The organism is Microbulbifer hydrolyticus, from assembly GCF_009931115.1.
GTDB classification, from domain to species: Bacteria; Pseudomonadota; Gammaproteobacteria; order Pseudomonadales; family Cellvibrionaceae; genus Microbulbifer; species Microbulbifer hydrolyticus.
Genome location: NZ_CP047491.1, coordinates 1,895,820 through 2,818,565 on the forward strand (window position 1 = coordinate 1,895,820; position 922,746 = coordinate 2,818,565).

781 protein-coding genes, 21 tRNA genes, 3 pseudogenes and 1 riboswitch (2 of these 806 running past the window's edge) are annotated in these 922,746 nt (G+C 57.6%); of the genes and pseudogenes, 356 read left to right on the top strand and 449 right to left on the bottom strand.

What is annotated here, in order from left to right:
- The 5 genes from GTQ55_RS08010 to GTQ55_RS08030 form a co-directional block, all read left to right on the top strand.
- Positions 1-835, top strand: partial view of a glycosyltransferase family 2 protein gene (locus GTQ55_RS08010; RefSeq protein WP_202620673.1) — the 3' portion only. Its footprint begins 116 nt before the window's first position; the window shows 835 of its 951 coding nt (coding positions 117-951); its start codon lies off the left edge, out of view; it ends in the stop codon at positions 833-835.
- 60 nt (positions 836-895) lie between these two features.
- A complete protein-coding gene (locus tag GTQ55_RS08015; RefSeq protein ID WP_161858258.1) occupies positions 896-2,104 on the top strand; it encodes a sulfotransferase family protein in 1,209 nt (402 codons plus the stop codon).
- 247 nt (positions 2,105-2,351) lie between these two features.
- On the top strand, positions 2,352-3,515 hold the full coding sequence (locus GTQ55_RS08020) for a glycosyltransferase family protein (protein ID WP_161858259.1): 1,164 nt from the start codon (positions 2,352-2,354) through the stop codon (positions 3,513-3,515).
- 115 nt (positions 3,516-3,630) lie between these two features.
- Positions 3,631-4,455, top strand: coding sequence for an FkbM family methyltransferase (locus GTQ55_RS08025; RefSeq protein WP_161858260.1), 825 nt, complete (start codon positions 3,631-3,633; stop codon positions 4,453-4,455).
- Between the two features lie 85 nt (positions 4,456-4,540).
- Positions 4,541-5,383, top strand: a complete 843-nt coding sequence (locus GTQ55_RS08030) for an FkbM family methyltransferase (protein WP_161858261.1) — start codon at positions 4,541-4,543, stop codon at positions 5,381-5,383.
- 206 nt (positions 5,384-5,589) lie between these two features.
- On the opposite strand, the gene GTQ55_RS08035 is transcribed toward GTQ55_RS08030, so the two are convergent.
- From GTQ55_RS08035 to GTQ55_RS08090, 12 genes are all read right to left on the bottom strand, one after another.
- Entirely contained in the window at positions 5,590-6,510 is a 921-nt protein-coding gene (locus tag GTQ55_RS08035) for a sulfotransferase (protein WP_161858262.1), read from the bottom strand.
- Complete coding sequence (locus GTQ55_RS08040) at positions 6,501-7,766, bottom strand: glycosyltransferase family 4 protein (protein ID WP_161858263.1); 1,266 nt, start codon at positions 7,764-7,766, stop codon at positions 6,501-6,503. The genes GTQ55_RS08035 and GTQ55_RS08040 overlap by 10 nt, the downstream gene beginning before the upstream one ends.
- On the bottom strand, positions 7,750-9,066 hold the full coding sequence (locus tag GTQ55_RS08045) for a glycosyltransferase (protein ID WP_161858264.1): 1,317 nt from the start codon (positions 9,064-9,066) through the stop codon (positions 7,750-7,752). The genes GTQ55_RS08040 and GTQ55_RS08045 overlap by 17 nt, the downstream gene beginning before the upstream one ends.
- 33 nt (positions 9,067-9,099) lie before the next feature.
- Positions 9,100-9,822 (bottom strand): ABC transporter ATP-binding protein, encoded by a 723-nt coding sequence (locus GTQ55_RS08050; RefSeq protein ID WP_161858265.1) that lies wholly within the window; start codon positions 9,820-9,822, stop codon positions 9,100-9,102.
- Positions 9,822-10,610 carry an ABC transporter permease gene (locus GTQ55_RS08055; RefSeq protein ID WP_161858266.1) on the bottom strand — a complete coding sequence of 263 codons (789 nt, stop codon included), beginning with the start codon at positions 10,608-10,610 and terminating at the stop codon, positions 9,822-9,824. The genes GTQ55_RS08050 and GTQ55_RS08055 overlap by 1 nt, the downstream gene beginning before the upstream one ends.
- A 302-nt stretch (positions 10,611-10,912) precedes the next feature.
- Positions 10,913-11,833, bottom strand: coding sequence for a glycosyltransferase family 2 protein (locus GTQ55_RS08060; protein ID WP_161858267.1), 921 nt, complete (start codon positions 11,831-11,833; stop codon positions 10,913-10,915).
- Positions 11,834-12,056: 223 nt separating this feature from the next.
- Complete coding sequence (locus GTQ55_RS08065; protein ID WP_237567918.1) at positions 12,057-13,697, bottom strand: BatD family protein; 1,641 nt, start codon at positions 13,695-13,697, stop codon at positions 12,057-12,059.
- A gap of 122 nt (positions 13,698-13,819) precedes the next feature.
- A complete protein-coding gene (locus GTQ55_RS08070) occupies positions 13,820-15,697 on the bottom strand; it encodes a VWA domain-containing protein (RefSeq protein ID WP_161858269.1) in 1,878 nt (625 codons plus the stop codon).
- Entirely contained in the window at positions 15,694-16,749 is a 1,056-nt protein-coding gene (locus GTQ55_RS08075; protein ID WP_237567885.1) for a vWA domain-containing protein, read from the bottom strand. Before GTQ55_RS08075 ends, GTQ55_RS08070 begins: the two co-directional genes overlap by 4 nt.
- The gene (locus GTQ55_RS08080; RefSeq protein WP_161858270.1) at positions 16,742-17,359 is read right to left on the bottom strand and encodes a DUF4381 domain-containing protein; all 618 of its coding nucleotides are present in this window, start codon (positions 17,357-17,359) and stop codon (positions 16,742-16,744) included. The genes GTQ55_RS08075 and GTQ55_RS08080 overlap by 8 nt, the downstream gene beginning before the upstream one ends.
- Positions 17,359-18,324: a DUF58 domain-containing protein gene (locus GTQ55_RS08085; RefSeq protein WP_161858271.1), complete on the bottom strand. Its 966-nt coding sequence runs from the start codon at positions 18,322-18,324 to the stop codon at positions 17,359-17,361. Before GTQ55_RS08085 ends, GTQ55_RS08080 begins: the two co-directional genes overlap by 1 nt.
- 27 nt (positions 18,325-18,351) lie before the next feature.
- On the bottom strand, positions 18,352-19,311 hold the full coding sequence (locus GTQ55_RS08090) for an AAA family ATPase (protein WP_161858272.1): 960 nt from the start codon (positions 19,309-19,311) through the stop codon (positions 18,352-18,354).
- Between the two features lie 270 nt (positions 19,312-19,581).
- On the opposite strand from GTQ55_RS08090, the gene GTQ55_RS08095 reads away from it, so the two are divergent.
- A complete protein-coding gene (locus GTQ55_RS08095; protein ID WP_161858273.1) occupies positions 19,582-24,468 on the top strand; it encodes an NAD-glutamate dehydrogenase in 4,887 nt (1,628 codons plus the stop codon).
- 167 nt (positions 24,469-24,635) lie between these two features.
- Positions 24,636-25,682: a quinone-dependent dihydroorotate dehydrogenase gene (locus GTQ55_RS08100; protein ID WP_161858274.1), complete on the top strand. Its 1,047-nt coding sequence runs from the start codon at positions 24,636-24,638 to the stop codon at positions 25,680-25,682.
- 171 nt (positions 25,683-25,853) lie between these two features.
- On the opposite strand, the gene rmf is transcribed toward GTQ55_RS08100, so the two are convergent.
- Positions 25,854-26,057 carry a ribosome modulation factor gene (gene rmf / locus GTQ55_RS08105; protein ID WP_161858275.1) on the bottom strand — a complete coding sequence of 68 codons (204 nt, stop codon included), beginning with the start codon at positions 26,055-26,057 and terminating at the stop codon, positions 25,854-25,856.
- A 336-nt stretch (positions 26,058-26,393) separates the two neighbouring features.
- Between rmf and rlmKL the strand changes: the two genes are divergently transcribed.
- Complete coding sequence (gene rlmKL / locus GTQ55_RS08110) at positions 26,394-28,586, top strand: bifunctional 23S rRNA (guanine(2069)-N(7))-methyltransferase RlmK/23S rRNA (guanine(2445)-N(2))-methyltransferase RlmL (RefSeq protein WP_161858276.1); 2,193 nt, start codon at positions 26,394-26,396, stop codon at positions 28,584-28,586.
- Positions 28,587-28,626: 40 nt separating this feature from the next.
- Here rlmKL and GTQ55_RS08115 read toward each other — a convergent pair whose 3' ends face one another.
- Positions 28,627-31,044, bottom strand: coding sequence for a bifunctional serine/threonine-protein kinase/formylglycine-generating enzyme family protein (locus GTQ55_RS08115; RefSeq protein WP_161858277.1), 2,418 nt, complete (start codon positions 31,042-31,044; stop codon positions 28,627-28,629).
- Positions 31,045-31,060: 16 nt separating this feature from the next.
- On the bottom strand, positions 31,061-32,014 hold the full coding sequence (locus tag GTQ55_RS08120) for a PP2C family protein-serine/threonine phosphatase (RefSeq protein ID WP_161858278.1): 954 nt from the start codon (positions 32,012-32,014) through the stop codon (positions 31,061-31,063).
- Positions 32,015-32,302: 288 nt separating this feature from the next.
- On the opposite strand from GTQ55_RS08120, the gene GTQ55_RS08125 reads away from it, so the two are divergent.
- Both GTQ55_RS08125 and GTQ55_RS08130 read left to right on the top strand, forming a co-directional pair.
- Positions 32,303-33,175 (top strand): FHA domain-containing protein, encoded by an 873-nt coding sequence (locus tag GTQ55_RS08125; RefSeq protein ID WP_161858279.1) that lies wholly within the window; start codon positions 32,303-32,305, stop codon positions 33,173-33,175.
- A 3-nt stretch (positions 33,176-33,178) separates the two neighbouring features.
- On the top strand, positions 33,179-33,433 hold the full coding sequence (locus GTQ55_RS08130; RefSeq protein WP_161858280.1) for a glutaredoxin family protein: 255 nt from the start codon (positions 33,179-33,181) through the stop codon (positions 33,431-33,433).
- A 19-nt stretch (positions 33,434-33,452) separates the two neighbouring features.
- On the opposite strand, the gene GTQ55_RS08135 is transcribed toward GTQ55_RS08130, so the two are convergent.
- The gene (locus tag GTQ55_RS08135; RefSeq protein WP_161858281.1) at positions 33,453-35,522 is read right to left on the bottom strand and encodes a transglycosylase SLT domain-containing protein; all 2,070 of its coding nucleotides are present in this window, start codon (positions 35,520-35,522) and stop codon (positions 33,453-33,455) included.
- Between the two features lie 183 nt (positions 35,523-35,705).
- Here GTQ55_RS08135 and GTQ55_RS08140 point away from each other — a divergent pair, with 183 nt between their 5' ends.
- Positions 35,706-37,589, top strand: coding sequence for an ATP-binding cassette domain-containing protein (locus GTQ55_RS08140; protein WP_161858282.1), 1,884 nt, complete (start codon positions 35,706-35,708; stop codon positions 37,587-37,589).
- 81 nt (positions 37,590-37,670) lie between these two features.
- On the opposite strand, the gene GTQ55_RS08145 is transcribed toward GTQ55_RS08140, so the two are convergent.
- Complete coding sequence (locus GTQ55_RS08145) at positions 37,671-38,114, bottom strand: universal stress protein (protein ID WP_161858283.1); 444 nt, start codon at positions 38,112-38,114, stop codon at positions 37,671-37,673.
- A 218-nt stretch (positions 38,115-38,332) separates the two neighbouring features.
- Between GTQ55_RS08145 and GTQ55_RS08150 the strand changes: the two genes are divergently transcribed.
- The 4 genes from GTQ55_RS08150 to GTQ55_RS08165 all read left to right on the top strand — a co-directional run bounded on the left by GTQ55_RS08150 (position 38,333) and on the right by GTQ55_RS08165 (position 42,846).
- On the top strand, positions 38,333-38,875 hold the full coding sequence (locus GTQ55_RS08150; RefSeq protein WP_161858284.1) for a hypothetical protein: 543 nt from the start codon (positions 38,333-38,335) through the stop codon (positions 38,873-38,875).
- A gap of 273 nt (positions 38,876-39,148) precedes the next feature.
- Entirely contained in the window at positions 39,149-41,884 is a 2,736-nt protein-coding gene (gene topA / locus GTQ55_RS08155) for a type I DNA topoisomerase (RefSeq protein ID WP_161858285.1), read from the top strand.
- Positions 41,885-41,892: 8 nt separating this feature from the next.
- Positions 41,893-42,438 carry a DUF6586 family protein gene (locus tag GTQ55_RS08160; protein WP_161858286.1) on the top strand — a complete coding sequence of 182 codons (546 nt, stop codon included), beginning with the start codon at positions 41,893-41,895 and terminating at the stop codon, positions 42,436-42,438.
- Between the two features lie 153 nt (positions 42,439-42,591).
- On the top strand, positions 42,592-42,846 hold the full coding sequence (locus GTQ55_RS08165; RefSeq protein ID WP_161858287.1) for a hypothetical protein: 255 nt from the start codon (positions 42,592-42,594) through the stop codon (positions 42,844-42,846).
- A 136-nt stretch (positions 42,847-42,982) separates the two neighbouring features.
- On the opposite strand, the gene lexA is transcribed toward GTQ55_RS08165, so the two are convergent.
- On the bottom strand, positions 42,983-43,591 hold the full coding sequence (gene lexA, locus GTQ55_RS08170; protein WP_161858288.1) for a transcriptional repressor LexA: 609 nt from the start codon (positions 43,589-43,591) through the stop codon (positions 42,983-42,985).
- A gap of 217 nt (positions 43,592-43,808) precedes the next feature.
- Here lexA and GTQ55_RS08175 point away from each other — a divergent pair, with 217 nt between their 5' ends.
- Positions 43,809-44,450, top strand: coding sequence for an LOG family protein (locus GTQ55_RS08175; protein ID WP_161858289.1), 642 nt, complete (start codon positions 43,809-43,811; stop codon positions 44,448-44,450).
- Between the two features lie 56 nt (positions 44,451-44,506).
- Here GTQ55_RS08175 and GTQ55_RS08180 read toward each other — a convergent pair whose 3' ends face one another.
- Positions 44,507-44,839, bottom strand: a complete 333-nt coding sequence (locus GTQ55_RS08180) for a DUF6763 family protein (protein WP_161858290.1) — start codon at positions 44,837-44,839, stop codon at positions 44,507-44,509.
- A 273-nt stretch (positions 44,840-45,112) separates the two neighbouring features.
- Between GTQ55_RS08180 and GTQ55_RS08185 the strand changes: the two genes are divergently transcribed.
- The 4 genes from GTQ55_RS08185 (at position 45,113) to GTQ55_RS08200 (ending at position 48,591) form a co-directional block, all read left to right on the top strand.
- Positions 45,113-45,769, top strand: coding sequence for a TetR/AcrR family transcriptional regulator (locus tag GTQ55_RS08185; protein ID WP_161858291.1), 657 nt, complete (start codon positions 45,113-45,115; stop codon positions 45,767-45,769).
- Between the two features lie 89 nt (positions 45,770-45,858).
- Positions 45,859-46,872 (top strand): beta-N-acetylhexosaminidase, encoded by a 1,014-nt coding sequence (gene nagZ, locus GTQ55_RS08190; RefSeq protein WP_161858292.1) that lies wholly within the window; start codon positions 45,859-45,861, stop codon positions 46,870-46,872.
- Positions 46,873-46,961: 89 nt separating this feature from the next.
- Positions 46,962-48,080, top strand: a complete 1,119-nt coding sequence (locus GTQ55_RS08195; protein WP_183946544.1) for a mechanosensitive ion channel family protein — start codon at positions 46,962-46,964, stop codon at positions 48,078-48,080.
- Between the two features lie 295 nt (positions 48,081-48,375).
- Positions 48,376-48,591: a cold-shock protein gene (locus GTQ55_RS08200; protein WP_138234656.1), complete on the top strand. Its 216-nt coding sequence runs from the start codon at positions 48,376-48,378 to the stop codon at positions 48,589-48,591.
- A 276-nt stretch (positions 48,592-48,867) separates the two neighbouring features.
- On the opposite strand, the gene GTQ55_RS08205 is transcribed toward GTQ55_RS08200, so the two are convergent.
- From GTQ55_RS08205 to mfd, 3 genes are all read right to left on the bottom strand, one after another.
- Complete coding sequence (locus GTQ55_RS08205) at positions 48,868-50,103, bottom strand: DUF819 family protein (protein WP_161858293.1); 1,236 nt, start codon at positions 50,101-50,103, stop codon at positions 48,868-48,870.
- Positions 50,104-50,252: 149 nt separating this feature from the next.
- Positions 50,253-51,188 (bottom strand): CsiV family protein, encoded by a 936-nt coding sequence (locus GTQ55_RS08210; RefSeq protein ID WP_161858294.1) that lies wholly within the window; start codon positions 51,186-51,188, stop codon positions 50,253-50,255.
- A 139-nt stretch (positions 51,189-51,327) separates the two neighbouring features.
- The gene (mfd, locus tag GTQ55_RS08215; protein ID WP_161858295.1) at positions 51,328-54,813 is read right to left on the bottom strand and encodes a transcription-repair coupling factor; all 3,486 of its coding nucleotides are present in this window, start codon (positions 54,811-54,813) and stop codon (positions 51,328-51,330) included.
- A 404-nt stretch (positions 54,814-55,217) separates the two neighbouring features.
- Between mfd and GTQ55_RS08220 the strand changes: the two genes are divergently transcribed.
- The 11 genes from GTQ55_RS08220 to GTQ55_RS08270 all read left to right on the top strand — a co-directional run bounded on the left by GTQ55_RS08220 (position 55,218) and on the right by GTQ55_RS08270 (position 66,241).
- Complete coding sequence (locus GTQ55_RS08220; protein WP_375791537.1) at positions 55,218-56,603, top strand: glyceraldehyde-3-phosphate dehydrogenase; 1,386 nt, start codon at positions 55,218-55,220, stop codon at positions 56,601-56,603.
- Between the two features lie 509 nt (positions 56,604-57,112).
- Complete coding sequence (locus tag GTQ55_RS08225; RefSeq protein ID WP_161858296.1) at positions 57,113-58,450, top strand: Na(+)-translocating NADH-quinone reductase subunit A; 1,338 nt, start codon at positions 57,113-57,115, stop codon at positions 58,448-58,450.
- Between the two features lie 2 nt (positions 58,451-58,452).
- Entirely contained in the window at positions 58,453-59,664 is a 1,212-nt protein-coding gene (locus tag GTQ55_RS08230; protein ID WP_161858297.1) for an NADH:ubiquinone reductase (Na(+)-transporting) subunit B, read from the top strand.
- On the top strand, positions 59,657-60,439 hold the full coding sequence (locus GTQ55_RS08235) for a Na(+)-translocating NADH-quinone reductase subunit C (protein ID WP_161858298.1): 783 nt from the start codon (positions 59,657-59,659) through the stop codon (positions 60,437-60,439). The genes GTQ55_RS08230 and GTQ55_RS08235 overlap by 8 nt, the downstream gene beginning before the upstream one ends.
- 8 nt (positions 60,440-60,447) lie before the next feature.
- A complete protein-coding gene (locus GTQ55_RS08240) occupies positions 60,448-61,116 on the top strand; it encodes an NADH:ubiquinone reductase (Na(+)-transporting) subunit D (protein ID WP_183946592.1) in 669 nt (222 codons plus the stop codon).
- 3 nt (positions 61,117-61,119) lie between these two features.
- The gene (nqrE, locus tag GTQ55_RS08245; protein WP_161858300.1) at positions 61,120-61,728 is read left to right on the top strand and encodes an NADH:ubiquinone reductase (Na(+)-transporting) subunit E; all 609 of its coding nucleotides are present in this window, start codon (positions 61,120-61,122) and stop codon (positions 61,726-61,728) included.
- An 18-nt stretch (positions 61,729-61,746) separates the two neighbouring features.
- Positions 61,747-62,973, top strand: coding sequence for an NADH:ubiquinone reductase (Na(+)-transporting) subunit F (gene nqrF, locus GTQ55_RS08250; RefSeq protein ID WP_161858301.1), 1,227 nt, complete (start codon positions 61,747-61,749; stop codon positions 62,971-62,973).
- A gap of 6 nt (positions 62,974-62,979) precedes the next feature.
- Positions 62,980-64,080, top strand: coding sequence for an FAD:protein FMN transferase (locus GTQ55_RS08255; protein ID WP_161858302.1), 1,101 nt, complete (start codon positions 62,980-62,982; stop codon positions 64,078-64,080).
- A gap of 2 nt (positions 64,081-64,082) precedes the next feature.
- Complete coding sequence (nqrM, locus tag GTQ55_RS08260) at positions 64,083-64,349, top strand: (Na+)-NQR maturation NqrM (protein ID WP_161858303.1); 267 nt, start codon at positions 64,083-64,085, stop codon at positions 64,347-64,349.
- A gap of 30 nt (positions 64,350-64,379) precedes the next feature.
- Positions 64,380-65,777 (top strand): Si-specific NAD(P)(+) transhydrogenase, encoded by a 1,398-nt coding sequence (gene sthA, locus GTQ55_RS08265; RefSeq protein WP_161858304.1) that lies wholly within the window; start codon positions 64,380-64,382, stop codon positions 65,775-65,777.
- On the top strand, positions 65,774-66,241 hold the full coding sequence (locus GTQ55_RS08270) for a thioesterase family protein (RefSeq protein ID WP_161858305.1): 468 nt from the start codon (positions 65,774-65,776) through the stop codon (positions 66,239-66,241). Before sthA ends, GTQ55_RS08270 begins: the two co-directional genes overlap by 4 nt.
- Positions 66,242-66,316: 75 nt before the next feature.
- On the opposite strand, the gene GTQ55_RS08275 is transcribed toward GTQ55_RS08270, so the two are convergent.
- The 8 genes from GTQ55_RS08275 to GTQ55_RS08310 form a co-directional block, all read right to left on the bottom strand.
- Positions 66,317-67,297, bottom strand: a complete 981-nt coding sequence (locus GTQ55_RS08275; protein WP_161858306.1) for an extracellular catalytic domain type 1 short-chain-length polyhydroxyalkanoate depolymerase — start codon at positions 67,295-67,297, stop codon at positions 66,317-66,319.
- A gap of 143 nt (positions 67,298-67,440) precedes the next feature.
- Positions 67,441-68,187 (bottom strand): SDR family oxidoreductase, encoded by a 747-nt coding sequence (locus tag GTQ55_RS08280; RefSeq protein ID WP_161858307.1) that lies wholly within the window; start codon positions 68,185-68,187, stop codon positions 67,441-67,443.
- A gap of 138 nt (positions 68,188-68,325) precedes the next feature.
- Positions 68,326-69,768, bottom strand: coding sequence for an extracellular catalytic domain type 1 short-chain-length polyhydroxyalkanoate depolymerase (locus GTQ55_RS08285; protein ID WP_161858308.1), 1,443 nt, complete (start codon positions 69,766-69,768; stop codon positions 68,326-68,328).
- A 145-nt stretch (positions 69,769-69,913) separates the two neighbouring features.
- A complete protein-coding gene (locus GTQ55_RS08290) occupies positions 69,914-71,527 on the bottom strand; it encodes an AMP-binding protein (RefSeq protein ID WP_161858309.1) in 1,614 nt (537 codons plus the stop codon).
- A 21-nt stretch (positions 71,528-71,548) separates the two neighbouring features.
- Complete coding sequence (locus tag GTQ55_RS08295; protein WP_161858310.1) at positions 71,549-72,802, bottom strand: thiolase C-terminal domain-containing protein; 1,254 nt, start codon at positions 72,800-72,802, stop codon at positions 71,549-71,551.
- Positions 72,799-73,680: an alpha/beta fold hydrolase gene (locus GTQ55_RS08300; RefSeq protein WP_161858311.1), complete on the bottom strand. Its 882-nt coding sequence runs from the start codon at positions 73,678-73,680 to the stop codon at positions 72,799-72,801. The genes GTQ55_RS08295 and GTQ55_RS08300 overlap by 4 nt, the downstream gene beginning before the upstream one ends.
- 101 nt (positions 73,681-73,781) lie before the next feature.
- Positions 73,782-76,055 carry a TonB-dependent receptor gene (locus tag GTQ55_RS08305; protein ID WP_237567886.1) on the bottom strand — a complete coding sequence of 758 codons (2,274 nt, stop codon included), beginning with the start codon at positions 76,053-76,055 and terminating at the stop codon, positions 73,782-73,784.
- Between the two features lie 132 nt (positions 76,056-76,187).
- On the bottom strand, positions 76,188-77,684 hold the full coding sequence (locus GTQ55_RS08310) for a sodium:solute symporter family protein (RefSeq protein ID WP_161858312.1): 1,497 nt from the start codon (positions 77,682-77,684) through the stop codon (positions 76,188-76,190).
- A 134-nt stretch (positions 77,685-77,818) separates the two neighbouring features.
- Here GTQ55_RS08310 and GTQ55_RS08315 point away from each other — a divergent pair, with 134 nt between their 5' ends.
- The gene (locus GTQ55_RS08315; RefSeq protein ID WP_161858313.1) at positions 77,819-78,538 is read left to right on the top strand and encodes a TetR/AcrR family transcriptional regulator; all 720 of its coding nucleotides are present in this window, start codon (positions 77,819-77,821) and stop codon (positions 78,536-78,538) included.
- Positions 78,539-78,636: 98 nt separating this feature from the next.
- Here the strand turns inward: GTQ55_RS08315 and GTQ55_RS08320 are convergent, their stop codons facing one another.
- Positions 78,637-78,933 (bottom strand): hypothetical protein, encoded by a 297-nt coding sequence (locus tag GTQ55_RS08320; protein ID WP_161858314.1) that lies wholly within the window; start codon positions 78,931-78,933, stop codon positions 78,637-78,639.
- Between the two features lie 258 nt (positions 78,934-79,191).
- On the opposite strand from GTQ55_RS08320, the gene GTQ55_RS08325 reads away from it, so the two are divergent.
- The 4 genes from GTQ55_RS08325 to GTQ55_RS08340 all read left to right on the top strand — a co-directional run bounded on the left by GTQ55_RS08325 (position 79,192) and on the right by GTQ55_RS08340 (position 84,161).
- On the top strand, positions 79,192-80,763 hold the full coding sequence (locus GTQ55_RS08325) for an alpha/beta hydrolase (protein ID WP_237567887.1): 1,572 nt from the start codon (positions 79,192-79,194) through the stop codon (positions 80,761-80,763).
- 86 nt (positions 80,764-80,849) lie between these two features.
- Complete coding sequence (locus GTQ55_RS08330) at positions 80,850-82,091, top strand: lipoprotein-releasing ABC transporter permease subunit (protein WP_161858316.1); 1,242 nt, start codon at positions 80,850-80,852, stop codon at positions 82,089-82,091.
- Between the two features lie 59 nt (positions 82,092-82,150).
- Positions 82,151-82,900, top strand: coding sequence for a lipoprotein-releasing ABC transporter ATP-binding protein LolD (gene lolD, locus GTQ55_RS08335; protein ID WP_161858317.1), 750 nt, complete (start codon positions 82,151-82,153; stop codon positions 82,898-82,900).
- A complete protein-coding gene (locus tag GTQ55_RS08340; protein WP_161858318.1) occupies positions 82,893-84,161 on the top strand; it encodes a lipoprotein-releasing ABC transporter permease subunit in 1,269 nt (422 codons plus the stop codon). The genes lolD and GTQ55_RS08340 overlap by 8 nt, the downstream gene beginning before the upstream one ends.
- A 118-nt stretch (positions 84,162-84,279) precedes the next feature.
- Here GTQ55_RS08340 and GTQ55_RS08345 read toward each other — a convergent pair whose 3' ends face one another.
- Positions 84,280-84,816 (bottom strand): DUF2062 domain-containing protein, encoded by a 537-nt coding sequence (locus GTQ55_RS08345; protein WP_161858319.1) that lies wholly within the window; start codon positions 84,814-84,816, stop codon positions 84,280-84,282.
- Between the two features lie 459 nt (positions 84,817-85,275).
- On the opposite strand from GTQ55_RS08345, the gene GTQ55_RS08350 reads away from it, so the two are divergent.
- The 8 genes from GTQ55_RS08350 to GTQ55_RS08385 all read left to right on the top strand — a co-directional run bounded on the left by GTQ55_RS08350 (position 85,276) and on the right by GTQ55_RS08385 (position 95,215).
- A complete protein-coding gene (locus GTQ55_RS08350) occupies positions 85,276-86,010 on the top strand; it encodes a GntR family transcriptional regulator (RefSeq protein WP_161858320.1) in 735 nt (244 codons plus the stop codon).
- Positions 86,011-86,057: 47 nt separating this feature from the next.
- On the top strand, positions 86,058-86,936 hold the full coding sequence (gene prpB / locus GTQ55_RS08355; RefSeq protein WP_161858321.1) for a methylisocitrate lyase: 879 nt from the start codon (positions 86,058-86,060) through the stop codon (positions 86,934-86,936).
- A 37-nt stretch (positions 86,937-86,973) separates the two neighbouring features.
- Positions 86,974-88,098, top strand: coding sequence for a bifunctional 2-methylcitrate synthase/citrate synthase (prpC, locus tag GTQ55_RS08360; RefSeq protein ID WP_161858322.1), 1,125 nt, complete (start codon positions 86,974-86,976; stop codon positions 88,096-88,098).
- Between the two features lie 202 nt (positions 88,099-88,300).
- Positions 88,301-90,898, top strand: a complete 2,598-nt coding sequence (acnD, locus tag GTQ55_RS08365) for a Fe/S-dependent 2-methylisocitrate dehydratase AcnD (protein WP_161858323.1) — start codon at positions 88,301-88,303, stop codon at positions 90,896-90,898.
- Between the two features lie 2 nt (positions 90,899-90,900).
- Positions 90,901-92,094: a 2-methylaconitate cis-trans isomerase PrpF gene (gene prpF / locus GTQ55_RS08370; protein WP_161858324.1), complete on the top strand. Its 1,194-nt coding sequence runs from the start codon at positions 90,901-90,903 to the stop codon at positions 92,092-92,094.
- Between the two features lie 555 nt (positions 92,095-92,649).
- A complete protein-coding gene (locus GTQ55_RS08375; RefSeq protein ID WP_237567888.1) occupies positions 92,650-93,576 on the top strand; it encodes a DUF262 domain-containing protein in 927 nt (308 codons plus the stop codon).
- Positions 93,577-93,579: 3 nt separating this feature from the next.
- A complete protein-coding gene (locus tag GTQ55_RS08380) occupies positions 93,580-94,206 on the top strand; it encodes a hypothetical protein (RefSeq protein WP_161858326.1) in 627 nt (208 codons plus the stop codon).
- A gap of 286 nt (positions 94,207-94,492) precedes the next feature.
- On the top strand, positions 94,493-95,215 hold the full coding sequence (locus GTQ55_RS08385) for a hypothetical protein (RefSeq protein ID WP_161858327.1): 723 nt from the start codon (positions 94,493-94,495) through the stop codon (positions 95,213-95,215).
- A gap of 715 nt (positions 95,216-95,930) precedes the next feature.
- Here the strand turns inward: GTQ55_RS08385 and GTQ55_RS08390 are convergent.
- Entirely contained in the window at positions 95,931-96,917 is a 987-nt protein-coding gene (locus GTQ55_RS08390) for a transposase (RefSeq protein WP_161858328.1), read from the bottom strand.
- A 252-nt stretch (positions 96,918-97,169) separates the two neighbouring features.
- Between GTQ55_RS08390 and GTQ55_RS08395 the strand changes: the two genes are divergently transcribed.
- On the top strand, positions 97,170-97,886 hold the full coding sequence (locus tag GTQ55_RS08395) for a PH domain-containing protein (RefSeq protein WP_161858329.1): 717 nt from the start codon (positions 97,170-97,172) through the stop codon (positions 97,884-97,886).
- 437 nt (positions 97,887-98,323) lie between these two features.
- Here GTQ55_RS08395 and GTQ55_RS17940 read toward each other — a convergent pair whose 3' ends face one another.
- Positions 98,324-98,575: a hypothetical protein gene (locus tag GTQ55_RS17940; protein WP_237567889.1), complete on the bottom strand. Its 252-nt coding sequence runs from the start codon at positions 98,573-98,575 to the stop codon at positions 98,324-98,326.
- Positions 98,569-99,090 carry a hypothetical protein gene (locus GTQ55_RS17945; protein WP_237567890.1) on the bottom strand — a complete coding sequence of 174 codons (522 nt, stop codon included), beginning with the start codon at positions 99,088-99,090 and terminating at the stop codon, positions 98,569-98,571. Before GTQ55_RS17945 ends, GTQ55_RS17940 begins: the two co-directional genes overlap by 7 nt.
- Before the next feature lie 62 nt (positions 99,091-99,152).
- Between GTQ55_RS17945 and GTQ55_RS08405 the strand changes: the two genes are divergently transcribed.
- The 5 genes from GTQ55_RS08405 (at position 99,153) to GTQ55_RS08425 (ending at position 106,675) form a co-directional block, all read left to right on the top strand.
- Complete coding sequence (locus tag GTQ55_RS08405) at positions 99,153-99,626, top strand: PrpF domain-containing protein (RefSeq protein WP_237567919.1); 474 nt, start codon at positions 99,153-99,155, stop codon at positions 99,624-99,626.
- Positions 99,627-100,333: 707 nt separating this feature from the next.
- Positions 100,334-102,850: an AMP-binding protein gene (locus tag GTQ55_RS08410; RefSeq protein WP_161858330.1), complete on the top strand. Its 2,517-nt coding sequence runs from the start codon at positions 100,334-100,336 to the stop codon at positions 102,848-102,850.
- 106 nt (positions 102,851-102,956) lie between these two features.
- Positions 102,957-103,982 carry a hypothetical protein gene (locus GTQ55_RS08415; RefSeq protein ID WP_161858331.1) on the top strand — a complete coding sequence of 342 codons (1,026 nt, stop codon included), beginning with the start codon at positions 102,957-102,959 and terminating at the stop codon, positions 103,980-103,982.
- A gap of 498 nt (positions 103,983-104,480) precedes the next feature.
- Positions 104,481-105,638 carry a hypothetical protein gene (locus tag GTQ55_RS08420; RefSeq protein WP_161858332.1) on the top strand — a complete coding sequence of 386 codons (1,158 nt, stop codon included), beginning with the start codon at positions 104,481-104,483 and terminating at the stop codon, positions 105,636-105,638.
- A gap of 428 nt (positions 105,639-106,066) precedes the next feature.
- Positions 106,067-106,675, top strand: coding sequence for a DUF1353 domain-containing protein (locus tag GTQ55_RS08425; RefSeq protein ID WP_161858333.1), 609 nt, complete (start codon positions 106,067-106,069; stop codon positions 106,673-106,675).
- A 524-nt stretch (positions 106,676-107,199) separates the two neighbouring features.
- On the opposite strand, the gene GTQ55_RS08430 is transcribed toward GTQ55_RS08425, so the two are convergent.
- Positions 107,200-107,982, bottom strand: a complete 783-nt coding sequence (locus GTQ55_RS08430) for an OmpW/AlkL family protein (protein ID WP_161858334.1) — start codon at positions 107,980-107,982, stop codon at positions 107,200-107,202.
- 296 nt (positions 107,983-108,278) lie between these two features.
- On the opposite strand from GTQ55_RS08430, the gene GTQ55_RS08435 reads away from it, so the two are divergent.
- From GTQ55_RS08435 to GTQ55_RS08450, 4 genes are all read left to right on the top strand, one after another.
- On the top strand, positions 108,279-110,660 hold the full coding sequence (locus GTQ55_RS08435; RefSeq protein WP_161858335.1) for a TonB-dependent receptor: 2,382 nt from the start codon (positions 108,279-108,281) through the stop codon (positions 110,658-110,660).
- 43 nt (positions 110,661-110,703) lie between these two features.
- Positions 110,704-111,408, top strand: coding sequence for a response regulator transcription factor (locus tag GTQ55_RS08440; protein ID WP_221296182.1), 705 nt, complete (start codon positions 110,704-110,706; stop codon positions 111,406-111,408).
- Positions 111,408-112,637, top strand: a complete 1,230-nt coding sequence (locus GTQ55_RS08445) for a sensor histidine kinase (RefSeq protein ID WP_161858336.1) — start codon at positions 111,408-111,410, stop codon at positions 112,635-112,637. The genes GTQ55_RS08440 and GTQ55_RS08445 overlap by 1 nt, the downstream gene beginning before the upstream one ends.
- Positions 112,638-112,750: 113 nt before the next feature.
- Positions 112,751-115,132 carry a DNA polymerase II gene (locus GTQ55_RS08450; RefSeq protein WP_161858337.1) on the top strand — a complete coding sequence of 794 codons (2,382 nt, stop codon included), beginning with the start codon at positions 112,751-112,753 and terminating at the stop codon, positions 115,130-115,132.
- Positions 115,133-115,200: 68 nt separating this feature from the next.
- Here GTQ55_RS08450 and GTQ55_RS08455 read toward each other — a convergent pair whose 3' ends face one another.
- The 3 genes from GTQ55_RS08455 to GTQ55_RS08465 form a co-directional block, all read right to left on the bottom strand.
- Positions 115,201-115,578: a hypothetical protein gene (locus tag GTQ55_RS08455; protein WP_161858338.1), complete on the bottom strand. Its 378-nt coding sequence runs from the start codon at positions 115,576-115,578 to the stop codon at positions 115,201-115,203.
- Positions 115,572-116,180, bottom strand: a complete 609-nt coding sequence (locus GTQ55_RS08460) for a peptidoglycan recognition protein family protein (RefSeq protein WP_161858339.1) — start codon at positions 116,178-116,180, stop codon at positions 115,572-115,574. Before GTQ55_RS08460 ends, GTQ55_RS08455 begins: the two co-directional genes overlap by 7 nt.
- A 274-nt stretch (positions 116,181-116,454) precedes the next feature.
- Positions 116,455-117,141 (bottom strand): type 1 glutamine amidotransferase domain-containing protein, encoded by a 687-nt coding sequence (locus GTQ55_RS08465; RefSeq protein WP_161858340.1) that lies wholly within the window; start codon positions 117,139-117,141, stop codon positions 116,455-116,457.
- 149 nt (positions 117,142-117,290) lie between these two features.
- Here GTQ55_RS08465 and GTQ55_RS08470 point away from each other — a divergent pair, with 149 nt between their 5' ends.
- Positions 117,291-118,214: a M14 family metallopeptidase gene (locus tag GTQ55_RS08470; RefSeq protein WP_161858341.1), complete on the top strand. Its 924-nt coding sequence runs from the start codon at positions 117,291-117,293 to the stop codon at positions 118,212-118,214.
- Between the two features lie 46 nt (positions 118,215-118,260).
- Here the strand turns inward: GTQ55_RS08470 and GTQ55_RS08475 are convergent, their stop codons facing one another.
- Genes GTQ55_RS08475 through GTQ55_RS08485 form a run of 3 tightly spaced genes read right to left on the bottom strand, consistent with a single transcriptional unit; the run spans position 118,261 to position 120,660 of the window.
- Entirely contained in the window at positions 118,261-118,710 is a 450-nt protein-coding gene (locus tag GTQ55_RS08475; RefSeq protein ID WP_161858342.1) for a hypothetical protein, read from the bottom strand.
- On the bottom strand, positions 118,697-119,374 hold the full coding sequence (locus tag GTQ55_RS08480; RefSeq protein ID WP_161858343.1) for a response regulator: 678 nt from the start codon (positions 119,372-119,374) through the stop codon (positions 118,697-118,699). The genes GTQ55_RS08475 and GTQ55_RS08480 overlap by 14 nt, the downstream gene beginning before the upstream one ends.
- Entirely contained in the window at positions 119,371-120,660 is a 1,290-nt protein-coding gene (locus tag GTQ55_RS08485; RefSeq protein ID WP_161858344.1) for a sensor histidine kinase, read from the bottom strand. Before GTQ55_RS08485 ends, GTQ55_RS08480 begins: the two co-directional genes overlap by 4 nt.
- Positions 120,661-120,837: 177 nt before the next feature.
- Here GTQ55_RS08485 and GTQ55_RS08490 point away from each other — a divergent pair, with 177 nt between their 5' ends.
- Together GTQ55_RS08490 and GTQ55_RS08495 are read left to right on the top strand one after the other, a co-directional pair.
- Entirely contained in the window at positions 120,838-121,722 is an 885-nt protein-coding gene (locus GTQ55_RS08490) for a DUF2306 domain-containing protein (protein ID WP_237567891.1), read from the top strand.
- A gap of 239 nt (positions 121,723-121,961) precedes the next feature.
- Complete coding sequence (locus GTQ55_RS08495; RefSeq protein WP_202620674.1) at positions 121,962-124,343, top strand: arylsulfatase; 2,382 nt, start codon at positions 121,962-121,964, stop codon at positions 124,341-124,343.
- Between the two features lie 160 nt (positions 124,344-124,503).
- Here the strand turns inward: GTQ55_RS08495 and GTQ55_RS08500 are convergent, their stop codons facing one another.
- Positions 124,504-125,409, bottom strand: a complete 906-nt coding sequence (locus tag GTQ55_RS08500) for a LytR/AlgR family response regulator transcription factor (RefSeq protein WP_161858345.1) — start codon at positions 125,407-125,409, stop codon at positions 124,504-124,506.
- 155 nt (positions 125,410-125,564) lie between these two features.
- On the opposite strand from GTQ55_RS08500, the gene GTQ55_RS08505 reads away from it, so the two are divergent.
- The 3 genes from GTQ55_RS08505 (at position 125,565) to GTQ55_RS08515 (ending at position 128,013) form a co-directional block, all read left to right on the top strand.
- The gene (locus tag GTQ55_RS08505; protein WP_202620675.1) at positions 125,565-126,776 is read left to right on the top strand and encodes an acyltransferase family protein; all 1,212 of its coding nucleotides are present in this window, start codon (positions 125,565-125,567) and stop codon (positions 126,774-126,776) included.
- 206 nt (positions 126,777-126,982) lie between these two features.
- Positions 126,983-127,417, top strand: a complete 435-nt coding sequence (locus GTQ55_RS08510) for a GFA family protein (RefSeq protein WP_161858346.1) — start codon at positions 126,983-126,985, stop codon at positions 127,415-127,417.
- Between the two features lie 41 nt (positions 127,418-127,458).
- Positions 127,459-128,013 carry a cytochrome b gene (locus GTQ55_RS08515; protein ID WP_161858347.1) on the top strand — a complete coding sequence of 185 codons (555 nt, stop codon included), beginning with the start codon at positions 127,459-127,461 and terminating at the stop codon, positions 128,011-128,013.
- 8 nt (positions 128,014-128,021) lie between these two features.
- On the opposite strand, the gene GTQ55_RS08520 is transcribed toward GTQ55_RS08515, so the two are convergent.
- The 3 genes from GTQ55_RS08520 to GTQ55_RS08530 all read right to left on the bottom strand — a co-directional run bounded on the left by GTQ55_RS08520 (position 128,022) and on the right by GTQ55_RS08530 (position 130,294).
- Positions 128,022-128,657: an ABC-type transport auxiliary lipoprotein family protein gene (locus tag GTQ55_RS08520; protein ID WP_202620676.1), complete on the bottom strand. Its 636-nt coding sequence runs from the start codon at positions 128,655-128,657 to the stop codon at positions 128,022-128,024.
- Positions 128,654-129,607 (bottom strand): MlaD family protein, encoded by a 954-nt coding sequence (locus GTQ55_RS08525; protein WP_161858348.1) that lies wholly within the window; start codon positions 129,605-129,607, stop codon positions 128,654-128,656. Before GTQ55_RS08525 ends, GTQ55_RS08520 begins: the two co-directional genes overlap by 4 nt.
- 252 nt (positions 129,608-129,859) lie before the next feature.
- On the bottom strand, positions 129,860-130,294 hold the full coding sequence (locus GTQ55_RS08530) for an OsmC family protein (RefSeq protein ID WP_161858349.1): 435 nt from the start codon (positions 130,292-130,294) through the stop codon (positions 129,860-129,862).
- A gap of 192 nt (positions 130,295-130,486) precedes the next feature.
- Between GTQ55_RS08530 and GTQ55_RS08535 the strand changes: the two genes are divergently transcribed.
- Positions 130,487-131,989 (top strand): bifunctional 2-methylcitrate dehydratase/aconitate hydratase, encoded by a 1,503-nt coding sequence (locus tag GTQ55_RS08535; RefSeq protein ID WP_161858350.1) that lies wholly within the window; start codon positions 130,487-130,489, stop codon positions 131,987-131,989.
- Between the two features lie 16 nt (positions 131,990-132,005).
- On the opposite strand, the gene GTQ55_RS08540 is transcribed toward GTQ55_RS08535, so the two are convergent.
- Complete coding sequence (locus GTQ55_RS08540; RefSeq protein ID WP_161858351.1) at positions 132,006-132,461, bottom strand: GNAT family N-acetyltransferase; 456 nt, start codon at positions 132,459-132,461, stop codon at positions 132,006-132,008.
- Between the two features lie 25 nt (positions 132,462-132,486).
- On the opposite strand from GTQ55_RS08540, the gene GTQ55_RS08545 reads away from it, so the two are divergent.
- The 6 genes from GTQ55_RS08545 to GTQ55_RS08570 all read left to right on the top strand — a co-directional run bounded on the left by GTQ55_RS08545 (position 132,487) and on the right by GTQ55_RS08570 (position 139,131).
- Positions 132,487-133,065: a tRNA-uridine aminocarboxypropyltransferase gene (locus tag GTQ55_RS08545; protein WP_161858352.1), complete on the top strand. Its 579-nt coding sequence runs from the start codon at positions 132,487-132,489 to the stop codon at positions 133,063-133,065.
- A gap of 133 nt (positions 133,066-133,198) precedes the next feature.
- The gene (locus GTQ55_RS08550) at positions 133,199-134,602 is read left to right on the top strand and encodes a M14 family metallopeptidase (protein ID WP_161858353.1); all 1,404 of its coding nucleotides are present in this window, start codon (positions 133,199-133,201) and stop codon (positions 134,600-134,602) included.
- A gap of 71 nt (positions 134,603-134,673) precedes the next feature.
- Positions 134,674-135,132, top strand: coding sequence for a GNAT family N-acetyltransferase (locus GTQ55_RS08555; protein ID WP_161858354.1), 459 nt, complete (start codon positions 134,674-134,676; stop codon positions 135,130-135,132).
- A gap of 89 nt (positions 135,133-135,221) precedes the next feature.
- Positions 135,222-136,625 (top strand): ATP-dependent RNA helicase DbpA, encoded by a 1,404-nt coding sequence (dbpA, locus tag GTQ55_RS08560; protein WP_237567892.1) that lies wholly within the window; start codon positions 135,222-135,224, stop codon positions 136,623-136,625.
- Positions 136,626-136,770: 145 nt separating this feature from the next.
- On the top strand, positions 136,771-138,282 hold the full coding sequence (locus GTQ55_RS08565; RefSeq protein WP_161858355.1) for a dipeptidase: 1,512 nt from the start codon (positions 136,771-136,773) through the stop codon (positions 138,280-138,282).
- 471 nt (positions 138,283-138,753) lie between these two features.
- Positions 138,754-139,131 (top strand): hypothetical protein, encoded by a 378-nt coding sequence (locus tag GTQ55_RS08570; RefSeq protein ID WP_161858356.1) that lies wholly within the window; start codon positions 138,754-138,756, stop codon positions 139,129-139,131.
- A gap of 162 nt (positions 139,132-139,293) precedes the next feature.
- Here the strand turns inward: GTQ55_RS08570 and GTQ55_RS08575 are convergent, their stop codons facing one another.
- A complete protein-coding gene (locus tag GTQ55_RS08575; RefSeq protein ID WP_161858357.1) occupies positions 139,294-140,070 on the bottom strand; it encodes an outer membrane protein in 777 nt (258 codons plus the stop codon).
- A 259-nt stretch (positions 140,071-140,329) separates the two neighbouring features.
- Here GTQ55_RS08575 and GTQ55_RS08580 point away from each other — a divergent pair, with 259 nt between their 5' ends.
- Genes GTQ55_RS08580 through GTQ55_RS08590 form a run of 3 tightly spaced genes read left to right on the top strand, consistent with a single transcriptional unit; the run spans position 140,330 to position 144,433 of the window.
- The gene (locus GTQ55_RS08580; RefSeq protein ID WP_161858358.1) at positions 140,330-141,016 is read left to right on the top strand and encodes an ABC transporter ATP-binding protein; all 687 of its coding nucleotides are present in this window, start codon (positions 140,330-140,332) and stop codon (positions 141,014-141,016) included.
- On the top strand, positions 140,992-143,358 hold the full coding sequence (locus GTQ55_RS08585; protein WP_161858359.1) for an ABC transporter permease: 2,367 nt from the start codon (positions 140,992-140,994) through the stop codon (positions 143,356-143,358). The genes GTQ55_RS08580 and GTQ55_RS08585 overlap by 25 nt, the downstream gene beginning before the upstream one ends.
- Positions 143,351-144,433: a lipocalin-like domain-containing protein gene (locus GTQ55_RS08590; protein ID WP_161858360.1), complete on the top strand. Its 1,083-nt coding sequence runs from the start codon at positions 143,351-143,353 to the stop codon at positions 144,431-144,433. Before GTQ55_RS08585 ends, GTQ55_RS08590 begins: the two co-directional genes overlap by 8 nt.
- Before the next feature lie 128 nt (positions 144,434-144,561).
- Here the strand turns inward: GTQ55_RS08590 and GTQ55_RS08595 are convergent, their stop codons facing one another.
- Both GTQ55_RS08595 and GTQ55_RS08600 read right to left on the bottom strand, forming a co-directional pair.
- The gene (locus GTQ55_RS08595) at positions 144,562-147,789 is read right to left on the bottom strand and encodes a S8 family serine peptidase (protein WP_161858361.1); all 3,228 of its coding nucleotides are present in this window, start codon (positions 147,787-147,789) and stop codon (positions 144,562-144,564) included.
- A gap of 515 nt (positions 147,790-148,304) precedes the next feature.
- Positions 148,305-148,733: a hypothetical protein gene (locus GTQ55_RS08600; RefSeq protein WP_161858362.1), complete on the bottom strand. Its 429-nt coding sequence runs from the start codon at positions 148,731-148,733 to the stop codon at positions 148,305-148,307.
- Between the two features lie 196 nt (positions 148,734-148,929).
- Here GTQ55_RS08600 and GTQ55_RS08605 point away from each other — a divergent pair, with 196 nt between their 5' ends.
- Positions 148,930-151,122, top strand: coding sequence for an OsmC domain/YcaO domain-containing protein (locus GTQ55_RS08605; protein ID WP_161858363.1), 2,193 nt, complete (start codon positions 148,930-148,932; stop codon positions 151,120-151,122).
- 54 nt (positions 151,123-151,176) lie between these two features.
- Here GTQ55_RS08605 and GTQ55_RS08610 read toward each other — a convergent pair whose 3' ends face one another.
- Together GTQ55_RS08610 and GTQ55_RS08615 are read right to left on the bottom strand one after the other, a co-directional pair.
- Complete coding sequence (locus GTQ55_RS08610; RefSeq protein WP_161858364.1) at positions 151,177-154,119, bottom strand: M16 family metallopeptidase; 2,943 nt, start codon at positions 154,117-154,119, stop codon at positions 151,177-151,179.
- A gap of 227 nt (positions 154,120-154,346) precedes the next feature.
- Complete coding sequence (locus tag GTQ55_RS08615; protein WP_161858365.1) at positions 154,347-155,282, bottom strand: porin; 936 nt, start codon at positions 155,280-155,282, stop codon at positions 154,347-154,349.
- A gap of 322 nt (positions 155,283-155,604) precedes the next feature.
- Here GTQ55_RS08615 and GTQ55_RS08620 point away from each other — a divergent pair, with 322 nt between their 5' ends.
- From GTQ55_RS08620 to GTQ55_RS08680, 13 genes are all read left to right on the top strand, one after another.
- Entirely contained in the window at positions 155,605-158,118 is a 2,514-nt protein-coding gene (locus GTQ55_RS08620; protein WP_237567893.1) for a DNA internalization-related competence protein ComEC/Rec2, read from the top strand.
- Between the two features lie 187 nt (positions 158,119-158,305).
- On the top strand, positions 158,306-159,124 hold the full coding sequence (locus tag GTQ55_RS08625) for a hypothetical protein (protein ID WP_161858367.1): 819 nt from the start codon (positions 158,306-158,308) through the stop codon (positions 159,122-159,124).
- Between the two features lie 93 nt (positions 159,125-159,217).
- The gene (locus GTQ55_RS08630) at positions 159,218-159,982 is read left to right on the top strand and encodes a sigma-70 family RNA polymerase sigma factor (protein ID WP_161858368.1); all 765 of its coding nucleotides are present in this window, start codon (positions 159,218-159,220) and stop codon (positions 159,980-159,982) included.
- A 234-nt stretch (positions 159,983-160,216) separates the two neighbouring features.
- Complete coding sequence (locus GTQ55_RS08635) at positions 160,217-160,840, top strand: MotA/TolQ/ExbB proton channel family protein (protein WP_161858369.1); 624 nt, start codon at positions 160,217-160,219, stop codon at positions 160,838-160,840.
- A 28-nt stretch (positions 160,841-160,868) separates the two neighbouring features.
- A complete protein-coding gene (locus GTQ55_RS08640) occupies positions 160,869-161,288 on the top strand; it encodes an ExbD/TolR family protein (RefSeq protein WP_161858370.1) in 420 nt (139 codons plus the stop codon).
- A gap of 114 nt (positions 161,289-161,402) precedes the next feature.
- The gene (gene msbA / locus GTQ55_RS08645) at positions 161,403-163,241 is read left to right on the top strand and encodes a lipid A export permease/ATP-binding protein MsbA (protein WP_161858371.1); all 1,839 of its coding nucleotides are present in this window, start codon (positions 161,403-161,405) and stop codon (positions 163,239-163,241) included.
- A gap of 47 nt (positions 163,242-163,288) precedes the next feature.
- A complete protein-coding gene (gene lpxK, locus GTQ55_RS08650; protein WP_161858372.1) occupies positions 163,289-164,320 on the top strand; it encodes a tetraacyldisaccharide 4'-kinase in 1,032 nt (343 codons plus the stop codon).
- The gene (gene kdsB / locus GTQ55_RS08655; protein ID WP_161858373.1) at positions 164,317-165,090 is read left to right on the top strand and encodes a 3-deoxy-manno-octulosonate cytidylyltransferase; all 774 of its coding nucleotides are present in this window, start codon (positions 164,317-164,319) and stop codon (positions 165,088-165,090) included. The genes lpxK and kdsB overlap by 4 nt, the downstream gene beginning before the upstream one ends.
- Positions 165,091-165,156: 66 nt before the next feature.
- The gene (murB, locus tag GTQ55_RS08660; RefSeq protein ID WP_161858374.1) at positions 165,157-166,173 is read left to right on the top strand and encodes a UDP-N-acetylmuramate dehydrogenase; all 1,017 of its coding nucleotides are present in this window, start codon (positions 165,157-165,159) and stop codon (positions 166,171-166,173) included.
- Between the two features lie 427 nt (positions 166,174-166,600).
- Positions 166,601-167,245 (top strand): response regulator, encoded by a 645-nt coding sequence (locus GTQ55_RS08665; RefSeq protein WP_161858375.1) that lies wholly within the window; start codon positions 166,601-166,603, stop codon positions 167,243-167,245.
- A 114-nt stretch (positions 167,246-167,359) separates the two neighbouring features.
- A complete protein-coding gene (gene uvrC / locus GTQ55_RS08670) occupies positions 167,360-169,174 on the top strand; it encodes an excinuclease ABC subunit UvrC (protein ID WP_161858376.1) in 1,815 nt (604 codons plus the stop codon).
- Between the two features lie 102 nt (positions 169,175-169,276).
- Positions 169,277-169,846, top strand: coding sequence for a CDP-diacylglycerol--glycerol-3-phosphate 3-phosphatidyltransferase (gene pgsA, locus GTQ55_RS08675; RefSeq protein WP_161858377.1), 570 nt, complete (start codon positions 169,277-169,279; stop codon positions 169,844-169,846).
- 124 nt (positions 169,847-169,970) lie between these two features.
- Positions 169,971-170,558, top strand: coding sequence for a GmrSD restriction endonuclease domain-containing protein (locus GTQ55_RS08680; RefSeq protein WP_237567894.1), 588 nt, complete (start codon positions 169,971-169,973; stop codon positions 170,556-170,558).
- Between the two features lie 221 nt (positions 170,559-170,779).
- On the opposite strand, the gene GTQ55_RS08685 is transcribed toward GTQ55_RS08680, so the two are convergent.
- The 5 genes from GTQ55_RS08685 to GTQ55_RS08705 all read right to left on the bottom strand — a co-directional run bounded on the left by GTQ55_RS08685 (position 170,780) and on the right by GTQ55_RS08705 (position 173,927).
- Positions 170,780-170,866: transfer RNA gene (locus tag GTQ55_RS08685), tRNA-Leu, on the bottom strand.
- A 72-nt stretch (positions 170,867-170,938) separates the two neighbouring features.
- Positions 170,939-171,012 (bottom strand) — tRNA-Cys (locus tag GTQ55_RS08690).
- A gap of 437 nt (positions 171,013-171,449) precedes the next feature.
- Positions 171,450-172,691: a hypothetical protein gene (locus tag GTQ55_RS08695; RefSeq protein ID WP_161858379.1), complete on the bottom strand. Its 1,242-nt coding sequence runs from the start codon at positions 172,689-172,691 to the stop codon at positions 171,450-171,452.
- A 155-nt stretch (positions 172,692-172,846) separates the two neighbouring features.
- Positions 172,847-172,923 (bottom strand) — tRNA-Pro (locus GTQ55_RS08700).
- 155 nt (positions 172,924-173,078) lie between these two features.
- Entirely contained in the window at positions 173,079-173,927 is an 849-nt protein-coding gene (locus GTQ55_RS08705) for an acyl-CoA thioesterase (protein ID WP_161858380.1), read from the bottom strand.
- A 332-nt stretch (positions 173,928-174,259) separates the two neighbouring features.
- Between GTQ55_RS08705 and GTQ55_RS08710 the strand changes: the two genes are divergently transcribed.
- The 4 genes from GTQ55_RS08710 to GTQ55_RS08725 all read left to right on the top strand — a co-directional run bounded on the left by GTQ55_RS08710 (position 174,260) and on the right by GTQ55_RS08725 (position 180,363).
- Positions 174,260-174,958, top strand: a complete 699-nt coding sequence (locus GTQ55_RS08710; protein WP_237567895.1) for a TetR/AcrR family transcriptional regulator — start codon at positions 174,260-174,262, stop codon at positions 174,956-174,958.
- Positions 174,951-175,505, top strand: coding sequence for a DUF1285 domain-containing protein (locus GTQ55_RS08715; protein WP_161858381.1), 555 nt, complete (start codon positions 174,951-174,953; stop codon positions 175,503-175,505). Before GTQ55_RS08710 ends, GTQ55_RS08715 begins: the two co-directional genes overlap by 8 nt.
- Positions 175,506-175,801: 296 nt before the next feature.
- A complete protein-coding gene (locus GTQ55_RS08720; RefSeq protein ID WP_161858382.1) occupies positions 175,802-177,469 on the top strand; it encodes a serine/threonine protein kinase in 1,668 nt (555 codons plus the stop codon).
- A gap of 173 nt (positions 177,470-177,642) precedes the next feature.
- The gene (locus GTQ55_RS08725; RefSeq protein WP_161858383.1) at positions 177,643-180,363 is read left to right on the top strand and encodes a TonB-dependent receptor domain-containing protein; all 2,721 of its coding nucleotides are present in this window, start codon (positions 177,643-177,645) and stop codon (positions 180,361-180,363) included.
- Between the two features lie 169 nt (positions 180,364-180,532).
- Here GTQ55_RS08725 and GTQ55_RS08730 read toward each other — a convergent pair whose 3' ends face one another.
- A complete protein-coding gene (locus tag GTQ55_RS08730) occupies positions 180,533-182,155 on the bottom strand; it encodes an electron transfer flavoprotein-ubiquinone oxidoreductase (protein WP_202620700.1) in 1,623 nt (540 codons plus the stop codon).
- A 454-nt stretch (positions 182,156-182,609) separates the two neighbouring features.
- Here GTQ55_RS08730 and GTQ55_RS08735 point away from each other — a divergent pair, with 454 nt between their 5' ends.
- The 16 genes from GTQ55_RS08735 (at position 182,610) to GTQ55_RS08810 (ending at position 198,537) form a co-directional block, all read left to right on the top strand.
- Complete coding sequence (locus tag GTQ55_RS08735) at positions 182,610-183,359, top strand: electron transfer flavoprotein subunit beta/FixA family protein (protein WP_161858385.1); 750 nt, start codon at positions 182,610-182,612, stop codon at positions 183,357-183,359.
- Positions 183,359-184,288 (top strand): electron transfer flavoprotein subunit alpha/FixB family protein, encoded by a 930-nt coding sequence (locus GTQ55_RS08740; RefSeq protein ID WP_161858386.1) that lies wholly within the window; start codon positions 183,359-183,361, stop codon positions 184,286-184,288. Before GTQ55_RS08735 ends, GTQ55_RS08740 begins: the two co-directional genes overlap by 1 nt.
- A 215-nt stretch (positions 184,289-184,503) precedes the next feature.
- Positions 184,504-185,187: a type II secretion system protein N gene (locus GTQ55_RS08745; RefSeq protein ID WP_161858387.1), complete on the top strand. Its 684-nt coding sequence runs from the start codon at positions 184,504-184,506 to the stop codon at positions 185,185-185,187.
- An 85-nt stretch (positions 185,188-185,272) separates the two neighbouring features.
- Positions 185,273-187,237 (top strand): type II secretion system secretin GspD, encoded by a 1,965-nt coding sequence (gene gspD / locus GTQ55_RS08750; RefSeq protein ID WP_161858388.1) that lies wholly within the window; start codon positions 185,273-185,275, stop codon positions 187,235-187,237.
- The gene (gspE, locus tag GTQ55_RS08755; RefSeq protein WP_161860086.1) at positions 187,237-188,715 is read left to right on the top strand and encodes a type II secretion system ATPase GspE; all 1,479 of its coding nucleotides are present in this window, start codon (positions 187,237-187,239) and stop codon (positions 188,713-188,715) included. The genes gspD and gspE overlap by 1 nt, the downstream gene beginning before the upstream one ends.
- A 1-nt stretch (position 188,716) precedes the next feature.
- Positions 188,717-189,934: a type II secretion system inner membrane protein GspF gene (gene gspF / locus GTQ55_RS08760; protein ID WP_161858389.1), complete on the top strand. Its 1,218-nt coding sequence runs from the start codon at positions 188,717-188,719 to the stop codon at positions 189,932-189,934.
- Positions 189,935-189,997: 63 nt separating this feature from the next.
- Positions 189,998-190,426, top strand: coding sequence for a type II secretion system major pseudopilin GspG (gene gspG, locus GTQ55_RS08765; protein ID WP_161858390.1), 429 nt, complete (start codon positions 189,998-190,000; stop codon positions 190,424-190,426).
- Between the two features lie 20 nt (positions 190,427-190,446).
- Positions 190,447-191,076: a pilus assembly FimT family protein gene (locus GTQ55_RS08770; RefSeq protein WP_161858391.1), complete on the top strand. Its 630-nt coding sequence runs from the start codon at positions 190,447-190,449 to the stop codon at positions 191,074-191,076.
- The gene (gspI, locus tag GTQ55_RS08775; protein ID WP_161858392.1) at positions 191,066-191,506 is read left to right on the top strand and encodes a type II secretion system minor pseudopilin GspI; all 441 of its coding nucleotides are present in this window, start codon (positions 191,066-191,068) and stop codon (positions 191,504-191,506) included. The genes GTQ55_RS08770 and gspI overlap by 11 nt, the downstream gene beginning before the upstream one ends.
- A gap of 2 nt (positions 191,507-191,508) precedes the next feature.
- A complete protein-coding gene (gspJ, locus tag GTQ55_RS08780; protein ID WP_237567896.1) occupies positions 191,509-192,327 on the top strand; it encodes a type II secretion system minor pseudopilin GspJ in 819 nt (272 codons plus the stop codon).
- The gene (gene gspK / locus GTQ55_RS08785) at positions 192,324-193,313 is read left to right on the top strand and encodes a type II secretion system minor pseudopilin GspK (RefSeq protein WP_161858394.1); all 990 of its coding nucleotides are present in this window, start codon (positions 192,324-192,326) and stop codon (positions 193,311-193,313) included. Before gspJ ends, gspK begins: the two co-directional genes overlap by 4 nt.
- Complete coding sequence (gspL, locus tag GTQ55_RS08790) at positions 193,314-194,684, top strand: type II secretion system protein GspL (protein WP_161858395.1); 1,371 nt, start codon at positions 193,314-193,316, stop codon at positions 194,682-194,684.
- Complete coding sequence (gspM, locus tag GTQ55_RS08795; RefSeq protein ID WP_237567897.1) at positions 194,681-195,223, top strand: type II secretion system protein GspM; 543 nt, start codon at positions 194,681-194,683, stop codon at positions 195,221-195,223. The genes gspL and gspM overlap by 4 nt, the downstream gene beginning before the upstream one ends.
- Before the next feature lie 271 nt (positions 195,224-195,494).
- Complete coding sequence (locus GTQ55_RS08800) at positions 195,495-195,764, top strand: acetyltransferase (protein ID WP_161858396.1); 270 nt, start codon at positions 195,495-195,497, stop codon at positions 195,762-195,764.
- 304 nt (positions 195,765-196,068) lie between these two features.
- Positions 196,069-196,275: a DUF2788 domain-containing protein gene (locus GTQ55_RS08805; RefSeq protein ID WP_161858397.1), complete on the top strand. Its 207-nt coding sequence runs from the start codon at positions 196,069-196,071 to the stop codon at positions 196,273-196,275.
- Between the two features lie 57 nt (positions 196,276-196,332).
- Positions 196,333-198,537, top strand: coding sequence for a hybrid sensor histidine kinase/response regulator (locus tag GTQ55_RS08810; protein WP_161858398.1), 2,205 nt, complete (start codon positions 196,333-196,335; stop codon positions 198,535-198,537).
- 48 nt (positions 198,538-198,585) lie between these two features.
- Here the strand turns inward: GTQ55_RS08810 and GTQ55_RS08815 are convergent, their stop codons facing one another.
- From GTQ55_RS08815 to GTQ55_RS08845, 7 genes are all read right to left on the bottom strand, one after another.
- A complete protein-coding gene (locus GTQ55_RS08815) occupies positions 198,586-198,738 on the bottom strand; it encodes a hypothetical protein (protein ID WP_183946540.1) in 153 nt (50 codons plus the stop codon).
- Between the two features lie 7 nt (positions 198,739-198,745).
- Positions 198,746-199,768, bottom strand: coding sequence for an ACR3 family arsenite efflux transporter (gene arsB / locus GTQ55_RS08820; RefSeq protein WP_161858399.1), 1,023 nt, complete (start codon positions 199,766-199,768; stop codon positions 198,746-198,748).
- Positions 199,769-199,770: 2 nt separating this feature from the next.
- A complete protein-coding gene (locus GTQ55_RS08825) occupies positions 199,771-200,247 on the bottom strand; it encodes an arsenate reductase ArsC (protein WP_161858400.1) in 477 nt (158 codons plus the stop codon).
- 40 nt (positions 200,248-200,287) lie between these two features.
- Positions 200,288-200,632 carry a metalloregulator ArsR/SmtB family transcription factor gene (locus GTQ55_RS08830; protein WP_161858401.1) on the bottom strand — a complete coding sequence of 115 codons (345 nt, stop codon included), beginning with the start codon at positions 200,630-200,632 and terminating at the stop codon, positions 200,288-200,290.
- 190 nt (positions 200,633-200,822) lie between these two features.
- Positions 200,823-201,638: an exodeoxyribonuclease III gene (gene xthA, locus GTQ55_RS08835; protein ID WP_161858402.1), complete on the bottom strand. Its 816-nt coding sequence runs from the start codon at positions 201,636-201,638 to the stop codon at positions 200,823-200,825.
- Positions 201,639-201,757: 119 nt separating this feature from the next.
- Positions 201,758-203,860 (bottom strand): carboxy terminal-processing peptidase, encoded by a 2,103-nt coding sequence (locus GTQ55_RS08840; protein WP_161858403.1) that lies wholly within the window; start codon positions 203,858-203,860, stop codon positions 201,758-201,760.
- Positions 203,861-204,247: 387 nt separating this feature from the next.
- Entirely contained in the window at positions 204,248-204,877 is a 630-nt protein-coding gene (locus GTQ55_RS08845) for a TetR family transcriptional regulator (RefSeq protein ID WP_161858404.1), read from the bottom strand.
- 334 nt (positions 204,878-205,211) lie between these two features.
- On the opposite strand from GTQ55_RS08845, the gene GTQ55_RS08850 reads away from it, so the two are divergent.
- Both GTQ55_RS08850 and GTQ55_RS08855 read left to right on the top strand, forming a co-directional pair.
- Positions 205,212-206,435, top strand: coding sequence for an efflux RND transporter periplasmic adaptor subunit (locus GTQ55_RS08850; protein WP_161858405.1), 1,224 nt, complete (start codon positions 205,212-205,214; stop codon positions 206,433-206,435).
- Between the two features lie 5 nt (positions 206,436-206,440).
- Positions 206,441-209,623 (top strand): efflux RND transporter permease subunit, encoded by a 3,183-nt coding sequence (locus tag GTQ55_RS08855; RefSeq protein WP_161858406.1) that lies wholly within the window; start codon positions 206,441-206,443, stop codon positions 209,621-209,623.
- Between the two features lie 64 nt (positions 209,624-209,687).
- Here GTQ55_RS08855 and modC read toward each other — a convergent pair whose 3' ends face one another.
- Genes modC through modA form a run of 3 tightly spaced genes read right to left on the bottom strand, consistent with a single transcriptional unit; the run spans position 209,688 to position 212,326 of the window.
- On the bottom strand, positions 209,688-210,839 hold the full coding sequence (modC, locus tag GTQ55_RS08860; protein WP_161858407.1) for a molybdenum ABC transporter ATP-binding protein: 1,152 nt from the start codon (positions 210,837-210,839) through the stop codon (positions 209,688-209,690).
- Positions 210,829-211,521 (bottom strand): molybdate ABC transporter permease subunit, encoded by a 693-nt coding sequence (modB, locus tag GTQ55_RS08865; RefSeq protein ID WP_161858408.1) that lies wholly within the window; start codon positions 211,519-211,521, stop codon positions 210,829-210,831. The genes modC and modB overlap by 11 nt, the downstream gene beginning before the upstream one ends.
- A complete protein-coding gene (gene modA / locus GTQ55_RS08870) occupies positions 211,511-212,326 on the bottom strand; it encodes a molybdate ABC transporter substrate-binding protein (RefSeq protein ID WP_237567620.1) in 816 nt (271 codons plus the stop codon). Before modA ends, modB begins: the two co-directional genes overlap by 11 nt.
- A 311-nt stretch (positions 212,327-212,637) precedes the next feature.
- Between modA and GTQ55_RS08875 the strand changes: the two genes are divergently transcribed.
- Together GTQ55_RS08875 and GTQ55_RS08880 are read left to right on the top strand one after the other, a co-directional pair.
- Positions 212,638-213,279: a sigma-70 family RNA polymerase sigma factor gene (locus GTQ55_RS08875; protein ID WP_161858410.1), complete on the top strand. Its 642-nt coding sequence runs from the start codon at positions 212,638-212,640 to the stop codon at positions 213,277-213,279.
- A gap of 16 nt (positions 213,280-213,295) precedes the next feature.
- Positions 213,296-213,511 (top strand): zf-HC2 domain-containing protein, encoded by a 216-nt coding sequence (locus tag GTQ55_RS08880; protein ID WP_237567920.1) that lies wholly within the window; start codon positions 213,296-213,298, stop codon positions 213,509-213,511.
- 17 nt (positions 213,512-213,528) lie between these two features.
- Here GTQ55_RS08880 and GTQ55_RS08885 read toward each other — a convergent pair whose 3' ends face one another.
- The gene (locus tag GTQ55_RS08885; protein WP_237567621.1) at positions 213,529-214,362 is read right to left on the bottom strand and encodes a mechanosensitive ion channel family protein; all 834 of its coding nucleotides are present in this window, start codon (positions 214,360-214,362) and stop codon (positions 213,529-213,531) included.
- A 307-nt stretch (positions 214,363-214,669) separates the two neighbouring features.
- Between GTQ55_RS08885 and GTQ55_RS08890 the strand changes: the two genes are divergently transcribed.
- The 12 genes from GTQ55_RS08890 to hypE all read left to right on the top strand — a co-directional run bounded on the left by GTQ55_RS08890 (position 214,670) and on the right by hypE (position 225,468).
- Positions 214,670-215,203, top strand: a complete 534-nt coding sequence (locus GTQ55_RS08890) for an acyl-CoA thioesterase (protein ID WP_161858413.1) — start codon at positions 214,670-214,672, stop codon at positions 215,201-215,203.
- A gap of 306 nt (positions 215,204-215,509) precedes the next feature.
- The gene (locus GTQ55_RS08895; RefSeq protein WP_161858414.1) at positions 215,510-216,631 is read left to right on the top strand and encodes a 4Fe-4S dicluster domain-containing protein; all 1,122 of its coding nucleotides are present in this window, start codon (positions 215,510-215,512) and stop codon (positions 216,629-216,631) included.
- Positions 216,628-217,107, top strand: coding sequence for a cyclic nucleotide-binding domain-containing protein (locus tag GTQ55_RS08900; protein ID WP_161858415.1), 480 nt, complete (start codon positions 216,628-216,630; stop codon positions 217,105-217,107). The genes GTQ55_RS08895 and GTQ55_RS08900 overlap by 4 nt, the downstream gene beginning before the upstream one ends.
- Positions 217,107-217,916, top strand: a complete 810-nt coding sequence (locus GTQ55_RS08905; RefSeq protein WP_161858416.1) for an FAD/NAD(P)-binding protein — start codon at positions 217,107-217,109, stop codon at positions 217,914-217,916. Before GTQ55_RS08900 ends, GTQ55_RS08905 begins: the two co-directional genes overlap by 1 nt.
- Complete coding sequence (locus GTQ55_RS08910; RefSeq protein WP_237567622.1) at positions 217,892-218,704, top strand: NADH-quinone oxidoreductase subunit B family protein; 813 nt, start codon at positions 217,892-217,894, stop codon at positions 218,702-218,704. Before GTQ55_RS08905 ends, GTQ55_RS08910 begins: the two co-directional genes overlap by 25 nt.
- Positions 218,688-220,001: a Ni/Fe hydrogenase subunit alpha gene (locus GTQ55_RS08915; protein WP_161858418.1), complete on the top strand. Its 1,314-nt coding sequence runs from the start codon at positions 218,688-218,690 to the stop codon at positions 219,999-220,001. The genes GTQ55_RS08910 and GTQ55_RS08915 overlap by 17 nt, the downstream gene beginning before the upstream one ends.
- A gap of 5 nt (positions 220,002-220,006) precedes the next feature.
- Positions 220,007-220,519 (top strand): hydrogenase maturation protease, encoded by a 513-nt coding sequence (locus GTQ55_RS08920; RefSeq protein ID WP_161858419.1) that lies wholly within the window; start codon positions 220,007-220,009, stop codon positions 220,517-220,519.
- Complete coding sequence (locus GTQ55_RS08925; RefSeq protein ID WP_161858420.1) at positions 220,501-220,773, top strand: hydrogenase/urease maturation nickel metallochaperone HypA; 273 nt, start codon at positions 220,501-220,503, stop codon at positions 220,771-220,773. Before GTQ55_RS08920 ends, GTQ55_RS08925 begins: the two co-directional genes overlap by 19 nt.
- Positions 220,763-223,102, top strand: coding sequence for a carbamoyltransferase HypF (gene hypF, locus GTQ55_RS08930; protein WP_161858421.1), 2,340 nt, complete (start codon positions 220,763-220,765; stop codon positions 223,100-223,102). The genes GTQ55_RS08925 and hypF overlap by 11 nt, the downstream gene beginning before the upstream one ends.
- Positions 223,093-223,341: a HypC/HybG/HupF family hydrogenase formation chaperone gene (locus GTQ55_RS08935; protein ID WP_161858422.1), complete on the top strand. Its 249-nt coding sequence runs from the start codon at positions 223,093-223,095 to the stop codon at positions 223,339-223,341. Before hypF ends, GTQ55_RS08935 begins: the two co-directional genes overlap by 10 nt.
- Positions 223,338-224,441 (top strand): hydrogenase formation protein HypD, encoded by a 1,104-nt coding sequence (hypD, locus tag GTQ55_RS08940; RefSeq protein WP_161858423.1) that lies wholly within the window; start codon positions 223,338-223,340, stop codon positions 224,439-224,441. Before GTQ55_RS08935 ends, hypD begins: the two co-directional genes overlap by 4 nt.
- Entirely contained in the window at positions 224,431-225,468 is a 1,038-nt protein-coding gene (gene hypE, locus GTQ55_RS08945; RefSeq protein ID WP_161858424.1) for a hydrogenase expression/formation protein HypE, read from the top strand. Before hypD ends, hypE begins: the two co-directional genes overlap by 11 nt.
- Positions 225,469-225,589: 121 nt before the next feature.
- Here the strand turns inward: hypE and GTQ55_RS08950 are convergent, their stop codons facing one another.
- The 3 genes from GTQ55_RS08950 to GTQ55_RS08960 are packed head-to-tail and all read right to left on the bottom strand — an operon-like array spanning position 225,590 to position 229,937.
- Positions 225,590-226,813, bottom strand: a complete 1,224-nt coding sequence (locus GTQ55_RS08950) for an efflux RND transporter periplasmic adaptor subunit (protein ID WP_161858425.1) — start codon at positions 226,811-226,813, stop codon at positions 225,590-225,592.
- Between the two features lie 24 nt (positions 226,814-226,837).
- A complete protein-coding gene (locus GTQ55_RS08955; protein WP_202620604.1) occupies positions 226,838-229,213 on the bottom strand; it encodes an ABC transporter permease in 2,376 nt (791 codons plus the stop codon).
- A 7-nt stretch (positions 229,214-229,220) separates the two neighbouring features.
- Positions 229,221-229,937, bottom strand: coding sequence for an ABC transporter ATP-binding protein (locus tag GTQ55_RS08960; RefSeq protein ID WP_161858426.1), 717 nt, complete (start codon positions 229,935-229,937; stop codon positions 229,221-229,223).
- Between the two features lie 272 nt (positions 229,938-230,209).
- Between GTQ55_RS08960 and atpD the strand changes: the two genes are divergently transcribed.
- Genes atpD through GTQ55_RS09005 form a run of 9 tightly spaced genes read left to right on the top strand, consistent with a single transcriptional unit; the run spans position 230,210 to position 237,120 of the window.
- Positions 230,210-231,598 carry a F0F1 ATP synthase subunit beta gene (gene atpD / locus GTQ55_RS08965; RefSeq protein WP_161858427.1) on the top strand — a complete coding sequence of 463 codons (1,389 nt, stop codon included), beginning with the start codon at positions 230,210-230,212 and terminating at the stop codon, positions 231,596-231,598.
- Entirely contained in the window at positions 231,595-231,999 is a 405-nt protein-coding gene (locus tag GTQ55_RS08970) for a F0F1 ATP synthase subunit delta/epsilon (protein WP_202620605.1), read from the top strand. Before atpD ends, GTQ55_RS08970 begins: the two co-directional genes overlap by 4 nt.
- A gap of 18 nt (positions 232,000-232,017) precedes the next feature.
- Positions 232,018-232,293, top strand: a complete 276-nt coding sequence (locus GTQ55_RS08975) for an AtpZ/AtpI family protein (RefSeq protein ID WP_183946536.1) — start codon at positions 232,018-232,020, stop codon at positions 232,291-232,293.
- 6 nt (positions 232,294-232,299) lie between these two features.
- Positions 232,300-233,004, top strand: coding sequence for a F0F1 ATP synthase subunit A (locus GTQ55_RS08980; RefSeq protein WP_161858429.1), 705 nt, complete (start codon positions 232,300-232,302; stop codon positions 233,002-233,004).
- Positions 232,997-233,266: an ATP synthase F0 subunit C gene (gene atpE, locus GTQ55_RS08985; protein ID WP_161858430.1), complete on the top strand. Its 270-nt coding sequence runs from the start codon at positions 232,997-232,999 to the stop codon at positions 233,264-233,266. The genes GTQ55_RS08980 and atpE overlap by 8 nt, the downstream gene beginning before the upstream one ends.
- A 13-nt stretch (positions 233,267-233,279) precedes the next feature.
- Positions 233,280-234,035 carry a F0F1 ATP synthase subunit delta gene (locus GTQ55_RS08990; protein ID WP_161858431.1) on the top strand — a complete coding sequence of 252 codons (756 nt, stop codon included), beginning with the start codon at positions 233,280-233,282 and terminating at the stop codon, positions 234,033-234,035.
- Positions 234,028-235,497 carry a F0F1 ATP synthase subunit alpha gene (locus GTQ55_RS08995; RefSeq protein ID WP_161858432.1) on the top strand — a complete coding sequence of 490 codons (1,470 nt, stop codon included), beginning with the start codon at positions 234,028-234,030 and terminating at the stop codon, positions 235,495-235,497. Before GTQ55_RS08990 ends, GTQ55_RS08995 begins: the two co-directional genes overlap by 8 nt.
- Complete coding sequence (locus GTQ55_RS09000) at positions 235,494-236,366, top strand: F0F1 ATP synthase subunit gamma (protein ID WP_161858433.1); 873 nt, start codon at positions 235,494-235,496, stop codon at positions 236,364-236,366. The genes GTQ55_RS08995 and GTQ55_RS09000 overlap by 4 nt, the downstream gene beginning before the upstream one ends.
- A gap of 4 nt (positions 236,367-236,370) precedes the next feature.
- Positions 236,371-237,120 (top strand): ZIP family metal transporter, encoded by a 750-nt coding sequence (locus GTQ55_RS09005; RefSeq protein WP_161858434.1) that lies wholly within the window; start codon positions 236,371-236,373, stop codon positions 237,118-237,120.
- On the opposite strand, the gene GTQ55_RS09010 is transcribed toward GTQ55_RS09005, so the two are convergent.
- Entirely contained in the window at positions 237,121-238,281 is a 1,161-nt protein-coding gene (locus tag GTQ55_RS09010; protein ID WP_161858435.1) for a glutaredoxin domain-containing protein, read from the bottom strand.
- 143 nt (positions 238,282-238,424) lie between these two features.
- On the opposite strand from GTQ55_RS09010, the gene GTQ55_RS09015 reads away from it, so the two are divergent.
- Positions 238,425-241,106: a cation-translocating P-type ATPase gene (locus GTQ55_RS09015; RefSeq protein WP_161858436.1), complete on the top strand. Its 2,682-nt coding sequence runs from the start codon at positions 238,425-238,427 to the stop codon at positions 241,104-241,106.
- 30 nt (positions 241,107-241,136) lie between these two features.
- Here GTQ55_RS09015 and GTQ55_RS09020 read toward each other — a convergent pair whose 3' ends face one another.
- Both GTQ55_RS09020 and ppsA (GTQ55_RS09025) read right to left on the bottom strand, forming a co-directional pair.
- The gene (locus GTQ55_RS09020; protein ID WP_161858437.1) at positions 241,137-241,547 is read right to left on the bottom strand and encodes a low affinity iron permease family protein; all 411 of its coding nucleotides are present in this window, start codon (positions 241,545-241,547) and stop codon (positions 241,137-241,139) included.
- A 50-nt stretch (positions 241,548-241,597) separates the two neighbouring features.
- Positions 241,598-244,012, bottom strand: a complete 2,415-nt coding sequence (gene ppsA / locus GTQ55_RS09025; RefSeq protein ID WP_161858438.1) for a phosphoenolpyruvate synthase — start codon at positions 244,010-244,012, stop codon at positions 241,598-241,600.
- Between the two features lie 231 nt (positions 244,013-244,243).
- Here ppsA (GTQ55_RS09025) and GTQ55_RS09030 point away from each other — a divergent pair, with 231 nt between their 5' ends.
- Entirely contained in the window at positions 244,244-245,233 is a 990-nt protein-coding gene (locus tag GTQ55_RS09030; RefSeq protein ID WP_161858439.1) for a universal stress protein, read from the top strand.
- Complete coding sequence (locus tag GTQ55_RS09035) at positions 245,230-253,845, top strand: GH36-type glycosyl hydrolase domain-containing protein (RefSeq protein WP_237567623.1); 8,616 nt, start codon at positions 245,230-245,232, stop codon at positions 253,843-253,845. Before GTQ55_RS09030 ends, GTQ55_RS09035 begins: the two co-directional genes overlap by 4 nt.
- 70 nt (positions 253,846-253,915) lie before the next feature.
- On the opposite strand, the gene GTQ55_RS09040 is transcribed toward GTQ55_RS09035, so the two are convergent.
- The 3 genes from GTQ55_RS09040 to GTQ55_RS09050 form a co-directional block, all read right to left on the bottom strand.
- On the bottom strand, positions 253,916-254,833 hold the full coding sequence (locus tag GTQ55_RS09040; protein ID WP_161858441.1) for a 1-phosphofructokinase family hexose kinase: 918 nt from the start codon (positions 254,831-254,833) through the stop codon (positions 253,916-253,918).
- Between the two features lie 62 nt (positions 254,834-254,895).
- Complete coding sequence (gene gap, locus GTQ55_RS09045; RefSeq protein ID WP_161858442.1) at positions 254,896-255,894, bottom strand: type I glyceraldehyde-3-phosphate dehydrogenase; 999 nt, start codon at positions 255,892-255,894, stop codon at positions 254,896-254,898.
- A 120-nt stretch (positions 255,895-256,014) separates the two neighbouring features.
- The gene (locus tag GTQ55_RS09050; protein WP_161858443.1) at positions 256,015-256,563 is read right to left on the bottom strand and encodes a GNAT family N-acetyltransferase; all 549 of its coding nucleotides are present in this window, start codon (positions 256,561-256,563) and stop codon (positions 256,015-256,017) included.
- 444 nt (positions 256,564-257,007) lie between these two features.
- Here GTQ55_RS09050 and GTQ55_RS09055 point away from each other — a divergent pair, with 444 nt between their 5' ends.
- Complete coding sequence (locus GTQ55_RS09055) at positions 257,008-257,340, top strand: hypothetical protein (protein WP_161858444.1); 333 nt, start codon at positions 257,008-257,010, stop codon at positions 257,338-257,340.
- On the opposite strand, the gene GTQ55_RS09060 is transcribed toward GTQ55_RS09055, so the two are convergent.
- The 8 genes from GTQ55_RS09060 to GTQ55_RS09095 all read right to left on the bottom strand — a co-directional run bounded on the left by GTQ55_RS09060 (position 257,337) and on the right by GTQ55_RS09095 (position 269,870).
- Positions 257,337-260,480, bottom strand: a complete 3,144-nt coding sequence (locus GTQ55_RS09060) for an efflux RND transporter permease subunit (RefSeq protein ID WP_161858445.1) — start codon at positions 260,478-260,480, stop codon at positions 257,337-257,339. The genes GTQ55_RS09055 and GTQ55_RS09060 overlap by 4 nt on opposite strands.
- A 9-nt stretch (positions 260,481-260,489) precedes the next feature.
- Positions 260,490-261,728: an efflux RND transporter periplasmic adaptor subunit gene (locus GTQ55_RS09065; protein ID WP_237567624.1), complete on the bottom strand. Its 1,239-nt coding sequence runs from the start codon at positions 261,726-261,728 to the stop codon at positions 260,490-260,492.
- The gene (locus GTQ55_RS09070) at positions 261,725-263,050 is read right to left on the bottom strand and encodes a TolC family protein (RefSeq protein ID WP_161858446.1); all 1,326 of its coding nucleotides are present in this window, start codon (positions 263,048-263,050) and stop codon (positions 261,725-261,727) included. Before GTQ55_RS09070 ends, GTQ55_RS09065 begins: the two co-directional genes overlap by 4 nt.
- Positions 263,051-263,157: 107 nt before the next feature.
- A complete protein-coding gene (locus tag GTQ55_RS09075; protein WP_237567625.1) occupies positions 263,158-264,195 on the bottom strand; it encodes a hydrolase in 1,038 nt (345 codons plus the stop codon).
- 31 nt (positions 264,196-264,226) lie between these two features.
- On the bottom strand, positions 264,227-264,742 hold the full coding sequence (locus GTQ55_RS09080) for a DUF411 domain-containing protein (RefSeq protein ID WP_237567626.1): 516 nt from the start codon (positions 264,740-264,742) through the stop codon (positions 264,227-264,229).
- Positions 264,714-265,718 carry an L-histidine N(alpha)-methyltransferase gene (egtD, locus tag GTQ55_RS09085; RefSeq protein ID WP_237567627.1) on the bottom strand — a complete coding sequence of 335 codons (1,005 nt, stop codon included), beginning with the start codon at positions 265,716-265,718 and terminating at the stop codon, positions 264,714-264,716. The genes GTQ55_RS09080 and egtD overlap by 29 nt, the downstream gene beginning before the upstream one ends.
- Complete coding sequence (egtB, locus tag GTQ55_RS09090; protein WP_161858447.1) at positions 265,715-267,106, bottom strand: ergothioneine biosynthesis protein EgtB; 1,392 nt, start codon at positions 267,104-267,106, stop codon at positions 265,715-265,717. The genes egtD and egtB overlap by 4 nt, the downstream gene beginning before the upstream one ends.
- Positions 267,107-267,284: 178 nt before the next feature.
- The gene (locus GTQ55_RS09095) at positions 267,285-269,870 is read right to left on the bottom strand and encodes a TonB-dependent receptor (protein ID WP_237567628.1); all 2,586 of its coding nucleotides are present in this window, start codon (positions 269,868-269,870) and stop codon (positions 267,285-267,287) included.
- 333 nt (positions 269,871-270,203) lie between these two features.
- Between GTQ55_RS09095 and GTQ55_RS09100 the strand changes: the two genes are divergently transcribed.
- Positions 270,204-272,561, top strand: a complete 2,358-nt coding sequence (locus GTQ55_RS09100) for a penicillin acylase family protein (RefSeq protein ID WP_161858448.1) — start codon at positions 270,204-270,206, stop codon at positions 272,559-272,561.
- A 72-nt stretch (positions 272,562-272,633) separates the two neighbouring features.
- On the opposite strand, the gene GTQ55_RS09105 is transcribed toward GTQ55_RS09100, so the two are convergent.
- From GTQ55_RS09105 to GTQ55_RS09135, 7 genes are all read right to left on the bottom strand, one after another.
- Complete coding sequence (locus GTQ55_RS09105) at positions 272,634-272,897, bottom strand: hypothetical protein (protein ID WP_161858449.1); 264 nt, start codon at positions 272,895-272,897, stop codon at positions 272,634-272,636.
- A gap of 98 nt (positions 272,898-272,995) precedes the next feature.
- The gene (cysG, locus tag GTQ55_RS09110) at positions 272,996-274,375 is read right to left on the bottom strand and encodes a siroheme synthase CysG (RefSeq protein ID WP_161858450.1); all 1,380 of its coding nucleotides are present in this window, start codon (positions 274,373-274,375) and stop codon (positions 272,996-272,998) included.
- 18 nt (positions 274,376-274,393) lie between these two features.
- A complete protein-coding gene (gene serS, locus GTQ55_RS09115) occupies positions 274,394-275,671 on the bottom strand; it encodes a serine--tRNA ligase (RefSeq protein ID WP_161858451.1) in 1,278 nt (425 codons plus the stop codon).
- Positions 275,672-275,689: 18 nt separating this feature from the next.
- A complete protein-coding gene (crcB, locus tag GTQ55_RS09120) occupies positions 275,690-276,064 on the bottom strand; it encodes a fluoride efflux transporter CrcB (protein ID WP_161858452.1) in 375 nt (124 codons plus the stop codon).
- A 48-nt stretch (positions 276,065-276,112) separates the two neighbouring features.
- The gene (locus GTQ55_RS09125; protein ID WP_161858453.1) at positions 276,113-277,477 is read right to left on the bottom strand and encodes a replication-associated recombination protein A; all 1,365 of its coding nucleotides are present in this window, start codon (positions 277,475-277,477) and stop codon (positions 276,113-276,115) included.
- Positions 277,470-278,087, bottom strand: coding sequence for an outer membrane lipoprotein periplasmic chaperone LolA (gene lolA, locus GTQ55_RS09130; RefSeq protein ID WP_161858454.1), 618 nt, complete (start codon positions 278,085-278,087; stop codon positions 277,470-277,472). The genes GTQ55_RS09125 and lolA overlap by 8 nt, the downstream gene beginning before the upstream one ends.
- Positions 278,088-278,193: 106 nt before the next feature.
- Positions 278,194-280,518, bottom strand: a complete 2,325-nt coding sequence (locus tag GTQ55_RS09135; protein ID WP_161858455.1) for a DNA translocase FtsK — start codon at positions 280,516-280,518, stop codon at positions 278,194-278,196.
- 531 nt (positions 280,519-281,049) lie between these two features.
- On the opposite strand from GTQ55_RS09135, the gene trxB reads away from it, so the two are divergent.
- The 4 genes from trxB (at position 281,050) to infA (ending at position 284,160) form a co-directional block, all read left to right on the top strand.
- Complete coding sequence (trxB, locus tag GTQ55_RS09140) at positions 281,050-281,991, top strand: thioredoxin-disulfide reductase (protein WP_161858456.1); 942 nt, start codon at positions 281,050-281,052, stop codon at positions 281,989-281,991.
- 108 nt (positions 281,992-282,099) lie between these two features.
- The gene (gene aat, locus GTQ55_RS09145) at positions 282,100-282,834 is read left to right on the top strand and encodes a leucyl/phenylalanyl-tRNA--protein transferase (RefSeq protein WP_161858457.1); all 735 of its coding nucleotides are present in this window, start codon (positions 282,100-282,102) and stop codon (positions 282,832-282,834) included.
- 176 nt (positions 282,835-283,010) lie between these two features.
- Positions 283,011-283,730 carry an arginyltransferase gene (locus tag GTQ55_RS09150; protein ID WP_161858458.1) on the top strand — a complete coding sequence of 240 codons (720 nt, stop codon included), beginning with the start codon at positions 283,011-283,013 and terminating at the stop codon, positions 283,728-283,730.
- A 211-nt stretch (positions 283,731-283,941) separates the two neighbouring features.
- A complete protein-coding gene (gene infA / locus GTQ55_RS09155) occupies positions 283,942-284,160 on the top strand; it encodes a translation initiation factor IF-1 (RefSeq protein WP_010130378.1) in 219 nt (72 codons plus the stop codon).
- A 126-nt stretch (positions 284,161-284,286) separates the two neighbouring features.
- Here the strand turns inward: infA and clpA are convergent, their stop codons facing one another.
- On the bottom strand, positions 284,287-286,569 hold the full coding sequence (clpA, locus tag GTQ55_RS09160) for an ATP-dependent Clp protease ATP-binding subunit ClpA (RefSeq protein WP_161858459.1): 2,283 nt from the start codon (positions 286,567-286,569) through the stop codon (positions 284,287-284,289).
- 131 nt (positions 286,570-286,700) lie between these two features.
- Positions 286,701-287,096, bottom strand: a complete 396-nt coding sequence (gene clpS / locus GTQ55_RS09165; protein WP_161858460.1) for an ATP-dependent Clp protease adapter ClpS — start codon at positions 287,094-287,096, stop codon at positions 286,701-286,703.
- Positions 287,097-287,446: 350 nt separating this feature from the next.
- Here clpS and cspD point away from each other — a divergent pair, with 350 nt between their 5' ends.
- Positions 287,447-287,740 (top strand): cold shock domain-containing protein CspD, encoded by a 294-nt coding sequence (gene cspD / locus GTQ55_RS09170; protein ID WP_161858461.1) that lies wholly within the window; start codon positions 287,447-287,449, stop codon positions 287,738-287,740.
- Positions 287,741-288,021: 281 nt separating this feature from the next.
- Here cspD and icd read toward each other — a convergent pair whose 3' ends face one another.
- A complete protein-coding gene (gene icd / locus GTQ55_RS09175; RefSeq protein WP_161858462.1) occupies positions 288,022-289,272 on the bottom strand; it encodes an NADP-dependent isocitrate dehydrogenase in 1,251 nt (416 codons plus the stop codon).
- A 218-nt stretch (positions 289,273-289,490) separates the two neighbouring features.
- Between icd and GTQ55_RS09180 the strand changes: the two genes are divergently transcribed.
- From GTQ55_RS09180 to GTQ55_RS09210, 7 genes are all read left to right on the top strand, one after another.
- On the top strand, positions 289,491-290,156 hold the full coding sequence (locus GTQ55_RS09180; protein ID WP_161858463.1) for an rRNA large subunit pseudouridine synthase E: 666 nt from the start codon (positions 289,491-289,493) through the stop codon (positions 290,154-290,156).
- Between the two features lie 352 nt (positions 290,157-290,508).
- Complete coding sequence (mnmA, locus tag GTQ55_RS09185; protein WP_161860095.1) at positions 290,509-291,627, top strand: tRNA 2-thiouridine(34) synthase MnmA; 1,119 nt, start codon at positions 290,509-290,511, stop codon at positions 291,625-291,627.
- Positions 291,624-292,259 carry a high frequency lysogenization protein HflD gene (gene hflD / locus GTQ55_RS09190; protein WP_161858464.1) on the top strand — a complete coding sequence of 212 codons (636 nt, stop codon included), beginning with the start codon at positions 291,624-291,626 and terminating at the stop codon, positions 292,257-292,259. Before mnmA ends, hflD begins: the two co-directional genes overlap by 4 nt.
- Before the next feature lie 68 nt (positions 292,260-292,327).
- The gene (gene purB, locus GTQ55_RS09195; RefSeq protein WP_161858465.1) at positions 292,328-293,701 is read left to right on the top strand and encodes an adenylosuccinate lyase; all 1,374 of its coding nucleotides are present in this window, start codon (positions 292,328-292,330) and stop codon (positions 293,699-293,701) included.
- 36 nt (positions 293,702-293,737) lie between these two features.
- Complete coding sequence (locus GTQ55_RS09200) at positions 293,738-294,946, top strand: cupin domain-containing protein (RefSeq protein WP_161858466.1); 1,209 nt, start codon at positions 293,738-293,740, stop codon at positions 294,944-294,946.
- A 40-nt stretch (positions 294,947-294,986) separates the two neighbouring features.
- Positions 294,987-295,448, top strand: coding sequence for a GNAT family N-acetyltransferase (locus GTQ55_RS09205; RefSeq protein WP_161858467.1), 462 nt, complete (start codon positions 294,987-294,989; stop codon positions 295,446-295,448).
- Positions 295,426-295,941 (top strand): DUF7931 domain-containing protein, encoded by a 516-nt coding sequence (locus GTQ55_RS09210; RefSeq protein ID WP_161858468.1) that lies wholly within the window; start codon positions 295,426-295,428, stop codon positions 295,939-295,941. The genes GTQ55_RS09205 and GTQ55_RS09210 overlap by 23 nt, the downstream gene beginning before the upstream one ends.
- A 53-nt stretch (positions 295,942-295,994) precedes the next feature.
- On the opposite strand, the gene GTQ55_RS09215 is transcribed toward GTQ55_RS09210, so the two are convergent.
- The 5 genes from GTQ55_RS09215 to GTQ55_RS09235 form a co-directional block, all read right to left on the bottom strand.
- Positions 295,995-298,328: an FdhF/YdeP family oxidoreductase gene (locus GTQ55_RS09215; RefSeq protein WP_161858469.1), complete on the bottom strand. Its 2,334-nt coding sequence runs from the start codon at positions 298,326-298,328 to the stop codon at positions 295,995-295,997.
- Positions 298,325-299,185, bottom strand: coding sequence for a formate dehydrogenase accessory sulfurtransferase FdhD (gene fdhD, locus GTQ55_RS09220; RefSeq protein WP_161858470.1), 861 nt, complete (start codon positions 299,183-299,185; stop codon positions 298,325-298,327). Before fdhD ends, GTQ55_RS09215 begins: the two co-directional genes overlap by 4 nt.
- A gap of 129 nt (positions 299,186-299,314) precedes the next feature.
- On the bottom strand, positions 299,315-299,635 hold the full coding sequence (locus tag GTQ55_RS09225; protein ID WP_161858471.1) for a heavy metal-binding domain-containing protein: 321 nt from the start codon (positions 299,633-299,635) through the stop codon (positions 299,315-299,317).
- 117 nt (positions 299,636-299,752) lie between these two features.
- A complete protein-coding gene (locus tag GTQ55_RS09230) occupies positions 299,753-301,927 on the bottom strand; it encodes a malate synthase G (RefSeq protein ID WP_161858472.1) in 2,175 nt (724 codons plus the stop codon).
- Between the two features lie 128 nt (positions 301,928-302,055).
- A complete protein-coding gene (locus tag GTQ55_RS09235) occupies positions 302,056-302,991 on the bottom strand; it encodes a LysR family transcriptional regulator (protein ID WP_161858473.1) in 936 nt (311 codons plus the stop codon).
- 208 nt (positions 302,992-303,199) lie between these two features.
- Between GTQ55_RS09235 and GTQ55_RS09240 the strand changes: the two genes are divergently transcribed.
- From GTQ55_RS09240 to pta, 3 genes are all read left to right on the top strand, one after another.
- Positions 303,200-304,798 (top strand): isocitrate lyase, encoded by a 1,599-nt coding sequence (locus GTQ55_RS09240; protein ID WP_161858474.1) that lies wholly within the window; start codon positions 303,200-303,202, stop codon positions 304,796-304,798.
- A 246-nt stretch (positions 304,799-305,044) separates the two neighbouring features.
- Positions 305,045-306,280 carry an acetate kinase gene (locus GTQ55_RS09245; RefSeq protein ID WP_161858475.1) on the top strand — a complete coding sequence of 412 codons (1,236 nt, stop codon included), beginning with the start codon at positions 305,045-305,047 and terminating at the stop codon, positions 306,278-306,280.
- A 3-nt stretch (positions 306,281-306,283) separates the two neighbouring features.
- Positions 306,284-308,422, top strand: coding sequence for a phosphate acetyltransferase (gene pta, locus GTQ55_RS09250; protein ID WP_161858476.1), 2,139 nt, complete (start codon positions 306,284-306,286; stop codon positions 308,420-308,422).
- Here pta and GTQ55_RS09255 read toward each other — a convergent pair.
- The 6 genes from GTQ55_RS09255 to ppsA (GTQ55_RS09280) form a co-directional block, all read right to left on the bottom strand.
- On the bottom strand, positions 308,419-310,710 hold the full coding sequence (locus tag GTQ55_RS09255; RefSeq protein ID WP_237567629.1) for an acetyl-CoA hydrolase/transferase C-terminal domain-containing protein: 2,292 nt from the start codon (positions 310,708-310,710) through the stop codon (positions 308,419-308,421). The genes pta and GTQ55_RS09255 overlap by 4 nt on opposite strands.
- 36 nt (positions 310,711-310,746) lie before the next feature.
- Positions 310,747-312,999, bottom strand: a complete 2,253-nt coding sequence (locus GTQ55_RS09260) for an acyl-CoA dehydrogenase (RefSeq protein WP_161858478.1) — start codon at positions 312,997-312,999, stop codon at positions 310,747-310,749.
- Positions 313,000-313,122: 123 nt separating this feature from the next.
- The gene (locus GTQ55_RS09265) at positions 313,123-313,893 is read right to left on the bottom strand and encodes a DMT family transporter (RefSeq protein WP_161858479.1); all 771 of its coding nucleotides are present in this window, start codon (positions 313,891-313,893) and stop codon (positions 313,123-313,125) included.
- Positions 313,894-313,966: 73 nt separating this feature from the next.
- Positions 313,967-314,455 (bottom strand): ribonuclease E activity regulator RraA, encoded by a 489-nt coding sequence (gene rraA, locus GTQ55_RS09270; RefSeq protein ID WP_161858480.1) that lies wholly within the window; start codon positions 314,453-314,455, stop codon positions 313,967-313,969.
- Positions 314,456-314,675: 220 nt separating this feature from the next.
- Entirely contained in the window at positions 314,676-315,368 is a 693-nt protein-coding gene (locus GTQ55_RS09275; RefSeq protein WP_237567630.1) for a L,D-transpeptidase, read from the bottom strand.
- A 440-nt stretch (positions 315,369-315,808) separates the two neighbouring features.
- A complete protein-coding gene (gene ppsA, locus GTQ55_RS09280; protein WP_161858481.1) occupies positions 315,809-318,172 on the bottom strand; it encodes a phosphoenolpyruvate synthase in 2,364 nt (787 codons plus the stop codon).
- Positions 318,173-318,423: 251 nt separating this feature from the next.
- Here ppsA (GTQ55_RS09280) and ppsR point away from each other — a divergent pair, with 251 nt between their 5' ends.
- From ppsR to GTQ55_RS09295, 3 genes are all read left to right on the top strand, one after another.
- Positions 318,424-319,284 carry a posphoenolpyruvate synthetase regulatory kinase/phosphorylase PpsR gene (gene ppsR, locus GTQ55_RS09285; protein ID WP_161858482.1) on the top strand — a complete coding sequence of 287 codons (861 nt, stop codon included), beginning with the start codon at positions 318,424-318,426 and terminating at the stop codon, positions 319,282-319,284.
- 154 nt (positions 319,285-319,438) lie between these two features.
- Positions 319,439-320,800: an aminodeoxychorismate synthase component I gene (gene pabB, locus GTQ55_RS09290; RefSeq protein WP_202620606.1), complete on the top strand. Its 1,362-nt coding sequence runs from the start codon at positions 319,439-319,441 to the stop codon at positions 320,798-320,800.
- A 180-nt stretch (positions 320,801-320,980) separates the two neighbouring features.
- Positions 320,981-321,259: a hypothetical protein gene (locus tag GTQ55_RS09295; protein ID WP_161858483.1), complete on the top strand. Its 279-nt coding sequence runs from the start codon at positions 320,981-320,983 to the stop codon at positions 321,257-321,259.
- 90 nt (positions 321,260-321,349) lie between these two features.
- Here the strand turns inward: GTQ55_RS09295 and cysB are convergent, their stop codons facing one another.
- The 5 genes from cysB to GTQ55_RS09320 form a co-directional block, all read right to left on the bottom strand.
- Positions 321,350-322,324 (bottom strand): HTH-type transcriptional regulator CysB, encoded by a 975-nt coding sequence (cysB, locus tag GTQ55_RS09300; protein ID WP_161858484.1) that lies wholly within the window; start codon positions 322,322-322,324, stop codon positions 321,350-321,352.
- A gap of 254 nt (positions 322,325-322,578) precedes the next feature.
- Entirely contained in the window at positions 322,579-323,496 is a 918-nt protein-coding gene (locus tag GTQ55_RS09305; RefSeq protein WP_161858485.1) for a 5'-nucleotidase, read from the bottom strand.
- Positions 323,497-323,510: 14 nt separating this feature from the next.
- Positions 323,511-324,227 carry a TetR/AcrR family transcriptional regulator gene (locus GTQ55_RS09310; protein ID WP_161858486.1) on the bottom strand — a complete coding sequence of 239 codons (717 nt, stop codon included), beginning with the start codon at positions 324,225-324,227 and terminating at the stop codon, positions 323,511-323,513.
- 83 nt (positions 324,228-324,310) lie between these two features.
- On the bottom strand, positions 324,311-326,677 hold the full coding sequence (locus GTQ55_RS09315) for a TonB-dependent receptor (protein WP_161858487.1): 2,367 nt from the start codon (positions 326,675-326,677) through the stop codon (positions 324,311-324,313).
- A 122-nt stretch (positions 326,678-326,799) separates the two neighbouring features.
- Entirely contained in the window at positions 326,800-328,107 is a 1,308-nt protein-coding gene (locus GTQ55_RS09320; protein WP_161858488.1) for an NAD(P)/FAD-dependent oxidoreductase, read from the bottom strand.
- Between the two features lie 286 nt (positions 328,108-328,393).
- Here GTQ55_RS09320 and GTQ55_RS09325 point away from each other — a divergent pair, with 286 nt between their 5' ends.
- Positions 328,394-329,728 (top strand): glutamine synthetase family protein, encoded by a 1,335-nt coding sequence (locus GTQ55_RS09325; RefSeq protein WP_161858489.1) that lies wholly within the window; start codon positions 328,394-328,396, stop codon positions 329,726-329,728.
- A gap of 67 nt (positions 329,729-329,795) precedes the next feature.
- Here GTQ55_RS09325 and GTQ55_RS09330 read toward each other — a convergent pair whose 3' ends face one another.
- The 6 genes from GTQ55_RS09330 to GTQ55_RS09355 form a co-directional block, all read right to left on the bottom strand.
- Positions 329,796-331,454 carry an alanine/glycine:cation symporter family protein gene (locus GTQ55_RS09330; RefSeq protein WP_161858490.1) on the bottom strand — a complete coding sequence of 553 codons (1,659 nt, stop codon included), beginning with the start codon at positions 331,452-331,454 and terminating at the stop codon, positions 329,796-329,798.
- Positions 331,455-331,791: 337 nt separating this feature from the next.
- Entirely contained in the window at positions 331,792-332,823 is a 1,032-nt protein-coding gene (locus GTQ55_RS09335; RefSeq protein WP_161858491.1) for a D-cysteine desulfhydrase family protein, read from the bottom strand.
- A gap of 135 nt (positions 332,824-332,958) precedes the next feature.
- Positions 332,959-333,291, bottom strand: a complete 333-nt coding sequence (gene yajC, locus GTQ55_RS09340) for a preprotein translocase subunit YajC (RefSeq protein ID WP_161858492.1) — start codon at positions 333,289-333,291, stop codon at positions 332,959-332,961.
- Positions 333,292-333,424: 133 nt separating this feature from the next.
- Positions 333,425-333,871 (bottom strand): helix-turn-helix domain-containing protein, encoded by a 447-nt coding sequence (locus GTQ55_RS09345; RefSeq protein ID WP_043316188.1) that lies wholly within the window; start codon positions 333,869-333,871, stop codon positions 333,425-333,427.
- Between the two features lie 434 nt (positions 333,872-334,305).
- Positions 334,306-334,782, bottom strand: coding sequence for a thioredoxin-dependent thiol peroxidase (gene bcp, locus GTQ55_RS09350; protein ID WP_161858493.1), 477 nt, complete (start codon positions 334,780-334,782; stop codon positions 334,306-334,308).
- A 103-nt stretch (positions 334,783-334,885) separates the two neighbouring features.
- Complete coding sequence (locus tag GTQ55_RS09355) at positions 334,886-335,422, bottom strand: DUF2244 domain-containing protein (protein WP_161860098.1); 537 nt, start codon at positions 335,420-335,422, stop codon at positions 334,886-334,888.
- A gap of 342 nt (positions 335,423-335,764) precedes the next feature.
- Here GTQ55_RS09355 and asnS point away from each other — a divergent pair, with 342 nt between their 5' ends.
- The gene (gene asnS, locus GTQ55_RS09360; RefSeq protein ID WP_161858494.1) at positions 335,765-337,165 is read left to right on the top strand and encodes an asparagine--tRNA ligase; all 1,401 of its coding nucleotides are present in this window, start codon (positions 335,765-335,767) and stop codon (positions 337,163-337,165) included.
- A gap of 90 nt (positions 337,166-337,255) precedes the next feature.
- Here the strand turns inward: asnS and GTQ55_RS09365 are convergent, their stop codons facing one another.
- The 15 genes from GTQ55_RS09365 to GTQ55_RS09435 all read right to left on the bottom strand — a co-directional run bounded on the left by GTQ55_RS09365 (position 337,256) and on the right by GTQ55_RS09435 (position 349,885).
- Positions 337,256-338,236, bottom strand: a complete 981-nt coding sequence (locus GTQ55_RS09365) for a malate dehydrogenase (RefSeq protein WP_161858495.1) — start codon at positions 338,234-338,236, stop codon at positions 337,256-337,258.
- An 88-nt stretch (positions 338,237-338,324) separates the two neighbouring features.
- On the bottom strand, positions 338,325-338,957 hold the full coding sequence (locus GTQ55_RS09370) for a dUTP diphosphatase (RefSeq protein WP_183946532.1): 633 nt from the start codon (positions 338,955-338,957) through the stop codon (positions 338,325-338,327).
- 30 nt (positions 338,958-338,987) lie between these two features.
- A complete protein-coding gene (locus GTQ55_RS09375; protein WP_161858496.1) occupies positions 338,988-339,764 on the bottom strand; it encodes a TatD family hydrolase in 777 nt (258 codons plus the stop codon).
- Between the two features lie 150 nt (positions 339,765-339,914).
- Positions 339,915-340,268, bottom strand: a complete 354-nt coding sequence (locus tag GTQ55_RS09380) for a PilZ domain-containing protein (protein WP_161858497.1) — start codon at positions 340,266-340,268, stop codon at positions 339,915-339,917.
- A gap of 178 nt (positions 340,269-340,446) precedes the next feature.
- A complete protein-coding gene (locus tag GTQ55_RS09385) occupies positions 340,447-341,490 on the bottom strand; it encodes a DNA polymerase III subunit delta' (RefSeq protein ID WP_161858498.1) in 1,044 nt (347 codons plus the stop codon).
- Positions 341,487-342,125, bottom strand: a complete 639-nt coding sequence (tmk, locus tag GTQ55_RS09390) for a dTMP kinase (protein ID WP_161858499.1) — start codon at positions 342,123-342,125, stop codon at positions 341,487-341,489. The genes GTQ55_RS09385 and tmk overlap by 4 nt, the downstream gene beginning before the upstream one ends.
- 50 nt (positions 342,126-342,175) lie before the next feature.
- On the bottom strand, positions 342,176-343,297 hold the full coding sequence (mltG, locus tag GTQ55_RS09395) for an endolytic transglycosylase MltG (protein WP_237567631.1): 1,122 nt from the start codon (positions 343,295-343,297) through the stop codon (positions 342,176-342,178).
- Positions 343,298-343,348: 51 nt separating this feature from the next.
- Positions 343,349-344,245 (bottom strand): aminotransferase class IV, encoded by an 897-nt coding sequence (locus GTQ55_RS09400; RefSeq protein ID WP_161858500.1) that lies wholly within the window; start codon positions 344,243-344,245, stop codon positions 343,349-343,351.
- A 57-nt stretch (positions 344,246-344,302) separates the two neighbouring features.
- Entirely contained in the window at positions 344,303-345,544 is a 1,242-nt protein-coding gene (fabF, locus tag GTQ55_RS09405) for a beta-ketoacyl-ACP synthase II (RefSeq protein WP_161858501.1), read from the bottom strand.
- A gap of 171 nt (positions 345,545-345,715) precedes the next feature.
- The gene (gene acpP / locus GTQ55_RS09410) at positions 345,716-345,952 is read right to left on the bottom strand and encodes an acyl carrier protein (RefSeq protein WP_010130751.1); all 237 of its coding nucleotides are present in this window, start codon (positions 345,950-345,952) and stop codon (positions 345,716-345,718) included.
- Positions 345,953-346,176: 224 nt separating this feature from the next.
- Positions 346,177-346,932, bottom strand: a complete 756-nt coding sequence (fabG, locus tag GTQ55_RS09415; RefSeq protein WP_161858502.1) for a 3-oxoacyl-ACP reductase FabG — start codon at positions 346,930-346,932, stop codon at positions 346,177-346,179.
- 69 nt (positions 346,933-347,001) lie between these two features.
- Positions 347,002-347,946 (bottom strand): ACP S-malonyltransferase, encoded by a 945-nt coding sequence (gene fabD / locus GTQ55_RS09420; RefSeq protein ID WP_161858503.1) that lies wholly within the window; start codon positions 347,944-347,946, stop codon positions 347,002-347,004.
- Between the two features lie 87 nt (positions 347,947-348,033).
- Complete coding sequence (plsX, locus tag GTQ55_RS09425; RefSeq protein WP_237567921.1) at positions 348,034-349,035, bottom strand: phosphate acyltransferase PlsX; 1,002 nt, start codon at positions 349,033-349,035, stop codon at positions 348,034-348,036.
- 36 nt (positions 349,036-349,071) lie between these two features.
- Positions 349,072-349,263, bottom strand: a complete 192-nt coding sequence (rpmF, locus tag GTQ55_RS09430) for a 50S ribosomal protein L32 (protein WP_161858505.1) — start codon at positions 349,261-349,263, stop codon at positions 349,072-349,074.
- 79 nt (positions 349,264-349,342) lie between these two features.
- Positions 349,343-349,885 carry a YceD family protein gene (locus GTQ55_RS09435; protein ID WP_161858506.1) on the bottom strand — a complete coding sequence of 181 codons (543 nt, stop codon included), beginning with the start codon at positions 349,883-349,885 and terminating at the stop codon, positions 349,343-349,345.
- A gap of 112 nt (positions 349,886-349,997) precedes the next feature.
- On the opposite strand from GTQ55_RS09435, the gene GTQ55_RS09440 reads away from it, so the two are divergent.
- Positions 349,998-350,585, top strand: coding sequence for a Maf family protein (locus tag GTQ55_RS09440; protein WP_161858507.1), 588 nt, complete (start codon positions 349,998-350,000; stop codon positions 350,583-350,585).
- Positions 350,586-350,612: 27 nt separating this feature from the next.
- Here GTQ55_RS09440 and GTQ55_RS09445 read toward each other — a convergent pair whose 3' ends face one another.
- Entirely contained in the window at positions 350,613-351,257 is a 645-nt protein-coding gene (locus tag GTQ55_RS09445; RefSeq protein WP_161858508.1) for an HAD-IA family hydrolase, read from the bottom strand.
- A gap of 52 nt (positions 351,258-351,309) precedes the next feature.
- Complete coding sequence (rluC, locus tag GTQ55_RS09450; RefSeq protein ID WP_183946588.1) at positions 351,310-352,323, bottom strand: 23S rRNA pseudouridine(955/2504/2580) synthase RluC; 1,014 nt, start codon at positions 352,321-352,323, stop codon at positions 351,310-351,312.
- 788 nt (positions 352,324-353,111) lie between these two features.
- Here rluC and rne point away from each other — a divergent pair.
- The 7 genes from rne (at position 353,112) to GTQ55_RS09485 (ending at position 364,983) form a co-directional block, all read left to right on the top strand.
- Entirely contained in the window at positions 353,112-356,294 is a 3,183-nt protein-coding gene (gene rne, locus GTQ55_RS09455) for a ribonuclease E (RefSeq protein WP_161858509.1), read from the top strand.
- Between the two features lie 125 nt (positions 356,295-356,419).
- Positions 356,420-356,507 (top strand) — tRNA-Ser (locus tag GTQ55_RS09460).
- Positions 356,508-356,665: 158 nt separating this feature from the next.
- The gene (locus tag GTQ55_RS09465) at positions 356,666-357,949 is read left to right on the top strand and encodes an MgtC/SapB family protein (protein ID WP_161858510.1); all 1,284 of its coding nucleotides are present in this window, start codon (positions 356,666-356,668) and stop codon (positions 357,947-357,949) included.
- 173 nt (positions 357,950-358,122) lie between these two features.
- The gene (locus GTQ55_RS09470; RefSeq protein ID WP_237567632.1) at positions 358,123-358,827 is read left to right on the top strand and encodes a TVP38/TMEM64 family protein; all 705 of its coding nucleotides are present in this window, start codon (positions 358,123-358,125) and stop codon (positions 358,825-358,827) included.
- Complete coding sequence (locus GTQ55_RS09475; RefSeq protein ID WP_161858511.1) at positions 358,827-361,070, top strand: hypothetical protein; 2,244 nt, start codon at positions 358,827-358,829, stop codon at positions 361,068-361,070. Before GTQ55_RS09470 ends, GTQ55_RS09475 begins: the two co-directional genes overlap by 1 nt.
- Positions 361,067-362,353, top strand: coding sequence for a glycosyltransferase (locus GTQ55_RS09480; protein ID WP_161858512.1), 1,287 nt, complete (start codon positions 361,067-361,069; stop codon positions 362,351-362,353). Before GTQ55_RS09475 ends, GTQ55_RS09480 begins: the two co-directional genes overlap by 4 nt.
- A 38-nt stretch (positions 362,354-362,391) precedes the next feature.
- Positions 362,392-364,983 (top strand): endonuclease/exonuclease/phosphatase family protein, encoded by a 2,592-nt coding sequence (locus GTQ55_RS09485; RefSeq protein WP_161858513.1) that lies wholly within the window; start codon positions 362,392-362,394, stop codon positions 364,981-364,983.
- A 13-nt stretch (positions 364,984-364,996) separates the two neighbouring features.
- Here GTQ55_RS09485 and GTQ55_RS09490 read toward each other — a convergent pair whose 3' ends face one another.
- Positions 364,997-365,527 (bottom strand): protein tyrosine phosphatase family protein, encoded by a 531-nt coding sequence (locus GTQ55_RS09490; protein ID WP_161858514.1) that lies wholly within the window; start codon positions 365,525-365,527, stop codon positions 364,997-364,999.
- A gap of 131 nt (positions 365,528-365,658) precedes the next feature.
- Here GTQ55_RS09490 and GTQ55_RS09495 point away from each other — a divergent pair, with 131 nt between their 5' ends.
- The 5 genes from GTQ55_RS09495 to GTQ55_RS09515 all read left to right on the top strand — a co-directional run bounded on the left by GTQ55_RS09495 (position 365,659) and on the right by GTQ55_RS09515 (position 367,811).
- The gene (locus tag GTQ55_RS09495; protein WP_161858515.1) at positions 365,659-366,342 is read left to right on the top strand and encodes a Bax inhibitor-1/YccA family protein; all 684 of its coding nucleotides are present in this window, start codon (positions 365,659-365,661) and stop codon (positions 366,340-366,342) included.
- Positions 366,343-366,430: 88 nt separating this feature from the next.
- The gene (tusD, locus tag GTQ55_RS09500; RefSeq protein WP_161858516.1) at positions 366,431-366,823 is read left to right on the top strand and encodes a sulfurtransferase complex subunit TusD; all 393 of its coding nucleotides are present in this window, start codon (positions 366,431-366,433) and stop codon (positions 366,821-366,823) included.
- A gap of 4 nt (positions 366,824-366,827) precedes the next feature.
- Complete coding sequence (tusC, locus tag GTQ55_RS09505) at positions 366,828-367,193, top strand: sulfurtransferase complex subunit TusC (RefSeq protein WP_161858517.1); 366 nt, start codon at positions 366,828-366,830, stop codon at positions 367,191-367,193.
- A 1-nt stretch (position 367,194) separates the two neighbouring features.
- Positions 367,195-367,470: a sulfurtransferase complex subunit TusB gene (gene tusB, locus GTQ55_RS09510; protein WP_161858518.1), complete on the top strand. Its 276-nt coding sequence runs from the start codon at positions 367,195-367,197 to the stop codon at positions 367,468-367,470.
- Between the two features lie 5 nt (positions 367,471-367,475).
- The gene (locus GTQ55_RS09515; RefSeq protein ID WP_161858519.1) at positions 367,476-367,811 is read left to right on the top strand and encodes a TusE/DsrC/DsvC family sulfur relay protein; all 336 of its coding nucleotides are present in this window, start codon (positions 367,476-367,478) and stop codon (positions 367,809-367,811) included.
- A gap of 24 nt (positions 367,812-367,835) precedes the next feature.
- On the opposite strand, the gene GTQ55_RS09520 is transcribed toward GTQ55_RS09515, so the two are convergent.
- On the bottom strand, positions 367,836-368,249 hold the full coding sequence (locus tag GTQ55_RS09520) for a secondary thiamine-phosphate synthase enzyme YjbQ (protein WP_161858520.1): 414 nt from the start codon (positions 368,247-368,249) through the stop codon (positions 367,836-367,838).
- A gap of 69 nt (positions 368,250-368,318) precedes the next feature.
- On the opposite strand from GTQ55_RS09520, the gene trmA reads away from it, so the two are divergent.
- Entirely contained in the window at positions 368,319-369,407 is a 1,089-nt protein-coding gene (gene trmA, locus GTQ55_RS09525) for a tRNA (uridine(54)-C5)-methyltransferase TrmA (protein WP_161858521.1), read from the top strand.
- A gap of 7 nt (positions 369,408-369,414) precedes the next feature.
- Here trmA and GTQ55_RS09530 read toward each other — a convergent pair whose 3' ends face one another.
- From GTQ55_RS09530 to GTQ55_RS09540, 3 genes are read right to left on the bottom strand one after another with little or no spacing between them, the layout of a single operon-like run.
- Entirely contained in the window at positions 369,415-369,879 is a 465-nt protein-coding gene (locus GTQ55_RS09530) for a DUF2489 domain-containing protein (protein ID WP_161858522.1), read from the bottom strand.
- Positions 369,876-370,820, bottom strand: coding sequence for an AEC family transporter (locus GTQ55_RS09535; protein ID WP_161858523.1), 945 nt, complete (start codon positions 370,818-370,820; stop codon positions 369,876-369,878). Before GTQ55_RS09535 ends, GTQ55_RS09530 begins: the two co-directional genes overlap by 4 nt.
- 3 nt (positions 370,821-370,823) lie before the next feature.
- Positions 370,824-372,236, bottom strand: a complete 1,413-nt coding sequence (locus GTQ55_RS09540) for a DNA recombination protein RmuC (RefSeq protein WP_161858524.1) — start codon at positions 372,234-372,236, stop codon at positions 370,824-370,826.
- Between the two features lie 93 nt (positions 372,237-372,329).
- Here GTQ55_RS09540 and murI point away from each other — a divergent pair, with 93 nt between their 5' ends.
- The 5 genes from murI (at position 372,330) to trxC (ending at position 381,611) form a co-directional block, all read left to right on the top strand.
- Positions 372,330-373,163: a glutamate racemase gene (gene murI, locus GTQ55_RS09545; protein ID WP_161858525.1), complete on the top strand. Its 834-nt coding sequence runs from the start codon at positions 372,330-372,332 to the stop codon at positions 373,161-373,163.
- 101 nt (positions 373,164-373,264) lie between these two features.
- The gene (locus GTQ55_RS09550; RefSeq protein ID WP_161858526.1) at positions 373,265-375,994 is read left to right on the top strand and encodes a PD-(D/E)XK nuclease family protein; all 2,730 of its coding nucleotides are present in this window, start codon (positions 373,265-373,267) and stop codon (positions 375,992-375,994) included.
- A complete protein-coding gene (locus GTQ55_RS09555) occupies positions 375,991-379,497 on the top strand; it encodes a UvrD-helicase domain-containing protein (protein WP_237567633.1) in 3,507 nt (1,168 codons plus the stop codon). The genes GTQ55_RS09550 and GTQ55_RS09555 overlap by 4 nt, the downstream gene beginning before the upstream one ends.
- A gap of 274 nt (positions 379,498-379,771) precedes the next feature.
- Positions 379,772-380,845 carry a 3-deoxy-7-phosphoheptulonate synthase gene (locus GTQ55_RS09560; protein ID WP_161858528.1) on the top strand — a complete coding sequence of 358 codons (1,074 nt, stop codon included), beginning with the start codon at positions 379,772-379,774 and terminating at the stop codon, positions 380,843-380,845.
- A 313-nt stretch (positions 380,846-381,158) separates the two neighbouring features.
- Positions 381,159-381,611, top strand: coding sequence for a thioredoxin TrxC (trxC, locus tag GTQ55_RS09565; protein ID WP_161858529.1), 453 nt, complete (start codon positions 381,159-381,161; stop codon positions 381,609-381,611).
- A 39-nt stretch (positions 381,612-381,650) separates the two neighbouring features.
- Here the strand turns inward: trxC and GTQ55_RS09570 are convergent, their stop codons facing one another.
- Complete coding sequence (locus GTQ55_RS09570; RefSeq protein ID WP_202620609.1) at positions 381,651-382,085, bottom strand: nuclear transport factor 2 family protein; 435 nt, start codon at positions 382,083-382,085, stop codon at positions 381,651-381,653.
- Between the two features lie 173 nt (positions 382,086-382,258).
- Here GTQ55_RS09570 and GTQ55_RS09575 point away from each other — a divergent pair, with 173 nt between their 5' ends.
- Complete coding sequence (locus GTQ55_RS09575) at positions 382,259-382,642, top strand: DUF6632 domain-containing protein (RefSeq protein ID WP_161858531.1); 384 nt, start codon at positions 382,259-382,261, stop codon at positions 382,640-382,642.
- Positions 382,643-382,743: 101 nt separating this feature from the next.
- Here GTQ55_RS09575 and GTQ55_RS09580 read toward each other — a convergent pair whose 3' ends face one another.
- Positions 382,744-384,381, bottom strand: coding sequence for a sodium:solute symporter family protein (locus GTQ55_RS09580; protein WP_161858532.1), 1,638 nt, complete (start codon positions 384,379-384,381; stop codon positions 382,744-382,746).
- A gap of 280 nt (positions 384,382-384,661) precedes the next feature.
- Here GTQ55_RS09580 and GTQ55_RS09585 point away from each other — a divergent pair, with 280 nt between their 5' ends.
- Positions 384,662-385,930, top strand: coding sequence for an APC family permease (locus GTQ55_RS09585; RefSeq protein ID WP_161858533.1), 1,269 nt, complete (start codon positions 384,662-384,664; stop codon positions 385,928-385,930).
- Positions 385,931-385,956: 26 nt separating this feature from the next.
- Here the strand turns inward: GTQ55_RS09585 and tmpT are convergent, their stop codons facing one another.
- Positions 385,957-386,595 (bottom strand): thiopurine S-methyltransferase, encoded by a 639-nt coding sequence (gene tmpT / locus GTQ55_RS09590; RefSeq protein WP_161858534.1) that lies wholly within the window; start codon positions 386,593-386,595, stop codon positions 385,957-385,959.
- Between the two features lie 43 nt (positions 386,596-386,638).
- Between tmpT and hrpB the strand changes: the two genes are divergently transcribed.
- The 3 genes from hrpB (at position 386,639) to GTQ55_RS09605 (ending at position 392,309) form a co-directional block, all read left to right on the top strand.
- Positions 386,639-389,206, top strand: a complete 2,568-nt coding sequence (gene hrpB / locus GTQ55_RS09595; RefSeq protein WP_161858535.1) for an ATP-dependent helicase HrpB — start codon at positions 386,639-386,641, stop codon at positions 389,204-389,206.
- Between the two features lie 183 nt (positions 389,207-389,389).
- On the top strand, positions 389,390-390,394 hold the full coding sequence (locus GTQ55_RS09600) for an endo alpha-1,4 polygalactosaminidase (RefSeq protein WP_161858536.1): 1,005 nt from the start codon (positions 389,390-389,392) through the stop codon (positions 390,392-390,394).
- Positions 390,395-390,788: 394 nt separating this feature from the next.
- Positions 390,789-392,309, top strand: coding sequence for a family 16 glycosylhydrolase (locus tag GTQ55_RS09605; RefSeq protein WP_161858537.1), 1,521 nt, complete (start codon positions 390,789-390,791; stop codon positions 392,307-392,309).
- 12 nt (positions 392,310-392,321) lie between these two features.
- On the opposite strand, the gene GTQ55_RS09610 is transcribed toward GTQ55_RS09605, so the two are convergent.
- On the bottom strand, positions 392,322-393,257 hold the full coding sequence (locus GTQ55_RS09610) for a LysR family transcriptional regulator (RefSeq protein WP_161858538.1): 936 nt from the start codon (positions 393,255-393,257) through the stop codon (positions 392,322-392,324).
- 124 nt (positions 393,258-393,381) lie between these two features.
- Here GTQ55_RS09610 and GTQ55_RS09615 point away from each other — a divergent pair, with 124 nt between their 5' ends.
- Positions 393,382-394,128 carry an SDR family oxidoreductase gene (locus GTQ55_RS09615; RefSeq protein WP_161858539.1) on the top strand — a complete coding sequence of 249 codons (747 nt, stop codon included), beginning with the start codon at positions 393,382-393,384 and terminating at the stop codon, positions 394,126-394,128.
- Positions 394,129-394,195: 67 nt separating this feature from the next.
- Here the strand turns inward: GTQ55_RS09615 and nfuA are convergent, their stop codons facing one another.
- Together nfuA and GTQ55_RS09625 are read right to left on the bottom strand one after the other, a co-directional pair.
- Positions 394,196-394,798: a Fe-S biogenesis protein NfuA gene (gene nfuA / locus GTQ55_RS09620; RefSeq protein ID WP_161858540.1), complete on the bottom strand. Its 603-nt coding sequence runs from the start codon at positions 394,796-394,798 to the stop codon at positions 394,196-394,198.
- A 143-nt stretch (positions 394,799-394,941) separates the two neighbouring features.
- Positions 394,942-395,619 carry a type 1 glutamine amidotransferase domain-containing protein gene (locus GTQ55_RS09625; protein ID WP_161858541.1) on the bottom strand — a complete coding sequence of 226 codons (678 nt, stop codon included), beginning with the start codon at positions 395,617-395,619 and terminating at the stop codon, positions 394,942-394,944.
- Positions 395,620-395,873: 254 nt separating this feature from the next.
- Here GTQ55_RS09625 and metH point away from each other — a divergent pair, with 254 nt between their 5' ends.
- A complete protein-coding gene (metH, locus tag GTQ55_RS09630; RefSeq protein WP_161858542.1) occupies positions 395,874-399,581 on the top strand; it encodes a methionine synthase in 3,708 nt (1,235 codons plus the stop codon).
- Positions 399,582-399,683: 102 nt separating this feature from the next.
- Positions 399,684-399,896, top strand: coding sequence for a DUF2970 domain-containing protein (locus tag GTQ55_RS09635; RefSeq protein ID WP_161860103.1), 213 nt, complete (start codon positions 399,684-399,686; stop codon positions 399,894-399,896).
- Positions 399,897-400,027: 131 nt separating this feature from the next.
- On the opposite strand, the gene GTQ55_RS18050 is transcribed toward GTQ55_RS09635, so the two are convergent.
- Positions 400,028-400,162 (bottom strand): hypothetical protein, encoded by a 135-nt coding sequence (locus tag GTQ55_RS18050; RefSeq protein WP_260182108.1) that lies wholly within the window; start codon positions 400,160-400,162, stop codon positions 400,028-400,030.
- A gap of 294 nt (positions 400,163-400,456) precedes the next feature.
- Here GTQ55_RS18050 and GTQ55_RS09640 point away from each other — a divergent pair, with 294 nt between their 5' ends.
- Positions 400,457-402,121: a nitrite/sulfite reductase gene (locus tag GTQ55_RS09640; protein WP_161858543.1), complete on the top strand. Its 1,665-nt coding sequence runs from the start codon at positions 400,457-400,459 to the stop codon at positions 402,119-402,121.
- Positions 402,105-402,674, top strand: a complete 570-nt coding sequence (locus tag GTQ55_RS09645) for a DUF934 domain-containing protein (protein ID WP_161858544.1) — start codon at positions 402,105-402,107, stop codon at positions 402,672-402,674. Before GTQ55_RS09640 ends, GTQ55_RS09645 begins: the two co-directional genes overlap by 17 nt.
- A 25-nt stretch (positions 402,675-402,699) precedes the next feature.
- On the opposite strand, the gene GTQ55_RS17950 is transcribed toward GTQ55_RS09645, so the two are convergent.
- Positions 402,700-402,936: a hypothetical protein gene (locus tag GTQ55_RS17950; RefSeq protein WP_237567634.1), complete on the bottom strand. Its 237-nt coding sequence runs from the start codon at positions 402,934-402,936 to the stop codon at positions 402,700-402,702.
- Positions 402,937-403,208: 272 nt separating this feature from the next.
- Complete coding sequence (locus tag GTQ55_RS09650; RefSeq protein ID WP_161858545.1) at positions 403,209-404,432, bottom strand: CaiB/BaiF CoA transferase family protein; 1,224 nt, start codon at positions 404,430-404,432, stop codon at positions 403,209-403,211.
- A gap of 222 nt (positions 404,433-404,654) precedes the next feature.
- Here GTQ55_RS09650 and GTQ55_RS09655 point away from each other — a divergent pair, with 222 nt between their 5' ends.
- Positions 404,655-405,020 (top strand): Mpo1-like protein, encoded by a 366-nt coding sequence (locus GTQ55_RS09655; RefSeq protein WP_161858546.1) that lies wholly within the window; start codon positions 404,655-404,657, stop codon positions 405,018-405,020.
- Here the strand turns inward: GTQ55_RS09655 and GTQ55_RS09660 are convergent.
- On the bottom strand, positions 405,017-406,402 hold the full coding sequence (locus GTQ55_RS09660) for a TyrR/PhhR family helix-turn-helix DNA-binding protein (protein ID WP_161858547.1): 1,386 nt from the start codon (positions 406,400-406,402) through the stop codon (positions 405,017-405,019). The two genes, GTQ55_RS09655 and GTQ55_RS09660, sit on opposite strands and share 4 nt — an antisense overlap.
- A 219-nt stretch (positions 406,403-406,621) precedes the next feature.
- Between GTQ55_RS09660 and phhA the strand changes: the two genes are divergently transcribed.
- The 4 genes from phhA to GTQ55_RS09680 all read left to right on the top strand — a co-directional run bounded on the left by phhA (position 406,622) and on the right by GTQ55_RS09680 (position 411,191).
- Positions 406,622-407,422: a phenylalanine 4-monooxygenase gene (gene phhA, locus GTQ55_RS09665; protein WP_161858548.1), complete on the top strand. Its 801-nt coding sequence runs from the start codon at positions 406,622-406,624 to the stop codon at positions 407,420-407,422.
- A 295-nt stretch (positions 407,423-407,717) separates the two neighbouring features.
- Positions 407,718-408,188: an Lrp/AsnC family transcriptional regulator gene (locus GTQ55_RS09670; RefSeq protein ID WP_161858549.1), complete on the top strand. Its 471-nt coding sequence runs from the start codon at positions 407,718-407,720 to the stop codon at positions 408,186-408,188.
- Positions 408,189-408,257: 69 nt separating this feature from the next.
- Complete coding sequence (locus tag GTQ55_RS09675) at positions 408,258-409,925, top strand: aminotransferase class V-fold PLP-dependent enzyme (protein ID WP_161858550.1); 1,668 nt, start codon at positions 408,258-408,260, stop codon at positions 409,923-409,925.
- A 96-nt stretch (positions 409,926-410,021) separates the two neighbouring features.
- A complete protein-coding gene (locus tag GTQ55_RS09680; RefSeq protein WP_161858551.1) occupies positions 410,022-411,191 on the top strand; it encodes a cation:proton antiporter domain-containing protein in 1,170 nt (389 codons plus the stop codon).
- 303 nt (positions 411,192-411,494) lie between these two features.
- Here the strand turns inward: GTQ55_RS09680 and GTQ55_RS09690 are convergent, their stop codons facing one another.
- The 10 genes from GTQ55_RS09690 to GTQ55_RS09735 form a co-directional block, all read right to left on the bottom strand.
- Positions 411,495-411,929 (bottom strand): DUF4174 domain-containing protein, encoded by a 435-nt coding sequence (locus GTQ55_RS09690; RefSeq protein ID WP_161858552.1) that lies wholly within the window; start codon positions 411,927-411,929, stop codon positions 411,495-411,497.
- Positions 411,930-412,354: 425 nt separating this feature from the next.
- Positions 412,355-412,744: a hypothetical protein gene (locus GTQ55_RS09695; RefSeq protein ID WP_161858553.1), complete on the bottom strand. Its 390-nt coding sequence runs from the start codon at positions 412,742-412,744 to the stop codon at positions 412,355-412,357.
- 123 nt (positions 412,745-412,867) lie between these two features.
- The gene (locus tag GTQ55_RS09700) at positions 412,868-413,230 is read right to left on the bottom strand and encodes a hypothetical protein (RefSeq protein WP_161858554.1); all 363 of its coding nucleotides are present in this window, start codon (positions 413,228-413,230) and stop codon (positions 412,868-412,870) included.
- Between the two features lie 126 nt (positions 413,231-413,356).
- Positions 413,357-414,031 carry an alpha/beta fold hydrolase gene (locus tag GTQ55_RS09705; RefSeq protein ID WP_161858555.1) on the bottom strand — a complete coding sequence of 225 codons (675 nt, stop codon included), beginning with the start codon at positions 414,029-414,031 and terminating at the stop codon, positions 413,357-413,359.
- A 557-nt stretch (positions 414,032-414,588) separates the two neighbouring features.
- Complete coding sequence (locus tag GTQ55_RS09710; protein ID WP_161858556.1) at positions 414,589-415,080, bottom strand: hypothetical protein; 492 nt, start codon at positions 415,078-415,080, stop codon at positions 414,589-414,591.
- 101 nt (positions 415,081-415,181) lie between these two features.
- A complete protein-coding gene (locus tag GTQ55_RS09715) occupies positions 415,182-415,742 on the bottom strand; it encodes a hypothetical protein (RefSeq protein ID WP_161858557.1) in 561 nt (186 codons plus the stop codon).
- Positions 415,743-415,873: 131 nt separating this feature from the next.
- Positions 415,874-416,266, bottom strand: a complete 393-nt coding sequence (locus GTQ55_RS09720; protein ID WP_183946527.1) for a hypothetical protein — start codon at positions 416,264-416,266, stop codon at positions 415,874-415,876.
- A 376-nt stretch (positions 416,267-416,642) separates the two neighbouring features.
- On the bottom strand, positions 416,643-419,795 hold the full coding sequence (locus GTQ55_RS09725; RefSeq protein WP_161858559.1) for an efflux RND transporter permease subunit: 3,153 nt from the start codon (positions 419,793-419,795) through the stop codon (positions 416,643-416,645).
- Positions 419,792-421,108 (bottom strand): efflux RND transporter periplasmic adaptor subunit, encoded by a 1,317-nt coding sequence (locus tag GTQ55_RS09730; RefSeq protein WP_237567635.1) that lies wholly within the window; start codon positions 421,106-421,108, stop codon positions 419,792-419,794. Before GTQ55_RS09730 ends, GTQ55_RS09725 begins: the two co-directional genes overlap by 4 nt.
- Positions 421,105-422,520 carry an efflux transporter outer membrane subunit gene (locus tag GTQ55_RS09735; protein WP_237567636.1) on the bottom strand — a complete coding sequence of 472 codons (1,416 nt, stop codon included), beginning with the start codon at positions 422,518-422,520 and terminating at the stop codon, positions 421,105-421,107. The genes GTQ55_RS09730 and GTQ55_RS09735 overlap by 4 nt, the downstream gene beginning before the upstream one ends.
- Before the next feature lie 290 nt (positions 422,521-422,810).
- Between GTQ55_RS09735 and GTQ55_RS09740 the strand changes: the two genes are divergently transcribed.
- From GTQ55_RS09740 to GTQ55_RS09755, 4 genes are all read left to right on the top strand, one after another.
- A complete protein-coding gene (locus GTQ55_RS09740) occupies positions 422,811-423,998 on the top strand; it encodes an acyl-CoA dehydrogenase (RefSeq protein ID WP_161858561.1) in 1,188 nt (395 codons plus the stop codon).
- Positions 423,999-424,082: 84 nt separating this feature from the next.
- A complete protein-coding gene (locus tag GTQ55_RS09745; RefSeq protein WP_161858562.1) occupies positions 424,083-424,703 on the top strand; it encodes a trimeric intracellular cation channel family protein in 621 nt (206 codons plus the stop codon).
- 37 nt (positions 424,704-424,740) lie between these two features.
- Positions 424,741-426,432: an alpha/beta fold hydrolase gene (locus GTQ55_RS09750; protein WP_237567637.1), complete on the top strand. Its 1,692-nt coding sequence runs from the start codon at positions 424,741-424,743 to the stop codon at positions 426,430-426,432.
- Positions 426,433-426,496: 64 nt separating this feature from the next.
- The gene (locus GTQ55_RS09755) at positions 426,497-427,351 is read left to right on the top strand and encodes a sulfurtransferase (RefSeq protein ID WP_161858563.1); all 855 of its coding nucleotides are present in this window, start codon (positions 426,497-426,499) and stop codon (positions 427,349-427,351) included.
- 43 nt (positions 427,352-427,394) lie between these two features.
- Here GTQ55_RS09755 and msrA read toward each other — a convergent pair whose 3' ends face one another.
- Together msrA and GTQ55_RS09765 are read right to left on the bottom strand one after the other, a co-directional pair.
- Positions 427,395-428,024: a peptide-methionine (S)-S-oxide reductase MsrA gene (gene msrA, locus GTQ55_RS09760; protein WP_161858564.1), complete on the bottom strand. Its 630-nt coding sequence runs from the start codon at positions 428,022-428,024 to the stop codon at positions 427,395-427,397.
- A gap of 41 nt (positions 428,025-428,065) precedes the next feature.
- Complete coding sequence (locus tag GTQ55_RS09765) at positions 428,066-428,683, bottom strand: class I SAM-dependent methyltransferase (protein ID WP_161858565.1); 618 nt, start codon at positions 428,681-428,683, stop codon at positions 428,066-428,068.
- 281 nt (positions 428,684-428,964) lie between these two features.
- On the opposite strand from GTQ55_RS09765, the gene GTQ55_RS09770 reads away from it, so the two are divergent.
- On the top strand, positions 428,965-430,230 hold the full coding sequence (locus tag GTQ55_RS09770; protein WP_161858566.1) for a porin: 1,266 nt from the start codon (positions 428,965-428,967) through the stop codon (positions 430,228-430,230).
- A gap of 55 nt (positions 430,231-430,285) precedes the next feature.
- A complete protein-coding gene (locus GTQ55_RS09775) occupies positions 430,286-430,816 on the top strand; it encodes a J domain-containing protein (protein WP_237567922.1) in 531 nt (176 codons plus the stop codon).
- Between the two features lie 6 nt (positions 430,817-430,822).
- Here the strand turns inward: GTQ55_RS09775 and GTQ55_RS09780 are convergent, their stop codons facing one another.
- Positions 430,823-431,623 carry a methyltransferase gene (locus GTQ55_RS09780; RefSeq protein WP_161858568.1) on the bottom strand — a complete coding sequence of 267 codons (801 nt, stop codon included), beginning with the start codon at positions 431,621-431,623 and terminating at the stop codon, positions 430,823-430,825.
- Between the two features lie 34 nt (positions 431,624-431,657).
- Positions 431,658-432,362, bottom strand: a complete 705-nt coding sequence (locus tag GTQ55_RS09785) for a DUF599 domain-containing protein (protein WP_161860106.1) — start codon at positions 432,360-432,362, stop codon at positions 431,658-431,660.
- Positions 432,363-432,567: 205 nt separating this feature from the next.
- On the opposite strand from GTQ55_RS09785, the gene GTQ55_RS09790 reads away from it, so the two are divergent.
- The 4 genes from GTQ55_RS09790 (at position 432,568) to GTQ55_RS09805 (ending at position 438,920) form a co-directional block, all read left to right on the top strand.
- Positions 432,568-435,480 carry an insulinase family protein gene (locus tag GTQ55_RS09790; RefSeq protein ID WP_161858569.1) on the top strand — a complete coding sequence of 971 codons (2,913 nt, stop codon included), beginning with the start codon at positions 432,568-432,570 and terminating at the stop codon, positions 435,478-435,480.
- Positions 435,481-435,504: 24 nt separating this feature from the next.
- Positions 435,505-436,245 (top strand): carboxy-S-adenosyl-L-methionine synthase CmoA, encoded by a 741-nt coding sequence (gene cmoA, locus GTQ55_RS09795; protein WP_161858570.1) that lies wholly within the window; start codon positions 435,505-435,507, stop codon positions 436,243-436,245.
- Between the two features lie 15 nt (positions 436,246-436,260).
- Positions 436,261-437,238 (top strand): tRNA 5-methoxyuridine(34)/uridine 5-oxyacetic acid(34) synthase CmoB, encoded by a 978-nt coding sequence (gene cmoB / locus GTQ55_RS09800; protein WP_161858571.1) that lies wholly within the window; start codon positions 436,261-436,263, stop codon positions 437,236-437,238.
- Between the two features lie 296 nt (positions 437,239-437,534).
- Positions 437,535-438,920: an L-serine ammonia-lyase gene (locus GTQ55_RS09805; protein ID WP_161858572.1), complete on the top strand. Its 1,386-nt coding sequence runs from the start codon at positions 437,535-437,537 to the stop codon at positions 438,918-438,920.
- A 71-nt stretch (positions 438,921-438,991) separates the two neighbouring features.
- Here GTQ55_RS09805 and GTQ55_RS09810 read toward each other — a convergent pair whose 3' ends face one another.
- From GTQ55_RS09810 to GTQ55_RS09845, 8 genes are all read right to left on the bottom strand, one after another.
- A complete protein-coding gene (locus tag GTQ55_RS09810) occupies positions 438,992-439,801 on the bottom strand; it encodes a class I SAM-dependent methyltransferase (RefSeq protein WP_161858573.1) in 810 nt (269 codons plus the stop codon).
- Between the two features lie 33 nt (positions 439,802-439,834).
- The gene (locus GTQ55_RS09815; protein ID WP_161858574.1) at positions 439,835-440,203 is read right to left on the bottom strand and encodes a SpoIIAA family protein; all 369 of its coding nucleotides are present in this window, start codon (positions 440,201-440,203) and stop codon (positions 439,835-439,837) included.
- 106 nt (positions 440,204-440,309) lie between these two features.
- Positions 440,310-440,738, bottom strand: coding sequence for a hypothetical protein (locus GTQ55_RS09820; RefSeq protein WP_161858575.1), 429 nt, complete (start codon positions 440,736-440,738; stop codon positions 440,310-440,312).
- 316 nt (positions 440,739-441,054) lie between these two features.
- The gene (locus GTQ55_RS09825; RefSeq protein WP_161858576.1) at positions 441,055-441,654 is read right to left on the bottom strand and encodes a hypothetical protein; all 600 of its coding nucleotides are present in this window, start codon (positions 441,652-441,654) and stop codon (positions 441,055-441,057) included.
- 61 nt (positions 441,655-441,715) lie between these two features.
- Positions 441,716-442,366, bottom strand: a complete 651-nt coding sequence (locus GTQ55_RS09830; RefSeq protein ID WP_161858577.1) for a YiaD family glycine zipper/OmpA-like lipoprotein — start codon at positions 442,364-442,366, stop codon at positions 441,716-441,718.
- A gap of 640 nt (positions 442,367-443,006) precedes the next feature.
- Positions 443,007-443,237, bottom strand: coding sequence for a SlyX family protein (locus GTQ55_RS09835; protein ID WP_161858578.1), 231 nt, complete (start codon positions 443,235-443,237; stop codon positions 443,007-443,009).
- Between the two features lie 17 nt (positions 443,238-443,254).
- Positions 443,255-444,400, bottom strand: a complete 1,146-nt coding sequence (locus tag GTQ55_RS09840) for a serine hydrolase domain-containing protein (RefSeq protein ID WP_161858579.1) — start codon at positions 444,398-444,400, stop codon at positions 443,255-443,257.
- A gap of 148 nt (positions 444,401-444,548) precedes the next feature.
- Positions 444,549-445,382, bottom strand: a complete 834-nt coding sequence (locus GTQ55_RS09845) for an ion transporter (protein WP_161858580.1) — start codon at positions 445,380-445,382, stop codon at positions 444,549-444,551.
- Positions 445,383-445,593: 211 nt separating this feature from the next.
- Between GTQ55_RS09845 and yciH the strand changes: the two genes are divergently transcribed.
- Positions 445,594-445,917 (top strand): stress response translation initiation inhibitor YciH, encoded by a 324-nt coding sequence (yciH, locus tag GTQ55_RS09850; RefSeq protein ID WP_161858581.1) that lies wholly within the window; start codon positions 445,594-445,596, stop codon positions 445,915-445,917.
- Positions 445,918-445,951: 34 nt separating this feature from the next.
- On the opposite strand, the gene GTQ55_RS09855 is transcribed toward yciH, so the two are convergent.
- Together GTQ55_RS09855 and GTQ55_RS09860 are read right to left on the bottom strand one after the other, a co-directional pair.
- Positions 445,952-448,678 (bottom strand): hypothetical protein, encoded by a 2,727-nt coding sequence (locus GTQ55_RS09855; protein ID WP_161858582.1) that lies wholly within the window; start codon positions 448,676-448,678, stop codon positions 445,952-445,954.
- 214 nt (positions 448,679-448,892) lie between these two features.
- A complete protein-coding gene (locus tag GTQ55_RS09860) occupies positions 448,893-450,386 on the bottom strand; it encodes an alanine/glycine:cation symporter family protein (protein ID WP_183946525.1) in 1,494 nt (497 codons plus the stop codon).
- 200 nt (positions 450,387-450,586) lie between these two features.
- On the opposite strand from GTQ55_RS09860, the gene GTQ55_RS09865 reads away from it, so the two are divergent.
- Together GTQ55_RS09865 and greB are read left to right on the top strand one after the other, a co-directional pair.
- Complete coding sequence (locus GTQ55_RS09865; protein ID WP_161858583.1) at positions 450,587-452,566, top strand: S9 family peptidase; 1,980 nt, start codon at positions 450,587-450,589, stop codon at positions 452,564-452,566.
- Entirely contained in the window at positions 452,566-453,078 is a 513-nt protein-coding gene (gene greB / locus GTQ55_RS09870; protein ID WP_161858584.1) for a transcription elongation factor GreB, read from the top strand. The genes GTQ55_RS09865 and greB overlap by 1 nt, the downstream gene beginning before the upstream one ends.
- A 205-nt stretch (positions 453,079-453,283) precedes the next feature.
- On the opposite strand, the gene GTQ55_RS09875 is transcribed toward greB, so the two are convergent.
- The 3 genes from GTQ55_RS09875 to GTQ55_RS09885 form a co-directional block, all read right to left on the bottom strand.
- Positions 453,284-454,441 carry an acyl-CoA dehydrogenase family protein gene (locus GTQ55_RS09875; RefSeq protein WP_161858585.1) on the bottom strand — a complete coding sequence of 386 codons (1,158 nt, stop codon included), beginning with the start codon at positions 454,439-454,441 and terminating at the stop codon, positions 453,284-453,286.
- A 76-nt stretch (positions 454,442-454,517) separates the two neighbouring features.
- Entirely contained in the window at positions 454,518-455,456 is a 939-nt protein-coding gene (locus GTQ55_RS09880; protein WP_237567638.1) for a DMT family transporter, read from the bottom strand.
- Between the two features lie 48 nt (positions 455,457-455,504).
- Positions 455,505-456,008: an Lrp/AsnC ligand binding domain-containing protein gene (locus tag GTQ55_RS09885; protein ID WP_161858587.1), complete on the bottom strand. Its 504-nt coding sequence runs from the start codon at positions 456,006-456,008 to the stop codon at positions 455,505-455,507.
- 139 nt (positions 456,009-456,147) lie between these two features.
- Between GTQ55_RS09885 and putA the strand changes: the two genes are divergently transcribed.
- Entirely contained in the window at positions 456,148-459,321 is a 3,174-nt protein-coding gene (gene putA / locus GTQ55_RS09890; protein ID WP_161858588.1) for a bifunctional proline dehydrogenase/L-glutamate gamma-semialdehyde dehydrogenase PutA, read from the top strand.
- A gap of 161 nt (positions 459,322-459,482) precedes the next feature.
- On the opposite strand, the gene GTQ55_RS09895 is transcribed toward putA, so the two are convergent.
- The 8 genes from GTQ55_RS09895 to GTQ55_RS09930 all read right to left on the bottom strand — a co-directional run bounded on the left by GTQ55_RS09895 (position 459,483) and on the right by GTQ55_RS09930 (position 466,219).
- Entirely contained in the window at positions 459,483-459,878 is a 396-nt protein-coding gene (locus GTQ55_RS09895; protein ID WP_161858589.1) for a glycine zipper family protein, read from the bottom strand.
- 146 nt (positions 459,879-460,024) lie between these two features.
- Positions 460,025-460,768, bottom strand: coding sequence for a hypothetical protein (locus tag GTQ55_RS09900; RefSeq protein ID WP_161858590.1), 744 nt, complete (start codon positions 460,766-460,768; stop codon positions 460,025-460,027).
- 38 nt (positions 460,769-460,806) lie between these two features.
- Positions 460,807-461,361: a DUF2878 domain-containing protein gene (locus GTQ55_RS09905; protein WP_161858591.1), complete on the bottom strand. Its 555-nt coding sequence runs from the start codon at positions 461,359-461,361 to the stop codon at positions 460,807-460,809.
- 14 nt (positions 461,362-461,375) lie between these two features.
- Entirely contained in the window at positions 461,376-462,782 is a 1,407-nt protein-coding gene (locus GTQ55_RS09910; RefSeq protein WP_161858592.1) for an SAM-dependent methyltransferase, read from the bottom strand.
- A gap of 91 nt (positions 462,783-462,873) precedes the next feature.
- Complete coding sequence (locus GTQ55_RS09915) at positions 462,874-463,632, bottom strand: DUF1365 domain-containing protein (protein WP_161858593.1); 759 nt, start codon at positions 463,630-463,632, stop codon at positions 462,874-462,876.
- Complete coding sequence (locus GTQ55_RS09920) at positions 463,632-464,912, bottom strand: NAD(P)/FAD-dependent oxidoreductase (protein ID WP_161858594.1); 1,281 nt, start codon at positions 464,910-464,912, stop codon at positions 463,632-463,634. The genes GTQ55_RS09915 and GTQ55_RS09920 overlap by 1 nt, the downstream gene beginning before the upstream one ends.
- Entirely contained in the window at positions 464,909-465,700 is a 792-nt protein-coding gene (locus GTQ55_RS09925; protein ID WP_161858595.1) for an SDR family NAD(P)-dependent oxidoreductase, read from the bottom strand. Before GTQ55_RS09925 ends, GTQ55_RS09920 begins: the two co-directional genes overlap by 4 nt.
- 66 nt (positions 465,701-465,766) lie before the next feature.
- Complete coding sequence (locus GTQ55_RS09930) at positions 465,767-466,219, bottom strand: nuclear transport factor 2 family protein (RefSeq protein ID WP_161858596.1); 453 nt, start codon at positions 466,217-466,219, stop codon at positions 465,767-465,769.
- A gap of 254 nt (positions 466,220-466,473) precedes the next feature.
- Here GTQ55_RS09930 and GTQ55_RS09935 point away from each other — a divergent pair, with 254 nt between their 5' ends.
- The gene (locus GTQ55_RS09935; protein ID WP_161858597.1) at positions 466,474-467,085 is read left to right on the top strand and encodes a sigma-70 family RNA polymerase sigma factor; all 612 of its coding nucleotides are present in this window, start codon (positions 466,474-466,476) and stop codon (positions 467,083-467,085) included.
- Positions 467,086-467,091: 6 nt separating this feature from the next.
- Entirely contained in the window at positions 467,092-467,805 is a 714-nt protein-coding gene (locus tag GTQ55_RS09940) for a ChrR family anti-sigma-E factor (RefSeq protein ID WP_161858598.1), read from the top strand.
- Between the two features lie 85 nt (positions 467,806-467,890).
- Here GTQ55_RS09940 and GTQ55_RS09945 read toward each other — a convergent pair whose 3' ends face one another.
- Positions 467,891-471,415 (bottom strand): indolepyruvate ferredoxin oxidoreductase family protein, encoded by a 3,525-nt coding sequence (locus tag GTQ55_RS09945; RefSeq protein ID WP_161858599.1) that lies wholly within the window; start codon positions 471,413-471,415, stop codon positions 467,891-467,893.
- A 414-nt stretch (positions 471,416-471,829) separates the two neighbouring features.
- On the opposite strand from GTQ55_RS09945, the gene GTQ55_RS09950 reads away from it, so the two are divergent.
- Positions 471,830-472,312 (top strand): Lrp/AsnC family transcriptional regulator, encoded by a 483-nt coding sequence (locus GTQ55_RS09950; RefSeq protein WP_161858600.1) that lies wholly within the window; start codon positions 471,830-471,832, stop codon positions 472,310-472,312.
- A gap of 1 nt (position 472,313) precedes the next feature.
- Here GTQ55_RS09950 and GTQ55_RS09955 read toward each other — a convergent pair whose 3' ends face one another.
- Positions 472,314-472,520 carry a DUF2905 domain-containing protein gene (locus GTQ55_RS09955; RefSeq protein ID WP_161858601.1) on the bottom strand — a complete coding sequence of 69 codons (207 nt, stop codon included), beginning with the start codon at positions 472,518-472,520 and terminating at the stop codon, positions 472,314-472,316.
- Between the two features lie 153 nt (positions 472,521-472,673).
- Here GTQ55_RS09955 and GTQ55_RS18055 point away from each other — a divergent pair, with 153 nt between their 5' ends.
- Entirely contained in the window at positions 472,674-474,566 is a 1,893-nt protein-coding gene (locus GTQ55_RS18055; protein WP_161858602.1) for an autotransporter outer membrane beta-barrel domain-containing protein, read from the top strand.
- A gap of 105 nt (positions 474,567-474,671) precedes the next feature.
- Here the strand turns inward: GTQ55_RS18055 and GTQ55_RS09965 are convergent, their stop codons facing one another.
- The 5 genes from GTQ55_RS09965 to GTQ55_RS09985 form a co-directional block, all read right to left on the bottom strand.
- Positions 474,672-476,894 carry a M3 family metallopeptidase gene (locus GTQ55_RS09965; protein WP_183946523.1) on the bottom strand — a complete coding sequence of 741 codons (2,223 nt, stop codon included), beginning with the start codon at positions 476,892-476,894 and terminating at the stop codon, positions 474,672-474,674.
- Between the two features lie 393 nt (positions 476,895-477,287).
- On the bottom strand, positions 477,288-477,971 hold the full coding sequence (locus tag GTQ55_RS09970) for a glutathione S-transferase family protein (RefSeq protein WP_161858603.1): 684 nt from the start codon (positions 477,969-477,971) through the stop codon (positions 477,288-477,290).
- Positions 477,972-478,022: 51 nt separating this feature from the next.
- Positions 478,023-479,420, bottom strand: coding sequence for a class II 3-deoxy-7-phosphoheptulonate synthase (locus GTQ55_RS09975; RefSeq protein WP_161858604.1), 1,398 nt, complete (start codon positions 479,418-479,420; stop codon positions 478,023-478,025).
- Between the two features lie 98 nt (positions 479,421-479,518).
- Positions 479,519-480,715, bottom strand: a complete 1,197-nt coding sequence (locus tag GTQ55_RS09980; protein WP_161858605.1) for an amino acid aminotransferase — start codon at positions 480,713-480,715, stop codon at positions 479,519-479,521.
- A gap of 104 nt (positions 480,716-480,819) precedes the next feature.
- The gene (locus GTQ55_RS09985; protein ID WP_161858606.1) at positions 480,820-481,341 is read right to left on the bottom strand and encodes a MarR family winged helix-turn-helix transcriptional regulator; all 522 of its coding nucleotides are present in this window, start codon (positions 481,339-481,341) and stop codon (positions 480,820-480,822) included.
- A gap of 231 nt (positions 481,342-481,572) precedes the next feature.
- Between GTQ55_RS09985 and maiA the strand changes: the two genes are divergently transcribed.
- Positions 481,573-482,208 carry a maleylacetoacetate isomerase gene (gene maiA / locus GTQ55_RS09990; protein WP_161858607.1) on the top strand — a complete coding sequence of 212 codons (636 nt, stop codon included), beginning with the start codon at positions 481,573-481,575 and terminating at the stop codon, positions 482,206-482,208.
- Position 482,209: 1 nt separating this feature from the next.
- On the opposite strand, the gene GTQ55_RS09995 is transcribed toward maiA, so the two are convergent.
- Together GTQ55_RS09995 and GTQ55_RS10000 are read right to left on the bottom strand one after the other, a co-directional pair.
- Complete coding sequence (locus GTQ55_RS09995; RefSeq protein ID WP_161858608.1) at positions 482,210-483,199, bottom strand: mechanosensitive ion channel family protein; 990 nt, start codon at positions 483,197-483,199, stop codon at positions 482,210-482,212.
- Positions 483,192-484,076 (bottom strand): 2OG-Fe(II) oxygenase, encoded by an 885-nt coding sequence (locus GTQ55_RS10000; RefSeq protein WP_161858609.1) that lies wholly within the window; start codon positions 484,074-484,076, stop codon positions 483,192-483,194. The genes GTQ55_RS09995 and GTQ55_RS10000 overlap by 8 nt, the downstream gene beginning before the upstream one ends.
- Positions 484,077-484,365: 289 nt before the next feature.
- Here GTQ55_RS10000 and GTQ55_RS10005 point away from each other — a divergent pair, with 289 nt between their 5' ends.
- Complete coding sequence (locus GTQ55_RS10005) at positions 484,366-484,863, top strand: LEA/WHy family protein (protein ID WP_161858610.1); 498 nt, start codon at positions 484,366-484,368, stop codon at positions 484,861-484,863.
- A 90-nt stretch (positions 484,864-484,953) separates the two neighbouring features.
- On the opposite strand, the gene GTQ55_RS10010 is transcribed toward GTQ55_RS10005, so the two are convergent.
- From GTQ55_RS10010 to GTQ55_RS10020, 3 genes are read right to left on the bottom strand one after another with little or no spacing between them, the layout of a single operon-like run.
- A complete protein-coding gene (locus GTQ55_RS10010; RefSeq protein ID WP_161858611.1) occupies positions 484,954-485,319 on the bottom strand; it encodes a hypothetical protein in 366 nt (121 codons plus the stop codon).
- 40 nt (positions 485,320-485,359) lie between these two features.
- A complete protein-coding gene (locus GTQ55_RS10015; protein WP_161858612.1) occupies positions 485,360-485,914 on the bottom strand; it encodes a sigma-70 family RNA polymerase sigma factor in 555 nt (184 codons plus the stop codon).
- 12 nt (positions 485,915-485,926) lie between these two features.
- Positions 485,927-486,784, bottom strand: a complete 858-nt coding sequence (locus GTQ55_RS10020; protein WP_237567639.1) for a DUF6249 domain-containing protein — start codon at positions 486,782-486,784, stop codon at positions 485,927-485,929.
- Positions 486,785-487,072: 288 nt separating this feature from the next.
- Here GTQ55_RS10020 and GTQ55_RS10025 point away from each other — a divergent pair, with 288 nt between their 5' ends.
- The 3 genes from GTQ55_RS10025 (at position 487,073) to GTQ55_RS10035 (ending at position 488,772) form a co-directional block, all read left to right on the top strand.
- On the top strand, positions 487,073-487,720 hold the full coding sequence (locus GTQ55_RS10025) for a DUF924 family protein (RefSeq protein WP_161858613.1): 648 nt from the start codon (positions 487,073-487,075) through the stop codon (positions 487,718-487,720).
- Positions 487,720-488,346 (top strand): LysE family translocator, encoded by a 627-nt coding sequence (locus GTQ55_RS10030; protein WP_161858614.1) that lies wholly within the window; start codon positions 487,720-487,722, stop codon positions 488,344-488,346. The genes GTQ55_RS10025 and GTQ55_RS10030 overlap by 1 nt, the downstream gene beginning before the upstream one ends.
- Positions 488,347-488,460: 114 nt before the next feature.
- Positions 488,461-488,772, top strand: coding sequence for a YebG family protein (locus GTQ55_RS10035; protein WP_161858615.1), 312 nt, complete (start codon positions 488,461-488,463; stop codon positions 488,770-488,772).
- A 128-nt stretch (positions 488,773-488,900) separates the two neighbouring features.
- Here GTQ55_RS10035 and GTQ55_RS10040 read toward each other — a convergent pair whose 3' ends face one another.
- The 3 genes from GTQ55_RS10040 to GTQ55_RS10050 are packed head-to-tail and all read right to left on the bottom strand — an operon-like array spanning position 488,901 to position 492,072.
- The gene (locus tag GTQ55_RS10040; RefSeq protein WP_221296180.1) at positions 488,901-489,302 is read right to left on the bottom strand and encodes an MAPEG family protein; all 402 of its coding nucleotides are present in this window, start codon (positions 489,300-489,302) and stop codon (positions 488,901-488,903) included.
- A 32-nt stretch (positions 489,303-489,334) separates the two neighbouring features.
- Positions 489,335-490,630: an amidohydrolase family protein gene (locus GTQ55_RS10045; protein WP_161858616.1), complete on the bottom strand. Its 1,296-nt coding sequence runs from the start codon at positions 490,628-490,630 to the stop codon at positions 489,335-489,337.
- Positions 490,630-492,072: an amidohydrolase gene (locus GTQ55_RS10050; protein WP_161858617.1), complete on the bottom strand. Its 1,443-nt coding sequence runs from the start codon at positions 492,070-492,072 to the stop codon at positions 490,630-490,632. The genes GTQ55_RS10045 and GTQ55_RS10050 overlap by 1 nt, the downstream gene beginning before the upstream one ends.
- A 229-nt stretch (positions 492,073-492,301) precedes the next feature.
- Here GTQ55_RS10050 and GTQ55_RS10055 point away from each other — a divergent pair, with 229 nt between their 5' ends.
- Positions 492,302-493,954 carry a hybrid sensor histidine kinase/response regulator gene (locus tag GTQ55_RS10055; protein WP_237567640.1) on the top strand — a complete coding sequence of 551 codons (1,653 nt, stop codon included), beginning with the start codon at positions 492,302-492,304 and terminating at the stop codon, positions 493,952-493,954.
- Positions 493,955-493,967: 13 nt separating this feature from the next.
- On the opposite strand, the gene GTQ55_RS10060 is transcribed toward GTQ55_RS10055, so the two are convergent.
- The gene (locus GTQ55_RS10060) at positions 493,968-494,294 is read right to left on the bottom strand and encodes a hypothetical protein (RefSeq protein WP_161858618.1); all 327 of its coding nucleotides are present in this window, start codon (positions 494,292-494,294) and stop codon (positions 493,968-493,970) included.
- Positions 494,295-494,456: 162 nt separating this feature from the next.
- Between GTQ55_RS10060 and GTQ55_RS10065 the strand changes: the two genes are divergently transcribed.
- The 5 genes from GTQ55_RS10065 to GTQ55_RS10085 all read left to right on the top strand — a co-directional run bounded on the left by GTQ55_RS10065 (position 494,457) and on the right by GTQ55_RS10085 (position 500,658).
- Positions 494,457-494,834, top strand: coding sequence for a YchJ family protein (locus GTQ55_RS10065; protein WP_161858619.1), 378 nt, complete (start codon positions 494,457-494,459; stop codon positions 494,832-494,834).
- Entirely contained in the window at positions 494,831-495,592 is a 762-nt protein-coding gene (locus tag GTQ55_RS10070; RefSeq protein ID WP_161858620.1) for a pseudouridine synthase, read from the top strand. The genes GTQ55_RS10065 and GTQ55_RS10070 overlap by 4 nt, the downstream gene beginning before the upstream one ends.
- 186 nt (positions 495,593-495,778) lie before the next feature.
- Positions 495,779-497,161, top strand: coding sequence for a nucleotide 5'-monophosphate nucleosidase PpnN (ppnN, locus tag GTQ55_RS10075; protein WP_161858621.1), 1,383 nt, complete (start codon positions 495,779-495,781; stop codon positions 497,159-497,161).
- 187 nt (positions 497,162-497,348) lie between these two features.
- The gene (locus GTQ55_RS10080; RefSeq protein ID WP_202620610.1) at positions 497,349-499,931 is read left to right on the top strand and encodes an arylsulfatase; all 2,583 of its coding nucleotides are present in this window, start codon (positions 497,349-497,351) and stop codon (positions 499,929-499,931) included.
- A gap of 76 nt (positions 499,932-500,007) precedes the next feature.
- Positions 500,008-500,658, top strand: coding sequence for an SOS response-associated peptidase family protein (locus GTQ55_RS10085; RefSeq protein ID WP_161858622.1), 651 nt, complete (start codon positions 500,008-500,010; stop codon positions 500,656-500,658).
- Positions 500,659-500,892: 234 nt separating this feature from the next.
- Here the strand turns inward: GTQ55_RS10085 and GTQ55_RS10090 are convergent, their stop codons facing one another.
- A complete protein-coding gene (locus tag GTQ55_RS10090; RefSeq protein WP_161858623.1) occupies positions 500,893-502,101 on the bottom strand; it encodes an RtcB family protein in 1,209 nt (402 codons plus the stop codon).
- 428 nt (positions 502,102-502,529) lie between these two features.
- Between GTQ55_RS10090 and GTQ55_RS10095 the strand changes: the two genes are divergently transcribed.
- Positions 502,530-504,401, top strand: a complete 1,872-nt coding sequence (locus GTQ55_RS10095; protein ID WP_202620611.1) for a M14 family metallopeptidase — start codon at positions 502,530-502,532, stop codon at positions 504,399-504,401.
- A gap of 87 nt (positions 504,402-504,488) precedes the next feature.
- On the opposite strand, the gene GTQ55_RS10100 is transcribed toward GTQ55_RS10095, so the two are convergent.
- Positions 504,489-504,734 (bottom strand): DUF6482 family protein, encoded by a 246-nt coding sequence (locus GTQ55_RS10100; protein ID WP_161858624.1) that lies wholly within the window; start codon positions 504,732-504,734, stop codon positions 504,489-504,491.
- Between the two features lie 323 nt (positions 504,735-505,057).
- On the opposite strand from GTQ55_RS10100, the gene GTQ55_RS10105 reads away from it, so the two are divergent.
- Positions 505,058-506,512: a sodium/proline symporter gene (locus GTQ55_RS10105; RefSeq protein ID WP_161858625.1), complete on the top strand. Its 1,455-nt coding sequence runs from the start codon at positions 505,058-505,060 to the stop codon at positions 506,510-506,512.
- Between the two features lie 94 nt (positions 506,513-506,606).
- On the opposite strand, the gene GTQ55_RS10110 is transcribed toward GTQ55_RS10105, so the two are convergent.
- The 11 genes from GTQ55_RS10110 to GTQ55_RS10160 all read right to left on the bottom strand — a co-directional run bounded on the left by GTQ55_RS10110 (position 506,607) and on the right by GTQ55_RS10160 (position 516,448).
- The gene (locus GTQ55_RS10110; protein ID WP_161858626.1) at positions 506,607-507,776 is read right to left on the bottom strand and encodes an aromatic ring-hydroxylating dioxygenase subunit alpha; all 1,170 of its coding nucleotides are present in this window, start codon (positions 507,774-507,776) and stop codon (positions 506,607-506,609) included.
- A 92-nt stretch (positions 507,777-507,868) separates the two neighbouring features.
- Entirely contained in the window at positions 507,869-508,984 is a 1,116-nt protein-coding gene (locus GTQ55_RS10115) for a CaiB/BaiF CoA transferase family protein (RefSeq protein WP_161858627.1), read from the bottom strand.
- 40 nt (positions 508,985-509,024) lie between these two features.
- Positions 509,025-510,218 carry a CaiB/BaiF CoA transferase family protein gene (locus tag GTQ55_RS10120; RefSeq protein WP_161858628.1) on the bottom strand — a complete coding sequence of 398 codons (1,194 nt, stop codon included), beginning with the start codon at positions 510,216-510,218 and terminating at the stop codon, positions 509,025-509,027.
- Positions 510,218-511,390, bottom strand: a complete 1,173-nt coding sequence (locus tag GTQ55_RS10125) for an acyl-CoA dehydrogenase family protein (RefSeq protein ID WP_161858629.1) — start codon at positions 511,388-511,390, stop codon at positions 510,218-510,220. The genes GTQ55_RS10120 and GTQ55_RS10125 overlap by 1 nt, the downstream gene beginning before the upstream one ends.
- Positions 511,391-511,422: 32 nt before the next feature.
- Entirely contained in the window at positions 511,423-511,941 is a 519-nt protein-coding gene (locus GTQ55_RS10130) for a MaoC family dehydratase (RefSeq protein ID WP_161858630.1), read from the bottom strand.
- Between the two features lie 20 nt (positions 511,942-511,961).
- Complete coding sequence (locus GTQ55_RS10135) at positions 511,962-512,795, bottom strand: HpcH/HpaI aldolase/citrate lyase family protein (RefSeq protein ID WP_161858631.1); 834 nt, start codon at positions 512,793-512,795, stop codon at positions 511,962-511,964.
- Entirely contained in the window at positions 512,795-513,718 is a 924-nt protein-coding gene (locus GTQ55_RS10140; protein ID WP_237567641.1) for a polysaccharide deacetylase family protein, read from the bottom strand. The genes GTQ55_RS10135 and GTQ55_RS10140 overlap by 1 nt, the downstream gene beginning before the upstream one ends.
- Positions 513,719-514,573 (bottom strand): SDR family NAD(P)-dependent oxidoreductase, encoded by an 855-nt coding sequence (locus GTQ55_RS10145; RefSeq protein ID WP_161858632.1) that lies wholly within the window; start codon positions 514,571-514,573, stop codon positions 513,719-513,721.
- 26 nt (positions 514,574-514,599) lie between these two features.
- Positions 514,600-514,911 (bottom strand): REDY-like protein HapK, encoded by a 312-nt coding sequence (locus tag GTQ55_RS10150; RefSeq protein ID WP_161858633.1) that lies wholly within the window; start codon positions 514,909-514,911, stop codon positions 514,600-514,602.
- 186 nt (positions 514,912-515,097) lie between these two features.
- The gene (locus tag GTQ55_RS10155) at positions 515,098-515,766 is read right to left on the bottom strand and encodes a glutathione S-transferase family protein (RefSeq protein ID WP_161858634.1); all 669 of its coding nucleotides are present in this window, start codon (positions 515,764-515,766) and stop codon (positions 515,098-515,100) included.
- A 16-nt stretch (positions 515,767-515,782) separates the two neighbouring features.
- Complete coding sequence (locus GTQ55_RS10160) at positions 515,783-516,448, bottom strand: hypothetical protein (RefSeq protein ID WP_161858635.1); 666 nt, start codon at positions 516,446-516,448, stop codon at positions 515,783-515,785.
- A 190-nt stretch (positions 516,449-516,638) separates the two neighbouring features.
- Between GTQ55_RS10160 and GTQ55_RS10165 the strand changes: the two genes are divergently transcribed.
- From GTQ55_RS10165 to GTQ55_RS10180, 4 genes are all read left to right on the top strand, one after another.
- Positions 516,639-517,304, top strand: coding sequence for an isochorismatase family protein (locus tag GTQ55_RS10165; protein ID WP_161858636.1), 666 nt, complete (start codon positions 516,639-516,641; stop codon positions 517,302-517,304).
- The gene (locus GTQ55_RS10170) at positions 517,304-518,308 is read left to right on the top strand and encodes a polysaccharide deacetylase family protein (protein ID WP_161860115.1); all 1,005 of its coding nucleotides are present in this window, start codon (positions 517,304-517,306) and stop codon (positions 518,306-518,308) included. Before GTQ55_RS10165 ends, GTQ55_RS10170 begins: the two co-directional genes overlap by 1 nt.
- Positions 518,305-519,249, top strand: coding sequence for a polysaccharide deacetylase family protein (locus tag GTQ55_RS10175; RefSeq protein ID WP_161858637.1), 945 nt, complete (start codon positions 518,305-518,307; stop codon positions 519,247-519,249). Before GTQ55_RS10170 ends, GTQ55_RS10175 begins: the two co-directional genes overlap by 4 nt.
- 70 nt (positions 519,250-519,319) lie before the next feature.
- Positions 519,320-520,102, top strand: coding sequence for a GntR family transcriptional regulator (locus GTQ55_RS10180; RefSeq protein WP_161858638.1), 783 nt, complete (start codon positions 519,320-519,322; stop codon positions 520,100-520,102).
- A 6-nt stretch (positions 520,103-520,108) separates the two neighbouring features.
- On the opposite strand, the gene GTQ55_RS10185 is transcribed toward GTQ55_RS10180, so the two are convergent.
- Positions 520,109-520,855 (bottom strand): hypothetical protein, encoded by a 747-nt coding sequence (locus tag GTQ55_RS10185; protein ID WP_161858639.1) that lies wholly within the window; start codon positions 520,853-520,855, stop codon positions 520,109-520,111.
- Entirely contained in the window at positions 520,855-522,549 is a 1,695-nt protein-coding gene (locus GTQ55_RS10190) for a nitrilase-related carbon-nitrogen hydrolase (RefSeq protein WP_161858640.1), read from the bottom strand. The genes GTQ55_RS10185 and GTQ55_RS10190 overlap by 1 nt, the downstream gene beginning before the upstream one ends.
- Positions 522,550-522,662: 113 nt before the next feature.
- On the opposite strand from GTQ55_RS10190, the gene GTQ55_RS10195 reads away from it, so the two are divergent.
- The 5 genes from GTQ55_RS10195 (at position 522,663) to GTQ55_RS10215 (ending at position 528,067) form a co-directional block, all read left to right on the top strand.
- On the top strand, positions 522,663-523,460 hold the full coding sequence (locus GTQ55_RS10195) for an SDR family NAD(P)-dependent oxidoreductase (protein ID WP_161858641.1): 798 nt from the start codon (positions 522,663-522,665) through the stop codon (positions 523,458-523,460).
- A 64-nt stretch (positions 523,461-523,524) separates the two neighbouring features.
- Entirely contained in the window at positions 523,525-524,859 is a 1,335-nt protein-coding gene (locus tag GTQ55_RS10200) for an MFS transporter (protein WP_161858642.1), read from the top strand.
- Positions 524,860-524,868: 9 nt separating this feature from the next.
- Complete coding sequence (locus GTQ55_RS10205; protein ID WP_161858643.1) at positions 524,869-525,681, top strand: hypothetical protein; 813 nt, start codon at positions 524,869-524,871, stop codon at positions 525,679-525,681.
- Positions 525,682-525,714: 33 nt separating this feature from the next.
- Positions 525,715-526,581 carry an isocitrate lyase/PEP mutase family protein gene (locus GTQ55_RS10210; RefSeq protein ID WP_161858644.1) on the top strand — a complete coding sequence of 289 codons (867 nt, stop codon included), beginning with the start codon at positions 525,715-525,717 and terminating at the stop codon, positions 526,579-526,581.
- 13 nt (positions 526,582-526,594) lie between these two features.
- The gene (locus GTQ55_RS10215; RefSeq protein WP_161858645.1) at positions 526,595-528,067 is read left to right on the top strand and encodes an aldehyde dehydrogenase family protein; all 1,473 of its coding nucleotides are present in this window, start codon (positions 526,595-526,597) and stop codon (positions 528,065-528,067) included.
- 44 nt (positions 528,068-528,111) lie between these two features.
- Here GTQ55_RS10215 and GTQ55_RS10220 read toward each other — a convergent pair whose 3' ends face one another.
- The 16 genes from GTQ55_RS10220 to GTQ55_RS10295 all read right to left on the bottom strand — a co-directional run bounded on the left by GTQ55_RS10220 (position 528,112) and on the right by GTQ55_RS10295 (position 549,073).
- On the bottom strand, positions 528,112-528,558 hold the full coding sequence (locus GTQ55_RS10220) for a DUF2141 domain-containing protein (RefSeq protein ID WP_161858646.1): 447 nt from the start codon (positions 528,556-528,558) through the stop codon (positions 528,112-528,114).
- Between the two features lie 62 nt (positions 528,559-528,620).
- Entirely contained in the window at positions 528,621-529,538 is a 918-nt protein-coding gene (locus tag GTQ55_RS10225; RefSeq protein WP_161858647.1) for a hydroxymethylglutaryl-CoA lyase, read from the bottom strand.
- A gap of 19 nt (positions 529,539-529,557) precedes the next feature.
- The gene (locus GTQ55_RS10230) at positions 529,558-530,757 is read right to left on the bottom strand and encodes a CaiB/BaiF CoA transferase family protein (protein WP_161858648.1); all 1,200 of its coding nucleotides are present in this window, start codon (positions 530,755-530,757) and stop codon (positions 529,558-529,560) included.
- A 181-nt stretch (positions 530,758-530,938) separates the two neighbouring features.
- Positions 530,939-531,907 carry a hypothetical protein gene (locus GTQ55_RS10235; protein ID WP_161858649.1) on the bottom strand — a complete coding sequence of 323 codons (969 nt, stop codon included), beginning with the start codon at positions 531,905-531,907 and terminating at the stop codon, positions 530,939-530,941.
- Positions 531,908-532,057: 150 nt separating this feature from the next.
- The gene (locus GTQ55_RS10240; protein WP_161858650.1) at positions 532,058-534,667 is read right to left on the bottom strand and encodes a TonB-dependent receptor; all 2,610 of its coding nucleotides are present in this window, start codon (positions 534,665-534,667) and stop codon (positions 532,058-532,060) included.
- Between the two features lie 375 nt (positions 534,668-535,042).
- Positions 535,043-537,667 (bottom strand): TonB-dependent receptor, encoded by a 2,625-nt coding sequence (locus GTQ55_RS10245; protein ID WP_161858651.1) that lies wholly within the window; start codon positions 537,665-537,667, stop codon positions 535,043-535,045.
- A 232-nt stretch (positions 537,668-537,899) separates the two neighbouring features.
- Positions 537,900-538,676 (bottom strand): maleate cis-trans isomerase family protein, encoded by a 777-nt coding sequence (locus tag GTQ55_RS10250; RefSeq protein ID WP_161858652.1) that lies wholly within the window; start codon positions 538,674-538,676, stop codon positions 537,900-537,902.
- Positions 538,677-538,749: 73 nt separating this feature from the next.
- Positions 538,750-539,958, bottom strand: coding sequence for an MFS transporter (locus tag GTQ55_RS10255; RefSeq protein WP_161858653.1), 1,209 nt, complete (start codon positions 539,956-539,958; stop codon positions 538,750-538,752).
- A gap of 33 nt (positions 539,959-539,991) precedes the next feature.
- Positions 539,992-540,825 (bottom strand): maleate cis-trans isomerase family protein, encoded by an 834-nt coding sequence (locus GTQ55_RS10260; RefSeq protein ID WP_161858654.1) that lies wholly within the window; start codon positions 540,823-540,825, stop codon positions 539,992-539,994.
- 74 nt (positions 540,826-540,899) lie between these two features.
- Positions 540,900-542,114, bottom strand: a complete 1,215-nt coding sequence (locus GTQ55_RS10265) for an FAD-dependent oxidoreductase (protein WP_161858655.1) — start codon at positions 542,112-542,114, stop codon at positions 540,900-540,902.
- A 52-nt stretch (positions 542,115-542,166) separates the two neighbouring features.
- A complete protein-coding gene (locus tag GTQ55_RS10270) occupies positions 542,167-542,775 on the bottom strand; it encodes an isochorismatase family protein (RefSeq protein ID WP_161858656.1) in 609 nt (202 codons plus the stop codon).
- Positions 542,776-542,825: 50 nt separating this feature from the next.
- Positions 542,826-543,692: an alpha/beta fold hydrolase gene (locus tag GTQ55_RS10275; protein ID WP_161858657.1), complete on the bottom strand. Its 867-nt coding sequence runs from the start codon at positions 543,690-543,692 to the stop codon at positions 542,826-542,828.
- A complete protein-coding gene (locus tag GTQ55_RS10280; RefSeq protein WP_237567642.1) occupies positions 543,656-545,098 on the bottom strand; it encodes an aldehyde dehydrogenase family protein in 1,443 nt (480 codons plus the stop codon). Before GTQ55_RS10280 ends, GTQ55_RS10275 begins: the two co-directional genes overlap by 37 nt.
- A 6-nt stretch (positions 545,099-545,104) precedes the next feature.
- Complete coding sequence (locus GTQ55_RS10285; protein WP_161860117.1) at positions 545,105-546,403, bottom strand: acyl-CoA dehydrogenase family protein; 1,299 nt, start codon at positions 546,401-546,403, stop codon at positions 545,105-545,107.
- Positions 546,404-546,471: 68 nt separating this feature from the next.
- A complete protein-coding gene (locus tag GTQ55_RS10290; RefSeq protein ID WP_161858658.1) occupies positions 546,472-547,218 on the bottom strand; it encodes a hypothetical protein in 747 nt (248 codons plus the stop codon).
- 142 nt (positions 547,219-547,360) lie between these two features.
- Positions 547,361-549,073, bottom strand: a complete 1,713-nt coding sequence (locus GTQ55_RS10295) for a nitrilase-related carbon-nitrogen hydrolase (protein ID WP_161858659.1) — start codon at positions 549,071-549,073, stop codon at positions 547,361-547,363.
- A 200-nt stretch (positions 549,074-549,273) separates the two neighbouring features.
- Here GTQ55_RS10295 and GTQ55_RS10300 point away from each other — a divergent pair, with 200 nt between their 5' ends.
- A complete protein-coding gene (locus GTQ55_RS10300; protein ID WP_161858660.1) occupies positions 549,274-550,599 on the top strand; it encodes an MFS transporter in 1,326 nt (441 codons plus the stop codon).
- A gap of 394 nt (positions 550,600-550,993) precedes the next feature.
- On the opposite strand, the gene GTQ55_RS10305 is transcribed toward GTQ55_RS10300, so the two are convergent.
- Positions 550,994-551,743: an alpha/beta hydrolase gene (locus GTQ55_RS10305; RefSeq protein WP_161858661.1), complete on the bottom strand. Its 750-nt coding sequence runs from the start codon at positions 551,741-551,743 to the stop codon at positions 550,994-550,996.
- A gap of 113 nt (positions 551,744-551,856) precedes the next feature.
- Positions 551,857-552,663 (bottom strand): SDR family NAD(P)-dependent oxidoreductase, encoded by an 807-nt coding sequence (locus GTQ55_RS10310; RefSeq protein WP_161858662.1) that lies wholly within the window; start codon positions 552,661-552,663, stop codon positions 551,857-551,859.
- 120 nt (positions 552,664-552,783) lie between these two features.
- Here GTQ55_RS10310 and GTQ55_RS10315 point away from each other — a divergent pair, with 120 nt between their 5' ends.
- The 5 genes from GTQ55_RS10315 (at position 552,784) to GTQ55_RS17960 (ending at position 556,790) form a co-directional block, all read left to right on the top strand.
- Complete coding sequence (locus GTQ55_RS10315) at positions 552,784-553,428, top strand: hypothetical protein (protein ID WP_161858663.1); 645 nt, start codon at positions 552,784-552,786, stop codon at positions 553,426-553,428.
- Between the two features lie 107 nt (positions 553,429-553,535).
- Positions 553,536-554,969, top strand: coding sequence for an FAD-dependent oxidoreductase (locus GTQ55_RS10320; protein ID WP_161858664.1), 1,434 nt, complete (start codon positions 553,536-553,538; stop codon positions 554,967-554,969).
- Positions 554,970-555,088: 119 nt separating this feature from the next.
- Positions 555,089-556,060, top strand: a complete 972-nt coding sequence (locus tag GTQ55_RS10325; protein WP_161858665.1) for a hypothetical protein — start codon at positions 555,089-555,091, stop codon at positions 556,058-556,060.
- The gene (locus GTQ55_RS10330) at positions 556,050-556,580 is read left to right on the top strand and encodes a flavin reductase family protein (protein ID WP_161858666.1); all 531 of its coding nucleotides are present in this window, start codon (positions 556,050-556,052) and stop codon (positions 556,578-556,580) included. Before GTQ55_RS10325 ends, GTQ55_RS10330 begins: the two co-directional genes overlap by 11 nt.
- A 15-nt stretch (positions 556,581-556,595) precedes the next feature.
- Positions 556,596-556,790, top strand: coding sequence for a hypothetical protein (locus GTQ55_RS17960; RefSeq protein WP_237567643.1), 195 nt, complete (start codon positions 556,596-556,598; stop codon positions 556,788-556,790).
- On the opposite strand, the gene GTQ55_RS10335 is transcribed toward GTQ55_RS17960, so the two are convergent.
- The gene (locus GTQ55_RS10335; protein ID WP_237567644.1) at positions 556,754-557,713 is read right to left on the bottom strand and encodes a hydroxymethylglutaryl-CoA lyase; all 960 of its coding nucleotides are present in this window, start codon (positions 557,711-557,713) and stop codon (positions 556,754-556,756) included. The genes GTQ55_RS17960 and GTQ55_RS10335 overlap by 37 nt on opposite strands.
- Before the next feature lie 141 nt (positions 557,714-557,854).
- On the opposite strand from GTQ55_RS10335, the gene GTQ55_RS10340 reads away from it, so the two are divergent.
- From GTQ55_RS10340 to GTQ55_RS10355, 4 genes are all read left to right on the top strand, one after another.
- Positions 557,855-559,066, top strand: a complete 1,212-nt coding sequence (locus GTQ55_RS10340; protein ID WP_161858667.1) for a CaiB/BaiF CoA transferase family protein — start codon at positions 557,855-557,857, stop codon at positions 559,064-559,066.
- Between the two features lie 72 nt (positions 559,067-559,138).
- Positions 559,139-559,828 (top strand): Crp/Fnr family transcriptional regulator, encoded by a 690-nt coding sequence (locus tag GTQ55_RS10345; RefSeq protein ID WP_161858668.1) that lies wholly within the window; start codon positions 559,139-559,141, stop codon positions 559,826-559,828.
- A gap of 144 nt (positions 559,829-559,972) precedes the next feature.
- On the top strand, positions 559,973-561,160 hold the full coding sequence (locus tag GTQ55_RS10350; protein ID WP_161858669.1) for a class I SAM-dependent methyltransferase: 1,188 nt from the start codon (positions 559,973-559,975) through the stop codon (positions 561,158-561,160).
- 39 nt (positions 561,161-561,199) lie between these two features.
- A complete protein-coding gene (locus GTQ55_RS10355) occupies positions 561,200-561,595 on the top strand; it encodes a hypothetical protein (RefSeq protein WP_161858670.1) in 396 nt (131 codons plus the stop codon).
- 92 nt (positions 561,596-561,687) lie between these two features.
- Here the strand turns inward: GTQ55_RS10355 and GTQ55_RS10360 are convergent, their stop codons facing one another.
- From GTQ55_RS10360 to leuC (GTQ55_RS10390), 7 genes are all read right to left on the bottom strand, one after another.
- Complete coding sequence (locus GTQ55_RS10360) at positions 561,688-562,509, bottom strand: enoyl-CoA hydratase/isomerase family protein (RefSeq protein ID WP_161858671.1); 822 nt, start codon at positions 562,507-562,509, stop codon at positions 561,688-561,690.
- Between the two features lie 22 nt (positions 562,510-562,531).
- Positions 562,532-563,893 carry an amidase gene (locus tag GTQ55_RS10365; protein WP_161858672.1) on the bottom strand — a complete coding sequence of 454 codons (1,362 nt, stop codon included), beginning with the start codon at positions 563,891-563,893 and terminating at the stop codon, positions 562,532-562,534.
- Positions 563,894-563,921: 28 nt separating this feature from the next.
- Complete coding sequence (locus GTQ55_RS10370; RefSeq protein ID WP_161858673.1) at positions 563,922-565,322, bottom strand: phenylacetate--CoA ligase family protein; 1,401 nt, start codon at positions 565,320-565,322, stop codon at positions 563,922-563,924.
- Positions 565,323-565,412: 90 nt separating this feature from the next.
- Complete coding sequence (locus GTQ55_RS10375; protein WP_161858674.1) at positions 565,413-566,807, bottom strand: MmgE/PrpD family protein; 1,395 nt, start codon at positions 566,805-566,807, stop codon at positions 565,413-565,415.
- A complete protein-coding gene (locus GTQ55_RS10380) occupies positions 566,800-568,161 on the bottom strand; it encodes an MmgE/PrpD family protein (protein ID WP_161858675.1) in 1,362 nt (453 codons plus the stop codon). The genes GTQ55_RS10375 and GTQ55_RS10380 overlap by 8 nt, the downstream gene beginning before the upstream one ends.
- Positions 568,158-568,808: a 3-isopropylmalate dehydratase small subunit gene (gene leuD, locus GTQ55_RS10385; RefSeq protein WP_161858676.1), complete on the bottom strand. Its 651-nt coding sequence runs from the start codon at positions 568,806-568,808 to the stop codon at positions 568,158-568,160. Before leuD (GTQ55_RS10385) ends, GTQ55_RS10380 begins: the two co-directional genes overlap by 4 nt.
- On the bottom strand, positions 568,805-570,241 hold the full coding sequence (leuC, locus tag GTQ55_RS10390) for a 3-isopropylmalate dehydratase large subunit (RefSeq protein WP_161858677.1): 1,437 nt from the start codon (positions 570,239-570,241) through the stop codon (positions 568,805-568,807). The genes leuD (GTQ55_RS10385) and leuC (GTQ55_RS10390) overlap by 4 nt, the downstream gene beginning before the upstream one ends.
- A gap of 102 nt (positions 570,242-570,343) precedes the next feature.
- On the opposite strand from leuC (GTQ55_RS10390), the gene GTQ55_RS10395 reads away from it, so the two are divergent.
- The 4 genes from GTQ55_RS10395 (at position 570,344) to GTQ55_RS10410 (ending at position 573,908) form a co-directional block, all read left to right on the top strand.
- Positions 570,344-571,237 carry a hypothetical protein gene (locus GTQ55_RS10395; protein WP_161858678.1) on the top strand — a complete coding sequence of 298 codons (894 nt, stop codon included), beginning with the start codon at positions 570,344-570,346 and terminating at the stop codon, positions 571,235-571,237.
- A 64-nt stretch (positions 571,238-571,301) separates the two neighbouring features.
- Entirely contained in the window at positions 571,302-572,075 is a 774-nt protein-coding gene (locus GTQ55_RS10400) for a DUF3108 domain-containing protein (RefSeq protein ID WP_161858679.1), read from the top strand.
- Between the two features lie 99 nt (positions 572,076-572,174).
- Positions 572,175-573,041: an NAD-dependent epimerase/dehydratase family protein gene (locus GTQ55_RS10405; RefSeq protein ID WP_161858680.1), complete on the top strand. Its 867-nt coding sequence runs from the start codon at positions 572,175-572,177 to the stop codon at positions 573,039-573,041.
- Positions 573,042-573,098: 57 nt separating this feature from the next.
- Entirely contained in the window at positions 573,099-573,908 is an 810-nt protein-coding gene (locus GTQ55_RS10410) for a hypothetical protein (protein ID WP_161858681.1), read from the top strand.
- Positions 573,909-573,945: 37 nt separating this feature from the next.
- Here the strand turns inward: GTQ55_RS10410 and GTQ55_RS10415 are convergent, their stop codons facing one another.
- Positions 573,946-574,650 carry a hypothetical protein gene (locus tag GTQ55_RS10415; protein ID WP_161858682.1) on the bottom strand — a complete coding sequence of 235 codons (705 nt, stop codon included), beginning with the start codon at positions 574,648-574,650 and terminating at the stop codon, positions 573,946-573,948.
- Positions 574,651-574,831: 181 nt separating this feature from the next.
- On the opposite strand from GTQ55_RS10415, the gene GTQ55_RS10420 reads away from it, so the two are divergent.
- Both GTQ55_RS10420 and GTQ55_RS10425 read left to right on the top strand, forming a co-directional pair.
- Positions 574,832-575,812, top strand: coding sequence for an alpha/beta hydrolase family protein (locus GTQ55_RS10420; protein WP_161858683.1), 981 nt, complete (start codon positions 574,832-574,834; stop codon positions 575,810-575,812).
- Positions 575,813-576,129: 317 nt separating this feature from the next.
- Positions 576,130-576,840 carry a caspase family protein gene (locus GTQ55_RS10425; RefSeq protein WP_237567645.1) on the top strand — a complete coding sequence of 237 codons (711 nt, stop codon included), beginning with the start codon at positions 576,130-576,132 and terminating at the stop codon, positions 576,838-576,840.
- Positions 576,841-576,885: 45 nt separating this feature from the next.
- Here GTQ55_RS10425 and GTQ55_RS10430 read toward each other — a convergent pair whose 3' ends face one another.
- Genes GTQ55_RS10430 through GTQ55_RS10440 form a run of 3 tightly spaced genes read right to left on the bottom strand, consistent with a single transcriptional unit; the run spans position 576,886 to position 579,013 of the window.
- Positions 576,886-577,665 (bottom strand): hypothetical protein, encoded by a 780-nt coding sequence (locus tag GTQ55_RS10430; RefSeq protein ID WP_161858685.1) that lies wholly within the window; start codon positions 577,663-577,665, stop codon positions 576,886-576,888.
- A gap of 35 nt (positions 577,666-577,700) precedes the next feature.
- On the bottom strand, positions 577,701-578,273 hold the full coding sequence (locus GTQ55_RS10435) for a hypothetical protein (protein ID WP_161858686.1): 573 nt from the start codon (positions 578,271-578,273) through the stop codon (positions 577,701-577,703).
- A 26-nt stretch (positions 578,274-578,299) separates the two neighbouring features.
- Positions 578,300-579,013: a hypothetical protein gene (locus GTQ55_RS10440; protein ID WP_161858687.1), complete on the bottom strand. Its 714-nt coding sequence runs from the start codon at positions 579,011-579,013 to the stop codon at positions 578,300-578,302.
- 408 nt (positions 579,014-579,421) lie between these two features.
- Between GTQ55_RS10440 and GTQ55_RS10445 the strand changes: the two genes are divergently transcribed.
- Both GTQ55_RS10445 and GTQ55_RS10450 read left to right on the top strand, forming a co-directional pair.
- A complete protein-coding gene (locus GTQ55_RS10445) occupies positions 579,422-579,907 on the top strand; it encodes a glycoside hydrolase family 108 protein (RefSeq protein ID WP_161858688.1) in 486 nt (161 codons plus the stop codon).
- 711 nt (positions 579,908-580,618) lie between these two features.
- Positions 580,619-582,763, top strand: coding sequence for a M4 family metallopeptidase (locus tag GTQ55_RS10450; RefSeq protein ID WP_161858689.1), 2,145 nt, complete (start codon positions 580,619-580,621; stop codon positions 582,761-582,763).
- 146 nt (positions 582,764-582,909) lie between these two features.
- Here GTQ55_RS10450 and GTQ55_RS10455 read toward each other — a convergent pair whose 3' ends face one another.
- From GTQ55_RS10455 to GTQ55_RS10535, 17 genes are all read right to left on the bottom strand, one after another.
- Positions 582,910-583,467, bottom strand: a complete 558-nt coding sequence (locus tag GTQ55_RS10455; protein ID WP_161858690.1) for an HNH endonuclease — start codon at positions 583,465-583,467, stop codon at positions 582,910-582,912.
- A gap of 36 nt (positions 583,468-583,503) precedes the next feature.
- Positions 583,504-583,579 (bottom strand) — tRNA-Arg (locus tag GTQ55_RS10460).
- On the bottom strand, positions 583,580-583,870 hold the full coding sequence (locus GTQ55_RS10465; RefSeq protein ID WP_161858691.1) for a hypothetical protein: 291 nt from the start codon (positions 583,868-583,870) through the stop codon (positions 583,580-583,582).
- An 18-nt stretch (positions 583,871-583,888) separates the two neighbouring features.
- Positions 583,889-583,966, bottom strand: a tRNA-Arg gene (locus GTQ55_RS10470).
- 11 nt (positions 583,967-583,977) lie between these two features.
- Positions 583,978-584,055: transfer RNA gene (locus GTQ55_RS10475), tRNA-Thr, on the bottom strand.
- Positions 584,056-584,071: 16 nt separating this feature from the next.
- Positions 584,072-584,148 (bottom strand) — tRNA-Asp (locus GTQ55_RS10480).
- Between the two features lie 6 nt (positions 584,149-584,154).
- A tRNA-Leu gene (locus GTQ55_RS10485) sits at positions 584,155-584,232 on the bottom strand.
- Between the two features lie 190 nt (positions 584,233-584,422).
- Positions 584,423-584,501 (bottom strand) — tRNA-Arg (locus GTQ55_RS10490).
- A gap of 6 nt (positions 584,502-584,507) precedes the next feature.
- Positions 584,508-584,583 (bottom strand) — tRNA-Asn (locus GTQ55_RS10495).
- Between the two features lie 23 nt (positions 584,584-584,606).
- Positions 584,607-584,681: transfer RNA gene (locus GTQ55_RS10500), tRNA-Phe, on the bottom strand.
- A 5-nt stretch (positions 584,682-584,686) separates the two neighbouring features.
- Positions 584,687-584,761, bottom strand: a tRNA-Met gene (locus GTQ55_RS10505).
- Positions 584,762-584,767: 6 nt separating this feature from the next.
- Positions 584,768-584,844 (bottom strand) — tRNA-Trp (locus GTQ55_RS10510).
- A gap of 12 nt (positions 584,845-584,856) precedes the next feature.
- Positions 584,857-584,931 (bottom strand) — tRNA-Lys (locus GTQ55_RS10515).
- A 17-nt stretch (positions 584,932-584,948) separates the two neighbouring features.
- Positions 584,949-585,025 (bottom strand) — tRNA-Glu (locus GTQ55_RS10520).
- Between the two features lie 10 nt (positions 585,026-585,035).
- Positions 585,036-585,110: transfer RNA gene (locus GTQ55_RS10525), tRNA-Ile, on the bottom strand.
- Between the two features lie 651 nt (positions 585,111-585,761).
- Positions 585,762-585,837, bottom strand: a tRNA-Met gene (locus GTQ55_RS10530).
- Positions 585,838-586,193: 356 nt separating this feature from the next.
- Positions 586,194-587,984 carry a hypothetical protein gene (locus GTQ55_RS10535; protein WP_161858692.1) on the bottom strand — a complete coding sequence of 597 codons (1,791 nt, stop codon included), beginning with the start codon at positions 587,982-587,984 and terminating at the stop codon, positions 586,194-586,196.
- A 742-nt stretch (positions 587,985-588,726) separates the two neighbouring features.
- On the opposite strand from GTQ55_RS10535, the gene GTQ55_RS10540 reads away from it, so the two are divergent.
- The gene (locus GTQ55_RS10540) at positions 588,727-589,281 is read left to right on the top strand and encodes a GNAT family N-acetyltransferase (RefSeq protein WP_237567646.1); all 555 of its coding nucleotides are present in this window, start codon (positions 588,727-588,729) and stop codon (positions 589,279-589,281) included.
- Positions 589,282-589,328: 47 nt separating this feature from the next.
- On the opposite strand, the gene GTQ55_RS18125 is transcribed toward GTQ55_RS10540, so the two are convergent.
- From GTQ55_RS18125 to GTQ55_RS10555, 3 genes are all read right to left on the bottom strand, one after another.
- Positions 589,329-589,496, bottom strand: coding sequence for a helix-turn-helix transcriptional regulator (locus tag GTQ55_RS18125; protein ID WP_375791535.1), 168 nt, complete (start codon positions 589,494-589,496; stop codon positions 589,329-589,331).
- A 75-nt stretch (positions 589,497-589,571) separates the two neighbouring features.
- Positions 589,572-591,743 carry a 3-hydroxyacyl-CoA dehydrogenase NAD-binding domain-containing protein gene (locus GTQ55_RS10550; RefSeq protein ID WP_161858694.1) on the bottom strand — a complete coding sequence of 724 codons (2,172 nt, stop codon included), beginning with the start codon at positions 591,741-591,743 and terminating at the stop codon, positions 589,572-589,574.
- 31 nt (positions 591,744-591,774) lie between these two features.
- The gene (locus GTQ55_RS10555; RefSeq protein ID WP_161858695.1) at positions 591,775-592,986 is read right to left on the bottom strand and encodes an acetyl-CoA C-acetyltransferase; all 1,212 of its coding nucleotides are present in this window, start codon (positions 592,984-592,986) and stop codon (positions 591,775-591,777) included.
- A gap of 279 nt (positions 592,987-593,265) precedes the next feature.
- On the opposite strand from GTQ55_RS10555, the gene nhaC reads away from it, so the two are divergent.
- Positions 593,266-594,792 carry a Na+/H+ antiporter NhaC gene (nhaC, locus tag GTQ55_RS10560; RefSeq protein ID WP_161858696.1) on the top strand — a complete coding sequence of 509 codons (1,527 nt, stop codon included), beginning with the start codon at positions 593,266-593,268 and terminating at the stop codon, positions 594,790-594,792.
- A 70-nt stretch (positions 594,793-594,862) separates the two neighbouring features.
- On the opposite strand, the gene GTQ55_RS10565 is transcribed toward nhaC, so the two are convergent.
- Together GTQ55_RS10565 and GTQ55_RS10570 are read right to left on the bottom strand one after the other, a co-directional pair.
- Positions 594,863-596,041 (bottom strand): pyridoxal phosphate-dependent aminotransferase, encoded by a 1,179-nt coding sequence (locus tag GTQ55_RS10565; protein WP_161858697.1) that lies wholly within the window; start codon positions 596,039-596,041, stop codon positions 594,863-594,865.
- Positions 596,042-596,100: 59 nt separating this feature from the next.
- Positions 596,101-597,705 (bottom strand): 5-guanidino-2-oxopentanoate decarboxylase, encoded by a 1,605-nt coding sequence (locus tag GTQ55_RS10570; RefSeq protein WP_161858698.1) that lies wholly within the window; start codon positions 597,703-597,705, stop codon positions 596,101-596,103.
- A 400-nt stretch (positions 597,706-598,105) separates the two neighbouring features.
- On the opposite strand from GTQ55_RS10570, the gene GTQ55_RS10575 reads away from it, so the two are divergent.
- Complete coding sequence (locus GTQ55_RS10575; protein ID WP_161858699.1) at positions 598,106-600,292, top strand: Ig-like domain-containing protein; 2,187 nt, start codon at positions 598,106-598,108, stop codon at positions 600,290-600,292.
- Positions 600,293-600,358: 66 nt separating this feature from the next.
- On the opposite strand, the gene GTQ55_RS10580 is transcribed toward GTQ55_RS10575, so the two are convergent.
- The 10 genes from GTQ55_RS10580 to GTQ55_RS10625 all read right to left on the bottom strand — a co-directional run bounded on the left by GTQ55_RS10580 (position 600,359) and on the right by GTQ55_RS10625 (position 608,479).
- Positions 600,359-600,435 (bottom strand) — tRNA-Pro (locus GTQ55_RS10580).
- Positions 600,436-600,572: 137 nt separating this feature from the next.
- Positions 600,573-600,938, bottom strand: coding sequence for a MerR family transcriptional regulator (locus GTQ55_RS10585; protein ID WP_078086023.1), 366 nt, complete (start codon positions 600,936-600,938; stop codon positions 600,573-600,575).
- A complete protein-coding gene (gene ihfA, locus GTQ55_RS10590; protein WP_043315900.1) occupies positions 600,919-601,224 on the bottom strand; it encodes an integration host factor subunit alpha in 306 nt (101 codons plus the stop codon). Before ihfA ends, GTQ55_RS10585 begins: the two co-directional genes overlap by 20 nt.
- Positions 601,225-601,356: 132 nt before the next feature.
- Positions 601,357-603,741 carry a phenylalanine--tRNA ligase subunit beta gene (gene pheT, locus GTQ55_RS10595; protein WP_161858700.1) on the bottom strand — a complete coding sequence of 795 codons (2,385 nt, stop codon included), beginning with the start codon at positions 603,739-603,741 and terminating at the stop codon, positions 601,357-601,359.
- Between the two features lie 79 nt (positions 603,742-603,820).
- Positions 603,821-604,834 (bottom strand): phenylalanine--tRNA ligase subunit alpha, encoded by a 1,014-nt coding sequence (gene pheS / locus GTQ55_RS10600; protein WP_161858701.1) that lies wholly within the window; start codon positions 604,832-604,834, stop codon positions 603,821-603,823.
- A 185-nt stretch (positions 604,835-605,019) separates the two neighbouring features.
- The gene (gene rplT / locus GTQ55_RS10605) at positions 605,020-605,379 is read right to left on the bottom strand and encodes a 50S ribosomal protein L20 (RefSeq protein WP_010131381.1); all 360 of its coding nucleotides are present in this window, start codon (positions 605,377-605,379) and stop codon (positions 605,020-605,022) included.
- 36 nt (positions 605,380-605,415) lie between these two features.
- Positions 605,416-605,610 carry a 50S ribosomal protein L35 gene (gene rpmI, locus GTQ55_RS10610; RefSeq protein WP_010131383.1) on the bottom strand — a complete coding sequence of 65 codons (195 nt, stop codon included), beginning with the start codon at positions 605,608-605,610 and terminating at the stop codon, positions 605,416-605,418.
- 144 nt (positions 605,611-605,754) lie between these two features.
- A complete protein-coding gene (infC, locus tag GTQ55_RS10615; RefSeq protein WP_161858702.1) occupies positions 605,755-606,282 on the bottom strand; it encodes a translation initiation factor IF-3 in 528 nt (175 codons plus the stop codon).
- 56 nt (positions 606,283-606,338) lie between these two features.
- Positions 606,339-608,285 carry a threonine--tRNA ligase gene (gene thrS / locus GTQ55_RS10620; RefSeq protein ID WP_161858703.1) on the bottom strand — a complete coding sequence of 649 codons (1,947 nt, stop codon included), beginning with the start codon at positions 608,283-608,285 and terminating at the stop codon, positions 606,339-606,341.
- Between the two features lie 117 nt (positions 608,286-608,402).
- Positions 608,403-608,479: transfer RNA gene (locus GTQ55_RS10625), tRNA-Val, on the bottom strand.
- A gap of 443 nt (positions 608,480-608,922) precedes the next feature.
- Here GTQ55_RS10625 and GTQ55_RS10630 point away from each other — a divergent pair.
- The 5 genes from GTQ55_RS10630 (at position 608,923) to GTQ55_RS10650 (ending at position 614,115) form a co-directional block, all read left to right on the top strand.
- Positions 608,923-609,915: a DMT family transporter gene (locus GTQ55_RS10630; RefSeq protein ID WP_161858704.1), complete on the top strand. Its 993-nt coding sequence runs from the start codon at positions 608,923-608,925 to the stop codon at positions 609,913-609,915.
- A 235-nt stretch (positions 609,916-610,150) separates the two neighbouring features.
- Positions 610,151-611,584, top strand: coding sequence for a circularly permuted type 2 ATP-grasp protein (locus tag GTQ55_RS10635; RefSeq protein WP_161858705.1), 1,434 nt, complete (start codon positions 610,151-610,153; stop codon positions 611,582-611,584).
- Positions 611,578-612,513 (top strand): alpha-E domain-containing protein, encoded by a 936-nt coding sequence (locus GTQ55_RS10640; protein ID WP_161858706.1) that lies wholly within the window; start codon positions 611,578-611,580, stop codon positions 612,511-612,513. The genes GTQ55_RS10635 and GTQ55_RS10640 overlap by 7 nt, the downstream gene beginning before the upstream one ends.
- Positions 612,510-613,337: a transglutaminase family protein gene (locus GTQ55_RS10645; protein ID WP_161858707.1), complete on the top strand. Its 828-nt coding sequence runs from the start codon at positions 612,510-612,512 to the stop codon at positions 613,335-613,337. The genes GTQ55_RS10640 and GTQ55_RS10645 overlap by 4 nt, the downstream gene beginning before the upstream one ends.
- Positions 613,338-613,404: 67 nt before the next feature.
- Positions 613,405-614,115: a proteasome-type protease gene (locus tag GTQ55_RS10650; RefSeq protein WP_161858708.1), complete on the top strand. Its 711-nt coding sequence runs from the start codon at positions 613,405-613,407 to the stop codon at positions 614,113-614,115.
- A gap of 54 nt (positions 614,116-614,169) precedes the next feature.
- Here GTQ55_RS10650 and GTQ55_RS10655 read toward each other — a convergent pair whose 3' ends face one another.
- Genes GTQ55_RS10655 through GTQ55_RS10675 form a run of 5 tightly spaced genes read right to left on the bottom strand, consistent with a single transcriptional unit; the run spans position 614,170 to position 619,277 of the window.
- A complete protein-coding gene (locus GTQ55_RS10655) occupies positions 614,170-615,408 on the bottom strand; it encodes an ABC transporter permease (RefSeq protein WP_161858709.1) in 1,239 nt (412 codons plus the stop codon).
- Positions 615,405-616,625 (bottom strand): efflux RND transporter periplasmic adaptor subunit, encoded by a 1,221-nt coding sequence (locus GTQ55_RS10660; protein WP_161858710.1) that lies wholly within the window; start codon positions 616,623-616,625, stop codon positions 615,405-615,407. Before GTQ55_RS10660 ends, GTQ55_RS10655 begins: the two co-directional genes overlap by 4 nt.
- A complete protein-coding gene (locus tag GTQ55_RS10665) occupies positions 616,622-617,641 on the bottom strand; it encodes an HlyD family secretion protein (RefSeq protein WP_237567647.1) in 1,020 nt (339 codons plus the stop codon). The genes GTQ55_RS10660 and GTQ55_RS10665 overlap by 4 nt, the downstream gene beginning before the upstream one ends.
- Positions 617,638-618,606: an HlyD family secretion protein gene (locus tag GTQ55_RS10670; RefSeq protein WP_161858712.1), complete on the bottom strand. Its 969-nt coding sequence runs from the start codon at positions 618,604-618,606 to the stop codon at positions 617,638-617,640. Before GTQ55_RS10670 ends, GTQ55_RS10665 begins: the two co-directional genes overlap by 4 nt.
- A complete protein-coding gene (locus GTQ55_RS10675) occupies positions 618,594-619,277 on the bottom strand; it encodes an ABC transporter ATP-binding protein (RefSeq protein ID WP_161858713.1) in 684 nt (227 codons plus the stop codon). The genes GTQ55_RS10670 and GTQ55_RS10675 overlap by 13 nt, the downstream gene beginning before the upstream one ends.
- Positions 619,278-619,911: 634 nt before the next feature.
- On the opposite strand from GTQ55_RS10675, the gene GTQ55_RS10680 reads away from it, so the two are divergent.
- The 3 genes from GTQ55_RS10680 to GTQ55_RS10690 are packed head-to-tail and all read left to right on the top strand — an operon-like array spanning position 619,912 to position 626,078.
- A complete protein-coding gene (locus tag GTQ55_RS10680; RefSeq protein ID WP_161858714.1) occupies positions 619,912-621,960 on the top strand; it encodes a PQQ-binding-like beta-propeller repeat protein in 2,049 nt (682 codons plus the stop codon).
- Positions 621,961-621,994: 34 nt separating this feature from the next.
- Positions 621,995-623,899, top strand: a complete 1,905-nt coding sequence (locus tag GTQ55_RS10685) for an NAD-binding protein (protein WP_161858715.1) — start codon at positions 621,995-621,997, stop codon at positions 623,897-623,899.
- Positions 623,850-626,078, top strand: a complete 2,229-nt coding sequence (locus tag GTQ55_RS10690; RefSeq protein WP_161858716.1) for a tetratricopeptide repeat protein — start codon at positions 623,850-623,852, stop codon at positions 626,076-626,078. Before GTQ55_RS10685 ends, GTQ55_RS10690 begins: the two co-directional genes overlap by 50 nt.
- Before the next feature lie 17 nt (positions 626,079-626,095).
- On the opposite strand, the gene uvrB is transcribed toward GTQ55_RS10690, so the two are convergent.
- The gene (gene uvrB / locus GTQ55_RS10695) at positions 626,096-628,105 is read right to left on the bottom strand and encodes an excinuclease ABC subunit UvrB (RefSeq protein ID WP_161858717.1); all 2,010 of its coding nucleotides are present in this window, start codon (positions 628,103-628,105) and stop codon (positions 626,096-626,098) included.
- A 240-nt stretch (positions 628,106-628,345) separates the two neighbouring features.
- Here uvrB and GTQ55_RS10700 point away from each other — a divergent pair.
- Positions 628,346-628,421 (top strand) — tRNA-Asn (locus GTQ55_RS10700).
- 128 nt (positions 628,422-628,549) lie between these two features.
- Here the strand turns inward: GTQ55_RS10700 and GTQ55_RS10705 are convergent.
- From GTQ55_RS10705 to gyrA, 14 genes are all read right to left on the bottom strand, one after another.
- Positions 628,550-630,604, bottom strand: coding sequence for a polysaccharide biosynthesis protein (locus GTQ55_RS10705; protein ID WP_237567648.1), 2,055 nt, complete (start codon positions 630,602-630,604; stop codon positions 628,550-628,552).
- Positions 630,605-630,651: 47 nt separating this feature from the next.
- Complete coding sequence (locus GTQ55_RS10710) at positions 630,652-631,545, bottom strand: MraY family glycosyltransferase (RefSeq protein ID WP_161858718.1); 894 nt, start codon at positions 631,543-631,545, stop codon at positions 630,652-630,654.
- Complete coding sequence (locus tag GTQ55_RS10715) at positions 631,546-632,478, bottom strand: NAD-dependent epimerase/dehydratase family protein (RefSeq protein ID WP_161858719.1); 933 nt, start codon at positions 632,476-632,478, stop codon at positions 631,546-631,548.
- A gap of 90 nt (positions 632,479-632,568) precedes the next feature.
- Positions 632,569-632,865, bottom strand: coding sequence for a ComEA family DNA-binding protein (locus GTQ55_RS10720; RefSeq protein ID WP_161858720.1), 297 nt, complete (start codon positions 632,863-632,865; stop codon positions 632,569-632,571).
- Between the two features lie 160 nt (positions 632,866-633,025).
- On the bottom strand, positions 633,026-633,673 hold the full coding sequence (gene pyrF, locus GTQ55_RS10725; protein WP_237567924.1) for an orotidine-5'-phosphate decarboxylase: 648 nt from the start codon (positions 633,671-633,673) through the stop codon (positions 633,026-633,028).
- Between the two features lie 122 nt (positions 633,674-633,795).
- The gene (gene lapB, locus GTQ55_RS10730) at positions 633,796-635,028 is read right to left on the bottom strand and encodes a lipopolysaccharide assembly protein LapB (protein ID WP_237567649.1); all 1,233 of its coding nucleotides are present in this window, start codon (positions 635,026-635,028) and stop codon (positions 633,796-633,798) included.
- Entirely contained in the window at positions 634,988-635,296 is a 309-nt protein-coding gene (locus tag GTQ55_RS10735) for a lipopolysaccharide assembly protein LapA domain-containing protein (protein ID WP_237567650.1), read from the bottom strand. Before GTQ55_RS10735 ends, lapB begins: the two co-directional genes overlap by 41 nt.
- A 77-nt stretch (positions 635,297-635,373) precedes the next feature.
- Entirely contained in the window at positions 635,374-635,682 is a 309-nt protein-coding gene (gene ihfB, locus GTQ55_RS10740) for an integration host factor subunit beta (RefSeq protein WP_161858723.1), read from the bottom strand.
- 140 nt (positions 635,683-635,822) lie between these two features.
- Positions 635,823-637,502 (bottom strand): 30S ribosomal protein S1, encoded by a 1,680-nt coding sequence (rpsA, locus tag GTQ55_RS10745; protein WP_161858724.1) that lies wholly within the window; start codon positions 637,500-637,502, stop codon positions 635,823-635,825.
- Between the two features lie 220 nt (positions 637,503-637,722).
- Positions 637,723-638,433, bottom strand: coding sequence for a (d)CMP kinase (gene cmk / locus GTQ55_RS10750; RefSeq protein ID WP_161858725.1), 711 nt, complete (start codon positions 638,431-638,433; stop codon positions 637,723-637,725).
- A 56-nt stretch (positions 638,434-638,489) separates the two neighbouring features.
- A complete protein-coding gene (locus GTQ55_RS10755; protein WP_161858726.1) occupies positions 638,490-640,763 on the bottom strand; it encodes a bifunctional prephenate dehydrogenase/3-phosphoshikimate 1-carboxyvinyltransferase in 2,274 nt (757 codons plus the stop codon).
- On the bottom strand, positions 640,764-641,867 hold the full coding sequence (pheA, locus tag GTQ55_RS10760; protein WP_161858727.1) for a prephenate dehydratase: 1,104 nt from the start codon (positions 641,865-641,867) through the stop codon (positions 640,764-640,766).
- Positions 641,868-641,901: 34 nt separating this feature from the next.
- On the bottom strand, positions 641,902-642,981 hold the full coding sequence (serC, locus tag GTQ55_RS10765; protein WP_161858728.1) for a 3-phosphoserine/phosphohydroxythreonine transaminase: 1,080 nt from the start codon (positions 642,979-642,981) through the stop codon (positions 641,902-641,904).
- Positions 642,982-643,244: 263 nt separating this feature from the next.
- On the bottom strand, positions 643,245-645,827 hold the full coding sequence (gene gyrA, locus GTQ55_RS10770; RefSeq protein WP_161858729.1) for a DNA gyrase subunit A: 2,583 nt from the start codon (positions 645,825-645,827) through the stop codon (positions 643,245-643,247).
- A gap of 246 nt (positions 645,828-646,073) precedes the next feature.
- On the opposite strand from gyrA, the gene GTQ55_RS10775 reads away from it, so the two are divergent.
- From GTQ55_RS10775 to murQ, 5 genes are all read left to right on the top strand, one after another.
- Positions 646,074-647,456 carry a TRZ/ATZ family hydrolase gene (locus GTQ55_RS10775; RefSeq protein ID WP_161858730.1) on the top strand — a complete coding sequence of 461 codons (1,383 nt, stop codon included), beginning with the start codon at positions 646,074-646,076 and terminating at the stop codon, positions 647,454-647,456.
- Positions 647,456-648,160 (top strand): bifunctional 2-polyprenyl-6-hydroxyphenol methylase/3-demethylubiquinol 3-O-methyltransferase UbiG, encoded by a 705-nt coding sequence (gene ubiG, locus GTQ55_RS10780; RefSeq protein ID WP_161858731.1) that lies wholly within the window; start codon positions 647,456-647,458, stop codon positions 648,158-648,160. The genes GTQ55_RS10775 and ubiG overlap by 1 nt, the downstream gene beginning before the upstream one ends.
- A gap of 18 nt (positions 648,161-648,178) precedes the next feature.
- Positions 648,179-648,847, top strand: a complete 669-nt coding sequence (locus tag GTQ55_RS10785; RefSeq protein WP_161858732.1) for an HAD family hydrolase — start codon at positions 648,179-648,181, stop codon at positions 648,845-648,847.
- A 46-nt stretch (positions 648,848-648,893) separates the two neighbouring features.
- Positions 648,894-649,649: a YciK family oxidoreductase gene (locus tag GTQ55_RS10790; protein WP_161858733.1), complete on the top strand. Its 756-nt coding sequence runs from the start codon at positions 648,894-648,896 to the stop codon at positions 649,647-649,649.
- Positions 649,650-649,863: 214 nt separating this feature from the next.
- Positions 649,864-650,802 carry an N-acetylmuramic acid 6-phosphate etherase gene (gene murQ, locus GTQ55_RS10795; RefSeq protein WP_161858734.1) on the top strand — a complete coding sequence of 313 codons (939 nt, stop codon included), beginning with the start codon at positions 649,864-649,866 and terminating at the stop codon, positions 650,800-650,802.
- Between the two features lie 105 nt (positions 650,803-650,907).
- Here murQ and GTQ55_RS10800 read toward each other — a convergent pair whose 3' ends face one another.
- Entirely contained in the window at positions 650,908-651,237 is a 330-nt protein-coding gene (locus GTQ55_RS10800) for a hypothetical protein (RefSeq protein WP_161858735.1), read from the bottom strand.
- A 166-nt stretch (positions 651,238-651,403) separates the two neighbouring features.
- Here GTQ55_RS10800 and GTQ55_RS10805 point away from each other — a divergent pair, with 166 nt between their 5' ends.
- The 3 genes from GTQ55_RS10805 (at position 651,404) to GTQ55_RS10815 (ending at position 654,044) form a co-directional block, all read left to right on the top strand.
- A complete protein-coding gene (locus GTQ55_RS10805) occupies positions 651,404-651,859 on the top strand; it encodes a hypothetical protein (RefSeq protein ID WP_161858736.1) in 456 nt (151 codons plus the stop codon).
- Positions 651,860-652,173: 314 nt separating this feature from the next.
- A complete protein-coding gene (locus GTQ55_RS10810) occupies positions 652,174-653,325 on the top strand; it encodes a sigma-70 family RNA polymerase sigma factor (RefSeq protein WP_161858737.1) in 1,152 nt (383 codons plus the stop codon).
- 245 nt (positions 653,326-653,570) lie between these two features.
- Entirely contained in the window at positions 653,571-654,044 is a 474-nt protein-coding gene (locus GTQ55_RS10815; protein ID WP_237567651.1) for an acyloxyacyl hydrolase, read from the top strand.
- 254 nt (positions 654,045-654,298) lie between these two features.
- On the opposite strand, the gene GTQ55_RS10820 is transcribed toward GTQ55_RS10815, so the two are convergent.
- Together GTQ55_RS10820 and GTQ55_RS10825 are read right to left on the bottom strand one after the other, a co-directional pair.
- A complete protein-coding gene (locus GTQ55_RS10820; protein ID WP_161858739.1) occupies positions 654,299-655,501 on the bottom strand; it encodes a glycosyltransferase in 1,203 nt (400 codons plus the stop codon).
- A gap of 29 nt (positions 655,502-655,530) precedes the next feature.
- Positions 655,531-655,716, bottom strand: coding sequence for a hypothetical protein (locus GTQ55_RS10825; RefSeq protein ID WP_161858740.1), 186 nt, complete (start codon positions 655,714-655,716; stop codon positions 655,531-655,533).
- A 14-nt stretch (positions 655,717-655,730) separates the two neighbouring features.
- Here GTQ55_RS10825 and GTQ55_RS10830 point away from each other — a divergent pair, with 14 nt between their 5' ends.
- Together GTQ55_RS10830 and GTQ55_RS10835 are read left to right on the top strand one after the other, a co-directional pair.
- Positions 655,731-656,669 (top strand): TraB/GumN family protein, encoded by a 939-nt coding sequence (locus GTQ55_RS10830; RefSeq protein ID WP_161858741.1) that lies wholly within the window; start codon positions 655,731-655,733, stop codon positions 656,667-656,669.
- Between the two features lie 485 nt (positions 656,670-657,154).
- Positions 657,155-658,396, top strand: coding sequence for an OprO/OprP family phosphate-selective porin (locus GTQ55_RS10835; RefSeq protein WP_161858742.1), 1,242 nt, complete (start codon positions 657,155-657,157; stop codon positions 658,394-658,396).
- Between the two features lie 81 nt (positions 658,397-658,477).
- Here the strand turns inward: GTQ55_RS10835 and GTQ55_RS10840 are convergent, their stop codons facing one another.
- On the bottom strand, positions 658,478-662,029 hold the full coding sequence (locus tag GTQ55_RS10840; protein WP_161858743.1) for an indolepyruvate ferredoxin oxidoreductase family protein: 3,552 nt from the start codon (positions 662,027-662,029) through the stop codon (positions 658,478-658,480).
- Between the two features lie 273 nt (positions 662,030-662,302).
- Here GTQ55_RS10840 and GTQ55_RS10845 point away from each other — a divergent pair, with 273 nt between their 5' ends.
- On the top strand, positions 662,303-662,773 hold the full coding sequence (locus GTQ55_RS10845; protein ID WP_010131435.1) for an Lrp/AsnC family transcriptional regulator: 471 nt from the start codon (positions 662,303-662,305) through the stop codon (positions 662,771-662,773).
- 211 nt (positions 662,774-662,984) lie between these two features.
- On the opposite strand, the gene GTQ55_RS10850 is transcribed toward GTQ55_RS10845, so the two are convergent.
- The gene (locus GTQ55_RS10850) at positions 662,985-663,494 is read right to left on the bottom strand and encodes a shikimate kinase (protein ID WP_161858744.1); all 510 of its coding nucleotides are present in this window, start codon (positions 663,492-663,494) and stop codon (positions 662,985-662,987) included.
- A 55-nt stretch (positions 663,495-663,549) separates the two neighbouring features.
- Complete coding sequence (locus GTQ55_RS10855) at positions 663,550-664,272, bottom strand: acyltransferase (RefSeq protein ID WP_161858745.1); 723 nt, start codon at positions 664,270-664,272, stop codon at positions 663,550-663,552.
- 152 nt (positions 664,273-664,424) lie between these two features.
- On the opposite strand from GTQ55_RS10855, the gene GTQ55_RS10860 reads away from it, so the two are divergent.
- Positions 664,425-665,057: a class I SAM-dependent methyltransferase gene (locus GTQ55_RS10860; RefSeq protein WP_161858746.1), complete on the top strand. Its 633-nt coding sequence runs from the start codon at positions 664,425-664,427 to the stop codon at positions 665,055-665,057.
- On the opposite strand, the gene GTQ55_RS10865 is transcribed toward GTQ55_RS10860, so the two are convergent.
- From GTQ55_RS10865 to GTQ55_RS10940, 16 genes are all read right to left on the bottom strand, one after another.
- On the bottom strand, positions 664,983-666,095 hold the full coding sequence (locus GTQ55_RS10865; protein WP_161858747.1) for a prenyltransferase/squalene oxidase repeat-containing protein: 1,113 nt from the start codon (positions 666,093-666,095) through the stop codon (positions 664,983-664,985). The genes GTQ55_RS10860 and GTQ55_RS10865 overlap by 75 nt on opposite strands.
- Entirely contained in the window at positions 666,092-666,877 is a 786-nt protein-coding gene (locus GTQ55_RS10870; protein WP_161858748.1) for a class I SAM-dependent methyltransferase, read from the bottom strand. Before GTQ55_RS10870 ends, GTQ55_RS10865 begins: the two co-directional genes overlap by 4 nt.
- Positions 666,877-668,280: a glycosyltransferase family 4 protein gene (locus tag GTQ55_RS10875; protein ID WP_161858749.1), complete on the bottom strand. Its 1,404-nt coding sequence runs from the start codon at positions 668,278-668,280 to the stop codon at positions 666,877-666,879. The genes GTQ55_RS10870 and GTQ55_RS10875 overlap by 1 nt, the downstream gene beginning before the upstream one ends.
- 244 nt (positions 668,281-668,524) lie before the next feature.
- A complete protein-coding gene (locus tag GTQ55_RS10880) occupies positions 668,525-669,337 on the bottom strand; it encodes an OmpW/AlkL family protein (protein WP_161858750.1) in 813 nt (270 codons plus the stop codon).
- Between the two features lie 366 nt (positions 669,338-669,703).
- The gene (locus tag GTQ55_RS10885) at positions 669,704-671,089 is read right to left on the bottom strand and encodes a glutamine synthetase family protein (protein WP_161858751.1); all 1,386 of its coding nucleotides are present in this window, start codon (positions 671,087-671,089) and stop codon (positions 669,704-669,706) included.
- Between the two features lie 68 nt (positions 671,090-671,157).
- Positions 671,158-672,507, bottom strand: coding sequence for an aspartate aminotransferase family protein (locus GTQ55_RS10890; protein WP_161858752.1), 1,350 nt, complete (start codon positions 672,505-672,507; stop codon positions 671,158-671,160).
- A 330-nt stretch (positions 672,508-672,837) separates the two neighbouring features.
- The gene (locus GTQ55_RS10895) at positions 672,838-674,127 is read right to left on the bottom strand and encodes a cyanophycinase (RefSeq protein WP_161858753.1); all 1,290 of its coding nucleotides are present in this window, start codon (positions 674,125-674,127) and stop codon (positions 672,838-672,840) included.
- A complete protein-coding gene (locus GTQ55_RS10900) occupies positions 674,124-674,567 on the bottom strand; it encodes a helix-turn-helix domain-containing protein (protein WP_237567652.1) in 444 nt (147 codons plus the stop codon). Before GTQ55_RS10900 ends, GTQ55_RS10895 begins: the two co-directional genes overlap by 4 nt.
- A gap of 9 nt (positions 674,568-674,576) precedes the next feature.
- Positions 674,577-675,749: a beta-aspartyl-peptidase gene (iadA, locus tag GTQ55_RS10905; protein WP_161858755.1), complete on the bottom strand. Its 1,173-nt coding sequence runs from the start codon at positions 675,747-675,749 to the stop codon at positions 674,577-674,579.
- 56 nt (positions 675,750-675,805) lie between these two features.
- Positions 675,806-677,332 carry a putative basic amino acid antiporter YfcC gene (gene yfcC, locus GTQ55_RS10910; RefSeq protein ID WP_161858756.1) on the bottom strand — a complete coding sequence of 509 codons (1,527 nt, stop codon included), beginning with the start codon at positions 677,330-677,332 and terminating at the stop codon, positions 675,806-675,808.
- 81 nt (positions 677,333-677,413) lie between these two features.
- Complete coding sequence (locus GTQ55_RS10915; RefSeq protein WP_161858757.1) at positions 677,414-680,260, bottom strand: TonB-dependent receptor domain-containing protein; 2,847 nt, start codon at positions 680,258-680,260, stop codon at positions 677,414-677,416.
- A 701-nt stretch (positions 680,261-680,961) separates the two neighbouring features.
- Positions 680,962-682,383: a Type 1 glutamine amidotransferase-like domain-containing protein gene (locus GTQ55_RS10920; RefSeq protein ID WP_161858758.1), complete on the bottom strand. Its 1,422-nt coding sequence runs from the start codon at positions 682,381-682,383 to the stop codon at positions 680,962-680,964.
- Positions 682,384-682,527: 144 nt separating this feature from the next.
- Entirely contained in the window at positions 682,528-682,836 is a 309-nt protein-coding gene (locus tag GTQ55_RS10925) for a DUF6122 family protein (RefSeq protein ID WP_161858759.1), read from the bottom strand.
- A 35-nt stretch (positions 682,837-682,871) separates the two neighbouring features.
- Entirely contained in the window at positions 682,872-683,546 is a 675-nt protein-coding gene (locus GTQ55_RS10930; RefSeq protein WP_161858760.1) for a GntR family transcriptional regulator, read from the bottom strand.
- 80 nt (positions 683,547-683,626) lie between these two features.
- Positions 683,627-684,745, bottom strand: a complete 1,119-nt coding sequence (locus GTQ55_RS10935; RefSeq protein WP_161858761.1) for a hypothetical protein — start codon at positions 684,743-684,745, stop codon at positions 683,627-683,629.
- Positions 684,746-684,781: 36 nt separating this feature from the next.
- Positions 684,782-685,222, bottom strand: coding sequence for a VOC family protein (locus GTQ55_RS10940; protein WP_161858762.1), 441 nt, complete (start codon positions 685,220-685,222; stop codon positions 684,782-684,784).
- Between the two features lie 86 nt (positions 685,223-685,308).
- Here GTQ55_RS10940 and GTQ55_RS10945 point away from each other — a divergent pair, with 86 nt between their 5' ends.
- Positions 685,309-686,487, top strand: coding sequence for a hypothetical protein (locus GTQ55_RS10945; RefSeq protein WP_161858763.1), 1,179 nt, complete (start codon positions 685,309-685,311; stop codon positions 686,485-686,487).
- An 88-nt stretch (positions 686,488-686,575) separates the two neighbouring features.
- Positions 686,576-687,310: an SIMPL domain-containing protein gene (locus tag GTQ55_RS10950; protein ID WP_161858764.1), complete on the top strand. Its 735-nt coding sequence runs from the start codon at positions 686,576-686,578 to the stop codon at positions 687,308-687,310.
- A gap of 55 nt (positions 687,311-687,365) precedes the next feature.
- Here the strand turns inward: GTQ55_RS10950 and GTQ55_RS10955 are convergent, their stop codons facing one another.
- From GTQ55_RS10955 to GTQ55_RS10965, 3 genes are all read right to left on the bottom strand, one after another.
- On the bottom strand, positions 687,366-688,688 hold the full coding sequence (locus GTQ55_RS10955; RefSeq protein ID WP_237567653.1) for a metal-dependent hydrolase family protein: 1,323 nt from the start codon (positions 688,686-688,688) through the stop codon (positions 687,366-687,368).
- 182 nt (positions 688,689-688,870) lie between these two features.
- Positions 688,871-691,720, bottom strand: coding sequence for a M16 family metallopeptidase (locus GTQ55_RS10960; protein ID WP_161858765.1), 2,850 nt, complete (start codon positions 691,718-691,720; stop codon positions 688,871-688,873).
- A gap of 160 nt (positions 691,721-691,880) precedes the next feature.
- Positions 691,881-692,969, bottom strand: a complete 1,089-nt coding sequence (locus GTQ55_RS10965; RefSeq protein WP_161858766.1) for a Glu/Leu/Phe/Val dehydrogenase — start codon at positions 692,967-692,969, stop codon at positions 691,881-691,883.
- A 375-nt stretch (positions 692,970-693,344) separates the two neighbouring features.
- Here GTQ55_RS10965 and GTQ55_RS10970 point away from each other — a divergent pair, with 375 nt between their 5' ends.
- The 10 genes from GTQ55_RS10970 (at position 693,345) to GTQ55_RS11015 (ending at position 705,082) form a co-directional block, all read left to right on the top strand.
- Positions 693,345-695,309 (top strand): VacB/RNase II family 3'-5' exoribonuclease, encoded by a 1,965-nt coding sequence (locus tag GTQ55_RS10970; RefSeq protein WP_161858767.1) that lies wholly within the window; start codon positions 693,345-693,347, stop codon positions 695,307-695,309.
- A gap of 126 nt (positions 695,310-695,435) precedes the next feature.
- Entirely contained in the window at positions 695,436-696,905 is a 1,470-nt protein-coding gene (locus GTQ55_RS10975; RefSeq protein ID WP_161858768.1) for an aminoacyl-histidine dipeptidase, read from the top strand.
- Positions 696,906-697,181: 276 nt separating this feature from the next.
- Entirely contained in the window at positions 697,182-698,030 is an 849-nt protein-coding gene (locus GTQ55_RS10980) for a hypothetical protein (RefSeq protein ID WP_161858769.1), read from the top strand.
- 323 nt (positions 698,031-698,353) lie between these two features.
- Positions 698,354-698,848: a hypothetical protein gene (locus tag GTQ55_RS10985; protein WP_161858770.1), complete on the top strand. Its 495-nt coding sequence runs from the start codon at positions 698,354-698,356 to the stop codon at positions 698,846-698,848.
- Between the two features lie 161 nt (positions 698,849-699,009).
- Positions 699,010-699,477: a Cys-tRNA(Pro) deacylase gene (gene ybaK, locus GTQ55_RS10990; protein WP_161858771.1), complete on the top strand. Its 468-nt coding sequence runs from the start codon at positions 699,010-699,012 to the stop codon at positions 699,475-699,477.
- 57 nt (positions 699,478-699,534) lie between these two features.
- Complete coding sequence (locus GTQ55_RS10995; RefSeq protein WP_161858772.1) at positions 699,535-700,185, top strand: HAD hydrolase-like protein; 651 nt, start codon at positions 699,535-699,537, stop codon at positions 700,183-700,185.
- Between the two features lie 9 nt (positions 700,186-700,194).
- Positions 700,195-700,512 carry a YceK/YidQ family lipoprotein gene (locus tag GTQ55_RS11000; RefSeq protein ID WP_161858773.1) on the top strand — a complete coding sequence of 106 codons (318 nt, stop codon included), beginning with the start codon at positions 700,195-700,197 and terminating at the stop codon, positions 700,510-700,512.
- Positions 700,513-700,636: 124 nt separating this feature from the next.
- Positions 700,637-701,629 (top strand): recombination-associated protein RdgC, encoded by a 993-nt coding sequence (gene rdgC, locus GTQ55_RS11005; protein WP_161858774.1) that lies wholly within the window; start codon positions 700,637-700,639, stop codon positions 701,627-701,629.
- A gap of 370 nt (positions 701,630-701,999) precedes the next feature.
- Positions 702,000-703,151, top strand: a complete 1,152-nt coding sequence (locus tag GTQ55_RS11010) for a hypothetical protein (RefSeq protein WP_161858775.1) — start codon at positions 702,000-702,002, stop codon at positions 703,149-703,151.
- The gene (locus GTQ55_RS11015; RefSeq protein WP_161858776.1) at positions 703,148-705,082 is read left to right on the top strand and encodes a DUF3857 domain-containing protein; all 1,935 of its coding nucleotides are present in this window, start codon (positions 703,148-703,150) and stop codon (positions 705,080-705,082) included. The genes GTQ55_RS11010 and GTQ55_RS11015 overlap by 4 nt, the downstream gene beginning before the upstream one ends.
- Before the next feature lie 27 nt (positions 705,083-705,109).
- Here the strand turns inward: GTQ55_RS11015 and gndA are convergent, their stop codons facing one another.
- Positions 705,110-706,630 (bottom strand): NADP-dependent phosphogluconate dehydrogenase, encoded by a 1,521-nt coding sequence (gene gndA, locus GTQ55_RS11020; RefSeq protein WP_161858777.1) that lies wholly within the window; start codon positions 706,628-706,630, stop codon positions 705,110-705,112.
- Between the two features lie 142 nt (positions 706,631-706,772).
- Here gndA and GTQ55_RS11025 point away from each other — a divergent pair, with 142 nt between their 5' ends.
- From GTQ55_RS11025 to GTQ55_RS11045, 5 genes are all read left to right on the top strand, one after another.
- Positions 706,773-707,309: a PH domain-containing protein gene (locus GTQ55_RS11025; RefSeq protein ID WP_161858778.1), complete on the top strand. Its 537-nt coding sequence runs from the start codon at positions 706,773-706,775 to the stop codon at positions 707,307-707,309.
- Positions 707,310-707,415: 106 nt separating this feature from the next.
- Entirely contained in the window at positions 707,416-707,883 is a 468-nt protein-coding gene (locus GTQ55_RS11030) for a DNA breaking-rejoining protein (protein ID WP_161858779.1), read from the top strand.
- A gap of 80 nt (positions 707,884-707,963) precedes the next feature.
- On the top strand, positions 707,964-708,746 hold the full coding sequence (locus GTQ55_RS11035) for an esterase/lipase family protein (RefSeq protein WP_161858780.1): 783 nt from the start codon (positions 707,964-707,966) through the stop codon (positions 708,744-708,746).
- Positions 708,747-708,803: 57 nt separating this feature from the next.
- Positions 708,804-709,355 (top strand): hypothetical protein, encoded by a 552-nt coding sequence (locus GTQ55_RS11040; RefSeq protein WP_161858781.1) that lies wholly within the window; start codon positions 708,804-708,806, stop codon positions 709,353-709,355.
- Positions 709,356-709,382: 27 nt separating this feature from the next.
- The gene (locus GTQ55_RS11045) at positions 709,383-710,447 is read left to right on the top strand and encodes a mechanosensitive ion channel family protein (RefSeq protein ID WP_161858782.1); all 1,065 of its coding nucleotides are present in this window, start codon (positions 709,383-709,385) and stop codon (positions 710,445-710,447) included.
- Between the two features lie 71 nt (positions 710,448-710,518).
- On the opposite strand, the gene GTQ55_RS11050 is transcribed toward GTQ55_RS11045, so the two are convergent.
- From GTQ55_RS11050 to cysM, 12 genes are all read right to left on the bottom strand, one after another.
- Positions 710,519-711,526, bottom strand: coding sequence for a tryptophan--tRNA ligase (locus GTQ55_RS11050; protein ID WP_161858783.1), 1,008 nt, complete (start codon positions 711,524-711,526; stop codon positions 710,519-710,521).
- 165 nt (positions 711,527-711,691) lie between these two features.
- Positions 711,692-711,982, bottom strand: coding sequence for a hypothetical protein (locus GTQ55_RS11055; RefSeq protein ID WP_161858784.1), 291 nt, complete (start codon positions 711,980-711,982; stop codon positions 711,692-711,694).
- 145 nt (positions 711,983-712,127) lie between these two features.
- On the bottom strand, positions 712,128-713,282 hold the full coding sequence (locus GTQ55_RS11060; protein ID WP_183946521.1) for a tRNA-queuosine alpha-mannosyltransferase domain-containing protein: 1,155 nt from the start codon (positions 713,280-713,282) through the stop codon (positions 712,128-712,130).
- 76 nt (positions 713,283-713,358) lie between these two features.
- On the bottom strand, positions 713,359-714,243 hold the full coding sequence (locus tag GTQ55_RS11065) for an NAD(P)-dependent oxidoreductase (protein ID WP_161858785.1): 885 nt from the start codon (positions 714,241-714,243) through the stop codon (positions 713,359-713,361).
- An 81-nt stretch (positions 714,244-714,324) separates the two neighbouring features.
- Complete coding sequence (locus tag GTQ55_RS11070) at positions 714,325-715,125, bottom strand: undecaprenyl-diphosphate phosphatase (protein ID WP_161858786.1); 801 nt, start codon at positions 715,123-715,125, stop codon at positions 714,325-714,327.
- A gap of 73 nt (positions 715,126-715,198) precedes the next feature.
- Entirely contained in the window at positions 715,199-715,942 is a 744-nt protein-coding gene (tsaB, locus tag GTQ55_RS11075) for a tRNA (adenosine(37)-N6)-threonylcarbamoyltransferase complex dimerization subunit type 1 TsaB (protein ID WP_161858787.1), read from the bottom strand.
- Between the two features lie 252 nt (positions 715,943-716,194).
- Positions 716,195-716,992 (bottom strand): hypothetical protein, encoded by a 798-nt coding sequence (locus tag GTQ55_RS11080; protein WP_161858788.1) that lies wholly within the window; start codon positions 716,990-716,992, stop codon positions 716,195-716,197.
- A gap of 493 nt (positions 716,993-717,485) precedes the next feature.
- On the bottom strand, positions 717,486-718,526 hold the full coding sequence (hemH, locus tag GTQ55_RS11085; RefSeq protein WP_161858789.1) for a ferrochelatase: 1,041 nt from the start codon (positions 718,524-718,526) through the stop codon (positions 717,486-717,488).
- Positions 718,527-718,735: 209 nt separating this feature from the next.
- Entirely contained in the window at positions 718,736-719,389 is a 654-nt protein-coding gene (gene adk / locus GTQ55_RS11090) for an adenylate kinase (RefSeq protein ID WP_161858790.1), read from the bottom strand.
- 184 nt (positions 719,390-719,573) lie between these two features.
- Positions 719,574-720,389: a nucleoside triphosphate pyrophosphohydrolase gene (mazG, locus tag GTQ55_RS11095; RefSeq protein ID WP_161858791.1), complete on the bottom strand. Its 816-nt coding sequence runs from the start codon at positions 720,387-720,389 to the stop codon at positions 719,574-719,576.
- A gap of 21 nt (positions 720,390-720,410) precedes the next feature.
- The gene (gene relA / locus GTQ55_RS11100; protein ID WP_161858792.1) at positions 720,411-722,663 is read right to left on the bottom strand and encodes a GTP diphosphokinase; all 2,253 of its coding nucleotides are present in this window, start codon (positions 722,661-722,663) and stop codon (positions 720,411-720,413) included.
- A 60-nt stretch (positions 722,664-722,723) separates the two neighbouring features.
- Positions 722,724-723,626 carry a cysteine synthase CysM gene (gene cysM, locus GTQ55_RS11105; protein WP_161858793.1) on the bottom strand — a complete coding sequence of 301 codons (903 nt, stop codon included), beginning with the start codon at positions 723,624-723,626 and terminating at the stop codon, positions 722,724-722,726.
- Between the two features lie 189 nt (positions 723,627-723,815).
- Here cysM and GTQ55_RS11110 point away from each other — a divergent pair, with 189 nt between their 5' ends.
- Positions 723,816-726,701 (top strand): response regulator, encoded by a 2,886-nt coding sequence (locus tag GTQ55_RS11110; protein ID WP_237567654.1) that lies wholly within the window; start codon positions 723,816-723,818, stop codon positions 726,699-726,701.
- A gap of 32 nt (positions 726,702-726,733) precedes the next feature.
- Here GTQ55_RS11110 and recO read toward each other — a convergent pair whose 3' ends face one another.
- The 7 genes from recO to GTQ55_RS11145 form a co-directional block, all read right to left on the bottom strand.
- Positions 726,734-727,507: a DNA repair protein RecO gene (gene recO, locus GTQ55_RS11115; RefSeq protein ID WP_237567655.1), complete on the bottom strand. Its 774-nt coding sequence runs from the start codon at positions 727,505-727,507 to the stop codon at positions 726,734-726,736.
- A 17-nt stretch (positions 727,508-727,524) separates the two neighbouring features.
- The gene (gene era / locus GTQ55_RS11120; protein WP_375791533.1) at positions 727,525-728,478 is read right to left on the bottom strand and encodes a GTPase Era; all 954 of its coding nucleotides are present in this window, start codon (positions 728,476-728,478) and stop codon (positions 727,525-727,527) included.
- A gap of 47 nt (positions 728,479-728,525) precedes the next feature.
- Entirely contained in the window at positions 728,526-729,206 is a 681-nt protein-coding gene (gene rnc / locus GTQ55_RS11125; RefSeq protein WP_161858795.1) for a ribonuclease III, read from the bottom strand.
- A gap of 3 nt (positions 729,207-729,209) precedes the next feature.
- Positions 729,210-729,665, bottom strand: a complete 456-nt coding sequence (locus GTQ55_RS11130; protein ID WP_161858796.1) for a DUF4845 domain-containing protein — start codon at positions 729,663-729,665, stop codon at positions 729,210-729,212.
- Between the two features lie 70 nt (positions 729,666-729,735).
- Positions 729,736-730,512: a signal peptidase I gene (lepB, locus tag GTQ55_RS11135; protein ID WP_161858797.1), complete on the bottom strand. Its 777-nt coding sequence runs from the start codon at positions 730,510-730,512 to the stop codon at positions 729,736-729,738.
- A gap of 91 nt (positions 730,513-730,603) precedes the next feature.
- Positions 730,604-732,409: a translation elongation factor 4 gene (gene lepA, locus GTQ55_RS11140; protein ID WP_161858798.1), complete on the bottom strand. Its 1,806-nt coding sequence runs from the start codon at positions 732,407-732,409 to the stop codon at positions 730,604-730,606.
- Positions 732,410-732,601: 192 nt separating this feature from the next.
- Complete coding sequence (locus GTQ55_RS11145; RefSeq protein ID WP_161858799.1) at positions 732,602-734,002, bottom strand: DegQ family serine endoprotease; 1,401 nt, start codon at positions 734,000-734,002, stop codon at positions 732,602-732,604.
- Positions 734,003-734,223: 221 nt separating this feature from the next.
- On the opposite strand from GTQ55_RS11145, the gene mpaA reads away from it, so the two are divergent.
- Positions 734,224-734,958 carry a murein tripeptide amidase MpaA gene (mpaA, locus tag GTQ55_RS11150; RefSeq protein ID WP_161858800.1) on the top strand — a complete coding sequence of 245 codons (735 nt, stop codon included), beginning with the start codon at positions 734,224-734,226 and terminating at the stop codon, positions 734,956-734,958.
- Between the two features lie 24 nt (positions 734,959-734,982).
- Here the strand turns inward: mpaA and ycjG are convergent, their stop codons facing one another.
- From ycjG to rpoE, 5 genes are all read right to left on the bottom strand, one after another.
- Entirely contained in the window at positions 734,983-735,930 is a 948-nt protein-coding gene (gene ycjG, locus GTQ55_RS11155) for an L-Ala-D/L-Glu epimerase (RefSeq protein ID WP_161858801.1), read from the bottom strand.
- A gap of 243 nt (positions 735,931-736,173) precedes the next feature.
- Positions 736,174-736,686, bottom strand: a complete 513-nt coding sequence (locus GTQ55_RS11160) for a SoxR reducing system RseC family protein (RefSeq protein WP_161858802.1) — start codon at positions 736,684-736,686, stop codon at positions 736,174-736,176.
- 19 nt (positions 736,687-736,705) lie between these two features.
- Positions 736,706-737,782: a MucB/RseB C-terminal domain-containing protein gene (locus tag GTQ55_RS11165; protein WP_161858803.1), complete on the bottom strand. Its 1,077-nt coding sequence runs from the start codon at positions 737,780-737,782 to the stop codon at positions 736,706-736,708.
- A 78-nt stretch (positions 737,783-737,860) separates the two neighbouring features.
- Positions 737,861-738,565 (bottom strand): sigma-E factor negative regulatory protein, encoded by a 705-nt coding sequence (locus tag GTQ55_RS11170; RefSeq protein WP_161858804.1) that lies wholly within the window; start codon positions 738,563-738,565, stop codon positions 737,861-737,863.
- Positions 738,566-738,810: 245 nt separating this feature from the next.
- On the bottom strand, positions 738,811-739,425 hold the full coding sequence (gene rpoE / locus GTQ55_RS11175; RefSeq protein WP_161858805.1) for an RNA polymerase sigma factor RpoE: 615 nt from the start codon (positions 739,423-739,425) through the stop codon (positions 738,811-738,813).
- A 179-nt stretch (positions 739,426-739,604) separates the two neighbouring features.
- Here rpoE and nadB point away from each other — a divergent pair, with 179 nt between their 5' ends.
- Positions 739,605-741,248, top strand: a complete 1,644-nt coding sequence (nadB, locus tag GTQ55_RS11180; RefSeq protein ID WP_161858806.1) for an L-aspartate oxidase — start codon at positions 739,605-739,607, stop codon at positions 741,246-741,248.
- Between the two features lie 41 nt (positions 741,249-741,289).
- On the opposite strand, the gene GTQ55_RS11185 is transcribed toward nadB, so the two are convergent.
- On the bottom strand, positions 741,290-741,631 hold the full coding sequence (locus GTQ55_RS11185) for a protein YgfX (RefSeq protein ID WP_161858807.1): 342 nt from the start codon (positions 741,629-741,631) through the stop codon (positions 741,290-741,292).
- A 130-nt stretch (positions 741,632-741,761) separates the two neighbouring features.
- Complete coding sequence (locus GTQ55_RS11190; RefSeq protein WP_161858808.1) at positions 741,762-742,007, bottom strand: FAD assembly factor SdhE; 246 nt, start codon at positions 742,005-742,007, stop codon at positions 741,762-741,764.
- 117 nt (positions 742,008-742,124) lie between these two features.
- On the opposite strand from GTQ55_RS11190, the gene ygfZ reads away from it, so the two are divergent.
- Positions 742,125-743,177: a CAF17-like 4Fe-4S cluster assembly/insertion protein YgfZ gene (gene ygfZ / locus GTQ55_RS11195; protein ID WP_161858809.1), complete on the top strand. Its 1,053-nt coding sequence runs from the start codon at positions 742,125-742,127 to the stop codon at positions 743,175-743,177.
- A 3-nt stretch (positions 743,178-743,180) separates the two neighbouring features.
- On the opposite strand, the gene ung is transcribed toward ygfZ, so the two are convergent.
- From ung to GTQ55_RS11220, 5 genes are all read right to left on the bottom strand, one after another.
- The gene (ung, locus tag GTQ55_RS11200) at positions 743,181-743,903 is read right to left on the bottom strand and encodes a uracil-DNA glycosylase (RefSeq protein ID WP_161858810.1); all 723 of its coding nucleotides are present in this window, start codon (positions 743,901-743,903) and stop codon (positions 743,181-743,183) included.
- A gap of 70 nt (positions 743,904-743,973) precedes the next feature.
- The gene (locus GTQ55_RS11205; protein ID WP_183946519.1) at positions 743,974-744,576 is read right to left on the bottom strand and encodes a uracil-DNA glycosylase family protein; all 603 of its coding nucleotides are present in this window, start codon (positions 744,574-744,576) and stop codon (positions 743,974-743,976) included.
- A gap of 10 nt (positions 744,577-744,586) precedes the next feature.
- Positions 744,587-745,513 (bottom strand): esterase-like activity of phytase family protein, encoded by a 927-nt coding sequence (locus tag GTQ55_RS11210; protein WP_161858811.1) that lies wholly within the window; start codon positions 745,511-745,513, stop codon positions 744,587-744,589.
- Between the two features lie 103 nt (positions 745,514-745,616).
- Positions 745,617-746,099, bottom strand: coding sequence for a YajQ family cyclic di-GMP-binding protein (locus GTQ55_RS11215; RefSeq protein WP_161858812.1), 483 nt, complete (start codon positions 746,097-746,099; stop codon positions 745,617-745,619).
- Positions 746,100-746,172: 73 nt separating this feature from the next.
- On the bottom strand, positions 746,173-746,709 hold the full coding sequence (locus GTQ55_RS11220; protein WP_161858813.1) for a YaeQ family protein: 537 nt from the start codon (positions 746,707-746,709) through the stop codon (positions 746,173-746,175).
- A 96-nt stretch (positions 746,710-746,805) separates the two neighbouring features.
- Here GTQ55_RS11220 and GTQ55_RS11225 point away from each other — a divergent pair, with 96 nt between their 5' ends.
- Genes GTQ55_RS11225 through GTQ55_RS11240 form a run of 4 tightly spaced genes read left to right on the top strand, consistent with a single transcriptional unit; the run spans position 746,806 to position 749,749 of the window.
- Positions 746,806-747,435 (top strand): LemA family protein, encoded by a 630-nt coding sequence (locus tag GTQ55_RS11225; RefSeq protein ID WP_161858814.1) that lies wholly within the window; start codon positions 746,806-746,808, stop codon positions 747,433-747,435.
- Between the two features lie 15 nt (positions 747,436-747,450).
- A complete protein-coding gene (locus GTQ55_RS11230) occupies positions 747,451-748,203 on the top strand; it encodes a TPM domain-containing protein (protein ID WP_161858815.1) in 753 nt (250 codons plus the stop codon).
- Positions 748,204-748,234: 31 nt separating this feature from the next.
- Positions 748,235-748,849 carry a TPM domain-containing protein gene (locus tag GTQ55_RS11235; RefSeq protein WP_161858816.1) on the top strand — a complete coding sequence of 205 codons (615 nt, stop codon included), beginning with the start codon at positions 748,235-748,237 and terminating at the stop codon, positions 748,847-748,849.
- A 30-nt stretch (positions 748,850-748,879) separates the two neighbouring features.
- Positions 748,880-749,749: a PDZ domain-containing protein gene (locus tag GTQ55_RS11240; RefSeq protein ID WP_161858817.1), complete on the top strand. Its 870-nt coding sequence runs from the start codon at positions 748,880-748,882 to the stop codon at positions 749,747-749,749.
- An 85-nt stretch (positions 749,750-749,834) separates the two neighbouring features.
- On the opposite strand, the gene lysS is transcribed toward GTQ55_RS11240, so the two are convergent.
- Together lysS and prfB are read right to left on the bottom strand one after the other, a co-directional pair.
- On the bottom strand, positions 749,835-751,328 hold the full coding sequence (gene lysS, locus GTQ55_RS11245) for a lysine--tRNA ligase (RefSeq protein ID WP_161858818.1): 1,494 nt from the start codon (positions 751,326-751,328) through the stop codon (positions 749,835-749,837).
- Positions 751,329-751,562: 234 nt separating this feature from the next.
- Positions 751,563-752,658 (bottom strand): peptide chain release factor 2 gene (prfB, locus tag GTQ55_RS11250; RefSeq protein ID WP_161858819.1). Its coding sequence is split into 2 segments (ribosomal slippage): positions 751,563-752,585 and positions 752,587-752,658, totalling 1,095 coding nucleotides; the frame shifts between segments, so codons are not numbered across the junction.
- Between the two features lie 322 nt (positions 752,659-752,980).
- On the opposite strand from prfB, the gene GTQ55_RS11255 reads away from it, so the two are divergent.
- A complete protein-coding gene (locus GTQ55_RS11255; RefSeq protein WP_237567656.1) occupies positions 752,981-754,069 on the top strand; it encodes a pectinesterase family protein in 1,089 nt (362 codons plus the stop codon).
- Positions 754,070-754,253: 184 nt separating this feature from the next.
- Here the strand turns inward: GTQ55_RS11255 and GTQ55_RS11260 are convergent, their stop codons facing one another.
- From GTQ55_RS11260 to ffh, 13 genes are all read right to left on the bottom strand, one after another.
- A complete protein-coding gene (locus GTQ55_RS11260) occupies positions 754,254-754,628 on the bottom strand; it encodes a hypothetical protein (protein ID WP_161858820.1) in 375 nt (124 codons plus the stop codon).
- A 204-nt stretch (positions 754,629-754,832) separates the two neighbouring features.
- Positions 754,833-755,465 carry a LysE family translocator gene (locus GTQ55_RS11265; RefSeq protein ID WP_161858821.1) on the bottom strand — a complete coding sequence of 211 codons (633 nt, stop codon included), beginning with the start codon at positions 755,463-755,465 and terminating at the stop codon, positions 754,833-754,835.
- 174 nt (positions 755,466-755,639) lie between these two features.
- Entirely contained in the window at positions 755,640-756,551 is a 912-nt protein-coding gene (locus tag GTQ55_RS11270) for a DMT family transporter (RefSeq protein ID WP_161858822.1), read from the bottom strand.
- Between the two features lie 18 nt (positions 756,552-756,569).
- Positions 756,570-758,303 (bottom strand): single-stranded-DNA-specific exonuclease RecJ, encoded by a 1,734-nt coding sequence (gene recJ / locus GTQ55_RS11275; RefSeq protein ID WP_161858823.1) that lies wholly within the window; start codon positions 758,301-758,303, stop codon positions 756,570-756,572.
- A 100-nt stretch (positions 758,304-758,403) separates the two neighbouring features.
- A complete protein-coding gene (gene thrC / locus GTQ55_RS11280; protein ID WP_161858824.1) occupies positions 758,404-759,795 on the bottom strand; it encodes a threonine synthase in 1,392 nt (463 codons plus the stop codon).
- An 87-nt stretch (positions 759,796-759,882) separates the two neighbouring features.
- Complete coding sequence (locus GTQ55_RS11285) at positions 759,883-761,190, bottom strand: homoserine dehydrogenase (protein WP_161860127.1); 1,308 nt, start codon at positions 761,188-761,190, stop codon at positions 759,883-759,885.
- Positions 761,191-761,467: 277 nt separating this feature from the next.
- On the bottom strand, positions 761,468-762,217 hold the full coding sequence (locus GTQ55_RS11290) for a DsbC family protein (protein WP_161858825.1): 750 nt from the start codon (positions 762,215-762,217) through the stop codon (positions 761,468-761,470).
- 140 nt (positions 762,218-762,357) lie between these two features.
- Positions 762,358-763,260: a site-specific tyrosine recombinase XerD gene (gene xerD / locus GTQ55_RS11295; protein WP_161860128.1), complete on the bottom strand. Its 903-nt coding sequence runs from the start codon at positions 763,258-763,260 to the stop codon at positions 762,358-762,360.
- Between the two features lie 94 nt (positions 763,261-763,354).
- The gene (rplS, locus tag GTQ55_RS11300) at positions 763,355-763,705 is read right to left on the bottom strand and encodes a 50S ribosomal protein L19 (protein ID WP_066965310.1); all 351 of its coding nucleotides are present in this window, start codon (positions 763,703-763,705) and stop codon (positions 763,355-763,357) included.
- A gap of 78 nt (positions 763,706-763,783) precedes the next feature.
- Positions 763,784-764,551 (bottom strand): tRNA (guanosine(37)-N1)-methyltransferase TrmD, encoded by a 768-nt coding sequence (gene trmD / locus GTQ55_RS11305; RefSeq protein WP_161858826.1) that lies wholly within the window; start codon positions 764,549-764,551, stop codon positions 763,784-763,786.
- Positions 764,551-765,114, bottom strand: coding sequence for a ribosome maturation factor RimM (gene rimM / locus GTQ55_RS11310; RefSeq protein WP_161858827.1), 564 nt, complete (start codon positions 765,112-765,114; stop codon positions 764,551-764,553). Before rimM ends, trmD begins: the two co-directional genes overlap by 1 nt.
- A 39-nt stretch (positions 765,115-765,153) precedes the next feature.
- Complete coding sequence (gene rpsP, locus GTQ55_RS11315) at positions 765,154-765,393, bottom strand: 30S ribosomal protein S16 (RefSeq protein ID WP_161858828.1); 240 nt, start codon at positions 765,391-765,393, stop codon at positions 765,154-765,156.
- A 225-nt stretch (positions 765,394-765,618) separates the two neighbouring features.
- A complete protein-coding gene (ffh, locus tag GTQ55_RS11320) occupies positions 765,619-767,037 on the bottom strand; it encodes a signal recognition particle protein (protein WP_161858829.1) in 1,419 nt (472 codons plus the stop codon).
- 156 nt (positions 767,038-767,193) lie between these two features.
- Here ffh and GTQ55_RS11325 point away from each other — a divergent pair, with 156 nt between their 5' ends.
- Positions 767,194-767,997 carry a cytochrome C assembly family protein gene (locus GTQ55_RS11325; RefSeq protein ID WP_161858830.1) on the top strand — a complete coding sequence of 268 codons (804 nt, stop codon included), beginning with the start codon at positions 767,194-767,196 and terminating at the stop codon, positions 767,995-767,997.
- A gap of 68 nt (positions 767,998-768,065) precedes the next feature.
- A complete protein-coding gene (locus tag GTQ55_RS11330; RefSeq protein ID WP_161858831.1) occupies positions 768,066-769,337 on the top strand; it encodes an HlyC/CorC family transporter in 1,272 nt (423 codons plus the stop codon).
- Between the two features lie 55 nt (positions 769,338-769,392).
- Here the strand turns inward: GTQ55_RS11330 and rnhB are convergent, their stop codons facing one another.
- From rnhB to rpsB, 15 genes are all read right to left on the bottom strand, one after another.
- Entirely contained in the window at positions 769,393-770,007 is a 615-nt protein-coding gene (gene rnhB / locus GTQ55_RS11335; RefSeq protein ID WP_161858832.1) for a ribonuclease HII, read from the bottom strand.
- A gap of 18 nt (positions 770,008-770,025) precedes the next feature.
- The gene (gene lpxB / locus GTQ55_RS11340) at positions 770,026-771,153 is read right to left on the bottom strand and encodes a lipid-A-disaccharide synthase (protein ID WP_161860129.1); all 1,128 of its coding nucleotides are present in this window, start codon (positions 771,151-771,153) and stop codon (positions 770,026-770,028) included.
- A 39-nt stretch (positions 771,154-771,192) separates the two neighbouring features.
- Complete coding sequence (gene lpxA / locus GTQ55_RS11345) at positions 771,193-771,972, bottom strand: acyl-ACP--UDP-N-acetylglucosamine O-acyltransferase (protein WP_161858833.1); 780 nt, start codon at positions 771,970-771,972, stop codon at positions 771,193-771,195.
- 173 nt (positions 771,973-772,145) lie between these two features.
- Positions 772,146-772,583 (bottom strand): 3-hydroxyacyl-ACP dehydratase FabZ, encoded by a 438-nt coding sequence (gene fabZ / locus GTQ55_RS11350; protein WP_161858834.1) that lies wholly within the window; start codon positions 772,581-772,583, stop codon positions 772,146-772,148.
- 96 nt (positions 772,584-772,679) lie between these two features.
- The gene (lpxD, locus tag GTQ55_RS11355; protein WP_161858835.1) at positions 772,680-773,777 is read right to left on the bottom strand and encodes a UDP-3-O-(3-hydroxymyristoyl)glucosamine N-acyltransferase; all 1,098 of its coding nucleotides are present in this window, start codon (positions 773,775-773,777) and stop codon (positions 772,680-772,682) included.
- Between the two features lie 30 nt (positions 773,778-773,807).
- The gene (locus tag GTQ55_RS11360; protein ID WP_161858836.1) at positions 773,808-774,323 is read right to left on the bottom strand and encodes an OmpH/Skp family outer membrane protein; all 516 of its coding nucleotides are present in this window, start codon (positions 774,321-774,323) and stop codon (positions 773,808-773,810) included.
- 59 nt (positions 774,324-774,382) lie between these two features.
- Positions 774,383-776,980, bottom strand: coding sequence for an outer membrane protein assembly factor BamA (bamA, locus tag GTQ55_RS11365; RefSeq protein WP_161858837.1), 2,598 nt, complete (start codon positions 776,978-776,980; stop codon positions 774,383-774,385).
- Positions 776,981-777,074: 94 nt separating this feature from the next.
- Positions 777,075-778,433, bottom strand: coding sequence for an RIP metalloprotease RseP (gene rseP, locus GTQ55_RS11370; protein ID WP_161858838.1), 1,359 nt, complete (start codon positions 778,431-778,433; stop codon positions 777,075-777,077).
- A gap of 9 nt (positions 778,434-778,442) precedes the next feature.
- Positions 778,443-779,675 (bottom strand): 1-deoxy-D-xylulose-5-phosphate reductoisomerase, encoded by a 1,233-nt coding sequence (gene ispC, locus GTQ55_RS11375; RefSeq protein WP_161858839.1) that lies wholly within the window; start codon positions 779,673-779,675, stop codon positions 778,443-778,445.
- Between the two features lie 111 nt (positions 779,676-779,786).
- Positions 779,787-780,632 carry a phosphatidate cytidylyltransferase gene (locus tag GTQ55_RS11380; RefSeq protein WP_161858840.1) on the bottom strand — a complete coding sequence of 282 codons (846 nt, stop codon included), beginning with the start codon at positions 780,630-780,632 and terminating at the stop codon, positions 779,787-779,789.
- A gap of 76 nt (positions 780,633-780,708) precedes the next feature.
- Positions 780,709-781,470 (bottom strand): polyprenyl diphosphate synthase, encoded by a 762-nt coding sequence (uppS, locus tag GTQ55_RS11385; RefSeq protein ID WP_161858841.1) that lies wholly within the window; start codon positions 781,468-781,470, stop codon positions 780,709-780,711.
- Positions 781,470-782,027, bottom strand: coding sequence for a ribosome recycling factor (frr, locus tag GTQ55_RS11390; protein WP_161858842.1), 558 nt, complete (start codon positions 782,025-782,027; stop codon positions 781,470-781,472). The genes uppS and frr overlap by 1 nt, the downstream gene beginning before the upstream one ends.
- Complete coding sequence (gene pyrH / locus GTQ55_RS11395; RefSeq protein ID WP_161858843.1) at positions 782,024-782,761, bottom strand: UMP kinase; 738 nt, start codon at positions 782,759-782,761, stop codon at positions 782,024-782,026. The genes frr and pyrH overlap by 4 nt, the downstream gene beginning before the upstream one ends.
- Positions 782,762-783,051: 290 nt before the next feature.
- Positions 783,052-783,915, bottom strand: a complete 864-nt coding sequence (tsf, locus tag GTQ55_RS11400; RefSeq protein WP_161858844.1) for a translation elongation factor Ts — start codon at positions 783,913-783,915, stop codon at positions 783,052-783,054.
- A gap of 133 nt (positions 783,916-784,048) precedes the next feature.
- Positions 784,049-784,798 (bottom strand): 30S ribosomal protein S2, encoded by a 750-nt coding sequence (rpsB, locus tag GTQ55_RS11405; protein WP_161858845.1) that lies wholly within the window; start codon positions 784,796-784,798, stop codon positions 784,049-784,051.
- A 483-nt stretch (positions 784,799-785,281) separates the two neighbouring features.
- Between rpsB and map the strand changes: the two genes are divergently transcribed.
- The 7 genes from map (at position 785,282) to dapE (ending at position 793,852) form a co-directional block, all read left to right on the top strand.
- On the top strand, positions 785,282-786,052 hold the full coding sequence (gene map, locus GTQ55_RS11410; protein ID WP_161858846.1) for a type I methionyl aminopeptidase: 771 nt from the start codon (positions 785,282-785,284) through the stop codon (positions 786,050-786,052).
- Positions 786,053-786,174: 122 nt separating this feature from the next.
- A complete protein-coding gene (locus GTQ55_RS11415) occupies positions 786,175-788,910 on the top strand; it encodes a [protein-PII] uridylyltransferase (RefSeq protein ID WP_161858847.1) in 2,736 nt (911 codons plus the stop codon).
- A 72-nt stretch (positions 788,911-788,982) separates the two neighbouring features.
- A complete protein-coding gene (gene dapC, locus GTQ55_RS11420) occupies positions 788,983-790,158 on the top strand; it encodes a succinyldiaminopimelate transaminase (protein ID WP_161860130.1) in 1,176 nt (391 codons plus the stop codon).
- Positions 790,159-790,177: 19 nt separating this feature from the next.
- Positions 790,178-790,846 carry an endonuclease III gene (gene nth, locus GTQ55_RS11425; protein ID WP_161858848.1) on the top strand — a complete coding sequence of 223 codons (669 nt, stop codon included), beginning with the start codon at positions 790,178-790,180 and terminating at the stop codon, positions 790,844-790,846.
- A gap of 38 nt (positions 790,847-790,884) precedes the next feature.
- Positions 790,885-791,229 carry an ArsC family reductase gene (locus tag GTQ55_RS11430; protein WP_161858849.1) on the top strand — a complete coding sequence of 115 codons (345 nt, stop codon included), beginning with the start codon at positions 790,885-790,887 and terminating at the stop codon, positions 791,227-791,229.
- A 61-nt stretch (positions 791,230-791,290) separates the two neighbouring features.
- Positions 791,291-792,322: a 2,3,4,5-tetrahydropyridine-2,6-dicarboxylate N-succinyltransferase gene (gene dapD / locus GTQ55_RS11435; RefSeq protein WP_161858850.1), complete on the top strand. Its 1,032-nt coding sequence runs from the start codon at positions 791,291-791,293 to the stop codon at positions 792,320-792,322.
- Between the two features lie 399 nt (positions 792,323-792,721).
- Entirely contained in the window at positions 792,722-793,852 is a 1,131-nt protein-coding gene (gene dapE / locus GTQ55_RS11440) for a succinyl-diaminopimelate desuccinylase (protein ID WP_161858851.1), read from the top strand.
- Between the two features lie 65 nt (positions 793,853-793,917).
- Here the strand turns inward: dapE and GTQ55_RS11445 are convergent, their stop codons facing one another.
- The 3 genes from GTQ55_RS11445 to GTQ55_RS11455 all read right to left on the bottom strand — a co-directional run bounded on the left by GTQ55_RS11445 (position 793,918) and on the right by GTQ55_RS11455 (position 795,635).
- On the bottom strand, positions 793,918-794,295 hold the full coding sequence (locus GTQ55_RS11445) for a hypothetical protein (protein WP_161858852.1): 378 nt from the start codon (positions 794,293-794,295) through the stop codon (positions 793,918-793,920).
- 7 nt (positions 794,296-794,302) lie between these two features.
- Positions 794,303-794,854: a flavodoxin gene (locus GTQ55_RS11450; RefSeq protein ID WP_161858853.1), complete on the bottom strand. Its 552-nt coding sequence runs from the start codon at positions 794,852-794,854 to the stop codon at positions 794,303-794,305.
- Between the two features lie 283 nt (positions 794,855-795,137).
- A complete protein-coding gene (locus GTQ55_RS11455; protein WP_161858854.1) occupies positions 795,138-795,635 on the bottom strand; it encodes a Spy/CpxP family protein refolding chaperone in 498 nt (165 codons plus the stop codon).
- A gap of 263 nt (positions 795,636-795,898) precedes the next feature.
- Between GTQ55_RS11455 and GTQ55_RS11460 the strand changes: the two genes are divergently transcribed.
- From GTQ55_RS11460 to GTQ55_RS11470, 3 genes are all read left to right on the top strand, one after another.
- Positions 795,899-796,603, top strand: a complete 705-nt coding sequence (locus GTQ55_RS11460; protein ID WP_161858855.1) for a response regulator transcription factor — start codon at positions 795,899-795,901, stop codon at positions 796,601-796,603.
- 9 nt (positions 796,604-796,612) lie between these two features.
- On the top strand, positions 796,613-797,986 hold the full coding sequence (locus GTQ55_RS11465; protein WP_161858856.1) for an ATP-binding protein: 1,374 nt from the start codon (positions 796,613-796,615) through the stop codon (positions 797,984-797,986).
- A 173-nt stretch (positions 797,987-798,159) separates the two neighbouring features.
- Positions 798,160-798,867: an SRPBCC family protein gene (locus GTQ55_RS11470; RefSeq protein ID WP_161858857.1), complete on the top strand. Its 708-nt coding sequence runs from the start codon at positions 798,160-798,162 to the stop codon at positions 798,865-798,867.
- Between the two features lie 424 nt (positions 798,868-799,291).
- On the opposite strand, the pseudogene rluB reads toward GTQ55_RS11470, so the two are convergent.
- The 5 genes and pseudogenes from rluB to GTQ55_RS11495 all read right to left on the bottom strand — a co-directional run.
- A pseudogene (gene rluB / locus GTQ55_RS11475) lies at positions 799,292-800,116 on the bottom strand (23S rRNA pseudouridine(2605) synthase RluB); the annotation flags it as partial.
- Positions 800,113-801,123, bottom strand: a complete 1,011-nt coding sequence (scpB, locus tag GTQ55_RS11480; protein ID WP_161858858.1) for an SMC-Scp complex subunit ScpB — start codon at positions 801,121-801,123, stop codon at positions 800,113-800,115. The gene scpB and the pseudogene rluB, both read right to left, overlap by 4 nt.
- A 326-nt stretch (positions 801,124-801,449) precedes the next feature.
- Positions 801,450-802,343: pseudogene (locus GTQ55_RS11485) on the bottom strand (segregation and condensation protein A); the annotation flags it as partial.
- A 159-nt stretch (positions 802,344-802,502) separates the two neighbouring features.
- Positions 802,503-803,126: an L-threonylcarbamoyladenylate synthase gene (locus GTQ55_RS11490; RefSeq protein WP_161858860.1), complete on the bottom strand. Its 624-nt coding sequence runs from the start codon at positions 803,124-803,126 to the stop codon at positions 802,503-802,505.
- Between the two features lie 37 nt (positions 803,127-803,163).
- A complete protein-coding gene (locus GTQ55_RS11495; protein WP_161858861.1) occupies positions 803,164-804,099 on the bottom strand; it encodes a PHP domain-containing protein in 936 nt (311 codons plus the stop codon).
- A gap of 380 nt (positions 804,100-804,479) precedes the next feature.
- Here GTQ55_RS11495 and GTQ55_RS11500 point away from each other — a divergent pair, with 380 nt between their 5' ends.
- The 7 genes from GTQ55_RS11500 (at position 804,480) to GTQ55_RS11530 (ending at position 809,626) form a co-directional block, all read left to right on the top strand.
- Complete coding sequence (locus tag GTQ55_RS11500) at positions 804,480-805,253, top strand: VC0807 family protein (RefSeq protein WP_237567657.1); 774 nt, start codon at positions 804,480-804,482, stop codon at positions 805,251-805,253.
- A 66-nt stretch (positions 805,254-805,319) separates the two neighbouring features.
- Positions 805,320-805,619, top strand: a complete 300-nt coding sequence (locus tag GTQ55_RS11505) for a YciI family protein (protein ID WP_161858862.1) — start codon at positions 805,320-805,322, stop codon at positions 805,617-805,619.
- Between the two features lie 74 nt (positions 805,620-805,693).
- Entirely contained in the window at positions 805,694-806,377 is a 684-nt protein-coding gene (locus GTQ55_RS11510) for a TIGR04211 family SH3 domain-containing protein (protein WP_161858863.1), read from the top strand.
- Positions 806,378-806,544: 167 nt separating this feature from the next.
- Positions 806,545-807,189 carry a peptidylprolyl isomerase gene (locus GTQ55_RS11515; RefSeq protein ID WP_161858864.1) on the top strand — a complete coding sequence of 215 codons (645 nt, stop codon included), beginning with the start codon at positions 806,545-806,547 and terminating at the stop codon, positions 807,187-807,189.
- Positions 807,186-807,941: a pyridoxine 5'-phosphate synthase gene (locus GTQ55_RS11520; protein ID WP_161858865.1), complete on the top strand. Its 756-nt coding sequence runs from the start codon at positions 807,186-807,188 to the stop codon at positions 807,939-807,941. Before GTQ55_RS11515 ends, GTQ55_RS11520 begins: the two co-directional genes overlap by 4 nt.
- Positions 807,942-808,859: a Rossmann-like and DUF2520 domain-containing protein gene (locus GTQ55_RS11525; protein WP_161858866.1), complete on the top strand. Its 918-nt coding sequence runs from the start codon at positions 807,942-807,944 to the stop codon at positions 808,857-808,859.
- Positions 808,856-809,626 carry a TrmH family RNA methyltransferase gene (locus tag GTQ55_RS11530; protein ID WP_161858867.1) on the top strand — a complete coding sequence of 257 codons (771 nt, stop codon included), beginning with the start codon at positions 808,856-808,858 and terminating at the stop codon, positions 809,624-809,626. Before GTQ55_RS11525 ends, GTQ55_RS11530 begins: the two co-directional genes overlap by 4 nt.
- Here GTQ55_RS11530 and GTQ55_RS11535 read toward each other — a convergent pair.
- On the bottom strand, positions 809,604-809,855 hold the full coding sequence (locus GTQ55_RS11535; protein ID WP_161858868.1) for a hypothetical protein: 252 nt from the start codon (positions 809,853-809,855) through the stop codon (positions 809,604-809,606). The genes GTQ55_RS11530 and GTQ55_RS11535 overlap by 23 nt on opposite strands.
- A 29-nt stretch (positions 809,856-809,884) precedes the next feature.
- On the opposite strand from GTQ55_RS11535, the gene GTQ55_RS11540 reads away from it, so the two are divergent.
- Positions 809,885-810,976 (top strand): OmpA family protein, encoded by a 1,092-nt coding sequence (locus GTQ55_RS11540; protein ID WP_161858869.1) that lies wholly within the window; start codon positions 809,885-809,887, stop codon positions 810,974-810,976.
- A gap of 652 nt (positions 810,977-811,628) precedes the next feature.
- On the opposite strand, the gene GTQ55_RS11545 is transcribed toward GTQ55_RS11540, so the two are convergent.
- From GTQ55_RS11545 to GTQ55_RS11560, 4 genes are read right to left on the bottom strand one after another with little or no spacing between them, the layout of a single operon-like run.
- Positions 811,629-812,639: an ABC transporter ATP-binding protein gene (locus GTQ55_RS11545; RefSeq protein ID WP_161858870.1), complete on the bottom strand. Its 1,011-nt coding sequence runs from the start codon at positions 812,637-812,639 to the stop codon at positions 811,629-811,631.
- Positions 812,640-812,647: 8 nt separating this feature from the next.
- The gene (locus GTQ55_RS11550) at positions 812,648-814,171 is read right to left on the bottom strand and encodes an ABC transporter permease (RefSeq protein ID WP_161858871.1); all 1,524 of its coding nucleotides are present in this window, start codon (positions 814,169-814,171) and stop codon (positions 812,648-812,650) included.
- Entirely contained in the window at positions 814,168-815,205 is a 1,038-nt protein-coding gene (locus GTQ55_RS11555) for an extracellular solute-binding protein (protein ID WP_161858872.1), read from the bottom strand. Before GTQ55_RS11555 ends, GTQ55_RS11550 begins: the two co-directional genes overlap by 4 nt.
- Positions 815,206-815,238: 33 nt before the next feature.
- On the bottom strand, positions 815,239-816,057 hold the full coding sequence (locus GTQ55_RS11560; RefSeq protein WP_202620612.1) for a hypothetical protein: 819 nt from the start codon (positions 816,055-816,057) through the stop codon (positions 815,239-815,241).
- A gap of 526 nt (positions 816,058-816,583) precedes the next feature.
- Here GTQ55_RS11560 and GTQ55_RS11565 point away from each other — a divergent pair.
- Together GTQ55_RS11565 and GTQ55_RS11570 are read left to right on the top strand one after the other, a co-directional pair.
- Positions 816,584-817,996 carry an adenylate/guanylate cyclase domain-containing protein gene (locus GTQ55_RS11565; protein WP_161858873.1) on the top strand — a complete coding sequence of 471 codons (1,413 nt, stop codon included), beginning with the start codon at positions 816,584-816,586 and terminating at the stop codon, positions 817,994-817,996.
- On the top strand, positions 817,989-819,089 hold the full coding sequence (locus GTQ55_RS11570; RefSeq protein WP_161858874.1) for a coiled-coil domain-containing protein: 1,101 nt from the start codon (positions 817,989-817,991) through the stop codon (positions 819,087-819,089). Before GTQ55_RS11565 ends, GTQ55_RS11570 begins: the two co-directional genes overlap by 8 nt.
- 59 nt (positions 819,090-819,148) lie before the next feature.
- Here GTQ55_RS11570 and xrtE read toward each other — a convergent pair whose 3' ends face one another.
- Both xrtE and GTQ55_RS11580 read right to left on the bottom strand, forming a co-directional pair.
- The gene (gene xrtE, locus GTQ55_RS11575; protein ID WP_161858875.1) at positions 819,149-820,795 is read right to left on the bottom strand and encodes an exosortase E/protease, VPEID-CTERM system; all 1,647 of its coding nucleotides are present in this window, start codon (positions 820,793-820,795) and stop codon (positions 819,149-819,151) included.
- A gap of 100 nt (positions 820,796-820,895) precedes the next feature.
- On the bottom strand, positions 820,896-821,171 hold the full coding sequence (locus GTQ55_RS11580) for a hypothetical protein (RefSeq protein ID WP_161858876.1): 276 nt from the start codon (positions 821,169-821,171) through the stop codon (positions 820,896-820,898).
- A 962-nt stretch (positions 821,172-822,133) separates the two neighbouring features.
- Here GTQ55_RS11580 and GTQ55_RS11585 point away from each other — a divergent pair.
- Positions 822,134-823,849 carry a glycosyl hydrolase family 18 protein gene (locus GTQ55_RS11585; RefSeq protein WP_161858877.1) on the top strand — a complete coding sequence of 572 codons (1,716 nt, stop codon included), beginning with the start codon at positions 822,134-822,136 and terminating at the stop codon, positions 823,847-823,849.
- 163 nt (positions 823,850-824,012) lie between these two features.
- Here the strand turns inward: GTQ55_RS11585 and guaA are convergent, their stop codons facing one another.
- The gene (gene guaA, locus GTQ55_RS11590) at positions 824,013-825,590 is read right to left on the bottom strand and encodes a glutamine-hydrolyzing GMP synthase (protein WP_161858878.1); all 1,578 of its coding nucleotides are present in this window, start codon (positions 825,588-825,590) and stop codon (positions 824,013-824,015) included.
- 123 nt (positions 825,591-825,713) lie between these two features.
- The gene (guaB, locus tag GTQ55_RS11595) at positions 825,714-827,198 is read right to left on the bottom strand and encodes an IMP dehydrogenase (protein WP_161858879.1); all 1,485 of its coding nucleotides are present in this window, start codon (positions 827,196-827,198) and stop codon (positions 825,714-825,716) included.
- 160 nt (positions 827,199-827,358) lie between these two features.
- On the opposite strand from guaB, the gene xseA reads away from it, so the two are divergent.
- From xseA to GTQ55_RS11610, 3 genes and pseudogenes are all read left to right on the top strand, one after another.
- The gene (gene xseA, locus GTQ55_RS11600) at positions 827,359-828,714 is read left to right on the top strand and encodes an exodeoxyribonuclease VII large subunit (protein WP_161858880.1); all 1,356 of its coding nucleotides are present in this window, start codon (positions 827,359-827,361) and stop codon (positions 828,712-828,714) included.
- 78 nt (positions 828,715-828,792) lie between these two features.
- Positions 828,793-831,273, top strand: coding sequence for an MltF family protein (locus GTQ55_RS11605; RefSeq protein WP_161858881.1), 2,481 nt, complete (start codon positions 828,793-828,795; stop codon positions 831,271-831,273).
- 377 nt (positions 831,274-831,650) lie between these two features.
- A pseudogene (locus GTQ55_RS11610) lies at positions 831,651-833,270 on the top strand (transporter substrate-binding domain-containing protein); the annotation flags it as partial.
- A 286-nt stretch (positions 833,271-833,556) separates the two neighbouring features.
- Here GTQ55_RS11610 and GTQ55_RS17965 read toward each other — a convergent pair.
- Positions 833,557-834,534: an NAD(P)H-quinone oxidoreductase gene (locus tag GTQ55_RS17965; protein ID WP_161858883.1), complete on the bottom strand. Its 978-nt coding sequence runs from the start codon at positions 834,532-834,534 to the stop codon at positions 833,557-833,559.
- A gap of 138 nt (positions 834,535-834,672) precedes the next feature.
- Positions 834,673-836,955 carry a TonB-dependent receptor gene (locus GTQ55_RS11620; RefSeq protein ID WP_161858884.1) on the bottom strand — a complete coding sequence of 761 codons (2,283 nt, stop codon included), beginning with the start codon at positions 836,953-836,955 and terminating at the stop codon, positions 834,673-834,675.
- Positions 836,956-837,595: 640 nt separating this feature from the next.
- On the opposite strand from GTQ55_RS11620, the gene GTQ55_RS11625 reads away from it, so the two are divergent.
- Together GTQ55_RS11625 and GTQ55_RS11630 are read left to right on the top strand one after the other, a co-directional pair.
- On the top strand, positions 837,596-838,795 hold the full coding sequence (locus tag GTQ55_RS11625) for an acyl-CoA dehydrogenase family protein (protein ID WP_161858885.1): 1,200 nt from the start codon (positions 837,596-837,598) through the stop codon (positions 838,793-838,795).
- 15 nt (positions 838,796-838,810) lie between these two features.
- Entirely contained in the window at positions 838,811-839,932 is a 1,122-nt protein-coding gene (locus GTQ55_RS11630) for an acyl-CoA dehydrogenase family protein (RefSeq protein WP_161858886.1), read from the top strand.
- 77 nt (positions 839,933-840,009) lie between these two features.
- On the opposite strand, the gene pdxH is transcribed toward GTQ55_RS11630, so the two are convergent.
- Positions 840,010-840,648, bottom strand: coding sequence for a pyridoxamine 5'-phosphate oxidase (gene pdxH, locus GTQ55_RS11635; RefSeq protein WP_161860133.1), 639 nt, complete (start codon positions 840,646-840,648; stop codon positions 840,010-840,012).
- A gap of 249 nt (positions 840,649-840,897) precedes the next feature.
- Between pdxH and GTQ55_RS11640 the strand changes: the two genes are divergently transcribed.
- The 5 genes from GTQ55_RS11640 to tdh all read left to right on the top strand — a co-directional run bounded on the left by GTQ55_RS11640 (position 840,898) and on the right by tdh (position 847,075).
- A complete protein-coding gene (locus GTQ55_RS11640) occupies positions 840,898-842,523 on the top strand; it encodes a 5-guanidino-2-oxopentanoate decarboxylase (RefSeq protein WP_161858887.1) in 1,626 nt (541 codons plus the stop codon).
- A gap of 100 nt (positions 842,524-842,623) precedes the next feature.
- Entirely contained in the window at positions 842,624-844,054 is a 1,431-nt protein-coding gene (locus tag GTQ55_RS11645) for an aldehyde dehydrogenase family protein (protein ID WP_161858888.1), read from the top strand.
- 65 nt (positions 844,055-844,119) lie between these two features.
- A riboswitch (SAM-I-IV-variant riboswitch) is annotated at positions 844,120-844,250 on the top strand.
- 83 nt (positions 844,251-844,333) lie between these two features.
- On the top strand, positions 844,334-844,549 hold the full coding sequence (locus tag GTQ55_RS11650; RefSeq protein WP_161858889.1) for a hypothetical protein: 216 nt from the start codon (positions 844,334-844,336) through the stop codon (positions 844,547-844,549).
- A gap of 294 nt (positions 844,550-844,843) precedes the next feature.
- Complete coding sequence (locus GTQ55_RS11655) at positions 844,844-846,043, top strand: glycine C-acetyltransferase (protein WP_161858890.1); 1,200 nt, start codon at positions 844,844-844,846, stop codon at positions 846,041-846,043.
- A gap of 6 nt (positions 846,044-846,049) precedes the next feature.
- A complete protein-coding gene (gene tdh, locus GTQ55_RS11660; RefSeq protein WP_161858891.1) occupies positions 846,050-847,075 on the top strand; it encodes an L-threonine 3-dehydrogenase in 1,026 nt (341 codons plus the stop codon).
- 106 nt (positions 847,076-847,181) lie between these two features.
- Here the strand turns inward: tdh and GTQ55_RS11665 are convergent, their stop codons facing one another.
- Positions 847,182-848,180: a phospholipase A gene (locus GTQ55_RS11665; protein ID WP_161858892.1), complete on the bottom strand. Its 999-nt coding sequence runs from the start codon at positions 848,178-848,180 to the stop codon at positions 847,182-847,184.
- 383 nt (positions 848,181-848,563) lie between these two features.
- Here GTQ55_RS11665 and GTQ55_RS11670 point away from each other — a divergent pair, with 383 nt between their 5' ends.
- Positions 848,564-849,454: a DUF2279 domain-containing protein gene (locus GTQ55_RS11670; RefSeq protein ID WP_161858893.1), complete on the top strand. Its 891-nt coding sequence runs from the start codon at positions 848,564-848,566 to the stop codon at positions 849,452-849,454.
- Between the two features lie 62 nt (positions 849,455-849,516).
- A complete protein-coding gene (locus GTQ55_RS11675; protein WP_161858894.1) occupies positions 849,517-849,675 on the top strand; it encodes a hypothetical protein in 159 nt (52 codons plus the stop codon).
- Here GTQ55_RS11675 and GTQ55_RS11680 read toward each other — a convergent pair.
- Together GTQ55_RS11680 and GTQ55_RS11685 are read right to left on the bottom strand one after the other, a co-directional pair.
- On the bottom strand, positions 849,656-850,897 hold the full coding sequence (locus GTQ55_RS11680; protein ID WP_161858895.1) for a cation:proton antiporter: 1,242 nt from the start codon (positions 850,895-850,897) through the stop codon (positions 849,656-849,658). The genes GTQ55_RS11675 and GTQ55_RS11680 overlap by 20 nt on opposite strands.
- A gap of 21 nt (positions 850,898-850,918) precedes the next feature.
- Positions 850,919-852,463 carry an FMN-binding glutamate synthase family protein gene (locus GTQ55_RS11685; protein ID WP_161858896.1) on the bottom strand — a complete coding sequence of 515 codons (1,545 nt, stop codon included), beginning with the start codon at positions 852,461-852,463 and terminating at the stop codon, positions 850,919-850,921.
- 133 nt (positions 852,464-852,596) lie between these two features.
- Here GTQ55_RS11685 and GTQ55_RS11690 point away from each other — a divergent pair, with 133 nt between their 5' ends.
- Both GTQ55_RS11690 and GTQ55_RS11695 read left to right on the top strand, forming a co-directional pair.
- The gene (locus GTQ55_RS11690) at positions 852,597-853,685 is read left to right on the top strand and encodes a PA0069 family radical SAM protein (protein ID WP_161858897.1); all 1,089 of its coding nucleotides are present in this window, start codon (positions 852,597-852,599) and stop codon (positions 853,683-853,685) included.
- A 41-nt stretch (positions 853,686-853,726) separates the two neighbouring features.
- Complete coding sequence (locus GTQ55_RS11695) at positions 853,727-854,038, top strand: GIY-YIG nuclease family protein (protein WP_161858898.1); 312 nt, start codon at positions 853,727-853,729, stop codon at positions 854,036-854,038.
- On the opposite strand, the gene GTQ55_RS11700 is transcribed toward GTQ55_RS11695, so the two are convergent.
- Positions 854,011-854,706: an SDR family oxidoreductase gene (locus GTQ55_RS11700; protein ID WP_161858899.1), complete on the bottom strand. Its 696-nt coding sequence runs from the start codon at positions 854,704-854,706 to the stop codon at positions 854,011-854,013. The two genes, GTQ55_RS11695 and GTQ55_RS11700, sit on opposite strands and share 28 nt — an antisense overlap.
- A 57-nt stretch (positions 854,707-854,763) precedes the next feature.
- Here GTQ55_RS11700 and GTQ55_RS11705 point away from each other — a divergent pair, with 57 nt between their 5' ends.
- The 6 genes from GTQ55_RS11705 to GTQ55_RS11730 all read left to right on the top strand — a co-directional run bounded on the left by GTQ55_RS11705 (position 854,764) and on the right by GTQ55_RS11730 (position 860,328).
- Positions 854,764-855,084, top strand: a complete 321-nt coding sequence (locus tag GTQ55_RS11705) for a DUF3301 domain-containing protein (RefSeq protein ID WP_161858900.1) — start codon at positions 854,764-854,766, stop codon at positions 855,082-855,084.
- A 39-nt stretch (positions 855,085-855,123) separates the two neighbouring features.
- Positions 855,124-855,336: a DUF1653 domain-containing protein gene (locus GTQ55_RS11710; RefSeq protein ID WP_161858901.1), complete on the top strand. Its 213-nt coding sequence runs from the start codon at positions 855,124-855,126 to the stop codon at positions 855,334-855,336.
- Between the two features lie 68 nt (positions 855,337-855,404).
- Positions 855,405-856,472: a saccharopine dehydrogenase family protein gene (locus GTQ55_RS11715; protein ID WP_161858902.1), complete on the top strand. Its 1,068-nt coding sequence runs from the start codon at positions 855,405-855,407 to the stop codon at positions 856,470-856,472.
- Positions 856,473-856,645: 173 nt separating this feature from the next.
- Positions 856,646-857,173: a phosphatase PAP2 family protein gene (locus tag GTQ55_RS11720; RefSeq protein WP_161858903.1), complete on the top strand. Its 528-nt coding sequence runs from the start codon at positions 856,646-856,648 to the stop codon at positions 857,171-857,173.
- A gap of 39 nt (positions 857,174-857,212) precedes the next feature.
- Positions 857,213-858,358 (top strand): MJ1255/VC2487 family glycosyltransferase, encoded by a 1,146-nt coding sequence (locus tag GTQ55_RS11725; protein ID WP_161858904.1) that lies wholly within the window; start codon positions 857,213-857,215, stop codon positions 858,356-858,358.
- Positions 858,359-858,507: 149 nt separating this feature from the next.
- The gene (locus GTQ55_RS11730; RefSeq protein WP_161858905.1) at positions 858,508-860,328 is read left to right on the top strand and encodes an acyl-CoA dehydrogenase; all 1,821 of its coding nucleotides are present in this window, start codon (positions 858,508-858,510) and stop codon (positions 860,326-860,328) included.
- Between the two features lie 32 nt (positions 860,329-860,360).
- Here GTQ55_RS11730 and GTQ55_RS11735 read toward each other — a convergent pair whose 3' ends face one another.
- The 7 genes from GTQ55_RS11735 to GTQ55_RS11765 all read right to left on the bottom strand — a co-directional run bounded on the left by GTQ55_RS11735 (position 860,361) and on the right by GTQ55_RS11765 (position 866,385).
- Positions 860,361-861,200, bottom strand: coding sequence for a polysaccharide deacetylase family protein (locus tag GTQ55_RS11735; RefSeq protein WP_161858906.1), 840 nt, complete (start codon positions 861,198-861,200; stop codon positions 860,361-860,363).
- A 67-nt stretch (positions 861,201-861,267) separates the two neighbouring features.
- Positions 861,268-862,716, bottom strand: coding sequence for an ATP-binding protein (locus tag GTQ55_RS11740; RefSeq protein ID WP_237567658.1), 1,449 nt, complete (start codon positions 862,714-862,716; stop codon positions 861,268-861,270).
- Positions 862,667-863,344 (bottom strand): response regulator transcription factor, encoded by a 678-nt coding sequence (locus GTQ55_RS11745; protein WP_161858908.1) that lies wholly within the window; start codon positions 863,342-863,344, stop codon positions 862,667-862,669. The genes GTQ55_RS11740 and GTQ55_RS11745 overlap by 50 nt, the downstream gene beginning before the upstream one ends.
- 36 nt (positions 863,345-863,380) lie before the next feature.
- A complete protein-coding gene (locus GTQ55_RS11750; RefSeq protein ID WP_161858909.1) occupies positions 863,381-863,743 on the bottom strand; it encodes a PepSY domain-containing protein in 363 nt (120 codons plus the stop codon).
- Positions 863,744-863,783: 40 nt separating this feature from the next.
- The gene (locus GTQ55_RS11755; protein ID WP_161858910.1) at positions 863,784-864,368 is read right to left on the bottom strand and encodes a glycine zipper 2TM domain-containing protein; all 585 of its coding nucleotides are present in this window, start codon (positions 864,366-864,368) and stop codon (positions 863,784-863,786) included.
- A gap of 174 nt (positions 864,369-864,542) precedes the next feature.
- Positions 864,543-865,001, bottom strand: a complete 459-nt coding sequence (locus GTQ55_RS11760) for a TlpA family protein disulfide reductase (RefSeq protein ID WP_161858911.1) — start codon at positions 864,999-865,001, stop codon at positions 864,543-864,545.
- 4 nt (positions 865,002-865,005) lie between these two features.
- On the bottom strand, positions 865,006-866,385 hold the full coding sequence (locus tag GTQ55_RS11765; protein WP_161858912.1) for a YihY family inner membrane protein: 1,380 nt from the start codon (positions 866,383-866,385) through the stop codon (positions 865,006-865,008).
- A gap of 183 nt (positions 866,386-866,568) precedes the next feature.
- Between GTQ55_RS11765 and arsC the strand changes: the two genes are divergently transcribed.
- From arsC to GTQ55_RS11800, 7 genes are all read left to right on the top strand, one after another.
- Positions 866,569-866,913, top strand: coding sequence for an arsenate reductase (glutaredoxin) (gene arsC, locus GTQ55_RS11770; RefSeq protein ID WP_161858913.1), 345 nt, complete (start codon positions 866,569-866,571; stop codon positions 866,911-866,913).
- Between the two features lie 11 nt (positions 866,914-866,924).
- On the top strand, positions 866,925-867,542 hold the full coding sequence (gene wrbA / locus GTQ55_RS11775; RefSeq protein WP_202620705.1) for an NAD(P)H:quinone oxidoreductase: 618 nt from the start codon (positions 866,925-866,927) through the stop codon (positions 867,540-867,542).
- Positions 867,535-867,918, top strand: a complete 384-nt coding sequence (locus GTQ55_RS11780) for a DUF2069 domain-containing protein (RefSeq protein ID WP_221296175.1) — start codon at positions 867,535-867,537, stop codon at positions 867,916-867,918. The genes wrbA and GTQ55_RS11780 overlap by 8 nt, the downstream gene beginning before the upstream one ends.
- 33 nt (positions 867,919-867,951) lie before the next feature.
- A complete protein-coding gene (sppA, locus tag GTQ55_RS11785) occupies positions 867,952-869,820 on the top strand; it encodes a signal peptide peptidase SppA (protein ID WP_161858914.1) in 1,869 nt (622 codons plus the stop codon).
- A gap of 409 nt (positions 869,821-870,229) precedes the next feature.
- A complete protein-coding gene (locus GTQ55_RS11790) occupies positions 870,230-871,108 on the top strand; it encodes an HAD-IIB family hydrolase (RefSeq protein WP_161858915.1) in 879 nt (292 codons plus the stop codon).
- Between the two features lie 27 nt (positions 871,109-871,135).
- Positions 871,136-872,359, top strand: coding sequence for a glycosyltransferase family protein (locus GTQ55_RS11795; RefSeq protein WP_161858916.1), 1,224 nt, complete (start codon positions 871,136-871,138; stop codon positions 872,357-872,359).
- A 69-nt stretch (positions 872,360-872,428) separates the two neighbouring features.
- Complete coding sequence (locus tag GTQ55_RS11800; protein ID WP_237567659.1) at positions 872,429-874,183, top strand: sugar phosphorylase; 1,755 nt, start codon at positions 872,429-872,431, stop codon at positions 874,181-874,183.
- A gap of 21 nt (positions 874,184-874,204) precedes the next feature.
- On the opposite strand, the gene GTQ55_RS11805 is transcribed toward GTQ55_RS11800, so the two are convergent.
- The 22 genes from GTQ55_RS11805 to leuC (GTQ55_RS11910) form a co-directional block, all read right to left on the bottom strand.
- Positions 874,205-874,354 carry a hypothetical protein gene (locus tag GTQ55_RS11805; RefSeq protein WP_161858917.1) on the bottom strand — a complete coding sequence of 50 codons (150 nt, stop codon included), beginning with the start codon at positions 874,352-874,354 and terminating at the stop codon, positions 874,205-874,207.
- 3 nt (positions 874,355-874,357) lie between these two features.
- Positions 874,358-875,560: an MFS transporter gene (locus GTQ55_RS11810; protein ID WP_161858918.1), complete on the bottom strand. Its 1,203-nt coding sequence runs from the start codon at positions 875,558-875,560 to the stop codon at positions 874,358-874,360.
- A gap of 5 nt (positions 875,561-875,565) precedes the next feature.
- Complete coding sequence (locus GTQ55_RS11815; protein ID WP_161858919.1) at positions 875,566-876,837, bottom strand: MFS transporter; 1,272 nt, start codon at positions 876,835-876,837, stop codon at positions 875,566-875,568.
- 161 nt (positions 876,838-876,998) lie between these two features.
- Positions 876,999-879,059, bottom strand: a complete 2,061-nt coding sequence (locus GTQ55_RS11820; RefSeq protein WP_161858920.1) for a transglutaminase TgpA family protein — start codon at positions 879,057-879,059, stop codon at positions 876,999-877,001.
- Positions 879,056-880,045 carry a DUF58 domain-containing protein gene (locus tag GTQ55_RS11825; RefSeq protein WP_161858921.1) on the bottom strand — a complete coding sequence of 330 codons (990 nt, stop codon included), beginning with the start codon at positions 880,043-880,045 and terminating at the stop codon, positions 879,056-879,058. The genes GTQ55_RS11820 and GTQ55_RS11825 overlap by 4 nt, the downstream gene beginning before the upstream one ends.
- Positions 880,046-880,125: 80 nt before the next feature.
- On the bottom strand, positions 880,126-881,037 hold the full coding sequence (locus tag GTQ55_RS11830) for an AAA family ATPase (RefSeq protein WP_161860137.1): 912 nt from the start codon (positions 881,035-881,037) through the stop codon (positions 880,126-880,128).
- 104 nt (positions 881,038-881,141) lie between these two features.
- Entirely contained in the window at positions 881,142-882,326 is a 1,185-nt protein-coding gene (locus GTQ55_RS11835; protein ID WP_161858922.1) for an O-succinylhomoserine sulfhydrylase, read from the bottom strand.
- Between the two features lie 148 nt (positions 882,327-882,474).
- Positions 882,475-883,962, bottom strand: coding sequence for an amidophosphoribosyltransferase (purF, locus tag GTQ55_RS11840; protein ID WP_161858923.1), 1,488 nt, complete (start codon positions 883,960-883,962; stop codon positions 882,475-882,477).
- A 68-nt stretch (positions 883,963-884,030) separates the two neighbouring features.
- Positions 884,031-884,528, bottom strand: coding sequence for a CvpA family protein (locus GTQ55_RS11845; RefSeq protein WP_161858924.1), 498 nt, complete (start codon positions 884,526-884,528; stop codon positions 884,031-884,033).
- Positions 884,529-884,659: 131 nt separating this feature from the next.
- Positions 884,660-885,373, bottom strand: coding sequence for an SPOR domain-containing protein (locus GTQ55_RS11850; protein ID WP_161858925.1), 714 nt, complete (start codon positions 885,371-885,373; stop codon positions 884,660-884,662).
- Positions 885,354-886,625, bottom strand: coding sequence for a bifunctional tetrahydrofolate synthase/dihydrofolate synthase (gene folC, locus GTQ55_RS11855; RefSeq protein WP_161858926.1), 1,272 nt, complete (start codon positions 886,623-886,625; stop codon positions 885,354-885,356). Before folC ends, GTQ55_RS11850 begins: the two co-directional genes overlap by 20 nt.
- A 169-nt stretch (positions 886,626-886,794) precedes the next feature.
- Complete coding sequence (gene accD / locus GTQ55_RS11860) at positions 886,795-887,649, bottom strand: acetyl-CoA carboxylase, carboxyltransferase subunit beta (RefSeq protein WP_161858927.1); 855 nt, start codon at positions 887,647-887,649, stop codon at positions 886,795-886,797.
- Between the two features lie 179 nt (positions 887,650-887,828).
- Entirely contained in the window at positions 887,829-888,641 is an 813-nt protein-coding gene (trpA, locus tag GTQ55_RS11865; RefSeq protein ID WP_161858928.1) for a tryptophan synthase subunit alpha, read from the bottom strand.
- 11 nt (positions 888,642-888,652) lie between these two features.
- Entirely contained in the window at positions 888,653-889,873 is a 1,221-nt protein-coding gene (gene trpB, locus GTQ55_RS11870; RefSeq protein ID WP_161858929.1) for a tryptophan synthase subunit beta, read from the bottom strand.
- Between the two features lie 3 nt (positions 889,874-889,876).
- The gene (locus GTQ55_RS11875) at positions 889,877-890,530 is read right to left on the bottom strand and encodes a phosphoribosylanthranilate isomerase (RefSeq protein ID WP_161858930.1); all 654 of its coding nucleotides are present in this window, start codon (positions 890,528-890,530) and stop codon (positions 889,877-889,879) included.
- Positions 890,531-890,681: 151 nt separating this feature from the next.
- On the bottom strand, positions 890,682-891,578 hold the full coding sequence (gene truA, locus GTQ55_RS11880; RefSeq protein ID WP_375791532.1) for a tRNA pseudouridine(38-40) synthase TruA: 897 nt from the start codon (positions 891,576-891,578) through the stop codon (positions 890,682-890,684).
- Positions 891,579-891,689: 111 nt separating this feature from the next.
- Positions 891,690-894,869 carry a FimV/HubP family polar landmark protein gene (locus tag GTQ55_RS11885; RefSeq protein ID WP_161858931.1) on the bottom strand — a complete coding sequence of 1,060 codons (3,180 nt, stop codon included), beginning with the start codon at positions 894,867-894,869 and terminating at the stop codon, positions 891,690-891,692.
- Positions 894,870-895,158: 289 nt separating this feature from the next.
- The gene (locus tag GTQ55_RS11890; RefSeq protein ID WP_161858932.1) at positions 895,159-896,163 is read right to left on the bottom strand and encodes an aspartate-semialdehyde dehydrogenase; all 1,005 of its coding nucleotides are present in this window, start codon (positions 896,161-896,163) and stop codon (positions 895,159-895,161) included.
- 139 nt (positions 896,164-896,302) lie between these two features.
- Complete coding sequence (asd, locus tag GTQ55_RS11895) at positions 896,303-897,418, bottom strand: aspartate-semialdehyde dehydrogenase (protein ID WP_161858933.1); 1,116 nt, start codon at positions 897,416-897,418, stop codon at positions 896,303-896,305.
- Positions 897,419-897,518: 100 nt separating this feature from the next.
- The gene (gene leuB, locus GTQ55_RS11900) at positions 897,519-898,592 is read right to left on the bottom strand and encodes a 3-isopropylmalate dehydrogenase (protein WP_161858934.1); all 1,074 of its coding nucleotides are present in this window, start codon (positions 898,590-898,592) and stop codon (positions 897,519-897,521) included.
- A gap of 27 nt (positions 898,593-898,619) precedes the next feature.
- Positions 898,620-899,267 (bottom strand): 3-isopropylmalate dehydratase small subunit, encoded by a 648-nt coding sequence (gene leuD, locus GTQ55_RS11905; protein WP_161858935.1) that lies wholly within the window; start codon positions 899,265-899,267, stop codon positions 898,620-898,622.
- A complete protein-coding gene (gene leuC, locus GTQ55_RS11910; protein ID WP_161858936.1) occupies positions 899,267-900,715 on the bottom strand; it encodes a 3-isopropylmalate dehydratase large subunit in 1,449 nt (482 codons plus the stop codon). Before leuC (GTQ55_RS11910) ends, leuD (GTQ55_RS11905) begins: the two co-directional genes overlap by 1 nt.
- Before the next feature lie 204 nt (positions 900,716-900,919).
- Here leuC (GTQ55_RS11910) and GTQ55_RS11915 point away from each other — a divergent pair, with 204 nt between their 5' ends.
- Together GTQ55_RS11915 and GTQ55_RS11920 are read left to right on the top strand one after the other, a co-directional pair.
- On the top strand, positions 900,920-901,798 hold the full coding sequence (locus tag GTQ55_RS11915) for a LysR family transcriptional regulator (RefSeq protein ID WP_161858937.1): 879 nt from the start codon (positions 900,920-900,922) through the stop codon (positions 901,796-901,798).
- 108 nt (positions 901,799-901,906) lie between these two features.
- The gene (locus tag GTQ55_RS11920) at positions 901,907-902,644 is read left to right on the top strand and encodes a TIGR04219 family outer membrane beta-barrel protein (protein WP_161858938.1); all 738 of its coding nucleotides are present in this window, start codon (positions 901,907-901,909) and stop codon (positions 902,642-902,644) included.
- Positions 902,645-902,737: 93 nt separating this feature from the next.
- Here GTQ55_RS11920 and aroC read toward each other — a convergent pair whose 3' ends face one another.
- Both aroC and prmB read right to left on the bottom strand, forming a co-directional pair.
- Complete coding sequence (gene aroC / locus GTQ55_RS11925; protein ID WP_161858939.1) at positions 902,738-903,838, bottom strand: chorismate synthase; 1,101 nt, start codon at positions 903,836-903,838, stop codon at positions 902,738-902,740.
- Positions 903,839-903,988: 150 nt separating this feature from the next.
- Complete coding sequence (prmB, locus tag GTQ55_RS11930; protein ID WP_161858940.1) at positions 903,989-904,921, bottom strand: 50S ribosomal protein L3 N(5)-glutamine methyltransferase; 933 nt, start codon at positions 904,919-904,921, stop codon at positions 903,989-903,991.
- A gap of 199 nt (positions 904,922-905,120) precedes the next feature.
- Between prmB and folE the strand changes: the two genes are divergently transcribed.
- Positions 905,121-905,660, top strand: a complete 540-nt coding sequence (folE, locus tag GTQ55_RS11935; RefSeq protein ID WP_161858941.1) for a GTP cyclohydrolase I FolE — start codon at positions 905,121-905,123, stop codon at positions 905,658-905,660.
- A 28-nt stretch (positions 905,661-905,688) separates the two neighbouring features.
- Positions 905,689-906,045, top strand: a complete 357-nt coding sequence (locus GTQ55_RS11940) for a 5-carboxymethyl-2-hydroxymuconate Delta-isomerase (protein ID WP_161858942.1) — start codon at positions 905,689-905,691, stop codon at positions 906,043-906,045.
- Between the two features lie 64 nt (positions 906,046-906,109).
- Here GTQ55_RS11940 and GTQ55_RS11945 read toward each other — a convergent pair whose 3' ends face one another.
- The 8 genes from GTQ55_RS11945 to GTQ55_RS11980 form a co-directional block, all read right to left on the bottom strand.
- Positions 906,110-906,985: an alpha/beta fold hydrolase gene (locus GTQ55_RS11945; protein ID WP_161858943.1), complete on the bottom strand. Its 876-nt coding sequence runs from the start codon at positions 906,983-906,985 to the stop codon at positions 906,110-906,112.
- A 118-nt stretch (positions 906,986-907,103) separates the two neighbouring features.
- Positions 907,104-907,562, bottom strand: a complete 459-nt coding sequence (gene sixA, locus GTQ55_RS11950; protein WP_161858944.1) for a phosphohistidine phosphatase SixA — start codon at positions 907,560-907,562, stop codon at positions 907,104-907,106.
- Positions 907,563-907,609: 47 nt separating this feature from the next.
- Entirely contained in the window at positions 907,610-908,200 is a 591-nt protein-coding gene (locus tag GTQ55_RS11955) for a DUF4389 domain-containing protein (protein WP_161858945.1), read from the bottom strand.
- Positions 908,201-908,268: 68 nt separating this feature from the next.
- The gene (locus GTQ55_RS11960) at positions 908,269-908,547 is read right to left on the bottom strand and encodes a DUF4389 domain-containing protein (RefSeq protein WP_161858946.1); all 279 of its coding nucleotides are present in this window, start codon (positions 908,545-908,547) and stop codon (positions 908,269-908,271) included.
- A gap of 38 nt (positions 908,548-908,585) precedes the next feature.
- Positions 908,586-909,635, bottom strand: coding sequence for an NAD(P)H-dependent glycerol-3-phosphate dehydrogenase (locus GTQ55_RS11965; protein WP_161858947.1), 1,050 nt, complete (start codon positions 909,633-909,635; stop codon positions 908,586-908,588).
- 243 nt (positions 909,636-909,878) lie between these two features.
- The gene (gene htpG / locus GTQ55_RS11970) at positions 909,879-911,795 is read right to left on the bottom strand and encodes a molecular chaperone HtpG (protein ID WP_161858948.1); all 1,917 of its coding nucleotides are present in this window, start codon (positions 911,793-911,795) and stop codon (positions 909,879-909,881) included.
- 116 nt (positions 911,796-911,911) lie between these two features.
- Positions 911,912-913,093 carry a serine hydrolase domain-containing protein gene (locus GTQ55_RS11975; RefSeq protein WP_161858949.1) on the bottom strand — a complete coding sequence of 394 codons (1,182 nt, stop codon included), beginning with the start codon at positions 913,091-913,093 and terminating at the stop codon, positions 911,912-911,914.
- A 462-nt stretch (positions 913,094-913,555) separates the two neighbouring features.
- Positions 913,556-914,158: a peroxiredoxin gene (locus tag GTQ55_RS11980; protein WP_161858950.1), complete on the bottom strand. Its 603-nt coding sequence runs from the start codon at positions 914,156-914,158 to the stop codon at positions 913,556-913,558.
- 477 nt (positions 914,159-914,635) lie between these two features.
- Between GTQ55_RS11980 and GTQ55_RS11985 the strand changes: the two genes are divergently transcribed.
- The 3 genes from GTQ55_RS11985 (at position 914,636) to bfr (ending at position 917,132) form a co-directional block, all read left to right on the top strand.
- Positions 914,636-914,848: a bacterioferritin-associated ferredoxin gene (locus GTQ55_RS11985; RefSeq protein WP_161858951.1), complete on the top strand. Its 213-nt coding sequence runs from the start codon at positions 914,636-914,638 to the stop codon at positions 914,846-914,848.
- A gap of 169 nt (positions 914,849-915,017) precedes the next feature.
- Positions 915,018-916,334 (top strand): DUF2254 domain-containing protein, encoded by a 1,317-nt coding sequence (locus tag GTQ55_RS11990; protein WP_161858952.1) that lies wholly within the window; start codon positions 915,018-915,020, stop codon positions 916,332-916,334.
- Positions 916,335-916,649: 315 nt separating this feature from the next.
- A complete protein-coding gene (bfr, locus tag GTQ55_RS11995; protein ID WP_161858953.1) occupies positions 916,650-917,132 on the top strand; it encodes a bacterioferritin in 483 nt (160 codons plus the stop codon).
- Positions 917,133-917,207: 75 nt separating this feature from the next.
- On the opposite strand, the gene grxD is transcribed toward bfr, so the two are convergent.
- Positions 917,208-917,540, bottom strand: coding sequence for a Grx4 family monothiol glutaredoxin (gene grxD, locus GTQ55_RS12000; protein WP_161858954.1), 333 nt, complete (start codon positions 917,538-917,540; stop codon positions 917,208-917,210).
- 264 nt (positions 917,541-917,804) lie between these two features.
- On the opposite strand from grxD, the gene GTQ55_RS12005 reads away from it, so the two are divergent.
- From GTQ55_RS12005 to GTQ55_RS12015, 3 genes are all read left to right on the top strand, one after another.
- The gene (locus GTQ55_RS12005) at positions 917,805-918,992 is read left to right on the top strand and encodes an aspartate aminotransferase family protein (RefSeq protein ID WP_202620613.1); all 1,188 of its coding nucleotides are present in this window, start codon (positions 917,805-917,807) and stop codon (positions 918,990-918,992) included.
- An 18-nt stretch (positions 918,993-919,010) separates the two neighbouring features.
- On the top strand, positions 919,011-919,925 hold the full coding sequence (gene argF / locus GTQ55_RS12010) for an ornithine carbamoyltransferase (RefSeq protein ID WP_161858955.1): 915 nt from the start codon (positions 919,011-919,013) through the stop codon (positions 919,923-919,925).
- 927 nt (positions 919,926-920,852) lie between these two features.
- On the top strand, positions 920,853-922,746 hold the 5' portion of the coding sequence (locus GTQ55_RS12015) for a ribonucleoside-diphosphate reductase subunit alpha (protein ID WP_161858956.1). 1,040 nt of this gene lie beyond the right edge of the window; only the first 1,894 of its 2,934 coding nucleotides appear in the window; it begins with the start codon at positions 920,853-920,855; its stop codon lies off the right edge, out of view.

Here is a 922,746-nt window from a genome sequence, read left to right on the forward strand (position 1 = left end):
TACTAAATTAGATTTGTGGATCTCAGATGATGGTTCTAAAGATCGTACAAAAGTAATTCTAGAGGAGGCTGCTCGAAACTGGAAAAAAGGAAAGGTGAGAATTTCAGAAGGCCCCAAGCAAGGGTTTGTTGAAAATTTTCGATCTTTGATGATCGACCCCAGTATTGATGCAGATTTTTACGCTTTTAGTGATCAGGATGATATTTGGGATGAAGATAAACTGGCTGTAGCGACAGAATGGCTATCTGCGCAGCCTGACACTATTCCAGCGCTATACTGCAGTAGAACGAGAACGGTATCTGAGAATGGCGTAACGATTGGGTACTCTCCGCTATTCAAGAAAGTGCCGAGTTTTAGAAATGCGATTGTGCAAAGTATTGCGGGTGCAAATACTATGGTAATGAATCGCGCTGCTCGTGATGTGATTGCGCGGGCATCACAAAATTCAACCTTTGTCAGTCATGACTGGTGGTGTTATTTGATAGTCTCCGGAGTCGGGGGGCGAGTATTCTATTCACCTGAAGCAAAGATTGGTTATCGGCAGCATCAGAACAATTTGGTTGGCGAAAACCGCTCTTTGAAGGCGAAATATAATCGTTTGAAAAGGTTGATTGGCGGTGGTTTCCAGGGGTGGAACAGACTAAACCTGGAAAACCTGGAAAAATGCAAGCATCTATTATCCGAAGATGCCTACAGCACGCTTGCGATGGTCCGAAATTGTCAGGGTACTTGTGTGCATCATAGGTTGCTCAGTTTGTTGCGATCTGGCGTTTATCGACAAACGGGAATCGATCAGGCGGCATTGATATTTGCCTGTGCAATTAGAGGCTTATAGCCTGAAGGTGAAGCAGCTTCGCGCTTTGGCTGGCGCGGATTAGGAGTAAAGGTGTGGAAATTGACTCAAACAGCAGCAGAATACCTTCCATTGAAATCAGACAAGGTTGAAAAACAGACTCAGCAGCGGACAGCAATCGTTGTATTGGGAATGCATCGGTCGGGTACTAGTGCCTGGACGCGGTGCTTGAGTTTGCTTGGTGCAGAGTTGCCGCAACATGTGTTCGGTGTGGGCGCAGGAAATGAAACCGGGCACTGGGAAGCTGAGCGGCTCGTTGACCTGAATAATCGGCTACTTGAGGCCTGCGGTAGTCGGTGGGATGATTGGCGAGCAATTGACTTCTCTCTTCTGTCGCCGCCTGTATACGAGCAGTATCTCTCAGAGATAAAGGAAACAATTTTAGAAGAGTACGAAGGAGCTAAACTACTGCTTTTGAAAGATCCGCGAATTTGTAGACTCGCTGATATTTATAGTGAGGCTCTGAAGTCGCTGGATATCGAAGTCAGGTTCCTGATTCCGTATCGTGATCCTCTGTCGGTCGTCGAGTCTTTAGGTCGACGAGATAAAATGGCAGAGCAGTTCGCCGCAGCTTTGTGGTTGAGGCATGTACTTGATGCTCTTCGCTTAACCGAAGGGATGACTCGAGTGATCGTATCGTATGAGCGATTGTTGTCGGATTGGCGCCAAAGCATTGGGGTAGTTGGAAATCAGCTTGGTGTTAATCTTCGGGTAGCTGATATATCGAAAGAAAGAGAGCTCGAAAATTTTCTGTCTCCTACTTTGCGGCATCACAACTCTTCAATTTCCAAGTTAGTCCATCCGCCAAAATTAATGCAGTGGTCGGCGGAGGTATACAGTGCATTAAGTCAGTGCGAAGGTGGTTTTAGTGTTTCCTGTGCTGATAATGTCCTGTCGTCTGTTCGTAAGCAGTTTGATGAGGTTTCGGGCGTGATGGGGGGGGCGGTGTTCCCCGAACTGAGCGCGAGAGAAAGTAAATACAGTCAGCAAATCCAGGACCAGATAAATTGTAACATTGGACTGCGAGAACAGTTACTTGGCAGGGAATCCGATATTGAGAGTTTGCTTGATGAGAAAGTTACTGTTGAGCGAGAGCTTTCGGATTACCGCAGTCGTTTGGAAACGATAGCCAAAGATAATGAAAGTCTTAGAGACCGGCTGCTCATCCTGGAGGGGTCAAAATTTAACCGGTTAACAAGGAAGGTTAAAAGCGTAGTACGAAGTGCCATGGGAAAGGCGTATCAACGTTAATGTAAAATTTTGAAGGTAATAATAAAAATTAAGGTGAGCTGATCGCTATGGATATTAATTAAAAGACCTGACCGAAACTAGATTTTCACCAAAGCTTTGGGGATGTGAATAATATTCAGTCTAAAAGCGTTCAACCGCCAACGAGGTTAAATTCAATCGTGTTTATTGGTCAGTTGTGGAATTTCGATATTGAGCCTGTCCTCTTTTTTAATAGCAGAGGATAAATATTATTTTTTTGGGGGGTGAAATGGGATTAATGGAGCGAGTGGCCCGCTTTGCGGGTGCTTCAAGCGGGCAATTGAGGCGTCTGAGTCGGCGTAAGCCGAAGGTCGCCATTGTCCAGTTTGAGGGAGTTCACGAGGAGGTGATTCCTTCGGTGGCGAGGGCCTTGGCGCGGTGTGGTGTTGACTGTGACATTTACGTTAATGCTTGTGTATTGGAGCGCCGAGGTGACTTGCTCGGCAGCATCCCTGAAACAAAAGGAAAAGTCCGGTATCCCGAAATTAATCGAAAGGAAGACTGGGAAAAACTGCAAGCTGATGTTCTAAGCGCAGGATATGATGCGCTTTTCCTCAATACACTTCAACGAGATGGTGTCGCAGACTGGGCGTCGAGGACCGGACTTCCAATCTTGGGTATTATCCATAATCCTAAACTGTTCCTTTCTTCGCCTAAGTGCGTTTCTCTATTGGAGTCCGGGAGCACGTCGGTATTCTCGCTGGCGCCTCACGTTACTGCATGGATGCTGGATCACTCTCCTGAATTATTCGCTAAAGCGGGTACACTATCGCTAAACTACTGGGATATGCATGAGGGAGCGACATTTAAAGCTCGTGAAGGGTCTCCACGCCGAATTGTCATTCCGGGCTCTGTGAATTTTGCAAACCGTGATTATCTTTCTGTGATAGAAGCTATACCACAGTTAATTACAGAAGCCACGGAAGATTTTGAAATAGGTATATTAGGCGGTGGTCCAGACAGAACTAAGTTGGAAAAAATTGTCACAGAAGCCGGTTGCGCTGCGCATGTGCGCTTTGCCACCAAAGATCCAGTGTCTGGTTTCGTTGATAATGCCACATATTTTTCTGAATTGGCGCTTGCGGATTTTGTCCTGCCAATGCTCCCTGAGCAGCGCACCGACTATAGGACCTTCAAGATAACGTCTGCGGTTCCTACGTCTGTGGCCTTCCGCATACCGGCGATTTTGGACAGCTGGACTGCTGCCGTATACGGAGCACCATGTGTTACGTATCGCGGTGAGGCCTTTTTAGACGGCCTGCGGCGAGCTGTGGTCATGGAAAGAGCTGATTTGGGGGTATTGCGGGAAAAGCTTGGTCACTTCCGAACTACGACTGAAAACCAATCTTTTGAAGAAATGAGACGTGGGCTTTCACAATTGTCTATTATTTGAGTCGACGTTTCAGCTTTCATTTTTTTATATGGCTATCAGGTAAGGGGGTTAAAACCGGAAGTGGTTTTTTGAAATGTGGTTTCTATAGTCGACATACTATTACAAGGATGAAATCATGGATAAGTGTGCGATCAAGAGCTGTGCAGATAATTTTCTTCAAAGTTTAGGTGTAGCCTATAACGAGCTTGGAACGTTTAGTTATGGAGAGCGATTCCAGGATATATTCGCCCTTGTAGTCGGGTTGGCCACGAGAGAATGCTATTTCGTAGATTTCGGTGGAATGCATCCTTATAACCGGAACAATACATACTTACTCGAGAGGGTGGGTTGGAGGGGTATCCTTGCCGAGCCTAATCCTGCATTTAGTCAAGACCTTTTGAGCCATCGCAATTGTCAAATTGAAATGGTCGCAGTTGATGTTACTCCTCGGTTATCGACACTTCATATCCCTATGGGAAAACGGGCTCGCGCTACACTTGATGTTATAGAAGATATTCCGGTAAGTAAGGTACAGGTACAGGTTATCTCATTGGATGAGCTTATGCTTCGGGCCGGTGATCCACCTGTTATCGGATTTTTTTCGATAGATGTTGAAGGTGGCGAGTGGGATATAATTCGCAATTTTCCCAATGTTTTTAATAAAGCTCTGAGTATTTGCGTTGAGTGGGGTGAAAAAAGGGAGGAAATATATGAATTTCTTACCGCACTTGGGTTTGAAAGGGTTCTATCTGAGCTGAGTGGTGTTGATGACTGGTATGTTAAAGGGTGTATTTTAGAAAAGTTTTCAACCCGGGGAGACCTTTATGAGAAAGAGATTAAAAAATTAGCTGAGATCTTAAGTTCAGAAGCTTTACCTGATCCAGGGTTTTCTAAGGAAAGTAGGAATGAGCAGATTTCCGTGTTTTCGAGCATAGCCTTATCGCAAGCTGTGCTTGATTGATGCCCTTCAGGAGAGGCAGTATAAGATTTTAGTTCGGTTAAAATCGGTTCAAAAACCTTACATATAATAAAAATGAGACACCGTCATGATGAGATCTCAATTTTTTTTCCTAGGGAAAAAGCTAACCTTTTTTGTTGGAAATCCAGATGATGCGATTCAAAAGCAACATCTAAAAGGGACGCTTTTTGACCATGTTGAGCTGTTGAAGATGGCACGCTATATCAGTGACGGTGACTTGATTCTGGATGTCGGCACGAATGTGGGTAATCATGCGGTCTATTTTTCCAGATTTTTCCCATCGTCAAAGGTTATGGTATTTGAGCCAAATCCAGATGCGATTAGAATTCTCGAGAAAAACTTGGATGCTAACGGTTGTTCTAATGTTGACCGAAGTGGGATTGGTATAGGCCTTTCAGATAAGGAGGCCGGCGCAATGAGTTGGCGAGGTGGGGATAATAACCTGGGCGGCTCTCGCGTGATTCCGACAGTAAATCTGAACGAGATTCCTGAAAAGCGCAGGAAAAATTTTTCTCATATAAGTTTAATGCGCGGAGATTCTCTTGTTGAGGGTGATAAAGTAGGTTTTATAAAAATAGATGTAGAGGGTCATGAAATTCTGGTTTTGTCGGGGCTGGAGAGAACAGTAGCTAACTCGCGACCGACTTTGTTCGTAGAGGTTGATAAATCTAACGATGAAAGATTTAAGTCTTGGCTTGTTGCTAACGGTTACCATGTAGTTTGGGTTGATAATCACTATAAAAAGGTTACCAATTACCTATGCGTGCCAAATTCAGAAAAATTCAAGTGGCGAGCTCTTCATGAATGGGGGCTCAAGCTTCGCTTGATGCAGCATAGGCTGGAGCGATGCCTTTTTAACGCAAGATTCAGCGTTAAAAAGTGGATTGATAGCTACAAATTGAACGCGTAAATTAATAGATTTTTCTAAAAATAGAGCACCACATAGATTGTAAGTCTATGTTCGGTGCTTTTTTTTCAAACCGCGTCGGACAATGGGACTATTTATAATAAAAGGTGGAAATACTGATCACAAGTAAACTAGTGGATCGGTTTTAGTCACTTGAGTTAGTGTCTCCAATCATAACTTTCTAGTGAATAGAGTTAACGGACTTCTATTCAGGCTTTATAGCTTTCTGGAATTTGTATGCCAAGTTGCTCGAGTTTTTTTAGCTCTGGGCGAACTGCCTCCCTCAAACGTTCGTATAAGGCCGGCGGTAATGTAAGGTCGATAGACGGGTTTGATTTCTTGTGTGTATTCACGTGAGTGTAAGTGTGCTGCTTGATCTCCAAGAATTCTTCAATTTCTCGTACCGAACTTTCAAAGTTTTCGATGAAGCTTTCAAAAGGAATTATTTTTAGTTCATTTGAAGAAAGATTTCCTTTTAATTGCTGAGCTATATCTCCGTAGCGACTATGAGAGGATATACCAGTTTCAGTGAGCTTAGCCTCAAGGTCTTTAAGGCTAAAGTTCTCTAGCTCGTGTTTTCGCCCGGAATGAATCAGGTCAAACTTAATGTGGGACCATAGTCGAGCGACGGGGTGGCGTAATACATAAATAACCCGGAGTTTCGGGGCTAGTCTTTTTACGTGATCCCAACCTCGTGGTGAGAGCAGGGCATGATAATTGCTGAAGTCACACGCGTACCGATCGCCTACGTCCGCAAATACACTTTCGAACCATGCGTCGTTTACTGGTGAAGTTAAATATTTATCTGAATACCATCTTACGATATCTCTTAACTCCTCCGGATCCTTTAATTTTGCGTATCGATTGTGCATTACCATGGATAGGCGATGGCGTCGAAAATCGGTCGACAGAATTGTATGTTTTCTAGTGAGGTTACTAGAGATTGTATTGAAAAGGGTGGGGGATAACGGTTTTTGTAACTTTCTCGAAAGTCCATTGGTATGGGCGAAATAGTGGAGCTCCTTTTCCGGTGTGAAATACAGATCGGGATGTTTTTGAAATACATTGTACAAAAACGTGGTTCCTGCTTTCATCGCTCCTACAGATAAAAACAGCTTACTTACTGGCATTCCGGGACCTCAATTCTTTTGCTTACTTTTGTGTCTAGTAGTTTCATCAGGGTTTGGTTTAATTGATCGCCCTGATCTTGGATCAATGAAATATGCCTGGTCTCTCGAACTATTGGAAGTTCGTAATCCAGAATATTGGTTATGGCTTTTTTCAGGTACGAATGGTCTGAGGACAGGGGTATTACCGTAGCGTTGACGCCATCAATGCAGTCCTCAGATAGGCCGCCTGCATCACTCGCAATTACCCAGACACCGCGAATCATCGCTTCACGCACTGTTAGGCCAAAGCTTTCCTTCCACTGGGATGGGAACAATAGAACATCAATTTCGGAGAAAAACTCATCCATGCTTTCTTGTGTGTATGGAGGGACAAAAGTAACTTTCCCCGGAATTTTCCAAGTCGGATCATGCTTCCAGGTTTCATTTCTGGCTGCACCTGCATCGACGACCTTTAGCTCATAGTTGCTAGCTTCTATTTCGTTGAAAGCTTTGTGTATAAGCATCGCGCCTTTTATTGGACCTGGGCCTCCAACGAAGCCAAATCGCACACCGGTGTATTCTGGTCTTTTACTTCGATTGAAGTCAGTTTTCGGAGGTTTTACACCATTTTTATTTACCAGACATTTCTCAGCGGGAAAGCCGTTTAGTAGGTGCAAGTTTCGATGGAAGTTGCTGGGGAAAAGCAGTAGGTCTGATGATTTCAGTGCGCTATGCAATATTTTGGTTCGGCGACGTGTTATCGCCAAGTCATCAACGCAATGGCGGCATACATCAGGGTTTATGGTTTCCTGATGGCAATAGCGCCCCATACTGTTGATCATAAATTGCCGTTCACACAGCCACCAGCAATCATGGACGGTTGTGACGAGCGGGATTTTTCTCGATTTGACTTCTTCGAGACAAGTGGCACCCATATTCTGTACGCAATGCATGTGTACGACGTCTGGCTTTACCCTATCGAGTATCTGTCCGAAAATTTCGTCGAAACGCTCATTGTGCCAGCTATCTGCTGCGTTAATTCTGTGCTCAGGAATCTTGACTCCGATTACATCAATGCCGAGGGTCGAGTAACGGCGCATCGAATAATATGGAAGTGCGGGGTCATCTACGTTTGCTACCACAACGACGTCCCAGTCATGGGTGTTCTTAAGCTCCAGCGCCATGTTTTCTGCAACGACAGTTGCCCCTCCAAATGAGGTAGGAGAGAAAAATATATTTCCGATCAGTACCCGTTTTTTTTTAGCAACGGCGTCCATATATCATATCCTTGATTGCTTCTGGGAGGCTGCCGGTAATTTCCCGGGTTCCAAGTGTCTCGCTGACTGACTGTTGTGCGTTTTTCCCCAATTTTTCCCTAAGGTCAGAGCTATTCAGTAAGAGTTTGATTTTTCGGTACCACTCATCACTATCCGTTGCTAGATAGCCATTTTCCCCGTCTTTGATAACGTTGCAGAAGTCGCCAACCGATGACGCTACTGTAGGGATGCCGGCCAAGGAGGCCTCCATAAAGCGAATTGCACTTTTACAGTCATTAAAGTCGTCGATCACTAGTGGTACAATATTAATATCTGCACGTGCCAGAGTTTTGATATATTGGCTGTAATCGCTAAAACCGGTTTCGGTTATTCTGTCCTCAAGCTCCCCGAAAGAGTCGGGCAGTATCAAGTGTCCAATAATTGATAGGTGTGCTTCAGGGTGCTCCTTGAGAACTTTAAACAGAGTGCTTTCTACAGTACGGAAGTCTGCTTCATGCGCTCTTGACCCGGAAGCATATACGATCGATATTTTACCATTCGGTATATGAGAACCCTCGGTATTTGCGCGCTCCAGACCTTGTCGTGCTGCGGCAATGGTTTCCTGGTCTATCGCATTTCGCCAGATAACAGCCTGCTTAGTGGATAGAGTCCTTACTTCTTCGGCGAGCTTTGGTGTGCTTAGAATTGCTACGTCGCACTTCACTAGGGCTTTTCTGTAAAGTTCAGTGGACTCGAGTAGTACGTCCTTTTCGTGGGAGGATAGATAATCGAGGTTCCTATTTTCCTGGTAAATCCTTTTTGAAAATATGGGATCGTCAATATCGTATGCGGTAGGAATTGATAGCCTGTCGCATTCCCTCAAGTAAGAGTCTAATAGAGCTCCATCCTGTACTCGATAAAAAATTACAAATGTCGCCATTTGAAGCATATTCATTGAGCGCGGAACATCTTCCCAGTGTGCATAGTTTGCATGCACACCCATTTGTTCCAGAGCCTCCATCTTTTGTACTACACGATATTTCCTGCATTGAGGTAGGTTTAAGTCAGCAATTAGTACTACAAGCGGCGTCCGGAAAAGTTTTTTCGGCGGGCGGCTGGGCTTTTCAACGCGCTCCTGTGCGGGGAACAAGGTGAATGCTTTATGGTAGCCGGCGCCCGCGAGGAAGCTGCCAAATTTCAGGTGTCGGTCGGTGAGTTGCTTTGCTTTTTGTCTAAGTTTAAAGGAAATTGCCCACAAAAAGCGGTGCGCCCCATAAAGCTTATAGTACTGCCATCCGCGCTGTAATACTTTTCGTATCATGGGGATTCCTAGTGTGCCTGTGCGAAAGTTAAATTAGTCAAGTAATTCTTCAGCAGTTCCGGTTGCTACAACTTTTCCTTCCTCCAGGCAGATGACTTTGTTGCAAACGGTTTTAAGTAACTTGTGGTTATGAGATGCCAGAACAATTATTCCGGCCTTTTCCGCAAGATCGCTCATTCTATCTTTAGCCTTTTGTTGAAAGGCTGGATCTCCGGCACCGATCCATTCGTCCATCAGGAGGATTTCTGGCTCAAGGCAGGTGGCGACGGAAAATGCCAGTCTAGCAGCCATGCCTTGGCTGTATGACTTAAATGGTAAGTCAATAAAGCCACCCAGCTCGCTGAAATCGATGATCTCATCCATCCGGGATTCAATTTCTTTGGGACTCCAACCGTTGATCAGTCCTCGCAGGAAAATATTGCGCCTTCCCGTTGCCTCTTGTCTAAACCCAAGGTTGATATTAAAAAGCGCATCTACTTTGCCTGATACTGAAAGCTCTCCCTCACTGGGCTCATAGATGCCGTATAACACTTTAAGGAGGGTGGTTTTCCCGGCGCCATTGCTGCCTATTAAACCAAGTCTGTCTCCGGAATTGAGCTCAAAATTTACTCCTTCCAGAGCTTTCACCATTCGTTTTCGTCCAGTTGCCGAAATCTTACCGCCAGTTGGAGAAGGTTTGCGGTAATTGGGGGCAAGACTAATCTTCTGGCGAATGTTGTAGGTAAGTCCAATGTTTTTAGCTTTAATTGAAATCATCAGAGAACGTGAATGACCTTTTTTCGCAGCGCCCCTAAAAGCAGGAGAGCAAATAACCAGAGTACTAGGCCAACTGAAGCGCAGAATGTAAATGGAAAGAGCTGAAACTCACCGGTAATTATCGGTTGACGCACGATTTCGAGCGCGTAAGTGAAAGGGTTTAGATCATATAGAGTCTGCCTGAGACCGCCGCTGTTTGCAGGGTGCCAAAAAATGGGCGTCAGAAACATTCCAATCCGCATTGCGTTGCTAACAATAAATTGTGAATCGGGAAAAAAAGCTCCGAGGAAGGCCATGCAGATAATTATGGCTGGCGCTATTAAGAGCAGAAGCGCTATGCCTACCGCTGAGTAGAGCCATCCAATTGAAAGGCTGGCTCCGGTTATCGCAAGGATGGCAACACAGCCCACTGTGGTAAAACCAAGTCTGATAGTAGATTGCATCATCAACCTGAAGGCATAGGTTGAAAGGGGCAGTGTGGTCCCCTTAAGAAAACCTTCTTCCCTGGCAAATAGGGTTACGCTCAAACTGATAATCTCGCTGACAAAGAACCAAACTAGAAGCCCTAGAGAAACATAGGATTGAAAATTTGGAATCCCTTGTCCTCGCTCAAATATAACGATAAATGTAAATGCGAAAGCAAGATAATTCAGCAGTAGCCAGAGGGGGCCAAGTGACGTGCGTTTATGTTGATCGCTAATATCTTCACTTGCGAGTGCAACCCAGACATTTTTTAGTTTTATTGCGGCTCGGACATCCGCGAACGCTGTGTGAAGGGTCTTGATCATTGAAGTCTCGTGTGATGCTTTACTTCTGGTACACGGGCTATAAAACTAATTTGACCCAATACGAATTTATTGGGCACTAAGTATGGACCCTCATGTTAAAAAAATGACTCTGGCAGGGGCTGTGTGCGTCAGGATGAATTTGCCGACATTTTTTGTTGGGTATTGTCAGATATTTTGCCAATTTGGGGTGAATTTGCAACACCTCAGGCTCAAACGTGAAAATAAAGAGTTTAGTTCTTGACATTCATTTAGGGGTCAAGATTGGCTTGCCCGAAAATTACTGCGCACCTCTGATTCTTGACTCAGCGAGAGTTTTTTACTGGGCATCGTCCAAGAGCTCCATCTTTAATCCCCTGAGCCGCAAGCCTCAAAGATTGCCATCTTTGCCCTGGCGCAAAAATACACAAAGACGCCAAAATCAACAGCTTCGTAAGTTCGGCACTGAACCACTTGAGTGGGACGTGCGGCTTGCGTGCGAGCAGGAGGCTGTTGCGGAACATGAAGTAATAGCGAAATGGTTTGTGTTTCGGTAATAGTCTCCAGCGACCCAGCCAAATTCGATATGTCTGTTCGCCCAGTCTATGGGACATATGGGCATCGCGTACTCCGTATAACCTGTAATTACGTGAGCGGGCTCGAAGGCACCACTCAGTATCAACATGATCTATAAACAGTTCTTCATCCATTGGCCCAATTTTCCGAAATGCATCTGCATCAATGAGAGTGCCTGAAGAAATTAAAAATTCAGTTTCTACGAACGTACTATTTTGAAGTTCTGTTAATGGAACTCTGCCGAGATAGAACCAGGAAGTTCTTACAAATGGTGAGGCGACAGAATTTCCATCTATTTTGTATTGAGGTCCAACCGCAGCTGTTTTTTGCTGAAGGTTAAGGCGGAATAGGGAGCGGGATAGAATGGTTACGGAATCGCCTTCCATGACGCTGTCTTGGTCGAGTAGAAGTATTTGATCTGCACCTTGATCGACGGCCTTTTTAATTCCTGTATTTTGTGCCGCCCCCAGGCCTCGATTTTCGGGTAGGGAAACCAGGTCGCACTCCGGGTAATTTTTAATCAGAGAGCGCAGGCTATCAAAATTTTCTGAATTGTTATCGACAACTGTTATCGATTGGACCTGGTGACGGAGGCTCAGGATAGATTTGGCAAGTAACTTCGTATCAGGATGGTATGTGACAACAACGACGTGTATCTGGGTGTTACTCATTTGCCTTCGATACCTATTGGCGAGTGCCTTTCGTTCGTCTTGGAGACGCCTTTAATGATGCGAAGTAAGCCCCAATCATCAGTGGAACGAAGGGATGCGAAGCTACCAAACATCCTGGTGACTAATGGTTTCTCTGCAGTCACTTCTTGTTTCTGAGCTATCTGCAAATGACTGTTGATTCACAAAGTAACCAGGTAAAAGTTGTGTGTATTCTTGCTATTGCTCAAGTATCAAACAGTTTCGGCAGCTGTCCGTTTTTTAGGCGCTTTTTACTTGAAGTGCCTTGAATTTCCCGGCTCGACCTGATTAATTCCTGTACTAGAGCGTGTACGTGGGCCTGATTCATGGGTCTCGGGTTAACTCCAAACATGGCTTTGTTTAGTGATTCCCGGATCTTTCCAAGTACTGGCAGCTCCAATGATTCCTCTATTTGATATAGCGTCTGCCCTCTGGTGTGCGGCCAGTGTATGTTGGCCCATTGGATCAAAGCATTGTGTAATACCTCGGGTTCTGATGACACTGCTTTTTCCAGCTCAATGTCAGCTAATTTTGCCGGTTTAACCTTACTTTCTCTCGATCGAGTTCGCACTTTGGCCTTTTGATATCTACGAAAAAACAGCAGCGCCCAAACAAGGTGCAGTGCGATCGCTGCAATTGCAATTTTTTGCCAAAATCCCGGTTCAACCTTAGAGGTGCTTGGAGTGGGGGTATCTGAAGCTCCAGGTGTACCTGAAGCGGTGGGTTTGGCTGCGGCTGCACCTGTGACATTGAACCTAAACGCCGGCAACTGCGTAGCCCGCTGCCGCCCGGTTTTCGTATCCCACCAGGTAATAGTCATTGGAGGCAGCTGATAACTCCCCGGCTTGGTTGCTACAATCGCGGTAGTTTCAATCCGGCTACCGGTAATGCCATTCATCCCTGGCTGATCTTCCTGTTGCGGCTGGTCCGGGTAGGTCTTCAGCCCTTCAATATTCAGCTTGGGTAGGGGCGGTAATTGCGCGGCGCGCAGGCCCTCTGCCCGTAGGGTAATAATCCGGGTAATGGGCTCTCCGACCTTGAATTCGTCCGGATCTTTGCTCCAGCTCTGCACCAGTCCGAGGCTGGCCGCCGGTAACCAGTTGCTGCCGCTGTAGCTGTCGGGCTTGGGCTCTACCTGCACGGTTTTGGGCTCTGAGCGCAGACGAATGCGCTGGGCATTGCGGTTGAAGAGGGAGAACGGGTCTCTTCTGCCGGTAACAGCGACGTAATTCAGTGCGGGGATCTGTAATTCTCCGGAGCTTTCCGGGAAGACTGCGTAGGTCAGTTCGTACACGGCATGGCCGACGCCGTCGATGCGGCGTTCAAATCTTTGTTCGTTCACTTTCTCGATATGGGCGCCGGCAATCTGAAGGGGATCGGTGGCGATGTCATGCAGCCCCACGGTGGTGTAGAGGCGGACTTTTACCAGCAGCTGCTCCTGCACGTGGAGCTTTTCTTTGTCGAGCTCTATCTCCAGGAACGCTTTGCGGCTATCCCCTGTGGGGGCCTGGCCGGCTTTGTTTACGGTGATCGGGATGGCATCGGAGATCTGGCCGTGCAAGTGCAGGGAAGGGACAAAGAGTCTGCCTTCTTTCAGTGGGGCGAGGATCACGGTCCATTCTACGAAGCTCTCGGCGTGGCCGTTGATCACGCGGTACTGGTTGGACTGCTGGCGGGACAGGACTTCGAAGTCCTGTTCGAGGAGGTCGAAGTCCGGTTGTCCGCCTCTCTGGCTACCGCTGTAGCGCAGGGTGAGGGTGAAGGTCTCGTTGATGGCGAGTTCGTTGCGGTCGACGGTGGAGGTGAGCTCCTGAGCATTTGCGGTGCTGCAGGCCATAAGGAGCATGAAAAGCACGAGGCATTGACGTACAAACCTGCGCACAGGTGACAAGAAGCTCCTGGTGTTGATATCACCTATTGGCTGGTACCTACTCGCGAAAGATATGGTTTTGCGGGATTCCACTGTGGTTACCATCTCTGGGTGGCTCCGTTCTCCGGGGGCTGCCATTCGCCCGCGCGGTATGCGCGGCGACGTTGCAGACTTTCGTATTTGAACTTTTCGCGCATCAGGCCTGCGGGGTCATCAGGGATCTGACGCAACCACTGATCAAGCGCCTGCTGCGTCTCAGGGTCGAGAGGACTTTCCTGGTCGCCGGGCTGGGCGTTGGCATTTTGCTCTTGCTGCTGGCCCTGATCATCTTGCGGGCGACTCTGGGCCTGCTGCTCCTGTTCCTCTTCGGACCCCGGGTCTGACTCGCTTTCACTTTGCTGATCCTGCGACTCTTGTTCCGATTGCTGCTGGTTCTGGGAATCCTGCTGGGCGTTTTGCTGCTGGGAGGACTGCCCGTTCTGGTCCTGTTGCTGTTGATTCTGTTGCGCGTTTTGCTGGTCTTGCTGCTGATCCTGTTGTTGGTCGTTTTGCTGTTGCTGGTCCGACTGCTGGCTTTGCTGCTGTTGTTGTTCCTGTAACTCTTTCAGCTTTTTCGCGATCTCGCGATTGTGTCGGGCGTCTGCAAGCTCGGGATTCTGCTGGATGGCTTCATCGTAGGCTTTGATGGCGTCGTCAAAGCGCCCCTCCTGGGTGAGGCTGTTGCCGAGGTTGTATAAGCCCTGGGGACTGTTGCTGTGTGCAAAGCTTTTCGCTGCTGCATCGTACTCGCCGGCTCGATACTGCGCGGTGCCTCGCCACTGGGAGTTCTCGAATACCTGGGCTGCGCTTTCTGCGTCGCCCTCGGCCAGTAAGTCGCGACCTTGCTGGTTTGGCGTCTGCCACAGGCTGCCCTTTTCCGCGGCCTCGGTATGGGGGCTGGCGAGCATGAGCGTTGACAGCGCGATTGGTAATGCGGAGGCGAGGGTGCCTCTGCGGAACAGCAAAAGGGCAAATGGCAGGAGGAGCAGCACCAGCCATGGCCCTTCTTCATGCCACTGGTCAAATTCACGTTCGGTCAATTCTGCCTGTTCCGGCGTGGCGGTTTGTGGAAGTACCCGGGCAATATCAATGTCGTCCACGGTGATCGCGGAAAACTGCCCGCCGGTACTTTGCGCCAGTCGTGTGAGTTCCCGAGGGTTGAAGTTGGCAATGATGATGGAGCCACTGTCATCGGTGATAAAACCGCTGCCGGTGTTTTTCGGGATGGGGCTGCCCTCACCGCTGCCGACAGCGAGGATTGAGAGGGGCGTATTGCTGTTAATGGCTTCGCTCTTGACCGTGTCGACTGCCGCCTTGGCGATGCCATCGGTGACGGCGAGCAGGCGGCCCTTGCCGTTCGCGCCGTCTTTAATTAATCGTGTACCTGCCTGCACGGCCATTTCGATGTTGCTTCCCGGAACAGGCATGATGCGCGGAGACAGGGATGGCACCAGGTTGGCAATGGTGGCGGTATCGTCTGTCAGGGGGGTTACGACATGCGCTTCGCCGGCATAGGCCACCAGTGCGGTCAGCCCGTCTTTCCGCTGTTTGAGGATATCGAGAATTTTCAGGCGCGCACGGGTGAGCCGGTTGGGGGAGAGGTCGGTGGCCATCATGGATGGCGACAGGTCGAGCAGTATCACCAGCGCGTCCTGGTTCGAATATACCGGCGTGGGCAATTTTCGCCAGGTGGGGCCGGCGAGGGCGACGATGGCCGCTGTCAGCAGTGCGAAAATCAGTGTGAACAGCCAGGGCCTTTTTTCACCACCGCGCATCAGCAGATGGGGAAGCAGGTCCGGGTCGATCACTTTTTGCAGGCCGCCGCTGGCAAACACGATCCGGGCCAGCGCCCAGCATGCAAGCGCAGCTGGCAGGATCAGCCACAGGATGGCCGGGCGAAGAAAGTGGAACTGCTCAATATCCACCAGGAAGCTCATACTGGCTGGCCTCCGTTCGTTTTCCCTGCGCGCGCACTTTTGCCGGGGCGGTGCACCAGCGCGGAAGACCCGGACGTAATTAGGGGAATGGCGGCCCACAGCAGCGAAAGCAGCAGCGCGGTAGACAGTGGCCAGACATACAGGGATTTCAGCGGGCGGTAGGTTTCCGCCTCCTGTTCCACAGGCTCCAGGCGGTCGAGTTCCGCGTAGATGTTCGCCAGTTCCTGAGGATTGTGGGCGCGGAAATACAGGCCGTCGGTTTCATCCGCGATGGCTTGCAGTGTTTTGCTGTCCAGGTCGCGGGACGGGTTAATACGACGTGCACCGAAGCGCGATCCCAGCAGGCCGGGCTGAACCATTTCCTCCGCGCCCACGCCGATGGTGTATACCTTCACGCCCGCCTGTTTGGCCAGCTCGGCGGCCTTCAGCGGTGCAACTTCGCCCGCCGTATTGGCACCATCCGTCAGCAGGATCAGCACGCGTTGATCTGCCGGTCGCTGGGTAAGGCGTTTGACGGAAAGGCCTATTGCGTCGCCAATAGCGGTGCCCTGGCCGGCAAAGCCGATCTGCGCTTCCGCAAGCAGCGTGTCTACTGTCTCGCGATCAAAGGTCAGGGGCGCCTGCAGGTAGGCCCGGGTGCCGAACAGTACCAGCCCCAGGCGATCGCCTTTGCGCCGCAGCACAAAATCCCCGACGACATTTTTTACCGCGGTGATGCGCATGGCCGGATTGCCATTGAGGATCATATCCGGGGTTTCCATACTGCCGGAGATATCGACGGCGATCAGCAGGTCGCGCGCGCTACTGGTCTGGGAGATTGGTTCGCCGTACCACTGGGGGCGTGCCGCAGCCGCTACCAGCAAGGTCCAGATAAACCAGAGGAGGATCAGGTTGAGTCGGTTGCCTGCCGCGCCGCCACCTTTGTGAGACAGCTCCCGGTAGTAGGGCACCTTGAGCGCACTGCTGAGCGGTTCGCTCTTGGGTAACATCTGTCGAGCCAGTAACGGCAATGGCAGCAGCATAAACAGGAGGGGCAGGCCGAACTCAAACACGATCGACCTCCGGTTTTTCCGCCAGCGGTGACGTTTCAGGTATTCCTTGGGTCTGCGGGCGTTGGTGGGCGCGCGCCCAATACGTGGCGAAGTCCTGCAGAGACTGGAGGTCAGCCCTGGATCCGGTGGATCCGCTATAGAGGTTCTCCAGCAGTGCCCGGCGGGCGGGTTCCGGCATGGGGTCCTCGACGGAGGATTCCAGAAAAGCGATCCAGCGCTGCCCGGTCAGCGGCGCACACGTGTCTCTGCCAAAGGTAACAACCGCGATGCGTTTCAGCAGGATATTGATCTGTTCCACTGCATGGGGCTCGCTCAAGTCCAGCGCTTTCAGCAGGCGCACACCTTCCTGCCGATAAAGGTTGCGGCGCCGCTTCTCCCGTAGTCGAAGTGCGAACCAGCCTGCGGCAAATATAAGGGTGAGGACGAGCCCTGCGAGCATCCACCAGCCGGGAGCCAGGGGCCACCAGCCGATTGCGGCGGGCTCGTGGATATCCTTTAGTTGATCCAGCAGGCTTTGCATCTCCGGCGTCATCGGGTTTGGGGCTGCCGGATTGTTCTGCGGCGCCGGAACCGGGGGAGCGGCCTGCTTAAGGGCTGAAAACCCGTACATCACGCAGGACTCCGGTTGGGAGACGGCTGCCGGTCCCCGTAAGTACTGAGCAGCAGTGGCACGACGGGTTGGGTGTTATCAAAGTCCACCAGCGGCAGGTGCAGTCGCCGGCAAAGCTGAGCGGTCTGCTCGCGAACCTGATACTGGTGGTTCGCAAACTGCTGTCGCAGTGCCCGGCTGGATTTGCCGAGAAAGGTCCGCTGCTTGCCGTCACTGATGGTCATCGCTTGTTCTGGCAGCTGCTGTTCCAGCGGGTCGGTGATACGCAATACCTGCAGATCAGCATGGCGGGTAAGCAGGTAGAGCGGCTGCTCACAGCTCTCATCCATATCGTGGCAGTCGCTGATCAAAAACAGGGCGCTGCCAGGCCGGGCGATACGACGGGCTTCTTCCAGCAACACACTCAGGGGCTGGCTGCCGCCGCTGGCGATGGGGCTATCCAGTGCGCCCGCGGTTTCTACCATACCGTGAATAGCGGCGAGTACGGCGTGATGGCTGCGGCGCGGGCGCACGGTATCGACGCCGTGATCGGAGAACAGCAGGGCGCCGATACGGTCGCCGTGCTGTAGGCCCGCCCAGCACAGGGCGGAGGCGATACTGCAGGCGGCAACCGACTTGAAGGCGTTCTGGCTACCAAAGAACATTGGTGAGCGGAGGTCGAGCAGGATGACTACCGGGCGCTCGCGCTCCTCCTGGAACAGCTTGGTGTGGGTTTTACCGGTTCGCGCGGTTACGCGCCAGTCAATGGAGCGTACGTCGTCACCTGGCTGGTAATAACGCACCTCCTCGAAGTTCATTCCACGTCCACGGTAGCGGGTCAGCAGGTTTCCGGCCTGGTCGCTGCGATTGACCCTTGGTTTGAACAGTCGCAACTGGCGGGCAATATGGCGCAGGCGTACCAGCGGCGCTACTTCAGGGTAGGCGCCACGGATATTCAGGTCGTTGTGATTGATCGCTTTCTGCACGTCTGCTCGAAACTCTCTGGCGCTGGCTTAAATGGCCGGTACCTGCTGCAACAGGCGATGAATTACCTGGTCGGCATTGGCGCCGGCGGCCTCGGCCTCAAAGCTTAACAGCAGGCGGTGGCGGAGCACGTCCGGTGCGATGGCCATAACATCATCCGGGGTTACGTAGTCGCGCCCCGCCAGCCATGCGTATGCGCGGGCACAGCGATCCAATGCGATGGTGGCTCGTGGACTGGCGCCAAAATCCAGCCACGCGGCCAGCTCGTCATCATATCGTTGTGGCTCGCGGGTAGCGATGACCAGCTGCACGATGTAGGTTTCCACCGCCTCTACCATCGTCAGGTCAAGAATCTCCTGGCGCGCGGCAAAGATGGTCTCCTGACTGATCACGGTCTGCGGGCGGCCCTCGCCATGGCTCGCTTCGGAGCGTGCCAGCTTGAGAATCCTTGTCTCGGCTTCGGCATCCGGATAATGCAGGTTGACCTGCATCAGGAAGCGGTCGAGCTGCGCCTCCGGAAGAGGGTAGGTGCCTTCCTGCTCGATGGGGTTCTGGGTGGCCATCACCAGAAACAGGTCGGGCAGGGAGTAGGTTTTACGGCCCACACTGATCTGGCGCTCTGCCATCGCCTCGAGCAGGGCGGATTGAACTTTGGCGGGTGCACGGTTGATCTCATCCGCGAGAATCAGGTTGTGAAATACCGGACCGGGCTGGAAATGAAATTCACCGGTTTCCGGTCGGTAGATATCCGTGCCAGTAATATCTGCCGGCAGCAGGTCCGGGGTGAACTGGACCCGGTGGAAGTCCCCCTCGATGGCATCCGCCAGAGTCTTGATGGCTTTCGTCTTGGCGAGGCCCGGAGCGCCTTCTACCAGGAGGTGTCCGTCGGCCAGGAGTCCTATCAGGATTCGGTTGACCAGAATCTCCTGACCAATAATCTGCTGTTCCAGCCAATCGCCCAGAATTTTTATCTGCTGGCGTGTGTCCATATCGTCACTTCTTTTGCCAATTTCCTGTTTCAATACGCTGCCCGGAGCGGGTGGCTATCTATCATCTTTATATATAGCTACTCGTTCGGATTTCGCGGGCTGGTTGATTTTAGCGGCGATGAGCCGTGAGGCAACCGCTGTCGCTGTTCGGGCAACCCGAAGACCGCAGAGTAGACAGTTATTCTGACGGTTAGTTCTACCTTGAATTTGCAAATGTAGCATTCTGGCGCGCGATGGCAGTCGCGCGGCGATGGGAGGAAGCACGTGAATATGGCGACGGTCATTACCGATAGCCGGGAGGAGCTGCTGGCACAGGTCAGTGCCCTCATAGGGGAAAAACTGGGCGACAAGGCAGAGCCGGTGGCGGCCTTTGCCGCGCAGTTTCTGAATCAGTACCCGCTGGAGGATCTGGCGGGGCGGCGCCTGGCTGATGTGTACGGGTGTATTTACACCTGCTGGGACTTTATCCAGCAGCGCACTGCCGGGGAACCCAAAATCCGCGTATTCAACCCGCGCCTGGAAGAGCACGGCTGGGAATGTTCGCACACGGTGGTCTGTGTACTGCAACGGGACATGCCCTTTCTGGTGGATTCCGTGCGGATGGAGATCAATCAGCGCGACACGGTTATCCACTCCATCAAGAGCACCGTGTTGCAAATGCGGCGTGGTGACGACGGCTGTCTTCACAAGCTGCTCCCGCCGGGGCCTCGGGAGGACGAAGGTCTTCAGGAAAATCCCGGGGTAACCGGAGAGGCGCTGATCTACGTCGAGATCAACCTGGATACATCGGCCTCCCACGCATCCGAGATGACCCGGGACCTGAAGGAAACCCTGGGTGACGTCGCGTTAGCGGTGGATGATTACGTGCCCATGCTGGATACCTGCGCGGCCATGGAAGACCAGCTGCACACCTGTCTGGCGGATAATGACGCCAATCTGGAAGAGGCCAGTGCGTTTCTGCAGTGGATGCGTGACGGTAACTTCACCTTCCTTGGTTATCGCGAATACGAGTTTTGCCAGCAGGGCGATAAAAAGGTGCTGTGCGAGGTGGAGGGCCGCCGCCTGGGTATTTTCAAAAACCTCGAGCAATCGGCTGAGCCGACGCCAGAATATGCCTTCAACGAAGGCAAGCAGAAGTTCTATCAGGGTCCCAACTTCCTCACCTTCGCCAAGTCTTCGGTGAAATCCCGGGTGCACCGCGCCGCGTACTCTGACTATGTAAGCATCAAGCGCTACGACGCCGCCGGCGATGTGATCGGCGAATCCGCGTTTATGGGGTTGTACACCTCACCGGTGTATACCGAGAGCCCCTCCAAGATCCCCATTATCCGCCGCAAGCTCGCGTCGGTGATTGAGCAGAGCGGGCTGGCGCCGACCAGCCACGACGGTAAGGCGCTTAAGAGGATTCTGGATACGTTCCCGCGTGACGAGCTGTTTCAGAGCAGTACCCGTGAGCTGTACGAAACCACACTGGGCGTGCTCGCGATGAATGAGCGCGCCCGTTTGCGGCTGTTTATGCGCAAAGACCCTTTTGGCAAGTTCGTCACCGCGATGGTGTATGTGCCGAGGGACCAGTTTTCCAGCGAGGTGCGCGAACGGATCAGCGAACGGATCGCCCGTACCATTCACGCGCTGGACTCCGATTTTACGACGTATTTTTCCGAATCGATTCTCGCCCGGGTACATCTGGTGTTCCGAGTAGACCCCAACCAACCGGTGGAAATTGATGTAGCGCGACTGGAGGCGCAAATCGTGGATATTACCCGCAGCTGGGAAGACGTGTTCCAAAGATCCCTGATTGAAACCCACGGTGAGGAGGTCGGAAGTCGCCTGATTGGCACCTTCGGGCAGGCCTTCCCGGCGGGATACCGGGAGGATTTCGAGCCTCGCATCGCCGTTCAGGATGTGATTTCCATCCAGGAGCTCAGTGAGAAAAATCGTGTTGCGATGAGCTTCTATCAGCCGGTCGGCGCAGAGCCTGGCAGTCTGCGCTTCAAGGTGTTCAATGTGGGCAGCGGTTTGACGCTGTCGGACGTGATTCCGGTTCTGGAACACCTCGGTCTGCGTGTGATGGGAGAGTTCCCCTACACGATCCGGCCCCGGGGGCAGCAGGATGTGTGGATGCACGAATTCCACCTGGAATTTGGCCTGCCCACCAGGGTCGACGCCCAGGCCTCCCGCTCACTCTTCCAGGACGCGTTCGCGGCAATCTGGGATGGGGTGGCGGAAAGCGATGCGTTCAACCGCCTGGTACTGGCCGCGCGCCTGAACTGGCGTGAAGTGACGATGTTGCGGGCCTATGCGCGCTACCTGAAGCAGACCAAGTTCAGTGCCAGCCAGACCTATATTGCGACCACACTGGCCAACCATGTGGAAATTACCCGCAATCTGGTTGCCTTGTTCCGGGCGATGTTTGACCCACGTATCAACGCAAGCGATCGTCAGGACCAGTCAAGAGTCGAGCGTCTGATCAAGAAGATCCACGACGGACTGGATGGGGTGGACAACCTCAACGAAGATCAGGTGATCCGCCGTTATCTCGACCTGATTCGGGGAACCCTGCGAACCAATTTCTTCCAGCTGGATGATCAGGACCAGCCGAAAGATTACATATCGATCAAATTCAGCCCGCGGGATATTCCGAATATCCCGGAACCGCGCCCGGAGTTCGAGATCTTCGTTTACTCGCCACAGGTCGAAGGGGTGCACTTGCGCGGAGGCAAGGTAGCACGTGGCGGGCTGCGCTGGTCCGATCGCCTGGAAGACTTCCGTACCGAAGTGCTGGGCCTGGTTAAGGCACAGAATGTGAAAAACGCGGTGATTGTACCCAGCGGGGCCAAAGGCGGTTTCGTCGTGCGCAAGCCGCCGATGGACAATAGCCGCGAAGCGTTTATTGAATCGGGTATCAGCTGTTACAAGACCTTTATCCGTGGCCTGTTGGATATCACCGATAACCTGAAGGATGGCGAGGTGGTTCCGCCGGAGCGCGTGATTTGCCGTGATGACGAAGACCCCTACCTGGTGGTCGCCGCCGACAAGGGCACTGCGACCTTCTCGGACATCGCCAATGGCATCGCCGCCGAGTACGATTTCTGGCTGGGTGACGCCTTTGCCTCTGGTGGCAGTAATGGTTACGACCACAAGAAAATGGGCATCACCGCACGCGGTGCCTGGGTTTCGGTACAGCGGCATTTCCGTGAAATGGGCATCAATGTCCAGGCCGAGAATTTCTCGGTGATCGGTGTTGGCGACATGGGCGGTGATGTTTTTGGCAACGGCATGCTGTTGTCTGAGCATATCTGCCTGAAAGGGGCCTTCAACCACCTGCATATTTTTGTGGACCCGAACCCGGATGCGTCGAGCAGTTACGTCGAGCGCAAGCGCCTGTTTGATCTGCCGCGTTCCAGTTGGGCAGACTACAACATGAGCCTGATCTCGAAAGGTGGTGGTATTTTTGAGCGCCGCGCGAAGTCGGTAAAAATTACCCCGGAGATGCAGCAGGCATTTGGTATTACGGAAGACCAGCTGACTCCCAATGAGCTGATCAGCGCGATGCTGAAAGCACCGGTCGATTTGATCTGGAATGGTGGCATTGGCACCTACGTCAAAGGCAGCGCTGAAAGCCATGGCCAGGTGGGTGACAAATCCAATGACAACCTGCGGGTCAACGGTAACCAGCTGCGCTGCAAGGTGTTTGGTGAGGGTGGGAACCTGGGCATGACCCAGCGTGGCCGCATTGAGTTTTCCCTGAATGGTGGCCGCTGTAATACCGACTTCATCGACAACGCCGGTGGTGTGGACTGTTCTGACCACGAGGTGAACATCAAGATCCTGCTGGACAAGGTGGTGGCCAATGGCGACCTCACTGACAAGCAGCGCAATCAGCTGCTGGAGGAAATGACCGAGTCCGTAGCCGAGCTGGTGCTCGACAACAATTACAACCAGACTCGTGCCCTCAGTGTCGCCGCCTATCAGGTGAGTGATCGTTTTGACGAGTACCGCCGCACCATCAATGCGCTGGAATCGGAAGGGCGCCTGCGCCGCGCGCTGGAGTTTATTCCCGACAACGAGATACTGAACCAACGCCAGAACAAGGGCCAGTATCTGACAAGGCCAGAGCTGTCTGTACTGATTTCCTATGTGAAGGTAAAGCTGAAGGAAGAGCTGCTGCAGTCACATATCATTGACAATGACTATGTGCAGTCCGCGGTTGAGTCGGCTTTCCCTCCGGCGCTGGTAGCCCGTTACAAGGCCCTCGTGTATGACCACCAGCTGCGCCGTGAAATTGTCTCCACCCAGGTGGCAAATGACGTGGTCAACAGCATGGGGATTACGTTCTATAACCGTATCAGCGGTGCGACCGGCGCCGATATCGATACCATCGCGGCGGCATACATCAGTGCGAGGGACGTCTACCTGATGTCGGAGTTCCAGGACGGCGTAGCCGCACTGGACTACAAGGTGCCCGCAGAACTCCAGCTCCAGCTCATGAACTCGATGATTGGCCGTGTACGCCGGGCCACCCGCTGGTTTATACGTAACCGGCGTGGAGAACTGGATCCGGCGCAGGAGCGGGAACTGTTCCTGGAGCCGGTACAGCGGGTTATCCGGGCGTTGCCGGAAGTGCTGAGTGGTGAACCGCTGCGCGCGTGGAAGTCCCGGCAAGAGTATCTGGTGGAATCGAACGTGCCCGAACAGCTGGCCATGCTGGCTGCATCACCCACCTACCTGTTCTCGGCGCTGGGTATTTCCGAGTCGGCCCGGATCAGTGACCGGCCGGTGGAGGAAGTGGCGAAAGTCTACTTCGCGCTGGCCGACAAGCTGGGGCTGTACTGGTTCGGTAACCAGATCATTGATTTGCCCGCCGCGACCTTCTGGCAGTCACAGGCGCGCGAGACCAGTATGGATGACCTGGACAGCCAGCTGTCGCGCCTCGCTATCCACCTTCTGCGTCTGGCGGGTGACGACGGCCTGGATATCGAAACCGCGGTCGAGCGTTGGGTAGATCTGATGGCGCAGCCGATCCAGCGCTGGGAGAACCTGGTGAAGGAGCTCAAGTCCACACCGCAGGGAGACTTCGCCATGTTCACCGTGGCACTGCGTGAACTGATGTACCTGGCAAATGCCACCGCAGACCACGAGACGCTGGCCGGTTAATCCGGCCAGCAAACTGCGCCAGAAATCCGTACAATAGGCGCGCCCACGGTGGACCACGGGGCCAGTTCGCTGGCCCATCCACACCACCGGGGCCGCCGGATTTGTACAGTCGAAAGCCCGGGCCGCTGGCGTATTTCAGGCCGGGCGATGGATTCTAAGGGAAGCCCATGTATCAGCATTTGCGCAAAGCCCTGTTTGCGCTGGACCCGGAGCGGTCTCACCACCTTTCTATCGATGCCATCGGCGCCGCAGAGCGTCTTGGGCTCATGTCCCTTATTGCCAGTCAGATCCCGGATGATCCGGTCGAGCTGATGGGGCTGACCCTGCCAAATCCGGTGGGGCTGGCTGCTGGTCTCGACAAAAACGCCCAGGCGTTTAACGGACTGGGCGCTCTGGGCTTTGGTTTTGTGGAAGTTGGCACTGTAACCCCGCGGCCACAGCCGGGGAATCCGCATCCGCGCCTGTTCCGCCTTCCGGAGGCGGAAGCCATCATCAACCGCATGGGCTTTAACAACGAAGGTGTTGATTATCTGCTCGAGCGGGTAAAGCGCCGGCGTTACTCCGGGGTGCTTGGTATCAACGTGGGCAAGAACTTTGATACACCGGTAGAAAATGCGGCAGATGATTACTGCCTGTGCATGGAGAAAGTCTACGCGCATGCGGACTACATCACCGCGAACGTATCCTCCCCGAACACCAAGGGTCTGCGTGACCTGCAGTTCGGAGACAGCCTGAGCAAGCTGCTGGAAGCACTGAAAGAAAAACAGAATGCTCTGGCCGCAGAGCACGACCGCTATGTGCCCCTGGCAGTCAAGATTGCGCCCGATATGGATGAGGAAGCGATTCATCATGTGGCCAAGGCACTGCGCGATCATGAGATCGATGGGGTTATTGCCACCAATACCACCATCGATAAATCCTCGGTAGCGAAGCTGGAGCATGGAAATGAAGAAGGGGGGCTGAGTGGCCGCCCGCTGGCGGAACGCTCTACCGAAGTCATTCGTAAACTGTCCGACGCGTTAAACGGGGAAATCCCGATTATCGGGGTAGGGGGTATTTTTGACGGTGAGTCCGCGGCAGAAAAAATTCGAGCGGGCGCTACTGCAGTCCAGATTTATACTGGATTCATATACCGCGGTCCGGATGTTATTCGCGAAGCCGCTGCCGCAATTGCCGAGTTGCATAAGGGCAGGGTTGTTTCAGAAGGTTCGTAAGATAGTCGTTCCAGTATCTGGAATAGTTGGCCGAAAAAAATCCCGGGTCTTCCCGGGATTTTTGTCTCAACAAGCACGTGACAGTTGTTGGTTGAGAAAATGTTAGTTGAGAAAACGGTATCCACGCAGGGTGAGAGCCCTGCGTGGCAAACTGATAAATAGTCCGGGCGTTTACATATTGGCCATGCGCTGCGCCAGAGCCGCTCGCCCAAAGCCGCTCCAGTAATCCTGCCGCCCCTGGCGCCAGCCGTTTACCCATTCCTGATGCTGAGATCCAGCATCGTGGGGACAGCTGTCGTGGTTTCTGCCTTCAACGGCAGCAACGTAACCTTTGTGGAAAGCTCTATCGTTGGGATTACGTTTTTGGCGTTTCATAGATAGGGTACCTCGAACTTCTTCTCAAATCTGGAATGTGCTGATCGGGATCAACAATTTCCCCCCTGCGCAGAAACCAGCTTATTGTGGAAGCGGCCTGGCGAGAAGAGTTGCAGTAAACCAGATTCCGCGCCGCGTCGGAACGAATGGTTTTTTCTGAAAAAAGCACTGGTTAGGAAGAATCTATCTAGGCGGGCGGGTGTTGTTGTTTGCCCTGCGGGAACTGAAGAATGCTGTGCTGCTTTCCGGTATGCTTGCGCCACCAAATTCACCGCCTGGCCAGATTGCCCGGCATGACGTTGCCAGAATCGCTAATCAATCACAGAGGCTGAGCTTTTGACTGCCAAGTATTCATTTACCGCAACCTGCCCGAAAGGGCTGGAAAACGTGCTTGCAGAGGAGTTGCGCGCGCTGGGCGCCGCCGTGGAGCGTGAACAGCCCGCTGCAGTGCGCTTTTCTTCAGACCTGGCGATGGCGTACCGGACCTGCCTGTGGAGCCGGCTCGCCAACCGCGTTTTGCTCAATCTGGGGCACGAGCGGGTTGAAGATGCGGAAGGGCTTTACCGGGCGGTCGTCGAAATTCCGTGGGAGGAGCATATCAGCCCTACGGGCGTGCTCTGGGTGCAGTTTTCCGGCACCAACCGCGAGATCCGCAACAGTCAGTTCGGCGCGCAGAAGGCCAAGGACGCGATCGTCGATCGGCTGCGCAAGGTCACCGGGGCACGCCCGGACGTCGACAAGCGGGACCCCGACCTGTCGGTAATGCTCCGCTTGCACCGCGACAAACTGGAAATAGGCATCGACCTGTGTGGTGACAGTCTGCACCGCCGTGGGTATCGAACCCATATTGGAGCGGCACCTCTCAAGGAAAATCTGGCTGCGGCGCTCCTGGTGCGCGCCGGCTGGCCCGAAATCGCCGAGCAGGGTGGCGCTCTGCTGGACCCCATGTGCGGTTCCGGAACCTTCCTGGTGGAGGGCGCGTTGATGGCTGCGGATATAGCCCCGGGACTTATGCGCGACAGTTTCGGATTTGAGCGCTGGCTCAATCACCAGAACGACCTGTGGCTGCCACTCCGCGAAGAGGCATTACAACGCCGGGTGGAAGGTTTGCAAAAGCCTTTGCCAGAGATTCGCGGATACGATGCCGATGCGAAAGTATTGTTTGCTGCGGAGTCCAATATCGCCCGCGCCGGCCTGGACAAGCACGTGCGGGTCAGTTGCCGCCCGGTCGGTGCCTTCAAGGTGCCGAGTCACCGCCCGGTAAAGCCGGGGCTGGTGATTACCAATCCACCCTATGGCGAGCGCCTCGGGGAGCAGGAGGAGCTGCGGGAAACCTATGCGGAGCTGGGGCGCCAGCTGAAGCAGGAATTTGGCGGTTGGAAAGCGGCTATCTTTACCGGGAACCCGGAACTGTGCCACTCCACTGGCCTGCGCTCGCACAAGCAGTACAAGCTTTTCAACGGCAGTATCCCCAGTCAGTTGCTGTTGTTTGAAATTCACCAGCAGCGCGATTCGGAAGGAGGCAGCAGCGGCGAGCGTACCAAGCCGCGCCTTTCCGATGAAGCTCAGATGGTGGCAAACCGGCTGCAGAAAAACCTCCGCAATACGGGTAAATGGGCGAACAAAAACGGCGTCAGCTGCTACCGGCTGTACGATGCGGATTTACCTGAGTTCTCCGCCGCCATTGATGTCTACCGCTCAGTGGAGGATCAGACCTACGCGCATATTCAGGAATATCGGGCTCCAGCGACTATCCCCGAGGACAAGGCCCGGGCGCGACTGTCAGAGCTGGTGCGGGCCACACGCCATGTGCTGGACTTGCCTGGTCGCAATGTTTCTATCAAGGAGCGCCGCCGGCACTCCCACAAGGACAGCGGTAGTCAGTACCAGAAGCGTGGGGATGCCGCGCAGGCATTCTGGGTGGACGAATACGGCGCCCAGCTGGAAATCAACCTGTGGGATTATCTGGATACCGGCCTGTTCCTGGATCACCGGCCTGTTCGTCAGTACCTGAAACAGCTGTCGGCCGGTAAGAAACTGCTCAACCTGTTCTGTTACACCGCTACCGCAACCGTGCAGGCGGCGCTCGGCGGTTGCACGGAGAGCACCAGTGTGGACCTGTCGAAAACCTATCAGGCCTGGGCGCAGAGAAATTTCCGTCAGAACAATATGGATCCCTATCGCCACCAGCTGATCGAGGCGGATTGTATGCAGTGGCTGCAGGCTGCGCAGCAAAATCGTCGCGGTCACTACGATGTGATTTTTCTCGATCCGCCGACGTTTTCCAATTCGGCAAAAATGCGCGGTGTGCTGGATATCCAGCGGGATCACGGGGAATTGATTCGCCAGTGCATGGCGCTATTGAGTCCCGGTGGCACCTTGTTGTTTTCGAACAACCTGCGAAGTTTCAAGATGGATGAAGCCATACAGTCTGAATATGCGGTTGAAAACCTGTCATCCACGCTGCTGGACAAGGACTTTCAACGCAATCCCAAGATACACAATGTATGGGAAATCAAGGCGCATTAACCGGTAGTTACGGAGCGTTAAACACGCTCCGTCACTCGGTTCAGAGCTCCATGACCAGGCGGAAGCCCACCTCTCTGGAGGTGGCTTTTTCGCTGAGGCCAGTGCGGTAGTCGGAAGTGATATTGCGCAGGGGGTCGCGCATGGACCCGCCGCGTATTACGCGCAGTTCGCAGTTTTTCAGTTGCACCGGGCGCGTATCATTACGGTGATTGGTGAAGTCGCCGAGGAAGCAATCCTGCACCCACTCTCCCACATTGCCCGAGGTGTCAAAAAGGCCATAGGGGTTAGCCTTGTAATTTCCTACCGGCGCGCTGGAAATGCTAAACAGTGAATTGAATTCGCTGGCACAACCGCGACGGCAATTGGCCTTGCCCTTGGCGCTACCATCTTCCCACCAGAACGGCGTATCTGTGCCGGCACGGGCGGCAAACTCCCACTCTGCTTCACTGGCCAGGCGGTAGTTCAGCCCGGTCTCGTTACTCAGCCATTTGGCATAGCGCTGAGCATCCTGCCAGCTCACATTGATTACCGGCCTTGTGTCTCGCCCCCAGCCCTCATCCGAAGGCAGGGCGCGGCCACTGGCCTTGGCGTAGCGGTCGTAATCGTTGAAAGTGATTTCGTGAACGCCGATGGCGTAGGGACGACGGATGGCAATCTTGTGTTCCGGGCTGGTGAACGGCCGGCGATTATTGCCCATGGTAAATTCACCAGGCGCCACGACCACCATTTCCGGACCCTTGCCGCCGGATTTCAATGCGGACCGGAAGCTTTTGCCAGGGAAGAATTTACGCTCCAGTTCCACCGCAAGGTTTACATCCGCGGAACTGATTTCGATCCAGCGGCGCACAGTGCTGTAGCCGGCTTTACTGACTTCAATATCGTAACGCCCGGGCTCCAGGGCCATGCCCGGCGTGTAACGCGGCACGATATTCATGATACGGATGCGGGCGCCTTTTGGCTTCGCGGATACCATCAGGGCATAAGTGGGCGGCACATCCTCCACTGAGGGCTCTTCAGGCTCTGACACAGGTCGGCTGTCTTCCTGTGTCGCGCCTTTGGTATCAGCTTCTGGCTCTTCGGCGTCAGCATCTGCGGTGCTCTTCGCCGAAGTAGCTGTCTCTACCGGTGCTACCGGGCTCTGCTCGCTGCGAATAATCGGGCGTATCTGGTTGGTTTGATCGGTAATCAGCGGTGTGATCGGGCCGGGAATCTGCTCGGGAGGTGTGTTTCGCGCGGTCGAGGTGTCACTGACCGGTTCTGGCAGAAGTATCTGTGAGGTGATATCCACCGCGTCACTTACCAGGCCAGACTCGCTCTGCCACTGGAATTTGTTGCTGAACAGGCTGAACAACACCCAGACCAGCAACAGGCTCGCGGCGACGGTACCAGCAAACAGCCATGACCGGCGTTTGACCGGAGCAGCCTGCTGCATCACCTGCTGGATACGCATTATGGTTTGTTGTTCAGCGCGTGGATTCTGCTGGTGCAGCGGCTTGTCCCGCCAGCGTGCCCAGCTGGCCGTTAGCCGGTCACTAAGTGTGCCGTAAAGGGTCATCACCAGGGCACGCAGAAGGCTGGAAACGCGCACGGAGGTGTTATTCAGCTTGGTTGTCGGCGCCGGCGTCTTACCATCCAGTGCGGCGAGCAGCTGGTCGATGGCATCGACCACGTCCAGGCCGCGTTGAAAGCGTTGATCCGGGTCTTTTGCAAGAAAGCGATCAATCAGTCCCTGATACAGGGAGTGGCGTGCCGGCAGGCGGGGGATCGGGTCGGTGAGGTGTTTGATGGCGATTGCCACAGCCTCTTCCGCCTGGAAGGGCACCGCGCTGGTTAGCATCTCGTAAAACACCACCCCCAGGCTGTAGAGGTCTGCTCGGCCATCCACGGCGGCGCCGCGTGCCTGCTCCGGGCTCATGTAGTGCGGAGTACCCACCACCATGCCGGTGTTGGTCATGCGCGTGGTGCGTGCAACGGCGCGGGCAACACCAAAGTCCGTCAGTACCGCGGAGCCATCTTCCCGGAACAGGATATTTTCCGGTTTGAGATCCCGGTGTACATATCCCTTGTTGCTGGCGTGGTCCAGTGCCATCGCAATCTGGCGCGTGATGTGCAGCGCCTCCAGGGGTTCAAGTGCACCCTTGGTGAGAGCATCTGCCACCGAACCACCGGGCAGGTAGTCCATGGCAATGTAATTCAGGCTGCGATAGCGGCCGATATCGTGAATGGCGACGATATTGGGGTGGGAGAGCTGGCCGACGATATTCGCTTCGCGCTGGAAGCGCTCACTAAAGATCGGGTCCGCGTTCAGTACCGGTGACATTACTTTCAGCGCTACCTGGCGGCCCATACTGCGCTGAGTGGCGAGATAAACCGTCGACATCCCGCCCTGATTGATTTTCTTCAGGATCTGATAGCCGGGAATTTCCAGCGAAGCGGTACCGCTGCTGACAACTTCCATTCGAGCCTGTCCCTATTTATCCGTTCAGCAGCTGCCAGGCCGCGAAAGCACTTAGTGAAAAAATAATCGCAAGTGTAGCGATTCTTGCGATAAGTGTGCCCTGAACGGAAAAAAATTGGCGGGACTCAGGTTCCTGAGTTGGTGTGCGGGAGTTCCGGTTTTCAGAATCTGGCGAAGTGTCGTCGGGGGAGCTGATGACCTGGACGGTAATATTGTCCCGTCCTCCGGCATCGAGGGCGGCAGCAACCAGCAATTCACTGGCGCGCTGGTTATCGGGATTGCTTGCCAGAACCTGACAGATTTCAGCTTCGCTGACTTCATTACTGAGCCCGTCGCTGCACAGTAACAACCTTTGCCCGGCGTCCCATGAAAAAGAAGCGCGGTCAATTTCGAGGCTGGGGTTGGTAGATCCACCGATACATCGGGTGATCACATGACGATTCGGGTGGCTGGCGGCTTCTTCCTGATTGATTGCGCCAGAGTCCACGAGCATCTGTACGTAAGAGTGGTCAACTGTCAGCTGCTTGAGGGTGCCGGAGGGAAAGTGGGTGTCATCTTGTCCCGCTTGCGCTGGGGTCCACAGATAGGCGCGGCTGTCGCCAACCCAGTAGATGTGAAAGTAACCGCCGTCTTCGGCCACTACCACCGCGGTGGTGCCCATGGCGGTTGTGGTGTTTTCATCACCGATCAGGAGTGCATGTGCCCGCCGCAAGGCTTGCTCGTAATGGCGGTCGGTGGCGGAAGAGCGCTGGATTTCTTCGACGACGGTTTGGCTGGCAATCTCACCGGCCTGGTGGCCGCCAAGACCATCTGCGACAACCCAGATACCCCGGGTCTCATCGCCCCAGTATGCATCCTCATTCTGTTCGCGTCGGTACCCGGTATGGGTGGCGCCCGCGCTGCGCCTGGTTGTGCTGACGGCGGGCTGGCTCACACCACTCGGGCGTTCCCGTACTTTGGCTTCACTCACTGGTATGCAACTACCTGTTACCTGTCGTTATTGTCGAAAGCGCCAAACCGTGCAGATCCATGCGGGTTTCAACACTTCCATACTAGAGCCTGCGAGCATTGTAAGCTGCAAACCGAATCACAGGCCAATGAAATTGCCCGTGATAAACTTTCTGGCAATGTGCCGATAGTGACGGAGGGTTCCCTGAAGGGTGCTCCGGTCGGTGAAATTCTCGGGAGTTTGGCGCTGTGTGATCCAGGCTCTGGTTAAAAATTGTACACTTTTGCGTGCTTTTAAGGAAGCTGGACGATGCTGAAACTTTGTGACGTGAAAGATGCCACCCAGAGTGTGTGGTTGGTGGCTCCCAAGGTGACGATAGGGCGCGGTAATCAGTGTGACCTCACACTGGCGGACGCATCCATCGCGAAACTACATGCGGAAATCCTTGTGGATGGCGAGGAACTGGAGCTGCGCAACCTGGCAGGAAAAGGCCAGGTGGCGGTGAACGGCAAACCGGTTGAAGGCAGTTGCAAACTCCAGCGGAACGACCGCGTGCAATTGGGTGAACGCAATCTGGCGGTTGTGGACCCCAAAATTACCCGCCTGAAGGCGGCAGGTGCCAGCGCCAACGCCGCCTGGGCGCTGCGCGCCAATCACCCGGCGATTGTCGGGCGTGTGTTCCCGGTGCGGGAAACGAGCGTGGTAGGGCGTTCAGATGAGTGTGACCTGACATTTTCAATGTCCCATCTCTCGCGGCGTCATGCGCGGCTGGAGGTTCGTGAGGGGTTGCTGTTTGTGGTGGACCTGGGCTCGGCCAACGGTACTTACCTCAACAACCAGCGGGTGACTGAATGCCGGGTGCGGCGAGGGGATGAATTGCGGTTCGACAGCCTGAGTTTCAGCGTTGTGGGGCCGGCCGATGATATCGACAAAACCACCGTGCGCCAGGCAGTCACAATGCCGGATACGGTACGCCAGAGTGCCGCACTGGATCAGGCAATGCAGCGCAGCCGGGTAAAAGAGAGCGGCAAGGTGTCATACAGCTCGGATTCGGCGCCCTCGCAGAAATATGCCGGCGGCTCGACCACGGCCGGGGGCAGTGGATGGATTTGGGTCGCAGCGCTGGTGGCGGCTGCCGCCGTGGCAGGCTATTTCTGGGCCCAGGGGCAAGGGTTGGTGTAAAGCGTGTCCGAGCGTGCCCTGATTCTCTATACAACCCTTGGCTGCAGCTTGTGTGAGAAGGCGAAAGTCGAGATCTGGCCGCAACTGGAGAAATTCCAGTTGCGGCTTCAGTCGGTGGATATTGCCGAGGACGAACAGTTGAGTCGGCTGTTTGGCTGGAGCATCCCGGTGGTCGGACTGGGGGATACTGACGACGTTATCTGCTGGCCGTTTACCGCCTCTGAGCTGGAGCAGTGGCTCCAGACTCGCCTGAAATAACCATCCCCAATTCAGAAGTTCAGAGTTTTGCTTCCGCTTCATTTTTCCGCAGCAGCTGTGCCTTGTCGCCGCTGCGGTAGGCGTAGATAACCGAGTAAGAGAGAACGTTTTGCACGTATTTGCGTGTCTCGCTGTAGGGGATGGTTTCAATCCACACGTCGAAAGGCAGCTTTTTGTTGGTGTCCTTGAGCCAGTGGGAAACCCGTGTCGGTCCAGCGTTATACGCCGCAGCAGCGAGAAAACGGTTGTTGTCGAAACGATTCAGCAGTGAATTCAGGTAGTAGGCGCCGAGGCTGATATTGGTGCTCGGGTTCAGCAGATCCCAGCTGCGGCGGTACGGTACGCCAGCCTTGCGCGCTGTCGCCCGGGCGGTAGACGGGAGTAGCTGCATCAGGCCCATCGCGCCCGCGTGGGACTTGGCATCGTGGCTGAAATGGCTCTCCTGACGGGCTACCGCCAGTACCAGATAAGAATCCAGTGCGGTTTTCTTGCCCATGCGCCCGGCCACATCGCTCACGATATCGGAGAAGGCGAGCGGGAAGCGAAGCTCCAGATCGTCCAGGTAATCTGCGGCGAGGATCGATTGAATGGATTTGTGGTACCAGCCCCATGCGCTCGCCACCTTGCCGGCGGTCATCAGTTCTTCCGTGGACATCGCATCGGTAGCGTAATCCCATTCGCGACGGGCGTGGTAGAACTCGCCGATAGCCTGTAACTCTTCCGCCCGCTGCATGCCGGGAAGCGCCGCTACTTTATCGACCAGTTCCGGCGTGATGGGGGCTGGGCGGTCGACAAAGCTGTAGTCTTTGCCCAGTGTGTCGGAGGCAAGAAACCCGTAGTAGCTGCGTTCCGCCGCGGCTTTCTGGTAGAGCTTCTCCATCTGCGCGATCCGCGCCGGATCTTTCTTGCCACTGGCTGCCAGTTGCTCGCTGATGGCGCGCGCTCTCCAGTAGAGCCAGCGGTCAAGGCTCTGGTCATCCTGTGGCAACTGGTCGATCCAGAACTCCACCTGTGCCCAGTCCATTTCCCGCAGGGACTGACGAATCAGCCATTCCGAGGTGCGCAGGTCAAAAAAGCCCGGGTTTGACCGGATCAGTGTCTCGAGTCCCTGCTGGTCGTCCTGGCGGGCAAACTGCAGTGCCAGATACCGCAGGAATTCATCCCGCTCTTCATCGCTGAACAGATAGCTCGCACTGTAGCGCTGCCAGGCCTGGCTGGTTTTTTCCGCGTCCCGGGAAGCGAGGCGGCGTAGCCCGATAGTGACAATGTCGCGGTATTCAGGGTTTTTCTTGGTAAAGCGGTCGAAATCGAGGATCTGGTCCGGTTCGCGGTAGACCGAGCGCATCAGCTCCGCACGTCCGCGGCGCCCCTTATCCAGCGAGCGGGCGATGTAGCTCGCCAGGTCGAGGTTGCCGGAACGAACGGATAGCGCGTGGCGCTTCCAGGCCCGATCCTGAGTGAGACCACCGTCGCTCATCCAGCGACTGAAGGCCGGGTCGCATTCTTTTGGCTGCGAGGCGCCCACGGTCCACAGCTCTTCGATCAGCTTGTACGCTTCCTGTTTGTCGCCATGGCGGGACAGGGCATCGACGTAGTAGCAGCGCAGTTGGGTGCGCTGGATCTGTTCCGGGCGGTAGTACTTGAGGTAGGCGCGGAACCGCTCGCGGCTACCCAGTTCGCGCAACACCCGTATGCGCATCCAGTCGCCAATAGCCGTACCGTCATAGGCGTCAAGAAACGCGTCGATGTCCTCGTAGGGAAGGCGTGAGAGCTTCTTGCTGATCGCCCAGTAATCGATATAGGGCAGCAGCGGATAATCCTTCAACTCGCGCTTGAGTTGCTTTAGCCTGCGCTGATCATTTTGCGCAATCGCCAGCCGGGCTTCTTGCAGCTTTTCGCGCTGTGCTATGGCGGCCTTGGCCGCCTTGGTGTCTTTGCTTTCTGCTTTTCGCGGTAACGCGGTGGCGGGCGCCGGGGCGGTGCGGCCGGTCTTGGAGGCCTGTTGAGCCTGCACCGGGCCAGCACCGGCGAGGCCGGAAACAAACAGTGTTGCGCAGAGTAGGGCGAGTCCTTTGCTGCCAATCGACATACTGAAAACCCGATTGAGAAATCGCTTATTCGAAGGCCGGAGAATAAAGCGTAAAATGTCCTTTTTCACCTGGGTATCGCTAAAAATCATTGCGGCGTGTGCGTGGTGTTGGCCGCTTATGGCCAACTGGCGCACACAGCGTTGATTTATATCGATGCCTCAAAACCATTGTAGTGGTTATTTATGTTGCTTCAGTTGGATGGCGTTTGTTTACGCTATGGCGTTCAGGTACTGGCGGATCATGTAAACGCCAAGATAGAGCGCGGGGATCGAATCTGCCTGGTCGGGCGCAATGGCGAGGGCAAGTCCAGTTTGCTCAGCCTGATTGGTGGTAAGGGGGATCCGGATGAGGGCGAGATTATTCGCCAGAGTGGCATGGTGCTTTCGACCCTAGAGCAGGCCTTGCCGGAAGACTGCACCGATACGGTGTATCGCTATGTTGCCGGGGGGCTCGGCGATGTTGGCGTCTGGCTTTCGGAATACCGGGATCATCAGGCGCCGGAGCTGCAGGCGAAGATCGAAAGCGCGCACGGTTGGGAGCTACTGGCAAAAATTGACAGTGTGCTTGACCGGCTGGACCTGGACGAAAGCGCCAAGGTGATGGACCTTTCCGGCGGCTGGCAGCGCCGCGCCGCGCTGGCTCGCGCACTGGTCACAGAACCGGACCTGCTGATCCTGGATGAGCCTACCAATCACCTGGATATTGCGGCAGTGGAATGGCTCGAGGACTTTCTCGCCAGCTATCGCGGTGCTTTATTGTTCGTGAGCCACGACCGTGCGCTGGCGCAGCGCCTCGCTACCTCTGTGTGGGACCTGGATCGCGGAATCCTGCGGGTTTTCAACTGCCCGTTTAACCGGTACCAGCAGGAAAAAGAGAAGCTGTTGGAAGAGGAGGCCCGCAACGACGCCCTGTTCGATAAGAAGCTCGCGCAGGAAGAGACCTGGATTCGTCAGGGCATCAAGGCTCGCCGCACCCGCAATGAGGGGCGCGTGCGCGCGCTGCAGTCGCTCCGCAAAGAGCGCCAGGCCCGACGCGAGCGCCAGGGTGTGGCCAAGATGGCACTGGATGCCGGCGAGCGCTCGGGCAAGCTGGTAGCGGAACTGAAGGGGGTAACCTTTGGATTCGAGGGTGATGCCGCGCCATTGATTCGCGACCTGGACTTTACCCTGATGCGGGGTGACAAGGTTGGCCTGATTGGCCCCAACGGGGCGGGAAAAAGTACCCTGATCCGTTTGCTGCTTGGCGACCTGGAGCCGCAGAGTGGCCATATCCGCTTGGGAACCAAACAACAGGTAGCCTATTTTGATCAGCGCCGGGATACCCTGAACCCGGACCTGACCGTGGTCGATAATATCGCCGAGGGCCGTGAAAACATCGAGGTGGGGGGCAGTACCCGTCATGTGATGTCGTACCTGAGTGATTTTCTGTTTACCGGTATCAAGGCGCGCACAAAGGTGGGTGCCTTGAGTGGTGGTGAACGCAACCGCGCACTGCTGGCGAAACTTTTCAGCCAGCCGGCCAATGTTCTGGTGCTGGACGAACCCACTAACGACCTGGACGTTGAGACCCTGGAGTTACTCGAGCAGTTGTTGATGGAGTTCTCCGGAACGGTGCTTCTGGTCAGCCACGACCGTGCGTTTCTGGATAATGTGGTGGAAAGTTGCCTGGCGTTTGAAGGGAACGGCGTGGTACGGGAATACGTGGGTGGCTATCAGGACTTTGTGCGCCAGGGCGGCCGTTTTATCAGTGCCGAGGAGCAGCTCAAGGCCCGCAGGCCGGCCGACACCAAGGCCGTGGAGGAAACGTCCAGCGTTACACCGGAAGACAAGCCCAAACCGCAGAAGGCCAAAAAGCTCAGCTACAAACTGCAACGTGAACTGGATGCGCTGCCAGCAAAAATCGAGTCACTGGAAAATGACATCGCGGCTTTTGAAGAAGAAATGGCGGCCCCGGATTTTTACCAGCAGGACAGTGAGACCGTGCAGGCGCGGCTGCAGTCACTGGCGGAGTTACAGCAGGCACTGGAGGAAGCGTTCGAGCGCTGGGCTGAACTGGATAGCATGTGACTGCGTTGCCTACAGTGGGGCTTTCAGGGGTGCTTTCAGGCACCGCAAGGCGGTAAAACGGGGGCTCAAAGCCCCCGTTTTTTATTCACTCGGCGCATGTACCCTGACTGCGAGAACATCGCATCCAGCACCGTGCAGTACACCGTTTGCGGTAGAGCCCAGCAGCAGCGCGAGACCGTGCCGGCCGTGGCTGCCAATCACGATCAGATCACACCCGGACTCTTCCGCCAGGCGGTGAATTTCCGTCGCGGGCTGCCCCAGCACAACGTGTTGGCGGTCCGCCGGGATGTTCAGGTCGGCTGCGGCTTTGCGCAGTTGCTCCTTGGCCTGGTTCTGGAGTTGCTCCTGCACCTCGGAGAGATCCATTGGAACATCACCGCCATAGGCAAAGGTGAGTGGCTCGATGATATGCGCGAGACTCATCTTGGCGTTGCTGTACGCCGCGATTTGCGCTGCCCGCTCCAGTACCTGTGCGGATTCTTCAGAAAGGTCCAGTCCGACCAGTATGTTGTTGTAGCCTGACATTTGGCCCCCGCAATTTGGGTGAATTTTAATCGTTTCATTCGGGACTACCGGGTAATTGTCCAACCCCCCGTAGTGCTATTGAGTCTACTTTAAAAAAACAGACTTGACACAACCGCCGGCTTGCGGGGAAAAATGCGCGCCCTGAATACGGTTTCAGCGGAGGGTTTGGTGTTCCGCTGGCACCACAAGATCACAATTCGACACGGAAGATCCTGAACATGGCTAGCTGGTTGCCTATCGTCGCTATCATTTTTGCTGTTGTCCTCGTTGTGGGCCCGGTTATGTGGCTCAAACCGAGCAGCCGCGAGCGCAAACTGGCGGATCTGCGCCAGCGCGCGGCCATGTCCGGCCTCAAGGTGCAAATGCAGTCGCTGCCGGCATCCCAGGGCACGGGCAATGCGGCGGTCTACTTTTCCCAGTGGCGCAACCCCCGCCGCCTGCAGACGGGCTGGGGGCTGGAACTCCAGCGCATGTCCCACGAGATGAACTTTGATGACGTGTGGGACTGGCGCAACGGCCGCGAAGCACCGGAATCCGCAAAGCTGCCGTTGAAAGAGCTCCTGAGTATGTTGCCGGCGGATGCGACGGCGGTGTACGCGAATGATAGTGGGCTCGGCGTACAGTGGCGTGAGCGCAGCGGAGACAACGGATTGGCGGCGGTGCAGGAGGCGCTGGGTTCCATGCGCCCGGTAATAGAAGAAGCAATCCGTCAGGCAACGCGCCAGGAGGAGGGCACCGGGAACCGCGAACCGCGTGGTTAACGCTTCCCCGCGCAGAAGTGGTCTACTTTTTTAGCGGCCAATCCGGATTGGCTGTGCAAATCCGGCTCGATGTGACGCAGCCGGTTTGTAGCTGAACCAATGGTCAAACTGCCGGTCACAACCGGTTACTGAACGGACAATCTGGTCATCAATTTGTGACGCTTGCTTGACCGCACTGGGGGCCAAGCATATATATTCGCGCAGCGCACAGCTGAATCTGGCCGCTGCCGAACGTGCGAAAGCAGTAAATTTTCTATTAAAAATCAAAAGCTTATGGGTAAATCACTGGTCATCGTCGAGTCGCCGGCGAAGGCAAAAACAATCAACAAGTATCTCGGAAAGGACTTTGTCGTGAAGTCCAGTATCGGTCATATCCGGGATCTTCCCACCGGCGCTTCCAACAAGAAGCCGGTCGATGCCAAAGAGCGTGCCCGTCGCGCGGCGGAAACCCGCAAGCTTTCTCCGGAACAGAAAGAGATCTACAAGCGCAAGAAAAGCCGTGAACAGCTGATCAAGCGCATGGGAATTGACCCGGATCACAACTGGGAAGCCCACTACGAGATCCTGCCCGGCAAGGAAAAGGTGGTGGACGAGCTACGCAAGCTCGCTGCCAACGCCGACCACGTCTACCTCGCAACGGACTTGGACCGCGAAGGGGAAGCCATCGCATGGCACCTGCGGGAAGCCATTGGTGGTGACGAGTCGCGCTATCGTCGTGTGGTGTTCAATGAGATCACCAAGTCGGCGATCCAGGAGGCGTTTAAAGATCCAGGTCCGCTGGATATCGACCGGGTAAATGCTCAGCAGGCGCGCCGGTTCCTTGACCGCATTGTGGGATACATGGTGTCCCCGCTGTTGTGGGAAAAAGTCGCCCGTGGTCTTTCCGCTGGCCGGGTGCAGTCGGTTGCCGTGCGTCTTGTGGTGGAACGCGAGCGGGAAATTCGCGCGTTTATCCCCGAGGAATACTGGACGCTGTTTGCGGATACGCAGACCGCAAAAACCGATGCGCTGCGCCTGGAGGTCAAAAAGCAGTCCGGCGAGGCCTTCCGCCCGACCAACGAAGAGCAGGCGATGTCGGCCCTCAAGGCGTTGCAGGCCAGCGATTTTGAGGTCACTGCCCGGGACGACAAGCCTACGAGCTCAAAGCCCAGTGCGCCTTTTATTACTTCGACACTGCAACAAGCGGCGAGCAATCGCCTTGGTTTCAGCGTAAAGAAAACCATGATGATGGCCCAGCGTCTGTACGAAGCGGGTTACATCACCTACATGCGTACCGACTCCACCAATCTCAGTGCCGAGGCGGTGTCTTCCGTACGCGACTTTATCGTCGAAAATTACGGCGACAAGTACCTGCCGGAAAACCCCAACCGCTACAGCAGTAAAGAGGGCGCGCAAGAAGCGCACGAGGCGATCCGCCCCTCCGACGTGCGGGTGAAGCCGAATATGCTGTCCGGCATGGAGCGGGACGCCGAGCGCCTGTACACCTTGATCTGGCAACAGTTTGTGGCCTGCCAGATGACGCCTGCTCAGTTCACTTCCACCTCGGTAGTGGTTACTGCGGGTGACTTTGAATTGCGTACCCGTGGTCGCGTTATTCGCTTCGATGGTTTCCTGAAAGTCGCGCCCGCCCAGAGCAAGAAAGACGAAGATCTGGTACTGCCTGATATCAAGGTCGGCGAAAAGCTCAACCTGAAGAAACTCGATCCGAAGCAGCACTTTACCAAGCCGCCGGCGCGCTTCAGCGAAGCTGCACTGGTTAAAGAGCTGGAAAAGCGCGGTATCGGTCGCCCGTCCACCTATGCGTCGATTATTTCCACCATTCAGGACCGCGGCTATGTACGGCTGGAAAACCGCCGTTTCTACGCGGAAAAAATGGGCGACATCGTCACCGATCGCCTGAGCGAGAGCTTCACCGACCTGATGGATTATGGTTTTACCGCCAGCCTGGAGGAATCCCTGGATTCCGTTGCCGAAGGCAATCGCGGCTGGAAAGACCTGCTCAACGATTTCTATTCCGACTTCAGCGCGCGCCTCGAAGCCGCGCAGGACAAGGAACACGGCATGCGCCGCAACGCACCGACCGATACCGATATCGAGTGCAGCCAGTGCGGTCGCCATATGCAGATTCGCACCGGTTCTACCGGGGTTTTCCTTGGCTGTTCCGGCTATGCACTGCCGCCCAAAGAGCGTTGCACCAACACCATGAACCTGGTGTCCGGTGAGGAAGCGGTTGACGCGGACAAGGACGAGGATGCGGAAACCCGGCAGCTGCGCGAAAAACGCCGTTGCGGCAAATGCGGTACCGCCATGGACAGCTACCTGGTGGACGAGCATCGCAAATTGCATATTTGCGGTAATAACCCGGATTGCCCCGGGTTTGAGGTGGAGAAGGGCACATTCAAGATCAAGGGTTATGACGGCCCGGTGATCGAGTGCGACAAATGCGGTGCGGACATGCAGTTGAAATCGGGCCGTTTCGGCAAGTATTTCGGTTGCACCAGCGAGACCTGTAAAAATACCCGCAAACTGTTGAAAAGTGGCCAGCCGGCACCGCCGAAAATGGACCCGGTTCCGATGCCCGAGCTTCCGTGCGAGAAGGTGGAAGATACCTACATTCTTCGCGATGGCGCCTCAGGACTGTTCCTCGCAGCGAGCCAGTTCCCGAAAAACCGGGAGACCCGTGCGCCGTTGATCAAGGAACTGTTGCCGCACAAAGACGAGATTGATCCGAAGTACAGCTTCCTGTTCTCGGCGCCTGTGGAAGACAATGAAGGCCGCGACACCGTGGTGCGCTTCAGCCGCAAGACCCAGGAACAGTACGTGCAGTCTGAGGAAGAGGGCAAGGCAACCGGTTGGAAAGCGTTCTATCGCGACGGCAAGTGGCAGGTAGAAGAGCCGGCGAAGAAGAAACCGGCAGTCAAGAAAAAAGCTGCTGCGAAGAAAAAAGCACCGGCGAAAAAGAAGGCCGCCGCGAAAAAGGCGCCCTCTAAAAAAGCGCCCGCCAAGTAGGTAGACCGGTGAGCAATCCATATACCTGCGCAGTGGCGTCGGCGCTGCGAAAAGCCCAGCTGATTCTGCACTCTCTGGCCTCGCCAGAGGGGGCAGGCAGTCAGCAGGCCCTGTACGAGAGCGCCCAGCACGAAGCAGCGCTGCTCCAGCTGTGGCGTGCCTATAAGGCGTTTCTCGCGGAGCAGGGGCAACAGCTGCAGTTGGGGTTTGGTCCGGGCGGCGAGCCGGAAACCGCACACGCGCTGGCGCAGCTGGTCTCCGCCAGAGGCAAATTCAGTGCTGAGGTGAACGAGCTGGTGAGCCTCGCCGAAAACCCGGATAGTTGGTTTCAGTCGATGGCGGCAGCCTGGCAGGCCCTGTGGCAACCGGCCACGGGTACCGCTCAGCAGCCCGCCGCTTCCGCGGTCGACGCGGCGGGGGGGCAAAGCCTCATCCCTCTACAGCAGCTCGATCGGCGCGCGCCAGAACCGCTTGGCCATGAAGCGCTGGAAAAGTGGCTTCGCGCTCTCAATGAGCTGGTGCAGCGTCAGCGTGCGCATGGTGAGGAGTGGTGAAGGTTGGCCGCTTCGGCCGGTGCGAACTCTGGGGCCCTATGGCGTCCATGGTCAGGGGCCGTGTCCGCTGATTAATCACTTCTCCCTGTGTTACACTGCCCCAAATTGTGCGGTGCCTGGCACGCGGTTCCTGGGAAGTTTGTGGAGAAATGAATGTCTTCTGAGACCTACGAAATCATCGAGTTGTCCAATGGTGATGTGGCGTTGCGACGCGCAGGTCACAAGGACGATCCGTTGGTGCGTATCCATTTTTCTGCCGAGAGTCTCGAGTTCCTGCGTGAGCACAAGGTGACCATAGCGCGCGCCATGCTGGAAGCGGGCATTGAGGCGGTACAGGAGATCAACGACCTGGAGCCGGAACCCTTTGAGGAGGAAGAAGTGGATATTACCGAGCACACGATCCACTAAACCCCGGCACCTGCTGAGTCGCAAGCGGCCGGCAGATCTCCATATTGGATGCATAAAAAAACAGGGCCCTGAGCCCTGTTTTTTTATGTCTTAAGCAATCGCAATAGCCATCTGACGATCGACTGCCCGTTTTTGTTTACACCGGGTTCTGGCGGATCACGCCAACCGCGAGGCCCTCGATTGCGAAGCTTCTGTCGCGCATATCCACTTCAATCACGTCAAACTCTTCATTCTCCGGCATCAGCTGTATGGTCGCCTGATTGCCCCGGCGTTTGAAGCGCTTGACCGTCACTTCATCTTCAATGCGTGCCACCACGATCTGCCCGTTGCGGATGTTATCGGTGCGTTGAACCGCGAGCAGGTCGCCATCGAGTATGCCGGCATCTTTCATGCTCATACCGTGAACCCGAAGCAGGTAGTCGGCGGGTGGGTGAAAAAACTCAGCGGGGATCTCACAGTATTCCTCGATGTTTTCTTCCGCCAGTATCGGGTTGCCGGCGGCCACGCGACCGACGATCGGAAGCCCGCTCTGGTAGTCCGGTATCCGGATGCCGCGTGACGCACCGGCGACCATTTCGATCGCACCTTTGCGCGCCAGCGCTTTCAAATGTTCTTCCGCCGCGTTGGGTGAGCGGAAGCCGAGCTGCTTTGCAATTTCCGCTCGGGTGGGCGGGTATCCGGTGTCGTCCAGGTAAGTTTTGATCAACTCGAGTACCTGGGCCTGGCGCGCAGTAAGGTTTGTCATGGGCTCGTTCCTGTTATGTCAGTGTTCCCGTATACCCGTATTCCCTGAGTCTGTGTTTTTATACAGGTGCTGTGATTATATACAGATTTGGCGGGTGCGCAATCTTAAGGGGCACGAGCCGATTACTGCTAGACTTGGGGAGACTTGTGGAATTTTATGTCTGCGGCGAAAGAGTGGCGGTCAGAACAAGCCGCGAATAGCGATAAGGAGAAGGCATATGCTGGATGCAAAAATGCCGGAAGCGTGGCGCGTGCTGCGTATTCAATCTGAGCTCGTAGATGGAATAGAGCGCCTGATTACCCTGAAGGGTGCGGTTACCGTTTTCGGAAGTGCGAGATTTCCCGAAGAAGCTGCTGAGTACCAGCAAGCGGTGCGCCTCGGCGAGCTCTTGGCGAGCGAGGGTGTGCCAGTCATGACCGGCGGCGGGCCGGGAATTATGGAAGCGAGCAATCGCGGTGCGTTTACCCAGTGTGGCGCATCGATCGGGCTGAATATAGAGCTGCCGTTCGAGCAAGTGCCCAACGCCTACCTGGATATCAATCTGAACTTCCGTTACTTTTTTGTACGCAAATTCATGTTCGTCAAACACGCCGTCGGGTTCATTGCCATGCCCGGCGGATACGGCACCATGGACGAACTGTTTGAAGCCTTGACTCTGGTACAGACCCAGAAAGTACGACACTTTCCGATTGTACTGGTGGGCAAGCGTTACTGGGCGGGGCTGGTAGACTGGATGGTAAACACCGTGCTTGAGCGAGGCTGTATCGATGCGGGCGATCTCGACCTGTTCACCCTGGTGGATACCGTAGAAGAGGCGGCGGAGATCATTATCGAACACATTCGAAATGGCGACGCCTGATCCGGTATCCGCTAGATTGCCGCTCACGTTCGGTATGAGCGTTTCATTGGTTCCCGTTAAAAACCTTCGTCGGTGCCGGGAAAAGACTCTCCTTCAAGCCTGTCGATCGCGCTTTGCGCCGGGGACAAAATGGGGCTCCGATAACCCCCATCTTCAGCGTCCTGCATTTCTTCTGCCAGTGTGCCGTAACCGGCGTTCGCATCTTCCGGTTCCGCGGCGCCAATGACCGGCATCCGCGGCCAGCTCTGGAAGTCGATCTCACCCAGTGTCCCGTCGAGATACTGAATCTCGATGGTGCGGCCGGGGTGGTCTACTGCGACCACCTCAAACAGGTCTCCGCTGTCAAAGTTTTCAAACCAGCTGCCAATCTCAGGAGCAATTCTTGCCATGATGCAGCCCTCCCGGGTTAATGAATTATGGCGCGCGTACGAGCCCTTGTTTTCAATCTAGTGTGCGATGCGGTGGCTTGGTAACTGACAGGTCGCGAAAGTCGCGCGGATTCGCTTTTGGTGTTGTTGCTGTGAAGGTGATCGGATTGTCAGAAGGCGTCTTGCGCGCGAAGCGAGGGGAATGTTCCAGCTATTGCGAGAGGGGGCGACTATGCTAGTCTCAGCACTTAAACAAACGTTTTAATTGTTGGTTTGAATTACTGTGAGCAGGGTATGAGTCAGCTGGATACCGTCAACCGTATACTGGATGCCGCCGAGGTGCTTTTTGCCGAGCGGGGGTTTACCGAGACTTCTCTGCGAACCATTACCAGTACAGCAGGCGTCAACCTGGCGGCAGTGAACTACCATTTCGGTTCGAAAAAGGAGCTGATACAGGCAGTATTCGAGCGCTTTCTAACGCCTTTTACGGAGAGTCTGGATCAGGAGCTGAGTCGTCGCCAGGCCCAGCTCGCAGAGTCTCCCGGGGAGCAATTGCAGGTGGATGACCTGTTGCAGAGCCTGTATCGCGTAGCGCTGGCCGGCCTGGCAAAAGAAGGCCGGGACCCAAAGCGTTTCATGGGGCTGTTGGGACTGGCTTATACCCAGTCACAAGGCCACTTGCGACGGTTTATTGTCTCTCGCTACGGTGCCAGTTACCGGCGCTTTGCCGGTGAGCTCGCCAATGCGCTGCCCCAGGTGGATCCTGTCACTTTCTATTGGCGCCTGTATTTCATGCTGGGTGCCACCATCTTTTCCCTGTCGAGCTTTGATGCGATCGAAGCTATCCTGAGGGAAGATTTCGGTGCCGAGAGTAGCCTGGAAGAGACCCTGGCCCGGCTGGCGCCAGCGGCCGCGGCGATGCTGACGGCTCCAGAGTCAAAGGACCCATAAACTCGGGGATGGCTGGGTGCGACGTCGAGCCTCCCATTTAGATGTTATTCCCTGTTGAACACCATTCACTGATAGCGGGAGCAGGAACCATGTCTGTGCAGATTGGTCCGGTAATGATTGATGTGGAGAGCACCGAGCTCACCGAGGAAGACCGCGAGCTACTGCGCCACCCGCAGGTAGGCGGGCTCATTTTCTTCGCGCGTAACTTCCGCGATCGCCCGCAACTCGAAGCGCTGGTCTCAGAAATCCGTGCCGTACGGCCCGAAATTCTGCTTGCCGTGGATCAGGAAGGGGGGCGTGTGCAGCGCTTCAAGGATTCCTTCACCCGTATCCCCTCCATGCAGGCGCTGAGCGCCCGGGCCGATTCGCAGCAGCTCAAAGATGTCGGGTGGCTGTTGGCCGCTGAGCTTCTGGCGGTGGGTGTGGACTTCAGTTTCGCCCCGGTACTGGATGCGGACGATGATTTCTGTCGTATCGTTGGTGATCGCAGTTTTGCCTGTGATCCGCTGAAGCTTGCGGCGAAAGCGCGGCCGTTTATGGCGGGTATGCACGAGGCCGGAATGGCCACCACTGGCAAGCATTTTCCCGGGCATGGGCAGGTGCTGGAAGACAGTCACGAAGAATTGCCAGTAGACCAACGCGAACTGGAAGATGTGCTCGCGTCAGACGGCAAGCCGTTTGAAGAATGCATCGCCGCAGGAGAGCTGGAGGCGGTCATGCCAGCCCATATACGATTCGCGAAGGTAGATGAAAACCCGGTCGGTTTTTCCCGCTTCTGGCTGCAGGAAATCCTGCGCAAGCGCCTGGGGTTTGATGGGGTGATATTCAGTGATGACCTCACCATGGAGGGCGCCGGTGCCGCGGGCGGCTATGCGGCACGTATCCGCGCGGCCATGCAGGCCGGTTGTGATATGGGCGTTGTATGTAATAACCGCCAGGGCGCACTGGAAGTCCTGAAGGCACTTGAAGGTTACGTCCCGGACCCACACTCAAGCAAACGACTGGAGCGTATGCGGGGGCGGCCCGCGATCGATAGCTGGGCAGCGTTAGAGACCACGCCCCGTTGGCTGGAGACAAGGCGTTGGCTGGAATCCTGGATGTAAATACGCACAATGGGCGGCCTTGGTGAAAGAGCCGCTTGCGGCAGACTCGCAGATACCGAATAAACCTAAAGCAGCATATGGAGTGATTTGTGGAGCAGGCTAAAGCGTTTTTGCGCTCCCTGGTGGGGGAAGACCGTTTCTGGATTGCCGAAGTCTTTTTGATCGTACTGGCAACCGCTTTTGCGGCCTGGATGCTCGCGCTCTTTGTGGCGCGCCTGCAGGCGAGGGCGGAGCGCACCGTCAACCCGTGGGACGATGCGCTCTGTGGATCGATCAACCCCCCGGGGTCCATTTTGGTATGGCTGGTGGGCCTTTCCCTGGCAGCCTCCCGTGCGGGGAAAGCGACTGGCGCTGAGGTCTTTTCCTATGCGGTGACCGTTCGTGAGATCGGTTTTATTGTACTGATCACCTGGTTTGCGCTGCGCTTTGCAAAAGCAGTGGAGCGCAACCTGGCGGATCCCCGCTATATGGGCAAGCCGATGGATGCCACCACGGTGCGTGCCATCGGCAAGCTGATCAGAGCCTCAATAATCATTACTGCCGCCATGGTGATCATGCAGCACTTTGGTTATAGCATCAGCGGTGTACTGGCATTCGGCGGTATCGGCGGTCTGGCGATCGGCTTTGCGGCCAAGGATCTGTTGGCCAATTTCTTCGGTGGGTTGATGGTTTACCTGGATCGGCCGTTCAAGGTCGGGGATTGGGTGCGGTCTCCGGACAAGGAAATTGAGGGCACTGTAGAGGATATTGGCTGGCGCCTTACCCGTATCCGCACATTTGATAAGCGCCCCCTGTACATACCCAATGGGATTTTCACCCAGATCTCGGTTGAAAACCCCTCGCGGATGCTGAATCGCCGCATCTATGAAACCATCGGTATCCGTTATGAAGACGCACCGCTGATGGAACCCATCGTAAAAGACGTAAAGGCGATGCTGCAGCAGCACCCGGAAATCGACACCAACCAGACGCTGATTGTGAACTTCAACTCCTTCGCACCGTCATCGCTGGATTTCTTTATCTACACCTTCACCAAAACCACGGAATGGGTGCGTTACCACGAGATCAAACAGGATGTGTTGCTGAAGATTCTCAAGATCATTGAGCAGCACGGTGCTTCCTGTGCCTTCCCCACCTCTACGCTGCATATCGCGGATCTGCCAGAGCTGGCAATTGCCAGTGGCCGCGAAAGGTCAATTGGTGCTTGAATGGCAGTTAAGTGACATTTTGCTAAACCGCATGAAATGTCAAAAACTGTGGTGATATTGGCACTGTTTTGGTGATTTGTTGCGCATTGTTTATGGGATGTAAGATTAATTTCACGCGGAAACCTAGACAGTGGCGCTGTTTTATCTAAGAATCAGTAACGGCCTGTTCGGATGCCCGAGCAGGTACTTCGAGACTGTGGACCTCCCCGCAAAGAGGGCGATGGCCACGGCAATTGGGGTAGGCGCATTGCCCGCAACCGGGGCGAGCGCAATAACAATAAATGAGGTTGGCTTAATGAGTGATCGCGTTACGGGTACCGTGAAGTGGTTTAACAACGCCCGGGGGTATGGCTTTATCACCTGCGCTGAGGGTTCCGAGGATATCTTCGTTCACTACCGCAGCATTCGCGGTGAAGGCTACAAAACCCTCAACGAGGGCCAGGCCGTGGAGTTTGAAATGCAGCAGGGCGACAAGGGCCTGCTCGCGGAAGATGTAGTGCCCTGCGAATAACTCGCGAATAGACGCACGCTCAAATCTGCTTTTATCGTGGCTGCCGCAAGGTTGCCACTACCCAGAAGCATCCAGGGTTGGTAACAGCCTATGAGCTGTCTGTGTGCAGCATTTGTACATCGCGCATGCATTTAAACCGATGGCAACTTCTTCGTCGGAATTTTTACGGCGATAGCGATTGAGTGCTGTCAGTTAATAAAAAAGCCCATATTGCCGCGGATAGACTCCGCGGCAATATGGGCTTTTTTTGTTTGCGGGGTTGGTGAGCGGGGCTGATCAGCCCGCGCCTACGATTCTCAGTAACTGCCCGCAGAACCACGCCGCGTAGGTGCCCAGCGCATAACCCACGACCGCAAGGAGTACCCCCACCGGGGCCAGTGACGGGTGGAAGGCGGCCGCCACCACCGGTGCGGAGGCTGCACCGCCGACGTTTGCCTGGCTGCCTACCGCCATGAAGAAGGTCGGTGCCTTGATCAGTTTGGCAACGAGCAGCATGAGTCCCGCGTGTATTGCCATCCAGATCAGGCCAAGCACAAACAGCTCGGGGCTGTTTTTGAGTGCGGTAATGTCCATGTGGGTGCCGATGGTGGCCACAAGAAAGTAGATGAATACCGAGCCCACTTTGGCTGCGCCAGCGCCTTCCAGTTTTTTGGCCGGCGTAAAGGCTGCGGCAATGCCAAGGGTGGTGGCGATGACGATCAGCCAGAAGAAGGGGCTGGTGAGACTGAAGCGTGCCAGCTCCGGTGCATTGTTCTGGAACCAGGGGGCAAGGATGTCCGCAAACGCGTGTGCAATGGCGGTGATACCGAAGCCAACCGCCGCAATCAGCATCAGGTCCTGCAGGGTTGGAATGCGGGAGTGCTTGCGCTGCATGCTTTCGACCCTATCGCGGAGCGTATCGATGGCCGAAGTGTCCGCACCACGTTGTGCATCCAGCTTTTTCGCATTGCCGGCCATGATCAGCAAAACCGCCATCCACAGGTTGGCAACGATCACATCGACGGCCACCATCGCCGAGAAAACATTGCCACCGACGTTAAAGATTTCTTTCATCGCGGCCTGGTTGGCGCCACCACCGATCCAGCTGCCGGCTACCGTTGTCATCCCTCTCCAGATCGCGTCGGGGCCATTGCCATTGAGCATGCCCGGGTCGATTGCGGACATGATCAGAAGCGCAATCGGGCCACCGATGACAATGCCTGCGGTACCCGTCAAGAACATGATTAACGCTTTCGGCCCAAGGTTGACGATCCCTTTCAGGTCAATGCTCAGGGTCAGCAGCACCAGGCTCGCTGGCAGTAAATAGCGTGACGCGACGAAGTAGAGATTGGAATTGTGCGCATCGATGATATGAAACGTTGTCAGTAGAGACGGAAGGAAATAGCAGAGCAGTAGGGCAGGGACGAAGCGATAAAACCGCTTCCAGAACCGTTGCTCGCTGCTTGCGGTATAAAAAACGAACCCAAGTATGGCGGCAAGCATGCCGAGAATAATGGCGTCGTTGGTAATCATGGTTGAAGTCGCCTGTTTTTATGGTTTCCTGTTCTGAGCGCGAAAAGTGTCAGGGGCAGGAGTTGGTTGTTATAGAAGATACAGGTATTTACGCCGAAGGCTAAAAAAAACGGCCCACGAGGGGCCGTTTCCATTGCCTGATGCACTTGTCAGGGAGCGGTCTCCAGAGACTCTTCCTCCTCGGGCTCCTGGACAGTCCGCACTTCGATCAGTACGCCCAGCTTGGGGTGGTCGATATAGTGCAGCTCGCCACTGCGAAGGCGGCGCTGTTCATTCAACACCGCGACGCGCGCGGCCAGTTTGGAGGCCGGCTCCAGCGCTTCGGGCTCGGAATGGTTGTCGTTGCCAAATACTGCGGAGTCAGCCGCTGTGCTGTAGCCACTGGTCTCACTGAACCCGTACTCGCGGTTGTTCTGCGCGGAGCTGCCGAGATCCATGGGCTCATCACTGGCCAGTGTGTCGGCGACGGTCATAGTGGCTCGTGGGCGCGTGGGTACCGAAATTCCTTTCGGTGCTTCGGTTCCAGCCGCGGAGACATTCACGGATGCTGGCGCGCTGAAGCCGGACCCAGGGGCGCCAGTGGTTTCCGGCAACCATTCACTCAGCCAAAGGTCGGTGCTCAGGTGCAGGTAGCGTGAAACGCTCAGGGTCACGCTGCCCTCCAGCTGGTGATGGTTTCCGTCCCGGGTTCCACCGCTCACCAGCACCGCGGGGGCATTGCGCTCGGTCTGCAATACCTGTCGCCAAGTTTTGTGAAAGAGCACCTGGTATCCGGACGATCGCTTCAGCGCTGCCACTTTGTTATCCAGCTGACTGGGTACCGGCTGCAGGGCCGGAACGGTCGGGTCACTTTCGGAAGGGGTGTTGAAGTCTACCCAGTGGCTGTCGTACGCGAGCTGGGGCACGGCGGGCCAGGTTTCACGGGACTGGCTCATGCCGCTCTCGCGGGCAAATACCACCATCTCAATTTCAAACTGGGTGCCTGCGTAGCCGGCCGCCTCGGCGCCGGCGGTGCACAGCGTGAGCAGTGCAGCCCCGGTCAGTTGTTTCAGCCGATTTGTGACCTGCTTTTTGGTAAGGGTCATTTTGATACCGCTAATTCGTTATGCCTATGTGAGGGCCTTGGCTGTATCCCTGGCCATTCGAAGCCGCCGTTGGCGACGAATTCCTCCATATTATCACTGTTTGATCGCCGTTTGTGCCGACTGTTCCGCGCTGTGGCGGCTACTGAGACAGCTGTTGCAATACCTCGTTCACCTGCTGCAGGCGCTGCTCCGGGCCACTCTCATCCAGCACGAAATTCAGCTGGTTGGCGCCCTGCAGCCGGTAGGTGGTCGGGCGTGACTGCACCAGTTTTACCAGCGTCAGCGGGTCTACATTGGCGTTGTCGGCGAACTCGATGCGGCCACCAGTGGCGGAGGCCTCCAGCTTGCGGATCCCCATTTTATTGGCGCTGAGCTTGATCTCGGTGATCCGGAACAGGTGCTTGAGCGGCTCTGGCAGCAGGCCAAAGCGGTCGATCATCTCCACCTGTAGCTCCTTCAGAGCCGCGCTGTCTTCTGCGTTGGCAATGCGTTTGTACATGATCAGGCGGCTGTGCACGTCCGGCAGGTAGTCTTCCGGGATCAGCGCGGGTACCCGCAGGTTCACGTCGACGGCAGGTGATTCCAGTGGTTCGTCGATATTGGGGGTACGGCCCTCGCGGATAGCTTTCACCGCGTGGTCCAGCATCTCCATGTACAGGTTGAAGCCGACGCTCTGGATCTGGCCACTCTGATCCTCACCGAGTAATTCCCCGGCACCGCGGATTTCCAGGTCGTGGGTGGCCAGGGTGAACCCGGCGCCGAGGTCCTGGGCCTCACTGATGGCTTCCAGGCGCTTCACCGCGTCATTGGTCATCGCCCGTTTGTTGGGGGTTAGCAGGTACGCATAGGCCTGGTGATGGGAGCGGCCAACGCGTCCGCGCAGCTGGTGCAGCTGGGCGAGGCCAAACTTGTCGGCGCGCTCGATCAGGATGGTGTTGGCGTTGGGGATATCGATCCCGGTTTCGATGATGGTCGTGCACACCAGTACATTGAAGCGCTTGTGGTAGAAGTCGCTCATCACCTGCTCGAGCTCGCGCTCCCGCATCTGTCCATGACCGGTGCCGATGCGTGCTTCAGGTACCAGCTCCTGAATCTCCCGCGCGATGCGCTCGATGCTTTTTACTTCGTTGTGCAGGAAATAGACCTGGCCGCCGCGCAGGATCTCACGCAGGATCGCTTCCTTGATAAGCGCGTCGTCTCGCTCGCGGACGAACGTTTTTACCGACAGGCGTCGCGCCGGCGGGGTGGCGATTACCGAGAGGTCGCGGATGCCGGCCATGGCCATATTCAGCGTGCGCGGAATCGGGGTGGCGGTCAGGTTCAGGATGTCGACCTCCGAGCGCAGGCTCTTCAGCTTTTCTTTCTGGCGCACCCCGAAACGGTGCTCCTCATCGATAATGAGCAGTCCCAGATTTTTGAACTTCAGGTCGCTCTGTAGCAGCTTGTGGGTACCGACCAGGATGTCCACCTTGCCATCGGCAACGCGCTGCTTGATGGCCTCCACCTCTTTGTTGCTGCGGAAGCGGGAGATCACCTCGATGGTAATCGGCCAGTCGGCGAAGCGGTCCTGTAGTGACTGGAAATGCTGCTGGGCGAGCAGGGTGGTGGGTACCAGCATAGCGACCTGTTTACCACCGTGGGCGGCGACAAAGGCCGCGCGCATCGCCACTTCGGTTTTGCCGAAGCCCACATCGCCACATACCAGCCGGTCCATGGGCTTGTCTGACAGCATATCGCCCACCACAGACTCGATGGCGAGCTGCTGGTCGGGGGTTTCTTCAAACGGAAAGCCAGCAGTGAATTCGCGGTAAGCCACACCCGGGTCGCCGAAGGCATGGCCCACGCGGGCTTCGCGGCGCGCGTAGATGTCCAGCAGTTCCGCGGCCGCATCGCGGACTTTTTCCGCCGCTTTGCGCTTGGCCTTTTGCCAGGTTTCACTGCCCAGTTTGTGCAGCGGTGCGAGCTCTTCATCGGCACCGGAGTAGCGGCTGATCAGATGGAGGTTGGCAACGGGTACATAGAGCTTGGCACCGTCCCCATACACCAGCGTCAGGAATTCCGCCTGCTGGCCGTCGATATCGAGGCTCTGCAGCCCTTTGTAACGACCGACACCGTGGTCGATATGTACCACCGGTGCGCCGATACGCAGTTCGGCCAGGTTTTTTACCGCGTTATCCGCATCTTCCTTGGCCTTTCTGCGACGGCGCTGCTGCAGTACGCGATCGCCGAACAGTTGCGGCTCTGCGATCAGGTTCAGCGGTGGATCCTGCAGCTGTAAACCGATATCGATCGGGGCAACGGTAATACCGTACTGGTCGTCGCTGTCGAGGAAACTCTGCCAGCCATCGAATGTTTTGGGCTTAAGGCGAATGCCGCTCAGCAGCTCGAGCAGTGCTTCCCGTCGACCGCCACTCTCCGCACAGAACAGCACGCGGCCATCGTATTCCATCAGGTAGGCTTCGAGTGCCTTGAGTGGCTGATCGGATTTGCCGTCTACCGGCAGGCGCGGCGGCTCGACGCTGGCAAAATTGTAGTTGCCCGCCGTCTCGGGAAGGGTTTCTGATGAAAAGAAGGCGCGCGGCAAGGATTTCAGTGCGCCGTAAAACTCGTCGATATCCAGCAGGACCTGACGGGGCTCCAGAATCGGACGGGTGAGGTCGCCGCAGCGGCTCTTGTAGCGGTTGTCGGTTTCTCGCCAGAAAGATTCTACCGGTTGCTGCAGGTCACCCTGGATAAAGGCCTGGCTGCCGTCCGGCAGGTAGTCAAACAGGCTTGCGCAGCGGTCGAAAAACAGCGGCAGATAATACTCGATGCCCGCCGGCGCAATACCGGCACTGATGTCCTGGTAGATGGAGACCGGCCCCGGGTCGCAATCGAACTGTTCGTGCCAGCGCTCCAGGAACTTTGCCAGCGCGGGCTTGTGCATAGGGAATTCACGCGCGGGCAGCAGGTGAATCTGGTCCACCTTGTCCACTGTGCGCTGGTCTTCCGGGTCAAAGGTGCGCAGGGATTCTATCTCGTCATCGAACAGGTCAATGCGATAGGGCAGGCTGCTCCCCATGGGGAAAATATCCATGAGCGCACCACGCACGGCAAATTCACCGTGCTCGTATACGGTATCGACGCAGTGGTAGCCGGCCTGTTCGAGCAGTCGGCGCTGGCTGTCGAGATCGAACTTTTGTCCTTCTTTCAGGATCAGCGCATTGCCGGCGACGTAGTCCTTGGGGGCCAGCCTGTGGAGCAGGGTGCTCACCGGGGCGATGACAATGCCGCTTTTCATTTGCGGCAACCGGTACAGGGTGGCGAGCCGGTCCGAGATAATGTCCTGGTGTGGCGAAAAGGTGTCGTAGGGGAGAATTTCCCAGTCCGGGAACTGGAAAATCTGCAGCTCTCCACCGTGCTCAGCGTCTCCCCCATCTCGCCGCGACTTGTTAAAAAATTTCAGCTGAAGCTCAAGTTGGTGGGCTTCCTGGCTGTTGCGTGCGATCAGCAGGGTGGGGGCACTACTGCTTTTGGCCGCAGTGAGGATCGCCAGAGCGGCGCTCGCGCCGTGCAACTGGCCCCAGAATTGCCGGTCATTCTGCGAGTGAAAAGCGGGTGGGGACAAAGGGGGGAATTGACTCATGTTTCCTTATAATTCCGTGCTTTCTGACCGCTGGCGGCCCAAGGGGAGGCTATTGTAGCGGCGAAACGTGGCCGGTGCAGGTGCGGGCTTCGCGAAGGCTGGCATCCGGCACCCAGGCCGTGCGTGTATAGCGCTGATTCGGGGCGTCACAGGTGTCGAAAAAATGTAGTTTAACTACAGTTTTTAGGCCATTTTTTGCGCGGTTGCGCGGCTTCAGGTGAATCCACATAATGCGCCGGCCTTCGCCCCAGAGGTGATATTTTGAGCCATTCTTATCATCTGAACCGAGCTTAGGCACGACCCCCAATTTCACTCTGCAGAGGTGTCTGACTGTGACTCAGAAGCGACCGAAGCCCGCTGACTTTTTCAAGGACTGGAAGGCGCGTGAAGCGCTGGCGGAATCCATGATTCCGATGATTGGTAAGCTCAACCGGGAAAGCAACGTCGGCATTTATATGTACGGCCAAAACCTGGTGAACCGCTCCGTTCTCAGCATCATGAAAGCCCACCGCTTCGTGCGTCAGGTGGAAGAGAATGAGCTGTCCGAGTTTGAGACCTATCCGGTGCTGGAGGCCATCTGCAAACTGGACCTGGGTCCGGTTCACATCGATCTGGGTACCCTGACCAACAAATACATGCGCGACCAGCGCGGCCTCTCCATCGATGAGTTTGTCCGCGAAGAGCTGTCCGACGCCAGTGGTGCGGGCACGCCGCTGCCGCAGCCCCAGGACGTGGTGATCTACGGTTTCGGCCGTATCGGCCGTCTCGTCGCACGCCTGCTGATCGAAAAGGCCGGCAGTGGCGACGTGTTGCGCCTGCGCGCCATCGTGCTGCGCAAGGGCGGGGCTGACAATGACCTGGTCAAGCGCGCGTCTCTGCTGCGTCGCGACTCCGTACACGGTGCCTTCAACGGTACCATCCGCGTCGATGAAGAGACCAGCACCCTGATCTGTAACGGCAACGAAGTGAAGGTCATCTACGCCAATTCCCCGCAGGAAGTGGATTACACGCAGTACGGCATCAACAACGCGCTGATCGTGGATAGTACCGGCGTATGGCGAGACGAAGAAGGCCTGTCCCAGCACCTCGAGAGCAAGGGCGCGGCAAAGGTGCTGCTGACTGCTCCGGGCAAGGGCGACCTGAAGAATATCGTGTACGGCATCAATAACGGTGAAATCACGTCCGACGACAAGATCCTGTCTGCGGCCTCCTGTACCACCAACGCCATCGTGCCGGTATTGAAGGCGATGATGGACAAGTACGGCGTGCAGCACGGCCACGTGGAGACGGTTCACGCCTACACCAACGACCAGAACCTGATCGACAACTACCACAAGGGCGAGCGTCGCGGCCGTTCGGCGGCCCTGAACATGGTGCTGACCGAGACCGGTGCCGCCAAAGCGGTGGCCAAGGCGCTGCCTGAGCTCAAAGGCAAGCTCACTGGCAATGCCATCCGGGTGCCGACTCCGAACGTCTCCATGGCGATCCTGAACCTGCGCCTCGGGCAGGAGACCAACAAGGAAGAGCTGAACGAGTACATGCGCGATGTGGCGCTGCACTCGCCGCTGCGACAGCAGATCGACTTTACCAATTCCCCGGAAGTGGTCTCCAGCGACTTCGTAGGCTCCCGTCGCGCCTGTGTATTTGACTCCATTGCCACCATCGTTGAAGGCGACAATGCGGTGCTGTACTGCTGGTACGACAATGAGTTCGGCTACAGCTGCCAGGTAGTTCGCTGCCTGGAAGACATGGCCGGCGTGCGTTACGAGGTCTTCCCGAAGAAGGACTGACCTGACGATCGCTGAGGGGGCGCCAGCCCCCTTGCAGGTTCCGTGGCGCGGGTCTTTTGGTCAGACAGATCAATCCCGCGCCGCCCCACCTTTTCTGGGTGAGGCGGGCGCCAGGGTGGCGTCTCCAACTAAAGTCTTTGTTTTTTCAGCAAAAACTTACTCACCTTGAGCCGATTTGGCTCTATCTCCTCTGGTAAACCCCGGGCCCCATACTTATAATGCGCGCGATTTTGCGGGGCTGCCGTGTGCCGGGAAATTGTGCGCAAAGACTGCGAGTTGCAAGGGCAACGGCGGGTCTTCGCGCCTCCCGAGTGCTGAGCGACATCTTCACCTCCGTGGTGCCTTCCTGCGGTGACTGCTATTTATAGTCTCACTTCCAGGCTAGATTCGGGCTCGCCACGGCCTAAGCCCCCGCTACGGGTTCCTCATTTTAGGGTTTTGAACCTAGAAACCGTTTTTAACCTAGTAAACCTACTAAATCTATCAACTTAGAACTTAGGCATAGGCGTATGAGAAAGATCCGTCGGGGATTGGATTTACCCATATCCGGCGCGCCCGAGCAGGTCATCTATGATGGCCCAGCAGCCAAGACTGTCGCGGTGATTGGTCCCGATTACAACGGGATGAAGCCCACCATGGCAGTTGCGGAAGGGGATAGCGTCAAACTCGGACAGCTGCTGTTCACCGATAAGAAAACCGAAGGGGTTCGCTACACCGCACCGGCCGCTGGCCGCGTGGTTGCCGTCAACCGCGGTGCCCGTCGCGTGCTGCAGTCTGTGGTAATCGAGGTGGAAGGCGATGAAGCTGAGCAATTCGCCAGCTACAGCGCCGACAAGCTGGCTGACCTGACCGATGAGCAGGTTCGCGTGAACCTGGTGGAATCCGGTCTGTGGACGGCCCTGCGTACCCGTCCATACAGCAAGGTGCCGGCGCTCGACGCCCAGCCGTCTGCGCTCTTCATCAACGCCATGGACACCAATCCGCTGGCGGCTGACCCGGTCTTGGTCATTGCCGAGCAGCGCGACGCGTTCAGCCAGGGCGTTGAAATCCTGTCCAAACTGGCCGAGAAGACCTTCGTGTGCACCGCACCGGACGCCGATATCCCGGTGCCGAGCGCAGCCAGCGTCCAGCGCGAAGCGTTTGCCGGCCCGCACCCGGCCGGTCTCTCCGGAACCCATATCCACTTCCTGCACCCGGTCAAGCCCGGACGCCAGGTGTGGACCATCGGTTACCAGGACGTGATTGCCATCGGCAAGCTGTTCGAAACCGGCAAGCTGTTCACCGACCGTGTGGTTGCCCTGGGTGGCCCGCAGGTGACCAAGCCGCGTCTGCTGCGCACCCGTCTCGGTGCCGATCTGACAGCGCTGACTGCCGGTGAAACCACAGGTGACGACAACCGCGTGATTTCCGGTTCCGTATTTGGCGGTCGCACCGCCGCGGGTCCGCTGGCCTACCTGGGTCGCTATCACAACCAGGTGAGCGTGCTGCAAGAGGGCCGCGAGCGCCCGATGCTGCATTACTTCACTCCCGGTGCGAACCGCTTCTCCGTGCTGCCGATCTATATCAGCCGTCTGACGAACAAGCTGTTCAACTTCACCACCAGTACCAATGGTTCCGAGCGTGCACTGATGCCGATCGGCACCTACGAGCGCGTGGTACCCCTGAACATCCTGCCGACCCAGCTGCTGCGCGCGCTGATCGTTGGCGATACTCAGGTGGCCCAGCAGTTGGGTGCTCTGGAGCTGGACGAAGAAGACGTGGCACTGTGCACCTTCGTGTGCCCGGGCAAGTACGACTTCGGTCCCATTTTGCGGGACAACCTCACCCGTATTGAGAAGGAGGGTTAAGGATGTTGCGCAAACTACTCGACTCCATGGAGCCGCATTTCCACAAGGGCGGCAAATACGAAAAGTTCTACGCGCTGTACGAAGCGATCGACACCGGTCTCTTCCAGCCCGCTGACCGCACCAAAACCACGGCTCATGTGCGCGACGGTATCGACCTGAAACGCATCATGATCACTGTGTGGGCGTGTGCCCTGATCCCGATGTTCTACGGTATGTGGAACGTGGGCTTCCAGGCCAACAGCATCATCGCCGGCATGGAAAACGTGGACCTGAGCGGATGGCGCCACGCCATCATCGGCGCTCTGTCCAGCTACGATCCCAATAGCGGCTGGGACAACTTCGTCCACGGTGCCATGTACTTCCTGCCCATCTACGCGGTGACCTTCATCGTCGGTGGTATCTGGGAAGTCCTGTTCGCGGCGGTACGTGGCCACGAAGTAAATGAAGGTTTCTTCGTAACCTCCATTCTGTTCGCGCTGACCTGTCCGCCGGACCTGCCCTTGTGGATGGTCGCGATGGGCATCAGCTTCGGTGTGGTGATCGGTAAGGAAGTATTCGGTGGTACCGGTAAAAACTTCCTGAACCCGGCACTGACCGGCCGTGCTTTCCTGTTCTTTGCCTATCCGGCCGCCATGTCTGGCGACGCTGTGTGGACCGCCGTTGACGGTTACACCGGTGCAACCGCGCTGTCCGTACTGGCCAGTGAGGGCATCCAGAACGGTGCCGTTGGCGTGCCCACCGGACAGCTGACCTGGATGGACGCGTTCCTGGGCAACATGCACGGTTCTATCGGTGAGACTTCCACCCTGGCCATGCTGATTGCCGGTGTCATCCTGATCGGCATGAAGATTGCGAGCTGGCGTATCGTTGCCGGTACCCTGCTGGGCATGATGGCGACTGCGACCCTGTTCAACATGATCGGCTCCGAGAGCAATGCGATGTTCGGTGTGCCCTGGTACTGGCACCTGGTAGTGGGCGGCTTCGCCTTCGGCCTGATCTTCATGACTACCGACCCGGTGTCTGCTGCCATGACCGATGCCGGTCGCTGGTGGTACGGCATTCTCATCGGCGTGATGTGTGTATTGATCCGCGTGGTGAACCCGGCATTCCCGGAAGGCATGATGCTGGCGATCCTGTTCGCCAATCTGTTCGCGCCGCTGTTTGACCACTTCGTTGTGCAGTCCCATATCAAACGGAGGTTGGCACGTGGCTAATAAAGATTCTGTAAAAGGTACTCTGATTGTCGCACTGGTCCTGTGTATCGTCTGTTCTGTGGTGGTCTCCACCGCGGCAGTGATGCTCAAGCCCAAGCAAGAGGCGAATGCCGAGCTGGACATGAAGAAGAACGTACTGCTCGCTGGTGGCCTGATCTCTCCGGATCAGACCAGCCGCAAGGCGATCGAAGAAGCGTTCGGCAATGTCACCATCAAGTACGTCGACCTGAATACTGGCAAATTCACCGATGAAGCGCCGGCAGGTGGTAGCGGCCGTGCCGCTGCCAAGATCGCCAGCGCCAGTGAAAAGCTGCCTGCGGAAGAGGACACTGCCAAGATCATCCGCCGTGAAAACACCAAAGAGGTGTACCTGGTGGAAAAGGGCGGTGAACTGCAGCGCATCATCCTGCCGGTTCGCGGCTACGGCCTTTGGGGCCAGCTGTACGGCTTCCTGGCGCTCGAGAATGATCTGAAGACTGTTGCTGGTCTCGGCTTCTACGAGCACAAGGAAACCCCGGGACTGGGTGGCGAAGTGGACAACCCGCGCTGGAAAGCTCAGTGGGAAGGCAAAGAGGTTTACGATGCGGATGGCAACGTAGACATCGCCGTCATCAAGGGCAGCGTTGATGCCAACACGCCGAACGCTGAGCACAAGGTAGACGGCCTGTCCGGTGCCACGCTCACCAGTAAGGGCGTCAACAACCTGGTTAACTTCTGGCTGGGCGGCCAGGGTTACGGTCCCTTCTTGAAAAACCTTAAAGCAGGGGAGGCGTAAGCATGAGCATGAAATTGAAAGACACTCTGCTGGAGCCGATTTTCAACAATAACCCCATCGCGTTGCAGATCCTCGGTATCTGTTCCGCGCTGGCGGTCACCAGCTCGCTGGCGGTCACCCTGGTGATGTGTATTGCATTGACCACGGTAACTGCGTTCTCGAACCTGTCGGTCTCTCTGATCCGGAAACAGATTCCCAACAGCATTCGGATCATCGTACAGATGACCGTAATTGCATCGCTGGTAATCGTGGTGGATCAGATCCTGAAGGCATACGCCTACGACATCTCCAAGCAGCTGTCGGTATTTGTTGGCCTGATCATCACCAACTGTATCGTAATGGGCCGCGCGGAAGCCTTCGCCATGAAGCACGGTCCCAAGGACAGCTTCTTCGACGGTATTGGCAACGGCCTGGGTTATAGCGTCATCCTGATTGGCCTCGCGGTTGTCCGCGAACTCTTCGGCGCTGGCAAACTGTTTGGTATTGAACTCCTGTCTACCGTGAACAACGGCGGCTGGTACGTACCGAACGGTATGCTGCTGCTGCCGCCGAGCGCATTCTTCCTGATCGGTCTGTTCATCTGGGCAATCCGTACCTGGAAGCCTGCGCAGGTGGAAGAGGACGAATTCAAGATTACGTCCAACTCTAAAGTGCCGCTGGCACAACAGGAGGCCTGATAGATGGAACACTTTATTTCTCTGATCATTCGCGCCGTTTTCGTTGAAAACATGGCGCTGGCCTTCTTCCTCGGGATGTGTACTTTCCTCGCGGTATCCAAGAAGGTCGAAGCGGCGGTTGGTCTCGGTGTTGCGGTTGTTGTAGTACTGACCATCACCGTTCCGGTTAACAACCTGATTTACACCTACCTGCTGAAAGACGGCGCGCTGGCCTGGGCTGGTTACCCGGACGTGGACCTTAGCTTCCTCGGCCTGCTGTCTTACATCGGTGTTATTGCTGCACTGGTACAGATCCTGGAGATGTTCCTGGATAAATATGTACCGGCGCTCTACAACGCCCTCGGTGTATTCCTGCCGCTGATTACCGTGAACTGCGCCATCATGGGTGCGTCTCTGTTCATGGTGGAGCGCGAATACAATTTTGGTGAATCTGTCGCTTACGGCTTCGGTGCTGGCCTTGGCTGGGCACTGGCGATTACCGCTCTCGCCGGTATTCGTGAAAAGCTCAAGTACAGCGATGTGCCGAACGGTCTGAAAGGCCTGGGTATCACCTTCATTACCGTTGGTCTCATGTCGCTGGGCTTCATGTCCTTCGGCGGCATCGATATCTAAGCGGGGAGGTCGAATAGAATGGAATTAACGGATATTTATTTTGGCGTAGGCATGTTCACCGTGATCGTGATCGCGCTGGTAGCCATTATTCTGGTTGCCCGCTCACGTCTGGTGAACACCGGTGACGTCAACATCGTGGTCAATGGTGAGAAAACCCTCACCGTGCCGGCGGGTGGCAAACTGCTGCAGACCCTGGCGGCCAATAACCTGTTCCTGGCATCTGCCTGTGGCGGCGGTGGCTCCTGTGCGCAGTGTGTATGTGTGGTTGAAGAGGGTGGCGGCGACATGTTGCCGACCGAAGCAGCGCACTTCACCCCGCGTGAAGCGAAAGAAGGCAAGCGTCTTTCCTGTCAGGTTGCTGTAAAGCAGGACATGAAAATCGAAGTGCCGGAAGAGGTGTTCGGTGTGAAGCAGTGGGAATGCACTGTGGAATCCAACCCCAACGTGGCGACCTTCATCAAAGAGCTGACCCTGAAGCTGCCGGAAGGCGAAAACGTCGACTTCCGCGCGGGCGGTTACGTTCAGCTGGAAGCGCCGCCCCACCATGTGAAATTCTCCGATTTCGACATCGAAGAAGAGTACCGCGGTGACTGGGAGCACTTTGGCTTCTTCAAGCTGGAGTCCAAGGTCACCGAGCCGGTGGTTCGTGCCTACTCCATGGCGAACTACCCGGAAGAGAAGGGTGTTGTTAAGTTCAACATCCGTATCGCGACCCCGCCGCCGCGTACCGAAGGTATTCCGCCGGGCCAGATGTCTTCCTACGTCTTCAACCTGAAGCCGGGCGACAAGATGCGCGTATACGGTCCCTTTGGTGAGTTCTTCGCCAAGGATACCGATAATGAAATGGTCTTTATCGGCGGTGGTGCCGGTATGGCGCCGATGCGTTCGCACATCTTCGACCAGCTCAAGCGCCTGCACTCCAAGCGCAAGATCAGCTTCTGGTACGGCGCGCGCTCCCTGCGCGAGATGTTCTACGAGGACGACTACAACGGCCTGCAGGACGAGTTCGACAACTTCCAGTGGCACATTGCACTGTCTGATCCGCAGCCGGAAGACAACTGGGAAGGTTACACGGGCTTCATCCACAACGTGGTGTACGAGAACTATCTGAAGGACCACCCGGCTCCGGAAGACTGTGAGTACTACATGTGTGGGCCGCCCATGATGAACGCGGCAGTGATCAATATGCTGAAAGACCTGGGCGTTGAGGATGAAAACATCCTGCTCGACGACTTCGGTGGCTGATCACGCATGATTGGACGTGACAATACATCCACGAAAACAGGGCCGCTGCTATCGGCCCTGTTTTTGTTTGTGCGGAAAGCGTTTTCCAGGCGGGAGCGGCTCGGCGGTTTTGGCGCTGTGCTGCTGGCAGTGTTCGCGCTGTCCGCCTGTACCGCTGAGAACCACACATGGAAGCTGTCTGGCCCCACCATGGGTACCGCCTACCACATCACGGTGGTGGATGTGCCCGCGGCCGTTCACAAGGCAGAATTGCAATCTGCAATCGATGCCGAGTTGGCCGCGGTGAATCAGGAGATGTCGACGTATATCCCGGATTCCGAACTAATGCGCTTCAATCGCGCACCGGTCGGTGAGGTGGTGGAAGTCTCTCCCCACCTTGCGGAAGTGGTGGCGCGTGCGCTTGAAATACATCGCCACAGCGATGGCGCCTTCGATGTAACGGTCGGACCGCTGGTCAATCTGTGGGGATTCGGCCCGAATCCTGAGCCCGAGACCATTCCCGGCGATGAGGAGATCGCGGCACTGCAGTCGGTGGTGGGCTCTGATGCCCTGAACCTGCAAGGCACGCGACTGTCCAAAGCGCGGGCAGTGGCGATAGATCTCTCCGCTATCGCCAAGGGCCACGGTGTGGACCGTGTGGCCGACCTGCTCGAGGACAAAGGTATTGGGAACTACCTGGTCGAAGTGGGCGGGGAGCTGCGTACCGCGGGGGTGAACCCCAAAGGGAAGCCCTGGCGCATCGGTATCGAGCGACCCTCGGCAGGCCAGGTGGTGCAGAAGCCGATCGAAGTCATTGGCAAGGCGGTGGCCACCTCCGGGGATTACCGCAACTACTACGAGCGTGATGGCAAGCGCTACGCGCATACCATCGATCCCCGTACCGGGCGGCCGGTGGAACATAAACTGGCTTCGGTAACCGTGATTGCGGACAGTTGTGCCGAGGCGGATGGCTATGCCACGGCACTGAATGTGATCGGCGCCGAAGCAGCGTTAAAATTGGCAGAAGAGCGGCAACTGGCGGTCTTCCTGCTGGTAAAAACCGATTCAGGGTTTGAGGAGCGCGCGAGCAGCGCGTTCCAGCCCTATCTTGAAAGTCAGGGGAGGTAACCGTGACTATTTACATTTTGGCGTTCATTATTATGGTACTGATTGTGGCCGGTATGGCTCTCGGTGCGATTGTGCAGAACAAGCCGCTCAAAGGCTCCTGTGGTGGCCTCAACAAGATTGGCATGAAGAAAGACTGCGATATCTGTGGCGGTGACGACGACGAATGCGAAAAAGAGCAGGAGCGTCAGCGTCAGGCGGCACTGGCAAAGGTCGCTGCGGAATCCGATCTGGCTTATGACGCGACCAGCAAACAGAACAAAAAATCCTGATTAAACCGTATAGGCAAAGACAGTAAATCAATGGCAGATTCCAAGTACGATCTGGTAGTAATTGGTTCCGGTCCGGCAGGGGAAGCCGCGGCCATGAGCGCAGCGAAGAAAGGCCTGCGCGTAGCCGTTATCGAACGCAGTGCAGCGGTAGGCGGCAACTGCACCCATAAAGGCACCATCCCCTCCAAGGCGCTGCGTCATTCTGTAAAGCAGCTGATGCGTTACAACACCCAGAGTGTGTTCCGCGCGCTGGGCGAGCCGCGTCGTTTGACCTTTCCGCAGGTGATGGAGTCGGTCAACAAGGTCATTTCCTACCAGGTGGAAATGCACACCAGTTTCTACGCGCGCAATCGTGTGGACCTGATCGTTGGCGATGCCAAATTCCGCGATGCCAACAGTGTCGAGGTCAAACTGGCGGACGGCGCCAGGGAAATCATTACCGCGGAAAAATTTGTCGTAGCGACCGGGTCGCGCCCGTATCGTCCGGCGGATGTGGATTTCGATCATCCACGCGTTTATGACAGCGATACGATTCTGGATATGGAGCACACGCCCCAGGCCATCATCATTTACGGTGCCGGTGTGATTGGCTGTGAGTACGCTTCCATCTTTGCCGCACTCGGTATGAAAGTGGACCTGATCAACAGCCGTAACCATCTGCTGGAATTCCTCGACGACGAAATTTCCGATGCGCTGAGCTATCACCTGCGGGATATGGGCGTCACCGTTCGCCACCGTGAGGAATACGCAAAAGTAATCGGCACCGATCGCGGCGTGACCATGGAAATGCAATCCGGCAAGCGGATCTGGGCAGACGCCTTGCTGTGGTGTAACGGCCGCTCCGGTAATACCGGCTCACTCGGCCTCGACAAGATCGGTCTCGAGGCGAACCACCGCGGCCAGCTCGCGGTGGATGATCACTACTGTACCGCTGTGGAAAATGTGTTTGCGGTAGGTGACGTGATTGGCTGGCCGAGCCTGGCCAGCGCGTCTTACGACCAGGGCAGGGCAGTGGCCGCCGCTATCGTCGGTCGTGGCCACCGGGTGATCGAAGATGCACCTACCGGTATTTATACCCTTCCGGAAATTTCCTCCGTGGGTAAAACCGAAACCGAGCTGACCAACGCCAAGGTGCCATACGAAGTGGGGCGGGCGCTGTTCAAGCACACCGCGCGTGCACAGATTTCGGGTGAGCGCGTGGGCATGCTGAAAATCCTGTTCCACATCGAGACCCGCGAGATTCTCGGCATTCACTGCTTTGGTGCAGAGGCTGCGGAGATTGTGCATATCGGTCAGGCGATCATGAAGCAGCCGGCACCGAACAACTCGATCGACTTCTTTGTGAATACCACATTCAACTACCCGACCATGGCGGAGGCCTACCGCAGTGCCGCACTGGACGGACTCAATCGGATAACCCGGCTATGAGTGAGCCGTCTCCCGCGGAATTCCGGGCGATGGTGGAGGGGATATTTTCCGATATCCCCTTTGTCCGGGAAATTGGCCTGAGGCTGCAGGATTTCGATCTCGAACAGCAGACGTTGTCCGCGGCGTTCGAGCTGAAACCCCAGCTGATCGGTAATCACTTCCAGAATATTCTGCACGGCGGTGTGATCGCCACGGCCTTGGATACGGTGGGAGGCCTTACCGCGATGGTGGCGGCGTACCATCGTATGGGCGGCGCCATCGGGTGGGACGAAAAAATCCAACGGCTGATTCGCCTCGGAACCGTGGATATGCGGGTGGATTACCTGAAACCGGGGCGCGGTGAGCGTTTTGTGTGTGACGGCAAGATCTTGCGGGTGGGCAACAAACTGGTGGTCACCCGGATGGAGTTGCATAACGATCGCGACGAGTTGATCGCGACCGGCACGGCGACCTTTCTTTACTGAGCAAATGACCACCGGGTATTGGGGCCTGCTGCATATACAGGCCGCCATTCACCCCTGCTATTGCTGTCGCACAGTTTATTCTGCAGCTAGCCTGCGATTGTTGGCGAAGAACCAGCGCGTGATCCAGGCTGGATAATTCAGATGTTCACCGTCAACAAAGAAACCTTCGCCAGAGCCGGCCGGCCAGGCGTGTCCCATCCCATTTACCAGCACCTTGGAAACCCTCGGCCCCTGAGCGTCGCACCACTGTGATACCGAGGTCTTGTCTGTGGCGGAAGCCGCGTCATCGCATACCGACATCGCGCTGAACTCGGAATAGACGGATAAGGCAATTTCCGCATTTCGATCCGCATGTGCCGGCACGACCACATCGTCTTCCACCCCGTGTACGGTATTCCATAGCTGGGTGTTGAGAAGCTCTTCAATGGATATACCATTCTGCTGAGCCGCGTATTTCAGGCAGTACTCCCGGCCTTCTTCCACGGATACAGATGGCGATTTGAGGTCGCTGCGTGCCCCGGTCGAGCCGGGCGCCGGTCCGGCACTGACACCGACACCTGCAAACAGGTCAGGCGCCATACACCAGAGCTGGTTGGCGATACCGCCGCCGGAAGATAAGCCGGTGAGGTAGACCTGTGCGGGATCAATATTGAGCGTCTCGTCGGCGAGGAGTTCCTGTACCAGCGCTACCAGGTGGGCCTGATCACCGTCGTTCCGGCTTGCCTCGGGCCCTTCATGAAAGTGCCAGCACCCAAGCCATCCGTAGAGGCCACCTTCACCGGAAGCCTGTGGCACCGCCACCACCATGCCGTACTCGTCCGCTACCGTCTCCCAATTTCCCGATTCGCGGATGGTTTCGTTGCGCTGGACGCAGCCATGCAAACTGACCATCAGCGCGCGGCCAGCACTCAGCGCCGGCTCTGAGTCGGGAATATAAAGATAGGTGTCGAGCTCTCCCCCCATCACCCGTTCATCGGTCCAGGTGCCGCCAACGCTGTGGCTACTGAGGCCCAGCAGGATCAGGCATGCGAGCATGCGTGCTGACTGAACGGCCATATTTATTCTCCGGTGTTGTATTGATCGTGTTGTAGGTGTGAGCGGGTATCCTTCACGTTACCAGAGTCGGGTGCCGCCGGCATCAGGCATTGGTATGATTTGGCTTCCTGCTAATTATTCTCCGAATGGGTTATGGAGACGCGCTACATGCGCAGACCACCATCTACCTCAATCGTGCGTCCGCTCACGTAATCATTCTCGATAATAAAGCGCAGTGCGGATGCGATTTCATCGGGCTGGCCGATTCTCTTCAACGGTACTTTTGCCAACATTCGTTCCAGTACTTCGGGGCGCATCTGTGCCACCATTTCGGTTTCCACAAATCCCGGTGCGATAGCGGCAACGCGAATATTGTAGCGCGCCAGCTCTTTGGCCCAGGTAGTGGTCATCGCGGCTACTCCGGCCTTGCTGGCAGCGTAGTTACTCTGACCGGCATTGCCCGCACGGGCTACGCTGGAAAGGTTGACGATGACGCCGCCTCTGCCCTGAAGCATGTGGCTGGCGGCGGCGCGGCCGCACAGAAAGACACCGGTCAGGTTTACATCGATTACCGATTGCCACTGCTGTAAAGACATGCGCCCGACGACCTCACCGTGCTCGACTTTCAGTAGCAGACCATCGCGCAGCAGACCGGCGTTGTTGACCAGTACATCGACCCGGGAGAACTCACCCCGGATCCGCGCGAAAGTAGCGTCTACCGCTACCTCGTCGGTTATGTCAGTGGCATATACACGCGATTCGCCACAAAGCTCCGCAGTTTCGGCCAGCGCCTGGGCGTCGATATCAATCAGTGCCAGACGCGCGCCACGTGCGGCCAGATGAGTCGCCATGGCACGCCCCAGGCCGCGTCCCGCGCCGGTGATGGCGACAACAGCGTCTTTTATTTCCATTAGTTTTTCCTTCAAAAAAGGCGCGCCGTTGTGGCGCGCCAACATTGCCCCGGAGTAAAGGGCAGGAGAGAGATTAAAACGTTGTAATTGAGCTTGGTGTGGAAAATTCGTCCAGGGGAAGAGAATTCCACTTTTGCTTCACGGGCAGCTTCCTTTTTCGAAATAGCCGGGAGAAGTTTCGGCAAGTGTCGTCACGGTGAAAATATTCCACAGTCCCAGAGCGTCACCGGAACCCTTGGCATAAGTCAGGCCGAACAGTACATAGGCGCGACCGCTGACACTGTGGGCATAGTTGTCGTCGGTGTATTCAGTGCAGTTGGCGGGCGGCGGTGCGGATTCGACCGTGACGGTGCGGCTTTCAGACGCGCTACTGGCGTCGGAGAAAGTCACCGAGTAGTCGATGGTGTAATTACCGGCAACGCAGCTATCGAAGCCCGCACCACTGACGATAACCTGGTTGGAAATGTCCCCGTTGACTGCATCGGTAGCGGTGTAACCTGGCTCCTGGTATGGATCACATTCGTTCAGAGTGATCGCCGTGGGCGGTTCGAGTACCAGCGCGTTTTCTCCGATGGGGGGAGGGGGGTTGCCGCCATCGACCCGTCGGTTGTTGGCGAAGAACCACTGGCTGATCCAGGCCGGGTAGTCCACGTAATCCCCATCGATGTAGTAACCATCATTACCACCCGATGGCCAGGCATGTCCCATGCCATTGGCCATGATCTTGGAAACCCGTTCGCCGATACTGTCGCACCAGATGGTGGCATCGGAGTCGCCGGCGCTCCCGGGAATGGTCTCGGTACGACACTGGTTGATGTTGTCGTAGTCGTCATAGACGGCCACCGCAATATCCGCATTGCGGTGTGCATGAGCTGGAGCCACAGAGTCGTCATTGGTCCCGTGCACGGTATTCCACAGTTGCGTTTTCAGGTAGTCGGCACCCAGTCCGCCAGGGACCTGCGTCGCAAAGTTTTCACAGTTGGTCTCGCCCTGGCTTACCGAGATGGATGGGCTGTTCAGATCCAGGGTACTGCCGGTCGAGCCGGGAGCCGGGCCGGCGTTAACGCCGACACCGGCGAACACGTCGGGTGCGATACACCACATCTGGTTTGTGATGCCCGCACCCGAGGAGAGGCCGGTGAGATAGACCTGGGCGGGATCGATATTCAGCGAGCTGTCGGCAAGCAGCGCATTGACCAGGTTGATCAGGTACTTCTGATCACTGGAGCTGCGGCTGGCATTGTTCCCGGTATGGAAATTCCAGCAGCCGGTAAAGCCGTAGGTGCCTTCTCCAGAGGCCTGGGGAACCGCCACCACCATGCCGTACTGATCGGCTGCGGCTTCCCAGTTACCGTCGTTTTTAATGTCGTCGTTTTTTTGCACGCAGCCGTGGAGGCTGACCATCAGTGCACGTTTTCCGTTCAATGCGGGGGCAGTGGTTGGTGTGTAAATGAAGGTCTTGAGTTTGCCGCCGACCGTCTGCTCGGACGACCAGGAGCCACTGTAGGCGGCGGCTCCTGAAGCAGTTGCCAACAGGCAGCCAGCGGCGATCACTGGTGCCAGGAGTTTTCTAATATTCATCGCTATATCCTCTATCAGAGTCATTATTGTTATGTATACAGCTTGATTTTTTACATAACGGCCATTTACATCGCCGCTAACAGTCGATTACCGCTTGTCGTGATAGTGCTCCTTTCAACGATCAATCAATGCGGGAGTAAATTCTTTAAACGCAAACTGCGGCTTCTTCTTTGTCCCAGGTGTCAGCAGTGACACCCTGTTTACGCAGTTCCACCTTGCGAATTTTGTTGGTGGAGGTTCGCGGTATCTGCTCCGGCTGTACGCAGCGCAGGTAGCGGGGTACGGCAAAACGCGGCATGTTCTTTTCACAGTGGGCTATAACCGCTAGCGGGTCAGGCTCACCATCAGCCACCAGTACCGCCATCACCTCATCCTCGCCACCGGTAATATCCGCGGGCACCGCGATTACTGCGCACTCGGTGATGCCGGGGAAAGTGAGCAGAACGGTTTCCACCTCATAGGAAGAAATGTTCTCACCGCGGCGGCGGATACAATCCTTAAGGCGGTCCACAAAATAGAAGTAGCCGTCTTCATCCATACGTCCGGCATCGCCGGTGTGGAACCAGAAATTGCTCCAGGCTTCGATGGTTTTTTCCGGCATACGGTAGTAGCCAGACATAAAGCCGCCGGAAATCTTTGGTCGTACCTGTATCTCGCCAACAACACCGGGTGGATTTTCCAGATCGGTTTTCGAGTCAGCCACACGCACCTCGAAATACTGATCGTAGGCTTTGCCGCAACTGCCGGGGCGGGGCTCGGTCAGTGGTGTGAACAGGGGGATATTTACTTCCGACATTCCGTAGAGCTCCACCATCTTCACACCGAAGCGCTGCTCAAAGCGCTCAATAAATACCGGTGCCGCCGGTGCAGCCGCGATAACGCGTAATTGGTGATCGCGATCGTTGACCGACGGTTTGCGCCGGTCGAGGAACTCGGTCATCACACCAAGCAGGTTGGTGTGCGTTACCTTGTAGTCGCGGATATCCTGTAACCAGCTGGAAGCGCTGAATTTTTGTCGTACAACCGCAGTGGCGCCATTGATCAGGCACGCGTAGAGCTGCATAAACAGACCGTTGCAGTGGAACAGCGGCATATTGATGTAGTAACTGTCTTGCGGGTGGAAATCGAGGTTGTCGATCGTGCCCAGCCCATAGAGGTAACAGTGGGCATGGGGCATCATCACCGCCTTGGATGGGCCGGTAGTGCCGGATGTGAACATCAGACAGGCCAGATCCTGGAAGCCGGCTTCCGATACGGGGGATTGCGCAATATCGCCACGCAGCACATCGAATGGGTGTACCGGGAGAGGGAAATGTTCGCTGTCGGGCGGAAGTTGTCCGGTGACAAAGATTTTCTCCAGCAATGGCAGTTGATCAATGATCGGGCCAAGCTTGGCAAATTGTTCTGCGCTACACACCAGCACCTTGCTCTCACTCAGGTTGAGGGTATGCACAAGAAAGCTACCGAGTAGCTCGGTATTGATTCCCACCAGTACCGCATCCGCCTGATGGCAGCCCCACCAGGTCTCGCAGAATTCCGGACCATTGGGGAGCAGCGTGGCAAGTTTATCGCCAGCATTGATACCTTGCTTTCTAAGGCCGGCGGCAATTTGTCTCGCACTGTTATAGGCGTCACGGTAGGTATAACTCCGATCATCGACAAAAATGACGGCCTTCTTGTCAGGGTTTTCGCGTGCCTGGCGTGCCAGTACTTTGGCGGTTGACCACTGATGGATGTCTCTAATTTGATCAACTGTCATATCTGATACCTACTTATTGTTTTAAACAGCGCGCAAAATGCTGGTGCAGTTCACGACGCCACTGCCACCGATGTTCAGTACCGCAGCGGTCTGTGGATTCCCCGGGTGAGCCGCACCAACGGCGCGACCCAGAAGTTGCCGGTAAGCAAAATAGTGCATCGAGACGCCGGTGGCGCCGACCGGATGGCCCTTGGACTTGAGCCCACCGGATAAATTGATCTGGCAGCGCGCATCGTCACCGAAGCCTCCAGCCAGATATTCCTCACCGGCGCGACCGGCGTCGCTGAGCCCCAGGGCCTCGAGACAAAGCAGCTGGTTACTGGTAAAGCAGTCGTGTACCTCCGCGAGATCCAGATCGGCGGCTGAGATTCCGGCTTCTCGGTAGGCCTTGCTCACCGCATCGCGCGCGCCATCCAGCGCATAGTTTTTCTCGCGGCGTGACAGCGCTAATTGGTCGGTGCTAATCGCGCGCCCTGCAAGTTCGACTCTGGATCCGGCACCGTTGAGGCCACTATCTCCGCGCACCAGCACCAGTGCCGCGGCGCCATCGCTGATCGGCGAGCAATCGTGCAGGTGGAGCGGAGCGGCGATTTCCGGATTGGACTCTGCTGGCAGATCGAGAATGGCGGCGGCACTCGTTAGCTGAAGTTTGTCTGGCAGGCTACCGGGGCCAAAGTGTGCCAGGGGATTGTGAATGCCGCGGCGATAGTTGGCCGCAGCAACGGCAGCGAGCATCTGCCGGTAGCGTTCGCTGGCGATACCGTGATGGTTGCGGTAATTTTCCCCGAGCTGCGCAAACAGGCCGGGAAAGGTCAATCCGTGGCCGCCTTCCTCGGGCCAGTATGAACAGCGACCGAGTATTTCTGTGACTGCTGCGGTACCCAGCAGATTCATTTTTTCGATGCCGATGACAAGTGCGGCATTGACGCGGCCGGATTGCAGGGCGTCGGCGGCGGCATGCAGTGCGGCTGTGGATGAGGCGCAGGCAGCAGTGCACTGTTGTACAGCGGTAAAGCGCAGGTCTGGTTCTGCTTCCAGCGTGAGCGGCGCGAGAAGTTCCTGATTGGCGAAGGCGCCGGGAGAACAGCTGCCGACCCAGATGCCATCAATTTCTGCCGCACCGACTTTGGCATCGGCCAACGCAGAACCGGTGACGTGGAGCAGCATTTGTTCGATTGAATAGCGGTCTTCCCGTTCTCCGCTGCCCGGGGCTTTGGCAATGTGCGCGGCGAATTTGGTATGTGCACCGCCCGCGATATATATCGGCTGGCTCATACCGGCACCTCGACAAGTTTTTCGACAAAGCGGTCGATGGCCGCCAGCGCTTCCGGTTCGTTCAGAGCCGGCGCATGGCCGCGGCCTGGAATCTCCATCGCTTGCATGCCCGGCATACGCTTTTGCATTTCCGCAAAACAGGCCCGCGAGAGAATATCGGATAGCGTGCCGCGCAGGGCGAGTGTGGGAATGCCCGCGAGGCCTTCGAACAGCGGCCAAAGATTGGGCGGGACGGCACTGCCGGTATCCGCGGCAATGGGTTTGGATATCGCCGGGTCGTAGGCGAGTTCGGGCACACCCTGTGTATTTTCAAAGTACAGCTGGTGCGCCATGCGCATCCAGTCGGCGTCTGTGTAGTCGGGAAACGCAACGGCATTCAATGTGCGCACAGTCTCTGCGGCGTCTGTCCAGTTGGCCACCGGGTCCGTTTTACCCACATAGCCCTGAATGCGCTGGAGTCCGCGTGGGTCCACTTCCGGGCCGATATCATTCAATACAATGCCGGCAATGCGATCCCGTGCAGTGGCGGCCATGATCATCGCCATCAGGCCTCCCATGGAGGTGCCGACAATGATGACTTTGTGGATATTTAACTGATTCAGCAGGCCCAGCGTATCGGCAACATACGTATTTGGTTGATAACGATCGGCAACGGGATCCCACTGTGATTTACCGCGACCGCGTTGGTCGGGCACCAGCACGCGGAAGTCTCTCGCCATATGTTCTGCCAGTTCCTCGAAATCCGCCGAGTTCCTGGTGAGGCCATGCAGGCAGAGCATAACCGGTTTGCTCCCGGTGTGTGCCTGTCTACTGTAGTCGCGGGCGTAGAGTGCCAGTCCATCGCTACTCTGGTAGCGCAGGTCAGAATACGTTTGCATGTGATTTTCCTATCCTAAAAACGGGCGGGTGACGCTTTGCCTGTTTAATTGACCCGGCAACAGAGTGCCGGGTCAATTGCCCGCCCAAGACAACCGGACGATCAGAACTGATAGGAGAGAGAGGCCGTGACCGTGCGCGGAGCGCCGTAGTAGCCAATCAGAGAGTTGGCCAGGTTCGGCTGCGCCGGTGTTGTGCCGTCATCGATACCGGTGAAGGGATAGCCGGAGGTTCGGTATTCCTCGTCAGTGAGGTTTTTGCCGTGTAACCCCAGGGTCCAGTTTTGCGCCGGGCTCACCCAGACTGCATTGATGTCGAACAGTGTATAGCCTTCCTGGTCCAGAAGCGTTTCGATTTCATACATATGCACTTCGCCGCGGTAGGAAGCGTTAGCATTCAGCATCAGCTCGCCGCCGAAGGCACTGGTGTCGTAGGTGAGTCCGAAGTTGACCGTGCTTTCCGGGGTATAGGAAACCACCATAAGATCCGCCGCGTTTTCGACCTGTTCCGTAGCGCGGTTGAGAAGCATGACTTCGTCGAATTCAGCGTTGATGATACCCACGGTGAGATTGGCAGAAAGGTTGTCGGTCAACAGCGCTATCGCCTCCAGTTCACCGCCGAGTCCACTGGCGGAGCCCGCGTTGATGACCTGGCCGGCGAAGCTGTCAGAGTTTCCGTCGCCGTCTATATCAATGCCTACCGAAGTTTTTACATGCATATCGGTGTAGTCATTGTTGAACAGGGTTGCGTTCAGGCGCAGGCGACCGTCTGCCAGCTCGCTCTTCACCCCGAGTTCAACCGTTTCGACCACTTCCGAGTCGAATGGCTCTGCAGACTGGGGCAGGGCAGTGATGTTGGCACGGGGGTCGAAGCCGCCGCTTTTGAATCCCTTGGAGAAGGAGGCAAACAGCATCACATCTTCGCTGGCAAAATACTCAACACTTGCACGCGGGGAGAAGTCGGAGAAGGTTACGGAGTCTTTGAAATCCGTTGCGGTGATCTGGTTGTTAAAGTCACCGGCACCAGCCAGTACATTGTAGGAAGAGAAGAATCCGTTGGTGGTTTTCTCGTCCTTGCTATAGCGACCACCGAGCGTCATGGACCAGGCGTCGTTGAACTGATAGGTACCGTTGGCAAACAGGGCCTTGCTGACCGTATTGACATCACCAATGGTACGGGTGCCGATCAGCGGGTTGGTGCCGTCATTGTAGAGCGACTTGTATACGTCCAGGTCGAACGCGCCGAACGCATCGCCATCGAAATAATACAGGCCTGCGACGCCACTCAATTTTTCGCCAGTAAAGATCAGCTGGAATTCCTGGCTGAATTGTTCATCACTGGTGACAAAAAACGGGGCTTCCACCAGGCCGAGTTGCTCACTGTCAAAATCGATAGCGGTCTGCTGGTCGCCTTCACGACTTGCGGTGATCGATTTGAACTGGATGGATTCATTCACGTCGTAGGATACAGTCAGGGCCAGGCCTTCACTGTTTACCTGCTGATTAGTGGGGTCCATGCCGGAGCGTGTGTCGTGGACATTATTCAGCGGGGCGGCACCGTCGACGAATCCGGGGGTCATGCGATAGCCACCGCGGAGGTTGGAGTCGTCTGAGGTGTTGTCGTAGTTCAGTACCAGATTGAGGGCGTCGGTCGGTTGTGCCTCCATAGACAGGCGATACGCGAACACATCCTTGTTGCCGTTTTCTTCCCCCTCGAATTGCGGGCCTACGTATTCACCGTAACCATCGCGGCTGAGGGATGCGAATGCCGCGCCGACCCACAGCTTGTCTTCGACCAGCGGTATGGAGCCCGAAGCCTTGATGTCGCGCTGGTTATGGCTGCCGACCGCAAGATTTATTTTGCTGCTGGCGTCACCGGCGATGCTGCGGGTGACATACTTGATGGCACCACCGATCGTGTTCTTGCCGTACAGGGTACCCTGCGGGCCGCGCAGGACTTCAATCCGCTCCACATCGAAAACATCGAGCAGTGCTGCCTGCGGGCGAGCAAAGTAAACATCGTCGATATACACACCGACGCCCGGCTCAAAGCCCCACAGGGGATCCTGCTGGCCGATACCGCGGATGTACGCGGTCAGGGTAGAGTTGGTCGCGCGGCTCGCTTCCAGGGTCACGTTGGGGCTCTGGCGAGCTACCTGATCCAGCGCCTGAATACCCATGTTGTCCAGTTCGTCACCCGTCAGAGCAGTTACGGCAACCGGTACGTCCTGAAGACTCTGCTCACGCTTTTGCGCGGTAACGGTAACTTCTTCCAGCGCTCTGGTTGTTTCGATGTCTGCGGCGGTGGCACTGATGCCGCAGCTGAAGGTGATGGCCGCGGCCAGCGGATGCAGGAAGTAACGTTTGGTTTGGCTCACTGATTTTCCCTCAAATTATCGCTTTTATATTTATCAATCTTATTGGGGGCGGTCAGTACAGCGTACCGCCACTACGTAAAAATCAACACCTGTTGAATTTGCATTAAGGAAAACTCAACAACCGTTGAGCTGTCAAGTGGAAAATTCATCACCTGTTGAAATTGGCGTTTTTTGCTTTTTCGAGAGTACGGCCAGGCCAGCCAACTTGCGAACGAGAAGAACCGAGAGGAAGTACCCCAGAGAGCACAGTATTGCGTAGGCCGCCGCAACGGCCGGGTTGGTGATACCGCCGAGCGTAATCAGCAGCACATGCACCAGCAAACCGATAACCGCTGCACTGCCAACAGCCCAGGCTGGGGGCGCCCTGTGTAAAGTGATACCGAACAGCAGTGGAACCAGGGATGCGGCGCCGAGGCCGTAAACACCTTTTTGCGCAAAGATACCGACCAGCGGTGGCGGGTCGTAGGCAATAACCACCGCGATCACCCCGATGCTAATCAGTACAACGCGAGAAAGTAGCAATCCACGCCCCTCAGCGAATGGCCGGTTGCCTGCGAGGGGTTGGTAAATATCCCGCACAACCATTGCCGAAAGGGCAACCAGAATTCCGTCCAGCGTGGACATGCCGGCTGCTAACAGTGTGATACCGATAAATGCGAGGAGATAGCTGCCTGCAGTACTGCTACCAAACTCTGCAGCAATATAACTTGCCACGACGGCATCCTGTTGCGGTACCTCGAGGCCGCTGAGGCGCGCATAAAAGCCCACGGTCAGCATCAGCATGAAGCAGATGATCGCTACGGCGGTGGTACCAATAAAACGGTTTACGTCACCATCCCCCTTGAGGTAGAGCATTTTGGTGAGGATGTGCGGCTGCAGCATCAGCGCAAAGGTAATCAGGAACCCGCTGCCGAAAACGGAGAAAAAGCTGAAATACAGGTCGCTGTCCGGATTGATCCAGCCCGCATAGCCCTCACCGACCTGCCGCAGCGACTGCATGGGGGAATCGCCGAAGTGATGCCAGCCCGCAATGAAGATTACCAGCGAAATCACCAGCATCATCACGCCCTGCAGCGTATTGGTGTAGGCGTGGGCGTAAGTGCCCCCCATCAGCACGTAGCTGAAAACAAACGCGGCAATCAGAATCAGGGCCGCCCGCTGGCCAATCGGAAATAACTCAGCGACCAACAGACTGCAGCCCACCAGGATAAGCACCACGAACGCCAGGGACAGCAGGTTGATAAGCGCAAAAAAAATGCTGAGTGGTCGGCTTTGGTAGCGCTGATAAATCCAGTCTGGCACGGTGATCGCGCCAGCGGCATCGCCAAGGGCGCGGAAGCGGCGGGTGAGCAGGAATAATGCTGCAATAATGCCGCCGCCGCCGGCCAGCGCATAGTGGATAAACGCGGAAACGCCATGCACATAGACGAACCCAGGGTTGATCACGAAGGTCGCGGTGGATGCTACGGAGGCGGCCATGGTGATCCCGATCAGGTAGGGGTTCATATCCCGGTTGCCGATGGCAAAACTACGGATGCTCTGGGTCTTGCGCATACCGATCCATGACAGCCACAGGGTTGCGAGCACATAGGCCCCCAGGCAGAGGTACTTGAATAGCTCCGGGTTCATCAGATTACCCTCGTTATTATTGTGGGTGAGCACGGCGGTTGCGGTGCAGGGATGGGCTGATTAAATTCAACGCTTGTTGAACTGTCAAGCGGTCGGGTATTCTTGGGAACCTCAGATCAAAGGTAGAGCGGGCAATGACGACGGCGGTGGCAGGTAAGAAAACGGCGGGTGCCGGTAAATCGCCCAGTGCAAAAGGTAAGGGCGGCGCCCGGGTAACGGCGCGCAGCCAGGAGCGGCGCGAGCTGATTCTCGATGCGGCCGAGGAGCTGTTTGCCCTGCACGGGTTTGATGGCGTCACCTTGCGGCAGATTGCTAACCAGGCCGGGGTAGATGTCGCACTCACCAGCTACTATTTTGGCCCCAAGCTTGAGTTGTTTGATGCGGTGTTACAGCGGCGCGGTGAGATCCTGAACCGGGCGCGGCTGGATGCCTTGCGTGCAGCGGAAGAAGAGTTTGCTCCGGAGCCGCCACCGATCGAGAAGGTCATCGAGGCGTTCCTGCGTCCATTGGAAATCGCTCAGGAAACGGAAGACCGCGGCTGGCGTAACTACTGCGCGCTGATTGCTTACGTCAACAACTCGCCGGTCTGGGGCGAAAAAATGATCAGCAAGCACTTCGACAAACTGGTGCGTGAGTTTGGTGATGCGATGCATCGCTGCTTCCCGAAAGCGAGCGCCAAGCAAATATACTGGTGCTACCACAATCTGTCGGGCGCCCTGTCTCTGACCTTTGCCGACACCGGGCGTATCGATCACCTTTCCAGAAACGCCTGTCAGTCCCACGACTTCCAGTCCGCCTACGACTGCATGATTCCGTTTATGGCTGCGGGCTTCCGGGAAGTGTGTGGAGGCTAGTCGATAGGGTCTCCCGGTTATCGACTCGGTAGCAGATACAAAAAAAGCGGCCTCCCGCAGGAGGCCGCTTTTTTTCGGGCCGAATACGTCGGCAGGATTCAGCCGCGGTGCTTCTTCACCGTGTGCAGGGCAACATCCCATTCAAAATACACGTAGAAGTCGTTGTATTCCCAGCGGGTAATAGCCGGCTCGCCCACCGGGCCCTGAATGCCGAGCGGTTCGCCAAGGCGCGCCGTTACTTCGTCTTTCTTCAGGCCGCGCATTTGTTCCACACGGGTTTCACTGCTCTGGGCGCCAACGGGCACCTCGAGGTTTTCTGCATGGGCGCCTACAGACAGGGCCAGCAGGGTCGCGCCAGCCAGCGCAGGAAGTTGTTTGCGGAGTCCGTTGAACATGAGCCTTCTCCGGGTATCGTTGTTCTTTATGGCAGCCATTAAAGCAGATATTGTGCCGAAACACGCGGAGTTCTTCACGTTTTTCTTCGATTGGGGGAGTATTTCCGGCTCAAACTCCACCATCGGTAGTGCCCGTAACAGGGCTGCGAATCGCCTGTGCTAACCTGAGTGCTACTGCGTCGCCTTGAGTGTCCAGGGATGGGAACCAGACATTTCTTTTCTTCCGCCGGCCTGCTGGTTGGAACAATATTCTTCGCATTGTCCTTAACCCCCTCACTGATTCCCCGCGAGGGAGTCGTGCAGGGCGTCATATCTGGAGTCGCGCTGGCGGCTGGTTACGGTGTGGGTGTGCTGCTCCTGTGGTTGTGGAAGTTCTTCGAGCTCCCGTCTGCCAGTGCGCGGACCCAGCGCTACCTTCGCCTGGCGGCCGGGGTGATGTGTGGCCTGCTTGCGCTCGGGTTTCTGTGGCAGGCGAACAACTGGCAAAACTCTGTGCGCGCACTGATCGGGCTGGAGGCGGGACCGGGGGTAAGGCCACTTACCATAGCGCTGGTCGCCGCACTGCTGTTTCTGCTGATACTGCTTTTGGGGAAGCTTTTTCGCCGTCTGTTTCACCTTGTTTCCGGTAAGCTCGCGCGCCGGGTTCCCAGCCGTATTTCCATCGTCCTTGGCCTGCTGGCGGCATTCTGGCTGTTCTGGGCGGTGATCAATGACGTGCTGCTATCCGCTGCGCTGCACACGGTAGACGGTATCTACCAGCGGCTGGACGCCAAAATTGTGCCGGATATGAAGCCGCCGTCGGACCCGGGCAAGGCGGGCAGCGCCGCATCGCTATTGCGCTGGAACGACATGGGGCACCAGGGGCGTCGCTATCTGGCTCTGGGCCCGACCAGCGATGACATCGCCAAGGTTACCGGCACCGCGAAGGATCCGATCCGGGTGTACGCAGGGCTCAATGCCGCTGACTCCCCGGATGAGCGGGCACACCTGGCACTGGAAGAGCTGAAGCGGGTAGGGGGGTTCGATCGCCCCGTACTGGTGCTGATTACGCCGACAGGTACCGGTTGGGTAGACCCGGGGGCCATCAATTCGGTCGAGTATCTGTTCGCGGGTGATATCGCCAGTGTGGCGGCGCAGTACTCCTACCTCCCGAGTCCCATTGCACTGATGACTCAGGACGCCTACGGGCGGGAAACCGCCGAAGCATTATTCGACAGTATTTACGGTTACTGGCGCACGCTGCCCAAGGCGAGCCGGCCAAAACTGTACCTGTTTGGCCTCAGTCTCGGCGCACTGAACTCCGACCGCTCGTTTGATTTCTTCGACATCATCGATGACCCCTTCCACGGCGCCCTGTGGACCGGACCGCCGTTTCGCAGCGACACATGGCGGGAGGTTACCGCTGAGCGGGATGCCGGCTCGCCGGCCTGGCTGCCGCAGTTCCACGGCGGTGCCATGGTGCGGTTTGGCAATCATTTTGGCGGTTACGACAAGGGCACTGAGCCCTGGGGTCGCTTTCGCATTGCCTATCTGCAGCATGGCAGTGATCCCATCGTATTCTTCGAGCCACAGGCCGCCTACCGCAGGCCGGCGTGGATGCAGAAACCGCGCGCGCAGGATGTGTCGCCGGATCTCGAGTGGTACCCGATTGTCACCATGCTCCAGCTGGCGATGGATATGCACGCGGGTATTGCGCCCATGGGGTACGGCCACAGTTATGCGCCAGGGGATTACGTAGACGCCTGGTATCACCTCACCGAGCCAGAGGGCTGGGACGAGCGCAAGCTGAAGAAGTTGAAAGAAAACCTGCTGCAGTGGAATAAGCGCTGAATGCTGTTGTCCAATTTGCCGGACGGACCCGGGTATTGTGCGTAAATACTTGGATTTCTTGGCGTTTTTCCGCTTAAATCAACTTCATGATAAAACCAGTTCCCCTCTATATCGGCCTCCGCTACGTGGCCGCCCGCCGCCGGCAGCAGTTCATTTCCTTTATCAACGGATTCTCGCTGTTGGGCATGGCGCTGGGCGTGCTGGCGCTGATCGTGGTGAGCTCGGTGATGAACGGTTTCGACCGCGAATTGAAAACCCGCATCCTGTCGGTAGTGCCCCACGGTTTTGTGGAACAGCAAGGCGGGCTGGAAGACTGGTCCGCAGCGGCCGACACCCTGCGCCAGCAGCCACACGTGGTCGCCGCCAGCCCCTTCGTGCGCGGCTTTGCGCTGCTCGGTGCCAACAACCAGTCCCAGGGCGTTGAGTTCCAGGGCGTGGATCCTGTCGCCCTGCGCGAGGTCTCCGCCGTGGGCGAACATATGCTGATGGGCAGCCTCGATGCGCTGGAGTCCCGCAGTTACAACATCGTCCTCGGCCGTATCCTCGCGCGCCAGCTGGGTGTCATTCCCGGTGACAGCGTCATCCTCACGCTGCCGGAAGTGGTGATCACCCCCGCGGGTATTTTCCCCCGCACCAAGCGCTTCACCGTCGCCGGTGTGTTCTCCGTGGGAGCGCAGGTGGACCAGAACATGGCGCTGATGCATCTCGACGATGCCGCGCGCCTGCTGCGCATGCGGGGCAAGGTGCAGGGGCTGCAGCTCAAGTTTGACGATATGAACAACGCCCTCGGGCGCGTGGAAGGCTACGCCCAATCCCTTGGTGAAGACTTCAGCGGCGAAGACTGGAGCCACTCCCAGGGCAGCCTGTTCCAGGCAGTGAAAATGGAGAAAACCGTCGTCACCCTGATGCTGATGATCATTGTGGCGGTAGCCGCATTCAATATCGTCTCCGCGCTGGTGCTGATGGTGGCGGACAAACGTTCGGACATCGCGGTGCTGCGTACCCTCGGCCTTACCTCCCGTCAGATCATGGCGGTGTTTGTGGTGCAGGGCAGTGCCATCGGGATCATCGGCGCATTGATCGGCGGCCTCCTGGGGACCCTGATCGCGCTGAACCTGACCGATCTGGTGTCCTGGATCGAGCATGTGGTGGGCGCGAAAATCTTCGATCCGCGGGTGTTTTTCGTCAGCTTCCTGCCGTCGGAGTTCCGCCCCGGCGACGCGATCATGGTATTGAGTGCCGCGGTCGTCATGAGCCTGCTGGCAACACTGTTCCCGGCCTGGCGCGCGGCACAGATTGCGCCGGCAGAAGCGCTCCGTTACGAATAAGCCCGATAAATTCAGCGGACGGGCACGACCCGTCTGCCACAAGGTAAACGAATCACAAGATGAACAGCCAAGTGGAAATTCACCCGGAAGAATCCCGCCCGCAGGCGTCCGCCGACGTGGTGCTGGCCTGCCATCAACTTACCAAGACCTATCGCCAGGGCGTCGATCAACTGGACGTGCTGCGCGGCGTGGAGCTGGAGGTGCCGAAGGGGCAGCGCCTCGCTATTGTCGGTGCCTCGGGCTCCGGTAAATCCACCCTGCTGAACCTGCTGGGTGGCCTGGATACGCCCACTTCCGGCGAAGTGTGGGTCGGCGGGCATAACCTCGCCGCGCTGAACGCCAACGAGCGCGGCTGGCTGCGCAACAGCAGCCTCGGGTTTGTATACCAGTTCCACCACCTGCTGAACGAATTCTCCGCGCTGGAAAACGTCGCCATGCCGCTGCTGATTGGCAAGCGCTCGGTTTCCGAATCCCGCGCCGCCGCGCAGGAAATGCTCGAGGCCGTGGGCCTCGGCCAACGCCTGACGCACAAGCCCGCGCAGCTCTCCGGTGGCGAGCGCCAGCGTGTGGCCATCGCCCGTGCCCTGGTGGCACGCCCCGCCTGCGTGCTGATGGATGAACCCACGGGCAACCTGGACCGCGCGACGGCGCATGAAATTCACAAACTGATGGACCGCCTCAACAGCGAGACAGGAATCAGCTTTGTGATTGTCACCCACGACCCGGATCTCGCCGGCGCACTCGATCGCTGTCTTCACCTGGTCGATGGCGAACTGATAGAAGGCTGGCAGCAGGGCGATCATGTTTAGGCCATTACCCGCATTTATTGGCCTGCGCTACGCAGGCGCGCAGCGCAACGATCAGGATTCTGCCGGCCTGGTGTCGTTTATCTCCGGACTGTCGATGATCGGCCTGATCCTCGGTGTGGCACTGATGATCGTGGTGATGTCGGTCATGAACGGGTTCGATCGCGAACTGCGCGAGCGCATCCTCGGCATCATGCCGCATGCCACCGTGTATAACGCCAGTCCGGATATCGACTGGACACAGCTGCGGGACCAGGTTGCCGCGGCGCCGGGCGTGACCGCCGCCGCCGAGGTGTGGCAGGTGAACGGACTCGCCCGCAATGGCCTCGAGGTAACACCGCTGCTGGTGCAGGGCGTCAATCCCGAAACCATCGTCAATGTGTCGACAATCGGTGAGTTCCTGCAGCCGAACAGTTTTGCCGCGCTCACCAGCGACCCGGCCGAGCCGGGCATCATCCTCGGGCGTGGCATTGCCGATAAGCTGGGCATCGCCGTCGGCGAGCAGCTCTCGGTAATCGTGCCGCAAAGTGGCAGCGCTGAATCCGGCGGTCGCACCGCCGCACAGCTGGCCGGCTTCCGGGTGGTGGATATCTTCCATTCCGGCACCGCGCTGGATCACTCCCTCGCATTGGTGGACTGGGCGCAGGCGCAATCCCTCGCCGGTGGCGCCGGTGGTGCCGGGGTGCAGATGCGGGTCAAGGATATGTTGCGATCGTTCGCGGTGTTCCAGCAGTTGCTGCGCCAGCTGCCGGCGGAAGGGTTTTACGGCAATGACTGGACCGGCACCCACGGCAACCTGTACCAGGCCATCCAGATGTCGCGCAATCTGGTCAGCCTGCTGGTGTTCCTGATTATCGCCATTGCGGCATTCAACGTGGTTTCGACTCTCGTCATGGTGGTGATCGACAAACACGGGGACATCGCCATCCTGCGCACCATGGGTGCCAGTACCCGCGAAATCCTGCTCACCTTTGTCAGTCAGGGCGCACTGGTGGGGCTAATCGGGGTGCTTGTGGGCGGAGTGCTCGGGGTGATCGGCGCGCTGCTGGTGACCGATGCCGTGGCCGGGCTGGAATCCCTGTTCGGTATCCAGTTCCTCAAGTCCGACGTGTATCCGGTGGATTACCTTCCGTCCGAGCTGGAGTGGGGTGACGTGGCACTGGTGGTGGGGGCGGGCTTTCTGCTGAGCCTTATCGCAACACTGTATCCTGCATTCCAGGCCAGTCGGGTGCAGCCGGCGGCCGCATTGCGGCACGACTTCTAGTCCCCGCCATACCGGACTACTGGGCAATCGCTCGGTGGTTCCGGTGCGCTCTTAATCAAGGGCAGGGTGGGTGATTCTCAGAAGGGAGGGGTGGTTTCCGCGGGCGCGGTACCGCGCGTTAGTTGCTCTCGCCCAGTTGCGCCTTGCGTTGTTCCAGCCGCGCATTCCAGCGCTTGACCACGTGCCAGCGCCAGATCGCCTGCATGACGAAATAGGCCACCGTGGCAAAGAAAATCCCGCAGATCAGCGAGCCCGAAAATAGCGGCAACCAGATTCTTCCCACTTCCTCCGTTAGCCATTCCCACGACAGTTCGATCTTGAACGGCACGTGCGGCGTGCCGAGCAGCCACGCGCCCAGCTTGTAGGTGCTGTAGAAGATCGCCGGCATGGTCACCGGGTTGCTGATCCACACCAGTACCATCGAAAGCGGCAGGTTGCAGCGGAACCACAACGCCAGCACTGCGGCAATCAGCATCTGGCCGGGCAGGGGGAGGAAACTGGTGAAGATGCCCACCGCAAACGCCACGGAAACCGAGTGACGGTTCAGGTGAAACAGGTTGGGGTCGTGCAGCAGGGTGCCGAGTATCTTCAGGCCGCTATTTGCGCGCACTTGTTCGGGAGTTGGCAGCCAGCGCCTGATAGTACTCTTAGGCATGATTCAAATCTGCTCGATACTCTCGATTTGTCTTCTCGACTGGAAACTCGGGGCTGACAATCCGCTGTCTGGTTACCCTATAAGAATAGAGTGGCTGGGCCCGTTAATGGCCCTATAGCGGTCTTGGCGGTCAGCGCGGGCGCTATTATGCCCATATCACTTTTTTAAGACTACCATTGATGCCTTCGTAGTATTAACCCGGCCCACCCGGTCAGCCCGCTACAAACACAACCCTGCCTACTTTGGTGCGACCCCGACGCCATCGGGCGCCTCCGGCGTGAAAATCCTCTATCGCCACCCATGACTGCCAAGTCAGCCTAAAAATCCCAATGTGTTGACAGAAATTACGGTTGACGCAAAAAAAATGGCCATTTAAGCTCCTGCAACCTATAAAGTGTCGACAATCTGGAGTGACACCAGAAGTCGACAGTCGAAGAATCGTTTGCGGGACCCGTGAGAATGGAAGGTCAGGCCACCAAAACATCCGCCGTCGACGGCAAGGCAGACGCCGCAGTGGCTGAGCCCGGCACATCCTCGCGGGGTTCACAGAGCCTCGCCGACCGCCTGTTCCTGACTCTGCGTAGCGAGATCGTGGAAGGGCGCATCGCCGCCGGCAGCAAGATCAGCGAGCCGGAACTGGCGCGCCGCTTCGACGCCAGCCGCGGCAGCCTGCGCGAAGCCCTGATGCGGCTGGAGTCCCTCAGCCTGATCGAACGCCGGGTCAACGTCGGCGCCCGGGTCGTGGATCTGACCGAGCGCGGCCTGCTGGAAATCTACGACGTCCGCGAAGCTCTGGAAGGCATGGCCTGCCGCCTGGCGGCGCAGAACCGCAGCGAGGAAGACCTGGTGGAACTGCGCCAGATGCTCGAGCGCCACGAGCAGCAGGAAGAGCTGCAAAAGGGCACCGCGTATTTCCAGCCGGAAGGCGACTTCGACTTTCACTTCCGCATCGTGCAGGCCGCTCACAACGACCTGCTGATCGACACCCTCTGCAACAAGCTTTACTACCGCGTGCGCATGTACCGCTATCAGCTGGGTATGGCCAGCCCGCGCGCCCACCGCGCCTTCCGCGAACACAGCCACATTATTGAAGCCATCGAAGCAGGGGACGGCGAACTCGCCGAAATCCTGATGCGTCGCCACATTCGGGCGTCGCGCAGCAATATCGAAAACAAGTTATCCAAGCAGAATTAACACCAAACAACACCAAACCCGATTAAATGAGAGAACAGGGGCAGTTTATGAGCAGACCAGAATCCGCCGGCGCACGCTTCCGTCAGGCCCTGAAAGACAACCAGCCGCTGCAGGTGGTGGGTACCATCAACGCCTACACTGCGATCATGGCCGAGCGCATCGGCCACCAGGCGATCTACCTGTCTGGCGGTGGCGTGGCCAACGCCTCCTACGGTCTGCCGGATCTGGGCATGACCAGCATGAACGACGTGCTCGAAGATGTGCGCCGTATCACCGCCGCCTCCAGCCTGCCGCTGCTGGTGGATATCGATACCGGCTGGGGTGGTGCCTTCAATATTGGCCGCACCGTTAAAGAAATGATCCGCGCCGGTGCCGCCGCGGTACACATCGAAGATCAGGTAGCCCAGAAGCGCTGCGGCCACCGCCCGAACAAAGAGATCGTCTCCAAAGAAGAAATGGTCGACCGCATCAAGGCCGCGGTAGACGCGCGCAGTGATGACGACTTCTTCATCATGGCCCGCACCGACGCCTTCGCACAGGAAGGCCTCGAAGCCGCCATCGAGCGCGCCCAGGCCTGCATCGAAGCCGGTGCCGACGGCATCTTCGCCGAAGCCGTGACCGAGCTGGAACACTACCGCGCATTCAAAGACGCGTTGAACGTGCCGATCCTCGCCAACATCACCGAGTTCGGCCAGACCAAGCTGTACAACAAAGCCGAGCTGGGCGAGTCCGGTGCCGACATGGTGCTGTACCCGCTGTCCGCCTTCCGCGCCATGAACAAAGCCGCGGAAAATGTGTACACCAGCATCCTGGAGAAGGGCGACCAGCAGGCCGTGGTCGACACCATGCAGACCCGCGCGGAACTGTACGACTACCTGAACTACCACGACTTTGAAGACAAGCTCGATCAGCTCTTCAAGAAGTAATCGAACCGAAATCAAATCAAAAATAGGGGAAATAGAGATGGCAGAGAAAAAAGTTGGCGGAGCAGGCCTGCGCGGCCAGGTAGCTGGTAAAACCGCACTTTCCACCGTAGGCGTATCCGGCTCCGGCCTGACCTACTGCGGCTACGACGTAAAAGACCTGGCAGAAAACTGCGAGTTCGAAGAAGTCGCCTACCTGATCTTCAACGGCGAACTGCCGACCACCGCGCAGCTGGCCGATTACAAAGGCGTACTGAAAACCATGCGCGGCCTGCCGCTGGCACTGCGCGAAGTACTGGAACGCATCCCCGCCGATGCGCACCCGATGGATGTCATGCGCACCGGCTGCTCCATGCTGGGCAACCTGGAAGGTGAAGAGTCCTTCGACCAGCAGCAGGAAAAAGCTAACCGACTGTTGGCCGCATTCCCGTCCATCATCTGCTACTGGTACCGCTTCACCCACGACGGCGTGCGTATCGAAACCGAAACCGACGACGACTCCATCGGCGGCCACTTCCTGCACATGCTGCGCGGCGAAAAGCCCAACGCACTGCACGAGCAGGTCATGAACGTGTCCCTGATCCTGTACGCCGAGCACGAGTTCAACGCGTCCACCTTCACCGCGCGCGTGTGTGCCTCCACCCTGTCTGACCTGTTCAGCTGCATCACCGGCGCCATCGGCTCCCTGCGCGGCCCGCTGCACGGCGGTGCCAACGAAGCCGCGATGGAACTGATCGAGCGTTTCTCCTCCGCCGACGAAGCGGAAAAAGAACTGCTGGGCATGCTCGAGCGCAAAGAAAAGATCATGGGCTTCGGCCACGCGGTGTACACCGAATCCGACCCGCGCAACGCCATCATCAAGCAGTGGTCCGAAAAACTCGCCGCCGACGTGGGCGACGACGTGCTGTACCCGGTCTCCGTACGCTGTGAAGAAGTCATGTGGCGCGAGAAGAAGCTGTTCTGTAACGCCGACTTCTTCCACGCCTCTGCGTACCACTTCATGGGTATTCCCACCAAGCTGTTCACCCCGATCTTCGTGATGAGCCGCGTAACCGGCTGGGCCGCCCACGTATTCGAACAGCGCGCCGACAACCGCATCATCCGCCCGAGCGCGGAATACACCGGCCCGGAACTGCGCAAAGTAACGCCGATCGCGGATCGCTAAGTTCGATCGGAACTACAGAACGCGATGCGAAGGCGCTGATGCCGGGGTCCCCTTTGCAGGACTGTCTGCGAGAGGGATCTCGCAGCCAAGCCCCCATGGATGGGTACACGGCGTGTCCTGCAAAGGGGACCCCGGTAGCAGTGCCGCCACTCAACGACCCGACTGAACGGCCCCACCAAACGACCCGACTGGGTGACTAGAAATGAACACCGAATTCCGCAAAAAACTCCCCGGCACAGACCTAGACTATTTCGACACCCGCGAAGCCGTCGAAAAAATCCAGCCGGGTGCCTATGAAAAACTGCCGTATACCTCCCGTATCCTGGCAGAGAACCTCGTGCGCCGCTGCGAGCCCGCAATGCTCACCGACGCCCTCAAGCAGCTGATCGAACGCAAGCGCGACCTCGACTTCCCCTGGTTCCCCGCGCGCGTCGTCTGCCACGATATTCTCGGCCAGACCGCACTGGTGGACCTCGCCGGCCTACGCGATGCCATTGCAGAGAAGGGCGGTGACCCGGCCAAAGTAAACCCGGTCGTCCCCACACAGCTGATCGTCGACCACTCCCTGGCCGTCGAACACCCCGGTTTTGAAAAAGACGCGTTCGAAAAGAACCGCGCCGTGGAAGAGCGCCGCAACGAAGACCGCTTCCACTTCATCAACTGGACCAAAACCGCGTTTGAAAACGTCGACGTCATCCCGCCCGGCAACGGCATCATGCACCAGATCAACCTGGAGAAAATGTCTCCGGTTGTGCAGAAGAAAGATGGCGTTGCCTTCCCGGATACCTGTGTCGGTACCGACAGCCACACCCCGATGGTCGATGCGCTCGGCGTAATCTCCGTGGGTGTGGGCGGCCTGGAAGCCGAAAGCGTCATGCTCGGCCGCGCCTCCTATATGCGCCTGCCCGACATCGTCGGCGTCGAGCTCACCGGCAAACTGCAGCCCGGCATCACCGGTACCGACATGGTGCTGGCCCTCACCGAATTCCTGCGCCGCGAGCGTGTGGTCGGTGCCTACCTCGAATTCTTCGGCGAAGGCGCCTCCAGCCTGAGCCTCGGCGACCGCGCCACCATCGCCAACATGACCCCGGAATACGGTGCCACCGCCGGCATGTTCGCCATCGACGAGCAGACCATCGACTACCTGAAGCTCACCGGCCGCGACGACGACCAGGTTGCACTGGTAGAAAAGTTCGCGAAAGAAACCGGCCTGTGGGCAGACAGCCTGAAAACCGCCGAATACGAACGCGTGCTGACCTTCGACCTGTCTTCCGTCACCCGCAACCTGGCCGGCCCCTCCAACCCGCACGCACTGCTGCCGGTATCCGAACTGGGCTCCCGTGGTATTGCCAAAGAATGGGAAGAGAAAGAGGGCGAGATGCCCGACGGTGCCGTGATCATCGCCGCGATCACCAGCTGTACCAACACCAGCAACCCGCGCAACATGATTGCCGCCGGCCTGATCGCGCGTAACGCCAACAAGCTCGGCCTGACCCGCAAGCCCTGGGTGAAAACCTCGCTGGCACCGGGTTCCAAGACTGTAAAAATGTACCTGGAAGAAGCCGACCTGCTGCCGGAACTGCAGCAACAGGGCTTCGACGTGGTCGCGTTTGCCTGCACCACCTGTAACGGCATGAGCGGCGCACTGGACCCGAAAATCCAGAAAGAAGTCATCGACCGCGACCTGTACGCCACCGCCGTACTGTCCGGCAACCGCAACTTCGACGGCCGTATCCACCCCTACGCCAAGCAGGCGTTCCTCGCTTCACCGCCGCTGGTCGTCGCCTACGCGATTGCCGGCACCATCCGCTTTGATATCGAGAAGGATGTACTGGGCCACGACAAAGACGGCAACCCGGTCACCCTGAAAGATATCTGGCCGAGCGACGAAGAGATCGACGCGATCGTCAAACAGAGCGTAAAGCCCGAGCAGTTCCGCGAGGTCTACATCCCGATGTTCGACCTGGAAAAGAGCGCGGAAGAGAAGGGCGAGCCCCTGTATAACTGGCGCCCGCAGAGCACCTACATCCGCCGCCCGCCATACTGGGAAGGCGCGCTGGCCGGCGAGCGCTCCCTGAAAGGCATGCGCCCGCTGGCGGTGCTGGGTGACAACATCACCACCGACCACCTGTCGCCGTCCAACGCGATCCTGGCCAGCAGTGCGGCCGGTGAATACCTGGCAAAAATGGGCCTGCCGGAGGAGGACTTCAACTCCTACGCCACCCATCGCGGCGACCACCTCACCGCCCAGCGCGCCACCTTCGCGAACCCGAAATTGTTGAACGAAATGGTGCGCGACGACAACGGCGAAGTGAAGCAGGGCTCCTTCGCCCGTGTGGAACCGGAAGGCAAGGTCACCCGCATGTGGGAAGCCATCGAGACCTACATGGAGCGCAAGCAGCCGCTGATTATTGTCGCCGGCGCCGACTACGGCCAGGGCTCCTCCCGCGACTGGGCGGCGAAGGGCGTGCGCCTCGCCGGTGTGGAAGCGATTGTGGCCGAAGGCTTCGAGCGTATTCACCGCACCAACCTGATCGGCATGGGCGTACTGCCGCTGGAATTCCAGCCCGGCACCACCCGCGAGACCCTCGGCATCGACGGTACCGAAACCTTCGACGTAATTGGCGAGCAAACCCCGGGCGCCACCCTGACCCTGCTGATCCACCGTAAAGACGGTGAGACCGTAGAAGCCCCGGTGAAATGCCGCCTGGACACCCAGGAAGAAGTCTCGATCTACGCTGCCGGCGGTGTACTGCAGCGCTTCGCCAACGACTTCCTGGAAGCGGAGGCATCAGCATAATCATGGCATTTGCTCCGCAAATCTATCCCCCTCAAATAAGGGTACCCGCCACCTATATGCGTGGCGGCACCAGCAAGGGCGTCTTCTTCCGTCTCGACGATCTGCCGGAAGCCGCTCAGGTCCCGGGCGCCGCACGCGACAACCTCCTGCTGCGCGTAATCGGCAGCCCCGATCCCTACGGCAAGCAGACCGACGGCATGGGCGGTGCCACCTCCAGCACCAGCAAAACCGTCATCGTGTCCAAGAGCGAACAGGCCGATCACGACGTGGATTACCTGTTCGGCCAGGTCTCCATCGACAAGCCATTCGTGGACTGGTCCGGCAACTGCGGCAACCTCACTGCCGCCGTCGGTGCCTTCGCCATCAACAGCGGTTTTGTGGATGCAGAGCGCGTGCCGCAAAACGGCATCTGCACCGTGCGCATCTGGCAGGCCAACATCAAGAAAACCATCATTGCCCACGTGCCCATCACCAACGGCGAAGTACAGGAAACCGGCGATTTCGAACTGGACGGTGTCACCTTCCCGGCGGCCGAAGTGCAGATCGAATTCATGGACCCGGCGGATGGGGAAGGGGCCATGTTCCCCACCGGCAATCTGGTGGACGACCTCGAAGTCCCCGGCGTCGGTACCCTGAAGGCCACCATGATTAATGCCGGCATCCCCACCATCTTCGTCAATGCCGCGGATATCGGTTACACCGGCACCGAGCTGCAGGAAGCCATCAACGGTGACGACAAGGCGCTGGCCATGTTCGAGACCATTCGCGCGCACGGCGCGGTGAAGATGGGGCTGATCAGCAAGGTGGAAGAGGCCGCAGCCCGGCAGCATACCCCCAAGGTCGCGTTCGTGGCCCCCCCAAAGGGCTATACCGCTTCCAGCGGTAAAGACGTAGCATTAGGGGATATCGACCTGCTGGTGCGCGCACTGTCCATGGGCAAACTGCACCACGCCATGATGGGCACCGCTGCGGTGGCCATCGGTACCGCAGCCGCCATTCCCGGCACCATGGTCAATCTGGCCGCAGGGGGAGGGGAGCGAAATGCGGTTACCTTTGGGCATCCGTCCGGCACCTTACGTGTGGGTGCGGAAGCGGAAGTGGTGAACGGGCAGTGGACTGCCACCAAAGCCATTATGAGTCGTAGTGCGCGGGTTTTGATGGAGGGTTGGGTGCGGGTGCCTGGTGACTGCTTATAGTCGGCCTAGCAGTACGATCGGCGAATAGCGGCAAGTGCTGTTTTAGCTGATTTCGGGAGTTGAAAGAGCGAGCCTCAATTGAGGCTCGCTTTTTTATGCCCGTTTCTTTTTGCTTAATAATTGAGCGAAGCGCAGCTTGTAACCATCATGCAGGGCAGTATTCGGGCTGGGATTCCCGACAGGGCGGGTAAGGCGTTGACTTATATGGGTGTTCAAATACTATCGAGTGCAGTCATGTCCAGAGATGTCGAATTTTTTCATCAAATAATAATTTTCTTGGGACGGCCAGTCCTGTGCAGGCAATAGGCGTATAAATAGGGACTTTATCTGATAGAAGATTGTTTGATTGCAGGATCGACAGGAATGATTTAAATAGCAACGATTGCTAGTTAGGCTAACAAGTAAAATATAGTATCAGGAAGTAAAATGAAAAATTTTGATTCCAGGACATATAGTATTAACGATTTCTTGGAGTGGTCGGATAATGAGCAGCTCGAATTGTCTCCGAAGTTTCAAAGACGCTCGGTGTGGACTGATACGGCTAGGTCGTATCTTATGGATACCATTGTAAGCGGAAAACCCATTCCGAAAGTTTTTATCAGACAAAAACTAAACCCTCAAACCAGAAAGTCTATTCGAGAAGTTGTCGATGGCCAACAACGTTTAAGGACAATTTTGTCTTTCATGAAAGATGGTTTTGTGATAAGCAAAAGGCATAATAAGGATTATGGTGGGCTCTACTTTAGTCAGTTGAGTGAAGTGGATGATGATATTCAAGCTCAAATACTCAATTATGAAATATCCGTCGACTTGTTGGTTAATATGTCCGACCCGGATGTTCTGGATGTTTTTAGTCGGTTAAATTCATACTCAGTTACTTTGAATGAACAAGAAAAAATAAATGCCAACCACTTTGGCCCCTTTAAGACGACTGCGGATAAATTAGCCCATATAAATAACTCGTTCTGGATCGACAACAAAATTATTACCGAGCAAAACGTGCTGCGCATGTATGATGTACAAATGACTGCAGACTTGCTGATTGCAATGATAGAGGGAGTTCGCTCTAAAAAGCAGATTAAAAAGTTCTACGAGACTTATGAAGATAATTTTGAGTACGATGTGGATGAGTTAGAGAGAAAATTTCAGAATATAATCGAGATTATAAAGAAGCTTTTTGACTCGAATCTAAAAAAGCGAGAGTTTAGGCGAAACCATGTATTCTATTCGCTATTTGTTTCAATTTTTCACTTAGAGTTTGGGGTGTCAAATATTCAGGCTGAAAGGATATCGATTGAGCAAGTTGGGTACGCAAGAGCTTCTCAAAATTTAGAAAGACTCGATTATATCTTCGAAGAAGAAGACAAAGATAGGTTGAGTCGCGAAGAAAGGCAGTTTCTAGAGGATTGTAGGAGGGCGACAACGGATACAGCTGTCCGCATCCGCAGGAGTGAGTACATTGCTAGACTGATAACGGAGTAAGCGATGTCCTTATCAGACTCTATAGGAGAGTTTAGAGCCGGAGTATCTCAGGTTAATGCAGTATTAGAGAAGGCTTACGAGGTGGATTCTGATGGGAATGAAATCTTTGATGAATTACAGCAAGAGTTTATCGTTTCCTCCGCTTTTTTAAGAATGTTTATCCACTGGGAGACATTTGTCGAGGCATCATTCGCCAGCTATCTTATTGGTGAAAGATCGGTAAATGGAACTAGTGTTTCCAGGTGCGTAACACCTTCAGATAGAGATCATGCATTAAAGATTTTAGTGGGAACGCAAAAGTATGTAGATTGGGCAAATCATGAAATAGTGCGCAGGCTCGCGAATTTATACTTGGAGGATGGGGAGCCATTTTCTTCAAATATTTCTGCCATAGCGCGAGATTTGTCTGACTTGAAAACAGTCAGAAATGCTGCTGCTCATCTTAGTAGCACTACGCAACATCAGCTCGATGCATTAGCCAGTAGAGTTCTGGGGCGTGCGGTCAGTAATTTCACGGTCGCCAATTTCATATTGCACTTAGATCCTAATGATCCATCAAAAACAATTCTTCAGAAATATCAAGAGCTTCTTGATTTGGCTGCTGAAAATATTGCAGGTAATGTCACTTGATTGGTGGCGAAGTCGATGGGGTGCCACTAATAAATGGCACCAGATCAATGTTGGAGAGCTAATTGATCTTCGTGGATAGAGTGCGAAAATATGATTTTCCTCTGTTTTGGTAGGGCTGTAATGCTAGATTTCAGATAAATGAATTTTTTCGGCCTAATATAATATGAATGAGTTGCAGGCCGGTTTTAGTTGTGTGGTTATTTCTATTAAGAATAATTATTCACAAATTTTTATGAGATCATCTAATTGATTGCTTTTTGATAGATTGGTTCTTGAGGGTAATGATATGAAGCATGTGTTACTTTTTATAATTTTCACTGTTGTCACGGCTGCAGGTGAAGTTATTGCTGCGCCAGAAAAAATTGGTCCGTTGTATCTTGGTATGCCGATGGGGGAATATATCAAGGAGACTGGACTTAAACTAATCGACTGCGAAACTCACCGATTATCGAGTGGAAAAAAAATATATAAAGCTGAAATTGTTGATCTTACGCTAGATAGAAAGTCGCTATGTTCAAATTCCGACTTCGATACGGTTGGCGTCATTGAGGCTAACGAAGTTGGCGGAGTGAAATATAAACTAATTCATTCTGGGTATAAGGTCGGAGGGTTTCTGGAGTCTATTGGGCACAGCAGTAAAGCCATCTTTATGAATGATAATCTTGTTAGCTTGGAAATTTATGCGCCGGAAGTAGACGCGGGAACTCTTGCTGCAAAATATGGAAAACCTGATTATGTGGATAGTAGGGAGGTAACTCTTTGCGTAAATAGTTTTGGAACTGAATTTGAGGATAAAAATGGTAAAGAAGAACTTATCTGGGAAAGTGACAGAGCTAGATCTACTTTCCGCAGAGTGACTATGTTCCAACACGATTCCTGTCGATTGAATCGAGGATTTGTGGATTTTTATATTATCGAACTTAGGTCTGAAATTGAGTTATTAGATGCAGCCATTTTAAGATTCCATAAATCTATTCAAGCAAGGGAGATCGCTGAAAGTCCATTTTAATATTGTGGTCAGCGTAAAATATTGCTGCTGTATTCAATGGGTCATTCTATTTTGGGGCTATGAGCCTAACTCCGTATTTTCATGCGAAATAGTGGGGTCAGAGTAAAATATTGCCGTTGAAAATAAACGGGGTCAGATCAACATTATGACGCCCAATAGCACCCACTGAATTTTCCATCCATTAGTGTATGACCGTAGCAAAAAGGGAAAGTTTGATGGCCAGATTGCCGCGTCTCGGACCTGCGGGGATTCCGCAGCATGTCATACAGCGGGGCAACAACCGGCTCGATAAAAACGACATCCATTAATTGGATCGTTCATCATAATGTTTGCGAGTTTTGCTTCTGTTTGCTTGAGCGGAGGTAATTTCGAAGTAGGGATGGATTATTTGGGGAAGTTCATTCGAGGCTGCTCTATGAGACTTAGCGATTCCTCGCAAGCGACGTCCGATGGTGCTATTTAAAAGAGCAACACGGCTTTACGGGAGGGGCGGTGGCGACAAATAGCGCTCAGAAATAAAACAAAATAAAAAGGACACCCACAAATTGAAAGGCTGCCGCCAAATGGATTTTTGGTGTTTGGCTGAGGCTGGGATTCCCGACTGCATCGCCCGGAATGACCGAGTTCTTGCTCTGATATGCCGGAAGGCGTTTTTCAGTTACAAACCACCCTTGCAGTCAGCCTGCGAGGCATTTTTTAAACATGAAATAATGGTTTAAGTCGCGGGTGGGGGAAAGTAGCGCTCGCAGTCGCGTATGCCGTGCGCCCAGCGCTTGCCGAGTTGCTCACAGGCGCTGCGCACTGAGTGGGCGGAACCCACCAGAGATTTGAATCGGCTCTCGAAGTTTTTGTTCAGGTAGAGCCAGTGCCGTGGATCTATCTGCAATCGGTCGAGGATCGGCGGAAGGTTTCCGTCGATGGTGCCGCGCTTGCCCTCGCGAAGACAGCGTCCGCTCCAGTCCACCAGCTCGAGATAGTCCTGCAAGCGGAAGGGCAGACCGAGGGGCATGGGGGCCCTCGAGTTGCCCGCGAAAGGGAATAGCGGCTCCGGCTGTCGGCCATCTTTCGCCGCTTCGGCGCGTCGCTGGATGGACGTGTGCGCCGAGGTTTCCGGTGTGTCCGCCATTTTCGCGCGGATCGGATTCAGATCCACATAGGCGAGACAGGCGGCTAGGGCCTGCTCGTCGAGAAGTGCCTGCGACTTGAAGCGGCCTTCCCAGAATCGACCGGTACACTGGTCCTCGCGGTTCGCCTCGCGGGCGATGGATTCATTCAGGTAGCGCATGAACCAGCTGATATCCATCAGCCGAGAACGCCAGACTTCTGCCACCTCGGTGAGCCGTGCCAGTTCCGCTGTATCTAGAAGCTCGTTGTGGGCGAAACGCCGGGAAAGTGCAGAGCCTTTGCACAACTGGTGCCAGCGCTCTACCACCTCACGCATTTCCCAGCTGGCCGCTCGCGCTTGGTCTATATGCAGCACCAGGTGGTAATGGTTGCTCATCACCGCGTAGGCGCAGACATCCAGTGCGAACACCTGGGCGAGTGCCAGCAGTTTGTCTTCAATCCACTGGCGGCGGTGCTCGAAACACTGCCCAGTACGCTCGTCTCGCCCGCACAGAAACGCGCGGCGCACACAGCGAGATACGCAGTGGTAGTAAGGGGTGGACTTGAGAGATATCAGAGATTGCCGTGGAAGTCCCATGGCTGGCCTTTCATAGGGGTGGATGTATAACCAGTATTGTGCGTGAAAATGGATGGATATCAATGGGCTTGGCGTGAGATGTACCTTGTTTGATGGGTGTCCACGTATTGACTACATTCCGCCAATCTGGGATAAAACCGCCTGATCATTAGGGAGCTCGGGTGATATAGTATTCATAGCTGAGAGAGCTTTTTTCGGTACACAGGGAAGATTAACGTGAGAAAAAAATGTCTTAAGTGTGGGTATGAGCGTGTGGATAGCGATGTATCACCAGACTATGAATGTCCAAAATGTGGTGCAATCTATGCGAAGGTTGAGGCTTTCCAAGAAAGACAAAAGTACAAGATGGAAAGCTTTGATGTATACGCTGCTTTTACAAAACTGCGCCACTGGGGTGCAATTTGTAAACTGAACAACGTAAACCTTAATTCATTCAGTACCCAAAAAGAGCTAGAGGAACTTTCAAAATACTTGGAGCCTGAAGAAGTTGTTTTTGCACTAGCGTCTGGAATCATGGCGCAGACCTCCACTTCAAACTCATTTGACTTTGGCTTGAATACTTGGCTCGCAGTGTTAACGAGTGATCGTTTTTTGTTTTTGGATGCGGCGCTGTTTACTCGCTCGATCGATACACAAAGTATTCGCCACGATAAAGTTCAGGCCGTTTCCGCTTCTCAGGGATGGATGTTTGGGAAAATCATGATCGACTTGGGCAGCCGTGTGATTACGATTGACAACTGCGAAAAAGAAACCGTGAAAGTCTTCGCAGATTTAGCAAATAAATGGCTTAAGGCACTAGAGCATAAAAGGCGCTCCATTGCGTACGGTGAGCGTAGACTACCAAAGGAAGAGTCTGCGATAGATAAATTAGAAAGGTTGGCGCAATTGCACAAGAATGGAGTCCTTTCTGACGCAGAGTTCAAAGAAGTAAAGGATAAGTTGCTTGGAAGCCTATCGAGCAACATATAGGCCTTTCTTAGATGTGTACAATTGAAGAAGGCCTATTTGCAGCTAGGTTTTAACTTCGTCTAACGAACCCTTCCGTTAATTTTTTTTTGCTCTTCGGCACCTTTCTCAATCATTTAAAAGGCGCTAACTCTCTCCTCTTGTGCACCACACAGGGCAGCCTCGATATCAATCTCGAGGTGGTCCACACGATACCTAGAATATTAGGGCCACCCATTAGCCGGCCCCCGTCCACTGTAGATTATGCGGAATAAAAAGGACACCCACAAATTGAGAGGCTGCCGCCAAATGGATTCTTGGTGTTTGGCTAAGGCTGGGATTCTCGACCGTATCGCCCGGAATTATTGAATTCGTGCTCTGATACGCCGGAAGGCGTTTTTCAGTTATAGGCCACCCTCGCAGTCAGCCTGCGGGGCATTTTTTAAACATGAAATAGTGGTTTAAGTCGCGGGTGGGGAAAGGTAGCGCTCGCAGTCGCGTATGCCGTGCACCCAGCGCTTGCCGAGTTGCTCGCAGGCGCTGCGCACTGAGTGGGCGGAACCCACCAGGGATTTGAATCGGCTCTCGAAGTTTTTGTTCAGGTAGAGCCAGTGCTGGGGATCGATCTGCAATCGGTCGAGGATCGGCGGCAGGTTTTCGTCGATGGTGCCGCGCTTGCCCTCGCGAAGACAGCGCCCGCTCCAGTCTACCAACTCAAGATAGTTCTGCAGGCGGAAGGGCAGACCTCTGCCACCTCGGTGAGCCGTGCCAGTTCCGCTGTATCCAGCGGCTCATTGCGGGCGAAGCGCTGGGAAAGCGCAGAGCCTTTGCACAGCTGGTGCCAGCGCTCCACCACTTCGCGCATTTCCCAGCCGGCCGCTCGCGCTTGGTCTATGTGCAGCACCACATGGTAATGGTTGCTCATTACCGCGTAGGTGCCGACATCCAGAGCGAACACCTGGGTAAGTGCCAGCACCTTGTCTTCAATCCTCTGGCGGAAGTGCTCGAAACACTGCCCGTACGCTCGTCCCGCCCGCGCAGAAACGCGCGGCGCACACAGCGAGAGGCGCAGTGGTAGTGAGGGGTGGACTTGAGAGATACCAAAGATCTCCGCGGGAGTCCCGTGGCTGTTTTTTTGATGGTGGATGTATAACCAGTCTTGCGGGTGGATGTGGGTGAATTTCAATGGGCTTGACGCGAGATGTACCTTGTTTTCATGGGTGTCCACGTATTTAGTTTTTCGTCAATGCCGCCGACATCGGCTACACCGGTACCGAACTGCAGGAAGCCATCAACGGCGACGACAAGGCCCTGGCCATGTTCGAGACTATTCGAGCATATGGTGCGATGGCCATGGGCCTGATCCAAAACGTGGAAGAGGCCGCGGCCCACCAGCATACCCCCAAGGTTGCGTTTGTAGCCCCCCGAAAGGGCTATATCGCTTCCAAAGTTAAAGAAGTAGCATCAGGAGATGTCAACCAGCTGGTGCGCGCGCTCTCCATGGGCAAACTACACCACGCCATGATGGACATCGCCGCCGTGGCCATTGGCACCGCCGCTGCAATTCCCGGCACCGTGATCAATCTGGCCGCTGGGGGAGGGGAGCGCAACGCCGTTACCTTTGGGTACGCGTCTGGTACCTTGCGGGTTGGTGCGGAAGCGGAAGTAGTGGACGGGCAACGGACGGCAACCAATGCCATTGTGAGTCGCAGCGCGCGGATTCTTATGGAAGGGGCTGTGAGGGTGCCCTTGGCCCGCTTCTAGCCCGACCTAGAGAGGGCCACCCATTGTAGTAGGACCCGTTCAACAGTGGATATATATTATGAAGCGAGTTCCGGAAAGGACTTGCTTTTTTTTGCCTTATATTTCCCTAATGGGGGTTAGCTAGTACGGGCTATTTTCTTATAGATGGTGGTGGATTTTGGCGCCTAAAATGATTTTTTCGATAGCGGGTTGTTGACTTGTAGTGGATTGAAAATAATATGAATTTCAGTCACGGCCAGATAAATATGGCCGCTCTCCCTTTCCGGTATTGTAAGAAGATCTTTATTTGGTTTATTGGCTGCCATAACAACAGAAGGCGGGAAGCGTTAACGTTCACTTTTTGTAGGCCTCGAACGTTTATGTAATTAGAATTTATTTAAGCATCGTTCTATAGCTTTAGGTTTTTCGCGTATCTTGCGAGCATGTTGTAAGAGTTTTAAAAATCGAGCATCGATTTAGGTCGTTTTTGTTTCTGCTACATTCTTCTTGATATCTGCGCGAATTTGCAGAAGGTATGGTGTGCGACCAATTCAGGTGGAAGCACTAGGTGAATAGATAGTTTCTATTTTTTCTTCGAAATTAAATTGTATTGCATGTCGTGTCGTAGACGGCTGCATGGCAGTGTGCCTGCCAAAACCTATTTGCATATAAATGAGCAGTGGCGGATATTAAGGATTGCTGCTGTAAAAGTTCTACAAGGATGAAATATGGATATCTTGGATGCGGTTCTCCAGAGTGAAAAATCACAGGCCGTTCTTCTAATTGATTCAAAAGAAATCACCTATGCACAACTTGCGGAACTTACAGCGGAGTTCGCCGATTCTCATTTTACACATCGAGGATTGATTGCCATTGAGTGTGCGAATGAGCTTACACCTGTCATCGCCTATCTGAGCGCTGTACGTTACCACATGCCCTGTATGTTGTTGGCTCCAGGTTCTATAAGTAAAAACAGGACCGTAGATAGTTATTCTCCTTCTCTTCTTGTTCAAAAGGTTGATGATGACTGGCAGATTAATGCCACTGGAATGAGTGTGGAATGCCACGATGATCTTGCCGTACTGCTTTCTACATCTGGGTCCACGGGTAGTGCCAAGTTTGTTCGCCTGTCTCGTGAGAACATAATTTCAAATGCAAAATCCATTGCGGAATATCTAAAGCTGGATGGCAACGATCGAGGGATAACCAGCTTGCCATTTCATTACTCCTATGGGCTGTCTGTAATTAACAGTCATCTGGTAGCTGGAGCCTCCATCGTCATATCGAACGCATCGGTTAAAGATGAGGTTTTTTGGCAAAACATTGACGACCTCAGGGTGACGAACTTCGCCGGTGTTCCCTACACTTTCGAAATTCTGGAAAAAATCGATTTCCTTCCAAAGAAGCCGCATGACTTGCGATTTGTTACACAAGCTGGAGGAAGGCTATCACCGGAAAAAGTGAAAAAATTCCACACGATTTTTTCAGAAAATGACATAAAGTTTTATGTCATGTACGGTCAGACTGAAGCCACCGCCAGGATTGCCTACGTCCCTCCTGAAGAGCTGGCAGGTAATGAAGGGTGCATCGGTATCCCAGTTCCCAACGGTAAATTGAAACTGCTGGACGATGAGGGTCGAGAGATTTCCGCGTATGAAGAGCCGGGAGAGCTTTCCTATACTGGTCCGAATGTAATGATGGGATACGCTGAGTCCGGGCAGGACCTTATCAAAGGTGACGAGGTTAGCACGCTGCGGACCGGTGATCTCGCCGCAAAAAAATCAAACGGTTTGTATTATATAGTCGGAAGAATCAAGCGGTTTATCAAGATATACGGGGTGAGAACCAATCTTGATGAAGTTGAACTGCGGCTAAATGAGATGGGCGAACGCGCGATTTGCACGGGAACTGATGGACAACTCGTGGTGGCCGTGCTGAAAAATCAGAAAGAAGTCAGGAGAAAAGTGTCGGAATTTCTTGATATTCCGCCGTCGTCTGTGACGGTATTGGAGTATGTGGAGTTGCCATTGTTACCGTCTGGAAAATTTGATTACCAGAAAATTATTGCTGACTCGAGTGCGAAGGGAAAGGCACGAAAAAACAATTTCCGAGATGATCTGGCCAATATACTACAGATAGATAGGGTCGAAGATGGAGATTCGTTTATCAGTCTCGGAGGCGACTCTCTATCTTATGTGGAGGCGACGGTTACCCTGGAAGAGCATCTGGGATTTTTGCCGGACAAATGGCAGATCTTAACTATGCGGGAGCTGGAGGAGCTGTCCTTTTCGAAATCAACCAGTCACTGGCTAAAGCCCTTCGAAATATCGATTTTTTTGCGTGCATTTTCAATTTTCACTATTGTCTCGGGTCACTTCAAGTTTTTTTCCCTCCCTGGAGGGGCGGCGTTGTTATTCGTTGTCGCGGGGTTTAACTTCTCCCGTTTCCAGTTGCCCGCCATCATCCATAAAGATTCGGTGCTTCCCGTTTTTTCACTACTATGGCGGATTTTTCTGCCCACTGTGTTCGTCCTAGGTTTTTTTTCGGTCTTATCTGGGCGTCTAGATTTGCCAGCTCTGTTTCTCGTTAGTAATTACTGGCCGCCTGATGCTTTTGGTGGGCGCTCATTTTGGTTTATTGAGGTGCTGATTCAAGTATACGTAATTATATTTTTAATATTCTCTCTTTCTATTGTTCGGAAAGGTGCAGGCAAATATCAGTTTTACTTTATTTTTGTAATGGTGTTGGTTTCGTACGGCGTTGCTAGCCTAATCGAGGTGGCGTGGAATACAGAGTATTTATACCACCGTGTACCACATATAATGCTGGGAGTCTTTTCGCTGGGCGCACTTATTGGTGTGGCTGAGTTAAGAAAAGAGAAACTGGTAACAACAATGTTGGCCATTATATTGTTATACCAATCGCTTTTCGATGGCCGGTTCGAACGCGCTGACTATATGTTTATTGGTGCGATGTTGTTACTTTGGGTGCCGTTTATCAAGCTCCCCTGGTCTCTGTCGACAGTCTTTTCTTTGGTGGCATCGGCCTCAATGTACATATACTTGAGCCATTTTAAAGCAAAACAAGTCCTTCATCTCTTGCTGGGCGATATTGATTCTTCCGTTGCCGTTGTATTTGCGCTCGTCGTTGGCATCGTATTTTGGTGGGTTTGGGAAAGGGGAGTTCGGTTTGCTCAGCAATTTCACCTCACAGTAGTAAAGCCCAGACTAAAATCCGCTACCTAGTTCATTGACGTCGAATAGAATAAATGGGTGACCCCATTGCGTAGATTCAGCGGCGATTCAGTTGTGCCAGGTTAAAAAGCAGGTGTGAATTCAAGGAAAACGCACCATGCGCCAGGTCCCATACAGATTACTCGCCGCTCTCACCATCACTTTGACGCTCGGTGGCTGTGTCACCTACCCAGCAGCCCCGCCGGTGGTCGTGGGGGGCACCTATGTCCGGAAGGCTCCTCCGGTTTACTCCTATTCAGTGATTACCGATCCCGGCTATCGCTACTACGACGATACCCTCGGCGTTTACGTATTCTACGACCGCAGTGACGTTTTCTATCGACAGGGGCGCTACTATCGTTGGTATCAGGACCACTGGATCAGTGCCAGTCACTGGGGTGGCCGTTGGTATCCAGCCCCCAACTTTTATATCTCGGCAAACTTCAATGATCGCTGGCATACGCGCCTGCGTCGCCATGGTCATCACTATGCCGGAGGGCACCACGACAGACCGCCGCGCCGGCACGGTCATGACGACGGTTACAACCGGCGGGACCGGCTTGACAGCAACGGGAATCGATATGATCGCCGTGACAAAGGCCAGGGTCGTCGTGAGAAAGCCCTGGATCGTCGTGAGAAGAGGCAGGATCGTCGTGAGATAGTCCTGGATCGTCGTGAGAAGCGCCAGAATCCTGGCCGAGGCGGCGAACATAGGTTTGTTGGCATGGCCGAGCCAAAGCGGCGGGCATCTCAGGCGGATAACCGGGATGGGGATCGGCATAGTGACCGCCGGAATCCACGTGGAAATCCAGGTCGGGACGAGCGGGTAGTTAAACGTGCGGACAAGCCGACTGTTATTCGCGACCCACGCGTTGTTCCGGCAGTAGAGCGTCCGGGAATCGATCGCCGCACGGTGCGCGACAGACCCAAGCCACAAAGCCAGCGCGGCCAACGCCCGCGTAGTACGCCAGATGATCGGCGCAACACTTCCACGAAGCCGGCTTCGCGCCAGGAACGTGAGCAGCCAAAGAAAAAGGAAAAAGGAAAGAAGGCTGAAAAGAAAGCGGATAAGCGCGATCAGGTACGCCTGGTACACGAGCCGCTTAACCCCCGGTCCAGTGAAGCACAGCGTCGGATCCATTGATCCAGTCTTATCAATTGATCCAGATCAATAATTGGAGTCAGATTTACGTATTGACAGCGGAGGCTGCAGGGGAATAGGGCGCCAATATTTTACGACTTCCCAAATATTGATTCCAAAATATCTAAGGTTTTCGATCGTGAACCACCATGTACGTTTATTCGTTCCGCATCACGGATTTACGAATGGTACAAGTTGAAAAGATATTGCAACGTTGACCCTTTTTGGTCATTTCCATAATGAAATAAAAATGTCATAAAATTAAGGCATCGGTGCCCCACCGAAATGGATGTCCAGCCAGTGTAGTTACATTTTGAAATACGATATTTCAATATTTAATATGAGTTGTCTCTCATCATAATAATGAGATATTTTGGTGCGTTTCGAATTGCAGTTTATCGGAGCGGCTAGGCCTGCAACCGTTTTGACCTCACTACGTGCAAATATTGCACACAACGCCAGCTCATTTAGAGATTCAAAAGAACCGAGAAAGGTTTTCTCATGATCCATATTACGCGCCCAATTACAGTCGCCACATTTTTTCTAATATACTCCACGCTCGCTTTTGGATACACAATATCTCCAAAGGCGGATATTCATGAGGCAATCACTAGGGCTGCGAAAATTTGCTTCGACCAGTCTGATGAAAATTCAAAGCCGACCTCCTGCGAAAATGAGTTATATACCGCTAGCGATGTCGATATGACTTGGATTCATGATTCATCAATATCATTTCTAGACTTTTCCGCCTGGTATCGGCGAGCACGTGGGTATAGCGCAAAGTATCCGGATCTAGAAGAAGCCGTGCGATGGCCTGACGACCCAACACGTCAAATAGGTTTGAGGGGGATCGCAAAGTTTAGCGTAAATATGCTGACAACTTGCAACCAATTCCTGAATGACAATCCGAACGGAAGAAATGACATCAACGATGGATTGTTGTGCAACTCTCATAACGGAGATATGCAATTTTTACATTCACAGGCAAGCTCTATCGGAGAGCCCCCTGAAGATACTTATAAGAAAATTTCCGATTGGGGTATGTTTTTATATAAGGTTGCCTCTCGGCATTTGTCAGATCAAGAGCTGGATCAGGAATATTGCTCATATTTTTCAGGTGACGACTTGTTCAGCAAAGCTCTACTTCCAAACTCTACTGCTATCCCTTGCGAGAACGTCAAAGATCCAAAATGGAAACTAACAACTCTTTTTACACTTAAGTGTCCCAATCCCCTGTCGTCCACAGGTTGCTATGAAGAGATTGGCCCGAGTCGTTTTGATAAAGCTAGAATCAATGCGACGGGGGCGTTACTTCATCTAATTCAGGACTCATATTCACAAAGTCATGTTGAGCGTGGATCTTGCGAGGTGAAAAATAATAGAGTTACGGCAAAGGTGGAGTGCCTGCCAATAACTAGATTCACTACTTACAGAGGTCAGGTTAAACATAGTGATGCGGACAGGACTCCTATATTTGGCGAGGAATGTAATTCTACGGGAATCAGCCCAACTCTTGCTAGCGCAATTATGCTTTGGAATATCGACCAAAAACGGCCACTCGATGAATTTAAATCTGATTTCGAGCGCATCTTTGGAACAGAGCAATACATTGCCGAAAGCGTATCCACGTCTAGCCTGGGTCAGTGTTTTGGTGGATAGAGAAGTGCAAAGACAGAAGAATCATCACATTTAGTTTATTTTCATGTGATCTAAGTCGCTATCAAAATTGTATGAGCTAATTCTCAATAAAACAGAGGCCATCCGTTTAATGTGCTACGGCGTCGTTTTTTCAAGCGTGACCTGACATATGATATTTGATGAAAATTAGGTTCTAAAATGAGTGGATTTTAATCATCGCCGTAGTTTTACTGTCAGTAAATATTTTTGACTTCTGATCTGTGCACAGCATAGTAGCATGACAATAAAATACTTTTATTTTACTTGAATCTTGTGATGCCCGAAATCCAAGAAATACAGAGCGGTCGCTCAAGAAAAATTGACAATAATACACAATCGCTTTCAGTGAATTAGTTCGCCCGAATCGCCCTTAAAAGTTGAAGAGAAATCATAAAATCAAAGGAAATGCTATGACCGCAAAATTTTCAGGAGATCCCAAGACCACTTGGATTTCAGAGTCCGGAGCGGACCGCCGGATGTATCTGATGGAAGATTTTCATTTTACAGATAAAAATGGCTCAGTCTGGCTTGCCCCTGCAGGGTCTTTGATTGATGGAGCGAGCATCCCAAGAGCGTTCTGGTCGATCATCGGACCTCCATATGTGGGAGACTATAGAAGAGCATCAATCGTCCATGACGTTGCTTGTGTGAACGCGAATGCTCGCCAAGAGCGCCGCGCAGCCGACAGAATGTTTTATCAGGCTTGCAGAGCCGGTGGCTGCTCAACCAGAAGCTCTATAATTCTATACATCGGTGTACGTATCGGAGCATGGTGGAAGTACAAATCATCATTAGAAAATGACAGCACCGATCCTAGAATTGTTGAACCTACATCAAGCACGGCTCTTCGCAGTCTTTTAAAAGAGAGCGCAGAAAGTATTTTCCAGTCGAAAGGCGAGATAGATGATGTAGAAATTCTAGAAGAATTAATGGACCAAATTGAACCCACTCTAGATCAAAGATTTGATAAGGCTATCAAGCTTAAAGAAGAAACTAGAGGTGTATTGGAGCCGAACTAAAGAACACTTTTGACCCCACTAAATATAGTTCCGATAGCTGCGTTGTCGGGACTAATAAATGTATCAAATGATAACAAATGGGGTCATCAATTAGTGGTATATTGGGGGTAGCGTAAACTATTGGCACTTTATGTCTCTGCGGTTTCCACTGCCAAATCCATACACTGACGCCAATATTAGAGTGTTTAAAAAACGATCAGACTGAATTGTGCGGATTTTAGACCGGAAGAATTATTGGCCCGCCTTGGTATCCCCCTAAGTCAGGACAGATGTCGCCTGAAATTTTCAGAGGAAAACCACGCCCCAGTATTCGCCGAACCTAAAGATACCCTTTTCAAGAAGATGGCAACGCCGATCCTAGGCCAAGCTGTGAGATCACGGCATTGAGGTACTTGAGAGCGCATCATGCGCACTAGAGTGGCCGGATGCGTATAGTGGTTTGGCGTGCACACAGAATCAGGCGGTTTTTCCATCCCAAAAAATGGGCGCCGAAGCGCCCAATATAATCTGCCGAATTTGTTGCGTCAGAAGGAGAATTTATACCCTACTGACAGATTAAACATCCAGGGATCATAGCTGTAGTCGCCGGAATAGGACTCAAAAATAGGGTCTACATCCGGGGGCGGCGGTACGTCGTCAAATACCCGTACCCGCAGATCTGTCTCGGATCTGGCGTACATTGCGGCGACATTTACCAGCCAGGAGCTATCGCGCCCGAAATTGAAGTCCATACCCATTTGCCAGGTATAGCCCCAGGCATACCCCATATCGAAGTCGCCACGCAGACCAAAGTCTGCCAGGTCGTCCCGCAGTTCACGCCTGAGCTTGCCTGTACCAAAGTCGGTATAGCTAATTCCACCACCTATATAGGGCTGAACCATGCAGGTGTCATCCAGGGGGTAGTATTTAAGGCTTAAGGTGCTGATGTCGGCATCAAAACTGACCACGTCACGATAGTCGACGTCGTCGAAGCCGAAGGTGAAAAAGTCGTCACCGTGACTGCTGGAATGGCTGTCGCCATCCATATAGCCAAGCTCGATGCCCCAGTGCTCCGTAGGTTTCCACTCGAGGTTCATATACCAGCCCCACTCAGAACCCGGGTCAACGTTTGAGCGGAACGCATCGAAATACTCGAAGGTCTCGTCGACAAAGCTAACCTGGTCGTCATTGGGCTCAATGTAGTAGCCGCCGACCCGGATAATCATGTCCTGTGGTCCGGTCAGGCCGAGGGGATTGGCCGAGACGGTGCTGCTAACCGCCAAAGCCAGTGGCGCCAGGATCGGTGAAAATTTCAAAATCCGTTTCATTCAAGGTAACTCCTTAAATACCCATTGAATAAAAAGTGTAATACACGCTTTTTCGGCTGATCAAAAAAACAACAGACTTTACATGCCAAAAGTGCACGCAGCGGCTATCCCCAGGCGCTAATACTGCTCTGCATGCTTTTTGGGACGCAATTCCAGCTATCGAAACTGGTTAATTAATGGGCAGTTTCGGCAGGCTCATGTAGCTTTCACATCTCAGCGACATTTTGTTCACATTGGCGTTGCTAACCTCTCGGTGTTTCATCAAATAAATACAGCCAATATTTGGGGATGGCATTATGAGCAGGCAATTGAGGCAGGCATCGTGGTTGGCTCTATCGGCGTACCTGATTGGATTTCCACTTGTTACCCATGCAGCAGAGGCACCGGGTGCGCTGACGTTCATCGTCAAGGACCAGAATACCGACCGCCCACTCTCGTCTGTGCAGATCACGCTCGAAGAACGGGAAACCAATTCCACACGATCTGTAGTAACCGATGCACAAGGCCGCATCGTCGTTGAGCAGCTGGACCCCGGTCTCTACTCGGTGAGCGTAGCCAAAAACGGGTTTGCTTCATCGTATCAGCCAAGCGTGCGCGTGGTTACACGCAAAAATGTCAAGATTGAATTCGAGCTTGGGCAGCAGGCGCTGGAGGAAGTGTCGGTTCTGGGGCAGCAAGTGGAAGCATTGGCCGTTAACAGCACCTATCTCAATAGAGAAGCGTTGCGCAGTGCGGTTGGCGGCGGCGCAGATCCGCTGCTGTCGCTGGACGGTTTACCTGGCCTGGCATCCGCCAGTGAATTCGCGAGTTTTAGCGTGCGTGGCCGTGGTCCAAGAGATAATCTGATATTTGTTGATGACTTTCCCTTTGATAAAGCAGTGCACTTTGATGCGACTCTCGGCGAAGAAGAGGATGTCGGTGGGGGCGGTCGTTTCTCAATTTTCGCACCGAACGTGATTAGTGGCGCAGAGTTTTCACCGGGCGGGTGGAGTGCGGCTTATGGCGGCCGGGCTGCATCGCTACTCAACCTGGAGGTCGCCGATGGTAACCCAAGCCCCTCAGCGAGTTTCCGCTACGACCTTGCCGGCTATGAAATTGGCTACGACGGCCCTACCGGTATCACCGAAGACTCTACATTGCTCGTTTCCGCTCGGCGACTGGATTTCGGCGCTCTATTTGAAACGATTGAAGAGCTCGACATTGGGGAGCCGGTGTTAAGAGACGTTATCGTAAAGTCGGTCATGCCAATCAATCAGAACCATACCTTTGAAGTTCTGATGATGGATACACACGAAGACTATCGCCGCGGCGTAACCCACGTTTTTGCGTCGCCCAACTTCGAAGATGTTGCACTTCAGTACTCTGAGCAAGATAGTGATTTGTATGGTCTGACATTGCGATCATTGGTCGGTGAAGAAGCGGTCTTGACCAATAAGCTGTACTACCGGGCCAGCGACAAGATCAGTTCAGAAGGGGAGTCATTCCCTGATCTCGTACCAGAGGGATCGCCCGCGTCAAGTTTTCCGGTGCGGGAAGATATTATTACCATCGGTGAAAACGAGACAGAGATCGGTTGGCGAAGCGACTTCGAGACTGTGAATCAATGGGGCGTGTTTAGTGCCGGTGTGCGCGTCACGCAAATTGAACTGGCCTATGACACCGTCCTGGATGGCGACTGGATCCGGTTTGTCTACGACGACGATGATTTTAGGGCAGACCCCGATCAGCGTTTTATCGTGCTGACGCCCGAGAGCATCAACTCTTCACTAAGACAGAAAGAAACGGGCTATGCCGGTTACGTAGAGCAAGCCTTTGAGCGCGGCGATTGGGATGTTCGCACAGGTGTGCGGTTTGAGCGGGATGGTTTTGCAGACGAAAGCTTCGCGTCGCCCAGGTTCAGCGTCAATTGGCAGCCGAGTACAACGATCCGATACTTTGCGACAGCAGGGCTGTATCATCAGTCACCACGGTTCTTGGAACTGGCCGCGAACGAGTCGAACGAACTTGAAAACGAAGTCATTACGCACGCCAGTATCGGGTATGAATATGTCCCGAACAACAATTGGTCGGTGTTGACGGAAGCCTATTACCAAAGCCTCGATAACCTGGTTGTGGACCTCGATCGCGCTAGCGGTATCTTTGCCAACATCGGTGACGGTACATCGTACGGGGTCGATATCGTGGCCAACCGGATGATTCGCGAGGGCATCTACGCTACCGCAACTTACTCATATAACGATGCAAAAGTCGACCGGAAAGATGGTCGCGGGCAGGTGGCTGCCGATTTCAGCCGCGAGCATGTCGCTACCCTCGGTCTGACCTGGGAGATCAGCGATCGCTGGAAGGTCGCCGGGCGCTACAAGTACCTTTCCGGCACGCCAGACGACTTGTTTATTGTTCACTCAGACGTGTTGGGAGCAGGGCAACCACTGCGCTACTCGAAAGAGATTACTGAGCGTAATGTAGGCCGCAAAAGCGGTTCCGGCTTGTTCAACGTTCGCGTAGACTATCGGCGTGCATTTGGTCCCATCGATGTAACCGCCTTTCTCGATGTGATCAATGTAACCGCAGCGTCGTCGAGCGACGAATCCGAGTTTGACTACCGCCGGGGCGTTGTAGTGAAAGATGATAGCGAAGCCGAGCCGCTGATTGGCCTGCGTTTAGACTATGCCTGGTAAGAACATACCTGGTAAATCGTGCCTGGTAAGGGGAGGGCAGTAGATGGGACATGCGCTTGGTGCCGTGCCGATCAGGGTGTTGATTGTCGAAGACAGTCGCGGTATTTGCGAGAACATTGCCGCGTATCTTGAAAAGCATAACTACGTTATGGACTTTGCCTATGACGGTATAAGCGCAATGCATCTGGCGTTGACGAATCGGTTTGACGTTATCGTTCTGGACCTGATGTTGCCGGGTATGGATGGCCTGAGTTTCTGCCAAAAGCTACGGACGGATGCCGGAGTGGAAACGCCCGTGCTCATGCTAACGGCGAGGGACACGCTTGACGATAAGCTCAAGGGGTTCGAGGCTGGAGCCGATGACTATTTGGTTAAACCGTTCGCATTACAGGAGCTACATGCGCGGCTGCAGGCGCTGTACAAACGTAGGCACGGGAAAACTTCGAACCTGTTAACAGTAGGTGATCTTACGATGAACAGGTCCACGCTGCAGGTGCGTCGCGCGGGGCAGCACATCGATCTCAGCCCTGCAGGTATGAGGCTGCTTCAGCGACTGATGGAAGTGTCGCCGTCTGTTGTAACTCGCGATGATCTCGAAATACTGTTGTGGGCGGACGAGCGCCCCGATGGTGATGCGCTTCGCTCCCATTTGTACAAGCTGCGGCAGGCTATCGACAGGCCGTTTGATAGCCCGTTAATTCACACGGTGCATCGCATTGGGTACCGCATTGCGGAGGAAGCCCAGTAATGTATCGGCACAGTTTGCGCACGCGTGTCGCCATTGCATTTGCGGTGTGTGTTGCTGTACTCAGCGTGGTCTGGGGATTCGCATTCTTCGCTGCGATCAGGTTGAGCGAAGACCGTGTACTGACGCAACAGCTACAGCATGCCGCCGAAAACTATCCTTCCCTGACGACGAACCTTCGCGGATACGAAGAGGCTGATAGCTTGCCGGTATCACTCAGGGAGTGGGCGCGGGCAAACCCCGCTGAAGGTTTGTACGAATTCGATGCCGAAGAGTTGCATGTCGCGGTCATACCTACTAACAACGAACAGGGAACCGCATTTGTGGTTTTCGATGTTGCCGGCATTGAGGCGGCGTCGTCCGAGGACTGGTGGTTGCTGCTTGTGATCAGCGGTGTTGTGGGTACGCTCGGTGTGCTTGGTTTTGGGCTGGGCGTGCTTGTGATGCGCAGAGCGGTCGCCCCGGTCACGCAACTCGCCAAAGTGGTTGCGGCTATCGACCCGGAACAACTATCGGGCGAGGATCATAAACGCATAGCGTCCAGCCGGTTCGGCGATGATGAGGTTGGCCTGCTCGCTGAGACCATCGAAAAGACACTGGAGCGTATCAGTGCATTTGTTGAGCGGGAGCGATACTTTACCGGTTCAGCCAGCCATGAGTTGCGGACACCTATCACTGTGATAATGGGCGCACTTGAGCTGTTAGAGCAAAGCGATCTGTCTGCGACCGATGAGAAGACTATAGCTCGAGTGAGGTGTGCGACCTTCGAAATGAAAGCCACGATTGAAATGTTCTTGTGCCTTGCTCGTGAAACTGACGATGGGCTGTACGACGAGCAGTTTTTCGTGATGCCGCTGGTAAGCCAGGCGATAGATCAGCAGCGCCACCTGTTGAATGGCAAGTGTGTCGATGTGGAAATCGATGATCTATCAAAGCCCGTTGCCTGCGGACATTCACAGGCTTTCTCTATCGCGGTCAATAATCTGGTACGCAATGCGTTCGAGCACACGCTTGAAGGGCAGGGGCCAATCACGATTCACGTCAAGGAGCACGAGCTGTTCGTCACCAATCAGGTGAGTAATGAAGCGAATGAGGAGCACGCAGCGACCCATACGTCGTCCCACGGCTATGGTCTGGGCCTGGGTATCGTTCAACGGCTGTGTGAGCGTAATCGCTGGTCGTTTTCGCTGCACGCCGATGAGGCGTGCGTAGCCGCCCGTCTTTCGTGGTGAAGACCGGAGGCCGCCAGAGCCTTCATATACGCTTCCGGGATTGCTGATATCTGTTCATTTATCCAGTAGAATGGCGCCCATCTTCAATCTAAGCCTCAACCCAGTACAGCCTTTTGCCTCAAGGATTTCTCCTCAGCCGCCACAGCTTTGATCAGCGCGGCAGCACCTGCATCCACTACTGGCTGGCCACACCCGATGGCCCGGTCAAGCTGGTCATTGAAGGCGAGCGCCCGGTCTTTATGGTGAAGGTGGCGGATCGCGCCCAGGTGACCGAGGCTCTGGCCGGCGTGCCGCATGACTGGCAGCAGCTGGGCTTCCAGACCTTTGGCCGCGAGGAAGCGGCCATGCTGTATTTCCCCACCATCGACGCCCACCGCCTGGCCCAGACCCTGTTGCAACATCGCGGCATCGAGATATTCGAAGCGGACTTTCGTCTTCACGACCGCTACCTGATGGAGCGCTTTGCCCGGGGCGGCCTCTACTTTGAAGGTGTGGCCCGGGCCAGAGACGGCTATACAGAATACCGCCACGTGCGTCTCAAGGGCGCCGAGGTGCAGCCGGATTTCACGGTGGTTTCCCTGGACGTGGAGTGCTCCGGCCAGGGTGAGCTGTATTCCATCGGTCTCTACGGTGATGGCGTGGAAGAGGTGCTGATGGTGGGCAAACCGGAGGCCGCCGATACCACCATCCACTGGGTGGATGACGAGCGGGCATTGCTCGAGGCCCTGGAGGCCAGGATCAAAAGCCTGGACCCGGACATCATCATCGGCTGGGCCGTGGTGGACTTTGATTTTCGGCTACTGCTGAAACGGGCCGGGCGCCATGGCCTGCGCCTGAAGCTGGGCCGTGGTGGCACAGAGGCCCGCTGGCGGGATGGTCGGGAAGGGGGGCCGGGCTTTGTGACGCTGCCGGGCCGGGTGGTACTGGACGGCATCGACGGACTGAAGAGCGCCACCTACAGCTTTGATAGCTTCAGCCTGGAGTTCGTGGCCCAGACCCTGCTGGGCAGGGGCAAGGACACCGAAGACGTGGACAACCGCCTGGCGGCGATTGAACACGACTTTCGCCATAACAAACCCAAGCTTGCCGCCTACAACCTGGAAGACTGCCGCCTGGTCTGGGACATCTACCAGCACACTCGCTTGCTGGATTACCTGCGCCTGCGGGCCCAGCTTACCGGCCTGGAGCTCGACCGCAGCGGCGGCTCGGTGGCGGCCTTTACCAATCTCTACCTCCCCAGGCTGCACCGCAGCCGCTATGTGGCGCCCAACCTGCCGGCGGACGGCGGCCTGGCGAGCCCCGGCGGCTATGTGATGGACTCCCGGCCCGGGCTTTACGACAACGTGCTGGTGCTGGATTTCAAGAGCCTGTATCCCAGCATTATCCGCACCTTCAAGATCGATCCGATGGGCCTGGTTGAAGGATTGGCTGAAGGAGCAGATGAGGGAACGGAAGAGGGCGCGGCCGGTGACAACAGCATTCCCGGTTTTCGCGGTGCGCGCTTCTCCCGTGACAAACACTTCCTGCCGGACATCATTACCAGTCTCTGGGCGGAGCGCGACATCGCCAAGCAGGAGCAGGATGCCGCCCGCTCCCAGGCCATCAAGATCATCATGAATTCCTTCTACGGGGTACTGGGAAGTGGGGGCTGCCGTTTTTACGACACGCGCCTCGCCAGCTCCATCACCCTGCGGGGTCACGAGATCATGCAGCAGACCGCCCGCTGGATTGAGGAGCTGGGTCACCAGGTGATCTACGGCGATACCGATTCCACCTTTGTCTGGCTGAGCGGCGGACCGAGTCTGGACGAGGCGGACGCGATCGGCAAAAAGCTCGCCAGCGAGATCAATACGCGCTGGCAGAACAAGCTCAAAGACGAGCTGGCGCTGGAGTGCGAACTGGAGCTGGAATTCGAAACCCACTATCAGCGCTTTCTGATGCCCACCATTCGCGGCTCTGAGGCGGGCTCCAAGAAACGCTATGCGGGCCTGGTTGTGAAGGCGGGCGAGGAAAAGCTGGTATTCAAGGGCCTGGAAACGGTGCGCAGCGACTGGACGGCCCTGGCCAAACAGTTCCAGACCCAGCTCTACGGGATGGTGTTTCACGGTGAGGATCCGTCCGACTATATCCGCGAGACGGTGGCGAAAACCCGGGTAGGGGAGATGGACGAGCAGCTGGTGTATCGCAAGCGACTCCGGCGCAAGTTGGATCAATACGTAAAAAACGTGCCACCCCAAGTCCGCGCCGCGCGAATGGCCGATGAACACCGCCGCCAAAAGGGACTGGAACCCCGCTATCAGAACAAGGGCTGGATCCGATACGTGATCACCCTCAATGGCCCGGAGCCGGTGGATCACCGTCAGTCACCAATGGATTACCAGCACTATATCGACCGGCAGCTCAAGCCGGTGGCCGATGCCATATTGCCTTTCATAGAACTCGATTTTGACAGCCTGGTGGATGGGCAGCTGGGCCTGTTCGGAGGGGCCGATTGAGCATCGGCATGGCGTGCAAAATAGGACATCCAGATGAAAAATGTAAAAGTGCGGCATTGGCCGCGTTTTTATTGTAGATTCAGGCAGTCGTTACACGCAAAGTACTTAACCTTAGTGCCGCAGCGCAGCTCCGCGGTGTTCCCAGCCCTTATCTCCCACGTACAGCTCTGACTGCCAATACGCGCTGTTCCATTGGAATAGCAGGGGAGGTAGTCGTATTCATCGTGTAGTTGCTTGAACGATATTGGTTTTGCGCGCTTGAAGAATTCTGCAGCCGCTTCTTGAGAAACAGTGAAGTCTGAACAAAACTCTTTACTGTTGTTGTCTGTTCCCGAGCCAGTGACTTCAGTTATCTCTATCTCGTTTGAATCATTAGACTGCGTGCAGCTAATAATTAGCGCCATCGAGATGATAACCAATAAACGAAAACTGTATTTTTTTACCATGTGGCACTACTCGCTTCGCTGGCCATTTTGTATGACACTTCAGGGTGTCTGTAGACGTCGGCACTTGTTATATTGAAATGTGTGTAGAGTTCATTAATAAGCCATTTGAGAGATGAGTTCTGGAGCGGAGAAATTGCTTCGTATTGCTTTTTTAGTGTGTCATACGATCCGACAATTTCAATTCCTAAAGAATCGCTATTTAATGGGAATCGATCCGGATATGGCTTCGCTTTTTCATGACGGTGTAGGCTGCTGACTCTTGAGGAGTACGGCACTCCTTTTTGGAATAACAGCTGAATCGCAGATTGAAGCTGTAATTTCGTGCAAGATTTAGTTTCGTAACATTTAGATTTTATCTTGCCGACATGGTAGGCCTTCTGGGTAACTCTTGCGGTCTGGTAAATTGCTCCTTTCTTATCGATTAGAAAGTGTGCTCCATGCCCGCCTTTGGCATATGAGTTGAAAGTCTGTTGTGCCGTATTGGCTCCCGTCTGGTGTATTACGAGGGCATTTACTTTATTCAGTGCGCCTCGCTCTATTCCGGAAAAGACCTTTTGTGTGACTTTAGGATCCAAAAGCAATCCTTGCTTTAGCGTTGACATCAAATTCCCCAAATACTTTTTCGATGGTGAATATATCAACGATATCTGGCGCTCTCAACGTAGATTAATTCGACTCTGGCACACTTTTTTTATAAAGGCTTCATAAGTGAGGAATATCAGTCCCCGACGGAATACAAGCACTATATCGACCAGCAGTTCAAGCCGATGCAATATGGCCCTTTATATAACTGGATTTTGACAGCCTGGTGGATGGGCAGCTTGGACTATTTAGAGCGAGCGAATGAGCATTGGCCTGATAAGTCAGGCTCCCCAATTAATCGGCCTTCAGCTGGTCGCGAATCGCCTCCCCAACGCCGCGCGCCGAAGGGGGGTTCTGGCCGGTAACCAGGCGTCCATCTACGGTGACGGACTTCATAAAATTATCGGCCTTTTCGTGGATCGCTCCGCGCTCCTTGAGCTTGGAGGCGAGAAGGAAGGGGACCACATCGTCCTTTTCCACCGCACGCTCCTCTTCATCGGTAAAAACGGAGAGTTTCTTGCCGTCCACAAACCAGCTTCCATCACTGAGTTTGACGTTGACGAAGGCGGCTGGACCGTGGCACACAGCAGCTACGACCTTGCCGGCTTCGTACATTTCCCGCACCGCTGCCTGTACATCGGCATGGTCCGGTAAGTCCCACATGGTTCCATGACCACCGGGAAAATAAATGGCGTCATAGCCTGACAGGTCAAGCTCCCTGAGTGCCGAGGTTGCTTTCAGCTTGGCATTGACATCTTCATTCTCAACGAACTCCCGGTTCACCGAGTCGTCCAAATCCTTGCTACCGGGATCGATCGGAGCCTTTCCCCCCTCGGGGGTGGCGAAGTCCACGTGAAGGCCAGCCTCGCGCAGGACGCGCCAAGGGTGTGCGGCCTCGGATAGGTGAAAGCCTGTTTTGTCTCCGGTATCCCCGAGCTTGTCGTGACCGGTCAGGACAAAAAGTACAGGGCGATCAGGCATGGTTTACCTCCAGTAGGTTGGGGTAGAAAAAACGGGAGTGCAGGTGCCATGCACCGCAGTGGCTTTCGCAAGTACAGCAGACTATTCGCTTTAAGCCAGCCTGCCGGTGCTAAAATGCCTGCCTCGATGATGACTGGAGAAGCAGCACTATGAACTCGGACCCCGCAACCTATCCAATCGGTACCCCCGGCGCTCCCTGGGGCGACACGGAACGCGCCGAGTGGCTGTCCCGTCAGATCCGTCACCGCAGTTACGAGGCGGAGGTGTTGAGCGCAATCGAGAAACTGCGCGCGCGCTTCGACGTGGAAGAGTATGGCTGTCTGGAATACGGCGACGAAAGCTTTCCGCTGTTGGCGATCCGCAGCCGTGACTGGAATGATGAGCTGCCGGTGGTACTGGTCACCGGTGGGGTACACGGTTACGAGACCAGTGGCGTGCACGGTGCGCTGCAGTTCGTGGATCAGTATGCTGCGGATTACGCCGGCCGCGTGAACCTGCTGGTGGCGCCCTGTGTCAGTCCCTGGGCTTACGAGCGTATCCATCGCTGGAACCCGAATGCGATCGACCCGAATCGCTCATTCTATGAAGACAGCCCGGCCGGGGAATCCGCGGCGCTGATGCGGCTGGTGGCGCCGGTGCGCGATCGTGTATTGATGCATATCGACTTGCACGAGACCACGGATACCGACGAAACCGAATTCCGCCCCGCACTCGCGGCCCGCGATGGCAAGCCGTTCACCCCGGGTGGCATTCCCGACGGCTTCTATCTGGTGGACGACAGTGAGAACCCGCAGCCCGAGTTCCAGCAGGCGGTGATCGCTGCGGTAGAGAAGGTCACCCACATCGCCCCGGCCGATGACAACAACGAGATCATCGGCTCAACCGTGGTTGCGCGCGGTGTGATCGAGTATCCGCTTAAAAAGCTCGGCCTGTGTGCCAGCGTTACCAGTGCCAAGTACAAGACCACAACGGAAGTCTACCCCGACAGCCCCCGTGCCAAGCCCGAGCAGTGCAACCGGGCACAGGCTGTAGCGGTGTGTGCCGCGATTGATTACGCGCTGGCGCATGGTTGAGATTGTGTGGTGGTACCGGCAAAAAAACCGGAATGAATTTTGGGCTCTAGTTCGGTTTGGCATGAGCGGGGACGGATTCCGCGGGCCAGACCAGGCCTGCCCGTATACCCGCCAGCAGTATGACAAGCGACATTTCCAGTGTTAAAAAAACGCCGATGGGGTGGTCAGCTACACCGCGTACAAGCAGGTATACCAGATAGGTCATGGCAACCAGATTGGCTGTCAGGGTGATGCTGAGTGCGTAGCCGCGTTCTTGCCAGAGCGACTTGCTGAGAAAAATATTTAATACGGCGGTGCCGGCGAGCATCGCCCCGGGTAGCATCAACAGCAGGCGACGCTGCATGGCAGCATCACCGTCCATGATCTGCGCCCAAACAGCGACAAAATGGCCGTGGGCGCCGAGGATGAGCAGAGCTGCAAGAAGCACAGCACCAACTGCGGCGACGTTGTATAGATTATTGCGCTGCACATCCCCTGTAGTGCTAGAAACCGACATTGCGCCCTCCGGCAGTGGCCAGTCCGCATTCGTAGGCGAAGACCACGGCCTGGGCCCGGTCGCGCAGCCCCAGCTTGGACAGCAAACTGGAAACATGGGTTTTCACTGTGGCTGCACCAATAAACAGGGCTTCGGCGATCTCGGCATTGCTCTTGCCATGGGCAATTGCCCCCAGCACTTCAAGCTCACGTCCGGTCAACCGTTCCAGGCGTTCGCTCAGGTTGCGTCCTGCCCCCATTTTTTGCGCGAATTGGCTGATCAGACGTCGGGTGATGCCCGGTGCAAGCATGGCACCACCATCTGCAACGGTGCGCACCGCCTCCACCAGTGATTCCGGCGGTATATCCTTCAGCACAAAACCACTGGCCCCGGCCTGTAACGCACGAAACACATATTCGTCGGGATCGAAGGTGGTGAGAATGATCACCCGGCAGGTTGATTCACCGGTTTTTAAAATGTTCGCTGTGGCTTCCAGTCCGTCCATCTCCGGCATACGGATATCCATCAGGATGATGTCCGGTTGCTGCTCGCGCGCTTTCTCAATGGCCTCGACACCGGTGCCGGCCTCTGCCACCACTTCCATATCGGGCTCATTATCCAGTATCAGCGCAAAACCGCGACGCACCAGTGCCTGATCATCGACCACCATTACACGTAACATCATCTTCCCTTGTTCACAGTGGGCAGCTGTGCCGTCACTTCAAAGCCACCGCCTTCGATTACACCGGTGTGCAACTGGCCACCGAGCAGTTCCACACGTTCGCGCATGCCCGCGATGCCATGTCCACCGCTGGGTTGCTCTCCAATGGGTTTCTCTCCAATGGATTGTTCACCCGCGCCAAGCCCGTCATCACGCACACAAACAGCAATAAACCCGGGTTCTACACGCACGCTGACGTTCACGCTGGTCTGGGCACCGACGTGTTTGATGACGTTGGTCAACGATTCCTGAACGATGCGATAGACGGCGAGGGCGACCCGGGCGGGTACATCGCCGAGAGCGCCTCGGGTTTCATAGTCCACCTTGTTGACCACCCGCCGGACTTTCTCAATCAGTGCGGGGAGGTCATTTAAGTCCGGTTGTGGTGTGAGCGTGGCCTTTTCACTGTCACTGTTATTGTCACTGGCCGGGCGCAGCACGCCCAGCAAATGCCGCATCTCTGACAAAGCGTGGCGACCAGCGGCCTCCACCGCAGCCATCGCCTCACTGGCTGCCTCGGGATTACTGCGGCTGATGGTTCTGGCGGCGCCAGCCTGCACCGTCATCAGGCTGACCTGATGCGCCACCACATCGTGCATCTCGCGTGCGATTCGCGTGCGCTCGGCGGCCACGGCGCGCTCGGACTCGGCATTGCGCTCGCGTTCCAGATACCCGGCTCTCTCTTCCATCAACCGCAGGTATTCGCTGCGAAAACGCAACCGCCGCCCGATGTACCACAGTGCCCACGCCAGTATCACCGCAACGGTTCCCCCAGCTGTGGGCTTGACCAGAACTTTCTCGTCAAACACCACGAAAGCCAGCGTTGCGACGAGTGCAATCCAGCTGGCCCGAGTATTGGCCTCGTAGCGGCCAAGGCAGTAGAGCGAAAACGCCATGGCAACGATGCCTTCGGCCGGCAGTCCCATTTCCAGCAGCACCGTCGCTGCGAGAACAACGGCGTGCACCTGCCAGGGGTGGGTGCGGCGCCACAGCAGGGCGAAACAGCCAATGAAGGCGCACTGGAAAGCGGCGACATCCCACAGGCTTTCCAGCGCTAGGATCTGGTGCGGGCCTGCGCGCGACCACATCAGCAGTGTCAGGAAAAAAGCGAACAGGGCAATCAGCAGGTCAGTCAGTTGCGGCCAGCGTTCGAATGGGCCGCGGATCGGCTGCCACGCCGGAAGCTTGGGTAATTCGGGGCCGGCATCGGGAGTATTCGTTGCCTGTTTGCTGGGGAATGGCGATTTCATTCCCGCATGCTAAACCAGGCTCGGTCGGCTGTCATGAGTCTTACGGGGGAGAGGCAAGCGGGCCATCTCCTCCTTTTGGGGGAGACCAGATTCCTGCCTGCGGCCGATGTGGAGAGGAAGCAAAAAGCTGACTATGCCCGGCAGGCACATTCAGCCCAAAACCGCGAAGACCGCGCCATGGAAAAGTACGGTGTGGGGTCCCGCTCCTCTATCAACGCCTGGAGAAAAACGATGAACGACGCTGTACTCAGCCCGACGCTGCTCCGCTCCTTCGATACAAGGCGCGCTGTCAGACTGGCAGTAACCACCTGGTTTGGCATCGCGGCGATCGGCCACGCGATATTCCTTGCATACATTCTTGCCGTATTTTATCCGCCCATTGCACAGTCCGGGCTGCAGGGCCTGCAAGGGCTCGAGCATCTGCCAGCTGGCTTCCGCGAGGGCGATACACTGGGCAATCTGGCGGCGGTGTTTCATGTGCTGTTGGCCGCAATCGTGATCGGTGGCGGCCCCCTGCAGTTAATACCTGCCGTGCGCCGATACGCATCCGGGTTCCATCGCTGGCTGGGGCGCAGCTATTTGCTGGCTGCTGTCATCAGCAGCGTTGGCGGGCTGTATATGATTTGGACGCGCCATAGCTTAGGCGACGTGGTTGCCCAGATCACCATCTCCATCGACGGTGTATTGATTCTCCTGTTTGCGTTTCTTGCGCTGCGCAATGCGATGGCCGGCCGTTTTGTCGAGCACCGCCGCTGGGCACTGCGCCTGTTCCTGGTTGCGAGTGCGGTGTGGTTCTTCCGCGTGGCCCTGATGGGCTGGGCGACACTGACCGGCGGATGGGGCATCGACTGGGAGTCCTTCACTGGTCCCTTCCTTTCCGCCCTCGGGGTTGGACAATATCTGATCCCCCTGGCCATGCTGGAATGGTATTTCCATTGTCAAACGCGCGAAGCAGGGCAGGGGGCACAGCTTGCCTTTGTCAGTACGCTGGTGCCGTTGACGGTGTTTATGGCCATTGGCATCTTTGCCGCTACCATGGGCATGTGGCTGCCGCGGATCTGAGCCCGTGTGGCAGGCCGGCTCGGCTGGCCGATGAACACTGCTGCCTGCATGGGCTGTTCGGCGTGGCGGGCTCAACATCGGCACGATAGAAGTCTTGCCGTGATGCCATGGCGCACAGCTTTTCCCATGAGCGTAAAAAAGCACGATAGGCACACAATATGACATTGCTTCCTGAGTGATGGCCTATTTTGAAGAGTACTTTTTACTGTGCTTTTTCATTCGTCATGGGGTATATAACGATGAATTTCATCAAGACGGCAACGCTCGCCACGGGCATGTTTGCGCTGATTGCCACGCGCTGCCTTGCGGATAGTACGGTAGACCGCACCCAGTTACCGATCCCGGATGTCGAGCCGAAAGGGTACACAGAACTGGATGTCAGAAATGTTGAACCTCCTGAGCCCTATAAGGCGTTAAAACCGCCGGAAGGCGCACCCAACGTCATAGTGTTCTTATTAGATGATGTTGGTTTTGGCCAGTCCACGTTATTTGGTGGTTTGGTTGAAATGCCAACCCTCGACGCCATTGCCGAGCAGGGCTTGGTTTACAACCGCTTTCACACAACGGCAGTATGCTCTGCCACGCGTACAGCGCTGTTAACAGGGCGAAATCACCACCAAAACAATATGGGCTCTATTGCAGAGACCGCCACGGCATTCCCTGGCAACACAGGGATGAGACCGAACTACATTGCCGCGCTGCCCAAGATATTGCGTTACAACGGCTACAAAACAGCGATGTTTGGTAAAAATCACGAGATTCCGCCGTGGCAAACTGGCCCTGCAGGGGATCAAACCTTGTGGCCAAGTCAGGTGGGTTTTGAGAAGTTCTATGGTTTTTTTGGTGGTGAGACGGATCAATTTCAACCGGTGCTGGTGGATGGTGTAACGCGTATCAAAACGCCACGTACCGAGGGTTATCACTTCACCACAGATATGGCGAATCAAACCATTGACTGGTTGAATCTGCAGCACAGTTACAATGCGGATAGGCCATTTTTTGTCTATTTCGCACCTGGGGCTGCCCATGCACCTCATCACGCGCCGAAGGAGTGGATCGATAAGTATAAAGGCAAGTTTGACATGGGATGGGACGCGCTTCGTAAAGAGGTGTTTGAACGTCAGAAAAAGCTCGGCGTCATCCCCAAGGATACGATTCTGCCACCTATGCCGGATGGTGTTGCTCGTTGGAGTTCATTAACCAGCGATGAAAAGAAAATATTTACCCGTCAAATGGAAGTATATGCGGGCTATCTGGCGCATACCGATCACGAAATTGGTCGTGTCGTCGACAGTTTGAAGAAAACCGGTGAATTTGATAACACTCTGATCTTCTATATTGTGGGTGACAATGGCGCCAGTGCCGAAGGTAATCGCAATGGCAGCTTTAACTCGTTAGCGTTTTACAATGGCATAGAAGAAGACCCGAAGTTTATTTTGGATAACCTGGATAAATTGGGCAGTGAAGATAGCTTTGGTCATTACGCGAAAGGCTGGGCGATAGCGGGGGATACTCCATTTGTTTGGATGAAAGGCACGGCATCTGATTTTGGCGGTTCGCGTAACGGGATGGCCGTTAGCTGGCCCGACGGTATTAAGAAGGATAAGAACGTTATCCGCGACCAGTGGACACACGTCGTGGATATTGCACCTACAGTGCTTGATGTGGCGAAACTGCCTGAGCCGAAAGAAGTGGATGGGGTGAAGCAAATACCAATGGCGGGCAAGAGTTTTGTTGCGTCATTTAACCAGCCAAACGCTGAAAGCAAGCACAAAGTGCAATATTTTGAGCTTGGAGGTAATCGTGCCATCTATAAAGATGGGTGGTTCGCTCGTGTTATTCATTGGCCGCTTTGGGAAGATACGAAAAAGTTCAGTACGCTCCAGGATGATAAATGGGAACTGTTTGATATAACCAAGGACTTCTCCCTGGCGAACAATGTGGCAGACAAGTACCCGGATAAACTTAAAGAGATGCAGAAATTATTTGACCAGGAGGCGTTTGATAATCACGTTTACCCGATTGATGACCGCACCCTAGAACGTATGAACGCGGAAATTGCCGGGCGTCCGGATGCCATGTTTGGTAAAAAAACCTTGACGTTATACTCAGGCGCCAAGGGAATACCTGAAAACTCCTTCCTTAACATCAAGAACAAATCATTTGATCTAACAGCCAAAATATCTACAGATAACGTAAAAGACACCAATGGTGTGATCATCGCACAGGGTGGTAACTTTGCGGGCTGGTCGCTGTACGTCAAAAATGGTGTCCCCACCTTTGAATACAACTGGTTGGGTTATGAATATACGCCAATTACCAGTAAATCCCCACTCAAACAAGGCGACAACGAAATCGTGGTGAAATTTCGCTACGATGAAAATGGCAAAGGTGGTAAAGGTAACAATGCCGGTCTGGGTAAGGGTGGTAATGCCTATCTATACCTGAACGGTAACCTGGTTGGGGAAAAGTTCATCCCCAATACCATTGCCAGCTTGTATTCACTGGATGACGGTGTTGGTGTCGGCGAAGATGAGGGCGGGGCGGTAAGTAAAGCCTACAAGGCGCCTTTCATCTTTAACCAGGATATCGAAAGCGTGACTACCTCGATTGTAGACTGATGCTTTCTGTTTGCGTTTAATGACAAAGGCCACGTATTTTATGCGTGGCCTTTGTTAAATTAGGCGAGTAAAAATAAAAATACAGCCAGTACACATGGGGATGTGAGTTCCGCGGATCTGAGCACGCTCGACACCGGGGCAACGTAATGCAGCGAGCGATTCAGGCCAGTGCCTGCTTCAGGGGTTCGCGGTAGCGCCGTGAAAGGTTCAGCTGTTTGCCACAACGCAGCTGAACTTCGCCGTCGCCACTCGGCTGGAAGCTGATATGCTCAATGACATTGTGGTTGACCACCAGCCCGCGGTGGATACGGCTGAAACCGGCTGGTGCCAGACGCTCGGCAATCTCCTTTAACGTACTCCGCAGCGGGTAAATGCGACCGCGGCTATGCAGATTGACATAGTTACCGGAAGACTCGATCCACTCAATATCCCCCACGCGCACCAGAAACTCCTTGTCGAGTTTTTTGACCAGAAAGTGCTCGGGTGGTTTTTGTGCGATATCCGTGCTTGGTGCGGGTTCATTCTCCGCAATCAGGCTGGCTTCGCCCTTTATGCGGCTGTAAGCGAGCCGCAAGAGGTGGTAGATACCGAAGAAAAATACATAGCCCCAGGCGTCCTTGCGGTACTCGTACCAGTATTCCCGCAGCCATGGGCCAAAGTTGTAGTTACCTTCTGCGAGGGCGTACAGGAACTCACGCATTGCCACCATCAGTGATACATGCGCCGCGGAAAACAAGATGGTGGCCAGCAGGTGCCACAGGAATTGCCGGCCCATGCCGGTCAGGCGCGGTGGATTGCGGTTGAAGGCGAAAGCCAGAAAGGGAAACAGGATCAGCGTGCTGAGGGCGCTGGTGTATTCCCATACAAAGGGTTCCCACAGGTTGAGATCGGTCACGCCGTCGCGGTTGTGCTCCATCCACACCGAAGACGCATTGATGGTGTTGTTGGCAAACAGATAAACGGCCAGTGCCAGAAAGAGATACAAGGTGCGATGCCGGTCGAATCGCTCGATCCAGAGTGGGACCTGTGAAAGCGCTTGCTGGTTAGCGTGATCGCTGTACTTCATTGACATCCCTATACCGCCGTTATTCCCTGATTTCGCAGTAATTTCATCCCCAAATGCCACCGCTTATCCCCGAGGTAAGGCGGGTTGGCCTTTGGGAGCCCCCGTCAGTCGGCGCTTTGCGAGAATGCGGCGACATACCTGGTTGACGGAGCAAAATGATGACACAACCAACCACAGAGCGTCGATATGATATCGACTGGCTGCGCACTCTCGCATTCGGGGTACTGATCCTGTACCACTTGGGCATGTACTATGTGGCGGACTGGGGCTGGCACCTGAAGAGTGCGCAGACTTCGGAGTGGCTGCAGAATCTGATGATACTCTCCGGGCCCTGGCGTATGTCGCTGTTGTTCTTTATTTCAGCAATCGCACTGGCCCTGGTGCAGCGTCGAAGCGATGGCCGCAGCGGTCTGACAATGGTCCGCCGGCGGACACAACGGTTATTCACGCCGCTGCTGTTCGGCATGTTCGTGATTGTGGTGCCCCAGGTGTATATCGAAGCACTCAGCCAGGACCTGATCGCGCCGGGCTACTTCCAGTTCTGGGCCCAGTACATCAACCCGCGCACTGACCTGCTGACCGAGCACCACAGCCCCATCGGCCTGCTGACCTGGAACCACCTCTGGTTTCTGCCGTACCTGTGGGTCTACAGTTTGCTGTTGATCGTACTACGTGCGCCGCTGCATAGGCTGACGGAGAGCGAACGTTTTCAGCGGATCCCGCCAGTGGCGGCCATCTCAGCGGTGGTGCTGGTGCTGATGTTGGTTTGGCTGCTGTTACGCACAAAATTCCCCGTCACCCATGCGCTGCTGGACGACTGGTACAACCACGGGCGCTACCTGCTGGTGTTTGTCTTTGGTTACCTGTTTGCCCTGCAGCCGCGCTGGTGGCAGTTCGTGATCGAGCGGCGCTGGGTTTTCTTCTGCCTGGCGATGGTTTGCTACTTGCTGATTCTTGCTGACCGCAACGGGGTTTTTCCGACGCTCGATGCCGATGTGGCCGCGTATCCGGAAGTCCGCTTGATAGTCGGCACCGTGATAGCCCTGAATCTCTGGGCGTGGATCTTCTGTGTGGTGGGTTTTGCCGGCTTTTATCTCAATCGCCCGAGCCCATGGCTGCGCTATACCAACCCGGCCATTCTGCCCTGGTACATACTTCATCAGACTCTGATTATCGTGTTTGCCTGGATGCTAAAGCCCTTCGCATTACCCATCGGTTTCGAGGCAATAGTTCTGCTGGCGCTAACGGTAGCGGGCTGTGTCGGCGGCTACGCAATCATCCAGCGCGTGAATATCTTGCGCTGGCTGTGTGGTATGTCTCTCAGAACAGTGCCGAAAAGTGCGCCGCACGGGGCACTGGCGCACTGATAAGGCAGGACAGTTGGGGCAAACCTCGCCAGAGGAAACCACTGCAGCTGAGCCGAACACAGTCGATACGTTAATTCTTGCTATCCTGACGCAACAGGAAGATTCCAGTCTCGGTGAGCCGTGCGTTACCGGTCGATGGAGGAGGGGCCGGATATCACTAACCTGTTCCAGCATTGTGGCTAATCAATTGACTGAATAGGTGCATTATGAGCAATGATAAGACGTACAAAGGCAGCTGCTTTTGCGGCGCAGTTCAATTGACCGTCAAGGGCGAGCCCGCCGCTATGGGTTATTGCCATTGCGAGTCATGTCGACACTGGTCTGCGGGTCCGGTAAATGCGTTCATCCTGTGGAAGCCGGAGGACGTTGAGATCACCCAGGGTGCCGAGAATATCGGGACTTACAGCAAGTCACCCCAGAGCCTGCGCAAATGGTGCAAAACCTGCGGAGGCCACATATTGTCGGAACATCCCACCATGGGGCTGACGGATGTATACGCTGCCGTGATCCCATCCTTCCCCTACAAACCTGGCGTGCATGTGAACTATCAGGAAGCCGTATTGCGTATCCACGACGGCGTACCCAAGTTGAAGGATTTCCCGGCAGAAATGGGTGGCTCGGGTGAGAGCATCCCAGAGTAGCGCCGGGAATCCCGGCGGGCTCCGGTAAGAAACGGACGCCAATGCTGCGCAATACGGATCAGCGGTATGGCGTCGTGGCCATGGTGCTGCACTGGCTTATGGCGCTATTGCTGATTGGGCTTGTTGTGCTGGGGCTGTACATGAGCGGCTTGCCAGACGTGGGGTTCAACAAGCAAAAAATCCTGCTGATTTTCTATCACAAGGAATTCGGCATTCTGGCGCTGCTCCTGGCCACGGCGCGATTCGCATGGCGGGTTGGCAATGTGCTACCGCGACTGATCGTACAATTGCCGGACTGGCAGAAAGTGGTGGCACGGTTTGTCCACCTTTGTTTTTACGGCCTGATGTTTGCCTTGCCGATCAGTGGTTGGCTGATGTCTTCCGCTGCGGGGATTCCGGTGTACTTTTTCGGTTTCAGGCTGCCGGATTTAATTGCGCAGAATGAGTATCGCTTCCAGCTATTAATCGATATTCACATGTGGCTGAGTTATGCACTCATCGGTTTGATTGTGGTACATGCCAGTGCGGCACTCAGGCACCATTTCCTTTCCCGCGACAACACCTTGCGCAAGATATTGCCCGACCTGCGCCGTTAACCCAGCGCTTACCGCGCATCCTCAAGTACAAATTCCGCCACCTGCCGCAGTGCGTTTGCGACGGCAATGTTCGCCGCCACGACACCGGCGTAGGGCGTTTCCTCCCGCATGGGTTCGCGCAGTGAGAGGGTTTCACCGGCGATGACTCGATTCGACGTCCCGTCGACAAGTTGCACCCGCAGGGAAAAAACCAATGTGGCCGGCACGCTGGTGAAGTCCTGTGTGAGCGTGAGGATCTCACTGCGCAGCGCGTAGCGGTAGGAACCGAAGTGTGGTGGCGTGAGCACGGTATTGAAGGATTGGGTGTTCTCCATGGTCTGCGCCAGCAGGGGCAGCAGCATGTTCGCCGGTGATGCGCCCCATTCGTGCCGACTGAAATACTCAATTTCATGTGGCCGGGTTGTGTAGGCCATGCGCATGGTGTCGTAAACGGGATTGATGGCGGGAGGCAGTAGCAGGAGTGTGGCGGAACGGCCTTCTGCTTGCGGAAGTTCGAGCGGTAGCGTGTCGATTAGGCCCACCCGAACTTCGTTTTTGACCGGAGAAAACAGGGTGCAACCGGAAACCAGTATTGAGGCAAGTGCAGACACGAACAGTAGAGCGGCCTTGCTGTAAGACAATATCCCTTGGCGGTTTCCAATCATTCGGTCTCGCCCGGGCCGAGTGGCGGGGGACCGCTACCGCGTACAAGGATCGACGGATCGCGGTTGATTTTGTCCGTCAGTCGATTCATCGAGTGGCTGACTTTGTTTAGGGTCATCATGGTGCGATACGCTTCTGGCAGCACCTGTAGCTGGAGTGCGTTCACGGTGTCGCTGCTTGAATCCAGCAGCGGGCCGAGCCGACCGCTGGCCTGTTCGGTGTTGGTGATGATGGTGTTAAGCCGCTGCTGATTGCCGGCCAGCATGTGGCTGACCTGCTGCAGCGCGTTGATGGTTTCATTGCTGGATTCCAGTAGCGGTCCCAGCCGGCCGCTGGCCTGTTCGGTATTCGCGATGATCGCGCTAAGCTTCTCCTGGTTCTCCGCCAGCATGCGGGTGACTTGCTGCAGGTTCTCCACAGAATATTTGAAGGAGGCAATGGTTTTGTCATCCAGCAGCGTGTGCAACAGTTGCTTCAGTGTTTGCACGTTCTGGTTGACCTGGCTGATCGCCGTATCCAGGTTCACCGAGCGAGATGGCGCGCTCGGTATCTGCGGATAGCGTTTGCCGGGCGCCGCTGCAAGTGGGCCTTCGCCGGTGCCGGTGTTTTCCAGCAGGATGTACACATAACCGGTAAAGCCCCGGGTCGCGAGCCCGCGGGCGGTTATGGTGGCCACGGTTGCGCGGGAGATGGGGGCATCTTTCTCCACCTCCAGCAGAATGCGCACGGAGTGGGGCCCGGTGAGTTCGACCTCGGTTACCTTGCCCACATCCACGCCGTGGAACTCCACGGGCGCACTCGCGATCAGCCCAGATACCGGATCTTCCGTGAGGATTTGGTAGGTTGCGTAGCGGCCGGCGGTCTGCGCGTACCAGAGCCAGCACGCTAGGAGGCCGAGAAGCACCACGGTTGCAAAAGCCAATCTTGCCCGGTTCGCAATGCTGATAGTCATTGAGCGATCCTGTTCATCGGGCGTTCCTCGGCCGGTGAGATTGGCCCGGACTGCGGGCAGTCCAAGTCTAGTTCAAAATTCCCACGGAAGAATGGATATGCCGTCAACGGGATCGAGCACCCTGCAGTGCTTTGCTGAATGTTTTGACATCAGTCCTGACAGGAGAAACGGGCGGAACGAGGCTCGCTTTAACGGGCCTCGTAATTGCGGGCGGTGTTAAATGCTGTAAACAGCTTTTTGTTTAAAACAGGGTCACGAAACCGTGACCTCGGCATTCAGCGTTACCGTGGACTTGAGGGAGTTGGTCACCAGGCAACTCGCCTCGGACTTTTCCAGCAGCTTGTGCGCCTTATCTGTATCCGTACCGTCCGGCACCTGCAACTTGGCATTGATGGTAAACGCCGTGAAGCAGGTTGTACGATCGACCTTGTCGAGGGTGCCGGTGGCGCTGCATTCAAGGGCGGTCCATTCCAGCTTTGAAAATTTGGCAATGGCGCGGAAGGTGAGAATGAAACAGTCCGCGACAGAAGCCACCAGCAGGTCTTCCGGCGACCAGCGATCCCCGGGGCCATCGAACTGCGCAGGGGCGGCCGAGGGCAGGGACTCTAGGCCTTCCGCGGTCAGTGTGATTTCACCTTCACTCGCCGCACTCGCGGCCACCTTGTACTCGTGGGGAAAGGCGTCCATGGAACCTCCAACAATCAAATTACTGAGTTAAGCAGAGCAGACTCTGCGTCTCTCCGCCACAGTTGCCGGCGCTACCTGTCACGAGCGATATCGTCGGGACCACCTGGGCGCCATCTATTGGGTGGCGCCAGGCTACTGGCACCGATGGCTATCCTTCTACCAGCGTTTCGCAATGATCGAAGGAAAGTGCCCATGGAGAATACTGGCATCAAAAATATCCGCCCTGATTTCGATCAAGTCATCCAGGACATTGCCGATTATGTGATGGAATACCCCATCACCTCTGCCGAGGCATTCGATACCGCGCGCAACTGCCTGATGGACACCCTGGGCTGTGGCTTACTGGCGCTAAGCTTCCCCGAATGCACCAAACACCTCGGGCCGATTGTCGACGGTACTGTGGTGCCGAACGGTGCCCGTGTGCCGGGTACCGACTTGCGTCTCGACCCGGTCAAGGCTGCGTGGGATATCGGCTGCTGCTTGCGCTGGCTGGATTACAACGACACCTGGCTGGCGGCAGAGTGGGGCCACCCCTCGGACAACCTCGGCGCAATTCTAGCGGTGACCGACTACCTTTCGCAGAAGCACGTCGCTCATGGAGTAAAACCCTTCACCATGCGCCAGGTGCTGGACGCCATGATTCGTGCCCATGAAATCCAGGGTGTGCTGGCGCTGGAGAACAGCTTTAACCGGGTCGGGCTGGACCATGTGCTGCTGGTCCGCGTTGCCTCGGCCGCCGTGGCCACCACGTTGAAGGGCGGTAACCGTGAGCAGGTAATGGCGGCGCTGTCACAGGCCTGGGTGGACGGCGGTGCGTTGCGCACCTATCGCCATGCGCCCAACGCCGGCTCGCGCAAATCCTGGGCTGCGGGTGATGCCACCAGTCGTGGTGTGCGCCTGGCGGATATCACCATGCGCGGCGAGATGGGTATTCCGGGCGCGCTCACTGCCAAACAGTGGGGCTTTTACGACGTACTGTTCAGCAAGACTGTTGCGGACCAGCAACTGAAGCCGGAGGCTGAGCGTCAGTTCCAATTTCCCCAGGGCTACGGCAGCTACGTGATGGAAAACATTCTGTTCAAGCTCTCGTTCCCCGCCGAATTCCATGCCCAGACCGCCTGCGAGGCCGCGGTACTTCTACATCCTCAGGTAAAAGATCGCCTCGACCAAATCGACCGCATCGCAATCACCACCCACGAATCTGCCATCCGCATTATTTCCAAGTCGGGCCCACTGGCCAATCCGGCTGATCGCGACCACTGCCTGCAGTACATGACGGCGGTGCCACTGATTTTGGGCGAGCTGCAGGCGGAGTACTATGAAGACAGCTTCCATCGGGCGCATCCGGAGATTGACCAGCTACGGAACAAGATGGAAGTGGTGGAGGAGCCACGTTACTCGGCGGACTATCTGGATCCGGCCAAGCGCTCCATCGCCAATGCGCTACAGGTGTTTTTCAAAGACGGTAGTGCCACGGAGAAAGTCGCAGTTGAATATCCGGTAGGGCACCGACGCCGCCGGGAAGAGGGAATACCTCTGCTGGAAGATAAGTTCCGGACCAGCCTGGCGAGCCGTTTCCAGCCAGACCGGTGTGATGCGATTTTCGCGCTGTGCAAGGACCAGAAAGCGCTGGAGGCAACACCGGTCAATGAATTCATGGATTTAATGGTGATTGAGCGGAGCGGGCAGGTGTGAGAGATGGGGGGATCGATTAGGGTTGCCCTTGATAGCGCATCACTGAAATATCCCGCCCCTGCTTACGGTAGGTATGGAAGCGGTCAAGGATCGCGGAGGGCAGCGCATCGGGTTCTGTCTCCACAAACCCGAGTGAAGCGTACAATGGCATCAGGTGCTGGTAGGGAAAGGTGAAGGTCTGTTCGCCATACTTCTCCGCCATGTGGTTCAGTAACAGGCGTGCTACGCCATGGCCTTGATTGTCTGGTGCTACCGCCACCCCCGCGAGTAACTGGCTGTCGGTCAGGGGCCTGAGGATGCCGCAGGCGATAATCTGCCGCTGGGCATCGCGGATCACCATACACGGCTCATTGCGCCGCGCTTTACCGCGAAATTTGTGAGTGCGGTAGAATTTGTTCGCCAACGGCATCTCGGCATCGGAGAGCCAGTGCGCGGTGCACGAATCGATCGAGAAATCCTGATCTTCAGCCATTCTTTACCAACTGCATTTCCAAACTATGTCGCGCGAACTCTGCCCAACCTGCCAACGTCCGCTGAAGGTCTGCTATTGCAGCGCACTGGTGCACATCGCCAATCGTATTGAGGTGCTGATCATACAGCACCCACTGGAACAGAGGCATCCGTTCAACACCGGGCGTATGGCGCACCTGTGCCTGAAGAATAGCGAACTGGTGGTGGCGGAGCGGCTGCCCGATACCGAACTGGCGGCGCTTCTCAAACCCGGGGCGGCACTGCTGTATCCATCCCTGAGCTGGTTGCCGGAAGTAGAACAGATTGTGCCCGGTACAGCGCAGGCGGAGGCGCTGGAGCAGCTGGTGGTGATTGATGCAACCTGGCGCAAGTCCAAGAAAATGCTGCACCTGCATCCGATGCTGCAGCAGTTACCGCGGCTAAGCTTTGCAGGCGAGCTGCACTCCAACTATCAGATCCGCCATTCCTCGCTTGAGAACAGCCTGTCAACGATTGAAAGCATTGCGATGGCATTGGAAACACTGGAAGAGGGGGCTGATTTCAAAGGTATGCTGCAGCCCTTTCAAAAAATGGTTTCTCTGCAGACAGGCCACTTGACCGACTGATCTGTCGAGAATTTGTCATTTTCCGTGCTGTCGATTGCACATCGAGGAATTCTTCGTTGCAATCTTGTCGCTAGTCATGGAATATTTTATTCGTTAGATCCTCTGTACATCCGATAACGAATAAGAGTGAACCATGGCAAGACGACTTCCCGCGCTGCTGAGTGTATTCCTTATCCTCTTCAGTCCCTTTTTACTTGCAGCAGATGGCGATGACGCATACCTGAAGTACCAGGTTCCCGGGCTCGATAAGCCGGCGATTCGTCAGGCGGACATCCTGCCGTTAGTGCAGGCGCTGCAAAATTCTGAGCTGCTGCGTGTCGAGGAAATTGCGCACTCATATGAAGGTCGGCCCATTATCAGCGTCGGCATTGGCAATGGCGCTACGCGGGTGATGATGTGGTCGCAGATGCATGGCGACGAGCCGACCGCTACGGCGGCTCTGTTCGATCTTCTCGCCTATATCACCGCACCAGAGCAGGCCGAGTGGCGCGAAGGGTGGATGGATGAACTCACCCTGATGATGGTCCCCATGCTGAATCCGGACGGGGCCGAACGCAATACTCGCCACAACGCGCAGAGCTTTGATGTGAACCGTGATGCGAAAGCACTGCAGTCGCCGGAAGGGCGTGCGCTGATGGCACTGGCCAAATCCTTCAAGCCGGATTTCGGTTTTAACCTGCACGACCAGAATCGTCACTATGGCGTTGGCCACACCGACAAGATGGCGACGATTTCCGTGCTGGCCCCGGCCTATAATGAGGCGCGCGAGGTCAATGACAGCCGTGCGCGGGCCATGAAGCTGATTGGTTTGCTGGTTCAGGAAGTTGCCCCATCTATCGATGGTCATATCGCCAAGTACGATGACACCTATGCGTGGCGCGCCTTTGGCGACACTTTCTCGGAAATGGGTATCAGCACCATTCTGATCGAATCCGGCGCCCACCCGAATGACCCCAACCGCCAGGTTGCGCGTCGTGCGAATGTCGAAATGCTGGTGACGGCCATCGACAGTATCACCAGCCGTAGCTACGAGCCCGTCGCTGTCGCAGCTTATGAGCAGATTCCCCTGAACCGCGATGATGCGTTTGTGGATGTGAAAATTGCCAATGTGCGTGCGGGTGCTGGCGATAATGCCTACCGGACGGATATCGCGATCAATCATCGCTATGGATCCGTCAAGGTGGTGGATGTCGGTGATCTCTCCAACCTGTACGGCGCGCTGAGTCTCGATGCCGACGGCGCGCGCTATCAGCCAGCAAAGCCCTATCAACTCGAAAAAGCACTGGAGTTGACGGACCAGCGCTATCTGGAACTTCTGCGTGATGGCTACGGTTACTTCGTAGGTGACACTGAATTGCTGGTGAAGGAGACCCGGTGGCCAGTGGTGGTGAATCCGGGAAATCCCCCGGGTGAGCGGCCTGCGCGTCGCCAGAGTGCCACCTTCCTGCTCAGTGATGACACGGGGGTACGCCTTGCGGTACTCGATGGCGCGGTCGTGGATGTGCGTGGTGGCAATCTCCTGGGGCTGGCCCTGTGAATGGGCCAGTCCCGACAACTGGAGCGAATACAGTGGCCGTCGCTGAGGGCCTCTCATAGGAAGTAGTAACGTTGGAAATCGTAGATTTACGCGCGGTACCGGAATGCATTGATGTGCTGGCGTTCTGGCACTATCAGGAGTGGAGTAGCCTCTATCCAGAGGAAACAGAGCAGGATTTCGCGGCTGAGTTGCGCAATTGTCTGCAACAGGCCGCGGTTCCAACAACATTCATCGCCTTGGAACATGGCGAGCCGGTTGGCTCTATCAGCCTCCTTGCCCGGGACATGGAAATCGACGAGCCCTGGGGGCCATGGCTCGCCAATTTCTACGTGCGGCCGGAATTTCGCAGTGGCGGAATCGGCAGGAAATTGATCGAGACATTGCTGGCCCACGGCCGCGCGAACGCCATTGCGGGCCTGTATCTGTTTAAACCGCATACGAAAGCGTACTACGAGCGCCTGGGGTGGCAGACCGTTAGGACCACGGAATACCAGGGCGAGACCGTCGACATTATGTATCGGGCCCTCTGATTCTTGCTCGCTACTATTACCCTTTCCAATAGGAAACTGGCCTCGGCTTCCCTACAATACGCCGCCATTCCTCCAACCGAGCTCCTACCGTGACCACTTCTGACGCCCAGCACCCCCGCGACTTCCAGTCCCTGCCACTAGAGCCGGCCCTCCTGAAGAACCTGGAGGACCTCGGCTATACGCGCCTGACGGAAATTCAGGCGGCGGCGCTGCCGGCGATCGTGGAGGGCAGGGATGTGATCGGCCAGGCCAAGACCGGCTCGGGCAAGACCGTGGCTTTCGGCCTGGGGCTGCTGCACAAGCTGCGGGTGGACCGCTTCCGCGTGCAGTCGCTGGTGCTCTGTCCCACCCGGGAATTGGCGGACCAGGTGGCACGGGAGCTGCGCAAGCTGGCGCGGGCCGTTCACAATATCAAGATCCTGACCCTGTGCGGCGGTATGCCGTTCGGCCCGCAGATTGGCTCCCTCAAGCACGGTGCGCATATCGTGGTGGGCACGCCTGGCCGAATCGAGGACCACCTGCGCAAGGGCAACCTCGACCTGAGCCATGTAGACACGCTGGTACTGGACGAGGCCGACCGCATGCTGGATATGGGCTTCCAGGCGGTACTGGACCAGATCCTGGCGGAGCTGCCCAGGCAGCGCCAGACCCTGCTGTTCTCCGCCACCTACCCAAAGACCATCGATGCGCTGGCTGCCCGTGTCCTGCAGGATCCGGTAAAGGTAGAAGTGACCGCGGCACACACCCAGAGCACCATCGAGCAGAACTACTACCGGGTGGAAAATAACGAGGCACGCCCGGCTGCGCTGTACCAGCTGCTGGCCAATTACGATGCCTCCTCCGCACTGGTGTTCTGCAATACCAAGAAAGAAACTGAGGAGGCCGCCCAGGCCCTGAAACGCTCCGGTTTCGCCGCGCTGGCCTTGCACGGGGATATGGAGCAGAAAGATCGTGACTGCACCCTGGCACTGTTTTCCAACGGCAGTGCTTCCATTTTGGTAGCGACGGACGTGGCCGCACGGGGGCTGGATATCGAAGAGCTGCCGGTGGTGGTGAATTACCATCTCTCCCGCGACCCGGAAGTGCACGTGCACAGGGTCGGTCGCACCGGGCGGGCAGGGCAGAAGGGCGTGGCCCTGTCGCTTGTCAGCAAAAAGGAAATCTACAAGCTGGAGCGGCTGGAAGAGCTGATGCAGCAGAAGATCACCCTGCAGGAAGTACCGGAACTGCCCAGAGCGTTCGCACCCACGCGCCCGCTAATGTCTACCCTGCAGATCGACGGCGGTAAGAAACAGAAAGTCCGCCCCGGCGACGTGGTCGGCGCCCTGACCGGCGAAGGCGGCATCGACGGCCAGCAGATCGGCAAGATCCAGCTGTTCGACTTCTCCACCTTTGTCGCTGTCGAGCGTCCGGTTGCCAAAAAGGCCCTGAAAAAGCTCGCCGATGGGAAAATCAAAGGCCGCAAGTTCCGCGCGCGTATTGTGGGTGTCTGAGAGTTTTAGCTGGATGCTGCCGGCGGTAAGGCGCCGCTGACCGTCGCCGTACCGCGCACGGCAGGATTTGGCGCCTCGGGTTCGGTACAATTCGTGTCTCCCGAGACCTCTTGCCTCATTTATTTCCTGACCTAAGGAGTCACCTGTGAAATTCCGATCCCAAGTTGCGCGGATTGCGGCTGCGCTATTGGTGTGCCCGCTGGCCGCGATAGCCGATGTCTCACCCGTTGCGCAAAAGACTGCAGAATACGCGGTGGAGCAATACGAAGCGGCGATGACCGACACCCTCGCCGATTTGGTGCAATTCAAGACAGTCGCACGGGAAGACCTGCCACTGGAAGAGAACCCTGAGTTCACCGGTTTCAAGCGCGCCCTGTGCGACAAGGCTGACGCTCTGGGACTGGAGTGTGAGGACCACGGTTACGTGGTGATTGTTGCACTGGGGGACGGCAAAGAAAAAATTGGCATTGTCACCCATGGCGATGTGCAGCCAGCCAACCCGGATAAGTGGAAGAAGAGTCCATTTGAACTGGATCGAACCAGTGAGCCAGGCAAGCTGATCGCTCGTGGGAGCGAGGATGACAAAGGCCCGATTGCCACCGCCCTCTATGCGATGAAGGCAATCAAGGACAAAGGCGTGCCGATGAAACGGCGCGTGGAGCTGATTGTCTATCTGGCGGAGGAGTCTGATTGGGAGCCGCTGAAGATATTCCTGAAAGATTACGACATGCCCACCTACAACATCACCATCGACGCGGATTACCCGGTGGTGACTGCAGAGAAAGGTTGGAGTGAAGTGCGTGCCACATTTGCTGACGCCCCGGTTACGGACAAGAACAAGCCCTATCTGAGTGAGTTTCACGGTGGCTACTTCGGGAGCCAGGTGCCGGATGAGGGCCACGCCAGTATCGTCAATCCAACCCCTGAGCTGGGAAAGGGGATCCGTGCCCGCGCTGCCAAGCATCCGCAAGTGAAGTTTGAGTTCGCGCAAAAGCAGGGGGTGCTGGAAATCACCGCCCGCGGTGTGGCCACCCACAGCTCCGAGCCGGAACACGGTATCAATGCGATTGCTTTCCTGGCCGACGCGCTTGGGGATTACGATTGGCCGGCTAACGCTGCCGGCGCCACGGTGCGCTACATCAACGGCCTGATTGGCACGGGCATCACCGCGGAACAGTTTGGTGATATCGCCTATAGCGATGACTTTATGGGGCCAATGACTGGCGCTCTCACCATGGTGAAAGTCAGCGACAAGGGGCTGACAAGTCACCTGAACCTGCGCCGCCCCACCGGCAAGACTGCCGAGTTACTGGAAAAGCAGATCCACAGTGCCATCGAAAACTGGCAGAAGGAGAGCGGTATCCAGTTGGCAGAACTGGGTGTGCATTTGGGGGAACCCTATCGCGCGGATAATGCACCGCATGTAGAGCCACTGCTGCAAGTATTTCGCCATTTTACCGGTATTGAAGATGCGGGTCCGGTATCTATCGGTGGATCCACAAATGCCAAACTGTTGCCGAATGCGGTTAGCTTCGGGCCGTCAATGCCCGATAAGGCCTACACCGGCCACTCAGAGCACGAATTCATCACCGTGGATCAATTTCGCCTGAATCTGGAAATGTACACGGCGATGATGATCGAGATCTCGAATCTGTAGGTTTTTCGGGTATCTGACGGCGGCAGGTGTGGGTACTAATAGGGAGCATCACTGGCGTAGGCATGCCTTCAAAATCACCATATTGGGCAGATGAGGCTTTATTGTCCGAAGTTTGTTGTTCGGAAAACATGTATTTTGTCTGCTCGGGTTTGGCTTGCTCATGATGGTACTCGCCATCGCTAACCTTTTTCGACTTCTCTACCTTCGTTGCAGTCGAGCGGTCGGTTGTCAAGAAATCGCTGAAAAACTTGGCGGACGGGAAGCCCAAGGAACGCAAGTTTCGCGCGTGTATTATTGGAGTGTGATGTCATATTCCTAGCGTGTTACGAAATCAGGGACCAATACAAATGTTTATTTATGACAAGGAATGAGTTGTAAGTGGGACACCGGGTTAGGCCTCCAATTTTGGCCCGCGTTTTTGGACCATTGATTTTTGTTATCGGTGCTCCTACAGCTGTCGCAGTATTCGCCATGGAGCTGTATCAGCTTGTTGCGCATTGGGCCGACGATGTCCTTATGTTTGATAAGGGCGCTTTCTATTTGCTGGGTGTTGGTTTGGGTATGATGGCGCTCGCCATCGTCACCGTGCAGGAGGGGTGGTTTGGCCGCACTTTAAGCAAAGCACAGGCTGCTCTGTTAACTCGATTGACCATTGTGGGGGTTGCGTTAATTCCAATTGCTCCAAATGTTGCACATTATTTGGCCGATGAGCTTTTGAGAAGTGATGGGTATGTCGTGTGTGAACCGGCATCACATCAATGGCGTTTCGTTAGAGATATTGTGTATATAAAGCCGACCGTGGAGTGCAGTAGTAGTCTTCGGGATCGCGTTCTTGATGCGTCTCACTAGTGCGGTACGACATTGTTGGAGTTTCACTGGCTGTTAAAAAAACTAGCCTCCTTCCATCATTCGACCAGTCGCAAAAGTAAAAAAAAGGCCGCCTAAATCGCCGGGGGAAGCGGGCGGCCTCAAAACATGTGCGGAACGCGTTCATAAGGGAACGCGGTCAGATCAGAAACTCCAGCGAACGCCCACCTCGGCCATCCAGCTCTCGTTTTCGATTTCGAAATTTGCCGGCAGCAGGTTGGAGCTGATTTCCAGATCTTCGGTTTGACGCCAGCGCAGACCACCGAAATATTCCAGCTGATCATTACACTGATAGTTCAGGCCAGCCATAAGCTGGTAAGCCAGCACGCTGTCGTCATCGTCGATGATTGAAACGTTGGACGGGCTGTAATCCACATCGACCCAGGCATTACCGATACCCGCGCCGAGGTAGGGGTTGAGCGCCCATCCTGCGTCAAAGTCGTAGAAGGCATTGAAGAACAGGTAGTCGGCAGTGAAGTCACCTCTGCCATCGTTTACCAGGTCGGCGACGGAAATTCCGAGGTTGCCCGGCGCTCCGCTGACCAGTACCCCGGCATCTTCGTCACCGAGAGCGATACCTGCCGCGGACACGCCATAGTGCCGGTCAACATCATGGCTGGCATAGGCGTATTCCGCTTCGAATCGCATCTGCCCGGCGCGCCAGCCCAGAGCCAGATTCACACCGGCGCCGCTGTCTACATCGGTTTTCCAGCGGACATCGGTACCTGCGGGCAGGGCGACCCCAGCCGGAATGGTCGTGCCCGGTCCAGTGATAAATTCCTGAGTGAATACACCGTCATTTATGGTGTCATCCATATTGTTGTAGCTGAGTGTGCCGCTGACATAAAAACCGTCGGCCAGTGCAGCCGAGGAAGATAAGGCGAGGGCGACAGCAACGGCTGTGGGTGTTCTCTTAAACATCTAGCACTCCAGATCAACTGATAAAGGTATCGAAGCTTACGCTTTGGTGATTTGTCTGGATCTGTGAAAATCCTGTTAGCGTTTTATAGTGCGCCTCTTTTCACATCTTCATATCAATCTACCAAAACTCCTGATCCAACTTCACAAACGGACCGTAAGCATATGATCGACGAATCAGTTGGAAGTACCTCCCTTTATAAACCGCGCCAATGGGGTAAGCTGAAAGCACTCCCCGAATGACGGTCTTCAAAAAGAAGCTATGAACGACGCCCTGATTCAGGCACACGATCTCAGTCGGTCCTACCGCAACGGCCGTGAACAGATCAGTGTGCTTAGCCGCTTGTCTCTCGAGCTGCGGCGCGGTGAAGCAGTAGCAGTGATCGGACCTTCCGGCTCGGGAAAAAGCACACTATTGAACCTGCTGAACGGGCTGATAGCGCCAGATAGCGGCGCGCTACGAGTGTTTGGGCGACCGCGCGATCAAATCAGTGAAAACGACTGGGCCGAGCTGCGCCGTACTCGCATTGCCACGCTATTCCAGGATGGCAACCTGATACCCACCCTTACTGTGGCCCGCAATATCGCTTTTCGCGCCGGGCTCGCGGGATTGCAGCAGCATAACGGCGCGGAACTATTGGAGCAGCTGGGGATAGCCGATATTGCACGTCGCTACCCCGATCAAATTTCCGGTGGCCAGCGACAGCGGGCTGCACTGGCCTGTGCTTTTGTGATGCAACCAGAGTTAATCCTTGCGGATGAACCTACCGGCAGTCTGGATTACGCCTCCGCACAAAAAGTTGCACCATTGTTCTTCGACGCGATTCGCGAGCGCGCGCTCGGCGCCTTGATCGTCACCCATAATCCGGAACTGGCCCAGCGCTGCGACCGGATCCTCGAACTGCGCGAAGGAGCTCTGCGTCCATGGGACTCGGCAGTGTCTTCCTGAGCCATTACCGGCGTCATCCAATACAGCTGGCCGGGTTACTGCTTATCCTGCTGTGTGCGGCGGCGCTGTGGAGCGGTGTGCGATCTCTCACCGGCGCTGCGGAAGAGGCCGTGGACCGTTCGCGGGCGGCGCTGGAGCCGCTCCTGAGTATTGTGCGCGAGGATGGCCGGGCGGTGGGCGTGGAGGATTTTGCGCGCCTGCGAAGAGCGGGGTTTTGTGCTTCGCCACGTCTTGAAGTGCGTTTCAGCGCTCCCGAGACACCGGTTGTGGTGGGTATCGACCCGTTCAGTGCGGGGTGTCTGCGACAATACAGCGAGCGACAGCGCGCGGATGACCCGGGCGCGGAGGCGATTGCACAGCTGATCACTGAACTGGATAGGCCAACGCTGCTTGGCAGCGCGGCAGACCTGGCGCGTTGGCAGGATCTTTCACTACCGGATACCGTGGGCTACCAGTTACGTGAAGCGGAGGGCCTGCCGGCAGCCGAGCTACTCACCGATATTTCCGTGGCGGCCCAGCTGGAACCGGCGGGCCGCGGCACGCTCTCTATCCTGATGCCATCGGCGGAAGCCGAGAAAAAACCTTTGCCCGAGGGCTACCTCGGCCGGGTCCAGGATTATGGTGTGGAACCCGATCCACTGGTGGACGCTTTTCTGTTGAGTCTCGACGCCCTCGGTGCACTGGCACTCCTGGTGGCGGCGTTGCTTGTTCGGGCCGTGTACCGGTTTGCGCTGGAGCAACGGCGTCGGAGTCTGGAAATTCTGGTTCGGCTTGGCGTGCCACCGATACGGCTGAGGTCCGCGCTTATTGTGGAAGTAATGATCGTCGCGTTGGTCGGCGGCACCATCGGCATGTGGCTGGGGGAGCAACTGGCATCGGTAATGGCGGGCGGATTCCAGAGTACGGTCCAGGGCCTGTTCAGTGTCGATTCGCTCGGCACAAGCACGCCCACGGCGAAAACCTGGTTGGGAATGGTGCTTATTCTGGCGGTAGTGGTGGCCTGGGCCTGCGCTGATCTGTTGTGGTTACGGCGGCCGTCGGGGGGCTGGGAGCAGGTTACCCACTTGCGCTGGCTTGCGGCTGTGCTTTTGATGGGTTCATCGCTGACGGTTTTGTTACTGACGGGGAAGCTCTGGCTGATATTCCTGTCTACCCTGGGGTGCCTGATCGGCGTCGGTCTGTTGCTTCCGATGATATTGAACCGGGTACTGGCGCGTGCCGAACGCCATTGTTCCCGGCCACTGCTGGAGTGGTCCTGCTCCGAGATGCGCGCACTCTGCCGGCTGTTGCAACTACCGCTTACTGCCCTGGCCTTCGCTATTGCCACTACGATTGGCGTGCATGCCATGGTGACCGGCTTCGAATCCACTTTTGCCCGCTGGCTTGATCAGCGCCTGCAGGGCGATCTCTTTCTGGATCCGGGCCGATCCGTGAACACGCTGGAAATCACCGCAAAGCTACAGGGATTGCCCGGGGTAACGAATGTATTGCCGATGGTGCGGGGGCGTGGCGTAGTGGGGGAGCTGCCGGTGGATGTGATGGCAGTTGATCCGGCCTCACCGCTGCTGAGCGACTGGCCGTTTCTCGATGCCGCCCCCAACCACTGGGCGGCACTGGTCACCGAAGGTGTAATGATCAACGAGCAATTGGCTCGCCGGCTGTCATTGGCGGTTGGTGACCGCCTGATATTCCGCCTCGGCAAGGAGCGGTTTACTCGCGCAGTCATCGGCATTTATGCAGATTATGGCAGGCCAGAGGGCGAGCTCCTGTTACCTATCGCGGCGTTACCGGACGCGCTGCCCGGTCACTACACAACGTTTGCGCTTGCTGCGAGCGAACTCACTAAAATGCCATGGCGTGACTGGCCGCAAAAATATCCGTGGCTGGCGGGCAGCCAGTTGCGTGACCAGAAAGGCCTGAAGCAGGCGGCCAATGCCGCCTTCGATCGCACATTTCAGATCACCCGCATGCTGAATACACTGGTGTTGGCGCTGGCAGGCACTGCGCTGGCGTTGATGGGATTGGTTATTTTTCGGTTACGTCAGAGCAGCTATACCCTGCTGCATGTTTACGGAGTGCACAGAGGCAGTCTGCGTCGGCGCCTGATCGCCCACAGCATACTGGTTACCGGTTTGCTCGCTGTGCTGGCCACCCCGCTGGGCGTTTTTCTCGGATGGGTGCTGGTAGCGAAGGTGAACCCCTCTGCCTTTGGCTGGGCACTACCTCTGCATCTCTATCCGGGATTCTGGCTTCAGGTGTGGCTGGCATGCCTGGTGATCGGGGCATTGGTCGGTGTGCTGGTGGGCAACCCGGTCCGGCTGGAGACCCTGAAAAATGAATAGACGGGTAACAAAAAAGCTGCGACTGCTGCTTGCAGCGCTTTTATTTTTAGTCGCTTGCTCAGACGATCCGGATGGCAAAACATCGATTGCGGCGTTAACCGATCCGCCGGAAGGCTTTCGTCAGGCCACACCGGGCATGACCATTAATCTGCCGGAGGACATGGGGCCACACCCGGCATTTCGCCTCGAGTGGTGGTATCTCACCGCAAACCTGAAAAGTGCCGATGGCCAGCGGTTTGGTGTGCAATGGACGTTATTCCGCAATGGTATTCGCCCTGGACCCTTTGCAGGGGACGGACGTGGCTGGCAGCGAAATGAGCTATGGCTTGCCCATGCTGCCCTCAGTCGTCCGGATGAACACCGCTTCGCAGATCGCGCGGCCCGCGGCGGCACCGGCCAGGCCGGGGTAACGGCGCAACCATTCAGCGTCTGGATTGATCACTGGAAGCTACAAAGCCAGACGAAGGATACGTGGGAACTGCACGTCGATGGGGAGGACTTCAACTATCGTCTGAAGATTCAACCACAGTTCCCTGCGGTGCTAAACGGCGAGCGCGGCTTCAGCGCAAAATCGTCCGGCGGCGGTGGCTCGATGTACTTCAGTCATCCGTTACAGATAATTGGCGGTGTGGTGGAACTCCATGGTGAAAAATTTGAGGTAAGTGGGCAGGGCTGGTTCGACCGTGAGTGGAGTAGCCAGTATCTGAAGCCGGATCAGCGTGGCTGGGACTGGATGGCGCTGCACCTGGATGACGGGCGTCACCTGATGCTATTCCGGGTTCGCGGTGAAGATGATTTCTATTCGGGTACCCTGGTTTCCGAAGATGGCCGTAGTCGCACCCTGAGCGTCGATGAATTCAGCCTTATGCCTGAAGAATATCGCGCTAGCCGTTTTGGTGACGTGCCTGTGGTGTGGCAGCTGCGAGTGCCTTCCGTTTCGTTGAATCTGACAATTCGCTCCTGGCCCGGCGATTACTGGAACCCGGGGACCCTGGGATACTGGGAAGGGCCGGTTACGGTCAGCGGCAGCCATACCGGTGAGGGCTACCTGGAAATGACGGGCTATGAGAAATGATACCCGCTCCAAATATCTATGTGGTGGCTCTTTGCAGTGATTTTCGCGGTGGTTTTCGTGATGGTTTTCGCGATGCGGCGCCCCTCGGCGGGGCGCCGCTCATAAAAATACAACAGGAAAATGATCGCTTACGGGCAGGCCGAAACCTTTTCCCAATAGCCCGGGTCGCTTTCCAGCAAAGTGCTGGTGGCGGGGAACCAGAGCGAACTTGACCCAAGAGCATCGCCGGATCCCACTGCGCACGCGCTGGCAGTGAACAGGGTTCCGCACTCTACTGCGCGACCAGCGCTGATGTGTGCAGTATTCGTGGCCGTTTCACAGGCTGCGGCGATTTCTGCTTCAAGGATTTTGAGCTCACTGGCATTGCCTGCTTCATCCATGGCCTGAACCTTGACTTCATATGTTCCTGCATCCGGTGCATTTGCTACACATTCAAACGTATCCACACCCGAGCAGTTGAAGCTCAGCTCAGAATTGATCCGGATTTCCGCTGCATCGCCGTCTTTGTCGCTGGTGTTGCCAAAAACCCGTACCTCGTAGCCGGTAATTGCCAGTTCCAGTGTATCGATCTCCGGTGGCTGGGATACTGGCAACAGGGTAACGCTATAGCTGTTAGAGATGGCTTCGTTTCCATTCGCATCTTGGGCGCGCGCGAAAAAGGTGTATTCCCCTGGTTCCCCGGTCAGGGAAAAAGTGGTAGCGAAGGTATGGTTGTCCGCATCGAATACGATTGCGCTGTCCGGTTGCAATTTCTGGTCACCGTCGTATTCAAGTTCAATTGTGACAACATCGTCATCGATATCAAAGAACGTTGCGTTGATCCGGACAAGGTCGGGCTCGATACGGCTCCAGCCAAAATTATCTCGTCGGGGTGCATGGTCCCAATGGCTTCGAGTTACGTTGATGGTGCGCAATTGAAGGACGCTGGCGTTGTTGCTGCCGTCGAACGCCTGATAGGTCTTGGTGTACGACCCTTCCGTGCTGGTATCGGGGCTTGCGCCTTCCCTGACCCACGGGAAATCGTCGAGATCGTCATCGACCTGATAGCCTGGTTCCGCATAGTAGTCGCCTATCTCTATCTCCGTGGTGCTCGGGCCAATGAGAGTCAGTGTCGGCGCCACGGTGTCTGTAATGATTTCCACCTGCTGTTCATCGACCACGGTATTGCCGTCGCTATCGGTAAAGGTTGCCGTAACGACGTACTGGCCGTCGCGAGAAGGGTCCACATTGTGTGTGAAGTTCTCTCGCGGCAGGGCCTGGAACCCGTCCTTCAGGTCCACCGTGTATGCGCTTGGATAAAAATTCCAGTCATCCCGGCGGTAGGTGCGTATGCTGCGCCGCTCAGCGGAGGTCGCGGTGTGCAGGTAATTCCCGTTGGGCTTGCCTTCAAATTCAATCACTGGAAGCTCCGGGCCTGCGATCCCGACCAGGCGGAACGCACTGCTTTGTGTCTCGTTACCCGCACTGTCCGCCACACGGTAGTGAACCGCTTGTATGCCCGTGGTGCTGGTGTCGATGGGTGTATAGGTTACGGCGTCAGTAATGTCGCCATCCAGAACATCCCAGCCGACATATCCCGGATCTTGCCAGGGCTGGCCGGCGGGATGCAGGAATGCATCACACCACCAAAAATTGCAGGCGGGGCCGAGCAGTGCGAGTCGCGGTGGTTCGTCGTTCGCAAGAACGGTAATTTTTTGCACCCAGGGTACGGCACGCATGTTGCCGCTATCGGTAGCGGAAAAGCGGCGCAGGTAGTGACCGGATTGCTGGGTGTCGGGCATGCCACTGTCAGCGAGTGCCTGGGAGATATCGCCGTCCTGACGGTCGCTCGCCGAGAGAATTGGCTGTGGAGCTGTATCGCCCCGGCGGAGGTACACTTGCTGTGCTGACTCGCTAACAAGGGTGGGTGGTGTATTTGAGGGTGGACAGCTATTCGCGCTGCTGTAAAAGCCTGGCTCTGGGTTATACAGCACAACCTGCTGCGTCGCGTAGTTGGTGCCGATATATTCATTACTGCCCAGGGCACAAAAATTGACGTAGGTGCCAGCGCAATAACCCGCGCGTCCGGCGAGGAAATGGTTCATCGGTGTGGCCGAAAAGCTCGGGCATTCGCTGGATGGTATATGGGTCAGTGCACGATAAAGATTGAGTCGTCCACTATTGAGAGTCACGCCAGCGAGTGATGTTACCGGTTCGGCGCTCTCGATCAGCACTGCTCGCAATTCTTCGACGCTGATATCCGGGAATTCAGCGGCCACCAGCGCGGCGGCTCCCGCAACAAAAGGGGAGGCCATGGAGGTACCGCTGAAACGTTCATAGCCGCCCCCGGGTACCGTTGACAGTATTTCTACACCGGGCGCTGCGATATCGGCACCGGTTTCTCCATGGTTTGAAAACGAAGCGCGCTTATCACTGCGCGTGTTGGCCGCTACGGAAATTACATTCGGGTGGTCGATTGTTGCGGGGGAGGTTACCTCCATTGATGTATCCGAATTCAACCCGTTATTGCCTGCAGCGGCAACGAACAGCATTCCAGCGTCATTTGCATAGCCAATGGCATCAGCTACCGGGCGGTTAAAAATACTTTCGGCAACCGAGTCAGTGAATACTGCTCCATAGGAGTTGTTGGATACCTTTGCGCCCATATCAGCTGCATAGAGAATCCCTTTAACAATGTCGGAGGTGTATGCGAAGTTGGACTCGTCGGAAAACACTTTGACTGCCATCAATTTCGTGCGCCAGGCAACGCCGGTTACACCAGTATTGTTGTCCCCAGAGGCGCCGATAATCCCTGCCACATGGGTGCCATGGCTGTTGGCATCCATCGGATTGCCATCTTTGTCTGCAAAGTCATAGCCGTGGACGTCATCGACAAAACCGTTTCCATCGTCGTCGATGTTATTGCCAGGGATCTCGCCGGGATTGGTCCACATATTTTCGGCAAGATCCGGGTGGGTATAGTCGATGCCACTATCGATTACCGCGACGATAATGTCTTCTGCATTGGTGCGGACAGACCAGCCCCTTTCTGCGTCGATGTCAGCGCCGGCGACGCCGTTTTCCTGTCCATCGTTATGCAGTCCCCATAATTCAGGCGAGTAATCATTTGGCAAGGATTGCAGCTGGAACTTGGAGTTTGGTGCTACATATTCGATATCCGGGGATTTTCTGAGATCCTCGAAGCTTAACCCGGCACTGGTGGCGCTTTCGAAGGTGACGAGCTGCCAAGGGGATAGTTGCTGGCTGAATGACTGTAGATATTTGGCTGGAGAGTACAGTGTCTGCATCGAAGTGAATGCATAGGGCTGTAATAATTGGTTCCAGATGGTTTTGCTGGTCCCTTCGCGAAATTTCACCAGCAATTGTCGGCTTGCAAGGTGTGATGATGTGGCGGTAGGTAGTGGGAAGGTTAAATCAGGTTCTGGTTCCGCCTCAGTGGCAGCGATATCGTACGAGTTGGAAAACTGGAGGAATGTGATAAGGCACAACGCGGCCGGCAATCTCATGTCATACTCCCTTTTAGATGACAATTGCTTGGGATTGGTGCGCTTCAGAGTTGCTCTATTACCATCTGGCTTCCCTTTTGAGGCACGTGAAAACTCTCACTATCGGCGGCGCCATTATATTCTTGCCGATCTTATTTGCCCTGATACCTTCGTATTACATCCCTTGGTCGTACACGTATGTGTTTGCCTCTTGGAAATCTGAGTACTGGCAGCGCACAGACATGCGCGTTTACGTCAACGTAAATATTTTTGGAAATCGAGTAGGGGAATAACGGCGGGGTGGTGTACTGGCTTTCGCGGGACTGAAAGCCAGGGGAGAAGCGCTGCCAGGTCGATGTTCCTGAATCAGCGCTTGCGGGTGCGGGTCAGAAGCGCAGGCGAACGCCCAGCGCGCCATCCACGCCAAAACCTTCCTTGCTCTCGTTATCGCTGAACGCAAAGTTTGGCACGGCCTGGATATAGGCCTGCAGGCTGGGCGCAATACCGAAGGTCAGGCCTACCGGGAGGCGAACACCGGCTCTGTCGTTGTAATCGTAATTACCGCCATCCTCGTAGAAACCGCCAACGTCGATGTACGCATGCGCGGTGCCAAGGTCGTTACTAAAGTTTTCGATACGCACGTCCACGGCCAGCGCATCGCTATTCACGAACACCGAGGTACCACGAAACTGTCCGGTCACACCGACGCCCAGATCGTAAGCGACCCCGAGTCCGAATCCGGAATTACCGTTGGCAAGTGATGGTGCGCTGAATACAGCCGCAAGAAGGGGCAGGGCAAAACGGAGCGATTTCATAGGTACCTCGTAGATGGCTCGTTTATCGATGTAAGCACGGACGCGAGTATAGAGCTGCGGTCGTACGGTACTTTGCTTTAGATCACACTTGTGCCAAGGCTTCCGGTTTGTTCCAAACGAGCAAGACGGAGGGGGCTAAAAGCGGGATAATGCCGCGCCTCAGGCCACGCCAAATTCTCCAATTCCGGTAGTCTCCATGGAAATCAACGTCAACTTCCTCGATAACCTGCGACTTGAAGCCAAGTTTGATGACTTTACAGTCATTACTGACCAGCCGATTCGCTACAAGGGCGATGGCTCGGCACCGAGTCCGTTTGACTACTTTCTCGCCTCTTCGGCGCTGTGTGCGGCGTATTTTGTGCGGGTGTACTGCCTGTCGCGGGATATTCCGACAGACAATATCCGCCTGTCTCAGAACAACATCGTTGACCCCGAGAACCGCTATAACCAGGTCTTCAAGATCGACGTTGAATTACCGGAGGACATTTCGGAGAAGGACCGTCAGGGCATTCTGCGCTCCATAGACCGCTGTACCGTAAAGAAGGTGATCCAGACCGGGCCGGACTTCCAGATTGAAACGGTCGAAAATCTCGCCGAAGACGCGCAGGCGCTGCTGATGGTGGAACCGGATGCCGAGCACCGCACGTTCATCGAAGGCAAGGACCTGCCGCTCGAGCAGACCATCGCCAACATGACAAAGATCCTGGCGGACCTGGGGATGAAGATCGAGATTGCGTCCTGGCGCAATATTGTCCCTCACGTCTGGTCACTCCATATCCGCGACGCGGCTTCCCCCATGTGTTTTACCAACGGCAAGGGCGCGACCAAGGAGAGCGCGCTGTGCTCGGCGCTGGGTGAATTTATCGAGCGACTGAACTGCAACTTCTTCTACAACGACCAGTACTTCGGTGAGGAGATTGCCAATGCGGAGTTCGTGCATTACCCAAACGAGCGGTGGTTCGAGCTGGAGGAAGACGACGCGCTGCCGGAAGGTATCCTGGATGAGTACACACGCGCGATTTATAACCCGGAGGGCGAGCTGGGTGGATCCAATCTGATCGACACCAATTCCGGGCGCGCCGACCGGGGCATCTGCTCGTTGCCGTTTGTACGCAAGTCCGACGGTGAAGTGGTGTATTTCCCTTCCAACCTGATCGAAAACCTGTACCTGAGCAACGGTATGAGCGCGGGAAATACCTTGCCTGAGGCGCAGGTACAGTGCCTGTCGGAGATCTTTGAGCGCGCCGTTAAAAAACAGATCCTCGAACAGGAACTGGCGCTGCCGGACGTGCCTCGTGAGGTACTGGAAAAATACCCGGATATCGTCGAGGGCATTGAGGAGCTGGAAAAGCAGGGATTCCCGATCCTGGTGAAAGACGCCTCGCTGGGCGGCCGGTTCCCGGTCATGTGCGTAACCCTGATGAACCCGCGCACTGGCGGTGTGTTCGCGTCCTTTGGCGCGCACCCGAGCCTGCATGTAGCACTCGAGCGCAGCCTGACGGAGCTGATGCAGGGCCGCAGTTTTGAAGGGCTGAACGACGTACCGCCGCCCACATTTAACAGTCTGGAAGTCACCGAGCCGAACAACTTTGTCGAGCACTTTGTGGATTCCACCGGGGTAGTGTCCTGGCGTTTCTTCAGTGCCAGGTCCGACATTGATTTTGTCGAGTGGGACTTCTCCGGCAATCATGCCGATACCAACGAGACTGAAGCCGATCGCCTGTTCAAAATCCTCGATGACCTCGGCAAGGAGGTCTACATGGCGGAATACAACGAGCTGGGCGCGCCCGCCTGTCGTATTCTGGTACCCGGTTATTCCGAGGTCTATCCGGTGGAGGACCTGATCTGGGACAACACCAACAAGGCGCTTGATTACCGCGAAGACATCCTCAGCCTGCACACCCTTGATGACGAGCAGCTGGAAGACCTGGTGGAGCGGCTGGAAGAGAGCCAGATCGACAATTACGAGACCATCATCACCCTGATTGGAGTGGAGTTCGATGAGAACACCGTGTGGGGGCAGCTGACGGTACTCGAGCTCAAGATCCTTGTTTATCTGGCATTGCAGCGTCACGAGGAGGCGCTGGAACTGGTTGAGGCATTTTTGCAGTACAACGACAACACCGTAGAGCGCGGCCTGTTTTACCGTGCGGTGCAGGCAGTGCTGGAGATTGCCCTCGACGAGGAGCTTGCGCTGGACGATTACATCGTCAACCTGCGCCGCATGTATGGTGACGAAACGATGGCCGCAGTGGCCGGTTCCGTCGATGGCTCCGTGCGCTTCTACGGCCTCACCCCCACCAATATGCAGCTGGAAGGGTTGGACAAGCATCTGCGCCTGATCGAGAGCTACAAAAAGCTCCATGCCGCGCGGGCGACGCAAAAGTAGCGCCGGACATAAAAAAAGGCGGCCGCAGCCGCCTTTTTTCCGGTAGGCCGGAAGTTACAGGCTTGCCGAGTCTGGCGTTGCTTCCACTTTTTCCGTGTCAATCACATAACCGTCTTCATCCAGCTCAACGATGGGCATACCCAGCGCCTCAACGTCTTCGCGGATCTCGGCAGCATCGCCGACCACCACGATTGCCATGTTGTCCGGTTCGAGCAGGCTGGTGATGGCCTTGTTGAGGGTTTTGCGATCGGTCTCCTGCAGGATCGTGCCTTGCTGTGAGCGATAGTCCAGCGGGAGGTCATAGCGCAGGATACGATTCAGCAAACCGAGTTTCGCCGAGGGTGTTTCATAGCTGCGGGCTTCCTGCTGGCCGATGGCAGAGCGCAGGTAGTTGAATTCGGATTCGGTCATGCCGTCCTTGTCGTAAGTAGCCAACTCGGTGAGCACTTCATTGAGTGCATCCGCCGTAGCTTCTTTCTTCACCTCTGAGCTGAACATGTAGGAACCTTCCTGTGGCTCACCCACGAGGTAGGTGCGGGCACCATAGGTATAACCCTTGTCTTCGCGCAGGTTAAGGTTGATACGGCTGTTGAAGTTACCACCCAGTGGGAAGTTGCCAAGATACGACAGGTAGTAGTCTCCCAGCGCATCGTAAGGCAGGGCGTGTTGGCCGATCCGCAGACTGGACTGGGCAGCACCTTCCTTGTTTACCAGGTAAACCGTGCGGCCTTCGATTTCCGGTTTCTCGAAGGCGATGGCCGGACGCGCTGGCTGGGATACTTTCAGCTGTGCCAGTCCGTCCAGCGCCTTGACGATTTTATCGTGGGGCAGGCTGGTACTGACGGTGACACCGCCAAAGTTAGCGGGGAAGTGCGCCGCGTAGTATTGCTTGACGTCTTCGAGAGTGATGTTGGCAACGGTATCCGGGAGGCCGCCACCGGGAAAGCTCAGAGGGTGCTCTGGGCCGCGCATCACTGCACCGACTGCGCGGGTGGCCAGGCCCTGCGGGGTCTTGCGGGCCTGCTGCAGACCTTCAATGGTCTGTTGCTTGATGCGCGCGAAGTCTTCCTCGGTGAAGGCAGGCTTGAGCATACGCTCCATCATCAGCGGCACGGCCTTGTCCAGGTGCTTGGCCAGCACATTGAGAGAAACCGTGGTGTCGTAATCGCCGGCGCTGACGCTGACTGATGCGCCCAGCCGTTTCAGTTCCTCGGCGAACTCGGCGGCGCTGCGCTCGCTGGTGGCCTCGGTCATGAGGGAAGTCATCAGGGAGGTGAGGCCTGCTTTGCCACGAGGCTCGTCGCGCTGGCCAACGCCAAACACTGCCTGCACGGTAACGGTGGGAGTCTCTTCATTCTGCACGGCCAGCAGGCGTACGCCATTTTTCAGCTTGCCGTCCTGGATTGTCGGCAGCTCTACCTGTGGATTCACGCCCGGGGAAGGCTGCACACTGCGGTCGAATGTATCCTTGACCGGTCGCAACGCCAGGGCTTCTTCATCGTCGCCATAGCTTTCCGGGATGGTGCGTTGCCATTCATAGTTCTGCGGTGCAGCGGCCAGTTCTTGCTTGCCGTTGGGGACCACGCTCAGCAGTACCGAGGGCTTGGCAGCAATGTACTGGTCGAAAACGCGGGTCACGTCAGCGGTCTCAACAGCCAGATAGGCATTGATCTCATCGTCGATGCCTTTGGGGCTGCCGGTGAAGGTTTCAAATGCGGCGAGAGTGGAGACTTTACCGGCAACAGACTGCAGGCCGAACACGCGGCTGGATTCATAGCCTGCCTTGAATTTAACCAGGTCATCCTCGGTAACGCCGCGCTCGACGAAATCGGTAAGGGTGTCGCGTACTGCCTGTTCCATTTCCGCGAGGGTTTCACCGGATGCGGGGTTCTGGATCACGATGAACCACATCTCGCAGGCCAGTTCTTTACAGGAATGAGAGACACTTGCCGATACCGCACGGCCGGTCTGCACCAGGCGCTGATAGAGCATGGAGTCCTGGCCCTGGCCAAGAATCGCTGCGGCTGCATCCAGCGCGGGCTCATCCGCATGGCTGCTGTGGACCGTTGGAATCATCATTGCCAGTGCCGGCAGGTGGATATTGTCCTCCAGCGTGACATAGCGGTCTTTATCGAGCTTGGCCGGCTGCTTGGGCAGGTTTTCGACTTCAGGGCCAGCGGGAATCGACCCGAAATATTTGTTTACCCACGCGAGTGTCTGCGCCTTGTCGATATCACCGCCAATGGTCAGCACTGCATTGTTGGGACCATACCAGCGCAGGAAAAACCGTTTGAGGTCGGTAAGGTCTGCACGATTCAGGTCTTCCATCCAGCCAATGGTTGGCCAGGAGTAGGGGTGACCATCCGGGTAGGTGGCGGCAAACATGGTTTCCAGGGCGCGCCCATAGGGGCGGTTGTCAACGCGCTGGCCACGTTCGTTTTTCACCGTTTCGCGCTGAACCTCGAACTTTTCCTGGGTAACCGCGTCGAGGAACACGCCCATGCGATCGGCTTCCAGCCAAAGTACGGTTTCCAGCTGGTTGGCCGGTACGGTTTCGTAGTAGTTGGTGCGGTCGGTATTGGTAGTACCGTTCATGGTGCCACCGGCTTCGGTGATGATGCGGAAATGCTCTTCGTCCGCAACGTTCACCGACCCCTGGAACATCATATGTTCGAAGAAATGGGCAAAGCCGGAGCGGCCTGGATCTTCGCGGTTGGAACCGACGTGATAGGTAACATCCACGTGCACTAGCGGATCAGAGTCATCTTCGTGCAGTACAACGGTCAGGCCGTTGGCAAGTTTGTATTTGTCGTACGGAATGGCGATTTCTGCGCCGTCGCCGTCGAAAGTTTCGACCAGCGTTATACCGGCGGGGAGGGCACTCTGCGCTTCACTGGCGGCGTCGGTGTTTGCTTGCGGGGCCGAATTCTCGGGCCCTTTGCTACAGGCTGCCAATAGCGCTGCAGCGAATATCATTGCGACTTTGGTGCGATGCATCACGATTGAAGACTCTCTTTTTATTGGAGACGCATCGATGCTAACACAGCCAGGGGCGCTAGTTAGGTCTAATGGGCCAGGTTCGCGGCATTGTCCGTCACAATAAAGTGCCATAGAACATTTGGACCATCATCACAATCAAGGCCCCCTAACTGGTTATCCTGCACTTTTAGCGCATTGGGGCATTTTAATGACAGCTCGGGTACTTTGTTTGAGCCAAGTGCTTCTTAGAACTTGAACTCTGTACCTACACCCACGTAGCTGCGCTCGTAGTCGTCCGCTGCGCTTTCGTTGGTGTAGAAGCTGAACACTTTTGCCGCTTTAGACAGCTTGTAATCCAGCCCCAGGCTAAAAGTCTCTCCATCCGTTTTTACGATGTCGGACTGGCCGTATTGCGCCTTCGCGGTCCAGTTGCTGATTTTGTAGGCCACGGATGTCATCCAGCCATCCTGGTTGCTGTTGTCGGCTTTTTCCTGCTCTTCGTAAAGGCCGCCAACCTGCAGGTTGCCGAAGTTATACTGGGCTACCACACGGTTAACCTTCCAGTCGTTGGCTTCAACACCCTGATCGTAAGCATACGCCAGGTACACACCGGCGTTGTCGTACGCAAATGATACGGAAGTACCATTGTCGCGGGTATCGATCACATTACCGCCGTCATCCAGAATCTCGGCTTCCTTGTTGCTGACGTAGGCCGCGGCAACCTTGAAGCCGGCAAACGACGGCGTGGTGTACTGCAGGTTGTTGGATTCGCGGTTGTCGCTCTTGGTGACCAGGCTTTTGATGTCGCCCTCAAGGTCGTTGAAAAGATCGACCTTCTTCTGCGCCACTTTCAGCGGGGTATCGAATTTACCGCCGATGACCTGACCGAACCCGCCTTCCAGGCCAGCGTAGATGTTGCGCTGGCTGAAGGTTTCGCCTTCACCGTCGATGTTTACCTGATATTCCATTTTGTAAATGCCATTGATGCCGCTATCCAGTGGCAGCTCGCCTTTTACCCCCAGGCGGGAAGCATTGCTTTTCACATCAGTCGTGGCGCCATCGCCTTCATCGTTGGATTGGAAAGAGGCGTTGGCCTTACCGTAAAAGGTGAATACTTCTTCTGCGTTGGCGAGGGTAGGGAGGGCCGCTGCCAGTGCCAGGGTGATCGCAGTCTTTTTCATGGTTGGTCTCTGAATGTAAAAAAGGGGAAGCCGTCGTTCAGTTGCTGCGCAGTTTGCTTCGCTTTTGTTACACACATGCTTCGCTTTTGTTACAAACAGATGAAACATGAAAATTTCTTGAATTTTTTGTGTCTACCTCGCGGCCAACGAGACGGTTTGGGCAGTAATGCTCACTGCGGACTGGTGCAAAACCATAACTATTGGACGGGTGTCCGTTTGCGGGGGCGGCCACATCGGGATTTAATCGCGTAGCTATTGGACATGGATGTTGTGAAAAATGGGGCAGGGATTGTTGCGAAGGCCTTGTGCTGATAGTGGCAAGGTGGGGCTTTCCGTCACCGGTGGGTTATGGCTATTCGGTATTGGCATTGCCCAGGTCGCGTTGTGGCCGCGGTTGCCGGGCCTGTCCACGGCACTTTGCGCTGTCTATTTCAGCCTGGTTCTGGTTTTACTGCTGGCGGCAGTACTAGTTGCTCGCCGGGGGTATGGGCGACCGTCAAAATGGCTAATGGTACGTGGCGCTTGCTATTGGTTGTTGCCCTTCCTCATCGGCGCCGGCTGGGGGCTTTATTGGGATCGCGCAGCGCTGGATGCGCGTTTGCCACCGGCTCTTCACGGCACGGATTTTGAAGTCACCCTGCAAATCACTTCTTTGCCCGAGTCCCGACCTGCCGTATTCCGCTATGGCCGAGGCCACGGCTCCGGATCAACGGCGCTGGATGTGCAGTTTCTCGCGGAAGTCGAGTCTGCTGAACATGCTGCGCTCGTGGGACAAAAGGTACTGGTGTCCTGGTATGGCAGCGACCGTATCGCTGAGATCCGGGCGGGCAGCCGCTGGACCATGCGGTTGCGGCTAAAGCGCCCGCGGGGCAGCGTGAATCCCCATACGTTTGATTACGAAGCCTGGCTATTGCAGGAGGGCGTTTTCGCAACAGGCTACATCCGTGAAAAGGCGCTGCGGCCCGTGTTGCTGGAGGACGGCGCAGGCCTCTACCGCTTACGGGAGTCAATCCGGGACCGGGTGACCGCTGCGAACCTCGGTTTTGGACGGCTTCTGCGCGCGCTGCTACTCGGGGATAAATCCGGCTTGACGGATACCGACCGGAAGGTTTTGCAGAGCACGGGTACCGCGCACCTGTTGGCGATCTCCGGGCTGCATGTGGGCATGGTCGCCGGGTTCTTCCTGCTGATCGGCGGGTATTTAGGACGCCTGTTGTCCCCGTTCGGTTCGTGGAACTCGCGCCTGCTCGCCGGGTCGGGTGGACTGGCCGCCGCCGCGGGTTACACACTGATATGTGGGGCACCGTTGTCCGCGCAACGGGCCCTGATCATGACAGCAGTCGCCATCAGCGTGTGGATATGGGGCAGGCGTGTTGCGTCCGGGCTGGCATTTGCCCTGGCTGTGGCGATGGTATTACTGCTGCAGCCATTGGCTGTGCTCAACCCGGGGTTCTGGCTTTCGTTCCTCGCTGTGGCAGCGTTGCTGCTGTGCTACAGCGGCCGGACAGTGTCTGGTCCGGACGTTTTTCATGCGAGCGAATCGCGCTCGACCCTCGCGAAACTGCTCAGTTATGTCGGTCAGTACATCAAACCCCACACGATCGTCGCGGTGCGCAGTCAATGGGTTGTGATACTGGCGCTTCTGCTGCCGTCTCTCCTGTTTTTTTCCGGAGCCAGTGCCTCCGCACTACTGGTCAATCTGGTGGCGATTCCGTGGATGGGCCTGCTGATCCTGCCCTCGATCATGCTCGGCGCAGTGATGCCAATGGGGATCAGTGGCTTCTGCTGGCAGTTTGCCGACTGGCAGCTCGCGCTACTCATGCGGTTTCTCCACGGGGTGGACGGGCGCTTCCCCAGCTGGCAATGGCTGACCGCGCCCGGTTGGTGGGTGGTTGGTCTCGCACTGGTCAGCGTGCTTATCCTCATGCTGCCGCGGGGCTTTCCCGGTCGCTTGCTGGGGTGGTGCATGCTGCCCGTTGTATTGGCTCCAGCGTTACCCTGGCGCTCCCAGGAGCCAACAGCGCTGAGTGTCACGGTGCTCGACGTGGGTCAGGGCCTGGCGGTAGCGGTGGCGTCGGATGACCAGTATCTGGTACTGGATACGGGGGCTGGAATCAGCGGGGGCTGGAGCGCCGGAAGCAGTGTGGTGGCTCCGTACTTGGTCGGGGAGGGCGCTACCGAAATCGCAGCCTTGGTGGTGAGCCACGGTGATCGCGATCACGCGGGTGGTGCCGCAGGGCTTGCGGAGGTGTTGCCCGTCAGCGAGGTCATAGCGCCCGGCGACCTGGGTGCGCGCCTGGCCGGTACCTTTCCGCGGCCCACGACCAGCACAGGTTGCACCGCGGGCGAAAGGCTGTCGGTGGCGGATCTCAACATTCAGTGGTTATGGCCACCGGCGAGCCCGCGCGTCGATGGCGAAGAAAATGATCACAGCTGTGTGGCATTGCTGGACTGGCGTGGAGTGCGAATCCTGTTTACCGGCGATATATCCCGCAAGGTGGAGCGACGATTGGCCGCGCTATATCCGGATTTTGCCCCGGTTGACCTGTTGATAGTGCCGCACCATGGATCCCGTACTTCCTCATCGGCGACTCTACTGGATTGGTCGCAACCGGCACGTGCGGTGTTCAGTGCGGGGTACCGGCATCACTTCAGCCATCCGCACCCCGCGGTCGTGCAGCGGCTGTCAAGTCGCGGGGTGAAACTATCCAACACTGCGGATGCCGGCGCGGTGCGCTTTCTCTGGCTAGCGGGATCCGTTGTGCCCGAAGTGTATTGCGCGCGTGATTCCGGACGATTCTGGCGGACCCTTGGGCCATTAAGCGAGTGTGGCTAATTCCGTGCGTGCGCTGGTGGGCAATGCCTTCGGCGACAGGAGCACGTTCCGGGCGCGGTGGTGTTCATGTTCGGTTGTCCGGCGGGCATTACAGGAGGTCGATGAGATGTGGTTCAAGTTTATGTATCACGCTAAGTGGTACTGTCATGCCCATATTCAGCAAGCAGATGTTTCGGATTGTATGAAAATGAACCAATTGTCCGGTGCCATTGCAATGGTGGCCAGCCTTTCGTTAAGCGGTGCGGCTGTGGCCGACGAATGGAAATATTCCCTCGGCACCGATATCAGCAGCGGTAAGTACGGTGATACCGCAGAGACCGAGATTGTCGCGACACCTTTTACCGTCAGTTATTCCCCCAACGCATCCTGGACATTCAAGGCGTCCATGCCCTGGACAAGCATCGAGGGTCCCGGCGGTGTCATTCCCGGTGGGGATGGCGGAATCGTTGTTGGCAAGGGCAATCGCCCAGGAAATGGCAATGGCGGGAACCAAATCGACGATCAAACCGTGTTAACAGAAGAGTCGGGTCTTGGGGACCTTTGGTTAACCGGCACCTATAGCCTGCAACCCATCGGCGAACGTTACTTTGTGGACCTGACAGCCAAGTACAAGCTACCGGTGGCCGATGAGACCAAGGGGCTGGGCACCGGCGAAGCGGACTACACGCTGCAAGCCGAGATGTTCACGGTCATCGATAACTTCACGCCGTTTGTAACGGTTGCCAGGAAGTTCAAGGGGGATCTCCCGGAGACCGAACTGCGAGATGTGTGGTACACCTCGGTTGGGAGTGGCTACCGACTGAGCGAGATATCCAGTGTTGGCGCGTCTCTGGACCACCAGCAGGCTGCGACTGCACAAAGTGATCCGCAGACGGAAATTTTCGGCTATTACAGTCACAAACTCAGCCCACAGTGGACTGGAATGGTTTATGGCTACCTTGGGCTCGCAGACGGTAGCCCGGATCAGGGCTTTGGGTTTCAGATCAGTTACCGCCAGGTTGACTGATATAGAAGTGTTTTACGGCACGCGGGACCGTATTGGTCGACCGTTACCCGGTAATGCCGCGTGGGAATAACAGTTAAACAGGAGAAATGAGCGATGAGAATTCCATTTAAGTCGACGGTACTGGCGGCTGCGGTTGCTGCCATGGCAAGTGTGCCCCTGGTCTGGGCAGATGATGATATGCCCGACACGGATACCAGTGAGACAGAAGTTGTCGAAGTGGCTGACGCCGTTCCCAGTGAGCGGATTATCGGTTATTTCAGTGAGTTTTTCGGTGAAGAAACCGAGACCGTGGCCTCAGGCCTGCGCAACGGCACTATCCAGTATGTGGAGCCGGTGCCGGAAACTGAGGAGGGCGGTACCGAAACGGATACCGAGACTGAGACTGATGCTGCCGCAGATGCCCCGGAAGTAGAAGATGGCGCTGAGTCCGGCACCGGTATGGGCTGGGGCAATGTCGTCATTAGCATGGCTCTGGCGGAGCAGCTGGCGGGGATATCCCAGGCTGAGGCGCTGGAGGGCGAAGAGGGTATGACCGCGAATGAGTCCCTGAATGAAGTCCTGCGCATGCGCCAGGTAGAGGGCATGGGCTGGGGACAGATTGCCAAGGCGATGGGAGTCAATCTCGGCGAAGTAATGAGCGGTATCCACTCTAATCGCCCGGAAATGGCCGAGAAGCTGGCGAAAGATGACGCGCGTGCAGAGCGTGCCGCCGATCGTGAGCTGGCCCGTGCCGAGCGCATGGAGAAAATTGGCAAGCCGGAAAAGGTGGCGAAGATGGATCGCCCAGAGCGACCCGTACGCCCTGAAAAGGCGGAACGCCCCGAAAAGCCACAGCGCCCGGAGCGTCCAGGCCGCTAATAGCGTCTGAGATGTGACCGGTTTTACACAGCAACAGCCGCCGATTGGGCGGCTGTTGTTTTTTGAGCTCCCCCCTGCGTCGGCGCGGGCTTCACGAGGGCGATCTGGAATCCGGTTCACAGGGATAAAATTGATGCCTCACAAGGACTTAGCCAACTCTGTGACCTGTGGTAGAGTTCGAGCCTTAGCTTGAATCCATAACAAAACCCTTCCGCAGTCTGGGGCGTATAAAAAGTGTTAGAAATTATCAAGTCTGGCGGCTGGCTGATGCTGCCGATCCTGCTCTGTTCCATTGCCGTTATTGCCATCTTCATCGAGCGTCTTTGGACCCTCAACGAGCGCAAAATCGCCCCTCGCGCACTGCTGGGCGAAGTTTGGAGCAGCCTAAAGAACAACCAGCTCACCACCGAAAAGATCAAACAGCTGCGTGACTCCAGCCCGCTGGGCCGTATCTTTGCCGCTGGCCTGGCCAACTCCAAGCATGGCCGAGAGGTCATGAAAGACAGCATCGAAGAAGCGGCCAGCCAGGTGGTTCACGAACTGGAGCGCTTCCTGAACGTGTTGGGCACCATCGCCGCCGTGGCACCACTGATCGGCCTGCTGGGCACGGTGGTGGGCATGATTCAGGTATTTACCGCGATCATGCTTGAAGGTACCGGTAACGCCGGCGTACTGGCAGGGGGTATCTCCCAGGCGCTGATCACCACCGCGGCGGGCCTGAGTGTGGCGATTCCGGCGTTAATGGCGCACCGTTACTTCCAGCGTCGTGTGGATTCCATTGTGGTGACCATGGAGCAGGAGGCCGTCAAACTTGTCGATGCCCTGCACAGTGATCGCCGTATCGAAGCGGCCGCCTGAGCGCTAACAACAGATTCAGGAGCGCTCAATGCAATTCCGTCGCCAGAGCACAGAGCAGGATGGTGTTAACCTCACGCCACTGATTGATGTGGTATTCCTGCTGCTGATCTTTTTCATGGTATCGACCACCTTTACCAAAGAGAGCCATCTCAAACTGAACCTGCCGGAGGCCGCCGGGCCGCAGGCAGAGAGTCCGCCCTCGACCATCGAGGTGCTGATTAACGCCGATGGTTCCTACTCCGTGGATGGCCGAGCTCTTATTAACAAGAAGCTGCCCACGCTCAAATCTGCACTGTCGGAAGTATCCGGTGGCGAGTACAATCGCCCGCTGATCATTACCGCAGATGCCACCGCCCAACACCAGGCGGTGGTTCGTGCCATGGATGCCGCTGGCCAGCTGGGATTTGTTCATCTCAGCATTACCACCCGGCAACCGGACGAACAGTAATCTATAAAGTGTTTAACCGCCGGGCGCGGCATCTGTCGCGCCTGTGCTGTACCCTGAGTGGTAATACTGCCATTCCGGGTTGCTCTTCGCGGAGAACACGCTGCCAAGAAATTTATGGATAAATCCCCCCAGCCGGTGCAGAAGCCCCGGCACGGTGCCAAAACCTACCGTCGCCTTCTTTCTTACGCCGTTCCCCAGTGGCCGCTGTTTGTCGTTGCCGTGCTCGGTTTCCTGCTGTTTTCCAGTATGGAAGTGGTGCTGATCGCCGTTACCGAGCTACTGCTGGACGCCGTGGGCGCCGGTATTGAGCAGGGAAAAGGCTTCCTTTCCCGTTATGTGGCGGGCTTTTTCCCCGGTGGCATCATGCCCCAGGAAACCGCGCGCTGGCTGGTGCCCAGCGCCATGCTGGTCATCATCATGCTGCGGGCCATTGGCAACTTCGTCGGTAGTTACGGCCTTGCTTACGTTGCGCGCGCCGTGATTCACCAGCTCCGTTCCGAGCTGTTCGAGCATATCGGATATCTGCCGAGCCGCTATTTCGACCGCTATACCGGCGCTTTTCTGATATCCAAGGTTGCGTACAACGTAGAGCAGGTGACCAATTCGATCACCAAGGCATTGCGGACATTAATCCGGTCGTCTTTCACCGCCATTGGACTGCTCACATACCTCCTGCTGGTGAACTGGCAGCTGACGCTGACATTTTTCCTGTTTGTACCCATCATCGCCGCAATCGTCGGCATCGTAGGGCGGCGCTTCCGCAAGCTCAGCCATCGTATCCAGAACACCATGGGGGATGTAACCCACGTTACCCAGGAAGCCATTAATGGCTATGAAGTGGTGCGTATGTACGGTGGCCGCCACTATGAAAATGCCCGCTTCCAAGCTGCCAGCAACGCCAATCGGCAGCAGTTTATGAAGCTGGTGGTGGCAGACAATGCGAGTGTGTCGGTCATCCAAACCCTGGTGGGGCTGGCCACGGCGGTTCTGGTGTGGTTCGCGTTGGCGCCGGGCATGGTCGAGTCGATGACGGCCGGTGTTTTCGCTTCCTATATCGGCGCGGCAGCGTCTCTGGCAAAGCCGATTCGTAATTTGTCGGAGGTATATGCGGAAATCCAGAAAGGGATCGCCGCTGCAGAAAGTATCTTCGAGGTGTTCGATGCACCCAAAGAGCCGGTTGGGGGAGAGCTTCACTTAACGAGCCCGGTCACCGGAGAGGTCACCTTCGATCACCTTGGTTTCCGGTATAACGAGGACGGCCCGCTGGTGTTGAATGACATCAATTTCACTGTGCCGGCGGGGCAGACGGTCGCACTGGTGGGGGCGTCCGGCTCCGGTAAGACCACGATGGTAAGCCTGTTATCCAGGTTTTATGAACCCAGCTCCGGCCGTATTCTGCTGGACGGGGTGGATATCACCCAGGTTCCAGTGTCGGAGCTGCGCGAGCAGATCAGCCTTGTATCCCAGAATATTGTTTTGTTCAACGACACGGTTTATCGCAATATTGCGTACGGTGAGCTTGAGGGTAAACCGCCGGAGGAGGTTGAGCGCGCGGTTGATCTGGCACATGCACGTGAATTTATCGAAGACCTCCCGGAAGGCCTCAATACGGTGCTTGGCGATAATGCCCAGATCCTGTCGGGCGGCCAGCGCCAGCGCCTTGCGATAGCACGAGCGCTGCTGAAAGATTCCCCGGTTTTGATCCTGGATGAAGCCACCTCCGCACTGGATAACGCTTCCGAGCGACATATTCAGGCCGCGTTGTCGGAGGTGATGAAAAATCGCACCACTTTCGTTATCGCTCACCGCCTGAGTACCATCGAAGGTGCGGACTGCATCCTGGTGATGGATCAGGGGCGCATCGTCGAGAGCGGTACGCACAAAGAGCTGTTGGCGCTCGGCGGGCGTTACGCTCTGCTGCTACAGCAGCAGTCCGGTGGGACTTTGAGCTGACCCTGGGCGGGTCAAAATTTACAACAGGGACAGGAGCGAATTACGCAATGTCGCTTGAAGACTGGCTGAACAAACGCTGGTATCCCGCCGCTGAGAGTGGTGAGGACATCGGCGCGCAGTTACCGTTACTGGCGCCGTTGGAGCTGGCATTCCGGCACGGCAGCCGCCTGCGCAAGTTGCGCAATCAGCCCGCGCCGCTTCCGGTTCCTGTGATTGTGGTCGGTAACATCACCGTAGGCGGCGCCGGCAAGACGCCGGTGGTCGCCGAACTGGCGCGCTGGCTACAGGAGCGCGGACGCAAGCCGGGCATTATCAGCCGGGGCTATGGCGGTCGCGCCAAACACTATCCCTACAACGTTACCGCCCAGTCCCATCCGCTGGAATCTGGCGATGAGCCGCTGATGTTGCACCTCATGACCGGCTTGCCGGTGATGGTTTCGCCCAAGCGTGCCGAGGCCGCCGAGGCGCTCATTGCCGAGCATGGCTGTGATGTGATCCTTTCTGACGATGGCCTGCAGCACTATGGCCTCTGGCGGAGCATGGAGATCTGCGTCGTTGATGGACAGCGAGGACTGGGCAATGAACACCTGTTGCCGCGCGGTCCTTTGCGGGAATCCCCGGAGCGGCTGGATAGCGTGGATTTGGTCATCGTGAATGGCGAGCCCAGCCCGCTGGTCCAGGCCCAGTGCGGGGACAAGGCGGATTTCACCATGCACCTAGTGCCGTCCCTCTGGCACCAGTTCAACCTGGACCAGACCTCCACCCTGAAGCTCGAGTCAGGGCCTGAAGTTGGTCCCTGCCACGGCGTCGCAGCGATCGGTAACCCGCAACGATTTTTCAATGCTTTGCGACACCTTGGCTATACGGTGATGGAAATGGCTTTCCCAGACCATCACCAGTTCAGCCAGCAGGAGCTGCACCTTGACGGCGAGACTCCGGTCATCATGACCATGAAAGACGCGGTCAAGTGCCGCGATTTCTGGCAGAGCCACTGGTGGGCAATGGAAGTGCAGGCGCAATTCCCGGATCTGTTTTACCAGCGCATCCACCAACACCTGGAGAGTTTTTCCCCCGCATGAGCGACAACAGCAGCTGTGAATTTGATGTCATCATTCCCGCGCGTTACGCATCCAGCCGACTGCCGGGCAAACCACTGGCGGACATTGGCGGCAAGCCGATGGTGCAGCGGGTATACGAGCGCGCCACCGAAAGTGCGGCACAGCGGGTGGTCGTCGCTACGGACGATATGCGAGTTGCCGAAGCGGTGCAGGGTTTTGGCGGCGAAGTGTGTATGACCAGTGCGGATCACTTGTCCGGTACTGATCGCCTGCAGGAAGTCGCGGTAAATCTCGGAGTGGCCGAAGATCGTATCCTGGTCAATGTGCAGGGTGACGAGCCGCTGATCCCGCCGTCGGTAATCAACCAGGTGGCGCAGAATCTCGCAGCAAATACCACAGCGGGTGTGGCCACGCTGGCCGAGCCCATTACAACGGCGGAGGACTTCCTCAATCCCAATATCGTCAAGCTGGTCACGGAGGCGTCCGGGCTTGCGCGGTACTTCTCTCGAGCCCCCATCCCGTGGCCGCGTGACGCCTTCTCCCTGAGCGAGCAATCCCTGCCTCAGGGGTTGAATCCCCGGCGCCATATTGGCATCTATGCTTACCGGGCGGGGCTGTTGAATGCGTTTATCGGCTGGCCCATGGCGCCAATCGAGCAATTCGAGGCGCTTGAACAGCTCCGTTTCCTCTACAACGGACACGCCATCCATGTGGCGGACGCCTGCGAAGAAGTGCCAGGAGGCGTGGACACGGCGCAGGACCTGGAGCGGATGCGGGCGTACTTTGCATAACTTCTGATACGGCCCGGGGCCCGGGCCGTAGCGTTCCGCGCGTACAGGTATTGAGACCGGTATTACATGATTCAGTCCGACGTAGATCTGCAGCCCTATAACACCATGACAATCGCCGCACGGGCGAAGTATTTCTGTGCGGCGACCTCCCTCGATGACCTTCGCGAAGCCCTCAAGTTTGTGCGCGAGCACAAGCTCCCGATTCTCCCTCTTGGTGGCGGCAGCAATATCGTCCTGACCGGCGACTTTCCCGGGTTGGCATTGCATCTCGGGATACTGGGGCTGGAGTTCGAGCCGCTGGATGATGGTGTACGTATCCGCGCGGCGGCAGGCGAAAACTGGCATCAGCTGGTGATGCACAGCGTTGACCAGGGTTACGGCGGTCTGGAAAACCTGGCGTTGATCCCAGGCAACATTGGTGCCGCACCCATCCAGAATATCGGTGCCTACGGGGTGGAACTGAAAGACAGTTTCGAACAGCTGACAGCGATGGACATCGCTACCGGCGAACTGAGCACCTTCAGCGCGGAAGACTGTCAGTTCGGATACCGCGACAGTGTCTTCAAGGGGAGGGCAAAAGACCGCTTCCTGATCTGCGAGGTGGTATTGAAGCTTTCTGGCAACTGGCAGCCAAGGGTTGCATACCCAGCCTTACAGCACTATTTCTCCGAGCACGGGCAGTCGCAGGACCAGCTTACCCCCACCAAAGTGGCCAACGCGGTGATTGATATCCGCAACAGCAAGCTGCCGAATCCGGTGGAAATCCCCAATACAGGCAGCTTCTTTAAAAACCCGGTGGTGGACGCAAGTCTTTACCGGACGCTGAAGGCCGCGCACCCCGAACTGGTTGCATACGAAGCGGGCGAGCAGTGGAAGCTGGCCGCTGGCTGGTTGATTGATCAGGCGGGCTGGCGCGGCTTTTCCAGAGGCGGGGTAGGGGTGCATGACCGCCAGGCCCTGGTGCTGGTGAACCCCGGGCATCGGTGTGGCAGCGAGGTGGTGAACCTTGCGCGTGAAATTGCCAGTGACGTACAGCGCAAGTTCGGCGTGACACTGGAGCCCGAGCCACGCTTTTACCCCTGATCGCTATTTCCCGCAAACGAACTGCAATTGGCCCTTTAGGACTATTTTCCTGTTGTGGTCATCAGGTGGAAACCGTACGCATCTGAAAACACGCCTTTTTTGAGCGTCCCTGCAGGTGTATTTATGTTCCGTGGATTTCCGGTATAGGCAGCCGCGCTCTGCGCCTGGCAGGATTAACCAGTGTAAGCTTGCTTTCCATTATATTGGCCTGTAAATATCGTCAAAACACTGTCATTTGTCTTGGTTCACTTGCTACTATCTCGCTTTGCAGCAAGACGTTTGTCTGGTATGTTCAATAAGGGCTCTGTGGATGGATCTTTGCGGGAAATACCCGCTGAGCGATAACAAAAAATACGGTTTTGCGCATGGGAGGTTTATTAGGAAATTCTTGCGCAAGGCTGTCTGAAAATCCGTGGTTGGGGCTATTTTGATAAAAGTCTTAGTGGTAGACGATCACGACCTGGTGCGTATGGGAATCTCGCGCATGCTGGGTGACGTCGATGATATCCAGGTAGTTGGTGAAGCCAAGAGTGGCGAAGATGCCATCGCCTTCGTTCGGGAAACAGAAGTCGACGTCATCCTGATGGATGTGAGGATGCCGGGAATGGGCGGGCTTGAGGCTACCCGCAAACTCATCCCCCGGTTCCCCAAGGCCAAGGTCATTGCGGTCAGTGCACTTGATGATGACCTGTTTCCCAGCCGCCTGATCCAGGCGGGTGCTTCGGGTTATGTCACCAAAGGGGCCGACCTTGAAGAGATGGTGCGCGCAATCCGCTATGTCGTCGCGGGTGAGACCTACATCAGCAGCTCCATGGCCACCAAACTGGCGCTGCGCAGCGTAAGCGGGGGTTCGTCACCCTTTGAAGATCTCTCCGAGCGGGAACTGCAGACAGCGGTGATGATCGTGAACGGCAACAAGGTGTCCGAAATCGCCGCGACACTGGCGGTCAGCCCCAAAACAGTCAATACCTACCGATACCGAATTTTTGAAAAACTGGGCCTGCACTCTGATGTCGAGCTCACGCTATTGGCCGTCAAGCACAATGTACTGGACCCGGAAGAAGCGGTTTAGTTCGCAGGCGTTGAGATCAGTGTAAAATCCTGTATCCCTTACCATTTCATTCTATAGTTTTCCTAAGCAGGGGCCTCAAGGCCCCTGTTTTGTTGCTGGTATAAGTAAAAGGCAATGTTCGACAGCAAACGTTTTCTCACCACTGTTACCCGCAAGCCTGGCGTTTATCAGATGTTCGATGCGCAGGGTAAGGTGTTGTATGTCGGTAAAGCCAAGAACCTTCGCAACCGACTGGGCAGCTATTTCAGGGCCAGCGGGCTTACGGCAAAAACCATGGCCCTGGTGGAGAAGATTGCCGATATCGAAGTGACGGTCACCCGCAGTGAGACGGAAGCTCTGGTGCTCGAGCAGAGCCTGATCAAGTCCCAGCGCCCGCCATACAATGTCATGCTGAAAGATGACAAGGGTTACCCTTACATCTTCCTTTCCAGCAAAGACACGTTTCCCCGTATTGCCTTCCACCGTGGCGCCAAGAGAACGAAAGGGGACTACTTCGGGCCCTTTCCAAATGCGTCATCGGTGCGCGAAAGTCTCAACTTTTTACAAAAAACGTTCAGGATCCGATCCTGCGAAGACAGTGTCTTTGCCAACCGCTCGCGTCCCTGCCTTCAGTACCAGATAGAGCGCTGCACGGCACCCTGTGTGGACTACATCAGCGCGGAAGACTACCAGGCGGACGTGCGCCATGCGCAGATGTTTCTGGCGGGGAAAAGTGACAGCATCATCCGTGAGCTTGCGGCGGAAATGGAGAAGGCTTCAGAGTCACTGGAATTCGAACGCGCAGCGCGGCTTCGGGACCAGATTGTCGCGTTGCGTCGCCTGCAGTCTGATCAGGTTGCCGAGAGTGGTGGCGCCGATGTCGATGTTCTTGGGGTAGCAACGTCTGGCGGGATCTGTTGCGTGCACGTTTTGTTTATCCGGCAGGGACGAATACTGGGTAGCCGCAGCTATTACCCCAGTGAAAAGCTCGGCCTGGATGATGCGGCATTATTGTCTGCCTTTATTCCGCAGTTCTACCTCGGTACCAGCCGTGAGCTCCCTCGGCAGATTCTGGTGTCGGAGCCACTGGAGGATCTTGAGGCACTGCAGCAAGCCCTGACCGAACAGGCTGGCAAAGAGATACAGGTGGTTAACCGTCTGCGGGGGAATCGCGCCACCTGGGTGGAAATGGCCCAGCAGGCCGCAACCCAGAACCTGCAAAGCCGCACGGCTTCCCAGCAAAAGCTTCAGGATCGGTTTGAGAACCTCCAGGAAGTGCTTCGGCTCGGTGATTTACCCGAGCGCCTGGAGTGTTTTGATATCAGTCATTCCAGCGGTGAAGCTACCGTAGCGTCCTGCGTGGTGTTTGACACCGGAGGCCCGGTAAAGTCCGACTACCGCCGATTCAACATTGAAGGAATTACCGCAGGCGACGATTACGCAGCGATGGGGCAGGCGCTTAAGCGTCGTTACACGCGACTGTCCAACGGTGAAGGGCGCTTTCCCAATATCTTGCTGATCGACGGCGGCAAGGGGCAAGTGAGCCAGGCGGTGGAAACACTGAACGAGCTTGGCGTCACCGGGGTTCAGATTATCGGCGTGGCCAAGGGCACCACCCGTAAAGCGGGTTTTGAGACGCTGCATGTCGTTGCCGAGGGACGCGAGCTGGTGCTGGAGTCGGACTCGCCGGCATTGCACCTGATCCAGCAGGTGCGCGATGAGGCGCACCGTTTTGCCATTACCGGCCATCGGCAGCGGCGCGACAAAAAGCGTCGGGAGTCGCCGCTGGAGGGCATTCCCGGAGTAGGTCCGGCAAGGCGGCGTGCACTTTTGCACCACTTCGGTGGTTTGCAGGAAATTCTGCGTGCATCGGTCAATGAGTTGGCCAGTGTTGAGGGCGTGAGCCGAAAACTCGCTCAGGATATATACTCGACTCTGCACAACGAGTAGGGTGCACCGATAGAATTCGCCTCTGGCGTTTATTTTTTTACCCCAGATTGCTAAGTTACGCACTGCCGACGATGTGTGTTCAGCGACAGTAGAAGGACCAGCATGACTCTCGCCAATCAATTGACCCTGCTGCGCGTGGCGCTGATTCCCGTTTTCGTACTGGTATTTTATCTTCCCTACAAATGGAGCTATGTTGCCTCCGCCCTGATCTTTTCCATCGCGGCTGCCACCGACTGGCTGGATGGCTATATTGCCCGTAAGCTCAATCAAAGTACGCCGTTTGGGGCCTTCCTTGATCCCGTTGCTGACAAATTGATGGTGGCTACCGCACTGGTACTGCTCGTCGATCTCCACGATCATCGCCTCTTCACTATCGCTGCGGCGGTGATTATCGGGCGTGAAATTGCAGTTTCTGCACTGCGCGAATGGATGGCGGAACTTGGTTTGCGCAGTAGTGTGGCCGTCAGCTACATCGGCAAGATCAAGACTACCGCACAGATGGCAGCGATTATTGTGTTGCTGGCGTTCGATGTACGTGAGTTTCCGGTGATGGAAACCATCGGCTATATCCTGCTCTACGTGGCAGCGGCGCTCACGCTCTGGACGATGGTCGTCTACCTCCGCGCTGCCTGGCCCGCCCTGACTGCTGACGAGCCTGGAAAAAAAGGCTGAGGTAGGGGCCTCTCAACTCCAATTAACTGGCCATTCCACATTTTTCGCGAAAGGTGATTTTCGCGCCGAAAACTATTGTGTACGATCGTTCCATTGAAGTAATAACACGACAATGGAGTGGCCTGTGCAGTGGTCTGGTCTTGTTTCGTTCTGCTTGCCCTTCAAGCGCAATCGCATCCTCCTGACTGGCGTTTTGCTGGGGCTTATTTCATCTGCCGGCTATGCGCAGGATTATGAGCGGCGTGAGTGGCTGCCGCGTTGGTCCGATACGGATCGTGACTGTCAGGATACCCGCCACGAGCTTCTGATCCGCTATTCCCTGGCGCCTGTCACCTATACCAGGCCGGATGGTTGCAAAGTCGCCTCCGGCCTGTGGCTGGATCCGTACACCGGGAATTTCTTTGAGAAAGCATCTGACCTGGATGTGGAGCACATCGTCCCGCTCAAGTGGGCGCACGACCACGGTGCCGCCGGCTGGAGCAGCGAGAAAAAGCGCATGTTCGCAGAAGACCCGGATAACCTTTGGTTGGTCGACGATGGCCGCAACCAAAGTAAAGGGCACCGTGGCCCGGACCAGTGGATGCCACCCTACGGGCCGGTTCGCCGACACTACATCCAGCGATTTATGGCAGTGATGAAAAAATACGGTCTCGAATATACCGCGGAGGAACAGCAGATATTTCTCGCTTTGCTTGAGCGCCGGCACGGCTGAAGTCAGCCTGGCAGGCTCGACAGCAATTCGTTAAATCTACCCTCCATGACCTGCTAGAAAATACGCATCGACAGCGGCGACAACAACATGGTCGCGCTGGCAATGAGTACGGTAAGGATCGCCGTGTTGCTCGTCCCGGTCCGTATCAAAACGGTAATAGGCGCATTTAGAGCACAGCGTGTTTTACACGATTCGGGGAAAGCTTAGGTGAGAAAGGAGGGTGGTGCCCAGAGCCGGACTTGAACCGGCACGTCCCAAAGGACGGGAGATTTTAAGTCTCCTGTGTCTACCAATTCCACCATCCGGGCAGATAGGGCGATCACTGGGATGGAGAACAGGTCCAGTGACGGAGCCAGCCTCAGAGTGGGCTGGAAAGAAAATGGAGGCTAGGGTCGGAATCGAACCGGCGTACACGGAGTTGCAGTCCGCTGCATGACCACTCTGCCACCTAGCCTTAGGTGGTGAAAACGCCGCGGATTCTAGCGGATATGAGGCAAAAATCCTAGCATTTTCTGATACTTACGTGCCGCAGGGCGTGTAAGAGGGCGCTATTCTATGGGTTGTCGGGGATTAGTCAAGGGGAAGTGTTCTGGAAGGTGAGGGTGATGGTTAATTGGTCAGAAGTTCACCGCAGACTCCCTTAATAACTCAGGGCAATACGCGAGAATTTTCTATTGCCAATTGATCTAAAGTTTTCTCGGCCGCGAGCTGGCAATCCCCCGGTGGTGGCTAATACTGAGAGTAGCTGGCTAGCACACATCTCCCCCACGTCGTGTTTAGTAGTGCCGGCCGGGCACCTTCCTCCATACGGGTGCCCAGTGTGTTGTAAGGATGAAATCCTCCAAGTTTCACTCCTAATGGTCTTGGCCCTGACGCTCTCCCCCCCCGTCGTCAGGGCTTTTTTTTGCCTGAAAGAAATGTTCGCTCCAGTTGTGGCAGCGGGCCTCCCGCAGCTTCCTCGGCCATGCTGCGGAATTTATCGAGCGTTACTTTTCCGCGCTCCTCCGCGAGGGCTGTAACCACATCATCCAGGCTGCGTTTGCCGTCGCTGGACTTCTGAATCTCCTGGTCTATCTCATGTAATACCACCACAGCTCTGGCGGTGATGGGGCCGGACGAGCGCTTTACCAGCAGGTTGGGAGATTCTTCGCCCCAATCGGCGAGTTCCGCCAGAGCCTCGTCGTATCGTCGCTGACTGATACCGCCGGTGCGTCGAAGTGTCTCCAGCGAGTAGTACTCCGCAATGCCCTCTACAATCCAGTCGCTTTCTTTATCCCCACGGATACCGGTCGCCACATGCACAAGCTCATGCAGCATGCTGCTGGTGCGGTTACCTGAAATTAGCGGCCTGTCGGCATGCATGAACAGGGAGCGCGTGCCGGAAAGTCCGCCGCGCCACATAGGGTCGCCTGCGATGACGACCAGCAGCTGTTTCGGGAATTGTGGAAACACCTTCTTCAGTTCAGGCAGTGTCCAGCTCAGGAACGCCAGCGTGTCCTGCCGGCGGATTCCCTTGCCGAGTGGTCCCGCAATCACGGTATCGGTTCCGTCGATCACATCCTGGCGGCTGCCGATATGACCGGCTATCAGCCAGCCTTTTGGCCGAATAAAGCGGCGGCCCGGGTCTTTGAGCTTAAAAGTCCCATTGTCGGTTTTGTTATACGGTGCCAGTACATTCCAGCCTTCGGGGGCTTCGATCTCCAGTATGGCCCTGGACTTAAGACGCTTTGGAGCCTTGGCAGCAATCGGCGGGATCAGCTTGTCGCTGCGCAGAATGGACCATTTGTCGGTGATTCGTGAGTCGTAACGTCCGGATGACTTCTTCTCATCGATCACAAAATCGTAGGAAACGCTGGACGAGTCGGCAGCGGGCTCCCAGATTGCTTTGTCACCCTCGATACTAACGATTTCGGTTCCCGTCAGGTTTTTATGCCGCTCGGGATTCAGATGTAAGGTGAGCCTGCCGGGAAGCTGGTCGCCCTTGAGGTTGATGGATACATGAGCAACACCGCGCGCCGGATCAAGCCGGGCCTTGTACAGGATGTTGTAGTACTCGGTGTCTTTCGCCGCGGCGCAGGCAGCGGCAGAGACTAGCAGGGCGGCGCTCAGGAGCGCGCGAAAAATCCAGGGCATCAATTCGGGACTCTACTTGTAATGCTTGTGTAGTCAATGTCATGCGCGACCATACCGCCGCGCCTAGTCCATCTGACAGCGTACAAGCGTAACAGTGCCATTTGAGGATGCTCAAATACTGAATAAATAGAAAGAGGGGGGGGAGGGAAAAGAAATGGTCGGTGAGAGAGGATTCGAACCTCCGACCCCTTCGTCCCGAACGAAGTGCGCTACCAGGCTGCGCTACTCACCGACTTGTTGAGCATTGATTTCGCCGCGTGTTGCCATCGGACTAATGCTCTGGGCTTCGTTGTGAAGCGGGCGGCATTATAACAGCCGCGACGCCTCTGTAAACCACTGATTTCATTAAATTTAGCACTCGGTCGCCAGAACGCCCGGGTACCGGGATCAGTCCTTGATCTGGCGGATCAGGCCTTCCTGGGTTGTCGAGGCTACCAGGCGTCCATCACGGGAGAAAATCTGTCCACGACAGTAACCGCGAGCGCCACTGGCCGAGGGGCTGTCGGTCACATACAACAGCCAGTCATCGGCGCGGAACGGGCGGTGGAACCACATCGCATGGTCCAGGCTGGCAGGCATCAGGTGGGGGTCGAACAGGCTGATGGGGTGCGGTTGCAGGGCCGTGCCAAGTAGCGCCATGTCGGACGCATAGCAGAGTGCGCTGCGGTGCTCGATCGGACTGTCTGACAGCTTACTGTCCACCTTGAACCAGAACAAGCAGCGAGGCTCGCGCACGGCGTTGTCAAAGTAGCTCATTGGATCAACTGGGCGAAAATCGACCATATAGCGCCGCTGGTTTTGCGCAGCGCCATTCATTCCTGCCTCTTCGGCAAGTTGCTGGGTGTTTTTCAGGGTTTCGGGTTGCTTCACGCCTTCCGTGGGCATTTCCGCCTGATGATCGAACCCTGGCTCCTCGATATGGAAGGATGCCGACATATTAAAGATCGCTTTGCCATTCTGTTGCGCAACAACCCGTCGGGTGGTGAAGCTGCCGCCATCACGGATCCGGTCCACGTCATAGATGACAGGCATCTCGCTGGAACCCGGGCGCAGGAAGTAGGCGTGCAGGGAATGGGGAAGGCGGTCCTCAACCGTACGCGCGGCGGCCATCAGGGCCTGGCCCAGTACCTGGCCACCGAACAACACCTTGCGGTAATTTTCCACGTGGGCTCGGCTGCGGTACAGATTGCTGTCCAGTCTTTCGACGTCCAGTAGCTTGCTCAAAGAGTCCTGCATGAGATGGCCACCTATCCTATTAGTTGTGGGTTCTTCGCGAGCCGGCTTCAGTGGGGCTCCGGGTAACGGGCAATGATAGCAAGTAATGGCTCCGTAGCTATTGCGGATCCTCTCAGCCCCGCTGTCATTAACTGCTGAGCGGATGGACTTCCAGAACTCCGGTGTCTCGGAGGCTGGTGGATATCGGGCTGCCGCCAATGAAAGGCGCACAGTCTTGCGCATTCGGCGCCGGTTGCATCGAATTTCTTTTCCATCGCTAGGGAATTGCCTATCATTCATGAATGGATAGTCAATTTCAGTCTACAAATTCACGGACAGCTAAGGTCGGAAGTATGGATAAGGCAAAAGAGAAGGTTCAGCGTTTTCGCGCGCGAGAGCAGCGTATCCTGGATGCGGCACTGGAGCTGCTTCTGGAGCACGGCGAGGAAAAAGTAACCGTTGAGCAGATCGCCGAGCGGGTAGATATCGGTAAAGGCACCATCTACAAGCACTTCATCTCCAAGACCGAGATCTACATGCGCCTGCTGATGGACTATGAAAAATCGCTCACTGAGCGCCTGAAGAGCGCCGTTGCCACCGCAGAGCAAGGTGATATCACGGCTCCCGCGCGCGCCTATTTCGAGTGCCGAATGGCGGATCCTGCGCGCGATCGCTTGTTCCAGCGGCTTGAGGAAAAGATTATCGCGCTGAATTTGGCGCCAGAGATGATTGCGGAGCTGCACGCGCTGCGAAACTCCAATGCGTCAGCGCTAAACCGCGTGTTTGAGCGCCGTATGGAGCAGGGCGTACTGAAAAAAGTACCGGCGTACTATTACTACTCCACGTACTGGGCCCTGGTGCAGGGTGCGGTAGAGCTCTACCACTCCAAGTCTTTCTCCGACGTGATTGAGGATCGTGAAGGCCTGATGGAGTTCATCATGGATGTCGGGGTGCATATTGGCGACATGTCTGGCCGACGCGCTACAGGCCCGTCTTCCGTCGGCGATCAACCCCAAACACCATCTTCCACCCCGGGCAGCAGCTTTGGCTGAGCCACTTTTTAAGCAGCTCGAAAAGCTCCAGGAGGAATTCCGCGGCCACCCGCCGGTGGCCAAGTGGAATCCGGAGCTTTGCGGTGACATGGATCTTGTCATCCAGGCAGATGGCCATTGGATCCATGAAGGTACTGAAATCAAGCGCCAGCCGCTCGTGAAGCTTTTCGCGAGTATCCTGAAGCGGGAAGGGCGCCATTACTTCCTGGTTACCCCAGTCGAGAAGTGGCGTATCCGTGTTGAAGACGTTCCTTTTCTGGTCACCCAGGCCGCGCGCGAGGGCGACCAGGTACTTCTCACGACGAATACCGGGGATGTCATTCCCCTTGATAAGTCTCATCCTCTGATTCTTAAGCCCTACGGTGACCCACCCCAGCCTATCCCCTATATAAAAGTGCGCGGAGATCTCGAAGGACGAATGTCGCGCGACGTGTATTACCAGTTAATCGATTGGGCCGAGCCGCGGCCACCGCAGGAGCCGCCTGCTCGCCTTTGCCAACTGTGGCTGAAAAGTAATGGCGAAGAGTTTTTATTGGGCGAGTACTGAGCCCATAGGCGACATCACCAGTCACGCGATCACTGCCCAGAATCTAGTTGCTCACGTTGTTCGTTTTCTATCCTCCATAGATGACTCTGAAACATATAAGAAATAATTCAGAAATATCAGCGACATATTAAATTCACATTGACACGTTTTTGTATTAAATCCCCTTAATTTTTCTTCACTTCGTTCATTCGTAACATTTTCGCAACACGCCATTCCTAGACTCCCCCTCGTCCAATTTGCTTTGGCAGAAAAAAATATTCACGGATTAATTCACTTCATCCTTGTTAGGGGGATACATGAAACTTGTAACCAAGAAGCTGCTGCTTGCTGCTGCTGTCACCGGGCTGCTGGCTGGCTGTGACAGCGGCGGCATCAACATTGCTCCGGTTAATGAAGACAACTCTGTAGATAACTCTACTGGCGGCGGCGACAACGGTGGCGTTGACAGTAATCCGTGTGCTGCTTACGAGAAAGCCGGTAGCGTCAAGCAGGGCACTTTCGATGGTGTCAACTGTATTTATAGCGCTGCGTTTGTAGATTCTGGCAACCCGCTTACCGTTGACCTGGTAATCCCTGCACTGGAAAACGGTGGTGCTCACATCTTCGAAGGCAGCCTCTTCGTCGGCAATAACTACGACGATGACACAACGATGGCTGCGGCCGGAATTGCTGAAGGCGGTGATGGTGCACAGCTGACGGTTCAGGCCGGTGCAACGGTAGCTTTCCCGAACAGCACCAAGTTTATGGTTGTTAACCGTGGTTCTCAGGTTTTTGCCGTCGGTACCGCTCAGGATCCAATCACTTTCACGTCCCTCTCCGACGTAGAAGGTACCGTAGGTCCCGAAGATGTACAGCAGTGGGGCGGTATGGTGATCAACGGCTTTGGTATCACCAACAAATGTGCCTACGACGCCGAGCTGAAAACCTCCGAGTGTCACGTATTGGCCGAAGGTGCTGCCGGTAAAGATCAGTCCAACTACGGTGGTGACAACAATAGCGACAGCTCCGGTCAGCTTGAATATGTGCGCGTGAAACACACCGGCGCGGAAGTGGCCAATGGCGACGAACTGAACGGCATCACCTTCAGTGCCGTAGGCTCCGGCACCATGGTTAAAAACCTGCAAGTCTATTCCACGTACGACGACGGTATCGAAATGTTCGGTGGTGCAGTCAGCTTTGAAAACTATCTGGCCATGTACGTTCGTGATGATTCCATCGATATCGACGAAGGCTGGAGCGGATCCATCACCAACGCGCTGGTTATCCAGAGTGCAACAGACGGCAACCACTGTATCGAGTCTGACGGTATCGGTTCCTACTCTACCGACAGCGCGAGTGACATCGAGCGCAACACCAATGTGGTTGCAGCCGGTCTCAACAGTCGCCCGGTAATCGATGGTCTTACCTGCATTATCTCTGCCCAGTCTGGTGGTACTCACGACCCGGGTGCCGGCTGGCGCTTCCGCGAAGGCATTTTTCCGATGATCACCAATTCCATGGTGATCGGCTCCTTTGCCGCCGACGAAAATGGTGAGGAAGGCAGCAACTACTGCCTGCGTGTAGAGAGCGATGAAACGATCGCTGCGCTGGAGGCGGGTGTCGAGGCGGGTATCACCTCCAACATCTTTGCCTGTGCCGACAAGACCAAAGGTGGCCCGGTCGGCGCACAAGATCTGGAAGCCTGGGCAGTTGCCAATGGCAACGTGTTCGCAACCGTGCCTGGCGATGCAGCACTGAACCCGACGGCTATGGCCGATACCGGGTTCCAGGTTTTGGAAGGCCCGCTGTCCGTGTTCTCCATCGATACCGCAAGCATGCTGGTTAACGACGCTGCAATCGGTATTACGCCGGTTGAGCGCGCCTACCTGGGTGCTCTGAATGCCAGCGATACGGACTGGACTGCCGGATGGACTTATGGTCTGCACGAAGGCAGCCGCGCACAAGCCCTGTGGTTTGAGCAATAGGAACTGAAGGTGGTTGGGGGAGACCTCGACCAAGAAGGGCGCCGCCTTCACTAACTGGAGTCGGCGCCCTGTTTGATTCTGAGCCGGGATGGTAAAGAAATACCCGCTGGCGTAGTCAGACTAAAAACTGTCAGACAAGTAGAAAAATACAGGAACGATAAGAGGCCTGGGAAATGGTAAATAATGAAATTTTTCAACGAGCGCCGCTGGTATTGGCTATCGCCACGGCCTCCATCATTGCTCCTAATGCATTTGCACAAGCGGAAACGGACGCGGTGGTTGTAGCGCAGCCGCAACTCGAAGAAGTGATGGTTCAGGGGCGCCTGAGAGACTCTGCAGAAATGCTGGTGAGCGAGCGTCTGCAAGAAGAAGTGGTAACCGACATTCTCGGTTCCGAAATGATTGGCCGAATAGGGGACTCTACCGTCGCCGCAGCACTGCGCCGGGTGTCAGGCCTATCTCTGGTCAATGACAAATTTGTATACGTCCGCGGCCTGGGTGAGCGCTATTCCAGCACCACTTTGAATGGTGCTACCGTCCCGTCGCCGGACCTGACCCGCAACGTTATCCCGCTGGACATTTTCCCGACCTCGGTCGTAGAGTCTCTAGCGGTTCAAAAAACCTATTCCGCGGATCAGGCCGCCACCTTCGGTGGTGGCAACGTAAACATCCGCACCAAGGGCATTCCGGAAGACCTGACTTTTTCCATTGAAATTGGCAGTGGAATGAACAGTGAAACCGACGGGGATGTACTCTCGTACAGCGGTGGTGGTGATGATAACTTCGGGACCGACGATGGCTCGCGAGCGCTGTCCAGTGAACTGAAATCAGCGCTGCGCCGTTTCAACGGTGACCTGGGTGTGCAGGATATTCGCAAAGTCCTGGAGCGCGAAGGTAACGAATACGGATCTCCGTCAGAAGCGATTGCGGCAGCTCAGCAGGTCAATCGTGCGCTCGCGCTGAACCTCAATCGAGACGTCGAGCTTACGGAAGAATCCAGTGATCCGGATATGGATTTCAAAGCCAGTGTGGGCAACCGTTTCTATGTTGGCGATGACTGGGAAGTTGGTGTACTCGCCGGTGGTTCCTACAAGAATCAGTGGCGTGAAGCAGAGACCTTCAAGCGCAGCTACGGTTTCCCTGATGAACGGACTGATACCCAGAATACTTCTACCCATTCCGTGGATATCAGCGGTAACCTAAACGTCGGTATCCGATACGCAGACGAGCAGGAGATTACCCTGACCAGTTTGTATCTGCGCAATACGGACGACGACGTAGTAATTCGTGACTTCTTTAACGAAAACCGGCAGATCTCTGACGGTCGTGGCTTCCGCGAATACACGCTGAAGTACGAAGAGCGCGATATGCAGGTAAACCAGGTAAAAGGTAGCCACCTTGTTGGGCCTGCTACAAGATCTCTTGTGCCGGGTGGCTTGCTGGACAGGGCCCCGGAAGAGCTGGTGGTGGACTGGTTCTACTCCGATGCGACCGCCCGCACGGACACGCCCAACGAGGTGACGATTAATGCAGACGCCATCACCAATGCGACTGGTGAGGTGGTTTCTTCCTCTGTCAGCGTGGGTGTAAACAGCTCCGCCTTCCGCTTCACCGAACTGGAAGATCATGTAATTAATTACGGATGGAGCGCAACTCTGCCGCTGGAGTTCTCCCGCTCTTCACTGGAGCTGACCGGTGGCTATGCGCGTACCGAGAAGGGGCGCACCTACAAACAGACGGAATTCCGTCTGGGTGCCCTGAGCGTCGATGACCAGAGCTCGCTGGGTGGTAATCTGAACGACATCTTTGGCGATAGCCAGATAACAAACCCGGATAACAACTACGTATTCGACACCGCTGGCGCTGACAACCAGAGTTATATCGCAGCAACCCTGACTGATGCCGCTTTCGGTAAGGCGGACTGGACCTGGAACGAAACCTGGCGCCTGTCCGCCGGTGCCCGCTGGGAGGAATATAACCAGGCTGCACTCAACTGGAATCCCCACGGCTACACGCTTGACGACCCTCAGATCACCAATGATCCCGAAGAGCTTGAGGATGCAACCTATGCAGAGGAGGCCGTATATCCGTCTCTGTCCCTGACCTATATGGGCAACCTGTGGGCCGAAACTTTCCAGCTGCGCTTCGGTGCAAGCAAGACCGCGGTTCGACCCGACCTTCGTGAAATTACCGATGCGATCTACATCGATCCGATTACCGGTGAGCAAATCAAGGGTAACCGTGATGTCCGTCCGTCTGAAATCACCAACTTTGATGTTCGCGGTGAATGGTTCTTCGATAACGGCGATAACCTGACGGTGTCTGCTTTCTATAAAGACATCCTTAACCCGATCGAGTTCTTCGAGCTGGCGTCGAGTGATACCAACACGGCGCGTGAGATTATCAATGCCGAGTCCGGCGAGATTACCGGTATTGAAATTGAGGGTATGAAAACCCTCGGATTCATGGGCGAGGTAATGGACAGTTTCTTCCTGCAAGGTAACCTGACCGTTCAGGAGACTGAGCTGGTGGCAGGTGCCAAAGCGGACGAGCCAACCAGTCCTGTACGCGAGATGACCGGCGCCTCGGACTATGTGGTTAACATGGTACTGGGTTTCGACTCTCCGGATGGTAATCACTCGGCTACCCTGGGTTATAACGTGTTTGGCGATCGCCTTTACCTGGCGGGCCGCAACAGTGCTCCGGATGCGTACGAGCTACCGTTCCACTCCCTGGACCTGACTTACTCCTGGTATCCGACCGAGGAAGTCATTATCAAGGCGAAGTTTCAGAACCTGTTGGATGAAGCGATTGAGATCGAGCGCGCCCACGTGATCGTCTTCGAAGAAAAGCCCGGGCAATCGTTCTCTCTCAGCGCTCAGTACCAGTTCTAACGCTTTAGCAAGAAGAAACCTAAGCAACCTGGCAGTTGTAGAAGTAATAAGCCAACAGGGGTTGCCTGACCTACAGGGTGCTGGAAACAGCATCCGGTTTTTTTCGTTCTGGTGTGCGGGCAACAAAAAAGGGCACCGGAGGTGCCCTTGAAAACTGACTGTTGCCCGATTACATATTCGGGTAATTGGGGCCGCCGCCACCTTCCGGGGTTACCCAGACGATGTTTTGCGTGGGATCCTTGATGTCGCAGGTCTTACAGTGCACGCAGTTCTGTGCGTTGATCTGGAAGCGCTTGTTACCTGCTTCCTCAATGACCTCGTAAACACCGGCAGGGCAGTAGCGCTGCGCCGGCTCGTCATAAATCGGCAGGTTGTGGTTCAGCGGGATGTCACTGTCCTTGAGGGTCAGGTGACACGGCTGGTCTTCCTCGTGGTTGGTGTTGGAAATGAACACCGAGGAAAGTTTGTCGAAGCTCAGTACCCCGTCCGGTTTCGGGTAGCTGATCTTCTTGCAGTCTGCCGCCGGCTTCAGCTGTGCGTGGTCCGCTTTACTGTCGCTCAGGGTCCAGGGCAGCTTGCCTTTGAACAGGTTGATATCAATAAAGGCATAGGCGGAGCCGATGATGTTGCCCCACTTGTGCTGGGCAGGGCCAAAGTTGCGCTGCATGTGCAGCTCTTTCCAGGCCCAGCTGTTCTTGTAGCGTTCGCTGTAATCAGTCAGCTCGTCACTGCTGCGCTCAGCCGCAAGCGCTTCGGCAACGGACTCTGCGGCGAGCATGCCGGATTTCATCGCGGTGTGGTTGCCCTTGATCTTGGCGAAGTTCAGGGTGCCCGCGTTGTCGCCGATCAGCAGGCCGCCGGGAAAGGTCATCTTCGGCTGTGACTGCAGGCCGCCTTTGACAATGGCGCGCGCACCATAGGCAACACGCTGGCCGCCTTCGAGGTACTGCTTGATGACCGGGTGATGCTTGTAGCGCTGGAACTCATCAAATGGGCTGACGTGCGGGTTGCTGTACGCCAGATCGGTGATCAGCCCTACCACTACCTGATCTTCTTCCAGGTGATACAGGAAGCCGCCCCCAGCCGATCCGGATTCGTCCAGCGGCCAGCCAGCGGTGTGCACAACAAGGCCCTGTTTGTGCTTGGCGCTGTCGATCTTCCAGATCTCTTTGATACCGATTCCGTAATGCTGTGGGTCGCGGTCGGCGTCGAGGCCGAACTTGGCAATCAGCTGTTTACCCAGGTGGCCTCGGCAACCTTCGGCAAACAGGGTGTATTTGGCGTGCAGCTCCATGCCCTGCATATAGCTGTCTTTGTGCTCGCCGTTAGCGCCGACGCCCATATCGCCGGTGGCGATACCCTTGACGGAGCCGTCTTCATTGAACAGGACTTCAGCCGCAGCGAAGCCAGGGAAGATCTCTACACCCAGCGCTTCGGCCTGTTCGGCGAGCCAGCGGCAGAGGTTACCGAGGCTGATGATGTAGTTACCTTCGTTATGCATGGTGCTCGGCACCAGCATATTCGGGACCTTGATGGAACTTTCAGGGCCGCGCAGCACATAGATATCATCGCCTTCTACCGCGGTTTCCAGCGGGGCGCCGCGCTCCTTCCAGTCCGGGAAGAGTTCGTTGAGTGCTGTCGGCTCGAAAACCGCTCCGGAGAGAATATGGGCACCTACCTCGGAGCCTTTCTCCACTACGCACACGGAAATGTCTTCGTTGATCTGGCGCAGCTTGATTGCCGCGGCAAGTCCCGCAGGGCCTGCACCCACGATGACTACGTCGTATTCCATTGACTCGCGTTCCACAGGTCTCTCCTCAGCAAGTGCATTATTCAGCCGCCAAATTATGGCAGGCAGTTTATAAGTCGGCCGATTATATCGGGCTATTAACAACCCTACCAATTGCAGGACTTTTCATTTCCGGTGGCAAAAAGAGGGCAAAATGCAATATGCCGGTCCGCTGAATAGGGCGTAATTATGACCTGAAATTGATCCTGTGAATGACGGTTATGCCTAGTATTCAACTATTGATTTTGGCCTTTGAAAGGGCCAACATACACGCCGCTCAAACAACTGTTTGAACTTATTGGTGGCTCGCAGGTGCCGGAATTCACTCGCCGCAGGCGGGTCTGGCAGGGCCACCACAGTACTCGGCCGGGAGGCTGCCCGAGTTACCCATGTTGCCCCTGAACCGCTCAGGCGATCGGGCTGCAACTTCTAAGTAGACTACTGAGACGGGATTTTCATGAAAGTTCTTGTAGCTGTGAAACGCGTTGTCGATTACAACGTGAAAGTCCGCCCGAAGGCGGACGGTTCAGATGTGGACACTGCCAACGTAAAGATGTCCATCAACCCCTTCTGTGAGATCGCCGTAGAAGAAGCGGTTCGCCTGAAAGAAAAGGGTGTGGTCAGCGAGATCATCGCTGTATCCATGGGCCCCAAACAGTGTCAGGAACAGATTCGAACTGCGCTGGCGCTGGGTGCCGATCGTGGTATCCAGGTGGAAACAGATGCTGAGCTGCAGCCACTGGCTGTCGCCAAGTGCCTCAAGGCGATAGTGGAAAAAGAAGAGCCGCAGCTGGTTATTCTGGGCAAGCAGTCCATCGACGGCGACAACAACCAGACCGGTCAGATGCTGGCGGCATTGACGGGTATGGGGCAGGGCACCTTTGCTTCCGAGGTCAACGTTGAAGAGGGTTCCGTGAAGGTGACCCGTGAAATCGACGGTGGTCTGCAGACTGTAGAGCTGACCTTGCCTGCGGTGGTTACCACCGACCTGCGCCTCAACGAGCCGCGCTACGCTTCCCTGCCCAATATCATGAAGGCCAAGAAAAAGCCTCTGGATGTCACCACCCCTGACGAGCTGGGTGTGGATATCGCCCCGCGCACCAAGACCCTGAAAGTTGAGCCGCCGGCCGAGCGCCAGGCAGGCATCAAGGTTGCCGATGTAGCGGAACTGGTAGAAAAACTGAAAACCGAGGCGAAAGTAATCTGATGAGCATTCTTGTAATTGCAGAGCACGACAACGCCGAACTGAAAGGCGCCACCCTTAATACTATTGCGGCCGCCAAGGCCATCGGTGGTGACATCGACGTACTGGTAGCCGGTAGTGGCTGCGGAGCCGTGGGCGAAGCCGCTGCGAAGGTTGACGGCGTCAGCAAGGTGCTGGTGGCCGATAATGCGGCGTACGAGCATCAACTGGCAGAGAACGTAGGAAAGCTGGTGGCTGACCTGGGTCAGAACTACAGCCACATTCTGGCGCCGGCGACCACCACCGGGAAAAACATGCTGCCGCGCGCTGCTGCCCTGCTGGACGTTCAACCGATCTCCGACATTATTGCTGTCGAGAGCCCGGATACCTTCAAACGCCCGATCTACGCGGGTAACGTGATTGCGACCGTACAGAGCTCAGATGCCATCAAGGTCGCATCTGTGCGTACCACTGCGTTTGATCCGGTCGCCGCTGAAGGCGGCAGCGCTGCGGTCGAAGCCGTTGATATCACCGATGATGCAGCGGTTTCCAAGTTCGTCGGCGAAGAGCTGGCGGTATCCGACCGTCCGGAACTCACTGCGGCGCGCGTCGTCATTTCTGGTGGCCGCGGCATGCAGAATGGCGAAAACTTTGAAATGCTGAACAAGGTGGCCGACAAGCTGGGTGCGGCGGTTGGCGCATCCCGTGCTGCCGTGGATGCCGGCTTTGTACCCAATGACATGCAGGTCGGACAGACCGGCAAGATCGTTGCGCCGGACCTGTACATCGCTGTAGGCATTTCCGGGGCCATTCAGCACCTGGCGGGCATGAAGGACTCCAAGGTAATCGTCGCCATCAACAAAGATGAAGAGGCACCGATCTTCTCTGTGGCAGATTATGGCCTGGTGGCGGACCTGTTTGATGCAGTACCGGAGCTGGAAGCAAAACTGTAACCAGCAGTTCATATACTGACATCAGAAAGAGGCGGCGCAAGCCGCCTTTTTTAATGGTGTGGTATTGGCGTGCGTTATCGGGCTTTGCGTATTGATTGGTTATTTATTAATCTATGCTCCCGGTAACATTGCCTTTCTTGGTGCTAGCCCCGAGAATAGGCGCCCCAATAAGTAGAACTAAGCTGTCTGTGGTACAGCCGAGACGGGATTTAATCATGTCTTTGGTAAAACGCACATTATCAAATGCCCTGCAAAACCCGGCCGCCTCCGGCGGAAACACCGCGCGGCGCAGCCTGCTGGCTACCGTCGCCGTTGTCGGTGGGTGGCTGGCGGTCAATGTCATGGCGTATGGGCACCTGGCAGTTCCATCCGAGGCTGACGGTGGCCTTCTGGCCGAGCGCAGCACGCGCACTACAGCGGGCTCCAATCAGACAGTGTCGCTTCCTTCGACGGCCTTCTTCGGCGTCGCTCCGGTCAAAACAGAGGCCGAGCCCGAACTTGATCTTGCAAATATTCCCATTACGCAGCTAAACCTCGTGCTTTCCGGCGTACTCAGCAGTAGTGTGGGCGACCATGCCAGCGCTCTGGTGGCGGAGCGCGGCAAGCCGGCCGAGCGAATCTTCGTGGGAGAGAAACTACCGGGCGGGGCAGAGGTCTATTCCGTCGAGGTCGATCATATTATTCTTCGTCGTAATGGGCAGATGGAAAAACTGACCTACCCGGATGCCGAAGGGCGCCCGACTGTTCCCAAGCAGTATGCAAATTATGCGGGCGAGGCCGCCAAGGTCATCAGCGCCAATGCGACCTCTGAGCGGTCGGATAAGCAACAGTCGATCCGTGATCGCCTGGAACAGTTACGGGAAATGGCCCGCCAGCGACAGCGGACCAACCAGCGTTAATTTCGTCGTGCGCGCCCGGGGGAGGGTGCGCGTTTAACAAGACCATACATTTACCGACCAAATAAGAATTAGAGTCAAATTCATAATGATGAGCGTGTTTCACCGACGGCTGGTAGCAGTCGCCCTGGGTTTTCTGTTGTCGTTTTCGGTGCTGGCTCAGTCTTCCCCGGAGAGGGTTACTCTTTCACTGGATAACGCCGATATCCGCGACCTGATCAACTGGGCCGCCGATTTCACCGGCAAAAACATCATTGTCCACCCCAATGTCAAAGGTAAGGTCACGGTTGTTGCCGGGGACCCGATGAGCCACCAGCAGGCCTTCGACGTGTTCATGTCGGTGCTGCAGGTCAATGGTTTCAGCCTTGTAGAGCAGGGGGATGCCTGGAAAGTCGTACCCGATGCACTGGCGAAGCAACAGGCGATCCCGGTTATCGATGAGTCGACTCGCGCACCGGGCGAAGCGCTTGTGGTGCGTACCGTAAAAGTCGAGAACATTTCCGCAGCGCAGCTGATCGCCATGTTGCGGCCGCTTATTCCGCAGACCGGTCATCTGGCTGCCTATGCGGACACCAATACGTTAATCGTCGCCGACCGTTCGGCGAACATCGACCAGATTGTGCGCCTGATCAAGCAGCTCGACCGGGCCGGAGCCATCGACATCGAGCTGGTGCCCCTGCAGTTTGCTTCGGCCAAAGAGGTCAAGCAGGTCATCAATGAGCTTCTCCAGGGCGGCGGCAAACAAGCCGGAAATGATGTGCAGCCGCTGCGCATTGCCGTCGATGAGCGCTCAAACAGTATCCTCCTGACCGGCGATCCGGTTACCCGACAGCAGCTCAAAAAAGTCATCGAACGCCTTGACCAGCCGCTGACCGGCGAGGGCAATACGGCGGTTGTTTACGTGCAGTACGCCAGTGCCACAGACCTCAAGCCAATCCTTGAAGGCATGAGTGGCAGTATCCAGAAAACCGAAAAGGATCAGCAGGTAGCCGATGTCGAGGTGAGCATTCAGGTCAATGAGGAACTGAATGCACTGGTCCTGACCGCGCCGCCATCCTTACTGGAAACCATGAAAGGTGTTATTGCCAAGCTTGACGTGCGCCGTGCGCAGGTCCTAATCGAGGCCATCATTGTCGAGGTGACCGAGGGCACCGGCAATAACCTCGGTGTGAAATGGATCGCCGGTAATGACGACGATGTTTTCGCCGGATTTCAGAATGACTTTGCCCAAACGCCGATCATTGATGACGACGGCAATGTCCTGTCGGAAGTTAACCCGTTCTCCCTCGCACCGGCCAACCTGGCGCGCTCCGGACTCAACCTTGGCTTCCTGAGTGGTACGGATATACGTTTGGCAATCAATGCCATGGCCAGCGAGAACAACGCGAACATCCTGTCCACGCCAACCATCATGGCGCTCGACAATGAAGAGGCGGAAATCCTGGTCGGCCAGAATGTGCCGTTTATTACCGGCGAGCAGTTGCTGTCCGGCAGCAATAACGATCCATTCACCACCATCCAGCGTCAGGATGTCGGTACCACGCTCAAGGTCACACCCAGGGTCAACAACAACAACTCCGTGACGCTCGAAATCGAGCAGAAGGTTGAAAACGTACTGCCCGTAGCCAGTTCTGCGGCATCCGATATTGTGACGAGCAAGCGTGAAATCCGCACCAAGGTCCTGATCGACGACGGCGCCATCCTGGTGCTGGGCGGCCTGATCGAGGACAAGGTCACCGAGATCAATGAGAAGGTGCCCCTGCTGGGTGATATCCCGGGTCTCGGCCGCCTGTTCCGCAACTCCAAGAAAGACGTGGACAAGACCAATCTGATGGTGTTCCTGCGGCCAAAGATCCTCAGCAACCAGATCGCTGGCTATGAGGAAACCCGCAAGCGCTACCGCGACATCCAGGAAAAGCAGCTGAACCTGCGCGACAACACCAGCCGTATTTGGGACTGGAACCGCGGGGAGACCCTGCCGGACCTGTTGCCGCCACCAGCCGACACCGAAACCGAAGAACTGCTTCCAGTGGAGCCTGAGGTCGTCAAGTGATGACGGATCTTGCGGTAAAACGATTGCCCTATGCCTTCGCCAAGCGCCACCGGGTGCTTCTGGCGGAAGTGGACGGCACACCGGTTTGTCAGTACGTTGCGCCGCTCAACCCCAGTGTGCTTGCGGAAGTACAGCGTCTCTGTGAGGTACCCCTGGGCGCTGCCGCGGTTGAGGTGGAAGCATTCCAGGAGGCGCTCCAGCGTGAGTACGAGAACCGCGAGGGTGGCAACCTCTCAGACGTGGAGGGGCTGGGTGATGACCTGGACTTGGCAGCAGTTGCCGATTCCCTGCCGGAGACGGAAGACCTTCTCGAGCAGGAAGACGATGCCCCCATCGTAAAACTGATCAATGCCATTTTCGCTGAGTCACTCAAGCAGGGTGCCTCGGATATCCATATTGAAACCTTCGAGAAGCGCCTGGTAGTCCGTTTCCGGGTAGATGGTGTGCTGCGGGAAGTGCTGCAACCGCGCCGCGCACTGGCCCCACTGCTGGTTTCCCGTATCAAGGTGATGGCGAAGCTCGACATTGCCGAAAAGCGTGTGCCCCAGGACGGCAGGATTTCGCTGCTGATGGGTGGCCGCGAGGTCGATGTGCGTGTGTCGACGATGCCGTCCTCTGCCGGTGAGCGCGTAGTGATGCGCCTGCTGGACAAGCAGGCCGGTAAAATGGACATGCGCCAGCTGGGCATGGCGGAGCAGGACCTGAAGGTCATGACCGAGCTTCTCGGGCGTCCCCACGGCATCCTGCTGGTAACTGGTCCCACCGGTTCCGGTAAAACCACCACCCTGTATGCTGGCCTTGCCAGTATCAACAACCGCGAGAAGAATATTCTCACCGTGGAAGACCCGGTGGAATACAACCTCGAAGGCGTTGGCCAGACCCAGGTCAACACCAAGGCTGACATGACGTTTGCCCGCGGGCTGCGGGCGATCCTGCGCCAGGACCCGGATGTGGTGATGGTGGGGGAGATCCGGGACCTCGAAACCATGCAGATTGCCATTCAGGCGAGTCTGACCGGTCACCTGGTGCTCTCCACGTTGCATACGAACACGGCGTTGGGTGCGGTTACACGTCTGGTAGACATGGGTATCGAGCCCTTTTTGCTGTCCTCCAGTGTGATCGGCGTGCTGGCCCAGCGGCTGGTACGGGTGCTATGTCCAGAGTGTCGCCAGCCTCATGAGGCAGACAGCTTTGAATGTAGAATGCTGGGCGTGGAAGAGGGCGCGGGGACGATCATTTACCGCCCTGGCGGCTGTGAAAAGTGTAACCACAGCGGCTATCTCGGTCGTATCGGCATCTATGAACTGGTGCCGGTGAATGAGAAACTGCGTCAGTTAATTCATGACCGCGCATCCGAGAATGCGCTGGTCCAGGAGGCCCGAAAGCTGGGCCCCAGTATCCGCGAAGACGGCGTAGCCAAGGTGCTCGCCGGTGAAACTTCACTGGAAGAAGTACTTCGGGTAACCCAGGAGTCCTGAAATGGGTGCGTTCGAGTACACCGCGCTTAACAGCGGCGGCCGCAAGAATCGCGGCACGCTTGAGGCCGATAGTGCTAAAGCCGCGCGTCAGCAGTTGCGAGCCAAAGGCCTGATTCCGCTGGAAGTGACGGCAGCATCCGAATCCGCTGCATCTGGCGGTGCCAGTATCCTTTCCGGCAGTCCGGGGCTGAGCGTCAAGGCGCTGGCACTGCTGACGCGTCAGATTGCCACACTGCTGCGTGCCGGCATTCCCCTGGAAGAAACCCTCGGCGCCATCGCCAACCAGTCCCGCAACCAGAAAGTGCGCCGGATCGTGCTGGCAGTGCGCGCCAAGGTGATGGAAGGGCACAGTTTTGCCCAGGCGCTGGCCGGTTTTCCACGGGCCTTTCCCAAGCTCTATCGAGCGACGGTAGAGGCCGGGGAGCACTCGGGCCATTTGGACGATGTTCTCGAGCGGCTGGCGGACTACACCGAAAATCAGCAGGTATTCCGGCAAAAGGTGCAGCTGGCGCTGATCTATCCACTGGTGCTCGTGGTTATCTGCGTACTGGTGGTGACCGGTCTGATGGTTTACGTGGTTCCCGATGTTATCGAAGTCTTTACCGGAACGGGCCAGCAGCTTCCGCTGGCGACCCGAATACTGGTTTCGATCAGTGATTTCATTTCCGCGTGGGGCTGGCTGATACCGCCCGCGATCATCGCTCTGGTGGTCGGCTGGACGCTGCTGCTGCGTCGCCCGGGCTTCCGTTACCATTTCCATCACCGGTTGCTGGATATGCCCGCTGTGGGCTGGCTGGTACGCGGCGGCCAGAGCGCACGTTACGTGGGCACGCTGGCGATTCTAACTGGCAGTAGCGTGCCGCTTGTGCAGGCTATGGGAATTGCCAGCGGGGTAATGAGCAACGATTTCCTCAAAGAACGCCTGCAAATTGCACAGAAGTTCGTGCGCGAGGGCGGGAGCCTGCGGCGGGCTCTGGAAGATGTGGAATATTTTCCACCGATGATGACGTATATGGTTGCGAGTGGTGAGTCGTCGGGCACACTGGACCAGATGCTGGTGCGCGCGGCAGAAAACCAGGAGCGGGACCTGCAGGGCGCGGTGACCGCGTTCGTCAGCCTGTTCGAACCGATCATGCTACTGGTAATGGCCGGCATCGTGCTGTTTATCGTAATGGCTATCATGATGCCGATCATGAACATGAATCAGCTGGTTGTCTGAAACGTCAATCAGTTAAAAGATTGCGGGCCTGTGGCCCGGAAAATTGTATCCGCGAGGTGAGAAATGAAAAATCTGCGCAATAACCGGGGCTTTACCCTGATTGAGATCATGGTGGTTATCGTGATCCTTGGTGTGCTTGGCGCACTGGTCGTGCCCAATATTATGGGGCGTACTGGAGAGGCGCGCATGAAGGCGGCTACTGTCGACCTGCGTGCAATTTCGACAGCACTGGATATGTATCGCATGGACAACTTTGTCTATCCGAGTTCTGACCAGGGCCTGGAAGCGCTGGTCACCAAGCCATCCGGTTTTCCGGAAGCGAAAAACTGGAACGAGCCCTACCTGAAAAAAGCACCGAAAGATCCTTGGGGCAACGAATATCAGTACATCAGCCCGGGAAGCTCCGGCCCGTATGACCTGTTTAGTTTGGGCGCCGATGGCAAGCCGGGTGGTGAAGGCGAATCCGCTGACCTGTTCGCTTCCGAGCTCTGAGGCTCATCAGAGCTAATCTGATGCGCGTCGCAGCCTGCCGCCAACGGGGATTTACCCTGATCGAACTGCTGGTGGTGATTGTTATCATCGCTTCACTGGCAGGTATGGCGACGCTGTCCCTGAATAATACGGATAGCCGCAAGTGGACCGGAGAAGTCCAGCGCCTTGCGAACCTTTTGCAGCTCGTGGCTGATCGAGCTCTAATCGACAAGGCGCACTACGGTGTCGTGTTCGAAGAAACTGGTTACACGGTAGTTCGCTACGACTCCAGCCTGATGAAGTGGCAGCAGATGGACTTTTCCGGTCAGCCTGCTGCCGCTAATGCCAAGCGCTTTACTGCGCATGAGCTCCCTCCCACCATGCGTCTGGAAATTCTCTCCCAGACAGAATTGCCCGGTGCCAAGGATAGCGACTCCAGTTTCGGCGGAGATCGCCGCCCCAGCAGCGTCACTGGTAGCGACAGCGCAAAGAAAGGCGGCAAGGATGACGAAGAGGTCCTGCCGCAATTTGCCGCGCTTTCCAGTGGTGAAGTACTGCCGGTGGAAATCGGTTTTTTCCTGATGAAAAACGGCGATATCGGACGCGCGGCGATTATTTCCTACAGCAGTCTCTACGGTATGCAGCTGGAGTGGCAGAGCGATGAATACTGAGTATCGTCCGCGCCGCGCGGGCTGGATGCGCCAGCGGGGATTTACCCTGGTGGAAGTGTTGGTGGCGCTGGTCATTTTTGGAGTGATTGCCGCGAGTGTGCTGAAAACACTTCAGGACAGTGTGCGTCAACAGGCTGCCCTCGAGGAGCGTCTGACCGCGAACTGGGTGGCCCAGCAGGCACTTGCCGAGATTCGCCTGCGTACCGACTGGCCGCCGCTGGGCAAGAAAACCGAGAAGGTACTGTTGGCAGACCGGGAGTGGCAGGTGACTGCCGAGGTCAAGACCACCAATGAACCTAAGATGCGGCATATCGTGGTGCAGGTGGGGAGGCCCGAAGCCGAGGCACCCATCCTTACCATCGACTCCTGGGTTGCTCAGTCTGTCGGCGCAGGTGCCGGGACGGGTGCGGCCACCGAAGGGAGAGGATGATCATGAGGCGAGTTGCCAAGCCGGCCGCACGGGGCTTTACCCTGATAGAAATCATGGTGGTGCTGGTGATCGTATCGATCATCGGCATCGGCTCCTATTCATTGCTGGAAACGTTTTTTACCACCGACCGTGTCCTCACCGCGCGCGGGGATCAAATGCGTCGCCTCTCAATGGCCATGTATCGCATGGACGACGACCTGCGCCAGCTTACCGTTCGGCCAGTCAAAAACGCCTACAGCGGTTATGAGCCCGCATTTCAGGGTGTGACCAATGAGTTTGAGTTCACCCGCCTGGGGGCCGCAAACCTGACCGGCGAGCCGCGCGGCAATCTGCAGCGCCTGCATTACGGCATTGGTTATGCCGAGGAGGGCTCCGAAGGGCGATATGAGCGCGGCGAAGATGACGGCACCGCGCTGTTGTTGCGCAGCCGCTGGCGGGTGCTCGATCGAGGGCCCGACTCCGAGCCGGTTGCCGAACCTATTCTCGACGGAGTGGTAGAGCTCAATTTGCGATATTACGACCGGGACTCCAAGGCGTGGCTTGCACAGTGGCCGCCGGCATCATCTACGACAACTCCCGGAGCGGTGGACCTGCGATTGCCGCAGGCCATAGAAGTGGTTTTGATTACCCGAAGTGGTGGTGAAATGCGGCGCGTGTTCTCGCTGCCCGAATATTCGGTGGTCGCGGGTACTGCGGGCTCGGGCAGTAGCGGTGGCGACGGTGATGATAACGAACGCAATGACAGGGACGGATCCAGTAGCAGTAGTGGCTCTGGCAGCGGCGGCGATGGAGGGCGCCGGGGTGAGGGTGAAGCTCAATGATCGTCGCTAATCCGGAGCGTCAACGTGGCGTCGCACTGATCACCGTGCTGCTTGTAATGGTCATCGCCGTGGCCGCAGTGACCCATGCGGTGACTCGCAATCGGCTCGCGATATCCCGGACGAGTGCGATACTCGCCAACACCCAGCTTGCCGAGTTTGTGCACGGTGCGGAAGCGTGGTCAATCATCGCGCTCGAAAAGGATTTCGAAGAAGATCGTGCCGCCACCGCTGCCAGCGATAACCTGCTCGAGCCATGGGCGCAAAAGCTCGTCGAATTTAACCCTGATAACGGAAAAATACGCATACAAATCAAAGATTTACAGTCTTGTTTTAATGTAAATAATTTAACAATGGATCAAGCTGCTGGCGGTGGTCCCGGGGGCGGGGAAGCATCGGCGAGCAAGGTCCTGCAACGACTGGTGCGCAACCTGGGCGGGCGGGCAGATACCGCTATGGCCATAGAAGACTGGGTTGATCCAGGGGATACGCCGCTCTCATCCGGCACCGAAGACAATGGTTATCTGGGGCAAGAAGTCGCACACCGCACACCGGATACGTTTATTACCGACGTTTCCGAGCTGAGCGCGGGGCAGGGGATTGAACCCCAGGAGTGGAAAGTTATCGCTCCGGAGCTCTGCGCATTGCCGGAGTCGGGTACAAAAGTGAACGTGAATACCGCTTCACAGGAACTGTTGTCAGCGATGTTTCCATCGGCCAACGTCGCTGGGCTGATCAACTATCGGGAAGGTGGCACTCCGTTTACGGATGCGGGCGAACTGTCCGGGTTCGGTATAACCGGGGGTGGAGAATTGGATTTCAACAGCGCGTATTATGTCGCGCATATTGCCGTGCAGCTGGGTCTGGAGCACCGTCAGTACTGGGAATCGACGCTGAAGCTCGACACCACCACTGGCGAGGTAAAAGTGATACAGCGCCAGAGGCGCGAGTTTTCCGGGCAGTTTTTGCAGGAATTACTGGGGGATTAATTGAGCCAGGAAGTCAAATTACTCAGGCTGCGTGAGCCCGTTGCCGGATCGCATAGTGGCGATCAGATACAGGCTGCGGGCAACGTTTTGCTGCAACGCTGGCAAGATAACGCCTGGCAGGCAGTGGCCACCGATGAAGCCTTTCAGCATGCATTCAGTGCTGGAAGCCTTGGAGCCTCGGCAACCGGTTACGCTATTCCCGGTTCCGGGCAAGACGTTACCCAGCGCGAATCCGGGGAAGATGACGGTGATGACGATGCTTTGAAATTCCAGCCCGAAGACCGGGTAGTGGTACTGGTTCCAGGTAGCTGGGTATGGAATGGCCTTGAAGCTATCCCCCGTGCCGCGCGCCGACAGAGCAGTGCCGTGGGGTATATGGTGGAAGAGCAACTGGCTGAGGACGTCGAAGACCTGCACTTCGTATGCGAGCCGGTGTCCGGAGACCTGTGCAGCGTACTGGCCGTGTCCAGCGATAAGCTGGCGGCGCTCAAAGGGCAGATCGAGCGCCTTGGCTGGCCGGTTATCGGTGCCATCCCCGAGTATCGCGTATTGGCCAACACGGGTGACACCTCGGCGATCTGGCTGGACGACGAGCGTGCCCATGTGTGGCTGGCGGCAGGTAAAGGCCTTTCAGTCGCCCGCCCTCTGGCGGGTGTAATTGCGGAAAGTCTCTTCACTCCCAGTGACCTCGAGGGCGGGGAGGGTGAGTCCGCTGAACCCGAATCGGGCCAGTCGGCGCTGCGTGTCTTTGGTGACCCCACGCCGTTGGAGCTGGCTACGTTCGAGCAGCTGGCGACCGTGGAAACCGCAGGTGAGGCGCCCGACACGACGTTTCTCACTTCCATGGGCGCCGGTGTACCTGGCAATCTTCTCACCGGAGATTTCCAGATCACACTGGCGTCCGATACCGGCCCCTGGTGGAAAAAGCCCGCGATTGCGGTGGCGGCGTGTTTCGTGCTGCAGCTGGTGTTTTTTGTGGCTGCGGGCAGCTATTACAAAGTGCAGGCCGGGCGGGCGGATGACGCCGCCAGGGCCATGTTCAGCGAAATTTTCCCGGGGGACAGCCCCAGTGCCGACCTGCGGCGTCAGATTACCGGCTATCTCAACCAGTCTTCCGGCGGTGGCGGTGAGTTTGCAAGCCAGCTACAGCAGTTGAGTCAGGTATGGACGACCGGTAAATCGGGGGATCTACAGCTCCAGTCCATGCGCTTTGATGGCAACCGCGGTGAGCTTGTATTGCAGCTGCGGGCAGCCAACCTCGGCCAGCTCGATGCGGTAGTGGGCAAACTGAGCAGTGGCCAATTCAAGGCCGAGCTCCTGGCCGCAAATGAGCTGGAAGATGGGGTTTCAGGGCGTATTCGACTGCGATGAGCGCAGTGCCGCTACCGGGCGAAATAATCAGAACAAGATCATTCATTACTATGAAGCAAACGATTGAATTGTGGCGCCAGAAGTGGGCGGCGCTTCCAGCAAATGATCAGCGCGCCCTCGGGATGCTGATACTTTTCCTTGGCGCGATATTTATTATTTTTGGGCTATTCAAGCCCGCTCAGTCCTTTTTTGACAACGCTCGCTCAGAAGCGGAGCAGTCCCGAGAGCTTTTGGCCTGGATAGAAAAACAGCGTCCACAGCTCGAGCGTATCCAGCGCAATACCGGGGGGCAATCCCAGGCCCAGGGGACACTTCTTCAGCGCGTAACTGCGGCGGCGAATAATCACAAAGTGACGATCAAACGGTTTGAACCGGAAGGCGATGGTCGGATCCGGTTGTGGATTGATGAGGCGCGTTATCAGGATCTCCAGCCCTGGCTAAACACGCTATTACAGCAGCGCTTCATTATCCGCTCTGTCAGCGTGGACGCTCTTGCGGAAGAGGGCATGGTTTCGGCACGACTTACGCTGGAGCGTTAATGCGCGCGCTGGCGAGGTGGCTCCGGAACGGGAATCTCCCAGCTGCCGACGAATATTTTGGCGGTTTTTGGTTGTAAATCGAGCTTAAGTTCCATTTTAGTCCATTAATCGGCAATAATTTGTTTATTTCTACCGATAATATCGAACTATTTTAAGGTTGGTTATTTAATATTCCGGTCAGGATCTGGCCGGACGAACCGTAAATCCAGGCATGGGTGGCGTTATTTTCTCCCTATACTTGAAGTCATTGAGAAGAAACAGGGGCTGTACCATGCTGCTTCGCGACGCCGGAAGTAAACACCTGATTGATGTAGCTGATATCGTTACACTCGCAAATCCCTATGAACTGACAGTTGTCGGGCGCTACCTCTGGGGAGAAGAGGTTCAGGATCCCGAGGTGTTTGACAAGTCTCAGCTGCAGTTTTTGTCTGGCGAATCACTACCCCGGTGCTGGCACGACAGCCGATACCGTGACCGCGAAGTACGAAGGATCAAATGCGGCACCCGCGTTGATGACAGCGATTATTATCAGGGTGCCTGAGCGACCGTTTTCCGGGCCAGCGAGCCGACCCTACTGAATTGGCTAATTGGCCTACCTGGCCCGCGCGGCTTGCCTGCGCGGACTCCCGTCCCGGTGGCCGATCAGCGGTTCACATTCGGTCTTCCTGCGAATGAACGACAATCTCGGCCGCTAATTCGTGGTTTCGTACCAATAGCTCCTATACAATACGCGCCAATTTTTCGCCGGAAGACCGAGATCAGGGCAACTAGGCCCTCTGCCAGAAAACCGCTCTGGCGCACTGGTCCGAAGTAACTCCGGAAAGCTGTAGCGGAAGATATGTGCCATGAGCTTTGAGTTATTTGAAGAGTACTCCCTGATCCTTGGAATCGGTGGCCTGATTCTGTTCATGATGTTTATCGTGTGGAACCTGGCCAAAGAGTCGAAGGCGGGCCGCTTTGGTACTTTCATTCTGTTTACCGCCCTTGGCCTGGGTTTGCTGGGCTTCGTGGTGAAAACTGTGCTGGTTGAAGTCATGGGGTTGGGCCAGTAAGGCCTCAGCCGCTCCTTCCCCCAATTCGGACACAGGGAGCGTTCGCCGGAATTTTATATGCCGTTATTTGATCATCCCGAACTCAAGGTCCAGAAGGACCGCCGGGTGTGCCGAAGCACTGATACCCGGATTGCGAAATACTCGCGCCGGGGTATGTTGTTCAGCCTCGTGGCTTTCGCCATCGCGGTCGCCATTGGCGAACTCCGCACTACGTCGCCCAAACTGGTATTGGTACTGGCTATTGGGCTGGTGCTGGTGACGCTGATTCGGGCGTACTACGTTTTCCGGTTTGAGCACCTCTATGCGACCGGCCCAAAGCGGTGGCGACACCGATACTTTCTGGCATCGACCCTCGGTGCCATCTGGTGGGGCGTTGTTCTTTACAGTCACGTCTTTTTGCTGGGTTTTTCTCCCGCCACGCAGTTCCTCTGGCTCTACACGGTCGTGTTCTGTGCGAGTGTCGCTTCGGTATTCTCGCCTTATCACCGGTTCCTCACCTGGTTCCTCGCCGGCTCCCTGGTGCCAGCCGCGCTGCAGGGTTTCCTCGCCTCCGATATCCTCGGCGCAATATACGGCGCACTGACACTGGCGTTTGTCTGGCTTATGGCCCATCAGGCTCGGCGCGAATCGGAAAACTACTGGGACAGGGTTGCAGCGATGCAGGCTCTGCAACAGAAAGCCAGTAATCTGGCTGCAGCACGCAAACATTCGGAAGCTGCGGTTGAGGTGACCAACGAGTTCCTCGCCAATGTGGGGCAGGAATTCCGTAGCCAGCTGTCTGATTCACTGGGTGCCCTCGCCCTGCTGGAAGGGGACCGGCTCTCTGACCGCCAGCGCGAGTGGGTGCGACTGGCAAAAAACTCGAGTAATCAGCAGCTGAAACTCGTGGACAACGTAGGGATGTTTACGCGTGTCGCGCGCAAGGACATTCACCTGCGCCGCGCACCATTTAACCTTGTGCGCACCATGGAGAAAGCCTTCAAATTTGCCGCGCGCGCAGCCCAGCGCCAGCGTCTCGAGTTCAATTTTCAGATCAGTGAGGATCTGCCGGTCATGGTGACGGGCGATAACCGTAAAACCGCGCAGTTGATCCGCAACCTGGTGGACTCCGCAACCGTGATCGCCCAGAGCGGCGAGTTGTGGGGCGAGGCAAGTTTTGAACAGCTCAGTTCCGAAGAAGGGCAGCTGAATCTCAAGCTGGTCGACAGCGGCGGTGGGGAGATCCTGCCGGATGAATCCGAACTGTTCGGCGCTTTCTCTCGTATGGACACCACTCAGGTTACCACCGGGCTCGGGTTGAACATTGCCAAGGGCCTGGCGGAAGCAATGGGTGGCTACCTGCAACTCCATTCCTCTGCCGATGGAAATCGCTATCAAGCGGTCATCAAATTCGCCATTGAGCCAAATCAGCGCATCTATCTTCAGCCAGACCGCAGGCTGCAGGATACCGATGTACTGCTGCTGCATCAGAAGGGGCTATTCGTGGCCGGCATTGTTCAGATGCTCGAGTCCTTCGGTATGGATGTCACCAGCAAACACTGGGACGACGGCAGCACGGAACCGATGGATCAGTTGCTGCAGGCGATGGACCGCGGTCAACTGGTCGTGCTGGCGCCGGCAATGGGGGATACCAACATGTTGAGCGGTGTGACTCAAGTGATCGCATCCTCGGGAGCAGCAGCGAAAAAGTTCCCGCTCCTGTGCCTGGGTGGTTACGGTCACAAACTGGAGTTCGCCCCACTTGCCGCCGCAGAGCCGGAATCTCAATACCTGGCCCGTCCCGTGACCCGCAAAGAGTTTCATGATGCGGTTGTACTGCGCCTGTTTGGCGGAATTAAAAAAAGCAGTCGCCGGGTGGTATGCACGAATGCCGACGTCAATCGCAAGCGAAAACTGCTGTTGATCGAAGAATCCCGTCAGCACCAGGGTGTCACCGAAGAAATGCTACAGACACTTGGCTATCAGGTTGAAGTCGTTGCAGCGGTCGAAGATGCACTCTCGCGGCTTCCCGATAACAACTATGACCTTGTGCTGGTGGATTGCCAGCAGAACACCACGCACAGTGCCGAAATCATTGAGCAGTTACGTCACTGGGAGAGTGAATATTCTCCCGATGATCGGCTGCCGATTGTGGCCCTGACCAGCACCACAGAAGAGCAGTTTGAGGGGCGCTGCCTGGCGGCCGGCATGGATGATTTCCTCACCAAGCCACTGAGCAAAGACAGTCTGGCGGAAACGCTGGAGCGGTGGCTGGGAGAGTAAAAAGAAAGGGGCGGCATGCGCTTACGCTGCCGCCAGCAGACTTTCGGTTTACATAGAGCGCTGATCAATACGCTTGCTGAATTCCTCACTGGTCTCTTTACGCTCTGAATAGCGATCCGTAAAGAAATCGCGCTTGTCTTTTAGCAGCAGCGTAAACTTCATCAATTCCACATCTATGTTGGGCGTGTAATCAGTAGTCATGCTGCTCTCAGTTTCCCGCAAACCAGTGGCGAGTACGGTTGGCAAAAGCAACGAGCGACAGCATCACAGGGACCTCTACCAGCACGCCGACCACCGTAGCGAGTGCGGCACCCGAGTGCAGCCCGAACAGGGAGATCGCCACGGCCACCGCAAGCTCAAAGAAATTGGACGTGCCGATCATGCAGGCCGGTGCTGCGATGTTATGAGGCAGTTTCATGCTGCGCGCTGCCGCATAACTGATCGCGAAAATACCGTAGGTCTGGATCAGCAAGGGGATGGCGATCAGGCCGATCGCTAGCGGGTTTTCAATAATTGTCTGTGCCTGAAATCCAAACAAAAGTACCACTGTGGCCAGCAGCCCGCCGATGGAAAGCGGTTTAACCTTTGCCAGAAAGCGGTTCAGGCGGCTGTGGTCCTCGGTCGAATCCAGCGCACGGCGGGTGAGAACACCCGCAATAAGCGGCAATAAAACATAAAGAATCACAGACAGCAGTAGTGTGTCCCAGGGTACGGTGATATCACTGACACCCAGGAGCAGGGCGGCGATCGGGGCGAAGGCGAAGATCATGATGACGTCGTTCACCGATACCTGCACAAGTGTGTAATTGGCATCTCCCCGGGTGAGCTGGCTCCACACAAAAACCATTGCGGTGCAGGGTGCGACGCCCAGCAAAATCATACCGGCGATATATTCCTGCGCGGTCTGCGGGTCGACCAGGTCTGCAAAAATAACCCGGAAGAACAGCCAGCCAAGGGCTGCCATGGTAAAGGGCTTTATCAACCAGTTAACAACCAGTGTGAGAGCGAGCCCCTTGGGTTTGTCGCCGACATGCCGGATCGAGGAAAAATCTACCTGCACCATCATCGGGTAGATCATCAGCCAGATAAATACCGCCACCGGCAAATTCACATGGGCCATTTCAACGGATGCAATGAACTGGAATGCCTCTGGGGCAAGATTGCCGAGCAGCAGGCCAGCAATGATGCAAAGCCCGACCCATAGGGATAGATAGCGTTCGAATATACCCACAATCACACTTCCTCTGAGGCCAGTTCGTTCATCAGCGCTAACAGAGCACTGCCATGTTCACGATCCACTTGCGCTTCAAGCATACGCTCCACGCGGTCTTTGATGACGCGAATTGTTTGTTGAAACGCCCTGGCGTTTTCTTCGTCACTACCTTCCAGCTTTGAAGGGTCAGACAGACCCCAATGCATCTTGAAGGAATCGCCCAACCAGATCGGGCAGGCTTCGGCGGCAGCGCTGTCGCAGACGGTAATCACTACATCCGGTACCCAGCCTTCAAGATCGTCCCAGGATTTACTGTGCAATCCCTCCGTGGAAATACCGTGTGCGTCCAGGTATTTCAGTGACAACGGGTGAACAGCGCCGGAGGGCTGACTGCCGGCGCTCCGCGCTTCCAGTCGCCCCTCGCCAAACGCGTTGGTAATCGCCTCACTGAGGATGCTGCGACAGCGGTTATGGGTGCAGATATAAAGGATTTTCATGGTTTTCCTTGCACAGGTCCGTTCTGGTGTTGCGATTGCATCAGCTGCACTTGCCATTGCGCGGGGGGCGCGCTTGCATTCGAGCGAGGGCATTGGTGTTCTCAGTCATAAATGCCGGGTTAGCGGTGAGCGTCGTGTCGAGTACCTGCTTTGCCCATTTAGGAAGCGACGGGTTGAGACTGTAAAAGACCCACTGTCCCTGGCGACGATCACTGAGTAACTCGTGTTGGCGCAACTGCGCCAGATGGCGCGAGATCTTTGGCTGGCTCTGGTTGAGCGCTTCCATGAGCTCACACACGCAGAGTTCACCTTCACGGGCGATAAGCAGCAGGCTGCGCAACCGGGTGTCATCGGCGAGGCATTTGTAGAAGTCCAGTGGATTCACAGTTTCGCTCCATTTGATCCGCCGCGGAGAATATATTAAAAAAGGAATATATGAAATACCGAATGTGTCGAGCTGCATGTGACGCCACGCGTCGACTCATTCAGCGAGTAATTACGGAGAAGTGGAAGTTTAAGGGAAGAGAAAGGCGGAGCGGTGCTCCGCCTCTGCAGTACGCAAGTGGCCCGCGGGATCAGATATCGAATTCAGCCCATACCGGTGCGTGGTCGGAAGGGCGCTCCATACCGCGGATATCGTAGTCAATCCCGGTCGCTACGCATTTATCCGCCAGGCATTGCGAGGCCAGGATCAGGTCGATACGCAGGCCGCGGCGCGGCTCCCGGTCAAATCCCCGGCTGCGATAATCAAACCAGCTAAACAGATCGTCGGTCTCCGGGTTCTGGGCGCGGAAGGTATCGATCAGCCCCCAGTTGTGGATCTTTTCCAGCCACTCGCGCTCTTCGGGTAGAAAGCTGCACTTGCCGTCACGGAGCCAGCGTTTGCGGTTGGCTTCGCCAATACCGATATCCAGGTCCGTCGGGGAGATGTTCATATCGCCAATGACCAGGACCGGTGCTTTGCTATCGCACTCCTGGTTCAGGTAGGCATCCAGATCGGCGTAGTATTTCTGCTTGGCTGGGAATTTGGTGGGATGCTCGCGGTTTTCGCCCTGAGGGAAATATCCATTGAGCACGGTGAGCGGCTGGTCTCCTCCGATATCAAATTGGCCGGCAACAAGGCGGCGCTGCGCATCCTCGGCATCGGTAGGAAAGCCGTATTGCTTTTTGACAAACGGGTAACGGGAGAGGAGGGCAACACCGTAATGGGTCTTCTGGCCGAAGTAGATCACTTCATAGCCCAGGTCGCGAATCACATCGACCGGGAAGTCCTCATCGGTAACTTTGGTTTCCTGCAGCCCAATGATATCGGGAGAGTGGCTCTCCACCAGTGCTTCCATCTGGTGCAGTCGCGCACGGATACTGTTGACGTTAAAGGATACTACTTTCATTTGCTCTCCCCAGAAGTCAAAAAACCGAAGCCCGTTATTCGCGAGAATACCGGGCTCGGTTTTCAATCGTTATATGGCCGGTTGCGTGTCCGGCCTTGTGATTACATCAGCGCAGGCAGTTAGTCGAAGTTGGCGACCTGCGGTGAGCTAGCGTGCTTTTTTAGGCCGATAAAGTCCGCCATGATGTAGCCCGCTTCATTCAGTACTGGATCATCTTCCAGTGTGATTTCCACCGGGCCACCAACGGGCTCAACGTCTTCAGACTCACTTTTTTCCATCGCTTCGAAGCTTTCGTAAGGTTCCAGGCCTTTTGCCTTGCGGCGCTGGTTTTCCATCGCGAGCAATTCCTGGTTCATCTGTTCCCGTTCCTGTATACGGGTTTCTTCATTCAGCGACACGGTCTTTCTGTTGGCCCGCTCAGTCTGGTAGTCAAACTGAGACCGCAGGTAAACAAAGTCCGGGTCGACCTCGGTACGCTTGTTGTGTTTGCGGGCAAGGTCGGGGACCATTTCCTTGAGGTTGAAATACTTCGCGTGGCGCACAGCGTGAATGCGATCCCAGGGCAGGGCGGTGTCGTACGCGCTTTCTCCCACGCTGTCACTGTCGATCAGTTGCGGCATGCTGATGTCCGGCGAGACACCGGCGTGCTGCGTGCTGTCACCTGACACCCGGTAGAACTTGGACTGGGTAATCTTCAGCTGTCCTTCCTTGAGAGGCGCCATGGTTTGAACCGTGCCCTTACCAAAAGACTGGTTACCCACGACCAGACCGCGGTTGTAGTCCTGAATCGCACCGGCAAAAATCTCGGAGGCGGACGCGGAGAGGCGGTTGATGAGCACGACCAGCGGGCCGCGATACATGGCGCGGGAGCGGGAGCGGTTGTGGCGAGAAATCTGCTCGTTGGCATGACGGATCTGAACCACCGGTCCCTGATCGATAAACAGGTCGGTGAGCATGGTGGCTTCCTGCAAGGAGCCGCCGCCATTGTTGCGCAAATCCAGGACTATACCGTCCACGCCTTCCTTCTGTAACTCGTCCAGCAGGCGGGCCACATCGCGGGTGGTGCTCTTGTAGTTCGGGTCGCGGCGTCGGTAGGCCTCGAAGTCGATATAGAAGGTGGGCAGGTTGATGACGCCAACCTTGTAATTCTGCTCGCCATCGGAAAACTCAAAGACAGCCTTCTTGGCCGCCTGGTCCTCAAGCTTTACCTTGCTGCGCTTGATGGTGATGGTGCGATGGGAACCGTCGCCACCGGTAGGGATGGTTTCAAGGCGCACGAAAGTGCCGGCAGAACCGCGAATCAGATCGACCACATCATCCAGACGCCAGCCAACGACATCTACCATTTCGCCTTCTTTATCCTGGCCTACCGCCACGATCTTGTCGTTCGGCTTGATCTTGCTGGTGCGGTCGGCAGGGCCGCCGGCCACCAGGCGAGCAACCTTGGTGTATTCATCTTCCATCTGCAGTACCGCACCGATACCTTCCAACGAGAGCGACATGCTCATGTTGAAGTTCTCGAGCGAGCGGGGAGAGAGGTAATTGCTGTGCGGGTCATACAGGCGGGTGAGCGAATTCATGTACAGTTCGAACACGTCGTCTGAGTTCTGCTGACCAAGACGCTTGAGCTGTCCCTTGTAACGGCGCTTGAGAAGATCCGCGATCTCTTCATCGCTTTTATCTGTCAGGCGCAGATTCAGCACACTGGACTTGAGGCGCTTGCGCCACAGATCATCTGCCGCGCTGATGGACTGCGGCCATTCGCTTTTCTCGCGGTCCAACTCCAGTGACTCATCCTTGGTGAAGTCGAACTTGGGCAGGCCGTTGTCCAGCTGGGACAGTATGTCGTTGAGACGGTCCGACACCCGCATGCGGTAGCGGTTGTAGATCTCGAATCCCCGGTCAACATTGCCAGCCTTCAGGTCGTCGTCCAGCTTGGTACGCCACTGACGGAATTCATTGATGTCCGACGACAAGAAGTAACTTCTGGTGGGGTCGAGGCTGTCGATGTATTCATCCCACAGCCCGGTGGACATTTCATCCCCCACCTTGAGTTTGTTGTAGTGCAGCATTTCAAGCTTGCTGACGATCTCGCGGGCAGTACCGCCCTGGTCTTCATGCGGCTTGAGTTCTTCGACTTCTGCGAGGGAAACTGGCGAGATGATAACCAGAAGGGAAAAGGAAAGGCCGGAAATCAGTGCGGCTATTCGATTGCTAAGCATAAGGAGTCTCTTTATACGTCCTACATCAAGGCGTCCCACTGTCATTATGAACCGGACGCGGTCTTCCGGAGCAGTGGCGACTTATAGCTTAGGACAAGTATAAAGGCTGAAAGCTCCGAAAGGCATGTATTGCTTCATTAACGAGGCGAAAGGTGTCTCAATTGCGCTGGTCTCCGGGATGCTTTTCCCGTCAGCTGTTCCACCAGAGCCTCTAATTGCTCTAAATACATCGCCCTGCAAATATCAGACTGCCCAAAAAAGGGTCTCAGATCAAAAAAGCGGCAAAATGAGCCTGAAATACGCCCAATCGACTGCCCCTGGACCGGCAAGTCACCCCAAATGGTGCGAGTAGCTCCGGAGTTCCACCATCAGGGCCACCATAGCCCCTTATTTACGCAGGTGCAGGGAAGACTGCAGCATCTCCAACATTGCGAGAATCTGCTTCTCGCCGACTTCGACGAGATCGTATGCCTTGGGGTTCATCAGCCAGTCCTGCAACAGGCCCAGAACGCCGGCGTGCAGAATCGGCACCGCCATCTCGATATTCAGGTCTGCCGGCAACTGACCGGCCTCGACAGCCGCGGTCACCAAATTTCTCAGGCGCATGGTGCCTTCGTCGTGTCCGTCAGAACAACGCTGGTGGATCTCACCATTCTCCGCGACCCACTCACAACGCAACAGGATGATCGAGAAGATTCGTCGCCACTGTTCGTTGATCATGACCTCGCGATACATGAACAGCCAGCGATTTTGCAGCTCTCCAAGCGGGTCCTTGCAGCTATCCAGTGGCGCCTGGCACAGGGATTCATCCGGCAATCGAATACGGTCTGCCAGGGCGCTGAACAGATCCGCCTTGTTCTGGAAGTGACCGTAAACCGCACCGCGAGTCACACCCGCGAGCTCCGCGATTTCGGTGAGTGAAGGGCGCGAGACACCCCGGCGATCGAACACGTCGATTGCCGCATCAAGTATGCGTTCACGTGTTTCCAGCGCATCTTCTTTTCTGCGTTTGGCCATGAAATGGATCCTGGACTCTCTATCGCTCGCCATTGACTGACAGGGCAACCTGAGTACCGCGTCAGCTATTCCGTACTGCAGTCTAGTTCATATTCATGCATGAATAAATAGTTGATATTCATTCATGCATGTATTTAAAATGCGACCATCCGCCAGATTAGTCACGTAAGTCTGCTGGCGACGATTCTTTCTTGATCGGGTATTTCAGTCAGCCCGTCATGTTTTTTCAGGCATCGTCATCCCGGAGTTCCGGGTGCGATGCCTTTTGTTTACGGATTCACTCATCTGCCGCGCCCGTAAACGGCGCCGGCATGGATGCAATTTCGAGGTTTTCATGTTGCACAAGAACAAGACATTGATCTCCGGCAGCTTGCTGTTGGCCGTGGTCCTGTTGTCCGCCTGTGGTGAGAAGCAACAGGCCATGCAGGGACAGACACCACAGGTGACTGTCGTCACCCTGGCCAGCGAGCCCGTGACTCTGACCCGGCAGTTGCCTGGTCGCACCAGTCCCTCCAAGGTCGCTGAAGTACGCCCCCAGGTGGATGGTTTGGTGAAAGAGCAGCTGTTCAAGGAGGGGGGCATGGTGGAAGCCGGGTCGCCTCTCTATCAGCTGGATGCCGCCCGTTATCAGGCGGATTACGACGGCGCAAAGGCCTCCCTTGAGCGCGCCGAGGCAACATTGAACGTTACCCGTTTGAAAGCGAGTCGCACCAAAGACCTGGTAAAGAGCGGAGCAGTGAGCAAGCAGGACAACGACACCGCAATAGCCTCACTGCATCAGGCGAAGGCGGATGTAGCTGCTGCCAAGGCCGCTGTGGCGCGCAGCAAGGTAATGCTGGAGTTTGCGCGTATCCGAGCGCCGATCAGCGGTCGCATTGGAATCTCATCAGTAACCCAGGGAGCGCTGGTAACGGCCAACCAGAGCAGCGCGCTGGCCACCGTACAACAGCTGGATCCGATCTATGTCGATCTTACCCAGTCGGTCAGCGAGCTATTGAACCTCAGGCAATCGGTGGCTTCAGGCGATCTGAAACGCGCAGACAACCTGCCGGTGACCATCCTGCTGGAGGACGGAAGCCAATACCCACACGCTGGCAGACTCGAATTCTCTGAGGTAAGTGTGGATCCGACCACCGGCAGCGTGCGTTTGCGTGTTGTGGTCCCCAATCCTGACCACCTCCTGCTTCCGGGAATGTATGTACGTGCCGCGGTGGGGAGTGGCCAGCGTGACGACGCGATTCTGGTGCCACAGCAAGGCATCGCCCGTGACCCCAAAGGCAACACGACCGCCATGGTAGTGGGGGAGGGAAATACCGTTGAGTTACGCCCTGTCAGGGTTTCCCAGACGGTAGGCTCCAACTGGCTGGTTGAAAGTGGCCTCAAGGTCGGTGACCGCGTGATTGTGGAAGGGTTGCAGAAGATCCGTCCGGGCGCGGTTGTGAGCCCCGGAGAGGCGGAAGCACCGGCACCGGTCGACCTGCCGGCACCGAGCCTTAGTACGGCAGGCCATGAAGCGTCGGGCGCCAGAGAGCGAGCCAGCAACGCGGACAAGGGGTAACAGCGATGGCAGGTTTCTTTATTGATCGCCCAATTTTTGCCTGGGTGATGGCCATGGTGGTCATGCTCTTCGGTGGCCTCGCGATCACAAAATTACCCGTAGAGCGCTACCCGGACATCGCACCACCGGTGGTTTCCATCTCGGCAGCCTATCCGGGCGCCTCGGCGAAAGTGATCGAAGACACTGTGACTCAGGTGATCGAGCAGAATATGAAAGGCCTCGATGGCCTGATCTACATGTCTGCCACGAGTGAGTCTATCGGCACCGTGGGTATCACCCTGACATTTGCCAATGGGACAGATCCGGATATCGCCCAGGTTCAGGTGCAGAACAAGCTACAGCTGGCGATGCCGCTGTTACCGGAAGAAGTGCAGCGGCAGGGGATTACGGTGGGCAAGGGCCGTTCCGGATTCCTGCTGGTCGCGGGTTTTGTATCCACCGACGGCAGCATGGAGAAAGCGGATATTGCCGACTTCGTGGTGTCAAATGTGGTCGACCCACTTAGCCGTGTGCCGGGCGTGGGCAGTATTCAGGTGTTCGGGTCAAAATATGCCATGCGTATCTGGCTCGATCCAAACAAGCTCGATGCCTACCAGTTAAGCCCCACCGATATCATCGCCGCAGTCAGGAACCAGAACCAGCAAGTGGCAATCGGTAGCCTTGGTGGAACACCGGCGGTTGAAGGCCAGCAGCTTACGGCAAGCATTACCGCCCAGAGCCGAATGCAGACTCCAGAAGAGTTCCGCAACGTCGTGGTGCGTGCGAATACCGATGGTTCCGTGCTGACGCTCGGTGATGTGGCCCGTGTAGAACTGGGGGCGGAAAGCTATGGCAACATTACCCGTTATAACCGTGCGCCGGCGACCGGTGTGGCCATCTCACTTGCGACCGGCGCCAACGCGCTGGATACCGCCGAAGCGGTAAAAGCCAAGCTGGGCGAGCTGACTCCTTACTTTCCTGCCGGTCTCAAATTCGTGATTCCCTTCGATACCACACCATTTGTAAAAGTGTCGATCGAGGGCGTCCTGCAGACATTGGTAGAAGCGGTTGTACTGGTGTTCCTGGTGATGCTGCTGTTTTTGCAGAACATCCGCGCCACGATTATTCCGACGATTGCGGTTCCGGTGGTTTTGCTGGGCACCTTTGGTGTTCTTTCACTGATGGGCTTTTCCGTCAACATGTTGACCATGTTCGCCATGGTCCTGGCCATCGGCCTGCTGGTGGATGACGCTATTGTGGTGGTGGAAAATGTCGAAAGGGTGATGCGAGAGGAAAACCTCTCGCCCAGGGAAGCCACCAAGAAGTCCATGAAACAGATCACCGGCGCCCTTGTCGGAATCGGCGTGGTACTGTCCGCGGTATTCGTGCCCATGGCGTTTATGGATGGTGCCACTGGCGTGATATATCGTCAGTTTTCCGCGACGATTGTCGCTGCCATGACCTTTTCCGTGCTGGTGGCCATCGTGCTGACACCGGCACTCTGCGCGACCATGCTGAAACCGGGCACACACGCCACCCAAACCGGTTTTTTTGGCTGGTTTAACCGCACGTTTGATCGCGGTGCCAAGTCCTACCAGCGCGGCGTGCGTGGCATTCTGGCCCGCAACGGCCGGTTTATGCTGATCTTTGCGCTGCTCGCGGGTGTGATGGTGTTCCTGTTCGTGCGCTCACCCAGCTCGTTCCTGCCGGAAGAAGATCAGGGTGTGTTGTTCTCACTGATCCAGACCCCTGTGGGGGCAACGCAGGAGCGCACCATGGAGTCCGTGCACAAGGTAGAAGACCACTTCCTCAACAACGAGAGCAGCGTGGTTGAGTCCGTGTTCTCAGTACAGGGATTCAGCTTTGCGGGTAGTGGCCAGAACAATGCCATGGCCTTTATCAAGCTGAAGGATTGGGATGAACGGGAAGAAGACACTGAGCAGGCGCAGTCTGTCGCCATGCGCGGTATGGGTGCGCTGAGTCGGATAAAGGACGCGATCGCCTATGCGTTTTCCCCGCCGGCACTGCCGGAGCTCGGCACCTCCGCCGGTTTCGCCATGTACCTCAAGGACAACGCCAACCAGGGGCATGAGGCCCTGATCGCGGCACGCAATCAATTGCTTGGGATGGCCGCACAGAGTCCGCTGCTTACCGGTGTTCGCCCCAACGGCCAGGAGGACACGCCGCAGTTCCGCCTGAAAGTAAATAATGCCAAGGCCTCGGCACTGGGAGTTTCGATCGGTGATATCAACAGCACCCTCGGCGTTGCCTGGGGTGGGCAGTACATCGATGACTTTATTGATCGCGGGCGGATCAAACGTGTGTACATGCAGGCGGATGCGCCGTATCGGATGAACCCGGAAGACTTCCGGCTCTGGTCTGTACGCAACAACATTGGCGAGATGGTGCCGGTGTCTTCCTTCGCTACCTTCGACTGGGAATATGGCTCCCCGCGACTGGAACGCTACAACGGGGTTCCCGCGGTACAAATCCAGGGGCAGGGCGCTGCGCGTGTAAGTTCCGGAGAGGCGATGGCGGAAATGGAACGATTGGTCGGCCAGTTGCCGGAAGGTTTCGGGCTCGAATGGACAGCTCTTTCCTATCAGGAACAGCAGGCCGGGTCGCAGACCACACTATTGTATGCCCTGTCGATCCTGATCGTATTCCTGTGCCTGGCTGCACTGTATGAAAGCTGGACGGTACCCACCGCGGTATTGCTCGTTGCACCGCTGGGTATTCTGGGCGCTGTGATTGCAAGCAATCTGCGCGGCTTTGACCGGGACATCTATTTTCAGGTGGCGATGCTTACCACTGTGGGGCTCACCAGTAAAAACGCGATTCTGATTGTGGAGTTTGCCAAGCAGAATCTCGAGGCGGGAATGGAGCTGATCGAGGCAACCATGCACGCGGTACGTGACCGCCTGCGCCCGATCATCATGACGTCGCTGGCATTCGGTCTTGGTGTCTTGCCGCTGGCACTTGCCACGGGCGCTGGTTCCGGTGCGCAGCAGGCTATCGGCACCGGTGTTCTCGGTGGCATGCTGGTGGGAACGCTACTGGGTATTTTCTTTATCCCGCTGTTCTTCGTAGTGATTCAAAAGCTGTTTGGTGGTCACAATGCTGCGGAACCTGACAGCCGCTTTACCGATTCACTTTCGCTTGCGAAAAGCAGTGAACCCCAGCGGGAACCCTCTACAGATCCCGCATAGTCAGTCGACGATCTTGTAAACCTTGGCCGGGCCTCGCGAAAGCAGCCCGGCCTTTTTTTCGCGATCACCTGACGATGGCGACGGATTTGATCTGGGCCCAGAGTTTACTGCCGGCAACGATCGAAAGCTGATGTAACGAACGGCGTGTAATTCGAGCGATCAGGCGGGTTGCAGTGGAGGACGCATTGCCTTCCGAGACGGATTGCGGAACTAAACGCACCAGCACCATCGCCGGATCTCGATCCGGGCTTATCTCCTGTACGACTACCGGCAGCCTGTTGAGGATACTGGACCGCCGGTCTTCGGTCAGGGTGAGACTTATATCCCGGGCGAGTATCCTGATACGGATGGTTTCGCCAACCGTTTCCCCACCGTCACGCAGCCACAGGTCGCCGCCGTCAAACGTGCCCCTCACTAGTTTCCACTGTACGTCGCGCTGCGCAATTTCCGCTTCTACTAACACGCCGAGATCATCCCCCTGCGGTACCGGAAAGTCCTCGCGTGACATCAGCGATGCGGCGTTTCCTTCACTGACAATTTTTCCTTCATCCATCAGCAGAAGGTAGTCCGCCAGACGCGCAATTTCCTCGACCGAATGACTGACATACAGAATGGGGATATCCAGGGCGCGGTGCAATTTCTCAAGATACGGCAGGATTTCCCGCTTGCGCATCGGGTCGAGCGACGCGAGTGGTTCATCCATCAAAAGCAATCTGGGGTTGATGAGCAGGGCCCGCGCAATGGCGACCCGCTGCTGTTCACCGCCGGACAGGGCATCTGGCCGTTGCGTGAGCAAGTGCCCGATACCCATCAGCTCGATGATATCGGCGAACTCGGCTTCTGAAACATCCTGCGCGGCGCGTTTGCGGGCAAACGCCAGGTTGCCCGCGGCACTCAGATGGGGAAAAAGGCTTGGCTGCTGAAACACAAATCCCAGTGGGCGCTGGTGAACTGCCAGTGAGTTCCGGCGGTCCCCTGCAATTTGCCAATGTTGGCCATTGACTGTGAGACTGCCGTTATCACATGCCTGTAACCCCGCAATACACCGAAGCAGGGTGGTCTTGCCGGAGCCGGAGGGCCCGAAAACACCGGTAACCCCGCTACCGGGTAAATCCAGCTGGACATCGAGGGCAAACGGTTCACGCGCACCTTCTGATGGCCGCGGAAGGTAAAAATGGCCTCGAATACCCTTTGCCGCGTTCGAATCAAGCGCCATAACGCAGCCCCACCGCCGACTTGCGCTGCTGCAATAGGTAGAGCGACAGCAAGACCGCAAACGAGAATACAATCATGCTCGCGGACAGCCAGTGTGCCTGAGTGTATTCAAGTGCTTCCACATGATCGTAGATTTGTACGGAAACCACTCGGGTTTCTCCCGGAATATTGCCACCAATCATCAGCACCACGCCGAACTCGCCCACGGTATGCGCAAACCCGAGTACCGCCGCGGTGAGAATACCGGGCTTGGCCAGGGGGAGGGTGACATGCCAGAAAGTGTCCCACGGACTCGAGCGTAACGTGGCCGCCACTTCCGCGGGCCGAGGGCCCTGAGACTCGATCGCGTTTTGAATGGGCTGCACCACAAACGGAAGTGAATAGAGCAGGGAAGCTATCACCAGTCCCCAGAACGTAAAAGGTAATGTGCCCAGCCCAAGCGCCTGGGTAAATTGGCCCATTGGACCGTTCGGGCCCATGAAGATCAGCAGGTAAAACCCGAGCACTGTTGGGGGCAGTACCAGAGGCAACGCGACCAGGGCGCTTACCGGTCCTCTAAGCGCAGAGCGGGTATTTGCCAGCCATAACGCGAGCGGCGTACCGAGTAACAGCAGCAATGCCGTTACCGTGGTGGCGAGACGGAGTGTGAGCCAGATTGCCCCCCAGTCGGTATCACTCAACATGGCTTTTCTCCGCTTTCTCCGCTTTCTCCGCTTTCTCCGCTTTCTCCGGCGAGAAATCGGCGGTGTAACCAAAAGACGCCAGGATTTCCTGCACCTCGGGTCCACTAAAAAACGCCCAGAACTCAGCCAGTGCTGGACTGTCAACACCGCGATTTAGTATCACCGCATCTTGTCGTATTGGACGGTAGAGTGATTGTGGCACTATCCAGGCGGAACCCCTGGATAGCCTGCCGTTGCGCATCAACTGGGATAACGCCACCAGCCCCAGGTCCGCATTGCCAGTCGCGACAAACTGGTAGGTCTGGGAAATGTTCTCACCCTGAACACGACGTGCACGGCTGCTCTGTTCAATACCCAGACTCTGTAGAGCTTCCACGGCTGCGATGCCGTAAGGAGCGAGCCGGGGATTCGCGATCGCGAGCTTTTTGTAGCGCCCTGTGTTCAGCACCGATCCCTGACCATCAACCAGGTCAGCGTGGCTGGACCACAGCACCAATGTGCCGTTGGCATAGGTGAACAGGGTACTGCCTTTTGCCAGTTCCAGCGCTACCAAACGTGACGGTTTCACCTGGTCTGCGGAAAAAAAAGCATCAAACGGCGCACCATGACGGATCTGGGCGAAGAGCTTTCCCGAGGAGCCAGAGGCGAGGTTTACCTTATGCCCCGTGCGCGCCTCAAACTTTGCGGCAATGGCTTGCATGGGTGTGGTGAAATTGGAGGCAACGGCGAGGGTGAATTCTTCGGCGCGCGCTGCGGTCGGTATAAAAAGCGCGAAAAGTCCGCCCACCAGTGCCAAAGCGCTCATCTTCCGGGCGTACCCCTGAAAAGGAAACAGAGCCGGGAAACTGCGAGTATGTTTTTCCATCTGTCTACCAATTGACCACCGACAGGTGCAGTCGCACCCGAAACTGGCTATATGGTTGGCGAAACAGGGCGATTGCGCAACCTGTCTAGCCCCAAAGCAGGCACATGGCTACAAATCCTGTCCATTTACAGAATGGAATGCCGTTGGCTTAATACACTATTTGGTGGAACAGGAGCCGTGTAAGAAAGGCATGCCTGTACCGACTAACCTTCACTGCAGCCATACCGGCCCGCAATGCTGAGCCTAGCGTGATGCCCGAACCCAATGCCACTACTGAAACACCTGATCCCGTCGCTGCTTCGGACTCGCTCTCCGACCCGGACTTTATCGATGGGCTGAGAAGCCAGATGCTGAGATTCGCGCGCCTGCAGCTGCGGGACGATCACCTGGCCGAAGATGCCGTGCAGGAAGCATTGGTCGGCGCATTGAAAAATGCAGGCTCGTTCGCACGCAAATCAGCGCTGCGAACCTGGGTATTTTCTATCCTCAAGCACAAAATCGCAGACAGTTTACGTTACCGCCAGAGGGTGATCGCCAGCAGTGAGCTTGGTGATGGAGAACTGCAGGATCAGGTGTTTATGGATGCACTATTCAAAACTAATGGGCATTGGCACCGCGCCGAGCGCCCCAGTCACTGGACCGGCCCCCAGGGACGTGTACAGAGTGATCATTTCTGGCGGGTGTTCGACGCCTGCCTGAATGGCTTGCCGGAGAGGCAGGCTCAGGTCTTTATGATGCGCGAATTCCTTGAGCTCGGGTCCGACGAGATCTGTCGCCAACTGGCGCTTTCAACCGCCAATCTCCACGTAATTCTGTACAGGGCACGTTTACGCTTGCGGGAATGCCTGGAAAATAGCTGGTTCAATTCGCCCGCAACGGATGTACAGAAGTAGGAGCACATTGCCGATGATGAATTGCAAACAAGCCACTTCATTACTCTCACAGCGTCAGGAAAGACCATTGACACAGGTGGAAAGGCTCAGCCTGCGTTTTCACCTGATGATGTGTAGCGGATGCCGGAATTTCTCCAGACAGATGGAGAGCCTGCGCGCGATGAGCCGAGGCTATGCCAAGGGCGGGGCGTCGACCACGCACGCGGAGAGAGAGCAACGGGATAAACCATGATCGCTCCCTACCGGGATTTACTGTGGGGTTACCGGCTGTTGCGCGGCCTGGCTATCGGGGGCGCCATACCAGAATTGATAGAAATTCTCGGTAACCTTCTGCTCAATATTCGTAGCTTCTTCCCGTGGGCAGAAGAGGGTGATCGTGAGTACATCGTGCCCGAGTTCACTGGTACTGAATTTGATCTTCGGTTCGGTTCCCGCCAGATCTACCCCCATGCGACTCTCAATTAGCTTGCAGTACCGTTCGGCAACTTCCTTGAATGACTCACAGTGCTCCAGCACGCGCTCGGTTATGTAGGGCTTGATCGCAAACGGATTCTCGCCCTTGTTCTCACGCACGATAGTGATGGTGTGCTCGATATAGCGCCGCATAAAGTTCAGGTTTTTTACCGGCTGGGTAAAAAACACATTATTGGGCACAAACAGGGTGGTGCCCGTATAGCCATCCCCCAGGCCGTGGGGATCAATTTCCAGCAGGGTGGTGCTCAGCCAGTTATTGTCGATCACCTCGCCAAACTGGTCACCAATTCTCACCCAGTCACCTATGGTGAAAGAGCGCATACTGGCCTGATAGAGCCCGCCGACCAGGCAGGCAACGACATCGCGCAGTGCGATGACAATGGCCACAGAAAATGCCGCGATGGACAGCGCGAAATCCCGAAGCTCAGACACCCAGATTGCAAACAACCCGATGACGATGAACAGGTTGGTGAAATTGTGCACCATATGTACACGACGACGGATATCCTGACGGGGCCAGCTGGAGCGCCGGAACATCTGTGCCAGCAAAAAGCGAAACAGCAACGCTGCCGCAATCAGCAGCACACTCCAGGCCAGTTTATTCTCCATGAGTTGGCCTAGTACTTGCGTCAGTAGTTCGCTGGTCATCGAGGGCTCGGTAATGCAGTTCAGGGATAGGCTTCGACTTGCCCCATCACGGCTGTACAAGCTCCACGGGACTCACTTGAGTATGGCGCGACGACGAAAGATGGGGGCAATTATGGCGGCAGTGTATCCGAGACGTTGAAATTGCCGCAACCGCTAACTGTCACCCCAAGCCAGAGTCGGATCAATAAGCGTCGGGGTGCCCGACTTGTGGCAAACTGCGTCAGTAGGTACCCGTTGTGTAGTTCAGGCATTTAAAAGGACGGCCTTTATGCAAGACCCCCGCGAACACCAGCTCAGTATGAGCGTCCTGATGACCCCCGATATGGCAAACTTTACCGGCAAGGTGCACGGTGGCGAGCTCCTGTCCTATCTCGACAAGGTGGCATACGCCTGTGCCAGCCGGTATGCCGGGCGGTATGTAGTAACTCTTTCGGTCGATCGGGTCATGTTCCGGCAGGCTATCAAAGTAGGGGAGCTGGTGACATTCCTGGCCTCGATCAATTACACCGGCAACACGTCACTGGAAGTCGGTATCAAGGTTGTTACCGAAGATATCCATACCCGCGTCGTCCGCCATACCAACAGTTGTTACTTCACCATGGTCGCACTGGACGAAAGCGGAAAGCCGACCAGAGTGCCGGCTTTCAAACCGCAGACCGTGGTCGAAAAGCAGCGCTTCGAAGCTGCGATGCTGCGGCGCAAGCTGCTTCATGATCAGGAGGCCGCGCATGAGGCGATCAAGGAAAAGGTGCGCGGTTTTCAGTTTGAGGAAAACGACTCGAACGCAACCGAGAATAAGTAGAGGCGTGCAGCTTCCGGACAAAGAGACGATATTCTCACGCTTGTGTACCTAAGGCCGCTGAATATTCTGTGTTGGCGTAATACGCCAGTTCGGTTACATCTATGACCCCTGGATGTTCAATCTGTCTGTCGGCTATAAATTCTCATTTTGATGTATATCGCTTCGGTAAATGAAATTTGGGCGCTTCGGCGCCCTTTTTTGATAGACCCTGAAATCTGACTAATACTGGTTCGTATGGTTGCATCCGGCCGACCAGACGCGAGTATCGCCATATTCATCGGGAGCCGGCATAGAGCACGCATCAACATGCAAGAGTTTCTGCTGCAGGCAAGCGACCTGGATACACTGATCCAGGCTATTCGCCGCGAAGGGCATCGCTTGCTGGGCCCAGTGCTGCGAGACGGCACAATTGTCTACGATGATGTCACTACCGCCGACGACCTGCCGAAGGGATGGACCGACCGGCAGGAAAAGGCACACTACCGCACACTGCCAAGAGAGGATGGCGCCTATTTCGGGTATGTGGTCGGACCCCACGCCTGGAAGAAATTTCTGCAACTTCCACGCCGACAGATATGGAATGCCCGCCGCAGTGGCGACAACATCCAGATACTGGAAGTGGAAGATCCAGCCCCGCCCATGGCATTCCTCGGGGTGCGCAGTTGTGACCTGCATGCCATCGCCATTCAGGACCGTGTATTTGTCGAAGACGAATACCGGAATGACAGTTATACCCGACGGCGATCCCAGCTCTTTATTGTTGCCGTGAACTGCACATCGTCCGCGCCCACCTGTTTCTGTACCTCGATGAATACCGGTCCGGAGGTCACGCTGCCCACGGATCTGACATTGACGGAAGTCCTCGATGGTGAGCAGCACTTCTTTCTGATCGCGAGCGGATCCGAGCGGGGCGCGCGGATTCTCGCGCAGCTGCCAGTTCGGCCGGCCGGCAGCCAGCAGCGCCAGCAGGCAAGCGACGCCATAGCCAAAACAGCGGCGGAGGTTGCAAAGGGTCCACGCAGTTTTGACAGCGGCGACCTGAAGGAACTGATTTACCGAAATCTGGATAGCCCGTCCTGGGATCAGGTGGCTGAAAGGTGTCTGTCCTGTGCCAATTGCACCATGGCCTGTCCCACCTGTTTCTGCTCAACGGTCGAGGACACTACGGACCTGAGCGGGGACAACGCGCAGCGCTGGGAACGATGGGACTCCTGCTTTACCGGGGACTTCAGCTATATCAGTGGGGGAGCCGTTCGCCCCGATACGCGCTCCCGCTATCGCCAGTGGATGAGCCACAAACTGGCCACCTGGCACGACCAGTTTGACAGCTCCGGGTGTGTGGGCTGTGGACGCTGTATCACCTGGTGTCCAGTCGGCATCGACATAACCGAAGAAGTTCAGCGCATACGGGAGAGTGAAACACGATGAAAAGCATGGCGCAGTTACTGCGAGAACATCCCTTTTTTGAGGGAATTGACGATGAGCATATGACGTTCATAGCCGGATGCGGAGAAAATCGGATTTTTACCGCTGGCGACTATATCGCACGGGAAAATGCGCCTGCCGATCAGTTTTTTGTGATCCGCGACGGGCAGGTGGCGGTGGAATCCTACGTGCCCAATCACGGCGCCCTTTGCCTGCAGACCCTGGGCAGCGGCGACGTCTTTGGTTGGTCCTGGTTGTTTCCGCCCTATCTCTGGACCTTCGACGCCCACGCTCTGGACGAGGTACACGCGATCCAGCTGGATGGAAAATGTATCAGGGACAAATGTGAGGCAGATCCCGAATTTGGCTACGTGCTGATGAAGCGTTTTGCAAGGATCGTGACCGATCGGCTACGGGCCACCCGCGTACAGTTGATGGATGTGTACGGCCAACAGCGGCCCCCACTGGATCGAGGCTGATGATTCCCGTCATCTATCGCGTGGATCGCCGTGAAGAGGAGTTTGCAGGCACCTTTACCTTGGCGATCAGCAAAGTCACTGCGGGCACACCGCCAGGGTTCGCCCCCGGCGAGTTCAACATGCTGTACGTATTTGGCACCGGGGAAGTACCAATTTCCATGAGTGGCGCAGTCAACGAACGGAACAGCTACGTGCATACAATTCGCATCCAGGGTATGACCACCCAGGCCCTGGCCAGGCTAAAGAAAGGTGATCAGATTGGCGTTAGGGGCCCGTTTGGCCGGGGTTGGCCACTGGATAAACTGCGCGGTAAGGATCTGCTGATAATTGCCGGTGGGCTCGGGTTGGCCCCACTGCGCCCGGTAATTTACGAATACCTGAATCACAACCTGCCACTACGTAATATCCAGTTGTTTTATGGGGCGCGCACACCGCAGGAAAGGCTGTACCCGGATGAACTTGCGCAATGGTCACAGGCAATGAATGTGGTGCAATCTGTTGATCGAGCGGATTCAGGCTGGCAAGGCCGGGTTGGTGTCATCACCGCGGCGCTCGATTCAGCGCAGATCGATACGCACGACACCGTGGCACTGGTGTGTGGGCCGGAAATCATGATGCGGTTTTCTATCCATACGCTCCTCGGCAGGAAGTTGCCAGCTTCGTCCATTTACCTGTCGATGGAGCGCAACATGAAATGTGCCATCGGACACTGCGGGCACTGCCAATGGGGGCCGAACTTTATCTGCAAGGACGGGCCGGTATTCTGTTACGGGGAGGTTCAGGATTGGTTTCAGATTCGCGCACTGTAAAACTCCGCCCCAAGCTCGCAGTGTGGAAATTTGCCTCCTGCGACGGCTGCCAACTAAGCCTGCTGGACTGCGAGGACGAGTTACTGCAGCTCGCCGATACCGTTGAGATTGCCTACTTTATGGAGGCGAGCAGCACGCAGATGGAGGGTCCCTATGATCTGTCACTGGTTGAGGGCTCCATTACCACCGCCGAAGATGCGCGCCGTATCCGTGATGTGCGCGCCCAGTCCCGCGCCCTGGTGACCATCGGTGCATGTGCTACCGCCGGGGGGATCCAGGCGTTGCGCAACTTTGCCGATGTCGACGCGTTTACCGCTATCGTGTACGCGGAACCGTCGTATATCGACACCCTGACAACCTCCACACCCATCAGCGCGCACGTTCCCGTGGATTTCGAACTGCATGGCTGCCCGATCAACAAGCAACAGCTGCTGGAGGTGATCAGTGCGTTTGTACATCGGCGGCCCCCGCAGGTTCCGCCACACTCGGTTTGTGTGGAATGCAAGCTCCGCGGCACCGTGTGTGTCTGGGTGGCCCATGGCACACCGTGCATGGGCCCGGTCACCCACGCCGGATGTGGAGCCATCTGCCCGAGCTACAATCGCGGCTGCTATGCCTGCTACGGCCCCAAGGAGAACCCTAATACCGAATCGCTCGTGCATTGGTGGGAGCAGGAGCTGGGTGCGGAGCGCATCACCGTGATTGAAAACCTGCGCAATTTCAATGCCGCGGCACCGGTATTCGATGACGCCAGCCGCCGATTGGAGCGGGATGATGACAAAAAGTAAAACGATCAAGGTCGACTACCTGGCGCGCGTGGAAGGGGAAGGGGCCCTGTATATCCGCTACGACGATGGCGGCGTTCATGATGTAAAGCTGAAAATTTTTGAGCCGCCGCGATTTTTTGAAGCTTTTATGCGCGGGCGTGATTACCTGGAAGCGCCGGATATTACCGCTCGCATTTGTGGTATATGCCCGGTGGCTTACCAGATGAGTGCGTTACACGCGATGGAAAACGCACTGGGACTGGAACCCACGCCAGAATTGCACGCGTTGCGCCGGCTGATTTACTGCGGCGAATGGATCGAGAGCCATACCCTGCATATTTACATGTTGCACGCACCGGATTTTCTCGGTTACCCGAGTGCCGTGGATATGGCAAAGGACCACCCGGAAATTGTCCAGGATGGACTGCAGATCAAGAAGGCCGGCAACGCCATTGTGCAGTTGCTCGGGGGCAGGGAAGTGCATCCCATCAACGTACGTGTGGGTGGCTTCTACCGGGTACCGACGGCCACAGAACTACAACCCCTCCGACAGCAGCTGTTGCAGGCTCGTGATATGGCCATTGAAACGGTGCGCTGGGCGGCATCGTTACCGTTTCCTGCGTTCGAGCGCAGTGCTGCGCAGTCCTATGAATTCGTCGCACTGTCGGACCCGCATGAATATCCGATGAACCGGGGGCGTATCGCCTCCAGCCGGGGGCTGGACATTGCCGCCAGCGACTACGACAGTCACTTCCGCGAAGAGCATGTGCCGTATACCAACGCTTTGCACAGTGTGCTGGTAGAGCGGGGTGCCTATCTGGTTGGACCGATGGCTCGATACAACCTGAACTACGCCTGTCTGTCGCCACTGGTACGGCAGGTCGCCGAAGACGTCGGCTTTCCCCCGTTCTGTGCCAATCCTTTCCGCAGCATCGTGGTACGTGCCATCGAGGTGCTCTATGCATTTGACGAGGCGGTGCGGATCATTGACCACTATACAGCGCCGGAAAGCCCCTACCTGGAGATGAGCCCACGCGCGGCCACTGGCTGTGCCGCCACCGAAGCGCCGCGGGGTCTGCTATACCACCGCTACAGCCTGGATGACCGCGGCAAAATCACCGATGCACGAATAGTGCCCCCTACCTCCCAGAACCAGAAGACCATCGAAGATGACTTGCGTCATATGTTGCCCAAGTACATGCATCTGCGCGAAGACAAACTACAGGCCCAGTGCGAGCAGGCGATCCGCAACTACGATCCGTGCATCTCGTGTGCGACGCACTTTCTCAAGTTGCATATGGACGAGGTGCAAAGGTAAGCGTAATGCAGACGTCGCCATCACAATCTGCGATTACGGACTGGGTTGTGATCAGCCTCGGGCACCGCTTTCGCGGGGATGACGGTGTTGGGCCTTATCTGCTGGAGCGCCTGCGCAGCCGGGAAGATTGCGCGGTCACCTGTATCGAAAACACCGGCGATATGACCCGGCTGCTGGAAGACTGGCGCGGACGTCGGGTATGCCTGGTGGATGCGGTATGTGACGACACCCGGGAGGTGGGGGAGATTTTGTGGCTGGACGGACTGGCGGAGGCCCTGCCAGACAGCGCCAGTACCACCTCGAGCCACGGCCTCAATCTGGGTGAAGCGCTGGCACTGGGGCGCATCATGGATGCTCTGCCACTGGAATTGAGAATCTGTGCCATCTGCGGGGGAAACTTTTCCAGCAGCACCGAATTGTCACCACCCGTTGCCCGTGCCGTAGCAGGCGCCGAACAGAAAATTTTGCAACATCTTATTGCGCAGACAGGAGGTCCGCCATGCACGAACAATCCCTGATCAGAAATCTGGTGGATAAAATCTACTCGCTGGCGGGCGCTGAGCGCGGCCGTCTTATAGCCGCAAGACTGCGACTGGGTGCGCTCGCGCATATATCGGCGGAGCACCTGCGAGAACACTTTGAACAGGAAACCAGTGGTACGCCGCTGGAGGGGCTGCGGCTGCTTATCGAAGAGCACACCGACATCCATCATGCCGAAGCCCAGGAGATCATTCTCGATAGCCTCGAGTTTGAAGAGCGCGATGAGCACTGAACAATGTGCGCGCAAGCAATTCGAGATTGCCGGTGTGGTGCAGGGGGTCGGCTTCCGTCCATTTGTTTACCGCCTTGCACAGGATTGTGAACTGACCGGTTGGGTAGCCAATAACTCGAACGGCGTCTATATCGAAGTGCAGGGCACCGCGGACCAACTGGAACAGTTTACCCAGAGGCTACGCAGAGAGCGGCCGCCACAATCGCGTATCGACAGACTCACCAGCGCCAGTATTCGGCCACAGAGCGAATCCACGTTCGTTATCCGGGAAAGTATTGCCACCCCCGAAGCAAACGGCATCGTTATGCCTGACCTCGCACCGTGCGGCGAGTGCCTGCGTGAATTGTCGGACCCCACAGATCGACGCTATCGGTATCCGTTTATCAACTGCACCCAGTGCGGCCCTCGCTACAGTATTTCCGAGGGGCTACCCTACGACCGCGCCAACACGGCCATGCGCCATTTCACTCTGTGTGAATCCTGTGAGCGCGAATATCGGGATCCCCTGGATCGGCGCTTTCATGCGGAACCGAATGCCTGCCCGGCGTGTGGTCCGCAACTGCAGTTGTGCGACAGTGCCGGCAATTGCCTCGCCACCGGTGATGAGGCCTTGCAGCAGGCGGTTGCCGATATCGATGCCGGTAAAACAGTCGCCCTCAAAGGCGTGGGCGGTTTTCAGTTACTGGCCGACGCGTCCAGCACCCCCGCAGTACTGAAGTTGAGAAGCAGAAAGCACCGCTCGCACAAACCATTTGCGTTGCTATTCCCTAATATGGATATGGTGCGCGAGTACTGCGCGCTGACACAGCAGGAGGAACGTCTGCTGTGTGCGCCGCAGAGACCGATCGTACTTGTACAGCAGCGCGAGCCGGCCCATCCGGCGCTATCCCCTCAAGTCTCCCCCCGCAATCCGGATCTGGGGATCATGCTCCCGGCATCGCCGTTACACCAACTGCTGATTGAGGCACTGCAGCGCCCGATCGTGGCCACCAGTGGAAACCTTTCCGGCGAGCCTATCTGCACGGAAAACAGCGAGGCTCGCATACGCCTGAGCGGCATTGCCGACTGCTTTTTACTACACGATCGCCCCATATCGCGCCCGCTGGATGATTCGGTACTGCGTGTAATGGACGGAAAACCGGTGATGCTTCGCCGTGCACGGGGCTATGCGCCAGTGCCGCACGTCTTGCCACAGGTCTTGTCGGAACGGGCGTCCGGGTCCTGCGACATGATCGCCCTCGGCGCAGACTTCAAAAACAGCGTGGCGCTTGCACGCAATACCACGGTGTTTGCGAGCCCGCATATAGGTGACCTGGAGAGCCCGGTCGCGCTGGAAGTATTCGAACGCGCAATCAGTGACTTTCAGTCGTTCTACCAGGCAAAGCCACATCGCCTGCTGTGTGATGCACACCCGGGCTATGTCTCAAGCCGGTGGGCGAAGAACCGTCGCACCGAAGTCATACGCATACAACATCACATCGCGCATTTTTTTTCCTGTATGGCGGAGCATGGGCACCGGCAATCCGCGCTGGGGATATGCTGGGACGGTACCGGCTACGGAACTGACGGCACCGTATGGGGCGGTGAATTCCTGCGCTGGGATGGCGGCGCGAAGATTCAGCGCATTGCCAGCCTGAAAAGCTTTGCGTTACCAGGCGGCGAACGCGCGGTACGCGATCCGTACCGCTGTGCAGCGGGGCTGCTTTACGAGCTCCACGGCAAAGACGCGCTGCAACTCCCGGTGCTGCGGGATCGATTCTCTCGGCAAGAAATCGGGTATCTGGCGAGGATGTTGGAGACAGACCTGAATAGCCCGTGTTGTACCAGCGCGGGACGCCTGTTTGACGCAGTCGCAGCACTGCTCGGCCTGTGCGATGAAATGACCTTCGAGGGACAGGCGGCCATGGCGGTGGAGTACGCAGCACGAGGCGGGGAGTCTCCAGACAACTACCCGTTCAGACTTACTCATGACGGAGACCGCTGGATCGTCGATTGGCGGCCTGCCATCAAAGCCCTGATAGAGGAGGGCGCGGATGGCGCCCCTGTGGCGGAGCGCGCGGCAAAGTTTCACAACACGCTGGTTGAAATGCTCTGTGCGGTGGCCGCAACGGCCGGTGAGGAGCATGTATTTCTCTCGGGCGGGGTATTCCAGAATTGTCGACTGACGGAAGCCGCCGCGTCGAAGTTGCGGCAACAGGGTTTCCAGGCGCACAGCCATGGCAGCGTGCCGCCAAATGATGGCGGCATTGCTCTCGGCCAGATCTATTACGCACGCTGTATGGCAGCAAGCGGTGTGCTGACAGAGGAGGGGGGTTCCTTATGTGTCTAGCCGTTCCCGGTCGGGTGGAGGAGTTTCTCAATGATTCACCGCTCGAGCGCAGTGCGCATGTGAGTTTCGGTGGTATCCGCAAGGTGATCAATCTCGCCTTCGTGCCGGAAGTGGCTGTCGGCGACTACGTCATTGTCCATGTCGGCTTCGCCATCAGCCGGATTGACGAGGCACAGGCACAACAGATATTCCGCGATCTCGATCAGATTGGTGAGCAGCGGAGGGCCGCAGAACAATGAAATACGTGAACGAATACCGGCAGAAACCGGCAATCGACAAAATTGCCGGGGAGATCGCTCGCATTACCACGCGGCCGTGGACCATCATGGAGGTCTGTGGTGGGCAAACTCATGCCATCGTTAAGTACGGGTTACAGCAGTTTTTGCCAGAATCGGTTGAGCTGGTACACGGGCCCGGTTGTCCGGTTTGTGTCACCTCGCTGGAGATCATCGACAAGGCCATTGCCATCGCTGGCCGTCCTGACGTTATTTTCTGTTCCTTCGGGGATATGCTGCGGGTGCCCGGCAGCCACCGGGATCTGCTCTCGGTGAAGGCCGCTGGCGGAGATGTTCGTGCGGTCTACTCGCCGCTACACGCCGTGGAACTGGCGGAGCAAAACCCGGAAAGGGAAGTCGTTTTTTTTGCAATAGGCTTCGAGACCACCGCCCCGGCAAATGCCATGGCCGTATTCCTGGCCCGGCAGAAACGGTTACGTAATTTTTCTGTGCTGGTTTCCCACTTCCTTGTTCCTCCCGCCATCGAGACCATCTGTTCTGCCACGGGCAACCGCGTGCAAGGGTTCCTCGCTGCCGGCCATGTGTGCGCGGTGACCGGCTATGCCCAGTACCATGCGCTCGCGCAAAAATACCGTATTCCGCTGGTGGTCACCGGATTCGAGCCGCTGGATGTACTTGAGGGCGTGCTGATGTGCGTGCGCCAGCTGGAGCGGGGCCGCTGTACGGTTGAAAACCAGTACCGCCGTGCCGTACAGCAACAGGGCAATATCCCTGCGCAGCAATTGCTGAAAGAGGTATTCGAAGTGTCCGCCCAAACCTGGCGGGGTGTAGGAACGATCGAAGCCAGTGGCCTGCGATTGCGCCGGGCATTTTCCACGTTTGATGCGGCGCGCAAGTTCGAGCTCGCGCTGGAATCAGCGCCCGAAGACAATGGATGTATCAGTGGCGAGATCATGCAGGGCCGCAAAAAACCTGCCGACTGCCCGCACTTCGGCCGCGCCTGCAACCCCCAGCGGCCCCTGGGCGCACCCATGGTCTCCTCGGAAGGTGCCTGTGCCGCCTACTACCGCTACAACCGGCTGGTGACTGACAATGAATATTGAATGCCCCATCCCTGTAGAAACCGATGAACTTGTACGACTTGGGCATGGCAGCGGTGGTGAACTGAGCCAGCAACTACTGCAAAAACACATATTCCCGTATTTCAACAATCCGTGGGTAGCCGAGGGGCGCGACAGTTCGGTGCTCCCGCTGGGCGACCAGCAGCTGGTATTCACCACCGACTCGTATGTCGTCACGCCGCTGTTTTTTCCCGGCGGCGACATCGGCAAACTCGCGGTCTACGGAACCGTCAACGACCTCGCAATGAGTGGCGCCAGGCCGCTCTATCTGAGCTGCAGCCTGATTCTTGAGGAAGGCCTGCCGATGGAGACCCTCGACAGGGTAATGGCTTCCATGGGCGAAGCGGCGGCCGAGGTGGGCGTGGCGCTGGTGACCGGCGATACCAAAGTTGTGGAGCGGGGCAAGGGTGACGGACTGTATATCAATACGTCCGGGATCGGCATGCTGGAGCAGCCACTGCAGATTGGGCCCGGTCAGATCCAACCGGGTGACCGGATCCTGCTGTCCGGCGATATCGGGCGGCATGGTATGACCATCATGGCAACCCGGGAGGGGCTGGAATTCGAAAGCCCGCTGCAAAGTGACTGCGCGCCGTTACACGGCGCCGTCGCAAAACTGTTGAACGCAGGCATTGTCGTGCACTGCCTGCGCGACCTCACTCGCGGTGGTCTGGCGACCGTACTGGTGGAGCTGGCGGAGAGTTCGGGGTACCAGTTGCTGGCACGGGAAGACGACATTCCGGTGTGCACGCCGGTGCAGGGCGCCTGTGAGATTTTGGGCCTGGATCCGCTGTATGTGGCCAATGAAGGCCGATTTATCGCCTTTGTTCCGGAACAAGACGCAGCACGTGCGCAATCAATCCTGTGCGGGTGCCCTGTGTCGGAAGGTTGCCAGGTTATTGGCGAAGTGCGCAATGTCGCGCGACCACAGGCGGTCCTGGAGAATGCACTGGGGTATGAGCGGTTGCTGGACAGGCTTCCCGGGGAGCAGTTGCCGCGGATATGCTGATTGCCCGTTTCACTCCGGGTGAGTGCGTGAGCCTGCCTGCAGGTCACCAGGCCTCCGCACTCGGCTGACGGTGCCCGTATTCGACAGCGGAATCCGCAGTTTCAAACGGGGTCAAAGGGGATCAAAGGGTGCGCCGCGTCACTTTAACCCCGTCTGTGATTCTCTCACTGGGGTGCAGGACGATGGCCTCTCCGGGCTCCACCCCATCGAGAATTTCCGCCACGCGACCGTTGTTGTGTCCGACTGTCACTTCGGTGCGCACAGCGCGGTCGCCGATGATCCTGAACACGGCCCAGGCTTGCTGATGGCGGAACAGGGCGCCGGTGGGCACCTGAACCACATTGTCTGCGCGCCATATCTCAATGGCGGCATCCACCCGGTAGCCATGCCCCAGACGCGACCAGGTTTCTTTCGAATCGATAAAATCGACGATCACGTTGACCCGCTGTTCCTCGATACCGAGTGCCGAAATCTTGGTAAAGCCGAAGGGTTCCACAAGACGTACACGACCATTCAGCGGCTTGTCGCCGCCCCAGTGGGTAATATTCACTGGCGCCCCCGCGTCGACTTTTACCGCGTCCCGGGACAGCAGGTCGATGACGATTTCCAGTTGCCCCGGGTTGCCGATTTCCAGCAACGGCGTGCCGGCTACCACCACCCGTTCGCTTTCCTGTAACAGCCGAAGTACGCGGCCCCCCACCGGCGCCGTTACTTCCACCAGGTTGCCATCGTCCACTTTCGGGGTGCCTCGTGCCGGCTTAATCAATGCGGCGCGCGCATTGTCCAGTTGACCCTGGCTTACCCGCTCTGCGGCACGTGCGGTATCCAGCGCGGCCTCGGCGCTGTCCAGGGCCAGCTCCGCGCGCTCGAGCGCGACCTTGGATAGATGGCCTTTTCTGGCGAGCGCCCGCGCGCGCTTGGCATCAGACTCGGCAAAGGCCAGTTGCGCTTGCGCATCGTGACGCTCGGCGGTGGAGAGCTTCACTGCTGCCTCGGCACTGCGGATGGCGGCTTCCGCCTGACTGCGGCTGCGCTCATCGAGAAACTGCGGGTGCGTTGGAAGAAGCTCGGCAAGTTTGCTGGTGTCGGCCGTTACCGTATCGCCCACTTCACTCTGAATCCGCAGCAGGTAGCCGGTCACCGGTGCCGACACCACAAACACGTCGTGCACGCGGGTGTAACCCTCGTCTGTCACCGCGACCTGCATGGGTCCGCGGGTTACCTCTGCCATATCTACCGGTACCGGTTGCGGGAGAAATGCGTAGACAAAAAACGCCAATACGCCCGCGAGCATGCCGGCGCCCACGATGCGTTTGAACAATTTCCGTCCCGTATTTCTCGCCATAGGACTTCCTATATTACCCCTGTATCACTCACGGGTTTTCAGGACCGCGATCAGGTCCAGCTGCTGGATACGTCGATGCACCAGAATACCCGAGGCGAGTGCGGACAGCATCACCACCAGTGCGGCGTAGCCATACGTGGAGGGATTGATGATCAGGGGAATGCGGAATAGCTCGGTATCGAATGACTGTACCAGGGTCCAGGCCAGCAGGTAACCGAGCAGGGCCCCGAGGGGCAGTGCCAGCAAGGTGAGAAGGGCGAGTTCGCCAAGCAATATATAGGAAACTTCCCCGCGGGTGAGCCCAAGTACCCGCAGGCTGGCCAGTTCACGGCCGCGCTCTGACAGGGATATGCGCGCGCTGTTATACACGACCCCGAGGGCGATCAGCCCCGCAAACAGGGTGTTGAAAAATACGAAGGTGCCGAGGCTCTCCTGCAGGGTATCGTAAAAGGCATTCTGGGCCTGCTCCTGCAGGCTGACGCCGGCGACTACCGGAGTATTTTTCAGGGCGTGGTAAAACGCATCGGTATGCGCCGGGTCCACCAGCAGGTAGCTGCCGGAAATCACGGTGTCTTCCCGCAGTATCCGATTCATAAATGCCAGATCCATGTAGGCTGCCGTACCCATATAGGTTTTTACGATACCGCTCACTGGCACGTCCAGTTCCGGGCGCCGTCCGGTGCGAATTTCAAGCCGAAGCAATTCACCGGTGTGAATGTCCAGCAGCTCCGCCAGTTTGTCCGACAACACGATGCCGGAGCGGGGCAGGACAACCGGCTGTAACCGGGTGTCGACCACTCGGCTCAGTTCCGCATCCGGTTGCAGGCCGATGATGGCCTCGCGGCGAGTGCGGGTACCGTTGCGCAGCACCGCGGGAATGGCGCGGAAGGGCTCCGCACTCATGGCACCGGGCGCGTGCAATACATCCTGAATCGCGCGGATGTTGCGCGGCTCCACGAAGTTCACCGTCACGTCCTGACGGTCGATGACGTTGAAACTGATGTCTACCATGTACATCATCGCATCCAGGGAGAAACTCGAACCGATCAGCAGCCCCATGGCCATGCCGATTCCGGTGGTGGTCATCGCGGCGCGCCTTGGCCACCGGTACAGGTGCCTGATGATCATCCGTGACGGCTGGTCAATGCCCCGGATCAAGCGCTCGAGCCCGCGGAAAGAGCGACTGTAATCCGGCGGTGGCGGCGGCACCATCGCCACCGCCGGGTCCAGACGCACCACCCTGCGCAGCGCGCCAAACGTGCCGACGGCCGCCACCAGCAGGCTGAAGCCGATAGCCACAAGATAGACGTCTGGCGGCGCGCTAAACAGCAGAAAGGGAAACTTGAAGTAATCCATATACATACGCGCCAGCCCATGGCCAAGCCACAATCCCAGTGCGATGCCGATAACAATCCCGAGGACGGTGATGGCGCCAATCATTTTAAGATAGTGCCTGGCCACGTCCCGGTTGCCATAGCCAAATGCTTTCAGCAGGCCTATCTGTTCCCGCTCGGTATCGACGAGACGTCCGATCACCACATTCAGCAGGAATGCCGCCACCAGTAAAAAGATGGGAGGCAGCAGCCGTCCCATGGTTTCGAGTTGTTGAATTTCATTGCTGAGAAACTGATCGGAAATCTGCTGCTCGCGGCCGTAGGCGCCGGTAGCGCCATAGCGTTTCAACAGCTGATCCAGTTGCTCCAGCAGCGCTTCTTCATACTCGCTGCCGGACGTGAGCAGCACCGCTTCGTTGAACGCCCCGTCCAGATCAAACGCATGCCCCAGAGCTTCCCGGTGCATCCATAAAACCCCAAAACGCTTTTTGTCCGGTACGATTTCCCCGGGTGAAATGGCGTACACATACTCCGGTGCCAGCGCCACGCCGGTCACGGTGAGCTTTTTCTTCGTGCCATTGAGGATGGCGTACAGGTGATCTCCCGGAACCAGTTCATGGGCTTCGGCGAAGGCCTCGAGTGCCAGTACCTCCTCTTCCCGCACCGGGTCGGGATAGCGCCCACGCCGCAACACAAAATCATTGATATGGGGGCCGCGGATCGCGGGCAGGGACTGGATCTCGCCGGTGATGGGCGCGGCGGCGCCCTCGACATCGAGAATCACGCCAGCGCGAATGCGCGTTTCCGCACGGCGCACCCCGGGCAGTTCAGTGATCTGCTCCAGCAGGGCATCGGGGGCGCGTTTCACCGGGGCCCACACATCGGCGAAGCGGTAGCGCTCGTAGTAGGCCGCACGAGTATCGGCGAGAGAGACGAGCATGCCTTTCGACATCAGGTACATTCCAACGCCACAGCCGATTACCACCGCAATCGCGAGAGCCTGGCCCTTGATGGCCCAGAGGTCGCGCAGCAGTTTGCGGTCGAGTGGGGAGAAAAGCTCGATCACCGCAGCGTTACCAGCTCAGGTCCGCAGGGGCGCAGGGCTGCGCATTGACTTCCGTGTTCTGAATCTGGCCGTCGGCCATGCTCAACACGCGGTCCGCCATGTCGGCGATGGCGGCATTATGGGTGATCACCATCGTGGTCGTGCCGAGCTCGCGGTTGACCCGGGCAATGGCTTCGAGCACCACGATGCCGGTTTTGCTGTCCAGTGCACCCGTGGGTTCATCGCACATCAGCACACGCGGCTGCTTGGCGATGGCGCGGGCAATGGCTACCCGCTGCTGTTCGCCACCGGAAAGCTGTGCGGGAAAATGATCCATCCGCGCGGCAAGGCCAACCAGTTCCAACGCCTGTTCCGGGGTCATCGGGTCCTGTGCGATTTCCGTTACCAGGGCCACATTTTCCCGCGCAGTCAGGCTCGGGATCAGGTTGTAAAACTGGAACACGAAGCCCACGTATTCCCGCCGAAACCAGGTCAGGTGCCGGTCGTCGAAGGCGGTCAGCTCCTCGTGGTCGAAATACACCTGTCCTTCGGTGGGGGAATCGAGGCCGCCGAGAATGTTCAAAAGGGTGGACTTGCCGCTCCCGGACGGCCCCAGCAGTACCACCATTTCACCCCGCGGCACGGACAGGCTCACGCCGCGCAGTGCGTAAACCCTGGATTCACCGCTGCCGTAAATTTTGCTCAGGTTCTCGGCACGAATGGCCGGCTGTTTATCGTTATCCATGTCGGGACACCAATACCCTGGGTGGTCCATTTCACTGCACCGGCTGGCGAAAACTGTTGCGACAACTATTGCGACAGTTGTGGAGAAAACTGTCAGTGCAGATGCTGACTGGCGGCAAAGGCGCCGTGCATTCCAAACAGCGCGCGCCAAAGCGGCAGACTCCTTCTATTCTAGAGGGAAACGCACGGCATGAAATAAACCCCAATAAATTCTGTTGCAATCCGCCATCGGGCAAAAAGCCCGCCTTTCGGCGGTGACCTGAGGCGCTAAATATGGCGGAGACCAAAGTGGAAGTCCGGCCCATCGGCACTATTGCGGAAGTGCATGGGCCGGTTGTGGTCATCCGCTGCGCGTCATTGCCCCCCATACGCCAGGCGCTGCGCGCATCCATCAACAGCGATGATTACCTGTTTGAAGTGCATCAGCATCTCGACCAGCATCACGTGCGCGCCATCACCCTGCACCGCACCGCCGGGCTGCGCCGGGGGCTGGCGGTATTCGATACCGGCGCTCCGTTACATGTGCCGGCGAGCCCCGAGTGTCTGGGCCGCCTGCTGAATATTTTTGGCGAACCGCTGGACGGTGGTGATCCACTGAAGGCGCGCGAGTATCGCAACATCCACAGCGCGCCGGCGGCGCTCGCGGATGTTGTGGGTACCGGGGATATTCTGCAAACCGGGATCAAGGTCATCGACCTGCTGTGTCCGTTTGTCCGCGGCGGCAAGACCGGGCTGTTTGGCGGCGCCGGTGTCGGCAAGACCGTGCTGGTGATGGAGTTCATGCATGCGGTCGCGTCATTGCATAGCGGCGTATCCGTATTTGCCGGCGTCGGCGAGCGCATTCGTGAGGGGCATGAATTGTGGCACGAAATGCGCGAAGCCGGGGTGATGGCGCAGACCCTGATGTGCTTCGGACAGATGGACGAATCACCCGGGGTGCGCTTTCGCATTGGGCTGTCGGCACTCTCCTACGCGGAGTATCTTCGCGACACCCTGCACAAGGAAGTGCTGTTCGTGATGGACAATATTTTCCGCTTTGTGCAGGCGGGCAGCGAGATTTCCAGCCTGCTCGGCCGCATGCCCGCGACCGTGGGCTACCAGCCCACACTGATCAGTGAAGTGGCGGAGCTACAGGAGCGGATTCTCTCCACTCGCGAGGGCGCCGTCACGGCGGTACAGGCGGTCTATGTGCCCGCGGACGATATGACAGACCCCGCGGTAAGCGCCATCTTCAGTCATCTGGATTCATCGGTGGTGCTGTCCCGCGCACAGGCGGGCAAGGGGATTTACCCCGCAGTGGAGCCGCTGCTGTCCAGCAGCCGGGTGATGGACCGTCACACGCTGGGCGACCGCCACTACGCGGTGGCGGAGGGCGTGCGGGAACATCTCGCGCGCTACCGCGAACTCGAGGACATCATTGCCATGCTGGGGATCGAGGAGTTGTCGCCCGGGGACCGGCTCACTGTCGAGCGCGCGCGCAAGCTGCAACGCTACCTTACCCAGCCATTCAAGGTCATTACCTCGCAAACGGGCATGCAGGGCGTGTCGGTGCCGCTGGAGACCACCCTCGACGATTGCGAAGCCTTCCTGCGCGGGGACTACGACGAACTGCCGGAAGATGCATGTTATATGCGCGGCAGTATGCAGGAAAAAACAGGGTGAATATCTTTGCGCTGGAATTACTTTCTGCCGCCGAGCAGCGGCGTGTCGAGGGTGTTGTTTCCTTTGTCGGTGAGGATGCGTCCGGCAGTTTCGGCATCCAGGCCGGACACGAGCGCGCAATCACCGTGTTGCTGTTTGGCCTGGCCCGTTTCCGCTGTGCGGAGGCTGACTGGCAGTATCTGGCACTGCCCGGCGGGCTTCTCTACTTTGTCGACAACCATCTACAGATATGTACCCGTCACTTTCTGATCGATAGTGATTACGACGTTATTTCCGACAGGCTGCAGAAACAGTTGCTCGCGGAGGAGCGTGACCTGCAGAAGACGAAGGAGAGTCTGCGTCGCATGGAGGAATCCGTATTGCGACGTCTGTGGGAGCTGGGGCGAGCGGGGAACGAGTAAAGCACACCAGGAATTATCATGGCCAAGGATAGCGAAAAGGAACTGCGCGAACGCGTCAGCCGGCAGGCCAGGCGGATGAAGCAGGCGGAGCACGACCGCCGTACACTGCTCGCGCAGACGATCTATATCGGCACCCTGGGGCTGGTATTTGTCCTGCCGGTAGTCGGCGGCGCCTACCTGGGACGCTGGCTGGACGGCTTTGTAGCCGGCTACTCCATGCGCTGGACCCTGAGCCTGATTTTTCTCGGTGTGGTGGTGGGTGGTTTCAATGTTTACCTGTTGATCCGGGAATAAGGATATATGTCCGAGAACGGCGGCGAGCTGTCTCCGGTGGTACTGTTTAATGCAGGGCCGCTGGCCATCACCAGTACTGTGCTGACGACCCTCGGGATCGTCGCGTTGATCGCGCTGGTGGCCTGGTTACTGTCGCGCCGGCTGCGGGATCAGCCCGGGCGCTTTCAGACCATGGCGGAAAGCGTGGTAGTGGCAATGGAAGACGCAATCCGGGCGGTGGCGCCGGATCATGTGAAGCTACTGTTGCCGTTTATCGGCAGCCTGTGGATTTACCTCGTGATCGCCAATCTGACGGGGCTGATACCGGGCCTGCACTCACCCACGAGGGATCTTTCGGCGACGGCCGCTCTGGCGATATTAGTGTTCCTGTCGGTGCATTGGTTCGGCATCCGCAGTCAGGGATTGCGCAGCTACCTGCGTCACTACATTTCCCCAAATCCTGTTTTGCTGCCGTTCCATTTACTCAGTGAAATCACCCGCACCGTCGCACTGGCGGTGCGACTCTTTGGCAACATGATGAGTCTGGAAATGGCCGCATTGCTGGTGTTGCTGGTGGCGGGTTTTCTCGCACCTATTCCCATACTCATGTTGCACATCGTAGAGGCGCTGGTTCAGGCCTATATTTTCGGCATGCTGGCCCTTATTTATGTGGCTGGAGGCCTGCAGTTACAGCAACTTAAACAAACCACACAGGGAGAGAACCATGAGTGATATGACATGGTTTACCGGGCTTTCAACAGTCGCAGCGGTGATCGGCATCGCCATTGGGGTACTCGGCCCGGCGTTTGCCATGGGGCGCGCCATCAGCAGTGCCCTGGAGGCGATGGCTCGACAGCCCGAGGCGGAAAAATCGATCATGCGGACGCTGTTTATCGGCCTGGCGATGATCGAGTCCCTGGCGATTTATGTGCTGGTGATCATCCTGATCGTACTGTTCCGCAATCCGTTGCTGGAATATATCGTCAAGGGGTAGGGGCGCGGCCTGTATGGAACTCAACTGGACGACCTTCCTGCTCGAGATCTTCAACTTCCTGGTGCTGGTGTGGATTCTCAAACGGTTTTTCTACAAGCCATTACAGGACGCTATTGCCCGCCGCCAGGCCGCCATAGAGCAGCGGGTGGATGAAGCGCGCAAGATGCAGGAAAGCGCCCAGCAACTGCAGCAAAAATACGAAAGCGACCTCGCCGAAATCGATCGCGAGCGGGAGGCTGCTCGGGAAAAACTGCAACGGGAAATCAATGATGAGCGCAGAAAGCGGGAAGCGGCGCTGGAAGAATCCCTGCAGCAGCAACGTCAGAAGGCGGAGGCGATTGCGCAACAACAAAACCGCGAGCGGCGACGACAACAACAACAGCGTGCCCTCGAGCAGGGGAGCCGTTTTGCCACGCGACTGCTGGAGGAGGGCGCAGGACCGGAGCTGGAAGCACGCCTTCTCGAACTCACCCTCAATGGGTTGCGTCAGCTGCCGCCCGAGCGGTTGGCTTCTCTGCGCGGATACCAGTTGGAACACCCGGAGCCGGTGGATGTCGTGAGCGCTTTCCCCCTGCCTGATGCGCACCGTGAAAAGGTCGAGCAGATACTGTCCGAGATACTGGACGGCGATATACGCAGCCATTTCCGCGAGGACCGCACACTGATGGCGGGTTTGCGTATCGCCATCGGCCCCTGGGTACTGGGTGTCAATGTGCGTGACGAGCTGAAGGGCTTCGCCCGCCTGGAACGGGAAACCGCCCGTGAGTGACGATCTGCTCGAGCGCCGCGATGAATGGCTGAAAAGCTACCGCCCCCGACTGCGCATCGGCGAGCAGGGGCAGGTGATCTCTGTGGGCGATGGCATTGCCTGGGTTGCGGGCCTGCCCACGGCGGCGATGGACGATTTGCTGGATTTCGATGACGGCAGCCGGGGACTGGTTTTCGACCTGACCGGTGACCTGGTCGGCGCGATTTTGCTGCAGGAAACCGCGGACCTTACCGCCGGTACTGCGGCCCGATTGCGCGACAAGCCGCTCGGTATTGCGGTGGGGGACGCGTTGCTCGGGCGCATCATAGACCCGCTGGGGAACCCGCTGGACCGCCGCGGCATACCCGAATGCAATGGGTGGCGGCGGCTGGAAGCCGCCTCTCCCGCCATTGTCGAGCGAGATTTTGTCGATGCACCGCTGTATACCGGTAGCAAGGTGCTGGACACCCTGATTCCCATCGGCCGCGGACAGCGACAACTGCTGGTGGGCGACGAAGGACTCGGTCGCAGCTCGCTGGCGCTGGATACGGTAATCAACCAGCGCGGCGATAGCGTGCAGTGCGTCTACGTATTGATCGGTCAAAAGCGCACCGCGGTGGTCAACACCATCGAGATCCTGAGGGACTACGGCGCGCTGGAGTACACCACGCTGGTGGTGGCAGAAGCCAGCGCGTTACCAGGGTTACAGCACCTGGCCCCATTTGCCGGCTGCAGTATCGCCGAATACTGGATGCGCAAGGGGATGCATACCCTGGTGGTGTACGACGACCTTTCCACCCATGCGAAAAACTATCGGCAGTTATCGCTCCTGTTGCGGCGGCCACCGGGGCGCGAAGCCTATCCCGGGGATATCTTCTCGGTACACGCGCGACTGCTGGAAAGGGCGACCTGCCTCAACCCTGAAAATGGTGGCGGCAGCATGACCGCACTGCCCATTATCGAGACCCAGCAAGGCGAGATCGCCGCGTATATTCCCACCAACCTTATTTCCATCACCGATGGCCAGGTTTATCTCGACCGGGAACTGTTCGCCGGGGGTTTTCGTCCCGCCATTGATATCGGCAAATCCGTATCCCGCATCGGTGGCCGGGCGCAGCACCCCGCCATCAAGCGCGAGGCGGGGCGGATGAAGCTGGATTATCTGCAGTTTCTGGAACTGGAGATGTTCACCCGTTTTGGCGCAAAGCTCGAGGCCAGTATGGAGAAGGCGATTCGTCGTGGCCGCATACTGCGAGAGATCCTGAAACAGGAGCGCCTTTCACCGCTGCCGATTGAATTTCAGCTGGCCTGGATGCTGGCCTTTAATGCGGGGCTGCTGGATGCGGTGCATCCGGACAAGGTGCGCACTTTACTGGACAAGCTGCAGCGGGAGGTGGCCGCTTGTGAACTCACTCTGGACGATAAGCGCGACCGCTGGCTCGGCAGAGTGCGAGGCTGGCTCGGGGTGAAGGAGCCGGTATGAGTCGTCGCCGGGAGTTGATACATCAGCAGCAAAAACTCGGCGAGGCGCGCGAGATCGTGTCATCGATGAAGTCGCTGGCGTTTATGGAAAGCCGTCGCCTGGGACAGTCTCTGGATGTGCAGCGGCAGATTGTGCGCACCATGGAGCGGGCCGCCGCCGACTTCCTGAGGTTTCACCCCGATCTTTTGCCGGAGACGGATGCAAAGGGGCCGTCGGCGTCACCCCGCCATATCTTTCTGCTGCTGGGATCCGAGCGCGGTTTTTGCGGCAACTTTAACGAAAGCCTCCTGGCCAGTCTGGATACGTACGAGAAGGGCGCTTCCGTTGAAAAGACCGGCGTGATCGCCTTCGGGCAGAAGCTCTGTAACAGGCTCGAGGGCGACCCCCGGCTGATCACCGGGCTCGACGGCGCGGCGGTGCTGGATGAGGTTCCGGGAGCACTAAACAGGCTGGTGGACACCCTCACCGAGTTGCAGGCCGGTGAAGACACCTTGAGGCTGACGACGCTGTTTCACGATCCGGAGCAGGAGGCCATCGTCAGCTGCGAACTGCTGCCGCCATTCCAGCACCTGTCACCGCCCGAGGCTTCCCTGGCCGGCCCTCCGCAGCTCAACCTTGATCCTGCGCGGTTTCTACTGGAGCTGGTGGATCAGTACCTGTTTGCCACATTGCACGAGATGCTGTTTGTCTCGATGATGGCCGAAAACCTGCAGCGTATGCAGCATCTGGAAGGCGCCGTACGGTATCTGGACCAGAACCTGGATTCTCTGCAGCGCCGCAGCAACCAGCTGCGTCAGGAGGAAATTACCGAAGAGATCGAGGTCATTCTTCTCAGCAGCGTCAGCGTTGCTCCGCCGACGGTAGACTGAACCCATGGATACACTGGTCTGGATCCTTGTCGGCGGCATGATCATGAGCGCCATTGCCATGATCGGTGCCGTGACCGTATTTATGCGGCGATCGACACTGGAGCGGATACTGTTGCCACTGGTGTCCCTCGCCGCCGCCACCCTGATGGGTGGAGCCTTCTTTCACATGTTGCCCCAAGGGCTGGAGAGTATGTCGGCACTGCCGGCAACGGTATGGCTAATGGCGGGCTTCAGCAGCTTTTTGCTGCTGGAACAATTGCTGCACTGGCACCATTCCCATCGGCGTCAGCTTCGCAGCAATGCGGAACAGGACAAGCAGCCGGTTACTTATTTGATCCTGCTCGGCGACGCGATCCACAACCTGATTGGCGGCCTCGCCATTGCCAGCACCTTCCTGATTGATGCGCGTGCGGGGATTTCCGCCTGGATCGCGGCGGTCGCCCACGAGATTCCCCAGGAGTTGGGCGACTTCGGAGTGTTGGTGCACGGCGGCTGGTCGCGTCGGCGTGCTCTCCTGTGGAACCTTATTTCGGCGTTGACCTTTCCCCTGGGGGCGCTGATTGCCTATTTTCTATCGCGACAATTCGATGTGGCGTGGTTGATGATGTTTGGCGCCGGCAATTTCCTCTACATTGCCGCGTCCGACCTGATACCGGAAATCAAACAACAGGCAGGATTGCGGGATGTCGCGGTGCACTTCTGTTTTTTTGGCGCCGGTCTGCTGCTGATGTTAGCGTTGACACAGGTGCTTTGACTATATGAGCAGTTGCGGAAACAGCAGCATTGCCACGCCGAGCAGCAGCATCACCGCCCCGCTGATGAGTTTCAACCAGCGCCCCGTGCGTTCCGACAGCTTGCGGCTGCCCAGTGCGATGACCGCGAGGGTGACCATCAGTGCGTCGTCGGCAATATAGGCGAGGATGTAGAGTCCCAGGTAGCCGTAGTAGCCGGGAGCACTCAATTCTTGTTGCGCAAGCACCGCGGTATAAATCGCTGGAAGGCCAGCAGTGCAGAGCAGTTCGATGAAGTTCACCAGCACCGCCAGAATGGCGACACCGACCATGGACGAAAGCAGCGCGTCTGCGCGCAACACATTGCGTACCCGGGCATAGATACCGCTTTTGGCAGAATCGGGAATCGACAGGGTGTATTTGCGGCGGCCGTCAAAGAAATCTCGCAGGTTAACGACACCGATAACGATGGCGATAGTGGCGAGCACAATACGCAGGAACCTGGTTAGCCCGACTACTAAAAACAGGTTCAGCCAGGCAGCCATAAACGCGTAGTACACCGCGCCGCTGACCAGCACAAATGTGCCGGCAATCAGCGCCATGCGACGACGGTCTTGTAGCCGTACCAGAATCGACAGCAGAAACAGCAAAACCCACATGGCGCAGGGATTGAAGCCGTCAATCAGTCCCAGGGCAATGGTGAAGAGAGGGAGGCCGAGCCGGTCGACACTGAGGTCGCCAAACCCCGCCTCTTCAGTCTTTCCCGGCGGTGCGCTGCCTCCCTCGATTAGTTGGTCCAGCTTGGGCCCGGTGTCCACGGCACTGACGAATCCCACCAGTACACGCCCCTCGATTACGAAGGTCGGGACGCCCGGCGGCCATTCACCCACCCGCCGCGAGTGTCGTTCGAGGTCGTCGGCGGCACGGGGATCGGTATCCAGGGAGCGGTATACGATTTGCAGGTTGGGGTGTGCGCGCGCAAGCCGTGGCAGGTACTGTTTGGCATCTGCACAGTGTGGACATCCGCTGCGCACGAACACTTCGAGCACCTTGGCCTGCTGTGCCTGTGCGTTGTTCACGACAGTGAACAGCAGCCCCAGTAACAGGAGGGGAACGCCGACGGCAGAAACACATCGCAGACGGCGAGCTGAGGCGCTGTGTTCAAGAGTTGTTTGCTGGCGCATGATCTATCCGCTGGCTTTCTGTCTTCACATACATATAGCAGGAATCAGGTCCAAAGCGGGTGGCGCGGCATCGAGGCTGCTATTTTTGCTATTGACAGGCGAAACGATGGCCTTATGAACACCTTTCTTACTCTCGAACCGCAATGAACGACACCGATCAAGCCCGCCGGTGGTGCAGTCTTTCCATACCGGAAGTCTCCGCGCTGCTCACCGGCAATGACGCGGGACTGGACAGCGCCGACGCCGGGCAACGCCTTTCCCGTTATGGCCCCAATGCGCTGCCTTCACCACGCATGCCCGGGTTTCCGCACCTGTTTTTGCGGCAATTTATTAGCCCTCTGATCTATGTACTGCTGGCCGCGATGGTGGTGTCCGCGGTTGTCGGCAATCCCGCCGATGCCACGTTTATCGGATTGATCCTACTACTCAATGCACTGATCGGCGCCCTACAGGAGCATCAGGCACAGCGCAGTGCACAGGCACTGCGAAAGCTGATGGTCAGCCACGCACGAGTGCTGCGCGACGAAAAAATCTCCGAAATTCCCGCGCACGAGCTGGTTCCCGGTGACCTGGTGCTACTCACCTCCGGTGATCGGGTGCCTGCCGACCTTCGCCTGCTGAATTCTGTAGGGCTGGAGGTGGACGAGTCGGTTCTCACCGGAGAATCTCTGCCCGTTTTCAAAAACAGTGATCGGTTGTGTGAAGTCGATACACCGGTCGCGGAACAGGTCAATACCTGTTTTGCTGGAACGCTGGTTACCGCCGGGCGTGGCCGCGGACTGGTGACGACCACCGGTATGCACACGGAAATGGGCAAGCTGAGCCTGACCATGGAATCAGCACAGTCCGCCAGGCCGCCGCTGTTCCAGCGGATCGAGCGCTTCAGCAAAAAGCTGATGATCGCGCTGCTGTTTGCGGTGGTGCTGCTGGCAGCCATCGAGCTTGCACGGGATACGGAACCGCTGGTGATTTTCATGACGGCTGTGGCGCTCGCAGTGTCCGCGATTCCCGAGGGCCTGCCGATGGCCCTGACGCTGGTGCTGTCCATCGGCACGCGGCGCATGGTCAAGCGGCACGTGATTGTACGCAAACTGGTGGCGGTAGAGAGCCTGGGTTCCTGTACCGTCATTGCCACTGACAAGACCGGCACCCTGACAGAAAACCACCTCACCGCGCGGGAAATGGTTTTCTGTGATGAGCGCAGCGTCACCATTGACGGCGGCAAACTGCCATCAGCAGCCAACGCGCCGAGACACAACAACTCGCTGGTGATCCGACTTGCCCGCGTAGCCGCCCTGTGCAATGAAGCGGAATTGCGTCCGCTGGAGAATGGTGAGTGGCACAGTAGTGGGGATGCAGTGGATCAGGCGCTGCTGGTGATGGCCCATAAAGTCGGGTTACAGCGTCACACGCTTTCCGGGCAATGGCCGCTAATGGCCGAAGTTCACTATGAGCCCGCACTGGGCTTCGCCGCCACGCTGCATGGCAAGCCTCAGGGCGCGGGATCACTTGTCTGCGTCAAGGGCGCACTGGAAAAACTGTTGCCCATGTGCGATCGCATGGCGACTGCCGACGGGGATACGTCGCTGGATGCTGCGCAAGTACTGTCGGCAATGAGCCGTCTTGCCGAACAGGGCGCGCGCGTGCTGGCGTTCGCCGATGGCGAGGGCAGTGCCCCCGAACACTTCACGGCAGAAAACCTTCGCGGGCTCTGCATGCTGGGACTGGTGGCGATGTTTGACCCGCTGCGTGCCGGTGCTGCGGACGCCGTTGCCGAGTGCCGGGCGGCAGGTATTCGCGTGTGTATGCTCACCGGGGATCACCCGCGCACAGCGCTCCGAATCGCGCAGGAATTGCGGCTTGCCGACCGTGACGATAACCCTGTGACCGGCACCCACCTGGCCCAGGCGGAAGCCAGGGGTCCTGAAGCACTGGATGCGCTGACCGCGGACACCCGCGTTTATGCGCGGGTGTCCCCAGAGCAAAAGCTCTCCATCGTGCAATCACTGCAGCGCCAGGGGCAATTCGTGGCGGTGACCGGTGACGGCGTCAACGATGCGCCGGCACTCAGTCGCGCTCATGTAGGCGTAGCGATGGGCGAGCAGGGGACCGAGGTGGCCAAGGAGTCGGCCGACCTTCTGCTCACCGATGACAACTTCGCATCGGTGGTGGCGGGTGTCGAGGAGGGGCGGATTGCCTACCAGAACATACGCAAGGTGATTTTCTTCCTGATCTCCACCGGCGCCGCCGAGGTGATGCTGTTCGTACTCACCACCGCCTTTGGCCTGCCGCTACCCCTGACGCCAGTCCAGCTGTTGTGGCTCAACCTGGTGACCAACAGTGTACAGAGTATGGGGCTGGCACTGGAGCCGGGCGAGGGCGACGAAATGCGCAAACCGCCACGCCCCCCCAAAGAATCTCTGTTCAATCCGGTGATGCTACGGCGGGTACTGGTTTCCGGAATGGTGATGGGCGGCCTCGCGTTTACCTGCTTTTACTGGCTGTTACAGCATGGCTGGGAAGTAGATGCGGCGCGCAACAGTGTACTGCTGCTGATGGTGCTGTTCGAAAACGTGCAAGTATTCAACAGCCGTTCCGAGACCCGCTCCATTTTCCGTCAGCCATTTTTTTCGAACCCGGTCCTGCTGTTGGGCACCCTGTTTGCTCAGGGGCTTCATATCCTGTGTCTGTATTCACCGCTGATGCAGGAAGTACTCGGTGTCTCTCCCGTGAGCGCCATGCAGTGGAGTGCGCTGCTGTCGATTGCACTGTTGCAGTTACTGGCCATGGAGCTGTTGCTCTGTTGGACACGCGGGTGGCGCTAGTTCATTCGCGAAATCGTCAGCAACCAGTTTTCAAGCCTCCGGAGTACCGGTATCTGATTCGCCATGCGCGAGTTCTTCGCGTGCCACGGTCGCGAGGTGTTCATACCTGCGTAGAAATTCCTGCAAGGTTTGCTCGTCGAGTTCTTCAAGGTCAAGCAGGGCGTTGTGCGCACCTCTGGTTGCCCGGATCAGTTCATCGAGTTTGACCTGAATTGCTTCCGTATCCCGGTTTTGTGTGTTCTGGATCAAGAACACCATCAGGAATGTGACTGTGGTGGTGATGGTGTTGATAATCAGTTGCCACGTATTACTAAAACCAAAAATGGGCCCGGATAGTGCCCAAAAAACGATAATGCCGACGGCTGCGGCAAAGATCTTTGGTCGGCCACAGAAGTGGGCCGCTGACTTGGCAAGCTTTGAATACCAGTTGGATGGACGCATGGTAATTCCCTCTGACGAATGTCTACGCGCGTTAACAACACGCGCTGTGGCTAACTATCTGCCTGCTGCTCGATAGCTGCCACCCTTTGTATGGTGCGTAAAAGGGCGTCCGGGCTCAGACTGATGGAATCGATACCAAGCTTCACCAGATACTCGGCCACCTCGGGATAATTGGATGGCGCCTCACCGCATATTCCCGCGGGAATACCATTGCGCTGCGCGCCCTCGATCGCCAGCCGAATCATTTCCAGCACGCCCGGGTCCCGTTCATCAAAGTCGAAGGCAACGATATCCGAATCCCGGTCAACGCCGAGTACCAGCTGGGTCAGGTCATTGGAGCCAATGGAAATACCGTCGAACAGCTGACTGAAGGCATCGATCTGCACCACGTTGTTGGGGATTTCACACATCACATACACCTGCAGCTGCTGATTACCGTGTGTCAGTCCGTGATCCGCCATTGCCCGCAGTACCTGCTCGCCTTCGGGAATACGGCGACAGAACGGTATCATGACCTTGATGTTCGTCAGCCCCATGACGTCCCGTGCACGCTTTAGCGCAGCGCACTCCAGCGCAAATCCCTGAGCGTAGGCTTCGTGCGCATAGCGCGCCGCGCCGCGAAAACCAAGCATGGGATTTTCTTCATGGGGTTCAAAGGTGCTGCCGCCAATCAGGCGGGCATATTCGTTGGTCTTGAAATCCGAGGTACGCACGATCACCGGCCTGGGATAAAAGGCCGCGGCGATAGTGCCAATCCCTTCTGACAGTTTCTGGATGAAATAGTCTGATCCGCTGTCGTAGTGTGCGGTGAGCGCTTGAATTGCCGCACGATCGTTCTCGTCCCCGATCTTTTCCGGGCATGCCAGCGCCATCGGATGTGCCTTGATATGTTCGTTGACGATAAACTCCATCCGCGCCAGACCGACGCCGTCACAGGGCAGGGCACTCAGGCGGAATGCCTGCTCGGGGCTGGCAAGATTGATCATCATTTTGGTCTTTGTGGCTGGCAACTGATCCAGTGCCACGGTGTTCACTTCGAACGGAATTTCACCGCGATAAACCTGTCCCACGTCCCCTTCGGCACAACTGAGGGTAACGGTTTCGCCGTCCTGCAGCTGGTGTTCGCTGCCAATACCGACCACGGCGGGAATGCCAAATTCCCGCGCCACGATTGCCGCATGACAGGTACGGCCGCCGCGTTCGGTCACCAGGCCGGCGGCCCGGCGCATGGCCGGGCCCCAGTCGGGGCTGGTACTTCTGGCGAGCAGTATCTCGCCGTCCTTGAACGCCGACAGTTGACTGGCATCGGTGACCCGGCGCACCTTGCCCGTGCCAATACCGGTGCCAATGGCCCGACCGCTGGCCAGTTGAGTATGCTTGTCCGGCTTATGAGGGAACCGGTAGTGCTTTAACTGGTTACGGGACTTCTGTGAGGCAACGGTTTCCGGGCGTGCCTGCAACAGATAAAGCCGGCCATCATCCGCGTCCTTGCCCCACTCCAGATCCATGGGACAGGGCGATCCACGGAGCGCACTGTAGTGTTTTTCGGCAGTAATGGCGTAATGCGCGAGGGTCAGCACTTCATCGTCGCTGAGGCTGAACTGGTCCCGCAGGGCCTCCGGCGTGTCGATGTTGTGCACGTCCTGACTGTTAAGATCCTCGTCGCACACCATGGTCTGCTGTTTGGCGCCGATCTGCCGCCGCAGGACACACCGGTATCCCTGTTCGTAGGTGGGTTTGTGCACGTAGAATTCATCCGGGTCCACCGTGCCCTGGACGATATTCTCGCCCAGACCATATACGGAGGTAATGAACACCACATCGCGGAAACCACTGTCCGTATCGAGGGAAAACATCACGCCACTGGACGCTTGGTCGGTGCGCGCCATTTTCATCACCGCGATGGCAAGGGAGACCTTGAAGTGATCGTATCCATTGCGCTCGCGATAACTAATTGCGCGGGCGGTGAATAGGGACGCAAAACAGCGCCGACAGGCTTCGAGCAAGCCATCAATGTCACCTATATTCAGAAAACTGTCATGCTGCCCGGCGAAGCTGGCGTCGGGTAAATCCTCAGCAGTAGCGGAACTGCGTACGGCTACCCGCAGTGTATCCCCGTATTCTGCACAAAGACTTTCATAGGCGCCGGTAATTTCCTGTGCGACAACCTTGGGCAGACCGGCGCCGTACACAATCTCACGCGCATGTTCAGCAATCACATCCTGCCGATCATTGTCTGCATTCTGCAGGCCGTCCAGTAGCTCCCGTAAGGGTTTCCAGGCATTGGCGCTGTCGAGCACGGCTCGATAGGCTGCGGCGGTGATAGTAAAGCCATTGGGAACAAGGATTCCCCGAGGTGATAGCGTGCGATACATTTCTCCAAGTGACGCGCTCTTGCCGCCAACGTCTGCAATATGTTCGAGCCCTGTGTCCTTGAACCAGCGAATGTAACGATATTCTGCCATGTGGAATCCACCGCCTGATTTTGTCCCTGTTTTCAACGTCAGTTGCCGTCAATTTTTACCATTCTGACCATAGCCGCGCTAAGCTGAATGCGCGCTCTGTTTTTCTCCATTCGCGTATTAGACGTCAGCACAATTGAGCCCCAGGGTCTCCGATAACATCGCTGACGCTTTTGAATGTCTGTAAACAAACTGTTTCATACGCTCTTACGCCGATCTTTCGGGGGATCCGCCATGCCTTTCAAGCATATATTGTTGCCACTGGACAGCTCCACGCTTGCCGAGGAGGCCGTTACCCACGCCATCACCCTGGCACGTAGTAGTGGGGCCGACATTCACCTGCTGCACGTACAGAAGTCTCCCTCGCATTCCGATGAACACTGCACTGATCCGGTCGAATGGCGATTGCGCAGGGCCGAATTGCGCAGCTATCTAAAGAATCTCTCAGAGCAGATTACGGGACAGAATATCCGCGTGACGCTAAGTATTGTAGAAGGGCGGCCCGCAGAGCAGATCGTCGAATATTGTGAAGAGAAAAACATCGATCTGATTGTGATCACAGCCTATGGAAAGGGCGGTATCAGTCGCTTTGATTTCGGTAGTACAGCGCAACAGGTGTTCAGTGGATCCGGGCGCTCGTTTATGGTGGTCCGACCCGCGGGGGCGCCACCAGATGAGGAGGAAACCGCCTACCGGAGGATTCTCGTGTCCATGGATGGGTCACCGCGTTCTGAGTGGGTAGCTTGCCAGGTGGCCTCTATGATGCGTGGACAGAAGGTCGAAATTATCCTGTTGCAGGTGATCGCCATACCGGAGATGCCGCGTCGTATGCCGATTACCCAGGAAGAGCATGCGACCCGAGAGAAATTTGTCGAATGTAACCGCCGTGCCGCAGAGGCTTATCTCGACGAAGTTGCACGGCAACTGCGCAACGGCATCAAGGTGACGCCGAAGCTTCTGGTGGCCCAGAATGTTGCGGAGCGCATCTACGCAACCGCGGCCAAGGAGCAGGTGGATCTGATCGCCATGAGTGCCCACGACTGGCAGAGCGGTGCCCAGCAGGTAACCGGGACACTCTGTCATACGGTCATGTGCCAGAGTAACCTGCCGGTACTGGTATTCCAGGATCTGCCAGAAGCCCAACTACAGGGCTTACGATTGGGATCCAATATTTGCGAAATCCGTCATCCGACACTCTCCAACGACAGCTCAGCCCATCAATGAAACTGCGACGTGGAAATACCGAGCGACCCGGCCGCGCTCGCAAATTCTTTTCGCGCCGAAATTCATCAGTGACGCCCTCGGGGAGCAATCAGGCACAAAACCCGGACGAAGAAGATGCGCGGAATCGCACTGAAGAAATGGCGGTGCTCGCGAAGCGTCACCGACACGTGCTTGAAGAGCACCACGATGTTCGCCTCAGTACCTTTTTGCGTCACCTCGATAAGGATTTTCGAGCCATTTACCGGGACCTGGCCATACGGGTTGAAGCAGGTAAAAAAGGCACCCGTAGCGAAGAGTGGCTGCTGGACAACCGCCATGTGGTGCAGGAAGCCCTGGAACTGGTGCGTGAATCGCTGCCGCGGAAATACCTGAAACAACTGCCCAAAGTAAGCGATGAAGACGGCAGTACCAGTTTACGTGTGTGGTCTCTGTCCGCGATGCTGGTTTCTGGCCTTAGGCAACCGCTTGACCTGGAGTCCGTGCACGACCTGATAGACCACTATCAGCAGGAAACCATACTAACCACCGGTGAGCTGTGGGCTCTGCCGGCCGTACTACGCCTGAGCCTGCTACAGAAGTTGGCGGGATCCTCAGAGGAGGTACTGAAAAGGATCGCGCGCGGCGAAGACGCGGAGAGCGTTGGCATTGCCAGCGCCATCATCAGCCTACGGGAGTTGCGGACGTTCGACTGGCGGAATTTTGTCGAATCCCTGAGCCGGGTCGAGCGTATTCTGGAAACAGATCCCGCGGCCGCGTATATGCGGATGGACTTCGCCACGCGTGACCGCTACCGGGGCGTAATCGAACAGCTTTCTCGCGGCAGCGACAGTGCGGAACATCGCGTTGCACAGTGTGTGGTGGAACTCAGTGATCGGGAAACAGAGGATAGCCGGCAGCGGCATATCGGCTATTACCTGATTGGTGACGGTCGACCGGAGCTTGAGGAGGCCGTTGCGTTTACTCCGGACACCCGTCAGCGCCTGCACCAGATGCTACTGGACAGGCCATCCAGCGTCTACTTTACCACGCTGGCCTTTTTCTCCGTGCCCGCACTGTTGGTGCTGGCAACCTACCTACTGCTCAGCGGCACCGGCATCGCGACGACGTTACTAGTGTGCGCAGTTGCCACAGTGCCGATAGTAGGCATTGCACTGGCACTGGTGAATGGACTGATTACCCACAGTTTGTCTCCGAGCAAACTGCCAAAAATGGATTTCAGCCGCGGGATACCGGAAGAGTATCGATCCGCTGTTGTCATGCCTGTGCTGGTCGCGGATATCGATGACATCGAGCGTATTTTCCAGTGTCTGGAAATGAATTTCCTCAACAATGACGACCGCAACCTGGTGTATGTGATCCTTAGTGACTTTAGCGATGCGGGGGCACAGACTACATCGGGCGACGAGGCGCTACTGCAGGCCTTGCGCGAGTCCGTTGAGGCGCTGAATCACCGTTATAACGACAGTGAGGGGCGGTCCCCGTTTCTTTTGTTGCACCGGGAGCGCCACTGGAATAGCGCGGAAACTTGCTGGATGGGATGGGAGCGCAAGCGCGGTAAGTTGCTCGAGTTCAACCGCCTGCTCAGGGGGCACGACGACCACAGCTTCACCACCTGTTTTGGTAACCGGGATCTGCTGCAGAAAATCCATTTTGTCATCACACTGGATGCGGACAGCCAAATGCCCCCGGCCACCGCAGCACGACTGGTGGCGACCATGGCACATCCCCTGAACCGCCTGGTGATCGACAGCGAAGGCCGTCGAGTGATTGACGGGCACGGTTTTCTGCAGCCGCGCCTCGAAATTGATCCGTCAGGCACGGAAGAGACGACGTTCAGCGAGATCTTTTCCGGTGATCGCACCGTCGACCTGTATACCCACGCGGTCTCCGACGCGTACCAGGACCTGTTTGGCGAGGGCATTTTCGCCGGTAAGGGGATCTATGACCCGAAAGTTTTTTCCCAGACTCTTGCCGGGCGTCTGCCGGAGAATGCCATTCTCAGCCATGACCTGCTGGAGGGCGCCGTCGGCGGTGCAGCTCTGATCTCGGATGCCGTTTTCTACGAACAGTACCCGCCGAATATCTTTACGCTGTTGCGACGTTCCCATCGCTGGATCCGTGGAGACTGGCAGCTACTGCCGTGGTTACGCAGAAGGGTGAGGGTGGAGGGGGGGGAAAAGCTCCCCAACCCTCTGCCGGTGATTCAGCGCTGGAAAATTATCGACAATCTGCGTCGTAGCCTGGAAGCGCCTGCACTGTTGGCACTGTTCGTCTTCGCCTGGTTTGGCTTGCTGGGGGGCAGCGCCTGGAGTTGGACCCTTGGCCTGTTGTTGCTATCCGCTGCCCCCGTGTGGCTGGAGCTGCTTTCGCTGTTGTGGCAATGCGTGTCCTGTCCTACACGGGCCCATCTACGTCTCCGCAGCGGTCCGGCAATATTGCACCAGCGCACCCTGTTCTGGCTGATGTCCCTGGCAGTACTGCCGGTCGTTTCGATCAACGCCCTGGATGCGATTGTGCGAACGCTTTACCGGATGGCTATTTCCCGTCGTCACTTGCTGCAATGGACCGCGGCGGCCCAGGTCAATCGTTCATTCAGCGCCACTTCCGTTACCGGTCGCTGCTGGCGTGAGTTGTGGGTTTCGCCGGTGCTGGCGCTGTTAATTACCGCAGGGCTTATTCTCGCGCAACCGACCAGTCTGCTGCCGGCGGCGCCATTTCTCATCGCCTGGCTATTTCTGCCACGACTGATACGCCGCATCAATCAGCCACACCGGGTTGAAACCCAGGAACTCGGTGATGACGACAAGCGTGACTTGCGCCTGCTCGCACGACGTACCTGGTATTTTTTCGAGCATTTCATGGGGCCCGATGACCACTGGTTGCCACCGGATAATTACCAGGAAGAGCCTGTAGCCGTACTGGCACGTCGCACTTCGCCCACCAATATTGGTCTGGGGTTGTTGTCGATTCTCAGTGCCTATGATTTTGGCTATCTCGACCTGGCCCAGCTTCTCGCCCGGCTCAACAACACGTTTGACCGGATGCGTGGGCTCGAACGCTACCGCGGTCATTTTCTCAACTGGTATGAAACACGGGAACTCCACCCGCTGAACCCACGCTATGTATCGACCGTCGACAGCGGAAACCTGGCGGGCAGCCTGCTGACCCTGGCCAGTGGTCTGGAAAACCTGGACTCCATTCCGTTGAGCGGCCGTCAACTGGTAATGGGGATTGCGGATACGTTGGGCGTGGTGGTGGAAACGCTGCAGCCCGCCAACCCGGATACCGTGTCACCAGAAGTGCGTGAAATCACCAAGCAGATCACCGAACTGCGCAAAAGGCTCGAAGTCAGGGCGGAGCAGGAATACTGGTGGCAGACGATCGATGATATCTACGAGCGCGATGTACCGGCACTGCATGAACAGGTGTTGACGCTGATCGAGCGCGATGAAAGCTTTAGCGCGGAATCTCTCGGGCGACTGCGACACTGGCTGGATGAATTGCACCAGCATTCGGTGGCGGCGAGACGCTATCAGGAAAACCTGGAACCCTGGCAGCGGTTAATGCAAGCCCCACCCGTCGCGTGCCGGGAGCAGGGCAGTCAGGCCGCGGAAAGCTTCCGGGAACTCGCCGAAATCCTCGATGCGCCAGTCACACTGAAAACGCTGGCGTATACCAGTGAGCGCGCTGCGAGCCAGTTGAATACATTGAGCCAGGTGCTGGCTACGGTCAGTAACGAGCAACAACAAAGTGCTCAAGCCTGGACTGACAAGCTCCGTACTGCGCTCGTGGTCGCGCAAGATAATGCCGGCACCTACAGGGAAGACATCCACCGACTCGCGGAGCGCGCCCGGGATTGGGTGCGGGAAATGGATTTTGCCTTCTTGTACGACAACCAGCGACACCTTTTCCATATCGGCTATAACGTCACCGACGCAAGACTTGATGCCAATTACTACGATCTACTCGCATCGGAGTCGCGCCTGACCGGTTTCATTGCAGTGGCGAAAGGCGATGTCCCCGCGCGGCACTGGCGACATCTGGAGCGTCCCTTCCGGCGTATCCGCCGGCGCGTTGTGTTGATGTCCTGGAGCGCCACCCTGTTTGAATACCTGATGCCGCGACTGCTGATGGAAACCCCGGACCACAGCCTGATGGGGCAAGCCTGTCGCAGTGCAATTGAAGTCCATCAGGATTTTGCGAAGCGATTTGGCGTACCCTGGGGCATTGCTGAATCCGGTTTTTATGAGCTGGACAGCCAAATGCACTATCAGTATCGCGCCTTTGGCGTGCCCGGTATCGGCTTCCGCCGGGACCTCGGGGAGCGGCTGGTAATTGCACCTTACGCGTCGATGATGGCGCTGCCGTTCTGCGCAGACAGGGTAATGGAAAACCTGCGCCGGTTGCGTAGCCACGGTGGCTATGGCCAGTTCGGACTGCACGAGGCCATCGATTTCGGCCGCACCGCCAAGCCGGCACCGAGACGGGCGCGCACGGTGCGTTCATATATGAGCCACCATCAGGGCATGATCCTGATGGCGATCAACAATTTCCTGCACAGTGATGTGATGCTGCAACGGTTCCATTCCGATGTGCGTATCGCCGGTCTGACACCACTGTTACATGAACGCCTGCCCGCCGCGCCGCCTGCGCTCAAGCCGTGGAAGCTTCCCGGGGTCATGCGGTCTTTCGAGACCGAAGTGGTGCTGGATACCTGGAACGCGACACCCTCACACCCGTATCCACAGTACAACCTGCTTTCCAATGGCCACTACTCACTGATCCTCGCCGCAGATGGCGGTGGCGGTAGCTACTGGGACAATATCGCGCTGACACGTTGGCAGCCAGACCCGACGCATCATCAGTGGGGCCGATTCTGTTACGTGCGCGACCTCGACAGTGACCTGCTGTTTTCCGTGGGACTGTCGCCCTGTGGTGGCGAGGCTAGTCGTCGCACCGCCAACTTCTCTCCCCAGAGTGTCGAGTTTCAGTGCCGCGAGTCCGAATTGTTTTGTCGCCTGCACATAGCAGTCAGCTCACAGCACGATATCGAAGCACGACGACTGGTGATCAAGAACGAGAGCGACCGCGAGCGCCGGCTGCTGCTGTCGGATTTCGCCGAAGTGGTGCTGGCGCCTGAGCGCGATGACCTGCGACACCCGGCCTTCGCCAAGCTCTTTGTGGAAAGCCAGTACCTCCCCGAAGAGCAGGTGATGATCTACCGGCGCCGTCCGCGCGGCAGCAACGAAAAGCCGATTTACATGGCGGAGTGCGTACTGGTGCAGCCCGGCGTGCGCCACCGTCTTGGCTGGGAGACGGATCGCACCCGGTTTCTTGGGCGCGGCGGCACGCCGGTGCGGCCGCGCGCAATGGCCGCAGGTCTTGCGGGCTTCAGCGGTACGACCGGCCCGGTGCTCGACCCGGTCATTGCCGCGGCTCAGGAAGTGACGATTCCGCCACAATCCGAAATCGAAGTGGTATACCTCACCGGCGTGAGCAAATCACGCCAGGAACTCCTGACATCACTGCGCGGCTACCGCTCCCGACCCAAGGCCCGCTGGGTCTTTGACCTTGCGCGCATGCAATCCGAACAGGAGCTGCACAACCTCCATATTGCCGCCGGTGCGATGCGCTGGATGATGGATCTCCTCTCTTTTGTACTCGCACCCATCGGCAGCCTGCGAGCACCTTCCCGCGTTCTGGCTAACAGTCGGCATATCCAGCCTGGTCTGTGGAGCCGGGGGATTTCGGGTGACAACCCCATCCTGTTGGTGCACATCTGCAGCGATCATGAAATCGATTTTGCCCAGGCAATATTGCAGGCACATACCTATTGGTGCGGACGCGGGGTGGCCGTCGATCTGGTAATCATTGATGAGGAATCGGCTGGCTACGAACAACAAACCCGCGACCGCCTGAACGAGATGATCACGGATATACGAGGACGTACTTTGCGCAAGCTGTCCGGCTCGGTGGTCATGGTGCCCGGACAGGAGTTGCCCGGGGATGAGCGAGCGCGCCTGTTGGCTGCCGCGCGGGTGATTCTGAATTCGTCTGCGGGATCGGTGGCACAGCAATTGAAAAATGGCATTGCCACACTGCGGTCGCAGCTTGAGCCACTACCGCCATTTGTGCCGGTGCCCCATGGCGATAATACGACGCAGTCCACGCCCGAGCTTGAGCGACCCGATGACCTGCTGTTTGACAACGGGCTCGGTGGCTTTTCCGCAGATGGACGCGAGTATGTGCTGCATCTGGAACCCGGCCAGCGCCCACCGGCGCCATGGGTTAATGTGATTGCCAACCCGAATTTCGGTTGTCTGGTATCGGAAGGGGGCTCCTGCTGCACCTGGAGCGGCAACAGCGGCGAGCACCGTTTGACTGCCTGGAACAATGATCCGGTCAGGGACCCTAGCGGCGAAGTCCTCTATCTTAGGGATGAGGAAACCGCGGAAGTCTGGACCCCGACCCCGGCCCCGCGGCCAGCGGACGCCGTCTATCAGGTTCGCCATGGAGCCGGTTACAGTGAATTCCGGCACAACAGTCATGGGCTCGAGCAGTTCTGGCGATTCTATACGGATCGCGAGGAACCGGTGAAGTTTGGTCGCCTGACGTTAACCAATTGCTGGGACAGACCGCGACGCCTGACCGCGACCTATTACGTGGAATGGGTCCAGGGACTGGTCAGGGCGGCGAGTTGGCCCTACCTGGTGAGTGAGTTCGATACGGATACTTGTGCGCTGCTGGCCCGCAATGCCTTTGTCCCCGATGCCAAACCCGGCGTCGCATTTCTTACCGCGAGCCTGCCACCACACGGTCTGACCACGGACCGCCATGAATTTCTCGGCAACGCACTGAGCCTTGAGGACCCGGAAGCGCTGTTCCGAATCGGTCTGTCGGGGCGGGTCCAGTGCGGCGGTGACCCCTGTGCTGCCTATCAAGTGCATATTGATCTCGCGGCGGGGGAAACCAAGCAGGTCTATTTCGTGATGGGGGAGGGCGAGGATACCGAACAGGCACTGGCGCTCGCACGGGAATTCCGGCAGCCGGAGCGGGCCGAATCCGCGCGGGTAGGGTTCGAGGATTTCTGGGAAGAATACCTTGGCCGTGTACAGGTGGAAGTACCGGATAAGGCCACTGAGCTGATGGTGAACCGCTGGTTGCCATACCAGACCCTGGCCTGCCGTCTTTGGGGCCGCAGCGGCTTCTACCAATCCAGTGGTGCATTCGGTTTCCGGGACCAGCTTCAGGACGTACAGGCACTGTTGTGGACCCACCCGGACTGGACCCGTGAGCATATCCTGCGCGCCGCCTCGCGCCAGTTCCAGGATGGTGACGTCCTGCACTGGTGGCATGAAAACCCATCGCGCGGTGTGCGCACCCGTTGCTCTGACGACCTATTGTGGCTGCCGTTTGTCACCGCGCAGTATATTCGCACCACCGGCGACTACGAGATCCTGCATGAGCCGGTGTCGTATCTGTGCGGTGCCCCGTTACAGAAAGATGAACATGAACGCTATGCCGAATTCGATACCAGTGAAGAGTCCGGCTCACTTTACGAGCATTGCTGTCGCGCGATTGAAAGGGCGAGTGCTGTTGGCCCGCACGGCCTGCCAGTAATTGGCAACGGGGACTGGAACGATGGCTTCAGTCGTATCAGCACCACCGGTCGCGGCGAGAGCGTCTGGATGGGCTGGTTCCTGCTTCGGGTCTGCCGGGATATGTCGCCGCTGTGTGAATATATCGGCGACGCCGGACTCGCAGACTATTATCGCGCGCTGGGAGAAAACTTCCGCAAACAGGTCGAAGAGAGCGGTTGGGATGGAGCCTGGTACCGTCGCGCTTATTATGATGACGGAACGCCAGTGGGGTCGAGCGAGAGCGATGAATGCAAGATTGACCTGATTGCACAGGCCTGGTCCGTGCTCTCCCAGAAGGCACCCACCGATCGCGCGCGACAGGCGATGGAATCCGCTTACGAGCACCTGGTTCAGGAAGATGCGCGACAAATACTTCTGCTGAAACCGGCCTTTGACAAAACCAAGAAGGACCCGGGTTATATCAAGGGCTATCCACCGGGCATTCGAGAAAATGGCGGCCAGTATACCCACGCCGCTACCTGGTCGGTGTGGGCGGCGGCGGGACTTCAGCACTGTGACCGCGGCCACCACCTGTTCAGCCTGATCAATCCCATTACCCACACCGACACCCCCGAAGGGGTGCAGCGCTATCGTACCGAGCCCTATGTGCTGGCGGGGGATGTCTACGGTGTGCCGCCCCATGTGGGGCGCGGGGGCTGGACCTGGTATTCCGGCGCCTCCGGCTGGCTGTACCGCGGTGCACTGGAGGCACTGCTGGGAGTGCGAATCCTTGATGGTAACAGCCTGGAAATACAACCATGCCTGCCGCAAAGCTGGGATTACTTCCGCCTGTCTCTGGCCTTTAAGGGCAGTCGCTACGATATCGAGGTTCGCAATTGCGGTGGTTGTCCGCGGGAAATCGCGGAACTGCTAGTGGACGGAAAGCCCGTGGACGGTGCGCGAATTTCACTTAACGGAGACGGCGGTCACCACAAGGTAATGTGGATATTCAACAAGCTGGAAACAAGCTAGAAAATGAAAGTAGGGGGGATGCAGTTCGCTGTCGCAACGCCATCCGTGCGGAATGGCAGGTCAAAGAAGTTCACATATTTTTAAAGAGCTGCTCTGCATCTTCCTTGCGGCAAAGCTCGGTACCCGCGGTCATCACAGCCGCCGCACCGGTGGCCACGCCAAATCGCGTCGCTTGTGACAGCGGCTTGCCCCATGAAAGTGCCGCAACAAGCCCACCGACCACGGCATCGCCGGCACCTACCTTGCTGCGCAAATGGACTGGCGGCGCTGATATCTGCTCGAAACCATCAGCGGTAGCGAGCAGCACACCTCCGCGACCGAGGGACAGGATCACGACTTCCGCACCGCCACGGTCGATGATTTCCATCGCCGCCTGTTCTAATGCGGCATGATCGGACAGGTTACGGCCCACCAGTTCTTCCATCTCACGCACATTGGGCTTGATCAGGTACACGCCCACCTCAAGCGCGTGCCGTAATGCCTCCTGTTTGGTATCCACAATAACGCGAATGCCATCCGGTACCGCGCGCAGCAGATCCCCGTACCACTCGGGGGATGTTCCCGCGGGCAGGCTGCCGCTGAACACAAGATAATCCACAGAGGCGGGCACTTGAGAAACCTGCGTTAGCCAGAGCTGCTGCTCGCTGTCACGGAGCAGGGGGCCCGGCATCCCAAACCGGAACAGGTTGCCACTCTTATCTTCTAGTACAATCAGGTTTTCCCGCACGGATTCCGCGATCGGGATCGGCTCGTGCGGGACCTGTTCATCGTCGAGGAACTGCTGCAGGCGCCGCCCATTTTCGCCACCGCAGGTCCAGTAGGCACGAACAGGAACATCCAGTCGGCTGATCACCCGGGCAACATTAATGCCACCGCCCCCAGGATAGTCGCGAATATTGGTGCAGGAGAGCTTGCAGTCGGGAAGGATCTGTTCAACGGATACCGTCTTGTCGATACAAGGGTTGAGGGTAACGGTAACGATGCTCATGCGGTTGGTTTCTCCACCAGAAACACGGGGTCAGCAGGTCGTAATTTCGACCTGTTCCGCGGCTATAACATCCTGGTGATCATATCGATGCAGCGTTGTGAGAACGCCCACTCGTTGTCATACCATGCCAGAACCTTCAGAAACCGGTCACCTACCATATAAGTATCCTTGGTGGTGACAATGGCGCTGTACGGCTTGCCTACAATGTCGCTCGACACCAGTTCGCGGTCGTCGACAGCCAAAATATCTTTTAGCGAATCATCCGCCCAGTGCCGGAAAGCATTGTTGACTTCGTCCACGTTGGTTCCTTTTTTCAGGGTACAGGTGAGGTCAAGCAACGAGCCACATTTAATCGGTGCGCGCACGGCGCAGCCATGCATTTTCCCAGCCAGCCCGGGCAGGATCAGACCGATGGTGGTCGCGGCCCCGGTTGTAGTGGGCACCAGATTTTCCGCCGCCGCGCGACCGCGCCGTCGTTTGCTGTTGTGACCATCGAGAAGGTTCTGTGAGGACGTATACGCATGGATTGTATTGATCATTCCATGCTCGATACCAAATTCGTCATCCAGCACCTTCGCCACAGGCGCCAGACAGTTGGTGGTGCAACTTGCGGTGGAAATAATATTGTGGCGATGCCGGTCGTAGCGATGGTCGTTGACGCCGACAACAAAATGGCCGTCGAGCATGCTTTTGCCCGGCGCGGAAATCAGTACCTTTTTGGCGCCGGCCGCGAGGTGCTTTGCCGCTCCGGCTCTGGTGCGGAAATGTCCGGTAGATTCGAACACAACATCCACACCTTTTTCACCCCACGGCAGCTTTGATGGATCACTTTCCGCACTTACCGGAATCGCCTGGCCATCAATCATCAGGGTGCCATCTTCCCCGTGCACGCTCAGATTCCGGGTGTGGTAGGTGGTATCAAACTGCAGGAGGTAAGCCAGATCCTCAGCGCTGATCAGGTCGTTTACGTGCACCACTTCCAGTCCGCCGTGATGGGATTCCAGCGCGATACGGAGGACCTGCCGGCCAATTCGACCAAGTCCATTAATGCCGATTCTCATGGTGTGCTTCCCGGGTATCCGTTAGAAAACGGCAATAAAAATTGCAAACAAAAATTGTAGTTAGGCCCCAACGCATGAGCAAGGTGGCGGCGAGAACCGAGGCAATGCCACGCGGATGGGCTATGTTGCCGTGAGATCTAACGTATAAATTACCTGGGTACTATCTTGCGGGTCACTACGGCGCTCCCAGCCCATATGTCGCGCTACTTCACTCAATCTGTTGTTCGACGCAGAGTCAATCGAGTAAAGGTGTTCGATACCGCGTGCGCGGGCGGATTCAATCAGCCGGTCAAGGAGTAGGGTGCCCAAGCCTTGCATCTGCCACTCGTCAGCGATGACAACGGCACATTCGGCAGCCTTTCCGCTGGATTCAAGTGCATACCGGGATACGCCTATTTCCTTCGCAGGATCTTCGCCTTCGATCAAGGCAATAAATGCCTCTCGCTTGTTGTGATCGACATCGGTGAGTTGCTCCAGCAACTTTTGGCTCGGAGCGCCCACGCCCCCAAGAAAACGCTGGTGACGCGATTCTGGCGAAAGATTGGTTATGAAAACACGCTCGAGCTCAATGTCACCCGGTTCCATGGGCCGAATCGTAACCACCTGGCCATTACGCAATTTCTCCGTCACGGCCCTCGACAGCGCCTTGTTGGGTTGATCACTGGACATAGACATCTCGCTCCTTTCGCTGATTTGCACGCGCAACCGGTAGTTTCTGCAATCTCTTTCAATAATAGTGGTGTCTACTTGCAGTGGGCCAACCAGACAGGCGCAATTACGCGAAGAATCCAGCGTATTTGTGCAGGCGCGCGCTTGCTGGGTGCAGTAACGGCAGGATGTCCACCCTGACCTCGACACACCCATAACTTCGCATAATATAGATTATGTTAAATCGCATATAGAGAAGCCCTCAGAACAGATGCTTACGTATCCGTCCCCTCTAAGCCTGTGTGCCCTGCAAGGCTCTGCATAAGGTGATTTCGGCGGCAACTATGGTGGAACCTGGTGCCAGCGTGAAAAACTGTCGCTCGCTTCGTGTTATCGGCGCCGGAGATCCTTTTGTATCGTCCCGCGCTCAATTAGCATTCGCGCCTCTTTCATGGGGGGGAAACTATGAGTATTGGACAAAAGATTTATCAGGCCATCGAGCGCCTGTCTGTGGCACCGCGTCAACCCGAGGAATTCAGGCGCTCATTGACGGAGTCTCTCGTTACTGCCGGCGCAGATTCGGCGTTGGCGGACCATCTCGCCGCCGTCGCTGAGGACGCTCTCACCAGCCAGCGCGCAAATGACCATCATCTGGGTATGGTTGAACTGATTGCGGCGCATCCCGAGTTCGGCAACCTGATGCTGCGGGACTTTGCCGCCACTGCCGCACTGCACAAATACATGTCCTTTTACCTGGAACTCGCGAGCATTCAACCCGCGTATGCAGTAAATCACTAGGCGGGATTTTTCTCTGCGGAGGCCGCGGCTGTATCGCTGACGTCACTATGGTGAAGTAAGCGGTACAGTGCGGGCAATACAAGCAGGGTCAATAGCGTCGACGAGATAATGCCACCGATGACCACGGTTGCCAGCGGGCGTTGCACCTCGGACCCTATGCCCGTATTGAGTGCCATCGGCACAAACCCGAGCGATGCAACAAGTGCTGTCGTTATCACCGGCCGCAGCCGAATCACCGCGCCTTCAATGATTGCTTTATCAAGGCCGTAACCGTGCCATCGCAGGTCGCGGATGAAGGCAACCATGACCAGGCCATTCAGGATGGCAATACCTGAAAGCGCAATAAACCCCACTGCGGCAGAAATCGAGAACGGGATATCGCGCAGCATCAGAGCAAGAATGCCTCCGGTCAGTGCCAGCGGCACGCCGCTAAAGATCACCATGGCATCCCGGAAGGAACCGAGTGCAAGCAACAACAGGCCCAGAATGAGCACCAGCGTAAGCGGCACGACCACCGATAAACGCTGGGAGGCCGACTGCAGGGACTGGTAGGTTCCACCATATTCAAGCCAATAACCCGAAGGCATTTTCACGTTACTGGATATGGCCTGCTGGACGTCAGCCACAAAACTACCAAGGTCCCTGCCCCGCACATTGGCAGTCACTACAACACGCCGTTTGCTGTTTTCCCTATATATCTGATTGATTCCGTTAACGAGCTTCAGTTCGGCAACTTCTTCGAGTGGGACATAGCTACCTTCATTACGGTGCAGCGGTAGTTTGGCTATTTCAGCGAGATCTTTACGCACCGGTTCAGGCAGGCGTACAACAATATCCACGCGGCGATCGCCATCGTAAAACTGGCCCGCTACTGATCCCTGCAACGCTGTAGCGAGCTGCTGTTGAACATTGCCAATATCCATGCCGTATTGGGTGAGTGCAGATCGATCAGGCAAGATCGTCAGCATGGGCAGGCCGGTAGTCTGCTCCAGCTGAATATCCGCAATACCTTCCACATTGCTGATTGCAGACTGGATCGCGTTACCCAACGCCATTAACTGTTCAAAATCGTCACCGAACACCTTGATTGCAAGCTCTGAGCGCACGCCTGCAAGCAATTCGTTGAAACGCATCTGTATCGGCTGCAGGAATTCATAGCGATTGCCGGGGATTGGCTCTACAAGTGCAGCCAGTTCCTCCACCAGTTGGGATTTTGTTTTGTCGGGGTCCGGCCACTGTTCGCGGGGTTTCATGATAATGAAATTATCCGCTACGCTGGGAGGCACCGCGTCGGTAGCGACTTCTGCAGTTCCAAGTTTTGCGAACACCCGCTCGACTTCCGGAAGCGTTTTGATTCGGGACTCGAGCGACTCCTGCAGTGCGATTGCCTGCTCAAGAGAGGTTCCGGGTATCCGCAATGCATGCATTGCAATATCCCCTTCATCCAGGTTTGGGACAAATTCACTACCGAGCCGCGTTGCCGCATAGCCAATAATCAGTACCAGGCCCCCTGCTCCGATAACCACCATTATTCGCTGGCGAATCGCAAACTCGAGTACTGGCCGGTAGACCTGGCGAAGGGCATGCAGTACCGGGTGTCTCTTCTCCACAACCGGTTTTCGGAATAGCAGTGCAACGCAGGCAGGGACGAAGGTAACCGACAACAGCATGGCCGAAAGCAGCGCCATGACCACCGTGGTTGCCATAGGATGAAACATTTTTCCTTCTACGCCAGAGAGCGCGAAAATCGGCAGATACACAGCGGTAATGATAAACACACCAAACATCGCCGGCCGGATCACCTCGCGGGTGGACTGGAACACAACCTCCAGGCGCTGCTTGAGTGAGGGCACGGTCCCACCTTCTGAAGCCTGCCCCAGTCGTCGCAGGCAGTTTTCCACGATGATGATGGCCCCATCCACCAGCAAACCAAAATCCAGCGCACCCAGGCTCATCAGGTTGGCGCTGACCCCGGCTTCGACCATCCCGGTGACGGTCATCAACATTGCAATCGGGATCACCAGCGCTGTGATCAGTGCAGCGCGGATATTCCCCAGCAGCAGGAAGAGAATCACAATGACAAGCGCTGCACCTTCCAGCAAATTGGTGCGAACCGTATTCAGAGTTTTGTCGACCAGGCCGGTTCGATCATAAACTGCCGTCACAGTAATGCCCGCTGGCAGGCTCGCCTTGATCGATTCCAGTTTTTCTCCCACCGCATGTGCTACGGTACGACTGTTTTCACCGATGAGCATGAATACGGTACTCATCACGACTTCCCGGCCGTTCTGGGTTGCGGCCCCGGTTCGCAGCTCTGTGCCCTCCCCGACTCTGGCCACGTCGCCCAAACGTACCGGCACACCGTCGATCTCGGTCACCAGAAAATCTTTGATCGCCTCAATATCTTCTGCCTGACCGGGTACGCGCATCATCCACTGCGCGCCTTTGTGTTCAATAAAGCCAACGCCGCGGTTTTGATTATTGTCACGTACAGCGCGGATCAGATCGTCTTGGGTAAGTCCGAACGCCAGCAGGTTTTCCGGATCCACCGCGACCAGTATTTCCCGTTTGTACCCTCCGATGGGGTTGACTTCGACTACGCCCGGTACGCGCAATAACTGCGGACGGATAATCCAGTCATGCACCGTGCGCAGGTCCGTGGTGGTAATCGGGGTGCCGTCCTTGTTACGGGCCCCCGGTTCGGCATCCACCGTGAACATGAATATTTCGCCGAGCCCGGTGGAAATGGGCCCCAGTTCTGGCTCGAGGCCGGGTGGCAAGTTGCTTCGTGCAGCCGCGAGCCGTTCGTTAATAAGTTGCCGGGCAAAGAAAATGTCGGTGTCGTCTGCGAAAATGACCGTCACCTGAGAAAGGCCGTAACGCGAAAGTGAACGCGTATAGGCAAGTTTTGGCAAACCGGCCATGGCACTCTCTACGGGGTAGGTCACGCGCTGCTCTACTTCCAACGGGGTGTAACCCGGTGCTTCGGTATTGATCACCACCTGGATGTTGGTGATGTCGGGCACCGCGTCAATTGGCAGCCGGGTAAAATTCCAGATGCCGATGGCACACAATAGTGCAACGACCGCCAGGACAAGCAGCCTGTTCTGGATGGACGTTCTGATGAGGAAGGCGAGCATCCCGTTGCCTCAGTGGTGGTGCGCTGCGCCCGACTTCTCGATGTCGGCCTTGATCACATAGCTATTTTCACTCACGTACCGAGTACCCGGTTCAAGACCACCGAGGACCTCTACCCACTCGCCCCCCTCGCGTCCCAGCTCGAGCATACGCACCTCGTATTGATCGCCGACCTGTGCGTATACAACAGTGAAATCCCGGTAACTCTGTAGTGCCGAGCGTTTCACCGCCAACGCAACCTGATACTCGGCAACCTGTATATTCCCTGCGACAAACATGCCCGACGCCAGGCCCTCCGCTGGCGCTTGCAGAGACACCCGTATGGTACTCGACTGGTTTGGACGGATAACCGGATCAATCTGCCGAATAACGCCCTCCACGATTTTTTCGGTGCCGCGCGGCCGCAACCAGACGGTATCTCCCCGCTGAATACGACTTCGGGTAGCAGGAAATACTTCCAGTTCTGCCAGCAAGGCACCGTCATCGGCTATCACAATCAGGTTGCGACCGTCCGTCTGTTCTCCAGGATTGGCATTGCGCTCAAGGACCACACCTTCGATCGGCGAGTTAATCGTGTATGTTTTCAGGTTTTCGTTACTATTGATGCCGATAATCGGTTGTCCCCGAGACACGCGCTCACCCAGTTCCACTCTCACCGAATCCACGGTACCATCGAAACGCGCTCGGACCTCGCGAATACGCACCGGGTCGACCACCAGCCGACCGTAAACTTTTGTGGTCTCACGCAGTATGGCTGGACCGGCAACGGCCGTTGTAATACCCATGCTTTCGGCGATTTCCGGCTCTATTCGGGTTCGCCCCTCAAAACTTTCATACTCCCACTGATATTTTTTTCCTTGATACCTGGCTTCAAGCATTACAACAAAAGAGTGCGGCTCACGAATGACCGTGTTCCCACGAAGAAAGTCCTGATCGGGCTCGAATCCAACGCGTTCCTTTTTACCCCCAAGCCTTGTAAGTTGCACTGTGATATCCACCAACTGCGGGTCGAGCGGCTTACCTTTATTTGTTACCCATACACGATACTCGGGGGGTACACCTCGCTCGAAAATCGCGAGTTCTACGGCAAAATCGCCATCGCGCAATACGCGTCCGTTGTGCGCACCGACTTCAGCTACATCAGCGCCCTCCTCCGCGGCTATTTCTGAGGTCTGAACCCGCTCACTGATCAGTATGCCCGCGACAGTGAACAGCACAAAAATCAGGCTCGCTGCGATGATCCTGCTCACTTGCCGCCTCCTGACCGGGCAAGCGATAGACCAGTCAATTTTTCAATCTCTATCCAGTAAAGGTGCCCACGATACTGAGCCTCAAGAAAAGACAGGCGCGCATCAATCAGGTCCTGTTGCGCGGAGGCAAGCTCATAGTAGCTGTACTTTCCCTGCTTGTAGGCACTTTCAATGTCGGCGAGGGCCTGTTCAAGACTCGGGATAATACGCTTCAGATAGGCGTCAGCGACATGACGGCTGTGCATGAGCTGTTGAGCCATCACATAGACCCTTGTTTCCAGCGCGACCTCCAGTGCCTGTCGTTCCGACCGGTATTGGCTCTGCTCGGCCATCAACGCCTCTATCTCTGCGTGATTACGGTTCCGCCTGCCCAGTGGTATGGAAATGCCCGCAACAAGGCTGAAATCATCGGTAGCTTCAATGCGGCGAATGCCCGCATTGATACGCCACTGGATACCCGCTTCAGCCTGAGCCAGTGCAATCTCGGCATCAGCGATACGTTCCCGATTGAGAAATGTGGCGAGATTGGGGTTGTTACTGATCTGAAGGCGCAAGGACGCGATATCCACCGCTGGAATCGAAATCGCAAGAGACCCATCTACCTCGGCAAACTGCGGGGACCTTTCCCCCCACTGTGCGGCTAGCTGATACTTGGCGATTGCGTATTCATGTTCGACATCTTCCGCCGCCAGGCTCCGCTGCTCCACTTCAGCTCGCGCACGTGAAGCCTCCGCCTGCGGTAGCTTGCCGACGCGGACGTGTCGCCGTATATCCGCCAGCCCCTCGCGTGCCTGAATCTCGGCGCGGCGTGCCAGCGACAGCCTATCTTGCTGTGCCAGCGCCATCAGGAAGTAACGCGCGGTATCTGCAGCGACATCCAGTGCCGCTATCTGCTGCTGCGTGGTAATCATTGACGTGCGTCCCGAGGCAACCTGTACGCGCCGGTCGATCACCTCACACTGGAGCAACCAGCTGACCCCCAAGGTGGTCTGCGCACTTTCCACAGCGTTGAAGTCGCCGGTGCCTGCGACATCTTCAATCTCCAGCCCAAGCTCTGGGCGTGGACCGACACCTGCCTGACGGACACGCGCGTCTGCAGCCTGCATGCGGAATTCATACCCGGCCAGGTCCGGATGCTCGTTCAGGCTCCTGAATACTGCCTGCTCATAAGAAATGGTGGATGGTGCGGATGAGTTTTGCGCACGCGCCGCGTCCTTGTACCAGAGACCGGCCAGAAAACAGAGCAACAGCGCCGCAGAGAAACTCCCGCGAACTCTGGAGCCGGCATTGGATAGGCCAACGTTGAAAGGAGTGAGGTGCACAGCGGTTCCTTGCTCGCAAACAGCGGTAATCGACTTCGATTTTGGCTGTATGCGTTTTATCGCATTTATGCACCAACTTTAGCAGTTTGCGCTAAATCCGCCGGGCATCAGGCCCGCCTAATAGACCGGTGCTCCAGTAAAAACTCGGGTATGCGGCTTTCTAACCAGTAGCGAGGTCGCCATAGACTACCGCTAATAAAACCCACATGACCTCCACGCTTACTGATATCAAGCATGACGCTTTTTCCGACCTCCTCCCCGGATGGTATGGCGGAGTTACAGACGAAAGGATCATCCTCCGCATGGATAATCAGCGTCGGTCGGCAAATGTCCTTGAGCAGCGGCTTGCTGGAAGCGCGCGTATAGTAGTCGTCAACACCGCTGAATCCGTGGAGCGGCGCAGTAAAGTGATCGTCAAAGTTCCGGAAGTTTGAAAAATAGCGCGCCTCATCCAGGCGAGGCATCTGGCGCGCCAGGTCAGGATCACGCGCCTTCGACCGGAGGCTGTGTTGAAGGCTTTTCAGCAGGTGCCGCTGATAAACGCGGGAAAAGCCCTGGCCCATACGGCGAGAAGATGCATGCAAATCCAACGGCGCCGATACGGAAACCGCCGCCACCAGAGGTGAATCAACACCATCTTCACCCAGCCATTTCAGCAGTACATTGCCTCCCAGCGAGTACCCAACCGCCATTAACGGCGTGTTTGGGTAGCGCTCCCGAAGTTGCCCCGCCAGCCAGCGCGGATCGCCACTATCGCCACTGTGATAGGCGCGGGGAAGTAGATTTGGCACACCACCACAACCCCGAAAATGCATCACCGCAACCTGCAAACCCTGCCCTAGCAAGGATTCCATTATTCCCTGCACATAGGGCGATTCCACCGAACCTTCCAGCCCGTGCAATATCAGCACCAGCGGTGTATCGGCATCGTCGCGCAGGGCCACCGGGGTATGCACGGCGAGACGATCGCCGTCGGGGGTCTTAAGCCACTGGCACTGAGTACGAATCCATGGCCGCGGCCGATGGTAGCGCGGGAATATGGTCTGTAAATGGCAATTGGCGAGGCCAAGGGCTGGCTCGAATGGCTGACTGCTTTTAGGCGGTAAATGACTGGGCATGGCGGCTTTTTCTTTAAGGGCCGCCAAGGTTAGCGACCCCCGCAACCAAATACCAGTGTCACTGATCTTCCGGCTGGTTCACGGTTTCGTACAGTCGGTAATCCCCGCCCGTCAGAATGAGAAAAACATTGTAGGGCTCAAACTTCTTTCCGCGATACATGCCCGGACTACCCTGCGGCATTCCCGGCACTGCTAGCCCGATGCTGTTCTTGGGTGGATTGGCAAGGAACTTGCGAATCAGGCGCGCCGGTACATGCCCTTCAAACACATATTGTCCTTGCGAAACACCGGTATGGCAGCCTTGCAAGCTCGCAGGAACGCCTTTTGCCTGCTTGATTTTTGCCGTATCCAGAGTGTTCTCACTGGTTACAGAAAAGGCGTTCTGCTCGAGGTGTTTAATCCATTCCTTGCAGCAAAGACAAAATGGTGACTTGTGAACGACGATGGAAGCCGCCGCGCTGTTTGCCTCCGCGGGCTCTGCTCGACTGGTCAGTGGCAGCAGTGCACAAATCGCGGCCAGCAGGATAACCAGGCGAAAATTGGAATCAGGCAAAATCTGCATAACAAAGCGCATAATGTTTATTCTTATCGGTCCAGTACTGTTGAGGGTGGAATCCGGCGTCCGCTAACAAGGTCTCCAGGGTTTCCAGTGTGTATTTGTGGCTGTTTTCGGTGTGAATCGTCTCTCCCTCCTCGAAATCAATCTGAACACCGTCGATATTCACCCGCTGGGATTTCAGGCTCACCAGGTGCATTTCCACGCGCTGACGCAGCGGATGATAGAACGCCTTGTGCGCGAATGCGTCGAGGTCAAAGTCGCCATTCAATTCACGATTGATCCGCTGAAGCAGATTTTTGTTGAATGCTTCTGTTACATGCTGGTCATCATGATACGCGCGTTCAAGTATTACCGAATCTTTCACCAGGTCGACACCCAGTAACAGACCATCGCCAGCGGACAAACGGCTCCCGAATCCCTGCAGCAGGGTGCGCGCCTGCTCCCAGGTAAAGTTCCCAATCGTAGAGCCGGGAAAAAATATCACTTCTTTATTCTCAGCGGTCTTTTCGCCCAGGGATTCAGGCATCGTAAAATCGCCAATAACCGGCTGCACTTGCAGTCCGGGAAGTGCCGTTTCGATACGGGATTCCGCGGCCAACAGTATCTCTGGCGAAATATCAATCGGAATGTAGCACCTTGGCGTATCCATTATCGCGAGTAATGGTTGTGCCTTTTCACAGTTCCCGGCGCCAGGCTCGATCATCGTCACATCCCGCCCCAACGCTTCCGCAATGGCGGGCAGGTTTTTTGAAAAGATTTCCGACTCGGTACGCGTAAGGTAATAGTCGTCCAGTTCGCAGATCTGTTCAAAAATCAACGATCCGGCTTCGTCGTACAGGTATTTACAGGGCAGAGTTTTTCTCGGCGAGGTGAGCCCCCTGATCACATCTCTGCTGAATTCGGAAACTGCCTCAGAATGGCCGTTTTCTTCCGGGTCCGTGGACAACGATGCATTCCCTGACGCCTTGAGCGTCCGCATTGCAATATTCAAACTTGATCTCCTGCCAGTCGGATACCGGTAAATTGCCAGGCCTGGTGAGGGTAGAAAAAATTTCGGTAGCTGATCCGGATATGGTCGGCGGGCGTTATACAGGAGCCTCCGCGCAGAACCATCTGGTTACACATAAATTTGCCATTGTATTCACCAACGGCATCCGCACTGGCGCGGAAACCGGGATACGGAAGGTAGGCACTACCCGTCCACTCCCACAGGTTTCCGACAAATTGCGGTGCGGCAGCGGATTCCGGAACTGGCTGATATTGGCGTTTTTCAAGCAGGTTGGCCGCTGACAGGGTGTCCGGCCGGCGGTACAGCCAGGCTGCCACTTCCCACTCGAATTCAGTGGGTAGCCTGTGGCCGGCCCAGCTCGCAAATGCGTCGGCCTCATAAAAGCTGACATGCGAGACGGGCGCGTCCATGTTGACCGGCTGCAGGCCGGCGAGTGTGAATTGGAACCACCCTCCTTCCCTTTCTTGCCAGTACAGCGGCGCTTGTCGCTGCGATTTTTGTACCCAGGCCCAGCCATCCGAAAGCCACAGACGGGGTTCACAATAGCCGCCATCTTCCATGAACTCGAGATACTCGCGGTTAGTGACCAGCCGTGACGCGATTCGGAATGGCTGCAGATATTGCGAGTGTGAAGGGGACTCGTTGTCGAAGTGAAAGGCGTCTCCGTCACAGCCGATCGTATAGGTATCCTCTGGAACACTGAGCCAGGACGGGGGCTGACTTTGACCGGACAACGCATCATCGGCCGGCTCTTCAAGATAAGCGGGCAACAGGGGATTAATCGAAAATGCATGCAGGATATCCGTCAGCAGGAGCTCCTGATGCTGCTGTTCGTGATTCAACCCGAGCGTCATTAGCGCGGCGACCTCCGCAGAACAATCCTCCTCCGCCAGCAACCGCTCAATCGCCCGATCGACGTGGCGACGATAGGCAAAGACCTGCTCTGTGTCTGGCCTGGACAGAAGACCGCGCTGAGGACGGGAAAATGGTTGCCCGAGAGAGTTGTAGTATGAGTTGAAGAGGTGATGAAATTCGGGGTCGAACAACCGGTAATCATCGAGGTGGTGGCGCAGGATAAACGTCTCGAAAAACCAGCTGGTATGTGCAAGATGCCATTTTACCGGGCTGGCATCAGGCATGGACTGCAGCTGCATGTCTTCAGCACTGAGTGGGTCAGAAAGAGCATCCGTTTCCGTGCGCACGCGCTGATATTTGTTGAGTAGCTCGGCGCGCTGGTCGAGTGACAGGTCTTCCGAATTCGGATCCTGCGTGGCGGAAAACGGAGATTCAGAGCGAGCGCTCCCATGCCCTCCCCCTTCTTCACTTCCCTCTTCCTGTACCTCTGACCCTGCCTGCGTAATCAGATTCATTCCCGGCCCCATTCAATGACGGCGAGTCGTTTTGATCATACATGCATTGTGGCGTATTCCTACATAATCGCCGCGGGACAAGAAGTTTTAAACGCCATGATTTTCCGGATTACGGGAACGTAAGGCACAAAAAAGGGCCGGCAATGCCGACCCTTTCTCGATATCACATCGTGTGCGATTAGAAGCGCACGGTGAAGTCCGCGCCGTACATGCGAGGCATGAAGCGCCACGCCGGGCTGGCACCGATTGCCGCACCGGTACCGCCGTAACCACCGGCGATCTCTTCGTCAGTCACGTTCTGCACCCACAGGGCGGCAGAGTAACGGTCGGAAGCACTGTTCCAGCCAGCACGCAGGTTCATCAGCTGGTAGTCCGGGATTACACGGGCCGGGTCGCTGATGGAGCCAACACGCTCGTCGGTCCAGTTGTAGTCACCGCGCAGAGTGACGTCGCCACCTTCGGCCAGGGCCCAGGTGTACTCGGCCATGATGTTGAACTTGTTCTCCGGAGTGCCAACACGAGGCTGACCCACACGGGAGTTCGCTTCTTCGGTTTCACCGATAGACTCGATAATCTGGTAGCGAGTGTACTCGGTATCCAGGAAAGAGTAGTTACCGGCAATGAACAGGTTGTCGGTCGCAGCCCACTGTACTTCCATTTCCGCACCGCGGCCTTCGGCATCGGCGTTACGCAGGTAGTAGTTGGGGATCGGCGCACCTACCAGGTCCAACTGCTGCAGGTTCTTGTAATCGTACGCGAACACAGAAGCATTGAAGCGCACAGCATTGTCGAACAGGCTGCTCTTCATGCCGATTTCCAGGTTGGTCACGCTCTCCTGGTCGAAGGACGGGTCGATGCCCGGCGCAGCGCTGAAGCTGTTGAAACCACCGGCCTTGAAGCCATCTGCCAGAGAGACGAAGGTCATGACATCGTCGTTCCAGCGGTAGTCCAGAACGATACGGCCGGAAAGGTCGCTCCAGGAGTCACTGAGTTCCTGGTTCAGATCGGCAACGCCGTTGTTGTTGAACGCAATACCAAAACGCGGTGAGGGAATCGCACCCAGCGGCAGTGCCGGGATAGGCAGCTGACCGATTACAGTGCCGTCTTCCATTTTCAGGTCAACCATGCCGCCTGACAAAGCCAGAGGCAGCGTGTTCTGGTAGGAGCTAACGATGGAGAAGTCTTTCTTATCGGCGGTATAACGCGCACCAACGGTCAGGTCCATCTTGTCAGTGAGGCTCCAGGTAGCATCACCGTAGATCGCGGCGGAGCGGTAATCGCCCTCGTTCAGTACAGATTCATTCCAGGCAGTGTCTGCCATGACCCACGGTGCGATACCGGCCATTAGCTGCGCGGCCATCTGCTCACGATCCAGCATGCTGGCCGTGATGCCGGCAGGAGCACCGAGCCCCGCCAGCAGTGCATCTACTTGGCCAGACTGGACCATCAGGTCGTATACGAACGTGGATACGGCAGCGCCTTCGAGGCCGCCAGCAATCATGGCCTGGCGCTGCTGATATGCCAAGTCTTCTACTTCCGTAGTGGTGAGGTCTACACCCATTGCGTCCAGCTGCGCTTTGACGCCTTCGTACACGGCGAAGGATTCCAGCGAACCGGCAGTAAAGTACGCATCGGTGGTGTGCTCCAGCTCTTCACGAGAGTAGGAAGCACCCAGGGTCCACTTCAGGGTGTCGGTCATACCGTTCAGACGGAACTCTTGAGAGAACTGGGTCTGATCATCGAAGTTGGCAGAGCCGAACATGTAATCCGGGTTCGCAGTGCCGTCTTCGTCCTGCTGCAGGTGGGCGTCAAAACCGCGGTAGGCGGTAATGGAGGTGAAGGTTACATTGTCGAAGTCATGCACGACGGACACGGAACCACCCCAGGAATCGCGATCTTCGATGGTCGGGGTATCCAGCGCGTAGTCGCCAAATACATCGGTACCACCCGCTTCCGCCTGCAGGGACGGAACAATAGAGGTGCGCAGCGCACTGCCCTGATCCATGATGCCGTACTCGCCGCGGAACAGTACTTCCGTATCCGGAGTCGGTTCCCACAGCAAGGAGGCACGGTAGGTCTGGGTATCAATGTTACCGACGGTGAAATCCCCGGCCAGGTTATCGGCAAAGGAATCGCGACGGTTGGTAGACGCGGTAAAACGGCCATACACCGTATCGCTGAACTGGCGGTTCAGCAGCAGGTCGGTGGACTGACGACCGTAGTTACCGGCTGTCAGGTTCAGCTCGGTGGTGTCGTCCGCTTGCGGCTTCTTGGAAATGATATGGATGGCGCCACCGGTGGCGTTGCGGCCAAACAGGGTGCCCTGCGGGCCTTTCAGCACTTCCACACGCTCGATGTCGGCGAGCGGGATTTCAGCACCAGCGCCACGACCGGTATATACGCCGTCGACGTAAACCGCTACCGCCGGGTCAGAGCCCACGGTGAAGTCACCAGTCTCAATGCCGCGCACGCTATAGGTGGGCTGCAGTGGAGTATCGTTGTTCATTTCAACGCCCGGGGTGAATTTACCCAGGTCGGTCAGGTTCTTTACACCCATGGCCTTCATGCTGTCGCCGGTGAAGGCGGAAATGGCAATCGGCACGTCCTGCAGGTTCTCTGCACGTTTCTGAGCGGTAACAACCACTTCTTCGATTTCGGCAGCAGTTGCGGCACCGCTTAGCACGGTGGTAACCGCGATAGCTGCGGACAGAGTGGACAGTGTAAAGGCCCGGTTTTTACCGGACTGATCGGCGTTGTACATCATCGCGTCCTCGCGTTTTAGTTATATGAAAAGCGTGATGGAAAATTGTCTTTATTGATAGTCAAGTTGGGCCATCTTACGGGTAGCGCTGTCCCAAGAAAAGCTTGTTGTGACCTTTTTATCGTGACCGGTCAGTTTTATGACCCGCAAGTGTGATTTAGTGCGCCATTTTGGCACGACGTTCGACCTAAAACCGACATTTGTGACCAACTAAAGTCCCCCGGTAACCACTTCAAGGTAGCGAGAGGCTGATAGACTGGCAAACGTCAGATACCATAAGAAACCGGCTATCAGTCCCAAAATAACGATTTTATTTTTTACCCGAGAGCTCCCCCGATGATGAATAGCAGCCCATGGGCAAAACGCATTTTGCGCGGATTTATTGCCCTGCTTGTCCTTTTATTACTAGTTGCGCTGGCCACCTGGGCCTGGTTGCGCCAGAGCCTGCCCCTCCTCAACGGCGAACTGTCGACAGGTCAGCTCGCGAAGCCGGTGAGCATTGAGCGCGATGCCCAGGGGGTTGCATTTATCACTGCCGAAACCCGCACCGACTCCGCCTTCGCACTGGGCTTCCTGCACGCGCAGGAGCGCTTTTTCCAGATGGACCTGCTCCGTCGCAATTCTGCCGGGGAGCTCTCCGAGCTGGTGGGCGAAGCGGCGCTCGAGCACGACAAGGGGGTGCGAGTACACCAGTTTCGCGCGCGCGCCGAGCGCAATATTGGCGCCATGCCAGTTCACCAGCAGCAGGTATTGCAAAGCTATGCCGACGGTGTGAACTACGGCCTTTCCCAGCTGGGGGCGAAGCCCTGGGAATACGCCCTGCTCCGCCAGGAACCGCGCAAGTGGGTACCGGCAGATAGCATGCTCACCATTTTCAGCATGTACCTGACTCTTCAGAGCCGGACCGGTGATTTTGAGCTTCGTGACAATGCACTGGCTGAACTGCTCCCGGGCGACCTCTATCACTTTTTTGCCCCCAAGGGCGGCGTATGGGATGCCCCGCTGATTGGTGATGCGCGCGACCCTCTCAACCTGCCAGAGACCCATATCGCGGCGCTGGTGGACGAAGGTGAGCCCATGGCGTACGGAAAAATGGAAAGCGAAGACATGATCTTCGGCAGCAACAACTGGGTGGTCGGCGGCGCACTGACGGAGCACGGGGCAGCTATCGTGGCCGACGACATGCACCTCGCCATCACGGTTCCCAATATCTGGTTCCGCGCGGGCTGGAATGTACCCGGCACCGAGTTTGAAATGCGCGGGGCATCCCTCCCTGGCGGCCCAATTATTGTGGCCGGTAGCAATGGCAAAGTAGCCTGGGGTTTCACCAACACGACAGCGGACTGGGGCGACCTGATCCCCCTAGAAATCTCGGAGAACGGCGAGCAATACCGTACGCCTGAAGGCTGGCAGGATTTTGACATTGCCGTCGAGCAGATCAACATAAGCGGCAAGCCCGCAAGCGAACTGAAAGTACGCAAGACAATCTGGGGACCAGTGGTCGGCGAAGACCACAACGGCACCCCCCTCGCCTACCGCTGGGTGGCTCACGATATACGGGGCGCCAACCTGAACCTGCTCAAACTGGAAACCGTCGAGACGGTGCGCGCGGCAATGGATATTGCCCCCGAGCTCGGCATGCCCCACCAGAACTTTGTACTGGGTGATAGCGCAGGCAATATCGGCTGGACCGTGGCGGGCCCGATACCTCGGCGCGTCGGCCTCGATGGGGATCGCTCGGTCAGCTGGGCCGATGGCACAGCCTTCTGGGATGGGTTCCTGCCGCTGGCAGAGCAACCCAGCATATACAACCCGCCTTCGCATCGGATCTGGACCGCCAACTCACGCACCATGGACGGCGAATTCCTCCGCGTGATGGGTGACGGGGGCTATGCGCTCGGCGCACGCCAACAGCAGATTCGCGATGACTTGTTCGCGCGGGATCACTTTACCGAGCAGGACCTGCTGGACATTCAGCTGGACGACCGCGCGATATTCCTCGAGCGCTGGCAGGCACATCTGGTCCAGCTACTGAGCACAAGCGATGGCTACGACGACGTACTTGAACAGGTAAAAAGCTGGGGTGGGCGTGCCAGTGCGGATTCCGTGGGCTACCGTATCGTGCGGAATTTCCGCCTGCGCTTTATCGACTTCGCCACGGCACCGGTACTGACGTACATGCAGCGACATGATCCAACCTTCAAATTTGGCCGGGTCAATCGCCAGGTGGAATACCCGGCCTGGGAGATGCTGTCCAACGAGCCCGCCCACCTGCTGAACCCGGAATTTGCCTCGTGGAAAGCGCTCAAGCTCGCGGCCCTCGATCAGGTACTGGAAGAGATGGCTGAAGATGGCCTGCCCCTCGCACAGCAGACATGGGGTGTGCAGAACTCGGCGAAAATCCTGCACCCACTTGGGCGCGCGGTGTCTGCAGTCAACTGGTTCACCGCGATGCCAGCGGATCCCCTACCCGGCGATTCCCATATGCCCCGCTTCCAGTCATCCACCAACGGCGCTTCAGAGCGCATGGTGGTAGCGCCGGGTCATGAAGAACTGGGAGTTTTCCATATGGCGACAGGGCAAAGCGCGCATCCGCTTTCGCCGTTTTTTGGCAATGGACACAGGGACTGGGTGGAAGGTAATCCCTCGAGCTTTACCGAAAAGTCAGTCGAATATGTTCTCACATTGAAATAAAGACTTCTTCGATGGTTTCGCAGCGTGCAGCTACCAGATAGCCGCACGCTGGCTTTACCTACAGGCGAGAATTCAGGCTGTTTCGTCGAGAATCGCGAAGGAAAGAAAAGAGGTTAACAGCCCCAGGCCAAGTACAAATGGCAGAAGCGGAAAGCAGATCATTAACAGGGATGCGCCGATCCAGAGGTTTTTCACCCAGTTCCGCTTGACCCGATAGCTGCGGGAGTAGCGGCGCAAGTGGCTATCGTTTTCATCGGGCAATACGATTTCATTTTCCCGGGGCAAAAAGCTGCGCACCAGAAGAGTGCAATAAAACCGAAGCAACATCCACAACATAGAACCACCACTGGCAAACTCCTTCTTCAGTATAGAAAGGGTTTACCGGTGGATGGGGTCAGGGATGCCGAACATTATCCTCTCGGCAAAAATCTAGCTCACTGATACCAGCCCAGGCTTTCTCTCAACGTCACCACGCCGCCAATGATCGTAAGTGCCGGCGCTTCCACTTTGTGGGCCTCCGCCAGTTCCGGCAGTGTGGCAATGGTACCGACGATCACTCGCTGATCCCGGGTGGTGCCCTTCTCCACCAGCGCAGCCGGCGTATCGGCGTCCATTCCATTGGCAATCAACTTTTCAGAAATGGTGGGGAGCCCGGTCAGGCCCATATAGAACACCAGCGTCTGGTTTTTGGTGATGAGCTCTTCCCATGGCAGTACCAGGTCACCCTGCTTGAGGTGGCCGGTAATAAAGCGAACGGACTGGGCGTGGTCCCGGTGGGTCAAGGGAATGCCGGAATAGGCGGAACAGCCGATGGCGGCGGTAATACCCGGCACCACCTGAAATGGCACGCCGGCCTCGGCGAGCTTGTCGATCTCTTCGCCTCCGCGGCCAAAGACAAACGGATCCCCGCCCTTCAGCCGCAGCACCTTCTTGCCCTCTTTCGCCAGATCCACCAGTAGCTGGTTGATATCGTCCTGGGGAACCGAATGGAACTGCTTCATTTTGCCCACGTAGATACGCTCGGCATCGCGACGCACCAGTTCCAGCACCTCGGTGGAAACCAGCCTGTCGTAGAGAACCACGTCAGCCTGCTGCATCAGGCGCAGGGCGCGGAAAGTCAACAGATCGGGATCGCCCGGCCCACCGCCGACCAGGTAAACCTCACCGCTCGGCGCGGGCTTCTCTTCCCAGCGCCCCAGCTCCTCCAGCAGGGTCTGCTCGGCCTCGGATTTATGGCCACGCTCGATCTGTCCGACGATCGGCCCATTGAACACCCAGTGCCAGAAGTCCTTGCGCTGAGCTTCGGGCAGAGCCGCCTTGACCTTGTCGCGCATGCGCCCTGCCATTTCAGCAATCAGGCCGAGCCCCGGAGATAACAAGGTTTCGATCTGGGCCCGCAGCATGCGGGTGAGAACCGGCGCAGAGCCACCACTGGAAATTCCGATGGCCAGCGGCCCGCGCTCAACGATGGAGGGAAAAGTGAACGTGCAGTGTTCCGGAGAATCCACCACGTTCACGGGGAGGCGTCGGGCACGGGCATGTTGGGAAACCAGGGCGTTGACGTCTGCGTCGGCGGTCGCGGCTACGACCATCTCGACATTATCCAGCAGGTCCTGGCGATAGGTCCCTACGATGTACTCGCCACTGCTGGCGAGAACCAGCTGGCGCAGCTCGTCGGTAATATCCGGAGCCACCACCAGCAGGCGGGCCTCCGCTTTATTAAGTAACCGCGCTTTGCGCGTTGCGATGGAGCCGCCCCCGACAATCAGGCAGGGACGGTTTTTTAAATCAAAAGCGAGAGGCAGGTAACGCAAGTTCTTATTCCATACTGCTTAGCCGATCTTGGTTGCGCCTCCCATATAGGAGCGCAGTGCTTCCGGCACCTCAATACTACCATCGGCCTGTTGGTAGTTTTCCAGCACCGCGATCAGCGTACGGCCCACTGCGAGCCCGGATCCATTCAGGGTGTGCAGCAGTTCTGGCTTACCGGTTTCCGGGTTACGCCAGCGGGCTTTCATACGCCGGGCCTGGAAGTCCCCCATCAGGGAGCAGGAAGAAATTTCCCGGTATTTGTCCTGAGACGGAATCCATACTTCCAGGTCATAGGTTTTGGTTGCACCGAAACCCATATCGCCACCACACAGCACTACGGTGCGGTATGGCAGGTTCAGTTTCTGCAGAATGTTTTCCGCATGACTGGTGAGCTGTTCGAGCGCGTCTTTTGACTGATCCGGGCGGGCAAACCATACCAGTTCCACTTTTTCGAACTGATGTTGACGGATCATGCCGCGGGTATCACGCCCATGTGAGCCGGCTTCAGAGCGAAAGCAGTTGGTGTGACTGACAAACTTGTGTGGCAGAGAACCGGCGTCTTCGACGATTTCATCGCGGTACAGGTTTGTGAGCGGTACTTCTGCGGTGGGGATAAGGTAGAAACCACGCTCATCCTCCAGCTTGAACAGATCCTCGGCAAACTTGGGCAGCTGCGAGGTGCCGTACAGGGAATCGCTATTTACTATGACCGGCACATTGGCTTCTTGATAGCCGTGCTCTTCTACGTGCTGATCTAGCATGAACTGTGCCAACGCGCGGTGCAGCTTGGCCACCTTGCCGGTCATGACCGCAAAGCGCGAACCGGTGATCTTGCTCGCCACCTCAAAATCGAGGCCGCCGAGACTGCCACCGAGGTCGACGTGGTCGCGCACCTCGAAATCGAAGCTGCGGGGCGTGCCCCACTGGCGGACTTCCACGTTATCGTCTTCGTCCTTGCCTTCCGGCACGGACTCGTCGGGAATATTCGGGATTGCCAGCAGCAGATCGTCCAGTTGCGCTTGCAGGTCACTCAGCGCCTGCTTGGCTTCCGACAGCTGCCCACCCAGAGATTCGACTTCCTTCAAAAGCGGGGCTATATCTTCGCCGCTGGCCTTGGCACGACCGATATTCTTGGATTTGCTGTTGCGCTCATTCTGCAGGGACTCTGTGCGCATCTGCAGTTCTTTGCGCTGCTCTTCGAGCTGCTCCAGCTTGGCTTTGTCCAGCTGCACGCCGCGCTTGGTCAGCGCAGCTGCAACGTCGTCGAGATGGTTACGAATCAGTTTTGGATCGAGCATGGTGTATTGATTACCGCGTTACAGATATTTCATTCCCAGCGTGATGGCCGTTGCAGTTACGGCGACGCACACCAGGATGCTGGCGACAACATAAGCCAGCGCCGTCAAAGGCTGGCCATTGTGCCACATCAGCACGGTTTCCAGCGAGAAGGTCGAAAAGGTGGTAAGAGCCCCGAACAGGCCCGTCATGATCATCAGCCGCCACTCGTGGCCTAGCATCCCCCGCTCAACGATCACCACATAGGCAATTCCGATCAGCAGAGAGCCGACCACGTTGACGATGAATGTCCCGAGGGGAAACCGGCTCTCAAACACCGGAAACGCCCAAACCCCAACAAGATGTCGCAGGATGGCGCCAACGGCGCCGCCAAGTGCTATTGCTATCCATTGCATGGGGGAACTCCCGGGAAACGATGAGACGGTCAGCTGTGGAGGTGGATTCTAGCGCTTTTCTGGCGCAGCGTGTTGTGCCGGCGCGTAACGCTGCTGGCCGCTGGCCTGGTTGAGCGCGCGCAGGCGCTGCAGTTTTTCTTCGATTTTCAGCTCAAGTCCGCGATTGACCGGGTAGTAATAGCGTCGGTCCGCGATAGGCTCCGGCAGGTAGTTCTCCCCGGCAGCGAAACCATCGGGCTCATCGTGGGCGTAGCGGTACTCTGCGCCATGGGCCATTTCCTTCGCCAGTTTGGTCGGCGCATTGCGCAGGTGCACGGGCACCTCGTAACTGGGCTCTCTGCGGATATCCGCCAACACGCGCTTGTAAGCGCTGTAGACCGCGTTGCTCTTGGCGGCGACAGCGAGATACGCCACCGCCTGGGCGATGGCCAACTCCCCTTCCGGGCTGCCGAGTCGCTCCTGCACATCCCACGCGTTGAGCGCGATCTCGAGCGCGCGCGGGTCTGCATTGCCGATATCCTCACTGGCCATGCGCACCACGCGGCGGGCGACATAGAGCGGGTCGCAGCCACCGTCGATCATCCGCGCGAACCAGTAGAGCGCAGCATCGGGGTCCGAGCCCCGCACCGACTTGTGGAGCGCCGAAATCTGGTCGTAAAAGTAATCTCCACCCTTGTCGAAGCGACGCACATCGGCGGTGAGCACTTCCGCAAGCACGGCGTCGTCAATTACCTGCCGCCCGCCCTCTTCCCGCGACAGATCACAGGCAATCTCGAGCAGGTTGAGCGCACTGCGCGCATCGCCATCGGCGCTCAGGGTAATCCTGTCGAGCACTTCCTCCGACAACGCGATGTTGCGGGACCTGAGCCCCTCGTCTTCGGCAAGTGCGCGCAGTAACAGGCCGCTCAGCTCTTCCTGAGTGAGGCTGCGCAACAGGTAAACGCGACAGCGGGAAAGAAGCGCGTTATTCAGTTCGAAGGATGGATTTTCCGTGGTGGCGCCGACAAACGTTACGGTGCCCTCTTCCACGTACGGAAGAAATGCATCCTGCTGCGCCTTGTTGAAGCGGTGTACTTCATCCACAAACAGGATGGTGCCGCGACCGAACTGGGCCGCGTGCTGCTCCGCCTCCGCGACCGCCTGACGAATTTCCTTAACCCCGGCCAGGACCGCAGATAGAGTGGCGAAACGCACATCGCACTCTTCGGCGAGCAGGCGGGCAAACGTGGTCTTACCCACCCCGGGCGGCCCCCAGAGCACCATTGAGTGCAACTGGCCGCGCTCGACCGCCTCGCGCAGGGGTTTACCCTGCCCCAATAAATGCGTCTGGCCCACATAGTGGGCCAGAGTTTGCGGCCGCATACGAGCGGCCAGAGGCTGATGCCGAGGGGGTGATTGGAACAGATCACTCATCGCGAATAACGTCGGTACCCTTGGGTGGCTTGAAATTGAACATGTGCGAAGACAATTTCGGGTTGGCTTGCATGCTATTGAACTGGATGTCGGTGGTCTGACCCATGCCATCGCGCACGGTCATCGCGGCTGGCAGTCCACTCTTGTCGAAGCGGATCACCATCGACTTGAACGGTGCCGAGGCGCGCTTGGATGTGAGGTAGTAAGCCCCCTTCTTGCTCTCAACACTGAAAGAGCTGCGGATATCCTCTACCTTGCCGCCCAGCAGCAGTGCCGGGGTCTCCTTCATGCGATTGTCGACCGGACGAATGGTGACCTGCTCAAGGTCCGGGTCATACAGCCACAGTTTTTTGTTGTTCGTTACCAGGAGCTGTGGAAAGGGCTCCCCGGTCTTCCAGCGCAATTTGCCCGGACGCTGCACGGAAAAATTCCCGCTGCTCTTTTGCAGGGTTTTTCCCTTCTGGTCTTTGAGGACCTGGCGGAAATTGCCGGAGATGGAGCCCAATGGCTGCAACAATCGGCTCAGTTCCTCACTTGCGTCGGCGTGTACGCCGCCCGCGCCCACGCCGAAACCCAGCGCGATAAGAAGAATGCTCAGTGTACGTCTCATAAGTGCCTTCCAGTTTGCTATTCCGGGGAATGTCCTTAAAGCCTAGTCCGCGGCAAGTGAACCCGGCCTGAACCGGGGTCAATTTACCGCGACCGCCGGACCGCGATTATGCGGGCGGCGGTGCCAGCACTTCCCGGTTGCCATTGGCCTGCTGGGGCGACACCACCCCGGCCGCCTCCATCGCCTCAATCATTCGCGCGGCGCGATTGTAGCCGATACGCAGCTGTCGCTGCACAGACGAAATAGACGCCTTGCGCGATTTGGTCACGAAAGCGACGGCCTCGTCATACAGGGCATCGGCTTCCGGGTCATCCTCGCCACCCTCGGTGGCCATGCCCGGTACTGGAATGCTGTTATTCGAATCATCGACAATCCCGTCGATAAACTCGGGCTCACCGCGACGACACCAGTCTGCCACAACCTGGTGCACCTCATGGTCATCCACGAAGGCCCCGTGCACCCTTATGGGCACCGCTGTACCCGGCGGAAGATATAGCATATCGCCGTGCCCGAGGAGCTGCTCCGCACCCCCTTGGTCCAAAATGGTGCGGGAGTCCACTTTAGACGACACCTGGAACGCCATCCGCGTAGGCACATTCGCCTTGATCAGGCCGGTAATCACATCCACAGACGGGCGCTGGGTCGCCAGCAACAGGTGGATACCTGCCGCACGGGCCTTCTGTGCAATCCGTGCGATCAGCTGCTCGACCTTCTTGCCGACGATCATCATCATGTCGGCAAATTCGTCGATCACAACCACAATAGCCGGGAGCGGCTTGAGATGGGGAGCAGTCTGCTCGGCTTCCGGTACGCTGGAGAGCGGATCCGGCTGCCAGATCGGATCAATCAGGGGCTCACCCGCCGCCGCAGCTTCTTTGACCTTGCGGTTGAAGCCGGCCAGGTTGCGCACGCCCATAGCCGCCATCAACTTGTAGCGACGCTCCATCTCCCCAACACACCAGCGCAGGCCGTTGGCCGCGTCGTTCATGTCGGTGATGACCGGGGTAAGCAGGTGAGGAATGCCTTCGTAGACCGAAAGCTCCAGCATCTTCGGGTCCACCAGGATAAGCCGGACTTCATCCGGGGTGGATTTGTACAGGAGACTCAGCAACATCACGTTGATGCCGACGGACTTACCCGATCCGGTGGTGCCCGCCACCAGCAGGTGCGGCATCTTGGCCAGATCTGCCACCACCGGCTGGCCAGAGATGTCGTGCCCGAGCGCCAGGGTGAGCGCAGAATTGGCTTTGTCGTAGACTTCGGCACCGATCACTTCCGATAGACGCACCATCTGACGGTTTTCATTGGGAATCTCGATGCCCACTACGGATTTACCGGGAATGACCTCGACCACACGCACACTGATCACCGCCAGCGAGCGCGCCAGATCCTTGGCCAGATTCGTGATACGGCTTACTTTCACACCCGGTGCAGGCTGAATTTCAAAGCGTGTAACCACCGGCCCGGGCAGTACCGAGACCACCTCTGCCACTACACCAAAATCTTTCAGCTTCAGTTCCAGCAGCCGGGAAAGCGCCTCCAGCGCCTCGCGACTGAAACCGGCTTTCTTATTGGCATCCGCCGCGTCCAGCAGCGACAGTGCCGGCAAAGTACCGGTCACCGGCCCCTTGAACAGCTCGCCTTGCTTCTCTTTGACCGCACGCGGGCTCTGTTTGACCGGGGGCGCGGTGGGCGCAATCTGCGGCGGCAGGCGCTTGGCCGTGCGCTGCTTCTCTTCCTCAACCGCCGCCTTGCGCACTACCACGGCTTCGCGGGCCACGCGCTGCTCCTCGCGGTCCTTGCGCATCCGCGCCAAACGGCTACCGATCCAGCTGAATACGAAAAGTACGCTGCGGCCAATATCCTCAAACAGCTTCAGCCACGACATACCGGTGAATACAGTGACGCCAATGGCAAACATCGCCAGCAGCAGGATGGTGGCACCGATATAGCCCAGCCCCTTCTCCATAAAGCCGGAAATGGCAGCACCGATAATTCCGCCATTGGAAAACGGCAGCGGTTCCGCTGGCTCGGAAAAACACAGCGTCGCAATCGCCGCGCCAGACACCAGAAGCAGCATCAGGCCACCTACCCGCAGGGCAAAAAGCGGCCCATGGAAACGGGCGTTCTTGTCGCGCAGAATGCGGAAGGCGCGCCAGCCAATCAGTATCGGGAACAGGTAAGCCATCCAGCCCAGCAGGGACAGGCAGACATCTGCGAGCCAGGCACCGGTGGGGCCAATCGCGTTTTCGATATCGCCACCGCTACCGGTGTGGGACCAGCCCGGGTCGGCGGGGCTGTAACTCAGCAGACTAATCCCCGCGAGCAAGGCACCGGCAAGCAGTGCGATCAGAGCGCCCTCCCGGGCAATCCGCGCGATCAGGGAGTCAGGAATGGCCGCCGCAGATTCGGTTTCGCTTTCAGCCTTCAATGGCTTACCTCAGTAACAGTGTTTTTGTTCGTTGTGCCTTATATATAAGCAACAGCATTGTCAGGGCTTCTGTGTACTACAGCCTAACCGCAAATGCTACCTGAAGCTCGCCCTAGAAATCACTTTAAGTTTCAACTTTTTTATTAAAATCAACGCGTTAACAGAACTTGTTCACACAAAGTGTGGAAATACGCGATATACCGATTGTGCACGCAAGCCGGTCGAAGTGGCTGCTGTTTCATCGAGCCCGTGTAATTTGAGTAACCTATAAAGCCGCGCAATCAGATAGATAAGGTCAAACTATTTGGTCGCTTGCGCCCCTTTCTTCTATCATTGCCGCAAATTTTAACACTGGCTATTTGCCGCGCTTCGGCCCACGGGCCCGCCCACCGGAGCCTCATCGCCCCACTTGAACAATGACCAAGGGAGGGCCATGATCCGCGCAGGCAACGTTTGCCGAGCGCGACAACCTGTTCGGCAAACAGATACAGAATCACCCAATTCCAACATCGAAGTATTGTGAGTCACGCCATGAGTAACCATCACCGCCTGATCATTCTCGGCTCCGGCCCCGCTGGCTATACCGCCGCGATTTATGCGGCACGCGCCAACCTCAACCCGGTTGTCATCACCGGTATGCAACAGGGTGGCCAGCTGACCACCACCACCGAGGTTGAGAACTGGCCCGGCGGCGTACACGATCTCCAGGGCCCAGACCTGATGGTTCAGATGCAACAGCATGCCGAGCGCTTCGACACCAACATCATCTTCGACCACATCCACGAAGTTGACCTCAAGCAGCGCCCCTTCACCCTGAAGGGCAACGAAACCTATACCTGCGACTCCCTGATTATCGCCACCGGTGCCTCTGCGCAATACCTGGGGCTGCCTTCAGAGGAAGCCTTCCAGGGGCGCGGCGTCAGTGCCTGTGCGACCTGTGATGGATTCTTCTACCGCGACCAGAAGGTTGTCGTCGTCGGTGGTGGCAATACTGCGGTGGAAGAGGCCCTGTACCTCTCCAATATCGCCAGCGAAGTGACCCTGGTACACCGTCGCGACGAGCTGCGCGCTGAAAAAATTCTGCAGGACCGCTTGCTGGAAAAGGCCGAGAACGGCAACATCAACCTCTGCTGGCACCACACGCTGGACGAAGTGCTTGGAGACGACAACGGCGTGACCGGTGTTCGCCTGAAAAACGTACAGGACGACTCCACCAGGGAAGTCGACGTTTCCGGTGTATTTATCGCCATCGGCCACAAACCGAACACCGACATCTTTGAAGGCCAGCTGGAAATGAACGGCGGCTACATCATTGTTGAGAGCGGCCTGCACGGCAACGCGACCCAGACTTCCGTGCCCGGCGTGTTTGCAGCGGGAGACGTTTCCGACCACATTTACCGTCAGGCGGTAACATCTGCAGGTACTGGCTGCATGGCGGCACTGGATGCGGAGCGCTTCCTCGACGCCCAGTAAGCGTTCGAGCGTGTCCAATTACCGAAAGGCGGCTGCACAGCCGCCTTTTTTCGTTCAGACTCGACCTGCTACAGAAGATGCATGTGAAGACGCCAGAAAGGTACAAGGTTGAGTAATAACGCCGACGAGATTCTCTCATTGCTGGACCCGGACCAGGTCGCATTCCCCGACACCAGTGCGGCGCTCAGCGACCCCAACGGACTGCTCGCCGTCGGCGGGGACCTCACCCCCGAGTGGCTGCTGGCAGCCTATCGCAGGGGTATCTTTCCGTGGTTTTCCGACGATCAACCGATCCTCTGGTGGTCGCCCTCCCCCCGCTGTATCGTCCGCCCTGAAACCACGGAATTCAGCCGCAGCCTTAAAAAAGTCATCCGGCAGGGGCGCTACCAGGTCACGTTTGACCAGGCGTTTGAACAGGTACTGGACGGTTGCGCGGCGCCCAGGGCACAGGAGTCGGGCACCTGGATCACACAAGACATGCGCGAGGCCTATCTGGAGATGCACCAGCTGGGCCACGCCCACTCCGTAGAGACCTGGCTCAATGGCACACTGGTCGGCGGACTCTACGGGCTTGCCATTGGACAGGTGTTTTTTGGTGAATCCATGTTTCACCGGGCCACGGATGCCTCCAAGGTCGCATTTGCCTATCTTGTACGCCAGCTGTCTAGCTGGGGTTGCCGGTTGATCGACTGCCAGGTAAGCAATCCACACCTCACCAGCCTTGGCGCCATTGAGGTGCCTCGCCCGCTGTTTGAGCGCCTTTTGCAAGATGGGGTGTCAGAGCCAGCCTTCCCCCTCCCCTGGCCTGCCGCGCCTTCTTCAGGGCTCTTCAGCGCTCCCTGACGAAGCTCACTGTATGAGAACGCCCCCCGTTCGGTCGGCGAAGTTTGTGTTTTCGCTGACCGCAAATTACCCTCGAGTCTAACGTCGCCGGGAAAATCCACCTGCGGAGACAAAAATGACCCGTTAGCCGGGCCAGGCATACACCAATAGACACCCGGCAGGAGCGTAACAGCGGCATGAGCCAATATTCACAGCTGAACTCTGTGCGCCTGCTGGCCACACTACCCCACCCCTGTGGCTACCTGGAAGATCAGGAAGCCACCACCGTGTTCGTGGATCCCCAGACGCCGGTCGATCAGCGCCTGTATAGCCGACTTTCCGAACTGGGCTTTCGCCGCAGCGGCAACTACCTTTATCGGCCGCAGTGCACCCAATGCCAGGCGTGCATTCCCGCTCGCATCCCGGTTGAACTGTTTGTCCCCAATAGAAACCAGCGCCGCTGCTGGCGTCGCAACCGGGACCTGGATGTATTTCACCAGCGCGACATCGATACCGATGAACACTACGCGCTCTACGCCCGCTACATTGAGCAGCGTCATCGGGATGGGGAAATGTACCCACCCAGTCGCGAGCAGTTCCGCAGCTTTCTGAACAGCGCCTGGGGCAGCACACGCTACCTGGAATTCAGGGCACGAGGCCGCCTGGTCGCAACCGCCGTGACCGATGTGCTGACCGGCGGCGTGTCCGCGATATATACCTTTTACGACCCGGACGAGCTCAAGCGCAGCCTCGGAAGCTATTCGATTCTCTACCAGATTGAATGGGCCCGGCGACTTGGACTGCCCAGTCTCTACCTTGGCTATTGGATTTCCCAGTGCCAGAAAATGGCGTACAAAAGCCAGTTTCGCCCGCTGGAGATTCTTCAGGATAATCGCTGGGCACTAAAAACCGACTAGACTACCCGGTAGGCTGATCGCGATTCCCTGAGAGCCATCCACCCACCGCATCCCCGGATTTTGCCGTGAAGCCTGCTTTCGCTTGGCCTGCAGGCACTTTTCGTGCAAAATGCACGCCCGTCGTACCGCCGGGTTCCCGAATCTGACATCTCGTGGAGCTACAAAACCGTGGCGGAAAAGCTAGTACAAATTATTCAAGGGTTGCTGCCGCATGGCAAAAGACGATTACATTGAAATGGAAGGCGAGGTGATCGACACCCTGCCTAACACCACATTCCGCGTGAAATTGGAAAATGGACATGTGGTAATCGCACACATCTCCGGCAAGATGCGCAAAAACTACATCCGCATCCTCACCGGTGACAAGGTCAAGGTGGAGCTGACTCCCTACGACCTGAGTAAGGGTCGCATCACCTACCGCGCCCGCTAAGACAGAGGCCGATAGCTGCCGGCGCTGATTCCCGGAGGTTGCGATGCCTCTTATCCGGCGCATTAAAAAAGCCACCTTCAAGGTGGCTTTTTTCGTTGCCCGGTTTTACCCGCCGGATGCGAACCCTCAGTGAACCGGTACGGCAGTGTTGATCTTGAGCTGATCGTTTTCGACCGTCACCTCGACCCTACCACCCTCTTCCGACAGGTCACCAAAGAGCACCGCTTCGGCTAGCGGCTTGCGCAACTTCTCCCGGATCAGGCGCGCCATCGGGCGAGCCCCCATTTTCTCATCGTAGCCGTTCACCGCGAGCCACTCGCGGGCTTCGTCGTCGACCTCCAGCGTCACACGGGATTCGTCCAGCTGGGCCTGCAGCTCGACCACAAACTTGTCGACGACCGTTTTGACCACTTCCATATCGAGCGCACCAAACTGGATGATACTGTCCAGGCGGTTGCGGAATTCGGGAGTGAACATTTTCTTGATCTCCTCCATTCCATCCGTGCTGTGGTCCTGACTGGCGAAGCCGATCGAGCGGCGGCTCATCACTTGAGCACCGGCGTTTGTGGTCATGATCAGGATCACGTTACGGAAGTCCGCTTTGCGCCCGTTGTTATCGGTCAAGGTCCCATGATCCATAACCTGCAGAAGCAGGTTGAAGACTTCCGGGTGCGCTTTCTCGATCTCATCCAGGAGCACAACGCTGTGCGGATGCTTGGTCACAGAGTCGGTCAGCAGCCCGCCCTGGTCAAACCCGACATAGCCGGGAGGCGCGCCAATCAGACGGGAAACCGTATGGCGCTCCATGTATTCCGACATATCAAAGCGGATCAACTCAATACCCATGACCTGGGCAAGCTGGCGACAGAGCTCGGTTTTACCGACACCAGTGGGGCCTGCAAACAGGAAGGAGCCAATGGGCTTCTCTTCTGCACCAAGTCCGGCCCGAGCCAGCTTGATTGACGTGCTGAGCGCCTCAATCGCGCAATCCTGACCAAATACCACCATCTTGAGGTTGTCGTCGAGCTTTGCCAGCGCCGCTTTATCGGAAGCGGAGACGCTTTTCGCGGGAATCCGCGCCATCTTGGCGACGACATTCTCGATCTCGGTGACCGAAATGGTGTCGGTTCTCTGATCCGCCGGAAGCAATGCCTGGTATGCACCCGCCTCATCGATCACATCAATGGCCTTGTCCGGCAGGAAACGCTCGGTGATGTGACGATTGGCCAGGTGCGCAGCAGCCTCCAGCGCCGCGTCAGTGAAGCGCACCTTGTGGTGATCCTCAAAGCAGGTTTTGAGGCCCTGAAGAATCTGTACCGTCTCATCGACGGATGGCTCATGAACGTCAATCTTCTGGAAGCGACGAGAAAGAGCGCGATCTTTTTCAAAAATACCACGATATTCATTGAACGTGGTTGACCCAATACAGCGAAGCTGACCGCTGGACAGCAGTGGCTTCAACAGATTGGATGCATCCATCACGCCGCCGGACGCAGCACCGGCGCCGATGATGGTATGAATCTCATCAATAAACAGTACCGCGTGCTCGCGCTTCTTGAGCTCTGCCAATAGGGCCTTGAACCGTTTTTCAAAGTCACCGCGGTATTTGGTGCCCGCAAGTAGTGAACCGAGATCCAGGGAGTAAATGGTGCTCTCTTTCAGCGGCTCCGGCACTTCACCATCCACAATACGGCGTGCGAGACCTTCTGCGATGGCCGTTTTACCGACACCGGACTCACCCACCAGTAACGGGTTGTTCTTGCGGCGGCGCGCCAGCACTTGTGTCACGCGCTCGACTTCCGGCGCGCGCCCGACCAGAGGGTCTATGCGACCGAGAATGGCTTCCTGGTTGAGATTTGTGGCGTAACTTTCCAGTGGATCGGAACCACCCGGTTCGCTGGCCGAACCGAGATCCTCGTCCACCTGTTCAGGCGATGGGTCGGGACTGCTGTGGGTGTTGTTACCGCCGGAGCTGACGCGGGAAATACCGTGGGTGATGTAGTTCACCACATCGATACGGGCGACACTCTGCTGCTTGAGGTAGTAGACAGCCTGGCTTTCTTGCTCGCAGAAGATGGCAACCAGTACGTTGGCGCCAGTGACTTCCTTCTTCCCGGACGACTGTACGTGAAAAACGGCACGCTGGAGTACGCGCTGAAAGCCAAGGGTGGGCTGGGTTTCACGTTCGCTGTCATTTTCCGGAATCAGGGGGGTGGTGGAATCCACAAATTCGAGCAGCTCCCGGCGCAGCGCACTGAGGTCGGCGCCGCAGGCATGCAAGACGTCTGCCGCGGATTCATTGTCCAGCAGCGCCAGCAACAGGTGCTCAACGGTCATAAACTCATGGCGTTTCGCCCGTGCACCTTTGAACGCTAGATTGAGCGTTACCTCTAAATCCTTGCTGAGCATTTAAACCTCAAACCTTACTGGCCAATGTCATCCGGGTTGTAGTGAAAAACACCCGGTATTCCTGATATTTTGCCGGGGAACCGGCCGGAAAAGTCACGCCTGACTCCATACAGGCGCCGGAATTAGTAACCTCAACCCTCCTCGCCGCTTTCGTCTTCCTCATCTGCCTCAATTTCACACAGTAGCGGATGTTCATGATCCCGTGCGAACTGATTTACCTGTGCGGCCTTTGTTTCCGCTATATCACGAGTATAGACACCACAGATCGCTTTTCCCTTAGTGTGTACCTGTAACATCAACTGCGTGGCGCGCTCACGATTGACGTAAAAGAACAACTCGAGCGCTTCGACCACAAACTCCATTGGGGTGTAGTCATCATTGAGCATGACCACCTTATACATTGGGGGGCGCTTCAGGCGTGGTTTTGCCTCCGCAAGCGCGGTATCCCCTTCGGCGCCGTGAAGATGGAAATCATCGTCGCCCTCGCCTTCGTTGGAGTGTAGTTTAATGATTTGTGATTTTCCCATAGTGCTAATCAATCAGAGTTCAGGAATCAGTTCACAGTGCTGACGCTCCGCTGATTTATGTGGTGGGAAGACCGGATACAGATCATCAGCGTCAGTCACTGCCGCGAATGTGGCAAGCGGGCATTGTAACCCCAAACCGTTCCCGACACAGTCCGAGCAACGCTACTCGCTTGACAAGGGCCCGGGTCTTGGCTACAAGAGGTATTAACCGCGCCACGCGGTGATGAGGCACAAGCCAATAGTCGTACAAATGATTTTGTACCGACAAGGAAGCGCATGAAGCGCGATAACAATAATTAATACACTTTTAGGCGGCCAGCAGTCGCCCCGGCAATTAGAGGGATTTCGCCATGCCTACCGGTACCGTTAAATGGTTCAATAATGCCAAGGGATATGGATTCATTCTTGCTGACGAGGGTGGTGAAGACCTGTTTGCTCACTACTCGGCGATTCAAATGGAGGGTTACCGCACCCTGAAAGCCGGTCAGCAGGTCAACTTCGACATCATCGAGGGCGACAAGGGCTACCACGCGGCCAACATCAGCATCGCCACCGCAGAAAGCCCCAAAGCTCCTGTGTCCGCCCCACAGGCTGGGCAGGCTGCGCCCGTACGGCAAAGAGAGACCGAAGAAGCCCTGGATTAATCCCGGCTTCCCGGCTGCTCGAGAGGGTGGCCGGTTCAGCCAGCGCGTAACGCTGGCCTCTTGAAGGCGCCCCGAAGCGGCGACCTCACACCGAGCCGAGACATGTACCCGGCTGATTCCTTGCGCCCTTTCGCTGGCACACCCGTGCCACCTTTCCAGGATCCCTTACCGCTAGTCGTTCTAGGGCCAGCCTCTCACCTGGCTAAACACCCAGCGCCGGACTCCGGGCATAAAAAAAGCCCCGCATCACGAAGATGCGAGGCTTTTTGAGTCGTTGAGGATCAAGCCATGTGCTTGATAACAGCCTCACCAAACTCGGAGCAGGACTTCAGCTCGGCGCCGTCCATCAGGCGCTCGAAGTCATAGGTAACGGTCTTGGCTTCGATAGCGCCTTCCATACCTTTGACGACCAGCTCTGCGGCTTCGTTCCAGCCCAGGTGACGCAGCATCATTTCTGCAGACAGGATCAGGGAACCAGGGTTCACCTTGTCCTGACCAGCGTACTTCGGTGCGGTACCGTGGGTCGCCTCGAACAGGGCTACTTCGTCAGACAGGTTTGCACCCGGAGCGATACCGATACCACCAACCTGCGCGGCCAGCGCGTCGGACAGGTAGTCGCCGTTCAGGTTCAGGGTGGCGATTACGTCGTACTCGGCCGGGCGCAGCAGGATCTGCTGCAGCATCGCATCGGCGATTACATCTTTCACCACGATTTCCTTGCCGGTATTCGGGTTTTTGAAGCTGCACCAGGGGCCGCCATCGATCGGCTGTGCACCGAACTCTTCGCGGGCCAGCTCGTAGCCCCAGTCGGCGAAGGCACCTTCGGTGAACTTCATGATGTTGCCTTTGTGCACCAGGGTCAGGGAGTCGCGATCCTGATCAATGGTGTACTGCAGGGCCTTGCGTACCAGACGTTTGGTGCCTTCTTCGGAAACTGGCTTCACACCGATACCCACGTTCTGCGGGAAGCGGATTTTCTTAACGCCCATTTCGTCTTGCAGGAACTTGACGACCTTGTTGGCTTCGTCGGTGCCCGCTTTCCACTCGATACCGGCGTAGATGTCTTCGGAGTTCTCACGGAAGATCACCATGTCGACCTTGTTCGGCTCTTTAACCGGGGAAGGTACACCGCTGAACCAGCGCACCGGGCGCTGACACACGTACAGGTCGAGTTCCTGGCGCAGGGCAACGTTCAGGGAGCGGAAGCCGCCACCTACCGGAGTAGTCAGCGGGCCTTTGATGCTGACAACGTAGTCCCGGATGGCTTCCAGGGTTTCAGCCGGGAACCAGTCACCGCTGTAGGTCTCTGCCGCTTTCTCGCCACAGAAAATTTCCATCCAGGCGATGGCCTTCTCGCCGCTGTACGCCTTGCTGACGGCCGCGTCGATTACTTTGCGCATTACCGGGGTGATATCCACGCCGATGCCGTCACCTTCGATGAACGGGATGATCGGGGTGTTCGGTACGTTCAGAGAACCATCTGCATTGACTGTAACTTTTTCGCCGTTGGCCGGCACTTGGATATGACCCATTAAGTTGACTCCCGTAACTCTTTGACTAAACGTCCGGCTTTATAAGTGAAAAACCGGCATAATGCGCCGAATATCCACTGCCGGTCTTGGTTGCCGCCCATTGTTTGCGCCGTTGCATACGCCGAGCCAGCTAAAAATCGGCGCGATTATATCAGCATCCGCCTAATTTTGTAGTTTGATTACAACCAAAGCACGAGTACCCCGCCACAGTCCACCTCATGAGCCAACTGATTCTGTTCAACAAGCCCTACGGGGTTCTCTGCCAGTTCACCGACCAGGAAGGTCGCCCGACCCTCGCTGACTATATAGACAAGCCAGGGGTATACGCTGCAGGGCGTCTCGACTTCGACTCGGAGGGACTGCTCCTGCTTACCGCCGACGGCCAGTTGCAACACCAGATTGCCCATCCGGACAGCAAGCTCCCCAAGGTCTATTGGGCCCAGGTGGAAGGAATGGTATCCGATGACGCACTCGTGCAGTTGCGCCAGGGAGTGCAGCTAAAAGACGGGCGGACCGCCCCGGCCAAGGCCCGCGTCATCGCTGAACCGGCTATCTGGCCGCGCGTCCCGCCCATTCGTGAGCGCAAGGCCATCCCGACGAGCTGGATCGAACTCACCATCAGCGAAGGCCGCAACCGCCAGGTGCGGCGTATGACGGCCGCCGTGGGCTACCCTACCCTGCGACTCGTGCGCTGTGCCATTGGCAACTGGCGACTCGACGGGCTTGCTCCCGGTGAGCAGCGCGTAGAGACCGTATATCTGCCCAAGGTCGCGGCCAATAAAAGCGGGCACAAGCGGAGACACCGCGGCAAAGGCCAGTCACCAGGTGATTCAACAGGCCGTGCCGGAAGCGGCCGCAGCAAGCCACGCAGCAGAAAACGCTGACCGGCCGGTTTATCGGGGGCGCCACAGGGACCAGTACCCGCGCACCTGCCGGTAAGATTCCCGAACGGCAGCTAGGCTGAAAAGGACAGTTGGCGCGGAAATAGTTCGACCACCCAGTTCAACCGGATCCGGGGTCGAAAATGCCCGGATTGGTCAGCAACACCAATCGCGGGTAAAATGCGCCCCCATTTTCCCGCCGGCGGGCGGAACCGTGGCGCGCCCGGGTTGAAAACCCCACGGCGCCCCTCACTGTAACAACTGGTATTTCATGTCAGCTTCGGATTTGCCTGTGTCCCCTACTTCTAACGAATCGAGCTCCGGTATTGCGGGGCCCCAGCGGGTTATTGTCGGTATGTCCGGCGGTGTCGATTCGTCCGTGGCCGCGCACCTGCTAATTGAGCAGGGGTACCAGGTCGAAGGCCTGTTCATGAAGAACTGGGACGAGGACGATGGCACCGAGTACTGTACGGCCAAGCAGGATCTGGCCGATGCAGAATCCGTCTGCAAGCGCCTCGGCATCAAACTGCATACCGCAAACTTCGCCGCCGAGTACTGGGACAACGTATTCGAATACTTCCTTGCCGAGTACAAGGCCGGTCGTACCCCCAATCCAGACATTCTGTGTAACCGGGAGATCAAGTTCAAAGTCTTCCTGGAATACGCGGAAATGCTTGGCGCGGACGCCATTGCCACCGGTCACTACGCACGCCGCCATGACGAAGGCGGCCACACCTACCTGATGAAGGGTCTGGATGCCAACAAGGATCAGAGCTATTTCCTGCACGCGGTTGGCGAAGCGGAGTTTGCCCGCTCGCTGTTCCCCCTGGGAAAGCTGGAAAAGCCCGAGGTGCGCCGCATCGCCGAAGAGAACGGCTTCATCACCTACAGCAAGAAAGACAGCACCGGCATCTGCTTTATCGGCGAGCGCCGTTTCAAGGACTTTCTTGAGCAATACCTGCCGGCGCAGCCCGGTGAGATGCAGACGCCGGAAGGAAACGTGATGGGCCAGCACAGCGGCCTTATGTATCACACCATCGGGCAGCGCCAGGGACTGGGAATCGGTGGCGTCAAAGGTGCGGGCGACCAACCCTGGTACGTGGTTGGCAAAGATCTCGAACGCAACGTATTACTGGTGGCACAAGGCAAACACCACCCGCTGCTCTACTCCACCGGGCTTACCGCTACCCAGGCGCACTGGATCAACGGTGCGGCGCCCGCGCAGTCTTTCCGCGCCGCGGCCAAAACCCGTTATCGTCAGGAAGATCAGGACTGCGAGATTACCGTCGACGACAACGGCAAACTTACCATTGCCTTCGACCGGCCACAGCGAGCAGTGACCCCGGGGCAATCCGTGGTGATCTATCAGGGCGATATCTGCCTCGGCGGTGCCGTCATCGATGCGGCGACCGGCGTAGGCGAAGTGGACAACGGTGACCTTCACCAGAAACAGGCCGCAGGGAGCAACTCTTGAGTAACTGGCGAGATCAGGCACTGGCATTGGCAGGCGTATTCCAGGCGGCCATTCTGGTAGAGCGACTGGCCAAAACCGGTACCGCACCTGCAGAGCAGATGGAAACGGCGGTATTCAGCCTGTTCCAGAAAAACCCGGAAACCACGGAAGACGTCTATGGTGGCGTCGAAAAACTTTTACCTGGCCTGCGCGGTGCGCGCCAGCTGATCGCCACCCGCAGCCATCCGGAATACACCGACTGCCTGCGTTACGTCCTGTCCATTCTCTACTTGCAGCGGCAGCTGGCAAAGAAGCCCGACCTGCTTTCCATTATTGGCAGCCGGCTGGAAAAGGCACACGTGCAGACGGATCACTTCGGCGTTGGCCACGAAAATGTCTACGCAAACCTGGCCAGCATCTACAGCGATACACTCAGTACGTTTCGCTTCCGTATCCAGGTGCTCGGGGACTTCAATTTTCTGCAGCAACAGCGCATCGCCAACCAGATACGCACGATGCTATTTGCCGGGGTGCGCTCGGCCATGCTGTGGCGACAACTTGGTGGTCGCCGCCTGCACCTGCTGTTTCAGCGCAAGAAGCTGATTGCGGCGATGGATGCGCTGATATCCAAATACGAAACACTGGAACACTAACTGTTTTCAAAATTTCCGCCGCACACGAGAGTGATTATGCGGACGAATCTCAAACTCGGAGAGACACAATGACTGTCGAGCTATCCGCACTGACCGCGGTTTCCCCCATTGACGGACGCTACGAAAGCAAGACTGCCGGCCTGCGCGATATTTTCAGCGAATACGGCCTGATTCGCGCACGCGTGGAAGTGGAAGTACGCTGGCTGCAGCAGCTGGCACGCCACGAGAAAATCGCGGAAGTGCAGCCCTTCACCGGAAACAGCAACCAGATTCTCGACGATATCGTTGCCCAGTTCTCTGTCCAGGATGCCGAACGCATCAAGGAAATCGAGCGCACCACCAACCACGATGTAAAAGCGGTGGAATACTTCCTTAAAGAAAAAGTGAAAGGTGATGAGCAACTGGCTGCAGTAAGCGAATTCATCCACTTCGCCTGTACCTCGGAAGACATCAACAACCTGTCCCACGCGCTGATGCTGCGCGCAGGCCGCGACCAGGTTCTGCTGCCGGCGATGAACCAGATCGTCAGTGAGATCGCCACCCTGGCGAAAACATTCGCCGACGTGCCCATGCTGTCGCGCACCCATGGCCAGACGGCCAGCCCGACCACGGTCGGCAAGGAACTCGCGAACGTGGTCGCCCGCCTGCGCCGCCAGGTAAAGCAGATTCACGACGTCGAACTGCTGGGTAAAATCAACGGTGCGGTGGGTAACTACAACGCACACCTGTCCGCCTACCCGGACGTGGACTGGCAGGCCAATGCGGAAGAGTTTGTGACTTCCCTGGGACTTTCCTGGAACCCCTACACCACCCAGATCGAACCCCACGACTATATTGCCGAGCTGTTTGATGCGATTGCGCGCTTCAATACCATCCTGATCGACTTCGATCGCGATATCTGGGGCTATATCTCGCTTGGCTACTTCAAGCAGAAAGTGGTTGCCGGCGAAGTGGGCTCCTCCACCATGCCGCACAAAGTGAATCCGATTGACTTCGAAAACTCCGAAGGCAACCTCGGTATCGCCAATGCGGTATTCCAGCACTTGGCGGCCAAATTGCCGGTTTCCCGCTGGCAGCGCGACCTCACGGACTCCACCGTACTGCGCAACATGGGCGTGGGCGCCGGGTATTCCGTCATCGCCTACGCGGCCACCCTGAAAGGTCTGAGCAAGCTCGAGATCAACCGCGCGCGCCTGGAAGAAGACCTGAACAATTCCTGGGAAGTGCTCGCGGAACCAATCCAGACCGTCATGCGCCGCTACAACATCGAAGAACCCTATGAAAAACTGAAGGCCCTCACCCGCGGCCAGGGCATCACCAAAGAAACCCTGGCGGTCTTTATCGACGGCCTGGATATGCCGGAAGAAGCCAAGCAGTCGCTGCGCGAGATGACTCCCGCCAGCTATATCGGCAATGCAGTGGCCCAGGCCAACAAGATCTGAGCCTGAGCAATTGCCAAACACCCGGGAGATTTCGCCATGACTGAGTCGGGCCAGCGCCACTCCGTTGAACCACTGACCCACCTTGGCGAAATCCCGGTGGAAACGTTCCTGCGGGACTACTGGCAGAAAAAGCCGCTGCTCATCCGCAACGCCTTCCCCGACTTTGAGGCGCCTATTTCCGGCGAAGAGCTCGCCGGAATGGCGCTGGAAGAACAGATTGAATCCCGTCTGATCGAGGAACACGGTATCGACGGCCCCTGGCAACTGCGCTCGGGCCCGTTTACCGAAGAAGACTTCTTCTCACTGCCCAAGACACACTGGACACTGCTGGTCCAGGCGGTGGATCAGTGGATCCCGGAGGTGGCGGCCCTCAAGAACCATTTCCGGTTTCTCCCCGACTGGCGACTCGACGACATCATGATCAGCTACGCTGCCGATCAGGGCAGCGTTGGGCCCCACTACGATTTTTACGACGTATTCCTGCTGCAGGCCGAAGGCAAGCGCCATTGGCACCTCGGCCCCAAGGCTGACGCCAGCAGCCCGCGTGTAGAGGGCACCCCACTGAACATCCTCCGGGAGTTTGAATCGGAGGCCAGCTGGGTGCTGGAGCCCGGGGATATGCTGTATCTCCCCCCGCAGTACAGCCACTGGGGGATCGCCGAGGGTGGTTGCACCACCATCTCTGTTGGCTTCCGCGCACCTTCTGCCCGCACCATGCTTGAAGATCTGGCCGCAGAGCTGGGAGCTGGCCTGCCGGATCACTACCGCTACACGGACCCGGACCTCACCCTGCCGGCCAATCCATCAGAAATTGATCCGCAATCGGTCGCCCGGGTTCAGCGCCACCTGGCAGAGTGGTTACAGCAGCCACAGAATATCGCCCAGTGGTTCGGCGCCATCATGACCGAAGCCAAATACCCGGATACCATCGCACTGGATGCCGGCACCGCCGAGGACTGGCGCGAACAACTGGCGGAGGGCAGCAGCCTGATCCTCAATCCGGGCTCCCGCTGCGCCTTCTGCCGAGAACCCGCCAGCCTCTTTGTGGACGGCGAATCTTTCCCGGCGCCGCTGCTGTTCGCCGAAGGGTTCTGCAACAGTCACACGCTGACCCAGAGCGATATAGAGGCCTACCCGGAACTCGCCGCCTCCGATGGATTGCTTGACCTGCTGGTTTCCCAGGGCAGTCTCATTTACCCTGAAGTCCTCGAAGACGACGATCTGGACGAAGAAAGTCCAGACTAACCCGTGGCAATGCTGCGCGGGATAATAAAAGGAGTTTTGCATGAGCCTGTTTGTACGCCTGGCCGACTGGCAGACCGACCGGGGTGACATTCGCAGGATTCGTCAGAAAGTATTTGTCGACGAACAGAAAGTGCCGCCTGAGCTGGAATGGGATGAGCATGAAGAAAGCGCGCAACACTTCCTAATCTATCACCACGACAAACCCATTGGCACCGGCCGGCTGACCGGCGGTGGCAAGATCGGGCGCATGGCCATCCTGAAAGAGGCCCGCGGCCTGGGCGCCGGACTCGAGCTCCTAAAAAGGATCTGCAAGTTTGCGCGGGTTTCGGGCCAGAAAAACGTGTACCTGAACGCCCAGGTACAGGCCGCTCCCTTTTATGAAAAGGCCGGTTTCGCGGCAAGCGGGGAGGAATTCATGGAAGCGGGTATTTCCCATGTACGCATGGATCTGACCCTGAGCGACAAAGAGCCTTGCGAAAATGTCGATGACTGGAACCGGTAGCAGCGGCGCGATGGATTCCACCAACATTCCGCTGAGCGATGCGGTAGAGTTCCATGGTGCGCTACAGCAACTGCTTGGCAAGGCACGTCGCCATTTGCGGATCTATTCCCAGGGGCTGGCACGCCCTCTCTACAATACCCCTGACACCATAGACCGTCTTTCAGAATTTGCCCGCAGCAGCCGCTACGCGCGAGTTCAGATTCTGATCACCGACAGCGACCCGCTACTGAGCCGCCCTCACCGTATATTGCCACTGCTCCAGCGGCTGGGCAGCCGAATAGAGCTGAAAAAAATCCAACCCTCGACTGAACCCACAACCTGGGAGTTTGCGATCGCCGACCGCGGACTCGTGCTATTCCGCGCGGACCAGGAAAAATGGCAGGGGCACTACGATAGCAACGACCCCGTAGGTGTCAGGAAGCTTCAGGATGTTTTTGAGCAGGCGTGGTTGCACGCCCTGCCAGACCCGGAGTTGAAGCGCTTTCTGCTCTAGTGGCAGGCTGACCGCGCCCACTGCCACTCGCTATCTTCTGCACCAAAAGCCCGCTAGACGATTCTCTCTTGAGCCGAATTCGGTTCAAGACGAATGGCGATATATTTCGATGTGGGGGTGAAGCTGCCTACGCCGTAGCTTTCCAGCGGAACCAGTGGATTCGCCTCGGGATAATAGGCAGCCGCCTGTCCTTGTGGAATATCAAACGCGATCAGGGTAAACCCGGAAACCCGACGTTCGAGATCATCGCTCCACAGGGAAACAATATCGACTTTCTGCCGGTCGGAAAAACCCAGGCGGTGAATATCCTCCAGATGGGCGAACAGAACATGTCGCTCGCCCTTTACCCCGCGGTAGCGGTCATCAAGGCCATACACCGTCGTGTTGTACTGGTCGTGAGAGCGCAATGTCTGCAACACGAGATCGACCTTTCGCGCGCCCGTTTTCCCGATTTTTTCCATCACCTCAGCGGGCAGTGGTGCCGGGAGTGCATGACTGATGAAATTGGCTTTCTTGTTGTCGGTATTCCAGCGACGCTGTCTCGCCGGGTTCTGCAGGTAGAAACCACCGGGCGACTGAAGCTTTTGCTCGAAATTTTCAAACCCTGGAATAGTCTCGGCGATCAGCGCGCGGATTCGACGATAGTCTTCAGTGAGTTCCACCCAGGGAACGGGGTTGCTACCGAGCGTTGCCTGTGCAATACCCGCGACAATGGCTGGCTCGGACCGCATCTCCTTCGATAGCGGCTTGAGCTGGCCAAAGGAGGCATGCACCATACTGAAAGAGTCCTCTACAGTGACCGCCTGCGGGCCGGCATGCTGCTGGTCAATATCGGAGCGACCGAGACACGGCAAGATGAGCGCTTTACGTCCCGTCACCAGATGACTGCGATTGAGCTTGGTACTGATCTGTACCGTGAGGTCGCAATTGCGTAACGCTTCACACGTGCGCGCGCTATCCGGTGTCGCCCGGGCGAAGTTGCCCCCGAGGCCGATAAATACCTTTATTTTGCCTGCGTGCATGGCCTCGATCGCTTTCACCACGTTGTAGCCATCCTCACGCGGAACAGCAAAGGCAAAGCGGTGTTCAAGCGCATCAAGAAACCACGCGGGAGGACTGTCGTCGATGCCCATTGTGCGATCGCCCTGAACATTGCTGTGCCCGCGTACCGGACACAGCCCCGCACCTGGCCGTCCTACTTGCCCACGCAATAGCTGTAAATTGGCGATTTCCTGAATGGTCGCTACTGAATGGCGGTGCTGGGTAATACCCATCGCCCAACAGATAATGGTCGCGCGACTGCGGCAATAAATATGCGCCGCACGCTCGAGCTCCTCTTTCTCGAGACCACTGAACGCCTGGATTTCGTCCCAACCGGTCGCTTCGACCTGTGCCCGGTATTCCTCGAAACCCGCGCAATGCTCCCGGATAAATTCCATATCCAGTGGGCCGTCGCCCTCTTCCTGTGCGGCCTCCGCCTGCCATTGAAAAAGAAACTTGGCAATTCCACGGATCGCCGCCATATCGCCACCGAGCGCTGGCCGTAAGTAAGCTGTATTCAGCGGGCGGTCACCATCGGTCAGCATCTGCACTGGATCCTGCGGCGCCTGGAACCGTTCGAGCCCGCGTTCGCGCAATGGATTAAGCACCACTACCTGCGCGCCACGCGCAACCGCGTCACTCAGCGGCTCCAGCATACGCGGGTGATTGGTGCCCGGATTCTGTCCGATGACAAAAATGGCTTCAGCCTTTTCGAAGTCCTCATAGGTCACTGTACCCTTACCGGTGCCGATACTCTGCTTCAATGCCACCCCGCTGGCCTCATGGCACATATTCGAGCAGTCCGGCAGGTTATTGGTACCAAAAGCGCGGGCAAAAAGTTGATACAGGAATGCCGCTTCGTTGCTGGTGCGGCCGGAGGTATAGAAAGCCGCGAGGTTCGGATCCTGCAGTTCTTTCAGGTGGCCTGCGATCAGGGCAAATGCCTCGTCCCAGGAAATCGGCTGGTAATGGGTGTTTACACCGTCATACAACATGGGCTCGGTCAGACGGCCCTGATATTCGAGCCAGTAATCCTCCCGCGCCATCAGGTCATCAAGGCTATGACGGGCAAAAAAATCCCGGTCCACGCCGCGGCCGGAGGCCTCCCAATTAACCGCCTTTGCGCCGTTTTCACAGAAACGGATTCGCCCTTCTTGCGGCGCCTCACCCCAGGCACAACCCGGGCAGTCGAAGCCGCCATTCTGGTTGGTCTGCAACATCGCGCGCAGGTTCTTGAACGGCTGCCGGCTTTCCAGCCACGCATGCGCAACACTGCGCAAGGCGCCCCAGCCAGCAGCGGGTCGCTGGTACGGACGAAAACGGAAACGATCGACAGGGGTTTTCATAGCGATATTCCGGCGGGAGGGTTAACACAACAGGCGCTCTCTATGCCGGCGCCGCTATAGACCCGGGCCGGGCCTTGCGCCGGCTGGTGTACCAGATTGAGATGGTACCGGCGCGCCCAGCGCACCGCGATATCCGATGGAGAGGCGAGACTGACGAGAGTACCGACGCCGGTGCGCAGGCATTTCTGGATCAGTTCCAGGCTACAGCGGCTGGTGATCACCACAAACCCGGCGGCCAGGTCCTGCTCTTCGCGCAGACAGCCTCCGATCAATTTATCCAGCGCATTGTGGCGACCGATATCCTCGCGACAGACTTGCGATTTTCCGTGTGTATCAACATAAAGCGCGGCATGCATGGCACCACTGGAGTGGCGGTGCTGTTGCGCTCGCTGAAGGCGCTGACGCAATTTCGACAGATGGGCAACCGGGGGCAGTGCGGCAAAACGGGGCGGGGGCAGCACTTCCGGTGGCGTGAGCGCCTGCGAGAGCGCTTCGATACCACAAAGGCCGCAGCCACTGGCTCCAGTCATGGATCTACGGAACGCGCGGAGCTTACTGAATGCTCGCTGATTGAGCGTGATATTGAGCATGACACTATCGTCATGCCGCTCAATGTCCAGGTCGATGATCTGCTCTCGGTGCTGGACAATGCCGCCAGAGACGCTGAAACCGACGGCGAAATCTTCCAGCGCTTCCGGGGTGGCCATCATGACCGCGTGATTGACGCCGTTGTAACAGAAGGCGACAGCCACCTCCCGAGCCAATGGCTGCCTGGCCAGCGCCGGGTTTTTCGACGATACATTGCCGGCGTCTTCAAGCACCCGGAAATAGCCGTCATTGGTATCAGAACAATCCATAGTCACGATGGGATAGTCACGATGGGATAGTCACGATGCGATAGTCACGATGCGATAGTCACAATGGGATAGTCACAATGGGATAGTCACAATGGGATCAACCGCCACAATATCGACGGTCAGGATACATCAGCGAAGCCTTACCGCGGTACCGCTCACACTGACCATCATCATGGCGCCCTTTTCTCCCACCACTTCATAGTCGAGGTCGATACCGACGATGGCATTGCCACCGAGCGCCCGGGCCTGGGCTTCGATCTCCTCGAAAGCAATTTTCCGCGCCTTGCCCATTTCCCGCTCGTAGGCGCCGGAGCGGCCACCAATAATATCGGTGATAGAGCCAAACAGATCTTTGAAGATGTTGGCACCGAGAATCGCTTCACCGACCACGACACCGAGATAGTCCTGAATAGCGCGCCCTTCCACCGAAGGTGTGGTTGTTTTCAGCATCTGCGTTTCCTTCCGTCATTAAACCTAGTAGTTCCAACCTCCGTTTAGCTTACACAAATAAAAAGCCCCGCGCGCGGCGGGGCTTGGTCGTTGATATTGGAAGAAACCGGAACTGGATTAGCGCTGGCTGGCCTTTAGTTCACGGCGACGACGGTGCAGCACCGGCTCGGTATAGCCGTTGGGTTGTGCACAGCCCTCGAACACCAGTTCACAGGCGGCCTGAAAGGCGATGCTCTGGTCGAAGTTTGGCGCCATGTCGCGGTAGGCGGGGTCACCGGCATTCTGCCGGTCAACCACGGCCGCCATGCGGCGCATGGTTTCTTCTACCTGTGCGCGGGTGCAGACCCCCTGCTTCAGCCAGTTCGCAATGTGCTGGGAGGAAATCCGCAAGGTTGCCCGGTCTTCCATCAGGCCAACGTCATTGATATCCGGCACCTTCGAGCAACCGACGCCCTGATCGATCCAGCGCACAACATAGCCAAGAATTCCCTGGGCGTTATTATCCAGCTCACGCTGGATTTCATCGGCACTCCACTGGGGGTCGGCCGCCACCGGCACCGTCAGAATATCGTCAAGACTCGCAGGCTCACGGCTGGCCAGCTCCTCCTGAACCTTCGCCACATCCACTTTATGGTAGTGCAGTGCGTGCAGCGTCGCCGCGGTCGGCGAAGGGACCCAGGCCGTATTGGCGCCGGCCAGGGGATGGCCGATTTTTGCTTCCATCATGGCCGCCATCTGATCCGGAATTGGCCACATGCCCTTACCGATCTGCGCACGCCCTTTCAGGCCCGTGGCCAGCCCGGTATCGACATTCCAGTCCTCGTAGGCGGAGATCCACTTGGACTGCTTCATTTCACCTTTGCGGATCATGGGGCCCGCCAACATCGAGGTATGGATTTCATCACCGGTGCGGTCAAGGAACCCGGTGTTGATGAATACGACACGCTCTTTCGCAGCCGCGATACAGGCCTTGAGGTTTACCGTGGTGCGACGCTCTTCATCCATGATGCCCATTTTCAACGTGTTGCGCGCCAGGCCCAGTGCGTCTTCGATGCGATCAAATAATGTATTGGCGAACGCCACTTCTTCGGGGCCGTGCATCTTCGGCTTCACGATATACACGCTACCGGTACGGGAATTCCGCAGCGGGCCAGTGCCGCGCAGATCGTGCATAGCAATCAGACTGGTCACCATGCCGTCGAGAATACCCTCGGGCACCTCATTGCCGTCCTTATCCAGAACCGCATCGTTGGTCATCAGGTGACCCACATTGCGCACGAACATAAGGCTGCGACCAGGCAGCGACACTTTGCCACCCTCAGCGCCGTGGTACTCGCGATCCGGGTTCAGGGTACGCAGGATATCCTTGCCGCCCTTGCTGACCGTTTCCTGCAGGTCGCCTTTCATCAAGCCGAGCCAGTTCCGATAGACCACGACCTTGTCTTCGGCATCCACCGCCGCGACAGAGTCTTCACAATCCATGATGGTGGTCAGTGCGGACTCGACAAGGATGTCTTTCACCCCGGCCTTGTCGGTTTTACCAATCGGGCTTTCGCGATCAATCTGGATTTCAAAATGCAGACCGTTATGCGAGAGCAGAATCGCTTGCGGCGCATCCTGGGCGCCGCGATAGCCCAGGAATTGGCGACTGTCCATGAGCGCCGCGACTTTACCATTGCGCAATTCCGCTTCCAGCAGGGAGCCATTGATGCGGTATTCGCGCACATCGGTGTGACTGGCTCGATTTAGCGGCAGTGCCTGGTCGAGGAAGTCGCGTCCGTAGGCAATAACCTTGTCACCACGTACCGGGTTGTACTGGCCGGTTTTTTCCGCACCACCCTCTTCGCTAATAACATCGGTGCCGTAAAGCGCATCGTACAAACTACCCCAGCGGGCGTTGGCGGCATTCAGTGCGTAGCGGGCATTCATCACCGGGACCACCAGCTGGGGCCCGGCCATGGTCGCAATTTCAGCGTCCACATTTTCGGTTTTTGCGGTGAAGTCGGCCGGCTGGTCGACCAGATAGCCGATTTCACGCAGAAAGCGCTTGTAGGCATCCAGGTCTTTATAACCTTCAGGGTTGTTGCTGTACCACTGATCCATCAGAGCCTGGATCTCGTCGCGTTTTTCCAACAGCGTACGATTTACCGGGGCCAGATCATTGACGATTTTCTCGAACTCCATCCAGAACGCATCGGCAGTGATGCCGGTGCCGGGAATGACTTCTTGCGCAATCAATGCATGGAGTTCTTCGGCAATCTGCAGACCGCCAATACGGACTCTTTCCGTCATGTCTGACCTCTTGGTACTGGTGATTGGGACTGGTGAGTTGCGGCATTCTAAACAGGGCAAGATCCATATCGCTAATTTATAGCCACTATCTTCACTATTCCCTAAATGAATTTAGGAGCCAGACTGCGTTATAACTGACGTCCGACGTCGAGAATCAAACGCCGCATCCAACGGTGCGGTGCACTCTGTTGCAACAGAGGACTCCAGGCCATTTTCAGCTCCAGAGGCGGGATTTTGAGTGGTGGCTCCCTCAGTGCCACCCGGGGATTACTGGTGGCAAGCTGGGCAAGGCGGGTCGGCACGGTAACAATCAGATCGCTCTGTTCCGCCAGCAACATGGCGACCTGGTAGTGGCGGGTAAACACCGATATATCCCGTTTCTGGCCGAGTCGCCCGATGGCTTCATCCACCCAACCCAGGCGCTGTACATCTTCCGGGTTCACCCCTACCCCGACGCCCATGCCGGTTTTACTGACCCAGATGTGCTGTGCCTTCAGATAACTGTCCAGATTGTAGTCCTGAAGAATCGGGTTATCCGTGCGCATGACGCAGGAAAAGGTATCACTCCAGATGGTCGCCTGGTGAAAGCTCTGTGGCATCGAGTCAAACCGGTTGATCACCATATCCACTTTGCCCTGCTCCACATCCACAAAGCTCACGTCACTGGGCGTCATGATGTCTAGACTAATACCAGGGGCGCTGACGCGTAATTGCTTCAGAAGCGGCGGAATCAGGGTGGATTCCGCATAGTCACTGGCCATGATGCGGAAGGTGCGGCGGGCGTCCGATGGCGCGAAATCCCGGTTGGGCTGGATCACCTGGTCAATGGCGGCAAGGGCTTCGCGCACCATGGGCTGCAGCTCCATGGCGCGCTCAGTGGGCATCATGCCCTCCCGGGTGCGCACCAACAGCGGGTCCCCGAACAGCTCACGCAGGCGCTTGAGGCCGTTACTCATGGCCGGCTGGGACAATCCCAGCTGGTTGGCGGCTCGGGTGACGTTGCGCTCACGCAACAGCACATCGAGGTAGACCAAAAGGTTCAGATCAGCTCTTTCCAGATTCATGGGCGGGACTCTCGACCGGCATGTTGAGACCGGCTTCAGTTTGGCAACAGTTGAGGTTTATCAAGGGGTTCAGGCTAACATTCATTATTTGGATAGCGAGAATCAAGACAATAAATTAGCCAAATTATGCCAGCACTTCTAGGATACGCACAACCTAACCGCAGTCACCTTTTCGAAGAAATTCGAGGAAATTTGAGGAAACACAGCCATGTCCACTTACTCTCAAGAAATCGAAGCGGCAGCAAAGCTCTGTGATAGCAACGGCAGTGCCTGGAATGCGATCAACCCGGAGTCTGTCGCCCGCATGCGCCTGCAGAACAAATTCAAAAACGGCCTGGACATTGCCAAGTACACCGCCGACATCATGCGCAAGGATATGGAGGCCTATGACAAGGACACCTCCAAGTACACCCAGTCTCTGGGCTGCTGGCATGGTTTCATCGGCCAGCAGAAAATGATTTCCATCAAGAAACATTTTGAAGGCAAGACAGATCGCCGCTATCTGTACCTGTCTGGCTGGATGGTTGCAGCGCTGCGCAGTGAGTTCGGTCCCCTGCCCGACCAGTCCATGCACGAAAAGACGTCCGTTGCCGCGCTGATCGAAGAACTGTACACCTTCCTGCGCCAGGCCGACGCACGTGAACTGGGTGGCCTGTTCCGCGAACTGGATGCAGCCCGTGAAGCCGGTGACCAAGTGGCAGCCAAAGCGATACAGAACAAGATCGACAACCATGTAACCCATGTAGTGCCGATCATTGCCGACATCGATGCCGGTTTCGGTAACGCGGAAGCCACCTACCTGCTGGCCAAGAAAATGATCGAAGCCGGTGCCTGCTGCATCCAGATCGAAAACCAGGTTTCCGATGAGAAGCAGTGTGGCCACCAGGACGGCAAGGTAACCGTTCCTCACGAAGACTTCCTGGCAAAGATCCGCGCCGTACGTTACGCCTTCCTTGAGCTGGGCGTCGACAACGGTGTGATCGTGGCCCGAACTGACTCTCTGGGTGCCGGCCTGACCAAGCAGATCGCAGTCACCAAAGAGCCGGGCGACCTGGGCGACCAGTACAACGCCTTCCTGGACTGCGAGGAAGTTTCCGAATCAGACCTGAAGAATGGCGATGTAATCATTAACCGCAACGGCAAGCTGCTGCGTCCAAAGCGCCTGGCTTCCAACCTGTTCCAGTTCAAAAAAGGCACCGGCGAAGCACGCTGCATCCTGGATAGCGTGACCTCCCTGCAAAATGGCGCAGACCTGATCTGGATCGAAACCGAAAAGCCTCACGTGCGCCAGATCGGCGGCATGATGGACGAGATCCGCAAGCAGGTGCCGGACGCGAAGCTGGTGTACAACAACAGCCCATCGTTCAACTGGACCCTGAACTTCCGCCAGCAGGTATTCGATGCCTGGAAAGAAGAAGGTAAGGACGTTTCAGCCTACGATCGCGACAACCTGATGAGTGCGGAGTACGACGATACCGAGCTGTCCAAGGTTGCGGATGACAAGATCCGTACCTTCCAGGCAGACGCCTCTCGTGAAGCGGGTATCTTCCACCACCTCATCACCCTGCCGACTTACCACACCGCGGCCCTGTCCACCGACAACCTGGCCAAAGAGTACTTCGGTGAAAAAGGCATGCTGGGCTACGTCGAAGGTGTACAGCGCAAGGAAATCCGTCAGGGTATCGCCTGTGTCAAACACCAGAACATGGCCGGCTCCGACATGGGCGACGACCACAAGGAATACTTCGCCGGTGAAGCCGCACTTAAGGCCGCCGGTAAAGACAACACCATGAACCAGTTTGGCTAATACAAGTTCAACGAGTGTCCCTGAGAAATCGCTTCACTCACTTCGGGCCGCATTATGCGGCCCTTTTTTTGTCCAGTTTTTGACAACTTTCGCCTGTTTAACCCCCTTCCGTGGTGCCTGTTCCTCTTCTGAACGGTTTTCCCTCCTCTGTGCGGTGGCGTGCCGGCAAGGTGTATGCAACGACAGACTGCATGGCGCAATCTTGAACTAGGCTTATGGCAAGCCTGCAAAAAATCAGCCGCGCCTATGTCTTGCACCAGTCAAGTACTCGTCCTCAACTGCGGAAGCTCCTCGCTCAAGTTTGCGGTTATGGATCCCCATGACGGCACCGTTGCCATGAGCGGTATCGGTGAGGCCCTGGGCCACGATGAACCGCAGGTCAGCTGGAAAATCAAAGACGAACGACACTCCTCGACCCTGCCCAAGGGAACCCGTCACACCGAAGTCATCCGCTTTCTGGTCGATACCATTCTCAGTCAGCACCCGGCACTCCGCGATCACCTGATCGCCATCGGTCACCGGGTGGTGCATGGAGGAGAAAAGTTTTCTCATTCGGTACTGATCAACGATGCGGTGGTCAGTGCCATCAAAGAGTGTGTTGCGCTGGCACCACTGCACAACCCGGCGCACCTGGCTGGAATAGAAGCAGCCAAGGTGGCATTTCCAGCACTGCCCCAGGTGGCGGTGTTCGATACCGCCTTCCACCAGTCCATGCCGCGCCACGCCTATATCTATGCACTTCCATACAGCCTGTACAGAGACAACGGTATCCGCCGCTATGGCATGCACGGAACCAGCCACCGGTTTGTCACCGAGCGCGCTGCCGAGTTGCTCAACCTGTCGGTAAACGAGGTCAATATCATCTCCGCCCACCTTGGAAATGGAGCCTCGATTACAGCCGTGCACAATGGCCGTAGCGTAGACACCAGTATGGGCCTGACGCCGCTGGAGGGGCTGGTGATGGGTACGCGCAGTGGCGATGTCGACCCGGGCCTGCTGATGCACCTGGGCAGCCGCATGGACTTCGGCCTGAAAGAGATCAACGATCTACTCAACAAGAAAAGCGGCCTGCTGGGAATTTCGGAACTCAGCAACGACTGCCGAACACTGGAAAAGGCCGCAACCGACGGGCATGACGGCGCGCAGCTCGCACTGGATATTTTCTGCTACCGCCTCGCCAAGTATATCGGTGCCTATCACGCGGTTTTGCCACAGGTAGACGCCCTGGTGTTTACCGGCGGCATTGGCGAAAACTCCAGCCTGATCCGGCACAAGGTCATGACCCAGTTGAGCGGCATCGGTTACGCCGTGGACATAGAAAGAAACGAGCGCGCGCGGTTTGGCGAGGATGGACCAATTTCCACCGACCAGTCCGCCGTGACGTTGGTGATCCCCACCAATGAAGAGTGGGTGATTGCCCGTGACGCTGCGGAACTCGTACCCCCGGACACCCCAAACCACGACCCGAGCACGAGGGAGTGAGCCATGTCGCGCACAATCATGCTGGTTCCCATCAGTGCGGGGGTCGGTATTACTTCCGTCAGCCTTGGTACGCTGCGCGCGCTGGAACGTAACGGGGTCAGCGTCAGCTTTTACAAGCCCATCACCGAGACGGTGAAGCATGAGAAAAACAGAGATCGCAGCAACGAGATTCTGCGCCGTGCATCCAGCATGAAGGTACCCGAGTCCTTCAGCATGCACCACGCCGAATCGCTGATCGGGCGCGGCGACCTGTCCGATCTATTGGAAGCAATTCTGGCGCGGTTTCAGGAGGGAGCGACGAGGTCCGACGTCGCCATTGTCGAGGGCCTGGTACCCAATGCGGAAAACCAGTTTGCCAGCCAACTCAACCTGCAGATCGCAAAAACACTCGATGCGGAAATTGTACTGGTTGTATGCCCGGACCTGGATTCCACCCAGCAACTGAAAGACCGGCTGGAAGTCGCCATGGCGACGTTTGGTGGCGCCCAATCTGGCCGTGTTGTGGGCTGCATCGTCAACAAGGTCGGCGCGCCATCCCATGTGCCGGACGCGCCCGGGGCTGATATTACTGGTGTATTCGAAGGCCCGAAAATACGACGTGGCAACCTGGAAATTCTGTCACTTTTTGGCAAGAGCCCTCTGCCAATCATCGGCTGTATCCCGTGGAATGCAGACCTGGTAGCCCCGCGCGCGAAAGATCTGGCAGATCACTTTCAGGCCGAGATCATCAATTACGGGGAACTGGAGCACCGGCGACTGCACAGTGTCACATTCTGCTCGCGCTCGCTCGGCAATATGATCTACCGCTTTGAGCCCGGCGCCATGCTGGTCACCTCGGGAGATCGACCGGATGTGATCGTTGCCGCCTGCCTCGCCGCCATGAACGGGGTGAAAATCGGCTGCCTGCTGCTCACCGGCAGCTACAACATAGAGCCTATGGTGAGGAAGCTCTGTGGCCCCGCCATGGAAACAGGCTTGCCTGTGATGCTCGTCAACACCAATACCTGGCAGACTGCGCTACAGCTCCAGACTTTCAATACCGAAACCCCTACTGACGACGTCGAGCGAATCGAAAAGGTGCAGGACTTTATTGCCGGGCACCTGGACAACCAGTGGGTGGAGTCGCTCAGTAGTGAATCCAACCGGCCAAAGCGGTTATCCCCGCCCGCGTTTCGCTTTCATCTCACTGAACTCGCCCGCCGCGCCAACAAGCGTATTGTGCTCCCGGAGGGCGATGAGCCCCGCACCGTCAAAGCGGCGCTGGTTTGTGCAGAACGTGGAATTGCCAGACCCGTACTGCTTGGCGACCCGAAAGAAATTCACCGGGTCGCGGAGCAGCAGGGGCTGTCGCTCGGTGACAAGGTAGAAATTATCGACCCGAAATCAGCGCGCAACAAATATGTGGAACCGATGGTCGAGATCCGTAAGAGCAAGGGGCTTACCGAGATCGTCGCCAGGGAACAACTTCAGGACAATGTGGTACTCGGAACCATGATGCTGGCGGAGGACGAGGTGGATGGACTGGTGTCCGGAGCCGTCCATACCACCGCCAATACCATTCGCCCGGCACTGCAACTGATCAAAACAGCTCCGGGAGCAGCGCTGGTCTCCTCCGTCTTCTTCATGTTATTACCAGACCAGGTACTCGTGTACGGCGACTGCGCCATAAATCCGGACCCGAATGCCGAAGAACTCGCGGACATCGCCATCCAGTCCGCCGACTCCGCCAAAGCCTTTGGTATCGAGCCACGCGTGGCGATGATCAGTTACTCGACAGGTAGTTCCGGCACCGGCTCCGACGTGGACAAGGTGCGCGAGGCCACCAAGATTGCGCAGGGAAAACGCCCGGACCTGGTCATCGACGGACCACTGCAATACGATGCCGCAATCATGGAAAATGTCGCCAGGAAAAAGGCCCCGGGCAGCCCCGTGGCCGGCCGCGCTACGGTATTTATTTTCCCGGATCTGAACACCGGCAATACCACGTACAAGGCGGTTCAGCGCAGTGCGGATCTGATCAGTATCGGGCCGATGCTGCAGGGAATGCGCAAACCGGTGAATGACCTTTCCCGGGGCGCGCTGGTAGACGACATTATTTACACCATTGCGTTGACCGCAATCCAGTCCAGCCAGTTGGATTAATCCGGGGCGGGAATGTTCGATCGAATACCCCGGGCATCGGAGACTTCGCCGAGCGGCCGATCCTTGTCCACGAAACTTACCAGCGCACCGGCGACCACATACGCCTCGAGGCGGTGCTCGAAGGTATCACTGTAACCAAATGCCATACGATCCAGGCAGGCATGCACCTCTCGGTACTCCGGCGCGCTGCTTCTACAGGCCACCAGCCCTTTGCGCAAAACCGGCCATAGTTCCCAGATCTTGCGTCCCTCCTCTTTCACCGCTTTCAACCCGATGGCCAGCTGAGCTTCCTCCCGAGTCAAATCCGTACCCAGTGGATAGTAGGGCAACAACGGCATGCGGTGGCCCTGGGAAAAAACCGCGTGAATACGCTCCGGCGTATTATTACTGAAGGGTTCTGGAATCTCGTAGCCTTGCTCCACCTTGCCCGCGGCTTTCGCCTTGTCCAGAAGTTCCTTTTGAAAACGCGAATCGGCAATGCTCAGCATCGCCACGATCACATCGCGATCTGTTTTTCCCCTGAGGTCAGCAACACCATACTCTGTAACCACAATATCCCGCAGATGACGGGGAATTGTGCAGTGCGGGTACTGCCACACAATGTTGCTGCGAATACGGCCGCCGGATATTCGTGTACTGGCCACTGCAATCACCGAGCGCCCTCCAGGAAGCTCGTGTGCCTGAGCAACGAAATTGTACTGCCCGCCCACACCGCTCACGACACGCCCATCTTCCAGACCGTCAGAGATCACAGCCCCATTCAGTGTGACCATCATCGCCGAATTCACAAACCGGGCATGCTGGCGCTGCGCAATTTTCAGTGCACGCCCTTTCTGTAACTCATTGATGTAATCAATGGCGGTCATATTGATGCCCGCCATTTCTGACGCGGGCATGTCCCTCAGTGTCTGGTACATGGCTGTGGACCCAAGATAAAACCCGCCATGCAGCCAGGTGCCTCCCGGAAGCTTTTTCCCCTCGCGACTACCGAGCAACTTCTTGCGGCCTACACTGCTGTGAAGGTCGCAATCTTCCAGCTCCCCGTGCTTGTCGAGAAATCGGTGTCCCCGCCAGCTGTAACTCGGGTCCACAATACCGGCACGCTGAAGAAAATCTGTGTCTGCTTCCGTCAACGGGCACTGGATGCGTTCCGCATCCCTCAGGGCGACCAATAGCTCCTCGTTCACTACATTACTGACCCGGCCCTCGTTGAGGAGCCTTTGCAGGGTGGCATCGGCATAGACTTCACGTTTCATCACGCCGACGCGACGCAGGTGAAGAAACCCCTCAGGGACCATCTCACTGGCACCGTACAACCCCTGCTGAAAAACCCCCAATTCCAGAGGCAGTTCGCACAAAGACTGCTCAGCATCCTCATTCAATGACTGCAGGATGTCTCGATAATCCTCGTTTTTTGTCTGGCGCAATGTGAGCACATGACAAATGGCATCACCGAGCGCACCTATACCAATCTGTAACGTTCCACCATCCCTGACAAGGCCGGCGATATGGAAAGCGAGCGCATAATCGGTGAGCCGTATCGGGGGGTTGGGCGCGGGAAAAATTTCCTGCTCAAATGCGTCGCCCTGTAACAGAAAATCAAACACACCACGACCCACCCGCGCGTCGCCCCCAACAAATGGTAACTTCGGATTGATTTCACCAACCATGGTGATATGGCGATATCCCCGCTCGTCCGCAAGCTTCAGCAGAGGCAAGGTGAGATCCGGATTGGAACTCAGGCTGAAATCCCCGCTTTCATCGTCTGCCGGGGACACCATCTGAGCTACGACATTGACTCCCCGGTCCAGAAGGTCGCGGGGCACATGGGTGTAATTCGCACTCACATAGCTCTGCTGGGCCGACGGCGTTGACAGAAAGCTACCCGGCTGCATGAAAAACTCACAGACTTCCACATTGTCAGGCAACAGCCCCTTGCGTCGCGCCTGATTGTAAGCGAGGTCCTGGTAGTCGCTATACAGCCGATCCAGCAACGGCTGCACAAAACGCCGCTGAATTTCGCTGGAAGCGGAGGGCCGCTCGAGTGTCAGCGCGGTATAAATCGTGAGGGAAATTTCCGGATCCTGTTCCGCTCGGGCGTAGATGGCATTGGCAAAATGGTTGGCCTTGCCAATACCCAGCGGCAAGCCAAGTACAATGCGCTTTCCGACTTTTTCCAGTACCGCATCCACACACTGCTCAGCTGCGCTGAAGGTTTCCGGTTTCGTCATCACGCCCTGCTCCGCCTGCCCATCAATACGGGGAAATTGCCATGGGTTGGTCGACAATGATTTACGTTACGTTTGACCGATAACGGCTCTCGGCTACTGCAGCGTTTCGCTCGATCCCCGTTCCATCGATGTGCTGGGTAGCGACTCGTAGTGATCTACCTGAATCGCCTTGTTGACGGCTTCGGAAGTGACCCGAATCTGCTCGGCCTCTTCCGCAGAAATCAGGTTTTCCGACAACGCCTGGTCGATCGCATCGTCATTGAGGGCACGCACCCCCCCCTTCTTCATCTTCTCGCGGATAGCTTCGGTCTCGTGGGTACTCAGGAAGGCCTGCTCAACAATATCAATACCGTCGCCGCTGTTGCCAAGGAATACACCTTTGGTAAGCCGGTCCCGGGTTTCCGAAGGCACCATGATCAGATTGGCACACGCCCGCGCCTGACGATCCGACGCCGCGCGGATGCTGTGACCCCAGGGCATCGTCAGGAATTGCATCAGCTGGCCGACTATGCGCATGGGGAAGTTGTGGAACACCTCGATCAGGCTCACCTCGATATTGTGGAAGCCTGCGCGCATGGCGAACTCCAGCAGTGGACGATCTTCATCGGGACTGCCGTCGTCCTTGAAACGTTTCAACGTCGCGCTCATCAGGTAGAGCTCGCTCAGTACGTCACCGAGCCGCGCCGAGATCAATTCCTTGCGCTTGAGCTCTCCGCCCAATGACATCAGCGAGAACTCGGTAACCAGGGTCAACACTGCGGAATAGCGGTTCATCTGACGATAGTACTTCGCCGCCTCGCCGACGCCTCTGGGGCTGCTCGCAAACAAACCGCCGGTCCAGCCGTGAAACACCGCGCGACAGAATGTTTTGAGCTGGAACAGGAAGTGTTTGGGCAGCAGCGCATCGAGCTGCTTTACCCCCTCTTTTTCATCCGCATTGGTGGCGGCTTCCATTTCCTGCAGCAGATACGGGTGGCAGCGGATAGCGCCCTGGCCGAAGATCATCAGGCTACGGGTCAGGATATTCGCCCCTTCGACGGTAATCGCCACCGGTACTGCACGATATACATTTCCGAGATAGTTGAGTGGCCCATCCATGATCGCCTTACCGGCGTGAATGTCCATGGCGTCGTTGATGGCCTGGCGCAGGCCAAACGTCGCGTGTGCTTTCATGATGGCGGAAACCACCGCCGGCTTGCGGCCCTGGTCCAGGGCCCGGGTGGTTGCCTTGTGCGCGGAGTCCAGAACATAGGCAATCGATGCAATCTCAGCCAGGCGGCGCTGCACACCTTCGAATTTGCCGATGGGAATCCCGAATTGCTCACGGATATGGGCATAGGCACCCGTAGTCCGCGCAGCCAGTTTGGCGCCGCCGGTAGACAGGGATGGCAACGAGATACCACGGCCCGCGGCCAGGGCACTCATCAGCATGTGCCAGCCGTGGCCGATATTTTCCTGGCCACCAATAATCCAGTCCATTGGGATAAAGACATCTTTACCCCAGTTGGGGCCATTCATAAACGCCTGCATCGCGGGCAGGTGACGCTGGCCGATGGTCACCCCGGGAGTGTCCGTCGGCACCAATGCCACGGTAATCCCAAGCTCTTCCTGCTCCCCGAGAATATGCTCCGGGTCGTACAACTTGAATGCAAGGCCCAGCACGGTGGCCACTGGCCCCAGGGTGATATAGCGCTTGTGCCAGTTCACTTTCATACCGAGGGTTTTTTCGCCCTTGTATTCCTGATAGCAGACCACACCGCTATCGATCATTGCCGCGGCATCGGAACCAGCCTCCGGGCTTGTCAGGCCGAAACAGGGAACATCGCGCCCGTCGGCGAGCCGTGGCAAATAGTGTTTCTTTTGCTCAGCGGTTCCGTGCGCCATCAACAATTCTCCTGGCCCGAGAGAATTGGGCACCATCACGGTAACGCCAACACTGGTGCTCCGAGTGGATATCTTGGTGACGATCTCCGCGTGGGCAGTGGGAGAAAACCCGAGACCACCAAATTCTTCAGGAATAATGATGCCTAAAAACCGGTTCTTCTTGAGGAACTCCCAGATCTCCGGTGAAATATCGTGATCTTCGTAGGAAATTTTCCAGTCATCGACCATCTGGCAAAGCTCTTCTACCGGACCGTCAATAAAGGCCTGCTCTGCCTCAGTAAGCGTCGGCGGCCCCATACTGAGCAACTGGTCCCAGTCCGGCTTTCCCGAGAGTAACTGCGCGTCCCACCAGACTTCGCCCGCCTCCATCGCAGCCCGTTCGGTGTCGGAAATCGGTGGCAGGACTTTACGAATCCATTTCAACAACGGTGCGGTGATCCACTTCTGGCGCAGGCTACTCATTACTTATCCTTGTTTGCTGAAAATCGTGTCTGTACTCGATTTGCGGCTCGAGTCTGGACTAATGATGAATGAAAAATAGAGGTTTGCCAGCAACTATAGGCAATAGACGCAGGCAGGATGTGATCAGGCGACTGCCAGAGTGCCAATGCCGCAAAAAATAATCAATGCGGCAACCACCCGCTGGGGGGAAAAGCGCTCGTGAAGCAGCACTACGGAGATGATGGAGGCGAACAGGATACTCACCTCACGCGTTGCAGCAACTGCCGCCACGGGCATCATGGAAGTGGCCCACAATGCGATCCCGAAACCACCGGTTGCCAGCACACCGGAGAGCGAACTGCGCAAAAAGTTGGCACGGGCAAATGCGAGACCTTTCAGCGGGCGGGTCAGCAGTACAGCGACAATTACTCCGCCACCCGAAAGAATTTCCAGCCATGCGACATAGCTGAGCGGGTTGGCGACGCTACGCACGCCGGCAGCGCCAATGATCGTGTACCCGGTGATCGCAATCCCCGTGCCCAGCGAATAGAGAATCCCGGATCCACTGACACGGAGTTCTTTCATGATCAGTGCGAAAATGCCGCAGGTTACCAGCAGAATACCGGTGATCTGAAGTGGAGCGAGCGACTCATCGAGAAATAATAGTGCCGCGGTCGCTACCATTAACGGCGTGACACCGCGCGCGATCGGATAGGCGGTACCGTAATCCAGCGCACGGTAGGAGCGCGAGAGCAGGAAAAAATAGAGGTATTGAAAAAAGGCCCCGCCCAGGAGAAAACCCAGCGCATTTTTTCCAGGTAGCGGCAGCTGAGTGGCAAGTGCCGCCCCTACCAGCAGGCCAACACTGCGGATCATTGCCAGCTGCAGGAAACCCTCTTCACTGTGTTTGACCACCGCATTCCATACGGCGTGCGCAAGCGCAGATAGCAGGACCAGCGCGAAAAGTACAGATTCGGATATTACCAATTTACATAAGCAGTTGGGGAGAAACTATCACACCGTTATTATCGGCGTACAAATACTCTCCAGGTTTAAAGGTGACGCCGCCGAAAGTCACCGCAATATTGCGTTCCCCGATCCCCTTTTTTTCGGTCTTCATGGGGTGGCTTCCTAGCGCCTGTACTCCTAACTCTAGTCCAGAAATGGCATCCACATCGCGAATGCACCCGTACATCAGGATCCCTTCCCAACCGTTATCCGTGGCTTTTTCAGCCAGCATATCGCCCAGACATGCCCGACGCATCGACCCTCCGGCATCGACTACCAGAACCTTGCCGGTGCCCGGCTGCGCCACAAACTCGCGCACCAGTGAGTTATCCTCGAAGCACTTTATGGTGACGATTTCACCGCCAAACTGCTCGCGACCACCGTAATTGATGAACATGGGCTCTACGACCCGTACCAATTCGGGGTGGGCATCACAGAGATCGGGCGTGGAAATAATTGGCGTGGGCATCGCGGGCTCCTCGTCGACGATTGATAGTGGTTTCGCTAGGAAGCCATGATAACGGGCCATCCTCGCCCCAGCAGCCTACCCAAAAAAATACCGGGTATTATCCCGATGGATAGTACCCGGTAAATGGCTTGCCCCTATGCAAACTGCGGACAAGCGGGCTTGTCAAACTGTTTCCTGATTTAGAGCTCAACTCCTGTGGCTAACTTCAGTACGCCCTGGATCAGTAGGTCACAGTGACCGGCATACCAACGCGGGAATACTGGAAGAACTTGCGGGCCATATGCGGAGGCATACGCACGCAACCATGTGAAGCCGGATAACGGGGCACATGGCCTGACGCATGCATGCCAATACCGCCGTTAAAACGAATGTAATGGTTCATTTTCGCACCGCGATAGTAAGTACCGGCGGGACGACGGTGTTTACGAGTATCCACATCCGCTTTCACCACGCGGCCGGTGTTGCGGTCGACAAAGCTGCCGTAAATGCTCGAGCGGTGGTTGGGGCGTTTTGCGAGCACGCGGAACTTGCCGGGACTGGTGCGAAAACCCTGTTTCCCCGAAGAAACCAGCGATACACCAACGAGTCGGCCGCCTTTATAGAAGTAGGCTTTTTGCTCGGACAGGTTAATACGGATGGAAGGAGACCCCGAGGAGTTCATCGCAGCCTGATCATCAAACCAGTTGGCACCGGAGTGCGCGTCGGCGAGTGTCGGCCACAGGCTGCCCACAAGTGCGCCGACAAACAGCATCAGCGCCGCAACCAGGTTTCTTGTACTGTCCCGGCGATCACTTTGTACCGCGCCTGCACGGCTGGCGGATGTTGTTTCACACCAACGCCAGTCTGGTTGAGCGGCAACTGCTGAAAATTCAGGTATGTGGTTTTCTTGCGTGGATGTCAGACGTCTATGCATGGCGGCACCTCAATCACTACATCAATCGAAGATCCGTTTTTGAAAACCGCATTTTCAGAAACTTATAGGGAAGTTTTTGAGAACACGGCTTTTCCGAAAAATGAATTTCGGCGGCTTTCCCGAAACCGATCAAAAATACGGGAAGCTTGCTCGATTCTATTGAACAGGCACCGCGTCCTTAGACTGATTTATATGGGGAGGTAGCTGTTTTATGGAAATTGGCAATCGACTTAAGATGGCGATCAAAGCATCACAAGGTTGTGGCTCACGAGCCACCAATAACGTCTTCACAAAGTTTGCGCGGGAAATAGAATATTATTTCTGCTACGTGCACAAAAAAAGCGACCAAAATGGTCGCTTTTTCTCGAGTCAAGCCATAGCAGGCCACATTCTCTCTGGGATTATGTGGCCAACGACGCTTCGCGCCGGCTTTGGCCGGATCAAACCTTCTGGTTGGCAAGGAACAGCCAGGTATCCACCGCGGTGTCCGGATTCAGCGAGACACTGTCGATCCCCTCCTCCATCAGCCACTGGGCGAAATCCTTGTGATCGGAAGGCCCCTGACCGCAGATACCAACGTACTTCCCGGCCTTTTTACATGCCTGGATCGCACGGGATAGCAGCATCTTGACTGCGGGATCGCGCTCGTCAAACAGATCAGCTACCAGCCCGGAATCCCGGTCGAGCCCCAGGGTAAGCTGGGTCAAATCGTTGGAGCCGATGGAAAAACCATCAAAATATTGCAGGAACTCGTCTGCCAGCAGCGCGTTGGATGGCAGCTCGCACATCATGATGACCTTCAGGCCGTTCTCACCGCGCTTGAGACCGTTTTCTTCCAGCAATTCGATAACCTGGCGGGCCTCGTCCGGGGTGCGTACGAACGGAACCATAATCTCAACGTTGGTTAGCCCCATTTCGTCGCGGACTTTCTTCAGTGCTTTACACTCCAAAGCGAAGCACTGGCGGAAGTCCTTGGAGCGATAGCGAGCGGCACCGCGGAAGCCAAGCATCGGGTTTTCTTCACTCGGCTCGTACATCTGCCCACCCACCAGGTGCGCATATTCGTTGGACTTAAAATCCGACAGGCGCACGATGGTGCGGTTGGGCGCGAACGCAGCCGCGAGGGTGGCGATACCCTCAACCAGCTTCTCCACGATGAAATCTTCCGGCGAAGCGTAACCGCCGATGCGATTGCGGATATTCTTTTGCAGATCGAGCGGCAGGCTATCCAGCTCCAGCAGCGCTTTGGGGTGGATACCAATCATGCGGTTGAGGATAAATTCCAGGCGTGCAAGACCGACACCCTGATTCGGCAGGTTACTGAAGGCGAAAGCACGATCAGGGTTGCCCACATTGAGCATAATTTTGAATGGCAGTTCCGGCATATCCGTCACTTCGGTCAGCGAGCGTTCGAAGTCCAGCTCACCGGCCATGACAAATCCGGCGTCCCCCTCCGCGCAGCTGACAGTCACCGGGGTTCCCGTGCTGAGCTTATCGGTGGCATCGCCACAGCCCACTACCGCGGGAATGCCCAGTTCGCGGGCAATGATCGCCGCGTGACAGGTACGGCCACCACGGTTGGTAACAATGGCGCTGGCCTTCTTGAGCACCGGTTCCCAGTCCGGATCGGTCATGTCGGTAACCAGGACCTCACCGTCCTGCATCTTCGCCATATCCTCAACGCTATCCAGTACCCGCACCTTGCCGGCACCGATACGCTGACCAATGGCGCGGCCTTCGCACAGGATGTCACTGCGCTCATGCAGCTTGTAGCGTTCGATGCTTGTACCGGTATCCCGTGAACGGACTGTCTCCGGGCGGGCCTGAACAATAAACAGCTTGCCGCTATCACCGTCTTTGGCCCACTCGATATCCATCGGCCGCTGATAGTGCGCTTCGATCTTGCGTGCCTGATTCGCGAGCTCGGTGAGCTCCGCATCCGTCAGGGAAAAACGCAGGCGATCCTCTTCCGGGACCGGTACCGTCTTGACCGATCGGCCGCATTCGCCACCCTGGTCATACACCATTTTGATCGCTTTGCTACCGCGGTTACGACGCAAAATGGCGGGTCGGCCGGCTTCCAGGGCCGGCTTGTACAGGTAGAACTCATCGGGGTTCACAGCGCCTTGCACTACCGTTTCCCCGAGGCCATAGGCGCCAGTGACAAAAATGACATCGCGGAAGCCGCTTTCGGTATCCAGGGTGAACATGACTCCGGAGGCCCCGGTCTCACTGCGCACCATATGCTGGATACCCGCAGACAGGGCAACGCCCACATCCGCGTAACCGGTGTGTACCCGATAGGCAATGGCGCGATCGTTGTAGAGGGAGGCAAACACCTCCTTTACCGCCTGCAGTACAGTCTCGATGCCGCGGATATTCAGGAAGGTCTCCTGCTGGCCGGCAAAGGAGGCATCTGGAAGATCCTCCGCAGTCGCGGAAGAGCGCACCGCAACCGCGGTCTCGCCCCCACCCAGAGCCTCATAGCCCGCGCGGATCTCCGCTTCCAGCTGACTTGGGAATGGCGTATCGAGCAGCCACTGACGGATCTCCTCGCCGGCCGCCGCCAGCGCGGTCACATCGTCAACGTCGAGGCCCTTCAGGCGCTCGGCGATACGCGTGTCCAACTGGGCACTGGCGAGGAATTCGCGAAAGGCGTCTGCGGTCGTGGCAAAGCCACCCGGGACACTGACACCGGCACCGGACAGGGAGGAAATCATCTCTCCCAGTGACGCATTTTTGCCGCCAACCTTGTCGACGTCGGCCATGCCCAGCTTCGCGAACTCGAGTGTGTAAGTGGTCAATGGATTGCCCTCTGCAACTGCTATTCTGGCGGGAGATTATAAGGAAGGGTTTTGTAAATAATACCCCGGATAAAACGGTCAAAACCCCGTATTTCTGTTGTAATTTTTCTACAAGACCCGATCGGGCAAGCTCTGAATTTTCCGGAAGCCATATGCCGCAGCCGCGACAACGCCGGCAGGGAGAGCCCATCACCGTTACGGCGAGATTGCACTTTGAGATACCATACAGTCGGAAAACAAGAGGCAGGCCGATGAACGGACAGCAACACCCCAATACCACAAGCAAACCCGGCGCCAAGCGCACCGCTTTTTTTATATCAGACGGCACCGGCCTCACGGTTGAAGGTATCGGCCACAGCCTGCTTGCACAATTTCGCGACCAGCCCGTGGAGCAGGTAACCTTCCCCTACGTGGATTCCGATGCAAAGGTTAACCAGGTGTTACAGCGCATTGAGCGCGCCGCCGAGGTGTCTGGCCTGCAGCCGATTATCATCACCAGTATCGTATCCGACCAGATCCGCAAGCAGTTGCACCGGAGTTCTGCGTTGATGCTGGATGTATTTGAAAGTTATCTCGCACCTCTGGCCAACCTGTTTGGTACCGACCCGGCACGCACGGTGGGTGTTTCCCATGGTATTGCCGACAATCCACGCTACACGGCGCGGATCGACGCTGTACATTTCGCCATGGACAACGACGACGGACGTCGCACCCGCGAGTTTGAGAGTGCCGACATCATTCTGGTCGGCGTGTCGCGGTCGGGAAAAACGCCAACCTGCCTGTACCTCGCGCTGCAATTCGGCTTGCGCGCAGCGAACTATCCGATTACCGAAGAGGATATGGACTCCACCGCCCTGCCAAAGATACTGCGCCCTTTCCAGCACAAGCTGTTTGGCCTCACCATCGACCCCCGTCGCCTTATGAGTATTCGTCAGGAGCGGCGCGCAAACAGCCGCTATGCTTCGCCGGAACAGTGCGAGTTTGAAGTGCGCCAGGTAGAGCAGATGCTGCGCCGGGCACAGATCCCCTATCTCGACGCTACCGAGCTGTCCGTAGAGGAACTCGCCACCCGGTTGATGTCCCAGGCAGGTATCGAACGCAGAATCAGCTAGATTTTCTATAGAAGCACGAATTGGAGTAAAGTAGCGCCGCCCAAAAGGTGTTGCCGCTGCCGGCCGGGCCAGGCCCCGGGACTTCCCGGCATCAGCCATAATGTCAGCTGATGCACTGGCATCCCGTTCAGCAGCCCGAAATGGAACCAGTGCGATGAACTCGCACGGAAGCTTGGTTGACGTTTTGCAAATAGTTTCCCTGCCCTATTCTCCAAATACCGGAGTTGCATTTACTGCACTCGCCGACCTGCCTCGCCCAGTTTGGCTGGATTCCGGGCAGCCCGGGGCCCGGGGTGGACGTTTTGACATCCTGAGCGCTGACCCGGTAAACAACCTCACGCTCAATGCCACAGACCGGGATCCCTTTGAAACACTGGATGACCTTCTGTGTGAGCTCGCCCCGCAGGAAGTGGACCAGCAAATCCCGTTCTGCGGCGGGGCCATCGGCTACGCCGGCTACGAGCTCGGCGCCAGAGGGAACTTCCTGTCAGCAGACGACCGGGAAACACCGCTGCCTGCCGGGCACTTTGGCCTCTACACCTGGGCGCTCATCGTCGACCACCAGCTACAGGCGACACACCTGATCTTCCATCCGGCCTGTACCGAGATTCAGAAACGCGACCTGAAGGCGCGCTTTACCGGCCTGGATTGGGAGGCTGAGCCCCGCACCGAATCCTTTCGCCTGACGTCTGGATTCCGCCATGAATTCAGCGCCCAGGAGTATCAGGCACAGGTCGGGGAGATCCTCCGGTACATCCGCGCTGGAGATATCTATCAGGCGAATTTTACCCAGCGCTTTTTTGCTGAATATACCGGATCCCCGCTGACCGCCTACCTGGCACTTCGCAGCGTGGCCGCTGGCCCTTTCTCGGCATACCTGTCGCTACCACAGGGTGAGATTCTGAGCCTGTCCCCGGAGCGCTTCATCCTGGCCGACGGAAATTTCTTACAAACCGAACCCATCAAGGGCACTGCACCTCGCAGCACTGACCCCGCCCGGGACACCGAGCTGGCCAAAGCCCTGGCGGCAAGCCGCAAGGATCGCGCCGAGAACCTGATGATCGTGGATCTCTTGCGCAACGATTTCGGCAAGGTATGCCAGCGCGGAAGCGTCCGGGTGCCCAGCCTGTTCGAGCTGCAGAGCTTTGCCAACGTGCATCACCTCGTGAGCACCATCACCGGCCAGATACCGGAGGATTTCGGTTTTGCCGAAGTCCTCGCAGCCACCTTTCCGGGAGGCTCGATCACCGGCGCGCCAAAGCGTCGATCCATGGAGATCATCCGCGAGCTCGAGCGCAGCCCTCGCGGGGTCTACTGCGGAAGCGTTGGCTATATCAGCACCTGTGGCCGCGCCGATTCCAGTATCGCCATTCGTACACTCACGGCGAGCAATGGACATATCAGCTGCGCTGCAGGCGGTGGCATCGTGGCAGATTCCGACCCCGCGGCAGAACACCGGGAGTGTCTGGACAAGGTTCGGGTATTACTCGACACACTGGAAGACCGCTTCTCATAACAGACCCACATCACGGCAATCAGAGTTGTTAAAACTGTCTCCCGCGCTGGATATCGGGTTATAAATCTATCACCCAATGGTATTTCCCCCATCACCGGGACTCTGCTAGATTTCGCGCCAATCCAATTTCCGGTTCCCCCGGCTTTTTTGTCGTGGGCGCAAAACATAAGGCGGTGTCTCATGCGTATCACCCTGGTAAAAAAAGTACTCGCCGATGGCTCCCTGTGTGCCAAGTGCAAGGATGTCGAGCAAAAGCTCAAGGAAAACGATCAGGAAAAATTTCTCGACGAAACGCTGATTGCCGATGAGCGGGACCCGGAAAGTGCCGGTATGCAACTGGCACAGCGCCTTAACGTACAGCGCGCGCCCTTCTTTGTAGTGGAAAAGGAAGGGAGAGACCCAGAGGTGTATACCGTTTACTTCAAGTTCGCGAAAGAAGTCTTGAGTACCGTGAGTTGAGCTGTCAGGTACCGTACCGACACCGAAGAAACAAAAAAAGCCCGGCATCAGCCGGGCTTTTTGATTCTGTACAGGAACCGGAACGAGGAATCAGTATACGGGCAGGTCAATATGTGAAAAGAGCTCGTCCACTTCAGCACGAGAAGAGGCCTGAGAGGCCTTCTCTACCAGTTCACGCGTCAGGTGGGGAGCGAACTGCTGGATGAATTCATACATAAACCCACGCAGGAAAATGCCTTTGCGGAAACCGATTTTGGTAACACTGCTTTCAAACAATTCACTGGCATCCAGCGCCACCAGATCACTGTCCTCATCTTCCACGGCTGCCATGTCGGCGACGATACCGATACCGAGACCCAGCCGCACATAGGTTTTGATCACGTCCGCATCGGCGGCCGTGAATACGACTTTCGGCGAAAGCCCCTTTTCCAGAAAGGCTTCATCCAGTTTGGAGCGTCCGGTAAAGCCGAATACGTAAGTAACGATGGGGAATTTCGCCACATCTTCCAGGGTGAGCTTGGGCAACTGAGCCAGCTCATGCCCCTTGGGAACCAGGATGCACCGGTTCCATCGGTACACCGGCATCATCACAAGGTCACTGAACAGTTCCAGGGCTTCCGTGGCAATAGCGAAGTCGGCAGTACCGTCCGCCGCCATCTCGGAAATCTGCATCGGTGTACCCTGATGCATGTGCAGGGATACTTCCGGGTAACGAGCGATAAATGCTTTTATTACAGGAGGCAGCGCATAGCGTGCCTGCGTATGGGTGGTGGCGATTGCAAGGCTGCCGCGCTTGTCATTGCTGAACTCCTGCGCGACCTGTTTGATGTTTTCCACCTTGCGCATGATCTCGCCGGCGGTTTTGAGAATCGCCTCCCCTGCCGGGGTCACCCGGGTCAGGTGCTTGCCGCTGCGGGCAAAGATCTCGACACCCAGCTCGTCCTCGAGTAGCCGGATCTGCTTGCTGATCCCGGGCTGCGAGGTAAACAGACTCTGTGCCGTGGCAGAAACATTGAGATCGTGATGCGCCACTTCCCAGATATAACGCAACTGCTGCAGCTTCATAGTCTCTCCCTGTCTACGGCTGGCCATGGCGGTACAGACTGCCGCCACGCTCAATTTTACGCCAGCTGTTGGTTATAAAAACTTAGCGACTTTATGCGGGAAAAGAATAGCAGCGAAATGACTGACGAGCCAACACTTGGCTATTAACGCGGGTTAAAAATGAGGAAATGGTTACTAAAAGTGACTTTGAGGGAGACATATACGCCAGATGCTTGTCGATGGCGGCAAATTATTCTGGCACTATTTAAACCAAACTAATCCTCCAGATTAGCGATACCGTGCGGCACATGGCCGGTGGCCACATGTTGTGCCGCCGAGGCGCAATGGTTGGGCTGATCATCGAAAAACACATCGGCCCCAAACGCCCGCAGAAACTCACCTTTCGGCAAACCACCGAGGAAGATGGACTCATCGATACGGATATTCCAGGCCCGCAAAGTACGAATCACGCGTTCGTGAGCGGGTGCAGAACGCGCGGTTACCAGCGCCGTTCGAATGGGACAACGCTCCGCCTCAAACTCCCCTTGCAAGTGCTGCAGTGCCTCAAGAAACCCCTTGAAAGGCCCTCCCTGCAACGGCTGCTTTGCAGACGCACGCTCTGCAGTAGTAAACGCAGCCAGCCCCTCGCGCTTGAAGATCTGCTCCGCCTCATCAGAAAAAATCACCGCATCGCCATCGAATGCAAAGCGCAGCACTTCGTCGCCTCGCTGGCGTGCGCCACCGGGAATGAGTGTTGCCGCTGCAATACCCTGCTCCAGGGCCCGGCGAACATCACTGCCGTCGGTGGACAGGAAAAGATGGCAACCGAACGGCGAAATGTAGCGGTAAGGGCTACCGCCATTGCAGAATGCCGCGCGGCTGATTCTCAGCCCGTAATGCTCAATGGAGTTGAATACCCGCAAGCCGGTATCGGCACTGTTACGCGACAGCAGAATCACTTCCACCCGGGGTTCACCGCCCAGGCGTTCGTTGATCTGCAGGAATTTCTCGACCAGCGAGAATGCCTCGCCTTTCGGGAGAACATCATTTTCCCGCTCAATCTGATACGCCGAAAATGCCTCAACGCCCTGCTCCTCATAAACCTGGTGACTCTCACGCAGATCAAACAGGGCGCGCGATGAAATCGCAATGATGAGTTTGTTCGCGGGTGGCGATTGGCGGTTGTTGCTCATGGCGATAAATGCCCTCAGGGCGCCTCCACATCATCCAGCCCGGAGGGCTTTTCATCGTTGCGATGGGGCTCCAGCAATACCAGCAACATATTGAGCAGATCGGCGCGAGTGCGCTCCGAGCGCACCCCCTCCTGGTTCACGACCACCAGAAGCATCGCGTGGCAGGTTTCGAGTGTAGCTCGGGCGAGCCGGTTGGTCTCATTGGGTGGACAGGTAAAACCGAGGCGACGGAACATATCCACAAGGTGGTTGATGACCAGCTCATCGTGGCGCTCATCCAGCTCATGCAATTCCGGTATTCCCCACATCGCCTGAACCAGTGGCAGAAGACCCCGCTGCTCGCGGTACACAGACATCCAGCGCTTGAGCAGGTCATCGAGGAAGTCTTTGAGGCTGAGCTGCTCAAGATTCATCGCGGCAAGCTCGTCCAGACGCTCGGTAAGGCTCGCCAGCCACTGCTCGCCCATCGCGTAGAGGATGGCGTGCTTGTTCGGGAAATAGTGATACACGGAGCCGACAGAAACGCCGAGCTCCTTGGCGATCAGGATGGTGGTCAGGTCATTCAGACCAACCTGCTCCAGCAGCCGGCCGGTGGTGTCCAGTATCTGGCGCGCCCTCTCCCGGGCACGGGCCTGAACCGGCTCCCGTCGCGGCGACAACTGATTTTTACGGCGATTCTGTTCTGCGGTCGACACTACGTAATCCTTTTCACTGAAGTGTCTTTTTAACATAAATGGCCCACTCACTCACCAACAAAAAGGCCGGCTATAGAAGCCGGCCATTTTGTTCATCCTGTGAGACGAAAGGAACCGTATCAGAAGCGGTAGTCCAGGTTTACACCCACGACACGCCCGCGCGACGGGTCGGTTTTGGTTGCGGGCAGATTGTACAGTGCGGGAGCGTAACCCCAGTGGTAGTACTCTTCACCGGTCAGGTTCTCGGCATAGATACCCGCGGTCCAGGACTCATCCGGCGCGGTGAGCGCAAGACGCACATTGAACACATTGCGCGCATCCAGTTTCACCGCCTCAGTGTTCTCCAGATCGGACCACTGCTCACCGGTGTAGGTGTACTCAGCAGCGTAAGAGATCTCACCCAAGCCGGTGTTCTGGGTATACGTCAGTACGGTGGCCGAGGAGAACTTCGGAGAAAACGCCATCTCGTTGCCGTTACAGCTATCGCACAGCTCTTCGGGTGCACCATTGAATTCGGTATCCAGCAGCGCTGCACCCCAGTAGAGGTCCAGGTTGTCGGTAATCAGCCAGCGGGCATCCACTTCCAGGCCGCGGCCTTCGGACTCACCCACATTGCGGGTGATCGCGGCCGCGCCCACCCAGAACGCCTGCTGCATGTCGTCGTAGGAGTACTGGAAAGCCGCCGCGTTCAGTGCCATACGGTTGTCCAGCAAGCGCGCCTTGATACCCAGCTCGTAAGACAGCACGGTTTCTTCGTCAAAACGGCTCGGTTCTGCATTGCCGGCATTCACCTCGTAGCCCTGCTCGTCCAGCCACTCGTACTGGCTGTCTTCATCCGTACCGTACGCCGGGTCGGTGATGCGATAAGACAGATAGTCGAAGCCGCCGGACTTGTAGCCGGTGGCTACGCTGGCGTAAGTGGTCAGCTCGTCACTGATGATGTGCGTCAAGGTTACACGGCCGGAGACATTGTCCCATGTGTGGTCGCCGCGAATTCCGTCCTCATCGGTATACATGGCCTGGTAATTCCAGCCACCGGTCCAGGTGTCCGGCCAGGGGGAAACCACATCGTAGGTTTTCTGATCCTGGGTGTAACGGGCACCGAAGCCGAGGCTAGTGGAATCGGTCAGGTCGTAAGTGGTATTGGCAAATACACCCCAGCCGGAGTAATCCCCGAGGGTATCCGCTGCTTCAATGGAAAGGTTATCCGGAGCGTATTCCCAGGGGTCACCCTCGAAGCCAAAGGCTTCGTCCAGAACATCCTGAGGCAGCGAGGCACAGGTATCGAAAGTGTCCAGACCCTCTTCCCATTCGTCTGCGTAAATACCGTCACAGATAAAATCTTCGTTATCGATTCCGGCAAAGTAGGCGTTGACCTCTTCCTGGTAATAGGAAGCGCCCAGCACGTAATTGAATGGGCCTGCGCTGTTTGAGGTCAGGCGGAATTCCTGACTGAAGAAATCGCCGGTCTGATCGCGCACGTACTTGTCGATTGGTTCGGGGGTACCATCGAAATCTTCGATGTAGGTGTAATTGTGGGTCTTGTAGCCGGTAATGGATGTAAAGGTATTACCGCTATCTAGCTCGTGTTCGACCGTCAGGATGACGTCGGCGATCTCGGATTGATCGACACCCTGCACGTCGTTGTATACCTGATCGTAGTCTGCTTCCGGAATCTCGTAAGCGTAACCTGCACCGCTGTCGAAGGCCCGGTAGATAGTGCCATCGCCCTCGCGATCCTCATACTGCGCCAGCAGAGTGACGGTGGTTGCGTCAAAGCCATCGTAAACCGCGGTGAAGCGCATGGCGTTCAGCTCGCTGGCACCGAGGTCGGGACCACCGGCGAGGTTTTCCACGTGGCCATCCTGGGAAAAGTGCTTGCCCGAAATACGCACCGCCAGATCCTCACTCACCGGCACGTCTACGCCACCTTCAAGCTCGGTGCGGCCATACTGGCCAGCGCCAACCGAGACATCGCCGGCGAATACTTCGCCCGGCTTCCGGGAGGCCATGGAAATGGCGCCGGACGCCGTGTTCCGACCAAACAGGGTGCCCTGCGGCCCCTTTACGACTTCAACACGCTCCAGGTCGTACATGCTCGGCGTGGCACCGGTGCGGCTCTGGTAAACGCCATCGAGGAAGATACCCAGTGCCGGATCGCTACCGCTACCGAAACTGTTGTTGTTGACGCCGCGCACGGACACGGAATCGAAGAAGGAGTCATTCGTCTCACCAGAGATTCCTGGTGTCAGAGAGAACAGATCCTTGAAGTCGGAGAGGTTGGAGTCCTTGATGGTATCGCCACTGAAGGCGCTGACGGCCATGGGCACGTCTTTTAGAGACTCAGCGCGCATCTGCGCAGTGACGGTCACTTCCTCGATTTGCGCGGCTGCCACTGCACCACCGCTGACGGTCAATACGGCGGCACCAATGGTGGAAGCCAGCAGGTTCTTTCTGGCCACAAACGGCTTATTTGATAGCGTCATCTTTACTCCCCGTGGGTTATTTTTATCGGGAGTCTGCCCTTTCATTACCACTCAGGACCGACCCGGCGACTGAAGCATTGGGTTTGTTATCCCACAAACCGAACAATTATTCAATTTCCAATTTACCGGCCCAGCTTATCCTTCAAGCTGTAGTAGAGCATTCCCGCTACTAGCCCTGGCCAACGCAACAACGTTCCCCCGGGGAAGTTGTGTGTCGGAATGCGCGACAATATATCAAACCTTTCCTCGGTACCGGCAACCACCTCCGAAAGTATTTTTCCGGCGAATGTGGCTGTCGGAACGCCGTGCCCGGAATAACCCTGGCTGTAGTACACATTGGGCTCGAGGCGGCCGATGCTTGGCATTCTGTTGAGGGTGATCGCCAGCGTCCCGCCCCATCCATAATCGATGCGGGTATCGGCCAGCTGCGGATAGACTTCCAGCATGTATTTGCGCACGAAAGCGCGAATATCTTGAGGGAAACGGGAGGTGTAATTCTCTCCCCCGCCGAAAACCAGCCGGTTGTCACCGGAGAGTTTCCAATAATTGATCACAAACAGCGTGTCTTGAAGCGCGTAATCGTTCGCTATCAATTCCCGTGCCAGCTCTTCCGGAAGCGGCTCGGTTGCCAGTACAAAGTTATTGATCGGCATGATGCGCCCGGCCATACGCGGCTCGAGGTCGCCCAGATAGCCGTTGCAGGCAAGCACCACATTGCGTGCGCGCACGCGGCCTTTTGCGGTATTTACCTGGCAGGGCGTACCACCGCTGTAGCTGGTGACGCGGCTGTACTCAAAAAATTCAACGCCCGCTTTGGCTGCCGCCCTGGCCAACCCCAGCGCGTAGTTGAGCGGGTGCAGATGCAGGGAACCGTCATCCACCTGCCCACCGTGGAACCGATCCGAACCCACCAGGGTTCTAACCTCGTCCTTATCGGCGTATCGCATTTTGCTATAGCCGTACCGCTGGTTAAGAAGCTCGACCTCTTCTTTCAGCCAGGCATCGTGGCTGGGCTTGGCAGCCAGGTGCATGATGCCCCGTTTCAGGTCGCACTGAATATCGTGCTTGCGGATCAGCTCCTCTACCAGCGCCACCGCCTCCAGCCCCATATCCCACAAGGTTTTTGCGGTATCGAGCCCCAACATCTTTTCCAGGTCTTCCTGGCCTTTGCGCTGGCCAACGCCAACATGACCACCGTTGCGGCCGGAAGCGCCCCACCCTATCCTCTCGGCTTCGAGCACGACCACCTTGAAGCCACGCTCCGCGAGGTGCAGTGCCGAAGACAAACCGGTGTAGCCCGCACCAATAATGCACACATCAGCCTCCACATCCCCTTCCAGCGCACCATACAAAGGCGCGTCGTTCGCGCTGGCCGCGTAGTAGGAATCGGTATGGCCGAGCAGCTTGGTTACTGTTCCGCTGACAGGCATGGACATTCTCCAAAAACAAACAGGTAAGTGCGCCGGCTTAGTGGCAGCAAACCCAAGGCGCAGGGAGCTCGGCTCTCCTGAAACCTCGGCCAACCACAAAAACCGAAGGATTGTTCAATATTTCTTGAATGATAATTCGGTTTCTTGTAATAATCAAAGCTCGCAGGAAGAAAAACCTAAAGTTACTCACCTGCGCCCGCGCACATCCGCTGTTTGGGATGTTTAGGCGGGATATATACTAAAGAACCCCAATCGGGGAAAAGGCCCTTTATTAACAAGGTGTACCATGGACAAGATTACCCAGTGGCTCGCAGAACACTCCATTTCCGAGGTCGAGTGCCTGGTACCGGACATGTCCGGAAACGCGCGGGGCAAATTTACCCCTACCGATAAATTCCTCACCGAAGACAGTCGCCTACCAGAAAGCATCCTGGTACAGACGGTCACCGGTGACTATGTGGATGAACACAACGAACTGGTAGACCCGGCAGATACCGATATGCTGCTGGTTCCCGACCCGGACTCTATCCGTATCAACCCCTGGGCCAACGAGCCTACCGCGCAGATTATTCACGACTGTTACACACGGGACGGCAAGCCCCACCCCATCAGCACCCGGAATATTCTCAAGTTCGTACTTGAGAAGTATGCGGAACAGGGATGGCAGCCCGTTGTTGCACCAGAGGTCGAGTTTTACCTGATCAAACGCAACCTGGACCCGGACGAAAAGCTGTCCGCACCGGTGGGGCGCTCTGGGCGTACCGAGAAAACCCGCCAGTCCTACAGTATCGATGCGGCCAATGAATACGAGTCGATCATCGAAGACATGTACGACTTCTGTGAGGCACAGGGGCTGGACGTGGACACCCTTATTCACGAGTCCGGCACTGCACAGATGGAGATCAACTTCCTCCACGGCGACCCGCTGAACCTAGCCGACCAGGTTTTCACGTTCAAACGTACGGTGCGCGAGACCGCACTGCGCCACGGCATCTATGCCACCTTTATGGCGAAGCCGATGGAGGATGAACCGGGCAGTGCCCTGCACCTGCACCAGAGCGTAATCGACACAAAAACCGGAAAAAATATTTTTGTAAACGACGATGGCACCGAAAACGAGCGCTTCATGCACTTTATCGGTGGTATGCAGAAATACACTCCCGGCTTCATCACCTTCTTTGCCCCGAACGTGAATTCCTACCGGCGTTTCACGCCGGAAATGGCAGCGCCCACCAGCCTGCACTGGGGTTATGACAATCGCACCACTGGCCTGCGTGTGCCCGACAGCTCTGCGCAGGCGAAGCGGCTCGAGAACCGCTTCCCCGGTGCCGACTGTAACCCCTACCTGGCCATCGCCACGTCCCTGGCATGTGGGTACCTCGGCATGATGAACCAGGTCAAACCCAGCGAACCCTACAAAGGGGACTGCTCTTCAGAGCCGATTACCCTTCCACGCACCCAGGAGCATGCCCTGAGCCTGCTGGCAGAATGCCCGGAAGCCGTGGAAATGTTCGGGGACACTTTTGTGCGTGCCTGGGCAGCAATCAAACGCGACGAGTACGAAGAGTTCAATCGTGTAATCAGCTCATGGGAGCGGGAATACCTGCTACTGAACGTCTAGTACCCGGTAACTCCCAGCCCACAAAAAAACCCGGCTATTGCCGGGTTTTTTTGTTTCGCCTCGCCAGCTACTTGTGGCTCGGGTCTTTCCAGTAATCCTTCACCGTATCTTTCATTTCCCGCGCCAGGATTGAAATTCCGAACAGGTTGGGTAGCGTCATCAACACAATGGCCACCGCGGAGAGGTTCCAGATAATCGTAGTGTCTTCGATGGCCGCCCAGAAAAAGGCCACTACATATACCAGGCGGTAAGGCATCACCGCCTTGGGACCGAACAGGTAAATCATCGAACGGTCGCCGTAATACGACCAGGCGATGGCAGTAGAGAAGGCAAACAGCAAGATACCCAGCGTGACAATGTAACTGCCGTATTCCCCAAAGAAGCCCTTCTGGAAGGCCCGGTTGGTCAGCGCCACCGAGTGCAATAATGAATTCCCCCAGACTTCGACATTCTGGTTCACAAGCCGTCCGTCGTTGACATTCAGCACACCGGAATAATTATCGTCGCCCACCCGGAACTCAACCCCTTCGGCAACCGACCTGGAATTGATCACGGTAAATTCATCTTTATTCAGCGGCTGGCCGTCGGCAACCACGATTGTGCCCGTATAGGTGCGCACATCGCTGTCGAGCCCACTCAGGAATCCAAACAGCTGCTTGACGTGTGCCTCGTCTTTATCGGTATAGGCCCCTGCCAGCACGCGCATATCCGCCCGCTCAAAGCGGTTCATATGCTTTTCGGTCCACACGCCGGAAGACAGGATTACCAGGCCGGTCAGGGTACAAATGATCAGGGTATCGATAAAGGGTTCCAGCAGGGAAACCATACCCTCGGATACGGGTTCATCGGCACGTGCCGCGGCGTGCGCAATCGGTGCCGAGCCCTGGCCCGCCTCGTTGGAGAACAGCCCCCGGTTTACACCGCGGTTGAAGGCGTAGGCAAAGCTGGCACCGAGGAAGCCGCCCATAGCCGCACTGCCATTGAACGCACCGGAAAATACTGCAGCAAAAGAAGGGATGATGTTCTGGTAGTTATACAGAATGACCGCCAGCGCACCAATGATGTACAGCACCGCCATTACCGGAACAATGGTCGAGGTGACTTTGGCAATACGCGTAATACCACCGATGATCACCATCCCAAGCAGGATGGCCAGTACCCCGCCCGTCACCATCTTGCTGAGACCAAAGGTATCGTGCATGGCCTGGGCAATATTGTTCACCTGGGGCAGGCTACCGGTACCAAACGAACTGATCACCGTTGCGATCGCAAAGATCACGGCCAGCCATTTCATGTTCAGGCGACGCTCCATGTAAAACATGGGGCCACCCGCATAAAAACCATCCGCCGCTTTAATACGATATTTGTGGGAAAGGGTTACTTCCACGAACTTGGTCGTCATACCCAGGAACGCAGTCACCCACATCCAGAACAGTGCGGCCGGGCCACCAAGGAAAATGGCGAGGCCGACCCCGCCAATATTACCGGTGCCTACGGTACCCGAGAGCGCCGTCGCCAGAGCCTGGAAGTGGGAAGTATCACCGGGATCGCTGGGCTTGTCGTATTTGCCGCGCACGATTTTGATTGCATGGCCAAAATAACGCACCTGCGGAAAACCGAGGTATAGGGTGAAGAAAAAGCCTACCGCCAACAGCACATACGGGAACCAAAACGCGGATCCCAGAAAGCCATCCAGAGTTAACAACAATTGATTGAACGCTTCCAAACCAACCCCCACTGCCTATTATTTTTGATTAAATTACCATCAGGATGGCATAGCCACCGTTACGCCTTCACGGCCGGCCTGTCACGCGACATTCCGGCAAACGACTCCCCAATCAGGTAGCCGGGCGCCCTTTCAGTGCCGGGCAGATTAGCAGCTTCGTTCAGGTGAGAACAGCAATCCGCCAATTATCAGCAGCATAGCCTCTATTTCTGCCACGTTTTAAACAATTCACTAACGATTTTGCCAAAACAGGCAATTCTGTCGCAAAACTTCGCACACCGTTCCCCTGCTTCGACAAAGCCTGAAATACGATTTTGGCCTGCGGGCACAGTGCCGGCTACTGCTGAGACCAGCTATTTTGAAAACCGGTGCGCTGCGGGAAAACACCAAACTGGCCGCCGGTGTGCACGAACACCAGGTTTTTACAGCCTGAGTATTTACCCTGCTTTATATCCTGCAACATGCCGTGAAACGCCTTGCCGGTGTACACCGGGTCCAGCAATATTCCTTCCAGTTGTGCGGCCAGCGCGATGGTCTGGTAAATCTCTTCCGTTGCGATGGCGTAGCCCGGGCCAATATAGTCATCAATGACATGGATACGGCTTTCGTCGAACGGGAAGGCCTGCCGGTAACGATGGGCCCAATCCGCAACATCCTGACGCACCTTGTCTATAAAGTAATCAGTGCTGTCACACACGGCATACGCCGTCACATCCGCACTACTGCCAAACACCTGGCAGCCCAGTGTCAGCCCCGCCTGGGTACCGCCACTGCCACTCGCACAGATCAGGCGATCCGGCGCAAACCCTTCCCTGCGACAGTCCTCAAGAAGCTCCTCCGCAGCGAGTAGATAACCCCAGATTCCGAGTCCGTCACTGCCTCCCGTGGGAATGCACAGGGCGCGGTCTCCCTGCTGCTCATAAAACCTGGCCCATTGCTCAAACAGCTGCGGCAATGTATCGACGTATTCTCGCATTGGATAGAGAGACACCTGTGCACCCGCGAGGTAGTCCACCAGCAGATTGCCATCGGGCGTTTCAGGTGCGCCCGTTCCGCTGCCACCGCGGAGTATAAGGTGCGCCTTCATCCCGGTTTTGGCTGCAGCCAACGCGGTTGCCCGACAATGGTTAGACTGCTCACCGCCACAGGTAATCAGGGTGTTACAACCACGGGCCCTGGCTTCTGCAATGATAAATTCAAGCTTGCGCAACTTGTTGCCGGACATGGCGCTTTCAGTAAGGTCGTCCCGCTTGATCCAGATCTTTGGGCCACCATGGGGCAGCGAAAACTGCTCGCTAATCCTGTCTAGCGGCTGAAGTGGTGTCGGAAGATTCGCGAGCCGCTCGCGTGCCGGATACTGGATACTCACCCTATTCCCCTATGATCTTTGTATTTAATACTGGTTCGGCCAAATTATGGCCACAAAAAAACCCGGCTGTAACCGGGTTTTTTTACCTATCTTATCCGCCCCACTTTCGCCTTCGACACAAGCGGGCAACCCGGATCAGATATTCTTGATGGTGCCCTTGGGCAGCACAGCGTGCACGGCAACCTTCTGGAATTTGAGCTTCATGTTGTCAGCCACTTCGAGAATGATGTAATCATCGTCCACTTTTTCGACACGGCCCAGCATACCGCTGGTCATTACCACTTCATCGCCCTTTTTCAGAGCGCCCACCAGCTCCTGGTGCTCTTTTTGACGTTTGCGCTGCGGGCGAATAATAAACAGCCACATGAACACAAACAGACCACCGAACATCAGCAGGGTGATAAGCGGGTTGCCCTGAGGAGCCGGAGCCGCCTCTTGTGCCATTGCAGCAGGAATAAAGAAATCCATGGTCTAAACCTCGATAGAGTCATTCAAAAATCTGGGACCAACTCTAACGGGTTTGACAAAATGAGGCAATCCAGAGCACCGGTGTTTACCGGAACCCTGGATTACGTGATGCGAGGGGTTTTGTAGCGACTTCTTAAAAACGCTGTCTGACTTGCCGGCGGTACCCGGTTGGAGACATGCCGGTCCAGCGCTTGAATGCACTGGTAAAGCTGGTTCTGTCAGAGAAGTCGAGGATACGGGAAATGCCGTCCACGCTCAGTGCAGTATCTTTCAGGAAGTGTACTGCGTGGCGGAAACGAACATGATCGCGCAGAGAGGCGAAACTCAGGTTATGTTCCTGCAAACGGCGCTGCAGGGTCCGGGTAGACATACTGAGATCAGATGCTACCGGGCGAATGGCCAGAGATGCCTTTCCAATCCGTTGTTCAAGCACGTCGATAACTCGAGCGGCGATACCGAAGCTGGTTGCCTCCGGTGGCGCCAGCAACTGATCAAGAATGTTCGGATCACCGGACAGTCTTGCCTGCTGCAGGGGTTTGTCTTCTGAGAGCGAAGCTTGGTCTGGCTGAATATGGTTCATTGAGCTGCTCCTTGCTGGGTTCCTTGAGCCGCGGTTATTGTTCTACGCCCGCTTCCTGCGAGTCCCTTTTTACCACTGCCAGCATTGTACGGATCTGTGCCACTGCTGACTACTACCTGGGTGCGGGGGGCACCTGAAAACAGGCATCGAAGCCTACCCAGAGTGAATGATTTTTGTACTACTTCCTCGCACCACACCCAAACGCTCTGGGCCAGACGGTTGAGCGGCGCTCCTTTACACAAGCCAGTATAGACCATCTGGGGATAATGCAAGGGACGACAGTGAATTTTTTTTAAATCTCGCACAAAATGATGCCCCCGCCAGAGCAAAAGACAGGACTCTGGGGACTATCCTGCCATACTGCACGTCCTAATTACGCCGTAACGATAGAATCGCCCCCGGTAGAGTAAGACTATTGCCCCACCCCACCTGAATCAGTCCAGGTTTTCTTGCAGCCAGTTCAACACATCGTCGTGATGGGTCTTGGTTTTGAACTTATCCATGATGTGCAGCAAACGGCCATCCTTACCCACAATAAAGGTGGTACGGATCAGCCCCATAAATTCCCGGCCCATGAATTTTTTCAGCCCCCAACACCCGTACTTGTCTGCAATCTTGTGCTCTTCATCCGCGAGCAGGTCGAAATTGAGCTCATGCTTTTCCATAAACTTGTGCAACTTAGCCTCGGGATCCGGGCTGAGGCCGAGCACAACGGTATCCAGCTTTTCAAATTCCCCGGCGGTGTCGCGAATCCCGCAGGCCTGGGTGGTACAACCTGGCGTCAGTGCCTTGGGGTAAAAATACAGCACCACATTTTTCTTACCGCGAAAATCCTTGAGGGCGACCTTTTCACCATTCTGGTTTTTCAGTGTGAATACCGGTGCGAGGTTGCCGATCTTTGGATGTGCCATGGTGTCTCCCTTGGTAAAAAGCGATACATGTAAAAGGCCCGTCTCTTACGAGGCGGGCCCGGCGTATTATATCCATTAGTTCCCTGCCAACGGCAGGACTGCGTCAGAAGTCTTGAAGCCTGAAGCTCTGTTCTTTGCGCGCACATAGCCCACAACTGCCAAGCTTCTCAACCAGTGCCGCCTTTTCCGCATCGGTGAGAAACTCGCCAATTTCCAGGCAGCCTTCCGGGCCAGTGAGAATCACCGAAGCGGGCTCGGTGGGTGTACTTCCCATCCGCACCATGACCGCAAGGCTGCAGCGTTCGAATTCCCGGTGATACACAGGGCGCTCGAGATTACCGCGACTGGTATCCAGAACTACGCGCTCATCGCTGATACGGATCACCTCCCGGCGAGTACCTTCCATATAGACATAACCGAACAGCACGGCGAGCAACAGGACTTCAAGCCCGGCAAACGGGATAACCATCCACGCGCCCGCGAGCGCAAACGCGACACTGATACCAAGGGATACCGCCACCAGGGAGATAAACACCCAGAGGTTGCCTGCCATCGACAGGGACTGGTTGGGCGCGAGGAGGATACAGGCCCGGCGCCCGCGCGCGCCGCCGACTTCTTTGACCATGGGTACAACATCCATCACTGTGATATTTTCAGTGTAGGACAGCGCTTTTTGGAACCAAGGGTCACGCGCACCCTATGCATACCCCGCGAGGGCCCGACCCGGCGGCGTAACCATCAGCTACAATCAGAAGCGCATGGCGTACCGGTCAGTCACCCTATTCTGGTAAAGCCGACCCTCGGCAGTGCCCCGGGGGACTGGATTTTCCTGCAATCAGGGGGCAAGATGCCCGCGCTTATTGCCGTACGCGACCACAAGCCGCGTTTACGACCTGCATAAATAGCCGCGTGAGAGTACCTGGGCCCTGATCCGGCCTCAGGGAAGGCCACACCAGCAAACGCGAACAACAAGAGCACCATCATGCAAGTTGAATCCATCGATACCCTTCTCAAGTCCAGCCAGCGCGAAGGCGAAGCCACTCGCGTTCAAGGCTGGATCCGTACCCGCCGGGACTCCAAAGCGGGCCTGTCCTTTCTCGCTGTACACGACGGCAGTTGTTTCGACCCGATCCAGGTGGTTGTGGAATCCTCCATCAATAATTACCAATCGGAAGTACTAAGGCTCACGACCGGCTGTGCCGTGGACATCGAAGGCACCATCAAGCCTTCCGAGGGCAAGGGCCAGTCTATCGAGCTGCTCGCCACCAGTGTCAGCGTCGTCGGCTGGGTGGAAGACCCCGACACCTATCCGATGTCGCCCAAGCGCCACTCCATGGAGCACCTGCGGGAGCACGCGCACCTGCGCCCGCGCACCAATGTGAGCGGCGCGGTCGCACGCGTGCGCAACTGTATTGCGCAGGCCGTACACCGCTTCTTCCATGAGCGCGGCTTCAACTACGTGCACACCCCGATCATTACCGCCTCGGACTGTGAGGGCGCTGGTGAAATGTTCCGCGTGAGCACACTGGACCAGAGCAACCTGCCATTGACCGATAAAGGTGAAGTGGACTACAGCGAAGACTTTTTCGGCGAAGAAACCTTCCTCACCGTTTCCGGCCAGCTGAACGTGGAAAGTTACTGTCTGGCACTGTCCAAGGTGTATACCTTCGGCCCGACATTCCGCGCGGAAAACTCCAACACCACCCGCCACCTGGCGGAGTTCTGGATGGTCGAGCCGGAAATCGCATTCGCCGACCTGGCCGACTGCGCGAATCTCGCCGAAGAAATGCTCAAGTATGTGTTCCGCGCGGTACTGGATGAGCGCCCGGATGACATGGCCTTCTTCGCCCAGCGCATCGACAAAGAAGCCATCTCGCGCCTCGAAAACATCATCGACAATGACTTTGCACGCATCAACTATTGCGAGGCCATTGAGATCCTTGAAAACTGCAAGGAAAAATTCGAGTTCCCGGTTTCCTGGGGCATTGACCTGGCCTCCGAACACGAACGCTATCTGGCCGAGAAACACTTCAAGAAGCCAGTGATCGTGCTCAATTACCCGAAAGATATCAAAGCGTTTTATATGCGTATGAATGACGATGGTAAAACCGTGGCGGCGATGGACGTTCTCGCTCCGGGCATCGGCGAGATCATCGGTGGTTCCCAGCGCGAAGAGCGCCTGGACAAGCTGGATGCGCGCATGGACGAAATGGATATTCCGAAGGAACATCTGAACTGGTATCGGGATCTGCGCCGGTACGGCACTGTTCCACACGGGGGCTTCGGGCTCGGATTCGACCGTATCGTTTCCTACGTCACCGGCATGGGCAACATCCGCGATGTCATCCCGTTCCCGCGCACGCCGCGCAATGTGCGATTCTGAGTTTCGTTTTCACTTTCGTACCGACGTAAAAAAACCCGCACATGGTGCGGGTTTTTTTGTTTTCGCGGCGTTAAAAATCAGCCGACGAAATCAAGGCAGCAGGTGCGCAACGGCGTCGCGCTCTTCAGCCAGCTCGGTCTCGGTGGCAGACATTTTCTCGCGGGAGAAATCATTGATGTCTACGCCCTGAACGATTTCCCAGTCGCCGTTCTTGCAGACAACCGGGAAGGAGTAGATCAGGCCTTCCTGGATACCGTAAGAACCGTCGCTGTATACGCCCATGCTGGTCCAGTCGCCCTCGGCAGAACCCAGTGCCCAGTCGTGCATATGGTCGATGGCAGCATTCGCTGCAGACGCAGCAGATGAGGCGCCGCGGGCTTTGATGATCGCTGCACCGCGCTGCTGAACAGTCGGGATGAAGTCGTTTTCGTACCACTCCTGCTCTACTTTGCCCATGGCGTCTTCGCCCTTGACCTTGGCCTGGTGCAGGTCCGGGTACTGGGTCGCAGAGTGGTTGCCCCAGATGGTCATGTGGGTAATGTCATTCACCGTGGAATCGGTCTTGTTCGCCAGCTGAGTCAGGGCACGGTTGTGGTCCAGACGGGTCATGGCGGTAAAGTTACGCGGATCCAGATCCGGCGCATTGCGCTGGGCGATCAGTGCATTGGTATTGGCCGGGTTGCCAACGACCAGTACTTTCACGTTGCGCGCGGCAACGTCGTTCAGCGCCTTGCCCTGCGCGGAGAAGATAGCCGCATTGGCTTCCAGCAGGTCTTTACGCTCCATGCCCGGTCCGCGCGGACGTGCGCCAACCAGCAGTGCGTACTCTACGTCTTTGAACGCAACGGTCGCGTCGTCGCTCTGAACGATGCCAGCCAGCAGCGGGAAGGCACAATCTTCCAGCTCCATGGCAACGCCTTTCAGCGCTTCCAGCGCGGGAGTAATCTCCAGCAGCTGAAGAATAACTGGTTGATCCTTACCGAGCATTTCGCCGGAAGCGATGCGAAACAGCAGCGAGTAGCTGATCTGACCGGCGGCGCCGGTAACTGCAACACGAACAGGTGCTTTCACGATGTATCTCCGTTGTTTTCAGGCGCCCGCATTATAGGGCCTTGCCAATTAATTTCATTATCCTTTAGTCGGTATAAGAGCAAAATTGTCAGGCCAAATCCTTCTGGGAGCCCGGATAACGGTTACTAAGCGCCGTATAAAGCTGATCGCTGAAGTTTTCTGCTGCACTGTCTAAAGATTGGGCAATCTCGGCCAGATGCTCATTATCTTCCCGACCGGCCCACAACTTCTGGTAGGTGCCCTCTTTGTAGCCGTGATCCTGGCGGAAACGGTTAAGCACGTTCTTGCCCACGTATCGAAGGTAGAGGTCTTCGAACGGCATGTCACAATCGATCATCAATTGTGCAAACCCAACCAGGTCAAACTGTTTGGTGGAGAGCGTGTTGAGGGTAAACGCCTCGAGGTTTTCGCGGAAGTCACCGGCAACTGGCTGCTCGGCGGACAACTGCTGTTCCATTTTCGCCGCCACCGCTTCCGGGCTGCCCTGCTGCAGCTCGAGGCTCAGGCCAAAATGCCAGATATCCACCAGCTCCAGCTTCACCTGCTCCATTTCTGGTTGCTGCTTTTTCCACCACTTCCAGCCGTAGTGATCGAGCAGCTCTGCGCTCTCCACCCAGATGGCACGGTACCAGGCGAAGTTTTGTTCACGCCAGTTTTCATTGACCAGCGTATTGATCTGGTCCTGCAGCGCCAGCATGGTCTGCAATTGCTGTTGCAACATAAAGGGTTCCTGATTGTTCGGAGGTCGCGCCTATGCGGCGCGGGGAAATAACCGGTAAAAATTTTCAGTGGTGATAGCCGCGAGTTCCTCATAGGAAATGCCCCGCAGCTCGGCAATAAATTCGGCCACTTCCCGCACATACGCGGGGATATTGGGCTTGCCCCGATATGGCACCGGTGCGAGATAGGGAGAGTCGGTCTCTACCAGTAGCCGGTCCAGCGGAACCTGCTTGGCGACCTCGCGCAGCTCTTCCGCATTCTTAAAGGTGACGATTCCGGAAAGAGAAATGTAGTAATTCAGGTCCAGGGCGGCTTTTGCCATTTCCCAGCTCTCGGTGAAGCAATGCAGCACACCTGCGTGTTCGCGACTACCGTGCTCCCGGATCAGGTCAATCGTGTCCTGACGAGCATCGCGGGTGTGCACGATCACCGGCAGCGCCACTTCCGCGGCCGCCTGCAGATGAGCGACAAAACTGTGCTGCTGGACCTGTTTGGTTTCTGTGCTGTAGTAGTAGTCGAGTCCCGTCTCGCCGAGGGCAACAACATTGGGCCGGGTGGAGAGCGTCTTCAGCTTTTCGACATCCGCCAGCCCGGACTCCACGTCCAGCGGGTGCACGCCTACGGAGCAAACCACATCGTCATAGCGCCCGGCGATGCCGAGCACGTCATCTACGTTCTCAAGACTGATGCCGACACACAGGAACTTGCCAACGCCGCGGCTGCGCGCCAGCTCAAGCACCGCGTCCAGGTCGCCATCGAATTTATCCAGTTTGAGTCTGTCGAGATGACAGTGAGAATCTACCAGCATGGAACAGAGCCTGTTGGTCGTGGGCTGCTGAGGATCGGAGACACCACAGAAGCCGGGAAAACTAAGCGGGGAATTATACAGATACAGGGCCCGATGCGCGCGGTTTCACGCCGGGCCAGACGGGGCAAGGGATGCCCCGCCTATTCAGGCCTACAGGGTGTGCGTGGGACGGCTGGACTCCAGCGAGCCCGCCAGCAGGGTTTCAATCTTACTCTGCGCGGTATTTTCTTTATCGCTGAACTGGATGCCGATACCCGGTGTGCGGTTGCCCTGGGCGCCGCCAGGGGTAATCCATACTACCTTGCCGGCAACAGGCAGCTTTTCTGGTTCCTCCATCAGGCTCAGCAACAGAAAAACTTCATCGCCCAGACTGTAGGTTTTATCGGTGTTGATGAACAGGCCACCATTTTTGACGAATGGCATATACGCCGCATACAGCACGGATTTATCCTGAATCTTCAGCGACAGGATGCCGTTTCGGGCACCACCCCCCATACCTTTCATATTCAACCCCGTTTCGGAACCAACCGGTTTTTTTGTTCTGATTACGCTTTGCGCTGTCGAATTATTGCGCAACGGAAGCCGGTGAAACCGTTGCCGTCACGCCATCTCGGTAACTTACCGCGCCAACGCGCAGCCTGTCTACTGCCTTACCCAGTGCAAACGAACCGTGTCGCACAGGTTAGCGAAAAAGCGCAGACCATCGAATCAACAGCTCTTCCATCAATAGCCGTTTGTTCGGGTTACTGTTGCCAGTGAGCAATCCCCGCGCCTTCAAAAGATGATCATAGAAAGCAAACAAGGGACGCTGGCTCTCCGGGCCAGATCCGGGCAGGCGTTGCAACAGAGCCATTACCGGCGCATCTACCGCCTGATCCGTGCTCCGCGCCTTCAACATCTGCCCGACCCAGCTCTGCCAGAATTGAAGCAGCAGATTGAGATCTGCGCCCTCCCCCGGGGACTCCCAGCGTCCAGCCAATGTTACCGGGTTTTCACTGCCACGGGTCAGTCCCGTGATATCCGCCAGGAACTGGTCTCGGATCTCTTTGGCCTCGGGCTCCATCAGGGTGACGGCCAGCAAAGGGGCTCCACCGGCAAGCACCAGCGCGCTTGTCGCCAGATCGCCCTCCACTCCGCTGTCGTTCAACCAGCGCAACGCGGACTGCTGCGGCGGCACCGGGAAGGCAATACTCTGACAGCGACTCCGGATGGTGGGAAGCAAACCCGAAGGGTTGTCAGTGATCAGCAGGAAAATTACCGACCCCGAGGGCTCCTCGAGGTTCTTCAGCAGCGCGTTCGCCGCGTTGATGTTCATCGACTCGGCCGGTGCCAACCAGACCACCCGTGCACCCTCGCGGGCACTGGTGCGCCCGACAAACTCCCCCAGCTGACGGATCTGCTCCACCTTGAGTGGGCCCTGCTCTTTCTCTGGCACCACACGGATATAGTCCGGGTGGGAGCCAGCAATGCGCAGCTGGCACCCGCGGCACTCACCACAAGCCAGCCCGTGACGCGGCTGATCACACAGCAGCAATGCCGCAAATGCATCCGCAAAACGGCGCTTGCCCAACCCTGGCTGACCACTTACCAGTAGCGCATGGGGACAGCGGCCAGCGGTCCACTGGGCTCCCAGGCGTTGCCATTGCGCCGCCTGCCAGGGTAGCGGCGATGGAATTGGTAGCTGCACCGGTGGCGCGGTTTCGGGCTTGCTGGCCGCCTTGCTCATGCGGCACCCGCAATGTCTTCGAGTTCCTGTGCTAGTCGCGCCTGCACCTCGCCGAGAGGCTGGGACGCATCAATTACCGCATAGCGCTGCGGCGCAGCAGCCGCGCGCTCACGATACGCTGCCCGCACCTTGGTGAAAAACGCGGACTGCTCACTCTCAAAGCGATCTGCCTCGCCGGTGGAGGCGGCCCGCTGTAGCCCGACCTCCGGATCCAGATCCAGTAACAGTACGCGGTCGGGTCGGAGGTCGCCCTGAACGGTCTGCTCAAGCTGTGAAATCAGGGCGCGATCAAGGCCCCGACCGCCACCCTGGTAGGCGTAGGTCGCATCGGTAAAGCGGTCACAGATCACCCATTTGCCACTGGCGAGCGCCGGCTTGATGACCTCGCTCAAATGCTGTGCGCGCGCCGCAAACACCATCAGTAATTCAGCGGTGGGGTCTACGGACTCTTCACGCTTTTCCAGTAACAGGGTTCGCAACTGCTCCGCTAGCGGCGTGCCGCCGGGCTCTCTTGTCTGGACATAGTCGATACCCCTGCTGTCCAGCCACTGGGTAATAAATCGGAGATTGGTCGATTTGCCGACCCCTTCTCCCCCTTCAAGGGTAATGAACTTGCCTGAAGATTGATTTGACATGGAATCTCTGCCGATTGGGAATAGCCCCAACCTCGTATTAATCGATTGCGTTATTCGGAGTCTTCGTCTGTTACCGGACTTGAGCGGTAGTCGGATCGACGTTTCAACTGGTATTCACGAACCGCGCGGTTGTGCTCATTGAGCGTCGACGAAAAGTGATGGGAACCATCGCCCTTGGCAACAAAATACAGGCTGTTCCCGTCTTTCGGGTTGAGAGCCGCATGTATCGCTTCCCGTCCCGGCAGGGCAATAGGTGTGGGCGGCATTCCACCGATCACATAGGTATTGTATGGCGTGGCATTACGCAGATCCGCGCGGCGCAGGTTGCCATCATAATTGGCTCCCAGCCCATAGATAACTGTAGGGTCCGTCTGCAGGCGCATGCCCCGCCCCAGGCGACGCACAAATACACCGGCGATTTCGTCGCGCTCCCAGGGAACACCGGTTTCTTTCTCAACGATGGAGGCCATGATCAGCGCATCATAGGGATCGTCATACGGAAGATTTTCAGCGCGCTGCTGCCACTCTTGTGCCAGCACGGAGTCCATCCGCTCGAACGCCTGACGCAACAAGTCGAGATCCGAAGCACCGGAGCGGTAAATGTAGGTATCCGGAAAGATCCTGCCTTCAGGATTTCCTTCAATTCCCAGCGCCCTGGCCGCAGCCTGCACTGACACACCAGCATCGGTGCTGCGTATTTTTTTCGAATTCCTGATCTGTGACAGCGCCTGCTGAAACGTCCAACCTTCCACAATGGTTACCCTGTACCGGGTAACATCCCCGCTATTGAGCCTGGCCACCAGGTCCATCGCGTTGCTGCCTGCGGGAATCATGTACTCGCCAGGGTGGATACTGCTCTGGTCTTTAACACGGGCGTACACCCGAACCCAGCGTGCAGAGCGTACTACGCCCTGCGACTCGAGGCGCGCGAGAATTCGGGAGAGGTTGCTTCCGGACTCGACGTCCATACGCAAGCCATCCACAGGAATCGTGAGAGGTTTAACCAGCGCATTCTGCGCAGACCAGAAGGCGTAGCCGCCCGCGACCACGCCGAGAACAAACAACAACAAAAAGCCGCGCAGCCATTTGCCCACACGACCGGTGCCATCAGCGTTTGCTGATTTTCGCTTAGCTACGTTTTTATCGGCAGGCTTGCCGTTTTTTTTCGCCACGTTTGTGTCACAACCAATTATTACTGCGAAGGATGTTTTATCCGGGGGGCACTATTGCCACAAGTCGTCGGCGATCACTGCCTGAATACGCCGCGTGGCCGGGCCTGAACCCAGTGTGCGGACCTGGCCCCCAGACGACCAGGCGGCTTCCAGCGCCACCTGCACTACGGGTACCACACCGCGCACTGCATTACAGACCGCCACTTCCGCAGCCTGTTCAATATCCGAGATCAGAAGGTCATCTTCGCTGATTTCAACCCTTCCTGCCAGCCAGTTAAGCATCACCCCGCGAACCCCACAGTTGCGCAGACTGGGGGTTTGCCATCGACCGTCCCGCCATAACAGCAGGTTGCTCCGCAGTCCTTCAATCACCAGCCCCCGGTTATCCAGAAGCAGCCCCTCATGAAAGAGCTCAGACCGAAGCTCCACCGAACACTCTCCCAGTTCGCGCTCTGCGAGGCGGTAGAGATCCCGGTGTAGTAATTTGCAACCGATCAAAGGCCCGCGCGCCAGGCCGCGACTCGATTCCGCCGTATCACCGGCCACTGACGGCGAAAACGGAGAGCGCGAAGCGTCCGCAGTGACCCGGGTCTCACAGAGGGACAGAGCCACCCCATGCGCCCACGGAGAAACTGGCTCGAGCGGTACTACCGTAAAGTCCCAGGCCATTTCACCCTGCAATTCACCATAACGAAGCCGCACCCGTGCGCCCCGAGGCCAGCCGGCGGTTCGCCGGGCTATCGTGGACGCAGCGGATTCGATGTATTCAACGGTACGGGAATCCGGGCCGCCCGAACCCGTAAGCCGGGCCATGTGCCCTGCCAGTAGAGGAATCGCACCGTTTTGCGCGCGCATTGTCTCCAGCACACCAGACGAAAACTCGTCATCGGCAGGCAGGTATTGCTGCGCGCCGTTGGCGGACCAGTAAAAAGGAGTGGGGAAAGTCACGGATAGAAGTCGGTGCCGGCCCGCGCGAATGGCCGCAAGCCAGCACCCTCTGAAGGATCAAATTCGCTGGAAGACCAGCGAGCCGTTGGTACCACCAAATCCAAACGAATTGGACAGTACCGCATCGATTTTCATTTCCTGCGCCGTGTGTGGCACCAGGTTGATACCACCACAAGCTTCGTCCACGTTATCGAGATTGACCGTGGGCGGTGCCACCTGATCCCGCAGCGCCATTACGGAGAAAATAGCTTCGATGGCACCGGCAGCGCCGAGCAGGTGTCCGGTCATGGATTTGGTCGAGCTCACGGCAATTTGGTCAAGGCTTCCATCAAACACCGAGCGCACCGCAGCGATCTCTGCCTTGTCGCCCAGAGGCGTAGAAGTACCGTGTGCATTGATGTACTGAACCGCAGATGCCTCGAGTCCCGCATCTTTCAGCGCATTCTCCATCGACAGCGCAGCACCAGCTCCGTCTTCCGGTGGAGAGGTCATGTGGTGTGCATCACCACTCATGCCGAAGCCACTCAGCTCCGCGTAGATCTTCGCACCGCGGGCCTTGGCATGTTCGTACTCTTCGAGCACCAGGACGCCGGCACCTTCACCCAGAACAAATCCGTCGCGGTCTTTATCCCACGGGCGACTGGCCGCCAGCGGGTCGTCATTGCGGGTGGAGAGTGCACGTGCGGCACAGAATCCGCCGAGACCAACCGGAGTGGTCACCATTTCGGCACCACCACACACCATGACATCGGCATCCCCATACTGAATGGTACGCAGGCCCAGGCCGATGGCGTGGGTACCTGTGGTACAGGCCGTAGTGGTGGAAAGGTTCGGCCCTTTCATGCCGTATTTAATCGAGAGGTTGCCGGAAACCATATTGATGATGGCGCCCGGAACAAAAAACGGAGAAACCCGGCGCGGGCCCTTCTCCGCAATCAGCAAGGCATTGTTTTCAATCGCGGCAATACCGCCCATGCCAGAACCGATACAGGCACCGATACGCGGTGCGTTGGCATCCGTCACTTCCAGGCCGCTATCTTCTACCGCCTGGATACCTGCACTGAGGCCATACTGTAGAAAAATATCCATCTTGCGCGCTTCTTTTTGCGCGACGTGGGGTTCAGGGTCAAAGTTTTTTACCGTCGCGGCAAAGCGAGTGCTAAACGCCGAAACATCAAATGACTCGATCGGAACCACACCACTTTTACCCGCTAACAATGCGGGCCAGGTGTCTTCCAGGGTATTTCCGAGAGGGCTTACTGTGCCCATTCCGGTGATAACGACTCTTCTACGCGTCACTTGCGCCTCCCCCGAAATCAATCAAACACGCCGGAAACTTTGCAATGCTTACCGGTCGCTTTTTCACAAGGTTCAAATAGACGGAGAGCCGCGCTATGGAACATAGAACGGCTCTCGCAGTACAACAGTAATGGGTAGCACTTACCCTTTACTTAAACTATCCAGCAGGAATCAACCGAGGTTCTGGTTGATGTAATCAATGGCCAGCTGAACAGTGGTGATTTTTTCTGCTTCTTCGTCGGGGATTTCGGTTTCGAATTCCTCTTCCAAAGCCATTACCAGCTCAACTGTGTCGAGGGAGTCAGCGCCCAGATCTTCAACAAAGGATGCTTCAGGTTTTACATCTTCTTCCTTCACGCCCAGTTGTTCAGCAACGATCTTTTTTACGCGCTCTTCAATGCTGCTCATGATTCAATTTAACTCCTAGTGGATAAAAATCTGTTTTGGTCACTGTTTGAAATTTGCCCACAACATGTGGTGATTCAGTAACCGGCTAACACAGCTTATGGTTAATTCGAGGCGGCATTGTACCCTGATTTTTTCGGGATGTAATGCACCGCCTCCCACCAACCACTGAATGATAAAAATTAACTTATCAATCAACTACTTACGGCAATTTTCTCGAGAGAAAATCACCCCATATACATGCCGCCATTCACGTGAATGGTCTCTCCGGTCACATAACCACCAGCATCGCTGGCCAAAAATGCGACGACCGACGCAATCTCTTCCGGCGCACCCAGACGGCCCAGCGGGATCTTGCCCATCAGGGCTTCGCGCTGTGCTTCCGGCAACACCTTGGTCATATCGGTATCAATAAAGCCTGGCGCAACGGTGTTCACGGTTATACCCCGCGAACCAACCTCGGCAGCCAGTGCGCGAGCGAAACCACCGACACCGGCTTTGGTGGCCGCATAGTTGCTCTGGCCAGCATTACCCATACTGCCCACAACCGAGCTGATATTGATAATACGACCCCAGCGCGCCTTGGACATATCGCGCAGGCAGCTTTTGCTCACACGGTAGACAGCGGTCAGGTTTGTATTCAGGACATCTTCCCACTCGTTGTCTTTCATGCGCATCAGCAGGTTGTCTTTGGTAATACCCGCATTGTTCACAAGAATGGTGGGAGCGCCAAACTCCGCCTTAACAGATTCCAGGACCGCAGCAATGCTGTCGGGGCTGGTGACATCGAGTTCTTTACCGGTACCTTTGACGCCCTTTTCGGCAAAACGTGCGGAAATTTTTTCCGCACCACCGGCACTGGTCGCAGTACCAATGACGATAGCACCCTGAGCGCCGAGCAGGTCGGCAATGGCGGCCCCGATGCCGCGACTGGCGCCAGTTACAAGCGCTACCTTGCCGTCAAGTGAAGTTGAAACAGTCATATTTTCTCCCGTTCCCCTCCCCTGCAGCTGGCGCCTTTCGCAGCCTGCCACACTGGTTGGGGTTCGTTTTTATTGTGCAGTGGATTTTACGGCTTCTGACATCTGTGCCGGAGTTTCGATATTGTGTGCGGTCAGGCTGCGATCAATACGCTTCGCCAATCCGGCGAGAACCTTGCCGGGACCACATTCAACCAGTTGCGCGGTGCCCGCTTCGGCCATCGCCTGGACACAGGCAGTCCAGCGCACCGGGCTGTAAATTTGCTCAACCATCAGCGCCTTGATCGCGGAGGGATCAGCCTCCGGCTTGGCGTGCACATTATGGATAACGGGTATTTCCGGCGCGCGGAATACGGTCGCCTCAATCTGCGGCGCAAGCTTTTCCGCCGCCGGGCGCATCAGTTCCGTATGAAATGGCGCACTAACCGGCAGTGGCAGCGCACGCTTGGCGCCCGCCGCTTTGCACGCATCGATAGCGCGCGCGACAGCCGCAGCGCCCCCCGCAATCACCACCTGACCGGGCGAGTTGTAATTTACAGCAGTAACAACACCGCCTTCAGCGGCACTGGCACAGGCATCTTCCACCGCCTGATCATCAAGTCCGATGACCGCCGCCATGGCGCCCTCTCCAGCCGGCACAGCCTCCTGCATCAGGCGGCCGCGTTCACGCACCAGGCGCACGGCGTCTTCAAACTGCAGCACGCCGGCACATACCAGCGCGGACCATTCACCCAGACTATGGCCCGCCATACGCGCGGGTGTCACGCCACCCTGGGCCTGCCAGGCGCGATACAGTGCGACGCTGGCCGTGAGGAGCAGCGGCTGGGTTCTTTCAGTAAGGTTGATATCTTCCTGCGCGCCATTCTGGCACAGGTCCCAGAGGTCATACCCGAGAACAGAGGAAGCTTGAGAAAAGGTTGCGCTGATTTCCGGGAAAGCCTCGGCCGCTTCCGCCAGCATACCAATCTGCTGGGAGCCCTGGCCGGGAAATACAAACGCCAAAACTGGGTTGGTCATGGAACATCCTTTAACCAAATAAGTGGAGCCTTAAACGAGAGGGCCTGGCTGGACGTTATAGACCGCGAACAGGTCACGGGGCCCTGCTTAATCGCACCCCGTCTGCTGCTGCGACTGCAGAGCCATTGCCCTGCCCAACTGCTGCGCCAAGTCTGACTCGGCACACTCTTTTGCCGTCAGCATCGCGCGGTAAAACGCTTCGCTACTGGCACCGCCATGACTCTTGATAACGTTGCCTGTCAGCCCCAAAAAGCTGGCGCCATTATAACGACCGGGTTCTAGCTGTGCGCGCCATTTTCGCAACAGATTTATGGCTAATTGGCCAAAAAAGCGCTTTATCGGCGCCTTCTTGTCAATGGTAAACGTCTTTTGACCTATGAGTCGTATAACGCCCTCGGCGGATTTCATGGCTACATTACCCATCAGGCCATTGCACACCACAACATCCACGGCACCGGTAAAAATATCGTGCCCCTCAACGAATCCCACGTAATTTATCACGGGGTCCGCCTGAAGCAGTTTGCCGGCACGCCGGATCTCTTCGGTACCCTTGTGCTCCTCCGCACCAATATTCAGTAGTGCTACCGCCAGCTCAGACTTACCGGAGAACACGCGCTGTGCCTCCTGCCCCATATGAGCGAACAGCACCAGGTCTTCCGCAGTGCAGTCGATATTCGCACCGAGATCGAGCATGAAGCAGGAACCGTCTGCGGTGGGCAAGGATTTGCCGAGCGCCGGGCGACGGACCCCCTCGACGGTGCCCAGGATGCTGCGACCAAGCGCCAGCAGTGCACCCGTATTGCCAGAGGTCACCATGGCCGCGCAATTTCCACTCGCCACTGACTGCAACGCCAGCGCCATCGACGATTCACGCTTGTGGCGCAATGCCTGCACCGGATTACACCCTTGGGTAATCACCTGGGCACAGTCGACCAGCTCGAGGCGTTCACGCACCGATGGGGGCTGTTTAATCAGAAGGGAATGCAGCTGGGAGCGGGGGCCGAACAGTTTCAGTTCTGCCTGGGGGAAGCGGATGAGAAATCTTGCACAGGCCGGAACGACAGAGCGGGGACCTAAGTCCCCGCCCATCGCATCCACGGCCAATCGTAATTGGCTGGACAAAGCTTACTCTTCTTCGGAAGAGCTGCCGACATCAATCACTTTGCGACCACGGTAGAAACCGTCTTTGGTCACGTGGTGACGGTGATGCTTCTCACCGGTGGTCGGATCAACGGACAGAGTCGGTCCGCTCAGAGCGTCGTGAGAGCGACGCATGCCGCGACGGGAACGGGTTTTTTTGTTCTGCTGAACAGCCATTTGGTGCTCCTAAACATAACTAACAGTTAACACCGGAACCGGGGCGCCTACCGGCGAGCCCAAACCCTTCAAACAACTCTCAAGACTTGTTTGACGAACCCTTCAACTGTTCCAGTACTTTAAAGGGGTTTTCCTGTTGCTCTACCGCTTCCGGCTTATCGCCACCACTTCGGAATGCCTCTTTGGAGACGCACTCCCGGTCGTGGAAAGCCACCATCGGCAGATTGAGCAAAATCTCTTCTTCCAATGTCTGATACAGATCCAGCTCATCGCCGTCCTGTATCACCGGGTCGAGAGACTTGGGCAATGACTTGCCCTGATCTTCCGACCACACAAAGCCCCAGGCTATATCGGCCTCAACCTGCTCACACACCGGCTGCAGGCAGCGCTGACACAACAGCTCTACCTCCAGCTTAAGATGCCCGGTAGCCACCTGGTTACGCTGCAGATCCCTGGCAAATGCCAGAGTCACTGCCACATCACCATTTACTGACTCCGTAGACGCTACCAGCCGCGGAAGTTCATCCGAGGGAACAGTACCGTCCAGTTGCTGCTCACGCTGCACCAATTTTCGTGCATCAATGCGGCGCGGAAGCGCAGATTTCTGGGGGGGTATCGACATAAGCGCGCAATTCTATGGACTCACCTGAGCCTTGTCAAAACAATTCAACCACCGCATGATCAGCGGCACCAGCCCCGCCGGACCCGACCTCCAAACCAGGAAGCCAATTCCCATGCGTCGACTGATTCTAGCCTCTAGCTCCCCCTACCGTCGCGCCCTCCTTGAGAAGCTGCGACTGCCATTCGAGTCGGCAAGCCCCCATATAAATGAAGAAGCATTGCCCGGCGAGTCCGCCCTGGAACTGGCAACGCGGCTCGCCACGGAAAAAGCCCACGCCCTGCACAGCCAGTTTCCGGATGCCATCATCATCGGATCCGACCAAGTGGCGGAATGCGAGGGGCGACAACTGGGCAAGCCGGGCACCAGGGCAAAAGCGCTCGAGCAGCTCCTCCTATGCGCCGGCCACCCGGTCACCTTCCATACCGGCCTGTGCGTACTGGACGGCCAGTCTGCCCGGCACACCACAATTTGCGAACCCTTCCGCGTGTATTTCAGGGATCTGACCCGATTGGAAGCCGAAAACTACATCGAACTGGATAACCCGCTGGATTGCGCGGGATCCTTTAAAGCCGAAGGGTTGGGAATCGCACTCTTCGAAAAAATGGAAGGAAATGACGTGAATACATTGATTGGCCTCCCACTAATTCGACTGATTGAGTTGCTCAAGCCCTACGGGATTGACCCGCTCACCCGAAACTAAACCATTCATCAGGGCAAAATAACGCAATCACGCTACCAGCGGAGGCCACTGCAGCAGCTCGGTGAAGTGATCAATGATTCGGTGCGGGCGGCAGTCGTCTAGACGCTCACGAGAGTGAACCCCATAGCTCACTCCGATGGACGCCATATCGATCGCAGAAGCCATCTTCAGGTCGTATTCGGTGTCACCCACCATGACCGCGTCAGACACATGAACACCCGTTTCCGAGAGGATCTCACGCAACATCTTTGGATTGGGTTTGGAGGCGGTTTCGTCCGCGCAGCGACTGATAGGAAACAGGTGGCCGATGCCGTGATCTTCAAACTCCCGGTTGAGTCCCCTCCTGCTTTTGCCCGTCGCCACCGCCAGCTGGTGGCCCGCCCCAAGTAACTTATCCAGCGTCGCGAGCACACCATCAAACAGTGGCAGCGGCTCTGCCCTCGCAGCGAGCCACTCTTCGGAGTAATAAGCGCCAAGCTGAGCACGTTGCTCGCTATGCGCCTCCGGGAACAACGAGGAAATCGCCTCAGGCAACCCCAACCCAATAATATTACCGATTGCGTCAGGCTCCAGTACGGGCAACCCCACCCGATCGGAAGCACGCTGCATACAGGAAATGATGCGCGCCTCAGAATTGCACACCGTTCCATCCCAATCGAGAATTACCAACATTGCCAACCTTCCCGTGCGTTTAACGACTAACCGCAACCGTACGCAGAGCCCCTCACCCTTTACGGAGAACGGCCAATACCGACTCCAGCTCCGCAGGCAAAGGCGCCTTCACATCGACACGCGAGCCATCCGGCAGCGTGCAGCGCACGCCCGCGGAGTGGAGAAACAGGCGCTTGAGACCCAGCTCGCGGAATGCACCATTGATTTCATCGGTGGCGTATTTGACATCCCCAGCCAGTGGGCAACCCACAAACTGAGCGTGCACCCGGATCTGGTGGGTTCGACCGGTGACCGGTTCCGCCGACACCAGTGTCGCACCCTTGAAGCGCTCCTCCACCTGGAATCGCGTAGTCGACGGCTTGCCCTCGCCATCCACAATCACCATCCGCTCGCCGCTCTTCAGGGTGTTTTTGCGCAACGGCGCCTCCACCAGCTTGCGCCCGCGCGGCCATTTGCCAGCCGCGAGCGCGAGATAGGATTTGCCAAGCTTGCCCGCACGCAACTCCGACTGCACATGCAGCAGGACTGAGCGCTTACGGGCCACAAGGATCGCTCCGCTGGTGTCACGATCCAGCCGATGCACCAACTCCATAAAAGGGCTATTCGGGTACATCTGGCGCAACGCCTCAATCAAGCCGAGACGAACCCCGCTCCCGCCATGCACTGCAAGCCCAGCGGGCTTGTTGACCACCAGCAGGCCGCCCTCGTCATAAAGTATGGCCGCCTCCAGCGTCTTCCGCAGGGAATCCCCAGCCACTGCTGGCGCAGACTCCTCGGCCACCCGGATTGGTGGCACCCGGACCTGATCGCCACCTTTCAAGCGATACTCGGCCTTCACCCTTCCTTTATTTACGCGCACCTCCCCCTTGCGAAGGATCCGATAGATCCTCGATCGCGGCACGCCTTTTAGGCGCGCCTGTAGGAAGTTGTCGATCCGCTGACCGGCCAACTCCTCAGGGACAGTGAGAAACTGAACGCCATTGCCCAGCCGCTCAGAAGCCTTGGAGGCGCCATCACGCGGGGAATCGGCGGATTTGGGGGGATTGTTTGGGGGGCTACTTCGCATGGGCCGCATGATAGCCGCAAGCCTCCGCCATTTGAAGCACTCTGATTGATGACGTGCGAACACCATGGTATATTCGGCCGGCCTGAATTAGGGCTGGTTTTCGGCGGTGCACGGTTTTTCTGCTATACAAAAACTCAGGTGCCGCTCTTGAGAAAATACCGCTAATCGGGCCGGTGCGCGGAAAGCCGCGTTATCAACAAAACTCCGTCGGCGAGACTCTTTAAGAGCGCGTCGCAAGATGGTGCCCAGGGATCCTGGCCTCAGAGGCCCCTCCCGAAGCTCTCGCCGACCCGACCCCGTACAACGGGATTTTTGCGAAGGTAAGACGGGCTGATGCCCGCAGCGCTTGGAATAAACTCTGTTCGTTACATCTCGCTCCGCGAATTTGCGCCAGCGACCGAACTGGCCCCCGGCCCCTGCAAGTGATGCAAAATGGCACGCCTGCACCGCCGGCAACTACTAGACAAGACCATCAGGGCCCAGCCACGAGCCGGCCCCGGAGCCTAGAGAAGATGTAACCCATGCTGCCTGAAGTCGGGCTGCAGTCAGGACCCGCCCGGGATCTATGCGGAGCCGGCCTGACAGGAAACGAATACCTGATTTAGAAGCGGTATTCAGAGTTAATACGGTATGTACACCGCAGGTGCCCCTGACTGGCGCCCCTGCAGAGAGTGGGTACCGCACGGTAGCAGGACGTGGGGCAACGCCCTCTTCTGCGCCGTAATCACCAAAGCCTGCGAGCTTCAGCGGTGTTTTTGCCTTTGCACAACGCAAGGAAAAACGAACGCATGAAGAGAATGCTGATCAACGCAACCCAGCCAGAAGAGCTGCGCGTTGCACTGGTCGACGGCCAATGGCTGTACGACCTGGATATCGAAAATCGCACCCGCGAACAAAAAAAAGCCAATATCTACAAAGGTAAAATCACCCGAGTAGAACCCTCCCTTGAAGCCGCCTTTGTCGATTACGGTGCTGAGCGCCACGGCTTCCTGCCCCTGAAAGAAATTTCCCGCGAATACTTCCTGAAACAGCCCAAAGACATTGAAGGCCGCATCAAGATCAAGGATGTGGTCAAAGAAGGCATGGAAGTCATCGTACAGGTTGATAAAGAAGAGCGTGGCAACAAGGGCGCAGCCCTGACCACCTTCATCAGCCTCGCTGGCCGCTATCTGGTGTTGATGCCAAATAACCCGCGCGCCGGCGGTATTTCCCGTCGTATCGAAGGCGATGAGCGCAGCGACCTGCGCGACGCGCTCTCCAGTGTTGAAGTACCTTCCGGCATGGGCATCATCGTGCGCACCGCCGGCGTTGGCCGCAGCGGCGAAGAGCTGCAGTGGGACCTTACCTACCTGTTGCAACTCTGGGACGCCATCAAGACGGAAGCGGATGACTCCAGGGCACCACACTTCCTGTTCCAGGAGAGTAACGTCATCATCCGCGCCATCCGCGACTACATGCGCGACGATATCGGTGAAGTGATCGTCGACGAGGATGGCGCCTACCAACTGGCCGCGGAATTCGCCCGCCAGGTGATGCCGAACTACGCCAACAAGGTGAAGTTCTACGACGACAATATCCCACTGTTCAATCGCTACCAGATTGAAAGCCAGATCGAGACCGCCTTCGAACGCGAAGTGAAACTTCCATCCGGCGGTTCCATCGTCATCGACGTGACCGAAGCGCTGGTGTCCATCGACATCAACTCCTCCCGCGCCACCAAAGGCGGCGATATCGAAGAGACCGCACGCACCATCAACCTGGAAGCCGCTGACGAAATCGCTCGCCAGCTGCGCCTGCGTGACATGGGCGGACTGGTCGTCATCGACTTTATCGACATGCAGAGCAAGTCCAGCCAGCGCGAAGTTGAAAAGCGTATGGAAAAGGCACTCGGCATGGACCGCGCCCGGGTACAGGTAGGCCGCATCTCCCGCTTCGGCCTGCTGGAGATGTCCCGCCAGCGCCTGCGCCCATCCCTGGGTGAAACCACGTTCCGCGTATGCCCGCGCTGTAGCGGCCAGGGCACCATTCGTGGCACCAAGTCCCTCGCCCTCTCCATTCTCCGACTGGTAGAAGAAGAGGCAAAGAAAGAACGCAGTGCAGAAATCCGCGCGATTACCCCGGTGAATGTAGCGACCTACCTGCTCAACGAAAAGCGCAAGGCGATCTCCCACATCGAAGCACGCAACAACACCCGCGTGGTGGTTGTTCCCAACGCCGATCTGGAAACCCCGCACTTTGAAGTGCTTCGCCTGCGTGACGACGAAACCACCCTGGAAACCTCGTACAAGATTTCCGGCACCATTGAAGAGACCGTAGAAAAGAGCAAACAGGACGAACCTGTGCGCGCCGCGGCGCAGCCCGCCGTACAGCAGATCGCCCACACCGCTCCTGCGCCGACCCCGGTGGCCAAACCCACCAAGGCGAAAGCCAAGGAGAAGCAAGAGACCGAAAAACCTGGCCTGTTCAGCCGCCTGATCAGCGCCGTCTCCGCCCTGTTTAGTGGCGAAGAGGAGAAGTCCGACAAGAAAGACAAGAAGACTACCGGTCGTGATAAAGGCTACCAGCAGCGCAACCGCAACCAGCGCGGTGGCCGTGGACGCGGACGCGGAAATCGCAGCGGCAACCGTCGTGACGATCAGCGCAGTGACGACCGCAAGGACGATACCCGCTCCAAGCGCGGCGACAAACGCCGTGATGACAGCGAAGGCAGTGAGCGCCGCGACAACCGGGATAAAACCCGCGAAGCGAGCCGTGACGGAAGTCGTGACGGTCAGCGCGATGGTCAGCGCGAAGGCCAGCGCGAAGGTCAACGTCGCAGCCGCAGACGCCGTGGTGGCGATCGTCGCAACGAGCAGCAGGCCACTACCGCAGCAGACGTAGAGAGCACCAATCTCGACATCGCAGCTGACGCCGCAGACGCAAGCAGTGACGACCAGCAGCGTCCTTCTCGTCGCCCGAGCAACGTACGCGGCCGCCCACAGCCCCGTCGCCGTGGCCGCCGTGGTGGCGACAAGGGTGAGGAGCGCTCTGCTGCGAACGAGGAGCAGAAGCAGGAAACTCGCCAGGTTCCCGCCAGCACCGAGAGCGACGTAGCCGCCAAGGTCGAGCAGCCTTCCGAAGAACCCCAGCGCAAGCCGCGGGCGAAACGCGAGGACAAGCCCTCTGCAAAAGCGGAACAGCCCGTTGAAAAGCAGGCCGAAGAGCCGGTAAGCGAACAGAAGCCCGAGCAGCCCTGGGCAGAAGCACAGGTGCGCGCCGATGCACCGAAAGCAAAGCGTGAAAAAACCGAAGCTCAAGCTCCAGCTACGGCTGAGCAGCCCGCCGTTTCTGAACAACCTGCAAAGCCCAGCAAGCCCGCCGCCACCTCGGAAGCAGCACCCGAGCGCAGCGCGCCTCAGCAGGACAAGCAGTCTGACGAAGTTAAACAGGCTCCAGCAGAACCCAAGCCCGAAGTAGCGGCTGATGCGAACGTTGCTGAAGCACCGAAGGCGGACACTAAACCCGAGGAAACCGCAGAAACGCCGAAGACCCATGCGGAAGGCGATCTGCTTGCGGAGTCCCCGGAAAAATCCGTTGCCAGTGCAGCCAGCAAAAGCGAAGCAGGGCAATCTGTCGAAACCAGTGCCGCGGCTGACACCAGTATCGAGGCCTCGAACGAGGAAGCACCGACCGCCGAGAAAGAGACCAGCGAACCGGAAGCTCCTTCGACCCCAGCAGCGCCAGTCGCTTCCACCGAAGAAAGGGCTCCGGCAACCGGCACTTATGGTCGCGCCAGTAACGACCCGCGCATCAACCCGAAGCCTCTGGTTGACTTCAAAGTCGTCACTGCCCGTCCAGAAGTAGGCGATCTGCGCCCGCTCGACACCGCCCAACCGGCCAACATCGAGCACAGCCCACGCCCGCTTCAACGCCCGGCCAACGACCCGCGCACCAAGCGCAATACCAGCGCGGAAAACTCCGAAGCTGGTTAAGCGATTGACGGAGGAACCCGCAGGGTTAGCTGCTCAAAAATGCAGCTAACCCATTGAAGTTCCTAAAAAAAGTTCCTGCGCACTTGTACCCGCAAAACAGCTCGGTATAATGCGCAGCACAATTTGGTGGGGTGGCTGAGTGGTCGAAAGCGGCGGTCTTGAAAACCGTTGACTGTAACAGGTCCCAGGGTTCGAATCCCTGCCCCACCGCCATACAAAAAAAGCCCGACTGGCAACAGTCGGGCTTTTTTTGTATGGCGGTGGGGCAGATTTGGATGAGAACCCCGTTCTAGCCGGAGCGCGCCAGCGCAGAGACCAACGAAACCCCTCCTCCTCTACACTGATGTGATGATCCAAAACTCGCATCACTCATGAACTCCCCCAAGGAAGCTACACCCGCACTTCCGCCACTGCTCGACTCCGAAAGCATCATCGCTTTCGCCATCGCCCTTGGCCTGGGCCTGCTGATCGGTCTGCAGCGCGAGCGCACCACCGACCGCCTGGGCGGCATCCGCACCTTCCCCATGATCGCGCTGTTCGGCGCACTGACCGCACGACTGAGCCTCAACCCCGGTATGGACTGGCTGATGCTGACCGGGCTACTGGCCATGACGGCGTTGATTCTGCTCGGCAACCTGGACCGGTTCCGTGGTAAAGACGATCACGTGGGTGTGACGACCGAGGTGAGCGCCCTGCTGGTATTTCTGCTTGGTGCCTATCTTGTACTCGGCGACAAGACGGTGGCGGTCGTTGTCGGCGGCACCATTGCAGTACTGCTGCACTTCAAACCGGGAATGCACGCATTCGCGCAAAAGCTTTCCGACAAAGACCTCCGCTCAATCATGCAGTTCGCGGTTATTTCGCTGATCATTCTTCCGGTACTGCCCAACCGCACGTTTGGCCCATACGACGTTCTCAACCCCTTTTCCATCTGGTTGCTGGTCGTGCTGATCGTCGGAATCGGCCTGGGTGGCTACGCCGCCTACAAGATTGTAGGTGCCAGCGCCGGCACTCTGTTGAGCGGACTGATCGGGGGCCTGATTTCTTCGACGGCGACCACCGTGACTTACGCGCGTATGGCACGCACACAGCAGAAGGCAGTGGGACTTGCAGCCCTGGTGATACTGATCGCCTCGACCAGTATGTATATCCGTATGTTCGTCGAGATCACAGTGGTCGCACCACGCAAGCTGGGGGCATTTCTTCCACCGCTGGCATCACTTTTCGCGGTCAGCCTGGTGGTTTGCGCCCTCGCCTACCTCCGCATCCAGCATAGAGAAAAAACGATGCCGGAGCCCAGTAACCCGGCGGAGTTGAAGCCTGCACTTATTTTTGGCGCCCTTTACGCTGTGATATTGCTGGCCATTGCCGCAGGCAAGGAATACTTCGGCAATCGTGGCATATATATCGTCGCGCTCATTTCCGGCTTTACCGACGTGGATGCCATCACCCTGTCTACCGCCAACATGGCCGGCGCGGGGTCCATGGAGGTGGACACAGCTTGGCGAGCGATGGTGATCGCCAGTCTCGCAAACCTGGTGTTCAAGGCCTGTGCTGCGGGCTTCCTGGGAGGCCTGTCACTGCTGCGCGGGGTGCTGACGCTGTTTTCCATCCCGTTTATTACCGGGCTGGCCGTGCTCTCGTTCTGGCCTTAGTAGAAATCTAAATAGGGCTCACCGTCGCTCATTGCGCCAAGAAATAACCCGCACATTATGTCGACACACACGTCACCGTGTTGGCTAGTCTATAAAGAGTACAAACTTATCGACTCCAATCAGCTTTAAGTAATCCGGCCACCAAGAGCGCGGGCCCAGCGGAACAATATGGCGTGAAGTTTTCACCGATCTGGTTGCTTGTCATCTGCATCCTCACTGTGGGTGTGATGCTGGCGATTCTGCACTATTTCGACCTTGACGATCGACTCATCGAGCTGATGCAGTGGCTGGATACACTCGGCTGGCAGGCAGGCGTCTGGTTTATGCTGGTGATCGCTGTCTCCATTATTTTGCTGTTCCCGGGCGTGATTTTCACCATGGGTGCGGGGTTCGTATTCGGGGTTATAAAAGGCACCATTTATGTCGTGCTTGGCACGGTGCTTGGCGCCGCCATTGCTTTCCTGATTTCCCGTTACCTGCTGGGTGAGCGCGCCTCCAATTGGCTCCTGGCAAAAGTCAAACCGGCCAACCTGGGCGAAGTGCTGCGCGATGAGGGTTGGCGTATGGTCATGCTCACGCGTATGGTGCCGCTATTCCCGTTCAAGCTGTCGAATTATTTCTTTGGGCTGACACCGCTGAGATTCCGGGATTTCTGTATCGGGAACTTCTTAGGTGTCATTCCCATCACAGTGAATAATGTCTACGTGGGTTCTATTGCCGCGGACCTTGCCAGTATTGGTACAGACCGGGCCACACGTACACCCACGGAGTGGGCGCTGTACGGCCTGGGGTTCTGCCTCGCCATCATTGCGATTATCGGTCTGACCCGCATGGCGCGCCGCGCACTCAAGCAGAAAATCGACGAAGGAGAGCTCTGATGCCCTGGATGAAATGGCTTCCCTGGCGGTTCTTCGTACGCAAGTTCGCCACTTCCCACGGATTCCTCGATCCCCTGGCGGTGATGGCGCGCCTGCAGCGTTTCGCGGAACCCTCCGAAGTCAGCGAACCGATCGAGCTGCTGCGCGCCGGTGTCATCTTTCACGCTCGTGCACTGATGAACAGCAAGGTCATCCAGCACAACCTGGATTGGGTCTGGCCCTACTGGATTGAGCGCCAGTTCGACCCGGCCGATGTGTCGTTTATCCCGCGCGCATTCTCCATTACCCACTGCAACCTGAGCCACCGCAACTGGACCGCAGTGGGTATACCGGGGAGCGAAGAAATGCCCATTGTGGATCCACGCGGGCTGCTCACGCCGCATTATGACGGCTGGTCTATCGACACCTGGATCATCGGTGACGACGGGCGGAACCTCTACCCTTCCCAGCACGACGATGTAACGCAGAAGCTGGACTTGAACGGCGGCATCGCCATAGAAACGGAATCCTCCAGCGACCAGGCAGAACTCTACAACCGCGTTTGGGCAGAACTGGATCAGCGCAACAACAACTGCCACATGCAACTGCGCGCCCGCCACAATACCGGCGGCTGGCTGGTGGTGGCACTGCGCCCCTGCAACCCGGAGGGGGTAGCCTTTGTAAACAAGGTAACCCTGGAAAATACCCGCGACCGCTGGCTGGTGGACGGCAAAGATAAAGTTTTGTTTGACCGTGCAGTGGACCGCCACCACGCTTCCGATTACCACACCGGTGACATCGCGCTGCACCTTCGCGATGACGGCAACGAAAACCATGCGGAGTGCGAGGTGGGCATGGCCACTGCCGCTGCCCTGTTCCGGCTGGAACCCGGGGAGACCGTTGACACGCTGGTAACCATTCCCCAGCACTGTAAGCTGAACAAGGGCAACGCTGCTTCAACCTGGAAGCAGAACCTCGACCAGCACTGCGCCATGTCGATACCCGATGAACAGCTGCAATTTATCTACGACTCCGCAATCCGCACCCTGATCCTGCACTCGCCACACGACGTGTATCCGGGCCCCTACACCTACAAACGGTTCTGGTTCCGCGATGCCGCGTTCATGATCCAGTCCCTGCTGCATGCGGGATTGCTCGACCGGGCCGAACGGGCACTGGAGCGTTTTCCATCCCGGCAGAAGCGCAATGGCTACTTCCACTCCCAAGATGGCGAATGGGACTCCAATGGCGAGGCGCTGTGGATTATTGATCAGTATTGCCGAATTACCGGCAACAAGCTGAAGTCCGAATGGCTGGACCCGGTACTGCGCGGCGCCCAGTGGATACACAACAAACGCCTGCCGAAAGATGGCAGCCTCACCGGCGGCCTGCTGCCTGCAGGGTTCAGCGCGGAGCACCTGGGTCCAAACGACTGCTATTTCTGGGACGACTTCTGGGGAATTGGCGGGCAGCTGTCCGCTGTCGCCATCTGCAGTCGTGAAGGCCATCCGCAGGATGCGGATACCTTCCAGAGCCAAGCCGACGATTTCATGCTCACGGTGGACGCCGCGCTGGAAAAATGCGCGGAAAGGCTCAAGCGCCCCGCCATGCCGGCCTCACCCAAACGCCGGCTGGACGCCGGCGCTATCGGCTCCATCGCTGCCGGCTACCCACTTAAGCTCTACCCGGAAGACGACCCGCGCCTTCTCGACCTGGTGGAGTTCCTGATGGAAAACTGCTTTGTGTCCGGTGGATTTTTCCAGGACATGATCCATTCCGGTATCAATGCCTATCTCACCATTCATGTGGCACAGGTATTGCTGCGCGCCGGGGATCCACGTTGTATCGAGCTGATGCGCAACGTAGCCGATCTCGCCTCACCCACTGGTCAGTGGCCCGAAGCCATTCACCCGCACTCCTTCGGTGGCTGCATGGGGGATGGGCAGCACGCGTGGGCCGCTGCAGAATGGGTCACCATGCAGCGCAACTGTTTTGTGCGTGAGGAAGGCGATACACTGATTCTCGCGTCCGGCCTGCCGCCGGAATGGCTGGGTGATAGCAGCGCACAGAAACCCATTCGCTTCGGCCCGGCCCCCACTTATTTCGGAACCATTTCACTGGAAATTACTCCAGGAGAGAGACCGCGTATTTCATGGGCGGGAAAATGGCACGGCGAGCCCCCCGCGATTGAGGTTCGCGCATTCGGTTACCAGCCGATAATCGCTGATTCCGGTGTTGAAATGTTGGAGTTGCAACGTAAGTGAACATCGTCATGCTCACCAATACCTACCTGCCGCACGTGGGTGGGGTGGCGCGCTCGGTAGATGCCTTTTGCAGGGAGTACCGAAAGCGCGGGCACCGGGTACTTGTGGTAGCCCCGGAGTTTTCACAAAAAATCGAAAATGAAAAAGATGTGGTGCGCATTCATGCAATACAAAATTTTAATGGCAGCGATTTTTCAGTAGCCCTTCCCCTCTCCGGCGAGCTCACCGAACAGCTGGATTTTTTCGAACCGGACCTGGTGCATTCCCACCACCCGTTTTTACTTGGCATGTCGGCCCTGCGTATCGCGCGCAGCCGCGAACTGCCCCTGGTTTTCACCCACCACACCCTGTACGAACGCTACACGCACTATGTGCCCGCCGACTCGGAAGCGCTGAAACGCTTTGTGATCGAGCTCGCAACGCGTTATAGCAACCTGGCCAGTATGGTGTTTGCACCCAGCGAAAGCGTCGCGGACCTGCTCAGGGAACGCGGGGTTAAATCCCCCATCCGGGTGGTACCGACCGGGGTAAAACTCGAGGATTACCAGAACGGGGATGGCGCTGCCGCACGTGCACAGTACGGGATCCCGGAGCAGGCGTTCGTGATCGGCCACCTCGGTCGTCTCGCGGCGGAGAAAAATCTCGAGTTCCTTTCCGAGGCGGTGCTCGAACTTATAAACCGCAACGACAACATACACTTTCTGGTTGTCGGCACCGGCCCCATGCAAAGCCGCATGGAGGAGCTGTTCAATGCCCACGGCAAGGGAGACCGGCTCCATCTGACCGGCACTCTGCAGGGAGAGGCCCAGCGCGATGCCTACAGCGCAATGAATGTATTCGGGTTCTCCTCCACCAGTGAAACCCAGGGCATGGTACTTACCGAAGCCATGGCCGCCGGTGTACCTGTAGTGGCGTTGGATGCCAGCGGCTGTCGCGAAGTGGTCGAGGACCGGATCAATGGCCGCCTGGTACTCAAGCACTGCCAGCGGGAGATGATCGCTGCCCTGCAGTGGGTGCTCGACCTCTCCCGGGAGGAGTATCAATCGCTGTGCGCAGCGGCTCTCGACACCGCAGAGCGCTTCTCCATGGAGAACTGCGCTTCCGCCGCCCTCGACCACTACGAGACGCTGGTGCACCAACACTGGCCACTTGACGACTCCCTGTACGCCCAGTGGATGCGCCTGCGCAATATGATCGGCGCCCAGTGGGAAATACTCGAAGGTGTCACCAGTGCCGCCAGCGCCGCACTTGATCCGGATCACTCCGGAAAAAGCAGCTCATAACAAACGCATAATTCCAAAACCATAATGGATTGCTCCCAATGATGACCCGTATCGAGAGCACCCTGCGCCGCTGGCGCCGCCGGATCAGCCGCAGCGAGTGGCTGGCACGGATGCTCAAGTTACAGATCAATGAACGGGAACCGGACGCACCGGCGCTGGTGCTGATCCAGATAGATGGTCTCGCCCGTCCGCAGTTCGACAGAGCACTCGCGGATGGGAAAATGCCTTTCCTCAAGAAGCTGATCGAGCGTGAACACTACCATCTCGACCATATGTATTCCGGTGTTCCCGCCACCACACCGGCCGTACAGGCGGAAATTTTCTATGGTGTGAAATCTGCGGTACCCGCCTTTGGATTCATGTCGACCGAATCCCAGGAAATGCTGCGGATGTACGAATCCAATGCTGCCAACAAGGTGGAAAAACAACTTACCGATGCCGGCCACGAGCCGCTGCTGCAACAGGGCAGTTGCTATGTGAGCGTGTTTCGTGCGGGTGCGGAACACAATGAAGCGCACTTCTGCCCCGCCTCACAGGGGTGGGGGCCATCCCTCAAGGAAGCCGGCCCCCTGGCCCTGATCGTCATGTTATTGGCCAACCTGTGGAGTCTGATTCGTACCCTTGGTCTGCTGCTGCTTGAATTTATTCTCTCCGTGGTCGACTTCCTGCGGGGCATGGTCACCGGCCAGGATTTGCTCCGTGAGCTGATGTTTATCCCAACCCGCATCGCCATCACCATTCTGCTGCGGGAGCTGTCCACGGTCGGGGTGAAAATCGACATTGCCCGCGGCCTTCCGGTTATTTACATCAATCTGCTGGGATACGATGAACAGGCTCATCGGCGTGGCCCCAGCTCCAAGTTTGCACACTGGACGCTCAAGGGCATCGATGATGCGATTGCCCGCATCTGGCGTGCCGCACACCGCTCTTCACGCCGGCACTACGATGTTTGGATCTACTCCGACCACGGCCAGGAAGACAGCACCCCCTACGAAACGCTGCACGGCCGCAGCTTCGCCGACGCCGTCAGCGACGCCCTTTCCGATCTGCCGCAAAGCCCCCATGGATATCGGGCCACCGGTGAGCAAGGGGTTCAGCTGCAGCGCGTGCGCCTGTTTGGCGGCCAGTGGGTACAGAAACTGTTTCCGATCGAGGACCCGGTAGACCGCCAGGAAGGCGATGCGCCCATGGCACTCTCGGCCATGGGTCCTCTTGCGCTGTTGTACAACGTTCACTGCAAGGGCACCCCACCGGATAAAATCGCCCAGTTGATTGTCGACAAAACCAAGGCTCCGATGGTCTTGTATGAAGACAAGACGACACTCGAACCTGGCCCAGACGGAGAACCGGTAACCAAAGTGCGCGGCTGGTGGCGTGAGGGCGCCTTCTCCCTGCCCGAAGACGGCCACAAGATCATGGGCGAGGATCATCCCTTCGCAGATGAAGCGGTAGAAGACCTCGCAAACCTGTGCCGCCATCCGGATGCTGGTGATTTTGTGGTGAGCGGATGGTGTGCGGGTCACGAAAGTATCTCGTTCGCCATTGAGTCCGGCAGTCACGGAGGTGCCGGCCCGAATGAAACCCACGCTTTTGCGCTGATGCCGGGCGATATTCACTTCCCGGAAAACGGCCTTGGCCACTGGCGCCCGAAAGATATCCGCAACGCGGCACTGGCGTTCCTGAAGGCACAACCGGCGCAGCGACTGAAGTCCCCGCCGGCGATCAGCGTCGCAAACCGACCGGGGGCGACCGCCAGCGGGGGCAATTCCGTAACATCGCACGCGCCACTGGCAGCAGAGCCACGGCGCGGCGAAGATCCGGCAGCAACCGCCCAAGAGATGAGCCTCACCACCAGCAAAAGTCTGCGGGTAATGACCTATAACGTGCATATCTGCAAGGGTATGGACGGCAAGCTTTCGCCGGAGCGAATAGCCCGCGTGATCGCACGCTATTCGCCAGACGTGGTCGCACTACAGGAAGTAGACGTACGCCGAAAGCGCACGGGTGGCATCGATCAGGCACACCAGATTTCCAACCTGCTGTCCATGGACTGCCACTTTCAACCCGCCATGCACCTCGAAGATGAACGCTACGGCGACGCCATCATGTCCACCTATCCGCTGCGGCTGGTACGCAAGGATATTCTTCCCGGCCCACCGGAAGGCTCATTTCATGACGGGCGCGCGGAGCCCCGCGGTGCGCTGTGGATGGAAGTGGATTTTCACGGCACACCGGTGCACATTTTCAACACGCATCTGGGCCTGACCAAGGCAGAACGGTTACGACAGGTGGATGCGCTGCTGGGTGAAGGCTGGATGGGCAGCCCGGATTGCGTCGGACCGCGCATATTGGTGGGGGATTTCAATGCCCTGCCCGGCTCGACTGAAATCAAGCGGATAACCGCAGAGCTGGCCGACACTCAAATGAGCCTGCCCGGCCACAAACCAAAGGGCACATTTTTCAGCCGCCTGCCAAAGGCCCGCATCGACTATGTCTTTGCGGATACCGAACTCACAGTGAACGACATCCATGTCCCCCGCAGTGAACTGACCCAGCTCGCGTCCGATCACCTGCCACTGATCGTTGACCTGAGAGTCCCGGTGCGAAACAAGCAGTCCAGTCCGGACTAATGCAAAAGCGCCCTCACTGGAACAGCGCCTGCACCTGCTCTACACGGGATGGGCGCATTCCGGTGGTAAGGCCCTCCTCGATCGCGATACCCAGCGGGACGCCGCTGCGAGCCCGGTAGATCGCCCACGCCGTGCCCACCCGGTTGCCACTGGCACAGTGCATCAGGATTGGTGCGGCATCGGGATCCTCAAGAAGCTCTGTCAGACGCACGATCTGATCATCGGTTGGCGCTCCTTTGCCGATCGGCAGGTTCACGTAGGTCATTCCCGCCGCTTCCACCGCCGCGCGCTCTTCCGCGGTACCCTCTTCCGGCATGCGCAGGTCAATAATCGTCTGGAAACCTTTTTCCCTTAGGGTTTCCAGTTTGCCAAGATCTATACTGCCACCAGTGGCAAGAAATGGCCGGAGGCGATTGTAATTCAGCACCTCCGCCCCCATCTTGTCTCCAAAGGGTACCTGTGTGGATTCGCTGGCGTATACCGGATGCGCGACCGAAACAAGGGTCAATACACACAGTGTGAGTAGGGTTTTCAGCAATTTCATTTTCATAACTCCTGTTTGCACGCTATTTTGCCCCAACTATCACAAGATCGTCGAACCCAGCGCCTACTTGAAGGTCTAAAGCACTGGCTATATGATCCAAGAGATTTCATATTCACTTCCAGGAGACGCTAATGCGCCAAGAAGTCTATACACAGTCCGGAGCACTGGATCGCTCAGAATCCGCCAAAGTACTGCGTAACACCTACGCACTGCTCGCAATGACCGTTCTGTTCAGCGCAGTCACTGCCGGTGTTTCCATGGCCATCGGCATGAGCCGCGGTATGAGCCTGATCTGCTCCATCGCCGCCATCGCACTGGTCTGGTTTGTCCTTCCCCGTACCGCCAACTCCGCATCCGGCGTGGGCGTGGTATTCGCCTTCACCGGCCTGCTGGGTGCCTCCCTCGGCCCCATGCTGAACCATTACCTCGGCCTCGCTGGCGGCGGCCAGATCGTCATGCAGGCGCTGGGTACGACCGCGCTGATTTTCTTTGCCCTGTCCGCTTACGTACTGACCACCCGCAAGGATTTCAGCTTTATGGCCGGATTCCTCTTTATGGGGCTTGTTGCCGTAATCGTCAGCTCGATTGTCGCGTTCGTCGCCGCAGCATTTTTTGGGGTTGACATCAAAATGGCCCACCTGGTCATTAGCTGTGTGTCTGCCCTTGTTTTTTCTGGGTACATCCTATTTACAACGGGTAGCATCGTGAACGGCGGTGAGACCAACTACATCATGGCCACAACCATGTTGTACCTTAGTATCCTGAACCTGTTCACCAGCCTGCTGACCATCTTCGGCTTCGCCTCAGAAGACTAATCAGCCCGCTGAGATAGTTCACACAGTGCCCCGCTCCGCGGGGCATTTTTTTATCGGTGCGTTTTCCGGCGTTTATAGCGAACCACTCATGCAATTCACCCTCGTCATCTACGCGGCACCACACTCCACGGAAGGTGCCGCAACGGCTCTGCGCTTCGCCCGCGCACTGCTGCAGTCCGGCCACAGTATCTACCGGGTATTTTTCTATGGCGACGGCGTACACAACGGCAGCGCTCTCACCGCGCCACCACAGGATGAGCAGGACCTGCTCCGTCAGTGGCAGGAACTCCAGGAAGCGCACACGCTGGACCTAACCATCTGTATCGCCGCCGCCCAGCGCCGCGGTGTGCTGAGTATCAGCGAATCAGCCCGGCTGGAAAAGCCCGCGGGCAATCTGGCGGACGGCTTCGAACTGGCCGGGCTCGGCCAGCTCGCTGAAGCCTGCGTGGTCAGTGACCGCGTCGTGACCTTTGGAGGTTGAGTGAATGTCGCAACCTAAATCCATCCTCGCCCTCTGCCGCCACGCCCCCTACGGCAACGCGCTTGCCCGCGAAGGCCTGGAGGCCGTGCTCGCCAGTGCGGCAATGGATCAGATTCCGGATGTGCTGTTTATCAACGACGGCGTATTCCAGCTGCTCGAACAAGATCCGAAGGCCATCGGCGAAAAGAACCTGCGCCGAAACCTGCAGGCGCTGCCCATGTTCGGCGTGGAGACTCTGTACGTCTGCCACAGGAGCCTGAAGGAGCGCGGGCTGGCCCCCGAGCAACTGAATATTGCCGGTGCCGAACTGAAACTGCTGGAGGACACCGGCACCTTTATCGGCAACTTCGACCAGGTACTGAGTTTTTAAAATGACGCTGCACATTGTCAACCAGTCTCCCCATACCGGCAGCGCGCTGCGTGACTGCCTCGCAAGCTTTGCCGAAGGCGATGCCCTGTTGCTGATCGAAGACGGCGTGTACGGCGCTGCAGGTCACCAGCCACTGCCGGAAAACAACGTCTACTGTCTGCAGGCCGATGCGGACGCCCGCGGCATTACCCTTGCGGCAAATGTCGAGGGTATTGACGACCTGCGCTGGGTATCCCTGTGCACCGAGCACAATCCTGTCGTCAGCTGGTTCAAGTGAGTTCGATGAGCAATCTCGTAATCGAAGGGCGGGAAATTCCGCTGGACAAGGAAGGTTTCCTGCGCAACCTGGAAGACTGGAGCCCCGAGGTGGCCGAGGCACTGGCCGCACAGGAAAACATTGAGCTGACCGAGGACCACTGGGATGTGATTCGCCTGCTGCAGGCGTTTTACACAGAGTTTGAACTCTCTCCGGCGATGCGCCCACTGGTGAAGTATGTAGGGCAGAATCTGGGACCAGAAAAAGGCCGCAGTATTTTCCTGATGAAACTGTTTCCACCGAGCCCCGCCAAGATCGGCAGCAAGATTGCAGGGCTACCCAAACCCACCAACTGCCTGTGAACTGGCCAGTATAGGGCGCGAAAGCTAATTGCCGAGGTGCATGATCACCCGGCGCTTGCCCGCATGATAGCGGTGCTCCCACAGGTAAATGCCCTGCCAGGTGCCCAGCGCCAGATGGCCGTCCACCACCGGGATACTGAGGCTGCTGGCGGTCAGCGCGGACTTGATGTGAGCGGGCATATCATCGGGGCCTTCCAGAGTGTGCGTGTACAGTGGGTCATTTTCCGGCACCAGCCGGTTCAGCCAGTTCTCCAGATCAACCCGGGCACTGGGGTCTGCGTTCTCCTGGATCAGCAGGCTTGCGGAGGTGTGCTGAATAAACAGCGTGCACAATCCATCCCCGCCGTAACTCTGACCAGCCAGCCAGTGCTCCACCTCACGGGTGAATTCGTGCAGTCCCTGGCCCCGCACTACAATCTCCAGTTGCCCAACGGCCATTGTCCTACTCCTTTACCACTTCGCGTATAATCCGCGCCCGATTCAATTCACCAGATACGGCTCTTTCACATGGCTCTTCACCGCGTAAACACCGACGACTACCAGCAGCAACTGGACCACAAGGTCGATCGCCTGCGTCAGGCCTACGCACCCTTTACCAGCCTTGCGCCGGAAGTTTACCCCTCCCCGCCAAACCATTACCGCCTGCGTGCGGAGTTCAAGATGTGGCAGGAAGGTGGCCGCGTCGATTACGCCATGTACAAGCAGGGCGAATACAAAAAGCCGTTTGTGATTGAAGAGTTTACCGTGGGCTCCCGCCGTATCAACGAATTGATGCCGCCACTGCTCGACGCCATCAATCAGAGCGAAATCCTGCGCAAGCGGCTATTCTGTACCGAGTTTCTCACCACCCTGAGCGGCGATGCGCTGATCACGCTGATATACCACAAGCCGCTGGACGATGCCTGGGAACAGGAAGCCCGTGCTCTGCAAGAGGCCCTCGGCGTACCGATCCTCGGTCGCTCGCGCAAACAGAAGCTGGTGCTGGACCGGGACTACGTCATCGAGAAGCTGGACATCGACGGCCGTACGTATCAGTACAAGCAGGTGGAAGGCAGCTTCACCCAGCCCAACGGCGAAATCTGCCGTTCCATGATCCAGTGGGCGCGCAGCTGCTGTGAAGATGCTTCAGGAGATTTGCTGGAGCTTTACTGCGGCAATGGCAACTTCACCATTCCGCTGGCAGAAAAATTCCGCAAGGTGCTCGCCACGGAAATCTCAAAGGTGTCGGTAAACTCCGCGCAGGAAAATATCGCGGTGAACGGTGTGGAAAACCTGGATATCGTGCGCCTGTCGAGCGAGGAGTTCACTCAGGCCATCGACAAGGTCCGCCCTTTTCGCCGCCTGAAAGACTTCGACCTGGACAGCTACGATTTTTCAACCGTGCTGGTCGACCCGCCCCGCGCCGGCCTCGACGCCGACACCTGCGCGATGATCGCGCGCTATCCGCGTATTCTGTATATCTCGTGCAACCCGCAGACCCAGCTCGAGAACCTCGAGGAACTGACCAAAACTCACAAGATTGAACGGTTTGCGATATTTGATCAGTTCCCGTACACGGATCACACGGAATCCGCCGTACTGCTGGTTAAAAAATAACGGCCAGTCAGAAGTTGCGGCCAAGAATCCGCTTGGCGGCATCCAGGGCAAAGTCCCGGTACTCCGATTCCACCCGCGCCATCTCTTTCTCGAACGCAAACTGCTCTTTGCGGGTAAGCTTTTTCCAGTCCTGAAGGATCGGAATATGGCTGGTCTGGTCCGCCACCTTGTAAAAGGCCACAAACTCTTCCTTGACCGTCGGCTCTACCTGCAGTGAATCCAGTAACACGCGAATACGCAGGGACGCTTCGGTAAGCCCGACACCCTCATCCAGCAACGTCTTGGCAATGATCTGAATACTGGTATTGACCCGCTCGCGCTGTGCTTCCGCCGCCACTTCGATCTCGGCCAGTTGCTGCTTCTGCAGCTTGCGCGCCTTGCGCAACTCCAGGCAGTAATAGGTAGCCACTGCCGACAACACAAAAATAATCAAGCCGGCAATTACCAGTATCCATACAGGTACTTCAGTCATGGGAGATACACCTTCAACAGCGCGAGCCCGAGGCTCGCGGTAATAATAGAAAACAGAGTACTGATCGCAATGATGTTGGCCGCGAGTTGGCTGTTGCCGCCGAGCGCGCGCGCCATGATAAAGGAGGCAGACGCGGTTGGCGCCGCCGCGAGCAGAAACAGAATTGCCAGCGACTGGTCACCGAGCCCGAACAGCAGCCCTACCGCCACAAGTACCACCGGCACAACCAGCAACTTGAACGCGCTAGCCGCAAATGCCCCGAAGGAGCTTCGCCGTAACATGCTGAGATCCAGGCTGGCACCGATGCACAGCAGCGCCAGTGGCAAGGTTACCGAGGCCAGGTACTCACCGGTCTGCACGATTACCTGTGGCAGCCTGAGGCCCACAGCCTTCGACACTAGCGCCAGCACGATCGCCACGATCAGCGGGTTGCGCAGGATATCCTTTGCCAGCTTGTTCCAGCTGAACTGCGCTTTCTGACTGTACACCGCAAAAAGTGCCACCGCCGCGATGTTGTAAAAGATCGTAATCACTGCCATCAGCAACGCGGCCTGGGCCAGACCCGAGGCGCCGTAGGCATTCGCCGCCCAAGCGAGGCCGATAATACCGAGGTTGCCGCGGAAGGCGCCCTGAATGAAGGCGCTGCGATCGCCATGCTCCAGTGGGCGCGCCACCAACCAGGCCAGCGGCACCGTCAGAATCGTACCAATCAACCCGGCGAGCAACAGCGGCCACTCATCACCCAGGTGGGCGTTGGAGCCAAAAATATTGAAAAACAACAGCGCTGGCAGGGTTACCAGAAACACCAGCTTGGACGCGTCGTCGACAAAAGACTCGCTGAGCAGGTTTACCCGCGCCAGCCCGTAACCCACCAACAGGGTCAGGAAGATCGGCGCGGTGACCGAGAGCGCAAACGAGAATGTATCCAGGATAGCGTCCAAGGTTTATTCCGTTTCGCTTTCGGTGGCCAGTTGCTCGTCCGCCTCTTCCGATGTCCTTTCCGGTGCCGGCAACTTGTGGCTGTCTTCGGCCTTTTCCCGCAGGTCGGCGGCGATCTGCTTGCGAGTCTTGGCTCCCAGCTTGCGCAGACTGTCGATGCGCTTCACCGCATTGCCGCGCCCGGTGGCGAGACGCTTGTAGGTTTCATGGAAGGCCTCGTCGGCCTGTCGGATGCGGCCACCAAGGTTATCCAGGGATTCCAGCACCAGTGCAAACTGGTCATGGAGCTTGCCCGCCTCGTCGGCGATCTTTTCCGCGTTCTTGTTCTGCTTTTCGTAGCGCCAGATATTCTCCACGGTACGCAGGGTCGCCATCAGGCTGGTGGGGCTCACCAGAACAATCTGGCGCTCGTAGGCGAAGCGGAACATCTCCGGGTCCGCCTGCATCGCGAGCATGTAGGCCGCCTCGATGGGCACAAAGATGAACACGAAGTCGAGGGTACGCACCCCTTCCAGCTGTTCGTAGGCTTTCTTATTGAGCCCGGTGATATGCGCACGCAGGGAATTGACGTGTTGTTTGAGTGCCTGGCTGCGCTCCTCGTCGGTCTCGGCGGAGGCGTAGCGCTCGTAATCCACCAACGACACCTTGGAGTCGATGATCAGGTCCTTGTTTTCCGGCAGGCGCACGATCACGTCCGGCTGGCGGCGACGGCCCTCGGCAGTGCTGTCTTTCAGCGACACCTGGGTTTCGTATTCGCGGCCCTTTTGCAAGCCGGATTCTTCCAGCAGGCGCTCCAGCACCACTTCTCCCCAATTGCCCTGGATCTTGCGGTCGCCCTTGAGGGCTGAGGTCAGGTTCAGGGCCTCGTCGCTGATGCGCTGGGTCTGCTCGCGCAGCGCCTTGATCTGGCCCACCAGACTGCCGCGCTCGCGGTTCTCCTGATCGTAAACATGCTCCACACGCTTGCGGAAATCCCCCAGCTGGCGCTCCAGCGGATCCAGGCTTTTCTTGAGGCTGTCTTCACTGCGGCGCGCGAACACCTGCTGCTTTTCTTCGAAGATGCGGTTGGCGAGGTTTTCGAACTGCTGGGTCATGGCCGTGCGGGTCTGCTCCAGCTGCTGCTTCTGTTCCGCCAGGGAGGCTTCGCTCTTTTCTACCAGTACCTGGTAGCGCGCCAGCTGCTGGGATTTGTTGCCCAGCTCTTCCCGCAACTGCTGCACATCCAGATCCAGCCGGGTCTCCCGCTCCAGCGCGCTGGCCAACTGCGCGGCGCTGATCTGGCGCTCCGCCTGCAGCTCGCGCAGCTGACCAACCAGCCGCGAACGTCCCGCCCAGACCGACAGCACCAACACCACCAGTGTGACCACTCCGGCGATAATGGCTTGTTCCAGGGAGATCTGCAGGGGAAACCAGGTCATAAAAATCACTTAAACTTAATTTGATGTCGCCGGCTGGGGTATCCTTGGCCAGCGCGAGTACGCTTCGGGAGCCTTGAGGAGATAGCTTTTTACATGCCAACAGGAAGCGGCCATTTTAGCAGTCCGCCCAGCGCATTGATATTCGATTCCGGGGTCGGTGCCATCAGCATTGCGCGGGAGATCCGCCGACAGATCCCCGGGCTGACTCTGCACTTTGGTGTCGACAACGGTTTCTACCCCTATGGCGACAAGCCAGAAGAAGTCCTGCGCCCGCGGATCGTACAGGTTGCCACCGCCATGATGGCGGCCAGCCAGGCGGACATGCTGGTTGTCGGTTGTAATACCGCCAGCACCCTGGCGCTCCCCGAATTGCGAGATACGCTGGAGCACCCGGTGGTGGGCGTCGTGCCCGCCATCAAGCCCGCGGCGGCGGAAACCCGCAGCGGCACCATTGCCCTGGTCGCCACAGAGGGCACTGTCAGTCGCGGTTACACCCGGGACCTGATCGCGCAGTTCGCTAACGGCCAGCGGGTGATCAATGTTCCAGCGCCGGAACTGGTCCAACTGGCGGAAGCCAAATTGCGCGGCGAGACGATCACCGCTGGACAGTTGGCACCGGTGCTACACCGGATTTTTGATACCGCCGGGGGCGACAAGGTGGATATTGCGGTTCTCGCCTGCACACACTTCCCCCTGTTGCGCGAAGAACTGGACAGGTTCGCGCCAAGAAGTATCCGCTGGCTCGATTCGGGCCCCGCCATTGCCCGTCGCGTGCGCTGGTGGCTCGACGAGCTGAAACTGGAGCTCCCCGATACGCCCGCTGCCAGCCAGCTTTTGATGAGTGCCGAGGACCCGGACAACCGGATTGCCCTCGCCTTCGCCGAGTTTTCGCCCCAGTGCCACGCCCTCACTGACGCCGCCGGGTAACCCGGTCGCGGTGACAGCAGTTGACACAACCCCGACAAACCGCGACGGTGAAAAACATCTTCACCGCGCTATAAAAAAATGACATCAGGCCTGCTACACCCATGCTGCAACCGGCATTCCCCGTACTGGAAATTTTTTCGCAACAGCCCGATGGCGGCTTGCTGCTGACACCCAACAATCGCCTGCGCAACCGATGCCAACAGGTGTACGCCAGCAACCAGCCCCCCAATACCTGCTGGACGCCGCCACCGGTGGAATCCTTGCAGGGCTGGCTGGACAAGCAGTGGTTCCGGCTGCAGCAGCAAGGCTGGCCGCCCGCACTGAAGCAGGTGCTCAACCGCGAGCAGCGACAGCTCCTGTGGCAAACGGCCCTGGACGACGCCCTCGACCGCGCCCTGCTGAACAGCACACAGCTCTGCCGCGACGCCGACAGCGCCCTCAGCCAGTTGCTGCAGTGGCGGCTGGTCGACAATCTCGACCAGATGGATACAGCCATCGAGCCGCTGCTGGAACAGTTCGCGCTGTCCCTGGACGCCGAAGCCTTCCCGCTGTTTGCCATGATTCGCGCATTCACCGCGCAGATACACGCGCATAACGCGATCACCCCGGACCAGAGGGACCAACTGATCCTGCGCGCATTTGAGGAAGGCGCACTGGCCAGGCTGCCTCACATCGATACCGCCGGGTTCGCCCAGATATCACCGCTGCACCAGTCGATCATCGACAGCGCGGCATCACAGATCGTCAATCACCCGGGCACCCGTCGCGGCGCTCATGTGCAAGCAGCCCCCTGCCAGAACCTGGAACAGGAACTGGTTCAGGCAGCCCGCTGGGCAGCACAGAAGTTACAGCAGAACCCGCGCAGCAGTGTCGGCATTGTGGTGAACAATCTCGGCCAGTGCCGCGCACTGGTGGAATCGGTGTTCGCGCGTATTCTGGAACCACAGATTCTCGATCCGGCACAGCCCCGCTACACACTGCCGTTCAACTTTTCCGCCGGTACCCCGCTGGCGAACACCCCGGTAGGCAGCACTGCCCTGCAACTGCTGGATCTGCTCACTGACGAATGGGACTACTCGCAACTGCGCAACCTGCTGTTCAACCCCCTGTGGGGATCCGAAGAAGAGCTCTGGTTGCGCAGTGCCCTGTTTCGGCGCATACAGAAAATGGAATTGCGACGTATAGACGGCGCCACCCTGCGCTACTGGGCTGAGCGTATCGCCGAAGGTCCGGGCAACACCGCCCCCGAGGCGCTCAAACTGCCGGGCCAACTGGAAAAACTCGGCGACTGGCAGCGCCGCTGGCAGAGAGCCCCGGCGGAAATCTGGGCTGCGCGCTTCTCGCAAGTTTTAAACACCCTGGGCTGGCCCGGCAACCGCAACCCGGACAGTCAGGAATACCAGCAGCTGATGCACTGGGAGAGCACGCTGGAAGATTTCGCCAGCCTCTCCGCATTCGCCGGCACGCTCACCCTGACCCAGGCACTGCAGCAACTTCGCCAGATTGCCAACCGTACGCCCTTTCAGGCAGAGACCCGCGACGGCCCGCTGCAGATCCTGGGCGTGCTGGAAGCCGGCGGCCTGTCCTTCGACCACCTGTGGCTGGTGGGATTCGGCCAGCAACAGTGGCCCACGGCCCCGGCCCCCAATCCGCTGCTGCCGATCCAGTGGCAAAAGCACTGGAAAATGCCCCGCGCCAGCGCCGAGCGCGAACTGGAACTTGCCCGCGAACTCACCGACGACCTGCTCAATGCCAGCACCGATATCGTTGTCAGCTATGCCTCGGAAGAAGATGGTGTGCATCAGGGGATGAGCACACTGTTTGGCGAGCGGGAAAAAATACCGCTGCTGGAATCCGACGCACTAAGTGCGCACCAGCAACAACTCGCCGGCGCCACTGCCCTGGAGCAGGTACAGGACGCAAAACTGCCGCCCTTGTTACCCGCCGAATGCGAACGCGTGCGCGGCGGCGCCTCGGTGTTGAAGGCGCAGGCGCTATGCCCCCTGAATGCCCAGTTGCGTTACCGCCTCGGCGCGCAGAATTATATGGCGCCCACCATCGGCCTCAGCCCCGCCGAGCGCGGCAACGTTGTGCATCAGGTGCTGGCAGAGTTCTGGCAAGTGTGCGGCAACAGCGAAAACCTGTATGCCCTGGATGAGCAGGAACGCACACAACAGATTCAGACCGCCATCGACAATGCGTTGCGCAGTGCGCGCAAAAAACATGGACACCTGCCCCACGGCTTCTGGGAAATGGAGCAGCAACGACTCGAGCGGCTGATAAAACAGTGGCTGGACCTGGAAGCGAACCGCCCGACCTTCACCGTAGAAAAAATCGAGTGGGAGCAGCAGGTCTCCATCAACGAACTGCAGTTCAATCTGCGGCTTGACCGCCTGGATATCCTGAGCAGTTCCGATGGTGCAACACCACAGGCGCTGGTGATCGACTACAAAACCGGCCAGCCAACGATCAGCGACTGGCTGCAAACCCGTATCCGCGAACCCCAGCTGCCGCTGTATGCCCTGTTCCAGCAAAACGCGCACGCGATCGCGTTCGGTCAGGTGCGTACCAGTGATTGCAAATGGAAGGGCTGCGGGGAATTGCAGCAGCCCATCGACGGCATAAAGGCGGTTGCCGACACCCTGAAAGACTCCCCCTTCGCCACCTGGCAAGACCTGGTGGAGCACTGGCAACAGGGACTGGAACTGCTCGCCGGTGAATATCGCAACGGTGTCGCCACCCTGCAATTTGACCGCAAGCAGGACAACACCAATCAAAGCGATCTCTGGCCCCTGAACCGCTGGCCGGAACGGGAGCAGGCAGCGCAATGAGCCAGGTAGTAACGCCAGAAAAGACCATGACTGAATCGAAACAGCCCATCGATGCCGAGGCGCGAGCCCGCGCGCTGGATATTTCCGCGAGTTTTGCCGTCTCCGCCCCTGCTGGCTCCGGTAAAACCGGCCTGCTCACCCAGCGCGTGCTCAAACTGCTCACCGCGTGCCAGCAGCCGGAAGAAGTACTGGCGATTACCTTTACCCGCAAAGCCGCCGGGGAGATGCGCGAACGCCTGATCGAAGCGCTGCAACATGCCCGCGACTCCGAGCGCCCGCACAACCCGCACGATGCAATCACCTGGGACCTGGCGCGCGCGCTATTGGCCCGGGACCAGGAGCAGAACTGGCAGCTGCTACAGATGCCCCAGCGCTTGCGGATACAAACCATCGACGGCCTCTGCCGCAGCCTTGCCAGCCAGCTGCCGATCGAAAGCGGCCTGGGTGCGCCGGGGGAGCCACTGGAGCAGACCGAGATCGCGTTTGAAATGGCCGTGGTGAACCTGCTCAAGCAGCTCGACGGGGAAACCCCGGACAGCGCGCTGCAACAGCTATTGCTGCACCTGGACAACGACCTCGGCCAGCTCAACAAACTGCTGCAGATACTGCTGGAGAAGCGCGACCAGTGGCTCGGCCCCTTGCTCAGTGTGGGCCACCAGGGTGCGCAGGATTATTTCCATTTCGCCATCGACGAACTGGTTGGCGAGAATCTCGAAAAACTCGCGAACGCACTGAAAGGCTACGCCGGCGAGCTGGTGGAACTCGCCAGCTATGCGGCCAAAAACCTGCAAAAAGACAAACCCGGTCACCCCCTGTGCGCCTGCGCCGACATCAGCGCACTCCCGGCAACCGACAGCAGCGCCCTGCCCCAGTGGCTGGCACTGACGGAACTGCTGCTGACCGGCACCGGCAGCCCGCGCAAATCGGTCGACAAACGCATCGGCTTTCCACCGATCGACAAAAAAGATCCCGAGACGGCGCTCGCCGATGAGTACAAATCCCGCATCAAGGCCCTGCTGGCGGAACTCGCGGCCAATGACGACCTGCTGGCCGCACTGAACGAAACCCGCAAACTGCCCAGTGGATTGCAAGACAGCCAGTGGGAACTGCTACAGGCCCTGGCTCAGGTACTGCCCAAACTGGTAGCACAACTTAAGGTGGTGTTTCAGCAGCTCGGCGCGACGGACTACACCGAGGTCGCCCAGGCAGCTCTCATTGCCCTGGGCAACAGCGATGCCCCGACCGACCTGGCCCTGAAACTGGACCTGCAGACCAGCCACATCCTGGTGGACGAATTCCAGGACACCTCGCAGATGCAGTTGCAACTGCTGGAAAAGCTCACCGCGGGCTGGGAGCCCGGCGATGGCCGCACCCTGTTTATCGTCGGTGACGGCATGCAGTCCTGCTACGGATTCCGCAATGCCAATGTGGGCATCTTCCTCGATGCCCGCGCGCGCGGTATTGGCCAGGTGGACCTGGAACCCCTCGACCTCCAGGTGAACTTCCGTTCCGAGAGCGCGGTGGTGGACTGGGTCAACAGCACCTTCCTGCGTGCCTTCCCGGCCAAAGACAACATCAGCCGCGGCGCTGTGAAGTATTTACAGTCCCACGCGTTCAAAGGCAGCAAGTGGCCCGCACCGGCGGTGAACTTCTACGGCTGCGTCAACGACGACAACCGCGATCTGGAAGCCGAGCAGGCGGTAGAGCTGGTGAAAGCGTTACGCAATGAGGACCCGCAAGGTCGTGTGGCAATACTGGTACGCAAGAAAAAACACCTCGGCCGGATACTGCCCGCACTCAGCGCTGCCGGCATTCCATTCCAGGCTCCGGACCTGGCACCACTGGCGAGCAAGATGGTGGTGCTCGACCTGCTCAGCCTCACCCGCGCCCTGCTCGACCCCAGCGACCGCATTGCCTGGCTCTCGGTACTGCGCGCGCCCTGGTGCGGTTTGCAGTTGCCCGACCTGTACACCCTCGCCAACTGGGGCAATGGCAGCCCCGGCCAGCAGGATTACACCGCGCCCACGGATACCAGCGCGCGTCCGCTTATCCTCGCGCTGCAGGAGTGCGCCAGTGGCGATGTGGAAATCCCGCTGCTCAGCGAGGACGGCCGCGAGCGCCTGCAACGCATCGCCAGCCCGATGTTGCAGGCCTGGCAACAGCGCGGTCGCAAACCCCTGCGATTGTGGATAGAAGGCCTGTGGCTGGCACTGGGCGGCGCGGCCACCGTCGCGCATAAAGCGGAACTCGACAACGTGCAGGATTTTTTCCAGCTGCTGGAAAAGTTCGACACCGGCGGCGCCATCGCCGACTGGGTGCAGTTCCAGAACGCGCTGGAAAAGCTCTTCGCCCGTCCCGGCGATGATGCCAGCGTGCAGGTGATGACCATCCACAAATCCAAAGGGCTGGAATTCGAGCACGTGCTGATCCCGGGCCTGGACCAGGGCGGCAAGCCCGGTGGCGACCAGCTGCTGCGCTGGGCGGAATGGCTCAACGGCACCGGCGAAAGCCGCTTCATGCTCGCGCCCAAAAGCGCCCGCGGTGACAGCGACCCGCTCTTTGATTACCTGAAGCACGACAACAACGAACGCGAACGCCTCGAGGGCACGCGCCTGCTCTACGTAGGCTGCACCCGCGCCATCCGTTCGCTGCACCTGCTGGCCTGCGTGCAGCGGGATGAGAAGAAAGGTTCCCTGAAGGCACCGGGGGCCGCCGCCCTGCTCGCCGGCATCTGGCCCACAATCACCAGCAACGAAGAGGCCGACTGGTGCCACTGGCCAGAAGCCCCCGAGCACAACGAGGCAGCCGGGGCCTCCAACGGCAACTACGATTACCTGCTACGCCTGCCCGGTAAATGGCAACCCCCCGCGCTGCCAAAACAGGAGTGGCTGGCCGAATACCGCACACCGGATTACCGGCCCAAGGAAACCGAAGAACCCAACCTGCCGGAAATGGGCCAGGTGGCCCAGCGCTGGTTCCGCCACGCCGGTACCGTCGCCCACGAAACCCTCGCCACCCTGAGTGAAAACAATCGCTTGATGGAACAGGACCCACAGGCGCTCTCCCAATCAATGCGCCCCCTGTGGCGACTGCGCTTGAGCCAGCTCGGTATCCACGGCAGCAAACTGGAAGAAGCAACAGACAAAGTCGAGCAGGCGATACTGCGCACCCTCGACTGTGAACAGGGGCGCTGGATTCTCGATAGCAACCATCGGGATTCTGCGGCCGAACTCGAACTGCACAGCGGCGGCCAGCAACTGCGCCGCTCGATCATCGACCGCACCTTTGTGGATGAGCAGGGAAGCCGCTGGATCGTCGACTACAAGACCGCAGAGCCCACCGCAGATGAAGAGCGCAATGCGTTTTTCACCGACCAGCTGGAGCGCTACCGCAAGCAGCTGGATGGCTATCGCAAACTGTTCTATCAGCGGGGTGAAACCACCATCCGTTGCGCCCTCTACTTCCCTCTGCTGCAGGCACTCGTGGAACTCCCCCCGGAGTAGCCGCCGTTTAAATAGTAGAACAAGGACAGGCCCACCGAATGGTTGGCCTGTCCTACCCATAGCCGATTGCAGCCTCACACCGCACAATATCATCCCAAGAGAATCCAGATTACCCGGATAAACGTTCCACCTTCACGTCAAATCCGTGACGCGTAAAACTGTTTCAAATGAAACGCTAGCCCTCATCCCCGCCACTGGTTAGCATAACTGCCCCGCAGAGCACGGTTTGCGGGCACGGACGCGAAAAAATTATTGAAAAAGTAGTGATTTAATCATGACCACTCAGCAGTTCGACGACCTGAATGTCGTCTCCCAGGACATCCTCATCACCCCGGAAGCGCTGAAAACGGAACTGCCCGTCAGCGAGGCTGCCGAAGCTTCAGTCGCCGCCGGACGCGCCGCAGTGCGCGATATTCTGGACCACAAAGACCACCGCCTGATGGTCGTCATCGGTCCCTGTTCCGTACACGATGTGGACGCCGCCATCGACTATGCCAAGCGCCTCAAGGCGCTGGCCGACAAGGTCGCCGACACCCTGCTGATCGTCATGCGCGTGTATTTTGAAAAGCCCCGCACCACCGTGGGCTGGAAAGGCCTGATCAACGACCCGCACCTGGACGACTCTTTCAAGATCGAAGACGGCCTGCACATCGGCCGTAAACTCCTGCTGGACATCGCCGAGCTGGGACTGCCCACCTCCACCGAGGCACTGGACCCGATTTCTCCCCAGTACCTGCAGGACCTGATCTCCTGGTCCGCCATCGGCGCGCGCACCACCGAATCCCAGACCCACCGGGAAATGGCCAGCGGCCTCTCCTCCGCCGTGGGCTTCAAGAATGGCACCGACGGCAGCCTGGAAGTTGCTATCAACGCCCTTCAGTCCACCGCCAACCCGCACCGGTTCCTGGGCATCAACAAGGAAGGCCAGGTAGCGATCATCCACACCGCCGGCAACAAATACGGCCACGTGGTACTGCGCGGTGGCAACGAAAAGCCCAACTATGACTCCGTGAGCGTCGCCATGTGCGAGAAAGAACTGGAAGACGCCGGCCTGGTGCCCAATATCATGGTCGACTGCAGCCACGCCAACTCCAACAAAAACCACGAGCTGCAACCGCTGGTCGTGGACAACGTCACCCACCAGATCCTGGATGGCAACAAGTCCATTATCGGTATCATGGTCGAGAGCAACCTGAAGGCCGGCAACCAGAAGATCAACAAAGATCGTAGCCAGATGGAATACGGCGTTTCCGTTACCGACAAGTGCATAGACTGGGACACTACCGAAAAACTGCTGCTGAATATGGCGGAGCAACTGCGCGGCCCGCTCAAGGCTCGACTGGGATAAGGCACGCAATGGCCAAAGCTAACCCTGCCAAGATCCAAAAAAGCCGGCATCGCCGGCTTTTTTTATTTGAAATTCGCGACTCAGCAGCGCGGACTGCATTTTGGGCGACCGGGATATCGAGTACCACCGCTACCATAGCTGCGGGTGCGTAACGCATTACATCACGACAGGGAAGTGCCCCACCAAGCACATCGCAGTAAACCTGCGCATGGCAGACCCTGCGCTGCTGGATTCGGTTAAAATCAGGCGGGTGGATGGCGCTTCGTTCTAGGCTGGTTCACACTTCCACCCTGCCCGCTCAAGGAGAATTTCGATGTCTGACGTTCAACTTACCCAGGTCATCTGCCCTTCCTGCACCACGCCGAACCGTGTACCTCACCAACGACTCGGCGATCGCCCGCGGTGTGGCAAATGTGGCGCGCCACTGGTGGATGGCCACCCGATCAATGGCACCGATGCCAATTTCCGCCGTTTCATCGACAAGAGTGACCTGCCGGTGGTGGTGGATTTCTGGGCCACCTGGTGCGGACCCTGTCAGCAGTTCGCGCCGGTATTCAGCCAGGTTGCCGGGGAACTGGCGACGCGTGCGGTGTTTGTCAAACTGGACACAGAAGCTAATCAGCAGACTGCCGGTGCTTTCCAAATCCGGTCGATTCCGACGCTGATGGTTTTTCATCGCGGACGTGAAATTGCACGTCTTTCCGGCGCCTTACCGAAGCCACAGTTTATCCAGTGGCTGGGTGAGCAGCTCCCGAAGTGCACTTGAGGCAATAGCGAACTCCGGCTGTCATCTATCTCAATCAGCCTACTTTTTCCGGGATTTCCGGATCATTTGTGTAATCTGCTTGGCGAGATCGTTCGGTACGGGGAAGTGCAGGTTGTACTGGGCGATCTTCCACTGCCCGCCTTCTCTGACCAGTACCCCGCTCCCGCGGCACTCGCCGTAAGCTTCGTTATCCAGCAACTCGTCAAACCAGGCTACGCCGTCGTGGACCACGATGGTGCGGTCTCGCGGCACATAGGTCCAGCCTTTGCCCTGGCTGAAATACGGTTTCACATACTGTTTGAAGTCTTCTACGCTCCAGCGTTCACTGGCGTCGGTGCCGATAAAGACACCGTCTTTACTGAACCGGCCAAAGTAGGCATCGAAGTCCGCGTTCGCCGCGGCCTGGTGAAATTCATCCAGTTGCCTGGCAATGGCAGACTCTGCTTCTGAATTGGTATTCGTATCGGCTGACACCAAACCTGTCTGCAGCATAACCGATGCAAACAGTAACCAAGCTTTTACCCATGATATGCCTCGAATAGCCATATCAGCGTCCTCCCATTGTTGTTACTGCCAGTATGTCGCCCGATTAAGTAGTCAAATCAGCAACAAATGCTATACCCATTAAATCTCTCGAGGAACTGGTTATGCAAGAACAGCAGAAGCTCAAGTATCTTAAAGTGGCCCTTATCGTATTTGGCGTCATATTTATTTTCGGCATCTACGCGATGATGATGTGGATATGGCCTTCCGGCTGGGGCTGGACACCCCGGCAGCCCGAGTATGAACAGATGATCATGGGTGTTTATGCGACCCTTGGAGTGTTTTTAATCCGTGCCGCAAAAGATCCGCTGGCTAATACGAGCCTTATCTGGTTTACGGTCTGGTCAAGTATTGTTCACGGTGGAATCATGCTGGTACAGGCGATTGTCGATGAAACCGAGCGTGCAAACCTGCTGGGTGACGTGCCGGCGCTCTTTTTAGTGGCAGCCGTACTATGGTATTTGATGCCACGTACGAGCAAAGCGTGAGTACGGAAGAATATATCCTGATTCAGGTTGGGATGAACACTATCGCAAGCGCTACGTTTAGCGTTACGAACGTAATGAGGCGATCACGTAAAGTCGCGACCTTATGTATTTAAATACAGAAGCAATACCAACAAACCGGTAAACCACGCCACCAACCATAAACTTCGTCTGTACCAGTTATGCCGGGCCTCCTCACGTAAATGGTGGCGGATTGCAGATTCATAAAGATCAACATTTTCCTCGCGGGCGTTGTGCCCTACCCGGTGAATACGAGCCAGGTATGACAACGCCAGCGCAACCACCACCGCGACCGCAAACCCGATCACATTCCACCATAGCCAGGAAATATCCGGCAGGAAAATCCAGCAAGTGCCATTGGTGATCATGCCCAGTAGCAAGCCGGCAATCGCATGTGGCCCTGCTACACGATGCGTCAGAAAGCCCAGTACGAAAACCGCGAGTATCGGGCCATTGGCGAGAGAGCCGATCTTGTTGATGGCTTCGAGTACGGTTGGGGCAATATCTCCCACATAGAATGCCATTAGTAGCGTAACGCCACCCCAGATTGCGGTTATCCCCCGGGAAAGTATCAGCTCCTTGTGGGGGCTCCAGCTTCCGCGGTGAAAGCGGCGCACAAAGTCTTCCATAGTGGTGGCGCTGAGGGAGTTCAGCACGGAATCCAGTGAGGACATGGCCGCGGCAAACAGCGCGACGAGACTGAGACCCACCAAACCGACCGGGAGTGCATTAATCATGTACAGCGGTACGGCGAGGTTGTATTCCGGCCCCCCTCCGGAATCCGGGAGTGCCGCGATAAACTGGGGATTTTGCGTGGCGTAAACCGCGATGCCAACACCCACCAGGCAATACAGCAATACCAGCGGGAAGCGCAGCAGGCCGTTGATCAGCAGTGCGTTGTTGGTGGCATCGATATCCCGGGTACTGAGCTGGCGTTGCACCTGGCTTTGATCGCAGCCGTAGTAGGAAACGTACAGAAACAGGCCGCCAATCAGCATTGGCCAGAAGGCGAACGTCTGACCGTCACCAAATCCGTGGTGGGAAAAGTCCAGGGTGGTTTTGCGGCCGGCATCGAATGACTGCCACATCTGCGTGAACCCACCGCTGGCATCCACAAGAAAAATCAGCACCAGTACCAGCATCGCGGCCAGAATCAGCAATTGCAGGACATCGGAATAAATAACTCCCCGTATACCACCCATCACGTCGTACACAACGGTAAATGCCCCCAGCAGTACCACCGACGCGGTGAACCCTAATCCGGTGATCAGGTCGATCACCAGCGCAATGCTGTATACCGTTACCGCGGTGGCGAAGGCACGCACAAACAGGAACAGACCACTCAAGGTCAGGCGCGTGGGAAGATCAAAGCGCTGCTCAAGATAGGCGTACACCGACACCAGCTGCAGGTGGCGGAACAGTGGCATAGCAAACAGGATCAGTACCACCATGGCCAGCGGCACCGCCAGCTCGTACTGGAGCCAGAGCAATCCACCCCCGGCCGCAAAGGCCACAAACGCCGGGGCCCCGAGAATACTGTTGGTGGAACACTGGGTAGCCATAATGGAGAGCCCCACCGGCCAGGGGCCGACGTTGCGGCCGGCCACATAGTAGTCTTCCCTGCTCTCCTGGCGACGCGCCAGCCAGTACGCCATCGCCAGCAGCCCGAAACCGTACACAGCGATAATGGCCCAATCAATCCACGAAATAGTCTGGCTCATCGCGATCCCTGTGTTCTGAATGCAATCGTGTGTCTAAACCTCGACCTGAATCTTTATCCTGCCGTTAATATTTCGCTTATGCCAGTGTCGATCAAACCTCGCCCCGAAGCCGGCCCACCCTCGTCAAGTGCAGCTCTGTTACTTGCTCCTGCCGCCGAATTTGGCAAACATACCCGTAAGCTAAAATCTGTATCGACAAGGTTTCGATGTCCATCCAGTAACGTTTTATGTGCCTGGACTTTTCGGTACCCCTTTCAACGTAACCCGGTGAAGCAACTGCGTGAGTGATTCGACCCCCAAACTGGGCTTTCAGGCCACCTGGTCCATGGCCGTGGGCGGCATGATTGGTGGCGGGATATTCTCCACGCTGGGCGTGGTGATCGAGGTTGCCGGCCCCCGGGCGTGGTTGAGCTTTCTGGTGGCCGGCGTGATTTCCCTGGCCGCCGGTTACAGCTATGCCAGCCTTGCAAGGCACTATCACGAGGGGGGCGGCGCGTTTACCTATCTTCGCAAGGTCGACAGGGACGGATTTGCTGCCAGTCTGGCGTGGATACTGATTGTTGGATATGTGCTGACCAATGCGGTGTACGCGTTTACCTTCGGACAATATATAAGCTATGTGCTGGACCTGGGGCCACTGTTCGCCCGCTTTTTTGCCATCTTGATCATATCTGTTTTTATTGCGCTTAACCTGAAAGGCGTTGCCGAAGCGGGCTGGGTGGAAACGTTTCTGGTCTGGTTCAAGCTGGTGGTACTGCTGGGGCTGGCATGTTGGGGGCTGGCTGGCTGGCAACCAGACATGCTCTCGCAGGGAATCAACGACAACGGTGTCGGCGCGGCGATCTTCGGTGCGGCTGCAATTTTCATGGCCTATGAAGGCTTCCAGCTACTTTCGTACGACTACGACGATATCAAGGATCCGGCCAAGACGATGCCGAGGGCGATGCTTTCGGCCATCGCGGTGGTGATCGTGGTTTACATTCTGGTAGCAATCGGCACAGCGATGTTGATTGGTGCGGACCAGGTGGTGAAACACAAAGAAGTCGCACTGGCAATCGCCGGGCGGGAGGCACTGGGCACAGCGGGGCTGATTATCGTCACCATCGCCGCGGCTTTTTCCACCGGTTCGGCGATCAACTCAACCCTGTTTGCCACCGCGAGACTCAGCCGCACAGTAGCCGATGCCGGGGAGCTGCCCCGTGTGTTTAGCCATCAGGATGAACAGGGAATTCCCGACCGCGCGGTGCTCTCTCTGGGGGTAGGCGCAGCGTTGCTGGCATCCATCGGCTCGCTCGAGTTGCTGGTAGAGGCCGCCAGTCTGGCGTTCCTGCTGACATTCTCGGTGGTCTGCGCGCTGGCATTCCAAAAACGCGCCGGCCTACGCTTCATTACTGGCTTTGGCGCACTGGCGGCAGCCGCGGCTTTTGTTGCGCTGGTCGTAAGACTTGCCGAAACCAGCCCGATCGCCCTGGCCGCGCTGGGCATCCTGCTTGGCTTTGCCGCCTTCGGGCGCCCTTACATTATGAAGCTTGTGCGCCGCCGGCACTGATGTCCGCGCATCGGCTGCGCACCCCATCATTTGCCTTTCAGCAGCCAGACTTTCTCCTGGGCAGGACACTTGCCCTTTAGCCCCCCGGGCACCTCAACACTATCTACGAGTACCAGTTGGTAATCGGCAGCGTAATGTTGCGCGACTTCCTGATCGCTGACACAGAACGGAGGTCCCGGCATCCGCTGTTGATCGTAGTCAAACGTGATGAGCAATTGAGCGGCAGTATCTGTCAGGTGAATCAGGTGTTGTGTGTATTGATGGCGCATGGCTTCCGGCAAGGCCACCAGCGCCGCACGGTCGTAGATGGCATCCACGGGTCCCAGATCTTCTCGTGAAAGGTGAAAAATATCGCCCACGTAAATGTCGATACATTCGTTGCCATAGCGCCGCAACGGGCCCACTTCCACAATTTCGGGTTCAACCGCCAATTCTTCAAACAGCTGGATCACCGCATCCTCGCTCAGCTCTGCACCGCAAACACTGAAGCCCTGCTTGAGCAACCAGCCGATATCCAGTGTCTTGCCGCAAAGGGGCACGAATACACGGCTCCCGGGTGTCAATTTCAGCTGCCCGAAATACTTGACCAACAGCCCGTGGGCCTCGGGGTTGTGAAAGCCGATCTCATTGCTCAGCCATTTATTCAACCAGAATGCTTTTTCCATCGAGATCTCTCCAATGCAGAAACTGGCGGGTATAATAGCACCCATGCCAGAGTTACCCAGTTTGCCCATCCAGGACGTCTTGCCTGAGCTGCAAGACGCGCTCACCGAGCACAGCAACGTGGTTTTACAGGCGCCCCCCGGGGCCGGTAAAACCACCGCTGTACCCCTTGCTCTGCTGGATAGCCCTTGGCTGCAGAACCGCAAGATCATCATGCTGGAACCACGGCGTCTTGCCGCGCGCTCCGCGGCCGCGCGCATGGCGGAATTGCTCGGCGAGCCGGTCGGCAGGACCGTGGGTTACCAGATTCGGGCGGAGCGTAAATCCGGCCCGGATACCCGGATTCTCGTCGTTACCGAGGGGATTCTGACCCGCCTGCTGCAGTCCGACCCCGAGCTCGCCGACACCGCACTGGTGATCTTCGACGAATTCCACGAGCGCAATCTGCAGGGCGATCTCGCACTGGCCCTGAGCCTGCAGTCCCAGGAAGTACTGCGGGAAGATCTTAAGCTGCTGGTGATGTCCGCCACGCTCGATGCGGGTGCCGTTGCCGGGCTCCTCGGCGATGCGCCGGTCATCACCAGCGAGGGCCGCGCCTACCCGGTAGAGATTGAATACCTTTCCCATCGGGAAGTACCCGAGGATACCCGCCAACTTCCGGCACTGATGAGCCGCAAGATTCGGGAACTGGTGGGATCAGAAGAAGGCAGCCTGCTCGCCTTTCTGCCCGGCGTAAGGGAAATACGCGAAGTGGAAAGCAACCTGCGGGAAGCCTTTGCCGATCGCGCGGACATCGTCGTCGCACCGCTGTACGGCGACCTGAGCAAACAGCAGCAGGATTCTGCCATCGCCCCCTGCCCTGGCGGCAGGCGCAAAATTGTCCTCGCCACCAATGTCGCCGAGACATCCATCACCATCGAAGGCATCCGACTGGTGGTGGACTCCGGCCTGATGCGCGAATCCCGCTTCGATCCCAACACCGGCATGAACCGTCTGGTGACCACGCAAATCTCGCAGTCATCCGCAACCCAGCGCACCGGCCGCGCAGGACGCCTCTGCGCCGGACGCAGCCTGCGCTTGTGGAGTGAATCCACCCAGCGCGGAATGGCGAAGAAAAACGCACCCGAGATCCTCCTGAGCGACCTGGCTCCGGTCATGCTGGATCTCGCACAATGGGGGGTGACCGATGTGGCGGAGCTGCACTGGCTGGATATCCCTCCACCCGGCCCCGTCGCCCAGGCGCGCACGCTGTTGCAGGAACTGGGCGCGCTGGATGAAGACCTGCGTATCACCGCCCACGGCGAGGCGATGCTGAATCTGGGAACCCACCCGCGGCTGGCACACATGATGCTGTGCGGCAATGCTCTGGGGCTCGCAGAGCAGGCCTGCTTGCTCGCGGCACTGCTTTCGGAACGGGATATTTTCCGCGGTGAGCAACGCTGGGACCGCGACATTCACAAGCGCATGGAAGTGCTGGCCGGCACCCAGCGCAGCGGTACAGGCCGGGGTGCCGAGCGACATTCCGACAAAGGCGCGGTGCAGCGCATCCGCCAGCAGGCCAAAATCTGGAAGGCGCAGTTACCGGCGCGTGCGGATATCACTCAGGCGCGTCCGGACCACATGGAAAGTACCGGCGTACTACTCGCCCACGCCTACCCGGATCGCATCGCCAAAAATCGTCACGACCGCGGGCGACGTTTTTTGCTGTCCAACGGTCGCGGTGCGCACTTCTCCCACGACGACGAACTGGCCCACGAAGAATATCTGGTGGTCGCCGATCTCGATGGCCACGGACGCGATGCCCGCATTCAACTGGCCGCGCGTATTTCCAGTGAGGCCCTGTACGAGCATTTCGATGATCGGATAATCCGCGAGACCGCCGTGCGCTGGGACGACAACGCCGGGCGCGCCGTGGCCAGCGAGCAAACTCGCTTGGAGAAGCTGGTCCTGGAAGAAAAACCAGCCCAGGAAATTTCACCGGAGTTACTGAGCCGCGCCCTGCTCGACGCTATTCGACAAAAGGGATTGCGCATCCTTCCCTGGAACAAGGAGTCCGAGAGCCTGCTAGAGCGAGTGCGCTTCCTGTCCGGGCAGGCAGACGCCTTTCCGGATCTCCTGGAACAACTCTCACTGCCGGACTGGAGCGAGTCGGCCTTACTGGAAACCCTGGATGAATGGTTGCTGCCGCATCTACATGGCCTGAACAAGCTCGACCAGCTCAAACAACTGGATCTGAAAAGCCTGCTGCTCGCGCAACTGGAATGGTCCACACAACAGCGTATTGACGAACTGGCACCGTCGCACATGGAGGTACCCAGCGGCTCGCGCATTGCCATTCAATACGGGGAGTCACCGCCGGTGCTTCCAGTGCGCTTACAGGAAATGTTCGGCCTCGCACAGACCCCGGCCATCCTCAACGGCCGCTACCCATTGATGATTCACCTCCTCTCCCCGGCACAGCGACCGGTGCAGGTAACCCGGGATCTCGCCAGTTTCTGGGCGAACACCTATCACGAGGTCAAAAAAGAGCTGCGTATCAAATACCAGAAACATTTCTGGCCGGACGACCCGGCAACGGCGCAGGCAACCAGTAAAACCAAAAAAAGAATGTAATGGACAAACTTCCAGATTGGACCAGAGATGTATTTGCGGCAGGCGCTCCCTGCGCTCATGGCTCCTCGGGACGCCACGGCGTGCCGGGCCCATGATTTAAACCGCGCAAATGGTGTGCTGACTTGGATGGCGCCACATTGTTACAATCCCTGCTTTGCCGTGCATTAAACCGAGCCCCTCACCATGAAATGGACTTCCTCAGCAAAGTTTCTGCTACCCGCTCTACTTACAGCATCCCTCAGCGCCTGCAATTTTGAAGATGTGCCCAACATGTTCCCTGAACAGGGCTACACCGACCACCCTCAAGAAATGCGGGACTTTGTCGCCGGTATTCGAGGTTATGCCCGCGGACTGAAACCCGGCTTCTTTGTTATAGGGCATGGCGCCTTGCCCTTGTTGAGTTCAAATGAACTTACCAGTGGCGACCCGGACGACGCTTACATCCGCAGTTTGGACGGGGTCGCACAAGATTCACTCTTTTACGGCTATGACGGAATCGATCTGCCAACAAGCAACAGCCGCCGCAATAGCTTGCGCAGCTACCTGGATATGGCCCGAGACACAGGCAACACCACTATATTGGTGACTGACTTTGCCGTAACTGAGCAAAAAATCGATAACGCGTACGAGCTGAATAACGATGCGGGCTATCTGGGGTTTGTTGCTGACCACACTGAACTCGACAATATTCCGATATATCCCACGGACCCCTATAAGGCAAATCGTCGCGATATTCTCGAGCTTGCAGAGGCCAGCAACTTTCTGGTTTTGACGGATACCCGCCTCAAGTCAACTCGACAGGAACTGGTTGATGCACTCGCCGAAACCGATTACGACCTGATTGTTTTGGACTTCTTTTTCAACGGAGAGGAATTCACATCAGAACAGGTTCGCCAGTTGCAGAGAAAACGTAATGGGGCAACGCGACTGATCGTTGCGACCGTAAATATTGGCAATGCTGAAAATAACCGCTACTACTGGAAAAATCACTGGGCATCCAATCCTCCAAACTGGTTGAAAGAGCAGGTTCCCGATAGCGATGAGCAGTACTATGTGAATTACTGGAACCCCGCCTGGCAAGACATCATCTACGGGGAAGCCAGCTCTTATATATACAGAATCGCCAATGCAGGTTTTGACGGTGCCTACTTACAAGGTCTCGATGCGTACGAGCATTTCCAGAACTGACCAGGTAAGAAGCCCCCGGCAATTTATCCAGGCAAAGCAGCCCTATTCAAATAATCGCATAGGAGGCGGGACCGCCCCCCATCCCGCCGCACGCACGATTGGTACGAATTAAAAGAATAGATTGCCAGTCGATCAATATGGCACCATCGTGCCACACCTCATTTTCTTCCCGCTCTTGCTTGTATTTCTTTCACACCCCACAGCGCTACGACAACGATGTCATCCAGCGGGAAAAGCAGCCGCCAAATTTCCCATTTTGCCCGTGCCACTTTTATTTTCACGTGGTTCTGGGACGCCACACCTTCATTTTCCCGTGATATTTCCGGGACCCGCATTCTTCACACAGCAGAAAAAGCGGGTTCACCCACCTCACAATAAAAATGAGAAGGCGAATATGAGAATACCGAAACAGACTGTATATCGCAGAGGTCTCTGCACCCTGCTTGCGGCGTGTTGCGCAACGTTGTTATCTGCCGGAGCCAGCGCGACCATCTTCCAGGCAGAGGACTACAACGCCTTTTACGACACCACGCCCGGTAATACCGGTGGCGCCTACCGCGCGGATGATGTCGACATCGAAGCTACCACCGATACTGGCGGTGGCCACAACGTCGGCTGGGTTGTCGCCGGTGAATGGCTCGCCTACAACAACCTGACGATCCCCACCAGCGGCGAATACACCATCCGGTTCCGCGTCGCCAGCCCCACCGGCGGCACCCTGTCCAATGACCTGAATGGTGGCTCGATCGTGCTCGGCAATCTGAGCGTACCCAACACCGGTGGCTGGCAGAACTGGCAGACGATCTCCCACCGTGTACATATTGATGCGGGCACCTATAGCCTGGGCGTTTACGCCGCGACCGGAGACTGGAACCTGAACTGGATCGAGGTCGTTGCAGATAACCCGAGCACCGGCGTCGCGACCGTTTACCAGCACTGTAACTTCGGCGGCTGGTCTGCGGCACTCGGCGTTGGCAGCTACAATCTGGCAGCCCTGCAAGCCCTCGGCTTCGTCAATGACGATGCCTCCTCCATCCGCGTATCTTCCGGCTATCAGGCCACGCTCTACGAAAACAACAATTTTTCCGGCGCCTCCGTGACGGTGACCGGTGATGATGGCTGCCTCAACAACGAAGGCTTCAACGATAACATCAGCTCGATCGTGGTGAGTCCTGCTGCAAATAATGGCCTGGTATGGGGCGACGAGTTCGACTCGATCAACAGTGCCAACTGGACCTTTGAAACCGGTGGCGGCGGCTGGGGCAATAGCGAGCTGCAGTACTACACCGCCGGCCAGAATGCGTCGATCCAGTACGACGCGCAGGCCGGCAGCAATGTGCTGGTGATCGAGGCGCGCCGCGAAGGCGGAAACAGCTGCTGGTACGGCGCTTGTCAGTACACCTCCACGCGCATGATTACCGCTGGGAAAAAGGAATTTCAGTACGGACGTATCGAAGCCCGTATCAAGCTGCCACAGACCCAGGGCATCTGGCCCGCGTTCTGGATGCTGGGCGGCAATATTCGCACTGGAACCCCCTGGCCGAATTCAGGAGAAATCGACATCATGGAGCACGTCGGTTTTGAACCAACACTCACCCACGGTGCACTGCACGGTCCCGGTTACTCCGGCAATACACCGATCATGGGCACCTACAATGTGGGCCAAAGTGTCGATACCGGTTACCACGTGTATGCGGTGGAATGGAACAGCAATGGGATCAGCTGGTACGTCGACGGCAACAATTTCTACAACGCCTCCCGGGCACAGGTCGAGCAGTACGGGCCCTGGGCATACGACCACCCCTTCTTCATTCTGCTGAACGTCGCTGTGGGCGGCAGCTGGCCCGGCAGTCCGGATGGCAGCAGCGTGTTTCCACAACGCATGTATGTCGATTACGTGCGGGTTTATCAGTAAAGACGGTAGGGGCTACCGATGCTTCCCGATCAAACCCGGTAGCCTCGCACCCAGGAACTCCCAGACCGCGTCTACGGCGCGGTTTCTGGCCTTCCGCCCCAGGCATATCAAGTGAATGGGCACGCTATCCGGGTGCTGCCAACGTGGCAAAACCGGCACCAATACCCCACTAGCCAATTCCTCTCCAATCAAAAGGGGATCGACGCGGATCACACCCAATCCCAACGTCGCCATTTCTACCATCGTGCGGCCGTCATCAGTGGTCATCGCGGGGGTGACCGTGACAGTCTCAATGACGTCGTCAGTCCCTTCGGGATCAGCAAATCGCCAATGATCCGCGTTCAACTGCTGACTTTGGAATACCAGACAGCGATGATTCAGCAACTGCCGAGGGGTGGCCGGCTCCCCGTAACGTTCCAGGTACAGCGGACTGGCAAAGTAACCCCATGTTTTTTCACCGATCTGGCGCGCCACCAGGGATGAATCCGGCAAGTGCCCTACCCGCACAGCAATATCAACGCCGGTATCTATCAAATCTACCTGACGATCATCCGCGTTGATGGTTGTGGTAACCAGGGGAAGCTCCGCCTGCAGTTCCGGCAGTAGCGGCACTAAAAAGCGTTGAGTAATCAGTGTAGAACTGCTGATCTTTACCGAACCCTTCGGCTGCTCCTCTCGGTTCTGGCGTATCTGCTCCGTATTCAATACCAGCTGCTCAAGCGTCGCCGTTGCCCGCAGCAAAGACTCACCGGATTCGGTCAAGCGCAACTTGCGGGTAGAACGCTGCAATAGGCGCTGACTGAGTCGATCCTCCAATTGCGCCACTTTCTTGCTAACTGCCGAACGAGACAGCTTCAGGTGATCCGCGGCCGCCTGAAAACTGCCACGCTTTGCTACCTGCTGAAATACATAGAGATTGGGTAATTGCAGATGTAGTGAGTCATCCATTTGTGGACTCCCCGTGATTCCGTTTATTTCCATTATGGAAACAACCTGTTTCCCAATACGTGACTAATCCGATCCAATTGTCTGGATTAGAGTGGTCACCGTCAATCACAAATGGAAATGACTTATGACCCTTAGACACTACCTGGTTACCGGCGCTACTGCTGGTATTGGCCTGACAACAGCCAAAGTTCTCGCCACACAGGGACACCAATTGACGATCACCGGGCGCGACTCCCAACGCCTGCAAAAAGCGGCTAGCGAGATTTCACAATTGAGCAACCACGCGGTAGCCACCCAATTATGTGACAGCGCGGATATGTCACAGATATTGGATATGACACGCGCATTACAGAATGATGGCATCGCGTTTGATGGACTGGTGTTGAACGCCGGCACCTTCCTGCCACAAACGTTCGAGGATCTGACCGAAACCAATTTTGACCAGACCATGGCGGTAAATTTCAAGGGCCCACTATTTAGTCTGCATGCCCTACTCCCATGCCTAAAGAACCCCGCCAGTGTCGTATTCGTTTCATCACTGGTGGTTAAAAAAGCGTTTCAGGGAGCAGCCGTCTACAGCGCCAGTAAAGCGGCCTTTGAGGCAACCGCTCTGGTACTGAACCAGGAACTGGCCGCGAGGGGAATCCGGATCAATTCGGTACGACCCGGGGTGACGGCAACAGAGATACAGCGCAAGGCGGGCATGAGCGATGAGCAGATTGCAGGACTGATGGACTCTATGCAGGAAACGCCACTGGGACGGGCGCTGCTGCCGGATGATATGGCAGCGGCAATCAGCTACCTGCTAAGCAACGCCAGTATTGGTATGCGCAATGCCCATCTGGATATTGATGGCGGTTTTGGTCTTTGACGTCAACCTGAAGCCACAAAAAAACGCGGCCAGAGCCGCGTTTTTTTAAGTTCCGAACGAGCCGGGCTCAATAGTAAGCCTGGGACTTGTCGGTGTGGTCGGTAATGTCTTTCACACCGGCCAGTTCCGGAATCTTTTCTTTCAGGGTTTTCTCCACGCCCTCTTTCAGCGTCATGTCCACCATACCGCAACCCTGGCAGCCGCCGCCGAACTTGAGTACCGCGTAGTGGTCCTCGGTAACTTCCACCAGGCTCACCTGTCCGCCGTGGGAGGCGAGGCCGGGGTTTACATCGCTGTAAAGGACGTAGTTGATGCGGTCTTCGATGGGACTGTCATCGGTGACCTTGGGCATGCGCGAGTTGGGCGCGCGAATGGTGAGCTGGCCGCCCATTTTGTCTGAGGAGTAGTCCACCCGGGCTTCGTCCAGGTAGGGGATACTGCGGCCTTCAAAGTAGGCCTTGAAGCCGTTGAGTTGCATCTCCAGATCGCCCTCTTTCTCTTCGCCGGGGCGGCTGTAGGCGATACAGGTTTCCGCGTTGGGGGTACCCGGGTTGGATACGAACATGCGGATGGCGATGCCCTCGCAGTCCTGCTTGGCCAGCAGGTCGCGCAGGTACTCCTGGGCGGAGTCGGTGATGGTAACGTTCAATTCTGACGGTTGTTCTGACATAAACCTTCTCTGATTTACCGGGCGAGAGTACCGGGTTTGAGCAATCCGGCTTCAAATGGCCGAGCGTAAATTAACCAAGGCCAAATAACCTAGCGGTGTTGTCGGGTATTTTACGCGCAACGGCCGTCAAGATAAACCGGGTGTCAGGCCAGCGCCCCCAGCAGTGCCCGGGCAGCGGCTTCGGAGGATGCCGGGTTCTGGCCGGTGATCAGTAGTCCGTCGGTACAGATATAGCTCTGCCAGTCATCCCCTTTCGAATACTCAGCACCCCGCTCCTTGAGCATGTCTTCCAGCAGAAACGGCACTACATCGGTCAGCTCAACACCGGCCTCTTCACTGTTGCTGAATCCGGTAACCCGGCGGCCTTTCACCAGCGGCTCACCGCTTTCATCGAGCGTATGCCGAAACACCGCGGGTGCATGGCAGACGGCGCCCACAGGTTTATTCGCCCGGTAGAAGCCATGGATGATGGCAATGGAGCGCTGGTCTTCAGCCAGGTCCCACAGCGGGCCGTGCCCGCCCGGGTAGAAGAGCGCATCAAACCCCTCGGTGTCCACTTCATCCAGCGTTTTGGTGTTGGCGAGAGCCTCCTGGGCGATGGGATCAGTCTTAAACCGGCGGGTGGCCGCAGTCTGTGCGTCATCGGCGTCACTTTTCGGGTCCAGCGGCGGCTGGCCACCCTTGGGCGACGCCAGGGTCACATCAGCACCAGCATCCACAAAGACGTAATAAGGCGCGGCAAATTCCTCCAGCCAGAAACCGGTCTTGTTGCCGGTATCGCCCAGCTCATCATGGGATGTAAGTATCATCAGGATTTTCATCGAACCTCCAGTCCGCTCTCAATCGGCATTCAGTAACTTTAGGCTGCCTCTCCCCCTAGTGGTGACCTCTATGCGAAATTTCCACCGCTACCCCCTGCGCCATGTAGATCATTTGGTTACAAGCTTATATACACACGATCTTCAACAGCCGCCCGGCGGCGACGCACGGGACCTGCCGTGGCGCCGGTTTGTGCTAATATTGCCGCCCTTTTTCGATCACCCGGTTCTAATTAGTCGGTAACAAGGAAATGACCATGTCGGATAATCGGTCTCAGCAGTCCCGTGACCAGCGTCTGCAACAGCTTCACAGCGCCCTCGCCGAGCGTATCCTGATTCTGGACGGCGGTATGGGAACCATGATTCAGCAGGAAAAACTGGGCGAAGCGGACTACCGGGGTGCGCGCTTTGCCGACTACCCTTCCGACCTGAAGGGCAACAATGACCTGCTGGTACTCACCCAGCCCGACCTGATCGAGCGCCTGCACCGGGAATACCTGGAGGCCGGGGCCGACATCATCGAGACCAATACCTTCAACGCCACCCGGCTTTCCCAGTCCGACTACGATATGGAGGACCTGGTGCCGGAACTGAATCTGGTGGCGGCACAGGTCGCGCGGCGCGCAGCTGATGCGCTCTCCACCCCGGAGAAGCCACGCTATGTTGCGGGGGTGCTGGGCCCGACCTCGCGCACCGCCAGCATCTCTCCCGACGTAAATGACCCCGGCGCGCGCAATGTGACCTTCGACGCGCTGGTGGAAAACTACATTGAGTCCGCCAACGCGCTGATCGACGGCGGCTCGGACCTGCTCCTGATCGAGACCATCTTCGACACCCTGAACGCAAAGGCCGCGATCTACGCCCTAAAGAAGGTGTTCGATCAGCGCGGTTTCGAGCTGCCGATCATGATTTCCGGCACCATCACCGATGCGTCCGGGCGCACCCTCTCCGGGCAGACCACGGAAGCCTTTTACTATTCCATTGCCCACGCCAAGCCTCTGTCCGTGGGCCTGAACTGCGCGCTCGGCGCCACCGAGCTGCGCCCGTATGTGGAGGCGCTCTCTGGCGTCTGTGCCGAGCACGTGTCCGCCCACCCCAATGCGGGACTGCCGAACGAGTTTGGCGAATACGACGAGACTCCGGAGCAGACCGCGGCAATCGTTGCCGAGTTCGCCCGCAGCGGCTTCATCAACATTCTCGGCGGCTGCTGCGGCACCACTCCGGATCATATCCGTGCGATTGCCGATGCGGTTGTGGATATTCCGCCGCGCAAGCTGCCAGAGCAGAAGCCTGCGCTGCGGCTTTCCGGCCTGGAACCCTACGTAGTGGACGAAAACGCGCTGTTTGTGAACGTGGGCGAGCGCTGTAACGTCACCGGTTCCGCGCGCTTCAAGCGCCTGATCATGGAAGAGGATTACGATACTGCACTGCAGGTCGCTGCCGCCCAGGTGGAAGACGGGGCACAGGTGATCGACTTCAACATGGACGAGGCGATGCTGGATTCCGTCGCCGCCATGCGCCGCTTCCTCAACCTGTGCGCCACCGAGCCGGACATTTCCAAAGTCCCGTTTATGGTGGACTCCTCCAAGTGGGAGGTGATCGAGGCCGGCCTGCAGTGCATCCAGGGCAAGCCCATCGTTAACTCCATCAGCCTGAAGGAAGGCGAAGAGGATTTTGTCGACAAGGCGCGCTCCTGCCTGATGTACGGTGCCGCGGTGGTGGTGATGGCCTTCGACGAAAAAGGCCAGGCGGACACCTTCGAGCGCAAGACCGAGATCTGCAAGCGCAGTTACGACATCCTCGTAGACAAGGTCGGTTTCAATCCGTCCGATATCATTTTCGACCCGAACATTTTCGCGGTCGCCACTGGTATCGAAGAGCACAACAACTACGCGGTGGACTTTATCGAGGCCACCCAGTGGATTCGCCAGAACCTGCCGGGGGCCAATGTCTCCGGTGGCGTGTCCAATGTGTCTTTCTCCTTCCGCGGCAACAACCCGGTGCGCGAGGCGATCCACTCCGTGTTCCTGTACTACGCCATCAAGGCGGGCCTGAACATGGGGATCGTCAATGCGGGTCAGCTCGCGGTGTACGACGACCTGCCGGACGAACTGCGGGAAAAAGTTGAGGATGTGATCCTCAACCGCAGTGACGAAGCCACAGAGGCACTGCTGGATATCGCGGAAAAATACCGTGGTGATGGCTCCACTGCGGAGCGCAAGGAAGACCTGGCCTGGCGCCAGCTGCCGATCAACGAGCGCCTGGCGCACTCGCTGGTGAAAGGCATCAACAACTTTATCGAACAAGACACCGAAGAGGCCCGCGCTGCCGCCAAGCGCCCGCTGGACGTGATTGAAGGCCCGCTGATGGACGGTATGAATATCGTCGGCGACCTGTTCGGTGAAGGCAAAATGTTCCTTCCCCAGGTGGTGAAGTCTGCGCGTGTGATGAAGCAGGCCGTGGCCTACCTGCAGCCCTATATCGAGGCGGAAAAAACCGTCGACAGCAAACCCAACGGCCGCATCCTGATGGCGACGGTGAAAGGCGACGTGCACGATATCGGCAAGAATATTGTCGGCGTGGTACTGGCCTGCAACAACTTCGAGGTGATCGACCTCGGCGTGATGGTGCCGGCGGAAACGATCCTGCAGACGGCCAAGGAAAAGAACTGTGACATCATCGGCCTGTCCGGCCTGATCACCCCGTCGCTGGACGAAATGGTGCACGTGGCCGCAGAGATGGAGCGCCAGGGATTTGATATCCCGCTGATGATTGGCGGTGCCACCACTTCCAAGGCGCACACCGCGGTCAAGATCGACCCGCAGTTCAACCGCAACCAGACCGTGTACGTGGCGGACGCCTCGCGCGCGGTTGGCGTCGCCAGCAACCTGCTGTCTGACGAACTGCGCCCTGCGTTTGTAAAAGGGATTCAGGAAGAGTACGACAAGGTGCGCGAGCGCACCGCCAACCGCAAGCGCAACGACCCGCGACTCAGCTATGAAAAAGCGCTGAAAGCGGGCCCACAGTTTGACTGGGCCAACTTCGAGCCGAAAGCACCGAACAACCCCGGCCTCACCGTGCTGAATGATTTCCCGCTGGAGAAACTCGTCGACACCATCGACTGGACGCCCTTCTTCATCTCCTGGGACCTGGCCGGTAAATACCCGGCGATACTGAACGATAAAGTGGTCGGCGAAGCGGCAACGGACCTGTTCAAGAACGCCCAGACCATGCTCGCGGATATCATTGACAACAAACGCCTTACCGCGCGCGCGGCCTTCGGCCTGTGGCCGGCGAATGCGGATGGTGATGACATTATTGTCTACACCGACGAGAGCCGCACCGAAGAGCTGGCCCGCCTGCACCAGATGCGCCAGCAAGTACAGAAGCGCGGCGGCGACGGCTACTGCCGCTCCCTGGCCGACTTTATCGCTCCGGTAGGCTCAGGCGTTGCCGATTATATTGGCGGCTTTGCGGTAACCACCGGCATCGGCGCCGATGAACTGGCAGCGGAGTATGAAGCGAAGCACGACGATTACAGCGCAATCATGGTCAAGGCCCTGGCCGACCGTCTTGCTGAGTCCTTCGCCGAATACCTGCACCGCGAGGTACGCAGGAACTACTGGGGCTACCAGCCGGACGAAACCCTGAGCAATGACCAACTGATCAAGGAAGCCTACACCGGCATCCGCCCGGCGCCCGGCTACCCGGCCTGCCCGGACCACACCGAAAAGGCGACCCTGTTCAGGCTGCTGGACGCGGAAAACAATGCTGGTATAGAACTCACCTCGAGCTTTGCCATGATGCCCGCGGCTGCGGTGAGCGGCTGGTACTTTGCGCATCCCGAGTCCAAATACTTCAACGTCGGCAAGATCAGCCGTGACCAGCTCGCCAGTCTGGCAAAGCGCAAGGGTATGCGCGAGGACGAACTGGAACGCTGGTTGCGTCCAAATCTGGAAGAATAATCGGGACACCACAGGTGCGGCCCGCTTGCAGGAGTGACGGCAATCGGGTTCACTGGACCGAAATGTTCGCCTGCAGGCAGGCTCCTACTGGAGGATCTGGTGATGGAAGAAGACAATAAGCAAAAGCCGTCTTTTGGCCAGGTGGTGCTGAGCACCCTGGCCGCTGCGATCGGGGTTCAGTCGAATAAAAATCGGGAAAGGGATTTCAAAGCGGGCAGCATCAAGACGTACGTGGCCGCAGGACTGATCTTCACCGCACTGTTTGTGATTACGCTTGTGCTAGTGGTGAAGACTGTTTTGAGCAATATGGGATAGCGCCAGGCTTCCAGGGGAACCCGGGGGAAACAGATAACAGAAAGCTCGGGACGACCGGGAGGATTACTTCCGGGCCCCTGCTCTCATCCAGCCAGCCAGGCCGTTAGGCCTCCGCTTTTAGACAACGGGCGTTAGCCCTGAGACGCAACCCAGAAAATGCAGGTGGCGACGAAAATGGCCACCAGTGCTACCGCCGCAATGGCGTCTACTGTGTTATCGCTATCGTCTGATACAACTACTACTTCTCGTGCTACTTGATCGTTCATCGGAATACTCCGTCACTCAAGAAATCATTATTGTTTTTAAAGGTAGCAGCACCGCTAAAAAACGCGGTTTCTCAAGTAGATCAAATCCCCGCTGGGGGCGCAACCGTGCCGTGACCACCCGTTTCCCGCGACACCTCCTTCTTATAACCACCGGTTACTAAGGTAGCGAAAAAAATTGTTATTTTTTGTATAAGGCGGCTGGTATGTTATGCGCCACTCAGGGTCACAGGTAGGGTCCAAAATACCCTCCGGATGCCGGGTAATGGCGTAAAAAAGTAATGGAATCAAGCTCTTATGTATCGATACGACGAACAGGACCACAAACTGGTTCGGGAACGGGTGGCCCAGTTTCGCGGCCAGACCGAACGCTATCTCGCCGGTGAGCTGAAAGAAGAAGAATTTTTACCCCTGCGCCTGCAGAACGGCCTGTATGTGCAGCGGTTGGCGCCCATGCTGCGCATCGCGGTGCCCTACGGACTGATGAACAGCGCACAAGTACGCCGCCTGGCTCACATCACCCGCAAATACGACAAGGGTTACGCCCACTTCACCACCCGCCAGAACGTTCAGCTGAACTGGCCGAATCTGGAAGACGTGCCCGATATCCTCGCCGAGCTGGCCGAAGTGGAGATGCACGCGGTCCAGACCAGTGGCAACTGTATCCGCAATACCACCACCGACCAGTTTGCCGGTGTCGCCCGGGATGAACTGGTCGACCCGCGCCCCTACTGTGAGCTGATTCGCCAGTGGTCCACTTTCCACCCGGAATTTGCCTTCCTGCCGCGCAAGTTCAAGATCGCGGTGTGCGGCGCTGACCAGGACCGCGCCGCCATCCGTGCGCACGACATCGGCGTACAGATCGTGAAAAACGACAAGGGCGAAGTTGGCTTCCAGGTGCTGGTCGGCGGCGGCCTTGGCCGCACCCCGATTCTCGGCGTTGCCATCCGCGACTTCCTCCCGGAGACCCACCTGCTCTCCTATCTGGAAGCCATCGTTCGCGTATACAACCAGCTGGGTCGCCGCGACAACAAGTTCAAGGCGCGGATCAAGATTCTGGTGAAAGCCATGGGTGCCGAAGAGTTTGCACGCCGCGTTGAGGCGGAGTGGGAACAGATCAAGGACGGCGCCGACGAGCTGACACCGGAAGCCATCCGCTGGGCCAAGCGATTTTTCCCGGAGCCCGAGTACAAATCCATCGCCAACGGCCACGGCGAAGCGGTTCTGCGCGACCACGCCGGTGAAGACAAGGCGTTTGCCCGCTGGCTGGAGCGCAACACCTTCCCGCACCGCGTTAACGGATATCAGGCGGTCACCCTCAGCACAAAGCCCACTGGCATTCCGCCGGGTGACGTCACCGATCGCCAGCTGGAAGCCATTGCCGACCTCGCGGACAAATACAGCTTCGGCGAGATTCGTGTTACCCACGAGCAGAACGTTGTATTGGCTGATGTGGAGCAGGAAAAGTTGTTTGAGCTGTGGCAGGAAGCGCGTAAAAACGGCTTCGCCACCCCGAACATCGGTACCCTGACCGACATGATCTGCTGCCCCGGCGGCGATTACTGCTCGCTCGCCAATGCCAAGTCCATTCCGGTGGCGGAGGCAATCCAGCGCAAGTTTGACGACCTGGATTACCTCTACGATATCGGCGACCTGGACCTGAATATTTCCGGCTGCATGAACGCCTGTGGCCACCACCACATCGGCCACATCGGCATTCTGGGCGTGGACAAGAAAGGCGAGGAGTTTTACCAGGTACAGCTGGGCGGTAGCTCGAACGAAAAGGCCAGCCTGGGCAAGGTTCTCGGCCCGAGCTTCTCACGCGACGAGATGCCGAACACTATCGGCAAAATTCTCGATGTATTCGTGGAAAACCGCCATCCGGACGAACTGTTTATCGACACCTACAACCGTATCGGGCTTCAGCCATTCAAGGAGCGTGTATATGCCAAAGCCAGCTAAGCCCTCTGTTAAAAAGCCGGTCGGTGAACAGCCGGAAAATCCGGCAAAACTGATTCTGGACGGTGCGGTTACTGACAACCAGTGGAACTTGTTGCCCCTTGGCGGAGAAGAGGAAGTCACCGCGGAAAACCTGGCACCGGGCAAGGTAATCCTGCCGCTGAGCGTTTGGCTGGAACTGCGTGACCAGTTGCAGGAACGCGGGGAAGATATCGGGGTCTGGCTGGACAGCGATGAGACCGTCGACCTCATTGGTGAGTACGCGGCAGAGCTGCCATTGATTGCGGCTCACTTCCCCGCATTTACCGATGGTCGCGCGTTTACCGTGGGCCGCCTTCTGCGCGAGCGCTATGGCTATACCGGAGAAGTGCGTGCAGTAGGTAACTTTATACGCGATCAGCTGACCTACCTGACCCGCTGCGGATTCAATGCGTTTGCTTATCAGGGCGACCAGCCGCTGGAACGCCTGCTGGAATCCACAAGCGATTTTACCGACAGCTACCAGGCCGCAGTGGACCAGCCCCTGCCAATCTACCGCCGTCGCGCTCTGGCCTGAGCCATTACGCAGCGATTGAGCGACACTACTGCCCGGCAGCCTCCCTGTCGGGCAGTTCTGTTTTCGGACTCAGGATATTTCGGCAGCGCTTGTAGCGCCCGCGCACCAAAAGCAGGCCTTGTATATCCCCTTCTGTACGCGTGAACATGTGGTGGCATGATCCATTGTGGTAGACATCGAGCTGCTCACCGATTCGACGAAAAACCAATTTAAGGTTTCTTGGCAGCCCTGATTTTTGAGACAGTCCTTGAGATGATTCCATCCTCTCACCCTCAGCTCCTTGTACCGGTTCCGGCAGGGATACAGGAATGGAGGGGCATTAAAGATCAGCCATATTGCGCCAATGCCGCCCTTCCCTGTTGCGCACCTTAATCAGGTGCCAACCGCCCGACTTCAAGGATACTAGCGCAGTCGCCTTAAACATCGGCGACAATTGCGCCAAATTCCTCATATTTGGCGCTGTATTTCTCGGCGTCCGTTCCGGCTACGTGCTTTGCATTGCATTTCCGGGGTATTTGCGGGTGCCCGCGCCGCTCAGACAACGCCATCCCGCTTCAGGGACTCGATCTCATCAGAGCCCAGCGACAACAAGTCTGCCAGCACTTCGTCGGTATGCTCGCCCAGCGTGGGCGGGGCCTGGTCGTAGGCCAGAGGTGACGACGAAAAGCCTAGCGGGTTGCGCACGGTTTTCACTTTGCCCGCCACCGGGTGGTCCTGTTCCAGCACCATCCCGCGATACTGAACCTGGGGGTCGGCAAACACCTGCTCGAGGTTGTTGATCGGCCCGCAGGGCACATGGGCATCGCTCAGTTTTTCCAGCCACCAGGCGGCAGGCTGCGTGCGAGTGGCGCGCTCAATAATCGGCACCAGTACCTCACGCGCCTGGACCCGCGCCTTATTGGTTTCATAGTCCGGGTCTGCCGCGACGTCCTGGAGGCCGGCGATCTCGCAGAACTTCTTGAACTGCGCGTCGTTACCCACCGCCAGCATAAAATAGCCGTCACTGGCGGGCACTGCCTGATACGGCACGATGTTCGGGTGCGCGGTACCCTGGCGTTGTGGGCTTTTGCCTGAGGTCAGGAAGTTCTGCGCCTGATTGGCAAGCCATGCAACCTGGGTATCCAGCAACGCCAGGTCTATCTGCTGCCCCTCCCCGGTTCTGTCCCGGTGAATAACCGCCGCTAATACACCGGACACCGCGTACATTCCCGTCATCAGGTCGGCCACGGCAACCCCGACTTTCTGCGGCCCAGCACCCGGCTGCCCCTCGGGGACGCCCGTCAGGCTCATCAGTCCGCCCATCCCCTGGATCATCGCATCGTAGCCAGCGCGCCGAGCGTAGGGGCCACTTTGGCCGAATCCGGTAATGGAGCAGTAAATGATTTTCGGGTTGACCGCCTTGATGGAGGCGTAGTCCAGTCCGTACTTTTCAAGGCCGCCGACTTTGTAGTTCTCCAGCAGGATGTCGCACTGTTCGGCTAGCTGCCGGATCAGCACCTGTCCGCGCGGTTGGGTGATATCGACGGTGATCGATTTTTTGCCGCGATTGGCACTCAGGTAATAGGCGGCCTCGGCCGTGTCCTGACCCTCGGCGTCTTTCAGGTAGGGAGGCCCCCAGTGGCGGGTATCGTCCCCCTTCCCCGGTCGCTCGACCTTGATGACCTCAGCACCGAAGTCAGCCAGCACCTGGCTGGCCCAGGGTCCGGCGAGGATTCGGCTGAGGTCGAGAACTTTCAGATGTGCGAGCGGGCCGGCCATAGTGTTCAATCCTGAGAATACCTGTGAAGCGGAAGGCAAAACGTGATCACAAATTACAAGCCGCAAACATTAACAGATTTGGAACTGATTGGTCTAAACCATATGCCGGCGTACACTGGCTGGCGAGTGTCCGGTGAAAACCAGTTTAGGCCCGCCACAACGCATACAATGGTGTGGCCCGTCAGATAACGAAAAAAGACGATTGAGAAAGGGACCATTGCGATGGCAGAGACAACCACAGACCAGGCGCGCCAGGCAGAGCCTGAATCTACCAGTGCGGAAACCACGCCGCGGTTTAACTCCTTCAAAGAGTTCTACCCGTTCTACCTCAACGAGCACAGCAACCTGACCTGTCGCCGACTGCACTTTGTAGGCACCGCCCTGGTGATCGGGCTACTGCTTACCGCGCTTCTCACACAGAACTGGGCGCTACTCGCAGTGCTGCCGGTTGCCGGATACGGTTTTGCCTGGGTCGGACACTTCTTCTTCGAACACAACCGCCCAGCCACATTCAAGAACCCACTCTATTCCCTGTGGGGCGACTTCGTCATGTTCAAAGACATTCTACTAGGCAAGATCGAGCGCTAACTGCTGGCTCCACCTTCGTTCAGGCCATACTTGCGCAACTTGTTGGCCACGGCGGTATGAGAAATTCCCAGCCGCCGGGCCAGATCCCGGGTGGAGTGCCCAGCGGAACCCTGTACCTCGAGCTGTTCGGCGAGAATCGCCCGCTCCACCTTGTCCATCTGCTCTTTCAGCGTCAGCCCCCGCCCCCAGTCCGTCCAGGGTAACGTTTCTTCTACCCCTGATGCAGGTAAGTCCGCCACCTCAACTGACCGCCCTCCTCGGCCTTGCGAATGCGCGACAGCCGCCTGCAGGCAATCTTGCAGGCCCGAAAAATTGCTCGGCCAGTCGCGCGTTGCCAGTGCGTGCGCCGCGGCAGGATCGAGAGTGAAGCCGGATTCCCCGAGGATCTTCTCAGCAAATCCGGCAACCGCAGGCCGCATCGACCTCAGTGGCGGCAAAACAATTTGCTGGGTTTCCAGTAACTGGCGAAATGGCACAATGAGTGCGGAAATCGAGCGCGCCGACAGGACCATACGCGGGCGCAGTTTTCCCTGAAGCAAATGTTCGGCGAGTGCCTGCTGCAATGATTCGGGGACAAGATCGAGGTCATCCAGCAGCACAATGGTATCGCACGGCAGAAGCAGCATCTCAGACAGGCTACTGTCACTGAAATCGCTGCCCTGATATTCACGCAGCAGCCCGCTATCGGCGAGCGGGCTCAGGTAATACGCCGCGCGTAAAAATGTGCTCTTGCCGGCGCCGCGTTCACCACAGATAAGCAGCGGCTCATCCAGCGGCGCCATCTGCTGCAGCCTCAGGCAGCTGTCCCTGCGCCTGTCCAGATCCCACAGTACTTGCGGGGGCGGCGCCTCTGACGACGGCAAACTCTCCCGCTGCTGCAGGGTAAGCACCGCACCGGCGAGAGAGGCGACAGCCCCGGGTGCCTCTGCGAGGGCAATCGGCGACCAGTCCACGGCGAATTCCTGCCCCCGCACGGTCACCGGAAAGCCATACCGAGGTGCAGTAATACCGCGCAGAAGCTCCGCGAGCTGCAGCCGCGGCAGAAAGCGCTGCAGGGACATGCCGGCCACCAGGCTGTGACTGACCCCAAAGGCCCGTGCAGCCGCCTGGTTGGCGGCGACGATACGGCCGCTGCGATCTACCGAGAGTACCGGATACGTCACATGCCTGAGCAGCGTATCCAGCTCAAAGTGCCGTCGCTCGGACGGAATCAGCTCGATACGGCGCACCTGACGCACACCGCGCACCCGGTGCAGGGATTTTTCGATGGACTGGTACTGCGCAACCAACAAGTCAGGCGCAGACAGGTAGACCTTGTCCCCGCTGTCACCACCGATCTCGCCGGAGCGCACATTAATCCGGTAATCGGAGAATATCGACATGATTTCCTGCAATATTCCGACCCGGTCACTACAGGTAATTTCTATCCGCATGGCCAAACTGTAAACTTTTATTTACAGAAAGTGTAGTCAAACCACGCTCCGGACACTGCTTTCTGAGCCTCCTCCCCTGCCATCACCCACCGAAGCTGTCTAAGAATAGAAGGCAGATAACAACAGACGTGGCGGCAACAGAACCGCCCGCAGACTCAGGAGGTCATCATGAGTAGTGGCAAACAGCCCAGTAAGTACGTTGCCCGCGAGCCCGACTCCAGCGGCTTTATTGAGTATTCAGCCCAGGAGCACGACACCTGGCGCCGGCTGATCGAGCGCCAGCTCGAGGTAGTACCCGGTCGCGCCTGCGACGAGTACCTGCACGGCCTGGAGCTACTCGGCCTTCCCCGCGACCGCATCCCCCAGCTGGCCGAAGTCAGCGATGTGCTGCGTCGTGAAACCGGCTGGGAATGCGCCCGCGTGCCCGCTCTGATCGGTTTCGAAACCTTCTTCCGCCTGCTGTCGGAGCGCAAGTTCCCGGTGGCGACCTTTATCCGCACGCCGGAAGAGTTCGACTACCTGCAGGAACCAGATATTTTCCACGAGATCTTCGGCCACTGCGCCATGCTCACCAATCCGGCGTTTGCGAACTTCACCCAGAAGTACGGCGAACTGGGCCTCAAGGCCTCCCCCAAAGAGCGCGCCTACCTCGCCCGCCTGTACTGGTTTACCGTTGAATTCGGCCTGATGAATACCGCCGACGGCCTGCGCATTTACGGCGGCGGCATCCTGTCATCACCGAAAGAAACCCTGTATGCGCTCAGCGATGCGCCCATTCGCGCGCCCTTCGAGGTTGTCGACGCGCTGCGTACTCCCTATCGGATCGATATCGTCCAGCCCATCTACTATGTGCTCGACGATCTGGAAACCCTGCAGCAGCTGACCGAGATCGACCTGATGGCCCGCGTCCGCGAAGCCATGGCGGCAGGACTGTACGAGCCACTGTTTCCGCCAAAGGAAGCCGCCTGATCACTCAGCATATTTTTCTAACATCTCTGTGTTGTTTGGCCGGGCATTGCCCGGCATTTTTAATTCCCTAATTCCTCCCGATTGTTCCCAGAGAAAATTTCCACTACTGATCCCCCGGAACTGAGATTATCGTTATCGGCAAGACAAGGGGCACGGTAAAGGGTTCTTCTGCAGACAAGCAAAGTCGGATCCCGCTGGGCCCTCCAAAATTACCGGGGTATTTTGTTGCTAAGGATAGCTGTCTGAACATCACCAAAGGAACGCACCCCCGCGTTTTAGGGAGATATTTAGCACTATGTCCTCACTCGACGCGATTGATCGACAACTTCTTGCCATCCTTCAATCTGATGTTAGTCTCTCCATCGAAGAGCTGGCCGAGCGCGTGGGCCTTACCAAGACCCCCTGCTGGCGCCGGATTCAGAAATTGGAGAAAAGCGGCATCATCCGCCGCAAGGTAGCCTTGCTGGATGCAGAAGTACTTGGCCTGCCGGTATCGGTATTCGCCCAGGTAAAAACCAACCAGCACAGTGCAGAATGGGCTGATTCCTTTTCCAACGCGATGGCGGATTTACCGGAAGTGGTGGACTGCTACCGCATGGCGGGTGACTACGACTACATCCTCAGGATTGTGGTCAGTGATGTGGCCTCTTACGATCGCTTCTATAAAAAGCTGATCGCCCACTCGGGCATTTCCGATGTGGCCTCCAATTTCGCCATGGAGCAGATTAAAAGCACCACGCAACTGCCCATACCGTCGGGAGAATAGCCCCAGCTCAATTACTGTTTTAACCACGCCCGCGGGTGATCCTCGCGGGCGCAGTACATTGAGGTAGCCATGCACAGTCATGCACAAGCCGCATCAGACATACCCACCCTTGATGCAAATACCGAAGCCCTATTGAAACGCATCCGCACGAGCGTCATCGGCGAACGCATGCCGATGGAAACGCCCTTCGGCCAGCGCCCACTGATTTACGCGGACTACACCGCATCCGGCCGCGCGCTGGAATTTATTGAAGACACCATTCGCCATCGTGTACTTCCCTGGTACGCAAATACGCACACGGAAACCTCAGCCACCGGCCGCCAGACCACCGCTTTCCGCGAACAGGCGCGAGCCGCCGTGCGTAAATCGGTCAATGCTGGCGAGGACCACGCCATCATCTTCTGCGGCTCCGGCGCCACCGCCGCGGTCAATCGCCTCGTCGACTGCCTGGGGCTGCGCGTCGACAGCTACGCCCGTATTGGCGGAGAGCCCGGGAAGATTCCAGATGAAAAGCGCCCCGTGGTATTTATCGGCCCCTACGAACACCACTCCAACGATCTGCCTTGGCGGGAGTCCATTGCGGAAGTAGTGACCATTCCGCAGAACGACACCGGTGGCGTCGACCTGCAGGCACTGCAAAACGCGCTCGACAAGTACGCCGCACGCCCCATGAAAATCGGCAGTTTCTCGGCTGCCTCCAACGTCACCGGTATCCGCACCGACGTCGAAGCCGTCACCCGCCTGCTCCACCAGAACGGTGCACTCTCCTTCTGGGACTACGCGGCAGCCGGACCCTATGTCGACATCGACGTGCAGGGTAAAGACAGCCTCTCAAGCAAAGACGCCCTGTTTATCTCGCCGCACAAATTCGTTGGTGGCCCGGGCACACCCGGCATACTCATCGTGCGCCGCAGCCTGCTACCAGAGACGCAGCCCGCCGTTACCGGCGGCGGCACCGTGTCCTGGGTCGGCCCCGCGCGCCACACTTACCTTCCCGCCGGTGAACGCCGCGAAGAAGCCGGCACCCCGGCCATTGTTGAGTCCGTGCGCGCCGGCATGGCCTTCGCACTGAAGGACCAGGTGGGCGCCGGCACCATCGAAGCCCGCGAAGCCACCTGGATCGCACGTGCGTTCGCCCGCTGGAGTGGCAACGAAAACATCCAGATCCTCGGCGGTACCGAAGCCGAGCGCGTGAGTATCGTCTCCCTGCACCTGCTGCACGACGGCAAGCCGCTACACCACGGCTATGTGGTCGCACTGCTGAACGACCTGTTTGGCATCCAGGTGCGCGGCGGCTGTTCCTGCGCCGGCCCCTACGGCCACCACCTGCTGCACCTGACCGACGAGCAGAGCAACGCCATCGAGAAACTGGTGAGCGAGGGGGAGAGCATCCTCAAACCCGGCTGGGTCCGTTTGAACTTCAACTACTTCCTCGATGAGGAAACCGTCGACTACCTGATCGATGCCATCGAGCTGATCGCAGAGTTCGGCCATCGCATGCTGCCCTACTACCAGTACGATGCAGCGCACGGTGTATGGCGATACCAGGGCAAAGAGGCCGACGCACCCCTGTCACTGAATTTTGATGACAGCGACCCCGCGCCGGAAAAGTTGGCCACACCCTTGCAAGCGTTTATTCAACAGGCCCGCCCGATTCTCGAGAACCCGCCGGGTGAAAAGTGCGAACAGCCGATCCTTTCCGCAGAGGGGGAAAACCTTCGCTGGTTTAAGCTGTAAGTGGCCGGGGGCGTAACAGCCCCCATTGAAACCCTGAGGGTTCACGGTCGATAATGGCCGCAACCCTCAACGCCCAGTCTGCTACAAGGATGCGCAGTGCCTGAGACCTCCCTGTTCCAGTCGTTCTTCCTGATCTTCAGTGGCGCAGCCGTCGTCGCCTCTCTCGCACTGTGGGGTCGCCAACCGCTGCTGGTCGCGTACATTGCCCTCGGCTGCCTTCTCGGCCCCTCTGGTCTCGCCGTCATCGACAACGTTAACCTGATGGCTGAAATGTCCAGCATCGGAATCATCTTCCTGCTGTTCCTGCTCGGCCTCGACATGCAGCCCAAAGCGCTGATCGCCGTACTGCGCAAAGCCACCTTCGTTGGCCTCATCAGTTGCGGCGTCTTCCTTGCGCTCGGCTACGGCATCGGCCACCTGTTTGGCTTCACCGACACCGAAAGCTGGGTCATCGGCATGGCCATGATGTTCTCCAGCACCATCATCGGCATCAAACTACTTCCCACCACCGTACTGCATCACAAACACCTCGGCGAAATGATGGTCGGCCTGCTCCTGTTCCAGGATTTTGTCGCCATCACCTGCCTTATGATCCTGCTGAGTGGCAGTACCGGCTCCGTCGACTTCGCCCAACTCGGCACCTCTTTTGCCGCCCTGCCCCTGCTCATCGCCTTCGCCTGGGGCGCCGTACGCTACGTACTCCAGCCCCTGCTGAGTAAATTCGACCGCTTCCACGAGTACGTATTTCTGCTCGCCCTCGGCTGGTGTATGGGCCTAGCGGAACTGGCAGAGGTGGTGGGCCTTTCTCGGGAGATCGGCGCTTTCATTGCCGGCATCACCCTCGCCACCAGTCCGATCGCACAGTACATCGCCATCAGCCTGAAGCCGCTGCGGGACTTTTTCCTGATCCTGTTTTTCTTCAGCCTCGGGGCCCAGTTCCACCTGGATATGGTGCCGGAGATTGCACTGCCTGCGCTGGTGGCCGCAGCGGCGGTGTTGATCATCAAACCGGTGGTATTTCGCTACCTGCTGGGACAGCAGAGCGAGCGCAAGATACTGGCGTGGGATATCGGCTTTCGCCTGGGGCAGATCAGCGAATTCTCGCTATTGATCGCGTTTCTGGCGGTAAGCCAGCAATTGATTGGCAGCAAGGCCTCGCACCTGATCCAGGCGACCGCGATTCTCACCTTCCTGGTGTCTTCTTATATCGTGGTGCTGAACTTCCCCAACCCGATTGCCATTAAAGACGAGTTACGAAGGGACTGATCTCCTGCGAAGCCGCGGGGGATCGTTGCAAGCCTACCGGGCACTGACGTTGGAAAACAGGTTGATCACTGCCACCCCGGCGACGATCAGCGCCATGCCGATCACACTGGCAATATCGAGCTTTTGCCCGAAAACCAGCCAGCCCACCAGGGTAATCTGCCGCAGGGTAGCAAAAGGATATAATTCTGCGCCATCCGTTCAGCGCACCCGGTCCCTCCCCCGCATGCATAGCATTCTCTACACCGGTGTTAAGCACCTGCATACGTCGGCGCGCACGCACAGAATTCGTGAACAAAAATTTGTTTAGTCACCATTATTTTTCTTTTCTTGAATTTCATTGATTCTCATTGGCATAGCGTCAATCGTCGCAAAAAGAACATCCAACGCTAACGTATCAGCTGCCCTCTTCACCTCACCATCCTTGCCTATAAGAATCACTTTTGCGCCAGCACTGGAATACTTCCCTGTTGTATTTGCGGCAAACTTTGCAGAAATCTTACCCGGATAATTACTGGTCACTTCCGCACCGTTTAAAATAAACCAGACAATATCGCGGTCATCAATAGCACTTACCGAGTCATTTAATGACTGAGCCAGTACATCTTCATCCGCAGACCGGATCAATATAACCCGATTCTTCCACTGCAAATCCTCTATCCCCTCTATTTCCGGAGCATCTTCGGAAACTACATATAGTGGAAGCAGTATTAAAAGAACAAAGATCAGATACTTCATCATTCACCACGCTAAAGCATCACCTTATGGATATTGAGGGTTTCAGCAACGACTTAAGCCAGCACGCCTAGAGTTTCCAATAGTGAACCGGCTGTTGCGTTACAATAATCATTGTAACGATTGTAGTGGTTTCAGTGGTCTATTTGGCGCATCTATGTCGGCTGGAAGGAGGCTTGAGCAAAAGCGGGATAGGCTCTGGCGGCGACTACAACCGCTTGTTAATCCCCCTCGACACTACCTCACTCCATGGATTGGCTTGCGAAGCGGCAGCAATCAGCATCAAATTAAAGTGGCCAGTGCCTTGTACATAACGTGTCTCGTTTCTAGATTACAGCATTAACGCCTTGCTAAGTTGCGTGCGGAGCACGCGCGTAGCATGTCCCGCGGAGGCTACGCTTTTTGTGGCTGGAGTGTACCTGCGCAATTTGTTAGGTGCTTTCACAGATATAGCCATTATTAGATTTTCCAGCTGGTACGGACTCAACACGAATATACTCACCACGATCATAATTAAATGTCACACAAACAGGGTCAATAATCATATGGTCAGGCAACCCTGTATAGTGGTAGAAATCAATACCGCTAATTATTTTACTGCTGAAATTGCCTGATAAAACACTAAGAACCTGATAGGAGACATTAAACACTCTATCCATGCAAACCTCTTGAAGCTTTGAATCTGGATCATTATCAATGTACTCATTGCAACTCTTTGAACTCAATGCAGCAGAAATTGGTTTCGCCACAATTACCAGTTCTTCTGATGCACTCACCGAATGAGCCAGCATGAAAAATATGAATGATGCCGCTAATTTCATTTTTCACCTAACGCCCAGCGCAGGCGCAGCTAGCGCGGAGCGCCTTTTGTGTTATTGTTTGAGCGCAGCGAGCAACACAAAAGGTGCGTAGCGTTGGCTGTCGCTCTGCCGCTGCTTGTTATGCTAGCGGACTTCGAAAATGTATAGCTTCTTGGGCTTTCCTTCAATTGGAACCCAAACCTCTTTGACGCCTTTAAAGTCCAAGACCAGATCTGCTTCTTCTAAGATGTTTTGGCCTTGAACGAGACCATCCCAGTAAACCCCGCCACAAGTCCAATACATTGGTTCTTCTTTTTCAGGGATGTTTACCATTAACTCACCACTTTCTGGCCTGGTGATATTTAACTCATGCTCTTTGAACGCGGCAGCAGAAATGAAATTTTGTCCATCAATAGTCATGATTTCAGGAAGCTCAATATCCCTCACTTCTTGAGACGCACAACCGCCAATTGCGATAAAAATTATTGCGAGAAATATACGATTCATTTTATTCCTACTTGAGCATAACGCCGCGCTCAGGGACGGCTTACTTTGGGCGTCTTTTGCACGAAAATAGGGGCGCAGCGACTGCGCAAAAGGTGCATAAAGTAAGACGTCCCCTGAAGCACCTTGTTACGTGGTTGTGGCACAGACTATGACTCTCGCACATGATTCCGGGGCCGTTTGAGCAATGAAATGCCCACCTTCCACAGATTCGATTCTTAACTGGGGATAAATATTACCCAAAACTTTGACTGCATCAAATGCGACCAAGCGATCATTTGTTGGCCGGATATATACGGCTGGCGTTGATTGATGATGTTTTGGCTCATCAAGTTCTGCAATATTCAGTAACCGCTGCTTTAAAACGCTTGGCTCAACCTGCGCAATAGCCTGGCGAACTTGAGCCATTAGCGCCCTATTGCCACCGCCGTCAAAACATAGCGTTTTCATAAGCCAGTTTGGAAACAGACTGGGCTTAAGAACATACTTCGGTAGGACAGTAGCAAGTTTTGCAAGCCTTCCCGGACAAGAAACGAAGCTAGCTATAAAAACTACCTTTGACACTCTACTACCAAGGATATTGCATAATTCATACGCAATCCTTCCGGAATATGATTCAGCAACTACTACAACACTTGATGTTTCAATTTTTTCTGCGATCTGCTCAGCCTGCTGACGGTAGCTCACACCCGGTATTTCATTGAGGCAAATAATTTCTCGATCCAATTCTTCAGGGATATTCAAAATTAGCTCATTAAAGAGCGATCCCGTCCCATCCATTCCTGGTAGAAATACAATTTTCAATGTTTAGCTACCATCACGTAACGCCGCCGACAGGGGCCGCTTACCTTGTGCGCGATAAAGGGAGCAAAACGACCTGCGCAAAACGTGCGAAAGGTAAGCTGTCCCACGGAGGGCTGAAGGCCCGGAGTAAATTGCCCGGCGTTGTTATACATTAGTAACGGAGCTTTCTCCATGTGCAGCCGATTGTAGGGTTGAACTATTTCTGGTTAAGGCGACGATCACAACCAGTAAAATTATTGAGAGCCCAGCCCCGAGGCAAAAGTAGTCATACATTCCGTAACCACTCAGATCAAAGCGAGCAGTACTTCCCGCGGCAAACGCATCGGCAGTCTTGCCCCATATATAGCCTTGGATCATAACTGGAGTGACGGACAGGATGCATCCTACGTACAGCAAATGTTTAAAAATAGTATTCAATTTCTAGTCCTTTTGAACTTCAATCTTAGATCGGTGTATAACAGCGGCAGACAAAGCTGGCGCTTGTTGTTCCGGCTTTATGGCAATAACGAGTGACAGGTTTGGCTGTCCGCTGCTTGCCCTTGTTAAATTTTGGATACTTATAAAACATGCAGCCCACGTTTATTAACCAATGCTTCTAGTGGTTTAGGAATCGTATCACTAATATGCCAGAAATAAGCTGTGTCATCATAGCCCTGCCCGTACACCACTTTGTACTCTGGAATTATTACCCAAAAGAATGGCCATGTATCAGGATTAATACAATCAAGAGCCGATTCTTTGGATGTGAACCTTTTCAATTGTATTCGCTCTTTTCTCATCCCCTTTAATGTGAATTTATAACATTCTGTTGACTCAACCAAAAAATAATTAAATCGCTTGAATGCATCATCCCTGCGATGTTGCTCTTCCGAGGGAACGTTTACAAGAAGCTTAATTGCTTCCTCTTCACTCAACCAATGATCGAATATTGATACTGAAGTCTGATTGTAGCTATAAGGCTCTATATCGCAGATAACATTAAGCACTCCTGGAAAAACTTCCAAGATCTCTGCTTGCTCATTTTTAGAAAGATTCTTCAATTTACGCATGGTTTAAATTTAACGCCCGGATTTGGGGCGGACTTGGAGCCGCGAAGCGGCGGAAAGGCCGCCCCAGCCCCGCAGGGGCGATAACAGCCGCTTGTTAGGCTTTAGTACAGCTCTCCAAGAGACACGTATCTTGATGCACGGCTAAACAAGGCGTAGCCAAGTTTGTACTCAGGCCCAGAGCTAGGGCTCCATACACTATGGAAATAGTACTCACCTTCCCAAGTAACTTCGATCTCCCAAATGGCTCCGTCTAGCCCCGCGTCCGATTCTTCCTTCTTAGAGGTTAGATACTCAGTTTTAATTAGAGTTCGTATCTGACTTAAATATTCCCTGTCCACATTTACGATTTTTGACATACCTATCTCGTTCGCTTGAGACATACATCTTGATAAAGACTCTATCTGCATATTTCCATCATCAATGGATAAGGTGATCTGAACTGTGGGATCAAATGATCGTGAGAGCGAAAAGCGTACTAAGTTCTTATCTTTTTGTTTGTATATACTATTTGAACGAAAAAGTTTCGCTCTATTGGCGATAGATTCGTTATTTTCAGGCTTACGAGCAAACCCATTGCTTTGCTTACCAAGATCTTGTGAATATATGCCAATCAAAGCTAGCGAAATAAGAACTGCACCAATAGAAAAAATATTTTGATTCACGCTTCAAAACCTGACGCCCAGCGCAGGCGCAGCCAACGCGGAGCGCCTTTTGTGTTACTGTTTGAGCGACAGCGAGCAACACAAAAGGCGCGTAGTGTTGGCTATCGCTCTGCCGCTGATTGTTAGGTGGCTTACTGGGCACTAAGCTTTCTCTCCAGCGCCATATTATATTCTTTGGCGTAACTGTTAAATTCGTGAGACAGCTTGCCATGCTCCTTACTCTCCAATGCATCTGAGGTGCCCATGATATATCTAGAACCATATTTGCAGAGCAACTCCTTGTTGGATAGACCTGGATAGCCGATTCCGAATCCGCCAATTGCTATGAAGCGATAATCTTTATGCTTGATCCTCGCTTCTACATCTTTTCTGGGTGAATTTAAATTAATTGGCAATAGGTACGTCTTTAACAGTGCTAACTGAGTTGTCTCTGGAACTGTATCAGGATTCATCCAGCATGGAATCTCATTGGAATAAGCGGATGAACTTAATAAAAAGAAAAAAATTATACTCAACAGTCTCATGCTGATTTTCACCTAACAGTTTATTCAAAGGCCAGTGGCTTTATAATTCCCTGGCTACTATTTATCTAGCTGCAGTCGCAGTCTTTACAGTTTTAACTTTGAAATCAACGACTTCCATCGGATAGGGCGCACCGCGTATTGGAATAAAAAGACTTGGCGTAGTTTTTAGGGCAACAACTCTGGCTATTAAGCATATTACGAACCCCTTACAAATCAATAAGTTACGAGCGAGCCTCCATAAATAGGAGACTCGGCGAATATATTTCGGGAGTATACGATCACGGGCCCTGCCCCCGAGCCCGTTACTCCGCCGCTTCTATTATCCCGGTAAGGTGTCTCGCGCCGTGTCACACGAGCGCCATTCCTGAAGTGACCGCTAGGCCCTGGCCCGCCCAACTCCCCTCCCCCTCAACATCCCAAACAACACCGGAATATCCCGCGAAAACATCAGATAAAGACAAGGCACCAGCAACAGTGAAATGGTGGTTGCGGCCAGAATGCCATAACCAAGGGAGATGGCCATCGGGATCATAAACTTCGCCTGTACCGAAGTTTCAAAAATCATCGGCATCAGACCGCAGAAGGTGGTGACCGTGGTGAGGATGATCGGGCGGAAGCGGCGGACGGCTGCCGCTTTGATGGCATCGGTGATGGGCATACCGTCGGCGCGCAGGCGGTTGCCGTATTCGATCATCACCAGGGTATCGTTGATCACCACCCCTGCCAGCGCCACCATGCCCAACAGGCTGACCATACTGAGCCCGTAGCCCATGACCAGATGCCCGAGAATGGCACCGATCACGCCGAAAGGAATGGCCACCATGACCGTCAGTGGCTGGATATAGCTTTTCAGGGGAATCGCCAGCAGAAAGTACAGCACCGCCAGGGTCAGGCTGAAGGTCAGGCCCAGAGAAGAGAGCCCCTCTCGCTCGTCGGCCTGACGGCCCTCGTAGGAAAGCGACAGTCCCGGGTACTGCGCACGCAGCTGTGGCATTACCGACTGGTCCAGCTCGTTGATCACCAGTGCGGCCTGGTCGGCGGGTTCGACATTGGCGGTAACGGTCATGACCCGCCGGCCTTCGCGACGGTTGATGCTGGCGTAGGCACGCCCCTGGTCGATTTCCACCAGGTCTGGCAGTGGCAACCATAGCCCGTTGCCGGCACGGATCATGATGTTGTTCACATCGTCGAGGGTAACGCGCTCCTCCTCGGGCAGGCGCACCATTACCTTGATCTGGTCGCGCCCGCGCTGCTGGCGGAAGGCTTCCGCGCCGTAGAGGGAGGCGCGCAACTGGCGGCCGATATCTTCCGCAGACAAGCCGAGACTTGTTGCGGTATCTGTCAGGGTCAGGTCCAGCTGTCGCTTGCCCTGGGAGACACCGGCATCGATATCACCCACCGCCGGGAATCCCTGCAGGGCTTCAGACAACTGGACCGCCGCCTGCTCAAGCAGGTCGGTATCCGTATGGCGTAATTCAACGGTCAGGGCCGGGCCCGCGCCGGGGCCGCCGCGGTCGCTGGCAAAACTTGAGCTGAGTGCGCCGGGTACCGGACCAACTTGGCGGCGCCAGCGCCGCACGAATTCACCGGTCGATACCTCGCGCTGGTCCCCGGGAGTGAGATAGACATCCACCTGCACGGAGTCGTTCCTGATCAGGCCCCGCATGCCGATAAAGAAGCCCTCGCGACCGGCTTCTTCAAGAATCTTGTCGGCCGCGCCCATGATCTGTTTGCGCGCACGTTCCAGTTGGGCTTCCGCCGTGCCCGGGGGGAATGTCACCTGGACCCGACCGGAATCACGCTCGACCTTGGGCATCAGGGTAAAGCCCATGCGCCCGCTGGCCGCATACCCACTCATCACGATGAGGACGGCAACGGAAATGGCAATGGTGGTGTAGCGGTGGCGCACACACAGATCCAGCAGCGGCTTGAAGCGGTGTTCCACAAATCGGTCGAGAGTGCGCGCAAGCATTTTCTGGCGCGCGGCCAGGCGACGCGCCGGACGGCTTTTATAGCCCCGCTTGGAGTGCGCCAGGTGCGCGGGCAGAATAAACAGGGCTTCCACCCAGGAGATGATAAATACAGCTCCCACCACAAGCGGAATCACACCGAAGATCTTGCCCATAAACCCGGGCAGCTCCCTGAGTGGCAGGAAGGCGACAATGTTGGTGAGGATCGCAAAAGTCAGCGGTACTGCCACCTGCTTGGCACCGGCCACCGCGGCATCGAAGTTGCTGTAGCCCCGCTGCCGCCACTCGTGGATATTTTCCCCGGCGATGATCGCATCGTCCACCACGATGCCAAGGGCGATGATGAACGCAAACATGCTCACCATATTGATGGAGACATCCATCGCCGGCAGAAACAGCAACGCACCGAGAAAGCTGATGGGGATACCGAGGGTCACCCAGAACGCGAGACGCAGTTCGAGAAAGGCACCGAGCACCACAAACACCAGCAGCAGGCCGATGAACCCATTCTTCAGCAGCAGCGACAGGCGCTCGGTGAAGATCTCCGAATCGTCATCACGCACGCTGATATGAATACCCGGCGGTAATGCCGGGCGCAGCTCTGCCAGTACCTGATGGGTAGCTTCGCTCACGCTCATGGGCGTCTGGTCGCCGATGCGGAACACATCGATCCCCGCCGCCGCTTCCCCGTTGAACACCATATTACGCGGCTCGTCCACCAGGGCATCGCGGATACGGGCAATATCCTTCAACCGCACAGTGCCGCCGTTTTCAGTACGGGCGATGGCGATTTCGCCAAACTGCCGCGCCCAGTCCTTGCGCTCGGTGACCCGCACCAGGATTTCCCCGGCTTCGGATTTCACCCCGCCGGCGGGCACATCCACCGCGTCGTTGCGCACCAGCTGCGCGATATCCGGTAGCGAAAGGTTATAGCGCCGCAGGTCGTCGCGATGGATTTCAATGGCGACCTCGTAATCTTTTATCCCATAGGCTTCCAGCTGGGTGATGTCCGGATGTGCTTCCAGTTTGTCGTATACCTGCATGACGAACTCGCGCAGGGTGCGCTCGTCCACATTCCCGTGCACCACCAGATCCAGCACATCCCGCTTGCGCTCGGCCAGACTGACCTGTGGCCGCTCAATGTCTGACGGGAAGGTACTAACGCGATCGATCGCTGCCTGCACATCCTGGAAAACCTTGTTCCCGTTTGCGTCTTCATCCAGCTCCAGGGTAAGGCTCGCACTGCCCTCCCCGGCACTGCCGCGCAACTCCTTGATCCCTTCAAGGCCGGTGATCGCCTGCTCGGCCGGCACCAGCACACCCCGCTCCACTTCTTCCGGGCTGGCGCCCGGATAGGAAATGTTCACGGTCACCATATCGAGGCTGAATTCAGGAAACACTTCCTTCTTGATGGTGAGCGAAAAAATCAGCCCGCCAACCAGAAAGACCAGCATCAGTAAGTTGGCGGTGACATGGTTGTGGGTCATCCACGCGATGGCGCCGCGGCTGGTATCGACTGGGGGCCGTTTTTGGGCCGGAGAGGGATATTGCTCGCTCATCCTCGCTCACCATCGGTGCCCTGCTCGCGGGATTTTTTTGAAGGTTCCGGCAACTCCGGAGGTGCGCCCTCGGAGGCTGGCGTAGGGGCCCCGCCCTTCGATGGCTTGCGCTTTAACTCCGGGTACAGTGCGCGCTTGCTGCCGGGTTCACTGGCTGCCGAGCCTGCAGTGCGTACCGGCATGTCCTCGGTCACGCTGGTCAACCGCGTGATCACCAGGGTTTCACCGCCGCGCAGGCCGCTTTCCAGCACCGCGAACTCGTCGTCAAAATGGGAAACCTGCACCGGCTGAATGTGGATCTTACCCTCGCGAACCACCCACACTTCGTTGCCATCCTGCAGTGCGGTCAGGGGTATCCGGACCTGCTGACCATCGGCCCGGCCAGTGATCTCCACCCGCGCAAGGTCATTCAGCAATAACTGCGGCCGGGACGGGTCCTCGATACCGAGGGGATCGTCCAGCTCTACCAATACACGCGCCAGCCTGCCCTGCTCCTCCAGCACCGGGATCACCCTGACAAAACGCCCGTCACGGAATTTCTCCCGCGGCCACTGGCTGCCGCGGATCCGCACCCGGGCTTGTGGCGTATTGAGTTGCGGAAGCTGGCTCGCCGGCACTTCCACTTCGATCTGAAAGCGGTCGGCGCCCGCCAGGGTGTACAGCACTGTGCCCGGCGCTACCCGGTCGCCGACATCCACGGAGCGGGCCACCAGCAGCGCATTGAACGGGGCAGAGAGCGAGGTCAGCCGGAGGTCCCGTTCCGCCAGTTTTAGCTGCGCCTGTGCCGCGTCCACCCGGGCGCGCGCCGCAGCCAATTGCGGCTCGCGCATGACCAGCGACCGGTCGGCATCGGGCAGTGAGGCGCCCAGCAGCTCGAATTCTTCCTTCGCCACCAGGCGCTGCCCCTGCTCCTGCTGCAACTCTGCGCGGCGTTCAGCCAGGGTACTGCGGGCGGTCTGCAGGGCCAGCTGGTAGGGTTCCTGCTCGATGCGCATCAATTCTTCCCCCTGCGACAGGGTCGATCCCGGTCCCAGATCGTAATTCAGCCACTCCACACGTCCATCGACCTGTGGCTGCAGTTCTACCAGCTCCCGCGCTCGCACTTTTCCCAGCGCCCTGACCGTGAGGGGAAACTGCCCGTATTCCGCGGTGGCCACTTCGACGGTGAGTGGCGGCGCGGTGCGCGCGCCGCGCTGCATGGTGGGTTTTTCACGCAGCAGCCACTGGGAAACCAGTACCGCGAACACGATCAGGAGAACCGGTAAAGCAATACCCCAGTTTATTTTTCCCAACAGCGGATGTCTGGACATCATTGATTCTCCACACGGTAAACTTCCAGCTCCTGCGCCGCCGGTTTCGGCAGGTCCTGTTCCGGCAGGCCACCAGACAGGGCGCGATAGAGTGTTACGCGGTTTTCCAGTAATTCGCGGCGCGCAGTAAGCAGCTGCCGCTGCAGTGATTGTTGGTTGTCGGTCGCAGACAGTACATTCAGAAAGTCCACCGAACCCTGCCCATAGGCCCGCCGCTGACGCAGGGTAATCTGGTCGGCCAATGTGGTACGGGTTTCGAGGAAGTGCAGTCGTTCGCGAATGGCGCGCTCGTTGATCAGCGCCTGCTCCACTTCTGCAAGCGCCTGCATTACGGTGTGACGGAACGCGGACCAGCGCTCCTGCTCCACGGCTTGCTGCTGGCGCTGCGCTGCGGCCAGATTGCCGCCGTCGAATATGACACCCTCCAGGGCAGTGCTGAAATTCAGAAGCCAGTCATCGGCAATATCGGAGAGCGAGCGGCCGCCACCGCTAAAGAACAGGCCGAGAGTGAGCGCCGGTAGTCGCTCAGCCCAGGCCTGATCGGCAAGATAGTGCCCCTGCAGGAGTTGGCGCTGAGCCACGCGCACGTCCGGCCGACGCAGCAAGAGTTGCGAGGGAACACCGGTATCCGGCAGCGCGGGAAGCACCGGTAACCCGGTCTCTGCCCGGGCAAACGACGGCAGCTGGTCCGGGCTGAGCCCGAGCAGCGCAGCGAGCTGCACCTGCAGTATCTGGATATCCGCGCGGCTCTGCTCCAGTTCCTGTTGCGACTGCTCGACCAGCTGGCGCTGCTGGAGCACGTCTGCCGCCCCACTCACGCCGCCACCAAAACGCAGCTCCAATACCCGCAGGGTCTTGCGGTTGGTATCCAGCTGCTGCGCGAGCAATTGTTGCTGCCCTCGGGCTTCCTGCAGCTGCAGCCAGATATTGGTCACTTCGGCAGAAAGCGTCAGTGCCGCCACCTGGAAGTTGTCCCGCTGTGCCAGGCGTCCGGCTTCGGCCGCGCGGGCGCCACTGCGCACGCGCCCCCACAGGTCCACTTCGTATCCCGCCGCGAGGCTGCCACTCCAGCTGTTGCCTTCGTTTTCGGCACCGGAAAAATCGAAATCGTTACTGGATGCGCGCCGCTGCTCGGTATTTTCCAGCCCTCCGGTCAACCGCGGCCAGAAACCGCTGCGCGCCTGGTCGGCGGCGGCATCGGCCTGCTGCAGCCGCCAGTAGGTGGCCTGCAGGTCGGGGTTGGCGGAAAGCGCCAGAGCCACCAGCTGATCGAGCTCCCGATCACCAAAGCTCTGCCACCAGCGCTGTTCCGGTAACTGGGTACCGCTTGTGCTGAATTGATCTGGCAGGCCAAGCGACTGCTCCGGCAATTGCGGCGGCAGTGGCTCTGTCGTGGAGCACGCGGCCAGCGTCACAACCAATGCACCGCAGTAGAGGCGCGACGGGCGTCGGCAAGAAGCTGTTTTAGTCAGAAGCCCCATAAAACGATATCGGCATAAAGGCATTTATTTTGATTATCGAAATTCCTATTAGAGGAGCCAAGGTGATTTACGTTTGTTTACCGATCGGTCACGAGCCTCTTCGGCTGCCAGCCTGGCACAATCCCCGATGCTATGGTCACCCAGGCATAATGTGATCACAAATAGTGAACTCTGGATAAAGGTTCGCTATGATGACCGCTAGAACCCTTAGTATGGACCGAACCATGAGCAAAAATCAGCCACTGGCGCACTGGGACGATATTCTCCTGCTGGACCGCCAACTAAGTGACGAAGAGCGCATGATCCGCGACACCGCGCGCGAGTATTGCCAATCCAAGTTGATGCCGCGCGTGCTGGAAGCCAACCGCCACGAAATCTTCGACCGCGAGATCATGCGTGAAATGGGTGAACTGGGCCTGCTTGGCTCCACCATCGAAGGCTACGACTGCGCCGGCCTGAATTATGTGTCCTACGGCCTGGTCGCTCGCGAAGTGGAGCGCGTTGACTCCGGTTATCGCTCTGCGATGAGCGTTCAGTCCAGCCTGGTAATGCACCCGATTTACGCCTACGGCAGCGAAGAACAGAAGCAGAAATACCTGCCCAAGCTCGCCAGTGGCGAATGGGTCGGCTGCTTCGGCCTCACCGAGCCAGACGCCGGCTCCGACCCCGGCGGCATGAAAACCCGCGCGAAAAAAGTCGACGGCGGCTACCGCATCAGCGGCTCCAAAATGTGGATCACCAATAGCCCCATCGCCGACGTATTCGTGGTTTGGGGCAAGGACGACGAGGGTGATATCCGCGGCTTCGTGCTTGAGAAAGGCATGGAGGGCCTCAGCGCCCCCAAAATCGAAGGCAAATTCTCCCTGCGCGCCTCCATCACTGGTGAGATCGTGATGGACAACGTATTTGTGCCCGAGGAAAACCGCTTCCCGGACATCAAAGGCCTCAGCGGGCCCTTCGGCTGTCTGAACCGCGCCCGTTACGGTATTTCCTGGGGCGCCATGGGTGCCGCGGAGTTCTGCTGGCACGCCGCGCGCCAGTACGGCCTCGACCGCAAGCAGTTCAACAAGCCCCTGGCACAGACCCAGCTGTTCCAGAAAAAGCTCGCCGACATGCAGACCGAAATCACCCTCGGCCTGCAGGCCTCGCTGCGCGTGGGCCGCCTGATGGACGAACAGAAAAGCCACTTCGACCCCACCATGATCTCCCTGGTCAAGCGCAACAACTGCGGCAAAGCCCTGGATATCGCGCGCGTCGCGCGGGACATGCACGGTGGCAACGGCATTGCCGACGAGTTCCACGTCATCCGCCATGTGATGAACCTGGAAGCGGTCAATACCTACGAAGGCACCCACGATGTACACGCCCTGATTCTGGGGCGCGCACAGACCGGCTTGCAGGCGTTTTCCTAAGCGCCCACAGCATTCGGCTGTACCGGAGCCCTGCGGGGCTCCATAATTCCCCGCTATCCGCGACAATGTGGCAAACGGGAATCCATGGAACAACTACTGCACTGGTGCGACCTGATCGGCATTGTGGTCTTCGCCTTTACCGGCGTTTTGGCCGCCGGCCACAAGCAGATGGACCTGTTCGGCGCAGTGGTACTCGCCTGTGTTACCGCCACCGGTGGCGGCACCCTCCGCGACATGATCCTCAATGTCCCCGTCTTCTGGCTTTCCGACAGTTACTACCTGTGGATTGCCGTTGTCACCGGGGTAATCAGCTTTTACCTTATTCGCTATCTGCAGGTCCCCATGCGCCTGCTGATGATTGCCGATGCGGCCGGCCTCGCGGTATTCGTCGTCATCGGCACCCAGAAGGTCCTGAGCCTGGGGCACACCCCCGCCATCGCTATCGTCATGGGCGTGATGACCGGCACCTTCGGCGGCCTGATACGCGACATCCTGTGCGGCGATATCCCCCTGCTTCTGCGCCGCGAAATTTATGCCACCGCAGCCTTGAGTGGCGCCGCCACTCTGGTGATACTGGACGACATTCAGGCGCTGCCCGGCGAAGCCGTGGTAGCCATTGCGGTACTGGTGACCCTCGGGTTTCGACTTGCAGCATTGCGCTGGAATCTCTCGGCGCCCATCGCGCGCATTCGTCCCGAGCAATAGCACCAGCGTCCACGACTCCACTGCAGACAAACCAACTATGCCCCCACGTATTATGAAATCCCCCTCAGGCGCCGGCCGGCTGCTCCTTGCCGCACTGCTCGCCGCGGTTGCGAGCGGATGCGCCAGAGAAGATTCCAGCGAGGCTCTGACGCCCAACCGCCTGATTTCCAAACCCTGCTGGTTTGACACCGAGGCCGGCTGGCCTACCACCCAGTGCTACATGATGGAAGTACCGGAAAATCACGCAAAGCCGTCAGGTCGCAAAATCCAGTTCCCAGTGGTGCGCTTTTTTGCCGAGATCGGCGACCCGGACAAAGAACCCCTGCTCCACCTGGGTGCGGGCGGCCCCGGAGCCAGCATGGGCCTGGAGCCCGAAAATGCCAGCGACTGGCTGTGGGTCAACTACGCCGGTATGACGATCGAAGATGGCCGCGACCTGATCGTCATCGACCCGCGCGGCACTGGCATGGCGCAGCCGAAACTCGCCTGCGACGAATTCATCAAAGATGCCGACCTCGCCTTTACCCGCAACCTGAGTACCGACGAAGAATCCCGGGTATTCACTTACAGTATGGAGCGCTGCTATAGCCGGCTGAGTGAGACTGCTGACCTCGCGCAATACAACAGTGCCACCGTGGCCCAGGACATCGATGCGCTGCGCGAGGCACTGGGAGTCCCCCAGTTCAACCTGTATGGCGTTTCCTACGCAAGCCGCTATGCGCTGACCATCGCCAGAGACTTTCCCGATTCCGTGCGCGCCATGGTGCTGAACAGCGCCGTGTTCCCAAACATCATCTACACCCAGCAGCTCCCGGAAGACGTCATCGCCGCCTACCAGCGCGGGCTGGATTACTGTGGCCAGGACACGGCCTGCAACAAGCAGTACCCCGATCTCAAGCGGCGGCTGGAATCCCTCGTGCAGGCGCTCGACGAATCCCCACTCACCGTTGAAACCGCCAATGTGCACCCGGGGGAACAGTATCCCTTTGTACTTACTGGCCAGCGCCTGCTGCGCGTGCTATTTCAGGCGCTGTACAACGAGCAGTTTTACAAGGAGCTGCCGGCAATCATCGAAGAACTGGAATCCGAGCAGGCGGACCTCCTGAAGCCGTCCATCGCCAGTTTTATGGGACTCGTTCTGGACCCCAACTTTGGCGATGCGGCGGGCATCAGCCACTTCTGCTACGAAGAAGCGCCGTTTGTCGACTTCGATGTGGCACGGCAGTCCGCTGCCAATAGCGGTATCCTGGGAGGGTCGGTACGCTCAGATATCGACATGATGCAGGTTCAATGCCGTATCTGGGCCATTCCGTCTGCGCCGCTGCTGGAGTCCCGGGCGATAAAACCCAGGGTTCCGACACTTGTCATGCACGGCGCGCTGGACCCGGTACTCTCCGCCAAAGACGCAGACAAGGCCCGCAAGAAGCTGCCAAACCACCAGTGGCTGCTGTTCCCGCAGCTGGCCCATGATGTAATCTCGGCGAGCGACTGCGCAGAGCAGGCGGCGGCAAGTTTTCTCGACCAGCCCGAGCAGCCAGTAGCGGAAATAGCGGCCAGCTGCCGCAAAGAAGAACTCGCCCAACAGGCGGAGCTGGAAAAAAAGCTTGCGGAACTGGAAGCCGAGCGAGAAAAACAGGAGCAGGACGGCGCGACAAGGGGTGCATCGGAGGACGACGATCAGCGCAACCGCAAGATACCAGCCGGCAACCGCTACTCGGAAGCCCACTGACACTGGACAAAATGCTCCCCGCAGCTTAATTTGAGAGCAATAACGACTATAAAACGCAGTGTCTATGAACTATCAGGGCGTGATTGAAGTTACCGAGCTGGCTGGACTTCTGGATCAACAGGATCAAGGAAGTGGCCAACTCGTTATTCTGGACTGTCGCTACAACCTGGCTGATACCGGGGCTGGAGAACAGGCCTATCTCAACGAACATATTCCCGGCGCGCGCTACGCCAGCCTGCACCGTGACCTCTCGGCCCCGTGTGATCGCTACGGCGGCCGTCACCCCTTCCCCGCTGCCAAGCAGTTTTCCGAATTTGCCCGCTCCATGGGTATTTCTGCGGATACGCAAGTCGTGGTCTACGATGACCAGCGTTTCGCTTTTGCTGCGCGCGCCTGGTGGTTGTTTCGGCACTATGGCCACGCGCGCGTTGCCATCCTGAATGGCGGATTCAATGCGTGGAAAGACGCGGGGTTGCCGCTCTCAAATGACGAGGAAGATGCAAAGGCCCCGGGTGATTTCAGTGCGTCCACTGAGGCAGGCGCGCTATTGCGTTACGAGGATATTTATCCGCATCTGGACAATCCGCCCTGGCAGTTGGTAGATGCACGGGAAACCAAACGTTTTCTGGGGAATGAAGAACCCATCGACCCGATTGCGGGCCATATTCCGGGGGCCATCAACAAGCCCTGGCAGGATGTCACTGATGACAAAGGCTTTATCAAGCCGTTGGCGGCCCTGCGCGAAAACTGGCAGAGCATCCCGGCAGACGACGAGATCGTATGTTATTGCGGCTCCGGGGTTACCGCGTGTGTAAACCTGTTCTCTTTGCACCTGATTGGGCGCGAAGCACGGCTTTACCCGGGCAGCTGGAGTGACTGGTGCGCGCACATTCTCTATCCACGCACCGAGTCGGCCTGATCCACGCTTGCTTGTCCACTGACCTGGTTAATCGGGCCGGCAATCAACGCAGCAGGCAGGCGCCGGTTCCGGCAAGGCCGCAATAACCGCCCGGATTCTTCGCCAGATACTGCTGGTGATCTTCTTCGGCGTAGAAAAATGTCGGGGCGGGCTGGATTTCCGTGGTAATTGCACCGTACCCCTTGTCCGCCAGCGCCTGCTGAAAACTGCGCTCTGATGCCTGGGCCTGCGCCAACTGCGCATCCCCATAGGTATAGATACAGGAGCGATACTGGGTGCCGAGATCGTTTCCCTGGCGCATACCCTGCGTCGGATCGTGCTCCTCCCAGAAACGCCCCAGCAGCTCTTCGTAGCTCACCTTCTCTGGATCAAATACCACCAGCACGACCTCCGCGTGGCCAGTTCCGCCACTGCAGACCTCCTGATAGTTGGGATTGGGGGTGTGACCACCGGCATAGCCCACTGCGGTGACATACACACCCTCAATTTCCCAGAACAGCCGTTCCGCGCCCCAAAAGCAGCCCATCCCGAACACCGCCTGCTGCATGCCTTCAGGAAAAGGCGCCACCATGGAATGGCCGGAGACAAAGTGTTTGCCGCTGATGGGCATCGCTTCAGTGCGGCCCGGGAGCGCCTCGTCGGCAGAGGGAATCTGGGTCTTGTCGAAATGCATGGGATCTACCTCTTTGCGTGGGGAACCACAAAACCAACGGGTTATTCACCCGCAAGCATAATACAGCCGGTGGCCTTCATCGGGCGCTGAGTCTGCCACTCGAAATACTGTGCGTCGAGCTTTTCCTCGGCGCGCTCCGCGAGCCGTCGAAACGGCGGCCGGCCTGGATCCACCAGCATTACCCGCCCCACTCCGGCACGCATGGCGCGACGGGTCAGGTTGTAGAGCAGCCCCTCCAGCTTGTCCCAGAAGCAGATGTCGGTACCGATCACAGCGTCAAACTCGGTCAACGCGGCCTCGGTTACTTTTTCGTAGCGGCATTGCCAGGTCGTGATATTCACGTCGTTCAGCTTCGCGTGGTATTCGGCGAAGGGAAACACGCTCGGGTCAGCGTCCAGGGAAGTGACTTTCGCACCGAATTTTTTTGCACAGAAAATCCCACCCAGTCCCCAGCCACAGCCCAGATCGAGGACCCGCGCGCCTTTCTTCAAAGGATGCCTCTGCAGGTAGTCCATGGTCAGGCAGGAACTCTTCCAGAATTTATTGCCATGCAGGCTGGCATCACCGGCTTCGCGCCGTAGCCGACGCATATCCGGGTGCGCATTTTTCCGCACGGTCAGTCCAAACATCTGGCGGCTGAGAGAATGACTTTGAGCCAAGGTACTCCCCTTTCATTTTCGAACGGTGTGTGACATGGGACATGCAATATGGCATCCCGAGCACGAATATCAACTCAAGCGCGGGCCTATATCTAGCCATTGCCCTGCGGCAATTTCTACAAAAATAAAGCAGGCACTGCCATTTCTGCGAAGTGTACCCACTAGGGCGAACCTCTGCAGCCATCTGGTCTACTTTTGCAATTGAGCCGTTATTGGGCTCCGTGTCACTCGCCCGGTTACGCGATTCGAATTAGCAGATCCTGCAGGCAAGAGAGCTCAGCATGAAAATAAATATCCGTAAAACGTTATTGGCAGCCTCCATTGCGGCTGCAGCATCCAATGCGAATGCGGTACCCATCTACCAGTCCAATCAAGTCACCCTCTATATGGAGGGCTACTTCACCGCACATATGGTCAATACCTTTGGCGATACCCAGATGCAGGATGGCGCCTCGCGCGTGCGTATTGGCCTCAACGTACCCGCCTATGACCTGTGGGATACCGGCTTCAACCTCGAGTGGGGTGTGAGGGCGATCAATTCCGCGCAGAACCTGGTGATTCAGGGTGACCAGCAAGCGGCACCTGGAGACCGACGAAACTCGCTTTACCTCCGCCAGGGGCACTTGTTTGCCAAGCATCCCAAGTGGGGCGAGTTTTCCGCGGGCAAGCAATGGGGGGTGTACTACGAGGTCACCTATATCACTGACTGGTACAACGTCTCCGGCGGTCTTGCCAGCGGTACCTATGGCCTGAATACGGATGGTGGTGTTACCGGCACGGGCCGTGCGGACAGCGCCCTGGCGTGGCGCAAAACATGGAAACTGGATGCCGGTGAATTCAAGATCGGCCTGCAGTACGCGGCCCATGTGGCCGACCTGGAGATCGGGGTCGACGACATCGTCGGCCCCGACACCCTGCTCGTATGCCCGCCCGGGGATTGCGAGTACGGCATCAGCCACGGTATCGCCGCTGTCTACCGGGCCGATATCGGTGACGGTCTTTTTTTTGGAGCCGCCTACAACCGCGTCAAGCTGGATATTGCCAGCCAGGATGGACTGATTTTTGACACATCCGGCCTTGAACCCGTCCTGGTCCAGGATGACTTCGCGTTTAATGCCAGCAGTAATGACTGGACCACAGCCATCGGCATGTATTACGGCAAAGAGGCCTACGCAAAGGGTTTCTATGGGGCCGTGGTGTTGCAGCGCTCCCAGAACAACCAGCTGGCACCAATCGGCTCTGTACAGGGAGTCACCAACTTTTTCGATGCCAGGGGATCGGAGTCTTTTCTGAGTTATACCTGGGGTAGCGACAATTGTTACACCTTTTATGGTGGGCATAACTATCTGGAATCCGACGACCCGGAATTCGATGCGGCACTTATCCAGGGCGATAAATACCGACTGGAGCAGTACTTTTTAGGCTTCCAGTACCGTTGGAACGAGCGCGTGCGCATCTATTTTGAAAACGGTTTTGACGGTAGCAATGTTGTGGCCGCGCCGGAGTACGACAGCTTTAACGCCATCGGCATTCGCATCGACATCTGATACGCTTGCGGCCTGAGTTCTTTATTCCACCGGGGAGCAATATACCTTGGGTCGCATGATTTTGCTGATTGCCGTGGGCATCTTTGCCTGGCTGGCGATTCAACAGTTCAAATACAGCCCGCCAGAGCGGCGACGCAAGCTCCTCGTGCAGTATGTACTGATCGCACTGGCGGTGGCGGCCGTGCTGCTGGCCGTTACCGGGCGCCTGCACTGGGTAGGTGCGGCAGTTGCAGTGGTCCTGCCCATGCTCAATCGGCTGTGGCGCACGTTTGGGCGACACCTGCCGTGGATTGCGCCACTGATCGCCAAGCGCGCCCAGGCAAAGGCCGAAAAAGACAAAGCTCGGCACTCGGATCGTGAGCATCAGGAAAAAGAAGAAAAGTCGCAGCGGGCGAACGAGCCACAGTTGACCGTTGCGGAAGCGCGCAAAATATTGAGCGTTTCTGCCAACGCCTCAAAGGATGAAATCATTGGCGCACACCGCAGGCTGATCCAGAAGTTCCACCCGGATCGCGGCGGCAACGACTATCTGGCCTCCCGCATCAATGCCGCCAAGGCCCTGCTGCTCAAACAGCTCGATCAGTAATTCCCATCAGGCCCGCCGGCACAACAGGTGTACGTAGCGGGCCAGCTGTCGATACGGGTCCACCCGGGAATACGCCAGCTCCTTCTCCACGATCGCCGCCGGTGGCAGTTTGTCACGCATTTCCGGCGTCATGAAATCGTGGAAACAGCGGATGCCGCTGTGCGCCACCAGCGACAACCCCGCCTGCTCTACCCACCCCATCACCTCTTCCGGCAACAGAGGGTTTTGCGGAGTGAGGCTGCCGGGGTGCCCGCCCCAGTATCCGCTGTCGCGGTTGCGGTCCAGCTGGCGCAGGCTGCCTCGCTGTAACAGGCGGAACTCCAGCGCGCGGCGGTTGTAAAAAGTGAGGGAGAGGTAAGCACCGGGTGCCAGGCATTCAGCCAGGTGCACCAGGGCCTGCTGGGGCTGCTCCAGCCATTCCAGCACCGCATGGCACAGCAGAAGATCGGCAGCGGGCACCCTCGGATCGGATGTCAGCGACTGCAAAGGTACCTGAAGCGTCTGAACAGAGTGCTCCAGGTTGCGGGCTTGTAGCTGCTCGCGGGCCAGCGCCAGCATCTCGGAGGAAATATCCGTAATCCAGACCTTGTGTCCGTCAGCGGCCAGATCCAGCGCAAACTGTCCCTGGCCACCACCGGCATCGACAACCTTGAGCGGTGCCCCCTCTTTTCGCGCCCCGGCCCCAGCCGCTGCAAGGATTGGTGCGAGATCCCGATTGAGCACCGCCAGGCGAATGTCGCCTTTCAGTCCACCATAGATCCGCTTCCTGAAACGCTGGGCGAGATCGTCGAAATTGCGATCAGCCATAGACGGAATACCGGAGAAACACCAACTGAGCCACCTATTTGTCCCGGACCTGGTCCAGTGAACGACCTTCCGCAGCGAGAATGACCTGCAACGTGCGCGAACGGAATTCCCGCATATACAGCACCCAGATGACAGCCAGATAGCCGAACACAAACAGCACCGGGTGCACAAACCAGCCCATGACCGCCATGGAGAAGTAAAAGGAGCGCAAGCCATAGTTGTAACTGTGCCCCGCCTGATCGATTACCTTGGCGGCACTGATCGCATAGCGGCGTCGCTCCTCACGGGAGACCTCCTCCTCGTCGATCGCAGGCGCGGCGCCGAGCAGCACATTGGCAAACGAGTACTGGCGCAAAGACCAGGTGAAGTTAAAGAAGGCAAAGATGTAGATCACGATGAGCACCATGACCTTGAGCTCAAATTGCTCGACAGTGGTGGTCTGCGCAAACGGCAAGCTACTCAGAACCTCCACCGCAGCACTGTTGGCGGACAGCGCCGTCACCAGACCCGCGAGGATCAGGATGCTGGTGGAGGCGAAGAAACCGATCACCCGCTCGAGATTGCTGAGGATGGCGGCATCCGGCATGCGCATATCCCGCTCCAGCATACGCAGCATCCATTCAACCCGATACCACTGCATGGAAGACGCCAGGCACCAGGCGGTTTTCGCCTTCTTGCGGGCGAACACCGTATAGCCGGCCCATGTCAGGAAGAACCCGGCCAGGCTCGCATAATCCATCCAGTTCAACGCGCGTCCCCCTATCGACTACATTTATGGCGTCAAAGAATAATGGCCAGAGTTTCGCACCGGTGACGCAGGTGTCAACACAATCCTGTCAACCCTGTCATTTCCACCGCCCGGAGCGCTAAAATGGCCGCCGATTTTGCCAGGGGCGCAACTAAGCCTGCCCCGGCAACTGCAACCTACCCATTGGAGCTGTCTTTTGAGCAACGTACACCCCGCATTCGAACCGATTACCAGTGCCGAGATCGAATCCCTCGGCGTTCGCGTGGAAGAGTACCGCCACCGCCGCACCGGCGCCCAGCACCTGCACATTGCTGCCGACAACCCCGAAAATGTATTTCTGGTGGCGCTCCGCACCGTGCCGGAAGACTCCACCGGAGTCGCACATATCCTTGAGCACACGGCGCTCTGCGGCAGTGACAAATACCCGGTGCGCGACCCCTTCTTTATGATGATACGGCGTTCACTGAATACCTTTATGAACGCCTTCACCAGCTCCGACTGGACGGCCTACCCCTTCGCCAGCCAGAACCGCAAGGATTTTGACAACCTGCTGGACGTCTACCTCGATGCAGTTTTCTTTGCGCGTCTGGACCCGCTGGATTTCGCCCAGGAAGGTCATCGCCTGGAGTTTGCTGAAACCGAGAACCCGGACAGCGAGCTGGTCTTCAAAGGTGTGGTGTTCAATGAAATGAAGGGCGCCATGAGCTCCGTCACCTCACAATTGTGGCAGAAACTCAGTAAATATCTGTTCCCGACCACCACCTACCATTTCAACTCGGGCGGCGAGCCCGCGGACATTCCCGACCTGACCTACGAGCAGTTGGTGAACTTCTACCGCAGCCACTATCACCCGAGCAATGCGATCTTCATGACCTTCGGGGATATCGAAGCCGCCGAGCACCAGGCGGTATTTGAAGAGAAAGCCCTGCATAAATTTGACCAACTGCACAAAACCATCGAAGTCGGCCGCGAGAAGCTCTACGTGGCACCGGTGCGGGTGGAAGAACAGTACCCCCTCCCCGGCGAAGAAAACCTGGAAGAGAAAACCCATGTCGTACTGGGCTGGCTACTCGGTGACGTCACTGACCTCGAACAGGCGCTCACTGCCCACCTGCTGGCGGGCGTTTTGCTGGATAACAGTGCATCACCGCTGATGCACCTGCTCGAAACAACCGACCTCGGCCACTCGCCTTCGCCGCTCTGCGGCCTGGATGACTCCCAGCGTGAGCTGGTGTTTGTGTGCGGCATTGAAGGCAGCGAACGCGAGCGCGCAGACGAGCTGGAGAAGCAGGTACTGAAAGTACTCGAAGATGTGGCAGAAAACGGCGTACCACACGACCAGGTCGCCGCCGCGTTGCACCAGCTGGAGTTGCAGCAGCGCGAGATCGGGGGTGACGGCTACCCCTACGGCCTGCAGTTGATCCTGACCGCGCTGACCGGCGCCACCCACCGGGGCGATGCTATTGGCCTGCTCAACATCGACGCCGCGCTGGAAAAGCTGCGCAAAGAGATCGAAGACCCCCAATTCATCGCCAATGCTGCGCGCAAGTTGCTGTTGGAAAACCAGCACCGGGTACGCCTGGTGCTGTCGCCGGACGCGGAAATGGCAAGTCGTGCCGACCAGGCAGAAAAAGCCCGTCTGGCGCACATCAAGGAAGCGCTCTCTGACAGCGAAAAACAGCAGATTATCCAGACGGCACAGGCACTGGCCGAGCGCCAGCAGCGTATCGACGACGAGTCCATCCTGCCCAAGGTTGGCGTAGAGGACATACCGCCGGAACTACCCAAAGTGGAAGGGGAAGAAGTGGCGGTGGGCGGCGCCAAAGTGACTCGGTATGGTGCCGGCACCAATGGTCTCGTCTATCAGCAGCTGGTTACTACCCTGCCCGACTTTACCGACGAAGAGCGGATCCTCGCGCCCTATTACTGCCAGGCACTGAGCGAGCTGGGCCTGGGTGATAAAAATTACCTGGAAGTCCAGCAATGGCAGGCGGCCGTCGCCGGCTCCCTGCACGGCTTTACCAGCCATCGCACAAAGCTTGACGACCTGAACAGTCAGTCCGGGCACTTTATCTTGTCCGGCAAGGCACTGGCCGCGAATCAGGCAGCACTGACGGAATTGATGCAGGCCACTATGGAGCAGGTACGCTTTGACGAGCTGCCACGTATCAAGGAGCTGTTGCTGCAGACCCTGGCGCGCCGCGAACAGTCCGTTGTCGGCAGTGGTCACGCGCTGGCGATGGCCGCAGCAAGTGCCGGCTTCAACCGCGCTGCGGCCGAAGGACACGAGTCTGGTGGCCTGCTTGGACTGCGTCAGTTGAAGGCCCTGGTAAAAACCCTCGACAGCAACGAAGGACTGGAAACTCTGGCGAGCAAGTTCAACGCCATCCACCAGAAAATCCTCGGCGCCAACCGGCAGTTCCTGATTGTTGGCGAGGAAGAGCGCCTATCCGATTTCACTGCAGCACTGGCCCCACTGGCAAACAATGCACCGCCATTCACCACCGCAGAAGAGCCGCCGTTCAGCCCACGCAAGATCCAGGAAGTGTGGGTGGCCAACAGCCAGGTAAATTTCTGCGCGAAGGCCTACCCCACTGTGCCCATGTCACACCCGGATGCTCCCGCTCTGGCGGTACTGGGCGGGTTCCTGCGCAACGGCTACCTGCACCGCACCATCCGCGAACAGGGTGGTGCCTACGGTGGCGGCGCCAGCCACGATGTGAACATTGGGGCCTTCCGTTTCTACTCCTACCGCGACCCACGCATGGCGGAAACGCTCAACGACTTCGATGCATCCGTCGAATGGCTGCTGAACGAATCCCACGATGCCAACCAGGTAGAAGAAGCGATTCTCGGGGTTGTCGGTGGCATGGATAAGCCGGGATCGCCCGCCGGCGAAGCGAAAAAGGCATTCCACTCAAACCTGTACGGCCGCACACATGCAGTACGGCAGGAGTTCCGCCGCCAGGTCACCGAAGTCACGCTCGATGATCTGCAACGGGTAGGCATGACCTATCTCAAGCCGGAAAAAGCCAGCACTGCGATAGTGACCGGTAGTCAGGGACGAGACGCCGGGCTGGCGCTGGACCTGCACGAAGAAAAGTTGTGAATGCGAGACGGTGAGTAAAACGCGGTGAACAAGAAAGACGATATTTTTTCCAAGCCCCTGGGCGAAGTGGCCGGTTTCAGCTTTGACCAGTCGGTAGTGGAAGTCTTTCCGGATATGATCCAGCGCTCGGTGCCGGGCTATACCACCATCGTGGCCATGATCGGCACCCTGGCCGAGCGCTACGCGCAGGCTGGCAGCCGCTGCTACGATCTGGGCAGCTCCCTGTGTGCTGCGACACTGGCCATGCGCCACCGGATCCCGGCGGCGGATTGCGAGATCATCGCCGTGGATAATTCCCAGGCGATGGTGGAGCGTGCCCGCACGGTGCTGGCTGCCGACAGTGGCCAGGTCCCGGTACAGCTGGTATGTGATGACCTGCAAAACGTCGCCGTGGAAAATGCGTCGGTGGTGGTGTTGAATTTCACTCTGCAATTTATTCCCACCGAAGAGCGCGAATCGATCCTGCAGCGAATTTACGATGGCCTGCGTCCGGGCGGCGTTCTGATTCTGTCGGAAAAAGTGGCGTTCTCGGACCACGATCATCAGGAACTGATGATTGACCTGCACCACTCGTTCAAGGCGGCCAATGGCTACAGCGCGCTGGAAATTGCCCAGAAGCGCAGCGCGCTGGAAAATGTGCTGCTTCCGGAAACCCTGTTCGATCATCGCACGCGCCTGAAAGACGTCGGTTTCAATAGTGTCGATGTCTGGTTTCAGTGCTTCAACTTTGCCTCACTGATCGCCATCAAACAGCGAGATGCGTGAACGGGAACCACTGCGATGATCGACTACACCCCGCTCTATGCGGGCCTGCAACATATTCCCGAACTGCGCACCTGGCTCGCCACCCTGCCGCATCAGATTGCCGAGGGTTTGAGCCCGGCACGCTGGGGCGACCTGCCCGATTGGCAGGCAGTGCTCGAGGCACTTCCGGACATCACGCCGTCGTCGAGCGAGATCGCCAGCGAAGTGCGTATCGGCAGTGCCGGTGACATCACCGCCGAGCAGACCGCACAACTGGAAAGCCAGCTGCACAGGCTCCACCCCTGGCGCAAAGGCCCGTGGACGGTGTTCGATACGTTCATTGATACGGAGTGGCGCTCGGACTGGAAGTGGGATCGCGTCGCGCCGCACCTGCACGATCTCAACAACCGGCTGGTCCTGGATGTGGGTTGCGGAAGCGGCTATCACTGCTGGCGCCAGTTTGGTGCGGGAGCGCGCCGTGTTATCGGCATCGACCCGTCGGCAAAATTCGTTGCCCAGTTCTATGCCCTGAAAAAGTATCTCGGACTGGATAAGCCGGTTGATGTGTTGCCACTGGGCATCGAGGCCCTGCCGGACAACCTGCGCGCCTTCGATACAACTCTATCCATGGGTGTGCTTTACCACCGCCGTTCGCCGCTGGATCACCTGCGTGAACTCAGGGAGACCCTGCGCCCGGGCGGCCAGCTCCTGCTGGAAACCCTGGTCATCGATGGTGGGGCGGGCGAGTGCCTGGTACCCGAGGGCCGCTATGCAAAAATGCGCAACGTCTGGTTCTTCCCAAGCACCGCCACGCTGGAAAGCTGGCTGCGCAAGGTTGGCTTTACCGACGTGAAAACGGTCGACCTGGATCGCACCACCGTCGAAGAACAGCGCAAGACGGACTGGATGCGCTTCGAGTCGCTGGTGGACTTCCTCGACCCGGAGGATCACAGTAAAACCATCGAGGGACACCCCGCGCCCTTGCGTGCCACGCTCACCGCCACCGCCCCGTAACGCCGGGGTTCCCGCCAGTATCTCCGCGACCAACTTGCCGGTCTGGTTCGCAATATTCCCTGCGCCAGCCAGCGTCAAATTAGTAGTTTGTTGCACCGCGCAGGGGGATCACCAAATAAAATCTCGATTTCCCACCCCCGTATTGCGCTGAAAATAGCCTTCGGCGAACGTGTACACCGCCGCAGCCCTGCGAGGCTATCCGCAGGCGCAGACGGCAGCATAACTACACTTATATCGACGGCTTGCGGGCGCATGTGCACCGCCGGCTCTTTTGGCGAGAGAATCTCAGGACACCCATGAGCATCAGCGTTTTCGAACTGTTCAAAATCGGCGTTGGCCCCTCGAGCTCACACACCGTGGGCCCCATGGTGGCAGCGCGTCAGTTTGTCTGTGACCTTGAAGAACAGGGGGCACTGACCAAAACCGACCGGGTCGAAGTCCACCTCTACGGCTCGCTGGCCCTCACCGGTATCGGCCATGGAACCGATATGGCGGTCCTGATGGGCCTTGAGGGCGAAGCCCCGGATACCATTGACGTTGACGCCATCGAAGGCCGACTCGCCGGAATCGAGAAGCACCAGCAGCTGATACTCAACGGCTTGCGCGCGATCCATTTCGAGCGCGAACGCGACCTGCTGTTCCACAAAGAAGAGTTCCTGCCTCAGCACTCCAACGGCATGACCTGCAAGGCGTTTGCCGGCGATGACTGTCTGTTTGAACGCAGCTATTTCTCCATTGGCGGTGGCTTTGTGCTGTCTGAAGACGACTTCCAGCATCGGGAACAGATAGCCACCCTGCTGCCCTACGATTTCAGTTCTGCGGAAGAACTGATGTCACTGTGCGACCGCCACGGCTGGACCATTGCCGAGCTGGCGATGGAAAACGAAAAGGCCTTCCGCAGCGAGCAGGAAATCAAGGATGCCCTGTGGCATATCTGGGAGGTGATGGACGCGTCCATCCAACGCGGGTGTCATCAGAGTGGCGTCCTGCCCGGCGGCCTCGGGGTACGCCGGCGCGCGGAAGAACACTACCGGGAGCTGTCCAAACAGACCGATGAGGAACGCCGCCGTGGGCTGTCGATTCTCGACTGGGTTAGCCTGTATGCGCTGGCGGTAAACGAGGAAAACGCAGCCCGCGGACGCATCGTCACCGCCCCCACCAATGGTGCCGCTGGTGTGATACCGGCAACCATCGCGTACTACGTGCACTTTGTGCATGAGCCGGAGGAACACGGCGACCTCAAGGATCAGGTGGTGGAATTCATGCTCACCGCCGGAGCCATCGGCATGCTGTTCAAGAAGAATGCGTCGATTTCTGCCGCTGAAGTGGGCTGCCAGGGCGAGATTGGTGTCGCCTGCTCCATGGCATCTGCCGGACTCGCCGCCGTGCAGGGTGGAAGCAACCAGCAAATCGAGAATGCCGCGGAAATCGGCATGGAGCACAATCTCGGGCTGACCTGCGACCCTATTGGTGGCCTGGTTCAGGTGCCCTGCATCGAGCGCAATACCATGGGAGCGGTAAAGGCCATCAACGCGGCGCGGCTGGCTCTGCGTGGTACCGGCGCCCATATCGTGCCGCTGGACAGCGTGATCGAGACCATGCGCCAGACGGGTATCGACATGCAGAGCAAGTACAAGGAAACGTCTCTCGGTGGCCTCGCGGTAAATGCGGTGAACTGCTGATCAAATGACGCCTCCCCGCCCGGCAACTATGCTGCCGGGCAGTGCCACAAGGCGGATTGCCCGGGTACTGGCTACCCGGGGATGCCGTGCCGGGTATACACATCAAATCTTCCGGATTTCCCTTCAAACCTCAGGCTCGGTTTTTCACCAGCCAGGTCCGGCGCCAATCGCGGGCGCTTGACCACGGTACGGTAATAACAGGCCGCCAGTGCAGGGGCCAGCAAGCCATCGGCGTCTTCGTCGCTGCCCACAATCTGGTGGAACGCGACCATCTCCTTTTTCACCTTGGCGCTTTTCTCCCGGCTCGGAAACATGGGGTCCAGATAAATCACCGGAATTGACTCCGCACCCTGCTCCGCCAGCCAGGCGGTGGCACTATCCACCAGCGGCTCCAGCAGCAGGCGCGCGGCAATCGGGCCCAGCTCGCGATCAGTGAGTGCGGCCTCCTGCAGCCGGCGCACCCCGTCCTCGAGCAGCGCATAGACCACCGGATTGCGTTCCAGCATTCGCACTTCACAACCGACAGATGCCAGTACAAACGCATCCCGCCCCAGGCCCGCCGTGGCATCCAGTACTTGCGGGTAAAATCCACTGCGAACTCCCACAGCCTTGGCGATCTGCTGTCCCTTACCGCCACCAAACTTGCGTCGATGGGCCACGGCGCCCGAGACAAAATCCACTGCCACCGGCCCCGGCGCCTTGCGCCCGGTCGCGCACAACTGCAGGCTCTGCCCTCGCTTTAGTACAAAGGGTGCATCGTCGATCAGTTTCTCCGGCGTTTCACCGAGATACGGCAGCTTTAGCTGAGTCGCCAACGCTTCGGCCTGACTACAGAACTCGGATTCTGCAGCCGTAACAGCCAATGGCAAGGTTGAAGGCATTGAGGAGGATATCCGTCGCTTAAAGCGGGGAATTTAACCGGGATGGCTCAGCCATTCCAGTGCTGAAGCCTCCTCGGAACCGGGAAAAGGACGAACTTCCGCGGAAACGAAGTGGTTGAGAAGCTGGGGCATAAAGCCCAGGAGGGTGTTGTCTGAAAGTACCGCAATTCGGTGAAGGTGGCGGTGCTGATTGCGGGTAAACACGCAGTGGGAGACCAGCGCCGCAAAATTCTGCCAGCCCCGATAATGACGGGCATCAATCAGTAGCCCCTGCAGGTATCCATGCTGACAGATGACCGGATCCACCTGCGCCGCCAGCGCACGAAACTCCGCAGGCCGCAGGTCTGCCACCGGGCGGATTTCAAGAATATCGTGATCGTGATGCCAACAGTGCTCAATCATGGCCTGACACAAATTCGTAACTACTTGTTTAAGCGTAGAAAAGAAAAAGGCCGCGAACCAGTCGCGGCCTTTTTTTGTCAGAGACTATTGAACTGTTAGCCAGCCATTACTGTGGTTCATCTCCGGTTTTGTCTTCGTCTTCACCGCGCAACTTGTCCATGGCGTCTTCCGCGGCATCTTTGGTGGCCTCACCGGCATCTTCCAGCGCGTCGCCGGCATCTTCGGCGGCATCTTTGAGCACCTCACCGGTGTCCTCCGCTGCATCTTTCACGGCATCACCAGCATCGCGGGCCGCGTCTTTGGTTTCATCGAGTAACCCGCTGTCGGAGGACTGTGGGTCTTCTGTCGTCGGAGCCACGTCGTCATTGTCCTGAGGCATCGTCGGATCAGCGTCCATATCCGGTGGCGTCGTACTTTCCGTGGCTGGTTTTTCCATGTTGTCGTAGGCATCGTCGACAGCGTCGTCCGATTTCTGCGACATGAAATAGCCGATGATCAACAACAGAATAATCAGTGGTAGCAGTAGTTTTTTCATATACCCAATGACCCCTGGTCAGCTTTAGAGAGTTCAGAACGATGGAGAGCAACCCGGTGAGTTACTCGGGGATACACCCGACACTTTGCTCCGCCGTTACCGGTTGGCGCCACGCCCTACTTCGCAGAAACCGTGATTGCGGAAGAAGTGGACGCCAATACTGATAAGAATAATCTTCAACGGGCACACTTCAAGGAACAATGTTCCATTATTCAAGTCTTTATGCTTCTAAAAGACCCCGGGCATATTCAGTGAGAGTCTATATGGTACTGATTTCTGTGCTGCCTGACGCCCCTTGCCCGGCCAGCCTTGCCGGTCACCCTTGATAGTACCGATCCAGTTGCACCAGCAGGCTGGCAGCCTCGGCGTCTTCGATCGCAGCCTCGCAACTGGACAGCTGCAGGCGCCCCCGGGTATCCGATTCAGCAAAAATGAGATATTGCGCGCCGCGCTTCAATTTGTGGTCACAGTCGTCCAGTGTCAGCCGGAAAGCGATCAGATTACTCGACTCCCCTTTCCACACCTTCTGCGCTACACCGGAATACACGTAACCGAGGATGGCCACCATTCCAGGCTCCGACAGCGCATTATCAACCATGCGATGAACCCCGGTTATTTTTACTCGGGCCACCAGTTCGGAATTGTGGATACGGCTGTAAACCGCATCGTCCACCTTCTCTATTACTGCGCCAGGCTTTATCCCCGGAGGGGCCAGCCCTTCGGAGGAGGATTCCACTGCTACTACCTTGCGCCCGCTTTCGAGTGCGGCGGCGGAAATATCGGAATCCTGCCGCGCATGCAGTACCTCGGCAGGAAGAAGTAGGAGTGTGGAAAGTAGCAGAAAATACAGCCCGGGCTTCGCAGTCCCCCTGGCTTGTGCGCGTAAATACATGTCAGCCATAACGATCCCTGCCATAACTGCCCCTGTCATTATTTATGGGCAATAAAAAAGGGCGCCGAAGCGCCCTTTTATCTTGCTACTGCAGCGGCAGCAATTCCAGCTCTACGCGACGGTTGGCCTGACGACCGGCGTCTGAGTCATTGCCGGCGATGGGATAACGCTCACCGTAACCCACTGCCTGTACACGACCAGCAGCAACACCACGGGTGGTGAAGAAATTTGCCACGGACTCGGCGCGACGCTCACTCAGGTTCTGGTTGGTTACGTCGGAACCGGTGCTGTCGGTGTGGCCACTGACACGGATCGCGGTTTTATCGAATTCGTTCAGTACCAGGACAACGGAATCCAGGGTGTCATAGAAATCGTTACGGATTTCGTAGCGGTTGGTGGCGAAAGTAATGTTACCCGGCATGATCAGGCGAATGTTGTCACCCTCACGCTGAACACGTACACCAGTGCCTTCCAGGCGCTGGCGGAGGGCCATTTCCTGACGATCCATGTAGTAGCCAATACCGCCACCGATGGCAGCGCCACCCAGTGCGCCAGTGATGGCACCCTTCTTGCGGTCGCTCTTGCTGGAAGTGGCTGCACCAATGATGGCACCTGCAACTGCACCGGCGCCGGCGCCTTTGGCTGCATTGCTGGTTTTACTTTCCTGGGTGTAGGGGTCCAGAGTGGTACAACCTACCAGTGAGCCAAGGGCAAGAATTGCTACCCATTTTTTCATTAAGCTTCTCCTAGCGCTTTTAATAATCAGGGTGAAAAATCGGCGATCGGGTGCAGTATCCCTTCCAGTAGCTGACTGGAAGCTGAACCACACGCGCCATGGGCACGAAGACTATGCGCAAAGTCTCCGCAGGTCCACCGCCGATTTCCCAAAAATGACGCTGCGTGCATTCTGGGACCGCATTCGATCGGATCCCGTAAAACTCATCGTCCCAGCACATCGGCCAGAGCATCCAGATATTGGACGCTGACCCAACCAATTCCGCGCACCATTCACGCCGGTGATTGAAATCGAACTGATTTGGCCCGCGTAATAATGGTGTGCCCGCGTGTAATTCACTCTTCCACAAGATCTGTGGATAACTTTGTGCATGAATCCAGAAAAGACCACGCCAAGCCCCACAAACCCTTGCCCCCAGCAATTTGGGCACTTTTTGGCCCGTTATATTTAAACTTTTAAAATCAATAAGTTACGACGCAGGCAGACTCGGAGGTGGCCGATGGAAGCGGCGCGAACTATGCACACCGTTAGCGCACGCGCATGTGGAAAAAATCTTGTCAAGCGTTAACAGGCGCTGAAAAAACGAAAATCTGAAAATTTCCAGAAACAGAAGTAGAAATACGCGCAGGGTTGGAAGTGTTTAGTAGTGCGGCGGTTTTTCCTCGTCAGGCTTGAACCCCTTCTGCACCTCGAATGACAGATCCTGGTATTTCTCCGTCATTTCTTTGACGCGCCCGACCAGTGCCCGGATCTGTGCATCCTGCGACGTAATCACATCATTCAGCTGAGCCAGGGTGTCTTCCTGAAAAGCCAACCGGGTTTCAAGCTCCTCCACCCGCGCCACCAGCTCTTGTTGATCTTCCACACTCATGGTTTACCTCCGCCAGCTCACAGCAGGCTGTACAGACAATTCTTCAGACCAACGGCGCGCTGATCCATAAACAGGCTCTGCCCCATTCGCGAAGTGACATACCCGAAGCCCAGCTCAGCTTTAGGGTCGGCAAAACCGACGCTGCCGCCGGCACCGGGATGTCCAAACCCGGACTCGCTCCCGAAGTGCAGGTCTTCCGCCGGGGACGACTTCAGAAACCCGCATCCAAAAGCCACTTCCGCCTGAAGTATGGCGTCCTGCCCTCGGCTCTGCTCCGCGGTGGTTTCACGCAGCAGCGCTGCGGGGAGCAGCTTCGGATCCTCACTGGCGAGATCGCCGTAGATCGCCGCCAGGTCGCGCGCACTGAAATGCCCGTTGGCGGCGGGGATCAACGACTTTCGCCACTGTTCGCCGTTGGTGCCCATCATCAGGGTAACGGGGTTGGTGAACGCGGTAGCCACCGGCCCCTGCCGGTCTTCCTTGATCGAGCGACCGATCGCGTTATCACGTAATTCCGGTAGAGGCTTTTTCAGAGGGCCGACATCCGCAATGGACGAGGACTGGTGTCCTTCAGCGCCAAAGCCGCCATCCAGGCCCAGCGGCTCCGAGATACCGCTGCGATACAGCGACATCAGCGGTTGGCCACTGGCTTTTTCAATCAGTCCACCCACAGTCCAGCCATACAGAAAAGGCGCGTAGCCCTGCCTGGTGCCGGGTTCCCACCAGGGTTCCGTGGCGGCGACCTTCTCAAGAGCACCGGCCCAGTCGTAAATCAGATCGTCCGCCACCCGCTCACGGAAGGCGATGACACCGGCACGATGGCACAGCAACTGGCGACCTGTGACCGCGGCTTTGCCGGCCTCGGCAAATTCCGGCCAGTAGTGCGCCACCGGCACGTCGAGGTCCAGATTGCCCGCCGCCACCTGTTGCAGCGCAATCAACGCAAGTACCCCCTTGGACGATGAGAACACGTTGGCGAGCGTATCTTCCTCAAACGCGCGCTCCCCCTGGCGATCGGCGTGTCCGGCCCACAGGGAAGCGATCTCCTCGCCCTGGTGTACCGCACAGAATGAAGCGCCCACATCGCCGTGATCGCGAAAATTGGTGGCGAAGGCGTCGTACAGGGCTTCGAAGCCCGGGGCGCAATATCCCTGAATATCCATTGGGGTCGGGTACCAGTTTCTGTGGGGTTATACGGAGCTGACAGCCTCCGAAGAGGCGGCGGGTTGAATCGGGCGCAAGGATAGCGGATAGGAACAGGGCTGTTAAGCTCGCGCCCGAGAATTTGCCCGGCGCTGGCCCGCGCGCCGGTCAATCTTCGGTGAGGGGTTCAAAGTCCTCTAATTTGTAACCGCAGTGCTTGCAGTACTCGGAATCTGCATCGTGTCCGGCACGGCCACAATTGTGACAGCGCGCCAGCTGTTTCTCACGGCCCAGCTCGTGCGCCAGCTCGGCGGTCACAATCCCTGTGGGTACCGCAATGATGGAATAGCCGATCAGCATGGTCATGGAGGCAATCGCCTGCCCGAGGGGCGTATGCGGGGTAATATCCCCGAAGCCTACGGTAGTGATGGTGACGATTGTCCAGTAGATACTTTTGGGAATACTGGTGAAGCCGTGCTTTGGCCCTTCCACGATGAACATGATGCTGCCGAATATGATGCAGATCACCAGCACACTGGCGTAAAAGACCAGAATACGCCGCCGCGCCTGCCACAGAGAACGGATCAGCAGGTTGGCATCACTCAGGTAGCGTACCAGCTTGAGGATCCGGAAGATCCGCAACACCCGCAGCAGGCGGATCACCATCAGGTAGGTGGCTCCGGTGAAGATCAGTGCCAGATAACTGGGCAATATCGCCAGCAAGTCTACTACGCCATAAAAACTGGAAATATAGGAGCGACGGTCCCTGGCACAGTACACCCTCAACAGGTACTCAACGGTAAACAGCCCGGTGAAAAACCATTCCAGGGTGAAGAAAATGTCCCCGTAGCGGACCCACCAGCTCTCGACCGATGCCAACAACACCAGCACGACGCTGACCAGAATGGTCCAGATCAGGACAACGTCAAAATACTTACCCGCCGGCGTATCGGTGCCAAAAATCACTTCGTTCAGCCACTTGCGGGTACCTGTCAGGGCCATTCAGTCTTTTCCTTATACTCGGGGGTTCATGCAGTGGCGAGTGGCCAACCTCCGTTATTCTAGCCGACAAAGCCGGTTTTCCTGCAACCCTGAGAACCTCACCGCCCTACCCGGCAGCTACAGTGGACACAGCAAAGCCCCCCTTTTCCTACGCCGCACCCATCGGCTATCCTTGCGCCGGCATACACAATCCACACGCCAAAGTATCAGTATGAGCAGCAAAAACAGACTGGTTTATTCCACAGACCGTGGCCGAATCAAGGACTCCCCCGCAGAGGAAAAACGCCACCAGGGCGACGGCATTGTCCGTATCCAGCGCGAGACCAAAGGGCGCAAGGGCAAGGGTGTCACCTGCGTGCGGGGGGTGGACGGGACCGACAGCGAGCTCAAGTTGCTGCTGGCAGAGCTGAAAAAGCGCTGCGGCTGTGGCGGTGCCCTGAAAGATGGCGTCATCGAGATTCAGGGCGACAAACGGGAAGAAGTGAAAGCGGTGCTAGAGACCAAAAACTACAAGGTGAAACTGGCCGGAGGGTAAATTCCGGCCGGGAATGACGCTTTTTTGAGCGAGATCACAATGCACCGACGAGGCGTAACGGCTTGATTTTCCGCTGCGTCTCTTCCGTCAGGCACAAACGCAGGAGCCTGGCGAGAGCAATCTGATACCCCTCATGTACCACTGCGCTCGCATTTTTGCAGCGCAGCTCCAGTCCCTGAAGTTCCCCCGCAAGATCACTGGTTCTGGAACCGGCGGATATGTCGGCCTCCCCTGCTCCGCACGCCTCGAGCTTTTCCATCAGCGCGGGAGGCAAAAGGTCTGGCTGCTTTGTCGCAGCCTGATGTACCTGGCGAATCTGCTGCACGGCAAGCTGCGCATATTTTTGCACCAGCGCCGGCGGTACGTCGGCCGATGGCAACCGCTCAATCAGTTCACAAATCAGGTCCCCGTGGCTGTCCAGGCCAGCGAGCGGCTCGCGTAGTGCCTCAAAGCCTTTCAGTTGCTCAAGGGCACCACTTGCCGCGCTGCCATCGGCGGCAGACATCGAGGCCATGGCGCAGTGAATCCGCTGAAAGAACATCCTGTGGAGCTGCTCCCGCTGTTGCATGCACTCCTGGACACGCGCGCGGTTGTCCTTGCGTGAAGCTTCCGCCGCTGATGGCGTAGTTCCACTGAGATCATAACTGCGCGGGTCAACACGCACATTGGCTCGCACCAGTGCGGCACCGAGCTGGATGCGCGTGCCGCGCAATTGTAACTGTGCGAGTCGTTGCTCCTGCTCCTGCAGGTCGATCAAACGGCTGCGCAGCCAATCGATAGACTCCTGCAATCCCAGCTCAGCCAACTCTTCATTATTTGGCTGTTGTAGCGGAAGAAAGTCTCTCGGAATGGCGCGATTGAAATATTCTGACAGAGTCTGCTGTGCCTCCTCCGTCTCTTTGCTAGCGGTAAGCAGGAGCTGGTTTTCAACCGGGCGGTAACTTTCATCAATCCCCTGCCGGCTACTTTTCGCACACAGGTCGTCAAAGTCAGTAAACAGTTTTTGTAAGGAAAAATCCGTCCGCTCAAGCAGCGCCGGCAAGCGCAAATCCTCCACCACACCAACCCGTTCATGGCCAGCAGGTTCGACCGCGCTCCAGCAATCGGTATCCTCGGCCATTGCCATCTCGATACTGGCCCGCGTGGGTTCATCCAGCGTTCGAAACAACCAGCGCACCGCCTGCGGGATATTGGCCAGGCGCCTGCCAGTCAAATGTGCCTCGCGATTGATCTCACCGCATACCAGGTCTGCGTGCACCAGCTGATTCCAGCGCTCGGCAAATTCAGCAAAGGCATCGCTGCCGATCATCTGTGCGGCGGCAGCGTCAGCGCGAGCTTCCAGTCGCCGCGCAAGCCCTGCACTGGTTGCGCGATGCACGTTTTGCAACCGCTCAACCACCGGCACGATTGCCAGGCCGCACGCCGACAGCACTTTGTGCAGTGGCTTCAGAAGGGGCGCCGGTGCCCCTTTAGCGCTAAACAGGGTTACCTCATTCTCCAGCGCGTCCTGCATCACCTGCAGCTTTTGCGCGGTAACCAGCGAGCAGTACATTGCTGCGCGTACCAGCCGGCCTTGATGATAAGAAAAGGCGCGTGCAATCAGCGCCGTCAGGTCACCACCATTCAGGGTAGCAACCGCGGCAAGGCCCAATTGCAGCTTGAGCTTTCCGTCGGTTGACTTGGCGACAAGGATCTCAGCACCGGGGGTCACTTCCACCAGCGTACCTTTTGCCTGCTTGGCCGCTGCCAGGTTTTTGGGCCCGGCGAGTTTACCGGCAATACCGAGGCCACTTTTGGCCTCCAGTACTTCCAGCAACAGAAACAACCCGGGTGCTTCAGGTTTACGTAAGTGTATTCCGGAGGGCGCTTCGCTATTTCCGGCAAAGGCAGGCTTGGTCGTCGTGAAAAAGGGATACAGGAACAGTACACCCAGCAGAGACAGCACGAGCAGTTTGAAGACGAGCCCAACGAGAACAGCCACGCCGAAGCTCCCCGCTATAATCGAGGCTGGTATAGCCCACAGCGCAGTCCCCAGGTAAAACAGAGTAAGGCAAAACAGTCCGACAAAGACGGCCGGCACCAGGGCGGCGCTGACCAGTCCAGGAACCAGCCCGAGAGGTTGAGCCCCGGACCCAAAGCGTACTGATTTTTCCGAATCAAACAGCGCTTCCAGTTGTGTACGCGCCGCGGAAATCGCCTTCTCCTCGACGGTCTCTTGTTTTGGCCTGGCTTCTCGCAACTCAGCCTTTTGAGGCTCTGCTTGTTGGGTTTTCGCTGCCGGAACTTTTACCGCTCCGGTGTTGATTGTTTTTCCCGGCGACTCGGGCAATGTACCGGGGTTGGCAACCCGACCATTTTTCGGGCTGACCGATTTCGCGGCGGCCTGCCGACCTGAAACACCACTTCCATTGACCACTTCGGCATGCACCGGTATGTCAGCGGATACAGCTGCCTTATCGCTCCCCTTTCGCGCCTTGCGTTTCTGGGCAAATTGCAGACGTGCGAGAATCGCCCGATTATCAAATTTCCCGGCAGGATGGACCTCAATTTTCAGCCCGATCTGCTGTAACTGCGTTCGGTACTGAACAACCTGCCCGGGCGAGAGATGATCCTTGATCACCCACCCTTTCAAAAACAGCTTTCGGGCCTGCTCGGGCGTGATGGAAAAGGCAGTCGCCATCTGCTGTAACACTTCTGCCGGCGCCTTGGCACGCAGAGTTTTACCCGCAGAGACAATCTGGAATTTTTGCTGGCCTGACATGGAATGTTCACCGCGCGAGATTGGCTTGACTTCAGAACGTTTGGAACCAGCATGGAGAGTAAAAGATTCGTCAGTACCCTTGTGCGCACTGGTTCTCAGACAGGTGGCCAATTAACCCGGATACGCCATTTGAAAACCGGCTTCACAGTGCTTTCGCCAACAAGGTCTCACGCCAAGGCTGCGCCGGGTTCACAGATGCATTATTTACCGGTCTTCAGCGCTTGAGGCGCGCCCCGGCGGCCGGAGTCCAGACGTCCACTTCGACTCCTGGAATATTGTGCTCGCGCGCATCGAAAACAGGCTCCTCGATACCGCGCCTTCTCTGGTTTTCGTAGTCTGAAAACACCTTGATTGCGGTGCCAGACAGTAACAAAATTGCCAACAGGTTGGCCGTCGCCATAAAGCCCATCGACATATCCGCCATATTCCATAACAGCTGGAAATTGCTCGAACTGCCAGTGAACGCCACCCAGGAACCGAACAAAATGAAAAAGATATACAGCACGCGATAGCAGAAAATCGACGTCCGGGTATGCCACAAGTAGAAGATATTGGTTTCGGCGTAGTAGTAATTGGCAATAATCGAGGTAAATGCAAAAAACAGCAGCGCGGTCGCGATAAAACTGTTGCCCCAGGCACCAACCTCACTGGCCAGCGCAGCCTGGGTCAGGGTCACCCCCTCTACCATCCCGCCCAGCTCGACATTGCTTAACAAAATGATCGCGGCGGTGGCAGTACAGATCATCATTGTGTCCAGAAAAACGGAAGCCATCTGTACATAGCCCTGAACCACCGGATGCTTCACATCCGCAGCGGCTCCCACATTGGGAGACGACCCCATTCCAGCCTCATTCGAAAAAAGTCCGCGCTTGATTCCGCTGGCCACTACAGCACCAAATGCGCCGGCACCCATTTCCTGCGCGCCAAATGCGTTCCCCAGGATGATGCCGAAAATTTCTGGCAGACGACCGATATTCATCACCACAATCGCCAGCGCCACGGTGATGTAGCAGAGCGCCATTATCGGCACCACAATACCCGCAAAACGACCAATAGACTGTATGCCACCAAATACGATCGATGCCGCCAGCACCGCTATCGCACCACCGACCAGCAGCGGGTTGAAGCCCCAGGCTGCCTGTATCGCTTCCGCCATTGCATTGGCCTGGACAGCATTGAAAAAGAACCCGAAGCAAATCACCAGAAAAATAGAAAAGACGATCGACAGCCACTTCCACTTTTTCCCGAGACCTTTGTCGATGTAATACGCGGGGCCACCGCGAAAGGTACCAGCCACTTCGCCGCGCTCTTTAAAGGTCTGCGCCAGGGTGTTTTCTATCAGGCTGGTTGCCATGCCCACCAGTGCCACCATCCACATCCAGAAAACCGCACCGGGCCCGCCTGAAGTAATGGCTACCGCCACGCCGGCGATATTGCCGGTTCCCACACGGGCTGCTGCACTGGTAGCAAAAGCCTCAAAGGATGACACCGAGTCGTCGCTTTCCTTACGGAAACTCCGCGCCATCACTTTCAACATATGGCCGAATGCACGGATCTGGACGACGCCGGTTCGGACCGTAAAAAAGATTCCCGCGGGCAGTAACGCGGCTATGAGAATACCCAGCCACCAGTAGCCACCGATGCCACCCCAGGTAACCTGATTTCCGCCATTGACCAGTGCAGTCAAGCTGTCGAGTATCGCCTGCATATTCCCTGTGCCCGCTGTAACCTTGACGTATTCTGTAGAAACCCCTGTAAAGGTTAGCAGCGCTCTTTCCGCAGCTCGCTATCTTTCAGGCTTGTTGCCGGATTTAGGCCCGACACTTGCTCACCAACAGAGCCGGCGTAAAATGCCTCAATAGCAGCGCGCCAATGCGACAAGAAACAGCCAGAGGAACCGAGCGCTAAATGACCTCATCCAGAACGACAGACACCGCACACCGCCAGACCGCACCCTATGGCAGCTGGGCATCTGCCATCAATGCCGAGTTGCTGACTGCTGGCAATGTGCGCTTGAGTGAGGCCCGGCAATTTGCGGGCAAGGCCTACTGGCTCGAATCCCGTCCGGCAGAAAAAGGCCGTTCGGTGCTTGTGGAGTGCGACCTGAAAGATGCGGCGCGCCCAAAACGCGACCTGCTCCCGTCACCGTTGAGCGTGCGCTCTAAAGCACACGAATACGGCGGCGGCGTCTACGTCATTGGCAATGGTCAGGCGTACTTCGTGCTCGCTGCCGACCAGCGAATTTATCGTATGCCTCTTGAGGGCGAAGTTCCCGAACCGGTCACACCGGAAGGCCCCTACCACTATGCCGATTTGCAGATTGACCTCCGGCGAAACCGCCTGCTGTGCGTACAGGAAGACGAAAGTGACAAGAGGCGCGAAGCCGTTGCGCGCTTGATCGCCATTGACCTCTCCCAGCCAGAGGGCGACGCGCAGATCACGGTACTGGCAGAAGGTGCCGATTTTTATTCCAATCCCGCCCTGAGCCCGGACGGACTGCGGCTCAGCTACCTGCAATGGGACCACCCGGATATGCCCTGGGATGCCACCAGGTTGATGCTCGCGGAGCTGGACGAAAATGGCGAGATTGCAAAAGTGCGGCAGATCGCTGGTGGCGGAAACGAATCCATATTCCAACCCCAGTGGTCCCCCTCCGGACAGCTGTTCTACGTATCCGACAGAAACAACTGGTGGAATATATATCGCGCAGGTAGCGAGCAACCGCTGTGGGAAAAGCCCGCCGAATTTGCCACGCCGCAATGGGTATTCGGCATGTCGACCTACGGTTTTCTGAGTGACAGCGAGATTTTCTGTACTTATACAGAACAAGGCATCTGGCGGCTGGCGTTGATCGACCTGAATACCGGGCAGCCGCAGCCTCTGGAACACCCGGGGTGTGACTTTGAAAGTATCAGTTGCGCCGATGGACGCGCGCTGTTTATTGCCAGTGGCCCAGCGGACTTCCCCAGTGTTTCCCTCTACGACGGCGACAAAAACGCTTTTTCCGTGATTGCCAGCAGTAGCGCCGCCCCGGTCGAACCCAAATGGTTTTCCCGTGCGCAACCGATCTCGTTTGAAAAGGACGGGCGTGAAGTGCACGGTTTCTACTATCCACCGTGTAACCCGGATTTCCAGGCGCCGGCGGAGGAAAAACCACCGCTGATCGTGTTCGGACACGGCGGACCGACCGGTGCCACCTCCGCAGGCCTTAACCTCAAGGTCCAGTACTGGACCAGCCGTGGCTTCGCCATCCTCGATGTGAATTATTCCGGGAGCACCGGATACGGGCGCACCTACCGGGACCGCCTGAAAGACAACTGGGGCATTCTCGATGTCGAGGATGTCTGCGCCGGTGCCGAGTACCTGGTCGAACAGGGACTGGCTGACGCCAATCGCCTGCTAATCAAGGGTGGCAGCGCCGGCGGCTACACGGTACTGGCCGCACTGACGTTTCACGATACCTTTTCCGCGGGTGCCAGCCATTATGGTATCGGTGACCTGACTACCCTCGCCCGGGACACTCACAAGTTCGAGTCGCGCTATCTCGACAAACTGGTCGGCCCCTGGCCCAAGGCGGAAGCAATTTACCAGGCCCGTTCGCCCCTCAATCACATTGAACAGCTGGATTGCCCAGTCATCTTTTTTCAGGGCATGGAAGACAAGGTTGTTCCACCAAACCAGGCCGAAACCATGGTGACCGCGTTGCGCCAGCGCGGCGTTCCCGTGTCCTATATTACGTTTGCCGAAGAAGGCCACGGCTTCCGCGCCGCCAGCAGCATCAAAATGGCGCTGGATGGGGAGCTGGAATTCTACAGTCGCGTATTTGGATTTCCCTTGCCGCAGCCGGGCCCGGGAATCTCCATCGATAACCTGAGTGAGAGCCGCTGATGGGACGCTGGAGACCACCGCGTCCAAGAGGCTCGCGCTATATCACCCCCGAGGGTGCTGCGCGCATGCGTGCGGAAGTCCGACAACTGTGGGAAGTGGAACGCCCGCGGGTGACCCAGGCCGTGAGTGACGCGGCCAAACTCGGCGACCGCAGTGAGAATGCGGATTACATTTACGGCAAAAAAAGATTGCGGGAAATCGACAGTCGGGTGCGCTTTCTCACCAAACGGCTGGAAGAAATCACCGTGGTGGACCGTATCCCGGACGATCGCGAAAAAGTATTTTTCGGAGCCTGGGTAACCCTGGAAGACGACGATGGAAAGACCGTGCGCTACCGCATTGTCGGTCCGGATGAATTCAATGTGAAGGAAGGCCTGATATCGATGGATTCACCGGTGGCACGCGCGCTGATCGGCAAGCGACTGGATGACGAGATCGAGGTCCAGCAGATGGAGCAATGGGTCACCTACTACATTGTCGAGATAGATTACCCCGATCCGCCCGAGATTTAAGGCCGACATAGTGGCCCACCCAGCAGGGGGATCGCCTCACGCGCCCCCATCAGCCATCAAAGATTTCCGACGGGCGCAGCCTGCGTACTCAAAAAGCGTGTCCTTTATTGCCAGAGCGGCGAATCGATATGCAAGTGAGAAAAAAAAAGCCCCGGCAACCACATTGGATTGCAGGGGCCTTGTCGATCGAGGGTTTGCTCGGGAATTAACGCACACCCTCGAGCAGGTGCCGCGCAATGATCAACCGCTGGATCTCACTGGTGCCCTCGTAAATGGTGGTGATGCGTACATCTCGCGCCATACGCTCCAGCGGGAACTCCCGGGTGTAGCCCACACCACCGTGCATCTGCAGGGCCACGTAACAGGCTTCGTTGGCCTTTTCCGAGGCGTAGAGCTTTGCCATGGACGCAGCCGGACCGAAGGGCTGGCCGGCGTCTTTCTGCCAGGCGGCCTGCAACAGCAGCAGTCGCGCGGCTTCCATCTCGGTGTACTTATCGGCGAGCTGCCACTGTAGCCCCTGGAACTGTGCCAGGGGCTTGCCGAACTGTTCCCGCCCCTGCAAATAGGTGCGCGCGCAATCCAGCGCTTCCAGGCCAATACCCAGCGCCAGCGATCCGATACCAATACGGCCGCCCGCCAGCTCACCGGCTGCGATACGGAATCCACGGTTCTCTTCACCCAACATGTTCGACGCGGGAATTCGGCAGTCTTCAAACGCAACCTCGTTGGTCACGGACGCCTTCTGCCCCATCTTTTCTTCGGCTTTGCCGATCACCAGTCCGGGGGTGCCGGCCTCAACCAGGAAACAGGAAATCCCCTTCCCTTTCGGCGCCGAGGAGTCGGTCACGGCCCACACCACAAATACGCCGGCAAACTCGGCGCTGCTGATAAACAGCTTGCTGCCGTTCAGCACAAAGTCATCACCATCCCTGACCGCGCGGGTACGCATCGCGGCGGCGTCGGAGCCGGAACTCGGCTCGGTGAGACAGAAAGAACCGGCGGGGTATTCGCCGCTGCAGATTTTCGGCAGGAAGTAATTTTTCTGCGCATCGGTACCCATGGCCTGGATCACTTCCGCCACCATGTTGGTGACCGAAGTGGTAGTGGCGGTAGAGGCACAGCCGCGGGCGATTTCTGCGATGGCGAGACTGAAGGCGATGGTACCGGCACCGGTACCGCCGAATTCGGGGTCGATATTGATCCCCATAAAACCGAGTTCCGCCAATTCCTTCAGTTTTTCCAGAAACAGTGCACGGTTGCCGCTTTTATCCAGTTCCGCGGCAATCGGCTTCAGTTCACTCTCGGCAAACTGACGCGCGGCCTCCTGGATCATCTGTTGTTCTTCGGTCAGCTCGAAATTCATGGGGTCTCACCTCGCTTGGTACATTCTGTCGCCAGGACCTTTTGGGTCGCGACTCATTATTGGTTTTATCGGTTTATCAGGATCGCTGAAAAAACAGACGCTTCAACGCGCCCTGCTGTATCGCCACACCCAGCAAGATCATTGCCAGGCCCGCGATAGTGGCTAGCTGGATTTTTTCACCCACCAGCAGCGCAATCAGCAGCAGCGACAAGGGTGGGGAAAGATAGATGAAATTACTGATCCGGGCCGTGTTGTCGCAGCTCATCATTGCTGCCTGCCATAGCAGAAAGGCAATGCCCATTTCGAACAACCCGACATACAGCGCACCCAGCCAGCCCGCGAGCGGTGGCCACTGCCAGGCCTCTCCCCAGCCCTGCCACAACAGTGTGCCCGCGAGCCACGGCAGACCGCAGCAACATGTCAGGAACAGGTTCACTGCGGCGGTGCCACCAATGCGGGTATTCAACAACCAGTAACAGGACCATATCAACGTACTGAGGAGTGCCAGAGTCACGCCCCAGGGCTGATCAAATTGCAGCCCCAGGAGATCGCCGCCGGTGGCGATCACCAGTACGCCGGTATAGCAGACCAGCCCCGCTAGGAGGTCCTGCCGGCGCAGCTTTTGCTTCAATAGAGGAACGGAAAGCAGCGCCAGCAGCACACCCCAGGTGTAGTTCAACGGCTGCGCCTGCTGTGCCGGGAGTAGTTCGTACGCGTGAAATAGCGTCAGGTAATAAAGGAAAGGATTACAGAAGCCTAGCGCAATATACCAGCGGTGGTTGCGCCGCCAGCTTGCGCCGATTTCAGCACTGCGCCCCTGCCAGAATATGGCGACGAGCATGAATACGGCCGAAACCACCGACGCAATACTGACCAGCTGCAGAGGCGTCAGGTACTGCAGCGACAACTTGAATGCGCTCGCGACCGTGGACCAGCAAAGCACCGCAGCCAGCGCCAACGAGGTGGCGCGGCGATTGGCCTTGCTGGCGGCAGGGAGAGATTCCACTCGATCCACTAGACTCGATCCAATGACAGCATATGTGTTTGACGGGCCGCTGCGTGACTATCGCTTGCCGGACTTGGGTTCCGGGTCCGGTACGGCAACCGAAGTGTCGGTTTTGACTTCCTGCATCACCACGTAGGTATGTGTTTCACGCACACCCGGGACGGATGCGAGCTTCTCGCCGAGGAATCGCCGGTAACCGAGCATATCCTTGATACGGATTTTGACCAGGTAATCGAAACCACCGGCCACCATATGGCACTCCTGAACCTCTTCGAGACTGGAAACATGCTTATTGAACGCTTCCAGAGTTTCCGTGGCGGTATCCGACAGGGATACCTGGATATACACCACCAGGCCCGCGTCGACCTTGAGCGGGTCGAGCAATGCCACATACTCCTGAATAAACCCTTCGCGCTCCAGGCGCTTCACCCGCTCCAGGCAAGGCGTGGGACTCAGGTTTACCCGACGGGCCAGCTCAACGTTAGGCAAGCGGCCAGCGCGCTGCAGAATGCGCAGAATCTGGCGATCAATGCGGTCCAGATCTTCCAACTTCCGAGACATACAAAATACCCTACTGGTGATTAACCGAATAAGCCCTATATTTAACCACACTATTTCGCAATATGGCGATTAATTCTGGGACGTTTACCACATAATCCGGTTTTTTATCCTGCACCCTTATTCTAGTCTGGGAGTACACATGTCTACACAGTTCGCCGGCCAATTGACCAAAGAGTTGCAAAATGCCCGCCAGAAGGCCCGTGAATACCTGCACGCCGACGAAAATCAGTGCGTCAGCGAGCTTTTGGCCGCCCCCCGCCCCGGGGAAGCCCTGCGAGAAAAGATTCTGGCCACTGCCAGCCAGCTGGTGGTCAAATCCCGCGAACAGCGCAGCAAGCGCGGCACGCTGGATGCCTTCCTGCAGCAGTTCGGTCTGTCCAATAAAGAAGGCGTGGCCCTGATGTGCCTGGCAGAGTCCCTTCTGCGCGTCCCGGACGCCGATACCGCAGACAAGCTGATCGCAGAAAAAGTCCATTCCGGCAACTGGTCCAGCCACCGCGGCCAGTCGGATTCCCTGTTCGTGAATGCCTCCACCTGGGGGCTGATGCTTACCGGCAATATCGTCGAACTGGACCCGGACATCACCGAGAAGCCCTCCACCCTGATGAAACGCCTGGTCAGCCGCATGGGTGAACCCATGGTGCGCACTTCCATGATGCAGGCGATGAAGATCATGGGTGGCCAATACGTTCTCGGACGCACTATCAAGGAAGCCCTGAAGCGCGGCCCCGCGGAGAACAAGCCCGGTACCCGTTTCTCCTTCGACATGCTCGGTGAAGGTGCCCGCACCATGGCGGACGCCAAACGTTACTTCGACGCCTACATGATGGCGATCGAGGCAATCGGCGCAGACAACCTGAAGAAAAGCAGCGAGCAGCGCGATGTGGCGCAAGCCAATGGTATTTCCATCAAGCTCTCCGCCCTGCACCCCCGCTACAGCGAGTTGCAGCGTGAGCGGGTGATGAGCGAACTGCTGCCCACGGTGAAAGAACTCTGTCTGGCCGCAGCCAAGTTCGATATGGGACTTAATATCGACGCCGAGGAAGCCGACCGCCTGGATATCTCCCTGGATATTTTTGAGGCACTGGCCCGCGCACCGGAGCTGAGAGACTGGCAAGGCCTCGGGTTTGTTCTGCAGGCCTACCAGAAACGCTCCCCTCATGTGGCGGACTGGCTGATCGCCCTCGGTCGCGATACCGGTCGCAAGCTGATGGTGCGCCTCGTCAAGGGGGCCTACTGGGACACCGAAATCAAACACGCCCAGCAGATGGGCCTGAGCGACTACCCGGTGTATACCCGCAAGTGCCACACCGACTTGTCCTACCAGGTATGCGCGAAGAAACTGCTGGACGCCCGCGATGCCATCTACCCACAGTTCGCTACCCACAACGCCTATACCGTGGGCCTGATTCTGGAACTGGCCGGCGACACCAACGACTACGAATTCCAGCGTCTGCACGGCATGGGCCACCTGCTCTACGACCAGATTGAAGCGGTGTACGGCAGGCGCGTACCGGTGCGTGTCTACGCCCCGGTCGGCGCCCACAAAGACCTGCTTCCCTACCTGGTTCGTCGCCTGCTGGAAAATGGCGCCAACAGTTCCTTCGTCAATCGTTTTATGGACGAGAAGACCCCGGTCAGTGAGCTGGTACAGGACACTCTGAAACAGAGTGAAGCCTGCAATCCTTACCGCCACCCGGAAATCCCGGTACCGGCAGATATCTACATCGGCCACGAGTCACTGCCGCGGAAAAACTCCCACGGCATCGAGCTGACCGACCCCATCGCCGCAGAACCAATGAAAAAGGCTGTCGCCACAACCGCAGGCGCCTCCTGGGCCGGCGGACCGATTATCGACGGTGTTGCCAGCACGGGCGACCAGACTGTGGTAAACCCGGCCACCGGCGAACCTGTCGGCCACACTGCCGACACCGACGCGATCCAGATCGACAAAGCATTTACTTCGGCAGCGGAACACCAGCGCGCCTGGAACCGCCTCGGTGGCGATGCCCGCGCAAAAATCCTCGACAAGGTTGCGGACCTGTATGAGGAGCACATGAACGAGCTGGTCGCGATCATCTGCCGCGAAGCAGGCCGTACTCTCAACGATGGTATTTCCGAAGTGCGTGAGGCTGTGGATTTCTGTCGTTATTACGCCAATGGTGCACGCAAGCATTTCAGCGAGCCCACCGTGCTTCCCGGTCCCACGGGTGAGAGCAATGAACTGAGCCTGTGCGGCCGCGGGGTGTTTGTGTGTATCAGCCCGTGGAACTTCCCGCTGGCGATTTTTACCGGCCAGGTGGTCGCGGCCCTCGCCGCCGGCAACGGCGTGCTTGCCAAACCGGCAGAACAGACCCCGTGCATTGCCCACCGGGCAGTACAGCTGATGCACGAAGCCGGTGTTCCGCAGAAGGTCCTGCACCTGGTAACCGGCACCGGTGCTGCCATTGGCAAACCGCTGCTGGACGACCCGCGGGTTGCCGGTGTGGCCTTTACCGGTTCCACTGAAACCGCCAAGCACATCAACATGCAGCTGGCCGCCAAAGACGGCCCTATCGTTCCGCTGATCGCCGAAACCGGCGGCCAGAACGTGATGGTCGTGGACTCTACTGCGCTGCCGGAACAGGTCGTGGACGATGTGATTCAGTCTGCGTTCCTGAGTGCCGGCCAGCGCTGCTCTGCACTGCGTATTCTGTGTGTACAGGATGTCATCGCTGACAACCTTCTCGGCATGCTGAAAGGTGCCTGTGATGAGTTGACCCTGGGCGACCCGTCAAAGCTGGAAACCGATATCGGTCCGGTCATCGACGAAAAGGCACTGGGACTACTGGAGCAGCACCGCGAGCGCATGCAACAGGAGGCCAAACCGCTGTTTGCGTTTGACGAAAGCAAACGCCCACAGAGCGGCACCTTCTTCGGTCCGCAGGTGGTCGAAATCGAGGACTTCAATCTGCTCAAGCGCGAGGTGTTCGGTCCTTTCCTGCACGTGGTGCGTTTCAAGGCCGACGAGCTGGAGGATGTGATCCGTCGCATCAATGCCACCGGTTACGGCCTGACCTTCGGCCTCCACTCCCGTATCGAAGGGCGTGCCGGCGCCATCTTCAAGCGTGTGGATGTCGGTAACTGCTATGTGAACCGGGATATGGTCGGCGCGGTTGTGGGCGTGAACCCGTTCGGCGGTATGGGGCTGTCGGGCACCGGCCCCAAAGCCGGCGGTCCGCACTACCTGTTCCGCTTTGCCAACGAGAAGACCAAGACCGTCAACATTGTCGCCACCGGCGGCAACACCGAGCTGTTTACCCTGGGACAGTAAGCCATCCGGGGTACACCCGCTCGTCACGGGCCAGAAACGCCGCTGCCGATTCTGGCGTCAGGGCGATTGGAACTACGGCGCGTATAACGGACCAATCTACATGCGCAAAAAAGCCGGGCTTTGAGCCCGGCGCAACATCCTGTGGTTTGCCGAATACTTGGTTAATTCAACACGCGATATCCGCGCCCGCGCAAACAGTTGCGCGCGATGTAATTCTGTTCCGCGTGGGCACTGCCCACACCGCTGACGCCTCCAATCAGGGCACCGGCACCGGCGGCGGCTGCCGCCGCGCTGCTGGTATCGCCGATAATGGCCCCCAGCGCACCGCCCAATAGCGCACCACCGGCAGCTCGCGTCACACCGCGGCGCCCGGCATCATTCCTCGCCGCCATCGACAGGGTTTTGCAATCTGCGAGATCAAGCTGGTACTGCCGCATATTGACGCCGTAGGTATCAATCACAATACCGCCAGCCCCATACACCTGCTCCTGTTGATAGGCGCACCCAATCAAGGTTGCTGCGCTTAAGCCCACAGCGGCCATGATTTTGTATCTCATTGGCGCTCCTCACCACATTTGTCGCCTGTGTCTACTTAGGTTTAGATGAGGGTTGGAAAGCGCGCCACGCTATTTCGGCATAACGGGAGGTGGGCTAGGAACAGGAAGTTTGGAAGGCAGTATGCGGCGCAGGTTCTGCGCCCGGGTCAGCGGTAGAAGTACTCCAGATTCAGCCGCTGGGGATCGCCGGAACGGTCCAGCAGGTTCGTGACACCGACAAACCGCATCAGCTTCGGTTCGGCCTGGCCTTGGTCAGCGCTTTCCGCGTACTCGAGATATATGTCACCGCCAGCGATCCAACGCAGGATCGCCTGTGCCAGGTCCACGCGAATACACAGGTCAGCCTCAGGGTTCTGGCAAGGCGTGGCCGCCGCTCTCAACCCGATTGTCCTGCCGTGAACCGGCGACGCAAACTGGAACTGCAGTTCTTCGCCAGCCTTCAAAACTGACCAGTGCCGGCGCACCAGTGCATCGAACCCGGCATCGATCACATCGAGCTGACCGTCGGAAAAAACCTTGTCGCGATACTCGGCGTTGCGATTCGCCCGATAACGAAGCCGCCAGCCATCCGCAACCCGGGTGGCTTCACGAACCTCGCCACTACGGAAATCTTCCTGGGAAATCTGCGGGCGCGTGTCCTGTAGCAGGCCCGAACGGCCAGCGTCCCCGGTTATGTGTTTTTCTGCAATTTTATTGGCTTGAGGTTGACCTGGTGTGTAATACACAACCCGCACCTCCCCGGCCGCTCGTGGCAGAAAATACTCGCAGTAGCGAACATCAGGCTCTTCAACACCACTCGCCCGCCCGACCACTGTAGCCGCACTCTCCACAGTATCGGGAGCATTGCACCCGTCCACCGCCAGTGAAGCCGCCAACACCAATTCGATCATAGACACCTCCTGTGTACACCGTCAGCCCATGACAGGCCTTACAGGCGAAACAGCCGCATTCGGGCGCAAACTAACAGTAGTGGCAAGAATGCACTCCACAGAACTGCGAGCAACAGCACGGTTTGAAGAACCGGCTCTGCGAACACCACAGAGCCATTGATCTTGGCCCCAATCCAGTAGCTGAACGGGCCAGCGACGCCCCCGACTACCGCGGCAATCGCCAGGTTCCGATGCAGGAAGGCGAACGCAAAACGCAGCGCGAGTGCAAAATTCATCCACAAAAAAAGTAACCAGGACGGCAGCAGGAAAAACTCGTGGCTAGCGGTGAATACGCCCACCCGAAAAAGAGCGGCATCCATCCAGCACCCGAACAGGGTGACCAGTGCCACCCAGCGCAACGTCCTTACAGTCCACTCAGTACTGAAGGGATTTCCGTTAAACAGCCACACATGAAGTGCAATATTTAGCGCGGTCACCCCTGCGAGCAGAGTTGCCCCCGGCGCCAGAACACAAATCAGCCAGACCACTTCGAACAGAAGGCCACTGATCAGTAATTTCCCGATACCCAGGGACTGAACTTGTGAGAGTGCCACTGCTACCCGCCCACTCAGTGAAGGTGCGGCAGCGTATTGCAACGCGGCTTGGCAAACGTAAATTGCGCAGTACTGATGACACGCTCCAGAAAGCCGCCTTCGCAGTAGCAAAAATAGAAATCCCACATATTGATAAAGCGCTGGTCAAAGCCCTGGGCACGCACTTCATCGATACGCTCGAAAAAGGCCTTTCTCCACGATCGCAGTGTCATCGCATAGTCAAAGGTAATGTCGTCCAGTCCCACGATCTGCATGTCAGTGTGACAGGCAATATTGTCAGCAACGACCTGGTTGGAAGGGAGACATCCACCGGGGAAAATGTAACGCTGAATAAAATCCACACTATTTTTGTACTGCTCAAAGCGCTGATCCTGGATGGTAATGGCCTGCATCACCATCAGGCCATCCGGCTTTAACAGTCCACTGCAGCGGGAGAAAAATTCCCGGTAGTACTTGTATCCAACCGCCTCGACCATCTCGATGGAAACAATCTTGTCGTACTGGCCTTCCAGCTCACGATAGTCTTTCAGCAGCAAGGTAACTCTGTCTTCCAGGCCTTCACGGGCCACCCATGCCTTTGCGTATTCGTATTGCTGCCTGGAGATGGTGGTTGTGGTTACCCGGCACCCGGTTTTCTTTGCCGCGTAAATGGCCATGCCTCCCCAACCGGTGCCAATCTCAAGCAGGTGATCGCTCTCCTTCAATTGCAGCTTTCGACAAATGCGAGCAAGCTTGAACTCCGATGCTTCCGCGAGGCTCGCATCTTTTGCGGGAAAGACGGCCGATGAGTACAGCATGGTCGGATCAAGGAACAGTCCAAAGAAATCGTTTCCGAGATCATAATGCGCGGAAATATTTCGACGTGAGCCCTTCAATGAATTGCCGTTCAACCGGTGCAGCCCTTTGAGAACCAGCTTATTCACAAAGTTCCACTTGGAGTCGAGACTGTTCAGCAACGCCATATTGGCGACCATAATACGGATAACCTGGACCAGATCCGGCGAGTACCAGGCGCCATCCATGTATGCCTCTCCGGACCCAATTGAGCCATTGAGCAGTACCTGGGTATAGAGCGAAGGATCCGAAACGTGGATATGCGCCTCCAGCTCAGAGGAACCCTCCGGTTCGCCAAACACAAAAACCTCGGGCGCATCGTTCTGGCTGTGCTGCTGATCGGCACGCGGAGAATAGTGCTCATAGACAAATAATGTGCCCATGCTCAGGTCTTTCAGCTTGTCCAAAACCAGTGTTCTGGCCAGGCGCTCAAACCAGGGCAAGGGTCTCTGGTAGTCCGCATCGCCAGTAGCCGGGACGGCCGCGGTGTCAAAGCTGCCGTCGGCGCCGCCCACAATGTTTTTATCGTTTGGACTCGACAGAAATTCCCGTCCAGAAACTGGAGCTGTGTTGTATCCAGATTTCATATCAATTTTTCTCCGGCTCAAAATTGCTTCTCAATCACGTCACATCAGGGCACATCACACCTTAACCCCCGTGCTAGCGGGCACCCTGGTATCAAGGGTTGCGTTCCCTCCCCGGATGGGAATGAATTGGCACACGCTTTAATAGCAGTTTCAGGGCCTGCCAGTAAATTGAGATGATGATTTTTACGGTGTGCAATGGGAACTGGATCAGTTTCATTCGCAGGGCGGCGGGACTAATTTCTTCACGTTTCAGGTTCATACTGGCATCGAACACCCGTTCACCGTCTTCAATGGAACGGATACTCACAGACAGCGCTTTATCGGGCAGCGTGCTTTTCCAAAGATATCGCTGCCCCAGTGGCATAAATGGTGAAACGTGCAGGGATTTGGCAAATTCAGCCCGCTGCACCGGCCCCTGCCCCTGTGAAGCCATATCCAACACATACCCATGTCGCTCGTTCCACGGCGTGTTGTGCACGTCCACGAGCAAAAACTCAACATTTTCCCCGGTCTTGTCAAAGCAGTAATAGATGCTGATGGGGTTCATGTTGTAGCCGAAATAGCGCCAGTTCGCGAGCAGCGCGATAGGCCCGGCGGGACGCACCCCGGTTTCCTCGGCTACGCGGTCGCGCACCGCCCGATCCAGGGGAACAGCGGGGTCACCGTAGAAATCCTCCCGGCAAAAACTGGCCGGCGCCCCTCGCCTGCCCGACCACCAGCGCGATTGGGCAAAGATTTGCGGAAGCTCATCGAGAAATGCATAGACCATAAACCCCCGATAGCGGAAGCCGTGTTCACGGGGCTTCAAACGCCGGTGCTGGATCCAGCCGGAGTAAAGGCCACTGCGCATTAGAAGTCGACCCCCAAGCCCTTCGCAACCCGAAGCGCACTTGTCACACCATCTTCGTGGAAACCGTTGGCCCAGTAGGCGCCACAAAACCAGCTCCGGTTGACGCCATTGATCTCCGACCAGCGAGACTGGGCGTGATTGCCATCAACCGAAAACTGAGGATGCGAGTACTCGAAACGCCCAAGCACCTGCGCCGGATCGATCGCATCATCCGCATTGAGTGTCACGCAGTAGGTTTTTTTTGCATCCAGCCGCTGAAGAATATTCATATTGTAAGTGAGGATAGGCAGGCGATCGTGGTCTGCCTGAAGCCGGTAGTTCCAGCTCGCCCAGGCGCTTCGCCTGCGGGGCAAGAGACTGATATCGGTGTGCAGGACCACGGAATTCTTTTCATAGGGGATATTTCCGAGCACATCTTGCTCCTCAGGGCTGGCATCGGACAGCAGAGACAACGCCTGGTCTGAATGGCAGGCAAATATCACCTGGTCGAACTCTCTCTGCTGAACAGTCCCGGATTGATCACGGTACTGCAGGGTAACACCGTGCGCATGCCGCACCACCTTTTGCACCGGGCAGGACAAATGAATCCGATCCGCAAAGGCGCGCGCCAGTGGCGCGATATAGCTTCGTGAGCCGCCCTGAATTACCCGCCACTGGGGGCGATTGAAAATATTGAGCAGTCCATGGTTGTAAAAAAAACGGATGAAAAAATCCACCGAAAAGTCGAGCATTCTGGACATACTCGCGGACCAGATGGCCGAGCCCATTGGGATAAGATAGCGCGAGGAGAACTCCGCTGAATAGCCATTATTGTCGAGATACGCGCCCAAGGTCATTGAGGGCCCCAGATCCCCCCGCCGCCAGTCATCCACGGCATCGCGGTTAAAGCGAACGATGTCCTTCAGCATACGCCAGTGGCCGCCATCGATCAGGTTGCGACGTTGGGCAAACAGGGAATTAAGGTTATTGCCCGCGTATTCAAAATCCCGGGATCCCGAACCTTCCATTCCGGGCTTAGACACACTGAACCCCATATCAGTGGGTTGCGACTCAACTCCGATTTTGTCCATCAGCTTGATGAAATTGGGATAGGTCCAGTCATTGAAAACAATAAATCCAGTATCAATTGGCAGTACTCGGCCATCCTCGTAAACATCGATGGTCGCGGTATGCCCCCCCAGGCGGTCATCGGCCTCGAACAGGGTAATTTCATACTTCTCGTGCAATTGATAGGCCGCGGTCAATCCCGAAATACCACTGCCAATGACGGCAATTTTCATCCGGCTCTCCTTAACTTCTTGATTCTTGTCATACGAGGTGCGCACCATCCAAACCAAACCGGCCGCAACATGCCCAGCAGCCGCAGTGGCCAGCTAAGGCGACGGGGAAAGTCGATCACTGCTTTACGCGTCTTGAGGCCTGCAAGGATCCTGTCTGCCGCATCCTCCGGGGACATCAGAAATGGCATGTTGAAATCATTTTCCCGGGTCAGCGGCGTTTCGATAAATCCCGGCCGAATCAATACGGTCCGCAATGGTAGGCGGGAGGTATCCGCACGCACCGCGTCCATGAAATACTGAAGCGCCGCTTTGGAGGCTCCATAGGCTTCCGCACGCGGAAACCCCACAACCGAAGACAGGCTCCCTACTGCGGCAAACACCGGTTCACGAGCGTTGGCTAACAGTGGCAGCGCCTCACGCAGGGTATTCACCACCCCGAAAAAGTTCGCATCAAATACCCGGCGGTAGCTGTCGACATCGAGGGAAAGGTTATCGTCGTACTCGCACACGCCTGCGCAGGCAATCACCATATCCAGTTGATCGGTGATTTCACGCAGCGCCGCACCGGCACTGGCCATGGATGCATCATCGCCCACATCACAACTGAGCACCCGAACCAACTTGGGTGCGGGCTTTTGTACCTCAAGCAGCGCATCGCGACTGCGGCCACTCACGATCACAAAGTGGCCGTCAGCAACCAGGCTGCGCACCAGCGCGGCGCCAATGCCGGAGCCGGCCCCGGTCACCCAGATAGTTTTCTTGCGTGAAAGATCGTTACCGTCCTTCATGGCCCCGACACCTCCTTTGGCTTTATCCTGACGACTGTCCGCACCCCGGCTGCCGCACGGGCAAGGCTACGCACCCGCATTCCCACCACTCGCTGCCATGCCGCGCTTTACATAACTCAGCACACTGCCCAGCAAGGGGATATGCTCGTATACCATGGCGCCGAGGTCATAAATGTCCTCGTGCTCCAGAACCCGATCCTTTTCCAGGTCGAGCTTCAACAGCGAGGCGCCTCGCATACTTAAAGGGGCCCCACCACTCAATCGGGGATGTCGGTAGTGCATCGTCCACCAGAGGTTGAGCGCATTCCCGTCCACCAGTGTCTGGTCGAACTCGAAGCGGCACTCGCGCAGGTTCTGCGCCACCCCGGCGAAGTAGGCCTGCATATTTTCAAGCCCTTCGACTCGGTGCACCGGATCCGAGAAAATAACGTCTTCCGCGTAAACTTCGGCGATATAGGAAGGATCTGCCGCCAAAAAGTCTGAATACAGATGCTTTATGCGCTTCACAAGCGATGCCATAGTGCCACTCCGGGCTTGGACATATAGTCACGATTACTGGATTGATGTCTTCAAATACGCCATCACACCCGATTCAGATTACTCGGATCCCACCTTATCTGTCCCTTCCCCACCCTGCGATGCGGAATATCAAGGAGGCCGCACAAAAATCAGGCAAATGATGATCCAATCCCCTGGCGTGTGCGTATGCAGCCATGGAAACCAGATATCGCATGCGGTTTGAAGACCAATGTACGTACAATGGCCCAAACGGAATGAAAAACGGATACAGCGAGTCAACTATCGTGCAGGCTTCTGAGAAAACCAGGGACGATGAATGGAGCAACCTCCTCGTGCGGGTTGGTCAGCATCGTGACCGGCGGGCATTCGAGCAGCTTTTCAGCCACTTTGCCCCGCTGGTAAAGGGGTTCCAGTTCAGCCGCGGCGGGCAAAGCTCCGCGCCCGAAGCCGCCGATGAGCTGGTACAGGAAGTCATGTTTCGTGTGTGGCGCAAAGCACCCAGCTTTAACCCGGACAAGGCCGCCGCCAGCACATGGATATTCACCATCATGCGCAACTGCCGCATTGATGCGATGCGCCGCCGGGGACGCCAGCCCGATACGGATGACAGCCTCAACGTGGAGGATATATGGGATGACAGCCATGACGATCAGCCGCTCGTATACCTGCAGCAATCCCGCAGGCACGATGCTGTAAAGACCGGCCTGAAGGAACTGCCACCGGAACAGAGCCACGTGATTGAAAAGGCCTATATCGAAGGCAAATCACACAGTGAAATAGCGGAAGAACTTGGGCTGCCACTGGGAACGGTAAAATCCCGCGTGCGGCTCGCCCTCAAGAAACTTCAAAGCACAATTGTCAGGTAGGGAGCCATGATCCACCACCATCCCGACAACAACATGATGCTGGAATATGCCAGCGGTAGCCTCAACTGGGCCCACAGCCTGGTGGTTTCAGCACATGTGCAGCTCTGCCCGAAATGCGCAGCGCAAATGAAAGTACTCAACGGCGTTGGCGGCACGCTACTCGCTTCCAGCGCACCGGCCGCTTCCAGTGAAGACCATCAGGCACAAGCCTTTGAGCAGTTGATGCGCCGTATCGACCAAGGTGTGCAGGATGAAACAGGCGATAGCGAGCCACCTCAAAAAGTGGCAACCGCCGCCAGTTATCAGAAAGTTCACAAGGATCCGATCTTCACCGCGGTGCCGCCAGTCGTACAAAAGTTGCTCGACAACAACCCGATCTTGCGCTGGCGTCGTTTATCCCGGGGGCTGAAAGAGGCTCGGTTGAACACCAGCCAGGACCGGCATGAAGTCGCCTTCCACCGGATATCCCCGGGAAGCAAGGTGGCGGAGCATGACCACCGCGGAACTGAGATCACTATGGTGCTCTACGGCAGTTTTTCCGACGCAGATGGTGTGTATTCACCCGGAGACTTCCTCGTGCGCGAGCCGGGTGAGGTTCACCGCCCGACCGCTACACAGGATCAGGAGTGTCTGTGTCTTTCCGTGGTTGAAGCGCCGGTGGCCCTTACCGGCTTCTGGGGGAAAGTGGTCAACCCTTTTCTGTCCATCAGACCTGGGTAAAACGTGCTGCAACAAAAAACCCCGGAAATATTCCGGGGTTTTTTATAGGTGGGGCGGCTACAGGAAAGAGCCAAACCGTGTTGCGTTAGCGGACAGCAACACTGTGCGCAGCGGCCCCGCTTCCACCTTCTCCAGCCTGGAAGCGCTCTCTCAGTGCATTCCAGCGCGAGTGGATGCCGTCGAATTTTGCCGCCCGCACATGGCCGTAGCCACGAACCTGCTGCGGCAATGCCAACAGCTCCTCCGCCAGATCGATATTGCCGCTGCCCAAAGACTTGGCCACATCGAGCACAGACTGCTGCACCTCGCGCGCCCACTTGCGCTCCCGCCTCCGCTCCGCGGTATAGCCGAACACATCCAGCGGCGTGCCGCGCAGCACTTTACCCCGCGCGAGCACCGGCAACACCTTGGCCAGCCAGGGGCCGAGCGCAATTTTACGGATCTTGCCGCTGGCGTCCGGCCGTGCGAACAGAGGCGGCGCCATCAGGAACTTGAGCTTGTAGTCACCGCTAAACGTTTCGCGCAACTGACGCTGAAATGCGTCACCACTGTATAGCCGCGCCACCTCGTATTCGTCTTTATACGCCATCGCCTTGAACAGGCTCAGTGCCGCCGCGCGGGTCAACTTATCGCCGGCGGTCGATAGCCTGCGCTCCGACGACTTCAGCGCTTCGATTGCGGAGGTAAAACGGCGGGCGTAGGCGGCACTCTGATATTCGGTAAGCTCGGTAGCAAGACGTGCTACCAACTGCTCCGTTGTCTCCTGCGGCTCAACCAGCTTTACCACCTGGGCCGGACTGAGAAGCTGATCGATCGCCCGGGGATTTTCTACCAGCAGCCGACCGGCGCGGAAAGCACGCAAGTTGTTTTCCACCGCCACGCCATTCAGTTCGACCGCACGTTCGATGGCACTCTGGGAAACGGGCAATAGTCCCTGTTGACAGGCATAACCCATCATCATCAGGTTGGCGGCAACCGTATCGCCAAACAACGCTTCCGCGTATCGATTGGCATCCAGCGCAAAATATTCGCCGGCCACAGACTCGATGCTCTGGGCGGTTTCACCCGCGGGGAATGCCAGTTCGTTATTGCGTACAAAGGCCGCAACCGGGACTTCTGCAGTGTTCACCAGCGCCTTCATCTCGCCGGCCGCAAACTTGGTGCGTTGCGCCGCCGCCGTCACCATATCGCAACCCAGCAGGAGGTCCGCCGCACCATCGCGAATACGTGCGGTGGTAATGTCTTGCGGCCTGTTGCCCACTTTGACATGGGCAACCACCGCCCCGTTTTTCTGAGACAATCCGGTAAAGTACAACGTGGTACTGCCCTTCTCCTCAAGGTGCGCCGCCATACCCAGCAGTGCCGCAACGGTGAGTACACCACTGCCACCAATACCGGCCACCAGAATACTCAGTGGTTGATCCAGCTGCGGCTTCGGCGCGTCGGCCAACCCGCGGCTGGCTTCGTCGATGGATTCTGCCAGGGATTTCAGCGCTGGCTTCTTCAACTCACCGCCTTCCACACTGACAAAACTCGGGCAGAAGCCGTCCGCACAGCGCATATCTTTGTTACAGCTCGACTGGTTCACCTGACGCTTGCGCCCGTACTCGGTTTCCAGTGGCTCTACGGCGATACAGCTGGACTGCACGCTGCAATCGCCACAGCCCTCGCACACTCGGTGATTGATCAGCAGGCGACGTGCCGGGTCCACCATTTGCCCTTTCTTGCGACGACGGCGCTTTTCCGCCGCGCACACCTGTTCATAAATAATCGCCGTCACACCACTGGTATCACGCAGCTTACGCTGTACGTCATCGAGTTCATCGCGGTGGAAAATCTTGATTTCTTTGGGCAGCTGGTTGCGACGCGACTGCCAGTGCTCGGGGTTTTCACTTACCAGGCAGACCTCACCCACTCCCTCCGCCAGCAGCTGTCGGGATAGCGTGGGTACCGTCACCTCACCGTCCGCAGGCTGGCCACCGGTCATGGCCACGGCGTCGTTCAGCAGTATCTTGTAGGTGATATTGATTTTGCTGGCCACGGCCTGGCGGATCGCCAGCAGGCCGGAGTGGTTGTAAGTTCCATCACCCATGTTCTGGAAGATGTGCTTGTCACTGGAAAAGCGATGCAGCCCCACCCAGTGCGCCCCCTCCCCCCCCATATGGGAATAGGTGTCGGTACGCAGGCCTTTACCCAGCGCCATGATATGACAGCCGATACCGGCACTACCGGTACTGCCTTCCGGCAGTTTGGTAGAGCTGTTGTGAGGACACCCGGCACAAAAAATAGGCTCACGGGCCAGCAGGCCTTGCGCCTTTTGCAGGGTTCCACTGCCCAGCTTTTCTGCCAGCGGAATCAGGCGTGTGGCCAGCTCTGTGTCGGCCAGCCAGCGCGCGATGGCCTTGGCCACCTGATCCGGGCCAAAACCCCAGATGGCCGGCAACAGGTCGTTACCCTCCAGATCCTTTTTGCCCACCACGCGCGGGCGGTCATTATCCGCCCAGCCGTAGAAGAGATTCTTCATCTGGTCTTCCACCAGCGGACGCTTCTCTTCCACCACCAGGATACGTTCCATGCCATGGGCAAACTCGCTCATGCCACGCGGCTCCAGCGGCCAGCTCATGGCCACTTTATGGATGGAAATACCAGCCTCGAGCAGGTCCTGCTCGGTCAGCTCGAGCAGCTTCAGCGCTTCCAGCAGGTCGCCGTGGGCCTTGCCGACGGTGACAATACCAAACCGCTTCTGCGGCGCATCGACGATGGTCTTGTCCAGCTTGTTGGCATAGGCAAATGCCTTGGCCGCAGGCAGACGCTCTTCGAGCATACGGCGCTCATACTCCATACGCTCCGCTGGCCAGTTCAGGTGAGGGTCGTAGTTGAGTCCGTGCGCAGGTACCGGGAAGGATTCCGGCAGCACAAAGTTCGGCAACGATGGAACCACGATAGAAGCACCGGATTCGACGGTTTCCGTGATGGTCTTGAAGCCCACCCACAGGCCGGAAAATCGCGACAACGCGATACCGGCAACGCCGAGAGTCAGGTATTCATCAATGGTTGCCGGAAACAACAGGGGCATCATCACCGATTCGAAAATCTGATCGGTATTGTGAGAAAACATGGAGGACTCTGCGGTGTGATCATCGCCACAGAGAGCGAGCACGCCTCCAAGCCTGGAGGTACCCTGAATATTCGCCTGGCGGAATACGTCGGCGCTGCGATCCACACCGTGACCTTTGCCGTACCAAATGGAGAAGACACCGTCGCGGGTAGCCTGCTGGCGGTAATGATCCAGGAGCTGCGTGCCCCAGATATTGGTTGCGCCCAGATCTTCGTTGATACCCGGCTCGAAGTGGATGTCCCGCTCTGCCAGCAGCTTTTTGTGCCGCCACAGCGCCTGGTCATAGCCGCCGAGGGGCGATCCGCGGTAACCGGAGATAAAGCCGGCGGTATTGAGCCCCGCCTGTTCATCCAGCTGCTTTTGCATCAACGGCAGACGCACCAGTGCATCGATGCCAGTTAAAAAAACGCGTCCGGCGTCTCGGGTAAACGCGGCCTTGAGGGAATACTCCCGGTCAAAGCCCAGTTCCTGATCAGTTTCGACCATCGCCATGAATTGGGACCTTCTCGCATTTGCTGGTAGGCACCTGATACCGGCGGGTAAAGGCCTGCCGGTCGGTTCCAGTGTTATTTTGCTATTGCCCGTAAACTATCACCGGCAAGTCGCGCAGGTCATACCAAATTCACCACAAAATTGGGTCGAAATGGAAAGAATCCACCACTCCAAGATCATTTTCTGCAATAATTAGGAAGCAAGAGCGATTAGATGAGAATATCTATCAAGTTTCGGCAAAGCAGCCGAAAAGGCGGGTTGTTCACTGCCATCCGAGTGAACCAGTGCTATCAATTGGTCACATCAGGTATTCTTACAGACTGGTCGCAAATTGCAGCTATTCGCAAGTTCTGACGTACAAACGTCAGGAATTTGCCATTCTGAACAAAAGAATCAGGAACACCGGGTACTCCTATGGCCTATATGCTGGACGCCATCGACAAGCACATTCTGGAAATCCTTCAGCAGGACGCGACCATCCCCAATATCGAGCTGGCGGAAAAGGTTCACCTGTCACCCTCCCCCTGCTCCCGGCGGGTCAAGAACCTGCATGAGCAGGGCTTCATCAAACGTGCAGTTACCTTGCTGGAACCAGATAAGGTCGGCCTGCCGGTGAGCGTGTTTATCCAGGTCACCCTCAACCACCAGGTCAAAAAAGAACTGCAACATTTCGAGTCCACTATCGGCCAGTGGCCCGAAGTCATGGAGTGCTACCTGATGACCGGGGACTTTGACTACCTGTTGCGGGTAGTGGTGCCGAACCTGCACGCTTACCAGGAGTTTCTGGACAAGAAGCTGACCGAGCTGCCCGGTATTGACCATATAAAGAGCAGCTTTTCACTCAAGCAGGTGCGCTACCACACAGAACTACCCCTGGACCAGCTCCTGGAGAAGTGAGTCAGCGGCGAAACAGGCTCAGCACAAGACTGAGCACCACACTGACAATAATCATTGATGTAATCGGAAAGAAAAATCGGTTTCGCCCGGACTCGATACGGATATCGCCGGGCAGGCGCCCGAACCAGCTGAACAGGCCCGGCGCATAATGTAGCGCCAACCCCGCAACGATCAGCAGGCACCCCACCGCAATCAACCAACGTTCCATTCCCACCTACCCTACTTGCTTAGATTCCGTGAAAGCCCCCGAACCCTTACAGAAAAAAAGGCGACACCAGATGATGACGACTAGTCTGGGATCTAAGGGAATAGCATTTACACGAAGATTGCCTGGCAGCTGCGGGGAAACAGAATCTCGACAATGGAAAAACATTTTGCCTGCAAACTGTTTGTCGCAGCTGGACTGCTGAGCGTCACGCATTTCGCCGCCGGAGCCAATTGCAACGCCACCGGCTCGCTTACCTTTATCGGCGCCACATCCGACCTGACACGCTCTGTCTGGCTCTCCACGACCTCTGCCGGCAGCTTTGGACTCGAAGTCGTCAATACCAAAGACATCGTAGACCAGTGGAGCCTGGATGCGCCCGGCAGGCACATTTCAACATCGCCGGAACTCGTATTCAGCAATGGGGGTACTCACGCGCTCCTAGATCTGAGCGGGAAAAATCCCTGCACCATCGATATTGAAAACCAGAAACCAGACCCCATTATTCTTCCGCCGCTGCCGACGCTGCCGCCAGTACCGCCGATCGGGATTCTACCGCCTCCCGATATCACCGGTGTGATGCCTGAGCTGCCAGCCCTGCGCCCCCCGGGTACCGGCATTACACCTCAGGTACCCGTACTAAGACCGCCCGGGACTGGAATTACTCCAGCAATTCCGATATCCCCATCCTTGCCGATCGCGGTACTGCCACCCACCGGAATTACCCCTCTGGTACCAGTCGACCCGGAAAATCCGATTGGCGTGTTGCCACCAGACGCGATTACCCCGGAAGTGCCTGTAGATCCCGGGCGCCCTATCGGCACGCTCCCGCCTACCGGAATTACCCCTGAAGTGCCGGTTGAGCCGGGGCGCCCTATCGGCACGCTCCCGCCTACCGGAATTACCCCTGAAGTGCCGGTTGAGCCAGGGCGCCCTATCGGCACCCTGCCGCCTACCGGGATCACCCCCGAAGTTCCAGTAACGGGCGGAAGTCGCGAGCCGGAGGGGCGCGTTATGGAAATAAATAGTCCATCGCAACGCAGTGCCACTCCCACTCGCTGGGTAGTGTGTATCCAGCCGGAAACCGAGCACCAGATTCCAGCGTCCCAGTCGGGCGAAGAGGCCTGGTGCCCAAAGGGATACCAGGGATTGAGATTTGAAGCCAGTGAGGTTGATAAATCCGGAACCCCTCTGCGTGCGCGCTACCTCGGTACGCTGGTGCCGCAGTTTGAGATAGAACCTGCACTCTGGAGCCTCTGGAGCCTGGTGGATCAAGTGGAGCTGAGGGACCGCCGAGGTGACAGGGCATTCGACTCGAGTGAATCGCGCCTTACCATGGGCCTCCACAGGCCCATCAGCCCAAAAGCATATTTTGGTGCATCACTGGCCGTATCCAGATACGACAGCGAGGGACTCCGCGGTTACCTGAATACGAAAGCGGATCGAATTTCCGTTGGCCCCTACCTCGGCTATGACATCGGCAGCTCCCTGACGGCCAACGCCTCACTCAATTACTCCTATACGGACACAGACATCGCGCTGGCGGGATTTCAGGGCGGCAATAAAGTAGATGAGTGGTCTTTAAACCTGGGCCTGTCCGGGTTTTACCGCTGGGGAGATTGGGGGCTGCTACCCCGCGCGCAACTCAATTATTCCTATTTCGATACCTCGCATTCCTTTCTCGGTGGAGAACTGCGAGGCGAAACGGTAGAACTGAATATCCGCGACAAAAGCGGTGACCTCAGCTACTCCGAAACCAGTGTTATGTTTTTGAGAAGTGTAAAACTGCAAAACGCAGGAAGGATCACACCCTATATCGAGCTCGGGGCAAGAATTGCGTTCGACTTGCAGAGCGACCTCGACACTGCGCGGGGAATCACGAGTGGAGGCTATCAGGCGAGCAGCAAAGTGGCAGGTTTCGCCCGGCTCGGCACGCGCTGGGTCGTATCCGACTCCAACTACCTGGACTTTGAAGTTTCTCAGGAAAACATCGATGAAGACGGCCTGGAGATTTGGAGAGGCAGGCTTCTCTTCCAGCAAGCCTTCTGACGGGCTGTCACCACGCTTTCATCAAGTGGCATCACAAACTTACGAGCAAAAAAAAGCTGCGGCCCATGAGGACCGCAGCTTGTCTACCTTAGCAAGAGTTACCGGTTATTCGCCGGCAGACGCGGTTGCTTCGGCTTTTTCGCCCGGCACCGGGAAACCACGGTCACGCATCAGCGGCTCGATGCCGGCATCGCGACCACGGAACAGACGGTAGGCCTCCGCCGGATCGATCGCGTTACGCGGCGCGAACAGGTACTTCACCAGCTTGCCGGCCACTTCCTTATCGTAGAACCCACCTTCTGCCTCCGCGAATGCCTCAGACGCATCGGAAGTCAGCACGTCAGCCCACATGTATCCGTAGTAGCCCGCTGAGTAACCTTCACCGGAGAAAATATGCCCGAAGTGCGGCGTACGGTGACGCATCACCAGCTCCGATGGCATACCCAGCCCAGTCAGCGTTTCACGCTCGAATTTGTCCGGATCGATACCCTCGGGATCGGCGGTGTGCAGCTTCATATCCACCAGTGCGGACGCCAGGTACTCGGTAGTGGCGAAGCCCTGGTTGAAGTTGGCGGCCTTTTTGAGCTTTGCCACCAGCTCCGCCGGGATCGCTTCACCGGTTTTGTAATGCACCAGGTAATTGTCGATGATCGGATCCGTGCTCAACCAGCGCTCCAGCAGCTGCGACTGGAACTCGGTATAGTCACGCACACCGCTGTTCAGGGTCGGGTAGCTCACGTTGGACGCGAGGAAGTGCAGCGCGTGGCCAAACTCATGGAAAAAGGTTTTTGCATCGTCCCAACCAACCAGTACAGGCTCGCCCGGCGCGCCTTTAATAAAATTGGAGTTGTTGGATGCGAGTACGGTTTTCTTGCCATCAAAGGTGGTGTGATCACGGTACATGCTAGCCCAGGCCCCAGAACGCTTACCGGTGCGGGCAAACGGATCCAGGTACCACAGGCCAATGTGCTCGCCAGTGGTCTTGTCTGTGACTTCCCACACTTTCACGTCTTCGTGGAAGACCGGCACACTGCCCTCTTCTACCGGGGTGAAGCTGAAGTTGAACAGCTCACCGGCAACATAGAACATGCCTTCGCGCAGCTTATCCAGCTGCAGGTACTGCTTCACTTCATCGGAGTTCAGGTCGTACTTGGCTTTGCGGACCTTCTCTGCGTAGAAGCGGTAGTCCCACGGCTCAATCTTGATACCGGCTTTTTCCGCATCCGCGACAGCCTGCATGTCCGCCACTTCTTCGTGTACACGGGCAACCGCTGCCGGCCATACCGCTTCCATCAGCTCAATTGCATTCTGCGGGTTCTTCGCCATGCGATTCTGCAGGCGCCACTGCGCGTAATTATCGAAACCAAGCAGCGCCACACGCTCGTCACGCAACTGCAGGATCTCTGCAATAATTGCATTGTTGTCGTGTTCACCGCCGTTGTCACCGCGGCTGTAGTAGTTGGTCCAAACCTTCTCGCGCAGCGCACGGTCTTCTGAATAGGTCAGGAACGGGTCCATCGAAGAGCGGGTATTTTTGATCGCATACTTGCCCTTCTGGCCCTTTTCCTCAGCCATTGAGGCAGCTGCCTTCACGAAAGATTCCGGCAGGCCTGCCAGCTGATCTTCGGTCAGGAAAATATCGTAGCCTTCCTCGTCCGCCAGGACGTTGTTGGCAAACTTGGTGTGCAGCTCCGCCAGGCGCGTATTGATTTCCGCATAGCGTTTCTTGTCTTCACCTGACAGGGTCGCACCATTGGTTGCAAACTGGTCGTACACCAGCTCAACCACACGCTTCTGCTCAGCGGTCAGGTCCGAATCATTACGGGCCTCATACACCGCTTTAACGCGTTGGAACAATTTGTCGTTCTGGATGATTTTGGAGTTGAAAGCAGACAGCTTGGGAGCCATTTCCGCCTGTACTGCGCGGAATTCCGGGGAGGACATATTTCCGCTCCAGATGCCCCAGTAGGTGAACACCTTGCCGAGAGCCTTGCCGCTGCGCTCCATCTCTTCGATGGTGTTGGCAAACGTCGGCGCTTCCGGATTGCTGGCTATCTTTTCAATCTGCGCCAGGTTTTCCGCCATGCCGTATTCGAGGGCAGGCTTCAGGTCTTCGACCTTCATTTTGTCGAATGCGGGCACACCACCGTAAGGGCCCTTCCACTCCGCCAGCAGTGCGTTATTCTCGGCTACATCCGCAACAACTGCTGCAGAAGCAACGGCCTGCTCGGCGGGCTTCGCGGCCTGTGTCTGTTCGGCTTCTTTGCTGCAGCCGGCAACGGTTGCCAGTGCCGCGGCGATGGACATCGCGATCAGTGTTTGACGCATCGACTCTATCCTCTAGAACATATTAGATTTTTAAAATTTTGACCGCCCGGAGTGTACCCCGGGGTGGCAGATCTCGCTACGATCCGGGGACAAGCCCGCAACTTCATATGGCAAAGCACGGAATCAACAGGATTTACCCCTAACATTGATTAACTTTACAGTCGGTTTGGTGGTGAATGAATTTAGCCGCCATTTGATAACGGCGTATTACGTGGATAGTTTATTCGCTGTAATAGTCAGAGTTAATGACGTGGCGATTCACATTCGGCACTATTTCGAGCCGAAATAACTTCGGGCCGCCGGCGCGATACCGAGGGTCAAGAAGCGGGCTTAAGGGGGGTGGTTGTTAAAAGAATCCAGGAAAATCCGTACACGCCTGATGGCACCGGCTCTTTAGCCCCGGCGCCGGTCCTCCACAATGGCCCCCACTGCAAGCAGCTCTTGCTCGTGCTCAACCTCCCGCCAGGGCTCATCCAGGGCGGCTGCAATCCACGACTGCACCCCGGGGAGAGCCAGAATCCGCTCACAATAGTGCATTGCCTCTGCGCTGAGCGTGAGTTGATACCCGGACAGGCGAATGACCACCGGCGCAAAGAATGCATCCACTGCGGTGAACGCTTGCCCTCCAAGGAACGGCCCCCCAAACCGGGACAGCCCCTGCCGCCAGAGCTCATCGATGCGGTCGAGATCTTTCTGCAGGGACCTGTCCACCTGATTGAGGGCCACAGTTACCCCGCAACTCATACTGCACTGATTGCGCAACGCAAAAAATCCAGCGTGCATTTCCGACGCAGCGCAACGGGCCCAGGCTCTCGCCCGCTTATCTTGCGGCCATACGCGGGGGTATGCCTCGTAGAGGTATTCGGTGATGGCCAGCGAGTCCCATATGGTGGTATCGCCGTCGACCAGACACGGCACCAGGCCGGTTGGCGAGAATTTTCGGAACTTGCTCCAGCTACCGCCTTCGTCAAATGGTACCAGTTGCTCTTCAAATTGAATGTCGAGTTCCGTTGCCAGTAGCCAGGGACGCAGGGACCAGGATGAATAGTTTTTGTTGCCAATAAAAAGTTGATACACCCCGATCTCCTTATCCGGTTTTTTTGATAAAAGTTATGCTACCCGAGCAATTTAACGGGTCCCTGTGCGGCCGTCGCGCAGCATTTCAGAAATGCAGAACGCGAGCTCCAGTACCTGGTCCGCATTCAGGCGCGGGTCGCACTGGGTGCGGTAACAACTCGCGAGATCCGCGTCCGAAATTTTCCACGCGCCGCCGGTACATTCGGTGACGTGCTGGCCGGTCATCTCAAGGTGGATACCGCCCGGGTGCGTACCCTCGGCACGATGCACCGCGAAGAAATCGCGGATTTCCCGCAGGATATTGTCGAAGTTGCGAGTCTTGAATCCACTGGATGCTTTCTCGGTATTACCGTGCATGGGGTCAGTACTCCACACGACGGAGCGCCCTTCCCTTTCCACCGCGCGTACCAGTGCGGGCAATTTGTCACCAAGGGTGTCCGCGCCCATACGGGTGATCAACGTCAAACGGCCCGGCTCGTTGTTCGGGTTCAGGCAGTCGATCAGGCGAATCAGCTCATCCGTATCCATACCGGGGCCGACTTTGACCCCGATGGGATTCCACACACCGGCCAGGAACTCGATATGTGCAGCATCCAGCTGGCGTGTGCGCTCGCCGATCCACAGCATATGCGCGGAGCAGTCGTACCACTTACCGGTGAGGCTGTCGGTGCGGGTCAGCGCCTGCTCGTAGTTCAGCAGCAGCGCCTCGTGTGAGGTATAGAGAGTGGTCTCGCGAATGGCCGGCGTATTCGAAGAGTTGACACCACAGACCGCCATGAACTCCAGCGCATCCTGAAGGCGCTCGGCAAGCTGTGAGTAACGGTCGCGCTGCGGATTGTTTTCCAGATAACTCAGGTTCCAGGCGTGCACCTGGTGCAGGTCCGCCAGGCCACCCTGGGCAAAGGCACGCAGCAGATTCAACGTGGCGGCAGACTGGTTGTACGCCGTCAGCATCCGCTCGGGATCCGGCACCCGTGCCTGCGCGGTAAAGTCGATACCGTTGATGATATCGCCGCGATAGCTCGGCAGCTCAACGCCATCCACGGTTTCCATATCCGCAGAGCGCGGCTTGGCATACTGCCCGGCCATGCGCGCAACTTTTACTACCGGCAGGTTCCCGGCAAACGTCAGCACCACGGCCATTTGCAGAAGCACCTTGAAGGTGTCGCGAATCCTGTTTGCATTGAAATCCGCAAACGATTCCGCACAGTCGCCACCCTGCAGTAAAAACGCCTTGCCCTCGGCCACTTCCGCCAACTGACGGCGGAGCTCCCTGGCCTCCTCTGCAAATACCAGCGGTGGGTATCCAGCCAGTTGCTGCTCAACGGCTTCGACTTCGGCTGCAGACGGGTATTTAGGCTGCTGGTGCGCCGGTCGTTTGCGCCAGCTGGTGGGGTCCCAGGGTTTTACTAACGGTTCGGACACGGGGGCTTCTACCTCAACTTCCATATTCGGCTCGACATCAATAATTCACAGAGCGCACCGCCGGCCTGGCGGCACACTGTCAGAGGGTTTTTAAGTTGCGGTGCGGGACCGCAGTTCAATAATCAGCTATCCAGCACTTCCGCTACGGATTTGCAGAAGTACGCCATATTGTTCCGGCTCAGGCCGGCGATGCTGATACGGCTGGAATCTACCATATAAATGGAATAATCCTGTTGCAGCTTCTGCACTTGCTCCGGGGTGATCCCCAGAAATGAGAACATGCCCTTCTGCTGCTGAATAAACCCAAAATCACCCGCGGCACCGGCAGCATGGAGGCTGTCCACCACACCACTGCGCAGGGTGTTGATGCGCTCTCGCATTTCGGTGAGTTCTGCTTCCCAGTTGGCACGCAGGCTGGCGTCGGTGAGGATGGATTCGACAATGGCACCACCGTGGTTTGGCGGCATGGAGTAGTTGCCACGTACAACGTTCAGCAACTGGCTCTGGCCGCGGTCAGCGGTTTCGGCGTCACGGTAAATCACCATCGCCAGTCCCACGCGCTCGCGATAGAGGCCGAAATTTTTCGAGCACGATGCCGCCACCAGCATCTCGGGAACGGATTCCGCCATCAATCGCAGGCCGAATGCGTCCGCATCCAGGCTCTCGCCGAACCCCTGGTACGCCATGTCAATAAACGGGGTAAAGCCCTGCTTTTGCGCCATTTCCACCAGGACTTTCCACTGCTCGCGACTCAGATCCGCACCGCAGGGGTTGTGACAACAGGCATGGAACAGCACAAGGTCGCCCTCACCTACCTGTTTCAGCGTCTCCACCATGGCGTCAAACTGGAGACTGCTGGTGGCGCGGTCGTAGTATGGATAGCTTTTGATTTGCAGGCCGGCATTGCCCAGCAGGGGCACATGATTGGCCCAGGTGGGATCGCTCACCCAAATGGTTGCGCCGGCCTTGGCGCGGTCGGAAAACTCCGCCAAAACACGCAGGGCGCCACAGCCACCGGGTGTCTGCGCCGAGCGTACACGGTTGCCGACCAAAGCGGGATGCCCGGCGCCCAGCACCAGTTCCTGCATCGCACTGTTGAAGCCCGGGGTACCCGCAGGGCCGATGTATGCCTTGGTCTCTTCATGCTGAAGCAGGCGGGTTTCCGCCTCCTTTACCGCCTGCAGAACCGGAGTATGTCCAGCCTCGTCTTTATACACACCCACCCCCAGGTCGATCTTGTTGGGGTTTTCATCGGCGCGGTAAGCCGCCAGCAGGCCAAGAATGGGATCCGCCGGCAGGCTGTTCAGGTGATCAAACATGGTAACTCCTGGTAATTCGCGCCGGCGTGTCAGCGGGGGACTCACCGGCCTGTGAAACGTCAATTCGGAAAAGATGGAAATAAGAATGGCAGAAGATTCGGGGATCAGTCGATCAGCCCGCGGTTGGCCCAGTCCTGCGCACGCGCCATCAGTTTTTCGATGATGCTATCGAGCTGATTACGCTCGTCGGTAGACAGTGAGCCCATCAGGTCATTCTCGTATTGCTGCGCCAAGGGCACGATGCGCTCGTAGACGTCGCGCCCAAGATCCGACAGGTTGAGCACCTGGCGGCGGCGGTCTGCAAGATCTTCACTGCGGGTGATGTAGTCGTTCTTGATCAGGATGGACACGGCGCGGCTGATGGCGACCTTGTCCATGGCAGTCTGTTCGACCAGGTCTGCGGCAGAAAGGTTGGGAAAGCGACCCAGGATCGCCATTACGCGCCACGCGGGAATGGTCAGATCAAAACGTGCACTGTAGGCGTCGGCAATGGCATTGCTCACCCGGTTGGACAGCACCGACAGACGGTACGGCAGGAATTTCTCCAAGCGCAGGTCATCCGGACGCACAGCATCAATGGGGTCAGATAACTCAGTGATTTCGCTCTTGGTATTATCAGTTGTCATCGCGGTTCATTCACCTGCTAGGGACGGGTTGTACCAGTTTTTAAATGTAACTAAAATTGGTTTCAATTGTAACCACTGCCGCAGGATTTTTTGGCAGCTTGATGGTCTGGCAGCCGCCACCGATGAAAAAGTCTTCCACCGGGCTCGCCTGTGCGGACAAACACCAGCACCAGACGACGTTGGCCGCGCATTATACGGCGTTTCACGCCATTTTTGACAGGATTCAGATATATGGAACTCCACGGCTATTTCCGCTCCTCCGCCAGCTACCGGGTGCGGATCGCACTCAACCTCAAGGGGCTCGCGTACGACTACCAACCGGTAAACCTGCTTAAGGGAGAGCAGAAAGAGCCCGGTTACCGCAGCCTCAACCCTCAGGGACTGGTGCCGGCGCTGATCGATAGCGGCCACGTGTTTACCCAGTCCCTGGCGATCATGGAGTGGCTCGACGAGCAACACCCCCAACCCGCCCTGCTCCCCGCAGACAGCCTTGCCCGCGCCAGGGTGCGCGCGCTCGCCTACAACGTGGCCTGCGATATCCAGCCAGTACAGAACCTCAGGGTACTCAAGTACATCCAGTCGGAGCTGGGCGCGAGCGACGAGCAGAAAGTGGAATGGATCCGTCACTGGATAGACAACGGCTTTAACGCACTGGAGACCCAGCTGGATGGACAGGGGGGGACCTTTGCCGGTGGCGACACCCCGGGCCTGTTCGAGTGCTGCCTCATTCCCCAGATATACAACGCGGAGCGCTTTGGCATGGTGCTCGGGAATTACCCCCGTATCGCCAGTATCGCTGAGGCCTGCGCCGCATTGCCGGCGTTTGAAAAGGCCCGCCCGGAAAACCAGCCCGACAGCACCGTCTGAGCTATACGTCGCGCTCGGGAGCCTCGTCACTCCTACTGGCCAGTGACAAAGGCTCCTTGAATGTGAGCGTGCGATACGGGAATGGTATTTCGATGCCGGCTTCGTCCAGCGCGCGTTTCACCGCGGTAACCACCTCCCCTCTGGACCGGCGCTCCTCCAGCGGCGTCGATCCCGCCCACCAGGTCACTTCGATGTCGATGCTGCTGTCGCCAAAGCCCTGCGGGAATATCTGAATCGGCTCGTCGTCCCGCACCGTTTCGCATTTTCCTACCGCCGCATTGATGACCTCTACCGCTGTCACCACGTCTTCACCATACGCCACGCCCGCGATGATCGTGATACGGCGCTTGTTGCGATCGGTGAGAATTTCGCAGGGATTTTTAAACAGAAACAGATTGGGAACGATCACCAGCTCACCGGTGGTACGGCGAATGGTCGTGTTGCGCACTTCCACTGCCTCCACCCTGCCCTCCACGTTTTCGCACTTGATCACGTCACCCGCTTCAAAGGGAAACCGCCACAGGATAAGAATGCCGGCGAAGAAATTTTCGAAGATATCCTTGAAGGCAAAACCCACTGCTACAGAGAGCAAGCCGAGCCCCCCGAGCGCCCTTGCGGGAGTCAACCCGGGGAACAGCACCATTGCAGTAAACAGAAGCCCGAGTAGCCAGATAAATATGCGGGTCAGGCGAACGATCAAATCCTGAAGGGAGGGCTTTGGCGTGGTTTTTCTGGCAAACCGGCGGGCAAACTTCCCCGCGAAAGTAGCCATCCCCCACGTCAGCACCAGCATCAAAACGCTGGCGATAAAGAACGGAATATGTCCAAGGAAGCCCTCCCAGATACTGGTAAGGGAAACCATGACCGTATCGACCACTTCCGAAAATGACGATGGCGCCACCTTGGCCAGTTCCAGGGCCTCAGCCAGCTCCTTCGCCTTGTCGGGATCCACCGGCTGTACCGGGTTGGACTGCCCCAGCCAACTAGACATCTCCAACCTTGAACTCCCCAAGGCGCAGCCATTTTGTTGCGATCCACTTTTCCCCGGCTATCACCGGGCTACCCCCGTGCAGCGTCTGCCGGTCCAGGTCACCGGCAGTATTGGCATAAGAGAAGAACAGGCCGCAGCCCTTTTTCGGCAGCACGTCCAGAGAGATTCTCGGAAAAACTGTTGACCCTCCCGCTTCCACATTGTTGAGATACATGATCAGAGTTGCGACCCTCTGCCCCCCTTTTGCAAGAATCCCCTGGTTTCCTGGCCGGTCTGGCGGGAAGAAATCGAAGTGCGGCCGGTACTCCGTATTTGTCTTGTAATGCAGAACCTGAATCGGCTCACCGCGATTTCCAGGCACCCCCAGCAAGCGCTCGATACGGGACTCTATGCCCGCAATCAACGGGTTGGCACCGCGGTCGAAATAGGTCCCATAACTGGTTCGCGCCTCTCCGATGTCGAAGGAGCCACTCTCGGAGTTCACCAGGCGCGAAGGCTTCAAACGTTCGCGCGACATTTCAATCAACGCCTCGCATTCGCTGTCGGACAGGAGATTGCCGAACAGCACGATGTTGGGTTGTTTCATCGCCAGCAGTATCTCGACCTGCCGTTCGCCAAGGTCGTACAGGTTCCGCTGTGGTTCAAACAGGCGGAATGCGCTGCTGTCGCCTTTTGGCTTTTTCACGTAGCCAGATGCAGCGGGCGCCGAAGCCTCGGGGCCAGTGTGCCCCGCCATACACTGCTCTACCGCTCTCGCGATGGAAGTCTGATAACCGGCCTTCAACAGCGCATCCATGACCTGCGACTGGCACTGTCCGCGCTGGACCGCGCCCCTGATCCACTGCTGCAGGTCCGGATTAAGCTCTGCAAACTCCACAACACACTCCTCTGTCCTCGCCCTGGCGCCGCCACACGCCGCAAGAGCCCGGTTTGCGCCCTGAGTATAGTTCCCCCTCCCCTCTACCATAGCCGGGTCGAAACCCGGTGCAGATGCGCGCCATCACATACCCTGTTCCGGGTTTGAACCCAACAGGACCACCGGTGTCTACCGGTTAGCCGGGCCCGGGGTGCGCCACCTCTATGCCAGCGGGTCACGGCAAAAATAATTCCGTTACACTGGCATCGCGCCAGAATAATTCTGGGTACAGATTTACAGGGGAACCCTCTTGATTCGTTCACATCGCTACACGCTTGCTCACTACCTGCTTTGCGCATTGTTCATTCCACTCCTGGCGCTGTCAGGTTGCGCCACCCTGTCACCGGGCTTTGAAAAACCGGAAGTGCAGGTAACTGCACTGGAACCTCTGCCCAACAACAGCAGCGGCGACCTGCGCTTCCGTATTCACCTGCGCGTATTCAATCCCAACAACAGTGAGCTCGCCCTGTCCGGCCTGTACTACACCCTCAAGCTCGCCGGCCACAAGGTAGTAACTGGCACCTCCAACACATTGCCGGTGGTCCCCGCTTACGGGCAGGAAAACATCACGGTGGATGCGTCGGCAAATCTGCTGGGGTCGTTTATGGCCGCGGCCGAGCTGATCCGGCTGCAGGGCAATACGGTGCCCTACGAGCTGGAGGCAAAACTGGGATTAAGGACGTCGTTTCTGCCGGCAATCCGGGTTTCCAAGCGGGGAGAGATCCAGCTGGGCCAGTATCAGCGCTAGGACAGCACAAAAAACTGTTAGGTAGAAACAAAAGGGCCGGCTGAATTGCCGGCCCGGAGGGTCAAAATAACGTGGATGTCGCGGAGCCGGTTATCGGCGCGCCGCCAGGATTCCGCCCGTCATCGCAGCCATAGAGCTGACAACCGCCAGGCCCACCAGGCTGTAGAGACTGATGCTCTGCTCCACCATCGCCGACAGTACCTCCTGTAGAGGGAACTGCCAGCAGACGATCGCTGACGCCGCCACCACCGCCGCATACTGATAGCGGGTGGCCCTGCGCTCGGAGCGCTTCGCCGGAACCGGCGGCAAATCCGCCATCACCCGCTCGCAGAAACCATCGTCGTCCAGATGGGGCTCGTTGAACTGCAGTTGCTGCGACAGCCAGGAGTCGAAGTCCGGCTCATCGCCCCCGGCAACGCCGGGTGCAGAGTGCACAACACCTTCTTTGATTACCATGCCTGAGACACCTGCTGTATCACTTGTCGAATTTCGAGAATCAGCCACTGACTACCTCCTCCCGCCAGGCCTGCAGCAGTGACTGCAATTTGGCCCTTGCGCGATTAACGTGGGATTTTACCGTGCCCAGCGGCAGTTTCATAATAGTGGCCGCCTCCTCGTGAGAAAAGCCGCGCTGCATACACAAATGCACCGCCTGCCTCTGGGCATCACTCAATTCCCCCATAGCCGAATTCAGGTCCCTGGCCATACCCAACTGCTGTGCTTCTTCGACACTTTCCTGGGCCTGCGCGCGATCAACCGCGTCCTGATCCACCTCAGGCGTATTCTTGCGCTTGTGACTCATGACCAGATTGTAGGCGATGCGGTACAGCCAGGTGCTGAAACGCGCATCCCCACGAAACGCCGGCAGCGCCTTGTAGGCCTTGATAAAGGCCTCCTGCGCCATGTCGTCGGCAAGACCCTGGTCGCCATTGCACAGCTGTCGCAGCGAGAAACGCAACTGTGACTGATAGCGACGAACCAGCTGGGCGTATGCCCGCTGGTCCCCGTCTTCGACGACGCGCCTGATCAGATCCTCATCATTGAGGTCCATGGTGGGCTGTCCTTAACCGGCTTGCTGATGATCGAGTTTCCAGTTCACATACCGGGCTACCCCGATAAACAGTGGAATCAGGCCAAGGCTCCCCACCCCGATACCCGCCGAGGCCGTCAGCCAGATAAAGATCGCCGCACCTACCGCCATCAGCGTGAAGCCGCGGTCTTTGGTATTGCCGGCGCTCTCACCTTCCAGCGCATCGAGCAGTTCCGGCGGAATGTCACGGCCCTCAGACACCATGCGATTGATATTCTCCATCACCAGCTGCTTCTTGCGGTAGCTGTTGCGGGTCACCAGCCACACGATAAGTATCGGGGTGCCGAATACTGCCAGGATGGCAATGATACCGATCAGCCACTCCATATCCTGCGGCCGGTAGCGCTCTACATGATGATCCCGGTGCACATCGTGCTCGGCGCGGGCACGGGCGCGCTCGACTTCGGCGCGGATGTGCTCGGCGCGCTCCATATCCGCCTTGATACCGATATTGATGTTGCGCGGCACAGACTCCAGCGCCTCTTCGACCACCAGGCCCTTTTCGTCCAGGACCCCTTTCTCTACCAGCTTCTCGTAGATACGACGGGTTACCTTACCCCCAAACTCCTCGCCGAGGTCGATCTCGACATTGGCACTCTCACCGTCCTCGTCGCGGGCGTGGATGTGCAAAGTGCCATCTTCCTGGCGCAGAATCCTCACCTGCTTGGTGACTTTTTTCTCTTCCGGCGCCTCCGGGGCTACAGCCGGTGCCGGGGGCTCAGGCGGTTGCGGTGCAACCGCATCACTATCCTGTGCCAGCAGAGTGCCGGATGCGCCCATTGCCAGACTTGCCGCAATCGCCAGCGCCCAGCTGGGCAGTCGGTTACGCACAGTTGAATTATTCGCTCTCATTGGTGTTATCTCGCTCTTACTAATCTGACCAGCCAAACAGGTCCCCTCAGTGGGGCCAGGGTCTGTGCGGCAGCAAATTGTACCTATTTTGACCGCCCTGTATCAGGAGGTGCAATCGGGTTACCTTACGGACTGCCACATGGCCGGGCTTTACCCTTCCCCTGATGGACGCACGAGCCATCCAGTTTGGATGCAAACAGGTGCAAAAATATTCATCAGCGCGGCCCTGCCGGTGCTGCAGCCAGTTACCAGACAACCAGGAACACCATGACTTCAGACAGCAGTCCCGTCACCGATGCCACCACTCCCGCAGACATTCTCCGCTTCTGGTTTGGCAGCGACGCGCCCGGAGCAGCTCCCTCCGCCCACCTGCGCAGCCGCTGGTTCCAACGGAGTGACGAATTCGACGCAGAGATCCGCAACGGATTTGGAGGTACGATCGACGCCGCGCTGGCCGGCGAGCTGACACACTGGGGGGAGACCCTCGAGGGCCGGCTCGCCCTTATCCTTCTCTGTGACCAGTTCACGCGCAACATTTTCCGCGGTTCCGCGAGAGCCTTCGCCGGTGACGCTATGGCGCTGGAAATCAGCCAGACCATGGTGCGCGACAACCAGCAATGCCAACTGGGTCTACACCAGCGCGCATTTGCCGGTATGCCGCTGGAACACTCGGAGTTGAGTGAGGTGCAGGCCCAGTCGGTGGCGTATTTTGACCAGCTGAGGACGGACTTCAGCACAGCAGCCCCCGATGCCGGTGACGATGCCGCCAAATTGGCCGAAGACTACTACCGCTTCGCCCTGGCCCACCAGAAGGTCATCCAACAGTTCGGCCGCTACCCGCACCGCAATGCCGCGCTCGGACGCGAGAACACCCCGGAAGAGCAGGAATGGCTGGATAACGGAGGGGGGTTTTAATGGACTGGTTAGCCTGGCTCTCACTCGCCGGCGTCTGCGCCCTCGGAGCCATGTCTCCGGGCCCCAGCCTGCTGGTCGTGGTGCGCAATGCGGCGAACGGGTTTGCCCATGGGGCCGCCTGCGCCATCGCCCACGGCCTCGGTATCGGATGCTATGCCTTGCTGACTGCCCTCGGGCTCGGCCTGATTCTTACCGGCTCTCCGCTGCTGTTTGGTGGGCTGCAATGGGCCGGCGCCCTGTTCCTGGTCTATCTGGGCTGGAAGTCCATCCGCGCACCGGCGCCTGAACCCGGGCAGCCCCCCGCCACCGAACCTGCTGTACCCGCCCAGTCTGTGGCCTCTGCAGCCGCTCAGGGCTTCGGCATTGCCCTTTTCAACCCCAAGGTGGCACTGTTCTTCGCCGCGTTGTTCAGCCAGTTTGTTGGCCTCGGCCAGGCCACCGTCACCAAACTGGCCATGGCCGGTCTTGCCGCGGGAATCGATATGCTCTGGTACCTGCTGGTAAGCGCGGCACTGTTTTTCGGCCGCCGCAAAGGCATCCGCCCCGGCCGCTGGAGCCACCGCCTGCAACAGCTGTTCGGCGTGCTGCTGATTGCCCTCGCCGCGCGCCTGCTGTGGCAGATCTGACAGTTGACACTGGACACCCATACAGATACTGTACATTCATCCAATTCAATAACAACGCACGGTTATTGCCCGGAATCAGCCCGGAATCACTGTCCAAGATAACAGGAGACCCTTATGGCGGTAGTAGCAGTTTGGAAATGCGATAGAGACGGAGCCATGTTCGACAACAAGAAAGATGCCGAAGAACACGACAAAATGCTGGAATTGGCCGCCAATATCACGGCGCTGATCGAGCGCAATATTGATGGCGTTTCCGAAGATGCCTGCGAAGAAATCGGCCTGATGCTCGCCAAGCGTCGCGAAGTACTGGCTAAGGCCTGTAAGGGCAAGCCGGAAGCACTGCTTGAGGCGGAAGACTCCAACGCGGAGACAGGCAGCGAGCAGGCAGACAGCGAGAATGTCACCCCGCTGGCAGCCAACCAGTAATTCTGGCTTCCCTGTGGCCGGTTCCCCCGACCGGCTGCACCAGATAACACCAGTTTTCCATCCCTGTACTATGCCCGGTTTACCGGGCTTTTTTGCGCCCTCGTGATACGCCTGCTGCGCCGCCTGGATTACGCCGCCTGCAAAGCGGCGACGATATCAATGACGGCAAGAATAATGATCACCAACCAGGTCGCCGCAGTGCCGATAAAACGACCGGGATGATAACCCCCGTTTCCCGCCACCAGGCCGATAGCATGCAGGAGCCTGGCCAGTACCAGGGCGCCGCCGAGGCAGTGCAGCCAAAGATGGGAAAGCCCGTTTATTTCGGCAATCAGCATCAGGATCAGAGCCAGCGGAATATATTCGACCGCATTGGCATGTACCCTGACCGCAATCTCCCCCTGCTTGTCTCCACCGGTACCCAGGCCCACCTTTTTACCACGGCGAAATGCCACTACCCTGAACGCCAGGGCCATGACCAGTAGCGCACACAGCCCCGCATAAAGCGCGGTTACTTCAATACTCACCATCTTGATTCGAACTCCTGTAATTCTTGGTTTGGTTATTTTTTATAGCCGTGCCCGGTACCCGGCTTTGGATGCAGATAACGGTCGCGCAAACGCGTCGAACGGTTTTCCAGAGATTGCGGCTCGCCGTCAATCACCACCAGTTCGGCAAAGGACGTGACCTCCAGCGGGTCTCCACTCCATAACACCAGATCAGCCACACCACCCGGTGCGAGCACACCGCCCTCGAGGCCAAACACGCTCGCGACATTTACGGTAATCGCACGCACCCCCTCTTCGAAAGGCAGGCCGTACGCCACTGCGTTCCCCGCACCCTGACGCGAGAGGTAGCTATTGTGTGTACCCGCGTAGCCGGGGCCACCGATGACAACCGTCACGCCAGCCTTGTGTAGCAGGGCAGCGTTGTCCAGTCGTGCGCCCAACTTTTCGAAGGCATCCGGCGTATTCCCCATGGCGTCGATGACTACCGGCACCCGCGCCGCCGCCAACTGCTCTGCCACCATCCAGCCCTCGGCGGCGCCTTCCACAATCAGGTCCAGGTTGAACTGCTTTGCCAACGACAGCAGCTGCAAGATGTCACTGGCGCGGTTGGCGCGTATGAGTACCGGCTGCTCGCCGCTGAGAAGCGGTTGTAGCGCTTCCAGGTCGGGAATCGAAAAATCCAGGTCGCGCCATTCGCCACGGCGAATCGCATCCCGGTTCTCCGAGTACTCTTTTGCCTGGCGCAGGGCACTTTCAATCTGTGCGTAGGCCAGTGCCCGGCTACCACCGGCCAACTCGGCTCCGTACTCACCAAAGTACACTCTTTGCACCAGCGCTTTGTCGATAACGCTGTCGTAATCCCCGGTGAGCTTGATGGCAAACCCCTGCCCGGCAAATATTTTTTCCTCACTGCTCGGAACCACCACCGCGCGGGTAATGCCGCCGGCGCGGTTAAAGGGAATCAGCGTAGAGTGCGGATTGAAGGCCACGACCGGATTGAACCCGGTCCCAATGGAGGTATCCTGAATCGCGCTGTCGTTGGTAGATGCGGCGGCACCGATCTCGGTAAGGCCCAGTTCACTACTGGGCACGATGATTCCCGGAGTAACCACCTTGCCACGACCGTCGATTACCAGGTCCGCGGTAACGTTTCCAAGATCCTCGGCAATCTGTGCGATGCGCCCGTCTTTTACCAGCAGGTCGCCCATTTGCAGTGTGCCCTGATCGCTGAGGGTGATCACCTTGGCATCCTTGATCAGCAGGGTCTGCGCCAGCGAAAACGGAGCGGCAACCGCCAGTGAAGCGAGAGAGGCGATGGTACCGATTTTGATTAGACGTTGAATGTTCATTAACGCTCTCCTCCTTCGGGCAGGCGCTCCCCGCCTGCGTTCAGGATACCCAGCTCAAAATCACTGTGCGGTTGTCGTTCGGAATTGTCGCGGTCATACATCAACACCCCGTCAACGAACACCTTGTCGGCCTTCGAGTAGACACTGAAAGGATTGCCAGACCAGACCACAACATCCGCCATCTTGCCTTTTTCCAGGCTGCCGGTGACCTCATCGATACCGAGTGCGCGGGCCGGGTTCAGAGTCATCCAGGTCACTGCGTGGCGAGGCTCAATATGGAACCCGGCGCGCTGCCCGGCCACCATCGCCTTGGCGGTTTCTTCATTGAGGTGCTGGATGCCGATGGCCGAGTCCGAGTGAATCATCGCACAGGCCTTGGCCTGGTCGACGATGGCGATATTCGCCTCGGTCATATCAAATGCCTCGTGTTTGAACCCCCACCAGTCGGCCCACATGGCTGCGCATACATTGTTCTCTGCCAACAGGTCGGCGACCTTGTAGGCCTCAACCGCGTGGTGGAAGGTAGAAATCTGAAAACCAAACTCTTTGGCAATGTCCATCATGATGGCCATTTCCTCACCGCGATAGCAGTGGTTATGCACCAGGATATCGCCGTTCAGTACGCCGGCGAGAGTCTCCATCTGCAGATCCCGTTCCGGTTCTTCACCACCGTTCTGGTGATAGTCGTCCCACTTGTCGCGGTAGGCGGCAGCGGCGATCCACGCCTGCCGGTATCCGGCCACGTTCCCCATTCGCGTGGATGGGAGGCTGCCCTTGCCACCGTAGACCCGCTTGGGGTTCTCCCCGCAGGCCATCTTCAATCCGTAGGGCGCGCCGGGAAATTTCATATCCTGCACGCTGCGACCGGGCACATTCTTTAGGGTTACACCCCGGCCACCGAACAGGTTCGCGGAGCCGGGAAGAATCTGCAGTGTGGTGACGCCACCGGCCAGGGCCAGAGCAAATTGCGGGTCCTGTGTCCACACCGAATGCTCTGCCCACACCTGCGCGGTATTGGGCGAGGTCATCTCGTTACCGTCCTGGGAGGATTCGATGGATGGCGCGGGGTAGTCTCCCAAGTGGGAGTGCACGTCGATAATTCCCGGGGTCACCCACTTGCCGGCCCCTTCAACCACCATGCCCTTTTTCGGTGCTTTCAGTTCCTCGCCAATGGCTGAGATCTTTCCGTCTTTCAGCAGCACATCGGTGTTCATCAACTGCTCACCGGTACCGGTCAACACAGTGGCTCCGCGAATCAGTACGGGGGCGGCTTCGTCCGCGGCGTAGGTAGAGGGGAAAGCGTCCAGACGGGCAAAATCCGCTCCTTCTGATTTCCCTTGTTCATCCCCGCCACACGCACTGAGCGTTGCGGCCACGACCGCACCGCAGGCCACCGCCAACAGGCGCTGCACCACCTTGGTTGATTCCAGACTTGGCCGCATTGCCCCTCCTACCGGTTTTACTGTTATTAGGAAATTCTTCTGCACAAACATGCCCCATGCTATCAGTAATTCAGGAATCCGCCAGCACCGAGCCAAACGGCACCACGACGCGACTCGCGCCTCTGATTCACACACCAGAGACAGAAAGCGGTAGCCATTAGTGGCTGGCTAGACAATTGCAATTAGCCATGTTGCAATCAGGTTTCTCCACGATATCCAGGATGGACGAATGGAAAGGCCGATAAAGCCAGGCATGACAGGCCCTGCTGCGAGCGTTGGACAGACAGACTCCCGGCGAGATTCCAGCGAGGTTTACGAGGCTCTCCGCAAAAGCGAAGAGCGTTATAGAGAGCTGGTCGAACACGCCAATTCCATTATCCTGCGGTGGGATAAGAGCGGCTATATCACTTTCTTTAACGAATACGCCCAGAACTTCTTTGGATATTCCGAAGAGGAAATTATCGGCAAGCATGTGATAGGGACCATTGTCCCCGAGAGTGAAAGCACCGGCCGTGACCTCCGCCCCCTGATGGACCATATCTGCAACCATCCCGAAGAACACCGCTACAACGTCAACGAAAACATCACCAAAGACGGTACCCGGGTCTGGATCGCCTGGACCAACAAGATCCTGACCAGTGACGACGGTGAAGCCATCGGCGTACTCAGTATCGGCAGCGACATCACCAAACAGCGGCTGCTGGAAGAAGAGCTGCGCCAGGCGCAAAAAATGCAGGCTATCGGCGAGCTGGCCGGAGGTATCGCCCACGACTTCAACAACATGGTGCACGGTATCGCCGGCTTTGCCGAAGTGATTCACCAGATGACCATTGATGCCAAAATTGCACAATACGCCAGCCAGATTCTCACCACGGCGCACCACGCCGCCGAGCTGACCAAACAGCTGCTCACCTTTGCACGCAAGGGCTCCTACCAGTTACACGACTGCAATACCCACGACATCGTGCGCGATGTCTGCGCCATGCTCGAGCGCACCATTGATCGCCGGATCGTTATTCGGCAACAGTTGGGCGCGGATCGCCCGCACGTAAAAGGAGACTCGGCGCAACTGAAAAGTGCCCTGCTCAACCTGGGTATCAATGCCAAGGATGCGATGCCCGCAGGGGGCTCGCTGGAATTCAAAACCCGTAATATCACGGTTGAAGAGCCGATCGCAATTTCAGATTTCCAGCTGGAGCCGGGGCAGTACTTGCAGATCAATGTCAGTGACAGCGGCATGGGCATGGGCATGACAGAAGATATCCGCCAGCGGATTTTCGAGCCTTTTTTTACCACCAAAGCCAGTGGCCGTGGCGCGGGACTCGGGTTGGCGGCCGTGTACGGTACCACCCACATGCACAAAGGAGCCATCCAGTGCCGTTCCGAATGCGGCAAAGGCAGCTGCTTCGAACTGTATCTGCCCATCATCAAAGACTGCCGCAAACACCTTGAAATCAAGGCCAAACCCGTGCCACCTGAACGTTCCATTCGCATAATGGTGGTGGACGACGAAGCCATCGTCCGCAGTTACTCAAAAACCCTGTTTGAAATGCATGGCCACCGTGTCGAGACCTTCGCCACCGCCGCAGAAGCGATCGAGTATTACCGGCTGAGTTACGCGGATATCGACCTGGTTCTGCTGGACATGATCATGCCGCACATGGATGGACAGCAGCTGTTTACAGAGCTGAAAAGAATCAACCCGGACATCAAGGCGATGCTGGCTACCGGGTACAGTGTGGAGAGCAAGGTAAAGGAGATTGTGGCGGATGGGATTCTCGATTGCCTGAGGAAGCCATTCACCTATGATCAGCTACAGAAAAAGATTGCCCACATGCTGTCAGAGGGACACCTGCCGCTGGAACCCGTGGAACAGTGGTGAGGAGATTATGCGGTCAGTAATGCAGGATCTTGATGATGCGCTCCCCATTGTCACACTCGCCCACCACTTCCGGCTCTGAAATTTTGGATCCCAACTGGATGACCTTGTTAGACGGGTAGGAAACAAAGCAGGCGTAATTGAAATTCACCGCCCAATTGCAGCGGATCAGACCGTCATCTTCCTCATAGAAGCGTTCCTGGCAGAAGCTCAGGTATGGGCTCTGCCCCCCACCCAGTTGCGTCTGGCCGGCATCTTCCGTCTGCGCGCCAGCAGTCACCACAATCAGGCTTAACAGGCTCGCGAGGGTAAGATTTCCAGGATTTAAGCGACAGCGATTCATCTAAACACCTGCTCTACGCCGAAATAGTGCCCATTACTCTTTAGAGCCTAGCAGCTGCGGCGCCCCTTTCCTCCTAAAGTTTGACCAGCCAGTATCCTTCCCCGCTGTTATCATACCCGGCCTACACTAGACGCCACCGATGTACGGAACCCGTTACCCGCCATGTCCGAACCCTGCTACTGCTGCTCTGGCAAACCCTTCCCGCAGTGCTGCGAGATCTACCTCACCGGCAAAGCCTACCCGAATACCGCAGAAAGCCTGATGCGCAGCCGCTACAGCGCCTACGTCACCGGCAACCTGCCCTACTTGCGCAAGAGCTGGCACCCGGACACCTGTCCCGAGCTGAGCGCAGAAGACCTGCAAACCCGGTGGAGCAGGCTCGAGATCGTCAAGAGCAAACAGGGACTGAAGAAATCCATCGTTGAGTTCCGGGCCTGGTTTATCGATGAGGGCGAAGAGCGCCCGCTGCACGAAATTTCGCTGTTCAAGCTGAACAGGAAGCGATGGGTGTATGTGGAGCCACTGAGCGATTGGCCATGAACCAGGCCACAGGCACCCCTGAGCCGGAAATCCTGTTTGAAGATGAGCACCTGCTGGCCGCCTACAAGCCTGAAGGCTGGCTGGTGCACCGCTCGGACATCGACCGCCACGAGGACAGAATCCTGCTGCAATACCTGCGAGACCTGGCCGGCGCGCGGCTGTACCCGGTACACCGCCTCGACAAGCCCACCTCAGGTGTCATCGTGTTCGGGAAAAACAGCGAGGCCGCGGCGGGCCTGCAGGCACAACTGGACAGCGAGGCATCGGTCAAGCAGTACCTCGCCATCTGCCGTGGCTACTGCCCGGAACAGGGGGTGATCGACCACCCCCTTCCCCCCGTCGCAGACTTCAAGCACCAGCGCAAGCGGCCAAAGAGCGAACTGCCCAGGCAGGAAGCCGTCACCCTGTTTCAGCGCCTGGGTACCGTCGAACTCCCTTTTGCGGTGGACCGCTATCCCGTCAGCCGCTACTCCCTGGTGCAAGTGCAATTGAAGACCGGGCGCCGCCACCAGATCCGGCGCCACTTCAAACATATCTCTCACCCGCTGATCGGCTGCCCCAAATACGGCAAGTCCACCCACAACCGTTTTTTTGCCGAGCACTTCGGCTGTGCCCGCTTGATGTTGCACGCGCACCGGCTGCAACTGGCACATCCGGTGGGCGGTGAAACGTTAATCTTCGAATCGGCACCCAGAGGGTGTATGGGGGCCATCATCCAGGATCTCGGCTGGGCGCTTTCGCTCGAGCCCAACCACTGATCCCGATTGCTACAGCCCGCCAGCCCGCCGCGGCGTTCTTTTTTCCGCCATTATTATCGACTTTCACGTGCAAAATCCCGCCAGTGGCGTAATGTGAAAACAAGAGCAATCAATAATCTCGATTTACCTATAACAGCTGTACGGCAAAGATTGCACTTCATGCTGGCAGCATTGCTTGAGGATTGCATGTCTACAGATCTCATCGATGCCATTGACGCACTCGTCTCACCCACCGGGCAGTTCGATATCCTGTCCAAATATGAAATCAATAAACTCGCCCGTCACAGCCATGGCCCGCACTACCAGATTTTCCGCAATTGCGCCCTGGCGGTACTGAACTGCGGGAATTACATGGACGATGGCAAAGAGCTACTGGAAAAGTACCCCGATTTCGATATCTCCGTCGTCCCCACCGAGCGCAGTGTCAAACTGGAAGTTAAAAACGCCCCCGCCACCGCCTTTGTCGATGGCAAGATGATTCGTGGCATCGCCGAGCACCTGTTTGCCGTGCTGCGTGACATCATCTACGTCAACAGCGAAATCACCGGCGACCCGCGCTACGACCTGGTATCCGCACAGGGAGTCACCGACGCGGTATTCCACATCCTGCGCAACGCCGGCACCTTTGACGGCTCCCGGGTACCGCGGCTGGTGGTGTGCTGGGGCGGGCACTCCATTTCTTCAGAGGAATACGACTACACCAAACAGGTGGGTTACGAACTGGCCCTGCGTCACCTCGACATCTGCACCGGCTGTGGCCCCGGCGCCATGAAAGGGCCAATGAAGGGCGCCACCATCGGCCACGCCAAACAGCGCGACCGTCACGGGCAATATCTGGGAATTACCGAGCCGGGTATTATCGCCGCGGAAGCGCCCAACCCGATCGTCAATGAACTGGTGATCATGCCGGATATCGAGAAGCGCCTGGAAGCCTTTGTACGCACCGGACATGGCATCATCGTATTCCCCGGTGGCGCCGGTACCGCTGAGGAGATTCTCTACCTACTGGGAATCCTCCTGCACGAAGACAACAAGGACCAGCCCTTCCCGGTCATTTTTACCGGGCCAGCCAGCGCCGCCGACTACTTCATCCGCATCGACCAGTTTATTACCTCAACACTGGGAGAAGCCGCCAGATCGCGCTACCAGATTATTGTCGACGACCCGCCGGAAGTGGCCCGGAAAATGGCCCAGGGCATCGAGAGAGTACGGGCCTATCGCAAGGAAAACGGCGACGCTTACTACTACAACTGGCAACTGAAAGTCTCCACCGAGTTCCAGCGGCCCTTTGCCCCCACCCACGAGAACATGCGCGCCCTCGCCCTGCATAAAAATCAGGAGCCCTACCTGCTCGCCGCCAACCTTCGCCGTGCATTCTCGGGGATTGTGTCCGGAAATGTGAAGGATGAGGGAATCCGCAACGTGGAAAAGAACGGGCCTTACGAACTCAAGGGCGATCCGGAGCTGATGCGCAGTATGGATACCCTGCTGTCATCGTTTGTGAACCAGCAGCGGATGAAACTGCCCGGCAAGGTGTACAAACCCTGTTACCGGATTGTCGCAGATTGATGTGAGCAGGCTGTTTCCACGCCTTCGCAGGAACAGTCTGGTCTGCTAGCTCCCGCCCGTTTCCGTTTCCGTTTCCGTTTCCGTTTCCGTTTCCGGCAGGAAAAACCCCGCCCATTCGTGGCCTTAGACAATATCACCATCAATACTGTTTGAGTTCTCGGAATCAGCAGATTGCCAGGTGACTCCTATGCCCCCGATGTTGTGGCGCAGCGCAACCGCAGCGCTCGCTAGTTTTTTTGTTCTCGCCAATAGCTCTCTAACGGTAGCCCAGAAGGCATCCGACGAATCCGGATCCCCGAGTGCAACCACCACCATCAGCGGGGAGCAACTTCCTCCACCACCACCGAAGTTCGGCGGCGTCATCAAGGAGGACGCCCTCAAGTCCACCCCCTGGTGGCCACCACGGGTGGTGCCACCAAAAGAGGCGCCCAACATCCTGTTGATCATGACCGACGACGCCGGCTTTGGCGTCCCCAGTACCTTTGGCGGCGTGATTCCAACGCCGACCATGGATCAGATCGCCGAGAGCGGATTACGCTACAACCGGATAATGTCTACAGCGCTGTGCTCACCGACTCGTGCCGCACTCATTACCGGGCGCAATCACCACTCTGTGGGCTTTGGCGTGATTGCAGAGCAGGCAACAGGCTTCCCGGGCTACGACAGCATCATCGGCACAGACAATGCGACCATCGGGCGCATCTTGCGCGACAACGGATACGCAACCAGCTGGTTTGGTAAAAATCACAATACACCGACCTATCAGGCCAGTCAGGCCGGGCCTTTCACGCAGTGGCCCACCGGCATGGGATTTGATTACTTTTACGGTTTTGTTGGTGGCGATGCCAATCAGTGGGGACCGAACCTGTTCCGGAACACAACACAGATTTATCCCTGGATAGGTCATGAGGGCAGCCTGAAGATGGATCGATCAGATCCCAATGCGGAAATCTGGCCAGTGACCGGCGAAGAACCCACCTGGAATTTGATCACCGCGATGGCGGACGACGCCATCGACTGGATGACCCGGATTCACCAGACCGACCCCAACCAGCCGATCTTCCTTCACTACGTACCCGGCGCCTCGCATGCCCCCCATCATCCGAAAAAGGAATGGGTGGACAAGATTCACGCGATGCACCTGTTCGACGATGGCTACGAGAAGCTGCGCGAGCGCATCTTCGCGAACCAGAAGAAACTCGGCATCATTCCAAAAGACCTGGAGCTGACGCCATGGCCCAAGGACATTCTCAAGCCCTGGGACGAGCTTACCGAAAAAGAGAAGAAGCTGTTTATCCGCCAGGTGGAGGTATTCGCCGCCTATGTAGCCTACAACGATCATGAGATCGGCCGGGTAATCCAGGCGTTTAAGGATCTGGGCAAGCTCGACAATACCGTCGTCATCTATATCAATGGTGACAATGGCACCAGCGCCGAGGGCGGGCCGGAGGGGACCTTCAATGAGGTCGCGTTCTTTAACGACGTCACACCATCTGTGGACGTGCAGATGAAGTACTACGAGGCCTGGGGCACTGAGTTTGCGTACAACCACATGTCCGCGGGATGGTCCTGGGCTTTCGACACCCCGTTTGACTGGTTCAAGCAGAACGCCTCCCGGCTGGGCGGCGTCAACCAGAACATGGTGGTTTCCTGGCCAAAGGGCATAAAGGACACAGGCAGTTTGCGTGAGCAGTTTATGCACGTCATCGACGTCACACCCACACTGCTGGAAATTACCGGCATTCCGGCCCCCGAGGTTGTGGATGGCATCAAGCAGAAACCCATCGAGGGTACCAGCTTCGCCTATACGTTCGACGCGAAAAATGCCAAGGCTCCCTCTCGACACAAGACCCAGTACTTCGAAATGATGGGCCAATGGGCGCTCTATCACGATGGCTGGCTGCTAAGCACCAGGGTCAATCGCGCGCCCTGGCAAGCCTTCGAGGCGGCAAACGCAGATCCGTTAAACAACCAGGTATTCCAGCTCTATAATTTGGCGGAGAATTTTAACCAGTCCGAGGACATCGCAGCCAAGCACCCGGACAAGGTCAAGCAGATGCGACAAATGTTTCTTGAGGAGGCCAAAAAATACCAGGTCCTACCGTTGAACGCTTCCGTGGCAGCCAGGGTTACCGCCCAGCGCCCGAGCCTCACCGCCGGCCGCAATGAGCTGGTGTACACCCGGCCAATGACCGGCACCCCCCAGGGCGATGCACCCTTCCTGCTCAATACCTCATATACCATTACCGCGGACATCACCGTGCCCGAGGGTGGTGCTGAGGGCATGATTGCCACCTCCGGAGGACGCTTTGCCGGCTGGGGTTTCTATCTACTGAAGGGGAAACCGGTATTTAACTGGAACCTGCTCAATCTCGACTGGGTCCGCTGGGAGGGCACCGAAGCGCTGAAGCCAGGTCGGCATACCGTCGAGTTCGATTTCAAGTACGACGGCCTCGGCCTGGGCACAATCAAGTTCAACAACTTTACCGGTGTCGGCAAGGGTGGCACTGGCACCCTGAAAGTTGACGGCAAAGTGGTGGCCGAAAAGCGGATGAAAAAAACCATCCCGATCATCCTGCAGTGGGATGAAAGTTTCGATATCGGTTCCGACACCATCACCGGTGTCGACGACAATGACTACACACCACCATTTCCGTTGACAGCGAAGTTCAATAAACTCACGATCAAGATTGACCGACCACAGCTGTCGCCACAGGATATCCAGAAGCTGGAGGCAGGCATGAAAAAAGCGGCGCTGGGCGTCCAGTAGTCAATGCCGCATCAATTTGCGGTGACAAATGCGGGCAGCACAAGATAGGCGAATCCACCTCTCTGATGATCAGTATATGTGCAGCTTATTTGATGTAGACGACCACGCCGGCATCGAGCGATTTGTCGATGAGCATGGCATCGCCCATCCGCAGCGTATGATCTTCGGCCGCCGGCGCCGCCCTACCTCACAGGTGAGCATTGTCACTGCACGGCACGGCACAGCGGAGATTGAAAACGCTATCTGGCATCTGTACCTGCAGCGGGATGGCGACGGCTGGAAACCCCACAAAAAGTACTGGTCCATCAACAGCAACTGGAAAAAGCTCGGGCAGCGGCCCGAGTACCGCAAGTCCCGCTGCCTGATTCCCGCCAGCGCCTGGGTGGAGAGCCAGCACGGGGACAACCCGGTGGAATTCAGTTTTGGCGAGCACGCTCCGTTCTTTTTCTGTGGGCTCTACAAGACCTGGGGGGACACCCTGAGCTGCAGCATCATTACCCTGGACGCGCACCCGGACACAAAGAAATACCATGAAAAAAGCTTTCCGATGATCGCACCGGAGGACTCCGGATTTATCGAGCAGTGGCTGGGGCCTGCGGAGGACACCATGGCATTCGAGCCCTACCTGCATGCCAGCACGGAGGTGGGAGGGAAACAGTTGATGGTTCAACCGGTGGAGAGGGCCACGTCTACCGAATACACCGCGGCGGCACACGTCGTCAATTGATGGCGATGTTGCACATCCTCAGCTGCGGGAGCTGTCCCACTCCCGCGCTGCCTTTCTGGTTTGTTGTTTGCTGTCAAAGCGATCAGCGGACTTTGCCCGGATATGGGCGCCACCTTTGCGCAACAGCGGGTTTTGCGCAACCGGATTGCCCGGTGTGCGCCGTTCTCTTACGGAAACTTTCAGCGAAATTTTCCGCTCCGGTTTTTTCTTCAATAATATCTCCTATCGATTCAATCAACCCTTTACGCAGATTACCTGCTTGAGGGTATGCACTACATCCACCAGGTCACGCTGGTTTTCCATCACCTGATCGATGTCCTTGTAAGCTCCGGGAATCTCATCGATCACCCCCTTGTCCTTACGGCACTGCACACCGCGAGTCTGGGCTTCCAGGTCATCCCGCGTGAAACGTTTGCGCGCCGCGGTGCGACTCATACGCCGCCCTGCCCCGTGGGCACAGGAGCAGAAAGACTCGGTATTACCGAGGCCGCGCACGATGTATGAACGCGCGCCCATGGAGCCGGGAATAATACCCAGCTGGTCTTTCTGCGCGCTGATCGCCCCCTTGCGGGTGACAAACACATCGCGGCCAAAGTGCTTCTCCCGCACCACATAATTGTGGTGGCAGTTGATCGCTTCGCTCTCCAGCGTGAAGGGCGGCAGGTGCTGCTGCAGCACACCCACAACCAGTTTCATCATCTCCTGACGGTTTACCCGTGCATATTCCTGCGCCCAGTGCACCGCCTCGATGTAGTCATCGAAATGGGCATTGCCCTCACTGAAATACGCCAGGTCGCGGTCCGGAAGGTTGTGCATATGCCCCTCCATATCCCGCTTCGCCAGCTGGATGAAATGCTGACCAATGGCATTGCCAATGCCACGACTGCCGGAGTGCAGCATCACCCATACCCGGTTGTTCTCGTCGAGACAGATCTCGATAAAGTGATTGCCACCACCCAACGTGCCCACCTGGGTGACCCAGGTTTCCTGCGGATTGCGCAGTTTTTTCAGCAGTTGCGGGTGTTTCGCAAACAGCATGTCGGCACCAGAAGCCAGCGTCTGCGCCGCCGCTTCGCGGGCGCTCACCCGCTTGTGGCGGGCAAACCCGACCGGCACACGCCGCTCGATCGCTTCGCGCAGCGGCTTCAGGTTATCCGGCAGCTGGTTGGCATGTAGCGAGGTGCGCACCGCATTCATGCCACAGCCGATATCCACACCCACCGCCGCCGGAATAATGGCACCGACGGTCGGGATAACAGATCCCACCGTGGCACCAATCCCCATATGGACATCCGGCATCGCCGCCACATGGGAATGGATGATGGGCAGCTGGGCGATATTCTTCAGTTGTTGCAATGCCGCGTTTTCCACGTCTTCCGTGTAAATCTTGACCGGCACGGTGCCGGGTGGTGCATTGCCGTTAAGTACCATTTTTACAGGCATAACTTGTCCCTGGATTTCTCCACGTAAGTAGTAATGTGCCTTTCAAAAAACCCGGAATTAAAAACGAAAAAGCCCCGGCGATAGCCAGGGCTTCAGAGAGATCTGGCTTGAAAGGCGGTAACACCTTTCAAGCGCGAGCACATGAAAGGCGGTTCAGTTAGAACTCAAGAGTATTCTCCGTTTTGGCATTTCATGGCTCCTGTTTCGTGGGTAAAAGTTGCGGCAAAGGATATTGCCTGCAATCCTCGTGTCAATAGATTTTTATACTTTTTGTATGTCGGCCCGCCACTGGTGCTGGCCCGCCGGGGTTTTACCAGGCCTTTGTCATCCTTATATACTCAGGCCTTTGCATTGAAAGCGGTTTAAATAGAACTTTATATACGGCCCCTAGCGCTGAGGGCTTGCCGCCAGCACGAAACCAACCCTGAATGGAAACAACCAGTATGGCCCTGACGCAGATTCCGGATATCAACCGCACCCCGCTGACCCGCAGGCATCCTTGGCTGGGTGTGTTTAGTGCGCTGTTACTGGCGGCCGCCACCACGAGCACGATGGCGGCCACTGAGCTCAGCGCTCCCCTGCCAAAACTGCTGCCCTGGCATGGCGCCTCTGAAAAGCTTATTCAGAAATCCGGCGATTGGGTGACGCCTGCTGAATCCAGCGACTTCAAAACAACCCCCGATTACGAGAACACCAGAGCCTTCGCCAGCAGGCTGGCCGAGGCCAGCGCCAATATCCAGGTCGAGGACATCGGCAGCGCCACCAGTGGCCGCAAGATTCAGCTGATAACCGTCAGTGACGGTGGCAGCGACCCAAGAACCAATGACAAACCGACCCTGCTGGTGCAGGCAGGAATCCACTCCGGGGAAATTGACGGCAAGGATGCCAGCTTTATGCTACTGCGGGACTACATCCGGGGCGATGAAAAGCTCGACGCACTGGTCCACCAGGTCAACCTGCTGGTAATCCCCATCCTGAATGTCGATGGCCACGAACGCTCAGGCCCTTACAACCGGATGAACCAGCGCGGCCCGGAAAACGCCGGCTGGCGCACCAATGGCAACAACCTGAACCTCAACCGCGACTACACCAAACTGGACACGCCGGAACTGCGCGCCGTAATGGACGTAATCAACGACTACCAGCCGGCGCTCTATCTGGATGTCCATGTAACCGATGGCGAGGACTACCAGTACGACATCACCTATGGCTACAACGGCGCGTTCGCCAGCGACTCCCCCGCCGTTGCCCAATGGCTGGAGACGCACTTTCAGGGGGACGTAGACAGCGCCCTGAGCGAAGCCGGACACATCCCCGGCCCGCTGATCTTCGGCGTAAACAGTAGCGAATTCTCCGACGGTATCAGCCACTGGACCGCAAGCCCCCGCTTCTCCAATGGCCTGGGTGATCTGCGCCATACCCCAACCGTACTGGTGGAAAACCACTCTCTCAAACCCTACCGCCAGCGGGTGCTGGGAACTTATGTCCTGATCGAGGCGGCTCTGGAATCACTGGCCGAACATGGCAGTGCGCTAAAAAGTGCGATCGACAGTGACCAGAAGCGACGGCCGCAAACCCAGGTACTGGCCTGGCGCGCGAACGAGAAACCCGATCTCACCGTCTATGCGGATAAGCCCTTCAAAGGCATCGCCTACAGGAAGTCACAAAACCCGATCAGCGGCCAGGAGCAGGTAGTATGGCTGGGCAAGGCCAAAGACTATGTTGGCCTTCCGGTATTCCGGGATGAAGTAAAGGCGGTAGAGGTACCGGTGCCCGATACATTCTATATCCCGCGTCACGAGCAGCTGGTCATCTCCAGACTCAAGGCGCACGGGATTGAAGTCAGCGAGCCGGAACAGAAATCCGGCACAGTTACCGAATTCACCGCTGAAGCCCACGAATTCGCCAATGCCCCCTTCGAGGGACACTTCCGCGTGCAGGCCGAGTTCTCACAGCAACAAATAGATAAGCCGCTGGGCAACTATGTAAAAGTCAGCACGGACCAACCACTGGGAAAACTGGCCACCGCCCTGCTCGACCCACGCGGGCCGGACTCCCTGTTTCAATGGGGGTTCTTCAATCAGATGTTCCAGCGCACGGAATATGCCGAGCCGTATGCGCTAATTCCCCTGGCAGAGAAGATGCTGGCACAAGACCCGAAGCTCAAAAAGGAGTTTGAACAAAAATTGAAGGACAAGGCGTTTGAAGAGAATCCCTCCGCGCGACTGGCGTTCTTCTACCAGCGCAGCTCCTACTACGATCAGGAGTACCTCAAGTATCCGGTGTTACTGCAGTACTGAGATCACCCGTATCAGAACTGGCGGGCTGCCTCCATCGGGGGCGCCTGCAATACCGTATAGCAGCGCGGCTTTACCCGCGCTGAAGCCCTACCAGTTCAGCTTGATGCGCAAGGGCGCGGTGTCGTCGGTCAGGCCACACATCTCCTCGTAAGGCGTCATCTGCTCCAGCCAAACCTCATCAAGAACGTGACTCCGGAAGTGGTCACGGATCTCTTCAAGGCAGTGAAACCTGTGCGGATGCGACTTCCGGTCCGTCAGAAGCTGGGCCCCGTTTTCATCAACGGTCCGAACGAGATAAAACTGTCCCTCTAGAGAGAGGATCTGCAGGTTCATGTTGCCTCCTTGGGCACACGGGGCTGATAGCCCCGGCCGCACCTTTACTTCAGCTTAAGGTGAAAGCTACGCGACAGGAAATTTGACTGCCTGCGACATAGCCGGTGTGACATGGGCAAGCTGGCTTCTTTAAAGGTCCATTCAGCGGTCCATTTAACCGTCCATTTCGATCAGCATCTAGCACCACACCAGCCTTTTGATATTTGTCAAAAACGGGCGAGTTCTTAGCGACTTCCGTTATTAAAAAATGCACCTGCGCGGGTTAAAGTTCTTTGCAATACACCTCCGGCACCTTGGAGGCGAGCACTGATCCGGAAAACCGCATGGATACATCGGTCGCCATCTACACCCTGGTCATTTACAAGCTCCTGCTGCTGCTCATTGGCTTCTGGTCCCAGCAAAGAACCCGGAACACAACGGATTACTTTCTCGGCAGTCGCAACCTCGGACCTGTAGTTGCTGCGGTCAGTTATGGCGCGAGCAGCGCATCCGCCTGGACGCTGCTTGGCATGAGCGGGGTCACCTACGTTCTGGGGATTTCAGCCATCTGGATTGCGGCGGGCGCCATCGCAGGATGTGCCGTGGCATGGCTATGGATTGCACCGCGCCTGATGCAGCACACCCGGACAGTGGACCAAATAACCCTGACAGAGTTTCTCGCCGGGGATGGCAAGCAACAGGCAGCTGGCAGCGTTACTCCCATCGCACAGATTGCCTCTGTGATTATCCTCGTGTCTTTCATTTTCTACATTGCTGCCCAATTTCAGGGGTCGGCCACGACCTTTGCCAGTGTGTTTGACCTGCCACTGGCCGAGAGCCTGATTCTCGGTGCCGCCATCATCACCATCTATACGTTTCTCGGCGGCTTTTGGGCCGCCAGCATTACCGATACGCTGCAAGGTATCCTGATGCTGGTTGCGGCCATTCTGTTACCGTGTACCGCCTTCGTGCACCTGGGTGGCTGGGAAGCCATCATCGACTCCGGGGTTTTCGCGGGATCGAGCTGGGTACCGACAGGAAATAATGTCGGTCTTGCCGCGGTCGGTTTCATTGTTGGCAACCTGGCCGTTGGTATAGGCACGCTCGGCCAGCCGCATCTGCTGAACCGCTTCATGGCACTGCGGGACGACCGCGCGCTCAGAACGGCCCAGTGGCTGGCCATTGGCTGGATCACTCTCATTTTTTCCTGCATGTTCGCACTCGGCCTGATGGGCAGAATCCTGGTCCCCGATCTGGCAGACCCCGAGTCACTGTTTTTCCAGCTGTCCAGCCAACTGCTCTCGCCGGTGTTGGCCGCGATGCTGCTCGCGGCCGTGCTGTCTGCCATTATGTCTACCGCCGACAGCATGCTCTTGGTAGTCGCGTCCACCATATCCCATGACCTCAAACTGCAGCGTCTGCTGCCCGGGCGCGAGCTGCTGCTTTCGCGACTGTCGATGACGGCGGTGGCGACACTGGCGGTACTGGTTGCCCTCTACCTGCCAGCGACGATTTTTGAGCGGGTGCTGTTTGCCTGGATTGCCATAGGGTCGGCATTCGGACCGACAGTTCTCGCGCGGCTTGGGGGACTGCCGTTGGCTACCCGCACGGTGGCACACTCGATTGTTACCGGCTTCGTGCTCGCAGTAGCGCTTTACCTGCTTCCCAACACACCCGGCGACTGGGCGGAAAGGCTCATTCCTTTCTGTGCCGCCAGTGCAGTTCTTCTAGTGCCTCTGGCTTTACGGCGATTCTCACCAAAATTTCGCACAGTACCCACCAGCGACCAGACGCCATAGCCTCGGATGCCCCAATCACCGGTGCGCACAAACGAAAAAGCCGTGCTTATAAGCACGGCTTTTTCGCAAGCGGGTGAGGCCCGTTTGACGTGAGTCAGACCTCTTCAGGTTTCGTCGTGGTCTCCGCCGCCACAGGTCGCCGGGTAGGCGCGACCAGCGGCACGGTATCCAGCGCCCACTTGAAGTGGGGATTGGTGCGGCGCGCCGGGGATGGAATCGTAAATACTTTCTCTCCCTCAAACGGCTTCATGGCCTTGGTATCGATCTTCCAGCCTTTTTCCTCAATATGCTTCCTGCGAATCATACGCCAGGCACTCATGAACTTGTCCTGCTCCACAGACACTTCATGCTCGAGGGACTCCGGCAAGTAATTCGGCGACAGTTCCGAAACGATAGCGCCGTCCTCCCCGAAAACTTTGCTGGTTCGCTTCTTCGAACCTTTGTCGAATATCGGCCACTTGAAGAAATTACGCACTTGCACGGCAAAGGAACGGGTGGTGTTCTCGTCGACGGGGGTATTGGCATCGAAAATGATCATCTCCATCCAGGAGTTCACCTTGATGTGCAGGCGGACACAGTGCCCCGGCAGGTAAAAAGCCGGCGTCACATAAGTGGCCTGTTTATCGCGGCGAAACAGTTTCATCAGACCAAAGTTGCCCTGCAACTGGGGGGGATACAGAACGTTGTCGGAGGAACCCCAGTACTCACCGCGATCCACTTTCAGGATCTGGTTCTTGTCCGCCATTTCCTTATAGCCAAAACCGGGGTGTACAAAAGACGTATGGGCGATATCGATACCGTTCTCAAGTACACGATCCACGGACCCCTGCCAGTTGTACTCAACCTCTACGGCGCGCCAGGTCTGCTTATCGTCATATTCTGGAAAATCTGGAATGGGGTAGCGCTCCTCCTCAGGAAGATCCCCCATAAACACCCAGATCATGCCGTAGCGCTCCTGCGTGGGATAGGCATCGATGCGCGCCCGCTCCGGGATAGGCGCACCCTCTCCCCGGGATGGAATGAATTGCACTTTCCCTTCGGCGTCGAACTCCCAGCCGTGATAGGGGCAGGCCACACAATCGCGCTCGGTGGTCCAGCCCTTGGAGAGTGATCCGCCGCGATGGATACACACATCGCTCAGGCAGTTCACCTTGCCACTTTTGTCGCGAAACAGAACGAAGTTCTGTCCGAGCATTTTGACGCGGACGGGCTTATCCTTTACCGCTTTGGACCACTCTGCTACATACCACAGGTTCGTCAGCATGATTTCCATCCCAGTGTGTTATTGATCTGTACTGTTTACGCATTTGCGCTCCAGCGAGATCACTCTTGTTATCGTTGTGTTTGTTTTTTCCGTCAGATTTCCTGCCCTAACGGCAGCAGGCTCTGGTTGTGCTCACCCAACTTCGGCAAGCCGGTGTTCACTTGGGCCGGCTCGTGCAAATATTTAATGGGCACCCCCAGGTGACGGTTACCCTCATCATCCTCGAAAACCATCCGCCGCTGCCACAGGTGCTCTTCGTCCAGCGCCTCGTGCAACAGGCGCACCGGTGACCAGCACACATCGAGATCTTCAAACCATTCAGTCCATTGCGCCAGCGTGCGCAGGGAAAACTCGTGCTGCAGAAACTCGATCGCCTCCTGTTGCTCGCCGGGCGGACGCGCACAGGTTGACGCCAATTCGGGTCGCCCCAGCTTGCGGAAAAGATTCTCCGCGAACTTCACTTCGCTGCCACCGAGGGTCAAATGCCGACCATCCGCAGTGCGATAAATACGATACATCGCATTGCCTCCCCACGAGCGCTCCCGCTTGACCACCGGCGAGCGCCCCTCGGCAAATACCGGACCAAGGGCGTTCGGCAGCCAGGCCACGAGGCTGTCCTGCATGGAAATATCCAGATAGTCACCCTGCCCGGTATCCCTGCGCCGCAACAGCGCCATTAGTATGCCCGAAAGCGCCATCAGAGACGCGGCCATATCCGCGACCGGCATCGCAGGAGAACAGGGTTCACCATCCGCCCCCTCATTCAGGAACACGGTTCCTGAATCTGCCTGAATACTGAGATCATGTGCGGGTTTCTGATTCTTGGGGCCGGACTGGCCGAACGCGGAGATTGAGCAGTAGACCAGACGCGGGTTGCGGGCACTGAGCGTGGCGTAGTCCAGCCCCAAACGGGCCATCGCGCCCGGACGGAAGCCCTCGACAAATACATCGGCGCTGTCGATGAGCTTCAGCAGCTGCTGTTTCTGCTGCTCGTCCTTGAGGTTGAGACAGAGGCTTTTTTTCCCGCGATGAGTATTGCGGAACCAAACCGCTTCGCCATTTTTACGCAATCCGATACGGCGCGCCGGCTCACCGGCGGGCGGCTCCACCTTGATCACCTCCGCCCCGTGGTCCGCCATCATCATGGTCAGGTGCGGTCCCGGCAAAAACAGCGAGAGGTCAACAACACGTATGCCTTGCAGTTTCATTGGGCGGATTGCCTCCGGTCAGAACAAGGTAATGCCCGGCTCAGATAACCTGCCCGCTTCTCCACGCTGCAATGTCTTCAGCGGAATAACCGAGCCCGAGCAACAGCTCCTCGCTGTCTGCGCCGAGGGCAGAGCAGCCGGTTCCTGTGGGCCTGTTTCCATCGAATTTTAACGGGCTTGCCAGCAGCCTGAATTGACTATTGTCAACATGTGGCAGCGACTGCAGCAGACCGGTTTGCGCCAACCAGGGGTTGTCCATGGCCTGGGCAAAAGTGTTCACCGGAGCCAGTGGCAGGCGACCGGCAAATACCGCCATCCAATGGGCATTGGGTTGCGAGGAGAACTCCGTATCCAGGATTTCCGTCAGTGTCTCACGATACTGGCGGCGCGCCGCCACCGTGGCAAATCGCACGTCCGCCAACAGGTCGGGACGCCCCAGCCCCTCCACCAGGACCTGCCAGAATTTCTCGGTCATGGCCATGACAAACACCCAGCCATCGGCACTGCGGTAAATCTGGCAGGGAACCGTTGACGGGTGACCCGAACGCGGCACGCGCCCAGTCTCGTGGCCTCGATTCAGGTACCAGGTGGCGGGATAGGTAAGTTGAGTCGCCGCCACATCGAACAGGCTGACGTCCACGTCGCGCCCGGTGCCACCGCGCAGCACACCGACCAGGACACCGAGCACCGCCATGGCAAGGGTCACCCCGCTCATGAAATCCACCATCGACAGACCGAAGCGCGCGGGCGGAGACCCCGGCTCTCCGGTCAAGTCCATGAACCCCATCTCGGCCTGCATCAGATAGTCGTATCCGGGCCATCCGGCGCGGTCGTTGTCGCGACCATAAGCGGAGAGATGCCCGCAGATGATCTCTCGCTTGACGCCCCCCAGGCTGTCGTAATCCAGCCCCAGCTTAGCCGGCTGGTCACCGCGCAGATTGTTCATCACGATATCGGCGCTCTGCACCAGGCGCTCGAAAATCTTGCGCCCTTCCGGACTCTTCAGGTCCAGCGTCAGGCTCTTTTTGCTGCGATTGAAGGTCTGGAAAAAATCGCTGTCATTATCCCCCAGGAAATAGGGGCCGGACTGTCGGGCCACATCGCCGCCGGTGGCGGGATTTTCGATCTTGATGACCTCGGCCCCCATGTCCGCAAGCTGCATCGAACCGAAAGGACCGGCCCCATACTGCTCCACGGCGATCACCCGGATGCCCGCCAGTGGTTTGTTATGCATTACAGAGCCGCCTCGCGGGCCGCCAACTGTTTGGCGATGATGATGCGTTGCATTTCGTTGGTGCCCTCGCCCACGCACATCAGCATGGCGTCGCGGTAGTAGCGCTCGATTTCATACTCGGTGGAAAAACCGTAACCACCGAAAATTCGCATGGCCTCCTGGGCGCAGAACACTCCGGCCTCACTGGCAAAATACTTGGCCATGCCCGCTTCCATGTCGCAGCGCTGGCCGCTGTCGTACATACGCGCCGCCTGCTCCACCAGCAGCTTTGCCGCCTCGACTTTCGCCGCCATCTCCCCCAGCTTTAGCTGGATGGCCTGGTGCTGAATGATCGGCTTGCCAAAGGTTTCCCGCTCGGAGGCATAGCGCACCGCCAGTTTCAGGGCACCCTGGGCGATGCCGGCACCGCGCGCGGCGACGTTGATACGACCGAGTTCCAGTCCGCCGACCGCCATATGGAATCCGCGACCTTCCTCGCCACCGACCAGATCATCGGCGGACACGCGGAAATCCTCAAACACTACCTCCGCCGTGTCGATGGCGCGATAGCAGGTTTTCTTGATTTTGTTGACGGTAATACCCGGCAGCAGATTGCCCGCGTCATCCTTGGTGCGAATAGCAAACATGGACATACCGCGGTGACGGGGTTCCGCATTGGGGTCAGTTTTCACCAGCAAGCCCAGACAGTTGCCATTCATCGCATTGGTGATCCACATCTTGCTGCCGTTGATCACGTACTCATCACCATCGCGCTTGGCCACACAGCGGATCGCCTGCAGGTCGGAGCCGGCATTGGGTTCCGTCAAGGCGATGCCGCCGCGCAGGGCTCCCTCCGCCATCAACGGCAAAAAGCGCTGTTTCTGCTCTTCGGTACCGAAGCGTTCGATCGCCGCCGCCATGATCAGATGGGAGTTGAAAATACCACCGGGCGCCATCCACACTGCGGAAATTTTCTGCACGATGCGCGCGTAGGTAGTGGCCGACAGCGCCAGTCCGCCATAATTTTCACCGATGGTGGCACCAAACAGTCCGAGGGACTTCATGGTTTCCACCAGCTCGTGGGGATACTCGTCGGCGAGATCCTTTTCCCGCGCGATCGGTGCCACTTCGTTCGCCACGAAGCGGTCTATGGTATCGAGAATCGCGGCCTCGTCTTCTGCAGTCCAGCCCATTATTACTGTCTCCTGTTACTACTTGCCCGGAATCAATAATTCACTTTGTCTTCCATTTCGGCGCCGCGTTTCCACACCAGCACCTTGCGTACGAACGAGCACACTTCGGTGCCGTCCTGCTTGATACCGCGGGTACGCACGGTAACGATGCCCTGGTTCGGGCGCGACTTGGACTCGCGCTTGTCCAGCACTTCCGATTCCGCGTAGAGGGTATCTCCCACGAACAGCGGCGCAGTCAGCCGAATGTCATCCCATCCCAGGTTGGCGATGGCCTTCTGGCTGATATCCGTCACACTCATACCGACCATCAACGCCACGGTGAATGGACTGCACACCAGCGGTTTGCCAAATTCCGTACCCTCCGCATATACCTTGTCAAAGTGCGCGGGATGGGTATTCATGGTCAGCAGCGTGAACCAGGTATTGTCGGTTTCGGTGATGGTGCGCCCTGGGCGGTGCTCGTAGATGTCGCCCACTTTGAAATCGTCAAAAAAGCGTCCGAACGTTTCACGGTAGCGGTTTTCACCAACCTGTTTTACTTCTCCAGCCATAGCTAAGATTCCACTGCGGTTTACACAAATTCTTTTTCGGCATGCACGCGCGCAATCAGCTTGCGCGCGCTGTCCACGATGGGTTGATCCACCATGCGTCCATCCACGACAACAGCACCGCCCTGTGCCTGCTCAAATACGCGTACGATTTCCTGCGCCTTTCGCAGCGCTTCCGGCGTCGGCGAAAAGCCGCGGTGAATCCCCTCTATCTGCGCTGGATGAATCGCGGCCTTGGCAGAAAAACCCAGTGCGGCCACACGGCGTGCTTCACTCTCGATCCCCTGTACATCGCGCACATCCAGAAAAGGCACATCGATGACCGGCAGCCGGTACGCTGCGGCGGTCAACACCATTTGCGAACGCGCCCACAGCAAGGGCTCCCACGCGAAATCGGCACCCACCTGCGCGGCGAAATCACCACCGCCAAACATCACGGCGTCCAGTGCGCTGTCGCGGCAGATAGACTCCAACCCAAGCAGGCCGGACGCACTTTCGATCAACGCGATCCAACCGACCGGCTGCCCCAGCAGACTCGCTGCGGTTGCCACCTCCGCGGCATTTTCCGTTTTTGCCAGCATCAGTCGCGCGGGCAGGCGGCCCCGGGAAAGCGCGTACAGATCCGCCCTGCCCTCGTCGCTGCTGACCGCACTGACGCGAACCACCAGCCGCTCTAGCACCGGCAGATCACAGCGCGCGAGAAAATCACATACGGCCGTGCGGGCGTCCGCTTTCTGGGCCAACGGCACCGCATCTTCGAGATCGATGCACACCAGGTCGGCACCGCTATCCAGCGCCTTCTCAAACCGGTCGGGGCGATGTCCCGGTACGAACAACAGGCTGCGTGCGTTAAGCATCAGACGTACTCCCAACCGCGCAGTGGTTCGCGCACCTGAGTGGCCGGGACCTGGGCAGCAAAGGCTTCGGCGATGGCGGCGCGAGTGGTAAACCAGACCCCGTCCTGGCCCTTGGCATAGCGCAGGAATTCTTCCAGTGCGCCGATACGTCCCGGGCGGCCGATAATCCGCAGGTGCAGGCCGAGGGACATCATGCGCGTGCGGCTGCCCCCCTCTGCCAGCAGGGTATCGAGGGTTCGGCAGGCATAATCGAGCCATGCCTGCGGCGTCAGCGACGGCGCGGTCCAGAATTTCATATCGTTGGAGTCGATGGCATATGGCAGGACCAGCATGGGCTTGTCGGAACCCTGCACCGGCGCCCAGAACGGCTCATCCGCGCTGTAGTCGTCCATGTGGTAATCAAAGCCCTCCTCCTGCAACAGCCGCCGGGTGTTGTCGGTGTGCAGGTAGCGGCTCAGCCAGCCACGGGGGCGCTGCCCGGTGGTATTGGCAATCGACGCAATGGCATCGCGAATGAATTTCCGCTCCGCGTCTTCATCCATACCGAACTGGTGCTGCCAGCGGTAGCCATGACTGCACACCTCGTGCTCGCCCTCGGCAATAAAACGTGCGATTTGCGGGGCACGCTCCAGGGCCAGCGCCGCCGCGCAGAAAGTGGCCGGCACCTGATAGCGCTGCAGCAGCGCCTGAATACGCGGCCAGCCCTCGCGGATGCCATATTCGTAATTGCTCTCGTTGGCGTGCGCGCGGATTGGCTTGCGCGGCGCCACCCCCAGCTCGTCCACCGGCTCCGGACCGCGGTCGCCGTCGAGGAGCGTGCTCTCGGAGCCCTCCTCCACATTCACCACAATCGAAAGTGCGAGCCGGGCATCCCCCGGCCACAAAACCTTGCTGTTCATGCCCGACAGTACCTGGTTACCCACTCAGTGATACTCCTCACCGCCGGAGACATTCATCGCCTCACCGGTGATATAAGACGCCTCATCGGAGCACAGGAACGCACACGCCTTGGCCACATCTTCCTGCAGCCCGGGCCGCCCAAGGGGAATGCGCGCGCGCATATCGTCCATATAGCGCTCGTAGCCCTTGCCCGTGACCTCAGAGAAATGCGTGTTCTGCCAGGCACCCAGCCCGGTGGTCACATGGTTCGGACAGAGGGTGTTGACGGTAATTCCGGCCGGCCCGAGTTCCTGCGCCGCCGAGCGAGTCAGACCCACCATGCCGTGCTTGGACGCGGTATAGGCCGCGGCATGGGCGAAACCGGACTTGGACGCCTGACTGCCGATGTTGATGATGCGGCCGCCGCGTCCCTGCCGCAGCATAATCTCGGCCGCGTACTTGATACCCAGGAAGGCGCCGCGCAGGTTCACCCCGAGCACCGCGTCCCATTTGTCCGCAGCCATGTCCACAATCGGCGCCATCAGATAACCGATGCCCGCGTTGTTGATCCAGATGTCCAGGCTGCCGAAATGCCCAAGAGCAAATTCGGCCGCCGCGTGTACTTCCTGAGGCTCGAGAACATTGCAGACACAGGTGGCCACATCGCCGCCCGCGGCGCGGATCTCCGCAGCGATCTCCTCCATCTCGGCGCTGGTCCCCACCGCCTGTTCCGGCATGTGCTCGCCGGCCGCGTGGCCGATATCGGTCAATACCACTTTCACGCCTTCCGCCGCCAGGCGTCTGGCCATCGCCTCTCCCAACCCCTCTCGGCGGCCGGCGCCGGTAATCACCGCTACCTTGCCTGCCAGTTCCGGATACTTTCCCTGCGCGTATGTCATGGTTTGCCTCCTGGTCACAGCCCGGCTCAGATGGATTCGGTCAGGATAAACTGCGGGTTGTCCGCAAGCTGCTGAAACTCCGCGGCGACCTTTTGCATGGTCTCGCTGGAGACATCCGCGCCCAACTGCTGCATGTCTTTTACCACCAGAAGCTCCACGTACTGGTAGGGCGCTGGCGCATCCGACCCCAACAGGCCGGTGGTGCGCAGTACAGAAAACTGGTCGACGGCGTCGAGCTTGCGCACGGTGGGCAGGTCGGTCGTCCTCGCCCACTCCTCGTAATCAGAGGGGCTAACGCCCGGCTTGAGGTTGAACAGCACAACGATAGTGGTAGTCACGGTAGCGCCTCCGCCTGATGATCTATGGTTTGACCATCCTATTCTTGAGCTAATGTTATGTCAATATAACATTTAGATCATGTGCCAGACAGCGGTAGCCGGGGCGAAATCGGCGAGGGATCAGAGGCCGTGCGCACCGACAGGCGCGCACGGGAACAAAGGACTTGAGGGGCGTCGGGGTGCGAATCAGGCTTTAGCGGATAGCCCCTCGATAAAGGCGTGGTAGGCAATACGCACTTCGTGTAGCACCTCCCGTACCGGGGCAACGCTATTGACCCACGCCCACCAGGCCGCCAGACGGGGGTATTCGTCCAGTGGATCGTCAATGCCCACCAGCGGCGAGAGCTCGTGCAGGTACAGTAGCGTGGGTGCCAGCGCGACATCCCCCAGGTGCAGCGGGCGCTCGCCCTCCCCAAAACTCGCCAACAACCGCTCCCCTTTTGCCAGTTCTCCGCGCAGGCCCTGGGCAATGCTGGCCGTTTCACCGGCGGCCCCCATGGCGGCACGGAACAGCGGGAACAGCGCATTCACAGCCAGGTGCAGGTCCGCATAACGCCCGAGCATACGCATCTGTGCACGCTCCAGGGCATCCGCCGGAACCAGCGCACGGCCGCCTTCGCCACCATTCCCCGCATTGACCTCCGCCAGGTACTCCATGATCGCCCAGCTTTCCGCAATGGTCTCACCACTGTCGAGCTCCAACACCGGCACTTTGCCCAGGGGAAAGCGCTGCATAAACGCGTCAGTGCGCAGAGGCACCGGCGGCGCCAATACCTCCACAGGCAGGTTTTGCAGGCGAATCTGGATCCGCACCCGTGCGGCATAAGGGGAATGAGGCAGGTTGTACAATTTCACAGCAATTCTCCCGCTATCAGTAGATCAGGTGCAGGCCGTAGGCGGCATTCGCCAGCAGCCCCACCCAGATCAGGTAAACAAACGGCCGGCAGGATGCAATGGAACGGCTGATAGTGCGGTTCACGGAATCACTGTCGTCGCCAGACATCAGGCGCCCCCAGGCCGCACCGAAGGTTTTCAGCCGCATCCGGATCATCAGTCCGCACAGCACCAGCAGCGCAAAGATTCCAAGCTTGATGGCGAGCCAATCGGAAGGGAGGATCACATTGGTGACCAGCGCATAGCCCGCAAGCCCCAGCAGCACGATGATGATGCCCACCCGCAGATAGAAATCAAAGCGGGTGAGCACCGGTACAAACGCTTTGCCGTGGGCAAAATGCAGGGTGGCCACCAGCAGCAGCCAACCCAGACATAAAGCCCAGGCCAGCCACAGCCATACCGTCGGCACCAGCATCTGACCGCTCATGTGCGCCAGCTGCAGTCCCAGCGGAAGAATCAGCGGCATACAAAAACGGGGCCCCTGGTCACACCCCATCATGATAGTGAGCGCAGTGCTGCGCGCCTGTGGCGACAGGTCGGAACGGGTTACATAGCGGCTCGCATAAAAGGTGCCGAGATCCCCTCCCAGCCAGTAGACAAAGCACAGGTTGTGCAACAACTTTACAAACAGATACGCACTCATACTGGTCAATTCTTTTTAGTTGAGGTAACAATATCGTTAAAACAATAACGGCAAACGCCATCCTCACACCAGCCGCTCGACGACATTGGTCTCAAGTGGAGATTGCCGCAATAGATATATTGTTATACTTTTATAACAACAATTACAATTAAAATAACAATCCCATCCAGTCACTGCCCGGGAGCAGCCAATGGAAACCACAAGCAAAACGGCCAAAGAACTCTACCTGGAAATCAAGGCGAACCCCGCGCGCAAGCGCTTCGGGTTCGGACGCAAGGCGGTGCTGGTCAATATCGACCCGCAGAAAGCCTACACTCGCACCGACCTGTTTAAGACTGCCTACGAAACCGACCCCAACCAGTTGCACTACATCAACGAGCTGGCCAAAAGCTTTCGCGCCAAGGGCTGGCCGGTGGTCTGGACCCATGTCGCGTACATGGATTCCGGCGAAGACGCCGGTATCTGGGGCACCCGCACCGACACTCCCGACTCGCTGCAGAATATCAAGTTCGATTCCACTCGCAGCGAATTCGATGACCGCCTGGAAATCGATCCCAAGCGCGATGTCATTTACTGCAAGAAAATGCCCAGTGCATTTTTTGAAACCCAGCTGCAGTCCCTGCTGGTGTGGCACCAGGTGGACACCGTCATCCTGACCGGCGGTTCTACTTCGGGTTGCATTCGCGCCACCGCGGTGGACAGCCTCTCCCGCGGCTATCGCACCATCGTTCCCGAGGAATGCGTGGCCGATAAACACGAGAGCTACCACTACGCCAACCTGACCGACCTCTCGCTGAAATACGCCGACGTGGTCGATTTGGCCGAGGTCTTCCAGTGGCTGGAGCGTGGCGAGTGATGACGGCCGAACACAAAGAAAAGCAACAGAAATCCGATCCCGGTTTCTACGACTACTGGCCCTATCACCAGCGGCCCAAATTGACCTGGCCGAACGGCGCAAAGGTCGCCTTCTGGGTCGCACCCAACATCGAGTTTTACGAATTGCATCCGCCGGCCAACCCGCACCGCAAGGCCTGGCCGCAACCCAATCCCGCGGTACCCGGTTACAGCATCCGTGATTACGGCAATCGCGTCGGCCATATGCGCCAGATGGCCGTACTGGACAAGTACGGTGTGCGCGGTTCCATTTCCCTGTCCACGGCGTTGTGCGACCACCATCCGGAAATCATCGAACTGTGCCGCGAGCGCAACTGGGAATTTTTCAGTCACGGGATATACAACACGCGCTACACCTACGGCATGTCCGCCGAGCAGGAGCGCGAGATGATCCGCGACTCCATGGAAAGTATTTATCGCCATACCGGCCAGAAGTGTGCCGGCTACCTGGCGCCCGCCCTGTCCCACTCGGAAGAAACGCTCGACCTGTTTGCCGAAGTGGGCACTGAGCTGTTCGGAAACGAGGCCGGTTTTTATACTTGTGACCTGTTCCACGATGACCAGCCCACGCCAATCAAACTGCGCAGTGGTAAACGATTCGTATCGGTGCCCTACTCGCTGGAAATGAACGACACCATCGCCTATGTGGTGAACAAGGTGGAACCGCGCCGCTACGGCCAGATGCTGAAAGACAATTTCGACCGTTTGTATCAGGAGGGGGCCGAGAGCGGCACCGTCATGTGCATTCCCACCCACAACTATCAGGTGAGCTGCCCGCACCGGTTGCGCGCGTTCGAGGAGGCTCTCGAATACATCACCGGGCACTCCGGCGTCTGGGTGACCACCGGCCGTGAAATTGCCGACTATTACCTGCAGCACTACTACGACACCGCGCGTGCGGATATTCAGGCCAAGAGCGCTTCCGCCCCCTCGCCATCGCCCAATGCAAAGGTAGCCACGCCATGAGCAAACAGAAAAATCTGGGGCCGGAACACCTGCAGTACCCCGAACGCCATTACGGCATGGACCACAACCATTATGACTGGCAGATGCTCAGCGAGCGGCCACCGGTAAAATGGAACGAGGGCAAACTCGCCTTGTGGGTGAATGTGAGCCTGCAGTTTTTCCCGCTCAACCAGCGCGGCTTTCCCTTCCCCCCAGCGGGCGGCATGACCATGCCCTACCCGGACCTGCGCCATTTTTCCCTGCGGGATTACGGCAACCGAGTGGGTGTGTACCGGGTATTGCGTGCACTGGATCGATACGGGGTGCGCCCGACGTTCGCGGTCAACGGCGAACTGGCACAGCGCACGCCCTACTTGATGGACCTGCTGCGCGAGCGCGGTGATGAAATTATTGCGCACGGCTGGAACATGGACAGCCCGCACTATGGTGGCCAGCCCCGCGACGAAGAGGCGCAGCTGATTGCAAGAACGCTGGATACACTGCGCGCGGCGACCGGCCAGGAAGTAACTGGCTGGCTAAGCCCCGGCAAGATCCACAGCGAAAACACCCCAGCACTGCTGGCCGCACACGGCGTGGAATATTTCTGCGACTGGGTCAACGATGACATGCCCTACCGCTTCCGCACAGACAGCGGCGAGCTCTGGGCCATGCCGCTCTCCACCGAACTGGAAGACCAGTTCATTTTGCGCAACAACCTGCACTCGGAAACCTCCTATGCGGAGCAGATTGAAGATGCCTGCCGTTTCCTGCTCGCGGAAGCGCGAGCACAGGGTGGGCGCATCCTCGCATTGAACATCCACCCATGGATGCTGGGGCAACCGCACCGAATCGGTTATCTGGAGCGCATTCTGGAATTCGTCACTGCGCAGCACGGCGTGTTCAGCGCACCGGCAGACGCCCTGCTAAAACAGTGCAAGCAGTCCGAGTGTGAGCCCGCCTGAGGCGCGGCTGGTATTTGACATAGAATGATATATCATTATGCGCTTTCCACCCGCTGAAGGACGTAATGCTATGGATGCCGTAAACACACTGTTCAGCAAGCAACAGCTGGAATCGCTCAGCGAAGAGTCGCACGCGCCGCTCTACTACCAGCTGTATGCCCTGCTGAAAAATGCGATTCTGAACGGAACCCTGGAGCGCGGCGACCAGATGCCCACCGAGCTTCAGCTGGCCGAGGCCTTCGGTGTTTCCCGCATTACCGCCAAACGCGCCATGGATGAACTGGCAGGCGAGAGCCTGGTGGAGCGTCGTCGCGGCAAGGGCACCCATGTTACCTATGAATACAAGCAGCAGCCGGTTAAAGCGCCCTTAGTAGGCATGCTGCAGGAAATCGAAAGTATGGCGCGGCACTCAGACGTGGGAGTGCGCACCTGCGAGATGCTGCAGCCACCAGCGGAGATTCGCGAAGAACTGGGGCTCGGCACTGGTGAAACCGCCCTGCTGCTGGAGCGTACCCGCTCCCGCGATGGCGCACCTTTCGGTTACTACGTCAGCTGGACCGCAGGACTGACTGGCAAGGTCTCCGCCAGGCAATTTGCCAAAACACCACGCCTGGAAATTTTCCGCAAACAGGGGCTGGAAATCACACACGTTACCCAGACACTGAGCGCCGAAGCCGCCACCAGTGAGAGCGCGCGCGAACTGGCCACCACCATTGGGGCACCGCTGCTCAGCCTGACCCGCCGCTCCTACAGCAGGGTCAACGGCAAGGAACAACTGGTGGATCTGATGCACGTGGTTTATCACCCGGACCGCTTCAAATACCAGATGGACCTGAAGGCCGAAGACATCTGACCCCGGTCAGGTTTCCGCGCTAATTGCATCCGTTGCCGGGACCATGGGGTGAGGCCAGAGTGCCTCCCCCGGCCAGCATCCCTGCAGGTTTTCAAGCTGTACAACCCATTCACTCCGCCCCTGCTGCCAGCGATATTCCCGTAACAGGCCGTTGGCCATGCCATAGATCGCGCCGCGATCGTACTGGCCGCCGACATACTCGTAGCAGTCCAGTATTTCCCCACCTTTCCGTGCGCACACCGCTTCCAGGAAACGCACTCGACGCTGCGAAAACTCCGGCACAAACAGCTTCCGTGGCTGCGATGGATCGTGAATCCAGGGCACCAGAACCTGCGCTTCGGCATTCTCCTGCACAGCCAGCGCGCCCAGCAGCTGCCCGGCGAAAATACGCAACAAAGGAAAATACAGCGCGCGCCCAACGGCAACACGTCGAGTGGACATTCCGGTGGCGCGATAAAGATAGCGACCGCTTGCAGGAGCGCTTTCTTCGGCCCGATAACTGGAGGCGGCAATTGTTTTCTGGCGATCGACGTCATGCCAGCGCAACACGCACTGTTTGATCCGCCCTTCACCAATCAGCGCACGGGCCGAAATCACGGCCGATAGCGCCGGAATCTCGCGCGTACTATGCAGTGCAAAGAGTTCGCCGACCTGGAAAAGCGACCAGCGCTCAAAAACCGGCACAGGAACCCCGTCGCACAGATAGGTATAGTCACCCTGAGCGATAGGTTGTACCGCTGCACAATCCCCCATCAACCCGCCTCTTTCACCGTGATCAACAATCGTTTGGTCGACTTGTGTGCGCGGCTGCGCAGCAGGTGCGTGTTGGCAGAGATCATTTTGTTGGCCGCCGCACGCGGGGCCAGAGAGGCAAGGGTCACCTCTCCGCGCTGCAGGGTTACCAGGGGATGGTTGATGTTGCCATCGAAGCGGCGCTCCTGCCACGGCTCCATCAGGGTAAACTCCCGTTCCAGACTTGCCACCATGCCCCCGCCCTTGCCTTTGACGGCGGCCAGACACACGCGATTTTCTGCAGCGCGCGCCGCCAACAGCAAGGGAAGATTTTCCCTGTGGCTCTCCACACCCAGCGCTTCCGCGCCCACCGGCATCAGCAGGCAATGTGCCCCACCCAGCGCTGCGATGCGCGCAAGCTCCGGATACCGGCAGTCATTCCCCGTCAAAATCGCAACTCGCCCCCAGGGCAAATCCAGTAACTGCAGCTCGCGGCCGGACGGCGGCAACCCCAGGTGACAGCGATGCAGTTGTGGCTGTGACAGGCGGCGACCATTACCGTCCAGCAAAACACCAAGGTGCTGCCAGCCGCTTTCAGCTTCTTCGATAATACTGGTACATACCTGGATATCCCTTTCCCGGCAAATTTCCAGCAACTGCGCTTCTGCTTCGCGGCAAAGCGCAGCGGTGCGCGACCAGTTTTTGGCTGCATCGCGCTGCGGGAAAACCGCCGGCAGCACGGCGAGCTGGATATTGTCCGGCAGTGCGCGCAACAGCGCGATGACCCGCTCGATCGCAGCCCCGCCTTCGCCCTGCGGATCCAGCAGGGCAATATCAATCCGCTCAGCCGCCTCTTCGGTGGGGTCTTCCGCGTCCATCTCGAGCCGCTGGTAGATCGCGGGACGCCGACGTGCCAGCGCCCCCAGGCTCGCCTGCAGGCGCGCTCCGCGCGCGGGGATTTCCGCAAGTACCACTTCTTCCTGCCCGCGCCTGCCGGCAATCACCGGCCGGCCATCGGGCCCGACCACCTGGCTCTCGCCAGCACCGTACAAAAGCGCTTGGGGAATTGCCGTCATCGCACTGACTTGCTGCAACTCCGCCTCCGGCACCAGCGGGCCGACCTTGTTCGCCGCCACCATAAACAGGCGATTTTCCGCCGCCCTGGCCCGCACGTGCAGGCTGGCCTCGTCAAACGCAAAAGAATTCAGAGAGTTACAGAGCAGGTCCGCCCCGGCCAGCGCCAGCCGTCTCGCGGGCTCAAAACTGATGCCGTCACGGCAGGCGATAAAGCCGATTTTGCCAAGCTCGGTCTCCACCAGTCCGCCGGCACACTTCGCTGGGCTGAAGAAATCGTTCTCGTGCCCCATCAAACTCTGCTTGTCCGCCTCGCCGAGCAGGGTTCCCTCAGGGCCATACAGCAGAGACGTCACCGTGATCAGCGGCCACTCGCGGCGCAGCGAAACATTGATCAGGATGTGGCTGCGGTAGCGGCGCGCGCGCTCGGCAATGGCTCCGAGAAAGGCGTCATCCAGTTCCACCGCGCAGTCCCACGCCTGCGCCCGATCGCGATACCAGGAAATGTGATTGCAGAATTCTGGCAGTACCATCAATTGCACACCGCCGGCCGCGGCGCGGTCAATCATGCGCAGGCAAGTACTGAGGTTGTGTGCGATATCGGTACCCGTGGCGAACTGCAGCGCGGCGATTCTTGGCATAGCTGACCCATCCGGTGATTGAGTGGAAAACCACAACAACATGAATTGTACTATTGTTATATCTTTATTACACTAGCCTCGACACAGCAAACGCGGCATCGGAAACTCGCAGCATGACAAACATCGTCATCACCGGCAGCACCAAAGGCATCGGCTTCGGCCTGGCGAAGGCATTCATCCAACGAGGCCACAAGGTCATCATCAGCGGGCGCAGTGACGACAGTGTCCGCGAGGCCCTGGAGCGGCTGCAAACGCCCGCCTGCAAATGCCAGGGATATGCCTGTGATACCGGTGACCGGCAACAGGTTGAAGCCCTGTGGCAGTATGGGCAGAACTCCCTCGGCGGTATCGATATCTGGGTAAACAACGCCGGCCTCGCCCGCACCGGCTGGTCAATTCTGGATATCCCACAGGATGAGATCGAGGCGATGGTGCACACCAACTTGATGGGCACGATCAACGGTTGCCGCGTGGCGGCCGCCGGCATGCGACAGCAGGGTCATGGAAAGATTTTCAATATGCTCGGTGGCGGCAGTGACGGCGAGTATTTCCCGGGTATGGGAATCTACGGCAGCACCAAACGCGGGCTGGACTACTTTACCGATGCCCTCGGCAAAGAATTGAAGAGTAGCGGCATACTGGTGGGCAAGATTCGCCCCGGCATGGTAGTAACCGAGGCCGCCATCCGCGACGCAAAGGCCAACCCGGAACGGTTTACCCGTTCGCGCAGGTTCATGAACAACCTGGTGGACCAGGTCGATACGGTTGCGACCTTTTTGGTCGAAAAAATGCTGAAGTGCAACAAGAGCGGCGAAAAAATCCGCTGGCTGACCGGTGGCAAAATGACGGCACGCCTGCTGGTGGGCATGGTCAAAAAGCGCGAAGACCAGTTCGCGCGCCACGGACTCTGAATACTCTGGGTAAATAATCAGAACAATAACCGGGAAGCATCCCCTACTGGCGAGGCGAACGACCATGGTGCAACCTAACTGGCTTGGCATCCAACTGGCTCCGGGTATTTCCCGCGGCAATTTCAACAGCTACCTGTTTGCCGTATTCATTTCGTCGGGTTATGCCGGCGCCCTGTCTGTGCTGCAGCCGGGACTTTTGCATGTTATGGGCATCGCGGCAGATACCCAGGCCATGCTCACGGGCTTCCTCAGTGCCCTGCAGGAGCTGGTGTTTATACTTCTACTGGGCACCGCGGGCGCGTTGTCCGATCGCATTGGACGCCGTCCGGTCTACGTATTCGGGCTTGCACTCACCGGGATCGGATTCGCGCTTTACCCCCACGCCAACTCCATTTCACAACTGGTTGCTTTCCGGCTGCTGGTCGCCGTCGGCAGCGCAGCCATGATCGGCATGATGGTGACGGTCGTGGCCGATTACGCAACCCAAGAGTCCCGCGGTCGCGCCAATGGTGTACAGGCGCTGATGGCGACCCTGGGCGCCTTCGTTCCTCCGGCACTGGCCAGCCTGCCGCGTGTATTCACCGGCCAAGGCTTCGATGAGCTGGCTGCGCAACAGTGGACCTTCGCCATCGGCGGCGCCCTCGGGCTGGTGGCTGCCGTCATTGCACTGGTGGGGCTCGCGCCGAAAATGCGCGACACCGCCAATGCCGCCAGAGAGTCCATCAAAAACACTCTGCGTGGCGGATTGCAGGCCGCGCGCGACCCCCAGACCGCACTGTCCTACGGAGCTGCGTTCATCTCGCGCGGCGATCTCGCGGTGACCGGAGCCTTTATCTCCCTGTGGTTGATACAGTACGGCACCCGTGAACTCGGACTCAGCGCGAGCGAGGCCATGTTCCAGCTGGCGGTCCCGCGGGTTCTGGCAACGGTTGCCGGCGCCCTGCTCGGGTCCATGCTGATGGGCGTGATCGCCGACCGCACGTCGCGCGTGACCGCCGTGGCCATGGCGTCCGGATTGGCAGCCGCAGTGTACGGTGCCGTCTTTCTGGTCTCAGACCCGACGGCCAATTGGGTCATCGGCCTGCTGTTTGTGATGGGTATCGCCGAGATCAGCGCCTTTGTCAGTAGCCAGGCGCTGGTGGGGCAGCAAGCGCCGGAAGCCTACCGCGGCGCAACCATCGGCTTCTTCGGGGTAGCCGGAGCCTTCGGCATCCTGCTCGGCACATCTGGCGGTGGTGTGTTGTTCGCAAAAATTTCGCCAAGTGCCCCATTTGTACTATTCGGCATACTCAATTTTGCGGTATTCCTGTGGAGCATGTGGCTTCGCAGTCGTCTCGACCAGGGAACCCCGACACCGACGCCGGTTCCAGAACACGTAATTTCAACCAGCCAATCGTGAGCTATGGACATGGAAAACGCACAAAACCTCACCAAAGAATTTGCCGCGCACCTGGGCGGCGATGACCATATCGACACCAGCGAGACCTTCGAGGCGGTGCTGGCGACCCGCGATGCCATTTGGGAGAAGATCCAGAACAGCCTTTCGCTGAAAGAGGACTTTCGCTGCGAAGACCTGCGCGCCTTCAACGACCTGAACGGTGAGCATGTCGGTCGTATGCGTACCTTTACCGGTGACGCCTCGCCGGTGGACTGGGTGATCCACTCCAATATCGGCACACCGCAGAAAACCTTTACCAACATCCACCTGACCATTTACATGGACGACAGTGTGGATGTTCCCCATCTGGGAATGGCGTTTGGCACACTGCCCGGAGCCTTTTTCTACATCGATCCGATGCCACGCTACGAACCACTGGCTTACCCGGATTACCTGCAGAAGTACCTCGCGCCGCTCAACAGCATTTACATGGAGCTGCAAGATGAACTGTTCGAGGCCGGTGTCAAACCGTTCAATGCCGCGATGCCGTTTATCCGCTCTTCGCTCTCTCCAGTAGCACTGGCCGGTGTGGTTCCGCTGGCATTTTATCGCAGCAAGGTCGAGCCCAAGATTTTTGCCTATGTCGATCACTGGCTGAGTCTGGTGCACGCGGCCAAGCCGGTGGAATCCGCGCAGGAACGCGCGCAACTGAAGCAACGCGACGAGCTTGTTCGCCGCAATATCGTCCACCTGGATCCGGCCAATCCGATCGCCGAGCGCCTCGTGGGCAAGCCCCTGGCCGACCGGCTGGTACGCATCCTGTGCGCCGAAGAACGCTCCTGATGGCGTCACACCCTCAGCACAAAGAGCCGCATCATGGGTGAACCACTGCATCGACTGCTGGCGAAAGACGCTGCACTCCCGGTACCCGGCATCTATGACGGGCTCAGCGCCCGGCTGGTGGAGCTAGCCGGCTTCGAGGCGGCGTTCCTGTCCGGTGCCTGCCTGTCGTTTGCGCGCTTCGGCCGTCCGGATATGGGGCTAGTCAGTGCCGCCGAAGTAGCGGAAACGGTGGCGGTGATCCGCGAGCGCACCGACCTCCCACTCATCGTGGATATGGATACCGGCTTCGGCAATGCCCTCAATGTCAGACGCACCGTCACCACCTTCGAACGCGCCGGAGCATCGGCGCTGCAGATGGAAGACCAGCTGATGCCAAAGCGCTGTGGACATATGCAGGGCAAGCAGGTGATCAGCAGCGGGGAAATGGTGGGCAAAATCCATGCGGCCCTGGACGCGCGGCGCAGTCGCGATACGCTGATCTTTGCGCGCACCGATGCCCTCGACGTACACGGGTTTGACGACGCCATGGAGCGGGCCGAACGCTACCTGGAAGCCGGCGCCGATGCCATTTTTATCGAGGCCCCGAAAACCGCCGAGCAGATGCGGATGATCGGCGCACAATTCGGTCACCGCACGCCGCTCATCCACAACCTGGTAGAGGGCGGTCATTCTCCGGTGCAGACATTGGAGGAGCTCCAGGCACTGCACTATCGCCTCGCCCTCTTCCCTGCCTCCCTGCTGCACCTGTTTATCCCGACTGCGCAGAACATGCTGGCTGAGTTGCGCCACAGTGGTCACCTCCAGGCCATGCGCAGCCAGATGATCGACCTCGCCGATGTCAACGGCCTGCTCGGTGCCGACGAACTGTTGGCGGCGAGCAGAGAATACCAATACGAATAAACGGTACCGATTTATGAACCGTGAATATCACTTGCCCGAACTCACCAATTTCATCGACGGGGCCTGTTCCGCACCGACCATCAACCGGGGGCAGTATCTCTGTGATGCCAACACCGGTGAACCGTTACAGGAACGGCGCAACAGCGACGACACGCAGGTATCCACGGCCCTGGAGGCAGCTGACCGCGTCCATCGCGAAGGTATCTGGGAGGCCATTCCCGCAGGGGAGCGCGCCACCCTGCTCGAAAATATCGCCGAAGAACTCGGCAGCGAGGAATACGCGGAGACCATCAGCACTGCCGACAGCCTCACCTCCGGTGCGGTGATCCGCACCACGCGCAAGATGGCGAACATACTGCCCCTGGTGTTTCGCGGCGCGGCCGCTTATCTGCGCCAGGGGCATCTGGATCGCAAGGTGCCAGGCCCCTGCGGAGCGGTGGAATACCTGCGACGCCCGTGGGGTCCGGCGCTGTTGATCGCGCCCTGGAATGGTCCCACCGCCATTGCTTCCCACAAGGTGGCAAGTGCGCTGGCCGCCGGCGCTCCATGTATTCTCAAACCCTCCGAATTTACTCCGCACTCGGCCATTATGATGGCGCGCGCCGCGCAGCGTGCCGGTCTGCCCGACGGCGTGTTCCAGCTGGTTCTCGGCGACCGCAGTGTGGGCGGCAAAATGGTGGAGGACCCGCGCATCAAGGCCGTCTCCTTTACCGGAGGCCTGGCCGGTGGGCGTGCCATTGCGCGCGCCTGCGCCGATGACTTTATCCCGACGCAGCTGGAGCTTGGCGGCAACAACCAACTGGTAGTGCTCGAAGATGCCGACCTGGATAAAGCCGCTACCGGTATTGTGTACGGTCTCACCAACCTCAATGGCCAGTGGTGCCGCGCATTGGGACGCCTGCTGGTCCACGAATCGGTCAAACACGCGCTGCTGGACAAGGTGCTGAGCCTGTTGTCCGGTTTCCGTCTCGGCCACTCCCTCGACGAATCGAGCGATATGGGCCCCTTGGTACACCGCGGTCATTTCGAACAGATACTGACAGACATCGAACGTCTGCAGTCGCATGGCGGCCAGCTACTTTCCTCCACCCCACTGCCCGACCTGCGCGGCAACTTCGTTGCGCCGACCCTGGTGGACGGCTGCCGACCGGACGACACCCGCGAGGAAATTTTCGGGCCGGTCGCGGCGGTGCACAGTTTCCGCGACGACAGCGAGGCACTGGCGCTGGCGAATGGCACTGACCTGGGGCTGGCAGGGTATGTGTACAGCGAGAACATAGAGCGGGCCTTCGCGTTTGCCCGGCGCATGCGCACAGGCGGAGTGAAGATCAACGGCTACAGCCTGCTCAGTATCGGGGAGGGAACGCCCCGCAGTGCCTGGGGGCTGTCGGGACTCGGCGAGGAAGGGCATGCCCAGTCCATCGAGTTTTTTACCGGGGCGCAAGTGATTGGGGTCTCACCACAGGATCCACTAGGGGGGCGCTGACGGCCCCCGCTCTCAAAGCGCTCGTATTCAATCCACCAGCGCGTTCAATCCACCAGCGCAATGTTTTCCAGCTGTTCCGGCTGTGCGATATCGATCACCGCCTTGGAAAACTTCGGCGGACCAAAACGCGGCACATGGCCGTTGGACAATCCCACCGGCTCTTTGGGTATACCGACGAAATTGCGATCCATTTTGCCATTGGCATTGTTATCATGATGCACGCTGATCGCATACTGGCCGTAAGGCAAGTTCAGATCCACCTCGAGCTTGCCGTCCTTGAGATTTTCAAGCGCCACCTCTTCCGCGAAAAACTTGGTCTCGCCGAGAAACGTGTCTTTTGAATCGTACACGGCGATATACAGCTTCCCCACCTGGGAATGGATGTTGGATACCGTCAGTTTCACATTGGCGGTCTCCGTATCAGCGATGGCCCTGCCACAGGTGAAAATTACAAACACACCAAGGCAAAAGCGGAGTAGTGGATTATTCATCGGTCAGCTCTCCTAAAAAACCGGAAACATTCCGGCACAGTTGATACGTGTATTCGACATACTCAGATGACTTCAGCTCCTTTCTCCAGCTGCAACCGGCGCCACGCATCTGCACGACCACCAGCAGTGGTGTCCAGCATGCCGCCGACCAGTTGACCCGCTGCCATCAATAGGGGCAGATCAATCCCGGTATCAAAGCCCATCTGCTCCAGCAGCATCACCACATCTTCACTGGCCACATTTCCAGTAGCGCCCGGCGCGAACGGGCAGCCGCCTATTCCCCCCACCGAACTGTCAAATTTGCGGATTCCCGTTTCGAGCGCGGCGTAAACATTTGCCAGCCCAAACGCACGGGTATCGTGAAAATGGCAGGCGAGGCGCTCGGTGCTGTACTCCCGCGCCAACGCACCCATCAAATTCCCAACCGCCATCGGCGTAGCCGCGCCGATGGTATCGGCGATGTTCACGTCCTGCGCGCCCATGGCGAACAGTCGGCCGGCAAGATCCAGCACCCTGCCCGGCTCGGTGGCGCCTTCGAACGGACAGTGCCAGGCCACGGCAATGCAGGTCACCACACGCACCCCATCCAATCGGGCCGCCGCGCAGATTTCGCGCGCCTGCGCCAGTGATTCCTCCACCGACATACGCACGTTGCGCTGATTCATCGTCTCGCTGGCGCACACCACCAGCACCACCGTCGTGGCACCGGCGCTGCGCGCCAGCTGATAGCCCTTGAGGTTCGGGACCAATACCTGGAAATCGATCCCCGCATCTACCGGCAGACCTGCCAGCACCGCATCGGTGCCAGCCATGGCCGGCACTGCCTTCGGGGATACAAAGGCCCCCGCTTCCACCGAGCGGACACCGGCGTTGATGAGCGCCTGAATCAACTGCACTCTCTGCGTCACCGTAAGCACCCTGGGCTGATTCTGCAAACCGTCCCTTGGGCCCACATCATTGATCAGTACTTTTTCCCGCATGACGTTTTCCCCTGTCACTTTACGCGGCGTCGCCGCTCTCCTTGAGCGCCTCGATATCGGTCTGGGCATAACCACACAGTTCGCTGAGGATCTGGTCGGTGTGCTGACCGATATGGGGCGCCGGCGAAAACGAGTCTTCATGCGTGCGCGACAGCTTGATCGGGTTGCCCGGTGCCTTGGTGGTTTTGCCATTAGGGTGAGCGATGTCCACCACCATATTGCGATGCAGTACCTGCGAATCGCTGAGGGCCCGCTCCAGATTGTTGATCGGCGCACAGGGAATCCGCTGCGCCTCGAGCTGCGCGAGCCAGGCGTCTGTCGTATCGGTGGCAAACACTTGCGCGAGCTTTGCGTCGATAAAATCCTTGTCCGCAAAGCGTCCGGGCTGCCCGTCGTATTTCGGGTCATCGAACTCGGGAACCTTCACCACCGGCTTCAGGTTCTGCCAGAAATTGTCGGTAATCACCGCGATGATGATGAACCCATCGGCAGTCGCGTAGCTGTTGTAGGGCACGTGCACGAAGTGTGCATTGCCGATGGGATACGGATTCTTGCCACTGAGGAAGAACATGGTGGCCATGTAGTTCAGCATGGAGACCTGACAATCCACCATGGAAATATCCACGTGCTGACCGCGACCGCTGCTGGCGCGCTCGGCAACGGCGGCGAGAATCCCCATAACCGCAAACATGCCACCACCGAGGTCGCCAATCGGAATACCTGCGCGCACCGGGTTGGCCGGATCGTCACCGGTAATCGACATACCGCCGCCATAGGCCTGGGCGACCTGGTCGAATGCCGGGCGCATGGCACCGGGGCCATCGGAACCGAAGCCGGACACACAGCAGGTGATGATGCGCGGGTTGATGTTACTCAGGGTGTCGTAATCGATGCCCAGCCGCTCCGGCACACCGGGACCAAAATTGCTGATCACCACATCCGCCTGCTTTACCAGATCGTAAAATACCTGGCGGCCGCGCTCACTTTTGAGGTTCAGTGCCACACTGCGCTTGTTGCGATTCAGCGTCAGGTAGTAAGCGCCAAAGCCGTCAATCGAATTTTCAGGGTCGTTGGCGAGCAGCTTGCGCGTGCCCTCCCCCGCCAGGGGCTCCACCTTGATCACATCCGCACCCAGGTCGGCGAGTATCATCGCGCCGTAGGGCCCGGACAGCATATGAGTCAGATCCAGTATTCGAATACCGCGCAGAGCCTTGTTCATTGGCCGCTCCTTCAAAATCAGCTATCGGGTGACAAATGGCCTATTGTTATAATATTAATCCTTTATCAGCGCTAGTGGTAGCTCTTAGCAACTGTTGCCGACCGATAAATTGGGGCGCCAAAAATAAAAAACCTGTGGCAGCACTGACTACCACAGGTCATAGCGATGATCGCACCAAAAATCAGATGGACTTGCCGGTCTCAGGATTCACCGGTGTCTTCCAGAACACATACATGAGGGCGAAATAGCCGACAAGAATCGCCGTTGCCGTCACTGGAAATTCGAGATAGAACACCCAGGGCTCCCGGAACAACTCCCACAATACCATCTGCTCTGGCAGGTACCAGAAGACACCACCCACGGCGATGGCGTAGCGAATTGCGAGGCCCGCCTCTTTCTGCTTGAACTGTTTGCCAATAATAATTGCAGACCAGATGGCAACTGCTGCAAAGGCGACATAGTTGCCGACATGATGCAGGCCGAGAATCCGCTCGTCGTTCACCACCAGCATCAGCGTGTACATAAACCAGTTGACGAAGAACAGCTCGGCCGCGGCCACCCGCGCATACTGCGGCTTGTAGCCCGCAGTGGGCTTGCCCGGCCGCAGGCCAAACAGTTTTCGCACCCACAGAATCAGGCGACAGCGCACATCCTTGTTCATTCCCATATAGATCATGAGCATGAAACAGAACAGTGTACTGCTCTGAAGAAAGACGTGCGCACCCATGAAGTACGGGCGCGGGATCGACTGATCACCAGCAAACAACGCAGCGAGATCTTCCTTCAACAGGTACTGGGATCCCGAGTCCGTCATGGCCAGGGCAAAATTGTTTTCTCCACCGATAAAGTGCAGGTACATTTCGAACCAGAATACCCAGATCAGAGATCCGCCCACAAAGCCCATCCAGGTGCCACGCACCTCATTCTGGTCCAGCCCCTTCCACACCAGCGCCAACCCCAGCAGGCCAACCACAAAGGCGACAGCATAAGAGACGGCCATTGGAATCCCGGCATAGATGAGGGTTACCAGGTAAATGTGGGCAATCATTTTTTCCAGCACGATCCAGGTAAGAGCCAAGAGCCCAAGGTAGGGCGCACCGTATATTCGGGACTTTGCGCTGGACGGAGTATCAATTGCGGCGACAGTCATTGCAGCTACCTCTTATTATTACTGCTGATTTTTTACTGCGGTTGGATTTATTTCAGGAACACCATGCAGGTAAATATCTGTCATGAAAGCTACCCGTCTTTGTATCGCTTAAATGCCCGCGACACAAGGTCGCGGGCATTCCTTTCAAGATCAGAACTTGTAGCTTACACGTAAGCCTGCTGTGCGAGGCTCCGGCAGAATAAGCTCGATCGTCTGAGGCGTTGTCGCACCACCCGGAAGGAATCCGTAATCGACGTTATTCAGTCCGAATTTAACCTTGTCGTCATCCAGCAGGTTGTTCACGTAGAACACCAGGTCCAGACTGTCGAAGCTCACACCGCCCTGGAAGTCCATCAGCCAGTAGGCTGGCAGCCAGGCATTGTTGCCCCGATCCAGATAGCGCTCTGATTCGTAGGTTCCCACCAGCTCGGTGAAGTAACCCGCACCGTTGGCAAACTCACCATCGTAACGAATGGACAATAGGCCAGCGTGCTTGGCGGAATTCAGGAACTGGGTACCGGAATAGTCCCCGTCCGCTGTCTGGGTCCACAACTTATCGAGAGTGCCCGCCCTGCCATGTTCCGCAATGGTAAAGTCGACAACTTCAGTGTCACTCAATACATAGTTGGCGACAAAGGTCCAATTCGCAGATGGACGATATATCGCGCTCAGCTCCATCCCCCGCAGTTCACTTTCACCCGCGTTGGCGACTGCAGCGTTACTCATGCCACTCTGCGGATCTGTAACAAAGTGGGAGATCTGCTGATTGGTGTAGTCGTACAGGTAGGCAGCACCATTCAGCTGCAGACGATTACTCAGGAGGTTGCTCTTGAAGCCAGCCTCGTACACCGAAAGCTCTTCCGGCTCGTATTCGCCAACGGAAATATCGCCATTGCCATCCGCTGTGGACATGCCACCAGGTTTGAAGCCTTCCGAATAGGAGGCGTATACCATCAGGCTGTCCATCGCCTGCCAGTCGAGGCCCACCCGCGGCACAAACGCGCTGTCTGTACGCGAATAGGTCTGGGCTTCGGGTTCTGTTGGCATGAATGTGACCGGATCAAGTACCGGCACACCCATTAAACCGTTGAATTGTGTGCTCAGCGGGATACTGCCGTACTTGATATCTTCCTCGAGATAGCGACCCTCGGCAGTCAAACGCCAGTTGTCCGTAAAGTTGTAATTGAGCGAGAAAGCCACAGAAACATGGTCAGTGTCGCGGCTCATGGGAATCGGCAGCGGCACAGGTGTTGTACGGTGATCCACCAGACCGAAACCGCCCATCCACTGATCCAGGTAAGCATCCCAGAATTCCTTGCTGACACCATCCCGCAGCCACCACTGCTGGTTCATCACCGTGTCCATGGACTCCGCCCAGTAGAGGGCACTCGCAAGCCAGTCCACTTTGCCGGCGGTACCGGTCAAACGGAATTCCTGACTGAGCTGCTCGACGTCAAAGCTGGTATCACTGTTGGAGTTCACACCGTACTGGGTGTATTCACCCGGAAACCCTGGGGGAACAAACATACCCGAGCCCGGGCCAAGTGATTCAACAGTGAAATTGGTGCGGTCAAAATCCGACTGGGTGCGGGAATCATTGTAGTTGACCCCTGTCAGCGACAGGAATTCAAACGCATCGGCTTTGTAATTCAACTCCAGTGAAGCGCGCGCACCGCGCACCTCGGTACCGGGAAAATCCTTACCGGTCAGCGGATTGGGTGAAAGGTCAATTTCACTTTCGTCTGCGCTCCCCAATTCCCCAACAAGAACTGCACCGCAGGCTGGCGTGCCCGGCGCGCTTACCATGTACTGATAGGCAGCAGTGGTAGCACAATCTGCAGCTGTGGTGCCGGTACCCGCTATCGCGCGCTTCTCGGCATTGGGACTTACGGAGCCCAGCAACGTGAAATCGTAGGGTGATGACCCGGTGTGCAGAATCGCCTGGCGCTGGACATTGGGACGCTGGGAATATTCAGCCTCGCTATATTCACCACGCATGTAGGCTGAGAACTTTTCCGTGGGCGTCCAGTTGACTGCGACCGCCACGCCGTCGGAATCGATTGTTCCCAAATCGCCCCCCGTGTTCGGGTTCTGGTAGTAGCCGTCAAATTCGGTCCTCGCCAGATTCAGTGACGCCGCGAGCACCCCCGGAACAATCGGCATGCTCCCACCCGCCTGCAACTTATTGTAACCGTGCTCGGTTAGGTCCATCGCCACACGGCTTTCCGCGGTATCACCCGGCCGCTTGGTGACATAATTCACCGCACCGGAAAAGGCGGAACGGCCATACACGGCACTCTGCGGCCCTTTGACGACTTCCACCCGCTCCAGATCAAACAGATCCAGATTGGGGCCGTTGCCGCTACCACCGGTAGTCAATGACTCGGAAGACACGTCCACACCATCAATCAACAGCGCCACATTGGAGCGCCCTCGTGTGTTCGAAAGGCCGCGCAGGGAAATACGCGTATCATTCGGCATCAGCCCGGTTTCAAAATCCAGGCCCGGGGTATAACGCGCGACGCCTTCCAGTCCAGCAATACCCTTTTCCTCAAGCTGTACCGAGGTAAGCACATCGACGGCCACCGGCACCGTCTGCAGCGACTCCTCGCGCTTGCGCGCGGTGACCATCACTTCCTCAATGGCAAAGTCGCCACCCCGCAAAGCATGGACTTCGCGATTATGTTCACTTTGTGCCACAGCGCCCTGCACAGATACCACGGCAGCGACGGCGATAGAAATTTGGTTTCGATTGAACATGGCCCCTCCGATTATTATTTTTCAGTCGCAGCGGTTGCTTTAGAAAAAAACTGCTGCTGTGTATCTGCCACATATGGACCATCATGCGGCACCACAAAAGATACTTTGCTATATCTTTATATCTTTATATCTTTATTTCCAGAGAGAGGCAACATTCAAGAGCTTATATACACGATGAAACTCTGTATTTTACGACGCTCCCGAGATCCAGAGCACATCTTTAACAGTAACAGTCCGAAACAAAAAAAGGCCTGTGGCAGCACATCGCCGCCACAGGCCTCTAGTTCGGACAGTGACCGGTACGGCAATATCACTGTGCGCATCTGATCACCGGCGGCCAACCGGGAGCAAGCGCTCCCGATTGGCCGTTCAGGATCAGAAGTTGTAGCTGAGTCGCAAGCCGGCCGTCCGCGGATCAGGCAGCATGAGATCCATAGTTTGCGGAGTGAAGCGCCCCATCGGCATAAAACCGAAGTTCACGTTGCGCACACCGTTTTTCACCTTGTCATCATCGAGCAGATTATTCACGTAGAAGATGACATCCAGTTTGTCGAAACTGACACCGCCCTGGAAATCCACCAGCCAGTATTCCGGCAGGTAGGCATTATTGCCGAGGTCGAGGTAACGCTTGGATTCGTAACTGCCGATCAGTTCGGTGAAATAGCCGGCTCCGGAAGCAAAATTGCCATCGTAACGGATGGAAAGCATGGCAGAGTCTTCCGGTGAATTGATGAACTGCTTGCCAGTATAATCACCGTCGACGGTACCCGTGAGAAGCTTATCCAGCGTTGTCGGGTCGCCCACATCTGCGATGGTGAAGTCCTTCATCTCCGTATCGCTCAGCACATAGCCCGCATAGAAGGTCCAGTTTTCGGACGGACGATAGACTGCGCTGAGCTCGGTACCGAACAACTCACTCTTACCCGCATTGGTGATACTTGGCTTCAGCGACCCGTTAATGGGATCACGCACGAAGGCATTGATCTGCTGTTTGGTGTAATCGTACAGGTAGGTGGCGGCATTCAGCTGCAGGCGGTTGTCCAGCAGGTTGCTCTTGACGCCGACTTCATACACGAGCAGTTCTTCAGGATCGTAGGCCTCCTGGGTAATGTCGCCGCCGTCCCCGGTGGTATTGGTACCGCCGGGTTTGTAGCCTTCCGCGATGGACGCATAGAACATGGTGCTCTCCATCGCCTGCCAGTCGACGCTCACACGGGGCACAAACGCCGTGTCGGTGCGGCTGTAGGTTTGCTTCTCGATATCACGCGACAACGGCAACCCCAGCAGACCGTTATTCTGCGCACTGATCGGATAGGAATAGTAGCTGATGTCCTCTTCCAGATAGCGCCCTTCACCGGTAATCCGCAGCGTGTCAGTTACATTGTAATTCAGTGAAAATGCCAGCGACGTATGGTCTGTATCCCGGCCCATGGGAATCGGCAAGGGTACCGGGGAGGTGCGGATATCCACGGCGGCGAACGGTGAACCGCTGATATCGCCGAAGATGAACCGATTGAATACTGCATCCCAATACGCTTTGGAGGAGCCGTCACGCAACCACCACTGCTGGTTCATCAGCGTGTCCATGTCCTCGGTCCAGTACAGCGCACTCACCAGCCAGTCCAGCTTGTCGGCGGTGCCGGACAGGCGGAATTCCTGGCTCAGCTGATCGGTATCAAAGTTGGTATCGCTGTTGGCGTTCACACCAAACTGGGAAACTTCGCCCGGCATTCCTCCCGGCGGCACAAACATACCGGAATTCGGACCGAGGGACGCAAGGGTGAAGTTGGTGCGATCAAAATCGGTCTGGGTACGGGAATCATTGTTGTGAATGCCCGTCAGGGACACGAATTCGAAGGCGTCCGCTTTCCACGCCAGCTCCAGGGTCGAACTCAGGCTGCGCGCCTCGGTACCGGCAAAGTCACGCCCGGTCAGTGGATTGGGGGAAAGGTCGATATCCCCCTCGCTGGCATCACCCAGGTTACCGACAATGATAGGGGCACACTCTGGATATGGGGGAACAAACGGTGGAAGCGTCGCATTGAATGCGTAGGCGTAAGCCTGGGTAGTCGCGCAGTCTGCAGCAGTAGCGCCAGACCCGGGTATCGGGCGATTTTCTGCATACGAGGAAACCGAGCCCAGCTGGTAAGGGTCAGGCGATGCGGAGGTATTAACCAGAGACTGGCGCTGAACCAGCGCGCGCGGTGAATAGGTACTCTCACTGTACTCGGTGCGCGAGAATACGGAGAAGGAATCGTTCGGGGTCCAGTTGAGACTGAAGGCGGCGCCCTCAGAATCAATGTTGCCGAGCTCACCGCCGGTATTGGGGTTCTCGTAGTAACCACCAAATTCGGTCTTCGCCAGACTGACGGAGCCGGCCAGAACATCCTGGATAATCGGCACGCTCGCCGAGGCCTGCGCCTTGGCAAAGCCCTGGTCATTGCCATCGATGGAGAGTTTTGTTTCCGCGGTATTGCCGGGGCGCTTGGACACATAGTTCACCGCACCGGAAAACGCTGAGCGGCCATAAGTCGCTGACTGCGGCCCCTTCACCACTTCCACGCGTTCCAGGTCCAGCAGGTCCAGATTGGGGCCGATACCGCTGCCCGCGCTGGTCATGGACTCGGAAGATACGTCCACCCCATCCACCATCAGGGCCACGTTCGAGCGCCCGCGGGTGGTGGACAGACCGCGCAGGGAGATGCGGGTGTCACTGGGGATCAACCCGGTTTCGAAATCCAGGCCCGGGGTGTAGCGAGCAATGCCCTCCAGTGACGCGATGCCTTTTTCTTCCAGCTTCGCGGCGGTATGCACATCGATGGATACCGGCACGCTCTGCAGGGATTCTTCCCGTTTACGCGCCGTGACGAATACTTCTTCGATGGCGAAGTCGTCTCCGCGCAGTGCTTCTACCTCTCTTTTGTGATCGTCCTGCGCAATTGCGCCCTGCACCGATACCACGGCAGCGACGGCGATAGAAATCTGGTTCCTGTTGAACATGGCCCCTCCGATTATTCTTTTCAGTTACAGCGTGTGAGTTGGCTAATAGACCTACTGCTGTGTATCGGCCATACAGGGGATACCGCACGGCACCCCCAAAAGTCATTATGTTATACTTTTATACCTTTTCAACTTATTTTTTGAATTTCTGATCCAAATTTCCGTCCGATCCGTAACAGCACCGCTAAACCCCATCTTTTAATCTGTGCTCACCAAAATTGCGCACAAATACTCAGAATTCTTCCAGCAAACGCCCCTTTCCGATGATGCGGTCTTCGATGCCACAGGCCCGCAGGGCGTGCCAGACCGTTGCCATATTGATGGGAATCAGGGGTTTCTGCAGACAGTGTTCCAGGGTCGGGAATACATCTATGGTGGAGAGGTTGGTGCCGCACTGGATGATCGCGTCAACATCGTCACCGTCCACTTCCCGCACTGCTTGTAAGACGTCCTGGATCGAGGTTTCTGCAATGGCGGTGGCTGACGGACGGCTCATTCCCTTCACCTTGACCACTTCGAAACCGATGTCGGAGAAGAAGCGCCGCACATTGTCGTCCCCCACCTGCGGATAGGGCGTGATCACCGAGATACGCTTGGCTCCGAAGCAGTTCAGCGCGTCCTTGGTGGCACCGGCTCCGGTAGTAAGTCCGAGATCCCCAATCTGGTCACGAATTTCCCGCTCGAAAGCAATGTTTCCCTCGAGGCCGCCCCAGAAGGTTTCCGCCGACATGCCGAGCATAATATGGGAGACCTTGGCCGAGAGAATGTTGCGAATTGATACAGGAATTTCACCGCGCATGATCTCGAGGAAGCGCTCGAACACGGTGTTCTCGTCGTCACCGCTGCGGGACATTTCATCGGACCAATTGCGCAGCTCGATCCAGAAGCGGGACGGATGCCAGGTCACGCCATCGAGGCGAATCTGCTGCAGGTCGTATTCGACCCCGGTATTGGTGGAGGGAATGATGACGCCGATCTGCGCGCGGCGAGCGATCTGATAGTTGTCCATAAAGACTCCGGAATGCACTTCCGGAAGTTATACCGGCCACACGCGGCGGCCGGCATGACAAATATCAAGAATCTCAGGAGACCGCCTGGGAAGCGACCGGCGCCGCGACACCCGACTGCGGGGCCCGCAGCATCAGGGCGATGAACAGCAAAAGAACCATCAAGGCGGCGCCCAGATAATATGGGGAATGCACGCCGATACCGGCAAATGCCGAGCCAGTGAGCGCGGTACCCAGCCCCCGGCCGAGGGTGCCCAGGGCGTTGTAGACCCCCATCACCGCGCCCCGATTACCGGCCACCGCCTCCTTGGAAGTCAGCGACTGCATGGAAGTAAGCACCAGTGCGGCGCCGACCGCCTGCGACACCAGCGCCGCCGCCACCGCCGGCACGCTGGCGACCGAGCCCGCAAGCGTTACCAGGATCACAGAAATCCCGAATACCACGGCCCCCGCGCGCATCAGGCGCCGCTCACCGAAAGCCCGGGTCAGCGGGCCGATAAGCCCACCCTGCACGATCACCATGGCAATCCCGGCGGCCAGCAGTACCGGCACCAGGTCCTTGGGACCGTGGGCGATATCCGTGGCATCTGCCCAGATGGGGAACACCGATTCGACAAATCCGGCTGCCAGGTTGTACACCAGCACCGCCGCCAGCAGCAGCCAGAGACTGCGCCGACTTCCGATCCACGACAGCACTTCGCGTGAGGTGGGTGCGGAGCGCGGGCGCTCCGCACCGCCAGGGAGACTTTCCTTCAGGAAAAACACCACCACCAGCAGCGCCGCCAGGGACAGCAGCCCCGACACCAGCGCAGGCAACTGCAGGTTAGCATCGGCAAAACTGTCACCGGCGAGGTATCCGCCCAGCGCCGGACCGACAATAAAACTGATCCCGAACGCCGCCCCCAACATACCCATGGCCTTGGCCCGCTCCTGCTCCGTGGTGACATCGGCCACATAGGCCTGAGCCACTGACAGGTTTCCGGCCATCAAGCCACTGAACAGACGCGAGACCGCCACCATCCACACCGCGGTGGCAAAACCGAGCACAATGTAACCAAATACAGCACCCGCAAGGCTGATGACCAGAATCGGCTTGCGGCCAAAACGGTCGCTGAGACGCCCCCACACCGGGGTCGAGAAAAACATGCCGATCACATACAGCGCCATGCAGAATGTAGCCATGCCGGGGCTCGCCCCCAGCTGCAATGCGTAATACGCAAGAATCGGCAGCATGATGGCGAACCCGATCATGTCCAGCAGAACCACAAACACCGCGATATACATGGGTTTTCCGCCTCCAGGCGCTCAAGGGATGACTCAGTGCTCCTCGAGCAGCCAGCCCATATTGTCGAAACGGTCATGAATGCCGCAGCTGCGCAGCGCATGCCAGCAGGTGGCGACGTTGATGGGCAATACCGGTTTCTGCAGCATTTTTTCCATCGCCGGGAAAACCCCGAGGGTGGAGAGATTGGTGCCCACCTGCACGATCGCGTCCACATCGTCACCGTCGATCTCGCGCACGATGTCGAGCACCTGAGGCTCCGGGACCAGCGCAATGGCATCGTGGGCGTTGGCACAGCGCAGACCGACGAGATGCTTGATGCGGTAGCCGGCGTCTTCAAAAAACAGGCGCACGTTCTTGTCCCCCACCGGCTGGTAGGGGGTGAGGATCGACAGGGTCTTGCCGGAATGGCCGGGTACTCCCAGTGCCTCCAGCGCGGAAATCACCGCATTGGCACCGGTGGTGAGCCCGGTGTCCTCGCCCACCAGCTGCTGAATGCGGTCGACGAAACCATCGTTACCCTGAATACCGCCCCAGAAGGTTTCCGCCGACATACCCATCATCACGTGGTCGGGCTTGCAGGTCATCAGGCTCTCGATCGAATCACCGATGGTCTCCCGCAGCCGCTCGAGAAAACGCATGAAGTTGGCGTCGTCGCTCAGGTCCGGGTGGTCGATCATGAATCGCGTGGTGTGCCAGGTGACGCCGCGCGGTAGCAGGCGCTGGCAATCGTATTCCACCGACGTATTGGTGGACGGAATCACCACCCCGATCTTGGCACGGTGGCCGATATAGTTGTCCCGGTGGCCGTTGGTCAGCTGCGAGCGCTCACGGGTTTTCGACAGGTCGATCTGGGTTGGAAATGACATTTCGGTTTTTCTCCGGGCCGATGGCCGAACAACGGGTTATTCCACGTGCAAGCAGAAAACTGCTGGCGGCCGCTTCACTGGACCGCAAGGCTCTCGCGTACGCAATTGATCATCGACCGCTCGAGCAGGAAGGCGTGCGCGCGCTCGGGATCGGCGGCCGCCTCCATCAACATCTGCTGGCGCTTGCGCTGTAGGTCGGGATCGCGCGCCTCCATCAGCTTCTTGTTCTCGATGGTGTGGCGCTGCACAAACTGTACCGCGAGACCGCGGCGCTGGCGGTCGTAAAGGGCAAATGCCGCTTCGGCATCCACGCCATCGAGCAACACCTGGCACAACTTGTCGGCGACGTTGAACGCGTCGTGCAGACCGCCATTCATGCCCATACCGCCCAGCGGGTTATTGATATGGCAGGCGTCGCCCACCAGCAGTGCGCGCCCCTGATAGTAGGTTTCCGCTACCCGCTGGTTCACCGCATAGATACTGCGGTGATGGATGTCGTAGTCGTCCGCGCGATGGTGCAGGCGCTTCAGCCGTGACTGCACAAACTCGTCGGAAAGGTAATAGGCCTCTTCTTCGGCACTGGCCGGGAATACCGGCACCAGCACGCGCCAGAGTTTGTCGGTGCGCAGGATCACGCACCACTCCTCCGGGTCCGACACGTAGTTCACCCAGGAGAAATCCTCGAACACCTGCTCGAACGGAAAACTGGTGCTGACCACGAGAAACTTTTCGTCGTAGGTAAAGCCCATAAAGCCGATGCCGGATTTCTTGCGCACGACGCTGCGCGCGCCCTCGGCACCAACCAGGTAACTACCGCGCAACTGCTCTTCCCCGTCGGCACTGCGTACCACCGCGGTTACCCCATCGGCATCCTGTGCGTAATCCACAAGTTCGCAACCGAAGCGCACTTGCGCACAGGAATAATCCTGCAACGCCTCGCACACAAACCGGGTAAGCTCGTACTGCTCCAGCTGCAGACGAAAAGGGAAGCGGGTCTCGTCGGCGATCCGCGACATATCAAACGTCGCCACCTCACCGGTACTGCGATCGCGATACTGATAGCGATCCGCGCGCAGTCCCCGCGCAAGCATTTTTTCGATGATACCGTCGCCGAGGTCGGCAATCATTTCCAGCGAAGGCGGGTGGAAGGTAGAGGCCCGCAGGTCGATGGGCAGGCGATCGCACTTCTCAAGCAAACACACAGGAATGCCCTGCTTCGCCAGCGACAGAGCCAGCACACAGCCACTGGGGCCGGCACCGGCGATGATTACGGGTTGCTGTGTAGACATAACCACTCGCCAATAACTGATTGTTGGTTCCCATTACCGACCGGTGGCCGGCTCAAGAAAGTTCTTTATGGGTTTCGGGCAACAGCGCCAGCACCTGCGACAGCGATAAAACGTCCGCGTACTTGGCGTGCATGTCGAACAGGTTCGCACGGTGCGCGTCCGGGTTGCGGTCGCCGACCGCCTCGCGCGGCACCACCACCGGGTAGTCGTACTGCAGGCCGTCGACCACGGTGGCGCGGACACAACCGCTGGTGGTAAGCCCGGTCACCACCAGCGAGTCCACGCCCTGCTCCCGCAGCCATCCGTCCAATCCGGTGCGATGGAAGCTGCTCGCCCACTGCTTGCTGAACACGGGTTCATCGTCACGGGGCGCGAGCCGGGGGTCGACCTGCACCCACTCAGAATCCGGCGTGAGTACATTGAGATGCTGGATGCGGTCGCGGAATACGCGCGCCTCACCGTCGTGGTGATATACCACCGTGGTATACACCACCGGCAGGCCAAGGCGGCGAAAGCGATCCAGTAACCGTCGGTTCGCGGCGACCACCTCGGGGCAGTCGGTGCCCAGCGGGCAGCGGCTGCTGGTAAATCCCACGATCATATCCACCAGCAGCAGTGCCGGCTTTTTGCCGAGACCGAGACTTTTTCGCACAAGATCCATGTTTGACCGGCACCTCGAATATCAGTGTGTGTGATAGATCAGCTGCAATTTCAGCCTGCAGCGACCACGTCACGAAAAAAGGGACGCAATAGACTGGCAACCGCCGCCGGCTGTCGATCGCACACGTAAGTGCCTGCGTCGTGAGGCAGGGTCGCCGCCCTGCCCTGGTCCAGTAACCGCACGGAGGGAGTGACCGCCCCGCGCAACACATCGCGGCCACCGGCAAACACCAGCGCCGGGCACTTGATCGCCGCCATCTGTGTCGCCACATCCTGCTCCACCACCGCCCGGTACGACGCTTCGTAGCGGTCGCCACAGGCAAACGCCAGCAGGGTTTCGCGCAGACTGAGAGAGAGGTCTGCATGCAGATCCTTGGCGCGCAAGCGCTGCCACATCACCTGCCAGTGACCACCCTCCGCATTCACCGATACGGTCTGCGCCGCCAGTGGCAGCGCGGCCTTCTGTTCGTCAGTCAACAGTGTGGGGCCGCTCAGTGCCAGCGCGCGTACAAACGCCGGCTGGTCATACGCCAGCTGCACGGCAACGGCGGCACCGGTGTGGTGACCGAACACCAGTGCGGGGCGGTCGTACTGGCCGCTCACCGCGCGGTAAATGGCATCGGCAAACCCCGCGATCGTGACGGCGCCTGGCAGCGGATCGCTATTGCCAAAGCCCGGCGTGTCCACCGCCACAACGAAAAAATCCTCCGCCAGCAATGGCATCAGGCGCAGGTACATCGCCGACGAACTGGGGGTCTGGTGCAACAGCAACAGCAGTGGTGCGCTTTCATCCCCGCAACGGCGGTAATGCAGCTGTGCGCACCCCGGACCCAGGTCCAAATCCATATAGCCGCGACGGATGCCGCTGTCATTGCCGTCAATCAACGCGGCAGGCTCCCCACGTCGGCGCTGATCCACTTCACCTCGGTGAACTCCTCGGTACTGTAGTGGCCGCCGCTGCGCCCCATGCCCGACAGCCCCACCCCACCTATCGGCGCCAGTGCATTGCTCTGAAAGGCGTGCATGCCGATGTGCACGGCACCAGACGCAATGCGGCGGGCCGCATGTAGCCCCCACTGCAGGTTGTGGGTGAGCACCGCAGCGGAAAGCCCGTAGTCGCTGTCGTTGGCAAACTCGATGGCCTGCTCGAGATCGTCCGCCGCCACCACACTGGTGACCGGACCGAAACTTTCCTCCCGCCAGGCGCGACTGTTGCGCGGTGGCTCCAGCAGCACGGTCGGCTTCATCACCAGCCCTTGCTGCAGTTCGCCGCCGGTGAGCAACTCTGCGCCGCCGGCAACCGCCTCGCGCACGTGCTCCAGCACTTTTTCCACCGCACGCGCATTGATCAGCGGCCCGTACACCGTGCGCTCGTCCCGCAGGTCACCGAGGTACAGGGATTCCGCTTCCGCCTTGAGCGCCGCGACAAACGGCTGGTAGATCGCCCGCTCGACAACGATGCGGGAGTTCGCCATGCAGATCTGGCCAGCGTGGGTAAAAATTCCCTGGGCGGCGACCTTCGCCGCCTGCTCTGGATTCGCGTCCCGCAGTACCAGCAACGCGCTCTTGCCACCGAGTTCCAATTGCATGCGGCGCATTCTGGAAAGGGCCGCCTGCCCCACCGCGATACCGGTGTTGGTGGAACCGGTGAGCGCAATACAGCGCACGCCGTGGTGATGGATCAATTCGGCACCGCATTCGGCACCGAATCCCGTGACCACATTTACCGCTGCAGCGGGCACCCCCGCGTCCAGCAGCAGGCGACCAAACGCCAGTGCCGTCAGCGGGGTTTCTTCCGAAGGTTTGATCACCAGGCTATTGCCGGCTGCCAACGGAAAGGCACACATTTTCGTGAGTAGTGACAGCGGTGCGTTGTATGGCGACACCACCGCGACCACACCAAGCGGCTCGCGGATCACCATGGAGATGCGGTGGGGATCGTCGTTGGGGAATGTCTCCCCATATAATCGACGCACTTCGCCAGCCGCTGTGCGCAGCAGATCGACGGTATAGGCAATTTCGCCTCGCGCCTTGGTAATCGTCGAGCCGCTTTCGTCGATCAGGGTATCGAGAAATCGCGTATGCCCTTCGCGCTCGACCAGGTCTGCCGCGCGTAACAGCGCCGCTTCCCGCACCGCCGGACGCAGCCGGTACCAGTCTTCAAATCCGTGAGCCGCGGCGCACACCGCACGATCCACATCGTTGGCGCCGGCGCGGGGCACACGGCCCAATACTTTTCCGGTGGCTGGCGCAGTCACTTCAAAGCTCGCGCCATTCACCGCGGCTACAGCCTCACCGCCGATCAGCATCGTTGTGTTTTCCATGTTGGCTCAGCCCGGCTCTTTTTCTGCGCTTTTTTCCGCGGCCTTATCCGCAACGCCAAACAGGTTTTGCTCCGCACCTTCCACTTCCATCTGCGCCGCCATCAGGCGACCGCGTTCAGCGGGAAATGCCTGCACGATGCCCATGGTCAGTTCGCGCAGGAATCGCGCCGGATCCCCCATGGTGCCGGAGGTACCACTGGCCTTAAGCGCATTGGTAGCGATACTGAAGCCACATTCCGCCACCACCCCCTTGCACAGGCGCCACTGCTTGACGACCTCGTGTTTGGAGGCAATCGGCGGCTCACTGGTTTCCAGCTGGAGCTGGCGACGCAACCACAAAATGGCGGTTTGCAAATCCACCATCATCTTGCCGATCAACTCCTGCTGGTAAGGTGCGGTGCCGATAGGCTTGCCGGTATCGGCAAATTTCTTCTCGGTCAGGTGATGCAGTACGTTCTGGTAGGCCGAGTGCGCGGCACCGGCGTAACCGCACACCGCGGCCATCTGGTTGCCGACAAAACTGCCGCGACTCATCTGCATGCAGCGGGTAAAGGCACCGGGAATGGCCAGCGCCAATTCATCCGGCACAAAGCAATTTTCCAGCACGATGCCGCCGGAACTGGTACCGCGCATCCCGATCGCATCCCAGGGCGCACGCGGGCGCACGCCGTCGCCATCACGATCGACAAAGAAGGTGCAGAGGCCTTCGGCGGTGTCGTAACCGGCAAGGCTGGCGGTGACCAGATATTTATCGGCGACACCCGTGCCAGTACCGAAGGATTTCACCCCATTGAGCAGGTAGCCACCTTCGACCTTGTGCGCCTCGGTGCTGATGGTGACCGCGGCTTTTTCCGACTTCACCGACTCACTGGCGAAATTCGCAAACCAGAAACCGTCGCGCCCCATGCCGTGCAGCACGCGCTCGGCAAACTGCCGCACCACCGGTGCTTCTTCGTCATTGAACAATCCGGCTTCGAGCGCCTCCATCGCCAACAGGCCGCGCGATGCGGCGCTGCAGTGGAAAAAGAACGCCAGTGCCGTCGACGGACAAGCGGAACCGAGGGCAAAGCAGGCAGCGGCAAGATCCCGCAGACCACCGCCGAGGCCACCGTACTCGGTGGGGATAATCAGGCCGAGCAAACCCGCTTCACTAAAGTGGCGCACATGCGGCATATGAAATTGCGCGCGGGCATCCACCTCGCGCGCGGCTTCCCGCACCGCCGGCAACACCGACTCGACCACCTGCGCGCGGGCGCGCTCAGCTTCGCTCATATCCTCAAGCAATATTTCACCGGTCAGTTTCATCGCCATATCCTTCCCGTTAACCCCTAGCCTTATTCATTACTTGCCAGGCTCTGTCGAGCTGCAAACTATCAGGCATTGCTTTTCAGCAGCACGCGCAGTGCGGCTCCATTGTCCGCGCCGATAAGTCCGCCTATCTGGCCCCACACCTTGTCGACGGCCGGGTCGAAAATAATCGCGCGGTTGCGACGATCGCGCTCCGCCAAGCTGGCGCTGTCGACAGCCTCCAGTGCCGCGTCGCTTACGCCGCTTTCCAGCAGCGAGAACCAGTGTTCGAGATAGGTATCGACGGTCGCGCCGATGCTGGCAAAGGCGGATTCAGTGGCCCGGTGTGCCAGCATCCAGGGTGACATCACTGCCAGCTGACGCGGATCGAGCTGCGCCTCGCTGAGGCCATCGATCCCGCGGCCCGCCTTGCAGGCGTCGGTCAGGGGTGTAAACACCTCATCCATGTAGGCGAGGTTTGCACCGAGATCGACACGGGGAATAAGGTCGAGATGGAACGCCCAGTGGCCGCCCGCCCCCACGGAATCCAGCGTGAAGTGTGGAACCGGACTCTCGCCGGGAGTGAAGGCAAACAGCATGTGGGAGTCAAGGCCGATCTGCGGCACTATGATGGCACAGGTGACCATCTGCTGCAGTGGGCCACCGGAATAAACCCGGACTTCACCCACCTTGCCCTGCGCCATCGGCGCATGACTCTCGAGCGTCATGTAAGGGCCGCCCTGGTCTCCGGGAATCTCGGTGAGCCCGAGTTTTTCGATCACCCGGTCTCGGGTTTTCTGTGCCAGCGCCTGCGGCAGTGATACTGCACTCATAATGGACTCCGGACGTTGTTATTCTGTTGAGTCTTATTGTCGGCAAGTCAGGGTGGCGACACATTGATAAATCTCAATAAGTTGCCACCCACACTCACACTGAAAAGGGTCTTGAAGCGTTACGCGCGATGGATGTCTGGCATCAACGCGCGGTAATCGGCCCACAGAGTTTCCACGGGCGATTGGTCACCAGATCGGTGTTGCGCGAGACTTCCTTGTTCGCCGCGGCCGCCGGGTACAAGGTCACCGCCAACCGCTTGTCGCCCACCGGCAAGCAATACAGTTCCGGTTGGCTCAGCAGGCCATCGAAGGGGCGCGCTTCCCACGGGGTCAGTACGGTAAAGTCCCGCTGCAGCGCGGTGGCAAATCCCTGCCCCAGCGGTGAACCGATGGCCGCCGCCAGCAGGTTGATGCGGTTCTCCGCCGAGCGCTCCAGCAATCCGGTGCGCAACTCCCAGGCCTCGAGCGGCTCGAGCGGCACCACCGCGGTATCCACTCCGGCCATGGCCAGCAAGCGGAAAGTCTCGGGGTAGATGCTATCGTCAGACGTCACCACCGCCACGCGACCAAATGGCAGCTCCAGAGTCTGGAGTTCATCCACCGGCTCCGACCAGGCAAAACGTTCACTGCGGTGCACCTGCCCCTGGCAAAGCCGCACGCCATCGACGCCGATGAGCAGCGCACAGTAACGGGGGGCAGCGTCGTCACCGCGCATGGGCAATGCCGTGGCAATAAAGCCTTCTGCGCCGCAACACTGACGCAGGGTTTCCACCACTTCGCCGGCAAAGTCCAGCGCCGCCGGCAGGTCCGCGGCAATGGTTTCCGCATCCAGCAACGGCGGCACGGCGACCAGCTTTGCGCCACCGCCGAAGGCCTCCACCGCCAGTGACACCGCCTCCCGCAGGCCGTCACGCCCACCGGTCAACGGGTCAATGACCGACGCGGCAAGTTCCTCCGCGCCCTTCCAGGCCGGGTAAGCCTGTCCCGCAGGGTCCTCGGATATCGCACGGTACAGCGCCGGGCGGCGACTGGCGATCACATCGGTGCCATCGGGGCGTCGCTTGCGGTCTGCCGCACATGGCTCGATGTCCGCGAAGATGACCTCCTCGCGATCCGCGGACGCGCAGGCCAATACGCTACCGTCCGGCGCCACGATCTGACTCTCCCCGGCCCCGTTGAGAAATTTCAGCGGAATGCCCGTCGCTTCGCTCACCGGGACCAGAATCGGCTCGGGCACCAGCGGTCCCACCTTGTTGGCGGCCACGATAAACACCCGGTTTTCCGGTGCGCGCACCGGGACATGCAGCGAACCTTCATCGCTGGCAAAAGAGTTCAGGCTGTTGCATAGAATCTGCGCGCCACGCAGCGCCAGAGTGCGGGGAGGTTCATTGATCACACCATCCATACACGCATAAAGACCAAGCCGCCCGAGCGGTGTTTCCACTACCGGCCCCGGTTCGTGTGCGGGCTCAAGGAAGTCATTTTCGTGACCGATGTAGATCTGTTTGGTGTTGTCGGCAAGCAACTCCCCCTCGGGGGAATACAACAGACTGGAGCCGGTGATCGTGTCATTTTCGCGATTTACGGTGCAATTGATCACCACATGCACAGCGAGCGCCCGTACCTTTTCCACCACCGCCGACAGGAACGGACCATCCAGGGTCACGGACACCGCAGCGCAGTGCTCACGGCTGTCATACCACGACAGGTGATTACAGAACTCCGGCAACACGATCAGGTCCGGGCTTACCGCAGCCGCCTCATCCAGCATGCGCAAGACCGTCGCCAGGTTTGTATCGACATCGGTACCCACATGAAACTGCGCCGCCGCTACACGAATGGTTCTATTGCTCATTTTGCGATCCGCCTCCAGGACAACCACCTCCCCCGCAGGATGCAGGAAGGCTCTAGGTTCACTAGCCATTAGCTCATTTGATATAAACTACTATCATTATATCTTTTCGACAAGAATCCAAATAAGATCCTGAGTCGTAATAACCAAACACAGTTCGCACCAAATAAAAACGCATTCGTGCTCTCAAGGGAGAAACCACCATGGCCATTCAACAGGATCGACGGCTTGCGGGCCTGCGCCTCGCGGAGAACGTGACCGGAGCCAATATTCTGACGTTTTATTTTGCCTGCCTCGCGGCCATCATGTTCGCCTCCTTTATCCCCCAGAGCCAGCCGTTTCTGCTGACCGAATTCCTTGGAATCCCCCAGGAACGGCACGGCATGGTGAGCGGACTGCTCAACTTCTGGGCGGAAATTGCGATCATCATCGCGGTTGCGGTTTTCGGCCCGCTCTCCGACCGGTTCGGCCGACGGCCGGTGACCGGGTTCGGTTTTTTGTTGATATCCGCCGGCGTTGCACTCTATCCACACGCCCGCGACATCAGCCAACTGCTGGTCTTCCGCCTGGTCTACGCCGTGGGCATCGCCGCGGTGACCACCACTATTGTCGCGCTGGTCGCGGACTATGTCCGGGATGAAAGCCGCGGCCGCGCCACCGGGTTGCAGGGGGTAATGAACGGGGTGGGCGCCATGGTCTGCGTGTTCCTGCTGCTGCAGCTCCCCGCCATCCTCCAGCGTGGCGGCGCTACCGCCCACGAAGCGGGTATCCAGACCTACAGCCTGGTTGCCGCCATCGCCTTCATCACCGGTATTCTCATGCTGGTTGGACTCAAGCCCGGCAGTCGCGTACCCAGCGAACACAGTGAAAGCCTGCTGAGCATCACCCGCAATGGCCTGCGCGCCGCGCGGGATCCCAAGATCGCCCTGGCCTACGGTGCGTCGTTTGTGGCACGCGGCAACCTGATGATCGTGGGCACCTTCTTCACCCTATGGGTAACCAATTACGGCACTACGGAAATGGGCATGAGCCGCGCAGACGCGCTGGCGCGCGCTGGCATGATTGTGGGCATCGCCCAGGGATGTGCGCTGCTCGGTGCGCCGCTGTTTGGCATCATGGCGGACAAGATCACCCGTGTGCGCGCACTCATCATCGCCCTGCTGGTATCCGCCATTGGTTATGGCTCGACGATTTTCATCACTGACCCATTCAGCACCGGCATGATTGTCTGTGCGGTACTGATCGGACTCGGGGAAATCGGCTGCATCATCACCAGCGGCGTGCTGATCGCCCAGCAGGCCCCGGAATCCCACCGCGGTGCGGTGATCGGATTTTTCACCCTGTCCGGCGCCGTCGGCATTCTGGTGGCCAGTGTCGTTGGCGGATACCTGTTCGACACCTGGCGCGCCTCAGGCCCGTTCGTATTCTTCGCGTTGGTGGCTGCCCTGGTGCTGGTTTGGGCCGTTGTGCTGGAGCGTCGGTCCGCAAGCCGAGACGCACAGGCACAAATGCTTGTGGATCCAGCATAACAATAGCGTTCAAAATAGATGCAATAAAAAAGCCCGCAGTTGCGGGCTTTTTTATTGGGGACGCTTGGGGGGCACACCGAAATCACAGCCTGCCGAACCGCTCACAAGACAGAATTCACGCAGCGGTTATTGGTTCTGACCGCGGCGCTATTACAGATCTGCTCGAGGCATTCAAAGCAATCACTAGACTGAATGCAAATACCAGCTCTGCCACATTCCCCACGCAGAAACCAGGTCGCGAAGCCCATCACCGGCTGTCGCAGGCTCCACATAAAAATCCCAAGATGGGATATTGCCAGTGCAAAAAATAAAAAGCTGAACATCGGCTCCCCCGTTTGCCAACAGCAACGCGCCGGCCAATTATGACCGGCGCGCTACGGCATCGATATCAAGCTCAGTTCAGCAGCAATCCAATTTCCTGCTCGACAATCGCCTGCTGAGCCTCGCGGCTGATCAGGGCAGGATTATCATCGCTCTGCAGCGTATCGGAATAATAGAACTGGGTATGGTTGCCGCCCTCGATACGCACATATTTTGTATGCGCGGGCAACCGTGCCTTGCTGTCTTCAATATCCTGTTCGGTGGTCAGACCGTCGACAGCCCCCCAGATGGAGGTCACGGGAATGTCCAGCGAGTTCAGATAAGCCAGGTCATTGGGATAGGCGGCCAGCAGGAAAAGTGCATCCACTTTATCCCAGGAGGCCCGGTGAACATTCACATAGTCGGCGGCAACGACACCACCCAATGAGTGACCACCGATCACCCAACCGCTCACCTCACGCTTCCAGTAATACTTCACATAATCCGCATAATTGCTGCCAAGCAATCCAAGGTTAAACGGCGGGGTAACCACTGCCGCATGATAGCCGAGGTCAGCAAAGTGTCGGGCGAGCGGCGCGTAAGCACGTGGGTCCACAAACGCGCCCGGGTAAATGATCAGCCCCCGGGAAGACACCGGCTGGGCCGGTTCGAAGCCGAAGAATTGGGAGACTCCGACCCAGTCCCGCTTCTGGAACACTTTAACTGCTGGGGATGATGTCATGGCCGCATCCACCTCGGCCTGTGCATCGGCGTGAGCGGAAGTATGGAACATAAACACCGCGGCAAAAAATCCTGCAATCTTTACAAGTCTGGTGAGCATCATGGTTTTATCCTTATCAGGTTTTACTGCATTTGGGTTTTACTTACCGCTGCTACCTGTGCACGTGCTCCCCCTCACCCTTCTCGGCAATGAAGGAGAATTCGCAGGCTGTGGTGTCAGGCGGCGTGGGATTTGTAACCTGCAAACAGGTCACGCTTGTTGAAGCCCGCAGTCAGAAATCGCCAGAAAGCCTTGCGCCCGGTAAGCCAGACTACGCGGCTACCGCTTTTCTGAGCGCTCAGTATCCCCTGCACCAGATACGGGGTTACGGTATCGACGGTGTCGCCGAGGATATTGAGAATTTTTCGGGTCTTTTGCCACTCACTGGAATTGAGGTCGTAATCGCCCACCAACAGGTCGGTGACCACGATGCCCGGGCTCAGAGTGTTGACCTGCACTGCAGTACCTTTCACTTCTTTTTGCAGCGCCTTGGTGAGGTAATTCAGCCCGCGCTTGGTGGCCCCGTAGGCCGCCATGCCCGGAGCGGTCTGCCCGGTGCTGCCGAATCCTTCCATATTCCAGATCTGGCCATGACCCTGCTGCTGCATGCCGGCGAGGGCGACCTTGCAGGCCAGCAGCAGTCCGGTGAGATTGGTGTCCACAATACGCCGCAGATCGTCCGCGGACTGTTCGGCGAGCGGTTTGCGCACAATGCTCATGCCCGCATTATTGATCCAGTAATCCACCGGGCCGCGCGCATGGGCAAAGCCCCACAATTCGGCCAGCTCCTGCTCGGAGGTGATATCACAGCGCAGTCCCGCCACCGCATCGGTGCCATACGCAGCCTGCAGTTCAGTGACTGCCTCATCCACCTTGTTTTGGGAGCGGGCACTGACAATCACCCGGCAACCACGAGCCAGGAAATTTTCCGCGAGGCCGCGGCCGATACCCCGGGTGCTACCGGTAATTACCACTGTTTTCATGAAATTCCCTCCCAGATTCGCAGCGTCAGATTGGCGGCGCCGGTGCACGCACTCTGGCTGCTGCCGATATTTTGAGTTATTGTTATATCATTATTATGTTTATTGCAAGACGATAACACTATGCCTGAGATCGCCACGGAACAAACGGATACTTTTACCAGCTACCCCACCTTCCCCATCGGCTCAGTGGGTTACAACCTCATGTTGATGCGCGGCACCTGGCACGACCAGGTAGAACTGTTCCACCTCGATGGCCGCCCACTGCAAGACGACACCGTCGCCGGCAGCGGCACCCCGGGGCCCAGCCCGTTCGACAACCTGGTTTACCTGGATTTCGACGGTCAGCGCCTGCAGTTGACCAATGTGCATTTTCGCGGCCGCAAGCCCACCGCTAAAACCTTCACCGGCCAGCTGCGCGACAACCTGCTGGTGTTCGATCCGCTGGGCCCCGGCGCCTATGAAAATATCGGCGTATCCGGTGGTGTCGGTATTTTGACCTTCAACGCGCTGCGCCTCGGCCAGGCCTGCGATGTGTATATGGAGCCCGATTTCATCATGCTCACCGCCCCCGGCCAGCGTGTTCGGCACACGGTGCTTTACCGCGACGGCGTCGCCACCCGCACCTTGACGGCCCGCGGGGTCCGCCTGTCGCCCACCTGCGACTGTCGCCATTCTCTGGATCCACGCGGCGACCATGGCCCGGTGCACGAAGAACCGTTCCGCTCCTCCATCTGGCAGCATCTGGTTCAATCCACCACGGCTTGATAATTGTCATCCACCCGGCAAACACTCCTTCTTATGCTCTGCTCATCGACCGCGGCGTTCTGCTGCGGCACACCGACTACAAAGTAATAACGATCGGGAAGTAGCACATGCAGGAGTATCGAATCTGGGAATGCCTGGTTTGCGGCTGGGTGTACGATGAATCCAAAGGCGCGCCGGAAGACGGCATTGCCCCGGGCACTCGTTGGGAAGACGTGCCGAAAGACTGGCAATGCCCCGAATGCGGGGTCGGCAAAGACGACTTTGAAATGATCGAAGTGCGCCGCATAGCGATGGCCGCGGATAACGCCGCTGCGGCAGAATCGCCAGACAAGCCACTGCCATCCCCGGTCGCCGCAAGCTCCGACGTCGACTTCAGCCGCGCGCCGGTGGTGATCATCGGTACCGGGCTTGCCGGTTACCACCTGGCAAAGGAACTGCGCAAACTTGACCAGACAACGCCGCTGATCATGATTTCCGCCGACGATGGTGCGCACTATTCGAAGCCGCAATTAAGCACCGCATTTCACAAACAGCGCTCACCGCTGCAGCTGGTCAGCAATACAGCGCGGGAAATGGCGGAAACCCTCAATGCGCAGATACTCACCTTTACCCGGGTCACCGCCATGGATACCGCCTCCAGGGTATTGACCATGCGCGCAGGTGCCCATGATCAACAGCTGCATTACGGCAAACTCGTATTGGCGATGGGCTCCGATCCGGTGGAAATTCCGATGGCGGGAAGCGCGGCGGGCTGCGCCTACAGCATCAACGACCTGCAGGATTTCCAACGTTTTTACACTGGCATCGCCGGCGCAAGGTCGGTGCTGGTGATCGGCGGTGGCCTGATCGGTTGCGAGTACGCCAACGACCTGATCCAGGCCGGGTTTGACGTGCATGTGGTCGAACCCCAGACGCAGCTGCTCGGCAGCCTGATACCACCGGCAGCAGGCGACCTGGTGCAAAACGCCCTTACCCGGGCCGGAGTTCACTTCCACCTCGGTACCACCGTCAAGAACCTCGACCACGCCGCTGGCAGTGTCCGGGTCGAACTGGCCGACGGCAGCCAGCTGCAGGTCGATCGGGTCATCAGCGCCATCGGCGTGCGCCCGCGGGTGGATCTGGCGCAGCACGCCGGCGTCCGCACCACCCGCGGCATCGTCACCGACCGCTATCTGGCCACCAGCGCGGAGCAGGTCTTCGCCCTTGGGGACTGCGCCGATGTCGACGGTCACAACCTCTGCTATATCGCGCCGTTACTGGCCGGTGCGCGCGCACTGGCACAGACCCTGGCGGGTAGCCCCACCCCGGTGCATTACGGCAATATGCCGGTCAGCATCAAGACAACCCTGTGCCCAGTGACCGTGTCGCCACCACCGTGTAACGCCGACGGCCAGTGGCAGTATGAGCGCAGTGACAGTCAGGGCGTAATTGCCCGCTTCATCGCCAGCGACGGACAACTCCAGGGCTTTGCGCTGGCCGGCGATGCCTGCAAGCAGGCCCCGGCCTTCAGCGAACAGACCGCACCCATCATGCAGAATTGATAATTGACAAGGCAGCCGGCCATCCACAGGTTAGGATGGCAGCTGAAATCGCCGAATAATGTTCATGTGCAACCACATATTGGCGCATGACACAGTGACGCTAAACCGGTAGAACCAATATGAGCAACGACAAAAAACCCAGCAACTGGCAAAAGGCCATTGAAGGCGAATGGCACGGCCTGCCCTCGCTGTTTGAGGCCGACGGTACCCATGTGGGCTACAACAAGGTCAGCCGTGCCAGTGAATTTGAAAACGGGCGCACCACCTACTGGATGAACACCCGCTTCGATGCTACCGGCCCACTGAATGACCGCTTTGAAATCGGGTCACCGTTTCGCTTTGGCGTGATCGATTCCGACCAGGATCGCATTTACACCGGCCCGGATTTTATCGGTAGTGGCCGGCCCTACGGTCTGCTGGTGGATTCCAATTACTTCTCACCGGGCTGGAACGTCAATTTGCGTACCATGAACCATGTGGTTCCGGAACTCGGCATCCAGGTGTACTCCTCCCAGCTGTTTGAAGCGGACACCTTGGTCGGCGTGTTCAATGGTCTCTATGTGGTCACCCAGGATCACGAGACCAACCCGGCAACCCAGAAACGGGTAGATGCCTTCCTGGAAAAAGAAAAGCTGGATGGCAAGCGCCCATTCAACCTTCCCGTCAAGCACGCGGGCCAGTTTTCCGGCCGTTTCGAGGTGTACAACGAAAATCAGGAACTGGTGGGGCACAACGATGTGGTGATCCATCACAAGCCCCTGAACCTGCTGCACTCCGAGCAGACCATCGAAATCAGCGGCGTGATAAATGCCAAGTGGACCGCCATGCGCACCCGCACCGGCAACCACCATCAGTACCACGGCCCCGACATGTTCGGCAACGGCATGTCGTATGGTCGCTACCTCTACTCCGTGCGCCACGTATTCGGCCAGGCCTTCAAACTCTGGTCGCGGGAAACCCAGGTGGATGAGGATTACACCCTGGTGTGCGCCTGGCAGTTCATGCAATCGCAAAAAGAAAAATACACCACCTTCGGCGTGCTGCGCTGGGAACAGGGTGACCTGATACTGGGAGCCAACCATGTCGACTGAAGCGGAACTACTGAGACCAATTGCCCCTGCTATTAACGGGAGGCAGCATGCAGTTGAGCCCCAGCAACTTCGCCAGGTGTTCGGCCAGTTCGCCACCGGCGTGACCATAATTACCACCAGCAACGAATCCGGCGAACCAGTGGGGATGACCGCCAGCAGTTTCAATACGGTCTCCCTCGAGCCACCGCTGATTCTCTGGTGTATCGGCAAGAACACGGGTTGCTTTGACGCCTTCGATCGCTGCGAGCATTTCGCCATTCACGTTTTGAGTGACGAACAGGAGGCGCTTTCCTCCCTGTTCGCCCGCCGCGGGACAGACAGATTTGCGGGACTGGATTACATCATCAATAACGACGGTGTTCCCCTGCTGCATGAATACTGTGCGCGCCTGCAATGTACTGTAGCCGCGCGCTACGATGGCGGCGATCACCTGATCATGGTGGGCAGAGTCCAGGCCATGCACACCCAGGATCGGGAACCGCTACTCTTCCACCGCGGACGCTACGCGCGTATTGCCTGAGTTTCCAATTCTCACTTGATGACCATAGTCGCCGGCAGTATCCCTGCCGGCTTTTCTATTTGCGCAGTAAAAAAAACCGCGCAGCCAGCGAGTGCAAAACACTCGCTGTCGGCGCGGCAACAGGCAAGTAATCAAAAAAGTAAAAAACCTTACCCAGAAAATAAAAGTGAACGTCAGGCGATTTCCGGCTGGATACTTGCTGCGCGCTGAAACCCTTTTGGCAAGCCCGCATCCGGCACAAAACCATACAGTGGCTCACCCGGCAGTGCGGCCGCAAGAATTTCTCTTGCTGCCATCAATCTCTCAAAATCCACGCCGGTGCGATAGCCCATGGCCTCCAGCAGGAACGCGAGATCCTCGGTGACGATGTTGCCACTGGCACCCGGCGCAAACGGACAGCCACCGATTCCGCCCATCGAGGCATCCACCGTCGTAATCCCCTCCTCGATCGCCGCCAGCGCATTGGCCAGGCCCTGGCCGCGGGTATTGTGCAGGTGAATACCGTGCAGCGTTTCGCGCCCCAGGCTTTCCCAGATGCGACGAATCATCCGGCGCACCTGTAGCGGGTTGCCGTAACCGGTGGTGTCGGAAAGCCCGATCTCATCGCAGCCGGCCTCCATCAGCGATTCGCCCAAGCGCAGCACCGCGTCTTCGGCAACGGGCCCTTCCAGGGTGCAGCCAAAACAGGTAGACAGGCTGCCCTCAAAACTCGGCCGCTGTTGCGGCGGTAATTCGTTCAGCAAAGCCCGAATTCCGCGCACCTCTTCCAGGACCTGCTGGTGGGTGCGGCGCAGGTTTTTCAGGCTGTGGGTTTCACTGACCGACAGAGGAATGGTCAACTTGTGCGCCCCGGCGGCTACGGCAGCCTGTGCACCGCGCAGGTTGGGCACCAGCACCGCCACCGTGAGCCCGGGAATGGTGCGGGCGAACGCAACGACCTCCGCCGTATCCGCCAATTGCGGCAACACTTTTGCGGGTACAAAGGAGCCCACTTCGATCTCGCGCAGACCGGCGGCCGCCAGCGCACCAATCCAGCGCTTCTTGTCGGCCGTCGCCATAATACGGTTGATACTCTGCAGTCCGTCCCGCGGCCCTACCTCACTTATTTCGATATCGATATCACTACCAACCACTGGTGTATCCCCCGTCGTTTGTACTGCCTATTTGCGCTTGCCCATCTGGCACGCCCAACCGGCCGCTTGACCTAATGTTATATTATTATATCATATTGGCCAGTACCTGCACGGGCAATGTATTTCAGTGGAGAGCCGCCAATGGCGCATCAGGAAGTTTTGCCGCTCGCCGGCATCAAGGTGGTCGAGTTTACCCACATGGTGATGGGCCCCGCCGCCGGCGGCATACTCGCGGACCTGGGGGCAGAGGTAACAAAGGTAGAGCCCTTCGAGGGCGACAACACCCGGCGGCTGCAGGGTTCGGGGGCGGGCTACTTTACCATGTACAACCGCAACAAGCGCAGCCTGGCCCTGGACCTGAAATCCCCGGAGGGCCGCGATCTCGCCCTGCGCCTGATTGATGAGGCCGACGTGGTGATCGAGAACTTCCGCCACGGGGCCATGGACCGACTGGGCTTTGGCTATGCGGCACTCAGGGAGCGCAACCCGGGCCTCATCTACTGTTCCCTGAAGGGGTTCCTCAGTGGTCCCTACGAACACCGTACCGCCCTCGACGAAGTCACCCAGATGATGGGCGGCCTCGCCTACATGACCGGGCTACCCGACCGCCCCCTGCGCGCCGGCACCTCGGTGATTGACATTACCGGCGGGATGTTCGGAGTCATCGCAATCCTGTCCGCACTGCAGCAACGCCACAGCACCGGACACGGCCAGCATGTGACCAGCTCACTGTTTGAGACCACGGCCTTCCTGGTGGGCCAGCATATGGCACAACAGGCGGTGACTGGCGAGGAGCCGCCCCCCATGTCGGTGCGCCGCAGTGCCTGGTCGGTGTATGACATCTTCCACAGCGCCGAAGGGGAACGTGTTTTTGTCGGCGTGGTTAGCGACACCCTATGGCGGGCCTTCTGCAGCGAATTCCAATTGAGCGATTTCGCCGAGGATGCGTCCCTCGCCAGCAACGCCGGTCGGGTTGCCGCCCGCGAGCGCATACTGCCGCGTATCAATGCCCTGTTCGGCAGTCTTCCCAAAGAAGAACTGATGGCAAGGCTCGATCGCGCCGGAATCCCCTTCGCTCCCATCAACAAACCCGCCGACCTGTTTACCGACCCGCACCTGAACGCCGCCGGCGGCTTGGTGGAAGTCACCCTGGAGAACGGCCAGCACGCGCACCTGCCGGCGCTGCCAGTGGAGTTTGATGGCCGCCGCCCCGGGCTGCGCCGGGATCTGCCAAAGGCCGGTCAACACAGTATCGAGGTGGCCCGCGCATTGGGGCTGAGCGACGCCCAGATAGAAGCCTTGGTGGAGCATGGGGTGCTGCGGGGCAGCCGGCTCGAGGATCCGGTACATTGACCGTACAGGATATGGACAGCTAAGGCCTTTGCGATTAGTCTCAGGAAAGATGTATTTTGAGGACAGGTCACTGTGAGCAGCGCAGCTCTGAAACCGCCGGAAACGTTTTTCCACTCCAAACTGTTTCGCGGCCTCGGCCATGAGGAGCTGGCGCCGCTGGCCGCCATCTGCCAGCGGCGACGGATACCGTCCGGTGAGCAACTGATTCGCCAGTACAGCGCCGCCCAGCATGTGTACGTGGTGGTTGCCGGCACCCTGATGATCGAGCGGCTATCACGCTCCGGTCGCCGCCAGGTGATCGCCTTTTCCTATCCCGGCGACTACATCGGATTCACCAATACCGAAGACTACGAATACAGCGTGGTCTGCCTGCGGGAGGCCGAATTACAGGTGTTCCCGCGCCGCGAATTCCTCACCCTGGTGGATCGCTTCCCCACACTCAAGGCCAATGCGCGACAGGTGGGCGGCAATGTGCTGGCACAGACCCTCGACCAGCTGTTTGCGCTCGGTCAGAAAAAAGCCCACGAGCGCCTGTGCTTTCTGCTTGCCCAGATCGGGCGCCGCCAGTGCGGCGCGCACAATGCCGATATCGAACTCATCATGAGTCGCCAGGATATTGCCGATTACCTCGGGCTCACCATAGAAACCGTGAGCCGCGCCTTCGCGCGCCTCAAGGCCATGCAGCTGGTCGAGATCGTGAGCGCGCATCGCATCCGTGTGCTCGATCGCAGCGTGCTGGAGGAGCTGGCCAGCGTGCAGTGAAGCGCGCAGCCATTCCCCAAGACGCCACTCAGCCCTCACTCTGCCCCCCAGCGCCATGCCTTCGGCACAAGTTGACAATTATCATGGGCAGCCCTACCCACCCCGCTAGACTAGCGAAAATCCTCGCTAACTGCGGAGTTGCCCATGGCAAATACAGATCGGCAAGTCCCCCCCGCCTGGAATGCGGTCGGGCGCCACGGAGTATTTCCTGAAGCCAATCACGATGAGATCGCCCGCTTCAATTTTCTCACCAACCTGAATATGCACCTCGCATCCCGGGTACTGCCCGGTGTGCGCAAGGCCTATGACAAACGCATTGAAGGCACCACAGCGCCGTCCAGCCGGCGCGAAGTCGGTGAGTTGCTGCGACGCGAACCCCTCTACCAGCTGTGGAGCAGCCTGCGCCGCAACACGATGGAAATGCGTCAGCAGAACAGTCGCGCCATGGTATTCCGCCAGCTGCCGGACCTCATTGAAAAAGCCCGGCAGTTGAATGACGGCCACGATAATCTGCAAATGAATCCTGCGGTGGAGATCCCGCGCTATGTGAGCGCTGTGGATACTCACTGCATGCCGGGCAGTTACCACACTGAATACTGTGACGACGACGTCGCCGCAGGTGCGAACTACGACAGCGGCATTTTTGTCACCACCGCCGGCATGCTCGGGCGCTACAGCGACGGCGGCGGGCAGGCGCTGGTGGAATGGTTAAGAGAAGAAGCGAAATCCGGTTACAGACCCAAGCGCATTCTCGATATCGGCTGTACAGTCGGCCACAACATCGTGCCGCTCGCCCAGGCTTTTCCGGACACCGAAATTCTCGCCATCGATGTCTCCGCCCCGGTGCTGCGCTATGCCCATGCACGGGCCCGCTCGCTGGGCATCGACAACATCACCTTCCGCCAGGAAAACGCCGAATCCATCGCCGCGGAAGACGGCAGCTTCGACCTGATTATCACCTGTATGTTTCTGCATGAAACCTCGAACCTCGCGCTGCCACGCATTCTCGCGGAAACCCATCGCCTGCTCGCAAACGGCGGTAAGGTGGTGCATATCGAACAGCCCCAGTTCACTCCGGACATGCCGCCCTACGAGCAGTTCATGCGCGACTGGGATACCCGCAACAACAACGAGCCCTTCTGGGGCACGCTGCACGACCTGGACCTTTTCGAAGCGATGGCGCAGGCCGGGTTCGCGCGGGAAAATATCACCACCCGCAACCTGTTCGCAGTGGTGGATGAAACCCTGTTCCCGAGCGCGGCCAAGGCCGCGGCCGACAGTGAAGACTACGGGCGCAAGCCTGCCTGGCACACCTATATCGCCAGCAAATGAATCCCAATGATGATGGATGGAACGAGGCGGAGAAATGCCATGACCTTTGATGCAATCGACATGGCCGGTAACAAGGCCCGGGGCAAACGTCCGACCTTTTTCAAGGACACCGACACCGATCGGCTGTTGTCGATCCTGATGGCACTGGCCGGGGAGCTCGCTGTCGCCCGCGAACGGATCGACACCCTCGAGCGGCTGCTGGAAGCGCGCAACCTGCTAAAACAAACAGACATCGAAGGCTATGTGCCGGACACCACCGCTGCCCGCGAGCGCGGGCTCTGGCACCAGGAGTTTATCGCGCGGATCCTGCGGGTGGTTCAGCAGGAGATTGAACAGTTCGACGAGGACCGCGAAGCACAGCAACAGGCGCGCAGGGAAAATGTCAGCGCTTCGACCGAGCTAGAGGAGCTGATTGAAGAGCTCGCCAGCAGCTGAACCAGAGAAAACGACGCAGAAACAAAAAAGCCCTGGCAGAATGGCAGGGCTTTTTTATGCATCCTGTTTAGCGGATTCTTGGCAGGACCCGCTCAGCCCTCGGGCCAGCGAAACTGTGCACGACGCCGCTCGAGGAACGCCGCACTACCCTCTTCGAAATCACCACCGGAGAACGCCTCTTCAAACGCCTGCCGCAACTGGTCTTCACTAATGTCCGATGCAGCGGCATGGCCGCAGAGATAGTTCAGCGTAGCCTTGGTCCAGCGCAGGGAATACTGGGAATTGTCCAGCAGGCTCTGCACCAGCTCTGCCTGCAGCCGCTCAAGTTCCGGGCCATCCGCCAGATGTTGCACCAGACCGATTTGCTGCGCCCGCGCTGCCGATACCGGCAGCCCGGTCAACAACAGTTCGCGCGCATTGGCCGCACCCACTGCGTTTATCAGTCGTTGGGTGTCCGCCAGATTGTAGAGAATGCCCAGTTTGGACGGCGTGATGGCAAAGGTTGACTCGCTGTCGGCAAGGCGAATATCGCAGGCCAACGCCACGCCGCAACCACCGCCGTAACAGGCACCGCGAATCACCGCCAGCGTCGGCCGCGGCAATCGCTCCAGCTGCAACTGCACGTCGCGAATCAGCGTATTCTGGCGACGCATTTCCGCCGGGTCCCGCATCGCCGCCGCCAGTTCATCGATATTGGCCCCGGCGCAGAATGCGCGCTCACCCGCCCCCGTGAGCAGCACTGCGCGGATGCTATCGTCGGCCGCCACACGATCGAGCAGCTGCGACAATTGTTGCCACATTGCCACCGTCATGGCATTGCGCTGCCTGGGGTTGTCGATGGTGATGCGCGCCAGCCCGCCATCGGTGACAAAACCGATATGCGCCGTCGCCGCTTGTTGCGTTTCCGTTGTCATGTGGCATTGCCCTCCATCGCCATCACGCCATCTCCTGTTGTGCCTTTCGCTGGCTGGGCAACCACTGCTCCAGCGCAACACAGGTCTCGAGTAATGTAGCTTCAGCGCCCGCGCGGGCAATGATCTGAACACCGAATGGTAGTCCATCGCTGGACACGCCCAGCGGAATACTCGCCGCCGCCAGCCCCGCCATGTTCACGCAGGCGGTCAGGTTAGCCTGGTTCACCGGAGCCGCGGTACTGAAGGGAAACGCGGTCTGCAGGGTGGTCGGTGTCAGCAGATAGTCCACGGCGTCCAGCTGCATACGCAACCAGTGACCCGCTGCTTCCACAGTATCCTGTGCGCGCACCAGGTCCGGTGCACTGCGCTCGGCGCCCCAGCGCAGCAGCCGCTGTAACTCTTCCGAAAACAGCGCGGGACGCTGGGCCAGCTTTTGCGCGAAAGTCACATTGGCCTCCGCCTCGCACAGCAACAGGCCCGCGCGGCGGATGGCAGAAAAATCGCTTCCCGCGAACGTTCGCGGACGTTTTATTGCGCCCGGCAACGCCGCCGTGAAACACTGGAAATCCGCAGAAATTTCTGCAGCCACACCCAGCGCCAGGCAGTCGTCGACAACTGCCCAGCGGGTGCTCGCCAGATCGGCTGGACCGAGAGATTCCTTGCACACTGTTTCGCGCAGCAGCGGCCAAAGCCCGCACAGATCACGACTCGAGCGCGCCAGCGGCCCGACGGTATCGAGCTGTCGGCTCAAGCGGGTGACGCCGTTGGCACTCACCGAGCCGCGTCCGGGCTTGAACCCGCTGACGCCACAGTAACTCGCAGGGATACGCACCGAGCCCATGGTGTCGGTTCCCAGCGAGACTGCGCAGAGCCCCGCAGACACTGCCGCCGCCGAGCCGCCGCTGGAGCCTCCCGGGGTAAAGCCGGCGCGCAGCGGGTGTTCGCAGCGCCCCCAGTGGGGGTTATCGTTGGTGGCGCCGAGGGCGATCTCGTGCATGTTCAGTTTGCCCAAAGGAATCAGGCCGGCGCTGCGCAATTGTGCCACTACCGCGGCATCCAGTTTGGACACCGGTGCATCGCCGCGGTAACCGAGACCGTTGGCGGTGGGCATTCCCGCGACCGCAATATTGTCTTTTACCGCAAAGCTGAGGCCATCGTAGATGGACAGCAGTGCCCCTGCCCTGCGCCGCGCATCCGACGCACGCGCGGCGGCCAATGCGCCTTCGCGGTCGACAAACACATAGGCATTGATGGCACGCTGGGTCTTTTCGATGGCCGCCAGAGTGCGCGCCGTGAGTTGCTCACTGGTGTATTCGCCGCGGCGCAGCCGCTCCGCCAGTGAAGAGGCATCCTCACGCAAATGGCTGTCGCTAAGCTGAATCATGGGCAACCCCCGATTAATTATCGCAATGTCAGTCGAAACGCCGGTCGATCAGGCGCAAGGGTTTCTGGCGTCGGTCGATCTCGGTCCACTGCGCGGTGCCGCCGGCGGCCACCGGTTCCACCCCCACTTCGATTCCCAGTTTGTGCTTGAGCATTTCCGCGCACTGCCGGGCAATCGCCGGGTGTTGCTCCAGGGCCGCGCCCACTTCCACCAGCACCGTGAGGGTCTCGCGGCCACTGGCATCGCGCTCGGCGATACACACATATTCCCCGGTAAAACTCTCCAGCTCCGCCAGCATGCCACCGATGCCGTGCGGGTATACATTGATACCGCGCAGCTTGACCATATTGTCGGAGCGACCGAGAAAACCGCGGATGCGCCTGAACGGCAGATTGAACGGGTTTTCTCCCGGAATCTCCGCGGTAATGTCACAGGTATTGAAGCGGATCACCGGATAGATATCGTCCTTGTACAGACAGGTCACCACCATATTGCCGGTGTCGCCCGCCGATACCGCACGCCCGCTTTCCACGTCGAGCAACTCCAGGTAGTGGGCGTCTTCCCACACATAGAGTCCATTCTGGTCCGGGCCTTCCGCAGCAATACAGCCGGTATCCGCCACTCCATACCAGTCGTACAGCTTCGCGCCGCCCCAGGCATCACTCAATGCGGCGCGGGTTTCCTGGCCCAGGTGGCCAATGATCATGTCAATGCGCAGGTCCTCCCCCGGGGTCATGCCCATTTCCTGCGCCACACTGGCGAGCTTCTTGATGTAATCCGCAAAACCCACCATTACGTTCACGCCGAAATCCCGCATCAGCTGCACCTGCTGGGCAGAACGGGTTTCAAGGCCGGTACCCGCAGATAAAAACAGCGCGTTGGTGTAGCGGGTTACCGCCTCGCGAATATAGTGCCCGCCATTGATCATGCCGTGGCCATAGGTTGACTGCACGGTAGCGCCGGGCTTCAGCCCCATAAAACGGTAGGCCCGCGCCACCAGCATCGCCTGTATCTCGCGCCCGCGCGGGCCAAAGAGAATGGGCTGCGGCCGGCCAGTGGTGCCACTGGTGGTATGGAACACCACCGGGGGCCGCTGCTCCGGCGCCAGCCCATCAAGCCCGCTGAAATCCCCAATGGGGGGAAACCGCTCTACGCTCTGCATGATGTCGGACTTGGAAAATACCGGCAGTTTTTCGATGTCGTCGATACTGCGAATATCAGTGGGCAGAATGCCGGCCTCGCCCCACAACCGCTGGTAAAACGGAATCTGCCAACCCCGCGCCACCAACTTCAGAAAGCGCTGGTTCTGCAGTTCCCGCAGGGCATCCCGCGACATACCGGCGTAGGTTTGCAGAAAGGCATCCCCCAGCGGGTAGTCCGCCAGCGCCTGATGCACATCAAAACTCTCGAAATAACTTGGGTAAGGCATGAAAGAACTTCGCTCGCTTCCAGTGACTGTCGTGTGTTGGCTTTCGTTCGTTGGCAATTGTTGATTGGCGCTGTTTAAACGGCGCTGGTTTCAGGTAATGGCATCGACGGGTTGCGGCAGTGACGCCAGCAAGCCGGTCAGTTCGCTCACGGATGCCAGCTGCTCCAGCCGCTCAATCCTCGCAATAATCGCAACTCCGGTTTCCGCGTCGAATGGCGTACGCGCAGAACCGAGGCAGCGCCGGAATTTGGCCAGCTGCCGGCTGCGATCCAGCGGGTTTTCCGGGTGACCGAGAATCGCAGTAAGCTCCCGGCGATATTCAGTGCCGTCATTCAGCCGCACGGTGACCGTTTGCGGCGCCAGTGCATTGGGATCCTTGCTGGCAGACGGCGTCATGGTGATGCGCGCTGCCAGATTCTGGCGAACGGGATCGGCGAGCGCGGCGGGATCGAAATCCTCCACCCCCACATCCCCAGACAGCAGCAGCGTCGCCGCCACATAGCCGATGCACAACCGCGCATAATTCACGCTCATGCCGGGCTGCGCGGGCCTGTCGACCAGGCGCCGCACTAACGGCGGTGCCGCGATAATTACCGATTCGATATCCGAGGCGGCAAAACCGTGGGCTGCACGCAACTGCGTCAGTGCGTCGAGAGTGCCGTGCGCCGCACGCCCGGTGGGAAATGGTTTGTGGCTGACACGGACGATCTGCCACTCGCCCCCCAACAGGGAAAAGGCAGACTCCGCGTTACCATCCGACTCCATAATCGAGAAATAACCGAAGGCACCACTCAGGAAGCGGCGCGGCCCCTCAAGGCCGAACCCCGCCATATCCGCAGCGGCGATGGCATTGCGCGCATTGAATGCCACCTGCATGGGCAGCACTGCCACCCCCTCGGTGTGCGCCTGCATGGTGCCACCGGTCTGGCTGTATGCGATGGACATGGACTGTAGGATTTTTTCACGGTCGTAGCCGCGCAATCGGGCAATGCCCGCGGCGGCGCCGATGCAGCCCGCGGTACCCGGGCGGAAAAACCGCATGGGCTTGCTGGCGCTCATGCCGAGCACGGTAGCCACATCCACCGCCAGCGCCAGCGCCAGCAAGAGGGAGCGGCCGTCCGCCTCGCGCGCCTCGGCATCCGCCAGCAGCGCCGACAGGATCACCGCCATCGGGTGTACCACGGCGCGCTCGTGCACACAGTCGAATTCCTGGTTGTGGATCTGGTAGGCATTGACCATGGCGGCGTGCGCCGCGGGCAGGCGAACATCGCTTCCCCAGACCGTGGCGGCGCGATGGGTTGCAGCGCTACCCCATTCAGCGGCGGTGCCCAGCAGTTCGGCGGCCAGAGGAAGCCGCGAACCGCTGATGCCAACGCCGATGGAATCGAGAATGAATGTCTTGCAGGCCGCTATCGCCGCATCATCCAGGTCAGCGAAGTTCGCGCCGGCGACATGCCCCACCAGCTGCTGTTCAAAGTCACGCACTATTCGCCCCCAGTGCGCGCAGCGCCGCAAACAAATGTCCGAGATCCGTCTGATCAATCAGATTCAATGCGATCTCGATGACATCCTCGGCACACGTCGGGTGAACCCCACCGGCACCCAACAAGGTGCGCGCCTTGGTGACGATATCGTCCTCCGCCATGGGCCATTCCGGATCTCCCCAGGCATCGCGTAACACAATATTCAGCTGTGTGCCGTCGTTCAGTGTTACCAGCGCCGTCGCGCCAAAATGTCCGGGGTACGCCCGCTCGTGCTCGTCATCCAACACCAACGACACCTTCTCCCGCAGTGCCGCCACCTCCGACCGCTGCACAACCTCGTGTTCAAAATCGGCGATGTCCGGTTTCCCGTACAGCAGGGTGACAGCGACACAATGCTGCACGCTGAAACGCGCCTCGGCCGGCGACTGTGGCCGCGGGCGATCGCAGAACAGCAGTGCGTCGGCGTAGCTGCCGATTTGCAGCGAACGGATATCCTCGACGGAAATGTCACCCAAAGCTCGCACCGCGTCGATCGCCGGATGGGTGTGACGGCATGCGGGCCAGGGTTTGAAACTGCACTGGAAAATCAGCCAGCCGCCCGCGGCCTGATCGATCACCGCAAGCGGCTTGGCCTGCGGCGATGTCGCCGCAAAGAAGCCCTGGGTCCCCTCCAGCAAACTGGCCGGTCCGCGCAGTTGGCTCGCCGCCAGCAGCGCCGCCTGCACGCCGGCCTGTGCCGCGCTGGCGTTGTGCAAGGGCTTGGTGTCCACCGCTTCGTGGCGCATCTGCCAGAAGCCACCGGTGCGACTGCCCGCGTTGGCCAGTGCCCAAACGGTCTGCTCAGGGTCGAGCCCCAGCAACCTGGCGGCGGCGGCAGCAGCCCCAAAGCTGCCACAGCTGGAGGTGTTGTGATACAGCGCATAGTGATCGCGGCCGAGTGCGCGGCCGATGCGGATCATTGTTTCATAGCCGACCACAATAGATTCCAGCAACGCGCGCGGCGTAGCCCGCACCATGTCGGCGACTACCAAGGCGGCAGGAATGAGGATCGGGCCGGGATGCAGGGTGGAGGTGCGGTGCAGGTCGTCCATCTCGGCAATACTGCCGAGTATGCCGTGGTATTGCAGCGTGTCCTGCCAGTTGCTGTCGCGCCCACAGAGGTTCCAGCAGTCTCCCGCCCCCCCCCACCGGGCAAGGTAATGCCGCAGCTTTGCCGCCACTTCGCTGCGACTGCCATAGGCCGCACAGCCGAGCCAGTCGAGCAGGTGCAGCTGTGCCCTCGCCAGAGTCGCATCGTCAATATTACGCTCCAGCAGGGGTACCAGCTGTTGCAGTAGCGTTGGAGGAAGCTTCACAGCGGCACTCCTTCCACACTGTCTTCCAGTGGTGCATACACCCACGTGCGCTGCTTGCGCCGCGCCTGCTCATAAACGTCTATCGCCCTGCGATGCTGTAATGTCAGTGCAATCGGATCCAGGCCATTCAACAGCTGATGGCGAGCGCTCTCATCGAGAGAGAATGGCCACAACAAATCGCCGCACTGGATCAGGCAGGTTTGCAGGTCGATGGTCACGGGGTTGCTCTGCGGGTCGCGTTGCACCTGTTCGGCCAGCGCCGTAATGCTGATTTCATCGAGGCGCACCGGCAGAATGCCGTTGCGGATACAGTTGGTATGAAAAATCGCTCCGAAACCGCTGGCGATAACTGCACGCACACCGTACTCCGCCAGCGCCCACACTGCGTGCTCACGGGAGGAACCGCAGCCGAAATTGTCGAGGGCCAGAAGAATGGAGGCGCCGGCGTATTCGGGCCGGTTGAGAACAAAAGACGGGTTTAGCTCACGACTTCCGGGCAAGGTGTAGCGCCAGCCGGCAAACAGACCTTCGCCGAGACCGCGCTTGGAAACCCGCTTCATTTCCCGCGACGGGATGATCGCATCGGTGTCGATGTTGCGTCGCAGTAGCGGCGCGGCAATACCAGTGTGGGTGACAAACGGCTTCATGCAATCAGTGACTCGCTATTGGCCAGTGACTCGGCAGAGGTGATATATCCGGCAATGGCTGAGGCCGCTACCGTGGCGGGGCTCGCCAGGTGAGTGCGCGTATTGGGCCCCTGGCGCCCTTCAAAATTGCGATTGGTGCTGGAAATCACACGCTGGTGCGCGCCAAAGGTTTCCCCTCCGGCGTAAAAACACATGGAGCAGCCGGAATCCCGCCACTCGAAGCCCGCCGCCGTAAAGATCCGGTCGAGGCCTTCCTTTTCGGCCTCACGTTTTACCCGTCGAGATCCCGGCACTACCACACCGCGCACCCCTGGCGCGATGTGCCGGCCCTGCACCACCGCCGCTGCCGCTCGCAGATCGCTGATACGGCTATTGGTACAGGATCCGATAAAGGCGGCATTCACCGCGATATCAGCAATCACCTGCCCGGGTTTCAGCCCCTGGTATTCGAGGGCGCGCTGGGCAGCCTCCCGGCGATGAATTTCGGCAAAGGTTTCAGGATCGGGCGTGCACTCATGCAGGCCCGCCACCTGTTCCGGACTGGTACCCCAGGTCACCATCGGGCGGATAAGGTTGGCATCGACGCGCAGTTCGCGATCAAACACGGCGTCTTCGTCACTGCGCAGCGTGCGCCAGTAACGGCAGGCATCGTGCCAGTGCTCGCCCTTGGGCGCGAAATCGCGGCCGGCCACATAGTCCTCGACGGTTTCGTCTGGCGCGATGATCGCGGTAAACGCGGAAAACTCCACGGCCATGTTGCACAGGGTAAAGCGGGCCTCCACCGACAACCGACGGATCGCCGAACCACAGAACTCAACCGCATAACCCGCCCCACCATTGCTACCAAAGCGGGCGATCAGGTGCAGCACCAGGTCCTTGGCGGTTACACCGGAAGCCAGCTCACCATCGACGATCACACGCATGTTTTTGGGCTTGCGCACCCGCAGGGTGCCCGTCGCCAGCGCGTGCTCCGCCTCACTGGAACCGATGCCCCAGGCCAGCGCGCCGATGCCTCCGAGAGTGCAGGTGTGGCTGTCCGGGCACACCTGTGTGAGTCCAGGCAGCACCAGCCCCAGCTCCGGGCTGATCACGTGCACGATCCCCTGATCCTCGTCATTCACGTCAAACAGACGGATATTGGCCGCGCGGGTTTCGCTGCGTGTAGCCAGGATAAAATCGGACCCGGATGGCATCAGGGTTTTGTCTCCGCGCCCCGGGAAGGTATCGACAATATGGTCCATGGTGCAGAACACCCGGCGCGCATCCCGCACCTTGTAGCCGGCGGAGTGCAGGCTCTGTAGCGCAATCGAACCGGTCCGCTCGTGCAGAAAGACCCGGTCGATGTATAACAGGGTTTCCCCGCTATCGAGTTCACACACGGTGTGGTCCGACCACAACTTGTCGAACAACGTGCTTGCGCTGTTTATCGCCATACTTACTGCCCTCCTGTACCCTGCGGCAAGGTCAGATCTTTTATCTCTCTATTTGATATATTATTATAACATTAGATCTTTGAGAACAGTGATTTGCCAACAATGAGCATTAACGAGCCAACACCCGCACTGGGCCCCTGCACCATCGCCACTCTGGCGAGCCCCGATGCCGCAGCACTGGTGGACCAATACTGCAGCTACCTGCAGTGCCGGGTGCTCGCCAGCGAACCGCTCACACCCGGCGTCGCCGAGCAGTGGGACTGCCCGGATCTCGCGGACGCGCCGTGCTGGCTGCTGGGCAATGCGCTGGGGCACCCCTGGCTGCGTATTATTGAAGACGCCGGTGCCGAGCCCGCCGCCCCCCTCTCCCGGGCCGGCTGGATGTCGCTGGAAATACTGGTGGAAGACCCGGACGCCCTTGCAGCGGACCTGACTTCATCACCCTTCAAGGTACTGCGGCCCGCCGCCAACCTCGAACTCAGCGACAAGATTCGCGCGGTACAGGTGCAAGGACCCGCCGGAGAGCTGCTTTACCTGACCCGAATTTCCGGCGCGGTACCACCATTCCAGCTGCCACAGGCCCGCTGTGCCGTCGATCATCTGTTTATTCCAGTGCTGGCAAGCCGCGATCGCAGCGCATCACTGGCAAGCTACGAATCCCTGGCACAACACGACGGCCTCAGTTTTGATACCCGGGTCACCGTGATCAATCAGCTGCGCGGCTTGCCGCTCGCACAACAGCATCCACTCGCCACCCTGCAACTGGCTGACAGCACCCTGATCGAAATCGACCAGCTGCCGGACCTCGCCACGCCACCCCGGCAGGCCGACAGCCTTGGCGGTGGCATCGCCATGATTACTTTTTTGATTGATCGCCTGCCGCCGGATGTTGTGACCTTCCGCCACCGCGAAGCGCCCTATGATGGACGGCGGAGCTGTACTGTTTACGGCCACGACGGCGAACGGATCGAATTGATCGAACGCACCGCGCACTAGCACCGGCGAATGCCGAACGAACGCCGCCAGAACGAAAAATAACGACTGCAACCAAGAGAAGCCCATGCCCTACCGAACCATTCGCGGACACATCCGCTACAGCAGCCGCAAAGCCGACCGCCTGGGACACGAGCGCGGCCGGGAATTCTTCAGTATCACCCAGCAGGCGGACGGCATCGATGTGTTGCAGGCCCACTGTGAAATCGACGACGCTCCCAGCGTCACCCGCGACATCGTGCAGGCGCTGCGGCACACCGATTCCGCACCTCTCGACTGCTCGGTGCGCCTCACCGTGGGCGACCATTTTGAGGGTACCGGCTGGTTCCGCTTCACCGACAAGCAGGCCGAATGCGAAACCTTCAACCATCGCGACGGACGCATCAGCCAGCGTATTGAGCTGGCGGCACCCGTGCAGTGGATGCAGTGCCACCCGATTGCCGGCGACGGGCTGCTGATGCGGCTGTACGACCTGTCCCAGGGTCCGGGCAAACAGCACTTTCCACACATGATGCTGTCCTCTCCGGATCACCGCGGTGCGACCGGTCCACTGCTGTTCAAGATGGGCTTTTCCCTGGTGTACGTGGGTGAAACGGACGTCACCGTGGAGGCCGGCCGCTTCCGCGCACGCCATTTCCAGGTCACCGACACCGCCGCTGACCTGCCGGAAGAGCACCCGCCCTACAATGTCTGGTGTACCGCGGATGACGACTACTTGCTGCTGCGCGCCGAAGTGGAGGGCTACATGCAGACCCGCTATGAACTGGCGGAGGTGCAGTATTTCGAATCTCACAATGGCGTCACCAGCGCGAAACACACGGCCGCGGAAACCGCTATCTGACGCAGCGCAGCTGGGCCGTTATTGACAATCGTCAATGCGGCTCGTCCCCTCTCGCCTAGTATCGGTGCGATAACCAATAGACCCTGACGGGAGACAATAATGAAAATACTGATACTGGGCATGGGGCATGTGGGCAAGGCCCTCGGCAGCCGGCTCCGCGACAACGGCCACCAGGTGATCGGTACCACCACCACCCCGGAAAAGGTCGCAGCGCTAAGACCGTATGCGGACGAAGTGGTGGTGCTGAAGGGTCACGAATCCGACAAGGTCGCTGCGGCGGCCGCGGGCGTCGACCTGATTGTGGTCACCGTTGCCCCGAATGTAAGAAATACCCGCACTCCGGAAGAGCGGCACCAGCACTATCGCCAGACACTGGTGGAAACCTGCTCCAGCGCCGCGGCCAGTTGCGAGCGCCTGATCTTCCTGTCGTCGTTCTCCGTGTACGGCGATGGCGGTGAAGGCAGCTCCCCCATCACCGAGGAAACCCCCACCAGCAACCACGAGGAGCCCTCCTCCCTGTATTACCAGCAGGCGGAGCAGAACATCCTCTCACGGTCCGGCGGCTGTGTACTGCGCTTCCCGGACATGTACGGCGCACCGGGCGACCTGAGTTTTCCGGAACGGGTAAAGCTGGCGCACTCCTATTTCGGCGGTAAGGCGCTGTTTGGCGCCGACGCCCTGCTCTACGCAATTCACTTTGAAGACGTGGTCAGCGCGGTGGCCCACGCCGTCGACCAGAGGCTCAGCGGCATTTTTAACGTGTGCGACAACGAACGCATTCCCGCCACCAACGCCCGGGTGTTCGATGCCATCTGTGATGCGGAGGGCCTGACGCGACTGGAATTTCTCAATCAGATCAAGGCGCCCAACCGCAGGATTTCCGCGGAAAAAATCTATGCGACCGGGTATCGCGTTGCCCATGGAGATCCCAATGCAAGCTACTTGCGGGAAGGCGAAACTGCCTGACCTATTCCCCACCGGATAACAATAAACCCATCACCCGAGTGATCCATGAGGCGAGCTATGCATTCCGATACCAAAACCATCGACCAGTTTTTGTCAGAAAACCCCAATGTGGACGTGAGCAAAGCGTGGGAGCGCTGCTGGGGTATCCTCACCGATGTGAAACAGACCATCGCCAGCCGCTTTAGCGGGCTCGCACTGGAACCGTCCTGTCAGGACCGCGAGTACTACACCTCCCCAAATGGCGAGTTCGAGGGTTCCTTCCAGGCCTGGAGCGGCGGCGACTGCGAGTGGCTGGTAAATTCCTGGCTGGGCAACCGCAAGGCCAGCATCCTGGACATGAACGCCACTGCGTATCTGGGACAGAAGACCGACGTACCGCACTTCGTGATGGTGTTCGGCACCATTCCCAAACTGTTTTTCTATTTCGACTTTATGCCGCGCCGCAACCTGTTGGTGGACAGCTATTACCTCGACAAGTACTACGCGCCCATCAACGACGAATATCTGGCACTGCGCGGGCACAAGAATTTCCAGTGGTCCGTCAGCCACGGCCCCTATATGCGCGCACTGATCAACCCGTCCACCCAGAGCTTGATGGGCGACCTGAATGACGAAAATATCGATATTCTCGAGAACTATGCGCGCCGTATGCTCGCGCACTGGCTGAAATGGTATGACGATGCGCAGCCAATCGCGGAAAGCGAGCGCGAAACACTGCGCCGCGACGATCATCAGTTGCGCCGCCTGTGCTACGAGCGCGACCCGATGAACAAGCTCGCGACCAAGGTATTTGGCGAAGAAGGCGTGCAGCAAATGCTGACCCTGCGGATGGGCGCGGAGCAGATGCGCCGCGCGCTGGAGGTCTGATCCGGGGCCTGCAGAAGCCCCACAAAGGTAATCCGCCTTACTCCTGTAGCTGCGGCGCTTGCGCCTCGCCCTGCAGGAGTTTGGCGAGATACTCGGGGGTAATCATGGTGCAGTAATGGGTACCCATGAAACTGTCGGGCACCGGCATGAAGCGCCGATACTCCACATGTAGTGCCTTGGTGCGAAGCTTCATGACATCACCTTCACTGTAGGCCACCTGATACAACTCCGGACGCAACCAGAAGGGGCCGATATACACGGCATCCTCACTCAGGGATATACGCTCACGCGGCATCAGGTTCTCGCTACCCTGCTCCTCCAACGCCTCGTACACATCTGCCAGCATGGTATCCAGCCACTGCTGGCAATTCCGGTCCTCGTCGGCAATGGTGAACTTGCTGCCCTCCCCATGCGCGGTACGGATTCGCTCGGCGGTTTTCATTTTACACGCCACCATCACCGGGTAATCGGCGCGCTGCCCGTCCGCAAACTGGTAGGCCACGTACTGGTGGCTGGTCAGCGGCTGGGCGGTTGGCTTGGACTTTTTGAAGGTGCCCCAATAGGTTCCCTCTTCGTACAGCACATTTTCCACCGGCATATCGGTGCCGGCGATAAACTGCTGCATACGCCCGCAAAAGGCGTCGTCTACCTTCAGTGGAGAGGCCTGTGCCGCAGTGCCATAGAGTCCGGCCATTAGCGCCAGAACACGGGCCACGCGCGGGAGGGTAAGGGATATTATCATTGGTTCTTCCTTTGATCGCTCAGGGATAGTTCAGGGATAGTGCTGTGGTGACAGATTACGCATGACCGAATACACCGGATCATGGATACAGCAACTTATCACTGTACGAATTGATAATTATCAATCCCCGGCAGTGCCCCCCTGTCTAAGCTCGACTACAGGAATATGCAGGTAAATTTCCATGTACATAACACGCTGTATTTTTGACGCTTTCAAGGTTGATTCTCTACACCCCCCTTACGATACAGGCATTGCGAGAATTTACTATCCCGCCCGCTACGGTGGTTCTTTTGACGAGCGCAATACCGGCGCAGTCCCCGTTGACGACGCCCTCGCACCCTGCCCCGTACTGATCCTGTTCCACGGTATCAATATTGATCCCGCTGGCTACCGTTGGCTGGCGGAAACTCTCGCATCATCTGGTATCGTAACTGTGACTTACCAGCTCGTGGCGGAGGAAATGCCGGGTTATGTTGCGGCAACCCCAGCGATCGACATAAAGGCACTGACTCCAGACCAGTTCGGCCAGCGTCCATCAGCCTTGGCCGTGCCCGCAATCCTATCGATGCTGGAAAAGCTCAATACAAAAGGCCTACTGGCAGGCAAGCTTGACCTGAATCGCCTCGCCTTCGGCGGACATAGCGCCGGTGGCACGCTCGCGCTACTCAACGCCAACCGTGACTGGTTTCCCGCTCTGCGTGCGGTCTTTGCCTACGGCGCCCACACTGGCGCATCGACGGTGCTAGGGTGGCCGGAAGAAACACTGCTACCAGTGAATGCCGATGTGCCGGTGCTAGTGATCGGTGGCGAGCAAGACGGCTGCATCGCCCACAGCGCTCACCGCTATGGCAGCGACAGCAACAGCGCTACCGCCCGCATCGAGCAGACCTTCGACAAGTCGATACCCGAAAACGGTGGAGACAACGTCCTGCTCCTCATGCACGACGCCAACCACTTTTCCTTCTGCACACCTCCAGACGACACCTGCGGGCGCGGATTTATCGACCTGCCAGTGGAAACCGATAGAGCGCGAAACACTATTGAGCAGGCTATTCGCCTGCTTATTCAGGGGTTCCTGGGCGGCCAGTCAGAATCACGAGACTCCTACCGTAAACTAAGTGCCGCTGACCATGAGCTGATCAGTAAACTTCTGCGCAAGTGAACACGCTCACGCCGGATAGCACGCACAGAGCGATTTGAATGTAACAAGGGTACGAACCAGGCGATTTTGTACACGGCCACTCTTTCAATATGGCCCCAACCCGTGCCCCAAGCTTTCCAATACCTGCAATCAACGCTAATCTCTTGGACTTCTGGCACAATTCGAGATCAGCATTCTGCAAGGAGGATTGGTCGATGTTCCGCATTCTCAATAGCCGACGGAATTTTCAACGGCTACTACAGCTCTTGATACCTGTCGCTGCCCTGTTATACCAACCCTCGAGCTATGCGTACGATGAATCTTTACCCCGTTATGCGTTGGTCATAGGCAATAGTAATTACGATTTTGCACCGCTAAAAAACCCGGTGAACGATGCCAGGGATGTGGCAAAAAACTTACAAAAACTGCGCTACAAGACTACCCTGGCAACGGATCTGAATCCGGAGCAATTCCGCCAGACCGTTGCTGAGTTTTATCGCTCTATTGTCGAAGACAACGCCGTAAGTGTGTTCTATTACGCGGGCCATGGCATCCAGCTGCAGAACACCAATTACCTGATTCCTGTAGATGTGCCAATTCAGAGTCCAAAAGAACTGATAGACAGCGCCTATTCGATCAATAACCTGATTACGGAATTGGAGCAGTCCCTCAGCGACCAGAACATCATCATTCTGGATGCCTGCCGCAATAATCCCTTCCGGAAAACGGCGACGGTTACGGCCCAGTTGCGAGAGATTCAGGCTGGCTTGGCACTGGTAGAACCGCCACCCAGTACACTGATTGCCTACGCAACGGAGCCGGGAAATGTGGCGGAGGATGGCCGCGGCCGTAACGGCACCTATACTCGGGCACTACTACGACATTTCACCCGCTCGGAAACGGCAGAAGAGCTCTTCAAGAAAGTACGCAAGGATGTACTGCGAGCCACCAATAATCGGCAGACGCCATGGGAGCACTCTTCCCTCCTGGAAACCTTCTATTTTGCCCCACCCAAAAACAAGAAGATTCCCAATGTGGTTAATTTCTAGCCTGAAGCGACTAGCCTTTAGGCAGCCACATACGTCAACGGCCGACTAAAATACCCCGATCACTCCCACAATGAGCATATTGGACTGTTCGCGGATTTCATTGAAATCCTGCCCATCAAAGCGGATATCCTGCTGGTAACTGTTGTGCTTTAGCTTGCTGCGAAACAGCAGGTTACCGGAGATGGGAATGGTCCAGCCCAGATTGATGGAGTAACCCGTGGAGCTGCCTGAGCTTCTGCCATCAATATCATCGAACTCGCGGGTTTCCCCGGCTTCCACACCGTCACCATCCGACGCGAAAAAATTATCGCCATCCAGCAGCGCATATGCGATGGAGAAATCAAGCTTACCGGCGTTCTCGAAACTGCGACCGAGATTAATTCCGGCAAAGGCCCCCGATTGCTTGTAGTACTCGGAACTGGCAATCGGGCTTTCATCCCGACTGAGGCGATCCAGGTCGGTCTTACCAGACTTGTAGCCGATAAACGCACTAAGGTAATCGTTAGCCTGATAGCCAAAGGTAAGATCGTAATCCCTGCGCTCCGCCGTGCCGATAAAATCCTCCTCCGACACTTCCGCCCCCTGCACGGATCCCGACAGGTTCAATGCCGCGTTGAAACGCTTGTAGGCTACCCCGCCGGTCAGATTTGCGACCGGGAAGACCACGGTCTGATCCAGCTTCTGCTCAAAGGAGAAGGTGCCATAGCCCATTTCCAGTCCACCAAATGTATGGATCTCTGCGCCATTCTGAGCCGAAACCAAAGGCGCAGCCGCCAGCAGAGACGCCCCCAGCAATGCCCGCCCAATCTTCCCTTTAATCACCATGGTTCCACTCCTGGATTTAAGCCTTATCGTTATATTCAGGTGGCCAGTTCCGCGCCCGAAGGCTCAGGGCGCTTTTGCGGCCGGATGGATACAAAAGCAAAGCCAGCGGAAAGTAATGAGAAGCTGAGGATAAACAGGCTATTGAGCTTGACCTGATTATTACGAATAGAATCCCGCGTCCAGATCTTGGAGGGGTCAAAAGCATAGTCCAGCAACAATTCAGAGGGGGTGCGATCCTGGACTTCAATCCGGGAACGATATGCGCTGCCTATGGTAAGGCGCACGGTCCGCATGCCCGTTTCAGTAGGGATTGGCTGGGCAACAACGACAGAAAAGTATGTAAGCAGGTAGAAAGCCAAAGCGGGGATACCCATTACCAGGGTGATACTAGCCAGAATCCTGCGCGTCACTTGGCTTACATTTCGGCCCCAGAGCCACACCAGCACAAGGCATATACAGCAGAAGGGAATCGCAATCTTTACCGCCAGCCCCGCGGGATCAGGCGGATCAAGCTCTCCCGCCCAGACTCCCAGAGGTCCTGCGACTACCGCGGCAACTACCGCAGCCCAGATGCCCCCCACGCGTTCCAACGTCGATTTGATACTCACAATGCTACCCTATTTCCGATAATCCGCTAAAGAGGTTGGATAACGTGAACAAAAGGATCCTGAAGAATCGTCACCTTCTGATCGAAGACAGCATCATCGCCCGAAACCCGAAAGCGGTAGTTGCCGATCTTGATTTTGGCCCCGACGGTATAGCTTACCCAGTCTTCACCACCGCTGCGGAAATCGCCTTCCGGCATATAGTGAATATTGCTGGGCTCACGGGTGGACTGGATCTTCGTACGGCAATATAGGCTCGAGGGCATCGACTTATCCAATGCACCGCGCGCAGACTGTATATTATCTTGGGCCGACTCGAGGTGTTCAGCAGGAGAGCCCCAGGATCGGCTATTGGATAACTTCCAGGCTTCCCGTAATTCCTCTGCTGCATCCGCCCGGTTTTGTTCCATCACCGCCAATACACTGTGAAGGATCTCTATATTTTCATTTTTAACGGTTGGGGGTTTTGGGGCGTTCTTATTGTTACTTTCGGGCGGTGGGCTCGGTGTCACGGGCATCATATCGGCCTGCTCTTTCAGCTGCCGAATATCCTCGTCCAGTGCACGCAGCTCCCTACCCAGCGCGTACAAGCGTTTACCGTTTTCAGTACCATCGTTCTCTAGTATCAACTTATCGTTATCAAGTTCGACAATAACGGTCCGGGTTTCATCAATATTTGTTTGGGCGCCAACCTCACCGCCAACAAACAAAGCCAAAGTAACGATCAACGTAATACGCGGCACGCAAGCACCCCTTGTTATTTTTCATCTGTTTCATTCGAGGCTGGCGCCTCAATCAACCACAAAAAGCAATATGGCTCGAACGCTCCTTCGCACCACTAGCCTGATAACGTTACAGATGAATATCGAAAGCAGGCTTTAAATAGAGGCAATACCAAGCACAACACTTTACCTTGTCACTTTCGCATAGCTGTGCAAATATTTGCAATGGCTTTCGGCATGTCTCCGGCTAACTCTACCGATATACAGCGCGAACAGAATGAAGCGTTTAGTTTTATCGTATATCGAGTTGAAATATATGCCAAGCTACTCCTTGCTCCCCTATTTATACTTCACACCACACAGACAATATATACGCGGTAGATGTTACTCATGTAGACACATTTCTATAACAGGATATCAGGTGTTCATATGGCGAATTTTCTCGAGGCGGTAGAAAAAACAATCATCCGGGAAGGCGGATCAAAATACACGAATGACAAGGATGATCCTGGCGGAGAAACAAAATTTGGGATATCCAAACGTGCCTTCCCGGACCTGGACATTAAGAATTTAACCAAGCCCCAAGCGGAAGACACATATAAAACCTATTACTGGGATAAAATTTTCGGCGATCAAATTCAATCTCAGATAATTGCTGAAAACTACTTTGACACCGCAGTAAATATGGGCGCAGTCACCGCCACCAAACTGGTTCAGGTGAGTCTGGAACTAGAGGTAGACGGCATCATCGGACCCAACACCCTGGCCGCGCTGAACAATTGTGATGAATCTCTATTTTTATCAAAATTTACAATTTCAAAGATTTCCCGCTACGCCAGCATATGCAACAACGACAGGGTTATGAGTAAATATTTGCTCGGATGGATAAACAGAACCCTGGAGACAACCACGTGAACTTGACGAAGGGACGTCACACTTCCTGAAGACTTCTAATGCTGTTGCCTGATGTAACGGCGATTGCACCCACCAAAAGCAGAATGACCAGGGTGACCGGCAGCCGGCAAGCTGTCGGAGATCCCTGCTATCCACTTTTCAATAGAGCCTGTAGGCTTTCCGTACTTTCAGTGTGACGAACGCAACAGACGATACTGTTGCTGGGCATACAGATATATACCCCCTCCACCAAGATAAGGCCCTGGAGGGCTAGCCACCCCAGTAATTAACACGGGTGTACTACCTCTACCGTGGGTTTCAGCGTCATCCCTGTTGGCTACAATCGAAAATTTGACCAGCCCAGGCGGGATAGTCGGCCTCTTTTTGAGACCAAATACTCAATACAAGTCAAAAACGTTTGGTGCATTAGTCTCTTCATCATATGCATATTGTAAACATGAGTACGCAGAGTACTATCCGGAGCGTTCGGCAACCCCGAGCACCTTCGGTTTGAGAAAGTCGAGTGCCCCCTGATTCAGTCAGCTCCCGCTGCCTGAATCTGCGCCAGCCAATCCCTGCACTCCAGTTCGTCTTCTGCAGTCTTACCTCCCATTTTTTTGAAATCGAGTGGCAGTGCGCGCGCTTTCCGCGCCGTCGTTTTCCGCATTGCAGAGGAGATCCCTCAGGTTCTCGAATTTCAAAAACAATCCAAACAATAAGGAATAATTTGCAATGACGCGTTTTCTAGGAATCAGCTGCACACTTGCACTGGCGATCAGTGCCCATGCAGCGGACCGCGTTCCGGCGACCCCGGACATGCTGTCCCCGCAAGCACTCGCAGCCACCAGTGGTACCGACATCGCACTCGAAGAAATTCGGTCACGAACACTGCCAAACGGTAAAGTGGTGACACGGTACCGCCAGACACACCAGGGCATTCCTGTCTGGGGGCAGACCGTCACCAGTTCAGGCCAGGGGGTATCCGCGCAGGTAAACGGCGACGTACTGATGGGCCTGACGCTGGATGTCCCCTCCACCAAGCCATCCATTCAAGCATCTAACGCCATACAGCGTGCGATGGGCCATATGGTTAACCAGCGCGCACAAATGGGCCAGATCAACGGCGCGCTGTCGATGCCGCAGTTGAAGCTCGCGGCGAAAAACCAGAAAGAGCAACTGTATATTCACGTGGATGCACAGGATCATGCGCGGCTTGCTTACCTGGTGAGCTGGGTCGAATATGGTGAGGAACCGTCGCGCCCCTTTTACTTTATCGATGCGCTGACCGGTGAAGTGATCGAGCATTGGGACGGACTTGCGCACCAGGATGCAACCGGCCCAGGCGGCAACCAAAAAACAGGACGCTACGAATACGGAACCGACTATCCAGCGATGCAGGTAGACAGCAGCTGCCGCATGGACACACCCAACGTCGAAACCGTCGACATGGACAACCGCACCAGCGGTGGTAGCGTTTTCTCGTTCACCTGCCCGTACAACGACTACAAGACCATCAACGGCGCCTATTCGCCACTGAACGATGCGCACTTTTTTGGCGGCGTGGTATTCGGCCTGTACAACGACTGGTACAACACCGCCCCGATCACACAAAAATTGCGTATGCGCGTGCACTACAGCAACAACTACGAAAACGCATTCTGGGATGGCAGCCAGATGACGTTCGGCGATGGCGGCAGCACTTTCCATCCGCTCGTCAGCCTTGACGTTTCCGCCCACGAAGTGAGTCATGGCTTCACCGAGCAGAATTCCGGCCTGCAGTACTCGGCCCAGTCCGGCGGCATCAACGAAGCCTTTTCCGATATGGCCGGTGAAGCGGCCGAGTTCTATATGCGCGGCAGTAACGACTGGCTGGTAGGTGCAGATATTTTCAAGGCGAGTGGCGCTCTGCGGTATATGGAAGACCCCACGCTTGACGGCAACTCCATCGGCCACGCCTCCAATTACTATTCCGGCATGGACGTGCACCACAGCTCCGGGGTGTTCAATCGCGCCTTCTACCTGATTGCCAATACCAATGGCTGGGACACCCGCAAGGCATTCGATATTTTCGTGCTGGCGAACCAGATGTACTGGAACGCCACCTCGGACTACATTGATGCGGCCTGCGGCGTGATGTCCGCAACGGCAGACCTGGCTTATGATGCGAATACGGTCTCTTCCGCGTTTAATACCGTAGGTGTATCCACGGCCAGTTGCGGCGGTGGTGGCGGCAATCCCGGTGGTGGCGAGCTGCAAAACGGCGTGACGGAGAGTAACCTTTCCGCCAGTACCGGAGGTGAAATCCTCTACACACTGGACGTGCCGGCGGGTGCCTCCAATCTGAGCTTCCAGATCTCCGGTGGCAGTGGCGACGCAGACCTGTATGTGCGTTTCGGCTCTGCCCCCACCACGTCCAGCTACGACTGCCGCCCCTATCGCAATGGCAATAGTGAGACCTGTAACATCTCCAATGTGCAGGCCGGCACTTACTACGTGATGCTTCGCGCTTACAGCAGCTTCTCGGGCGTGAGCCTGGTTGGCAGCTATGACGAAGACACCGGTGGCGGCAACGACGGGGATGGCTGGGTCGAAACCGATCTTTCCGGTAGCCGGAGCTCCTGGCAGCATTTCACCTTGAACGTCTCTTCCGGCATGTCCTCCCTGAATGTCCAGATGTCTGGCGGAACCGGGGATGCGGACCTGTATGTGCGCTACGGTGCGCAGCCCACCACCAGCAGCTACAACTGCCGGCCCTATACTTCGGGCAACAGTGAAAACTGCAGTTTTAACAATCCGCAGGCAGGCACCTGGTACATCAGCATTCGGGGATACCGCGCCTATTCCGGCGTAACTCTGGAGGCACAGGCCAGTCCTTAACCTTCAAGGGCTAAAAAAAATGGCGGCCAGTGGCCGCCATTTTTGTTGCTACCCGATGCGCAATTAGCTCCCCGGAAAAACCGCTATCCAAGCGACAACCCAAGTTCTACTTTGTGGTTTCACCGAGCACAATACCGGAACATCATTTATGCCGAAACCCAGTTGCGCCGGTCACTTAAACCGCCACTCAGGTACTCCATCTGGTCAGCCAGAATATGGTGCGCCTGCAACAGAATGGCTTCATACGGGTTGGGGATGAACGGTACCGCCAGTAGCGGCATGCCCGCTTCATCCGGTGTCATCGCGCCCTTTCGGTTATTACAGCCTTTACAGGCAGCCACCACGTTCTCCCAGCAATCTGCACCACCACGGGAAGTAGGAACCACGTGATCTCTTGTCAGCTGTGCATCAGGAAAATCGTCGCCGCAATAGAGACACAGGTGCTGATCCCGGGCAAACAGGCTCTGGTTGGTCAGCGCTGGACGCTGCCGTGAACCTGCGCGGCTCACCTTTCGTCCCGCAATCACCGGGGCGATTGCCAGTGTCGAGCGAAGGCCGCACTTTTGATAGCCTCCCAGGAGAACCGTCTTGCGAGCACCCAAATCCCACAAAACCTGGTCTTTTGCATACAGGTACGCCGCACGCTGGATATTGATCCAACGGATCGGTCTGCCACCGGCATCTAGATAGAGTACTCGAGCCATTGCTCTTCCCTTCGGTAAAGTATCTGGTCGCTTTTCTGGCACGCCCGAAGGGACTCGAACCCCCAACCAAGACCTTAGAAGGATCCTGCTCTGCCAATTGAGCTACGAGCGTTTAAACCTTTAAGAATGTCACCCGATCCGGCGTGCGATACCCTCTGGAAATCAGGTATTGCATCGCCAACCGACGATCTGCAGAAGATACCTGGTTTAGAACCACACGCAGGGGCAGGCAGTGTCGGCCATTGCACCAGGACAGGAAGCCAACCAGGCTTTCGCGGCTTGGCAGTGGCTGCATAATCTGCAGGATCGACACAGGGTGCTCCCGTATCAGGCGCTTCGCGCTGATGTAATTGGTAGCAGAAAGGCCCGCACCATACTCACGGGCACCGATAAGTAAGCGCATGGTGTTACCTCGCAATTGTGGCGATCCCGGCCGGACTCGAACCGACAACCGCAGGCTTCGGAGACCTGAGCTCTATTCCATTTGAGCTACGGGATCGTTAACGAAAATGGTGCCCACGGAACGGATTCGAACCTTCGACTTCCTGCTTACAAGACAGGTGCTCTTGCCAACTGAGCTACGTGGGCGAAAATGCTAATAATCTGGCGCCCCGTACCGGATTCGAACCGGTGATCTATCGCTCGACAAGCGAGTGCATTGAGCCGCTATGCTAACGGGGCAGAAATTGGTGCGCCGGGCGGGACTCGAACCCGCAGTCGAGCAGGGTTTAAGCCTGCCGCGTCTACCCATTCCACCACCGGCGCGTGATATATATGTCTGGGGGAGCCAGGGGGTGTATACAGCCCAGCTCTCTATGGAATGGCAACACAGTGCAATGGCCTGCTTTGCCATGTATCCATTAAAATATTTTCACCGCCCCACCTACGCGATGAACATGACTACCCTACGGCAGCCCCCTGCAACGATTCGGGAGAAGGATTTGACCGCTGCATCTGGCGCACCCGGCAGGATTCGAACCTGCAATCCCCGGCTTCGTAGGCCGGTGCCTTCAGTCCAGTTTGGCCACGGGTGCTGAAAATGGCTCGGGGAGCCGGGCTCGAACCGGCGACCTCTTGGTTAACAGCCAGGCGTTCTACCCTCTGAACTATCCCCGAAAATATTTCAAACATTGCAAACATGGTGCACCGAGGGGCGGCGAAGCCCCGACCTCGAGTTCTTCAGGCTCGCGCTCTACATTCTGAGCTACCGGTGCGTAAATGGATGCGGAGGCCGGACTCAAACCGGCGACCTTCGCCTCATGAGGGCGACGAGCTGCCGCTGCTCTACTCCGCAAGAACATGGCGGGCCAGGCAGGGTTCGAACCTGCAACCACCGGTTTTGGAAACCGGCACTCTGCCAAGTTGAGTTACTGACCCAGATAAAATCCATGGTTGGCGCAGCGGGACTCGAACCCGCGTGTGCCGGCTTAAAAGGCCGGTGTATCACCGCTCTACCATACGCCAACGATGGACTCTCACATTGGTATCCCCAACGGGACTCGAACCCGTATCTGCTGCTTGAAAGGCAACTGTCCTCGACCAGTTAGACGATGGGGACAAAAATCTTCTGGTTGCGGAGGACAGATTCGAACTGTCGACCGAACGCTTATCAAGCGTTTGCTCTACCACTGAGCTACACCGCATCCCAAAAAAGCGACCAGATTGTGAAACAAACGTGCTGGGTATCAGTGCCAGCGCACTTTTTACCCGCCATAAAAAAACCCGGATGGCGGGAATCGCCAACCGGGTTTTTCACACGTCGTGTTCAAAAGTCCGGTTGGCGCGCAGCCGACCGGACAGGCCGAACTACGCTTTCATACGATCACCAAAATAAATCTCTGCACCTTTCGACGGATTTATCATTAGCCACCGCATAAAACTCCTGGGCAATGCACAGGCACACATATCCCGCCCCAGCTTCTGGGCCGTCGCGAGCGTGGTCTTATTGCATTGAATACGTAACATTTCACTTACCAGTATTTCTTGCCGGCTAGCGGCTTTTGCTGTTTGAGGCTGAACAAGTTCGCGCCTCAAGTTCTTATTAAAAGCTATCACGAAAAAACAACTTTTCAAGCGGAAATTCAAACTTTTTTATATGTTTTTCAATGACTTACGAACCTTCAAGCCGAGCAAAGTCCTACCGGGGTTTCAGCATGAAAATTTGGGCTTTAAAGCCGGTGGAAGCGCTATTCATTCGCTCAGTAGGTCCTGTTTTTCCGTCTTAACTTCTGCATATTTACTCGCTCTATCACTTTGCCATTTCTCCAAATCAGTCCTGGCGTGGCACTACTTACTGGTGGGTCGTGAGGGACTCGAACCCCCGCCACTCGCTTATGAGGCGAGCGCTCTTACCGAATGAGCTACCGACCCCAGAAACAAAAAAGCCCCCGAAGGCGAACCTGCGGGGGCTTCTTAAGGGGCCAACTCCGAAAGGCTCGCGCCTCCCGGGAGCCGGGAGACCGCTAACAGATATTTTTCTCGACACAGATAAACCCGTGCCGCGTCCCATTTGGCGCGGCGAGGTCTATTCGTTCGACGTTAATTGATAATCTGGTCACGGTGTTCTCCTTGAATGGTGCATGAATTCTAGCGGTTACTCAGGAATACGCAACGAGTAAATTGTTCACTACAACACTATGGCGCCATTACCGACGCTAGTTTTCTAGACTAAGTAAGCACGCTGGTCTGCTTTCAGAGCTCTTGACCAAATGGCTAAGTGCTACAAGTCACTCTAACCCCAATTGCTTCCGGTGCTCTATTCGGGCCACATCTATGGACTGAAGGATCTGCTGCTTAAATTCATCCCGAGTCAATTCTTCCTCTACCTCCAGCAGGGCGTAGTCAACCGTAACGCCAACCACCAGCCCGACTCCGGCTCCGATGATGGCTCCGACCAGTGTGCCGGCTCCTGGAATTACGGAGCCGATCACCGCGCCAGCCGCCGCGGAAGCTCCACCAGCACCGGCTTTAGAAACCGCGCCCTTGGCCACCGCTTTTGCGGCTAGCTTGAGCGTACCCTTGGCAAGTGCCTTAGTTACCACTTTGGTAGCTACCATAGCCGAAACTGCCCCTACTCCAGCGGCAGCACCACGCATCCTGCCGTTGATATGCTGAATTTCATCCGCAGGGGTAACCAGATCCTCCATCGAGAGCTCTTCGACCTGCCAGAAGTCACCCTGTGGTACAGCCACCTGATTTTCTGCCATAAGCTGTTGCGAAGCTTGCTGATACTTCGCCTGAAGGTCCGCGTTTCGTTCGGAGAGTTTCGACAGAGTCCGTTCAAAATGTTTGAACGGCTCTCCTCGGTTGAGTGCCTTGGTAAGGTCTTGGGATAACTTACGCTCCAAGGAATTGCTGAGCATGGCACCAAGACGCATATACTCGGCTGGCAAGCTGTAATAGGTATCGAGGTAGGCATCCACATTGCTGGACATCAACCGATAGCCTGCATCCATTTGAGTTTCCAGCAACTCAATGCCAACACCCTGCTTGGCTAGGGTTTCGGCAGCGAGTTTCTGCAATTTCTCACGAGTTCCCTGTCGGAAAAAATGTCCCTCAAACCTTTCCAAGCGGGGCTTGACCACCAACTCGAACCGGTTGACTTCGCTCATACGAATCTTTTCTGCAACCGAAGCTTCCAGCTGAATACCCAGAGCCGGATATATAAATAGCAGCCCGAGTACAGCGAAGCCTCCCACGGTACTTGACCTTTCAAATCCGACCACGGGGATGTCGGACGCCTCACTCAAGGGTGAAAAAATTCGGCGATACTCTTTGACAGGAATCAAAAAGGCGGAAATCGCAACAGTGAAGCTGGCTATAGCCACGAAAGTAATCACTATCGCGGCAATGACGAAACCTCCCGGAGTGCCAGACTGCAGTATTTCCAGTCCCATATCGGCCACTGCTCGATAATACGCACTGTATCGGTCGAGTATTTGCGTAAGCACGCTCTGATCCGCGGACAGTAGTACTTTGTGCTTCTCGGTCATCACCTCAGATAAAAGTGGGGCCTCATGATGAGGGAATAAATAGACCAGGATTAGCACCCAGCCAATACTGGCGATGATTGAAAACACCCATTGCGACCAGCCGAGACCCTGCGCAAAAGCCCGATATTCGCGATACTGGCTCCGTACTGCAGCGAACACACGCGCATGGATCCAAGCGTAGAGAGGCACACAGAGACAAAGTAAAATCCACTCCGCCCGGGAGAGCGTATGCAACCAGAACAACATACATGCACCGGAAGCGAGAGATATAACCAGCCAGAAAGGCGTAGATAACAGGCGGCTGCCCCGGATCGCCCTCAGTAGCCCTCCCCTACGGTATTGATGCACTACGAATGTCTTGTCCACCGTACTGATGTAAAGCCGGGACAAAAAGAACGGTAAACCCAACAGTAAACTGCCCAGCAGCAATACCCACAGCTTCCCCTCGTTCACCATTCCGGACAGGAACCAGCCGGGAGTAAGCCAGCAATAACTGGCAACCAGGTATTTCAGCAGTTTGGTCAAGTGCTTGCCCCCTCTTTTATTTCCACTCGGTCGCTGTTTATTTACTATTCTGAAATCGGATTTCTTCTGGCTCAAACCCTGTGATGAGATAGACGACTTCTTCGAAGTGCTTGATGGTCCGTTTGTCTGGAGAGGTATAACCAGACTCGATCATCACTACGTAGCCGGCATACCGGATTTTATGGACCCAATGCGTTGGATACGCTCACGGTAGCCAAGACTGCCATAGTCATCACGGTCACCGAGCACATAAACTCGGCGGCTATCATCTTGATCGACTTTCTACACTTATGTGCCAGTTGTGATACTAATCACATTTTCAGGACAGATAAAGCTCCTCGAGACAGTACTGCAGCAAACTATCCAGCTCGCATACCACTATCGCCCAGCCACGTCCGAGAACATTTCCGCTGTATGCAAGTAGCTGTTAATTCGAATTCGAGCGAAACTGATATCCCATGCCCCAAAAGTCTCGACTGAAGCATTCACAACAGATTTTTCTGTGCATCAACCTACAAATATTTCTGTATTTGCGACACTCAAGCCATTTAGAAATATTACGCATGGATCCTGCACATACTGACTATCCTTACTTACGCAGCGAATTTGTGCGAATTATTACCGTTAAGCCTCGTCACGACAGCGGCCCTTACTGGCACATGCTCGTATTCGTTAGGCGAGTTTTATAGGTGGCGATCAATAGCCAGATAAGACGCCATATCAGGTGTTACCCCATGGGTTTATGATCGACTGCAGCTTCCACGACTATTACTATGCGCAAAAATTATTAGTTTCCGGCACAAATATAGAAGCCATATCAATGAAGTCGCCACACCAAAAATACAACTGCCGCTGGTCGTCATTCGATCAGCTGACAACATACGAACTCTACGAGATTCTGCGTGCGCGCCAGGAGGTCTTCGCGGTCGAACAGGAATGTGTCTACCAGGACCTAGACGGCAAAGACTTGTATGCGTGGCATTTCACATGCTGGGATAGTCAACAGGAAAGTCCAACCCTCCTCGCCTACCTGCGCCTCGTACCGCCGGGAAAGAAATATGCCGAGCCTTCCATCGGCCGGGTGCTGACACGGAAAAGTGTACGAGGCACGGGAATTGGCAAAGAATTAATGCGCTTGGGTATTGAGCACACCTTACGCCAGTTCCCCGCGGCACCAATCCGCATTTCTGCGCAGCTCTACCTGAAACGCTTTTACGAGGAGTTTGGCTTTGTGCAAAGCACGGAAGAATACGATGAGGATGGGATACCGCATATTGAGATGTTGCGGAGGGAATAATCGAAGAAAAAAGAAACCCTAAGATTTCCGGCTTTCCAGACAGTTTTTCATTGATACGCTGAATCACGATAACTGGAAGGTGACAACCCGATTACCCGCTTGAAAACTCGCGAGAAATACAGCGGGTCATCATACCCTAGCTGAAACGCAATCTCCCCCACGCTCAAGTCTGTGCAATCCAGTAAATCGCAAGCATGCTCAATATTATCGTGCATGTAATTACGGATCACGTCGTAGTCGAAGTTCTTCGCAAAATCGATGATCACAATTTTGCGAACGTAAAACTTCCGTTACTCGAAGGTTTTGCCTGCGTTAAGAGTCTCGTATACGACGTCAGGTACCGAAAACCGGTCGCCGTAGGTTTCCGCCAATTGCTCGCAGCGCATAATGAATGCCTGCAATCCTGTCTCACCGCCAAATTCATAGGTATTGACCATCTGGAGAAACCCGCCGGTCCACGAAGGAGCGCCAATGCCATACAGGGATCCGATATTCCCGTCAGCGACGGAGCGCAGCACGCCTTCCTGAAGACATTTCAGGCTCTCGACCACCTGCCGGAAAAGAAGGCGATCTTTGATATCCTGGTGTGGCAACTGCACTTCAGGATTGTGATATAGCGTATACAGCCCGGGCCAGATGTGTTTGCTGCCGTCCTCTGCGTACTCGTAATACCCACCGCCGTGATGACGCCCGCCGCGGCCGTGATCCTTGATCAGGGTCTCTGCCACTGCCGAGTTACAGCTGTTGTCACCCAGCGATCCGAACACTCCCATAGCGCGGTGAGTTTCGGCCACTTCACAGGTCAGTTTCTGGCTGACTTCGTCCTGTACGGTGAGTGGCCCTACCGGCATACCCACCTGCTTGCCCATCGCATCGATTACCACCGGATCCAGCCCCTCCACCAACAGGCGCGCGCCCTCATCAATGTATGTACCGAATACACGGGAAGTGAAGAAACCCAGAGAATCGTTGACCACAATCGGCAGCTTGCCGATCTGTCGCGCATAGTCGAATGCCTTGGCGAGCGTCGTATCACTGGTCTGTTCGCCACAGATAATTTCTATCAGTGGCATTTTCTCCACGGGGGAAAAGAAGTGAATACCAATGTAGTTCTCTGGGCTATCGCAGGCTTCTGCCAGACGAGTGATGGGAAGCGTCGAGGTGTTGGTGGCAAACACGCCACCTGCGGCAAGGAACTTCTGCGTATCGCGGGTAACCTGAGCCTTCAATGCGACATCCTCGAACACCGCCTCCACAATCAGGTCGCAGCCATTCAGCACTGCGTAATCATTGGTGGCACGGATCCGGGAAAGTACGGCATCTTTTTCCGCAGCGGTGGCACGTCCGCGCTCAATTTCCTTGTCCATCAGGCGCGCACTATAGGTCCGGCCTTTTTCCGCCGCCGCAATACTGGTGTCCGTCAGCACCACCTTGATACCGGCCCGTGCCGAGGCGTAGGCAATACCCTGCCCCATCATGCCCGCACCGAGAATTCCCACCCTGGTTACCGCTGTGGGCTCGATATCCCGCGGCCGGCTAGCACCGCTCTTGACCCGGTTCAGCTGGAAGAACTGGCTGCTGATCAGGTTCTTTGCCTCGGGGGTGGTCACCAGATACGCCAGCCCACGAGATTCGATGCGCAGCGCAGTGTCAAAGTCCACCGCCATCACGTCCCCGGCCACCGCCAGTATCCGCTCCGGCGCCGGCAACAGTCCCCGCGTGCGCTGGAAATTGGTCGCCGGTGCAACCGCCAGCAACGCAGTGATCGCCGGACTCCACACGTCACCGCCGGGAATGCGGTGCCCGCGCTGGTCCCACGGCTGCACTGCCGCCTGCGGGTTTTCCTTGATCCAGCCCTTGGCTGCCGGAACCAGTTCCTCAGCGGACGGCACCAGCGCATCTACCATGCCGGCTTCCAGCGCCTGCGCTGCCTTCATGCGCTTGCCCTCCATGAGGATGGGCAGTGCCTTTTCCAAACCCAGCATGTGGATGGTCCTTACCACGCCACCGGCGCCGGGTAACAGGCCGAGGGTGACTTCCGGAAAGCCGATGACCAGGCCGGGATGATCCTGCGCAATACGGTGGTTACAGGCCAGGCAGATTTCCAGGCCGCCCCCCAGCGCCGCGCCATTGATCGCGGCCACCACCGGAACCGGCAGCTTTTCCAGTTGGCGCAGCGGTGCCTTGATATCGTCCTCGATGGTGTGGAACTGGGCCTCCTCGCCGCCCCGCGGCACGGCACACAGTTCCTGCAGGTCACCACCGGCAAAGAACGTTTTCTTCGCGGAAGCCAGCACCACACCGGTCAGCTCCCGCTCTGCGGTCAACTTGCGCAGTACCTCCGCCATGGCCTGACGGTACTGCGCATTCATCGCATTGACCGGCCCATCCATATCCATGGTGATGGTGACGATGCCGTCCGCATCTTTGTGGTAAATAAATCCGTGAATACTCTCGCTCATAGCCGTTTACCCTGTTCGATCCCTTGCTGCGTTAAACGCGCTCGATAATAGTTGCGATCCCCTGACCACCACCCACACACAGGGCCACCAGTCCGCGCTTGAGATTGCGGCGCTCCAGCTCATCCACCATGGTGCCTACCAGCATGGCGCCGGTCGCGCCGAGTGGATGGCCCATAGCGATGGCACCACCATTGACGTTGGTAATTTCGGGAGAGATCTCAAGGTCCCGCATAAAGCGCAATGCCACTGAGGCAAACGCTTCGTTGATTTCAAACAGGTCGATATCGGCCGTGGTCATACCGGCCTTGGCCAGCACTTTTTTCGCCGCTGGACCCGGTCCAATCAGCATGATGGTGGGGTCGGTTGCAAGCACCGCGGCCGCCACCACCCTGGCCCGCGGCACCAGCCCGAGGTCGCGCCCCGCCTGTTCCGAGCCGATCAACACAGCCGCTGCGCCATCGACAATCCCGGACGAATTGCCCGGGGTGTGCACGTGATTAATTTGTGGAATCTGCGGGTACTTGCGCAGCATCAGCTGGTCGAAGCCCATGTCGCCGAGCTTTGCAAAAGAGGGCCGCAAACCACCCAGAACTTCCATGGTGGAGTCCGGCTTGATGAATTCGTCGCGTTCGAGAATGGTGACACCATTGAGGTCTTTCACCGGCACCACCGAGCGATCGAAATAACCACTGTCGCGGGCATGGGCCGCACGCTGTTGTGAAGAGAGCGCGAAAGCGTCCACGTCTTCTCGACCCCAGCCCTCCAGCGTAGCGATGGTGTCGGCACCGATACCCTGGGGTACCGCGCCGGTCTTGATATTGACCTCGGGATCATTGAGCCAGGCACCGCCGGCTGCGCCCATAGGCACACGCGACATGGACTCGACACCCCCAGCCACCACCAGCTCCTCCCACCCCGAAGCGATTTTCATCGCCGCAAGGTTGACCGCTTCCAGACCGGACGCGCAGAAGCGGTCAAGCTGAACCCCGGCAACACTCTCGTCCCAGCCGGCGTACTGCACCATGGTCTTGGCAATATCACCGCCCTGTTCGCCGACCGGCGAGACACAGCCCATCACCACATCGTCGACGTAACTGGTGTCCAGGTCGTATCGCTGCTGCATTTCGCCCAGCAGGTTTGCTCCCAACACCACCGGCTTCACCTCGTGCAGAGAGCCGTCTCGCTTGCCCTTGCCCCTGGGTGTCCGAATTGCCTCGTAGATATACGCAGTATTTTGCGCCATCGCGTTGCCCCTGAGTTTGTGGGAAGACCAAGGTCACCCCGGATAATGGTAGAGGATATAGCCTACAAAACCGGTTTCTCTGAGGCGAGTGCATTTATTCGCGCCTTCAAGGGCTGGACCGGCGTTCGTAACAATACGAATGTGCAGTGAATATGCTGATGTGCCCGCGCCCGACGATTAGGCCGCAACAGTAAGACATGCTAGGGTAAGGCGTTATTTTCGCAGATGGCACCGGCGTTGTCTGGGATACAAAAAGCACAATAATTCCTGGATGTTGGCATGGATCAATCGAAGCAGCACAACCTCAGTGCGCTCGACGCGGTTTTAATTGGAACGGTTTTACTGCTGGTTTTGGGAGGGGCCATCGGCCTGTTTGGCAGCAACTCCCTGGCTGGGGCCACTCAGGTGGCGATGATGATGACCGGGTTTCTCGCCGCGCTGGTCGGCCTGAAAAACGGGATCCACTGGGACGAACTGGAATCGTCCATTGTCCGCTCCACCGCCCGCACCAGCGGCTCCATTATTATTTTTCTATCCATTGGTGCGCTGATCGGTGCCATGATGCTCTCCGGAGCCGTGCCCACCCTGCTCTATGTGGGCATGAATCTACTCTCCCCTCAGTGGTTTTACCCTACCTGTTGCCTTATCTGCGCCATTGTCGCCATGTGTATCGGCAGCTCCTGGACGACCGCCGCCACCATTGGTGTCGCGCTGGTAGGTGTGGCGTTTGGCTTCTCACTATCGCCGGCAATCACCGCGGGAGCGGTAGTCAGCGGCGCTTACTTCGGCGACAAAATGTCGCCCCTGTCTGAGACCACCAACCTGGCCCCGGCCATTGCCGGTAGCGAGCTGTTCTCGCATATCCGCCATATGAGCTGGGTGTCGGTTCCGAGCTTTGCCGCCGCCCTTGTACTGTTTTTTGTCATGAGCCTGAGCGGCGGCCACGATGACAACCAGCAAAGCCATGTCGGCGCTTTCCTGGCGGCGCTCGAGGGAGCCTATGACATTGCCTGGTACAACCTCATTCCGGTAATCCTGCTACTGGTGCTGGCAGTAAAGAGAGTGCCGGCATATCTGGCTATTACCAGCGCAACGATCGTGGCGACGGTCTTCGCCCTGCTGACACAAATGCCCGTCATCAGGCATTTCATGGCGTTGCGCGAGCTTGAAGGTGCAACTGCGCTTGGACGCGCTATCTGGATCACCCTGTACGACGGCTTTGCCATCCATACCGGCCACGAGCAGGTAGACAGCCTGCTTTCCCGCGGTGGCATGCAATCCATGGTGAATATGGTCTGGCTGGTACTGGCATCAATGATGATGACCGGTGTGCTGGAGCGGATTGGTTTTATTGACCTGCTGATGCAGGCACTGTCACGTCTGATTTCTTCCACCGGCTCACTGATCGCCACCACCATGGGTACCAGCCTGGGCGTGAATGTGTTGACGGGCGACCAGTATCTTTCGATCGTGCTGCCCGGTCAGATGTGGAAGGCGGAGTACCGCAGGCGCGGGCTGGCCAGCAAGAACCTGTCGCGCAGCCTGGAAGACGGCGGTACGATTACCTCCCCGCTGATCCCCTGGAACGCCTGCGGCGTGTATATGGCAGGCACCCTGCAGGTGGCCACGCTGGCCTACCTGCCGTTCTGCTTTTTCAACCTGCTCAACCCGCTGGTGGCACTCGCCTATGGCTTCCTGGGTATTCGCATTGCGCGACTCGACGAGCATGAAAAAGCCGCTATCGCAGCCAACAGGAATTCGGAGAGCTCTACGCTGGGACAAGAAAAAGCGCTTGCCGGCAACTAAGCCCGCGGGCATTTGTCGCGCTGTGCGTAGCAGCGCGACAGCCTCACACGGTAAGACTATTCGAAGAGGGCTACTCCGCTAGAAAAGCCCGCGCACAGGCTTCGAGGCGTGTGCAGGCTTTTTCCAGTTCTTCTTCACTGACACAGAAGCTCGCCCGCACATGCCCCCGCGCACTGGGTCCGAAGGCCTCGCCCACCAGTACCGATACCCCGAATTCGTCTAACAGGCGCGCAGCGAAGGTTTCTGCACTCACACCCAGCGCGCGGATATCCAGCATCATGAACATACCGCCGGCAGGCGTGTGGCAGCGAATGCCGGGCATGGACGCAACGCGCGCGACCATCAGATCCCTCCGGCGCCGATACACCTGATGCATGGCTTCCAGTTCGGGTAGCTCCGACGTGAGCGCGGTCACCGCTGCACGTTGTACAAACGCAGGGCTGCCGTAAAGCATGCACAGGGTAAGGTTCCCGGCATGGCGGGCAAACTCGCGCGGGCCAATTACCCACCCCAGCCGCCAGCCGGTCATCGCATGGGACTTGGACAGGCTGGAAACTGTCACCGTACGCTCCCGCATACCCGGCAGCTGCGCCGGGTGAAAGTGCTCGCCTTCAAACATCAGGTCTGCGTAGACCTCATCGGTGATCAACCACAGGTCATGCTGTTGGCACAGTTCCGCCAGCACACGCCAGGTGTCTGCATCCACGGCAGCACCGGTAGGGTTATGGGGGCTATTGATCAGGATGGCACGGGTGCGGTCGGTGACCTTTGCCGCAATCGCGGCAGGGTCGAGATTGAAGTGCTGCTCGGGCTGCAATGGCACATTCACCACACGGGCCCCGGTGGCCTGCAGGAACGCCTCGTAAGTGACATACATGGGCTCCGGCACAATGATCTCATCGCCGGGATTAAGCAGGCACTGCGCCGCCACATACAACCCGCACTGCGCGCCTGCCACCACCACCACCTGCTCTGGTTCGGTGGCCACACCGACCCTGGCACTGTGGCGAGCGGCCAGCACCTGTTGCAGTTCCGGCTCGCCGCGGTGATCCGCATAGTGGGTGGCACCGGCGCGCAACTCGGCGCAGGCGGTTTCCACAATCGGTGCCGGGGTCGCGAAATCCGGGTCACCCACCGACAAAATTACGACATCCTCGCCCGCAGCCACCCGCTCCTGGGCACGGAAGTGAATGTCCCAGGCACTGGAGCCCTCGCCGGCAATGCGCCGGGTTACGTCTGAATACTTCATACCACTGTTTTCTTGTTATCTAACTTGATGGTTTACCAACGCCGGCTGGGTACCGCCACTCAGATGAACAGCCTTTCGGCGTCGACCTCAATAAAGCTCACACCGGAGAACGCGAACGCCTGCTGCAGATCACCGGCCAGCCCCTGCAGCGACCCGGGCTGATAAACCTGGCAGCCAAACGCGCGCGCGAGTCCAATAAAATCCGGGTTGCGCGGCAACACACCCACCGGCTCGATATTGCGCTCCAGCATATCGTCGCGGATCTGTCCCAGGCTTGCATTGTTGTAGATCAAGACCACCAGCGCGGTGTCGACCTCCTCCACCGCCGTAGCCAGCTCCTGCACGGTATACAGAAAGCCGCCGTCCCCGGCGATGACCAGTGCAGGCTGCGCCGGCGCGGCAATTTTGGCACCGATGCCCGCGGGCAGTCCGTAACCCAGAGTCCCGTACCCGGTGGGGTGCAACCACTGGCGCGGCCGGTTTCTGGGGAATACATAATTTCCGGTATAGGCAATCTGGGTCATATCCGTTGCCACCAGCGCGTCTTCTGGCAGCACTTCGGCAATACAGTCGAGCACCTGCTGGTGCTGTTGCTGCAGTGCCGCATGCCCGTGCTGCACCTGCGCCGGCAGCTGCTGGAGCCGCGCCAGCCAGTCGCTGTGGGTGACCGGCGCGCGGTCGCCCCAAGCAGCCAGCAGCAGGCTCACCGCCTGATGGCTATCTGCCACGATCGGCAATGCGGCCGGATAGAGATCATTCATTTTGTCGCTATCGATATCGATGCGAACAATGTCGCCGGTGATCGGCAGCGTGTCGCGCCACATATCTGTATCGGCCAACTCGGTACCGATGGCCAGTACCAGGTCAGCCTGCTCCACCAGTTCCCAACCGGCCGGAGTGCACAGGGTCGCACCGCCTGACAGCGGGTGCGCTGCCGGCAAAATACCCTTGCCAGCAACGGTGGTGAATAGCGGCACCTGCGCCGCCTCTGCAAGCGCCTGCAGCTCGCTTGCAGCATTTACCGCACCGCCGCCGGCAATGATCAGCGGCCGCTTTGCCGCGGCCAGCAGCGCCGCCGCGCGCTCGATATCGTCGGCACAGGGCGCCGGACGCCGCGCACTGAGCGCCACTTCACCGCTCCAGTCGCGGGCCACCGGCGCAGCCAGTACATCCATCGGCACTTCGATATGCACCGGGCGCCGGCGCTGGCTGTTGAACACGGCAAAAGCGCGTGCGATCAGGTCGGGGAGGTCTTCGGGCGTGCGCGCGGTGGCACTGAAGGCGGTAAGCGGTGCGGTGATCGCGCGCTGGTCTTTGGTTTCATGCAAGCGCCCACGGCCCTTGCCCAGTGTATGGGTTTCATTGACGCTGGTGATCACCAGCATCGGCACCGAATCGGAATAGGCCTGGCCGATGGCGGTGGCGGCATTGGTAAGCCCGGGCCCGGTGATCAGAAAACACACACCGGGCTTGCCGGTAACCCGCGCATAGCCATCGGCCATGAAACCAGCGCCCTGCTCGTGACGCGTCAGCACATGGCGGATATCAGTCTCCGGCAAGCCCCGATAAAGCTCCAGGGTATGCACCCCGGGGATACCAAAAACTGTGTCTACACCATAGTTCTGCAGCAGTTTTACCAGTGCCACACCCGCGGTTACCGCCATACTTCTACCACTTATTGTTCTATCGGAGGCCCAATGCTACGGGTGCGTAGAAAAAAGCTCAAATTGAGGGTCTTACACAAAACTGCTACCGCCAAAAACAGATAAATTTCAGACCGATGACGAATACCTGCATAGAACAATCGTTACTTTAAATGGGCAAGGTGAGAGCAGACGGTGCAAATGGCGCGAATATACTTTGCAGTAATTGATGAGTTCACATCCTGCCTACCCAAAGCGTTTGGGTTATGGAAAAATCATGGGACAAAAAGATCGAATATTGCTCAATAAAAACAGTAGTCCCTGATTCCCCGCCCCACATTGTTTGGGAAAATTGAGTGTCTTTCACTTTCCGCAGTGAGAGACACCGTGGTTCCAACGCTTTAACTCAAAGGAGAGAGCGATGATGAGGTTCCACATACCGATGATTGCCATCATTTTTCTACTGTGCAGCGCTTGTGGCAGTGGTGGTGATGGAAGTTCAGGCGATGCCGATTCCGACTCAACGGGTATTTCAACTTACGTAGACATCCGTGAGCCCATCAACGGTAGCGGGAGCTACAGCACCATCCAGCCATCGCTAGAAATCTCTGGTACCGCCTTCACCTCACCTGGCAACGTCGATTGCAAGAACGTATTTCCGACCAAACTTAAACTCACCTGGTCCAATCGTTCCACAGGCCAGACTGGCACCGGTGGTATCGGGTCGTTCTGTCAGAGCACTTTTCTCGGCCTGCAGTGGGGCTCCCAGTGGACCATCACCTACGGCACTATCGACCTGCAACTCGGCGAAAACGACATCCGTATTACTGTCACTGACAATATCGGCAATAGCGGAACCGCCCACCTGTCCGTTACACGTAACCAAGACCTCGTAGCCCCGGTAATCATCAGTACTGCGCCCGAAACCAATGCAGATGACTTCCCTATTTACGGCAACCTCCAGGTCAAGTTCAGCGAAGGCATGCTTCCAAACAGCCTGACCAGCAGCCGTTTCACACTGCAGAACACTGACACTGGTACTTTTGTCGAAGGGCACGTTGGTTACGAAAAGAACTACAACAAGGGCGTATACAGCTATCTCTGGAATTTCTCCCCCTATACAGACCTGAACTATTCAACCATTTACCGCGCCACCATCAATGGCCAGGTGGAGGATGCCTTCGGTGGCAACATCATGGGACAAGACTTCAGCTGGACCTTCGCGACAGCCAAAAACCCCGATATCACCCCGCCACAGGTCGCCCGGGTCAGCCCCACACCTGACTCCAGCTGCGTGCCGCCAACGACCGTGCTGGTTGCTGAGTTTGACGAAGCCCTCGACACCCGGAACATCAATACTGATAGTTTTAGCCTGACAGATGAGACGGGAGCCGCAATAGAAGCAGCGACACGCCATGAGGGCAGCGGCATTTTCCTAGAGCCCCAGTTCCCACTGCTAAGCGATACCGGTTATGAAGCGACACTTGCGGCCAGCATAACCGATCTAGCCGGCAACCCGCTGGGGCAGGAGTTTCGCTGGGGCTTCAGGACTCTCGCCGAGCTCGGTGTGGGCACATGGAGCCAAACTTCCAGCGAAAATGTGCCCTTTGCACGACGCGGCCACACCGCAACTTGGACTGGCACAGAAATGATCGTTCTGGGTGGCTACGGTTGGCTACCTAGTGCCGGCCAGTTTGTAGTGACAAATACCGGAGGGAGTTACCACCCCACAACCAACTCCTGGACGCCGACAAACACCAAAGGGGCTACTCCATTCAGTGAGCACACTGCGGTATTCACTGGAAGTGAGATCATTCTCTGGGGAGGCAACACCGATACCGGCGCCCGCTACGCACCGGATACCGATTCCTGGCTGCCCACCAGCACTGTTGACGCGCCGACACCACGCAAGCAGCACTTGGCAATCTGGACCGGTAGCGAAATGATTGTCTGGGGCGGTGTGGGCATCTCCGGTAACGCGTTAGATAGCGGCGGACGCTACGATCCCAGCAGTGATCGCTGGACGCCCATAGCAAGCCTCAATGCGCCCTCTGCACGGGTCGGTATGGCCTATGTCTGGACCGGGGACGAACTGCTGATCTGGGGTGGACAGGACCCATCCGGAACCTATCTGAGTAATGGCTACCGATACAACCCGGCTATCGACACCTGGACACCACTGGCAAATGCCACAACCAGTATTCACGGCACTGCCTCGGCCATCTGGACCGGCAAGGAAATGCTGTTGTGGGATGGCGGCCTGCCGGCGACACTGGATAGCAACGACTTCCCCACCAATATTCCCACCCTGCAAGCATACGACCCCCTTGGCGATAGCTGGCGCAGCTCGGAGAACTTATGTGAACCCTATCTTGGCAACCAGGGGCTACAGCTGCACTGGACCGGTTCACAGCTGTTTGCGTGGATCAACAATACTCGCGGAGGCTATCTCTACGACCCGACCAACGACACTTGGCAACCGGTTGAAGTACTCGGCGGCCCCGCATCCCGAAGCGACGCTACCTCAATATGGGCCGGCGACCGATTTATCCTGTGGGGTGGACAGGAACCAGGGGGACTGCAGGATACCGGCTTTGTTTTTCAATAAACTTCAGAAACAAAAAAGCCCGCTTAATGGCGGGCTTTAAAGTCATTGATATCTCAACGTGAATAATGGTCGGAGTGGCCGGATTTGAACCGACGACCACCACACCCCCAGTGTGGTGCGCTACCAGGCTGCGCTACACTCCGATGGAGATATAAATCGAGCGGTCAAAATGACGTAAGTGCTTGATTTATAAGGGGCATCGCTTTGCGATGAGGCGCAAATCATACCGAAGTACGGTGGGAATGCAAGCCTGTTTTGCGCCTTTTTGACTCAGGTTAGATCAGGCTTCCACTTCCAGCAATTCCAGCACCCCTTCCAGCTCGGCGATCATCTGCGGGATCACCTGTTGCAGCTGTACGGTCTGTACTTTTTCGGAACTGCCGCTCTCCATCTGTAGGCGGGCGCCACCGATGGTGTAGCCTTCCTCGTACAGAAGTGCGCGGATCTGGCGGATGAGGATGACATCCTGGTGTTGGTAATATCGGCGGTTGCCGCGGCGTTTCACCGGGCTTAGCTGAGGGAATTCCTGTTCCCAGTAGCGCAGTACATGAGGTTTGACTGCACACAGCTCGCTGACCTCACCGATGGTGAAATAGCGCTTCCCCGGGATTACCGGGAGTTCGCTGTTATGACTCGCTTCCAGCATCTTCTTCTACTCGTGCCTTGAGTTTTTGCCCCGGCTTGAAGGTAACCACCCTTCTCGCAGATATGGGGATTTCTTCGCCAGTCTTCGGGTTCCGTCCCGGACGCTGACTTTTGTCACGCAGGTCGAAATTGCCAAACCCCGACAGTTTGACCTGCTCGTTATTTTCAAGGGCGTTGCGAATTTCCTCGAAGAAATATTCGACGATTTCTTTAGCTTCGCGCTTGTTGAAACCCAGCTCTTCGTACAACTTCTCGGCGAGCCCGGCCTTGGTCAGTGCCTCTGTCATTGGTTCCTGCCCAACAGATTCAGAGGCGTCGACTCCCGGTTTTTAAGCCTGGTACCGCGTTGGCTTGTAACCCGGAGGCAGACGCTCTCGGGATACGCTCGTCAACTTGCGTATCCCGGAGCATAGACCGGTTTAGCGCAGGCTGGCGTTGTATTTTTGTTCTAGCTCAGAAACCACCGCTTCGACGGCGGCATTGATTTCTTCGTCGTTAAGGGTGCGCGAGGGATGCTGAAAGGTCAAGCCCATGGCGACACTTTTTCTATTAAAATCAATGCCTTTGCCCTGATAGACGTCAAAAATGTTGAAGTCCGTCAAATATTCGCCGGCCGCCTTGACCGCGGATTCTGCCAACTGGCCGACCGGGGTCTCGACGTCTGCCAGAATGGCCAGGTCGCGGCGCACTTCCGGGAACTTGGACAGCGGGGCGAATGCGGGGATCACCGCCTGCCCCAGGCCATCCAGGCTGAGCTCAAACAAGAACGCGGCCTTGGGCAGGTCAAACGCCTGCTGCAGCTGCGGGTGCAGCGCGCCGAGGGTGCCTACCGGCTCACCGTTGCGCAGTACCTGGGCACACTGCCCCGGGTGCAGCGCCGGGTGCTTGGCAGGCGCGAAGGAGAACTCTGCCTCGGCGTCGTAGTGCGCCAGCAGTGCCTCTACATCGGCTTTTACGTCGTAGAAGTCCACCAGGTCTTTACTGCCGGTCCAGCCTTCCGGCTGACGAGTGCCATACACCAGGCCCGCAATCATGCGCTCCTGCTTCAGGGCTTCACCATTCGCGCCGGGCACGAAGCGCAGGCCGGTTTCGAACAGGCGCAGGCGGTCCTGCTGGCGGTTCAGGTTGTACTGCAGCGCCTTGACCAGCCCTGCCATCAGGGTGGTGCGCATCACCGAGAGCTCCGCGCTGATCGGGTTCTGCAGGGCCACCGGCTCTACGTCCGGATCGAATTTGGCGGAGGCCTCACGGTCGATAAAGCTGAAGGTGATGGCCTCCTGATAACCGCGCGCCAGCAGGGTCTGCTCCAGGCGGTTCTGGGCCACGGTGGCTTCATCGCGGGGCACGATGTCGAGGGCGGCATTGAAGCTGACGCTGGGGATGCGGTTGTAGCCGTATACCCGTGCCAGCTCTTCCAGCAGGTCCGCTTCAATCGCGATATCAAAGCGGAAGCTGGGCACCAGGAAGGTCCAGCCTTCGGCGTCTTCGGAGAGCTTCTCCAGGCCCAGGCGGGTGATGATCTCGACGATGTCGCTGTCCGGCATGTCGATACCGAGACCGGACTGCACGCGCGCGCGGCGCAGGTTGATTCTGCGCTCGGCGGGCATGGCTTCGATCACTTCACGCAGGTGTACCGGGCCCGGTTCACCACCGACGATCTCCAGCAGCAGCTGGGTTGCGCGCTCGACCGCCTTCTCTTGCAGGCGGTAGTCGACGCCGCGCTCGAAACGGTGGGAGGAATCGGTGTGCAGGCCGTAGGAGCGCGCCTTGCCGGCAATCGCCAGCGGGCTGAAGAAGGCGCTCTCCAGGAAAATGTCTTTGGTGGCACCGGTAACCGAGGAATCCAGGCCGCCCATCACACCGGCGATGGCCAGCGGGCCCTTGTCGTCGGCGATCAGCAGCGTATCCGCTTTCAGCTCCACTTCCTGCTCGTCCAGCAGGGTCAGCTTCTCGCCCTGCTCGGCCATACGTACCTTGATGCCGCCGGTCAGCTTGGCGAGGTCGAAGGCGTGCATGGGCTGGCCCAGCTCCAGCAGGACGTAGTTGGTTACGTCCACCACCGGGTCGATGCTGCGCAGGCCGCTGCGGCGCAGGCGCTCCTGCATCCACAGTGGCGTGGTGGCGGTGATGTCGATATTGCGGATTACCCGGCCGACGTAGCGCGGGCAGGCCTCTTCGGCGAGCAGGGAAACCTGCAGGCTGTCGTCAATAACCGGAGCCACCGGCTCGATGGCGGGCTCGGTGACTTCGCAGCGGTTCAGTACACCCACTTCCCGCGCGATGCCGGCAACGCCGAGGCAGTCGGAGCGGTTGGGGGTTAGGTCCACTTCAATGGTGCTGTCGTCGAGCTGCAGGTATTCCCGCAGGTCGGTGCCGGTGGTTGCGTCGGCCGGGAGTTCCCAGATGCCGTCGCTGTCATCGCCCAGTTCCAGTTCGGTCTGGGCACACAGCATGCCGAAGCTCTCGACACCGCGCAGCTTGGCTTTCTTGATTTTGAAATCGCCCGGCAGCTTGGCGCCAACCAGTGCGAACGGGATCTTGATACCGACACGCGCATTGGGCGCGCCACACACGACCTGCATCGGCCCTTCCGGATGTCCCTGCACCTGGCAAACGCGCAGCTTGTCGGCGTCCGGATGCTGTTCACAGGCGACGATCTCACCAACCACCACACCGGAAAACGCGCCGGCAACGGCTTCTACGGCGTCCACTTCCAGGCCAGCCATGGTGATCTGGTCGGCCAGCTGTTGTGCTGTCAGGTCCGGGTTTACCCACTCCCGCAACCAGGCATTGCTGAATTTCATAAAAGATCTCTAATTCTGAATTCTTTTGTGCGCTTTGCGCTGTTCACCTGCAAGCAGGCCCCTACGACGTTACTTCCGCTTAGAACTGCTTGAGGAAGCGCAGGTCGTTGTCGAAGAACAGGCGCAGGTCGTTGACGCCGTAACGCAGCATGGCCATGCGCTCTACCCCGAGGCCAAAGGCAAAACCGGAGTACTTTTCACTGTCGATATCGCAGGAGGCGAATACGTTCGGGTGCACCATGCCGCAGCCGAGAATTTCCAGCCAGCCGGTACCGGAGCACACGCGGCAGCCTTCACCGCCACAGTTGGTGCACTGGATATCCGCCTCGGCGGACGGCTCGGTGAACGGGAAGTAGGACGGACGGAAGCGCACCGGCACATCGGCTTCAAAGAAGGCTTTCAGGAACTGGTCAATACAGCCCTTCAGGTGCGCAAAGCTCACGCCCTCATCGATCACCAGGCCCTCGACCTGATGGAACATCGGCGAGTGAGTGACGTCGGAATCGCAGCGGTATACGCGGCCGGGGCAGATAATGCGCAGCGGCGGATTGGTTTTTTCCATGGTGCGGATCTGCACGGATGAGGTGTGCGTCCGCAGAACCGTCGTGGGATCGATGTAGAAGGTGTCGTGCATCGCACGCGCCGGGTGGTGCGCGGGAATGTTCAGGGCTTCGAAGTTGTAGTAGTCGCCCTCCACTTCCGGGCCCTGCTCCACGGAGAACCCGAGGCGCTGGAAAATTTCTTCGATGCGGCGCAGGGTGCGGGTGATGGGGTGCATGCTGCCCTGCTCTTCACCGCGGCCGGGCAAGGTGACGTCGATGGTTTCCTTGGCCAGCTTTTCTTCGATGGCGGCTTTTTCCATCGCTTCGCGGCGGGCGTTGATCGCCACCTGCACCTGCTGCTTGGCCTCGTTGATCTTGGCCCCTGCTGCCGGGCGCTCTTCCGCAGAGAGCTTGCCCAGGCCTTTCAGCAATGCGGTGATCTGGCCTTTTTTCCCCAGGTAATCTACCCGCACCTGGTCCAGAGCTGCCAGATCACTGGCCTCTTCTACCAGTGCCAGCGCCTGCTCGGTGAGGGACTGCAATTCTTGCATTGAAACCTTCTCGTTCTGATCGATGAGTGACAATTGATGTTATTGGCCGACCCGATCCTAACTGCCGGGCACGGCGAAAATTTTTGTATATAGCTGATAAAAAAATAGGGAAGAGCCAAACAGCCCTTCCCTATTCTTAAAGCACAAATCCGCCCTTGCGGGCCGATTTATTCTGCAGGCGCTAATTAAGCTGCCAGGGCTGCCTTGGCTTTTTCAACTACGGCAGCAAAAGCGGCTTTATCGTATACCGCCAGATCAGCCAGAACACGGCGATCCAGTGCGATATCTGCCTTCTTCAGGCCGGCAATCAGTCGGCTGTAGCTCAGGCCTTCAGCGCGGGACTGGGCGTTGATACGCGTGATCCACAGAGCGCGGAAGTTACGCTTCTTAACGCGACGGTCGCGGTAAGCGTACTGACCAGCTTTGATGACTGCCTGCTTGGCTACGCGGAATACACGCGAACGCGCACCGTAATAACCTTTAGCCTGCTTCAGAATTTTCTTGTGACTACGACGCGCCACTACACCACGTTTTACACGGGCCATAACAATATCCTCTTAAAACTTTACGTGTGCAGCCAATTACTTGGCGCGCAGCATACGATCGACCAGGGTGGCATCAGACTTGTTCAAAGTGTTGGTGCCGCGCAGCTGACGCTTACGCTTGGTGGTCATCTTGGTGAGGATGTGGCTCTTGTTCGCGTGCTTGTGCTTGTAGCCCGAAGCGGTCTTCTTGAAACGCTTGGCAGCGCCAGAATGTACTTTTGCTTTCGGCATTTTGTACTCCAAATTGAATAATGGCCCACGAATGGGCTTTGTTAATAGGCCACAGGCCGAGGCCTGCGACTGTGCGGGAGTGAGAAGGCAGCCGTCGCCCGATCACTTCCCGAAAAGAAGACTCAGGATATTAAACCCTGGGTCTTACTTTTTCTTCTTACTGGGAGCAATCACCATGATCATCTGGCGGCCTTCCATTTTCGGCCGCTGCTCCACAGTACCCAGCTCCTCGAGATCTTTCTCGATGCGCTGCATCATTTCCATTCCCAGCTCCTGGTGGGCCATTTCACGGCCGCGGAAGCGCAGGGATACTTTCGCCTTGTCCCCAGCTTCGAGGAAGCGGGTCAGGTTGCGCAGCTTGATCTGGTAGTCGCCGATATCGGTACCGGGACGGAACTTCATTTCCTTGATCTGCTGCTGCTTTTGTTTCTTTTTAGCCGCATTTTTGGCCTTTTTGGCCTCAAAAATGTGCTTACCATAGTCCATGATCTTACAGACGATGGGATCGGAGTCCGAAGCAATTTCAACGAGATCCAGGCTGGCTTTCTGGGCCAATTCAAGTGCCTCATCCAGAGAGACAATACCAACCTGTTCACCATCCGCACCAATCAGTCGCAGTTGCGACGCCTCGATCTGATCATTGATACGGGCCTTCTTGGACTTTCCTTTCATATCTCGTTTAATAACACTCGTCTCCGGTTATTTATAAAAATGTCTATCGAGGCGCCTTAGGCATCTGCACTTTCAGTGGCGCTCTCAATAGACGAACGGCCGCGGCGATCCACATCTTGGCTGAGGAGCTCCAGGAATGACTCATAAGTCATGGTTCCGAGGTCCTCACCGCTACGTGTCCGCACGGCGACCGTCTGATTTTCCACTTCCTTATCGCCGATCACCAGCAGATAAGGAACACGCTGAAGCGTGTGCTCGCGGATTTTAAAGCCGATCTTCTCGTTTCTCAAGTCAGCAGCTGCACGGAAGCCTTCCGCGCCAAGCTTGGCCTCGAGATCGCGACAGTATTCGGACTGGCGATCGGTGATATTCAGCACCGCCACCTGCTGGGGAGCCAGCCAGGTCGGGAAGGCGCCCTCGTAGTTCTCGATCAGAATGCCGATAAAGCGCTCGAACGACCCAAGGGTCGCGCGGTGCAGCATGACCGGCGTCTGGCGGGAACCATCTTCCGCCACATACTGGGCGTCGAGGCGGCCCGGCATGGAGAAGTCGACCTGAATAGTACCGCACTGCCATACACGGCCGAGGCAGTCTTTCAGCGAGAATTCGATCTTGGGCCCGTAGAAGGCACCCTCGCCCGGCAGCTCTTCCCACGGCAGGTCGGCCGCATTCAGCGCGTCCGCCAGCGCTTTCTCCGCCTTATCCCAGCTTTCGTCGGAGCCGACGCGCTGTTCCGGGCGGGTCGAGAGGCGGTAAATCACCTCTTCGAAGCCGAAGTCTTTGTATACCGCGTGCAGCAGGTCCATAAACTCGGACACTTCCGACTGGATCTGGTCTTCGGTACAGAAGATGTGGCCATCGTCCTGTACAAAGCCGCGCACGCGCATCAGGCCGTGCAGGGAACCAGACGGCTCGCTGCGGTGGCAGGAACCGAACTCCGCGAGACGCAGTGGCAGGTCCCGGTAGCTGCGCAGGCCCTGGTTGAACACCTGTACGTGACAGGGGCAGTTCATGGGCTTGATCGCGAACTGGCGCTCGTCACTTTCCAGAGTAAACATGTCGTCGCCGAACTTGTCAGCGTGACCGGACTTCTGCCACAGGGAGAAATCCACCAACTGCGGGGTCTTGATCTCTTTATAGCCGCGCTCGCGCTGGCGGTTGCGCATGTACTGCTCAATGGTGCTGTACACGGTCCAGCCATTCGGGTGCCAGAACACCATGCCCGGCGCTTCTTCCTGAATATGGAACAGGTCAAACTTCTTCGCCAGCTTGCGGTGATCGCGCTTTTCCGCCTCCGCAATGCGGTGCAGGTACGCCTTGAGCTCTTTCTTGTTGGCCCAGGCTGTGCCGTATACACGGGTCAGCATTTCGTTTTTGGCATCGCCGCGCCAGTAGGCGCCGGCCACCTTGGTCAGCTTGAAGGCCTTGAGCTTGCCGGTAGACGGCACATGCGGGCCGCGGCACAGGTCTTCAAAGTCGCCCTGGCGGTACAGCGAGATATCTTCATTGGTGGGAATGCTGGCGATGATCTCCGCCTTGTATTCCTCACCCAGCTCACGGAAGTATTTGACCGCGTCGTCGCGGGGCAGCAGGCGGCGGCTCACAGGAAGATCTTCCTTGGCCAGCTCTTCCATGCGCTTCTCGATTTTCTCGAGATCTTCCGGCGTGAACTGTCGCTCGTAGGCGAAATCGTAATAGAAGCCGTCTTCAATGACCGGGCCGATGGTGACCTGGGCACCGGGATACAGCTGCTTGACCGCCTGGGCCAGCAGGTGCGCGGTGGAATGACGGATGATTTCCAGCCCTTCGGGCTGGCGCTCGGTCACGATGGCGAGGTTCGCATCGTGATCGATGACAAAACTGGTATCCACTTCCTTACCGTCGACCACGCCAGCCAAGGCAGCTTTCGCCAGACCCGGACCAATATCGTTGGCTACGTCGAATACGGAAACAGGATTGGAGAATTCGCGACGGGAACCGTCAGGGAGGGTGACAACAGGCATTGCACTTCCTTATCTATCAGTGGCGACCCCTACGAAAGACCGCATGATTCATGGTGATGGCGGGCGGGAAGCCCGAAGCGAGTTAACTCAGCTTAGACGAAAAAACTCGCGGGAAATTGGTAGACCCGAGCAGATTTGAACTGCTGACCTCTGCCATGTCAAGGCAGCGCTCTAACCAACTGAGCTACGGGTCTAAAGACTGGCAGACTGGGGATGCTCAATAAAACAGGCCCCGCTGCAGAGGACGCGAACTTTAGCACCAGCTTTTTGGCATTTCAACACGCTTTAGCGAAATTATTTTCCCGCCAAATCCGCCACTTAGCGCGCACCGCGCACCCGGCCCACCCCGCGATGACGATTACTGCGCCGCAATAACCCACTCCGCTACCACCTGGATAGACCGGACGTTCACCTTTGTGGCTTAATGCAGTCTCAACCCGAACGAACCACAGGCATTTCATGCTCCCGCAAACGGTGACCCAACCAATCTGGCTAAAGCTGCGCGTACATTGCGTCGGCCTGCTGTCAGCTGCCTGAGTTTCACCCCCTCCCACGACAACAGCCGCGCCGAAAGGTCCGGGATGTTCGTCGAAGCTACCGGCCTTGAGGCGCCAAACAAGTAGTAAGGCACTCGGCCATGGAAAACACTCAACCACCCCCCAATAGCAACGGTTACCTGCTGGCACTCGGCGCCGCCGCCCTGTTCTCGGTCAAGGCCATCTTTATCAAGCTGGCCTACCGCCACGGCGTGGACGTGGAAACTTTCATTCTGCTGCGCATGGCACTGGCACTGCCGTTCTACCTCGCGATCCTGATGCTGCTGAAGCGGCAGCAGGCGTGGCGTCCGGTCAGCCGCCGCAACCTGCTGCTGACCATCGCACTGGGCCTTTGCAGCTATTACCTGGCGAGCTTCCTCGACCTGCAGGGATTGCGCTATATCAGCGCCAATTTTGAGCGCCTGATCATCTACCTCTACCCCACCCTGGTGCTCTTTCTGGGATGGTGCTTCCTGGGTAAAAAGATTTCCGTACCGCAGTTACTGTGCATCGTTGGAGCGTATGCGGGCATTCTGTTGATCTACTGGCAGGACCAGAATTTCAGCACCGGCGCCCTACCCCCGACCTGGGTCAACCTGGATGCAATCAGCTGGGGAGCACTGCTGACCTTCGGTAGCGCACTGAGCTTTTCTATTTATGTGGCGTTCAGTGAGGGCGTGATCCGCCAGCTCGGTAGTCGTCAATTTACCGCGCTGGCGATGATAGTGGCGAGTGCGGCAATCACGCTGCACTTTGCGGTGCAGGCCGATTGGAGCAGGCTCCACCAGCCGTGGCCGGTCTATGGCTATGCACTGACAGTCGCCTTCCTGTGCACGGTCCTCCCGTCACTGATGATGAGCGCGGCCATTCAACAGATCGGCTCGGCCAGTACCGGCGCTATCGGTACCTCCGGCCCGGTTATTACCCTGATTGCAGCGGCACTGGTGCTGGGCGAACCGTTCACCGCTTACCACTTTGCGGGAATGGCGATCATTCTCGGCAGCCTGCTGGCGATGAAAAAGGTCAACGGGCTGAAAACAGTGCCGGCGACAACAACGGGAATGCCGCAAAAACCGGAAGCCCAGTCCCGCTAGGCAAATACCGCCTTCGCCGAATTCATCCTCTTTCTGGGGCACCGCGATGCACCCTTGCACGCGGCCGCCCCATTTCCGCCCGCTCTCCCGGCCAAATCCAGAACATTCCAGACGCCCATCACCGACGCACCCCAGTATTGGGCAGGGTCGCGCCCCGCTCTGGAACACGGGCACTGGCACGGTGCTTGCAAATTTATATCCGCGCAATGACAAAAAATAAAACGGGGACCCATGGATGACAGCAATTGAACAACCCGCACCCCACCTCTACGATGAGATGTTGTGTAGCGACGGGGTCCACGAGCATTACCGGGCCTACCTGCAGTGGCTCGAGAATACGCCGGACGCCACCCTGGAACAGAAACGCCGTGAGGCCGACACCCTGTTCCGAAGATTTGGAATCACCTTCAACGTCTACGGCGAAGAAGAAGGTACTGAACGCCTGATCCCCTTCGATCTCATTCCCCGCATCATTCCCGCCTCTGAATGGACCCACCTTGAGCAGGGCCTGCACCAGCGGGTTACCGCCCTGAACCGGTTCCTGCACGATATTTACCACGATCAGGAAATCCTCCGCGCGGGCATCATTCCCACCGAGCAGGTGCTAACCAACGCGCAGTTTCAGGTGGCAATGCTCGGGGTCGACCTGCCCGGGGACAATTACATCCCCATTACCGGCGTCGACCTGATTCGCGACAACAACGGCGAGTACTTTGTACTGGAAGACAACCTGCGCACGCCTTCCGGCGTTTCCTATATGTTAGAAAACCGCAAGATGATGATGCGGCTGTTTCCGGAACTGTTTCTGGCACAAAGCGTGGCGCCGGTGGAGCATTACCCCAACCTGCTTCTGGAAACCCTGCAGGGTGCCAGCGGCGCCGACAACCCCTGTGTGGTGGTGCTGACGCCGGGGCGCTACAACAGCGCCTTTTTCGAACACGCCTTTCTCGCTCAGCAGATGGGTGTGCCGCTGGTAGAAGGCGCCGACCTGTTCGTGCGCAACGGCTGCGTTTATATGCGCACCACGACTGGTCCGCGCCAGGTACATGTGATTTACCGCCGCATCGACGATGCGTTTCTCGACCCACTCGCCTTCGACCCCAGCTCCATGCTCGGCGTGCCTGGACTGCTCACCGCTTACCGCGACGGCAGTGTCATTCTCGCCAACGCACTGGGCACTGGCGTCGCCGACGACAAATCCATTTACCCCTACGTGCCGGACATGATCCGCTTTTACCTGGACGAAGAGCCCATCCTCAACAACGTACCGACCTGGGTGTGCAGGAAGGAAGAAGACCTGGCCTATGTGCTGGACCACCTCGAGGAACTGGTCGTGAAGGAGGTACACGGCGCCGGCGGCTACGGCATGTTGATCGGCCCCAAGGCAGACCGCGAAGAACTGGACTTCTTCCGCCAGCGATTGCGCGACAACCCGGCCAACTACATCGCGCAACCGACGCTCTGCCTGTCCACCTGCCCGACCATGGTGAATGAGGGGATAGCCCCGCGGCATATCGACCTGCGGCCATTTGTGTTGAGCGGCAATGAAATAAAACTGGTGCCCGGCGGGCTCACCCGGGTGGCCCTGCGCGAGGGCTCCCTGGTGGTCAACTCTTCCCAGGGCGGCGGCACCAAAGACACCTGGGTACTGGAGGGCGCCCCATGCTGAGCCGCACCGCAAGCAGTATTTACTGGATGGCGCGCAGTCTGGAGCGGGCAGAAAACCTTACCCGGCTACTGGACGTCAGCCACAACATGTCACTGATGCCGAATTCCAAGGGCGGCCAGCAGGAACTGCTGGCACCGCTGACGATAACCGGTCGCCTGGATCAGTTCCGGGAAAGCTACCCGCAGCTCAATGCCGAGGCATTGCTGGAGTTCTTCCTGTTCGACGAAACCAATGATGGCTCCATATTCAGCTGCATTCGATCCGCCCGCGACAACGCCCACAGTGTGCGCGACAAACTGTCGTCGGAGGCCTGGGAGAGCATCAATGCGACCTGGCTGGAGCTGCGCCACCGCCGCCAGCTCGGCATCAACCATGAGGGCGTGAAAAGCTTGATCGACTGGATCAAGCAGCGCTCCCACGAGTTCCGCGGCGCCGCCTACGGCACCATGCTGCACAACAATGTCTTCCACTTCATGCGGCTGGGGACCTTCATCGAACGGGCAGACAATACCGCGCGCATTTTGCGGGTAAAACTCGAAGTGATGGAATCGCAGCACAACAGCAATCACGCCATCGACTTCTACCAGTGGAATGCCTTGCTACAGAGTCTCGGTGCCTACGAGGCCTACCACGATAAGTACACCGGCGGACTCACCACCCGCAACGTTACCGAGCTGCTGATTCTCTCCGCGGAACTGCCGCGCTCACTGCGCTACTGTATCGGCGCCTTGATGAGTCAGCTGATCGCCATTGAAGGTACACAGGGCCAGGCCGCAAAACGCTTGTGCGCCGAGTTGCATGCACGCCTGGAGTACGGAGAAGTGGATTTCATCATCCGTTTCGGGTTGCACGACTACCTGAACGATCTGCTGCGGCGTATTCACACCATCGGCGACGAGATTCACCGCAGTTACTGGGAGGGCGCATGAAGCTCAGCATCGACCATGTCACCGACTTCAGCTACGACACCGAAGTCACCCACAGCATCCAGTACCTGCGGCTAACACCCCAGCCCTCTTCCGGACAGCAAATCCTGCACTGGCACCTGGACGCGCCGGGCAGTGTGCACCGCACCCTGGATACTTACGGCAACATACTGCACGTATGCACGGTGGATCAGCCGCATCAGGGCATCACCATTCGGGCCCAGGGAACGGCGGAGATCAGTGCCGATGAGCAACCGGAACGTGAGAACCGGATACCACCGGAGATTTTTCTACGTACCTCCCCGCTCACCGAACCCAGTGATGCGATGCGTGAATTCGCGCGGGGCTTCGCCCCTGCACGCGAACAGGCACAAGCGGGCCGGCACCAGCTGATTGAATTGATGTCTGCGCTGCTGGAGCGCATCCCCTACCGCAGCGGTATGACCCATGCCCAAAGCAGCGCGGCCGACGCCTTCGCTCAGGGGTTCGGCGTGTGCCAGGACCACAGCCATATTTTTATCGCTTGCTGTCGCTGGCTGGGCATCCCTGCCCGCTATGTCAGCGGCTATGTCCACGCCGGAGACGACCAGCATATTGCCAGCCACGCCTGGGCCGAAGCATGGGTTGAAGACGCCTGGTACAGCTTTGATGTGAGCAATGGGCTTTCAACCACCAATCACCACCTGAAACTGGCCCACGGCATCGATTACCTGGATGCGTCGCCGGTGCGCGGGATTCGCTGGGGTGGCGGTGCAGAGTGTATGCGCGCCTATGCCCTGGTGGATCAGGTGGATCGCCGCGCAGCGGAAGAACAGGCACAACAGTGATCAGACTCATGACAAGCCCCTCCGCTGGTGCTACCTTTCCTGCGCACAACACGCGCACAGGATTGCCATGACGTACTGTATTGCCATGCGATTGAACGAGGGGCTCGTTTTTGCCTCAGATACCCGCACCAATGCCGGTGTCGACCAGATTGCCAGCTTCCGCAAAATGCATCTCTTGCAACAGCCGGGGGAACGCAGCTTTATCCTGCTCACCTCCGGCAACCTCGCCACTTCCCAGAACGTGATCAGCCGCCTGCAGATCCAGACCGAAGAGAACGAGGAGCCAAACCTGTTTACCGTCGGCAGCCTGTTTCGCGCCGCGGAACTGATCGGCGAACAGGTGAAGTCGATTATTTCCCATAATGCCCAGGGACAGCAGAGCGCCGGCGTGGACTTTGGCTGCCACATCCTGTTCGGTGGTCAGATTCGCGGCGAGGAGCCGCGCCTGTTCCATATATACCCCGAGGGAAACTTTATTGAAGCCACCGAAGATACCCCCTACCTCCAGATCGGCGAGAGCAAATACGGCAAACCCATCCTGGACCGGATCATCCACCACGATACCGGCCTGAACCAGGCGGTAAAATGTGCCCTGATCTCCTTCGACTCCACCATGCATTCCAATTTATCCGTGGGTATGCCGCTAGATATTGCGGTGTATCGCAACGATGCGCTGGAACTCAGTATGGAGCGGATTGAAGAGGACGATGATTATTTCAACCGCCTGCGGCGGTCCTGGAGCGCGGGAATCAAGCTGCTGTTTGACGATATGCCTTGATCGCAGGCCGAGCCAGAACGGGCAGGCGCTTGCGCCTGCCGTCCGGCCAGATTCTCAATCACTCTGCAGTGCATCGATGGGGTTGAGGCGTGAAGCCTTGATTGCAGGGTAAACCCCGAATAGCAGCCCGATGGCGGCACATACGCTGAACGACAGCAGTATCCCACTGAGCGACCAGGACACCGCCCAGCCTGCGTACAGGGCAATCGCTTCCGACAGCAATACGCCAAATAGAATTCCCAGTAGCCCGCCGAGGATGGCAATAGTGAAGCTCTCGACCAGATACTGGCTTCGAATATCCCGCCGGGTTGCCCCGACGGCGCGCAGTAATCCGATTTCACTGGTGCGTTCCAGCACCGTGGCAAGCATGATATTCATGATCCCGATGCCACCGACCAGCAGGGATATACCCGCAACACAGGACATCACAATATTGAAAATGGCTTGCGTCTCCATCTTCTGGGCCATCAGTGCCGCGGGGACCACCATAGTGAAATCCTTCACATTGTTGTGACGGCGGTTGAGCAGGTGGGCAATGGCCCACGCCGCCTCTTTCGCATCGGTTCCGTCGACAAGCTGAAACTTCAATTCCGTCACTTCCGCAGCAAGCGGCTCATCGGGAAAACGCTGCATGGCGGCAGATAACGGAATAAATACCTGACTCTGCTCTGCACCGAGGCGCACCCCCTCAAATTCCGAACCCGCCACAAACGGGGAATCCAGCACACCAACTACCGAAAACCACAATTGGTTGACCTTGATCCGCTCCCCCAGTGCGGAACGCCCCGGAAACAGTTGCTGCGCCGCTGACTCCCCCAGCACCGCCACCTGGGCAAAGTATTGCTCGTCCTCAGCCTCGATCAGGCGGCCGGCGGAAAGCTGAAACGGGGACATCCGGAAATACGCCGGGCTCACGCCGGTGGCAACAGCCTCGCTCTTTCCGAACTGGCTGAACAGGCTATAGGTCTCCAGCGATTTTTGCGCGGCAAAAGCCTCAACAAAATCCATAGTGGCCAGCACGGCCTCGCCGTCGCGCATACTGAGGCCGGCGGACTGCTTGCGCTGCTCAAAGAGTTCCTCCTGCTCCAGTTCCGGCCCCTGCACGATCAGGTTGTTGAGCCCCATGGTTTCGATCATGCGCAGGGCTTCGCGCTCGGCACCCTTGCCAATGTTGAGCATCGCGATCACGGCGCCAACGCCGAAAATCATGCCCAACAGGGTCAACAGTGTACGCAGCTTGTGCTGCGACAATTCCGCCAGCGCCTCCCGGAAACTCGCAAGCTGCACGCTCATGCACCGACCTCCCGCACCACCTTGTCGGCGGATACCTCATACAGAGAAATTCGATCCCCGGGCGCCAGGCCCTCGATTATTTCAATCTGCGTGGGTGTAGCCTGCCCCGGCGTGACATTGCGGCGCTCGAACCGCCCCTCCCGGTACAGGTGGACATAAGCACCCTCCCCATCCCGGAACAGACACTGCAGCGGGATTTCCAGGCGTCGCGCGGCATCAACCACTCGAATCTGCGCACGCACGTCGCGGTCGAGTTTGAATTGCTCGGGAACTTGCCGGTCAAATGCAGCCACCACCTGATAGTACTTTTGGGGGTTACCGCGCTCGATCGTCGATGGCGCCGCGCTGATGGTTTTCACTTTTGCGGTAAACCGCTGCGCCGGATTTGTTTCAAACCAGACGGAAACCAGCTGCCCCTCTTCGAGACCAATCGCCTCCCGCTCCGACACCTGCAATTTCGCCTGCATCACACTGGTATCCGGCAGGTCGGCAACCTTGTGCCCGGGCCAGACCTGACTGCCGACTTGAGGTTTCTCACCGCGCCAGTTCGCCACATAGGTCAATAAGCCATCGTGAGGGGCGACCACCTTCAACTCCGACAGGCCTTGCTCCAATCGCTCTATCTGCGCGCTGTGTTTCTGCTCTGCAACCGCAAGCACTGCCAACTCTCCTTCAGCACCGGTAGCAAAACGCTCGCTTTTCCAGTCCAGGTAATTCAGCTTGGATGCCAGGTATCGGGTATCCAGCTGCTCCTCAAGAATTTCAAGGCGAGACTTGAGGCGATCGTCCTCAATCGAAAACTGTTCGGCAAATTCCTTCTCCACCGCAACCTGGTCAATATCCGCCAGGATGGCTACCTGCTCCGTATCCAGGAAGCCGCGTTTTTCACGCAGATCTTCTTCCGCCTGAGTCAGCTCTCCAGCAACAAACCGCTGCTGGCGACGCATCTGGGCACCATCGAAGCGCGCAATGACATCGCCCTTCTTCACCAGGGAATACTCCGGCGCAAGCCAGGCAATAAACTTCGGGGGACCGGATGCGGGAGCCTGTATCGAAGTCGCCGATTCAGCCTCCAGCTCCCCCCGTGCCGGCACAAAGCCCGCACGTTCACTGTAATGAACCTGGTGCAGCAATGGCTCCGACTGCCTATCGCTGCAGGCCGAAAGCAACACCGAAAAAATCAGCAAGACAGCGGAGAGACTCTGTTGAATTCTCACAGTACTTCTCCCGCCGGCGGCGCCATCTGTTTGCTGTCGGACCCACCAAGAGTCAGGGATGCAGTCATACCCGGCTTGAGGGATGTGCTGCCGACCTCTTCAAGGCCAACCAGCAAATCCACCACCCGGCGTCGATCCCCTCTGGCACGGTCGCGCACTACCCGCCCCAACTCCAGAATCTGGCCATTCAAGGTGATCGCCTCCGCACCATCTATTGCCACTTCCACACCAGTACCGATACGGAGAAACGCCTTATCCACTTCATCCGCCTGTGCGCGCACACGTATCTGGCCCAGGTCGGAAATCTGCAACACCGGCTGCCCAAAACGCACGGACTCTCCGGCGGCGGGCTTCTCCCCTTTCCAGTTTGCGACATACTGCACCAGGCCGCCGATGGACGCCTTGACCTTGAGTTTTTCCATCTCCGCCTCGAGTGCCGCCACTTCCCCTTCGTATCGCGCCACCTTGTGCCTGGCCATGGAAATACGCAGCGCGCCGGTGCGCTTGTGCATTTCGGCGAGTTCGCGTGCGAGAGCCAGGTCATTGCGGGCAATTTCAAAGTCGATTGCCGCCTTTTCGCGCTCGATTCTGGACATGGACTGATCGAGGATGTTGGCACGGCGCTCGGCTTTTTCAAACTCGGCACGTTTCTCCTCGATGGATAAAATATCGTCCTTCGCGGTCTGTCCTTCCTTCAACAGGGTATTGTTAAGCTCGCTGCGCTGCCGTTTCAGTTCAGACTTCTTTTCGATCAACCCCTCGCGCACCGACTTATCATCGAACTCGACCACCACGGTCCCCTTTTCCACATGGCTGTTTTCCGGCACCATGCGCTTGATGCTGTACTGCCACATGCGCTTGATGGCCGGGGGCGCAACCATCATCGAGCGCGCGGATTCCAGTTCTCCAGGAATCGGCTGCATTGATGCGCGCTCCGCTACTGTAGCGACCTTGTCACGCTCTCCGCCACTGCAGGCAGCGAGCAACAATGCCATAAGAGCCACCTGCCACTTCACTTGCCTACCTCCGGGAATTCAATACGCGCGCCCATACCCGGCAACAGTTCCAGCTCCGGCTTTTCAATAAACTTGAACACCAACCGGTAATAGAGCCCCGGCCCCATCTCCTGCCGCTTTTGTGGCTGCGTCGCAATATCGGCGAGGCGCGCGGGAAGACTACGCTCCAGGTAGGCATCAAATACCAGTTCTGCATCCTGCCCGCGGAGCACTCGATCTACATCAATTTCGTGCAACCAGGCCTCGACATACAGGTCACTGAGAGAGGGAATTTCCGCAATCAACCAGCCCGGTTGCGCGGTCATACCCACAAATACCCGCTCACCACTCCACGGATGCTTGCCATAAAGCACTGGGCCGGCGCGCTCGGCGCGCAGAGACATGGACTCCAGCTGGGCACGCTTGTATTCCAGCGATGCCTTGGTAGTGGCGATTTTTACCCGCTGTTTTTTTGCCGCCACCTCTCGGGTTAGTTCAGCTTGCTCCAGCTCTTTGCTTGCCTTGCGCACAGCCGACTCGGCCTGCTTCTTGGCCACCTGATAGGATTCGTACTCGTAAGCACTCAGGTACTGGCTGGGTACGGCAGCATCAATAGCCGCCTTTTTCAGCAGTAATTCCGCACGTCTGAGGGCATAGGTTTTCTGCAGCACTTCCTCGGCAAACGCGCTTTCGTCTTTATCCAGCTTTTCTTCTGCAGTCTCCAGCACGACCATCTCTGAGTCGATCTCACCCTGAATTGCCCCGCCATCAAATACGGCAACGATTTCACCGGGCTGCGCCACTTGACCTTCCGGCATCAACCATTGCACCTCCACTCGCCAGTTGTCAGTGGTGGGCGAGAAAAACGGCTGGCTTTTTTCCGCACGCAGCTCTCCGCTGAGTAGCAATGGCGGCAGCGATGAGGCCTGGGAAGCAAGGGGCGACATGGATACAAACAACAGCAGCAGAGCGGCTAAGCGGGACATTTCGAATCCTCCACTACTTCGCCGTCACTCATCCGGATGGTGCGCTGGGCACGACTGGCGACGTCCTGCTCGTGGGTCACCATGACGATCGTCTGCCCTTCGTTATGCAGCGCACCGAGCAACTCCAGGATTTCCTGGGAGGTTTTACTGTCGAGGTTACCGGTGGGCTCGTCGGCAAAAATCACCTTTGGCCGATTGATCAGCGCCCGCGCAATGGCTACCCGCTGCCGCTGCCCGCCGGACATTTCAAATGGACGGTGTCCGACCCGGTGGCCGAGCCCAACGCGCTCGAGCATCTCGGCGGCGCGTTCTTCGGCCTCCGCTGAGCTGCTGCCATTGGCATACCGCAGTGGCAGCATGACATTCTGCTGAGCGGTTAAACGCGGCAACAGGTGGAAGGTCTGGAAGATAAAGCCGATATGGCGATTGCGGATAGCGGAGAGTGATTCGTCGTCAAAGCTCGAGACTTCGCGTCCGTCGAGCCAGTATTGACCGGCAGTCTGCTGATCCAGGCAGCCCAGGATATTCATTAATGTCGACTTGCCGGAGCCGGATGAACCCATCACTGCAACGAATTCGTTTTTTTTGATATGCAGGGAAACGTCACGGAGCGCCAGCACCCTGGCATCCCCGTCGCCATACTCCCGGCGCAATCCTTTTATTCTTATCACGCGTTAATCCGTTATCGGCCCGCCCTGCGCCTGCGGTAGGTAATACGATATATACATTTAAATGCAGACTACCCAATCTACCCATATGGCGCAATAAGCAGCAAGCAGATGCCTGCTCGCTTTCATCGCAGCGGACCCTTTCTCGATATTGGCGGGCAATTAAAACCGATACATTTCGCTGGAATGACGCTAATCCTGCGCGGCTTGTTTTTACCGAAGGCGGTACCCGCGGCACAGCAAATAGCAGCAACGATGACTAAAAGTAGCTAACCCCAGACACTCACCACCCCGCCGCCCTGCTCGGGCAAAGCAAAACAATTTGGCAATTGTGGCGCCCGGCTCTTCGAAAAGCCCACCACCACCCCGACTCACCTGTCACAACACGATAGCGTACACTCGTGCCATGTAGACAAAGGTCGACCGCTAGGGTAAAACCGTCAACGCTGTCTGAAGCGGGGGACGACATCAGAGCCCGCAGGCAACAAAAATAAACAGGTAAAAATTCAGCGCTTTAATCAACCGAAAAAAAACAACTTACGCACCCTTATGTACCAGCCGTATTTTTCGGAGTCCTGCGGAAGGAACTGAGCAGGATGATTCTTGCGGCCACCATTCTCAATGGGGACTCAATACCATGGAAAAGGTACATAACGTTGCGCGTCTGATTTTAGCGCCGCTTTCACTTCTTACTGCACTGCATTCCTCGATCGCAGTTTCGGCGACATCGGTCGCCGGATCGAATTCTTCCAACGGCAGGGTATTTGGCATTTGCTTCGACGATGCGAATGGGGATGGACAACCCGACCCGCGCACTTCCGCAAGTGCCGATGGCGGCACAACGCCAGTTGCACTGGCCTTCTACCTTGACCCGCTGAGTATTTACGCCAACGACGCCGCGAATGCCAGGAAGCTTTTTGTTGCCGACGAAAAAGGCCGTATTAGGGCCTTGAGCTGGCCATCCCCGCTGGGGGATGACAAGTGTAACTTCACCCCTGTTCCCGACAACCACTACCAATATGATGCGGCAACCGCTTCCGCTGGCCCGGCCAACCCCAACGGGCTTAGCGTGACACGCGGCAGGCAATTGTTGGTTCTGGATTCAAAAGCCGGCAATGTGAAGTCGCAACTCTGGCGTTTCGATCTCGCGCAAGGACACCTCGGAACGCCGCTGTTGCTGGACGAGGATGTCAAAGTTAACGTCAATGGCGAAACCGTATCTTCCCAATTTCTGGAAGAGGGACTCAGCCTGCCGAATGGGGATTTCCTGGTGGCATCCTCCGATCCGCGCGCCATTCTGCGTTACAAGGCGGACTGTATCGCAGGTCCTGGCCCCTGCCCCGCAGAAACCTTGCTCGGCCCAGACAACCTTTCCGGCACCCCCGCGGGCATTGCACTGGCCCCGGCACCCTTGACCTCCAAGCTGCTGGTCAGCGCGACCAACGGGACGGTGGAGGTCTACGACATGACCTCGACTGGTACGCCAGTACGCCAGGCAAATCCCCTGATCAGTGGATTGAACCAGGGGCGCTTCAAAATAAAGACATTGCGCACCGTGACTGGCAGTGAGTACCAGCAATATGCCGGCGACCTGTATCTCGCCGGCCGCAATAATGGACAGATCATCCAGCTCAACATCCTGGATCAGAATGGCGAGCTTGCTGCACCGCGCGATGAATATGGCAATTTTGTGTACCAGGCGCTTAGCAGCGTACAGTTTCCGGTTGGCCTCGCAGCCACCGAAGTAGATACGGCCTCAGCCACAGAATGCGCTTCGGCAACCGGCTGCAACATCACCCCGGCAATCAATCACCGAATCGTGGCCGAACACCCGATAGCTGGTGATGTTGGCGAACAATATGAGATCTATCCAGATCCCAGGACCATCTGTGGGGGTAATGTGATCCCTGCCTGCCCGCCGGCTGGAGCCCCCGACTACAGCGCCAGCTGTGACAACAGTATTTCTCTGCGCCAGTTAAACCCGGCCTATGAAGATGTCAGGATTCCCGGCAACCTTTGCGGCTCGCCGAACATTGCCGTTGTAGATGTGAATTCGAGTATCGACATCACTTCCGAAGTCATCGAACACACAGTCGAATACAGTAATATTTCCGATGCACTCGACTGTCACGGCAGCGACCGCAGCCGACAGCCCGTCGTGGCCTGGGCCACCAAAGCAGGAGAGGATCCGGTTGTCGAGGGACAAAAGACAGTCGATGTCACCAGCGGTTGCGGTAGCGTTCGCGCAGGCACCCGGGAATACTCTTACTTTGTATTCGGCCTGCGCTACCTGCCCGATCCTTATAGTGACCTGTCCGGGAGCAAGAAGAGCGAACGCCAGCTAACGGACCTGTTTGTCGATATCGTCAGGCAGGAAATCACCGCCTTGCGCGCGACCTTTGAGGAAGCCCGGCTTTCCTCAGGAGGTAGCTGCGTGGTCGACCCGGACAATCTCCTCGGCACATCCCTGTCGGATCTGGAAACGGATTTCGATCGCGGCCAGCATCGGTTCGCCCAGGAACATGCGCAGTCTTTCGCCGGATTTATAGAAGCCGACAGCTCTCTGGTTAGCCCTAAAAATCTTGGTTGCTCGGAAAACTTCCGGGGCGAATTACAAACACGCGCGATACACATCTGGTACAACATCAACTCCAAAGTACTGGACAAACCCTGGGGATCCTACTGAGTGAAATAAATCGCGGATAAACAGGGCTACCGGCATGCCGAACGACAAGGGAGAACGCTTCCGCAACTGGATCCGTAAACACGAATGGACCATCGTCGTAGTATTGACGACGATCACTTTCGTAATGGGGTGCATCGGGTATTACCAGGTAATGCACTTCGAGGAGCAGGGTGGAAGCTTTACCTACTGGGACATTTTTTACAGCACGTTCAAGCTGTTCATTTTCAACGCCCAGGATGCCACGCCCGGGTGGCCGCTTTACCTGCAGCTGGCGCGGATACTCGCCCCATTCCTGCTGATCTACGCCGCGGTAAAGGCGATCTGGCTGCAGGTTGGCGAACAGGTTGCCCTGTTCATGTTGCAGATCAGGAACAGGCCCCTGATCGTGGTGATCGGGATTGGTGAAACGGGATTCCGGCTGGCCAGGGAATACCTCCTGGATACGAGGAGCGACGTGGTCATCATTGACCAGGATCGCTATAACCCGCTGGTTGCCGAACTTAAAGGTCTCGGCGCTATCGTCGTCAATGGCAACGCCATAGACCCCGCATTGCTCGCGCGCGCCCGGGTATCGCTGGCCAGGGAAATTTTTGTATTTACCGGCGATGAGCATACCAACATCATTATTGGTAAACATATTCACCGGCTGGTGAGGGCTCCACGAAAAACCGGCAAAACAAAAACCACGTCAACGCCATCCGACCGAAAGCGAGACGGTATCCGCTGCCATATTGAAGTGGATTCCCCAGAACTTTATGAGCTATTTCAGGAGCATCCCTTTTTTAACCTGATTGAAGAAAGGTTCAAGGTGAAGATCTTCAACCGGCGCGAGGCAGTGGCAAGAAATATATTCGACCAGTGCGCGCCCGACCTCTATTACCGGCCCAATACGCCTGCGGACAAGCAGATGAATGTGCTCTTTCTGGGCTTCGGCTCTCTTACCCAGGAATTGTTACTGCAGCTCTCACTGACTGCCCATTACGGAGACCTCCGCACGCCGCGAGCCACCGTGATCTGCAACGAGGATCGCCGCCCGGACGCGGAAAGTTTTTATCACCGTTATCCCAATATCGAAAAAATTGTCGACCTGCAATTTATTTACCGGAACCCCATGGGTCTAGTGCCCGATGACTGGATCAAGCTTCAGTCCGAGCAGCAATTCTGCGTGTGCTACTCCGCACTGACGGAGGACGTCAACAGTATTCTGGTCGCCAAGCGTCTGATGCGACTGCAAACCGTTGCCTCACTACCACACCTCAATTTTGTGGTGTGTCTGAACCAGCAGACCTGGATTGCCGATGTCATCGACGACGATTTCGACCCGATCTCGAGGGACAAAACACGGCTGCCAAGCGCGTGGCCAATTGAGTATTTCGAAACCCTCGACAACACCATTACCATTGACATCGTCGTCAATGATGCGCTCGATAGACTGGCCCGCGCCATCCACGACTCGTACGTCTCGAGCCAGCTCCAGGCCGGCCAGACTTTCCTCGACAACCACTCCATTACCCAGTGGCCGGATCTGCCACCACACAAGCGACTGGCAAACCAGCGCGCGGCCGCCCACCTCGATGTCAAGCTGCGCGTCGTCGGCCTCAGTCGCGAGCAAAGCGAGCAAAATGGCGAGCCACGGCCACTGTCACTGCCAGATGAAGCCATCGAATTACTGTCAAAAATCGAGCATCGCCGGTGGATGGCGGACAAGTACCTGTGCGGCTACGTTTATGGACCGAAGCGAGACGACGCCCGCATGCAGCACCCGGACCTGAAACCGTGGGAGGCGTTATCGGAGTCGGATCGGGACAAGGATCGCCACAATATTCTGCAGATTCCCCAGTTGCTTGCCATGCTCGGACAGGCTATTGCCCAGAAAAAGGAAACGACCGATGTTACCCAAGTTGGCGGAAGCGAAGTACAAGGCGTTTATCAGTTATAGCCACGCCGATGAAAAGTGGGCGAAGTGGCTGCACAAAGCTTTGGAAACCTACGTGGTGCACCGGCGTCTGGTCGGACAGGAAACACCCGCGGGCACCATCCCGGGTAAACTCTCCCCCGTGTTTCGCGACCGGGACGAGCTGGCCAGTGCAACCGATCTGAGCAATATCATTCACCAGGCACTTTCGCAGTCGTCCGCCCTGATCGCCATCTGCTCTCCCGCGGCCGCCCGCTCGCGCTGGGTGGATGATGAAATCCTCACGTTCAAGCGCATGGGCGGGGAGCAGCGGATTTTTTGTCTGATTGTGGGCGGTGAGCCCTATGCATCCTCGCAAGCCGAAAATGCCGCCGCAGAGTGCTTTCCTGAGGCGCTGCGCTATCAACTGGGTGAAGATGGCAACCTGTCGGACACACCGGCAGAACCCATTGCCAGCGACGTCCGCCCCGGTAAGGACGGCAAGGAAAATGCCAAGCTGAAGCTGATTGCCGGGCTGCTCGCTGTTGGATTTGACGACCTGCGGCAACGCGAGGCCATGCGGCGCCAACGACGTATGGCACTGGTCGCCTCCACATCGGTCGCCGGTATGCTGGTGGCGTTTGGTCTTGCTGCAGCTGCCATCATCGCCCGCGACGAGGCGGAGGCTGCGCGCCGTATTGCTGTAATCGAAGCAGGAAAAGCCCAGCAAACCACTGAATTCCTGGTAAAGCTGTTTTCAGTGTCAGATCCCAGCGAAGCGCGGGGCAACACGGTGACCGCCCGGGAAATCCTCGACAAGGCCGCGCGCAGGATCGAAACCGAACTGGCTAACCAGCCAGAAATTCAGGCGGCACTCACCGGGACTATCGGCGAGGTTTACACCAGCCTCGGCCTTTACCAGCAGGCAATGCCACTGCTGGAAACCTCACTGGAAAATCGCCGCGCGCTGGAAGGCACCCAAGTAAAGGAGTTGGCCGAAAGCCTGAACCGTATCGCGCGCGTATCTACCGTTCAGGCTGACTACCCTAGAGCAGAGGCACTCTACAACGAATCCGTACAAGCACTGCGCGATTCCGGTGCAGAGGAGGCACTGGCAAACAGCTATGCGGGACTGGCTGAGCTTTACTTCCGCATGGGGCAGTATGAACGCGCCCAGCCGCTGTTAATGGATGTTCTGGACCTCAGAGTCAAACTGCTGGGTCCCAAATCCGCCAAAGTGGCCGATGCCATCGAGGAGCTCGGACTGAGTCACTTCGATCTCGGCAACCTCGATCAGGCAGAGCAGATGCTGACCCGCTCCCTTGCGCTGCGAAGAGAAATTTATCAGGGCAGCATCCACCCTGAGCTTGCGGAAAACCTCAACAACCTCGCATCGCTCTACTACCAGCAGGGCAAGCTGGAAGAAGCTAAAGAGCTATTCACAGAGTCACTCACCATGTTTCGCGAGCTGCTGGGGGATGTGCACCCCGACCTGGCGGCAATCTACAACAACCTCGCCCTGCTCAACCATGACCAGAAGCGGTTGGAGCCGGCGGAAACCATGTACCGGGAGGCGCTACTACAGCAGCAAAAAATCCACGGAGAGGAACACCCTGAAGTTGCGCGGTCCTACAACAACCTGGCGTATCTGTTATACGACCGCGGGCACCGACAAGAGGCACTGGAGATGGTGGAAAAAGCCTTGCAGATCGCGCTTGCCACGCAGGGTCTCCAGCACAAGGATGTTGCGAGCTACCGAGGCACCTTTGGCCGCTGGCTCGCCGAAAATGGTGATTACACCAGATCCGTCGCCCTGCTACGTGAGTCGCTGGCCATCAAGGAAGGCTATTTCAATTGGGACCACCCGAGCCTGCTGGTTACCCGGTTTGACCTGATCGAATCTCTGGCAGGTGCACATGCGCTGGAAGAAGCTACCGCTCTCGCCCAAACCACCTATGACCAGTTAAAGCTGAGGCCGGGAGAAGCGGACTGGCTCACCCTGGTCTCGGAAAGTGTCTATGGCGACATTCTCAGTCGAAACAACAACCTTGAGCAGGGAGAGCCCCTCCTGGTGCATGCATACGAACGCTTAAGCCAGGACACCACGGTCCGCGCGCAGTACGTGCGCAAATCGCTGCAGCGACTGATCGACCACTTCCACCGGTCCGGCCACGAAGTACGAGCAAAGGAGTTTGAGAGCACGCTTCTCGCGATCTCCGGATAACACCCCGGCTCAGCAATTCAGGCCTGCTCTTTCAGGCGCCCGATTTCGTCCCGAATCTTTGCGGCGGCCTCGAATTCCAGATTCTTGGCATGCTGGTACATTTGCTCCTCCAGCTCCTCGATCCTGGCCCAGCGCTGTTGATCGGTAAGTGGCTTTTGATCGGCCTTGTAGGCGCCCCCCTTCTCGGCCACTTTGCGCTTACCACGCGCTGGCACGCCTGGCGCAATGGCCCCCTCCATGATGTCGGCGACGCTTTTGAAAATCCCCTTCGGGGTAATTCCGTGCTCCGCATTGTGCGCCAACTGTTTTTCCCGGCGACGCTCGGTTTCATCCAGCGCGCGCCGCATGGAGTCAGTGATCTTGTCGGCGTACAGGATTGCCCGGCCTTCCAGGTTGCGGGCGGCGCGGCCGATGGTCTGGATCAGAGAGCGATCCGAGCGCAGGAAGCCTTCTTTATCCGCATCAAAAATCGCCACCAGGGACACCTCGGGCATATCCAGCCCCTCCCGCAGCAGGTTGATGCCCACCAGCACATCGAACTCGCCGATACGCAGGTCGCGGATGATTTCCACCCGCTCGACGGTATCGATATCCGAGTGCAGGTAGCGCACGCGCACACCGTTATCCGCCAGATACTCGGTGAGGTCCTCCGCCATGCGCTTGGTGAGTACAGTAATCAGCACGCGCTGCTTCGCCGCCACGCAGCGGTGAATTTCTGACAGGGTATCATCGACCTGGGTAGCGGCCGGGCGCACTTCCACTTCCGGGTCAACCAGGCCGGTGGGGCGAACCACCTGCTCAACAATGGCACCGGCATGCTCGGCTTCATACTTGCCCGGTGTCGCTGACACAAAAATGGTTTGCGGAGACAGGCTCTCCCACTCTTCAAATTTCAGTGGGCGGTTATCCAGTGCAGACGGCAGGCGGAAACCGTATTCCACCAGTGTCTCCTTGCGCGAGCGGTCCCCGCGATACATGCCGCCAATCTGCGGTACGGTCACATGGCTCTCGTCGATAAACAGCAAAGCGTCGTGAGGCAGGTAGTCGAACAGGGTGGGAGGCGGCTGCCCTGAGTCACGGCCCGACAGGTAGCGCGAATAGTTTTCCACCCCGTTGCAGTAACCGAGCTCCTGCATCATCTCCAGATCGTAGCGGGTACGCTGCTCCAGGCGCTGTGCTTCCAGCAACTTGTTGTTGTCGCGCAGTTGCTCCAGGCGAGCCTTGAGCTCATCCTTGATCTGGTCAATGGCTTTGACGATAGTTTCGCGGGGCGTCACGTAGTGGGATTTCGGGAATATCGTGATGCGCGGGACCTTGTGCAACACCTCCCCGGTCAGGGGGTCAAACAGGGTGATCTCTTCGATTTCTTCATCGAACAGGGATAGGCGCACTGCCTCCAGGTCCGAATCTGCCGGGTAGATATCGATGATATCGCCGCGCACCCGGTAGGTGGCGCGACGAAAATCTGCATCGTTGCGGGTGTACTGCAGTTCCGCCAGTCTTCGAAGGATGGTCCGCTGATCCACGATATCGCCACGATCGAGGTGCAGCACCATCTTCAGGTACTTGTCCGGATCCCCCAGGCCGTAGATGGCCGATACCGTGGCCACCACGATCACATCCTTGCGCTCAATCAACGCCTTGGTGGCGGACAGCCGCATCTGTTCGATGTGCTCGTTGACCGAGGCATCCTTCTCGATGAACGTATCCGACGAAGGCACGTAGGCTTCCGGCTGGTAGTAGTCGTAGTAGGAAACAAAATATTCCACCGCGTTGCGTGGAAAGAACTCCTTGAGCTCGCCGTAGAGCTGGGCGGCCAGGGTCTTGTTGTGCGCCATGACAATGGCGGGTCGCTGTACCCGGGCAATGACATTGGCCATGGTGAACGTCTTACCGGAGCCGGTCACCCCAAGCAGGGTCTGGTGCGCCAGCCCATCACCGATGCCCTCCACCAGGGATTCGATGGCGGCTGGCTGGTCACCCGCCGGCTCGTACTTGCTCACCACTTCAAATGGTCGCGTTTCCATAAGTGCCTACTCAACAACGATTCACGCGCGGGGCCCCGCGCCTTTGAGGCTGAAATTGTAGGCGGATGAACGCCTGCACGACAAATATCAGCCACGATGAAGCCCGGCCCGGCGAGAAAATAAACACTGCAAAATCAATGAGTTATTTTTGAAAAAAGGGGTTGACCTCCCCCGGGGTGCTATATAAGATACGCGCCATCTGAACGGGACAGCACATACGCAACCGGCCAGATAGACAGTTCCGCCTTAGCTCAGTTGGTAGAGCAAATGACTGTTAATCATTGGGTCGCTGGTTCGAGCCCAGCAGGCGGAGCCAAATAACGAAACCCCGCACCTGAAAAGGTCGCGGGGTTTTCTTTTTTTCGCAATTCGAAAAAGCCCCAATAAAAAGCCCCGCGGATACGCAGGGCCTCGCCATCGATATAAGTTACCCACCAGCGGGGTTTACACCTCCGGCATTTCACCCGTTGTGCGCTGCCGCACCCTGCTCCGGCCGGATATAGGCAACCGCTTGACCTCGGCACCTTCCCCACTCTCCGCTATAGCAGCCAGCTGGGCAACCCCATCGACCGCGCCAGTTGACTGGCACCAAACGGTATCGACCAGCGGCTGCTTGGGCGAATAGTCTTTAACGGACTTCACCAGCAACCGGTGCACACTTTCCGCATCCTGCCTTACACAGGCGTCTTTCAATTCGCTAATAAACGCCTGAAGCTGCTTGCCAGGTAACCGCTCTTCTTCGGCCCGCATAATCGAAGGATGGTCGGTACCGGCCACCTTGTCTCCCAGGAGCAGCTCTTCATAGAGCTTTTCTCCCGGGCGTAGCCCTGAAATCTGGATTTCAATATCCCCGTCCGGGTTTGCCTCGTCACGCACCGTATGCCCCATGATCTGGATCAGGCGACGGGCAATATCGAGGATGCGGACCGGCTCCCCCATATCCAGCACAAACACCTCACCCTTACGTCCCATACTGCCGGCCTGCAGCACCAACTGGGCAGCCTCGGGAATCGTCATGAAAAAGCGGGTCACCTTGGGGTGGGTTACCGTCACCGGCCCCCCGGCATTGATCTGGTCAGTAAACAGTGGAATAACAGACCCGGAAGACCCGAGCACATTACCAAACCGCACCATACAGACGCGGGTGCGCCCGAACCGGCGTCCGAAATCCTGACAGATCAGCTCCGCCAGACGCTTGGTCGCCCCCATGACATTGGTCGGCCGCACCGCCTTGTCCGTGGATACGAGGACAAACTGCTCAACTCCTGATGCCTCCGCAGCCTCGAGCACCGAAAGAGTCCCAAGGACGTTATTTTCGGCACCCACCACTACATTTTGCTCCACCAGCGGCACATGCTTGTAGGCCGCCGCATGGTAGATCGTATGCACATTGAACGACTGGATGATCTCGGCAACCCGCGCGCGATTACGCACATCCCCAAGCAGCGGGGTCACCTCCACGGAAAGGTTCTCGTCCAGCTGCTGCTGGCGGAGCTCCCGCTCAATCTGGTAGAGAGAAAACTCGGAGGCCTCCAGCATGATCAGTTTGGCGGGGCCCCAATGAATGATCTGACGGCAAAGTTCCGAACCAATGGAACCGCCAGCCCCGGTCACCAGCACAACCTTGTCGGCAATTGATGCGGAAACCAGCTTTTTCTGGGGCTCGACCGGAGCTCGACCGAGGATATTTTCATAGATCTGGGAGACATCGGAGACTCGGCCCGCGCTGTCCACCAGCTCCTCCATCCCGGGGATCACTTTTACGACAATCCCGCGCTCGCGCAGGCTGCGGGTTATCTCACGGCGACGACGCTTGGGAACGCCGGGCATGGCCAGAAGCACCTCGGAAATATCCCGTTCAGCAATCACATCGAGAATATTGGCCGGACTGTAAACCAGAACACCATCGATGAGGGTGTTCTGCTTGGAGGCATTATCGTCAAAGAAGGCCACGGTCTTGTACATTTCACCGTGGATCAGGCCTTTGTAGAGCTGAAGACCCGCGGTACCGGCCCCATAGATGGCAACCCGGGTCTTATGAATTTCCAGCGCCATCTGGTAATAGATGCGCACCAACCAGCGGGACCCACCCACGGTAATCAATGCGAAACACCAGTAGATGACAGGCACCGAACGGGGCACGCCGGCGTAGGTAAGGTAGGAAGCAACGGCGAGCACCACCGCAGAGGCGGTTACCCCCTGCAGCACAGCCACAATGGCCTGCTGGCCCATGTAGCGAATGACCGTGCGATACAATCCCAGGCGCAGGAAGATAAAGCTACTGGATACCAGCGTCATGCCCAGACAGAGCGCCATCGCCGGTTCGGAGACAAGGCCAGCCCCATTGAAGCGGATGGTCATCGCCAGCAAGAACGCCGCGGTCAGCATCAGGAGGTCGTAGCACAGCATCAATACCGGCTTATAATTTTTTTGTGCAGCTTTGTAAAAGCGCTTCACCATTCCCCCAATATGATCCGATACCGAATCATTGTGATCCATTTACTTCCCAGGGACATCACTTCCTTCCAATGGAATCTTTGTGTCTATTAAACCAATCCAGATACTACCAGTAGTACCGCCATCAATGACGTGCTTAGCATCACGGACAGCTCAACACATAGCGAAACTTTCACCCCAAACCTCAGCGCCATCCGCTGGTACAGGTGCTCACGATGCGCCTCCCACCAGCGCTCCCCTCGTGCAACCCGGATCAGAAGAGTTACGGTTGCGTCCAGCCAGAATGGAGAAAAAATGAGTAGTGGTACCAGCCAGTGGAATACGTTCTGCTGCCACCCTGTAATACTGACCGAGAAAACGGCCAACCCAATAACCGTCGAGCCGGCATCTCCAAGGAAAATACGCGCCTGAGGCCAATTGTAGTACAGAAATACAACGCTACAGCCCGCGACCAGGAAGCAGATTCCCGCCAACTCCACAGCGCCACTCAGTACACTTATCAACCCGAGCGAAGCAAAGCCGATGGCGGTCATGCCACCGGCAAAACCGTCCATCCCATCCATGAAGTTGTACAGGTTGATCACCCACACGCCACCCAGAAGTAGTGGCACCCAGATAAGCCAGTGGGGCACTTCAGGGGCCAGCGTATACAACACTAGCAGAACGGATAAAACTTGAACGAAAAAGCGTGTTCGTGCTCTTAGTGGCCGCAGGTCATCGATCAGTGACACGGCAAACAACGCGAGAAATGCCAGCAGAATACCGGGTGAGAGGAATAGCTGACTGACCATAAGGCCGGAAGCGACACCCGCAATCACTGCCAGGCCACCGGTACGGGGGACCGGTACCTCATGCAACGACCGATGGTTTGGAGTGTCCAGCGCAAACTGTCGAAGACGGGAAAGAATCAACCACAATGCGGACACCGTGACGGCACACGCAGCGACCAAAGGGACCAACCAGGAATCCAGTACCGCCCCCATTTAGCCTTCCCCCAAAAATTGACTGTAGCGCCGCTGTGGCTGCCACTTGAGCCTCGATTTCAGGCGCTGCGCACTATAAAGCTCACTCCGTTCCACCTCCAGGACACCTGTCTCTACCCCAAAAACAGACAAAAGCCTAAATGGGAACAAGGCCAGCCAGGTAAGGAGCTGACTATTTCTTATACGCCGACCACTGGCCGCTGTGCTGATTGCCGCCAGGTTGTAATAGCCCGGTTCCGCAATAATAAACGTTTCACCATTACACGGAGACTCTCCCACACGCACGATCGCCGAAAGTAAATCTTCGAGCGCTACAAAGCTACGAAACCCCGTGCACGGGACGACAGATACCCAGTTGCACCACGCTCGCAGTCGGGCCTTCCACAGAAAGGCGCGCTTATGCAGTCGCGTACCGGCGCTGTCTGCGGCTTCGCTGCAAGCTCCATAGACAGCTGCCGGGCGCAAAATATTGATGCGGGTTGAGCAGGCACGCGACAGGAGCAACTTCTCGGCTTCCCATTTACTGCCACCATAAACATCCGTGGCTGGCTCACCGCTATCTTCCGACGCGACTTCGTATGCGGGCGCACGCTTCGCCTTGATACTGGAGAGATACAGGAATTGATGCGCGCCAGACCGGTCAGCCAACACCAGTAATTCATCAGGCAACGTACTGTTCAGCAAGGCTGCCAATTCGGGACGTTTTCGACAGCCGCGCGCCGATGCCAGCCCTGCGGCATAGACAACAATATCGCCTTCCCGGAACACACCGCTAAACGAACTCGCGCTGAACACTGGTATCTGAAAATGCGCGCAACCCGCGGGACCAGTCTCCCGCCGGGAAACCGAAAGCACCGGCAGCCCGGCCTGCACCAGATACTGGCACAACGCGGAGCCGATATAGCCCGAACTGCCTATCACCACCCAGCGCATCGTCCGAATATCAACCTCCCAAACTGTGTGCCCACACAAGTGACACCCCAAAAAAAAGACAGCGCTGGAGCGCTGCCTTTTCACGAAAATTTACAACTGGATGCGATCCCTGTTCTTTTCCAGCGTCGCCATACCTATGCCCTTCACTTCGAGCAACTGTTCAACACTCGAAAATTCCCCATTGGCTTCGCGAAACTTGACGATTAGTTCGGCCTTCGCGGTGCCAACACCTTCCAGCGCAGAAGAAAGCTCCTCCGCTGACGCCGTGTTGAGATTTACCTGTACCTGCTCTTGCACAACCGCTTCTTCGGCACTGACTGACTGTACATGGGCCAGCATCAGGAAAACGGCGAAAACTACTGTCAGCGGAATACGAAAAAATTTCATAGCAAAATCCTTTTTTGGTTTATTAAGGGTCTTCACTCCGTGGGACCGCAAACCTCCCCAGGCGCTAGGGACTTTACCAACATTCTTCGCTAATTTAAGTGATAGGCCATTACATAACATTACATACGCATACAGCCGGTCTCAAACTGGCACGGCTGTTTTATCCAGCCATATTATCGATATCAGCGACAATAGCCTGTAGCGCTGCAGCGGGATCTTCGGCGCCCGTAATAGGACGACCAATCACCAGGTAATCGGAACCATTGCGCAATGCATCCACCGGCGTGACGATCCTTCTCTGGTCGCCAGCCGCGGAGCCCACCGGGCGAATACCGGGAGTAACCAGTGAGAATTCCGCACCACAGGCGGCTTTTAGCAACTTCGCTTCCTGCGCAGAACATACCACACCGTCGAGACCATTCTTTTTTGCCAACTCAGCAAGTGCAACCACCTGCTCTTTCAGTGGACGAGTAACTCCTACCGGGGCGAGTTCCTCTTCCGCTGTACTCGTCAGCACCGTGACCCCGATAAGAAGTGGACGTTTTTCTCCTAACGGCGCCAATGCTTCGGCCGCAGCCGCCATCATCCGCTCACCACCACTGGCGTGAACGTTAACCATCCATACGCCAAGCCTGGCAGCGGCCCGAACTGCAGCGGCGACCGTGTTGGGAATATCGTGAAACTTCAGGTCCAGAAATACATCAAATCCCGCCTCTACCAACTTGCGCACCAGGTCCGGGCCAGCAATGGTAAATAGCTCTTTACCCACTTTGACACGACAGACCGCTGGATCCAGCTGTGCAGCCATAGCCAGCGCAGCTTCTGCGTTGTCGTAATCCAGCGCCACGATTACCGGGGAAGATACAGAGTCAGCCAATGAACACCTCGAAGTTGAAAACAAATAAACAGGACAGCACGCGGAGCCGGCGACTATTCGCCCTCGATACCTTTTACCGAACGGACACTGTCCCACCGTTTGCAGCTGGGACAGAGCCAGTGCAACTGGTTGCCAGAAAAACCGCAGTTGTTGCAGCGGTAATGGGGACGGCTGGCAATCAGCTGGTCAATCAGGTTTTTGAGCAAAAACAGGTTTTCGCGGGCTCGGCCCTGGGTACTGTCTACATGCAGGTTAAGAAAATGTCCCAGACCGCGTAGAGATGGCCGCATCGCCAACTGCTTGCCGATAAAAGCGGCAGCATCCGCCTCGCTTTGTTGCTGGTGGATACGCTCGGTTAACGCGATAAGAACGCTGTTGGAGGGGTGTTCCTTGAGCAGCCGCGCAAGGTAGGCCTCCAGGCCGCTTTCATCGCCCAACGCCTCGTAACAGGTAATCAGTAACTCGAGTATTTCGGGGATGTAATCCGGGCTCTGCTTTGGCACACGCTCGAGGACCTTTATCGCCTCTTGCGGCCGCCCCAGCAGGTATTCGAGCCGCCCCATCAACAGGTTTGCACGTACCGACTGGCGGTCGTACCCGAGTGCCGCATCAATATGCTTGCGCGCACTGAGGTAATCCTTGCCGTTGATGGCCTCTTCCGCCAGCTCGCAGCAGAAATGCGCCTGGATTGGCGCCCACTCTTCCGGCAGCCGCTTGAACCGACGCCCGTGCAGCAGGTTCACTGCGTGAATGGCTTTTGCCCACTCCCGCTCGTCCCGATATACCTCCACCAGGTATTCAAGGCTGGTGCTGCGTAACTCGGATGAGGTTTCTACCAGCTCCTGCAGCAAGCGCTCTGCCCTATCCAGCCAACCGGCGGCAATGTAATCCCGCGCCAGTTCCAGCTGAGCCTTCTGCTGGCTGATTCGATTCAGGCTGGGCCGTGCCAGTAGATTCTGGTGCACCCGGATGGCCTGGTCATGCTCACCGCGTTTACGCAGCAAATTGCCAAGTGCAAGGTGGGTCTCGAAGGTGGCGCTGCTGACTTCCAGCGCATCGATAAACTTCTCAATGGCGTCGTTGTGGCGCTCACTGAGCAGATAATTGAGGCCCTGCGCATAGGACTGCGCCAGCGCCTGGTGCTGATTATTCTTTGCGCCTTTCTTCTTGCCACTCTTTCGCCCGAGGTACCAACCGATGGCGATGGCCGCAAAAATAAAAATGAAAAACGTCAGGTCGCTCAACTCATTCTCCGGCAACCTGGCGGCGAACCGTCTGAAGTTCACGCTCAGTACGCAATAGCTGACGCTCGAGGCCTTTCACCCGACGCCGCTCCGTCCAATAGGGTAACAGGCTCGCCAGAAAGCCGAGCAATGCGCCGATCAGCAAGAACCCGATCAACCAGAAACCGACGCTCCCGGGAAAAAGGTCAAACCCGGCGAATCTCGGCGTAATACTCTCGGGGTTATCGACCGCAAAATAGACACCAAGTCCTATGCAGGCGAGAGCGAGGATGCCAAGCAGCAATCGGGATATCCAGCGCAGAAATGACAATTGAACCTCCGGCTCCGGAAGGAGTGAAAAATCTATAAGTCCGTTACAGTGTTAGCCCACCGCAATCAGCTCGGCAATTACGCGTTTTCAAAGGTGTCGCGGTGCAGTTGCTGATTGACCCTGTCCCTGAGCTCTTTCCCCGGTTTGAAGTGAGGCACGTACTTGCCCGCCAACTCAACGGAATCCCCCGTTTTGGGGTTACGGCCCGTTCTCGGCGCGCGGTAATGGAGGGAAAAACTCCCGAATCCGCGGATCTCTATCCGCTCCCCTTCAGCCAGAACACCCGACATGGTGTCCAGCATGACTTTGACCGCCAGCTCCACATCCTTAACCGGCAGCTGATCCAACCTCAGAGCAATCTTCTCGATCAGTTCAGATTTGGTCATGCAGTCCGCAATCCTTTCTAAGTCATTGATTATTCTGGAATAGCGGCAATCATCTAATAGAAAGCCGGACTGGGCAACCCCAGTCCGGCTTTCGCATAGCCTCAACTCATGGAATTGAGGCTTTTGATAACAAGAACTTATCAGTCTTTGTTATTCATCTGGGCCTTGATCAGGTCACCGATAGTCGCCGGCTGAACCTGCTCAGCCTGCTTCTTGGTGTGATCCTTGATGGCCTGCTTCTCGTCGTCCTGATCCTTGGCTTTGATAGAGAGGCTGATCACGCGGTTCTTGCGATCCACGCTGGTGATCTTGGTCTCGATCTCTTCGCCTTCTTTCAGGGCGTTGCGGGCGTCTTCAACACGGTCGCGGCTGATTTCAGAAGCGCGCAGTACGCCTTCTACTTCGTCCGCCAGAGTGATGATGGCCTGCTTGGCATCCACTTCTTTGATGGTACCCATTACGATGCTGCCGCGATCGTTGGTAGCAACGTAGTCGGAGAACGGATCGGACTCCAGCTGCTTGATACCCAGGGAGATACGCTCGCGATCGGAGTCGATACCCAGGATAACGGTTTCCAGCTCGTCACCTTTCTTGAACTTGCGTACGGCTTCTTCGCCAGCTTCGTTCCAGGAGATGTCGGACAGGTGAACCAGACCGTCGATGGCGCCGTCCAGACCGATGAAGATACCGAAGTCAGTGATGGACTTGATCTTACCGGAGATCTTGTCGCCTTTAGCGAATTTACGCGCGAAGGCATCCCACGGATTTTCCTGGCACTGCTTGATACCCAGGGAGATACGACGACGCTCTTCGTCGATATCCAGAATCATTACCTCGACTTCGTCGCCAACATTGACAACTTTGGACGGGTGAATGTTCTTGTTGGTCCAATCCATTTCGGAAACGTGCACCAGACCTTCCACACCTTCTTCCAGCTCGGCGAAACAGCCGTAGTCGGTCAGGTTGGTTACAACCGCCTTCACGCGGCTGTTTTCCGGGTAACGCTGCTTGATGGATACCCAGGGATCCTCGCCCAGCTGCTTGAGGCCCAGGGATACACGGCTGCGCTCGCGGTCGAACTTCAGAACCTTGACTTCGATTTCGTCGCCAACGTTCACAATCTCGCTCGGGTGCTTGATGCGCTTCCACGCCATGTCGGTGATGTGCAGCAGGCCGTCGATACCGCCCAGATCTACGAACGCGCCGTAGTCGGTCAGGTTCTTCACGATACCCTTGATCGCCATACCTTCTTGCAGGCTGGCCAGCAGCGCTTCGCGCTCTTCGCTGTTCGCAGCTTCCATCACAGCGCGACGGGAAACCACAACGTTGTTGCGCTTCGCGTCCAGCTTGATCACTTTGAAGTCGAGCTCTTTGCCTTCCAGGTGCGCGGTGTCGCGAACCGGACGAACGTCTACCAGAGAGCCAGGCAGGAATGCGCGGATGTTGGCCACGTCAACGGTGAAGCCACCTTTAACCTTGCCACTGATAACACCCTTAACCACTTCGTCTGCAGCGTGTGCAGCGTCGAGGATTTTCCAAGCTTCAGCGCGCTTGGCTTTTTCGCGGGACAGACGGGTTTCACCGAAGCCATCTTCTACGGCTTCCAGAGCAACCTGTACTTCGTCGCCGATCTGCAGATCGACTTCGCCTTTTTCGTTTTTGAACTGCTCTGCCGGAATAACACCTTCAGACTTCAGGCCCGCGTGTACGGTTACCCAGTCTTTATCGATGTCGATAACCAAACCGGTCACGATAGCGCCAGGCGCCATCTCAACACTCTTCAAGCTCTCTTCAAATAACTCAGCAAAGTTCTCGGTCATTACTCATACCTATATGGGTAGGCCCGGCCGTGGATGACTGTAAAGTAGTCGATCTTCAGCTCAGACCCTGCCGCGCTGCCAGTACGCGGGTTAGATTACGACAGCGGCCGGGCAATTCTGGCTGATCCCGGCCGCTGTCGTTAGAAAACTGATTGTAGAGACTGATCCTGATAAACGGGTCTCTGGTGCCCGTACTCTGGAATTCTGTTGTCAGTCTGGCTCACTGGATACGTTCATGTACCAGGTCGAGCACTTTTTGCAGAACATCGTTAATACCAATGTCCGTGCTATCCAGCACTACGGCGTCTTCTGCCGGTGCCAGTGGGGAGGCTGTGCGGTTCATATCCCGGTCGTCCCGGGCGCGGATGTCCTCCAGCAGGTCGCGGAGGCTAACAGAAACCCCCCTACGCTGCAACTGATCAAAGCGCCGCTGGGCGCGCTCTTCCGCACTGGCCGTCAGGAAGATCTTGACCGGGGCGTCAGGAAAGACCGTGGTACCCATATCCCGCCCGTCGGCCACCAGCCCGGGAGGTGAACGAAAGTCTCGCTGGCGCTGCAGCAGCGCTTCGCGCACCGCGGGAATCGCCGCTACCTTCGACGCCGCCATACTCACACGCTCCATACGGATATCCCGGCTCACATCCTTACCCTCCAGTACGGCGGCAACCTCACCATTGGCCACCGCAAAGCGGATATCCAGATTGCCGGCGATTTCCGCCAGGCGCGCCTCGTCCGCCAGGTCGACGTCCGCATTGAGCGCTGCCAGAGCGGTGAGCCGGTAAAGTGCACCAGAGTCCAGCAAAGCGTAGCCGAGCTTGTCGGCCAGCAGCTTGGCGATAGTGCCTTTACCCGAGCCACTGGGACCGTCAATGGTGACCACCGGGGCCTTGCCGGCTTCAGGGCTGGCTGCGTGCGTTATAGCTTGCGTCATAACTAATCAGTACTACGTTAGTTCTGTTGATTGCCGGTAATAGGATGGTGAAGCGCTCAGCGCACCACCAGTTTCATCCCGGCAGCGGTCGCCAGTTCGGCGAAGTTGGGAAAGGAAGTGGCCACATTGGCGCAGTGCCGGATGTGGATGTCCGCGCCCGCGCGCAAGGCCGCCACCGCGAATGACATGGCGATCCGGTGATCACCAAGGCTATCCACTTCGCCACCACCAAATACCGCGCCTTGATCGCGACCACCCTTACCCTGGATCACAATGCCGTCCGGCGTCGGCTCTGCATCCACGCCCAGGATCTTGAGACCATCGGCCATGGCCTGAATGCGGTCGCTCTCCTTGACTCGAAGCTCTTCGGCGCCCGTGAGCACAGTCTCACCTTCCGCGCAGGATGCAGCGACGAAAATCGCCGGAAACTCGTCAATCGCCAAAGGCACCTGATCTTCCGGAATCCTGATACCTTTCAGCGGCGCGTAACGCACCCGGATATCAGCCACCGGCTCACCACCCACCTCGCGGCGATTCTCAAGGGTAATGTCGGCTCCCATTTCGCGCAGGATATTGATGGCGCCATCGCGGGTCGGGTTAATACCGACATGCTGCAGCAACACGTCGGAACCGGGCGCGATTGACGCAGCAACCATAAAGAAGGTGGCGGAAGATATATCCGCAGGTACATCGATATGGCAGGCCGCGAGCGTACCGCCACCCTTGAGGCTGGCTCGCGGCCCGTCGCGCTGCACCTCATAGCCAAACCCGGACAGCATACGCTCGGTGTGATCGCGCGTCGGCGCCGGTTCGGTTGTACTGGTTTCCCCATCCGCATACAGGCCCGCCAGCAAAACGCAGGATTTTACCTGGGCACTGGCCATGGGCAGTGTGTAATCAATCGCCTTCAGCTGCTGGCCTCCGTTGATCTTGAGCGGCGGGCGGCCGCCCTCCCCGGTTTCCACACTCGCGCCCATCTCCCGCAACGGGTTCGCCACGCGATTCATCGGGCGCTTTGACAGGGACTCGTCACCGGTGAGCACCGTATCGAACTTCTGCCCGGCCAGCAGGCCGGCGAGCAGCCGCATGGAAGTACCGGAGTTTCCAACATATAAAGGGCCCGGAGGTGCTTGCAGCCCGTGCATACCGACGCCGTGAATGGTGACACGACCGCCAACCGGCCCCTCGATCACCACGCCCATATCGCGGAAAGATTGCAGGGTCGCCAGTGCGTCCTCCCCCTCCAGAAATCCTTCCACCTCGGTAACACCTTCAGCCAGAGAGCCCAGCATGATCGAGCGGTGAGACATGGATTTATCACCCGGGACCCGGAGATCGCCATTCACAGCACCGCCCGGCTGGGCGACAAAAGTTACTTCCTTCGCTTCCATAGTTTCCGTATACGCTTTTTTGGCCAGCATTTTCGTGAAGTGATCCCGCGCCGCCTTGGCCCGGGTAAATACTCCCATCAGGTGTTCGCTGTCGCCGCTGGCAATGGCACTGCGCAGGGAGCCCAGATTGGAGGTGTAGAGATCGATGGATTTTAAAATCGCATCCCGGTTGGCGAGCATGATATCCCGCCACATCACCGGATCGCTGGAGGCGATACGGGTAAAGTCCCGAAAGCCGCCCGCAGCATACCTAAAGATGTTTTCGTTCTCCGCGTCGTGCGCCAGAGTATCGACGAGACCGAAAGCAATGACATGGGGTAGATGACTGGTGGCCGCGAGCACCTCATCGTGCTCCGCCACCGGCATATTCAGCACCTCGGCGCCGACAGCTTCCCACATGGCCTGAATGCGCCCGGCATGTTCCGCACCGGTATTTTCATCCGGCGTCAGGATAATGCGGTGGGCAATATAGAGATCGTCGCGCGCCGCAGTAACGCCACTCTGTTCAGATCCGGCAATCGGGTGGCCCGGCACCAGGAACGGTGGCACCTGACCCCAGACATTTCTTGCTGCAGCAATCACACTGCCTTTTACGCTGGCACCATCCGTAACCGTAACGCCTTCCGGGATGCCGTCCTTCAGTTGTGCGAACACGGCCTCCACCGCAAGGGTGGGAACAGACACAAAGATCACATCCCCCGCTTCCAGCTCCGGCAGTATTGCACCGACATCCGTGACTGCGCGATCAACCACTCCGAGCGCCACCGCCTGCTCACAGGTTTGCGCCCGGCGTGCCACACCGATCACTTCGCGACAGCCACTGGCAGCCTTGAGGCCAAGTGCGAGGCTTCCGCCAATCAGGCCGATCCCCACAACGACCAGCCGGCCGATCACACCGCCCGAGGCATCCTGCCCAACTTGCTTCCGCTCCTGCGACATTTACAGTACTCCGCGCGGGTAAGAGCCCAGTACTTTCATATCCGATGCGCAGGCGCCAACATCCTTGAGCGCCGCCGCCACATTGTCACTGTCGCGATGGCCGACAAAATCGATAAAGAAAACGTAGGTCCAGTTGCCGCTCTGCGCCGGTCGGGTTTCCACCCGGGTCAGGTCTATTTTGTGATTCTGGAACGGCACCAGCAGGTCATGCAATGCACCCGGTTCATTGCGCATGGAAACCATCAGCGAGGTCTTGTCATCGCCGCTCGCTGGCACCGCCTGGGAGCCGATGATCAGGAAGCGGGTGGAGTTATCCGGGCGGTCTTCAATTTTTTCGTTGAGGACTTTCAGTCCGTACAGTTCTGCCGCCATATCACCAGCAATGGCCGCCGCATTCCACTCGCCTTTTACACGCTTGGCCGCTTCCGCATTACTGGCAACGGCAATCCGCTCAACATTGGGGTAATAGGAATCCAGCCATTTGCGACACTGCGCAAGACTCTGGGCATGGGAATAAATACGCGTAATGGACTCTTGGCGTGTGATATCTGAAATCATCAGGTGCTGGTGAATCCGCAACTCCACCTCACCACAGATCTGCAGATTGGACGTCATGAAATTGTCCAGGGTGTGATTGACCACCCCCTCGGTGGAGTTTTCCACCGGGACCACACCATAATTCACCGCACCGGCTTCCACTTCACGGAACACTTCATCAATGGCCGCCAGGGGTTTGGAAACCGCCGAGTGGCCGAAGTGCTTCAGGGCCGCCTGCTGGGTGAAGGTCCCCTCCGGGCCGAGATAAGCCACTTTGATCGGCTCTTCCAGGGCCAGGCAGGCCGACATGATTTCGCGGAACAAACGCGCCATTTCTTCACCGGTCAGCGGTCCCGGATTGCGCTCCATGGCCCGACGCAGCACCTGCGCCTCACGCTCGGGCCGGTAATACAGTGCATCCTCACCGTTACGCTTTTTCACTTCTGCCACTTCCAGCGCGCAGTTGGCACGCTCGGAAATCAGTCGTGCAATTTCGCTGTCGATACCGTCAATGCGATCGCGCAGCTCGAGCAAACGCTCATCTTGCGGCGGCTTTTGTTCAGACATAACTTTCGCCTAAGTACTTGAATCTGTAATCGAATTAACCGTTGCGCTGCTCGAAGTCCGCCATAAAGGACACCAGCGCTTCCACTGCTTCCAACGGAACCGCGTTGTACAGGGAGGCACGCATACCGCCTACCGAGCGATGCCCCTTGAGCGCCAGCAGGCCCGCTTCCTCGGATTCTTTCAGGAACAGCTTGTCCAGACTGTCGTCCGCCAGCACAAAAGGCACGTTCATGCGCGAACGACTCTCGACCGCCACCGGGCTGGAGTAGAAGTCACTGCGATCAAGAAAGTCGTACAGCATTTGCGACTTCTTCTGACTGAGTGCCGCCATTGCCTCAACACCCCCCTGGGCTTTCAACCATTTAAACACCAGCCCGGACAGGTACCAGGCAAAGGTGGGCGGCGTGTTGTCCATGGACTGCCCTTCCGCGGCTACTTTCCAGCTAAGACTGCGCGGAATATCCGGTAGCGAGCGGTCCAGCAGATCGTCCCGCACAATTCCTACCGCGATACCGGAGGGGCCAATATTTTTCTGCGCGCCCGCATAGATGAAGCCGTATTTTTCTACCGGGATCGGCTGCGACAGAATCGTTGACGACATATCCGCAACCAGCGGACTGTTCACTTCAGGGATATACGGAAACTCCACGCCACCAATGGTCTCGTTGGGCGTATAGTGGAAATACGCCGCATCCTTGCTCTCCCGCCAGGCATCCGCAGCGGGCGCGTAGGAAAAATTACGGTCTTCGGAGGAGGCCACAACATTCACCTCTCCAAAGCGACCCGCTTCCTTGATGGCCTTTTCAGCCCACTGGCCGGTGTGTATATAGTCAGCGCTCTTGCTGCCCGCACCAAACAGGTTCCACGGAATGGCACTGAACTGACCGGTAGCGCCCCCCTGCAAAAACAGCACCTTGTAGTTGTCAGGAATACACAACAGATCCCGCAAGTCCTGCTCGGCCTCTTCGGCCACCGTGGTAAATTCTGGCGAGCGGTGGCTGACCTCCATAACCGAGCAACCAACGCCCTGCCAATCCAACAACTCTTCCTGAGCCTGCCGCAATACCGGTTCCGGTAACGCCGCTGGTCCCGCACAGAAATTAAACTTCCTCATCAATGCACTTCCACAGAAGAAAACAAATTTGCGAGCAGCACCGGCAACCCTGCACTCCAATGCCTGACTGGCAGGCGTTCGCCAGGGTTCCCAGAGGCGCTCTGAATTAAAAATTCGAAAGATTCCGCATTTCCGAAAGTCCCAGCCGTCAAATTTGGCCAGCTGAGTTACAAGCCTTTCGCCCGGGCGGAATTTGCGCCCAACAAAGCCAAAAAAGGCCGCGAGATTTCGCAGCCTTTTTGGGGGTCAACCGGGTTCAGACATTACTCCTCGACGGCGCCATCTTCGGCCGCGTCAGCGCCTTCACCCTCGGGGTCTTCGGCTTCCTGGATCCGCGCCAGCCCCACCAGGTTTTCGTTCTCCTTCAACCGGATCACACGAACACCCTGGGTATTGCGCCCCAGCACGGAAACCTCATCCACCCGCGTCCGCACCAGGGTTCCCTGGTCGGAAATCAGCATAATCTCCTCACCCGGATGCACCTGACAGGCGCCTACCAGTGCACCATTACGCTCGCTTTCGGCAATCGCAATCACGCCCTGGGTGCCGCGGCCTTTGGTGGGGAAATCTGAGGTGTCCGTGCGCTTGCCGTAACCATTCTCGGTAGCCATCATCACCGAGCCACCCTCTTCCGGGATGACCATGGCGATTACGTGGACGCCATCCGCCATACGGATACCGCGCACACCGCGGGATACACGCCCCATGGAGCGTACATTTTCTTCCGCAAAACGGGCCGCCTTACCGGCACTGGTCAGCAGCAACACATCGCGGCTGCCGTCGGTGATCGCCGTGGCAACCAGTCGGTCCCCTTCCTCAAGCTCGATTGCACGCAGACCTACGCTGCGCGGACGAGAGAAGGCGGTGAGCGGAGTTTTCTTTACCGTACCGTTGGCGGTAGCAAAGAATATAAAGTGGTCTTCATCGTACTCGGACACCGGCATCAGGCTGCTGATACGCTCGCCCTCTTCCAGCGGCAACATATTCACCATCGGACGACCGCGCGACGCGCGCCCGGCGGTAGGCACTTCGTAAACCTTCAGCCAGTACACCTTGCCGTGATTGGAGAAACACAGGATGGTGTCGTGAGAATTGGCAATCAGCAGGTGTTCGACGAAGTCCTCGTCTTTCACCTGGGTGGCCGACTTACCCATACCACCACGGCGTTGCGCCTGGTAATCCGCCAGCGGCTGGCTCTTGGCGTAACCGCCATGAGAGATAGTCACCACCTTGTCTTCCGGGGTAATCAGGTCTTCAACCGAGAGATCCTGACGGGAAGCCACGATGTCGGTGCGACGCTCATCGCCGTACTCTTTTTCCAGCACTTCCAGCTCTTCGCGGATCACCTGCATCAGGCGCTCCGGGCTACCCAGAATCTCCAGGTATTCGGCAATCTGCTCCAGGCGTTCGCTGTATTCCGCCAGTAGCTTGTCATGCTCCATACCGGTCAGGCGGTGCAGGCGCAGCTCGAGGATCGCCTGCGCCTGGGCCGGCGAGAGATAGTAGCCGTCGTCGCGCAGACCGAACTCTTTGGGCAAATCGTCAGGGCGGCAGGCATCGGCACCGGCACGCTCCAGGAACTGCTGGACCTCACCCACCGGCCAGCCTTTCGCCAGCAACGCTTCCCGCGCTTCTGCCGGGGTGGCGGAAGATTTGATCAGCTCGATTACCGGATCGATATTGGAGATGGCGATCGCCAGGCCTTCCAGGATGTGCCCGCGCTCGCGCGCTTTGCGCAGCAGGTACACGGTACGGCGGGTCACTACTTCCTGACGGTGACGGATAAAGTATTCGAGCAACTGCTTCAGGTTCAGCAGTTTGGGCTGGCCATCCACCAGCGCCACCATGTTGATACCGAACACGCTTTCCAGCTGGGTCTGGGAATAGAGGTTGTTCAGAACCACATCGCCCAGCTCGCCGCGCTTGAGCTCGATAACCACACGCAGCCCGTCTTTATCGGACTCGTCGCGCAGCTCGGAAATACCTTCGATTTTCTTGTCTTTTACCAGCTCGGCGATGCGCTCGATCAGGCGCGCCTTGTTCAGCTGGTAGGGAATTTCGTGGATGACGATGGTCTCGCGGCTCGTTTTTTCATCCCGCAGGACTTCCGCCTTGGCGCGGATATAGATACGGCCACGACCAGTGCGATACGCCATCAGGATACCGGCACGACCATTGATAGTGGCACCGGTGGGGAAATCAGGGCCCGGGATATATTCCATCAGGTCATCGACGGACAGTTCGCTGTTGTCGATCAGCGCCAGGCAGCCGCGCACCACTTCACTCATGTTGTGGGGCGGGATATTGGTGGCCATACCCACCGCAATACCGGAGGAACCGTTTACCAGCAGGTTCGGCACACGCGACGGCAGCACTTCCGGCATCTGCTCGGAACCGTCGTAGTTGTCGACGAAGTTGACGGTTTCCTTGTCCAGATCCGACAGCAACTCGTGTGCGAGCTTGTCCATGCGGATCTCGGTATAACGCATTGCCGCCGCGCTATCGCCGTCGATGGAACCGAAGTTGCCCTGGCCATCTACCAGCATGTAACGCAGGGAGAACGGTTGAGCCATACGCACGATGGTGTCGTACACCGCACTGTCACCGTGCGGGTGGTACTTACCGATTACGTCACCCACCACACGGGCGGACTTCTTGTAGGGCTTGTTCCAGTCGTTTTTCAGTTCGTTCATGGCGAAGAGCACACGGCGGTGCACCGGCTTCAGACCGTCGCGCACATCGGGCAACGCACGGCCGACAATCACGCTCATCGCATAGTCGAGGTAGGATTGCTTCAGCTCTTCTTCGATATTGATCGGAGAAATTTCTTTGGCTAATTCGCCCATATTTTCAGGCATTCCTTATCGTTAACGCCGCCAGCAGGGCTGGCCCCCTCAAAAGCCCCGGCGGTACACCCTCCATCGGGCGGCACAGCCAAAGGCCGGGAAACAGGCGGGGCTCACTGGTCACAGCCCCGATCAAGCGGGCGATTCTACCACAATTGGCGCCGCGTAGGACGACTTGTAGAGACTTGTTCACGCCGACGCGCACCGTTAAAGTCAGCGGCTTTCCATCGGAACAAAAAACACACAATGGCCAGCACTTACCGCAGCGACACCCACAGCAAACCGAACAAAAAACAGTCAATCGACACACTGATCCACGCGCGCTGGATAATTCCAGTGATCCCGGAAAAACGTGTGTACGAAAACTGCTCACTGGCCATCGACGACGGCACCATCACCGCCATTCTCCCCAGCTCGGAAGCGCGTAATCGATTCGCAGCGCGGCAGGAACACCAGCTGGACAACCAGCTCCTGATTCCCGGCCTCATCAATACCCACAATCACTCCGCCATGAGCCTGCTGCGCGGCTTTGCCGACGACCATCCATTGATGACCTGGCTGGAAAAATATATATGGCCGGCGGAGAAGCAGTGGCTCAGCCCCGGGTTCGTCACCGACGGCACCCGCCTCGCCATGGCCGAAATGCTCAGGAGCGGTACCACCACTTTCTCAGACCAGTACTTTTTTCCCGAAGCCACCGCAGCCGCGGCCCGCGATGCCGGCATGCGTGCGCAGATCGCCTTCCCGATCGTCGACTTCCCCAACCCCTGGTCGCGAAGCGGCTTTGAGGCCATCGAAAAAGGACTCGCTCTCAGGGACGACTACCGTTCCCACCCCCGCATCAGCTTCGCTTTCGCACCCCACGCCCCCTATACCGTGGGCGACGAAACCGTAAAGAAAATCGCAATCTACGCCGAAGAACTGCAGATACCGGTGCAAATGCACCTGCACGAAACCGCCGGGGAAGTGGAGAAGGCACTTGAGGAAACTGGCGAGCGCCCCATCCAGCGCCTGCACAGGCTCGGGCTGCTCTCACCGCAGATGCTTTGTGTGCATATGACGGCGGCCGACGACAGCGACATCACCCTGCTGCAGACCACCGGCGCCCACGTTGCCCACTGCCCCCGTTCCAACCTCAAACTTGCCTCCGGCTTCAGCCCGGTCGCAAAACTACTTGATGCCGGCATCAACGTAGCTATCGGCACTGACGGCGCCGCCAGCAACAATGGCCTCGACATGTTCCTTGAGACCAACACCGCCGCACTGCTCGCCAAGGCCACCTCCGGGCAGGCCGACGCCCTCCCCGCCCATCAGGCCCTAGCAATGGCTACCATCAATGGTGCCCGCGCGCTGGGCATCGACGAAGTCACCGGCAGTATTGAGATCGGAAAGGCCGCTGACCTGTGTGCGGTGGATTTGAGCGCACTGGAGCAGCAACCCATGCACGACCCGCTCTCGCAGCTGATGTACACCACCAACGGCCACCATGTGCGCAACGTGTGGGTGGCCGGCAGGCAGCTGCTGAAGGACCGTGAGCTGACAACACTGAACGAAAAAGAACTGAAGCAACGTGCCGGGAGCTGGCGTGATAGAATCGCCGGTCGCACTAACTGGACCGTCGAGAACTGATGACCAACGTAGACCCCGCAGAAATCGCCAAATTTGAACAGCTGGCCAGCCGCTGGTGGGACCAGCAGGGAGAATTCAAGCCCCTGCACGAGATCAACCCCCTGCGCGCCAACTACATCGATCAGCGCGCGCCCGTCGCCGGTAAAAAACTCCTCGACGTCGGCTGTGGCGGCGGCATCCTCACGGAAGCCATGGCCCAGCGCGGCGCCAAGGCCACGGGCATCGATATGGGTGAAGCCCCCCTCAACGTCGCCAGGCTGCACGCCATGGAGACCGGTGTCGACATCGACTACCAGCGCATCCCCGTCGAAGAGCTCGCCGAAAAAACACCCTGCAGCTACGACATCGTTACCTGCCTGGAAATGCTCGAGCACGTGCCCGATCCCGCGTCGGTCATCCGCGCCTGCGCCAAACTGGTCAAGCCCGGCGGGCACGTCTTTTTCTCGACCATCAACCGCACCCCCAAGGGCTGGCTGTTCGCCGTCGTCGGTGCCGAATACGTATTGCGCCTGCTGCCGAAAGGTACACACGAATACGCCAAATTTATCCGCCCGTCGGAGCTGGGCCGCTGGGTGCGCGAAGCCGGCCTGCAAAGCCGCGATATCACCGGTATGACCTACAATCCCCTCAGCAAGCAGTACAAACTCAACCCGAGGGATGTAGACGTCAACTACCTGATGCACACCATCCGCCCAGCAGAATAAATCCAGAAGTATCTATTGATGAAAGCTGTACTCTTCGACCTCGACGGCACCCTGTTCGACACCGCCCCCGACTTTGTGGTGGTGCTCAACCAGCTGCGCGAGCAAGAACATCTGCCGCCACTGGCGGACACAACCATCCGCGAAGTGGTTTCCAATGGTGCCCGCGCCATGGTGCGCCTGGGATTCGGGGTCGATGAAGGCGAAACCGGGTTCAGCGACCTGCGCCAGCGCCTGCTCGACCTGTATCTGATGCACTTGGCCAAGCACACCGTGCCTTTCCCCGGGATCGAAACACTTCTTAATCAGCTGACAGAAAATGGCATTGTCTGGGGCGTGGTTACCAACAAGCCCTCGGCATATACCATTCCGCTGCTACAGGCATTCGCGCACTTGCCCACGCCGAGCGCGATCATCTGCCCGGACGATGTCACCAACCGCAAGCCGGACCCCGAGCCGATCCTGCTGGCCTGCAGCCGCATCGGCTGCAAGCCCACGGAAGCGGTTTACGTGGGCGACCACGAGCGTGACATCATGGCCGGACGCGCCGCCGGCATGCCCACCATCGCCTGCAGCTATGGCTACATCGACAGCGACGACGATCCGGAAAACTGGAAGGCTGATCACCTGATTCACGACGCCAGTGAAATCTGGCCACTGATCCAGCAGCATTACCTGAAGCAGCCCTGAGATCATCCGCGACCATCACGAACCCCACAAATGAGCTCGATAATTGATGTCTGAAACCATCACCGATTACGCCGCACCCGCGGACCTGCTAAAAGACAAAATCATTCTCGTCACCGGCGCCGGCGATGGTATTGGCCGAGTGGCAGCGAAAACCTACGCCGCCCACGGTGCCACGGTCATTTTGCTGGGACGCACCGTGCCAAAACTGGAAGCGGTTTACGATGAAATTGAATCCGCTGGCTGCGCCAAACCGGCCATCCTGCCCGTAGACCTCAGCGGTGTGAAATGGGAAGAGCTGGAATTTCTGGCCCAGGGCGTGGATCAGGAATTCGGTCGCCTCGACGGTCTGCTGCACAATGCCGGCGTACTCGGCCAGCGCACCCCCATTGCCAACTACCACTATGCGACCTGGCAACAGGTGATGCAGGTAAATGTGAACGCGGCCTTCGGGTTGACCAAAGCGATGATGCCGCTGTTGGAACAGTCCAAGGCCAGTTCGGTCATCTTTACCGGCTCCGGTGTCGGCCTGAAAGGCCGTGCCTACTGGGGCGCCTATTCGGTGTCCAAATTTGCCACAGAGGGTCTGATGCAGGTGTTGGCAGACGAAGTCGAGGGCGTCTCGAATATCCGGGTCAACAGTATCAACCCCGGCGCCACCCGCACCAACATGCGCGCGGCCGCCTACCCGGCAGAAGACCCCAGATCGGTGACGACACCGGAAGACATCATGCCCACCTACCTGTACCTGATGGGCGACGACAGCATCGGCGTCAACGGAAAACAGTTCAACGCACAAGACTGAACCAGTCAGTCAGGAACCTTTGCCAGCAGCAGAGTGCTTGTATGCAACCCCTGCTCAACCCTGCTGCCTGGCCAAGAGCTCTCCATTCCCCCGCGCCAACATCCTGGGACTTGAGTGGTGGTACAGAAACCCCGCGATTAAACTTTCTGAGGCCCGGCTGCGTACCAATCAGTCTCAGCCTGGAAAATCATCGCGCCGAAACGGCGAGGGGGATATGAAAACGTCACTTACCAATGAGCTTGAATCCCTGGCCAGCGAATCCCGCAATCCGGATACGCAGGATATCGACCTGCTCCCCACTCTCGGCATTCTGGAAAAGATAAACGATGCAGACCGCGGTGTACCTGACGTGGTACGGCAAGTATTGCCTGAGATTGCGCAAGCCGTGGATGCCGTTGTCACTGCATTCAAATCCGGCGGACGCCTGATTTACATGGGCGCCGGCACCAGCGGGCGTATCGGTCTGCTGGATGCCGTGGAATGCCCCCCGACCTACGGGGTGCCGGAGGGCATGGTGATTCCCCTGATTGCCGGTGGAGAGTCGGCCGTACACCGAGCGCAGGAAGGTGCGGAAGATGATCCGGAGCTGGGCGAAAAAGACCTGCAAGGGATCGAGCTGCAGAGCAGGGATGTCGTTATCGGCATCGCGGCCAGCGGAAGAACCCCTTACGTCACCGGCGGCCTGCGCTACGCCAGGAGCCTCGGTTGCACTACCGTGGCACTTGCCTGTAATAAATCCGCGGCAATCGCCCGCGAGGCGGATATCGCGATACTGCCCGAGGTTGGCCCAGAGGTATTGACCGGCTCCACACGCATGAAGGCCGGTACCGCGCAAAAACTGGTACTCAACATGATTACCACCGCCAGCATGATCCGAACCGGCAAAAGCTTTTACAACCTGATGGTGGACGTTAAAGCGACCAATCAGAAGCTGGTAGACCGCACGCGGCGGATCGTTGTGGAGGCCACGGGTGTCGATTACGAGACAGCCGACCGGGTACTGGAGCAGTGCGACCACAACGCCAAGCTCGCGATTATGATGATCCTGAGTGGATTAGAGCGCGCCTCCGCCGAGACTGCACTGGAACAAGCCGATGGCTTTCTGCGGCTTGCGCTGCGAAACCTGGGACAAGACAAACGCCCCGCCAATTGACCCAACCATCACCAAAAAAAATACCCGGGCAAGCCCGGGTATTTTTTTTGGTGCTGTATTTTTTGAAGCGCGATCAACTCGTCACTTTGCCACCCCGATAGCGAGTCACTCCTCGGCGTGGTCTATCTCTTCGCTCACCTCTTCGGCGGCTTCTTCAACGGACTCGGCTGCTTCATCCGCTGCGTCGCCCATGGCTTCTGGAACATCGGCAAATACGTCACCCTCTGCGGAAGCCATCATCGTCTCTGCGGAATCTTTCATTTCAGCGCCTGCAGCCTCAACTTCGGCCTCTACTTCAGCAACCGCGGTTTCTACCTCTTCGACAATGGACTCTTCGCCGGTAACCGCTTCTGGAGCTGCGCTATCCATATTGGCGTAGTACAGGTAGCCGCCGACGGCAGCGATGGCAATGGCGGGAATTACAAGTTTCTTCATTTCTAACCCCTGATAATGTGTTGTTATTTGGTTATTTTCGTAGACTCAAGCACACCCATTCTTCCACGCTGCGGGAGTGGGAAATGTGATAGGTAGCTCAATTTGGATTGTGCGGCGCCCGTTTGCGGGGCAAAATCCTGACGACTCAACGATCGGAACTGACATTATGAGAAAAAGCGCCACCCATCGCTTCAGTGCAACCCTCCCCATCCCCGTCATCCTGTTCGCTATTCTGGCCCTCCCCGCCACTGCCGAAACCCTTCAGAAGCGTCTGCAGCAATGCAGTCAGTTCAGCGACGATGAAAAACGCCTCGCGTGTTACGACAAGCTATCGGGAGGCCTGCAACAGCACGCCGAGCAGCAGTTCGGCCAGGAACAAAAGCAGGTGATCGAAGAAGCGCCGGACTCGATAACGGCCACCATTATTGATGCGAAAGAAGGGGCCTACGGCAAATTCACATTTACGCTGGACAACGGCCAGATATGGCGCCAGGTCGATAGCAGTAGCCGTGCAATCTGGCGGGGTGGCGAGCAGGTAACGGTGGAGCGCGGCGCGCTCGGCTCTTTCCTGATGCGTAAAACAACCGGCGGCCGCACCCTGCGCGTAAAACGGGTCAAGTAGTCGGCAATACAACGAATTCCATGCCACGTCCGCCTCGGCGTGGTTATAGCTGCTTCGCATAGCGGGCGCACTTTTCATTTCCATCCTGTTGGCCGGCGCGCCGTGCGGCCTTTTTCCTGCTCCCCATCCCCATCAAAAACCTTCTGGTCGGCCTTTTTCCGGCGCACTATTCAACCATCATCTATAGTCAGTTTGTCTGCATGGCACTTTGTACGCCATGCCTCGATCCTGCGAAAGGACGACGCCGGTGGTTCTACGGCAGGCAGGCGGTCGAAATGAAGACACCGCACTGCCACAAGCATAAGGTTCAGACTTTGTCCCGAGTAAATATCGACTCAAGGGATGACCAATGGCTGAAGGAAAATAGCAACAATGTGACCGGGGATACTTTCTCACAGGAAGACCCGGAACAACCCATACAGGCTCGCACGGATACACCTGAAGAGGAGACCGCATCCAGTGAGTCGCTGGCGGAAAACGTCAGTACACCGATGCAGAATTATCTGAAACACCTGTACCGGCTCGACCTGTTGACCCCACAAGAGGAGCACACCACCACCTGCCTGCTGCGCGAACTGGAGGACAAGATCATCGCCCTGCTGCAGAAGCGTGGCATTACCCTGGTGGACCTGCGCAGTGAGGGCGTGGAACAGCGCGGCAGTACTGGCGCCTACGACCACGGCCTGATCATCGCAAAGGCCACCGAGCTGCTGGAAACCGGAAAGATTTCCCAGCGGGACCGCAGCTCCCTGCAAAACCTGATGAAGCGTTTCAAGGCACAGCGCAAGAAACTGATTCAGTGCAACCTGCGCCTGGTGATCGCCATCGCCAAGCGGTTCCGCAATCCGTCGGTGCCGTTTATCGATCTGATTCAGGAGGGCAATGTGGGCCTGATGAAGGCCATCGAGCGATTCAAGCCGCAGATGGGTTACCGTTTTTCCACGTACGCTTACTGGTGGATTCAACAGGAAATCCAGCTGACATTGAGGCGCAATGACGATCTCGTTCGTCAGCCTGCCAATGTGCAGGACGACCTGAGAAGTATCTACCGCGCCATCAACCAGGTGCGCTCGGAGGGATTACCGGCGTCGGATCAAAATGTCGCCAAGCAGACCGGGCTGGACCTGGAGCGGGTGCAGAGCCTGCTAAAACTGCCAGGCCCAACCGGCTCACTGGACGACCCGATCTCTGACGACCAGAGCAGCACCCGGCTGGATTACGCCCCTGCAAACGAGTTGTTCAATACCGATGAGCTGGTGTCTAACCAGGAACTGGCACAGCGGCTCAGGGATGCCGTTGCCAAACTGCCACCACGCCAGCGCACCGTACTGAGCCTGCGCTACGGTCTGATTTCCGACCGGGATTGCTCGTTCCGGGTAATCGGCGAACAGCTGGGGCTGAGCCAGGAGCGTGCAAGGCAATTGCACTCCGACGCACTGCGACAACTGAAACGGCAGTGGCGCTAGCCACTACCTGTTCTTGCCCTACAAGGCACACCAGTTCCCTGGTGTGTCTTGCTTGCCATCGCCCCAATTCCGGCTAACCTTGCAAAGATCAGCGTCTAACAGCAATAACTGGCGATCGCATTATGCCTTTACCCCGAGTTCGCCCTTCTCTGGGCCATCGTTTACCCTGCCTGCTTCTCCTCGTCGGCGCGGCTGTTTCCCACACTTCATTTGCCGAGGGGTGGCTGCAAGAAGGCACAAACGAATTGATTTTAAGTGGAGGCAAAGGCCTTGGAGACGCGCTTATTCAACAGAAGTCCATCGCAGGCTCCAATATGGTCGGCGCCAACTGGTCCTACCTGTTCTACGATTATCCGAGCAATCACCATTTTCAGTGGTGGGCACAAGTCAGCTACAGCTATATGTGGCGCGACTATCGGGGACAGGACCAGAAACAACACATCTGGGAGCTGAAGCCCGTGCTGCGCTGGTATCCACGTCGGCAGGCCCAGGGTTTATTTGGCGAAGTGGGCGTGGGCGCGGCCTACCTGGACGAGCGCAGTTTTGGGGCCATCGACCTGTCTACCAACCTGAATTTTTCACTGCACTTCGCCGCAGGCTATACCCTGCAAAGTGGCAACACGGTGTCACTGCGGTACAGCCATTTTTCCAATGGCTACACCAATACGCCAAATCCGGGGTTCGATTTTGCCTCGTTGAACTGGCACACCGCGTTCTGAAATCCTGAATCAGCCGAACCGCAACAAAACGTTCACACGCCGGCGGTTGCCAATCGGACCGAAAACGCAGTGGAATAACTACCCCCGCCATTCCTTCTGGGCGACCTGGGCCCGGTATACATCGCCGGGAAAATCAATGAGACCTTATCCAACCTGGCACTGCACGGGGATTTTGCTTCACTGTTTGCGCGCGCCGCGTAAGAGTGCACCCCGGACACCAAAGCCAAAGCCAGAGCCAAAGCCACCTGGCAGATTTATACGCAGCTGACTTCCTGAAGCTCGCGAAACCAGTCCACCGCCTGCAATGTTGTTTCCGAAAGACTGAATCCTGAAAATTCTACCGGCCGGGGTTGCGCCAGGATCCCGCTGGCAACAGCGGCAATGCTCTCTGCGCTGCCGGCGCCAGCACCTGATGCCCCCTCCCGCATCTCAACAACACCCTGGGGGAAACACTGTTTCAACAGCTCTACCCCGGTACCACCGGTTGCAATAGCAGGACACCCCATTGCCAGGGATTCAGCCACGATTCGCCCGCTGGATGGCGGCAACTTGCTGCGATCATCGGCGAGATCGAATGTAATGCGCGCGCTGGCATACAGCTCGCGCATGTCGCGACGCTCCCCCAGAAACAGCACATACTCCGCGAGCCCCATGGATTCGGCCCTCTGTTCCAGGGCCCGGGCGAACTTTTCATGCCCAGGGACTACATTGCCCACCACCAGGCCGAAAATATCTGACCGCTCTTGTTTGAGTGCGGCAAGCACGTCGAGAAAACGCTCCTGCCCCCTTCCCGCCCCTACCGGGCCCGGCAACAGAAGCCAGTTGCGCTCCTCCAGCTGGGGAAAGTCATTGAGCAGTCGATGGTGCCAATGTCCGGAGACTGGTGCATTTTTATCCAGCTCTCGGGTATTCACCCCGCGATACAGCGTACGCAACTTTTCTGTGGGTTCATTTCCCGAAGATTCGACACTTGCTCGTGCAGCCACGAATTTTCCGGCGTACCTCCGTGAGAGCTGCTCCGCCAGTGCATTAGAAGCGGAAAGCACCAGCTCACCCTGCGCCAGGGCGGGATTGATACGGCGCCCACGAAACAGGCCAACTGAAGGCCACTGATGAATACTGGTGACCAGCCGCGGGCGCTGCCGCGGTTCCATTTTTCTCAGTACCCGAGTGGCGTGCCAGGCACACAGAGGGCCGCGGCACAGCAGGATATCCGCCTGTAATGTATCCAGTAGACGACGAAGCTTGCGATGAAGTCTGGCATTTACCCACTTGGTCTGATTGAGCGGTAATTCAAAATGCCGGCAGTTGTGCAGGGTAAGGCGCGAAACTAACGTACCACCGGAGGAAATCACAACGGAGTCCTGCCCTTGTCGGGCGAGTTCCTGGGCAAACTCCAGCGTCTCCTGCGCGAGCTCCCCCGCCTCGAGGGACGGCACCAGTTGAACAATTCGCATAGCTCTCTACGCCTCAATCCACAGTCCTGTTACTTTGCCCCCGCCCAGCGCCGCATTTTCTGTGACAACATCCATTGCGAAGGAACCACGATTGTACAGCTGATTTCTGCGCCAAGATGCACAATTTCTGCAATGGCGATGTAAATCACAATTACCGCGGAATCCTGTAGAATTTTTGCCACTTCGATTTCAAAATCACGACGCCAGCGGCACATTGAGAGGAATCTGTATGATGACCGGAAACCAGAGGGCAAACAGCCTCTCGCGCTTCATCACTCCCCGCGCGCTTTACCGCGCAATCACCTGTTGCGTATTCATTTTCCTCATCGCTGCCAACCCGGCGCTGGGCGCCAATGACCGGGGCTTGCTGCTGGAAGCACAGAAAGGCGACCGCACGGTGTATCTACTCGGCTCCATTCATCTTGCGGATCAGAGCTTCTATCCGCTGCGTGATGCGATTGAAAAGGCCTACCGCGATAGTGATGCACTGGTAGTGGAAGCGGATGTGATAGCGATGGAGTCCGACCCGGCACTGCAGCAAAAGGTCATGCTCGAGTCTCTTTACCCTCCGGGACAGCAACTGAGGGACAACATCCCTCCCAAGATCTACGCCCAGCTGCAGGAATGGCTGCGTAAGCGCCAGATTCCCGAGGCCAACTTCAACCGCATGCGCCCCGCCATTGCCATGATTACCCTGAGCCTGATCGAAATGCAGGCGCGCGGCCTCGATCCCAAAGCCGGGATTGATCGGCACTTTCTCAACCTGGCCCATAAGGAAGGGAAGACCACGCTACAGCTGGAAAGTGTGATACAGCAACTGCGAATGCTGAATAGCCTCGACAAGCCGGAACTCTATTTACAGCAGACTCTGGACCAGATCTCTGAAATGGACACATTCGTGCCGCGTATGAAAAAGGCCTGGAAATCCGGTGACCGGGAAGCAATCCACCAACTGGTGATTCAGGAAGGTCTGGACGAACACCCGGAGTTTGAAGCGCTGTATGAGTTGCTTTTCTTCCAGCGCAATCGGGAAATGGCGCAAAAGATCCGCGAACTCAGCGACAAGCACAACAAACTGTTTGTGGTGGTTGGTGCCGGCCATCTCGTCGGGGCGCAATCCATAACCGAGTTGCTGGAAAAATCCGGGTATTCCATTCAACAGATTTGACCCGGGTCAAAATACGCACAAGTCATCCTCTTACCGGCCAACACCAGTAAGAGAATGACCGATAAAGGAAGTAATACTGCAAGCTGCCATCGACACAGCAGCCAAACACCCTTATTCCGCACAATCGGGCGACACGTAGTAAGCGTCCTTGCAATATGACGCCAGAGATAACCACAGTATCCAAGCGTGTGCGGCCAGTAGTACAATCTTGAATCTACACTTCCTTCCGACCTCTATTGTGCGATGCGTGTCAAAGGTGACATTCGGTACCCGCGAGTGACCAGTGATGAGCAGCACTCCCCCCTGGATCACCTGACCGAAACCATCGCCTGCCCATACAGCACATTTATTACAGCTTTATTACAATTTGTAATATTTAATTTTATGGGGTTTTCCTATTTCAAAAACGTTTCCAATTTCTGACAGAATTGTGATGCTGCTACAATCCCGCGCCATCAACACAACCAAACCAGACAGGAATCAACATGCAACCCTTTCCCAAGAGCCTGATGGCCATCACGCTGACCAGCTTGCTCTCAGGCACGGCGGCAGCGGATCAGGCGGAAACCAAAGGTGGCCTGAAGATCACGTCCGATGACGGCAACTTTTCTGCCTCTCTGGGCGGGCGTATCCACTTTGATACCTACCTGTTCGATACCGATATCGAGGACCCGGTAAGTACCACGGAATTTCGTCGCGCCCGTATCACCCTGAAGGGGAACATCTACGACTGGGGCTACGTGCTCGAGCAGGATTTCACCGGCGGCGATACCTTGAGCGGATATCGCGACGTGTTTCTTTCGCACAAGTTTCTGAACGGAGAAGTGCGCATCGGCCAGTTCAAGCCGTTCCGCTCCATGGCGGAAATGACCAGCTCCAACGAGCTCACCATACTGGAAAGGCCCTTCTCGAGCTCCACCGGTCTGTATGACGGCAACCAGTTCCAGCAGGGTATCGGCTGGACCGGTGTGCTGGACTGCTTCACCCTGGGCATGATGGCGTTCAACCTGCGCGATGCCGGTACCCCGCGCAACGAAGGTGTCGGCGCAGCCGGCCGCCTCGCATGGCACCCCATCAATACGGATACGGCCACTTTCCACCTGGGTACTTCCGTCAGCTTTGAGAACGCCAACCGGAACTCAAGTGACCTGACCGCAGAAGCCGATTACGCCGGCCGCCGCGGTCCTAGCCAGCTGATGGCAGTCACTCCCGGCGATCTGGGCGGACACGCTACTACCGCGGCACTGGAACTGGCGGGCAGCTACGGCCCTCTGTATATCCAGTCAGAGTACGCAGTGGGCGGGTTCGACGCGGACTACTATGTATCCGAACTGGAGTTTGAAGACTGGTACGGGGCCCCTGCTCCGTTTGCCTGCGACCCACAATTCGGCTGTTACATTGCCGACCAGGATGTACACACCTGGTACATTCAGGGCAGCTGGATGATCACCGGCGAGCACAAGCCTTACAGCACAAAACGCGGCGCCTTCAGCTCAGCGAAACCCGCTGGCACCGGCCTCTGGGGTGGCGCCTGGGAACTGACCGCGCGCTATGACACCATGGAAAACCGCGATATCCGCAACTTGCAGGCGAGCAGCGCCATCATTGGCCTGAACTTCTACGCCAACCGCAATGTGCGCTTTATGGCGAACTATATTTTCGGTGACGACGACTTTACCGGCGATGGCACCAATCAGTTCGGCCTGCGCGCGCAGATCAACTGGTAACACACCGGTAACACCGAAAGAAGCAACAAAAATGGCGAGCCACTGGCTCGCCATTTTTTGTTTACGTCAAGGGAAGCTTGGTTACCCCACCTGTTGCGCCTTGGCCGGATCAAACACCTCCACGGGGGCAGACGTAGTCTCGGGGCTCGCTTCGGGATTGTAAAAACGCTGCAGGGAAACAGCGCGGGCTTCCTGGGCCAATTCCACGTTTTTGTCCTTAATCAGGCCATAACCGCGAATCACGTCCGGGTAACTGAGCAGCTCAATTGCAGCTGCATGGTTCTCTGCATTGAGCTTGCCAATCACCTCATCAACCAACTGTTCATACTCACCGATCAACGCCCGCTCCATTTTACGCTCGGCGGTATAACCAAAGACATCCAGCGCGGTGCCCCGCAGGAATTTGAATTTGGCCAGCACACCAAAGGCCTTGTGCATCCAGCCGCCGAACTTGAGTTTGCGCGGCCGGCCGAGATTCTTGTCGAACGGGCTCAGGAGCGGCGGCGCCAAGTTGAATTCCAGTTCGAAATCCCCGGCGAAGTTTTCACGCAGTGATTCGATAAAACGACCATCGCTATACAGTCTTGCTACTTCGTATTCATCCTTGTAGGCGAGCAACTTGGCATAATTGCGCGCAACCACTTCGGCCAGCGCCTCACTGCCGGGCACCTTGAGTATTTCTGCTCCCTTTACCTTGTCTACCAGTGCAAGGTAGCGGCGCGCCAGTGCCGCATTCTGGTAGCCGGTAAGGTGCTCTACCCGATGCGCAACGACCTGCTCGAGCCCCTGCGGCAGCACTTTTTCCTCGTCACGGGACAGCAGGCGATCCAGGGCCGAACGGTCTGCTGCAGCGAGTCGTCCCGCGGCGAGCCCCTGAAGGTTGCCCTCTACCGCGACACCATTCAGTTGAATGGCTTCGCGAATAGCGTCCAGACCCAACGGGATCAGTCCTTTTTGCCATGCGTATCCCAGCATGAAGATATTTGCGGCCAGGGTATCGCCAAGCGCCGCCTTGGTCAGCGTATGTCCTTCAACAATGTCCAGCTCGAGCACCGCGTCCTTGATCGTATCCAGTACCGCCTGCGGCGAGTGGATATCTTCACGCCCCAGTACCGATGCAGCCGTCGGGCTGAGGTGGGTATTTACCACCGCACGGCTGTGGGTTTCATCGAGTTTCGCCAGGCTTGCCGAGAGGTTGCCAGCGGCGATCAGGTCGCAGGCCATCAATGCGTCGGCGCGGCCATCTGAAATTCGCACCGCCTTCAGCGACTCCGGGCTATCGGCAAAACGCACATGGGAATATACCGCGCCGCCCTTCTGGGCCAGGCCAGTCTGATCCAGGGTGCTGCAGGCCTTGTCTTCAATGTGGGCGGCCATTGCCAGCAATGCGCCAATGGTCACCACGCCGGTGCCGCCAACGCCGGTTACCAGCAAATTGAACGGTTCCTTCAGGTCCGCAAGTTGCGGAGCGGGCAGTTTGTCAGCTTCCTGACACAGCGCATCACCGACACCGGCGCGTTTGTTCAGTTTGCCGCCCTTCACGGTCACGAACGACGGGCAGAAGCCGTTTACGCAGGACATGTCCTGGTTGCATGTGGTCTGGTTGATGCGGCGTTTGTCGCCGAGCGCGGTATCCACCTTTTCAACGGCAATACAGCTGGACTGGGTAACGCAGTCGCCACAGCCCTCGCACACCAGTTCATTGATAAACGGCCGCCCTTCCGCCTTCGGCAGCAGGCCGCGTTTGCGTTTGCGACGCAGCTCGGTAGCACAGGTCTGGTCGTAAACGATCACCGTACAACCGGGCGCCTCGCGCAGTTCTTTCATCACTGCGGGCATATGGTCCCGGTGACGGATTTCCACTTCACCGGGGAAGCTCAGCGCGCCCTTGTACTTGTCGGTGTCATCCATCACCAGCACAACCTTGTTCACCCCTTCTGCCAGCACCTGGCGGCAGATCATGTCCGGGTGCAATTCACCGTCATGGGGCTGGCCGCCGGTCATGGCGACAGCGTCGTTAAACAGGATTTTGTAAGTGATATTCACCTTCGCCGCCACGGCGGCACGAATCGCGAGGATGCCGGAGTGGAAGTAGGTTCCATCCCCAAGGTTCACGAATACGTGGGGTTCACTGGTAAAGGCCGCCTGGCCAATCCAGTTGACGCCCTCGGCGCCCATCTGGGTAAAGGTATAGGTATCCCGGTCCAGCCACTGGGCCATGTAGTGGCAGCCAATACCCGCGAGCGCGCGGCTGCCTTCGGGTACTCGGGTGGAACGATTGTGGGGGCAGCCTGCGCAGAACATGGGCAGGCGCGCCACGCTGGAACCAGCCTGGGCCGAGATTCGCTCGGCGAGAGCATCCAGCCGCATCAGGCGGTGTTTGGCACGCTCGGGGAGGTTTTCCTCTCCCAGCAGATAGCCCAATACCTGGGCCACCACCGCCGGTGACAGTTCGCCATACATCGGCAGCAGTGGTTTGTCGTGCTCGTCGACCTTGCCCAGAATCCGCGGGAAATTCGGATCCCGCAAGTGCACGTTGTACAGCTCTTCTTTCAGCTGTACTTCCATCAGACTGCGCTTTTCCTCGAGCACCAGTAGCGAATCCAGACCGCGTGCAAACTCCTGAATACCCGGTACGTCCAGCGGGTAAGTCATACCCACTTTCAGAATTCGGATACCCAGCGCGCGGGCGCGCTCCTCATCGATACCCATATCCTCAAATGCCTGCATCAGGTCGAGGTGCGCCTTGCCAGCGGTGACGATACCAAGGGTCGCCTTGGGGTTATCCAGTACCAGCTTGTTGAGCTGGTTGGCGCGAGCGAAGGCCAGTGCCGCGGGGCGCTTGTACCGCCACAGGCGCTCTTCCTGCTCAAGAGGATTGTCCTGCTTGCGAATATTGAGGCCACCGGGCGGACGCTCGATTTCCGGGTACTGGAAAGACACACCGGCAGGATTCACCTCCACCGTGGATGCGCTATCCATATTTTCCGCGAGGGTGATCATGGCAACCCAGCAGCCACTGAAGCGCGACAGCTCCAGACCATAAAGGCCGTAATCCAGCACTTCCTGGACAGTGGCCGGGTTCAGTACCGGGATATGCATGTCGACAAAGGCGAACTCGGACTGGCCGGGGTAGGAAGAAGACTTACAACCGTGGTCGTCACCGGAGATGATCAATGCCCCCCCCTTGGGCGAGGAGCCGGCGGCGTTGGCATGGCGGAAGGCGTCACAGGAGCGGTCTACCCCGGGGGTCTTGCCGTACCAGATGCCACAGACCCCATCTACTTCAGCGCCGTCAAACAGGCCCACCTGCTGGGAGCCCCACACCGAGGTAGCGGCCAGCTCTTCGTTCACACCGGGCACGAAGCGGATGTTGTATTCGTCAAGGAGCTTGGACGCGCGCGCCAGTTGCTGATCGTAACCACCGAGAGGCGACCCTCGGTATCCGGAAATAAAGGTGGCGCTATTGAGGCCGCGGGCACGGTCGATGCGCATCTGGTCAATGGGCAGGCGCACCAGTGCCTGGATGCCAGAGAGGAGTACGCGCCCCTCCTGGATGGTGTATCGATCGTCCAGGGAGACCTTTTTGGTAGTGACTGCCTGAGAACCAGTATTCACTTTTTGCTCACTCATACGCCTACTTCTTTCCCGCTGGTATTTGGTGGTCCGTTAGGGAAACGGACTTCCGCCAGTTAGTCTGATTAGAGTTATTGTCATTTGGGACGCTCGTCGCAGGTTTGGGCGCTGATTTAAACGAGTTATTGTGAGGCTGCCTAAAATAGCGACGGCGTGGTCAAGTCATACTAGTGCTTAAAGCACAATGAAACATTGCTTTATTTACAAGTTTGCACGTAAAATTATGACAGCCATCTCGGCCAATACAGAAATTGTAGGATAGGAGTTTATATGAAGCGCTCAACAGACCTGGATGATTTCGACCGCAAGATTCTGCGGGCGCTGCAGGAAAACGCCGATTATTCCATGGCTGAGCTGGGAGACAAAGTGGGCTTGTCTCACACTCCGTGCTGGCGTCGCATCAAGCGCCTTGAGGCCGAGGGTATCATCCGTGGTCGCGTCACCCTCCTGGATCCACGCAAACTTGACCTTGGGGTCACAGTATACTGCTATGTCACCATCCACAACCATGACGAGGACTCCCTGAACAACTTTGAGTCCGCGGTCCAGGATGTGCAGGAAGTGGTGGAATGCTACTCCACCAGTGGAGACAAAGATTACGTTCTGCGCGTGGTCGTCGACAGCGTGGAGCACTACGAGCAGCTTCTGAAGCGCTCACTGGTTCACCTGCCGAATGTCGCTTCGGTGAACTCCACCTTTGCGTTGAAGCAGGTTAAGTACACAACGCAACTGCCGCTTTAAAGCAAACCTGCCGATCGCTGCTCTGACCGCGCATGCTGGCGGTCCAGCGCCGGGGCCATGCCGCTGAGGGCGCCGCCAGTGAACGGCTGCCGGTAGCCGCGGTGTAAAACCGCCCATCGACGGGTTCACGGCGTGTTTTGCGAACGCCCCGGTAGCGATACTGCAGTATCCGCGAAACACGCCATACTGCGGTATCCGGACTCAGTAGCCTTTAGCGAGCGTCCAGCTTGCTCACGACCTGCCCCAGAACCTGCTCAAGATCCTGACCGTCACAATCCACCACGATATCCGCATAACGCCGGTACAACGCCTGACGCTCCTCGAATAACTCCTCGAAGCTCTGCCCCGGCGCCTTGGCTATTCCGCGGCTTTCATAATTGTGAATTCTGCGCCGCAGTTCATCGGCAGAGCAGTTCAGGAAAACTGCAGGGCCGAACCTCAACAGGTTGTGCATTCCCTCCTCGCTGTACACCACACTGCCGCCCGTAGCGATCACATGGTTGGGCAGGTTTGCCTCGGCAATCACCTCACCCTCAATACGGCGTAGATTCAGGTAGTCGGTCTCGTTCATGATCTCCTGCAGGGTTTTGTCTTCCCGCAATTGGATCAATACATCGGTATCCACAAAATCTTTTGCCAGCTCCTTCGCCAGCAATACCCCAAGCGTACTCTTGCCGGCACCCGGCATCCCGATCAGTACAACACTGCCCTGTTTATGCATTTTTATCCGACTTCCTAAAAAAGCTTTGTGAGATCTGCAGCAGAGTCACCCCCGGTCAGTCTCCTCTCCGCGGCAATACCACTGACCGCAGCCAACCCAACAGGCTATTGCCCGTCAGCAGCATTTTATCCAATTCATCCAGATTGTGCGCCTGCCGGAAACTGTCCGCAAACAACGCCTCTCTTGTGATCATTCTCCGGCGCGGGTTGATCTGCTTGATTTCCCGGGCGGGATTGCCTGCAACGACTGTATTGGCCGGGATATCACGGGTCACCACACTACCCGCGCCTACCACCGCATTGTCACCAATGGACACGCCCTTGCACACGATGGCGCTGTCACCGATCCAGACATTGTTGCCGATGGAAATGGGTGATGTGCAGCGAAACGGCCGTGTGCGGTTGTACAGGCCGTGCCAGTCTGAATCGGAGATATAGACGTTCGCGGCCAGCATACATGCATCGCCCAGGGTGATGGACTGACCCGCAGAAATCCGCACGCCCGGAGAGATGAGTACATAATCGCCGATGCTGATCTCCGCTTCGCCACCGCGGTGGCCCATGGCAGTCAGCCGAATACAGTTATCCGGTGTAGAGATCAAGTGCGGGAAATTGCCGAGGCGGATGTTACTGCCGAAGACCTTGACTGAGGCGGGGTGCATGATTTCCGGCTCGCAGCCGATGGCATCGAACTGTGGCAGCAGAAAGTGGCGACAACGCCAGTGACGGAACCTGAGCTGCAGGCGCTTTAGCCAGTATGGTCTATGATCCTTGCGCATGGTGTGTAGAAGCCATCCTCAGTTTTTTATCTGTTTTACGAGCAGTCATTCTTTGTCACTGAATCTGCGCCGCGAGTGCATTGCAAACTGCCGTACTCGCCGGTACTGTCAGGCTCAACTCTTTCTTCCACCGAACAGAAAAATACACAGCAATGGAAACGTCCCGACCAATTGAATTACCCCTGGACATCGAAACCATCAAAGGTTTTCTCGATCCTCAGGAGGGAGAAGCACTCTACCGACTCGCCGCTGAAGCCAGCGATCTGGGCCCCGTACTGGAAGTCGGCAGCTACTGTGGCAAATCTACCGTGTATCTTGGCAGCGCCTGCAGACTGATGGACAACTCACTATTCGCGATTGACCACCATCGCGGTTCAGAGGAACACCAGCCCGGCGAGGAGTACCACGACAGCGACCTGTTCGATGATCGCAGCCAGTTGATGGATAGCTTTCACAATTTCCGCAGCAATATGCGCAGAGCCGGGCTGGAGCAAAATGTTATACCCGTAGTCGCGCCCTCTGCGGTAGCCGCTCGCCACTGGAATACCCCACTCGGGCTGGTTTTTATCGACGGTGGCCATTCGCTGGAGGCAGCGGTTACCGATTACCGCGCGTGGAGCCGGCATATCGTGCCCGGCGGCTATCTGGCCATTCACGACATTTTCCCCGATCCGAAAGATGGTGGTCAGGCGCCCTACGAGATTTACAAGCTAGCGTTGGCTTCCGGCCAGTTCGAGCTCGTGGAGATGGTCAAGACTCTCGGCATCCTGCGACGCATCCAGTAGGTTCACCCGGGTAAACAGCGTGCTGGCGGGGGTAAGCCCTGCCAGGGCATCCGCGGCAAGCAGCATGGCACCTACCGTCCAGGTGGTTTTCTCTTCAGGCCACACGGCACTGTCCCGATAGACATAGCCAGTCCAGTATCCACCATCGCTGTCCTGCCAGCGATGCAGCCCGCGGTAAATGGTTTCGGCTTTCGCCGTTTCACCTGCCGCCAATAATGCCATGGTAAGTTCACAGGACTCGGCAACCGTTACCCAGGGCTCGTCGTTCACGCAGCGGCAACCCAGCCCCGCCACAACAAACTCGTTCCATTTCTGTTGCAACCGCGCCCTTGCACCAGCGCCCTCGAAGACGCCGGTCAGGACCGGGTAAAACCAGTCCATGGAGAAGCGGGCCTTGCTTTCCCAGGTTCGATCGAACCGTTGTGGTTTATCCCTCAACGCCTCGCCCAGCCGCACTCTGGCCGAATGCCACTCCGGCCGCGCTTTTGCGAGAACGGTGGCAATATTGATACCGCACTCAAGACTTTTGTAAATGGAAGCGCAACCGGTAATCAGGGCGTCCATGAGGGGCTTACCGTTTCCGTCGACAGCCCACTGGATTTCGCCATGGGGTGACTGAAGCGCCAGTACGAAACCCAGAGCGCGATCCACCATCGGCCAAAACCGGTGAAGAAACTCCCGGTCGCCAGTGATCAGGAAGTGATGCCAGATGCCGGTCGCGATATAGGCCACAAAGTTGCTTTCCCGGCGCTCACGGTTATCTACCTGGCCGTCTTTGTAGGCGGCCCACCAGCTTCCATCGTCCAGCTGAATGCTCGCCAGCCAGGCGTAGGCACTTTCGGCCGCATCGTACTCACCAGCAATACTGAGTCCCATGGCCGCTTCCACATGATCCCAGGGATCCGCGTAGTGTCCGGTAAACCACGGAATACAGCCATCCGCCAGCTGTTGAGAAAGAATGTACTCGCCACTGCGGCGCACAAACTCCCGGGGGTACAGCGGCGTTCCTACTGAGGTGGTATCGAGGGAGATACTCATACTGCGCTCTCCGGAACAGCAGCTTCTGGGTAGTCGAGTTCGGTCAATTCCCCATTGTCTGCCGCGGGCTCCACCGGAGCCGGTTTGACAAAATACAGGGCGATACTTTTCCCAAGTAGCGGGTTGAGCAGTTTTTCCAGCCAGCGGGTAAGTCGAGGCTTTTGCATCAGGTCCCAAACCAGAACCCGGTGGTATCCGGTAATCAGGGGGTGATCGTCCCGGCCCCAGAAGAGGCACTTGAGCCACCAGTAAGGGGCGTGCAGTGCATGGGCCTTATGGCGGGCAAAGTATTGATGCCCCAGGGCTTCCACGCTTCTTCGCAGCTGCTTTTCACGGAAAATCCGGATGTGCCCGCCCTCTACCTGGTGGTAGTCGTCGGACAATTTCCAGCAGACCCACTCCGGAAAAAATGCCGGAACGGTGGCCGCAAAAACGCCAGATGGCTTTAGCACCCGGTTGATTTCGTTGAGCACCCCCTGGTAATCCTCAATGTGCTCCAACACTTCAGAGCAGATCACCACGTCAAAGAAGTGATCAGCGAATGGCAATTGCAGCGCATTACCAACGCCAAACTGAAGGCGACCACGTTGTTGCCCGGCCGAAAAAAACGGCGCGGCGCGCTCGCTGGCCGTATTGATATCCCGTTGACTCAAATCGATGCCAAAAATTTCGACTTCATCGGTCAACATCAGGTGAATGGCGTGGCGCCCCTCACCACAACCCAGGTCAAGTACTCGCTGCCCCGGTTGCAGGTTCAGCAGCGAGGGATCCACCGTAATCATCAGGCAGCTTCCCCGTGGCGTTTTGGACTCTCTGCCACCCTGGCTGCGGCTCCGTCACTCTCTGCAGTAGCGGGCTCCATCTGCTCTGCAGTCGCGGCCGGGCGATCAAAACAATCCCTCTCGCGATGCTTCTCACCGATAATTTCCCGGTAGTAAGCCACCAGATGGCGGGCCGCCACCTGCCAGGAAAATTTTTCTTCGATGCGTTGGCGGCCTGCGATACCGAGAGACTCACGCAGAGCGGCATCTATCAAAAGTTTGTCAATCGAGCGCGCCAGTGCGCCACTGTCTCCCGCGGGAACAACGATGCCAGCATCCCCGACAACCTCGGGCAATGCACCACCATTGCTCGAAATCACGGGAACACCACAAGCCATGGCCTCGCCGGCCGGCAACCCAAACCCTTCATAGAGTGAGGGGCACACCACCAGCGAGGAAGTGGCATAGTGTTCCACCATTTCACGATTTGAAATACCGGAAACAAAACGCACAGCAGATTGAAGGCCAAGTTCTTCAAGCAGCTGTTCTGTCGCACCACCCTCCTGCAATTTTCCAACCACCAGTAATTTGAGTTTCGGGAATCTTCCCCGCAGTAGCGCCATCGCCTGTAAAAGAAAGCGCAGTCCCTTGAGGGGCTGGTCAGCGGAGGCCGTCGTCATGATCTGCCAGGGGTCCGGCGCGATGTGCGGCTGGGGAGTAAACAGCTCGGTATCAATCCCGTTGTAAATCAGCTCCAGCCGCGAGGGCGCCACGCCAAACTGCTCCACGATATCGGTAAATGACTGTGTCGAAACCGTGACAATATGGTTAAGCCTGCGGGACACCTTGATCTGCATTCTGAGGAAACTGTGCCAGCGTCGGACCAGCAGGCGATAGAACCAGTCCGGTGCGGCGTCGATCGCCAGCTGGCGGTCGCGGGTAATTGGGTGGTGGATGGTAGCGACGACGGGAAGGCCCTGCTTTTCGATACTCAGCAGGCCATAACAGAGCGACTGGTTATCGTGCACTACGTCATATTCCCTGCCATGGGTGTTCAGGTACCGGGCGACCCGTCGGCCAAAGCTATACGGCTCGGCAAATCCACCGGTGAGCTTGCCAAACCATTCGTGGAAGTCAGCCCAACTCAACAGGTGCCGTGGCCGGAGCGCCCGTGTGGGACGTGGATGCTCGTAGAGGTTCAGCCCGGGCATCTTGATCAGGCGCACCCGCGGGTCCAGCTCCGGATAGGGCTGGCCGGAAATCACATCCACCTTGTGGCCAGCGTCGACCAGCGCCTTACTGAGGTAGTAAAGGTAAACACCCTGCCCGCCACAATGGGGATGGCTGCGATAACCGAGCAGGCAGATATTCAATGGCCGCAACTGGGCCGATGGACCGTCTGTACGATTTCCCAAGGCGGTCATAGATTCCCCATAGTTATTGTTTTGGCGAACGCGAAACGTCGGATGCCGAAAGAGGCGAAGAATACACTGGGCAAGAAATGACTGCCAGACAGAAACCGTCCACGCCGGAGACCAGACTACTCAGTCCGACACCGGGAGTGTGTTTTTTTCATACAAGCCGGCGAAGCAGTTGCCACCACGACAAAGCCCCGATCTCGCAGCAGGTGCAAGAGTCGGGGCAATCGGGTCTGGAGCATTCTTCAGGTCAGAAGCTGAACTTGTAGCCTACGCCCAGATTGAAAATCCAGGAATCGTAATCCAGATCATCCTTGTAACGAACGGAATCGACAACAATCCCGTTGCTGAGCACCACGTTATCGACACCCACTTCGATTTCGGGGTCGGCATTGATATACATGGCAGAAGCGTTGACCAGCCAATTGGCATTACGCCCGAATTCGATATCCACGCCCACCTGTGCAGTCCATCCCCAGGAACTGCCAAAATTGACCAATCCGCGATCAATTCTTTCCGTGACCACGCCATTCGAATTCACCACGTCTTCGACAAATACCGGGCGCAAGTAATCCTGATCGATGTCGGTATAGTTAACGCCGACACCAATATAGGGCTGTATCCAGGACTCTACGCACACCGGGTACCAATCCACATACAGGCTGGTCACATTAGTTTCGAAGTCTCCAAGACGATTGGAGCTACGGGTTTCGAAATCCGGCCCGATCACATAGGTATCGTAGTCAGCCTCCAGGTCCGCGCCGTCCATATAGTACAGCTCAACTGCCCAGTGGTCGGCGACAAAAAAGGTACCGTTGATAAACCAGGTGGTATCGTCATCCAGGTCCAGCGAGTCCCCGACTTCTACCGAAATGGTTGAATCGGGATCATCGGGATCCAGCACATCGACGATAGCGGACTCGGAAAAAACGGAGTCCTCGGTATCCATAAAGGCCGCACCGGCTCGCACGATAAAATCACCGCCAGTGAAATCGGCAAAAGCCGGCGAAGTTGCGCTGGCGGCGGCAATGGCCAACGGCAAAAGAAGATGCTTGGTTCGCATGGGTAACTCCTTGTAACTCTGAAATGCTCCATGGCCGACGGGAGCCACAAATAAATTGTGACCCGTGCGTGCGGTTAGTTTGAGTATAGGTGGAGTTTTCCGGAAAACAGCAAGTACCGCCTAAGGTTTACCCGACAAATAGGAAGAAATTTCTGCAAATTATTTCGCCCAAAAAAAATGCCCGCCAAAAGGCGGGCCAGTTTTCTCGAACACACTTTCAGGAGGAGAGTTTGCGACGCGCTGTGCATGCAAGTTCACAGCTGTCTGAATTAGGTATAGCAGAGCATTTTCAACTGCCACTCACCCTGTCATCAAAGCCGTTACATATTGGTCGCAATCCACGCCTGAAAAATTCCTGGCAGTGGATCAAACCCGCTGCAGGTAACTCTGGTATTCGACGTCGGTAACTCGCGCGGCAATTTCTGCCTGCTCCTGGCGCTTGAGCAATACAAACAGCTCGACGAATTTTGGGTCGAAGTACTCCTGCCAGAGTTCGCTATCGGCAAACCGGTTGAGTGCGCCAACCCAGGTATTGATCAACTGATCACTCTCTACCTGATAGGCGTCGCCCTCTACCGGCGCCGGGGGCTGGAGCTTGTTTTCAAGACCGTGACAGACGCCAGCGAGAATTGCGGCCAACACCAGATACGCATTGACGTCTGCTCCCGCTATACGGTGTTCGATCCGGCGGGCCTTGGGCTCACTGGCCGGGATGCGGAATGTCACGGTGCGGTTGTCGTACCCCCAGCACAGATTCAGGGGAGCATGGCTACTCTCCTGGAAGCGGCGATAGGAATTGGCGTGCGGCGCGAAAATCGCCATGGCATCGTTGGCCGTCGCCATCATGCCCGCCACGGCATGGCGCAACAGGTCTGAACCCGTATCCGTGCCGTCATCAAACACATTGTTACCGTCGTTATCCACGAGGCTCATATGCACATGCATACCGTTGCCGGCAAGCTCGCCAAACGGCTTGGCCATAGCACTCACACGCAGACCGTGACTACGCGCCACCCCTTTTAGCAAGCGTTTGAACAACAGGGTCTGATCCGCCACTTTCAGCGGATCGTCGCAGTGCAGCAGGTTGATCTCAAACTGCCCCGGCGCGCATTCGGACAGGATGGAATCCGCAGGAATCCCCTGTTCTTCACAGGCGGCCCGCACATCGGCAAAAAAGTGCCGCTGCGAATCCAGCTCTGCGAGATCATAGACATCGGTGGAGGGCACCAGATCAGAGTCGTTGTCGCTCACCGGGCGCGGGCGCCCCAGCTCATCAGCCTCTTCTCGCAGAAGATAGAACTCCAGCTCAGTGGCGCACACCGCCTTGTAGCCGAGTTCGCCCAGACGTCGAACCACCTTCTGCAACTGCGCGCGCGGGTCCGCGTAAAGTTCCGAGCCATCCGCCTCGAACAATTGCATGTGCAGTTGTGCCGTCTGCTCGCGGTGCCAGGGCGCCAGGCAGACCGGAGATACGGGCTGACAGACACCATCGCTGTCACCACTGGCGAACACCAGCGGGCTATTTTCGATATCGCGCCCCCAGATATCCAAACTCACGGCACTGCGCGGCATCTGCAACCCGCCGCCGAGTAACTTCATGGCGGAATCCGCGGGCAGCCACTTGCCGCGCGGGATACCGTTGATATCAAAGGCAAACCCCTCGATCCACTTAAGATCCGGGTGCGCTTCAAGAAACACTTCCGAGTCCGAAAGCAATTCTGGGGACGGCTGATATTTTTTTTGTGCTGCCATAAAACGATTCACATTGATGGGAAATTAGGCCCCGTATTGACGAAAAATACCGGGGCCTGTAGCGGAGTTTACGCCATGGCCCGAGCGGTATCATCCAGGGCACGGTGCGCCTTTTCCACCAGCTCGTCAATCTGTTCCGTGGTGAGAATCAGCGGCGGTGCAATAATCATGGTGTCGCCTGTGGCGCGCATCACCAGGCCGTTTTTGATGCTCATATCCCGGCATACGCCGCCCGCAGTGCACTGGTCGTCAAAGCGCGCTCGACTGCCTTTGTCTTTCACCAGTTCCAGTGCGCCGACCAGGCCCAGGCTACGCGCCTCGCCCACGATGGGGTGGTCCGCCAGCTCGGCCCAGCGCTTGGCCAGATACGGGCCGGTGGTATCGCGCACAGTTTCGATGATCTTTTCTTCGCGCAGAATATTCAGGGTCGCAATACCGGCCATACAGGCAGCCGGGTGCGCGGAATAGGTGTAGCCGTGAGTGAACTCACCACCCTTTGCCTTGATCACATCCGCCACACGGTCGCTGACCATGGTGCCGCCCAACGGGAAGTAACCGTTGGTGACCGCCTTCGCAAAGGTCATCAGATCCGGCTTCATGCCGTAGTAATCGGCACCGAACCACTCGCCGGTGCGGCCAAATCCGAAAATCACCTCGTCCATCACCAGCAGGATGTCGTACTGATCCAGCACTTTCTTCACTTCTGGCCAGTAGGTCTCCGGCGGAATGATCACCCCACCGGCACCCTGGATGGGCTCGGCGATAAACGCGGCCACGTTATCCGGGCCCAGCTCCTGAATTTTCTCGTCCAGACTGCGCGCCGCGTGCACACCGAACTCTTCCGGTGACATGTCGCCGCCCTCGCCAAACCAGTAGGGCTGCTGGATGTGCTCGATGTAATCGAGTCCCTGGAACTGCTTGTGCATGCCGCTCATGCCACCGAGGCTGGCACCGCCAATGGTGGAGCCGTGGTAAGCGTTCTTGCGGGAGATCACGATGCGCTTCTTGGGCTGCTCTTTCAGGTCCCAGTAGCGGCGGATGATGCGCAGGTTGGTATCGTTGGCCTCACTGCCGGAACCGGTGAAAAACACATTGTTCATATGTGCCGGAGTCACTTCCGCCAGCAGATCCGCCAGCTCGATCGAAGGCACCGTGGTGCACTGGAAGAAGCTGTTGTAGAACGGCAGCTTATTCAGCTGCTCGTAGATAGCCTCGCTGATTTCCCGACGGCTGTAGCCCAGGTTGCAGCACCACAGGCCGGACATGCCGTCGAGCATGGTGTGGCCATCAATATCCGTGATATAGGCGCCTTCGGCACTGGTGATGACCCGCGTGCCCTGTTTGCCGAGATCACTGAAGTCGGTAAACGGGTGCAGCAGGTGCTCGCGGTCATGCTGTTGTAACTGGTTCTTGTTCATGAACTCACTCCTGATTCGAATAACGCCTGCGGTAATGCTCAGACTTGTAAGGCATCACCGCAAAATGTGATCACATTTTAGGGGCAAGAACGGAGAAGGTGCAACCCGTATTCACGACGAGCCACTGTTACACCGATAGCACAAGCCTAGTGCCGATCGCGAAGCACTGGTCGTCATCGCGAGAAACAGGCTTCAGAGGCGGCAAACAGGAGGGGAAGCGCTGGGAATGGGGACGTGCGAGAGTCCGGGGCAGGCCATTCCGCGGAGCCCACACAAGGCGTGGGACTCGGCAGTCAGGGGCACCAGCCCCCTGTGAAAAGACTTGTTCGATCAGCGGGCCGCCGTCACCGATACGGAAACAGGCGCGATATCCAGCGCCACATCGAGGATGGTGTACTGATCCTTGGTGCCGGAGCCGTAGCTCCAGAAACCGCGGCTCTGATCATCCTGACGAAAGTGGAACAGCACACCCTTACCAGTCTGATCGTCGAACGCATAGCGGCGCAATTCGCGGGTGTCGCTATTGTCCAGCAGGGAGAAACCCAGCAGTTGATCCAGGCGCGGGTTGGCCAGCGCAATACCGGCCCCCTGGGTAGCGCGATAGCCGAATGCCTCGTTGCCAAGGGTCTCGCTGCCGGAGGCGGATACGCGATGTTCGCGCCAGTTGTAGCTGTCACCGTGACTCAATACGCTCACACGCAGATCGCGGGCAGCGAAACCGTCTTCGGCATCGGCGAACGTCGCACTGCGCGCGTCCGCCACAACCAGGGTTCCCGCCCCCAGTACTTTCATGGATGCGACATCCAGATCGACCAGCAGCGCAGTATCTTCATCCACACCAAATCCCAGCGGCTCCTCGGGTCTGGTGACACCTCCCAGCGCGCGAACCAGGCGCCCAAGACGGGCTTTACGATCAAAGTGCTGGTCCACCACGCCCACCGGCAGAAACCCCAATCCGCGGGACAGCAACAGTTGCCCGGATTCCTGGCTTTCCATGCCCTGGTAGGTTTCCACGGCGGGTAGCGTGAGTGCACTCAGGGAATCCCCCGCGGCGATCATGGTGCTACTCATGATGGCCGCGCCGGCGCTGGTACCTCCCACAATGGCACCATTGGCAAGCTGGGCCCGGATCGCGGCCAACACGGGCGTATCGCGCCCCTCCTTGTCTAACAAGGTGCGAGTGATTCTGGTCTGGTCGCCGCCGACAAACCAGATGCCACCAGCGGTATTGAGGCTTTCGGCCAGCGCCTTGTCGTGACCACCCTGCTGCCAGTCACTTTCATCGATGGACTCTGTCGACTTATCGTCTTTGTCGGCAATAGGCAAAATGCGGACTCTGCCCTTAAAACCATGGCTGCGCAGGTCCGCCTGAAACTGTTGCGCATAGTGACTGGGCCGACCGGACGCGGCCGGCACAATGACCACGTCGGGGAATTTTTCCGGCACACCTTCGATAAACGCGCGGTAGACCGCGGTATTATCACTGCGCAGTGCACCGCCCACAATCAACAGGCTGCCGGAATCGGCGGACGCCTTCGCCTGCGCACCCGAATCACTGCACGCGGCGAACAGAGGTAAACATAGCCCTGCAAGAGTCGCCACCAGACCGGTAAATTTCATAGCATTATTTCCATCATCAATTTTTCTATTCGTCCGCAGTGCCGCCCGCCGGGAAACGGACTGCGCTTCGATTCGACACGCAGCTGCCCTCCCTGCTGCCGTTCCATCCGCGGGCTGTGGCCACAGAAGGATTTGAAACAGCGACTGAAATGGGATGCAGAACGAAACCCACAGCGGCGCCCTATTTCATCGATGCCCAGTGCACTTTCGTGCAGCAGTGACCTCGCTTTTTCAAGCCGCAGCTCCCGATAGAATCGCGCGGGCAATACGCCCTCAAAGCGCAGGAACAACCGCTCGAGTTTTTTCTGTGAGATGCTGAGGTAGCTGGCGAGCTCGCCGGTCTGGAGTGGTTCGGAGAGGTTGTTGCGCATCAGCGTCATGGCCTCTTCAAACAGACGTTGATCGCGAACAGGTCCTGGCTGTTGCACCACTCCATCCATCGTTATGTCCTATCCTGTTTCGCGGCCGCCGTAAGGCTGGCGATCAAACAGCTGCCAACGCCCCCGGGCCATGGTATGGGTTATCTGGAATCTCGCCGGATCCACCAGAATCAGGTCCGCATCCCGCCCGGACGCGACCAGGCCTTTGCGTTTGAGTCCCAGCGCCCGCGCGGGGTTACTGGTCACCACCTGCAGTGCACTGGCCAGTTCCACGCCCTCTTCCTGTACCGCACGGCGGAATTCCTCGAACAGGCTGGCGATGCTGCCCACCTCGATATCCTGCAACTCTCCCTGGTTGCAAAAATTGGTCAGTGACCCCTGGGCGTCGGAGGAAAAGGTGAGCTGGTCGATGGGCGCTTTCCGCTCCAGTGCCAGCTTCAGTGCGCGGCTCGCGCGCATTTCACCGCTGGCAAGGATTTCCGCGGTGGTGGAGGTGGTGAAGTCGATAAAGCCACCGGCGCGGGCAAAGTCCACGCCGTGTTCCAGCAACGCCATATTGCGATTCATATGGGTGGGAAGGAACTGGGTAATGGGGATCTCCGAGTGCTCCACCACATCAAACAGCGGTTGCAGCCGCCCGGCACCGTCGCCCACATGGATACTCACCACACCGCCCTTACCGCTCAACAGGCCGGCAACCCGGGCATCGGCGGCAATGCGGATCAGTTCATCCCGAGAGGGGTGCGACGAGCGATGATCTGAAATTGCCAGCTCACCGACACCGATCATGTTTTCCACCAGCATGATGTCGCTGCGCACACTGCCGGTCAGTGTATTTACCGGTACCTGGTAGGAGCCGGTCTGGATAAAGCAGCTAATCCCCTGCGCCTCCAGCGCTTTCGCCTTGCCGAACAGCTCGTTCAGGGTACGGGTGGTGGCATCGGTACCCAGTGCACCAATCACCGTGGTGACGCCCGCAGAAATCGCTTCACGCACATCCAGCTCCGGTGTGCGGGAACCGAAACCCGCTTCACCACCGCCGCCACTGATATGCACCAGGGAATCCACCAGCCCCGGCATCAGCCAGGCACCGTCGGCGTCCACCACCTGCCCGATATTTTCCGGCAGCGTAAGATGCTGGTCGATCTGCGCGATCGCGTTTCCCGCCACCAGCACATCGCAGCGGCCGAGGCTGCGGGGCGCGAACACTTCCGCATTTTTTATCAGGGTAATTTGAGACATAAATGACAACTTGAATTTGTAGGTACTTTTACCGGGTCCGATTGCACGCTGGGAAGTTAATAACCCGATGCGGCCGCTACCAGCACTGTCAGTGACGCAAACAGGAACAAAATGCCCTGCAATGGCAGCACAAAGCGCAGCCACACGCCCCAGTCCAGGCGCGCCGCCCCCAGACACCCCATCAGCGCCGCCGAAGTGGGCACGATGATATTGGTGAGGCCATCGCCCAACTGAAAAGCGAGCACCGCGGTCTGCCGGGTAACCCCGACGACATCCGCGAGAGGTGCCATGATGGGCATGGTGAGCGCGGCCTGGCCGGAACCGGAAGTAATAAAGAAATTGAATACCGTCTGAAACGCCAGCATAAACCAGGCAGATACAGCACCCGACACATCCGCGAGGCCACTGCCCGCGGCGTGCAGAATGGTATTAAGAATACTAGCGCCCTCGGGGTCATCACCGCCGAGCAACAGCACGATACCTTTGGCGAAGGCCACCACCATGGCCGCGGGCAACAATTGTTGCGCACCCTCGCGAAACGCTGCCGCTGCCTTGTTTGGGGTAAGGCCGTTCAGGCCGAACACGATAGCCACCGTCGCGATGACAATGCCCATAGTGAAAAACTGCGTGGCAATTTCCGGCAGAAAATAACTGCGCTCTACCACGCCCCAGATCATCCACGCGATACCGGCACTGAACAGGAGCAAGACCCACCCGTCGCCGCGCGCCATGGTCTTCAGCTCAGTGGTGGACACGGACTTGTCGCGGAACACCCGGTCGGAAGCATAGGCCAGGGAGCGCGTAGGCTGGCACTGAATCCGTCGCGCGTACACGATGGTGTAGGCAGCGAGACCGCAGGTTGCCAGCAGCCACAATCCCATGCGCAGGCCGCTGCCAGACATCAGCGGTACGCCGGCAATCCCCTGGGCGATACTCACTCCGAACGGATTCATCCACGAAGTGGCAAACCCCACCTGGGTGGCCACATAGGTAACGAGCAATGCCGTGATGCTGTCATAGCCCATGGACACCAGTAGCGGCACTACGATCAGGGTGAACGGAATCACCTCCTCGCCCATGCCAAACACCGCCCCGCCCAGAGAGAACAGAAAACACAGGATAGCGAGATAGAAATGCCCCGCCTGCCGATTGCGCGCAATCACCTGAAACAGGCCGCGCTCTACTGAACCACTGGCAAAGATCAGGCCGAATGCACCACCGGTCAGCAGGATAAACGCGAATACGCCGATGGATGCGCCCCACTTACTGCCGGAAACCATGCCCTCGAACGCGAAGTTCAGGAGCCCGATGCCCCCCCCTTCCGCAAACACCGCCATACCGGTGGGGCCGCCCTCGGCAGGCTGGTAGCTGCCAGGATCGATCACGCTCCGTTCAACACCATTCACCTCGGTGATAACCGTGTCGAAAGTGCCCGCAGGAATGACAAAGTTCAGCGCAAAGGCAACCAGTGCAACCGCCAGCAATATCAGATAGGTATCCGGCATTGCCCAGGTTTTCGCCACCGATTGCTCGACCGCACTGTTTTGCTCCGGGTCGCAGGTCTGGGATTCGCTTGTCTGCATAGGAATACACCGCAGTCATTGAAAAAAAATCGACGGGCGCACACCGCGCGCCCGCCGGAATCAGTTCCTGTGAGACACTGATTAGAACGAGTAGCCGTAACTCAGGGTATAGAAACGGCCCATGGAATCGTGATTGAAGTGATCCACATTGGCCCCGGTGCCCAGCACCAGCGGCGGCTCTTCATCCAGCAGGTTGTTCACCCGCAGGCTCAGCCAGCTGCCGTTGTCGAAGTCACGGGCGACGTTCAAGTCAAAGGTTAACCAGCTGTCGACTTCCACATTGCCGTCACTATCGATATCGACCCGAGAAGCAAAATACTCATTGCCTTCCGCGAACACCGCATTCAAAACGCGTGCGTCAGGGTCATCCATATAGCTGTGCGTGTAACGGGCACTCAGGGTGGAGGACCAGTCCTCGTAACGCCAGCGCAGGGAGCTGTTGGCCAACCAGCGCGGATAGGTGTAATTACCGGCTTCTTTCACAATACCCAGTGCGTCGGACGGCAGCTTGTCGAATTCATTCAGGTAAGTACCGTCCAGGGTAAAGCGGAAGCTGCCCCAGTTTTCAGTGTCAAAATACTGGGTAAACGCCACATCCACACCATTGGTCTTCTGCCAACCGAGGTTGGACAGCTGGAAGTGCGCATCCACTACAAAACCACGATCTACCTCCAGGCCAGGCTGGCCAGTCGGCAGTTCTCCCAGGCCCACTATTGGGAACTCGCCATTGAACGCACGCAGGATGAAGTCGTCTTCTTCAATACCGATCAGGTTTTCGTGCTCGATATTCCAGTAGTCGACGGTAATCTCGGTGTCATCAAACGGTTTCAGCAGGAAACCGGCACCCCAGGTGGTTGCAGTTTCCGGCTGCAGATCGTCATTGCTAACGTCCTCCGAGAACAGTGACAGACCGGAGCTCTCAGGATCTCCGTCGCAAGCCTCTGGGGTAACGCTGCAATCCGTGCGATAACTGGACAACAGAGTGCCCGCACCAGTTTGCGCAAGCGACGGTGCACGGAAGGAGGTGGACCAGTTACTGCGAAAAATAATTGCGTCATTAAATGCATGGCGCAAAGCAACCTTCGGGTTGGCATCGCCACCAAAGCTATCGTAGTGGTCGTAACGCAATGCAAACTGCAGTTCGGTGTTGGCAGCCAACGGAATCATCTGCTCCATGTAGACCGCCCACTGGTTGCGTGCGGCATCGGCAGAAGTGGAGCTGAAGCCAAGGATCGGCTCGGGATTCAGGGTGGTGGAAACCGCATCGCCAGACGGTGTGTCCTTGACGGATTCGCGGCGGAACTCACCACCAAAGGCTACCTGAATCGCGCCCGCCGGCAACTCGAGCCAGCTCCCGGAAATATTACCGTCAATGGCGTACAGACTGGATGTACCACCGCGCTTTGCGTCGGTGCGGATCAACTGCGCCACTTCAGCCATCTGATCAACCTGGCCACCGAATGGGTTGTACCAAGCCGTAGTTTTCCCCAAATCTTCACAGGTTTCTCCCGCACCAAAGCCCGCACCGGGACGTACAAAATCCACTTCCCAGCGATCTACAACGGAACCATCGGTACACAGATTACCAACACTTGCATTGTAGAAAGCATCCGCCTTGTACAGCCCGGAAACTCCGCGCTGCTCGGATTCACTGCGCCCCAGATTCGCAGCCACTTCCCAGTTCCAGTCGGAAACTTCACCGCGAAGGCCAGACACCAAACGCATGGATTCATTTTCCACCTCTACTGCACGCGCATCTGGAAACTTGCCGTATGCGAGAACAGGCCAACCATAGAAGTCACTGAAGTCATCGACCCCGCCTTCTTCGATCATGTCTGCTTTCAGGGCTTCCGGCCAGTAGGGGCTTTCCGGATCGAACGGTGCACGAGAGAAGTTCGCTGGAGAAGAAGTACCGCTAGACTTGCTGGCTTGCAGCATCAGAGTGTTAAACCACTCCAGATTGTCGGAAAGATCGTAATTGAATGTGGCTACTACATTCGCACTCTCGTATTCATCCTGTGTCGCAGCCACTGCATTGGTATTGAACTCGCAATACTCACCGAACTCGCCGAAACCAAACTGGTCTTCCGGGCAACCACCAGAGGCGGGATCTTCAGTCTGGTCGTACCACATCCAGCCGAAATCATTGAAACTCGGATAAACACCCTGCTGGCTCGGACGTACGGAATTCGCGGTCAACTCGCGGTCACGATCGTACATGGCATTGCGCGAGAACAGGTCGACCACCACCATGGTGTGGCTGCGTTCGCCTTCCCGGCCCCAAACCCAGTTCAGGTTGTATTTACCTTCATCGGTGCCGGCAGTGGAGTTGCCGTGGGTCAGTGAAATTTCACTGCCATCAAAGTCGTCACGCAGTACAAAGTTCACCACACCCGCAACCGCATCCGCACCATAGGTAGCGGCGGCGCCGCTGGGCAGCACTTCAACCCGCTCAATGGCAGAGAGCGGAATGGAGTTTACGTCGACGAAGGATTCCTGGCCCTTGGCGAAGGAGCTCACGGATACACGGCGACCGTTCACCAGTACCAGAGTAGAGCTGGCACCAAGGCCGCGCAGGGATACACCGGCCGCCCCCACCGGAGTGCTGCTGGAGAGTGCACCGGAGGTAGCGGTAGAGAAGGTGCCGCTGCCGCCGCCGGTCTGGGACAACTGTTGCAGGATTTCAATGGGGGAAGTTGCCCCGGACGCTTCGATATCGTCACGGTTGATCTGCACCACCTGCACCGCGCCTTCTGTATCCAGGCCTTTGATATGGGTGCCCGTCACTACTACTTCTTCCACGGTGGATTCCGCGGGTGCAGGTTTCTGCGCAATCGCCAGTGCGCTACCGCTCATCAGCGAGCAGCCTAGTGCCAGTTGAATAGCCTTACTCAGCGGAGATTTGCTCAGTTTGTCTTTGTTATCCATTTTTATACCCTTCAGGAAACGTTTCCTGTCTCTAGTGGATCTCTGGGATCTGCGTATTTTCCTGGTGTGACGGGCACAGGAGCACGCCCACCAAAGCTGGCTGAAATTGTTTCAGGGAGAAAACCGGCGGCAATGCACAGCAACCCGGATACCCGGCAGCGCGCAAGCGGACTCGCACATAGCTGGCAAATAATTTAGGGGGGTAAATCTAAGAACGGAAGATTCCGACTCATAGCTTCCCTGCGCCCGCGACCAAGGCGGAGCCCCCGGTTAAACCGAGGCGGGAAAGCTACTCGTCAAACCACTCGCTGAGATAGTAGTTGGAGGAGCAGCGCTCAATGGCAGCAATATTGTTCATTTTGCTCTGTATGCCCTGCACTGTTTATCAAGTACGTTGCGCTGTATTTCTGACGGTGGCTGACTGCTAACGCCCGAATACCCAATAGGAGTTTACTAGCAAACCACTCTCTATTTTTTATCACGCTGCAAAAATGCTGTAAAGCAATTCTGTTATCAGATTTAATTCGTGTAAAAATCCCTGCGACAACCGAATAATCTGCGCATTGCGCAGCAACTTCAGCCCGGATCTTTTGCGCAAGCATAAAGAAACGTTTATCTGAATAGCACGGCCGGAGGAGAAATCCCTCCCCGGCCATGCCATTTGAACAGGTCCTATGTTGCTAGGGAGGCAACAGGGACGGTTACTGGTAAGGCTGATTGATATAAAAATTACCCGAGCGTCCATCAATGCCGATTCGCTTCGGCGTGACACTGGTGGAACCCGTCAGAATATTGAACTGATCGAATTCGTCCAGTTTGTAGCGCAATACATCCTCATATACTACCGGCTGACCGCACTGGGCCTGGGTGCGACTGGTCTGCCCATCCTCCAGCAAAACGTAGACACTGCCACTGCCATCCACGACCCCGTTGCCGTCCGGCGTAAAGAAGATGGATGTCGCTTCATCTACCCCGACCCCCTGAATCCCCGCGGGCAGACCCGCCATGAACGCCATTAACCTGCCCATACGGTCACGCTCGGCAAAGTGGGTATCCACGATCACGCTCTGCATGGTCGCGGTGCTCAGGAAGCCCGTGGAGATGTTGATGTATTCGTGACACAGGTCGGTCACCGCTTCGGAGGAATAGGCACCGAGTACACCATCCGGATCATAAATGTACTCTGACTGCACTGCAGCGCCGGCTGAGGTGCCACCCAGCACACCACCGCGGGCGAGCACAGCATCCAGGGCCTGTTGCAGTGCCGTGCCCTGCCACTGGTTCAGGTAATCGGATTGATCACCACCGGCAATCCACACAAACTCCGCGGAACGCACCGCCCATTCGACATAGGCGTCGTTGGCGTGCTGTGGTCGATCCACAATCAGGGTTTCCACGGAATCGGCGTTCAGCAGACCCAGCAGGTAGTCGTTGTAGCCGTCGCTGCCGCTGGTACGCAGCACCACCACGTCACCGCCATCGATCAGCGGCTCCACGCGCCGGGTAAAGGCCGCGTCCACATCGCTGCCACCGCCCATCACCAGCAGCCCCCCACCAGACTGGTTTACGCAAACATCCGCTTCACTGCCGGAAATATAGCGGGTCAAGCCACCGGGTTTTGCGGGACGCGTACCCAGCTCACAGTCGCCGCCACCACCGCTACTGCCGCCGCTGCTTCCTCCGCTACTGCTGCCACCGGTATCCGTAGGAATACCGTCCACGCTCAGGGTGTAGTCTCCACGTCCGCTGTGGCGGGTCACCTTCAGGGTATACAGGCCGCTTCCTCCGACACTGACACTGGCGGACTCGGGGCGGTTGCCGGTTTCTGCGCTGTAGAGACGTTGCGACACGTCGTACAGGTGCCAGTCGAAGTCGTCTCCACTGGAATGGTTGAGGGTAATGTCGAGATCGGAAGGGGTGTCGATATTGAAGTAGTACCAATCCTGATCCCGGCGATTGGCAATCTTGCCCGCTACGATCTGCCCTGAACAGACAGGGCCGTCAGCATCGGATTCGGCGTCGTTGGATTCGCTTTCCGCCGAGACGCAGGCCTGTGCCCCGTGGCTGAAAAATCCAACACCAAACAGAGAAAATAATAAAACGGACAAGTATCTGGTTCCCATGGGTAGCTCCTTGCAGCATCGTTATTTTTTGCCACACAAGATTACTCAAGGGATCCACCGCAAACATTGAATCAACGACCGATGGGAAAAAACAGTCAAGTTTTGGAAAAAATGGGACAGTTTACACGGGCATCCGATTGCAAATCAGATGCCGCAGTCGATCGCATCCAGAAGCATATGTGCAACCAAACCAATACCCAGCCAGCGCACTGGCTTCCACGGCAGGAACATCATGGCGCCGTAAAAGGAAATCGGAAACATTGTATGCAGGGGGTGGTGGTTGATGCTGCAACGGTCCGGGTCGTAGATCGGCGATGCCAGCAAATGATCCAGATCGACCAGGTTTGCCGCCAGCATAAACAGCGCCGCTTTTTTCCATTCATCGCGAAAGAAGAACCAGGCGATGGCAAGAGGAACAAGAAGGTGTAAAACAATATGGAGATAACTGAACATCAGGTTTTCAACAACTTTCAGATTGCCAATAGCTTTTAGACGGAAAGCAACTCTTCGGCAGAAATGGAACCCAGGCCTTCTTCAATATCCTGGCGGATCGCGGTACGCACACGCTGTTCGTCATTGCTGGCGATAGCGTCGATCAGATCCTGGTGGCGGTCAGGCAGCTCTTGTACGCCGAAGCGCTGAAACACCAGATGCTGAAGCGGCGCAGTCTGCAGCCACAGGCTCTCGATCAGTGACAGGATGATATGGGGATGACCCAGCCGATAGAGGGTGAAATGAAACTCCAGGTTGGCGGTGACGTATTCCTGGATGTCTTTTTTCTCGAGGGCGAAAGTAACCCGGTCGTCCAGTGCCCGCAGCGCTCCCATCTCCTCCTCACCGACAAAGGGCAGCGCCTGAGCTGCAGCCTGGCATTCCAGTGCCACCCGGGCAGCACAGATTTCATCCAGTTTTTCCCGCGTCAGAGTGGGCACGGTAACCCGGCGTGTATCGGAGAGCTCCAATGCGCGCTCCGACGTCAGCCGGCGCAACGCCTCCCGCACCGGCATTGGACTGCAGTCCAGCTCTGCGGCCAGGCCGCGGATGGTGATGGCCATGCCAGGCAGGAACTGGCCGCGCAGGATGGCGTCACGCACCTGGTAGTACACCCGCTCCTGGGTGGTGCGGAACTCTTCCTGCGGCTCGGTAAACTCGGCGTCTCTCACTGGCTGGCCTCGTGGCTTGGGTCGGTAATCGTACAAAATCCACCCAGCCTCCAACCCGTAAGCAGGCTTGCGGGTTGTCGCTATGCGGACATTGCCAGTGCCAGCTTGTGCGGCGACTGGTCACTGCCGACCTCGATCAACTCGTCGGCAATGGCGCCAGTTTGCCACATTTCAAAGAAATCCTCCGCTACCTGCTTTCCGGCCTCGGTTACGGCATTCCAGTACTTGAGTCGCTCCTCGGTGGAAAGCTTCACAAAATCGTCCCTGTCGGGGATCTTGGCGAAGGGCAAGCGGGAGACCCACTCCGGAGATGGAGCCACCAGAATCACATTGTCCATGGCACCGCCGCGCACCCAGCGCCAGCGGAAGCTCTTGTCGAACCAGCCCGGCACCATGTAGGGGAAAAAGTGCGGATAGAGCACCAGCCCCTGCGGGTGCTCAAAGCCCAGATCGAAGTGGTAGTCGGTGATCCCGCCGTCCCGATAGTTGCCCGGGGGTGCACCAGCCGGCGTGGGTACACCGGCCATCACCAGCGGGATCGAGCCCGAAGCCAGCACCGCCGGGCAGACATTCTCCGCACTAAGCGGGGTATTGACCGTGGAGAGGTTACGAAATGCCACTGTCGGGGCCTGCCCGGAGTGAAACACCACCCGATCCCAGAATGCCCGCAGGGTACGGCGACTCACCGCGTTAGCCAGCGCCGAGGCCAGCAGTGCCGGCGCGAGAACCGATTTCCGTTCACTGGCCAGGGGACCGCGCCCGCGCACGGTGACAAAATGGCTGTGCCACACCGGATTGGCCGCTACTTCGGCGGCGCCCTGCCCGCCCAGCACCTCCAGCAGAATATTCTCGCCGGTCGCAGTGATCTCAGCGGGGGTGGGCCGCTCGCTGGCATAGGTCTGATTGACGTAGCCGAATTCCAGCTTTTCCAGGGAAGACAAGGGATTGGCAGTGGCGTAACACATGTTGCGAAAGCTGCCAATCGACGAACCCAGCGTGGCAATGGGCGCGCGGCGATCGCGAAAAAACTCGCCAATCAGCACCCGGTCCAGCTGGCTGATAGACAGCCACTTGGGACCGCCGGAAGCGCCCACTAACGTGGAGACCATTTCCTGGTGCAAACCTTCCTGCCGGACCCGGCGTGCGGCGCTGGCGCCGGCCAACACCACACAATTCTTATACTGCTTCGCTTTCGCCATCTTCCTACTACTCACAGACCGCTTATTGTTGTGTCTTTACCATTCGCCGGTATTGTCCATGGAGGCCCAGGGCTCCTGCGGCGCCAGCGACCCCCCCTTCTGTAACAGCTCGATGGAGATGTTGTCCGGCGAGCGCACAAACGCCATATGGCCATCCCGGGGCGGGCGATTGATGGTCACTCCCATGTCCATCAGGCGCTGGCAGGTCTCGTAGATATTGTCCACGCGATACGCCAGGTGGCCAAAATTGCGACCCCCGGTATAGGTTTCCGGATCCCAGTTGTAGGTGAGCTCCAGACACGGACGCTTGTCGCTGTTCGCGGTGTCGGAGTCCCCCGGCGCAGCAAGGAATACCAGGGTAAAGCGCCCTTTTTCATAATCATTGCGGCTGACCTCATACAGGCCCAGCTTGTCGCAATAAAATTCCAGTGACTTCTCAAGATCGGTGACACGCACCATAGTGTGCAAATATTCCACTGCAACGCCTCCTTCAGGGGATTACAATCCCGGTACGTCAATTGGGTGACTACTTTAGTCACCTCCACAAAAGTTACCAGAGCGAAATGTACCAAAAATACTATCGACAATTTTTACAGGGCGCCCAAAAGGCAGCCTCACCCGGATGCGACCTGCCGGTTCTGCACATGGCGTGCCACTCCCACCACTACTGGCCCGATGTGACCCTCGACGCGGTCAATGCCTACTGGCAGGACGCCGCCGATATGGCCGACAGCAAGTGGGAAAAGATTTTCGGCGAGAAGATACCCGCCTTCCAGCGCGGCATCGCAAGCACACTGAAGCTGCCGGACCCGGCCCAGGTCGCCCTGGCGCCGAATACCCATGAACTCGTGTACCGCCTGCTCAGTGCTTTTGACCTGAGCCAGCCCCTGCGCATTCTGACCACCGATGGCGAATTCTACAGCTTTTCCCGGCAGCTGTTGCGTCTGGAAGAACTGCCCACCGTCGAGGTGGTACGCATACCCACAGAGCCTTTTGCCACCCTGCCGCAACGATTTGCACAGGAACTGCAAAGCGGAAGCTACCAGCTCGCCTACGCCAGCCAGGTCTTCTTCGATTCCGGCGTGGCCTTCCCTGGCCTGCTGGAGCTTGCCGCGCGCAAGCCGGACAGCACCCAGATGGTGATCGATGGCTACCACGCTTTTTTCGCCCGCCCTACCGACCTCAGCGCCATCGCCGACAAGGTGTTCTATACCGCCGGCGCCTACAAATACCTGGGCGCGGGTGAGGGCATGTGTTTTATGTCCATCCCCCGGGGCTGCCAGTTGCGTCCGCTCAATACCGGCTGGTTTGCGGAAATGGCGGAGCTCGAAAACCGTGCCGAGGGCGTCGGTTTTGGCAACGACTGGTTGCGCTTTGCCGGCGCCACCATGGATTACTCGCCGCTTTATAAAGCGCTCGCCGTGCTCGAACTGTATGCGCAAGAAGGTATTACCGTGGAATCCATTCACGGTTATGTTCAACAAAATCAGCGACGCTTCCTGGAAGCCATGGATGCCGCACATCACCCCTTGCTGAATCGCGGCAACCTGATCGCTCACGATCTGGAAAATGGCCACGGACATTTCTTCACCTTTCGCTGCGGCAGTTCGGAAAACGCTGAAAAACTGCAGGCGGAGCTGCGAGAAAAAAATGTACTCTGCGATCGCAGACAACAACTGTTACGGCTCGGCTTTGCCCTCTACCACCCCGAAGACGAGACCTTCACACGATTGTTCAAATAGCGGCGCGCGTTCATCGGATATTCATCTTCGCGGCGCCACAATAGGCGCCGTTACAACGATGTACCACTGGCAATATTAAGGATTCGCCATGCAAAGAACCCTGAAACTGTTTTCCGCGGGCCTGTTGGCCGGACTGGTCGCTTTCACTAGCGGCTGCGGCAACGACACCACTAGCGGCACTACAAGCGGCACCACCGGCACACTGATTTCCATTTCCGCACATGGGGAAGCCAGCCAGGCGCCGGATATCGCGAGCCTGTCCACCGGTGTAGTCACTGAAGCGGACAGCAGTAATGCAGCCATGCAGGCCAACGCCGAGCAGATGGAAACCTTGATGAAGGCGATCAAAAAGGCTGGTATTGACGACAAGGATGTACAGACCAGCGGTATCAGCCTGAACCCGCGCTATGATTATCAACCCAATCGCGAGCGCGAAATCGTCGGCTATCAGGCACGCAACACGGTCAGCGTTACCGTGCGCAAGCTGGATGAGCTCAGTTCCATTATTGATGCGCTGGCCGCCGCGGGCGCGAATCAGATACACGGTCCCAGTTTTTCCATCGCCGAGCCGGAACCGCTCATGGCCGAGGCCCGGGAAAAGGCGCTGGAACAGGCCCAGGCGCGCGCAGAATCCTACGCAAACGCACTCGGCACCAAGGTGCACAGAATCGTGAGTATTTCTGAAGGCAGTCAGGGTGGCATGCCGCGCCCGATGGTGCGCATGGAAATGGCTGCGGCCAAAGACAGTGCCAGCACGCCCGTGGCTCCCGGAGAGAGCAGTGTTTCGGTCAATATGGAGCTGGTGTTTGAGCTCGAAAAATAGTCCCGAGGCTTTACTGATGCATAAAAAATCCCGGCAATAGCCGGGATTTTTTATCTTACTCGGGCTGTTTGTAAACAGTGCCGCCTTTCATAACAAACCGTACCCTCTCAAGGGTGGTGATGTCTTCCAGCGGGTTGCCTATTACACCCACCAGATCGGCATGCTTGCCCGGCGCGATGCTACCCAGCTCATCCTGGGCATTGAGAAGCTGGGCGGCATTCCAGGTTGCCGAGCGAATGGCATCGGCCGGGCTCATGCCCCCCTCTACCATCAGGGCGAATTCCTTGGCGTTCTCTCCATGGCGACTGACGCCGGTATCGGTACCAAAGGCGATTTTCACACCCTTCTTGTGGGCGCGATTAAACGTATCCCGGATCAGCGGACCAATTTTTGCCGCCTTGGTGCGCACCATGTCCGGAAAGAAACCATCGACAGCGGACTTCTGGGTTACCCAATCCCCCGCCAGCATCGTCGGCACATACCAGGTGCCGTGGTCGATCATCATCTCCATGGTTTCGTCGTCCATGTAGGTGCCATGCTCAACGGAATCCACTCCGGCCCGGATCGCGCGCTCCATCCCTTCTTTGCCATGCGCATGTACCGCCACGGTAAAGCCGTAGTCCTTTGCCGTCGCTACAATCGCTTCCACCTCGTCTTGCATAAACTGGGGGTTTTGGCCGCTCTTGGCAACGCTGAGGACACCACCTGTGGCGGTAATCTTGATCAGGTCAGCGCCATCTTTATAGCGCTGGCGGACCGCCTGGCGAGCGCTGGCCACGCCGTTTACCACGCCCTCTGCCGGCCCCGGGCTCCCCATCAGATCCTGGCGGTAGCCGTTGGAGGGATCTGCGTGGCCTCCGGTCGTGGCGATCGACTTGCCCGCGGTAAACACGCGAGGACCAACGACATCCCCACGTTTGATCGCATTGCGCAGACTGATGGTTACATTGTCGCTGTCTCCCAGGTCCCGCACCGTGGTAAATCCAGCCATCAGGGTACGCTCGGCGGTGTTGACGGCACGCAAGGTGTAATCCGCGGGGTTCCAGGTGAAAGCCTCACTGTATGTACGCGGGCCAAACTCGTAGGACAGGTGGGTGTGCATATCCATAAGGCCCGGCAGTACCGAAAAGCCGCTGAGATCAATGACACGCTCACCCTGACGCTGGGTGAAGCCCCGCTCGACGGCCTCCACCCGGCCATCCACGATATGTACGGTGCGCTTCTCCAGCAGGCGACCATTTTCACTGTCGAACAGCCAGCCGGCGTGCACGGCGATATTCTCCGCCTGGGCGATTGATGCCAGCGCCATCAGGCCAAGGCCCAGCACGCTGCAAAAAACACGCTTTACGCTCCACTGTATTCTTCGGGGTATGATCATGATGTATCCAGTTTCCGGGCTTGTCGGTATCCGCCCCGGTTAGTGTTTATTGGTTGTTAGTTATTGATCGGCGCTGTGTCGAGCGTACTTAGATGCGCCAAAGCCATCCAATTTACCGTATTCAGTGGCCATAAAAAAAGCCCGGTTGCTTGCACACCGGGCTTTTTCAGGGAATGGCCAACCTATTCCGTCGAGGGCAACACTTCTACCGGACCGATTCCCAGCTCCTCAATACCTTTCTGGATCTTGCTCAGATCCCCCACCACGACCCAGGTGAACTGGTCCGGAGCAAGGTATTCCTTGGCTGCCGCCTCAACCTGCTCCGTGGTCAGTGCACTGACCCGCTGCGGGTACTCAGCGATATAGTCGGGCGAAAGCCCCTTCTCCACCTGCCAGGCAATGCTCGACAACAACTGCACCTTGGTCTGGAAGCGAGCGCTCTGTTTCAGCACCTCGTCATCCTGGTAGTCTTTCAACTCCGTCTCTTTTATCGGGCGTTTACCGAGATACTCCCGAAATTCTTTCAACATCTCGCGCATGGCCGGCGCCGTTTGGTCGGTCTGCACCGGGGCAAAAACAATGTAAGGACGCTGGGACTCCGTATCCATCGATACCGCACGGGCACCGTAAGACCAGTGTTTGTCCTCACGCAAATTCATATTGAGACGCGAGGTAAACTTGCCCGCTATCGCAGACGCCATTGCATCAAACGCCTCTGCGCCGTCCGGCTTCCAAGGCGGCATCACGAGTCCGGCCATGATATAGCTCTGCTGCGCGCCAGGCCGATCCAGCAGGAAAACACGCGCTTTCTGCGGGCGCTCTACCGTCGGGATATCCAGTGTTGGCAGATCGTCACGCGGTGTGCGCCATTCTCCCAGGGTATCGTTGAGCAACTTTTCGATCTCTTCCCTGGTGACATCGCCCACCACCGTCAACTGCGCATTGTCCGGACGCAACCAGGTTTTGTGGAATGTCACCAGATCCTCACGCGTAATGGACTCGATCGCTTCGGGGGTGCCAGAACCGGTCAGTGGCGCACCGTAGGGATGGTCCTTACCGAAGAGCAGTGGCGGTAATTCGCGCATGGCAAGCCCTTGGGGCTGTGCCTTTTCTTGGGCAATGGAGTCGAGCCAGTTGGATTTTACCCGTGCCAGGTCATCTTCCTGAAACAGCGGGCTGGAAATCACATCGCGAAACAACTCCAGCGAGGGCTCGAGCTGGGTCTTCAGGGCGCTGAAACTCAGCGAATTGTAATCCAGCCCGCTGCCGGCACCGATACTCGCACCCAGCTCCTCCAGACGGGCGCTGAATTCCAGGCTGTCATAATTGCCAGCCCCTTCACTCAACATGCTCGCGACGACCCCTGCCAAGCCGGGCTTATCTTTATCGGCGGATGCACCACTGCGGTATTGCAGGTTCATGAATACCACCGGCGTATCATGACGCTCCGCGAGCACCACCTTGAGGCCATTGTCGAGCGTAAAGGTCTGCTGCTCCGGCAGCTCAAGCTCAACCGTCTTGTCCACCGCGGGCAATTTGCTCCGGTCGACATCCTCACCACTCACCGCGTATTTGTCTTTGGGGCTGATGATCAGGGTAAAATGCTCGGGCTTGAGCCATTCCTGCGCGACGTCCTGCACATCCGACGCGGAAACCTTGGCGTAATCCTCAATACCCTTGATCAGTGCGGCCGGATCCCCGTAGTAAAATTCCGAGCGCGCCAGGATGTCGGTCTTACCACCAAAGCCACCAATTTTTTCCAGCCCTTTTACCAGGCTGGCAAACTCACTCTGCTTGATACGACGCAACTCATCCACGCTTACCCCTGAGCGGGCAAACTCACGCAACTCTTTATCCAGCAGCTCTTCCACCTTTTCCACTGACTGCCCTGGCTTGACATCCACCATCACCATAATCTGCCCGGCCAACTGCCGGCCGTAATAAAAGGCACTCACACTGGTTGCCACCTGCTCGTCGCGCACCAGACGGCGGTAGAGCAAAGAATTTTTACGATTGGCCAGTAGCGAAGTCATCAAATCCAGGGCATTTTCCTCCTCGCTGCCAATCGCAGGCACATTCCACACATAATAAATCCGTGTCTGCGGGACCTGATCGGTCATCTCCAGGCGTTTGTTGACTTGGGATGGAAGCTCCCAGTTTTTTAACTCCGGTGGCACCGAAGTGCTGGGGATATCACCAAAGTACTCACGCGCTTTTTTCATCGCGTCTTTTACCGTGATATCCCCGGCGATGACGAGAATGGCATTGGCGGGCTGGTAGTAATCTGAAAACCACTGTTTTACGTCCTCGAGGCTGGCCTGATCCAGGTCCTCCATAGAGCCGATAGTGGTCCACGAGTACGGATGGTCCGAGGGAAACGTATTGGTGGCAAGAACGTCAAACGCCCGGCCGTAAGGACGATTCTCCCCCTGGCGTTTCTCGTTCTTGACCACGCCGCGCTGCTCGTCGAGCTTTTCCTGGCTGATCGCGCCCTTGAAATGCCCCATCCTGTCAGATTCCATCCACAGCGCCATATCCAGTGCGCCTACGGGCACCGTTTCAAAATAATTGGTTCGATCGTTATTGGTGGTGCCATTCATGTCGGTGGCACCAGAGCGCTGGAATGGCTCGAAATATTCGCCCGGGAAATTTTCCGAGCCATTGAACATCAGGTGTTCAAACAGGTGGGCAAAACCGGTCTTGCCGCGCGTTTCGTCTTTGGAACCCACCTTGTACCAGATGTTGATAGCGACCACCGGCGCCTTCGGGTCCTCGTGCACGATCACCGTAAGCCCATTCTTTAACTTTTCTTTATGGTACGGCAGCTCGATTTCTGGTGGCTGGACAAAGGACTCATCTTTGCCGCTCGCCGCAGCCTTGCTGCTGGCAGCCGCTTCCTTATCGGCGCGCAGTGCCTTGTGCACATTGTCGTGCTTTTCTGAGGGCTCCTGACTCCTCTCACATCCCGCTAGAGCTCCCAGTGTCAACAAGACAGACAGGCCGACCGGGGCCCAGACACGTCGCATTTCCATTGTCACTTATCCTGATTTGCGTCCGAACAATGCTGCAAAGTGTAGGCAAAAAAAACGGGCGCCGTGGCGCCCGAAATATACTTCACAGAGAGACGATGACTTCGTCAGAGGGAAATGCTCAGGCCGTTAGGGCCCGCTTTCATATTCTTCAGTTACCCTTTCAGGCCGCTGCAGAATCGGTGTTGCTCAGAGCGTCTTTATGCCCAAAGCGTTCTTCAGCGATACGATCTGCAACATGGGCAGTGGTTTCACCGGACTCATCCGCGCGCTGGAAAACTTCCTGCATGGTGGTGCCAATGGTTTCGATGTGAGCCTTCACTTGCTCGGCATCGTATTCGCCCTTCTCGAGCCCCAGCTGCTGGTAGTACACATCGATAATACCGCCGGCATTGATCACGTAATCCGGCGCGTAGAGGATGCCCTTGTCCTTCAGCACCTGCGCGTGGCGCTCTTCCGCCAGCTGATTGTTGGAAGCACCGGCAATGGCGCCTACTTTCAGGCGGCCGATGGTGTCGTCATTCAGGATGGCGCCCAGAGCACATGGCGCGAACAGGTCCACATCGAGGTCGAAAATTTCATCGGCGCTAACGGCCGTTGCGCCCAGCTCGTTGACCGCGCGATCCACGTTGTCCTGGAAGATATCGGTCACAAACAGTTCCGCACCCGCATCTTTCAGCAACTTGCCCAGACGGAAGCCCACATTACCGACACCCTGGATGGATACTTTCAGGCCATTCAGGTCGGTGCGGCCCCAGCGGTGAGCCACCGCCGCTTTCAGGCCAACAAATACACCGTAGGCGGTGGATGGGGACGGGTCGCCGCCGTGCTCCTGGCCGGAAATCACACCGGACACAAATTTGCTGCGCTCGGCGATGATTTTCATGTCCGCGACACTGGTGCCGGAATCTTCCGCCGTGATGTAACGGCCACCCAGGGTGTTCAGGAAGTCACCCATGGCGCGCAGCAGTTCGGGCGTTTTCTCTTTGCGCGGATCACCAATAATGACGGACTTGCCACCACCCAGTTTCAGGCCGGCCATTGCGGACTTGTAGGTCATGCCGCGGGAGAGACGCAGTACGTCGTTGAGCGCTTCGGAGTCGTCGGCGTAGGGCCACATACGACAGCCGCCCAGTGCCGGCCCGAGATTGGTATTGTGTACCGCGATGATTGCCTTCAGGCCGCTTTTGGCGTCGTGATAAAAGGCGACTTCCTCGTGGTTATCGTAGGCAGGATGGGAAAAAATACTCATAAAAATCCTCTCCGGAGGCCGGTTTTACGTCGGCGCCAGACTTGGCCAATTGTGTCAGCTCTGTCCGCAACCGTGCTTTATTGTAGGTTCCTAAGAATATAGCTACTGACTACTTAGGAACATTGCATTCTTTGCACCAAATGAACGCATACTACCAAAACCATCCCAATATTTTATTAATTTTAGGATGTTCTTACGCCCAATAACCGAATCGGCGCAGTGGTCACTCTTTACCCAGCGCAGCAGGGCCCGCCAGCCGGAACGGGTTTCCCCAAGACTAAGCGATCTACTGACACGGCTCCGCTGGCCTGTCACCGCCTGTCTGGTAGAATCCGCGCCCTAACAGACCCACCCCCGAGTTACAGAGAACTGTCCATGCTCAATTCCGACGCCCTGAAGCAGCTGTCCCAGCTGAAAACTGATATCCGCTCCACCAAGGAATTCGCCGAGGGTCGCGTCCGTGGCAGTAGCGGAAAGTTCGGGTTTGTGGTGCTGGACGACGGACGCGAGGCGTTTTTGCCGCCTTCGGAGATGGACCGGGTGTTTCCCGGAGACCGGGTGCGGGTGAGCCTGACCGAAGAGGATAAAGGCAAGATATCCGCAGAGCTGGACCAGTTGATCGAATCAGACCTCAAATATCTGGTCGGCCAGTATGTTCAGCGTGGCCAGGGCCACTTTATCCAGCCCAGCGAGCACGGCCTGTCGCGCTGGATCTTCCTGCCACCCAAAGCCCGCGGCAAAGCGCAACCGGGCGAGTTCATTGCCTGCACGGTAACCCGCCACCCGTTCAAGGACGGCAAATCCCAGGCGAAAGTGGAGACCGTGATCGGCAAACCGGACAGCGCGGGTATCGAGCACGCGTTTGTGGTCGCTCAATACCGGCTGCCCAACCAGTTTGGCAAAGCCGCGCTCGAGCAAGCGGAGTCAATCCCGGCACAACTGGAGGCACTTTGCGCTGAGCGTAAAGACCTGTCCGATCTCGGCTTTGTCACCATTGACGCAGAATCCACCAGAGATATGGACGACGCCCTCGCGGTCACGGAATCCGACAACGGCTGGACCCTGCATATCGCGGTGGCCGACCCTTCCAGCCTGATCGACGCCGGCTCGCCACTGGACAAGGAAGCGCGCGCGCGTGCCAACAGCGTATATCTGGCCGGCGAAACGTTGCCCATGCTGCCGGCAAACCTGTGTGAGAACAGCTTTTCCCTGATCGCCGGTGAGCTGCGCCCCGTGCTGGTCATGCATATAGAGGTGGGCAAAGACGGTGCCCTTAACGGGTTCGACTACGAGTTCGCCGCTATCCGCTCCCGGCACAAGCTGAGCTATGCACAGGTCGCACAATTTATCGATGGTGACGACAACGCCGCACCTACGGACCAGCACGAGAACCTGCGCCGCCTGGATGCGTTGAGCAAGGCGCGTGCGGAGTACCGTGCCGGCCACTCACTGGTGATGGAGGACCGTCCGGACTACGAACTGATTCTCAACGACCAGCGCAAGATCGAGCGTATCGAGAAGCAGCAGCGCACTGCTGCCCAGCGCGTGGTCGAAGAAGCCATGCTGGCCGCGAACATCAGCGCGGGTAAAAAACTTGCCGAGCTCGGTGGTGGCTGTTTCTCTATTCACCTGGGTTTCCGCGACGAGCGCATGGCGGAAATCCGCACTCTGCTGAAAGAGGTTCTCCCGGAGTACGCGGAGCAGGATCTGCACCAGCTCGACGTTTACCTCAAGCTGGTAAAAGAACTCGAATCCCACAGCGATACGGAAATGCACAACGTACTGGCCGTCCTCAAGCGTATGCTGCGCCCGGGGGAGCTGAGCAACAATGCGGCACCACACCTGGGTCTGGGCCTCGCGCACTATGCGACCGTGACCTCCCCGATTCGGAAGTTTAACGACCTGCACAACCACCGGGTCCTGCGCGCCGCCCAGCAGGGCGAGGCACAGCCAACCCTCGACGAAGAACAGGGTGAAGCCCTGCAGCAGAATGTTAGCACCGGGCGCCAGGCCGACCGCGCACTGCAACAGTGGTTGTTCTGCCAGTTCCTTGAAGGCAAAACTGGTGAGACCTTCCCCGGTGCCATCACCCTGGTCAACGGCGCCGGTATTGGTGTGCGCCTGGATGATTTCGGCATCAATGGATTCGTGCGCTTCAACAACAAGAAGAACCCGTTCGATTTCGACGGCAAGCGTCTGCGCATCACCCGCGGCGAAGAAACCTTCCAGCTGGAGCAGCAGGTACAGGTAAAAGTGGCCGCGGTAGATACCGACAAACGCCGCATCGCCTTCGAACTGGCTCCATCCAGCACCACTAGCAGCACCACTAGCACCGAATAATTGGCAGCCACACGCTGCTCCTCGTCGCGACACCAGACTAAACTTCCAGCCGCGGAGCCAAAAGCTCCGCGGCCGTCACCGGCCCACCCGGATTCACCCATCCCCGGTCAAGATTAAGGAATTTCCATGTCGACCATTGCCGAACTGAACCCGACCCCACTCTGGAAACACTTCGCCAAACTGTGCGAGATCCCCCGTCCTTCCAAGCATGAAGACAAGGTCGTCGCTTACATCCTGGACTTCGCCAAAGCCCGCGGTCTTGAAGTAAAGCTGGATCAGATCGGCAATATCATTATCAAGAAACCCGCCACACCGGGTATGGAAGATCGCAAGGTCCTGGCGATGCAGAGCCATGTGGACATGGTGCCGCAGAAAAATGCCGACACCGAACACAACTTTCTGACCGACTCTATCAAGCCCTACATCGACGGTGAATGGGTCACTGCCGAGGGGACTACTCTCGGTGCCGACAACGGCATCGGTGTTGCCGCCATCCTGGCATTGCTTGAATCAACAGATATTCCCCACCCAGCGCTGGAAGCCCTGCTTACCATCGACGAAGAAGCCGGCATGACCGGTGCCAAGAACCTGCAGCCGGGCCACTTCGAGGCGGAGCTGCTGCTGAACCTGGATACCGAAGATGAAGGTGAACTCTATGTGGGCTGTGCCGGCGGCGTTGATGTGAACGTTAGTCTGCCCTACACCGCCGAGCCGCTACCCGCCGGCTACAAAGCGTTCAAACTGAGCGTGCGCGGCCTGCGTGGTGGCCACTCCGGGCTCGATATCGACAAAGGTCGTGGCAATGCCAACAAGGTTGCCAACCGTATTATCGACGCAGCACTGACAGAAATCGCCGGGTTGCGTATTGGCAGCCTCGACGGTGGCAGCCTGCGCAACGCCATTCCGCGCGAATCCTTCAGTGTGGTTACCGTGCCCGCGGACAAGGCCGCACGGCTTATGGAAATCACCCTGCAGGAAACTGCCGTGATCAAGGCCGAGCTGGATACTGAAGCCAAACTGGATATCACAATAGAAGAGTGCGAGACGCCGGATACGGTGATGGACAGCGCAAGTCAGCGCAAGTTGATCCTCGCCCTGCGCTCCTGCCCCAGCGGCGTTGAGCGCATGAGCACCGCACTGGAAGGTATCGCCGAGACCTCCAACAACCTGGCCCGCGTAGTCACCGAAAGTGAGGACGGCCAGAGCCGCGTCCGTGTCCAGTGTCTGGTGCGCAGCCTTTCCGATAGCGCCCGCGACCAGCACGGCCTCAATGTTGCCGCCGCCTTCGAGCTCGCTGGTGCCGAGACGTCACTGGACAACGCCTATCCAGGCTGGACACCGAATATGCAATCGCCGCTGCTGGCGCTGATGAAAGCGGTCTACAAGGAAATGGAAGGCAAAGAGCCGGAAGTCAAAGTGATTCACGCGGGACTCGAGTGCGGTCTGCTGGCAAAACCCTATCCGCACTGGGATATGGTCTCCTTCGGCCCCACCATCCGCCGCGCCCACTCGCCGGAAGAGCGGGTGCATATCGAAAGCGTGGGCAACTTCTGGGCGTATTTCCTGAAGGTCGTTGAGGCAATTCCGCAGCGGTGAGCTGTCGTGCGCTTAACCTGCTACTATCAAGCCCGGCGTCAGCGCCGGGCTATTGTATTTACCCTGACCCGGAGCACGGGCTGCTCTCCTGGTAGCCCGTAGTAGTCGGCAGTTGAGGCCGAGCGTGCTTTGCACCCAGTCTCCCCCTCCCCCAAGGTCGACCACAAACTAAAATGTCGAGATGCCCGCCTAAAGCCAGCAGTGTTGGCCATCATCGAAAAATTTCACGCTACACTCTCTAGTCTCACCTAGTTCCACTGTCAAAAAAGTGACGGTATGAAAACAATAAGATTGGTGCTCCAGAGACTCTTTCTTGCCTGCACGCTCGGCCTTTACGGCTGCGTCAATGAAACCACCTATTCTAATCGCTCGATGGTGGAGCCAGACCAAACTGTCAAACAGGTTTACGGGCAGCCAACCGTATTCTCCGAAGGTGACAGCCTCGTGGCGCTGGCCGTTGACCAGAGCACCTACAGATCCCGGGATAACGTGATATTTCTGCGACTGTGGGTATACAACGGCACCACTTCCTCTTTTTCGATAGGACACACTAATGTCTCTGCCCGCGCAGAGCTGCAGGCGGAACTAACACTGCAGGCCTCTGCCGGCCAGTCGCTACACTCTCTTTCCCAGAGAGATTTCAACCACTGGCGTAAGGAGCATACACGCCGCAAGATCCTCAGCGTAAACGAGTACTACAAGGGCTCTATCGTCAACCACCCGTATCTGGCCCTCAACGGCATTGAGGAATGTACGCCATACGACAGTCGCGACTGTATCGACGAGCTATTGATAAAACACAACGACGCGAGCATACAGGTTCCCATAGCGCTGGGCTTCGGGAAGATTGCCCGCAATGCTAGCGGCCAGCTGGTGCTGATCGATGACAATCCTTTTTCCCGAGTGGTACGCGAAATAAACTATCGCCGAACTACTCCTAAGCATCGACATATATTTCCTACGCAGGAACTACCCCCGGGGGAGATTCAAGGGGGCTTTATCGCTCTGGATATCGCATCGCTACCCGCTGACGGCAAGCGCAATATTGTGGTCGAAATCCAAGCGGGCAGTGAAACACACCAGTTTGTGATTGAGCAAAGCCCGCAGGTAGACCCCGCAACATAATCGTGCAGGCAACCACCATCCGCCGGGCCCACTCGCGGGGAAAGCGGGCACATAGCGAAAATGGGGGTAATTTCTGGGCGTATGTCCTGAAGGCCGTTGAAGCGGTTCCTCCGCGCTGATCCCCCAAAGGTTCGTCAAAACCACCAGCCCGGCCCATAGCACCGGGCTTTTTGCTCCGACCTAATGCAGGCAAATAAGCGGAAACGGCACTTGCGCAAGCCACCCGGACAGCAATAGCGTTCCTCAATGAAGCTATTCATTGGAACTTAATATTCCTGGCGGCGGTCCTATAAGCTCGATAACAACTTTAAGGACCCCCCTACATGAAAGCCCTATACCTGCTTATTGCTCTTTTCCCCGGCCTCGCCATGGCCAACAGCGATTCAAAGTTCGCTATCGGCCTGGGTACACCATATGGCGGTTTCGCAGGCCTCAAATACTCGGTAAAAGTGAATGACGACATTTTTTACGCGGGGGCTGGCCTCGCACATATTGACGATTCGGATGTCGGCGTGACACTTGGCTGGGAACGGGCCCTGAATGAAAAGCATGGATTCGGGTTTGCCCTGAGAGGCCGCACCGTGGAGGGGGGTAACGTTTACTATCCCGCGGGGTACTTTGGACTGGACGAGGCCACCAGGAGAAAGGACGGATACGAGGCGGCGCTGTTCGGTAACTATACGTATTATTTCAGCGGCGCCAGTCAATCAGGCTTTTTGGCCGGCGCCAATGTAGGAAAGCAATACCGTAAAGATAACGTAAGAAGCTACGTCAGGAATGGGACTTTTATCGGAGTGCATCTTGGGTATCAATTTTAGTGCCCGCTTCCGCCCCACAGTAAACATACCTGAAAACCCGGAGTGAATCCGCTCCGGTTTGGGAACCTCCCAAAGGAATAGCATTGCAAACCCATGATCGACACATTTTGTATTCATGGGTAATTACAGACAAAATAGGAAAAAACTGACGGGCACAGAGTATGACCCCCGCTATCAACACGGCCAGGAAGGCCAACATTCGCCACAGCATTCACGAATATGCCCACGACCCGGCCGCGGAGTCCTATGGGCTTGAAGCTGCGACAAAACTGCAAGTAGATCCTGCGCAAGTCTTCAAGACTTTGGTGGTCAACCTCGATGGGAAAGCACTCGCAGTTGGCATTATCCCGGTAAACTCCCAACTGAGCATGAAGCGAATAGCGGGGGCTGCGGGAGCCAAAAAGGCGGAAATGGCAGACAAACAGGATGTCCAGCGGTCTACGGGATATGTACTCGGCGGTGTAAGCCCTCTAGGCCAGAAAAGGTTGCTTCCGACCTTCCTGGACGATTCCGCACGGTCCTATGAAACCATTTTCGTGAGCGCCGGCCGACGTGGCCTGGAAATTGAGCTCTCCTCGCAAGACCTGCTCACGGTGACGAAGGGCGGTTTTGCAACGCTCTGCCAGTAAGGTTCCGTAAAGGCAACACGTATTTTACCTGGAACAGGCAATAACAAAAGGAAGCTTATGCCCGACTATGAATGGTTACTGTTCGACCTGGATGGCACCCTGAGCGATCCCGCTGAGGGGTTTGTGAACTCCATGAATCATGCCCTTGTTTCCCATGACTATCCCGCGCGCCCGGCAAGCGAATTGACCACCTATATTGGTCCTCCCCTCGAAGTAACCATGGGTAACCTGACCGGTTCAAAAGACAGCAAACGTATCCGCTCGCTGGTGGATAAATATCGGGAACGCTACTCAGAAACTGGCTATGCGGAAAACTCCCTTTACCCGGGTATAGCGGATACCCTCGAACACCTCAGCCAGACCGATGGCGTTCGTCTTGGCGTGTGCACATCCAAGCGCGCCGATTTTGCAAAACGTATCCTCGAGCGGTTCAGTCTCCTCCATTATTTCGAATTTGTAAGTGGCGGCGATGTGGGAATTGCCAAGTGGCAGCAGCTGCAGGGACTACTGGCAGACAGGACTATTTCTCGCCGCTCCCTGATGATTGGCGATCGCCATTTCGACCTGTCTGCCGCCGCAAAAAACGCACTCCCCAGTGCCGGGGTATTGTGGGGCTACGGGTCCAGGGAAGAACTCACCGAGCACGGTCCTGCACACCTGTTTACCCGCCCGGTAGAAATCCGGGACCTTTTTGAACACAAGCAATAAGGAACTCCCATGAAGTATTTTCTCGCTTTTCTGTCACTCGCTCTTCTGCCGGGCTGCGGCACGGTTACCACATTGAGCAACTCGGATGCGGAGATCGCCAGCAACCTGAAGCGACAGAATTCTGGCTGCGTCAGCGTACCGCGCGTATACAGCGGGGTTGCCTACAATATGTGCAAACTGAACTCCAATGGCAGTTCCGTTTACTTCCTTCCCGTGATTGGTGTTTATCTGGTCGACAGCGTATTTTCAGCGGCGACCGATACCGTCGCCCTGCCCTACACCGTCTACGCACAAAACCAGAAAGGCAGCCTGTCGCTGAACAATTAATAACCAGTACTGCGCATCATACGATACTGTCAGGGAATGACCGGTCCCGACTTTGACTGGCTCCCACATCGCATACATCGCATAATGCGCGGCCAAAATTTCAAACCGACGATTGGCCTGCTGTATGTGGTTTAAGAATCTGCGCGTCTACCGCCTTACACGCGAATTCGCTCTCTCTGCTGAAAAATTGAACGAGCTGCTCGAGTCCGACACGTTCACTCCCTGTGGAAGTCAGGATATGGCCCGCTACGGATGGGTACCTCCGCTGGGACGCCACGGTAGTGAGCTGGTACACGCCGCCAACGGCTACCTGATGGTGTGCGCGAAGAAGCAGGAGAAGGTTATTCCTGCAGCGGTCGTCAATGAGAAGGTCGAGGAAATGGCGCTTGCCATCGCGGAGAAGGAAGCCCGCAGTGTGGGGCGCAAGGAGCGGCAGAACCTCAAAGACGAGGTATTGCTGGAAATGCGGCCCAAGGCTTTCGCCCGATCGCGCCTGCAGTTTGCCTACATCGACCCCAAAGACGGCTGGATTGTGGTCAATGCCTCCTCCGCAAAGGCCGCAGAAGAACTGCTGGAAAACCTGCGCGAGGCCATCAGCAGCCTCTCCGTAGTGCCGCTTGCGGCGAAGAACATCCCCCAGCAGTCCATGACCCACTGGCTCACCGCGCCGGAAGCCCCGGCGAATTTCGAGTTTGGCCACGAGTGTGAGCTGCGCGACCCGCAGGAATCCGGAAGCGTAATCCGCTGTAAAAACCAGGACCTGTGTGCCGAAGAGATCCACAACCACCTGCTGGCCGGCATGCAAGTGCACAAGCTCGGCCTGGTGTGGCGCGACGGTGTCGAACTGATGGTGGACGACCAGCTGTCTATCAAACGCCTGAAGTTCAGCGATGCCGTCACTGAGAAAGCCGACAACACAGATGCGGACAACGCCGCCCAGCGATTCGACATTGAATTCTCGGTGATGACCCTCGAAATATCCGCGCTGCTCAAGGACCTGCTGGCCGCCTTTGGCGGGCTGAACACGGACACCGCCAGTGTCGACGAAATCGTTGCACGCGCTTCCCGCGCTGACAGCGAGCAGCAACTGGCAAAGGAAGTAGAGGAGGTTGTCTAGACAACCGCAGAAACCTGTGAGGGCCTGCCGAGCTTTGTGACCGGCAGGTTTCCCTGACAGGTTTTACATTTCCACGAAACCAGGCTGGCTCGGGCAGTCACAACAGTTTTCCAATTTGGCCACATGCAGCATCACATTTTGCCCCACTGGAATCCCTTTTCGCATCCATCCTGCAGGGCTTATTCATAGTCGGCCTGCACTCAGACTGAGCGGTGTCCACCAACGATATTGCCTCCGCTAGAACGCCTCCTTTCCTAACCTACAACCCCACCCACCTGCGGTCCGTCTCAGCCCTCGAATCGCAAAATTGGCACAGGTTTGAGATACTCTGGACCAATAAAGAATAACAATCAGGGAAGGAAGACTGTCCATGTCTATTCACGCCTCCACTTCTACTCCAGATGGTCAATTCGCAACCAGCTCCGACGTTAGCCCGACCACAGGAATCGGTGACCAAGCGCACTCTGACCGCAGCAACGTCGACCCACAAAACGTCGCCAAACCGAGGAGCCTAGGGTGGGAGGTTGTATTATTTATCGCCACGTTTGGACTTTACTTCTCTTACTACCTCTACCGCGTGGTGAAAGACTTCCGCACCATTAACCACGAGAAGGTTTCACCCGCGTGGTGGATTCTCACTCCGTATTTCCTGCTGGCTCAGTTTTTTGCGTACCCTCGCCTGATGCGCCTGCTAGAAAATGCAGAGTCTCGCTGTGAGCTCTCGCAGCCTTGGGGACAGTGGCGTAAGCTCTGGATGCTTGGGATGTGGGTAGTTACCTTGCTCATCAACGTCTCCGATAAAGTTCCTGATTCGGACCGGTGGTTTGTCGCCGTATTTTTTCTCGGTACCGTTCTTTTCTCTGTTTTACACAGGCGAGTAAACCGTATCCGTACCGCGTACTGGAAGCGTCTATCTCAAGGCTCAACACTCTCCCGCCGTTACAACCCCGCAGAATGGATTCTGACTGTTCTTTGCCTGCCGGTCGCAACCGTATTGCTGTGCATCTTATTGTTTTATACGCAGATGTTTGGTGGCAATCAGCTAGAGGCGCTAAAACACGGAGCTATCACCAAGCAAGAGGGACACCCATTTAGGGTAAAAGTCCAGGGGGACCACTGGTCGCGAGTAGAAATTGGTTCACACTCGGACGGGACAGCACTCCTCGAACTGGAGGGCGCAAACACTAACGCCTACTTTGTGGTTTTCCACCACGGAAAAGAAACCTCGCTGAATCAGGTTTCCGCATACCGCACTGATGAGGCTTCCGAGGAGTTCTCGCAAACGACCTGTATGGAAAACCGAGAGTTCCTTGCTACTGACAACAGTAACGGCAGTAGCATTGTGTCCTCCCTCGAATGTCGCGGAACACTGCTCGGTAACAAAGTCCTGGTTACCAGTAGGTCCATACAAACGGATGAAGGGGTTTACGAACTCTACGGACAGCTCGTCGCAGCCAAAGCAGACTTCAATCACGCTGAGGGTGACTACCAGGAAACCGAGAAAGGATTTCTTCCGCTATGAAACCGATCGAAGCCACCAAATTGCTCATGTCAGCGCTCTTGTCAATGATCTTGCTGTCAGCAAGTCCCCATGTATCTGCCGTTCAATCCCCTATAGAGAAGGTCAGATGGACGGGAGAAACAAATCAAGCGCTGATGGATTTCTCAAAAGAATATCTCCGGGGTGAACTTCCAGAACGGTACACACTGGCCGGTTTTCGCGCGGACATTCACGTTGGTAAAACCGAGGTTAAGTCCAGAATCCAAGCGGTGACCTACTACGCAACATCCAGTGAAATAGAAAACCGCGGCAACGAACTTATCTATTTCAACCAGGGCAACGAGCGCGTCACCATTCACTCGGCGGGATCCATCGCCCCAGACGGAAACATCCAAATTTTTGATCCAGCGAATGTTCAGGTCGTCGAGTCGAATGAATACAACACATTTAGCGACACCAAAATTGCGGTAATCCCTATACCCGGCCTTTCCACTGGTGGCCTTGGCTTTCTCGATTACGAAATCATCACCGACAAGGCACAGTTAGAAGCCCCCTGGTCAAGAATTTTCTACCCAAGAGGCACATTTGAGTATCAGAACTATCACGTGCAGATAACCAGTGCTCCGGGTATTAACTTGCAATACCAGAACGAGAGCGATGCATTAGGTTGCAGTACCGAAACGGCGACCATCACATGCAGCGCAAAACAGATACCCGCACTCAAGCGAGACGAAACCGTTTACTGGAGGGATGTGATCAACCAGCTAGTAGTTACCGAAGGGGAATTACGTTGGGCAGACATTGCCACGTTGATGCAAGACAAATTCGACAGCGCCCGGGTATCCTCAACAGAGGTCGACAAGCTCTTTAAAGAGCTCACCGAAGACAAACCTACTCTGAATGCAAAGATCTCTTCAATACATCGATTTGTCACCCGGGAAATCCGCTACAACTCAATGTCCGGACAGGGAAATGCCATTACGCCTCACAACATCCATGAAACACTGCATAACCGATATGGAGACTGTAAAGACAAATCAGCCCTGCTGATCGAGCTACTGCAAAAGCTGGATCTGAATCCATTTCCGGTGCTGGTTGCCACCGAACGCAAAAGCCTGAGTAATTTATCGCTGCCGACAACGAGTTATTTCGACCACGTAATAGTCTGCAACGATGAAACGGAAGCGAACTTCTGTATTGATGCCACCGATACGGACACCGACTGGAACGTACTCTCCGCCTGGATTCAGGGTAGTGCCGCACTACCGATCAACTCTGACCCTCAGCCGATGACACTTCCACTGAACAAATATCGTTGGCGGCTGCATGCCAACACGGAAATTGTGTTTGACCAGAAAGGCGGGCAAATGGAAAAAACCACCAGAAAATACTCTGGTGAGTACGCGGGCTCCATACGCTCGATACTGGCTTCCAGGTCACCTGAAGAACGGCTCGAATGGGCACAGGAGCAGTACCAGGAAGCCTACGGTTCTGACGTTGAACCGCAGTTTTCCTTTACCGATATAGACCAGATAGCACCCGACCTGGTAATAAAGTCCGAAGTCCAATATGACCCGCTGCTGGACCCGCAAGCGCATCTGGCCTACACCGAGTACGATACTTGGATGATGGACGAGATCGACAGCCTTGTTATCGACAACAACCACTACGGCTACCAGTTTCCAGGGCTCACTGTAGAGTCCAGCTTTCAGTTTGACCTGGGAAAACTCTGGTCACTGACCTTTCCGGGGCAAACACTGGACCTACAGCACAAGTACGGTACGCTCTACCGGAAAATCCACCAATCAGCCCCGAGCTATCTGGAAGTGGTCTCAACTCTGGAGATACCCAGCCGGTATATCCCGGTTGAAGAGATTGATCAATTCAATCGTTTTCTCAGTGCCCTTAGGAGTGAAGCTCAGCTTCGTTTTGAGGCAAACACACTGGATTGATCAACCGTGCATACTGTGGCTTAGGGGTCAGATTTTTTTAACCGGCCTTCCCGCCTCTCCCCACAGCACGTGATATTTTTCCTGCTCCGGGCGATCCACCCGTGAAAAGGTATGCGCGCCGAAGAAATCCCGCTGCGCCTGCAACAGGTTCGCCGGCAGGGACTCGCGGCGGAAGGCGTCGTAATAACTGAGTGCGGACGACATCGCCGGCACCGGAATACCGCCGATGGTGGCATCCGCCACTGCTCGCCGCCAGTTACCCTGATGGCTGGCAATCTGCTCGATGAAAAAATCATCCAGCAGCAGGTTGGAGAGTTTGGTATCCCGCTCGTATGCATCGCTGATAGATTGCAGGAATACCGCACGAATAATACAGCCGGCCCGCCAGATTCTGGCAATTTCGGAAAAATTCAGCTCCCACCCCTGCTCCCTGGCAGCGAGCTTCATCAAATCAAAGCCCTGCGCATAAACGCAGATTTTTGCGCAATACAGGGCATCGTGCAGCTGGGCAATCACCTCGTCGCGCTTTTCCTGTGGTACTGGCGCCACATCAGGTCCCGCCAGTTTCCTGGCCGCTCGGGTGCGCAGGACTTTGCGCGTGGAGAGGGAGCGGGCGAACACCGCTTCGGCAATACTCGGTGCCGGGCACCCTACCTGCAGAGCGCCAACCGCGGTCCAGAGACCGGTGCCTTTCTGCCCGGCGCGATCGAGAATCACATCCACCAGCGGCTTGCCAGTTTCCGAGTCCTCGGTGTCCAGCACTTCGGCACTGATATCGATCAGGTAGCTGTTCAGTACGCCCTTGTTCCATTCCCGGAAAACACCGGCAATTTCCTGAGGGGTCATTTCCAGGGCGCTGCGCATCACATCGTACACTTCACAGATCATCTGCATGTCGGCATATTCGATGCCGTTGTGCACCATTTTTACAAAGTGGCCGGAACCGATGGGCCCAATATAGGCTGCGCAGGGCTCACCTTCTTTCACCGGGTTGCCCGGCTCGAAGCGTTCGATGGGCTGACCTGTGGCGGGGTCGACCTTGGCGGCGATTGCATGCCACACGGGCTCGATTCGCGCCCAGGCGTAACGATCGCCGCTGGGCATCAACGAGGGACCGAAGCGCGCTCCTACTTCACCACCGGATACTGCGGTCGTGAAGAAAATCAGCTTGCCTTCGTAGCGCTTGCAACGCTCGACGGAATCGGTCCACAGGCTGTTGCCGGTGTCGATCACGATATCATCTGCCTGTAGCCCGGCATCCAGCAATTTGTTGCATACGTCATCCACCGGCGCACCCGCGGGCACAGAGAGAATCACCAGGTGTGGCGCTTTCACCCGCGTCAGTAACTCCGTGTAGGAGTTGCATACTTCCACCCGTGGCGGCTGATCGCCACGTTCGCTGGCATCCTGTTCGATCAAGGCCTCAAGGCGGCCGTGATCAAGGTCAAACGCACACACGCGGTATCCGTTGTCGACGAGGTTGAGAATCAGGTTTTTCCCCATGACGCCCGCGCCAATAAAACCGATATCGCAAAGTGCTTCTGACATGAATTTCTCCAGAACAAAGGGTGCTGCTTGAGGCGGGCGGAGTATAGCAATCCAGCGCCTTTGCCGGGAGGCGTAATTAGCTACCGCCGCAAGCAATGATTACAATCTTTCCAATGACTTTAGACCCTGACGGACTCCCTTCATGCCAGCTTCATCGACGTCAAACACCGCGCCCGTAGAATTCTCCGCTCCCTGGAGCCGACAGCTCGCGCTGATCACCCTGTTGTGCGGCGTGATTATGTTCGGGATCAGCGGTGCCCTGCTGGCGAAGGCGCCGGAACAGCCGCCGCTGATGTATCAGGTGGGTATCGGCCTGTCGCCGGCCATATTCCTGCTATGCGCCCTGTGTGCGGTGCGCGGCTATCGCCTGCAGGGAAGCGACCTTTTCGTTGTTCGGCCTGGCTGGCGCACGCGCGTTTCCCTGGCAGCCATGGAGTCTGTGTCGCATGATCCGGAAGCCACGTCCGGGTCAATCCGCATTTTCGGTAACGGCGGCCTGTTCGGCTTCATCGGGCTGTTTCGCAACCAGAAGCTGGGGCGCTACCGCGCCTTCGCCACAGACCTTGCGCGCACGGTCGTTATCCGCCTGCCCGCCCAGACCATCGTGGTGACACCGAACGACCCCAAAAGGTTTGTGGAAGCGCTCCAGAACAGCCAGCAGCCAGTTGATAGGGCTTGACGGCCCGGTCACCATCAGGGGGAGTTAACCTCCCGGACTCTGGCGCTGAACTACACTAAATTGCAATCTGGCAGTTTATCTGGCCATGCTAGCCGCAGGGGGTTTTATGCAGCGCGCGTACGTAACTACTTTTCTGGGTTGTCTCATCGTCGCCTTACTCAGCAGTGTTGCCCGGGGCGATGAGTCCCGCAACGAAACCCTGCGCTTCGCCAAGGGAACAACGGGAGCCTCCGTCACCGGCAGTATCACCGGCTACAAGTCGGTGAATTACAAGGTCAGCGCCAAGGCCGGCCAGCATATGGTGGTGAAACTCTCCACCAGTCATACCGCTACTTACTTTAATGTTTACCCTCCGGGCCGCGGCCCCGGGGACGCGGCCCTATTTATCGGCTCAATCAATGGTGACCGCTTTGCCACCACTTTGCCGGACGGCGGCACCTATACGATTCAGGTGTATATGATGCGCAGCGCCGCACGGCGAAACGAGTCCGCAGACTTCAAGCTACGGGTAGATATCGACAGCGGAAAAACCAGCGGCCCCGGGTCAAGCCGTAACGGGGCCCAAGAATACTAGCTGATCCCTGACGCCGTGATTTATGGCGGCTGATGCGGTTAGAATCGGGACATATCACTAGCTGCCGATCAATCTATCCTATGGCCTTCCGACGCACCCGACCATTAAGCCCTGTTGCCAATACCGCCGCGGTACTCGTTTTCGGCCTGCTCGCCCTGGTTGCCCCAACTTCCTATGCGGAAGACTGCGTGATTCTGCTGCACGGGCTGGCCAAATCCGACAGTTCGATGAATAAGCTGGAGCAAGCGGCCGGAGACGCCGGGTTTATCGCGATCAATGTCGATTACCCATCCACGGAATTTCCCATCGAAAAGCTCGCCGGTCATGCCATCGCGCCAGCGCTCGACGCCTGTGCCGCGCAAGCCAGTGACCGTAGCGAGCAACCGTATCAGGTGCATTTCGTCACGCACTCCATGGGCGGCATTCTGGTTCGCCAGTACCTGAGCCGGGTGCACGTGGAAAACCTGGGGCGGGTAGTCATGCTGGGCCCGCCCAACCAGGGCAGTGAGGTGGTCGACCAGTTGGGAAGTTTCCCCGGCTTTCACTTTATGTTTGGTGATGCGGGCCTGCAGCTGGGTTCCGGAAAAATGAGTGTACCGAACAAGTTGGGCGCCGCGAGCTTTGATGTGGGTATCATCGCCGGCACTAAAAGTATCAACCCGATTCTCTCTCGCCTGCTGCCCGGCAAGGATGACGGCAAGGTCACAGTGGAACGCACCCGCCTGGACGGAATGAACGACCACCTCGAATTGCCGGTGACCCACGTTTTCATGATGAAAGACCGCAAGGTCATCAAGCAGGTCATCCACTACCTCCAGCACGGCCGCTTCCAGCGAGCAAAGACGCAGGCCGCCGACGACTGATCCGCCGCCCCGGAAACTATACTGGCTGCCCTGTTCCACCATTTTTCAGGGCTCCCAGTGCAGACATCCCATCGGCTCGCTTTTTCGCTGCTCTCCCCTCTGTTGCTGCCGCTTCTGTTCTCTGCGCCGGTCACCGCCGCCCCCGATGAAAATACACACCACCCCGTTCTGGCTGCAACGCAACACCTCGCGGTTTCCAACAAAGTCCAGGCCACCCAGAACCTCACCGGCCTGGATGCTCAGCAGCGGAGGGTGCAACTCCGTGAAGAAAGCCCGACGCCCGAGAACGACGCCGCGTCCCGTTCCCACAGCGCCCGCATTACCGCCACCATCAATGGGTATCAGGCCATTGAGTACCTTATCGATGCCAAGACCGGTCAATCACTGGAACTGGACGTGCACAGTAGCAACACCAGCGCCGGCTATCGTATTACTGCGCCGGCGGCCCCGCGGGCGCTGTACAAAGGTCACGGCCAGCACTCGCGTTTTTCCGTCACCCTCCCCCGCGACGGCACCTACCGGGTGCTGATCTATCTGATGCGCAATGCCGCGCAGAAGGGGGAGAGCGCCGATTTCGCACTGGATATCCGGCTGCGCAATCCGGGATAACCCCCTTTCCGGCGGAAACGTCATGTCATGATGCAGGACACACAAAACCAGACGAACACAACAGACAAGGCAGATGCCATTTCGGCAGACTACAGTGCGGCCATCGACCAGGTCGATAGCTGGGTGGACGGCGCCATCAGGTTGCTCCCCAATTTCACGGTGGCTCTGGTGATGCTACTTGTCGCGTTTCTGCTCGGCAGTATTTTCCGCTTTGTGATCCAGAGACACCTCGAGCGTCGTTCGCGCGGCAACCTGGGTGAAGTACTGGGTAGCCTGGTCAAATGGGGGGTGGTACTGGTGGGGTTTCTCCTCGCCGCCACCATCGTCATGCCGAGCCTAAAACCCGGCGACCTGATCGCGGGGCTGGGTGTGGGGTCCGTCGCGATCGGGTTTGCGTTCAAGGATATTCTGCAAAACTGGCTGGCGGGCCTGCTGCTTTTGTTGCGACAGCCCTTTGAAATCGGAGATCAGATAAAAGTTGCCGATTACGAGGGAACCGTACACCGCATAGAAACCCGCGCGACACTAATTGACACCTACGATGGCCAGCGTGTGGTCATGCCCAACAGTGACATATACACCAACGCGGTTCTGGTTAAAACGGCCCACGCCAAGCGTCGCAGCGATTACGAAATCGGCATCGGTTACAGTGACAACATCGAGGAGGCCTGCGAGGTTATCCGCAGCGCAGCCGCCAGTGTCAAGGGTGTGCTGTCAGACCCCGGCCCGGAGGCACTGCCGTGGGATCTGGCCGCCAGCTGGGTGGCTATACGCGCCCGCTGGTGGACCAGCAGCACCCAGACGGACGTTACCCACGTACGCGCCCAGGTGATTCAGGCGGTAAAAGAGGCGCTTGATGAAGCGGGTATCGACATGCCGTTTGAAACGCAGGTGCACCTGTTCCACGACCAGACCGATGAATCCGATGGTGAGCGGGGAGTACAGAGAGAGGGCTGGCCGGCGGGACTGGAGGATCGCGCAGAGCAGCGGCCACACCCACGCCGGAAGGCCGTCGATAATCAGCAAAAAGAACGAAAAGACCCGGAGCCACCGCGAGACAACAAGCCACCAAACAAACCTGGACCGGAATAACCCGGTGACGGAAACAACTGAGCCCACGAATGCGTGGGCTCAGTTACAGATGTTCGGGGCTTATGAGAGCGTCAGCCAATCTTGCGGATACCGACCGACTCGCGCAGTTTGGCCAGGAAAGGACGAGAGTAGGCGCGCGCCTTCTCAGCACCCTTTTCCAGCTCTACTTCAATCTGTGCCGGATTCGCCAGAAGCTCCTCGTAACGTTCACGCGCTTCGCCGATCTGACCATTGATCAGTTCGAACAACTGCTTTTTGGCTTCCCCCCAGGCGATGCCGTCCTCAAACGCCTTGCGCATCTCCGCAGTCTGCTCGGGCGTGGAGAATGCCTGCCAGATCTGGAATACCGTGGAAGTGTCCGGATCTTTCGGCTCACCCGGCTCCAGCAGATTGGTCTTGATCTTGTTGATGTGCTTTTTCAGCTTCTTTTCCGGCAGGAACAGTGGAATGGTATTTCCGTAGCTCTTGCTCATCTTCCGGCCATCGAGGCCCTGCAACACGGAAACGTGCTCGTCCACCACCGCCTCGGGCAGCACGAAGTGCTCGCCATAGTGGTGATTGAAACGCGCGGCGATATCACGGGCCATCTCAATATGCTGAATCTGGTCCTTGCCTACCGGCACCTTGTTGGCATTGAACATCAGGATATCGGCAGCCATCAGGATCGGGTAGCTGTACAGCCCCATGGTGATCCCGAAATCCGAGTCCTGACCGTCGTCACGGTTGGCATCCACCGCCGCCTTGTAGGCGTGTGCGCGGTTCATCAGCCCCTTGGCGGTCTGGCAGGTGAGCAACCAGGTCAACTCCGGAATTTCAACGATATCGGACTGGCGGTAGAAGACCACATTGTCCGTATTCAGGCCGAGCGCCAGCCAGGTGGCCGCGATTTCCAGCGTGGACTGGTGAACCTGCTCCGGGTCCTGACATTTGATCAGTGCGTGATAATCCGCCAGAAAATAAAACGACTGGTTATTTTCTTCCTGGCTGGCGGCAATGGCCGGGCGAATGGCACCCACATAGTTGCCAAGGTGGGGGGTTCCGGTCGTGGTAATGCCGGTAAGTACGCGCTGCTTGCTCATAGATCCTGATAAATCCTGGTGAATTCTATTCTACGGGTTCCGTTCTTTGACTGGTGTCGAGCGGCAAATCGAAGTTGAATGATACCCGTTTCCCGCATCAGGTTGCACGCTCGGGGCAAATTCCCCCGTGCCAAAGCGCTCGATATAAGTTGACCTGCCACCTAGTTAACGGCCCGCCCAGCTCTTCTCCCCACCTACTGTTACCGACTTCTTCTCGCAATCAATGAACCCGGGTAAATAACTGTACTGCTCGATCGCGTTTACGGTCTCACTACCCACTACCGCAAATAGATGATTCAGGAAAGCGATCTGCTTTGGATACGCCAGCACATTTGAAGCCGATGCAGTGAATAGTGCCGATACCGCTAATAATGTCCATTTATTCATGATTTTCCATTCCGGCTGGCTGGGGCGCGAGGTGCTACGCAGATAGGCACCGCTTGGGTAACTCAACATGCGGGCAATTCTTGCACAGTACTCAAATAGTCCCGACGATTCAGTGAATTGTCAATAAAGGGAACGCATTCCGGCTTGACCAACCCATGCATACAGGAGACCTGGACGCCCTTCACCGCCACAACCCTGCAGAAAAAGACATAGGCTAGCTTACGTTGACTATCTCAGTCAGGGCTTTCCTGTATTCGACACCGAGCTCCTCCCACGAGTACTCGTTCATATCAATCCTGGGAAGCGCCTTTCCCTCGGCCAAATAACCAGCCAACTTTTTCAACCGGTCCACCGCACCAGAAACGCCGCTGTAACGGTGTTCTTTCCGGTAGTACTCGGGATAGGCGAGACCGTCGGGAACAACCGGACAGCAGCCGAGCGCTACAGCCTCCATGACCGACAACCCCTGAAACTCATGGATTGCCGTTGAAAGTACCACATGGCTATGCCTCAAAGTCTCCCGGTAAAGCTCTGCGCTCTCCACATAGCCAACAACCAGCAAGTGATCGGCAAACCTTCGCTTGATCGTAGCGAACTCACTTGGGCTATTGCGGAAGGACTGCCCTATCATGTTCAGCAGGAACTTGACCTGCTTTCTTTTCAGCCCTTCGAGTATCTGAAGCAGCTTGTCAGCCCCCTTGTCGTACTCCCACCTTGCGGCCCAGCTAATGATCAAGGTGTCTTCAGAAGGTACCCCATCAAAGCCGTACTCCCAGCGATGATTCCACGCAAACGTTGGCCGCTGTGTACTCCCATCTATCGCTCTGCCCGCCCCCGCAAACGCGGTCGCTTCCAGTGGGACCGGCAATATGCGGGATTTGTCCGCGATTTCGCGGCAAATACCCCTGGGAACCTGGTCTGGCAGTTTGTGCAGCAGACCTTCGGCTCCCTCCAGCAAGGTACTGCGGTTGTATTCGGAGTTGAACAGCAGCAGGTCTCCGCACAGCGCAGTATAGATATTCAGCAACTGGGGCTCGACCGATTGCACCGCTTCCTCGCTGCGCGGGTAATCGAACTGGTTTTCATGGAAATACACCACGGTGGGTACCCGCCCCAGCTCCGGAACAAGTCCGCGCAGGGACGCGAGATCCGTCATGGAAGTAGTGACAAGCAGGTCCCAGGGCTGGCGCAGGGTCGCAAGTGCCTCCCCACGTCCCCAACTGAGACTATTGCCGCGTACGCGCCAGCTGAAGTAACGGGGCGGCAGACCAAGTGTGGTCCATTGCCACTCGGGAATCGCGGCCACCAGACCGCGCCGCCAGCGTTTGTGGCTGTCGGCATCGTACGCGGAAAGCAGAAGCACTTTCACCGAATTACCTGCACGATAAAGAAAGGGGTGGAGTTACTCCCGGCCGGATGGCCGGGGAGCTATGGAGTGTCGGGGGTCAGCTGAAATCCCGCAGATTGGTCAGCCGCGCAAACAGGCTGGAAGTATCCCAACGTCCGCCACCGAGCGCCTGTACTTCACTATAAAACTGATCCACCAGGGCCGTCACCGGCAGCAATGCGCCGTTGCGCTGGGCTTCATCGAGCACAATGCCCAGGTCCTTGCGCATCCAGTCAACCGCAAAGCCGTGTTCGTATTCGCCCGCCAGCATGGTCTTGTAACGGTTTTCCATCTGCCAGCTTTGTGCCGCACCCTTTGAAATCACGTCTACCACCTGTTCCGGGTCCAGCCCCGCCGCACGCGCAAAGTGCAGACCTTCGGACAGCCCTTGCACCAGTCCCGCGATACAAATCTGGTTCACCATTTTGCACAACTGGCCACTGCCCACCGGTCCAAGCAGGTTAACGGCACGCGCATAGCAGTCCATCAGCGGAACCGCCCGTTCAAAATCGGCGTTTTCGCCGCCTACCATAATTGTGAGGGCCCCATTTTCCGCCCCGGCCTGTCCGCCGGACACCGGAGCATCCAAAAAACCGATTCCTTTCTTCTGTGCTTCGGCGGCCAGCTCGCGGGCCACATCCGCCGAAGCGGTGGTGTGGTCTATAAACAGGCTTCCGTCGGACATTCCCCGGAAAGCCCCATTCTGGCCACAGGTAACCTGACGCAGGTCATCGTCATTTCCGACGCAGGCAAAGACAAAATCAGCTCCCCTGGCCGCCTTCTCAGGGGTTGCGAAGGCTTCGCCGCTATAGGACTCCAGCCACTCACTGGCCCGGCTGCCGGTGCGGTTATATACCCGCACGCGATAACCGGCCTTGGATAGATACCCGGCCATGGGGAAACCCATTACACCGAGCCCGATAAATGCCACTGTGGTTGTCATAAAAATACCTGTTCAGGATGTCTATTCAGCCGCACGCGATGACTGCCTTTTCATTCCCTGATTACAGTAACGCCGAGCAGATCAGTTGGCGAGCAGCAGCCAGATCAATGCGCCACCCAGTAAAAAACGGTAAATGGCAAAGGGAGCCATGCCAATGCGGCTGATAAATTGCAGGAAAAAATGGATACATAAATAGGCGCTGATTCCCGAAAGGACAACGCCGGAGAAAATACTACCCCAGGGCACCGATCCGGTTTCCAGCAGTTCAAGAGTCAGCAATAGCGCGCTCAGGGCAATCACGGGGATCGACATGAGAAAAGAAAAGCGCGCGGCCGCTTCCCGCTTCATCCCCAGCATCAGACCCGCAGTCATGGTAATCCCCGAGCGCGAAGTGCCGGGAATCAGCGCAATAGCCTGGGCCGCACCGATCATCAGTGCCTTTTTCCAGTTGAGCTTGCCCAGGTCGTGCTTTCTTTCACCGCGGACATCCGCCCACCAGAGCAGTGCGCCAAACACTATCGTGGTGGCCGCAATCACGGCAGATGAACGCAGGTGTGTTTCAATAAAATCCTTGAATGCGAGCCCCGCCAGCCCGGCGGGTATCGTTGCCAGGACAATCAACCAGGCGAGGCGGCCCTCATCACTGAAGTTGCCGGTTTTGAAACCGCCCAGTCCGTCGACGATCAAATGCCAGACATCCTTGCGAAAATACACCAGCACCGCGATCAGCGAGCCGAAATGCACGGCCACATCGAATGCAAGCCCCTGGTCCGGCCACCCGAGTACCTGATTGGGTAAAATCAGATGCGCAGAGCTGGAAATGGGAAGGAATTCGGTAACGCCCTGGATCAGGGCAAGAAAAATGATCTGAAAAGTTTCCATACGTGTTACTACTTATCCGGCCGGCCACAGCCCTGCGCCGTACGGTAATTGTTATTGGAGGATTACTCTGGCGTCAGCGGTTACGGATACGCTCACGTTTTTTCCAGGTTACCTCGTTCCGCAGATAAGCCGGCTCCAGGTCTTGCGCGGCAAGAAACTCCCCGTTGTTCCACCGGTCCGCCGCCAATACAGCGATATCCTGAGCATGAATTGCCGCCTCGGTCCATATGCTCCGTGGAGCCAGAGCGGCCAGCTGAGGGTACTGCCAGCCGGGGCCGGCAGCGTAAAACGGGCACTCGCCACCTTCAGCGGGAAGAAAGCCCCCCTCTTCCAGAGCGGAAATCACCTGTTCCGGCCCTGCAACCGCATCCGGTAACAACGCCTGACCAGGGCGCTCAGAGGAATACAGCCCCCAGTAAACCTCCTGCATCCGTGCATCCAGCGCCGGCAGTATCGGTGCATCGGTCCAATCGGGGTTCGTGCGCACCGCGCCACAGGCCATGGCCGCAAGGCTCGATACCGGCACCACCGGCTTGTCTATTGCAAAAGCCAGGCCTTGAACGCAGCTGATAGCAATACGCAGGCCAGTAAAAGATCCCGGCCCCTGACTGACCGCAAGGGCATCCACCTCGGCCAGGCTGCACTGGGCCTGCGCCAGTACGGACTCCACCATGGGCAACAGGCGGCGGGTGTGATCCCGCTCAGCCCGTACAAACTGCTCAATAACCTGGCAATCCTTGCGGCCGTTGTGATGACTTTCCTGGTACAAGGCAACAGAACAGGCGCCGGAAGTGGTGTCAACAGCCAGAAGTTTCAATGCTAGAAGCCCGTAATAAAGTAAGCCGAGTAGGAATTCAGGCCGCCAGGGCCAACAGATGCGGGGGAGAGCCCCGTGTCAGGGGCGAATTGTGGCACGCCCAGCGACAAACGCAACCGGGCAGCTCGGGGGGGCCGCCCCTGACCATATCCGTGCTCTCTCTACCGGAAGGAGGCCGAAACGCAAAAGCCCCGGCCAATGGCCAGGGCTTGGGTGACCTGCGCGGGGCAGGAGCGGCGAGAGACCTCGTGATCAGGACTTCTTCGATGGTCGGCCGCGACGAGCTCCAGCTTTCTTGGCAGCAGCCTTTGGCGGGCGCCCCCGGCGGGCAGACTTCTTGGGCGCAGACTTTACCTTTTGGGTTGCCGCTTTTTTGGCCGCAGCCTTTTTCGCTGAGGCCTTTTTCGGACGACCCGGTGTCTTCTTGGCCGTCTTTTTCGCCGCGGACTTCTTTACGGCCTTTTTCTTGCTGGCAGCCTTGGCCGCCTTTTTGGCTTCTGCTTTGGCCTTGGCCGCCGCTTTTTTCTCAAGCGCCTTGGCCTTTGCAGCCGCTTTCTTCGCCGCGGCCTTCACCTTGGCGGTTGCTTTCTTCTCTGCCGCCTTGACCTTTTTAGCATCGGCCTTGGCGCGAGCCTTCTTCCAGCGACTCTCGAACGCCTTCAACGCCTTCGCAAGCTCTTTATCCGCCTTCGCAGAGAGCTTTTCGGCCATTTCGGAAACAGATTTCTTTGCGGACTCTTCAGCCTGACGCACAGAATCCATCGCACTGGCCTTGGCCAGCGCCACCTTGGCTTCCGCTACCTTTAAACGCTGCTCACGTAATTTGGCATTTGCTGCGGCTAGCGACTCCTTGGCAGGGGCAGAACCGGTTTTCTGAACCCGAGCCCGCGCCTTGCCAACCCGATCCAGCTGGGCATCCAGTGCTTTCGCGGCAGAATCTACCGCCTTTTGCGCCTTCGCCACCACTGGTGATGTGCTGGTGGCCTTGGCGGCCGGTTTGGCTTTGGCTACGCGTTTTGCCTTGGCCTTTTTCTTTGCGACTCGTGCCATCCCTTGTCTCCTCTTTCTCTGTAAAAGAAGTCACTTTGAACACAGATATGTGTGCCGACCAGCAACTGCGGGAAAACCCCGTATTACGCTGCTGCCGGGAATTGCAACAGCTCCCGATTCACCATCCGGAGAAAGCACTTCTGCAAATAAATTAAGAAGCCTTTCCCCGATGCCCCTACCCGAGACCTTTTCCGGACTTTCGTCAAAAGCATTAAAGGAACATCTTCTCCGGCGCCCAGCTGCAAAATTTGGTTTCACAAACTGGAGCACTGGATGCGATCAATTCCCCGAGAAGGTGCTCGTAAAACTGGAGGATCGAGAGCAGCCCAGCCATTCAAAATGACACGGCTGTATCAAAGTTAATAAAAAAAGGGGGGTTTGCAAGAAAAAAGGGGCAAAAAAAACCGAATTTCTCAAAAAAATTCGGTTTTTTTGTATGTGCGGAGGTTTTTTTAAGAAAAATGGGCGTTTGAGAGAAAAAACCTCTCAGAAATTATCCGGCCTTTGTTCCGGGAATTCGCTCCCGGACAATGGCTTCGATCATCGCAATATGGTCTTCACGTGCATTCAACGCAGGAATATACCGATACTCACGGCCACCGGCATCGATAAAGTTAGCGCGATTCTCTACCGCTATTTCTTCCAGTGTTTCCAGGCAATCGGCGGAAAACGCCGGACAGATCACGTCGACGCTCGAAACCCCGCTGCGCCCCCACTCAACCAGGGTTTTATCCGTGTAGGGCTGAAGCCACTCCGCCTTGCCGAAACGCGACTGGAAAGTGATTTCCCACTTTTCCCGGGGAAGCCCCAGAGCCGCGGCCAGCCGCTCTGCAGTACCACAACAGTGCTCGTAATAGGGGTCGCCCTTGCGCGTGTTCGCCTTGGGTATTCCGTGGAAAGACATCATCAGCTTTTCCGCTGCACCGTGTTTATCCCAGTGCTCGCGAACAGTGTTTGCCAAGGCTTCAATGTAGCGTGGGTGTTTCCAGTAGTCGTGCACCACGGAAATGTCGGGTACGTTGCGCGATTTTCGGATTATCCTCGCCACCTGATCGTAAATTGCGCCAGTGGTCGTCGCCGAATACTGTGGGTAAAGTGGCAACACAGTAAACCCGGTTGCTCCTTCCTCCTGCAGCCGCGCGACCGTCTCAGAAAGGTTGGGGGTTCCGTAGGTCATGGCATAAGCGACCAAGGGGCCGCCATCTTGCCCGGCCTCACCTTCCACTCCGATCTCTCCTGCCCCTGCCTGAAGCCGCTCCTGCAGTAAATCCACCTGGCGCCGGGTGTAATACACGATCGGCGAGCCAGTTACAGCCTCTCCATCCAGCCCATGATTCCAGATCTCCTGGTAGGCAGGTGCTATCCGCTTGGGCCTCAGCGGTAAAATAAACAGGTTGAGTATCAGCTGCCAGACCGGCTTCGGAATTTCCACCACCCGGGTATCCGATAAAAACTCCCGGAGAAACGCCCGCACAGCGCCAGGAGTCGGCTCTGCAGGAGTCCCCAGATTCATCAGAATGATCGCGTGAGCCATATTCGTTCGCACTCCAATGGTTACAGGTTGAAGAGTTGTGAAGGTTGAAGAGAACAATGGGACGGGAGTATTTCAGAAACCAGCGCAAATGTATTTAGCGGGCTTTCTATAGGGCCTATAGCCTGCCGCATACTGAAAAGACAGAAGCCCGAACGAAAAAAAGGCTCCCGAAGGAGCCTTTCTTGGAAGAGTGCGAGCAAGCCGAGCAATCAGCTCAACGCCTCGAGCACCTTCTTACGGATATCATCCATGGAGCCCACGCCCTCGACCTTGCTGTACTTGGGCGCGGATTCGGGCTCGCGCTGCTGCAGCTCGCGGTAAAAGCCCACCAGCGGCTCGGTCTGCTCGTGGTAGACGGACAGGCGATTCCGTACGGTCTCTTCGCTGTCGTCAGCGCGCTGTACCAGCGCTTCACCAGTAACGTCGTCCAAGCCTTCATTCTTGGGCGGGTTATAGACCAGGTGGTAAACGCGACCTGAGCCCTCATGCACCCGACGACCGGACAGGCGTTTTACGATTTCTTCGTCGTCCACCGCAATTTCCAGCACATGATCGATGGACACTTGAGCGTCCAGCATGGCCTGAGCCTGGGGAATGGTGCGCGGGAAGCCGTCAAACAGGAAGCCGTTGGCGCAGTCCGGTTCGGCGATGCGCTCTTTTACCAGCGCAATGATCAGGTCATCGGAAACCAGTTTGCCCGCCGCCATGATGTCTTTGGCCTGCAGACCCAGCGGGGTGCCCGCTTTTACCGCAGCGCGGAGCATATCTCCGGTAGAAATCTGAGGAATTCCAAACTTCTCGGTGATGAACTGGGCCTGGGTACCCTTGCCTGCGCCCGGAGCGCCCAGAAGTATGATTCGCATAAACAGATAATCTCCAGATCATGCCGAGGCGCAGCGTTGCTCCTCGTAAAAAGAGCGCTACCTTACACTCTGCCCCAAGACAGAACAAGTGCGCATGTGGTCTGGCCGAATTTGGTAATTTTTTTACAAAAACCTGCGAAATTTCGACCAATTAAAGAGGTTCGCTTCAGTTTGGGCAGTGCCGCTAGCCCTTTGACTGCTCCCAAAGCCGATCCAGCTCCTCTAATGTGACGTCTGAGGGCTGTTGATCGCGTGCTTTCAGGGCAGCCTCTACCGCCCCAAAACGCTGCTCGAACTTCCTGTTGCACTGGCGCAACGCCGCCTCCGGGTCCTCCTTGAGGTGTCGCGCCACATTTACGCATGAAAATAGCAGGTCACCCAGCTCTTCCCGTGCATGGTCGCGGCTTCCGGATGCAATGGCCTCTCTCAGCTCGTGGATTTCCTCCTCGACCTTGGCCAGTACCCCGTCGATTTCCGGCCAGTCAAAGCCCACCTGCGACGCACGCTTTTGCAGTTTAGCGGCCCGTGTCAGCGCTGGCAGCCCCACGACCACTCCGTCCAGGGTACCTTTTTCGCCTTTGGCCAGACGCTCCTCAGCCTTTATCGCCTCCCATTTGGCCTTGATCTGCTGCTCATCAATGGGACGGTTCCCCTCCTCCCCGGGAAACTCCCCGTGCAGGTCACCCGACGGGAATACATGGGGATGACGCCTCACCAGCTTGCGCACCAGAGTGTCGACGATGCGGGAAAAGTCAAAACGCCCGTCTTCCCGCCCCAGCTGGGCATAGAAAATAACCTGGAACAGCAAGTCGCCAAGCTCCTCATGCAGGTGCTCAAAGTCTTCCCGTTCGATGGCCTCAGCAACCTCGTACGCCTCCTCAATGGTAGACGGGACAACCGAGGCATAGGTCTGCTTGAGATCCCAGGGGCAGCCTCCATCGGGGCTGCGCAGCCGGGACATCAAATATTGCAGATCCTCTATGGTGTAACTTTCTTTCATGATGACCGTTCAATGACCGATTCAGTGAAGAATACGCCGCTTGGCAGACGCCACGTTGGGCAACTGGTTGATACGGTGTAAAACATGGCTGAGTTCCTCAAAGTTGTGAATCTCAGCGGTAATAACCATGTCGACCGTGTGCTTGTGCTTGTTGGAATATGTCTGCATCGCGGTGATATTGATGCGCTGACTGTCCAGCATGGTGGTCACGTCCCGCAGTAGGCCGTGGCGGTCATAGGCCTCCACCATGATCTCCACCGCGTATACATCGGAGGGTTTCTCCGCCCATTCCACCTGCAGGATCCGCTCCGGTTCTTCGGACTGCATCCGCAGCATATTCGCACAATCTTTCCGGTGGATGGAGACACCACGGCCCTGGGTGATATAGCCCATGATGTCGTCCCCGGGGACCGGGCTACAGCACCGCGCGATCTGGGTGAGCAGGTTCCCCACCCCATCGATATACACGTCCGCCTGCCCGTCGCGGGCAACCGGAGCGGTGAGCGAGAGCACAGGCTCCCCCCGCTCCACTTTCACCATCCGCTGCGCCGCATTCAAAACCTGCCCCACGCCGATATCGCCCGCCCCTACTGCCGCATAGAGGTCCTCGAGAGAGTGCATGTTGAGCTTTTTCGCGAGCTTTTCAAAATCAAAATCCACCAGCGCCAGTTGCTTGAACTCACCGTCGAGAATGGTACGCCCTTCCGCCACATTCTGGTCTCGCGCCTGCTGTTTGAACCAGTGAATGACCTTGGCCCGGGCTCGGGAGGTGGTGATGTATCCCATGCTGCGGGAAATCCAGTCGCGACTGGGCGCTTCCCGCTTGCCCGTAAGAATTTCCACCTGGTTGGCTGTCTGTAGTTCGTGGTTGAGCGGCACGATACGACCGTCGACCTTGGCGCCGCGACAACGGTGGCCGATCTCGGTGTGAATTCTGTAGGCGAAATCCAGCGGGGTCGCACCTCGGGGCAGGTCGACCACATGACCATCCGGCGTAAACACGTAAATGCGGGTGTCCACGTCGCTGGCCTGCAGGTCTTCCTGCAAAGGGTTGCCACCGACTTCCTCGTGCCAGTCGAGTACCTGGCGCAGCCAGGAGATTTTCTGCTCGTAGCCGTCCTGGCCTTCGAGTTGCCCGGACTTTTTGTCCGTGCCTTTATAACGCCAGTGCGCACATACGCCATACTCCGCTTCTTCATGCATGGCGAAGGTGCGAATCTGGACCTCGAGTACTTTGCGCTCCGGGCCGATTACCGCGGTGTGCAGGGAGCGATACCCGTTATCTTTCGGTGAGGCGATGTAATCGTCGAACTCGTTGGGGATGTTGCGCCAGAGATTGTGCACGATCCCCAGAACCGCATAACAGTCCCGTACCGTAGGCACGAGAATGCGCACCGCGCGGATATCGTAGACTTGGGAAAAGCCAATGTTTTTACGGCGCATCTTTCGCCAGATACTGTAGATGTGCTTTGCGCGGCCGAACACTTCCCCTTCGATTTCCGCTTTCGACAATTCGCTGCGCAACAGGCTCAGGACATCGTCGATATAGTCCTGCCTGGCCAGGCGTTTTTCATCCAGCAGACGGGCAATCTGCATGTAGTCATCGGGCTCGAGATAGCGGAATGCCAGATCCTCAAGCTCCCACTTTATGTGACCAATACCCAGCCGGTGCGCCAGTGGCGCGTAGACGTCGGCCACCTCTCTCGCTACCCGGCGGCGCTTGGCCTCGTCCGCTTTTTTTGCCGCGCGAATGGCGCAGGTGCGCTCCGCCAGCTTGATCAGTGCAACACGCACATCGTCGACCAGTGCCACCAGCATCCGGCGAATATTTTCCGAGTGCTCCTCGACCGCACCACTCTGGTTTTCCTCGCCGGTATCCGCACTGCGATTACGGATGACCGCCATCTGCAATACACCGCGAATCAGCTTGGCGATGGTTTCCCCCATCTCCTCCGAGACGGTTTTCAGGGACAGGCGCTTTTCGCGTACGGCGCGGTAGAGCATGGCGGCGCACAATGCTTCACCATCAATCTGCAAATCCGCAAGAATCTCGACCATTTCAAGGCCGGTGAGAAAACTGCTGGTACCCTCGACCCAGATATTCTCGGCATCGATGGCCTTACGTTCCGCTTCCTCGCTGATCTCGACGGCTTTACGCAGGGTAACCAGTGTGCCCCCGTCCAGTTTCGCCATCGCCTGAATATGGCGCAGCCAAGCCTCCCGATCCAGGGTGCCGTCGGCCAGTCGCGGATAATTTTTTCTGACTTGTACCAATGTATTAACTCACGGTCAGAATGATTGGAAATTCGGTTTAGTCCACTTACACCGCGCAACCTAGGTCGGCTGTTCGGTGTGAAACAACCCCGATGACAGGTAGCGGTCGCCACGGTCGCAGATAATGGCGACGATGGTGGCGTTCTGTACCTGTGCGGATATTTTTAAAGCACCGGCCACGGCGCCACCGGACGATACGCCGCAGAAGATGCCCTCTTCCCGCGCCAGACGGCGGGTCATTTCTTCAGCCTCCTGCTGGCTGATATCCATTACGCGGTCCACCTCTTCCGGCACAAAAATTTTGGGCAGGTAAGCCTCGGGCCAGCGGCGGATCCCGGGGATCGCAGAACCCTCGGTGGGCTGCAGGCCGATGATCTGGATATCCGGGTTCTGCTGCTTCAGATAACGACCACAACCCATGATGGTACCCGTGGTACCCATGGAGGACACGAAATGCGTGACTAACCCGCCGGTCTGCCGCCAGATTTCTGGCCCGGTGGTCTCGATATGCGCCGTCGGGTTGTCCAGGTTGGCGAACTGATCCAGCACCAGGCCCTGCCCCTCTTCCTGCATTTGCAATGCCAGATCGCGCGCCCCCTCCATTCCTGACTCGGCAGACACAAGGATCAGTTCAGCACCGTAAGCCGTCATGGCCGCCTTGCGCTCTTCGGTCGCGCTTTCGGGCATGATCAGGATCATCCGATAGCCCTTGATGGCTGCCGCCATCGCCAGCGCGATGCCTGTATTTCCGCTGGTAGCCTCAATCAATGTGTCGCCGGGACGGATCTGGCCGCGGCCTTCCGCGCGATTGATCATGGAAAGTGCCGGGCGATCCTTCACTGAACCCGCGGGGTTGTTGCCCTCCAGCTTGAGCAGGATGGTATTGGAGGTATCGCCCTGCAGGCGCTGCAATCGCACCAGGGGCGTATTGCCTACACAATCGGCAATCGTTGGATATTCCATAGTCAACATCGGGCCCGTCGGACTGTTCATGGGATAGGCGGGCGCACATTCTACCCCCGCACCGGCGAAGCTGCGAATCCGTCACCCGGGCCAGCGGCACAATCAGCGCAAAAACCCGATATCTTGGGGTGGTATCTGTGGCCAGCAGGGGTAGAATCGGACAAAAATAACACAACACTGGCAGGTGCCATGGCCCACGCCCCCCAATCAAACTCGAGCCCCCCCGCGGAAGCGCCATCGGCCAGCCAGCACCGCGGTAAGCGCACTGGTTTCCGCCGCAGAATGTCGCTGCGGGCCATTCTGTTCCGGTACACCATGTCACCGGCGTTGATCCTGGCCGTTCTTCTGTGCCTCCTTTTTACCCTGCAACAGATGACCGATCGCCGTGACCTGTTGCTTAGTCACGGCCGTGCGAGTGCCGAGCAACTGGTAGAGCTGATTCACCTCAGTGATGACTACTCTTTCGAAGACCGCATCCGCTGGCTCGATAAAAGCCTGATGGCGTTGATGCTGGAGCGAGACATGATCCGCTCAGTGCAACTGTACCGGGCAGACCGCGATGCCCAGGGCAAGGAAGAGTTCAAGTTGATTTCCAGCGTGGGCCCCCGCCCTCGCACCGCTTTTACCGCAGAGCAACTCAAAGGCAAGCAGGCCCACATATACGAAGACCTGAAGAGCCTGCAGGTACTGCATCCTCTGCGCGGCGAGGACACCAACTGCTGGCTGACCATCGAATTGCACCGCCCCTACTTCCTGGTAGGAACCTATCAGGTGGCTCTGGTGGGACTGGTGGGGCTGATTGTGTGCGCACTTATTGCCCTGGTGTGGGCAGTGGCATTGTCCGAACGCGCGTCCCACAGTCTGGAGCGCTACAAAGACTCCCTGCGTGCTATTGGCCAGGGAAAGTTCAACACCCGCACCCCGAGCTCCAATAACGTGGAGCTCGCGCAACTGTCGGAAGAAATCAACCTGATGGCCGACAACCTGGCGGAGTACCATCGCGACTATCAGGAAGGCCTGCACCAGTCGATGGAAGACCTGCGCCAGTCACTGGACTCGATGGAAGAACAGAATATTGAACTGGAGCTGGCACGTAAAAAGGCCCTGGAGAATAGCCGGGTAAAATCCACGTTCCTGGCGAATACCAGCCATGAAATCCGCACGCCTCTGAACGGTATTATCGGCTTTACCAACCTCCTGCTGAAAACCGAGGTTGACCAATTGCAGCAAGATTACCTGCAAACCATCCTGCGCTCCTCGGAAAGCCTACTTACCACCATCAACGATATTCTCGATTTTTCACGCATCGAGTCCGGCAACCTGGTGCTGGATCATAGCCCAATGAACCTTGGGCAGGTTCTGGAAGAAACACTGCAGATCCTGGCGCCTTACGGCTATGAGCATAATCTCGAACTGGTACCTTTTGTGGACCCGCAGTTGCCGCCCTCCCAGATTGGCGACCCGCTGCGTATCAAGCAGATCTTTACCAACCTGGTCAGTACCGCTATCCGCTGTTCAGAAAACGGCAGTATCCCGGTGCGGATTACGGTACAAAGCGGCAAGGAATCCGAGCTTATGGTACGGATCGGCATTGTCGATAACGGCGCGCGTTGCGATGACCAGGGGCGCCGCGAGCTCAAGCAGCTACTCAGTAGTAACCCGCCCCAGCAGATGACCAACAACGGTATGGGACTGGGTATTGCCCGCAGTCTGGTCCAGTCAATGAATGGCGAATTGACCATTGAGGACAACGATCAGGGGGGATGCTCTTACTGGGTGCAGCTGCCACTGGCCCTCGACCGCAACCGCACCGCCGTCACCCGCGAGCAGTTCCCCGGGTGTCGCCTGCTGCTTGTGGACCCCAACCCGATGACACGCCAGCAGATTGGTCAGCAGCTAGCCCACTGGCAAGCGGAGCCGCTGGAGCACAGCGATGGGGAATACCTGGTACCTGCGATCGAGCAAATGTGGCGGCACGATGCCATGCCCGATGCGCTGATCATTGATACAGCCGTCGCCGGTGGAGACTTTGATACCTTTATCAGTACTGTGCAGCAACTGGTCGACAATTTTCAGTGCCGGGTAATAATCCAGGGGTCGCCGGTGGATTTGCGCCGCTGTTACGACACCCTGCGCACCCGGGTTCTTGCGTTTCTCGGCAAGCCGGTGAGCCGCGATGGCCTGCTGCGCGCGCTGAAACGGGCTTTACCCCACCAGGCCCAGTCCCGGCCACCTTCCGGTAGTGTCCCCAGCCTGCCGTGGCCAGCCAAGCCGCGAGTGCTCGCCGTCGACGACTACGAGGCCAACCGCCTGCTGATGAGCGAATTGCTACGCGCACAGAATATCGAAGTTGTGGTGGCGTCCAGTGGCGAGGAAGCTCTGGAACTGTGGCGGGACCAGCACTTCGATATGATTTTCATGGATATCCAGATGCCCGGCATGGACGGTATCGCCACGACTGGAAAAATTCGCGACGAGGAAACCGGACACCGCACCCCGATTATTGCCCTGACCGCGCATGTGGGCACAGAGGAAAAATCCCGCCTGCTCAGCGCCGGGCTGGATGATTACCTGAGCAAGCCGGTCAGCGAAACCCAGCTCACGCATACCGTGAAGCGCTGGATGGAGGTCTACACACCTTCTGAGCCGGAGCAGTTGGTAACACTGGCCGGGCCACGGCTTGTGGATATCGGCGAGAGCCTCAGTCTCGCCAATCAGGACCCAAACCTCGCCCGCGACCTGCTGCGCATGTTGCTGAAAGGCTTGCACGAGGATGAGCAGGAGCTCTCACGCATGTACCAGGAGGGTGACTGCCAGGGACTGTTCGAGCGCGTGCACCGCCTTCACGGCGGTTGTTGTTACTGCGGGGTTCCGCGCCTGCGGGCAGCCACGGAGCAATTGCAGGAGCTATTGCGGCCGATTCAGGAGGAGGTAGAAGCCAGAGCCGATAGCGCAGCTTTCGAAAGTGCGTATGAACGGGTTAGAAAGGAAATCCGCAGCCTGCGCGACTGGGCCGCGGACCAGGATCTCGAAATGCTGTTTGGCCTGGAACCAGAGACCGCGCCGCACCGCTGAGCGGCCATCAACCCGGTAACTTGAAGCGTCACTTAGCCACTGCTGTATACCTGGCGAAACAGCTCCCGGCTTTTGAGGGGCCGGTTGCCCAGTAGCGGCTGTAGCAACAGGCGGGAAAGGCGCTTGGCCGCGGAAAGCGCCGCCCCACCAATCTCCCCAGCCGGAACTTCGCTGCCACCCTGCTCATCCAGTAACTGCGCCATCGCCAACAGCTGCTCGCCGTAAAACTCGTCAACCCTCGGCGAGCGTTCGGGCCCCGTTACCACCGGTACAAAGCCATCTTCCAGGGTCAGGCGATAAGCGATCTCAGAGCGGATAGGCTCGTTTACAATCGGGCTGAAGCCCAATTCAGGGCAACTCCCCAAAGACTGCAGCAGATTTAATTCAAACCGGCGCAGAGGCAGCTCCAGCTCAGCGTTGTGCTCACCAGAGACGTCTGCCAACGCATGCAGCAATTCCTGGTAACCGGCAAATACAGATAGCAGGCTTTCTCCCTCCGGTAGCAAGCGCACCAGGAGTTCGTTGGCATATAGACCCGCATAAACAGCCCGGCCCTTGAGCCACATTGGCTGGCCCGCGCTTTCCAGAGGTCCGAGGGTTTTCAGGTCGTGCCGCCCGAGCAGGGTTACCAGCAAGGGTGAGAATGGTTGCAGCGCACGCTGGCGACGCTGCTTGTCTCGACGCGCGCCCTTGGCAATGCAGGCGATGCGTCCATAGTCCGGGGTAAACAGCTCCAGAATCAGGCTGGAGTCGCGAAATGGCCGGGAGTGCAGGATAAACGCCGGTTGCGGGGGCAGCTGCTGCACGATCGATCAGTGTCCGACTAGCGCTTGTCGACGTATCCGAGGCTGCGCAGTGCGCGCTCGTCATCGGACCAGCCGGACTTCACTTTGACCCACAAGTTGAGCATGACCTTACTGTCGAAAAGCCGCTCCATATCCAGCCGTGCCTGCTGGCCAATCTGTTTGATCCGCTCGCCCTTGGTGCCAATCAGGATGCGCTTCTGCCCATTGCGCTCCACCAGGATGGCGGCACTGATATGCAGCACCTTACCCTCATGCGCAAACTCCTCGACTTCCACGGTTACCGCATAGGGAATCTCTGCGCCCAATTGACGCATCACTTTTTCACGCACGATTTCCGCAGCGAGAAAGCGCGAGCTGCGGTCGGTGATCTGATCTTCTTCGTAGAAGTGCATACCTTCCGGCAGCCGCTCGACAATCACATTCTCCAGTGATTCGAGGTTGGAATCGCGTAGTGCGGACACTGGCACGATCTCGGCCTCAGGGAATCGCTCGGCGAGCGCCTGCAACTGCGGCAGCAGTGCGTTCTTGTCGTCCAGCTGATCCACTTTGTTGATCGCAATGATCAGCGGGCATTTGAGGCCCCGCAGCTTCTGAGCAACCAGTTCATCGCCCTCGGTCCAGCGCGCGCGCTCTACCACAAAAACCACTACATCCACATCGCGGGTGGAGCTGATGGCCGCGCGATTCATATAACGGTTGATAGCCTTCTCTTCCCCCGCGTGCAGACCAGGGGTATCTACAAAAATAATCTGGTTTGCGCCGTCGGTTTTGATGCCAAGCATATTGTGGCGGGTGGTCTGTGGTTTGCGGGAAGTAATACAGATCTTCTGCCCCAGAAGGTGGTTCAGCAAGGTAGATTTGCCCACATTCGGCCGGCCGACAATGGCCACGTATCCACAGCGGGTGGGCGAGGTATTTGAGTCACTCAAGGGAATTCTCCGGGCCTTTTCGGCCTGCGCACAGGCCGCCATTCGGCTTGCCTGAAAATGGGCATTTGATACTGATGCAGATTATAGAGTCAGCCCTGCCCGGTCAGTCGAGCGTAGGCTTCCATAGCAGCGGCCTTTTCCGCCGCCCGCCGGTTACTGGCGGTGCCGCGAACCGGTGTTTTCAGTCCGTCCACGCGGCATTCCACTACAAATTGCTGGGAGTGCTCTTCGCCACCAACCTCCACCACCTGGTAGTCGGGCAAAGGCTTCTGGCGGGCCTGTAGCCACTCCTGAAGGCGGGTTTTTGGATCCTTGGCTGTTTCCAGAGACAGGCTCTGCAGACGGGAGGCAAACCAGGCCAACACACGCGCGCGCGCTGCTTCGAGGCCGGCATCCAGGTATATGGCGCCAATGATGGCTTCCACTGCGTCGGCGAGTATCGAGGCGCGACGGCGTCCACCGCTTTTCATTTCACCTTCGCCAAGGCGCAGACATTCACCCAGCTCCAGCTCCCGCGCCAGTTTGGCCAGCGTCTCCCCACTTACCAGCTGCGCGCGCAGCCGACTCATCTGCCCTTCACGGCCATCGGGAAACTTTTCATACAGGGCGGCACTGATGGTGAACCCAAGAATGGAATCGCCGAGAAATTCCAGCCGCTCGTTGTTGAGGCTGCCGTGTGAGCGGTGGGTCAGAGCCAGGGTGAGCAGGTCCGCCCGGGCGAATTGATACCCCAGGCGGTTGCTGAGTCGTTGCAGGTGGAGGTCTGTCACCGGTCAGTAATCGTCTCGCTTGCGAAACTGCTCAAGGTCCACCAGCGGCTCACAGCAGAGCTCGGGCTTGGCAGTATTCAGTTGTTTATCAAACTTCATCACCACGTCCACATTGTGGAACAGGGGCTGACGCAGCTCGTAGTTGATGCTTACCAGGGTGCTATCGGCACCGCGGATAATTTTTACCGACTGTACGGGCTCGCCACGCACATTGTTGATGGTAAAGAACCGATCCAGCTCACGCTTGATCTCTGTATTGCTCATGTCGCGGACACCACCCTGCTTGGAAAGGGTCAGCAACCCCTCCTCCACAAAGTGCGCATCGATGTAGGCCGGACCCATTTTCGACACGACGGTCAATCCGAAGCCGAACACTGCAATCACAAACAGCCAGCCCCAGTAACTCATGCCCCGCTGAGCCGCCAGTGACCGTAGCTGCGAATGTTGTTGTAAAGCCATTGCGTAGTACCGTTTTATCGTTTTTTTAAAACCGGTCCCTGGTTGTCAAAGTGGCGATGCACACCGAGTCCTACTCGATGCCACCTACCCGGTCAAAGCTGGGCAGGCTCACTAGTTTGTCCCAATGCATCCAGATTGCAAAGGCCTTGCCGACAATGTCTTTCTCCGGTACGAAGCCCCACTTACGGCTGTCGAGGCTGTTGTCCCGATTGTCCCCCATCATGAAATAGTGCCCCTCGGGAACCACCAGGGTGCGCACATTGCCGTATGTGCTCGGCCGGACCTGCTTGGCCATCAGGTGACGGCGGCCATCAATCTCTTCCCACAGAAATTCCTTCTGTGGATTGCCCGGAGGCAGCGCCTGGATCAGTTCCTGCGGCGCGGGCTTGCCGTTGATAAACAGCTGGTTGTTGACCACCCGGATCTGGTCCCCAGGGAGGCCGATCACCCGCTTGATGTAGTAGGTATCGTTGGCGTGAGGCGGGAAGAACACCATCACATCCCCGCGCTTGGGCTCACCAATGCTCAGTACTTTGGTACGTGAAACCGGGAGGCGCAGCCCGTAGGCGTACTTGTTCACCAGGATAAAATCCCCTACCTGCAGGGTGGGGTCCATGGATGCAGACGGAATCTGGAAAGGCTCTACCAGGAAAGAGCGCAGCACGAATACGATCGCCAGCACCGGAAAGAAAGACTTGGCGTACTCCACCACCACCGGTTCCTGCTCCTGCTGGCCTTTGGCGGCACGGGTTCTACGGCCACGAGCCAGGAACAGCGCGTCGACAAGCCAGATAACCCCTGTTACCACCACCAGCAACAGCAAAATAAGGGGAAAATTGATATCCATTCAAAAGTCTCTTTCTGACTGGTTCTTTTCGTTTGTTTCCAGGGCCCCGGTCACTCGACCAGGGCCAAATAAAGGTTCCGGCGAATCGGACTCAGCTGTCTACTTTCAGCACCGCCAGGAAGGCGTCCTGAGGCACTTCAACCTTGCCGAGCTGCTTCATCCGGCGCTTACCGGCTTTCTGCTTCTCAAGGAGCTTTTTCTTACGGGTCACGTCGCCACCGTAACACTTCGCGGTTACGTTTTTGCGCAGTGCTTTTACCGTGGTCCGGGCAATAACCTGGCCACCGATCGCAGCCTGGATGGCCACATCGAACATCTGTCGCGGAATAAGCTCTTTCATCTTCTCGGCGAGCGCACGACCGCGCTGCTGGGCATTGTCCCGGTGCAGGATCACCGCCAGGGCATCAACCCGCTCACCGTTGATCAGGATATCAAGACGCACCAGTTTTGCCGGGTCAAAACGCACAAAGTTGTAATCCAGTGACGCAAACCCGCGGCTCACAGACTTCAGGCGGTCGAAGAAATCCATCACCACTTCGCTCATGGGAAGTTCATAGCGCAGCGAGACCTGCCCCCCCACATACTGCATGTCTTTTTGAACTCCGCGCTTCTCGACACACAGGGTGATCACGTTCCCCAGATATTCCTGCGGAACCAGGATATTCGCTTCCACGATGGGCTCGCGCATTTCCTCGATCATACCCAGGTCAGGCATACGCGAGGGGTTGTCCATATTGAGCAGGTCGCCATTGGTCAATTGCACTTCGTACACTACGGTAGGCGCAGTGGTGATCAGGTCCAGATCGTACTCGCGCTCCAGGCGCTCCTGGATGATCTCCATGTGCAACATGCCCAAAAAGCCACAGCGAAAACCGAAGCCGAGGGCATCGGAGGTTTCCGGTTCGTAGAACAGGGATGCGTCATTGAGGGACAGCTTGTCCAGTGCATCGCGGAACGCTTCGTAGTCGTCGGAACTGACCGGGAACAGGCCGGCATAGACCTGTGGCTTCACCTTCTGGAAACCAGGCAGCATTTCCACCGCTTCAGCGCCCTTGGCATGGGTCAGGGTATCGCCCACTGGTGCGCCGTGAATATCCTTGATTCCCGCGACCACAAAGCCCACCTCCCCGGCTCTGAGAACGCCCGTTTCCTTACGTTTCGGGGTAAATACACCCACACTGTCCACTACGTGCGGGCGGCCGAGGGACTTGGTCACGATCTTGTCTTTGGTTCTGAGCGTCCCCTGCACTACCCGCACCAGCGACACCACCCCCAGGTAACTGTCAAACCAGGAATCGATGATCAAGGCTTGCAGCGGTGCGTCTACATCCCCCTCCGGAGGTGGTACCAGGCGAACCAGGTCCTCCAAGACTTCTTCCACGCCCAGGCCGGACTTGGCACTACAGCGGGTCGCCTCGGTAGCATCGATACCAATAATATCTTCGATCTCTTCGGCAACCTTTTCCGGCTCAGCCTGGGGGAGATCCATCTTGTTCAGTACTGGAATCACTTCCAGCCCCTGCTCAATCGCGGTGTAGCAGTTGGCGACGGACTGGGCTTCCACCCCCTGGGCCGCATCAACTACCAGCAACGCACCTTCACAGGCCGCCAGTGAGCGCGACACTTCATAGGAGAAGTCCACGTGTCCAGGGGTATCAATAAAGTTGAGCTGGTAAGTTTTACCATCGCGAGCGGTGTAGTCCAGAGTCACGCTCTGGGCTTTGATGGTGATGCCCCGCTCCCGCTCAATATCCATGCTATCGAGCACCTGCGCCGCCATTTCACGGTCGGCCAGGCCGCCGCAAACCTGGATAAAGCGGTCGGCGAGAGTGGATTTTCCGTGGTCGATGTGAGCGATGATGGAAAAGTTGCGGATATGGGAGAGATCAGTGGCCACTGCGAGGATAAAACCTTTTAAAAATCAGTGAGTTAATAGGCGGACCGGGCCGCGCTGTGGGCGCAAGTCTAACAGGTTGCAGGAAAAGTGCATCCAATCTGCACGGAGCCCCGATAGATCAAGGGCTCCGGGCCTATAACTGGACTCCCGACAGCGGTAGGACGACCGCGGGAGCCCGCCTATTCACTGGTTTCAGCTCTCTTCGATCTCGATCGTGCGGAACGTCGGCTGTCCCCCGCGGAAAAACCGAATTGGCAACAACTCTCCTTTGGGCAATTTCTTGACGATTTTCTCGTAGTCTGCGAGGGACTCGACCTGATCAAACCCGAGCTGGGCGATAATATCGCCACCGCGGAGGCCTGCATTGGCACCCGCCTTGCCGGGCACGACCTGCTTGACCAGCACCCCGGTTTCCACGCCCAAGCGCTGCTTCAGGGCATCGGGAATATCATCCACCACCAGGCCCAGGCGGCCGCCGACATCCGAGCTGGCCGGAGCACTGGAGGCCTGCTGACCATCGTCATCACCGGGCAGTGCACCGACACGGACTTTTATCTTGCGCTCATTGCCCTCTCGCATCAGGAGGACCGGAACCTCGGAGCCCGGGCGAGTCTGGCCCACCACATGCGGCAGGTCGCCGGACATATTGATTTTCTCACCGTCAAAACGCGTGATGATGTCACCGACCTTGATGCCGGCACTGTCCGCTGGCGACCCGGCCTCCAGCTGACCAACCAGTGCACCAGAGGGCTTACCCAGTCCCATCGCCTTGGCCAGCTTACGATCCACATCCTGAATGCCGACGCCCAGCCAGCCGCGATCCACGCGCCCCTTATCCTTCAGCTGCGCCACCACATCCTGGGCCAGGCTTGCCGGGATGGCGAACGAGAGGCCGATGGAACCGCCACTGCGGGTGTAAATCTGGGAGTTGATACCCACAACCTCACCATTCAGGTTGAACAGCGGGCCACCGGAGTTCCCCGGATTGATCGCAACATCGGTCTGGATAAAAGGTACGTAGTTCTCCCGGCTCTCGTTGGGGATACTGCGGCCCATGGCACTCACGATGCCAGCGCTGGCCGAATAATCGAGGCCAAAGGGCGAGCCAATCGCCACCACCCATTCGCCAACCTTGATCGTCTCAGAGTCTCCCCAGCGCACAGTGGGCAGATCACTGGCATCCACTTTCAGCAGCGCGAGGTCCGAGCGCGGGTCGGTCCCGACCACCTTGGCCTCGTACTCACGGCGATCCGTAAGGGTGACGCGAACTTCGTCGGCTCCATCCACCACATGATTGTTCGTGACTATATAGCCGTCTTTGGAAATGATGAATCCCGATCCCATACTGGCCACAGGCCGCTGCTGGGGCTGACGCGGCTCCAGCAGGTGGCGGAAAATGTCCGGGATTTCCTGCTGATATTGCGGCGGCATGGCATTGCGAGCAACGCGGCTGCGCTCCACCGTATTTATCTTCACCACCGCAGGAGAATTCTGTTCGATGAGATCCGTCAACTCCGGGAAACCGCGGGCGTTGGCGGCCACAGAAACCAGAAAACAAAATGCAAGCAAGAACTGGGAAAAGCGTGCAACCATATTTGTCACCCCTGATAAGCGCATTTACTAGTATTCAACAAAGTACGTTCGAAAATGGGCCTGCGCGGTGCTGCCCACAGTGATCCGGTGAGCCTTGACCGCGACAGGTTCATCTACTGGCTGTATCGCTGGATAGCTCCAGTGGGCCAGTACCAAACAGTTAGTTAGAGATTTCGTGGAAAAGTTCTCATACCCCAGTGTAAAACAGTGTTAAGGACTCTATGACACAACCCAACCAGAAGACTACCACCCCCACACTGCGCCCCCGCTCCGAGCGTGGGCTATTTCACGCCCATCGACTTCAGTACGGGCAATCGGTCATGGGCGCTCCATTACTCTACTTTCCCGCGGATGTGCAGGACGAGCACACCGGTATCGTCATGGCGGGCACCCACGGTGACGAAGTGGCCGCGGTGGTCACCCTGTCGTGCGCGCTGCGCTCGCTGCAGGCCGGGCAATTGCGACATCACGTGATCCTTGCGGTCAATCCGGATGGCTGCCAGCTGGGTACCCGCTCGAACGCCCACGGGGTCGACCTCAACCGCAATTTCCCCACCATCAACTGGAAAGCCGGTGGCACCGTATACCGCTGGAACAGTGCCGCGGAAAGCCGCGATGTGCACCTTTCCACCGGTGACCGCGCCGGCTCAGAACCGGAAACCCAGGCCCTGTGCCGGCTGGTGAAAGAGCTGGAGCCCGCGTGGATGGTGTCGATCCACGAGCCGCTGGCATGCGTGGAAGACCCAATCCAGAGCCCCCTGGGCCACTGGCTGGCAGAGCGGATGGAACTACCCCTGGTGAGCGACCTTGGCTACCAGACTCCCGGCTCTTTCGGCACCTGGTGTGCAGAGCAGCAACACCCGTGTATTACCCTGGAGTACCCACCCATCTCGGCGGATGTCGCCAGTGAGCAATACCTGGAGGTGACCACCCAGTTGCTGCGCTACATTCCATGATGCGCCGCGAGCCCCACGAAAACATCAGGTCCAGTAGACCCGCCCGTCTGCAAAACGCAGTGGATTGAGGTCCTTTGCCAGCCAGGTCGGGCCATCAAGGTCTACAAACCGCGCCAACTTGCCGAGAGGCCAGGCCGCGCGCACCGCGCGTGAGGTGCACAACATACAGCCGAGCATCACCTCAAATCCCTGCGTCCGTGCCGCGTCCGCGAGCGCCAGTGCCTCACGGATGCCGCCCGCCTTATCCAGCTTTATATTCACCATATCGTAAAGGGGCTTCAGCCTGGGCAGGTCAGCGCGCGTATGGCAGCTTTCGTCCGCACAGATGGGTAGCGGGTGCTGGAACTTGCCCAGGAAGCTGTCCTCCGCCGTCGGCAGAGGCTGCTCGAGCATGGCCACGCCCCGCACCGCCAGTTCTTCACACAAGTCCGGCAAACCGTCGATCGCCCAGGACTCGTTGGCGTCGATCACCAACTGGCACTCCGGCGCCGCCCCGCGCACTGCGGACACGCATTCCAGCACCTGCTCCCGGTTCAACTTGAGTTTGAGCACCGACACCCCGGTGTCCGCCGCCGCGCGGGCCGCCTGAGCCATCTCCTCGGGTTCGTCAATTACCAGTGTTTGCACTGTGGGCAGCCATGCCGGGCCATCATGCGATTGCCCGGATACCCGGCGCTCCCAGTCTTCCAGCGCACAATCCACTGCGTTGCGCGCCGCGCCAGCCGGCATCACTTCCTGCAATTGTGCCCGGGTCATCCCCTGGCGCAAAGCCGGCAGAACTGAGGTGATTTCCGCCAATACCGATTCGATGCTTTCACCATAACGCGGATAAGGTGTGCACTCCCCGGCACCGGTAACGCCATCCGCGGAAACCTCTGCCACAACCACTCGAGCTTCAGTACGCACCCCACGAGAAATCACGAAAGCCGTGCGCAGGGGCCAGCTCTCGGCGTAACAACGCCCTTCAAACATCCGCGTTCTCCTTATGGAAATTTGTCGGCGACAACGGCTGCACCGCCGCAGCGGGTCAGCAATCAGTGTAGAAAGTTATTTGAAGGCGACCGTGCGAAAGCGCCAATTCAGGGAGGAAAACTGCGTTGCGGGGCGAGAGTAAACGAGGAGAAAGAGCGAAATACAGGGCAGTGAAAAAGCGGTCGGACAAGCGAGGGAACAATACCGCGGAATCCGCAGTCGCGCCCCGGTTGGTTAATTACGCTAGGGAAGCTCGGCAGCAGGAATGGTACAGGGCTTACCCTGCTCGACACGCAGAAACTTTGGCGCCATAGCGGGGTTGTCGCGATTGGCATGACTGTATAAACGCACCAACAAGGCGCCCAGCGCCAGGCCAATCACCGCGCCAGTCACAGCCCCGAGCTCGCTACCCTGTTTTACCTGTAGACTGTCGGCGAACAGCGCGCCCGGGAGTGCATCTCCCGCCAGGGCACCGAGTACCAGCATAAGCAGGGGAACCAGATACACCACCAGCGCAGTGCTGGCGAGCGTGTTCTCTGCCACACCAATAACCACGGTGTCGTGGAGCTTGAGCCGCGAGAGAGACTCGGGCGGGACGGCAACACGCACCTGCGAGGCCTTGGCCCAGAATTCGCCCAATAACCCGGTGCCGCAACCGGGCTTGGCGGCACAACCGTGACAGCCGCTGCGCTGCACGGTTTCCACCCAGACTTCGCTCTGTTCCAGGGCAACCACCCGCCCGCGCTCTTCGATCATCAGGTTAAACTCACCGGCTTCAATTCCTGGTGGCCACGGATTTGGCAACCAGCTGGGCAGTTTTGTCGGGTATCTCACCCACCACGGTAATGGTATAGCGCTCACCGCTCACTTCAAGGTGGTCCATATAGGCGACCGTGGCGCCGCGCACCGCACGCCCCTGGTAGTTCATGGCCGGCCCGAGTTTTTGCACGAACACGGTAAAGGCACTGAGCCCATCACTGAACACCAGCATTTCTCCATCCGCCAGTTCCCGCGCAGCCACCGGCTTGAACCCCGTCGGCGCCCAGCCCAGCCGCCAGCGACTGACCAGGCTGCCGCAGTGGCCAGAACCGTCGCTCTGCCTGGCTTCACTGGATTGCGCCTGCAGGTCGCTGTCCGTGATCGGGGACAGATCCAGCTCCACAAACTGGAAGCGCTCCAATATACGTCCGGCAGACGCCACCAGCATGGACTTGAGCGGCAAACCGGTTTCCTTATCCACGCTGATCACCATTCCAAAGCGGTGAGGATCTCGCGGGCGGGCCTCCAGCACTAACGCTTCCCGGTCTGCGATACGCTCTTCGCCGCGAATCAGGAATTGGTAAATATTCTGTACATTTTCCAGGCCCGAGCTGCTCCACAGCCCAGCCCGTGACAGGGGGCTGCCATCGCGCCGGCACTGGGCGTCGTGCCCGCGACTCACCAGCTCTCTGGGCGCGCCCGTAAGGTAGCGAATCCGCTCCACCTGCTCACCATTGCGCACCGCGTGCACCACTTCCAGGGTTTCCATAACCCCCACATGCTCGAAGGTCACCAGCCCGCGATATTCGAGGTTGGCAACCGCATCCGCCAACTTGGCCAGCAGCGCCTGGGTTTCGGCGTCGGTAGCGGGCAACTCCAGGCCCGCACTCGGGCGTGCGGTTTCATTGCCGCTCCGCGGATCACTTTCCGGTTGAACAGGCACGGAGGAACTGCGGGCATCCGATGGCTCGGGAGCCTTCTGGTCCGCCGCGCTCTGCGCATTCGCCAGCGGAGACAGGGGATTCGCCAACAGCAAAAAAGCCAACAGCGAGCTGTTGGCTTTAGGGGCGGAAAAACGGAAAACTTTCGCCATGATCATTCTTTATTGGAGGCTAACTTCAGCGGGGGGAGGAATTCGTATGGGCCGGTAACAGCCAGCCACCGTCCCGTTCTACTCTGGCTGCTCCGGCGCGCGTTCACCGTAGGTAGCGCGGGCAAAGGGCACCATACCCTGACTTCCTACACGAGCCGCCTGTTCGGAGTGCTCAATCATAACCCGGTTGAGGTGACGCATCAGCTCAGGAGAGGGCACCACTTGCACCTGCGGCGACGGAGCGCCAATACGCTGCTCTGGCACCAATTGCGGTGCGGTACTTACCGCACGCGTGTTCAGGGTGGGCGTAGGCACATAGAAGCCACTGGGCTGCGGGACAGACTGCACCGGTTGCTGTGTGGGACGCTCTACCTCAGCCACCAGGTCGCCACCCGGTTGCGGCGCCTGCATCTGCTGTACACCCAGCACCGCAGCGAAGGCTACCGTTGCCGCCACTGCACCGCGTGATAAGGGCCGCCACCAACGACTGCGCCCGGCGTCGCCGGTATCGTTGGCCGCAGACGGCTGTGCAGGCTCGGCAAAGGCCGGTTCATCCGCAATCGCCGCGGAGATCCTGGCGGCGAGGCCGAGATCGACCGGAGCCACTTTCTCGCCCCTCAGCACATTACCCGCCAGCTGATAGCGCGACCAGCGCTCGTGGATGCCACTGCTGGAGGCATCGCTCTCTTTAAGCAGGCGCTGAATCTCCAGCTCGGAGGCCTCGCCATCCATCAATGCGGATAGCGACTCATTCAAACGCTGTTGATGATTCCCGTGGGACATACGGGCAAACCCTCTTTCAGTGCAATTCCATGAATGCGGCAAGCGCACCCTGTGTCTTGGTTTCTGAGACCGGCCCAAACCGGAAAAGTTTTACGCAGCGGGCAAAAATTGTGTGAATTCGTCGATATTTTTGCCTGTCGTCCTGTTCACGCGGCCACGTTAGATCAACAAGCTACCAGTAAGGCCCGCAACAAAACAAAACTGACTAAATGTTAGTCAGTTTTTTTCTGTTCAGGGAGCAACGATCAGCCGCGCCCGTCCGCCGGCTCCGGCTCCCCGGCCATAGCGGCCTGGACTGCACGGTCGATGGCTTCCCGTGCACGGAAGATACGCGAACGCACCGTACCCACAGGGCAGCTCATGACCTCGGCAATCTCCTCGTAGCTGAGCCCCTCCATTTCCCGCAAAGTGACCGCCGAGCGCAGGTCCTCTGGCAACTCGCGAATCGCGCGGTGCACGGTGGCTTCGAGCTGGTCGCGGAAAAGCTGGTTTTCGGGTGTTTCGTTGTCCCGCAGGAGGTCGGCGCCGGAATAGTATTCGGCATCCTCCAGGTCCACATCGGAAGACGGTGGCCGCCGGCTGCGCGAGACCAGGTAGTTTTTTGCAGTATTGATGGCGATGCGATACATCCAGGTATAAAAAGCACTTTCCCCACGGAAATTGCCCAGCGCCCGGTACGCCTTGATAAAGGCTTCCTGGACCACATCGTTCACTTCTGCATGATCGTTAATGTAACGGCTGACCACAGCCATAATCTTGTGCTGATACTTGAGCACCAGCAGGTCAAAGGCGCGCTTGTCCCCTTTCTGGACACGCTCCACCAGTTGGCGGTCACTCGGTGACGCCTGTTGCCCTGTCATCCCCTACTCCCAACTGCGGCCCCGGCACAAATTGACCGCGAACCCAGGATTATTCTGTTGTGTCCAAGACACCGAGATTTGGTCATAAGTTCCTGACAAACCGGTAATTTTTGAAGATAGCGTATACTACGCGCCCCTCATCACGAATAAAACTCTACGAGCAAGAGGCGAAGGCACCCTTGACCATCAGCGAGAGCAATCACAAGAAGCAGTATGACGTACTGGTAATCGGCAGTGGCGCCGCAGGCCTCACTCTGGCACTGCACCTGGCAGCGCGCCACCGGGTAGCCCTGCTCTCCAAGCAACGCCTGCGCGACGGGTCAACCTGGTTTGCCCAGGGCGGCATTGCCGGTGTTCTGGACGAAACTGACTCCGTGGACGCGCATATAGCGGATACATTAGATGCAGGAGCCGGACTATGCCACCCGGATGCCGTGCGCTTTACCGTAGAAAGCAGTCGCGAGGCCGTTCACTGGCTGATCAACCAGGGCGTGGACTTCACCCGTGAGGATGACGGCGATTACCACCTCACCAAAGAGGGCGGGCACAGCCACCGCCGCATCATTCACAGCGCCGATGCCACCGGGCGCGCCGTGCACAGCACCCTGATTGAGCAGGTGCGCAACACCCCCAACATCGATTGCTTCGAACACCATATTGCCCTCGACCTGATCCGCCAGCCCGATGCCTCTACCGGCCGCTTCCGCTGTGCCGGCAGTTACGTTTACAACAAAAAAACCGAGGAAGTGGAAGTATTCCAGGGCCGCGCAGTGGTGCTCGCCACCGGTGGCGCCGCCAAAGCCTACCTCTATACCAGCAACCCCGATGGCGCCAGTGGCGATGGCATTGCCATGGCCTGGCGCGCCGGTTGCCGGGTGGCGAATATGGAGTTCAACCAATTCCACCCGACCTGCCTGTACCACCCCAAAGCCAAGTCCATGCTGATTACCGAAGCGCTAAGAGGCGAAGGTGCCCAGCTGAAACTGCCGAATGGCGAGCGGTTTATGCAGCGCTTCGACAAACGCGGTGAACTGGCGCCACGGGATATCGTCGCTCGCGCCATTGACCATGAGATGAAACGACTGGGCGCCGATTGCGTCTACCTGGACATTTCTCACAAAGATCCGGAGTTCGTGCGCGAGCACTTCCCGACGGTGTATCGAAAATGCCTTGAGTATGGCATCGACATCACCAAAGAGCCGATCCCGGTAGTCCCGGCGGCACACTATACCTGCGGCGGTGTCATGGTGGACCAGCACGGCCGCACCGACCTGGACCAGCTGTACGCCATCGGTGAAACCACCTTTACCGGCCTGCACGGCGCCAACCGCCTGGCCAGCAATTCTTTGCTGGAATGTGTGGTTTATGCACGCTCGGCCGCCCTGCATATCGACGCGACCCTGAGCAAGGTGACCGCGCCCAAACCCGCCCTGGCGTGGGACGCCTCGCGGGTAACCGACTCGGATGAAGACGTGGTGATCTCGCACAACTGGGACGAGTTGCGACGTTTTATGTGGGATTTCGTGGGTATTGTGCGCACGCGCAAACGCCTGTTGCGGGCTGAACACCGGGTGAAACTGCTGCAGCAGGAGATTCGCGAGTTTTACGCCAACTACAAGATCACCAGCGACCTGATCGAGCTGCGCAATCTCGCGGTTGTTTCCGAATTGATCATTCGCTCCGCACTGGATCGCCGGGAGAGTCGGGGGCTGCACTACTCCCTCGACTATCCGGGGCTGCGTGAGCTGGCGATGGATACCATCCTGGTGCCGGAAAACTTCGCCAACCAGCGCCAGTTTATCGACCTCTCAGATACCCACTGAGAAAAAGGCAGCGCCAGCCCAGGGCCTGGTTCAAGCGGGAATTAGCGGGAGTAGCGCAGGGCTACCAGCAAATGGCGCCAGTCACTGGCGTCGGCGGCGTCCCGGCAAAATACCAGGCGCATACGCCTACCGGTAACATCTCGCCCGTTGATCACAATCAGCCAGCGCCAGAGTGTCAGCTCTCCACAGAACCGGAACTCCCGCCTTGCGCCACCTTCCTCCTGCCAGTACCAACGCCGCTCGGAGGTGGACAATCGCCCGACCGAATGCGCAAGGCGCCGCCATTCACACAGCGTAAGTGCCAGGATTACCGGTGCCGCCAGCACCACAATAGCCCAGGGAAGGCGGGACAGGCTCAACAACAGAATGGATTGGATCGCCATCAGCAGGACGACACCCTGCAGCAGGCGAGAAGGTGAGAGAGCGCAAACCAGCCGGGCACTGCGCTCAGGGTGAGGAACCGATGCCCTCTCAGCACACCGCCCGGGCTGGGCGGCAGTGCCTTGCCGCGTATCAGTCCTGCAAACCGGTGTTGTCACGGATGATCTGCACGATTTTTTTCAGCTCGGGATCTTCCGGGTCTTCCCGGCGCAGGAACCAGGCAAACAGGTCCTGGTCCTGCTCATCCAGCAAAGTGATATACCGCTGCTTGTCGTCCTCGGAAAGTGTCTCGTAAACATTTTCCAGAAACGGCAGCAGCACCAGATCCAGCTCCAACATGCCGCGACGGCTGGCCCAAAACAGGCGATTGCGATCCATACTTCTTTCTCAAACCCAGGTTGCGAATTGCGCGCAGTATAGCGGTAGTTGAAATCCCGCCGCAAAACCCCAAATACTGCACCATCGAAAACAGTGGCCGAAAGTAGTGAGTTCAGCATGGATCAACAGCAGTGGCAGGAATTTCTCAGCAATCAGGGCGCCCGGTGGAAAAACGGCGCCGCAGAGTTTGATACCAGCATCGACTCCGAGCTGGCACTGGTCGACCTCACCCCCATGGGCGCGATTTCCGTTTCCGGCCCGGACAGCCAGAAATTCCTCCAGGGCCAGCTCACCTGCGACCTGGTCAACCTGCCCGACGAACACCTGACACTTGGCAGCCACTGCAATCCGAAAGGCCGCATGATCAGTGCCTTTTACGCCCTGAAACTCGATCAGAGCGAATTTGTACTGCTGCTGCCGCGGGACCTTGTGACCATTGCCCTGACCGCGCTCAAAAAGTACGCCGTATTCTTCAAAGCGGAACTCACCGATATCAGCGATGACCAGCACTGGCTCAGCCTTTGCGGCCGTGATGCGGCCGCGGTTTCCAGCCAGCTGCTGAACCTGTCCAACACGCCGGCTAGCAGCGTTGTCCCCGGCCAGCTTCGCAGCTTCGATCACAACGGTCACCGTGCGCTGGCCGCCTGCGTCAATGATCGCAACCTGGTGATTCAGGTTCCCGCCAGTCAGTCTGCCGACCTGTGGCAGAAACTGAGCGGAAGCCCCGCCGCGCCGGCCGGCTACACGCACTGGTTACAGCAATTGATCGAAGCCGGCCTGCCCCTGCTCCACAAGGCCACCAGCGAGAGTTTCATTCCGCAGATGCTCAACCTGCACCTGCTGGGAGGCGTCAGCTTCAAGAAGGGCTGCTATACCGGACAGGAAGTGGTCGCGCGCATGCAATATCTGGGCGCCGCCAAGCGCCGCATGTACCGCGCCCGTATCGACGGCGGCGAGGTGCCGGAGCCTGGAGCAGAAGTATTCACCCCCGCCGGCGGCTCCAGCGTGGGCAATGTGGTGATGGCGTGTGAGAGCGGGAATGAGGTCGAATTACTGGCAGTACTCACCAAGAGCAAAGTTGCCGATGGCGAGAGCCTGCAACTCGATGACGGGCGCGTTCTCGAGCTTCAGGAACTGCCCTACGATGCCGACGCAGACCCGCTGGTTTGAGCGTCAGACTTCCACGGCCACCCTTCGCAGCTCGCCGGAAGGTGGCAGGGCCCAGTTGATCGGCGCTTCGCCACGTTCCTGCAGGTAGGCATTCGCCTGAGAGAACGGCCGCGTTCCGAAAAAACCCCGGTGCGCAGACAGCGGCGATGGGTGCGGGCCCCGCAGTACAAGATGCTTGCGGCTATCGATAAACCCGCCTTTCTTCTGCGCGTAACTTCCCCACAGAATAAACACCAATCCCTGCCGCTGTTCCGCCAGCGCGTGTATGGCGGCATCGGTGAACTGCTCCCAGCCACGCCCCTGATGGGCTCCCGCCTTGCTTTCCTCTACCGTCAGAGTGGCATTCAGCAGCAACACGCCCTGCTCCGCCCAGGGCTGCAGGCAACCGTGATCCGGTGGCGCAATCCCCAGATCTGAATACAGTTCTTTATAGATATTCTTCAGTGAGGGCGGGATGCGCACCCCGGGCATTACCGAAAAACACAGGCCGTGGGCCTGACCAGCCCCGTGATAGGGATCCTGCCCCAGAACCACCACTTTCACCTGATCAAAAGGCGTGGAATTAAAGGCGTTAAAGATCTGTCCACCCGGTGGGAATATATTCTTGCCGGACTGCTTTTCCTGCTGCAGAAACTCCCGCAACTCCGACATGTAGCGTTTATTGAATTCTGGCTCCAGCACTGAATACCAGCTGGGATGGATTTTCATCGGGAGGGAAGCTTGCATGTTCTCTTGGTCTCGAAATCTTGACCCGCCCCCCGCATACAGGCGAATCGGGCGAGGCTTAACGGTCCAATCACCTGTGGGCCGGCTCCTGCAGAACCTTGTGGACTTGCTGACGCAGCGCCGGCACCACTTTCTCATCAAACCAGGGACGGCGCTGGATCCACAAAGTATTGCGGGGACTCGGGTGCGGCAACGGAAAGTATCCACTGGGAATCGCGTCGGCGTAATGGCGCACATTCTCAGTAATGCTGCCATACCAGTGCGGGAGATAGTAGCGCTGGGCATACTGCCCAATCAGCAATGTCAGCTGGATATTTGGCAAATGATCCAGCAGCCGCTGGTGCCATGTGGGGGCGCACTCGGGCCGTGGCGGCAGGTCACCGCCCTTGCCACGCCCCGGATAACAGAATCCCATCGGGACAATGGCTATGCGGGACGCATCGTAAAAAATATCGCGGTCAACCTGTAGCCAGTCCCTCAGGCGGTCGCCCGACGGATCATTCCAGGGTATGCCCGTTTCATGCACCCGGGTGCCTGGTGCCTGCCCAACAATCAGCAAGCGCGCGGATCGCGCTGCACTCAGCACAGGCTTTGGGCCGAGGGGCAGGTGCGGTTCGCACAATCGACATGCCCGCACTTCTCTCAGCAACAGGTCCAGTTTGCTCTGACTCAAAACACAACCACTATTCGGCCTTGTACGCGGGGAACGCCAGCTGCATCAAAAGACCGCGACTGTCTTCAGGGGCCACCACCCGGGTGACGCTATTGTTGTCGAGCACTACAAAAATACCCTGATCATTTACGGCAAGCCCCTCACCTTTACCGAAATGGGTCTTTCTATAGATGTACTCTGGAGCCTCCTCGATCCCCCGATACTGCACACACCATTCGGCAGCCAGGGTTGCAATCGCGCGCCGGCATACCGCGAAAGCATTGCGCTCGAGGGTAAACAGGGATCCGTCGTAAAACGCCAGTGCGGTAAGGTCTTCAGGGCGATCGCGAAAATCGAGCCCGGGCACCGGCGGCACCCGATAGTAGTGCTGCCCTACTCCATCACCCGGCTGCAGCTTTAACAAGCCACGGGGATCCCGCTCCAGCGCCACCCAGAAATCCTCACCCACCTTGACCACACCTTCACTCTCCGCATTGAACAGCTGCAGAAATCCCTGTTCCCGCGCGGACTCGGACCAGCGTGCCGGCATCCACTGGCCTCGGCGACCAGCCTGGTCCAGCTTCACGATACGGTTGTGCCGTTCGCTCAGTAAAAAAATATCCGAGGCATCACAGGTTATCCCCTCGAAATCCATGCTCAGGGGTGTACTCGCATAGTGGAGGGCGCGCGCCTTGATGGAAACCGGCTGATCGTGCGGTAACGGAGGGCGAGTAAACTCCGCTTTGGTGGCAAGCGGCACTGTATCCTTTCCCGGCTCGGGGGAGAGTCGGTATATACGCTCGGAGGACTTGTCAGCGACGGCGAGCAGCTCGCCATTGCAGAAGCTGAGGCCCGACAAATCCAGCCCTTCACTGCCATCGATCCACCAGGCATGCAACAACTGTGCGGGGAATACCGGCACTGCAGATTCAGCGCGCAGCCCGCTGGCCGCGAGCATTCCCAACAATCCAGCCAAACAGGCGTACAGCGGCCCGACAACTCTGGAATACCTTTTCACAAAATCCCCTGCTGACGTGGATCAGCGTTACTGGATAACGGACTTAATCGCGGAAATTATTAAACTGCAGCGGTTGCTCCAGCTCCTTGCCGCGCAACATGGCCATAACCTGCTGCAGGTCATCGCGCTTCTTGCCAGTGACCCTGACCTGGTCGCCCTGGATCGAGGCCTGCACCTTGAGCTTTTCTTCCTTGATGATTTTGACAATCTTCTTGGACAGCTCCTTGTCGAGGCCATTTTTCAGGGTGACGGCAACCTTGACCTGCTTGCCGGATTGTTCTTCCTCACCCACGTCCATCGCCAGTGGGTCAATGTCGCATTTGATCAGTGCCGCGCGCAGCATATCCACCATCTGAGTTACCTGCATATCCGATTCCGCGCGCAGGGTCAGGCTGAACTCAGACATTTCCACTTCGGCGTCCACGCCCTTGAAGTCAAAGCGGTTGGTAATGGTACGGTTCACCTGATCCACGGCATTGGTAAGCTGATGCTTGTCCACCTCGGAAACGATGTCAAAAGAAGGCATTATCTTGCTCCATTTTTACTTGCCACCCTGTGGCCGGTCATTGCCCCGCACTACGGCGGGCATTACGAGAATTTTATTTCCAACGTTGTGGCAGGACTTCCACATTCTGATCGCCGTCTGCCAACCAAAGGTGGCCGTCCTGGATAGTCACGCTGAGGTCCATATTCCGCTGCGCGAGCGCAGCCAATTGTGCACAGTCAGCGGCAGCCAGGAAAAAAACCTGTAAATTTTCGAAGCGGTCACAGGCGGATTCCATTTTTTCCCACCATACCGGCGCTGCGCGCTGTCCGTAGGCATAAACCAGCACCCGCTGAGCCCGTCCGCAGGCTTTGCGAATACGGTCTTCTGCCGGTACGCCTACCTCAATCCAGGTTTCAATTTCACCGCTGAGGCTGTGCTGCCAGAGGTCCGCTTCTTCATCACTGGACAGCCCCCGGGTAAACTCGAGCTGTTCGCTGGCGTTGTGCGCGAAGGCCAGCAGGCGAATCATCATTCGCTCATCGGTTTCCGATGGGTGACGCGCCAGAGTCAGCAGGTGTTCCGCGTAATAATCCCGATCCATGTCTGTGATCTGGAGCCTGGCCTTGAATATCGTCGCTTTTAATGCCATTACTACTCTCTGATTACGTTGGCAGGACTAACTTGCCGGATACCGACCAATTGGAGACTATTATTGTCTTGTTCGGAACCAACATGGATGAATGGAATGAATTCTGCACTCACAGGCAAACCGAATTTTACCCAACGCCGTCTCTGGCAAGTCCTGCTGCTATCGCTGCTGGTATTTGGACTGAGTGGCTGCGGGATCAACAATATCCCAACCTACGATGAAAATGTTAAGGCCGCCTGGGCCCAGGTACAGAACCAGTATCAGCGTCGTGCGGATCTGATTCCCAATCTGGTGAAGACCGTTAAAGCCTACGCTTCTCACGAGCGGGAAACCCTGGAAGCGGTCACCGAGGCACGCGCCAAGGTAAGCTCCATGCAGGTGGACTCGGGGATCATCAATGATCCGGCCAAGCTGCAGCAGTTCGAAGCAGCTCAATCACAGCTGAGCAGCGCGCTATCCCGCCTGATGGTGGTCGTTGAGCGCTACCCGGACCTCAAGGCCAACCAGAACTTTCTGGCGCTGCAGTCTCAACTGGAAGGCACCGAAAACCGCATCAGTGTGGCCCGCCGAGATTATATCGCCGCGGTAGAACGCTACAACCGTGAAATACGTACCTTCCCCGGACGTATCTGGCACAGTGTCCTCTACAGTGACATGCCCATTCGCGATACTTTCGAGGCCACCAGTCAGGATGCCGAGAAAGCGCCTGAAGTCGACTTTCAGTAACCCACGGGGCTCCGCATGACGATCCGACGGATCGCCCTACTCCTACTGTTCTGCCCGGCCCTGCTGTGGGCCGGGATCGCTGTAGCCGAGGTCACCTTCCCGTCCCTCAGCGGCCGCGTGGTGGACAACGCCAATCTGCTAAGCCAGACAACCCGCTACCAGCTCACCGAAATACTGCAACGGCAGGAAAAGGAAACCTCCAACCAGATCGTGGTGGTCACCCTCCCGGACCTGCAGGGAACTACTATCGAGGAGTACGGCTACCAGCTCGGTCGGCACTGGAAAATCGGCCAGAAAGGCAAGGACAATGGCATACTGCTGATTGTGGCCCCGAATGAGCGCCAGGTGCGGATCGAAGTGGGCTACGGGCTTGAGGGCGCACTCACAGATGCCCTCTCCGCCAATATCATTCACACCAAAATCCTGCCGCAATTTAAAAGCGGCAACTTTGACGGCGGGGTAACAGCCGGTGTCGAATCCATCATCGCCGCGGTCAAAAACGAGTACGTTCCCGAGCCCACCGAGTCCAACAAGGATCGGCGGCTGGCATTACTCGTCGGCGTTTTCCTGCTGTTTGTCATGCTGCAGATTTTCGGCGCCTCGGTACTCGGCGCCCCCAGCGGCGGTAGCAACTACCGCCGCGGGCGCTACGGTGGTTACTACGGCGGTGGCGGCTTCGGAGGAGGCTACGGCGGCGGTGGCTTTGGCGGTGGTTTCGGAGGCGGCGGGGGCGGTTTCGGTGGCGGCGGCGCCTCTGGTGGCTGGTAGCCGCGGCTGACAAGGCATATGGAGCACAACAATGGCAATGCTGAATGCAGACGAAAAACGAAAGCTCACCGAAACCATCAAGGATGTGGAGTCCCGCACCGACGCCGAAGTAGTCACTGTGCTCGCGGGCCAATCCGACAACTATCTGTATATATCCACCCTGTGGGCAGCCTTCCTGGCGCTGCTGATCGCACCGTTAATGCAATTTCTACCCTGGTGGATTGAATACCAGCAGGCGTTCACGCTGCAGTGGATTCTGTTTATTGTGCTGGCCGTGGTGTTCCGCTGGCGCCCACTGACCATGAAACTGGTACCCAAAAAAGTGCGATTCTGGCGCGCCTCTAACCTGGCCCGGCGACAGTTCCTTGAACATGAGCTGCACAGTACCAAGCATCGCCTGGGACTGCTGATTTTTGTCTCCCAGGCGGAACACTATGTGGAGATTCTCGCAGACCGCGGCCTGGCGGAACATATTACTAACGAACGCTGGCAGGAAATCGTGGAAAACTTTATCCGCGAGGTGAAAAAAGGGAAAACCGGTGAAGCTTTCGTACATTGTGTAGAAAAATGTGGCGAACTACTCGAAGAGGCGGCGCCCGCCACCACCATCAAGAATGAACTTCCCAACCATCTGGTGCTTCTATAATTTGATACTACCGGAAAATTGGGTGACCCCATGATTTTGCGCAAGCACGCCTTCTCGCTCGCGGCCATATCCCTCCTCGCGGTGGGCGCGGCTTTCGCCCACTGGAGCAGTTCCGGCTCACCTGCAGGGCAATCAATCCAGAATTCACTATTCTCGAGCGATACGGACGAAACCGGGGCCTCAGCAGGTCTGGGGGCACGGGTTCAGCAGCTGGAGAAAACCGTGGACGAGACCCTGAGGATCCAGGGGCAGCTGCTGGAGCTGGTAAACGAGCTGAGCAGCAGACTCGACCCGGAGTCTGACGGGCCTGAGACACGGCACGTTGCCGTCGGCGTCAGCGACGATGAAGTGGCTGTACACACACGCCCACCCCGGGATCGCCACCAAAACCGCTTCGAGCGCGTCAGGGAAAATCAGATCCGCCAACTCACCGATGCCGGTTTCAGCCCGGAGCGCGCCGCTTATATCGTCGACAAGCAGGAGCGCATCCAGTACGAGCAGATGCAATTCAGCTACGAATACCACCACCTCAAAGACAAGCGTTCGGCCGAGGCCAAGGCGCTGCAGAAAAAAATGCAGGCCTACAGTAATCCCCGCCGTGTGTTTGAACAGGAGCTGAGCAACACCGAATTCGAGCAATATCTCGAGGCGTTTGGCGGCCGCACGGAAATGGAAATCGGTGACCTGCTGGAAAGTGCCCCTGCGTACGAGGCAGGCCTACGCCCCGGTGACAAAATCATCCGCTACAACAACCAGCGGGTTTTCCATATGGGGGATTTGCGCACCCAGGTGTACCAGGCGGAACCGGGCACCGCGGTGGCGGTGGAAATACAGCGCAAGGGAAGCTCAGCACCGGAAACCATTTACGTTCCCGCCGGCCCACTGGGCATACGCGGCTGAGCGGTTAAGCACCCTTGAATATACCCACAAAAAAAAGGGCGGTGACCTGAAGGCCACCGCCCTTTTTATTTTTCCTGCGCCTTATTTATTCCGCAGACGCTTCCGGGCGCATGTGCGGGAACAGCAGTACGTCGCGGATCGATGGTGAGTTGGTCAGCAGCATTACCAGACGGTCGATACCGATACCTTCACCAGCGGTGGGCGGCAGGCCATATTCCAGTGCGCGGATATAGTCGGCATCGTAGTGCATGGCTTCGTCGTCACCGGCATCTTTCTCCGCCACCTGCGCCTTGAAGCGCTCGGCCTGGTCTTCTGCGTCATTCAGCTCGGAAAAGCCGTTGGCAATCTCGCGACCGCCGACAAAGAACTCGAAGCGGTCGGTGACGAACGGGTTATCGTCGTTGCGGCGGGCGAGCGGCGACACTTCGGTCGGGTATTCGGTGATGAAGGTCGGCTGGTCCAGACGATGTTCAACGGTCTTCTCGAATATTTCGATCTGGATTTTACCCAGGCCCCAGATTTCCTTGAGCGGGATTTCCAGATTTTCCGCAACCTTTTTCGCGCTCTCGATATTATCGATGTCGGAGGCCTTGAGTTCCGGGTTGTACTTGAGAATGGAGTCAAACACGCTGATACGATCGAACGGCTTGGCGAAGTCGTAGCTGCTGTCCTGGTACTGCACGGTGGTGCTGCCCAGTACGTCGGTGCAGATGCCGCGGATCATGTTCTCGGTGAGATCCATTAGGTCGTTGTAGTCCGCGTACGCCTGGTAGAACTCGAGCATGGTGAATTCGGGGTTGTGGCGGGTGGACAGGCCCTCGTTGCGGAAGTTGCGGTTGATTTCGTAGACGCGCTCGAAGCCACCCACCACCAGACGCTTGAGGTACAGCTCGGGCGCGATACGCAGGTACATATCGATGTCGAGTGCGTTGTGGTGGGTCACGAACGGACGCGCTGTCGCACCGCCCGGGATAACCTGCAGCATGGGGGTTTCCACTTCCATGAAGTGGTTTTTGTTCAGGTAGCTGCGGATATAGCTGATCACTTCAGAGCGGATACGGAATACATCGCGGGATTCCGGCGTGGCGATCAGATCGACGTAGCGCTGGCGGTAGCGCATTTCCTGGTCGGCGATGCCGTGGAATTTTTCCGGCAGCGGACGCAGGGCTTTGGTAAGCAGGCTGTACTCTTCACAGTTGACATAGAGGTCGCCCTTGCCGGATTTGTGCAAGGTGCCTTTTACACCAACGATATCGCCAATGTCCCAGGTGCCCCAACGCTCTTTAATATCTTTCTGCGCGGTTTTGTCGGCGTACAGCTGGATGCGGTCGGAGACATCCTGGATGACCATAAACGGACCGCGTTTGGCGAGGATACGGCCGGCGACGCAGGCGGTGTTGCCTTCGCCTTCCAGTTCTTCCTTGGTTTTTTCACCAAACTCTTTCTGCAGGTCGGCGGCGAGGTTTTCGCGGCGGAAGCTGTTCGGGAAGGCGTTGCCCTTCTCGCGCATAGCGCTCAGTTTGGCACGGCGCTCGGCGATCAGTTTGTTTTCGTCTTGCGGAGTTGGTGTGTTGCTCATGATCTATCACATGTCTTTTGGGTGTGGTGCGGCCCCGTAGCTTGATTGGAGCTCTGTTCGGATACCTTGGCGGTGGAGCACCGGGTAACCCTTTTCGAAACCGCTGTGAATACGTCCCTGTACGCTGCGTCGGCGACATCCCTGTCGCCGACGCTTTCGAAAAGGGTTCCCCGGCACTCCACCTTCGCTTCGAAGTAAGGCCCTTCGTAAGCCATTGGAGTCCGGGACTTGTCTTTACAAGCCCGCCTTCAGGCTCGCCTCAATAAACTGATCCAGGTCCCCGTCCAGTACTGCCTGGCAGTTACTGGTCTGGACACTGGTGCGCAGATCTTTGATGCGCTGGTCGTCCAGTACATAGGAGCGGATCTGGCTGCCCCAGCCGATGTCGGATTTGCTTTCTTCCATCGCCTGTTTTTCTGCGTTGCGTTTTTGCATTTCCTGTTCGTAGAGTTTGGCCCGCAGCATTTTCCACGCTTTGTCGCGGTTCTGGTGCTGGGAGCGTTCGCTCTGACAGGCGACGACGATGCCGGACTCGATATGGGTCAAGCGCACCGCCGAGTCGGTTTTGTTGACGTGCTGTCCGCCAGCGCCGGAGGCGCGGTAGGTATCTTCCCGCACCTGGGATTTGTCCACTTCGATCTCGATATTGTCGTCAATCTCCGGGGAGACGAAGACAGAGGTGAACGAGGTGTGGCGGCGGTTGCCGGAGTCGAACGGGGATTTCCGCACCAGGCGGTGTACGCCGGTTTCGGTGCGCAGCCAGCCAAAGGCGTATTCGCCCTGGAAATGGATGGTGGCACTTTTGATACCCGCAACTTCGCCGGCAGATGCTTCTTCCAGGGTGGTTTTGAAGCCGTGGGCTTCACCCCAGCGCAGGTACATGCGCAGCAGCATCTCCGCCCAGTCCTGGGCCTCGGTGCCACCGGAACCGGCCTGGATGTCCAGATACGCGTTGTTGGGGTCGGTCTCCCCGGAGAACATGCGGCGGAACTCGAGGGTTTCCAGCTGCTGCTGGAGGCCTTCGAGCTCGCTGGCCACTTCGGCTACGGAGTCTTCATCGTCCTCTTCCACTGCCATGTCGAGCAGTTCGCGGCAGTCGCTGATTCCGCTGTCGAGGTCATCGATAGTTTTGACCACCGCTTCCAGGGAGGAGCGCTCACGGCCCAGATCCTGGGCGCGGTCAGGGTCGTCCCAGACACTGGGCTCGGCCAGTTCCAGTTCGACTTCGGTCAGGCGTTCTTTCTTGCCAGCGTAGTCAAAGATACCCCCTGAGAACGTCGGTGCGCTCTGCGAGGTCTTTCAGCTGGTTGAGAAGCGGATTGATTTCCATAGCTAGGTCGGCTTCTGTAGGTTAAATCGGGCGCGCATTCTACCTCAGGCGGCCCCAAGAAATAAGGGGCACAGGGCGGGTACGGGGTCTAGTGACGGAGTCTATTGTATGTATCGTGGCTTTCGCTGGAATGACAGCCATGAAGCCCTACCTTGAGCCGCCAGCCAAGCCAGCGCTAGAATGGCCTGACCAATAAACACAGCGATCAGGCCAATTTTTGAACGGAGCTGGCTTCATGGCGATGAATGTAGTTAACCCCCCTTCTTTCTGGTCCCGCATGACAGGAACCTCCAACCTGCCCCGGCCCGGAGGACGCACCAGCTTGGTAGCACTGGTCCTGTCCGCACTCGCGGCCTGTGCTGAAGCACCAAAACAGCAGGAGTTTGACGCGGTTGTCGGCACCGCCCCAGGCCAATCACCGGAGCACACCTATTCCACCATTACGGCGGCGCTGGCGGCAGCGTCGGAGCAAGGGGAAGCCCCATTTGTCATCTATCTGCCGGAGGGCCACTACCGGGAAAAGGTGCTGATCAGCAAACCGAATGTTCACCTGATTGGTGCAGACCGCGATAAAACCGTGATCAGCTACGGGGATTACGCCGGTAAGCCGGCGCCGGAAGGCGGAGAGCCCATGGGCACCTTTGCCACTGCGACCCTGACCGTCGAGGCCACCGATTTTCGCGCGGAAAACCTGACTATCGAGAATAGCTTCGATTTCCTCAGTCAGGATGCGCTGCCCAAGGGCCATCCGGACAAGGTGCACGGTACGCAGGCAGTGGCACTGGAAACCGGATTAAACAGCGACCGTTCCGCGTTTCGTAATGTGCGCCTGCTGGGATACCAGGACACACTGTTTCTGCAGTCCGGGCGCAGCTACTTTGTCGACAGCGTGATTGAAGGTAATGTGGATTTTATCTTCGGCGCGGGTCAGGGACTGTTTGAGAACAGCGATATCGTGACGCGTCCGCGCGGCACTGAACGGGAAAACGTAGGCTATGTGACGGCACCGAGCACGAATATCGCTAACGAATTCGGCCTTGTTTTTCTCAACTGCCAACTGCTGAAAGCCGATGGAGTACCCGCAAATTCCTCGCCACTGGGTCGCCCATGGCACCCCACCACCACATTCCCGGATGGCCGTTATGCAGACCCGGAGGCCATCGGTTCCGCAGTGTTTATCAACTCCTATTTGGATGATCACATCACTACCGATGGCTGGGCATCCATGCGCGGAACCAGTCGCGATGGCACCAAAAGTACTGTATTTACACCGCAGGATTCACGCTTCTATGAGTACCAGAGCCGGGGGCCGGGTGCAGCGCAGAATGATCAGCGACGCCAGCTGACAGAGGAACAAGCGGAAAGATATTCACGGAAACGTATTCTGGCGGGTTGGGAACCGGCACTTTGAACAGAAGCAAGCCGCGGCCTAATCCCCGCTGGCGAGATGGTCGAGGATTCCGCAGTTAGGTGAGTCATCACCGGCGCAGGTATCCGCCAGCCCCCGCAAACTCTGACGCATTGTCTGCAGGCTCTCGAGTTGGCGTTCTACCTGCTGCAGCTTTTCCTGCCCCCAGACCCGAGCCTTTCAGGCCTCAGTAGTCCCTGGGAGCACTGGGCTGTATCTGCGGGCACTCGACAAACTTGTATTGGCCCATCTTGGCCGGGTCAAACCCCAGCTCCAGCGCGGCGTCCAGGAAGCTGGCAGGAATTCTGTGCATCAGCAGGTCTCCGGTCGCGCCACCGCATACGCTGGGGTACATACGATCGGTACGCACCCCACAGCGGGACTCCTGTACCTTGATACCATTTTGCGCCAGCTCCGCGCCACTGGCCTCGAGGCTTTTACCTCCCCCTTCACACTGACGATTGCCCCTGGGCTGCATCACCCACAGGCTTTGCGCATCCTGCTGCTCGGGCATTGCCATGTCTGGCTTGGACTCTGCATCTGCCGTTTTCGGTTCAGACATATCGGGGGTAACCTCCGTTTGCTGTTCGCTAGCCGGCTTATCCGGAGACTGCGCATCCGGCGATTGCTTTTGCGATGAGTCACATCCACCGATGCACGCAATTAACGCCACCGCGAAGAGCGCTCTTAACCAGGCGTGACACATAAAAATCTCCTTATTGGTCATTTTTCCGTGCCTGAGCAATCAGGCAAAGTTCCACCTGCTTCAGCTTAGCGCGAGCCATCCTCCCACGCCCAGCATTAACGTGCCCGCGACACGGTTCATCAGGCGTACATTTTCACCCTTGAGCAGAAATCGGCTCAGCGTACGGCCGCCGCTGGCATAAATCAGCATGCAGACAAACTCCAGAAACAGGATGATACTCAGCAGCACGGCCATCTGCGCAAGCAGTGGCTTCTCCTGGTTGATAAACGGCGGCAACAGTGCAATGAAAAATGCCCAGCCTTTCGGGTTTGCCACCGCGGTGACAAACCCTTGCATCATCAGGGAGACTGCCGGGATGGCGGGTTGTTCGCCGGCGGATGGCTCCACCAGGACCATGCGTCCTTTCGCTCGCCACATCTGCACCCCCAGGTAGGCGAGATACAGCGCCCCACAATATTTGAACACCTGAAATGCTGCCGGGTTCTTCAGCATAAAGCCCGCGATTCCCACCACGGCGGCAATCGCCACCAGTGCCACACCACACAGCTCGCCGAGCATCATCCACAGTGTGCGGCGCACACCGAATGCCATCCCCATGGTAAGTGCGAGGGTCATACACATGCCCGGCGTGATGGACACAAAAAAGAATGTCGGCACAAACAGTGCCAGCAAGGACAGGTCAATCAGGCCCATCTAGAACAGCTCCCCCAACAGCCGGAAATCAATACCGCATCCCGAGTTACGGACTTGCGCTTAATCGCGCACAGAATAGGCCGCGCCCTCTGAAGTAAGCAAGCGCCATGTGGCACTGAACGGGGCACAACGCCGACGGGGCCCAACGCGCTCGCCCATCGCAGGCTTGCAAAATCAGTGGTGAGTGCCGGTGTGGTTACCGTAGTGGCTGACCAGCATACCCGTCAGCATCAGCCCACAACCCATCAGCTCCCGAGAGCTCAACACCTCATTCAGGAACAGCCAGCCGGCAACCACTGCAAATACGGCTTCCAGGCTCATGATGACGGTGGCGTGGGACGGTGCTGCGTGACGCTGCGCCAGTAGCTGGAAAGTAAATGCAATCGCCGTGGAGAAGATCATCATATAGGCGATGGGCCAGGCCGCATCCACCGCCGACTGTACACTCGGCTGCTCGACGATCAACGAAGCCACGGCTGACAAGGCGCCACAAACCAGAAACTGGATCGCGGCAAGGCGCAGCGCATCGTAACGATGCACTAGGTAATCCGCGCTCAACACCTGAATCGCAAACACAAAGGCACTGGCGAACACCATCAGGTCACCAATCAACTGTGCCTGCGCACTGAAGTCGGCCAGCCAGTAGAGCCCGAGCAATGCCAGCGCGATACCAACCCAGGTCCAGCGGTTGGTTTTATGGCCCAGGGAAAGCCCGATGACCGGCACCAGCAGCAGGTAAAAGCCAGTGATAAAGCCCGCACGCCCGGCCGAGGTATACAACAGGCTTGCCTGCTGCAATGCGGCCCCCAGAAACAGCCAGAAGCCCAGCACCGCGCCGCCCTTCAGGCACCGGCGCCAGCTGTGCTCCACGTGTGTGCCGCCCTCTTCGCCCGGCTGCACGTCGCGCCGGGAAGACAGCCAGTACACCAGCGGAACCAAAATCAGCCCGCCCAGAAAAAAACGCCAGGCATTGAACGCCAGCGGCTCAATATCCGCCATCGCGATTTTTTGCGGCACAAACGCCAGCCCCCAGAACAGCGCTGCCAGCAACAACAGCACTTCTGCCTGTATCTGTTTGCGATTCATTGTGTCACCTCGCCCCCATTATTCAGAGGGTAATAAATGGCTGACCATCAACTGCAGCGATTGCCGCCCACGAAATTCATTGATGTCGAGCTTGAACGCCAGTCGAACCCGATCCACCTGTGCCGGCCACAACTCCGTATCCACGTTGAAGGCGATGGCATCCAACGCCCGCTGCGGATCGGCTACCGGCGCCACCACCATCTTCAGGTGTTTTTCCCCGACAATCCGCTGTTGCAGCAGCAGAAACTCACCATCAAATGTCGGCTCCGGAAATGCCTGCCCCCAGGGTGCACACGCCCTGAGCAGGGCCGCGGTTTCCATAGAAAATTCTTCCGGCGCGAGTTCTCCATCCGAGTCGATAACCGCCTGTAGCTGGGATTCTGTCAGCCGCTTGCGTACCGCTGACTCAAACGCGTCGGTAAACGCCGGCAGCTTCTCCGCGGGCAGGCTGAGCCCCGCGGCCATGGCGTGACCACCAAATTTACTGATGAGCTCCGGATGGGCCGCTGCGACATCGCTCAGGGCATCGCGGATATGCAGCCCCGGAATCGAACGCGCGGAGCCCTTGATCAGATTGTTGTCGCCATCGGCAAACGCGATCACCGGGCGATGAAACTTTTCCTTGATACGGCTGGCAAGAATCCCAACCACACCCTGGTGCCACGCGCCGTCGTAGAGGCACAGGCTCCAGGGCAAGCTCTCTTCGGCCAGCTGCAGCTTTTCCAGGGCAGCCATGGCCTCTCGCTGCATCCCCGCCTCAATGGCCTTGCGGTCGCGATTGAGACCGTCCAGCTCCGCAGCCAACTCCCTGGCCTCCTCAGGGTCCCGCGTCAGCAGGCAGCGGATGCCGGTACCGATATCGTCCAATCGACCCGCGGCATTGATGCGCGGCCCGAGAATAAATCCGATATCCGTGGTGGAGAGCCGTGCGCGGTCTCTTCCCGCCACATCCATCAGTGCCTGAATACCCGGGCGGCAGCGACCAGCGCGAATCCGCGCGATACCCTGATGCACCAGTACCCGATTATTCTGGTCCAGTGGCACCAGGTCGGCGACGGTACCCAGCGCGACCAGGTCCAGATACTCCGCCATATTAGGCACCGGGATACCGGCTTCTTCGAACCAGCCCTGTCCCTGCAGCACACTTTTCAGGCGGCTCAGCAAATAAAAAATCACTCCCACGCCAGCGAGGTTTTTACTGGGAAAATCGCAGTCGGGTTGATTGGGATTGACGATGGCATCCGCTTCCGGCAACTCGCTGCCGGGAAGATGATGATCGGTGACAATGACTTTGAGTCCGGCTGCGCGAGCGGCTGCCACACCATCGATACTGCTGATACCGTTGTCCACCGTAATCAGCAGGGCCGGGTTGTACTCGCCCGCCACTTCCACAATTTCCGGAGTCAGGCCGTAACCGAACTCGAAACGATTCGGCACCAGGAAATCCACAGGCCCGGCACCCAGTGCACCCAGCGCCAGTACCGACAGGGTACTGCTGGTGGCACCATCCGCATCGAAGTCACCGACAATCAGGATTTTCTGCTGGTTGCGTATGGCATCCACCAGCAGGTTTACCGCCGCGTCGACACCGCGCATCGACGCAGGGCTGTGCAATCGGGACAACTGGTGGTCCAGCGCATCTTCGCTGGCCACGCCCCGCCCGAGCAGTACACGCTGGAGAATTTCTGGTGTAGAGGAAGTAAAACGGCCAGAGGATAAGTCCACTGGCCGTCTTCGAATAATCGCGTTCATCGCATCCGGTCGCTGTAGGGTTGCTGTTGGCTCCTGACGTTGCCGGCGTTAACCGACCAAACGCCATTCTACCGTCGACCGGCTGCGGCTCAAGCGGGGCTTAGCCCAATTCGCGGGAGATAAAATCGTGTACCGCAGAAAGGTCGTTTTGCAGAACTTGCATCCGCTCTTCCCGCTGCAGCAGGTCCTGCATATGGTGGGGCAGCGGCACCTCGGTACCCGGCAGCGCCTTGTCCACCGCCTCAGTGAATTTCGCCGGATGGGCCGTGGCCAGACAGACCATCGGCTCCGCCCTGGACTTGCGGGCACAGCGCGCAGCCTCCAGACCAATCGCGGTATGAGGATCCAGCAGGTACCCGGTTGACTCAAAGACCTCGCGAATCACTTCCACAGTGCGCTCGTCCCCGACCCGCTCGGAAGAAAACAGGGTGCGCGCCTTGTCCAGCGCGCCGTCATCCAGCTTCAGCGATGCACTGCGGTCTCTCAGAAGGTCCGCTACGGCCTCGCCGTTGCGATCGTAGAGATCGAACAGCAGGCGTTCGAAGTTGCTGGAAACCATGATGTCCATGCTCGGCGACAGACTGTGCACCAGCGGTTTTGGCGAGTGGTCATTCGCGCTTATACAGCGGTGCAGGATATCGTTGGAATTGGTGGCAATCACCAGCTGGTTGATGGGCAAGCCCATTCCGCGGGCCAGGTAGCCGGCAAAAATATCGCCGAAGTTACCCGTGGGCACGGAAAAATTCACCGGGCGGTGCGGGCCACCCAGACTCAGGGCGGCGTGGAAGTAATAAACGATCTGGGCCATGATCCGCGCCCAGTTGATGGAGTTCACTGCAACCAGACGGCGCCCATCCGGCAGGAACGACTGGTCCGCAAAACTGGCTTTGACCATGTTCTGGCAATCGTCAAAATTGCCCTCCAGCGCGATGTTATAGACGTTGTCCGACAGCACCGTGGTCATCTGCTTGCGCTGAACTTCCGAAACCCGGTTGTGCGGATGCAGAATGAATATGTCGATATTTTCACAGTGACGGCAGCCCTCGATCGCCGCGGAACCGGTATCGCCCGACGTCGCTCCCAGTACCACCACTTTTTCACCGCGCTTTTTCAACAGCAGGTCAAACAGCTGCCCGAGAAACTGCAGGGCAAAATCCTTGAACGCGAGGGTCGGCCCCTGAAACAGCTCCATCACCCATTCGTTGTGATCGGTCTGCACCAGGGGGGCAATGGCCTTGTGACGGAAGTTGGCATAGGCGCGATCAATGATGCCGCGCATCTCGTCCTCGGACAGATCTTCGGAAACGAAAGGCCACATGATACGAAACGCCAGTTCCCGGTAGTCGAGCCCTGCCATTTCCGCAATTTCATCGCGGCTGAAGCGGGGAAGACTTTCGGGTACATACAGGCCGCCATCACTGGCGAGACCAGTGAGAACGGTATCGGCAAAGCTGAGAGACGGCGCGCGGCCGCGGGTGCTGACAAATTTCACGGTGTTGGTACTGGCTTGGAAAATTCTTGATAGGGGGACAGAGGTGGGCACGATGCCCACCTCAAATTCAATGTCCGGCGAACCGGATCAGCCGAGAGGTTCTACACGAATGCGAACCACCGGGCCCTGGATACTGTCGAGCGCTTCGATCTGGTTGACCGCCTCCTGCAGCTGCGCTTCACGGGCGCGACTGGTCAGCAGGACCACCGGCACCAGCTCTTCGTCTTCTGCAGGCTCGTGCTGGATCAACGCCTCGATGCTGATCCCCTGATCACTGCAGATTTTTGCCACCTGGGACATAACACCCGGCTTGTCGAAGGCGGAGATGCGCATGTAATAGCTGGTCTCGGCTTCGGACATCGGCAAAACATCATCCAGGTTGCTCTGGCTGGCCTGGGTCACACCGGCCAGTGGTACCCGCTGGTCCGGACGGACGTTCAGGGTGCGCGCCACGTCGACAATATCGGCGATCACCGCAGAGGCGGTGGCCTCGGCACCGGCGCCAGCCCCGTAATACAGGGTCGGGCCAACCGCGTCGCCGTTTACCAGTACCGCGTTCATCACGCCGTTCACATTGGCGATCAGGCGACGCTGCGGGATCAGGGTCGGGTGTACGCGCAGTTCCACGCCGTCGTTGGTGCGCCGTGCAATACCCAGGTGCTTGATGCGATAACCAAGCTCGTCGGCGTACTGGATATCTTCCCTGGCTACGCCACTGATGCCCTCGGTAAACACCTTGTCAAAGGCCAGTGGCATGCCGAAGGCCAGGGAGGCCATGATCACCAGCTTGTGCGCCGCGTCGATGCCTTCCACATCAAAGGTCGGATCCGCCTCCGCGTACCCCAGCGCCTGGGCCTGGGCCAGCGCCTCATCGAAACTGCGTCCTTTCTCACGCATTTCCGTCAGGATGTAGTTGCCGGTGCCATTGATGATTCCTGCCAGCCACTGGATACGGTTGCCAACGAGGCCTTCTCGCAGGGACTTGATGATGGGAATACCGCCGGCCACTGCGGCTTCATAAGCAATGGTGACACCCTTGTCAGCGGCCGCGGCAAACAGCTCGTTGCCATGCTCGGCAATCAGTGCCTTGTTGGCGGTGACCACATGCTTGCCATTGGCGATCGCGGTCAACACCAGCTCACGGGCCACGGTAGTACCGCCGATCAGTTCGACCAGAACGTCCACGTCCGGGTTGTTGGCCACATCGAAGATTTCACGGGTGACATGGAGGGCGGTCATATCGCAATCGGGATTGTCCCGGCGGGCGCCCACCTGCACGATATCCACGGGACGACCACAGCGCGCGGCGATTTCCTCGCAGTTGCGCGCCATAACATTGACTGTACCGCTACCTACGGTCCCGAGACCGCATATACCGATACGCACCGCGGGCAGTCCGCCCACAGTTTCGGGTTTTTCTAAGACCTTGGTGGCTTCGTCGGCAAATGCGCTCACAACTTCCCTCCGCGCATGACTCTATGGAACACAGCGCAATAACTGGCGTTTAAATCAATAAAAGGTCGACAACCATACTGAGATCCGGGGGAAATTGTCAATTAGATTGCGCAGAGCGCTCAAACAATCGCCGGCAGAACCCACTTTGTGCTACCCCGAAAAAGAAAAAGCCGGCAACTGCCGGCTTTTTCTGCTCTAACCCCATCCTGGGGGGGGGTCAGATTCCCAGCGCTTTGGCCAGGGTATCCGGAGGCAGGTAGCCGGGGACCACGGTGCCATCTTCCATCACAATAGTGGGCGTACCGCGCACGTCGATCGCCTCGTTACCCAGTTTGTACTGGGCCGCCACCGGGTTGTTCTTGCACACTTTCAGCGGCACATTTTTCCGGTTCTTCAGATCCGTCAGGGTCTTGTTGGGGTCATCCGCACACCAGGCAGTGGCTATCTTGCGGTACCCCACGGAGTTCAGGCCGGCACGCGGAAAGGCCAGATAACGCACCTCGATGCCCAGGCTGTTCAGCTTGGGAACATCATCGTGTAACTTGCGGCAATAGCCGCAGTCCACATCGGTAAATACATAGATATGGGCCTTGGGCTTTCCTTTGGGGGAAAACACGATCATATCCTTCAGGTCTTGCTGGCCCATCACTTCTGCACGATGCAACCCGCGGCGCTTCTCGGACAGGTTCACCACTTTCTGGGCACCTACCTCGAACATATCACCAGCGATAAAGTGACCGCCATCCCTGGATACGAACAGTACGTTGCCACCGTTGACGTCCACCTCATACAAGCCCGGCATCGGGCTCTCGCGTACGTCACCAAAGGTCGCCTGGGGATTCCCCGCAATCAGCTTGGCTTTTATCTGCTTGGCGACAGCTTCATCCACGTCTGCGACGGCAGCCTGCCCCACCAATAGGGAGACTACAGCGACAAGAGCAGAAAGTGGCTTGGCAAGAAATGTCATGGTTCAGTTCGCTCCAGATTATTCGTCATTTATTGACCGCATTTGCGGTCATGGGTTCAACCCAGTATGGCATCTACCTCCCGCAATCGAGGGGCCCAGACGCGTTTTACTACAGGCAGACCACAAATACCACGGACAGATCACCCACGCGGGTGATGTTCATCGTGCAGGGCCTGCAACCTGGCCCTCGCCACTGCCGTATAAATCTGTGTCGTCGACAGGTCAGAGTGCCCGAGCAACAACTGCACGACCCTGAGGTCGGCCCCGTGATTCAACAGGTGCGTGGCGAACGCGTGACGCAGCGTGTGCGGCGATAGCGGCTTCTCAATACCTGCAACCTTTGCCCAATGCTTGATCCGGTACCAGAAGGTCTGGCGGGTCATGGCATTCCCGGAGCGGCCGGGAAAACAGGCATCACTTTCTCCCATGGGCAGCAGCTGGGGCCTCGCCGTGTGCAGGTACCTGTCCAGCCATTGTTCGGCCGCCTGCCCCATGGGCACCAGGCGCTCCTTGCTGCCCTTACCGAATACCCGCACCACTCCCTGACGCAGATTAAGCTGGGACATGCTGAGCTCCACCAGCTCGCTGACCCTGAGGCCACAGGCGTAGAGCAGCTCGAACATGGCACGATCTCGAAGCCCAATGGGGGTTTCCGTGTCTGGTGCGTCCAGAAGCGCCTCGACATCGCGTTCCGACAGGGACTTGGGCAGAGGCCTGGGAATCTTCGGGTTATCGACCAGCGCGACCGGGTCATGCGCGATCAGCCGCTGGCGCAGGCAGTGACGATAAAAGCCCCGCAACGCGGCCAGTGCGCGGGCACTGGATCGCGCAGAATGACCCGCGGCGTGGCGTGTCCCCAGATAAGTAAGGATGTCTTCCCGGGCGACCTGTCCGAGGTCTTTGCCCACACCCTCGCAGTAGGCGGAAAATGCAATCAGATCACGCCCGTAAGCGGCACGGGTATGCTCGCTCACGCCGCGCTCAGCCCACAGCATATCCAGCCAGGCGTTAATCAGTTGCGGAGCATCCCGGAAAACATTCATCACAGCATTAAATCACAAGGGCAGCGGAAAACGGGCGCTACAGACATAAAAAAACCGGAGACAAGCTCCGGTTTTTTTATGTACAAGAAGAAACTCAGCCGAGTTTTTCCTTGATACGAGCAGCCTTACCAGTCAGGTTGCGCAGATAGTACAGCTTGGCCTGACGAACGTCACCACGACGCTTCACGGCGATGCTATCTACCAGCGGGCTGTGAGTCTGGAAGGTACGCTCTACACCAACACCGTGGGAGATTTTGCGCACGGTGAAAGAGGAGTTCAGGCCGCGGTTACGCTTGCCAATCACAACACCTTCAAACGCCTGCAGACGCTCACGGTTACCTTCTTTTACCTTTACCTGAACGACAATAGTGTCACCCGGGGCAAATTCAGGCAGTTCGGCTTTCAGCTGTTCAGTTTCCAGCTGCTGAATGATTTTGTTGGTCATTTGGAGTTCTCCAAAAGGGTTTTGTGTAGCCTCACGGCTAGATCACCGAATTACTCCCGCCTCCCGGCGAATTCGATATTAACTCTGTCCCCCGGCCGGCGGCTCTTGCAGGAACTCTTCCAGCAATTTCGCCTGCTCCGGGGTCAGCTCCAGCTTTTCCAAAAGGTCCGGCCGGCGCTGCTGCGTGCGCCCCAAGGCCTGCTTGAGGCGCCAGCGGCGTATCTTTTCATGGTTCCCGGAGAGTAAAACTTCCGGTACCCGCACACCCTGATAATCTTCTGGGCGTGTATAGTGCGGACAATCAAGCAGCCCCTGGGCGAAGGAGTCCTCCACCGCCGACTGATCATGCCCGAGAGCACCCGGTATCAACCGCGTTACCGCGTCCACCAGCACCATGGCGGCAAGCTCGCCGCCACTGAGCACGTAATCCCCAATCGACCATTCCTCGTCGATCAAAGACTCCACCACTCGCTCGTCCACTCCCTCATAGCGCCCGGCCAATAAAACCAGGTTGCCACTGTGGGAGAGGCTTTCCACACCGGCCTGATCCAGCTGACGCCCCTGGGGGGACAGATAGATAGACCGGGCGGGGCCGGATTCTTCCGCCCAGGCGCGCGCTTCGCGCAGCGCCTGAGTCAGAGGGTCCGGAAGCATCACCATTCCCGGCCCACCACCATAGGGGCGGTCGTCCACGGTGCGATGCCTGTCGCTGGTGAAATCCCGCGGATTCCAGCAGCGCACTTCCAGCAGGCCATCCTTCACAGCCCGCCCACTGATTCCGTATTCGGTCAGTGCGGCAAACATCTCGGGAAAGATGCTTACCAGGGCCACGCGCTTTGCCGCCATCAGAACTCGGGGTCCCAATCGACGGTTATCTGGCCGGCTTCCAAGTCTACGTTGGTGATGTACTCACCCGGCAGATAGGGAATCAGGCGTTCGCGCCCATCCTCTCCGCCACGTACAACCATGACATCATTGGCGCCCGTTTCCATCAGCCGGACCACTTCACCGAAGCGAAATTCGCGACCTTCAAACTGACCGACCACCTGCAACCCGTGCAGTTGATGCCAGTAGTATTCACCTTCTTCCAGCTGCGGCATTTCACTGCCGGCAACTGCAATATCTCTCTGGCAGAACTGCGCCGCGAGATCGCGGTCGTCCACCCCTTTGATGTGTACGACCAGGCCTTTGCCGTGGCGCTTGCCCGCATCGATATCAAGAGGTTGCCACTGCCCAGCCCCCTGCTTGCCGCTCGGGCCGGTGGATTCTAGCCACAAGCGCGAGAACTGCAGGATGTTGTCCATCGGCTCGGTAAAGGAATGCACCTTCACCCAGCCGCGTACCCCGTAAACTGTGGTGATACGCCCGACGGTAACCAGATCTTCACCAACTACCGAATGCTCAGCCACAGATATACCCCGGAATACAGACTAGTGGGCAGATAGAGATCAGGCAGATTCTTTCAGCAGCTTGCTGACGCGATCAGACACCTGTGCGCCCTGGCCTACCCAGAACTCAACACGGTCACGATCAATGCGCAGGCGCTCTTCCTGACCACGGGCTACCGGGTTGAAGAAGCCAACACGCTCAATGAAACGACCGTCGCGGGATTTGCGGCTGTCAGTCACAGTCAGGTGATAAAACGGGCGCTTCTTTGCACCGCCACGAGCCAAACGAATGGTTACCATGTAGCTATCCTGTAGTTTCAACACTCACCGGTCACCCTTTGCGACCGGCATATCCCGCCTCACGGCGGTATTTCAGACCTTGCCAAGACGTTAGCCAAGACAAAATCTGCTTTTAAATCAACACCCAGCGGCCACGGGCCGGCTGAAAGGCGGCGTATTCTAATGCACCCTTTACGGTTTGTATAGCGGCGAATAACGCCGCCACAAGCCCCGCAAATCCGGAGGTTACTTCTTGCGGAATCCCGGCGGCAGGCCGCCCGGCAACCCACCGGCACCGCCCATACCACCAGCACCACCGCCCATTCCGGGAAGGCCGCCCATGCCGCGCATCAGCTTACCCATACCCCCACCCTTGAGCTTTTTCATCATCTTGCCCATCTGCTTGTGCTGCTTGAGCAGGCGGTTCAGGTCCTGGATCTGGGTGCCGGAACCCGCAGTGATACGACGCTTGCGGGAACCGTTCAGCAGCTCCGGATTGCGGCGCTCGTCGGGCGTCATGGAACCGATCAGCGCATCCATACGGCGAAATTCCTTGCCCATGTCGGCTTGCTGCGCCGCCTGGGCGAGGCCGCCCATACCGGGCATCTTGTCCATCAGGGCGCCGAGGCCACCCATGTTCTGCATCTGCTGCAGCTGGTCGCGCAGGTCTTCAAGGTCAAATCCCTTGCCCTTCTGGACTTTCTTGACCAGCTTTTCGGCCTTCGACTTGTCGATTGTCTGCTCGGCCTGCTCGATCAACGAGAGGATGTCGCCCATCCCCAGGATTCGGGATGCGATCCGGTCGGGGTGGAAGGTTTCCAGCGCATCGGTCTTCTCGCCAACACCAATGAACTTGATCGGCTTGCCAGTCACGTGACGTACAGACAGCGCGGCACCACCGCGGGCATCACCGTCCGCCTTGGTCAACACCACACCGGTCAGCGGCAGCGCATCATTAAAGGCGCTGGCGGTGTTCACCGCGTCCTGACCGATCATCGCGTCAATCACGAACAGCGTTTCTGCGGGGTCCAGCACCTTGTGGAGCTCGCGAATCTCATCCATTAGCTGGTCGTCAATGTGCAGGCGGCCGGCGGTATCCACGATCAGCACATCGGCGAACTGCTTGCGCGCCGCTTCCACGGCACCTTTGGCAATATCCACCGGCTTCTGGTCCGGCTCCGAGGGGTGGAACAGCGCACCCACCTCACCAGCCAGGGTTTCCAGCTGCTTGATCGCGGCAGGACGATAAACGTCGGCACTGACCACCATGACCTTTTTCTTTTCGCGCTCCTGAAGGTACTTGGAGAGCTTCGCCACACTGGTGGTCTTACCAGCACCCTGCAAGCCGGCCATCAGGATGACCGCTGGCGGCTTCACCGCCAGATTCAGCGGCGTGGCGGCCTCACCCATGACCGACACCAGCTCATCCTGTACGATTTTGACGAACTGCTGGCCCGGATTCAGCGCCTTGCTTACTTTCTGGCCCACTGCCGCCGTGCGCACCTGCTGCACAAATGCCTTCACCACCGGCAGCGCCACATCCGCTTCGAGCAGAGCCTTGCGCACTTCCCGCAGGGTGTCGCGGATATTGTCATCCGTCAGGCGAGCCTTACCTGTAACTTTTTTCAGTGCCGACGATAGACGGTCGCTCAGGTTATCGAACATATCACCTTCTCAAATCGTAATAGCCGTGGTGGCCCGGCGATCCGCCGGTACCCCAAAAACGCGGCAGTATAGCTCAGGCGGGCTTTCCAGCACAGGCGCGCTGTGACACACTGCCCGCCCGGAACATATAAGAACCAGCAAGACGGAATCACCCCAATGGCGGCGTTCGCCCACTGGACGGCAATTGCACTCTACCTGACCACTACAGTAGTAGCGGCTATCACCCTGTCTCGCCAATCGCGCGCGAGTCTGCAGCCCCTGCTGATGGCCCTGTTCACCTGCGCCATCGCCGCCCATGCGATATCCCTGAAGTTCGTGCTACAGACACAAGACGGTTTTCGGTTCGACCTGCTGGCAATGCTGTCACTGGTCACCTGGTCGGTGGGCCTGCTCCTGCTATGTCTTTCGTACAGGCACAAGCTCACACTGCTTATTCTGGTGATCGCCCCGCTGGCGGCCGTATCTGAGCTTGCCGCTGTGCATGCCTGGGGCGGCGCAACACCACTACAACAGATTTCGCCAGGTATTGCGGCTCATGCCCTGCTCTCCATTGCCGCATACTCCCTGCTGACCCTGGCTACCCTGCAGGCCATCTATCTTTATTGGCTCAACCAGCAACTGCACAACCACCGTCCTTCGGGGATCAGCCGCCTGTTGCCACCACTTCAGACCATGGAAAGCCTGCTGTTTGGCCTGGTGGCGTTTGGCACACTGCTGCTTACCGCTTCGCTGGTAACCGGTGCCCTGTTTGTGGACGACCTGTTTGCCCAACACCTGGTACACAAAACCGTCCTCTCGATCCTCGCCTGGATCCTGTACAGCATCCTTCTGTGGGGACACTGGAAAAATGGCTGGCGCGGGAATACTGCGGTGCGCTGGACCCTGTCCGCATTCGCCGTCCTGATGCTCGCTTTTTTCGGTAGCAAACTGGCACTGGAAGTCATTTTGCCTCGCGGCTAGGCCCACCGACTTGCGGCATGCGCAGATCTGATCCAATATCGCCCTGATTCAATAGAAAGAGTTCCCCCTTGAACGACCTGCCGCCCGGCCTGTTATTTGCACTGATAGGCCTTCTGATAGTAATTTCCGCCTTCTTTTCAAGCTCAGAAACCAGCATGATGGCACTGAACCGCTACCGCCTGCGCCATCAGGCCAAAAGCGGGCATCGCGGTGCCAAACGGGCCATGGAGCTACTCGCTCGCCCGGACAAGCTGATCGGCGTCATTCTGATCGGCAACAACATGGTGAACATCCTGGCTTCTGTGATCGCGGGCGCGGTATTCACGCGCCTCTACGGCGAGGCCGGCGTCTGGTACGCCACCGCCGCCCTGACCGTGGTCGTTTTGGTCTTCGCTGAGGTGACGCCGAAAACCGTCGCGGCACTGCACCCGGAAAAAATTGCCTTTCCCGCCAGCCTGGTGCTGCGCCCCCTTCTCTGGCTCCTCTCCCCCTTCGTATGGCTTGTCGGCAGTGTATCCAATGCACTGGCCCGTCTTGTAGGCGTCGAGGCCGGTAAAGAATCAGAAGCTGAGCATCTGGCCCCGGAAGAGCTGCGCTCCGTCGTCTTCGAATCCGGCGCACTGCTGCCCACCAAACACAAGGGTATGCTGCTCAACGTACTGGATCTGGACCAGGCCACCGTGGAAGACATCATGATCCCGCGTAACGAGGTGGTCGGTGTCGACCTGGACAACTCGGCGGAAGATATCCTGCAGCAGCTGGCGGAAAGCAGCTTCACCCGCCTGCCGGTATACCGCGGCGACATCAATCAGGTCGTCGGTATTCTGCACCTGCGCCGCGCAGCGCAGATTCTGCGCGACGGCCCGGAAAAGCTCACTGCCGACACACTCACATCCCACCTGAACGAACCCTACTTCGTACCCGAGGCAACCCCCCTGCCCACCCTGCTGATGAATTTTCAGCAAAAGAAGCGGCGCATGGGATTGGTAGTGGATGAATATGGCGAGGTAATGGGCATTGTCACCCTGGAAGATTTGCTGGAAGAGATTGTCGGTGACTTTACCGCGAGCCAGGTCCCCAGCGACGACGAGGAAATTGTTGAGCAGGAAGATGGCTGGTACCTGGTAGACGGCGGGACGTCGATTCGGGAGATCAACCGCACCCTGCACTGGAATCTGCCCACGGACGGCCCCAAGACGTTCAACGGCCTGATTATGGAGCACCTCGAGAGCATTCCGGAAGGCAATATCAGCCTGTATATCCAGAGCTACCTCATCGAGATTGTGGAAGTGTCCGACAAGATGATTACCAGTGCACGGGTAAAGAAGGCGCGCGGGTAACCGCGCCAGCTAACAGGGCAAAACTTCTCGCGAAGAGGTTTCCACAGGCAATGCCTCAGATCAGCTCCAGCTGCCGTCGCACCGGCGCAAAGCTCTTCCGATGGGCCGGTGTCGCACCCAGTCGCTCAAGGGCCTCCATATGCGCCCTGGTCGGGTAGCCCTTGTGACCGGCAAGACCGTACCCCGGGTAGACCTTGTCCAGCGCAACCATTTCCCGATCGCGCGTGACCTTGGCCAGGATGGAAGCCGCCGCAATCGCCGCCACCCGATCATCGCCCTTCACTACCGTATCGCAGTCATAGTCCCACCGCGGCTTGCGGTTACCATCCACCAGAACAAACTCCGGCTGCACTGACAACTGCTCAACCGCACGCTTCATCGCCAGCAGGCTGGCGTGCAGGATATTGAGCTGGTCGATTTCCTCGACTGATGCACGTGCAATCGCGAAACTCAGCGCCTTTTCCCGAATCTCATCGAATAGCACTTCACGTTTTTTTTCCGTGAGTTTTTTCGAATCGGCAAGCCCCGCAATGGGGCTGCCTGGATCGAGAATTACTGCAGCCGCCACGACATCCCCGGCAAGAGGCCCACGGCCGACCTCATCCACTCCCGCCAGAAGATCACCGGAATAGGTACATATATAAGGGGGAAGCGTGGACTTGGATTTCATGAAAAGTACAACTAAAAGTTATCGGTTGATAAGGTTACAGACCGCATCCGCCGCCTTCTCGGAAGCATCGCGACGCAGCTCCTGGTGAAGCTCACTAAACTCCCTGCGGAGGCGATCACCCAGCAGAGGGTCGTCAAAATAATTCAGCACCGCAGCACCCAGAGCTTCCGGAGTGGCATCGTCCTGGAGAATTTCTGGCACCAGCTCACGCTGCGCCAACAAATTGGGAAGGGATACCCACGGAGTGTGCAGCATACGAGAAAAAATAGCGTAGGAAAGGCTCGCCATTTTATACGCGACCACCATCGGCTTGTTCATCAGCATGGTTTCCAGCGTGGCCGTCCCCGATGCAATCAGGACGGCATCCGCGGCGGCCAGCGCCTGCTGGGATTGGCCATCGAGAATGGTAAGCGGAAGCTCCTGCGCCCCCGGCAGGGTGGCGACTTGCTGTTCCAGTTGCGCTTTGCGCTCAGCACTGGCCGCCGGTAACACAAAACGGAGGTTCCTGCGCCGCTGTGAGCACCAGAGCGCCGTCTGCAGGAACAGTGGTCCCAGTAAACGGACCTCACCTCCGCGACTGCCGGGCAACAGCGCCACAACTTCATCCTCCGCCGCAAACCCCAGTGCCTGCTTTGCCGCCGGCACGTCGACTTCCAGCGGTATTTCATCAGCGAGAGGATGACCAACAAACGACACCGGCACATCGTGCTCGCGATAGAACTCTGCCTCGAAAGGCAGCAGCGTCAGCATGTGGTCAACCGCCCTGGCAATTTTCTTGATACGCCCCTGACGCCAGGCCCATACGGACGGACTGACGTAGTGCATGGTCGGTATACCGGCGGAGCGCAGCGCCTCCTCGAGACCAAGATTAAAATCCGGCGAGTCGATACCCACAAACAGGTCTGGGGGGTTGGCAATAAAATGTTGACGGAGTGTGCGACGGATCTTTAATAGCTCCGGCAGGCGCTTCAGCGGCTCCACCAGCCCCATCACGGACAGGCGCTCCATCGGGAACAGGGATTCGGCCCCCAGAGCCTGCATCCGAGGGCCAGCTATGCCGGTCACCTCAACTCGGTCAAAACGCTTTTGCAGTGCCGCGATCAAACCAGCGCCGAGAATATCGCCCGATGCCTCACCGGCCAGCATACCGATGCGCAACACGTTTCGCTCAGTCACGCAGCTACCTCAGCGGACGATGCCGCGTGTGGAGTTTTCGAGGGAATCGATCCACGGTTGGATGGCTGCGGACTCCTGACGAAGCTGTGCCAGAGACTCCAACGCTTCATCCGTGGTCAGCCCACGCCGATAAACAATTTTGTAGGCCTTGTTAATCAGGGAGATATCCTCCCGACTGAAACCTCTACGGCGCAAACCTTCGGCATTGATGGTTTTTGCTTCCGCAGGGTTGCCTGCCACCATTACGTATGCCGGCACATCTTTACCAATTCCGGCACCCATCCCCGTAAACGCGTGCTCACCGATCGTGCAGTACTGGTGAACCAGGGTATAGCCACTCAGAATCGCCCAGTCGCGCACAAACACATGGCCTGCCAGCGCAACGTTGTTGACGAGAATTGTGTGATTACCGATTACGCTATCGTGACCGATATGCGCGTAGGCCATAAGCAGGTTGTCATTCCCGATGGTTGTCTCACCACGATCCTGCACGGTACCCCGGTGAATAGTGACGCCTTCGCGAATAACATTATTGTCGCCGATAACGAGGGTGGTCGCCTCTCCCTGGTATTTTTTGTCGGGAGTGTCCTGCCCTACCGTGGCAAACTGATAGATGTGATTGTTTTTACCCAGCGTGGTCGGCCCGGTAAGAACAACGTGGGAGGCAATTTCACAGCCATCGCCGATTTCCACGTCCGGCCCGATCACACTGTAAGGGCCAATTTGCACGCCCTCACCGATTATTGCCGAGTCGTCGACAATCGCTGTCGGGTGAATACTGGTCTGCATTCTGTGATCTTCTCCTCACCGGCTCGGGTTCCGCCTGCGGGCACCAATCAGTTCAAACCTGACCCAATGACACCGCAAACAACGCCGATACTTTACCCCCGAACGGCGAATATAAAAAACAAGTTGGTCACAACAGCTTGCCGCTACTGCGACCAATCATTTACACCGTGGCTTCAGATCTTTCTGACCGCGCAGAGAATATCCGCGGAGGCGGCTAACTCACCGTCCACACTAGCCTTGCCCGCAAACTTCCAGATACCGCGACGCTCGGATACCACTTCCGATTCCAGCTGCAGACGGTCTCCGGGGATTACCTGGCGCTTGAAGCGCACATTGTCGATCCCTGCAAACAGGTACAGATAGCCATCCTCCGGCTTCTGCCCAAGGGTCTTGAAACCGAGAATCCCAGACACCTGCGCCAGGGCCTCCACAATCATCACGCCCGGAAAAATGGGCGCTTGCGGGAAGTGGCCATTGAACACCTCTTCATTGATCGAGATATTCTTGTAGCCCTTGATCGATTTACCTTCTTCCAGCTCAACAACGCGATCAACCAAAAGAAAAGGATAGCGGTGCGGCAGGTATTGACGAATTTCCTGTACGTCCATCATGACGATATGTCCCCAGAAACCACTTCGGGGCGCCTGACGCCCCGAATATACTGATAAAAATCTGTTTTGTGACCAACGACCGGTACTGATCCGGCCCTAGCTCGTTCCACCGTCCGGTGATTTGCCTGACACCTGCTCCTGTGAAGCACCGCCCTGCCCGGCCTTTTCGAGCGCTTTTTCTACGCTGCTTACGCGCCGCGCCATCTGATCCAGCTGCCCGAAGCGCACCGCATTACGGCGCCAGGAACGACTATCCGAGAAAGGGGTACCACTGGAGTATGAGCCGGCTTCCTCAATGGACTTGGTGACCAGAGTGCGCGCAGTAACGTGGCTACGATCCGCAATGGTCACATGGCCGACGATACCCACACCACCGGCAATGGTGCAGTGTTTTCCGATAATGGCACTACCCGCCACTGCAGAGCAGGCTGCCATGGCTGAGTAGTCACCAATCTGCACATTGTGCGCGATTTGCACCATGTTGTCGATCTTGACCCCTCGACCGATGACCGTATTGCCAAGCGCACCCCGGTCAATGCATGTGTTTGCGCCCACCTCCACTTCATCGGCAATCTCGACACCGCCAAGCTGATGGATCTTGATCCACTTGCCGTCGCTAGGGGCAAAGCCGAAGCCGTCGGCCCCCACTACAGTATTGCTGTGAATGGTACAGTCTGCGCCCACCATACACCCATGGTAGAGCACAACACCGGGGAAGAGACGAGTACGCGCGCCAATAGTGGTTCCAACACCGACGAAACTGCCTGCCCCGATTACCGCATTTTCGGCAACCCTCGCGTGCGCCTCAATTACGGCGCCCGGTCCGACATAGGCGCTCTCATGCACTTGCGCGGTAGGGGCCACTACCGCACTCGAATCGACACCCGAGGCATATTGCGGCGTCCGGTCGTAAATTGACGTCGCCAGCGCAAAAGCCTGATAGGGGTTTGGGACAACCAGCGCAGTGACCGGGCACATATCCGCCTGCTCTTCCGTCACCAGTACCGCACAGGCGCGCGTGGAAGGGAGGAAGCGCTTGTAGGCTGCACTGGCCAGAAAGCTGACTTCATTTTTGTTGGCGTCTTGCAGGGTGTTGAGCCCTGTGGGCACCAGCCTGTCACTGGCACCCACCGCCAGGCGGACTTCTGCGCCCAGCTTTTCAGCCAACAGCGCCAGTGTTGGCTGCTCGCTCATATCGACGTTCCAGATAAGGTTCTGTTGCGATTACTTTGCAGCGTTCAGGCGCTTTACCAGCTCTTCGGTAAGGTTCGCACTGGTGCCAGCGTATACTGCGGAGTTGGCGTCCAGCACCAGATCCAGCTTGCGCTCTTTAATTACTTCTTCAAGTGCAGACTTGGCTTTAGGCAGAAGGTCTTTTTGCAAATCCTGTACAGCCTGCCCCTCCATTGCACGCAGCTTCTTGACTGCGGTTTCGAAATCGGAGCGCTTGAAGTTCATTTTGCGCTGATGCTCCGCTTTCTTCTCGTCGGACCAGGTTACGCCGTTTTTCTGCGCATCTTCTGCCATTTTCTGCACTTCTGCGCGGATGCTTTCTGCGCTGTTCTGCAGTTGAGAATACTCAGAACTGGTTTTCAGGGCATTGATCTTGGAGGAAGCTTTTTCAGTGCTCATGATCGCGGCCTGGATATTAACCACGGCGACCTTGGTTTGCGCTACCGCGGCACCGGTAAACAGCAGGCCCGCCAGTAGAATTGCACTTGCTTTTACAAATTTGAACACGTTTATTCTCCGTATCTCTGTCCGTTTGCTGCGCTCTCGTGAGCACAAGTTTTTATAAATTAGAAACTGTTACCCAGTGAGAACTGGAATACTTCCACATCGTCATCGTCATTTTCTTCCAGCGCCTTGGAAAGGCTGAAAGTCAGAGGACCGAAACCGGTAATCCAGGTCAGCCCGATACCAGCCGAAACGTTGAGGTATTTCGCGTCGATATCGTAACAGTTCAGCTGGGATACGCCACAGCTGGAACTGAAAACATTACCCGCATCGATGAAAAATGCCGACTGCATGGAGCGCTGATCTTTCACAAAGGGTATCGGGAAGATTACTTCTGCACTACCTTCGACCAAAATATTGCCACCGAAAGGCTGTGGCTGGCGGCTATTGGGCTGCACCGCCAGATCACCATCGACTTCACTCTCTATGTAACACCGCTTGGTTGTAAGCCCTTCTTCATTCACTGCACAGGGAGCTGCTGGAGATGTAGTAGTGAAAGAGAGAGGCGTCAACAGGTATGGGGTCGCGGGGGTAGAACGCGGGCCTAAAGTATTTCGCTCAAAACCTCGCACAGAACCAAAACCACCACCGTAGAAATTCTCGAAAAATGGCAGCTGCTCGGTGTCGCCATAACCCTCTGCATAACCCAGCCGCGTGCGCAAGCGCAAGGTGAGATCCTTGGTCAGCGGGCGGAAATACTGCGCGGTGTAAATAAACTTGTAGTATTCGAGATCTCCACCGGGAAGTGCGATCTCCACTGAGGCTCGCTGCGATGCACCGCGAGTAGCAAGAATACCTCGGTTCAAGGTGGATCGAGCATAGGAGGTCGTCAGAGACCAAGTATCGAATGCATCGCCGTACAGATCTATGAAACCATTTAAATCCGTATTTAACTGATCTGGCTGTACAGGCATACTCAGGTCAAGAGCCTCGCCAGCTTCAATGGCATCAAGGATTAACTGATTGTTTTCAGTGGAGTTTAGATAGACCGCATCAACACCCTCAATTGGTTTCGGCGACTCACTTATCTCTTTTACCGAGTTACGCTGAGAACCCAGCTCCAGGTGATTAAAACCGACATTCAGGCCAACACGGGAAATTTCAGAGATCGGATAACCGAAACTGAGGCCGGCACCGTAGGTGGTGGTGTTATAGCTGGAGAGGTTGATCTCGGAATAATCCCGCTCCTGATAGAACACATTGAAACCACGGCTTACCCCGTCCGGCGTGAAGTACGGATCGGTATAGGAGAAGTTCACCACGGACTGGTATCTGGAGGTGTTCACCGCAAAGCCTACGGATTTACCGGTACCCAGCCAGTTGTTCTCCTGGACGTTGGCACCCAGCACCAGGCCACTACCCTGGGCGTACCCCACGGTGCCACCGATGGTACCGGACGGCTGCTCCTCAACGGTGTACTCCACATCGATCTGGTCGGAAGTGCCGGGAACCTCAGTGGTTTCCACCTGCACTTCCTTGAAGTAACCCAGGCGCTCGAGGCGCACTTTGGACTGCTCGATACGCGCAGAAGACGCCGAAGCGGATTCCATCTGTCGCATTTCACGGCGCAGTACATCGTCCGAGGTACGGGTGTTGCCACGGAAGTTAATGCGGCGCACGTAAGCGCGCTTACCCGGATCGATAAAGAAGGTCACTTTGACGGTTTTGTCTTCTTCATTGGCTTCCGGCATGCCATTGACTTCGGCAAAGGTATAGCCCTCGTTTCCAAGGCGCTTGGTGATGTAGTCAGACGTGGTGGTCATCAATACCTGGGAGAACGTCTGCCCCTTGCGCACCAGTAACAGGCGACGGATTTCTTCCTCGGACACCACGGGGTCACCGGCAAGCTCGACATCAGAAACCTTATAAATATCACCTTCGGTAATATTGACGGTGATAAATACGCTCTGTTTGTCCGGGCTCAGGGATACCTGCGTGGAGTCAATCTTGAACTCCAGGTAACCGCGGTCCAGGTAATAAGACTCCAGCCGCTCCAGGTCACCGGTGAGCTTTTCCCGGGAGTACTTGTCGTCACTGTTCAGCCATGACAACCAGCCGGTGGTCTGAAGCTCGAAAATTTCACCGAGTTCTTCATCGGAAAATGCGCGATTGCCGACAATATTGATGTGCTTGATCGCAGCGACGGAGCCTTCGTCCACCACAACCTTCAGTTCCACCTGGTTGCGAGGCAGCTCTTTGACTTCGGTTTTCACGCTGGCGCCGTAGCGGCCCTGAGCGACATACTGGCGCTGGAGCTCCTGCGCCAGACCTTCCAGTGTGGCACGCTTGAAGATTTGCCCTTCAGCAAGGCCGTTATCGTTCATGCCCTTCAGCAGGTCTTCGGTCTTGATGGCCTTGTTGCCGGTGATTTCTATCTTGGAGATCGCCGGGCGCTCGCGCACGGTAATCACCAACACGCCATTCTCCCGGCCTATCTGGATATCCTGAAAGTAACCGGTGCGGAAGAGCGCACGCGTTGCACTCTGGATATCAAGGCTTTCTATCTGATCGCCAACGCGTACAGGCAAAGCGGCAAACACGCTGCCGGCGGAAACACGCTGCAAGCCTTCAACGCGAATATCGTTGACCACAAACGACTGGGCATAGGCTGCAATAGGCAGAGCCAGGCCAAACGAAGCCGCTTTCAGGAAATTCTTCATCTACTAGTTCCGAGTTGTTATTCGCAATTCCCGCCGGGCAAGAATGCCCGTTCGAACACTATTCTGCTCCCGGAGGAGCTCAATTGCCGCGCCGTTAAAGGCGCAGGATGTCGTTGTACAGAGCCAGCGCCATGATGCCCAGCACCATAGCCATCCCCACTTGCAATCCGATCACCTGCACCCGCTCTGAAACCGGAGAGCCCTTGATGGCTTCAATGCCGTAGTAGAGCAGGTGCCCGCCGTCGAGAACCGGTATAGGCAGCAGGTTCAATACGCCGAGGCTGATACTGAGCAAGGCCAGCAGCGACAGAAATGACTGCCATCCCGCGTCCGCCGAAGTGCCGGCCACTTTAGCAATGGTGATTGGGCCACTCAAGTTGCGGGTTGAGAGCTGCCCGAACAGCAGTTTTTTCAGGCTGTCGATGGTAAAGACGGTTTTACTCCAGGTCTCATCAAGCCCCTTGCTGAATGCGCCCAGCACGCCGTAGTGGTAGCGGCGGACACGCTCATCCGGCCAGGATGCAGCCACTGGCAACACGCCGATTCGCCCGACTTCCTCACCGGAGTCCAGCTTGACGGCATCCGGCGTGACCAATACGCGCTGCTCAGTACCATCGCGGAGGATGGACACCTCCACAGGCTGTTCGGGACGCGCTTTGATATAGCTGGTCCACGTTTCCCAGCTGTCGAACTGGCGACCGTCGCTTGCAACAATCTCGTCCCCGGCTTTCAGCCCACCCTGTTCGGCAGGGCTGCCCGGCACCACCTGGGAAAGCTGCATGCTTACCGGAGGAATCCACAGCTGGATACCAATTTCCTGTAACGGGTCAGGCACTTCCTGACCTGCCAGCCAGCGCTCGATATCCGCATACATATGGTACTCAAGGGAAGAGTCCGGATACCGCACAGAGAATTTTATGTGCCCGGTGTCACCCAGGCGGTTGGCGAGACGCCAGTTCAGCGCCTGCCAGGTCGGTGTCGCCTGATCGTCGACAGCGATGATTTCCTGGCCTGCCTCGAGACCGGCAATAGCCGCCATGCTACCGGGTTCGACCTTGTCGACGATTGGTACTGCCCCCGAGGTACCGCCGAGGAAAACGCCCCAAAACAGCACAATCGCCAATAAAAAGTTGGCAGCGGGGCCGGCGGCGGCAATCGCCATGCGCTGCCACACGCTCTTGCGGTTGAATGCCTGATCCAGCTCTGCCGGAGCAACCGTGCCCTCGCGTTCGTCCAGCATCTTTACGTAGCCGCCCAGAGGAATAGCGGAAACAGTGAATTCGGTGCCGTGGCGATCGAAACGCGACACCAGCCTGCGACCAAAACCGACAGAGAAACGCAGTACTTTGACCCCACACCAGCGCGCCACGATAAAGTGACCAAACTCGTGGAAGCTCACCAGTACACCCAGGGCAATCAGGGCCCAAACAGCAGTTTGTAAGAAATCTAGCATGGGGTCAGTTTACATTGATCTCGATTGCGGGCACGGCTGGCCCCAATGGGCGCCGTACAACTCTTCCAAAACATCGCAGGCCCGCTCGCGAGCGATCCGGTCAGCCTGTTCGACTGCATCCAGGTCCGTCAGTTCAACCACTTCGCTGCTTTTCATGACCTTTTCGATCACCCGGGCGATCCCGGTGAACGGTAACTTCCCGCCCAGAAAGGCCTCTACGGCAACCTCATTGGCGGCATTCAGTACCGTAGGCGCGCTACCGCCCGCCTCCATGGCCTCGCGTGCCAGCCTGAGGCACGGAAAACGTGACTCATCCGGCGCCTCAAAATCCAGACGCCCCTGGCTGATCAGATCCAGAGCGGCGACACCACTGTCGATACGTTCCGGAAAGGCCAGCGCATGGGCGATGGGGGTACGCATATCCGGGTTCCCCATCTGCGCCAACAGGGAGCCATCCCGGTACTGCACCATGGAATGCACGATGCTCTGAGGGTGAACGACCACCTGAATGTCGACCGGACTGGCGTGAAAAAGATAGCAGGCCTCGATAAATTCGAGGCCTTTATTCATCATGGTTGCGGAATCCACGGAGATCTTGCGCCCCATAGACCAGTTGGGGTGGGCGCAGGCTTCGTCTGGCGTCACCGCTCCCAGCGCCGACAAGGGTTTAGTGCGAAAGGGGCCACCGGAGCCGGTGAGCAGAATCCGCTCCACGCCGGCCTTGTCAAGCGTGTCACAGGGGTATGGGAGACACTGGAAGATGGCATTGTGTTCGCTGTCGATCGGCAATAGCTGCGCGTCGCTTTCAGCCAGCGCAGCCATAAACAACGGGCCTGCCATCACCAGGGACTCTTTATTGGCCAGCAGGACCTTTTTACCGGCACGCACAGCAGCGAGCGTCGGCTTTAAACCCGCTGCCCCCACAATGGCCGCCATTACGACCGCCACCCGGTCGTCGGAAGCCACCTTGCACAGAGCGTCAACACCCCACAGGACTTCTGTCGGCAAGCGCTCGCCACTGAGCGAGCGCTGGAGCTGGAAGGCTTTCTCTTCTTCCAGCACCACCGCATAGCGAGGCGCGTATTTCCGGCACTGCTGTGCCAGCTCTTCCACACGCTCGCGCGCAGTCAGTGCAAATACGGAATACCTGTCAGGGTGGCGATCCAGAACATCGAGCGTACTGACGCCAATGGATCCGGTGGAACCGAGAACACAGACCGGTTGCGGGGTGCTGGAATACATGAAAACGAACTACCTCTGGGCCCCACCGGTAAATCGGATCAAACCGATTACGGAGCCAAATTTCGTCGACGGCCCACTTGCGGGGCGATACACGGACAAGATACGCCCTACTTATAAATACTTTGGAAGTTCACTGGCCAGGGCTGCCATGGTAAATACCGGCAGGGCTGCAGTGAGACTGTCCAGGCGATCAAGGATACCGCCGTGCCCGGGCAGGATACGACTGCTGTCTTTGATGCCCCGGTGGCGCTTGAACATACTTTCGACCAGGTCGCCAATTACCGACGCCAGGGCGGTCACCAGAACACCAAACGTGAACAGGATGGTATTTTTGGTCGGAAGATCGAAGGCGATAGACACGCCCAATGCCAGCACAAGGCAGGCAGCCAGGCCGCCAAAGAAGCCTTCCCAGGATTTGCCCGGGCTTACCTCGCGGGCAAGTTTGTGCTTGCCGAATTTTCGCCCCACAAAATATGCCCCTACATCCGCAGCCACTACCACGGCCACCACAAACAGCACCAGCCAGGCACCGTGCTCCTGCCCCTGAAGGATCACCACCGACAGCCAGGCAGGTACCAGCACCACAAGGCCAATCACTCCCCGGGCCCATCGGTTACCCCATAACATCGCGCTGGCAGGGTACCCCTGCACCCACAGGAAGGCCAACGCCCACCATCCGCAGGCAATCGCCAGGATCTGGCGTGCGCGGTCAGTATCGGGGTTGGAGAAATCGAAGTCGAATACGTAGCGTGCGGTGCCAACCAGGGCAGCACCCAGCACCGCGAGAAATACAAACCGCAAAGCGCGATTCAGATTGGAAAGATTGGCCCACTCCCAGCCGCCGAGCAGAATGACCCCGGCGATGGCAATAGAAAATGACTGCAGCGGCACCCAGAAAAGCAGTCCGAGAAAAAAAGCCACCAACACCAGCGCGGTAATTATTCGTTGTTTTAGCACCGTTTAACCCTTGATCAATTTATTCTGGTGACCGGCCGCATCGGGAATTTCAGCCGGGTCAACTTTGCGTCAGCCCTCAGGCCTGCGCCTCCAGGTCTCCCTGGCTGCGCCCACCATAGCGACGATCACGTCGCCGGTACGCGTCCAGGGCGCAATCCAGCTCAGTCGTATCAAAATCCGGCCACAGGGTTTCCGTAAAGTAAAACTCACTGTAGGCCGCCTGCCAGAGTATGAAGTTACTGATACGCTGTTCGCCACTAGAGCGAATCAACAGGTCGACCGGCGGCAGATCCGACAACTGCACATGCTCACCCAACGCCTCGTCATCAATGGAGTCCAGTGAGCGGCTGCCATTGACAACCTCTTCGGCCAATGCGCGGGCCGCCTGGGCGATATCCCACTGACCGCCGTAATCGGCAGCGATCACCAGCGTTCCGCTGTTACCTTCTCTGGTCAGCTCTTCTGCATCCGCAATCGCCCGCTGCAATCGCAGCGAAAAACGGTCCCGGCGACCGATCACCCTCAACTGCACCCCCTGCTCGCGCATTTTGCGTGCCTCGCGGCGCAGGTAAGACTGAAACAGCGTCATCAACAGCTCCACCTCTTTGGGCGGACGCTGCCAGTTTTCACTGGAGAAAGCGAACAGCGTAAGGACCTCCACATGACGCTCTTTACAGGCCTCAATCAGGTCCCGAATCCGCTCCACACCGGCTTTGTGCCCGGCCGAGGGTGACAACCCCCTGCGCGCAGCCCAGCGACCGTTGCCATCCATGATGATGGCAACATGCCGGGGGCCCGGCCGCTCATACGCTGTCACACCGGTACCACCTGTAGACATCAAATTTCCATCAGGTCTTTTTCTTTCACTGACAGTGCCTTTTCCACTTCAGCGACGTACTTGTCGGTCAACTTCTGGATTTCATCCGATGCACGACGCTCGTCGTCCTCGGAGATTTCCTTGTCCTTTACCAGCGCCTTCACTTCCGCCAGCGCATCGCGACGGTTGTTGCGGATGGAAACACGCGCTCCTTCCGCTTCGCTCTTGGCCTGCTTGATAAAGTTTTTCCGGGTTTCTTCCGTCAACATTGGCATGGGAATGCGGATGACCGCACCGGCGGTGCTCGGATTCAGGCCGAGGTCGGACTTCATGATGGCCTTCTCGATCTCCGGCACCAGGTTCTTCTCCCAAGGCGTCACAGAAAGGGTTCGCGCATCTTCCACGTTGACATTGGCAATCTGGGACAGCGGGGTGTCCGATCCATAGTAGGAGACCTGAATGCCGTCGAGAATGCTGGGGTGCGCTCGCCCGGTGCGAATTTTGTTGAAGTTGCTGCCCAGGGCTTCCAGGGCTTTCTTCATGCGCCCTTCCGCTTCTTTCTTGATATCGTCAATCACTGATCCACATCCTCTTCAATAAGTGTACCCTCTTGACCGCCCACAACGATGTTCAGCAACGCGCCGGTCTTGTCCATACGGAAGACCCGCACAGGCATGTTGTGCTCACGGCAGAGGCAGATTGCAGTTAAATCCATAACGCCGAGCTTTTTGTCGAGCACCGCGTCATAAGTGAGGCGGTCGTATCGGGTAGCATCCGGCACCAGCACCGGGTCGGCGGAATAAACGCCATCGACTTTGGTCGCCTTGAGCACCATTTCCGCTTCAATTTCGATGCCGCGCAGACAGGCGGCGGAATCGGTGGTAAAAAACGGATTGCCGGTCCCGGCCGCAAAAATCAATACTTCTCCACGCTCCAGGTAGCGGATTGCCGCGCGGCGATCATAGTGGTCTACGATCCCACTCATCTGGATAGCAGACATCACACGGGATGAAATATTGGAGCGCTCCAGCGCATCACGCATAGCCAGCGCGTTCATGACGGTAGCCAGCATGCCCATGTGGTCACCGGTCACCCGGTCGAGACCGGCCGCATTCAATGCCGCACCGCGGAACAGGTTGCCGCCACCAATGACCAGGCCGACCTGGACGCCGATTCCTACCAACTGCCCAATTTCCAGTGCCATTTTATCCAGCACCTTGGGACTGATACCAAACCCCTGCTCGCCCATCAGCTCCTCTCCGCTGAGCTTTAACAGGATTCGCTTGTACTTGCGGTCTTTAATACCTGGCATCCCTTGTTCCTCAACTGTCACGGGCTAAATTCTGTGTTGAGACGCAAACCGCATTCCGGATTGCGCCCGCCGAACATTACAACAATTTCGGCGCTTTACCTATGGCCCTGCCGCTCAGGAGGGCTCATTAACTCTATATTCAGCCCAGCCAACAACCCAATCGCTCAAGTTTTGAACACCGAATTGGCCCAGGCCAGATACTACAGCGGGGTGCCCCGGAAGTATTCTGATGAACACCCCGGGAGCACCCCGCTGGCGCCAGCGGCTCAAGGCCGCCGGCAATTCAGACATCAAGAGGAGGATTTCACCTGCGCAGCCACTTCTGCTGCGAAGTCCACTTCTTCCTTCTCAATACCTTCGCCCACTTCAAAACGCACGAAGCTGATCACGTCGCCACCTGCGTCCTTCACCAGTTTGGCGATGGAAACATCCGGGTTCTTGACGAAAGGCTGTTCCACCAGGCTGTTTTCCTTGAGGAACTTCTTGATTCGGCCACCCATCATCTTCTCGACGATTTCGGCAGGCTTGCCTTCCATATCCGGCTGCGCCTTGATGATTTCCTTTTCTTTTTCCAGCACTTCCGCCGGCATATCTTCCGGCTTCACAACCTGCGGGTTAACCGCGGTTACGTGCATGGCTACGTCGCGCGCAGTCTCAACGTCCGCACCGCTCAGGGCAACGATTGCCGCGATACGGTTGTTGGAGTGTACGTACGCACCAACTTTGGCCGCTTCAACCAGCTGAATACGACGCACGCCGATGTTCTCACCGATCTTCTGAACCAGCGCTTCGCGCGCTTCTTCCAGCTCACCCTGCATCAGGGCTGCAACGTCTTCCTGACGCTCGGCAAATGCCTTGTCGACAACCTTGCCAACAAACGCCTGGAAGTTGTCATCGCGGGCAACGAAGTCAGTCTCGGAGTTCACTTCTACCAGAACGCCGTAGCTGCCATCTTCGGCAACCTTGGCAGCAACAACGCCGTCTGCCGCGGTACGGCCGGCCTTTTTGGCCGCTTTCAGGCCAGAGGCCTTGCGCAGATCTTCGATCGCTTTTTCGATATCGCCATCGGCCTCGGTCAGTGCTTTTTTGCACTCCATCATCGGCAGGCCGGTGCGCTCACGCAGTTCTTTTACCATTGACGCGGTAATCGCCATGATTCAATCCTCGGGTTCAGATTCAAATTCTTTGATGGATTTGAAAAAAAGGGGCCGGATAAGTGGCCCCTTTTCCCTGCAGCGTAACCCAATAATGTTACACCGCCAGTAGCCTGCGGCTATGACTCAACAATTAGGAGTCAGCAGCAGCCTGATCGTCGTTTGCTTCTACGTATTCGCTCTGCGCAGCAGCACCGCCAGCTTCGGAGATACCGGCGACAACCGCGTCGGCCACCGCAGTGGTGTACAGCTTGATAGCGCGGATGGCGTCATCGTTGCCAGGGATTACGTAGTCAACGCCTTCAGGGCTGCTGTTGGTATCAACAATGCCGATTACCGGGATACCCAGCTTGTTGGCTTCCTGAATAGCGATGCGCTCGTGCTCAACGTCAATCACGAACAGTGCGTCAGGCAGGCCGCCCATGTCTTTGATACCACCGATGGAGCGCTCAAGCTTCTCCATGGTGCGGGTGCGCATCAGGGCTTCTTTCTTGGTCAGCTTCTCGAAAGTACCGTCCTGAGACTGAGCTTCGAGATCGCGGAAACGCTTGATGGAAGCGCGGATGGTTTTGTAGTTGGTGAGCATACCACCCAGCCAGCGGTTGCTGACGTAGGGCTGACCTGAACGCTCGGCCTGTTCCTTGATGGACTTCTGCGCAGCGCGCTTGGTACCAACAAACAGAATCTTCTTCTTCTGCGCTGCCATGCCTTTGATGACTTGCAGGGCTTCGTTGAAGGCCGGAACAGTGTGCTCCAGGTTGATAATATGGATCTTGTTACGGGCACCAAAGATGAATTCACCCATCTTAGGGTTCCAGTAGCGGGTCTGGTGGCCAAAGTGGACACCAGCCTGCAGCATATCGCGCATGCTGACTTGCGGCATAATAAACCTCAGTTATCACGTGGAAGCGGCGGACTTTTACGGCTGCCGATCGCTTCCCGGGTTACATCCTCCATACACCCCATTCACCAATCCCCACCTTCAGAAACTGACTGTGAAGACACCCAGGAGAATGTGCCGGTATATGTGCGGCGTTTGTTCGGGGCAGAGAAAAACCCACCCCGTTTGGTTAGTTTCGCCTGGGCACCGCCCAAAGCGGCGCGCTTTATACCACATTACGCGAAGAGCTGGAAGTATAGCGCCGCAAGGAATGCGCCTGAGGCCACCCGAACCCGCGGCCGTCGGGGCGCCTAAGCCCAGCTCGCTCCGCCGGTACCCGCTTCCTACCATAAGGTGCGCGGGGCGAAAGGCCCGCTAATGCTGCAAAGCGGTAATTCCGCTACAATATCGCGCCGCATGCGCCGCACCTCGACAGAAGGCGGCCGCCAAAGCACCCAAAAATGTAGAGAATTTCCGGGAATATCCATGACCAACGCCGTAAAGACCCCAGAACAGATCGCCAAAATGCGCACCGCTGGCCGACTGGCCGCCGAAGTGCTGGAAATGATTGGCGAGTATGTCGTTCCCGGTGTCACCACGGAAGAGCTGGATCGCCGCTGCCACGACCATATCGTCAATGTGCAGAAAGCGATCCCCGCCTGTCTCGGTTACCGCGGCTTTCCCAAGTCCATCTGCACCTCCGTGAACGAGGTAATCTGTCACGGCATCCCATCGGAGTCGAAGGTGCTGAAAAAAGGCGACATCATCAATATCGACGTCACCGTGATCAAAGACGGTTGGTACGGCGACACCTCGAAGATGTACTTCGTCGGCAAACCCGTCCCCCATGCCGAGCGCCTGGTCAAAGTGACCCAGGAGTGCCTGTACAAGGCCATCGAGATCGTGCGTCCCGGAACCACACTTGGCGACATCGGTCACGTTATTCAGCAGCATGCGGAAAAGAACTACTACTCCGTGGTCAAGGACTTCTGTGGCCACGGTATCGGCGACGTATTCCACGAAGACCCGCAAGTACTGCACTACGGCAAACCCGGTACCGGACAGGCACTGGAAGAAGGCATGACGTTTACCATCGAGCCCATGATCAACGCCGGCAAGCCCGGCAGCCGGGTGCTGCGTGACGGCTGGACCGCTGTTACCGTGGACCGTCGCCTCTCCGCCCAGTGGGAGCACACCATGGCGGTAACCGCCGATGGCGTAGAGATCCTGACCGCGCGCAAGGAAGAATCGTTTTAAGCCGGTAGTCACTCACCGCAAAGCTCGCGCGAACATGGCCTCCAGGGCCAGGGAAGGAACAACCGGCCCACCGTGACTCCGCATACATGCGTGGCCACGGCGCCGAACCGGAATCGACATAAATGAGCTCCATCCAGCTGGCCCAGATCCCGCATTTCGAAAAACCCCTGTTCTTCTTTGACCAGTCCCGTTTCCGACGCGACCTCAAGGCCGGTGAGCGGCCCACACTGGAAATATTCAAAGACGCCGTGGGCGCGGCCGATACCCATATGGCACGTCGCTTTCGCGAGGGTGAGGATGTACGCACCCTGGTCTATGAACGCGCCCTGTTTGTGGACTGCCTGCTGCATTACGCCTGGCACCAGTTTCAATGGCAGGACGACATCAGCCTGCTGGCGGTCGGCGGCTATGGCCGGGGCGAACTGCACCCCAAGTCCGATATCGATCTGCTGATCCTCAGCCGGACCAGGCCCGATGGCGACACGGTGGACAATATTGAGCGCCTGGTCGCCTTCCTCTGGGACCTGAAGCTTGATATCGGCCACTCCGTAAGAACCGTGGATCACTGTATCGAGATGGCGGCAGAGGACATCACCGTCGCCACCAACCTGATGGAGTGCCGTACGGTTGTGGGCAATCCGGCGCTGCACCAAGCGCTGGCCGAGCGCATGACGCCCGAGAACATCTGGCCGGCGGACAAGTTTTTCAGCGCCAAGTACGCGGAACAGGAGTCTCGCCACAGCAGGCAGCAGGGTGCGGAGTACAATCTGGAACCCAATATCAAGAATGCTCCCGGCGGACTGCGGGACATTCAGACCATCAACTGGGTAGCCAAACGTTACTTCAAGGTGCGTACCCTCAAGCAGCTACAGGGCAAGGGGTTCTTCACCGAAGAGGAGTTCGCCATATTGCAGTCCGGCGAGGACTTCCTGTGGCGTGTGCGCTATGGCCTGCACCTGCTGGCCGGGCGTCCCGAAGAGCGCCTGTTGTTCGACTACCAGCGAGAGCTGGCACGGGAATTCGGCTATAAGGACAACGACACCCACCTGGCGGTTGAGCAGTTCATGCACACCTACTACCGCATCGTGATGGCGCTGCGGGAACTGAACGACGTGATGCTGCAGTTCCTCGACGAGGTGATTCTGCAGCGGGGTAAACACCTGCCAGTCACCCCCATCAATGAGCGGTTCCAGCTGCGCGGCAACACGATTGAGGCGACCGTCACCCGCACCTTTATCGAGCACCCGCCGGCACTGCTGGAAATTTTTGTGCTGATGGCCAATAACCCGGAAATCCAGGGCGTACGGGCCTCCACCATCCGCCTGATCCGCGAACACCGACACCTGATTGACGACCAGTTTCGTGCGGATCCGACCAACACGCGCCTGTTCATGCAGCTGCTGCGCAGCCCCCGCGGGCTCTCCACCCAGCTCACCCGCATGACCCGCTATGGCATCCTTGGTCGCTACCTGCCGGAATTCGGCCGCGTCACCGGGCAGATGCAGCACGACCTTTTCCATATCTACACCGTGGACGCCCACACCCTGCAGGTAGTGCGCAATATGCGCAGCTTCCGTGGCGAGGATGCCTGGGAAAAATTCCCACTCGCTGCCGAAATCCTGTCGCGCATGCGCAAGCCGGAACTGCTGTACATCGCCGGCCTGTACCACGACATTGCAAAAGGACGCGGTGGCGACCACTCCAAACTCGGCGTCGTGGATGCCGATGCGTTCGGTCGACGTCACGGGCTCTCCGCACGGGATCGCCGCCTGGTCTGCTGGCTGGTGGAAAAACACCTGCTGATGAGTGCCGTATCCCAGAAGCAGGACATTTCCGACCCCGAAGTGGTCCACGCGTTTGCCGCCGAAGTGGGCGACCGCGAGCACCTGGATTACCTGTTTGCGTTAACCGTCGCCGACATCAATGCCACCAACCCGGACCTGTGGAACAGCTGGCGTGCCAGCCTGATGCGCCAGCTCTACCAGCATACCCAGCGCGCCCTTCGCCGGGGACTGGAAAACCCCATCGATCGCGACGAGATCTACATCGAAACCCAGGCGCAGGCGCGCAACATGCTTCGCGCTATGGGCCTGCCCAGCAATGCCGTCGAAGATATCTGGTCAGAAATGGGGGAAGACTACTTCGTCCGCGAGAGCGCCGACAACATCACCTGGCACACCGCTGCCATTTACCAGCTGCAAAAGGACCCGGAGCGCGACGAAGACAGCGATACCGTGGTGCTGACCCGCAACTCCGGCCCCGGTGAACACGACGGTGCCACGGAAGTGTTCGTATATACACCGGACCGGGCCAACGTATTTGCGGCGGTGGTCACCGGCCTCGACATGCTGAACCTGAACATTCACGATGCGCGGCTTTACAGCTCCGCCGGCGGTTATACCCTGGACACCTTCTACGTGCTGGATGAGTCGGGGCAGCCGCTGCTGGACGAACCGCAACGCCTGGAGCAGATCCGCAACACCCTGCAACAGGAACTGAAACTGGTGGAGGACTACTCCAAGGTCATCAAGCGCCGCACTCCGCGACGCCTGAAAATGTTCCACCTGCCCAGCCAGGCCCATATATCCACCGAGCCGGAAGATACGTACAGCACACTGGAGATCACCAGTGCCGACCGACCTGGCCTGCTCGCACGAATCGCGCGGATTTTTATCACCCACGATCTGCGCCTGCACAACGCCAAAATTTCCACCCTCGGTGAGCGTGTCGAGGATATTTTCCATATCACCGATGCGGACGATCAGCCGCTCACCGATAAAACACTGATCGAAACCCTGGAACAGGCCATCTGCCAGGAACTGGATGCACACCAGGCAACGTTGCCACCACAACCGTGAGTGGCAACGTGCGTTTAGAGATTGGCAATTAACATTGGCATCGCGAACAAATCGCCAGCAAACAGAAAAATGATGAACCCGAATTTGCAACAGCTGCAGCCCTACCCTTTCGCGAAACTGGCGAAACTAAAAGAGGGGCTGGAAACACCCGAGGGACTGGCCCATATCGCGCTGTCGATTGGCGAACCCAAACACACGCCTCCAGCCTTTGTGCGCGACGAGCTGATCGACAATCTCGACAAACTCGCTGCCTATCCACTGACCAAGGGGCTGGACCCGTTGCGGGAAACCATTGCCCACTGGCTTTGCGAACGGTTCAAGCTGGATGCGGTTAGCCCGGAAACTCAGGTGATTCCGGTCAACGGCACCCGCGAAGCACTGTTCGCCTTCGCCCAGGCCGTGGTTTCGCCGGGCGCTAAAGTGCTGATGCCCAATCCCTTCTACCAGATTTACGAAGGCGCGGCCTTTCTCGCCGGGGCCACCCCGCACTTTATTAACTGCGGGGCAGAGACCGAGTTCAAACCGGATTTTGACGCCGTGCCCGAAGCGGTCTGGCAGCAGTGTGAACTGCTTTACCTGTGCACCCCGGGCAACCCCACCGGCGCTCTGCTGGACATCGACGATCTCAAACGATTGATCGCGCTCTCGGATCGCTACGATTTCACCATCGCCTCTGACGAATGCTATTCGGAACTCTATTTCGACGAAGCAAGCCCTCCCCCCGGCCTGTTACAGGCCTGCGCAGAGCTCGACCGTCATGATTATCGCCGCTGTGTGGTATTCCACAGCCTGTCGAAACGCTCCAATCTGCCCGGCTTGCGTTCCGGCTTCGTCGCTGGCGATGCAGAAATCCTGGAAAATTTCCTGCTTTACCGTACCTACCACGGCTGCGCGATGCCGGTGCCGACACAATACGCATCAATCGCCGCCTGGCAGGACGAACAGCACGTGCAGGAAAACCGCGCACTTTATCGGCAGAAATTTGACGCCGTGCTGGAAATCCTCGATGGCTGCCTCGATGTGCAAAAACCACAGGCGAGTTTCTACCTGTGGCCCAAGGTAGGCGATGGCGAAGCATTTGCCCGCGAGCTGTTCCGCCAGCAGAACATCACTGTCCTCCCCGGTGCCTTCCTGGCCCGCGAGGCCAACGGCGTAAACCCGGGCGCAGAGTATGTGCGCATGGCGCTGGTGGCGACGCTGGATGAATGCATCGAAGCGGCAAAACGTATCAAGCAGTTTTGCCAGTGAGCGCTCGGGCGAAGTAAAGATGACAGTAAAAAATCTTTTGAAAAATGAGCGTGTGGAGTTTGTGCTCAACCGGCTCGAAGAACTCTATCCGGAAACCCCGGTACCACTGGATCACTTCGATGCCTACTCACTGCTGGTGGCGGTACTGCTTTCGGCACAGTGTACCGATGAACGGGTAAACCAGGTCACCCCTGCCCTGTGGGAACTCGCAGACAACCCGTACGACATGGCGAAAGTACCCGTGGAGGATATCCGCGCGGTAATCCGCCCCTGCGGGCTTTCACCGCAAAAGTCGAAGGCAATCCAGAAACTCTCCGAAATACTGGTCAATGAGTACCACGGCCAAGTACCGGAAAACATGGCCGCGCTGGAAACCCTGCCGGGAGTCGGCCATAAAACCGCGAGCGTGGTGATGGCTCAGGCCTTTGGCCACCCCGCCTTCCCCGTGGATACCCATATCCACCGTCTGGCCCAGCGCTGGGGACTTACCTCCGGTAAAAATGTAGTACAGACAGAGAAAGACCTGAAACGCCTGTTCCCCAAAGACAAATGGAACAAACTGCACCTTCAGATCATTTTCTACGGGCGCGAATACTGTAGCGCGCGCGGCTGCGACGGCACAGTGTGTGAAATCTGCACCACCTGTTATCCAGCGCGCAAGCATCCGAAAAAAATCAAGAAAGCCTGAGCAGTCTGCTCGCCAATGAAAAATCCACAGGAAAGACCATGATTACCGTTTACGGCATCAAGAATTGCGACACCGTAAAAAAAGCCCGCAAGTGGCTGGAGCAGAATAACGTGGAATATCGGTTCCACGACTTCCGCGAGGATGGTATGAACGCGGTACCACTGACTCAATGGATCGAAGAATTTGGATGGGAGCAGGTCCTGAACCGACGCTCCACCAGCTGGCGCGCGCTCAGCGATGCGCAAAAGACAGAAATGAGCAACGGCAGCGCTGCAGCCCTCGCCAGTGAAACCCCCACCCTAATAAAGCGTCCGGTAATGACCAAAGGCGATAGTACACTGTTCGGCTTCAAGGCCGACAGCTATGCCAGTTTCGTCAAGTAGCAGACAGCGCTTACGCGAAATACATTACTCAATAATTCAGACTCAGGAAAAGGAAACCATCATGAGCAACGTCTACAGCATCGGCTTCGGCATCGGCACCTGCAACAGCAAGGGCGAATGGCTTGAAGTCTACTTCCCCCAGCCCTTGCTGAACCCGGCCGATGAAATTGCCAGCGCGGTTAACGGCGCCCTCAACATCGAAGGTGGCAATGTAGCCGTAGCGCTGGAGGAAGCGCAGCTGCAACCACTCGCTGATCAGCTGGAAAGCGCCGGTGCCAGCGAGCAGGCCGCAATCCTGCGCCAGTTTGCCGGCAGCCAGCGCCCTCTGGTAGCCGTGGTTCTGCACAGCGACGAGGCGCCGCAGTCCGTGCCCGAGTCCTACCTGAAACTGCACCTGCTGTCGCACCGCCTGGTAAAACCTCATGGCACCAAACTGGACGGCATTTTCGGCCAGCTGGCTAACGTGGCATGGACCAACCAGGGCGCGATCGACCTGGAAGAACTGCCCCAGCGCCAGCTGGAGGCGCGTCTCAAGGGAGAACTGCTTGAGGTCTCCTGCGTAGACAAGTTCCCGAAAATGACCAACTACGTAGTACCCAAAGGGGTCCGTATCGCACATACCGCACGTGTTCGCCTTGGCGCCTATCTGGGCGAAGGCACCACCATCATGCACGAGGGATTCGTAAACTTTAATGCGGGTACCGAAGGCCCGGGCATGATCGAAGGTCGTATTTCTGCTGGCGTATTTGTGGGCGCCGGTTCCGATCTGGGCGGCGGCAGCTCCACCATGGGCACCCTTTCCGGCGGCGGTAACATTGTGATTGCCCTGGGTGACGGCTGTCTGCTGGGCGCAAACTCCGGCACCGGTATCCCGCTGGGCGACCGCTGCACCGTCGAGTCCGGCCTCTACATTACCGCCGGTACCAAGGTTGCGGTACTAGATGACAAAGGTGAAGTCGCCGAGTCCGTCAAAGCCCGTGACCTGGCAGGCAAATCGGATCTGCTATTCCGTCGCAACTCTGCCACCGGTGCGGTTGAGTGTCTGACCAACAAAAGTGCCGTCGAGTTGAACGCTGAGCTGCACAGTAACTAATTTTTTTGCGTAGCTACCGGGCTCCCTTTTATCGGGCTCCGGTGGCGGCAAAGCACTGGGTGGAGCCTTTCGGACTCGCTGTGAATACATCCCTGTACGCTCCGGCGGTGCCATCCATGGCACCGACGGTTCCGAAAGGCCCCACCCAGCGCTCTGCCTTCAGCCAACATATTGCACTTCGAATTACAGCACCGGGTAACCCGCTGAACTAAATCAGCGCATCGACGCTCAACGCGCAGGCCCGGCTGGCGGGGACTCCTTGCGAGACCTTCCGCGAGAGGGACCTCGCGGAAGAGCCCCCATGGATGGGTTCACGGCGTGTCTCGCAAGGAGTCACCGCCAGCCGGGCCGCCACCTAACAGGAACAGTGCTCCCCAAAACCACGGAGCCCAAAACAAAATGACACCAACAGTACAACTAACCTGCGACCTCATCAGCAAAAGATCCGTAACCCCAGAAGACGCCGGATGTATGCAATTGATGCTGGAACGCCTGGAGAAAATCGGCTTCAAAACCGAACACCTGCGCTTCGGTGATACCGACAATTTTTGGTCCGTACGCGGCGAAGAAGGCCCATTGTTCGCCTTCGCCGGCCACACCGATGTGGTCCCAACCGGACCGGAAGAAAACTGGCAATACCCGCCCTTCGAGCCGCAAATTGTCGATGGCATGCTGTATGGCCGCGGCGCCGCCGATATGAAAGGCTCGCTGGCCGCCATGGTCGTCGCCTGTGAGGAATTCGTTGCCGCATACCCGGACCACAAAGGTCGCATCGCCTTCCTGATTACCAGTGACGAGGAAGGCCCGGCCAAACACGGCACCGTAAAAGTGGTCGAATGGCTGGAAGAACGCGGGGAGAAAATCGACTGGTGCCTGGTGGGCGAACCCTCCAGCACCACCCTCGCCGGCGACGTCATCAAAAACGGCCGCCGCGGTTCTCTGGGACTGGAGCTGACCGTATTCGGCATTCAGGGCCATGTGGCGTATCCGCACCTGGCGGAAAATCCGGTGCACAAACTGGCACCGGCACTGGCCGAGCTCGCCGCCGAGGAATGGGATAACGGCAACGACTTTTTCCCGGCTACCAGCTTCCAGGTATCCAATATCAATGGCGGCACCGGTGCGACCAATGTGATTCCGGGAGACGTAAAAGTCGTGTGCAACTGGCGCTTCTCCACGGAAACCACCGCGGAACAACTGGAAAACCGCGCCCGCACGATTTTTGACAAGCATGGACTCAACTATGAGGCCAACTTCAACCTCTCCGGCCAACCCTTCCTCACTGCCGAGGGGCCGCTGGTTGAGTCCGCGCAGGCCGCGATCAGAAAAGTGACCGGCCGAGACACCGAACTCTCCACCGCCGGTGGCACTTCCGATGGCCGCTTTATCGCACCCACGGGCGCTCAGGTCGTAGAGCTGGGGCCAGTCAATGCCACCATTCACAAAGTAAATGAATGTGTAAAAGCGGATGACCTGGACATGGTCAAAGACATGTATCGAGAAATTTTGACCGGACTACTCGCGGAATAAACCCGCTCCGGGAACAAACAAAAAACGCGGCTGTTAGCCGCGTTTTTTTTGTACATCCGGACATCTTAATGCAAGCGGCCGTGCCGGACCGTAGTCACATCAGGCTCGCTTTCATCAAAGCCGTGCGCCATCACAAAGTAATAAAGCACCTGCTCCTGGCCATCGGCTTCCGCCATCAGGTCAAAAATCACTTCATCTTTCTCACCCGGTGTCATGCGTACCGAGCTAACCATCTCCGGTTCAACAAATACTTCACCAATCAGGCGTTTGCCACGTACCAGCTGTACGAGCAGTGTACGGGCATCCTCCTGGGTAAAGCGCCAGTGGAAATCATCGTCATCGTACAGGATGGAATCCGGGGTGCCGGCGCGCAGAATACAATTGCAGTGATCAGCAAGCCAGGGCCAGAACTCCTGCAACGCGAGGGTGTCGGTGGTTGGCATGGCAGGGTCAGTCCTCCAGCCGCGCGACGCTTTCGGCCCCGCCTTCAAGTCCGAACTCCTCGGCAATTTGCTCACACCAGTCGTTCAGGCGGGCAGCGGTAAGCTCTTCCTGCTGGTCCTCATCAATGGCAAGGCCAACGAAAATATTCTGGCCCGGCACCTCTGCCTTGGAGGCTTCGTATTCATAGCCAGCAGTGGGCCAGTGACCGACAATCGCGGCACCATTGGCCACAATCACGTCGTGCAGCATGCCCATCGCATCGAGGAAGTAATCGCCATAGCCGAACTGGTCACCCAGGCCGAACAACGCCACGGTTTTGCCGGTGAAGTCGATCTCCCGCACATCGTCCCAGAAGTCTTCCCAGTCGGACTGGATCTGGCCGAAATCCCAGGTGGGAATCCCGAGAATCAGTTGCTCGTAGTCACCGATTTCCAGCTGCGTCACATCGGCGATATCGTGGATATCCACTCGCTCCTCACCCAGCCGCGCCGCGATGCGCTGGGCAATGCCTTCGGTGTTGCCTTCGTCACTACCGTAAAACAGGCCGATCTTGCTCACTGTATCTCCTCAACTGCCAGAAACTGCCCCGAAATGACTTCCAGCGAGACAGGTTGCCGGGACACATTACAGCCCGGTTGGGGCGGGCATTTTCCCAACATTAGGCAGGCACGGCAAGGCGCATGGTGCGGCGAGGGGAAATAGTCGCCGAAATAAAAAAGCCCCTGTGTGAAACAGGGGCTTTTGCGGGGCTAACTGCCGCTGGGGCGGGTTTCAGCAGCCTGGCCAGGCTATTCAATACGCTTGAAAGTCGCCCATGCCTGATGGAACCCGCAGTCCGGAGTTAGCTTTCGTCTGTCTTCCAGCGCTTCTTGCGTTCCTCATAGCGTGCCTTGCGCTCTGCCTTCATTTCTTCCAGCTTGGCTTTCTGCTCATCGGTCAGAATAGCCTCAAACTGGGCGTGCATCTGCTGCCTGCGCTGCATTTTCTGCACTTCAAGCTGGCCCAGTTTGGCACCGAGAGCGTCCAGGGTAGCCTGGTCGGCGCCGGACTCGATCGCTTCACGCAGCTGCTTGTGCACCGCATGGGCTTCCTGCCGATGCGCCTTGCGGGCTGCCTTGCTGGCCTCGCGGTCAGCCTTCAATTGCGCTTTCTGCCCCTCGGTCAGCTCCAGCTTTTCGGCCATGCGCTCGTACATACGCTCCATGTGATGACCGCCGCCATGGTGGCCCTTGTGACCGTGGTGGCCACAGTCTTCATCCTGGAATGCCAGGACCATGCCCGAGGTGGTCAGCGCGCTGCCCAGTACCAGGCTACCTGCGAGTGCTTTCCATTTGTTCATACGTTCGTCCTCAAATAATGCCGACTGATGGTATCGGCTGTCGGTATGCAGTATTCAGTGGGTCGAGTTTCGTGTTTTCCGAGTCGATAGGTGCATACTAGGCTCACGGACTGTAAACAGGGGATAACCGCAGTAAACATTTGTTAAGAACGGTAAAAGACATCATAGGTTCCCCCGGAAACGGTATCTCCTGCGCATATAATCCTCCCATAAAACGACAAATACCCCGAAACAGAAGCGATTTAACCGGACACAGTATGCCCATGAGCCATATCCTGCTGGTCGACGACGACACTGAACTGACAGAGCTGCTGCAAGAGTTTCTGGTGGGAGAGGGGTTTGAAGTGACCGTAGCCAACGACGGCGGGCGTGGGCTCGAGCTTGCCCGCAGCCAGCCGTTCGACGCACTGGTACTGGACGTGATGCTGCCGGTGCACAACGGATTTGACGTTCTGCGCAAACTCCGTGAAGACGCCGCCAACCCGGGGCACTCGCTGCCCGTGGTGATGCTCACGGCCAAGGGCGACACCGTGGACCGCATTGTAGGACTGGAGATGGGCGCAGACGACTATCTGCCCAAGCCCTGTAATCCACGGGAGTTGGCGGCACGCCTACGCGCCATCTTGCGGCGTGGGCGTACCGAGATAGGCACGACCGACGACAACCTCACCAGTGGGCCCCTGCGCCTGTTGCCCCGTGAACACCAGTGCCTGTGGGCCGAACAGAGTGTCAGCCTCACCGGTGCCGAATTCTCCGTGCTCAAGGTGCTGGTGGAAAACGCCGGAGAAGTCGTCAGCAAAGAGGTTCTGACGGAGCAGGCACTCGGGCGCAAGCTGATGCCCTACGACCGCTCCATCGATGTCCACGTGAGTAACATCCGCAAAAAGCTGGCTGAACAGGGTGCCAGCCGCGAACTGATCATCAACATCCGCGGTGCCGGATATATGCTCACGCGAAGCCAGGGGTAAGGGGACTCCATGAGCAGTCTTTTCGGCCGAATGTTTTTCGGTGCCTGGCTCACAGCCGTGATCATGGTGCTCGCCGCGGTGTACATCACCCACATTCGCGAGTTTGGCGACCCGGGACAGAAAGATCGCTGGGAAGGTCCTGAGCTTTTCCGGGAAATCACCCACAACCTGCGCATGACCCGCCGGCACGGTACCGAACATTTCCGCCACTGGCTGGAACGCCAGCCGAAAGATGTCAGGGACAGGGTCTTCGCGATCGACCGCAATGGCGCGGAAATTTTGGCCCGCCCGATTCCCCGCTCCATGGCCCCCTTGTTCAGTGCCCTTAACTACCGCAATCGCGAGGCCCACGGCCTGGTGGAGAAAAAACCCAGTGTGGCTTTCTTCGTGCCCAGGCGCGGAGGCGACAACCTGCGCGTAGTGTTTATCGCCGGCAAAAGTAAAGGGGAGCTGTTGTTACGATTTGTGCTGCGCAGCTTCTGGCCCATTCTGGTACTGGCCACCCTCGCCTCCGGGCTTGCCTGCTACTGGCTGGCACGTTACCTGAGCAAACCTCTGGACAACTTGCGTACTGCCACGCGCCGGGTAGCCGCCGGGGATCTGAGCTATCGGGTTACCCCAACCCTGCGCGGCCACAGCCGGGAGTTGGGTGAGCTGGCGGCGGATTTCGATTCCATGACAGCGCAGGTACAGGAGTCCATGGCCGAGCAGAGGCGCCTGATCAAGGATGTCTCCCATGAACTGCGATCACCGCTGGCGCGCCTGCAGGTTGCACTGGGTATTGCCCGCCAGAAAAACGTGCAGGTGCTGGATCCAGAGCTCGACAAGATCGGCAAAGCCGCGGATTACCTGGAGGATATTATTGCCGACATCCTATCCCTGCCGGTGAGCGGCGCTGATGAACGCCCACTGGATGATGTGGTGGAGATCAACAGCCTGCTCGCGGCGCTGACCGATGAACTGAAAGATGAAGCCAGGGGCAAGGGGGTTCACTTCGATATCCTCAATGCCAACCTCGAGTTGCTGGTAGCCACCCGTGGTAGCTCGCTCACTGCGGCACTGGAGAACATCCTGCGCAACGCCATCAAGTACAGCATTGACGGTGGCCAGGTGGCCGTGGCGATAGAACACGCTGGCAACCAGTGCACAATTCAGGTTACCGACTCTGGCAACGGCGTGCCTGAATCGGAGCTTCAGGCCATCTTCCGACCGTTTTACCGCACGGATGAGGCTCGCACTCGCGAGAGCGGTGGCTTTGGACTGGGGCTCGCGATCGCCCAGCGCACAGTTGCACAGCACAATGGCAGTATCGAGGCGTTCAATGCGCCCGGTGCAGGCCTGGCAATCCGGGTCACACTGCCGCTACTCGACAGCATATTTTGAGACGCCGGTGCAATTTTGTTCCGCGACCGGGCCTCGCTGGCGAACAATGACACCAACCATTAAACTCCTAGAACATAGCTGTATGTGCGGCAGCCCCTTCTCACACCGGCTGCCACCACAAAAGCAGCCCGGCCTTAGGCCGGTTTAAGGAACCTGACTGGGGGAAGTCCATCGTGCGCTGGATACTGTACATTCTTGTTTTTCTTGCCCTGCTGGTGCTCGCCGGCTTTCTCTTTCCACGGGTAGCCACTACTGAGCGCAGTGTCTATATCGCTGAGCCTCCGGATGTGGTTTTTCCCTATGTAAACAATTTCCGCAACTTCAATAAGTGGTCGCCCTGGTACGAGATTGACCCGGACACGGAATACAGTTACGAGGGGTTCCCGGAAGGCAACGGTGCGGTGATGAAGTGGAACAGCGACAATCCCAGCGTGGGCACCGGCTCGCAGACCATTACCGCCAGTGAACCCTATTCCCGGGTAGCCATGGTCCTGGATTTCGGTGCCCAGGGTAAAGCCGACGCGGAGTTCACCCTGCAACCCCAGGGCAGCGGCACCAATATAACCTGGTCCTTTTCTTCAGAAATGGGCGGGGGGCCCATCGCCCGCTGGATGGGCCTGATGGTGTCCAGAATGGTGGGAAAATCCTACGAAGAGGGCCTGCAAAAATTGAAAACCGTGGTAGAGGCGGACGCCGCAGCTAGCGGGCGGGGCTCATCCGATACGGCCACACCTGCGCCTACGCCCACCGAACCCGGCACCCTAGAACCAGACAACGTCGACCCGGATATGGAAAATCAGATTATAGAGGGGGACGACATAGAGGAACCGGATACCGACGGCGACGCGCTGGAGGAATTCGATCAGGAAGAGCAACCCTGACAGACGCAAACGTTACATAACAAATAAAAAAGGCAGCTTACGCTGCCTTTTTTATTTTTACAGGATGGGAGTCATCCATCCGGACTTATCATCTGCGCCGGGATGGCTTGGCACTGCCTTTTTTCGCAGCACCTGTTCCTCGGGAATCTTTCCCGAAGGCACCCTTTCCGCTCGGGCTCTTTCCACCCGGACCCTTTCCACCCGGGCTCTTTCCACTCGGACCTTGGCCGTGAGTAGTCTTTCCATGAGCGCTCTTTCCATGCGTACTCTTCCCCCGATAGCCGCCCTTTTCCTGAGCACCCCGCTCATAAGAAGTCTGGCCATGCGCAGCTTTTCCAGCAGCGCCCTTCACCGGAGTTGCTCTACCCGCCGCCGGTTTATCAGGTGCACTCTTGACCGGTGTCCGCCCGCCGGATGGGGCTGGAGATTTACGCAGTTTGCGACGCTGGCGTTGCAGTGTTTCTTTCTCCGCCTGGGTCAGTGGCCGCTGGCCCAGTTTCGGCAATCCTGCGGTGATGCAAAGGTCGTCGATTTCTTTCGGCTCCATCTCGACCCATTGGCCAACGCGCACATGTGAGGGGATAAACACGCTGCCGTAACGCACACGCTTGAGTCGGCTTACCCGCACGCCCTGGGATTCCCACAGGCGGCGCACTTCACGGTTGCGTCCTTCCATGACCACACAGTAGAACCAGCGATTGGTGCCTTCACCTCCGCTCTCGACGATATCGGTGAACCGCGCCTGCCCGTCATCCAGTAATACGCCCTTGGTCAGGCGTTTTTTCATTTCATCGTCCACCTGCCCCTGGATACGCACCAGGTACTCCCGGTCAATGACTGATGACGGGTGCATCAGCTTGTTCGCCAACTCACCACTATTGGTGAACAACAACAAGCCACTGGTATTGAAGTCCAGGCGGCCTACAGAAATCCAACGGCCACTTTTCAGGCGCGGCAGCCGGTCGTATACCGTAGGACGACCTTCCGGGTCATGGCGGGAACAGATCTCGCCGATTGGCTTGTTGTACAGAATTACTCGCAGGCGATTTTCATCACCGCCGGGCAGGCGCTTGCCGTCAAATTCGACTTGATCGTCTTCGGTTACCCGTTCGCCGAGGCCAGCTACTTCACCATTAACGGTCACACGACCAGCTTCGATGGCACGTTCCATTTCCCGGCGTGAACCGAGGCCCGCGCGGGCCAGGACTTTTTGCAGTTTTTCGCCCGCTGGCGCTGCGTCATTACTCATGAATTGAGGTTTTCCGGGGATTTGTTTTCATCTTCACTGACGGCTTCCTGCTCGGGCAATTCCTGAGCCTCTGGCGCCTCATCAAGCTCATCAACACTGTCAGAGAGTGCCGCGTCGCCGGACTCCTCTGAAAGCGATGCATCTTGATCAGTCACATCGTGTTCAATTGAAACCTGCGCAATAGGTTCCTGTTCCGCTGGCTCGGCTTGCGGGCTTTCCGCATCTTCAGCGTAGTCTTCCGCGGCCGCTTGCTGCGCGCTGTCTACTTCGGTATCAGATTGCTCATCAGGGTCTGAGCCGTCCGCTTCAGCGACCGCTTCGCCCTCAGCCTCCGGCGCTTCGAAGTCATCCTTCTCTGCGGCATCAGGGTCCGCATTCTCGCCCTCAGCAGATTCACCGGCAGCCTGCTCCGGATCAGCGTCCGCGCCAGCCGGCGTGTTGCCCTCACCCAGATCGAGCGCTGCATTCAGGCTTTCAATATCGCGAATTTCCGCCAGTGTCGGCAGTTCTTCGAGACTCTTGAGATTGAAGTAATCGAGAAATTCCCGGGTGGTCGCATAAAGTGACGGTTTGCCGGGTACGTCGCGCTGTCCCACTACTTTGATCCAACCGCGTTCCGACAAACTCTTCACAATATGAGAGCTCACCGCGACGCCGCGAATCTCCTCGATATCGCCGCGCGTAATCGGCTGGCGATAAGCGATGATGGCAAGAGTTTCCAGTGTGGCGCGAGAGTATTTTTGCGGTTTTTCTTCCCACAGCTTGTTGACCCAGGGTGCCAGGTCTTCCGGCACCTGGAAGCGCCAACCACTGGCCACCTGTTTGAGCTCGAATCCGCGCTCTGCACAGTTTTCTGCGATCTGCTCCAGCGCTTCACGCAGAGCAGCTTTCTCGGGTCGCTCACCTTCCTCGATCAGGGCCAGGAGGCGGTCTTCCGACAGCGGCTGTGCCGCTGCCAGCAGTGCGCCTTCTACAATCCGGCGCAGTAATTCCGGGGCAATAGTCATCTAATTGCGTTCACTTGCTAACGGCTGAACAGCGACGGGGCTGTTTCAGCTTCGGGTTCTTGTTCGCTATCCGACGCCTCCAGGGCGCCAGGCTCCTCACCAGACCGGTCGTCCGACTGTTCGCCAGAGCTCGACTCGCCTGCTTCAGGCATTCCATTCACTTCATTCGTTGCATCAGGCGCAACTTCGGATTCTGAATCAACCGTCGACACAGCCGTTTCCGGCTCGCCTTCATCGAACACGTCGATTTCGCCGGATTCAGCGTCTTCCTGATTGTCTGCGAATGCCTCCGGCTGACCATCCGGCTCATCCGAAACCTGCTCAACCTCCCCTCGTGCGCGCACATGAATCGCGCCGAAGGCCTCATTCTGCACCAGTTCCACCAGGGACTCTTTTACCAGCTCCATCACCGCGAGGAAGGTGACCACCACGCCCAGACGCCCTTCTTCCGCCCGGAACAGGCTGACGAAGGGCACAAACTGTCGGTGGCGGATCTTATCCAGCACCTGGGTCATCCGCTCCCGGGTGGAGAGTTTTTCTTTCTCTACCTGGTGACTCTCGAACATATCTGCGCGGCGCAATACATCCGCCAGCGCAACCAGCACTTCTTTCAGGTTCACTTCCGGCTCCGGCCGGGTGAGCTTGCGATCGGGGCCGGCGGCACTGGCCTGATGGATATCGCGGCCCATACGCGGCAGCTCGTCGACGTCCTCCGCCGCGGTCTTGAAACGCTCATACTCCTGCAGACGGCGGATCAGCGCGGCACGGGGGTCCTCGCCCTCCTCTTCTTCCGCTTCAGGCGGACGCGGCAGCAACATGCGCGATTTGATCTCCGCCAGCATCGCGGCCATCACCAGATACTCCGCAGCAAGTTCAAAGCGGATGGCGGTCATCATGTCCACATAGGTCATGTACTGACGGGTGATATCGGCAACGTTGATCTCGAGAATGTCGAGGTTCTGGCGGCGAATCAGATACAGAAGCAGGTCAAGCGGGCCTTCGAAGGCTTCAAGAATCACTTCCAGCGCATCCGGCGGGATATACAGGTCGCTGGGCAGATCGGTAAACGCCTTGCCCTCAACCATGGCAAACGGCATTTCCCCCTGGCGGGGACCGCCAGTGCGTGACTGGTCAGCCGGCTCTGCACTCTTGTCACTACCGGCATCCGCCGAGACATCGCCAGCGCCACCGGCACTGGTATCTGCCGTCGCCTCTTCCACAGCGGCGGCCGCAGCCTCTACCGGGTCGGAATGTTTGTCACGCACGGCATCGTCGTCCCCTCCGGTTTCACCGGGGGCGACCGCGATCGCTTCTTCTAATTCTTCACTGGACACACTGCAGTCCTTGGGCAAAACCAAACGCGCGATTATACATCAGTGTCAGCCGAGAATTTCATCAATCGCACCGCAACCCTGACGCACCAGTACTGCTTCATCGCCGGTCAGATCAACCACGGTAGTGGCTTCCAGCCCGCAGAAACCGCCGTCGATTACCAGTTCTACCTGGTGCTCGAGGGTCTCACGGATATCGTAGGGGTCGGTCAGAGGCTGTTCTTCCCCGGGCATAATCAGACTGCAGCTCATCAACGGCTCGCCCAGCACGGATATCAGCCCCTGCACAATGGGGTTGTCCGGCACGCGCAGGCCAATCGTCTTGCGCTTGGGATGCAGCAGCCGGCGCGGCACTTCGGAGGTGGCCGGCATAATAAAGGTGTATGGACCGGGGGTATGGTTCTTCAGGAGGCGGAACATCTGATTGTCCACCTTGGCATAACTGGCCAGTTCCGACAGATCCCGGCACATCAGGGTGAAATTGTGATTCTTATCCAGCTGCCGCAGGGCACGAATACGCTCCACCGCGAGCTTGTCCCCCACCCGACAGCCAATGGCATAGGCGGAATCGGTGGGAAATACGATCACCCCACCGGAGGACACGATATCTGCCGCCTGATCGATCAGACGCGACTGTGGGTTTTCCGGGTGAATCTGGAAGAACTGCGCCACTACTTTACCCCCTGAAGACAAAATATGAGACCAATTGCTATTGAACCTGAATGGCGCCAGTTTGCCACAGATTCCACACTGGCTCGACGCCTGCAGGCAGCCGTACGCAACCCAATGCGCGCCATGGCTGATCCGGCTGGTGGAAATCGCTACCCAGCGACGCCAGTAACGGCGACCCCGGCCGCCCATCTTGCCCACTCAGTGCGGCAACCCGCTCAACCAGGCTGAGGATCTCGCGGGTTTGCACCGGGTTCTGCTGCCCACACACGACCTCGACGGCATCACCGCCGGCCCGCTGGAAGTCAACCAGAAGCGCCTGCAAGCGCGTGCGCGTGAGGCCATATTTCAGCGGGTGTGCCAGTACCGCCGCACCTCGGCTCGCGCGGATGCTGTCCACGGTATCGCCCACCTCCGGCCAGGGCACTGCGACATCCCCAATTTTGCCAGCGCCAAGATAGCGCTTGAATGCCTTTGCCGTATCGGTCACATGCCCTTCTTCCACCATCCAGCGGGCAAAGTGCGGCCGACCAATCACACCAGGACCCGCCAGTGCCCGAGCACCCTCATACGCGCCGGCAAACCCGCGCTTTTCCAACCGTTCGGCAATTTGCAGAGCCCGTGTGTGGCGCAGCCCGTCGCGCTCCAAGATTGCCCGCTTGAGCGCAGTGGCTTCACAGTCAACGTTCAGCCCGACAACGTGCACCACCCGCCGCCCCCAGCGCGCGGTAAGTTCGATTCCCGGCAACAACGAGACCCCATGGCGGCAAGCTTCCTCACGCGCTTCAGCAACCCCCGCAACGGTATCGTGGTCGGTCAACGCCAATAATGTTACGCCAGCAGATTTCGCCCTCGACACCAGCGCCGCAGGGCTTAAAATACCGTCAGATGCGGTGCTGTGGCAGTGCAGGTCTACCTGACCAGCCAGTGCTTGAGCAGTCAGCCCGGGACGAGCAATAGGGATTTCAGAGGCCATACTCAAAATTCTTTGTTGGTTTCCCGCGGAAAGTGAAACCGTGTTCTGGATAGCGCGCAGTTTGCAGAACGGTTCTCCCGCCCGCCAGTTCGCGGTGTACGTGGACAGGAATAATGGGTTGAACTTTAACGCTGCTCTGCCGTCTAATGCCACTGCAGTACAAACTGCAGCAAGTAGACGGCCATGCCAAGTTAGGCAAGCTAGGACAAGTAGACACGACCTGTGGTCACCAAAGTGCCATGGCATCGTGAACACACCCGCAGCCTGTGGCGCGTCAGACCGGCTAACCGGTTTCAGGGATAAGGCCCCGCGAACGGGGATCCAATTTCGCCACTGACAGCTGTACCGTCAGCCAGCGGGCATTATCACCGGAACAGACCATGACCGATAGCAACCAGAGTAATCCAGTCCAGCCGACCAGCGACACCGCCGGGCAATATGCAACGGGGGAACGGCCCAAGTCGGAGCAGGCGCCGCAGAAAGAGAGCCTGCTCGCAAACCTGGCCCTCAACATAGTTATCCCGACCCTGATCCTGACCAAGCTTTCGGGCGATGACTGGCTGGGCACCAAGTGGGCTATTGTAGTGGCACTGGCCTTTCCGCTGGCTTATGGCTTGCGGGACCTGCAGCGCTCCGGCAAGGTCAACTTTTTTTCCGCGCTCGGAATCATCAGTATCCTGCTTACCGGCGGCATGAGCCTGCTGGAGCTGGACGCTAAATATATTGCCATCAAGGAAGCCGCCATCCCCGGCCTGCTGGGTATCGCCACTATTGCCAGCCTGTACACACGCTGGCCGCTGGTGCGCACCCTGATCTATAACGACCGCATTCTCGACACCGGGAAAATCGCCCGCAGCCTGAATTCCAATGGCAATGAGACCGCGTTTGAGCGGACGCTGCAGCACGCTTCGTGGATGATCGCCGGCTCCTTCTTTCTGTCCTCGACACTGAATTACATTCTCGCCGAGGTACTGCTGAAGAGCCCGCCCGGCACCGCCGCATTCAATGAGGAGCTCGGCAAAATGACCGCGCTCAGTTTCCCGGTAATTGCCCTGCCCGCCACCATCATTTTGATGCTGGTGCTGGTGTTCCTGTTTCGCCGTATCGGCAAACTGACCGGTTTGAAACTGGAAGAAATACTGGTGCAGCAGTAACAGGGGTTATTGCTGTCGTATTGCCGCGAATTAATAAAAACGGAACTCAGGAAACAGAAATTATTTATGTGGTACGCCATTATCAGCCAGGATGTCGAAAACAGTCTGCCTCTGCGCAAATCCGCCCGCCCGCAGCACATTGCGCGCCTGAATGCGCTCAAGGACCAGGGGCGACTGCTGATCGCTGGCCCTCACCCCGCGATTGACAGCGAAGATCCGGGAGAAGCAGGTTTTTCCGGTAGCCTTGTGGTCGCTGAGTTTGCGTCACTGGAGGAAGCCAAGGCCTGGGCAGATGCCGATCCGTATATGGAAGCAGGTGTCTACTCCGACGTCACCGTCAAACCCTATAAGCTGGTGCTGCCCTGATCCACGGATCGGCGACCACCAGCCAGTATTAACGCACCATAAATACATATTCAGTACCCGATTTACCCCAGACCATGAAAAAACTATTCAACACTCTCGCCGCCTCCATGATCGCCCTAGCGGCCAGTCACAGCCAGGCGATCAGCTCCGAACGCTACATTACCGACGAGCTCCATGTTCCCATGCGCTCAGGCCAGGGTAACGAGTTCCGTATTCTGCACCGCGGCCTGCCCAGCGGAACCAAACTCACACTACTGCAGGACTCCCCGGACACGGGATGGGCCCAGGTGCGCACGCCAGGTGGTGAAGAAGGCTGGGTGCGTCGACAGTACCTGGAAGCCGAGCCCGTCGCCAAACTGAAACTCGCTCAGGCGGAAGCGCGGCTCGAGCACATCGAAAGCCTGCAGGGCAACCTCGGTGGCGAAGTGCGTCGCCTGGAAGAAAGCAACAGTAAATTGACCACCGCACTGAAAGCGGAACAGGAGCGGGCCAAAACACTGGCCAAAGAGCTGAAAGAACTGAAGTCTCTATCCTCCGATGCGGTAGCGCTCAACCAGCGCCACCAGAAGCTGCTCAATCAACACGAGCTACTGAAGCAAAAACAGGCGATGAACCAGGCAGAGATCCAGCGCCTGTCCAGCAGTGAAACCCAGAAGTGGTACATGTACGGCGCCATCTCCGTTTTGATGGGTGCAATTCTGGCGATGATTGCCCCGCACTTCCGGCCCCGTAAACGTAACTCCGAATGGGCCAACTAGTTGGCTGCTGAAAAGTCGCCATGACTTCTCACCGCGGGCATCTCGACCCGAGGGAAACGGCTTTCCCACAACACTGAGCAGCGGTTAGAATTTCATAACCGGCTCACAAGGCCCGGTCAGAGACCGGGCCTTTTTGTTTTTGAAGGAACATAACCAGAGACTACCGTATGAAGCTTGCCACCAAGTTCAACACCCTGATCGCCACCGTACTGCTGTGTTTTTCCAGCGTTTCCCTGGCTATCGCCAACAACCCGCGGGTGGAGCTGGAGACAGACCTGGGTACCATCGAGCTGGTACTTTATGCCGACAAGGCCCCGCAGACGGTGGAAAACTTTCTCGCATACGTCGATAGCGGGTTTTACGACGGCACCATTTTTCACCGGGTGATCCCGGGCTTTATGGCCCAGGGCGGCGGCTTCACCTTTGACTTCCAGGAAAAGCCCACCCGCGACCCGGTGCCCAATGAGTCCGACAACGGGCTCTCCAATGAGCGCGGCACCATCGCCATGGCGCGCACCAATGATCCCGACAGTGCAACCGCCCAATTCTTTATCAACCTGGTGGACAACAGCCGCCTCGACGGCAGCGCTAACAAGCCCGGCTACACCGTGTTCGGAAAAGTGTTGCTGGGAATGAGTGTGGTCCAGCAGGTCGCAGCAGAGCCTCGCGGCCAGCACAAGGCGTTCCGTGACGCGCCCAACACCCCGGTGCGTATACTGAAAGCGAGGCGCAAAGATGGCGATACCAGCTCGGACATGAAAACTGACAGCAGCGCCCAGTCCAAGACCGAAACCGGAGGCACTAGCCAGTGATTGCTCTCAGCGTCAATCTCAACAAGATCGCCCTGATCCGAAATTCTCGTGAAGGCAACTTCCCCGACGTCGTGGCTCACGCCCGCACCTGCCTGGACGCCGGCGCCGATGGCATTACTGTGCACCCCCGCCCCGATCAGCGGCATATCCGCCCGCACGATGTGCGCGACCTCTCCTCCCTGTGTGCTGCGCGTAACATCGAATTCAATGTGGAAGGCAACCCTTTCGCCGGCCCCGCCGGCAGTTACCCCGGCCTGCTGCCGCTGGTACTGGAAACCAAGCCACAACAGTGCACCCTGGTACCCGACAGCAACGACCAGCTGACGTCCGACCACGGGTTTGACCTGAAAAAAGATGGTGCCCGGCTGGAGCCCATCATCCAGCAGCTGCGCGATGCGGGCATCCGTGTCAGCCTGTTCATGGACCCTGACAAGACCCAGATCGGTCTCGCCAAAGAAGTAGGGGCCGATCGCATCGAACTCTACACAGGCCCCTATGCGGAAGCTGTTGCGCGCCAGAGCAAAGACCTCGACCCCATTTTCGCCGCCCACTGTGCGGCCGCAGAGCATGCGCTGCACCTGGGCCTCGGTATCAACGCCGGGCACGATCTCAATCTGATCAACCTTCCCCGCTACCGCACCCTGCCCGGTTTGCAGGAAGTATCCATTGGCCACGCACTGACCGTTGATGCGATCAACATGGGCCTGGCCAACGCGGTGGTGGCCTACGTCAATTGCCTGGCGGGGAAGTAATTGCATACCCTGAATATCATCGGTGCGGGAAATCTTGGCCGCACGCTGGCGCGATTGTGGCGCGAGCGCCAGGTATTCCACATTGGGAGCATCTGCAATCGCAGCTTGGCCAGCGCCGGTGAAGCCGCGGAATTTGTTGGTGCAGGCACTGCCACTGCCGACATAGCGTCGATGGCACCCGCCGACTTCTGGCTGATCGCAGTCGCTGACGACAGCATCGAGCATGTCGCCGCCGAACTCGCCGCACATCTCCACAACGTGCCCGCGGAACAGGGCACAACCGATGCTCGTCCCGTGGTTTTTCACTGCAGTGGCGCCCTGTCCTCCAGCGCGCTCTCTGCCTGTAAACACGCCAGCCTCGCCAGTACTCACCCGGTACACAGCTTTGCCAGTCCACTGCGCTCGCTGGAAGACCTGCCCGGCTCTACTGTCGCACTTGAGGGGGATAGCGTCGCCAGGAAAGCACTTGGTGAAGCCTTCAGCCTGCTGGGCTGCAGCTGCATTACTCTCAGCCCCGAGCAGAAAGTGCTGTATCACACCGGCTCAGTGATGGCCTGCAATTATCTCACTGCCCTGATGGCGCTCAGCCTGCAGACATTTGCCGCCGCCGGTATCGACGCGGATACCGCGCGACAACTGCTGGCGCCGATCGTCATGCAGACCGCAAAAAACAACCTCGCACTGGGCCCGGAAAAAGCGCTCACCGGCCCTCTGGCCCGAGGAGATATTCGCACTGTGACTCGCCAGCTCACGGCACTGTCAGAGCTCGCCAGGGCACAACCGGAAAGCGACACGCCGACCTTGGCGGAAGTGTATCGCCTCCTCGGACAGGCGGCGCTGCCGCTGGCCAAAAAAGCCGGCCTGGACGAATCCACCGCACAACAATTTCACACTCTTTTTAACGAACAGAAGCCGTGACCGACTCCCCTGAATACCTGAAGAAACGCGCCTTTTTCGACAGCCTGCTGACCATTTACGGGCGCAAGCCGGTACTGGAAGCACTGGAAGACCAGAGCCTCCCGGTGCACAAATTGCATCTGGCGGACAGTAATCGCAAAGACCAGCTGATCTCCCGCATCGAGCAACTGGCCGCAGAACGCAAGATTGACGTTGCGCACTGCGACCGAAAGGAGCTGTCTCGCATTTCCAAAAATGCACGGCAGGATCAAGGCGTAGCGCTGGATCTGGCATTGCCTCACTACGGAACCGCCGAAACGTTTCTGGAAGAAAATAGCGATACGCATTTTGAGCTGCTGGCACTGGATGGCATCACCAACCCGCAGAACCTCGGCATGATCATCCGCTCAGCCTGTGCCGGCGGCATAGACGGCATTATTCTGCCCCGCAAGGGCTGCGCCCAGATAGATCCACTGGTCATCAAGGCCAGTGTGGGCACCCTGTTCAAGACCCGGATCCTGCGCTGTGACCAGCTGGCACCGGTGCTGGAACAGTTTGCCAAACGGGGAGCCAGAGTCTGCGCACTGTCTTCCCACGCACATGAAACGCTGCAAACCATCGACGACGAAAAACCCAACATTTTTGTACTCGGCAATGAGACCCACGGTGTCGGCCCCGCTGTCGATAAAGCCTGCACGCACCGGCTACGCATTCCCATGCAGAATGGCGTTGAAAGTCTCAACGTTGCGATTACCGCGGCACTGATCAGCTTTCGCCACCAGAGCTGAATTTACCGCCGACCTCGCCGCCCGGAATTATCATTTTCGGGCGCATCCTCTTCCCCAAAAAAAAATCCCCGCCAATTTTTGCCGCTTCGCCTCCTGTATCACTGGCAAAGTCGCCAAGATCAACTAAAACGTAACGGGTATAAACCGGATTCCTTTTTCCGGTCATAAATTTGGCGCGGCTTTTACTGCCACACCCACGCCAACCAAATACGACTTCTGACTGAACCAATAATCAACACAACACCAAGGAAGCCATTTATGCCCTCAACACACGTGTCGATTAAAAGAATCGCGGGGATTGCGCTGGTTGCGGCATTAACCACCAGCACGCAGGTGATCGCCCAGGAGGAGCGGTATATCGATATCATGCCGTTCCTCACCCGCGTCGATGAAGAGCGCAATACCGAGCGACAGGCCGCCGGCTTACGCACCGCCTTCGGCTGGCAGACGCAGGGCAACTGGTATACGGAAGTTCAGCTGTTTGGCACCAAGCTCGATGGAGATGACAATAATTTGATCGCCCCCCCGCCTCTGTTTTCCGGTGAGCTTTACCCCAGTGGTGACAATGAGGTCGCCGGGCTTGGCATGGATGCGGTGTACAGTTTCAACGGCCGCAACGGTTACTCACCATTCCTGTTGGGCGGCGTCGGTGTAGCCCACAACAATACGAAGTTCGATTACGGCTACGATGAAACCAACGCCTTTGTTAACCTTGGCTTCGGTATCACCAGTGGTGCCATCAGTAAAGATGGCCTGAAAATACGCGCGGAGGTGCGCTATGTCCGGGACTTCTTTGCCGGAGACATGAACGATTGGCAATTTGGTTTTGGCCTGAGTATTCCGCTCAGCTGCCCACCGGTCGCCACGCCGGTTGCCGCACCGCCCCCCCCCGAACCCGAGCCTGAAATCATCAACGTCGATAGTGATGGCGATGGTGTTCTCGACCGCAATGATCGATGCCCGAATACGCTGGCCGGCGCCGAAGTAGACCAGTACGGCTGTGTGGTCGCCAACCAGACCATCACCCTGGAAAACATCCAGTTTGAATTTAATTCCGCCACACTGACCGCCAGAGCCGAAACTTCACTGGATAAAGTGGTCCAGTCACTGCGTGACCAGACCAACACCCAGGTGGAAGTTGCCGGACACACTGACAGCCAGGGTAATGACAGCTACAACCTGCGCCTCTCCGGCCAGCGGGCCGAGTCCGTAAGACGTTATCTGGTGCAAAATGGCATCAGCGCCTCACGCATTACCGCCAAGGGCTACGGGGAGACCCAGCCCGTCGCCACCAACGCAACAGAGGCCGGCCGGGCACAAAACCGCCGGGTGGAACTGACATTCCGTTGATCCGGTATGACAATCTGACATAGGGGTCAGCCCAGCTAAATAATGGGCTGACTTATCTCTCTGGGGATATCAGCACCCTGAGTAGCACAAAATCCGGCAATTGCCGGATTTTTTTATTCACAATCCACAGAAACTGTGGATATGTCTGTGAACAAGGGTCGGGAAAACGCCGCCAGCCCGCATTATTCCGTCATAACCACTCTGTGAAGAAAATTTGACCAAATGCTTTTGTCTTTTAAAATCAACAACTTACAAATAATTCCGAAACAGTATTGACAAATTACACGCGTAACTGATTTGCCCAAAGCGTTCATAGCACGCTGTGGAAAGCTTTTTCAGCTAGCCCAAAAGAGCTACAGAAAATCACGCCGGAATAACAAGTGATCACTGAAAAATCAGCACCGCCCGGTCAACAAGTGCAAAATAACCACAGATTTGGCTGCTGCACCACTTTGGTTCCCAGCGCACCAGGCTCGCGCTGGCAAACAGCGCACAGAATCAACAGCATGCTAATTGGACAGGCCCGGGAGAATCTGCGGCAGACCGGTTTTTTGGCAAGACGGGATAGCGGCCTCCACCGACAATGCGGAGGTGGCGAGCACGCGGGTGGAATAGGCAGTGGCGCAGGAATCAAGTCTCCCGCGCCAGCGAATCAGGAGCGGGCAAAGGCCGCCAGAGGGTGGGTGGTGATTATGGCAAGCTGCACGCGATCACCAGGCTCCGCATGCACTTCATGACTGGTACGCACGCGAACCTGCGACCCACTGGCGACAGTCACCGCGTAAAGCCGCGAGCATCCTTCGTAACGGACCCAGTCGACCATGCCATTACCACTCACCGAGGGGACCAGGGACAGGTCATCCGGGCGCATCAGCAAATCCACTGCCCCACTGGCACCCTTGATCGGGATACCGGGGGCCATACCCAGCTCGGTTTCCACCTGTGCCTGTTGCAGGTGTCCGGGCAGGAAACTCGCCTCGCCGAGAAAGCGCGCCACAAACCGGCTGGCCGGCTCAGAAAAGCAGCGCTCGGGTGTATCCAGTTGCTCCAGTTCGCCGCCGTTCAGCACCCCTACCCGGTCACCAATGGAAAGCGCCTCTTCCTGGTCGTGGGTAACCCAGATCGCAGGCACGCCGGCCGCTTTCAGCGCCTCGCGGATTTCCCAGCGCAGGCTGTCTTTCAGTGCCGCATCCAGGTTGGACAGGGGCTCATCCAGCAGGATAAATGCCGGTTCATGCGCGAGGGTACGCGCCAGTGCGACCCGCTGCTTCTGCCCTCCGGAAAGACTCGCCGGCTTTACGTGACGAAAATCCTCAAGCCCAAGTAATTTCAGCCAGTGATCCGCCAGCGCATTGTCTTTGAGGCGAAAGCAGACATTCTCCTGCACCGTCAGGTGCGGAAACAGCGCGAAATCCTGGAACACCATACCCACATTGCGCTTTTCTGGTGGTACCGACTTGCTCGGCGTAGAGCGCCAGGGGCCAAGCTGGATTTCCCCACCGGAAATCGGGATCAGACCAGCCAGCGCCTGCAGAATGGTCGTTTTACCGCAGCCTGTGGGCCCCACCAGCATCAGAACTTCATCGTCCCCGAGTGCAAGGTCCAGGTTCTTTACCACCTGGGTAGAACCGTAATTAACAGAAAGATTACTTACTTTCAGCATGGCTGCGCTTATTTCCCAGTAACATCAAATTCCGCCCGACGTTCGCCGGACAACATCAGCGCAAGTCCCAGCGCAGACATTAATACCAGCAACAGGCCGGGGATGGCCGCGCGGCCAAAATACCCTGCCTCATACACCCGCCACAAGTAAGTCGCCAGGGTTTCGAAACCCGTCGGCCCGAGCATGAGGGTTGCAGGCAACTCCCGCATTGCCTCCAGAAACACCAGCGCCGCCCCGGCCACCATGCCCCGCAGGGTCAGTGGCAGCGTAATTCGCTGAAAGGCTTCCCGCGGGCTGGCCCCAAGTAGTCGCGCGGCTTTTACCAGGCTGGGATCCAGGCCCTCGGCGGTAGAGCGCACGGAGCCAACCGCCAGCGGCAAGAACCGCAGCACATAGGCCAGCACCAGCAGAGCCAGGGTCTGGTAAAGAAGCGGCAACTGCAGCCCGACATATACCAACGCGGTACCCATGACGATGCCCGGTACCCCAAACCCAAAATAGGTCAGGCGTTCCATAAATCGCCCGGCGCGACCGGCGATCGCCGCATGCGCCACCGGAATCGCAAGTACCACGGCCACCAGCGCAGCAAGGAAAGAGGCGTGGGCAGAGTTCCAGGCGTAAGTGGCATCAAACCCACCTGTGCCTTCGCGCAACAGCCATGTGCCAAAGACCAAAAGAGGCAACACAATGGCGAGTAGCGTCACCGGCGCGATCGACAGCGCCATCATTAACTTGTGTCCGCGAGATGGCCAGAGCGTGAGGTGGCGGCCGGGTTTTTCCTTGCTACCGCGCACGCGGGATTCCAGAAACAGCACCAGCCCCACGATTACCAGCAGTTGCAGGGATAACATCGCCGCCTGGCTGAGACCAAACGCGTTGTACTCGACAAAAATCACGCGGGTGAAAGTGTCCAGGCGCATGATCGCCGGAGTCCCGAAATCCGACAGCGAATAGAGGGCAACCAGCAAGGCGCCAGCAGCAATCCCCGTCACCACCCGCGGCAACACCACTCGCCACAAACTGGCGCCAATTGTCATCCCCAGGGTACGCGCCGCGTTGACCAGACTGGCATCCAGACTCAACAGGGATGCGCGGGTCGTCAACATCACGAATGGGTAGGAGTAGAGCGTCATCACCAGTGTCGCGCCCGCGAGACCATTGACGGTGGGCATCGGCAAGCCCAGCCATTGCTGGATTTCGCCACCCCGCCCGAAAGCCGCATACAGGGTAAAGGCACCGATATAACTGGGGATGGCCAGTGGCGCGGCGAGGAGAATCAACCAGAACTTGCGCCAGGGCAACTGAACGTAAGCAGTGATCAGCGCCAGCGGCACCCCGATCGCAACAGAGCCGAGTACCGTAAACAGCATCAGCAGGAGAGTATTGGTGAGGACCTTCAGGTTGTGCGCATCAAACAACTGCGCGCTGTCAGAAGCGAGCCCAACGAGCACGCCCACCGGCACAAATGCCAGCAATGCGATCACCAGTGCCAGCGGGTACGACGCGGGCCATCGTCCGGGCCGGAGGTTCATAGAACCCCGACACGGCGCATCAGGTTGAGCGTGGGTCGCAGGTCCGCCAGTTGCGTCAGGTCAACCTTGGGCGGAGAGATGGTGCTCAGAGGCGGCAGACCTTGTGGCGGTTTCACACCATTGACCAGGGGGATTTCGTAGGCTTCAGTCGCGAGATAAGACTGAACCTCTCTGGTCAGCAGGTAGCGGATAAAGTTTATCGGCAGATCACCCTCGGAGAGCGCCAGAATACCGGAGGCATTCACCAGGCAGCCCGCATCATTGTTGGTAAACGCAAGATCCACTTTTGCATCCGGTTTACCATTTTTCAAACGCAGGGTGTAGTAATGGTTGGCGAATCCCAGGTCCACTTCCCCGCGCTCTACCGCCATCACAACACCCAGCTCACCGGCATAACTGGTCGCATTCCGGCTGACTCCGCGCAGCCATTCTTCCGTGGCCTTCTCACCCTGCAAAAGACGCATCGCGGTGACAAAAGACTGGAAAGAGGCGTAGGCCGGGGCCCAGCCGATGGCAAATTCGCTGTCCGCCAGTGCCATCACACTGTCCGGGATCTGATCAGGTGTCAGGCGTTCAGTATTGTACGGCAGGGTACGAATGCGCCCGGAGACCGGCGCCCACTGCGGGTACCGGAAACCGGGCTTGAGCTGGCCGGTCAGGTCTGCGGGAAGCGGTCGCGCAAGCCCGGCATCACTCACCAGGCCTACCGCACCGGAGTCCACCGCCCAGAAAACGTCTGCCCGACGCACACCCGCTTTGGCCTCGGCAACGATACTATTCGCCAGAGCGGCGGTAGCGCCGCGGCGGATCTGCAGGTTCAAGTTGGGGTTGCGCTTGCGGATGGCCTCGAGGACATTCTCGTAAAGGCCGCCCTCACCTCTCCCGAGGTAAAGGGTGAGGTCTCCTTCCAGCTTCGGCAACTCATCGACCGAAACAGCCCCGGCTTCCGCCGCAAGGCTGCGCTGGATCGATATCGGCAAGCAGCTGATAGCACCAACCGCAGCCAGATTGTGTAAAAAAGCTCTGCGCTGCACGTATTGTCCTTACTGTGACGTTTGCAACCGGACTTAAAAAACGTCCTTGCGTTTTTTCTCCGCTTCCACGAGAAGCGACTTGGCTTTATCCAGTTTGACCTGCATGGATTCCACCACTTTGCGCACGTCATCAACGCTGGTTTTACCATCCAGCGCTTGCGGCAGGGTCACGTTGAAATCTTTTTCCAGATCTTCCACCAGTGCCGCATCCTGCTCAATCAGCGCCCCCTCTACCCCTTCGAAGCGGTGCAGGTAGGTGTCGTGAACGATGGAAGTGGCCGCCTCCGGCAGCTTCTCCGCGTATTTTGCCACAACCCGATCCAGGCGGTGTTTTATGTCATCCAGCGTTTCGGGCATGGTGGTAGGTTCAGCTTCGGTCGTCTGGACCTTCGCCAGAAGACCTTTCTCCTGATATTGGGAAGCGAGCTTCACCGCACCCAGCGCCTGCCAGAAGGCACTGTTCAGTTTGTCTTGCTCGGCACGCACTTCGGCAACGGGCTTACCGGCCTCAATCGCCTGCTTGATGCCGTAAATTCCCTGCCAGATGTTGGCGTAGACAGGAACATAGTTGGTTTCGATCGCGGAGTGAAAATCCACTTCTTCCCAGAACTCGACCAGCTGCTGGGTATCGGTGGCCTTCTTGCCTTTCGCTTCGTAGGTGTCCACAACACCGTCATACTTGCCGATCAGCCAGTTCACTTCTTCGGAGTACTGCCCCAGGTGCCCTTTCAGGTCGTTGACATGGTCACCGATGGCACCGTTGGCAGATGCCTGACCTGCGGCCAGCAGAGCGATCAGGCCAAATACCAGGCCCAGTCCGCGATTCTTCCGTAAACGTTCTAGAGATTGCATAGTCACTCCTGATTTTCGAACCCCGCAAATGATACTCATTATCAAAGGCAAGATAAAGCGCTGTTAAAGGCACCCGTGCATCTGTGATCGAACAGGTCCTGATCACTTCATTCGGAGGGTTTCGTTGCGACTGATGGTGGTATTGAGAATCTGTTCGCCGCTCCCCGTCGCGGCAGAATCCTACCAGCCCGGGGCAGGCATTTCACCCACTTAATCGGCGCGTAAGTGCTGAATACAGCCGAAGGGAGCACTGGTCATCTTGCGGATTTGCTCCGGCCTGCCGGCCGGAGCCCGACAACGCGAGATGACGATGATTAACAGACCGTAGATGGCTAGTCTTACCAGTGCCCAAGAGCTGGTATAGTGGCCCCCCTCACCCCAAATAGCGGTGCCCAACTGAAGGAGAACACCCCCGTTGATCACTAAGGCCAAAGCTACCCTGCAGCACATTGCTAACGGTCTACAAGTGCGCCTTAACCGGTGTTTACCGCGCCGCGTCCCGATCGCGTTCAAACTGGCGCTGGTTATGACGCTCCTTCTGGTACTGGGGATGGCGAGCCTCGGTCTGTTTATCAGCGATAACCAGAACCGTTTGCTGCGCACACAATTGCATGATTTCGGCAACACCATGGCATTACAGCTGGCGAAACTGGCCAGCGAACCCATTCTGTCAGAGAACAGCCTGAACCTGCGCATGCTGACCACCAACCTGGGGCAAGACGAAAAAGTCCTTGGCGCGGGCATCTACGCCCACGATGGCAGACTGCTGTCGGCAACGGGCATCCAGCCTGACCTGACTGCTGCCGCTTTTGAATCCGCGGAAACGTTTGCTTACCCGTGGTTTCGACAAACCACCGATGGATCTCCGGAACGCCTGATCAGCTTTATAACACCCGCCACCTACCAGGGTGTCCGCGCCGGTTCGGTGATGGTAACCCTGTCAGCATCACAGATGGACCAGGCCACGGTCAGTGCACGTAATGCCATTGTCTACGCCACGCTCGCCATGACCCTTCTCGCGTCCTTGCTCGCCTACTGGCTGAGCCGACGCCTGTCACTGCCGATCCATCATTTGATGGAAGCAACCCGGGCCATAGGTCGCGGCGATCTGGCAATCCGCATCAATCAGCAACGTAATGACGAGATCGGATATCTATTCGAAGGGTTCAACAACATGGCCGCCGGGCTATTAAAGAAGTCTCAGGTTGAGCAGGTCTTTTCCCGCTACGTGTCGAAAAATGTTGCCGACCGGGTACTCGCCAACCTGGACGAGGTCCGCCTGGTCGACCGACCGATCGAGGCAACAGTCCTGTTCGCGGATATCACCGGTTTTACCGCGATGTCAGAAAAGCTGCAGCCAAGTCAGGTTTCCGAACTGCTAAATGAATATTTCTCTCACATCTCGCATGCCTGCTCATTGTACGGTGGCGTCGTCGACAAATTTATCGGCGACTGTGCGATGCTGGCATTCGGCGTGCTGGAAGATGATACCGACCACGCGTTCAACGCGGTCAGCTGCGCAGTATTGATTCAACAGCTCGCGGCGCGGCTAAATGAACAGCGCCGGGCGGATGGCCGTCCCGAGGTGCATTTCCGCATCGGCATCAACTGCGGCGCAATGCTGGCTGGTAATCTAGGCTCCGACGAGCGGATGGAGTACACCGTGGTTGGCGATGCCGTCAACCTGGCATCCAGACTGTGCAGCGAGGCCCAGCCAGATCAAATCATTGTACGGCAGCAGCTGTATACCATGCTGCAGCCACGCATCGTCGCAAAGGCCGAGCGGACCATCCCGATTCGCGGAAAATCGGCGCCGGTCGGGATTTATTCAATCCAGAATATCCATCAAAAAGGCCAACAGGTTCTCGAGTCCAACCTGCAAAAATTACTGGATGCCCAACCCTCGCAAAAGAGCCGACGAGCGGTCGACCATGCATAATCGCCGGCTACCGTTTATAGGGTTTCTGCTGTTGCCCATATTCCAGATATTGCCTGGGTGTAGCCTGATTGCGACACCACAGAAAATGCTGGAAGGGTTTCCACCAGACACGGTACAGCAGGTACGCCGACAGTCAGCCGAACTCGACCAACTACAAGACATGAGCACAGCGACACCCGCTCAGCAACAAGCAATCAAACAATTACACACCAGCCTGCGGCAATTCGAGAACGATGTAATCAGCACGGCAAGCCGCTTCGAAAAGCAGGGCGACTGGCACCGCGCGGAGCAGGTATTGGAGGGCGCCATACGCGCCCTGCCGGACAGCCAGGAACTGGCTTCCGCCCGGCAAGCGTTTTCAGAGCGACGTGACTTGCGCGAAGCACGGCTGCGCATGGAACTGGCAATTCACGAAGGGGAGCAATTACTGAAAGACGTCGACGCCTACCACCGTCTGCAACAGCTTCAGGGCCCCGGCGTAATGACCTGGCTGGAACAGAAAAACTTTCATCGAAAGCGTCGGGAATCAGCAGAAACGCTACACGAGTACTCGCAACTGGCCCTGCAGCGAAAGGACTACGTACAGGCACAGCGCGGCTTGAAGATCGCACAGCGCCTGTATGGCGACGACCTCGATCAAGACCAGAACCAGAGGCAACAGATAGAGCGGGAGCTGGCCCAGGTAAACCGCGAAATTCGCCAATCAAAACCGCAACCGGCTAAACCAGCCAAAGCCTCACGAAAAAACGCCAACGAGATACCGCTCAAGGAGCTGCAAGAGGCACTAAGCGCCGGCGACCTGCTCGGCGCTCGAAAGCAACTGAATCGACTGCGGCAACAGTGGCCAGAACATCCGCAGCTATTGTTTCTGCAATCAGAGCTTCAGCGACAGGTGGATACCCAGGTCGAAATCGCAATCAAGCGCGGTAACTATTTATACAGCCAGGGCGAAATCGAGCGCGCCCTGGAAGCTTGGCGCGAAGCAAAAGCCCTGGCACCGGAGAATGTCGAATTGCAGGCGAACATCGTCCGGGCCGAAAAAGTACTGGAAAACCTGAAAGCACTGTCAGCCCCATTTGGCATCAAGCACTAAATTTCACCCTAACCCCGCCCCACTTCTCGCTAGCCGGCCGCGGAAATAACTTTCAAATACTAGATCATACTCCACTGACCGGTGTACGCCGCGAATATAAATACGAGTAAATTGGTAGTGGCATGTGCTGTTATGGCATCTCCGACGTGCCGTGAACGCAGGCGTACATAGGCATAGATAAGCCCTGCAATGGTGCCCGCCACCCAGGCACCGTGCAGAGCGCCAAAGGCCAAAGATGAAACCAATACTCCAGTAACCGACCAGGGAAGCGCGCCATGCGTATAGTTGGGTGAGCGGCTGAGCTTACACAATAAATAGCCTCGAAATGCCAACTCTTCTGCGATTGGGACCGTAATTGCCGCCCCCAAAAACCTCAACGCCAGCCATAAGCCCGACCAAAGTTCAGGCGTGCCCCGCAGCATTTGCGAAAATGCCTGATCGGCTTCCACCCCAGTGTTGAAAAGCAACACAACCCAAATCACGGCCGCCCCTACTCCAGCGCCAAGTGCTTGAAAGCTAGGACGATATGGTATCAGGCGCAAGACAGGCCAAAACCAGGCTAGCGTAACCAGTACGGCAATAACACGCACCGGATATAACCAAATAAATTCGGACGAAAACGCCGACGTCAGCAAATCTGCAGCCAGTAACACGATCAAGGGCATAAGCGCGGCGGTGGCCCGCGCGCCATTGGTACGCTCAAGAGGCTCTGCGGCTTTGCGCGCCTGCGGCACTGTTCCTGTGTCAGCCCGCATTACAAAGCGCCAGTGGCTTGCAAACCAAAGGAGGCCAAACGAGGTAAGGATAAATAAAATCCATCCAGCCTGAGAATGAAAACCTCCTATAGCGACGTCCGCCGACCAGTAATAACCCAGCGCGACCAAGACTGCGATACGCACCACATTGAGCAGCCAGATAACCACTACACCCAGAGGAAACAGGACAAAGGCTCGAGGGAAGCGAAATTCTTTGCGGTTGAGATACAGATACAAGGCCAGAAAAGCAGAAATTAATCCGACACCTTCATAACCGGAGCATGCCGGCGCCACACTGACAAGAAAGTCACCCATGCCGAGTACTTTCTGACTCGGCTCGACCACCACCAGCTGGGGATTAAGCTGCGCCAGTAGATTGGAAGAGAAAACAAACGTTAAAGTGCTGAGTGGCCCCCAAAGACTGCCCGCCATTACAGTGAAAAGCCAAATCGCTGCCGTGACCAGGGCAGCAACAACAATAGGCTTCCGATAACGTACTGTTGTCCGCAACCAGAATCGTATAGGTGCAATCATCAGTAGCCAGCACACCAAACTTGTAATCAGCGCACCAAACCAGAACAAGTATGGAAGTATGCCGAGTTGGCCAGCCTCACCAGCGAACTCAAAAATCAGGAGTGAACTCTGCAGGAGAACCCAATAACTTAACAGCTGTGGCAGCAAGTAGACGCCAACACGCCTGATATCCGCTTCAAGCCTTACACTGTGTAACACCGAGCGCAGTTCTCGCTTAAGCAGGAGACACAATAGCGCCACATACAAAACGGCGATTTTCGCCGCCTTCCCGAGGTACCCAAAAAGTACTCGCCACCCATCGGTGGCGCCCTCCATTACCAGGGTATAGGCATCGAAACGCTGACTGATATAAAGCAGCTGTAGTACCAGTAGAAACGCAACGCCCAGCGGAAAGATCGCCCTGAAATGCTTAAGCAAAAGGCATTCCCTACCCAAGTGATATAAAGCTATATTTTCGTCAAAAAAAACCCCGGCCGTGAAAGCCGGGGTTTTGACATTCCTCGATTAAGCCTCCAGATTATTTGGAGGAGCGTCTTTCACGACGAACAGCGACCAGTCCCGCCAGCAGGGCGAATGCGATGCCTGCACCCGCAGTGTCAATTTCAGGAACAGAGTGCGCTTCTTTAGCACCCCCATGCTTTACACTGCCTTTACGCTCATTACCGCCTTCACGCTTGTGATCAAGATGCTGTTTCTTATCACCATCATCATGGGCACTGCGTTTGCCGTCAGCAAATGCCATAGGTGATGCAAGCAACAACAAGGCAAGACTGGCAAAAATATACTTTTTCATTAATTTTTCCCTTTAAATACTGCTGTTTTTCAGCGAGTACCCCTTTAAGTTCAGCTCCATGAACCGGATTATTGCCCACTTGGATAAACCAAGTGGCATGCCACCACGAAATAAGCTATTTAAACGATGACTTGGAGAACATCTCCCCATCAACAACAGTAACCAGCGACATACTGACAAGAAGTGGGGAAGCCAGAGGAAGGTTTACAGCCATTGCGTCCGGTTCGATTTTATCGCCACACACGGCCTGAACCGGATTGATAGCGTGACAGAGATCCAAACCCAAATGTGACGCAGGCCCACTTTTTTGGCGTTTAGCAAGAGTAAACGCCATTTCCACCCGGGTCTAGTAGCTATTCCCGCCAGATATCCAGCAATCAAACTTAATGACACCGAATTCAACGCGAGTTAATAAAATCTCGCCCGGGAACTTCCTGGATCCACTCAAATTTTCGCCATCGGCTTACTCGTTAACAGTGTTGCCGATGATTATGCGCTTGGCTTCCGGCTCGTCGACGTCGGTGAGACCCGAGAGGAACGGAGCCCGTAGCAGAACAAAAACCCACATAAAATAATAATGTCGCAAATATCAACCAAACTTACACATAAAAAAAGAACAAATACCTATCCGCCACTGGAATCAAATGACAATCGGGCGTATCTTCGACAACGTACAAATGACAACGCTATCATTTTCTGGTGACAGCGCTGTCCATTGCCGTCGGTGACTTGCGTGGCATCTGCCGCGACAGCACGGGGAGAGGTCGCCGCAGTTTCCTGCCGGCCACCGGCACAACAATTTGTACATTCATGTGGACTATCTCGCTGTAGCAGTAATAGAGAAAGCAACAGTGAGGTCGCGGCGGGGGATTCGCGGGGTTTGCGCATTGATTCGCCGTTGACCTTTTCGGTTTCAAACCAAGATGTTTCAAACCAGAATCACGGTGAACAAGGTGAAAAAAATGAAAATAACGACGTATTTACGGCTGACGGCGGCGACGCTGCTCGGCTTATTGGCCGGGCAGGCGTACGCCTACGACTGCGGGGGCCTTCAAGTTTATGTGGATGGCAGCACCTACAGCACGGGCGACACGGTGCAGAACAATTCGGTGGCCTACAACTGCAAGGTTGGCGGATGGTGCACGGTTGGTGGCCCCTACGCGCCCGGTGAAGGCTGGGCCTGGACCGAGGCCTGGTCCGATCTGGGTGCCTGTGACGGCAGCTCCTCTTCCAGTTCGTCATCCTCTTCATCCAGCAGTTCCTCTTCATCCAGTAGCTCCTCTTCCGGCGGAAGCTCCAGCGGTTCAACCAGCTGCAACAACTTGCCGGTATGGGATGCGACGACAGTTTATGTTGGCGGCAATGCCGTACAGCACTCAAGTGTGAAATACACCGCCAAGTGGTGGACCCAGGGCGACAACCCGAGCCAGGGCGGTGAATACGGCGTGTGGCGCAACGACGGTTCCTGTTCCGGTAGTTCCTCAAGTTCCAGCTCTTCCAGCTCCTCTGGTGGCTCCTCCGGCGGTTCCTCTTCCAGCAGCTCGTCAAGTGGCGCCTCTTCCAGTGGCGGAAGCCGACTGGGCGGTTACTTCGTGCAGTGGGGCGTGTACCAGCGCAATTACCATGTGAAAAATATCGTCACCAGCGGATCCGCCGAGAAACTGACTCACATTTACTACGCCTTCGGCAACGTGCAGAACGGCCAGTGCACCATCGGCGACTCCTATGCGGATTACGACCGGTTCTACAGCGCTGCAGAGAGCGTGGATGGCCAGGCGGATACCTGGGATACCGGTGCGCTGCGCGGCAGCTTCAACCAGTTGCGCAAGTTGAAGCAGATGTACCCACACATCAAAGTGCTGTGGTCCTTTGGCGGCTGGACCTGGTCCGGCGGCTTCGGTCAGGCAGCTCAGAACCCTCAGGCGTTTGCCGATTCCTGCTACAACCTGCTGCACGACCCGCGCTGGGATGGGGTGTTTGACGGCATCGACCTCGACTGGGAATATCCGAATGCCTGCGGCCTCAGCTGCGACACCAGCGGATACTCTTCACTGACCAATGTCATGGAAGCCATGCGCGCGCGTTTCGGCAATGAACTGGTCACCGCGGCGATTACTGCCGATGGCACCGCCGGTGGCAAGATCGATGCGGCAGATTATGCCGGTGCTTCCCAGTACGTCGATTTCTACAATGTCATGACCTATGACTTCTTCGGCGCATTCGACGCGGACGGCCCCACTGCCCCGCACTCGGCCCTGTATGACTACCCGGGAATTCCGAATGCCGGCTTCTATTCAGACCGCGCCATCCAGGCACTGAAGAACAAGGGCGTGCCCGCAAGCAAGCTCAACCTGGGTATCGGCTTCTACGGTCGCGGCTGGACCGGCGTCAGCCAGTCTGCCCCGGGCGGCTCCGCCACCGGCGCTGCAGCCGGTTCCTATGAGCCTGGAATCGAAGACTACAAGGTATTGAAGAATACCTGCCCGGCAACCGGCCTGGTGGCGGGTACTGCCTATGCGTTCTGCGGCAACAACTGGTGGAGCTATGACACTCCGTCCACCATCTCCGGCAAGATGCAGTACATTGCCGATCAGGATCTCGGGGGATCTTTCTTCTGGGAACTGAGCGGTGACACCGGCAATGGCGAACTGATTGAGGCCATGCACAGTAATCAATAATTTGAAATGAAGTAATGCTCTGCGGGCCTTGTGGCCCGCAGAGCAGACTGTTTCAAGAGAAGCTGCAATAGCTTGAAAACAAAAACCCAGCGCAAGCGCTGGGTTTTTTGATTAGCGGATTTTGAATTCCAGGCGATCAATCGCGCCCGTAATTCTCACCCGGTCACTCCCACTCAATCGTCGCCGGCGGCTTGCTGGAAACGTCGTAGGCCACACGGGAGATATTCTCGATCTCGTTGATGATGCGGTTGGATACCTTCTCGATCAGCTCGTAGGGCAGATGTGCCCAGCGCGCGGTCATAAAGTCCACAGTTTCTACCGCGCGCAGCGCCACCACATATTCATAGCGGCGGCCATCACCCACTACCCCCACTGACTTGACCGGCAGGAACACCACAAACGCCTGGCTGGTCTTGTGGTACCAGTCTGCGTTGTGCAGCTCTTCGATAAAGATCGCGTCCGCTTCGCGCAGGATATCCGCATACTCTTTTTTCACTTCGCCGAGGATGCGCACACCCAGACCCGGACCCGGGAATGGATGGCGGTAGACCATGTCGTAGGGCAGGCCCAGCTCCAGGCCGATCTTACGCACCTCATCCTTGAACAGTTCGCGCAGTGGCTCAACCAGTTCCAGCGCCATGTCTTCCGGCAAGCCACCCACGTTGTGGTGGGACTTGATCACATGCGCCTTACCGGTTTTGGCGGCGGCAGATTCGATCACGTCCGGATAGATGGTGCCCTGGGCCAGGAACTTCACACCTTTCAGCTTGGCTGCTTCCTCGTCGAAAATTTCGATGAAGGTGTTGCCGATAACCTTGCGCTTGGCTTCCGGTTCGTCGACACCGGCGAGACGGGAGAGGAACTGCTCTTCGGCATCAGCGCGAATAACCTTGACACCCATGTTGTCGGCGAACATCTTCATCACCTGATCGCCTTCGTTCTTGCGCAGCAGGCCGTTGTCTACGAACACACAGGTGAGCTGATCGCCGATGGCCTTATGCAACAATGCGGCCACCACGGAGCTGTCAACACCGCCGGACAATCCCAGCAGCACCTTGGAATCCCCGACCTGTGCGCGCACTTTGGCGATGGAGTCCTCGATAATATTTTCCGGGGTCCACAGTTTTTCACAGCCACACAGCTGGATCACAAAGTGTTCGTAAATGCGGGTGCCCTGGAGGGTGTGGGTTACTTCCGGGTGGAACTGTACGCCGAAGAAATTTTTCTCGGCATTGTACATACCCGCGATCGGGCAAGACGGGGTAGAAGCCATCAGCTCGAAGCCCTCTGGCATCTTCACCACTTTGTCGCCATGACTCATCCATACATCGAGCAGCGCACTGCCTGAGTCGTCCAGATGGTCCTTGATTTCGTGCAGCAGTGCGGACTGCCCCTCTACTTTCACCTGCGCGTAACCAAACTCGCGCACATTACTGCCTTCTACCGCACCGCCCAACTGGTGTGCCATGGTCTGCATGCCGTAACAGATGCCGAGTACCGGCACACCCAGTTCGAACACCGCCTGCGGCGCGCGCGGAGAACCGGCCTCCGGTACAGACTCCGGGCCACCAGCGAGAATGATGCCCCTTGGGTTGTACTCGCGGATCTCCTCGTCGGTCATATCGAACGCGCGGATCTCGGAAAACACCCCCAGTTCACGCACTCGGCGGGCGATCAGCTGGGTGTACTGGGAACCGAAGTCGAGGATCAGGATTCGGCTGGAATGGATATCTTGGCTCATGGCTTTCTCGTAACGGTTTTATAAACGGCAAACGGACCCTGAGAGGTCCGTTTGCGGTTCACTTGAAAGTGCACTTCTGTTTTTGTTTCCCCAATTTCTTGATCAGGGATGTTAACGGACCTGTTAGCGGCCGCCCACCGGATAGTTCGGTGCTTCCTTGGTGATCTGCACGTCGTGCACATGGGATTCACCCATGCCCGCCGCAGTCACCCGCACAAATTGCGGTCGGGTGCGCATGGTTTCCATATCCACACTGCCGGTATACCCCATGGCGGAGCACAGACCACCCATCATCTGGTGCACGATCGCAGAAATCGGGCCCTTGTAAGGTACGCGGCCTTCAATACCCTCCGGTACCAGTTTTTCGGCGCCCTTGCTGGCATCCTGGAAGTAGCGATCGGAGGAACCCTGGGTGCGGGACATGGCTCCAAGTGAGCCCATACCACGGTAGGATTTATAGGTTCGCCCCTGATACAGCTCCACTTCGCCCGGCGCCTCTTCGGTACCTGCCAGCATGGAGCCCATCATGACCGAGTAGGCTCCGGCCGCTATCGCCTTGGAGATATCGCCGGAGAAACGGATGCCACCGTCGGCAATCAGCGGGACGCCGGTACCTTCGAGCGCCTTTGCCACTTCCGCGATCGCGGTAATCTGGGGTACTCCAATACCGGTCACGATACGGGTAGTACAGATAGAGCCGGGGCCAATGCCCACTTTTACCGCGTCAGCACCCGCTTCCATCAATGCGATTGCCGCTTCGCCGGTCGCAATATTGCCCCCGATGACGTCTACCTGCGGGTGCATTTCCTTGATCCGGCGCACGCGGTCAATCACGTTCTTGCTGTGGCCGTGGGCGGTATCCACCACCAGCACGTCCGCGCCCGCCTCGACCAGAGCCGCAACGCGGTCGTCGGTGTCCGGGCTGGTGCCCACAGAAGCGCCAACGCGCAAGCGTCCATCGCTGTCTTTGCAGGAGTTGGGGTACTGCTCCGCCTTGTTGTAATCCTTGACGGTGATCAGGCCGCGCAATTCAAACTTGTCATTGACCACCAGCACCTTTTCGATGCGGTGTTTATGCAGCAGCTCGCGTACCAGTTCAGGGGAGGCACCCTCGTCGCAGGTTACCAGACGATCTTTCGGCGTCATGATTTTGGCGACGGGGATGTCCAGATTGGTCTGGAAACGCACGTCGCGACTGGTGACGATACCGACCAGGTCGCCCTTTTCCATCACCGGCACGCCGGAGATGTTGTGGTGGCTGGTCAGCGCGATCAGTTCGCGCACGCTGGCATCAGATTCGATGGTGATCGGGTCTTTTACAACACCCGCTTCAAACTTCTTCACTGCACGCACCGCGAGCGCCTGCTCTTCGATGCTCATGCTTTTGTGAATAATGCCGATACCGCCTTCCTGCGCCAGGGCAATGGCCAGACGCGACTCGGTCACGGTATCCATGGCAGCGGACACCAGCGGAATATTCAGGGTGATATTACGAGACAGTTTTGTCTTCAGGGAAACGTCTTTGGCAGTGACCTCGGAATAACCGGGCACAAGTAGGACGTCGTCAAAAGTGAGGGCTTCGCGTGCGATACGCAGAGATTCAGACATGGACACTCAAACCTCTAGGGAGCGGGATTGGGTATCGGCGCGATTATAGCCGCAACAATCCCGGAAACAAAAGCCTATTTCGACCGATTTGGCAAATCTCTTTACCTCGGCCGGCATCCTTGCAATATTTGCCGCCCAGATCCATTCGCAAGAGACCGAAATGCCAAATACTCCCCCCGGCGTAGCCAATCCCCTGCCCACCGACGGCCGCCCCGTGATGTCTGTCAGCGAGCTCAACCGGGAGGTCAAGCACCTGTTAGAGGGTAGTGTGCCGCTGCTCTGGGTAGGTGGGGAGATCTCCAACTTCGCGGCGCCCAGTTCTGGGCACTGGTATTTCACCCTCAAGGATGCCCGCGCCCAGGTGCGCTGCGCCATGTTCCGCGGGCGCAACCGCAACGTGCGCTTCCCGCCGGCCAATGGACGGGAGGTTCTGGCACGGGCCAGGGTCAGCCTGTATGAAGGCCGCGGCGAATTCCAGCTGATCATCGAGCACCTGGAAGAAGCCGGTTTCGGCGCCCTGATGCGCCAGTTGGAGCAGCTCAAGGCCAAACTGCAGGCCGAGGGCCTGTTCGACCTGGAACGGAAAAAGCCCCTGCCCTACCTCCCCGCCACCATCGGCATCATCACCTCCGCTACCGGCGCCGCCGTGCGGGATATGATTCAGGTGCTCGGACGCCGCTACCCCGCGGCCAGGATTGAACTGCTTCCGGTCGCGGTACAGGGCCAGGGCGCAGCCCAGCAAATTGCCAGCGCCATCTCGCTGGCAGGCAGACTGCAACGTCACGATCTACTCATCGTCGGTCGCGGCGGCGGCTCTCTGGAGGACCTGTGGTCATTCAATGAAGAAGTGGTCGTGCGCGCACTGGCGGCCTGCCCTATCCCGACCATCTCCGCCGTGGGCCATGAAACCGATACCACACTGGCCGACCTGGCAGCGGACGTTCGCGCACCCACGCCGTCGGCCGCAGCAGAAATCGCCAGTGCCAACGCCGCCGCCCTGCGCGACTCGATTGCAAACAGCGAGGCGCGCCTGCTGCGGGCGATGCAGTCCCGTTTGCGGCACCACCAACAGCAGGTACAGCTGACCAGCAACCGGATCCGCCACCCGCGCGAGCAGCTGCAGAATCACGCGCAGCGACTTGACCACCTCGAACTGCGATTGCGTCAGGCCATACGCCAGGACACCACAAACAGAGCTCAGCGACTCAGCGGCGCCCTGCGCGCGTTCAACCGAGTACACCCGGAGCAGCGCCTAAGCAGCGCGCGCGACGCGCTGGCCAAGCAAAGACTGCAGCTGCAACATGCGGCGGAGCGGCTGCTGGCGGGAAAGCGGGACAAACTCCTGCACTCCAGCCAGTTGCTGCACAGTGTCAGTCCGCTGGCGGTGCTGGACCGGGGTTATGCGATTGTCCGGGATGAACAAAAGCGTGTAGTACGAGATGCCGCGCAGATAAAACCCGGCCAGCGTATATTTGCGCGTCTCGCCAACGGAGAGATCTCGGCGGTAACCGACTAGCCACTTCCCCACGGGTAACGACCGGGTGGTGCTGTTTCACACTAGAATCCGGGCAATCTGCCAGCCATGGAGATCCCCATGGGTACGCCAGCCCGGCCCGCTATAGATCGACGCGCCACTTCAGGCGCTTTGCGCAAGCCCCGCCGCTCGCCGCTCGCACTAGCCGCGTGCCTGTTTGTGGCGTTACTACTGCCTGGCTGCGACCGCCAGACCAATCGGGAAGAAACGCCACAAGCGCCGACCACACAGGGCCAACAACAAGAAAGAACCACGCCCACACCGGAAAAAAATTCACCACCGCGCAGAACCAAGAGCCGCGATTACGATTTCCAGAACTACACCGAGACGGGCGACCTCAATGCGCTGAAAAAACGCGGCACCATTCGATTTATCGGCCTGGCTGCGGATGAAGACGACATGTTGCCCAGATCGGCGGTCATTACCCAACGCCACTTCGACCTGGCAATGAAGCTCGCAGATCAGCTCGGCCTGGAGCCGCGCTGGATACAGGTCGACACCCCTGAACACGCATTAACAATGCTGAAGGAAGGTAAAGCGGACATTCTGGCGGGCAACCTCACCCGTACGGAAGAGCGAGAAAAGAATTTCAACCTGTCGCAAACCATGATCACCGCCCATCAGGTACTTGTCACCGGTGCCGACAGCCCCAGCATCGACAAGATCAGTGAGCTGGAAGGTCGAACACTGTCAACGCTGGAAGGGAGCACCTATGCAAAATCCGCCAAAGCGCTGCAGGAAAAAATTCCCAACCTGACACTAAAATTTTTCGCCATCAAAAAGTCGGACAATCCCGACACCCTGCTGGACTGGCTCAACCAGCGTAAAGGCGTCGTCACGATTCTAGATAGCAATATTGTCGATAATGCGCTGAAGTACAGGCAGGACTTCCACAAAGGCGCAGCGATTGGGGACAAGGAAGAAATCGTCTGGGCGGTGCGCAAAAACGCACCTGAACTCAAGCGGAAACTGAATAATTTCTTCACCCGAACATTGGTCACCGCGCCGGACAGAACCCGCTCCGACTGGAAGAGCATCAAGAAGTCCCGGGTGCTGCGACTGCTCACCTATAATGGTCCAACCAGCTATTTTATCTGGCAAGGCGCCCTTATGGGCTTTGACCACGACCTCGTACTGAAGTTTGCCAAAGCGCACGATCTGGAACTGCAACTCATCGTTGTGCCCCATGATGAAAACCTGATCGACTGGCTCAAGGATGGCAAGGGCGATATCGCCGGCGCCTCATCCACCATCACCGATGAACGAAAAAGTCAGGGAATTGAATTCACCACACCTTATCTGGAAATGCCGGAACAGGTACTGAGCAACAGTAAAAAACCCAAAGTAGAAAGCCTTCAGGACCTCAATGGGCGCACGCTCACATTGCGAGCCTATTCTTCGTTTATCGAGACAGCGAAGTCGCTCAAGAAAAGCGGTATTGATGTAAAGATCGAAATTGCAGCCCCCGACATCAGCTACGAGCACCTGATCAATATGGTCGCGGACGGCGAACTGGAGGCAACCATTGTCGATGCCGGCGCAGCCAGGATCCAGGCATCCCTGCGCGATTCCCTGGTTCCCGGGATAGAAGTTTCTGATCCACGCCCTCAGGGCTGGATGGTCAATACCGGCAATGAAAAACTGCTGGAAAAACTCAATGAATTCATACAGAACTATCGCAAGACCGATGACTACGCGACGAAGGTCCGTATGTATTTTACACCGGACAAACGCTTCAGTAAAAAAGTTGCCGCTGAAATCCAGCCCGGAAAGGACATATCCCCCTACGACGATTTAGTGAAAGCCGCTGCAGAAAAATACGAGATCGACTGGCTGTTTGTCGTCGCACAAATGTGGCAGGAAAGCAGCTTCAATCCGAAGGCTGAATCGCCAGTTGGCGCCCAGGGCCTGCTACAGGTTATGCCCAGAACGGCAGAAGAGATGGGCTATCCGCCACCACTGTTCGACCCCAGGCGCGGCCTCGAAGCGGGCATTAAATACATGCACTGGCTGCAGGACCGCTTCGATGCGGAGGTCGACTTGGAAAACAAACTCTGGTTTTCTCTAGCGGCCTACAACGCGGGTATCGGGCACGTCTACGACGCACAACGTCTGGCGGACAAGCTGGGTCTGGACCGCAATGTGTGGTTCGACAATGTCGAAAAAGCCATGCTCAAGCTTTCGGAACCCCGTTATTTCAACAAGGCACGCTACGGCTATGCCCGTGGCGCAGAACCGGTGGAATATGTGCGCAATATCAGCCAGCTCTACCGGACTTACAGCGATATCAATTCAGAGAGTGTCCGCACAAGGCTTCCTCAGCTTCCACCCCCTGCGATGATTGCTCTTGTCGCACATAAGCCCAGGCTACAGGCCGAGGGGCTGTTCGAGTTGACGCGTAAAAAGCCGCTGCCCTATTGCAGATACGGAATCCTCCAGAACGAACAGAAGAAGGTACTGCGACGAGCGCAGGACGTGGTTTCCGGACAAAAAATCCACGCTCGTCTTGCAGAGGGGGAAATTACTGCGTCCGTCGAGTAGCAGGCAGATAAATTGCCAGATGCAACCAATCTCTCTAAGGAGACCTTAGGATTACTCCATCGCTTATTTGCGAAGCGGAGTAATCCATGGTCGCGATTTTTTTCAAACAGTTTCTGTTGCCCATCGCCCTGCTTGCTTCCTGCGTTCTTTACAGTGGATGCGACAATACCAGTGCCCCCGACAAAACGAAAACAAACTCAGATAATGAAGCAGCCAGGGAATTCAAACGAGAGCAGGACACAGGGTTTGAAAATTACACCGAGTCCGGTGATCTCGGTGCGCTCAAAAAACGCGGCGTAATCCGTTTTGTCAGCATGACGGGTGACAACCAGCCCATTCTACCGCGTGAAGCCATTGTCAATCAGACACACCGGCAAATGGCCGAAGACTTCGCCACCAAAATCGGACTGAGCACACGCTGGTTTGTCGCCCAGACACCGGAACAGGCCCTGAGGATGGTAATAAATGGCGAAGTGGATGTGGTCGCAGAAAACATCAGTATTACACCACAGCGCCAGGAGATCGTCGAGTTCACCATACCCGTGTTGCAAACTTCCGATGTGCTGGTGTCCGGAAAAAATGGCCCAGACATCAGCAGTGTTGAAAATCTGGCCGGCACGGAATTGATAGTTTTGGCAGGCAGCACTTACGCTGAAAAAGCCCATGAGATCGTTGCCCAGTATCCTGAGGCCAACCTGTCGGTTCGCGAAGTATATCTGACCGATGAACGGGACACGCTGTTTGACATGGTCGCTAACGGCAACAACGCGGTCACCATCCTGCACAAAAATCTCGCCGAGGAGACGCTCAAGTACCGCGACGATTTAAAAATTGGTGTCACCGTGAGTCCTCCGGAAAACATCGCCTGGGCAATACGCAAGGACTCTGTCCGGTTAAAGAATCGCATCGACAACTTCCTGACCCGGACTCTTATCACTGCAGTACCTGAACGTACATCCCACTGGTATGCCATCAAGAAGTCGGGCGTTCTGCGCTTCGCAACCTACAACGGCCCTACCAGCTATTACCTGTGGAAAGGCGTTCTGCGTGGCTTTGACTACGATATGGCGAAAGCCTTTGCAGACAAGCATAAACTGCAATTGCAAGTCGTGGTGGTTCCCAATGAAGAGGACCTTGTGGACTGGGTCGCTGACGGTCGCGCCGATATTGCCGGGGCGTCGACGACGATTACTCAGGAACGCATTGACCGCGGCGTAATGTTCAGTATCCCGTTTATAGAGACCACCGAGAAGATCATCAGCAACCGCCAGCTGCCCCAGATTGAAACTCTCGCCGATCTGGAGGGGCGAACCATCACGCTACGCGCCTATTCCTCTTTCATTGAAACCGCTCGTACATTGCGCGAGCACGGTATCGATATAAACATTCAGATAGCACCTGCTGACATGTCATTTGAGCAGGTTTTAAACAAGGTCGCCAAGGGCGAGTTCGAGGCGACCATCGAAGATGGCTATATCGCGGATATTCAGGCGGCTCTGCGCCCTGAACTGGTCATCGGCCTGCAAGTCAGCGAAGGACGATCACAGGGCTGGATGATCAAACGGGGGAATAAAGACCTCTTACGCGAGGTGGACCGATTCCTCAAGCGATTCAGTAAAAGTGAAGAATTCGACAAACTACTGGCAGCCTACTTCGAGCCCGATAAGCATCTGGTGCAAAAAATTTCTGCACGAGTCATTCCCGGCGAGGCGCTTTCCCCTTACGATCACCTTGTCCAGGTGTATGCGCTGGAGCACAACTTTGACTGGCGCTTGATTGTCGCTCAGATGTGGCAGGAAAGTAACTTCAACCCCAGGGCGGTATCTCCGGTTGGCGCCCAGGGGCTCTTGCAGGTAATGCCGCGCACGGGTGAGGATATGGGCTACCCGCCTCCCCTGTTTGACCCGGAAAAAAACGTCAAAGCGGGTATCAAATATTTGGAATGGGTTCGAAATCGATTTAAAGCACCCCTGCCCGCTAGTGAACAGCTGTGGTTCACACTTGCGTCCTACAATGCCGGTATCGGTCACCTGTTCGATGCGCAACGCCTTGCAGAAAAGCTCGGGCTCGACCCAGGAAAATGGTTCGGTAATGTGGAGGTGGCGATGCTCAAGCTTTCCGAGCCACGTTACTTTCAAAAAGCGCGCTACGGCTATGTCCGCGGCTCAGAGCCCGTCGCATATGTGCGCAAGATCAGCAACCTCTATAAGGCGTACACCAACGTGGCCACCGGTGATATTGCCAAGGGCGCCGCAGCTGAGCATGGAAATCTGCAGGTATCTGTTAAGTCGTTAAAACGATCTTGCCAATATGATTACTCGACTCCATCAGCCGATGTGCATCCGCCACGTCTTCCAGCGCATAAGTGGCCGCTATTAATGGACGGATCTTGCCCTCGGCCAGCAAGGGCCAAACCCTCTTTTCCAGGTCACTGGCTATGGCCGCCTTCACCTCCGCTGGTTCCGGCCGCAGGGTGGAACCTGTCAGAATCAGCCGCTTGAGCATCACCGGCAGCATGTTGACTTGCACCTTGGCGCCGGCGAGAAACGCGATATTGACGATACGGCCGTCTTTTGCCGCTGCGCGGATATTCCTGTCGACATAGTCGCCACCGACCATATCCAGAATCACATCGACGCCCTCCCCGTCAGTCGCCTGCAGTACCGCATCGACAAAATCCGACTGCCGGTAATTAATCGCCAGTGCTGCGCCCAGTTGTTCACAGGCGCGGCATTTTTCATCACTGCCTGCGGTGGTGAACACTTTCACCCCCATGGCATTGGCTATCTGGATCGCCGCGGTACCGATCCCGGATGAGCCACCATGAACCAGCAGGGTCTCGCCAGCGGTCAGGTTTGCACGGCGTATCAGGTTGCTCCAGACGGTAAAAAACGTTTCCGGTAATGCGGCCGCCTCAACTAAAGACAAGCCGTCGGGAACCGGCAGACACTGTCCCTCCGGCGCCACGGCATACTCAGCGTAGCCGCCGCCATTTGTCAGAGCACACACCATGTCGCCCACACTGAAATTCGCGACGCCGGGCCCTACCGCCATCACTTCGCCCGCGACCTCCAGCCCCAGTATCGGGGAGGCTCCGGGCGGCGGCGGATAGAAGCCGGCACGCTGCACGATATCCGGGCGGTTGACCCCGGCAGCTGCCACCCGGATCAACACCTCCCCGTCGCCCGCCTGAGGACGCGCGCCCTCTTTCAACTGCATCTTTTCTGGTCCGCCGTGTTCCGGCAAGTCGATATAGCGCATTACTCGTCTCCATTCCTGCGAAGGCTCTTGGGCCGGGCGCCCGAAAACACACAGGATAATACCCCTGCGACAAAATTGCTGACGAAAAAAAGCCCGGCTCAAGGCCGGGCAAATGATAAGACTGGAGGAGGATGAAAATCAGATTTCGTAGTTTAGCTCGATACCTACAATACGGCCGCGGTTGATCGGCGTGAACGTGGAGTTTGGCCCCAGGGTAACCGGGCCGAGCATGCCAGGCAGCTGAGTATCGTTACCCTCGCTCACCTCGTCCAGCATGTTCTTGCCGAACAGGGCCAGGCGGTAATTACCCGAATCCGGAGTAAAGCCAATGCTGAAATCCACCATTTCCACTTCGCTCAACATACCGGCATTGTTGTCGGTGTAGGCCGATGCGTCGCGGTGGTTATAGTTGATGCGGGACGTCAGTGCTCCCCAGCTTCCCAGCTGAAGGTCGTGCACCATACCCACGCCGTAAGTCCAAGGGGCGAGACGCGGGATATCGAGCGCGTAATCTGCGCCATCCACCACACCATCACCGGTGAGATCCAGCCAGATATCGTCGTACTCACCATCTACATAACCAAGGTTCATAGTCATCAGCAGTGAATCGGACAAACCGGCCATCATCTCGAATTCGGCACCGCGAATGGTGGCGTTGGCGGTGTTGCGAATCAGCTGTGCCACCCCGGCGGTCGCACTCGGCAGATTCACCTCCCGCTGCATGTCGTCGATGGTATTGTGGAACACGGCCATATTCGTTTTCACACGCCCATCCAGCCACTGGGACTTGGCGCCAATCTCGAAGCTGTTCTGCTCTTCCTGGTCGGTTGGTCCCGGCGATTCACCAAAGGCGGTATTTCGCATATTGTAGCCACCGCTGCGGAAACCCTTGGTCCACACAGCGTAGGCCTGTGCTGTATCGCTCAGCAGCCACTGCATACCCACTTTCGGAGTAAAGGCGCTCCACTCCTCGGTATCAGAGAAGTCATAAACCGCACAACCCTCTCGATCACAACCATTGCCAGGGATAATCGAGGCGATATCCGCAGTTTTTTCCTCACTGGAGTAACGTCCACCCAGGGTCAGCACCCAGGATTCATTCAGGTCGATGTCCGCCTGGGTGAATACTCCCTTGGCGGTGTGATCCTGAACACCACCACCGGCCATAACCAGTGCGCCACCCAGCAGGTTGCGTTCCTCAATATATTTCAGATCCTGGGAAAACCAGTAAACACCACTGGTAATAGAAGTGGCTCCGAAGCGGCCAGAGTAGCGCAGTTCGTTACTCAGCTGCTCCTGATCAATCAGGCTGTAGGAATGGAACAGGTGTACCGGCAAGGAATCGATATCGCCCTCACCCAGAGTATCGTAATCACGCCAGGCGAGAATATTGGTGATGGTACCGTTACCGAAAGCGACGTCCTGGTTATACTCGGCGATAGCCTGGTTCCAGTCGGTCTCTGCCCAACCTTCGTTATCAATCGCTACTTCAAAGGAGTCGTCGCTGTTATCCCAGTTGGTCACGCCTACCGAGGCAGCAATTGCCGGTGAGAAATCCCCGCGGTTCTGCCCAACGGGTCCATCCGCGTCCACATGACCGGACTCCAGGCGCACGATCAGATCTGCGGACTCACCCATCTCAACGGTAAAACTCGGGCGTACAAACCAGGTGGTAGAGGCGCCGAGGTTATCGTTGCCGTTTGCCTTGTTTTCAAACCAGCCCTTGTCGTCGCTGTAGTAGGCGGTGAGACGACCGTTCACCGACTCGCTGATCTGGCCGGAAACGGTAGCCGCCAGGTTGGTTTCCTCTTGTGCGGTGGTTGAAAACCGCACTTTACTCATGAATTCTTCCGTGGGCTTCGCGGTTTTCACCACCACCGCACCACCGGTCACGTTGCGACCGAACAGCAGTCCCTGGGGACCGCGCAGTACCTCGATACCCTCCAGGTCAAACAGGTCCAGGATCACACCGGCGTTGATGCCCATGTACATACCATCGACGAAGACACCGACGGTGGGATCAATGGAGGGAATGGAACTGTTTACACCAAGGCCGCGCACGGTGAAGTTAGCGGTACTCTTGATGGTTCCCGCATCGTCCATCTGTACGTTGGGCATCTTGAATGCGAGGCTTTCCAGATCGCGGGTCTGCAGCGCTTCCAGCTGATCGCCAGAATAGGCGGTGGCCGCAACCGGCACGTCCTGCAGGCGTTCGGCATCGCCGCGTTTCCGCGCAACAACCTCAACTTCTTCCAGCAGGGTATTGATTGAATTCTCTGCCGCGTGGGCGCTGCCCACACCGCAGGCCAACGACATGGCCGCGAAAGAGCAGGCCGAGGCCAGGATCAGGCTCCTGCCCTTGCCATTGACTGTCTTTGTTGTGAGTAATTGTGAATTGAAAGCGTCAGATTGGCTTCCCATGTTTTCTCTCCATTGCACCGAGTTATTTTTATGTAATTTCCAGCAACAGAACCACCGCGACCGGTACCGCTTATCGCCGCTACACCTGGCGACCCGATCAGCAACCGCGCTGTCTTCTGCCGAACCGTATACCGGTTCCGGCAGTGGAAAGACTACAAGAGGTTTTTCCGTTACAAAAGCTTATTTTTATGAGTAATTCATCCTACTTATTCCCGCACCCCTAAAACGCAGGTCGCGGGAACCACTCATAAAAAAATGACTCTACCGTCACACCTCTAATCTGTTGGATTTTGTTCCCAAACCACCGCCGAAGTAGCAGGCGCCCGTGAAATTGATTCCAACGGTAACAGTTCTCAAGCCGTACCAAATCAGGTGGACAAATAACAGATATCTATCTCACCAATAGCCGACTGACAGTACCAAGTGTGTGCCGGGATAAACCAGCACGCCATAACCTCTCCGGTAATACATCCCGGGAACGTCCCTGTATTGGCCGACAGGCCTTCAGCCTCACTGCTGGAACAGAATATTCCCCAGCTCAGCCCTATCCTGCCATTACCCCTGCGGTAGTGGCGCCGCCCCAGCACCGGGTTCACCCTGTAATTCAGTCAAAGTGAATGATTACAGGGGTAGACTGAACGTGAATAACGAGTACACACCGGAAGAACAAGAATTTCGAAATCAGGTTCGGCAGTTCCTGAAAGAAAAACTGCCGGAGGATATCCGCCGAAAGTGCCTTATAGGCATGCACCTCGATAAAGAAGACTGTGAGCGCTGGCAAAAAATTCTGTACCAGCAGGGGTGGGCCGCGGTGAACTGGCCGAAGGAGTACGGTGGTACCGGTTGGACCGCCACCCAGAAAAACATTTTCGAAACCGAATGCGCCCTGGCTGGCGCTCCGGAGGTTACCCCGTTCGGTATGAAAATGGTGGCCCCGGTCATTTTCACCTTTGGTAACGAGGAGCAAAAGCAGCGCTTTCTACCGGATATTCTGGCCAGCAATGTATGGTGGTGCCAGGGCTACTCAGAACCCAATGCCGGCTCCGACCTTGCCTCCCTGAAAACGACCGCTCAACGCGACGGCGATCACTACATAGTCAACGGGACCAAAACCTGGACCACACTGGCCCAATATGCCGACTGGATTTTTTGCCTGGTGCGTACCGGTGGCCCACAGGAAAAAAATCAGACCGCAATCAGTTTTCTACTGATTGATATGCGTACCCCGGGTATCAGCCTGTCGCCCATCCTCACCCTGGACGGCTACCGGGAGGTGAACGAGGTGCACTTCGACAACGTGCGTGTACCGGTGGAAAACCGGATTGGCGAGGAAGGCAAAGGCTGGACCTACGCCAAGGTTCTTCTCACGCACGAGCGTACCAATATCGCCCGCGTTGCCCATTCCCGCTGCCAGTTGCAGCGCGCACGCGAGCTGGCCAATGCCACGCCGGATGGCGACAGCACTCTGATGGAAACACCGTCCTTCGCACAGAAATTTGCCGAGATCGAAATCGAACTGCTCGCTCTTGAGTACACCGAGCTGCGCACCCTGGACGCAATCCGCACCGGACAGGCGCCGGGGCCCGAATCTTCGATCCTGAAGATCAAAGGCACCGAACTGGCACAGAGCATCGACGAGCTGCATGCAGAAATCGCGGCAACCGGGGGCCTTCCCTATGTGCCGTGGCAGCTGGACGAAGACTTTGAAGGGGCAAAAGTTGGCAGCGATAGCGCGATTAACAGCTGGCTGCGCTACTTCAACAACCGCAAGTCATCCATCTATGGCGGCAGTAACGAAATCCAGAAAAACATTATCTGCAAGGCCGTACTGGGCCTGTAACCGGAGGAAGCGTATATGGACTTTTCATTCAGTGAAGAACAGCAATTACTGCGCGACAGTGTCACCCGGTTTATCAGGCAGGATTACGCCTTTGAGACCCGCCAGAAAACCGTCACCAGCAGCGCGCCCTTCAACCGGGAATACTGGCAGACCTTTGCCGAACTGGGCTGGCTACTGGTGCCGTTTACCGAAGAGGATGGCGGTCTCGGTGGATCGGCCGTTGACCTGATGGTGGTGATGGAGGAGTTTGGCAAAGGCATGGTGGTTGAGCCCCTGCTTGCCAGCGCAATCCTCGCCGGCGGACTGATTGCAGAAACCGGCAGCGAGGCCCAGAAAAACGACTGGCTGCTTCCGCTGATGGAAGGGAACCTGCAGCTCGCATTCGCCTTTGCCGAGCCCCAGAGCCGCTTTGACCTTGGTAATGTAGCGACCACCGCGGAGCCGGACGGCGACAGTTTCCTCCTGCGCGGCCACAAAACCGTGGTACTGAACGGCGGCGCCGCGGATACCCTCGTGGTTTCCGTGTGTACCGATAGCCAAAGCGCCGACGGCATCAGCCTGGTTCTGGTGGATGCCAACGCCCCGGGCGTAACGCGCAACAGCTACAAAACCGTGGATGGCCACAACGCCGCCGAAGTCTATTTCGACAACGTCCGCGTACCCCGCGCAAACCTGCTCGGGGCCGAAGGGGAGGCCCTGCCGGCTGTCGAGAAAGTCATTGACCGCGCTACCGTTGCGATCTGTGCCGAGGCAGTGGGTGCGATGGAAAGCGCCCTTGAGAAAACCCTGGAGTACACCAAGACGCGCAAGCAGTTCGGTGTGTCTATTTCCACCTTTCAGGCCCTGCAACACCGTATGGCGGACATGTTCATCGAGTGCCAGCAGGCGCGCTCCATCCTGATGATGGCGGCCATGCAACTTGATGCGAGTAACGGCGTGGCACCCAAGGCGGTTTCTGCAGCCAAAAGCCGTATCGGCAAAGCCGCGCGCAAGGTAGGACAGGAAGCTGTACAGATTCACGGCGGCATTGGCGTCACCGATGAACTGGACGTTGCGCACCTGTTCAAGCGTCTGACCAGTATTCAGTACCTGTTCGGCAGTACTGACTACCACACCCAACGATTTATCAGTGCCTGAATCCACGCGGGTTGGCATACAGCGGAAATAAAAAAGCGGCCCCGTGGGGCCGCTTTTTTGAATGGCGGGAGGAGCCGCTATGGACTGAGGCGTTCCAGCTGCCACTCTCCACCTTCCAGAGCCCGGTATATAAAGCGGTCGTGTAACCGGGAAGCACGCCCCTGCCAGAATTCCACCGCGTGCGGCTCTACCCGGTACCCTCCCCAGAACTCCGGCCGCGGCACATCCTGGCCATCAAATTTCGCACGGAAGGATTCGAAATTGTCCTCGAGCACTTTCCGGGAAACGATCGCATCGCTCTGGTGGGATGCCCAGGCGGCAATCTGGCTGTCCCTCGGACGGATGCTGAAATACTCGTCTGCTTCCGCGTCGCTCACCTGCTCAACAGATCCGCGCACGATCACCTGGCGCTCGAGAAAATGCCATGGGAACAGCAGTGACACTTTGGGGTTGGCGGTGATGTCCCACGCCTTCTGGCTTTTCAGGTTGGTGTAAAAAACAAACCCGCGAGCATCAAAACCCTTGAGCAGCACGATGCGCTGTGAAGGCTGGCCCGACGCGTCCGCGGTGCTCAGGCACATCGCACTGGGGTCGGAAATTTCCGCCTTTACCACCTCCTCCAGCCAGGCGCCAAATTGCCCGATCGGATCGTCCGCCAGCTCGCTTCGCTGCAGGCCACCCTGCAGGTATTCCCGCCGCCACTTACCAATTTCCATCGCTGTCATATCCTTACCACTGTTTCAACAATTAAACCCTGGAACATCTGACCGCAAGTTTACGCAGTTGCGTGCCAATTCCCAATTTGCGCAATTTTCCCCGTCACAGGCTGTGACTACACTCAATTATCCAGCGTATTTCCCACCGGAAACGCAGACTCTGCGGACGCTTGCAGGGCAGTTTCGCGCCCGCTACGCTCCGTCGCAAATCTGATAACAACCCACAGCGAGTGAGTCGGGGTATCGCCCATGCAAACGGCAGAAAATCAAAATCCAAAGAACCCGTCCTGCGCCAGGGTGCTGATGCACCTGTTGCGCCAGTATGACGTCGACACTGTATTCGGTATCCCCGGTGTCCACACCATCGAACTGTACCGGGGCCTGCCAGGCAGTGGCTTGACCCATATCACGCCGCGCCACGAACAGGGCGCCGCGTTTATGGCCGACGGTTACGCACGCGCCAGTGGCAAACCCGGTGTGTGTTTTCTGATAACCGGCCCCGGGGTGACCAATGCCGCCACCGCCATGGCGCAGGCCTACTCCGACTCCATACCCATGCTGGTGATCAGCGCGGTAAACCGTCGCGAGGACCAGGGCATGGGGCGTGGCCACCTGCACGAGCTGCCCCGCCAGCAAGATGTGAGCCGCGCATTCTGTATCTGGCAACATGCGCTGACCAGCGCCGAGCAGCTGCCAGACGCCCTTGCCCGCGCATTTCAGGTAATGCGTGCAGGCCGGCCCGGGCCGGTGCATATCGAAATCCCCATCGACCTGTTCCCCGCGCCCATGCCCGGACAACTGGAAGATTACCGCGCCACACCGACCCCGAGCCTGCCGGCCCCCGGGGGTGACGCCATCAGCACCGCCAGCAAGTGGCTGGCCGCGGCCAAAAGCCCCGTCATCCTCTTGGGTGGCGGCGCCCAGCACTGCGGCGAGGCGGCCACCGCGCTCGCGGACAGACTCGCGGCACCGGTATTCGAGTCCCTCGCCGCAAAAGGTATCGTAGATGAACGCCATCCCCTTTGCGGTGGTGCCAACCTGAGCTTTGCGTGTGTCCGCGACCGGGTGGAATCCGCCGATGTGGTGATTGCCGTCGCCACCGAACTTGCGGAAACCGACCGCAACCTGGTCCGTGAAAATTACCACTTCAGTGGCAAGTTGATCCGCGTGGATATCGACCCGGCCCAGCTGGTGTGCAATGCCCGCCCGGATCTCGCCATCTGTGCCGATGCGGAGGCAACATTGACCGCGCTTTCGGCGGCCGTACCGGACGCCGGCGAGCCCCGTCGCCAGTCCAGCGCGGAGGAGGTGGAATCACTGCTGCGCGCCTGTCGCAGCGAGTGGTGGCCCGGTTCCGAGGGGCGCTTCCCCTGGGTGCAGGCACTGCGCGATGCGCTGCCCACCGATGGCGTACTGGTTACCGACTCCACCCAGCTGGCCTACAACACAAACCACGCATTGCCCCTGTACCAGCCCCGCAGCCACCTCACCTGCACCACCGGCTACGGCACTCTGGGTTTCGCCCTGCCCGCAGCCATCGGTGCTGCCCTCGCCAGCCCGCGCCCGGTGGTCGGGTTGATTGGCGACGGCGGTATCATGTTTACACTGGGCGAATTGGCCGCGGCGGTGGAACAGAAACTGTCACTGCCGATACTGGTCTGGAACAACAGCGGTTACGGCGAAATTCGCGATTTTATGGACGAGGCCGCGGTGGAGCAGGAGGGTGTAAACCTGCAGGCACCGGACTTTGTCGCCCTCGCCCGCGCCTTTGGCGCCGAGGGCTGCCGTATCACCCAGCCGGAGCAGCTGGGCAAAGCGATTGCCGATGCCTTTACCCGCAAGGGGCCGACACTGATCGAAATTACGGCTCCCTGACGGTCAACAGTACACAACAGAAATAGAACCTATTTTGCCGGCCGATACCGCTTTGCCGCATCATCGGCCCAGCCACAAATCACCATCGGAAATTAACGCAATGGATTTAACGCAACTCAAGACAAAGCAGCTGTACATCAATGGCGAATGGCGCGACTCCAAGGGTGGCAGCCTGCACCCGGTGATCAACCCCGCCACCGAGGAGCCCTTGTGCGACGTCATTCAGGGCACACTCGATGACGTGGACGACGCGGTGGCCGCCGCAAAAGCCGCATTCAAACAGTGGCGCCACAGCCGCGCCGCCAAGCGTCAGGCACTGATGCATGCCATTGCCGACGGCATGGAAGCGCGCAAGCAGGATCTGATCGACGCGGTATCCGCAGCCCTGGGTTGCCCGCCGCACATCACCGAGTGGTTACATGTCGACGGTCCCATCTACGCCATGCGCTACTACGCCGATCGCGCCGCCGTCATGGAACAAACCGAGCAGGCTGGCCACTCTGTAGTGCTGAAAGAGCCCGTGGGTGTGTGCGGTTTTATCACCCCGTGGAACTATCCCCTGCACCAGTTCGTCGGCAAGGTAGCGCCGGCACTGGCCGCCGGTTGCACCATGATCCAGAAACCCTCGGAGATCACACCGCTGCAGGATTACGTCATGGCGGAAATCATCGACGCCGCCGGCCTGCCCGCCGGCGTCTTCAACCTGGTGCCCGGCGCTGGCCCGATTGTGGGTGCCGCGCTTTCCAGCCACGTGGATATCGACATGGTGTCGTTTACCGGCTCCACCCGCGCGGGTATCGAAGTCGCCAAATGCGCAGCGCCCACGGTCAAGCGTGTGACCCAGGAACTGGGTGGCAAGTCGCCCCTGATCATCACTCCCGACGCCGATCTCGAAACCGCCGTGCGCTGGGGCTGTGAAGATGTATTCATCAACAGCGGGCAAACCTGCACCGCGCTCACCCGTATGCTGGTGCCCGCAGAGCGCTACGAGGAAGCGGTCGAAATTGCCAGGAAAGTGGCTGAAGAAGTTGCCATCGGCACCGGCGCAGACGACTTTATGGGCCCCCTCTCCTCCGCCCGCCAGCGCGATATCGTGCGCGGCTGCATCGACAAGGGCATTGCCGAAGGCGCGCGCCTGGTCACCGGCGGCAGCGACACTCCCGAAGGCTTCGCCCAGGGCTTCTACGTAAAACCCACCGTCTTCGCCGACGTCACCAACGACATGGCCATCGCCCGCGAAGAAATCTTCGGCCCGGTCACCTGCATGATCCCCTACAAGGACATGGACGAAGCCATCGCCATCGCCAACGACACAGAATACGGCCTCTCCAGCGGCGTGTGGGCGAAGGATGCCGAGGCCGCGATGCCCGTCGTGCGCCGCATCGAAGCCGGTCTTTGCTTCGTCAACGGCGGGGAATTCAATTACGACGCCCCGTTTGGCGGCATGAAGCGTTCCGGCAATGGACGCGAATTTGGTGCGGCCGGCCTGGACGAGTTTATTGAACTGAAATCCGTGCAACTGCCCGCATAAAATCCTGACGCGCCGCTGACATCGGCGGCGCTGTTGACTGCCCGTTCCGCCATCGCTATCTTTGCTCCCGACATCAAGAGAGTGGCTGACGCCAACGCCAACCTGCCTAACCGGGGCAAGGTGGTTTCTCTTCACGGAACGTACAATGTGCGGCCTGTGTAGAGGATGGGGCTCTCGCTGAACCGACTCGGTTCCAGCGTTGCAATCCTACCGGGATGCGATTTTTTACTGACGAATCGCCTCTTCCGCCGTCAGCCCTCCATAATTTTTGGAGGGAACATGTCCGAATTACAGCTATCCAGCACCGACGTTATCGAAATCCAGATTGCCCCACAGCGCAGCCGAACGGCCGTCCGGGCAGTCAAACGCAGTGATCGAGAACTGCTGTGGCAACTACTGTTCGACACAACGGAAGACGCGCTGGCCTTCGCTACCCACTGCCGCGCCAGCGACGCACCGGTCACTGCCCACAAGGCTTGTGAATTGGTGGGATAACCCAAATAGATGGGCCGAATGGGTAATCTCGTTATAAGAGAGAGCCCAACCTACACTTACGGCTGAATTTTCAACGTTGGTGAGTCAACGTTTTGAGCTTTACGCGAAGGTGTCGATACCGGGTGTTTCCTTGTGAGACCGTCTGCGGCCAGGACGGCCGCAGCCGAGCCCCCATGGATGGGTTTACGGCGTGTCTCACAAGGAAGCACCCGGTAGCGGCACCGCCACCAAAGCTGTTCATGCCTGCTTTAGTTTCCGATTGCCAAAAGCACTACAGGAGCCAATAACAACGCCATGTCCAAGCCCGAGCAATTTTTCCAGCACCTGCGTGATGAACTGAAACAGATTGAGGCCGACGGTCTCTACAAGCGCGAGCGCATCATCACCTCACAGCAGGCCGCCGAGATCCAGGTCAACAACGAAGACCAGGTCCTCAACTTCTGCGCCAACAACTACCTTGGGCTGGCCAACCACCCCGACCTGATCGAAGCCGCCAAAGAAGGCCTCGACCAGTACGGCTTTGGCATGGCTTCCGTACGCTTTATCTGCGGCACCCAGGATATTCACAAGGCACTGGAGTCCCGCCTCTCGGAATTCCTGCAGACCGAAGACACCATCCTTTACACCTCCTGTTTCGACGCCAACGGCGGCCTGTTCGAAACCCTGCTCGGGCCGGATGATGCGATCATCTCCGATGCCCTCAACCACGCCTCCATCATCGATGGCGTGCGCCTGTGTAAAGCCAAGCGCTTCCGCTATGCCAACAATGACCTGGCCGACCTTGAAGAGCAGCTGAAAGCGGCCGACGCCGCCGGAGCAAAAACCAAACTGATCGCCACCGACGGCGTTTTCTCCATGGACGGCGTCATCGCCGACCTCAAAGGCATCTGCGACCTGGCTGACAAGTACAATGCACTGGTCATGGTGGACGACTCCCACGCCGTTGGTTTCCTCGGCCAGCACGGCCGTGGCACCCACGAATACTGCGACGTGATCGAACGCGTCGATATCATCACCGGCACCCTCGGCAAGGCTCTCGGTGGCGCCTCCGGTGGTTTCACCTCCGGTCGTAAGGAAATCATCGACCTGCTGCGCCAGCGCTCGCGCCCCTACCTGTTTTCCAACTCCGTGGCCCCGGCCATCGTCACTGCCTCTCTGAAAGTGCTCGACATGCTGGTAGAGGGCGGCGAGCTGCGCGAGCAGCTGCAGGAGAATTCCGAGTATTTCCGCAAGCGCATGACCGAAGCGGGCTTCACCCTCGCCGGTGCCGACCACGCCATCATTCCGGTGATGATTGGCGACGCCGCACTGGCCCAGAAAATGGCCGACAAGATGCTGGAAAAAGGCATCTACGTGGTCGGCTTCTTCTATCCCGTCGTGCCCAAGGGGCAGGCCCGCATCCGCACACAGATGTCCGCCGCGCACACCCGTGAGCAGCTTGACCGCTGCATCGATGCGTTTATTGAAGTCGGTAAAGAACTCGAGATTATCTGAGCAGTTATGAAAGCATTATCCAAACTCAAGTCCGAGCCCGGCATCTGGATGACCGATGTCGAGGTTCCGGAGCCCGGCCACAACGACCTGCTGATCAAGATTCGCAAAACCGCGATCTGCGGCACCGACATGCACATATACAACTGGGACGAGTGGTCGCAAAAGACCATCCCGGTGCCCATGGTTGTGGGCCACGAATACGTGGGTGAAGTCGTCGGCATGGGCCAGGAAGTGGCCGGATTCAAAGTGGGCGATCGAGTGAGTGGTGAAGGCCATATCACCTGCGGCCACTGTCGCAACTGCCGCGCGGGCCGGCGCCACCTGTGCCGCAACACCTACGGTGTGGGCGTCGATCGCCAGGGCGCATTTGCCGAGTACCTGGTTATTCCAGCACTGAACGCGTTCAAGATTCCGGACAATATTTCCGATGAACTGGCCTCCATTTTCGACCCCTTCGGCAACGCAGTGCACACCGCGCTTTCGTTTGACCTGGTTGGCGAAGATGTACTGATCACCGGAGCCGGCCCCATCGGCATCATGGCCGCGGCAGTGGCCCGCCACGTCGGTGCGCGCCATGTGGTGATTACGGATATCAACGATTACCGACTGGAGCTGGCTAAGAAAATGGGCGCGACGCGCACCGTGAATGTCAGCAAGGAAAAGCTACCCGATGTTATGAAAGATATCGGTATGACCGAGGGCTTTGATGTGGGCCTGGAGATGTCCGGTGTCGCCGTGGCTTTCCGGGACATGCTCTCTGCAATGAACCACGGTGGCAAGATCGCCATGCTCGGCATTCCACCGGGCGAGATGGCCATCGACTGGAGCCAGGTCATTTTCAAAGGCCTGATCCTGAAGGGCATTTACGGGCGGGAGATGTTCGAGACCTGGTACAAAATGGCCAGCCTGATTCAGTCCGGTCTGGACCTGTCCCCGATTATTACCCATCAGTTCTCTGTGGACGAGTTCCAGGCAGGCTTCGATACCATGGGGTCTGGAGAATCGGGCAAGGTTATTCTTAACTGGCAGTAACCCCTTCAAGCCGGGCGGTGGTATACCCCCGGCTTTTATTTCTCCCCCCCGGTTTGAGCCTGTATGCACAAGTCGCATGCCGCCACAAAAGAGCTGAATCGGGCCACTAAAAAAATCCCGGTGCCAATTCAAACCCGACTCCCAGGGTTCGCACACGCACCGAATAGTCGATAAGGCTTTCACCATAGCCATCAAAGTATTTTACGAACCCGCGTACCCGATTGGAGATAGGGAACTTCCAGCGCAACTCTACCGCACCATAGTTCTCTGAACTCAGGTTATTACGCAATTTAATTGATGAGCTGTACCCTCCTGAGCGATACCCCCCGGAGAGTTCAAAGTTTCCAAAGTGCGCATCTAAATCCGGCCCCCTGCCCGCATTGGAGTCTGCCGATAGACGGTACCAAGGCTTGAGACCGACAAAATAGCCGCCCTTTTCAAACGTGACATCCACGAATATACGATTCCAGCCTCTCGAGTAGGCTCCGCTGCGGCCATTCGACTGGTGGCTGATGCCAGCTTGTGAAACAACGCTTTGAAAACCGAATACTTGCCAGTCACTGGCCCGGGTCGCCAAAAGTTCCACTTCGTGGTTGGTTTCCCTGAACGGGCCCGATCTAGCATAGGCCTGCCAGAAACTTCGATTGGTGTAAGCGAAACTGAGAAATGAGTCTTCGCCCCAAATACCACTCCAGATTGGCACCTGAAGCGACAGCTGAAACTGCACTTCCGCAGGATAAACCTGCTCCATCCCATAACGGCTTTCTGTCACCCACATCTGTTCAGACAGATCCCGATAAGCTATCGGCAAAACGTAATTTTCTTTATGGGAAGCCAGGGAAAACGGATTCTCTACGGCATCGCGGACTGCCTGGATACGATCACTTACAAAAGGCCTTGTAGCCCGATGATTCTCTGATGCATCGTCGTTCTGCAAACCGACTGACGCCGGCCCCGACAATTGCGCGTCATCCGGTTGCGGAACTTCAGATTCTGCACTCGCGTATCCGGCCGCCATCGACTGCGAAACAGGCCCCACGCCGAGCAAAGTAAACGAAAATATCTGCAGTAATAAAGCCGAACATTTTCGCCAATCACAGGCCATACGACTCACTCCCTGAGAGTAATTGCTGAACTAGCTTAGTCCGGGGAGGTCATGCCTGCTCATTGATCAATCAAACAGGCGAAACGAATTGGTCGAAAAACACGATCACTTTTGCACACACGTTAAATACTCTGTCATGAACAGATTCGTTATCACTCAACTCAACCTTTATATCCGTGGGGCCTGTGGGCTAGCATATTGATCAATCCGAAATGCACCGCCGTAAAACAGCAGTTGTTTGATTGCACTTTATTTGATGATCCTGTATTTTCCCGCCCGGAAAGCTATAGCCGCCAGATGAGCCACCGAGAGGCTCGAAGTAGCAAATGTCCTGCTCCTTCCAGGCGCTGTAGAAGTCCCCGTCCCTCGCTGGAATACCCCTAATGCAAATCTTTGCGTCCCTGCGCTGCTATGTCCTCATACTGCCATTCATTTGGTCCAGCGCTGTTCTTTCCGAGTCCATCAACTGGGAAGACGCCAAAAAGTCAATTTTTGATGCCAGATATGAAATCGGCGCTGTCGCCGGTGGCATCACCTATCTTGGCGTGAAGGAGTGGAACTGGGGAAGCGCGTCGTTCAAATTTAACGACGAAGGATGGTTTGGCATGGATACAGGCAGTGGCGGCATGGACAAGCTTGGCCACATGTACTCCTCTTACCTGATTGCGGAGGCAATTGGAAATGGCCTGTCCAGAAACAATGATGCAGATTTCTCAGCCACCTACAGCGCCCTCTGGGCCAGCAGCCTGATGCTGTATGTTGAAGTCTTCGACGGCTACTCCGCTGACCACGGCTTCTCTTACGAAGACGTGATATTCAATTCCACAGGAATTGCGTTTTCGTATTTGAGAACCCGTAACCCCAAACTCAAGGACCTGCTCGACTATCGCCTTGACTACCGCCCCTCCAGGGGTATGAAAGGCTTTCACCCGGTAACCGATTACAGCGGCATGCGCTACTTACTTGCAGTAAAAGCGGCAGGGGTACCCTCGTTGCGCGATACGCCGCTCAAGTACGTGGAATTGAATCTTGGTTATATGGCGCAAGGTTTCAAAACATCCGATGCACCCTATTTTCCAGAGCGAAAAACCGAACTTTTCGTAGGAATCAGCTTCAACCTGGACGAACTGTTGTTCAAGCCCTTTTCTGAAAACCTGGGAAGGGTCGGAAAATATGCGTCTACGGTATCCCACTACTACCAGCCCCGGGGGACCTATACTAAAACAAGCCTGGATAAGCGACGTGCCTGCGTAACGGCAAGCTGCCCTCTCTAGCCCAAAGCAAGCGCCAGCATTCCCTGAAAGCGTCAACCTCCCCTGCAACAGGAGCAAGATCAATGCTCAGAGTTATCGGTGTACTTGTATTCGCCCTGATTCTTCTCGGCCTCGCGGGTCACCTGTTCTACCAGCGCAAAAGCGAGAATGAAACCAGCCACACTGAGGCAGCCTGGATGCACCACCTGGCATTTAACGAATTCAAGACTCCAGTTTGCTGATCAATCGCGTACTCGTGGTGCCCTGCACCAGCAGAGAAAACAACACCACACCGAATACCATTGACTGCACCGTCCACCAGTAAGGCAACTCGGTGGGCAGCGAAAGCACCAGGGCGACAGCAATAACCCCGCGCAAACCACCCCAACTCAGAATCAAGCGCCAGCCCTGTGGAATCGGTGGCCCCACAAAACGGGCCAGCGGCGACACCATGAATACGGCCAGCGCCCGCGCCCCGATTGCCGCCACGATTGCGACAATCATCGCCAGCCATTGATTTGCAAACATCTCGAAAGTAATCACCAATCCCATGATTACAAAGATCAGCGCATTGAACAGCAATCCCAGCCATTCCCAGGTAGGCGCCGCATGGGCCAGATACGTGTCCTGCTGCTCCCGCAGGCACGCGCGGGCAACGATTGCACACAGCATAACGGCAATAATACCGGACACGCCGACCACATGTTCCGCCAGGTAAAAAGTGCCAAACGCCGCCAGCACCAAAACCATCAATGCTGCACCGGCCGAGCGTAAATACAGGATTACGATCGCCGTGACCAGACCACAGATGGTGCCTACCCCAAGCCCGCCAAAAAACAGCGCCGAAAAATACACCGCAAAATTGCCTGCACCGGTCACCGTTTCGCCGGTGGCCACGGAGCCTTCCACCACACTGTGCGTTGCGATGCCCAGCACAAATGAAAAAAGCACAATGGCTACCGCGTCATTGAACAGGCTCTCGCCCTCGATCAGCGTCAGTAGCTCTTCACTGGCGTGACTCTGGCGCATTCGCACAACAATCGATACCGGGTCCGTCGCTACCAGAATGGCTCCAGTGAGAAATGCGGCAAGCCAGGGAAAACCGGAGGGGTGATAAATACCGTAGTAAATCAGTGCAGCGGTGATCACTGCGCAGATCAGTGCACCGATGGTGGCGAGTAATAAAATCGGCCCCAGCCAGCGGAACAGAATATCTGGATCAATCCTCCAAGCGGATTCAAAAATCAGTACGGGCAGGATGACGAAAAACACCAGCTGATGCAGGTTCTCCGCGCGCAGTCCCGTATCGTAATCAATCACCGGCAACAGCATGCCGGCAAGCACCCCGGCGATCAGGCAGCCGAGCGTATTATCCCGCTTCAGCAGCCGGGCGATGCCCAGACCGACTACGGCAGCCAAAGCCATATACAGGCCCTGACCTACAAGAGTGATCACCCCTTCCATGGTTTGCTCCCGCTGCCTGGTTTACTGTGCGCCGCGATCCGACGCGATCACGGATTTCGGAGCCACCGCCGGTACAAGCTCAGACAATGGCACCGGCATACCGCGCTCATTGATCACTTCCACATGGGAACGCTGCAACATCCGTGGCTCCGGCACGCCACAGGAGTGCGCAATGGTACCCACTTCGTATTCCATATTGTGTGCGTAATGGTAGACCCGCTCCGCTTTATCCATGGGGTCCAGGCCCTGCTGCAGGTCCGGGTTGTGGGTGGTAACACCAGTGGGGCAGGTATTTTTGTTGCACTGCATCGCCTGGATACACCCCAGGGCAAACATAAAACCCCGCCCGCAGTTCACGAAGTCGGCGCCCATGGCCAGTGCCCAGGCCACCATTGAGGGCGTGAGCAATTTGCCCGCGCAAATAATTTTGATACGTTCACGCAATCCGTACTGGGAAAGCAGGTCGACCACCAGCGGCAGGCTGCGGTTAATCGGCAGGCCCATATAATCCATCAGGCTCTGGGGGGCTGCACCGCTGCCGCCATCGGCGCTGTCGATGGTGATGAAGTCCGGGGCGGATTCCGGGCCACGCTGCAGGATCGCTTCACACAGGTCATGTAACCAGTCGCTGCTGCCAATCACACACTTGAAGCCAGTAGGCTTGCCGGTGACCTCGCGGATGCGGTTGATCATATCCAGCAGACCGTCCACGTCACTGAACTCCGGGTGCCCGTTGGGGCTGATGGAGTCCATCCCCACTGGAATTCCACGCACATGGGCAATTTCCGGCGTGACCTTGATGCCCGGCAGGATGCCACCTTTGCCCGGCTTGGCGCCCTGGGACAGCTTCAGCTCGAACATTTTCACCTGCTCGTGTGCCGCCACCGTCTTCAGTTTGTCGTCAGAGAGCAAACCGTCCTCGTCCCGTACCCCGTACTTGGCAGTGCCAATCTGAAATACGATGTCACAACCGCCGGAGAGGTGGTGGGAGGACAGGCCGCCCTCCCCCGTGTTTAGCCAGATACCGGCCTTGGCGGCCCCTCTGGAAAGCGCCGTTACCGCAGGTACCGAAAGCGCGCCAAAGCTCATCCCGGAAATATTGAAAATGGAACGGGTGGTATAGGGCCTGCGGGCCACACCTTCGCCGACAGTCACTTCCCGCGGCGGCACTGCGTTCTTGGCCAGGGTGGGAAAGGGGTGATTGAGGAACAGGATATCGCCAGGCTGATTCAGTGGCCGGGTGGACCCAAAAGCAACGGTGGAATCGACGTTCTTGGCGGCGCGGTAAACCCAGCTGCGCTGGGCACGGTTGAACGGCATCTCTTCCCGGTCCAGAGTGAAAAAGTACTGGCGGAAGAACTCACCCAGATGCTCAAACTGATAGCGGAAACGGCCCAGCACGGGAAAGTTGCGCCGGATGGCCTGCTTGGTCTGGCTCACGTCAGACAGGTACAGGTACACCACGTAGAGTACGAACACCACCAGCCCGAAGGCAAACAGCATCGCGAACGCCTGCAATATATTGACCGCAAAATCATGAATAGCGGCAACAGCCTGAAGATCCATTCCCTTTTCCCTGCTCTGAATATGTTTGCGCGCAAACCAATACTATCTGGTCATTGTATGTGCTAGCAGCCGGCCTTGCACAGCCCCGGCTGCAGCAATAAACTGTACAAATATACAGCCTGCAGAGACAGCCGTGGCCAACGAGTCCCCAACCAACCAGTCCCGGGCCCACAAGGGCCGCGGTGCCGTCAGTAATCTGGCGGGCCGCTTTGTCGATCAGGTCAGCACCCGCAAGAGCGATGGCTGGCAGTTGGAGCCGGAGGCTCTGGAGCGGATTCACACCACCGCCACCGAAGAAAAGGCCAGGACCATCATTGCCACCAATTCTTCACCGGACCTGCCTTTCAGCCAATCCATCAATCCCTACCGCGGTTGCGAACACGGCTGTATCTACTGCTATGCACGCCCCGCCCACGCCTATATGGACCTGTCGCCGGGACTGGATTTCGAAACCCGCCTGTTTTTCAAACCCAACGCCGCTGAGTTGCTGGAGCAGGCACTGCGCAAAACCAGCTACCGGTGCAGCCCCATCGCTCTCGGGACCAATACCGACCCCTACCAGCCGCTGGAAAAAGACAAACAGATCACCCGGCAGATACTCCAGACCCTGCAGCGCTACCAGCACCCGGTCACCATCGTCACCAAGGGCCAGCTGATTTTGCGCGACCTGCCGCTTCTGGCGGAAATGGCCCAGGATAACCTCGCGCATGTGGCCATCAGTGTGACCACCCTCGACAACGACCTGAAACGCAGGCTGGAACCGCGCACCGCGGGCCCGGCTGCACGCCTGCGAACGATCGAGGCTCTCGCGAATGCCGGCGTCCCCACCGCTGTGATGGCCGCGCCAGTCATTCCCGCACTGAACGATTGCGAGCTGGAAAAAATTCTCGAGAGCGCCCAGAGTGCCGGGGCCATCCACGCCGCCTATATCCTGTTGCGGCTGCCGTTCGAGGTGGCGCCGCTGTTCCGGCAGTGGCTACATGAGCACTACCCGGAGCGCGCAACCCATGTAATGAGCATCGTGCAGCAAAGCCGCGGCGGCAGGGACTACCAGAGTGAATTCAGCCAGCGTCAGCGCGGCACCGGCGTGTTTGCACAGTTGCTGCAGCAGCGCTTTCGCGTAACCTGTCGCAAGCTTGGTCTCAATGAGCGCAAGCTGAACCTGGATTGCAGCCGCTTTTTGCGGCCGCCCCAATCCGGCGATCAGCACACGCTTTTTTGACCCGACCTTTTTTATCGAGACGTTTAACTTGGTACCCTGTTTTGTCTGGCTGGTTTGTTTATCTGATTCGCACCAACAAAGGCACCCTGTATACCGGGGTTACCCGGAATGTGGCACGACGCTTTGAAGAACACGATAGCGGTGGCCCCAGGGCGGCCAAGGCCCTGCGCGGGCGCGGGCCGCTGGAGCTCGCCTTCCAGTGCGCCATGCGCAGTAAATCCGACGCACTAAAACTGGAAGTGGAGATCAAGCGCTGGCCCAAGCGCAGAAAAGAGCAACTGATCGCAACCGGGCCGGCGTTTCTTGTGGAATACCTGGGGCCGGACTACCAGGGAATGCTTGAACCGTCGTAATTGTAGAAGTGACCGCTGTTTTCGGCGCTCGCCTTCAGTAATAACTGCTTCAGACCCGCCACGCTCTCCTCCGCAGAGATCAACGCATTGGGGCCGCCCATATCGGTTTGCACCCAGCCGGGGTGCAGCGCCAGTACCTTGATGCCCTGATCGGCGAGGTCGATGGAGAGGCTTTTTACCACCTGGTTTACCGCGGTCTTGGAGGAACGGTAGATATAGCCACCGCCGGAGTCGTTGTCGTCGATACTACCCACTTTGCTGCTGAGAATTCCGACAACCTTGCGTGCACCAGCGGCCAGTTGCGGATAAAACGTCTCCACCAGTTTGTAGGGCGCGATCGTGTTCGCTTCCAGCACCTTGCGCCACTCTTCTACGTCCACGTTCCCCAGGGCAACGCCTTTCGGGCCATAGTAGCCGGCATTGCTGAGCAGGATATCCAGCGGGCGCCCCTTCAGGTCACTGGCCAACTCCGCCATCTGCTCGTAGTCGGTGACGTCCAGGCTGTGGATTTCAATGTTTTGGTTGGCTGCGGCCAGCTCACCAAGCTCCCAGGCAGCCGAAGGGTTGCGACAGGTGGCGATCACATGCCAGCCGTCTTCGGCAAACTGTCGGGTCATTTCAAGGCCGATACCGCGATTGCAGCCGGTGATGAGAATCGTGCCGGGCATAGTCCCTCCTCTGGTGGTATTCTTGCGCCATCAGATGATAGTGCAATCAAATAACGTATGTATTACTCCCTCGGCGACCTTTTCTGGATATTCCTGTTGGGGCTGGCCGCCTGGTATTTCTGGGCTGGTATGGCTGCCAAAGAACGGGTACGACGTATCGTAAAGCGGCATTGTGCGGATACCGGTGTGCAACTGCTGGATGATACCGTCATGCTTGTCCGCACCCGCGTGAGGCGAGACCGCAGCGGGCAGGTGCGCCTGCAACGCAAATACGAATTTGAATTCACCTCGACCGGGGAGCGCCGCTACAGCGGAATCGCGGTACTGCACGGGCAGCGTGTCAGCCAGATACAGCTCTCCCCCTTCCACATGAGCTGAACCCTCCCCGCGACAGCCAATACCGATGAGCGCAACACTATGCAGAAAGGCATCTACCGCCACTACAAGGGTAACCTTTACCATTTGATGGATATCGCCACTCACAGTGAGACCGGGGAACAATTGGCGATTTACCGGGCTCTGTATGATGACTATGGCGTGTGGGCGCGCCCCCTGGCCATGTTTGCAGAAACCGTGGAGAGGGATGGCCAGACAATCCCGCGCTTCGCCCTGGAAAAAGCCCTGGACTGACCGGCTACCGGATGCCGAATTTTACGAAAAAATACGACCCTCAAGGTCGAACACAATAAGGATACTCGGTGAACAACAAGCAGATCCTGATTTACGGCGCCTATGGCTATACCGGCGAACTGATTGCGCGCCAGGCAGTGGCTCAGGGCCTGAAGCCTATCCTGTCTGGCCGCAGCGCCGCCAAACTGCAGCCACTGGCCAATGAGCTCGGGCTGCCCGCCATTGCCGTAAGCCTCGATGACAAAGAAACGCTGGTGCGCACCCTCCAGGGTGTGGCGGCAGTCATTCATTGCGCCGGCCCTTTCTCCGCGACTGCAGAACCGATGATGCATGCCTGTATTGCCAGCGGTGCCCACTACCAGGACATTACCGGTGAGATGGCCGTCTACCAGCAGGCTCATGCACTGGACGCGGAGGCCCGCGCCGCCGGCGTGGTGCTCTGCCCCGGCACAGGCTTTGACGTGATCCCCACCGACTGCCTGGCCGCCGCCCTGCACAAGACCATGACCAGTGCCACGCACCTGACCCTGGGCTTTGATTCCGACTCGGGTTTCAGCCCTGGAACGGCCAAAACCTCCATCGAGAGCCTCGGCGTAGGCAGCGCGGTGAGACGCAACGGCAAGATTGAGGTGACCCCACACGCGGAACTGACCCGCAAGATCAATTTTGGCCGCGGAGAGAAGTTCGCGGTGGCAATCCCCTGGGGAGATGTAGCCACGGCGTACTACACCACCGAGATTCCCAATATCGAGGTGTACATCCCCATGAGCCCGCGGCGCGCAAAGAAAATGCAGCGGATGAATGCATTCCGCTGGCTATTGGGCATGCAGTGGGTACAGAACTGGCTCAAGGGCAAAGTGGAAAAAACCGTGCGTGGCCCCTCGGAAAACCAGCGTGCAGAACAGAAGACCTGGGTCTGGGGTGAAGTGCGCAACGACCGGCGCGGTGAACGTCGCGTGGGCCGGGTAGTTACCGCCAACGGCTACGATGTGACGGTGCACGGCTCTCTGGCGGTTGTACAGCACCTGCTGGGCTACCATGGCGAAGGCGGCTACTTCACGCCCTCCAGACTGTGCGGCGCCGAACTGGTCGAAAAGCTGCCCGGTTCCGGTTCCATCGAAATCGGCATCGACTAACACGCCACAGAAATGCCCGTATCCGCGGCGAAGTCCTGCCACAGCAGTTCGCCGCGTCTCTCCGCGCCATCATCCCGAGAACCCATACCCGCCAATCAAGCCGGAAATCAGGTTTCACAGACCTGACATAATTTGTTCAATTCCACGCAACAAATGCTTCGTACTTTTAACGCATGCGAAGCTTACCTGTCACTCTGAAAACGGTCGATGTCTCCCTGGTCCTGCGCATGGCGCAACGGGCCACGCGGCCAGCCTTGCGCAGGAACTACCTGCTGCTGTCACGATCTGCGGATGGCTGGCTCTACCTGCTGTCGCCCCTGCTGGTCGGGCTGGCCAACACCGGTGCCGCGCTACCGTTCCTCTATACTTGCAGCGCCGCCTACGCGATAGAGCGCTCGCTGTACTGGACCATCAAGAACACCATCCGACGCAACCGCCCCCCGGAAGCCATTCCGGGCTTGCGCGCGGTCATCGTGGCGAATGACCGCTTCAGTCTGCCGTCTGGCCACACATCCGGCGCCTTCCTGTTCGTCACCATACTGAGTCTTTGCCTGAACCCGTTGTGGGCGTTCGGCTACTTCTGGGCTGCAGGCGTTGGCACATCCCGGGTGGGGCTCGGCGTTCACTTTCCCAGCGATGTCTGCGCTGGCGCACTCCTCGGCACCTGTGTGGGCTTCGCGGTCTGCGGCGCGCTGCTGTAAACGCGCGTATTTATCCGTCAGCTCAACCGGAGAAGCACTTTGAAAATACTTTACGGCGTTCAGGGTACCGGCAACGGCCACCTTTCCCGCGCACGGGCCATGGCCGAGGCATTCCGCCAGTTCCCCGAGCTGGACGTCCAGTGGCTGTTCAGCGGCCGTTCGCCGGAAAAATTCTTCGCCATGGAGGCGTTTGGTGATTACTGGTGGCGCGAGGGCCTGACCTTCGTGCCCAAGGAAGGAAAGGTCGACCAGATCGCCACCGCCCGGCAGCTCAATCTGTCACGCCTGCTCAAAGATATCCGTGACCTGCCGGTTCAGCAGTTCGACCTGGTGATCAGCGATTTTGAGCCGGTTACCGCCTGGGCTGCAAGAAACCGCAAGCGACCGAGTCTCGGCCTCGGGCACCAGTACGCGTTTCGCTTTCCCATTCCCACCCCTGCGTTCGGCTGGATGGCGCGCGCGATCATGAAGGTCTTTGCCCCGGCGCAGGTCAGCCTGGGGATGCATTGGTATCACTTTGGCCACCCGATCCTGCCCCCCATTGCCCAGGCACACGAGGAACCGGCGGTCGACGGCAGGGACGTGGGGGACCATGTGCTGGTATACCTGCCGTTTGAGAATCATCTGCCGCTACTGCAACAGCTGGCACAGCTGCCACAGAAGTTCGTTGTGTACGGCCTGCCCACGCACCTCCCGAAAGCCGACCACATCACCCTGAAAGCCCCCTCTGTAAAAGGCTTCCGCCACGATGTCGCCACCGCGCAGGGGGTTATCTGCAACAGTGGCTTTGAACTGATCGCGGAAACCCTCACTCTCGGCAAGCCGATCCTGACCCGCCCGTTGAAAGGTCAGTTTGAACAGGAAGCCAATGCGCTGGCGCTGAAAGAACTGCAATTGGCCCGGGTCGTCGAGCAATTCGACGCGATCACCATCGGCCACTGGCTGCAGGAGAAACCCGGGGGAGTGCGTATCGGCTGGCCGGATGTGGCCGGGGCGATCGTCCACTGGATAGCCAAAGGGCAGCGCACCAGCCCTCAGGAGCTTGCCGACAGTCTGTGGGAAGCGGTTATTCCCGGCAGCGCCGCTACCGCACCACTCACCAGAAATACCCCAGCCACACAGCAGGTGGAGGGCATCGAGGAGCAAGGCAAGATACAGGATATCGAGGGCAGCGAAGGCACCTGAATCCAGTCCGCACGCCCGCGCGAGCCGCCCGCAGACGAGTGGATGCTGCTAAGGCCAGCAGCCATTACCTGAAATGTCATTGCCGCCGTTACGCTCAGTCCCTACTCTGGCCCGATCGATCATAAAAAATGGCCCAGGGTGTAGTGACCATGACCGAGCAGCTGCTGAAAGACCGGGATATAGAATTTCTGCTGTACGAATTTCTCGACACCGAGGCGCTGTTACAGCGCCCCCGCTACAGTGAGCACTCCCGCGAGGTATTCAATGCGACCCTGGCAACGGCCAGGACCATCGCCGACAAATATTTCGCCGATCATTACACCAAGGGCGATGCCAACGAACCTTCGTTCGACGGTGAAAAAGTCACCCTGATTGAAGAAACACAGGCCGCGTGGCATGCCTTTGCCGAGGCCGGTTTCCTCGCCGCCCCCTACGATTTCGATGAAGGGGGGCTGCAACTGCCAGAGGTGATCCTGCGTTGCGCCATGGCCTATATCAATGCCGCCAACGTGGGCTCCGCGGCCTATCCGTTCCTGACCCTCGGTGCCGCCAACCTGGTGCGCAGTTTCGCCAGTGAGACCCTGCGCGAGACCTACCTGCCCCCGATGATGGACGGCCGCTATGCCGGGACCATGGCGCTGACGGAGCCGGACCAGGGCTCCGCCCTCGCCGACATCCGCACCACCGCCACCCCCGCGGCGGATGGAAGCTACCGGCTGCGCGGCCAGAAAATGTTTATCTCCGGTGGCGATCAGTCGATCACGGAAAACATCGTGCATATGGTGCTGGCGCGTATCAAGGACGCCCCTCCCGGGGTAAAGGGGATTTCCCTGTTCCTGGTTCCCAAATTTCTACCCGCACGTGATGGCCAGCCCGCCACCCGCAATGACGTAAAGCTCGCCGGCCTGCTGCACAAAATGGGCTACCGCAACACCACATCCACGGTACTGAACTTTGGCGAAGACGGGGGTGAAGATGGTGGTGCGATTGGCTACCTTGTAGGAGAGCCACACCAGGGGCTGTTCTACATGTTCCAGATGATGAATGAAGCCAGGATCGGGGTTGGCAGCGGAGCCGCAGTGCTCGGGTACCGGGGCTACCAGCACGCCCTGCAGTACGCCAAAGAGCGCCCACAGGGCCGCCTGCCCTCCAACCGGGACCCACACTCCAAACAGTTGCCGATCATCCAGCACGCTGATGTCCGGCGAATGCTGCTGATGCAGAAAAGCTATGTGGAAGGCGGCCTGGCGCTATGCCTGTATGCGTCCTCCCTGGTCGAGGACGCCCACAGCGGAAACTCGGAACTCGAGCGACAGAACGCCTCAGAGCTGCTCGACCTGCTCACCCCCGTCGTAAAATCCTGGCCCTCAAAATACTGTCTCAAGGCCAACGACCTGGCGATCCAGGTGCTTGGCGGCTCCGGCTATATCCGCGAGTATCCACTGGAGCAGCTGTATCGGGACAACCGCCTGAATCCGATCCACGAGGGCACCGAAGGTATTCAGGCAATGGACTTGCTCGGGCGCAAGGTGCCTGCCAAGGGCATGGCCGGTTACCAGATTCTGGCGAAGGAAATACATAAAACACTTTCTGCCTGCACCGGGAACGACACGCTGCAACCGCTGGTGGAGGGGCTCAGAGATGCCCTGAACCAGTTGAACGGCGTATCGGAAAACCTGTTGCTGCAGATGTCGGCGGATGCGGATCGGGGACTGGCTAATGCGAGCCTTTACCTGGATGTATTCGGTCGGGTGGTGGTGAGCTGGATCTGGTTGCGCCAGGCAGCCATCGCACAGGAAAAGTTGACTGGCGACGCAAACCTGCCTCGGGAAGATATGGATTTCTACCGCGGAAAATTACAGGCCGCGCGTTTTTATATCGAGTGGGAATTGCCGGAAATCACCCCACAAATCGCGCTACTGGAATCCGGCAACAGTGTGACGTTCGATATGCAGGGTGACTGGTTTTAACAAAATCCTCGACACTATTTATTGTGCAGAGCTTATTGCGCAGAGCGCGCCTGCTCTCTTTGCAGGTGCGCCAACGCCTCGCGCATGGTGGCTACCCAGTAGCGGTCCGGGTGCGCTGCGAGGTGTGCAAGTAGCTGCCGGTGGGCATCGGAAGAGACGGTGATGTAGTCACCACCAACGCCGTGGAACAGAAATCCAACCAGGCTGTTGTTCACCCGTGCAGCTTCCGCCACCGCAATCAGTTCTTTCCCACTTTTTTCCGCACCGTCAAACGATGCCACCCGGTAAAAGTCACTGTCGCTTACCTGATGCTGGCCATCGGCGGTAAACAGGCGCGCACCGGTTACCAGCTTCTTCAGCGCCGGAACCACATCCTCGCCGCCGGCAAGCATGTCGCCACAAGGGTAGGCAAAGGTCCGCTGTTTCTCTCCATCGATAGCCTCCAGCATACTGTTTGTGGTCTGCACCTCACTCACAAACTGGTCGAGCGTGTACTTGTCCAGATCTTGCCAGGATTTTACCCAGCTGCGATTGGCCAGGGATTTGCGGCATGGATGGTACAGCGTATGGTTGCCCAGCTCGTGACCACTTTTGGCCGCACTTCGCCATTCATCCAGCCGCAAGCGTACCGCGGGCCGCGCACCGCTGATATAAAAAGTGCCGGGCAAGTTGTGTTTGTCCAGTTGTGGAATCGCGACATCCAGGTGGGAATCCAGTGCGTCATCGTAAGTCAGTACCACTGCCACTTCCGCGCCGCCCGGCCAGGGAGATTCGGCCTCAGCGGCGATAGTGGCTGCGGAGCCCGCCGCAAGTAAAATGGAAATCAGAAAGGTGCCGCTGGCGCCGATTTTCCGAACGTGTCGCGCAATCATTGCATGTCCTTTTTATTCTTCGTTTGCAGAACCAGCCGGTGCCGGCAACGCCACATCGGTACCGGCTTCAGAGCCTGACGCGCAGGGTAAGCCCGCCCAGGTCTTCTTCACCGCGCTGCCCGGCAGGCACGATGCCAATTTCACCGTGATAACTCTCAACGATATCCACCACCACGGCAAGCCCGATTCCCTGCCCCTGCTGCTGTTGATCGGCACGCACCCCGCGCTGGACCACCTGCTGCCACTGATCCTCGCTGAGCCCCGGGCCGTTGTCGGAAACCAGAACTTCCAGCCCGCGCTGATCCTCAATATTGTCAATTTTAACCAGCAGCTTACCGCCACCGTACTTGTAACCGTTGTCCAGCAGATTTCCGAGCATTTCCAGCAGGTCACCCTCGTCCCCGTAAAACAATACCTCGTCATCGCACAGCAGCTCCGCATCCATCGGCTTGCCCCGATACACTTTATCCAGTGCGGTGAGGATTTTCTCGGCGATGGGCTGCACCTTCACCCCGCGAAGAATGGATTTCGGGGAACTCGCCACAGCTCGTTTGAGCTGGTAACTGATAATGCCGTCCATGCGCTGCACCTGCTCTGCCAACGCCTCCTGCGCCGCCTGAGGATCCTTGCCCAAATCCAGCCCTTTCAATACCGCCAGTGGTGTTTTCAGGCTGTGGGCGAGGTCACCCAGGGTATGACGGGTTTTCTCCCGCTGGCGACGTTCATTTTCGATCAGCAGATTGAGGTTGTCGGTCAGAGGCACCAGCTCCTGCGGAAAATTTCCCTGCAGGGTATCCGTCCCTCCCTGCTGCATTTTCTTTAGTGCCTGGGTAACCCCGCGCAGCGGCGCAAGTCCCCAGCGCAGCACCAGTAATTGCACCGCGATCAGTGCCAGCGCACCAATACCCAGCCAGCGCCACAGGGTGCCGCTGAACTGCTGCACTTGGGCGTGTAGCGGCGCGGCATCTTCAAGAATGACAAAGGTAAATTGCAGCTCGTTATCCAGCCCCCAGGCGATACCCTGGCGAAAACTACTGTAGGGCGTTTCCAGATCCGGCAACTGGACCTCGGCAAACACTTTCTGCCCCTGGCGCAGTGGCAACGGCAGCGGCAAAGCGGAAAAATTGGGCAGGCTGAGGGCGGACTGGGAACGCCAGATGACCCGCCCCCGGGCATCCATCACCGCGCCGATCAGGCCGGAATCCGGCTGGTTGAAACGTTGCTCGGGCAGGTTCAACGGAAGGTACAGACTATCGCCATCGAGCTCAGCCACCGCCAGAAGCGTATAGATATATATCTGCAACTCGCGGGCTTTGGCTTCATCCAGTGAGGTGCGGTAGGCACGTTCGAGCACCCCGGAAAGCACCACCAGAAAAACCAGCAGTACCAGGGTAGCCATCAGCGACAGCCGCCCGGAAAGCGAGTGCCACCAGCGGGAAATGGAGGGCGCGCGGGACGGCAAGAGCTCAGCCCGCGGCAGCGCTGAATCGATAGCCGCGCCCGCGCAGGGTTTCAATCGGCTTGACACCGCCGGCGGCATCGAGCTTCTTGCGCAAACGACCGATAAATACCTCGATCACATTGCTGTCGCGATCACAGTCCTGCTCATAGATATGTTCGGTAAGGGTGGTTTTCGATACGACTTCGTCCGGGTGCAGCATCAGGTATTCCAGTACCTTGTACTCGAAGGAAGTGAGTTCCAGCTCATCGCCGGACACCTTCACCCGTTGCGCGCTGGTATCCAGCTCAATGGGGCCGGCATTGATTGTGGGCGATGAGAAACCGGCAGAGCGGCGCACCAGTGCGTTCAGTCGTGCCAGCAGCTCCTCGGTATGGAAAGGTTTGGTCAGGTAGTCATCACCACCTGCTTCCAGCCCACGCACCCGCTCCTGCCAGTGCCCCCGCGCGGTGAGAATCAGGATGGGAAAATGGTGGGACTCCTTGCGCAGGGTTTCGATGACCTGGATACCGTCTACTTTCGGCAGTCCGAGGTCCATGATCGCCACGTCGTACGGGTACTCACGGCCCAGGTAGAGCGCCTCTTCGCCATCCGGCGCCTCGTCCACGGTGTATCCTGCTTTGCGCAGGGAAACAGCCAGTTGCTCCCGCAGGGCATATTCATCTTCCACCAGCAATACGCGCATATAAGTTCCTCTGCCTGTTCTCTATCGGTGGGACCCTCAGCGGGAAATCCGCCCGCTCGCTTTATCCACAAACACCACATAGACCTGACTCTTGTCAGAAAGTCCCTTCACCCGGTACATCGCCCGGCCGTTCCGCTGCACTTCGCTGATCGCCAGGATCTTGCCGCCGTAGCGTTTCTTCACGATGGCTGCCGCCTGATCCCGGGAAACCCCGCGGTTCTGCATACGGATACTGGCGAGAGGCTGCACCTTGAGGTAACCCGGCCCGCGTTGTGCCGGCTGCGAAACTGCAGCCCGCAAATCCACCTGCTGGCCGGCATAGAGCGGTGAGGCAAACAGCGCGGCGCACAGGCCCGTCACCAGTACCATCGCAGCCATTCGGATAGCGGGAAGTTTCACAATGCAGCTCCTGTTATATTGCTAACGCCGGTCAGTGTCATCAAAGGACCGGCGTGACATCTACGCGAACCCGGATTCTATCTCCAGGATGCCGATCAGTGCGAGTCAGATATTCCTGACCGTTATAACGGTAGTTTACGTCATATCCTATCAATTCCCGGCGGCTGCTGACTTGCTCCACCACCTGACAGCGCTGCTCGGTGCCTACCTGCACCGGTGCATTGTGCCGGCTGATGGCCCCGCCGATGGCCGCACCCACCGCGGCACCGGCGACCATACCCGCGCCCTTGTTACCGCGGTGGTAATGCCTGCGATGGTGACGACCGTGGCGATACCCCTTGACCGCGTTGCGCCCTACAGCGGCGCCGATCAGGCCACCGATCAGTGCCCCGGCGGGTGAAGGTTGTTGGTAGGTTACGGTCTGGTCCCAGCACTGGGTGCGCGGCTCTACGACCTGAATGTCGTTATAGATGGGGGTAACGCCAGTGACGATCGCGTAATCGTAGCCATCCTGGCCCTGGTAGTAGCCGCTCTCACCGGCGCTGGAATGGGCGCTGACACCCACCAGGCTGGCGGTCAGGCCGGCAAACGCCAGTTGCTTGAAAAAAGTGTGTATCTTGACCATGTTCCATGCTCCCTGAGACCCGGAAAACAGCACCTGTTGTGACCGCCCCGACACTAAATTTCGGGGCTGGGCGCCTGTTTACTGACCTTTTCGGCCGATGGGAGCACTTTAATGGGCACTGCCTGAATCCTTCCTGAATCCCGGCGGTATTTGGCAGTAAGCGTCTGGGGGCAATCACTCGCGATTGGCAATCGCGGCCACCGCCTCGGACAGGGATTCGGCCGATTGCGGCCCTACCAGTGTTCTTCGCCACTGGCCGTTTGCATCGATGATCAGGGTAGACGGGAGTACCTGCGGCATTGGCTGCCCCCAGCGTCCCTGCGGCGCGGCCGCCAACAACGGGAACGCAATGCCAAACTTGTCCGCCTGCCTGCGCACCTGCTCTGCCGGTAACTGATCGAAATTGATCCCCAGCACCAGGACCTGGTCGCGGTGCTCACGGTAGAACCTGTTCAATTCCGGGATCTCCTCGCGACAGGGCGCGCACCACTCGGCCCAGTAGTTCACCAGCAGGATCTTGCCATCGCCGGATAGTGATTCGCCATCCAGGGACCGCAACCCGCCAGCATGACGCTCACACCCGGCCACCACCAGGCCAATGAGCAATAAAACAACGGATAGTGATGCGCGCATGGATTCAGGACTTGGCTGTTTTGCTGGATGCTTTCCCACCACGGGCATTGCGGCTGCTCCCTTTCGAGGAAGATTTATTCTCTTTGTGTGTGCTGTTTGGAGCATCGTTACTCGCCGCTTCCGCAGCGTTGGCCTCCACGCTGGCATCGACCGACTTCTCCAGCATTTCCTTCGCCATGGACTCGCGGAACAGGTCGCCGAGACTCTGGGAAAGATGATCGCGGGAAAAGTCGCGGGCTTCGCGGAAGCGCGCATCCACCTCCCGGTACCAGGGCCGCTGCAGTAATTCACGATGTCCGCTTTCAGGTAGCGGTGCCGGGTGCAGCCAGTCCACCATCTGCTGCAGGGAGATGGAATCCAGGTCGCGCACCAGCACGTAGTCATTGCGTTCGGTCTGCGCAATAACCTGGTTGGACTGCAGCACTTCGCGGATATGCCGCCACTGCGAAGGCCGGATGCCTGCGCGGGAGATATCCTGTTCGCGCACCGGCTCCCCCTTCTGGTAGTTGCAGAAAAACTTCCACAGCAACGACAGGGTGGCGACCAGGTCAGAATACCGTCGCCCCTGCGCCGCCGCATGGTAGGCAGAAAGCGTACGCACCAACACGCAACCGGCCAGCACGATCATCCACATCAGATAAATCCAGATGAGGAACAGAGGCACAAACGCAAACGCGCCGTAAATCGCCTGCACCGAACTGCGCGCGACAATCGCGCCGAAGAGATATTTCGCCGCCTCAAAGGCAAATGCGGTAATCACGCCACCGGCAAGGCCGTGGCGTAGCGGCACACGACAATTGGGAACGGCGACGAATAACAGGGTGAAAGCAATAGCGGTGAAGATCCACGGCAGTACCCGCAACACAATTGGCAGAACCCCGAGGCTGTCGTTCTGGGCGAGCACCTTCTGTGAAAACAGATAAGTAGTGGCCGCCATACCGGCGCCCAGCAGAATCGGCCCCAGGCTGAGAATTGCCCAGTAAAGAAGAAAGCTGGAAACCCCACGGCGCCCTTTGGGGATATCCCAGATGGCATTAAACGTGTTTTCGATGTTCTTCAGCATGAAGCCCGCAGTAAGCAACAACAGACCGATACCGGCACCGGTCAGACGCTGGGCCTGTGAGGAAAAACTGTTGATGTACTCCTGCACGTCGCGCCCACTCTCAGGCACGAAATGAGAAAAAATCTGCTGCTGGATTTTACTTTCGAGGCCTGCGAAATCCGGAAACAGGGAGAGCATCGCATAGCTCACCGTCACCAGCGGAACAATCGCAAACAGAGTCATGTAAGTCAGGGCAGCGGCATTCTGGCGGCAGTTCTTTTCGTTGAATACGGTCCAGAGGGAGGCAAAAAACCGACGCCAGCGGTGCACCATTTCAGTCATGGGTCTTCTCAGTTTGTTATATAGCCATGTGTGCCGGATTCTCGAATGAATCCGACCAAATACGCCGTGCAACCTGTCTAAAAAATACGCCATACCCCAGCGTAGTCCACGTTTTACACAGGTTCATGGACGGCCAACAGTCACCTGTTAGAATACGCCAAACCTTAACAGGATACCCCTTCGATGTGGACGATCTATCATAACCCGCGCTGTTCAAAATCCCGCCAGACCCTGCAATTGCTTCAGGAAAACAATATCGAACCGGAAGTGGTGCTTTACCTGGAAACCCCACCGGACACCGCCATTCTCACCGCACTGCTGAAAAAGCTCGGTATTGGTGCCCGCGACCTGCTCCGCAAAGGCGAAGACGCCTACAAGGAGCTGAACCTCAAAGATCCGACTCTCGGCGATGACGCCCTGATTCAGGCCATGGTCACGCATCCCAAATTGATTGAGCGGCCCATCGTCGTCAATGGTGAAAAAGCGGTACTCGGCCGCCCGCCAGAAAACGTGCTGGAGCTCCTCTAGTGCCTCCTGCGATGATCACCGAACCCTATGTACTGATTCTCTATTACAGCCGCGGTGGTACAACCGCCAGTATGGCAGCGGAGCTCGCCCGCGGTGTGGAACAGGCCGGGCTCAGCGCTCGCCTGCGCACGGTGCCGCCGGTATCGCCGGACTCCGAAGCAAGCCTGCCACCGGTCCCTGATAGCGGCGCCCCCTACTGTACCCCGGACGACCTGCGCCATTGCGCCGGCTTGCTGTTAGGCAGCCCCACCCGGTTTGGCAATATGGCCGCACCGCTGCGGTACTTCCTGGACCAGACCAGTGACATGTGGCTCGATGGCAGCCTCACCGGCAAGCCGGCGGCCGTTTTCACCTCCACTGGCAGCCTGCACGGCGGACAGGAAAGCACCCTAATTTCCATGATGCTGCCCCTGCTGCACCACGGCATGCTTATTGCCGGCATCCCCTATTCGGAAGCAGCCCTTATGCATACCACTACCGGCGGCACGCCCTATGGCGCCTCCCATTGGTCCGGAAGCAAGGCCGGTGGCCTGAGCGAAGACGAAACCAGCCTGTGCCGCGCCCTCGGCCAGCGCGTGGGCAACCTCGCCCGGCAACTGGGGCAAGAACAGGGGAATCAAAATGGCTAGAAAGCCCAAAGCCATCGACCCGGCGAGCGTGTCGCGCAAGCTGGAAATCGCCCACAAGCTCAACTGGGTCTGCTATGGCGGTCTTTTGCTACTGTTCGCGGTATGGAACCTGCTTCTCGGCGGCTCCGTGAAATGGTGGCTGCTGCAGACGGTGCCACTGCTACTGGTATTGCCGGGCATGCTAAAACAGCACCAGCGCAGCTATTTATGGTTGTGCTTTATCCTGCTGCTGTATATCACCGCCGGAATCGTCGATGTAATGATGCCTACGCGCGGCTGGCAGCATGGCGCACTGACCGCCCTCAGCCTTATCCTGTTTATCTCTGCGATGATGACCAGCCGCTGGCTGGTGCAGTTGCAGAATGCAAAACGCTAACGAATCAACAGACCGACACAAGGAGTTTCAGGTTTGACTGAAGCAACTCGCCACCGCGGACCTGTCCGCCGCTTTTTCGGTGCCATTGGCGGCGCCATCACCTGGCTGCGCCGGGTATTTACCAACCTGCTGTTCCTGTTGATCCTGCTGTTTATCGGTGTCGCCATTTTCGGCGGTGAAGAACGTATCACCGTACCGCAAGGCGCTGCACTGAAAGTCGCTCCCGGCGGTTTTCTGGTTGATGAAGTCAGCCAGCCCAGCGGCATTCCCGGATTCCTCGGCGGCCCTTCCAGACCCCCGGAGACTCGCGTCAAAGACCTGGTGGACGCCATCGACCGCGCCGCCAACGACAAACGTATTGCTGCGCTGGTACTGGAACTCGATTACCTCGCAGGCGCCAGTCTCAGTAAACTGGAAGAAGTCGGTGAAGCCGTACGGCGCTTCAAGGCCAGCGAAAAGCCGGTCTACGCCATCGGTGACAACTTCACCCAGGGGCAATACTTTCTCGCCAGCCATGCCGACAAGGTCTACCTGAACCCGATGGGTTCACTGCTGCTCACGGGCTTTGGCAGTTACCGCAACTACTACAAAAGTGCCCTCGACAAGCTGAAAATCAACTTCCACGTGTTCCGTGTGGGGGATTACAAAGACTTTATCGAGCCCTATACCCGCGATGACATGTCTCCCGCCTCTAGGGAAAACAATGCGCGCTGGTTGCATCAGTTATGGAGCGAGTACACCGAACAGGTCACCGGCCTGCGCAACCTGCCGCCCAACGCCGTGGACAACTACGTCGCCGACATGCCGCAAAACCTGCGCGCCGAAGGCGGTAGCTGGGCGAAAGCCGCCCTCGCCAACCAGTTTGTCGACAAGCTCCTCACCCGCCGCGCCGCTATGGCGGAAATGCAGGAGCTGGTCGGTGTCAGCGATGCCGACAAGTCCCAGTACAAACATATCAACGCGATGGATTACCTGCGCCATACCAAATTGGCCGACCTTTCCGATCCCCATTTGAAAAGTGACAAAATCGGCCTGATCAGTGCCGCCGGCGCCATCATCGATGGCGAAGCCCCCCCCGGACAGATCGGCAGCGCAAGTCTGGGCAAACTGATTGCTGAGGCACGCGAGAAAAAAGTCAAAGCCCTGGTACTGCGTATCGATAGCCCCGGAGGCTCCGCTTTCGCCTCCGAAGCCATCCGCCAGGAGCTGCTCGCCACCCGTGAAGCCGGTATCCCGGTGGTTATTTCCATGGGGAGCGTCGCCGCTTCTGGTGGCTACTGGATTGCGGCCGGTGGCGACCGCATTTGGGCCTCTCCGTCCACCATCACCGGCTCAATCGGCGTATTTGGCGCCTTCCCCACCTTTGAGGATTCCCTCGAGCACCTGGGTATCTATAACGACGGCGTCGGCACTACCGAGCTGGCCGGCACCATGCGGCTGGACCGCGCGCTGCCGGAGGCGGCCGCGGACATACTGCAACAGGGGGTGGAGCACACCTATGCGCAGTTCCTCCAGCTGGTAGCGGAAGCCCGCAGCAGTACCCCTCAGGAGATCCACAAGATTGCCCAGGGGCAGGTATGGACCGGACGCGCCGCACACAAACTGGGGCTGGTGGATGAATTGGGCAACCTCAAGGATGCCATTGCCGACGCCGCCCAGATCGCCAAGCTGGAAAACTACGACGTGGTTGAAATTCAGCGAGAGCTGACGCCCAGCGAAAAGATCATGCGTGCCCTGGCTGAAAATGTGGATGCCAAAATTGCCGCCAGTGTGGAGCAGAACCTCCCCCTCGGAGCCTGGTTCAGCAGCTTGCAACCGGCCTTGCAGCCGCTTGCGGAACTGAAGTCCTTCAAGGATCCACGCGCCCTTTATGTGCGCTGCATGCACTGCGTCGCACCCTGATTCGATAAATTCCTGCTGTGCCCTCGTACAGCAAAAAATGTGCGATCTCCGGCCGTAAAACGGTCGGGGATTGCTTTCCTCCCGTTGCTGCGCCCTTCTCCTGCCCCGTGTCCCACCCACCGCCTTACCAGACTATTCCCCTGCCACTATGCAGTCCGGTCGCCCAGGTTGCACCACAATGGCTCAGCTCGAAAACCTGCAGGGAGTCAACGCCCCATTATGACGCACCAATTCCCCGCCGTTTCACGGTCCCTGACCAACACAATGAATTACTCGCCAATCAACCGGCTACAAGCACCGTCGTAGCTCACTTTTCTCCGTCTGGCACTATTTTTGGATTGAGGTAATAGAGAGAAAGCAATAACGACCATTTAAATAAACGATAAAGTTCTGACCAACTCGGAAACTAATGACAGAAACAAAGAGCGCGGCGTACAACTCTTCGGATTTTCAATGGCTGGTCGCCAGCGACCTCGACGGCACCTTACTGGACCACTTCAGCTATTCCCACCTGCCAGCGAACGACACCCTGGAAAAACTCGAGTCCAGCGGTATACCGGTGATTCTCAACAGCAGCAAAACTCGCGACGAGATGCTGGAGCTGCGCCGGGCGCTCAACAACGAACATCCCTTTATTGTGGAAAATGGCTCGGCCATTTTCATTCCGCAGGGCTACTTCCCCCAAAGACCAGAGTTCGCGCGCGAGGAGTCGGGCTTTTGGATCGTCGAGCCCGGTGCGCGGCGCGATGACATTCTCGCCTTCCTGCAGCAAGATGGCGAAAAACACGGTGCGCCCTATCTCAACTTCGCAGCCGCCTCTACCGCAGAAATCGTCGCCGCGACCGGGCTTACCAGTGCCGAGGCGGAAAAGGCCAACCAGCGCAATTACTCCGAGCCCCTGCTGTGGCAGGGGGATGAACAGGAAAAACTCGCCTTTATTGCACGCGCCAACGCCTCCGGGTTCGCCACCCTTCAGGGCGGACGCTTCCTGCACGTACTGGGGCAGACCGACAAAGGGCGCGCCACGCAATTACTCAAGAAAGCCTACCAGCACTATACCGATCGCGAATGCCGCCTGATCGCCAGCGGTGACGGCCCAAACGATCTCGACATGCTCAGGGTGGCAGACATTGCCGTTATCGTTCGCTCTCCGGCACACCCTCCACCGAGCCTCCCCCACCACCCACACCTGATCGTTACCCGGGAGACAGGCCCACGCGGGTGGGCAGAGGCCATCGAAGAGATTTTCACTACCGACTCCAAGCATTCCGCGAACATTCGAATGTAAACAGACCCGAAATAAAGGAAGCAAACCGTGACCGACTTTTTTCAGAATGGCGACATCACGACCCTGCACAATCTCTCCAACCGCAGCCTGGAAGACATGGAAGCGGATCTGGTCCGTTTTTCCAAGCACCGCCCGATGTCGCTGTTGTTGCCTTCACTCTATTCGGAGCTGGAAGGCGAAGCGCTGCCGAAGATCCTCGATATCCTGGCAGATGTGCCCTACCTTTCCGAAATCGTGATCGGCCTGGATCGCGCGGATGAATCCCAGTACCGCGATGCGTTAAAGCAGTTCAGCGTCCTGCCGCAGCATGTCCGGGTTCTGTGGAACGATGGTCCACGCCTGCGCGAGCTGGACGCACAGCTGAAGAGCGACGGCCTCGCCCCCAAGGAAGCAGGTAAAGGGCGCAATGTCTGGTATTGCCTGGGTTATATCCTGGCCTCAGGCCGTGGTGAGGCGATTGCGCTGCACGACTGCGACATCGTCACCTACGACCGGATGATGCTGGCGCGCCTGTTTTACCCGATTGCCAATCCCAACTTCAGCTACGAATTCTGCAAAGGGTTTTACTCCCGTGTCGCCAATGGGAAAATCAATGGCCGCGTATGTCGGCTGCTGGTTACGCCGCTGGTGCGCACCCTGAAAAAGATTTATGGGCACACCCCCTACCTGGAATACATGGATAGTTTCCGCTATTCCCTCGCCGGGGAGTTTTCTTTCCGTCGGGATGTCATCAATGACCTGCGCATCCCCAGCGACTGGGGGCTGGAAATCGGCGTCCTGTCGGAGATGCACCGCAATTACTCGACCAACCGCCTGTGCCAGGTGGACATAGCGCACGCCTACGACCACAAGCACCAGGATGTTTCCTTCGATGATGAACAGGGCGGGCTGTCGAAAATGTCTATCGACATCGCCAAGTCATTTTTTCGCAAGCTCGCCACCCAGGGCACGGTATTCTCATCAGAGACCTTCCGCAGTATCAAAGCCACCTATTTCCGCGTAGCCCTCGACTTTGTTGAGACCTATCGCAACGATGCCATCATAAATGGCCTGAATTTTGATATTCATAAAGAAGAGCAGACGGTAGAACTCTTTGCCAGCAACCTGGTGAAGGCGGGACAGGCGTTCCTGGAAAACCCAATGGAAACCCCGTTTATCCCGAGCTGGAACCGCATTACCAGTGCCGAGCCCGGGTTCCTGAATCGGCTGCAACAGGCCGTCGAAGCGGATTACGAAGAGTACAACATCTAATCCACCAGACTAGTAGCCCGCACAAGTTTGAAGCAAAAAAACAACCGCATGGAAACCCGGGGGGAAGCCGTGAGCCATTCCAACTCTCAAGTTCCGATCAAGGATGTGCTCCACCAGAAAGTGGTGGATCACCTGGCCTTTATCTACCCGAATCTGGACATCGAGCCCATTGCCCACGAGCTGGTGCGCACCATGCGGCTGGACGATGACTGCCAGAGCCCCCTCGCCCACAAAAACCTGTGGGACCAGACCGATATTGCCGTCATCACTTACGGAAACAGCATTGTCAGCGACAACCAGCCGCCGCTGAAAACCTTGCACCACTTCCTGCAGGCGCACTTCCCAATGCTGATCAACACGGTGCATATACTGCCGTTTTTCCCCTACACCAGTGACGACGGTTTTGCGGTTTCCGCCTACAAGCAGGTCGATCCCCCCCTGGGAGACTGGAGCGATATCCTGCGCATCAGCACGGATTTTCACTTGATGGCGGACCTGGTAATCAACCACTGTTCAGCGAAACACGACTGGTTCCTGAATTACCAGGAGGGAAATGACCCGGGCAGCGACTTTTTTGTGGAAATGGATCCGGAAGAAGACCTCAGTAAAGTAGTACGCCCAAGGGTAACGCCGCTGCTGCGCGCCACTAGGACGCCAAGGGGAACCAGGCATGTATGGTGTACTTTCGGCCATGACCAGGTGGACCTGAACTTCGCCAACCCCAAGGTACTGGCAAAGATTGTCGATATCATCCGCCTGTACCTCGATATGGGCGTGCGGATATTTCGCCTCGATGCCGTTGCATTCATCTGGAAAGAGGTGGGAACCAACTGCCTGAACCTGGCAGAAACCCACGAAATCGTGCGCCTGCTGCGTACCCTGATCGAGCACGCCAACCCCAATGCGGTGATTATCACCGAGACCAACATTCCCAATCAGGAAAACCTGTCCTACTTCGGCAACGCGAACGAAGCACACTGCATTTACAACTTTTCGCTGCCTCCGTTGCTGGTCAACACCCTGGTTACCGGCAACTGCCGGTACCTGAAAAACTGGTTGATGAGCATGCCCCCGGCTCAGAACGGCACCACCTACTTCAACTTCATCGCATCACACGATGGCATCGGCCTGCGTCCGGTAGAAGGTTTGCTGGATGACAGTGAGCTGGAAGCCCTGATTCAGAGCATGGAAAACTTTGGCGGGCAGATTTCCTGGCGGGCGCTGGATGACGGCAGCAACAAACCCTATGAAATCAATATTTCACTCTTCGACGCGCTGAAAGGCACCACCTGCGGAGAAGACGAGTGGCAGCTGCGGCGCTTTATCTGTGCCCACGCAATCATGCTGGCGCTGGAGGGAATTCCGGCGTTCTACCTGCACAGCCTGATGGGAACAACCAATGACTACGAGCGCATGAAGGAACATGGTCACAACCGTGCCATCAACCGCCGTCAGTGGCAGGAGCAGGAACTGAACGAAGCACTGGCTGACCCCGACAGCCATCACCACCATGTATTTCATCAGTTGCGGAAACTGATCCAGTTACGAAGGGATCAGCCGGCATTCCACCCGAATGCAACCCAGTTTACCCTGCATCTGGGGGACCAGGTGTTCGCATTCTGGCGCCAGAGCCTGGACCGTCGACAGAGCATTTTCTGCCTCAACAACATATCTGATCAGCCACAGACGATTCATCTGAATGCGATCAACCTGATCGGTACCGACCAGTGGAAAGACCTGGTCAGCGACGCCACCTTTGACGACATGCTGGCGACCGTCACCCTGGACCCGTACCAGACAATGTGGATCAGTAACCGCTGGTAAGCCAGCGGGAAGGAGCTCCGCTTACAGGCAGATATCCGTATCGCAGGCGCCTTCGCCGGCCAGAACTTTGTAAATGATGCGGTCTTTGGTTGGCGGCGACTCGACCGATAATTTTTTGATGCCGAGGTAACTAAGCAACTCGCGTAAAAACAGCAAATAATTTTCCCACATCGCTTATATTTCTTGCGCCGGGGCCGATGTCGACATACGGCCCCAGCGGACTTCATTGCCCGCCGCAGGTGCCACTGGAATATTCTGCGCAAGTAAAAGGGAGCCCGCGGCCATCGCCGCGCCGCACCAGAACACCGCCGCCGGCGATACCAGCCACATGAGCCCGAACATCACCGGAATCACCACTGCGGCAATATGGTTGATGGTAAAGCTCACTGCCGCGGAGGAAGCAATGTCACGGTCATCCACAATCTTCTGGAAATAGGTCTTGATCGCAATGGCCATGGAAAAAAACAGGTGGTCAACGATATACAGGGCGGCGGCGGCGGTTGCCGTCTCCACCAGGGCATAGCCACCGAACACAACGATCAGCCCGATATACTCCAGGGTCAGCGCTCGGCGCTCGCCAAAGCGCACGATAAACCGGCCTATCTTGGGTGCCAGGTACAGGTTGAGCAGGTGATTGGCGATAAACAGCTGGGCAATCTCCGCCACGCTGTAGCCAAATTTCTCCACCATTAAAAATCCGGCGAACACCACGAAAATCTGGCGACGCGCGCCGCTCATGAATGTAAGCGCATAGTAGAGCCAGTACCGTTTGCGCAGAATAATTTTCCGGTGCTGTACATGGGGCTGTTCAAACGCGGGAAACACGATCCACAGAACAGCCACGATGGCAACGGTAACCCCTCCCCCCAACAGGTAGATCCAGGTGTAATCCAGCTGCAACTGATCCGAGGTAAACCACACCAGTCCGTAAGCCGCCAGTGAGGCGAACGAACCCGCGGCGATTGTGCGCCCGAGCCAGATAGCCGACGTTTCTTTCGGCAACCACTGCAGTGCCAGAGAGGTCTTCAGGGCCTCGTAGTAGTGGAAACCGACCGACATCAACAATGTGGTGCACAGCAGCCCCAGGGTAGACGGAAAATATCCGGTCAGTGCCACACCCACACCGGTAGCGATCAGTGAAATAAATGCAAGGCGCTGTTCGCGGATCAGGAAAAGCACGAACACCACGGTAAATGCGAGAAATCCGGGGACCTCGCGTACGCTCTGTAGCAGACCGATCTCCGCACCGGTGAATTGCGCACGCTCGATCACAAAGTTGTTCAACAGTGCCTGCCATACGCCGAACGAGAGCGGCATGGCCAGAGCCAGTAATATCAGCAGGATTTCCGGACGGCGCCAGTTGAATTGGGAGAACATGGTCGTTAAGGCTCGGAGGTTTCGGAGGAATCGGAAGTTTCTGAATGATCGATACGCAGGCTGCGCAGGGCACCGCTCAACCAGGCCAGCACAAATGCCACCAGGCTGAAGATGCCCGCCCACCATAAGGTGGTCAGCGGTGCTGAGAATTCACTGATCACACCTGCGGCCAGGGCACCGATGGCGGCGGACCCGAACAGGGACAACTGATAAATGGAAATAATCCGGCTGCGCACCTGCTCCGGCGCCAGCAATTGCACAATGGATTTCCCGAGCCCGGCGGAAGCGGCAGCCACCGCGCCCCAGCAGGCGCACAGAAACATCAGCCCGAATGGCGTGGGGCCGAAACTGATGGCAATCAGCAGTGCGGCACTGTAGAGCAGGCACATCAATACACCGCGCCCGGGGGTATCGCCCTGTCCGCGCCGCAGCATCGCTACCGTGGCGATCACCGTTCCCACAACAAAGGCAATTTGCAGAGTGGCGTAGTAGCTGGCCCCGCGGTCGTAGCTTTCAGCCATCAGCGGCAGCACCACCAGAAATACACCGATATGCACAAGCCCGTTGAACCCGACCAACAGCACCAGCTCGAGGATCGCGCGGCTTTTGCGGACTTCGGCAAACCCTTCCATTAGCGCCAGGGGTAATTTCTGGCGGGCCATGCGCGGTGCCGGCCCCAGATGACGCATGGAGAAAAAAAACAGTGCAGCCAAAACCAGCGTGACTACCTGAATCAACAGTAAAAGCTCGGCCCCCCACTGGTCGAAACGACTCGCCAGCAACATGCCGATAGCCTGCCCTCCGTACTGGGCCAGCATCATCCAGGTCACAGTATGCTGCACCCGCGCTTCACTCAGACGCGCAGTGCCGTCTTGCGGGGTGCGGGCGCAGCGCTGCACCAGGTTTTCGCGGGCGGGCTGGAGAAATGCGGTAAAGACGCCGAGGCTGATACCGTACAACATCAGCAGCGGAAGACTGGGAAGCTGGTAAAGCAGGTAGTAGGCGAGGCCGGCATGGCATAGCCCGAGGCCGATACAGGACAGCGCGGCAACCCGGGCGGAATCGAAGCGATCGGCCAGGGCTCCGCCGAAAAGTAGAAACACGAGGTTGGGCAACAGCACAGAGGCCTGCACCCAGCCCAGCTGCAAGGCCGGCAAACCCACCAGCGCCACAGCAATCCACGGCAACAGAACCACCTGTAGACCGGTGGCCAAAGAGGTGCCGCTGTAACCGAGCAGAAATGTTCGCAGACGTGCCGCCAGTGCGGGAAATGCCATTTACAGAATCCGGAAAACCATTTGCGCGCTACGGCCGGCGGGCGGACTGCAGTCCAGCGTCACTTCCGGCTCAGCTTGCGGAGCGGGGACCAGGCCCGTCCAGGGGGCCGCTATTGTCCCACAGAATGCCCACCTTTGGGGCCAGGCACCTAGCCTGATCGTCACACTTGCGCACTGGTCCGGGCCAGCTGACGCACCGGCCAGAATCCCCGCACCAGGCGTCGCAGCTGTCGCTCCGCATCCGCATCGTCCGCGTAAGCCGCTTTTTCGTATGCGCTGGTAATACTTGCCGCCATCGGTCCCAGACGCGGCAGTTCCTGTTTGATTCTGCGCGCATAATCCCCCGGGGTTTCTCCGGGGTTGCGGGGCATTCCGGCGCGTGCCATTCGGCGACAAAAACGCAGATAAAAGCGGCTGGCCGCCGACACTGCCGGTCCGCGACTGGAAAGTTTCAGCCACACCAGCAATAGCAGCAGCGCCAGCACCATCGGCACGCCAATAAACAGAGCCATTCGCAGGGGGGATATCTCCCCCAACAAACGTCGCAGGACTCCCTGCTGACGCTCGCTGTCGAAGCTGACCACGGTCTGATACCAGCGGTAGTTGATCATGTCCCACTGCAGGCGCAAGCGGGTGACGAACGCAATTTTGTGCAGGGGCAAAAAAGTGTCCTGCATAAACTCGTCTGCAGCCGCCGTCTGCAATCCATCGCGAATTCGCTCCGGCGCTACTGCGGCGGTGGGGTCTACCCGGACCCAGCCGCGTCCCGGTAGCCAGACCTCCGCCCAGGCGTGGGCATCGTACTGCCGCACCAGTAAATACTCCTGTTGCTCAACCCACTCCCCGCCCTGATAGCCTGCCACCACACGGGCCGGCACACCGGCGGCGCGCATGGTAAACACGTAACTACTGGCAAAGTGCTCGCAGAACCCCTGGCGGGTGGAAAACAGGAATTCATCCACGGTGTCCGCACCCAGTGCGGGTGGCTTCAGGGTATAGGTGAAACTGCGGTTGTAGAGGGAAAGCAGAGCCTCCGAGATGGCCTCCGGCCCCAACCCCTCGTTTAGCCGCTCCCTGGCCCAGGCGCGCGCCTGTGGATTACCGGCGTCAGGCAACTGCAAGTGCCGGCGCTGCTCCCGCGCGCTGAGAGTCTCGTCACTGCCGACACTGTCCCGTGGCCAGGAGCGTACTTCGTAGGCGAGCCGCGTCCCCACGGGCGCACGATAAACCAGTGTATCGTGCTCGGTTTCCCGCACCCCGCGGGTTTCCGAATGTGGCCGCGCAAGGGCGAACAACCAGGGGCTGTGGCTGGCCTCCTGAATAACCTGATAGCGGTAGCGCGGACCCACCGCTGGCAGGGCACGTTGGGCGCTCTCGCCGCTGTTACCCTCTCCATACTGACGCAGGCGATTTTGCCCTCGCCCCCAGCGGGAATACTCTTCTCCCGCCCCGGGTTCGCTCCAGCGACGACCGTCGAAGTGGGTGTATACCAACCCGCGCCAATAGCGTTGCTCGGGGGCGGGCACCGCGCCGTCAAAAGAAATACGCAGCGCGGGCGTATCCGATTTCGACAACTCACTGAAGTCCCCAGGGCTCATGGAGTCACTGATACCCGTGGAGGCTGTCTTGGTATTTTGCGGTACCGCCCACAATGGCCCGAGGCGCGGTATCACCAAAAACAGCACCAGCATTACCGGTACCGCTTGCGCCAGCAGCTTGGCCGCCAGTCCAAGCGCCCTGGCCGGCCGGGCACTGCCTCGCCCCTGCTGCGCCGCCAGCGCCGCGGTTATGATCACAACACACAGTATCCCGTACAGGGCGTAGGGAATCGTCTGCTCGAAAACGAACAGGGTAGCGGCGAGAAAATAGGCCAGCATCAGGCTCAGCAGCGCATCTCGCCGGCTCACAAGCTCGATGTTCTTCAGGGTGAAGGAGACCGCCAGCAGTGCCACCATCGGCTCCAGCGCAAACCAGCGCCGGTAAGTGAGGACCAACCCCGCCACCGCCAATGACACGGCCAGCAGCTTGACCAGGCGCCCGGGCATTTCCCGGCGACCGCGAAACACCTCGAGTCGCCAGTACACGGCTATGCACCAGGCGCCCAACAGCCAAACCGGTAGATGCACCGTGTGGGGTAACAGTACCGCCAGCTGGGCGGCAAAAATCCACAGCAGGCTCTCCCGCGGCAACAGTGACTTTAGCTGGCTGACTCCGGTACTCACCCTGCGACGCCCTCCACGGAGGGGATCGGCTCGGCAACACCCTGTACCGGAAACAGCGCCAACAGGCTCAATACCGTCTGCCGGTGGGCCGGCCCGAGCCCGGGCGCGATGGTCTGCCCCGGTATACGGATACCGTATGGCACCTGCGCCCGCTCGGCATCCAGCACCCAGGCACAGAGATTGCTGAGCCGGGTTTCCACATCCCGCCCGGCAAGCAGGTCCCAGTCCAGCCAGAGGCGCGTGTCGCTACCGGAAGCGTATTCCTTGCTGTAGAGATCCCGGCCACCCGCATACTGTTTCCAGGCCACGTGGCGCAGGGAATCGCCCGGCTGATAGGTTTTCAGCCCGGCAAAGTCATCCCCCCCTCCGGAGAAGCTCTGTTGCTGATCCCCCTCTCCCGCACTGGCGCCATAAGGCAGCGGACCGGCAGACCTGGGCTGCGGGTACACCAGAAACTCTGCATCCAGGTCCACCCAGCTCCAGCAGCGGAACAGTCCAAGTGGAAACCGGCTCTGTACGTGAATCCGGGGCGCTTTTATCCGCCCCCGCTGGAGAAGCGGCAATGCGAGACGCACTTCCCGGGCTTCACCGTCAGTCAACACATCGGTGAGCACCCCCTCTTCCGGTGGCCACACCAGCTGGATGCGCTCGTGATTGCGCTTGCCGGTTTTGCTCAGCGCGAGCTTTGCCTGGCCGTAGTCACCGGCAAAAGCGGGATAGGTATCGAGCAACTGCAGCCTGAGACCAGACAGGTTGGCAAAGGTGTGTACCGGCAGAATGACGAGCAGCCCCACCAACAGAAATGCGAGCGCCAGCACCAGGTTGTTTTCATAGTTGGTGCCGAGCAGCCACAACAGGAAAATTACCAGTAGCAACCCCGCACCCGCAGCCGTGGGCAATACAAAGAGTTTGCGATGATTGAGAGTAACGCTGCGCGCGGGCGGCAGCCGTCGATCGAGCCAGCGCAACCAGCGGGCGCGAAACATCGGGCCTGCCCCAGTCTGATGCACTCTGGCGGACCCGGTATTGCTGTTGAAAGGTTGTACCGACACGTCTGTCTCTGGCCTCAGGCGGCAATAATGTCCACCTGGTGCATGATACGCTCCACCAGCTGTACGCCATCGGTGCCATCCCCCTGCAACCGGTGGCCGGCCACGGCGGGGAGGACAGCCTGCAGGTCTTCCGGCAACAGATGGCCGCGGTTGTGGATCAGTGCCCAGGCACGCGCCGCGTGCAGCAGCGCCAGGGCACCGCGGGGAGACAGGCCCACACCGCAATCAGGGCTTTGGCGGCTGTGTTGTACCAGCCGCTCGAGATAGTCGAGCAAAGACTCCGACGCCTTCACCTGCCCCACCAGTGACTGCAGTTTGCGCAACCCTTCACCGTTGATACGTGGCTTGAGCTGCGCGAGCTGTGCACGCGGGTCGATGCCCTGGAACAGGGCCCTTTCGGCTTCCCGTGTTGGATAGCCGAGACTGATGCGCATCAGAAAGCGGTCGAGCTGGGATTCCGGCAGTGCAAAGGTACCGGACTGCTGTAGCGGATTCTGGGTAGCAATGACGAAGAAAGGCTCGGGCAGCGGACGGGTCTCACCGTCGATGCTGACCTGGCGCTCCTCCATGGCTTCCAGCAATGCGCTCTGGGTTTTGGGGGAGCTGCGGTTGATTTCGTCGGCCAGCAGCAGCTGGCTGAACACCGGACCTTCGTGGAACCGGAACTGACCGGATTCACGCTCGAAGATACTGACACCGAGGATGTCGGCAGGAAGCATATCGCTGGTGAACTGGACCCGTTTGTAGCTGAGGCCGAGGACCTGGGCGAGGGCATGGGCCAGGGTGGTTTTACCCATACCCGGCAGGTCCTCGATCAACAGGTGACCGCGAGCCAGCAGGCAAGCAAGCGCCAGTTTTACCTGATGATCTTTACCCAGAAGCACTTTGCCGATATCGGCAACAATGGCGGAGATGATTTTTTGCACGGCAAATCCATTACTGCTCGGTTTTTGTTCACTAGCCATTAATCATAGGCCCCGTATTTAGCGGGGCCATTTATCATGTCACATTTCGCGCCATTGTGACCATTTTATGAGAGCGCCGACAAGCCGCGCGCCAGGTCGGCCTTCAAGTCCTCTACGTTCTCGAGTCCCACCGAGACACGAATCAGGTTTTCCGAGATGCCCGCCCTGGCCTTGTCTTCATCGCTCAGGCGGCCGTGGGTAGTGGTGGCCGGGTGGACGATGGTGCTTTTTGCATCGCCGAGATTGGCGGTGACGGAAAAAATCTTGCAGGTATCGATCACTTTCCAGGCGGCCTCGCGCCCGCCTTTTACGGTGAAACTGAACACCGCACCAAAAGCCGATTGCTGGGCGGCGGCCAGCTGGTGGTTGGGGTGGCTGGGCAGCCCCACGTAATTGACTTTCTCCACTTGCGGCTGCTCGCTCAGCCACCAGGCAACATCCAGCGCGCTGGTGCAATGGGCCTGCATACGCAGCTTGAGTGTCTCCAATCCTTTCAGGAAAACCCAGGCATTGAACGGGCTCATGCTCGGGCCACAGGTGCGCAAAAAGATGACAATTTCGTCGATCATCTCTTTCTTGCCCACAACTACACCACCCACACAGCGGCCCTGGCCGTCGAGGAATTTGGTGGCGGAATGCACGACGATATCGGCACCCAGCGCCAGCGGCCGCTGCAGAGCCGGTGTGCAGAAACAGTTATCCACGACCAGTTGTGCACCAGCGCTGTGAGCGAGCTCGGACATGGCGCGGATATCGGCAACTTCGCAAAGCGGATTGGAAGGCGTTTCCATAAACAGCAGTTTGGTATCGCCATCCAGAGCGTCTTTCCACGCCTGGAAGTCGGTGAGTTCAACAAAGGTCACCTTGACACCAAACTTGATCATGTAGCGGGTAAACAGTGCTGTCGTGGTACCAAACACACTGCGGGAACAGATGACCTTGTCCCCACTTTTCAGCAGCGCCATGCACAGGCTCAATATGGCAGCCATACCACTGGACGTAGCAACCGCGGCCTCCCCTCCTTCCATGGCGGCAATCCGCTGCTCGAACATGCGAACGGTCGGGTTGGTATAGCGCGAGTAGACATTGCCGGGGGATTCCCCGGAGAAACGCGCCGCGGCTTCTGCCGCAGAGGGAAACACGTAACTGGAAGTGGCGTAGATGGACTCGGAGTGCTCGCCTTCTGCCGACCGGCTCTGGCCTGCACGTACTGCCAGCGTTTCCAGTGCGTAGCCGTCGTCTTCAAACATGGGTTAACCGTCCCGGTTAGAAATAATTGGAACCGGCAATCTTAACCCAAGACACGCGCAAACGCAGAAAGGTCAGCGGGGCGAAAACAATTCGGCCCACCAAAAGGTGGGCCGAAATGATATTTGGACTGGTCCAGACAGTGGGAGGTTACAGCGAACTGTCGTTGCCCTTACTGGACTTGGCACTGTCATTGCGCGCCGCATGCAAGCTTTCCAGGTATTCCTCGGTCACATCACCCGTGATGTACTTGCCATTGAATACCGCGCAATCGAACTCCTTGATTTCACTGTTACCCTCAGCGGAGGATTCCACGAGATCTTCCAGCTCCTGATAAATCAGCCAGTCCGCACCAATTTCCTCACAGACCTCTTCCGTAGTGCGACCGTGCGCAACCAGCTCCGTGGCCGAAGGCATATCGATACCGTACACATTCGGATACTTGACCGCCGGCGCCGCAGAAGCGAAGTACACCTTGCTCGCACCCGCTTCGCGCGCCATCTGGATTATCTGCTTGCACGTAGTGCCGCGCACGATGGAGTCGTCCACCAGCAGTACATTCTTGCCGCGAAACTCCAGTTCGATCGGGTTCAGCTTCTGACGCACCGACTTTTTACGCTGCTTCTGCCCCGGCATGATGAACGTGCGGCCGATATAACGGTTCTTCACCATACCCTCACGGAACTTAACCCCCAAACGATGCGCCACCATCTGGCCCGCAGAACGGGAGGAGTCCGGGATCGGGATAACCACATCAATATCGTGATCCGGACGCTCGCGCAGGATCTTTTCCGCCAGGTGTTCACCCTGACGCAAGCGCGCTTTGTGCACAGAAACGCCATCCATAATGGAATCCGGACGGGCAAAATAGACATGCTCAAAAATACACGGGTTCAGCGACGGGTTTTCCGCGCACTGCTGTGAATGCACGGTGCCGTCCAGCTCGATGTAAATACACTCACCGGGCGCCACATCGCGCACCAACGTATACCCACCCACGTCCAACGCCACGGATTCAGAGGCCACCATGTACTCGGTGCCTTTATCGGTGTCGCGCTTGCCGTAGACCAGCGGGCGAATGCCATTGGGGTCGCGGAAGGCGACGATACCGTAACCAACGAGCAGCGCCACACAGGCATAACCGCCACGCACACGTTTATGCACCGCGCGCATTGCGGTAAAGATATCTTCCGCCTTCGGCTGCAGCTTGCGCTGCTCCAGCAACTCGTGGGCGAAAACATTCAGCAATACTTCGGAATCGGAGTCGGTGTTAATGTGGCGCAGATCCTGCTGATAGATCTCTTCCTTCACTTCACTCACGTTGGTCAGGTTGCCATTGTGAGCCATGGCGATGCCGTAGGGCGAGTTTACGTAAAACGGCTGGGCAAGTGCGGGGCCAGAGCTGCCGGCGGTGGGGTAACGCACATGGCCTATACCGAAATTGCCTGTCAGGCGCTGCATATGGCGAGCGCGGAACACGTCCCGTACCAGGCCATTGGCTTTCTGCTGATTCAGGCGGTCACCATCACAGGTGACGATACCCGCGGCGTCCTGGCCCCGGTGCTGCAACAGGGTGAGCGCGTCGTACAACTGCAGATTGACGTCACTCTTACCGACGATTCCAACGATGCCACACATACTTCAGATAACCCCAGTCATTTCGAGATGGTCATGGTGATCCTGCGCTGCATCCCGCAGCCCAACGATCATTCAATTTGCCCTGCGAAGAAATCCTTGATCGCGCCTGCCGCTTCGCGCGCGCGATCCTCAAATTCGAGAAAATGCGGTATCAGTGTCGATTCCTGCCACCAGCCATCTTCATTCACCGGTGCCAGCGCCGGAGCGAAGATCAGCAGCGCCATCACAATGATGCAGCCGCGAAACAAACCAAAAACCATCCCCAGCACCCGGTCCGTGCCCGATAGCCCGGTGGCCTCCACAAAGGCGGACAGGGTCATATTCAGGCCGGCTCCAGCCAGCAGGGTGAAAATAAACAGGATGGCAAAGGCGGCTATGGCCTGCAGTGAAGGTGTATCGACAAGGTTTGAGAGCAGTGGTGCCAGCTGGTCGCGAAACATCATCGCCACCACGAATGCGGCCACCCACGTGAGTAGCGACAGGACTTCGCGCACGAAGCCTCGGCTCAAGCCGATCAGCGTGGAGATGGCGACGATTGCCAGAATGGTCCAGTCAGCCCAGTTCATTCAACCCTACCTGCTACGCGGCGGCTGCCGCGAAGAGCGCGCATTCTAACTTACCGACCGGGGCCCGTGAAGCAGTTCACCAAAACCCGTGCAAAGGGACTCATGGTAGGGTCGCTCCAACCGGGCTGGTATCAGGCCCGGTAGCGAAGAATCAGGGTCTCGGCTTGCAGCAGCTTATCCAGCTTCTGCTTGTCCGACTGGGCGTCCACACGGCTTAACTTGGGTCCGACAAACACCCGTACAAGGCGGCCCTTGGGGGTATCCACCGCGCGCGTGTAGGCCCGAAACCCAGCATCCATCAACTTACTGCGGATTCGCTCGGCGCTGGCGGCCTCTTTATAGGCCCCCACCTGCACCACCCAGCCTTCAGGCAACCCCTTGTCATCCAGCTGGGTTTCCTCGGCGGGCAATTGAACGTGCGATTCGGGCGCGGATTTCGGCTCCGCTTCCTGCGCGGGCTTGGCGGCAGCGACCTCCGGCTCTACCGCCTTCGCCTTCTCTGGGGGCGGCTCAAGCGAGACCGATTCAGGATCCGGCGCCGCCGTCTTCTGCTCGACATACTCTGGCTGGAACACCTGGTCCACCGGCGGCGCGGGCTCTACGTCCTCGACCGGTTCCGGCTCGGCGATGGTGATTGGCTTGATATCTGGCGCGGGGGGGATCTGGCTGGTCACATCAATGTAGCGCGCGCCCTCGCGGTCAAACAGCGTCGGCAGGAAGATCACCGCCAGGGCCGCCAATACCAGCGCCCCCACAATGCGCTGTTTGACCCCATCGTTCAGGCGGCGCGTACCACGCCGGCTTTTCGGGGAATAAGAGTCGGAGTCACGGTCCCGGCTGGCCATCTTGTTGATCTCTTGTGAGCTGGAGTACTTCTGCAACGGTAAAGAAAGAACCGAATACAAGCAACCTGTCGTCCCTGTCCAATTTCCCCACAGCCCGCTCCAGCTGTGCCGCCACTGGCATGCAGGGAGCAGAAATAGCATCCCCCGTCACGCCTGCTGCCGCCAGACCGGCCTCGGTCTGTTCAGCGCTCGCCGCGCGGGGATTATCCGGCAACAGTGCCGGGTACCACTGGTCGACACAGGATTTGAGGGGAGCAATCAGCCCGCCCAGGTCCTTGTCCGCCATTACCGCAAACAACGCCAGCGTACGCCCCGCCCCCGGATGGCGCCGCAGCCATTCAGCCAGATACTCTGCGGCCGCCGGGTTATGCCCCACATCCAGCACAAGTCTGCGCCCCTTCCATTCCAGCTCCTGGCATCTCCCCGGCATCTGCAGGTTTTCCAGCACAGCGCATACCTCTTCCGCCCCGGGAAGCTCTCCGGACAGGGCCAGCGCCGTAATCGCCGCAGCGACACTGGCGGGCGGCAGGTGCAACTCGGGCAACCCGAGCACTAACTCAGGTTCCGCCTCCAGGCGGTACTCGCCCCCCACCAGAGAAAACTGGCGACCAATAAAATACCCGTCACACCCCAGCTTGCCGGACACATCGATCACCGAAGCCGGCGGCAGTGGATCCGCACACACAAACGTCTTGCCTGCACGCAGTATCCCCGCCTTTTCACGCCCGATCACCTCCCGGTCGCTGCCCAGCCAGGCCTCATGATCCACCGCTACTGTGGTAATGATGGCGATATCCGGGTCCACAATATTTACCGCGTCCAGGCGGCCGCCAAGACCGACTTCCAGCAGCGCAAACTCCACCTCCGCCTGCTTGAACAGCCAGAGTGCGGCCAGCGTAGTGAACTCAAAATATGTCAGGCTGGTCTCACCCCGCGCCCGCTCTACCGCCTCGAATGCAGCAATCAGCTGCGCGTCATCCACCTCCTGCCCATCAATCCGGATACGCTCGTTAAAGCGCAACAGATGGGGGGAACTGTAGGCCCCCACCGAGTGGTCCCCGGCGCGCAGCAACGCCTCCATGGTACGCACACAGCTGCCCTTGCCGTTGGTTCCCGCCACCGTAATCACCCGCCGCGCGGGAGTCTGCACATCGAGTGCGCTGGCAACCAGAGCAACCCGCTTCAGGCCGAGTTCTATTTCAGTGGGGTGCAACTGTTCCAGGCGAGAGAGCCAGGATTGGAGGTCACGCATAGGATCACCGGTGCATATTCAGATGAGGGGATTTTAGTCGGAGGAAGGGAAACAGGAAAACTAAGAGAAATGACGGCTTGCACGAAGCACACAAGTTGATGCTAGGCCGGCGATACCGGGGCGCCGCCACAGAACTTGCTGCCGGGGCCCCGAAATCAAGAATGTAAGATCAGTTATTGGTAAGCTTACCCAGCAAACGACCAACCGTATTGCGCATCTCTGCACGGGGGATAATCATATCGATGGCGCCGTGCTCCAGCAGGAACTCCGCGCGTTGGAAACCTTTCGGCAGCTTCTGGCGAATGGTCTGCTCGATGATGTTCGGGCCGGCAAAACCGGCGCGGGCTCCAGGCTCCGCCGCATTGATATCGCCGAGCAGCGCCAGGGAAGCGGAAACACCGCCGTATACCGGGTCCGTCATGATCGAGATGTAGGGCACGCCCGCCATCCGCAATTTTTCCAGCACCGCTGACGTCTTTGCCATCTGCATCAGCGAGATCAGCGCCTCCTGCATCCGCGCGCCACCGGTAGCCGAGAAACACACCAGCGGAATATTTTCCTCCAGCGCACGCTGCGCCGCGCGGGTAAACTTCTCGCCCACCACGTAGCCCATGGAGCCGCCGTGGAATGCGAATTCAAACGCCACCGCTACCAACGGCTTACCTTCCAGCAAGCCTTGCATCGCAACCAGCGCGTCTTTCTCACCGGTCGCTTTCTGGGCCTGGGTCAGACGATCCTTGTACTTCTTCACGTCTTTGAATTTCAGACGATCCACCGGCTCCACATCGGTAGCCAGCTCTTCCCGGTGTTCGGTATCCAGGAACATATCCAGACGGCGGCGGGCGCCAATACGAAAATGGTGCTCACACTTGGGACACACATCCAGGTTGCGCTCAAGCTCCGGCAAGTAAAGGGTGGAATCGCACTTCACGCACTTTTTCCACACCCCTTCCGGCACCTTGCTGGAACCGGCACGACGCTCGGTACGAATTACCGAAGGAACAATTTTTTCTAACCAGCTCATTCTGTTTCCAAAATCCGATGCTTGCAGAGTTGAAGTTGCCAGGGCCTGGGGCCCACATTCAGCACGTAGCGTAAATGACTGGCAATCCTAAAACCGCGAATTAAACCACTTTCAAAAAAATTGCTCTTGGCCAGATAAGCCGCGCATTCGGGCTTTCTGGCCAACACCCGGGTGACGCCTCAGCTGTCCAACGCCGAGCGCATCTCCGAGACCAGCGCACCGACACGATCCTTGGCCGCAGCACTGTCGGTGGATTCACCCACCGCGGAAACCAGCACACTCCCGACCACGGCACCGTCGCCATCGGCACTCACCGCTTTGGCGGAAGCACCGTCCTTGATACCGAAGCCCACACACAGCGGCAGGTCGGTATGGCGGCGAATCCTGGCCAGGTTTTCACGCACGGAATCCAGGTCCAGGTGGCCTGCGCCAGTTACGCCTTTCAGGGATACATAGTAGACAAAGCCACTGGCAAGGCGGGTGATCTCGGCAATACGCGCATCACTGGTGGTGGGCGTCAGCAGGAAAATATTACGCAGGTTGCGCGCGTTCAGCAGCTCACTGAGCGGACCCGCCTCTTCCGCCGGCAGATCCACGGTCAGCGCGCCATCGGCACCGGCGTCTTTCAGGCCATCGGCAAACGGCTCGGCTCCCATTTTCTCGATAGGGTTGGCGTAGCCCATCAGGATCACCGGGGTGTCCGCGTCGTCGCTGCGGAACTCTTTCACCAGCGCCAGGCATTTCCGCAGCGAGGCCTTGTGCTCAAGCGCGCGCTCATGTCCTTTCTGGATCACCGGGCCCTCCGCCATCGGGTCGGAAAAAGGTACTCCCAGTTCGATCAGGTCGGAGCCACTCGCCACCAGCTGATGCATCAGGTCTACGGTATTTTCCAGCCCGCCATCGCCGGCGACAATATATGTCACCAGCGCCTTGCGCCCTTCGCTACGCAGCTTGGCGAAGCGGCGGTCAATTCTATTCTGCTCTTCAGTCACCGTGTCACTCCCTACACTTCAATGCCGTCAATGGCGGCCACAGTGAAAATATCCTTGTCGCCGCGCCCAGACAGGTTCACGACAATATTCTGATCCGGGCGCATGGTCGCGGCCAGTTTCAGAGCGTAGGCGACGGCGTGGCTGGACTCGAGTGCGGGCAAAATACCCTCACTGCGGGTCAGCTTGCGGAAAGCCGCCAGGGCTTCTTCGTCATTCGCGGTGACGTACTCAACACGGCCGATATCTCTCAACCAGGCGTGTTCCGGGCCTACCCCGGGATAATCGAGACCGGCAGACACTGAATGGGTTTCGATGATCTGGCCGTCTTCATCTTCCATCAGGTAGGTACGGTTGCCGTGCAGAATACCCGGCACACCATCGTTCAGCGGTGCCGCATGACGACCGGTTTCCAGCCCATCGCCGCCGGCTTCAACGCCGTACATTTTTACCGACTCATCTTCGAGGAACGGGTGGAAAAGGCCAATGGCGTTGGAACCGCCGCCCACACAGGCGACCAGTGCATCCGGCAACTGGCCGAACTGCTCCAGGCTCTGGCGGCGCGCTTCGCGACCAATGACAGAGTTGAAGTCACGTACCAGCTGCGGGTAGGGGTGCGGGCCGGCAACGGTACCGATGATGTAAAACGTATCGTCCACGTTGGTTACCCAGTCGCGCATGGCTTCGTTCATGGCATCTTTCAGGGTCTTCGAGCCGGACTCCACCGGGATCACTTCTGCCCCCAGCAGCTTCATGCGGTACACATTGGGCGACTGGCGTTTGACGTCTTCAGCCCCCATGTAAACGGCGCACTTGAGTCCCAGACGGGCAGCAACTGTCGCGGTGGCCACACCGTGCTGACCGGCGCCGGTCTCGGCAATCACCCGGCTTTTACCACTGTGTTTCGCCAGCAGCGCCTGACCCACGGTGTTGTTTACCTTGTGGGCACCGGTGTGGTTGAGGTCTTCGCGCTTGAGCCAGATACGCGCGCCACCCGCTTCGGCGGTCAGCCGTTCCGCCAGGTACAGAGGGGACGGACGCCCGACGTAGTGGGCCAGGTCGTAATCGAACGCAGCCTGGAATTCGGGGTCGTTTTTCAGACGCTGATACATTTCCTGCAGCTCATCCAGAGCGCTGATCAGGGTTTCCGATACGAAGCGTCCACCAAATTCGCCGAAGTGCCCACGGGCATCGGGATAGGCCCCGTAATCAATGGGGGATGTGGGTTTACTCACAGCTCAAACTCCTTGTGTCAATTCTGTACTGCGCGCGCCGCTGGATTCAGCGGCGCGCGCAGCGCGAATAAATTCATGTACCTTGGCCGCATCTTTACGCCCCGGTGCGGCCTCGACACCACCGCTCACATCCACGGCATCGGGCTGCGCCTCGGCGATCGCGGCCGCGACGTTTTGCGGATTCAGCCCCCCGGCGAGGACAATCTGCCGGCCACTGCCCTGGGGTACGCGCTGCCAGTCAAAGGTATCACCGGTGCCACCGGGGACACCCTTGCGGTAGGCATCCAGCAGGATTCCGCGGGCATCCGGAAACGCCGCCATGGCTTCCAGCGGGTCCAGCTCCGGCTTCATGCGCAGAGCCTTGATGTAGGGGCGGTGGAACTGGCGGCAGTAAGGGGCATTCTCGTTGCCGTGAAACTGCAACAGATTGAGCGGCACCTGATCCAGCACCGCTTCTACCTGCGCGGGATGCGCATCCACAAACAGGCCGGTAAGCACCGCAAACGGCGATACCGCTCGCGCGATTTCCGCCGCCTGTTGCGGGGAGACATTGCGTGGGCTTGGGGGGTAAAACACCAGTCCGAGCGCGTCTGCGCCGGCTTCTACTGCCAGACGGGCGTCTTCCACACTGGTAATTCCGCAGATCTTTACGCGCATAATCCATATACCGCCGAGACTGCCAGACAGATCAGGCCCCATCGGGAACCGCCACTCAATCCACCAAAAAATAGTCCCGAGTGCTGGCAGCAGAGAAAAATCGGAGAGCCCGCGATACTAGCAGATCAAAGGATTTGGCGAAACGCAGCCGTCACGTTGGTGGAACATCACCACCAATAGCACCCAAGGGCAGCGGCACCAGTAAAGGACCCGGCGCGCGCTCCGGCAACGTAAACTCCCCCGGATATTGCACATCCACCAGATAAAGACCGTGGGGTGGCGCCGTGACACCAGCGGCGGTCCGGTCCCGCGCCGCCAGCACCTCGCGCACCCATTCCGGCTTGCGATCGCCGCGACCAACTGCCATCAACACGCCGGCGATGTTACGCACCATATGATGCAGGAAGGCGGTAGCGCTGACCTCCAGAACAATCAACTCCCCGACCCTGCCGATATCCAGCCGCGTAAGCCGGCGTACCGGCGAGCGCGCCTGGCACTGGGCGGCACGGAAGCTGCTGAAGTCATGCTCACCGATCAGATGCCTGGCCCCTGCACGCATGGCCGCCATATCCAGGGTGCGATCGGTCCAGGTCACCTCGCTGGCGGCCTGTGCGCTACGGGTGGGTGCACTGTGAATCAGGTAACGATAGGTGCGATTGCGCGCAGAGAAGCGCGCGTGAAACTGTGCCGGCACTTCCCGGGCCCAGTGCACCCGCACATCAAACGGCATCTGGGTATTCACGCCCTGTATCCAGGCCTTGGTGGGCCGCTGGGCGCGGGTATCGAAATGGATAACCTGGCTGGTGGCGTGCACCCCGGCATCGGTGCGTCCGGCGCACACCAGGGTTACCGGTTCTGCAGCAACTCTGGAAATGGCCTTTTCCAGGGTTTCCTGCACCGTGAGTGAGTCGTGCTTCTGCTTTTGGAAGCCGCGCAGGCGGGTACCGCAGTACTCCACCCCAAGTGCGACCCGCCGCAGCCCTTCTGGCAACTGCTCGCCAGGAGGCACTTCGCCGTTTGGCTTGTAGTGGTAAATCGTGTTCATCATGTGCGGGAATTTTACACCCGGGGCAGAAAAAAAGGCCCCAAAAAAGAAAGACCCCGCACATGGCGGGGTCAAAGTGTTGTCGCTGTAGACAGCGTAGTAAAAATCGGGATCTCAGCCCATGCGCTCGAGCATATCCCTGGCGCGCTGCTGATGCTCTCCGGCCGCCTCTTCAACGACTTCGCCGAGAATTTCGCGGGCACCGTCTTTGTCACCCATATCCAGATAGGCCTGGGCCAGCTCCAGCTTGGTGCTGACTTCGTCGCTGCCTTCCAGAAGGTTCAGCTCAGAGTCCAGGTCACTTTCCAGATTGAAGCTCAGGTCACCCAGCTCTGCATCATCTGCAGCGGGCTTGGCCGGCTGCACCTCGGCCTTGGAGGCTTCCGCAACCGCGATATCGTCGTCGCCCTCGAGCTCAAAGCCGGAGGATTTCGCGCCGGTAGCAGTGTTCGCCGCAGAGAAATCGTCGCCCTCGATATCCAGGTCACCAAGGTCGATGGAGTCGAGATCCAGGCCGTCGAGATCGTCACCGAAGCTTTCCAGGTCATCGTCCTGCGCTTCCGGCGAAGCCGCAGCCCCCTCCAGCTCACCTTCGTCATCCATCGGCGTCAGGTCGAGATCAAACTCCAGTCCACCCTCTTCCGCTGATTCGGCGGGAACACTCTGGGAAGCGGCATCCACAGAAGGCGCCATATCCAGAGCGGCAGTTTCAGTTTCTTGAGCAGTGCTGCTGGTCTCGATATCAAAACCGGAATCCAGGTCCAGGCCGTCGAGGCTATCAAGGTCCAGGTCGCCGAGGTCGAAGTCTTCCTCTCCGGTCGCAGGCTCTGCGCTCAGATCGGTTTCGAGGCCGGCGTCCAGCTCCAGATCAAACGAGGCCTCCTGCTCCGCGGCGCCCTGTTGACCGTGCGTCTCAGCGGCGGCGTCCAGCGAGAAATCGCTACCCAGATCGCCCTCAAGATCGTCACCCAGATCGAGATCCAGTGAAAACTCTTCTTCGGAGTCGCTCTCCTGCTGCGCACCGGTCTCCGGGCTGGCACCACCAACGTCGTCCAGGTCCAGGGACAGATCATCCAGCATGCCGAAGTCGTCGTCCGCCTCTTCGCGCTCGCCGACACTGCTGGATTTGCTTGTAGAGAACTCGTCCAGATCGTCAAAGCTGGCTTCAGCATCAAAGTCTGCGCCCATATCGTCGAGCTGCGCAGCCTCCAGGGACTCGCTGGAGAAATCGTTCTCGGGAGCCTCAAATGGCGCAATCCCGACAATGGTTTCCCGCAGACGCGCAGCGCGATCCGCTGCCGGGCCATCGCTGTAACCCAGCAACTGACGGTAGTGGTCATCAAACTGCTCGCCGTTTTGCTGGTTTGCATAAACCTCAAGCAGCATCAAGCGTGCATCAATATTTGCCGGTGCCGCCTTCAAGCCTGCCAGCAACTTGGCTTCAGCCTCCTGGTACTGATCCAGGGACAGGTGGATTTCCGCTTCCGCTACCGGATCGTCGGTCTCCACTTCGCCCAACTGGTCCAGGTCGAAAGTTTCATTGGCTTCCATCGCCTCGACGGCGACGAGGTTGTCTTCCTCTTCTGTCAGCTCCGGAGCATCGGCCAGCGCCCGCTCAGCGGCCATTTCGGCTTCTACCTGGCGAATAGCCTCCTCTTCTTCCTTGCGGCGGCGCCAGGTGAAGAAGGCAAACAGGCCAACCAGTATGGCGCCAGCGCCAATGCCGATCGGAACGAGGTTATCCATGACCCGCTCAACCAGCGTCGGCTCGGAGCGGGTCTGGACCACGACGCGATTACGCGAGGCATCTTCCTCTTCGACCACGGCTTCCGGCTGCTCGGCGCTATCAGAAACCGCTTCTACGGCTGCATCAGCTTCGATCGCCTCTTCGGAAGGCTCATCAATCAGGAATTCTTCTGCAGCCAGCTCGCCGCCCTCTTCAGAGAGGTCTTCCAGCACGGCTTCGGAACCGATTTCCTCTTCCGCGACGAGGTCGGAAGCTACATCACCGGCTTCCGAGGCATCGGCCGTCTGTTCAGCAGCAGCCTGTACCGCTTGCAGCTCATCGTTGGAGACCTCGACCAGGCGCTCCATGGTGTCAATTTGCTCGTTCAGCTCACCGAGGCGGTCCTGCAGCTCGGCGTTTTCCAGGCGGGACTTGTCGAGTTCTTCCTCGCTCACCGCCAGCTCGCCTTCGAGCGCGTCACTCTCACCGGCACCACTGCCGGTGCCGGACAGGACAGATTCGTTATCCCCGGGCGCGCCAAGGGATACACGTCCTTCCAGCACGTCGCTCTCGACGGTTTCTTCTACTGCGGCACGGCCGTCCAGCGGCGCACCGGTTACATCCGTTTCACCCACGCGCTCGCGCCAGGCGTCGTTCTGGGTGGCAACCTGGGACACCGCTTCCGTCAGGGACAGGTTGCGCACCTCTTCCGCGGTAGGCAGGCGCAGCACTGCACCCTTCTTCAGCAGGTTGATATTGTCGTTGATAAACGCCTCGGGGTTGAGGCGCTGGATCGCCAGCATAGTCTGCTGCACGGAAAGGTCGCGGGTTTCGCGGCTATCACGCGCGATTTCCCACAGGGTCTTGTTGGCTTCCACCGGGCCATACACTCGGCTGCCAGTGTCCGCAACGGTTTCAGGCTCAATGCCAATCGGCTCCTCAGCCGGCGCTTCATAGACGGGCTGCTGAGGTTCCGTCGCTACCGTCTCTTGAGGCGCTTCGGATTCCGGCTCTGGGGCCGGCTGCTCGACTGGTGCCTGCACTGGCGGCTGTGCCGGCTCCGGGGTGCGCTGAACCATGGGCTGCAACGGCTTCTGCACCGGCGCTTCGCGGCGCACCTGCTGGCGCTCACGTTCAGCGGCGCGCACTGGCTGGGAGGCGGTATTGGTAGAGAATGCCGGCAAATCCATCAGCAGGGTGTATTCCCGCAACAGGCGGCCACTGGGCCAGCGGGTCTCTACCAGGAAATTCAGGAATGGTTCGCGAATCGGGGAACGGCTGGAAATACGGACAACCGGCTGACCACTGGAATAGTCCACGTCAAAGCGCAGCTCATCGAGCAGGTAGGCGCGGTCTACACCGGCACGCTCGAAATCTTCCGTGCTGGCCAGACGAACCTTGATCTCACCTTCACCAAGGCCGCGAGTCTGAAGCAGATTGATTTCCGCATTGAGAGGTTGGTTCAGGGTTGAGTTCAATTTGATCTCACCCAGACCGAGCGCCAGAGCCCCATTGCCACCCAGTGCGCTGACCAGACCTACCGCTAGTGCCAGCTTTTGCACACGCATATCCGATTCCCTTTATTGTTAGAATCACACCAGAATCTGCGCAAAAATCAGGCAGAAACCGGGTCTGTGCAGCCATCGACCTGCACAAAAATTACTCAAAAGAACCAGTGCTAAGACACCAGGCTCCACTCTCCGGCGAAACTCTCAAGCGAAAGAAACGCCCCCCGAAAAAGACTTGGCCTATCGACGACTTCTCACTTTTCGCGGCACTGCCCCCCAGGCAATGCGGCCGCCTGCGTGCAGGCGAAGTTAAGGAGAAACCTTCAGAAAGGCCGCTAAGTATTAAATATCAATGGGTTTTTAGCAACAAGTGGACAATCTGTACACAGTTTATTGCCACGTCTTTGCGCAAATTGTCGGATGCCGCACAAAAAACAACCTGCCGCGGATTGATCAGGCCGCTGCGCAACCTTCCCAGCAGCGTATTTTCACTACCGACCGCATCCTGCGCCGAAGGGCGCTCGCGCATCTCCAGCCGCACCCCATTGGCCAGCAAACCGCGCACGGTGTCCAGAGGCTGCTCGTCTTTCAGCTGCACACTCAGGTTGGCCAGCTGGCCATGAAACACCGATGCGGTGTTGACCGTGGCATCCAGTGCAACTTCTTCCCCCAGCAAGCGGCGCAACTCCAGTATCAGCGCCAGCTCGCTGAAGCTGTGGCCACTTTCCAGTGGCGCTTCCGCAGAGCTCAGGTGGTTGAACGCCAGGCGCTGGCCAGTGGTCTCATCCACTTCCGGCTCCTGCCCGTTAAACAGGCGCGCAGTCTGTGCCGCAGCGGCATCCACGCTGCGTTTACCCAGTGCGGAAACCGGCTGGTTCAGCACCACCTCTACCGACTGCAGCTGGGACTTCAGTGGGTACAGGGCTTCGGCAAGCATTGCCGCACCGGCGCCGGGTACCGCAATTACTTTGCGGTCCTGCTCGTCCCGCTCATTCAACAGGGCCGGGTTGAGCAGCGGGTGCACCAGCGCCACACTCTCGTCACCACGGCTGATGCCCGCCGCATCGACCACCCAGGCCCCGGCACTTTCTGCCTTCGCCAGCGCGGCGGTTGCGGTTTCACCCGCTGCCAGTAATAAGACAACCTGCTCCGGGGTGAAAGCAAACTCTTTTAGTGACTGTACCGGCACACTGCGGTTAGCGAACACTTGCGGATCCACCTCCGCCTCGTCTGCCGCCAGCAGCTTCAACTCCGCCGGAGTCACTGTTTTCCGCTCCTCCAGGATCTCCAGCAGCGCATCAAACGGCGCACTGCCAACACCAACGATCACCAGTTCCCGGGTGGACTCTGTCATATTGAATTCTCACGACCTGATTCGGTTGCTTCTGCGCCAGTTCGGCGAATAAACAGCCTAAAAATGCGGGGGATTATACTCGTGGAGAGAGCGGGGGGAAGCCGCCCCGGGGCCGGGGCGGCGAATTAGGGCAAAAAACTTACAGTTTGCCCAACAGGATGAGCAATACGCGACGCAGGGGCTCAGCGGCCCCCCACAGTAGCTGGTCGCCGACGGTGAATGCATTCAGGTACTCACCCCCCATGCTCAGCTTGCGCAAGCGACCGACCGGAATGTCCAGCTTGCCGGTCACGGCGGTCGGGGTCAGCTCTTTCAGGGTTACTTCGCGGTCGTTGGGCACCACTTTTACCCAGTCATTGGCGGATCCGATCAGTCTCTCGATTTCTTCCAGCGGCAGATCTTTCTTCAGCTTTACGGTAAACGCCTGGCTGTGACAGCGCATGGCACCGATACGCACACAGGTACCGTCTACGGGTACGGTGCTGTCGGTGGACAGAATCTTGTTGGCTTCGACCTGCGCCTTCCACTCTTCGCGGCTCTGGCCAGATTCCAGCTGGGTATCGATCCACGGCAGCAGGCTGCCCGCCAGCGGCGCACCGAACTGCGCGGTGGGGAAATCACTGCTGCGCATGTTTTCCGCAACCTTGCGGTCGATCTCCAGTATGGCGCTGGCGGGATCCGCCAGCTCGCTGGCAACGCCATCGCGAATAGTGCCCATCTGCGCAATCAGCTCGCGCATGTGCTTGGCACCGGAACCACTCGCGGCCTGGTAGGTCTGGGCGGTTATCCACTCCACCAGGCCTTCCTTGAACAGGCCACCGAGACCCATCAGCATCAGGCTCACGGTGCAATTGCCGCCGATGTAGTTCTTCACACCGGATTCGATACCGCGGTCAATCACGTCGCGGTTTACCGGGTCGAGCACGATAATGGCATCGTCATTCATACGCAGGCTGGAAGCCGCGTCGATCCAGTAACCTTGCCAGCCTTTCTCGCGCAGCTTGGCAAATACTTCTTTGGTGTAATCACCACCCTGACAGCTGACGACAGCATCCAGCTCGGCCAGCGCATCCAGGTCGTAGGCGTCTTTCAGCGGCGCAACGTCCTTGCCAATCTCCGGCGCTTTACCGCCAGCATTGGAAGTGGAGAAAAATACCGGCTCGGCGATATGCGCGAAGTCGTTTTCTTCCAGCATGCGACCCATCAAAACAGAGCCGACCATACCGCGCCAGCCTACGAATCCTACCTTGTTCATTTCAATATCCTGTCGATTCTATAAATTTCCGGGCCCCGGTACGGCGTTGCCGTCTTGACGACAAGCGACCGGGGTAACGAACGAGTGGTGCACTGGATAATCAGAAAGCGGCCACCACTGCTGCGCCCATTTCCGCGGTGGATACTTTCTTCGAGCCTTCGGTATAAATATCCGCGGTGCGCAGTCCCTGATCCAATACCTTGCTGACCGCCGCCTCGATAGCGTCTGCGGCTTGCCCCATGTCCAGGGAATAACGCAGCATCATGGCAGCTGACAGGATGGTCGCCAGCGGGTTGGCAATGCCCTGCCCTGCAATATCCGGCGCACTACCGTGGCAGGGTTCGTACAGGCCAAAACCGGTTTCGTTCATGGAGGCCGACGGCAGCATGCCGATGGAACCAGTCAGCATGGCGGCGGCATCCGACAGAATGTCACCGAACATGTTGCCAGTAACCATAACGTCAAACTGCTTCGGCGCACGCACCAATTGCATGGCAGCGTTGTCGACATACATATGGGACAACTCGACATCCGGATACTCCGGAGCCAGGCGGTCCAGCACCTCGCGCCACAGCACGGTCACTTCGAGCACATTGGCCTTGTCGACGGAGCACAGCTTGCCACCACGCTTCTGTGCTGCTTCAAATGCAGTGCGGGCAATCCGCTCGATTTCGGACTCTTTATACACATAGGTGTTGAAGCCCTGCTTTTCGCCATTTTCCAGCGTCTGGATACCGCGAGGCTCACCAAAGTAGATGCCGCCAGTGAGCTCACGCACGATCAGAATATCCAGACCGGAAACCACTTCCGGTTTCAGCGAGGAAGCGCCGGCGAGCTGCGGATACAGAATGGCCGGACGCAGGTTGGCGTAGAGGCCGAGACCGCTGCGAATTTTCAACAGGCCTTTTTCCGGGCGAATGGCGCGATCCAGGGTATCCCACTTCGGGCCGCCTACGGCACCCAGCAGTACCGCATCGCACTCGCCGGCCTTGGCCAGTTCCGCATCGGTCAGTGGTTCGCCATGGGCATCAATGGAAGCACCACCGATCAGGCCCTGGGAAAATTCCAGGTTCAGGCCAAATTTTTCGTCGGCAGTTTTCAGTACCGCGACCGCCTGCTCGACAATTTCCGGGCCAATACCGTCGCCCGGGAGGATCATGATTTTCTTGCTCATCGTTTTTCCAATTATTCTGTTCGCGGGTTACTTCACGGCATCAAACAGCCACGGCGCCTGTTCGCGACGCTTGGCCTCATATACACGAATCGCATCCGCGTCTTCCAGCGTCAACCCGATATCGTCGAGGCCATTCAGCAGGCAATGCTTGCGGAACGCATCCACTTCAAACGCGATGGCTTCGCCGTTGGGTTTGATCACCTGCTGGTTTTCCAGGTCGATGGTCAGCGCGTAGCCTTCCTCAGCGTACATTTCCTGGAACAGCTGTTCGATGGTGTCTTCGTCCAGAACGATCGGCAACAGCCCATTCTTGAAACAGTTGTTAAAGAAAATATCCGCAAAACTCGGTGCAATCACCGCGCGGAAACCGTAGTCGTCCAGTGCCCATGGCGCGTGTTCGCGGCTGGAACCACAGCCGAAGTTCTTGCGCGCCAGCAGTACCGAAGCACCTTCATAACGGGGGTGATTCAACGGAAACTCCGGGTTGAGCGGACGGTTACTGCAGTCCTGGCCGGGCTGCCCCTCGTCGAGGTAACGCAGCTCATCAAACAGGTTCGGGCCGAAACCGGTACGCTTGATCGACTTTAAAAACTGCTTGGGAATGATCAGGTCGGTATCCACATTGGCGCGATCCATGGGCGCGGCCACGCCCTTGTGTTGGGTAAAAGCTTTCATCAGACCGCCTCCTTCTGCATTTCACGCACATCCACAAAGTGACCGGCAATGGCCGCCGCCGCGGCCATGCTCGGACTCACCAGATGGGTGCGACCACCGTAGCCCTGACGGCCTTCAAAGTTACGGTTGGACGTCGATGCACAGTGCTCGCCCGCGCCCAATTTGTCCGCATTCATTGCCAGACACATGGAACAGGATGGCTCGCGCCACTCAAATCCCGCCTCGATAAACACCTTGTCCAGACCTTCTTTCTCCGCCTGCAGTTTTACCGACTGGGAACCCGGAACAACCAGCACCTGCTTGACGCTATCGGCCTTCTTGTGCCCCTTGGCCACCGCCGCCGCTGCACGCAAATCTTCGATTCGCGAGTTGGTGCAGGAACCGATAAATACACGGTCCAGGTTGATATCGGTAATCTTCTGGCCGGCCTTCAGGCCCATATATTCCAGTGCGCGCTCGATGCCGGACTTTTTAGTCGCATCGCTCTCCGCCGCGGGATCTGGCACCAGCGCACTGACGGGCGCAACCATTTCCGGAGAAGTACCCCAGCTGACCTGAGGCTCAATTTCTTCCGCTTTCAGTTCAACCACCGCATCAAAGTGCGCGCCATCGTCGGAGTGCAGGCGGCTCCAGTTTTCCACCGCCTTGTCCCACTGTTCCCCCTTGGGGGCATAGGGCTTGCCTTTGACGTAGTCCAGGGTTACCTGATCCACAGCCACCATGCCCGCGCGTGCGCCGGCTTCAATCGCCATGTTGCAGATGGTCATGCGGCCTTCCATCGACAAACTGCGGATCGCAGAACCACCGAACTCGATGGCATAACCGGTACCGCCGGCAGTGCCGATCTTGCCGATAATCGCCAGCACCACATCTTTGGCGGTAACGCCCGGACCGAGTTCACCGTCCACGCGCACCAGCATGTTCTTCATTTTCTTCTGGATCAGGCACTGCGTGGCCATCACGTGCTCGACCTCGGAAGTGCCGATACCGTGGGCCAGTGCACCCAGTGCACCGTGGGTGGAAGTGTGGGAGTCACCACAGACCACGGTCATGCCCGGCAGGGTCACGCCAGTTTCCGGGCCGATCACATGCACAATGCCCTGGCCGGGATCGTTGATGCCGAACTCGACGATACCGAACTCACTGCAGTTCTCATCCAGGGTCCTCACCTGGATACGGGACACTTCGTCCTGGATACCCTCAATACCGCCGGCGCGCTCAGCGGCATCGGACGGTACATTGTGATCTGGTGTGGCAACCACGGAATCCGTGCGCCAGGGTTTACGACCGGCCAGGCGCAGGCCTTCGAAGGCCTGGGGCGAGGTCACTTCGTGAATCAGGTGGCGGTCGATATAAATCAGTGCGGTGCCGTCATCACGGCTCTTGACCAAATGGTCGTCCCAGAGCTTGTCGTAAAGCGTCTGTTTTTTGTGCTCTTGCTGGCCCATTAGCCCCATCTCCTCTATGGATAACATGCGGGAGTCTAGGGGGGGCATTGAATAACATCAATTTATATTTATTATATGGCGCATTCGATTTTGGAATACCAACAATGGCAGCGGCGCTACCCCGATAACAGCCCTGCCGGCACCATTCCTTCGAAGCGTCCGCAACCCGAGTGGCAGCGCTGCCACACTACTAAGAGTTCGCCCATGGAAATCCAGTGGCTCAGAGCCTTCCTCGCAGTAACCGAACAGGGCTCCGTTTCAGAAGCCGCCGAACAACTGCACCTGACCCAGCCCGCAGTGAGCAAACGCCTGGCCTCCCTCGAACAGCAGCTGGGAGCGCCCCTGTTTGACCGGATCGGCCGCAAACTCCAGCTCACCAACGCAGGCCGCGCCCTCCTCCCCCGCGCCCGCCACATACTGAACGAAGTGAGTGATGCGGAACGAGAACTCAGAAGCCTCGGCGAAACCATCGGAGGCAGCCTGCGCATTGCCACCAGCCACCACGTCGGCCTTCACCACCTGCCGCCGGTGTTGCGGGAATTCAGCAACCTGTACCCGGACGTTGCCCTCGACATCGACTTCCTCGATTCCGAACAGGCCTACGAAGCCCTGATGGCGGGCGAATACGAGCTTGCGGTGGTGACCCTCGCGCTCAAGGACTATCCCAATCTCAATGCCCAGATCATCTGGCCGGACCCCTGTGTGGTCGTGGCCGCGCCAGACCATCCACTGGCACAGATGCCGGAGCTGGACCTGCCGGCACTGGCGCAGTACCCGGCGATCCTGCCCGACCTCAATACCTATACGGGACGCCTGATCAAGCGCCAGTTCGATGCCCACGGACTCAAACTGACCGCCAAACTGGCCACCAATTTTCTGGAAACCATCAAAATGATGGCCGGCGTCGGTCTCGGCTGGAGTGTGCTGCCCAAAACCCTGGTGGACGAGACCCTTGCCGAGCTTCCCATGCCCCAGCTCAGCATTGTGCGCAATCTCGGCATCATCTATCACCGCAACCGTACCCTCAGCAATGCCGCCAATGCCCTGCAGCAACTCCTGTTCAAAGAGGCCCGGGGGCTGTGAATAGCCACCCCAGCGCGTGAAAAGGTCTCAAATTCACCAAACTGTTCCGGGACATTTCATAAAAAGGTTGTAGAATTCGCCGCAGAATTCAACGGGAGCGAAACTAAAATGAAAAAAATTACTCTGGCTATCTGTGCTGCACTGGCCTCTACCACCGTCAGCGCCGACACCATCCTCGGCTTTGATGCCACCCTGGGCGCCTGGAAACCCGCCTACAGCGGCGCAGTGGGCGTAGACAGCTTCAATGTGGACGAGTTTGCCCTCGCCGAAGACAACGCCACCTTTATCCAGGCGGCGCTGGAGCACCCAATCCCGCTGATCCCGAACATTCTGGTGGCCCACAGCAAGATTGAAACCAGCGGCTCTGCCATGCTGAGCGACAGCGTCACCTTCGCCGACGAAACCTTCCTGATCGGCTCCGATGTGACGGCAGACATGAATCTGACCCACACCGACGCCACCCTGTACTACGAAATTCTGGATAACTGGGTGAACCTGGACCTGGGTGTGACCGCGCGTCAGTACAGCGGTGAACTGTCCGCGACCAGCGACTTCCAGTCTGAAAACATCGAACTCTCCGGCGTACTGCCCATGGTCTACGGCGTAGCCCGCTTCGACCTGCCGTTTACCGGCTGGTCCATCATTGCCCAGGGCAACGGCACCAGCTACAACGGCGACAGCCACACCGATCTCTCCGCCAAGATCCGCTGGGACTTCGTACCGGCACTGGACTTCGCCATTGAGGCCGGTTACCGCGCCATGTCCCTGGACGTGAAAGAGCTGGACGCCCTGCAGAGCGACCTGGAAATCAAAGGCCCCTACCTCGGCCTGAACCTGCACCTGTAATCCGCGGATTACACGCAGGCACAAAAAAGGCGGAGTGCTTTTGGCGCTCCGCCTTTTTTGTGCCTGCCGTTTTTGTGACGGCAATTCGGCGCTTTATTCAGACACGCCGGCGGGAATCTTCAACCCGAATTCCACATCGGCATTCTGCCCCCGCTGGCGCAGCACGTGGTCCACCAGCACCAGCGCCATCATCGCCTCGGCAATCGGCGTAGCGCGTATGCCAACGCATGGGTCGTGACGCCCTTTGGTCACCACTTCAATCGGGTTGCCGTTGGTATCCAGGCTGTTGCCCGGAATGCGCAGGCTGGAGGTCGGCTTGAGCGCGATATGTGCGATCAGCTCCTGCCCACTGGAAATACCACCCAGCACGCCACCGGCGTTGTTGGACTGGAAACCGTCTTGGGTAATCTCATCCCGGTGCTCGGTGCCCTTCTGTTCTACCGAGGCGAAACCCGCTCCGATCTCCACGCCCTTTACCGCATTGATACTCATCAATGCGTGCGCCAGGTCGGCGTCCAGGCGGTCGAAGATGGGCTCGCCGAGACCTGCGGGCACACCGCTGGCGTGCACGGAAATGCGTGCACCGATGGAGTTACCTTCCTTGATCAGTGCCTGCATGTACTCTTCCATCTCCGGCACCTTGTCCGCATCCGGGCAGAAGAACGGGTTCTGATCCACCTGGGACCAGTCGAGCTTGCCCACTTTGATCGGACCGAGCTGGGACAGGTAGCCGCGCACCTCGATGCCAAATTGCTGCTTCAGCCATTTCTTGGCGATAGCGCCCGCGGCGACCCGCATGGCGGTCTCGCGCGCGGACGAACGACCACCACCGCGGTAGTCGCGCAGGCCGTATTTTGCCCAGTAGGTGTAGTCGGCGTGGGCCGGGCGGATCTGCTCGGCGATATTGGCGTAGTCTTTGGAGCGCTGGTCGGTGTTTTCGATCAGCAGGCCAATCGGCGTTCCGGTGGTCTTGCCTTCAAACACGCCGGAGAGAATTTTCACTTCGTCCGCTTCGCGGCGCTGGGTGGTATAGCGGGAGGTGCCGGGTTTGCGGCGATCCAGTTCCAGCTGGATTTCCTCGGCGGTGATTTCCAGTCCCGGAGGGCAGCCATCGACGATACAACCCAGCGCATGGCCGTGGCTCTCGCCAAAGGTGGTGACACAAAACAACTTGCCAAAAGTGTTGCCCGACATATCCGGTATTCCCTACCCCAGTGAATTATTCGATGAAAGCGGCGCATTATAGAGGAATCTCTGACTTCGCGCTTTTATCGTGCTTCGAAATAGCATCCTGTGGCGGCACCGGTAGGGTGCCTTCGCCCAAAGCCGAGTCGCATTTAATAATTAATGGGCGACACCATCCTCAAAAAACTCCCGGCAGGCCAGCAGATCTTCACGGGTCAGGATAAACACCCCGTGTCCGCCATCTTCCAGCTCCGGCCACATAAACGGCACCCGCGGATAAGCCTCTTCAAGCGCTTCCCAGCTATTGCCCACCTCACACACCAGAATGCCCTCGGGCTGCAGATAGTCCGGCGCCTCCAGCAGCAGGCGGCGGGTAAAGTCGAGGCCGTCATCACCGGAGCCCAGCGCCAGGCCCGGCTCAGCGTGGTATTCCGCCGGCATCTCCGCCAGGTCACGCGCATCCACGTACGGCGGGTTGCTGACAATCAGGTCGTAACTGAAGCCCGTGAGACCGGCAAACAGGTCCGACTGCACCGCACGCACTTCATCGTTGCGCTGGTGGCGGTTGATGTTGATCTGTGCCACCGCTATGGCATCGGCGGAAATATCGCTGAGATCGACGCGCGCCCCGGGGAAGGTGTCCGCGCAGGCGATACCGATACAGCCGCTGCCACAGCAGAGGTCGAGGATGGCGAGCGGCTCCTGCTGCAGCCACGGCTCGAAGTGCTGGCGGATCAGCTCGCCGATGGGCGAGCGCGGCACCAGTACCCGCTCGTCCACATAGAACGGCATGTCGCAGAACCACGCCTCATTGGTGAGATAAGGCGCTGGCAGCCGCTGATCGACCCGCTTGTCCAGTAATTCCATCACCCGGCGGCGCTCGTCCATGGTCAGCCGCGCCTGCAGGATCTCCGGCTTGCTGTCTACCGGCAGGTGCAGGGCATGGGTGACCAGCAGGACGGCTTCGTCCCAGGCGTTGTCGGTTCCGTGACCAAACCACAGGTTTTCTTCATTAAACCGGCTTGCCCCCCAGCGCACATAGTCCAATACCGTGTGCAATTCGTGCAGATTGGACTCACGTTTCTCTATCATTAGCCTGTTTCCTCGAGTTTTGGCGCTTTACTACCGCTACACAAAGGCTTAGGGTAGCGCACCCTCCGGAGTCTCCGTGACTCCTCTGTGCCGCCGGGTTACCGGCGATATCGACGCCCCGTCATCTCCAGTGTCTGTGTGCCTGGCGAGCTGGCAACGCTATGTTAGTCCCGGGGCGAGACGTTGGAAGCTGACAGACATGAAAGAACAATACGCGCAAATTATTGAAGCCATCGGTGAAGACCTGAACCGCCCGGGCCTGAAAGACACGCCCCTGCGCGCCGCCAAGGCCATGCAGTACCTCACCCAGGGCTACCAGCAGACGCTGGACGAAGTGGTCAACGACGCCCTCTTCCCCTCCACCTGCAGCGAGATGGTGCTGGTAAAGGATATTGAGCTGTACTCCCTGTGTGAGCACCACCTGTTGCCGTTTATCGGCAAGGCACACGTGGCGTACATTCCCGATGGCAAGGTACTTGGCCTGTCCAAGGTGGCGCGCATTGTAGACATGTTTGCCCGCCGTTTGCAGATTCAGGAGCAACTGACCGTGGAAGTTGCGGAAACCATCCAGCAGGTAACCGGCGCCGCCGGCGTCGGTGTGATCATCGAAGCCAAGCACATGTGCATGATGATGCGCGGTGTGGAGAAGCAGAACTCGGTGATGAAAACCTCGGCCATGCTGGGCTCTTTCCGCAGCCAGCAGGCCACGCGCAACGAGTTCCTGTCCCTGATCCGTTAACGACTAGAGAAGCAAGGGGAGTCCGACAATGCCGCACCTGGTGATTGAGTATTCGCAAAAGCTGGAAGACAGCATTTCGATTTCCGCGCTGGTCAGCAATGGCCAGCAGGCAATGAGCGATACCGGACTCTTCAATGCGAGCGCGATTAAAACCCGCGCCCTGCCCTACCGCGACTTCGTGCTCGGCAAAAACCATGAAGGGTCGAGCAACCTGTTTATTCACGCGGAAGTGCGGATCCTGGAAGGGCGTACGGTGCAGCAGAAAGAAGACCTGAGCGCAGCGATCTTCAATTACCTGTGTGAAGCGGCCCCGGAAGTACCGGAGATTTCCGTGGAAATCCGGGACATGGAAAAAGCGAGCTACTCCAAGCGCATTCCGTTTTAGCCCCTCGCTACCGCATTCCCCGCCGGCACTCACCTCCCCGGGACTCTCGCCAGAGGCCCCCAGCCTAGTCTCTGTCTTCAAGAAACGGCAGAAACCAGCAGGCGATTGCCTCGGCAGCATCCTCCATGTGCAGGTGATGCCCCCCGGCAAATTCCCGCAGCTGGATATTCGGGTGCTGCTCGGCAACCGGGCGGATACGCTCAATCATTCCCTGAATACCATCCTTCCCCAGTGCCAGACGAATCGGCATGGTGACGCGGCCCAGGAACGCCTCCACCTGCGCTTCATTTAATTTCGCCAGTGAACTCGCCAGCAGCTGTGGATCGTTGCTCCAGGTGTAGCCACCCTCGCAGCGACGCACTCCGCGCATGACCAGCCGGCGGGCGGCATCATCACTCAGCTTGAACAGCCCGTTCTTGCGCGCGGTGGTCGCCACATCCAGCGAGCTGAACACCTTTGACTCGCGTGCCCGGTAGCGCGCACGCTGCTCGATCCCCCGGCGCAATGTGTCCGGTGCTTCCGCATCGGTTGCCGGCGGCGGTACCAGTCCGTCGATCAGCGCCAAGCGCTGCACCCGCTCCGGAAACGTGGCCGCGGTAATGGTGGCAATCACGGCCCCGCGAGAATGCGCAAGTATGGAGAAGGCTTCCCAGCCCAGCGCGTCAGCGATCCCCAGCACATCCTCGATTTCCGTCCATATGGTGTAATTGGCGTCACGATGACGGTGATAACTCTGCCCGTGCCCGGCGAGATCCACCGCGACCAGGTTGAGCTCGGCAAGAAACGGGGCCATGGCGTCGAAGCTGGCACAGTTATCCAGCCAGCCGTGCAGCGCCAGTACCGGCACGCCGTCGGGATTGCCCCATTGGCGCGCGGCAATGGTATTGCCCTGGATATCGAGGGTAATGTCACGGAAAACGTCGCGGGAAGAATGGCTCATGAAATTGCAGTGTTGTCAGACTTGAGCCCGGATGCTGACAGCGGCGCCCTGCACTCTCAATGGCCACAGGGTTCAGATTGAATGGCCAGTGTTGACCGCTGCCGCTACCGGCCGGTATTTACGGCTTGTGCTGCAGCCACTCAAGCTCGGCACAGTCCCGCGCCCATACATCTGCGCGCAGGCAGGCCAGGCTGGCGGTACCCATGGGGTGTTCGTCCCCGCTGCCGCAGAGTCCGTTTACCAGGCTGCCAACGAGGGGCTGGTGGCTGACCAGCATAAGAGGGAATACCGACTCGTCGACTTCGGCCAGCGCATCGAGAAGAACACTGACCGATGTATCGCCGGTGAGCAGTTCCTGGACCTCGACTTCCCGCCCGAAGGTCTGCGCGACGATTTTGGCCGTCTGCCGGGTACGTACAAAGGGGCTGGCCCAGATGGTTTTTACCTGCGCCAGCTCGGACGCGCGCTCCTTACAGATCGCCGCCACCTCTTCGCGCCCTTCATCGGTCAGCGCCCGGGTTTCGTCACTTTTGCTGAAAGGCTCAGCATGGCCGTGACGCATGACAAACAACAGCACTACCGTCTCCCGTCAAATATTTTCCAGCCGGCCCAATAGGTTATAGCTTATTTCTTGTCACCGGAGGGCTTGTCGTCACTGTCGGCAGCGGTGGTTTCGGTGGCCTCGGATGTGCTTTGTGCGGAATCCCCGCCCAGTTCTATGACGGAATCCTCCTCGGGTTTTTCCGCCTCCGCCTGCGCAGCCTTGTTGCGCTTAGCAGGTTTTTTCTCACTGCTGGCGTCCGCCTTCGGCGCTGATTCTACGGCATCATCATTCGCGTCGGACTCTGCCGACTCGGCCACGACTTCCTCATCGTCTGCACTGATGACCTCTCCATCAATCTCTTCGGCACTTTCGTAGGTAGACAGGTCTTCTTCCTCGGATTCCGGCCACTCGGAAAACGGGAACGGTTTTTCTTCCGAGTTGTAAATCAGGAACTGCAGTGTCTGGTAGATGTACGAGGCAATCTGGTCACCGAGGCGGCGCAGGTTATCGTTGGCGCTGCCGGTAAAAATGGCGAACAGGAATTGGGCGATTACGACAGCCAGCATGACGAAGCCGGCAATTTCCAGCAGCACCGCAAAAAGCACCATGTAAAGCAGGCGCAGCCACTGGTTGGAGGAGGTCAGGTTTTGTTTCAGTTCTTCGTTGCTCATTGGGCGATCACCAGTCCGTTGTTGGGCACCACAAAAAATTTGGCCGGCGGATGCCGGCCGGGCGAGGATCAGGGCTGCGGCCACTCCGCAAACGGGAATGGCTTCTCTTCAGTGTTGTAAATCAGGAACTGCAGGATCTGATAAATATAGGATGCAATCTGGCTGCCGAGTTGGCGAAGGTTGTCGTTCGGAGTGCCAGACACAATCGAGAAAAGAAACTGCAGAACGATGGTGGCCAGCATGACCATACCGGCCACTTCCATCAGGATCACAAACAACACCATGAACAGCAGCCGCAGCCAGTGATCGGTGGAGGTCAGATTGTGCTTTAGCTGTTCGTTATTCATTGCACGTCCTATCGGTAGAGAATTGGGCCACGGGCACATCAGGTCTTGGCGGAATAGGCCACATCAAACGTCTGCTCGCCAGACATCAGCTCGCGAATCACCGTGGGAATCGGGGTACCTTCAAATAATATGGCGTGAATTGCAGAAACCAAGGGCATGTAGACGCCCAATTCATCGGCTTTGGCCTTAATCAGACGAACGGTGTTCACCCCTTCCGCCACCTGGCCGATTTCCGTCACCGCCTCATCCAGTTTCTTGCCCTTGCCCACCAGGTAGCCCACCCGGTAGTTGCGGCTGAGATCTGAAGAACAGGTGAGAATCAGGTCGCCCACCCCGGCGAGACCGATAAATGTCATCGGGTCCGCGCCCATGGCCTCGGCAAAGCGCATCATTTCAGCCAGTGCACGGGTGATCAGCAGGCTGGTGGTGTTCTGCCCGCGGCCAAGCGCCACGGCCATGCCGGTGACGATAGCGTAAATGTTCTTAAGCGCACCGGCCAGCTCAACACCGAACACATCGTTGCTGGAGTAAACCCGGAAAGTTTCGGAGTGCAGCACTTTCTGAATGGTGTTGCACAGGGACTCGTCCTCACTGGCAACCACGGTCGCGGTGTAATGGGCGGCGACGATTTCCTTGGCAAAGTTGGGGCCACTCAACACCCCCACGCGCATACCCTCGGTTTCCTCCCGCAGGATGTCGCTCATCAGGTGGAACTGGTCGTGCTCGATCCCCTTGGTGAGGGAAATCAGCATGGTCCCCGGCGCCAGTGCCGGCGCAGCGCGGTGAACCACCTCGCGGAAGGACTTGCTGGGGATGGCCACAAACACAATCTGGCAGCCGCTTACGGCCTGCTCCAGGTCGGCAGTGACATTGAGGTCCGGGTGCAGGGCAACCCCCGGCAGGTAATACTGGTTTTCCCGCTGCGCCATACAGGCGGCCGCGCGCTCCGGGTCGCGCATCCACTGCCGGGTATCGTGGCCGTTACCGGCAACAATATTGGCAATGGCGGTGCCAAAGCTGCCACCGCCGAGAACCGCAATGGAGTAACGGGATTCAGGGGCGCTTGAGGATACGTCTCTCTGGGTCATAACGCTCTGTAATATTTGCTGTGCAGCAGGGGATTATACGGAGCCAGAGGGCAAGGCCCAACGGCCCGCTAGAAAATTGGTCACTTTTGCCAAGTTCACCAATAAATGTCGTCTTTTGACGACCAATTAGCGCAAAAAACCGACAAGAAAATAATATAGCCCAGACTGGAGCGTCCGCGGCTGCGATAGGAAAAAGAAGGAAATTTCCCGGCTGGCGTAGCCAGCCGGGAACGTGCTCGGGTATTAGCTGTTGAGCTCGAGCAACAGTGCGTTCAGGCGACGCACATAGTCGGCCGGATCCGCCAGCTGGTTGCCCGCTGCCAGGTTGGCCTGGTCCATCAGGATGTTGGTGAGGTCGGCAAAGCGGTCCTCATCCTGCTCCTGATCCAGACGCTGCACCAGCGGGTGGTTCGGGTTCAGTTCGAAGATGGGCTTGCCTTCCGGCAGCGACTGGCCCGCCTGCTCCAGAATACGGCGCATCTGCAGTCCCATATCGTTGTCGCTGGCCACCAGACACGCCGGGGAATCCACCAGGCGCGTGGTCGCACGCACATCTTCCACGCGCGCTTCCAGCACTTCCTTGACCCGCTCGACCAGCGCACCGGATTCTTTCTCTACCTTTTCGCGCTCGGCCTTGTCGTCCTCGTCCTCGGCTTCACCCAGGTCCAGCGCGCCCTTGGCCACGTCCTGGAACTGCTTGCCGTCGAACTCCTGCATATGGCCTACGAACCACTCGTCCACCTGATCGGTGAGCAGCAGCACCTCGATCCCCTTCTTGCGGAAGACTTCCAGGTAAGGGGAAGACTTGGCGGTGGCGAAGTTGTCCGCGCATACGTAGTAGATGTGCTTCTGGCCGTCCTTCATACGACCCACATAGTCTTCCAGGGACTGGTCCTGCTTGTCGCTGTCGGTGTGGGTGGTGGAGAAACGCAGCAGCTTGGCAATTTTCTCCTTGTTGGAGAAATCTTCTGCCGGGCCTTCCTTCATAACCGAGCCGAACAGGTCCCAGAACTTCTGGTACTGATCCACGTCTTTCTTCGCCAGCTTGTCCAGCATATCCAGCACACGCTTGGTCAGCGCGCTCTTGATCGCATCGGTGTTCTGGTCCTTCTGCAGGATCTCGCGCGACACGTTCAGCGGCAGGTCGTTGGAGTCCAGCACACCTTTTACAAAGCGCAGGTACAACGGCAGGAACTGCTCGGCGTCGTCCATGATGAAGGTGCGCTGTACGTACAGCTTGAGGCCGCGGGCGGCGTCGCGCTGGTACAGGTCATACGGCGCGCGCGCCGGAATGTACAGCAGGCTGGTGTAATCGAGCTTGCCTTCCACCCGGTTATGGCTCCAGGTGAGCGGGTCGTCGAAATCGTGGGAGATGTGCTTGTAGAACTCCTTGTACTCCTCGGATTTCAGCTCGGAGCGCGGGCGGGTCCACAGGGCCTGGGCGGCGTTAACTGCCTCGAATTCGGGCGCCTTTTCTTCTTTGTCCTCGCCCTCTTCCGCAGAGGGCGCTTCCTGCTTCAGCATCTCCACCGGAATGGCGATGTGGTCGGAGTACTTTTTGATGATGGAGCGCAGGCGCCAGTCATCGGCGAATTCCGCGGCGTCGTCCTTCAGGTGCAGCACCACACGGGTACCGCGCTGCGGCCACTCGACGTTTTCCACTTCGTATTCCGCTTCGCCGCTGCATTCCCAGTGCACACCCTGGCTGGCGTCCACACCGGCGCGGCGCGTGAACACATCGACCTTGTCGGCAACGATAAACGCGGAGTAGAAACCGACCCCGAACTGGCCGATCAGGTGGGCGTCTTTCTTCTGGTCGCCGGTCAGGTTCTGCATGAAGCTGGCGGTACCGGAGCGGGCGATGGTGCCGAGGTTCTCGATCACCTCATCGCGACTCATGCCAATGCCGTTGTCGCTGATGGTCAGGGTGCCGGCGTCTTTGTCGAACTCGATACGGATGCGCAGATCCGGGTCTTCCGCCAGTAGTTCCGGCTTGGAGAGGGCTTCAAAACGCAGCTTGTCAGCGGCGTCGGATGCGTTGGAAACCAGCTCGCGCAGGAAAATCTCCTTGTTGGAGTACAGCGAGTGGATCATCAGGTGCAGCAGCTGCTTGGCTTCTGTCTGGAAGCCGTGGCTCTCTTTATGCGCCTCAACTGTCATGGATCGGTTCTCCCCTAAATCAAATTCAGGGAAGCAGATATTGGGCCGCGCACGACCAATTCAAGCGCTGATTAACGCCCGATTTTCAGTGGAGGCTCCGCCGGGGGGGACTGGGGCTACTTTTTCGCGGCGGCAATCGCCTGCACCAGCTTTCCGCGGCCGGTGATATCGGCAATGAAGTTGCCGGTGAGATCCGAGATCACGCGCGACTCGGCATTCATCAGGATCGCGATCCCTACCTTGCGCTTCTCGGAGTAGGCTACCGCGGCACGGAAACCGGCCACCCAGCCGCCGTGGAAGATAATGCGATCATCGCCAACGCTGTACAGGCGCCAGCCGAGGCCGTAACCGGCATGATCTATGTAGTCACGCCAGATGCGGTGGCGCAGGTGACGGCGGGTTTCCACCCGCTCGGTGGTGAGGTCATCAATCACGTCGTGAGACAGCACATCCGGGTAGTACCCCATCTGCGCCTTCAGCCACTGCCCCATGTCGGTGATACTGGCATTCACTCCCGCCGCGGGCGCGGCCAGGTAGTATTCTTTTTCCACTTTCACCGGGCGCCAGCCGCGGCCGGTCTGCACATGGGGCGCCGCGCGGTTGTCGGCAGCCATAAAGCTCTCCCAGCCCAGGGACGCATCCTCCATCTCCAGCGGGGCAAAGAAGCGCTCCTTGAGCTGGCGGCTATAGGGCACGCCGGTGGCTTTCTGGATAACGTCTTCGATCAGGCTGAACAGTACGTTCTGGTAGCCGTAGCACTTGCCCGGCTTGCAGTGGGGGTCGATGGTGGCAAACATCGGCAGGATCTTGGACAGGGGCCGGTTGTCTTCCAGGTAGTTGTCGTAGGCGTTGGGGGTCAGCCCGGAGGAGTGACTCAGCAGGTGCTGTACCTGTAGCTGCATGGACAGCGCCGGAGTCTTAAATCGGAGCTTGGGCACATAGCGCACTACCTTGTCGCCCCAGCTGAACTTCTGCTCATGCTCAAGAACCGCGGCCATACTGGCGGCGAAGGTTTTGGAGACAGAAGCGAGGCGGAATACCGTGTGTGTGTTCACCTTGGAGTGCTTGCCCTTGACCCGGACACCATAGGTGTTCATGGCCACAATCTGGTCGTGATCGACGATCACGTAGGCGGCACCGGGAATACCGTGCTGCTCCAGCAACTGGCGAAAATAGCGGTCAAATTCCCTGGCGCTTGCTTCAACGTCCTTGCTCACGGCCTTTCCGCCGGTGCGCGCGGACTTCACCTGGCGCGCGCTGTCCGCCACTGCCTGGCCCACAGCCAGGACTGACAGCATTGCCAAAAGCGGTATCAATGTACTCCGGAGGCCCCGGAAACGATTGGAGATGCCCTGAATCACCGTGATAAACACCATGTGCCGTACTGCAGACTACCCCGGCGGTGGCTCCGTGGACGAAGCCGGTCCTGCCGAATGTTTGTGGTGGAACCTGTATTAAGACTAGCAGCCCGCGGAAAAATTCATGGCAATCACGCCTTTTCTCCGGGGCCAGTAAACGCCATAAATCCGATGCGGGAAGCACCCGCCTTCCGCCCTGGACGAGCGGCTGCGCCGGCATTGTAATAAAACTGGCACAAACGCGCACTGTCGCGCATTTTTTGCCCGAACTCCCTCACAAAATCCGTGACCGGCACGTCCTTGCTCACTGACCGGCGGGCTTTCTGCGGACATAAAAAAACCGCCTTGCGGCGGTTTTTCTAACGGTAGGGGGCGAGATCGCCGCCCCCAGCCCGACACACCTTACAGCTTGTCGGAGTTCTCGCTCAGGTAAGCAGCAACGCCTTCCGGAGAAGCGTTCATGCCTTTGTCACCTTCCTGCCAGCCAGCCGGGCAAACTTCGCCGTGCTCCTGGTGGAATGCCAGCGCGTCAACCATACGCAGCATCTCGTCAACGTTACGGCCCAGCGGCAGATCGTTGACTACCTGGTGACGAACAGTACCTTCTTCGTCGATCAGGAAAGAGCCGCGGAACGCTACGCCAGCGTCAGCTTCTACGTCGTACGCCTGGCAGATCTCGTGCTTCACGTCGGCAACCAGGGTGTACTTGACCTGGCCGATGCCGCCATCATTGATGGAGGTGTTACGCCAGGCGTTGTGGGAGAACTGGGAATCGATGGAAACACCGATAACTTCAACACCGCGCTTCTTGAACTCTTCAAAACGGTGATCGAAGGCGATCAGCTCGGAAGGACATACAAAGGTGAAGTCCAGCGGGTAGAAAAAGATAACCGCTTTCTTGCCCTTGATGGTTTCCGCCAGGTTGAAGGCGTCAACGATCTCGCCATTACCCAGTACTGCCGCCGCAGTGAAATCCGGTGCGGGCTTGCCTACTAATACGGCCATGAGAACCTCCTCAATGAGTTAAATAATTTACGTTGGATGTGTTCAATTTATAACCTTCGGCTATAAATCAATAAAAGCTTGATAGGGGGCCGCTATGATACACAGGCGCCTAGGCCAGTCCCATTAAATTTTTATATAAAGGCGATAGCAGGCGCCAGTCACCAAAAACCTGTGTGACCCCGTTCCCACCATCGCCTCCATCACGGATGTCGCCCTTTTCATCCCGCGTTTATCGCCCACCTCCCCGCCGCACTTTCGTACGCGGCACTCTTTGTAGAGGTCCTTTTATAGGGGCTGTCTGGACCGAGCCCGAAACCCGACCAAAACCGACCAGTCACAAATCTGACTGCTGGCTACTCTGCAACCAACTAGAATGATTACCGAGCGGTCGAAGAATCTTATTGACACTTATTCTCATTACCAATAAGATCCAATCTCCGTTTGATAGACGAGCCTATTTGCGCCAGGGTCACCACGATGTACGTATGTATCTGTAAAGGCATTACCGACAGTCAGATCAAAGAAGCTGTGTACGACGGCTCTACTTCCGTGAAGGCTTTGCGTCGCCACCTTGGCGTATCTTCCCAGTGCGGCCGCTGTGCCGAACTGACCCAGGAGATCATCGACGAGACCATGACCACCGGCGCGATGGCCTCAGCGAATAGCGCACTCTTCTATTCCGCGGGCTGATAGTCAGTCACCCAGCCCGCGCGGGGCACCGTAATCCACGGTGCCCACCCCTCGCCTCCTCCGGCCCGCTCCAGCTCACCGTCCCTTCATTTATATCTCTGGCAACCCCGCCCTGCTGTCCTATCTTTAATGCCACGGCCTGACGCCGCCCACTTGAAATCAGGACGCAATGAAGAACCAGCTACTGCACCTTTCTGAGCGCCTGCGCGCCAGTTTCTGGGTGATCCCGGCGATCATGATGACGATGGCGATCCTGTTGGCGCAGGGTTTTCTCGCTATCGACCAGCACTGGAACATCGAGCACCTGCCCGGATTCGGCTGGCTGAGACTGCGCGACCCGGACAGCGCCCGCGCGCTGCTTTCTACGATTGCCGGCTCCACCATTACTGTCGCCGGCACGGTGTTTTCCATCACCACGGTTGCCCTTACCCTCGCCTCCAATCAATTTGGCCCCCGGCTGGTGCGCAACTTTATTCGCGACCGGCGAACCCAGGTTTCGCTGGGCATCTTTCTCGCCACCTTTGTGTATGCACTGCTGGTCATGCGTGGCATCGATACCAGTGTGTCAGACAACCGCCACACCCTTACCGTCAGTTTCGCGCTGCTTATGGCGCTCGCCTGTATCGCCTACCTGATTTACTTCATCCACAATGTGGCCCAGTCGATCCAGATCGACAACATCACCTTCAACATCAACCGCGAGTTTCGCGCAGCGCTGGAAAACATCTACCCCACCGAAGACTGCCGGGATTCCCGGTATTATCGAATGGACCTGCGGGAACTTAACCTTGGGGAAGACGCCCTGAGCGTGCGCGCGCACAAAGAAGGGTACATACAACGCATCGACCGCCAGCTACTGATTGACTGGGCGCACAAGCATCAATGCTGTATCCGCCTGGAAATACATCCGGGGGCTTTTCTCTATCACTGGGGCTGCGTGGCCCGCATCTATAATCCTCCCCGGGATATCGACAGCCAAACTATTGCCAATGCCATTCATGGAGCCATCACCCTGGGCCCGCAGCCGACGGCAGAACAGGATGTGATTTTTTCAGTCCGGCAACTGGCACAAATTGCCGTGCGCGCACTCTCCCCCGGCATCAATGACCCGTTTACCGCTTATACCTGTATCGACCGATTGATTGATGGCGTCGGCATCGTGTTGCAGCGCCCGCCCCTGCCCAATTGTTTTCACGACGACGAAAACATCTTGCGGCTGGTAACCAGCGAGCTGGATTTTGCCGATGTACTGGCGGCAGCACTGGATGAAATTCGTGAATATGGACGCGACAGCGGTGTAGTGATGCGCCACCTGCTGAACGCGCTGGAGGAACTCGCGGAGATCTGTACCCGCAAAGCCGATCGCCATGCCATGAACACACTGCTTCAGCGGTTGTCGGAGGATTGTGAAAACTGTATCGAGGACCGGTTTGATACCGCCACCCTGAAAAAACAGCTCGCCACCATGCGCAACACGCTGGATTGAGTTCCAGCGTAATCCACCACCCTCACTACAAGCCCCCCACAAGCCCCGCGCAAACAATCTAAACGGCAATCGTTCTCGTTGTAGTTTTCGGCTTTTTTCCCGTTAATTTTCCCGCGTTTTTACCGCAAGTTCGCCGACATTGCCCGCTTGACTTGTAGTTTTCCCCAACGCAAACTCCACACAATCTCGCGCGGCAGACTCTACAATTCCCATAACGCCAGGCACTGGTGAACCAGGTCTTTGCCGCAGCGATCAACGGTTTATCAACGAATAATTTCCCGCACAGGGCACAGCCATCCGGCTCAAGGAGAAAATATGAAGGGCGATCCCAAAGTCATCGAACACCTGAACAAAGCACTGGGTAACGAGCTGATTGCCATCAACCAGTACTTCCTGCATTCACGCATGTTCAAGGACTGGGGCCTGAAAGAGCTGGCAGACAAGGAATACCACGAATCCATCGACGAGATGAAACACGCCGATTGGCTGATCGAGCGGATCCTGTTTCTTGAAGGCATCCCCAACCTGCAACACCTGGGTAAACTGCTGATCGGTGAAAACACCGAAGAGATGCTCAAGTGCGACCTCAAACTGGAGCAAAAGGCCATTCCCGACTTGCGCGACGGCATCGAGTACTGCGAGTCCGTGCGGGACTACGGCAGCCGCGAACTACTGGAGAAAATCCTCGAGTCGGAAGAAGAACATGTGGACTGGCTGGAAACCCAGCTGAGCCTGATCGACAAGGTCGGCCTGCAGAACTACCTGCAGACGCAAATGGCGAGTGCCTCGGAAGAATAAACAGCGCCAGGCATTTTGCAGACATAAAAAAACCGCGGTCTTTGCCGCGGTTTTTTTATTTGCCGGGGAAGCCGGTTACTCGGCCTCGCCAGCATCCTTGGTAGCTTCTTCGATCAGCGTTTTCAGCTCGCCGCTCTCATACATTTCCATGATGATATCGCAACCACCCACCAGCTCCTGTTTCACCCACAGCTGCGGGAAGGTCGGCCAGTTCGCGTACTTCGGCAGTTCCTGGCGGATATCCGGGTTCGCCAGAATGTCCACATAGGCAAAGCGCTGGCCACAGGCCATGATCGCCTGGGAAGCGCGCATGGAAAAACCACACTGGGGCGCGTTGGGGCTGCCCTTCATATAAAGCAGAATGTCGTTATCGGCGATCTGCTGTTTGATGTTTTCCAGAGTATCCATAGTGGAAGCATACCTCGGGTTGGGGAATTTCCGGCACCGGCGCCCGGCGCCAATCCGACTTGAAAGCGCGCATTGTACCCGATTCCCGTTTCTGCGCACGCCCTCGCCCCGCAGGCGCCCAGCCCCGCGCACAGCCTACTGGTGCCGGGCCCCGGCTGTGCTAGTATTGCCGGCTTTCCGGGGAAATTGCGGCCACAATACGCCTCCCGCGTATTTTCTGCGGTTTCACCAATTTCGCGGCCCACTTACAGAGGAGATAGCAACGTGGCCAGTCCCGCATTGATGCAAAACTACGGTAACAGAACCCTGACCCTGGTCAGAGGTGAAGGCAACTACCTGTGGGACGACAGCGACCGACGTTATCTCGACGCCCTCTCCGGTATTGCCGTGTGCGGCCTCGGCCACTGCCACCCGGCAGTCACCCAGGCTATCCAGGAGCAGGCCAACACCCTGCTGCACGTGTCCAACCTGTACAACATCCCGCCCCAGGAACAACTGGCCGAGAAGCTGGTAACCCTGTCGGGCATGGACAACGTGTTTTTCTCCAATTCCGGCGCCGAGGCCAATGAGGCGGCGATCAAACTGGCGCGCAAGCTCGGTAACGAGCGCGGCCTCGCCTGCCCGAAAATCATCGTGACCGAAGGTGCGTTTCACGGTCGCACTCTCGCCACCCTCACCGCCACCGGCAATCCCAAGGTCCAGCAGGGCTTTGCTCCGCTGCCGGAAGGCTTCCTGCGGGTGCCGTACAACGATGTTGCCGCGATCGAGAAACTGGTCGGCAAACACGATGACATCGTCGCCATACTGGTAGAGCCGGTACAGGGCGAGGGCGGCATCCGCATCCCGGACGCGGACTACCTGCCGCGCCTGCGCAGCCTGTGTGACCAACAGGACTGGATGCTGATGCTCGACGAAATCCAGACCGCCAACGGCCGCAGCGGCAAACTGTTCGCCTACCAGCACCACGATGGCCTGCTGCCGGACGTGGTGACGACCGCCAAGGGACTGGGCAATGGTGTCCCCATCGGCGCCTGCCTGGCGCGCGGCAAAGCCGCCGAACTGTTTACCGCCGGTGCCCACGGCTCTACCTTTGGCGGCAACCCACTGGCGTGCCGCGCCGCCCTGGCAGTTCTGGAAACCCTCGAAAACGAGTGGCTGATCGAACGCGCAGAGCGCCTCGGCACCCAGTTGCTGGACCAGCTCAACAGTGAGCTGGCCGGCTGTGCCCACGTAAAAGAGATCCGCGGCCTCGGCCTGCTGATCGGCATCGAGCTCGACCGCCCCTGTGGGGAACTGGTGGAGCTGGCCCGCAATCAGGGCCTGCTGATCAACGTGACCGCCGGCAATGTGGTGCGCCTGTTGCCACCACTGACCCTGACCGACGCCGAAAGCACGCTGATTGCGACCACTGTCGCCACCCTGGTGCGCGACTTCGCCCAACAGGCCGCCTGATTTACGGAGGATTAACCCATGGCAGTCAGACATTTTCTTACCCTCCTCGACCTGAGCAAAGACGAGCTGCGCGGCATCGTCGAGCGCGCCATCGAGCTCAAGGCCCTGCGCAACCAGGGGGTGGCCAGCGAGCCCTTCCGCAACAAGGTGCTGGGGATGATCTTCGAGAAGTCCTCGACCCGTACCCGGGTTTCATTTGAAGCCGGCATGGCGCAGATGGGCGGCAGTGCGCTGTTCCTGTCACCCCGCGACACCCAGCTCGGCCGCGGCGAGCCCATCGAAGACAGTGCGCGGGTGATCTCGCGCATGGTCGACATGGTGATGATCCGCACCTTCGGCCACAACGTGCTGGAGCGCTTTGCCGAGTACAGCAAGGTACCGGTGATCAACGCCCTCTCTGACAGCTACCATCCCTGCCAGCTACTGGCGGACCTGCAGACCTATGTAGAGCACCGCGGCAGCCCGGAAGGTAAAGTGGTGACCTGGGTGGGTGACGGCAACAACATGTGCCACTCCTACATCAACGCCGCCCGCCTGTATGACTTCGAGCTGCGCATCGCCTGCCCCGAGGGTTATGACCCGGACGAGAGCATCCTCGCCGCCGCCGGCGATCGCGTCTCCATTTTCCGCAAGCCGGAAGATGCGGTGCGCGGATCCGACTGGGTCGCCACCGACGTGTGGGCCTCCATGGGCCAGGAAACCGAACAGCAGATTCGCATCAAGGCCTTTGAAGGCTTCCTGGTAGACCACGAGCTGATGAGTCACGCCAATAGCGACGCCGTGTTCATGCACTGCCTGCCCGCCCACCGCGGTGAGGAAGTGAGTGGTGAGCTGCTGGAAGACGACAAGATCTCAGTGGTGTGGGACGAAGCGGAAAACCGCCTGCACGCGCAGAAGGCACTGATGGAGTTCCTGCTGGACAGCAGCAACTGACCGTGTCGCGCGGGAGTAATCCACACCCGCACGGCAACTGCGACATCCGACATCAAAGAGGGCGCCGAATACCTGTTCGGCGCCCTTTTTGTTGCAAACCGGCAAAGTTGTCCACAACTGAGGCTGGATAAATTTCAACCGCGGGGGCAGCGGATTCCACCACTTTCTGGCGCCAAAATTGACCTTTCGGTGCCGGTTTGATCAGGGAATAAGCAAGTGCTTTTTATTATTGCCCTGCTTAATTTGAGACCCCGTTACTATTAAAAAATATTCTTAAAAACCACCGGCCCGGAAAGTACCTGGTTACTTTTTATCCCCACCTAGTAGTTACGGGCGCTGGCGGGAGGAAAAATCCACGTCGCAGCGACTACCCACAAATTATCCACAAGTAACCCCGAAGTTATCCGCCTTGAATTACCCCCTCAATCGCATTATCTTGTTGCTCATACGAGGTCGAACCCCAACATATAGGGTTTGGATGGCCCGAAAGGGCTACCCGGGACGCTGACAAGTCCGGGGAAAACGGCGCAGAGCGCTCATTCCAGACCACAACATATTGTGTTTGGCCGCAACCGTACCAACTAGCCGCAACCTGCTTATAAACAGGCACCGGGCCAGTGGATAAGTAAGCGCACATGCAATCGCCGGCGCAAGTATCCACCGCACGCGCTCCATGGAGACGCAACCCGGCCGCAGGGCGGCACCTACGTTCAAGCGCAGTATCAAGCAGTACCCCACAAGAGTTAACCGAGCGGAGCCCAGGCTTCGCCGCTAGTGCTTGTGCCTACTGAACTGCAACGCAGGTAAACCGTACGGAAAACAGGATTTTCGGCCACAAGCCGATTTATTCGCTATTTAACGCAAAAAACCAAAGCAAAAACCAAAGCAAGTCGACCAGACACGCGCGCAAACTTTACGGAGAAATTCATGCACACAGAGACAGGGCGCTCCCAGTCTGTGCCAAACGGCACCACCAAGGATTCGGTAGCAGACCAGGCCAGCAGCAATACCTCACTCGCTGCCACTGCCCCCGGTCAGATCCGCGTCATCAAGCGCAACGGCACCGTTGTGCCCTACGCTGACAGCAAAATCTCCGTGGCAGTCACCAAGGCGTTCCTCGCTGTAGAAGGCGGCACCGCTGCCGCCTCCAGCCGCATCCACGAGCGCGTATCCGATCTGGTCGGCCACATCAGCGCCACCTTCAAGCGTCGCATGCCTTCCGGCGGCACCATTCATATCGAAGAAATCCAGGACCAGGTTGAACTGGAACTGATGCGCGCCGGTGAGCACAAAATCGCTCGCGACTACGTCCTCTACCGCGAAGAGCACGCCCGTCTGCGCGCCGAGAAAGACAAGCAGAAGCCGGTTGCTGAAGAAGCGGCCGACACCCACCCGAGCATCCGCGTAAAAATGGAAGACGGCTCGCTGGTGGCACTGGATATGGAGCGCCTGCGCACCATCGTGCGCGAAGCCTGTGAAGGCCTCACCGATGTGGACGCATCCCTGATCCTGAACGAAGCACTGCGCAACCTGTACGACGGCGTTTCTGAAACCGACATCAATACCGCGCTGGTGATCACCGCGCGTACCCTGGTGGAACAGGAACCCAACTACACCTACGCAACCGCTTTCCTGCTGCTGGACAAGCTGCGCGCCGAAGCCCTGCGCTTCCTCGGCGTTGCCGAGTCCGCTACCCAGAAAGAAATGGAAACCTTCTACAAGCCGGCACTGGCCGCCTACGTAGAAAAGGGTATCGAGCTGGAACTGCTCGATCCGGCACTGGCCAGCTTCGACCTGGAGCGCCTGGGCGACGCGATCAAGCCCGAGTGCGATCACCAGTTCACCTACCTCGGCCTGCAGACCCTGTACGACCGCTACTTCCTGCACTCCGATGAAGTCCGTTTCGAACTGCCGCAGATTTTCTTCATGCGTGTGGCCATGGGCCTCGCCATTAATGAAGAAGACCCGAACGCCCGCGCGATCGAGTTCTACAACCTGCTGAGCTCCTTCGACTACATGAGCTCCACCCCGACCCTGTTCAATGCCGGCACCCTGCGCCCGCAGCTGTCCTCCTGCTACCTGACCACCGTGCCGGACGACCTGCACGGCATCTACGGTGCCATCCAGGACAACGCCATGCTGTCCAAGTGGGCCGGTGGCCTGGGTAACGACTGGACCCCGGTGCGCTCGCTCGGTTCCTACATCAAAGGCACCAACGGCAAATCCCAGGGTGTTGTGCCCTTCCTGAAAGTGGCCAACGACACTGCGGTAGCAGTGAACCAGGGCGGCAAGCGCAAAGGCGCCGTGTGTGCCTACCTGGAAACCTGGCACCTGGACATCGAGGAATTCCTCGAGCTGCGCAAGAACACCGGTGACGACCGTCGCCGCACCCACGACATGAACACCGCCAACTGGGTGCCGGACCTGTTCATGAAGCGTGTGTTCGAAGACAAGGAGTGGACCCTCTTCTCCCCGGCAGACTGCCCGGACCTGCACGACCTGTTCGGCGATGCGTTTGAAGAGCGTTTCACCCACTACGAAAAACTGGCGGCCGAAGGCAAGCTGAAGCTGCACAAAAAAGTGCGCGCGCTCGACCTGTGGCGCAAGATGCTGGGCATGCTGTTTGAAACCGGCCACCCCTGGATCACCTTCAAGGACGCCTGTAACCTGCGCAGCCCCCAGCAGCACGCCGGTGTGGTACACAGCTCCAACCTGTGCACCGAGATCACCCTGAACACCAAGGCGAACGACGAGATCGCGGTCTGTAACCTGGGCTCGGTAAACCTGTCCCAGCACATCGGCGAAGACGGCAAGCTCGACA

Bases quoted from the DNA above. Each gene is read 5' to 3' on its own strand.
- GTQ55_RS08480 (WP_161858343.1), bottom strand. From the start codon at position 119,374: ATGATGTTACGTGTAATGGTGGTCGATGATCAGGCACTGGTGCGTCGC.
- GTQ55_RS08465 (WP_161858340.1), bottom strand. From the start codon at position 117,141: ATGCCTGATCGCCCTGTACTTTTTGTCCTGACCGGTCACGACAAGCTC.
- GTQ55_RS08425 (WP_161858333.1), top strand. From the start codon at position 106,067: ATGACCGCAAAATTTTCAGGAGATCCCAAGACCACTTGGATTTCAGAG.
- GTQ55_RS09435 (WP_161858506.1), bottom strand. From the start codon at position 349,885: ATGTCGATACCCCCCCAGAAATCTGCGCTTCCGCGCCGCATTGATGCA.
- nfuA (WP_161858540.1), bottom strand. From the start codon at position 394,798: ATGTCAGAACAACCGTCAGAATTGAACGTTACCATCACCGACTCCGCC.
- GTQ55_RS08800 (WP_161858396.1), top strand. From the start codon at position 195,495: ATGCTGCTTCGCGACGCCGGAAGTAAACACCTGATTGATGTAGCTGAT.
- GTQ55_RS11145 (WP_161858799.1), bottom strand. From the start codon at position 734,002: ATGGTTGCACGCTTTTCCCAGTTCTTGCTTGCATTTTGTTTTCTGGTT.
- GTQ55_RS18125 (WP_375791535.1), bottom strand. From the start codon at position 589,496: ATGCACGATAATATTGAGCATGCTTGCGATTTACTGGATTGCACAGAC.
- GTQ55_RS09095 (WP_237567628.1), bottom strand. From the start codon at position 269,870: ATGATGTACAACGCCGATCAGTCCGGTAAAAACCGGGCCTTTACACTG.
- GTQ55_RS10710 (WP_161858718.1), bottom strand. From the start codon at position 631,545: ATGGGGGCGGTACTGGATTCCTGGTTGGTCCCTTTGGTCGCTGCGTGT.
- tdh (WP_161858891.1), top strand. From the start codon at position 846,050: ATGAAAGCATTATCCAAACTCAAGTCCGAGCCCGGCATCTGGATGACC.
- scpB (WP_161858858.1), bottom strand. From the start codon at position 801,123: ATGACTATTGCCCCGGAATTACTGCGCCGGATTGTAGAAGGCGCACTG.
- GTQ55_RS11760 (WP_161858911.1), bottom strand. From the start codon at position 865,001: ATGCGCGCATCACTATCCGTTGTTTTATTGCTCATTGGCCTGGTGGTG.
- GTQ55_RS11985 (WP_161858951.1), top strand. From the start codon at position 914,636: ATGTACGTATGTATCTGTAAAGGCATTACCGACAGTCAGATCAAAGAA.
- GTQ55_RS11700 (WP_161858899.1), bottom strand. From the start codon at position 854,706: ATGCCCGGCACGATTCTCATCACCGGCTGCAATCGCGGTATCGGCCTT.
- GTQ55_RS10145 (WP_161858632.1), bottom strand. From the start codon at position 514,573: ATGACATACGCGCAGGGAAAGTATCCGGAACTGGCAGGCAAGGTAGCG.
- GTQ55_RS10295 (WP_161858659.1), bottom strand. From the start codon at position 549,073: ATGAGCAATAGAACCATTCGTGTAGCGGCGGCGCAGTTTCATGTGGGT.
- GTQ55_RS08880 (WP_237567920.1), top strand. From the start codon at position 213,296: ATGAATTGCAAACAAGCCACTTCATTACTCTCACAGCGTCAGGAAAGA.
- GTQ55_RS11055 (WP_161858784.1), bottom strand. From the start codon at position 711,982: ATGTTGAGTTACCCAAGCGGTGCCTATCTGCGTAGCACCTCGCGCCCC.
- nhaC (WP_161858696.1), top strand. From the start codon at position 593,266: ATGGATCAATCGAAGCAGCACAACCTCAGTGCGCTCGACGCGGTTTTA.
- GTQ55_RS08150 (WP_161858284.1), top strand. From the start codon at position 38,333: ATGGCTAGCTGGTTGCCTATCGTCGCTATCATTTTTGCTGTTGTCCTC.
- rnhB (WP_161858832.1), bottom strand. From the start codon at position 770,007: ATGAAATCCAAGTCCACGCTTCCCCCTTATATATGTACCTATTCCGGT.
- GTQ55_RS09730 (WP_237567635.1), bottom strand. From the start codon at position 421,108: ATGATGTCCAGACATCCGCTGTTGGGAAAAATAAACTGGGGTATTGCT.
- GTQ55_RS11210 (WP_161858811.1), bottom strand. From the start codon at position 745,513: ATGCTCGCGGCCAGCGGGCTGCGCGCTGAATCTGCAGTGCCGGTATTC.
- GTQ55_RS10360 (WP_161858671.1), bottom strand. From the start codon at position 562,509: ATGACAACGGAAACGCAACAAGCGGCGACGGCGCATATCGGTTTTGTC.
- GTQ55_RS11875 (WP_161858930.1), bottom strand. From the start codon at position 890,530: ATGCGCGTAAAGATCTGCGGAATTACCAGTGTGGAAGACGCCCGTCTG.
- GTQ55_RS10210 (WP_161858644.1), top strand. From the start codon at position 525,715: ATGGGTGAACCACTGCATCGACTGCTGGCGAAAGACGCTGCACTCCCG.
- GTQ55_RS11850 (WP_161858925.1), bottom strand. From the start codon at position 885,373: ATGGCCAGCCGGGACCGTGACTCCGACTCTTATTCCCCGAAAAGCCGG.
- trxB (WP_161858456.1), top strand. From the start codon at position 281,050: ATGAGTAACCATCACCGCCTGATCATTCTCGGCTCCGGCCCCGCTGGC.
- hypD (WP_161858423.1), top strand. From the start codon at position 223,338: ATGAAATACGTGAACGAATACCGGCAGAAACCGGCAATCGACAAAATT.
- GTQ55_RS09105 (WP_161858449.1), bottom strand. From the start codon at position 272,897: ATGTTGTGGATGTTGCTTCGGTTTTATTGCACTCTTCTGGTGCGCAGC.
- GTQ55_RS08705 (WP_161858380.1), bottom strand. From the start codon at position 173,927: ATGCAGGACTCTTTGAGCAAGCTACTGGACGTCGAAAGACTGGACAGC.
- GTQ55_RS11810 (WP_161858918.1), bottom strand. From the start codon at position 875,560: ATGTTCTCCCAATTCAACTGGCGCCGTCCGGAAATCCTGCTGATATTA.
- GTQ55_RS08115 (WP_161858277.1), bottom strand. From the start codon at position 31,044: ATGGAAGTTGTCAGCAGCGGTACCGCTTCGCTGGAAATTCCCGGCTAT.
- GTQ55_RS10040 (WP_221296180.1), bottom strand. From the start codon at position 489,302: ATGGTGAGTATTGAAGTAACCGCGCTTTATGCGGGGCTGTGTGCGCTA.
- GTQ55_RS09550 (WP_161858526.1), top strand. From the start codon at position 373,265: ATGCTGCAACCGGCATTCCCCGTACTGGAAATTTTTTCGCAACAGCCC.
- modA (WP_237567620.1), bottom strand. From the start codon at position 212,326: ATGAGCGCTTTGGCACTGGTGGGCGGACTTTTCGCGCTTTTTATACCG.
- GTQ55_RS09710 (WP_161858556.1), bottom strand. From the start codon at position 415,080: ATGCGTAAATTGAAGAATCTTTCTAAAAATGAGCAAGCAGAGATCTTG.
- GTQ55_RS09375 (WP_161858496.1), bottom strand. From the start codon at position 339,764: ATGCTGGTAGATTCTCACTGTCATCTCGACAGACTCAAACTGGATAAA.
- GTQ55_RS09200 (WP_161858466.1), top strand. From the start codon at position 293,738: ATGACTGAGTCGGGCCAGCGCCACTCCGTTGAACCACTGACCCACCTT.
- GTQ55_RS11070 (WP_161858786.1), bottom strand. From the start codon at position 715,125: ATGGAAACTTTTCAGATCATTTTTCTTGCCCTGATCCAGGGCGTTACC.
- GTQ55_RS10055 (WP_237567640.1), top strand. From the start codon at position 492,302: ATGGAAAGGCCGATAAAGCCAGGCATGACAGGCCCTGCTGCGAGCGTT.
- GTQ55_RS11025 (WP_161858778.1), top strand. From the start codon at position 706,773: ATGCCAGCTTCATCGACGTCAAACACCGCGCCCGTAGAATTCTCCGCT.
- GTQ55_RS10720 (WP_161858720.1), bottom strand. From the start codon at position 632,865: ATGAAATTTTTTCGTATTCCGCTGACAGTAGTTTTCGCCGTTTTCCTG.
- GTQ55_RS08030 (WP_161858261.1), top strand. From the start codon at position 4,541: ATGATGAGATCTCAATTTTTTTTCCTAGGGAAAAAGCTAACCTTTTTT.
- GTQ55_RS08855 (WP_161858406.1), top strand. From the start codon at position 206,441: ATGGCAGGTTTCTTTATTGATCGCCCAATTTTTGCCTGGGTGATGGCC.
- GTQ55_RS08720 (WP_161858382.1), top strand. From the start codon at position 175,802: ATGAAACTTGTAACCAAGAAGCTGCTGCTTGCTGCTGCTGTCACCGGG.
- GTQ55_RS08185 (WP_161858291.1), top strand. From the start codon at position 45,113: ATGAGTCAGCTGGATACCGTCAACCGTATACTGGATGCCGCCGAGGTG.
- GTQ55_RS11780 (WP_221296175.1), top strand. From the start codon at position 867,535: ATGGCTAGAAAGCCCAAAGCCATCGACCCGGCGAGCGTGTCGCGCAAG.
- GTQ55_RS10320 (WP_161858664.1), top strand. From the start codon at position 553,536: ATGCAGGAGTATCGAATCTGGGAATGCCTGGTTTGCGGCTGGGTGTAC.
- GTQ55_RS08410 (WP_161858330.1), top strand. From the start codon at position 100,334: ATGGATATCTTGGATGCGGTTCTCCAGAGTGAAAAATCACAGGCCGTT.
- GTQ55_RS09440 (WP_161858507.1), top strand. From the start codon at position 349,998: ATGCGTCGACTGATTCTAGCCTCTAGCTCCCCCTACCGTCGCGCCCTC.
- greB (WP_161858584.1), top strand. From the start codon at position 452,566: ATGGGACGCTGGAGACCACCGCGTCCAAGAGGCTCGCGCTATATCACC.
- GTQ55_RS08100 (WP_161858274.1), top strand. From the start codon at position 24,636: ATGTATCAGCATTTGCGCAAAGCCCTGTTTGCGCTGGACCCGGAGCGG.
- GTQ55_RS10070 (WP_161858620.1), top strand. From the start codon at position 494,831: ATGAACCAGGCCACAGGCACCCCTGAGCCGGAAATCCTGTTTGAAGAT.
- GTQ55_RS09815 (WP_161858574.1), bottom strand. From the start codon at position 440,203: ATGATTGAGCACTGTTGGCATCACGATCACGATATTCTTGAAATCCGC.
- GTQ55_RS09240 (WP_161858474.1), top strand. From the start codon at position 303,200: ATGTCCACTTACTCTCAAGAAATCGAAGCGGCAGCAAAGCTCTGTGAT.
- GTQ55_RS10125 (WP_161858629.1), bottom strand. From the start codon at position 511,390: ATGGGCTGGACTGCAGAAGACGAGGCCGCGATTCTCGATACCATAGAC.
- GTQ55_RS08610 (WP_161858364.1), bottom strand. From the start codon at position 154,119: ATGCATCGCACCAAAGTCGCAATGATATTCGCTGCAGCGCTATTGGCA.
- rpsA (WP_161858724.1), bottom strand. From the start codon at position 637,502: ATGACCGAGAACTTTGCTGAGTTATTTGAAGAGAGCTTGAAGAGTGTT.
- iadA (WP_161858755.1), bottom strand. From the start codon at position 675,749: ATGTCTCAAATTACCCTGATAAAAAATGCGGAAGTGTTCGCGCCCCGC.
- GTQ55_RS08710 (WP_237567895.1), top strand. From the start codon at position 174,260: ATGGATAAGGCAAAAGAGAAGGTTCAGCGTTTTCGCGCGCGAGAGCAG.
- GTQ55_RS09855 (WP_161858582.1), bottom strand. From the start codon at position 448,678: ATGTCAGGCCAGCAAAAATTCCAGATTGTCTCTGCGGGTAAAACTCTG.
- GTQ55_RS09060 (WP_161858445.1), bottom strand. From the start codon at position 260,480: ATGCTCGCCTTCCTCATCAGAACGTCCATCCAGAACAGGCTGCTTGTC.
- purF (WP_161858923.1), bottom strand. From the start codon at position 883,962: ATGTGTGGCATCGTTGGAATCGTCGGTAAGAGTGACGTCAATCTGCAG.
- hrpB (WP_161858535.1), top strand. From the start codon at position 386,639: ATGCCAGAGTTACCCAGTTTGCCCATCCAGGACGTCTTGCCTGAGCTG.
- GTQ55_RS08180 (WP_161858290.1), bottom strand. From the start codon at position 44,839: ATGGCAAGAATTGCTCCTGAGATTGGCAGCTGGTTTGAAAACTTTGAC.
- GTQ55_RS08605 (WP_161858363.1), top strand. From the start codon at position 148,930: ATGGAAATCAACGTCAACTTCCTCGATAACCTGCGACTTGAAGCCAAG.
- GTQ55_RS08900 (WP_161858415.1), top strand. From the start codon at position 216,628: ATGAAAAGCATGGCGCAGTTACTGCGAGAACATCCCTTTTTTGAGGGA.
- GTQ55_RS11745 (WP_161858908.1), bottom strand. From the start codon at position 863,344: ATGCGCGTATTGCTGGTGGAAGATGAATATGCCCTGCGGGAGCAACTG.
- GTQ55_RS09315 (WP_161858487.1), bottom strand. From the start codon at position 326,677: ATGACGCTATCAAATAAGCCGTTTGTGGCCAGAAAGAACCTGCTGGCT.
- GTQ55_RS08745 (WP_161858387.1), top strand. From the start codon at position 184,504: ATGTCTTTGGTAAAACGCACATTATCAAATGCCCTGCAAAACCCGGCC.
- GTQ55_RS10680 (WP_161858714.1), top strand. From the start codon at position 619,912: ATGGAAAAGGTACATAACGTTGCGCGTCTGATTTTAGCGCCGCTTTCA.
- GTQ55_RS10255 (WP_161858653.1), bottom strand. From the start codon at position 539,958: ATGTATATCGCGGTGTTTGTGGTTCTGCTGGACATGATCGGGTTCGCC.
- GTQ55_RS11835 (WP_161858922.1), bottom strand. From the start codon at position 882,326: ATGTTTGAAGACGACGGCTACGCACTGGAAACGCTGGCAGTACGTGCA.
- GTQ55_RS09355 (WP_161860098.1), bottom strand. From the start codon at position 335,422: ATGGATGTTGTACCCATGGTCAAAGAAGTCGGCGGCGCGCGCGGGCGC.
- GTQ55_RS10650 (WP_161858708.1), top strand. From the start codon at position 613,405: ATGACGTACTGTATTGCCATGCGATTGAACGAGGGGCTCGTTTTTGCC.
- wrbA (WP_202620705.1), top strand. From the start codon at position 866,925: ATGATCACCGAACCCTATGTACTGATTCTCTATTACAGCCGCGGTGGT.
- GTQ55_RS10340 (WP_161858667.1), top strand. From the start codon at position 557,855: ATGGCGCATCAGGAAGTTTTGCCGCTCGCCGGCATCAAGGTGGTCGAG.
- GTQ55_RS11650 (WP_161858889.1), top strand. From the start codon at position 844,334: ATGTCCGAATTACAGCTATCCAGCACCGACGTTATCGAAATCCAGATT.
- GTQ55_RS11540 (WP_161858869.1), top strand. From the start codon at position 809,885: ATGCCCTCAACACACGTGTCGATTAAAAGAATCGCGGGGATTGCGCTG.
- GTQ55_RS09385 (WP_161858498.1), bottom strand. From the start codon at position 341,490: ATGAGCAAGGCGGCCAGCAAGCCCGAAACCGCGCCACCGGTGCAGCTA.
- asd (WP_161858933.1), bottom strand. From the start codon at position 897,418: ATGAACAAGGTAGGATTCGTAGGCTGGCGCGGTATGGTCGGCTCTGTT.
- GTQ55_RS10755 (WP_161858726.1), bottom strand. From the start codon at position 640,763: ATGTCGCAGGAGCGGAAGCAAGTTGGGCAGGATGCCTCGGGCGGTGTG.
- GTQ55_RS09030 (WP_161858439.1), top strand. From the start codon at position 244,244: ATGCCTTTCAAGCATATATTGTTGCCACTGGACAGCTCCACGCTTGCC.
- GTQ55_RS09230 (WP_161858472.1), bottom strand. From the start codon at position 301,927: ATGACGGAAAGAGTCCGTATTGGCGGTCTGCAGATTGCCGAAGAACTC.
- GTQ55_RS09775 (WP_237567922.1), top strand. From the start codon at position 430,286: ATGATTTTGCTGATTGCCGTGGGCATCTTTGCCTGGCTGGCGATTCAA.
- GTQ55_RS11445 (WP_161858852.1), bottom strand. From the start codon at position 794,295: ATGCCAACCACCGACACCCTCGCGTTGCAGGAGTTCTGGCCCTGGCTT.
- lysS (WP_161858818.1), bottom strand. From the start codon at position 751,328: ATGAGCAACACACCAACTCCGCAAGACGAAAACAAACTGATCGCCGAG.
- GTQ55_RS08045 (WP_161858264.1), bottom strand. From the start codon at position 9,066: ATGATACGAAAAGTATTACAGCGCGGATGGCAGTACTATAAGCTTTAT.
- GTQ55_RS08990 (WP_161858431.1), top strand. From the start codon at position 233,280: ATGGAACTCAACTGGACGACCTTCCTGCTCGAGATCTTCAACTTCCTG.
- GTQ55_RS09370 (WP_183946532.1), bottom strand. From the start codon at position 338,957: ATGTTGCAACAGCAATTGCAGACCATGCTGGCGCTGCAGGACCAGATC.
- guaB (WP_161858879.1), bottom strand. From the start codon at position 827,198: ATGTCTGAATCTCTGCGTATCGCACGCGAAGCCCTCACTTTTGACGAC.
- lolA (WP_161858454.1), bottom strand. From the start codon at position 278,087: ATGAGACGTACACTGAGCATTCTTCTTATCGCGCTGGGTTTCGGCGTG.
- GTQ55_RS08890 (WP_161858413.1), top strand. From the start codon at position 214,670: ATGCAAGACCCCCGCGAACACCAGCTCAGTATGAGCGTCCTGATGACC.
- GTQ55_RS11240 (WP_161858817.1), top strand. From the start codon at position 748,880: ATGATTTTGCGCAAGCACGCCTTCTCGCTCGCGGCCATATCCCTCCTC.
- GTQ55_RS10970 (WP_161858767.1), top strand. From the start codon at position 693,345: ATGCTCAATTCCGACGCCCTGAAGCAGCTGTCCCAGCTGAAAACTGAT.
- ispC (WP_161858839.1), bottom strand. From the start codon at position 779,675: ATGTATTCCAGCACCCCGCAACCGGTCTGTGTTCTCGGTTCCACCGGA.
- murB (WP_161858374.1), top strand. From the start codon at position 165,157: ATGATTCAGTCCGACGTAGATCTGCAGCCCTATAACACCATGACAATC.
- GTQ55_RS10450 (WP_161858689.1), top strand. From the start codon at position 580,619: ATGACGCGTTTTCTAGGAATCAGCTGCACACTTGCACTGGCGATCAGT.
- GTQ55_RS11545 (WP_161858870.1), bottom strand. From the start codon at position 812,639: ATGCTGAAAGTAAGTAATCTTTCTGTTAATTACGGTTCTACCCAGGTG.
- GTQ55_RS08315 (WP_161858313.1), top strand. From the start codon at position 77,819: ATGACGACGGCGGTGGCAGGTAAGAAAACGGCGGGTGCCGGTAAATCG.
- tusB (WP_161858518.1), top strand. From the start codon at position 367,195: ATGACGCTGCACATTGTCAACCAGTCTCCCCATACCGGCAGCGCGCTG.
- GTQ55_RS08630 (WP_161858368.1), top strand. From the start codon at position 159,218: ATGAGAATTCCATTTAAGTCGACGGTACTGGCGGCTGCGGTTGCTGCC.
- GTQ55_RS11585 (WP_161858877.1), top strand. From the start codon at position 822,134: ATGAAAATAACGACGTATTTACGGCTGACGGCGGCGACGCTGCTCGGC.
- GTQ55_RS11805 (WP_161858917.1), bottom strand. From the start codon at position 874,354: ATGTGGGAAAATTATTTGCTGTTTTTACGCGAGTTGCTTAGTTACCTC.
- lexA (WP_161858288.1), bottom strand. From the start codon at position 43,591: ATGACAAACCTTACTGCGCGCCAGGCCCAGGTACTCGAGTTGATCAAA.
- GTQ55_RS08545 (WP_161858352.1), top strand. From the start codon at position 132,487: ATGTCGCGCGAACTCTGCCCAACCTGCCAACGTCCGCTGAAGGTCTGC.
- folC (WP_161858926.1), bottom strand. From the start codon at position 886,625: ATGCGTGACCTCCAATCCTGGCTCTCTCGCCTGGAACAGTTGCACCCC.
- htpG (WP_161858948.1), bottom strand. From the start codon at position 911,795: ATGACAGTTGAGGCGCATAAAGAGAGCCACGGCTTCCAGACAGAAGCC.
- ubiG (WP_161858731.1), top strand. From the start codon at position 647,456: ATGACCAACGTAGACCCCGCAGAAATCGCCAAATTTGAACAGCTGGCC.
- GTQ55_RS09840 (WP_161858579.1), bottom strand. From the start codon at position 444,400: ATGGATATTCAGGGATATTGCGCCCCGGGCTTCGAAGCCCTGTACGAC.
- ihfA (WP_043315900.1), bottom strand. From the start codon at position 601,224: ATGACAGAGGCACTGACCAAGGCCGGGCTCGCCGAGAAGTTGTACGAA.
- GTQ55_RS08165 (WP_161858287.1), top strand. From the start codon at position 42,592: ATGTCTTCTGAGACCTACGAAATCATCGAGTTGTCCAATGGTGATGTG.
- GTQ55_RS10325 (WP_161858665.1), top strand. From the start codon at position 555,089: ATGAGCAACGACAAAAAACCCAGCAACTGGCAAAAGGCCATTGAAGGC.
- GTQ55_RS10705 (WP_237567648.1), bottom strand. From the start codon at position 630,604: ATGGATCACAATGATTCGGTATCGGATCATATTGGGGGAATGGTGAAG.
- fabZ (WP_161858834.1), bottom strand. From the start codon at position 772,583: ATGATGGACGTACAGGAAATTCGTCAATACCTGCCGCACCGCTATCCT.
- GTQ55_RS10160 (WP_161858635.1), bottom strand. From the start codon at position 516,448: ATGAGTGCGTATCTGTTTGTAAAGTTGTTGCACAACCTGTGCTTTGTC.
- GTQ55_RS10690 (WP_161858716.1), top strand. From the start codon at position 623,850: ATGTTACCCAAGTTGGCGGAAGCGAAGTACAAGGCGTTTATCAGTTAT.
- GTQ55_RS10790 (WP_161858733.1), top strand. From the start codon at position 648,894: ATGTCTGAAACCATCACCGATTACGCCGCACCCGCGGACCTGCTAAAA.
- gspD (WP_161858388.1), top strand. From the start codon at position 185,273: ATGATGAGCGTGTTTCACCGACGGCTGGTAGCAGTCGCCCTGGGTTTT.
- GTQ55_RS09750 (WP_237567637.1), top strand. From the start codon at position 424,741: ATGCCCCCACGTATTATGAAATCCCCCTCAGGCGCCGGCCGGCTGCTC.
- GTQ55_RS11790 (WP_161858915.1), top strand. From the start codon at position 870,230: ATGACAGAAACAAAGAGCGCGGCGTACAACTCTTCGGATTTTCAATGG.
- GTQ55_RS11430 (WP_161858849.1), top strand. From the start codon at position 790,885: ATGATTACCGTTTACGGCATCAAGAATTGCGACACCGTAAAAAAAGCC.
- sthA (WP_161858304.1), top strand. From the start codon at position 64,380: ATGGCAGATTCCAAGTACGATCTGGTAGTAATTGGTTCCGGTCCGGCA.
- GTQ55_RS10105 (WP_161858625.1), top strand. From the start codon at position 505,058: ATGGATACATCGGTCGCCATCTACACCCTGGTCATTTACAAGCTCCTG.
- GTQ55_RS11290 (WP_161858825.1), bottom strand. From the start codon at position 762,217: ATGACATTTCTTGCCAAGCCACTTTCTGCTCTTGTCGCTGTAGTCTCC.
- tmk (WP_161858499.1), bottom strand. From the start codon at position 342,125: ATGTCAAATCAATCTTCAGGCAAGTTCATTACCCTTGAAGGGGGAGAA.
- tsf (WP_161858844.1), bottom strand. From the start codon at position 783,915: ATGGCGATTACCGCGTCAATGGTAAAAGAACTGCGTGAGCGCACCGGC.
- hemH (WP_161858789.1), bottom strand. From the start codon at position 718,526: ATGGCTCACGCGATCATTCTGATGAATCTGGGGACTCCTGCAGAGCCG.
- GTQ55_RS08580 (WP_161858358.1), top strand. From the start codon at position 140,330: ATGAACGACGCCCTGATTCAGGCACACGATCTCAGTCGGTCCTACCGC.
- bamA (WP_161858837.1), bottom strand. From the start codon at position 776,980: ATGAAGAATTTCCTGAAAGCGGCTTCGTTTGGCCTGGCTCTGCCTATT.
- GTQ55_RS08285 (WP_161858308.1), bottom strand. From the start codon at position 69,768: ATGAATATTAGAAAACTCCTGGCACCAGTGATCGCCGCTGGCTGCCTG.
- GTQ55_RS10115 (WP_161858627.1), bottom strand. From the start codon at position 508,984: ATGAAACTGCAAGGCATACGTGTTGTTGACCTCTCGCTGTTTTTGCCG.
- xseA (WP_161858880.1), top strand. From the start codon at position 827,359: ATGCCAAATACTCCCCCCGGCGTAGCCAATCCCCTGCCCACCGACGGC.
- fabG (WP_161858502.1), bottom strand. From the start codon at position 346,932: ATGACTGTTTCAACTTCACTTGACGGCAAGGTAGCGCTTGTAACTGGC.
- GTQ55_RS09015 (WP_161858436.1), top strand. From the start codon at position 238,425: ATGAACGACACCGATCAAGCCCGCCGGTGGTGCAGTCTTTCCATACCG.
- GTQ55_RS10975 (WP_161858768.1), top strand. From the start codon at position 695,436: ATGTCGACCATTGCCGAACTGAACCCGACCCCACTCTGGAAACACTTC.
- GTQ55_RS08345 (WP_161858319.1), bottom strand. From the start codon at position 84,816: ATGCCTAAGAGTACTATCAGGCGCTGGCTGCCAACTCCCGAACAAGTG.
- rpmF (WP_161858505.1), bottom strand. From the start codon at position 349,263: ATGGCTGTTCAGCAGAACAAAAAAACCCGTTCCCGTCGCGGCATGCGT.
- GTQ55_RS10445 (WP_161858688.1), top strand. From the start codon at position 579,422: ATGGCGAATTTTCTCGAGGCGGTAGAAAAAACAATCATCCGGGAAGGC.
- gap (WP_161858442.1), bottom strand. From the start codon at position 255,894: ATGAGAATCGGCATTAATGGACTTGGTCGAATTGGCCGGCAGGTCCTC.
- GTQ55_RS08220 (WP_375791537.1), top strand. From the start codon at position 55,218: ATGATTCCGATGATTGGTAAGCTCAACCGGGAAAGCAACGTCGGCATT.
- mfd (WP_161858295.1), bottom strand. From the start codon at position 54,813: ATGAGTCAATTCCCCCCTTTGTCCCCACCCGCTTTTCACTCGCAGAAT.
- GTQ55_RS08475 (WP_161858342.1), bottom strand. From the start codon at position 118,710: ATGTCGGTTTCTAGCACTACAGGGGATGTGCAGCGCAATAATCTATAC.
- leuB (WP_161858934.1), bottom strand. From the start codon at position 898,592: ATGAGCAAGAAAATCATGATCCTCCCGGGCGACGGTATTGGCCCGGAA.
- GTQ55_RS10850 (WP_161858744.1), bottom strand. From the start codon at position 663,494: ATGCATAAACAGGGCAGTGTTGTACTGATCGGGATGCCGGGTGCCGGC.
- GTQ55_RS10270 (WP_161858656.1), bottom strand. From the start codon at position 542,775: ATGGATCTTGTGCGAAAAAGTCTCGGTCTCGGCAAAAAGCCGGCACTG.
- serC (WP_161858728.1), bottom strand. From the start codon at position 642,981: ATGAGGAAGTTTAATTTCTGTGCGGGACCAGCGGCGTTACCGGAACCG.
- GTQ55_RS09645 (WP_161858544.1), top strand. From the start codon at position 402,105: ATGCCAAAGCCAGCTAAGCCCTCTGTTAAAAAGCCGGTCGGTGAACAG.
- GTQ55_RS09125 (WP_161858453.1), bottom strand. From the start codon at position 277,477: ATGAGTGATCTGTTCCAATCACCCCCTCGGCATCAGCCTCTGGCCGCT.
- GTQ55_RS11965 (WP_161858947.1), bottom strand. From the start codon at position 909,635: ATGACCCAGAGAGACGTATCCTCAAGCGCCCCTGAATCCCGTTACTCC.
- GTQ55_RS10025 (WP_161858613.1), top strand. From the start codon at position 487,073: ATGACTTCAGACAGCAGTCCCGTCACCGATGCCACCACTCCCGCAGAC.
- GTQ55_RS10370 (WP_161858673.1), bottom strand. From the start codon at position 565,322: ATGCCTTACCCAAGTTATTTCGAGAGTTTTGATGTGCATCAGGCGCTG.
- GTQ55_RS09485 (WP_161858513.1), top strand. From the start codon at position 362,392: ATGATGACCCGTATCGAGAGCACCCTGCGCCGCTGGCGCCGCCGGATC.
- GTQ55_RS10655 (WP_161858709.1), bottom strand. From the start codon at position 615,408: ATGAGCGTGCAGCTTGCGAGTTTCCGGGAGGCGCTGGCGGAATTGTCG.
- GTQ55_RS09865 (WP_161858583.1), top strand. From the start codon at position 450,587: ATGACCTCATCCAGAACGACAGACACCGCACACCGCCAGACCGCACCC.
- tusC (WP_161858517.1), top strand. From the start codon at position 366,828: ATGTCGCAACCTAAATCCATCCTCGCCCTCTGCCGCCACGCCCCCTAC.
- GTQ55_RS09915 (WP_161858593.1), bottom strand. From the start codon at position 463,632: ATGCGCAGTGGCCTTTACTCCGGCTGGATCCAGCACCGGCGTTTGAAG.
- GTQ55_RS10465 (WP_161858691.1), bottom strand. From the start codon at position 583,870: ATGCGCTTACTTATCGGTGCCCGTGAGTATGGTGCGGGCCTTTCTGCT.
- GTQ55_RS10195 (WP_161858641.1), top strand. From the start codon at position 522,663: ATGACAAACATCGTCATCACCGGCAGCACCAAAGGCATCGGCTTCGGC.
- prpF (WP_161858324.1), top strand. From the start codon at position 90,901: ATGGCATTTGCTCCGCAAATCTATCCCCCTCAAATAAGGGTACCCGCC.
- modB (WP_161858408.1), bottom strand. From the start codon at position 211,521: ATGTTGAGTGATACCGACTGGGGGGCAATCTGGCTCACACTCCGTCTC.
- GTQ55_RS10135 (WP_161858631.1), bottom strand. From the start codon at position 512,795: ATGCTTAACGCACGCAGCCTGTTGTTCGTACCGGGACATCGCCCCGAC.
- truA (WP_375791532.1), bottom strand. From the start codon at position 891,578: ATGATGAACACGATTTACCACTACAAGCCAAACGGCGAAGTGCCTCCT.
- GTQ55_RS09635 (WP_161860103.1), top strand. From the start codon at position 399,684: ATGGAAGAAGACAATAAGCAAAAGCCGTCTTTTGGCCAGGTGGTGCTG.
- GTQ55_RS10455 (WP_161858690.1), bottom strand. From the start codon at position 583,467: ATGGCTCGAGTACTCTATCTAGATGCCGGTGGCAGACCGATCCGTTGG.
- GTQ55_RS10400 (WP_161858679.1), top strand. From the start codon at position 571,302: ATGCCCTACCGAACCATTCGCGGACACATCCGCTACAGCAGCCGCAAA.
- murQ (WP_161858734.1), top strand. From the start codon at position 649,864: ATGAAAACGTCACTTACCAATGAGCTTGAATCCCTGGCCAGCGAATCC.
- GTQ55_RS09020 (WP_161858437.1), bottom strand. From the start codon at position 241,547: ATGCGTCCATCCAACTGGTATTCAAAGCTTGCCAAGTCAGCGGCCCAC.
- GTQ55_RS10230 (WP_161858648.1), bottom strand. From the start codon at position 530,757: ATGAACAAGGCTCTGCGCGGTATTCGAATACTGGATCTGACTCATATG.
- GTQ55_RS09660 (WP_161858547.1), bottom strand. From the start codon at position 406,402: ATGTCGATATTCTCCGATTACCGGATTAATGTGCGCTCCGGCGAGATC.
- GTQ55_RS09950 (WP_161858600.1), top strand. From the start codon at position 471,830: ATGGCCTATATGCTGGACGCCATCGACAAGCACATTCTGGAAATCCTT.
- GTQ55_RS11270 (WP_161858822.1), bottom strand. From the start codon at position 756,551: ATGAATCGCAAACAGATACAGGCAGAAGTGCTGTTGTTGCTGGCAGCG.
- GTQ55_RS09920 (WP_161858594.1), bottom strand. From the start codon at position 464,912: ATGAAAATTGCCGTCATTGGCAGTGGTATTTCGGGATTGACCGCGGCC.
- folE (WP_161858941.1), top strand. From the start codon at position 905,121: ATGAAAGAACAATACGCGCAAATTATTGAAGCCATCGGTGAAGACCTG.
- GTQ55_RS10410 (WP_161858681.1), top strand. From the start codon at position 573,099: ATGCATTCCGATACCAAAACCATCGACCAGTTTTTGTCAGAAAACCCC.
- GTQ55_RS11190 (WP_161858808.1), bottom strand. From the start codon at position 742,007: ATGGATCGCAATCGCCTGTTTTGGGCCAGCCGTCGCGGCATGTTGGAG.
- GTQ55_RS09670 (WP_161858549.1), top strand. From the start codon at position 407,718: ATGTCCTCACTCGACGCGATTGATCGACAACTTCTTGCCATCCTTCAA.
- GTQ55_RS10395 (WP_161858678.1), top strand. From the start codon at position 570,344: ATGAGCATTAACGAGCCAACACCCGCACTGGGCCCCTGCACCATCGCC.
- GTQ55_RS11495 (WP_161858861.1), bottom strand. From the start codon at position 804,099: ATGGCCTCTGAAATCCCTATTGCTCGTCCCGGGCTGACTGCTCAAGCA.
- msrA (WP_161858564.1), bottom strand. From the start codon at position 428,024: ATGCATTTCGACAAGACCCAGATTCCCTCTGCCGACGAGGCGCTCCCG.
- GTQ55_RS11655 (WP_161858890.1), top strand. From the start codon at position 844,844: ATGTCCAAGCCCGAGCAATTTTTCCAGCACCTGCGTGATGAACTGAAA.
- GTQ55_RS09845 (WP_161858580.1), bottom strand. From the start codon at position 445,382: ATGGCCCTGACAGGTACCCGCAAGTGGCTGAACGAAGTGATTTTTGGC.
- GTQ55_RS11010 (WP_161858775.1), top strand. From the start codon at position 702,000: ATGTCTATTCACGCCTCCACTTCTACTCCAGATGGTCAATTCGCAACC.
- GTQ55_RS08935 (WP_161858422.1), top strand. From the start codon at position 223,093: ATGTGTCTAGCCGTTCCCGGTCGGGTGGAGGAGTTTCTCAATGATTCA.
- GTQ55_RS11705 (WP_161858900.1), top strand. From the start codon at position 854,764: ATGTATTACTCCCTCGGCGACCTTTTCTGGATATTCCTGTTGGGGCTG.
- acnD (WP_161858323.1), top strand. From the start codon at position 88,301: ATGAACACCGAATTCCGCAAAAAACTCCCCGGCACAGACCTAGACTAT.
- mpaA (WP_161858800.1), top strand. From the start codon at position 734,224: ATGACACAACCCAACCAGAAGACTACCACCCCCACACTGCGCCCCCGC.
- GTQ55_RS11605 (WP_161858881.1), top strand. From the start codon at position 828,793: ATGGGTACGCCAGCCCGGCCCGCTATAGATCGACGCGCCACTTCAGGC.
- GTQ55_RS08455 (WP_161858338.1), bottom strand. From the start codon at position 115,578: ATGGTAAAAAAATACAGTTTTCGTTTATTGGTTATCATCTCGATGGCG.
- GTQ55_RS08740 (WP_161858386.1), top strand. From the start codon at position 183,359: ATGAGCATTCTTGTAATTGCAGAGCACGACAACGCCGAACTGAAAGGC.
- GTQ55_RS10330 (WP_161858666.1), top strand. From the start codon at position 556,050: ATGTCGACTGAAGCGGAACTACTGAGACCAATTGCCCCTGCTATTAAC.
- GTQ55_RS08070 (WP_161858269.1), bottom strand. From the start codon at position 15,697: ATGAGCTTCCTGGTGGATATTGAGCAGTTCCACTTTCTTCGCCCGGCC.
- GTQ55_RS08585 (WP_161858359.1), top strand. From the start codon at position 140,992: ATGGGACTCGGCAGTGTCTTCCTGAGCCATTACCGGCGTCATCCAATA.
- ygfZ (WP_161858809.1), top strand. From the start codon at position 742,125: ATGGATCAACAGCAGTGGCAGGAATTTCTCAGCAATCAGGGCGCCCGG.
- gspM (WP_237567897.1), top strand. From the start codon at position 194,681: ATGAGCGCAGTGCCGCTACCGGGCGAAATAATCAGAACAAGATCATTC.
- GTQ55_RS09520 (WP_161858520.1), bottom strand. From the start codon at position 368,249: ATGGCCGTTGGGCAACTGGAGATTGTAGTGCGGGGCCAGGGACTGCAC.
- GTQ55_RS11050 (WP_161858783.1), bottom strand. From the start codon at position 711,526: ATGAGCAAGCAGCGCGTACTTACCGGCATTACCACGACCGGAACCCCC.
- GTQ55_RS10950 (WP_161858764.1), top strand. From the start codon at position 686,576: ATGCAAAGAACCCTGAAACTGTTTTCCGCGGGCCTGTTGGCCGGACTG.
- GTQ55_RS11560 (WP_202620612.1), bottom strand. From the start codon at position 816,057: ATGCAATCTCTAGAACGTTTACGGAAGAATCGCGGACTGGGCCTGGTA.
- GTQ55_RS10285 (WP_161860117.1), bottom strand. From the start codon at position 546,403: ATGAAACTGACCGGTGAAATATTGCTTGAGGATATGAGCGAAGCTGAG.
- GTQ55_RS10240 (WP_161858650.1), bottom strand. From the start codon at position 534,667: ATGTTCAATCGAAACCAAATTTCTATCGCCGTCGCTGCCGTGGTATCT.
- gspE (WP_161860086.1), top strand. From the start codon at position 187,237: ATGACGGATCTTGCGGTAAAACGATTGCCCTATGCCTTCGCCAAGCGC.
- GTQ55_RS10875 (WP_161858749.1), bottom strand. From the start codon at position 668,280: ATGACCGCCTTGGGAAATCGTACAGACGGTCCATCGGCCCAGTTGCGG.
- GTQ55_RS10855 (WP_161858745.1), bottom strand. From the start codon at position 664,272: ATGCGCAAGGATCATAGACCATACTGGCTAAAGCGCCTGCAGCTCAGG.
- lpxA (WP_161858833.1), bottom strand. From the start codon at position 771,972: ATGCAGACCAGTATTCACCCGACAGCGATTGTCGACGACTCGGCAATA.
- GTQ55_RS10355 (WP_161858670.1), top strand. From the start codon at position 561,200: ATGACCTTTGATGCAATCGACATGGCCGGTAACAAGGCCCGGGGCAAA.
- GTQ55_RS09720 (WP_183946527.1), bottom strand. From the start codon at position 416,266: ATGAGACTGTTGAGTATAATTTTTTTCTTTTTATTAAGTTCATCCGCT.
- GTQ55_RS08140 (WP_161858282.1), top strand. From the start codon at position 35,706: ATGTTGCTTCAGTTGGATGGCGTTTGTTTACGCTATGGCGTTCAGGTA.
- uvrC (WP_161858376.1), top strand. From the start codon at position 167,360: ATGTTCGACAGCAAACGTTTTCTCACCACTGTTACCCGCAAGCCTGGC.
- trxC (WP_161858529.1), top strand. From the start codon at position 381,159: ATGTCTGACGTTCAACTTACCCAGGTCATCTGCCCTTCCTGCACCACG.
- GTQ55_RS08290 (WP_161858309.1), bottom strand. From the start codon at position 71,527: ATGACAGTTGATCAAATTAGAGACATCCATCAGTGGTCAACCGCCAAA.
- GTQ55_RS08530 (WP_161858349.1), bottom strand. From the start codon at position 130,294: ATGGACGCCTTTCCCCACGAGTACAAGGTGGCCGCGAGTGCGGCGAGT.
- gspF (WP_161858389.1), top strand. From the start codon at position 188,717: ATGGGTGCGTTCGAGTACACCGCGCTTAACAGCGGCGGCCGCAAGAAT.
- yciH (WP_161858581.1), top strand. From the start codon at position 445,594: ATGAGCAGCAAAAACAGACTGGTTTATTCCACAGACCGTGGCCGAATC.
- GTQ55_RS09610 (WP_161858538.1), bottom strand. From the start codon at position 393,257: ATGGATGACTCACTACATCTGCAATTACCCAATCTCTATGTATTTCAG.
- yajC (WP_161858492.1), bottom strand. From the start codon at position 333,291: ATGGATTTCTTTATTCCTGCTGCAATGGCACAAGAGGCGGCTCCGGCT.
- cmk (WP_161858725.1), bottom strand. From the start codon at position 638,433: ATGACGCAAGCTATAACGCACGCAGCCAGCCCTGAAGCCGGCAAGGCC.
- GTQ55_RS08515 (WP_161858347.1), top strand. From the start codon at position 127,459: ATGCTGCGCAATACGGATCAGCGGTATGGCGTCGTGGCCATGGTGCTG.
- GTQ55_RS11260 (WP_161858820.1), bottom strand. From the start codon at position 754,628: ATGTCTGAACCGAAAACGGCAGATGCAGAGTCCAAGCCAGACATGGCA.
- GTQ55_RS11515 (WP_161858864.1), top strand. From the start codon at position 806,545: ATGAAGCTTGCCACCAAGTTCAACACCCTGATCGCCACCGTACTGCTG.
- adk (WP_161858790.1), bottom strand. From the start codon at position 719,389: ATGCGAATCATACTTCTGGGCGCTCCGGGCGCAGGCAAGGGTACCCAG.
- GTQ55_RS09465 (WP_161858510.1), top strand. From the start codon at position 356,666: ATGAACTCCCCCAAGGAAGCTACACCCGCACTTCCGCCACTGCTCGAC.
- metH (WP_161858542.1), top strand. From the start codon at position 395,874: ATGTCGGATAATCGGTCTCAGCAGTCCCGTGACCAGCGTCTGCAACAG.
- pyrH (WP_161858843.1), bottom strand. From the start codon at position 782,761: ATGCCAGGTATTAAAGACCGCAAGTACAAGCGAATCCTGTTAAAGCTC.
- GTQ55_RS10080 (WP_202620610.1), top strand. From the start codon at position 497,349: ATGCCCCCGATGTTGTGGCGCAGCGCAACCGCAGCGCTCGCTAGTTTT.
- GTQ55_RS11170 (WP_161858804.1), bottom strand. From the start codon at position 738,565: ATGTCCCACGGGAATCATCAACAGCGTTTGAATGAGTCGCTATCCGCA.
- GTQ55_RS10190 (WP_161858640.1), bottom strand. From the start codon at position 522,549: ATGCCAAGAATCGCCGCGCTGCAGTTCGCCACGGGTACCGATATCGCA.
- GTQ55_RS10800 (WP_161858735.1), bottom strand. From the start codon at position 651,237: ATGAAGAAACTTGTAATTCCCGCCATTGCCATCGCTGCCGTCGGCGGC.
- ppsA (WP_161858438.1), bottom strand. From the start codon at position 244,012: ATGGCAGAATATCGTTACATTCGCTGGTTCAAGGACACAGGGCTCGAA.
- GTQ55_RS11735 (WP_161858906.1), bottom strand. From the start codon at position 861,200: ATGATTGCGCGACACGTTCGGAAAATCGGCGCCAGCGGCACCTTTCTG.
- egtB (WP_161858447.1), bottom strand. From the start codon at position 267,106: ATGAATCTGATTACGCAGGCAGGGTCAGAGGTACAGGAAGAGGGAAGT.
- GTQ55_RS11030 (WP_161858779.1), top strand. From the start codon at position 707,416: ATGCAGCGCGCGTACGTAACTACTTTTCTGGGTTGTCTCATCGTCGCC.
- GTQ55_RS11675 (WP_161858894.1), top strand. From the start codon at position 849,517: ATGCTCAGAGTTATCGGTGTACTTGTATTCGCCCTGATTCTTCTCGGC.
- uppS (WP_161858841.1), bottom strand. From the start codon at position 781,470: ATGTCTACAGGTGGTACCGGTGTGACAGCGTATGAGCGGCCGGGCCCC.
- GTQ55_RS11505 (WP_161858862.1), top strand. From the start codon at position 805,320: ATGTGGTACGCCATTATCAGCCAGGATGTCGAAAACAGTCTGCCTCTG.
- GTQ55_RS08435 (WP_161858335.1), top strand. From the start codon at position 108,279: ATGAGCAGGCAATTGAGGCAGGCATCGTGGTTGGCTCTATCGGCGTAC.
- GTQ55_RS08275 (WP_161858306.1), bottom strand. From the start codon at position 67,297: ATGGCCGTTCAGTCAGCACGCATGCTCGCATGCCTGATCCTGCTGGGC.
- GTQ55_RS11065 (WP_161858785.1), bottom strand. From the start codon at position 714,243: ATGACAACCACAGTGGCATTTATCGGGCTCGGTGTAATGGGTTTCCCC.
- infC (WP_161858702.1), bottom strand. From the start codon at position 606,282: ATGAAAGGAAAGTCCAAGAAGGCCCGTATCAATGATCAGATCGAGGCG.
- GTQ55_RS08520 (WP_202620676.1), bottom strand. From the start codon at position 128,657: ATGATTGGAAACCGCCAAGGGATATTGTCTTACAGCAAGGCCGCTCTA.
- GTQ55_RS09475 (WP_161858511.1), top strand. From the start codon at position 358,827: ATGCCCTGGATGAAATGGCTTCCCTGGCGGTTCTTCGTACGCAAGTTC.
- GTQ55_RS10585 (WP_078086023.1), bottom strand. From the start codon at position 600,938: ATGCTGGAAGCGAGTCATAACAGCGAACTCCCGGTAATCCCGGGGAAG.
- GTQ55_RS11500 (WP_237567657.1), top strand. From the start codon at position 804,480: ATGACCGATAGCAACCAGAGTAATCCAGTCCAGCCGACCAGCGACACC.
- GTQ55_RS08975 (WP_183946536.1), top strand. From the start codon at position 232,018: ATGGCCAAGGATAGCGAAAAGGAACTGCGCGAACGCGTCAGCCGGCAG.
- GTQ55_RS10315 (WP_161858663.1), top strand. From the start codon at position 552,784: ATGCCTGAGATCGCCACGGAACAAACGGATACTTTTACCAGCTACCCC.
- GTQ55_RS09235 (WP_161858473.1), bottom strand. From the start codon at position 302,991: ATGAATCTGGAAAGAGCTGATCTGAACCTTTTGGTCTACCTCGATGTG.
- GTQ55_RS08080 (WP_161858270.1), bottom strand. From the start codon at position 17,359: ATGTACGGGTTTTCAGCCCTTAAGCAGGCCGCTCCCCCGGTTCCGGCG.
- GTQ55_RS10200 (WP_161858642.1), top strand. From the start codon at position 523,525: ATGGTGCAACCTAACTGGCTTGGCATCCAACTGGCTCCGGGTATTTCC.
- GTQ55_RS11110 (WP_237567654.1), top strand. From the start codon at position 723,816: ATGGCCCACGCCCCCCAATCAAACTCGAGCCCCCCCGCGGAAGCGCCA.
- GTQ55_RS11990 (WP_161858952.1), top strand. From the start codon at position 915,018: ATGAAGAACCAGCTACTGCACCTTTCTGAGCGCCTGCGCGCCAGTTTC.
- GTQ55_RS09275 (WP_237567630.1), bottom strand. From the start codon at position 315,368: ATGCATAGACGTCTGACATCCACGCAAGAAAACCACATACCTGAATTT.
- GTQ55_RS09885 (WP_161858587.1), bottom strand. From the start codon at position 456,008: ATGTCTCGGAAGTTGGAAGATCTGGACCGCATTGATCGCCAGATTCTG.
- GTQ55_RS11215 (WP_161858812.1), bottom strand. From the start codon at position 746,099: ATGCCTTCTTTTGACATCGTTTCCGAGGTGGACAAGCATCAGCTTACC.
- rseP (WP_161858838.1), bottom strand. From the start codon at position 778,433: ATGCTAGATTTCTTACAAACTGCTGTTTGGGCCCTGATTGCCCTGGGT.
- GTQ55_RS08350 (WP_161858320.1), top strand. From the start codon at position 85,276: ATGGAAGGTCAGGCCACCAAAACATCCGCCGTCGACGGCAAGGCAGAC.
- GTQ55_RS11630 (WP_161858886.1), top strand. From the start codon at position 838,811: ATGGACTTTTCATTCAGTGAAGAACAGCAATTACTGCGCGACAGTGTC.
- dapC (WP_161860130.1), top strand. From the start codon at position 788,983: ATGAACCCGAATTTGCAACAGCTGCAGCCCTACCCTTTCGCGAAACTG.
- GTQ55_RS08440 (WP_221296182.1), top strand. From the start codon at position 110,704: ATGGGACATGCGCTTGGTGCCGTGCCGATCAGGGTGTTGATTGTCGAA.
- map (WP_161858846.1), top strand. From the start codon at position 785,282: ATGACCAACGCCGTAAAGACCCCAGAACAGATCGCCAAAATGCGCACC.
- GTQ55_RS08020 (WP_161858259.1), top strand. From the start codon at position 2,352: ATGGGATTAATGGAGCGAGTGGCCCGCTTTGCGGGTGCTTCAAGCGGG.
- GTQ55_RS09655 (WP_161858546.1), top strand. From the start codon at position 404,655: ATGGCAGAGACAACCACAGACCAGGCGCGCCAGGCAGAGCCTGAATCT.
- GTQ55_RS08330 (WP_161858316.1), top strand. From the start codon at position 80,850: ATGATAAAACCAGTTCCCCTCTATATCGGCCTCCGCTACGTGGCCGCC.
- GTQ55_RS17965 (WP_161858883.1), bottom strand. From the start codon at position 834,534: ATGCGCTATATCGACTTGCCGGAACACGGCGGACCAGAAAAGATGCAG.
- GTQ55_RS10880 (WP_161858750.1), bottom strand. From the start codon at position 669,337: ATGCGAACCAAGCATCTTCTTTTGCCGTTGGCCATTGCCGCCGCCAGC.
- GTQ55_RS08730 (WP_202620700.1), bottom strand. From the start codon at position 182,155: ATGGAATACGACGTAGTCATCGTGGGTGCAGGCCCTGCGGGACTTGCC.
- GTQ55_RS11980 (WP_161858950.1), bottom strand. From the start codon at position 914,158: ATGGCCGTATTAGTAGGCAAGCCCGCACCGGATTTCACTGCGGCGGCA.
- GTQ55_RS11945 (WP_161858943.1), bottom strand. From the start codon at position 906,985: ATGAGCCATTCTTCCCGCGACGTTTTCCGTGACATTACCCTCGATATC.
- GTQ55_RS11035 (WP_161858780.1), top strand. From the start codon at position 707,964: ATGGCCTTCCGACGCACCCGACCATTAAGCCCTGTTGCCAATACCGCC.
- GTQ55_RS08525 (WP_161858348.1), bottom strand. From the start codon at position 129,607: ATGACTATCAGCATTGCGAACCGGGCAAGATTGGCTTTTGCAACCGTG.
- GTQ55_RS08040 (WP_161858263.1), bottom strand. From the start codon at position 7,766: ATGGACGCCGTTGCTAAAAAAAAACGGGTACTGATCGGAAATATATTT.
- GTQ55_RS08385 (WP_161858327.1), top strand. From the start codon at position 94,493: ATGAAGCATGTGTTACTTTTTATAATTTTCACTGTTGTCACGGCTGCA.
- cysB (WP_161858484.1), bottom strand. From the start codon at position 322,324: ATGAAGCTGCAGCAGTTGCGTTATATCTGGGAAGTGGCGCATCACGAT.
- GTQ55_RS08240 (WP_183946592.1), top strand. From the start codon at position 60,448: ATGAAATTGAAAGACACTCTGCTGGAGCCGATTTTCAACAATAACCCC.
- GTQ55_RS08600 (WP_161858362.1), bottom strand. From the start codon at position 148,733: ATGAAATCGCTCCGTTTTGCCCTGCCCCTTCTTGCGGCTGTATTCAGC.
- GTQ55_RS10985 (WP_161858770.1), top strand. From the start codon at position 698,354: ATGAAAGCCCTATACCTGCTTATTGCTCTTTTCCCCGGCCTCGCCATG.
- prpB (WP_161858321.1), top strand. From the start codon at position 86,058: ATGAGCAGACCAGAATCCGCCGGCGCACGCTTCCGTCAGGCCCTGAAA.
- GTQ55_RS08055 (WP_161858266.1), bottom strand. From the start codon at position 10,610: ATGATCAAGACCCTTCACACAGCGTTCGCGGATGTCCGAGCCGCAATA.
- pabB (WP_202620606.1), top strand. From the start codon at position 319,439: ATGAACTCGCACGGAAGCTTGGTTGACGTTTTGCAAATAGTTTCCCTG.
- GTQ55_RS08915 (WP_161858418.1), top strand. From the start codon at position 218,688: ATGATGACAAAAAGTAAAACGATCAAGGTCGACTACCTGGCGCGCGTG.
- GTQ55_RS11730 (WP_161858905.1), top strand. From the start codon at position 858,508: ATGACCGAGCAGCTGCTGAAAGACCGGGATATAGAATTTCTGCTGTAC.
- mazG (WP_161858791.1), bottom strand. From the start codon at position 720,389: ATGAAAGAAAGTTACACCATAGAGGATCTGCAATATTTGATGTCCCGG.
- grxD (WP_161858954.1), bottom strand. From the start codon at position 917,540: ATGGATACTCTGGAAAACATCAAACAGCAGATCGCCGATAACGACATT.
- GTQ55_RS09820 (WP_161858575.1), bottom strand. From the start codon at position 440,738: ATGAAAAAACTACTGCTACCACTGATTATTCTGTTGTTGATCATCGGC.
- arsC (WP_161858913.1), top strand. From the start codon at position 866,569: ATGTGGACGATCTATCATAACCCGCGCTGTTCAAAATCCCGCCAGACC.
- dapD (WP_161858850.1), top strand. From the start codon at position 791,291: ATGAGCAACGTCTACAGCATCGGCTTCGGCATCGGCACCTGCAACAGC.
- hypF (WP_161858421.1), top strand. From the start codon at position 220,763: ATGAGCACTGAACAATGTGCGCGCAAGCAATTCGAGATTGCCGGTGTG.
- GTQ55_RS09930 (WP_161858596.1), bottom strand. From the start codon at position 466,219: ATGGCATCGCTTGTGAAGCGCATAAAGCATCTGTATTCAGACTTTTTG.
- GTQ55_RS10350 (WP_161858669.1), top strand. From the start codon at position 559,973: ATGGCAAATACAGATCGGCAAGTCCCCCCCGCCTGGAATGCGGTCGGG.
- GTQ55_RS11160 (WP_161858802.1), bottom strand. From the start codon at position 736,686: ATGATCGAAGAGCGCGGGCGGGTGGTTGCCCTGGAACAGAGCGAAGTC.
- GTQ55_RS09675 (WP_161858550.1), top strand. From the start codon at position 408,258: ATGCACAGTCATGCACAAGCCGCATCAGACATACCCACCCTTGATGCA.
- GTQ55_RS10060 (WP_161858618.1), bottom strand. From the start codon at position 494,294: ATGAATCGCTGTCGCTTAAATCCTGGAAATCTTACCCTCGCGAGCCTG.
- gndA (WP_161858777.1), bottom strand. From the start codon at position 706,630: ATGTCAGAAGCACTTTGCGATATCGGTTTTATTGGCGCGGGCGTCATG.
- GTQ55_RS09035 (WP_237567623.1), top strand. From the start codon at position 245,230: ATGAAACTGCGACGTGGAAATACCGAGCGACCCGGCCGCGCTCGCAAA.
- GTQ55_RS08295 (WP_161858310.1), bottom strand. From the start codon at position 72,802: ATGAGCCAGCCGATATATATCGCGGGCGGTGCACATACCAAATTCGCC.
- leuC (WP_161858677.1), bottom strand. From the start codon at position 570,241: ATGGCGATAAACAGCGCAAGCACGTTGTTCGACAAGTTGTGGTCGGAC.
- GTQ55_RS08840 (WP_161858403.1), bottom strand. From the start codon at position 203,860: ATGCTTAGCAATCGAATAGCCGCACTGATTTCCGGCCTTTCCTTTTCC.
- GTQ55_RS09780 (WP_161858568.1), bottom strand. From the start codon at position 431,623: ATGGCTGATCGCAATTTCGACGATCTCGCCCAGCGTTTCAGGAAGCGG.
- GTQ55_RS10110 (WP_161858626.1), bottom strand. From the start codon at position 507,776: ATGCTGACGAACCTGTGGTATGTAGCAGAGTGGTCCAAAGCGGTAAAG.
- pyrF (WP_237567924.1), bottom strand. From the start codon at position 633,673: ATGGCTGCACAGCTGGATCCAGCGGTCTGTCGTGTCAAAGTGGGTAAA.
- GTQ55_RS08575 (WP_161858357.1), bottom strand. From the start codon at position 140,070: ATGTTTAAGAGAACACCCACAGCCGTTGCTGTCGCCCTCGCCTTATCT.
- pheT (WP_161858700.1), bottom strand. From the start codon at position 603,741: ATGAAATTCAGCAATGCCTGGTTGCGGGAGTGGGTAAACCCGGACCTG.
- GTQ55_RS09345 (WP_043316188.1), bottom strand. From the start codon at position 333,871: ATGAACCATATTCAGCCAGACCAAGCTTCGCTCTCAGAAGACAAACCC.
- GTQ55_RS09055 (WP_161858444.1), top strand. From the start codon at position 257,008: ATGAGTATTGGACAAAAGATTTATCAGGCCATCGAGCGCCTGTCTGTG.
- GTQ55_RS10635 (WP_161858705.1), top strand. From the start codon at position 610,151: ATGACAGCAATTGAACAACCCGCACCCCACCTCTACGATGAGATGTTG.
- GTQ55_RS08145 (WP_161858283.1), bottom strand. From the start codon at position 38,114: ATGTCAGGCTACAACAACATACTGGTCGGACTGGACCTTTCTGAAGAA.
- GTQ55_RS10100 (WP_161858624.1), bottom strand. From the start codon at position 504,734: ATGAACCTGCAGATCCTCTCTCTAGAGGGACAGTTTTATCTCGTTCGG.
- GTQ55_RS09785 (WP_161860106.1), bottom strand. From the start codon at position 432,362: ATGGATTATGCGAGCCTGGCCGGGTTCTTCCTGACATGGGCCGGCTAT.
- GTQ55_RS09225 (WP_161858471.1), bottom strand. From the start codon at position 299,635: ATGCTGAAAACAACCACACCTTCGGTGGAAGGGCGCGCTATTCAGGAC.
- asnS (WP_161858494.1), top strand. From the start codon at position 335,765: ATGCAAGTTGAATCCATCGATACCCTTCTCAAGTCCAGCCAGCGCGAA.
- GTQ55_RS09975 (WP_161858604.1), bottom strand. From the start codon at position 479,420: ATGGAAGTTGAGGTAGAAGCCCCCGTGTCCGAACCGTTAGTAAAACCC.
- GTQ55_RS08090 (WP_161858272.1), bottom strand. From the start codon at position 19,311: ATGGACACACGCCAGCAGATAAAAATTCTGGGCGATTGGCTGGAACAG.
- acpP (WP_010130751.1), bottom strand. From the start codon at position 345,952: ATGAGCAGCATTGAAGAGCGCGTAAAAAAGATCGTTGCTGAACAACTG.
- ung (WP_161858810.1), bottom strand. From the start codon at position 743,903: ATGCAAGCTTCCCTCCCGATGAAAATCCATCCCAGCTGGTATTCAGTG.
- GTQ55_RS10130 (WP_161858630.1), bottom strand. From the start codon at position 511,941: ATGGCTGGAGAAGTAAAACAGGTTGGTGAAAACCGCTACCGTGAAACG.
- GTQ55_RS10630 (WP_161858704.1), top strand. From the start codon at position 608,923: ATGGAAAACACTCAACCACCCCCCAATAGCAACGGTTACCTGCTGGCA.
- GTQ55_RS10095 (WP_202620611.1), top strand. From the start codon at position 502,530: ATGGAAACAACCAGTATGGCCCTGACGCAGATTCCGGATATCAACCGC.
- nqrE (WP_161858300.1), top strand. From the start codon at position 61,120: ATGGAACACTTTATTTCTCTGATCATTCGCGCCGTTTTCGTTGAAAAC.
- GTQ55_RS09580 (WP_161858532.1), bottom strand. From the start codon at position 384,381: ATGAGCCAGACTATTTCGTGGATTGATTGGGCCATTATCGCTGTGTAC.
- GTQ55_RS10365 (WP_161858672.1), bottom strand. From the start codon at position 563,893: ATGATTCAGCTTAGCGACAGCCATTTGCGTGAGGATGCCTCTTCACTG.
- nqrF (WP_161858301.1), top strand. From the start codon at position 61,747: ATGGAATTAACGGATATTTATTTTGGCGTAGGCATGTTCACCGTGATC.
- GTQ55_RS10035 (WP_161858615.1), top strand. From the start codon at position 488,461: ATGGCGGTAGTAGCAGTTTGGAAATGCGATAGAGACGGAGCCATGTTC.
- msbA (WP_161858371.1), top strand. From the start codon at position 161,403: ATGGATAAATCCCCCCAGCCGGTGCAGAAGCCCCGGCACGGTGCCAAA.
- GTQ55_RS10180 (WP_161858638.1), top strand. From the start codon at position 519,320: ATGGATGCCGTAAACACACTGTTCAGCAAGCAACAGCTGGAATCGCTC.
- GTQ55_RS09985 (WP_161858606.1), bottom strand. From the start codon at position 481,341: ATGACAACTGATAATACCAAGAGCGAAATCACTGAGTTATCTGACCCC.
- GTQ55_RS09615 (WP_161858539.1), top strand. From the start codon at position 393,382: ATGACCCTTAGACACTACCTGGTTACCGGCGCTACTGCTGGTATTGGC.
- GTQ55_RS11825 (WP_161858921.1), bottom strand. From the start codon at position 880,045: ATGTTTCGCGCCCGCTGGTTGCGCTGGCTCGATCGACGGCTGCCGCCC.
- GTQ55_RS08590 (WP_161858360.1), top strand. From the start codon at position 143,351: ATGAATAGACGGGTAACAAAAAAGCTGCGACTGCTGCTTGCAGCGCTT.
- rpsP (WP_161858828.1), bottom strand. From the start codon at position 765,393: ATGGTAACCATTCGTTTGGCTCGTGGCGGTGCAAAGAAGCGCCCGTTT.
- GTQ55_RS09150 (WP_161858458.1), top strand. From the start codon at position 283,011: ATGAGCCAATATTCACAGCTGAACTCTGTGCGCCTGCTGGCCACACTA.
- aroC (WP_161858939.1), bottom strand. From the start codon at position 903,838: ATGTCGGGCAACACTTTTGGCAAGTTGTTTTGTGTCACCACCTTTGGC.
- GTQ55_RS08205 (WP_161858293.1), bottom strand. From the start codon at position 50,103: ATGATTACCAACGACGCCATTATTCTCGGCATGCTTGCCGCCATACTT.
- GTQ55_RS09745 (WP_161858562.1), top strand. From the start codon at position 424,083: ATGGAACAACTACTGCACTGGTGCGACCTGATCGGCATTGTGGTCTTC.
- GTQ55_RS08230 (WP_161858297.1), top strand. From the start codon at position 58,453: ATGTTGCGCAAACTACTCGACTCCATGGAGCCGCATTTCCACAAGGGC.
- GTQ55_RS09320 (WP_161858488.1), bottom strand. From the start codon at position 328,107: ATGCCTGTCAGCGGAACAGTAACCAAGCTGCTCGGCCATACCGATTCC.
- GTQ55_RS08695 (WP_161858379.1), bottom strand. From the start codon at position 172,691: ATGCCCTGGATTTTTCGCGCGCTCCTGAGCGCCGCCCTGCTAGTCTCT.
- prpC (WP_161858322.1), top strand. From the start codon at position 86,974: ATGGCAGAGAAAAAAGTTGGCGGAGCAGGCCTGCGCGGCCAGGTAGCT.
- GTQ55_RS10290 (WP_161858658.1), bottom strand. From the start codon at position 547,218: ATGAGTGCAGTATCACTGCCGCAGGCGCTGGCACAGAAAACCCGAGAC.
- GTQ55_RS11165 (WP_161858803.1), bottom strand. From the start codon at position 737,782: ATGGCGAAAGTTTTCCGTTTTTCCGCCCCTAAAGCCAACAGCTCGCTG.
- GTQ55_RS10845 (WP_010131435.1), top strand. From the start codon at position 662,303: ATGAAGCGCTCAACAGACCTGGATGATTTCGACCGCAAGATTCTGCGG.
- clpS (WP_161858460.1), bottom strand. From the start codon at position 287,096: ATGGGAAAATCACAAATCATTAAACTACACTCCAACGAAGGCGAGGGC.
- GTQ55_RS10775 (WP_161858730.1), top strand. From the start codon at position 646,074: ATGGCCAGCACTTACCGCAGCGACACCCACAGCAAACCGAACAAAAAA.
- GTQ55_RS10805 (WP_161858736.1), top strand. From the start codon at position 651,404: ATGAGAAAAAGCGCCACCCATCGCTTCAGTGCAACCCTCCCCATCCCC.
- GTQ55_RS11455 (WP_161858854.1), bottom strand. From the start codon at position 795,635: ATGAACAAATGGAAAGCACTCGCAGGTAGCCTGGTACTGGGCAGCGCG.
- GTQ55_RS08850 (WP_161858405.1), top strand. From the start codon at position 205,212: ATGTTGCACAAGAACAAGACATTGATCTCCGGCAGCTTGCTGTTGGCC.
- topA (WP_161858285.1), top strand. From the start codon at position 39,149: ATGGGTAAATCACTGGTCATCGTCGAGTCGCCGGCGAAGGCAAAAACA.
- GTQ55_RS10895 (WP_161858753.1), bottom strand. From the start codon at position 674,127: ATGAAATTTACCGGTCTGGTGGCGACTCTTGCAGGGCTATGTTTACCT.
- GTQ55_RS10860 (WP_161858746.1), top strand. From the start codon at position 664,425: ATGGAAACGTCCCGACCAATTGAATTACCCCTGGACATCGAAACCATC.
- GTQ55_RS10420 (WP_161858683.1), top strand. From the start codon at position 574,832: ATGTACATAACACGCTGTATTTTTGACGCTTTCAAGGTTGATTCTCTA.
- ppnN (WP_161858621.1), top strand. From the start codon at position 495,779: ATGTCTACAGATCTCATCGATGCCATTGACGCACTCGTCTCACCCACC.
- GTQ55_RS08540 (WP_161858351.1), bottom strand. From the start codon at position 132,461: ATGGCTGAAGATCAGGATTTCTCGATCGATTCGTGCACCGCGCACTGG.
- GTQ55_RS09835 (WP_161858578.1), bottom strand. From the start codon at position 443,237: ATGAGTGTGGAAGATCAACAAGAGCTGGTGGCGCGGGTGGAGGAGCTT.
- recJ (WP_161858823.1), bottom strand. From the start codon at position 758,303: ATGAACGCGATTATTCGAAGACGGCCAGTGGACTTATCCTCTGGCCGT.
- GTQ55_RS08175 (WP_161858289.1), top strand. From the start codon at position 43,809: ATGCTGGATGCAAAAATGCCGGAAGCGTGGCGCGTGCTGCGTATTCAA.
- GTQ55_RS08615 (WP_161858365.1), bottom strand. From the start codon at position 155,282: ATGAAAAAGACTGCGATCACCCTGGCACTGGCAGCGGCCCTCCCTACC.
- GTQ55_RS08535 (WP_161858350.1), top strand. From the start codon at position 130,487: ATGGAGAATACTGGCATCAAAAATATCCGCCCTGATTTCGATCAAGTC.
- GTQ55_RS09925 (WP_161858595.1), bottom strand. From the start codon at position 465,700: ATGAAGGACGGTAACGATCTTTCACGCAAGAAAACTATCTGGGTGACC.
- GTQ55_RS10825 (WP_161858740.1), bottom strand. From the start codon at position 655,716: ATGTGCCGCTGGCGTCGTGATTTTGAAATCGAAGTGGCAAAAATTCTA.
- GTQ55_RS11220 (WP_161858813.1), bottom strand. From the start codon at position 746,709: ATGGCATTAAAAGCGACGATATTCAAGGCCAGGCTCCAGATCACAGAC.
- GTQ55_RS09740 (WP_161858561.1), top strand. From the start codon at position 422,811: ATGAGCAAAAATCAGCCACTGGCGCACTGGGACGATATTCTCCTGCTG.
- GTQ55_RS10405 (WP_161858680.1), top strand. From the start codon at position 572,175: ATGAAAATACTGATACTGGGCATGGGGCATGTGGGCAAGGCCCTCGGC.
- GTQ55_RS09910 (WP_161858592.1), bottom strand. From the start codon at position 462,782: ATGAAATCTGGATACAACACAGCTCCAGTTTCTGGACGGGAATTTCTG.
- GTQ55_RS08810 (WP_161858398.1), top strand. From the start codon at position 196,333: ATGCCGTTATTTGATCATCCCGAACTCAAGGTCCAGAAGGACCGCCGG.
- GTQ55_RS08125 (WP_161858279.1), top strand. From the start codon at position 32,303: ATGCTGAAACTTTGTGACGTGAAAGATGCCACCCAGAGTGTGTGGTTG.
- GTQ55_RS08980 (WP_161858429.1), top strand. From the start codon at position 232,300: ATGTCCGAGAACGGCGGCGAGCTGTCTCCGGTGGTACTGTTTAATGCA.
- guaA (WP_161858878.1), bottom strand. From the start codon at position 825,590: ATGAGCCAAGATATCCATTCCAGCCGAATCCTGATCCTCGACTTCGGT.
- GTQ55_RS10575 (WP_161858699.1), top strand. From the start codon at position 598,106: ATGATGAGGTTCCACATACCGATGATTGCCATCATTTTTCTACTGTGC.
- GTQ55_RS11000 (WP_161858773.1), top strand. From the start codon at position 700,195: ATGAAGTATTTTCTCGCTTTTCTGTCACTCGCTCTTCTGCCGGGCTGC.
- GTQ55_RS10010 (WP_161858611.1), bottom strand. From the start codon at position 485,319: ATGGTAATCAAAGAAGGTGTTGTGCACTCTGCACCCGGCGTTGCCGGG.
- ihfB (WP_161858723.1), bottom strand. From the start codon at position 635,682: ATGACCAAATCTGAACTGATCGAGAAGATTGCTCTGAGGTTGGATCAG.
- GTQ55_RS11565 (WP_161858873.1), top strand. From the start codon at position 816,584: ATGACGCTCCTTCTGGTACTGGGGATGGCGAGCCTCGGTCTGTTTATC.
- serS (WP_161858451.1), bottom strand. From the start codon at position 275,671: ATGCTCGATCCAAAACTGATTCGTAACCATCTCGACGACGTTGCAGCT.
- GTQ55_RS08200 (WP_138234656.1), top strand. From the start codon at position 48,376: ATGAGTGATCGCGTTACGGGTACCGTGAAGTGGTTTAACAACGCCCGG.
- GTQ55_RS08815 (WP_183946540.1), bottom strand. From the start codon at position 198,738: ATGACTACTGATTACACGCCCAACATAGATGTGGAATTGATGAAGTTT.
- GTQ55_RS09295 (WP_161858483.1), top strand. From the start codon at position 320,981: ATGCGTATCACCCTGGTAAAAAAAGTACTCGCCGATGGCTCCCTGTGT.
- GTQ55_RS11620 (WP_161858884.1), bottom strand. From the start codon at position 836,955: ATGGGAAGCCAATCTGACGCTTTCAATTCACAATTACTCACAACAAAG.
- era (WP_375791533.1), bottom strand. From the start codon at position 728,478: ATGGCGGCCTGTGCGCAGGCCGAAAAGGCCCGGAGAATTCCCTTGAGT.
- GTQ55_RS09830 (WP_161858577.1), bottom strand. From the start codon at position 442,366: ATGAAAAAATGGGTAGCAATTCTTGCCCTTGGCTCACTGGTAGGTTGT.
- uvrB (WP_161858717.1), bottom strand. From the start codon at position 628,105: ATGGAAACGCGACCATTTGAAGTGGTGAGCAAGTACGAGCCGGCGGGT.
- cmoB (WP_161858571.1), top strand. From the start codon at position 436,261: ATGATCGACTACACCCCGCTCTATGCGGGCCTGCAACATATTCCCGAA.
- GTQ55_RS09965 (WP_183946523.1), bottom strand. From the start codon at position 476,894: ATGCGTCAAACACTGATCGCGATGTCCATCGCCGCGGCACTGGCAACC.
- GTQ55_RS08210 (WP_161858294.1), bottom strand. From the start codon at position 51,188: ATGACCCTTACCAAAAAGCAGGTCACAAATCGGCTGAAACAACTGACC.
- GTQ55_RS09625 (WP_161858541.1), bottom strand. From the start codon at position 395,619: ATGAAAATCCTGATGATACTTACATCCCATGATGAGCTGGGCGATACC.
- GTQ55_RS10645 (WP_161858707.1), top strand. From the start codon at position 612,510: ATGAAGCTCAGCATCGACCATGTCACCGACTTCAGCTACGACACCGAA.
- GTQ55_RS10415 (WP_161858682.1), bottom strand. From the start codon at position 574,650: ATGATAATATCCCTTACCCTCCCGCGCGTGGCCCGTGTTCTGGCGCTA.
- GTQ55_RS10925 (WP_161858759.1), bottom strand. From the start codon at position 682,836: ATGTTCAGTTATCTCCATATTGTTTTACACCTTCTTGTTCCTCTTGCC.
- GTQ55_RS09245 (WP_161858475.1), top strand. From the start codon at position 305,045: ATGTCTTGCACCAGTCAAGTACTCGTCCTCAACTGCGGAAGCTCCTCG.
- GTQ55_RS09725 (WP_161858559.1), bottom strand. From the start codon at position 419,795: ATGAGCGAGCAATATCCCTCTCCGGCCCAAAAACGGCCCCCAGTCGAT.
- rpsB (WP_161858845.1), bottom strand. From the start codon at position 784,798: ATGCCGCAAGTCAGCATGCGCGATATGCTGCAGGCTGGTGTCCACTTT.
- GTQ55_RS10890 (WP_161858752.1), bottom strand. From the start codon at position 672,507: ATGAACAAGAACCAGTTACAACAGCATGACCGCGAGCACCTGCTGCAC.
- GTQ55_RS08805 (WP_161858397.1), top strand. From the start codon at position 196,069: ATGAGCTTTGAGTTATTTGAAGAGTACTCCCTGATCCTTGGAATCGGT.
- cysM (WP_161858793.1), bottom strand. From the start codon at position 723,626: ATGGAATATCCAACGATTGCCGATTGTGTAGGCAATACGCCCCTGGTG.
- GTQ55_RS11550 (WP_161858871.1), bottom strand. From the start codon at position 814,171: ATGAACCTCCGGCCCGGACGATGGCCCGCGTCGTACCCGCTGGCACTG.
- GTQ55_RS10670 (WP_161858712.1), bottom strand. From the start codon at position 618,606: ATGTCCCGCTTAGCCGCTCTGCTGCTGTTGTTTGTATCCATGTCGCCC.
- GTQ55_RS10305 (WP_161858661.1), bottom strand. From the start codon at position 551,743: ATGATGCTCACCAGACTTGTAAAGATTGCAGGATTTTTTGCCGCGGTG.
- accD (WP_161858927.1), bottom strand. From the start codon at position 887,649: ATGAGCTGGTTAGAAAAAATTGTTCCTTCGGTAATTCGTACCGAGCGT.
- GTQ55_RS10090 (WP_161858623.1), bottom strand. From the start codon at position 502,101: ATGCCTGTAAAAATGGTACTTAACGGCAATGCACCACCCGGCACCGTG.
- GTQ55_RS10550 (WP_161858694.1), bottom strand. From the start codon at position 591,743: ATGAGCGAGAGTATTCACGGATTTATTTACCACAAAGATGCGGACGGC.
- GTQ55_RS11015 (WP_161858776.1), top strand. From the start codon at position 703,148: ATGAAACCGATCGAAGCCACCAAATTGCTCATGTCAGCGCTCTTGTCA.
- rdgC (WP_161858774.1), top strand. From the start codon at position 700,637: ATGTGGTTTAAGAATCTGCGCGTCTACCGCCTTACACGCGAATTCGCT.
- GTQ55_RS08500 (WP_161858345.1), bottom strand. From the start codon at position 125,409: ATGAAGTACAGCGATCACGCTAACCAGCAAGCGCTTTCACAGGTCCCA.
- GTQ55_RS11265 (WP_161858821.1), bottom strand. From the start codon at position 755,465: ATGGGCCTGATTGACCTGTCCTTGCTGGCACTGTTTGTGCCGACATTC.
- GTQ55_RS08570 (WP_161858356.1), top strand. From the start codon at position 138,754: ATGGAGCTGTATCAGCTTGTTGCGCATTGGGCCGACGATGTCCTTATG.
- GTQ55_RS09955 (WP_161858601.1), bottom strand. From the start codon at position 472,520: ATGGAACGTTGGTTGATTGCGGTGGGGTGCCTGCTGATCGTTGCGGGG.
- bfr (WP_161858953.1), top strand. From the start codon at position 916,650: ATGAAGGGCGATCCCAAAGTCATCGAACACCTGAACAAAGCACTGGGT.
- GTQ55_RS10205 (WP_161858643.1), top strand. From the start codon at position 524,869: ATGGAAAACGCACAAAACCTCACCAAAGAATTTGCCGCGCACCTGGGC.
- mnmA (WP_161860095.1), top strand. From the start codon at position 290,509: ATGTCCGGCGGTGTCGATTCGTCCGTGGCCGCGCACCTGCTAATTGAG.
- GTQ55_RS08875 (WP_161858410.1), top strand. From the start codon at position 212,638: ATGCCCGAACCCAATGCCACTACTGAAACACCTGATCCCGTCGCTGCT.
- GTQ55_RS10175 (WP_161858637.1), top strand. From the start codon at position 518,305: ATGAGCAAACAGAAAAATCTGGGGCCGGAACACCTGCAGTACCCCGAA.
- GTQ55_RS10935 (WP_161858761.1), bottom strand. From the start codon at position 684,745: ATGGCGAAAGCGAAGCAGTATAAGAATTGTGTGGTGTTGGCCGGCGCC.
- GTQ55_RS10835 (WP_161858742.1), top strand. From the start codon at position 657,155: ATGCAACCCTTTCCCAAGAGCCTGATGGCCATCACGCTGACCAGCTTG.
- GTQ55_RS11325 (WP_161858830.1), top strand. From the start codon at position 767,194: ATGGCGGCGTTCGCCCACTGGACGGCAATTGCACTCTACCTGACCACT.
- GTQ55_RS09380 (WP_161858497.1), bottom strand. From the start codon at position 340,268: ATGAAAGGTATGGGGGGTGGTGCCCGAAACGGCATCCTGTCGCTGAAG.
- GTQ55_RS09860 (WP_183946525.1), bottom strand. From the start codon at position 450,386: ATGCAGGCGATACTCGACAGCTTGACTGCACTGGTCAATGGCGGAAAT.
- GTQ55_RS10225 (WP_161858647.1), bottom strand. From the start codon at position 529,538: ATGCGGGAAAAAGTACTGATCAATGATGTGGGCCCAAGGGACGGTTTG.
- GTQ55_RS08960 (WP_161858426.1), bottom strand. From the start codon at position 229,937: ATGGATAACGATAAACAGCCGGCCATTCGTGCCGAGAACCTGAGCAAA.
- GTQ55_RS09310 (WP_161858486.1), bottom strand. From the start codon at position 324,227: ATGTTAAAAAGACACTTCAGTGAAAAGGATTACGTAGTGTCGACCGCA.
- GTQ55_RS08255 (WP_161858302.1), top strand. From the start codon at position 62,980: ATGATTGGACGTGACAATACATCCACGAAAACAGGGCCGCTGCTATCG.
- gspK (WP_161858394.1), top strand. From the start codon at position 192,324: ATGATCGTCGCTAATCCGGAGCGTCAACGTGGCGTCGCACTGATCACC.
- xerD (WP_161860128.1), bottom strand. From the start codon at position 763,260: ATGAATGTTTTCCGGGATGCTCCGCAACTGATTAACGCCTGGCTGGAT.
- nth (WP_161858848.1), top strand. From the start codon at position 790,178: ATGACAGTAAAAAATCTTTTGAAAAATGAGCGTGTGGAGTTTGTGCTC.
- GTQ55_RS09895 (WP_161858589.1), bottom strand. From the start codon at position 459,878: ATGAGATACAAAATCATGGCCGCTGTGGGCTTAAGCGCAGCAACCTTG.
- rne (WP_161858509.1), top strand. From the start codon at position 353,112: ATGAAGAGAATGCTGATCAACGCAACCCAGCCAGAAGAGCTGCGCGTT.
- GTQ55_RS08050 (WP_161858265.1), bottom strand. From the start codon at position 9,822: ATGATTTCAATTAAAGCTAAAAACATTGGACTTACCTACAACATTCGC.
- GTQ55_RS11960 (WP_161858946.1), bottom strand. From the start codon at position 908,547: ATGAATAACGAACAGCTAAAGCACAATCTGACCTCCACCGATCACTGG.
- leuC (WP_161858936.1), bottom strand. From the start codon at position 900,715: ATGGGCCAGCAAGAGCACAAAAAACAGACGCTTTACGACAAGCTCTGG.
- tmpT (WP_161858534.1), bottom strand. From the start codon at position 386,595: ATGGAAAAAGCATTCTGGTTGAATAAATGGCTGAGCAATGAGATCGGC.
- GTQ55_RS09875 (WP_161858585.1), bottom strand. From the start codon at position 454,441: ATGAATTTCGAGCTGACCGAAGAACAACAGATGATCCAGGAGGCCGCG.
- GTQ55_RS11510 (WP_161858863.1), top strand. From the start codon at position 805,694: ATGAAAAAACTATTCAACACTCTCGCCGCCTCCATGATCGCCCTAGCG.
- GTQ55_RS10955 (WP_237567653.1), bottom strand. From the start codon at position 688,688: ATGATCATACCCCGAAGAATACAGTGGAGCGTAAAGCGTGTTTTTTGC.
- GTQ55_RS09770 (WP_161858566.1), top strand. From the start codon at position 428,965: ATGAAAATAAATATCCGTAAAACGTTATTGGCAGCCTCCATTGCGGCT.
- nagZ (WP_161858292.1), top strand. From the start codon at position 45,859: ATGTCTGTGCAGATTGGTCCGGTAATGATTGATGTGGAGAGCACCGAG.
- GTQ55_RS09555 (WP_237567633.1), top strand. From the start codon at position 375,991: ATGAGCCAGGTAGTAACGCCAGAAAAGACCATGACTGAATCGAAACAG.
- GTQ55_RS10565 (WP_161858697.1), bottom strand. From the start codon at position 596,041: ATGAAGTATTCAGACGTAACCCGGCGCATTGCCGGCGAGGGCTCCAGT.
- GTQ55_RS09260 (WP_161858478.1), bottom strand. From the start codon at position 312,999: ATGAGTAGCCTGCGCCAGAAGTGGATCACCGCACCGTTGTTGAAATGG.
- lpxB (WP_161860129.1), bottom strand. From the start codon at position 771,153: ATGCTGGCCGGTGAGGCATCGGGCGATATTCTCGGCGCTGGTTTGATC.
- GTQ55_RS08505 (WP_202620675.1), top strand. From the start codon at position 125,565: ATGATGACACAACCAACCACAGAGCGTCGATATGATATCGACTGGCTG.
- GTQ55_RS09490 (WP_161858514.1), bottom strand. From the start codon at position 365,527: ATGAAATTGCTGAAAACCCTACTCACACTGTGTGTATTGACCCTTGTT.
- GTQ55_RS10965 (WP_161858766.1), bottom strand. From the start codon at position 692,969: ATGAGTATTTTTTCCCATCCTGCCTACGATAACCACGAGGAAGTCGCC.
- rplS (WP_066965310.1), bottom strand. From the start codon at position 763,705: ATGACCAACAAAATCATTCAGCAGCTGGAAACTGAACAGCTGAAAGCC.
- GTQ55_RS10920 (WP_161858758.1), bottom strand. From the start codon at position 682,383: ATGGGAACCAGATACTTGTCCGTTTTATTATTTTCTCTGTTTGGTGTT.
- prmB (WP_161858940.1), bottom strand. From the start codon at position 904,921: ATGATAGAGAAACGTGAGTCCAATCTGCACGAATTGCACACGGTATTG.
- GTQ55_RS11765 (WP_161858912.1), bottom strand. From the start codon at position 866,385: ATGACTGAAATGGTGCACCGCTGGCGTCGGTTTTTTGCCTCCCTCTGG.
- GTQ55_RS09080 (WP_237567626.1), bottom strand. From the start codon at position 264,742: ATGCGCTTTGTTATGCAGATTTTGCCTGATTCCAATTTTCGCCTGGTT.
- GTQ55_RS10820 (WP_161858739.1), bottom strand. From the start codon at position 655,501: ATGCGAATTGTTCAACTGGTGCCGTCCCTCGAGGCGGGGGAGCTCGCG.
- GTQ55_RS08845 (WP_161858404.1), bottom strand. From the start codon at position 204,877: ATGGCCAAACGCAGAAAAGAAGATGCGCTGGAAACACGTGAACGCATA.
- GTQ55_RS08340 (WP_161858318.1), top strand. From the start codon at position 82,893: ATGTTTAGGCCATTACCCGCATTTATTGGCCTGCGCTACGCAGGCGCG.
- lpxK (WP_161858372.1), top strand. From the start codon at position 163,289: ATGTCGCTTGAAGACTGGCTGAACAAACGCTGGTATCCCGCCGCTGAG.
- GTQ55_RS08095 (WP_161858273.1), top strand. From the start codon at position 19,582: ATGGCGACGGTCATTACCGATAGCCGGGAGGAGCTGCTGGCACAGGTC.
- lolD (WP_161858317.1), top strand. From the start codon at position 82,151: ATGAACAGCCAAGTGGAAATTCACCCGGAAGAATCCCGCCCGCAGGCG.
- GTQ55_RS11940 (WP_161858942.1), top strand. From the start codon at position 905,689: ATGCCGCACCTGGTGATTGAGTATTCGCAAAAGCTGGAAGACAGCATT.
- ppsR (WP_161858482.1), top strand. From the start codon at position 318,424: ATGAACGGACAGCAACACCCCAATACCACAAGCAAACCCGGCGCCAAG.
- GTQ55_RS11720 (WP_161858903.1), top strand. From the start codon at position 856,646: ATGCGAAGCTTACCTGTCACTCTGAAAACGGTCGATGTCTCCCTGGTC.
- rluC (WP_183946588.1), bottom strand. From the start codon at position 352,323: ATGCGAAGTAGCCCCCCAAACAATCCCCCCAAATCCGCCGATTCCCCG.
- GTQ55_RS08510 (WP_161858346.1), top strand. From the start codon at position 126,983: ATGAGCAATGATAAGACGTACAAAGGCAGCTGCTTTTGCGGCGCAGTT.
- GTQ55_RS10685 (WP_161858715.1), top strand. From the start codon at position 621,995: ATGCCGAACGACAAGGGAGAACGCTTCCGCAACTGGATCCGTAAACAC.
- GTQ55_RS10830 (WP_161858741.1), top strand. From the start codon at position 655,731: ATGATGACCGGAAACCAGAGGGCAAACAGCCTCTCGCGCTTCATCACT.
- GTQ55_RS08135 (WP_161858281.1), bottom strand. From the start codon at position 35,522: ATGTCGATTGGCAGCAAAGGACTCGCCCTACTCTGCGCAACACTGTTT.
- fabD (WP_161858503.1), bottom strand. From the start codon at position 347,946: ATGACCAACCCAGTTTTGGCGTTTGTATTTCCCGGCCAGGGCTCCCAG.
- GTQ55_RS09050 (WP_161858443.1), bottom strand. From the start codon at position 256,563: ATGTCCAGTGATCAACCCAACAAGGCGCTGTCGAGGGCCGTGACGGAG.
- yfcC (WP_161858756.1), bottom strand. From the start codon at position 677,332: ATGCAGACAAGCGAATCCCAGACCTGCGACCCGGAGCAAAACAGTGCG.
- GTQ55_RS09210 (WP_161858468.1), top strand. From the start codon at position 295,426: ATGTCGATGACTGGAACCGGTAGCAGCGGCGCGATGGATTCCACCAAC.
- GTQ55_RS09205 (WP_161858467.1), top strand. From the start codon at position 294,987: ATGAGCCTGTTTGTACGCCTGGCCGACTGGCAGACCGACCGGGGTGAC.
- GTQ55_RS09305 (WP_161858485.1), bottom strand. From the start codon at position 323,496: ATGAGCAACAACCGCCAATCGCCACCCGCGAACAAACTCATCATTGCG.
- GTQ55_RS09650 (WP_161858545.1), bottom strand. From the start codon at position 404,432: ATGGCCGGCCCGCTCGCACATCTGAAAGTTCTCGACCTCAGCCGAATC.
- GTQ55_RS08470 (WP_161858341.1), top strand. From the start codon at position 117,291: ATGAACTCGGACCCCGCAACCTATCCAATCGGTACCCCCGGCGCTCCC.
- GTQ55_RS09000 (WP_161858433.1), top strand. From the start codon at position 235,494: ATGAGTCGTCGCCGGGAGTTGATACATCAGCAGCAAAAACTCGGCGAG.
- GTQ55_RS11045 (WP_161858782.1), top strand. From the start codon at position 709,383: ATGATGCAGGACACACAAAACCAGACGAACACAACAGACAAGGCAGAT.
- rpmI (WP_010131383.1), bottom strand. From the start codon at position 605,610: ATGCCGAAAGCAAAAGTACATTCTGGCGCTGCCAAGCGTTTCAAGAAG.
- GTQ55_RS10430 (WP_161858685.1), bottom strand. From the start codon at position 577,665: ATGGTGATTAAAGGGAAGATTGGGCGGGCATTGCTGGGGGCGTCTCTG.
- GTQ55_RS10960 (WP_161858765.1), bottom strand. From the start codon at position 691,720: ATGGAAATGCGACGTGTCTGGGCCCCGGTCGGCCTGTCTGTCTTGTTG.
- GTQ55_RS09900 (WP_161858590.1), bottom strand. From the start codon at position 460,768: ATGATCGAATTGGTGTTGGCGGCTTCACTGGCGGTGGACGGGTGCAAT.
- GTQ55_RS08735 (WP_161858385.1), top strand. From the start codon at position 182,610: ATGAAAGTTCTTGTAGCTGTGAAACGCGTTGTCGATTACAACGTGAAA.
- murI (WP_161858525.1), top strand. From the start codon at position 372,330: ATGCCAACAGGAAGCGGCCATTTTAGCAGTCCGCCCAGCGCATTGATA.
- ffh (WP_161858829.1), bottom strand. From the start codon at position 767,037: ATGTTCGATAACCTGAGCGACCGTCTATCGTCGGCACTGAAAAAAGTT.
- GTQ55_RS11185 (WP_161858807.1), bottom strand. From the start codon at position 741,631: ATGGCGATCCAATCCATTCTGTTGTTGAGCCTGTCCCGCCTTCCCTGG.
- GTQ55_RS11885 (WP_161858931.1), bottom strand. From the start codon at position 894,869: ATGCGTGTGCAAAAGCTGGCACTAGCGGTAGGTCTGGTCAGCGCACTG.
- trmD (WP_161858826.1), bottom strand. From the start codon at position 764,551: ATGGCGGCAAAGCGCGTGGCCCTGGTAAGCATCTTTCCCGAGATGTTT.
- GTQ55_RS09810 (WP_161858573.1), bottom strand. From the start codon at position 439,801: ATGCCTTCAACCTTGCCATTGGCTGTTACGGCTGCAGAATCCGAGTTC.
- GTQ55_RS11570 (WP_161858874.1), top strand. From the start codon at position 817,989: ATGCATAATCGCCGGCTACCGTTTATAGGGTTTCTGCTGTTGCCCATA.
- GTQ55_RS09180 (WP_161858463.1), top strand. From the start codon at position 289,491: ATGAGCCAACTGATTCTGTTCAACAAGCCCTACGGGGTTCTCTGCCAG.
- GTQ55_RS11080 (WP_161858788.1), bottom strand. From the start codon at position 716,992: ATGGCACGAGTCGCAAAGAAAAAGGCCAAGGCAAAACGCGTAGCCAAA.
- GTQ55_RS08825 (WP_161858400.1), bottom strand. From the start codon at position 200,247: ATGAAAATCCTTTATATCTGCACCCATAACCGCTGTCGCAGCATCCTC.
- GTQ55_RS10640 (WP_161858706.1), top strand. From the start codon at position 611,578: ATGCTGAGCCGCACCGCAAGCAGTATTTACTGGATGGCGCGCAGTCTG.
- GTQ55_RS10065 (WP_161858619.1), top strand. From the start codon at position 494,457: ATGTCCGAACCCTGCTACTGCTGCTCTGGCAAACCCTTCCCGCAGTGC.
- GTQ55_RS10865 (WP_161858747.1), bottom strand. From the start codon at position 666,095: ATGAGTATCTCCCTCGATACCACCTCAGTAGGAACGCCGCTGTACCCC.
- GTQ55_RS11890 (WP_161858932.1), bottom strand. From the start codon at position 896,163: ATGACAGAGTCCACCCGGGAACTGGTGATCGTTGGTGTTGGCAGTGCG.
- GTQ55_RS11580 (WP_161858876.1), bottom strand. From the start codon at position 821,171: ATGAAAAAGTATATTTTTGCCAGTCTTGCCTTGTTGTTGCTTGCATCA.
- phhA (WP_161858548.1), top strand. From the start codon at position 406,622: ATGAGTAGTGGCAAACAGCCCAGTAAGTACGTTGCCCGCGAGCCCGAC.
- GTQ55_RS11415 (WP_161858847.1), top strand. From the start codon at position 786,175: ATGAGCTCCATCCAGCTGGCCCAGATCCCGCATTTCGAAAAACCCCTG.
- GTQ55_RS08415 (WP_161858331.1), top strand. From the start codon at position 102,957: ATGCGCCAGGTCCCATACAGATTACTCGCCGCTCTCACCATCACTTTG.
- GTQ55_RS11465 (WP_161858856.1), top strand. From the start codon at position 796,613: ATGAGCAGTCTTTTCGGCCGAATGTTTTTCGGTGCCTGGCTCACAGCC.
- GTQ55_RS11670 (WP_161858893.1), top strand. From the start codon at position 848,564: ATGCAAATCTTTGCGTCCCTGCGCTGCTATGTCCTCATACTGCCATTC.
- GTQ55_RS10185 (WP_161858639.1), bottom strand. From the start codon at position 520,855: ATGGGGGATTGTGCAGCGGTACAACCTATCGCTCAGGGTGACTATACC.
- GTQ55_RS08725 (WP_161858383.1), top strand. From the start codon at position 177,643: ATGGTAAATAATGAAATTTTTCAACGAGCGCCGCTGGTATTGGCTATC.
- GTQ55_RS17950 (WP_237567634.1), bottom strand. From the start codon at position 402,936: ATGGAATCATCTCAAGGACTGTCTCAAAAATCAGGGCTGCCAAGAAAC.
- GTQ55_RS08320 (WP_161858314.1), bottom strand. From the start codon at position 78,933: ATGTTCAACGGACTCCGCAAACAACTTCCTGCGCTGGCTGGCGCGACC.
- GTQ55_RS10555 (WP_161858695.1), bottom strand. From the start codon at position 592,986: ATGGCGCAAAATACTGCGTATATCTACGAGGCAATTCGGACACCCAGG.
- maiA (WP_161858607.1), top strand. From the start codon at position 481,573: ATGGAACTCCACGGCTATTTCCGCTCCTCCGCCAGCTACCGGGTGCGG.
- GTQ55_RS11665 (WP_161858892.1), bottom strand. From the start codon at position 848,180: ATGGCCTGTGATTGGCGAAAATGTTCGGCTTTATTACTGCAGATATTT.
- GTQ55_RS10570 (WP_161858698.1), bottom strand. From the start codon at position 597,705: ATGGCGGTAACCGCGGGTGTGGCACTGGTAAAACTGCTGCAGAACTAT.
- GTQ55_RS08035 (WP_161858262.1), bottom strand. From the start codon at position 6,510: ATGCCAGTAAGTAAGCTGTTTTTATCTGTAGGAGCGATGAAAGCAGGA.
- plsX (WP_237567921.1), bottom strand. From the start codon at position 349,035: ATGGGCGGGGACTTAGGTCCCCGCTCTGTCGTTCCGGCCTGTGCAAGA.
- ybaK (WP_161858771.1), top strand. From the start codon at position 699,010: ATGACCCCCGCTATCAACACGGCCAGGAAGGCCAACATTCGCCACAGC.
- putA (WP_161858588.1), top strand. From the start codon at position 456,148: ATGTCTACACAGTTCGCCGGCCAATTGACCAAAGAGTTGCAAAATGCC.
- GTQ55_RS10310 (WP_161858662.1), bottom strand. From the start codon at position 552,663: ATGAAAACAGTGGTAATTACCGGTAGCACCCGGGGTATCGGCCGCGGC.
- GTQ55_RS09215 (WP_161858469.1), bottom strand. From the start codon at position 298,328: ATGAAAACCCCTGTCGATCGTTTCCGTTTTCGTCCGTACCAGCGACCC.
- GTQ55_RS10250 (WP_161858652.1), bottom strand. From the start codon at position 538,676: ATGGACAACTATCAGATCGCTCGCCGCGCGCAGATCGGCGTCATCATT.
- trmA (WP_161858521.1), top strand. From the start codon at position 368,319: ATGGCTCTTCACCGCGTAAACACCGACGACTACCAGCAGCAACTGGAC.
- GTQ55_RS10980 (WP_161858769.1), top strand. From the start codon at position 697,182: ATGAAAACAATAAGATTGGTGCTCCAGAGACTCTTTCTTGCCTGCACG.
- GTQ55_RS09690 (WP_161858552.1), bottom strand. From the start codon at position 411,929: ATGATGAAGTATCTGATCTTTGTTCTTTTAATACTGCTTCCACTATAT.
- GTQ55_RS08300 (WP_161858311.1), bottom strand. From the start codon at position 73,680: ATGCAAACGTATTCTGACCTGCGCTACCAGAGTAGCGATGGACTGGCA.
- GTQ55_RS10085 (WP_161858622.1), top strand. From the start codon at position 500,008: ATGTGCAGCTTATTTGATGTAGACGACCACGCCGGCATCGAGCGATTT.
- GTQ55_RS08485 (WP_161858344.1), bottom strand. From the start codon at position 120,660: ATGAAATCGCCATTCCCCAGCAAACAGGCAACGAATACTCCCGATGCC.
- hypE (WP_161858424.1), top strand. From the start codon at position 224,431: ATGAATATTGAATGCCCCATCCCTGTAGAAACCGATGAACTTGTACGA.
- GTQ55_RS10260 (WP_161858654.1), bottom strand. From the start codon at position 540,825: ATGTCATTTCCAACCCAGATCGACCTGTCGAAAACCCGTGAGCGCTCG.
- GTQ55_RS10715 (WP_161858719.1), bottom strand. From the start codon at position 632,478: ATGCGCTGGGTGGTGATAGGCAGTTCGGGCTATATCGGCTCCGCGTTG.
- GTQ55_RS11845 (WP_161858924.1), bottom strand. From the start codon at position 884,528: ATGAACTGGGCTGACTGGACCATTCTGGCAATCGTCGCCATCTCCACG.
- GTQ55_RS08640 (WP_161858370.1), top strand. From the start codon at position 160,869: ATGCAATTCCGTCGCCAGAGCACAGAGCAGGATGGTGTTAACCTCACG.
- dapE (WP_161858851.1), top strand. From the start codon at position 792,722: ATGACACCAACAGTACAACTAACCTGCGACCTCATCAGCAAAAGATCC.
- GTQ55_RS10170 (WP_161860115.1), top strand. From the start codon at position 517,304: ATGACGGCCGAACACAAAGAAAAGCAACAGAAATCCGATCCCGGTTTC.
- GTQ55_RS09495 (WP_161858515.1), top strand. From the start codon at position 365,659: ATGCGCCAAGAAGTCTATACACAGTCCGGAGCACTGGATCGCTCAGAA.
- GTQ55_RS10220 (WP_161858646.1), bottom strand. From the start codon at position 528,558: ATGAATAATCCACTACTCCGCTTTTGCCTTGGTGTGTTTGTAATTTTC.
- GTQ55_RS10785 (WP_161858732.1), top strand. From the start codon at position 648,179: ATGAAAGCTGTACTCTTCGACCTCGACGGCACCCTGTTCGACACCGCC.
- GTQ55_RS08895 (WP_161858414.1), top strand. From the start codon at position 215,510: ATGCAAGAGTTTCTGCTGCAGGCAAGCGACCTGGATACACTGATCCAG.
- GTQ55_RS11130 (WP_161858796.1), bottom strand. From the start codon at position 729,665: ATGGCTTTACAACAACATTCGCAGCTACGGTCACTGGCGGCTCAGCGG.
- GTQ55_RS11755 (WP_161858910.1), bottom strand. From the start codon at position 864,368: ATGGTCAAGATACACACTTTTTTCAAGCAACTGGCGTTTGCCGGCCTG.
- GTQ55_RS09935 (WP_161858597.1), top strand. From the start codon at position 466,474: ATGAAAAACGGATACAGCGAGTCAACTATCGTGCAGGCTTCTGAGAAA.
- GTQ55_RS08380 (WP_161858326.1), top strand. From the start codon at position 93,580: ATGTCCTTATCAGACTCTATAGGAGAGTTTAGAGCCGGAGTATCTCAG.
- GTQ55_RS08925 (WP_161858420.1), top strand. From the start codon at position 220,501: ATGCACGAACAATCCCTGATCAGAAATCTGGTGGATAAAATCTACTCG.
- thrS (WP_161858703.1), bottom strand. From the start codon at position 608,285: ATGCCTGTTGTCACCCTCCCTGACGGTTCCCGTCGCGAATTCTCCAAT.
- pheA (WP_161858727.1), bottom strand. From the start codon at position 641,867: ATGTCTGAACAAAAGCCGCCGCAAGATGAGCGTTTGCTCGAGCTGCGC.
- GTQ55_RS08950 (WP_161858425.1), bottom strand. From the start codon at position 226,813: ATGGCGAGAAATACGGGACGGAAATTGTTCAAACGCATCGTGGGCGCC.
- GTQ55_RS08310 (WP_161858312.1), bottom strand. From the start codon at position 77,684: ATGAACCCGGAGCTATTCAAGTACCTCTGCCTGGGGGCCTATGTGCTC.
- GTQ55_RS08625 (WP_161858367.1), top strand. From the start codon at position 158,306: ATGAACCAATTGTCCGGTGCCATTGCAATGGTGGCCAGCCTTTCGTTA.
- GTQ55_RS10540 (WP_237567646.1), top strand. From the start codon at position 588,727: ATGATCGACTGCAGCTTCCACGACTATTACTATGCGCAAAAATTATTA.
- GTQ55_RS09515 (WP_161858519.1), top strand. From the start codon at position 367,476: ATGAGCAATCTCGTAATCGAAGGGCGGGAAATTCCGCTGGACAAGGAA.
- GTQ55_RS09005 (WP_161858434.1), top strand. From the start codon at position 236,371: ATGGATACACTGGTCTGGATCCTTGTCGGCGGCATGATCATGAGCGCC.
- GTQ55_RS10245 (WP_161858651.1), bottom strand. From the start codon at position 537,667: ATGTTCAACAGGAACCAGATTTCTATCGCCGTCGCTGCCGTGGTATCG.
- leuD (WP_161858935.1), bottom strand. From the start codon at position 899,267: ATGAAAGCTTTTACCCAACACAAGGGCGTGGCCGCGCCCATGGATCGC.
- crcB (WP_161858452.1), bottom strand. From the start codon at position 276,064: ATGCAATGGATAGCAATAGCACTTGGCGGCGCCGTTGGCGCCATCCTG.
- GTQ55_RS09995 (WP_161858608.1), bottom strand. From the start codon at position 483,199: ATGTCTAGTTGGCTGGGGCAGTCCAACCCGGTACAGCCGGTGGATCCC.
- GTQ55_RS11920 (WP_161858938.1), top strand. From the start codon at position 901,907: ATGAAAAAAATTACTCTGGCTATCTGTGCTGCACTGGCCTCTACCACC.
- GTQ55_RS09695 (WP_161858553.1), bottom strand. From the start codon at position 412,744: ATGAAATTAGCGGCATCATTCATATTTTTCATGCTGGCTCATTCGGTG.
- GTQ55_RS10300 (WP_161858660.1), top strand. From the start codon at position 549,274: ATGGCCATTCAACAGGATCGACGGCTTGCGGGCCTGCGCCTCGCGGAG.
- ycjG (WP_161858801.1), bottom strand. From the start codon at position 735,930: ATGTTTGAAGGGCGTTGTTACGCCGAGAGCTGGCCCCTGCGCACGGCT.
- cspD (WP_161858461.1), top strand. From the start codon at position 287,447: ATGCCTACCGGTACCGTTAAATGGTTCAATAATGCCAAGGGATATGGA.
- kdsB (WP_161858373.1), top strand. From the start codon at position 164,317: ATGAGCGACAACAGCAGCTGTGAATTTGATGTCATCATTCCCGCGCGT.
- GTQ55_RS08025 (WP_161858260.1), top strand. From the start codon at position 3,631: ATGGATAAGTGTGCGATCAAGAGCTGTGCAGATAATTTTCTTCAAAGT.
- GTQ55_RS10050 (WP_161858617.1), bottom strand. From the start codon at position 492,072: ATGCGGCCAAGTCTGGAATCAACCAAGGTGGTGCAGCGCCTGTTGGCG.
- pdxH (WP_161860133.1), bottom strand. From the start codon at position 840,648: ATGGAAATTGGTAAGTGGCGGCGGGAATACCTGCAGGGTGGCCTGCAG.
- GTQ55_RS10165 (WP_161858636.1), top strand. From the start codon at position 516,639: ATGGAAACCACAAGCAAAACGGCCAAAGAACTCTACCTGGAAATCAAG.
- GTQ55_RS11225 (WP_161858814.1), top strand. From the start codon at position 746,806: ATGAATTCTGCACTCACAGGCAAACCGAATTTTACCCAACGCCGTCTC.
- GTQ55_RS10015 (WP_161858612.1), bottom strand. From the start codon at position 485,914: ATGGACCTCAATGATGAGGATCTGATCAGGCGCGTCGTCGAAGACGGG.
- GTQ55_RS08885 (WP_237567621.1), bottom strand. From the start codon at position 214,362: ATGGAGAATAAACTGGCCTGGAGTGTGCTGCTGATTGCGGCAGCGTTG.
- GTQ55_RS11975 (WP_161858949.1), bottom strand. From the start codon at position 913,093: ATGCTGTCAGTCCTGGCTGTGGGCCAGGCAGTGGCGGACAGCGCGCGC.
- GTQ55_RS08225 (WP_161858296.1), top strand. From the start codon at position 57,113: ATGAGAAAGATCCGTCGGGGATTGGATTTACCCATATCCGGCGCGCCC.
- pheS (WP_161858701.1), bottom strand. From the start codon at position 604,834: ATGCAAGAATTGCAGTCCCTCACCGAGCAGGCGCTGGCACTGGTAGAA.
- GTQ55_RS10900 (WP_237567652.1), bottom strand. From the start codon at position 674,567: ATGGATGGAGTGGTGCAACAGCCAGGACCTGTTCGCGATCAACGTCTG.
- icd (WP_161858462.1), bottom strand. From the start codon at position 289,272: ATGGGTCATATCCAAGTGCCGGCCAACGGCGAAAAAGTTACAGTCAAT.
- GTQ55_RS09805 (WP_161858572.1), top strand. From the start codon at position 437,535: ATGAGCATCAGCGTTTTCGAACTGTTCAAAATCGGCGTTGGCCCCTCG.
- rpoE (WP_161858805.1), bottom strand. From the start codon at position 739,425: ATGACAGGGCAACAGGCGTCACCGAGTGACCGCCAACTGGTGGAGCGT.
- GTQ55_RS10870 (WP_161858748.1), bottom strand. From the start codon at position 666,877: ATGATTACGGTGGATCCCTCGCTGCTGAACCTGCAACCGGGGCAGCGA.
- GTQ55_RS08905 (WP_161858416.1), top strand. From the start codon at position 217,107: ATGATTCCCGTCATCTATCGCGTGGATCGCCGTGAAGAGGAGTTTGCA.
- GTQ55_RS08770 (WP_161858391.1), top strand. From the start codon at position 190,447: ATGCGCGTCGCAGCCTGCCGCCAACGGGGATTTACCCTGATCGAACTG.
- GTQ55_RS11685 (WP_161858896.1), bottom strand. From the start codon at position 852,463: ATGGATCTTCAGGCTGTTGCCGCTATTCATGATTTTGCGGTCAATATA.
- GTQ55_RS09940 (WP_161858598.1), top strand. From the start codon at position 467,092: ATGATCCACCACCATCCCGACAACAACATGATGCTGGAATATGCCAGC.
- GTQ55_RS11710 (WP_161858901.1), top strand. From the start codon at position 855,124: ATGCAGAAAGGCATCTACCGCCACTACAAGGGTAACCTTTACCATTTG.
- pgsA (WP_161858377.1), top strand. From the start codon at position 169,277: ATGACTCTCGCCAATCAATTGACCCTGCTGCGCGTGGCGCTGATTCCC.
- GTQ55_RS10915 (WP_161858757.1), bottom strand. From the start codon at position 680,260: ATGGATAACAAAGACAAACTGAGCAAATCTCCGCTGAGTAAGGCTATT.
- GTQ55_RS09605 (WP_161858537.1), top strand. From the start codon at position 390,789: ATGAGAATACCGAAACAGACTGTATATCGCAGAGGTCTCTGCACCCTG.
- GTQ55_RS10045 (WP_161858616.1), bottom strand. From the start codon at position 490,630: ATGAACATTCAACGTCTAATCAAAATCGGTACCATCGCCTCTCTCGCT.
- GTQ55_RS08495 (WP_202620674.1), top strand. From the start codon at position 121,962: ATGAATTTCATCAAGACGGCAACGCTCGCCACGGGCATGTTTGCGCTG.
- GTQ55_RS09700 (WP_161858554.1), bottom strand. From the start codon at position 413,230: ATGAATCGTATATTTCTCGCAATAATTTTTATCGCAATTGGCGGTTGT.
- GTQ55_RS11915 (WP_161858937.1), top strand. From the start codon at position 900,920: ATGGAAATCCAGTGGCTCAGAGCCTTCCTCGCAGTAACCGAACAGGGC.
- GTQ55_RS09540 (WP_161858524.1), bottom strand. From the start codon at position 372,236: ATGACCTGGTTTCCCCTGCAGATCTCCCTGGAACAAGCCATTATCGCC.
- GTQ55_RS09040 (WP_161858441.1), bottom strand. From the start codon at position 254,833: ATGAGCATCGTTACCGTTACCCTCAACCCTTGTATCGACAAGACGGTA.
- GTQ55_RS10120 (WP_161858628.1), bottom strand. From the start codon at position 510,218: ATGCATAACAAACCACTGGCGGGCATCCGGGTGATCGCCGTGGAGCAG.
- GTQ55_RS10885 (WP_161858751.1), bottom strand. From the start codon at position 671,089: ATGGCAGCACAAAAAAAATATCAGCCGTCCCCAGAATTGCTTTCGGAC.
- GTQ55_RS10280 (WP_237567642.1), bottom strand. From the start codon at position 545,098: ATGGAAAACACAACGATGCTGATCGGCGGTGAGGCTGTAGCCGCGGTG.
- GTQ55_RS09755 (WP_161858563.1), top strand. From the start codon at position 426,497: ATGAACTATCAGGGCGTGATTGAAGTTACCGAGCTGGCTGGACTTCTG.
- GTQ55_RS09945 (WP_161858599.1), bottom strand. From the start codon at position 471,415: ATGGCGATGGTCGAAACTGATCAGGAACTGGGCTTTGACCGGGAGTAT.
- GTQ55_RS09325 (WP_161858489.1), top strand. From the start codon at position 328,394: ATGGACAAGATTACCCAGTGGCTCGCAGAACACTCCATTTCCGAGGTC.
- GTQ55_RS09575 (WP_161858531.1), top strand. From the start codon at position 382,259: ATGCAAGAACAGCAGAAGCTCAAGTATCTTAAAGTGGCCCTTATCGTA.
- GTQ55_RS10030 (WP_161858614.1), top strand. From the start codon at position 487,720: ATGGACTGGTTAGCCTGGCTCTCACTCGCCGGCGTCTGCGCCCTCGGA.
- GTQ55_RS11460 (WP_161858855.1), top strand. From the start codon at position 795,899: ATGAGCCATATCCTGCTGGTCGACGACGACACTGAACTGACAGAGCTG.
- argF (WP_161858955.1), top strand. From the start codon at position 919,011: ATGGCAGTCAGACATTTTCTTACCCTCCTCGACCTGAGCAAAGACGAG.
- GTQ55_RS11235 (WP_161858816.1), top strand. From the start codon at position 748,235: ATGGCAATGCTGAATGCAGACGAAAAACGAAAGCTCACCGAAACCATC.
- atpD (WP_161858427.1), top strand. From the start codon at position 230,210: ATGGCGGAGACCAAAGTGGAAGTCCGGCCCATCGGCACTATTGCGGAA.
- GTQ55_RS09010 (WP_161858435.1), bottom strand. From the start codon at position 238,281: ATGCGCCAGCAAACAACTCTTGAACACAGCGCCTCAGCTCGCCGTCTG.
- GTQ55_RS08420 (WP_161858332.1), top strand. From the start codon at position 104,481: ATGATCCATATTACGCGCCCAATTACAGTCGCCACATTTTTTCTAATA.
- GTQ55_RS08445 (WP_161858336.1), top strand. From the start codon at position 111,408: ATGTATCGGCACAGTTTGCGCACGCGTGTCGCCATTGCATTTGCGGTG.
- GTQ55_RS08280 (WP_161858307.1), bottom strand. From the start codon at position 68,187: ATGGAAATAAAAGACGCTGTTGTCGCCATCACCGGCGCGGGACGCGGC.
- GTQ55_RS11645 (WP_161858888.1), top strand. From the start codon at position 842,624: ATGGATTTAACGCAACTCAAGACAAAGCAGCTGTACATCAATGGCGAA.
- GTQ55_RS08550 (WP_161858353.1), top strand. From the start codon at position 133,199: ATGGCAAGACGACTTCCCGCGCTGCTGAGTGTATTCCTTATCCTCTTC.
- GTQ55_RS09560 (WP_161858528.1), top strand. From the start codon at position 379,772: ATGACCACTCAGCAGTTCGACGACCTGAATGTCGTCTCCCAGGACATC.
- GTQ55_RS08460 (WP_161858339.1), bottom strand. From the start codon at position 116,180: ATGTCAACGCTAAAGCAAGGATTGCTTTTGGATCCTAAAGTCACACAA.
- gspG (WP_161858390.1), top strand. From the start codon at position 189,998: ATGAAAAATCTGCGCAATAACCGGGGCTTTACCCTGATTGAGATCATG.
- GTQ55_RS10945 (WP_161858763.1), top strand. From the start codon at position 685,309: ATGTACCAAAAATACTATCGACAATTTTTACAGGGCGCCCAAAAGGCA.
- lpxD (WP_161858835.1), bottom strand. From the start codon at position 773,777: ATGAGCGAGCAGCCAACACTGGCGCTGTTGGCTGAAAAGCTGGGCGCA.
- xthA (WP_161858402.1), bottom strand. From the start codon at position 201,638: ATGAAAGTAGTATCCTTTAACGTCAACAGTATCCGTGCGCGACTGCAC.
- GTQ55_RS09445 (WP_161858508.1), bottom strand. From the start codon at position 351,257: ATGTTGGTAATTCTCGATTGGGATGGAACGGTGTGCAATTCTGAGGCG.
- GTQ55_RS08375 (WP_237567888.1), top strand. From the start codon at position 92,650: ATGGATACCATTGTAAGCGGAAAACCCATTCCGAAAGTTTTTATCAGA.
- GTQ55_RS10215 (WP_161858645.1), top strand. From the start codon at position 526,595: ATGAACCGTGAATATCACTTGCCCGAACTCACCAATTTCATCGACGGG.
- GTQ55_RS09600 (WP_161858536.1), top strand. From the start codon at position 389,390: ATGAAATGGACTTCCTCAGCAAAGTTTCTGCTACCCGCTCTACTTACA.
- GTQ55_RS08430 (WP_161858334.1), bottom strand. From the start codon at position 107,982: ATGAAACGGATTTTGAAATTTTCACCGATCCTGGCGCCACTGGCTTTG.
- GTQ55_RS11640 (WP_161858887.1), top strand. From the start codon at position 840,898: ATGCAAACGGCAGAAAATCAAAATCCAAAGAACCCGTCCTGCGCCAGG.
- bcp (WP_161858493.1), bottom strand. From the start codon at position 334,782: ATGGCACATCCAAAGATCGGCAACCTCGCACCGGTATTCACACTGAAA.
- fdhD (WP_161858470.1), bottom strand. From the start codon at position 299,185: ATGGATTGTTCTGATACCAATGACGGCTATTTCCGGGTGCTTGAAGAC.
- GTQ55_RS09825 (WP_161858576.1), bottom strand. From the start codon at position 441,654: ATGGCAGGGATCGTTATGGCTGACATGTATTTACGCGCACAAGCCAGG.
- pta (WP_161858476.1), top strand. From the start codon at position 306,284: ATGTCGCGCACAATCATGCTGGTTCCCATCAGTGCGGGGGTCGGTATT.
- tusD (WP_161858516.1), top strand. From the start codon at position 366,431: ATGCAATTCACCCTCGTCATCTACGCGGCACCACACTCCACGGAAGGT.
- GTQ55_RS08390 (WP_161858328.1), bottom strand. From the start codon at position 96,917: ATGGGACTTCCACGGCAATCTCTGATATCTCTCAAGTCCACCCCTTAC.
- GTQ55_RS11680 (WP_161858895.1), bottom strand. From the start codon at position 850,897: ATGGAAGGGGTGATCACTCTTGTAGGTCAGGGCCTGTATATGGCTTTG.
- lepB (WP_161858797.1), bottom strand. From the start codon at position 730,512: ATGGATATCAATTTTCCCCTTATTTTGCTGTTGCTGGTGGTGGTAACA.
- gspI (WP_161858392.1), top strand. From the start codon at position 191,066: ATGAATACTGAGTATCGTCCGCGCCGCGCGGGCTGGATGCGCCAGCGG.
- GTQ55_RS11815 (WP_161858919.1), bottom strand. From the start codon at position 876,837: ATGGCATTTCCCGCACTGGCGGCACGTCTGCGAACATTTCTGCTCGGT.
- GTQ55_RS08490 (WP_237567891.1), top strand. From the start codon at position 120,838: ATGGAAAAGTACGGTGTGGGGTCCCGCTCCTCTATCAACGCCTGGAGA.
- GTQ55_RS09640 (WP_161858543.1), top strand. From the start codon at position 400,457: ATGTATCGATACGACGAACAGGACCACAAACTGGTTCGGGAACGGGTG.
- purB (WP_161858465.1), top strand. From the start codon at position 292,328: ATGACTGTCGAGCTATCCGCACTGACCGCGGTTTCCCCCATTGACGGA.
- GTQ55_RS18055 (WP_161858602.1), top strand. From the start codon at position 472,674: ATGGAAAAACATTTTGCCTGCAAACTGTTTGTCGCAGCTGGACTGCTG.
- rraA (WP_161858480.1), bottom strand. From the start codon at position 314,455: ATGCCCACGCCAATTATTTCCACGCCCGATCTCTGTGATGCCCACCCC.
- GTQ55_RS08920 (WP_161858419.1), top strand. From the start codon at position 220,007: ATGCAGACGTCGCCATCACAATCTGCGATTACGGACTGGGTTGTGATC.
- GTQ55_RS11230 (WP_161858815.1), top strand. From the start codon at position 747,451: ATGACGATCCGACGGATCGCCCTACTCCTACTGTTCTGCCCGGCCCTG.
- GTQ55_RS10995 (WP_161858772.1), top strand. From the start codon at position 699,535: ATGCCCGACTATGAATGGTTACTGTTCGACCTGGATGGCACCCTGAGC.
- modC (WP_161858407.1), bottom strand. From the start codon at position 210,839: ATGGCGCTTGATTCGAACGCGGCAAAGGGTATTCGAGGCCATTTTTAC.
- GTQ55_RS09100 (WP_161858448.1), top strand. From the start codon at position 270,204: ATGATGAATAGCAGCCCATGGGCAAAACGCATTTTGCGCGGATTTATT.
- infA (WP_010130378.1), top strand. From the start codon at position 283,942: ATGGCAAAAGACGATTACATTGAAATGGAAGGCGAGGTGATCGACACC.
- leuD (WP_161858676.1), bottom strand. From the start codon at position 568,808: ATGAAGCCGTTTGTCACCCACACTGGTATTGCCGCGCCGCTACTGCGA.
- GTQ55_RS10235 (WP_161858649.1), bottom strand. From the start codon at position 531,907: ATGACTGTCGCCGCAATTGATACTCCGTCCAGCGCAAAGTCCCGAATA.
- gspJ (WP_237567896.1), top strand. From the start codon at position 191,509: ATGAGGCGAGTTGCCAAGCCGGCCGCACGGGGCTTTACCCTGATAGAA.
- atpE (WP_161858430.1), top strand. From the start codon at position 232,997: ATGAGTGATATGACATGGTTTACCGGGCTTTCAACAGTCGCAGCGGTG.
- GTQ55_RS09530 (WP_161858522.1), bottom strand. From the start codon at position 369,879: ATGACTGAAGTACCTGTATGGATACTGGTAATTGCCGGCTTGATTATT.
- GTQ55_RS09980 (WP_161858605.1), bottom strand. From the start codon at position 480,715: ATGTTTGATCACCTGAACAGCCTGCCGGCGGATCCCATTCTTGGCCTG.
- GTQ55_RS18050 (WP_260182108.1), bottom strand. From the start codon at position 400,162: ATGAACGATCAAGTAGCACGAGAAGTAGTAGTTGTATCAGACGATAGC.
- rplT (WP_010131381.1), bottom strand. From the start codon at position 605,379: ATGGCCCGTGTAAAACGTGGTGTAGTGGCGCGTCGTAGTCACAAGAAA.
- GTQ55_RS11955 (WP_161858945.1), bottom strand. From the start codon at position 908,200: ATGAGCAACGAAGAACTGAAACAAAACCTGACCTCCTCCAACCAGTGG.
- clpA (WP_161858459.1), bottom strand. From the start codon at position 286,569: ATGCTCAGCAAGGATTTAGAGGTAACGCTCAATCTAGCGTTCAAAGGT.
- GTQ55_RS08065 (WP_237567918.1), bottom strand. From the start codon at position 13,697: ATGCTCCTTATGGCCTGCAGCACCGCAAATGCTCAGGAGCTCACCTCC.
- GTQ55_RS08060 (WP_161858267.1), bottom strand. From the start codon at position 11,833: ATGAGTAACACCCAGATACACGTCGTTGTTGTCACATACCATCCTGAT.
- GTQ55_RS10265 (WP_161858655.1), bottom strand. From the start codon at position 542,114: ATGTCTACACAGCAACCCGTAATCATCGCCGGTGCCGGCCCCAGTGGC.
- gyrA (WP_161858729.1), bottom strand. From the start codon at position 645,827: ATGGGCGAATTAGCCAAAGAAATTTCTCCGATCAATATCGAAGAAGAG.
- GTQ55_RS08270 (WP_161858305.1), top strand. From the start codon at position 65,774: ATGAGTGAGCCGTCTCCCGCGGAATTCCGGGCGATGGTGGAGGGGATA.
- rmf (WP_161858275.1), bottom strand. From the start codon at position 26,057: ATGAAACGCCAAAAACGTAATCCCAACGATAGAGCTTTCCACAAAGGT.
- GTQ55_RS10840 (WP_161858743.1), bottom strand. From the start codon at position 662,029: ATGAGTGAGCAAAAAGTGAATACTGGTTCTCAGGCAGTCACTACCAAA.